The sequence below is a fragment of the Streptomyces sp. NBC_00576 genome, from assembly GCF_036345175.1.
In the GTDB taxonomy this organism is placed as follows: domain Bacteria; phylum Actinomycetota; class Actinomycetes; order Streptomycetales; family Streptomycetaceae; genus Streptomyces.
In genome coordinates this window covers 8560878-9483623 of the sequence record NZ_CP107780.1, presented here as the reverse complement: position 1 = coordinate 9483623, position 922746 = coordinate 8560878, and the positions used below count along the sequence as shown (strand labels likewise).

The window sequence follows — 922746 nt, the reverse complement described above, 5'->3', positions numbered from 1 at the left end:
CCTCTCCCGCTACCAGGCCACCGTCGGCGGAGTCAGCGCCAACTGCGAGGGCTGGGCGCTGTACGCGGAGCGTCTGATGGACGAGCTGGGCTATCTCACGGACGCGGAGCAGCGCCTCGGCTACCTCGACGCGCAGATGATGCGGGCGGCCCGGGTCATCGTCGACATCGGCATGCATGTGGAACTGGAGATCCCGGCGGACTCCCCGTTCCACCCGGGCGAGCGCTGGACCCCGGAACTGGCTCAGGAGTTCTTCGGCGCCCACAGCAGCCGCCCCGCGGACTTCGTGGAGAGCGAACTGACGCGCTATCTGACCATCCCCGGCCAGGCGATCGGCTACAAGCTGGGCGAGCGGGCGTGGCTGCTGGGCCGGGAGAACGCCCAGCGCCGCCACGGCGACGCCTTCGACGCGAAGGCCTGGCACATGGCCGCGCTGTCGCAGGGGTCGCTGGGGCTGGACGATCTGGTGGACGAGCTGTCCCAGCTGTGAGGTAGCTCGCCGAGAGCAACTCGGGGGCGGAATACGGGGGTTGTGGGGCTCGGGGGTACACCCCGAGCCCCGGCCCTCTGCCCTCGCGCCGGCCTCGCGTCAGTCCGTCAGCCGTCGCAGCTGTACGAGGCCCACCCATGTCTCCGGTCCCGGCTCCACGTACGCCGCCCGCACCGCGTACCGCCCCGGCGCCAGCTCGACCCGGAGGTGATCGGTCCGGTCCGTCTCCTTGCCCGGCCAGGCGGAGTCGAAGAGGAGCACGTCCCCCGGTGTCTCCCACGCCCTGTCCGGTTCCCACTCCGCCGCGGCGAGCGCTGCCGGGACGCAGGCCAGCAGTTCGTCCTCGGAGTCGGCGGCGCACCACCGTACGAAGGTGTCGTGCTCCGGCAGGAACGCGGTCGAGGCGGGTTCGTCGCCGAGGACGAGAGCGGTCGTGTCGCCGACGGGCACAAAGCCGATGAGTCCGTCCACTTCGCAGGCCCGGTCGTAGTCCGTCGACAACTCGTCGCCGTCCGCCCCCGCCCAGAACGGCAGCACCGCTTCCGGTACCGCGATGAGCGGCCCACCACCCGACTCCACCCACTCAACTGCCATACGCAGCAACCTACACGCTGTACGCGACAGTAAATTCGCTGTCCCCCGACGCTCCCTCTGGGCCACCCTCTACTTCCATGAAGGCTCGAACTCTCTTTCTCTCCCCACGCGTTACCGCGACCGGACACGCCCTGGCCGACGCGGCCCGCCGTCGCGCCATGAGCGTCGAGGTCCTGCGTGAGTGGCGGGTACCCGACGAGTGGCGAGCCGCCGAGGGTGCGACGTTCTATGCCGGGCCACTGTTCGCGGACGCGGTGGCCGCGGACCTGGGGCTCGGGCTGCTGGAGGCGGCGCCGGACTGGCTGGCCCGACTGCCGTACGAACTCACGCACAGGGAGATCGAGTTCAGCACCATTGCCGAGGCCAGGCAGCTACGGCGGCCCGCTTTCGTGAAGCCGCCCAACGACAAGAGCTTTCCCGCGCGCGTCTATCCGGACGGGAGCCGGCTGCCGGGTCCCGACGCGGTCGACGACGGCACGCCGGTACTGGTGAGCGACATCGTGACGTTCGCCGTGGAGTACCGGCTGTTCCTGCTGGACGGCGAAGTCCGCACCGGCAGCAGGTACTTGACGCACGGCGAGCTGGATGTCGCCCCACTCGACGAGGACCCTCGACACGCGGAGGTACTGGCCTTCGCGGGGCGCCTGGCCTCCCAGAACCTGCCGAGTGCCGTCGTCGTGGACGTCGGTCTGCTGTCGGAGGGCTCGCAATGGGCGGTCGTCGAGGCCAACGCCGCCTGGGCGAGCGGGCATTACGCCTGCGATCCGAATGCCACCCTCGATGTCGTCCTGCACGCGGCCCGCCCGGACGGGGAGTTCGACTCGGCGGACCGTGTCTTCCTACGTCCGCTGCCCGAAGTCGTACGGGACTGAGGCACCCCGAGGGTCGGGGACGGGACGGAGGCCGGCGTTTGCTTCAGCAGCCGCAGTCCGTCGCGTCCACCGGGGCCGTCAACGCGTCGGCTTCGCGGCGCTCCCGGCCCTCCCATGTCTCGAACTCGAAGCCCTCGCGCACCCAGTACTCGAAGCCGCCGAGCATCTCCTTGACCTGGTAGCCGAGTTGGGCCAGGGCGAGGGCGGCACGGGTCGCCCCGTTGCAGCCGGGGCCCCAGCAGTACGTCACCATAGGTACGGACTTGTCGAGCAGCCCGGCGGCCTGCTCGGGGATCAGGGCCGTAGGCAGGTGGAGGGCGCCCGGGATGTGGCCCTGGTCCCAGGACTCGGTGGAACGCGTGTCGATGACGACGAATCCGGGGTCGCCGTCGGCCGCGAGGGCGGCGGCCACGTCGGACACGTCGGCGTGGAAGGAGAGGCTCGCGCCGAAGTAGGCGGCGGCCTCTGCCGGGGAGGCCGGGGCGACGCGCAGGACGGGGTTGACGACGGTGGTGCTGACACTCATGGTCTGGCCTTTCCCTGGTGCGAGTCCGGTCGGAGGGGTCGGGACTCCATGGCCAGAAATCTACGGCCGACGATCACTTCACCTGAAGGTGTGATCCACGCCCTTTCTCTTGATCAGCCGGGGATTCCCCTGCTATTGCTCGGGCATGAGTACGTTTTCCCCGGACGCCACCGACTGGCGCATTCTCGATGTCCTCCAGCGGGACGGCCGCGCCAGTTTCGCCGAGCTGGCGCGCGCCGTCGCGATGTCCCCGAGCGCGGTCACCGAGCGGGTGCGCCGGCTGGAGGAGGCCGGTGTCATCCAGGGGTACGCGGCGGTCGTCGACCCGGAGCGGCTCGGCCTGCCGATCCTCGCCTTCGTCCGGCTCAGGTACCCCAACGGCAACTACAAGCCGTTCCACGACCTGGTCGCCGTGACACCCGAGATCCTGGAGACGCATCACGTGACGGGTGACGACTGTTTCGTCATCAAGGTCGTCGCGCGTTCCATGCGTCATCTGGAGGAGGTGTCGGGAAAGATCGGCGTGCTGGGCTCGGTGACCACGAGTGTCGTCTACTCCTCACCGCTCCCCCGCCGTCCCGTCGGCCAGTGAGCGCCTGAGCACCGCCGACCGGTCCGGCCTGATCTCCCGGCGGCTCGCGGCCTCACTCACCGCCCCGCTGTCGCACCACCGACCCCGATCTCCCCTTCACCACTTCGAGCTGGGCGTGGATCCGCCGCCGCAGATCCGGCACATGGCTGACGATGCCGACGCTGCGGTCTCGTTCGCGCAGCGAGTCGAGGACGTCCAGGACCTCGTCCAGCGTCTGGTCGTCGAGGCTGCCGAAGCCCTCGTCGATGAAGAGGGTGTCGAGGCGGACCCCGCCGGCCTCGTCCGTGACGACGTCCGCGAGACCGAGGGCGAGGGCGAGCGAGGCGAAGAACGTCTCGCCGCCGGAGAGGGTCGCCGTGTCCCGCTCACGGCCGGTCCAGGCGTCGACTACATGCAGCCCGAGGCCGCTGCGGCCCCGCCCGGCCCGGTCGTCGGAGTGGACGAGGGTGTAGCGCCCGGACGACATGCGCCGCAGCCGTGCCGTCGCGGCGGCCGCCACCTGCTCCAGGCGGGCCGCGAGGACGTACGACTCCAGCCGCATCCTGCGTTCGTTGTCGGCCGAGGTGCCCGCGGTGAGGGTGGCGAGGCGGGCCACCCGGTCATGGGCGGCCCGCAGCGGCGCGAGCCGTCGTACGGCGGTGGCCGAGCGGGCGGACAGGCGGTCGAGTTCGGTGCAGCGGCTCGCGGCGGCGTCGCGGGCGGAGGCAGCCTCCCGCAGGCGCCGGGCGGCAGCCGAGGCGGTCTGTTCCGCGCCCGCGAGGTCGGCGGGCGACTGCTGCGCGGCGGCCACGGTGTCGGGCTCGGCGAGGGCGGCCCGGACGGCGGCCTCTTCGGACTGCCAGGCGTCCAGCCGCCGTTGGAGTTCGCGGTGCTCGGCGTCGTCCACGAGGGCGTCCGCCGCCGCGCGTGGCGTGTCGAACCCGGCGCGGTAGGCGGCGTCGGCGAGGCGGGCGTCGGCGTCCTTGAGGCGCTGGGCGGTGTCCTCGGCGGCGCGGGCGGCCTCGGCGGTCTCGGTGAGCAGCGCGGTCTGCCGTTCCAGCTGCGCTGCCCGCACGGCGACGCTCTCGGCGCCGCCCCGGGCCTGCGCCAACTCCTCCTCCAGCGCGGTGCGTTCGCGGTCGAGGGTGTCCCGGCGGGCGACCCGGGACGCCGTCCTGAGTGCCGCCTCCTGCTGGGCGACGGTGCGGCGCTCGTGTTCCTGCTCGGCACTGCGCAGGTCCTCGCGGGCCGGGTGCAGCCCGGAGGCGCCCCGTCGGGCCTCCTCGTACCGTCGCTCCAACTCCTCGGCCTGTTCGGCGAGTTGATCGGTGGGCGCGTCCCCGGCCTCGGCGGTGGCAGCCGCCAGTGCCTCGCGTACGAGGCCCAGTCGCCGTTCGTCCTCGGCGCGCCGCTCGTCGGCCCGCTGGTAGGCGGCCAGCGCCTGTTCCTCCGCCTCGCGGTCGACGTGCCCGGCGATCTTCCGTGCGGGCGCCGGGTGTTCGGTGGCTCCGCAGACGGCGCAGGGTTCGCCGTCGCTGAGATGGGCGGCCAGCTCGGCGGCGATGCCGTTCAGTCGCTGTTCCTTGAGGTCGAGCCAGTGGGCCTTCGCCTCCGTGGCACGCTCGCGCGCCGCCAGTACGTGTTTCTGCGCCTCGTCCGTGTCCTGGGCGAACGCGTCGCGTTGGCGGGCCGCCCTGAGCCGGTTCTGCGCGGGTTCCCGCTGGACGGCGAGCTGTTCGGCCCTGGTGGCGGCTTCCTGGGCCGACTCGATGCGGGTCTGGAGGCCCGCCCTCGTCGCCTCCCAGTCGCCGAGCCAGTTCTCGGCGTCGTGCAGGACGTCCTCGTCGGCGCGCTCCTGACGGTCCAGGCCGGTGCGCTCGGCGACGAGTTGAGTCAGGCGTTGTTCGGCGCGGCGGGCGGATTCGAGTCCGCCCAGCTCCTCGGCGGCCCGGCGTGAGGCGGCGGCCAGGCCACCGGCGCCGGCGTCCGTGAAGCTCTCCGGCAGCAGGGCACGCGCACGTGATTCGCCGTCGGCCGCGCGCCGGTGCTCGGTCTCGGCGGCCTCCCGCAGCTCCAGCGCGGGCGCCACCGCCTCGGCTTTGCGGGCCCGCTCCAGCCGCGCCCGGTCCTCCCGGTGCGCGTCCGCCCGCTCCTCCAGCCGCCCGGCCCGCTCCCGCGCCTGGGCGAACCGCAGCTGCAACCGGGCCACTTCGCGTACGTCGGCCAGCGCGACGTCGGCCGCGACCTGCGCCGACTCGGCGGCGGCGCGGGCACAGTGGGCGATGGTGAGCAGCTCACGCGCGGTGCAGCGGGCCACGGCCGCGGCGCCCATGATGGCCTCGGCCAGCCCCGGTTCACCCGGCGTGAGGCCGGGCAGCGCCATGGCGTCACCGGCGGCCTGTTGCATACGGTGCGCGTCGGCCAGCAACTCCGCGTCGCCGTCACGCACTTCGGCTTCAGCGGCGCGCCGGCGATCCGCGAGGCGCTTCTCGACTTCGGCGAAGCGATGCGTGTCGAAGAGGCGGCCGAGCAGCTTGCCGCGGGCCTCGGCGTCGGCGCGCAGAAAACGGGCGAAGTCACCCTGGGGCAGCAGCACGACCTGGCAGAACTGCTCGCGGCTCATCCCGAGCAGCTGGGTGATCTCTTCTCCGATCTCCTGGTGGGAGCGGCTGAGGTCCTTCCAGGCACCGGCCGAGGCGTCGTACTCGCGCAGCCAGCTCTGTGCCTTGTCCAGCGTCGTGCCCGCGCCGCGCTTCTTGGGGCGCTCCCAGGGCGGCTGCCGGGTGACTTCCAACCGGCGCCCGGCGACGGTGAGTTCGAGGGTGACCTCGGTACGGGTGCCGGGCTCGGCATGGTCGCTGCGCAGCGAGCCGCCCTGGCGGGCGCCGGGCACCGAGCCGTACAGCGCGTAGCAGACGGCGTCCAGGACGGAGGTCTTGCCCGCGCCCGTCGGACCGTGCAGGAGGAAGAGCCCGGCGGCGGACAGCTCGCCGAAGTCGACCTGCTGGGCGCCGCCGAAGGGCCCGAAGGCCGTGATGTCCAGCCGGTGCAGCCTCACCGGGCACCCTCCGTGCGCAGGTCACCGTGGCGGCGGCGGTGTGCCGGGTCGCCGCCGTGCAGGTCGGCGGCTGTCCCTGTGGCGATGCCGATCCTCCGGGAAGCACCTCGCCCAGGGGACCTGTCCGCGATCCACCCGCACCACGCAGTCCGCGCCGCCTTCACCGCGCCACCTCTCGTACCGTCTCGTCGGCCCGCACCGCGTCGAACACGTCCCGCAGGACGCCCCGTTCGTGCTCGTCCGCCCCCGCGCCCCGCACATGCAGGACGAAGTCCTCCGCGATCTCCTGGTCGCCCCGCCCCGCCAGGCGCCGCGCGTACGTCACGTCCGGGTCCCCCGGGTGCCGCTCCGGATCGAAGGCGAGGCTGAGGGTGTGCGGGAACCGTTCCATGAGCCGGGCCATGGGGTCGGCGGGGCGCACCGCGTCGGTGAGCGTCGCCTCGACCCACGCGTCCTCGTGACGGGCGAGGCCCGGATCTGCGAGCAGTTCCTCCAACGCCCCCCGGATGCGGGCGAGCGGGCGCGGCACCGGGCAGTCGACGCGCTCCGCGGTCAGCGAGCCGTCGCCCACCAGGTCGATCAGCCACATGCTCTTGCGGTGGTCGGCCTCCGAGAAGGAGTACGGCAGCGGGGAGCCCGAGTAACGCACCCGCCCGGTGATGGTCTGGCAGCCGTGCAGATGGCCCAGCGCCACGTAGTCGACGCCGTCGAACACCCCGGAGGGCACGGCGGCGACCCCTCCGACGGTGATGTCCCGCTCGCTGTCGCTGGCCTCGCCGCCGGTGACGAAGGCATGGGCGAGGACGACGGAACGTGTGTTCCGCGCGCGTGTGGCGAGGTCGGCGCGGACCCGGTCCATGGCGGCGGCGAGGACACTCTCATGGCCCGCCTTCTCCACCCCGAACCCGTCCTTCACCAAGGCCGGTTCGAGATAGGGCAGTCCATAGAAGGCGACGTCACCGAAGGCGTCCCGGAGCATCACGGGGGTGCCGACGGCCGACGGGTCGGTGCGCAGATGGACGCCGGCGCGGTCGATGAGCCCGGCCCCGACGCCGAGGCGGCGGGCCGAGTCATGGTTCCCGGAGATCATCACCGTCGGCACGCCGAGGTCGGCGAGCCGGTGCAGGGCATCGTCGAAGAGCTCGACGGCGGCCAGCGGGGGCACCGCCCGGTCGTACACATCGCCCGACACGACCACCGCGTCGACCTCGCGCTCCCGCGCGACGGAAACGAGATGGCCGATGAACTCGGCCTGCGCCCCGAGCATGTTCACCCGGTGGAAGGAGCGGCCGAGATGCCAGTCGGACGTGTGCAGCAGTCTCATGATCCCCGAAACTAACAGCCGGGTCTGACATCACGGGCGGTTACTCCCGTATCGGCCCGATGTGCAGCCCCCGAGGACATCGCGGCGCTCATGCGTCCCCGTACGCCTCTCCACCGAGGGCGAATCCGGCGGTCCCCGCCGTCGCGTCCGCCAGCCATGCCCGGAAGGCGTCCACATCGGTGTCCGGGAGCCCGATCTCGATCGTGACGGCCTCGCCGTAGCGCACATCGCGCACCTCGCGGCCGGTGGACCGCAGGTCGTTCTGGACCTTTCCGGCCCGCTGGTGGTCGACGGTCACCGTGGCCAGCCGGAACCGGCGGCGGGTGCGGGTGCCGAGCACGTCGAGGGCTTCGCCGACCGCTCCCCCGTATGCCCGGATCAGGCCGCCCGCGCCCAGTTTGACGCCGCCGTAGTAGCGGGTGACGACGGCGACGACGTACCGCATGTCCCTGCGCAGCAGCATCTGGAGCATGGGGACTCCGGCGGTGCCGCCCGGTTCGCCGTCGTCGCTCGCCCTCTGGACGGAGGCGTCGGCGCCGATGACGTACGCGAAGCAGTTGTGGGTGGCGTCCGAGTGCTCCTTACGGACGGCGGCGACGAACTCCTGCGCCTCCTGTTCGGTGGCCGCGGGGGCGAGGGCGCACAGGAAGCGGGATCGGTTGACCTCGGTCTCGTGCACACCCGCGTGGGCCACTGTGCGGTACTCGTCCGGCATCCGGCCACCCTACGGGCGCCGGCGTAGTGGATACTCACTCCTCGTTGCCAAAAGGCCGCAGGCCGGGCCGAATGCATAGAGAAGTAAACAAAGAAGTAAACAACACACAAAGAAGACCTCAAGGAGATCACCGCATGACCGGCGCCCAGGTGGACAGCAAGGACAGCGCCGGGCCCGAGGAACCGAGTCCCTCCGCGTCCGTGCCGTCCACGCCGTCCGCGCCGTCCGCGCCCCGCTGGCGGGCCTGGCTGCTGGAGGGGCTGACCGAGCGGCCGGCCCGGCATCCGGGGCCGCACGCTACTCCGGCCGAGGACCACCGGGGCCACAAGTGGTGGCGGGTCATGTGCCTCACCGGCGTCGACTACTTCTCGACACTCGGCTACCAGCCGGGCATCGCTGCCCTCGCGGCCGGTCTCCTCTCCCCGCTCGCCACCCTCGTACTGATCGCGCTGACGCTGCTCGGCGCGCTGCCGGTCTATCGCCGGGTCGCGCGGGAGAGTCCGCACGGAGAGGGGTCGATCGCCATGCTGGAGCGGCTGCTGCCCTGGTGGTCGGGGAAGATCTTCGTGCTCGTGCTGCTCGGGTTCGCTGCCACGGACTTCATGATCACGATCACCCTGTCGGCGGCGGACGCCTCCGCACATGTCGTGGAGAATCCTTTCGCCCCGCACTGGATGCACGGCGGGAACGTGTGGATCACACTCGTTCTGGTCCTTGGGCTGGGCGCGGTGTTCCTGAAGGGCTTCAAGGAGGCCATCGGCATCGCCGTCGTACTCGTGGGCGCCTATCTCACCCTCAACGTCGTCGTCCTCGCCGTCTCCGCCTGGGAGGTGATCGGCCACCCCGTCAGGATCGGCGACTGGACCGACGCGATGACCGCGGAGCACTCCTCGCCGCTCGCGATGATCGGCGTGGCGCTGCTCGTCTTCCCGAAGCTGGCGCTGGGCATGTCCGGCTTCGAGACGGGCGTGGCGGTGATGCCGCAGGTCAAGGGGGATGCGACGGACACGCACGAGCGGCCTGAAGGGCGGATCCGGGAGACCCGCAAGCTGCTCACCACGGCCGCCGTGATCATGAGCTGCTTTCTGCTGCTGTCCAGTCTGGCGACGACGATCCTGATCCCGCAGTCCGCCTTCGAGAGCGGCGGCCCGGCGAACGGGCGCGCGCTCGCCTATCTCGCGCACGAGCACCTCGGCGAGGCCTTCGGCACGGTCTACGACATCTCGACGATCGCGATCCTCTGGTTCGCGGGCGCCTCCGCGCTCGCCGGCCTGCTGAACCTCGTGCCGCGCTATCTGCCGCGCTACGGCATGGCGCCCGAATGGACGCGCGCCGTCCGGCCGTTGGTGCTGGTGTTCATGGCGGCGGCCGTGTTCATCACGCTCTGGTTCAACGCGAACGTCGACGACCAGAGCGGCGCGTACGCGACCGGTGTGCTGGTACTGATGCTGTCCGCGTCGTTCGCGTCCGCGGTCGCCGTGCACAAGCGCGGCCATCGGGCCGCCACGATCGGCTTCGGCGCGATCACGGCGGTGTTCGCCTACACGCTGGTCACGAACGTGATCGAGCGGCCCGACGGCATCAAGATCGCAGCGATCTTCATCCTGGCGATCCTCGTGACGTCGTTCGCCTCCCGGGTGCGCCGCGCCTTCGAACTGCGGGCCGCGGAAGTGACCTTCGACGAGACCGCTGTCCGCATCATCGACGAGGCGGCCACCAGCGGCCCGCTTCTCCTGGTCGCGAACGAACCCCAGGAGCACAGCACCCGGGAGTACCGCGCCAAGGAGCACAGCCAGCGCGAGCAGACCCACATCCCGGACGGCCGTCCGGTGCTGTTCCTGGAGGTGTTCGTGCAGGACTCCTCCGACTTCACGGCCGATCTCGCCGTGCGCGGCGACGAGAAGCACGGCGCGCGCCGGCTGCGCGTGGAGGGCGCGACCGTGCCGAACACCATCGCGGCGGTGCTGATGCAACTGCGCGACCGCACCGGCCAGGTCCCGCACGCCTACTTCAACTGGACCGAGGGCAACCCCTTCAGCCACCTGGTCCGCTTCCTGGTCTTCGGCCACGGCGAGGTCGCCCCGGTCACCCGCGAGGTGCTCCGCCGCGCCGAACCGGACCCCGATCGCCGTCCGCGCGTCCACGTGGGCTGACCCGGTCAGGTCAGCGGGGTGTCTTCCCGCGCGGCACGATCATGTCCGTGAGCAGGGCCGTGCCGGGCGCGAGGTCGTGCCAACTGTCGCCGTGCCAGGCCAGGACGGCGACCGCGGAGGTCGGGAACTTCGTCCGTACGGTGTCCAGCGCGTCGCCGGCCAGCTCCAGCACCAGCTCCTCCAGCCCGGGATTGTGCCCGACCAGCAGCAACGTCCCGACGGTGGGCGGGACTTCACGCACGACGGCCAGCAACTCCGGTACGTCGGCCCCGTACAGCCTCGGATCGTGCCGGACCGGCGCTGGGGCTCCCCACTCGGCCGCCGCCAACTCCAAGGTGCGGCGGGCACGTTCGGCGGTGGAGCAGAGGGCGAGGTCGGGCAGGCAGTCGGCCTCGGCGAGCGCGCGGCCGGCGGCGGGGGCGTCGCGCAGACCGCGCGGACCGAGGGGGCGGTCGTGGTCGTCGACACCCGTCGGCCAGGCCGACTTGGCGTGCCGCAGGACAACCAGACGACGCAGCGGGCCCAGGCTGCGGCGGTCGGTCACGCCAACGACCCGATCTCGCGGGTGAGTTCGAGGCCGAGGATGCGGTCGGCGTAGGCGTACGTCTCGAAGCGGGCCCCGTCCGGCATCCCGTCGAGGGTCTCGACGCTGCGCAGGACGTCCAGTACGGCGGGCAGATTCAGGTCGTCCTCCCAGGCGGCGCGCAGGTCATGGCGTACCCCCTCGGGCACCGGACGGGACGGCTGCCCCGCCCAGACTGCGACCGACCGGCGCCAGTGCGCGAGCGTGCTCCCCGCGTCGGCCAGGGCGGCCGTCGTCAGGTGGACGGGCTCGGAGCGGGGGTGGGCCAGCAGGGCGAGGCGGAGGGTCGCGGGGTCGATGTCTCCGGGAGCGGTCGCGGAGTCGGGGGAGTCGACCGGGGCGACATCGATCCTGATGCCGTCCGTCGCCCCTGCACCCCGGCTCACCACATGGATCAGCTGGGCCTCCGCGAACTCCGGTCCGACGTCACGCCGGTCCTCGAAGGGCCGGACGCCGAGAGCCGCGGCGCCGGCCCGGAGTTCGGCCACCTGTTCCTCACCGGCCAGCACGGCCCACACGGGGGTGCCGCCGATCTCCAGGGCGCGGACAAGGACGTCGGCGACCAGGAGGACACGCAGGGCGGTGGCGCCGAAGGCCGGCGCATGGGCCTCGACACGGGTCAGGGCCCGGCGGGCCGGGGCGGCGACTACGGACTCGGCGGTTCGGACGTCGTAGATGCGGAGCACGGTGCCGAGCGTAACGCTCCGCTGGGTCGGCGGTTCGTTTTGGCTCGGGTTGGTGGGGTTGTCGCGCTGTTCCTCGCGGCGCCTTTGTGGGTGGTTCGTTCCCCGTCGGGGCCCAGTTGGTCGCGCTCCGGCCGCGCTGTCCGGCATCTCGCAGGTCGAGGTCGTGGCGGCCCTCTTTTAATGTACCGTTCGGTCTAGCAAACTGATCAAGCGCCAGAGCGCAAGGTCCCGGACCCGCTTTCCCGATGTACCGCAGGCCGTCCGGACGCGGGCCCGAGGCCATGTCTCATCGGCACGTCGAAATGTCGGCACATCAGGCGGGGAGAACCACATGCCACGACCACCGGGCCACGGGCCGGGCTACGAGGTCCGACGACAGAAGATCATCGACACCGCGGCGACCCTCTTCGCCCGTCATGGCTACGCGGCGACCTCCATCAACGAACTGGGCCGTGCGGTCGGACTCGCCAAGGGCGCCCTGTACTACTACATCGGGTCCAAGGAGAATCTGCTGATCGAGATCCAGTCGCGAGTGATGGACCCGCTGCTGTCCCGCGCCCGGCAGATCGCGGGCCTCGACGCGGACCCACTGGTGCGGCTTCGTCTGCTGTCGGAGTCCCTGCTGACGATCATCTTCCGCAGGCTCGACCACATCTGGGTCTACGAGCACGACTACCGCAGCCTCACCGGCGACTATCTCGACACGCTGCTCGGCCAGCGCGCGGAGTTCGAGCAACTGGTCCGGGGACTGCTCACGGAAGCCGTGGAGCAAGGCACCTTCCGCGCGGTCGAACCGCATCTGGCCACCCTGCAGTTCCTGAATCTGCACAACCACACCTACCAGTGGGTGAAACCGGACGGCAGTTGGGACGCCTCGTACCTGTCCAGCGAGTACTGCGAAACCCTGTTGCGGGGGTTCGCAGCACCCGGCGCCGCACTGCCGGACGTGGAGGAGGAGGCCGCGGCCTTCAAACGCGACCGGCCGAACCTGCCGCTCGACCCCGAGGCCGTGTGGCAGCCCGCCGCCCTGGCGAGCTGAGCCAGCCGCCGCAGGGGCCCGCGGCACACGCCGTGGGCCTCTTCGCGCACCGTTCCGCCCACCATCCCGTGTCAGCAACCACACCGCACATCATGCATCTGCCGGGCCCCCGGACACCCACCCCGGCGACAACGCGGGGAATCACCGCAGGCCGACCGCTGTTGTCGCGGACAACAGCGGCTGTACGAATCCCAAGGAGGCCGGGCGTGTACGGCGACCCAGCGACGATCCGCAAGATCCTGACCGAGCTCGGCGACACCTGGGCGATCGTGGGCCTGTCGTCGAACCAGCAGCGGGCCGCGTACCGCGTGGCCGAGGTCCTCCAGCGCCACGGCAAGCGGATCGTCCCCGTCCACCCGAAGGCCGAGACGGTCCACGGTGAGCAGGGTTACGCCTCGCTGGCCGACATCCCCTTCGACGTCGACGTGGTCGATGTGTTCGTGAACAGCGACCTCGCGGGTCCGGTCGCCGACGAGGCCGCCGCCATCGGCGCCAAGGCGGTCTGGTACCAGCTCGGCGTCATCGACGAAGCCGCGTACGACCGGACCCGCGCCGCCGGACTCGACATGGTCATGGACCGCTGCCCGGCCATCGAGCTGCCCCGCCTCGGCTGACGCGCGAACCCGCCCGTTCCGGCAGCCTCACTGTGCCGACCCGCCGGACCGCCCCCGCCGACGCAGCAGCAGAAGCCCGCCCGCGAGAGCGGTGATGCCGGTCGCCGCGGTCCAGGCGACGACGTCCGTCGTACCGGTCGCGGCGAGGTCCTCGCCCTTGCCGCCCTGGGGAGTCGCACCGACCGACGGCGCTGCACCCGCCCCACCGGCACTCTCAGCCGCACTCTGCGACGCGGGACTCGGACTCGCGCTCACCCTGTCGCGGGTGAACGCCAGTGTCCCGAAGCCGAGTTGGTCGTATCCACCGCTGTTGGGGCCGTAGTCACCGCCGCCGCCCTCGGGGGACGCCTGGGCGGCGATACGGGTCAGATAGTTCGCGGACAGACCCCGACGCTTGGTGTAGTGGTTGGCGATCATGGCCCAGATCGGGCGGGCCATCGCCGGGTCCACGGCGGCGGCTGCGGTCGCACTCTCGCTGCCCGACCAGCCGTTGACCGCACCCTTCTTGCGGGTGTTCGCCGTGTACGGCACCGCGCCGCCCATGCTCCACTTGGCCACGTACTGGGCGCCCTTGAGGAAACGGCTGTCGTCGTAGCCGTACAGATCGATGCCCTGGTTCCAGGCCATCTCGCAGACCGTGCCCATCAGGCCCACGCCGAGCAGGGCGTGCCCCTGGTCGCGGCCCGCCTCGACCCATTCGGCGAGCTCCTGGTCGTCGTGCACGACCGGGATGGCGTTCTTGACCGAGCCCATGCCGGCGCCGTGCTTGAAGTACTCGACGGCCCGGTCGATCTTGGCTCGGTCGTCGCAGAGGATGCCGACGGCCAGGACGCAGGCGATGGCCGTGAGGTCCCAGTTGGCCCAGTAGTTGGTGATGACGGCGCCGTTGTGGTTCGCCAGGAAGTCCTCGCTGAGCGGGTGGAAGACGTCCAGCATCATCTTCTGGAAGCGGTCGAGGTCGAAGTCGGCGTGGTCGCGGACGAGTTCGGCCGCGTTGGCGAACTGGTAGCCGTACAGGCCCGCCGCGAGGAACCGGTCGGCGGAGCCCGCCACCTCGGTCAGCTTCGCCGACCAGGCGTTCAGGATCGCCACGGCCGTGTCGCCGTATGCGCTCTCACCGGTGACATGCCACCGCAGGGCGTTCTGGTAGGCCGCGTGGATGTCGTTGTAGAGGATCGCGTAGTTCTGCGGCGAGCCCTCGCCCCGGTAGACGGTGGCCTGCGGATTGGCCGTCCAGCCGCTCTGCGCATGCCGGTTGGCGGTCAGCCGCGCGAACCCCGCCGTGTACGGCGCTGCCCCGGCCTTCACCTTCTTCGCCATCCGGTCCAGATCCGTCCGGGTGTGCAGCATGCCCGGGTGTACGAGACTCGCGCCTGCCGCCGAGGCGGGCGGGGCGGCGAGGGTCGTACCGATGGTGACGGCGCCCGCCGTCGCGCCGGTGAACTTCAGCACGCCGCGTCGGCTGATCTGTGTGTTCAAGGGTTCGTCCTTGGCTCTGGGGGAGTGGGGGGTGAGTCGCTTACGGAGATCGCTTGCGGAGATTGCGGAGATCGCTTGCGAGCGACTCGGAGAGGAGACGCGCCCCAGGACCGCCGATAACGAAAAGATCGGGCTATCCGTCTGCGGCGGGCCGACATAATGCTCGGGTGACCTTCGCCCCACCTCCCCCCGACTCCACGGCCAACTCCCCGTCCGCACAACGCTTTCCGGTGGTGATCGTGGGCGCCGGACCCGCCGGGCTCACCGTCGGGAACATCCTGCGGGCCGCCGACATCGACTGTGTGGTGCTGGAGACGGAGAGCAGGGAGTTCATCGAGCAGCACCCCCGGGCCGGGTTCATCGAGGAGTGGGCGGTTCGCGCCCTCCAACAGCGGGGCCTGGCCGACACGTTGCTGGAGCGGGCCGGTACGCACACGAGGTGCGAGTTCCGGTTCGGCGGCCGACGCCATCGGTTCGAGTACGCCGAGCTGTCGGGCCACCGCCACTTCGCCTATCCCCAGCCGCTGTTGGTGACGGACCTGGTGCGCGAGTACGCGGACGTACGCAGCGGCGACATCCGTTTCGGCGTGCGGGACGTACTCGTGCACGACCTCGACACCGACCGGCCCGCGGTGTCGTACGTCTCAGCGGAAACGGGCCAACGGGAGTACGTGCAGGGCGAGTTCATCGCCGGGTGCGACGGGGCTCGGGGGGTGACCCGTACGGCAATTCCGGCGGCGCATGCCCGGATCGCGCGGCACGACTACGGCATCGGCTGGCTGGCCCTCCTCGCCGAGGCGCCGCCGTCCAACGACTGCGTGATGTTCGGCATCCACCCGCGCGGCTTCGCCGGGCACATGGCCCGGGGCCCCGAAGTCACCCGCTACTACCTGGAGTGCCCGCCCGGCGACGACCCGGAGAACTGGCCGGACGACCGCGTCTGGACCGAACTCCACCAACGGTTCGACGCATTGGGGGCGCCCCCGCTCAACGAGGGCCGGCTGATCGAGAAGCGCGTCCTCGACATGCACAACTACGTGGTGGAACCGATGCAGTTCGGGCGGCTGTTCCTGGCCGGCGACTCGGCCCATCTCACCGCTCCCATCGCAGCCAAGGGAATGAACCTCGCCCTGCACGACGCCTTCCTGCTCGGCGACGGACTCGTCACCTACCTCACGAAGGGCGACCCCGGCGGCCTGAACGGCTACTCGGAGGCGTGTCTGCGGCGCGTCTGGCAGTACCAGGAGTTCTCGCTGTGGCTGTCGGACATCTACCACGGGGCCTCGTCGGGCGATCCGTTCCGTTCCGGCACGACCCTGGCCCGCCTCCGCCGCATCCTGAACTCCCCCGCCGCCGCAGCCGCGTTCGCCGATGTGTACATCGGCAGGGACGCCGACCACTGACACCGACTCACCACACCGCCCACAGAAGTCAGTTGACGCCCAGCCCGGCCACCACCACCGCGCCCGGGAGCTCGGCGAACACCTTCCCCGGCACCAGCAGCTTGCCGCGTCGCCGCCCACTGCCGACCAGCACCCCGGGCAGGTCGACGACGCGGTGGAGAAGACGAGACACGCGGCGAGGGCCCGTAGTGCGCCACGAGACGGCGGTGTCCGCCCATTTCCGGGTCTGTTCTCCGATGGGGGCTCGCACGACGGCACGCCCACAGCCGTGGGCGAACCCGCGGCCGAGCGGCTCAGCTCACCGGCGGGACCGACACGGACATCAGCATCTCCAGCGGTTCCGTGCCGTCATTGCCGTACATATGAGGGACATTGGCCTCGAAGGTGGCGCTCGCGCCCGCCGGGACCCGGTGTTCGACTCCGTCGACCGTGAGCGTCAGTTCGCCCGCCGTGACGTGGAGAATCTCGAACGTGCCCGCGGGGTGCGGGTCGGACGCGCTGGTGTCGCCGGGCATGAGGTGCCAATCCCACAGCTCCAGCGGGCCCGGTGCCTCGGTGCCCGCGAGGAGCCGGTTGTAGCTGCCGGCGTCGGTGTGCCACAGCCGTACGGCCTGGTCGGCGGGGACGACCCGGACCTTCGGGCCCTGTTCGTGTTCGAGCAGGGTGGTGATACTGACGCCGAGCGCGTCACCGATCTTCACCACCGTGCCGAGGCTGGGGTTGGTGCGGGCCTGCTCGATCTGGATGAGCATCCCGCGGCTGACCCCGGCACGGGCGGCGAGCGTCTCCAGGGTGAAGCCACGTTCGGCGCGCCAGCGCTTCACACTGCGCGCCAGCGACTGGGTCAGCAGGTCGAGGTCCGACAACGTTCCATCCAAGTTCTCGTCCGACACTCTTGTTCTCAGCCCCCTCATCCTGCCGCACTCTCCCGAGCGCAAGAAGTGCAGAATTATGGATGACAGAGTTCACTTCACTGTACTACGGTGTGGTGCACTTAATCGTTCACTCCACTGTACTGCGAGGCGCCTCCATGACCGCATTCTTCGCCCTGGTCACCAGCCTGCTCTGGGGGCTGGCCGACTTCGGCGGCGGGCTGCTGACCCGGCGCATGTCCGCGTTGACGGTGGTCGTGGTCTCGCAGTCGATCGCGGCGGTCGTACTCGGCACGATCGTGGTCCTGACCGGCGGCTGGAGCGAGGCCGGTCCGCGGCTCTGGTTCGCGGTCGCTGCGGGCCTCGCCGGACCGGTGGCCCTGCTCTCCTTCTACAAGGCGCTCGCCCTGGGCCCGATGGGGGTCGTCTCCCCGCTCGGCTCCCTCGGCGTGGCCGTCCCCATCAGCGTCGGGCTCTTCCTCGGCGAGCGCCCCGGGCTGCTCCAGTTCGCGGGGATCGCGGTCGCCGTCGTCGGAGTCGTGCTCGCGGGTGGACCGCAGCTCAGGGGCGCGCCCGTGCAGCGGCAGGCGATCCTGCTCACGCTGCTCGCGGCGTTCGGCTTCGGCACGGTCTTCGCCCTGATCGCGGAGGCGTCGACCACCATCACCGGCCTGTTCCTCGCGCTCTTCGTCCAGCGCGTGACGAACGTCGCCGTCGGCAGTGCCGCGCTGTACGTCTCGGTCCGCCGAGGCGGCGCCGCCCTCCCGACAGGCGGCTTCCCCTGGCGCCTGCTACCCGCGCTCGGCTTCGTCGGCCTCGCCGATGTGGCCGCCAACGGCACCTACTCGATCGCCGCCCAGCACGGCCCGGTCACCGTGGCCGCCGTACTCGCCTCGCTCTACCCGGTGGTCACCGCCCTGGCGGCACGCGGCTTCCTCAGCGAACGCCTACGCGCGATCCAGGCGGCAGGCGCGGGCCTGGCCCTGGTGGGCACGCTCCTGCTGGCAACAGGCTGAACGGACAACCCTGAAGGGGCAGCCCTGAAGGGGCGCCTTTTCAGGGGCACGGGGAACTGCGCGACCAGCCCCCACCGGACCCGCAGCGTCAATACCGCACTTCCCGCGGAGCGCTGCTCACCGCGACCGCCGGATCAGGACTCAGCCCGGTCCGCGGCGCGCTCCAGCTCCGCCAGCCGCGCCGCCGCCCCCGCGTCCAGCTCCGCCAACGCCCGCAACTGCTCCGGAGTGATCCCCTCGGGGATCGGTGTCGGGGCCGGTGTCCGCAGCGGCGGCCGCCAGCCCCCGGCCGGCGTCCAGCGGCGTACGACCCTGGCCGGAGCCCCCGCCACCACCGCGTGGTCGGGCACCGTCCCGCGTACCACCGCACCGGCCGCCACCACCACGTTCCGCCCGATCCGCGCCCCCGGCAGAATCACCGCACCGGTGCCGATCCAGCAGCCCGGCCCGATCTCCACCGGCTCCATTCGAGGCCACTGCTTGCCGATGGGCTCGTGCGGATCGTCGTACGAATGGTTGGTGGACGTCACGTACACATACGGCCCGAAGTAGCAGTCGCTGCCGATGGTGACCGTCGTGTCGGCGATGACATGGCTGCCGCGCCCGAGGACGACACCGTCGCCGATGCGCAGGATGGGGACCGGGCCGAGATCGAGGTCCGGCATCAGGCCCGCCGTCAGGGTCACCTGCTCGCCGACGATGCAGTGGGATCCCAGCTCGATCCAGGGTTCACCGAAAACCGTGCCCAGCGGGAAGGCGAGCCTGGTACCTGTTCCCATCGCCCGGAAGTTCAGCCGCCCAGGATTGTCGGCGGTCACGGAACCCGTGCGCTGCACCCAGGCCCAGCCCGCGTGCACCGCGCGCTGCGCCAGCCGACGCCGCCATGACGAGAACGTGTTCTTGGGCTTGGGCACCCGCACACCGTACTCACGGCCGGCCGGGCCCAGCATGCCGCACACCTGTGATCTTCGCCCCACGGAGGTGGCGTACGGTCTGACGTACTCGAGGACCAGGAGGCGAGATGACGCACAAGGCGTTGATCACCGGTATCGGCGGCAGGGACCCGAAAGTCGACGCGGATGCCTTCGTGGCGCCCACGTCCTCGGTGATCGGGGACGTGACCCTTCAGGCGGGTGCGAGCGTCTGGTACGGGGCGGTGCTGCGCGGCGACGTCGAACGGATCTCCGTCGGCGCCCAGAGCAACATCCAGGACAACTGCACGCTGCACGCCGACCCCGGCTTCCCCGTGACCATCGGCGACCGCGTCTCCGTAGGTCACAACGCGGTAGTGCACGGCGCGACGGTCGAGAACGACTGCCTGATCGGCATGGGCGCGACGGTCCTGAACGGCGCGGTGATCGGCGCGGGTTCACTGGTGGCAGCCCAGGCCCTGGTACCGCAGGGCATGCAGGTGCCGCCGGGGTCACTGGTCGCGGGGGTACCTGCAAAGGTACGCCGGGAGCTGACCGAGGAGGAGCGCCAGGGCGTCACCCTGAACGGCACGCACTACGCGGAACTGGCAAAGGCCCACCAGCAGATCCACGGGGACTAACGCGTCCCCGACAGGGGCGCGGGGCTGTATCTATGTGCGGCTCCGCCGCGTGGGCGCGACAAGCCACAGCGAGTCCGCGCCCGACATCACTCCGCCGCCCCCACGGTCTCCGTCTCACGCACAGCACCCTGCGCCTTCTTCGCCTTGCGCTTCAACACCAGCATCGACGTCAGCCCGAACAACACCGCCAACACCAGCCCCAACCACGAGAACCGCTTCAGCCAGGACTCCGCGACGACACCCACGTAGTAGATGACCGCAGTCGTCCCACCCGCCCAGATGATCCCGCCCAGCACATTGGCGATCAGGAACTTCCAGTACGGCATCCGCAGCACACCCGCGAGGGGCCCCGCGAAGATCCGCAGCAGCGCGACGAAGCGGCCGAAGAAGACCGCCCACATGCCCCACTTCTCGAAGGACCGCTCGGCGGTCGCGATGTGCCCCTCGCCGAAGTGTCTGGGGAACTTCGCCCCGAGCCAGGCCAGCAACGGCCGGCCACCCTTGCGGCCGATGGCGTAGCCGATGGAGTCACCGATGATCGCGCCGGCGCTCGCGCAGGCGCCGAGGACGAACGGGTTGATCTCGCCGTGCTGAGAGGCGAGCAGCGCGGCGGAGACCAGAATGATCTCGCCCGGCAGCGGAATGCCCAGGCTCTCCAGCCCGATGACCAGTCCTACCAGCGCGTAGATACTGACCGCGGGGATCGTCTCCAGCCATTCCTGCACGTGCAACGCCGGTTTCCTTCCGATCTCGCCGTACGCCCGGTACGTCTGCGTTCCCGGCGCGCGCCCGGCCACGGGCGCACGCCGGGAAGCCTACCGGGTCGGGGTGACACCGAGGCTCCTCCGCATCCCGACGACCAGGACCGCCAGGACGCGACAGGCCGACTCGTGTCAATCACCTGGGCGCGAGCGAACCGAAGACCCCCGTGAACGAGCCGAGCGTCTGTGCCACCGTGGCGACGACCGGCTGCGCCGCGTCCAGCGGCTGCGGCGGGAGGGCCCCCGTCGCGGGGACGGGCGCGGGCTCCTCGGAGCCGTCGTCCGTGACGTACCGCGTCTCGAACTGCTCGCCGGAAGTGGTCTCGGACGAGGGCGAGACCGTGGGCGCGGGCGAGGACGACCCGGCGGATCCCGAAGCCCCGTCTCCCGCATCGGACCCGGGCCCCTGTGTACCGCCCGCACCGCCCTCCCCCTTCTCCTTACCCTCCTTGTGTCCGGGCTCCCCGCCCGTCGCGTCCTTGTCGTCCTTGCCCTTCTTGCCGCCCTCTGCCCCGACGCTCTCCTGCCGGTCACCCTTCTTGGCGGAGTCGTCGGACGCGGACGGGTCGGGGTCGAGCGTCCATTTCTCCCCCGCCGCTCCGGACCTCGTCCTGACCACGACATCCGCACCCGCGCGGAGCGAGACGGGTGCGACGACCAGTTCCTCGCGCCAGTGGGGCAGCAGTTCGCCCTGGACGGTGAGGTCGTAGCGAACCTCGTCGGCGTTGGACCCGACGCAACCGGAGAGGAAGACCTGGCCGTCGGCGGAGTGGGAGTCGAGGCACAGTCTGGGGTCGGCGAGGCTGCGCAGCAGGCCGTCGTACTCGTACGACCACTGCTGCGTCGCGGCGGACGAGCACACGGCGAGCCGGGTCCCGGCGCCGGCCACGACCCGGCCGCCACGGATGTCCAGACACAGGCCCGTGGCGAGGTGGCGCAGCCTGCCGCGTTCCGTCACGCCGGGATAGCCGGCGGGGCCGGCCGACGGTGAATCGCCGGCCCGCGGCGAGGAGCTGACCGAGCCCTGTCCGGCGGAGGGCGAGGCGGAACCCGTTCCGGCCGAGTAGCCGCTCGCCGCGCCCCAGTTGGCCGTCGGCATGGTGCTCTCGTCCGACCGGCCGCGGGCGCCGAGCACACTCGCGACCAGCGCGAAGGAGAGGACGCCGACCCCGACGGCCACGGCCCGCGTGCGCCCTTTCGGGAGGGTGAACCGCTCGTCGGGCAGCGGGAGACGGGCCATGAGGCGATGACGGCCACCGCTGCCGGGGCGCCCGCCGCCCCGGCCGGTCTGTCTGCCGGGGAAGACACCCGGGGCACCACGCCCCGGCCGGGAGTCGAGATAACGGCGTGCTCCCCAGCCGAGCATCGCCTCGGCGAGCAGAGTGCCGAGCTCGCTTTCGAAATGGCTGAGTTGCTCGGCGGCATACCGGCAGTGACGGCAACCCAGCAGATGCTGTTCCACATCGGGCAACAGGGCGCCGCCGCGTCGGATCGGGACGTCGAGGAGGCGGTTGTAGAAGCGGCATTCCTTGGTCGGCGCGAGTTCGCGGTGGGCGTGTACACAGGCGGTGCGGAATTGCTCGCGGGCCTGTTCCAACGCCGTCGAAGCGCTTGCGGAGTCCACTCCCAACAGACCGGCCGGTACGGAAAGGGGCTCGGCCTCGACCTCGGCGTGCCAGAGCAGGCACTGGGCCGCTCTCGGCAGGACGCGGAATGACCGCTCGGCCAGTTGCCGCTTTTCGGATGTCCGGGCCCTCGCCGCGCGTAGACCACGCGCCCCAGTGGGTTTGCGGAGTTCCGGAAGCAGCACCGAAATACCGTCCTCGGCGGACCACTCCCGGACCGTTTCCCTTACTGCTACGAGGAGTTGGGGCCGCAGCGCCTGATTCGACTCACCACGCTCCAGCCGCCCGAGCACCCGATGAAAGGCCGACGTGGCCGCCATGGTGGCGAGGTCCCCCTCGGCCGCGAGACAGATGGCCGCGTAGTCGTACGTCGACTGCCAGTGCCGCGCCAGCAGCAGTGCGACGGCGTACGCGCTCTCACCCTCGACCCGCCCACGCAGTTGCGCGGCGAGGTTCATGTCGGATTCCCCCGGGCTGGTGCCGGGACGAGGAGGGTAGGGCGGACGCGGTGGGTGAGGGGATTGCACAGAACCAATTCCTTCCAAGCCGCAGGACGGCACAAGCGAATTGCACATCCACGGGAAAGTCATGCCTGATTGGTTCGTACCTACGACTCGTCACTTGGGGACTTCGGGTCGACCGGCACGGAATCCCGAGCGGGAAAAGGGGGATCCGACCTCCGCCCCCCGCGCGAGTTGGCTCACACTCGCACACCCATCTCGCGGTAAACAAGGAGTTCGAGTGACCGAAGTTCAAAACGAGAGCAATTCAGATGTGTTACCGGCGGTATCCGTACCGGCATTCGAAATTTCACTCCGAGCGAGTGCCGAGTTGTGTGCATGAACACCCGGACGGCACACACAATCTTCAAACTTCCGACCCAGCGGGGGGTACCGGTCGCCGAGAGCGACACCGTACGCCGCCGGGCGGGGCATCGGCAGCCAACTCACCTAGGTCCGCCAGGAGTTGATCACCACCACGGACGCACAGGCCGACTGCGCCCCGAAAAGAGGGAAGACCCGGCAGGTCCGTGGACCTCCGGGTCGGAGCGGCTCCTGAGAGCCGGTCAACTGTTGCGGGACGCCTGTCAGCTGTTCGGGCGGAGGGTCCAGACGACGGTCATCTCGCCAGTGACGGCGCCGTCCTCGCGCTGGATGGCGACGGTCACCGGGAACTCGGGGCGCTTACCCTCGTCGAGCTCGGCGACGACCTCGGCGACAGGGCGGCCGAGGGTCGCGGTTGCCTTGACGGGGCCGAGCGCGATCTTCTTGAAAGCGATCTCGGCGGTGACGGGCAGCGGTACGGCACGGGAGAACTGATCACCGAAGGCCGCGAGGACGACCGCCCCGCTCGCCGACTCGCCGAGCGTGAACATGGCTCCGGCGTGCGGTCCGCCGACGTGGTTGCGGTACTCGCCCTGGTCCGGCAGGGCCAGAACAGCCCTTTCCGGAGTGGTCTCCAGGTACTCGAGGTTCAGCGTACGAACCATCGGCACCGTGGCGGTGAGAAGTTCGCCGATCGATAGCTGGTCTGGGCTCATGACCATATGTTACCCGTGAGTAGCTCATTCGGGCCAGCTTCGGCCCCTAGACCGCCGTATCGTTACCGGCCATGTGGCCAGAACAGCAGCCGCCCGGGGGCGAGCAGAACCCGCAGGACCCGCGCCATCCGCAGGTCCCGCCGCACAATCCCTACCAGCAGCCGGGCTATCAGCAGCCGAACCCGTACCAGCAGCCCGGATACCAGCAGACCGGGTATCCGCAGCCCAACCCCTATTCCCAACCCCCGCAACCGGGTTGGGGCGCCCCGACGCCGACGGGCGCGCCGCAGCCGCCATCGGGCGGAGGCGGAAACCGGACGAAGATCACCGCGATCGTCGCGGCCACCGCAGTCGTGATCACGGCCGGGGTGACCGGTTTCCTGGTCCTGGGCGGCGACAAGGACGAGCAGGCGGGCTCGGACAACAAGGACAAGCAGTCCGGCCGTTCCGCGCCCGCGTCGACACCCGCGGCGGAATCCGCGGACCCGAACGGTCCGCCCTCCGCGTCTGCATCCGCCTCCGACGACAACCCGCGCGACTCCCAGGCCGAGCAGCCGACCGTCGCCGGCTGGAAGGTGGTCGTGAATCCGAAGTGGGGCACCGCCTTCGACGTCCCGGCGGACTGGGAGGTGAAGACGCCGGGCACACTGATCGGCTTCGAGGAAACCGACGCCAAGGCCGACACCAAGCCGCTCATCACCATGTCGGCGCCCGCGTACTACAAGTCGAAGTGGTGCGTGTCGGACGACGACAAGGACGGCCGTACGTCGGACACCGCGCTCGCAGCCGTGGGCACCAAGGGTGCGAGCGGCGCGAAGAACGCCGACGAGGTCGCCGTGAACCAGGTCCCCTGGTGGGTCTACGGCGGCTACACGCAGCCGGACAAGAAGAGCCTCGTCCTCGACGAGAAGGCGACGCCGTACACGACGAAGTCCGGCATCACGGGCAGCTTCGCCCGGGCCCACTCGAAGAACACGCCCCAGACGGGGAAGTGCGCGAGTGACGGCAAGGCCATCACCTTCGGTTTCAAGAACTCGGTCGGCGACTACGTGGCGTGGAGCCTGTACGGCGCGACGGGCGTCACCGGGGAGGTCCCCGAAAAGACGATCATGCAGATCCTGAGCACGGTACGGCTGCACGGAGACCCGACCGGCGCGTGAGGAACGTACGGGGCGGGGCACCGCGGGCGCCGATGACCGACTGGAAGCGGCGGTCGCTCGTGACCGGCTGAAACCGGCCGGTCCTGGTCGGGGCCGGTCGGAAATGGATTGGCAAGTCGGCGGCGGGCGGCGATAGTCGCCCGGTGACCTCCGCCGACTCCCCCGCCATACGCCCGCGCCGCCCCTCCTGGGCCGGCCGTAACTACAGCCTGCTGACCGCCTCGGCGGTCGTGACGAACCTCGGCAGCAACGGGGCGATGATCGCCGCCGCGTTCGCGGTCCTGGAGGCGGGCGGCGACGCCGGTGACGTGGGCCTGGTGGCGGCGGCCCGGACGTTGCCGCTGGTGTTGTTCCTGCTGATCGGCGGCGCGGTCGCCGACCGGCTCCCCCGGCATCATGTGATGGTCGCCGCCAACGCCCTCAACTGCCTCTCGCAGGCGGCGTTCGCGGTGCTCGTCCTGGCCGGGGAGCCCCAGCTGTGGCAGATGATGCTCCTGACCGCCCTCGGCGGCACCGGGCAGGCGTTCTTCAGCCCCGCGGCCGAGGGCATGCTGCTGTCCTCTGTCGACGGCGACCAGGCTGCCCGCGCTTTCGCCGCGTTCCGGATGGCGATGCAGAGCGCGGGGCTGGGCGGTGCGGCCCTCGGCGGCGCGATGGTCGCCGTGCTCGGTCCCGGCTGGGTCCTCGCGGTGGACGCGGTGGCGTTCGCGGTCGCCGGGGCACTGCGCTCCTTCCTCGACGTGAGTCACATCCCGGCGCGCGAGCCGGGCGGCGGGATGCTCGCCGATCTGCGGGAGGGCTGGCGGGAGTTCGCCGGACGGTCCTGGCTGTGGGTGATCGTCCTCCAGTTCGCCGTCGCCAACGCGGTCATCGGCGCCGCCCAGTCGGTCTACGGCCCGCTCGTGGCCCGCGACAGCCTCGGCGGGGCCGGGCCGTGGGGGCTGGCGCTGGCCTCGTTCGGGGCCGGCACGGTCGCCGGTGCCGTGCTGATGATGCGCTGGAAACCCCGCCGACTGCTGCTCGCCGGCACGCTCTGTGTGTTCCCGCTGGCCCTGCCGGCCGCCGCGCTCGCCGTACCGGCGCCGATGGCCGTGCTCTGCGCGGTGATGTTCGTGACCGGCGTGACGCAGGAGGTGTTCGGCGTGAGTTGGATGACCGCGCTGCATCAGGAGATCCCCGAGGACAAGCTCTCCCGCGTCTCCGCGTACGACTGGTTCGGCTCGGTCGCGATGCTCCCTCTCGCCACGGCACTGGCGGGCCCGGCGGAACACGCCTTCGGCCGCACACCGGCCCTGTGGGGCTGCGCGGCCCTGATCGTGGTGGTGACAGCGGCGGCCCTGTCCGTAGGGGATGTACGAAACCTCACCCGGCGCACGAAGGAGGTCACGCGGGAAGCGGCCCAGGAGGCGTCGGCGAAGGGCGAGTTGGAGAGCGCGGGCGGCTGACAACACTGCCCACCCCGAACTCACCCGATACCGAACGCCCCCTGTGGCGGCTCCGGGGACGGCACCGCGTCCTCGTCGCGGACCGGTGCGGCGCCCCCGATGAAGTCCCGTAGCGCGGGCCCGTGTTCGAGCCGGGCCGGGAAGGCGTCGGAGGCGACGCGTCGGGAGAGGGCGGCCGGGTCCAGGGGGCGGTGCGAGGCGACGAGCACCGCGTTGCCGAAGCGGCGGCCCCGCAGGACACCCGGCTCGGCGATCAGTGCCAGCTCCTCGAACACCGCCGAGAACGTGGCGAGTTGGGAGCGCAGAAAGGCGAAGGGCGCGGCGTCGGCCAGGTTGGCGAGGTAGACGCCGTCGCCGCGCAGCACCCGCTCGGCCTCTTCGGCGTACGTGAGGGACGTCAGGTGCGCCGGGACGCGCGAGCCGCCGAACACATCGGCGACGAGCACATCGGCGCAGTCGTCGGGGGCGGCTTCGAGCCAGGCGCGGGCATCGGCCGCGTGCAGGGCGATGCCCGCGCCGACGGGGAGCGGAAGGTGTTCGACGACCAGGTCGAGGAGCCCACGATCGGCCTCGACGACGTCCTGCCGGGAACCGGGCCGGGTGGCGGCGAGATACCGGGGCAGCGTGAGCGCGCCCCCACCGAGGTGCAGCACGTCCAGCGCCCGCCCCGGCTCCGCGACGGTGTCCAGGACGTGCCCGAGCCGGCGCGTGTACTCGAACTCCAGATGCTCGGGCTCGTCGAGGTCGACGTACGACTGAGGCGCCCCGTCGACGGTGAGCAGCCAGGCACGCTCACGGTCGACATCGGGCATCAGCTTGGCGAACCCGTGATCGACGGCACGGGCAACGGGTATCGACTCGGTCACGTCATCATTGTGCCTGCACCGAGGCGCCCCAAAGGGGCGCGGGGCTGTGTCTTATCTGCGGCTCCGCCGCGTGGGCGCGACCAGCCACAACCGGGCCCGCAGTCCCCCATACATCAGCCACCCTCACACAACGGCTGTCACGGTCCCCGCCCCGACAGTCCGCCCACCCTCACGGATGGCAAACCCGAGTCCCGGCTCCAACGGCACCTCACGCCCCAGCTCCACAGTCATCGTGACCGTCTCCCCGGGCCGCGCGACAGCCATCTCACCGAGGTCCACATCACCCACGACATCCGCCGTACGAATGTAGAACTGCGGCCGATACCCCGTGGCCACCGGCGTCGTCCGCCCACCCTCACGGGTCGACAGCACATACACCTGCGCGGAGAACCGGCGGCTCGGCACGACACTGCCGGGCGCCGCGACGATGTGCCCCCGCCGCACCGCATCCCGCGGCACCCCGCGCAGCAGCAGCGCCACACTGTCCCCGGCCTGCGCCTCCTCCATGGGTTTGCCGAACGTCTCCAGCCCCGTGACCACGCTCTCCACACCCGCGCCGAGCACTTCGACCCGGTCGCCCACATGAACCGTGCCGCGCTCGACCGCGCCCGTGACCACGGTCCCCCGGCCGGTGATGGTGAGCACATTCTCGACCGGCAACAGGAACGGCGCGTCCAGGTACCGCTCGGGAATGGGCACATACGTGTCCACCGCGTCGAGCAGCGCGTCGATCGACGCCGTCCAACGAGGGTCCCCCTCAAGGGCCTTGAGACCCGACACCCGTACGACGGGTACCGCGTCACCGCCGTAGCCCTGCGCGGTGAGCAGCTCGCGGATCTCCAGCTCCACGAGATCCGTCAGCACCGCGTCCTCGCCGTCGTCGACGGCGTCGGCCTTGTTCAGGGCGACGACGATGTGGTCGACGCCCACCTGCCGGGCCAGCAGGACGTGTTCGGCGGTCTGCGGCATGATCCCGTCGAGCGCGGAGACGACGAGGATCGCCCCGTCGAGCTGCGCGGCCCCGGTGACCATGTTCTTTACGTAGTCGGCGTGGCCCGGCATGTCCACGTGCGCGTAGTGCCGGGTGTCGGTCTCGTACTCCACGTGCGCGATGTTGATGGTGATGCCCCGCGCGGCCTCCTCCGGGGCGCGGTCGATCCGGTCGAACGGAACGAACGTGCCGGAGCCGCGGTCGGCGAGCACCTTGGTGATGGCGGCGGTCAGGGTGGTCTTGCCATGGTCGACGTGACCCATCGTGCCGATGTTGAGATGCGGTTTCGTGCGGACGTATGCCGTTTTGGACATGGCGGTACCTCGAAGCCTTTTCAGCGGTGCCGAGTGATGGTCCCGGCGCGGAGAACGCGGCCGGGACGGGGACCCCGAGGAAGTTCGCCGACCCTCCCCCTACGGGGTCCGCCGGACGATCCGGGAAGGGTCAGCTTCGAGCGCCGTCGACTGCGGCCACGAGGATCGGGACGGCAGCCTTCGGTGCATCCGCGACTGCGGATGCTGCGAGGAGGAAGGCGTACCGGAACATGAGGCCGATCATCGCCGACGCGTCACCGCACGTCGAATGGTTTTCCGGGGCCGATGGGGACGACGCCTTCGAGGGGGCGGCGGCGCCCACAACAGTGGCGCATGTCACGGGGTGGCGTTTCCGCAGGGTGCGGGGGCACGTGTCACCTACCGCGCCGGGAGTTCGCCCAGTTGTTCCACCGTTGAGACGACCCATACGGCGATCACACATACTCCTCGGATAATCTCGCCGAATGCTCGATGCCACCACCCGCTCTGGGGGCACCGCCACGGCCACTCCCCCGGCCATCGCCACGGAGCTCTCCCCGCTCTCCCCGGCCGTCATCGTCGTCGCACCGCCCAGCGGCCTCGCCGCGCGCTGCACGAGAGCACTGCTCTCACCGTGGTCGCGGCTGTCACTCCTGGTGGCGCTGCTCGGCGCCGCGGCGTCGTGCGTCCTGCTCTTCGAACCGCAGCGGCTGCTCGCCGACGGCTGGCCACCCCAGGTCGGCGGTGCCGCGGCGGCGGTGGTCTTCGGGGCGGCGTACGGACTGTGCACCGTGGCGTTCGTGCCGCGCCCACTGCTGAACCTCGCGGCAGGCGCGCTGTTCGGTTCCCAGCTGGGCCTCGCCGCCGCGCTCGCGGGCACCGTCCTGGGTGCCGGGGCCGCCTTCGGCCTGGGCCGTGTCCTGGGCCAGGACGCGTTGCGCCCGCTGCTGCGCGCCCGCTGGCTCCGGGCCGCGGACGGTCAGCTCAGCCGGCACGGCTTCCGTTCGATGATGGCGGCGAGGCTGTTCCCCGGGGTGCCCTTCTGGGCCGCCAACTACTGCGCCGCCGTCTCCCGCATGGGCTGGCTGCCGTTCCTGATCGCGACGGCCCTCGGGTCCGTCCCGAACACCGCCGCGTACGTCGTCGCGGGCGCCCGCGCCTCGTCGCCCACCTCTCCCGCCTTCCTGATCGCGATGGCGTTCATCGCCGTACCGGCCGTGGTGGGCGCCGTGGTGGCCTGGCGCAAGCGACACCATCTGCGCGGGCACTGATGCCAGGCCCGGCAGCGGCGTAGGCCTTCTCCGGGCATCCTCCCTAGGGGGTGCCCTTGTACACGTCCAGCCGCCCGCACATCCCGAACTTCCCGTGCGCCGAAGGCTGTTCGGCCCGTACGACGGCCTCCGCGAGGTGGGACGTGTCGCCCCGTTCCAGACGGTCGAGCTGCTCGCCCGTCGCGTCGGCCGCCGCCTCGGCGCCGCGCCGCCAGCGCTCGCGCCAGTCGGCGAGCCGGGGCCGTACGAGAGCGGCCGCGGCCTCATGGAAGGCGGCCAGCGCCTCCGGCCCCTCGGCGTCCCGCAGCGCCCGGTACCCCTCAAGGGCTAGGTCGCGCCGGGCCCGGGCGACCCGCTCCTGCTCGGCGACGGGCGCGTCGGCCGGGATCACGGTCGCGGCGGCGTACGTCTCCGGGTCGGTCAGGTATTGCGGCGGCAGGGTGAGCACGGCGTCCCCCGCCTCCGGCAGGCCGCTGTTCTGCATGAGGACGGTGATGCGCAGTGCGTCCTCGTTGACCAGCCGGTGGATCGTGCCCGGCGTGAACCAGGCGACCGCGCCGGGGGCGAGTGGCGTCTCCTCGTACCCGGACATCGTGAGCGTCTGCACCGCGCCCCGCCCGCCCGTGACGACGTACGCCTCCGAACAGGTCAGATGCATATGGGGAGTTCCGCCGCACACACCGTCGACGGCCGGCCAGTCGTAGACGGACAGATGCGAGACGGCGACGCCGCCGGGCAGTCCCGCGAAGGCCGCTGCGTCATTTGCCGCGCTCACCACGGGTGCTCCTCCAGGTACTTGGCGACGCCCTCGCGCTCCCACTCCCCGTCGGCGACGACGACCCGGTAGCGGCGGGTGAGCGTGTCGCCGGGCGCGAGCTCCAGTTCGTCGTGGAAGGCCCAGGAGGGGGCGACGGCGGCGAACGGCTCATTGCGCACGAACCAGTGGGCGGGATGCGCGCCCTCCCTGCCCAGGTGGTCGTTCTCGGGCGCGTGTGCGAACACCAGCGTGGCGTGTCCGTCGGCGCCGTCGAACTCGCCGGAGTACGCCAGCCACGGCGCCTGCTCGCCCATCAGCCCGGGCCCCTCGGAGTCGGGGCCGAGGACGCGCCCGTCCCGGAAAGCGCGCGGGCCGCGCCAGAACAGGCCGGTGTAGCCGGCGGCTTCGCGCCCTGCGGTGGTCGGGCTGCCGAAGAGCAGCGGCTCGTCACGCCGGTTGGTGATCGCGCTCGTCCAGGTCAGCGCCCAGGAACCCGCCGCCGGATCGACGTCGTGCACCTCGACCCGCCGCGACTCCTCCGCCCACAGCTCCCCGCTGTACGGGTGCCAGGTGAGCCGCTCCGCGATGACGACCCGGCCCCCGCTCGATACGACCTCGTCGAAGCCGACGTGGGCCATCGAGCCGACGCGCTCGGGGAGGGCGAGATACCCCTCGCCGTGCACATAGGTGTTGCCGCCCCACAGGTTCGACCCCGACAGGTGCGAGGCCGTCAGCTGGAGGCCCTTGTGCCAGCGGTGGTCGTTGGGCCGGTAATCGGTGACGACGTTGCCGGCGAGCGTCCGGATCGGGTGCAGATACGGCTTCGGCGCCTCCCAGGCCGCCTCGGGCCCGTACACATAGCTGAACAGCTCGACCCCGGTGTCGGGTTCGGTCACGGTGATGCGGTCGCCGTGCGCGTGGACGATGCGCAGGTCCTCGGACGTGGTCACGCGGACGCCTCCTCGGTAGCGGAACCGGAAATATCGCCATCGTCGCCGCTCGCGGGCGCCCAGCCGGGCGCACCGCCGTGCAGCGCCGCATAGTAGGGGTCACCCGGGCCGATGTCGCCGGCCCGGACGGTCGTGTCCGTGAAGGCGGACTTGTACAGCGCGGTGATCAGTTCCAGGCTGGTCCGCCCGTCCGCCCCGCTGCTGCGCGGCCGTTCACCGGCGCGCATGCTGGCGACCAGCTCGCGCAGCTGCGCGAGGTGCGAACTCGGCACGTCCGCCCCGAAGTCACGCCAGGCGGCCACCTCCGCCGGCGGCACGTCCGGCGCCGGGGTGATGGTCCAGTCGGCGTTGCTGTGCCCGTACAGATGGGTGAGTTCGACGGTGGCACGCTCACAGTCGATGCGGATACGGCTGACCTCGTCGGGGCTGAGCACACTGTTGACGACGGTCGCCAGCGCGCCGTTCGCGAACCGGACGAGCGCGGTGGAGACATCCTCGGTCTCGACGTCGTGCACGAGCCGTCCGGCCATGCCCCGCACCTCGCTCCACGGCCCGAGCAGATCCAGCAGCAGATCCATCTGGTGGATGCCGTGCCCCATGGCGGGCCCGCCGCCCTCGGTCTGCCAGCGCCCGCGCCAGGGCACGGCGTAGTAGGCGGTGTCGCGGTACCAGGTGGTCTGGCAGTGCGCCACGAGCGGCCGGCCCAGGGCCCCCTCGGCGAGCAGCCGCCGTACATGGTTGGACGCGGAGCCGAAGCGGTGCTGGAAGACGATCGAGGCGTACGGACCGCCCCCGAGCCCCTCTTCCGCCTCGATGGCGTCGAAGTCGGCGAGCGTCGGCACCGGCGGCTTCTCGCACCACACCCAGGCACCGGCGCGCAGCGCGGCCACGGTCTGCTCGCGGTGCAGGGTGGGCGGCGTACAGATGGTCACCAGGTCGGGCCGCTGCTCCCGGAGCATCTGCGCCAGGTCGGTGTACGCGTGCGGAATCCCGCTCTCCGCGCAGAACGCCTTCACCGCGTCGGCGTTGATGTCGACGGCGGCGACGACCTCCGTCTCGCCCTCGCCGGCCAGCTGGGCGAGCGCCGGCAGATGCGACCCGCGCCCGATGGCGCCCGCCCCGATGACGGCGGCCCGGATACGACGGCCGGTGAGCGGGACCGGCGAGGGCTGTGCGGTGAGGCCGACGGCAGGAGGGCTCCCCGGGGCGGCGGGGGCGGTGTCGGGGTTGGTTGCGGGTGTGGTCATGTGCGTGATCAGCACTCCATCGGACGCGATGACTGACGTGGGCCAACGCGTGATGACTCCGGACCCTGATCCGGGGGCAGCAAGCGCTTTCTCTTCGCTGGCAACGTATGTTCCGCTCGAGCGGCCGGTCAACACCGCAGTGGGGGTGTCCACGGGGTGGACGCTGCGGGTGAGCAATCTGGAGAACCCCGCCCTTTGCCACCCCTTGACCCCGCCCCCTGTGCTCGGCCTGTCGTCGGAGGCCGCTAGGCTGCCCCCAACACACCTGATCCTCGCCGACCTTCGCTTCGCGCACGGCGGCCCGGTGTGTCGTCGGCCCTTCCACGATCAGCGCTTGGACCACGTAACTTCATGTCTTGGTTTGAATCCCTCATCCTCGGACTCGTCCAGGGGCTGACCGAGTTCCTCCCCGTCTCCTCCAGCGCGCATCTGCGCCTGACGGCAGCGTTCTCCGGCTGGGAGGACCCGGGTGCGGCCTTCACCGCGATCACGCAGCTGGGTACGGAAGCGGCGGTGCTGATCTACTTCCGCAAGGACGTGGGGCGGATCCTTTCGGCATGGTTCCGCTCGCTCACCAACAAGGCGATGCGCAGCGACCACGACGCGCAGATGGGCTGGCTGGTGATCGTCGGCTCGATTCCGATCGGCGTCCTCGGGGTCACGCTCAAGGACCAGATCGAGGGGCCGTTCCGGGATCTGCGGATCACCGCGACGATGCTGATCGTGATGGGCATCGTCATCGGCGTCGCCGACCGGCTCGCGGCGCGTGACGAGACCGGCGGGAAGCACCGGGCGGCCAGGGAGCGCAAGGGCCTGAAGGACCTGAACGTACGGGACGGTCTGATCTACGGCCTGTGCCAGGCGATGGCGCTGGTCCCCGGTGTCTCCCGGTCCGGCGCGACCATCAGTGGCGGCCTGTTCATGGGCTACACCCGTGAGGCGGCGGCCCGTTACTCCTTCCTGCTGGCCATGCCGGCCGTGCTCGCCTCGGGTGTGTTCGAACTCAAGGACGCGTCGGAGGGCGGTCATGTCTCCTGGGGTCCGACGGCGTTCGCGACGGTGATCGCCTTCGCGGTCGGATACGCGGTGATCGCGTGGTTCATGAAGTTCATCAGCACCAAGTCGTTCATGCCGTTCGTCTACTACCGCGTCGCCCTCGGCATCGTGATCATCGCGCTGGTGGCGACGGGCGCCCTGAGCCCGCACGCGGCCGAGTCGTCGGGCTGACACAGTCACGGTCCGGCGACCGTGACCAACCACATACCGTGTGAGTAGCCACTTGGTAGCGCACTGTCAGTCCCTGCCCCTACGCTGATACGCATGTCCCCCGATTCCCTGGCCTCTGGTTCCGTGCGGTCTGCCGCCGCGTTGAACGAGCAGATCCGTGCCCTCTGGCTCCGCGCGGGCGGCTCCCTCTCGGCCCAAGAGCGTGAGGAGTACGAGCTGTTGGTGGTCAGGTGGGCCGCGGCGATACGTGGCGAGATCATCGAGGCGGCCTGACCACGAGGTCCACGACAGGAGAGCGGGGCGTCTGTCCGACGCCCCGGACCACTGATTCGTACACCGCCTCTCACCTCCCCCTCTCGCCACGCAGCGTCACCGCCCGCCGGCCACCCGCAGCACCGCGCCCGTGGTGTAGGAGGCCTCGTCGGACATCAACCAGGCGATGGCAGCCGCGACTTCCTCGGCCAGCCCGGGTCTGCGGAGCGGGATCGTCGTGGCCGCGCGTTCCGCCCGGCCCGGGTCGCCCATCGTCGCGTGCATCTCGGTGTCGATGATGCCCGGGGCCACGGCGTTGACGCGGACGCCGTCCGGACCGAGTTCCTTCGCCAGGCCCACGGTCAGCGCGTCGACCGCCGCCTTGGTCGCCGCGTAGTGGACATAGTCGCCGGGGCTGCCGAGGGTGGCCGCCGCCGAGGACACGTTCACGATCACGCCGGTCCCCCGAGCCGTCATGGCCCGCGCGGCCCGACGCGAACACAGCAGCGTACCCAGCAGGTTGACCTCCACCACGCGCCGCAGATCGCCGGGGTCCGTGTCGGCGAGCCTGCCCAACGGGCCGGTCACCCCGGCGTTGTTCACCAGCCCCGTGACCGGCCCGAGCCGCTCCTCCACCGTGTCGAACAGCCGGTCCACCTCCGCCTCGACCGAGGTGTCCACCCGGACGGTCACACACCGCGCCCCCGCCTCCCGAACCCCCGCCGCAACCGACTCGGCGGCCCGGGCGTCCCGCACGTACCCCACCGCGACGTCGTGACCGTCCGCGGCGAGCCGCAGACAGGTCGCGGCACCGATCCCCCGACTGCCACCCGTGACCACCGTGACCGACGACCCGCTCATGGGGCGCACCTCCGTGTCCCGTTGTTCCGCACCTGGCCTTCTACGTCTTCTACGTCTTCTACGGTCGCAGATGCGCGAGCACGTCCTCGTCGAGCGGGAGAGGCCGCTCCACCGGCAACAGCCCGGCCGCACGCTCCAGTTCGCCCGCCCGCACAAGCCCATGAACCTCGGCGGCGAGCGGCGTCACGTCCTCGACGCCGACGATCCACTCATCGGCGTACCGCGCCGCCGCCTCCCCCGAAAGCCCCAGCTGCAAGGACCGGTACGGCAACGGATGCAGCCGGAGATCACGCTCGGGGTCCCACTGCACCCGCGCCGACGCCCGCCGCAACTGCCGCTTCCAGGCGCCCTGGTCCTCGTGCAGCCCTGGAACGTAGTGCGACAGGCACGCGTTGCGCAGCGCCCAGTCGAAGCCCTCCCGGCTGATCTCGACGGCGAGCACGGTCTCCTGGCCCTCCTTCGTGCCCCATCCGCAGCGGTACATCATCCAGGCGAAAGAGGGTTTGATCCACGTCATACGATCCCGCTTCCACGCCGCCGGAAACCGACCCTCGCGTGCAGCCGCGAGTCCGATCTCCGGGCGGTAGGCCTGATAGACGGTCAGTGTGGACGCCGTATGACGGGCGCGGACGCGGAACTTGGGTTCCGGTTCGCGGGAAACGTCGGGAGAACCGACTGTCTGATCATTCACGCGACCAGCTTCCGCGTCGGACACGCCCATCGGCCACCGAATATCCGCACATACCTTGGCTCCGCCCGCCCCGTACCCAACACTGAGCCGATGACGCAGCGTGTGGAGCTCGCGACCGTGATGGACCGGCTCTCCCTCGACGGACTCGTCACCGCGTACGCGGTGGCGGTGGACGACGGCGACTGGGAGGCGTACGTGGAACTGTTCGCGCCGGACGGGCGGGCCGACTACCGTTCGGCCGGCGGTATCGAGGGGGACGCCCGGCAGGTCGTCGGGTGGCTCAGACAGAGCATGGAACTGTTTCCGATGCGGCAGCATCTGATCGTCAACCGCCGGGTCGGCTTCGGTCTCCTGGAGCAGGACACGGGCGACACGGCCAGTGTCCAGGCGGACTACGTCAATCCCATGCGCCTCACGGACCATGACGGCGAATCCGGGTCCACCGCGCCCGACTTCGTGTGCGGCGGCCGGTACGCCTTCGGACTGATCCGTACGAGGGACGGCTGGCGGTTGCGCGAGGTGGTCGTACAGGAGAAGTGGCGTCGCACGCCGGCGCCCGTACCAGGAACCGGCCACCGGCCGATCGACTGAGCGCTTGCCCCCCTGCCCCCGGACCATCCGCGTACGCCGTACGAGGAATCCGTCACTCCTGGCCGGAGTCCTTCTGGTCCGAGATCGTCTCCACCGCGCACACTGGACTCCCGAAGGGGTAAGCGAGTGGGTGGTTGACCGGGTGCTCCCGGGGAACGAACCGACTGGTAGGAGGCGCCGTATGACATTGACCGGCCACTGGATCGCCTCCCCGTGGCGACGTTCCGTCGCCGCCGCGCTGGCCGGTGCTCTGCCGATGTTCGCCTTCCCTGCGCCGGCACTGTGGTGGTTCGCCTACGTCGCGCTCGTGCCCTGGATTCTGCTCCTCCGGTCCGCGCCCACCGGCAAACGGGCGGCGTACGACGGTTGGTTCGGCGGCCTCGGATTCATGCTGGCGGTGCATCACTGGCTGCTGCCGAGCCTGCATGTGTTCACGGTCGTCATCGCGGCGCTGCTGGGTGCGCTCTGGGCGCCCTGGGGCCTGCTCGTACGCCGGTTCCTGGCGGGCCGGCCCTCGGGCGGGCGGATCGCCGCCGGGCTCGTCGTGCTGCCCTCGGGGTGGCTCATGGTCGAGCTGGTCCGCTCGTGGCAGGGGCTGGGCGGGCCATGGGGCATGATCGGATCCAGCCAGTGGCAGGTGGCGCCCGCGCTGCGGCTGGCCTCGGTCGGCGGGGTGTGGCTGATCGGCTTCCTGGTGGTGGCCGTGAACGTCGCGGTCACCGTCCTGGTCGCGGTGCGCGAGTCCAGGGTCCCGGCCGTGGCCGGACTCGTCGCCACCGCCGCCGTCACCTCCGCGGCCTGGGTGTGGTCTCCGCGTCCGGAGACGGACGGCCGGGTGCGGATCGCCGTCGTCCAGCCGGGCATCGTCGACGGGGCCGCCAGTGCCGAGAAACGGTTCGCGCTTGAGGAGGCACTCACCCGCCGACTGGCCGGCCAGGACGTCGATCTGATCGTCTGGGGCGAGAGCAGCGTCGGCTACGACCTCGCAGACCGCCCCGACCTGGCGAAACGGCTCGCCTCACTCTCACGCACGACCGGGACCGACATCCTCGTCAACGTGGACGCCAGGCGCTCCGACCGGCCCGGCATCTACAAGAGTTCGGTGCTCGTCGGTCCGGACGGCCCCACCGGTGACCGGTACGACAAGATGCGGCTCGTGCCCTTCGGTGAGTACATTCCGGCACGTTCGCTGCTGGGCTGGGCCACCTCCGTCGGCAAGGCGGCGGGCGAGGACCGTAAACGGGGCACCGAGCAGGTGGTGATGGACGTCGGGCACGGGCTGCGCATCGGGCCCATGGTCTGCTTCGAGTCCGCGTTCCCGGACATGAGCCGCCATCTCGCCCAGGACGGCGCCGAGGTGCTCGTCGCCCAGTCCTCGACCTCGTCGTTCCAGCACAGCTGGGCCCCCGAGCAGCACGCCTCGATCGCGGCCCTGCGCGCCGCCGAGACCGGCCGACCCATGGTGCACGCCACCCTGACCGGCGTGTCCGCCGTCTACGGCCCGAGCGGCGAGCGCGTCGGCTCCTGGCTCGGCACCGACGCGAGCACCTCGGCGGTGTACGACGTACCGCTGGCCCGGGGTGTCACGCCGTACGTCCGCTTCGGTGACTGGCCGGTGCACGCGGCGGTGCTCGTCCTCGTCGTCCTGGGGGCCGTCGAGGGCGTGGGCCTGCTCAGGCGCCGCCGATCCGCTCCCCCACCGCCTGTACCACCCGCTCGCACAGTTCATGAGTCGCCAGTGCGTCCCGGGCGCTGAGCACCCGGCCGGCGCGCACGGCGTCGAGGAAGACGAGCACGGCCTGTTCGATGCCGCGCTGCCGGGCCACGGGCACCCAGTCCCCACGCCGCCGTACGGTCGGCTGCCCCTTGTGGTCGATCACCTCGGCGAGGTTGATCACCTGACGCTTGGTGTCCTGCCCGGACACTTCGAGGATCTCCTCGGCCGAGCCGCTGAGCCTGTTCATCACCCCGAGCGCGGTGAAGCCGTCCCCGGCGAGTTGGAGCACCACATGGTGCAGCAGCCCGCCCTCCGTGCGGGCGCGCACGGTCACGTCGTCGACCGGGCCCGGCACCAGAAACCGCAGGGTGTCCACGACATGGATGAAGTCGTCGAGGATCATCGCGCGGGGCTCCTCGGGCAGCCCGATGCGGTTCTTCTGCATCAGGATCAACTCGCGCGGGTGGTCGGCGCACTGTGTGTACCCGGGCGCGAAGCGCCGGTTGAACCCGACGGCGAGCGAGACGGCACGCTCCTCCGCCAGCCTCACCAGCCGCTCCGATTCGGCGAGTTCGTACGCGAGCGGCTTGTCGACGTACGTCGGTACGCCCGCCTCCAGCAGCCTGGTCACGATCTCCGGGTGCACGACGGTGGGCGCGTGCACGAAGGCCGCGTCGAGGCCCTGGGCGATCAGAGCGTCGAGGTCGGCGTGGCGCTGCCCGGCCGGCAGGCGCAGGCCGTCGGCGACCCGGGCGAGCGTCGCGGGTGACCGCGTGTGCAGATGGAGTTCGACCCCGGGCAGCGTGCCCAGCACCGGCAGATACGCCTTCTGCGCGATGTCACCTAGTCCGATGCAGCCGACCTTCACGGGGTCTCCTTCAGCGGTTGCCTACCGGGGTCAATGCCGGAAGCATACGGCCGCCGGTGGCTTCGTCGGCCGGCCGAGCTTCCGGAAAACGCGTGGTGAGGGGCGGTCGCGGTGAGCGACCATGCGTGTATGACGACAGAGACGACCCGCAGTGAACCCGCCCAGAACGCCGACGAACGCGCCATGCTGGAGGGCTGGCTGGACTACCACCGGCAGACCCTGGCATGGAAGTGCGAGGGTCTGACCGACGCCCAGCTCAGGACCGCCTCGGTGGAGCCTTCCGAGCTGTCCCTCATGGGTCTGGTGCGGCACATGGCGGAAGTGGAGCGGGGCTGGTTCCGCAAAGTGCTGGTGGGCGACGATCCGGGGCCGATCTACTACACCGAGGAGGACCGGGACGGCGAGTTCCATCTGACCGCCGCGGACAGCTGGCAGGAGGCGTACGGCACCTGGCAGGCGGAGATCGAGATCGCCCGGCGCAACGCCGCGGGCTTCGGCCTGGACGAACTCTCCGTCGGCAAGAGCCGGTTCACCGACGACCCTTTCAACCTGCGTTGGATCTATACGCACATGATCGAGGAGTACGCCCGCCACAACGGCCACGCCGACCTGATCCGCGAACGGCTCGACGGAACGACCGGCGACTGAACCGAGCCGGCGGAGGGCGCGCCCGGCGCGCCTCGGGACGGTGACAACCGTCAGCCGGGCCCGTCTCGCACCCTCCGTACGGGGACGGAGATCACCCGTGTGGGGCATCGTCCGCTGGTCCACGGTTCCAAATCCGGCCGGACACAGCAGAGTTGCGCGGGTGCATCGAACGACGACCACCGCAACGCTTCTGGTCACCGTGGCTGTCACGGCCCTCTCCGGCTGCGTCACGATCCAGCACCCTTCCGCGCCCGGCCCACCCCCGGCGCCGTCCCGGCCGGCGGTGCCCCACCCGGACAGCCGGGCCGAACCGCAGATCGTGCAGGCGCCTGCCCGGGAGGCACTGGAGCTCATCGGCCCGGACCGCAGGCCCCCGCCGGCGCAGCGGGCACCGCGGGTCCCGTCCGAGCGGCACCGCCCGGCCGCAGCGGCACCCGAGCCCCCACCGGCTGCCGCTCCGGCACCCCCGCCGCCGCGCCGGACGAAGCCGAAACAGCGCCCGCCGAAGCCGGAGCGCCGCCATACCCAGCCCCGCGTCGAAATCCCCGACATGCCCCGCCCGGTACGCGAGAACACGGATGTGTGCGCCCTCGGCAGAAAGTACGGCGGCTGGGGCAAGGACAGCCCCCAGGCGGTCATCTGCAAGGAGGCGTACGGGCGTTGAGTGCGCACAAGGCGGCCTGACACCGCGCGGTCAAACCCTCGAGAGCCCCCGGAGCCGTCAGGACCGCCTAGGGCCGTTGCCTCGGCGGCCCCCAGGACTCCCCTCCCGATCCTCCGTCCGACCCCCCATCCGACCCCCCATCCGACCTGCCGGAGGATTCCCCCTCCCCCAGCCGCAGTTCCAGCCGCCCGATGGCCGCCCTGATCCCGTCGCCGTAACTGTCGTCGCCCAGGGCGTCGGCCGCGCCGCGGGCGCGGCGGATGTGGGTCCGGGCGGCGTCGGGGCGGTCCAGCTTCACGTAGTCGGCGGCGAGGTTCAGGTGCAGCGAGGGGTACAGGGCGCGCACCGCGATTGCCCCTTCGTGGCGGACGACCGCCGCGACGCGCTCGTCCGACAGTTCCTCCGCCGCCGACAACGCCCGGAGATCCCACGCCAGTTCGTCCGAAGGATCATCCTGGGTGTCTGCCATGTAGTGCGCCAGAGTGCAGCGGTGCAACGGGTCGCCGTCCTCGCCGATCTCCGCCCACAGCCCCAGGAAGCGGCCCCGGGCCTCCTCGCGGTCACCGCCGTGATGCAACATGACGGCCTGTCCGATCCGGGTCATCATGGCCTCCGGCGCCACCTGTTCCTGCCGCTCCGCCACCGCGACCTCCACCCTGTCCGCCTGTGCCCGCTGTCGCTCCCGACGCTAACCGCAGGCACTGACAATCCCGCACAGGCGGGCCGGTGCGGCACCGGACCGGCCCCACGATGCGGCTCACCGCTCCCAGGTCAGCCCAGGTCAGAACTCAGCCCAGATCGGGAATCGTCCAGTCGATCGGGTCGTGCCCCTGACCGGCCACCGCCTCGTTGATCTGGGTGAACGGGCGCGAGCCGAAGAACTTCTTCGCCGACAGAGGCGACGGGTGTGCCCCCTTCACCACCACATGCCGCTCCTCGTCGATCAACGGGAGCTTCTTCTGCGCGTAGTTGCCCCACAGGACGAAGACCGCCGGGTCGGGACGGTCGGCCACGGACCGGATCACCGCGTCAGTGAACCTCTCCCAGCCCTTCCCCTTGTGCGAGTTGGCCTCGCCGGAGCGGACCGTGAGCACCGCGTTGAGCAGCAGCACGCCCTGTTCGGCCCACGGCATCAGATAGCCGTTGTCGGGGACGGGCGTGCCCAGCTCCTCCTTCATCTCCTTGTAGATGTTGCGGAGCGAGGGCGGGGTCTTCACCCCGGGCCGGACCGAGAAGCACAGGCCGTGACCCTGCCCCTCGCCGTGGTAGGGGTCCTGACCGAGGATCAGGACCTTCACCTTGTCGTACGGCGTCGCGTCGAGCGCGGCGAACACCTCGTCGCGCGGAGGATAGACAGGACCCTTCGCCCGCTCCTCCTCGACGAACTCGGTCAGCTCCTTGAAGTAGGGCTGCTGCAGCTCGTCACCCAGGACGCCGCGCCAGGACTCGGGCAGCATGGCGATGTCGGTCACGTGAACTTCCTCCGATGTGCGGTGTGTTCCACTCACCGAAGAACCTACCGGCGCCCACTGACAACGGGTCACTGACAGCGACTCCGGACACCCGCCGTGCACCGTGCGCCGGCCATGAGCTCAGCTACCAGCTGGTCTTCCAATACAGCTCCCACATCACCATCATCGTCGCCGGGTCGATGGACACCTCGGCACCGCCGATGTCCTCCTTCGCCGCCACATGCTGCTTGCCCTGCCACAGCGGCAGCAGCCGGGCGTCGTCCAGGAGGATCTGCTGGGCCTCCTCGAACTCCTCGCCGACGGCCCCGCGGTCGCTCTCCCGGCGTGAGGCGGGCAGCAGTTCACCGGTGATCTCGGGCGACGTGTACGGCGTACCGAGCGCGTTCTGCTCGCCCACGAAGGGGGCGATGAAGTTGTCGGCGTCGGGGAAGTCGGGGAACCAGCCGCGCCCGAACACCGGGTACTCGCCCTTCTGGTAGCCGTCCACGTAGGTCTTCCAGGGGCGGCTCTGGAGCGTGACGGTGAACAGGCCGGAGGACTCCAGCTGTCGCTTCAGTTCCTCGAAGGCCGGCTTGGTCTGGGAGCCGTAGCGGTCGCTCGTGTACCAGAGGGTCAGCGGGACCCGCTCGGTGATGCCGTCCTCCAGGAGGATCTGCCTGGCCTTGGAGGAACTGGGATTCCCGAAGTCGTCGAAGAAGCCCGTCGTATGGCCGACCAGACCCTTGGGGATCATGGAGTACAGCGGCTCGACGGTGTCCTTGTAGATGTTGTGGGCGAGCGCCGGACGGTCGACGATCTGGGCGATCGCCCTGCGGACCGAGAGCCTGCTTGACCACGGGTCCTTGGGGTTGAACACCAGGTAACTGATCTCGGTGGTGGCGTTCTCGACGAGCTGGAGCCCCTCCTCCTTCTCGTTGTCCTGGATGTCGACGATGTCGTCTGCGCTGAGACCGCGGTAGATGATGTCGACCGACTTGTCGCGGAGAGCGTCGGCCACCTCGGACGACTTCTGGAAGTAGCGGATGGTGACCGCGTCGTTCCTGAGCTTCGCGATGCCCTTGTAGCGGTCGTTCCTGACGAGTACGGCCTTGTCTCCCTCTTTGTAGGACTCCAGGATGTACGGCCCCGAGCCGTTGACCTTGCCGTCCTGGCGGAGGGACTTCGCGGGGTACTCCTCGGGGTCCACGATCGACATGGCGGGCGTGGAGAGCACAAAGGGGAAGGTCGCGTCGGCCTGGTTCAGATGGAAGACGATCCCGCGGTCACCCTTTACCTCGATCCGGTCGAGGCTGGTCAGCAGACCGGCGGGGCCACCGTTGACGTTGATCGTCTTGATCCGGTCGATGGAGTACTTGACGGCCTTCGCGTCCAGTTCGTGTCCGTCCGAGAACTCAAGGCCCTCGCGCAGCTCACAGCTGTACACCGTGCTCGAACTGTCGGTGAACGCGCAGCTCTTGGCGGCGTCGGGCTTGGGCTCGGACCCGCCGGTCTCGAAGTTGAGCAGGGTCTGGTGAACGTTGCGGAACAGCTCCCACGAGTTGTCCCAGGAGGCCGCCGGGTCCAGTGTGCTGGGCTCACTGGTCGTCCCCACCACGATCGACTTCCCCTCATTGGAGGAGTCGGAGGAGAAGACTCCGCATCCGGCGACCATGGATATGGACGCGGCTGTCGCCAGCTGCCGCAGGCCCCGGTTCCGGTTGAACACGTGCACGCTCCTCGATCTGCCATACCAAGCCAACGGTCGGCAGACCATACCGCAGTGCCCCACCGGGTGGTCCAGCTTCCTGGCAGGCCACTTGATCAGCGCGTATCGGACAGCACCGTCATCGGGCCGTGTGACCTCGGACGTCGACACCGGAGCTTTTTCTGTCAGCTGCGGCGCATAAGTTTGCAGTGGCCGACATAGAGACCTTTCGCCACTCATCTTCCGGTAAATGGCAAAGCAGACGTAAAAATCGGCGCCGCCGAACCGACGCGGGCGCCCGTCTCCCGACGAACGCCCGCCCCACTCCGTACGGGTACGTCAGCCGTGTCCGGCCTTGAGGAAGATACCGCCGTCGACCACGAGCGTCTGGCCGGTGATCCAGTCGGCCTGGGACGAGGTCAGGAACGCGGCGGCGCCGCCGATGTCGGAGGGTACGCCGAGCCGGCCGAGCGGGTAGGCGGCGGCCGCCTCCTCCTCCCGGCCCTCGTAGAGCGCCTGCGCGAACTTCGTCTTCACAACGGCCGGCGCGATCGAGTTGACCCGCACCCGGGGCGCGTACTCGTACGCCAGTTGCAGCGTCAGGTTGTCCATCGCGGCCTTACTGATGCCGTACGCGCCGATGAACGGCGAGGCCGAGAGGCCGGCAACGGACGTGATGTTGACGATCGCGCCGCCGTTCTCCTTCTGCCAGGCGTGCCAGGTCTTCTGGGCGAGGCCGAGCGCCGAGACGACGTTGGTCTCGAAGACCTTGCGCGCCACGTTGAGGTCGAGGTCGGCGATCGGCCCGAACACCGGGTTCGTACCGGCGTTGTTGACGAGGAAGTCGACGCGTCCGAACGCCTCCAGGGTGCGTTCGACGGCGACGGCCTGGTGGGCCTCGTCGTGGGCCTTGCCGGCCACGCCGATGACCCGGTCGGCACCGAGTGTTTCGACGGCCTCCTTGAGCGCGTCCTCGTTTCGTCCGGTGATGCACACCCGGTCACCGCGCGCGAGCAGCGCCTCGGCGATGCCGTAGCCGATTCCCCGGCTGGCGCCGGTGATGAGGGCGACCTTGCCCGAGAGTTCCACAGTCGTCATGTTCCTGTTCCCCGGTCCTAGTCGAGCGGTCCGCCGGCGACGTACAGCACCTGGCCGGAGACGAATCCGGCGGCCTCGCCCGTGAAGAAGGCGATCGCGTTGGAGATGTCGTCCGGGTTGCCTACGCGCTGCACGGGGATCTGGGTCGCGGCTGCGGCCTTGAAGTCCTCGAAGCCCATGCCGACGCGTTCGGCGGTGGCGGCGGTCATGTCGGTGGCGATGAAGCCGGGGGCGACAGCGTTCGCGGTGACGCCGAACTTGCCGAGTTCGAGGGCGAGGGTCTTGGTGAAGCCCTGGAGACCGGCCTTGGCCGCGGAGTAGTTGACCTGGCCGCGATTGCCCTGGGCGGAGGACGAGGACAGGTTGACGATCCGGCCGAACTTGGCGTCCACCATGTACTTCTGACAGGCCCTCGACATCAGGAAGGCGCCGCGCAGGTGCACGTTCATGACCGTGTCCCAGTCGGACACGCTCATCTTGAAGAGCAGGTTGTCGCGCAGGACGCCCGCGTTGTTGACGAGGATCGTGGGTCCGCCCAGCTCCTCGGCGATACGCGTGACCGCGGCCGCGACCTGAGCCTCGTCGGAGACGTCGCAGCCGACGGCGATCGCCTTGCCACCGGCGGCGGTGATCTTCTCCACGGTGTCCTTGCAGGCGGCCTCGTCGAGGTCGATCACCGCGACGGCGCGGCCCTCCGCCGCCAGTCGTACGGCGGTCGCGGCGCCGATGCCGCGCGCACCGCCGGTGACCACGGCGACCCGCTGCTCTGTGGTGGACATTGCTGGTTCTCCTCGCCCTTGAAAAGCCTGCGGCCCACGGTACGCCCTCAGGTGAGCGACCGCTTAGTACCTTCAGTACACGTGACGCTAGAAGTCCTGGCACCCGGTGTCAACGGCATGTCACTCCGGTGTGAGCCATTACCTGACCAGCAGGTCGAGCAGTCGCTCCACCTCGGCCCCCGGATCAGCGGTGAGACCCGTGTGCACGGGCCCCGGCTGGACCACCGTCGAGCGCGGCGCGATCAGCCAGCGAAAGCGCCGCCCGGCATCATCCACAGCCGCCTGACCCGCGGATTTCCCGCCCGCACAGACCCCTTCCACGGCACCCAGCGCGGCCCGCACCCCGACCACGTCGGCCTGGGGGTCCAGGGCCCGCAGCTTGCCCTCGTCCAGATGTGTTCGCGCCGCGACGAAGGACTTGGCACGGCAGTACACCAGGACGCCGGCGTTGAAGCACTCACCGCGTTCGATCCGCGGTACGACCCTCAGCAGCGCGTACTCGAAGACGTCCCGCTCACTCACTTCTCCCCCTCGATGCCCTGGATGCCCTTGACGCGCTCGTGGATGACCGCGGCGCGCGCGAGGAGCGGCTCCGCGTAGGCCCGCCGGAGCGCGTCCGGCGAGTCGAAGCCTGGTTCGTCCGCGAGCCACGCGTCGGGGATCTCGGCGGTGACCTCGGCGAGCAGCTCCTCGGTGACCAGCGGCGCCAGTTCGGCGGCGGCCGAGGCGATGTCCGGGCCGAACGGCGCGAGCGCGTGCTCGGAGACGTCGTACGGCTTGGCGGCGGAGGTCCGGGCGCCGGGCCAGTGGTGGTGCCAGATCATCGTCGCGCCGTGGTCGATGAGCCACAGGTCTCCGTGCCACATCAGCAGGTTGGGGTTGCGCCAGGACCGGTCGACGTTGTTGACGAGCGCGTCGAACCACACCACCCGCCCGGCCTCCTCGGCGCTCACCTCGAAGGCAAGGGGGTCGAAGCCGACCGCCCCCGACAGGAAGTCCATACCGAGGTTGGTGCCGCCGCTGGACCTGAGCAGCCCCTGCACTTCCTGGTCGGGCTCGCCGAGGCCCAGCACCGGGTCGAGGGCGACCGTCACCAGCCCCGGCACCCGCAGCCCCAGCCGCCGGGCCAGTCCACCGCAGACGACCTCGGCGACAAGCGTCTTACGGCCCTGTCCCGCGCCGGTGAACTTCATGACATACGTCCCGAGATCGTCGGCCTCGACGAGCCCCGGCAGCGAACCGCCCTCACGCAGGGGCGTGATGTAGCGGGTCGCGGTGACTTCCTTGAGCATCGCCCCAGGTTACTGGGGCGTTCGCGGCCGGATACCCGGACCGCCTGAACGGCGCGCGCGCAGGGTTCGTATCTTCATACGGATCAGGAAACGCCTGCGGAAGGAAACGCCAGCATGAGCAGCGCCTCGCTTCAGCCCGTATCGGGACCGGCTCGTCGTACGGTCATGGCGGCGGCCGGCGCGGCGGGGCTCTCCGTCGCGCTGACCGCGTGCGGGTCGGAGGACGACTCGTCGGACTCCGCCACCGAACAGGGCGCCGCTGCCGGCACCGCCCTCGCGAAGACCTCCGACATCCCGGAGGGCGGCGGCAAGATATTCGCGGACCAGGGTGTGGTGGTCACGCAGCCGACGGCGGGCACCTACAAGGCGTTCTCGTCGAAGTGCACGCACGCGGGCTGTGCGGTGACCGGCATCACCAACGGCGTGATCACCTGTCCGTGCCACAACAGCGAGTTCTCGGTCGCGGACGGCAGCGTGAAGAAGGGCCCGGCGACCAAGGCGCTGGCCGCCGAGTCGATCAAGGTGTCCGAGGGCTCCATCACGCTCGCCTGACCCTCACTCCCACCCTCGCCCGGCGCGGCGAGGCCGCTTGAGGCAGGCCAGCACCTCGTCGGTGGTCGCGACCGTGGCGACCAGCGCAAGGGTGTTGCGGATCATCGCGGGGGTGTAGTCGGAGGGCACCCCCGCGATGGCGTCCCCGGGCACGACGACGGTGTATCCACGGTTCACGGCGTCGAACACGGCGTTGGGAATCGCGACGTTGGCCGAGACCCCGGTCACGATCAGCGTGCGGCAACCCAGGTTGCGCAGCAGGGCGTCGACGTCGGTGCCCTGGATCGGCGACAGGCCGTGCAGCCGCCGTACGACGAAGTCCTCGTCGGCGACCTCGATCGGCGGTGCGACACGCACCGCGGTGGTGCCCGAGAGCTGCTGGACGGGAAGCCGTTCGGCGGCGCGGAACAGGCGTGCGTTGTGGTTCGCACCCCGGCCGTCCGAACGGCGTTCGGCGATGGCGTGGATCACCTGGACGCCGGTCTCGTGAGCGGCGGCGACCAACCTCGCGACCTGGGCGAGCGCCCCTGACGACCGCGCTTCCTCGGCGAGTTCGGGCAGGGCGCTGTCCGGTCCGACGACGCCCTGCTGGCACTCGACGGTGAGCAGGACCGTAGTCGCGGGGTCGAGGAGTTCGCTGAGCTGTTCGTACGACGGCATGGCGTTCCCTGGTCGCGGACAGTATGGATGGGCGGGTGAGACTAGTGCCCGTCGCGTACGGGCGGAAGACGGACCGTTTTCTTTTCTGACGTGATGTCAGAGGATCACCTCTGACACGACGTGAGAGAACAAGAGGGGGATCGCATGACCGCCACTCAGCGCCGCGGCCGGAAGATCATGATGACGCCGGGCGAGCTGGACGAGTTCCTGACGACCCAGCGCACCTGCCGGGTCGCGACCGTGTCGGCCGAGGGCGCTCCGCATGTGAGCACGCTGTGGTTCGCCTGGGACGGCACCTCGATGTGGCTGTACTCGGTGGTCCGCAGCAAGCGCTGGACCGACCTGCGCCGCGACCCGCGGGTCGCGATCGTCGTCGACACGGGCGAGGAGTACGACGACCTGCGCGGCGTCGAACTGTCCGGCGCCGTCGAGTTCGTCGGCGAGTCCCCGCGCACCGGGGAACTGCGCGCCGAACTGGATGTCCCGGAAACGCTGTTCGCCCGCAAGAACTTCCGCCTGGACGAGATGCCCCACGACGGCAGACACGCATGGATACGCCTCACCCCGGAAAAGATCGTCTCCTGGGACTTCAGCAAGCTCCCGGCACAGTGAATCCAGCCCGTCCGGCGTTTGAGGACAAGGCCCGTTCAGGGCCGTAGCGGGGGTCTGGGGGCGCAGCCCCCAGGAACGGGACGGGTAAGGGTGGCGGGGGCGAACCCTCACCACGCGCACCCCCACCCGCCACCCCCGCGGAGCGCACCTCACCCCACGCCCACCCCCCGCCCCACCACCCGCAACGCCTCGACCGCCGCACGGATCGACGGCCGTCGATCCGCATCCGCGCGCCAGACCACGTACACATGCCGACGCACACGCTGCCGCAGCGGGACGGTGACGACTCCGGCGGGCACAGGGTGCCGGCCCAGCAACGGGGCGATGCACACGCCGAGCCCCGCCGCGACCAGCGCCAGCTGCGTGTGCGTCTCCGCCGCCCGATGCCCGACGCACGGCTCGCCCCCCTTGGAGCGCAGCGTGAACATCAGCCACTCGTGGCAGAACTCGCCCTCGCCCCACGTGATCCACTCGTCCTCGGCGAACTCCCCGAGGTCCACCTCGCGCCGGCCGGCGAGCGGATGACCGACCGGCATCGCCACGTCCGCCGGGTCGTCGAGGATCGCCGCCTTCACCAGACCGTCGGGCAGCGGCATCGGCTTGTTGTACCAGTCGAGCACGACCGCCAGATCCAGGTCCCCGCACACCACCCCGGCGACCCCGGCCTCCGGTTCGAGCTCGCACGAGCGCAACCGCAACCCGGGGTGCTCCGCACGCAGCATCGCGAGCGCGGCCGGGAACAGTCCGCGCGCGGCGGTCGGAAACGCCGACAGCCGTAGTTCGCCCACCACCTGCCCGCGCTGCGCCTCAAGGTCCGACTGGGCCAGCTCGACCTGGGACAGGATGCGCGCGGCATGGTCGGCGAGCAGCTGTCCGGCGTCGGTGAGCCGTACGCCCCGCCCGTTCTTGGCGAGGAGCTGCTGCCCCACTTCCCGCTCCAGCTTGGACATCTGCTGTGAGACGGCCGACGTCGTCACATGCAGCCCCTCGGCCGCCCCGCTGACCGAGCCGTGCCGTGCGAGGGCGTCGAGGGTGCGCAGGCGCTCCAGGTTCAACATGTAAGCGATACTACGAGATAGAACGAACAAATACTCGCTTGTGCTACGAGATCAACTCCGGGATCGTAGAAGTATGAGCCGCCCCACCACCCAGAAGCCCACAACTGCGGCACCCACGCCCGCGCCCACCCCTCCCCCGGCCCGCCACCGCCCCGCTCTGGACTGGCGCGTCCGATTCGGGGTGCTGTCCCTGATCTGGGGCTTCAGCTTTCTGTTGATCAAGGTCGGTACCCAGGGGTTCGCGCCGTTCCAGGTCACCTTCGGCCGACTGCTGTTCGGCACGGCGGTCCTGGCTGCGGCGCTGGTCGTGAAGCGGGAGCGGTTGCCGCGCTCCATACGCACCTGGGGACATCTCACGGTGGCCGCGCTCCTGCTGAACGCGCTGCCGTTCTCGCTGTTCGCCTACGCGGAGCTGACGATCCCGTCGACCCTCGCCGGCATCTGCAACGCGACCTCGCCGCTGTGGGGCATGGCCCTGTCCCTGGTCGCACTCTCGGAGGACCGTCCGACGCGGGTGCGGGTGGCCGGTCTCGGCCTGGGCTTCATAGGCGTGCTGACCGTTCTCGGCGCCTGGCAGGGCTTCCACGGCCTGGACGCGACGGGCACGGTGCTGGCTCTGCTGGCCTCGCTCAGCTACCCGATCGGCTGGATCTACGTCCGCCGCACTCTGGCGGGTTCGAGCCACTCCCATCTGTCGCTCAGTGGCGCCCAGTTGCTGCTGGCCACCCTCCAACTGGCCGTGGTCACCCCCCTGTTCACCGGGATACCCGACGACCTCCCGCTCGGGCCGCTGCTCGCGATCGTCGCCCTCGGCGCACTGGGCACGGGCTTCGCGATGCTGCTCCAGTACGGGCTGGTCGCCGAGACAGGCCCGACGACCGCCCAGATGGTCACGTACTTCATCCCCGTCATCGCCACGATCGCGGGCGTCACCCTGCTCGGCGAAACCCTGACCTGGTCGACACCGATCGGCGCGGTCGTGGTGCTGGCCGGGGCGGCGCTCACCCAGGCCGGCCCCCGCCACCGTCGGACCGAGCCTCGGACGTAGACGCGCGCCCAGCGCGCCGCAGGGACTCCGGTGCGCCGTCCGTGGGTCCGTCGCGGCTGGTCGCCCCACTTGATCGCCCTGCTCGATCACCGCCGCGGAGCGACACACCCGCGCGCGCCTTGGACGCTACCGAGCCGCACCGGACATCGCCGGAGCCACTCAGACGTAGGTCCGCGCGGGCGCCGGTCCCACCGCAGCGGCGATCGCGTCCGCCAGCGGCCCCGTCTCCTCCCGGGTCAGCGTCGCGACGGTCACCCGGATACCGGACGGGGCGTTCATCCGGAAGCGCGCGCCGGGGGCGACGGCCCAACCGGCGTGCAGCAGCCGGGCGACCGCGCCGGTCTCGTCCGGGACCGGGATCCACACGTTCAGTCCGCTGCGCCCGTGGGCGGCGACCCCGCGCCGCGCGAGCGCGTCGATCAGCGCGTCCCGGCGCCGCCCGTACGCCGAGGCCACCGCGCGCGCGTCCAGCGCGTCATCGGACCACAGTCGTACGACCGCCCGTTGCAGCAGTCGGCTGACCCATCCCGGCCCGAGCCGCTGGCGCCCCAGGACCCGGTCGACGGTGACGGCGTCCCCCGTGAGGACGGCGAGGCGCAGATCGGGGCCGTACGCCTTGGCGACCGAGCGGACGAACGCCCAGTGCCGGGTGACCCCGGCCAGCGGATGGAGGGGCTGGTCGACGATCCGGTAGCCGTGGTCGTCCTCGACGAGCAGGGTCTCCGGGTGCTCCCGGAGCACGGCACGCAGGGCACGCGCGCGCGTGGCGCTCACTACGGCTCCCGTCGGGTTCTGCGCCCGGTCCGTGATGATCAGCGCCCGCGCCCCGGCCGCCAGCGCCTGCCGTACGCCTTCGGCGAGCGGTCCCTCGTCGTCGACTCCCACCGGCACCATGCGCAGCCCGAGCGCCGGCACGAGGTCCAGCAGCCCGCCCCATCCGGGGTCCTCGACGGCGACGGTGTCACCGGGTTTGAGGTGTACGGCGAGGACGCGCTCGATGCCGTCCAGCGCACTGGAGGTGACGGCGAGGGGGCCGTCCGGCACGCCGTCGGCGTCGAGGTCGGCGCGGGCGATCCGGGCCAGCTCCGGTTCCACGGTGGCGTCTCCGTAGAGCACCGGCGCCCGGTCGCCCTGCTCGCCGGCGGCCGCGAACGCCGCCGCCAGTGACGGCAGCAGCTCCGGATCGGGGTTGCCGTGCGCCACGTCCCGTACCCCGGGCGGCACCTCCACCCGGATGTACTCGCGCCCGGTGGTGGCCGGCTTGGAGCGCACCCGGCTGCCGCGCCGCCCATGGGTCTCGATGACCCCTCGTTCGCGCAGCGTGCGATAGGCGGCGGCGACGGTATTGGGATTCACCCCGAGCCGCTCCGCCAACTCCCGCATGGGCGGCAGCAGTTGCCCGGGCTCCAGCTCCCCGGCACCCACCGCGCGTTCGACGCTCGCGGAAATCTCTGCTGCGCCCCGGCCTTGGATCGGATATTCTCCTAGCACAACATCGATTATGCACTAGTGCAATAGTTCACCGCAAGGAGACCGGAATGTCGGGGACCACACAGGACGCGCAGGACACTCAGGACGCCATACAGGAAGCAACGCCGACGCAACCGCAGGGAGCCGGCCAGCCGCCCCAGCAGCCCACCACCGACACCTATGCCCGGACCGACCGCACAGTCCCCACCCGCTCCGCCGACCGGGCCTCGTACGACAAGGAGTCGGTGCACGCGATCCTCGACGAGGGCTATGTATGCCACCTCGGGTTCGTCCGGGACGGCGCGCCGATCGTGCTGCCGACGCTGTACGCGCGGCTCGGCGAGCGCCTCTATGTGCACGGGTCGACGGGCTCGCGCCCGCTGCTGATGACGGGCCGGGCCGACCCCGGTCTGCCGGTCTGCCTGACGGTCACGCACGTGGACGCGCTGATCCTGGCCCGGTCCGCCTTCCACCACTCGATCAACTACCGCTCGGTGGTCGTCCACGGCATCGCCCACCAGGTGACGGACCCGGATGAGAAGCGCCTCGCCCTGGACGTCCTGGTCGACAATGTCGTCGCCGGCCGCTCGGCCGACTCCCGGCCCGCCAACGCCAAGGAACTGGCCGCCACCGCCGTGATCCGCATCGACCTCGACGAGGTCTCCGCGAAGACGCGCACGGGCGGGGTCAACGACGAGCCCGAGGACCTCGCGCTCCCTCACTGGGCCGGCGTGGTCCCGCTGCGCAAGGGCTACGAAACCCCGGTCGCAGACGCGGAGTTGGCGCCCGGAACCCAGCTCCCCGACTATCTCAGGGCACGCTGATCCCGATGCTGATCCACCCATGGGACGCGCCGCGCGACGACGCGGAATGGCAACAGTGGCTGGCCGCCCACGACTTCGGCCAGCTCGCCGTCAACGGCCTGCCGGGCGAGGCGCCGTACGTGCAGCCGCTGCACTTCGCGTACGACGCCGAGCGCGCCGAGGCGGTGACCCATCTGGCCCGTCCCAACCCGCTCTGGCCCGCGCTGGAAAGGAACCCGGTCGTCCTGCTCAGCGTGGTCGACGACTACACGTTCGTCCCCGGACCGTGGCAGGCCGCGCCGGACGACCCGTCCGAGCACGGGACGCCGACGAGCTTCTACGCGGCGGTCCAACTCCGCTGCACCGCCCACGTCGTGGACGACCCGGCGGAGAAGGCCGCCCTGCTCAACCGCCAGATGAGCCACTTCCAGCCGGAAGGCGGCTCGGCGCGAGTGGCAGCGGGCGAGTCCCCGTTCGGGCGGATGCTGGCCGGTATCCGTGGCATCAGGCTCGAAGTGACCGACGTACGGGCCAAGTTCAAGTACGCCGAGAAGAAGCCGACGGAGGTCCAGGACCGCATCGCGGCGGGGCTCGCTTCGCGGGGCGGGCCACGGGACGCGGGGGCGCTGGCGGTTCAGCGGCGCAGACGCGGGCTGTAGCCGGAGCGGACGGGCGTCACAGTCCGGCGATGCTCTTCTCATCGACGCCCGGCACATCGCTGTGCTGCTCCGACCAGGTAGCGGGTCGCGTCGGCGTCCAGCGGTGCGCGGCGGAGAACATCGCCTTCGCCCCCTTCTTCCCGCTCGGCGGCTTCACCCCGCTCCAGTCACAGACCCTCACCGACGTCGCCGCCCGCCTCGACGCCTCGCCGCAGCAGGTCGCCCCGGCCTGGCTGCTCCAGCGTTCGCCGAGCATCGTCATCATCCCCGGCACCTCCTCACGCGCCCACCTGCGCGAGAACATCGCCGCCGCGGACCTGACGCTGCCGGCGGACGCCGTCGCGGAACTCGACACGATCGGCGACGCGAAGGACACCTTGCAGGCCGGCTGAGTCTCAGCCGAACGCCCCGCCTGGCTCCGCCCGTCGCTCCGCACCACCGTTCGCACCGGCACCCCACGTCTCCGCCACCGCCAGCCCCGCCACCGCGCCCAGCATCAGCAGGGTGCCCACGACGGTCGCCACCGTCAGCCGCTCGCCGAGCAACGTGACGGCGAGGACCGCCGCGCTCACCGGCTCCAGGAGCATGACCACGGAAACGGTCGCCGAGCGGACGACCGCCGCCCCGGCGAAGTACAGCCCGTATGCCAGCGCGGTCGGCACGGCAGCGACGTACACCAGAAGCTCGACGAGCCGCAGGCCGTCGCCGGTGTGCGGCAGGAGCCCCTCGGCGAGCCCGAACGGCAGCAGGCACAGCGTCGTTACGCCGAAGGCGCGGACGGACGTACCGAACGCGTCCACTCCGCCGTCCCGCCCCCACCACCGGGTGAGGAGGGTCATCACGGCGTACCCGACCGCCGACACCATGGCCCATGCGACACCCGACGGCCGCACCTGGGCACCGCCGCCGCCCAGCACCAGCACCGCGAGCCCGGTGAGCGCCCCGGCGACGGCGACGGTCCCGCCCGCCCCCAGCCGCTCGCCCATGGTCAGCCGGGCGCCCAGTGCGATGAGGACGGGCCCGGCGCCCAGCGTGACGACGGTGGCGACCGCGAGGCCGGTGGCCTGGACGGACGCGAAGTACGCGGTCTGGAACACGGCGAGCGAGAAGCCGGTGACCCCGGCGCGCAGGGCCTTTCGACGCCCGGGTTCGGGCCTGACGGCCGTACGGCGACGCAGTGACCGGGCGAGGAACAGCAGCACGAAGCCGCCCGCGCAGCGCCAGAAGGAGAGGGCGACGGGGCCCATGTCGCTCACCCGGTAGACGAGGGAGGCGGCAGCGCCCGCGGTGCCCCAGGCGGCACCGGCGACGGTCAGGAGGAGCAGGCCTCGCCCGATGGGCAGGCCGGTAACGGTTTTCGACACGGGAGTCTCTCCGCAGACGCGCGGAGACAGGCCCAAAGGCCGTTCGCCGCGCGGAAGTTGACGAAAGGACCCGGGCCCTCAGGGCTCCGCGGGGTCCTCGGACTTCGTCTGCGGGCAGCACCGTTCAGCCCGACGGCGATACGTCGGACAGATTCTCCGGGGAGCCCGCCTCAGGCGGCCGGAGGCGGAAGGACGAGTGCGTGTGCGTGCATGATCGCGACTCTATGCGGCGGTGTGACGGGCCGCCACTTCCTTTTCGGGTCCCCGGGCGACCGGCTCCGCCGACCCCTTGGCGGGCGCCGAGGACTGCGCGATGAACGCGCCCAGGAGCACCACCGCGCCCCCGACGATCTGCGGCGCCGACAGATGCTCGCCCAGCAGCACCCAGGCCAGCATGGTGGCGATGACCGCCTCCAGACAGGCCACGACTCCGGCGATCTGCGGCGAGAGGCGCCGCACGGCGAGCACACCCGTGACGTACGCGACGACCGTGGCGACCAGCACGAGCCAACCCAGCAGCAGCCCGGCCGCGACGGGCGTGCCGTCCATGTGCGCGGTGCCCGCCAGCACCGACCAGTCCATGCGCCACGGACGCGCCACGGCGGTCAGCACGAGGGCGCCGACCAGGAGCCCGTACGCGATGACACCGAGCGGATCCGGTGCCTCGTCGCCCGCGTCGCTGCCCTGGTCGGACAGCACGAAGTAGCCGACCTGGCAGCAGGCGGCAGCGAGGGCGAGCAGCAGCCCCATCGCGTCGAAGCTGAGCCCCGACCACACCTCGACGACACAGGCGAGCCCGCCGACCGCGAGGACGACACCGAGAGCGGCGGCGCGTGTCACGGGCCGCCGCTGCACGAACCGCACCCAGCCCAGCACGAGCGCGGGTGCGAGGTACTCGACGAGCAGGGCGACCCCGACGGGGATGCGGGAGATCGCGGCGAAGTAGCAGGCCTGGACGCCGGCCACGGCGAGCAGGCCGAACCCGGCGAGCAGCGCGGGCCGCCGGCGCACCAGCGCGCGATGCCGTACGGCCAGGGGCAGCATCACAAGAGCCGCGCCCGTCACGCGCAGCCACACCACGTGCAGCGGATCGAGGCCCGCCTCGATCAACGGCTTGGCCGCGACCCCGGACCCTCCGAACGCGACCGCCGACACCAGTGCGAGCCCGAGCCCGACACCCCTGCCCCGACCGACCTCACCGCTCGCTGACGTACGCACGGGCACATGATGGCAGGCGACGACATGACCGTCACCCCCATTGACACCTGTCTCATGGACTGGACGTGCCCGCAGGGTGCGTCGAGCTGCTACGCCTCCTCAGCCGCCGCCGTCCACGCCCCCGGCGTACTCCTCCCACCCCGCCGCCATCAGCTCGACCTGCTGCAGCCGCGCCAGCAGTTCTCCCGCGTCGACGCCACCGCGCCCCAGCACCTCGACGGCCCGGGAGTGCGGATCCCCGACGATCGCCGCGAGCAGATCGACCCCGCCGGCGCGTGCGTCGCCGCGTCGCCCGGCCCGCTCGCACGCCTCCGCCAGCGCGCCCGCCGCGACCGGCGACCAGCCCGTCGTACCCGCCGCCCCCGGCAGCACGGGCAGGGCCCCGGAGTCCTCGACCGAGCTCTGCCAGCGCAGCCCGTAGCCGATGCTGCGCTGCCCGAGATAGCCGAGCAGCCGCGCGACCTGCGGGTCGCCGCCCTCGAACACCACCCGCACCTCGGGATCGGACTCCAGGAGGGTGTGCAGCAGATGGGCCGTGTCGATCTGCCGGTCCCCGTCCCGCAGCGCCCGTCTGCGCGCACCGGCGACCACCGCTGCCAGCTCTGTGGTGAGCCTGGCATCGTTGTCCACGCGGTTCACACCGTGCTCAGTGGTCGACTGCCGGGGAATACTGGGTTGCACATCCCCCACCCCATCAGTCCCCGCGGATCCGGTCATCCCCGCTGCGCACCATTCCCGCGTCCCACGAAGGGTGGGCATCGCGTGCGGAATCTCCTCCTTACGGATGACATCACGCCGCTCCGACACGAAGTCGACGCAAGGGGCACGAGCTCCCCTTCTCCACGCCCCGTCGCAACCAGGGCACCCCCTCGCACGTCCCAGACCAACATGGAGAGCAGGTGCTGGCTGGTGGCGCTGCAGGCCACGGACGGCAGACAGTACGTGTACCGGGTGTACGCCCCGGAGGACGCGCTGCTCGCCGACCTGTTCTGGGAGGCGTGGCACTGTCACGACGAAGGCCCCTTCCCGCGCGCGTGGGACCTGTTCGACGCGGCAGCGATACGGCGGGTCGACTGAGCCCGTTCCGCCCGCCTGTTCGCCGCAACTTCATTTCTGACGACCCGTCAGTATTGAATGTTCCAGCCCTTACGGCTACGTTCCGCGACACCGCAGCCCGAGACACAGAGGTGGTCGCATGGCCGAAATAAGCGCGGAGGCACGCATCCAGGCACCGGCGGAGAAGATCTGGGCTCAACTGACCGACTGGTCGGCGTACGGAGCGTGGAACGCGACCCACACGAGCTTCCCGAAGGGCGGCCCCTCCGCACTGGCGGTCGGCGGCACCTTCGAGGAGAACATGAAGCTGATGGGCTTCCCGGCCGAGGTCGAGTGGACCATCGAGGAGTTGGAGACCGCCCGCACGCTGGCCATTCGGGGTAAGGGCCCGATGGCGGTGAGCGTCGCCACGCGTTACACCCTCGCCCCCGACGGCGACGCCACGACGGTCCGTATAGACGGCGAGTTCACCGGCGCGGCCGTCTCCCTGATGGCCGGCAAACTGAAGGACTCGGGTACGGCCGCCCTGAACGAGTCCCTGCGCAAACTTGCCGGCCTGGTGAGCTGAACCCACCACAGCGCGAAGGCGCCCCGCGGACACTTCCGCGGGGCGCCTTCGCGCACTGGGGGACGAGCCGCCGGAGCGGCCGCGTCTCCGAGAACGACCCATCAGTCCTCGTCGGCGAGGATCAGATACAGCTTCTTGCGCGCTTCGTTGATCACGGTGAGCGCCTTCTCGCGCTGCTCCTTGCTGCCCGTCTTCCAGACCTGACCGAAGGCCTCCATCAGGCCGAAGCCGGCCTGTCGGATGTCGTTCAGCGCCTCCCAGTCGACACTGCGCCCGGCCTCTTCCCAGGGCGCGTCGGGGCCCTCGTCGGCCGCCGTGCGACCAGGCTCGGTGAGCGAGAACAGTTTCTTGCCGCCCTCACTCTCGCTGGCGATCAGGCCCTCGTCCTCCAGCAGCTGAAGCGTGGGGTAGACCGAGCCGGGGCTGGGCTTCCACGCCCCTCCACTGCGCTCGGCGATCTCCTGGATCATCTCGTAGCCGTGCATGGGCCGGTCCTTCAGCAGGGCCAGGATCGACGCGCGGACATCTCCGCGCCGTGCCCTGCCCCGCGGTCCGCCCCGGCCGCCGCGCCCGCCCCAGGGACCCGGACCGAAGCCAGGACCGCCGGGACCACCGAAACCGGGCCCGAAGGGACCGAAGGCGGCTCGCCGCCCCTCAAAGCCGCCCCGCCCGAAGCCGCGGGGGCCGCCATGACCGTGTGCGTGTCCGGGACCGAAGCCCGGACCGAATTCCTCTCCATGGGAACGCATCGCAACCACTCCATTCGTTGTCTTGTCGTTGATCTGTCGCGATGCGTCAACGATATATCGGAATAGCTCGTACGACAACCCCCACGAAGAAGTGACCCAGGCCACAGTAGAAACGAAGACGTTTCGATAGCAGTGAGGGCTAGGCTGACGCCAACGAAGTGAACGAAACAGTTTCGTACAAGGAGAGTGCCCGTCATGGCCTCCGTACTCGTCGTACACCGTCAGTCCCTGCAGCGTCTCGGCCTGCGCATGCTCCTCGCGGCAGAGCCCGACCTGACCGTCGTCGGCGAGGCGACGGGCGGCCCCGAAGCGGTTCGCATGAGCGCCGCGCTCGGACCCGACGTCGTCCTGATGGACAGCCTCGTGGTCGACACGGACGGTGTCGACGTCATCCGCCGCATCAGCCGGCCCCCCACCCTGCTTCCGGTCTCCGAGCCCGCGAGAATCGCGGGACGCTCGCCGCGCGTACTGGTCCTGACCCCCACCGACCACGAGCGGTACGCCTACGCGGCCCTGCGGGCCGGAGCCGGCGGGTTCCTTCCCCAGGACGCCACCCCCGAAGAACTGACCGCTGCCGTCCGTATCGTGGCCGCGGGAGACGCCGTCACCACCCCCAGCCTCACCCGCGCGCTCATCGACACCGTCCGGCACGAGCGCACCCTCGGCTCGCTGGAACGGGAAACCGAGCTCCACGCACTCACCAGGCGCGAACGCGACGTCCTGACCGCGGTCGCCGCCGGCTGGTCCAACACCGAGATCGCCACGCGCCTGTGCATCTCACCGACGACGGTCAAGTCCCACGTCAGCCGCATCCTCGCCAAGATCGGCGCACGCGCACGCGTGCAGGCGGTGGTCTTCGCGTACGAGTCCGGCCTGGTACGCCCGGCGGCAGCCTGACACTCCACAGCGCCCGGCGGACGCCTCCGCCCCTGTGCGATGAGTCCACCCGAGGCCACTGGCCGCCGAACCAGGGCCAGCACCCGGAAATTGGCCTTGGTCCGCCACGCCGCCGCCCGTCTAGCGTCGTTCCATGCGCATTCGAATCGTCGACGCCTTCACCGACCGCCCGTTCGCCGGCAACCCGGCCGGCGTCATGCTCCTCGACGCCTTCCCGGACGACACCCGGCTCCAGCGGATCGCCCTGGAGGTCAACCACGCCGAGACGGCGTTCGCCCACCGCCTGCCCGAGGGCGGCGACGCCGACTGGGCGCTGCGCTGGTTCACCCCGGCCACCGAGGTCGCGATGTGCGGTCACGCCACGCTCGCCACGGCCCACGTCCTGCACACCACGGGCACCCACACAGGACCCGTACGATTCGCCACTCTCAGCGGTGTCCTCAGCGCGACACCCCACGAGGACGGCTCGATCACCCTCGACTTCCCCACCGCCCCCCTCATCCGCGTCGAGCCTCCCGCCGGGGTCGCGGAGGCCCTGGGCGCCGAGCCGCTCGCGACCTTCGACACCGGCCCGAGCGTCGGCGACCTGCTGATCGAGGTCGCCGACGAGAAGACGGTCATGGGTCTCACCCCCGACCTCAAGGCCCTCGCCGGCCATTCGGAACGCGGTGTCATCGCCACCGCCCGCGCCGACAACCCCGACGCGGGATACGACTTCGTCTCGCGCTGCTTCTTCCCACGGATCGGCATCGACGAGGACCCGGTCACCGGCAGCGCCCACACGGCCCTCGCCCCCTACTGGTCCGAGCGCCTCGGCCGCGCCGACCTCACCGGCCTCCAGGCCTCCGCCCGCACCGGCCTGGTCCGCACAGAACTCCGCGGCGACCGCACCCTGCTGACCGGCCGAGCGGTCACGACCATCGACGGCGAACTGCTCGCCTGAGGGCGCCTAAGGACATACGTAAGGGGCGTACGAAACCCTCGTACGCCCCGGAGCCCTTCCGCCCAAGCCACCCGAGCCGTTCAGACCGCTCACGCGGTGGGCAGCCATCCCACCTTCCCCGCCAGCAGCGCGTACCCCACGAACGCTCCGATGTCGAGCAGTGAATGTGCCACGACCAGGGGACCCACCCGCCCCCAACGCCGGTAGAGGTACACGAACACCACCCCCATCACCATGTTGCCGATGAACCCGCCGATGCCCTGGTACAGGTGGTACGACCCGCGCAGCACGGAGCTGGCCACCAGCGCCGTCCCCGGGGTCCACCCCAACTGGTTCAGCCGGCGCAGCAGATACGCGACGACGATCACTTCCTCCAGTACGGCGTTCTGCACCGCCGAGAGGATCAGCACCGGGTACTTCCACCACACCTCGGGCAGCGCCTCCGGCACTACCGTCAGGTTGAAACCGAGGCCACGGGCCGCCAGATAGAAGGCGATTCCGCTGCTGCCGATCACCGCCGCGATCGCGGCCCCGCGACCGAGATCGGGCCACGGCCGAGTCCGGTCGAAGCCCAGCGTCCGCAGCCCCTCCCCCTCGCGCAGCAGGAAGTGCGCGACCAGCGCCACCGGCACCAGCGCCGTCGTGATGCCGAAGAGCTGCCAGGCGAGATCCAGCCATGGGCGGCCCGGCGCCGCCGAGGCGTTGAGGGTGGCCGCCTGATCCTTGAGGCCTCCCGGTTTCGTGACCGATCCGACAAAGCTGATCAGGGCGGAGACACCACTCGCGCCGAGCGAAAGCCCCAGAACCAACAGCGTCTCGTCCCGGAGAGTCCGTCGCGACGGCTCCTCGGGAAAAGAACCAGCCACCGCGCCCGCCTCCACCTGCACTCCTGCCTCCAGTTGTGTCATCCCGCCGCCTTCGGCGTGCCTCCCCTTTCCCTGCCTTACGGTCCAAGCGGCCGATGCAGCTCATACGACTGTTCCGCGCCACGTGTTCTGTTCACCAGGAAGGGACACCACCGTCATGGGACGTCACAGCTTGCCCGATCAACCTGAGGCGGACACCGGCGACCCCCGCGCATCGCCCCCGTCGTCGCTCGGTCGTGGCTCCCACCCTGCGACCCGCGGCAGACCGGGCCCGCGACGAGGAGACCGAGCACCTCGCCGACCGCAAGGGCCATGGCACCCGACACGACCGGCCGTCGGCTGCGCTCAGCAGCCCGCCCCGGCGACATGCGCACGAGGCCGCGCATGTCGCCGGGGCGGGTGGAGGGCTCGGACTACGAGGTCAAGGACCCCGTCCCGGATCCACTCCGTGATCCTCCAGTCGATCGCAGCGGCGGGCACCGGGACCTGGGACGCCGCCGCACCCCTGGGCGATCACCCCAGAGGCACCGGTTCCGGCAGCCCCACCGGCCAGGTGTGCACCGGCTCCCCGAGGTGCATCAGCTCGCTGTAGCGCCGTGTGGTCGCGGCCAGCGCGGCCTCCCGGGACAGCCCCTTCTCCAGCGCCCGGTGGAAGGTGGCCGCCTGCCAGGACGCTCCGTTGGCCCGTCGCCGACACCGTTCCTCGATCACCCCGAGGTACAGGTCCCGGTCGGCGGGCTCGACCCCCCAGGCGTCCAGGCCGGCCTCGGCGAGCGGCAGCAGTTCGTCCCGTACGAGTTGCGCCGCGTCTACCTCCGCCGTGCCGCCGAACCGACCGCGCCGGGGCCACTGGAGCCGCGCGTCGATGCCGTACCGGCAGGCGGAGTCGAAGTTGGCGGCGGCGGCCTCGAAGGGCAGCCGGGTCCACACGGGCCGCGACTCGTCGGCGAGCGCCCGGACGACCCCGTAGTAGAAGGCCGCGTTGGCGATCACGTCCGTGACGGTGGGCCCTGCGGGCAGTACCCGGTTCTCGACCCGAAGATGCGGAACGCCGTCCGCGATGCCGTAGACCGGGCGGTTCCAGCGGTACACGGTGCCGTTGTGCAGCACGAGCTCGCCGAGCTTCGGCACACCTCCGTCATCGAGGACGCTCAGCGGGTCCTCGTCGTCGCAGATCGGCAGCAGCGCCGGGTAGTAACGCAGGTTCTCCTCGAAGAGGTCGTACGCCGACGAGATCCACCGCTCCCCGAACCAGGTACGCGGCCGTACACCCTGCGCCTGGAGCTCCGGCGGGCGCGTGTCCGTGGACTGCGTGAACAGCGGGGGCCGCGACTCGCGCCACAGCTCACGGCCGAACAGGAAAGGCGAGTTGGCGCCGATCGCGACCTGCGCGGCGGCGATCGCCTGCGCCGCGTTCCACACGTCGGCGAACCGAGCAGGAGTGACCTGGAGATGCAGCTGCACCGAGGTGCAGGCCGCCTCCGGAGCGATGGACTTCGACGTGCACGAGAGGCGCTCCACCCCGTCGATGTCGAGCGCGAAGTCCTCGCCACGGGCCGCCACGATCTGGTCGTTGAGCAGTGTGTAGCGGTCGACGTCGGAAAGGTTGGAGGAAACCAGGTCGTCACGGTCGAGCGTCGGCAGAATGCCGATCATCATGATTCCCGCGTCGACCTCGTTCGCCTTTCGGTGGGCATATGCCAGGGATGTACGGAGCTCTTCGGCGAGCCGGTCGAATACGCGGCCACCAAGGCGATGGGGGGCAATGTTGACTTCCAGATTGAACATGGCGAGTTCTGTTTGGAAATCTCGGCTCGCGATCCTTTCGAGTACTTGCCCATTCATCATTTTCGGCATGCCGTCGGGCCCGACGAGATTCAGCTCGATCTCCAGACCCAGCAGATTCTTCGGGCCGTCGAACCGCTTCTCGGCCAGCAGCCGCTCCAGCCCCGTCAGACACTGCCGGAGCTTGCTGCGGTAGCGCTGGCGATCGGACAGGTCGAACGGCGCCGCCACGACCTTCTCCCCCATCGGAAGCGTCCCTCCTCGAATGGGCAGGCCGAAGATCGGCCGCTGATGTCCCGGGTCACGTGGGATGATGCCCACCCGACGCGATCGATAACGCCCCGCGCGTTCCCGTCACCCGCTACGCTGGTCGAAGTGACCGGCGGCACATTCGTCCGGCATGGCGCGGCAGACGGTCCCGTCCGGGTGCCCCCGACAGTTTCGCGCAATCTCGAACTCGTGAAAAACGCCGACGACAATTGGCCGACCGCCTCCGGCGCGTATACCGAGGTCATCGCCGCACGACGGGCCGGGAATCGGGTAGAAACACCACGCAACGCCGACCGAAGAGACTCTTGCCCTTCACGCGAAAAACAGTTAGACGAAACACAGCGAGAACACGTGTCGTATAAACTCCGCGAACAAGGCAGAGAGTCGGGCGTCCAGGCCCTGGGTCCTGCCGTCCAGGTGACGTACGGCAGGCCGCACCCCCGTCGCCTCACCCGGCCCGGCCCCCGCCTCTTTGACCCGAGAGACTTCGAGAGCTGACAGCGCCGTCCGCCCCCGCCCTCACGCCACCGTGCCTGTCGAACGAGAGGCGTTCCACCATGCCGCTGCATGTCCCCCCGGCACCCGCCCCCGCACTGCGCACCGTCCTCACCGCACTCAGTTCCCCCACCGCCGTCCGCGAGGCACGCACCCCGTCCCTCCGTGCCGCCCAGGGGCCCACCACTCCCGAATTTCCGCTGCCCGTGCACGTCCTGGACCGGATCACCCCCGAGGGGGCTTCCGCCAGCCGGCTGACCGGGTGGCGCTTCCTGATCCGCTGCGGGGACCGCGCGGTGGCCGCGGCCGAGACCATGCTGACCCCCGACGGCTGGGCCTTCTCGCACTTCTTCGAAGGGCCCTACATCGCCTCCACCGAGCGCGCCCTGCGTCAGGCCGAAACGATGAAACAGCCCTACCAGGCACGTCTGCTGTCCGTCCCCGAGCTGTACATGCTCACGCTCTGGCTGCACGGCGACATCACCGCCGACGGCGCCGAGGGCCACCCCGCCGAGACCGACCTCCTCGTCCCGCTGGCGCCGGCCCCGCCCGGCATCGCCGCCCACCGTCCGCACCGGGTCGCCGAGCTGCTCCCGGTCCTGACCCATCGGGTGACTCCGGCCCCGCTGCTCAGTTCCCCCGCCTGACAGCACACGGCACGACACTCTCCGTATTTCCCATGTGCCCCGTCGCCGAATTCCCGGCGACGGGGCACATTGCTCTTTCGCGCGGCATTACGCTCGTACGAGCCATTAAGGGGTTGCGACCTGTCCGGACTAGCCCTATCCGGCCACCAAGAACCACCCAAAGGGACAGCCCAGTTGGGCTGAACCGGCCGCCCGGGTGATGCGTCTTAAACCTGTGAGAAGCGGTGCGGCTAAATCCCTGCGGTTTGACGCCCGTGGGGCAACACTGGGTTCGAACCGATTTACACAACGGGGGGCGGCCATGAACAGTGCTTCGAGCCGCAGGACAGACACCACAGCCATCTCACACTCCACGACAGAGCGAAAGATCCCACCAATGTGCCAGCACCAGCCACCGTGCCCGACAGCTCACTCCACCGACCGGGAGTCCGCCCGCCTCATGGCGCACCACCCGGAACAGGGATGGAGCCTGCTGTGCAACGGCGTCCTCCTTTTCGAGGACACCGGTGAGCTCCTGCCCGACGGCCAGATCATCGCCCCGCACCGCCCGGCGGTGATGACGGCCGCCTGACGGCCGCGCACACGGACGAGGGCAGCCTCCCGACGTCAGGAGCGACTGCCCGAACAGCTGAACAGACGAAGAGGGGCCGGCCCGCAGAAACCTGCTGCGAACCGGCCCCGACGCATGTCCGAGGGTGATTACTCCTGGTAAGCGTCCAGCGGCGGACAGGAACAGACCAGGTTCCGGTCACCGAAGGCCTGGTCGATCCGGCGCACCGGCGGCCAGTACTTGTCGGCCGCCGAGACCCCGGCCGGGAAGACCGCCTCCTCGCGCGTGTAGGCGTGCGTCCACTCCCCGCCGAGCGTGGCGGCAGTGTGCGGCGCGTTCCGCAGCGGGTTGTCGTCGGCCGGCCAGTCGCCCGCGCCGACCTTCTCGACCTCGCCGCGAATGGCGATCATCGCCTCGCAGAACCGGTCCAGTTCGCCCAGGTCCTCGGACTCGGTCGGCTCGATCATCAGCGTCCCGGCCACCGGGAACGACATCGTCGGCGCGTGGAAGCCGTAGTCGATCAGCCGCTTCGCGATGTCGTCGACGCTCACTCCCGTCGCCTTGCTGATCGGCCGCAGATCGATGATGCACTCGTGCGCGACCAGCCCGCCAGGCCCGGTGTAGAGCACCGGGTAGTGCGGCTCCAGCCGCTTGGCGATGTAGTTGGCGCTCAGCACGGCCACCTGCGTGGCCCGCTTGAGCCCCTCGCCGCCCATCAGCCGGACGTACGCCCACGAGATCGGCAGAATGCCCGCCGAACCCCAGGGCGCCGCCGAGATCGGCCCCACACCGGTCTCGGGCCCCGCCGCGGGCTGCAGGGGGTGGTTGGGCAGATACGGCGCGAGGTGCTCCCGCACCCCCACCGGGCCCACCCCCGGGCCGCCGCCCCCGTGCGGGATGCAGAACGTCTTGTGCAGATTCAGATGCGAGACGTCCCCACCGAAGTGCCCCGGCTTGGCCAGCCCCACCAGCGCGTTGAGGTTGGCCCCGTCGACGTACACCTGCCCTCCGGCCTCGTGCACCTGGGCACAGATGTCGGCGACATGCTCCTCGAACACGCCGTGCGTGGACGGGTACGTGATCATCAGCACCGACAGCTCGTCCCGGTACTGCTCGATCTTCGCCCGCAGATCCTCGACGTCGATCTCACCGTCCCCGGCGGTCTTCACGACGACGACCTTCATGCCGGCCATGACAGCACTGGCCGCGTTGGTCCCGTGCGCGGACGACGGAATCAGACAGACGGTCCGCTGCTCGTCACCGTTGGCCCGGTGGTACCCGCGTACGGCCAGCAGCCCGGCCAGCTCGCCCTGCGAACCGGCGTTCGGCTGGAGCGACACCTTGTCGTACCCGGTGACCTCGGCGAGCTGCTCCTCCAGCTCCCGGATGAGCGTCAGATAGCCCTGAGCCTGCTCGGCGGGCGCGAAGGGGTGCAGCTGGCCGAACTCGGGCCAGGTGACCGGCTCCATCTCAGTGGTCGCGTTGAGCTTCATGGTGCAGGAGCCCAGCGGGATCATGCCGCGGTCGAGCGCGTAGTCACGGTCGGCGAGCCGGCGCAGATAGCGCAGCATCGAGGTCTCGGAGTGGTACTGGTGGAAGACGGGGTGGGTGAGGATCTCGTCGGTGCGCAGCAGCGCCTCCGGCAGCGTGTCCTCGGTGTCGGCGTCAAGCGCCTCGATGTCACCGTCGATCCCGAACGCCGTCCAGACGGCGCCCAGTTGGGCGCGTGTGGTGGTCTCGTCGCAGGAGACGGACAGCCGATCGGCGTCGACGAGGTGCACATTGACCCCGTGCTCGCGCGCGGCGGCCGCGATCTCGCCGGCCTTCCCGGTCACCCGCGCGGTGAGCGTGTCGAAGTAGGCCCCGTGGACGACCTCGACGCCCCCCGCCGTCAGCCCCGCGGCGAGGATAGTGGCGTACCGGTGGGTGCGCCGGGCGATGGTACGCAACCCCTCGGGCCCGTGGTGGACGGCGTACATGCCGGCCATCACGGCCAGCAGGACCTGGGCCGTACAGATGTTGCTGGTCGCCTTCTCGCGGCGGATGTGCTGCTCGCGCGTCTGCAGGGCGAGCCGGTAGGCCTTGTTCCCGTCCGCGTCCACGGAGACACCCACGAGCCGGCCCGGCAGGCTGCGCGCGAACTGCTCACGCACGGCCATGTATCCGGCGTGCGGCCCGCCGAAGCCCATCGGCACACCGAACCGCTGGGTCGTCCCGACCGCGATGTCCGCACCGAGCTCACCGGGCGAGGTGAGCAGCGTCAGGGCCAGCAGATCAGCGGCGACGGTGACCACGGCACCAAGCGCGTGCGCCTGCTCGACGACGGGCTTCAGGTCCCGGACGGCACCGGAGGCGCCCGGGTACTGAAGGAGCACACCGTTGATCTCACGCCCTGCGACGTCGTCCGGAATGCCCGCGCTCAGGTCGGCGACGACAACCTCGACGCCGGTCGGCTCGGCCCTCGTCTCGATCACGGCGATGGTCTGCGGCAGGGCGTCCGCGTCGACGAGGAAGAGCCCCTTCTTGTTCTTGCCCATACGCCGGGACAGCGCCATCGCCTCGGCGGCCGCCGTGCCCTCGTCGAGCAGCGAGGCACCGGAGGTGGGCAGCCCGGTGAGGTCGGCGACCATGGTCTGGAAGTTCAGCAGCGCTTCGAGGCGCCCCTGCGAGATCTCCGGCTGGTACGGCGTGTACGCGGTGTACCAGGCGGGGTTCTCCATCACGTTCCGCAGGATGACGGGCGGGGTGAAGGTCCCGTAGTACCCGAGCCCGATCATGGAACCCAGCACCTGGTTCCGGTCGGCCAGCGACCGCAGCTCGGCCAGCACCTCGGCCTCGGTGCGGGCGCCCGGCAGGTCGAGCGCGTCGGCGTTCCTGATCACATCCGGGACCGCGGCGGCGGTCAGCTCGTCGAGCGAGCCGTATCCGACCTGCGCGAGCATCTTGGCCCGGTCCTCGTGGTCGGGCCCGATATGACGCCGCTCGAAGGGCGTGCCCTGTTCGAGTACGGCGAGCGGAGTGCGGTGGACGGTCATTGCGGAGGCCTCCTGGTCGTCGCGACCTTCGAGGGGCACCACGGCGCGGGTGCCCGAACGGCCTCCCCCTCTGTCATCTCAACCTGAGAGCTTCACCGGGCCGCCAACACGCTGACGTCCCGGTTTTCACCGTCGGTGAGAGCGGAAGCCGTCGACACCCGCTCTTCTTTCCAGAGTGACCTCGTCCGTGCGGTACAGGGGCCTGAGAGATTCCGGGGAGGATTTGCTCCTTCGGCGCCTCCGAGGTTCCGGAGGACTCTCCCGCACAGGGTCAGCAGCCGTGGGCCAGCCTATCAGCGGGTCCACGCACAGACCTTCGAGTGGCCGCCTTCCCAGATGTACTCTTTTGTAGTGCTTACGGATGAGTTGCGATCATACGGAGGCGCCGTGCAGACCGACATCGATCCGCGCAACCTGATCGGCCGCAAGGCCTTCGACCGCAACGGCACAAAGATCGGCACGATCGACGAGATCTACCTCGACGACGCGACGGGAGTGCCGGAGTGGGCGGCCATACGGACAGGGCTGTTCAGCAGGGACGCCTTCGTGCCCTTGGAACCCAGCGAGCTGATCGACGGCACACTGCGCATCCCCTTCGAGCGGGCCCTGATCAAGGACGCTCCCGACTTCGGCGTGGGCCGCCACCTCTCCCCGGAGCAGGAACTCCAGCTCTACCACCACTACGGCCTCGACGTGGCTCCCCCTCCCCCGTTCCCGGACCACGACTTCGGCAGGCTGGCGGGCACGGACGACGCCTGATCCGACAACTCCTCATCCGGACCCTCAGGTCTTCGCGACGCAACGGCCACCAACGGCAGCGGGTCCGCCGGCTCCAGCGCGGGATCCTCGGTCCGGAACGTCCGCACCCGCCCCGGCTGCTCCGACTGCGGCGTCTCGAACCGGACGGTCACCCGCCCCAGCCCGCTCCCCTGCACCCACCCGTGCCCGAAGTCGGCATGCCGTACGTCGTGCCCGGTGGTCCAGTGCCGCTCGACGGGCTGCTCCTCCTGCCGCTCACCACCCTCGTGCTCGGCCGCCTCCGCCGGCTCAAGCGCCGCCGACTCCCCGGCGGCCTGCGCGAACAGATCCTCCTGCGTGAAGTCGGCGAGACCGCTGACCCCCACCCCGAGCAGCCGCACACCACCCGTCGTGTCAACCGCCTCCAGGAGACGGGCCGCCGCCTCCCGCACCACCCCGGGGTCGTCCGTGGGCCCCCGGAGCGTCTCGGACCGCGTCAGAGTGGAGAAGTCGTACCTCCGCACCTTGAGGACGATGGTCCGCCCGGACAGCCCGGCACCGCGCAGCCGCCGCACACACCGGTCCGCCAGCCGCTGCACCTCGGTCCCCACCCGGCCCCGGTCATGGATGTCCACGTCGTACGTGTCCTCGACCGACACGGACTTGGTCTCCCGCTCCGCCACCACGGGCCGCTCGTCGTGCGCCAGCGCCATCGCGTACAGCCCGTGCCCGTGGGCCTTCCCCAGCAGCCGTACGAGCTCGTCCTCTCCCGCCTCGGCCAGGTCATCGACCGTACTGATCCCGGCCCGCCGCAGATGGTCCCCGGTCGCCGGGCCGACCCCGGGCAGGGTCCGCACCGGCATCGGCCCGAGCAGCGCCCGCTCGGTCCCGGGTTCGATCACCACCAGCCCGTCCGGCTTGGCCTGCTCCGAGGCGATCTTCGCAAGCATCTTGCAGGCGGCCAGCCCCACCGACCCCGTGAGCCCCGTGACAGCCCGTATGTCCGCGCGCAGCTTGATCCCGGCCAGCCGCGCCGAGTCCTCGTCCCAGGCCGCCTGACCGGCCTCCAGATCGACGAACGCCTCGTCCAGGCTCAGCGGCTCCACCAGCGGCGACAGCGCGTGCAGGAGCCTCATGACCTGCTCGCTGATCGACCGGTAGAAAGCACCCCGGGGCACGAGATACGCGGCGTTCGGCGCGAGCCTGCGGGCCTGGGCCATCGGCATCGCGGAGTGCACCCCGAAGACCCGGGCCTCGTACGACGCGGTGGCCACCACCCCGCGCGGCCCGAGCCCGCCCACGACAACGGCTTTCCCGCGCAGACTCGGCTTGGATGCCTGCTCCGCCGAGGCGAAGAAGGCATCCATGTCGAGATGCAGGATCGTGGGCGTGTTTCTCACATCACCGATGCTGCCCTACGCCACTGACAATGCCCCCGGAACACGGGGGCGCCGCTCAGACCGCCCGGTTGCGCCGCCGCGCCAGTTCGTCCGTGGGGTTGTGCCCGACAAGCGTCTCGCCGGTGTCGACGCGTTCCCCGTGCAGCTGCGAGAGAGCGCTTTCCACATCCCGCCACACCACTCCGACGGCGATACCGAAGATGCCCTGCCCGCCCTGGAGCAGCGCGTGCACCTCGTCGGGAGACGTGCACTCATAGACGGTCGCTCCGTCGCTCATCAGCGTCAGACGCTCCAGATCGTGGAACTCGCACGCCCGGAGATGCTGGACCGCCGTACGGATGTTCTGCAGCGAGACCCCGGTGTCCAGAAAGCGCTTGACGATTTTCAGGACCACAACGTCCCGGAAGCTGTAGAGACGCTGGGTCCCCGATCCGTGGGCGGGCCGCACACTCGGCTCGACCAGACCGGTCCGCGCCCAGTAGTCCAGCTGCCGGTAAGTGATGCCGGCCGCCGCGCACGCCGTGGGGCCGCGGTAGCCGATCTCCTCGGACGCCATGGATGTCGCCCCTCCGCTGCCTGCTACAGCCGTCGGCCGCCGCGAAACGTGATCGGCCGCGCTGCCGTGAAGCGGGTACGGGCCGCTCTCCCCCAGACCGCGTCCGGGGGCACCCCCAGCCGTACCGTCGCCGCTGCTTCTCACGCCGACCTCCGTCCTTGACCTGCCTTCTCGACGGTAGGCAGTCACCAGGGGTGCGTCAACGATCGCCACACTCGGCACGCCGAGTGATAATCACCCTAGGAGTGGTTTCCCGTACCCCACCGCGGGGAAAGGCTAGCCGAATGCGCTCCGCGAGGGCCGCACGACGCTCTCACACGCCGCTGGCAATTGCCATCATTCGTGACGTCCTCGGCCAAAAGACAGACCCCACGGACCACTGGGTCCGTGGGGCGGCCCGAGCCTCGACAGCCGGCGCTGTCGGAACTCACTGACTGTTGGTCCCGAAGTCCTCGGGGGAGATCTGGTCGAGGAACTCGCGGAACTTCTCCACCTCGTCCTCCTGCTCATCCGGGATCGCGATCCCGGCGTCGTCAAGGACTCCGTCACTGCCGTAGATCGGCGTCCCGGTGCGCAGCGCCAGCGCTATGGCGTCGGACGGGCGGGCGCTCACCTCGACTCCACTGGCGAACACCAACTCCGCGTAGAAGACACCCTCGCGCAGATCCGTGATGCGCACTTCGGTGAGTTCCTGGCCGACGGCCTCCAGCACGTCCTTGAACAGGTCGTGGGTCAGCGGTCGTGCGGGGGCCATGCCCTGCTGAGCGAAGGCGATCGCCGTCGCCTCACCCGGTCCGATCCAGATGGGAAGGTAGCGGTCGCCTCCCACTTCACGCAGGAGCACGATCGGTTGGTTGGAGGGCATTTCGACCCGGACACCTACGACATCGAGCTCGTTCACACAGCAACCCTAGGCCGTGCCCGGGATGTTTGGGTAGTCGGGCACGGAACGGGTGGCCGATCCGCCCTCCGGCGGCCCTCCCCGCTCAGGGCTGCCGCACTCCCAGCGCGATACGCACCAGGGCCGCGTGCAGCTTCACCGTGAGCCCCGACAGTTCCTTGCTGCGGGCCTCCGCGAGGGCCCTGGTCTGCGGATTGCGGTGGCGTTTGAGCGGGGCCACCACCTGGTCGACCAGGTCGGCCTCACGTTCGGCGGCGGCTTTCATCACGCGCAGATGCCGTGGCTCGATCCCGAACCGTCCCAGCTCGGCAACGAGCGCGGCGACAGTGACCGTCTCCGCGTCGTACGCCCCGTCGGGGAGCGGCGCGACCAGCCCGTACGACTGCCACTCCTCGAGTTCCTCATCGCCGATCTCTGCGGCGGCGAGCAGCTCGGAACGGCCGATCCGGACGGCGGTGGGCCCTTCGGGCTCCAGAACCGGCTCGCCGTCCCGCTGTCGGCCGACGGTGGGGAGCGGGACGGCCTCCCCGCGCTCCATGGCGTCCAGGTACTCCCTGATCACCTTCAGCGGCAGATAGTGATCCCGCTGCATTCTCAGGACATGGCCGAGGCGCTCGACGTCCTCCGGGCTGAACTTGCGGTACCCCGAGGGGGTGCGCTGCGGCTCGATGAGCCCTTCCGACTCCAGGAAACGGATCTTGGAGATGGTGACTTCAGGAAACTCGTCGCGCAGTGCGTTCAGCACTGTGCCGATGCTCATCAGCCCACTGTCCGCGGCGGCGATGCCGTGCCCGGCACCGCCGCTCGGTGTTTGAAGCATGGACCTTCCCTGGGGGTCCCCCCGGACTCAGTCCGGAGGAGGGTCAGTAGCCCCGCTGGCTCGCGTAGAACACCAGCCGGTACTTGCCGATCTGCACCTCGTCACCGTTCGACAGGGCGACCTCGTCGATCCGCTCGCGGTTGACGTACGTGCCGTTGAGGCTGCCCACATCGGCGACCGTGAACATGCCGTCCTGGCCCCGTCGGAACTCCACATGCCGACGCGACACGGTCACGTCGTCCAGGAAGATGTCGCTCTGCGGATGACGCCCGGCCGTGGTCAGCTCGCCGTCCAGGAGGAAGCGGCTGCCCGAGTTCGGGCCGCGGCGCACCACCAGGAGCGCCGAACCGAGCGGCAGTGCGTCCACCGCGGCCTGGGCCTCGGGCGAGAGCATCGGCATCTGCGTCTGACCGGTGACCTCAGCGTCGTACGCCTCGATTCCGGAGATGGAGATCGTGGACGTCGTCTCCGACGGACGCTCGGGGGTGACCCCGGCCCGCAGCGGCGCGCCGCAGTTGGAGCAGAAGCGGCTGTTCTCCGCGTTGCGGTTACCGCACCTCGTACACACCAGGGCCGACATCGACGGATCCTCCTGCCGCGGCTGCCCCGCCGGGGCATTGGACGCATACGGACCGGAGGAAAACTCTCCACCAGTACTTGAGGTTGACGGTTCCCCGAAACCTATGCGCCCGGACTGGGCAGGGTCAACAGACGGCGCGCCCTGACCTCCCGGAACGTCACCACCCGGACCTCCGACCTGGTCCCGGAACAGCGGACGCTGGCCGTCCGCGTCAGGCTGTGCGCGATGGCGGGCGGTCGCGTTGTCGCTGCCCTCTCGCGCGCTCTTGCCGAACAACTTCGCAAACAACTTCACGGGCGATTCCCCTTGACCGAAACAGACCCGCCCGTGGGGCAGGACGAACCCTGACTGCACCTACCGGTCGACCCGGACATCCTCACAACGTCCGCCGCCACCTGACAGTTTCCACCACGCACCACCCATTCGGTGCGCCGACCCCCCGCAACCTCATGCCCTCCCTGGACAGCCCTCATGCACCCCCGGTTCACTCGGAGGACGACCGAGCGTAGTCAGGCCGCTTCGCCGCTCGCAAGGCGTCCACGACGATCTTGTCCACCCGCTCCACGGTAACGGTGGCCTGCTCCTTCTCCAGGGTCTGCACCACGCCTCCGGGAATGTTGAGCGCCGGTTCGAGGTCCTGCGGCTTGCCGATGACTTTAAAACGATAGGGAGTGTCGATCTTGTTCCCGTCGACGCTCACTCCCCCACCGTCCTCGTCGGCCAGAAAGGTCCCCGCGACCACCCGTACACCGTTCACCTGGATCGCCTCGGCACCGGCCGCACGCAACTCCTGGATCGCGTCGAGGAGCATGTCGGCTTCGACCGTTCCCTTCGTGTCCTCGATGGTCAGCGTGATCCCGGGCCCCTGCGCGGCCACCGTGCCCGCCAGGATGCCCAGTTGCCGCTCCTTCTCGACCGTCTGCTTCCGGGCCTCCTCAGCCTGATCCGAGCTGTTCTCCAACTCGGTCCGCTGATCTTCGAGACCCTGCTTCTCGTCCTCAAGACGCTGCGTACGGTCATCCAGTTCATCGAGAATGCGCACGAGATCTTCCTGACGCGCACCACGCAGCGCTCCGTCGTTGTCACTGGTGGACGCGACCTGCACCGCGAGCCCGAATCCGAGCCCGAACAGCAGCAGCGCGACGATGAGTTGGGCCCGGGTCACCCGCGGCGGCCACAGCCCCTTGACCAGCCGCTGACGGCCGGTCACGGACGGCTCGGGCTCCTCGCCGGCCGCCACCTTCACGGTCTGGGCGTCCGAGGCTTCCGATGGCGTGGCAGAGACCTCCTCGGGGAGTTCCTCACGCAACCGGTTCTCGCCCGCCTCTGCCTGCTTGTCGCCCGCGTCGTTCTTGTCGTTGTCAGTCATCCGCGTCAGGCCCGGAACACGTGCCGGCGGATTGCCGCGGCATTCGAGAAGATACGGATACCGAGGACCACGACAACACCGGTCGACAACTGGGCGCCGACACCCAGCTTGTCGCCGAGGAAGACGATCAGCGCGGCCACGACCACGTTCGACAGGAACGACACCACGAAGACCTTGTCGTCGAAGATGCCGTCGAGCATGGCCCGCAGACCACCGAACACGGCGTCCAGGGCCGCGACGACGGCAATGGGAAGGTAAGGCTCGACGACCGCCGGAACCTCGGGCCGGACCAACAATCCAGCCACGACTCCCACGACGAGGCCCAGTACCGCGATCACGATGTGCCCTTCTCTGTGCTCGGCTGTGCTGTACGTACGATCACGCTCGGTGCGGCGGGCAGCCGGAGGTCGCTCTCCACGGAGATGCTGGTCCGGATGTCGAAGTTCTCCTGCAACGCGTGCAGATACAGTCCGTCGGCGCTGTCCTGGAACCTGGTGCTCAGCCGCTTGCCGTCCCCCACCGCGAGCACCGTGTACGGCGGCACCAGCGGCTTGTTGTCGACCAGTATCGCGTCTCCCGCGGCCCGGATCGCCGACAGGGCCGTCAACCGCTGCCCGTTGATCGCTATGGCCTCGGCGCCCGACTGCCACAGACCGTTGACGACCCGCTGCATGTCCCGGTCGCGTACCCGCCCGGTGTCTGAGAACCCGGAGGTCTCGCGCGCGTCCCCGCCGGCCCCGGTGCTGGCTTCCTTCGCGTCGTCCACGACGAGCTTGACACCCGGTCCGTGCACCTCGGTCGCACCCGACAGAATGCCCACCAGGTCGGCCTGTCCACCGACGCCCTCCGACTTCAGCGCCGCACGCTGCCGAGCGCTCACATTGTCGCGCAGCTGGTCGACCGTCTCCTCCAGCTTGTCGGCCGCCTCGGTCTCGCGGTCGATGCGGTCGATCAGCTCCTCGCGCTCCTTGGCGACCACTGGCGCCGCCACTCGCGCCTGAGCCGCCCCCACGGTCACCACCAGCGCGGCCAGCACCAGACCGGCGGCAAGACCCAGCTTCGCCCTGAGCGGCCTCGGCAGACCACCGTCGCCCGCGGTCTTCCTACGGGCGGCAGCCTCGGCGTACCCCTCGTCGAGACTGTGGTCCATGACGTTGGTGAGCAGCGACATGGACGCGTCCGGGCGCGCACGGCTCGTGGGAATGCTCCGAACGGGGGGCTGCTGCGGCATGCCGCACATCGTCCCACGTCGCGACCACTGCCTCCGAACGGCCCCACGCGCGTGCCGGACAGGCCCCATTGGGGACTCCTGCCCGGCACGCGCGCGTGCACCTCGGTTCAGCGACCGGCGCCGTCCACGACGGCAGACCACTCGTCGAGCAGCGCCTGAGCGGAAGCGTCGTCAGGCCCCTCTGCCCACAGATGCGTGACAGCCTCCGCCGGGTCGGGCAGAACCATCACCCACCGTCCGTCGGTCTCCACCACTCGTACTCCGTCGGTCGTGTCGACGAACCGCTCTCCGGCTTCCTCGACGACCCGCCGCATGACAAGGCCCTTGACGGCCCACGGAGTCGCCAGATCCCGCTTCAGCACGTGCGCCCGCGGAATCCGCGCATCGATCTGGCTGAGCGTGAGCTGCGTCCGCGCGACCAGCCCGATAAGCCGTACGAAGGCCGCCGAACCGTCGAACACACTGCTGAACTCCGGCACGATGAAGCCACCGCGCCCGTCCCCGCCGAAGATGGTCGTCTCGTCGCGCCCGACCCGGGTCAGATCGTCGGGCGATGTAGTCGTCCACTCCACCTGGGTCCCGTGATAGGCGGCGACCTGCTCGGCGATTCGGGTAGTGGTCACCGGCAGCGCCACCCGCCCACTGCGCCGTTCCGCGGCCACCAGGTCCAGCATGACGAGCAGCGCCCGATCATCTTCGATGATCCGCCCCTTCTCGTCGACGAGCGAAAGCCGCTCACCCACCGGATCGAAACGCACTCCGAAGGCGGCGCCTGCCGACGCCACGATCTCTCCGAGCCGCACCATCCCGGCTCGACGGGTATCCGCGGACTCCGTCGGCCTGGACTCGTCGAGCCCGGGATTGATGGTCAGCGAATCGACCCCGAGCTTCCCCAGCAGACTGGGCAGCACAAGGCCCGCACTGCCGTTGGACGCATCCACGACAACCTTGAGCCCGGACTCCGCAATCCCGGTCGTGTCGACATTCCGCAGCAATGACCCGGTGTACGAGTCGAACACACTGGCCGGAAAATGCAGATCCCCGATCTCCCCCGGGAACGCCCGCCTGTACTCCTGGCGGGCGAACACCCGGTCCAGCTTCCGCTGACTCGCCTGCGAAAGATCGGCCCCCTGCCCGTCGAAGAACATGATGTCGACGGAATCAGGTACACCGGGCGTCGTCCGGATCATGATCCCCCCGGCACTCCCCCGCGCAGTCTGCTGCCGCGCCACCGGCAGCGGCACGTTTTCCAGGTCTCGTACGTCGATGGCGCTGGTCTGCAACGCGGAGATGACCGCCCGCTTCAACGCGCGGGCACCACGGGAGTGGTCGCGGGCAGTGGTGACCGTGGACCCCTTCTTCAATGTGGTCGCGTAGGCACCGGCCAACCGCACCGCCAGCTCGGGCGTGATCTCGACGTTGAGGATCCCGGAGACTCCCCGAGCGCCGAAGAGATGTGCCTGCCCCCTGGATTCCCAGATCACCGACGTGTTGACGAAGGCGCCGGCCTCGATCGTCTTGAACGGGTAAACGCGCACGTTCCCCTGAATGATCGATTCCTCACCGACGAGACACTCGTCGCCGATGACCGCCCCGTCCTCGATCCGCGCCGCGCGCATGATGTCGGTATTCTTCCCGACTACGCAGCCACGCAGATTACTGTGCTGGCCGATGTACACGTTGTCGTGCACCACGGCCCGGTGCAGAAAGGCCCCGCTCTTGACGACGACGTTCGAGCCGACAACGGTGTGCTCGCGGATTTCCACACCGGCCTCGACCTTGGCGTAGTCCCCGATGTAGAGGGGCCCACGGAGCACGGCATCGGGATGTACCTCGGCGCCCTCCGCGACCCACACACCGGGCGAGATCTCAAAGCCGTCGAGCTCGACATCGACCTTGCCTTCAAGGACGTCGGCCTGCGCCTTCACGTAGCTCTCGTGCGTACCGACGTCTTCCCAGTATCCCTCGGCGATGTACCCGTAGACCAGCCGTCCTTCCTTCATCAGCTGCGGGAAGACGTCACCGGACCAGTCGACGGAAACATCGGCCTCGACATAGTCGAAGACCTCGGGCTCCATGACGTAGATGCCCGTGTTCACGGTGTCGGAGAAGACCTGGCCCCAGGTCGGCTTCTCGAGGAAGCGCTCGACCTTGCCTTCCTCGTCGACGATGGTGATACCGAATTCCAGTGGATTCGGCACCCTCGTCAAGCAGACAGTGACAAGCGCACCCTTTTCTTTGTGGAAATTGATGAGCTCGGTGAGGTCGAAGTCGGTCAGCGCATCACCGGAGATGACGAGGAAAGTGTCGTCCTTCAACGCCTCTTCGGCGTTCTTGACGCTTCCGGCGGTACCGAGTGGCTTCTCCTCATTGGCATAGGTGAGCTCCATGCCGAGCTCTTCGCCATCACCGAAGTAGTTCTTGACGAGCGAGGCCAGGAACTGAACAGTAACGACTGTCTCGTTGAGCCCATGCCTTTTGAGCAGCCGCAGCACATGCTCCATGATCGGCCGATTGGCCACTGGCAGGAGCGGCTTGGGCATGCTTGAGGTCATTGGGCGAAGGCGCGTGCCTTCGCCTCCGGCCATCACGACGGCCTTCATGTCGGAAGCGTCCTCCTTGAAGAGACGGTCTAGCCGACTTCACCCGTCCAGATTGTCCCGCACTTTTCCGAAGCGGGCCATCGAGCCACTACAGTCGCCCAATCGGCGAGCTCAATCGGCCATGGCGTCCGCACGGACCAGCCGGCGGACTTGTACCACGTAGAGGACTCCTGCCCACCAGTACAGGGTTGTACCCCATCCGGCGAACGCCCATCCGAAAATAGCAGCGAGTGACGAGATCCATCCACTCCCGTCACTGAGTAGAAGTAGCGGGAAGGCATACATCAGGTTGAACGTAGCGGCCTTCCCCAGGAAGTTCACTTGCGGCGGCGGATACCCATGGCGTCTGAGGATGCCCACCATCACCAGCAGAACCATCTCTCGCGCCAACAGTGCAGCGGTCAACCAGATTGGCAGAATCTCGCGCCATGTGAGACCGACCAAAGTCGAGAGAATGTAGAGCCGGTCGGCTGCAGGATCAAGGAGCCGTCCAAGACTGCTGATCTGGTTCCAGCGCCTCGCGAGCTTGCCGTCCAGATAGTCACTGATCCCGCTCAGCATCAGCACCAGGAGTGCCCAGCCGTCGCTCTTCGGCCCGCCGAACTCAGGCCGAAGGATCAGCCAGAGAAAGACAGGTACGCCGACAAGGCGCGCCATGCTGAGGATGTTCGGGATGGTGAGGACCCGGTCTGTCTGGACGCGGGTCTCCTGGACCTCCACCCGGGGGCCTCCTGTGGGGAATGAGCCAACGATGCCCCCTGACCCTACCTCAACGCAAAAAAGCTCCGGCCCTCGGGCGGTATGCCCAAGAGCCGGAGCTTCAAAAGGAGTTCGGCGGTGTCCTACTCTCCCACAGGGTCCCCCCTGCAGTACCATCGGCGCTGTGAGGCTTAGCTTCCGGGTTCGGAATGTAACCGGGCGTTTCCCTCACGCTATGACCACCGAAACACGGTGAAACACATCAACCGCACCACACCCGTGACCTTGGGTGTGGGGTTGTTCGTGGTTTCAGAACCAACACAGTGGACGCGAGCAACTGAGGACAAGCCCTCGGCCTATTAGTACCAGTCACCTCCACCCGTTGCCGGGCTTCCAGATCTGGCCTATCAACCCAGTCGTCTACTGGGAGCCTTACCCCATCTAGTGGGTGGGAACACTCATCTCGAAGCAGGCTTCCCGCTTAGATGCTTTCAGCGGTTATCCCTCCCGAACGTAGCCAACCAGCCATGCCCTTGGCAGGACAACTGGCACACCAGAGGTTCGTCCGTCCCGGTCCTCTCGTACTAGGGACAGCCCTTCTCAATGTTCCTGCGCGCGCAGCGGATAGGGACCGAACTGTCTCACGACGTTCTAAACCCAGCTCGCGTACCGCTTTAATGGGCGAACAGCCCAACCCTTGGGACCGACTCCAGCCCCAGGATGCGACGAGCCGACATCGAGGTGCCAAACCATCCCGTCGATATGGACTCTTGGGGAAGATCAGCCTGTTATCCCCGGGGTACCTTTTATCCGTTGAGCGACGGCGCTTCCACAAGCCACCGCCGGATCACTAGTCCCGACTTTCGTCCCTGCTCGACCCGTCGGTCTCACAGTCAAGCTCCCTTGTGCACTTACACTCAACACCTGATTGCCAACCAGGCTGAGGGAACCTTTGGGCGCCTCCGTTACTCTTTAGGAGGCAACCGCCCCAGTTAAACTACCCATCAGACACTGTCCCTGATCCGGATCACGGACCCAGGTTAGACATCCAGCACGACCAGACTGGTATTTCAACGACGACTCCACAAACACTGGCGTGCCCGCTTCAAAGTCTCCCAGCTATCCTACACAAGCCGAACCGAACACCAATATCAAACTATAGTAAAGGTCCCGGGGTCTTTCCGTCCTGCTGCGCGAAACGAGCATCTTTACTCGTAGTGCAATTTCACCGGGCCTATGGTTGAGACAGTCGAGAAGTCGTTACGCCATTCGTGCAGGTCGGAACTTACCCGACAAGGAATTTCGCTACCTTAGGATGGTTATAGTTACCACCGCCGTTTACTGGCGCTTAAGTTCTCAGCTTCGCCACCCCGAAGAGTGACTAACCGGTCCCCTTAACGTTCCAGCACCGGGCAGGCGTCAGTCCGTATACATCGCCTTACGGCTTCGCACGGACCTGTGTTTTTAGTAAACAGTCGCTTCTCGCTGGTCTCTGCGGCCACCCCCAGCTCATGAAGTAAATTCAATCACCGGTGATGGCCCCCCTTCTCCCGAAGTTACGGGGGCATTTTGCCGAGTTCCTTAACCATAGTTCACCCGAACGCCTCGGTATTCTCTACCTGACCACCTGAGTCGGTTTAGGGTACGGGCCGCCATGAAACTCGCTAGAGGCTTTTCTCGACAGCATAGGATCATCCACTTCACCACAATCGGCTCGGCATCAGGTCTCAGACTCATGATGTGCGGATTTACCTACACACCGTCCTACACCCTTACCCCGGGACAACCACCGCCCGGGATGGACTACCTTCCTGCGTCACCCCATCACTCACCTACTGCAGGTCTGGTCCGCCGGCTCCACCACTCCCCCTTGCCCGAAGGCTCCGGGGCGGCTTCACGGACTTAGCATCGCCTGGTTCAATGTTTGACGCTTCACAGCGGGTACCGGAATATCAACCGGTTATCCATCGACTACGCCTGTCGGCCTCGCCTTAGGTCCCGACTTACCCTGGGCAGATCAGCTTGACCCAGGAACCCTTAGTCAATCGGCGCACACGTTTCCCACGTGTGTATCGCTACTCATGCCTGCATTCTCACTCGTGAACCGTCCACCACTAGCTTCCGCTGCAGCTTCACCCGGCACACGACGCTCCCCTACCCATCCCAACGGGCGTTGGCCCTATTGCTGGAATGACACGACTTCGGCGGTACGCTTGAGCCCCGCTACATTGTCGGCGCGGAATCACTAGACCAGTGAGCTATTACGCACTCTTTCAAGGGTGGCTGCTTCTAAGCCAACCTCCTGGTTGTCTGTGCGACTCCACATCCTTTCCCACTTAGCGTACGCTTAGGGGCCTTAGTCGATGCTCTGGGCTGTTTCCCTCTCGACCATGGAGCTTATCCCCCACAGTCTCACTGCCGTGCTCTCACTTACCGGCATTCGGAGTTTGGCTAAGGTCAGTAACCCGGTAGGGCCCATCGCCTATCCAGTGCTCTACCTCCGGCAAGAAACACACGACGCTGCACCTAAATGCATTTCGGGGAGAACCAGCTATCACGGAGTTTGATTGGCCTTTCACCCCTAACCACAGGTCATCCCCCAGGTTTTCAACCCTGGTGGGTTCGGTCCTCCACGAAGTCTTACCTCCGCTTCAACCTGCCCATGGCTAGATCACTCCGCTTCGGGTCTTGAGCGCGCTACTAAAACGCCCTATTCGGACTCGCTTTCGCTACGGCTTCCCCACACGGGTTAACCTCGCAACACACCGCAAACTCGCAGGCTCATTCTTCAAAAGGCACGCAGTCACGACTGTATGTGCAAGCACATACAGCGACGCTCCCACGGCTTGTAGGCACACGGTTTCAGGTACTATTTCACTCCGCTCCCGCGGTACTTTTCACCATTCCCTCACGGTACTATCCGCTATCGGTCACCAGGGAATATTTAGGCTTAACGGGTGGTCCCGCCAGATTCACACGGGATTTCTCGGGCCCCGTGCTACTTGGGTGTCTCTCAAACGAGCCGTTAATGTTTCGACTACGGGGGTCTTACCCTCTACGCCGGACCTTTCGCATGTCCTTCGCCTACATCAACGGTTTCTGACTCGTCTCACGGCCGGCAGACCGTGAAAGAGAGATCCCACAACCCCGCACACGCAACCCCTGCCGGGTCTCACACGTATACGGTTTGGCCTCATCCGGTTTCGCTCGCCACTACTCCCGGAATCACGGTTGTTTTCTCTTCCTGCGGGTACTGAGATGTTTCACTTCCCCGCGTTCCCTCCACACACCCTATGTGTTCAGATGTGGGTGACAGCCCATGACGACTGCCGGGTTTCCCCATTCGGAAACCCCCGGATCAAAGCCTGGTTGACGACTCCCCGGGGACTATCGTGGCCTCCCACGTCCTTCATCGGTTCCTGGTGCCAAGGCATCCACCGTGCGCCCTTAAAAACTTGGCCACAGATGCTCGCGTCCACTGTGCAGTTCTCAAACAACGACCAACCACCCGTCACAACCCGCCGAAGCAGATCTTTACCGGGGTCGGCACTGAAGGCAGCCGTTACCGGCCGTACCCTCAGACACCCAACAGCGTGCCCGACCCGTCCCCGCCCGGAGATCATGCTTTCCACGCCCTCTTGCGAGAGCAGTACTTGCAGCCTCCGACCCGTGAAACCGGCCGAATAATCAACGTTCCACCCATGAGCAACCACCGCCGGACGTATGCCGACGTAATGGCCCTGGACCACCAGGACATGCCTGGCGGCCTAGATGCTCCTTAGAAAGGAGGTGATCCAGCCGCACCTTCCGGTACGGCTACCTTGTTACGACTTCGTCCCAATCGCCAGTCCCACCTTCGACAGCTCCCTCCCCGTGAGGGGTTGGGCCACCGGCTTCGGGTGTTACCGACTTTCGTGACGTGACGGGCGGTGTGTACAAGGCCCGGGAACGTATTCACCGCAGCAATGCTGATCTGCGATTACTAGCAACTCCGACTTCATGGGGTCGAGTTGCAGACCCCAATCCGAACTGAGACCGGCTTTTTGAGATTCGCTCCGCCTCACGGCATCGCAGCTCATTGTACCGGCCATTGTAGCACGTGTGCAGCCCAAGACATAAGGGGCATGATGACTTGACGTCGTCCCCACCTTCCTCCGAGTTGACCCCGGCAGTCTCCTGTGAGTCCCCATCACCCCGAAGGGCATGCTGGCAACACAGAACAAGGGTTGCGCTCGTTGCGGGACTTAACCCAACATCTCACGACACGAGCTGACGACAGCCATGCACCACCTGTACACCGACCACAAGGGGGGCACCATCTCTGATGCTTTCCAGTGTATGTCAAGCCTTGGTAAGGTTCTTCGCGTTGCGTCGAATTAAGCCACATGCTCCGCTGCTTGTGCGGGCCCCCGTCAATTCCTTTGAGTTTTAGCCTTGCGGCCGTACTCCCCAGGCGGGGAACTTAATGCGTTAGCTGCGGCACCGACGACGTGGAATGTCGCCAACACCTAGTTCCCACCGTTTACGGCGTGGACTACCAGGGTATCTAATCCTGTTCGCTCCCCACGCTTTCGCTCCTCAGCGTCAGTAATGGCCCAGAGATCCGCCTTCGCCACCGGTGTTCCTCCTGATATCTGCGCATTTCACCGCTACACCAGGAATTCCGATCTCCCCTACCACACTCTAGTCTGCCCGTATCGAATGCAGACCCGGGGTTAAGCCCCGGGCTTTCACATCCGACGCGACAGACCGCCTACGAGCTCTTTACGCCCAATAATTCCGGACAACGCTTGCGCCCTACGTATTACCGCGGCTGCTGGCACGTAGTTAGCCGGCGCTTCTTCTGCAGGTACCGTCACTTTCGCTTCTTCCCTGCTGAAAGAGGTTTACAACCCGAAGGCCGTCATCCCTCACGCGGCGTCGCTGCATCAGGCTTTCGCCCATTGTGCAATATTCCCCACTGCTGCCTCCCGTAGGAGTCTGGGCCGTGTCTCAGTCCCAGTGTGGCCGGTCGCCCTCTCAGGCCGGCTACCCGTCGTCGCCTTGGTGAGCCACTACCTCACCAACAAGCTGATAGGCCGCGGGCTCATCCTGCACCGCCGGAGCTTTGAACCCACCCCCATGCGAGGGAAGGTATTATCCGGTATTAGACCCCGTTTCCAGGGCTTGTCCCAGAGTGCAGGGCAGATTGCCCACGTGTTACTCACCCGTTCGCCACTAATCCACCCCGAAAGGCTTCATCGTTCGACTTGCATGTGTTAAGCACGCCGCCAGCGTTCGTCCTGAGCCAGGATCAAACTCTCCGTGAATGTCAACCCGTAATCGGGCCACACCACGAGAGCGGAACAGTCAAGCGGAATAAGCCCGACCGTTCACAGCGTCCTCGCTGTGTTTACTACTTCAAAGGAACCTCGCCCTCCCGAACGGGAGAGACGGGGTATCAACATATCTGGCGTTGATTTTTGGCACGCTGTTGAGTTCTCAAGGAACGGACGCTTCCTTCGTACTCACCCGAGAGACTCTCTCAGGCTTTCCTCCGGGCAGTTTCCCTTCGGTGTTTCAAACTCTATCAGTGTTTTTCCGTCTCCCTGACCACTGTTCAGCACGCATGCAAAACATGACCCCGGATAGGATCTGACAAGTTGGATGCTGCCAGGCAAGGACGCTTGGTTCGTGTCACTCGGCCTCAAGCAGGAGTGCAACTGTACACGGGCCCTCAGAGCGGGCGCAAATCGATTGCCTGGGTGCTCTGAGGATGTCAACCGGCGTCTCTCGCACGGAACCGGCACTTCATATGACATACGCTGCTCAACAGTGTGCCGTCCGGGACAGGCTAGTGACGGCCCGTATGGATCTCCACCCTCGGGAGGCTTCCCTTGACCACCGTGACGTCCCCTCTTGCAGGGCGTGCCATCGGACTGGCCGCCGTGCCAGACCCGGTCTTCTCCGGGGCCATGGTCGGCCCTGGCACCGCGATCGACCCCGTGCGCGAGCCCGCAGAGGCTGTCGCACCCGTGTCCGGAGTCATCGTCTCGCTCCACCCGCACGCCTTCGTCGTCGTTGACGACGAGGGCCACGGTGTACTCACTCACCTCGGTATCGACACCGTGCAACTCAATGGCGAGGGCTTCGAACTGCTCGTCAACAAAGGCGACACGGTGACGCGGGGTCAGAGCGTGGTGCGCTGGAACCCGGCCGCGGTAGAAGCTGCCGGCAAGTCCCCTGTGTGCCCGATCGTGGCGCTTGAGGCCACACCTGATTCCCTCTCCGATCTTATTGAAGACGGCGCTGTGAAGGCTGGCGACAGCCTCTTCGGTTGGCAGTGACGTCAGCGCCGGTCCATGACGGCAAGCACGAAAACCACCAAGGCGGCGGGACCTGCCGCACTATCGGAGACGGGTGAGATGGAGACAACGCTGCGAGGCGTCGGCGTGAGCCACGGTGTGGCGATCGGCGAGGTTCGGCACATGGGAACGGCGGTACTCGAGCCGCCTGCCAAGCAGATTCCGGCGGAAGATGCGAAGCGCGAACAAGGGCGCGCCCGCCAGGCCGTGGATGCTGTGGCCGCGGACCTGATTGCGCGCGGCAATCTGGCTGGCGGCGAAGCCCAGGCGGTACTCGAAGCCCAGGCGATGATGGCCCAGGACCCTGAATTGATGGCGGACGTCGACCGACGTATCGCGGTCGGCAGTACGGCGGAGCGCGCTGTGTATGACGCGTTCGCCGCGTATCGCGCCCTGCTGGCGGCTGCTGGCGAGTACCTCGCTGGTCGCGTGGCCGACCTGGACGATGTGCGGAATCGTATCGTCGCCCGGCTGCTCGGGGTCCCCATGCCTGGTGTCCCTGACAGCGACGAGCCGTACGTCCTTATTGCTCGTGACCTCGCGCCCGCCGACACCGCACTGTTGGATCCGACCCTGGTGCTCGGCTTCGTCACCGAGGAAGGTGGGCCGACCAGCCACAGCGCGATCCTGGCAAGGGCCCTCGGTGTCCCCGCTGTGGTGGCGTTGCCCGGTGCGGGGGAGCTCGCCGAGGGCACAGTGATCGCGGTGGACGGCAGCACGGGTGAAATCTTCGTGGAACCCAGTGCAGAGAAGAAGGCGCAGTTGGAGACGGCGGCGGCCCAGCGCAAGGCGGCGCTGGCAGCCTCGACCGGGCCGGGTGCCACCTCCGACGGTTACAAGGTGCCGCTGCTGGCGAACGTCGGCGGGCCGGCGGACGTACCGGCTGCCGTCGAGGCCGGGGCCGAGGGTGTCGGTCTCTTCCGTACCGAGTTCCTCTTCCTGGACGACAGCAAGAACGCGCCGTCGGAGGCGAAGCAGATCGAGGCGTACCGGCAGGTTCTCGAGGCTTTCCCCGAGGGGCGCGTCGTCGTTCGGGTGCTCGACGCGGGCGCGGACAAACCGCTGGACTTCCTTACTCCTGCCGACGAGCCGAACCCGGCTCTGGGTGTGCGCGGTCTTCGGACCCTGCTCGACCACCCCGATGTACTGCGTACGCAGCTGACAGCACTCGCGAAGGCCGCGGAAGGGCTGCCTGTCTACCTTGAGGTCATGGCTCCGATGGTTGCGGACCGTGCCGATGCCAAGGCGTTCGCGGATGCCTGCCGTGCGGCCGGGCTGCGGGCGAAGTTCGGTGCCATGGTGGAGATTCCGTCGGCCGCGCTGCGGGCGCGCTCGATTCTGCAGGAGGTCGAGTTCCTGTCCTTGGGAACCAACGACCTCGCGCAGTACACCTTCGCCGCCGACCGACAGGTGGGTGCGGTTTCTCGTCTGCAGGATCCGTGGCAGCCCGCGCTGCTCGACCTGGTCGCGCTGTCCGCCGATGCGGCACGTGCAGAGGGCAAGAGCTGTGGTGTCTGTGGTGAGGCGGCGTCGGACCCGTTGCTCGCGTGTGTGTTGATCGGTCTAGGTGTCACCTCTCTTTCCATGGGTGCGGCCTCGATTCCCTATGTGCGGGCGTCGCTGGCCAAGTACACGCTGGCGCAGTGCGAGCGGGCCGCCGCAGCGGCCCGGGCTTCGGACAGCGCCGAAGAGGCACGCGACGCTGCTCAGGCAGTGCTGTCGGGCGAATAGTTGTCCGGTCTGCTCCGGGCCGTCGGTCAGACCGGCTCGGAGCAGACCGTCCGTTCGTCGAGGGGCGTCCCACTTCGCGTGGGGCGCCCCTAGCCCGTTGCTCGTTCAGTGGGCGTGCCCTGTCGTGGGTTCCGCTTCTCCGAGGTCGGGGGGTGCGCAGTAGTCGACATCCGGTTCCGGGGAGATGAGGTCGCCCGAGTCGGCGTCGGTGCAGTAGGCGTCGAAGACCTCGCCGGCGGTCAGGGGCTCGACGCCGTTTTCGCGCAGGCGCCAACCATAGATGTGGTCGGTGGCGCCCGGGGCTGTGGTGCGCATGACGAGTCCTCCGGGGCTCTGGGTGGCGATGCCAAGAGCCAGGACCGTGGTGAATTCGAGGGCTTCGGCCTCGTCGATTTCCGTGGCGCCCTCGCTGTCGTCGTCTGCGTGGAGGACGGCGACCAGTGTTTCGGCTGGTGTCGTGACGCTGCAGACGAGGTGCCTGTTTCCTTGGGGAGCGGTGTCGATGATGCGGACGAGGAGGTTCGAGGCACGGGCGAAAGCTGCGTGTCCGATGTCTTCGCCGCAGGATGCGCAGGGGCCGACACGGGCCAGGAGTGTGGCGGCGTACTCCCAGGTCGCCTGGCGGACGGCCTCGTCGACGAGGTCCGGGACCAGTTCGGCGAGGGGTTGGCCGTCGTACGCAACGGTGGGGCCCGTGGTGGCGAGTTCCGCTGTGAAGCGGGTGCGGCTGGACGGGGCGTCCGGGTCGAGCCCGGTGTCGGTGCAGAATTCGGCGTACTCCTCGGGGTCGAAGAGCGCGACGGTGGTGTGGTTGCCCTGTGCGGCAAGGCTCTTCAGGAGCGCTTCTACCTCACGGAGGTAGGCCGTGTGGTCTTGGAAGGTGAAGGTGCGGTAGCGCCGCATCGCCCGGAAGTCGTGTTCGTCTGTGAGCAGGCCGATGGTGCCCGCGATTTCGCGGCGCAGAACGCGCCGCATGGTCGGATGGCCGGTGTTCGCCATAGTTCCCCCTGTGCGCTGTCGATCAATGCTCACTCACAGTAACGGGAGCCACTGACAATGACACTTGGGCCAGGCGGTCACGGACGAGTCGGTGCTGAATCATGCAGGTCACAGCGATGCCGACGCCGAATCCGGTCCAGCCGAGAGGGCCGGTGGCGATGGCCGCCGTGACGGCCAGTGGCCCGATGCTGCGCTGGATGGCCTGCGCGAGTCCGTGGACCCCGAGATACGCGCCCTGGGCGGTGTCGGGAGCGAGGGCGACGGAGAGTTCCCAGGAGACGGTGGCATGGAGCATTTCTGCCAGGGTGAAGGCGGCGGCCGAGACGGTGAGGAACAGCGTCGCGGAGGCAGCCGTACCGGTTGCTGACAGTGCCATGGTGATGCCGCCCAGGGCGAAGACCGCGGAGAGCGGGAGCAGGAGCGTGCGAGCGGCCTCGGTGGTGGCGCCGAGGCGGGCCAGGGGGACCTGGAGGCCCACCACCATCACATTGTTGAGAACCATCAGCAGCGGTGCGAGGCCGGTCGGTGCGCTGCCGGTGTGGGCGATCCAGAGTGGCAGGCCGACCTTGAAGACCGCGTCGTCGAGGAAGAGGACGGCCTCGGTCGCGACATAGGCGAGGTAGGTGCGATCGCGCCACGGACTCGCCGGCCTGGTCGTGAGCCTGGCGTCGGACGACGTGGCTACCGTGCGGGAGGGCGAGGGGGGTTCGGCGCAACGGAGGGTGAGAATCGCGGTGGCGGCGAACGAGAGTGCGTCGCCGATGAGAAGCCATTGGTACGCCGCGGTGGTGCCGAGGGCCAGGGCCGCGGCGGCGGCAAGGCCGCCGAGTGCCCAACCCGCGTTGGCGGCCGTCCGGTTGATCGCCTGGTATCGGACGCGGTCCGGCCCGGCGACGCGGGTGGCATAGAGCTTCGTGACGACGCTCGACGCGCGGTCGCCGAAGCCGCCGATGGCCGTACACGCGAGGAGTACCGCGTAGTTATCGGTCGTGAGCAGGGCGAACGAGGCCAGGGCGCGTATCAGCTGGAGGGTGACCAGCACACGGGTGAGCGGAAAGCGGTCGGCAAGGCGGCCGCCCATCGGCGCTCCGGCAATGCCGATGGCTCCTGCGGCGGCGACAAGGGTGCCGACCTCAGCGATGGAGAGACCGGAGACATAGGTGAAGTACAGGACGGAGACGGATGCCCACAGACCGCTGCCGATGCGGTCGACGAGGGTGATCAGAAGCATTCTGCGGCCGTGGGGGCCTCCTGGTACGCGGTCGGTCCAGGCGGCCGCACGGCGCAGTGGATTCACGGTTCCCCCTTGCTTCCATTTATGTACTGATACATAATAATCAACGTGGCAACACAATATGGGATCAGTGGTACGACGGCCAAGGCAATTGCCGCGTCCGTCGAACGAGGTGTGTCCGAGGGGGCGTTGGGGCCGGAGGCCGCGCTGCCTCCCGTGCGCCGGCTCGCCGATGAACTGGGGGTGAGTCCGGGGACGGTCGCGACGGCTTACAAGGAGCTGCGGCAGCGTGGGATCGTGGTCACCCGCGGCCGGGGCGGAACTGTCGTGGCGGCTGCTCCGGCGGTCGCCTCGCGACGGCCTCCCAAAGTCCCGGACGGACTGCGCGACTTGGCAGGCGGACACCCTGATCCCGGGCTGCTCCCCCGGTTGGTGACGCCCTCACGCCTCTCCCCTGGTGCCCGTTCGCATCGCGCTACGCCTCGGGTGACGCGGCTGGAACACGTCGTCCGAGAATGGCTCGGGCCCGACGAGGTGCCGACGGAGCACGTGGTCTTCGCCCACGGAGCGCTGGATCTGATCGGGAGGCTGCTGTCGGTTGAGCTGCGACCCGGCGATGCCGTGGCCATGGAGGACCCTGGGTACCACCATCTGCTGGATCTGGTGTCCGCGTTGGGGCTGCGCAACCTCCCGGTCGCCGTGGACGACGAGGGGCTGTTGCCGGACGCGCTGCAAGGGGCCCTGCGGGCGGGTGTACGGGCCGTTGTGTGCAGTCCGCGCGCGCAGAATCCGCGCGGCGGGTGCTTCTCGGCGGCGCGCCGGGACGCGCTTGTCTCGGTGCTCCGAGAGGAGCCGGAGGTTCTCGTGGTGGAGAACGATCATGCGTCTGCCGTCGCGGACGCCCCCCTGCACACGCTGACCTCGGCCGGACTGGCCCGGTGGGTACACGTCCGTACAGTGAGCAAGTTCCTCGGGACCGACCTGCGCTGGGCCGCGGCGGCTTGCGACCCGACCACGCTGGCCCGCCACGACGGACGCATGCTGCTGACGTCCGGCTGGGTCAGTCATCTGCTCCAGGAGACTGTGTACGGGCTGATGACGGACGACGGGACACGCGCGTTGGTGACGAGTGCGAGGGAAACGTACTCGCTGCGGCGGGACGCGCTTCTGCAGGAACTCGGCAGGCACGGGATCCCGGCCCACGGGGTGAGCGGGATGAATGTGTGGGTGCCCGTGCCCGACGAGTCCGCTGTGGTGAACGGGCTGCGGTCGTACGGCTGGTGGGTTGCGGCCGGAGCGCGGTTCCGCCTCGTGTCCGAGCCTGCGGTACGGATCGCGGTGGCTGATCTCCAGCCGGCGGACGCGGCGCGGCTGGCCTCGGACTTCGCGGCCGTGCTGGTCGAGTCCGAGGCCACCTACGGTGGTTGACCGCCGTTCCCAAGGGCCGGTCAGGCTCTTTTGCGCGCCAGCTCTTCGTAGAAGCGCAACAGGTCGAGGTTGTCGATGGAACCGGGATTGACGGCCTTCTCCAAGGGGCTGCCCTGGAGAAGGCGCTTCACCGGGACCTCGATGCGTTTGCCGGTGAGGGTGTGCGGAACTCCAGGGACCTCGATGACCTCGTCAGGGACGTGGCGCGGGGAGAGCTGCTCGCGGATGGTCTGTTTGATGCGGTTCAGGAGTGCCTCGTCGAGGACGGCTCCGGGCGCGAGGTGAACGAAAAGCGGCATCCAGTAGCCGCCGTCGGGTTGCTCGACGCCGATGACGAGGGATTCCTTGATCTCAGGGAGTCGCTCGACGGCTTCGTAGATATCGGCCGACCCCATGCGTACGCCCTGGCGGTTGAGCGTGGAATCGGAGCGGCCGTGGATGATCACGGAGCCGCGCGAGGTGAGAGTGATCCAGTCACCGTGCCGCCACACTCCGGGATAGGTGTCGAAATAGCTGTCGTGGTATCGGCTGCCATCAGCGTCGTTCCAGAAGTGGACAGGCATGGACGGCATCGGGTTGGTGACCACGAGTTCGCCGACCTCGTCCACGAGGGGGTTGCCGCTCGGGTCCCAGGACTGGAGGTCGGTGCCCAGCCCAGGCGCCTGGAGTTCGCCGATGTACACCGGGAGGGTCGGTACGGCTCCTGCGAAGCAGGAGCACACGTCTGTGCCACCGCTGACCGAGGCGATCCACAGGGCGGCCCCGCTCTCCGCGAACTCGTCGTGCAGCCAGCGGAATCCGTCGGGGGGCAGCGGCGATCCGGTAGTGGCGACGCACTGCACCTTGGACAGGTCGAAATCCCGGGACGGGTGGACGCCGGCCTTGCGGCAGGCCATGACGTACGCAGCCGAGGTACCGAAAAGGGTCGCCCCCGTGCGTTCGGCGATCCGCCACTGGGCACCCGTGTCGGGGTAGCCGGGGCTGCCGTCGTAGAGGACGATCGTGGTGCCCGTCAGGAGGCCCGAGACGAGGAAATTCCACATCATCCAGCCGGTGGACGTGTACCAGAAGAAGCGGTCCTCCGGCCCCAGGTCGCAGTGCAGGCCGAGTTGTTTGAGATGCTCGACAAGGATGCCGCCCTGGGACTGGACGATGGCTTTGGGGAGGCCGGTCGTGCCCGAGGAGTAGAGCACCCACAGGGGATGATCGAAGGCGACCTGTTCGTAGACGGGTGTCACCTCCGCGGAAGTGAGAGCGGACCATTCCAGGGCGCCTTCGGGGGGCTCGGTGCCCAGTAGCGGGATGTGGACTACGGCTCGCAGGGTGGGCAGTTCGCGGCGGAGTTCGGCGACCGTGTCACGGCGGTCGTGCTCCTTGCCGCCGTAGCGGTAGCCGTCGACGGTGAACAGCACGACCGGTTCGACCTGCTGGAAGCGGTCGAGAACGCTGCGGGCGCCGAAGTCGGGGGCGCACGACGTCCATACGCCGCCCACGGCGGCCGTGGCGAGCAGGGCGACCACGGCTTGTGGAACGTTCGGGAGGTAGCCGCTCACGCGGTCTCCTGGGCGTACTCCAAGCGCACGCAGCTCTGCGGCGAGGGAGCTGACCTGGCGGCGCAGCTCGGACCAGGTCACCGGGCGGGTTACGTGGGTCTCGTCGACGTGCAGGAGGGCCGGTTCGTCCGCGCGGGTGTCCGCGGCGCGCAAGGCGTGCTCGGCGTAGTTGAGCGTCGCCCCGGGAAACCAGTCCGCCCCGGGCATCGAGCTCTCGCCGAGCACGCGCGCGTAGGGCGTCGAAAAGCGTACGTCGAACCACTCGGTGACGGCCTGCCAGAACGTGTCGAGCTGGTCCACGGACCAACGGTGCAGTGCTGCGTAGCCGCCGTCGGCGGGGGCTCCGTGCCGCTCGGCCGCCCAGGCCTGGAACTTGGTGATCCGGGCCCGGGCGATGCGTTCTCGGTCGGGCTGCCAAAGAGGCGTGGGGTTCGTGGTGGACATGGGGCGGCTCCCGGACTGTGCGCGTGACACGGCTGAGACGGACCATGCCATCTGATCGACTCCGGCACCAGGGTGCGCCGCGCCGGGGTCGTGTCGTGGAGATGAAGATGTGGTCCCTACCAGGATGAACGGCTGCTGAACAGTACGCACATGAGGTGAAGTCAGTGGCAGGCTGAGCAGCATGAACGGTCGTGACCTGGTGCGTTCGGTGAAGGCGGTCGGTTCGGCGGGGGCGGCCCAGGGGTTGCGTACCGTGCGGGCCGCATGGCGCAGGAGGCGTGCCGATGCCGCCGGGCTGCCGCCTCGGGGCATCGAGCGCGCGCGGGTGCCCGGGCTCGTGCGGCACGTGGAACCGGGGCCCGGTGGCGGTGTCGTCCGGTTCGCGAGGTCCGAGCTGCGGATCACCGTTGCCGTCAGTGGGGCGGTCTTCTGGGGCTGGGACGGGGCCGGTCCCGAGCCGTCGTACGCACTCGCCGGCCGCTGTCCGGAGCCGGATCCCCGTGCTTCGCTGGAACCGGACAAGGACGGTGGCTGGCGGGTCGTGGCCGAGCGGGTGACGGTCGTGGTCTCACGGCACGGTGCGGTGGAAGTGCTCACCCCCGGCGGAGTGAGCTTGCGACGGGAGCTGCCGCCACGCTGGTGGGAGCCCGTGGGTGGCGGCGCGAGCCGCTGGATGCAGCGCTCCGAAGTGGCAGCGGACGCGAAGTTCTTCGGGCTCGGCGGGCGCGCCGCTGGACTCCGGCTGCGCGATGGGACGTACCGCCTGTGGAACACAGATCCCGGTCGCGCCTTCGGTCCCGGTGACGATCCGCTGTACATCACCATGCCGGTGCAGTTGGTGGTGGCCGACGCGGCGACCCATCTGGTGTTCCAGGACACCTCCTGGGACGGCACGGTGACACTGCGGGAGGGCGAGGAGGGAGCGGGTTCCGGGCATGACCGGGCCGGAACGAGCGAGTTGCGGATGGATGGCGGGCCGCTGCGCTGCTGGATGATGGTGGGGACCCCCGCGCGCGTGCTGCACACCTGGGCCACCCTCACGGGTGCGCCTGCGCTACCGCCCGCATGGGCCCTGGGCCACCATCACGCGCGCTGGGGCTTCGGCGGCGAGCAGGAGGTTCGGCGGATTGTCGCGGGCTATCAGAATCACGATCTGCCGCTCGACGCCGTCCATCTCGACATCGACCACTTCGACGGACATCAGGTGTTCACCGTCGACCAGGAGCAATATCCCAAGCTACCGGCCCTCGCCGAGGATCTGCGGCGCGACGGGATCCGGCTGGTGTCGATCGTCGACCCGGCGGTCAAGGCCGCGCCGGGCAACACCGTGTATGACAGCGGGAGCGCCGAGGACGCGTTCGTACGGGATGCGTCGGGGCAGCTCGTACGAGGCGTCACATGGCCCGGGGAGTCGGTCCACCCCGATTTCACGCACCCGCGCGTGCGTGCCTGGTGGGGCCGGATGTACGAGGAGCGGCTCGGGCAGGGGTTCGCGGGGTTCTGGCACGACATGAACGAGCCCACTTCCTTCACCGCTTTCGGGGAGTCGACCCTGCCGCGTTCGGCCCGCCACGCGTTGGACGGGCACGGCGGCGACCATCGCGAGGCGCACAACGTGTACGCCCTGTGCATGGCCAGATCCGCTTACGAAGGGCTGCGCGAACTGGCACCGGAGGAGCGGCCGTTCATATTCTCCCGCTCCGGGTGGGCCGGTATGCAGCGCTACGGAGGGGCGTGGTCCGGGGACGTGGCGACGGGCTGGCCGGGGCTGCGGGCGTCAGTGTCGCTGGTCATGAGCCTCGGGCTGTGCGGAGTGCCCTATTCGGGCCCTGATGTGGGCGGCTTCGACGGGAGCCCGTCACCGGAGTTGTATCTGCGGTGGTTCCAACTGGGCGCCTATCTGCCGCTGTTCCGCACGCACGCGAGTCTGCGGGCCGGGCGCAGGGAGCCCTGGGAGTTCGGTGCGGAGGTACTCGCCCACGCGCGCGGGGTGCTCGTCGAACGCCGGCGCCTGTTGCCCTACTTCATGACGCTGGCGCATCTGGCGCGACGCACGGGGGCGCCTTATGTGCGGCCCTTGTGGTGGGGGGCGCCCGAGGACCGGGCCCTACGGGGCTGCGAGGACGCCTTTCTGCTGGGTGACTGCCTCCTGGTGGCGCCTGTGCTCGACCCGGGTGCGGACCGGCGTGCGGTGCAGCTGCCGCGCGGGCGCTGGTACGACACGGTGACGGGGCAGGCGTACGAGGGACCCTGTCAGCTGCTGATCGACGCCCCTTTGTCGCGGATCCCGGTTCTCGCGCGCGCGGGCTCCGTCGTGCCCGTGCGGGGCGACGACGGCGGCCTGGAGCTGGAGGCGTGGGCGCCCGCCCCCGGGCGTACCGGGGGCGGGCAGGTGGTGCCGGACGCGGGTGACGGGTGGGAGGAGCCGGAGATCGAGCGGTACGTCACGCGCTGGGAGGGGAGGCGGGTGGTTGTCGAGCGGGACGGGGACGACGGCGTGAGTGAGCCGCCCCACCCCGTACGCGTACGCGGACTCGGCGGGCGCTGAGCGGGCTCAGTAACGGCCTTCGAACCAGGCGCGGGCGGCCACCGTGTGCAGCGGGAAGGCGAGCTCCTGCGGCCTTCGCAGTAGGTGCCAGCCATCTGTCTCGTCCGTGGCGGCGGACTGCGGCAGCTGGTCGGCGGGGCGTTCCGGCAGGGCTCCGAAAAGCAGCAGGTGCCCGTCGGGCGAACTCATCGCGTCGACGAGCCGGACGTCGCGGCTCGCCGCCTCGATGCCCGTTTCCTCCCTTAGTTCACGGACAAGGGCCTGCCGCCAGTCCTCGCGATGGTCGACGTAGCCGCCGGGCAGGGCGATGCCTCCGCGCGCGGGGGCGACGGTTCGGGTGATGACGACCAGGGCAGCGCCTTTGGTGTCGTACACGGGCTGGAGTGCCACCGCGACGGGCAGCGGGTTGCGGTAGGCCACGGTGCCGCAGGCGGGGCAGGTGCGGGGCCAGCCGGAAACGCCCTCTCCGTAGGGCGCTCCGCAGCTCGAACAGTGGGAGTCGGGCGCGGAGTTGTCGGTTGATAGTTGTTTTACGGACACGCGGCGGACTGTATCCGATCATGTGGACGGAGCTCTTCCGGGGGCTCCTCAGAACACCACCGTGCGGCAGCGGGGACGGCCGGATCCACCCCCGTGGGCCCCGGCCGTCCCTACTGATACGACGACGCGCACAGGGCGTACGCGGTTCTGTGCGACGGCTGCCCAATCCGATGTGACCGTGCCACACTTCTGACGTTCCGTCAGATTCAGTTCTCTGGAGGGGATGTGGCACGCACCCGCACACCTGTGGTCGCAGGGTGGTTCACGGAAGACGGGGACGGCTTCGCGCTCCTCGGCACCCGCTGTTCGGCCTGCGCCTCGGTCTTCTTCCCGCGCGAGGACGTCCACTGCCGCAATCCGGGGTGCCGTGGCGGCGAGTTGGACGAGGTGCCGCTGTCCAGGCGCGGACGCGTCTGGTCGTACACCGACGGCCGGTACCGGCCTCCGTCACCGTATGTGAGCGATCCGGAACTTCCGTGGGAACCGTACGCGTTGATCGCTGTGGAGCTGGAGTCCGAGCGGATGGTGGTACTGGGACAGGCGGTTCCCGGGGTCACCGTCGCCGATCTGACGGTGGGTATGGAGGTGGAGATCGTCCCGGGGGTGCTTCACGAGGACGCGGAGACGATCTGGACGACCTGGAACTGGCGGCCGACGGGGGCGGTGAAATGACCGGAGAGGTGGCAGTGCTCGGCGTGGGCATGCACCCCTGGGGCAAGTGGGGGCGTGGCTTCACCGAGTACGGCACGACAGCCGCGCGCGCGGCACTCGCCGACGCGGGGGTCGACTGGCGGGACGTCGACTCGGTCGTCGGTGCGGACACCGTGCGCGGCGGCTATCCCGGGTACGTGGCGGGGGCGACGTTCGCCAAGGCGCTGGGCTGGCAGGGTGCCCGGGTGACCAGTGTGTACGCGGCGTGCGCGTCCGGGGCGCAGGCGGTCGCCGTGGCACGCGCACAGATCCTCGCGGGGCTCGCGGAGGTGGTACTCGTGGTGGGCGCGGACTCTGCGCCGAAGGGGTTCTTTCGGCCGGCCGGCGGTGACCGGTCCGACGACCCGGACTGGCTGCGGTTCCGGGTCCTGGGGGCGACGAACCCGACGTACTTCGGGCTGTACGCGCGACGGCGGATGTCCGTCCACGGCGACACCCTGGAGGACTTCGCGCAGGTCAAGGTGAAGAACGCCGCCCTGGGTGCACTCAACCCCAACGCGCGCTACCGCAAACGGGTCACCGCCGACGAGGTCGCCGCGTCCGCGGTGGTGGCCGATCCGCTGCGGCTGCTCGACATCTGCGCCACCTCGGACGGCGGCGCCGCGCTGGTTCTGACCGGCATGGAGTTCGCGCGTCGGCACGGTGTGGCGGAGCCGGTGCGGATCCGGGCGGTGTCCACGATGACACCGCGGTACCCCACCACCGTGCTGGACCTGCCGGACATCGCCACGGACTCGGCGGCGACGGTGGAGCCGCCGGACGGCACTTTCCGGGCCTCGATCGTGCAGGCCGCCTACGAGGAGGCGGGCATCTGCCCAGAGGACCTCTCCCTGGCCGAGGTCTACGACCTGTCCACGGCCCTGGAACTGCAGTGGTACGAGGATCTGGGTCTGTGCGATGAGGGCGAGGCGGCGAAGCTGCTGCGGGAGGGCGCGACGGCACTGGGCGGGCGAATACCCGTCAACACCAGCGGTGGCCTCGCCTCCTTCGGAGAGGCCGTGCCCGCGCAGGCCATCGCTCAGGTGTGCGAGCTAACGTGGCAACTGCGCGGCGATGCCGGTGACAGACAGGTCACAGGGGCACGCGTGGGTGCCACGGCCAACCAGGGCCTGTTCGGGCACGGTTCGTCGGTGATCGCGGTGCGGTGAGGTATCGCTCCCCGGCGCTCCTGGACAGAGGCACCCCGTTTCGCCGTCCAGCCGGTCGCCAACCGCCCCGAGAGAGGTGACCTCCCCGCGGGGACGACCACCGCACCCCCACGGCACCTCAACCATTGTCGTCGGCAACCTTGACGCCCACAGGACGTCGGAGAACACTTCCGGTGTCAGTCGGCATCGCCGCACATTCTCGGCGTATTCAGACAATGCGCCGTGCGGGCCCCCTCTGAGCCACGGGCCTTCCCCCTGCGTGCGATTCGGCTGCGACAGCACGCTCGTCACGGACGCCGGGTGGGCGCGGGAACTCCCCGTCCACGGCTGAAGTAGCCATGGGAACGCACTCTGCAAGGTCGACCGGGGCCGGATCGCCCCGGGCGAGGGCCCAGGAGCCGCCATGAGCAATGGGGACATCTTTGTCGGCGAGATCATCGGTACAGCGATTCTGATCCTCTTCGGCACCGGCGTGGTCGCCGCTGTCGTACTGAACTACTCCAAGGCGAAGGACGCCGGCTGGGTGGTCATCACCTTCGGCTGGGGCTTCGGCGTACTCGCCGGGGCATACACCGCCGCACCGCTGTCCGGTGGGCATCTCAACCCCGCGGTGACGATCGGGATCGCCATCGACACCGGGGACTGGGACCAGGTGCCCGTCTACATCGCCGGGCAGATGGTCGGCGCCTTCCTCGGCGCGATCCTGTGCTGGCTGGTCTACTTCGCCCAGTTCCAGGCCAACGCCGAGGAGGAAATGGCGCAGCCGACGCTCGGGATCTTCTCCACCACGCCCGCGATCCGCAATCCCGTCGCGAACCTCATCACCGAGATCATCGCGACCATGGGCCTGGTTCTGCCGATCCTGGCATTCGGTCTGACCAAGGGGCTCGGCGAGTCCGGCACGGCAATTCTGATCGTCTCCTTCCTGGTGGTCGGCATCGGTCTGTCGCTCGGCGGCCCCACGGGGTACGCCATCAATCCGGCCCGTGACCTGGGTCCGCGCATCGCCCACGCCCTGCTCCCGATCCCCAACAAGGGCACCTCGGACTGGAGTTACGCGGGATCCCGGTGGTGGGGCCGCTGATCGGCGGCGCGCTGGCGGGGATCGTCTTCAACACAGCCTTCTGACGCACACGCGCGCCTTTCCAGGTGCAGAATTCCGGAGCTTCCCACGAAGGGGACGTCATGACGGACAAGTTCGTCGCCGCGATCGACCAGGGCACCACGTCCAGCCGCTGCATCGTCTTCAACCAGGACGGCGCGATCGTCGCCGTCGACCAGCGCGAGCACCGCCAGATCTTCCCCAAGCCCGGGTGGGTGGAACACGACGCTACCGAGATCTGGTCGAAAGTGCAGGCTGTGGTGGCGGGGGCACTCGCCAAGGCCGGGCTGCGCGCCGACCAGCTCAGCGCGCTCGGCATCACCAACCAGCGCGAGACGACAGTCCTGTGGGACCGCGCCACAGGCAAGCCGGTCCACAACGCGATCGTCTGGCAGGACACGCGTACAGCGGCACTCTGCAACGAACTCGGCGGCACTGACGGCCAGGACCGTTTCCGCGAGCAGACCGGACTGCCCCTGGCCAGCTACTTCTCCGGCCCCAAGGCGGCCTGGCTGCTGGACAACGTGCCGGGGCTGCGCGCCCGCGCCGAGCGCGGCGAGATCGCCTTCGGCACCATCGACTCCTGGCTCATCTGGAACCTGACGGGCGGTACGGACGGCGGGCGCCACGTCACCGACGTGACCAATGCCGGCCGTACCATGCTGATGGACCTGGAGACCCTCCAATGGGACGCGTCCATCCTGTCCGCGATGAACGTCCCCGAGAAGATCCTCCCCGAGATCAAGTCCTCGTCCGAGGTGTACGGCACCGCGGTGGGCCAACTAGCGGGCGTCCCTGTGGCCTCCGCGCTCGGCGACCAGCAGGCCGCGGTGTTCGGCCAGGCCTGCTACGACGTGGGGACGGCCAAGAACACGTACGGCACCGGCAGTTTCCTGCTGCTCAACACCGGTAACCGTCCCGTTCCCTCGAAGAACGGTCTGCTGACCACGATGGGCTACAAGATCGGCGGCGAGGCTCCCGTCTACTGCCTCGAAGGGGCCATCGCGATCACCGGGGCGCTGGTGCAGTGGTTCCGCGACCAGCTCGGCATCATCCGTACCGCCGACGAGATCGAGACGCTCGCGGCGAGCGTCGACGACAACGGCGGGGCGTACATCGTGCCCGCGTTCAGCGGCCTGTTCGCGCCCTACTGGCGCTCCGACGCGCGCGGGGTGGTCACCGGCCTCACGCGGTACGTCACCAAGGGGCATCTGGCGCGCGCGGTGCTGGAGGCGACGAGCTGGCAGACGCGGGAGGTCGTGGACGCCATGTTCCAGGACTCCGGGGTGAGCATCACGACCCTGAAGGTGGACGGCGGCATGACGAAGAACAACCTGCTGATGCAGCACCAGGCAGACGTCCTCGGGGTGCCGGTCATCCGTCCGAAGGTCTCCGAGACGACCTGCCTGGGAGCGGCGTACGCGGCCGGGCTCGCCACCGGGGTGTGGAACGACCTCGATGAGCTCAAGTCGCACTGGCGGAAAGACGTCGAGTGGACGCCTGCCATGGAGGCGTCGGTCCGCGACCGCGAGTACCACAACTGGCGCAAGGCCGTGGAGAAGAGCTTCGGTTGGGAGGACGCCGGTCAAGGCTAGAGCCCTCGCTCGAAAGACACGTCCACGCGCGCGTGCCATTGGACCGCGGCCCGTACCCCGGTCGGCGGGGGTACGGGTCGTGCGCGTGCGGGGTGGAGGAAGGCTGTCAGGTGGTGACGGTGGCGCGGCGGTCGGCCGCGTACGCCATCGCATGCTGGACGACTCCGATGAGAACCTCCTTGACCGACTCCCGGTCGCGCGCGTCGCACAGCACGAGCGGCACGTTGGGGTCGAGATCGAGCGCCGCCCGGACGGACTGCGACGGGTAACGAGCCGCTCCGTCGAAGCAGTTGACGCCGACGAGGAAGGGTATGGAACGCCGCTCGAAGTAGTCGACCGCGGCGAAGCTGTCCTCCAGGCGCCGGGTGTCGGCGAGGACGATCGCGCCCAGCGCGCCGGTTGCGAGCTCGTCCCACAGGAACCAGAAACGGTCCTGTCCGGGCGTTCCGAAGAGGTACAGCACGAGGTCCTCGCGGAGCGTGATACGGCCGAAGTCCATGGCCACGGTGGTGGTGTTCTTGCCCTCCACCCCTCTGGTGTCGTCGACCGGGCGACCCGCCTCGGTGAGCAACTCCTCGGTGCGCAGCGGCTTGATCTCGCTGACCGCGCCGACGAGGGTCGTCTTGCCCACGCCGAATCCGCCGGCCACGAGGATCTTGAGCGTGACGGGCTCGACCGGGGGCTTGCCGCGCTCAGAACGCCCGAAGATCATCGGTCTCTTCTCCTGCTTGTTCGGGATCGGTCGACGGTGGGCCGTAGCCCCCGCCGCCGGGGGTTTCGATGACGAGTACGTCGCCGGGGACGACCTCCGCCGAGTCGCTGCCGCCGAGCACGGTGACCGTACCGTCCGCACGTTCGATGCGGTTGGCCCCCAGTGCTCCCGGGTCGCCGCCCGCCATACCGTACGGCGGAACCCTGCGGTGCTGCGACAACGTGGAGACGGTCATCGGCTCGGTGAACCGGAGACGGCGAACCGCACCGTCTCCACCGCGCCATTGTCCCGCACCGCCGCTGCCGCGCCGTACCGCGAACTCATCGAGCCGTACGGGCAGTCGCCACTCCAGGACCTCGGGGTCGGTGAGCCGCGAGTTGGTCATATGGGTCTGGACGACGGACGCGCCGGGAAATCCGTCGCCCGCACCGGACCCCGAGGCGATGGTTTCGTAGTACTGGTAACGCTCGTTGCCGAAGGTGACGTTGTTCATCGTCCCGGAGCCCTCGGCCTGGACGCCGAGCGCTCCGTACAGGGCCCCGGTGATGGCCTGCGAGGTCTCCACGTTGCCGGCGACGACGGCGGCAGGCGGCTCGGGAGCGAGCATCGAGGCGGGCGGCACGACGATGTGGAGCGGGCGCAGACAGCCGTCGTTGAGGGGGATGTCGTCGTCGACCAACGTGCGGAAGACGTACAGGACGGCCGCGTTGACGACCGCGAAAGGCGCGTTGAAATTGCTGGTCAGTTGGGCGGACGTGCCGGTGAAGTCGACTGTCGCGGAACGTTTTTCGCGGTCCACGGAGACGCGCACCCGGATGACGGCTCCCGAGTCGGTCTCATAGGCGAACTCACCCTCTTCCAGAGAGTCGATCACCCGTCGTACCGAGTCCTCGGCGTTGTCCTGGACGTGTTTCATGTATGCCTGAACGACGTCGAGGCCAAAGTTGTCGATCATCCGGGCGACTTCGTCGACGCCCTTCTGGTTTGCGGCGATCTGGGCGCGCAGGTCGGCGAGGTTGGTCCTGGGATTACGGGAGGGGTAGGGCGCCTCGGTGAGCAGACGGAAGGTCTCCTCCTCGCGGAAGCGGCCGTTCTCGGAGAGCAGCCAGTTGTCGAAGAGGACGCCCTCCTCGTCGATGGTGCGGCTGCCCGCCGGCATGGATCCGGGGGCGATGCCGCCGATTTCGGCATGGTGGCCGCGCGAGGCGACATAGAAGAGAATTCGGTCACTCTGCGTGTCGTCTCTGTCCGTCGCCATGCTCTCCGTGCCGAAGACCGGAGTGATCACGGTGACGTCGGGGAGATGGGTGCCGCCGTGGTACGGGTCGTTGACGGCGTACGTGTCGCCGACGCGCATGCCGTCGCCTCGGCGTGCGATGACCTCCTTGACGCTCGTACCCATGGATCCCAGGTGAACGGGGATGTGGGGTGCGTTGGCGACCAGGTTTCCGTCGGGGTCGAAGAGGGCACAGGAGAAGTCCAGGCGTTCCTTGATGTTGACGGACTGAGCTGTGGACTCCAGCCGGGCGCCCATCTGTTCGGCGATCGCCATGAAGAGGTTGTTGAAAACCTCCAGCCGAACGGGATCCACTTCCGTACCGAGATCGGAACTCTGCGTAATCGCCATGCGTTCCATGACCAGATGCCCGTCGTCGGTCGTCGTGGCCTGCCAGCCGTCGTCGACGACGGTCGTGGCGCCGGCCTCGGTGATGATCGCCGGGCCGGTGACCGTCTCGCCGGGGGGCAGTTCCTCACGGTGGTGCAGGGGTACGTCGTGCCAGGCACCGCCCGTGTGAAGCCTGACCGTCTCCGGGGCGGTGGTACGGGGACGGAATGCGGCGAGGGCGGAGAGATCGGGGGGTTCGGTGATGCCAGTGGCTTCCACGGAGAGGGCTTCGACGACTACGGGGCGGTCGAGGGTGAAGGAGTACGTGGCGCGATGACGTTCTTCGAAGGCGTGTTTCATCGCGTCGGGCTCGCCGAGCTCGACAGTCAGGGCCGTGTCCGTGCCGTCGTAGCGGAGTTCGGCGCGGCGGGTGACGTGGATGCGGTCCTCGGGGACGTCCTCGGCGAGGAGTTCGGCGCGGGCGGCGCCCGCCAGGTCTTCGGCGGTCTTCAGGACGCGGGGCATGGAGGCGGGTTCCAGGGGTGCCTCGACGGACTGTTCGCGCATGGCTGTGGTGTCGGCGAGTCCGATGCCGAGCGCAGAGAGGACACCGGCCATGGGCGGCACCAGTACGGTCCGGACACCGAGCGAGTCGGCGACCATGCAGGCATGCTGCCCACCCGCACCACCGAAGGTGGTGAGGGCGTACCGGGTGACGTCGTGGCCTTTCTGTACGGAGATCCGCTTCACGGCGTTGGCGATCCCGGCCACGGCGATCTGCAAGTAGCCCTCGGCCACCTGCTCAGGGCTGCGGCCGTCGCCGGTCCGTTCGTGGATCTCGTGGGCGAGGGCGGCGAAGCGGTCGCGGACGAGGGCGTCGTCGAGGGGCTGGTCGCCAGCGGGGCCGAACACCTTGGGAAAATGGGCGGGTTGAATACGCCCAAGTGCGACGTTGGCATCGGTGACGGTGAGTGGGCCGCCGCCGCGGTAGCAGGCAGGACCGGGGTCCGCGCCCGCGGAGTCGGGTCCCACACGGTAGCGGGAGCCGTCGAAGTGGAGGACGGAGCCACCGCCGGCGGCGACGGTGTGGATGTCCAGCATGGGGGCACGCAGACGCACACCGGCGATCTGGGTGGTGAAGACGCGTTCGTACTCGCCGGCGAAGTGCGAAACGTCGGTGGAGGTACCGCCCATATCGAAGCCGATGACACGGTCGAATCCAGCGAGCTGGGACATGCGGGCCATACCGACGATCCCGCCGGCCGGTCCGGACAGGATGGCGTCCTTGCCACGGAACTGACCGGCTCCGGTGAGGCCTCCGTTGGACTGCATGAACATCAGCCGCACGTCCTGGAGTTCGTCGGCGACGTGCTGGACGTAACGGCGCAGGACAGGCGACAGGTAGGCGTCGACAACGGCCGTGTCACCGCGCGGGACGAGCTTCATGAGTGGGCTGACCTCGCTGGACAGCGAGATCTGCGGGAAGCCCATGCGGCCGGCCAGTGCGCCGATGGCCTGTTCGTGCGCGGGGTGGAGGTGGCTGTGCATGCAGACCACTGCGACGGCGCGGATCCCGTCGTCGTAGGCCTCCTGGAGCGGCCCGGTGAGGGCGTCGAGGTCAGGGGCGCGCAGGACGGTGCCGTCGGCGGCGATGCGCTCGTCGACCTCGACGACCCGCTCATGGAGCAGCTCGGGAAGTTCGATCCGCCGGGCGAAGATACGGGGGCGGTTCTGGTAGGCGATGCGCAGCGCGTCGCGGAAACCGCGGGTGACGACGAGGAGCGTGCGTTCGCCCTTGCGTTCCAGGAGTGCGTTGGTAGCGACGGTCGTACCCATCCGAACGGCCTCAATGGGCTCCTGGGAGCCGCCGAGGAGTTCGCGTACACCTGCCACGGCCGCGTCGGCGTACCGGCCGGGCCTGTCGGACAGCAGTTTGTGAGTGAGCAGGCCACCGTCCGGGCGCCGCGCGACGATGTCGGTGAAGGTACCGCCTCGGTCGACCCAGAACTGCCAGCCTGCCACGTCTCTACCCCGCTTCCGCGCTGTTCAGAGCGCTCGGAGGCCGTTGATCACGTCGCGCAGAATACTCTCGTCCACGAGCTCGGCGGGGGGTACGGGACGCGTCACATGGACCATTTCCTCGTCCACGAGGTCCCCGATGAGGACCCGCACCACGCCGATGGGGAGATTGAGTTCGGCGGCGAGTTCGGCGACCGACTGGGGGGTGTCACGACAGAGTTCGACGATGTCCACGTGCTCCGGGGACAGCGTGTGGTCTGCTTCCGGGTCGTCCGCGTGCGCCTCCGTGACGACCACCGCGATCAGGTCCAGGCGGTGCTGGGCCGAATGGCTGGTGCGGCCTCGCGTCATGGCGTACGGACGGACGACCGGTCCGGCCTCGTCGTCGAACCAGTGGCTTCTGGGCTGCCCGTCTCCGCTCATGTCATTCCACTACCCGCCCGCGGGCAGATCGGTGCGCGGAGCAGCCGCCAGATGCACACCGACACGCTTCACCAGAAGAGTCATCTCGTAGGCGACCTGGCCCACGTCAGAGTCGGCGTCCGAGAGCACGGCCAGGCAGCTGCCGTCCCCGGCTGCCGTCACGAACAGAAAAGCGTCGTCGAGTTCGACGACCGTCTGGCGGACATTACCGGCGTCGAAGTGACGTCCCACGCCCTTGGCGAGGCTGTGGAAACCGGAGGCGACGGCGGCCAGGTGCTCGCTGTCCTCCCGGCTGAGGTCCTTGGAAACCCCGGTGGGCAGTCCGTCGCCGGAGAGCACGAGCGCTCTGCGGATGCTGGCGACCCGGTCGACGAGGTCGTCGAGGAGCCAGTTGAGCTCGCCCGACGCCTTGTCGCTCGCGGTCTGGCCGGTCGCCTTCGGTGCGGTCATCGACCGTCCCCCTTATCCGTTCCTTGTGCTGTGCCGTCCTGGGCGCTGTCGCCCACGGCGTTCTCCTCACGACCACGCTGCCAGCCACGCTGCAGGGAGGCCATGCGGCTGCGAACCTCGTCTGCGTCGCGGTCGAAGAGGTCTGCCCCGTCCTGGGTGCGGGGCTTCATCCGTTCGGCGCGCCGCTCCGGGCCGTCCCTCAGCTGCGGAGCCAGGTTGGCCTGCCGTACGCGGCGGGGCAGCCCTGCTGTGCCGGACGCCGCGGGGTCGGCGGCCGCACCGGGGCCGGCGGCAGTCCCGCCGGAGCCACCCCACCGATCGCGCTGCGGGAGGGCCGGGGTTTCCGGTGACAGCCCCCCGGCTCCCCGGGCGGGCGCGTCAGGACGGTGGCTGCCGGATCGGTCGCCGAAGCGCGAGGCAGACGGTTCCGTACGGTCGGTGAAGGTCCTGGAGCCCGCTGGATCCCTGCGGTCGTCGGAGCCCCGGCCGATGGTTTCGCCGCTGCGGTCCCACCCCCGCGCCGGGGACTCCGTGCGATCGCCGAAGCTGTCGTCCGCGTCAGTGCCGCGGCGGATCGCTGTCTCGCCCCGGCGGCGGGCCGGGAGCGGGGTCAGCGTGTCCGGGCCCGTCGAACCCTCGCTCTCCACCGGCTGCTCGTCCGTCGAGGACGGCATGCGCCGGGGCGACTGTTCCGTGACTGGACGACCGTGGGAGCTGACCAGCTTGGGTGTCCTCCGGCGCGGCAGTGCCACGGGGTCGCCCGGCAGGCCGGCCGCACTTTCGGGGTCGCGTGCCCCCCAGCCTCCGGAGGGCGGCTGGTGCTCCTCGCTGGGGAAGCCGCTCGTACCACCCGTCGCCCCGGTAAACGAGCGGCGTGGCCGGGAAAGTACGCCGTGTTCGCTGTCCGCGTCGTCGAACGGGCCGGGAAAGTCGTTGAGGGCGTCCAGGTCGACCGGCGCCTCCAGTTCGACCGGCCCGTCGATGAGCGAGGGGGGCAGGCCGGGGAGACGCACGGGCGCCTGTGTGAGGGCGGCCCTGCGGCTCCCCTCGAACTCGGCCTCCTTGGAGGGCTGGGCGCGGTCGAGGCGGAAGCCGATCCCGTTGGTGTCAGGGATGTCGTCGGTGAGGAGTGCGTCGGGGACGAAGACGACTGCCGTGGTGCCGCCGTACGGGGAAGGCTGGAGGGAGACACGGACGTTCTGCCGCTGGGCGAGCCGGCTGACGACGAACAGGCCGAGTCGGTCCGTGTCGGACAGTTCGAACTCGGGTGTCTCGGCGAGCCGCAGGTTGGCGTCGAGAAGTGCTTCGGCCGCCATGCCCAGGCCCCGGTCATGAATCTCCAGGGTGAACCCGTTGGCGACACGTTCGCCCAGAACCTGGATGGCCGTGTGCGGGGGCGAGAACACCGTGGCGTTCTCCAGAAGTTCGGCCACAAGGTGGGTGAGGTCGGCGACGGCCGGGCCGGTGACGGCCATCCGGGGCAGCCTGCGGACCTCGATGCGCTCGTAGTCCTCGACCTCGGCGACGGCGGCGCGTACGACATCCATCAGTTGGACGGGCTTGCGCCACTGTCGGGAGGGGGCTGCTCCGGAGAGGATCACCAGGCCTTCGGCGTGCCGACGCATGCGCGTGGTGAGGTGATCGAGGCGGAACAGATCGGCGAGTTCGTCGGTGTCCTCGGTCCTGCGTTCCATGGTGTCCAGCAGGGTGAGCTGTTTGTGCAGCAGGACCTGGCTGCGCCGGGCGAGGTTGACGAAGACCTCCGAGACTCCGGCGCGGAGTTCGGCCTGTTTGACGGCGGCCTCGACGGCAGCGCGCTGCAGGGTGTTGAGGGCCTGACCGACCTCGCCGATCTCGTTCTTGTCGTACTCCAGGCGCGGGACCTCGGTCTCCACGTCGACCTGTTCGCCGGCCGACAGACGGCGCATCACGCTGGGCAGCCGCACACCGGATGCCTCGTGGGCTTCCAGGCGGAGTTGGCGCAGGTCACGGATGAGGGTGCGGCCGATGCGTACGGACAGGACGAGCGAGAACAGCAGGGCGACCAGTCCGAGGACGCCGGCGATGACGACTTTGACGATGACACCCATGACGACCGGGCGGACGCGGTCCTGATAGCGGTCGGCCGACTGGTCGTTGAGTGTGCGGAGTTCGTCGAGGACGTCACCGGCGGTGGTGTCCCAGCTCTTCGCGGTGACGCCCCGAGGGTGACCGGACTCGGCGCCGATGGCGGCCTGTTCGGCCACGCGGAGCGGCGCGCTGGAGGCGTTCTTCCAGAACCGCTCGTAGCGTGCGCGGTCCGACAGCGGGAGCAGAGGCAGGCTGACGTCGTACATGACGGCGCGTTGCGCCACGAGGTCGGAGATGTCACGGGATTCGTCCCGGGAGAGCTTGCCGACGACCAAAGCCGAGCCGAGCAGGGCGTCCTCACGGGAGAGCAGTTCGCGCGCCCGGGCGATGTTGACAAGGGCGCGGGCCTGCTTGTCCATCTCCAGGTTGTCGATGACGTGCAGGTTGGCGAGCAGGGCGTAGCACGGGTCGACCAGGCGGTTGTAGAGATCGAGGGCCTGGAACCGGGTGACGGTGCCTTCCTCGACGCTGCGGCGCAGTGGGTCGATGCCGTCGAACGCCTCCAGGACGGCGGTGAGGCGCTCGCTGTCGCTGTCGCTGATCGAGTTGCGCACGTCGGACTTGTCGGCGTTGTCGCGGATCTTGTCGAAGACGTCATCGGTGGCGGTACGGCTGCGCCGCAGAGCAGCCAGCGCGTCGGAGGCACGGGGATCGGCAAGATAGACGAGGGTTTGGCGGCGCTCCTGTTGAAGCACGCGCACAGCGTCCTCGGTGGGGTAACTGACCTTCTCCACGATCGACGACACGTTGAACAGCTCGGCCGCCTCACGCCCCGTGAGCACCGTGGCGAAGCCCCAGATCGCGGTCAAGGACACCAGCGGCACGAGAAGCAGTGCCACGATCTTCCGGCGGATGGACTTCCCGCGAAAGCGCATGGCCTCCCCCAGCTCGCCCCCGTCGGCGCGGGGGTACACATGTGCGTCAATAATCGGCGTGAGCCTACTACTGACACACAGATAACTCGAAGACCTGTCCGGAGGCTGAACTTCTGTCCTCCCGGCAAGACATGACGAGTTGTCCGATCATTACGGGAGATTGCCTCCTCGAATCCGGCATCGACCGCAGGACGCCGACCGTCGGCCAACTTGGCCGTTTGGCTGGATTTTGTCGTTTCATGGGAATCATCGAGACACGCCGTTCGTCTTTGTACATAGGGAATGGGCGGCGGAAGCGGCAGCAGGATCTGCATCCCGCATCCAGGCGGCGTAAAACAACGCAAGCCGGGCAACCACTGGGGAGCCGGTGTCACCGACACCGGGACGGGCGGTCTGCTGGGCGGTGGGGAGTGACACGTGATGGGCACGGCGGAACGACGCGAGGTTCTGGGGAACGGCGTTGTGGCGCCCTTAGTGGTGCACGGGGACGCAAGGAGCATCAGCATCGGTCGGGACATAGGCGGCGGCAGGGGCGCCGACGGCATCGAGCCGTCCACCGCGTCGGCCGAGCAACTCCCCGCCCCAGCCAGGGCGGAGGCGCAGCCCTCATACCGACAGCTATGGGTGGAGGAGCCCGCGCGTCGACGTCGGCTGCCGGATCCGGTGCGCACGGCGGCTGTGCGGGCAGTGCTCGTCATCTCCGTCACGCTGATCCAGGCAATGGTGGCCTTCCTGTCGACGCTGGCCGATTCCTGGCTGGCCTTCCCGACGCTGCTCAGCAGCGTGGCCAGCACAGTGGTGGCCACCTGGGCCGCGCTCGACGTGTGGGTGACACGCCAGGTCTGGAAGCAGCGCAACGGCGTGGTGTCGACCCCGAGCAGCACGGCACGGGCACTGCGACGCGAGCGCCGCAAGGCGCGGGCAACCGCCCGGACCCAGGAGCGGATACACAGTCAGGGCGGCGGTTCCAGTCAGTTGTCGCATCTCTGAGGGCCTTGGACATGGGCGGGTAAGCCTCCCAGAGGAACGCAGCTGGGCAGGCTCGCGCGAGGAGTGCGGGTGGCCGCAGGGCCGTCGCGCTCCCCAGAGCGAGCACCGCAGCGTGAGCACCGCAGCGCAGAAGTTGATCACCGAAGACTTCAGCCGTCGAGCGGACTTTCGATTCCTGCGGTCAGGCGCGACCTGCGATGGCATCGCGGGCGTGGCGGAACGGTGGTGTGCTGGTGCCGGACGCGGGGATCGCTGACGGAAGCGCTCCCTCCCGCCGGGCGCGCCGAGCACTCCGACTCCGCCAGGCGTGTCGAAGATCACATTCGGCATGAACCACGGTCGGCCGGGGAGGCGCTCAGCCACAAGGGAGTCTCCGGTACGGCGCTGACCAGGAGGAACGAGAACATGCCCGAACTCTTCATCGGCGGAGCGTGGAGATCCGCACTCGACGAGCGCACCCGTGAGATCCGCTGTCCCGCCGACGGCTCTCTCGTCGGTGTCGTCGACGAGGCGGCCGCCAAGGACACGGTGGAGGCCATCGCCGCCGCCCGTCATGCGTTCGACGAGGGCCCGTGGCCGGGTACGCCGGCCGGCGAGCGCGGTGAGCTGCTGCTGCGCGTCGCCGACCTCATGGTCCGCGACAAGGACGAGCTGGCCCGCGCGGAGTCCCTCGACACCGGAAAACGACTGGTGGAGAGCGCCTACGACATCGACGACATCGTCAACTGCTTCCGCTACTTCGGTCGTCTAGCGGGCGGCGAGACCGGGCGGGTCATCGACACGGGTTCGCCGAGCGTGGACAGCCGGGTCGTGTACGAGCCGGTAGGTGTCTGCGCGCTGATCACTCCGTGGAACTATCCGCTGCTCCAGACGGCATGGAAGGTCGCCCCGGCGCTCGCGGCGGGCAACACCTTCGTCCTCAAGCCGAGCGAGCTGACCCCGCACACCGCGATCCACCTGATGCGGCTCCTGGCGGAAGCCGGACTGCCGGCGGGTGTGGCCAACCTCGTCCTCGGTGCCGGCCCTGAGGCGGGCGCGCCGCTCGGCGACCATTCGGACGTCGACCTTCTCTCCTTCACGGGCGGACTCCAGACCGGCCGCCGTCTGATGGCCGCCGCGGCGGGCACCGTGAAGAAGGTCGCGCTCGAACTCGGCGGCAAGAACCCCAACATCGTGTTCGCCGACGCCGACTTCGACACGGCCGTCGACATGGCGCTCACCGCTGTGTTCCTGCACTCCGGGCAGGTCTGCTCGGCCGGGGCCCGGCTGCTGGTGGAGGACTCGCTGCACGACCGGTTCGTCGACGAGGTCGTCCGGCGGGCCCAACTGATCCGGCTCGGAGGCCCGTTCGACGAAGACGCACAGACCGGCCCGCTGATCTCCGAGGCGCATCGCGCGAAGGTCGAGGCGTATGTCGCCCAGGGCCTGGCCGAGGGTGCGGTGCTGCGCTGCGGCGGGGCTCGTCCCGAGGGGCTCGACGACGGCTTCTACTACCCGCCGACGGTACTCGACGAGTGCGACGCCCGGATGACCGTCGTACAGGAGGAGTCGTTCGGTCCTGTGCTCACCGTGGAGCGGTTCACGGACGAGGCGGAAGCGGTCCGGCTCGCCAACGACACCGTCTACGGGCTCGCCGGGGGCGTTTTCACCACCGACGAGGCCAAGGCACAGCGGGTCGCAGCCAAATTGCGGATCGGCACGGTGTGGATCAACGACTACCACCCGTACGTCCCCCAGGCCGAGTGGGGCGGCTACAAGCAGTCCGGTTTCGGCCGCGAACTCGGGCCCTCGGGGCTCGCCGAGTACCGCGAGGCGAAGCACATCTGGCGGAACACCGATCCTTCGCCGCAGGGCTGGTTCTCGTAGCCCTGGTGCGCCATCTTCCTTGTACATCACCTCCCTTGTACGTCGCCTCCCTTGTGTGCGTCTTGAATGTGCGCCCCCATTGATTCCGGCACCCGCACCGAGCCGCTCCCTCCCACTCCCCGGCTCACCAGGAGTCCGCTCATGGCAACGACCGAACAACCAACAGGCCCAGAACCGACGGACGACGCCGAACTCGCCGAGTTCGGTTACAAGCCCGAACTCAAGCGCACCCTCGGCAACTTCCACACCTTCGCGGCCGGAATCAGCTACATCTCGATCCTGACCGGCACCTTCCAGCTGTTCTACTTCGGCTACGGCAGCGGCGGTCCCTCCTACTGGTGGTCGTGGCCGATGGTGTTCGCCGGCCAGTTCATGGTCGCGCTCTGCTTCGCGGAGCTGGCCGCCCGCTATCCCGTGGCGGGCTCGGTCTACAACTGGTCGAAGAAGATAGGCAATCCGCACCTGGGCTGGCTCGCCGGCTGGATGATGCTGATCGCCTCGATCGTGTCGATCTCGGCGGTGGCACTCGCCTACCAGCTCACCCTGCCGCAGATCTCCAGCGTGTTCCAGATCGTCGGGGACGGCACCGGCAAGTACGACGTGGCGACCAACGCGGTGATCCTTGCCGCGGTGTTGATCCTGTTCACCACGGTGGTGAACGCTTTCGGCGTCAAGCTGATGGCCACTATCAACACGGCGGGTGTCTTCATCGAGCTCGTCGCCACGGTCGTACTGATCGTCCTGTTCGCCGTGCACATCACCCGCGGTCCGCAGGTGGTCTTGGAGACGAACGGCACGGGCGCGGGCCACGGCGCCGGCTACCTCGGCGCGTTCCTGGTGGCCTCGCTGGCATCCGCGTACGTCATGTACGGCTTCGACACGGCCGCCTCGCTCGGCGAGGAGTCCGTGAACCCGTCCCGGAACGCGCCACGCGCCATCATCCGGGCGATCGTCGCCTCCTTCGTCCTCGGCGGCCTGATCCTTCTCCTCGCCCTGATGAGCGTCTCCAGCCTGAAGGGCGAACAGCTGTCCACGGACGGTCTGCAGTACGTCGTGCTCGATGTGCTCGGGTCGACGGCCGGCAAGGCGATGCTGTGGTGCGTGCTGATCGCGGTCACCGTCTGCGCGCTCGCCGTCCACACGGCGGCGATCCGGCTGGCGTTCGCGATGGCCCGCGACAACAACCTGCCCGCGTCCTCACTGCTCGCGAAGGTCAGCCCGCGCTTCCAGACGCCGGTACTACCTGCCGTGATCGTCGGAGTCCTGTCGCTGGCGATCCTGGTGGTCAACATCCGCCAGCCGCAGATCTTCACCGTCGTCACCAGCATCGGCATCATCATGATCTACCTCGCCTATCTGGGCGTCACCGGACCCATGTTGGTCGCACGGCTGCGCGGCAGATGGCAGCCGGCCGGCGACGGCAAGTTCTCACTGGGCCGATGGGGCCTGCTCGTCAACATCGGGGCCGTGATCTGGGGTGCCGCCATGACGACCAACCTGATCTGGCCGCGCGCCTCGGTCTACAACGCCACCGCCCCCTTCCACTGGTACCTCCAGTGGGGTGCCGTGCTGTTCGTCGCGGTCATCGCGGGTGGCGGCTTCGCCTACTACTGGTTCGTCCAGCGGCACCGGACTGGTGTGCTCGCCGGACACCGTCTTGAGGAGGCCCCGGCCGCGCCAGCCGCTCCCCTCGCCGCCCCGGCGGCCGACTGAAGGAGGTCAACCACCCATGGACCAACCCCACTTGGACCAACAAATCATGGGCCAGTCACTCATGAACACTGACGAGTTCGACTATGTGGTGGTGGGCGGTGGCACCGCGGGCAACGTGGTGGCGGCAAGGCTCTCGGAGGACCCGGCCGTCACGGTGTGCGTGCTGGAAGCGGGCCCGAGCGACGTCGGCGACGACGACGTCCTCAGACTCGAGCGCTGGATGGGCCTGCTGGAGTCCGGCTACGACTGGGACTACCCGGTCGAGCCGCAGACCAGCGGCAACAGCTTCATGCGGCACGCCCGCGCGAAGGTGCTCGGCGGCTGCTCGTCCCACAACTCCTGCATCGCCTTCTGGGCCCCGGCCGAGGATCTCGACGACTGGTCGGCGGCAGGCTGTACGGGCTGGAGCGCAGCCGACCTCTTCCCGCTCTACCGGCGTCTGGAGACCAACGACGGCCCTGGCGACCACCACGGCCGCACCGGCCCGGTGAAGCTCCGTACGCTGAAGAGCGAGGACCCGTGCGGCAGCGCCCTCCTGGAAGCGTGCGCGCAGGCCGGCATCCCGACCACCCCCTTCAACACCGGCGAGACGGTGGTCCGCGGAGCCAACTGGTTCCAGATCAACTCCGACGAGAACAACATCCGCCAGTCGTCCTCCGTCGCCTATCTCCACCCTGTCATGGGCAGACGGCCGAACCTTGAGGTACGGACGGGGGTGCGGGCGAAGCGGCTCGTGCTCGACGGGCGCCGGTGCGTGGGCGCCGAGTACCTCGACCCGGATCTCATCCACACCAGGACCGTACGGGCGCGCCGCGAGGTCATCGTGTCGTGCGGTGCGATCGACACCCCGAAGCTGCTGATGCTGTCCGGTATCGGACCGGCCGAGCAGTTGCGCGAGGTCGGCGTCGAGGTGGTCGTGGACTCGGCGGGCGTCGGCGAGAACCTGCAGGACCACCCCGAGGGCGTCATCATGTGGGACGCCAAGCAGCCGATGACCACGGCATCCAGTCAGTGGTGGGAGGCAGGCATCTTCTACGACACCGAACCGGGCCTGGACCGGCCCGACCTGATGTTCCACTACGGCTCGGTGCCGTTCGACATGAACACGGCTCGTTGGGGCTATCCGACCTCGGAGAACGCGTTCTGTCTCACTCCCAACGTGACCCGGGCGAAGTCTCGGGGCACGGTGAAGCTGCGCAGCCGCGACTACCGGGACAAGCCGAAGGTCGATCCGCGGTATTTCACGCACGAGCACGACGCGCGCGTGATGACGTACGGACTGAAGCTGGCGCGCCGGATCGCCGCCCAGCCCGCGCTGAGCGGCTGGGCGGGGGCGGAACTGGCCCCCGGGCCGGATGTCCGGACGGACGAGGAGCTGCTGGACTACATCCGCAAGACCCACAACACCGTCTACCACCCGGCCTGCACTGTGAAGATGGGCGCGGAGGACGACGCCTCGGCGCCGCTGGACGCACGGCTGCGCGTCAAGGGGGTCACGGGGTTGCGGGTTGCCGACGGGTCGGTGATGCCGGATCTGGTGTCGGTGAATCCGTGCATCACGACGATGATGATCGGCGAGAAGTGCGCTGACCTTTTGAAAGAGGATGCCTAGAGGGGCCATCGGCAGGGGGTGACTGCGAGTTCAGGGAGTTGCCGGCGCCGGCCTTTTGAACATTCGCGTCGCCGTGATCTCACTGTGCACGGCGTCTCCCTCCCCGGCCGGGGCCTGCTGCGGCAGCCCCGGTCGGAGGTGTTCCTCCACACGGATGTACTTCAGGCCCGCGCGGAGGTCGGCGTCGTTGCGGAGGCGGATGACGAGGGGGAACTCGGCGAGCGCGGTCGTGTCGAACAGGCCTGTGGTGTAGAGGAGTTGGACGCCGAGCGCGTCGGACACGGCTCGCTGGAGCTCCAGCAGGTACGTCGCGTTGGCGCGCCCGATGGGGTTGTCGAGGAACAACGTGCCGGCGTGCCGGTGCTTGTCGCGGCCCCGGTCGTTGCTGCGCAGTGCGGCCATCGTGCAGTACAGGGCGATGGCCGCGGTGAGCAGCTGGCCGCCCGAGAACACGTCGCCCATCTGCCCGACGGGTACACGCTCGGCGCGCAGTACGGCGTCGGGTTTGAGGATCTCGACGGCGATGCCCTTGGGCTGGAGCGCGGCGCCGACTCCCCTCAGGAGCAGGGACATTCCGTCCCGGCGCAGGTCGGAGTTCTTCTTGAGGGCCGCCCGGGTCGCCTCGTCGATGACCTCGCCGAGCCGCTCGGTCAGCGTCGCCTGGTCGGGCTCCTCGAACCGGATGCGCAGGAACTCCTGCCCGGACCACTCGCCGAGCCCCTCGGGCAGCCGGGACAGCCGCTGTGCGGACCGCAGGGTGGCCAGCGCCGACTCCACCAGCCCGCGCAGCCGGTCCACGATCGAGTCCCGGTTCCGCTCCAGCTGTGCCAACTCGTCGGTCAGCACCCGGAGTCGGGGCGCGAAGGCATCCGCCCACTTCTGCGCGTGCTCGGGCAGCGCAGACGCGGGCAGTTCACGGATCTGCTGGCGGGCGGGGGTGCGCACCGCCTCGTAGCGCGTGGAGTTGGCATGCCGTACGAGGATGTCGCTCGCCTCGCGCACAGCGCCTTCGGCGGCGGACAGGTCGGCGGCGCAGCCGCGCAGGGAGCGGCGGGCCTCGGCGGCCGACTGCCGTGCCTCCTCGGGGCTGCCGGGGTAGGGCTCGGGGGCTTCCTGCTCGTCGTCGGGGGTGTGCTCGCGCAGCTGGTCGCGGAGCATGGCGGCGATCTCGTCGAACCCGGAGGCCGCGTCCTCGGCCGCCCGGTGGGCGCCGAGCAGTTCGGCGTGCGCCTCTCTGGCCTGAGTCAACGCCTCGGTACGGGAGGCGAGTTCGGCGGTGGCGGTGCGCAGCAGGGCCTGGGCGTGCTCGGCGTCGCGCGGGACGAGTTCCTCGGCCAGCTCGGTGTGCGCCTCGCGGTCCTCGGGCGCGTGGCGCTCGGCCTCGCCGCGCAGTCGGCCGAGCTGCTCGCTGGCCGTGGACACCCGGGTCTCCAGGAGCTGCACCAGTTCCTCGGCCCGCGCGGAGGCAGCCTGCCGGGACGGTCCGTCGGATCCGTCGGGCGACTGCAACATTTGCTCGGCGCGCGTTCGCACCTTGTTGCTCAGCCGGTCCAGGTCCGCCCGGCTGGCGCTCTCCTCGCTCTCGGACCGAGCCTGCTCCGCCCGCAGGTCGGCTCCGACGCCGACCTTCTCGTACAGCTGGGAAGCGGCCCGGTAGGCCTCGCGGAGGGCGGGCAGCGACGACTTCGCGGCCTCCTCGTCTGCTTCCGGTACGTCATCGGGGGCGCCCGCGATCTCCGCGCGCTCGGCGCGCAGGGCGCGGGCCGTGCGGCGCGCGTCGTCGGCGGCGCGCTGGGTGGCGCGCCGGTCCTCGTCCGCGGACCGGGCACGCTCCAGGCAGACCTGGGCACGGGCCTCCGACTCGATGGCCTCATCGGCCAGTTCACGCACCTTGACCTGCCAGCCCGCGCGTTCGCGCAGCCGGTACGCCAGTCCGGCGAGCGCGTCGGCGGCACGTCGGGCCCGCTGGGCGGCCTCCTGCCTCTCGTCCCGCACCCGGGACGCCTCGCTCGCCACCTCGTCGGCCTCGGCCCGGACCGTCCGCGCCTCGGCCAGCTCGGCCTCGGTCTCCTCGGCGAAGGCACGCGCGTCCTGCGCGGCCCGGGCCAGCTCGACGAGCCGCCCGGCCGGACAGCCCGTACGCCAGGAGGCGAGCCGCGCGGCCAGCTCCCGGTCCTTTCCGAGCCGCGCCGCGAGCGTGCGGATCTCCTCCTCCCGCTCGCCCGCCCGGCCCCGCAGCGCCTGCCGTTCCTCGTCGGCGGCGTGCTCGTCGTGCATGGCCGGATTCGGCGGTACGAGGAACACGTCGCCGTCGCCCGGTCCAGGGGCCGGCGTGGGGGCGAGCAGGGCGGCTGCCGTACCGACCGCCACGGCCGACCGGGGCAGCAGGGCCGCCTCGGCGAGGGCCTCGCGGGCACGCGCGTGCGTCCCGGGGTCGGTGATGATGACGCCGTCGACGAGTTCGGGGCGGGCGGCCAGCACGCGCGCGTGGTCGGCGGGATCCACGGCCTGGGCGAGATAGCGCCAGCCGGGCAGCGCGGGGATGCCGTGCTCCCCGAGGAACTCGACGGTGGCCAGCACGTCGGGGCCGGGCGGCAGCAGTCCGCCGTCACCGAGCGCGCCGAGGATGCGGGCGTCGTCGGCCGCAGCGGTCCGCAGCTCGAAGAGCTGCCGCTCGGCGGAGGTGACGCCGTCGTCGAGCAACTCGTGGAGTTCGTCGGCGAAGCGGTCCAGTTCCTCGGAGGTCAGGGGACCTTCGTCGACGGTATGAGGGGCGCCCTTCCCACCCGACCCGGTCGTGCCCTCGGCCGCTCCCGCATCGGCACCGCCACGCGCGACCGACGTCCCGCCACCGCTGCGGTCGCTCGCACTCTGCTGGTGCGGCAGCGCGGCCCGGCCTCGCTGCCGTGCACCGCCGACGGACGGCAGGCTCAGCAGCTCGGCGAGGCGTTCCTCTCCCGCCAGGGCCTCGGCGGTGCGCCGCTCGGCGTCGAACGCGTGCTCGGCTGCCGTGGCCGCATCCGCCGCGCGGGCCGCGGTCAGCTCCGCGCGGGACTCTGCGGACGCCGCCTCACGCGCGTGCTCGGAGGCGCGCCTCGATGCCTCACGGGTGGTGTCCCAGGCCTCGACAGCTGTTTTCTCGGCGTCGCTCGCCGCGAGCGCGGCCCGTGCCGGGTCCGCGTCGGGAGCGCTGTCGTCGAGCCAGCCCGCGCGCACCGCCTCGGCGGTCTCCTGCTCGACCTCGCTGAGCCGCTGGCGCAGATGCCCGACCTCGCTGCGGGCACGCTGTGCCTCGGTTGCGGCCCCGGTCGAGTCCCGGTGCGCGGCCTCGCCGATCTCCTGAAGGGCGGCGGACCGCTCCTCCTCCTCGTTCGCGAGCGCCTCCGCGCCTTCCGCGGCCGAGTGCAGCGCCCGTACGAGGTCGACGGCGGCCTTGGCGCGGGCGGCGAGGGCCGGGGCCGCGTCCCGCTCGGCCTCGCGGATCGCGACGGCCACGCGCGCGGAGCGGTCGGCGGCGGCACGGTGCCGCAGGACGACCTCGGCGGCCTGCCAGGCGGAGTGCATGGTGCGCGCGTCGGCGAGTTCGCGCTTCTGCGCGGCTGCCGTCTTCTCCGCCGCCGCGAGGGCCAGGGAGGCGTGCCGGAAGGCGAGTTCGGCGGCGATCAGCGCGCTGTGCTCCCGCCCGCCCTCCGAATGGGTGACGGCGTACGCCGCGGCGGTGACCCGCTGGGCGAGATCGCCGGCCCGGACTCGTTCCTGGACGCCACGCGCGGACAGTCGGCGGGCGAGGGTGCGAGTCCGCCGCTCCGCGCCCACGTGGATGTCCCGCGCGCGGGAACGCGATTCCGCGGCCTCGACGATCCGTCCGAGCAGGTCCACGGACCCGGCGGTGAAGTCCCGTTCGGCGATCAGTTCGGACCGCCGCCCCAGCTTGTTGCCGAAGCCGCCGACCAGGTCGGCGAGCCCGTCCGTGTCCCGGGTGTCGGTGACCGCGCGCAGCAGCAGGTCGGTGAAGTCCGAGTCCTTCTTGACCGCGAAGAGGCCGGCGGCCTCACCCTCGTCGGCGTTCATCTCCCGCTGGTAGCGGAAGAGTTCGGGGTCGAGACCCAGCTCCCCCAGATGCTCGATCCACCGGTCGTGGATCTCCTCCCAGTGCACTTCGAGATGCGGATACGCCTTGCCCGCCTCGGTGATCGCGTCCCGGAAGCCCTTCATCGTGCGGCGCCGCCCCTGGGCCCCGGAGGCTCCCTCGACCGGTGGCCGTACGGCGGTGGACTCCGCGACGGGAAGGTTGTCGAGGCTCAGCCCCGGGCCGGGCCGGAACGAGTACCAGGCCTCGGCGAACTTCCGCGGATCGTTGGAGACCTGCCGCCCCCGCCACTCGCTCGCCTTGCCGACCACCACCAGCTCGCCGGTGAGCGTGTGCTGCCACTCCAGGGCCACATGCCCGCAGTCGTCGGCGAGCAGGAACTTCCGCAGCACACCGGAACTGGCACCACCGAGCGTGTTGCGGTGCCCCGGCAGCATCACGGAGAAGATCAACTTGAGGAGTACGGACTTGCCGCCGCCGTTCTCCAGGAAGAGCACGCCCGCGGGCGCGGGCCGGCGCGGCGGTCCGACGGGCTCGTCCTCGAAGAACTCCGCCTGGGTGGGCGCGGGGTCGGGCACCGGCTCACCGACACCCCGCAGGTCAAGCACGGTGTCGGCGTAGCGCGCACCGGCAGGACCGATGGAGTAGAGGCGGACCCGGGACAGCTCGTACATGGCGGACTCTCGTAGTCGTAAGGGAGTAGTCGGGTTGGGTGTGAAGGGAGTTCGGGTGTGAAGGGAGCCATAGCGGCGGTCAGGAGTGGTGGAAGGGCAGTCCGGCGTCGGCCACCAGCTCCAGGTCGTCGGAGTCCTCGGCGGGCAGCAGCGTCGGTGTCCCGTCGGTGACCGGTACGACGCCCAGCTCCAGCAGCTCGGCCATGGCAGCGTTGCCGGCCATGTCCCGTACCTGAAGCTGGTAGCGGGCCGTCGTCCGATACGTACCGCCGTTGTCGTCACCGGTGCGCTGGAGGAAGCCGGAGTCGGTGAGGAACACGACGGCCTTGCCGACGATGCCGGTCGTCGAACCGGCCGGTCTCCGCGCGTCCTTGGTGACCCCCGTCGCGCTGCGCCTCATCCAGATCCGCCAGGCGGCCTCGAGTCCCGGGGCATCAGTGACCGGGTCGGTGTTCTCGCCCTGTGTCTCTGCCCGCTCCTCCAGCCGTCGACAGGCCTGCCGTACGAAGGCCTCGACCCCGTTGACGGTGACGCGCCCGATGTAGCCGTCGTCCGCGAGATCCTCGGGGCGCGGAAACGCCATGGCGGCAACGGCCAGGTGGGCGAGCCCGTGCAGAAATCGGTCCGAGCCGTCGGCGGACGTACGACGGGCGTAGTCCCCCATCCGTACGGCGAAAACAGAGTCCTCGGCAGCGGTCACCGCCATCCCCGCGCGCGGGGACACCTCCAGCACGACCAGCCCCAGCCCGGCAGCCACGGCATCGGCGAGCCGGGCGAACGCCGAGTCCTCGCGGTAGCGCCGCAACAGCTCGGCGTACTCCTGATCGCGGGCGGCCTGAAGCTTGGGCTGCAGCCCAAAGGCAACCAGCCGCGCGGCATCAGCGGCATCGCCGGGAGTGATGACGGCAGCGGCGGCAGTCGGCGCAGCGACAGCCTCCGGCTCACTCCGGTCGACGTGCTCGTTCACGACTGAGACTCCTTGGGGCACTGATGAACGGACGTGCGGACAGGCGCCCCTTCAGGGGCGCGGGGCTGCGACATGTGCGGCTCCGCCGCGTGGGCGCGACAACCCCCCACCGGCCGCCGGTCAAAGAACAACCCGCAGTTCACGCCGCCTCCTTACGGTCCGCAGCCATCCCCACCGCATCCAGCAACGCCATCCCCACTATCAGATCGGCGCCCCCGAACTCCGGATCGTCCAACTCCGTCCCGTCATCGACAGCGAACAACAACTTCTCCTCGCCCTGCCGATAAGCCGTCCCCACCGGCGGGCTGGCGGCATGGACAGCCAACAAAGCCACCAGATACGGAAGTTCCGCATCCCGAAGACGCGCCTCGGCCAACAACCCCGACAACCGCCGAGGCGCGTCCGCGGGCAGATCCAGCAACTCCATCGCCGCCGCCAACTGCTCCTCGCTGAACCGGCTGTCGTCCGGCGTGGCGATCAGGTCCGGCTCCGGCATCTCCGCCCCGAGATGCTCCCGCTCCACCGGTGGCGTCAGGAGTATGTCCACGAGGTCGCCGACCCGGACCGACACCGGTGTACGAAGTCCCGTCCCGCGTGCGAAGAACGCGTCCGTGACCCGCACCGCCCCCTCAAGAGGCAACGGCAGCACAGGGGCGACCAGATGGCCGTACAGGTCGATCCCCGAGGACGTCATCGGCGTCGCGAAGGCCTGCCGGTCCTGCTCCGCGCGGAACAGCGGTCCCGCCTCCAGCAGCCGGGACTGGAGCTGAGTGTGCCGGCGGATGCAGTCCTTGACGATGTCGACGAGTTCGGCGGCGCGCCGCTTCTGCTCCGGGTCCTCGGACTCGTCACGGGCCTTGCGGATGTTGGTCAGGATCGCGTTCTCATGGCGATACCGGTCGGCGACATGGTCGAGCGCCTCGGCGATCATGTCGGGAACGGTCTGGAGCCAGTCCACCGCGCGCACGTTGCGCCGGGTCGCGTCCAGCGCTCTGCGCAGGGTCTCCGAGTACTGCACCGTCCGGTAGCGGGCCTGCTCCGCGGCGAGCTGGGCGTCGGCCAGCCGGCCCCGGCTGATCAGCACCTCCAGCTTGACCTCGGCGGCGATCTGGGCGCTGGTGACGTCGGTGTCGAGGGCGCCGACAAGTACGTTGACCGCTTCGTCCGTCGTACGGAGGTAGACGCTTCCGCCGTATCCCGGGACCTCTTCGATCAGCTTGAAGTCGTAGTCCCGGCGCACATACGTGCCGTCCGGTGCGAACGTGCCGTATACGGCCCGGAAGCCTCGGTCGACGCTGCCGACGTTGATCAGGTTCTCCAGGACCCAGCGGGCGACGCGCTCGTGCTCGGTGACGGGCCGCTGCGGGGCCTGGGCGGCGATGCGCGGGATGAGGCGGGCGACGATCTGGTCGTGGTCGGCGCCCGTGTCGAAGTCCATGTTCAGGGTGACCAGGTCGATGGCCGCGAGGGCCACCTCCGCCATGCCGTACACCGAGTACTCGCCGGCGAGATTCGCCTTGCGCGCGTCCAGGTCGTGGAGCGGGGCGGTGCAGGCGAGCGCGCGCAGGCGCCGCGCCAGGCCCTCGTCGGCGGCCGGGCCCGGAGCAGGGCGCGGCCCCGCGCTGAGCTGGGGCGGAACGCTGTCCGTCGATGCAGGCGAAGTCACGGTGCACAGACTAGGTCCTCGGTCTGACAACGGCCCAAACGACTCAGAAGCGACCCGCTGTCACCCCGCCACCGTGGCGTTCGCGCCCTGTGGAACGCCGCAGGTCCCGAACCCCGTACCGCCTACCCGTTCTCGCCGACCCGCCGCCGGTAGACCTCGACGACGCGCTTGAGCGAATCGTCGAGATAGACCGAAAGCAGCCCCTCGGCACGCTCCCGATCACCCGTCTGGAGGGCTTGCAGTATCTGCTGGTTGCGCGCGAGATAGGGCTCGTGCAGGCGCCGCGGGTCTTCCACGACGTGGAAGGCGAGGCGCAGTTCGGCGAAGACGCTGCGCATCAGTTCGTCGGTGCGGGCGCTGCCGGCCAGCGCGACGAGTTCGCCGTGGAAGTGGATGTTGGCCGTACCCAGCCCTTTCCAGTCACCGTCGCGCGCCGCCTGCTGCCCTTCCTCGACGGCCGCGGCGAGGTTCTCCAGGGCGTACGGCGGCTCGCCGAGACCGCGCACCACGGCGCACTCGACGAGGGCGCGGGTGCGGTAGATGTCCTCGACGTCCTCGACCGTGAGGACCCGGACGAAGACGCCTCGGTTGAGCTCGTGGATCAGCAGGCGTTCGTGCGTGAGCAGCCGGAACGCCTCGCGCAACGTGTTGCGGGAGACGCCGAGGGCGCCGCCGATGCTGTCCTCGGAGAGCCGGGTCCCGGGCGGGAAGTACCCGTCGGCGATACGGCTTCTGAGGATGTCCGACACCCGCTCGGCGGTGCTGGTGCGTCCGAGGAGCGCGCGGTCGTCGGCCAGTCCCGTCAGCTGCTCTGCCATGCCCGGAATTCAATCGTAGATACAAGAACGAAACAACACGGGTATTGAAGGATCGTTCAACGATCCTCTACCTTGCTGAACAGGCGCCGTCGGATCCACGCGGTGCCGACCTCTTCCGCACCGCTCATCCCTGAAGCACCCTCCGTCCCTCAACTGCGAGGTGCACATGAGCACGACCCCTCCACCGCAGGCCCTGACCGCCGACCCCCACCCCGGCCTGGGTGAACCCGCCGTCGACGAGGGCGCGTTCGCCTGGCTGCGGGCGCTGGGCCCGCGGGGTCGCCGAGCTTTCGGCGGCGCGTTCGGCGGCTATGCCCTGGACTCGTACGACTACTTCACGCTGCCGCTGAGCATGGTGGCGCTGTCCGCCTACTTCGGTCTGAACAGCGGCCAGACCGGGCTGTTCACCACCGTCACCCTGGTCGTCTCCGCGGTCGGTGGCGCCGGAGCGGGCGTGCTCGCGGACCGGATAGGCCGGGTCAAGGCGCTGATGATCACGGTGATCACGTACGCGGTCTTCACCGTCGCCTGCGGCTTCGCGCCCAACTACGAGACACTGCTGGTGTTCCGTGCCCTCCAGGGACTCGGTTTCGGCGGCGAGTGGGCCGTCGGCGCGATCCTGGTGGCCGAGTACGCGAGCCCGAAGCACCGCGGTCGCACGCTCGGCGCGATCCAGAGTTCCTGGGCCGTGGGCTGGGGACTGGCCGTGATCGTCTACACCACGGTCTTCTCGTTCCTCGACGACGACCTGGCCTGGCGCGTGATGTTCTGGACCGGCGCCCTGCCCGCGCTGCTGGTCATCTGGGTGCGGCGCTCGGTGCACGACGCGCCCCAGGCGGTCGCCGAGCGCGAGAAGAACCCCAAGAAGGGCTCGTTCGCGGAGATCTTCAGGCCCGGCACGCCCGAGGCACCAGGCCTGCTGCGCATCACGATCTTCGCGGCTCTGCTGTCCACCGGTGTCCAGGGCGGCTACTACACCCTCGCGACCTGGGTGCCCACCTACCTGAAGACGGAACGAGGACTGTCGGTCGTCGGCACCGGTTCCTATCTCACGTTCCTGATCTCCGGAGCCTTCATCGGCTATCTGACCGGGGGATACCTCACCGACCGGCTCGGCCGCAAGCGCAACATCTGGCTGTTCGCGGTCCTCTCGGCGCTGTGCATCCTCGCCTACGCGAACATCCCCGACGGCTCCAACACCCTTCTCCTGGTGCTCGGTTTCCCGCTCGGGTTCTGTATGTCGGCGATCTTCAGCGGCTTCGGCTCCTATCTGAGCGAGCTGTACCCGACCGCCGTACGCGGCACGGGACAGGGCTTCACCTACAACACAGGCCGGGCCGTCGGCGCCGTCTTCCCCACCACGGTCGGCTTCCTGGCCGACAGTTGGGGCGTGGGCGGCGCGCTGGTCTTCGGTGCGATCGGATACGGCATCGCCGCCCTGGCACTGCTCGGGCTGCCGGAGACCCGCGGAAAGGAACTCCAGTGAACCGAACAGAAGACCGCCCCGTGACCCTCGTCGACGAGCACGCGCACGCGTGGACCCCGAAATCCGCGCGAGCCCGGTTCCGCGCGGGCCTGGCGGGCCCCACGGCGGGCGTCGCGGCCGGCCACACCCAGGCCAACCTGATCTCGGTGCCCGCCGACTGGGCGTACGACATGCTGCTGTTCTGTCAGCGCAACCAGAAACCCTGCCCGGTCCTGGACGTCACGGACACCGGCTCCTGGACCACCGTCCTCGCCGAGGGCGCGGACCTGCGCACCGACCTGCCGCGCTACCGGATCTGGCGGGACGGCGAGCTGGTGGAGGAGCCCACGGACGTGCTCGCCCACTGGCGCGACGACCTGGTGACGTTCCTCATCGGGTGCAGCTTCACCTTCGAGTGGGCCCTCGTCGAGGCGGGCGTCCCGATCCGGCACATCGAGCAGGGCCGCAACGTCCCGATGTACGTGACCAACCGCCAGTGCCGGCCCGCCGGGCGGCTGCACGGTCCCATGGTGGTGTCCATGCGCCCGGTTCCGCCGAAGCACCTGGCGGCCGCGATCCGGGAGAGCAGCCTGCTCCCGGCGGTGCACGGCAGCCCCGTACACTGCGGCGATCCGTCAGGGCTCGGCATCGATGATCTCGGCCGTCCGGACTTCGGCGATCCGGTGGACCTCGCGCCGGACGACATCCCGGTGTTCTGGGCCTGTGGAGTGACCCCTCAGGCCGCGGTGATGGCGTCCCGCCCGCCCTTCGCCATCACGCACGCGCCGGGCCAGATGTTCCTCACCGACACCCGCGACGAGCAGTACCGCGTCGCCTGACCGGAGCGTGACAGGAGTCCCGGATGATCGACCTCAACGCCGACCTCGGCGAGGGCTTCGGCCGCTGGCGGCTGACCGACGACGAACAGCTGCTGTCCGTCGTCACCAGCGCCAACGTGGCCTGCGGCTTCCACGCCGGGGACGCCCCCACCATGCGGCGGGTGTGCGAACTGGCGGCCGAACGCGGTGTACGGATCGGCGCCCAGGTCTCCTACCGCGACCTCGCGGGCTTCGGGCGGCGCGCGATGGACGTGCCGCCCGACGAACTGACGGCCGAGGTGGCCTACCAGATCGGCGCCCTGGAGGTCTTCGCGCGGGCAGCGGGCACGCGCGTGTCGTACGTCAAGCCGCACGGCGCGCTCTACAACCGCGTCGTGCACGACAAGGAGCAGGCGGAGGCTGTGATCGGCGGCGTGCTCCTGGCGGACAAAGGCCTGCCGGTCCTCGGGCTGCCGGGCTCGCGTCTGCTGGAGCTGGCCGAGGCAGCGGGCCTCCCGGCCGTCCCTGAGGCGTTCGCGGACCGCGCGTACACCGAGGAGGGCACGCTCGTGCCGCGCGGCCAGGACGGGGCCCTGGTGACCGACCCCGAGGCCGTCGTGGCACGCTCCGTGACCCTCGCCCGGACCGGCGTGGTCGCGTCGCGCTCCGGGACGCCCCTCGCGATCCGCGCCCGCTCCCTGTGCGTCCACGGCGACACGCCCGGCGCTGTGGACCTGGCCCGCCGGGTTCGCGCGGGACTCGAGGCGTCGGGTGTCCGCGTGGAGGCCTTCGTATGAGCGGGACGAGCGGTATGAAGGCCCTGCCTGTCGGCGACGACGCGCTGCTGGTCGAGGTGTCCTCCGGCGAGGAGGCTCAGGCCCTGCACGCGGAACTGCTGCGCCGCCGCGCGGAGGGCACCTTGTCCGTACGGGAAATCGTCCCCGCGGCCCGTACGGTCCTCCTCGACGGCCTCGCCGACCCCGTCCGGCTGGCTTCCGAACTGACCGCCTCCGAGGTGCCACCGGCGCTCCCCCGCACCCAGGACATCATCGAACTCCCGGTCCGCTACGACGGTCCGGATCTCGCCGACGTCGCCGCCCTGTGGGGCGTGTCCGAGGAGGCGGTGGCACGCGTTCACGCGGACACCGAATTCCGGGTCGCCTTCTGCGGTTTCGCACCCGGCTTCGGCTACCTCACCGGTCTCCCGGCGCGCTACGACGTACCGCGCCGGGCCACCCCGCGGACGTCCGTCCCGGCCGGGGCGGTGGGACTGGCGGGCCCGTACACAGGGGTGTACCCGCGGTCGTCGCCGGGCGGCTGGCAGCTGATCGGTACGACCGACGCGGTCCTGTGGGACCACGCGCGCGTGCCGGCCGCGCTGCTGTCGCCGGGCACCCGGGTCCGTTTCGTCCCGGTGGGCCGACGATGACGGATCGCGCGCTCTTCGTCGTACGGGCGGGGGCGCTGACCACCGTGCAGGACCTGGGGCGTCCCGGGTACGCCCATCTCGGGGTGCCCCGCTCCGGGGCCCTGGACGCGTCCACGGCCGCGCTCGTCAACCGGCTGGTCGGCAACCCGTCCGGGGCGGCCGTCCTGGAGACCACCCTCAACGGCTGCACCCTGCGCCCCCGTTGCCCGGTCACCGTCGCGGTCGGGGGCGCCCCCTGCCCGGTCACGGTGGACGGCCGCCCGGTGGCCTGGGGCGCTGCGGTGCACGTACCCGCCGGCGCGCTGCTGGACATCGGGACTGCCCTGTCCGGAGTACGCGGATACGTGGCAGTCTCCGGCGGAGTCGCCGTCGAGCCGGTGCTCGGCAGCCGCTCCACCGACCTGCTGTCCGGTCTGGGCCCGCCACCCCTGACGGACGGCGCGGTACTGCCCCTGGGGCACGCGATCGGCGCTCACGCGCGCGTGGACGTCGTTCCGCAGCCCGCGCCCCCGGCCGAACTCGTGCTCCGGGTGACCGTGGGGCCGCGCGACGACTGGTTCACGCCGGCGGCGCTACGAGCCTTCACCACGTCCACGTACCGGGTGTCCTCCGCGAGCAACCGCATCGGGCTGCGCACGGAAGGCCCTCCCCTGGAGCGGGCCTTCGGCGGCGAGCTCCCCAGTGAGGGCATGGTTCTAGGCGCGGTCCAGGTGCCCCCGGACGGCAGGCCGGTGGTCTTCCTGGCCGATCATCCGACCACCGGGGGCTATCCGGTGATCGCCGTCGTACGCACCGCCGACCTGCCGGCCGCAGCCCAGGCGACGCCGGGCACCCCGATCAGGTTCGTGCCCGTACGCCGTCGCTGAGCCACCCAGCGCCGGTCCGGCGGATCATGCCGCAGACACGGGGCTGCGGCGCCGTGGTTGCCGACTCCCCCTTCGACTCCCCCGCCGCGTCGCCCGCCGCGGAGCGGTTGACGTCGGTCTCTCCTCCGCGTTGCAGCAGGACGCACCAAACCCGCGCTCACCCACGCCTGTCCGGTGCCGTAGCCGTCCGCCGACCCGATCCGCCGGACAGCCCTACGCCACGTCCGGCTCGGCCCGGTGCTCCGTCACCGACAGGGCGGCCAGGGCAGCCGCCACGGCGTGGGACGCCCTCAGGTCGAGGCGGGCGCTGGTGCCCCGCGCGCGGTGGCGAACCTCGTGGGCGGCGAGCCGCAGGAGCTGCGGCAGCAGGTCGGTGCACCGACGCGCCACCCAGCCCGTGCCCGCGGTGGCCAGCCAGCGCAGGCTGGCCGACCGGGTGGGCGCGGGACATTCCGGCGCGGCCGACGGACCCGCCCCGCCCGAGACCGCCCGCCGCGCCACCCGCCGTCCACGGGATCGCCCACACCCTCGGTCAGTGAGTCGCCGAGCGCCACGAACCGCAGCGGTCTCATCCGACACCCTCCGATACGACGGGCCGCACGGGCGAATCATCGGCGGACCGCACCACCGCGTCGTGTGCCGCGAGGAACGCCTCGACCGCGGCAGGCCAGCCGAAGCACTCCGCCCGCGCGCGTGCGTTCTCGCGGCGCTCTCGCTCGGGCCGCCCCAGCAGCAGCCGTACGGCGTCCGCGAAGGCCTCTCCGTCGTCGGCCGCGACAGCCCCGGCGGACCCGATCACCTCGGGCAATGCGGAGGACGCGCTGACGACCACGGGTGTCCCGCAGGCCATCGCCTCCAGCGCGGCCAGACCGAACGTCTCCGCGGGCCCGGGCGCCAGACACACGTCGGCGGACGCCTGGAGCCCGCCCAGCAGTGCCCGGTCGGCAACGTGCCCGAGGAAGACGACCGGCAGCCCCCGCTCGCGTGCCCGCTGCTCCATACGGGCCCGCAGCGGCCCGTCCCCGGCCACCACCAGCCGTGCCCGCTGTCCGCGCCGCAGCAGCGCCTCCAGGGCGTCCAGGGCCGTACCGGGCCGTTTCTCGACGGACAGCCGGGAGCACATCACCAGGAGCACCTCGTCCCCGCGCGCGTGCACGGCCCGCAACTGCGGGTCCCGCAGCGACGGGTGCCGCCGGACCAGGTCGACGCCCAGCGGGGCCCTTACGACATTGCGCGCACCGATCCGCACGAACTCCCGCTCGGCGAACTCGGTGGTGCACACCACGCGCGCGTAGGTGTGTGCCGTGCGGACGTTGAGCGCGTCGGCGGCGCGCCGGGAGAGGGTCTCCGACAGGCCCCAGGTTCGCAGGACGCCGTCGGCGGTCTCGTGGGAGACCATCACCGCGGGGACGCGGGCCCGGCGCGCCCACTTGCCGGTCCACCTGAGGGTCGTCCGGTCGGACACCTCCAGGCGGTCCGGCGCGAGTTCCTCCAGCAGGGCGGCGACGCGCCGCTTGTCCGTGAGTACGCGGTAGCCGCCGGTGCCGGGCAACAGCGGGCCGGGCAGGGTGATCACGCGTCCCTGTTCGGTGTCCCGGTCGCTCGCCTGCTCACCGGGGACGATCAGTACGGGTTGGTGACCGGCGGCCCGGTAACCGGCGCCCAGTTCACGCAGCGCGGTGCGCAGCCCGCCCGAGGCGGGGGCGACGAAGTTCGCCAGCCGGACTATGCGCAGCGGTCCGGTCGCAGCGGTCGTGCCGCGTGGTGCCTCGGCGTTCACGCGGCCACCGCCGTCCGCGCGGTGAGGATGTCGGCGTAGTGGCCGACGAGCTGGTCGCCGACAGCCGCCCAGGTGCGGTCCTCGACCATGGCCCGGGCGGCGGCGCCGTACGCGGCCCGCAGCGCCGGGTCGCCGGCCAGGGACCACACCGCGTCCCGGACGGCGGCCGCGTCGCGCGGCGGAACCAGCAGCCCGGTGCGCCCGTGGGCGACCAGGTCCAGCGGTCCGCCGGCGGCGGGGGCGACGACGGGCACACCGCTCGCCATGGCCTCCTGCACGGTCTGGCAGAAGGTCTCGAACGGGCCGGTGTGCGCGAAGACGTCCAGCGAGGCGAAGATCCGGGCGAGTTCGTCGCCGGTACGGCGGCCCAGGAAGACCGCGCCCGGCAGCTGCTCGCGCAGTCCCGGCTCGCTGGGTCCGTCGCCCACGACGACGACTCGTACGCCGTCCAGCGCGCAGACCCCGGCGAGCAGTTCGACCTGTTTCTCGGGGGCGAGCCGGCCGACGTAGCCGACGAGCAGCTCGCCGTTCGGGGCGAGTTCACGGCGAATGGCCTCGTCCCGGTGTTCGGGGCGGAATCGCACGGTGTCCACCCCGCGCTGCCACAGCTTCACCCGGGGCACGCCGTGCGACTCCAGGTCGTGCAGGGCCGCGCTGGACGGCGCGAGGGTGAGGTCGGCGGCGGCGTGGACGGAGCGGATACGGCGCCAGGCGGCCGCCTCACCCGCGTGGACGTACGTGCGGGCGTATCCGGCCAGGTCGGTCTGGTAGACGGCCACGGCGGGGATGCCGAGCCGGGCGGCGGCGGCCATGCCGCGTACGCCGAGGATGAAGGGGCTGGCCAGGTGGACGATGTCCGCGCGGTGCTCGGTGATCGCGGCGGCGACGCGTCGGCTGGGGAGGGCGACGCGGACCTGGGGGTAGCCCGGGAGCGGCAGGGAGGGGACACGGACGACGGGGCACGGCGCCGAGGCGTCGGGCCCGTTCCCGGCGGCGGTGGCCGGGGCGACGACGAGGGGAACGTGACCGCTATCGACGAGGTGCCGGGCGGTCTGGAGCGCGCAGTGGGCCACGCCGTTCACATCGGGGGGAAAGGATTCGGTCACGATGACGACACGCATAAGGGTGTTGTCGCCGTACTGGACGTGCCCGCGTCAACGTCGATCTTTCCGGACGGGGAACGTCCCATGAGCGTTGCGCACCGCCCCCTCGCGGGTCGGCGCGCGTCCACGCACTCCTGGTCCCCGGGTCATCCCCCGTTCATACGGCGGTGCTGTCGGGCCCGATCCGGCTTCGTACAGCTGTCTGGACCTCGGCCTCCTCGGCCGGGTCGGCGGCGAGCCGGCGCAGCTGGTCGACGACCCTGGCGTCGCCGGTCTCGGCGTGCCGGGCGGCGACCTCGCGGGTGGTCTCCTCGCAGTCCCACAGGCATTCGACGGCGAAGCCCGCGGCGAAGGAGGGGTCGGTGGCGGCGAGGGCCCGGGCGGCCCGGCCGCGCAGATGGGACGAGGCGGTCTCGCGGTAGATGTGGCGGAGCACTGGGGCCGCGCAGACGATGCCGAGCCGTCCCGCACCGTCCACGAGGGTCCACAGGGTCGGCGCGTCAGGTCCTTCGCCCCGTACGGCCTCCCGGATCGCGCCGAGGACGAGGTCGCTGTCCCGGGTGCCGCCCAGGCAGGCGAGCATCCGGCCGGCGGCGGCTCCCAGCGGGTCGGGCCGGTGGACCCACCCGCGCGCGCGATCCACGGCGGCGATACTGCGCATACGTTCGAATGCGTCGACGGCGGCCTCCACGACGGCCGTCGTTCCGTCGGCGACCGCGCCCTCGATCAGATCGAGGGCATCGGGATCATTGCCGTCCGCGAGATAGCGCAGGGCCGTACACCGGGCACCGTCGCCACCGCTGCGGGCCGCCTCCACGATCTGGGGCCGGTCCTCCGGGCCCGCCACAGCCGTCAGGCACCGAGCGGCGGGCACATGAAGCACGGCACCGCGGTCGATGCCTTGCTGGGCCCACTCGAAGACGGCCTGCACACTCCAGCCCGGTCGGGGCCCGGACGGTCGCATCTGGCGTTGCCAGCGGTCGAAACAGCCGGTCTCCTGAGCGGCACGCACGCGCGTGGAGATCGATTCGCGCGGATCATCGGCCCACAACCGCCAGGGCCGGGGCTCGAACGCGTCCCGCACGACGGCCGCGAGTTCCGCCTCGCCCTCCGTGTCGGTGGCGAAGCGGGCCAGCACCGGGGCGGCGAGGGCGCGCAGCCCCGCGTCGTCGTCCCTGAGCGCCAGTTCGTCCAGCGCCCAGGCCCAGCTGGTACCCGTGGCGGCGTACCTGCGCAGCAGTTCGAGCGCGTCCCGCCTGCCGTAGGAGGCGAGGTGTCCGAGGACCGCGAGGGCGAGCCCGGTGCGTGACTCGTCGGTGTCGAGGATGTCCTCGGCGCCGAAGAGGTGGGCCTCGATCTCGTCGAGCTCGCCATGGAGGTCGACATAGAGACGGGCGTAGTAGAGGGAGCGGTTCTCCACCTGCCAGTCGTGGCGGGGGTCGCGGAGCACGCAGTGGTTGAGTGCCGCGAGCGCGTCGGCCCGCGGTGCGGTGAGCGCGTGCAGCGTGCCGTCGCCGCGGCCCCTCTGGAGCAGGCCGAGCAGCGTACCGCTGGGCGCTATGACCGGATCGAACATGGGAAACAGCCTCACATCAAGCGTCGACGCAACCGGGATCTTGCTTTACCTGGCCGCGTGACAACACGTCGGAGCGCCCGCCGTTTCCTGCTTGCTGTAGACCATCTTCCTCTGCCTCTCGTAGGTGGGCCCATACGGACCGCCTCACGGCCCGCGCGGTGCGGCATCATGTGCCCGGCCATCGCGTCCGTGAATCACGACGTCATGATGACCCGGCTGTTCAAGCTGCCGCGACCGTATTTCCGGCGGCCCCGTTCCGCCTCCCCCGTTTTCCGTGTCCTAGCTGGTCAGTGTGTACGGCTCAGTGCGCGCCGAACAGCTCCAGCAGTTCCGTCTTGCCGAACATCCTGGCGGTGTCGACGGCCGAGGGCATGCCCTCGGCCGGGTTGGCGCCACCCTCCAGGAGGGCCTGGATGACGTCCTGCGCACCCTTGAAAACGGCCCCCGCGAGCGGGGTCTGCCCCCGGTCGTTCACCCGGTCCCCGTCGGCACCGCGCGCGAGAAGCGCCCGGACCGCGTCGGCGTGGCCGTGGTAGGCGGCGAGCATCACCAGCGAGTCGCCGCGGTCGTTGGTGAGGTCGGCCGGGACGCCCGCGTCGACGTACGCCACGAGTGCCTCGGTCTGCCCCTGCCGGGCCAGATCGAAGATCTTGGTCGCCAGCTCCACGACCTCGGGGTCTGGGGCTTCGCTCATCGGCCGGACCACCTCTCGTTACAACCGTACGGGTGAATCGTCAGAGTACTGGCTCGACCGGCACATGACCCGACACCTCCGCGGCAAAGATCAGCCCGCCCGAATGGCACCTAATAAAACGAAATGACGTGGAATGACACCAAACACGTCTGCCATCCGAGTGAAATACGCCGAAATACACCCGCTTGCACCTTTTATCGTATGGATACATGCGGTGATCCTGGAAGAACTCATGGTGACTGTCCCCACCACACCAGGAGATCCTCATGATCCTCTCCATGTCAGGCGTCGTTCTGCTCGGCATCATCGTCTTCCTCTTCTTCAAGAAGGACGGACTCAAGGCGTCGCACGCCTTCGTCGCCGCGCTGTTCGGCTTCTACCTCGCGAGCACCGCCATCGCGCCGAGCATCAAGGCCGGCGGCGAGAGCCTGGCGGGCCTGCTCGGCGGAATCAAGTTCTGACGTCCCTCCCGCCCGCACGCACCTCCAGGAGACAGCAGTGGCCCGGCGCCCCCTCCCCCGCATCCTGAGCAACGGCAGCGCGCAGATCGCCCGGAGCCGGGATCTGGCCCGGACCGCGGCCGACAGCGCCACGGACGTCCTCCATCCGCTGATCACGATCAGCCGGGGTCTTCGCCGACTGGCCACGGCCGGGCGGCGCAGGTGGGCGGACACGCCCAAGGACAAGCGCGGGCCGCTGCTGTTCATGGTGGCCTCAATGGTCCTGGTCGTGGCCCTCGTGCCGTACGGCCCGCTGCTCGCCGTCATCTCGGTGATGGCGGCAGCGGCCTGGCACGGCCGGGACCGCGCCCTGTCGGAGCCCGAGGGCCCCGACGAGTCCCAGACCCAGCGCCTCCAGTCCCTGTATGAGGCGCTGGTCCCCTACTTCTCGACCCCCGACGACCCGGATCCCCTCTACGCCCACGGCGGCGACTGGGAGAAGACCTTCCCCGCGTACGAGTTCGACGGCACGGGCCGGTTCTCGCACCTGATGGTGCGCTACCCGGCGTACTTCACCGACGGCGAGGCCGACTCCCGCGCGCGGATCGAGCAGTTGCTGCACGCCAAGTCGGGCCGGGGCCGCGAGTACCACTTCGCGTGGGACGAGGAGGGCAACCAACTCGCGGTCACCGTCCTGCCGCCCCTCCCCACCGACATCGCCGCGCAGCGCTTCGTCACGTCCCCTGGCGAGACGGTTCTCGGCTTCACCGACCCCACCCAGGTACAGCGCACGCTCCCGCTCAGCCACGGCGAGGAGCAGCGTGACGTCCCGCCGGTCGTCTGGCGCACGGGACCGCGCTCCACCGAACCGCACCTCCTGGTGCTGGGCGAGCCGGGCAGCGGCACCACGACACTCCTGCGCTCGATCGCCCTCCAGGCCCTGCAGTACGGCGACATCCTGATCGTCGACGGCAGCGGCACAGGTGAGTACGCGTGCCTGATCGGCCGGGACGGCGTACTGGCCGTCGAGTGCGCCCCGACCGGAGCTCTCGCGAGCCTCGAATGGGCCGCTCACGAAACGGAACGCCGACTGATCTCGGCCAACCGCGCCCGCCAGGCCGGTGAGCCACTCCCCGACGACGCCCGACGCCCGCTCTGGCTCCTCCTCGACCGCCCCGGGGCCCTCGCCCACCTGGCCGCCGCCGACGGCCGCCCCGACCCCCAGTCCCTGCTCCAGGTCCCCCTGCGCCACGGCCGGGCGGCGAACGTCACGGTCGTGGTGGCGGAACAGTTCGACAGCGCGGACACCCTGAGTGACGCCGTACGACAGCACACACGCGCGCGGGTCGTCCTCGGCCCCGCGTCCTCCACTCAACTGGAGGCGGTCCTGGGCGCACCCCCGCACACCACACCGGTCCCGGTCATGCCCCCGGGCCGCGGCTTCGCCCGTCTCGGCACCGGCCCGGTCCACCGCCTCCAGGTCCCGGCCACCCCGGACCCCCACGACGACGCGACGAGCGACGCACAGCGTCAGGCGGTGCTGGAGTTGCTGCCACCGCGGTCGGACCAGGCACTCGTGAAACACGAACAGGAGCCGGTGGCCTAGCCGGGCCCACCCCTCACGCCACGAAAGAACGGGGGGACTCGGCTCCCCCGGCCCCGCCACTCGCCACAATCCGCGCCGCAGCGGCCAACCGAACAGCGGCCTCGTCCGCCACCGCTCCCCCCACGGTGAACGGCAGCCGCACATACCCCTCGAACGCACCGTCGACCCCGAACCGCGGCCCTGAGGGGACCCGCACCCCCACCCGTTCCCCCGCCTCGGCGATCCGCGACCCCGACAGCCCACCCGTACGGACCCACAGCGTGAGACCGCCCCTCGGTACCGTGAACTCCCAGTCCGGCAGCTCCCGTCGTACCGCCGCGACCAGCGCGTCCCTGTTGTCCCGGGCCTGTTCGCGCCGCATCGCGACTGCCTGCTCCCAACCACCCGTGCTCAGCAACCAGTTGATGGCCAGTTGTTCGAGTACAGGCGTGCCCAGGTCCGCGTAGGCACGCGCGGCGACGAGGCTGCGGATCACGTCCGGAGCCGCGCGCACCCAGCCGATGCGCATCCCGGCCCAGAAGGCCTTGCTGGCCGAACCCACGGTGATCACTGTCGACCCGGCAGGGTCGAATCCGCATACCGGCCGCGGCATCTCGACATCCGGCTCCAGCCACAGCTCGGTCATCGTCTCGTCGGCGACGAGCACCGTGCCCGCCGACCGGGCCGCGTCCACGAGTTGTCGCCGCTGGTCCTCGTCGGCGAGCGCGCCGGTGGGGTTGTGGAAGTCGGCGACGACGTACGCGATCCGGGGCGCGGCCTCACGCAGCACCTGCCGCCAGCGGTCCAGGTCCCAGCCGGCGAGCCCCTCGGCCATCGCGACGGGCACGAGCCGGGCGCCCGCCTCCCGCATCAGCTGCAGGATGTTGGCGTACGAGGGCGACTCCACGGCGATGCGCTCGCCCCGGCCGGAGAACAGATGACAGATCGCGTCGATTGCGCCCATCGCCCCGGTCGTCACCATGATCTGTTCGGGCATGGTGGGGATCCCGCGCGCGGTGTACCGCTCGGCGATCATCGCGCGCAGCGCGGGCAGCCCGGCCGGGTAGTCACCGTGCGTGTGCGCGTACGGGGGCAGTTCCTCCAGGGCGCCTTGGACGGCACGGGTGAGCCAGGGCTCGGGCGCGGGCAGCGCCGCCGTACCAAGGTCGATCACCGAGCCGAGGGCTTCGGGAGGCAGAGGTTCGAGCCCGCGCGCGGGGAGTGGGTTACCCGCGGGTACGGCGGTCCAGCTGCCCGCGCCGCGCCGGGACTCCAGGAAACCCTCGGCGCGCAACGCCTCATAGGCGGCGGCGACCGTGGTGCGGCTGACGGAGAGGGAAAGGGCCAGTTCGCGTTCAGCGGGGAGACGGGCGGCGACCGGCACCCGGCCTTCCAGTACCAGCAGACGGATGCCGTCGGCGAGTGAGCGGTAGGCGGGTGGGCGGCGGGTACCGGGACCCGCGGGGCGGTCCTGCTGGGAGGTGAGCAGCCGGGCGAGCTGCGCGGTACCCACCGCCGAAGTCCACTGCACCATGCAGATCAGTCCACCTTCCCCGAATTGGCCATGGATACGATCCGATCCCAAGCCACAGGGTGTCATGTGCCAGGCCACTACCACCACAGGGGGCAGCTCGTGAGTTCGTTGTCAGCGCAGGACCGTCTCGGCCGACGGTTGATCCAGCTGTACGCCGGTCTCGCGCTGTACGGCGCCAGCTCGGCCCTGCTCGTCGAGTCGGGTCTCGGTCTGGAGCCATGGGGCGTACTGCACCAGGGGCTGGCCGAACTGACCGGGCTGACGATCGGCGTCGTGTCGATCTTCGTGGGCGCCGCCGTACTGCTTCTGTGGATCCCCCTGCGCCAGCGCCCAGGCCTCGGCACGGTCTCGAACGTCTTCGCCGTCGGCCTGGCCATGGACGGCACGCTCGCCCTGGTACCCGACGCGCACGGTCTCGCCGCCCGCGTCCCGCTCCTGGCGGCGGGCATCGTCCTCAACGGCGTGGCCACCGGCCTGTACATCGCGGCGAGCTTCGGCCCGGGCCCGCGCGACGGCCTGATGACCGGCCTGCACCGGCTCACCGGCCGCTCGATCCGGCTCGTCCGTACGGCGATCGAGGTGGCGGTGGTGGCGACGGGCTTCGCCCTGGGCGGCACGGTGGGGATCGGTACGGTGCTGTACGCGGTGGCGATCGGACCGCTGGCCCAGCTGTTCCTGCGCGTGTTCGCCGTCCCGGCGGCATCGGACGGCAGCTCGGCCGTTGCCGCCGGTCAACCGGAAGAGGCGATACTGCGACCGTGACCACGCGGATACGTCATCCCTACCTCGACCATCCCGGCCCGATCCCCTTCGCCCATCGGGGCGGGGCGGCGGCGGGGCTGGAGAACACGATGCTCCAGTTCCGGCGGGCGGTCGAGGCGGGCTACCGCTATCTGGAGACCGACGTGCACTGCACGGCGGACGGAAAACTCGTCGCCTTCCACGACTCGACGCTGGACCGGGTGACGGACGGCGGCGGCCTGATCGCGAACCTCCCCTGGGCCGACGTACAGCACGCGCGCGTGGCGGGCAGCGAGCCTGTGCCCCTCTTCGAAGACCTGCTCGAAGCCTTCCCCGAGGCGCGCTGGAACATCGACGTCAAGGCCGAGCCCGCGCTGCGCCCCCTCCTGGACCTGATCGAGCGCACCGGCTGCTGGGACCGCGTCTGTGTCGGTTCCTTCTCCGAGGCGCGTGTGGTGCGCGCCCAACGGCTCGCAGGTCCGCGCCTGGCGACCTCCTACGGCACCCGGGGCGTCCTCAACCTGCGACTGCGCTCATGGGGCGTGCCCGTGGGGGTGCGCCGCTCCGCGGTCGCCGCACAGGTTCCTCAGGAGCAGTCGGGCATCCCGGTGGTCGACCGGAGCTTCGTGCGCTCCGCCCACGCGCGCGGACTGCACGTCCATGTGTGGACGGTGAACGATGCCGATCGCATGCACCGGCTCCTGGACCTGGGAGTCGATGGCATCATGACCGATCACATCGACACGTTGCGCAAGGTTCTTGAGGACCGGGGCACCTGGTTCTGACTCCCCGTGCGCACTGTCTCCACGGGGAAAGCGAGGGGCACGGGTGGGCACCGACACCGTGCGGAGCGAGGCTGCCGACGAGGCCGCCGGGCGCCGCCGCGAGCAGCGCGGCTGGTATTTCTACGACTGGGCGTGCTCCGTCTACTCGACGAGCGTGCTCACCGTGTTCCTGGGCCCCTATCTGACGTCGGTCGCCGAGGAGGCGGCCGACGCGGACGGGTTCGTGCACCCCCTGGGCATACCGGTCCGCGCCGGTTCGTTCTTCGCGTACTCGGTGTCCCTGTCGGTCATCGTGGCCGTGCTGGTCATGCCCGTGGTGGGCGCCGCCGCCGACCGCACCGGCCGTAAGAAGCCGCTTCTGGGAGCCGCCGCCTATGTGGGCGCCACGGCGACGGCCGGCATGTTCTTTCTCGACGGCGACCGCTATGTGCTCGGCGGGCTGCTGCTGATCGTCGCCAACGCGGCCCAGTCCGTGTCGATGATGCTCTACAACTCCTACCTCCCCCAGATCGCCCCCGTCGAGGAGCGCGACGCCGTCTCCTCGCGCGGCTGGGCGTTCGGCTACGCGGCCGGCTCACTGGTCCTCGTCGTCAACCTGGTGCTGTACACGGCCCACGACTCCTTCGGCCTCTCGGAGGGCATGGCCGTCCGCATCTGTCTGGCCTCGGCGGGCCTGTGGTGGGGCGCCTTCACCCTCGTACCGCTGCGCAGGCTCCGCGACCGTCGGACGGCCACCGAGGAAGGCGCCACGAAGGAGGCCACCTCCCCGGGTCTGCGACAGCTCGCGGCGACGGTCCGGGACATGCGCCGCCACCCGCTCACCCTCTCCTTTCTGCTCGCCTACCTCGTCTACAACGACGGCATCCAGACCGTGATCTCCCAGGCGTCGGTGTACGGCTCGGAGGAGCTCGGGCTCGGCCAGTCCACGCTCATCGGGGCAGTGCTGCTGGTGCAGGTGCTCGCGGTGGCGGGGGCACTGGGGATGGGCCGGCTGGCCCGCGTGTACGGGGCCAAGCGGACGATTCTCGGATCACTGGTGGCGTGGACGGTGACGCTGGCGGCCGGGTACTTCCTGCCGGCCGGCGCGCCGACGTGGTTCTTCGTGCTGGCCTCCGGGATCGGCCTGGTCCTCGGCGGCAGCCAGGCGCTGTCCCGGTCGCTGTTCTCACATCTGGTGCCGCCCGGCAAAGAGGCCGAATATTTCTCGGCGTACGAGATGAGCGACCGTGGAATGAGCTGGCTCGGCCCGCTTCTGTTCGGGATCACCTACCAGCTGACCGGAAGCTACCGGGACGCGATCATCTCGCTCGTGGCCTTCTTCGTCATCGGGTTCGCGCTGCTCGCGCGGGTTCCGGTGAAGCGGGCGATCCGCGACGCGGGCAATCCCGTTCCCGAAAGGATTTAGCATCAGCGGCAAAAGAGCGGTAGTGTACGCCGTTGGCCTGCCAGGCGTACCGTTACTGCGCGTCAAAGATGACGAAACGCTGGGTCACATCTGTTTGTAGATGTGACAAACCAGGCACTGGTGGGTACAACAAGAGGCAGCTACGACGGCGACGCATAACCCCGAAACGGGACACGGGACGGGAATCTTTACCGCCGACCGGACGTTGACCGGATGACGACGACAGCGACACCTGTCCTGTGGGCGACAAGCCCGGGAGGCACGATTCATGAGTGAGCGAGCTCTTCGCGGCACGCGCCTCGTGGTGACCAGCTACGAGACGGACCGCGGCATCGACTTGGCTCCGCGCCAAGCCGTGGAGTACGCATGCGAGAAGGGCCATCGTTTTGAGATGCCCTTCTCGGTGGAGGCGGAGATTCCGCCGGAGTGGGAGTGCAAGGTCTGCGGGGCCCAGGCACTCCTCGTGGACGGCGACGGCCCTGAGGAAAAGAAGGCCAAGCCCGCGCGTACGCATTGGGACATGCTGATGGAGCGGCGCACCCGAGAGGAACTCGAAGAGGTCCTTGAGGAGCGACTGGCCGTACTCCGCTCCGGAGCGATGAACATCGCGGTACATCCGCGGGACAGCCGCAAGTCCGCGTAGCCCTCCGGGGGCTGGGCGGCATACACAGCACGCGTGATACCGCAGGTGCCGTACGTGAGGTTTGCGTACGACGCCTGCGGTTTCGCGTTTTCGTGCCGGTGAGTGGGGGGTCTAGGGGCTACGCTCCTAGACCCCCCATCCCCCTGCGGTCTCGTCCTCGAACGCCGGACGGGCTAGTTGTTCGTGCCCTCGTCCCGGACGACCTCACCCTGGACCACCTTGCCGTCCGGGCGGTGCATACGGGCCTGCTGGAAGGCTTCGCCCAGGGTGCCCGGGTTCGCCTCCCTCAGCTTGCGTTCGAAAGTGCGCTCCGCGTAGCGGCTGATCGCCTTCTGGAGCGGCGGGATCAGCAGGAGCAGGCCCACCGCGTCCGAGATCAGGCCGGGCAGCATCAGCAGCAGACCGCCGAGCATCAGCAGGCCGTTGCCCTCGCTGCCGCCGGGGCGGGCCTCGGTTGCCGTCGGCATGCCGCCCTGCTGCTGTTGCAGCGTCTCCGTGAGGTTGCGGAAGGCCCGGCGGCCGGCCCGCTTGATGACCACGGAGCCGAGCACGAAACCGGCGACCAGGAGCAGGAAGACCGTGAAGCCGCTCGCCGCGCCGGCGACCACGGTCAGCAGCCAGATCTCCAGCACCAGCCAGGCGGCGATGCCCAGCGGCAGGAAGGTGCGCAGCCGGGAACGCCGCGGCCGGGCGGGGTACGTGGGGGTCGGTGCGCCAGTCGTCATACGTCCAGTGTGCCTGGGCCGGGCTCAGCACAGGATAAGAGGATGATCAACGGAGCCTGTGAAGTCGTACGGGCATACCCGGGAGGGACCGTTACGGCTTCCTGGTCTTGCCTCGGACCTTGTTCACTCGCTCCCCCACACCCCACATCGTGACCCGCCAGAGCGCCTCGACCATGATGTCCCGGCTCATCTTGGAGTCGCCGTGTTCGCGCTCGACGAAGGTGATGGGCACCTCGACCACGTGATAGCCGGTCCTGATGGCGCGGCGGGCCAGATCGACCTGGAAGCAGTAACCCTGCGAGGCGACCTCGTCGAGGCCGAGGCCTTCGAGGGTCTCGCGGCGGAAGGCGCGGTAGCCGCCCGTGATGTCGCGGAGGGGGAGGTCCAGGGCGATCCGCGAGTAGAGGCTGCCGCCACGGGAGATGAACTCGCGGGTCTTGGGCCAGTTGACCACCCGACCGCCCGGCACCCAGCGGGAGCCCAGGACCAGGTCTGCGCCCTTGAGGGCGGTCAGCAGGCGGGGCAGTTCCTCGGGCTGGTGCGAGCCGTCGGCGTCCATCTCGATCAGGACGCCGTAGCCGTTCTCCATACCCCAGCGGAAGCCCGCGAGGTAGGCGGCTCCGAGGCCCTCCTTGCCCTTGCGGTGCAGCACCTGGACCTGATCGTCCTCGGCGGCCAGTTCGTCGGCGAGCTTGCCGGTGCCGTCGGGGCTGTTGTCGTCCGCCACGAGAACGTGGGCATCGGGGACCGCCTCGCGCACCCGGCCGACGATCTTCTTGATGTTCTCCGCCTCGTTGTAGGTCGGAATGATCACCAAAGCCGTGCCGAGCGGGCCGAACCGCCGCCCCTGGGCCTCTGCCGCGAGGGTCCCGTCGCCGTCGTTCACTGCTGCCCCTTCAGTCCGTACGCAGAAGTCCACCATAGTGGCCGCAGCCTGCGTCGACGCGTCAGCACGTGCGTACAGGGGTGTCTATTCGACAAGAGCCGGGTAAGGGAGTCCGCTTCGTCACCTGTGCGCACAGCGGATCGGGGCCCGGCGCCCTTCGGGCCGACCTGGGACCCGCTGGCTGCGGGTCGACCGAAAGCCGTTGTCTACTGGACGTCCGGGCCCCACCCGGGTCACACCTTGCCGACCGGGTGGAACGTTCCGTCGCCGTGGCGCGGGCGCTGAGCCTGGCTGCCAGTGACGGTGCGCCGGTGCGGCACACCATCCCTGACCCAGCGGCGCTGCGGCGACTGCGCGGAAGTTCCCCGGTCGGGCGTCCGGTGGTGGACCCGGCAGAACCTACCGGCCGTCTGCCATCGGCTGTCAACAGCTGCTTGGCCTGCGGTTCTTTCCTCAATTACCTGGTCAGCGCCGGGGACACGCAGATCGCGCGACGGCGTGTCGGCCACCGATCCGTACCCCTCCGCCCCGGGAGATCACTCGCCCGGGCGTACGAACACCGTCCGGCCGCCGACCACCGTGCGCAGGCAGACGGGGAGGTCGGTGCCCGGGGTGAGGTCGGGCAGCCCCGGGGTCCCGGAGCGGGGGTCGGTGGACCAGCGGGCGACCCGGTCGTCGGGGGCCTGGACCACCAGGGCGTCGGTGCGCCACAGGGCGTAGTCCGCGGGCGCGCCCGGCACCAGGACACCCGCGTCGTCGCGTCCGACGGCCCGCCAGCCGCCTCGGGTATGGGCCGTGAACGCCGCGCGGACCGAGATGCGGTGCTCCGGAGTGCGGTGGAAGGCCGCGGCGCGGACCGTGCCCCAGGGGTCGAGCGGGGTGACGGGGCTGTCGGAGCCCAGGGCGAGCGGGACGCCGGCCTTCAGAAGGGCCGCGAAGGGGTTCAGGGCACGAGCACGGTCGGCGCCCAGACGCTGGGCGTACATGCCCTCCTCACCGCCCCACAGGGCGTCGAAGGCGGGCTGCACCGAGGCGGTGAGGCCCAGTTCGGCGAAGGCGGCGATGGTCTCGGGGGTGAGCATCTCGGCGTGCTCGACGCGGTGCCGGGCGGCGCGGACACGGGCCAGGCCGACCTTCTCGGCGGCGGCGCGCACGCCCTCGACCACGGAGGTCACGGCGGCGTCCCCGATGGCGTGGAAGCCCGCCTGGAGGCCCGCCTCGGTGCAGGCGAGGACATGAGCGGCGACGGCTGCGGTGTCCAGGTAGGCGGTGCCCGTGTGGCCGGCCTCGTCACGGTACGGCTCGTGCAGGCAGGCGGTGTGCGAGCCGAGGGCGCCGTCGACGAACAGGTCGCCGGCGGCGCCGATCGCACCAAGGGCGCGGGCCTTCTCCACCCCCTCTTCGCCCTGCTCGGCCCAGTAGCCGACCACTCGCGGGCCCGGCTCCTCGGCGGCGAGGCGGAGCAGCCCGGTGAAGTCGTCCTCCGAGGAGATCTCCGGCCCCGCGCACTCATGGACGGAGGCGATGCCGAGCGAGGCGGCGCGCGCGAGGGCGGCCCGCTGGGCCTCGATGCGCTGTGCCGGAGTCACCGCGCCAAGGGCAGCGGCCCGGACCTCGTGGTGGGCGTCGCCGGTCAGTGGGGCGTCGGGGCGGCCGGTGTCGCCGCGGACCAGGTCGAGGAGTGCCGTCGTCACGACCGCCGAGTGGACGTCGATGCGACTGAGGTACAGCGGGCGTCCGCCAGCGGCCTCGTCCAGCTCGGCACGGGTCGGCGGGCGGCCGCCGGGCCAGCGGGCGGCATCCCAGCCGTGACCGAGGAGGACACGGTCGGCGGGGCGGGCGGCAGCGAACGCGCGTACGAGGGCGAGGGCCGCGTCCAGGGACGGGGCGTCGGACAGGTCGAGGCCGGTGAGCGCGAGGCCGGTGGCGGTGGTGTGCACGTGTGCGTCGGTGAACGCCGGGGTGACCAGGGCGCCGTCGAGGTCGATCACGTCGTCGGCCGCGCCCGCGACAGCGTCCGCGGCGCCTTCCGAGCCGACCCAGGCGATGTGGCCGCGCTCGACGAGCATCGCGGTAGCGAAGGGGTCGGCGGGGCTGTGGACTTCGCCGCCTCGGAGGAGGACGGTTTCGGCGGGGGCGGGGCGTTCACTCATGGAGCCAGTTTCCCGCGTGACCACGCCGCCGCTGCACCTGGGGGCTGTTGTCGCGGTGCCCGGCGCTGTCGGCTGTGCCCGCCCTCCCGCATCGCCCCAGCGGAACGACTGCCCGCCGCCACGTGTCTCAGATCTTGGGCGGCCGTGCCTCGTACGGTGTCGACAGGACCACCGTCGTGCGGGTCGAGACACCCGCCAGGGTGCGCACCCTGGCCAGCAGTTCCTCCAGCTCGTGGGGGGTCGCGACGCGGACCTTGAGGATGTAGTTCTCCTCGCCCGCCACGCTGTGGCAGGCCTCCAGTTCCGGGACGTCCCGAAGGCGTTCCGCGATGTCGTCCGGGGCGCTGGGGTCGAAGGGTTTCACCGAGATGAAGGCCGTCATGGGCAGCCCCACGGCCTCCGGGTCGACGACCGCGGCGTAGCCGCGGATGACGCCACGCTGTTCCAGCCGGCGCACCCGCTGATGCACGGCAGACGTGGACAGGCCAGTGGCCTTGCCCAGGTCGGTGTAACTCATCCGCCCGTCCTTGACGAGCAGCTGCACGATCTGTCGGTCCAGCTCCTCCATGGCGCAGAACCTACAGTGCGGTTGATCTCCTCCGATACCTGAGCGGTGCAGGTCATGCCCTGTTCGTGATGTGACCGAGGTGCCCTGTGCGCCGGACGAGGGACAAAAGCATCGCCACGGGCACCTGCGAACGGCATGTGACGAACGCCACAGCCCTCGAACATGCTCCGTGATGGTCTCGTGATTACCGCCGAGACCGGGCGGGAAGTGCTTGCTGTGGTCGAGGCCGCAGCGCCTTGTCGGCCCAGCCCGAGGGGGAGTTACCCATGCAGAGTCTTAAGCGCCCTGGTCGCACCGCGCCCAAGAGGCCCCAGTTGGTCGTCGAACCCGAGCCGGAGGGTGTCGAACCCGACGCGCTCGACGGCGAGGAACTCGACGATTACGACACCTTCGAGATGTTCCGGGTGATCTGCCCGGACTGCACGCAGCCCATCGCGCTGCTCGCGGACGAGGAGATCCTGCCGGAGCACGCGCTGTGCGCGTCGCCGTGGAACCCGTTCGGGCTCACGGTCTGCGCCGGTACGGGCCGCGCGGCGGGCGACGCCCGGTCCGCGGACGAGCTCGCGGAGGCCCAGGAGCAGCACACCGCCCTGCTGTTGACGCTCCCTCAGGGGCTCGACTGGCGGACCCAGCCGTTCTCGCACGTCGGCGGCCCGGCCTCGCGCCCGATGCGGGTTCCCGTTATGCGGCGCCACGCCGCCTGAGCGCATCCGCTCGAACCTTCTGACTGCCCCCGCACCATGGCTCGCAGGCTGCCGTGGTGCGGGTTCGGTGCGCGCGTGTGCCGTCGCGAACGCAGGGCCGAATCCAGCGCGCGGTGACCTGATCGACCGTCACCGCGTTGCCCTGGCATGACGACCCCCAAGTACGCGACGCCGGGACGTCCGCGTCCGCGCCGGCTCTACGACTCCGGTCCGGCAGAATCGGTTCCCCAGGGCCTGCTGAACCAGAATCCGCCGAACCAGGGGCGGCCCAACCCACCGACCCCGCCCGACCCGCCCATCTACCGTGCCCTGCTGCGCAGTTGGGCCGACGGTGGCCGAACCCTGCCGGGGCGCCACGACCCGGAGTGGGTTCGGCTCGCGGCGCCGCCGGTCGGGCTCGGGATCGTGATCGACCCGTTCAACGCGTCTCCGGGCCCGCCAAATGACGGGCGATGACCATTCGCTGGATCTGGTTGGTGCCCTCGACGATCTGCAGGACCTTGGCCTCGCGCATGTAGCGCTCGACCGGGAAGTCCGCGGTGTAGCCATAGCCGCCGAGTACCTGGACAGCGTCCGTGGTGACCTTCATCGCCGCGTCGGTGCACAGGAGTTTGGCCATGGCGGCCTGCTTGGCGAACGGCCGGCCCGCGTCGCGCAGCCGTGCCGCCGCGAGATACAGCGCGCGGCCCGCCTCGATCTGCGTGGCCATGTCGGCGAGCATGAAGCGCAGCCCCTGGAAGTCGGAGATCGGCCGCCCGAACTGCCGGCGTCCGGTCGCATAGGCCACCGCCTCGTCAAGTGCCGCCTGGGCCAGGCCGATCGCGCAGGCCGCGATGCCGAGGCGCCCGGAATCGAGCGCGGACAGTGCGATCGCGAAGCCCTGCCCCTCCTCACCGATGCGTCGACTGCCGTCCAGCCGAACTCCGTCGAAGTGGATCTGCGCGGTGGGTGAACCCTTGAGGCCCATCTTCCGTTCAGGCGCCGCGGCACTCAGCCCCTCGGCGTCACCCGGGGCCAGGAACGCGGTGATTCCGCGCGGTCCCTCCTCGCCGGTGCGGGCCATGACCGTGTAGAAGTCGGCGATGCCGCCGTGCGTGATCCAGGCCTTGGTGCCGGTGAGCACCCAGTCGTTGCCGTCCCGGACGGCCTTGGTGCGCAGGGAGGCGGCGTCGGAGCCGGACGCGGGTTCGGAGAGACAGTACGCGCCGAGGAGGCCACCGCCGAGCATCGCGGGCAGGCGTTCGGCTTGTTGTTCCTTGGTTCCGTAGCTGGCGAGGGCGTGGCAGGACAGCGTGTGCACGCTGACACCGAGCCCGACGGTGAGGCGGGCCGCGGCGAGCTCTTCGAGGACCTGGAGATAGACCTCGTACGGCTGGTCACCGCCGCCGTGCTCGGAGGAGTACGGGAGGCCGAGCAGCCCCGACTCCGAGAGCAGGGCGAAGACTTCACGCGGGAAGCGTGCGGCGTCCTCCTCTTCGGCCGCCTTCGGGGCGATCTCGCGCTCGGCGATGTCGCGGACGAGCGAGATCAGGTCCCGGGCCTCGTCCGTGGGCAGTTGCCGGTCCACCGGCTGCGGGGCGTGTTCGGGCATGTCGACGCTCTCCTCCCTGTCGGGCGCGACGGCACACGCGCGCCTGAGTAGGGTGGCGTCCGCCGGTCTCACTGGTCACGGCCGATGCTGGCCCTTCCGGGTCGCGGAAGCGGTCGGCGAACGGCTGTGGAGCTGCGAGTATGCCCGATCGGAGGCACGGCGTCACCGGTTAACGAGCGTTTATTCGATCACATCCCGAGGCATCGGCCTCGCCGGAGAATTGGTCCGAACCATTGACCATACTGGTCTAGTCCTCTTACTGTGCCCGCAGTTCCCGACATCCTCTCCCCCACGCTCCCCTCCCTCCCGAGGAGACAACTCGATGCACCGACCGCATCTCCCCCGCGTCCACTTCAAGGCGCTGGTGTCCGCCGCGTGTTGTGCCGTTCTCGGCGCCGGACTGCTGGCCGGCGCGGGCACCGCGACCGCCGCGCAGACAGCACTCAAGGCCGCCGCGAAGCCCGTCCCGAAAGCCGCCGGCTCCAAGGTCGTCGGTTACTTCACCGAATGGGGCACGTACGACCGCAAGTACTACGTCAAGAACATCGAGACATCCGGCTCGGCCGCCCGGCTGACCCACATCAACTACGCCTTCGGCAACGTCACCGGCGGCAAGTGCGCTATGGGCGACGCCGATGCGGCGACCGGCCGGGCGTACACCGCCGCCGAGTCGGTGGACGGGGTCGCCGACACCGCGAGCCAGCCGCTGCGGGGCAACTTCAACCAGCTGCGCGAGCTGAAGAAGAAGCACCCGAAGCTCAAGGTCCTGTGGTCGTTCGGCGGTTGGACCTGGTCGAGCGGTTTCGGCGAGGCCGCGCAGAACCCGGCCGCGTTCGCCAAGTCCTGCTACGACCTGGTCGAGAACTCCCAGTGGGCCGATGTGTTCGACGGCATCGACATCGACTGGGAGTACCCGAACGCCTGCGGCAACACCTGCGACACCAGCGGCAGGGCGGCCTTCAAGAACGTGATGGCGGCGCTGCGCGCGAAGTTCGGCTCGGGCAACCTGGTCACGGCGGCGATCACGGCCGACGCCACCGCCGGCGGCAAGATCGACGCGGCGGACTACGCGGGCGCGGCCAAGTATGTCGACTGGTACAACCCGATGACGTACGACTACTTCGGCGCCTGGGCGGCGACCGGTCCGACGGCACCGCACTCGGCGCTGAACTCGTACTCCGGCATCCCCCAGGCCGGCTACTACACCTCGGCGACCATCGCCAAGCTCAAGGGGCTTGGTATACCGGCCTCGAAGCTGCTGCTCGGTATCGGCTTCTACGGGCGCGGCTGGACCGGCGTCACGCAGTCGGCGCCCGGCGGCACGGCGACCGGCCCGGCGGCGGGTACGTACGAGGCGGGCTTCGAGGACTACAAGGTGCTGAGGACCAAGTGCCCCGCGACCGGCACCGTCGGCGGGACGGCGTACGCCAAGTGCGGGAGCGACTGGTGGAGTTACGACACCCCGGCGACCGTCGGCACGAAGATGGCGTACAAGAACCAGCAGGGCCTGGGCGGCACGTTCTTCTGGGAGCTGAGCGGCGACACCTCGAACGGTGAGCTGATCAGGGCGATCAAGTAGGCGCACCCGTATAGCAGTTGGGGCGGGGGCCACGAGCCTTCGCCCCTCTGCCGTCAGCTGTCCCGGCGGGCCGGCTCCGGTGTCACGTACGCCGGGTCCAGTTCCTCGATGGCGCGCAGGGCACCGCCCAGCATCTTCACGAGGAGTTCGCGCATGGTGTCGCGGGAGAGTTCGGGACGGTCGATCCAGTCGAGGGTGGCGCCCTCCACGCTGCACACCCAGCCGAAGAGGCCCATACGGGCCAGCGGGGCGATGTCCTGCCTGCCGTACGCGCCTTCGGCGATGGTCGCCACGATCGCCTCGCGCACCCCGTCCCGGATGGCGTGCACCTCGGCGTCGAAGCCGACGCCGCCACTGACGATCGTGCGGTAGGCGGCCTGGTTGTGCTCGGCGAAGCGCAGGTAGCCGTCGATGGTGCGGTGCACCCGGTCCACGGGCGTGTGGTCGAGGCCACTGGAGGCGAAGGTGACCAGATCGGCGACCGAGTCCTCGACGATGGCGAGGTAGTAGCCGCGCTTCGACTGGAAGTAGTAGTAGATCAGCCCCTTGGCGACCTGCGCCTGACGTGCGATGTCGTCCATCGACAGTGCGTCGTACGACCTGTCGGCGAACAGCTTCCGTCCGATGGCGATGAGTTCGGCGCGACGCGCCAGAGAGCGGTCGGTGCCGCGCGCCCGCGGGCGTTCGGCGGCCGGCTGTCGACTACTGTTCAATTTGGGGCCCTGGTCTCCAACTGCGGGCGGGACATCCGAAGTATGGCAGACCGAGCCACCTGCACGTTCGACTCTGATCGAGGCTGCGGGCGCCCGGTTCACGGTGGATCGCACCGGGTCAGATCAGGCCGAGCTGGGCGACGAGCATGGCGACCACAACCACGAAGGTCCAGCCCATGACGTGCTCGAGGATCTTCGGGCCGTCATCCTGGGGACCCCCGGTACGGGTGCGGGCGGGGGCTGCGGCAGTGCTCGCGGTCATGGCATCTCGCTGAGGTCGGTGTGCGATGGACTCCCCCCATCGTTCTGTCCACCTTGCCATTCATCGGGGCTTTCGCGCCGGAGACGTTGGTCACATCCCATCCGAAAGCGGACGGCCCCCGGTTCCCCGGGGGCCGCTCACACGTCACCTGTCCTCCTCGGCTCAGCGCACGCCCACCGCCGCGAGCGCCACGAGCTGGGCGGCGGTCGGCCGTGCCGGGAAGTACAGGTAGCAGACGCCGCCGGTGCCGGACACCACCTTGCCGCTGGCGTTGTACCGCTTGGTCCGCAGCCAGATGTTCTCGAACTCGCGCCGCGGATAGACCCGTCGCACGGCCTCGTTGGTCGCCGAGAACGGGTCGTTGGCGATCACATCACCCTCGGCGGTGAAGCCGATCACGGTCATCAGATGGCCGGAGGTGCCGTAACCGGCCCCCGTCAGCTCGGTCTTGAGGAACGACTGGGACGTTATGGCCGGGATGCCGGCCGCGATCAGCGCTTCCAGGTCGGTGAGCGAGCCGAGCCGGGTGACCACGCCCTGGAGGTCCTTGTAGGTCGCCGCGTAGGCCGCGTTGAAGGGCCAGTTGCCGCAGCCGCCGTACTGGAAGTCGTAGGTGAAGCGGGCCGCGTGGCACACCTGCGGGTCGGCGTAGGCCGGGTCGACCCAGGCCAGTTGCTGCGCCGTGGGTTTCCGTCCCCAGTACTCGATGATCATCTGCGAGGAGGTGGGGCTGCACCAGGCCTCACCGCCGTTGTCGTACTCGGGGTACTGGCCGGTATGGATCTCCTGCGAGTAGCGCGGGACGATCAGTTCCCTGGCCGGGCCGGGTGTCGAGGCGGGGACCGTGAAGCGGTCCGGGACGTCGGAGCCCATCGCGCCGAGCCGCCAGACCGTGGGCGTGGCCGTGGTGCCGGGCTTGCGGTAGAGGGTCAGCCGCAGCCGGTACGAGACCAGGCGCAGGCCCGTGGCCGGGTCGTCGATGGCGAAGGTGTCGGTCCAGACCGTGCTCTTGTCGTCGGTCTGGTCGTCGACGGAGGTCCGCTTGATGTCCTGGTCGCCGGAGGCCCAGCGGCCCATCACGTACCAGGGCGTGGCGGTGCCGTCGGAGTACGTGCCGGCCAGTTCGACCTGGAGCCAGGTCCCGGCCGGGGTGCGCGCGTTCCAGGAGGCGATGACCTCGGTGGCGGGCACCGTGAGCCGGTGCACGAGGGACGTCCAGGTCGCGTACTCCCAGGCCGACGTCGTGCCGGTGTGCGGATCGGTGTAGTCGATCTTGCCGACCGGAGCGCCGATCGCGAGCCCGGGCCGCGCGCCGGCGACGGCCCGGACACCCTCGGCCGTGCCTGCGCACCAGTCCGCGTATGAGGTCCAGGCGCGGTTGTCGACAGGGCGAGCGGGGTCGGCGGCGACCTCGCGGCCGGTTGTCTCCGGGGTGTCGGCGGTGGCCGGGCCGGCGCTGCCCGCGACGGCGGCGGCGACCGCCGCGGCGAGAACGGTTCTGCGGGACGGCTGTTCGGCTCTGCTCATGGGCGGGTGACCCCCAGGTGTCCTAGACGGGCGGAACAGTGCACGGATGTGCGCCAACTATGGCCGCCGGTGACCGGCTCATGCCAGCACTTCGGGCCGTGCCGCGCCCACGAGTATTGGTCTCGACCATTGATGCGACCTGGGGGCGCGGGCGACGGCGGTGTCCAAGCGGTCCCTAGAATGACCCCCGGCAATATGTCCGAATCCGATCGCCCTCCGGGAAACGCCATCCAAGACCTCGCACGCACCCTGCGCCGACTCCCGCCCTCCTGCGGCCCGGTCCGCCTGATCGCCGTCGACGGACACGCGGGGTCCGGGAAGACCACGTTCACCGGAGAACTGGCCGCCGCTCTCGGCGGGGCGCCCGTGCTGCACCTCGACGACATCGCCACCCACGACGAGCTCTTCGATTGGACGGGGCGCCTGGTCAGCCAGGTGATCGAGCCGCTGCGGCGCGGCGAGAGCGCCTCGTACACCCCCTACGACTGGGCCTCCCGGCGCTTCGGACCGTCTCGGACGCTGCCGGCCGCACCCGTGGTGCTGATGGAGGGCGTCGGGGCCGGACGGCGCGCGATACGGCCGTTCCTGGCGCGGCTGCTGTGGATGGAGCTGGCCGGCGAGGAAGCCTGGTCGCGAGGGCGGTTGCGGGACGGGGCGGAACAGAGCGAGTTCTGGGCCGGGTGGGTCGACGCGGAGCGGCAGCACTTCGCCGCGGACCCCTCGCGCCGGTTCGCCGACCTGTTGGTACGGCAGTGCGGTAAGGGGTACGAGGTACTGCCGGGGCCTGCCGGGACCGTTGGATCAGACCAGGATCTCACTCACCGTGACGGGCCGTCCGCTGTGTGCTGAACTTGTGAAGACCCTGGCCGCGCAACTTGCCTGAGTGCTCCAACTCGGCTTGACCGACGAGCCGTACAGGACTTACGTTCTCAATGTGCGGCCATTCGAAGCCGCCCGCAGTCGCGAAGCCCCCGGTTGTTCCCCCGTGATCGGGGGCTTCGTTCTGCCCGCACCCCGTTTTCCGGCCGCCATCAGGCGCGTTTTGTTCACCCTGTGTGACCGCGCCGTGTGCGCCCCATATGCTCCCACCTCGTCAAACGGCCTGTGCGGCACCCTGCTGCGGGCACGTGCGGCGCAGGTACGATGCCCTCGGTGCGACTCGGACGGCTGCTCTGCGCACCGTTGCAACTCCCGTCCGCGGCACAGCGGTTCGACCAAGCTGCCGACGGGCACCGGCCCGTCGGAGAGGCAATCGGGGGCACGGTTTGTGGGGGACGTGATGGACTTCGGCACGCAGGGCCCCGAGGCCCCGGCCGACCTCGCCTGGCTGCGAGGTGTGGACGCCTACACGATGGGCGCCTATCCGCAGGCGGAGGAGGAGTTCCGCACCGCGGTGCGGATGGATCCCGGGATGGCCGACGGCTGGCTCGGACTGCATGCGCTGCGCGTCGACACGACGACCGCGCTGCTACGGATGTTCCGGCACCGGGAGCGCTTCGGGGAGCAGCGCTCACGCCACCGCCGGACCCTCAACTCCTGGTACTGGCTGGGCTGGTGGGTGCAGCCGGTGCTCGAAAGCCCGCGCGATCTGCTGCTCGCGCACGCCTCGCACTGGCTGGACGGCCGCCATGTGCCGGAACTGGACCGGGCGTTGGCCGGTCTGCCGCCGGTCGACACCGACCCGCAGGTCCGTTTCCTGCATGCGTGCCGCGCCTATCTCGTCAAGGACTGGGAGCAACTGGTCCGGCACACCGACCCGTTGATCAACGACGCGATGCTGGGCATCGAGGCGGGTCTGTTCGGCGGCATGGCCCGGGTGCGCCTGGAGATGTACGGCCAGGCCGAGCCGCTCCTCTCGGCTGCTCTGATGCGCTGTCGCAGCGAGCAGCCGCAGCGCAAGGAGCTGCGGTACTGGCTGGCGCGGGCCCATGAGGGTACGGGCCGCTCGGCGGCGGCCCTCCCCCTGTACCGAGCCGTGCACCGCGTGGACGCCGCCTTCATGGACACCTCGGCACGGCTGGCCGCGATCTCCGAGGGCGACGGGTACGACGAGGCGGCCGACCTCGCGGCGATCACGCTCAGCGGGATCGGGCAGGAGCTGCTGGAGAGCCCGGACGGCATCGACCCCCTGTTCGGCGGCGAGGGCCGCGATCTGAAGCTCTCGGAGCCGGAACTCCCGCCGCCCGGCGGCCCGTTGCCGTCCGCGACCGACTCGGTGCGCGAGAAGGCCGCGCTCCCGGTACAGCCGCTGCCGACCGGTCCGACCGACCCGGCGCTGCTCGAGGAGGCGCTGGCCGAGCTGGAGCGCATGGTGGGCCTGGAGCCGGTGAAGCGCCAAGTGAAGGCGCTCTCCGCCCAGTTGAACATGGCGCGGCTGCGGGCGGGGCAGGGACTGCCGGTCCAGCCGCCGAAGCGGCACTTCGTCTTCTCGGGCCCGTCGGGCACCGGCAAGACGACGGTGGCGCGCATCCTCGGCCGGGTGTTCTACGCGCTCGGGCTGCTCGGCGGCGACCATCTGGTGGAGGCGCAGCGGGCGGACCTGGTCGGCGAGTATCTCGGCCAGACCGCAGTGAAGGCCAACGAGCTGATCGACTCCGCGATCGGGGGCGTCCTGTTCGTCGACGAGGCGTACTCGCTCTCCAACTCCGGGTACGGCAAGGGCGATGCCTACGGCGACGAGGCCCTGCAGGTGCTGCTGAAGCGGGCCGAGGACAACCGGGACCACCTGGTGGTGATCCTGGCCGGCTATCCGGAGGGCATGGACCGGCTCCTCGCCGCCAACCCCGGGCTGTCGTCCCGCTTTACGACCCGCGTCGACTTCCCCTCGTACCGTCCGCTCGAACTCACCTCCATCGGTGAGGTGCTCGCGGCGGAGAACGGTGACGTGTGGGACGAGGAGGCGCTGGACGAGCTGCGCTCGATCGCCGGGCATGTGGTGGACCAGGGGTGGATCGACGAGCTGGGCAACGGGCGGTTCCTGCGAACGCTGTACGAGAAGAGCTGTGCCTACCGGGATCTTCGGCTGTCGGTGTATCCGGGGATGTTGACACGGGACGACTTGTCGACTTTGCGGCTGCCGGATCTTATGCAGGCGTACGGAGAGGTTCTGTCGGGACGGGGGCCCCAGGATCCGTCGGCCCTCTGACCGGCCCAGTACCGGGCGCCTTCAGTTCGGCGCCCGGTACTGGCACGACGGCCCGCAACCAGGCGGGGTCACCCGCGCCCCGTCGGGGCGCGGGGAACTGCGCGACCAGCCCCCACCGGGCCCGCGGCCAGATGAACCGCCGTTCCCGCGGAGCGCTCAGCTTGCCAGCGCCTCCTCCTGTGCCTCCGCCCTGGGTTCCGTCACCTTCGGCTTCGGCGAGGTCTGGCGGTGGGCCGGGTCGCGCACCTCGCCCACCAGGAGTTCCAGTACGTCCTCCATCGCGACCAGGCCGATCACCCGGCCCGAACCGTCCGCCACCTGGGCCAGGTGCGTCGCCGCCCGGCGCATTACCGTCAGCGCGTCGTCCAGCGGTAGTTCGGAGCGCAGCGTCGTCATGGAGCGCCAGATGTGCTGCGGCACCGCCCGTTCCGAGTCCTCCAGGTCCAGTACGTCCTTCACGTGCAGGTAGCCCATGAAGGCGCCGTTGTCCGCCACCACCGGGAAGCGGGAGTACCCGGTCCGGGCGGTGAGGGCGACGACCTGGCCCGGGGTGACCGACGGGCCCACCGAGACCAGGGACTCGCGGTCGAGGAGGACGTCGGTAACCGGGCGGGAGCCCAGTTCCAGCGCGTCCTCAAGGCGTTCCTGCTCGCCGGGGTCGAGCAGCCCGGCCTGGCCGGCGTCCTCCACCAGGCGGTTGAGCTGTTCGCTGGTGAAGACCGCCTCGACCTCGTCCTTGGGCTCGACGTGGAAGAGCTTCAGGACGAGCCGGGCACAGGCTCCCAGCCCCACCGTGACCGGCCCGCACAGGCGTGCGAAAGCGACCAGCCCCGGGCTCAGCCACAGCGCTGTCTTCTCGGGCGCCGCCATCGCCAGGTTCTTCGGGAGCATCTCGCCGATGACGAGGTGAAGGAAGACCACGACCGCGAGCGCGATGACATAGCCCAGCGGGTGGATCATGCCCGCGGGGAGATGAGCCGCCTCGAAGACCGGTTCCAGCAGGTGGGCCACGGTCGGCTCGGCGACCGCGCCCAGGGTCAGCGAGCAGATGGTGATGCCGAACTGGGCCGCGGCCATCATCTGCGGCAGCCGTTCCAGGCCGTACAGCACCTGGCGGGCCCGTGCCGTGCCGAGCGGTTCGATCTGGCTGCGGCGGACGGAGACGAGGGCGAACTCGGCGCCGACGAAGAAGCCGTTGGCGAGCACGAGGAGGAGGGCGAAGAGGAGTTGGAGCACGCTCATCGGGCCGCCTCCACCGCGAGGTCCGCCGTGTTCGTACTGTCCGTGTTCTCGGCGTTCTCGGCGTTCTCAGGGGTCTTGATCAGACGTACCCGCTCGGCCCGGTAGTGGCCGACCTGGCGGACCGAGAGGCGCCAGCCCGGCAGTTCGGCCTTGTCGCCGGGGACCGGGATGCGGCCCAGCAGGTCGGCGACGAGGCCGGCGACCGTCTCGTACGGGCCCTCAGGCACGTCGAGGCCTATGCGCTGGAGGATGTCGACACGGCAGCTGCCGTCGGCGTCCCAGGTGGGACGGCCGTCCTCGGGCGGGGCGGCGGCGAGTTCGGTCGGTTCGTTGAGCACGTCGTCGTGCTCGTCATGGACCTCGCCGACGAGTTCCTCGACGATGTCCTCCAGGGTGACCACACCCGCCGTACCGCCGTACTCGTCGACGACGACGGCGATGGGCTGCTGGCTGCGCAGCAGTTCGAGCAGTGGCTGCACGGGGAGCGTCTCGGGGACCAGCAGAGGCGACTTGGCGATCCGGCCGACCGGTGTGCGCAGCCGGTCCCCGGCGGGCACGGCGAGAGCGTCCTTGAGGTGGGCCATGCCGACGATCTCGTCGATCCGCTCCCGGTAGACGGGGAAGCGGGACAGGCCGGTGGCCCGGGTCAGGTTGACGACGTCCTCGGCGGTGGCCGACGACTGCAGCGAGCTGACCCGCACGCGCGGGGTCATGATGTGCTGCGCGGTCAGCTCGCCCAGCGACAGTGTCCGTACGAACAGGTCCGCGGTGTCCTGTTCCAGCGCGCCGGCCTGGGCCGAGTGTCTGGCCAGGGAGACCAGTTCGCCGGGGGTGCGGGCCGAGGCCAGTTCCACGGCGGGTTCCACGCCCAGGGCGCGGACCAGCCGGTTGGCCACCGCGTTGAGCCCGGCGATCACCGGGCGGAAGAGTCGGGAGAAGGCGTACTGCGGGCCGGCCACGAAGCGTGCGACCTGCAGCGGCTTGGAGACCGCCCAGTTCTTGGGCACGAGTTCGCCGATCACCATCTGCACGGCCGAGGCCAGCAGCATGCCGACGATCACCGAGACGCTCGGGACGGCCCCTTCGGGCAGGCCGATCGCGGTGAACGGGCCGTGCAGCAGCTCCGCGAGCGCCGGCTCGGCGAGCATGCCGACGACGAGGGAGGTGATGGTGATGCCGAGTTGGGTTCCGGAGAGCTGGAAGGACAGCTCCTTGAGGGACTCGACGACCGTACGGGCCCGTCGGTCACCCTCGGCGGCGGCCTTCTCCGCGTCCGGCCGCTCGACCGTGACGAGGCCGAACTCGGCGGCCACGAAGAAGCCATTGGCGAGGATCAGGAGGAAAGCCGCCGCAAGGAGCAGCAGGGGGGTGGTCATGATGCCGCCGCCTCGATATGTCGGGAGGGGGCGGCGCAGGTACTACAGGACGATCCGTCCATCGCTGGAGGGAGTCACTCCTCGGGTAGCAGGGGGCCTCTGAAGACCGGGGGGAGCATCAGTGGCGGAGGCGCACGAAAACGCCTCCGCCAACAGATTAATCAAGACAGGGCCCTGTGCGGCAGGGTGGACGGCCCTGAGTCAGCCCTGATCTTGCCCGGGGTCGCCTGCGGAGCGCGCCTCGGTGAGCGCCCGCAGGGTGCGCGCGTCCGCGATGGCGCGCTGTTTGGCGATGCCGGGCTGGATGCCGAGCGCGGGCAGACTCGTACCGTCGCTGAGGTCGAGGAACACCCAGGGGTCGCCCGGACGGAGGTTCACCCGGAGGATCTCCGCCCAGGCCAGACGGCGGCCGCCGACGATGTTGACGACCGTGACACCGGCCTCGTCGGCGACGACCTTCGGCCGGGACAGCAGCACAAGCACCCCGGACAGCAGGGCGGCCACGAAGACGAAGCTGAGCGTCTCGCCCGGGCTGAGCTTCTCCAGGAGGAGCGCGACCGTCGTGATGACGACGAAGATCGCGGCGCTCGCGGTGAGCAGGACCACACGGGTGCGGCCCGGCCGGAATGTGACAGGCAGGGAAGGCAGATCGGACATGGTCGTACGGTCCTCAGAGGCGGCAGGCGTGGATGGCCGTGGTCAGGATGGCCCGCGCGCCGAGGTCGTACAGATCGTCCATGATCCGCTGGGCCTCCTTGGACGGGACCATCGCGCGGACGGCGACCCAGCCCTCGTTGTGCAGCGGCGAGACGGTCGGCGACTCCAGGCCGGGCGTCAGGGCGACGGCCTTCTCCAGCTGCTCGACGCGGCAGTCGTAGTCCATCATCACGTACGTTCGGGCCACCAGCACGCCCTGGAGCCGGCGCAGGAACTGCTGAACCTTCGACTCAGCAGTCTCCTCGGTCTCCGCTCCGACCCGGCGAATGACGATCGCCTCGGACGTCATGATGGGCTCCCCGAACACCTCCAGGCCCGCGTTGCGCAGCGAGGTTCCGGTCTCGACGACATCCGCGATGACGCCGGCGACGCCGAGTTCGATCGCTGTCTCGACGGCGCCGTCGAGGTGGACGACGGAGGCGTCGACGCCGTGGTCGGCGAGGTGCTTGGCGACGATCCCCTCGTACGAGGTGGCCACGGTCAGGCCGGCCAGGTCCTCGATGCCTGCCGCGGTGCCGGGCTTGCCGGCGAAGCGGAAGGTGGAGCGGGCGAAGCCGAGCGGGAGGATCTCCTCCGCGTTGGCGCCGGAGTCGATGAGCAGGTCGCGGCCGGTGATGCCGATGTCGAGGCGGCCGGAGGAGACGTAGATCGCGATGTCGCGGGGGCGGAGGTAGAAGAACTCGACCTCGTTCTCCGGGTCGACGATCCGCAGTTCCTTGGACTCGCGGCGCTGCTGGTAGCCGGCCTCATGCAGCATCGCCGACGCAGGGCCTGACAGGGAACCCTTGTTGGGGACGGCGATGCGCAGCATGAGGTCGGCTTCCTTTGCGTGAGATGCGTGGACGTGACGGTGGGACGTGACGGCGGTGTCTGCCGGGCGGGCTGGACTTACAGGTGGGCGTACACGTCGTCCAGCGAGATGCCGCGGGCGACCATCATCACCTGAACGTGGTAGAGCAGCTGCGAGATCTCCTCGGCGGCTGCTTCCTTCCCCTCGTACTCGGCGGCCATCCAGACCTCGGCGGCCTCTTCTACGACCTTCTTGCCGATGGCATGGACGCCCTTGCCGACCAGCTCTGCGGTGCGGGAAGTTGCGGGATCACCCGTGGCGGCCTTGTGCTGGAGCTCGGTGAAGAGCTCCTCAAACGTCTTATTGGACATGGTGGCGCCCACTTTACGCGTTGTGCCGCCCGGCCTGACGCCACGGTTCAGATACTGAGCGGAGGGTGGCCGCCGTCGCCACGGCCGCCGTCACCGCCTCGTGTCCCTTGTCCTCGTTGGAACCCTCGATGCCCGCGCGGTCGAGGGCCTGTTCCTCGGTGTCGCAGGTCAGCACGCCCATGCCGATGGGGACGCCGGTGTCGACCGAGACCTGGGTGAGGCCCTGGGTGACGCCCTGGCACACGTACTCGAAGTGGGGAGTGCCGCCCCTGATGACGACGCCGAGCGCGACGATCGCGTCGTAGCCCCGTCCGGCCAGGACCTTGGCGACGACCGGGAGTTCCCAGCTGCCGGGGACCCGCAGCAGGGTCGGCTCATCGATGCCCAGGTCGTGCAGTGCGCGCAGGGCACCGTCCACCAGACCGTCCATCACCTTCTCGTGCCACTGGGCCGCGATGACGGCGACGCGCAGGTCACCGCAGTTGCGTACGGACAGTTCGGGTGCACCCTTGCCGCTCACGTTCTCGTCTCTCCTTGGCGATCTCTACAGCGATCTCTACAGCGATCTTTACTGGTTGCCGCAGGGGGACACGGGAGCCGTGTCCAGCCAGGGCAGGTCGTGTCCCATCCGGTCCCGCTTGGTGCGCAGGTAACGGAGGTTGTGCTCGCCCGCCTGTACGGGCATCGGCTCGCGGCCGCTGACCTTGAGGCCGTGGCGGACGAGCGCGTCGGTCTTGTCGGGGTTGTTGGTCATCAGGCGCACGCTGCGGACGCCGAGGTCCTGGAGTATCTGCGCGCCGGCGCCGTAGTCCCGGGCGTCGGCGGGCAGGCCGAGCTCCAGGTTGGCGTCGAGGGTGTCGCGGCCCTGCTCCTGAAGCTCGTACGCCCGGAGCTTGGACAGCAGTCCGATGCCACGCCCCTCGTGGCCGCGCAGATAGACGACCACTCCCCGGCCCTCGTCCCGGATGCGTGCCAGGGAGGTCTCCAGCTGGGGGCCGCAGTCGCAGCGCAGGGAGTGGAAGACGTCGCCGGTGAGGCATTCGGAGTGGACGCGGACCAGGACGTCTTCGCCGTCGCCTGCGCCGATCTCGCCGTGGACGAGGGCGACGTGCTCGACGCCGTCGACGGTGGAGCGGTAGCCGTACGCCGTGAACGTGCCGAAGGCGGTGGGGAGTCGGGTCTCGGCCTCCCGGCGGACGGTGGGTTCGGCGCTCTTGCGGTAGGCGACCAGGTCCTCGATGGAGATGATCGTCAGGCCGTGCTTGCGGGCGAAGGGGATCAGCTCGGGCAGGCGGAGCATCCGGCCGTCCTCGCCGGCGATCTCCACGATCGCGCCGGCCGGGCGCAGGCCCGCGAGGCGGGCCAGGTCGACGGCTGCCTCGGTGTGGCCGTTGCGGGCCAGTACGCCGCCGGGCCTGGCGCGCAGCGGGAAGATGTGGCCGGGGCGGACGAAGTCGTCGGCGCCGGCGTCACCGCCCGCGAGGAGCTGAAGCGTGGTCGCTCGGTCGGAAGCCGAGATACCGGTGCTCACACCGTGAATGGCCGAGGCGTCGACGGAGACTGTGAACGCGGTTTTCATCGACTCGGTGTTGTCGTCGACCATCTGCGGCAGCCGGAGCCGGTCGAGCTCGTCGCCCTCCATGGGGGCGCAGATGAGCCCGCGGCACTCGCTCATCATGAAGGCGACGATCTCCGGGGTCGCCTTCTCGGCGGCGATGACGAGGTCGCCCTCGTTCTCCCGGTCCTCGTCGTCGACGACCACGACCGGGCGGCCGGCCGCGATGTCCGCGATGGCCTGCTCGATCGGGTCGAGGGACCAGTCCTCGATGTTGTCCGTGCTGTAGAGGATCGGTGCCGTAGTCATGCGGGCGCTCCTTCCAGGACGGGCCGCGTGTCCTTGCGGGAGCGCAGCCACCAGTCGCGCATGCCCCACAGGACGAGCGCGCCGTAGATGACGTAGACGAAGCCGGAGAAGGCGTAGCCGTTGGCGAAGTTGAGGGGGACGCCGACGAGGTCGACGAGGAGCCAGGCGAACCAGAACTCGACCATGCCGCGCGCCTGGGCGTACATGGCGACGATGGTGCCGACGAAGATGTAGGCGTCCGGCCAGGGGTCCCAGGACAGGGTCGGGTAGGCCTCGAAGAGCAGGGCCACGGCGACCGTGCCGACGGCGGCGGCGCCGATCATTGCCGCGCGTTCGCGCCAGGTGGCGAACCGCGGGGCGATGCGACCGTCACCCCCGTCTTCGGCCCGCCCCTTGCTGCGGTTCCACTGCCACCAGCCGTAGCCGGCGACGAGCATGACGACGACCTGCTTGCCGGCGCTGCCGGTGAGGTGTCCGTAGAAGGCTCCGAAGAGGACGAGACCGGACAGGAACTGCACGGGCCAGCTCAGGATGGAGCGCCGCCAGCCGAGGGCGAGGGCGATCAGGCCGAGGATGTTGCCGATCATGTCCGACCAGAGGATGTGCTGGTCGAGGAGCGTGAACGCCTCGGTGTTCAGCCGGTTCACTTCGCCGCCCCCTGCGCCCCGAGCAGCCGCTCGACGTACTTGGCGATGACGTCGACCTCGAGGTTGACCGGGTCGCCGGGCTGCTTGCGGCCGAGCGTGGTCAGGTCGAGGGTGGTGGGGATGAGGCTGACCGTGAAGTAGTCCGGGCCCGCGTCGACGACCGTGAGGCTGATGCCGTCGACGGTGATGGAACCCTTCTCGACGACATAGCGAGTGAGGTCGGCGGGGAGCGAGATCTTGACGATCTCCCAGTTCTCGGACGGCTTGCGTTCGAGGACCGTGCCCGTGCCGTCGACATGGCCCTGCACGATATGGCCGCCGAGGCGGGCACCCAGGGCCATGGGGCGTTCGAGGTTGACGCGGGAGCCGACGGCGAGGACGCCCAGGCTGGAGCGGTCGAGGGTCTCCGCCATGACGTCGGCGGTGAACTCGTCACCCTCGTGGTCGACGACCGTGAGACACACGCCGTTGACGGCGATGGAGTCGCCGTGGCGGGCGCCTTCGGTGACCACGGGGCCACGGAGCCGGAAGCGGGATGCGTCGTCGAGGTTTTCGACGGCCGTGACTTCGCCCAGCTCTTCGACGATTCCGGTGAACACTTCCCGGGTCCTCCCTGCCTCTTCGGGCACGGACTCCGGGGCCTGTCGATGACGACAGCTGTGAACGGGCAGGGATACCGGGAGCGACGCCGGACGGAGCTCGACCCATGGCCGAGCGGTACGGCGGCGCGCACGAATGCCCGCCCGCCGCGCACTGCCTCCCATCCGGACTTTAACCGTCGGTCCAGGAATTCCACCTGGTCAACCGGCCGCCGAAAATAAGCGGACGGGTCGCGGACTGTAACCGCCGGTTCGGACTTTCACCGACCCCGGAGTGCGCTGCTTCTGTTACAGGCCAGTGTGCCACGCCGGGTCGTACTCCATGCGGGTGAGTTGTGTGGACTGGCTCACAAGGACACATGGGAATAACCGGCAGGAGGGAGGCAGACAATCAAGCCAGGCGATTGGTCCATACCTCTTGACCGTCATGGTCCAGACCTCCTAGCGTCGATGCCGGACCGGCGGCGGTGACGACGGCCCTTGCCCGCCGCCGGGCCTCACGCCGAGCCCACCTCGGAAGTCTCTCCGGAAGCCCTCCGGCCTACCTGACCGGCCTCCCGAACAGCACCTCCTGGGCACCTTCCCGTGCCGTCAGCAACGCGCCACGCAGCACCCCTCCGCCGCCCAGCGTGCTCGCGCGCACCTCCGCCGGGAGGGGGGACAAACGGGCGAGCCGTTCCTCGACACGGGCGGCGAGTACGTCGCCGCCCGCCCGGCCGACCTCGCCGCCCAGCACCACACACCCCGGATCGAGGACTGCGACGACGGACGCGGCGCCGATGGCGATGCGGTCCGCGAGGATGTCGAGGAAGCGGGCGTGGGCCGGGGCGTCAGGGGTCGCCGCGGCCGCCCGGACCAGGGTCGCCGCGTAGGGCTCGTGGGCCTCGGGGGCGGCCACCAGGCCCTGTACGCCTGCCAGTTGGACGATCGCCGACGCTGCGGCGAGGGAGTGGAAGCCACCCTCGCAGTCCGTGGCCGAGGGGAGTTGTCCCGTCCCCGGCACCGGCAGGAAGCCGATCTCGCCGGTGCCGCCGGAAGCCCCCCGGCGCAGGGTGCCGTCGAGGACCACGGCCGCACCGGTGCCGTGGCCGAGCCACAGCAGCACAAAGGTGTCCCGGTCGCGGGCGGCGCCGTCGCGCTGTTCGGCGAGAGCGGCGAGGTTGGTCTCGTTCTCGACGATCACGCGGGCCTCGGGAAGCCGTTCCTGGAGCGCGGCGACCAGCCTGCGGTGCCACACGGGCAGGCCCCCGGAGTCCCGGAGTTCGCCGGTCGCCGGGTCGATCAGACCGGGAGCGCCGATCCCGACGGTGTGCAGTTGTTCGGCCCCGGCCTCCTTGGCGGCGCGCTCGACAAGAGCGACCGCCTGTTCCACGGCGGGACCGGTGCCGGTGTCGTCCCCGATCGGCACGGACGCCTCGGCCAGCACCTCGCCCACCACGTCGGTGACGACGACACAGACGCCTTCGGTACGGACGTCGAGGGCGGCCAGGTGGGCGAGGTCGGCGACGATGCCGTACACCTTCGCGTTCGGTCCTCGCCGCTGCTCCCCCGACTCCCCCACGACCGAGATCAGTCCGGCGGCAGTGAGGCGTTCGACGAGGTCGGCGACCGTCGGGCGGGACAGACCGGTGAGCTGCTTCAACCGTCCGGCCGTCAACGGGCCTTCCTGCTGGAGCAGACGCAGAGCAAGACGGTCGTTGATGGCCCGGGCGGTGCTCGGGGATGCGGGCATGGCGAGATCCTTCCAGATCGGCGGGGCCGCTCCTGGCGTGGGACGGCCGATATCCCGCTATCTATCAGGCAGGGTTCCTGATAGTTTACGGCAGCGCGCGGCGGAGGCTCTGCGCGACGCAACGGGAGCCGATCCGGGGAGGGGCCGCAGAATGAGTGAAGTGCTGTACGAACGAGACGAGGTGAAGCGCGCCCGGTACGCCCTGGCCGCGGTCTTCGCCGTGCACGGCGCGGTCACCGGCTCGTTCGCGACCCGCGTCCCATGGATCCAGGACCACGCGTCGGTCAGCGCGGGGCAATTGGGCCTGGCGCTGGCGTTCCCGGCGCTCGGCGCATCCCTCGCGATGCCCCTGGCGGGCCGCATCAGCCACCGTTTCGGCGCCCGTACGGCGCTGCGCGGACTGATCACCCTCTGGACCCTGGCCCTCGTCCTGCCGGCCCTGGCCCCGAACCTCCCGACGCTCTGCCTCGCCCTGTTCGTCTACGGCGCCACAGCCGGTATGGCGGACGTCGGCATGAACGCGCTGGGCGTCGAGATCGAGAACCGGCTGGGCAGGTCGATCATGTCCGGCCTGCACGGCATGTGGAGTGCGGGCGCCCTGATCGGCGCGGCGGGTGGCACCCTCGCCGCACACCTGGGTTCGGACGCGCGCCTGCACCACGTACTCGCGTCGGCGACCCTCACCGTTCTCGGCGTGGCCGCCTGCCGCTGGGTGCTCGATCTGCGTCCGACCGAGGACGAGGAGCCGCCCCCGAGGTTCGCGCTTCCGCCCAGGTCCGCGCTGCTGATCGGCGCCATCGGCTTCTGCGCGGTGTTCGCGGAGGGCGCGAGCCTGGACTGGTCCGCGGTGTATCTGCGGGACGAGCTGGGCACCTCGGACGGTCTGGCGGCGGCTTCCACGACCGGCTTCATGCTCACGATGGCGGTGGCCCGGCTCGTCGGGGACGCGGTCGTGAACCGTTTCGGCGCGGTGCGCACGGTCCGCGCGGGCGGCGTGCTCGCCGTACTCGGCGGTGTGCTCATCGTGGTCGCCGAGCATCCGGCCACGGCGATGACCGGCTTCGCGCTGCTCGGTCTCGGCATCGCCGTGGTCGTCCCGCTGTGCTTCGCGGCGGCGGGACACAGCGGCCCCAACCCCAGTCAGGCCATCGCGGGCGTCGCCACCATCACGTACACCTCGGGCCTGGTCGCACCGAGCGCGATCGGGACGCTGGCCCAGGCGACCAGCCTGGTGGTGTCGTTCGGGCTGGTCACCGTGTTGGCGGGTGGGCTCGCCGGGTTCGCGGGGGTGCTGCGCGCCGGCGACAAGGACCGCCCGAAGGTCAGTCCGCCGAGCGCAGCAGTTCCCGACCGCAGGCCCTGAACCGGTCGCTCCACGGCGTGGGCCGCAGGGTGCCGGCGTCGAGCCTGACCAGCACCCGGGTGCCCCGGGCGTACGTCACCTCTCCGTCGGTCGAGCAGAGCCGGAAACCGTAGGTGAGGCCGGTGGTACCGAGGCGTTCCACCCACAGGTGTACGGCGTAGTCGCCGGGACGGGCGACCGGTGCCTCGTAGCTGATGCGCAGTTCCCTGACCACGTTGCAGAAGTCGCCGGCCGCCGCCCAGTCGCCGTCGAAGGTGAAGCCGTACCCGTGCAACAGCTCGTTCCAGGCCCGCTCCACCAGCAGCGGGTAGCGGGCGTTGTGGAGCATGCCGAGGGAGTCGAGGTCGTCGAAGTGGACGGTGACAGGCATCAGCCGCCCGTACGTGCCGTACGGCGCGGCGGGGGCTATCGGGGCTTCGGCGGTCACGAGCGGGGCTCCTGGGGCGTACGGGACAGATGGTGGATGCGGCTACTTGCGCATCCACATCCTAAGCGCACGCTCAGAATCGCCCTCGGGACGGCTCAGCGCGCCAGGTCGTAGGCGTACGACGCCGTGAATGTGCCCGGGGTGCCCTTGCAGCCGTCCGACTCCCCCGGCAGCTTGACCCACAGATAGGCGTCGATCCGGGCCTCGCCGGTGTTCGTGGTCGGCGCCCGGCCGAGTTTCCGGCCGTCGGGGTCGCACCACTCGCCGTCGGCCGGGGCGCCGTTGCCGTTGCGGCTGGTGTCGATCACGGCGCCGAGGCCTGCGGGGCCGCCCAGGGCGTCGAGGACCTCGCGGTCGTACGCGATCTCGTCGTCCGTGCGGTGGAAGTTGGAGACGTTGCTGAACACACCGTCGGAGGAGGCGGCCGAGGCGCCGCCCGCCTGCCGGAGCAGGGCCGCCTGCTTGGCGGGGGCGTTCCAGCCGGAGTGACCCGCGTCGTAGTAGACGCGGGCGTTGGGGTTGGCGGCCTTGAGGACGCGGCCCGCGCGGGCCAGCGAGGCGAAGCGGTCGGTGCGCTGCCCCGGGGAGAGGCAGTCGGCCAGGGCGATCGAGTCGGGCTCCAGGATCACGATGACCTCGTCGGAGCCGAGACCCGCCGCGAACGCGTCGATCCAGCCGTCGTACGCGCCGAGGTCGGGCGCGCCGCCCTGGGAGGCGCCGCCGCAGTCGCGGTCCGGCACGGCATAGGGCACGAGCACCGGGACCCGGCCGGCGCCCGCCGCGCCCGCGGTGACCGCGCGGACCCGGGCGGCGATCGTCGAGGGCGAGAAGTCGGCGAACCAGACCGCCGCCGGACGGTCGGCGATCTCCGCCTCGATGACGGCGCGGCGCGGATCGTCGCGGTGGGAGCCGACCCAGTCGAGGACCTGGGAGTCGGGGTAGCGGTAGAGGCGGGGGGACACGGGGACGGGTACCCGCTTCGTCTCCGGCTCGGGCTCCCGCGTCGTGGGCGGGGGCGTGCGGCTCGGTTTCCTCGCCTCCGTCGTACGGGCGGACGGGGAGGGCGACTTCGAGGCGCTCGGCGTGGGCGGGGTCGACGACACGGCCGGCAGCGGGGCGAGCAGGGGTGAGCTGGTCGTCTCGGGCCTGGCCTCGTCGGCACCGCCACCACCGCCGTCGTCGAGCGCGGAGAGCAGCCCGGTGGCGGTGCCGACGGCGACCACCACCGAGGCGGCGGCGACCATGACGGAACGCCGGGCGGCGCGCCTGCGTTCGGCCCGGCGCGCGGCCAGGCGCTGGGCGCGCAAGCCTGACACGTACAGCTCCCCCTCCTCTGCCGCGGCGGGCGCGTTCCCCCGTTCTGGGGAAGCGTCCGGCCCGGCGGCACGTGCGCCAGCCTAGGACTGGGACCCTGCTCTCATGGTGCAATTGGAACAGTTCACCACTTCTGTCGACCACGTCCTCTCCCGTATGCGCGCACTGGAGGCACACCTGCCGCCGCGCGACGGGCTGGCGGTCTTCAACCGCGTCTACCTCTCCGTCACGGAGGCCTTCGACCGGCGCCTGGAGGCCGGCGCGTTCCCCGATGCCGAGGCCGCGATCACCCTGGACGTGCGCTTCGCCGAGCGGTATCTACGGGTGGCCGAGGACGACCACGCGCCCGCCTGCTGGCGCCCGTTGCTCCAGTTCCGCCGCCATCCCGGCGTACGACCGCTGCAGTTCGCACTCGCGGGCATCAATGCGCACATCGGGCACGATCTGGCGCTCGCCGTCGTGGACGCCTGTCGTACGCTCGACTGCGAACCGGCCGATCTGGAGGACGAGTTCGAGCGGGTGGGCGAGCTACTCGTTTCGCTGGAGGAGCGCATCCGCGAAGAGCTGATGCCGGGTCCCGACCTTCTCCAGATCGCCGATCCGCTCACCCACCTGCTCGGCGCGTGGAGCATGGAGCGGGCCAGGGACGCCACCTGGTCGGCGGCCCGGGCGCTGTGGGCGCTGCGCCGACTGCCCGATCTCACCGACGAGTTCACGGACCGCTTGGACGCGGCGGTCGGCTTCGCGAGCCGCATGCTCCTCACGCCGCTGCCGGACTGATCCGGCCACTCCCGCGTGGGACCTCCGCCATAGCTAGGTGAACGTTGTACGTTCGAGGGCGAGAACATCTCTTGCGAAGGAGCACGAGTATGGCCGTCCGCCTGGGTCTTGGTCTTCCTCAATCACACCAGTACGAGATCGGACGGGACGTGCCGGACGTGGCACGTGCGGCCGAGCAGATCGGCTACGAGAGCCTCTGGGTGCTCGAACGCGCCCTGTTCCCGGAGCCCGCGACCCAGGGCCTGTACGGCATTGAGGGCCTCGCCTGGCCCGACGCGTACCGGGGTCTGGCCGAACCGCTGGTGACGCTGACGCTGGCCGCCGCGGCCACCGAGCGCGCCCGCCTCGGCACCAGTGTGCTGGTGGCCCCGCTGCACGGCCCCTTCCAACTGGCCCGCACGCTCGGCACGTTGGATGCGGCGAGCGGCGGCCGGGTGGTGGCGGGCTTCGGCACCGGCTGGTCCGTCGATGAGTACGCCGCCGCCGGAGTGGCCCCGTTCGCGGAGCGCGGCCGGGTGCTGGACGAGATCCTCGACGTGTGCCGGGCGGTCTGGGGCCCGGACCCGGTCCAGTACGACGGCCGGCTGACGAAGATCGCGTCGTCCGTGATCGGTCCCAAGCCCGCTCGCCCCATCCCGATCCTCCTGCCCGCCAACAGCAAGAAGGCACTGGCCCGACTCGTCGAACGCGGCGACGGCTGGCACCCGATCGCCATGGGCGCCGAGCAACTCGCCGCCCAATGGCGGCAGGTGCAGGACTTCGCCGCCGAGAAGGGCCGCACCAGGCCGATCGAGACGGTGGCGCGGGTGAACCCCGCCTACACGGCGAAGGCGTACGACGGCGCCGATCGCCGGCCCTTCCAGGGCAGCGTCGACCAGATAGTGACGGACCTCGCCGCCCACGCCGAGGTCGGCCTCGACGAGTTCTTCCTCGACTTCGGCGACACCCCGAGGGACGCCCACGAACTCAAGGACCTGGCGGCCGAGTTGTACGAGGCGGCACGGGCGGCCGGGATCTGACCGACCCCGACAGCCCTTGGTCCTGGTCCTAGTCCTCCGGGAGTTCGACGGGGGCGATCTCGTCGTACACGTCACCGGGGCCGGGGTTGGTCGGATCGGTGGTCCCGCCGAACTGGTGCATGACGCCCCAGACCGCGTTCAGCGCGGTCTGGACGGCGCCCTCGGCCCAGCCCGCCGTCCAGGAGATGTCGTCACCGGCGAGGAAGAGGCCCCGCTTGTCGGCGGGCAGCCGGTCCTGCATGAAGTGCGTGAACAGGCGCCGCTGGTAACGGTAGTGGCCGGGCAGGTTGGCCTTGAACGCACCCATGAAGTAGGGCTCGTTCTCCCAGGACACGGTGACCGGGTTGCCGATGACGTGCTTCCGGATGTCGACCTTCGGATAGATCTCGCCGAGCGACTTCAGCATGACCTCCATCCGCTCGTTCGCGGACAGCGGCAGCCACTTGAGGCTGTCGTCGCACCAGGTGTACGAGAGACAGATGACGGCGGGCCTGTCCGGACCGTCGTCGAGGAGGTAAGTCCCGCGCGTCATACGGTCGGTGAGGGTCATCGACATCACGTCACGCCCGGTGTTCTCGTCCTTGTCGAGCCAGAACGGCCGGTCGACAGGCACGAAGAGCTTGCTGGACTCCATGTAGTGGGTGCGCTCGATGGCGGTCCAGTGGTCGATCGGGAAGAGCGAGTCGTCGCAGGCGATCTTCGAGAGGAGCATCCAGGACTGGGCGGTGAAGACCGCCGCCGGGTACGTACGGATGTCGCCGCCCGCGTCGGTCACGGTGATCCGGTTGCCGGCCGTGCGGTGCAGGCGGGTGACGGCCGGGCGCGGTACGCCGTTCACGTGCAGGGACGCGAGGGAGGTCCCGTACGGCCAGTGGACGATCTTCCCGGGCTCGCGCTCCCAGAGCCGCAGCGGCAGTTGCTGACTGCCGCCCACGATGCCCCGGTGATGGTCGTCCGCCTCGGTGTAGACGACCCGCAGGATCTCCAGGATCGAGTTGGGGAAGTCGGTGTCCCAGCCGCCCGTCCCGAAGCCGACCTGGCCGAAGATCTCGCGGTGCCGGAACGACCTGAAGGCCTCGGAGCCGCAGAGGAAGCCGTAGAAGGTCTGGTTGTCGAGCTTCTCGACGAGCCGGGCCCAGATCTCACGGATGCGCGGCACGTCGCGCTCACGCAGGGCCCGGTTCATGTCGGAGAAGTCGGCGCCCTCTTCCAGGCACGTGTTCCAGGCGGCGGCCACGTCACGGTAGACCTGCGGGAGATCCGCCACCGTCTCGGCGTAGTGCGACTCGCCCTTGAGGTCGACGACGGTCGAAGGGGTGCACTGGGCAAGGGGGTTGGGGAACGGCCGGGTCTCCAGGTCCACCAGGTCGATGTAGTGCTGGAGGGCGGTGGAGGAGGGCGGGAAGCGCATCGCGCCCATCTCTGCGGTGAGGGAGGGGTCGCAGCCGTCGAACCCGACGGTCCGCAGCCGCCCGCCTATCTGATCGGCCTCGTACACGACGGGCTTGAGGCCCATCTTCATCAGCTCGTACGCGGCGACGATCCCCGACAGCCCGCCGCCGATGACGGCGACCTCGGTGCCGTGCTCGGTCGCGGGAACCTGCCCGAGGCCGGCCGGGTGGGCGAGGAAGTCGTCGTAGGCGTAGGGGAAGTCCGGCCCGAACATGGTGATCGGCGGCTGCTGCGCGTCGGCGTGCTGGACGGCGGTGGGCACCGTGGACGTCATGGGGTACGGACTCCTTGCGGGCGGAACAGGTGAGGTGGCGGGGAGAGGAGAGGCGGCTCAGACGAGGGAGCCGTACAGGCCGGGACGGCGGTCCTGGAGATATGGGTTCGCCTCGCGGGAGGCGGCAAGGAGAACGGGGTCGACGTCGGCGAGGAGGAGTTCCTCACCGCGGCCGGCCCGGCTGCGGGCGACTCCGTCGGGTCCGGCGAGCGTGGAGAGCCCGACGAAGTCGAACTCCCCTTCTTGGCCGACCCGGTTGACGTAGGCGACGTACAGCTGGTTCTCGAAGGCCCGCACCGGTACGACGGATTCGGCGACGAACTGGAACGGGTGCATCTGCGCCGTCGGGACCAGGAGGAGGTCGGTGCCCGCGAGGGCGTGGGCGCGGACGTTCTCCGGGAACTCGACGTCGTAGCAGATCATCAGGCCGATCCGGAGACCGTCCAGTTCGGCCTGTACGACAGGCTGCTCGCCCGGTGTGAAGTGGTCACGTTCGAAGCAGCCGAAGAGGTGGGTCTTGCGGTAGTTGGCGAGACGGTCGCCCTCGGCGGAGATGAGCTGCGCGGAGTTGAAGACCTGGTCGCCGGCCCGCTCGGGGTAGCCGTAGGCGATCGCGAGGCCATGACGCGTGGCGATCTCGGCGACCGCGTCGGCGGAGTCCCCGTCGGCGGGCTCGGCGAGGCGGCCGACACCGTCGCCGATCGCGTACCCGGTGAGGAACATCTCCGGCGCGGCCAGGAGCCCGGCGCCCGCGGCGGCGGCGCGGTCCGCGGCCTCGTCGAGCACCTTGAGGTTCCCGACGAGTGAGCCGGGCCGGCCGGAGCTCTGGAGCAGGGCGGTGCGCATGAGGGGTCCTTGCCGGGGCTTAAGGGGGAGCTTGGGGGGCCAGATAGACGGTACGGGGGGCAGGCTCGGCGGAACAAGGCGGAGCTGTTGCGCGCCGGTGAGCGATTCGTTGCGTGGGGTGGGGGCTGGGCGGCGATTCGTTGTTCCTCGCCCCCGCCGCCCCTACCCGTCCAATCCCTGGGGGCTGCCCGCCCCCAGACCCCCGCTTCGGCCCTCAACGGGCCTCGTCCTCAAACGCCCGACGGGCTGAAAGGGGGCGGCGGGGGCGAAGAAAGCCCTCTACCGGAACCCGAACGTCGTCAGTACCGCCGCGTGGTCCGAGGGCCAGACGTTGTCGGCCACCTCGGGCCACGCACGCACGGCCCCACTCACCACCACCCGCGAGTCCAGCACCCGCACCCCCCTCCCGTTGTGCAGCACGAAGTCGATCCGGTCCTGCGGCTCCGGCCGCCCACTCCCGTCCTCGTGCTCGACATGAATCGGCGACCAGGTATGGCCGGGCTCACGGACCGGGTCCGGGTGCACCTCCCGGTAGGAGTCCCACAGCCCCGCCTCCTCCGCCGCCTGTGTCACCGGCCACTCCACGCCCGGCCAGTCCAGATGCGACGGCGTGTTGAAGTCCCCGACCAGCACCACGGGCATGGAGTCGTCGGCGACGGAATCCCCGATCCGCCGCAGGATCCCCCGCATCTGCTCCAGCCGCCCGCCTTCATGGGCGATCACCTCGGCCACCGGAAGCCCGTCGAACCGGGCCTCGTAGGGCCCGTACGGCGCGCAGTCGAGGTGGGCGCTCCAGACGTCCACCTCCTGTCCTCCGTCCAGCCGGATCCGTACCCCGGTCGCTCCGTAGAAGCCGACGTCCGGGTCACCGAGTCGGGCGGTGATCGGATACCGGCTGATGACGCCCAGGTTCGGGCCCGCCTGATGGTGGTGCCAGCCGAGCGCCTCGGCCAGTTCCTGGGCGGAGGTGCCGTTCGTCTCCTGGAGGCCGACGACGTCGGCGCCCGTCTCGGCGATCACCTTGAGCTGCTTCTCACGGTGGTCGGTGATCTTCGTGCCGCCGAGCCAGAGGTTCCAGCTCATCACCCGAAGCCGGAGTTCGCGGGTGACCATGGCGCCGAGCTGCGCCACGGTGACGCCGGCCAGGCTGGTCAGTACCGTCCGGCCGGGCGCCGCCTCGATCGGCGCGAGTGAGGGCACGGCGAGAACGGCGCAGCCCGCCGCCTCGGCCGAGGCGACCCCGGTCTCGGTGTCCTCGACGGCCACACAGGCGGCCGGTTCGACGCCCAGGGCGTGGCAGGCGGCGAGGTATGGGTCGGGGGCGGGCTTGGTGTGTTCGGTGTCGTCGGCGGTCACGGAGGCCGCGAAGCGGGTGGCTCCGAGCGCTTCGAGCACGGTGTCGGCGACGGCCCGGGGGGAGGCGGTCACCAGGGCGGTGGGTATGCCGGCCCGGGCGAGCTCGTCGAGCAGGTCGAGCGCGCCGGGGCGGGGCACGATGCCGGTGCGGACGCGGGTCGCGAACTCCCGGTGCAGTTCGGCGGCGAGCCGACCGGCCTCCGCGCCCGTGGCGGCGGCCAGCCAGTCGGCCGTGTGCTCGACGGGCCGGCCGAGCACGTCGGGCTGGTCCGCCACGGTCAGTGGTCTCCCGGCGACCTGTTCCACCGCGTCCCACCACAGCCGCTCGGTGTCGACGAGAGTGCCGTCCATGTCGAACAGGACGGCCTGGAGCGGGAGTTGGGGCAGGCGGGGGGTGTCGGAGGTATGGGTGGCGTGGGGGGGCACGTTTCTCTCTCTCGCAAACTCACGGACTCACAGATTCACGGAGCCACAGATTCACGGACTCGCGAACTCACGGATTCATGGGCTTCACGGATTCATGGCTTCACGGACTGACAGATTCGGATTCACGGTGGTTCGCGCGCTCGGCCACCAGCACCGGGCGCTCCGGCAGCGACACGTGTACGGCGGCCCCCGCGCCCAGCGTGGCGGCCTCGTGCGCGGGCAGGTCGGCCTTCACCTCGGTGCCGTCCGCAAGCCGTACGGTGATCCGGGTGACCGCGCCGAGGAACGCCGTGGCCACGACCCGCGCGTCGCCCGCCGCGTCGGCGCCGACCCGGACCGCCTCGGGCCGGACCAGCACATCGATCTCGACGGCGTCCGGCGCCAAGCCGTCGACCGGGAGCCGCTGCCCGAGCACCTCCACCCCTCCCCCGGCCAGCCGACCCGGAATCCGGCTCATCGTGCCGACGAACTCGGCGACGAACGCGGTGGCGGGCCGGCCGTACAACTCGGCGGGGGCGGCGCACTGTTCGAGTCGCCCGGACCGCATCACGGCGACCCGGTCGGCCATGGACAGGGCCTCTTCCTGATCGTGCGTCACGAACAGGGTGGTGATGCCGAGTTCCTGTTGCAGCCGCCGGATCTCCTCGCGCAGGTTCAGTCGCACCTTGGCGTCGAGCGCCGACAGCGGCTCGTCGAGGAGCAGTACGCGCGGGCGCAGGGCGAGTGCGCGGGCCAGTGCCACGCGCTGCTGCTGGCCGCCGGAGAGCTGGTGCGGAAAGCTCGCGCCCTTGTCGGCGAGACCCACGAGGTCGAGCAACTCGGCGGCGCGGGCCCGGCGTTCGGACGTACGCACCTTGCGCATCCGCATCCCGAAGGCCACGTTGTCGAGGGCGCTGAGGTGCGGGAAGAGGCTGTACGACTGGAAGACCATGCCGGCGTCCCGGCGGTGGGCCGGGACCTGGGTGACGTCCTGCCCGTCGACCAGCACCTCGCCGGAGTCGGGGTGTTCGAACCCGGCGAGCATGCGCAGCGCGGTGGTCTTGCCGCAGCCGGACGGGCCGAGGAGCGCGAGCAGTTCCCCCGGCCGCACGTCGAGGTCGAGTCCGTCGAGGGCGACGGTCGGGCCGAACTCCCGGCGCAGTCCCCGGAATTCGACGGTGGCGGCCTTGTCGAGCGTCATGAGGTTCATCCCTTGGCGGCGGCGGTTCGGGAACGCCCGCCGAGCCCGGCGAGCGCGAGGAGGAGGGCCCAGGTGACGAGCAGGCTGAGCACGGAGACGGCGACCGACAACTGGGCCTGCGACCCGCCGACGCTGTAGATCCACACGGCGAACGGCTGGAAGCCGAGCAACTGGGCCACCGTGAACTCGCCCAGCACCAGGGCCAGGGTGAGGAAGGAGGCGTTGAGCAGCGCCCCGCGCAGGTTGGGCAGCACGGCCGTCACCAGCGCCTGCACCGGGCTCGCACCGCAGCTTCGGGCGGCCTCGACCAGTGTGCGGACGTCGATCGCGCGCAGCCCGGCGTCCAGCGCCCGGTAGACGAAGGGCAGCGCCATCACGACGTACGCGAGGACGAGGACGACGGGGAAGTCGGGGTTCTGGATGGCGACGAAGGTCTGGAACAGGGGCGTACGGGAGAGGTGTTCGGGGCCCCATTTGAGGACCGTCGAGATCCCGGCGACGAACGCGATCGGCGGGACCACCAGTGGCAGCGAGCAGATCACCTCGACGACCGGCCGCAGCCGGGGTGCGCCGAGCCGCAGCGCGACCATCGCGGGCACCATCAGCAGCAGGACCACGGCGATGGTGGCGACGGCCAGTTCGAGGGAGAGCACCAGGCCGGGCAGGAAGCCGTCGGCGCCGACGATCTCGCCGTAGGCGTCGAAGGTGACGCCCTCGCCAGGTACGTCGACCGTGAAGATCACGGATGCGGCGAGCGGGACGAGGAAGTAGACCCCGGCGCCGGTCAGGACCACCCAGCGCCACAGGTTCAGGCGAGCCATCGCGCGCTCCTCCGTTGCAGGGGCAGGTAGACGGCCATGACGAGGCCCGCGATCAGGACCATGTCGAGGCTGAGGGCGAGCGCCACGTTCTCCTGGCCGACGAGCACGTTGCCGGAGATGGCGTCGGCGATCTGCAGGGTGACCAGCGGAATCGAACTGCCCACCATGGCCGCGGCGGTGGCGTACGCGGCGAAGGCGCTGCCGAAGAGGAGCACGAACCCGCCGAGCAGCGAGGGCAGCAGCACGGGCAGGCCGACGTGCTGCCAGTACTGGACGTTGGTGGCCCCGTTGTTCCGCGCGGCCTCGCGCCACTGGGACCGCAGGCCGTCGAGCGCGGGCGTGATGGTGAGAACCATCAGCGGGATCAGGAAGTAGAGGTAGACGATCACCAGTCCCCAGAAGCTGTAGAGGCTCCAGCCCTTGTCCGTCAGCCCGAAGTGCCTGGTCAGCACACCGGAGTTGCCGAGGGTGGCGACGAAGGCGAAGGCCAGCGGCACCCCGCCGAAGTTGGCGAGGACCCCGGAGGCGGTGAGCACGGCCTCGCGCAGCGCCCGGAACCGGGAGGTCACGACGGCCTGGGCGAGCAGCAGTCCGAGGACGGTCGCGATGAGCGCCGACACGGCGGACAGCTTGACGCTGCCGATCAGCGCGGTGAGATACGCGCCCTGGAGGGAGTCGGTCAGATTGGCCGCGGTGTACGAAGTGGCACCGGTGGCCTGGTCCTTGACGGTGAAGGCACCGTTCAGCATGGCCAGGGCGGGCACCCCGAAGGCGACCGCCACGAAGACGAGCAGCGGCAGTACGGCGAGCCAGCCGGGGGCGCGGCGCCGCCGCTTCACGGAAGCGGCGGGCGCCACGTCGACCCGCGTGAGGGTGGCGGTCATCCGGAGACGGCCTTGCCCCAGCCCTCGGCCAGCACGGTCTTGGCCTTGCTCTGCTGGGCCTCGGTCGGGAAGGACGGCGTACCGGAGACCTTGGGCAGCTTGGCGGCCGCGGTCTTGTCGAGGGTGCCGGCCTTCTCCATGGCGGTCATCAGGGCGGGCCGGGCGTACCCCTTGAGCCAGAGGTTCTGTCCCTCGGCGCTGTAGAGGTACTCCTGCCACAGCCGGGCGGCGGCCGGGTGCGGGGCGTCCTTGTTGATGGCCTGGGAGTAGAACTGGGAGAACTCGCCGTCGCTGGGCACGGACACCGTCCAGTCGACGCCCTTGGACTTGAACTCGTCGGCGTAACCGGCGTTGAGGTAGTCCCAGTCGATGCTGATGGGTGTCTCGCCCTTCTCGACGGTGGCCGGGGTCGACTCGACGGGCGTGTAGTTGCCGTTCTTCTTCAGCTTGGCGAAGAAGTCGAGGCCGGGCTGGATGTCGTCGAAGGAACCGCCACTGGCGAGCGAGGCCGCCCAGACGCCGGCGAAGGCCGAACCGGACTTGGTGGGATTGCCGTTGAGGGCGACCTGCCCCTTGTACTGGGGCTTCAGCAGATCGGCGAAGGAGGTGGGACAGCTCTTCACGCGCTTGGCGTCGCACCCGATGGAGATGTAGCCGCCGTAGTCGTTGAACCAGCGCCCCTCCGGGTCCTTCTGCCCCTCGGGTATGTCGGCGAAGGAGGCGACCTTGTAGGGCGCGAGCAGCCCCTGCTGGGCGGCGCTCAGAGCGAACGAGCTGCCCAGGTCGAGGACGTCGGGGGTCCGGTCCTGCCCCTTGCGGGACGTGACGGCGTTGATCTCGTCCTGGCTTGCACCGTCGGGGTTCTCGACCTCGATCTTGATGCCGTACTTCTTCTGGAAACCGTCGATCAGGGCGCCGTAGTTGGCCCAGTCGCGGGGCAGCGCGATGGCGTGCAGCGTGCCCTCCTTCTTGGCGGCGGCGACCAGTTTGGCCATGCCGCCGAGGTCGGCGGCGGAGGTCGCGGTGTTCGCGCTCTTGCCGTTCGCGGTGGTCGACGTGTCGTCGGGGGCCGCGCCGCAGGCGCTCAGGGCGAGCGCGGCGACGACGGCGAGGGCGCCGCTGCGGACGGCTGTTCTCGGCAGGGACACGATCACGGTCTCTCCAGGGGTGCGCACGAGGGTTGAGGTAGTGCGGAGAACTTGTCTGAACAAGTTGGCTTCAGTAGGACTTCCGCTGGTATCGCTCCCGTAAACACTGGCGAAACACTGACCACTGATTCCCTGCACATTCCAGGCCCCCAGGGCGGGGCCGCGAAATCGATTAGGCTGGTCACCCTGTGCACAGCGACGAACCCAGAGGGGGAGCATGACGGCGCGACACGAGGAGATCGCCGACGAGCTGCGCCGCGCGATCGACCGCGAGCAGTACACGGTCGGCAGCCGTCTGCCCCCGGAAACAGAACTCGCCGCCCACTACGGCGTGGCCCGCGGCACGATCCGCCAGGCGGTGGCGGCCCTGACCGCCGAGGGCCTGATCGGCTCCCGCCAGGGCGCCCGCCGGGTGGTCCTGGCCACCCGCCGCAGCCAGACCTTCGAGGAACTGCGCAGCTTCGCCCAGTGGGCCCGCGCGATGGGCCGCGAGGCGACGGGCCAGGTCGTGCACCAGGAGTACCGCCCGGCGACCACGGAGGACGCGGTCCGTCTCCAACTCCGCGAGAAGACAAGGGTGTTGCATGTCCTGCGCGTACGCGGCCTGGACGGCGAACCGGTCCTCCTGGAACGCACGGTCTACGCGGACTGGATCGCCCCGTCCGTGGAACCCCTCGAACCGGACTGCTCCTCGGTCACCCAACGCCTCTTCGAGGACACGGGTCTGGTCTTCGCATACGGCGAACACGTCATCGACGCGGTGGCGGCCGGCGCCCAGGACGCCGAACTCCTCGACATCCGCCGCACCAGCCCCCTCCTGCGCGTCCGCCGCGTGACAACGACGAGGGAGGGCCGCCCGGTCGAGTGGTCCGACGACCGCTACCGAGGCGACGCTGTGAGCTTCAGCGTCCACAACTCCATCGGAAACAACGCCCTAGCGAGAAAACCGGCGGGGTAGAGGCGCCCCTATAGGGGCGCGGGGAACTGCGCGACAAGCCACATCGCACCCGCAGTCGCCACCCTGCCCCGAGAGGCACTCACGTAGGCGACCCGGAAGAAAACCTCCGCAGCAACGGAGACAGCACCAACACGGACTTCGTCCGCTCAACAAACGGCTCCCCGGCAATACGCTCAAGCACCCGCTCGAAGTGCCGCATATCAGAGGCAAAAACCTGCACCACCGCATCCGCCTCCCCCGTCACGGTGGACGCGGCCACCACCTCCTGATACCGCTCCAGCCCCCGCTGAATCGTCTCCGGCGAGGTGTTCCGCCGACAGTAGATCTCGACGAACCCCTCCGTCTCCCACCCCAGCGCCGCCGGATCCACCCGCACGGTGAACCCGGTGATCGCCCCGCTCGCCCGCAACCGGTCCACGCGCCGCTTCACAGCGGGGGCGGACAGTCCGACCAACTGCCCGATGTCCGCGTAGGAGCGACGCGCGTCCTCGGCGAGGGCGTGCACGATACGTTCGTCGAGATCGTTCAGCACGTCCGCGTCAGCTCCAGCTGGCGTGGAGCGGCTTGCCCTCCGCGTACCCGGCGGCGCTCTGGATGCCGACGATGGCCTTCTGGGCGAACTCCGCAAGGGAGTTGGCGCCGGCGTAGGTGCAGGAGGAGCGGACGCCCGCGATGATCGAGTCGATCAGGTCCTCGACGCCCGGACGGGCCGGGTCGAGGAACATCCGGGACGTCGAGATGCCCTCCTCGAACAGCGCCTTGCGGGCCCGGTCGTACGAGGACTCCTCCGACGTACGGTTGCGCACCGCACGCGCCGACGCCATGCCGAACGACTCCTTGTAGAGGTGCCCGGCGGCGTCCTGCTGAAGGTCGCCCGGGGACTCGTACGTGCCCGCGAACCAGGAGCCGACCATGACGTTGGACGCACCGGCGGCCAGCGCCATCGCGACGTCGCGGGGGTGGCGTACCCCGCCGTCCGCCCACACGTGCTTGCCGTACTTCTTCGCCTCGGCCGCGCACTCCAGGACCGCCGAGAACTGCGGGCGGCCCACGCCCGTCATCATGCGGGTGGTGCACATGGCACCCGGTCCGACGCCGACCTTGATGATGTCGGCGCCCGCCTCGATCAGGTCCCTGACGCCCTCGGCGGCGACGATGTTGCCCGCGGCGATCGGAACGTGCGGGTCGAGATCGCGGACCAGCTTGATGGCGCTGAGCATCGACTCCTGGTGACCGTGCGCGGTGTCGATGACAAGCGTGTCGACGCCCGCGTCGAGCAGTTGCTGCGCCTTTCCGGCCACATCGCCGTTGATGCCGACAGCGGCGGCGATACGCAGCTTCCCGTTCACATCCGTGGTCGGCGTGTAGAGGGTGGCACGCAGGGCGCCCTTGCGGGTGAGGATGCCGGCGAGCTTGCCGTCGGCGTCGACGGCGGGCGCGTACCGGCGGTTGGCGCCGTCGAGGCGGTTGAACGCCTCGCGCGGGTCGATGTCGGCGTCGAGGAGCAGGAGGTCCTTCGACATGACCTCGGAGAGCTGGGTGAAGCGGTCCACGCCGGACAGGTCGGCGTCGGTGACCACACCGACGGGCCGATGCTCGGCGTCGACGACCACGCCCGCGTTGTGCGCCCGCTTGGGCAGCAGGGCCAGGGCGTCGGCGACGGTCTGGTGGGGGGCGAGCACGATCGGCGTGTCGAGCACCAGGTGACGGCTCTTCACCCAGGAGATGACGTCGGTGACAACCTCGATCGGGATGTCCTGCGGGATCACTACGAGCCCGCCGCGCCGCGCGACCGTCTCGGCCATCCGGCGGCCCGCGATGGCGGTCATGTTGGCGACGACCAGCGGAATCGTCGTACCCGAACCGTCCGGGGAACTGAGGTCCACGGCCTGCCGGGAACCGACGGAGGAACGGCTGGGGACCATGAAGACGTCGTCGTACGTCAGGTCGTACGGGGGCTGGATGTCGTTGAGGAAACGCACGTGCTGCACATCCCGGTCGATCAGAGGTTGCCCCCGGACAGGACAGCCAAGGGGAGAGCACGTACCTCATTGTCCCATGCCGGTGACCTGAAACCGCCTGGTCGGATCGTCCAGACGGATCGCCGGCCGGCTCGTGCCATCCTCCGACGGACCGGCGCCGGACCAACGACAGAGAAGTTCAGGCGAGCACCATCACCACCGCCAGTCCCGTCTCCGTCGCCCGCCAGCTCGCGGCGGCGTCGGCGAAGATCTCCTGGAGCGTGTTCCACTCCTCGGGCCGGGCCGCCGCGTACGCCTGCCAGTTGCGGACGAGAAGGAGCCGGCCTCGGCTCGCGGGCCACCCCTGCAGGTCGCCGAGACAGTCCGCCAGCGCGTCCCAGTTCGAGCCGAAGTAGTCCGGGAAACGCATCGCGGTCGCGCAGGCCGTCATCAGCGCGGCCTTGTCCGAGACGCCGGTGAGGTCGAGGTCGGCGGCCTCCCAGCCGGCCTCGCGGGCGGCTTCGAGCGCGAGTTCCGCAGGCAGCGCGGCGGGCCAGGACAGGACACCGGCGGGCGCGCTGCCGGCGAACACCGGGGCGAGCGGGTGGTCGGTCATCTCAGTACCGCCGTGAGGAGTCGCGAAGGGGCGAAGTGATCATCGCTGTAGTAGATCCCACCGCCCGCTCCATGACAACGAGGACCCGGGCGAGAACCTTGACGAGGACCCTGATGACAGTCTCCCAACAGGACACGTTGATCGGCGAGTCGTTCAATGAGGAGGTCCGGGCAGTCTCCGGCGGGAGCCGCGCATGTCATCGCAGACAGCAATGCCAGCACCAGCATCCGGGGGAAGCAAGGACACGCGTGGAAGACTGCGCCGACTGGGCGAGTGGTGTGCCCGGCACTTCGTGATCGTCATCGTGGCCTGGCTGGTCGCGCTGGCCGCGCTCCAGGTGCTCAACCGTTCCTTCGGCGGCGACTACTCGGACAACTTCTCCCTGCCCGGAGTCCAGTCGCAGCAGGGCCTCGACGTCCTGAAGGAGCACGATCCGGCAGCCGGCGGCTACGGCAGCCAGATCGTGCTGCGGGACTCGGCCAAGCCTCTGACCGACGTGTCCACTCAGATGTCCCAGACGGTCACCGACCTGCAGAAACTCCCGCACGTCCTGTCCGTCCAGAACCCGCTGCCCCCGCCGGGATCCCAGCCCTCCGGCAAGCAGACCGTCGGCCCGCTGTCCAGCGACGCGAAGACCGGCTACATCACCGTCCGCTTCGACGTCCAGCCGTCCACCCTCGGCGACGACTACCTCGACGGCGTCGACGACTCGGTGAAACCGCTGCGGGCGGCCGGAGTGCAGGTCGAGTACGGCGGACCGCTGGGCGAGCTGGCCCGGCCCCCCGCCGATGACCGGATCAGCGAGCTGATCGGGTTCGCGGTGGCGATCGTCGTCCTGCTGGTCGGCTTCGGCAGCGTCCTCGCCGCCGGCATCCCCCTGCTGACCGCCCTGATCAGCGTGATCGGCGGACTGGCCTGCCTGGGGCTGCTCGCGGCGGCGTTCACCTTCGCCACGGTCTCCCCCACACTGGCCACGATGATCGGCCTCGGCGTGGGCATCGACTACGCGCTGTTCCTGATCACCCGGCACCGGCAGAACCTGATGAACGGCGACGATCCGGTACGTGCGGCGGGCCGCGCCACCGCCACCAGTGGCCGCGCCGTCCTGGTCTCCGGGTGCACGGTGATCGTCGCGCTGGCCGGGCTGTCCGTCTCCGGGGTCAGCTTCATCGGCAAACTGGGCGTGGCCGCCGCCGTGACGGTGGTCTCCGCGGTCGTGGGCGCCCTCACCCTGGTCCCGGCGCTGCTCGGGCTCATCGGCCGCCGTATCGACCGTTACCGGGTGCGCCGCCCGGTCGCCGAGGCCGACGCCGACACCACCGAGGCCGAGGTACACGGCACCTGGCACCGCTACGCGCAGCGCGTCGAGCGGCGCCCCTGGTGGTTCCTGGCCGGCGGGATCGTGACCGTGCTGGTGCTGGCGATCCCGGTGCTGTCCATCCAACTGGGCCACATCGGGGACGGCGCCGATCCGAAGTCGTTCACGGACCGGCGGGCGTACGACATCATGGCGCAGTCGTTCGGGCCCGGCTCCAACGGACCGCTGACCGTCGTCATCGACCAGACCAAGGTGCCCTCCGATCAGCGCTCCGCCCTCGCCTCGAAGGCGTCCAAGGCCCTGACGGACGTACCGGGGGCTGCCACCGCCACCCCGCTCACCGCGACCAAGGACGGGGACGTCCTGGTCGGCACGGTCTACTCCAAGGCGTCGCCGCAGAGTGAGACGACCACCGACCTGACGAACCGCCTGGTCGACGACACCCTGCCCGAGGCCGTCTCCGGAACGGCCGCGCACGGCTATGTGACCGGCACGACCGCCGCCCAGGTCGACTTCCGTGACATCGTCGCGAGCCGCCTCCCGCTGATCATCGGTGTGGTCGTCGCCCTCGCCTTCCTGATCATCCTGGCCGTCTTCCGGGGCCTGCTGGTGGCGCTGAAGGCTGCCGTGCTCAACGTCCTGTCGATCGCGGCCTCGTACGGTGTCGTCGTGGCCGTCTTCCAGTGGGGCTGGGGCGGGCCCGCGCTGGGGGTGACGGGCAAGGTGCCCATCGAGAGCTATGTGCCGATGATGATGTTCGCGATCATCTTCGGGCTCAGCATGGACTACGAGATCTTCCTGCTCTCCCGTGTCCACGAGGCCTGGCTGCGGACGGGCGACGCGCGGGCGTCCGTGGCCCACGCCCTGGAGATCACCGCCCGGGTGATCAGCTGCGCGGCCCTGATCATGGTGAGCGTCTTCGCCGCGTTCGTCGTGAGCGACAACGTGGTGGTGAAGATGCTCGGTCTGGGGCTCGCCGTGAGTGTGCTCATCGACGCGACGGTGGTACGGCTGCTGCTGGTGCCGGCGGTCATGACGCTGCTGGGCGCCCACGCCTGGTGGACGCCCGGCTGGCTCGACCGGATGCTGCCGCATGTGGACCCGGAGGGCGGCGACGACGACCGAGGACGGCGGACGTCCCCGGGAACATCGTGAACATCCCCTGGAACAGAAGGATGCCCGGGCCCCGAAGAGGACCCGGGCAGTACCCGCATGTTCACACCCGTCAGATCCCGTCCGGGTCCGCCCTGTTGAGTGCCGGCTTCGGGGTCGGGCCCGCCGTCAGCAGGTAGTCCGCGGCCGAGGTGTCCGTCACCAGGCTGGTGACCAGCCCGGAACGCAGCACCGCGTCGATCGCGGGCGCCTTGCGCTGCCCGCCCGCGATCGCGACGACCTCGGGGACCCGCCGGAGCTGGTCCGTCTTGACGGTGATGCACCGCTCTCCGAGGTCCCGGCCGACCCGGCGCCCATCGGCGTCGAAGAGGTGCGCGGACATCTCGGCGGCGACCCCGAGGGACGCGTAGTGGCCGCGTTCCTCGTCGCTGAGCATGTCGTGCACCGTCGAGATGCCGGCCTCCCAGGAGCCGATGGAGACGCAGGCGACCGTGACCTTGTCGAAGTACTCGAAGGCCCGCGCGATCCCGGTCTGGTTGCGCAGCGCGGCGGCGGTGGCCGCGTCGGGCAGCAGCATCGGGGCGTAGATGGGGTGGGCGTCGCCGCCGGACACCTGGGCGGCGCGGCGGACCGCCTCGACGGAGCCGCGCTCGGCGGTTCCGGCGTCGTACACACCCGTCAGCTGGACCACCGTGCAGGGCGGCAGCCGGTCGAGCGCCGCCGCCATGTGGATGGTGGACCGGCCCCAGGCGAGGCCCAGCACATCGCCTTCGTTCACCAGCTCGCCGAGCAGGTCGGCGGCCACTTCACCGAGGTTCTCGGGATCGGGCGACTCCTCCGCGTCGGCCGGGGACTCGACCACGACCGCGTGCCTGAGGCCGTACCGGGCGCGCAGCGCGTCCGAGCGCTCGGCGTCCAGTTCGGCCGGGACACGGATCTCGATCCGCACGAGATCCCGTTCGAGAGCGGTCTCCAGCACCCGGGCCACCTTGAAGCGGCTGACGCCGAACTCCTCGGCGATCTGGATCTTGGACTTGCCCTCCAGGTAGAAGCGGCGGGCCATGGCCGCCGCCTGAACCAGCTCAGCGGGTCCCATCCGCATGGCTGACCGGCCAGCCGACATACCCGACACGGCGATCTCCTCACTGCTCTTCACATCACTGCTGTTCACATTCTGGACTCGCCGTTCATCCTGTCAGATCCCGAGTACTTGATCTGCCCAGAAGTACGTCGTTCACGTTCCCTTGGCTCAGTGGTCGCACGCCCAGGTCGCACCGGCGGTCGCCGACTGTGCCTGGGTGCGCAGTGCACGTACCGCCTCGGCGGGGTCCGCGGCGCCGTAGACCGCCGATCCGGCGACGAATACGTCCGCGCCGGCCTCGGCACAACGCTCGATGGTGGAGGCGGCGACACCTCCGTCGACCTGGAGCCACAGGTCAAGGCCGTGCTTACTGATCAACTCGCGGGTGCGGCGAATCTTGGGGAGCATGATGTCGAGAAAAGCCTGGCCGCCGAAACCCGGCTCGACCGTCATGATCAGCAACATGTCGAGTTCGGGCAGCAGGTCCTCGTACGGCTCGATCGGGGTCGCGGGCTTGAGGGCCATGGAGGCCCGGGCACCCTTCGCCCGGATCTCGCGGGCGAGCCGCACCGGAGCGGCGGCGGCCTCCACATGGAAGGTGACGGAACCGGCACCCGCTTCCACGTACTGCGGCGCCCATCGATCGGGGTCCTCGATCATCAGGTGGCAGTCCAGCGGGATGTCCGTCGCCCGTGCCAGGGACTCTACGACCGGCACACCGAGGGTGAGGTTCGGTACGAAATGGTTGTCCATCACGTCGACATGAAGCCAGTCGGCACCTTCGACGGCCTTCGCCTCCTCGGCGAGTCGGGCGAAGTCCGCGGACAGGATACTGGGGTTGATCTGCACGGCCATGCCCCAAGCCTGCCATGCCCGCCAGGGGTTGTGCGGGCGGGCCCGTCGTGGCATGGGTGGTGTGCAGTCCGCGGGGCGTCCGCGGCTGATCGCGCCCACGTGGCGGAGCCGCAAATGTCACAGCCTCGCGCCCCTGGGTGGGACCAGGCGAGGTCGGCATGAACGGGAACCGTAGGATCGCGTACCTGGTCTGCGGGCGGCGGGCCAAGTGGCTGGTGTTGGCCCTGTGGCTGGTGTTGCTGTTCCTGACCGCGCCCTTCGCCCAGAAGCTCACCGACGCCCAGGACAACGACGCCGCCTCCTGGCTGCCGGGGTCCGCGGAGTCCACCCAGGTCCTGCATCTCTCCGAGGACTTCAGGCCGGAGCAGATCCCCGCGATCGTCGTCTACGCGCGCGAGAGCGGCCTCACGGCGGCGGACCGGATCGGGATCACCAAGGCCACGGCACAGATCGAGAGGCTGCGGGACCATGGCATCCGGGGCGCGGAGACCCGGGGCCCGGTGTACGACCGTGCCTCCGACGCCCGAGCCGCACAGATCTTCGTACCCATCACGATGGACGAGAAGGGCTGGGAGCGGATCGCGCCCGCCGTCGACTCCATCCGGGCCGCCGCCGGCCCCGGTGCGGCCGGGCTGGCCGTGCACATCACAGGGCCCGGCGGTACGTCCGCGGACTTCTCGGAGGCATTCGACGGCATCGACTCGACGCTCCTGCTCTCGGCGATGGGCGTGGTCATCGTGATGCTGCTGGTCACCTATCGCAGCCCCACCCTGATCGTTGTGCCCCTGCTGGGCGTGGTCGCGGCCCTGTTCACCGCCCAGGCACTGATCTACTTCCTCGCCGAACACGCGGGCCTGACGGTGAACGGCCAGAGCGCCGGCATTCTCACCGTGCTGGTGTTCGGAGCGGGGACGGACTACGCCCTGCTCCTGGTCGCCCGCTACCGGGAGGAGCTGCGTCGGCACGAGGACCGCCACGAGGCGATGGCGCTGGCCCTGCACCGCGCCGGCCCCGCCGTCATCGCGTCCGGCGCGACGGTCGTACTCAGCATGCTGGTGCTGCTGGCCGCCGAGATGAACTCGACGAGCGGCCTGGGCCCGGTGGCGGCGATCGGGGTGGCGGTGGCCCTGCTGGCCATGATGACGCTCTTCCCCGCCCTGCTGGTGATCTGCGGCCGCTGGATCTTCTGGCCGGTGATCCCGCACAACGGCTCGCCCGACCCGACCGAGCGCGGCCTGTGGGCCCGGATGGGCCGGGGCATCGCCATCCGCCCGCGCACGGTCTGGGGCATCACGGCGGCAGCGCTGATCGCGTGCTCGTTCGGCCTGATGCAGCTGCGCGCCGAGGGCCTGAGCAACGCCGACGCCTTCACCGACAAACCGGACTCGATCGTCGGCCAGGAGGTGTCCGCGCGCTACTTCCCGGCGGGCAGCGGTGATCCGCTCGTCATCATCAGCGACCAGGCGCAGGCCCGCCAGGTCGGCCAGGCGGTCGCCGACACGCGCGGGGTGGTACCCACGTCCCTCGGCCTGCCACCGGGCACGAAGCCCGCTCACGAGGGCAAGGTCCTTTTCGAGGCCACGATGACCGCCCCCGCGGACAGCGAGGCCGCGAAACAGACCGTGGAACGGGTCCGGGACGCCGTGCACGCGGTGCCCGACGCGGACGCTCAGGTGGGCGGCGGTACGGCGGCCCTGCTGGACATGGACAAGGCGACGACCCACGACAACATACTGATCATCCCGCTGGTCCTGGCGGTCGTCCTCCTGATCCTCTGCGGCCTTCTCCGGGCCCTGATCGCCCCGCTGCTGCTGATCGGCACGGTGGTGCTGTCCTTCGCGGCGGCACTGGGCATCAGCGCCCTCGCCTTCCGCCACCTGTTCGACTACGCGGGCGAGGCGACGGACTTCCCGCTCTTCGTCTTCGTGTTCCTGGTGGCGCTGGGCATCGACTACAACATCTTCCTGACCACCCGCATCCGCGAGGAGGCGGCCCGCCAGGGCACCCGCAAGGGGGTGGTGACGGGCCTGGCGACGACGGGCGCGGTCATCACCTCGGCGGGCATGGTCCTGGCCGGCACGTTCGCGGCCCTGGGCACGCTCCCGATGGTGGCGTTCGCCGAGATCGGCTTCGCGGTGGCCCTGGGCGTGCTCCTGGACACCTTCGTGGTCCGGTCGGTGCTGGTCCCGTCGCTGTTCCTGGACGTGGGCCCGAAGGTGTGGTGGCCGCACCGGCTGGCACGGGAGGACGGCACACCGACGCCACCGGAAACCGTCGCAGCTTCGCGAATCGGCTGACGGATCCCGGTCGGGGCCGGCGCCTTGAACCTGTGGCGGCCGAGCCGGCCGGCAGATCGGCTGCGGCCCAGTCCTGTGACAGCTCGGACCGCTCGCTGCCCGGCGCGGTCAATCGGTTCTGGAACGGCAAGGAGAAGGCCACCGACACGTCACCGCGCCCGACTCGCGTCGCCATGCGCTGGGCGGTACGGGGCCCGCCCGGGCGCTTGGCCACGGCTTCGTCAGCGAGTCCCTGGCCCAGGAACCGCACCACCTCAGCCTCTCGCGAAGGCGTTGCTGGAGGGACAGATGCGGGAACGGGATGCGCGCGGCCTGTGTTTTACCCCGCTTCAAAGCACGCGGAGACGATGGCGCGAGGCTCACGAGATCTTCTCCGCCGGTGTTCGTGCCAGCCGGACGGTGAGGAGTACCGCCGCGTCCGTCTCGGCGGCCAGGCTGTGCCGTCGGTCGGGGATGGCGACGATGTCGCCCTGGCCGAGTGGCCATGTGCGGTCGGCGGCGCGGAGTGTCACCCGGCCGGTCAGGCAGGTGAGGGTGGCGGCGCCCGGCGCCTCGTGTTCGGCGAGTTCGGAACCGGTCGCGAGCGCGATCAGGGTGACGCGGAGTCCCGGGAGGGAGACGACGGTTCGGGCCGCTCGCCCGGAGCTTCCGGAGTGCGCGGACCTGGCATCGGCGAGCAACTCCTCCCCCATGGCCGACAGGTTGGTGACCTCACCGGCGGACAGGTGTGCCTCGGGAGGCCGGGCAGGACCGTTGTGGTGGGTGTCCATCAGGTGCGTTCCCATCCGCGCCGAGGTGTGCGGGAGCCCAACTGCGCGTCCCGGCTGCGATAGACGATGTACGGGCGGGTGAGGTAACCGAGCGGTGCGGTGAGCATGTGCACCAGCCGGGTGAACGGCCAGACGCCGAACAGCAGCAGGGCGCTGAGCGCGTGCAGGCGGAACAGCAGTGGCGCACCGGACATCAGCGCGGGGTCGGGGTGCAGATAGAAGACCGACCGGAACCAGGGCGAGATGGTGGTGCGGTAGTCGTAGCCTCCGCCGATGATGTTGCTGACCACGGTGGCGGACAGCCCCAGCGCCAGGGTCAGGGTGAGCATGACGTACATGAGCTTGTCGTTGCGGGTGGTGGCGCTGAACACCGACCCGACCGTACGTCGGCGGTAGACGAGGATGGCGAGCCCGGCCAGGGTGGCGGCACCGGCGATGGTCCCCAGGCCGGTGGCCATGAGGTGGTAGGCGTGCTCACTGACGCCGATGGCTTCGGTCCAGCCCTTCGGGATCACCAGTCCGCCGATGTGGCCGAGCACCACCGCCAGGACCCCGAAGTGGAACAGCGGGCTGCCGATGCGCAGCAGCCGGCTCTCGTACAGCTGGCTGGACCGGGTGGTCCAGCCGAACTTGTCGTAGCGGTAGCGCCAGACATGGCCGGCGATGAACAGGGTCAGCGCGATGTACGGCAGGACGACCCACAGCACGACGTCGAGCGCGTCCGCGTCCGGGGTCATGACCGGCCTCCACCGACCGGGGCGGGCATGCTCCCGAACTCTCTACTGGCCGGTGGTGCGAACGGCGCGAGGCCCACCTGTTCCTCGGGCGGTCCCTGGGCGGCGAGCTTGGCGACGGCCTCGCGTTCGTCGCCGGCCAGTGGGGGCAGGGTCGCCGATACGGAGTCCAGGACGTCGGCCCAGGCGGATCGCGCGTCGCGCAGTGCCAGGCGCAGCAGTTCCAGTCCGGCCCGGTGCTCGGTGAGGAGGCGTCGGCCTGTTTGGGGGTCGCCGGTGGCGGCGAACTCCAGGACGACGCAGAGGTGGTCGGGCAGTTCGTCGTCGGTCAGCCGTAGTCCGGCGGCGGTGTAGGTCTGCTTGAGGCGCAGCAGCGCGGCGCCGCGATTGCGGGTGTCGCCGTGGGCGTAGTACGTCAGGAAGAGGCAGTTGCGTTTGCGGTGGTCGAAGGTGGTGACGTAGTCCGCCGCCAGGTCGGTGGCGGGCGTGCGGTCGAGGTGCCTGAGGAATCGGCGCAGGGGCTCGGCGACCCGGTCGGGCAGGGTCTCGGTCACCGCTCGTACGAGCGGCACCTGTTCGAGGAGCCGCTCGTCGGGATAGCCGAGGAGCAGGGACTGGACCTGCCAGGCGGCGGGGTTGCGGGCGGTGCCTTCGCGGGTCATGGGCGCGGCTCGCTCTCGTCGTCTCCGGAGGAGCTGGGGAACAGGCCCTGGGGGCGGCCGTTGCCGTCCCAGTTGAGGAGGTTGAGCCGGGTGGACTTGTCGCCTGGGGCGGCCGGGGAATCGGCTGGGGTGTCCATGACGTCGGCTCTCTGGCGGTCGCGCTGCAGGTGGAAGTTCTCCACGGCGATCGGAGCCGGAGCGTCGCCGGACGCCTCGCCGAACGGACCCGACCCGCCCATGCCGGGGCCGTCCTCGAAATCGAGGCTGCACTCGGTGGCCAACTCCTCCAGGCTGTGCGCCTGTTCGGCGTGCGCGGGCGGGATGACGTACCTGTCCTCGTACTTGGCCAGCGCCAGCAGCCGGAACATGTCGTACATCTGCTCCTCGGTCATCCCCACCGCGGCGGGGATGCTCGCGTCGGGTTCGCGGCCGAGGTTGATGTCGCGCATGTAGCTGCGCATGGCGGCCAGCCGTCGCAGCACGGCGTCGACGGGGGCCGGGTCGCCGGCGGAGAACAGCTGGGCGAGATAGTCCACGGGGATGCGCAGGGCGTCGATCGCGGCGAACAGGTTGCCGCGGTCCTCGGCGTCGTAGCCGGTGTCGCGGATCACGTCCACGACCGGGGACAGCGGCGGGATGTACCAGACCATGGGCAGCGTGCGGTACTCCGGGTGCAGTGGCAGGGCGACCTTGAAGGTGTTGATCAGCGCGTGGACCGGGGAGCGCCGGGCGGCCTCGATCCAGTCCCGGGGGATGCCCGACCGCTCGGCGTCGGCGGCCACCTGCGGGTCCTCGGGGTCGAGGAAGACCTTCCGCTGCGCCTCGTAGAGGTCGGTGTCGTCGGGGGTGGAGGCGGCTTCGAGGACCTGGTCGGGGTCGTAGAGGACCAGGCCGATGTAGCGGAGCCGGCCGACGCAGGTCTCGGCGCAGACGGTGGGCTGGCCGACCTCGATGCGCGGGAAGCAGAAGGTGCACTTCTCGGCCTTGCCGGTGCGGTGGTTGAAGTAGATCTTCTTGTACGGACAGCCGGACACGCACATCCGCCAGCCCCGGCAGCGGTCCTGGTCGACCAGCACGATGCCGTCCTCGGAACGCTTGTAGATCGCGCCGGAGGGGCAGGAGGCGACGCAGGACGGGTTGAGGCAGTGCTCGCAGATCCGCGGCAGATAGAACATGAAGGTCTGCTCGAACTCGAACTTGACCTTCTCGGCGATCCCGGCGAGCAGTACGTCCTTGTCGCCGTGGTCGGCAGAGCCGCCGAGGTTGTCGTCCCAGTTGGCCGACCAGGTGATCTTCATGTCCTTGCCGGTGATCAGGGACTTGGGGCGGGCGACCGGGGTGTGTTCCTGGAGCGGCGCGTTGGTCAGCGTCTCGTAGTCGTACGTCCAGGGCTGGTAGTAGTCGTCGAGTGAGGGCAGCGTGGGGTTGGAGAAGATGTTGATGAGTTTTTTGAACCGGCCGCCGCCCTTCAGCTTCAGGTTGCCGCGCTTGTTGAGGTCCCAGCCGCCGCGCCATTTCTCCTGGTCCTCGTAGCGGCGCGGGTAGCCCTGCCCGGGGCGGGTCTCGACGTTGTTGAACCACACGTACTCCACGCCGGGGCGGTTGGTCCATGCCTGTTTGCAGGTGACCGAGCAGGTGTGGCAGCCGATGCACTTGTCGAGGTTCATCACCATCGCCATCTGCGCCATGACCCGGCGGCCGGGTGATGCGGGCGGAGGCGTCGCGGCTATCGGGGCCATCAGTACGTCACCTCCTGGTCGGTGCGGCGGCGGATGACGGTGACCTCGTCGCGCTGGTTGCCGGTCGGGCCGAGGTAGTTGAAGGCGTACGTCAACTGGGCGTAGCCGCCGATGAGATGGCTCGGCTTGACCAGCAGCCGCGTCAGCGAGTTGTGGACGCCGCCGCGCCGCCCGTTGGTCTCGGTGCGGGGGACGTCGATGAGCCGGTCCTGGGCGTGGTGCATGTAGACGGTGCCTTCCGGCATACGGTGCGAGACGACCGCGCGGGCGGCGACGACGCCGTTGCGGTTGACCGCCTCGATCCAGTCGTTGTCGTGCACGCCGATCTTCGCCGCGTCCTCCTTGCTCATCCAGACGGTCGGGCCGCCCCGGGAGAGCGAGAGCATGAACAGGTTGTCCTGGTACTCGGAGTGGATGGACCACTTGTTGTGCGGGGTCAAGTACCGCACGGTGATGCCGAGTTCGCCCTGATCACCCACCTCGGGCTCGTCGAAGAGGGCGTGCATGTTGAGCGGCGGCCGGTAGACGGGCATCCACTCGCCGAGTTCGGCGATCCAGTCGTGGTCGATGAAGAAATGCTGACGGCCCGTCAAAGTGTGCCAGGGCTTGAGCCGTTCGACGTTGATGGTGAACGGCGAGTAGCGGCGCCCGCCGGACTCCGTCCCCGACCACTCCGGCGACGTGATGACCGGGACGGGGCCCGCCTGGGTGTCGGCGAAGGTGACCCGCTTGCCCTCGGCCTCGGCGGCCAGGTCGGCCAGCTTGACGCCGGTACGGGCCTCCAGGGTGCGGAAACCCTGGGTGGCCAGGTGCCCGTTGGTGGTTCCGGAGAGGGCGAGGATCGCTTCGCAGACGTGTACGTCCCTGGCGATCGACGGGCGGCCGTCGGCCGGACCGCCGCGTACAGTGCCGTTCTTGTGCCGCAGGTACTCCAGCTCCTGCCGTACGTCGAAGGTGACGCCCTTGGTGGTGGCGCCCAGGGTGTCCAGGAGCGGGCCGAGGGCGGTCATCCGGTCGGCGACGGCCGGGTAGTCGCGCTCGATCACCACCAGCCTGGGCATGGTCCGGCCGGGGACCGGCTCGCACTCGCCTGCCTTCCAGTCCCGGACGCGGCCGTGCGGGGTGGCCATCGCGTCGGGGGTGTCGTGCAGCAACGGCGCTGCCACCACGTCCTTTTCGGTACCGAGCCGCCCTTCGGCGAGACGGCTGAACGCCGCCGCGATCGTGTTGAAGGCATCCCAGTCGGTGCGGGTCTGCCACGGCGGCGGGATGGCCGGGTTGAAGGAGTTCACGAACGGGTGCATGTCCGTGGTGTTGAGGTCGTGCTTCTCGTACCAGGTCGCGGCCGGAAGGACGATGTCGGAGTAGACGGTGGTGCTGGTCATCCGGAAGTCCAGGGTGAGCAGCAGGTCGAGCTTGCCCACCGGCGCCTCGTCCCGCCACACCACATCGCGCGGGCGGGCGTCGGGCGGCGCCTCGGTGGCGCGTACGGCGGAGTCGGTGCCGAGCAGGTGCTTGAGGAAGTACTCGTTGCCCTTGGCGGAGGAGCCGAGCAGGTTCGCCCGCCAAATGGTCAGCACCCGGGGGAAGTTCTCCGGCGCGTCCGGGTCCTCGCCCGCGAACCGCAACCTGCCTGCCTTCAGTTCGTCCACGACGTACTCCGGCACCTCCTGCCCGGCGGCTTCCGCGTCCGTGGCGAGGGTGAGCGGGTTGCGGTCGAAGGTCGGGTAGGACGGCATCCAGCCCATCCGGGCCGAGGCCGCGATCACATCGGCGGTGCTCTTCCCGGCGAACGTGCCGCCCGCGCCCGCGGCGGCGAGGGTGTCGGCGCTGAAGGGGTCGTAGCGGAACTGGTCGGTGTGCAGGTACCAGTAGGCGGTCTGGATCATCTGCCGGGCGGGCCGGTGCCAGTCTGCGGCCGTCGCGATGGCCGAGTAGCCGGTGATCGGGCGGACCTTCTCCTGCCCCACGTAGTGGGCCCAGCCGCCGCCGTTGACGCCCTGGCAGCCGGTCAGTGTCGTCAGGGTGAGGAAGGAGCGGTAGATGGTGTCGGAGTGGAACCAGTGGTTGGTCCCCGCCCCCATGATGATCATTGAACGGCCCCTGGACTCCTCGGCGTTGGTGGCGAACTCGCGCGCGATGCGGGCCGCCGTCTCACCGGCCACCCCGGTGACGGCCGCCTGCCAGGCAGGGGTGTAGGGCTGGTCGGGGTCGTCGTAGCCGCTCGGCCAGATGCCCGGCAGCCCGTCGCGGGCCACGCCGTACTGGGCGAGGAGCAGGTCGAACACCGTGGTCACCAGTTGCCCGGCGACCCGGCGTACGGGGACACCTCGCCGCAGCTTTCCGGCGGTCCCGTCCGGGGTGTCGAACCGGGTCAGCTCCACGGTTACGGCATCCCGTATCTCACCGTCCGCCGCCGCCACCGCCGCCGCCGCCGTCAGCAGAGGGTCGGTGTCGCCGAGGTCGAGGTTCCACTTCCCGGCGCCGGACTCGCCGTAGCGGTGGCCCAGCGAACCGTTCGGGACGACGGGCTCGCCGGTGACGGCGTCGAGGAGGACGGTCCTGAACTCCGCGTTCTCCGCCTCGGCCGCCGTGCCGCCCAGGTCGGCGGCGGTGAGGAACTTCCCCGGCGCGTACGTCAAGTCCGGCCCCGTGCCGCGCTGTTCGAGGGTGACGAGGAAGGGCAGGTCGGTGTAGCGCTTGACGTAGTCGGTGAAGTAACCGACCTGGCGGTCGACGAAGAACTCCTTGAGGATCACATGCCCCATCGACATGGCCAGCGCCCCGTCGGTGCCGGGCGCGGCGGGCAGCCACTCGTCGGCGAACTTCACGTTGTCGGCGTAGTCCGGAGCGACCGCGATCACCTTCTGGCCCCGGTAACGGGCCTCCGCCATCCAGTGCGCGTCCGGGGTGCGGGTCACCGGCAGGTTCGAGCCCCACATGATCAGATAGCCGGCGTCCCACCAGTCGCCGGACTCCGGTACGTCGGTCTGGTCCCCGAAGACCTGCGGCGAGGCGACCGGCAGGTCGGCGTACCAGTCGTAGAACGACAGCATCACCCCGCCCAGCAGCGAGTAGAAGCGGGCACCGGCGGCATGGGAGACCATCGACATCGCCGGTATCGGCGAGAACCCGGCCAGCCGGTCGGGACCGTACTCCTTGATGGTGTGGACGTGCGCGGCGGCGATCATCTCGCTCGCCTCGTCCCAACTCGCCCGTACCAGGCCGCCCTTGCCGCGCGCCGACTTGTAGCGCCGGGACCGCTCCGGGTCGGAGACGACGTCCGCCCACGCCAGCACCGGGTCACCGAGGCGGGCCCTGGCCTCCCGGTACATCTCCAGGAGCACTCCGCGCACATAGGGGTAGCGGACCCGGGTGGGCGAGTAGGTGTACCAGGAGAACGCGGCGCCGCGCGGGCAGCCGCGCGGCTCGTACTCCGGGCTGTCCGGGCCGACCGTGGGGTAATCGGTCTGCTGGGACTCCCAGGTGATGATCCCGTCCTTGACGTACACCTTCCACGAACACGAGCCGGTGCAGTTCACCCCGTGGGTGGAGCGCACCACCTTGTCGTGGCTCCAGCGGTCCCGGTAGAAATCGTCGGCTTTCCGGCCACCGATCTTGTACAGGGTGCGGTGGTCGGCGGAGACCTCGGCTCGGGTGAAGAACCGGCGGGTGCCCACCAGCGCGTCCGCCAACTCACCGTCCAGGCGAGCTGGTTGGCGTGCCTGCGGGTCGGTTCGTGGGGTTCGTGGGGTCACGATGCTGCCTTCCCGGGCGTCAGCGGCCCGTCCTGCTGTGATCCGGCGTGCTGATCGATGTCGACACCGGCTTCTGTCGAGAACTCCGTCGTGGCGAACCCCGTTGTGGCGAAATCCGTGCTCATCGTTCCGACGCGGGAGCGGACCGCGTCCATGGCCTCCCAGTCCTCGGTGCTCAGCCCGGCCAGGGCGGCGGGGAACACGCCGTCCTGTTCCTTGAGGATGTGGTCGCGCAGCAGATCCAGGGCGTCCAGGAGCCGCCGGGGCCAGCCGGGGTCGGCCGGGACGCCCGCCGCGGCCTCGTCGAGGACGGCCTCGACATGCCGGTGTTCGGCCCGGAGTGCCGCCATGCCGTCGGGAAACTCCTCCGTCAGCGGCGGGAAGAGACCCTGCTCCTCCACCGCCGTGTGCGGCACGAGTACGGCGGAGACGCGACGCGCGATCCACGCCATCCGGGGGACGTCAGCGTCGCGGTGCGCGGTACGGATGTCCCCGACGAGATTGACGACCTGGTCGTGTTCACGGGTCAGTTCGGCGATCTGGGGTAATGCCTGGCAGCCGCAGTACTCACACATGGTGACTCGTCTCAGGCCGGGGCGATGGCCGTCGGGGTGCGGTGGACGCCGCCGGTGACGGCCTTGCGGACGGTGGTCGCGGTGAATGCCAGGGCGGTGGCGGCGATCAGGGCGAGCAGGGCCAGCCCGAGCGCGTAGTTGCCGTAGGCGCCGTAGAGGGAACCCATCAGCAGTGGTGGGACGAAGCCGCCCAGCCCGCCGGCCGCGCCGACGACGCCGGTGACGGCGCCGACCTTGCCGGCCGGGGCGAGCAGGGCGACGAGGGCGAAGGTGGCACCGCTGCCCGCGCCGAGCGCGCCGGCGATCGCCAGGAACGCGATGGTGCCCAGCGGGGCCAGCGGCGGGGCGAAGGCCTGTACGGCCGCGCTCACCGTGACCACGGCGAGCGCCACGGCCAGCACACGGGTGGGACGCAGCCGGTCGGACAACCAGCCGCCGACCGGCCGCATCACCACCGCCAGCAGCACGAACCCGGCCATCCGGTTGGCCGCGTCAGCCTGCGCGAGGCCGTAACCGGACTTGAGGTAGGTGGGCAGATAGACGGAGAAGGCTACATAGCCGCCGAACGCGACCGCGTACAGCGCCGATGCCTGCCAGGTGACACCGAGCCTGAGGGTGGCGGCGAGCCGGCCCGTCATGGTCCCGGCCGGCACAGCCCTGCCCGGAGCGTCGCGCAGCAGGAACGCGGCCAGCGCCGCATAGCCGGCCAGCACGATCGCGGTCACCACGAACGGGGTGGCCAGACTGTGCGACTTCACCAGGTTCACCGTGGTCAGGGCGCTGATGGCGGTGCCGCCCATCCCGGCACCGAAGACACCGATCGCGAGCCCCCGGCGCTCGGGCGGGAACCAGGCACTGACGAAGGGCACCCCCACCGCGAACGCGGTGCCGCCGATACCGAGAAAGAACCCGCCCACCAGCAGCTGGTTCAGGGAGGAGTGTCCGGCCAGCCCCAGGTACAGGACGGGGACGATGGTGGCCGCGGAGACCAGCGGGAACATCACCCGACCGCCGAACCGGTCCGTCAGCGCACCCACCGGTATGCGGCCCAACGAGCCCACCACCACCGGCACGGCGACCAGTAACGCCTGCTGGAACGCGCTCAGTTGCAGGCTGTCCTTGAACCGCGGGCCGAGCGGGCTCAGCAGCGCCCAGGCCCAGAAGTTCACCGCGAACCCGGCCGTGGCAAGCGCCAGCATCAGCCACCGTCGGCCGGCCGACCGCGGCACCTGGGCCTGCGCGTTCGTGGCGGGGCCGGGCGACCGGGGCGAGTCGATGGCTTCCTGTGGTTGATCCGCCGGGCTACTCGTCGAGGACTTGCCTGCCGGGTTCTCCGGCTTCGCAGGGCGGGGCATCGTAGGCATGGTCTTCTCGGCTCCTCAAAAGTGCCGTCGGACGGTCGCGTCCCGGGTTCGTGGCCGTGGTGGCCCGACCACGCCGTCCCCGCAAGGATCGCCAGGGGCCGGCTCCCACGGCAGGGGCCGTTGGTCCTCATCTCCCGAGCCGACCGGGGTACAAACTGGCGGCTGTGCTTGTGGACGTCGCCTGGATCTCCCCGACTTGTGGCGGACTGTCGAACTGGGCCCGCAGTGCGGACGTTCGTCGGTCGGAGCGGCACTCGTCGGCCTCCGGCGACAGCCAAACGGGGCCCATCGGCCCCTTGTACGGGCCGATGGGCCCCGCTCCGGTGTGCGGTGTGTGTGCGACCGTCGCTGCGGGGTCACGCGTACCGCCGTGTTCGGAAAGCGGGATCGGCCATGGGCACGAGGGTGAGTTGGTGGCGGGCGTGGGCCCTCACTGGTCCCTGCGCGCAGCGCCGGATACCGCTGCGCTCGCGGGTCGGCGCGCAACTGCGCGATCCGATGATCCGGATCCTGCTGGCGGCGGTGGCGCTCACCGTGGCGACCGGGGACCACGCGGACGCGGTGGTCATCGCCCTGGTGATCGTGGCGAACACCGCCGTGGGGGGGAACTGCTCACCAAGGAGTGCGCACAAGGTCGAATTCGCTCGATCGTGTGATGGTCGACTCCTGGGCTTGCGGTGCTCTGGGCCGTTGGGGTTAGCGTGGTCGTGCGACCTGGGACACCGGGTGCGGCGTCAGTGGGCGGGGCCCCTGCTCCACCAGTGGATGGTTCAGGGCCTCTCCGTCGCCTCTGGCCGTACCCAATTGGCCAGGTCGCGCAGGGAACTGGCCTCCCGGGCCCGGACCACGCACAGGATGCGTGTCGCCGCCCCGGGGTCGAGTACGCCGGGGACCAGCTCGCCCAAGACCGTTCGGGGCGCGCGGCTGAGAGGACCCACTCCCGCTCAGTCCACAGGAACGGTGGCCCAGGAGGTACGCGCGGACAACGCCGTCGCCGCGCTGTCCGCCATGACCGCCCCGACAGCCCGGGTACTGCGCGGCGGCACCGAGCGCGAGGTGGCGTCCGCGGCCGTCGTACCGGGCGACGCGCTGGTGCTCGGAGAGGGTGACATCGTCCCCGCCGACGCCTCGCTGGCCGAGTCGTCCGCGCTGCTGGTCGACGAGTCGGCGCTGACCGGGGAGTCGGTGCCCGTGGACAAGGACGCGCGGGCCGACGACCCGGACGCCGCACGGCTCCAGGCGGGTACCGTCGTGGTACGGGGCCGGGCCGTCGCGACCGTCACCGCGACCGGACCACACAGTGCTCTCGGCCGCATCGCCGCCCTGCTGCACCCCCACCCCGAGCCCACCCCGCTGCAACGCCGGCTGGCCGGCCTCGGCCGGGTACTGGCCCTGGTGGCGGTGGGTTTGTGCCTGATCGTCTTCGTTCTCGGCCTGGCCCGCGGCCAGTCGCCGCAGGCCATGGCGGTCGTCGCGATCAGCCTCGCCGTGGCCGCCGTCCCCGAGTCGCTGCCCGCTGTCGTCACCCTCGGCCTGGCGCTCGGTGCCCGGCGGATGGCCGGCCGCCACGCGCTGGTACGGCGGCTGTCCGCGGTGGAGACTCTCGGCTCGGTCACCATGCTGGCCACCGACAAGACCGGCACCCTCACGGAGGGCCGGATGGTCGTGGAACGGGTCTGGACCGCTCGGGGCACGGCCACGCTCACCGGTTCCGGCTACGGGCCCGCCGGTGAGGTCCTCGTCGCGGGCGAGTCCCCCGACCCCGCCGCGCTGCGTGCCGTACAGGACCTGCTCACGGCGGCGGCCCTGTGCAACGACGCCTCGCTGCGGCCACCCGGGAACGGTAGTACGAAGGGCGCTGACGGTACTGACGCCTGGACCGCGCTCGGGGATCCCACCGAGGCCGCGCTGCTCGCCTCCGCGGTCAAGGCCGGCCGTGACCGTGACGAACTGCTGCCCGCGCACCCGCGTATCGGCGAGGTGCCGTTCGACAGTCTCCGCAAGCGCATGACCACCCTGCACCGCGCCCCTTCCGGCCAGGTGGAGGTCTGTCTCAAGGGCGCGCCGGAGGCGGTGCTCGACGGCGGCATCCTGGACGAGAGCCCCGACCTGCTGGAGCGCGTCCGCAAGGAGGCCGCCGCACTCGCTGCCGAGGGCTTCCGCGTCCTGGCCGTGGCATCGGCCCTGCGCGCGGACCTCCCGGCCCGGTACGAGGACGCCGAGACCGGGCTGCGGCTGATGGGCCTGGTGGCCATCAGCGACCCACCCAAGGAGGCGGCCGAGGCGACCGTCACGGCCTGCCGGCTGGCCGGCATCACCCCGGTGCTGATCACCGGCGATCATCCGGCCACCGCCCGTGCCATCGCGACCAGGGTCGGCATCCTCGGCCCCGGCAGCGGCGTCTCCGGCGACACCGCCTCCGACGAGGTGGTCACCGGCCGACAACTGGCCGCCGGGGAGGTCCCGGACCTCACCCGGGTCCGGGTGTTCGCCCGCACCACTCCCCAGCAGAAGCTGGACATCGTCCAGGCCTGGCGCGCCGGTGGCGCCGTCACCGCCATGACCGGCGACGGCGTCAACGACGGCCCGGCGCTGCGGCAGGCCGACATCGGCGTGGCCATGGGCCGCCGGGGAACCGAAGTCGCCCGGCAGGCCGCCGACCTGGTGCTCGCCGACGACGAACTGTCCACCGTGGTCACGGCGGTGGAGGAGGGCCGCAGGGTCTACGACAACATCCGCCGCTTCCTGCTCTACGCCCTGGCCGGCGGCGTCGCGGAGATCCTCGTCATGCTGCTCGGCCCGCTGTTCGGCTTGGCCCTGCCCCTGCGGGCCGGTCAGATCCTGTGGATGCTGACGGGCGTCGCCATGGGCGCCGAGCCGGTCTCCCGGCACGCCATGCGCCGCCCGCCGCGCCCGCCCGGGCAGCATGTGCTCGGCGGCGGGCTGTGGCAGCGGATACTCCGCCTCGGCACTGTGGTCACCGCCGCGAGCCTCGCCGCGGGGCTCTGGGTCCGCCACACCGGACAACCCTGGCAGACCACGCTGTTCCTCGCGTTGCTGGCCGCCCAGCTTGGCGTTGTACTGGGGCTGCGGGAGCAGTTGCTCACCCGTGAGAACCCCTTCCTGCCCTGGGCGGTGCTGGCCGCGGTGGGGCTGGGAGCCGCCGCGCTGTACGTGCCGTTCCTGCGGGCCGTCCTGGAGACCTCGCCGCCGTCCTGGCCCGGTCTGGCAGCGGCTCTCGCCGCGGGGCTGACCGGATTCGGCACCGCCCGCGCGGAGAGCCGGTCCACCCGGGCCGTCGGGCGCCTGGACCGTGACCGGCGTCCCCGTCTCATGACCGACGAGTGACAAGGCGAAAGGAAGTGATCGGCCATGCCGGAACCGACGAGGAACGCCGGAGACATCGGACGGCGGGTGGCAGCTCGGCGCGAGGAACTGGGGCTCACCAGGGAGCAGGTGGCCGAGCGGGCGGGCACGGCTCCGGATTACCTGCGGTACCTGGAGGAGAGGCCGACCGCGTCCCCGGGCACGGGCTTCTTGATCAGGCTGGCCGGCGTGCTGGAGACCACCGTGGCCCAACTGCGCGGCAGTGACGTCGACTTGCCACCCGGCATCGGGCAGGCCGCGTACCACCCCAAGCTGACGGAACTGGATCCCGGGGAGTGCTGGGCCCGGCTGTCCACACACGGCGTCGGACGCGTCTCGGTGTCCACGCCCGACGGCCCGGCCATCGTGCCGGTCAACTACACGGTCGTGGACGGCGCGGTCGCCTTCAGTACGGCGCGCGGCGCCACACCGGCCCTGGCCGCCGGAGCCGAGGCCGCCTTCGAGGTGGACCACATCGACGAGGCGCTGAGCGAGGGCTGGAGCGTCCTCGTCGTCGGCCGTGCCGAATGGGTCACCGACCCCGCCGCCACCCGGCACCTCGTCGGCGCGGCCCGCTCCGCGCCGTGGGCGGGTGGTGACCGCGAACTGTGGGTGCGCATCACCCCGGAGCGGGTCACCGGACGCCGGATACAGGTCCTTTGAGGATTTTAGCGGTTCTTGCCGATCAATTCCCCCGCGCAGAGGCTCCACCCGCAAACGCTCACGCCTCCTGCCCGACGCGGCACAGTCACCACGTACGGGCAGTCGCGCGCATCCTTACCAGGGCGTCATCCGTTCCACCGCAGCGATCACGTTCACACGGACCTCTGCGGCGAGCTCGACCATGACGCCGCGCTCCGCGCCCCGCGCCCGCGTGTCCGCCGGGGACCCGGTCCGGGCAAACCGCCGGCAGGCGCAGGGCCTGAGCGGGACCGTCTCACCGCCGACATCCGGCGGCCGGGCTTCGCCATGGTGATCGCTGAGACGGACGGCCTCGTGGGATGCGCTTCCGGCTTCCCGCTGCGCGGCGACGGCACGGTCCAAGGGAGGTGTCCGAGTCGTGGCGTACTTCCTCTTCTTCGCCCTTGTCGCTGTCGTCCTGGGAATCATCGGCGCGACAGCCGGGGGGGCCTGGGCTAACTGCTGGTCATCGGCATCGAGGTCCTCGTGGCCGATGTTTCCGTAGGCGCCGCGGTGTTGTCCCGGCGCGCTCGACGGCGTCCTCTCCGCCGAGGCCGGGCCCTGGCCGGGAGTACTCTGGAATTACCGAGAACACTTCGTACGTGGGCTTTCCCGCTCATGTCGCTCTCGGTGAGCCACAACGCCGGGCCGGTGCAGGTCGGCCCGGGGCAGGGGCGGCGTCATGACCGCAACCATGTTCCACAAGCCTGCGGTCGAAGACCGGATCCCCTCTTCCGCTTCGCCGCTTCTGCGGCTCCGACTGGCGCCGACCGGCAGTGCCCCTGCGTTGATCGACGGCGCGTGGTGGCCACGCTCCCGCGATCTGGCGGCTGAACTCCCGGCGCTCGTCGCGGTTCTGGACCCGCTGTGGGGGCGGATCACGCATGTCACCGTGAACCCCACGTTCTGGCCGGTCGTCCCCCGCTGGGTACCCGTCCACGGGCATGTGGTGAAGGTCGGCTGGTTCAGGGCCGAGCAGGACCCGCACAAGCTGCTTCTGCTCTCCTACACCGTCGGCCGCTGGGACCTCCTGGTGATCCCGCCCGGGACCAGTGCCGTCACGGCCGCCCGGCTGATGACCACAGCCACGGATCCCTCGTGGAGTCTCACAGCGAGCGGCCTGATCCAGGAGGCGGAGTTCTTCCGGACCGCGGCCGAGGCCGACTGGGACTCGGTCCGGGAGCGGGTCTGGGATTCCGAAGGCGGGCAGGACGCCCGTCCTACGGCCTCTCGCAGCCCCGCGACGGTCGGCCTCGGCCACGTGCCGATTCCGGCGGAAGGAACAGGAAGGTGACAGGCATGGAGACCTTCGCGACCGTCATCGTGCTTCTGGCGATGATCGCTCTGGGCGCACTCGCGATTCAGCTGTTCACCGCGACCCACAGCGATCGCATCGCGACTCTGCCCACGCAGAGGGCTCGCGGTCGTGTCCAAACGAGCGGCACCAGCGACCACCGTGACGGGGGACGCAGAAGGCTCCGGCCACGGCGCCGGACCCGTACGGGAGAGAAGTGAGTCGCCATGCTCCCCGCCACGCACCCCGTCAGGCTTCTGGCAGACACCAGCAGTGAGCCGGTGCTCCCCGGCACCGCGGTCCTGCGGATGGAGACGACGTCCCAGCGCACGGGGACGTTCGACGGCGCGTGGTGGCCGAGGACGCGCGACCCTGAGAGCCAGCTCTCGGGACTGCTCATCGCGTTGACTGCGAGGCTGGGCCCCATCGCCCGCGTCGGCCTCGACGCGAGCGCGTGGGACAGCGCACCGGGCCATCTGGTCGTCGAGGGGCATCCAGTCCGCATCGACTGGTCCGCCGTCGGGGACAGCACGATGATCGTCACCCGGGGCGACCAGGACCATTTCCTGTTCCTGGTGATCCCTCCGGAGACGGCCCCCTCGTCGGCACGCGCCGCGATGGCCATGGCGGTACAGGACGACAACGCTGTCTCGGGCGAGCGGATTCTGGCCGCCACCGGCGTCACCCGGGCTGACCGGACCGACGTACCGCGGAGTTCACCCGGCCGGGCCGGGCCGACGTAGCAGAGCCTCGACAGCCGTGGTTCCGACGGCCGCGCCGGCATCGGGCAGGACCCGGAGGAGCCGGATCGGCCCGCTGTCGCTGAGCGCCTGCTGCACCAGCGCACCAGCGCACCAGCGCACCAGCGCACCAGCGCACCAGCGCACCAGCGCACCAGCGCACCAGCGCACCAGTGAGCGCAGCACGCTCCTCAACGAGCCGTTGCAGACAGCCCTCAGCAGCCGCGTCCTGATCGAACAGATCGAGTAGCCGAGGGGGATCTCACCCCTCGGCTCTCACAGAACCGTGCGTAAAAGTCTCCCGTTACACGGCTCTTGTCGTCCTGATCTTCAGATCGTGCAGGCGTCGGTGGAGAGGCTCCAGTGAGCGAACATCCGTGGGTACCGCTTGGCGATCTCCACGAGCTTCGCGTGGGCCCTCTTCGTGCCGTCGAGCCGTTTGTACTTCCGGCGGATCCAACGCACCAGGTAGGCGTTGATGCGCATCAAGAAGGGCAACAACTCCCACGGCCGGAACCGGCCGTAGTAGTTGATCCAGCCCCGAACCGCAGGGTTGATCCTGCGGGCGAGGTCTGCGAAGGAGATTTCGGTGCGGTAGTGCAGTTGCCAGGAACGCACCTCGCGACCAATCCGGGTCAGGGCCTGTCTGCTGATGGCCGGCTCGAACGACAAGAACTGCTTGCCGTGCCGATTCCGGCTCTTCCTGGGGCGAAACGTGTACCCGAGGAACGTAAACGACGTGTGCTCGTAGGAGCCACGCCGGTCCGAGTCCTTGCAGTAGACGATCCGGGTCTTGTCCGGGTGCAGCTGCAACCCGACTTCGACCAGCCTGTTCCTGAGCGCGGCCAGCACATGACGGGCCTGGCGCTCGGTGACGCAGTGCAGCACCGCGTCGTCCGCATAGCGTTCGAACCAGACGCTCGGGAACTTCCTGGACATCCAGGTATCGAACGCGTAGTGCAGGAACAGGTTCGCCAGGACGGGAGACACCGGGGCCCCTTGCGGGGTCCCGCGTTCCCGTTCCAGCCGCGAGCCGTCGGGCATGACGAGCGGGGCAGCGAGCCACCGCCGCACGTACAAGTTCACCCAAACGGCGTCGGTGTGAGTCTCCACCGCCTTGACCAGCAGGTCCCAGGGCACGCTGTCGAAGAACTTGGTGATGTCGAACTCCACCACCCAGTCCCGCTTCCAGCAGCGCTTCCGGCACCTTTCCACTGCGTCCAAGGCGGACCGTCCAGGCCGGTATCCATAGCTGTCCGGGTGGAATACAGGGTCCACCCTTCGCATCAGATGCCGGGCCACGACGGTCTGCGCCACACGATCGGCGACAGCAGGAATGCCGAGCAATCTCATGCCGCCTCCGTTTGGCTTCGGGATCTCCACCGCGCGCACCGGCGGCGGGAAGTACGAGCCCGATGACATACGGTTCCAGACCTTGTAGAGGTTGCCCTTCAGGTCTTTCTCGAAGTCGTCGATGCTCTGCCCGTCCACGCCGGGTGCGCCCTTATTGGCCTTGACTTCCTCCCACGCCTCCTTGACTTCCCACTTCGAGATATCAAACGACTTGATCTGAGACTTCAACTGGCCCATCGCACTCCTCCCGGGCTGCTGCCCGGTTGATGTGATCAACTCAGTCACGAACGACCCGGCCCCTTCGCTCCACCCCCGTTACAGGGGCTTCGTCACTACTACGGGCCGGTCTGCCAGCAGGGTCCGCATCGGTACTCGACCCCTTGCGGTGTCCACCGCTTGGGGCACTCCCTCTCCCCCGACGGTGCGTCAGGGCGTATCGGACCTGCCTTCTCCTGTTCCATGCGAGAGCCGCAGACCGGACTCACGTCGCCTCCATGCCGGACACCACCTGGCCAATAGACGGGCACCCGCCAGGCTCATCCCGGAGTTCTTGACACACCCCGGTTTCGATGTCGTCTGCTTTCCTTACGACACGTCAGCAGCGATTCACTTGCGTTCGTCTTTCCGGTCCCTACCTGACGCCTCTAACGACGCCTTTTCCTCATCGCTCACCACGACAGTCTTCAGCTAACGCAGCATGAGGCGGTTTGAAGCCTCCCCCCGCAGGGCGGCTCCGAAGGGCCACAAAACCTTCATCTCTCGCACAGCATCACTTCTGGAAACTGCTCCTACAAACAACTTCCTTCCATGTTCAGGACACACGCCAAGGGGAAACTCGCCGAACGCCGCCACACGGACATGGAACAGGCCTTCACCACCCTGAGGGCCTGCGCCCGCTCCGACAACCGCCGGCTCTCGGACGTCGCCCGCGCCTTCATCGACGAATCCGAATTCCTCCCCGGTCTCAGCTCCCGAAGTTCCTGAGCAGCCCTCTTCAAGAAGGGTTCGTCATGTCAGGTCAGTCGTGCGGGACGACCGCGACCGGGGCCGCGGCGTGGTGCATCACCGCGTGGGCGACCGGGCCGAGGTGCGTGCCGAACGCCGAATCGCGGTTGCGGCGGCCGATGACCAGCAGGCCGGCGCCGGAAGCAGCCTCCACGAGGTGGTGGGCGGCCCCGCCGATCACGGACTTCTCCGTCACCTCGACTCCGGGGAACTTCTCCCGCCACGGGCGCAGCGCGTCGGTCAGCCCGCCCGCCTCCTGTACGGCCAGTTCGCCGCCCAGGCCCTGAGTGACGGCGCCGGAGGTGTAGCCGAAGCCGGTGTCCAGGCCGTAGTAGGCCGGCGGGGTCCAGCCCTGAACGACACGCAGGGCCGACGCGCGACGGGCGGCGGCATCGAAGGCGAACTCGATCAGCGCGTCGGCGGGCCGCCGCAGGTCCAGGCCGAGCACGACCTCGCCGTACGGCGGCTCCGCAGGGCGACGGCCGGAGGCGTCCGGCTCCTCGGCCCGCACCAGGACCACCGGGTTGGTGGCGTGGGCCACCACCGAGAGCGCCACCGAGCCGACCAGGAAACCGCCGATGCCGCTCAGCCCCCGCGACCCGATGACCAGCAGTTCGGCGTCGGCGTCGGCCGCCAGCAGCACCGGGACCGGCTGCCCGTCGACCTGGTCGGCGCTGACCCGCAGGCCGGGGTAGCGGCGGCGCAGATCCTCCTCGGCCTCGCGCGGCATGCGCTCCGCCCAGTGGCGCTGCAGGTCCGGCCCGGCCGGCGGCGCGTAGGCGGTGGGGTAGGCGTACGACTCCATTTCCCAGGCGTGGACGAGGCGGCAGGGCAGATCACGGAGCAGGGACTCACGGGCCGCCCAGTCCACCGCGGCCAGGCTTTCACGCGAGCCGTCCAGGCCTGCGGTGATGATGCGGGACATGCTGCCAACTTCCTTGTGGAATAGGTGCCTCGGGCGGTCAGTGGGTTTCGCGTAGTCGCCTCTACACGGTCCCGGTGGGGACGACCACGACCGGGCAACGGGAGTGGTTGAGCAAGGTGTGGGTGACCAGGCCCAGTTGCCGGCCTAGCCGCTGGGGTCCGCGGCGGGCGCTGACGACCACGACCGCGGCGTCACAGGTCGCCTCCAGCAGCGCGGGCGCCGGGCCGGTCCGGACCGTGCGGGTCCCTCCCTCGGCATGGGGATACGCCGCGGAGTCCGGGTCGCCGCCGTGTTCTCCGCAGACGCCGGTCTTCAGGCCGGGCTCCATGGGTGGTGACGGTGAAACCAGGGGGTACGGGCAGTCCCCAGCCGGGTCAGCTCCGCGAGGTTCGCCCCCTTGCCGCCGAGCACGTCCGCCATGTCACGGCCGCCCTCGGCGAACGCGTACACGTACACGTACACGTACCGGGTCGTCTCTCTCACCCTCCGGGCTTGTTCAGTCGTGCGGGACGACGGCGACGGGGCAGGGTGCGTGATGCAGCGCCGCGTGTGCGACGGGGCCGATGTGGGTACCGAGACGAGATTCGCGGATCCGGCGTCCCACCACGACGAGGGCCGCGCCGGCCGAGGCGCTGATCAGCTCGTCGGCCGCACGTCCTTCGGTGACGCTCTCGGTGACGGCGACCTCGGGGAACTTCTCGCACCAGGGGCGCAGCGCGGCGACCACGGCGTGCTCGTGCTCCGCCTGTAGCGCCGGGCCGCTCACCGGGACGATCCTGTCCGCCACGGCGAAGTCCGGCGGACGGCTGAAGGCGTGGATCACGCGCAGCGAGGAGCCCCGGCGCCCAGCGGCGTCGAAGGCGAACTCGATCAGCTCGTCGCAGGGCCGGCCGGTGTCGAGACCGAGGACGACATCGCGGTACGGGATCCCGGGTATCTCGTCCGGGGAGATGCCGTCCGGTGCCGAGAAGTGCTCATCGGCGGTGCTCCCGCCCGCCCTCACCAACACCACGGGACAGGGGGCCCTGGCGACGACCCGCTGCGACACCGACCCCATCAGGAACCCCGCGACGCCGCCGAATCCACGGGAGCCGAGGACCAGCAGCTCGGCCTGCTCGGCCGCCTTGAGAAGGGCGGAGACCGGCGAGTCCGCCAGCGCCTGGCCGATGACCTGCAGACCTGGGTGCGCGGCGCGCATGCTGTCCGCCGCCCGTTCCGGCAGGTCCTCGGCCCGGGCCCGTTCGGACATGTCCGCGGGCACGGACGCAGCCGGACGCGGATGCCACTCCCAGGCATGCACCAGGCACAGCGCGGCGCCCCGGCGCGTGGCTTCCCGGGCCGCCCAGTGCGCGGCGGCCAGGCTTTCGGGAGAACCGTCGATCCCCGCGGTGACATGTCGAAGCATGATCCGTACCTCCAGTGTTGCTGCCCGTGGGTTTCTCTTCTTCCATTGAGCCTGGTACCGGGACGAGCAGCGGCGCAGAGGCCGGGCAGGCCCTTGTGATGGGCCCTTCGGCCCTGATGCTGTCCCGCCGGGCACGGTCCGGCGGCCTCCCGCACCTCGCGGCACGAGCACGGGCCGTGCCGATCGCCCTGGCCGATGCCATGCGGCCCGGCCTGGGGGCCGGGTGGCCCATGGCGGAGGACAGGAGATGGGAAGAGATTGGAGTCGGCAGGGTCGCGCGCCAGGAAGAGGCAGGACCATGAACGCTTCCCCTACATCCACATCTACGTCCACCATGCTGCGGGCGTTGCCCGCCGATCACCGCGAACGGCTGATGCGCCTCGCCCGCGAGGTGTCGTTCCCGCAGGGCACCCACCTCTTCAAGGAGGGCGGGCGCGCCGACCGGTTCTGGATCATCCGTACCGGCACGATCGCCCTCGACATGCACGTGCCCGGCCGCCGAGCAGCCGTCATCGAGACACTCGGACACAACGAACTCGTCGGCTGGTCCTGGCTGTTCGGACCGCACGCCTGGTGCCTGGGCGCCGAGACGACGAGCCCGGTGCGCGCATACGAGTTCGACGCCGAGGCGGTACGGGCCATGTGCCGGGCCGATCCCGTGCTGGGAATGGCAGTGACCCAGTGGGTGGGCGACGTCGTCGCCCGTCGGCTGCGGTCGGCGAGGACCCGCTTGCTGGACGTGTACGCGCCCTACGGCAGCGGCAGCTCTCACTGACCCGGCCACGATGGAATCGTCGGAACCGATCAAGGAGTCACCGTGCACGGCACCCCGCACATCGTGAGCGACGTGATGACCCACACCGTGGCCTCCATCGGCCGCAGGGCCGACTTCAAGGAGATCGTGCAGCTGATGGAGCAGTGGAACGTCAGTGCCCTTCCCGTTCTGGAGGGCGAAGGCGAGGGCGAGGGCCGGGTGGTCGGCGTCGTCTCCGAGGCCGACCTGCTGTACAAGGAGGAGTTCCGCGACGCCGACCCCGACCGTGACACACAGTTGCGGCGTTTCTCCGATCTCGCCAAGGCCGGCGCCGTGACCGCCGAGGAGCTGATGACGTCGCCGGCCCTGACCGTCCACGCGAACGTGACCCTCGCGCAGGCCGCCCGCATCATGGCGCACGCCAAGGTCAAGAGGCTCCCCGTCGTCGACGACTCAGGCAGGCTGGAAGGCGTTGTCAGCCGCGGTGATCTCCTGAAGGTGTTCCTGCGGGACGACGAGGAGGTCGCCGAGGAGGTCCGCAGGGAAGTCGTGCCGTACCTGTTCCCCGCGTCGTACTCGTCTGTGCGTGTGCAGGTGAAGGAGGGGGTCGTCACACTCGCCGGGCGCGTCAGGGACACCTCTCTGGTGCCCGTGGCCGCACGCCTGGTGCGGGCCGTCGAGGGTGTGGTGGACGTGAAGTGCGAGCTCACGGGCCCGGCTCGCCGCCCGGAGCAATGACCGCCGGCCGAACCGGGGTCCATCGCCGGGTTGGGCCGGTCGGCCCTGGTGCATCCGCTTCACAAGGGTGACGATCGTCATCACAGTCGGCATGTGGTCCGTGGTCTGTGGTCCACCAGCGAACGAGGGGTCGTCATGGCCGAGGCGCGTACCTTCACCCAGCAGAACCCGATCCGGGTCTTTCTGCTGGATGACCACGAGGTCGTACGACGCGGTCTCACCGACCTGCTGGACTCCGAGCCGGACATCTCGGTGGTCGGCGACGCGGACAGCGCCGAGCACGCGCTGGCGCGCGGGACGGCGCTGCGCCCGGACGTGGCCGTCCTCGACGTACGCCTGCCGGACGGTGACGGGATCAGTGTCTGCCGCGAGCTGCGCAGCCGGATGCCGGAGCTGGCCTGTCTGATGCTGACGTCGTTCGACGACGAGGAGGCCCTGCTCGACGCGATCATGGCAGGGGCGGCGGGCTATGTGCTCAAGCAGATCAAGGGCTCCGACCTGGTCTCGGCGGTCCGCACGGTCGCCTCCGGCCAGTCCATGCTGGACCCCACGACGACCGCCCGCCTGATGCGCTCCCTGCGCGCGGACCCCACCGAGGGACCGGCACTCGCGCCCGAGCTCGCCGGCCTGTCACCCCGCGAGCGGGACATCCTCACGCTCATCGGGGACGGGCTCACCAACCGTGAGATCGGCAAGAAGCTCTACCTGTCCGAGAAGACGGTGAAGAACCACATCTCCCGGCTGCTGGCCAAACTCGGCGTCCAGCGCCGCGTCCAGGCGGCGGTCCTGGCCAGCCATCTCGAACGGCCCGACTCCACCGGCCACCCGACGCGATGAGCCCGCTCCACCCCACCTCGCCGTCCGGGCCTTCCGCCGGGCCGCGCCCTTCGACGGTCAGCCTCCGGCCGCGTCGCCGTCCGCACGCACGGGAACCCGCCACACCAGCCGCGTGCCACCGCCGTCCTGCCGTTGGCCGAGCGTCAGCGTCCCGCCGAGGACGACAGCCCGCTCCTCGATGTTCTTCAGCCCGCTGCGCCCGACGTCACCCGGCACTCCGCAGCCGTCGTCCGTCACCGTGAGCGTCAACTCGCCCCTGGCGCACTGAAGCCGGACGTCCACCGCCTGTGCTCCGGAGTGCCGGGCGGCGTTGCTGAGGGCCTCGCCGAGCACCGCGACCGCATGGTCGGCGATGTCGCCGGGGACATCGGTCTCGACGAGCCCCTCGATGCGCAGCGCGGGCAGGAATCCGAGTGACGTGGCCGAGGCCCTCACCACCTCGGACACCCGGCCGCGCAAGCCGTCGCTCTCCCGCCCGCCCCCGCCGTGGGTGCGCAGTCCGAAGATCGTGGACCGAATGATCTTGATGGTGTCGTCGAGGTCGTCGACCGTCCGCGACAGCCGCTCCATGCCCTCGGGGTGCTCCATGAAGCGCTGGGTGCTCTGCAGGGTCATGCCGGCCGCGAAGAGCCGCTGGATGGCGAGGTCATGGAGGTCGCGGGCGATGCGGTCCCGGTCTTGGAGCAGGGTGATCTGTTCCGCGTCCCGCCGCCGTTCGGCCAGCTCCAGGGCCAGCGCCGCCTGGTCGGCGAACCCGAGCAGCGGCCCGGTGTCCACGTCGCCGAACGGCGTACCGCCCGGCACGCGCCCCAGCAGCAGCACACCCCGCGCCTTCCCGCCGGCGCCGAGCGGCACCGCGACCACGGGTCCGAGCCCGGCCCACTGGGCTTCGCCCTCGCCCGTGCGCGCATCGTGCTCGATGTCGACGCTGACCACCGGCTGGGCCGCGCCGAGTGCCGCTCCGACGAAACCGTCCCGCGCGGACAGCACCAGACCGTTGCGTTCCTCCCGGCCCAGGCCCACCGCCAGGGCCGGCCGCAGTGTCTCCTCGCCCGGTACGTGTTCCGCGATCAGCCCCATATCGGCGGAGACGATCTTCCGGGCCTCGTCGACGATCAGTTCCAGGACGTCCGGGCTCGGCGCACCGGTCAGGAGCATGCTGGTGACCTCGCCGCTGGCCCGCTGCCAGCGTTCGCGCAGCCTGGTCTCCTCGTACAGCCGGGCGTTCTCGATGGCCACTCCGGCGGCCACCGCCAGCGTCGACAGGACGGACTCGTCCTCCACGTCGAACTCCCTGGCGCTGCGCTTCTCGGTGAGGTAGAGGTTTCCGAACACCTCGTCGCGCACCCGGATCGGCACGCCGAGGAAGGAGTGCATCGGCGGATGGTTGGCCGGGAAGCCGTACGACGCCGGATGCTCCGACAGCTCCGGCAGCCGCAGTGGCACCGGGTGCCGGATCAGTTCTCCGAGGAGCCCGTGCCCGCTGGGCAGTGCCCCGATCTCCGAGTGCCCCTCTTCGCCGATGCCGACGGTCAGGAACTCGGACAGCTTCTGGTCACCGCCGATCACGCCCAGCGCCCCGTACTCGGCGTCCACCAGCACCACCGCGGCCTCGACGATGCTGCGCAGCACCTGCGGCAGGTCGAGTTCCCGGCCGACCGAGAGGACGGCCTCCAGCAGGCTGTGCAGGCGGTCCCGGGTCCCGCGCACCGCGTCGATGCGCACCTGCAGCTCGCCCAGCAGTTCGTCGAGCCGCAGTTTGGGCACATGCTCCTCAAAACCGCCGCGATCGTCCCCGCTCATGACTTCCTCCGACCGACACAGCAGACAAGGCGGCTCGAACCAGTTCCCCTGTCTTCACCGTACTGTCCGGGGGTCTCGGCCTCGCCGTCAATCGGGCCGAAGACAGGTTGGCATCCCGGCGGCGCGGACCGCTCCTTCAAGCACAACACCGGCTCCAGAACGGCCCCGTCGCTGCCTGCTCCCACTCCCCGCTCCCACACGCCCGTCCGACGGCGTCGGGCCACGGTCCGCACCCCCATCCACGCGCCCACCACGCAGACCGCGACCGCCGTGGCTGCCTCCTGCCGGACGACCGTGGCGCTGCCCTCGGCCGCACCGGCCACCACCCTGACCACGCTGATCCGTCCCCGCCCGCAGGGGCCGGTCCCGCGCACGGTCACGGGGTGTCCCGACGGGAGCCAGCCTCTCGATGAAGCGACTGCGGGCGCGTCCTCCATGCGGACGGCCCGGCCCGCAGGGCGTCGTACTCGGCGGAGCCGACGAACACAGCGCCCAGGAAGCCCGCATGGCTCAGCTCCCTTGTGACACGCCCGCGAGTTCACTGCCGATCCGAGTGGCCCACGCCTCGATCTCCGTGAAGTCGCGGAAGTCTCCGCCCTTGCCGGAGGAGAGGATCTTCCGGGCGATGAATCCCTTCGCTCCCTCATCGAGGCAGCCGCCGAAGGTGACGTGTTCCCTGGCGTCGAGCCGGATCATGGCCCGCTTCACTCCGGGGACGGGCGGGATGTCCCGCTCCGAGGCCGAGGGGTCGAGCGGGCCGCTGCTGAACATCCACAGCGGGCGTCCGGCCAGTGCGCGGCTGTGGTGGCGGACGAAGCGGCGGGCGTGCTTCTGCCAGCGCCCGGCGTACACGCCGCCTCCGACCACCACGGCCTCGTACGACGCCACGCTCGCCACGGACTGGGCGGGCAGCACATCTACCGTCAGCCCGGCCTTGCGCAGGACCTCGGCCACGGCCTCGGCGATCCGCGCGGTCGAACCGTTCGTCGTTCCGTAGGCGACCAACACACTGCTGGGCATGGCGGTCCGCCTCCTCTCATAGGTTGTGCGGCTCAGAGTTTGCGCAGCCAGTCGTCGGCGACGCCGCGCCGCGGCGAGCCGGAAGCGGCGCTGCGGCCCGTAGGGGGTGGGCGTCTCGGCCTGCCGGACCATCAGGTCGGTTTCGGAGACCACCCCGATGACCTTCTCGTCCTCGTCCACCACCGGCAGTCCGCTGATGCGGTGCTCGGCGAGGAGTCGTGCCACCTCCTTGAACGGGGGTGCCGTACGCGGCACGGACGACCTCGGTGGTCATCACGGTGCCGACCTTGTTGTGCTTCATGTCCGTTCCGCCTCAGCGCAGTCGGCGCAGATAGGGGTCCTGAGCCGTGCGCGGCAGCAGGCGGACTCGTGCGTCGAGCACGGTGACCGAATCGGGCGTCGCGAGGACGGGGTTGAAGTCGGCCTCGGCGAGCTGCGGCAGGTCGCCCGCCAGGCGGGACAGACGTAGCAGCAGATGCTCCAGACCCTGGAGGTCGACGGGTCCGCTGCCGTGCGCGCCGAACAGGAGCGGTGCGCAGCGCGGTGCGGTGATCAGGTCGTGGACGTCGAGGTCGGTCAGCGGGGCGAGGCGGGCGGCATGGTCGGCCAGGACCTCGGTCGCGGTGCCGCCGAGTCCGAACAGTACGAGCGGGCCGAAGACCTCGTCCTGCACGACTCCCGCGAACAGTTCGGTGCCGCGTGCGGCCAGTGGCTGGACGACCACGCCGGTCATCAGGCCGGCGAACCGTGTCTCGAAGTCCCGGAAGGCGGCCCGGACTTGGGCCTCTCCTTCGAGATCGAGGTGCACGGCGTGCTGTTCGGTCTTGTGGAGCTGGCCGGGCCAGTGGGCCTTCATGACCACCCGGCCGTCGGGGCCGCACAGCCGTTCGGCCGCGATGACGGCGTCGTCCTCCGTCTGCGCCCAGGACCACGGGAGCTGGGGAATGCCGTAGCAGGTGAGGAGTTCGGCGCAGGTGCGCGGGTCGAGCCAGCCGCCGTCCGGGTGGGCGGCGAGGTACGTCTCGGCGACCGTGCGGGCCCGGGCCGTGTCGACCTGTGCGAGCTCCGGGATCGTGCCCGCCGCCCGGCTCAACCAGGCCGCGCGGTGAGCGGCATGGGCCAGCGCACGTGCTGCCGCACCGGGTTCGGCGTACGAGGGGATCGCACCGCCCTCCGTGGCCGGCAGCAGCCTTACGGGCAGGTCCTGCTCCAGGCGTACGACGGCGACCGGAAGGGCTCGGCGTGCGGGGCCGCTGGTGAGAGCCCGCACGAGGTCGTCGCCGGTCGCCGCCGCGACGGCCGTGGGGACGAGGGCCAGCAGGACAGCGTCGATACCCGGGTGCCGCATGATCCGGTCCACGCAGTCCCCGAGCTGCTCCTCCGTGACGGCGGCGGTGACGTCGACGGGGTTGCCCGCGGTGGCACCGTCGGGCAATACGGCATACAGGCTTTCGACCACCGAGGGCGTGAGCGGCGGAAGCGACAGCCCCGCTTCCGCGCAGGCGTCCGCGGCCAGGACACCCGCGCCACCCGCATTGGTGACGATCGCCACCCGGGTCCCGGCCGGCAGCGGCTGGGAGTGCAACAGGGCGGCGGTTTCGAGGAGTTCACCCACCGAGCGGGTGGCGGTGATGCCGGCCTGGGTGAACAGCGCCTGCCGGGTCATGGTGGGGGTCGCGGCGGCCGCGGTGTGCGAGGCGGCGGCGCGACGGCCGGCGTCGGTACGGCCGGCGTCGACCGTCAGCACGGGCATACGGCGGGTCACGCGCCGGGCGGTACGGGAGAACGCCCGCGGGTTGCCGAAGGACTCCAGGTGCAGCAGGGCGAGTTCGGTGCGGTCGTCGCTCTCCCACCACTGGAGCATGTCGTTGCCGCTGACGTCGTACTTGTCGCCGAGCGAGGCGAAGGACGAGACACCGATGCCGAGCCGGGACAGTCCGTCGAGGAGGGCGATGCCGACGCCGCCGGACTGCACGGCGACGCCCGCCGTGCCGGGGCGCGGATGGTCCGCCGCGAAGGTGGCGTCGAGGGAGAGTGCCGGGTCGGTGTTGGTGATGCCGAGGCAGTTGGGTCCGACGAGCCGCATGCCGTACGTGCGGCAGGCTGCCATGAGTGCTTCCGCCTGCCGGCTGTCGAGGCCGGCCGATACGACGAGCAGTGCCCGTACTCCGGCCTTGCCGCACTCCTCCGCGGTGGCGGCGACGGCTGCCGCGGGCACCGCGAGGACCGCGAGATCCGGGACCTTGGGCAGCGCGCTGACCGAGGGGTGGGACGGCACGCCGAGGATCGACGTGGCACGGGGGTTCACCGCGAAGAGCCGCCGGGTGAAGCCGCCCTCGTGCAGATGGTGCAGGAGAGCCCGCCCCACCGATCCGGGCCTGCGCCCGGCGCCGACCACCGCGATCGCGTCCGGTCGCAGCAGCGGCTCCAGGCTGGCCACGTCGGCGGCCCGGCCGCGGGCCTCGACGGCGGAGAGATAGCCGTCGTCCTCGGCCGGCTCGTCCAGTTCGATGACGCAGCGCACCTCCGGACCCTCGAAACGGCGTGCGGTGCGCAGACCCAGATCGGCGAAGAGCCGAAGCACTTCGTGGTTCTCGGAGAGCGCGTCGGCCGTGAACGTGGTGATGCCGTCCGCACGGGCGGCGGAGACCAGATGCTCGACCAGGAGAGTGCCGACGCCCCGGTGGTGCAGTCCGTCGGCCACCGCGACGGAGATCTCGGCCGTGGCCGCGTCGTCACCGGCCTCGTACTCGGCCAGGCCGATCACCTGGTCCTTCGACTCGGCCATCAACGCCCGGTGTCCGGGGCGCGGCGGCATACAGGCCCGGTCGGCGGCCATCGCTGCGGAACGCCGGCTCGCCGCGAAGAACCGCAGCCGCAGATTCTCCGCGGACATCTCCTCGTAGAGCCCCTGCAGCTGCTCGTGATCACCCGGCCGCACAGGACGTATACACACGGTGGTGCCGTCCGAGAGCAGGGCATGGACCGTGGGTCGGCTGAGCGTGTCATACGTCATCGTGGGTCTCCTCCAAAGCCTTCTGACACTTCGAGCATCCAGCGGATCGGGCAGTGACCGCATGGGCTGTCCGGGGGTGCTTTGGGGGCCGATCGGCCCTGGAGCCCGGTCCCGCACGCGCGACGGGCCCACGCCGGCACCCGACGGACATCTCGGGTGCGGGCGTGGGCCCGGGCGGGGTGACGGTGACGGTGACGGTGACGCCGGTTTACGGGTCGGAGTCCTCAGTCGTCGGCCACCAGCGCCGTGAGGTCCAGGAGCCGGTTGGTGTAGCCCCACTCGTTGTCGTACCAGCCGAAGACCTTGACCAGATTGCCGTTCGCCTGCGTCAGCGCCGGGTCGAAGACGCAGGACGCGGGGTCGCCGATGACGCCGCGGTGGGCGAGGGTCGCGGCCGGGGCGATGTCGTTGGCGGCGACCACCTCGACGTCCTGGGTGCCCGTCTCCGCCCGGTCGAGGGCTGGACCGACGTGTCGGCCCGCGGCCGAAGCCGTTGATGCCGACGCGTACGGTCATGGCGTTGAGCTCCTTCGCGGAGCAGGGGTGTTCAGGCTGTCCAGGTCCAGTCGGTGACCTCGGGCAGGTCGGTACCGTGCTCGCGGATCCAGGCGTGGTGGCGGGTGCGGGCGTCGGCCATCTGCTGGCGTACGGCGGCGGCGCGGACGGCGAGGCCGGGGACGCGGTCGATGACATCCATGACGAGGCGGTAGCGGTCCATGTCGTTGCGGACGACCATGTCGAACGGGGTGGTCGTGGTGCCCATCTCCTTGTAGCCGCGCACGTGCAGGTTGGCGTGGCCGGTGCGGCGGTAGGCGAGGCGGTGGATCAGCCAGGGGTAGCCGTGGTAGGCGAAGATCACCGGCTTGTCGGTGGTGAACAGGCCGTCGTGCTCGAAGTCGCCCATTCCGTGCGGGTGTTCCTCGCGCGGCAGCAGCCGGGCCAGGTCGACGACGTTGACGACGCGGACGGCGAGTTGGGGCAGGTGGTCGCGCAGCAACTGGGCGGCTGCCAGTACCTCCAGGGTGGGCACGTCTCCGGCGCAGGCGAGGACGACGTCCGGTTCGCCGCCGTTCTCGGTGCCCGCCCAGTCCCAGATCCCGGCACCGCGGGCGCAGTGGGCGCGGGCCTCGTCCATCGACAGCCAGTCGAAGCAGGGCTGCTTGCCCGCGACGATCACGTTCACGTAGTCACGGCTGCGCAGGGCGTGATCCGCCACGGACAGCAGGGTGTTGGCGTCCGGCGGCAGATAGACCCGTACGACCTCGGGGCTCTTGCTGAGGACATGGTCGACGAACCCTGGGTCCTGGTGCGAGAAGCCGTTGTGGTCCTGACGCCAGACGTGCGAGGTGAGCAGGTAGTTGAGGGAGGCGATCGGAGCCCGCCAGGCCAACTCCCTCGATGTCCTCAGCCACTTGATGTGCTGGTTGACCATCGAGTCGACGATGTGGACGAACGCCTCGTAGCACGAGAACAGTCCGTGCCGGCCGGTGAGGAGATACCCCTCCAGCCAGCCCTGGCAGAGGTGTTCGGAGAGGATCTCCATCACCCGGCCGTGCCGGTCGAGGTGCTCGTCCACCTGGAGGATCTGGGCCTGCCAGGCCTTGCCGCTGGCGTTGAAGACGGCATCCAGCCGGTTGGACGCGGTCTCGTCCGGGCCCACCAGGCGGAAGTCGCGCCGTTCCGACGTATCCCTCATGACCTGTTCGAGGAGGTCGCCGAGGACCCTTGTGGGCTCGTGCAGGGTGGCGCCCGGCTTGTCGACGGGGACGGCGAAGGGGTCCAGGGACGGCATGGGCAGGTCGCGCACGAGCAGGCCGCCGTTGGCGTGCGGGTTGGCGCCCAGCCGGCGGGTCCCCTCGGGAATGCAGGCGAGGACGTCGGCGGCGGGCCGCCCGTCGGCGCCGAACAACTCCTCGGGACGGTACGAGCGCAGCCAGGTCTCCAACTGCCGCAGGTGCTGGGGGTTTTCGCGTACGCCGGACAGCGGGACCTGGTGGGCGCGCCAGGTGCCCTCGACCGGGACGCCGTCGACCTCACCGGGTCCCGTCCAGCCCTTCGGGGTGCGCAGCACGATCATGGGCCAGTGCACGCGCTCGGCCACACCGTCCTCGCGGGCCGCGCTCTGCATCAGGGCGATGCGGTCCAGTGCCTGGTCGAAGGCGTCGGCCATGGCGCGGTGTACCTGGTGCGGGTCGTCGCTGGTGACGTGGATCGGCTCGTGGCCGTAGCCGCGCAGCAGTTCGTCGAGTTCGGACTCCGGAAGGCGGGAGAGCACCGTCGGGTTGGCGATCTTGTAGCCGTTGAGGTGCAGGATCGGCAGGACCGCGCCGTCGTGCACCGGGTCGAGGAACTTGTTGGAGTGCCAGGACGCGGCCAGTGGCCCGGTCTCCGCCTCTCCGTCACCGATCACACAGGCGACCAGCAGATCAGGGTTGTCGAAGGCGGCCCCGTACGCGTGCGCTAGCGAGTAGCCCAGCTCGCCGCCCTCGTGGATCGAGCCCGGCGTCTCCGGCGCGACATGGCTGGGCACGCCGCCGGGGAACGAGAACTGCCGGAAGAGCCGGTCCATACCCGCCGCGTCCCGCGAGACGTCCGGGTAGGTCTGGCTGTAGCTGCCCTCCAGCCAGGAGTTCGCGAGCACCGCCGGCCCGCCGTGGCCGGGACCCCATACGCACAGCGCGTCGAGACCGCGATCCTTGATCACCCGGTTGAGGTGCGTGTACACGAGGTTGAGGCCCGGGGAAGTGCCCCAGTGGCCGAGCAGCCGTGGCTTGATGTGGGCGGCGGTGAGGGGTTCGGTGAGGAGCGAATTGGCCATCAGATAGATCTGGCCGACGGCCAGGTAGTTGGCGGCTCGCCAGTGGGCGTCCAGGGTGCGCAGTTCCTCGTCGGTCAGTACGGTGCTGTTCCGGTGTTCGACCTTGAGCATGGTGACTCCGCAAGTCATCGAGGCGAGTCAGGCTTCGGGAAGGGGCGTGAACCGAGGGCGCCCGCTCGTCGTGGTGTTCGAAGGGCGCCACGTTCAAACGCGTCTCGGAGCACGTGAACCCGCGCGTCGCGCACACGGTGGCGCTCTGAGCCGGTCATGCCCGTTGGGGTACGACGGCCACCGGGCAGGCGGAGTGGTGCAGGACCGCGTGGGCGACCCGGCCGAGCTGGAGTCCGAAGTGGCCGTGGCGCGGCCGGGCGCCGACGACGAGCAGGCCGGCGCCGGCCGAGGCGTCGAGCAGCACCTTGCGGGCGGGGCCTTCGGCGGTACGTCGGTGCAGTTCCACACTCTCCGGGGCCTCCCGCAGCGCCGCGTCCAGGGTCTGAACGGCCCGCTCCTCGTGGAGCCGGGCGGGTTCGCCGGCCATAAGAGGGTGGTCGGTGGTCTGGTACCCGGGGCACCTCCAGGCGCGTACGGCCTCCAGTGGCACCCGGCGTTCCGCCGCCTCCTGGAAGGCGAAGCGAACGGCCGCCGAGTTCTCCGGCTCCTCGCCGACCCCCAGCACGACGGGCCCACGCATCGCGGACTCCGCCTGGTTGTCGTGGCTGCCGCGCAGCACGATCACCGGGCAGTCGGCGCGGGCGGCGACCGCGAGGCTGACCGAGCCGAGCAGCAGCTCGGCGATGCCGCCGCGGCCGCGCGAGCCCAGGACCAGCGCCGAAGCGGTACGACCCTCACGCAGCAGAGCGGGCACCGGCTCTTCGGGCAGCACCTCGGTGGAGATCTTCACGTCCACCTCGCGGCGGTGGGCGCGCTTCGCGGCGGCCTCGACGATGGTGTCGGCCAGCACCTGCTCCGAGGACCTGCCAAGCCCCGTGGCGAGGGCGGGACCCTCGATGGGGGTCCCCCCGCTCGAGCGCAGCCGAGAGTGGGGGAGCTCCCACAGCGAGGCGTACACCAGCCGCAGTGGCACCCCGCGAAGGGCGGCCTCGTCGGCCGCCCAGTCCACGGCGCGCAGACTCGGCTCGGAACCGTCGACTCCCACGACCAGGGGGAGTTCCATCGTCCTCACCTTCCCGCAGCCATGTCGAAGACGATCCGCGCCTTGATCTCGCCGCGCAGCACCTCGTCGATGGACTCATTGACGCGCGCGAGCGGCCGTGTCTCGTAGATGACCCTGGTGCGGCCTGCCGCGTGGAGCTGGAAGACCTCGGCCAGGTCCTGCCGGGTACCCACGATGGAGCCGATCACCGAGGTGCCGTTCAGCACGGTGTCGAAGATCGGGACCTGGATCGTGCCGTGCGCCGGCAGGGCCACCATCACGAGCTTCCCGCCGCGCCGCAGCCCGGCGTACGCCGCCGAGAACGCCGCCTCGTTCACCGCCAGCGCGATGGCGGCATGCGCACCGCCGTAGCGCTGGAGAACCTCTCCCGGGTCCTGCTTGCGGGCGTCGATGACGAGGTCGGCGCCGAGTTCCGCGGCGAGTTCGAGCTTCTCGTCCGTGACGTCGATCGCCGCCACCCGCGCCCCGGCGATCTTCGCGTACTGCACCGCCAAGTGGCCCAGTCCTCCGACACCGGAGATGGCTACGAGCTGGGTCGGCTTGACGTCGGCGACCTTGAGGGCCTTGTACGTGGTGACGCCGGCGCAGGACAGCGGGGCGGCCTCCAGGGCGTTGATGCCGTCGGGCACCGGCTGGGCGAAGTCGGCCCAGGCGAGCATCTTCTCGGCGTACCCGCCGTCGCACCCGTATCCGGTGTTGATCTGCCGCTGGCACAGCGTCTCCCGGCCGGACAGGCAGTACTCGCACCGCCCGCACGTCCTGCCCAGCCAGGGCACGGCGACGCGCTGCCCCGGTGCGAGGTGCGTGACGCCGTCGCCGAGGGCCTCGACGAGGCCGACGCCCTCGTGGCCGGGGACGAACGGCGGGCTCGGCCTGACCGGCCAGTCTCCGCGGGCGGCGTGTATGTCGGTGTGGCACAGTCCGGAGGCCTCGACCCGGATACGGACCTGTCCGGGGCCGGGCTCGGGATCAGGGCGCTCCTCGATGACCAGGGGCTCGCCGAAGGCTCGTACGACTGCTGCCTTCATGGTTTCTCTCCTCCTCGGGAGCGTGTCAGCCGTGCGGGACGACGGCGACGGGGGCGGTGGCCGACGACGACCAGGGAGGTCTCGCGGGAGGCGTCGACCAGGTGAATGGCGGCCGTTCCGTAACGGGACTCCTCGACGACCTCGACGGCGGGGAACTTCTGCCGCCAAGGGCGCAAGACCTCGGTGAGGGTGGCGGCTTCCTGCCGGGCCGGCTCGGTGTGGAGTTCGAGGTCGGAGGAGAGGTCGTGGGCGTAGTAGGGCGGCGGGTTCCAGCTGTGGACGACCGGCAGGGAGGTGGCGCGGCTCTCGGGCGAGCCGTCGAGGCCCACGGCGATGGTGCGGAGCATGGTCTCCACCTCCTGGACCGGGATCGCGCGATCCGATTCCAGACTGGTGTCGATCGAGTTCGTGGTGCAGGGACCTGCGGAGACCAGGGACGGGGCGATCAGGGCGACCGCGTAGATGAGGTGGTAGTCGGCGAACGGGTCCACGGACATGTCAGCGAGCCGCAGCCCCACCTGGGCGCTGGGAAACGATCTTGATGTGCGCGGGAAGCGATCTTCGGCGCCTCGATATTTGGCCTGACCAGCGCATTCACATACGAGGGACTGGGTGGATCACCTAGTGTCAAGCGTTCCGAAATAGGGGCCAACAGGCGGCCAAAGTCGCAGGTCAGCGCCCGTACGGGTGCCCTAGGCCAAAGGTTCAGACTGGCACGAGTGCGCTCCAGGGGCCACATAGAAATGCGGACGATCCACCAGGTGATCTTGCACGCGAAGAGCGCCCGACCACGGGGGAGGTGGGGCGCTCTTCGTCACGCAGACTATCGGCTCACTACCCGTCGACGATGAACGTGAACAGCACGCCGTGCGGGTGGTGGATGGCATGGTGCGAGATGATCCGCCCGCGCCCGATTGCGTCAGCCAGTCTCTTGTCCTGCGCAGCAAGCGCCGCGTAGTTCAGGTCAACGGCCATCACTTCATCCATCTTGCTGGGCTTGAGGGAGGTCCAGTTCCATGTCACCAACCGTTGCGCCATCTAGTAGCCCGACTCGAACTCGCCAGCGCAGGCGCCAGCGATGAACGCGGTGAGTTCCTCGGTTGAGAACGTCAACACTGGTCCGCTCGGGTCCTTGCTGTCACGCAGCGGCCGGCAACCACCAGGCAGAACGGCGACGAACCTGCACGAGCGGCGGAGGTCACCCCGTCCGGCGGATGAGGGCCAGATACATGGCGTCGGTCCCGTGCAGATGCGGCCACAGCTGTACGTCGGGACCGTCGCCGAGGTCGGTCACGCCCTCCAACAGCGGCCGGGCGTCGACGAGTTCGGTGTTCGGGTGCTGCTTGAGCAAGTCGTCGACGACGGCCCTGGTCTCCGCGAGGTGCGGCGAGCAGGTGGCGTAGCCGACGATCCCGCCGACACGGACCGACTCCAGCGCGGTGGTCAGCAGCGCGCGCTGGAGCGGCGCGAAGCCGTCCAGGTCCTCGGGCCGCCGCCGCCAGCGGGCCTCGGGCCGCCTGCGCAGCGCCCCGAGCCCGGTGCACGGCACGTCCATCAGTACCCGGTCGAAACTGCCGGCCCGCCACGGCGGCCTGGTCCCGTCCCCGACGACGACCTGATAGGGGCCGGGATTGCCGGCCAGCGCCTTCGCGACCAGCCCGGCCCGGTGCGGCTGCTTCTCGGAGGCGACCAGTAGCGCACCCCGCTCCGCGGCGAGAGCGGCGAGCAGCGCGGCCTTGCCGCCGGGCCCGGCACACCCGTCGAGCCAGGCCTTGTCGGGCCCGTCGATCGGGGCATTGGCCAGGGCGAGTGCGACGAGCTGACTGCCCTCGTCCTGCACGCCCGCCCGCCCGTCCCGTACGGCATCGATGGCCCCGGGTTCCCCGCCTTCGGCGAGCCGCACGGCGTACGGCGACCAGCGCCCCGGCACCGCGGCCTCCTCCTGGAGCAGCTCGTCCGTGGTGGACCGCCCGGGCCGCGCGACGAGCGTGACCTCGGGCCGCTCGTTGTCGGCGGCGAGCAGCTCCTCGATCCCGGCCCGGCCGCCCCCCAGCGAATCCCACAGCGCGGAGACGACCCACCGGGGATGTGAGTGCACGACGGCGAGATGGTCCTCGGGATCCTCGTCGTAGGGCGGCGCGACCCGCTCGATCCAGCCGTCGAGATCGTGCTGGGCGACCTTGCGCAGCACGGCGTTGACGAACTTGGCCCGCCCGTCACCGAGCACGACCCGGGCCAGTTCGACGGAGGCGGACACGGCGGCGTGCGAGGGGATCCGCGTCCCGAGCAGCTGGTGCACGCCGAGGCTCAGCACATCGAGGACCGGCGGATCGACCTCGCGCAGCGGCCGGTCGACACATTTACTGATGACGGCATCGTAGGTTCCCTGCCGACGCAGCGTCCCGTACACCAGCTCGGTCGCGAGAGCCGCGTCCCGCCCGTCGAAATCCCCCTTCGCCCGGGCCGCCCGAAGCAGCGGCGGCAACACCAGATTGGCGTACGCGTCCCGCTCGTCCACGGCTCGCAGCGCCTCGAAGGCGAGGATGCGGACGGGGTCCTTCTGGGGCCGACGGTAGGGCTTGCCGGGCTTGTGGGGCCGGCGAGGCTGCTCGCTCACGAAAAAGGTGCTCCGGATACGGGAAAAGGGTTGCGGATTCCAGCGTACGTCGTGTCAGGGCGGGGAAGAGAGGGCGTCAGGCCCCGAGAGCCTCGCCGTCGGCGATCCGCACGCCCCGCGCCCAGTCGGCGGCGCGCATGGGCTTCTTGCCCTGTGCCTGCACCCACAGCAGCTCCACGGCATACGACCCGGTGCCGACGTACACGTTGTTCTTGCCGACGGAGAGCACACCGGGCGCGAGATCGGTGCGCTCGGGCACGGGTGTGACGTGGATGAGCTTGAGCCGCTCGCCCCGGAACACGGTCCAGGCACCGGGCGCGGGAGTGCACCCGCGCACGATCCGGTCGGCCCGGAGGGCGGGCACGGACCAGTCGACGTGGGCGTCCTCGACGGTGATCTTCGGCGCGAGGGTGATGCCGTCGACGGGCTGCGGTACGGCCTTCAGGGTGCCGTCCTCGATACCGTCCATCGTCGCGGCCAGCAGCCCTGAGCCGGCGAAGGCGAGCCGCGTCAGCAGGTCGCCGCTGGTGTCGGTGGGCCGGACCGTCTCGGTCACCGTGCCGTAGACGGGGCCGGAGTCGAGGCCCTCCTCGATGAGGAAGGTGGAGGCCCCGGTGATCTCGTCGCCGGCCATGATCGAGTGCTGTACGGGCGCGGCGCCGCGCCAGGCCGGCAGCAGCGAGAAGTGCAGGTTGACCCAGCCGTGGGCGGGGATGTCGAGGGCGACGCGGGGCAGCAGGGCCCCGTACGCGACCACGGGACAGCAGTCGGGCCCGATCTCGCTCAGCCTCGCGAGGAACTCCTCGTCCCTGGGCCTGACGGGCTTCAGCACCTCGATCCCGGCCTCCTCGGCCCGCTGGGCCACGGGACTGGCGACCAGCCTGCGCCCCCGCCCGGCAGGCGCGTCGGGCCGCGTGACGACGGCGACCACTTCATGCCGTCCCGACCCGATCAGGGCATCCAGAGCGGGAACGGCGACCTCAGGGGTACCAGCGAAGACAAGCCTCATGGGTGGGCGGGGGCCTCTCGGACGGGTTTCTGCGGGCAGCGCACCAGTCTATGACCGCACAACCCAGGGGGCGTACGCATATGCCCCTACGCCCCCGCACCGTGACCACACACGCAAAATCGCGTTGGTCAAGAAAGAGTTGACCACAACGGGCCGCAGACCGCGCGGCCCTTCCTTTTCAACGCCGGTTCGAGAGGCTTGTTCATGGCCGACCACGCAACCCACGACGCCCAGGCTCGGGCCAGCCTGCACTTGCTGGTGCGGGACATCGAGCGGGTCCGCCGGCAGGTGGACGCACTGCGCACCCTGACCGCCCAGTTGGGCAACGTCTACCGCCCGCGCCGCTCCGGCCCCTCCACGGGCTTCGTCGTCTACGGACGCGCCCCCGCCCCGACCGTCCGCCTCGCCCAGGAACTGCGGGACAGCGTCGAAACCCTGGTCACGGCCGCCGTGGACTTCGACCGCTCACTCGGCTTCTCGTGGGACGCGGTGGGCTCCGCACTCGGGGTCACCAAGCAGGCCGTCCACCGCCGTTACGGGGCCCGCCGGGCCGCCGCCCAGGCTGCGGCCGACGCCGAGCGCGCCACGGAGACCTCGACCACCCGCACGGTCGGCGTGGGCACGGTCAGCGGCGTCGGCACCGGCCTCCCCACGGTGCCGACGGTCCCCGCGGCCCGCTCAATGCCGACTCAGCCGACAGCGGGCAGCCCGACCCTCCGCGACGAGGTGAGGCCCACGGCTTTCCCCGGCCCACGCAACGGCTGACCCGAACCACCGCCCACCCCACCCTCTGCCCTCCCGTACCACCCCCGGGAGGGCAGAGGCGTGCCTGCCCCGCCCCGGCTGCATGGTCCCCCCATACCCGACCATCGCCTAATACCGGCCCCCGCCCAACGCCGCCCCCCACCGCTTGCCGGGTCCCCACCCGACGCCCGGCCTCCCACCCATCCGGTCTCACCCGACGCCCAGCCCCGCCCTCGCTCAAACGCAGTCCCACCCCAAGCCCAGCTCTCACCCGATGTCAGGCGGATCGATCCGCACCCACACGCTCTCCTCCCCGCCCCGCCCCGCCCGAGCCATCCGCGCGGCCTGCGCCGCCTTCAGCGCCGTGGCCAGCGCCGCGCCGCTGCCCGGGGGCACCCTGACCAGTGCCCGCTCCCACTGCTCCCCCGGCGGGGGTGATCCCGCCCTACGGGGCCGCCCCGCCGCCGTGACCGGCAACGGCACCGGCCCCAACACCTCGGCGTCACCCGGCAGTTCGGCCCCGGCAAGGAACCCGGCGACGGCCTCTGCGGTCCCGGCCACGGACGCCATCCGGGACACCGGCGGAAACCCGAGCTCGGCACGCTCCGCGAGCTCCCGCACGGCATGCCCGACGGGATCCCATCGCACCAGCGCCTGCACCGGCCGCAGGGTTGGCTCGGCGACCACGACGACCGTCCCCCCTGGCGCCCCCTCCCCGCGCGAGCCCTGCCCCCGGACCAGCGCCGCAGCCGCCATCCACCGCCGCAGCGCATCCTCCCCGGCCCGCAGGTCGGGGCGCCCGAGCATGGCCCAGCCGTCCAGTAGCAGCGCAGCCGCGTATCCGCCCTCGGCGACAGGCTCGGCGCCGGGCGTGCTGACGACGAGCGCGGGCGTCCCCGGCACCGTGTCCAGCACATGCTCGCGCCCGGAGGTCCGCACCGGCACGGCCGGAAACGCCCGCCCCAGCTCCTCGGCTGTCCGCCGCGCGCCCACGACCTGCGCCCGCAGCCGGAACCCGCCGCACTCCGAACAGTGCCAGCCGGTCTCCTCCCGCCCGCACCACGCGCACCACGGTGCCCCGGCGTCCCGCGCTTCCAAGGGCCCGGCGCAGTGCCGGCACCGAGCGGGTTCCCGGCACCGGGCACAGGCCAGCCGCGGTACGTATCCCCGTCGGGGCACCTGCACCAGTACCGGCCCGTGCTTCAGCCCGTCCCGCACCGCCTGCCAGGCGAGGGTCGGCAGCCGTGCGGCCCGGGCGGCCTCGTCCCGGGCGAGATCCCCGTCACCCACGGTCCGTACGAGCGGGGCGGCCGACCGCACCTGCTCCCGGCCGGCGACCAACGGCCGGGCCCACCCGCTTTCGACGAGCTGTGCGGCCTCTACCGTGCAGCTCCAACTCCCCAGCAGAAACGCGCACTTGTCCTGCGCTGCCCGCAGCAACAGCACCTCACGCGCATGCGGCTGCGGGGCGTGCAACTCACTGTGGCTGTCGTCCCCGTCGTCCCAGAGTGCGACGAGCCCCAGATCTCGGACGGGCGCGAACATGGCGGCCCGGGTCCCGATCACCGCCCGTACGGCCCCCCGCCGCACGGCGACCCACTCCCGGTACCGCTTCTCGGGTCCTGCGTCGGCGGTGAGCACGGCGTGCCGCCCCTCCCCCAGGAGCGCAGTCAGGGCAGCGTCGACCCGCCCGACGGCCCGCCCGTCCGGCAGGACAACGAGCGCCCCGCGCCCGGAGGCGAGCGTCGCACCGACGGCCCGCGCCAGTTCCTCGCTCCACTCGGGTCCGGGCAGGGCGTTCCACACGGCGCGCGGCGCACTCCCGGAGGCGAGCGCCTCAAGAAACGCGCCCCCTCGCTCGTACCGCCCCCAGGACCCGGCATCCGGCGCCCCGGCCACGGGCAGTGCCACAGCCGAGGCCGCTTTCTCGGCCCGGGCGTTCCGCGGCGGTACGGCCAGTTGCAGCACATCGGCAAGGCTTCCCGCGTACCGGTCGGCAACGGCCCGCGCCAGCGAGAGCAGCTCCTCGCTCAGCACCACCTCGGGCGACACGACCTGTGCCAGCGCGGCCAGCGGCCCGGAGTAGTCGGACTCGGCGAGCCGCGCGACGAGAAACCCGTCGATGAGCCCCCCGCCCTCACGGCGCCCGTCCCGCACCCGATGCCGCCCCGCACCGAACCTGACCCGCACCCGCACCCCCGGCTGCGCGTCGGCGTCCAGCTCCTCGGGCACGGCATAGTCGAAGTACCGGTCAAGATGCAGCACACCCTTGTCGACCAGCACCCGCGCGACGGGCAGTTCCTTGGCCAGCGCGGCCCCCCGCCAGGTCCGGGGCTTGGCCCGCGGCGCCTTGGCCTGCCGAACACTCTCCCGAATCAACGCAAGCTGCTCGGGCGGCGCCCCGTCGCCACCCCGGGCCCCGCCACCCTCTCCGCTTCCCTGCCCGTTCTCGCTGCTCACGCCTGCATTCTTACCAAACGCCACTGACAACGGGCGGCGTCCGAACTCCCGAGATCCAGTCGGCAGCGGCACGAAATTCCAGATTCACCGCACGTCCGAGGGACGCACTCCACCGAAGCAACCGCGGCCTGCGCACCGGGAGATCACCACGGTACGAAGCCGCGCCCCCGCCCCGCCAGCCATTTCTCCGGCCTGTGAGACAGACACGCCGAGGCCCGGCGCCCCCTACGGGACGCCGGGCCTCGGCAATCAAAAATCAGGCAGTCCGCTACAGGCCTTACAGACCCACAGCCTTACGCAGCGCCTCCACCCGGTCCGTCCGCTCCCACGTGAAGTCGGGCAGCTCGCGGCCGAAGTGACCGTACGCCGCCGTCTGGGCGTAGATCGGGCGGAGCAGGTCGAGGTCACGGATGATCGCGGCCGGACGGAGGTCGAAGACCGTCGTGATCGCGGCCTCGATCTTCTCGGCGTCGACCTTGGCCGTGCCGAAGGTCTCCACGAACAGGCCCACCGGCTCGGCCTTGCCGATCGCGTACGCGACCTGGACCTCGCAGCGCGAGGCCAGGCCCGCGGCGACGACGTTCTTCGCGACCCAGCGCATGGCGTAGGCAGCGGAGCGGTCGACCTTGGACGGGTCCTTGCCCGAGAAGGCGCCGCCGCCGTGCCGGGCCATGCCACCGTACGTGTCGATGATGATCTTGCGGCCGGTGAGGCCCGCGTCACCCATCGGGCCGCCGATCTCGAACCGGCCGGTCGGGTTGACCAGCAGGCGGTAGCCCTCGGTCTCCAGCTTGATGCCGTCGTCGAGGAGGGCCTTCAGCTCGACCTCCACCACGAACTCGCGGATGTCGGGGGCGAGGAGGGAGTCCAGGTCGATGTCGCTCGCATGCTGCGAGGAGACGACGACGGTGTCCAGGCGGACCGCCTTGTCGCCGTCGTACTCGATGGTGACCTGGGTCTTGCCGTCGGGGCGCAGGTACGGGATCGTCCCGTTCTTGCGGACCTCGGACAGGCGCTTCGACAGACGGTGCGCGAGGTGGATCGGGAGCGGCATCAGCTCCGGGGTCTCGTCCGTCGCGTAGCCGAACATCAGGCCCTGGTCGCCGGCGCCCTGCTTGTCGAGTTCGTCCTCATCGCCCTCGACACGCTGCTCGTACGCGGTGTCCACGCCCTGCGCGATGTCCGGCGACTGCGAGCCGATCGACACCGACACTCCGCAGGAGGCGCCGTCGAAGCCCTTCTTCGAGGAGTCGTAGCCGATCTCCAGGATCTTGTCGCGCACCAGTTGCGGGATGGGCGCGTAGGCCTTGGTAGTGACCTCGCCGGCCACATGGACCAGGCCGGTGGTGATCAGCGTCTCGACGGCGACCCGGGACGTCGGGTCTTCGCGCAGAAGCGCGTCGAGAATCGTGTCGCTGATCTGGTCAGCGATCTTGTCGGGGTGACCTTCGGTCACGGACTCCGAGGTGAAAAGGCGACGGGACACAACGCTCCCTGTGGTTGCAGCGGCTGCTGGCTGATCATTGGCGGACGGCTCGGGAGCTGCGCCCGGTCTCGTCCAGGAACAGTTTATCGGTCGGACTCGTCCATCGGCCCCTCCGTCTCGCCTCTCGGATCCTCCGTGACCTGCGGCACAGGCATTCTGCCCAATCACGAGGGGTGTGCGCCAGGGCGCCATGCCTTGAAAGTACGAGGTAGGAGGGATGTCAGAGATCTGTCGGGTCGACTGAACCATTCAGGCGAAGCGGCTGGCAACCAGATCCCATACGATCTCGGCCAGCGCCTCCTTGGGCCCGTGCGGCACCAGGGTCTCGCTGCCGTCGGCGCCCAGCACCACGGCCTCGTTCTCCTCGGAACCGAAGGTCCGGCGCTCGCCCACCTCGTTGACGACCAGCAGATCGCATCCCTTGCGCCGCAGCTTCGTACGGCCGTTGGCGAGGACGTCGTCCGTCTCGGCCGCGAAGCCGACGACCACCTGGCCCTCTCGGGCACGATCGGCCGAGATCTCCGCGAGAATGTCCGGATTCCGGACCAGGACGACGGGTTCGGGGTCCTCGCCGTCCTTCTTCTTGATCTTTCCGGCCGCGTAGGCCGCCGGGCGGAAGTCCGCGACCGCCGCGGCCATCACCACGGCGTCGGCGTCCGAGGCCGCCTTCAGCACTGCCTCGCGCAGTTGGACGGCCGTCCCCACGGGTACGACATCCACGCCTGCCGGGTCCGGCAGGCCGGTGTTCGCGGCGATCAGCGTGACCCGGGCGCCCCGAGCGGCAGCCGTACGGGCGAGGGCGTACCCCTGCTTGCCGGAGGAGCGGTTGCCGAGGAAGCGGACCGGGTCGAGGGGTTCACGAGTGCCGCCGGCGCTGACGACGACATGCCGGCCGACCAGGTCGGGTGCCGTCACGCCCCGGGCCAGCACCCGGCGGCAGACCTCGAAGATCTCGGCCGGGTCGGGCAGGCGCCCCTTGCCCGTGTCGACGCCGGTGAGGCGCCCGACGGCCGGTTCGATGACGAGGGCGCCGCGGCGGCGCAGTGTCGCCACGTTCTCCCGGGTGGCCGGGTGCTCCCACATCTCCGTGTGCATGGCGGGGGCGAAGACGACGGGGCACCGGGCGGTGAGAAGGGTGTTCGTGAGCAGGTCGTCGGCGAGACCGTGGGCCGCCTTCGCGAGCGTGTCGGCGGTCGCCGGGGCCACGACGACCAGGTCCGCCTGCTGGCCGATGCGGACGTGCGGGACCTCGTGGACGTCGTCCCAGACCTCCGTGGAGACGGGGTGGCCGGAGAGCGCGGACCAGGTCGCGGCGCCGACGAAGTGCAGGGCCGAGGCGGTGGGGACGACACGGACGTCGTGGCCCGACTCCGTCAGTCTCCGCAGCAGCTCGCAGGCCTTGTACGCGGCGATGCCGCCACTGACCCCCAGTACGACCTTCGGCTTGCCCACCGGGCCTCCCCTGACTCGATACGCGGCTGGATCCGACTCGGTACGCGTACGCCACGGCTCACCGGCGTACGCGTCTATGACACACCACAGGCCCGACAGCTGCGCTGCCGGGCCTGTGGATAAGTCAACCGATAGTTGAAAATACTACTGCGCGGGGCCCTCAACAGCCTCGGACGTCAGCAGACCCGCGTTGATCTCACGCAGGGCGATCGAGAGAGGCTTCTCGTGGACGTGGGTGTCGACCAGCGGACCGACGTACTCAAGGAGGCCCTCGCCGAGCTGCGAGTAGTACGCGTTGATCTGGCGGGCACGCTTGGCCGCGTAGATCACCAGGCTGTACTTCGAGTCGGTGGCTTCGAGGAGCTCGTCGATCGGAGGGTTGATGATGCCCTCGGGCGCAGTAATGGAAGAGGACACGCTCTGCCTTCCGAAAGGTGGGATGGGATCGAAAACGATCACACAACTTCCATCAAGGCTAGCAGCTCGCGCGCCACGTCCTCGACGGAGGTGTTGACCAGGGTCTCGTCGAACTCCGGCTCGGCGGCCAGTTCGATCTTGGCCGCCTCCAGGCGGCGCTCGATCACCTCGGGCGGTTCGGTGCCCCGCCCGGTCAGTCTGCGCACCAGCTCCTCCCAGGAGGGAGGAGCCAGGAACACCAGCAGGGCGTCCGCCATGGACTCACGGACCTGCCGGGCGCCCTGGAGATCGATCTCCAGGAGGACCGACTCGCCGGACTCCAACCGCTCCAGCACGGCCGCACGCGGTGTGCCGTAGCGATTACCGGCGAATTCGGCCCACTCCAGGAGCTCGCCGTTGGCGATCAGCTTGTCCATCTCGTCGTCGGTGACGAAGAAGTAGTGGACGCCATGCTGTTCACCGGGGCGTGGCTTGCGGGTCGTCGCCGACACCGAGAGCCAGACCTCGGGGTGTTCCTTGCGCATATGGACGACGACCGTGCTCTTGCCGACCCCCGAGGGGCCGGAGAGCACGGTCAGCCGCGGACGTACGTCCGGGGGCTCGGGGGTCGTCCCCCGGAATGTTGCAGCCATACGGCGATTATTCCAGGAATCCTGGGGAGCCAGGACTCAGGAGCCGGTGCTGCCGAACTCGCGCTCCAGGGAGGCGATCTGGTTGGAGCCAAGACCACGCACCCGGCGGCTCTCGGAGATGCCGAGTCGCTCCATGATCTGCTTGGCGCGGACCTTGCCCACGCCCGGAAGCGATTCGAGCAGAGCGGAGACCTTCATCTTGCCGATGACGTCGTTCTCCTGGCCCTGCTTGATGACCTCCTGGAGGGAGGCACCGGAGTGCTTGAGTCGATTCTTGACCTCGGCCCGCTCCCGGCGAGCCGCGGCGGCCTTTTCGAGCGCGGCTGCGCGCTGTTCAGGGGTAAGGGGCGGAAGAGCCACGCCTACGTCACCTCGGATGTCGAACTGTCGGATACGGACCGGTGAGGAACCTAATCGCCCCTCACCTGGTGAGCTACGAGCAACACGCTCGCTCGTTGACTCTCGTCGGAGACTAGCGGCCAAGTCCGCCAGAGTCAGCGAGAACAGCGGAAAAGTCCTGGTCAGCCTTCGCCAGGTCGGATATTTCGGTCAAACTGCCCTGGATTTGAGAATGTATTCAGTCTCAAGGCGTCCGGAAGTCACTCATCGGAGGACCCCGCCGACCTGTACGAATCCTCAGGTGGCGGCCACAGCGGCCCGGATCTCGTCCGCGAAGCGGTCCGATGCGTCCCGAAGGGCGACGAGATCAGGACCGTGACGCAGAACACCTCGGCTGATGTTCGGAACCACGTTGCGCAACGCCGCCCCGAACACCCCGCGAAGGTCCGCCGGGGTCGCCCCCTGCGCGCCGACTCCGGGTGCCAGGAGAGGTCCGTTGATGTCGAGGTCGTAGGACGAGAGGTCGCCGAGCGTGGCCCCGACGACCGCGCCGAAGGAGCCCATGGGCCGCTCCCCCGCGTTCTCGGCGGCGAGGTACGCCAACATGGTCGCGCCGACGTTCAGCCCGTCCTCGCGGACGGCGTGCTGCACCTGACCACCCTCGGGGTTGGAGGTCAGCGCCAGTACGAACAGGCCCGCGCCGCTCTCCCGGGCGAGGTCGACCGCCGGCTGCAGCGAGCCGTAGCCGAGATACGGGGAGACGGTGAGCGCGTCCGAGAACAGCGGGGCGCCCTTCTCCAGGAAGGCGGCGGCGTAGGCGGCCATGGTGGAGCCGATGTCGCCGCGTTTGGCGTCCATCACGACCAGCGTGCCGGCGTCCCGCGCCTCCTGGACCGTCTTCTCCAGTACGGCGACCCCGCGCGACCCGAACCGTTCGAAGAACGCGCTCTGCGGCTTGACCACCGCGACGCGCCCGGCCAGCGCCTCGACGACCGTGCGGCTGAACCGCTCCAGGCCTGCGACGTCGTCGTTCAGCCCCCAGTCGAGGAGCAGCGAGGCGTGCGGGTCGATGCCGACACAGAGCGGGCCGCGCTCGTCCATGGCGCGGCGCAGACGGGCACCGAAGGGTTCCAGGACTGTCATACGGTCTTCCTTACGTCGGCGCCGACGGCGTCGGCGAGCGTGGCGTACGGGCTCGTACGGAGGCGGGCGGCGAGCCCCTTGTGGATGCCGCGTCCCCAGAAAGGGCCCTCGTAGACGAAGGCGCTGTAGCCCTGTACGAGGGTGGCGCCGGCCAGGATGCGCTGCCAGGCGTCCTCGGCGTTCTCGACGCCGCCGACACCCACGAGGGTGATCCGGTCGCCCACGCGCGCGTAGAGGCGGCGCAGCACCTCCAGGGAGCGGGCCTTCAGGGGTGCGCCGGAGAGGCCTCCGGTCTCCTTGACCAGGGTGGGTTCGGAGGCCAGACCGAGTCCCTCACGCGCGATGGTGGTGTTGGTGGCGATGATCCCGTCCAGGCCCAGTTCGACGGCGAGGTCGGCGACGGCATCCACGTCCTCGTCGGCGAGGTCGGGCGCGATCTTCACCAGCAGTGGGACACGGCGCGAGGTCACCGTGCGGTCGGCCGCCTCGCGGACGGCGCTGAGCAGCGGGCGCAGCGCCTCGGTGGCCTGAAGGTTGCGCAGGCCGGGCGTGTTGGGCGAGCTGACGTTGACGACGAGGTAGTCGGCGTACGCGGCGAGCCGCTCGGTCGACTTCACGTAGTCGGCGACGGCTTCGTCCTCGGGGACGACCTTGGTCTTGCCGATGTTGACGCCGACGACGGTCCGGAAGACCGCCTCCCGGCTCGCCAGACGGGCCGCCACGGCCAGCGAACCCTCGTTGTTGAACCCCATGCGGTTGATGAGCGCCCGGTCCGGCACAAGGCGGAACAGCCGCTTCTTGGGGTTGCCTGGCTGCGGCTCCCCCGTGACCGTGCCGATCTCGACGTGGTCGAAGCCGAGCATCGACATCCCGTCGATCGCGATCGCGTTCTTGTCGAAGCCGGCCGCGAGCCCGAAGGGCCCGTGCATCCGCAGCCCGAAGGCCTCGGTGCGCAGTTCCTCGTACCGGGGCGCGAGGGCGGTGGCGACGAACGTCCGCAGCACGGGGAGACGGGCGGCGAGGCGGATCCAGCGGAAGGCCAGGTAATGGGCCTCTTCGGGGTCCATCCGTGTGAAGACCAGACGGAAGAAAAGCTTGTACATGGTGGTGTCCTCGATACGGCCTCGCGGTGAGGCCTCATGAAGAGGGGGACACCGTTTCCGGTGTCCCCCAGGGCTGCTAGTCGCGGGCCGCGGTCAGTTGTTCGGCGTGTTCCTGGAGTGAACGCACGCCCACGTCACCCTGTTTGAGGGCGTCGATGCCCTGGACGGCCGCGGCGAGCGCCTGGACGGTCGTCAGGCACGGCACGGACCGTGCCACGGCCGCCGTACGGATCTCGTAGCCGTCGAGGCGGCCTCCGGTGCCGTACGGGGTGTTGACGATGAGGTCGACCTCGCCGTCGTGGATGAGCTGGACGATGGTCTTCTCGCCGTTCGGACCCGTGCCCTCGTTCTGCTTGCGGACGACCTTCGCGTTGAGGCCGTTGCGCCTGAGGACCTCCGCCGTGCCGGAGGTGGCGAGCAGCTCGAAGCCGTGGGCGACCAGTTCACGGGCCGGGAAGATCATCGAGCGCTTGTCCCGGTTGGCGACCGAGATGAAGGCGCGGCCCTTCGTCGGCAGCGGGCCGTAGGCCCCCGCCTGCGACTTGGCGTACGCCGTGCCGAAGACGGAGTCGATGCCCATGACCTCGCCGGTGGAGCGCATCTCCGGGCCGAGCACGGTGTCGACGCCGCGCCCGGAGGTGTCGCGGAAGCGGTTCCAGGGCATGACGGCCTCCTTGACGGAGATCGGCGCGTCCAGCGGCAGTTCACCGCCGTCACCGGTCGCCGGCAGCAGTCCCTCGGCCCGCAGCTCGGCGACGGTCGCGCCGAGCGAGATCCGGGCGGCGGCCTTCGCCAGCGGCACCGCGGTCGCCTTCGACGTGAAGGGGACCGTACGGGACGCGCGCGGGTTGGCCTCCAGGACGTAGAGGATGTCGCCGGCCAGCGCGAACTGGATGTTGATCAGACCCCGGACGCCGACCCCGCGCGCGATGGCCTCGGTCGAGGTCCGCAGCCGCTTGATGTCGAAGCCGCCCAGGGTGATCGGGGGCAGCGCGCAGGCCGAGTCGCCGGAGTGGATACCGGCCTCCTCGATGTGCTCCATGACGCCACCGAGGTACAGCTCCTCGCCGTCGTACAGGGCGTCGACGTCGATCTCGATCGCGTCGTCGAGGAAGCGGTCGACCAGGACCGGCCGGGAGGGGCTGATCTCGGTCGACTCGGCGATGTAGGAGGACAGCCGGGTCTCGTCGTAGACGATCTCCATGCCGCGTCCACCGAGGACGTACGACGGGCGTACGAGGACCGGGTAGCCGATCTCGTCCGCGATCGCCTTGGCCTCGGTGAAGGTGGTCGCCGTGCCGTGCTTGGGGGCCGGGAGACCGGCCTCCGCGAGGACGCGGCCGAAGGCTCCCCGGTCCTCGGCGGCGTGGATGGCCTCGGGCGGGGTGCCCACGACCGGTACGCCGTTGTCCTTGAGGGCCTGCGCGAGGCCCAGCGGGGTCTGGCCGCCGAGCTGCACGATCACGCCCGCGATCGGGCCCGCCAGGGACTCCGCGTGGACGATCTCCAGCACGTCCTCGAGGGTCAGCGGCTCGAAGTACAGGCGGTCGGAGGTGTCGTAGTCCGTGGAGACGGTCTCGGGGTTGCAGTTGACCATCACGGTCTCGTAGCCCGCGTCGCTCAGGGCGAAAGAGGCGTGGACGCAGGAGTAGTCGAACTCGATGCCCTGGCCGATGCGGTTGGGGCCGGAGCCGAGGATGATGACGGCCGGCTTCTCGCGCGGCGCGACCTCCGTCTCCTCGTCGTACGAGGAGTAGAAGTACGGCGTCTTCGCCGCGAACTCGGCGGCGCACGTGTCGACCGTCTTGTACACCGGGCGCACGCCCAGCGCGTGCCGCACCTCGCGCACGACGTCCTCGCGCAGGCCCCGGATCTCGCCGATCTGCTGGTCCGAGAAGCCGTGCCGCTTGGCCTCGGCCAGGAGTTCGGGGTTCAGCCGCTCAGCCTCCGCCAGCTCGTCCGCGATCTCCTTGATCAGGAACAGCTGGTCGACGAACCACGGGTCGATCTTCGTGGCCTCGAAGACCTCCTCGGGCGTGGCGCCCGCGCGGATGGCCTGCATGACGGTGTTGATGCGCCCGTCGGTGGGCCGTACGGACTCGGCCAGCAGCTCGGTCTTGTCACCGGGCTCGCCGACGAACGTGAACTGGCTGCCCTTCTTCTCCAGCGACCGCAGCGCCTTCTGGAGGGCCTCGGTGAAGTTGCGGCCGATGGCCATGGCCTCGCCGACCGACTTCATGGTCGTGGTGAGGGTGGAGTCGGCGGACGGGAACTTCTCGAAGGCGAACCGGGGGGCCTTCACGACGACGTAGTCGAGCGTCGGTTCGAAGGAGGCCGGGGTCTTCTCCGTGATGTCGTTCGGAATCTCGTCGAGGGTGTAACCGACGGCCAGCTTTGCGGCGATCTTGGCGATCGGGAAGCCGGTCGCCTTCGACGCGAGGGCCGAGGACCGCGACACGCGCGGGTTCATCTCGATGACGATGATGCGGCCGTCGTCCGGGTTGACCGCGAACTGGATGTTGCAGCCGCCGGTGTCGACCCCGACCTCGCGGATGATGGCGATGCCGATGTCGCGGAGGCGCTGGTACTCGCGGTCGGTCAGCGTCATCGAGGGCGCGACGGTGATCGAGTCGCCGGTGTGCACGCCCATGGGGTCGAAGTTCTCGATGGAGCAGACGACCACGACGTTGTCGTTCTTGTCGCGCATCAGCTCCAGCTCGTACTCCTTCCAGCCGAGGATGGACTCCTCCAGGAGCACCTCGGTGGTCGGAGACAGGGTCAGGCCCTGGCCGGCGATGCGGCGCAGCTCCTCCTCGTCATGGGCGAAGCCGGAACCGGCGCCGCCCATGGTGAAGGAGGGCCGGACGACGACGGGGTAGCCGCCGAGCGTCTCGACGCCCCCGATCACGTCGTCCATGGTGTGGCAGATGACCGACCGGGCGGACTCGCCGTGCCCGATCTTCGCGCGGACGGCCTCGACGACGCCCTTGAACAGGTCTCGGTCCTCGCCCTTGTTGATCGCCTCGACGTTGGCGCCGATCAGCTCGACACCGTACTTCTCCAGCACACCCTGCTCATGCATGGAGATCGCGGTGTTCAGGGCCGTCTGGCCGCCCAGGGTGGGCAGCAGCGCGTCCGGCCGCTCCTTGGCGATGATCTTCTCGACGAACTCCGGGGTGATCGGCTCGACGTAGGTGGCGTCGGCGATCTCCGGGTCGGTCATGATCGTCGCCGGGTTGGAGTTGACCAGGATGACCCGGATGCCCTCGGCGCGCAGGATGCGGCACGCCTGGGTGCCGGAGTAGTCGAACTCGGCGGCCTGGCCGATGACGATCGGGCCGGAGCCGATGACCAGGACGGACTGGATATCGGTGCGCTTAGGCACGCTGGCCCTCCATCAGGACGGTGTCCATCAAAGACGTGAAGCGGTCGAACAGGTAGGCGGCGTCATGCGGGCCCGCTGCCGCTTCGGGGTGGTACTGGACGCTGAACGCGGGCCGGTCGAGCAGCTGGAGCCCTTCCACGACCTGGTCGTTCAGACAGACGTGGGAGACCTCGGCGCGCCCGTAGGGCGTCTCGGACACCCGGTCGAGCGGCGCGTCCACGGCGAAGCCGTGGTTGTGGGCGGTGACCTCGACCTTGCCGGTCGTACGGTCCTGCACGGGCTGGTTGATGCCCCGGTGGCCGTACTTCAGCTTGTACGTGCCGAAGCCGAGGGCCCGTCCCAGGATCTGGTTGCCGAAGCAGATCCCGAAGAGCGGCGTGCCGCGCTCCAGGACCGCCTGCATGACGGCGACCGGGTGGTCCGCGGTGGCCGGGTCGCCCGGCCCGTTGGAGAAGAACACACCGTCGGGATTCACGGCGTACACGTCCTCCACGGTCGCCGTGGCGGGCAGCACGTGCACCTCGATGCCGCGCTCGGCCATCCGGTGCGGGGTCATGCCCTTGATGCCGAGGTCGACGGCGGCGACCGTGTACTTCTTGGTGCCGATCGCGGGGACGACGTACGTCTCCTTGGTGGCGACCTCGGCGGAGAGGTCGGCGCCCGTCATCTCAGGGGCCTGGCGCACCTCGGCGAGCATCGTGCCGTCGTCGGGCAGCGCGTTGCCGGAGAAGATGCCGACGCGCATGGCACCGCGTTCCCGCAGATGACGCGTCAACGCGCGCGTGTCGATGCCGGAGATGCCGACGACGCCCTGGTTACGCAGTTCCTCGTCGAGGGAGCGCCGGGAGCGCCAGTTGGAGGGCACGCGCGCGGGGTCCCGTACGACATAGCCCGCGACCCAGATCCGCTGCGACTCCGGGTCCTCGTCGTTGACGCCGGTGTTGCCGACGTGCGGGGCGGTCATCACGACCACCTGGCGGTGGTACGACGGGTCGGTGAGGGTCTCCTGGTAGCCGGTCATGCCGGTGGAGAAGACGGCCTCTCCGAAGGTCACCCCCACGGCCCCGTAGGCACGGCCGCGGAAGATCCGGCCGTCCTCCAGGACGAGTACGGCGGGAGTTTTCGTGGCTCCCCGGGTGGAGGTCGTCATCGTGCGCCTTCCGTTTCCGTCTTGTTGATCATCTGGTTCAGGGTGCGGACCCACTCGTTGTGCTCGGCCGCGCGGTCGGAGCGGAACCCGGAGTCGAGCAGCTTGCCGCCGTGCTCCCAGGTGACGACCAGCAGGCCGCCCTCGGTGAGGACCTTGCCCGCGATGCCCTTGTCGAGCCGGGCCTCGCGCAGCGCCGCCAGGGGGACGAAGAAGTCGGCCGCGCCGGGGCGTACGACGTCCAGTCCCGCGTCGGTCAGTGTCAGCTCGACCCGGCTGCGGGTGCCGAGCCCGTGCGCCACGATGCGGTCGAGCCACTGCCCCGCGGTGGTGGAGCCGTGGTAGCGCCCGCTCATCGACAACACAGTCAGTCTCGCCGCTCCGGGCTCGTCCGGCACGACGGGCAGCTCGGGCAGGTCGCCCTGGAGCGTGCCGCGCCACTTCCAGCCCTCGCGCATCAGCCAGTAGATGAGCGCGACGAAGAGCGCGAGTCCGACCAGCCAGCCCACCCGGGCGGCCCAGTCGGTCACCTCCGCCGACTTCTGTTCGGCGGCGACGTACGTCAAATGCGGCAGTGATGTCACGCGAGCTTCCCGTCGACGAGCGTGGCCTTGCCCCGGAGCCAGGTGTGCGTGACACGGCCCGGCAGCTCACGGCCCTCGTACGGGGTGTTGCGGCTGCGCGAGGCGAAGCCCGCGGGGTCCACCGACCCACGGTATGCCGTGTCGACGAGCGTGAGGTTGGCGGGCTCACCTGCCGAGACGGGGCGGCCGTGGCCCGTCGCCCGCCCGATGCGCGCGGGGGCGAAGGACATACGGTCGGCGACGGTCGCCCAGTCCAGCAGTCCGGTGTCCACCATCGTCTCCTGGACCACTGACAACGCGGTCTCCAGGCCGACCATGCCCATGGCGGCGGCGGCCCACTCGCAGTCCTTGTCCTCGTGCGGGTGCGGGGCGTGGTCGGTGGCGACGATGTCGATCGTGCCGTCGGCGAGCGCCTCGCGCAGGGCCAGCACATCGCGCTCGGTGCGCAGCGGCGGGTTGACCTTGTAGACGGGGTTGTACGTCCGGACCAGCTCGTCGGTGAGGAGGAGGTGGTGCGGGGTCACCTCGGCGGTGACGTCGATGCCCCGGGACTTGGCCCAGCGGACGATCTCGACTGACCCGGCGGTCGACAGATGGCAGATGTGGACGCGGGAGCCGACGTGCTCGGCGAGCAGCACATCACGCGCGATGACCGACTCCTCGGCGACCGCGGGCCAGCCACCGAGCCCCAGCTCGGCCGACACGACGCCCTCGTTCATCTGGGCGCCCTCGGTCAGTCGCGGCTCCTGCGCGTGCTGGGCGACGACCCCGCCGAAGGCCTTCACGTACTCCAGGGCACGCCGCATGATCACGGCGTCGTCGACGCACTTGCCGTCGTCGGAGAAGACGGTGACACCGGCGGCCGACTCGTGCATGGCGCCCAGTTCGGCGAGCTTCTTGCCCTCCAGGCCGACGGTGACGGCGCCGATGGGCTGCACGTCGCAGTAGCCGTGCTCCCGGCCGAGCCGATAGACCTGCTCGACCACACCGGCGGTGTCGGCGACCGGGAAGGTGTTGGCCATGGCGAAGACGGCGGTGTAACCACCGCTCGCCGCGGCCCGGGTCCCGGTCAGCACCGTCTCGGAGTCCTCGCGCCCCGGCTCACGCAGATGCGTGTGCAGATCGACGAGCCCCGGCAGCAGCACCTTTCCCTCGGCCTCGACGACCTCGGCCCCGTCGGCGGACAGCCCGGCACCGACGGCGGCGATGGTCCCGCCGTCGATCAGGACGTCCTGCGGCTCGCCGCCGAGCACCCGCGCACCACGAATAAGGATCTTGCTCATCTGTCTTACTTCTCCTCGGTACGGGTGTGGGTGACGGCGGGTTCGTTGCCGCCGAGCAGCAGGTAGAGCACGGCCATCCGGATGGAGACACCGTTCGTGACCTGCTCGATCGCCGTGCAGCGCCCCGAGTCGGCGACCTCGGCGGTGATCTCCATACCGCGGACCATCGGCCCGGGGTGCATCACGATGGCGTGCTCCGGCATCCGCGCCATACGGTCGCCGTCGAGGCCGTAGCGCCGCGAGTACTCACGCTCGGTCGGGAAGAACGCGGCGTTCATGCGCTCGCGCTGCACCCGCAGCAGCATCACCGCGTCGGACTTCGGAAGGGTGCTGTCGAGGTCGTACGAGACCTCGCAGGGCCAGCTCTCGACGCCGACCGGCACCAGGGTCGGCGGGGCGACGAGGGTGACCTCGGCGCCGAGGGTGTGCAGCAGGTCGACGTTCGAGCGGGCGACGCGGCTGTGCAGGATGTCGCCGACCAGGGTGATGCGCTTGCCGGCGAGGTCCTGGCCGATGCCCGCATCCCGCCCGACCAGTCGGCGCCGCATGGTGAAGGCGTCCAGCAGGGCCTGCGTCGGGTGCTGATGCGTCCCGTCGCCGGCGTTGATGACGACCGCGTCGATCCAGCCGGAGGTGGCGAGCCGGTACGGGGCCCCGGAGGCGCCGTGCCGGATGACGACCGCGTCGACGCCCATGGCTTCGAGGGTCTGGGCGGTGTCCTTCAAGGACTCGCCCTTGGAGACACTCGACCCCTTGGCGGTGAAGTTGATGACGTCCGCGGAGAGACGCTTCTCGGCGGCCTCGAAGGAGATCCGGGTCCGCGTCGAGTCCTCGAAGAAGAGGTTGACGACGGTACGGCCGCGCAGGGTCGGCAGTTTCTTGATCGGCCGGTCGGCGACCCGGGCCATCTCCTCGGCGGTGTCGAGGATCAGGACGGCGTCGTCCCGGGTGAGGTCGGCGGCCGAGATGAGATGACGCTGCATCTTTCAGGCTCCGTAAGGAAGTTCAGGAGATTCCGGGCAGGCAGGGGCATGGCGAGGGGACGTGCGGCGCGGGGCCGCACGCGCGCGTGCTACTGCTGGGCGGTCTGCTTCACACCGAGCAGCACGGTGTCCCGACCGTCCTCCTCGGCGAGCTGGACCTTGACCGTCTCCCGCAGCGACGTGGGGAGGTTCTTGCCGACGTAGTCGGCGCGGATGGGCAGTTCGCGGTGTCCTCGGTCGACGAGGACCGCGAGCTGCACCGCGCGCGGGCGCCCGAGGTCGTTCAGGGCGTCGAGGGCGGCGCGGATAGTACGGCCGGAGAAGAGCACGTCGTCGACGAGGACGACCAGTCTTCCGTCGAGGCCGTCACCGGGGATGTCGGTGCGGGCCAGCGCGCGCGGGGGGTGCATGCGCAGGTCGTCGCGGTACATCGTGATGTCGAGCGAACCGACCGGGATCTTGCGGTCGGTGATCTCCGCCAGCTTGGCGGCGAGCCGCTGGGCGAGAAAGACGCCACGGGTCGGAATGCCGAGGAGCACCACGTCGTCGGCGCCCTTGGCGCGTTCGACGATCTCGTGGGCGATGCGGGTCAGCACCCGCGCGATGTCGGGGGCTTCCAGAACGGGCCGCGCGTCGGCCTCGTACTGCTGCTTGTCCTGCTCTGAGTCCATAGGAAACGGACCTCCTTCTCCGCCTCACAGGACGGATCATTAAAGGACGTCGGAATTGCGCCATCCACGGTACCAGCCCGCGCAACACACCTGATCACCCCATGGGCGCCACGCGTCACTCGACTGCCGTAACCGCACGTCGCCCCGCATGGAAGTGCCGGGCGGGACCATTCGGCTTGACGGGGAAGAGTAACGCTGCGTAACCTCACAGTGAGTCACCAGCCGCGCGGCTCGTCCGCACGTCGACACTGTGTCCGGGAGCTATATGTCCAGCGAATACGCCAAACAGCTCGGGGCCAAGCTCCGGGCGATCCGCACCCAGCAGGGCCTTTCCCTCCACGGTGTCGAGGAGAAGTCCCAGGGACGCTGGAAGGCGGTCGTGGTCGGTTCGTACGAGCGCGGCGATCGTGCCGTGACCGTGCAGCGCCTTGCCGAGCTGGCTGATTTCTACGGGGTTCCCGTGCAGGAACTGCTGCCGGGCACCACGCCGGGCGGGGCCGCCGAGCCGCCGCCGAAGCTCGTCCTCGACCTTGAGCGGCTGGCCCATGTGCCGGCCGAGAAGGCGGGCCCCCTGCAGCGCTATGCCGCGACGATCCAGTCCCAGCGCGGCGACTACAACGGCAAGGTGCTGTCGATCCGCCAGGACGACCTGCGCACGCTCGCCGTCATCTACGACCAGTCGCCCTCGGTCCTGACCGAGCAGCTGATCAGCTGGGGCGTCCTGGACGCGGACGCGCGCCGCGCCGTCTCCCACGAGGAGGGCTGAGCCCGGCGGCTTTCAGCCGCTGAGCAGAAACGTGCCGCCGGGGTGGCCGGAACCTTATGGGTTCCGGCCACCCCGGCGGCGTTTTACGGGCTTCGGAGGCCTCGCAGGGCCGCCGATACCCCCAGGACATCTCAGCGCCCTCTGGGCACGCGAACGCCGGTGGGCCCCAGCAGTGTGTCGCTGGGGCCCACCGGCGTTCGTACGACCAGAAGCCTGAAGGCCTGGCTCAGTCCTCGTCGCGGCGCAGCGAGGGCTTCAGGTCTTTGAACCGGCCCAGGAGTCCGTTGACGAACGAGGGTGACTCGTCCGTGGAGAACTCCTTCGCCAGCTGCACCATCTCGTCGAGGACGACGGCGTCCGGGGTCTCGTCGACCCAGATCAGCTCGTAGGCACCGAGGCGCAGGATGTTGCGGTCGACGACCGGCATCCTGTCGAGCGTCCAGCCGACCGAGTACTGCGCGATCAGCTCGTCGATGCGCTTCGCGTGCTGCGCGTAGCCCTCGACGAGCTCCATCGTGTACTCGCTGACCGGGGGCTGGCGGGTGTCGGCCCGGGAGAGCCGGATCCAGTCCCCGAGGACCGTCTGGACATCGGCCCCGCGCTGGTCGCCTTCGAAGAGGATCTGGAAGGCACGCTTGCGGGCCGTGTTGCGGGCAGCCACGGTTAGCTGTTCACCCGGCCGAGGTAGTCGCTCGTACGGGTGTCGACCTTGATCTTCTCACCGGTCGTGATGAAGAGCGGGACCTGGATCTGGTGGCCCGTCTCCAGCGTGGCCGGCTTGGTGCCACCCGTGGAGCGGTCGCCCTGGACACCCGGCTCGGTCTCCTGGATGACGAGCTCGACGGCGGCCGGCAGCTCGACGAAGAGCACCTCGCCCTCGTGCTGCGCGACCGTGGCGGTGAAGCCCTCGATCAGGAAGTTGGCGGCGTCGGCGACGGCCTTGCGGTCCACCATGAGCTGGTCGTACGTCTCCATGTCCATGAAGACGAAGTACTCGCCGTCCATGTAGGAGAACTGCATGTCGCGCTTGTCGACAGTGGCCGTCTCGACCTTGACACCGGCGTTGAACGTCTTGTCGACGACCTTGCCGGAGAGCACGTTCTTGAGCTTGGTGCGCACGAAGGCAGGGCCCTTGCCGGGCTTGACGTGCTGGAACTCGACGACGGACCAGAGCTGGCCCCCGTCGAGCTTGAGCACCAGGCCGTTCTTGAGGTCGTTCGTGGAAGCCACGGTTGCGGAATCTCCTGGACTGACGTGGACGACCCCGGGGCAGACGCGACAGCTCGAAGCTAGAGCGCGAGCAGTTCCTTGGTCGTGATGGTAAGTAGCTCGGGTCCGCCGTCCGCCTCAGGGCGTACGACGAGCGTGTCATCGATCCGGACACCGCCCCGGCCCGGGAGGTGGACCCCCGGTTCGACGGTGACCGGCACGCAAGCGTCCAGTTTACCCATGGCTGCGGGGGCGAGCTGCGGCTCCTCGTCGATTTCGAGCCCCACACCGTGTCCGGTGAGCTCCAAAAGGCGGTCCGCGTAGCCCGCGGAGTCCAGTACCTGGCGTGCCGCGCGGTCCACGTCACGGTAGGCGGCACCGGGTGCCAAAGCCTCCCGTCCAGCGCGCTGGGCTGCGAAGACGAGGTCGTAGAGCTCGATCTGCCAGTCGGCCGGCGAGGTCCCGATGACGAACGTGCGGCCGATCTCACAGCGGTATCCGCGGTAGACGGCGCCGAGACAAACAGAGAGGAAGTCTCCCTCTTCCACGCGCCGATCCGTGGGCCTATGTCCCCGGCGGCCGGAATGGGGGCCGGTCGCGACGGCGGTCGCGAAGGCGGGCCCGTCCGCACCGTGGTCCACGAGCCGCCGCTCCAGCTCCAGGGCGAGATGTCTCTCCGTACGCCCGACGAGGATGGACTCCAGCAGCTCGCCGAGTGCCTGGTCGGCGATCTCGGCGGCGATCCGCAGACAGGCGATCTCCTCCTCGTCCTTGACCACTCGGAGCTGCTCGACCGCGCCACCGAGGTCGGCGAGGCGCAGTCGGGGCGCGACCGAGCCGATGGCGCGATGCCGGGCCACGGTCAGATGGTGCTCTTCGACGGCCAGGGACTCGGCGCCCTGCGCGGCGGCGAGATCCGCGGCGGCGACGGCCGGATCGCCGCCGGTTGCGGACAGCGCGTGCACGCGCAGGGCCTCGTCGGGACGGCTGCCCTCGGGGAGCCGGTCGTCCTCGGGCCCCCCACACACGAGCAGGTCCTCACGCTTTCCCAGCAGCAGTACGGCTCCCTGCGGGGCCGCGCCCGCGAGATACCGCACATTGGCGGCCCGGGAGACCAGCGCTCCCGCACTACCGCCCGCGTGACACCGCTCCCGAAGCCGCGCTCTGCGCGCCGTGTACACCTCTGACATGCCCCGAGCGTAAGAGCGCGACCGGATCGCCGCCGGTCGGAGAGAGCCGACTGGGCGGTACGGAGCCCGGAGGCGGACCGTGGCGGCTCCCACGAGGCCTGGCGGCCGACAGAAACGGACTGCGGGCGCCCGCGCGCCGCTCGGCAGAGCTGAGCACCGACGCGAACCGGGCTCCGCCGGAACAGCGCGGCCGGCCGGGGCCGCCGACCTGCCGACCTGCCGACCTGCCGACCTGCCGACCGTGATCCATGCCCACCGCCGGCAGCACGGACCACGCTCCCCCGGAACGCCAATCCGCCAGCCGGGAGGATCGCCCCGCCAACGACTGTCACCGAGGCACTCCCCCACCCCACGACAGCACGGCCCAGGCCCCACCCGGCCACAAGCCACCCGCCCGATGCCCATCGCCCCACCGCCGACAGCCGCCGAGCCACCACCCCCCGAACGGCAACGCGGACCCAACCACACCCAACCGGCAAGCCACCGCCGGGGGACCGCCGCTCTGCTGGCGGCGATCACCGAACCACCGGCCAGCAATCCCCACCGCGGATCGGGCTCCGCCGGAACCGCAAGCCAGCCGGCGGGGGCGTGGCTCTGCCGACGGTGATCGCCGAGGCTCTGTCCATCGGGCCTCGGGTGGACGACCGCGGCCCAGCTCGGCCTTGGCCACCCGTTCGGCCCACCCGGCCGTCTCCACAGCCCGTGCGACGGGTCACGAGGGGCCTTGGGCAGCGAAAGAACGGGCGTGAGACCTGGCAATCGGTGGCACGCGCCCGTGCGGCCGTCGGTCAGGGCCCGACGGGCGCGCGGGCGCGGGCGGACGTACCCTGCCCCGCTCCCGGAGGACGGTTGCCGTCTACCACTTGGGCGGGCTGGCCAGCAGCCGCGCGAGGACGTCGTCCAGGACCCGGGCCGTCGCCGGTACGTCGAGCTGGGAGTTGTCGATGATCGGGAGACCGGAGCCGTACCAGCCCGCCATCCGGCCGTGGATGCGGGCGACCTCCTCGTCCGCGAGGCGGCGGTTGCCGGAGCGCTCGGCGTTGCGCTCCAGGACGATCTCCAGGCCGGGCAGCAACACGACCGGCAGCAGGCCGGGGCCCACATGCCGCTTCCAGCCCCCGAGGCCGACGACCGGCCGGTCGGGGAAGACCGCGTCGTCGAGGATGCACGAGATGCCGTTGGCCAGGAAGTTGCGCGCGGAAAAACCGCAGGTGCGGCGCGCGAGGCGGTACTGCGCCTCCGAGTGGTCGTTCCACCCCGACTGCGGGTCGGCGAAACCCGAGCGGACCCATTCGCGTACGTCGTCGAGGCTGATGTGCGCGGTGGGCACCCGGCGATGGTCCGCCCAATACTTCGCGACGCTGGTCTTCCCGGCGCCCGCAGGGCCGATCAGCAGCACGGCGAGGGGCGCGGAGGCCGGGTCGACGGGGCCCGCGGCGGGCGGCGGGCCCGGAGTCGGGACGAAGTCGCCCTGCGGCAGCTGCACATGGCCGGTGGTGTCCTGCGTGGGCGCCACCGGCACGTGCTGCGGAACGGGAGCGTGCGGTGGGACGGGCGGATGCGGCTGTGCCTGCGGACCCGGCCCGGGGGCTCCCCCGGTGTAGACCGGAGCCGGGGCGGGCGGTCGGCTCGGGGGCGCGGAACCCGGGTGCGCGCCCGGGTGTTGCTGCCCCGCGTGCGGGGCGGCCGACGACCAGTCGGCGCCCGGTCCTTGCCCCGGCTGGTGGGGCGGCGGCAGCGGAGACCCCACTGCGTGCTGCATCCGGTGCCACTCCATCTCGTACAGGCGATTGGCGCTGGCCGGCGGGGCACGAACCCCACCCGCTACCGAACGGTACCGTCCCGGACCGCCGTTTGGTGAACGGCCCGGAACGGCCCGAAGTGCCCGTCGCCACAGGCGAATCGGGCCAAGCGCCCGAGTGGGGAGCTACTCCCCCACTTCGCCGTAGGCGGCGAGGAGGACGGCCGGGTCCGGTCCCTCCAGGACGGTCGGCTTGGCCAGTCCGTCCAGGACGATGAACCGCAGCAGATTGCCCCGGGACTTCTTGTCCACCTTCATCGTCTCCAGCAGCTTGGGCCACTGGTCGTAGCGGTAGTGCAGCGGCAGTCCGACGGACTCCAGGACCGTGCGGTGCCGATCGGCCGTCGCATCGTCCAACCGGCCTGCGAGGCGGCCCAGTTCGGCCGCGAAGTGCATACCGACGGAGACGGCCGCGCCGTGCCGCCACTGGTAGCGCTCGTTCTTCTCGATGGCGTGGGCCAGCGTGTGCCCGTAGTTGAGGATCTCGCGCAGGCCGGACTCCTTCAGGTCCGAGGAGACGACCTCCGCCTTCACCTTGATCGACCGCTCGATCAGCTCGGCCGTGTGCGGACCGGACGGGCTGCGGGCGGCCTGCGGGTCGGCCTCGATCAGCTCAAGGATCACCGGGTCGGCGATGAAACCGGCCTTGATGATCTCCGCCAGCCCGGACACGTAGTCGTTCACCGGGAGCGAGTCCAGCGCCGCCAGGTCGCACAGCACACCGGCCGGCGGGTGGAAGGAGCCGACAAGGTTCTTGCCCTCGGCGGTGTTGATGCCGGTCTTGCCGCCGACCGCCGCGTCCACCATCGCCAGCACCGTCGTCGGGATCGCGATCCAGCGCACCCCGCGCAGCCAGGTCGCGGCGACGAAGCCGGCCAGGTCGGTGGTCGAGCCGCCGCCGACACCGACGATGACGTCGGTGCGGGTGAAGCCGGACTGGCCGAGCGCCTTCCAGCAGTAGGCGGCCACCTCCGCGGTCTTCGCCTCCTCCGCGTTCGGCACCTGGATGGCGACCGTCTCGAAGCCCTGGCCGGCCAGGTCGGCGCGCAGCGCCTCACCCGTGTCCGCGAGCGCCTCGGGGTGGATCACCGCGACCCGCTGGGTCCTGGTCCCGATCAGCCCGCCCAGCTCCTCCAGGAGCTGCCGGCCGATCAGAACCTCGTACGGGTCGCTGCCCGCCGTGCCGCCGACCTGGATCCGCGTCACTGCCTCGCTGCTCATGCTGACTTCAACTCCAGTGCGTCCAGGACGGCTTGGGTGACCTCTTCGGGCGTACGGCCATCGGTGGCGACGACCGCGTCGGCGACCTCCGTGTACAGATGGCGGCGGGCCTCCATCAGCTCCCGCCACTGCCGGCGCGGGTTGACCGCCAGCAGGGGGCGGGCCGCGTTCAGGCCGGTGCGCTGGACCGCTTCCTCGACGTCCATCGACAGGTAGACGACCCGGTGTCCGGCCAGCAGCTTGCGGGTGTCCTCGTCGAGGATCGAGCCGCCGCCGAGGGCGAGGACGCCTTCGTGCTCGGCCAGCGCCCGCTGGACCGCCTGCTTCTCGACGGCCCGGAAGACCGGCTCGCCCTCGTCGACGAAGATGTCGGCGATCGTGCGGCCCTGTTCGGCGACGATGTCGTCGTCCGTGTCCCGGTACGGGCAGTCGAGCCGCTCGGCCAGCAGCCGTCCGACGGTGGACTTGCCGACCCCCATCGGCCCGACCAGCACAATCTGCACCGCGCTCACCGGACGATCAGGTGCTCGAGGTACGACTCCACGTTGCGGCGCGTCTCGGGCACGCTGTCGCCGCCGAACTTCTCCACCACCGCGTCGGCAAGGACAAGGGCCACCATCGCCTCGGCGACGATGCCGGCCGCCGGGACCGCACACACGTCGGAGCGCTGGTGATGGGCCTGCGTCGCCTCGCCGGTCACCACGTCGACGGTCTGCAGGGCGCGCGGCACGGTCGCGATCGGCTTCATCGCCGCCCGTACGCGCAGCAGTTCGCCCGTCGACAGGCCGCCCTCGGTGCCACCCGAACGCCCGGTGGCACGCCGGATACCGTCGGCCGTGGGCACGATCTCGTCGTGCGCCTTCGAGCCCGGCACACGCGCGAGGTCGAAGCCGTCGCCGACCTCGACGCCCTTGATGGCCTGGATGCCCATCAGCGCGGCGGCGAGCCGGGCGTCCAGGCGCCGGTCCCAGTGCACGTGCGAACCCAGGCCTACAGGCACGCCGTACGCCAGCACCTCGACCACACCACCGAGGGTGTCGCCGTCCTTGTGGGCCTGGTCGATCTCCGCGACCATCGCCTTCGACGCGTCCGCGTCCAGGCAGCGCACCGGGTCGGCGTCCAGCTTCTCGACGTCGGAGGGCTTGGGGTAGACGCCGTAGGGCGCCTTCGCCGCCGCCAGTTCGACGACGTGCGAGACGATCTCGATCCCGGCCGCCGCCTTGAGGAACGAGCGGGCCACGGCGCCCAGCGCCACCCGCGCCGCCGTCTCACGCGCGGAGGCGCGTTCCAGGATCGGGCGGGCCTCCTCGAAGCCGTACTTCTGCATCCCCGCGAGGTCGGCGTGACCGGGGCGGGGGCGGGTCAGCGGAGCGTTACGGGCGAGCCCGGCCAGGATCTCCGGATCCACCGGATCGGCCGCCATCACCTGCTCCCACTTCGGCCACTCCGTGTTGCCGACCATCACCGCGACCGGCGAACCCATCGACAGACCGTGCCGCACACCGCCCAGGAACGTGATCTCGTCCTGCTCGAACTTCATCCGGGCACCGCGCCCATAACCGAGCCGACGCCTCGCCAGGTGGTCCGCCACCAACTCCGTGGTGATCGGCACGCCGGCGGGAAGGCCCTCCAGCGTCGCGACAAGAGCGGGACCGTGGGACTCCCCCGCGGTCAACCAGCGCAACCTGCTCAACGGTGCTCCTCATACTCGCGCCCTGGTACTGCCCTGCGTACGTGTGTCCTCGCGTACGGCGACGGCGTGACCGGGTGCGCGGCCCTGGCCCGCCACCTCCCGATCCTCCCACGTCCGGGCCGCAGACCTGATCGGCGGTCCAGCAACCGGACGCGGAGCGAATCGGGTCAGCGGTCGGCCAGTGCCTTTTCGCCCGCCCTGCGCATGGCGCCCAGCGGAGCCGGGACGCGCCCGGTCATCTGTTCCACCTGAAGCACCGCCTGGTGCACCAGCAGATCGAGTCCGCTGACGACCGCCCCGCCGTACGCCGACCAGCGTGCCGCCAGATCGGTGGGCCAGGGGTGGTAGAGCACGTCGAAGAGGGTTGCGGGCCGTTCCGGGACGGCTCCGGACAGCGCGTCCGTGGCCCCGGCCGGGGTCGTGGCGATCACCAGCGGGGCGTGCAGCGCCCGGGCCGCGTCCGCCCAGTCCGCCGTACGGACCTCGATGTCGAGGCGTTCGCCCCACTCCCTCATCTCGGCGGCGCGGACCTCGCTGCGGACGTACACGACGACCTCGCCGGTGCAGATCCGGGCCAGCGCGGCGAGCGCGGAGGAGGCGGTCGCACCGGCGCCGAGAATCGCGGCGGAGTCGACCTGTTCGATGCCGTGCTCGCGCAGGGCGCCCACGATCCCGGGGATGTCGGTGTTGTCGCCGACGCACCGCCCGTCCGCGCCGAACACGACGGTGTTGACGGCCTCGACCGACGCGGCCGTCTCACTGACCTCGTCGAGCAGCGGGATGACCGCCCGCTTCAGCGGCATGGTCAGCGAAAGCCCCGCCCATTCGGGCCCGAGCTCTCCCAGGAATCCCGGCAGCGCCGCCTCGTCGACCTCGAAACGGTCGTACGTCCAGTCGGTGAGCCCCAGTTCCTCGTAGGCGGCGCGATGAAGCGCCGGGGAGAGGGAGTGGGCGATGGGGGAACCGAGCACCGCTGCCCGGCGGGCGTCAGCTGCCCGTTCTTGCATCGAACTTGTCCTTGAGCTTGAGGAAGTCATCGTGCGTCTTGGCGAATTCGGTCTTACTCACGCCGTCGGTCGCCACGAAGTAGTACCAGCCGTCGTCGGTCGGATTCAGCGCCGCCTTCATCGCCACATCGCCCGGGTTTCCGATCGGGCCGGGCGGGAGACCCTTGTTGGTGTACGTGTTGTACGGGTCCTTGTTGCTATTGATCTCCGACTCGCTGATTTCGATTTTGCTCTCGTTCTTCACATAGTTGAAGGTCGAGTCGAACTGCAGGGCGCCGTAGGTCTGGGGGTTCGCGGGGTCGAGACGGTTGTAGACCACCTCCGCCATCTTGCGGTAGTCGTCGCTGGTCTTGCCCTCAGCCTCGACGAGGCTCGCGACCGTGAGGACCTGCAGCGGGCTGTCGAGGTCGAGTTCCTTGGCCTTGGCCTCGAGATCGAGCGCGCTGTACTTCGCGCTGGCCTGCGCGACCATTTCCTTCAGGACTTCCGCGGGTTTCATGCCCTTGGCGGCCGGATAGGTCGTCGGGTAAAGGAAACCTTCCAGCGGGTCCTTGATGTCCTTGTTGTCGTTCGCCCATTTCGGAAGTCCGAGGCTTTTGTATTCCGCCTTGGCAACCTTCGCGGTAGTGCCCTTGGAAAGCCCGAGCTGTTTGTCGATCGCCTCGTAGACCGAAACGTTGCGCTGCCCTGGCTTGACGATCATATTGTTCTGACTCTTGGGATCGAGCATCAACGTGACGGCGCTCTTGCCGGACATCTCCTTGTTCAGGACATAGACGCCGGCCTGGATCTTCTTCCCGTCAGGATTATCCGCCTGAGCGGCCACGAAGGCGTCGACGCTCTTGATGACGCCTTTCGCCTTCAACGCCTGGGCGATCTCGTAGCCGCCCGCACCCTTGGGGATCTCGACGGTCACCGTCGCGCTCGTGCCGTCGCCCGTGTAGTCGGGAGCCGCGCCGAAACGACTTTGGTAGAACTGGTACCCGAAATACCCGATTCCGGCGATGCCACCGCCGAACACCAGGACGACCACCAGGCACGCGGTTCCGCTGCGGCTCTTCTTGCTCTTGCCGCCCTTCCCGCTCTTGCCGCCCTTGTCGCCGTCCCGGCCCTTCCGGTCGCCGCGGCCCCGACGGCCCTCTGCCTCGTCCTCGGGCTCGTCGTCATCGTCACCGCCCGCGAAGAAGGCGTGCTCGCCCTGGTCGGGGCCGGGGTCCCAGCCGTTCTGCGGTTCCGGCTCGGACTCGGGTCCCGGCTCCGGCTCGGCTCGACGCCTGGTCGGCGGCTCCGGCGGCGGGTACGCGTCGGGCGTGCCGTAGTAATCGGGCTGCTGACCGCCGTACGCGGCGGCCTGCTGGGCGTACGGGTCCGTGGGGTCGGCGGTGTACGGGACCTGCGCCTGCTGGCCGGCGTCCCAGCCACCGTTCGCGTACTGCTGCTGACCCTGATCGACGTACTGCTGGTGGACCTGCTCGCCGTACTGCTGCGGGTACTGCTGGTGCTGGGGCTGCTGCTGGTACTGCTGTGGGTACTGCTGGTGCGGGTACTGCTGCTGCGCCTGACCGTAGGCGGCCTGCTGGCCGTCGGCGCTCCAGTCGCCGTACTGCGCCTGCTGCGACTGCTGCGGGTAGTGCTGCGGCTGGCCGTCGTAGGAGGACTGGTCGGCCTGGGCCTGCTGTCCTTCCCATCCACTGTCCCCGTACAACGGGTCCTCCGGATGCCACGGTTCGGAGCCTTGGCCCCGGCCATACTCAGTCATCAATCCCCTAGAGCCGCGAGGCGGCCGATCACGCGGCCCCCACATCGCCGCTACCGTTCCGCCTCTTACTGTGCGGCTACTGTTCGAACAGAGCCACAATCGCGCGGAACGTTACCGTATCGCGATCAGATGACCACTTCGACGCCCTCGCCAGGTGCTTTACCTGACACCCTTTCGGATTCCAGGGCCTGCTGGAGGATGATCACGGCTGCGACCTGGTCAATGACCGATCTGCCCTTTTTCGATTTCACACCCGAGGCACGCAGTCCCTGACTGGCCGTCACCGTTGTCATGCGCTCGTCCACCAGGCGCACCGGGACGGGTGTGATCAGGCGGGCCAGCTGCTCGGCGAAGCCGCGGACCTTCACGGCGGCGGGGCCCTCGCCCCCCTTGAGGGAGCGAGGGAGGCCGACGACGACCTCGATGGGTTCGTACTCGTCGACAAGTTGCTTCAACCTGCGCTGAGCTGCGGGAACGTCCCTGCCGGGGACCGTCTCCACCGGAGTGGCGAGGATCCCGTCGGGGTCGCACGAGGCGACCCCGATCCGGGCGTCCCCGACGTCGATCGCGAGTCGACGGCCGCGGCGCAGGGTGTTTCCGTCGCCGCTCACTTGGCCGTTTCCGCCACAAGGCGCTCGACGGCGTCGACGGCCTCGCCGACGGCGGCCGGGTTCTGGCCACCGCCCTGGGCGACGTCCGGCTTGCCGCCACCGCCGCCACCGAGGGTCTTGGCGGCCGTACGAACCAGGTCGCCCGCCTTGAGACCGCGCTCACGGGCGGCCTCGTTGGTGGCGATGACCGTCAGCGGCTTGCCGTTGGCCGTGGTGAAGAGGGCGACGACGGCGGCCCGGCCGCCCTGGATGCGGCCGCGCACGTCGAGCACCAGCCTGCGCAGGTCGTCGGCGCTCGTGCCGTCCGGCACCTGACCGGTGACCAGGGCGACACCGTTGATGTCCTTGGCACCCTGGGCGAGACCGGCGGCGGCCTGGAGGACCTTCTCGGCGCGGAACTTCTCGATCTCCTTCTCGGCGTCCTTCAGCTTGCCGAGCATGGCGGAGACCTTCTCCGGAAGCTCTTCCGGACGGCCCTTGACCAGCTCCTGGAGCTGGGCGACGACCGTGTGCTCCCGGGCCAGGAAGTTGTAGGCGTCCACGCCGACCAGGGCCTCGATACGCCGCACGCCGGAGCCGATGGAGGACTCGCCGAGCAGCTTGACCAGGCCGAGCTGGGCGGTGTTGTGGACGTGGGTGCCGCCGCACAGCTCCTTGGAGAAGTCGCCGATCGTCACGACGCGCACGCGCTCGCCGTACTTCTCGCCGAACTCGGCGATGGCGCCCTGCTTCTTGGCCTCGTCGAGGCTGAGGATCTCGGCGTGCACGTCCAGGTCGCGGGCGAGCACCTCGTTGATCTGCTGCTCGACGTCGGTCATGACGGCCGTCGGTACGGCGGACGGGGAGCCGAAGTCGAAGCGGAAGCGGCCCGGCTGGTTCTCGGAACCGGCCTGGGCGGCCGTCGGGCCGAGGGCGTCACGCAGGGCCTGGTGGGTGAGGTGGGTGGCCGAGTGGGCGCGGGCGATGGCCTTGCGGCGGCGTACGTCGATGGCGGCCTGGGCCTTGGCGCCGACGGTCACCTCGCCGACCTGGACGACGCCCTTGTGGACGTACACGCCGGGAACCGGCTTCTGGCAGTCGCGGATCTCGATCACGGCACCGGTGTCGATCCTGATCCGCCCGGTGTCGCCGATCTGGCCACCGCCCTCGGCGTAGAACGGGGTGCGGTCGAGGACGATCTCGACCTCGTCGCCCTCGGTGGCGGCCGGCGAGGAGACACCGTCGACGAGGATGCCGACGACCGTCGACTCGCCCTCGGTACGGTCGTACCCGACGAACTCGGTCTCGCCGGCGGCGTCGGCGATCTCACGGTAGGCGCCCATGTCGGCGTGGCCGGTCTTCTTGGCCTTGGCGTCGGCCTTGGCGCGGTCCCGCTGCTCCTTCATCAGGCGCCGGAAGCCGTCCTCGTCCACGGAAAGGCCCTGTTCGGCGGCCATTTCGAGGGTGAGGTCGATCGGGAAGCCCCAGGTGTCGTGGAGCAGGAAGGCCTTGTCGCCGGCGAGGACCTTGCCGCCGGCCTGCTTGGTCTCCGTGACGGCGGTGTCAAGGATGTTGGTGCCGCCCTTGAGGGCCTTGAGGAAGGCGGCCTCCTCGGCGAGGGCCACGGTCTCGATGCGCTTGCGGTCGGTGATGAGCTCCGGGTACTGCTGGCCCATCGTCTTGATGACGACGTCGACGAGGTCGGCGACGACCGGTCCGGAGGCACCCATCAGGCGCATGTTGCGGATGGCGCGTCGCATGATGCGGCGCAGCACGTAGCCGCGCCCCTCGTTGCCGGGTGTGACGCCGTCGCCGATGAGCATGACGGACGTACGGATGTGGTCGGCGACGACGCGCATGGAGACGTCGGAGTCGTGCTTCTCGCCGTAGCGCACACCGGTCAGCTCGGTGGCCTTGTCCATGACGACGCGCAGGGTGTCGGTCTCGTACATGTTCTGCACGCCCTGCAGGATCATGGCGAGTCGCTCGAGGCCGAGACCGGTGTCGATGTTCTGCGACGGCAGGTCCCCGAGGATCGGGAAGTCCTCCTTGCCGTCGCCGGCCCCGCGCTCGTACTGCATGAAGACCAGGTTCCAGATCTCCACGTACCGCTCGTCGTTGACGGCCGGGCCGCCCTCGACGCCGAATTCGGGGCCGCGGTCGTAGTTGATCTCGGAGCAGGGTCCGCACGGTCCGGGGACGCCCATGGACCAGAAGTTGTCCTTCTTGCCCAGGCGCTGGATGCGCTCGGCCGGGACGCCGATCTGTTCACGCCAGATCTGCTCGGCCTCGTCGTCGTCGAGGTAGACGGTGATCCAGAGCTTCTCGGGCTCAAGGCCGTAGCCACCGTCCGCCACGGAATTGGTCAGCAGATCCCAGGCGTACTTGATGGCTCCTTCCTTGAAGTAGTCCCCGAAGGAGAAGTTGCCGCACATCTGGAAGAACGTGCCGTGGCGGGTGGTCTTGCCGACCTCTTCGATGTCGGGCGTGCGCACGCACTTCTGCACGCTGGTGGCGCGCGGGGCGGGCGGCTTCGTCTCACCGAGGAAGTACGGCTTGAAGGGCACCATGCCGGCGTTGACCAGGAGAAGAGTCGGGTCGTCCGCGATGAGCGACGCCGAAGGGACGACGGTGTGCCCGCGCTCCTCGAAGAAGCTCAGCCAGCGGCGACGAATTTCAGCCGACTCCATCAGTGGTCCTCATTCCGGTTGTACGGGTGCTTGTTGTCCAGCATCCCGTAGTGCTTCTCATCGTGCTTCTGGTTTTCCGCCCCCCGGTCGAGCGCGGCGAGCCGCCGTTGCGGGGGCAGGCCACGGCCCGGGGGTTCGGCGATTCCGAGGGCCTCGCCCAGCTCGGCCTCGCGCTGGGCCATCCCGGCCCGCACGTCGAGGGCGAAGTCCTTGACCCGGTGGCCGGCCTCGATCGCCTTGTTGGCGGCCTGTGCAGCCAGGTGCTCGGGGGTCAGCTGCCGGATCTTGCGGTTGACCTTGGTGGTTGCCCACACACCGGCCGCGGCACCCGCGGTGAACCAGAACGTACGGCGGAACATCGCGGGGTTCAGCCCTTCTGCCTACGGCGCTTTTGGCCCTTCGGGGCCGGTACGGTGCGGCCGACGATGACGGTGCGCCGGGCCCTCTCGGGCGCGGGCGCCTCGTCGGTCCTCGTGCGGCTCATCGCCCGGCGTACGCCGTAGCCGAACGCGGCGACCTTGACGAGCGGGCCGCCGAAGGTCGAGGCGACGGTGGTGGACAGCGCCGACGCGTTGGAGGTGACCTCCTGGACGTCGGTGGCGATGGCGTCGACCCGGTCGATCTGTGTCTGTGCGGAGCGCACGGCCTGGGAGGCGTCGGCCAGCAGCGGCACGGCCTGTTCCGTCACCTCCGCGACCAGCTTGGTGGTCGCCCTGAGCGTCTGGGCCAGCCTCACCAGCGCCACGGCGAGGAAGGAGACCAGGATCGCCCAGAAGACGGCCACCAGGATCCCGGCAACCTCTCCACCGGTCACACCGCACCGCTCTCTGCGTTCGTGGATCACTTGGGTTCTGGGTACTTCGAAAGTCGCCTCCGACCCTATCGCGCCGGAGATGGCGCCCTGCACCGGACAAGGGGTCCGCGGACAGGGAGTTGTACGCGAAAGCCCGCCGCTCCCCCGCCGGTGAGGGCGGGGAAACGACGGGCCGAGGCGCGAAGCCGGTGGTACCGGGTACTACAACCGCTGGATCAGCGGGCGTAGTACTCGACGACGAGCTGCTCGTCGCAGATCACCGGGATCTCCTTGCGGTTCGGCTCGCGGTCCAGGCGGAAGGCCAGGGCACCGAGGTTCACCTGCAGGTAGCGCGGGGTCTCGCCGTCGGGGGCGAAGCCACCGGCGCGGGAGACCTCGAACAGCGTCTTGCTGCGGCTGCGCTCGCGGACCATCACGACGTCGTCGGGACGGACACGGAACGACGGCTTGTCGACCTTCTGGCCGTTGACCTCGATGTGGCCGTGGACGACCATCTGGCGGGCCTGGTAGATCGTGCGGGCGATGCCCGAACGAAGGACCAGCGCGTCAAGGCGACGCTCCAGCTCGATGACCAGGGCCTCACCGGTCTTGCCCTGCGTCTTGGCGGCACGCTCGTAGGCGCGGACGAGCTGACGCTCGGACACGTCGTACTGCGCGCGCAGACGCTGCTTCTCCAGCAGACGGACCTTGTAGTCCGAGTTCTGCTTGCGGCCACGACCGTGCTCGCCCGGCGGGTAGGGGCGGGCCTCGAAGTACTTGACGGCCTTCGGGGTCAGCGCGATGCCGAGGGCACGCGACTTCTTGACCTTGGGGCGGGGCTGGTTAGCCACTTATCTATCCTGTTCGTTTTCGTTTTCGGCTCCTCAGGGTTACGGGAGGTCGCATCCGCAGCCGGGGATTCCCGACAGGTCCACGAGGGACTTGTCAGGCAGCCGTTCCCCTGTGCTGGGCACATACGTGCAGCACACGAACGGCCCACCGACCGTTCCCGGAACCCGGGTGGTGGTGGGCTGCCCGCGACACCTACGAAGGTGCGCGACGCTCCTGGATCCAAAGATCCGGCTGGATGTCCCGCCTGAGGCGCCGGCCGAGGCCGGACACGGGACGCAGCACTTCGCAGGATTCTACAGCGTGCTCAGGACCGCTTGCGACCGAGGTGTTTCCTGGTCCACTCGACCGCGTCCGCGTACCTGGCCTCGGCTCCGTGCCGGGTCGGTTCGTAGTACGCACGGTCCTTGAGCTCCTCCGGGGCGTACTGCTGCTCGGCGATCCCCTCCGGCAGGTCGTGCGGGTACACGTACCCCTGCGCGTGGCCGAGCTTGGCGGCGCCCTTGTAGTGCCCGTCGCGCAGGTGCATCGGCACGGGTCCCGCGTGGCCTTTGCGTACATCCTCCATGGCGGCGCCGATGGCCGTGGTCGCGGCGTTGGACTTGGGGGCCAGGGCGAGGGCGATGGTGGCGTGGCTGAGGGTGAGGGCGGCCTCCGGGAAGCCGATCATGGCGACTGCCTGCGCGGCGGCGACGGCTATCGGCAGGGCGTTCGGATCGGCGAGGCCGATGTCCTCGCTCGCGGAGATCATCAGGCGGCGGGCGATGAAGCGGGGGTCCTCGCCGGCCTCGATCATGCGGGCCAGGTAGTGCAGGGCGGCGTCGACGTCGGAGCCCCGGATGGACTTGATGAGCGCGCTGGCCACGTCGTAGTGCTGGTCGCCGTCACGGTCGTACTTCACGGCCGCCCGGTCGACGGTCTCCTCCAAAGTCTGGAGGGTGATGTCCGCGTCGCCCTTGTCGAGCGCGGCTCCGGCGGCGGCCTCCAAGGCGGTCAGGGCCCGTCGGGCGTCTCCGCCGGCGATCCGCAGCAGGTGTTTCTCGGCGTCCTCGGGGAGGGTGACGGCGCTCTTGAGACCACGCTCGTCGGCGACCGCGCGGCGCAGCAGGGCGCGCAGGTCGTCGTCCGTGAGGGGTTCGAGGGTGAGGAGGAGGGAGCGGGAGAGGAGGGGCGAGATGATGGAGAAGTACGGGTTCTCCGTGGTCGCCGCGATCAGGGTCACCCAGCGGTTCTCGACGGCGGGGAGCAGGGAGTCCTGCTGGGCCTTGCTGAAGCGGTGGATCTCGTCGAGGAAGAGGACGGTCTCCTTGCCGAAGCCGCCGGTTGCGCGGCGGGCTCCGTCGATGACCGCGCGGACCTCCTTGACGCCCGCGGTGATCGCCGACAGTTCGACGAAACGCTTGTCGGTGGCCTTCGACACGACGTACGCCAGGGTGGTCTTGCCGGTGCCGGGCGGCCCCCAGAGGATCACGGACGAGGGTCCGGCCGGTCCGCCCTCGCTCTCGCCGACGAGTCGGCGCAGCGGCGACCCCGGCTTCAGCAGATGCTGCTGGCCCACGACCTCGTCGAGGACGCGCGGGCGCATTCGCACGGCCAGGGGGCTTCCGGACGGGTCCTTCTCCTGGCGTGCTTCTGCTGCGGCGGTGAACAGGTCGGGCTCCACGTCGAAAACCCTATGTCACGCCACTGACAGTGGGACCGGCGCTGTCAGCCCGGCGCTGTCAGCTGGTCCAGAAGTCCCACCAGCGGGTCAGGATCAGCATCCCGATGATGCCGATGTGCAGGACGGGCACGACCCAGGTGAACTCACCGAAGAAGGTCCTGAGCCACTTCGGCGCGGGAATGAAGCCGTTCCTGACATTGAACGAGGTCACGTACCAGAACATGATGATCGTCGCGACCCAGGCCAGCGAGCACCACAGGCACAGCGCGTTGATCCGGTACAGGGACTGGAATTGCAGCCAGGTGCAGAATCCGACGCCGAAGGCGGTGCCCGCGTTGAAGGTGAGCCAGTACCAGCGCGGGAAGCGGGCCCGGCCGAGGAGGCTCATGCCGACGCAGATGACGATGCCGTAGGCGACGAGGCCGAGCATCGGGTTCGGGAACCCGAAGGCGGCGGCCTGCTTGCTCTCCATCACGCTGCCGCAGGACACCACGGGGTTGAGGCTGCAGCCGGGCGTGAACGTCGTGCCCGCGACCTTGGCTTCCAGCAGCTTGAACTTGTCGATCGTGATGACCCACGCAGCCAGCAGGCCGGCCGCGCCGGTGAGCAACAGCATCACGGCGAACGCACGGCTGCCGCCCACGGAGCGCGAGCCCTCGGCGGGGGGCTCGGGCCGGTCGGCGGAGACGCCGTCCTTCATCACTGTCGTCTTGGTCATCACGCCGTTCCGTTGCTTCGAGAGGGGGCTGGCGGGCACCGTCATTGTGCCGCACGCGGGCGCGTGTCCACCGTTCGGTGGACATAAGAAGGTACGCCCGGTCGTCCCGGAGAGTTCGGTTCGGGACGAAGCTCGACGGCATGACAACACACGCGAAGGAACTCGCGGTGGACGTACGGGGACTGCGAAAGCGGTACGGGGGCGTGACCGCCGTGGACGGCATCGATCTCGGCATCCACCGGGGCGAGGTGTTCGGCCTGCTGGGGCCCAATGGCGCGGGCAAGAGCACCACCGTGGAGATCCTCCAGGGCAACCGGAGCCGGGACGGGGGCGAGGTGTCCGTGCTCGGCGCGGATCCGGCGAAGGGCACGCGTGCGTGGCGCTCACGTGTCGGAATCGTCTGGCAGGACGAATCGGCACCCGCCGAGTTGACGGTGCGCGAAACCGTACGTCATTTCGCCCGCTACTACCCGAGGCCGCGGGACCCGGAGCAGGTGATCGGACTGGTCGGTCTGGAGCAGAAGGCGGGCAGCCGGATCAGGGATCTGTCGGGCGGCCAGCGGCGCCGTCTCGACGTGGCCCTGGGTGTGATCGGCGGCCCGGAACTGCTGCTCCTTGACGAGCCGACGACGGGTTTCGACCCGGCGGCCCGCCGCCAGTTCTGGGACCTGATCCGGACGCTCGCGGACGAGGGCACGACGATCCTCCTGACGACGCACTACCTGGAGGAGGCGGAGACGCTGGCGGACCGACTGGCGATCGTCTCGGCGGGACGGGTGGTCGCCGAGGGCGAGCCTGCCGCATTGCGGGAGCGCCACGGCACGGAGGCGACGGTCGAGTGGACGGAAACCGACGGCACCCCGCGCGTCACCCGCACGAAGACACCGACCCGCACGGTCACGGACCTCACTCACCGCTTCGAGGGGGAGATCCCCGGCCTGCGGGTGAGCCGCCCGACCCTGGAGGACGTCTACCTCCGGCTGACCGGACAGGAGGACACGCGATGACGACGACGGCCGCACGCGTCCACGCCGAGACGGCGGACGTCCGGTTCCCCTCGGCCTGGAGCCTCGGTCTTGCCCGGGGTGCGATGGAGATCAGGCAGTTCTTCCGGATGCGCGACCAGGTGGTGTTCACGTTCGCCTTCCCGGTCGTCTTCCTGTTCCTCTTCGCGTCGATCTTCAGCGACGACATCGACTCGGCGGGCATCACCGCCTCGCAGCTGTATGTCCCGGCGATGATGGCCGCCGGCATCATGTCGACGAGTTTCCAGTCGCTGGGCATCTCGATCGCCATCGAACGCGACGAACGGGTGCTGCGCCGCCTGCGCGGTACGCCGATGCCGCCGGCCGCGTACTTCCTCGGCAAGATCTGGCTGGTACTGGTCACCGGCTTCCTGGAGACGGTGATCCTGCTCCTGGTCGGCACGACCCTGTACGACGTCGATCTGCCGTCGGATCCCGCCAGGTGGGCGGAGTTCGCCTGGATCTTCGTCCTCGGTCTGACGGCGTGCGCGCTGCTCGGCATCGCGATCAGTTCCGTGCCGAAGTCGGGCAAGAGCGCGACCTCGGTGGTCGTACTCCCTTTCCTGGTACTGCAGTTCATCTCTGGGGTGTACATCGCGATCGACACGATTCCCGACTGGATGCTGAACATCGGCGCCCTGTTCCCGCTGAAGTGGATGTGCCAGGGTCTGCGCGGGGTGTTTCTCCCCGACTCGGCGCGCATCCTCGAACAGACAGGGAGTTGGGAGTTCGGACGCGTGGCTCTGGTTCTCGGGGCGTGGTGCGTCGGAGGATTGCTGCTGTGTCTGCTGACCTTCCGCTGGAAGAGCCGGCGCGACGGGTGAAAAGTTCCACGGCGCGCGGCGCGAACAACTGGGAGCAGTCGTTCCGCCTCTGGGACACGTACTTCGCCGTCGTGTGGCTGGCCACCCTGGTGTTCGTGCTCGGCACGAACCACCCGGGGTGGCCGGTACGCCTGACGGCTGCCGCGCTGCTGCTCCCCCTGATCCCGATGTACGTGGGACGGGGCCGCGTGCTGCTCCAGGACGATCCTCCGCACGAACAACGGTCGCTGCGCTACCTGTTGACGGCCCTGGCCCTGTTCCTCCCCTCGGCGATCCTGGTCGGCGAGACGCGCCTGATGACCTTCGCGCTGATCCCGCAGTGCTTCATGACCCTTCGGTTGCGCTGGGCGCTGACGGCCGTGACCGTCATCAACATCGCCCCGGTGGTGGGCTGGGCGCTGCTGTGGTGGCCCAGCGACCACGACGTGTTCTTCAACGTGGTGTTCGCGCTGGTGACGTTGGTCTTCTCGGTGGCGCTCGGCAGTTGGGTGATCAAGGTGATGGAACAGAGCCAGGAACGGGCGGAACTGATAGCCGAGTTGGACACGAGCCGCCTTGAACTCTCCCGCCTCTCCACGGCACACGGAGCCCTGACCGAGCGGGAACGCATGGCCAGGGAGATCCACGACACCCTCGCCCAGGGCTTCACCAGCCTGCTGATGCTGACCCAGGCGGTGGAGGCGGAACTCGACCACGACCTCCCGCAGGCCCGCCGCCATCTGTCCCTGATGACCGAAACGGCACGCCAGAACCTCGCCGAGGCACGTGCCCTGGTCGCCGGCGGCGCCCCCGCCGACCTGGAGGGCGCCTCCCTCCCGGACGCCCTGCGTCGCCTGGCCGCCCGCAACGAGGCGGCACTGACCGTGACAGGCTCGGCACGCCCACTGCCGCCCGGCCCGGAAGTGGTGGCCCTGCGCGCCTGTCAGGAGGCCCTGGCGAACGCGCGGAAGCACGCGGGCAGCGGAGCGACGGTCGCCATCGAGCTGACGTACGAGGAGGGGCGGATCGCGCTCTCCGTACGGGACGAGGGCTCCGGCTTCGACATGGACGCCGTACGGTCCGGCTACGGTCTGGCGGGGCTGAGCGCCCGGGCGACAGAGGCGGGCGGAACGGTACGCGTCCGCAGCGCACCGGGCGAGGGCACGACGGTGACGGTCCTGCTCCCCGCACTTCCCCTTCTGCTGAGGAGCGACCCGTGATCCGCATCATCCTGGCCGACGACCATCCCGTCGTACGGGAAGGGCTGCGCGCGATGCTCAGCGCCGAACCGGACCTCGATGTGGTCGCCGACGCGTCGAGCGGACCGCAGGCGGAGGCGCTGGCGGCGGAGCTGCGGCCGGACATCGTGCTGATGGATCTGCGGATGCCGGGCGGTGGAGGCGTGGACTCGATCGTGCGGATGAGCGAGGCCGGGCTGCCGTGCCGCGTGGTCGTCCTCACGACGTACGAGACGGACCGTGACATCCTGCGGGCCGTGGAGGCGGGAGCGGCGGGCTACCTGCTGAAGGACCTGCCGCGTGGCGAACTGGCGGACGCGGTACGGGCGGCGGCGCGCGGCGAGACGGTACTGGCGCCGTCGGTGGCGGCCCGGCTGGTGGACCAGCTCCGGACGCGACCGGATCGGCCTCGACTGTCGGAACGGGAGACGGCGGTACTGCGGCTGGTGGCGGAGGGGTGCACGAACGCCGAGATCGGACGGCGGTTGTTCATCGGCGAGTCGACGGTGAAGACGCATCTGCTGCGGGTGTTCGGCAAGCTGGGCGTGGACGACCGCACGGCAGCGGTGACGAGCGCGATGCGATACGGCTTGCTGGACTGAGGCACCGTCCCATCCTTCAGCCCGTCCGGCGTTTGAGGACGAGGCCCCTTCAGGGCCGAAGCGGGGGTCTGGGGGCGGCAGCCCCCAGAACGGGATGGGACGGGTAGGGGCGGCGGGGGCGAAAGAACCCCCCGACACCTCAGGCCTCAGGCCAGCCTCGACTCCAGTTCCGCCACGATCTCGTCCACGCCGATCGCCGTCTGCTCCCCGGACTCCATGTCCTTCAACTGGACCACACCCTCCGCGAGGTCCCGCTCACCGGCGACGATCGTGTAACGGGCCCCACTCCGGTTCGCGTTCTTCATCGCCCCCTTGAGCCCTTTCGCCCCGTACGAGAAGTCCGCCGCGACCCCTGCCTTGCGCAGCTCCGTGACCTTCGCGAACAGCACCCGCCGAGCCTCCTCCCCCAACGGCACCGCGAACACACTTGTCGCGGACGGGAGTTCGAGCTCGACGCCCTCCGCCTCAAGCGCCAGCACCGTCCGGTCGACGCCCAGCGCCCAGCCCACCGACGGCAGTGCGGGGCCGCCGAGCATCTCGGACAGGCCGTCGTAGCGCCCACCGCCGCCCACCGCGGACTGGGAACCCAGGCCGTCGTGAACGAACTCGAAGGTCGTACGGGTGTAGTAGTCGAGGCCGCGGACCAGCTTCGGGTCGTCCTCGAAGGCGACGCCCGCCGCAGTGATCAGCTCGCGGACCTCCTCGTGGTACGCCTTGCACGCGTCGCAGAGGTAGTCACGCAGCAGCGGCGCCCCCACCAGCTGCTTCTGGACGTCGTCCCGCTTGTCGTCCAGCACCCGCAGCGGGTTGATGTCGGCCCGGCGCAGCGTCTCCTCGTCCAGGTCGAGACCCCGGAGGAAGTCCTGCAGTGCCGTCCGGTAGACCGGACGGCACTCCTTGTCGCCCAGCGAGTTCAGCAGGATGCGGAAGTTCCGCAGGCCCAGCGTCCGGTACGCCTGGTCCGCCAGGATGATCAGCTCGGCGTCCAGCGCCGGGTCCTCCGCGCCGATCGCCTCCGCGCCCACCTGCGAGAAGTGGCGGTAACGGCCCTTCTGGGGGCGCTCGTAGCGGTAGTACGAGCCCGAGTACCAGAGCTTGACCGGGAGGTTGCCCAGCTTGTGAAGGTTGGCCTCCAGCGCCGCGCGCAGGACCGACGCCGTGCCCTCGGGGCGCAGGGCCAGTCTGTCGCCGCCCTTGGTCTCGAAGGCGTACATCTCCTTCGTCACGATGTCGGTCGATTCACCGACGCCCCTGGCGAACAGCTCGACGTTCTCGAAGCCCGGCGTCTCGATGTAGCCGTAGCCGGAGTTGCGCAGCGGGGCCGCGATGGCTTCCCGTACCGCCAGGTACTTCGCGCTCTCCGGCGGGATCAGGTCGTACGTGCCCTTGGGGGCCTTGAAGGTGCTCACGGGAGGTCTCTCGTCACATTCCTCGTCGGTGAGGGGGGTTCGGTCCCTCGCCACGATCTTGAAGGCCGGCCGCCACCTGCCGCAGATACGGGTTGGTGGCGCGCTCCTGGCCGATGGTCGTCTGGGCGCCGTGGCCGGACAGCACCACGGTCGAGTCGTCGAGCGGCAGGCACACGCGGGCCAGCGAGTCGAGCATCTCGGCCATGTCACCGCCGGGCAGGTCGGTGCGTCCGATGGAGCCGGCGAAGAGCAGGTCGCCCGAGAAGAACACGGACGGGATATCCGTGGTCTGAGGCATCCTGAACGTCACCGACCCCTTGGTATGGCCCGGCGCGTGCGCCACGCTCAGCTCCAGTCCCGCCAGTTCCAGCCGCGCGCCGTCCGTGAGCTCCTTGACGTCGTCCGGTTCCCCGATGGTCAGCTCGCCCAGCAGCGGCATCCCGATGGAACGGCCGAGCGCCTTCTCCGGGTCGCTCATCATGTAGCGGTCGTCGGGGTGGATCCACGCCGGGACGCCGTGCGCGCCGCACACCGGGACGACGGAGGCCACATGGTCGAGGTGGCCGTGGGTGAGGACGACCGCGACGGGCTTGAGCCGATGCTTCTTCAGCGTCTCCTCGACTCCCTCGGCGGCCTGATGGCCCGGGTCGATGATCACGCACTCCTCGCCGGCGGCGGGGGCGACCAGATAACAGTTCGTCCCCCAGGCGCCGGCCGGGAACCCGGCAATGAGCACGATCGTCCTTCGATTTGTGGCGTACGTGGTCGTACGGGGTGGGTAGCAGTGCCGCAGAGCCTACCGGCGCTGCCGTTTCCTCAGCGAACCCATATACGGTACGGGGCACACGCAGGCGATCGGCACACAAGACGCACGCGTCCCAGTTGACGTACGAGACGCATGAGGAGAGAACCCGGTGGTCACCCAGGAACAGCGGCGGCGTCAGCTCGCCCGGGAGAAGTTCTTGCGGCAGCAGCAGCGGCGTACGGCCGCTCGACGCAAGGCGAACGTGCGCAACTCGGTGATCGCGTCGGTCCTCGGCGTGATCGTCGTGGGCAGCGTGTTGTCATACGCGACCGGGGTCTTCAAGAACGACGACAGCAAGTCGAACGCGAGCGCCGAGGTCACCCCGAGCGCCTCGCCGCCGAGCAAGGCACCGGACCCCTGCGAGAAGGCGGCCGAGGGGAAGGTGAAGTCGCTGAGCTGGAAGAAGGAGCCGGCGATGACCATCGACAAGTCGGCGAAGTACGACCTGAAACTCGCGACGACCTGCGGCGACATCGACATCGCCCTGAAGACGTCAGCGGCCCCGCACACGGTGAACTCGTTCAACTTCCTGGCGAGCGAGGGCTACCTCGATCACACCAAGTGCCACCGGCTCACCACGAACGGCATCTACGTGCTGCAGTGCGGTGACCCGAAGGGCACCGGGATGGGCGGCCCCGGCTACACCCTCCCGGACGAGAACCTGAAGGACAAAACCCTCAAGAACAACACCTATCCGGCGGGCACGATCGCCATGGCCAACACGGGCCAGGCGCACACCGGCGGCAGCCAGTTCTTCCTGGTCTACCAGGACAGCTCGCTTCCGCCCAGCTACACACCGTTCGGCACGATTTCCGCGTCGGGCATGAAGGTCCTGAAGAAGATCGCCGCGGCCGGTGAGTCCACCGGACAGGGCGACGGCGCACCGAATGCGACCGTTGTGATCAACAAGGCGACCGTAACGAAATCCTGACCGTCAACTGCGAAACTTCGGTCGCGCGGGATGCGGACAGCATCCCTGCCGGTCGCCTATGTTGGCCGTGACGAAACTGTGGACGATGCCCGGGGGTGCAGAGCCCTCCGCAGGCATCATGTGGAGGAGGCGCTGTGAGCAGCGACCCGTGGGGCCGCGTCGACGAGACGGGGACCGTGTACGTGCGTACTGCCGACGGTGAGCAGGTCGTCGGTTCCTGGCAGGCCGGCTCCCCCGAGGAGGCGTTGGCCTACTTCGAGCGCAAGTACGAGGGCCTGGTTGTCGAGATCGGCCTCCTCGAAAAGCGAGTCAAGACCACCGACCTGTCCTCGAAGGACGCTCAGGTGGCGATCGACCACATCCGCGAGCAGGTGGACGCCCACCACGCGGTGGGCGATCTGGCCGCGCTGAAGGTCCGGCTTGACCACCTCGTCGAGACCGTCGAGGCCCGTCGCGAGGAGCGGAAGCAGCAGCGGGCCAAGCAGTCCGACGAGGCGCGGCACGCCAAGGAGGCGCTGGTCGTCGAGGCGGAGGAGCTGGCGCAGTCCGACCAGTGGCGGTCCGCCGGTGAGCGGCTGCGTGCGCTGGTGGACACCTGGAAGGGGCTGCCTCGGCTCGACCGGAAGTCGGACGACGAGCTGTGGCACCGCTTCTCGCACGCCCGCTCGGCGTTCTCCAAGCGCCGCAAGGCGCACTTCGCGTCCCTGGACGCGCAGCGCGAGGACGCCCGCAAGGCCAAGGAGAAGCTCGTCGCGGAGGCCGAGGCACTGTCGGCGTCGACTGACTGGGGTCCGACGGCGGCGCGTTACCGCGAGCTGATGACGGACTGGAAGGCCGCCGGCCGTGCGCAGCGCGAGCACGAGGACGACCTGTGGAACCGCTTCCGCGGCGCCCAGGACGTGTTCTTCGCGGCGCGCAGCTCGGTCTTCGCCGAGCGGGACGCGGAGCAGACCGAGAACCTCAAGCTCAAGGAGGAGCTGGCCGGGGAGGCCGAGAAGCTCCTGCCGATCACGGACCTGAAGGCGGCGCGGGCCGCCTTCCGTTCGATCAACGAGCGCTGGGAGGCCATCGGCCATGTGCCGCGCGACGCGCGTCCGAAGGTCGAGGGCCGGATGCACACGGTCGAGCGGGCTCTTCAGGAGTCCGAGGAGACCGAGTGGCGCCGGACGAACCCGGAGGCACGCGCGCGTGCCGAGGGTCTGACCGGTCAGCTCCAGGCTGCCGTGGACAAGCTCGCCGGCCAGATCGAGACAGCCAGAACACAGGGCAACAACGCCAGGGCCGACAAGCTCCAGAAGGAGCTGGACGGCCGCCAGGCGCTGCTGGACCAGGCACTCAAGGGCCTGCAGGAGTTCGGCGGCTAGGTTTTCGCCGGTTTCTTCCGCACGCTGCTACGCATTGGGGCTCCCGTACATCTCGTACGGGAGCCCCAATGCGTTGGATGGCCTGCCAGGTTACGGCCTGCGGGCCGAGGTCACCCGGTACACGTCGTACACGCCCTCGACGCCTCTGACGGCCTTCAGGACGTGTCCCAGGTGCTTGGGGTCGCCCATCTCGAAGGTGAAGCGGGAGGTGGCCACCCGGTCCCTCGATGTCTGGACGGCCGCCGACAGGATGTTGACGTGCTGGTCGGACAGGACGCGGGTGACGTCCGAGAGGAGACGGGAACGGTCCAGTGCCTCGACCTGGATGGCGACCAGGAAGACCGAGGACTGGGTGGGCGCCCACTCGACCTCGAGGATGCGCTCCGGCTCCCGGTTCAGTGACTCGATGTTCACGCAGTCGTTGCGGTGAACCGATACACCGCTACCGCGCGTGACGAATCCGATGATGGGGTCGCCGGGTACGGGCGTACAGCAGCGGGCGAGCTTCACCCAGACGTCGTCAACGCCCTTGACCACCACACCCGGGTCGTTGTTGCTGCGCCGCTTGCGGCTGCGGGCGGGCGGAACGGACTCGTCGATCTCCTCGGTGGCCGCCTCCTCGCCGCCGAGCGCCTGCACGAGCTTCTGTACGACGTTCTGCGCGGCCACATGACCCTCGCCGATCGCCGCGTACAGGGACGAGATGTCCGGATAGCGCATCTCGTGAGCGAGGGTGACGAGGGAGTCGCCGGTGAGGATGCGCTGGATCGGCAGGTTCTGTTTGCGCATCGCGCGCGCGATGGCGTCCTTGCCCTGTTCGATCGCCTCGTCGCGCCGCTCCTTGGAGAACCAGGCGCGGATCTTGTTGCGGGCGCGCGGCGACTTGACGAAGCCGAGCCAGTCGCGGGAGGGCCCCGCTCCGGCCGCCTTGGAGGTGAAGACCTCCACCAGGTCGCCGTTGTCCAGAGTGGATTCGAGCGGTACGAGGCGGCCGTTGACCCGGGCCCCTATGGTCCGGTGGCCGACCTCGGTGTGCACGGCGTACGAGAAGTCGACCGGGGTCGCGCCCGCCGGCAGCGCTATCACATCGCCCTTGGGCGTGAAGACGAAGACCTCGTTGCGGGACAGGTCGAAGCGCAGGGACTCCAGGAACTCGCTGGGGTCCTCGGTCTCCTTCTGCCAGTCAAGGAGCTGCCGCAGCCAGGCCATGTCGTTGAGGTGATCGTCCTTGCCGGTGGTCCTCGGCTGGTCCGAGCGCACCTTGGAGGCGCCGGCGACGGCCTCCTGCTTGTACTTCCAGTGCGCGGCGATGCCGTACTCGGCGCGGCGGTGCATGTCGAACGTACGGATCTGGAGTTCGACGGGCTTGCCGTTGGGCCCGATGACCGTCGTGTGCAGCGACTGGTACATGTTGAACTTGGGCATCGCGATGTAGTCCTTGAACCGGCCGGGGACCGGGTTCCAGCGCGCGTGCACGGTGCCGAGGGCGGCGTAGCAGTCGCGGACCGTGTCGACAAGTACACGAATACCCACGAGGTCGTAGATCTCCGCGAAGTCACGGCCTCGGACGATCATCTTCTGGTAGACGCTGTAGTAGTGCTTCGGACGGCCGGTGACGGTGGCCTTGATGCGGGCCGCGCGCAGATCGCTCTGCACCTCGTCCGTCACTATGGCCAGGTACTCGTCACGCTTCGGTGCCCTCTCGGCCACCAGCCGGACGATCTCGTCGTACATCTTGGGGTAGAGGATCGCGAAGGCGAGGTCCTCCAGCTCCCACTTGATGGTGTTCATGCCCAGCCGATGGGCCAGCGGCGCGTAGATCTCCAGCGTCTCGCGCGCCTTCTTCTCCTGCTTCTCGCGCTTGAGGTAGCGCATGGTGCGCATGTTGTGCAGACGGTCGGCGAGCTTGATGACCAGGACACGCGGGTCCTTGGCCATGGCGATGACCATCTTGCGCACGGTCTCGGCCTGGGCGGCCTCGCCGAACTTGACCTTGTCCAGCTTGGTGACGCCGTCCACGAGGAGCGCGACGGAGTCGCCGAAGTCGCGGCGGAGCTGGTCGAGGCCGTACTCGGTGTCCTCGACCGTGTCGTGCAGCAGGCCCGCCATCAGGGTCGCCGGGTCCATGCCCAGTTCGGCGAGGATGGTGGTGACGGCGAGCGGGTGGGTGATGTACGGGTCGCCGCTCTTGCGCTTCTGGCCGCGGTGCCAGCGCTCGGCGACCTGGTAGGCGTTCTCGATCTGGCGGAGCGTCGCCGTCTCGATCTTCGGGTCGTTGCTGCGCACCGCCCGCAGCAGCGGCTCAAGGACCGGGTTGTACGGGTTCGAGCGCTGTACGCCGAGCCGGGCCAGCCGGGCGCGTACACGGTTGGGGGAGCCGGAGCGGGCGGGCTGGCCGGAGGCCGCCGGGCGGACCGCGGGCGCGGGGGCCGGGGTGGGAGCGGGCTCGGGCGTGGCCGGCTTGGGGCGCGAGGGCTCGGCCGCCCGGTCTGCGGGTGCGGACTGGGCGTGCTCGACCGGCCCGCGCGCGTCGTTGTTCGCGGTCCGCGCGGGCGTCGCCGCGGGCTCCGAGACGGGCTCGGGCTTGGCGGCGGCGGTCAGGGGCTGGGCCTCGTCTGCCAAGAGGACTCCTCGTGCGCGATCCGGGTCCCCCGGTCAGGCTCCGGAGACCCCATGGTAGCGATCCCGGGCTCCGGCATCGCCTCCAGGCCGCTGAGACGGCCTTCTACAGGAGAAACGCGAGAGGCGGGCACCGGATTCCTCCGGTGCCCGCCTCCGTCGCTCCGCGTATCCGCAGGCAGCCCGTGGGATGCCTCAGACCGTGATCAGCGCCTCCAGCACCGCTCCCGAGAGAGCGGGTTCGAGCCGCTGTCGGCCGCCGAGGAAACCGAGCTCCATGAGGATCGCCAGACCGGCGACCTCCGCACCGGCCCGCCGGATCAGCTGGAGAGACGCCTCGGCGGTGCCGCCCGTGGCCAGTACGTCGTCGATCACCAGGACGCGGTCGCCCGCGCTCAGGTCCTCGGCGTGCACCTCGATCTCGGCGGAGCCGTACTCCAGGTCGTACGCCTGGCTGAGCGTGGCTCCGGGGAGCTTGCCCGCCTTGCGCACGGGAATGAAACCGAGGCCCGCCCGGACCGCGACCGGCGCGCCCAGGATGAAGCCGCGGGCCTCCAGGCCGACGATCTTCGTGGCACCGCTGCGGACTGCGATGTCGGCCAGGGCGTCGGTGAGTGCGGCGAACGCCGTCGGGTCCGCCAGGAGCGGGGTGATGTCCTTGAACATCACCCCCGGCTCCGGGTAGTCCGCCACATCGCGGATACGGCTGAGCAACAGCTCCTGGACCGCGGTCATCGGCGCTTGCCCGAGGGCCGACCGCGACCCCGGTTGCGGGAGGCCGGCTGGTTGCGCGGGCCGACGACCGCCGGAGCGGCGTCGTCGTCCTCGTCGTACGGCTGCTCGTCGCTGACCTGGGGCGCCGGGGCGTCGCCCTGCGCCCGCTTGGCCAGGACGCGCTTCCTCAGGGCCTTCATCTGCGGCTCGCGCTCCTTGAGGTCGGCGACGAGCGGCGTGGCGATGAAGATCGAGGAGTACGCACCGGCCGCGAGACCGACGAACAGCGACAGCGAGATGTCGTTGAGCATGCCCGCGCCGAGCACGCCGCCGCCGATGAACAGCAGGGCGGCGACCGGGAGGAGCGCGACCACCGTGGTGTTGATGGAGCGGACCAGCGTGCCGTTGATCGACCGGTCGGCGATCTCGCTGTAGGTCCAGCGGGTCTGCTTGGTGATGTCCTTGGTCTGCTCCTTGAGACTGTCGAAGACGACGACAGTGTCGTAGAGCGAGTAACCGAGGATCGTGAGCAGACCGATCACGGTGCCCGGGGTGACTTCGAAGCCGACCAGGGCGTAGATGCCGACCGTGATGGTGATGTCGTGGATGAGCGCCACGAGTGCCGCCACGGCCATGCGCCACTCGAAGGCGATCGCCAGATAGATCACGACGAGGACCATGAAGATCGCCAGGCCCTGCCAGGCCTTGCTGGCGACCTGGTCACCCCAGCTGGGACCCACCAGGTCGGCGTTGATCTTCTCGGCGTCGACGTTCAGGTCCCTGGCGAGTGCCTTCTTGATGTCGCCGGACTTCTTGGTGTCGATGTCGGAGATCTGGATGCGCAGGCCGCCCTTGCCGAGCTTCTGGACGATCGCGTCATGGCCGGAGGCCTTTTCCGCGAACGTCTCGGCCTGGCTCACCGAGGTGCTCGTCTTCCCGGTGGTGAAGACGGCGCCGCCCTGGAACTCGATGCCCATGTTCAGGCCGCGCACCGACAGGCCGAGGATGGCCGTGATGGTGATCAGGATCGAGATGCCGTACCAGATGAAACGCTTGCCGACGAAGTCGTAGCCGATCTCGCCGCGGTGGAGCCGGGCGCCGAGGGTGCCGAGTTTCGACATCTCACGCCTCCTTCATGTCGACGGGCGCGGACGCGCGACGGGTGCGACGGAGCGGCGGTTGGGCGCCCAGGCGCTGCGGGTCGAGGCCGGACCAACGGTGGCCCTCCGCGAAGAACTTCTTGCGGGCGAGAATCGTCATCAGCGGCTTGGTGAAGAAGAAGACGACGACCACGTCGAGCAGGGTGGTCAGGCCGAGCGTGAACGCGAAGCCCTGGACCTTGCCGACGGTGACGATGAAGAGCACCGCGGCGGCGAGGAACGACACGAAGTCGGAGACCAGGATCGTGCGCCGGGCCCGCGGCCAGGCCCGCTCGACGGCGGGCCGCAGCGAGCGACCCTCGCGGATCTCGTCCCGGATGCGTTCGAAGAACACGATGAACGAGTCCGCGGTGATACCGATCGCGACGATCGCACCACAGACGGCCGGCAGGTTCAGCGCGAAGCCGATCGCCGGACCGAGCAGCGCCATGATCACGTAGGTGAGGGCGGCGGAGACCAGGAGGGAGGCGATGGCGATGGTTGACAGGCCCCGGTAGTAGACCACCAGGTAGATGACGACCAGCGCCAGGCCGATCGCGCCCGCGATCAGACCGGCGTGCAGTTGCTCGCCGCCCAGCGCGGCGGTGACCGTGGTGACGCTCGACTCCTGGAAGGTGAGCGGGAGCGCGCCGTACGACAGCATGTTGGCCAGGTCCTGGGCCTCGGTCTGGTCGAAGCTGCCGGAGATCTGCGCGGAGCCGCCGGTGATCGCCGTGTTCACGAACGGGTTGGAGACGACCTCACCGTCCAGGACGATGCCGAACTCGTTCTGCGGGGGCTGGTTCTGGGCGAGACGGCCGGTGACCTCACCGAACTGCTTGCTGCCCTTGGACGTGAAGTCCATGGTGACCTGCCAGCCGGCGGCGCCCTGCGTGTCGAAGACGGCCTGGGCCTTCTTCACCTCGGTGCCGTCCACCTCGGCCGGGCCGAGGATGAACTTCTGCCACTGACCCTGCGAGTCCTTACCACAGGCCACCGTGGGATCGCCGGGCTGGACGCCGTCACCGGTGACGGCGCGGACCGCCTTCTTGGTGCAGTCGAGCGCCGTGTACTTCGCCTGGAGCGCCGCGGTCGCCGGGTCGGGGGCGGGAGTCGCCGGGGCCGGCGTGCTGGCCGCCGCTGACGGCTTGCCGCTCGGCGTCGGGGTCGCGTCGGCCTTCAGGGCGTCGGTGACCGGGCGGCCCTGAGAGGTGGCGCTGACCGACGGGCTGGGCGAGCCGGAAGACGACGAGGTCGCCTTGTCACCGGTTGCCGAGGCCGACGGCGAAGGGCTGCCGGACGTGCTCGTGCTCGGCGTGGGGCTGGGCGTCGGGGCGACACCCTGGGCCTCCAGGGCCAGAACCGGACGGAAGTAGAGCTTGGCGGTGGTGCCGACCTGCTTCTGGGCCTGCTCGGAGTTCGTGCCCTTGGGGATGTTGACAATGATGTTGTCGCGACCCTGGGTCTGCACCTCGGCCTCGGACACACCAAGACCGTTGACACGGCGGTTCATGATCTCGACCGCGGTGTCCATGTTGGTCTTGTTGATCGCGTTCGGCTGGCCCGGCTCGTTCTTCGCCGTGAGCGTGATGCTCGTACCACCGGCCAGGTCGATGCCGAGACGCGGAGTCGTGTGCCCCGAGAGGAACATGCCTCCGGTGAGCGCCACGATGGCGATCAGAATGAGGGCCAGCGAGCGTCCTGGCTTGCTCTGGGAGCTTGCGCTCCGGCCCTTCTTAGGTGCTGCCACCTTCTCGTACTCCCTCTCGGGCCACCTCGCGCCGGGTCAGCGCGGCCGGTGGCCATGACATGGTGTCGGGACTCCCTGCGAGAACCGAACGTGCCGGGGTACGTAACGCGAGCGGATCGCGCCGCGCTCCTCCCCCGGAACGCGGCTACTTCGCGTCGGACTCGCCGTCGGTCTTCTTCGGCTCTTCTTCCGCCTTCACCTCGGCGGCCTCGGTCTCGTCGGACGGCTCGTCGGCCGCCGCGTCCTTCTTGCCGAGGTCGATGGGCTTGTCGTCGGAAGCGGCGGAAGCGTCGTCGGAGGGCTCGTCGGTCTCGGTGAGAGAGGAGGCGTCGTCCGGGACGACGCTTTCGTCGGTCTTCAGGTCGTGCTCGATGCCGTGAACGATGCGGTTGTACTCGTCGTCGCTGAGGACAGCGCCGATGGCGTTCTTCGCGAAGAGAAGCTCCACACCCGGGCCCGCGTCAAGGAGAACCGTCTCCTCGTTGACTTCCTTGACCGTCGCATAGATGCCCCCGATCGTGCGGACACCGGTGCCGGGCTGCATGTCGTTGCGCATCTGCGCGGCAGCCTGCTGCTTGCGCTTGGCCGAGCGGGTCATCAGGAACATGGCCCCGATGAGCACAATGAACGGGAGGAGGGTCACGATATTCACGGGACGGGATTTCCTTCGCACTACCGCGTCGGTGAGCGGCCTGGTGGATGGGGGTGTGGTCGGCGCCACCTACAAAGTTACAAAGGCGGCATCGGCGGAGTCTAAGCGAGTCCGCACTCCAGGAACAACGCTCAGCATGGCACCACGGTTCCTGAGCCTGCGAGCTGCCGCGCCCTCACGCCCTGAACAGGTCCTGTTGTCCGCTTCCCCCCGTTGTGGAACGGGGCGGCGTGAGGCCGAGATGCGCCCATGCGGCGGGCGTCGCGACCCGCCCGCGCGGGGTACGGGCCAGCAGTCCCTCCCGTACGAGGAAGGGCTCGGCAACCTCCTCGACGGTCTCCCGCTCCTCCCCCACCGCGACGGCCAGCGTGGAGAGCCCGACCGGGCCGCCGCCGAACAGCTTGAGCAGTGCTTCGAGGACGCCCCGGTCGAGGCGGTCGAGACCGCGGGCGTCGACCTCGTAGACCTTCAGGGCCGCCTGCGCGATGTCGCGCGTGATGCTGCCGTCGGCCTTCACCTGCGCGTAGTCCCTGACGCGGCGCAGCAGCCGGTTGGCGATACGGGGGGTACCGCGCGAGCGGCCGGCGATCTCGGCAGCGCCCTCGGTATCGATCTCGACATCGAGGAGGTTCGCGGAGCGGTGGATGACGCGCTGCAGCTCGGCCGGTTCGTAGAACTCCATGTGCGCGGTGAAGCCGAAGCGGTCGCGCAGCGGGGGCGGCAGCAGTCCCGCGCGCGTGGTGGCGCCGACCAGGGTGAACGGGGGCAGTTCGAGGGGGATGGCGGTGGCGCCGGGGCCCTTGCCGACGATCACGTCGACGCGGAAGTCCTCCATCGCCATGTAGAGCATCTCCTCGGCGGGCCGGGACATGCGGTGGATCTCGTCGAGGAAGAGGACCTCTCCCTCCTGGAGGGAGGAGAGGATCGCCGCGAGGTCACCGGCGTGCTGGATGGCGGGTCCGCTGGTGATGCGGATGGGGGCGCCCATCTCGGCCGCGATGATCATCGAGAGGGTGGTCTTGCCCAGGCCGGGGGCGCCGGAGAGCAGTACGTGGTCGGCGGTGGCGCCACGCGCGCGTGCGGCGCGCAGAACGAGGTCGAGCTGCTCGCGGACCTTCTCCTGGCCGATGAACTCGTCCAGGTCCTTGGGGCGCAGGGCGGCCTCGACGGCCTGGTCCTCACCGTCGGCGGACGCACCGACGAGCCGCTCGGGGGCGGTGGTCTCGTCGGTCGTGTCGTCCCAGTTCATGCGTCTGCCTCGCGGTCGCGGTCGGTCGGGTGGTTCGTGCGGAGGAGGGGGTGCACGGGGGCGGGGCGCCGCCGGTCAGCCGACTCTGTCGGTCAGCGGGCTCTGTTGAGGGTCTGCAGGGCCGCTTTCAGCAACTGGCCCACCTGGGGTGTGCCTTCGGCGGCCTCGGCCTGGGGTGTCACGGCGGCCACCGCCTCGTCGGCCTCGCGGGTCGCGTACCCGAGGCCGATCAGGGCCGCGTGCAGCTGGTCGCGCCAGCCGGTGGTGATCGGGGAGCCGATGGCGGGGCCGGTGCCGAGGGGCGCGCCGAGACGGTCCTTCAGCTCCAGGAGGAGCTTCTGGGCACCCCTCTTGCCGATGCCGGGCACCGCGATCAGCGCCTTCTCGTCCGCCGTGGCCACCGCGCGGCGCAGGGCGTCCGGTGAGTGGACGGCCAGCATGGCCTGGGCGAGGCGGGGGCCGACACCGCTCGCGGTCTGGAGCAGCTCGAAGGTCTGCCGCTCGTCGTCGTCCTGGAAGCCGTACAGGGTCAGGGAGTCCTCGCGGACCACCAGGGAGGTGGCGAGTCTGGCCTGCTGTCCCATCCGGAGGCCGGACAGAGTGTTGGGGGCGCACTGGACGGCGATGCCGATGCCACCCACCTCGACCACCGCTGAGTCAGGGGCGAGAGCGGCGACCGGGCCGCTGACGAAGGCGATCATGCGGGGCGGCCTTTCGGGGCGAGTGCTGTTGTCGACACGGGTGCTGTTTTCGATGCAGGTGTTTTGGCCTGCGCCTTGTGGAGAGCGACGGCCTGCTGGAGCCGGTTCTGCGCGACGGCCTGCTGGAGCCGGTTCTGCGCGACGGCCTGCTGAAGGCGCGTCTGTGCGGGTGCGCGCCAGATGTGGCAGATGGCGAGCGCGAGGGCGTCGGCGGCGTCGGCCGGCTTGGGGGGCGCGTCGAGCCGGAGCAACCGGGTCACCATCGCGCCGACCTGGGCCTTGTCCGCGCGTCCGCTGCCGGTGACGGCGGCCTTGACCTCGCTGGGGGTGTGCAGGGCGACGGGGATGCCGCGCCGCGCCGCACACAGCATCGCGACGGCACTGGCCTGGGCCGTGCCCATCACCGTACGGACGTTGTGCTGGCTGAACACCCGCTCCACGGCGACGAATTCGGGCCGGTGCTCGTCGAGCCACTGCTCGATGCCCCGCTCGATCTCGACGAGTCGCAGGCCCAGTTCGGCGTCCGCCGGCGTGCGTACGACGCCGACGCCGATCATCGTCAGCGGGCGTCCGGGGACTCCCTCGACGACACCGACCCCGCATCGGGTCAGTCCCGGGTCAACTCCGAGTACGCGCACCCGCCCCACCCCTCTGTCCGGTCGCGGTCCGTCGACGGTGATCTTTGACTGCCGTCAGGCTATCCGCTGCCACTGACAACAGCGGCGGGCCGGTAGGACGTGTCCCACCGGCCCGCCGGAACCGCTCGTCTCGCGGCAGTGCTACGCGTCGACCTTCTCCATGACCTCGTCGCTGACGTCGAAGTTGGCGAAGACGTTCTGCACGTCGTCGCTGTCCTCCAGTGCGTCGATCAGCTTGAAGATCTTCCTGGCGCCGTCCTCGTCCAGCTCGACCTGCATGGTCGGGACGAAGTTGGCGTCGGCGGAGTCGTAATCGATGCCGCCTTCCTGGAGCGCGGTGCGCACCGCGACCAGGTCGGTGGCCTCGGAGATGACCTCGAAGGACTCACCGAGGTCGTTGACCTCCTCGGCACCGGCTTCCAGCACAGCGCCCAGGACATCGTCCTCGGACAGCTCACCCTTGGGGACGACGATGACGCCCTTGCGGTTGAAGAGGTACGAGACGGAGCCGGGGTCGGCCATGTTGCCGCCGTTGCGGGTCATGGCGACGCGGACGTCCGAGGCGGCGCGGTTGCGGTTGTCGGTGAGGCACTCGATGAGCACCGCGACACCGTTGGGGCCGTAACCCTCGTACATGATCGTCTCGTAGTCGGCGCCACCGGCTTCGAGGCCTGCGCCGCGCTTGACCGCGGAGTCGATGTTCTTGTTCGGAACCGAGCTCTTCTTGGCCTTCTGGATGGCGTCGAAAAGCGTCGGGTTACCGGCCGGGTCGGCGCCGCCCGTTCGTGCCGCAACCTCGATGTTCTTGATCATCTTCGCGAAGAGCTTGCCGCGCTTGGCGTCGATCACGGCCTTCTTGTGCTTCGTCGTAGCCCATTTAGAGTGGCCGGACATCTGCCTGTCTCCTTCGCGTAACCCATCTCTGTACGAACCCCAGAGATCCTACAAGGACTCCGCTGCACGGTCCGCGCCCGTAGGCCGTGCCATGTGGGCCCGCACCATGCCGACGAACAGAGAGTGGACGCGGTGGTCGCCGGTGAGTTCCGGGTGGAACGACGTGGCGAGCGCGTTGCCCTGACGGACGGCGACGATGTGACCGGCGTGCTCGGCGAGCACCTCGGCCTCGGCGCCCACGGACTCGACCCAGGGGGCACGGATGAAGACTCCCTCCACAGGATCGCCCTCCACGCCCCGCACGTCGACCGCCGCTTCGAAGGACTCGTTCTGGCGTCCGAAGGCGTTGCGCCGCACGATCATGTCGATGCCGCCGACGGTCTCCTGGCCCGAGCGCGGGTCGAGGATCTTGTCGGCGAGCATGATCATGCCGGCGCAGGTGCCGTAGACGGGCATTCCGGCGCGCACGCGCGCGCGGAGGGGCTCCATCACGCCGAAGAGGACGGCCAGCTTGGAGATGGTGGTGGACTCACCGCCGGGGATGATCAGGCCATCCACTTCGGCGAGTTCCTCGGGGCGCCGCACCGGCCTGGCCAGAGCGTCCGCCTCGGCCAGGGCGATGAGGTGCTCCTGCACGTCGCCCTGGAGGGCCAGGACACCTACGACGGGGGTGTCGTTCATGAGTGCTACCAGCCCCGGTTCGCGTAGCGCTCGGCCTCGGGCAGCGTGTCGCAGTTGATGCCGACCATGGCCTCGCCGAGGTTGCGGGACGCATCCGCGATGATCTTCGGGTCGTCGTAGAAGGTGGTCGCCTTCACGATGGCGGCGGCACGCTTGGCGGGGTCGCCGGACTTGAAGATGCCGGAGCCGACGAAGACACCCTCGGCGCCCAGCTGACGCATGAGCGCGGCGTCGGCGGGGGTCGCCACACCGCCGGCGGAGAACAGCACGACCGGCAGCTTGCCGAGTTCGGCGACCTCCTGGACGAGCTCGTACGGGGCGCGCAGGTCCTTGGCGGCGGCGTACAGCTCGTTGTTGTCGTAGCCGCGCAGACGGGCGATCTCGTTCTTGATCTGCCGCAGGTGGCGGACGGCCTCCACGACGTTGCCGGTACCGGCCTCGCCCTTGGAGCGGATCATCGCCGCGCCCTCGGCTATACGGCGCAGGGCCTCACCGAGGTTGGTGGCACCGCAGACGAAGGGAGTGGTGAAGGCCCACTTGTCGGAGTGGTTGACCTCGTCGGCGGGGGTCAGCACCTCGGACTCGTCGATGTAGTCGACGCCGAGGGACTGCAGGACCTGGGCCTCGACGAAGTGACCGATGCGGGACTTCGCCATGACCGGGATGGACACGGCCTCGATGATGCCCTCGATCATGTCCGGGTCGGACATACGGGCCACGCCGCCGTCCTTGCGGATGTCCGCGGGGACCCGCTCCAGGGCCATGACGGCGACGGCGCCGGCGTCCTCGGCGATCTTGGCCTGCTCGGCGTTGACCACGTCCATGATCACACCGCCCTTGAGCTGCTCGGCCATGCCGCGCTTCACGCGGGCGGTGCCGGTTTCGGGCGTCTGGGCGGAGTTGTAGAGCGTGCTGGACACGGTTTGACCTCACTCGGTGAAAGAGGGTTGCTGCAGTACTGAGGAAACGCGAGGGGACCAGGCCACAGCAAGGGCCAATGGGGAGCCGGTGGATCGTTTTCGCCCCCGCCGCCCCTGCCCGTCCCATCCCTGGGGGCTGCGCCCCCAGACCCCTACGGCCCTGAACGGGCCTTGTCCTCAAATGCCGGACGGGCTGAAAGACCAGGAGCGGGGGGCGAAGAAACCACCCTCTACACCGGCGCACGCTCCGCCAATGCCGTCGGCGGCTCGTCGTCCATCTCGAACGCAAGCGGAAACGGCGCATGCCCCGCCAGCCGGAACCACCGCACCTTCCGATGCCGCCGCAACGCCCGCGCCGCCCGCACCGCGTCGTTGTGGAACCGCCGAGCCATCGGCACCCTGATCACCGCCTCGGTCAGCTCACGCGCCGCCGCCTCCCCGCCGGGCACCTCCCGCACCGCCTCGACCTGCGCCACCTCCCCGAAGACGGCCCGCAGCGCCTGGCTCAGCTCGCTCTCGGCGACCTCCCGCTGCTCCTCCTCGGCCTGCCGCGCGGCGTGCGCCGCCTCGTACAGCACGATCGAGGCGGCCGGATCGAGGACGCCCGCCGTCGCCAACTCCTGGGCGACGGAGGCCCGGCGCAGCAACTGCGCGTCGAGGCCGGCGCGCGTGGCGTCGATGCGGGCGTGCAGACGGTCGAGCCGCCCGGCGGTCCAGCTCAGGTAGAGGCCGATCGCGACGAGCCCGACAAGGATCCAGATGAGGGTTGCGGTCACGGGCGGCAACGCTACATGGGCGCTCCGCTGGTTTCGCGAAGTTCCTCACCTGGTCGTCCCCTGGGGGCTGCCGCCCTCAGACCCCCGCCTTACGGCCCTGAACGGGCCTCGTCCTCAAACGCCGGACAGGCTGGATGGTGCCGGCCACTGCCAAAGGCCGCGGCCCCGCTCAGTCCCGCGCCAGTCCCAGTCGCGCCATCAGTCCCGTTGCCGTCCGCTCGTCCGCCGCGACTGCTGTCGTACCGTCCGTCACCGTCTCGTACACGGACAGGATGTCCGCCCCGACCGTCGACCAGTCGAACCGCCGCACATGGGCGCTGCCCCGCTCCCGCAGCTCGGCGCGGCGGCCGGGGTCGCCCAGGAGCCGTACGGCCGCGGCGGCCAGGGCGTCCGCGTCCTCGTTGGTGAAGAGTTCACCCGCCGCTCCGTGGTCCAGGACCTGGGCGAAGGCGTCGAGATCCGAGGCCAGGACCGGTGCGCCCGCCGACAGTGCCTCGACCAGGATGATCCCGAAGCTCTCCCCGCCGGTGTTGGGTGCGATGTACACGTCCACGCTGCGCAGCAGCCGTGCCTTGTCCTGGTCGCTGACCATGCCCAGGAACTCGACCCGCGAGCGCATCTCGGTCGGCAGGCCCTCCAGCGCCTCCTCCTCGTCGCCGCGGCCCGCGACCAGCAGCCTCGTCGCGGGACGGGCGGCCAGGATCTTCGGGAGCGCCTTCATCAGGACCGGCAGACCCTTGCGGGGTTCGTTGATGCGGCCGATGAAGCCGATCGTGTCGCCCTGCCACTCGGGCTTCGGCTTGGCCCCGGCGAAGGAGTCGACGTCGACGCCGTTCGGGATGACGACCGCGTCGCCGCCCAGGTGTTCCACCAGCGTGCGCCGGGCGTACTCGCTCACCGCGATCCGGGCGCTGATCTTCTCCAGGGCGGCCTGGAGAATCGAGTACGCGGCGATCATGGCCCGGGAGCGCGGGTTCGAGGTGTGGAAGGTGGCCACGATCGGGCCCTGCGCGGCCCAGCAGGCCAGCAGACCCAGTGAGGGCGAGGCCGGCTCATGGATGTGGATCACGTCGAACTCGCCGTCGTGCAGCCACCTCCGCACCCGGGCCGCCGACAGCAAGCCGAAGTTCAGCCGGGCCACCGAGCCGTTGTACGGCACCGGGACCGCGCGGCCGGCCGAGACGACGTACGGCGGGAGCGGGGTGTCGTCGTCGGCGGGGGCGAGGACGGAGACCTCGTGGCCGAGGCGGATGAAGTACTCGGCCAGGTCGCGGATGTGGAACTGGACGCCGCCCGGTACGTCCCAGGAGTACGGGCAGACGATACCGATCTTCACGGGGTCCCCTTCTCGGGGTCCCGCACGACACCGTTCGTGCTCACGGTGCTCTTCTCCGGATCCTTCGCGGGGTCGAGATCCGCGAGCCACAGCCGCTGAAGCATGTGCCAGTCCTCCGGGTGGTCGGCGATTCCCGTGGCGAAGGCATCGGCCAGCGCCTGTGTCATGACAGACGTCTTCTCGGCCTTCGTACCTGTCCCGGGTACCTCGATCGGCGGATGAATCCGTCCCCGCATGACCGGCGAGTCGTCGTACCACAGGGTCACCGGGAGCAGGAGCGCGCCCGTCTGCTGGGCCAGCAGGGCCGGACCGGCCGGCATCCGGGCCGCGTCGCCGAAGAACTTCACCTCGACGCCCGAGGCGGACAGGTCCCGGTCGGCGACCAGGCAGACCAGGCCGCCGTCCCGCAGCCGCCGCGCCAGGGTGCCGAACGCGGTACCGCCGTTGTGCGGCAGAACCTCCATGCCCAGGCCCTCGCGATAGGCGACGAACCGGTCGTACAGCGTCTCCGGCTTCAGGCGCTCGGCGACCGTCGTGAACCGTGTCTCCAGCTTCGTGGTGACCCAGGCACCGGCCAGGTCCCAGTTGCCCAGGTGCGGAAGCGCGAGGATCACGCCCCGGCCCGAGGCCAGACCGTCGGTCAGGTGGTGCAGGTCCTTCGCATCGAAACCCGACTTCACCCGCTCCGGGCTCCACGCCGGGAGCCGGAAGGACTCCATCCAGTAGCGCAGATACGAACGCATGCCCGCGCGGGACAGTTCGGCGAGGCGCTGTGGTGTCGCGTCGGGCACCACGCGCGCGTAGTTCGATTCGAGCCGTCGTACGCGCTCTCCGCGCCGCTTCCAGGCGAGGTCGGCGATGGTCCGCCCGAGCCGGGCGGCGACGGGCTCCGGGAGCATCTTGACGGCGCTCCAGCCCACCGCGTACGCGCCGTCCGTCAGCCGCCCCCGCAGGTCGCTCACGATGAGGCCTCACTGCTCTGGGCGGTGCCCTCGCGCGCGGCCGCCTCGTCCGCCTCCGCGGACTCCCGGCGGACCGTGACGACGCGCTGGATCAGCGTGACCAGGCTGCCGACGGCGACGATCCACAGGGCCACCGGCAGCAGGTACTGGATGCCGGGCACGCCGAATTTGTGCAGGCCCGCGAGACCGGCCGCGACCAGCGAGATCACCAGGCGCTCGGCGCGCTCGATGAGTCCGTTGACAGCGACGGGCAGGCCGATCGACTCGCCGCGCGCCTTGGTGTACGAGACCACCTGGCCGCTGGTCAGACAGAAGATCGAGACCGCGCACAGGACGTTGTCGTTGCCGCCGCCCGCGTACCAGAGGGCGAAGCCACCGAAGACCGCGCCGTCGGCCACCCGGTCGAGGGTGGAGTCCAGGAAGGCGCCCCAGCGGCTGGAGCGGCCCAGCTGGCGTGCCATGTTGCCGTCGACGAGGTCCGAGAAAACGAACAACGTGATGACGATCGTGCCCCAGAAGAGCTCTCCCCTGGGGTAGAAGACCAGCGCGCCCGCGATCACTCCGGCGGTGCCGAGGAGCGTGACCGTGTCGGGACTGACGCCCCGGCGGATGAGAAACGCTGCGAACGGTGTGAGGACACGCGTGAAGAATGCACGCGCGTACTTGTTCAGCATGGCCTTCCCGAGGGTCGGTTTCGCCGTGCGGCCCCTACTGGCCACCGGCTGGCCCATCGTAGCCACGCGCGCGGATGTGCGACGTTCGGGCACCCACCCCGCGTCACGTCCTGACGGCATCCGGGTCACAGCGGGATGTCGGCGGCCCGGGTCACCCGACCCGCACCGTCCCGTCCGCACGATCGCGTCCGCCGTATGGACGCACCGTGACGCTGGTGCGAAGCTCGAAAGCACCGCGGGCGTCACCGGAGCCGCCACCGCACGCGGATCGGCCACGTCCGCGCCCACAGTGACCTCACCGTGCACGGGAGGCAGGACCATGGGCGACAAGGCGAACGCACACCCCGGAGCCGCCGGCAGGGCTACAACGGCCGACCACCCCGCGTCCGTACGGAATGTGGTGCTGGTCGGCCACTCCGGATCGGGCAAGACAACTCTGGTGGAGGCTCTCGCGCTGACCGCGGGAGCAGTCAACCGGGCGGGCCGTGTGGAGGACGGCGGCACCGTCTCCGACTACGACGAGATCGAGCATCGGCAGCACCGCTCGGTACAGCTCTCGCTGGTATCCGTCGAATGGGGCGGATACAAGATCAATATTCTGGACACTCCCGGATACGCCGACTTTGTCGGGGAACTCAGGGCCGGTCTGCGCGCGGCGGACGCGGCCCTCTTCGTCGTCTCGGCCTCGGACGGGGTGGACGGCTCGACCCGGATGGTGTGGGAGGAGTGCGCGGCGGTCGGCATGCCGCGGGCCATCGTCGTCACACATCTGGAGTCCGCGCGCGCGGACTTCGACGACATGACACGGATCTGCGCGGAGGCCTTCGGCGCGGACGACCCCGACGCCGTACTGCCGCTCTATCTGCCGCTGCACGGTGCGCCGGGGCCCGACGGGCACGCGCCCGTGACCGGGCTGACCGGGCTGCTGTCGCAGAAGCTGTTCGACTACTCCTCCGGGGAGCGCAAGGAGGCAGAACCGGGGCCCGACCAGCTCCCGGGCATCGAGGAGGCTCGCAACCGGCTCATCGAGGGGATCATCGCGGAGAGCGAGGACGAGACCCTCATGGACCGCTATCTGGGCGGCGAGGAGATCGACTTCAAGACCTTGGTCGACGACCTGGAACGGGCCGTCGCGCGCGGGACCTTCTTCCCCGTGCTCGCCGCCGCCCCAGCCGCCGAGGGCGCCCGGCAGGGCCTCGGCACGGTCGAGCTGCTGGAACTGGTCACCGGAGGCTTCCCGACCCCGCTGGAGCGCGAGGCGCCCGGGGTCACCACGGTGGACGGCCGCCCGCGCGAGCTGAAGCTCTGCGATCCGGACGGCCCGTTGGTCGCGGAGGTCGTGAAGACGGCCAGCGACCCCTACGTGGGCCGGGTGTCGCTCGTCCGCGTCTTCTCCGGCACCCTGCGGCCCGACGAGACGGTCCACGTCTCCGGGCACGGGCTCGCCGACCGCGGCCACGAGGATCACGATGTCGACGAGCGCATCGGCGCCCTGTCCGCGCCCTTCGGCAAGCAGCAGCGCCCGCTCACGCACTGCATCGCGGGCGACCTGGCCTGTGTGGCGAAGCTGAACCGGGCGGAGACCGGCGACACCCTCTCCGCGAAGGACGACCCGCTCCTGATGGAACCGTGGGAGATGCCCGACCCGCTGCTGCCGCTCGCCATCCAGGCGCACAGCAAGGCGGACGAGGACAAGCTCTCACAGGGCCTCGGCCGGCTCGTCGCCGAGGACCCCACCATGCGGCTCGAACAGAACCCCGACACCCACCAGGTGGTCCTGTGGTGCCTGGGCGAGGCACACGCGGACGTCGCCCTGGAACGGCTGCGCAACCGGTACGGCGTCCAGGTCGACGTCATACCGCACAGGGTCTCCCTACGGGAGACGTTCGGCGGCCGGTCGGCGGGGCGCGGACGCCATGTGAAGCAGTCCGGCGGGCACGGGCAGTTCGCGATCTGCGCGATCGAGGTGGAACCGCTGCCCGGCGGCTCGGGCATCGAGTTCGTGGACAAGGTCGTCGGCGGCGCCGTGCCCAGGCAGTTCATCCCGTCCGTCGAGAAGGGCGTACGGGCCCAGGCCGGCAAGGGAGTCGCGGCCGGCTATCCGCTCATCGACGTACGGATCACCCTGCTCGACGGCAAGGCGCACTCGGTGGACTCCTCCGACGCCGCGTTCCAGACCGCCGGCGCGCTCGCACTGCGCGAGGCAGCCGCCGACGCGAAGATCCATCTACTCGAACCCGTGGCCGAGGTGACGGTACTCGTCGGCGACGACTACGTGGGGTCCGTGATGAGCGACCTGTCCGGACGGCGCGGCCGGGTAGTCGGCACCGAGCAGGCGAGCGGCGGGCGGACCCTCGTACGTGCCGAGGTGCCCGAGATCGAGATCGGCCGTTACGCCGTCGATCTGCGCTCCCTCTCGCACGGGACCGCCCGCTTCGACCGCAAGTACGCACGGCACGAACCGATGCCGCCGCAGATCGCCGAAAGGGTCCGCGAACAAGCCCAGAGCACCCCGTAGTTGGCGAGCAGTACCCGACAAGTGGCCTTTGCGGAACGCTTTCCTCCACATCGGCGGACGGCTTGTGCCGTCCGCCGCCCGATTGTCGGTGGCTGCGGATACGCTGATCACCTGATCAAGTTGTGACTCGATCAACGTGATGACCTGTTCAACAGGTGTGCGGAGCAAGGAAGTCGGGAAGGCCGCAGAAGCGGGTACGGCGGCGAGGGGGCGGCACAGTGGCGGACGACGGTTTCGATTTCAGTCCCGGGGCTCAGGTGCCCCTGTCGGGTTCCGCAGGCCAGACGGCGGCGACCTTCGCGCTGGCCTCGGCGGCCTACCGGGAGGACGACGAGGTCACGAAGATCCTCGAAGCCGACAACGAGTGGCACAAGTCGACGGTGAAGGGACCCCGGGGCAAATGGGCCACGATCTTCCGGCCCAAGCTCGGTGAGGCCTTCTCCCGAGCCGTGATCGACCGCATGCTTGGCGCCGGCCGCAAGCCCCTGATCCAGTCCTTCGGCACCGAGCCGCAGGTCGTGGTCGAGCACGCCCTCGCGGCGCACCGCATCCGGCGGGACCGCGACAACTGGCTCTCCGCGGTGATGGTGCTGTGCGGGGTGCTCTTCCTCCCCGGGCTCCTGCTCTGGCTGCTGGTCTTCGTCGGCCGCGCGAACATCGCCAAACGCGAGGACAAGCGGGCCTCCGCGCTCGCCACCACCCTGCTCGTCGCCGTCGGCGCCTTCGCGGTGATCTTCCTGATCAAGATGCCGTTCACCGGCTTCTGGGCCCTGTACGCACGCGCATGCCTGGTCCTGCCGGTCGTCGGCTGGCTGTGGGCCAAGCAGATCTGCGAGCGCACCGCGAAGGACCTGCGCGAGCGCTGGGACGCCCTGCTCTCCGGCGGTGGCGTCGGGGCCAAGATCCCCGAGGCGGTCCCCGGCAGCCCCGGCGAGACCGCCGCCGAACATCTGCGCAAGGAACTGGCCCGGCTCAGCGCCGAGCAGCAGTCCAACTCCGTCTTCTACGCCGGACACAAGGGCATACTCGGCATGGGCACGCGGTGGGGCAGCTGGCAGCTCGCCGAAAACCTGGTCCCCCGCGACGCGGCCAAGGAGATCCACCCCTTCCGCAGCTGGGACGTCATACGTTCGATCCACGACCAGTTGCGCATGCTGGAACGCGGCCCGCTCAACACCGGCGGGTTCCCGAAGCCGACTCTGAAGCACTGGATCGTCACGCCCGTCGGCGCGGGCGCCACGGAGGTCTCCCGGCCGACCGGCACGGACGTGGACGCCTACCTGATCAAGAACCACGCCATACAGGACATCTGCAACAAGCAGCAGTTCGGCGACGGCCAGCGGCACTACCTCGGGGTCCAGTGGACGCTGTGGAGCGGGCAGTTGATCATCACCATGCTCATCACGGTGACCGTGCTGCACGAGACGCTGCGCATCGAACTGACCGGACACGCGCTCGGTCCGGTGCACTCCCTCTTCACCAGCAAACCCGCGGCGAAGGAGAAGGAGGTGCAGAAGTCGGTGAGGTTCTGGGAGACCCGGAAGGTGAAGCTGCCGCTGGTCGACGCCGACGAGGTCGTACGCCTCACCGCGCGCGCAGCTCTCACCTGGTACCCGCCGCTGCTGAACTGGCTGGGCGGCTCACTGAGCCTGCCGGAGCCGTTCGGCCTGCGGCACTCCTGGGCGGATCAGCCCTGGCCGCACCGGTTCATGGCCGACGACGTCCTGCGGGCGGCCACGCCAGTGCTGCGGGTCGTGCACGCGGCGGCGATCAAGGTCCTGGAGGAGAACGGCGTGGACACGGAGAAGTTCGGCAGCCGGTCGTCGTTCCTCAGTACGGCGGTACAGGATCCGATGCCCCGCAAGGCAGACGCCTACGACGCGTAGGCGTCCGGCGGTTGGGCAGTGGCGGGTCGGTGGGGGGTGGCCGTCACTGGGGGCTGCGCCCCCAGACCCCCCTACGGCCCTGAACGGGCCTTGTCCTCAAACGCCGGACGGGCTGGGGATGCCTGGGCCTGTGTTCGAGGGCCATGCCTCCGCCAGCATCTTCCTCGTGTCGCCCAGCAGCTGCGGCAGCACCTTCGTGTGGCCGACCACCGGCATGAAGTTCGTGTCGCCGCCCCAGCGCGGAACGATGTGCTGGTGCAGGTGGGCCGCGATGCCCGCGCCCGCCACCGTGCCCTGGTTCATCCCGATGTTGAACCCGTGCGCGCCGGACGCCCGACGCAGGGCCGTCATCGCCTGCTTGGTCAACTCGGCCAGTTCGGCGGTCTCGGAGTCCGTCAGGTCCGTGTAGTCGGCGACATGCCGGTACGGCACGACCATCAGGTGGCCGCCCGTGTACGGGTACAGATTGAGCACCGCGTAGACCTGCTCGCCGCGCCGGAGAATGAGGCCGTCCTCGTCGGACTTGGCCGGGATCGAGCAGAAGGGACAGCCGTCGTCGGCACCTGGACCGGTCGGCTTGTTCTCGCCCTGGATGTACGCCATCCGGTGAGGCGTCCACAGGCGCTGAAACGCGTCCTGCGTCCCGACTCCGATCTGCTGCTCCGGCTCACTCGTCATGCCATGCAGCATATTGCTTCGCCTGTGGGGAGCGTGTCGCCGGGGCGAACAGTGGAGAAGCAGGGGAAAGGCCTCCGGGAAGCCGAGCTTCCCGAAGGCCCGCACCGCGACTGCCGGACTCAGACCTGCGCCCGCTCCTCCACGACCTTCGCGATCTTCGCGAGAGCGTCCGCGAAGGGGATGCCGTTCTCCTGCGAACCGTCCCGGTAGCGGAAGGACACCGTGTCACCGTTCATGTCGTCGTCGCCGACGATGACCATGAACGGCACCTTCTGCTTCTGGGCGTTCCTGATCTTCTTCTGCATGCGGTCGGACGACGAGTCCACCTCGACCCGCAGCCCCTGCTTCTTCGCCTCGGCGGCGAACCTCTGCAGATACTCCACGTGCCCGTCCCCGATCGGGATGCCGACCGCCTGCACGGGCGCCAGCCACGCCGGGAACGCGCCCGCGTAGTGCTCGAGGAGCACCGCGAAGAACCGCTCGATCGAGCCGAACAGCGCGCGGTGGATCATGACGGGCTGCTGCTTGGAGCCGTCCGCGGCCGTGTACTCCAGGCCGAACCGCTTGGGCTGCTGGAAGTCGACCTGGATGGTGGACATCTGCCAGGAGCGGCCGATGGCGTCCTTGGCCTGGACGGAGATCTTCGGGCCGTAGTAGGCGGCGCCGCCCGGATCGGGAACCAGCGGGAGTCCCTGCTTGTCGGCGGCCTGGCGCAGCGCGTCGGTGGCCTCCTCCCACTCGGCGTCCTCACCGATGAACTTCGGGGAGTCGTCGCGGGTGGACAGCTCCAGCTCGAAGTCGTTCAGGCCGTAGTCGCGCAGCAGGTCGAGGACGAAGGTGAGCAGCGAGTCCAGCTCGCTCGCCATCTGGTCCTTGGTGCAGTAGATGTGCGAGTCGTCCTGAGTGAACCCACGAGCGCGGGTCAGGCCGTGCACGACGCCCGACTTCTCGTAGCGGTAGACCGTGCCGAACTCGAAGAGCCTCAGCGGGAGTTCGCGGTAGGAACGGCCGCGCGCCTTGAAGATGAGGTTGTGCATGGGGCAGTTCATCGCCTTGAGGCGGTAGTTCTGCCCGTCGAACTCCAGCGGCGGGAACATCGCGTCCCCGTAGTTCGGCAGGTGCCCCGAGGTCACGAAGAGCTGTTCCTTCGAGATGTGCGGGGTGTTGACGAACTCGTACTCCGCGTCCTCGTGGCGCTTGCGCGAGTAGGTCTCCATCTCGCGGCGGACGATGCCGCCCTTGGGATGGAAGACCGCCAGGCCGGAGCCCAGCTCCTCCGGGATGGAGAAGAGGTCCAGCTCGGCACCGAGCTTGCGGTGGTCGCGCTTCTCGGCCTCGATCAGGAAGTCCAGGTACGCCTTCAGCTCCTCCTTGGTCGGCCACGCGGTGCCGTAGATGCGTTGGAGCTGCGGGTTCTTCTCGCTGCCCCGCCAGTACGCGGCGGCGGAGCGCATCAGCTTGAACGCCGGGATGTTGCGGGTGGTGGGCAGGTGGGGACCGCGACAGAGGTCCTTCCAGCACAGATCACCGGTCTTGGCGTCGATGTTGTCGTAGATGGTCAGCTCGCCGACACCGACCTCGGCGTCCGCGCCCTCGGCGGCCTGCGCGGCATTGCCCTTCAGGCCGATGAGCTCGAGCTTGTACGGCTCGCCGGCCAGCTCCTCGCGAGCGGCCTCGTCGGTGGTGACCCGCCGCGAGAACCGCTGCCCCCGCTTCTGGATCTCCTGCATCTTCTTCTCGACGGCCTTGAGATCCTCGGGCGTGAACGGCTTCTCGACGTCGAAGTCGTAGTAGAAGCCGTCCTTGACCGGCGGGCCGATACCGAGTTTGGCCTCGGGGAACAGTTCCTGCACGGCCTGGGCCATGACGTGGGCGGTGGAGTGGCGCAGGATGTTGAGGCCGTCCTCGGAGGAGATCTCGACGGGCTCGACCTCCTCGCCGTCCGCCACCGCGTACGCGAGATCCTTGAGCTCCCCGCCCACCCGCGCGGCGACGATCGAACGTTCGCCGGCGAAGAGGTCGGCGGCCGTAGTCCCCGTCGTCACCACGCGCTCTTCCCGCTCGGAATCGCGATGGATGATCACACGGACGTCTGACACCGGTCTCTCCTGACTGCAGGTGGGTGCGGCGCCATACCGAGAGCGCGCGCAGTTAAGGATCGTACCGACCCAGCCCCACCCACCGCGAAACAGATAACGGGAAGCCCTCGTCACCGCCCCTCTCAGTCGTCCCCGCTGCACGCCTCCTCGAAGAAATCGAGGTTCTCCTGCAGGGACTTCATCAACCGGTCCCGCTCAGCCTCGTCGACCTGCACGGGTACGACCCCGGAGGCCTGGGTCAGCCGCCGGAAGCCGCCCCGGCTCTCCAGCCGGCCGTGCACCCGTACCGGCAGCCCGATCAGATGAGCGTGCCCGGCGATCCGGTACGCCTCCTCGTCCAACGTCATCCTGACGTGCGGGATCTCGGCACCGGCCAGCACCCGCAGGCGTACGGCGCCCTCCCCTCGCGGCCCCGACCTGCGCATCCGTACCACCGTGCCGGTGATCCGGACCGGCACCGACGGCTCCTCGCGCAGATACCGGGAGCCGGCCGCGCGCAGGGCGGGCAGGTCGCCCGGTGAGAACTCCACGGGTTCGGCGCCGGCCGAGCAGCCCTCCGGGACCTCCGCGCCGGGTGCCCACTCGACGGAGATCCGGGCGCCCTCTGTACCGCGCACGAGGGCGACGAGGGCCTCCGTCAGCTCGTGGCTGACGCCTGCCTCGACGGCGCCGTCGAAGGCGTCCATGCCGCCGGTGGCCCGGTGGTAGTCGATGGCTTCGCGGGCCGCGTACAAGGCCTGATGGAGCCGTACGGCGAGGGGGCGGCCCGTGCCGACGGGGACGAACGCGGTGAGGCTGCGTCCTGCGGGAGCGGCGCCGACGAGGACGTGTTCGAGGAGGGCGTCGGCGGTCCTGCGATGGCGGGCGCCGTAGTAGCCGGCACGCGCGCGCGTGGCGAGCGCTCCGGCGAGCATCATCCGGCGGGCGGCCGAGCGCAGCTGTTCCTCGACGGGCCAGGAGGCGACGCCGGCCGGGCCGGTCGGGACGTCTCGCCACCAGCGGATCTCGTCGCTGGGTACGGCGAGGGCGACGAGCACCTCGCGGGCGGCGGGTGATCCGTTGCGGGTGAGTGCGAGGAGGGCCTCGGCGAGCAGGTCGTCGCTGTCGGGGAAGGCCCGGCTCTCGGGCACGAGGAGGCTCGTGCCGTGGCCACCGGGCCCGGGTGGGGTCCAGCGACCGTACCGCCCGACGGCTCCCCCGCGCCGCTGCCAGCCGTGCCGCCGCAGAAGGGCGCCGAGCACCGCGGGGTCGACCTGTTCCGGCGCGGGCGGTTCGTCGTGCCAGGGGGTGTCCACGGGGTGCGGCCGGACGGGCCGCAGGGGGTTCTCGGTGGGCCGGTGCGTCACGGTCTGCCTCCCGTCCCGACGCGCGTCATGATCTCGCAGAGCGCGCGGTCGTCGAAGATGCGTGAGGTCGGTATCCGCACGGTGGTCCGATGCCGGCCGGTTGTTCGCTGGCCGGCCAGGTTGATCCAGTAGCAGCAGTGCCGCAGGTCGAGGCGGTCGTGGCCGGCGCGCAGCCAGTCGTCCTGCGAGCGCGGTACGAGCATCACGACCAGGATCTTGTGCACCGAGACCGGGGTGCGGGCGAGTTTCGTCAGGTGCGCGTTGTCGAGCGTGAAGGAGAAGTACGGGCCCGGCGGGTTCGGTGCGATCTGGTAGGTGCACTTCAGCTGGACCTTGATGGTGACCTCGTCGTCGACCGTGTGCCCGGGGGCGCCGTGGCTGACGTGCCAGTCGATGCCGTTGTCGGGGAACGGCTGGGAGAGCGAGCAGCCGGCCGCCGCGGCGACGGCGTGCAGATAGCCCACCTGCAGTGTCTCCATGCAGGCGGTGGTGGCGAGGTTGCCTCGATGGGGTGCCGTCCGCTCGGGCAGCAGCCCGCCCCGTTCGGGCTGCGCTATCGCCATGACCAAATGCCTTCCAAACCAGTTGAATTCCCATGACAGGCCATTGAAGTGCGTAAACCTGTACCTCTGTTGTCTCCTTCCGGCGTACGGCGCAAACAGCCCGGGTATCACCAAACGGGCAGAAGACGGTGCGTCAGCTGCCGTGGGTGAACGAGGAGTTGTATAGGTATGACGTGCTGGTACGAGGGCCCCTTGGCCGCGTTCGACACGGAGACCACGGGTGTGGATGTCGAGACCGACCGGATCGTGTCGGCTTCCGTCGTGGTCCAGGAAGGTCCGGCCATCCGGCCGCGGGTCAGCCGCTGGCTGATCAACCCGGGTGTGCCCGTGCCCGCTTCGGCGACGGCGGTGCACGGGCTGACGGACGAACATCTGCAGCGCAACGGCCGCTGGCCGTCCCCTGTGGTGGAGGAGATAGCCCGGGCGCTGGCGGAACAGGCCGCGGCGGGCCGCCCGCTGGTCATCATGAACGCGCCCTTCGATCTGACCATGCTGGACCGGGAGTTGCGCCGCCATCGCGCCTCGTCGCTCGACCGCTGGTTCGAGTCGACACCGCTGCTCGTGCTGGACCCCCGGGTCCTGGACAAGCATCTGGACCGCTACCGCAAGGGCCGCCGCACCCTCACGGACCTGTGCGCGCACTATGGCGTCGCACTGGAGGGCGCCCATGACGCGGCGGCGGACGCGATGGCCTCGCTGGAGGTCGTACGGGCGGTCGGGCGCCGTTTCGCGACGCGGCTGGAGCGCCTCTCCCCCGCCGAACTGCACACGCTCCAGGCGGTGTGGCACGCGGCGCAGGCGCGCGGCCTGCAGGCGTGGTTCGCGAAGAGCGGTGCGCCGGAGGCGGTCGATCCGGCGTGGCCGCTGCGTCCGGAGATGCCGGCGGCGGCATGACCGTAGGCACGAAAGGAGCATGAAAGGCACGAGAAGAGCATGAAAAAAACCGGTCCGTCTATGACGGACCGGCTTTCTCCCGGTGGGCGATACTGGGTTCGAACCAGTGACCTCTTCGGTGTGAACGAAGCGCTCTCCCACTGAGCTAATCGCCCGGGAACGCACCGAACAATACAGGTCCGGGCGGGCTTCGTTCAAACCGCTTGAAGGTGTGCGGTCAGTCCGCGCCGTCCCGCGCGCATCATCAGGGCGTGGTTGGCGCGGAAGAGGGGCCGTCCGGGCACGGCGAGGCGGCGCATCAGCGGCTTGGTGACGTCCACTTCCTGGTCGTAGCGAGCGAGGGTGCCGGAGCCGGCAGAGGTGAGTGTCCAGCGCGCCCAGCCGTCGAGGTCGCCGCTCATGGTGATCTCCAGGATTCCGGCCGCCGGGTCGCGGCGCACCTCGCGGGCGGTGAAGGTCAGGTCGTAGGGGAGCAGGGAGCGGATGCGGACGACTCCGCTGCTGTCGTCGATGCGGTCGACCTCGCGTACCTGCGGCCACCAGCGGGGGTAGTCCTCGGCCTGCTCCAGGGCCTCGTACACGGCGGCGGGTGGCGCGGCCAGGGTCCACAGGGTGCGGAAGCGGTAATGGCTCCAGTCCATGAGTGGAGTGTGCCCGTGTTCCCGCCCTCGCCGCGCGGTACGCGGCGAGGGCGGGCACCCGTGTTCCGGTTACGAGGGCATCTTGTGGCCCAGCAGGGCGAGGTTCTCGATGGCGGCGAGGCCGTAGAGGGCGGTGTCGTTGGTGTACACCCAGTTGGCCTCGCTGCCCGGGACGAGGGTGACCGGACCGCTCACCGGCTCGGTCTTCCAGGGGGCCGACTCCTTGTAGCCGTCGGAGTTGTAGAACTTGTCCCACGCGCGCGTGACGAGCTTCGCGTCACCGGTCTGCACGGCCGCGTACGCGTCGAGTCGTGAGTGGCCCTGGAAGAGGAGCAGGGTGCCGAAGTTGGAGCCGTAGCGGGCCGCCTGTTCGGCCTTGGTGGCGTTGAAGTAGCGGCAGTAGTCGAGGTACGCCTCCTTGAACTTGGGCATCTCGACGAGGTCGATGAGTTCGGCGCACAGTTCGTTGAGTCCGAAGACCGCGGAGAGGTGCGAGACACCGACCACGGGCGCTGCGGCGACCGCGAACTTCCCGGTGTCGAGGTCGTACAGCCCGCTGCCCTGGACGAACCCGTTGGGCTGGGCGGCGATGGTCTCCATGGTGGACAGCACGCGCGCCTTGGCCTTCTCCCACTTGGGGCCCTTGCGCTCCCACTCGGTCAGCCAGGCCGACACGAGCCCGCTCCAGTCGGTGCCGAAGCCGATCGACAGGGCGTGCCGGTCGGGTGTGTACGGCTCGGTGCGGATCTTGCGCAGCGGGTCCAGGGCGAGGAACGTCTCGTCGGAGTCGACGTTGGCGTGCATGAGGTCGCCGACGCGTTCGTCACCGGTGAGGAAGTAGTAGTAGCGGCGGTAGGTGGTGTTGGCGATGCGCTGCTGCTTGGCGCTGTCGGCGTAGTGCTGCACGCCGTGCCGGGTGCCGAGGCCGGCCCACTGTCCGAGGTGGTAGACGTCGACCTCGCCGGTGTGGCGGGTCATCGCCTCGGCGAAGCGGAAGATGTCGGCGCGGCCGGAGCGCAAGTACGCGAACCAGAGCCAGAGATCCGGCGAGAGCTCGGAGTTGTCCCAGGCGTAGCCGCCGACGTCGTAGCGCCATTGGTGCCTGGCGGGGTCGTACGAGTGCATGATGTCGCCGTAGTCCCAGAAGCCGTACCAACGGCGCATCTCCACCTGTTCCTTGTAGTAGGTGAAGAGGAAGTCGAGGTGGTCCTCGATCTTGGCCTTGGCGGGCGTGGAACGGTCGGGCTCGGAGTACAGTCCCGGGCCGAAGACCTGGGCCTTGATGAGCTGCTTGGGCGGGGCGGCGAGCTGCGGCAGCACCCGTACCGCTTCGACCTGTTCGGCGAGTTTCTCGGGGGTCGGGGTCGACTCGTTGGCCCAGAAAAGGAGTTCGGAGGTGCGGGCGATGCCGTAGGGGGTGCCGAAGCCGGGTTCGTAGTCCTCGTAGGTGATGTTGAGGCCTTCGAGCTGCTTCGCATACGTGTCCTGGCCCATGCCGTCGTGGTAGAAGCGCAGGTCCATGGGCTGGGCCTCGGGCGACCAGAGCCAGAGGGTGACCTCGGCCTCGTCGGTCTGGGCGTCGCGGATGTCGAGCTGGGCGGGGTGCTTCTCCCAGAAGTCCCGCAGGCCGAAGGAGAATCCGCCGCTCGCCCCGCCGACGTAACCGAACCCGGAGGCCCGCTTGCCGCCGCCGGCGGCGATCCAGCCGTGTCCCTTCTTGGTGCGCTTGCGCAGGGTGAAGCCGTCGGCGGAGAGCTGGGAGAGGGTGTAGTCGCCCCACTCGGGGATGTACTGGAGGCGGGTGGTGACGCGCTGGTCCCAGGTCGAGGGGTCGGGCAGCTTCTCCCCCGCGAACTGGGCGGCCTGGACGGCCGCTCCGGGGTCGCGCCGCTGCCCGGTGATGCCCTTGACGGCCTCGCGCAGCAGTCCGGTGCCGTCGCCGCCGATCCGGATGTGCCGGTCGTACGAGGCGTCCCGCATCGGCACGCTGAAGCGGACCCCGATACCGCGGATGAAGTCGCCGCTGGCCTTGCCGGGCTCCTGGGTGCCGTCGTACGTGATGGTGTGGACCATGCGGAAGGAGTCGGCGCCGGCGTAGAAGTAGAGGCGGATCGAGAAGGGGAGCCAACTGCGGCTGCCCTTGCGGTGCTTGCCGTCGATGCGGACAACTGCCCTTACCGGGCCGTCCTGTTCGACCTCGACCTTGCTGATAGCGCTGTCGAAGCGCTCGAACTTGGTGGCTCCCTGGTCCTCGTCCTCGATCTCGGGCTGGCGGATGAGGACGAGCCGCCCGTTCTTCGCGATCTCGGTGGTGCCGCGTTTCACCGACTTGACCAGCGTGGAGCCGGACTTGCTGATACGTGCGGTGATGACTCCGGTCGATATGTCGATGGTCCCGCCACTCTTGTCGACGGTGACCTTCGCGGTGGGCACCTCGGGGGCCCCGGCGGCGAGCGTCAGCTTCCCGGCGCCGCCCGAACTCACGGCGTGGGCGGTCCACTTGAGGGTTCCGTCGGGCCAGTAGGCGAGTGGCCAGGACTGTACGGGGACGGCCTTGCCTGCGGCGTCCGTGAGCGCGAAGGTCTGGTCCGCGTCGTAGGTGCCCTTCGGCCAGGGCACGCCGACCGTGGAACCGGGTGCGGCGCCGAGGCCGCCGTCCTCCAGCCAGTCCAGGGTCACGGGATCGGCGTCGGCCTCGGCTGCTCTGGGCGCGGCCTGCGCGTCCTTCACTCCTAGGGCCCAGCTGAACTGCGCGGCGGCTCCGGCGACTGCGGCGGCCTTGAGGAGTGACCTGCGGGGGATGGGAGACATGAGTGACCAGCCTTTCCTTTCCGTGCGGATGCAGGGGTAGTCAGGGGCATGACAGAGAGAGGTGTGGCGCCCTGGGGCGCCGACCTTGTGCGAGGGCACCGCCCGTCAGCGGTGCCGGTACCGCTCCTCCACAGCGACTGCCGCCGCCGCGACGGCCCCGAGGACGGGAACCGCCAGCGGCGGAAGGAACCCTGCGGACAGCGCCACGACGGCCAGCCCGCAGACGACCAGGAAGGACCCGGCGGGATCGCGCACGGTCCGGCGCCCGGCATCCGCGAGCAGCCCCCGCCAGGGGGCGCCCGGCGTCCAGACGGCCGCCGCCCGCAGCAGAGCCACGGCGAGTCCGATCAGCGCGAAGATGCCGACGGCCCCGACGAACGGCCCCCCGGGAATCCCGGCCCGCGCGGCCAGGACATCCACCCAGACCGCGCCGGCCACCGCCCAGCCGACGAGCCCGACGGCCCACCCACCGCGCACGGCCGCCCGGAAGTCCGCGACGAACTCCCGCCAACCGCCGCCCACATGGGTCGTACGACGCCGCAGGTGCCGTGCGCCGGCGGCGAAGGCCGCGGGGTAGGTGACGACCCCGAGACAGGCCACGGCGATCCACACCCCGGTGAGCAGACACTCGGCGAAGACCGCGAAGCGCTCGCCGAACACGGACTCCTTGCGCACGGAGCGTGCCTTCACGCGTGTTTCGGCCATGGTGACCGCCTCAGCCCTTCAGTCCGGAGGTCGCCATACCGTCGATGAGGTAGCGCTGGAAGGCCATGAAGAAGGCGACGACCGGCACCAGAGCCACCAGCGACATGGCGATCATGCTGCCGTAGTTGGAGATGCCCTCCTGGTCGCGGAACATCATCAGGCCGAGCGAAACGGTGTACTTGGAGGGGGTGTTGAGGTAGATCAACGGCCCCATGAAGTCGTTCCACGCGTTGATGAAGGTGAAGATGGCGCTGGTGATGATGGCGGGCCGGCTCAGTGGCAGCACGATGGACCAGTAGGTCCTCAGATGCCCGCACCCGTCGAGCTTGGCGGCCTCGTCCAGTTCGCGCGGCAGCCCGCGCATGAACTGCACCATCAGGAAGACGAAGAACGCCTCCGTGGCGAGGAACTTGCCTGCGACGAGCGGCACGAGCGTGTCGATGTAGCCGAGGTTGCGGAACAGCACGTACTGCGGGATGAGCAGCACGTGGTACGGCAGCAACAGCGTGCCGATCATCAGCGTGAACAGCAGGTTCCGCCCGGCGAACCGGATCTTGGCGAAGGCGTACGCGGTCAGCGAGCTGGAGATCACCACGCCGACCACTGCCAGGCCCGCATACATCAGCGAGTTGGTGAAGAAGCTGGTGATGGAGATGCCGGAGATGCCGTCGGCGAGCCCGGAGAAGTTCGCCCAGACCGGCTTGGTGGGCAGCAGGTCGAGGCTGGCGATGATGTCCTTGCTCGGCTTGAACGAGGCGCTGAGCACCCAGATCACCGGGTAGAGGACGACCGCGAGCACGAGAAGCGCGCCCACGTGCCAGGCGAGGGATCCGATACGCCGCCGCTCGTTCGCGGTGTTCGCAACAGGGCTGGTGGCACTGGTCACTTGGCGGCCTCCTCGTAGTGCACCCACTTCTTCTGCGACCAGAACAAGACCGCCGTGACAAGTGCCACCGCGATCACCAGCGTCCAGGCCATCGCGGAGGCGAAGCCCATCTGGGACTCCTTGAAGCCCTTCTGGTAGAGGTAGCAGGTGTAGACGAGGGTGGCGTCGGCGGGCCCGCACCGGCTGTCGGAGACCACATAGGCGGAGCCGAACACCTGGAACGCGTGGATGGACTCCAGCAGCACGTTGAAGAACAGCACCGGGGAGATCATCGGCAACGTGATGTTCCAGAACCGCCGGAAGGGACCGGCTCCGTCCATCTCGGCGGCCTCGTACAGCTCCTGCGGCACCTGCTTGAGCCCGGCCAGGAAGATGACCATCGGCGCACCGAACTGCCAGATGCTCAGCGCCACCAGGGCGTACAGGACGTAGTCCGGGTTGCCGATCCAGCCGCCGACGTCGAGCCCGAAGATCTTCTGCGTACGGTCCACGACGGCGTCGTCGGAGAACAGTGCCCGCCAGACGAAGCCCACGGAGACGCTGGCGCCGATGAGCGACGGCATGTAGAACGCGGCCCGGTAAAGGGCCTGTCCGCGCCGCTTCTGCGCGAGCAGCATGGCCACTCCGAGCGCGAGGAGCAGCTTCAGCGGTGTGGCCACGACGACGTACTTCAGCGTGACCTCGACCGACTTCTGCCAGCGCGGGTCCTGGAACATCGTCGTGAAGTTGTCCAGCCCCACCCATTTGGGCGGCGTGAACAGGTTGTAGCTGGTGAACGCGTAGTAGAGCGACGCGATCATCGGCCCCGCCGTGAGCAGCAGGAACCCCGCGATCCACGGCGACATGAAGAGATAGCCGGCGAGATTCTCGCGGCGCCGCCCGCGCCGCCCGGCGGCAGGAGCGGCGGACCGCTTCTTCGCCGGGGGCGCGGGCGCTTCTTTGACGAGCGTCATGGTCGTACGTCCCCTCAGCCCGCGAACGCGGCCTTGGCCTCGCTGAACAGTGCCTTGGCGGCGTCGGCCGGCTTGGTCTTGCCCTGGGCGACCTCACCGCCGATGCGCAGGAAGGCCGCCTCGATGACGTCCGCGCCGGAAGGGTGCGGGGTGATCTTCCCGAGCACGCCGGCCTTGGCGACCTCGTCCTCGTAGGCCGCGACGCCCTTGTTGTTGGGGTCGGTCGGCTTGAACGCGTCGAACTGCTCGGTGGTGGAGAGGATGCCGCGGTCGTAGCCCATGATCTTGCCGACCTCGGGGTCGTGGACCATGAAGCTGATGAACTGGGCGACCTCCTTGGGATGCTTGGTCCCGGAGAAGGCGCTCATCATCAGTGAACCGAGGTACTGGCCCGTGTCCTTGCCGTCCGTGGTGGGGATCGGCGCAAGCCCGTAGTCGGACTCTCCCTCGCCCTCGTAACGGATGGAGAAGTTGTCCCAGGTGAATTCGGACGCGGCGAGCCCCGCCGAAAGTCCGGACTTCGGCTTGGCCTGCTCGATCTTCTTCGGGTCGGCGACGAGCCCGGACTTGACCCGCTTGTAGCCGTCCGTCCACCACTGCGTGAGGTCGTCCTCGGTGAAGCCGAGATCGGTGTCGGTGAAGAAGGCCTTGCCGTTCTGGCGCAGGTACAGGTCGTAGAGGTACATGATGGCGAAGTAGCCGGTGTCACCGGCGATCTTCAGCTTGTCCTGGATCTTCTGCAGCGCGGCGAAGTACTCGTCCCAGGTCCAGCCGAACTTCGCCTCCACGCCCGCTCTCTCGAAGGCCTTGACGTCGATGACGAGCGCCATGGTGTTGGCGCCGACGGGTATGCCGATCTGCTTGCCGTCGACCTGACCGTTCGCCAGAACACCGTTTCGGAAGTTTTCCAGGTCGAGATTCCCGGCGTCCGCCTGCGCCTTGAGATCCATCAGAACGCCGCGCTTGTCGTACTTGCGCAGGAAGCCGACCGCATTCTGGAAAACGTCCGGGGGATTACCGCCGGAGGCCTGGGTCTGGAACTTCTCCCAGTACGCCTCGTAGTCGGTGAATTCGGGCTTGATCTTAATCTTCGGGTACTTCTTCTCGAAGAGCGCGATCGACTTCTTGATGGCGATGGTGCGCGGTTCGCCGCCCCACCACGCATAACGGAGCGTCACATTCCCGTCCCCGGCACCGCTGTCACCACCGCACCCGGTCGTTGCCGCCAGCCCCAGCGCGGCCGCCGAGGCGCCGGCCGCCTTGAGGATCGTTCGCCTCTCAACATTCCCGTTCTTAGGCACAGTAGAGCCCTCCCCGCGACGTCGTTGGCGCCTGCGTGAATCGTTTCAAGTAAGCGCTTGCTGGCACAAGCTACGGAGGGCCTCGGAATGCGTCAATGATTCGGACAGGATTTTTCTGTGAGCGGGCTGGGCGAGATGCGCGCGCGAGTCGACTCCCGCACACGCAAAGGAGGTTGACGTTGCAGGTGAGGCGGTTGGGTTCGGCTGGTCGAACACCGGCGGGCCGCCCGATTTTATTTGGGACCGGGCCGAAATGCGCCTACAGGGTGGGGAGTTGAGGCCGGAGGGAGCCAGCGCTCAAGGAGTGGCGACGGAAGGGGCGACGAGTGCCGGAGGACGCCCGTCGGAGTGCTCGGGGTGGCCCTGACGGGTCGCGCGAAGCGGCCTCAAGAGGGTGCGCTGGAGGGACCCGGGAAGGGTGCACGGCGGAGCCGACAGGTTGCACGGGCGGGGCCGGTCGGCGTTTCACGACATACGCCGAAGCCTGCCCGGAAACGACAAGTGCGGTCCGTGTCCACGTTTCCATGGACACGGACCGCACTCGATCCGGTGGGCGATACTGGGTTCGAACCAGTGACCTCTTCGGTGTGAACGAAGCGCTCTCCCACTGAGCTAATCGCCCGGACGCAGAGAGAACATTACCCCATGTCAGGGGGTGCCTCGGACACGCGCCGGATCACTGGTCCTTGATCTTCCAGGGCATTTCCAGCCCGAACTTCCAGACGTAGATCCCGACGAGAACCGCCACGATCACCAGGCCGATCGTCGTCAGAATGATGTTGCGGCGGCGCACCTTGGGATCGAGTGCGCGCTGTGTCGCCTCGGTGACCTTGCGCTTCGTCCAGCGCAGCACCAGTTGGGCCCAGACGAACTCTGTCGCCCAGATCGCCATACCGCCGAAGATCACCAGCCAGCCCGGCCCGGGCAGCGGCAGCATGACGATGCCGGCGCCCACCACCGCGAGGCCCACGACGAATACGCCGACCTGCCAGCTCACGTGCAGCATGCGGCGCGCCTTGATGAATTCCGGCGCTCTCGACCCGAGCTCCCGCTCGTTCGCGGCCTCACCGGCCCCGGTCTCCTCTGGTGTCACGACAGCCTCACCCGGCTTGTCACTCCCCGTATTCATACGGCCAAACCCTACCGGACGGAAACCGGTCACCGGAATGGTCGTAACCGACGAACCGGTTCTCGGCCGGAAGAGTTACGTAAAGGCACGCAAAACACTCAGAGGGGTTTACAACGGCACCGTAGGTGGCATGTCGATTTCGCCGACGTGCGAATCCCCGAGCGCACACTGAGCGAAAGGCCTTGGCGCTTATGAACACCACGGTCAGCTGCGAGCTGCACCTGCGCCTCGTTGTGTCGAGCGAGTCCTCACTGCCCGTTCCCGCAGGACTGCGGTATGACACGGCCGATCCCTACGCCGTGCACGCCACCTTCCACACCGGAGCCGAGGAAACCGTCGAGTGGGTGTTCGCCCGTGACCTGCTCGCGGAGGGCCTCCACCGACCCACCGGTACCGGTGACGTCCGAGTCTGGCCGTCCCGGAGCCACGGTCAGGGCGTTGTCTGCATCGCCCTCAGCTCCCCGGAGGGCGAGGCCCTCCTCGAAGCCCCCGCACGAGCCCTGGAGTCCTTCCTGAAGCGAACGGACGCCGCTGTGCCACCCGGCACGGAACACCGCCACTTCGACCTCGACCAGGAGCTGTCCCACATCCTGGCGGAAAGCTAGGACGAGGCCCCCACTGAGCCGCCCGGCGCCGTCCACTCGGGGAGACGGCTCGGGTCAGTACAACTGCATATGGCGCACCGCCGCCGCCCCGCGGGTTTCCGCGGGGCGGCGGCGGTGCGTCCGCGTGTCTTTCCTGGGCGGACGCATCCGATCCCGCCGGAGCCGACGCACACCTCCGTCGCTGTGAGCCACTACCATCGGCCAGCATCGGCGGGCGGGTGCCCGCCCGACCGCCCAGGCAGGCCAGGGAGAGCAACGTGCTGATCACCCACGACACCCGGTGCGCCCTCGACACCGTGGTCGATCTGGTGAACACCGCGCCGGAGGACGACACGGCGGACGCGCTGCCCGATGTCGACGCGCTCGGAGATTTCGTACGAAAGCACAACATAAGCGATATCGGTACGCTGTCGGAGTTCGATCTCGCCGCCGTGCGCAGGATCCGCGGACGGTTCGCCGGGGTGTTCGCGGCCCAGGACGCCCGGACGGCCGCCGCGCTCATCAACGAGCTGGTCGCCGCGGCGGGCACCACGCCCCGGCTCACCGACCACGACGGCTACGACTGGCACGTGCACTACTTCGCCCCCGGCGCGTCCATCGCTGACCACCTCGCCGCCGACTGCGGGATGGCCCTGGCGTTCTTCGTGGTCGCCGGCGAGCAGGAACGACTGCGGCGCTGCGAGGCCCCGGACTGCCGGCATGCCTTCGTCGACGTCTCCCGCAACCGGTCACGCCGCTACTGCGACAGCCGCACCTGCGGAAACCGGCTTCATGTGGCGGCCTACCGGGCGCGCCGCAAGGAGTCGGCGGGCTGACGGACAGAAGGTCCGACCCTGGTGCTGACGCAGCCCCCGGCGGGTGGCGCCGGGGACTGGCGTGTACAGCTCACAGCAACAGCAGATCATGCAACGAAGCCATGAGCAGCAGACACCCGATCACCGCAAGGAAGATCATCAGCGGTGGCTGGGAAAGGGCGAAGAGGCACCCGCGCGGCTCGTCCTTCGGCGGCACGGCCTCGCTCTGTGTTGTGTCCAGCATCTCGCCGCGATGATGACGCAGCCAACACCCTCGACGCGATCAACACACCCGGAATGCACGGTAGTTCGCGTAATTCCGTATTGTCCACAGCGAGTCATGATCGCTTCCGAGCGACCTCCGTCGCCTCCCGGCCGTTTGTGTCGTTTCAGCATGTCAGCTGCCGTATGCCGTCATACGCCGCGCGTCTTCATATGCCGTGCTTCTTCAGGATCGCCTCGATATCGCTGAAGTCGTCCCCGGCACCACCACTGCGCGGCTCGGCCGTCGGGTGGGGCGCGGGGCGGGCGGCCTTGCCGCGGCCCTGCCCCAGCGAGGGCGCCGAGGCCGCCGGAGCCACCGCCTCGCGCTGCGCGGCCTGTATCTCCCCGCGTTCCTTTCGGCCACCGCCCCTTCGCCGCTCCACCGCGCGTGTGGTCGCGAAGAGCAGCCAGGCGCCACCGAGCACGCCGAAGCCCGCCCAGGCGGAGGGACTGAAGGCGGTGTCGGCCACCCACCCGACCACTCCGGTCATCACCAGGCCGACGGGGACCAGCGAGTACGCGGCGAGACGGGCCGCCGCGAGAAAACGCTTGCGGTACGCCGTGACCACCGCGATGCCCAGGCCGGCCACGGAGACAGCGGAACAGACGGTCTCGGCAATCATCCGGTCCTCCAGGCAGGGTTCGGTCGCGCAGACGCGCTTCGTCCCTTCCATCCTGCACCGCCCGATCCCCTGGATGCCATGCTCCGGCCGGACATCAGGGACATCTCCGGGTCGGCTCCTCCACAGGTCCCGGTCCCCTGTCCGGTGCCCTCGTACGACGGCCCGGGCCACGGCTGGGAAACTGGTGCCCATGAGCGACTCCTCCCCCGCGCCCGCTGCCCCTTCCGCCCCGGCCTCCGCCCCCGTCCTCGACGTCTGGTGCGAACTCCAGTGCCCGGACTGCCGCACCGCCCTGGACGACGTACGCACCCTGCGTGCCCGCTACGGAGACCGGCTGGAGGTACGGCTGCGGCACTTCCCTCTGGAGCGGCACAAGCACGCCTTCGCCGCCGCGCAGGCCGCCGAGGAGGCGGCGGAGCAGGGGCAGGCATGGCCGTACGTCGAGGCAGTGCTCGCCCGGGTCGAGGAACTGGACCGTAGGGGCGAACCCTTCCTGGTCGAGGTGGCCGGCGAACTCGGCCTGGACGCCGAGGAGTTCGACACCGCACTGATCGACGGCCGGCACATCCTGATCGTCGACGCCGATCAGGCCGAGGGCAAGGCCATCGGCGTGACCGGCACGCCGACGTACGTCATCGCCGGTGAGCTTCTCGATGGCGGCAAGAGCCAGGAAGGGCTGCGGGAACGGATCGAGGAGATCGTGGACCGGCTGATGGCCGGGCAGGGGGCCTGACGCCCACGCCGGTCGAATCGACCCTCGGTCGTCGGCGGCCTACAGCAGGTCCTTGTACATGTGGTGGGCCACCGTCTCGTACCCCAACGACTCGTAGAGCCGTTCCGCCGGGCTGTTGCCCGCGAAGACGTTCAGGGAGACGGCCGGCCGACCGGCCGCGACCGACTGGGCCTCCGCCAGGAGCATGAGGGCGCGGCCATGGCCTCTGCCCCGGTGTGCTGCGTCGGTCTCGACGTCGTAGACGAAGCCCAGGCCCTCACGGGAGCCCAGCCACAGGGTGCCGACCCGGGTTCCCTCGTGCTCCAGGACGCTGAACGTCATGCCCTCGCTGGCCACCCCCTGCGGCAGCAACTGCTCGTGGTCCCGTTTCGCCTTGGCGTTCGCCTCCGCCTCCGGCACGCCCCGCTCGATCCAGCTCTCCGCGTAGCTCCGCCGGCCCGCCGCCTCCCACACCACGAACTCGGCCTCCGTCATGGGCCGGCCACGACTCCCGGCGGGCAGTTCGGGTGGCGCGGCGCCGAGCGTCTTGTCCATACGGCGGTTGCGCAGCACGTAACCGAGCGCGGTCGCGAGCCGCAGCGCCGCCGGTACGTCGCCGGGGACGGACGCCTCGATGCGCCGGCAGCCCCAGCCGCGCGCCACCTCCTCCGCGGCGAGCGCGGCCACTGTGGCCCGGCCGCGCCGACGGTCGCGTTCGTCGATGCGGAGGCCCAGGATCTTCGCCACCGAGTCCCCGAACGTGGGATGGGTGCCGAGGTGTATCTCGCCGACGGGACGGCTGTTCACGCACACCTGGTAACGGCGTGATCGCGTCCCGTCGGCTTCGCGCTGCAGCGGCTCGGTCGGCCGCAGGGTGGTGGTCATCAGGGGTGTTCTACCCGCTGGGGAGGCCGAGCGCAGCCTCATTATTGCCGTACCAGTGCTGCATTTCTCGTTCCTGCCCCTCGATCAGGGGTCGAGGTCGTCCCCAGCCCGCTCGTCGAAGACCCGCATCGCCTTGGCGGTCACCGGACCAGGTACGCCCGGGAGTTGACGGTCGTCGACGCGCTGCACGGCCTGTACATCCCTCAGCGTGGACGTCAGGAAGATCTCGTCGGCGCCTTCCAGGACGTCCAGCGGCAGGTCGGTCTCCTTGGCGCCCGTCCACTCGACGACAAGGGCGCGTGTGATGCCGGCGAGGCAGCCGGAGGCGAGCGGCGGGGTGTGGATCTCGCCGCCCAGGACGACGAAGACGTTCGACCCCGTCCCCTCGCACAGCTGGCCGACCGTATTGCCGAACAGCGCCTCGGACGCGCCCTGTTCGCGCGCCCTGGCGAGAGCGACGACGTTCTCGGCGTACGACGTGGTCTTCAGGCCGGCGACGGCGCCACGTTCGTTGCGCGTCCAGGGGACCGTGATCACGGCGGTCGAGTCGGGGCGCCGGGCGGATTCGCCGACGGCGACGACCAGGGTCGGGCCGTGCTCCCCGCGGTCGGAGCCGAGGGGGCCGTGGCCACCGGTGTACGTGATGCGCAGGCGGCCCAGCGGCAGCGGATTGGCGTCGAGTACGGCCGTACAGGCGCGGCGGACCTCCTCGAGGTCGGGGTCGGGCAGGCCGAGACCGCGGGCCGAGCGGGTCAGCCGGTCCAGGTGACGGGTGAGCGCGAACGGCCGGCCGTGGACCGCCTTCACCGTCTCGAAGATGCCGTCGCCCACGGTCAGTCCGTGGTCGAACACGGAGACGCGGGCGGACTCGATGTCCTGCAGCCCTCCGTCGAGCCATAGCTTCACGTCAACGATTCCTCTCCACTACCGCTCACCTCGTACTCTCCCGACGCTACCGCGAGCAGCCTGGCCGCCTTCAGCTCGGTCTCCCGCCACTCCGCCTCGGGGTCCGAACCCCAGGTGATGCCCGCTCCGGTGCCGAAGCGCAGCGTGCCGTCGGCCCGGTCGATCCAGAAGGTGCGGATGCCGACCGCCAGCTCGCCCGTGCCCCGGTCCGCGTCGACCCAGCCGATGCCTCCGCAGTACGGCCCTCGGGGTGCGGTCTCCAGGGCGTCGATGATCCGCAGGGCGCTCGACTTGGGCGCGCCGGTGACCGAGCCCGGCGGGAAGGCCGCCGCCAGCAGCTCCGGCCAGCCGATGTCCGGGCGCAGCTCGCCCCGTACCGTCGACACGAGGTGGACCAGCCCCGGGTGCTTCTCGACGACGCACAGTTCGGGGACGGTCACCGATCCTGTCGCGCAGACGCGCCCGATGTCGTTGCGGACCAGGTCCACGATCATCACGTTCTCGGCGTAGTCCTTCTCCAGGAGGTCCGCCTCGGTGCGTCCCGTGCCTTTGATCGGACCCGATTCGACGGTCCGGCCGCCGCGGCGGAGGAAGAGTTCGGGGGACGCGGTGGCGATCTCGACGCCGTGCGCGGGCAGGCGGATCGTTCCTGCATACGGTGCCGGGTTGCCGTGGGCGAGCAGCGAGGTCAGTGCGTCCACGTCCGCGCCGGGTGCGACCGGCGCGGACAGTACCCGGCAGAGGTTCGCCTGATAGACCTCGCCGGCCGCGATGTGGTCCCGGATCCGGCGCACCCCCGCCGTGTACGCGGTGCGGTCGAGGGACGACGTCCAGTCACCGGCGGTCGGCCCCCGCCACTCCCCGGATCCCGACCTCGGCGCGGGCACCGGCTCCTCTCGTACGTCGCGGAAGCGGGCGCAGGTCAGACGGCCCTCGTAGTCGGCGCACACGGCCCAGAAACCGGTGGAGTCGAGGGCCGCGGGATCGCTGGTGACGTCGAGGAGACCGGTGGCGACGAGCCCGCCGAAGCGGGCGAGAGGAGCGAGATCGGACACACCGCCGAGTCTATGGCGGGTGTCCTGCGGGTGCCCTGACCATGTCTTCGAGCGGGCACAGCGCAGCACGCTGCACAAACGCGTTTTTGTGCTGGCCCCGGAATCCGCTAGAGTTCAACTCGTCGCCGGGACGCGAGAGCGCACCGAAACGGCACGCGGACGTAGCTCAGTTGGTAGAGCGCAACCTTGCCAAGGTTGAGGTCGCCAGTTCGAACCTGGTCGTCCGCTCGCAGGAAGAGGGGGATCTTCCCGAACCCCCGCACTCCTGGTGGAGTGGCCGAGAGGCGAGGCAACGGCCTGCAAAGCCGTCTACACGGGTTCAAATCCCGTCTCCACCTCCAAGGACGATTAGCTCAGCGGGAGAGCGCTTCCCTGACACGGAAGAGGTCACTGGTTCAATCCCAGTATCGTCCACTGGTCCGCAAGGACCTTGATCCGCAAGGGTCCCCGCGCGATTAGCTCAGCGGGAGAGCGCTTCCCTGACACGGAAGAGGTCACTGGTTCAATCCCAGTATCGCGCACGCTGTAGTCATGAATCACGGCCTTCGGGTCGTGGCCCCGAGGACGATTAGCTCAGCGGGAGAGCGCTTCCCTGACACGGAAGAGGTCACTGGTTCAATCCCAGTATCGTCCACACACCGAAGAAGCCCCCGGCCGTCTCGCACGGTCGGGGGCTTCTTCATGGTTCCAGCCAGTCGTTCCGGTCAGCTGGAGAACAGCATGTGGCCGAAGCTCTTGTGGCGCTTGTTGCCGTAGTGACCGCCATGGCCGCCGTGGTGACCGCCCTGCGGGGCGCCCCACGCGGGTGCCGGAGCGGCCGGGTAGGCCTGCGGGGCCGGAGGCGGCGGGGCGGCCGGCCCCGACCACTGGGACTCCACGCGGGTCAGCGCCTCCAGCTCGCCGTAGTCGAGGAAGATCCCCCGGCAGCCGCTGCACTGCTCGATCTGGACACCATTGCGGTTGTACGTGTGCATCGGCGCATGGCACTTCGGACACTGCATGCTCGGCTCAACTCCTTGCCGTCGGTACTGCTTCTTGATCCGCGTTCGCTTCTCACCAGGACAGACTCTGTCCGGCTCCGGTCGGTTGCACCCTACTTCGCGTGGCCGTGGGCCAACTCGGGCGGTACCGAACCCATTCGGGCACATGCGTCGACAACCGCCTGCTGTACGTCGTCCAGCGGGCGGTCCGCCGCCGTCGCCTTCACGATCGCCAGGGCCGCCGTCTGCACGGTGAGGGCGCGGGCGGCGATGTCCAGCGCGGGCCAGGGGTCGCCGTCGGCCGGTACGGCCGGGCCGCCCGCCGTGCGATAGGCGGTGAGGAAGCGGGTCCACTCGTCGGGCGGGAGCAGTCCGCAGGCGTACCAGGCGGCCGGGCGGGCCAGGTCCCAGGCGGGGGTGCCGATGCCCAGGTCGTCCACGTCGATGAGCAGCCAGGGGCCGTCCGGGGCGGGGTGGCGGACGAGCTGGCCGAGGTGGAGGTCGCCGTGGCAGAGGGTCGGGTGGGGCGGCTGGCCGGGAAGGTCCGGGGCGGGGGCCTCGGCTCTGGCCCAGGCCGGGAGGGCCGCCCAGGCGTGCAGGACGGGCTCGGTGGCCGGCTGCGGGGTGGTGGCTCGGAGGCGGGCGATGGCGCGGGCCGCTTTGGCCGGGCCGCGCATGGGCGGCAGTCCGGGCGGCGCGGCGGTCTTGTGGAGGCGGGCGAGGAGGGTGGCGGCCTCCTCCCAGGGGGCCGCGTCCGGGTCCTCCGGGTCGACCGGGTCGCCGTACGGCCAGAACGTCACGAGTCTGCCGTGCAGTTCGACGGGCGTCGGGCTGAGCGGGGGCAGGAGTACGCCGGGGAGGTGGGCGGCGGCGGAGAGGCGGGCGGTGAGTTCGGCGGGGGCGGTGTCCGGGGCGTGGGCCTTCGCGACGGTGTCGGCGTGGCGGACGACGGTGCCGTCGGGGCGGTCGGTGAGGGTGGCTGCGCCGCAGGGGCAGGGTTGGGTGCGTGAGTGGGCCTTGGCCTTGGCTCGGGTGGTGAGGGCGGAGAGCAAGGGGGTGGCGGTCACGGGGCTCCCTGAAGCGCGGGTGGGTCTGGTCGCGAGGGTACGGTGCCGGGTGCGGTGGGGTGTTTCGCCCCCGCCGCCCCTACCCGTCCCATCCCCAGGGGCTGCGCCCCTTCGGCCCCGCTGGGGCCGCGCCCCAGACCCCCTTCGGCCTGAACGGCCTCGTCCTCGAACGCCGGACGGGCTGGGACGGGGCGGGTGGTTGGGAAACAGGGCTCCGGCTGAAAGGGGCAAAGCAATGCCCGCGCAGCTCCCCAGCTGCGCGGGCATTTTTTGCCGTCCGCCGCACCCCCGTCCCCACGGGGTTTCATGGGTGGATGTCCCCGCCCGGACCGCTCTTCCGGGCCTGGGGTCGCCGCTCAGCGCCCCAGCATCACTCCCACGGACGACGCTTGTGTGACCACTGCTTCCCAGCCGCCGAAGACGACCACGAGCAGGGCTGCCAGGGGGAGGACCATGGCTGTCGCCACCAGAGGGTGGCGCTGGCCCTGTCGGCGCGGGCGGAACGCGGCGACGTACGCCTTGCGTCCCTGTGTGCGGAGCGCCGTCCGCGATGCCGTGTGGGCCATTGGTCCCTCTCCCTGACCGTTCTCTTGTTGGTTGGCAGCGGCGGGTGTCTGACCTCGGGGGACGAGTGCTGCACCCGCCGCTTGACCTCAAATCTAGGCTGTCGGCGGGTACCGGTCGTCATGCCCTCGTACCTATTACCGGGCCTCCCGGAGGATGACCTGTGACCTGCGGAGTACTCCCCTGGGTGGAGACGGAGTCCTAGGTCTCAGGGTCTTCCCGGAAGGGGTGCCCGGCATGTCCCTACTGTTCCGAGCTGTCCTCCCTCGGCACCGGCTGCTCCACCAGCGCCAGGACACGGTTCGCCATGAAGCGAGCTGTGCGGACGACTGATCCGTTCCTGGTGACTTCGCTCACTTCCACAACCCCTCGGCGCACCGCCGTCTCCACCCGGCGGCCCGCCCTGCTGGCCACCACCTCATAGGTACGTGTCGTGTCCCCGGCATCCACGACTATCTCCACACGGTCACCCTTCACGGGTCCAATCCCCCTTCTGTGACGGGTGGTTGGGATCACACGCGCCGTCAAGCCGCCCTGTTCGCGCGCCCCCTGACCACCTCTCAAGTCTCCCACCCGGCACTGACAATCCGTCGGGACGAGAGGGCGCGGCCTCTGCGCGCACCCGGCCGCGGAAACGTAAGCTGTCGCTCGTCAAACGGACCGGGCAGCGGGGATGAACATGGCGATGATGCGCCTGAGGCGCGAGGACCCGCGTGTCGTCGGCTCGTTCAGGCTTCACAGACGGCTCGGCGCGGGCGGGATGGGCGTTGTCTATCTGGGCTCCGACAAGCGGGGACAGCGGGTCGCGCTGAAGGTGATCCGGCCCGATCTGGCGGAGGATCAGGAGTTCCGTTCGCGGTTCGCGCGCGAGGTCTCGGCGGCCCGGCGGATCAGGGGTGGGTGCACGGCACGGCTCGTCGCCGCCGACCTGGACGCGGACCGGCCGTGGTTCGCCACGCAGTACGTGCCCGGGCCCTCCCTGCACGACAAGGTCATGGACGAGGGATCGCTCAGCGCGGCCGACGTCGCCTCCATCGGCGCCGCCCTCGCCGAGGGGCTGGTCGCGGTGCACGAGGCCGGTGTCGTGCACCGGGATCTGAAGCCCTCCAACATCCTGCTGTCCCCGAAGGGGCCACGGATCATCGACTTCGGCATCGCCTGGGCGACCGGGGCCTCGACACTGACCCACGTCGGTACGGCGGTGGGCTCGCCCGGCTTCCTGGCACCCGAACAGGTGCGCGGCGCGGCGGTCACGCCGGCCACTGACGTGTTCTCGCTGGGCGCCACACTCGCGTACGCCTCGATGGCCGACTCGCCCTTCGGGCACGGCAGTTCCGAGGTGATGCTGTACCGGGTGGTGCACGAGGAGGCTCACCTGCAGGGCGTTCCGGACGCGCTGGCACCCCTCGTACGGGCGTGTCTGGCGAAGGACCCCGAGGAACGGCCGAGCACGCTCCAACTGTCGTTGCGGCTCAAGGAGATCGCGGCACGCGAGGCGCAGGGCATGGCGGACGTACGGCCGCCCGGGCCACGTGCCGCCGAGGCGGACCGGCCGACGGGGCGGCTCACCGAGAGTTATCCGGACCAGCGGCCCCCCTATCACTCCCAGACGCAGCCTCACTCGCAGTCCCCGTCCCAGTCCCAGCGGCGTCCTCAGGGGCCCGCCTCAGGGACATCCGGTACGTCCAGGTCGCGCGGGGGCGGCGGTGGCTCGCGGGGGGACAGTCCGTCGCGGAGTGGCGGGGTCGCGCGCGGGGGCGCCCCCTCGTCCCGTTCCGGGGCACGGCCGGTTCCGGGCTCCCGGAACACGACCGGTTCCGGCAACCGTCCCGGGCCTCGCAGTGGTACGGGGCGTCCGGGGCCGCGTGGCACGGGGACCGGGCGGCGGCCGGCCAATCCGCGACTGCTGCGGCAGCGGTTGTTCGTGTTCGTCGTGGTGACGCTGCTGGTGGCCCTGGGGATCGCGGCCGCTCAGGGGTGTCAGGGTCCCAGCCGTGGGCTCGGGGACGACAGCGGGCGCAGCGGAGGCGGGCGGGAGCAGCAGCGTCAGGAACAGCAGGTGCAGATGGACGGCAAGTCCGGTGGTGGCGGTGGGCCGTTGGCGCCCGGGCCGCCCCGGTCGGGGCCGGACGCCAACACCGGCTGACGTTCGGGGCCCTGTCCGCGTCGGCTCGGCTCAGGGATGCGGGCGGCCCGTCGCCACCGCGTAGAAGGCGACCGCGGCCGCCGCGCCCACGTTGAGGGAGTCGACGCCGTGGGCCATCGGGATGCGGACCCATTCGTCGGCGGCCACCAGGGCCTGGGTGGAGAGGCCGTCGCCCTCCGCGCCGAGCATCAGGGCGACGCGGTCCATCTTGTGCGGGGCGGTCTCGTCGAGGGTCTTGGCCTTCTCGTCGGGGGTGAGGGCCAGGAGCGTGAAGCCCGCCTCGCGGACCGAGTCCAGGCTCTTGGGCCAGCTGTCCAGGCGGGCGTACGGGACGGAGAACACCGCGCCCATCGAGACCTTGACGCTCCGCCGGTACAGGGGGTCCGCGCAGTCCGGGGAGAGGAGGACCGCGTCCATGCCGAGGGCGGCGGCGCTGCGGAAGATCGCGCCGATGTTGGTGTGGTCGTTGACCGACTCCATGACCACCACCCGACGTGCCGTCTGCAGGAGTTCGTGCGCCGTCGGGAGCGGCTTGCGCTGCATGGAGGCGAGGGCGCCACGGTGCACGTGGTAGCCGGTGACGCGTTCGGCGAGCTCCGGGCTGACCGCGTACACCGGGGCCGGGAGTTCGTCGATGACGTCGCGCATGACGTCGACCCACTTCGCGGACAGGAGCATCGAGCGCATCTCGTAACCGGCGTCCTTGGCCCGTCTGATGACCTTCTCGCCCTCGGCGATGAAGAGGCCCTCCGCGGGCTCACGTTTGCGGCGCAGTTCGACGTCGGTCAGGCCCGTGTAGTCGCGCAGGCGCGGGTCGTCGGGGTCCTCGACGGTGATGAGATCGGCCACAGAGGTGATACTGCCTTGTCCTGGGTGCGGTGCCAACGGCTGGGAACGGATTGTGTTACCGGGGGTTACAGCAATGCCTCCGGGCCTACGTTCACGACCGCGCCGATCACGATCACCGCAGGGGGCTTCACGTCCTGCGTACGGACCGTCTCGGCGACCGTCGCGAGCGTCGCGTCGACGCGACGCTGGGCCGCTGTCGTGCCCTCCTGGACCAGGGCGACCGGTGTGTCCGGGGACTTGCCGTGCGCGACCAGGGTCTCCGCGATCCGGCCGATCTTGTCGACGCCCATGAGGACGACGAGCGTGCCGGTCAGCTTCGCGAGGGACGGCCAGTCGACGAGGGAGCGTTCGTCGTCAGGGGCGACATGGCCGCTGACCACCGTGAACTCGTGGGCGACCCCGCGATGCGTGACCGGGATGCCGGCCGCGCCCGGGACCGAGATCGAGCTGGAGATGCCGGGGACCACCGTGCAGGCGACGCCCGCCTCGGCCAGCGCCAGGACCTCCTCCATGCCGCGGCCGTAGACGTACGGGTCGCCGCCCTTCAGCCTTACGACCCGCTTGCCCAGCTTCGCGTGTTCGATCAGCGCGTTGTTGATGGCCTCCTGGGCCATGTAACGGCCGTACGGGATCTTCGCCGCGTCGATCACCTCGACGTGCGGGGGCAGTTCGGCGAGGAGGTCGCGCGGGCCGAGCCGGTCCGCGATGACGACGTCCGCCTCGGCGAGCAGACGGCGGCCCCTGACCGTGATCAGGTCCGGGTCGCCGGGGCCGCCGCCGACCAGAGCGACGCCGGGGGCGCGGGTGCGGTGGTGGGGCGCGACGAGTGTGCCGTCGCGCAGGCCCTCGACGACCGCGTCCCGGATGGCGGCGGTGTGGCGGGGGTCGCGGCCCTTGGCGTCCGTGGTGAGGATGGCGACCGTGACACCCTCGCTGTGGCCGGTGGCCGGGGTCCAGGCCGTCGCCGCGTCGGCGTCGTCGGAGCGGACGCACCAGACGCGGCTGCGCTCCGCTTCGGCGGAGGCGTGGGCGTTGGCCTGGGCGTCGCTGGTGGCGATCAGGGCGTACCAGGCGTCCGCCAGGTCGCCGTCCGCGTAGGGGCGGCGCTCCCAGGTGAGTTCGCCCGCGTCCGCCATCGCCTCCACGGAGGGGGTTGCCTCCGGCGATACGAGGAGGATGTCCGCGCCCGCTGCGATGAGGGCGGGGAGGCGGCGCTGGGCTACCTGGCCTGCGCCCAGGACCACCACTCGGCGGCCGGTGAGGCGGAGGCCTACGGGGTAGGCGGGGTGTTCGGCCATGGGGGTGCGGCTCCCTCGTGCGGTGGTTCTGATCGGAGCCCTGTGTCCTTGTTTTGGCACGGGTCCTGACGTGCGCATTTTACGGTGCGGGTGGGGTGGGGGCTCGGGTTGGGGGTTCTTCTTCCCCAAGCCCGCCCCTTCCCGGACCGGGGGCTCCACCCCCGGAACCCCCCGGTAGGTGCGGGTCCGATGGCGACTGTGCCCACCCGTTCCGCCTCAGCGGAACGACTGCCCACAGCCGCGCGGCGCCGCCGAAAAGAGGTCCTACTTCTCCGTTACTCCCGCCGAGTCGAACGTCGCCACCTCGTGCATCGCCCTCGCTGTGCTCTGGACCAGCGGCAGGGCCAGTAGTGCGCCTGTGCCCTCGCCCAGGCGGAGGTCCAGGTCGACGAGGGGGCGCAGGCCCAGCTTGTTCAGGGCCGCCACATGGCCCGGCTCCGCGCTGCGGTGGCCCGCGATGCACGCGGCCAGGACCTCGGGGGCGATCGCACGGGCCACCAGGGCGGCGGCGCCGGCGCTGACGCCATCCAGGATCACCGGCGTACGGAGGGAGGCGCCGCCGAGGAGGAGGCCGACCATGGCCGCGTGTTCGAATCCGCCGATCGCCGACAGGACGCCGATCGGGTCGGCCGGGTCCGGCTGGTGGAAGTCGATGGCACGGCGGACGACCTCGGTCTTGCGGGCGAGGGTCTCGTCGTTGATGCCGGTGCCCCGGCCCGTGACCTCGGCCGGATCCGTGTCCGTGAAGACCGAGATCAGGGCGGCCGAAGCCGTGGTGTTCGCGATGCCCATCTCGCCCGTGAGCAGAGCCTTGTTGCCGGCCGCCACCAGGTCGCGGGCCGTCTCGATGCCCACCTCGATGGCCGCCTTGGCCTCCTCGCGGGTCATCGCGGGGCCGGTCGTCATGTCGGACGTGCCCGCGCGGATCTTGCGCGGCAGCAGTCCGGGGGTGGCGGGCAGGTCCGAGGCCACGCCCACGTCGATCACGCAGACCTCGGCGCCCACCTGGTTCGCGAAGGCGTTGCAGACCGCGCCGCCGCCAAGGAAGTTGGCGACCATCTGCGCGGTCACCTCCTGCGGCCAGGGGGTGACGCCCTGGGCGTGCACTCCGTGGTCGCCCGCGAAGATCGCTACTGCGGCCGGCTCGGGGATCGGGGGCGGGCACATCCGGGACAACCCAGACAGCTGCGCGGAGATGATCTCCAGCATGCCGAGGGCGCCCGCCGGCTTCGTCATGCGCTTCTGCCGCTCCCACGCCTCACCGAGCGCCTTTGCGTCCAGTGGGCGGATGTTGGCGACGGTCTCGGCGAGCAGGTCGTGCGGCTCCTCACCGGGCAACGCCCGACGGCCGTACGTCTCCTCGTGCACGACCCACGACAGCGGGCGGCGCTTGGACCAGCCCGCCTGCATCAGCTCGGGCTCCTCCGGGAACTCGTCGACGTAGCCGACGCAGAGGTACGCCACGACCTCCAGATGTTCGGGCAGGCCCAGCGCCCGGACCATCTCCCGCTCGTCGAAGAAGCTGACCCAGCCGACGCCGAGGCCCTCGGCGCGGGCCGCGAGCCACAGGTTCTCGACCGCGAGCGCGGAGGAGTAGGGGGCCATCTGCGGCTGCGTGTGCCGGCCGAGGGTGTGGCGGCCGCCGCGGGTCGGGTCGGCGGTCACGACGATGTTCACCGGCGTGTCGAGGATGGCCTCGATCTTCAGTTCCTTGAACTGCTTCGCGCGGCCCTTGGGCAGCGACTTGGCGTACGCCTCCCGCTGGCGCGCGGCCAGTTCGTGCATCGTGCCGCGGGTCTCCGCCGAGCGGATCACGACGAAGTCCCAGGGCTGCGAGTGGCCGACGGACGGCGCCGTGTGGGCCGCCTCCAGCACGCGCAGCAGTACGTCGTGCGGGATCGGGTCGCTGCGGAAGCCGTTGCGGATGTCCCGGCGCTCGCGCATGACCTTGAGCACGGCCTCGCGCTCGGCGTCGTTGTAGCCGGGGGCGGCAGGGCCGGTGGACTGTCGTACCTCTTCCACTGCGGCTTCCACTGCGGCCGTGCTCTCTTCGCTCTCTTCCTGGTCGGCGGCCCTTGTGTCCAGGTCGTCCGCCTGCTGTGCCACCTGTACGACATCGGGTTCAGGGTCGGGAGCGGCTTCGGGCTCCTCGGCCAGGACCGCCGCCACCGGGTCGGGGGCCGGGTCCGCCTCACGGGGGGCTGGGACCGCGGCCTCGGCCGGTGCGGGCGCGGGTTCGTTCTCCGGGGGGAGGACGAGGGCGTGCGGGGGTGTCGGGGCCAGGTGCGGGGCGTTGGGCACAGTGCCGTCCACCGGGACGAACTCGTCCACCGGCTCGGCCAACGGCGGCTCGGCCACCAGCTGGGGCTCGTCGACCGGCTCGGCCGGTTGCGGCTCGGCGAACGGGGTGGGCTCCTCGGCGGGCTCCGCGAACTGCTCGGCCACGAGGGCGTCAACGACAACGGGTTCCGGGGCGGGGGTCGCGGGCGCGGCCGGCGTGGGCTCCGGGTCGTTCGGGACAGCCGGTGCGAGTACGGCTTCGGGCGTGGCTGCCAGTACTTCCGCTGCCTCCGCGGCGACGGCGGGCTGCGCCTCGGCAGGGAGGTGCCCGGCGTTCTCCAGTACAGGGGCGGGCGCCGCCGCCGGTACGGCCTCGGGCTGGGGTTCCGCGAGCGGGGCGGCCTCGGTCACCTGAAGGGCAGCGTCCGCCAGGTGGGGCGCCGGGTCCGCGAAGTGGGCAACCGGGGGCTCCTCCGCAGCGGGCGGAGTCGGGAACTCCCCCATGGGGACGTCCGGGGCGTCGACGTGTGCGCCGGGGTGGACTGCCTGCGGCTCGCTCTCAGGGGCGGCCTGAGGGACGATCTGCGGGACCGCCTCCTGGTGGGCCTCGGAGATGAACTGGGCCTCCGGGGCCAGCACCGCGTCCGGCACGACCTGCAGGTCCGGCACAACCGGCTCTTCCGGTACGACCGGGGCGCCCAGTACGGGCTCGTCCAGTACCGGCTCGTCCAGTACCGGCTCGTCCAGTACGGGTTCCACCTCCGGTACGACGATCAGGGCGTCCTCGGACTCCGTCACGGCGCCCTCGGCCTCCTGCGGAGCCTGCGCCACCTCGGGGGTCACCGGGGTCGCCGGGAAGCCGCCGCCGGCCTCGGGGCCCTCTGCTGCGGGAATCGCCGCGGGGGGCTCCGGAAGCGGGGGGACCTCAAAGGCGTACGCGCTCTCCGGCGAGTGAACGGGCTCGGGCGTCTCATAGGCGCCCTCCGGCCCCTCGTACGCCGCCTCCGGAGTCACTTCCTGGAGCGTCGGCTCAGGCTCCACCGGCTCCGGGGCCTCGGTCGGCTCGGGCACCGGCTCCGGTGCCGGGGTCTCGGCGAGGAGTGGAGCAACCGTTTCCGCGGGGTGCGCCCCCTCGCTCACCAGCAGCGGGGCCGGCGCGGCCTGTACAGCTGCGTGAGCCTGGGCCTGGGCGCCCCATGGAGCCGCGCCCTGCGGGACCGGGTCGGCGGGCAGAGGGGGTGCGTCGAGGTATTCGGGACCGGGGGCCGGCGCGGGCGTGCCGAACTGGCGTACCGGTGCGGGCGTACCCGCCGGGCCCCGGTCGGCCAGGGAGCGGACCGGGCTCGCCGAGGCGTCGGGGGTCGGCGGGCCGAGGTGCAGCGGGCGGCGGGGCGTGATCGGCGCCGTCGCCTGGGGGGTGGCGACCGAGGCCGGAAAGCGGACCGCGGTCAGGTCGACCGAGCCGCTGTCACGGCCACCGGTCTCGTGCGGGCCGGGCTCGTGCACGGCCTCCACGACGGGCGCCGGTGCGGGCGGAGCGACCTCGTTGCCCCACGCGCTCTGGGCGCCCGGGAGCAGCAGCAGGTCTTCGTCCTCGGCGGTGGTCTCGGAGAGGTAGGTGTACGCACCGTGCGTGGCAACGCCCGGCTGTTCCACCATGCCTGCGTTCTCCGGCAGTCCCTCGGCCGGGACCTGGCCGGTGTCGGTCATGCGAACCCCTCGCCCATCGGTTAGTGCTTCTACGACCAGCTCACCCGTAACGGCTCACCGATCGCCCCGTAGTGAAGAACGAGCATGCGCGCCAAGCGGCACGAACGACCCGTCCCAGAAAGACGACAAAGCCACTAACTGGCATTGTCGCCATCAACTGGCATTCTTGCGGCCGTTCCGCCGTAGCGGCAGCCTGATCCGCCACGGTCCGCTGTGGACTGCGCCACGTTGCGCGCCCCACCGGTTCCGCCGTACCACACTCACCCCAAAACGGGTGTGCTTTCCGGACATTGGGCTACGAAGCGCCGGGCCACCGAGTGCAGTGCAACGGTCGGCCAGCCTACCGCGCGCAGTACGACAACAGGATCACGGGACGGCAACCGGCATCAGGGCGCGCGGTCGGGCAGGACTCCGCTGAGCAGGAACGCGACGCTCCGTTCCTTCTCCGTCCAGGTGCGGGTGTCGAGTTCGACGGACTGGAGCAGGGCGCACTCGACCTGGTAGCCGTGCTCGGTCAGATCGCGGCCGACGAGTTCGGCGTCGTCGCGGGTCGCCGCGTGGGTCACGATGCGCTGCGGACGCCGGTCGGCGACCGCGGAGACCACCGCCGCTCCCCCGCCGCCGACGCGGACGACATCGGGCTCGGGGAGGTCCTCCAGGATGTGCGGGGCCTCGCCGCGCACGATCTGGAGCTGGACGCCGAAGCGGCGGGCGGCGAAGTCGGTGCGGGCGCAGGCCTCCACGGTCCGGTCGACGGCGATGACGGCGGCGCCGCTGCGGGCCGCGTCGGTGGCGAAGGCGCCGTTGCCGCAGCCGATGTCCCAGACGAGGTCGCCCACGCGCGGTCCCAGACGGGCGAGTTGGGCGGCCCGCAGCAGCTCCGTCTCACCCTCGCCGGGGGCGGGCGGACCACCCGCGGTGGAGCTGTGGCCGTACGCCTCGGTGGGCAGGGCCCAGCCGCGCGGGCCCGCCGCCGGGTCGCGGCCGGCGAGCCAGCCGCTGTCGCCGCTCGCGGCGGCGGGGCCGATGACGATGACGACGTTCGGGTTGCGCCAGATGCGGTCGGCGGCCTTGTCGGAGGTGAGGACGGTGATCTGTTCGCGCTCGGTGCCCAGTTCCTCGCAGATGACGAAGGTGCGGTGGACTCCGTCGAGGAGCAGGCCGAGTTCGGCGGGGCCCGCGCCGGGTGAGGTGAGGACGGCCACCTTGGCGTGTGCGCGGCACACGTTGACCGCCCGGCGCAGGGTGCGGCGGTGGGCCACGACCACCTGGGCGTCGTCCCAGGGCATACCCGCGCGGGCGAACGCGGTGGCCACCGGGGACACAGCGGGGACGACCTCTACCTCCAGGCCGAACTCGGGGTTGCGCAGAGTCCGTACGACGCCGAAGAAGCCGGGGTCTCCGTCGGCGAGGACGACGGCGGTGCCGCGATGGCCGGCGATGCGGCGGGCGGCGAGGGCGACGCTGCCGAGGCGGACGCGTTCGGCGGCCGGGGGCACTTCGGGGAGCGCGAGGTGGTGGGCCGCGCCGGCCACCAGAGTGGCGGCGCCGAGGGCGGAGCGCGCCGTGGCGGTCAGGGGCGAGCCGTCCCAGCCGATCACCGTGACCCGGTCGGCCATCGTCGTCAGTCTCCAGAGGGTTCGCGCGGGGCGTCGTGGAACAAGGGACATCCCGTACACAGTCGGCCGCTACGGGGCTCCGTGAGCGTACCTGGTATGCCGGGAGCCGCTGCCGACTGTCAGTTCCAGTCGGAGTACGACGTGAAACCGCCGGTGTCGGCCAGTTCCCCGTCGGCCCCTTCGAGGTCCTCGGGCAGCAGGCTCCACACGATGAAGTCGGTGCGTACGTCGGTCCAGGTGCCGTCCTCGGTGCGGACGTGGGCTATACAGGCGCTCCGCAGGACGCCCTCGCTGATACAGCCGATCTTCTGGGCGACCTGCTGGGAGGCGGTGTTGTCGGCGGCCGTGCGCAGTTCGACACGCTCGAACTTCTGGTCGCCGAGCACCCATTGGGAGGTGGCGAGCGCGGCCTCGGAGGCGTATCCCTCGCCGCGCGCCCAGGGGGCGATGACGTACGACAGTTCGGTGGACCGGATGTGCCAGTCCGTCTTGGCCAGCTGGACGATGCCGACGAGGCGCTGGGTGAGGAACTCGGTGACGGCGAAGTCGAGGCCGCGACCCCCGGTGCGTTCGGCGGGCGCGTACTCGGTGATCCAGGCGTGGGCCGCGTCCTCGGTGAAGGGCTGGGGGACGTCGGTCCAGGCGGCGACCTGTTCGTCGTTCATCATCTCGGCCAGCGCGGGGATGTCGTCCTCGTCGAGGGGGCGCAGTACCAACCGCTCCGTGCTGATGGAGATGTTGGGGAAGGTGCTCGTCATGCGCCACTCCGTAGCCGTCGAAACCTGCAGACCTACAAACCTACAAACCTACGCGGCCTGCCGAACTGCCCAGCATGCAGCATGCGGCTCCGGAACCACAGCACGGGGTCCACTCCGGGTGAGCGAGTGGACCCCGTACGTGTCGGTAAGGGTCTAGAAGGACGGGATCACGGCACCGTCGTACTTGTCCTCGATGAACTTCCTGACCTCGGCGGAGGTGAGCAGCTTCGCCAGCTTCGCGACCCGGGGGTCGTCCTCGTTGCCCTTCTTCACGGCAAGGAAGTTGCCGTACGGGTTGTCCTTGGGGGACTCCGAGACGAGGGCGTCCTTCGCGGGCGAGAGGTCGGCTTCGAGGGCGTAGTTGCCGTTGATCACCGCGGCGTCGACATCGTCCAGGGAGCGCGGGGTCTGGGCCGCCTCCAGCTCCTTGAACTTGAGGTTCTTCGGGTTCTCGGTGATGTCGGCGGGTGTCGCCTCGTTGCCCACGCCGTCCTTGAGCGTGATGATCCCGTTCGCGGCGAGCAGCTTGAGGGCGCGCGCCTCGTTCACGCTGTCGTTCGGGACGGCGACGGTGGCACCGCTCTTCAGGGCGTCCGCGCTCTTGACCTTGTGGGAGTAGAGGCCGAGCGGTTCCAGGTGGACCGTGACGACCGGCGCTATGTGGGTGCCGTTCTTCTTGTTGAAGTCGTCGAGGTACGGCTGGTTCTGGAAGTAGTTGGCACCCACCGAGCCGTCTTCGGTCGCCGTGTTCGGCGTCACGTAGTCGGTGAACTCCCTGACCTCCAGGTCGAGGCCCGCCTTCTTCGCCAGGTTGTCCTTCACATAGGTGAGGATTTCCGCATGCGGGGTGGGGCTCGCGGCGACGACCAGCGGGCCGCTGGTGTCGGAGGCGGCGGATTCCTTGTCCGAGCCGCAGGCCGTCAGGCCCAGGGTGAGGGCTCCGGCAGCGAGGACGGCAGTGGTGAGCTTTGTGGCGTTACGCACGAAAAGTGCCTTTCCATGAGGGTGTGACTGTCCCCGTGATGGGTGGTACGGGGAAATCTGCGGGTGGGTGGGCGTGGTGAGAGAGGGGTGCTCGGCAGCGCTCGGGCAGCCTTCAGGCGGCCTTGCCGACATCCGTGGTGGCGGGTTCCTCGGTCGCGGTCGCCTTGGGCCCGGCCTTCAGTAGACGGAGTTTGGGCGCTCCGCCGGAACCGCCGCCGCGCCGGTGCAGCCTGCGGGCCGTGTAGTCGCCGGCGAACTGGATGACCGAGATGACGACCGCGAGAACGGCCACGGTGATCCACATCAGCCCGGTCTCGAAGCGCTGGTAGCCGTATCGGATGGCGATGTCGCCGAGGCCGCCCGCGCCGACCGTGCCGGCCATCGCGGAGTAGCCGATGAGGGCGACGACGGTCGTGGTGGCCGACGAGATCAGCGAGGGCAGGGACTCGGGTACGAGGACCCTGCGGACGACGGTCCAGGTGTTGCCGCCCATGGCCTGTACGGCCTCGACGAGCCCGTGGTCCACTTCGCGGACAGCTGTCTCGACGAGGCGCGCGAAGAACGGGATCGCGCCGATGGCGAGCGGCACGATGGCGGCCTCACGGCCGATCGTCGTGCCGGTGACGGTCCGCGTGAAGCTCATCAGCGCGACCATCAGGATGATGAACGGCATCGAGCGGGCGACGTTCACGACCTGTCCGATGACCTTGTTGGCGAGGGCGTTCTGCAGGAGTCCGCCGCGGTCGGTCAGGACCAGCAGGATGCCGAGCGGAAGCCCGCCGACGACGGCGATCAGCGTGGACCAGCCGACCATGTAGAGGGTGTCCCAACACGCCTGCTCAAGCAGCGGCCGCATTTCGGACCAGGTCACTTGGCACCGTCCTTCACCAGCACGGACTCCTGGTCCGCCCGTTCGACGACATCGATCTGCAGGCCCTGCTCGCGCAGGAAGCCGATCGGTACCACGTTCTCCTCGTAGCCGCCCGGGAGTTCGATGCGCATGCGGCCGACCTGCCTGCCCGCGACGGTGTCCATCGCGGCGCCGAGGATCGAGATGTCGATGTTGTACGTGCGCGAGAGCTGCGAGATGACGGGCCTGGCGGCCGCGTCCCCCTGGAAGGTGACGTCGATGACCGTGCGGTCGTCCCCGGAGGCTTCGCCGCTCACCGGGAAGAGCGCGGCGGCCAGTTCGGAGCCGGGGGTGGCGAGCAGTTCGCTGACGGTGCCGGACTCGACGATCTGCCCGTTCTCCATGAGCGCGGCCGAGTCGCAGATGGACTTGACGACGTCCATCTCGTGGGTGATGAGCAGCACGGTGAGCCCCAACTGCCGGTTCAGGTCGCGGAGCAGTTGGAGGATCGAGCGGGTGGTCTCCGGGTCGAGGGCGCTGGTGGCCTCGTCGGAGAGCAGCACCTTGGGGTCGCCGGCGAGGGCACGGGCGATGCCGACGCGCTGCTTCTGGCCGCCGGACAGCTGGGCCGGGTAGGCCTTGGCCTGGTCGGAGAGGCCGACGAGGTCGAGCAGGTCCAGCGCCTTGCGGGACCGCTCCTTGCCCGACGTACCGAGGATTTCGAGCGGCAGCTCGACGTTGTCCTGGACGGTCCGGGTGGAGAGCAGGTTGAAGTGCTGGAAGACCATGCCGATACGGCTGCGTGCCCGGCGCAGTTCCCGCCCGGCCCTGGGTCCGCGCCCGGCCAGGGCGGTGAGGTCCTGTCCGGCGACGGTGACCGTGCCGGCGGTGGGGCGTTCGAGGAGGTTGACGCAGCGGATGAGCGAGGACTTGCCGGCGCCGGACTGGCCGATGACGCCGTACACCTCGCCTTCGCGGACGTGCAGGTCGACGCCGTCGAGGGCGGTGACTTCACGACCGCGGGAGCGGTAGACCTTCGTGAGGCCGGACGTGGTGATCACAGGGGTTTCCGTCACTGTCGAGTGCGCGGGCGTGGGTGTGCCCGGACATGGAAGAGGATGTGCGCGGCTCGGGTCTGTCACGTACGCGCATGGGCCGGGTATGAGTCTCAGGAGTCATACGGCTGCGGCGTACGGACATGCCACGGCGGCTCGCTTCGGGGGCGAGGCTCAGGGGGTGGTGCGAGGGGCCTCTAGAAGGCGCACATTCGACACATACAACGAGCACCGGGCGTCAGGGTCGCCTCGGTCGCAAGGGTGCGGCTGCTCGAAGTGGTCATGCGATCAGTAAAGCAGACGTATGGACGCGGCCAAGAATGCGCGTCTCATGCCCGTCCATATTCCGGACAGGTTCCACGGCGGCCGTTCCTGCGGGGCGACCCCACGGGGCCGACCGCACCAGGCATTTTGAGCCGTAATAGGGTCACGGCATGCTTGATGCCCTGACGGTCGCGACCGCCGTCGCCGCTCTCGCGCTCGCCGCCTGGTGCGGCTGGGCCGCCTCTCGCGATCAGCCCACCAAGGACTGGCACTTCATCGGCATGGGCGTGGTCACGCTGCTCACCGTGGTCCAGTTGGTGGTCGGCATCGTCCAGCTCGCACGGGGCGAGAAGCCGGAGCAGGGTACGACGATCTTCGTGGCGTATCTGCTGGGCGCACTGGCGTGCGTGCCGGTGACGGGGTTCATGTCGCTGGCGGAACGCACCCGCTGGGGCTCGGTGACGGTCGCCGCGGGCGGAGTGGTGCTGGCCGTACTGGAGGTACGGCTCTATGACATCTGGGGAGGGTGAGATGGCCACCACGGAGGAGCCCATGGCCGAGTCCACGGCTGAGCCCGCGGAGGGGAAGCCGGTGCGGAAGCGGCTCATCAGCGGGCCGGGGATGCTGCTGGTCTGGCTGTACGGCGTGATGGTCGTCGGTGCGGTGTCGCGGTCCGCCGTGCAGATCTCGACCGAGTTCGGGCATGCGCCGCTTGCCTACTCGCTGTCGGCTGTCGCCGGGGTGGTGTACGGGTTCATCACGTACTCACTGGTGCGGGGCGGGGAGACGGCGCGACGCGCTGCGCTGGCCTGTTGCGCCGGGGAGCTTGTCGGCGTGTTGGTCGTGGGTACGTGGACCTTGGTCGAGCCGTCCGCGTTTCCCGACTCGACCGTGTGGTCCGACTATGGGGTGGGGTACCTGTTCATTCCGGTGCTGCTGCCGATCTCTGCCATGTACTGGTTGCGTCAAGCGCGTGCGCCTCAGAGGGAGGGTGGCTGAGATTTCTGCGCGACTGCGGGCCCGTGGGGGCTTGTCGCGCAGTTCCCCGCGCCCCTATGGGGCGCTCCTCTCAGCGCCCTGCTTCTAAGCAGTTGCCGCGTACGTCCCCGCCGGCTTTTCCAGGACGATCATCGGTACGCCGTCGGTGCCCTTGTCCGTGCCTACCGTTTCGTAGCCGACCCGGCGGTACAGGCGCAGGCCCTTGTCGCTGCGGTGGCCCGTGCTGAGGCGGAACCTCTTGGCGCCGCGTTCCTCCGCGAGCGCCGCCTCGGCCGCGCGCAGGAGGCGGGCGCCGATGCCGTGGCCCTGGAGGCGGGGGTGGACGCAGAGCTTGCCGATGGACGCCGTGCCGTCGGGGTTCGGTGTGCCTCGCACCGAGCCGACGACCTCCTCGCCCAGCCGCGCCACGTAGACGCAGTCCGCGCCGACTTCTTCCCGGACGGAGTCCAGGCTCTGGACGAGCGGATCGATCCGGTAGTTGCCGTACAGAGCGGCCTCGCTCTGGAAGCACAGGTACTGCAGCCGGAAGATCTGTTCGGCGTCCCGTTCTGTCGCCACGGAGATGGTCACGCTCATGCCCATGTGTGCACGCCTCCCGCTCACCTGCTCAGTCGTATGTCCTCACTCCTATCCCCGCGCTTCGCGCGCCGCAACCTCCGGCGTCAGCAAACGACGGAGACATCCCAGGCATCTGGAACGTTCCGGACCAAGACTCCCCTGTGAGATACCCAACTCCCCCGCGATTTCCCGGTATGTGAGGTCCTTGGGCGACAGCAGGGCCTCCATCAGGCTCGGGCAGCGGCCGGGCAGCCTGCGCACCGCGTCGCGCAGAGCACGGTGCCGGGCGGCGGCGAGGGCGAGTTGCTCGGGGCCCGGGCCGTCGTCGGCCGCGGGCTGGTCGCCGTACGGCCGTTCGATGCGGGCGGTACGACGGTTGCGGCGGGCCTCGGAGCGGACGGCCCGACGGAGCCAGTTCTGCGGGTCGGCCGGCGGCCCGTCGGAGTCGAGGCGTTCCAGGAGACGGAGCCAGACGGCCTGTTCCAGGTCACTCGGTTCGGCACCGTAGGCATATGCCTCCGCCGAGGCCTCGGCGGCGAGCAGGGGGCTCAGGGCGGAAACCATGTCGTGGGTCATATGCGGCACGACGCCGCCGCCCCGGCAGGAGGTTGCCGGGGCGGCCCGTTGTCACCCCAACCGGGGCCGGTCGGTCAGCCGTTGACGAGACCCCTCAGCCGCTCTTTGATCAGTCGTTCTCTGGTTCAGTCGTTCTCCGGTTCAGCCATTCAGCCATTCACGAAGTCCGCGCGGGCCAGCACGCCCGTGTCCGCGTTGTCCGTGAAGACGCCGTCGATGCCCGTCGCGAAGTATGTCCGGTACGCGCCGAAGACGTCTCCGTACGCGTCCGCGTCCGTGCCCTTGCGGAAGTTCGCCGGCAGGAAGGGGTTCTCGTTGCGCATGGTGTACGGATGCAGGATCAGGCCCGCCCTGTGCGCGTCCGCGACCAGGGTGGTCGGTGAGGTGAGCGCGCCCGTCGAGTCCTTCGGGATGACCAGGTCGAGGGTCGGGCCGATGCCCTGCGCGTACGAGGCGATCTCCTTCAGGCCGGCCGGCTTGATCAGGTCGGCGACCGTGCGCGGGTCGCCGGTCGTCACGAAGTCCCAGGGTTGGGTGTTCGCGGCCGAGAGGAGCACGACGAGCGGGTTGGCGACCAGCCGGTTGAGGCGCTGGATGCTGGTCGGTTCGAAGGACTGGAGGATGACCGGCGAGTTCTTCTTGTCCTTGCCGTACTTGCGCAGCAGCTTCGCGACCCGCTCCTCCAGGCCCAGGCCGAGCGCCCGGAAGTAGGTGGGGTGCTTGGTCTCGGGGTAGATCCAGACCTGCTTGCCGCGCTTGCGGGTCTGCTCGTCCTGCCAGCGGAGGACCTCCTCGAAGGTGGGGATCTCCCAGCGGCCGTTGTAGAGGGTGTTGTGCGGACGGTAGTCCGGAATACGCTCGACCGCGCGCAGCCTCTTCAGCTCGGCGAGGGTGAAGTCCTCGGTGAACCAGCCGGTGAGGGAGACCCCGTCCAGGACCTTGGTCGTCCTGCGGCTCGCGAACTCGGGGTGGTCGGCGACGTCGGTCGTCCCGCCGATCTCGGGCTCGTGGCGGCAGACGATGTGGCCGTCCTTGGTGGGGACCAGGTCACCGGCCTCGACGATGTCCGCGCCCAGGTCGAGGGCCAGTTGGTACGAGCCGAAGGTGTGCTCCGGGCGGTAGCCGCTGGCACCCCGGTGGCCGATGATCGTCGGTACGGGCAGGCTCTTCAAGCCACCGCCTCCGTGCTTCGCGTCCTGCCGCGCATTCCGCCTGGCGTCCCGGGCGTCGGCTCTCGCCGAGCCGGGCAACCCGACGGCCGCGCCGCCCGCACCCAGCATCGCGGCTCCGAGCAGCGCCCGCCGCCCCGTCGCCGTCGACTCCTCCTGCACATGTCCGTTCGACTCCATGGTGCTCATGAGCGCCCCTCTGTCACACCGTCATCTGTCCAAGCGGACCGATCGTAGGTGCGTGTACATGGCGACAGGGAGGCCTCGGGCAGAACACACGGGTGACGCCGGATGTCGGCATTGACGTGGCCGTGGTGGGTAGGCGGTCGGTGTGTCCTGTACGACTCGCGCGATCTCCGTCACATTTATGGCGGTCCGTCACCTGCCCGCAACACCGTGCCACCGCAGGTAAACGCGGGTCAACAGTACGTAAGCAGTCGGTGAACCCGATGTGCACTACCCCCCGAGGCGCGAGTATCGTCCTCACCTGCACAGACTTATACCGATCCCTTGACACCGGAGGGCCCGTTGTCCCGCTTCGCGCTCATCAAGGCACTGCTCGGACCGATCATGCGCCTGATGTTCCGCCCACGGGTGGAAGGCGTGGAGCACATCCCGGGGGACGGTCCGGTGATCCTGGCCGGCAACCACCTCACGTTCATCGACTCGATGATCCTGCCGTTGGTCTGCGACCGGCAGGTCGTGTTCATCGGCAAGGACGAGTACGTCACCGGCGAGGGTTTCAAGGGCCGCCTCATGGCCTGGTTCTTCACCGGCGTCGGCATGATCCCGGTCGACCGGGACGGGGCCAACGGCGGTGTCGCGGCGCTGATGACCGGTCGCCGGGTGCTGGAGGAGGGCCGCATGTTCGGGATCTACCCCGAGGGCACGCGCTCCCCCGACGGCCGTCTCTACCGGGGCCGCACCGGCATCGCCCGACTGACCCTGATGACGGGCGCACCGGTCGTGCCGTTCGCGATGATCGGCACGGACAAGTTGCAGCCGGGCGGGGCGGGTATGCCCCGGCCGGGGCGAGTCACGGTGCGGTTCGGTGAGGCGATGGAGTTCTCTCGGTACGAGGGGATGGATCGGGACCGGTATGTGTTGCGGGCGGTTACGGACTCGGTGATGACTGAGGTCATGCGGCTGTCCGGGCAGGAGTATGTGGATATGTACGCCACGAAGGCCAAAGCCGCGTAGGGGTTTTGAGGCTTGTTCGCCGGGTGCGGGTTCGTTGTGGCTTGTCGCGCCCCGCGGCGGAGCCGCAGATGGATACAGCCCCGCCGCCCCTCTGTGCGCACCCGGCGCGATCAGGGCCCGGCTAGGGGTGGTTGCCCCGCCCCTCCAGTCGTTGTCCCTTCAGCAGTACCCACGCCGCCCACGCCGCTGCCAGCAGGACCAACGCGCCCGCGCCTGCCGCAAGTGCGATGCCGTCTGTGAACGCCTCGCGGGCCGCCGCCAGAAGTGCTTCGCCGGTGGGTGCCGGCAGGCCCGCCGCCGTTTCCACCGCGCCGCCCAGTGATTCGTGGGCCTCGGCCGGTGTGCCCGCCGGGGCGTCGAAGTTTCGGTAGACGCCTGTGACGACGGAGCCGAGAAGGGCGATACCGAGGGCGGCGCCCAGTTCGTATGCCGTTTCCGACACCGCCGCTGCCGCACCCGCCTGTTCCTTGGGGACGCCTCCCAGGATGACGTCGGAGGTCACGGTGAAGGAGAGGCCCGCACCCACACCCACGACCAGCAGCGTGGTGCCGAGCAGCGGGTAGCCGGTCGACTGGTCCACCAGGGTGAGCGCCGCCAGAGCCAGGCCGATGGCCGCGAGGCCGCCCGAGACCACGGCCCGTACCGAGTAGCGCCGGGCGGCCGCACCGGCGAGCAGACCTGCCACCACCGCACCGACCGCCGCGGGCAGTTCGGCGAGGCCTGCCTCCAACGGCCCCCGGCCCTGCACCAGTTGCAGATACTGCGAGAGGAAGAACACCAGCCCGGACAGTCCCAGGATGGTCAGCAGGTCGGCGAGCACCGCCCCGCTGAACCCCCGGTCGCGGAACAACCGCATGTCCAGGAGAGGGACGGGGAGGGCGAGTTGGCGGCGCACGAAGCCGTACAGAGCCACGGCGCCCATGACTGCCGCGCCCAGCGCCGGCCACGAGAACCCGTGTGACGCCGCCTCCTTGATGCCGTACACGATGCCGACCATGCCGACGAGGGACAGTACGACGCTCCACAGGTCCCACGGGCCCGGCGCCGGGTCGCGCGACTCGGGGAGCAGCCTGATGCCGACCAGGACGAGAACCACCATCACCGGCAGGTTGATCAGGAAGACCGAGCCCCACCAGAAGTGTTCGAGCAGGAAGCCACCGACGACCGGGCCGACCGCGGTGCCGGCGGAGGCGGTCGCGCCCCAGATGCCGATGGCGAGGCTGCGTTCGCGCGGGTCGTGGAAGAGATTGCGGATCAGGGCGAGCGTGGCCGGCATCAGAGTCGCGCCCGCGACACCGAGCAGCGCCCGCGCCAGGATCAGCAACTCCGGTGACGTCGCGTAGGCGTTGAGCACGGACACCGCGCCGAACGCCGTCGCGCCGATGAGGAGCAGCCGCTTACGGCCGATACGGTCGCCGAGGCTGCCCATGGAGACGAGCAGGCCCGCGATGACGAACGAGTAGACGTCGCCTATCCACAGCAACTGGGTGCCGGACGGCTTCAGGTCCTCGCTGATATAGGGGGTCGCGAGACCGAGAACGGTCGCGTCGACGGCCACCAGCAGCACGGCCAGCACGAGGACGGACAGCGCGAGCCAGCGGCCCGGACGCCTCCCTTCCTCCGTCGCGTGGGCCGGCTGCAGGGTGCTGGTCATGATTCCTCTCTCCGTAGTGCGCCGCCGAGCAACAGCTCGACGATCATGTGGTTGAAGTCCTTGGAGGCGACTCGGCCCTCGCTCACGGCCCAGGCGCCGGAGGCCATGAGCCCGTAGAGCGCCTCGGTGAGCCAGGCCGGGGTGAGGTCGATGCGGAACTCACCGCTCTGCTGGCCGCGCCGGAACAGGGCGGCGATCCCGGCGTCGATCCGGGCCCAGCCCTCGTTCTGCCCCTCGCCCTCGAAGAGTTGGTTCTCCGTGTAGAGGAACGCGAGCAGTCCGGCGGCGGGTTCGAGCTCCCGCACCAGGCGGCGCACAGCCTCCTGAGCGGTGCCGTCGCCGAGTCGCGCGGCCGTCAGAGCCGCCTCGCACTCCTCGATGCCGAGCCCTTCGAGGGCCCGTACCAGCGTGTCCCGCCCGGCGAAGTGGCGGTGCAGCGTGGCCCGGCTGATTCCGGCCGCCTTGGCGACCTCGTCCATGGTGGACGTGGATTTCCGGGTGAGCAGGGCGGCTGCGCTGCGCAGCACGTGTTCACGGTCGACGGCCATGAGACAAGCATAGGCCACGTGAGACATTCATGTCTCATTAGAAGCGTGCACGTATCAGAATCGCCTGCTCAGTCAAGATCTCAGTGCCAGGGCAGCTGCCCGCGTCGCTCCCAGTAGACGCGCGGCTCCTCCACCAGCGCGGTCAGGCGCGACAGCTGGTCCTCGTCGAGGTCGACGACCGCCGCATGCAGGTTGGAAGCGAGCTGGCCGGCCGTGGCCGCGCCGGACAGTACGACCCCCGCCCACGGCTGCCGCAGCACCAGTGCGAGGGCGACGGCGTCCGCGCCGAGCCCTGTCTCCTCGGCGATCGCCCGTACGGCGTCCGGCGCCTGCCCGGCGGCGAGGCGGCCGTTGGCCATGCCCTCCTTGACGATCACCGTCAGTCCGGCGTCGTGGGCCTCGGCCAGCGCCGGCCCGGCGGAGGTCTCCAGGACGTTGTACGTCGACTGGACGGTACGGAAGAGGGGCTCGCCGTCGACCGTGACGGCGAGGGCGGCGCGGACGGTGTCGGCCTGGGCGGGGCCGCTGGTGGAGAAACCGATGGTCAGGCCCTCTGCGGCGGCCTGCGCGAGACGGGCGTGCAGTTCCTTGTCCGACAGGGCCGGGCTGTCGGGGGTCAGCGAGTGGATCTGGTAGAGGTCCAGACGGGCGCCGAGCAGGTGATCGGTTTCGGCGCGCTGACGCTCGTACGTCTGGAGGCTGTGGTCCTTCACCTCGTGCTGCTCGGCGTCGGTGGTCCAGTCGGCTGTGTAGGTGTAACCCCACTTGCTGCCGATCACGACATCGTCGATTTCGGGGTGCGTCTTCAGCCAGTCGGCCAGGAATTCCTCGGAGCGGCCGTACGAGCGGGCCACGTCGAAGTAGCGGACACCCTGGGCGTAGGCGGCGTCGAGGAGTTCGTGGGTGCGGGTGCGGAGGGCGTCGACGCTGCGGTTGTCTCCGAGGTCGGTGTCCCGGCCGAGGTTGATGTAGCCGGGGCGGGCGACTGCGGCGAGGCCCAGTCCGAGGTGGCAGGTGGGGGTTGTCGCTGTGGCCAGTCGGGCGAAGGGCATCGTGGGCTCCGTTCGGTCGGCTCCTTACGGCTTCCGACCAACGTAACCCGCGATGACCTTTGTCGTGCGTGGCGGGTGCCTCCGGCGGCTGGGCGGTTCATCGCCCCCGCCGCCCCTACCCGTCCCATCCCCAGGGGCCGTGCCCCTACGACCCCCTTCGCCTCGGAGCTCGGGGGTGCGGTTGGGTGACGGGTGCGGGGTCGTTGTGGCTTGTCGCGCCCACGCGGCGGAGCCGCAAATCGATACAGCCCCGCGCCCCTGAAGGGGCCTGCGGCCCTTCAGGGGCGCGGACCCGGTTGCTACTTCGACTTGGCTGTTGCCCATTCGTGCTGTGTCGCCACGTTCGCCTTCACCTCTGCCAGTTGGATCGCCACCGCGCTCGGGGCCGTGCCGCCGCGGCCGTTGCGGGAGGCGAGGGCGCCCGGGACGTTGAGGACCGAGCGGACCTCCGGGGTGAGGTGGGCGCTGATCTTCGCGAACTGGTCGTCCGTGAGTCCGTCCAGCTCCACCCCGTCGGCCTCCGCCGCCTTCACGCACTCGCCCGCGACCTCGTGGGCCACCCGGAACGGGACGCCCTTCTTGACCAGCCACTCGGCGATGTCCGTGGCGAGGGAGAAGCCGGCCGGGGCCAGTTCCTCCATGCGGTCGCGGTGGACGGTGAGCGTGGCCATCATGCCGGTGAAGGCGGGGAGCAGGACCTCCAGCTGGTCGCAGGAGTCGAAGACCGGCTCCTTGTCCTCCTGGAGGTCGCGGTTGTAGGCGAGAGGGAGGGCTTTCAGGGTCGCCATCAGGCCCGTGAGGTTGCCGATCAGGCGGCCGCTCTTGCCGCGTGCGAGCTCCGCGATGTCCGGGTTCTTCTTCTGCGGCATGATCGACGAGCCCGTGGAGAAGGCGTCGTGCAGGGTCACGAAGGAGAACTCCTTCGTGTTCCAGATGATGATCTCCTCGGCGATCCGGGAGAGGTTGACCCCGATCATCGCCGTGATGAAGGCGAACTCGGCGACGAAGTCGCGCGAGGCCGTGCCGTCGATCGAGTTGCCCACGCTGCCGTGCTCGAAGCCGAGGTCCCTGGCGACCGACTCCGGGTCCAGGCCGAGTGACGAACCGGCCAGCGCGCCCGAGCCGTACGGGGAGACCGCGGTGCGCTCGTCCCACTGGCGCAGGCGCTCCGCGTCTCGGGCCAGGGGCTGGACGTGGGCCAGGACGTGGTGGGCGAACAGGACCGGCTGGGCGTGCTGGAGGTGGGTGCGGCCGGGCATCGCCACGTCCGGGTGGGCCTCCGCGAGGCCGATCAGCGCGTCCTGGAGGTCGGCGATCAGGCCGGCGATCGTACGGGCGTGGTCCCGCAGGTACATGCGGAAGAGGGTCGCGACCTGGTCGTTGCGCGAGCGGCCGGCGCGGAGCTTGCCGCCGAGGTCGGGGCCGAGGATCGCCAACAGGCCGCGTTCCAGGGCCGTGTGGATGTCCTCGTCGGCGATCGTGGGGACGAGGGTGCCGTCGGCGAGATCCGCTTCGAGCTGGTCGAGGCCGGCCAGCATGCGGGTCAGCTCGTCCTGAGTGAGCAGGCCCGCCTTGTGCAGCACGCGCGCGTGGGCACGCGATCCGGCGATGTCGTAGGGCGCGAGCCGCCAGTCGAAGTGGACGGACGCGGACAGCTTGGCCAGGGCCTCGGCGGGACCGTCGGCGAAACGGCCGCCCCAGAGCCGTACGTCACCGCTGTTGCTGCTCACTTGCGTGCTCCTCGGAGGGGTTGCTCTCGGGTTCCGGATGTTCAGGTGTTCGGGCTCCGGATGTGCCACCGCCTCCCCACCCGCACGGGGAAGGGAGGCGGTGGCGACAACGGTATCGGTTACGCCTGGTCCCGCTTCGCGGCGATCTTCGACGACAGGCTGTAGATGTCGATGAAGCCCTTGGCCGCGGCCTGGTCGAAGGTGTCGCCCGTGTCGTACGTGGCGAGGTTGAAGTCGTAGAGGGACGTGTCCGAGCGCCGGCCCGTGACGACCGCGCGGCCGCCGTGCAGGGTCATCCGGACATCGCCGTTGACGTGCTGGTTGGCCTCGTTGATGAAACCGTCCAGGGCGCGCTTGAGCGGGGAGAACCACTGGCCGTCGTAGACCAGCTCGCCCCAGCGCTGCTCGACCTGGCGCTTGTAGCGGGCGAGTTCACGCTCGACCGTGACGTTCTCCAGCTCCTGGTGGGCCGTGATCAGGGCGATCGCGCCCGGAGCCTCGTACACCTCGCGGGACTTGATGCCGACGAGACGGTCCTCGACCATGTCGATCCGGCCGATGCCCTGGGCACCGGCGCGCTCGTTGAGCTGCTGGATCGCCTGGAGGACGGTGACGGGCTTGCCGTCGATGGCGACCGGGACGCCCTCCTTGAAGGAGACGACGACCTCGTCGGCCTCGCGCGGGGTGGCCGGGTTCGAGGTGTACTCGTAGATGTCCTCGATCGGGGCGTTCCAGATGTCCTCCAGGAAGCCCGTCTCGACCGCGCGCCCGAAGACGTTCTGGTCGATGGAGTACGGGGACTTCTTGGTGGTGGCGATCGGGAGCTGCTTCGCCTCGCAGAAGGCGATCGCCTTGTCGCGGGTCATCGCGTAGTCACGGACCGGGGCGATGCACTGGAGGTCGGGGGCGAGGGCGACGATGCCGGCCTCGAACCGCACCTGGTCGTTGCCCTTGCCGGTGCAGCCGTGGGCGACCGTGGTGGCGCCGTGCTTCTGGGCGGCGGCGACGAGGTGCTTGACGATCGTCGGCCGGGAGAGGGCGGAGACCAGCGGGTAGCGGTCCATGTAGAGGGCGTTGGCCTTGATCGCCGGGAGGCAGTACTCCTCGGCGAACTCGTCCTTGGCGTCCGCGACCTCGGCCTCGACAGCGCCGCAGGCGAGCGCGCGCTTGCGGATGACGTCCAGGTCCTCGCCGCCCTGGCCGACGTCGACCGCAACGGCGATGACCTCGGCGCCCGTCTCCTCGGCGATCCAGCCGATGGCGACGGAGGTGTCCAGACCGCCTGAGTAGGCGAGTACGACGCGCTCGGTCACGGGTTTTCTCCTCACAGTGCATTCGCTGACATGCATGAGTATGCAGGACTCTGCATGGTTCGTCAATCTCGGGAAATTTTCTTCCAGATGTTTGACGAGTCTTTGAACACGCGAAACCGCTTACCCGTACCTCACGCCAGACGCAGGCGCCGCGTCTGTACACCGAGTTGAACCGCACAGCCACCCCCTGACCCGAGTGAGGCATCCGCATGTCCAGGGCTCTTCCGAAGTACAACAAGCGTCGTGTGGGCATCATCGGCGGCGCCGCCGCAGTGGCTCTGACCGGTGCGATCGTCGCCGGCTCCGCCCTTGCCGGGGAAACGTCCAAGAACAACACCTCCACCCAGGCGACCACCAAGGCCGCGGTCGCGACGGTGAATTGCCCGGCGGTCGCGAACAGACTGCCCGCGATCCCGGCGTCGGCGAAGGCCGAGGTCGACCGCAACCTCGCCCTGCTGAACACGCAGATCGCCGAGGCCAACAAGCGCATCGTCGACACCCAGGGCCAGGGCGGCCCCAACTTCGTCCAGAACGCGATCGTCGGTCCGCTCAAGGACAAGCGTGTGGCGACCATCAACCGCATCGCCACCGCCATCGGCCGCACCGCCGCCAAGCCGGTCGGCCTCGACGCGCTGGCACCCTGCACCCTCAACGGGGCCGGGGTGGCCGCGCCTGCCGCGACGCCGCCCCAGCAGGCGGGTGGCAACGCCGGGAACGCGGGCAATGCGGGGAACACCGGTAACGCGGGCAACACGGGTAACGCCGGCAACGCCGGTAACAACAACGGCGCCGGCACCATCAGCTGCCCGGACGTGGCCTCGAAGCTGCCCGCGATCCCGGCGTCGGCGAAGGCCGAGGTCGACCGCAACCTGGCCCTGCTGAACACGCAGATCGCCGAGTCCAACACCCGGCTCGCGAACACGGTCGGCCAGGGTGGCGCGAACTTCGTCCAGAACGCGATCGTCGGTCCGCTCGAGGGCAAGCGCGCGTCGACCATCGACCGCATCGTCATCTCCATCGGCCGCACCGCCGCCAAGCCGGTCGGCCTCGAATCGCTGGCCGACTGCACGTTCACGAAGTGACGTGACACAGGCACTGTGGCCGCCCCGTCGCGAACGCCGGCCGGGGCGGCCTCGGTCCCTGTTCAGTCGTACGACCGTAGACAGATCACCAAAACCCTTAGACAGGCGAATGACTTTCCCCGACAATAGTTAGTCATGGGAAAGACTTACGAGCGCATAGACGGCCGCCTGCGTACGTTCATCGAGGCACAGCCCCTCTTCTTCACCGCGACCGCCCCGCTGGCCGGCGACGGCACGGTCAACCTCTCCCCCAAGGGCCTCAAGGGATCCTTCGTGATTCTCGACGAGCTGACCGTGGCCTATCTCGACTTCGCGGGCAGCACCGCCGAGACCGTCGCCCATCTTCGCGAGAACGGCCGGATCACGCTCATGTGGTGTGCCTTCGAGGGCCCGCCGAACATCGTGCGGGTGCACGGCCGCGGTGAGCCGGTCTTCCGTGACGACCCGCGCTTCCCCGAACTCCTCGCCCGCTTCCCGGACATCGACGCAACCGCGCACGGCCTGCGCGCGATCATCGTCGTACGGGCCGAACTCGTCCGGGACAGCTGCGGGTACTCGGTGCCCTTCATGTCGTACGACGGTGACCGCGATCTGCATGCCAGGCGCTTCGCGCGCGAGGACGACGCCTCGCTCAGCGCCTACTTCGAGAAGAAGGACCACATCGCGACGAGCCTGGACGGACTACCGGGGCTGCCGTTGCCGCTCCCGCCCAGTACCGTCTGAGCCATGCGTCCCGGAGCCGCCGTCGTCCTTGCGTCCGCGTCCCTTCTCGTGCTCGCCCCCGGTGCCCCTCCCACGGCCGCGCCGCCGCTGCCCGCCCGGATGGCCGACACCGGCGGTGGCTCCCAGCTGATCACGGCTCAGGCGCCGCGTGCCAAGGCGACGTCCGGCACGGTCACCTGGTGGAACCTGCGCGACGGGACGTGGACGAAGGCCGGCTCCGCGCCCGCCCGCTTCGGCGCCAACGGGCTCGTCGAGGGCGGCTCCCGCAGACAGAGCACGAACACCACTCCCACCGGGCTGTACGACCTCCCCTACGCCTTCGGCATCAAGAAGGCGCCCAGCGGTACCAAGGTCGCCTACCGGCCCGTGCGGCAGAACTCCTGGTGGTGCCAGGACAACGACTCGCGCTCCTACAACCGCTGGACCGAGCCCCGCCCCGCCGACTGCCGGGCCTCCGAGTCCGAGCACCTGATCTCGTACCCGCAGCAGTACGCGCACGCGTACGTCATCGGTTTCAACTACGCCAGGCCGGTGCGCAAGCGCGGCGCGGGGATCTTCCTGCACGTCAACGGGCGTGGCGCGACGGCAGGTTGTGTGTCCGTGTCGGCGGAGGCGATGCGGGCGATCCTGGCGTGGGCCGATCCGGGCCGCCGGCCGCACATCGCGATCGGCACGGAGAGCGGGCCGACGGCCGTCGTCCGCTACTGAGCATCGCTGAGCTTCGCCGAGTCTCACCGAGGAGGTGTTACCGGCCGTCACTCCCGTTGTCTGTGGACTTACCGGGTCACTGAACACTCAGCCGTCGTGGCACGTATGTGTGGGCCAAGGGGCCAAGCCTCTCGACCCCGTCCCACGGAGGAACCGTGACCACCACGATCGCAGGCGGACGTGCCGCGCGGCGCCAGACGATGCGCCGCATCCGACCCCGCCGATCGCCCGCCGTCCCGCTGCTGCTCGCCGTAGGAGCGGGCGCGGCCGGTGTGATCTGGCTGTGGTGGAGCAACACGCCCTCCCTGGCCGACACCACCGCCCAGGTCATCGCGGCGGGCCGGATCACGGGTCTGCTCGCCGGTTACCTGATGGCGCTGGTGGTGCTCCAGATGGCCCGGGTGCCCGCGCTGGAGCGCCGGGTCGGCTCGGACCGGGTGGCGCGCTGGCACGCGATGAGCGGCCGGTACACGCTCAGCCTGGTCGTGGCGCATGTGGTCCTGATCATGTACGGCTACGCCCTCCAGGCCGGGAAGACGTTCGGCGACATCGTCCAGCAGACGGTCGACTCGGTGAACCAGCTGCCCGACATGGGCAAGGCGGCGATCGGCACGGGGCTGCTGGTGGTCATCGGGCTCAGCTCCATCGGCCCGGTCCGGCGGATGATCCCGTACGACCTCTGGTACCACGTGCACCTGCTGACGTACGCGGCCACGTTCCTGACGTTCTGGCACCAGCTGTCCACGGGCAACGAGTTCGTCGTGGAGCCGGCCGCGAAGACCGCCTGGTACGCACTGTACGGCTCGGTGACCGCGCTGGTCCTCTGGTACCGCATCGTCACGCCGATCCGGCTGAACATGCGCCACCGGCTGCGGGTCGAGGCGGTCATCGAGGAGACCCCGGGCATCGTGTCCGTGCTGATGAGCGGCCGGAAGCTGCACCGGATGGGCGCGGAGGCGGGCCAGTTCTTCCGCTGGCGCTTCCTGGCCCCCGGTATGCGGTTCAGCTCGCACCCGTACTCCCTGTCGGCGGCCCCCCGCCCCAACATGCTGCGCATCACCGTGAAGGCGATCGGCGACCACAGCTCGGCCCTGCGCGAGCTGGAGCCCGGCACCCGCGTGTGGGCCGAGGGCCCGTACGGCGCCCTCACCGCCTCCAAGCGCAGCCAGGGCAAGGTGCTGCTGGTGGCCGGCGGTGTCGGCATCACCCCGATGCGGGCCCTGTTCGAGACCCTGCCCGGTGCGGCGGGCGACCTGACCCTTCTCTACCGGGCCAACAGCACCCAGGACCTGGCCCTGTGGGACGAGCTGGCGACCATCGCCAACGAGCGCGGCGCCCGGCTCATGTACGCGGTGAACAGCCCCGACGGAGAGCGCCCGGACATCTCGGCGGAGTCGCTGCGCCGGAAGCTGCCGGACATCGACGACCACGACGTCTTCCTGTGCGGGCCACCCGGCTTCGCGCAGGGTGTGTACGAGGCATTGCGCGGCGCGGGTGTTCCGGCGCGCCGTATCCACCACGAGTCGTTCGAGATGTGAGCGACGGGAGCCAGGAGCAATGAAGAAGAGTCACCCTTTTAGGCGCATCATGCTGGCGAGCGCCGCCACGGTCTCCGGAATCGTCCTGCTGCTGACGCTGAAGCCGTCGTCGGACCCCGGAGGCGCGCAGGCGGCCGGCGCCCTGCCACAGCAGACGGCTGCGGCGCAGGAGTCGGCCCAGGGCGGCGCGGCCGCCAAGGACGGCAGCTTCACCGGCGACACCGTCCAGACCCAGTACGGCCCGGTCCAGGTCCGCATCACGGTGAGCGGCGGCAAGATCACCAAAGCGGAGGCGCTCCAGCAGCCCAAGGGCGGCCAGAGCGACCAGATCTCCGGCAACGCGATCCCCAAACTCAACCAGGAAGCGGTCACGGCCGGCACCGGCGGCAGTGTCGACGCGATCTCCGGCGCCAGCTACACCAGCGCCGGCTACGGGAAGTCGCTCCAGTCCGCGCTGGACAAGGCCAGCGCGGGTACGGGCGCCGCCACCGGTGGCGGCGGTGCGGCCCAGGCCGCCACGGTCACCGGCGACGCGGTCGACACCCAGTACGGCCCGGTCCAGGTCCGCATCACGGTGAGCGGCGGCAAGATCACCAAGGCGGAGGCCGTCAAGGCCCCGACCGGCGGCCAGAGCACCCAGATCTCCGGCAACGCCGTACCCAAGCTCAACCAGGAAGCGGTCGCCGCCGGCAACGCGAACATCGACGCGATCTCGGGCGCCAGCTACACGAGCGCCGGCTACAAGAAGTCGCTCCAGTCCGCCCTGGACAAGGTTCCCGCTGCGGAATCGGACAAGGGGACGGGCGCGGGGGCGGCTCCAGCCGACCCGACAGCGGGCTCGGCAGCGGGCTCAGCGACGGGCTCAACGACGGGCTCCGGTGCCGCGGAGAGCGGTGCGGCGGCGGGCGGGGCGACCTCCGACGGCGGTGGCACGTACACCGGAAGCGTGGTCCAGACGGAGTACGGCCCGGTGCAGGTCCGGGTCACGCTGACCAAGGGCAGGATCACCTCGGCGTCGGCGGTCCAGGCGCCCAGCGGTGGCCGGAGCGACCAGGTCTCCGGCGACGCGATCCCCAAGCTCAACCAGGAAGCGGTGACAGCGGGCGATGGCGACATCGACGCGGTGTCCGGCGCCAGCTACACCAGCGCCGGCTACAAGAAATCCCTCCAGTCGGCCCTGGACCAGGCCGGTGGTTGATCCCGCCGAAGCTCCCGTCGCGGTACGCCATGCGGAGGAGGTCATGGGGACCGTCTTCTCCTTTGACGTCCGCGGCGGGAACCCCCGTGCGGTCGGGTCGGCGCTGGCAGCAGCGATCGCCGGACTGCACCAGGTCAACGAAGTGTTCAGCACCTACCGGGAGAACAGCCAGATCTCCCGGCTCGCCCGCGGTGAGGTCTCCGTCGCCGACTGCGACCCCGAGGTCGCCGAGGTACTCGGCCTGTGCGCCGAGGCGGAGCGGGTCAGCGAGGGGTGGTTCAGCCACACCTACCAGGGGCAGATCGACCCGACCGGCCTGGTCAAGGGCTGGGCTGCGGAACGCGCGGCCAGAACACTGACCGCGGCAGGGGTGAGCGGCGTCAGCGTCAACGGCGGCGGGGACGTCCAGCTGTGCGGTGCGCCGGGCCCGGGGCGCCCTTGGCGGGTAGGTGTGTCGGACCCCCTGCGCCCCGGCGGTCTGGCGGCCGTGGTCTCGGCGGCGGGCACCGACGAACTGGCGGTGGCCACCTCCGGCACAGCGGAACGCGGCACCCACATCGTCGACCCCCGCACCGGCAAGTCCGCGGTGACGGACCTGGTCGCGGTGACGGTCGTAGCCCCGAAACTGACGTGGGCGGACGCCTGGGCGACGGCGGCCTTCGCGATGGGGTCGAGGCAGGCACTGCGGTGGCTGGAGTCGCTCCCGGACGTGGAGGCCCTGCTGATCACGGCGGGCGACGAGGTCAGGTGCACAGGGGGCCTTGCGAGAAGGCTGGGCTGAGGCTTTCAGGGGCGCGGGGCTGTATCGATTTGCGGCTCCGCCGTGTGGACGCGACAAACCCCCACCGGCCCGCGCCCAGAACCCAACCGCTCAATGGTTCTTCTGAGCCAACGCCAACAAATGATCAGCCAACGCCTGTCCCCCCACAGGATCCCGGCTGATCAGCATCAACGTGTCGTCCCCGGCGATCGTCCCCAAAATATCGTGCAGCTCGGCCTGGTCGATCGCCGACGCCAAGAACTGCGCGGCCCCCGGAGGGGTCCGCAGGACCACGAGATTCGCGGAAGCCTCCGCGGAGATCAGCAACTCCGCGGACAGCCGCCGCATCCGCTCCTCCTTCGCCGACTCCCCCAGCGGAGCGCGAGGCGTACGGAACCCGCCCTCGCTCGGCACCGCGTAGATGAGATCGCCGTCGGTGTTGCGGATCTTCACCGCGTTCAGTTCGTCCAGGTCCCTGGACAGCGTCGCCTGCGTGACGGTCAGCCCGTCGTCCGCGAGCAGCTTCGCCAACTGACTCTGCGACCGCACCGGTTGCCGGTTGAGGATGTCCACGATCCGGCGGTGGCGTGCGGTGCGGGTCTGCGGTACGGCAGGCCCCGCGTGCTCGTGATCCTGCGCCTGCGTCATCGTCGTCGTCTCATTCCCCGGTCAGTCCTTCCCGTCAACCGCGTCAAGGATCCCGGGAAGTGCCTGGAGGAACGCGTCCACTTCGGCGTCACCGATGTTCAGCGGCGGCATGAGCCGTACGACATCGGGAGCGGGCGCGTTCACCAGGAACCCGGCGTCCTGAGCCGCCTGCTGCACCTGGGGCGCGAGGGGCTCGTTGAGCACGATACCCAGGAGAAGTCCCGCGCCCCGGACACAATCGATCAACGAGTGGCCCGCACCCTCGATTCCGTCCCGCAACTTCTCGCTCTGCCGCTTGACGTTCTCCAGCAACCCCTCGTTCGAGATGGTGTCGAGAACGGCGAGTCCGGCGGCGCAGACGACCGGGTTGCCGCCGAACGTCGTACCGTGCTGGCCGGGCTGGAGCAGGTCGGCGGCGCGGCCGAAGGCGACGGTCGCGCCGAGGGGCAGTCCGCCGCCGAGGCCCTTCGCGAGGGTGACGACGTCGGGCAGGACGCCGTCGTGGGCCTGGTACTCGAACCAGTGCCCGGTACGGCCGATGCCGGTCTGCACCTCGTCGAGGACGAGCAGGGCGCCGGTGGCGGCGGTGATCGCGCGCGCGGCCTTCAGATAGCCGGCGGGCGGGACGACGACGCCGTTCTCGCCCTGGATCGGCTCGATGATGACGAGGGCGGTCTCGTCGGTCACGGCGGCGGCCAGTGCCTGCGCGTCGCCGTACGGGACGTAGGTGACGTCACCGGGCAGCGGCACGAAGGGCTCCCGCTTTCCGGGCTGACCGGTGAGCGCGAGGGCGCCCATGGTCCGGCCGTGGAAGCCGCCCTCGGTGGACACCATGTGCCCCCGTCCGGTCAGCCGGCCGATCTTGAAGGCGCCCTCGTTGGCCTCGGCCCCCGAGTTGCAGAAGAACACCTTGCCGTCCCGGCCGAAGCGCTGGAGCAGCTGTTCGGCAAGCGCGACGGGCGGTTCGGCGACGAAGAGGTTGGAGACATGGCCGAGGGAGGCGATCTGGGTGGAGACGGCCTCGACGATCGCCGGGTGCGCGTGGCCGAGCGCGTTGACGGCGATGCCGCCCACGAAGTCGACGTACGCCTTGCCGTCGGCGTCCCACACCGTGCTGCCCGCGCCGCGGACGAGGGGCAGCCGGGGGGTGCCGTAGTTGTTCATGAGCGCGCCCTGCCAGCGCTGCGTCAGCTCCTGGTTGGCGCTCAGGTCCTGGCCGGCGTTCATGCGGCATCCCCCTCTTCTTCCGCATCGGGCACGACCATCGTGCCGATGCCCTCGTCCGTGAAGATCTCCAGCAGGATCGAGTGCTGGACCCGGCCGTCGATGACACGGGCGGTGTTCACACCGTTGCGTACGGCGTGCAGACAGCCCTCCATCTTCGGCACCATGCCGGAACTCAACTCCGGGAGCAGCTTCTCCAGTTGGGAAGCGGTGAGGCGGCTGATCACCTCGTCGGAGTTGGGCCAGTCCTCGTAGAGGCCCTCGACGTCCGTGAGGACCATGAGGGTTTCGGCGCCCAGTGCCGCAGCGAGTGCCGCAGCCGCCGTATCAGCATTGACGTTGTAGACATGTCCGTCGTCCTGGCTACGGGCGATCGACGAGACGACCGGGATACGGCCGTCGGCGAGCAGCGCCTCGATCGCGCCCGTGTCGATCGCGGTGATCTCGCCCACCCGCCCGATGTCGACCAACTCCCCGTCGATCTCCGGCTGATGCTTGGTGGCGGTGATGGTGTGCGCGTCCTCGCCGGTCAACCCGACGGCGAGCGGCCCGTGTTGGTTGAGCAGTCCGACCAGCTCCCGCTGGACCTGTCCGGCCAGCACCATGCGTACGACGTCCATGGCGTCCTCGGTGGTGACCCGGAGACCGGCCTTGAACTCGCTCACGATGCCGTGCTTGTCGAGGGCGGCGCTGATCTGCGGGCCGCCGCCGTGCACGACGACGGGCTTGAGGCCGGCCTGGCGCAGGAAGACGACGTCCTGTGCGAAGGCGCCCTTCAACTCCTCGTCCACCATGGCGTTTCCGCCGAACTTGATGACGACGACCTTGCCGTTGTGGCGGGTCAGCCAGGGCAGCGCTTCGATGAGGATCCTGGCCTTGGGCAGGGCGGTGTGCTTGCGAGTAGTGCTCATGACGAGTACGCGCTGTTCTCGTGGACGTAGTCCGCGGTGAGGTCGTTGGTCCAGATGGTGGCGGTCTCGGTGCCGGCGGCGAGGTCGGCGACGATGTGGACCTCGCGGTAGCGCATGTCGACCTTGTCGCGGTCCTCGCCGACGCCGCCGTTCTTGCAGACCCAGACGCCGTTGATGGCGACGTTGAGCTGGTCGGGCTCGAAGGCGGCAGCGGTCGTACCGATGGCGGAGAGGACGCGGCCCCAGTTGGGGTCCTCGCCGTGGATGGCGCACTTGAGGAGGTTGTTGCGGGCGATGGAGCGGCCCACCTCGACGGCGTCGTCCTCGCTGGCCGCGTTCACGACCTCGACCTTGATGTCCTTGCTGGCACCCTCGGCGTCCCGGATGAGCTGCTGCCCGAGATCGTCACAGACGGCCCGTACGGCCTCCGCGAACTCGGCCTGTTCCGGGGCGACTTCGGAGGCACCGGAGGCGAGCAGCAGCACGGTGTCGTTGGTGGACATGCAGCCGTCGGAGTCGACCCGGTCGAAGGTCGTCCTCGTGGCCGCGCGGAGCGCCTTGTCCAGGTGCTCGCTGTCCACGTCGGCGTCCGTCGTGAGGACGACGAGCATGGTGGCGAGGCCGGGGGCGAGCATGCCCGCACCCTTGGCCATGCCGCCCACGGTCCAGCCGTTCTTGCTGACGACGGCCGTCTTGTGGACGGTGTCGGTGGTCTTGATGGCGATGGCCGCCTTCTCGCCACCGTGCTCGGAGAGTTGACCGGCGACGGTCTCAACTCCCGCCAGCAGCTTGTCCATCGGCAGGAGCAGACCGATGAGTCCGGTGGAGGCGACCGCGACCTCCCCGGCGTTCAGGCCGAGGGTGTCGGCGACCTTCTCGGCGGTGGCGTGGGTGTCCTGGAACCCCTTGGGACCCGTACAGGCATTGGCGCCACCGGAGTTGAGGACGACGGCGGAAACGATGCCGCCCTTCAGTACCTGCTCCGACCACAGCACCGGCGCGGCCTTGACGCGGTTGGAGGTGAAGACGCCGGCGGCGGCGAGGCGGGGCCCGTTGTTGACCACGAGGGCCAGGTCCGGGTTGCCGTTCTCCTTGATCCCGGCGGCGATGCCCGCCGCCGTGAACCCCTGTGCTGCCGTGACACTCACTGCATCTCCTCGTTCGCCCCGCCGCGGTAGCGGCTCATGTCTCCGTCGCCCGTGCAGCGCAGAGGTGCGGGTTTCTCCCCCAGTGCCTTAAGGGCCTGGGAGGTGCCCCCAGTTGTCTGCGGCCCGGTGGCTGCACGTGCGTCGCTCACGGTGCGACTCCGATCGTGGAAAGCCCGGTGGTCTCGTCGAGCCCGAGGGCGATGTTCATGCTCTGGACGGCACCGCCCGCGGTGCCCTTGGCCAGGTTGTCGATGGCGCTGATCGCGATGATGCGGCGCACGGACTCGTCGTACGCGACCTGCACCTGAACGGCGTTGGAACCGTAGACGGACGCCGTGGCGGGCCACTGCCCCTCCGGGAGGAGGTGCACGAACGGCTCGTCGGCGAACGCCTTCTCGTACGTGGCGCGCACGGACTCGGCGGTGACGCCGGGCCTGGCGGCGGCGGTGCAGGTGGCCAGGATGCCGCGGGACATGGGGGCGAGGGTGGGCGTGAAGGAGACGGCGACGGGCGAGCCTGCGGCGCCGCTGAGGTTCTGGACGATCTCGGGCGTGTGCCGGTGACCGCCGCCGACCCCGTACGGAGACATGGACCCCATGACCTCGCTGCCCAGCAGATTCGTCCTGGCCGCCTTGCCGGCGCCGGAGGTCCCGGAGGCGGCGACGATCACGGCCTCTGCCTCGGCAAGCCCGGCGGCGTACGCCGGGAAGAGGGCGAGGGAGACGGCAGTCGGATAGCAACCGGGCACCGCGACACGCTTGGACCCCTCCAGCGCGGCGCGGGCACCCGGCAGTTCGGGGAGGCCGTAGGGCCAGGTCCCGGCGTGCGCGGAGCCGTAGAACTTCTCCCAGTCGGCCGCGTCGTGGAGCCGGAAGTCGGCACCCATGTCGACGACAAGCACATCCGGCCCGAGCTGCTCGGCGACCGCGGCGGACTGCCCGTGCGGCAGCGCGAGGAAGACGACATCGTGCCCGGCGAGCACCTCGGGGGTGGTCTCCTGGAGCACACGGCCGGCCAGCGGCAGCAGGTGCGGCTGTAGCGCACCTAGCCGCTGCCCGGCGTTGGAGTTGCCGGTCAGGGCGCCGATCTCGACCTCGGGGTGGACGAGGAGCAGGCGCAGCAGTTCCCCGCCCGCGTACCCACTCGCTCCGGCCACCGCCACACGTACCGCCATGGAACCCTCCTCCTCGATGGCATGACTATACGTTTCGCTGCACGTTTATGCAATATGGTGGATCAGTATGCGGCGCCGGGCGATGCCGGAGCAGGCCGTGCCTAGGATCATCGGCATGACGCTGCGACCTGTCCTGGTGAACATAAAGGCGCTTGATGACTCGGCGGTCGGCCGGTTCTGGGCGGAGGCGCTCGGCTGGCAGGTCTCCAGCCCGGAGCCCGGCGCGACCGCCGTTCAACCCGTCGGCTTCGACTGGCGGGACCCGGCCGGCGTATGCGTCGACGTCATCGCCGTCCCGGAACCCAAGACGACGACTAAGAACCGTGTGCACATCGATCTCGCCACCACCTCCGCGGCCCATCAGGCGGAGCTGGTCGCGCGCCTGAAGGCTCTCGGCGCGACTCCCGCCGACGTGGGCCAGGGCGACGTGCCGTGGACAGTCCTCGCCGACCCGGAGGGCAACGAGTTCTGCGTGCTGGAGCCCCGGGACGTCTACCGGGACACCGGACCGATCGCCGCGATCGTGGTCGACTGCGTGGATCCCCGGGCCATGGCCCGGTTCTGGGACGAGGCGGTGGACTGGACCCTGCACGAGGTGACTGACGATCATGCGGTGTTGCGCGACACCAGAGGTGTCGGCCCTTATCTCGAGTTCCTCCGCAAGCCCGATGTGAAGGCCGTGCCGGACCGCGTCCATCTTGACCTGGCGCCGGACCCCGGTGACGACAAAGCGGCGGAGGTGGCCCGGCTGCGGGCCCTCGGCGCCACCGACCTCGACGTCGGCCAGGGCGACGTCCCGTGGACGTGCCTGGCCGACCCGGAGGGCCACGAGTTCTGCGTCCTCGCCCGGTCGTCCTGACGCGGAGCCTCGACGGCACCCCGACGCGTGGGCGCCCGTGGCGCGACGACACGGCTACGGCCTTCGCCTAGCAGAAGGAGGCCCGGCTCGCCGTCGGCCGTAGGGCGGCGGGCCCCGGCTGGTGCTGCTGTCCCCCACCGGCTCGGCCATCCCGGCGGCGGCCGACGGCACGACGAGGGTGGCGGCAGCGTGTCTGCGCAACGCCACCACCGTCGGCACGTGGCCCACCGGGCACGGGCACGGAACGGCCGAGCGACCGGTCGATGTGATCGCCGCCGGTGAGCGCCGGCCCGACGGCAGCCTGCGCCCGGCCCTGGAGGACCTGCTGGGCCGGGCGCCGCAGTCGCCTCGCTGGACATCCACGGCAGCGGTCGTACGTCCCTCTCGCCCGAGGCCGGTACGGTCGCCACCGCCTGCACCGCCGCCCCGGACGCCGCCGCCGACGTACTCGCGAGCACCTCGGGCCGGGAACTGGTCGACGGCGGCTTCCCCGAGGACGTGGCGATCGCCACGGAGACGGACGCCAGCGTGGTGGTGCCGGTCCTCGTCGACGGGGCGTCCGTCGCGGCCACCGGCTGATCAGCCGAACCGGGTACGGGTGGCCCAGGCACCCTCCGGCACCTGGGCCACCCGTCCGGTCAGCCGTTCCCGTCACCCAGTTCCCGTCACCCCTTCTTGATCCGCAGGAAGGTGACGGAGTTCGCCGGGAACGTGTACGTGAACTTCCTCGCGACGCCCGTGAACGTCGACCTCACCGGCGCCACCGGGGTCGCCGTCTCGCTGTTCACCGCGTCCGGCGCGGCGGCCAGCGTGGTCACCGCGGCCTTGGACCTGACCTTCACCTTGCCGAGGTCGATCGTCGTACGGGCCTGCGCCGCCTGGGCGTTGACGACCTTGACGATCAGATCGCCGGTCTTCGCGTCCTTGGTGACGATCTGGCGGAACGGCTCGGCCGGCTTGTCGTCGGTGAAGCTCCCCCACTCCTGGCCGTCGAGGTACATGGTGACCTGCCGGCCGCGCACCTTGACGTCGATGTCGTAGGCGCGTCCCGTCTCGATCGAGCCGGCCTTCGACATGAGCGTCGACTTGCCGCCGTCCGAGGCCTGTTCGACGGCATTGAGGGTGTTGTTCCAGCCGCCCAGGTTCCACCAGTAGTAGTTCCCGGTGTCCTTGACCCCGAAGGCGACGAGGAAGCCCTCCTTGCCCGACTTCTTGGTGGCCTTCACATGCAGGTCGTAGTCGTGCCAGGCGGGGTCGCCCGCGGAGACCATGGTGTTCTCGGCGGCGACGTCCGTCTGGACGTACTGTCCGTCCTGGACCGTCCAGCTGCCGCCCCCGGTGTGGGTCCACCGGGAGGCGTCACCCGAGAAGTCGTCGGTCAGCAGCGCCGTGCCGTCCGCGCCGGTGACCTTCACATCGTCGTACGCCGCCGTGGTCGCCCACGTCGACAGGCCGACGGCGCCCGCGATCGGGCCGCTCACCGAGGGCGTGCCGGTGGCGGTGGTGGGCACCACGCGGTCACCGACGTTGTTCATGAACAGCTTCTGCACCTCGTACGAGGGGGAGCCCCAGGACGCGTGGTTGTTGAACCAGATCATGTCCGGACGCCACTGCACATAGTCCTCGTTGGAGAGCAACGGGGCGTACGAGGCGAGCTTGACGACGTCCGCGTTGCGCTCCAGGCCGGTCATGAACGCGGCCTCGGAGAGGGCGTTCTTGAAGGTGTTGCCGCCGGAGGCGTACTCGCCGAGGAAGACCTTGGGGCCGTTCCTGTCGTACGAGTCGTAGCGGTCGTTGTTCTGGAGGAACCAGTTCGTGCTGTTGTAGTAGTGCTCGTCGACCATGTCGACGTTCGCGTCCCGGTTGAGCTTCCATGCGGTGTCGAAGGTCGAACCGCTGTCGTCCGGACCGGAGTTGGAGATGATCGTGATGTCGGGGTACTTGGCCTCGATGGCGGTCCGGAACTCCGTGAAGCGGGCGAAGAACTCGTTCGGCAGGTTCTCCTCGTTGCCCACCTCGAGGTGGGTGAGGTGGAAGGGCTTGGGATGGCCCAGCTGCGCCCGCTTGCGGCCCCACTCGCTCGTCACCGGCCCGTTGGCGAACTCGATCAGATCGAGGGTGTCCTGGATGTGCCGCTTGAGCAGCGCCTCGTCGACGACGGCCTTGTTCTGCCCGCAGCCGGTGACCAGTGCCGGGACGACGGGCAGCGGCATCGCGCCGATGTCCTCCGAGAACTGGAAGTACTCGTAGTAGCCGAGGCCGTAACTCTGGTTGTAGCCCCAGAAGTTGGAGTTGGTGGCGCGCTGCTCGACGGGCCCGACGGTGTCCTTCCACTGGTACGAGCGCTTGCGCTCCCAGTTGGACGCCTCGCTGTAGTCCTGCATGGACCCGGTGTTGACCAGGCAGCCGCCCGGGAAGCGCACGAAGCCGGGATCGAGCGCGGCGATCTTCTCGGCGAGATCCCTGCGCAGCCCGTGGCCCTTGTAGGTGTCCCGGGGCAGCAGCGAAATCATGTCCAGGGCAACGGAGTTGTCCGTCGCGACCGTCAGCCGACCGGCGGTGCTGGAGCGGGTCGCGGTGAACCGCGCCCGGTACTTGGCCCAGCCGCCCTTCACCGCGACCTGGCGGGCCTCGGCGAGGGTGCCCCCGGTGTCGGTGAGGGAGACGGTGAGCGCGCCGGCCTGGTCGGCCCGGGCCCAGAGGGAGAAGTCGTACTTCTTGCCGTCCTCGACCCTGATCCCGGTGTTGTAACCGGAGTTGGTGACGGACGAGCCGGCGCCCAGGGAGAGGTACGTGCGGTTACGGGCGTTCAGGCGCCCGTCGTCGTCAAGGGCCGTCGCCGTACCGCTGACGGCCCAGGAGGTGAGGGGCGTGTACGAGCGGTTGTCGGCGGTGGAGTACTCGAAGGATCGGTTCTGCACGAGTTCGGCGTACAGACCGCCGTCGGCGGCCCGGTTGATGTCCTCGAAGAAGACGCCGTACATCGTGTCGTCGATCTTGGCGCCCTTGGCGGCCGGGTCCACGGTGACGGCGTAGTCGGTGACATCCTCGGCGCCGGCCGAGGTGGGAACGACCGCCGAGACCACCAGGATTGCGGCGGCCGTGAGACCTAGTCTCCAGCGGGTGCGTGTGCGTGACATGGATACTCCGCGGCTCTGTCGATGCAGTTCGGGATACCGGACAATGATCAGCACTTCGAACGGCAACATAGGTATGTGACCGGAGTGCGTCAATGGGGCGTGCGGCAACTCGAGGGTTCGGAGAGGGGGCGGCGTGGGCGAGTTCCGGCCAGTGCCTGATGCGCTGCCATATCTGGCGGGGGGCTGGCTGCTGGAACGGTCGGTGCAGGATCTCGCGGGCGCGGACGAGGGCACTTTCACCGGCACCACGACGTTCAGCCCGTTGCACGACACGGGCCGGAGCGGCCTGTTGCACCATGAGTCCGGCACGTTCGTGTGGCAGGGTGTCGCCCGCCCCGCCGAGCGGATGCTCCACTTCCTCCCGGGCACCGCCCCGGGCACCGCCGACGTACGTTTCGCGGACGGCCGCCCGTTTCACGACCTGGACCTGACGTCGGGCCGATGGGTCACCGACCACCCTTGCGCGGCCGATCTCTACCGCGGCGAGTTCACGGTCCTGGACGCGGACCACTGGCGGACGGTGTGGCGGGTGGCGGGCCCGGCCAAAGATCTCGTCCTCACCACCGACTACACACGCCGCACCACGGTCTAGCCACGCACCGACTGAGTGAGCACACTCTCGAAGCGAAGGTTCCAGCGACCCTTGCGGCCTGTGACGACGGTCGTGGACAAGGGGCGGACGTCGAGGTTCCAGTAGGTCGAGGGCGGTGCCTTCAGGACGTAGACGAGGGCCGCCCGGATGACCGAGGGTTCGGCCACGGCAACGATCCGGCCGCCGTCGTCGAGGGGCCGGGTGTCGAGCCAGCCGCCGACGCGCGAGATGAAGTCCAGCAGCGACTCACCACCGTGGGGCGTGGCGCGCGGATCGGCGAGCCAGGTATCCACGGACTCGGGCTCCCGGGCCATCGCCTCGCCGAGGGTGAGCCCTCGCCAGCGGCCCATGTCACAGTCGCGCAGGGCCAGCTGGACCAGCGGCCCGTAGCCGAGCGCGTCCCCGGTGGCCCGGCTGCGGGGCGTCGGCGAGCAGTAGCGCAGCTCGGCCGCCGCCAGTGGCACCAGATCCTGGGCGGCGCGCTGCACCTCGTCCCAGCCGGCCTGGTCCAGCGGCCGGTCGTCGTCGAAGCGCTCGGCGAGCAGCGGTGAGCTGCGCGCGGCGGCGACGAAGGTGACCCGAAGTTGCATGCGGCGATGGTGGGCCGGGAAAGTTCGCAGGTCAAGTGGCGTTACTCAGGAGTTATCGAGGGTACGCGCCGACCCCTGCCCGATCCCCACAAAGGCTTTACGTCTGCTCCACGAGGGCTTCACTCGAAGTAGAGCGCCATCCATTGATCGGGTTTGGCGAGCGGCCGGAAACCGATCTTCTCGTAGACGCCATGCGCGTCGTGCGTGGCGAGCAGGATGCGGTGCACCCCGAGCGCCCCGAGGTGATCGCGCACCTCGCGCACCATCGCCGTACCGACGCCCGTGCCCCGCGCCGACCGGTCGACATACACATCGCACAGCCACGCGAAGAGCCCTTGATCGGTCACCACCCGCGCGTACGCCACCTGCTCCCCCGAAGTCGAGTCGTACACCCCGAAGTTGAGCGAGTGCGCGATCACGTCCTCGAACTTCGCCCGGGGCCGGTCCAACGCCCAGTAGGCGTCGGTCGACAGCCAGCGGTGCACACGCTCGACATCGACCCGGGCAGGATCGACGGAGATCTCGTAGCCCTCGGGGAGGGCGGGGGCGTCGTCGCTCATGCCCGGAGGTTCCCTCGTCCCGGCCCGCCGTGTCGAACCGTTTTTCTCCGCGGCCCACCCCGCCTCACAGCACCTCGTCACAGGCCGTACGCAGCCTCCGTACCCCCTCCCCGATCTCCCCCGTCCCCGCGACCGCCGCGAAGCTCAACCGCACGTGTGACGCCGGGGGTTCGGCGCTGAAGTAGGGACGGCCGGGGGTGATCGCGACGCCCGCGCGCAGTGCGGCCGCGACAAGGGCGGACTCTCCCCCGGAGCCGAAAGCCTGGGAGGTGCCCCCAGTACCGTCGGCGAGGCGAAGCCAGAGGTGGTAGCCCCCCGAGGGGATGTGGGGCAGGGACAGTTGGGGAAGGGCGGTCAGCAGCGCGGACGTCATGGCATCCCGACGGACCCTCAACTCCGTTGACACCGCGCGCAGATGACGGGGCCAGGCCGGTGAGCCGACGAGTTCCAGGGCCGCTTCCTGCAGCGGGCGAGGGACGAAGAAGGTGTCGACGATCTGGATGGCGCGCAGCCGTTCCAGCACCGGACCCCGGGCCGCGAGCGCGCTCACCCGGAAGCTCGGCGAGGTCGCCTTGGTGAGCGAGCCGACGTGGACGACCACACCGTCGGGGTCCTCCGCCGCGAGCGGGCGCGGCAGTGGCGCCGCGTCCTCGTGCACCAGCCGCCGTACGAAGTCGTCCTCGATCACGAAGGCACCGGCCTCGCGGGCGATCCGCAGCACCTCCGCGCGCCGTTCGGGCGCGAGCACGGCGCCGGTCGGGTTCTGGAACAGGGGCTGGCAGACGAACACCCGGGCGCCGGTCGCCCGGAACGCGTCGGCCAACAGCGGCGGGCGCACCCCGTCCGCGTCCATCGGGACCGGCACCGGGCGCAGGCCGGCCGCGCGGGCGATCGCCAGCATGCCGGGGTAGGTGGGCGACTCGACCAGTACCGGGGCGCCGGGCGGGGCGAGGGCTCGCAGGGCTGTCGTCAGGCCCGCCTGGCCGCCCGCCGTGATCAGCACCTCGGCCGCCGTGACGGCGCCGCCGATGCCCCGCGCGAACCACTCGCGCAGTTCCGGCAGCCCGTCCAGGGGCGGCCGGCCCCACGCCCCGGGACGGCGTCCGGCACGTGAGAGGGCCGCCGCCATCGCCCGCTCGGGCTGGAGGGAGGGGTGCAGATAGCCTCCGTTGAACTCGATCACGCCGGGCGGCGGCGCGGCGAGCGATACGACGACACCGGCGGCGTTCACCGTGCGCGGTACGAGGTCGGCGGCGCCGTCCGCGCTCAGGGCGACCTCCTGCCAGGAGGTGTCCCCGGCGGGGGCGGACGAGGGCCGGGCCTCCGCGCGGTACGCGCCGGCCCCCGGGCGGGTCACGACCAGACCCTCGGCGGCCAGTTGGGCGAGCGCTCTGGAGACGGTCACCGGGCTCACCCGGAAGCGCTCCACCAGCACCCTGCTCGATGGCAGCTTTCCACCTGGAGAGTAGCGGTTGAGTTCCTGTCGCAGCCGATTCGCCAGTTCACCGACACTGCTACGCTCTTGCATGAGAGCACACGATAGCGCTACCGCACCGACTCCGATAGCGGTCAGCAGGCGCACCGAGACCCCGGGCGCCCCCGCCGGTCCACTGTCCGGGAAGCCTCCGGCCTCCCGTTCCGGAACCCTTCAGGCCGCTCTCGGCGTCACCGCCTTCTCACTCACCTTCCCGGCGACGGCCTGGGGGCTGGAGGGCTTCGGTCCGTGGTCGCTGGTGGCCGTGCGGTCCGTCCTGGCGGCGGTCATCGCGGGTGGCTGTCTGCTGGCGGTGCGCGCGCCGCTTCCTGCCCGCCGCTGCTGGGCGGGGCTCGCGGTCGTCGCCGCCGGGGTCGTCGTCGGCTTCCCGCTCCTCACCACGCTCGCCCTGCAGACCTCGACCACATCGCACGCCGCCGTCGTGGTCGGCCTGCTGCCGCTGACGACGGCCCTCTTCTCGGCGCTACGCATGGGCACCCGCCCCTCGCGCACCTTCTGGGCGGCGGCCCTGGCGGGCGCGGCGGCCGTTCTCGCGTTCACCGTGCAGCAGAGCGGCGGCGCCCTGACCAGCGCCGACGCCTATCTCTTCGGCGCCCTGCTGGTGTGCGCGGCCGGCTACACCGAGGGGGGCCGACTGGCCCGGGTCATGCCGGGCTGGCAGGTCATCGGCTGGGCACTGGTGCTGTGCCTGCCGGTCACCGCGCCCGCCGCCGCGCTGGCACTGTCGTACGAGCCCGTACAGCTCACCGCGCACAGCGTGCTCGGGCTGCTGTGGGTGGCGGCGGGGTCGCAGTTCCTCGGCCTGGTCGTCTGGTACCGGGGCATGGCCGCAATCGGTATTCCGAAGGCCAGCCAGTTGCAGTTGGCGCAGCCCCTGCTCACACTGGTGTGGTCGGTCCTGCTGCTGGGCGAGCAGCTGACGCCGGCCGCCCCGCTGACGGCGGCGGCCGTGCTCGTCTGTATCGCCGTCACCCAGCGGGCACGCAGCTAGAAGGAGGGCCCGCAGATGCACGCAACCGTGGGCGACCAGCTTGTCCAGCACGGCAGGGTGGTCGGCCAGCACGACCAGGTCACTGAAGTCGTCGAGGTCATGGGCCAGGAGGGCACTCCCCCGTACCGCGTCCGTTTCCCGGACGGGCACGAGGCAGTGATGTCCCCCGGCCCCGACTGCCAGGTCCGCCACAAGGACACGGACCGTTAGCGAAACATCCAGGGATATCCCTGGAGAACAGCTCACGTACCGCTGAGCATCAGCGCGGTGGCATCGCCGGCTGCTGGTAGTGGTCGGCGACCACCCGCGCGATGGCCCCGATCTTGTCGGTGCCCACTTCCTTCGCGGAGAAGAAGATGTGCCCCCGCGCCTCGGGGTAGCCCTGGGCGAGGGTCAGATGCCGCGACAGCTCGGCCGGGTCCTGCCAGGCCGCGGGCTGTGCCGGGTCGCCCGCCTTGTACAGCGCCTCACCGACGTACAGCTTCGTCCCCGTATCCTTCGCGACCCCCGCCCACCAGGGCAGCAGCTTGGCGTAGTCGGCCGCGGCGAAGCCGATGTTCCAGTAGATCTGCGGGCAGATGTAGTCGATCCAGTTCTGCCGCACCCATTTCCTGGTGTCCGCGTACAGGTCGTCGTACGTCTGCACACCGGCCCGCGTGTCCGACCCGAGCGGGTCGGTCGCGGCGTTGCGCCACACCCCGAAGGGGCTGATCCCGAAGTCGGCTCCGGGTCGTACGGCCTTGATGCGGGTGGCGGTCTCCAGGACGAGTCTGTCGATGTTGTCGCGCCGCCAGGAGGCCCGGTCGGGGAAGTCGCCGCCGTACTCCGCGTACTCGGCGTCGTCGTCGAAGGTCTGGCCGGCGACCGGGTACGGGTAGAAGTAGTCGTCCCAGTGAACGCCGTCGATCTCGTACTTCCGCACCGCGTCGAGCATCGCGTCCTGGACGAAGCGCCGGACCTCCGGCAGACCGGGGTTGTAGTACAGCTTGCCGCCGTAGGGCACCACCCAGTCCGGATGCATCCGCGCCGGGTGGGAGGCGACGAGCTTGGTGGGGTCGGTCTGGTTGGCGACGCGGTACGGGTTGAACCAGGCGTGCAGTTCGAGACCGCGGGCGTGCGCCTCCTCGACCGCCGTGCCCAGCGGGTCCCAGCCGGGGTCCTGGCCCTGGGTTCCGGTGAGGACCTGCGACCAGGGCTCGTACGGCGAGGGCCACAGGGCGTCGGCGGTCGGGCGGACCTGGAGGAACACCGCGTTGAGGCGGCGGCTGACCGCCGTGTCGAGGTGGGTGATCAGCTCTGCGCGCTGCTGAGTGGCGCTCAGCCCCGGCTTGGACGGCCAGTCCCGGTTGGTGACCGTCGCCAGCCACATGCCCCGCAGTTCGCGGGTCGCCCGCCTGCCCTTGCCGTCCGACCGGCTCGGTTCCGCCCCGGCCAGGGCGGCTCCCGTCACCGCCCCGCCCGCCACGAGCGTCGACAGGGCGGTCACCGCGAACGCCCGCCGTGACATGCGCGCGTGCCGCGCCTTCCCACTCATTCCCGTACCTCCGATAAGCGCTGTGTCGGACAACTCACAGACCGTCCGCACCCGTCCCGGGTCACACTCCCATGTGGGGCCCGGACGATCGGGCAATGGCCGCCGAAGGTAACGTGCAGGTTTGGCGCAGACCCCGGACAGACGGAAGACCCCGGACAACGGCGAGCCCGCGCAGGCCGGACGGCCAGTAAAGATGAACGGTGAAAGGGGCGATGTGTCGGACATCCCAGTGGGAGAGATCTCACGCGTCGGAGTCGTGGGCTGCGGCCAGATGGGAGCGGGCATCGCCGAGGTGTGCGCCCGTTCCGGGCTGGATGTGAAGGTCGCCGAGACCACCGGCGAAGCCCTGGAGTTCGGCCGCACCCGGCTGTTCAACTCCCTCTCCAAGGCGGCCGAGCGCGGCAAGATCACCGAGGAGGAGCGGGACGAGACGCTGGCGCGGCTCAGCTTCACCACCGACCTCGGCGAGTTCGCGGACCGCGATCTGGTGATCGAGGCCGTCGTCGAGAACGAGCAGGTGAAGACCGAGATCTTCCAGGTGCTCGACCAGGTGGTGACCCGCCCGGACGCGATCCTCGCCTCCAACACCTCCTCGATTCCCCTGGTGAAGCTGGCCGTCGCCACCTCCCGGCCCGATCAGGTCGTCGGCATCCACTTCTTCAACCCGGCTCCGGTGCAGCAGCTCGTCGAGTTGATCCCGGCGCTCACCACCTCCGAGGGCACCCTCGCGCGCGCCCAGCTGTTCGCCGAGAAGGCCCTCGGCAAGCACGCGATCCGCGCCCAGGACCGCTCGGGCTTCGTGGTGAACGCCCTGTTGATCCCGTACCTGCTCTCCGCGATCCGGATGTTCGAGTCGGGCATGGCCAGCCGCGAGGACATCGACAACGGCATGGAGTTGGGCTGCGCCCACCCGATGGGCCCCCTGAAGCTGTCCGACCTGATCGGCCTGGACACGGTCGCCTCGGTCGCGTTCAGCATGTACGAGGAGTACAAGGAGCCGCTGTACGCCGCTCCCCCGCTGCTCCAGCGCATGGTCGACGCGGGCCGGCTGGGCCGGAAGTCGGGCTCGGGCTTCTACACGTACGCATAGATATCACCCAGCGTCACGCTGGGGTTCCCTGCGGGCCCGGCACTCTTCGGAGTGCCGGGCCCGCGGCATTCACACACCGTGTGCACACCGGACACGCATATGCCTCTCGCACACTCTCCCCGGGCGCCCACCAGGCGAGTTGACTCTTGATGCGCATACAAGGGATGTGACGACTACGGAAAGGAGCGGACAAGTGACCGCCGATCCTGAGCATCCCGTGCCTCATGGAGAACTCGCAGAGTTACGCCGCCGCCTCGACGTCGCGTACGCACGCGTCGAGGGAGGGCTGGCCCTGCTCAGCCATCGCACGAAGGAGACGGACAAGGAAGTCGACGACCTGAGCGCACGCGTGGTCCATCTGGAACACGGCCGATGGCCCCTGCCGGCCGTCGCGGCTCTGACCGCCCTCGGGGCGCTGGCCGTGACGGTCTGGCAGGTCCTCGGACGCTGAGCGTGTCCCAGGGGCCCAGGTGTCCTAGGCGTCCTCGCCGAGTCTGAGATGGTGCAACAGCAGTAGCGCGGCCGCCATGTTGGCGGCCGGGACCTCCCCGCGGGCGACCATGTCGGGGACGAGCTTGAGGGGGACCCACTCCCGGCGGTCCGACTCGAAGTCGTCCACGGGGTGACCGATGTACTCGCCCTCCTCGGCCCAGTAGATGTGGTGCCGGGCGTCGGTGAGCCCGTTGGACGGCTCGACGCTCATCAGATGCCGCAGGGGTCCCGGTCGCCAGCCCGTCTCCTCCTCCAGTTCCCTGGCGGCCGCGAAGGGAATGTCCTCGCCGTCCTCCACGACTCCGGCCGCGAGTTCCCACCCCCAGCTGTCGGTGATGAACCGGTGCCGCCAGAGCAGGAGTACCTCGTTGGCCTCGTTGACCACTGTCGCCACGGCGACAGGCCTCAGCCGTATCAGGAAGTGGTCGAGATGCCGCCCGTCCGGCAGCTCGACATCTGCGAGATTGACCCTGAACCAGCGGTTTTCATACACAGTTTGTTCGTTCTGTTTCGTCCACTGCACGGTTCTGCCACCTTCCGCCGAGTAGATGGCAATATGGCAGCAGGAACGTGCTGACAGCAGGCGCACAGAATGCGGCCCACCGCGCGGATACCCGAGAACCCGCGCGCCAAAGGTGTTTTACCCAAGAGTGTCTAGAGCGGTACGCGCAGCGCCCCGTCGATCAGTTCGGCCGCCTCGGCGGTGCCCGAGCAGCCGTTGCGCACCAGATGTTCGCGTACCGCCCGGAGTCTGTCACGCAGCCGCTGGGACTCCATTCCGCGCGCCTGCTCGGCCATCTGCACCGCGGTGGCCACGGCCTTGTCCGCGTTGCCCCTGCGCAACTCGATCTGGCTGAGCATGGCGAGCCGGTGCACCCTGCCCCGGTCGTGCGCCGGGGTGTCCACCGCGGCCGTCGCGTGCTCCCCGGCCGCCGCCAGATCACCGAGGCTCAGCAGCGCCTCCGCCACCTGGACGTTGACCAACCCCGGCTGGACATAGCCGGTTTCGTCGGGCTCGTACCCGCGCCGGATGCGATCGGCGGCCTGCTCGGCCCGCCGGATGCAGGACAGCGCGCTGCTGCCGTCACCCAGGTGCGCGTACGCCTTGGCCTGCATCGCGTAGAGGTCGGAGGCGAGCGCCGGCGTGATGTGCTTGCCCGCGGCGCGCAGCGCGGCCTCCGCGAAGGCGACGGCCTGCCGGAACTCCCGCATGAACAGTGCCTGGTTGACCAGCAGCCCGATGACATACGCCCCGAGTCCCCGGTCCCCACTGGCTTTTGCCAGCCGCAGTGCCTGGTGGAAGTAGCGCTGGGCGAGACCGTGGGCATCGGAGTCGTACGCGCAGATGCCGGCGATCGCCACCAACCCGCCGGTGGCCCGGTGCAGTTGGCGGCCGGTGGCGTCCGTGTAGCTGCCGCGCAGCAGGGGCGCGGTCTCGGCGTTCAGGAAGCCGACGATCCGGGTGCGGGTCGCGACCCCGCCCGCCTTGCGGTACATCTGCTCGTAGTGGGCGCGGGCCGAGCGGAGCATCTCGATGTCGGCCATGCTGACCCGGTGCCTGCCGCCGCGCGACACGTCGACGTCCTCGGGCGGGTTCTCCCACTCCCACACCGGCATCACGGCGGGCGTACCGGTGACGGCGGGGGCGCCGAGGATGTGCGGGCGCTGCTGCTCGTCGGAGCGCCACAGCGCGGTCGCCCGCTCGACGAACCCGGACAGCGAGGTACCGGCCGAGCCGAGCGGACCGGCGGTGTCGCCCGGCACTCCGAGCCCGATGTCGTCCAGTCTGACCGGGCGGTGCAGGCGGGCGGCGAGCACCTCGCAGATCAGGTCGGGCACCTGGCCACGCGGGCGCTGTCCCTTCAACCACCGCGCCACGGCGGTGTGTTCGTACCTCAGTGCCAGGCCCCGCGCCCGGCCCGCCTGATTCACATGGGCGGCGAGTCCCGCATGCGAGATACCCGCCTCGTCGAGGATCGCGTCGAGCAGGGTGTTGGGCTGCATGGATGCCCTCCGGTGGCTGGGTGCCGACGGTGCGCCTACCGTGCCCGTCAGCGTAGTGTGTCCGGCTTCACACGGGGTGTGATCGAAGCGCCCGAATTCGTAGCGTGTGCGCGCTGTTGCGGAGAGTTCCTGTCCGGTTGACTGAAATGCCTCGCAAGAGGCCGCCGGGCCGCCGGCTCCCCCTCGTACAGTGCGGCGGCTCGGCCCGTTGACCCGCGCCCCTGTACAGCTCACGTGACTTGATGAGCTACCGGGGGTTCCTGTTGCTGTCTGAGGATTTGGTGGCGGTCGTTTCGCAGTACCAGTACGGCTACATCGTCCGTCGGGGAGCCGCCCGCATGTCGCAACAGGCGGGAGAAGACCGCCCCCAGCAGCGCTTGCGGCGAAACCGGCTGGGTGCGGACGGCCTCTGCCAGGACAGCCTGCAGGGGAAAGAACCGGCCATGAGCATCCCGGGCGTCCTCGACACCGTCCGTGTGCAGCAACAGGGCCTCGCCGGGAAGCAGTCGGCCGCAGTGTTCGGCGGACAGCTCGACCGGCAGAGGGAACGGGCCCAGCGGGGGCAGGGGTTCACCGGCCGCGAGTACGTCGGCCCGGCCGCCGCTGAGCAGATACGGCGACGGATGCCCGCAGTTGAAGGCGCGCACCTCGCCGTCCCCGCCGATCTCCAGGAGCAGTACGGTGACGAACTCCTCGGCGACCGGGCTGCCCGGGTCCAGTGCTGCCGAAGGCCCCGCCGAGGGGTGTTCGGCGCGTGCCCGCTCGCCCAGATGCCGGGCCAGCGCCCGTTCCAACCGCCGCAGTACGCTGCCGAGTTCGGCCTCGTCGTGCACGGCCTCGCGGAAGCTGCCGAGAACGGCGGCGACGGTCCCGATGGCGGCGATGCCATGTCCGCGCACATCGCCCATCACGACCCGTACGCCGTGCTCGGTGGCGATGACCTCGTACAGATCCCCGCCGACCACGGCACCCCGGTCGGCGGACAGTTGGGCGGCGGCGACCCGCAGCCCGTCGATGCGCTGCGGCAGTGGCCGCAGCAGCACACTCTGCGCCGCCCCGGCGACCTGTCGGGCGAGCCCCAACTCGCGCAGAAGCGCGCGGCGGACATGGAGTACGAGCCCGGCCCCGACGGCGAAGAAGACGGCACTGGTGACGATCCGCGCCCCCAGCCCGTTCTGCTGGGCGAGCGGACAGGCCAGCTTGTACGTGATCGCCGCGGCCCCCCACACCGTGGGCAGCACGAGCGAGCGCACCCGTCGCAAGGGCTGCCGCTCGACAGGCGGGGCGACCTGCCGCTCGGGCGGCCGACGCCGCCTTCGGCACCCCGGCCTTGCTCCCCCGCCCCGGAACCTGCACCTCCGCCCCACGAGCGCGGCCCGCAGCCGCCCTGTCCGGAGCCGAGCCCCACAGGAAACCCCAGCCTTGATACGGATCATGCCGATGGCCCCCCAGCCAGGCCCTGACAACACAAATCGGACCGGCCCCGAAAGACCGGTCCGATTCTGTCGACCACATGCCCCGAAGGGACCAGATCGCCCCAACTTGTCACCCGAAGGAGTGAAGTGACCGATGGGTGGTGGGGGGAACTGCGCGACCAGCCACAACGGACCCGCAGTCGAACAACGACCCGCAATTCCCCAACAGACCTAGCTCCTCAACACCGCCCCGGTTCGCTCCCCCGCGAGAGCAACAGCCGCATCCCGCGCAGCAGAAGCCTCATCGACGGTCAGCGTCCGGTCAGCCGCCCGGAACCGCAACGCATAGGCAAGAGACTTCCGCCCCTCCCCCAGTTGCTCACCACTCTCGTACACATCGAACAACCGAATGGACTCCAAAAGCACCCCCGCACCCTCCCGCAGCGCCGCCTCGACGTCCGCGTGCGGAACCTCGCGCGCAACGACGAGAGCGACATCCTGCGTGGCCACCGGGAACGTCGAGATCTTCGGGCCCTTGGGCACACCCGAACTCGCCGCCTCCAGCTCGTCCAGGTTCAGCTCCATCGCACAGGTACGCGCGGGCAGGCCCAGTGCCTTCAGTACCCGGGGGTGCAGCTCACCGGCGTACCCGATGACCTGCTCCGAACCGTCCACGACCACTGCCAGCTCGGCGCAGCGGCCGGGATGCCACGGGCCGTACTGGCCCGCGCGGACGAGGAGTTCGGTGCCGGCCTCGTGGGCCAGGCTCCGTGCCGCCTCGATCGCGTCGGCCCAGTCGGCCGGGCGGCCCTTGCCCCACCAGCCGGCCTGCTCGCGGGCGCCCGCGAGGACGACGGCGGCGTGCCGGGGCTGGACGGGGAGCGCGGCCGTCAACGACGCGACCTCCTCGTCCGTGGGACGCCGGTCGACCGGCAGACGCCCGGCGATCAGCAGCTCGTCCTGGGGATGGAAGACCAGCCCTGTCTCGAACAGGGCCAGGTCGTGGCTGCCCCGCCCGTCATTGCGACGCAGCGCCTGGAGCAGGCCCGGCAGCAGCGTCGTACGGAGTGCGGGCTCCTCGTCGGAGAGCGGGTTGGCCAGCTTGACGACCTTGCGCTTCGGGTCGTCGGCGGCCAGGCCGAGCTGGTCGAAGACGTGCTCGCCGATGAACGGGTAGTTCAGCGCCTCGACATAGCCGGCCCCGGCCAGTGCCCGGCCGACGCGGCGGTGCAGTCGCTGCCGGTCGGTGAGGCCGCGGCCCGCGGGGGGCTTGGGCAGGGTGGAGGGCAGGTTCTCGTAGCCCTCCAGGCGGATGACCTCTTCGGCGAGGTCGTTCGGGTCCGTCATGTCCGGGCGCCAGGACGGGACGGTGACGATCAGCTCGTCCTGCCCGTACACGTCGCAGCCGACCTCCTGGAGACGGCGTACGACGGTCTCGCGGCCGTACTCGACGCCCGCGACCTTGTCAGGGTGGTTCGCCGGGATCGAGATCGTGCGCGGTGCGGACGGCGAGATGACCTCGGTGACGCCCGCGTCGGCGGTGCCGCCGGCGAGGAGGACCAGGAGGTCGACCGTGCGCTGGGCGGCCGCCGAGGCGGCCTGCGGGTCGACACCGCGCTCGAAGCGCTTGGACGCCTCGGAGGCCAGCTTGTGGCGGCGGGCCGTGCGCGCGATGGTGATCGCGTCGAAGTGGGCGGCCTCGATGACGACCTCGGTGGTGGTGCCCTCGGTGTCGTCGATCTCGGTGTTGGCGCCGCCCATGACACCCGCGAGGCCGATGGCGCCCCGGTCGTCGGTGATGAGCAGGTCCTCGGCGTCCAGCGTGCGCGTGACACCGTCGAGGGTGGTGAGCTTCTCCCCCGGCTCGGCCCGGCGCACACCGATCGCACCCTGGACACGGGAACGGTCGTACGCGTGCAGGGGCTGGCCCAGCTCCAGCATCACGTAGTTGGTGATGTCGACGGCGAGCGAGATCGGGCGCATGCCCGCCTTCTGGAGGCGGCGCCTGAGCCAGATCGGGGAGTGCGCGTCCGGGTCGAGACCGGTCACCGTGCGGGCGGTGAAGCGGTCGCAGGCGAACGGGTCGGAGACCTCGACCGGGTAGCCGTACGCGTTCGGGGCCGGTACGTCGAGCAGGGCCGGGTCGCGCAGCGGCAGTCCGTAGGCGATGGCGGTCTCGCGGGCGATGCCGCGCAGCGAGAGGGCGTACCCGCGGTCGGGTGTGACGGCGATGTCGAGGACCTCGTCGACGAGCTGGAGCAGCTCGATCGCGTCGGTGCCGACCTCGTACTCCGGCGACAGGACGATGATGCCGCCGCTGCCGTCGTCGCCCATGCCCAGCTCGTCGCCGGAACAGATCATGCCGTGGGAGGTGTGGCCGTACGTCTTGCGGGCGGCGATCGCGAAGTCGCCGGGCAGGACTGCGCCCGGGAGGACCACGACGACCTTGTCGCCGACGGCGAAGTTGCGGGCGCCGCAGACGATCTCCTGGGGCTCACCGGTGCCGTTGGCGGTGCCGACGTCGACCGTGCAGAAGCGGATCGGCTTCTTGAAGCCCTCCAGCTCCTCGATGGTCAGCACCTGGCCGACGACCAGGGGGCCCTTGAGGCCGGCGCCGACCTGCTCGACGGTCTCGACCTCGAGGCCCACCGTGATGAGCTTCTCCTGGACGTCCCGGCCGGTCTGAGTCGCCGGCAGGTCGACGTACTCCCGCAGCCAAGAAAGCGGGACCCGCATCAGATCTCCATCCCGAACGGCCGGGTGAACCGGACGTCGCCCTCGACCATGTCTCGCATGTCTTCGACGTTGTGGCGGAACATCAGCATCCGCTCGATGCCGAACCCGAAGGCGAATCCGCTGTACTTCTCGGGGTCGACGCCGCACGCGACGAGCACGCGCGGGTTGACCATGCCGCAGCCGCCGAGCTCGATCCAGCCCTCGCTGGAGCAGGTCCGGCAGGGACGGTCGGGGTTGCCGACGGACGTGCCCTTGCAGACGTAGCAGAGCATGTCCATCTCGGCGGACGGCTCGGTGAAGGGGAAGTAGTTGGGCCGCAGCCGCGTCTTCATGTCCGAGCCGAAGAGCGACTGGACCATGTGGTCCATGGTGCCCTTGAGATCGGCCATGGTCAGGCCCTCGTCGATCGCCAGAAGCTCGATCTGGTGGAAGACGGGGGTGTGCGTGGCGTCCAGCTCGTCCGTGCGGTACACGCGGCCGGGGCACACGATGTAGACCGGCGGCTCGCGGTCGAGCATCGAGCGGGCCTGTACGGGCGAGGTGTGCGTACGGAGCACGACACCGGACTCGTCGCCTTCTGTCCCCTTGGGGCCCTCGACGAAGAAGGTGTCCTGCATCTGCCGGGCCGGGTGGTCCGGGGTGAAGTTCAGGGCGTCGAAGTTGAACCACTCCGCCTCGACCTCGGGGCCCTCGGCGACCTCGTACCCCATGGAGACGAAGACGTCCGCGACGCGCTCCATGAACGTGGTCAGCGGGTGGCGGGCGCCGGCCGGTACCCGGTCGTGGGGCAGTGTGACGTCCACCGCCTCCTCGACCAGCACGCGGGCGTCCCGGTCGGCCTCCAGCTCGGTCTGGCGGGCGGCGAGCGCCTTGCTGACGGCGCCCCGGGCCTGGCCGACGAGCTTGCCTGCGGCGGCCTTGGCCTGCGGGGGCAGCGCGCCGATCTCGCGGTTGGCGAGGGCCAGCGGTGAGGTGCCGCCGGTGTGGGCGACCTTGGCCTCCTGGAGAGCGTCGAGGGAGTCCGCGGCGGCGAAGGCGGCGAGCGCCTCGTCCCGCATGCGCTCGATCTCTTCCGGTTTCAGGGCCTCGACCTCTACAGGGTCGTACGACTTGTTCGGTGCCGACATCTCTTCCCGTGCTTCCGGTTGGCTGGCGGATGGTCCCCGTCTACGGCTCGGAGACGAATGGTCCACAGAGAGGGACGCAAAGGTGCCAAAGGCCGAGTCTAACGGGGGTGAGGTGTGCGAACGCGCCCGTGGGCCCTCGTCGGCGTTACTGCAGGTACGCCGGGGTGCTCACGGGCAGCATAAATCGGAACTCGGCGCCGCCGGCGGGAGCGCGGCCGACCGTGATGGAGCCGCCGTGGGCCTCGACGATGCCCTTGACGATGTACAGCCCGAGGCCGGTGCCGCCGCGCTTGCTGCCCCGCCAGAAGCGGGTGAAGACGCGGTTCATGGACTCCTCCGGGATGCCGGGCCCTTCGTCGCTCACCGTGACCGACGTGGCGGTGTTCTGGTCGGCTTCCTCCTCGCGAGGGGACAGCGCGGCCGTGACCTCGATGGTGACGGTTCCCTCGCCGTGGCGCACCGCATTTTCCAGCAGGTTGCTGAGCACCTGGTCGACCTTGTCGGGATCGGCCCACAGCGCCGGCAGGGGCTGCTCTATCCGGAGCAGGAACCGGTCGGCTGGCTGGCCCGCGGCCACGTACGCCTGGATGTGACGTCCGACGGCCGCGCCCATGTCGACGGGCTGGCGGCGCACTTCGAGCCGTCCGGAGTCGATGCGCGAGATGTCGAGCAGTTCGGCGATCAGCCGGGTGACGCGGTTGGCGTCGGCGTCGACGGTCTCCAGCATCAGCTTCTTCTGGTCGTCGGTGAACCGTTCCCACTTCGCGAGCAGGGTCGCGGTGAAGCCCTTGACGGAGGTGAGCGGCGAACGCAGTTCGTGGGCGACGGTGGCGATCAGCTCGGCGTGGCTGCGCTCGGTGCGACGGCGGGCCTCGGTGTCACGCAGGGAGACGACGACCCGGCGGATCGGTCCGGTGGGGTGCGTACGGAGATAGCGCGCCGAGACGAGCACTTCGCGTCCGCCGGGCAGCAGCAGGTTCCGCTCGGGCTGGCCGTTCCTGATCGCGAGCCCCCCGTACGGGTCGGTGAGCTGCCACCAGCGGCGTCCTTCGAGGTCTTCTAACGGTAGGGCCCGTTCGAGCCGCAGGCCCAGGGCGTCGGCGGCTGGGACGGTGGTGATGCGCTGCGCGGCGGCGTTGAAGCAGATCACCCGGCCGTGTTCGTCGGCGACGACGAGTCCGTCGGGCAGGTCGTCCGGGTCGATGCCCAGCTCCGCTCCGAATCCCGCTCCGGGCCCGGGCCCGGCGGGATCACCGTGCCGGGAGGCGGGTTCGCTCCGCAATTCCCGCGCCCCCAGGGTTCCGCTCGTGCCGACAGTCATCCCCGTACCCCACCTCTCGTACTCGCGCAGTGGGCCCCCGAGCCCGTCACCCTACTAGCTCTGGGTGACGGAGCGGCACCCTCCGGAGGCGCGCTGTGCACGGGCGGACGCGTAGAGACATACGGCGGCGGCGGTCGCCAGGTTCAGGCTTTCCGCCTTTCCATGGATCGGAACGCGCACGACGGCGTCGGCCAGCGTGCGCGTCTCCTCCGGAAGCCCCCAGGCCTCGTTCCCGAACACCCAGGCGGTGGGCCCGCCCATGGTCCCCTTGTCCAGCTCGTCGTCGAGGTCGTCCGTGCCCGCGCCGTCGGCGGCGAGAATCCGTACGCCGGCGTCCCTGAGCCCGGCCACGACCTCTTCGACGGGCACCCCGACGGCCACCGGCAGATGGAACAGGGAGCCCACGGACGCCCGTACGGCCTTCGGGTTGTAGAGATCCACGGAGGCGTCGGTGAGGACGACGGCCTCGGCGCCGGCGGCGTCCGCGCACCGCAGGACTGTGCCGGCGTTCCCGGGGTCGCGTACGTTCGCAAGGACGGCGACGAGCCGGGGCCGGGCCTTGAGGATGTCCTCGAACGGCGTGTCGAGGAACCGGCAGATCCCGACGAGGCCCTGCGGGGTGACCGTGGTGGAGATGTCGGCGATGACGTCCTCGTCGGCGAGGTGCACGCGGGCACCGGCGCCGCGGGCCTCCCCGATGATGTCGGCGTACCGCTCCGCGGCGTCGACGGTCGCGAACAGTTCGACCAGAGTGTCCGCGTGCCCGGCCGCCTCCCGCACGGCCTGCGGCCCCTCTGCGAGGAACAGCCGGTCCTTGCCCCGGAAGTTCCGCTTCGCGAGCCGCCGCGCGGCCAGGACGCGGGCGGAACGCGGGGAGATCAACTCGGGGGCGGCGGGCATGGGTCACCTTTTCGAGAGTTCGGTTCGTTGCCGGGTGCGGGTCCGGTGGGGGCTGGTCGCGCAGTTCCCCGCGCCCCTAAAAGACACGGCCCCTGCGGGCCGAAAAGCACGGGCGCAGCCCCTGCTTTTCAGGGGCGCGGGGCTGTGACATCTGCGGCTCCGCCGCGGGGCGCGAGAAGCCCCACCGGACCCGCACCCGACAACGCACCCAAAAACGCCCGGACCCGCAGGCGGCAAGCGCACCTGCGGGTCCGGGTCACATCACACGAGGCTCAGGCCAGCGCGAGCGTCACGCAGCCTTGGGCGCGTTGACGTCCGACGGCAGGGCCTTCTGCGCGACCTCGACGAGCGCGGCGAACGCGCCCGCGTCGTTGACGGCGAGCTCGGCCAGGATCTTGCGGTCGACCTCGATGTTCGCGGCGTTCAGACCCTGGATGAAGCGGTTGTAGGTGATGCCGTTGGCGCGGGCAGCGGCGTTGATGCGCTGGATCCACAGCCGACGGAAGTCGCCCTTGCGCTTCTTACGGTCGTTGTAGTTGTAGACCAGGGAGTGGGTGACCTGCTCCTTGGCCTTGCGGTACAGGCGCGAACGCTGACCGCGGTAGCCCTTGGCGGCCTCGAGGATCGCCCGGCGCTTCTTGTGTGCGTTTACTGCCCGCTTGACGCGTGCCACTTGTTACTCCTTGCAGCGGGGCCGTGGTTGTCGTCACACGGCCCGATTTCGATGGGGTCCCGGTCTTCAGACGTACGTGCGGCGCACAGGCGCCGGTACGTCACTTGCCGAGAAGCTTCTTGATCTTCTTGGCGTCGCCCGGGGCCATCTCGGCGTTGCCGGTGAGGCGCCGCGTCACGCGGGACGACTTGTGCTCGAGCAGGTGGCGCTTGCCGGCACGCTCGCGGAGCACCTTGCCGGAGCCGGTGATCTTGAAGCGCTTGCTGGCACCGCTGTGCGACTTGTTCTTCGGCATAGCGCCGTTCTCTCCTCGTCAGTGGCGTTCCGATGCCCGGCCGTTAAACCGGGCACAGTGGAACGTCATGTGTATGGGTTGGCATCCCAGGGCGTGAGCCCCGGTATCAGACCTCGGCGGATGCCTCGGCCGGAGCCTCGGCGGTCTCCTCGGCAATGTCCACGTCGTCGACCATGTCCTCGTCGACTTCGTCGCTCTCCGCGGCGTTCTGCGACTTGCCCGGGTTGGCCTTCGCTTCCGCCTTGCGAGCCGCCTGGGCCTCACGGGCCTCGGCCATCGCCTCGGTCTTCTTCTTGTGCGGACCGAGAACCATGATCATGTTCCGGCCGTCCTGCTTCGGGTTCGACTCGATGAACCCGAGGTCCTCGACGTCCGAGGCGAGCCGCTGCAGCAGTCGGTAGCCCAGCTCGGGCCGGGACTGCTCGCGACCACGGAACATGATCGTGATCTTGACCTTGTCGCCCTGCTTGAGGAACCGGACGACGTGACCCTTTTTGGTGTCGTAGTCGTGCGGGTCGATCTTCGGCCGGAGCTTCATTTCCTTGATGACCGTGTGCGCCTGGTTCTTGCGCGCCTCACGGGCCTTCATGGCCGACTCGTACTTGAACTTCCCGTAGTCCATGAGCTTGCAGACCGGCGGGCGTGCGCTCGCCGCCACCTCGACCAGGTCGAGGTCGTACTCCTGCGCAAGCTCCAGGGCCTTGGCAAGCGGAACAATCCCGACCTGCTCGCCGCTGGGACCGACAAGTCGCACTTCGGGAACGCGAATCCGGTCGTTGATGCGGGGCTCGGTGCTGATGGATCCTCCTCGGTAGCACCACACGGCGGTCTGGCGGACAGCCGCGTATGTCTCTGATGACAATTCAGACCAACTACCGGGGCACATGAAAAATGCCCCGACGGGACACAGGCGGGGCTCCAAAGGAATACCGGAGCACCGCCGCGGTCAACCGCGGGGCGCACATCGGGCGACTCCATCGTCCGTACGGAACGATGGTGGCCGCCTGACCGGGTGACCCGCCGTCCGTGAGGATGGTCGGGTGGGAGATCGGAGCCTCCACTTGTGGGCCGGGCACGTAAATGTCCAGCCGGTCGTTCCAAAAGGTTAACACCAGGAGGGGGGTCGGTGCTAACTCGTGGGCACACGGCTCCCGCGCCCCGGTCCTGATGGGGCTGGGCCTATCGTGTGGGGCATGAGTGAGACCCCTCCCCAGAGCGCCGACAATACTTCCCAGGGTGCCGACTTCGACGCCATGACCCGCGACATCGCCGAGGTCCCGGCGGTCGAGGTGATCGTGACGGTCGCCGTGAACCTGATGAGCGCCGCCGCCGTGAAGCTCGGCCTGACCGACGAGGGCGACAAGTACAAGGACCTGGACGAGGCCCGCAAGCTGGTGCACGCCCTCGCCGGCCTGCTCGACGCGAGCACGACGGAGATCAGCTCCTTCCACGCGGCCCCGCTGCGCGACGGCCTGAAGTCGCTCCAGCTGGCGTTCCGTGAGGCGTCCCTCGTCCGGGACGAGCCGGGCCAGGGCCCCGGAGAGAAGTACACGGGTCCGGTCTACGGCTAGGTCGCAGACCGGGCACATTCATTCGGCCCATCAGTCAGTCACCCATGAACCACAGGTAACTGCCCGGCGTCGCGGCACACTCTTCGAGAAGCCCGGCAAGGTCAAGCAGTGCTGCCCTCTGCTGCTCGTCGGCACACCGCCGTGTCAGAGCGTCGGCTTCCTGACGGGCAGCTTGGGCTTCCTGCTCGTTGAACAGCGTGTCGCCGTAGGGATCGACCCAGCCCAGCTTGCCCGGGCCGTGTCGGTCGAGCGCGCTCAGCGCCCTCGCCAACGCTTCACCGTGCTCATAGGAGCCTCGCAGCAGCGTCTCCCGGGACGACCCCTTGCGTGCGGGTCGCTCCGAATGCAGCTCCAGTTCGATCCCCACGCACTGTCCTCAGGAACGCACGTAAAGGGGCTCGCCGGGCGGCGTCGCTCCGGCCGGCAGGAGTGCCAGGTCGAGGCCACGCACCAGGCGGGCCCTCAGCGTTTCGTCGGCGGCGAGACTCCCGGCGACCGCGCGGGCGGCGTCGGCCGGGGTGGCGGTCGGGTCCAGTACGAGTGCGAGGGTGCCGTCGGCCTGTCCCGGGCCCAGATGTGCGCGGACCACGGCGGGCTCGGCGGCCACGACGGCCCGTACGGCGTCGACCACGGCGGGATCGGCGAGCGGATCGGCTGTCGTACGCCCCTCGGCCAGCGCGCGCAGCGCGGAGCCGGTCAGCTCGAAGGGCACGGGTCCGGCCAGGTCGAGGACGATCGTGTCCGCCTTCTCGTGCACGGCGGCCTGGATGGCCTGGTGCAGGGGTACGGCGACGGGGCGGGCGGCCCGGTCCCAGCGGGCCAGCGAGTCGGTGGAAGTGAAGGCCGGCAGGGCGGTCCGGTCGCCGGCCCTGAGGGTCGGTACGGCCATGTCGCTGGTCTTCTCGTGGCGAAGGCCGTTCTCGTCCTCCTCGACCTCCCCGAGCACAGCCACGACGGGAACGAGCAGTCGGGCCCCCTTGAGGGCGGCCAGCACCGGTCCGACGGCGGTGCGGTCCTCGGCCCAGGCCGCCAGCGCGGCGCTCAGCCGGGGGTCGGCACTGCCGTCGTCGTCGGGGAAGCCGGAGTCGGGAATGTTCTTGTTCGCCACGGTGACCGACCCTATCGGGGGATCGCTCCTGGGCATTCGCCGCCCCGGAAACCCGCCGTTCACCGGTTTCACGGGATTCTCAGTCATCGCTGACACAGATCTAACATTCGCCTAATCAACCGCACAGTCACGGCCACCAGCATCACGGCATGGCCTCTGAGAGAGCTCCCCGGCGCCGGTCGCTCGTCTACATCGTCCTCGCCTCCGCGGTCGTCATGGGCGGTACGGGCGTGGGCACCGCGTATGTGAAGGCACAGGCTCACGCGGACGTGGGCCGCGTATCGTCGGCGGCGGCAGCGCCCGTGGCGGCCGGAGCGAGCGAGGAGGCGTCGGTGGAACCCGTCGCGGACCCCACGGTGGAAGCGGATCCAACGGTGGAACCTGACACGCTGTTGTCCGAGGCGATGAAGCCGGTGACCGCGGCGGCCGAGGACGGGGCCGAGGTGTCCGTGGCCGTGCTCGACGTCGAGTCGGGCGACCACGCCGCCTACGGGGACGGGACGTTCGACACGGCGAGCATCGTCAAGGTGGACATTCTGGCGACGCTGCTGCTCCAGGCGCAGGACGAGAACCGGGGTCTCACGGCGCAGGAGAAGCAGTACGCAACCGCGATGATCGAGGTCAGTGACAACGCCTCGGCGTCTGCTCTCTGGACGGCGATCGGGAAGGCGGAGGGACTCGCCGCCGCCAACAAGCGCTTCGGACTGACGGACACCGAGGGCGGCACGGGCATGCTGTGGGGCCTGACCCAGACCACGGCGGCCGATCAACTCACCCTGCTCCAGCAGGTGTTCGCAAAGAACGGCGCCGCCTCGGAACTGAGCGAGGCGTCACGGACGTATCTCGCGAGCCTGATGGGCTCCATAGCCGAGGATCAGGGCTGGGGGGTGTCGGCCGCGGGTGCCGTGCGCACCACGGGTACCGCAGGCGGCCGATTCGCCCTGAAGAACGGGTGGTTGCCGCGTACGGCGACCGGGCTGTGGGACATCAACAGCGTCGGCCGGGTGACGACGGCGGACGGGCGGGAGTTCCTCGTCGCGGTGGTCTCGAACGGCAACACGACGAAGGCGAAGGGGATTTCGCTGGTGGAGTCGGCGGCACGGGCGGCGGTCTCGGTGTTCGCCACGGAGTCCGGTACCGCCGACCGGTCCTGACGGGTCGTCAGGTCACCGCCCGGGCTCAGAAGTCGTCGTCGTACGAGTCGTAGGCGGGGTGGTCGACGGTCCTGCGGCGTCCGCGCCACAGCGGGACCGCCGCGAGCAGGAGCGCGACACCGAGGCCGCCCGCCACGGGGCCGGCCCAGTTGGAGGTGTCGTCCTCTTGGGGCACCGGGTCCGGGCCCGCGCCGAAGTACTCCTTGCCGTACGCGGTCGACTTGAGCTCTTCCGGCTTGAGCTTGCCTGCCGCCTCGATGGCCGCCGCGGGGTCGATGAAGCCGAAGCCGCGGGAGTCGTCCCGGCCGCCGTTCGGTTCGTTGCGGGCGGTGTCCTCCAGGAGCTTCTTGATCTGGGCCGGGGTCAGCCCGGGGTGGGCGGCCTTGATGAGGGCGACGGCGCCGGAGACGAACGCGGCGGCGGCGCTCGTGCCCCAGCCCTCGTAGTAGCGGTGGTCAGGGGCGGCGATGACCACGTCGACGCCGGGGGCGCTGACTGTGGCGTACCAGCGGCGGGTGGAGAAGGAGGCGCGGGTGCCGTACTTGTCGACGGCGGTCGCGGCGATCACGCCGGGATAGGCGGCCGGGTAGGAAATGTGGTCGCCCTTCTCGCCTCCGTTGCCGGCCGAGGCGACGACGACGGCGCCCTTCCTGAGGGCGTACTGGACGGCCTCGTCCTCGGCGGGCTCGGGATGCGCGGACTTGGAGTCGTCGCCGAGGGAGAGGTTGATGACGTCGGCGCCCTGGTCCGCGGCCCAGCGGATGCCTTCGGCAAGGGCGTTGCCGCGGGTGTTGCGGGCCTTGCGGCGGGACGAGTCGCCGTCTTCGAGGATCACGCGGATGGGCAGGATCTTCGCCTGGGGCGCGATGCCCAGGACGCCGTCGCCGTTGTCGTAGCCGTGTCCGTGACCGGCGATGATGCCGGCCATGGCGGTGCCGTGCTTGGCCCAGTACGGGTCACCCTGGCTCGCCCCGAAGCCGACCATGTCCTTGCCTTCGAGGACGTTGCCGACGAGGTCGGGGTGATCGGCCTCGACGCCGGTGTCGAGGACCGCGACGGTGATGCCCTTGCCCTTGGTCGTCCGCCAGGCCTCCTGCGTGTGCATGGCGTCCAGTGCCCACTGCTGGCCCCGGATGCTGTCGGCGTACGCGGTGGTGGCGGGCAGGAGGGTCAGGGAGCCGGCGAGGAGGAGGACGAGGAGCCCGCTTCGGGCTGTGCGGGTGCGGGTCATGACGGCTGCTTCGCGGACGAGCCGACGGTCTTGCGCAGGGCCCGTTCGACGCGGTCGGCCAGGCCTTTCGCCTCGTGGCCGAGGCCCGCCTGGGCGAGGGCAGTGGTGGCGCCGGGCGACATGGCCTCCTCGGCGGGCTGCGGGGTGTCGACTCTGCGGCCGTCGGCCCAGCCGGAAACGGCGTACGCGACGACGGGGGCGTCGGTGAGGACGGAGATGGTCCAGGAGGCGCGCTGGGCGTCCGTGAAGTCGGCGGCGACGGTGTTCTTCGCGGCGTAGGGGCGGGGCATCAGGTCGGTACGGCGGTCGAGGTTCTCGTTGCTGAAGCGGGTGCTCAGGGCTTTCATCGCGGCTACGTCGGCCTTGGTGAAGAGCAGGCCGACGGTGGTGACGTAACTCTGGGTCTCGTCGGTGTAGGTGGCGCGCAGGAGCCGCTGGCAGCCGACGGGCGCGAGGGCCTGGCGCAGCAGCGGGTCGAAGGCGTCTGCGCAGCCGGTGTCCGGGGCGACGGCGATCCGGGTCCAGGTCCGGTCGGCGCCGCCGGGGCCGGCTCCGTCGCCCTCGACGGTGGGCGGGAAGAGCTGGTCCACGGGGACGCTGTGCCAGAGGGTCCCGGCCGCGGTGAACGCGGTGCGCGTACCGGCGTCCCCCGATTCGTCCCCGGTCAGCCAACTCCCGGTAAGCGCACCGCCGATGAGCCCGAGCCCGAGCACGGCACAGGCGGCGGCCAGCAGCGCCCGCCCGCTGAAGGAACGGGACCACGTCCGAGGGCCGTACACATCGGGCTGCGCCAGCGAGACGACAGGCCGCCCGGAACCGACGGCCCCGGCGTCGCCGTAGGGGGCGCTCCAGGAGAGCGCGGGATCGGGCCTGCCGTGAGCGGGGACGGAGGGCGCGCCTGCGGGACGCGGCGGGGCGGGCGCCGGAGGCATCTCGGCAGTGGCCGGCCGGCTGCTGGACGCCTGGGGCGGGTCTGGGAGGTACGGACGGCCTGCGGGGGCGGAGGGTGCGCTCGCGGGACGCGGCGAATCGGCAGGCACCGAGGGCATCGCCGGGGCACCCGGACGACTGCCCGATGCCTGCGCCGGTTCAGGGCGGTACGGACGGCCTGCGGGCGCGGAGGACGCACTCGCGGAGCGCGGCGGATCAGCGGGCGCCGCAGGCATAGCGGCGGTGCCCGGACGGCCGTTCGGTGCCTGAGGCGAATCCGGGAGGTACGGGTGGCGGGCGGAGGGTGCGCTCTCGGAGCGCGGCGAATCGGCAGGCGCCGAGGGCATCGCGGGGGTGCCCGGACGGCTGCTCGGTGCCTGGGGCGGGTCCGGGAGGTACGGGCGGCCTGTGGGGGCGAGGGGCTGGTCCGGGGTGCGCGGGCCGGCCTTGGGGGCGGTGGGGGGCACGGCGGTGGAGCGCGTTTGCCGGCCCATGCCCGGTCTGCCGTTCGGGCCGGGAGGCGTCTCGCCCGGCCGGAGCGGGGCGGGCGGTGGGAACCTGCGCAGGCGCCTTGTCGTCTCCGACTCGGTCTCGGCGGGGACGGTCGGGCGCCAGGGCGCCACGGGCGGCTGGTGGCTCGGGCGCGGCGGCAGGTCGGGCCGGGGGCGCGGTGGTGCCGGGGCACGGCCTGCCGGCGGCGCGTCGGGGAGCCGGGCCGAGGAGGGCGGCGGGGGTGGGGCTATGGGGTCGGTGCCCTCGCGGGAGGGAGCACGCAGGTACGGGAAGCGGGGCGGGGCAGCGAACTTCGCCGGGTTCGGTGTCGGCGCGGGGGCGGCCGGTGCACCGGGGGGCGTCGAACCGGAAGGCACCGGTTCCGAAGCCGTACCGGGCGTCCTCGTGCCGTCTTCACGTCCCGCGCGGGTGTCCGACGGAGGCGGCGGCACCCGGGGCACACCGGGCGTATGCCCGGACGTGCTCGCCGCGTCGCCGGTCGCCACACCCTTGGGGGCGATTCCTGTCGTACCGGACGTACCCGCCAGGCCCGGCGCATCCTCAGTCGTCTCGCCCGTACCGTCCGTGACCGGCGGCTCGGTCGGTGACGGAGGTGTGGCCGGGCGCGGGGGAATGGAGGCGCGGCGCGCTTCCGTGCTCATGCACCCCCCGTTTCCTTCGTACCGGCGCAGGGCCGACGGAGTCCGTGCGGCGCGGGACGCGGCCGTCCCGGGCACACATACCCGCGCGGGCGTGCACCCATCCGGGCGCGTACCTCCGCGCGCGGTGGCTCCTCCCTGCGTGAAGCGTCACTCTACGGGTTGACACCCACCGAACGAGAACCAGTCCGCGGCTCCCGGGGCTTCTGCCCGGATCGTCCCCCTGCCCTGCCGTGATCGCGTCCGACAGGTGTCGTTCATGACTGCCCGCGCCGCTGACCGGGCCCGTCACGACCGGCCCGCAGCCCACCGTCACGGCGCTCGTCGCGGCGCTCGCCAACACGCCCGCGACGACCGCCGCGACGAGAACTCCCACCCCCGCCGGGGTGCGGCGGGGGCGGCCTCCGTGCGTGGTCCCGAATTCCGGAAAACGTACGGCTGTCGACTACACGGGGGTGACGTACGCGCCCGCGATGCCGCCGTCGACCAGGAAGTCGGTGGCGTTGACGAAGGACGAGTCGTCGCTGGCCAGGAAGGCGACGGCGGCGGCGATCTCGTCGGCCTCGGCGAACCGTCCGACGGGGATGTGGACGAGCCGGCGGGCGGCGCGCTCGGGGTCCTTGGCGAACAGTTCCTGGAGGAGCGGCGTGTTGACCGGCCCCGGGCAGAGGGCGTTGACGCGGATGCCCTCCCGGGCGAACTGGACGCCCAGTTCACGGGTCATGGCGAGGACGCCGCCCTTGGACGCGGTGTACGAGATCTGGGAGGTGGCCGCGCCCATCCTCGCCACGAACGAGGCCGTGTTGATGATCGAGCCCTTGCCCTGGCGCCGCATGTAAGGGATCGCGGCTTTGCAGCACAGGAAGACGGAGGTGAGGTTGACCTCCTGGACGCGCTTCCAGGCCTCCAGGCCGGTGTCCAGGATGGAGTCGTCGTCGGGCGGCGAGATACCGGCGTTGTTGAACGCGATGTCGACGCTGCCGTAGGTGTCGTACGCCGTCTTGAAGAGCGCCTCGACCTGCTCGGGGTCGGTGACGTCGACCTTGACGAAGATCCCGCCCACCTCGTCGGCGGCGGCCTTGCCGCGCGTCTCGTCGACGTCGCCGCAGACGACATGTGCGCCCTCGGAGGCGAGCCTGCGCGCGGTGGCGAGACCGATGCCGCTGCCGGCACCGGTGATGACGGCGGTACGGCCGACCAGGCGTCGGCAGATGTTCTCTTCGGTCGACTGGGTCACTGTGCGGGGCCTTCCGTGCTGATGAAGACGTTCTTGGTCTCGGTGAAGGCGGTGAGGGCGTCCGGGCCGAGCTCGCGGCCGATCCCGGACTGCTTGAAGCCGCCGAAGGGGGTCGAATAGCGCACGCTGGAGTGCGAGTTGACGGACAGGTTGCCTGCCCGGAGGGCCTGTGAGACGCGCAGGGCGCGGCCGACGTCCCGGGTCCAGATGGAGCCGGAGAGGCCGTAGTCGGTGCCGTTGGCGAGCGCCACGGCGTCCGCCTCGTCGTCGAAGGGGAGGACAACGGCGACGGGGCCGAAGACCTCCTCGACGGCCACGCGCGCGTGCCGGTCGACGTCGGTGAGGACGGTGGGCGGGAACCAGAATCCGGGGCCCGCGGGCGCCTCGCCCCGGATGCCGGCCAGGTCGTCGGTGACGTACCCGCGTACGCGGTCCAGCTGGGCCCTGGAGATCAGCGGGCCCATCTGGGTCTTCTCGTCCGCCGGGTCGCCGACGAGGACGGACTCGACGGCGGGGGCGAGGAGGCCGAGGAAGCGGTCGTACACGGAGCGCTGGACGAGGATGCGGGTGCGGGCGCAGCAGTCCTGGCCGGAGTTGTCGAGGAAGGACATGGGGGCGGCTGCCGCGGCGGCCTCGATGTCCGAGTCGGCGAAGACGATGTTGGGGCTCTTGCCGCCGAGTTCGAGGGTGACGCGCTTGAGGAGCGCCGACCCCTTCGCCAGCACCTGCTTGCCCACGCCTGTCGAGCCGGTGAACACGATCTTCGCGACGCCCGGGTGTTCGACGAGCGCGTTTCCCGCGACGGGACCGTGCCCGGGGAGCACCTGGAACAGGCCTGCCGGCAGGCCTGCTTCCAGGGCGAGTTCGGCCAGGCGCAGGGCCGTCAGGGGGGTGGTCTCGGCGGGCTTGAGGATCACCGCGTTGCCCGCGGCGAGCGCGGGAGCCGTGCCCCAGGCGGCGATCGGCATGGGGAAGTTCCAGGGCGCGATGACGCCGACGACGCCGAGCGGTTCGAGGATGGTGATGTCGAGGCCGCCGGCGACCGGGATCTGCCGGCCGGTCAGCCGCTCCACTCCCCCCGCCGCGTAGTCGAGCAGATCGCGGACGTTGCCCGCTTCCCAGCGCGCGTTGCCGATGACGTGCCCGGCCTCCCGCACCTCCAACTGGGCCAGTTCTTCGAGGTGTTCGTCGACGGTGGCCGCGAAGCGGCGCAGCAGGCGGGCGCGGTCTGCGGGCGCGAGGGCCGCCCAGCGCGCCTGTGCGTGTGTGGCCCGTACGACGGCTGCGTCGACGTCCTCCCGGGTGGCGGCGGGGACGGTGGCGACGACGTCCTCGGTGGCGGGGTTCAGGACGCGAAGCTCACGCTCGTACGTAAGTTCGCGCTCATGCTCGTACGACAAGAAAGGACCTCTCACAAGCGTTCGAAGGAGCGGCGAAGCTCCCAGTCGGTCACCGCGGCGTCGAAGGCGTCGAGTTCGACGCGGGCCATGTTGCGGTAGTGGGCGACCACCTCGTCGCCGAAGGCGGCCTTGGCGATGGGGCTGTTCTCCCACAGCTCGGCGGCCTCGCGCAGGGTGGTCGGGACGTGTGCGTACTCACCGGCGTACGCGTTCCCCGCGCACGCCTCGGGCAGTTCCAGCTTCTGCTCGATGCCGTACAGCCCCGCGGCGACGAGCCCGGCGACCGCGAGGTACGGGTTGACGTCACCCCCGGGCAGCCGGTTCTCGAACCGCATGGACCGGCCGTGGCCGACGATCCGCAGCGCGCAGGTGCGGTTGTCGTAGCCCCAGGCGACGGCGGTCGGCGCGAAGGAGCCCGGCTGGAATCTCTTGTACGAGTTGATGTTGGGCGCGTAGAGGAGTGAGAAGTCCCGCAGGGCGGCGAGCTGCCCGGCGAGGAAGTACCGCATGACCTCGGACATACCGCCGGGGTCGGCCGCGGTGCCGGCCATGACGTTCGTGCCGTCGGCGTCGGCCAGCGAGAGATGGATGTGGCAGGAGTTGCCCTCGCGCTCGTTGTACTTGGCCATGAAGGTGAGCGAGACGCCCTCCTGGCTGGCGATCTCCTTGGCGCCGGTCTTGTAGACGGCGTGCTGGTCGCAGGTGACGAGGGCGTCGTCGTACTTGAAGGCGATCTCGTGCTGGCCCGGATTGCACTCGCCCTTGGCGGACTCGACGATCAGTCCGGCGGCCGTCATCTCGTTCCGGATGCGGCGCAGCAGGGGCTCGATGCGGCCGGTGCCGAGTACCGAGTAGTCGATGTTGTACTGGTTGGCCGGGGTCAGTCCGCGGTAGTTGGCGTCCCAGGCCTGCTCGTAGGTGTCCTTGAAGACGATGAACTCGAGTTCCGTACCGACCTTGGCGCTGAAACCGTGCTCGGCGAGCCGGTCCAGCTGGCGGCGGAGGACCTGGCGGGGCGCGGCGACGACCGGGGACCCGTCGTTCCAGGCGAGGTCGGCGACCAGGAACGCCGTACCTGCGTTCCAGGGCAGGCGGCGCAGCGTGGACAGATCGGGATGCATGGCGAAGTCGCCGTACCCCCGATCCCAGGAGGACATTTCATAGCCGTCGACGGTGTTCATCTCGGTGTCGACGGCGAGGAGGTAGTTGCAGCCTTCGGTGCCGTGCTCCAGGACGTCGTCGAGGAAGAAGCGGGCGGCGAACCGCTTGCCCTGGAGCCGCCCTTGCATGTCGGGGAAGGCCAGGACAACAGTGTCGATCTCTCCGCTCGCGACGAGGGCGTGCAGTTCCTCGACGCCGAGCGGGGGTGTGCGGTCTGCCACGGGAAAGCTCCTTCGGCTTCTGCGCGTTTTTTCGGCCGGGCCGGAAGCCATAAGGTATTGCGGAGAACCATTGCTTGGGAAGGGGGCACGGCGAGATGTCGCTGGACGCTGAAAGCGGCTTGGAGGACCGGTTGACGCCGGTGCTGCGGCCCGTGCGGGCGGGCAACGGTTTCGAGGAGGCGCTGGAACAGATCTTGCAGGTCGTACGGCTGGGCCTGGTACCGGGCGGCGAGCGGCTGCCCGCCGAGCGCGAACTCGCGGAGCGGCTCGGGATCAGCCGGGTGACGCTGCGCGAGGTGCTGAAGGTGCTCCAGGACCAGGGGCTCGTGGAGTCGCGGCGCGGCCGGTACGGCGGCACGTTCGTGCTGCGCCGGGGTGACGCGGGCGGCGAGGACGAGCTGCGGCGGCGGATCAGCGCGGTCGACATCGAAGATGTGCTGCGTTTCCGGGAGGTACTGGAGGTGGGCGCGACGGGCCTGTGCGCGCAGCACGGACTCTCGCCCGAGCAGGCGGCCCGGTTGCGGGAGGCGCTGGCGCGTACGCAGGACGCGCCGCTGCCGGACTATCGCCGCCTGGACACGCTGCTCCACCTCACGCTGGCCGAGCTGTGCGGCTCCCCGACGCTGACCTCGCAGTACGCGGCGGTACGGGCGAAGGTGAACGACCTGCTGGACTGCATCCCGCTGCTGGTACGCAACCTGGAGCACTCGCAGCGCCAGCACGCGGCGCTGGTGGACGCGGTGCTCGACGGGGACGCGGACGGCGCGCGGGAGATGATGCGGGAGCACTGCTCGGGGACGGCGGCGCTGTTGCGGGGGTTCTTGGCGTGACGCGGGTGGGCCGTGGGTTGCCACCCGGGGCGAGGGTCGGCAAAGGTATGGCTGTACGCCATTGGATGCCAGGGAGGGCCTCGTGACCACGACCGGACGACGACCGCTCATCGGCGTCAGCACCTACCTGGACTCCAGTACGCGCTGGGGGGTGTGGGACCTGCCCGCGGCACTGCTGCCGGCCGGGTATCCGCGGCTCGTGCAGCGGGCCGGGGGCATCGCCGCGATGCTCCCGCCGGACGACCCGGCACACGCCGCCGCGACGGTCGCCCGGCTCGACGCTGTCGTGATCGCGGGCGGGCCCGACGTCGACCCGTCCCGGTACGGCGCGGAGCGCGATCCGCGCACCGGGCCGCCCGCCGAGGCGCGGGACGTCTGGGAACTCGCTCTGATCGAGGCGGCGTTGACGTCCGGCACCCCGCTGCTGGGCATCTGCCGGGGCATGCAGCTGCTGAACGTCGCCCTGGGCGGCACGCTGGTCCAGCACATCGACGGCCACGCGCAGACACCGGGCGTCTTCGGCCACCATGCCGTGAAGCCGGTACCGGGGACGCGATACGGGGAGGCGGTGCCCGAGGAGACATCGGTACCGACGTTCCATCACCAGGCGGTGGACCGCCTGGGGAGGGGCCTGGTGGCATCGGCGTACGCGGCGGACGGCACGGTGGAGGCGGTGGAACCCGGAGATCCCGAGACCGGGTCCGGGTGGGTGCTGGGGGTTCAGTGGCATCCGGAGATGGGGGAGGACCTGCGGGTGATGGTGGCGTTGGTGGGGGCGGCGAGCATCTCCAGCCCGTCTGGGGGTCCCCCCTCTGGGGGAGTTTGAGGACAAGGCCCCTTCAGGGCCGAAGGGGGGTCTGGGGGCACAGCCCCCAGGGATGGGACGGGTAGGGGCGGCGGGGACGAAAAACTCACCGCCCACCACCCCTCACCCCCGCGTCAACCCCAACAACTCCCGAGCCGGCCCCACCGGCCGATGTCCCGTCGGCCACACCGCCCGCAGCTCCCGATCCAACCGCACCCCGTCCAACGGCACGCACACCAACCGCCGCGTAGACAGCTCCTCCCCCACCGCCAGCTCACTCAGCACCGCCGGCCCCGCCCCACCCACCGCCGACGCCTTCACCGCGGTCGTGGACGACAGCTCGATCAGCGGCCGCGCCAGCCCGCCCAACGCGGTGTTCAGCACCTGCCGCGTCCCCGACCCCTCCTCCCGGAGGATCAACGGCGTCACCGCCAACTCCTCAGCCCCCACCGGCTTCCGCCGCCGCGCCCACGGGTGCCCCGGCGCCGTCACCACGATCAGCCGGTCCTTCGCGACGACCGCCGAGTCCAGCCCGCTCGGTACACCCGTCCCCTCCACGAAACCGAGGTCCGCCTCGTCCGACAGGACCCGTTCAGCCACCGTCGCCGAGTTCCCCGCCAACAACGACACCGCCGTCTCGGGCCGCAGCGCGCGCAGCGCCAGCAGCCAGCCCGGCAGCAGGTACTCGGCGATCGTCATGCTGGCCGCCACCCGTAGCCGGGAGTCGCGTCGCACCCGCAGCGCCTGCGCTCCGGCGTCGAACGCCTCCGCCGCCTCGACGACCCGCCGCGCCCAGTCGGTGACGAGCACGCCTGCGTCGGTGAGCCGGGATCCGCGCGGCGAGCGGTCCACGAGGGCCACGCCCAGCTGGCGTTCCATCGACCGGATGCGACTGCTGGCGGCCGGCTGTGTGACGCCCAGCTCTTGCGCCGCCCGCCCGAGGCTGCCCAGCCGGGCCACCGCGAGCAGCAACTCCATCGCGCCGAGATCCGGGACCCGGTGCGCGACCCCCGTCGACCGCGCGGCCCCACCCTTCACATCACCCATAGATCCAGCTTATGCCCTCATTCACCCGAACCCCCTGGTGGCCACCCCTACCCCGCGCGACCGTGAGGACATGGCCACCGCAGCCCCCGCCCTCACCCGCACGCTCCCCCGGTCCCGGTCCGAGCCCCAGCACCCTCTCTTCCTCGGCCACCTCCGCCACCTCGGCCCCAACTGGTACGCCCCCGTCATGGGCACCGCCATCGTGGGCACCGCGGGCGCCGGCCTCCCCGGCGCGGACGGCATCCCGGGACTGCGTACCGTCTGCACGGCCGTCTGGGCCCTCTCCCTCGCCCTCCTGGTCGCGCTGCTCTGCGCCCGTGCCCTGCACTGGGTCCACCACCACGACCAGACCCGCGCCCACCTCCTCGACCCGGCGACGGCACCCTTCTACGGCTGCCTCGCCATGGCCCTGACGGCCGTCGGCGGCGGCGCCCTCGTCGTGGGACGGAACTGGATCGGCCTGTCGGCCGCCATCGCCCTGGACGCGGTCCTCTTCACCGCCGGAACGGTCGTCGGACTCGTCGCCGCCGTCGCCGTCCCGTACCTCCTGGTCGTACGCGGCGGCAGCACCCCCAGCCCCGTATGGCTGCTCCCCGTCGTCGCACCCATGGTGTCCGCGGCGCTCGGTCCGCTCCTCGTCCCCCATCTCCCGCCGGGACAGGGGCAGCAGACCCTCCTGCTCGTCTGCTTCGGCATGTTCGGGCTGAGTCTGCTCGCGACCCTGCTGATGCTGCCGGTCGTCTTCGCCCGCCTCGTCACGAACGGTCCGCTCCCGCTCGCCCTCACCCCGACCCTGTTCCTGGCCCTGGGCCCGCTCGGCCAGTCCACCACCGCCGTCGGCAACTTCGCCGACCTCGCCCCCGGCGTCGTACCCGTCCCGCATGCCACCGCCGCCGCCGTCCTCTACGGCGTTCCCGTCATGGGCTTCGCCCTGCTGTGGCTTGTCCTCGCCGGTGCGCTGGTGCTGCGCGCCCGGCGCCGGGGCATGGGCTTCGCGATGACGTGGTGGGCCTTCACCTTCCCGGTGGGCACCTGTGTCACCGGCGCGGAAAGCCTCGGCCGCCACACCGGGCTCGCCGCCTTCGGCGTTCTCGCCGTCGCCCTGTACGTCCTGCTCGTCGCCGCCTGGGCCGGCGCCGCCGCCCGTACCGTCCGCGGGCTGGTCAGCGGTGAGCTGCTCGCAGGGCCTCGCCCAGCACCCGTGGCGCCTCGACCAGTGACGGCCCGTACCAGGTGAGATGGCGCCCGCTGACGAGCGCGCACGGCACCCCCTCGAACGCCTCGGGACCGTCCTCGGCCGTGAAGCGGTAGGGCTCGTCCGGCAGCACGACCATCCCGGCCCGGGCGGCGGCTCGCAGTTCCTCGACCGGAATGCGCGGGTAGCGTTCGGCGTGGGACGCGTACGCGTTGTCGACGCCCAGCCGCGCCAGCACGTCACCCGCGAGCGTGTCGCGCCCCAGCACCATCCAGGGGCGCCGCCAGATCGGCACGACAGCCGTCGTACGCCCCTCAGCGGCCGTTCGCCACCATCGCTCCGGCGCCGACCACGCCGTCTCCGCCTCGTCCAGCCAACGGGGCCGCGAACCCGCCCCGCACGCCGTCACCACCCGCTCCAGTTCCCGGAACGCCTGGGGCACGTCCCGCACCTCGGTGAGCAGCACCTCGATGCCCGCCGCGCGCAGGGCGGCGAGGTCCGGTTCGCGGTTCTCCTCCTCGTTCGCGACGACCAGGTCGGGCGCGAGTTCGACGATCCGCTCGACCTTGGGGTTCTTGGTGCCACCGACGCGGACGACATCGGCGCCGAGATCGGCCGGATGGCTGCACCAGTCCGTGGCCCCGACCAGAACGCCGGGCACCGTGACCGCCACCGCTTCCGTCAGCGACGGCACCAGCGAGATCACCCTCATGATCGCGTTCCCCAACTACTGATCAGCGGATACGAGTTGACGGCGAAGGCCGGGTCGTCGTGCTACCGGCACCGCAGTTCCGTCAGTGCCTTCAGTTCCTGCAGCGCCTGCAATGCCTCAACGCCGCCCTTCCTGCACCGCCTCGATGTGCTCGGCCACCGCCACCACGATCACCCGGGTGTCCGGCACCGTCGCCCGCCAGCGGTGCCGCACCCCGCCCGTCAGGTACAGCGTGTCGCCGCGGCCGAGCCGGTGTGCGCGGCCCTCCGCCTCGACCTCGACGGCGCCGTCGGCGACGTACATCAACTCGTCGTTGCGATGCTGGAACTCGCGGCCGGCATCGTGGTCGCCGGCGAACTCCATGGCGTGCAGCTGCTGGTGGCCGCGGACGAGGGAGCGCACCCGGGGCTCGGTGGGGGCGGGTTCGAGGGCGTCCGCCCGGACGACGTCGACGCTGCACGCGGGGTCGGCCGCCGCGAGGAGTTCGACCGCGGTGGTTCGCAGGGCGTCGGCGACCTTCTCCAGGGAACTGCGGCTCGGTCGCGCCCGCTCGTTCTCGATCTGGCTCAGGAAGGGCACCGACAGTCCGCTGCGTTCGGCCACGACGGCGAGGGTGAGCTCCAGCGCCCGGCGCCGCCTCCGGACGGCCGCGCCCACCCGAAGGGGCTGTTCTTTGTGGTCGCCCATAGCTCCGGCTCCCTCCTCGGCTCGTCGTCTCGTCCCGGTTGCGTACGTCCCATCACAGCGCATCGCGCCGCGTGTTCGGTGGCTGTTCGCCAGATCGTCCCCGAACCATGCACGACGCGTCCTCTGATGACTTCCCTGCACCCTACGCATGTTCGGCAAACCGTTTCATGCGCCCGTCACATCGGTGTCACCCCCCGTCGGGTACGACCCCCACGGTTCACGCCAGTGGAAGAGCCGTCCGGCCCCTCCCGGCATCGTCCCGCGCGCGCGGGCGGGCGGGCTGACCAGCGGGACCGGCCGACACGGCAGCCAGGTCAGGGTGATGGCATAGCGCTCCGTGGTTGTCCGGATCCTTTTCGTACGTGGAACGTCCGGGTCCGCGAACGCGCGAGGGGTGGGCCGCACCGGGAGGCACCCGCACACACGCGCGTGCCTCCCGTTTCGACCCACCCCTCCTGAGCGGCTCCCTCAGTTGTTGGATACCCCTTTCGCACCGCTCTTCCCCTCGGAGTTGCCGACCGGTGCCCATTTCTCGGCGAGCTGGGGGTTCGCCTTCAGCCAGGCGCGGACGGCGTCCTGTTCTCCGCCCTTGCCCGCCTGCTGGATGCGCGCCTCCAGGCCGGTGAGCTGTTTCTCCGTCATGGAGAAGTTCTTCAGCCAGGTGCCGACCTCGGGGTTGTCGTCGGCGAAGCCCTTGCGGGCGAGCGTGTGCACGCCGTCGCCCTCACCCCAGGCGACCTTCGGGTCCTTGAGCTTCTTCAGGTCGTAGTCGCTGTACGCCCAGTGCGGTGACCAGAGGGTGACGACGATCGGTTCCTTCTTGGCGTACGCGCGCTTGAGTTCGGCGAGCATGGCCGGGGTGGAGCCGTCGACGACCTCGTACTCATCGTCGAGGCCGTACTCCCCCAGGACCTTGTCCTTGAGGAGGCCCATCATTCCGGCGCTCGGTTCGATGCCGACGATCCGGCCCTTGAACTTCGACGACTGCCCCTTGAGGTCGGCGAGCGAGTCGACGCCCTTCACGTACGAGGGGACGGTCAGCTCCAGCGAGGTGGGGCCGTACCACTTGCCCAGGTCCTCGAGCTGGTCGCCGTACTTCTTCCAGTACTCGGCGTGGGTGACCGGCAGCCAGGAGTCCGTCTGGAAGTCGATCTGGCCGGTGGCCAGGCCCGTGTACAGCGGGCCTGCCGCGTACTGGGTGGTCGTGACGTCGAAGCCGCGCTCCTCCAGGAGCTCCTTCCACAGGAACGTCGTGGCGATGCCCTCGTCCCAGGGGATGTAGCCGATGGTGACCTTCTTGCCCTGGCCCACGTCCGTCCCGGTGGCCCGGGTGGTCTGTGAGGAGGAGCCGAAGATGCCGAGGCCGCCGGCGACGAGCGCCAGGACGACCACGCCGGCCAGCGCGACGACCGGGCGAGGACGGTGGTTCCAGAGCTTGGGGGTGCCCGCGGTGCGGGCCTTGGCGGCGGCACGGCGGCCCAGCGGCGAGATCTGGGTGCCGAGCGCGCCGGTCATCCGGTCGAGGTAGATGGCGAGGACGACGATGCCGAGACCCGCCTCGAAGCCGAGGCCGATGTCGAGCTGGCCGATGGCCTCGTTGACGGCGCCGCCGAGCCCGCCGGTGCCGACCATGCCGGCGATGACGACCATGGACAGGCCGAGCATGATGACCTGGTTGACGCCCGCCATGATCGTCGGGAGCGCGAGGGGCAACTGCACGCGCAGCAGCGTGTCGCGGGGTGACGTGCCGAACGCCTCGGCGGCCTCGACGAGTTCGGCGTCGACCTGACGGATGCCGAGTTCGGTCATGCGTACGCCGGGAGCGAGAGCGAAGATCAGGGTGGCGACGACGCCCGCCGGGACGCCCATGCCGAAGAACAGGATCGCCGGGATCAGCAGCACCATCGACGGCATCGTCTGAAGCAGGTCCAGGACGGGCCGTACGACGGCGCTGACCGTTCTGGAGCGGGCCGCCCAGATGCCCAGCGGGATCGAGATCACCAGGGCGATCAGGGTGGCGACGAGCACCAGGGAGAGCGTCGACATGGCCTTGTCCCACAGGGCCATGGAGTCGATGAGCGCGAATCCGGCGAAGGCCAGGCCGCCCGCGACCAGGCCGCGCAGCCACCATGCGGCGACCGCGAGGATGCCGGCCAGGAGGAGGGGCTCCGGGGCGGTGAGCACCGCGTAGATGCCGTCGTACAGGCCCTCCATGACCGCCTTGACCGCGTCGAAGAGCCAGGACATGTGGTCGACGAGCCAGCTGACGCCGTCGTCGACCCAGTCACCGAGCTGGAGCCTAGGCACGGGTGGTCACCTTCCCGTCGGCGTCGACCGGGTCACTCGGGCTGCCGCAGGGCTCGGGGTCGCCCGGCCGGTCGCCCAGGAAACCGACGAGGCGCTGTCGCGGTACGACGCCGACCAGTTCGCGGTCCGGGGCCGCGGTGAGCACCGCGACCGGATGGGTCAGACGGGCGCTGAGCGCGCACAGTTCGGTGAACGGAGTGTCGGGAGTCGCGGTCGGGCAGTCGCAGTCGGCCTCGTCGCCGCGGGTCTCCGGGTCCATGACGGCACCCGCGGTGAGCACGCGGGAGCGGTCGACATCCTTGGTGAAGGAGGCGACGTAGTCGTCGGCGGGGCGGACGAGGATGTCCTCCGCGGTGCCGGTCTGGACGATGCGGCCGTCGCGCATGACAGCGATGCGGTCGCCCAGCCGCATGGCCTCGTTGAGGTCGTGAGTGATGAACACGATGGTCTTCTTGAGGGTCTTCTGGAGTTCCAGGAGCTGGTCCTGCATGTCCCGGCGGATCAGCGGGTCGAGCGCGCTGAACGACTCGTCCATGAGCAGCAGGTCGGCGTCGGTGGCAAGCGCGCGGGCCAGGCCCACACGCTGCTGCATGCCGCCGGACAGCTCGTCGGGCCACGAGTCCTCCCAGCCGGCCAGACCGCACAGGGCGAGCGCCTCGTCGGCGCGGCGTTCGCGCTCGGCGCGGGGCACGCCCTGCACGCACAGGCCGTACGCGGCGTTCTCGCGGACGCTGCGGTGCGGGAAGAGCGCGAAGTGCTGGAAGACCATGCTGATCTTGCTCGCTCGCAGCGCGCGCAGTTCGCGGTCGCCGAGCGCGGTCAGGTCCTGGCCGTCGAAGCGGACGTGTCCGGCGGTGGGTTCCAGCAGGCCGTTGAGCATGCGCAGCAGCGTCGACTTGCCGGAGCCGGACAGGCCCATGACGACAAAGATCTCGCCGGGTTCCACGGCGAAGGACGCGTCGATGACGGCGGCGGTGATGCCGTCGTCGCGCAGTTCATCGCGGTCGGCTCCCTGTTCGAGCCGTGTCACCGCGTCGCCGGGTCGTCTGCCGAACACCTTGTACAGATGCTCGGTCTCAAGCCTGGAAGACAAGGGTGCTCCTCGGTGGTGCTTTTCGATCGTGCTCTCGGTCGTGCTCTCGGTCGGTCTTCTCCGTCGGTCTTTTCGGTTGCGACGGCTGCGACGGCTGCGCGAACAACCGGGTTCCTTCGTGGCCGCGCCTGCCCGTGCCCGACATGGGCAAACGGAGGAGTGGGCCAGTTCACAAGCCTTCGCAGAGGTAACGCGGGGGCCGGGTGCGGACCGTCGAGGGTGCCCGAAAGTGGCGCGCGGGGTGACTGTCAGTGGCGTACGGCATGATGCGAGGCGTGACCGGACGACTGATGCTTCTCGACACCGCCTCGCTCTATTTCCGCGCCTATTTCGGCGTCCCGGAGTCCGTGAAGGCCCCGGACGGCACGCCGGTGAACGCCGTGCGCGGACTGCTCGAATTCATCGACCGGCTGGTCAAGGACCATCGGCCGGATCACCTGGTGGCATGCATGGACGCGGACTGGCGTCCGCAGTGGCGGGTCGACCTGATCCCCTCGTACAAGGCCCACCGCGTCGCCGCGGAGCGCGAGGTGGGGCCGGACGAGGAGGAGGTGCCGGACACCCTGTCGCCGCAGGTGCCGGTCATCGAGGCGGTACTCGACGCGGTCGGCATCGCGCGCGTGGGCGTGGCGGGGTACGAGGCGGACGATGTGATCGGCACCTTCACCGGCCGCGCCGAGGGCCCCGTCGACATCGTCACCGGCGACCGGGACCTGTACCAACTGGTCGACGATGCGCGAGGGGTGCGCGTCCTGTACCCGCTCAAGGGCGTGGGCACTCTGCAACTGACCGACGAGGCGTGGCTGCGCGAGAAGTATGGGGTGGACGGGAAGGGGTACGCGGAGCTGGCACTGCTGCGCGGCGACCCGAGCGACGGGTTGCCGGGCGTGCCCGGCATCGGCGAGAAGACGGCCGCGAAGCTGCTGGCCGAGTTCGGCGACCTGGCCGGGATCATGGCCGCGGTCGACGACCCGAAGGCGAAGCTGACGCCGTCGCAGCGGAAGCGGCTCGACGAGTCACGGCCGTACGTCGAGGTGGCGCCGAAGGTCGTCCTGGTAGCCGGCGACGTCCCGCTGCCGGACGTCAACACGGCGGTGCCGCATGCTCCCCGCGACCCAGCGGCGCTCGACGCGCTCGCCGCCCGCTGGGGACTTGGGGGTTCATTGGAGAGATTGCTCACGACGCTCGGAAGGTGAGGTACCGCTTCCCCGGGAGCGAGGCACGATGTACGCGTGCCTCACCACCAGGCATGACGCCCTCGTAGGGGGAGAACAACATCCCCACCCCAGAGAACACTGTTCTCGTTTTGCAGAGTCATTACGAAACAAATTGCCTCGGGTAACAGGGCTTTCCCGGAGGGAGCTGCTAACTTAGGTAAGCCTAAGCAAGGAACAGGGAGGCCGTCATGGCAGAGCGCCCGGAACGCAGGGCTCCGAAGACCCACTCCGCGCAGGTCGTCCGCACCGAGCGCCTGACTCCGCACATGCAACGCGTGGTCCTGGGCGGCGACGGCCTCGCCGAGTTCTCGGCCGGCAGCCGCACCGACCATTACGTGAAACTGCTGTTCCCTGCCGAGGGCGTCACCTATCCGCAACCCTTCGACATGCAGCGCATCCGCGAGGAGTTCCCGCGCGAGCAGTGGCCGGTGACCCGCACCTACACGGTGCGCGCCTGGGACCCCGAACTGCGCGAGCTGACCCTCGACTTCGTTCTGCACGGCGACGAGGGCCTGGCCGGCCCCTGGGCGATGCGCGTCCAGCCGGGCGACACGGTGGCCTTCGGCGGCCCCGGCGGCGCGTACGCCCCCGACTCGGACGCCGACTGGCATCTGCTCGTCGGTGACGAGAGCGCGCTGCCCGCGATCGCCTGCGCCCTGGAGTCGCTGCCCGACGGCGCAAAGGCGTACGCCTTCGTGGAGGTCGCCGGCCCCGAGGAGGAGCAGAAGATCGACTCCGACGTCGAGGTGCGCTGGCTGCACCGCGGTGAGCGCCCCCTGGGCCAGGCTCTCGTCGAGGCCGTACGCACCTTGGAGTTCCCCGCCGGCCGGGTGCACGCGTTCGTGCACGGCGAGGCGGCTTTCGTGAAGGAGCTGCGCCGACTGCTGCGCGTGGAGCGCGAGATCCCGCGCGAGGACCTCTCGATCTCCGGCTACTGGCGCCTCGGTCACGACGAGGACGGCTGGCAGGCGTCCAAGCGGGACTGGAACGCGCAGGTCGAGGCGGAGCAGGAGACCGCCGAACCGGCGGCCTCCTGAATTTTCGTGCGTCGCCACGAGTTGCGGGGGCCCGCGAGTGTCCGGGCCCCACTTGTCGGGCCCCACTTGTCCGGCCCCTTCTGGAGCCGGACAGACGGCACACCGCGCCCCGACCGAGCGGGTTTCCCTGGTCGGGGCGGTCGGCCAGCCTTGAACTCCCCGCCCCCATAGCCCCGTTGACGGCCTCGTGGGAGCAAGGTGGAGATCGACTGCATGCCCCGCACCATGCCTGCACCGAGCCCCTGAAGACACCGCGTGAGAAAGTCGTCCGAGCCGGCACCACGCCGCCGAGCCTCCTCAAGTTGCCCGGTCGCCGAGCCGCCGCCGGCACGTGAGGACTTGGGCCCCGCTTGGATACGGCCGCGACATCCCTGCGAAACAGCGCGTCCCTAATTTCTGTCACCCGACAGGAATTCCGCGCCGAAGGCAGGTTCCGCCGTGACCACGACCACTTCTTCCGACGTACGCCCCGATCCGCCGGACGCGTCCCTCGACCGTTCCCTCGCCGAGTTCGGCTACCCCCAGGAACTGCACCGCAGCCTCGGCCGGTACGCCTCGTTCGCCGCCGGGTTCTCGTTCATCTCCGTTCTGACGACCGTCTTCCAGTTCTTCGCCTTCGGGTACGCGTTCGGCGGCCCCGTCTTCTTCTGGGCCTGGCCGGCGGTGCTGATCGGCCAGTTGCTGGTCGCCGCGTGCTTCGCGGAACTGGCCGCGCGCTATCCGATCTCCGGCGCGATCTACCAGTGGTCGTCCCGGCTCTCCAACCTCACCTTCGGCTGGTTCGCCGGCTGGATCATGGTGATCGGGCAGATCGTGGTGGTCGCGGCGGCAGCCCTCGCGCTCCAGGTCGTCATGCCGGCCATCTGGTCCGGCTTCCAGCTGGTCGGCGACGACCCGGCCCCCACCTCGGCGAGCGGCGCGGCCAACGCGGCAATCCTCGGCGTGCTCCTCCTGATCCTGACGACCTTCGTGAACGTCATCGACAACCGCGTGATGTCCCTGATCAACCGGGTCGGCGTCACCGCCGAGATCATCGGCGCCGCTCTGATCATCGTGCTCCTGTTCACGCACTCCAAGCGCACTCCCGGCATCACCTTCCACACGGGTACGGCACTGGAGTCCGGCCTGTCCGGGGCGCTGCTGGTGGGCTCGTTCACGGCGGCGTACGTGATGATCGGGTTCGACAGCGCGGGCGAGATGAGCGAGGAGACGCACAATCCCCGGCGCACCGCGCCCCGCACGATCCTCACCGCGCTCGCCTCGGCGGGCCTGCTGGGCGGCCTGATCATCCTCGCCGGCCTGCTGGCCGCGCCGAGCCTCACCGACGGCCGGCTCGGCATCGAGGGCCTGAGCTACGTCCTGACGAGCAGCCTCGGCGACGGGGTGGGCCGCGCCCTGCTGGTCGACGTGGTGGTGGCGATCGCGGTGGCGACCCTCGCGATCCAGACGGCGGCCTGCCGGATGCTGTTCTCGATGGCCCGCGACGGCCAGCTGCCCTTCTCGGCCCGCCTGGCCAAGGTCAACCCGCGCACGGGCATGCCGAGCGCCCCGGCCCTGGTCGTCGGCGTCCTGGCGGCGGCCCTGCTCCTCCTCAACTTCGCCTCCCCGGAAGCCTTTCTGGCCATCGGCACCACCTGCATCGTGATGCTGTACCTGGCGTACGCGATGGTCACCGGGCCACTACTGGTCCAGCGCCTGCGCGGAACCTTCACCGCCGACGGCACCGACGAGACCGGCAAGCCCCTCTTCTCCCTGGGCCGCTGGGGCATCCCCGTCAACGTCCTGGCCCTCCTCTACGGCCTCTTCATGACCGTCAACCTCGCCTGGCCGCGTGCGGCGGTGTACGACCCGGCGGGCGGACACTGGTACTTCCAGTGGTTCACGGTGCTGTTCTTGCTGGTCACGGTAGTACTCGGAGTTCTGTACCGGCTCAAGCGCGCGCGACGCGTGCGCTCTGCCGCAGAACCTGCTCGGACTCTCGCGGATCCGGCTCAATTTCCGCCGCAATAAGCCTTGTTGCCCAGATCGGACAGCGCACTGACGGCGCACTGGACGGAGCGTGAAACCGCGCATCCGGCGAGCGGAGGACCGCTCCATGCGCCGGGGCAGCTCCATGCGCCGGGGTCGGGCGCCCTTTCCGAGGACCAAAGGCCGTCGCATGGTCCAAAGTAAGGGCTTTTCAGGGCGAATTGACGGCATGAAAGGGTGTCGCGCCCGGCCCGTGGAGGTGGTGTCCGGATGCACACACCGTCGGCCGGGCAATCCAGTGGATCACCGAGAACGCGGGACCGGGTGCCACCCGGCGCACTCTTAGCGCTGCTGCGCGACGGCGCCTTCCACAAGCTCCAACTCGTCGAACAGTTGACTAAACCCGCAGGCGCACCGGAAGGTGGAGACGATCCGCGACCACGCCGCTGACGCCACGGCCGTGGCGGTGGTGGCCACCAGCCACCTGCACCGTCCGGCGGTCGCCTCGCAGACCACGGCCGACGGTGCCACCCGGCACACGGTCGATGAGGCCCGCTCGACCGGTTCAGCCAGCGGGCCCTCTTCATGCACGATTCAGCCACGCCGCGGTCGCAGCGTACGGAGCACAGCGCGTAGTTCACGGACTTGGTCGGCTCCGCCACCCGGAGGGCATCGTGGAAGGCTCTGCTCCCGCCCGGGTTGCCCGGGGGTGTCAACTTGGCCGTCATGTGTGTTCGCTGACGGCTCGAACTCACCCCCGGAAGCGTCCAGTTCCGTGTTCCGTGTTCCGTCCAAGCCGAAGGATCTGAGAGTTACCGCTCATGCCAGGTCTTGAACACCCGACAGGAGATCAGCACGATGAGCACACCCTCGCTCCGAGCGCTTTACACATGGCAGGGGAACCCGAGCGTTGACCTGCTGAATCGCGACGGCGACGAGTGGACGTACAGCATGGGGCTCCTGCCCCTCGCAGCCGACCCGGACGAGTGGGCGGACATCGGACTCGCCGATATCACTGCGTGGTGCTATCCCTTCGCGGCAGAGGACGAGCTGTTCCTGGCGTACCACTTGTACGCGTGGATGTTTGCCCTCGACCTGCTGTTTGTACGGACGTTCAAAGCTGAGCGCGACCTCACAGGGGCGCGGGCCATGGTCGACCGGCTCTCTCTGTTCATGCCACTGGACGGCACCTCCCGCGCGATACCGGAGCACCCCATAGAGAGGTCCCTCGCCGACTTATGGCTACGGATGACGCCAACCCGGTCGACGGCTTGGAAACGCAACATGCAGAGCGCCGTGATGGAATATGCCGACGGCCAGTGCTGGGAGCTGGAGTGCATGTGCATTGGGCGAATCCCTGATCCTGCCGAGTACCTTGTCCGCCGCCGCGGCTCGTTCGGCGGCCACGTCGGGATCTGCCTTGCCGAGCACGTAGCAGCCGCAGAAGTGCCGGCGCGCGTGCGCCACTCCCGCCCGTTCCGTGCGCTGATGGACGCCTGGACAGACCTTCAAACTCTCTACAACGACGTCCGCTCCTACCGCCGAGAGGTCGAGAACGAAGACGAGACGTGTAACTTCGTCCTCGTATTCGCGAAGTTCTTGTACATCTCCGTCGACGAGGCCGCGACCGTGGTCACCCGACTGCGTGCGGCCAGGCAGTCGGAGTACGACCACCTTGTGAGCACTCAACTCCCGGCACTCTGCGAACAGTTGCAGCTGAACGGCAACGATCGTGAGCAACTGTCGTCCGTCATTGAAGCGATGCGTTACCACCTCGCCGCCGTTGACGTCTGGACGACGATTGCCCCGCGGTATCAGGCACCTGCCCCAGGAGACATGTCATCCACAGCTCTTGGATCTTGACGATCCACATGGCACCGGACGGCTGAGGAATCGCAGGCCAGGCGGTGGAAGCCGACCTCGTCCAGGGCCCAGCAGGGGATGGCCGACATCGCGGGGCGACACCCTCCCTCCAGGCTTGGCGCCACTCGTCCATCCAGGTCTGGAGCGTGATCGGCATCCTGTCAGTACTGCCACGTACGCTTGATCGTGATGAGACGCCGTACTCCGCCCCCGCTCTCTCCCCTGCCGCAGCGCGACGGGGTGGATCCAGTGCGGGTGCGGTTGCCGACCGGGGACACCTGGGCGACCGTGCGGGACTATCTCGTGGCGCGGCTCGCAGCCAGGGCCGAGGTGATCGACGCCATGCTCGACGAGGGACACATCGTCGACGTCACCGGGCGCCCGGTGCCGTGGGACATGGCGTACGTGCCGGGGATGTTCGTGTGGTTCCACCGGGACCTGCCGGACGAGGAGCGCGTACCGTTCACGGTCGACGTCGTGCATCGGGACGAGCACGTGGTAGTGGCCGACAAGCCGCACTTCCTGGCCACCACCCCGCGCGGCAGCCATGTCGCCGAGACAGCCCTGGCGCGGCTGCGTCGGCAGCTGGGAATCCCGACACTGAGCCCGGCTCACCGCCTGGACCGGCTGACGGCCGGCCTGGTGCTGTTCACCGTGAGGCCGAAGGAGCGCGGCGCGTACCAGACGCTGTTCCGCGACAGGCGGGTGGCGAAGGAGTACGAGGCGGTGGCCCCGTACGATCCCGCGCTGGTCCTGCCGCGTACCGTGCGCAGCCGGATCGTCAAAGAGCGCGGGGTGCTGGCGGCCTACGAGGTCGAGGGCGAGCCCAACGCCGAGAGCCGGGTCGAGTTGCTTGAGCACCGGAACGGGCGTGCCCGGTACCGGTTGACACCGAGTACCGGGCAGACACACCAACTGCGGGTGCACATGAGCGCGTTGGGGGTGCCGATCCTCGGCGATCCCCTCTATCCGGTGGTGACCGACCCCGTGGCGGCCGGTGACTTCCGGCGCCCGCTCCAACTGCTGGCGCGGGTGCTGGAGTTCACCGATCCGGTCACGGGGCGCGCGCACCGGTTCGTCAGCCCGCGGGTGCTGCGGGCCTGGTCGTCGTACGAGGAGTGGGCGGGGTGACTGCGGTGGCCGGTCGGCTCACTCGCCGCGCCACCAGCGCAGGAGGCGGCGGAACACGCCCGGTCGGCGGGCCGGTTCGGGCACAGGCGACGGAGTGGGCTCGTGGGCCGGGGCGGCGGGTGCCGGAACCGTAGGCTGTGCCTGCTCAGAGCTGATCTGCCAGTTGTTGGGTCGCTGCCGCGGCAACGGGTTGACGGCGGGCCGCTCCATGACGTCCTGCTGGGCCTTCGGCGCGAACCTCACCGGCAGTTCCACCAGGTGCCGGTTCGCGACGGACGACCGCCAGCTCAGCTCGTGCTCCCCGCAGGCGAGTTGGATGTCCGGAACGCGGGTCAGCAGTGCGTCGACGCCGACGTCGGCGATGGCGCGGCCGATGTCCTGGCCCGGGCACTCATGAGGGCCGCCGCTGAAGGCGAGGTGCGAGCGGTTGCCCTGCATATTCGCCTTGAGGTCCGGGCGGACGCGCGGATCGACGTTGCCCGGTGCCATGCCGAGGAGGAGTCCGTCGCCCTTGCGGATGCGCTGGCCACCCAGCTCGGTTTCCTGCTTGGCGAAGTAGGCGAAGACGGTGCTGAACGGCGGCTCGTCCCACAGTGACTGCTCGACCGCCTCGGGCACGGTCATCTGGCCGCCGTTCAGCTGGGCCCGGAATCCCGGTTCGGTGAGCACCATGCGCAGCACGTTGGCGAGGAGGTTGGCCGTGGCCTCGTAGGAGGCGAGGAGCACCACGCGCAGGTGTTCCCTGACCTCCTCGTCGGTGAGCCCGGCCGGGTGCGTGACGAGGTGGCTGGTGAAGTCCTCCTGAGGCTGGGCCCGGCGACGGACGGCGAGCCGGCTGAGGACCTCCATGAGGTATGCGTGGCTGGCGAGCGCTGTCTCGCTGCCCTTGAGGCAGTCGCGGGCGGCCTGCACCAGCCGGTCGCCGTACTCCTCGGGCATGCCGAGGATCTCGCACATGACCGCCATCGGCAGATGCTCGGCGAACTGGCCGACCAGGTCGGCCTTGCCGTCCTCACAGAACTGGTTGACGAGGTGCTGGGTCGCACGGTTGATATGGCGGCGGATGCCCCGGTGGTCGATGGTCGACATGGCGCCGGTGACCGCACCGCGCAGCCGCAGATGCTCATCGCCTTCGGCATGGGCGCAGATGGGCTGCCAGGCGAAGTGCGGCATCAGCGGGTGGTCGGGCTTGACCGTGCCATCCAGCATGGGAGTCCACAACCGGCTGTCCTTGCAGTACTGCGAGGGGGTGCTCACCATGTGCAGGTTCTCGCCGTGGCCGAGCACCACCCAGATCGGCACGTCCTCGTGGAGCAGTGCGGGGGCCACCGCGCCGTGTTCGGCACGGAGCTTCTCGTACACGGCTCCCAGGTCCTCCGCCTCGGGGCCGTAGAGCCGACGCAGCCCGCCAGGGCCCGTGCCGTGTGCGGGGCAGCCGGGAGGCGGTCCGAGCGCGGGGTCGTCCGTGCTGGTCAAGGAGTGGGGTTCAGGCGTCACGGTGATCGCTCCGAAACTGAAGTGGATCCGGTGTCAGATGAGTTGATGGGGAGTCAGTCCGTACGGGTGCCGATGTACGGGTTGTGGGGTGCTGGATATGGATTGCTGATCAGCGCGTTCAGACAGACGCCTTCGCCATCTCCAGCGAATGCAGAAAGCGCATCAGCGTCATGAGCGTGTCCCTGCTGGAAGCCCGCCGCCGTGCGTCGCACTCCACGATGGGGATCTCCGGGGCCAGGTCGAGAGCCGCGCGCAGGTCCTCGATCGGGTAACGGGGCGCGTCCGGAAAGGAGTTGACGGCGATGACGAAAGGTACGCCGCGCTCCTCCAGGCGCCCTATGACGTCGAAGCTGACTTCCAGGCGCCGGGTGTCGATCAGGACGACAGCACCGAGCGCGCCTTCGAACAGCCCGTTCCACAGGAACCAGAAGCGTTCCTGGCCGGGGGTGCCGAACAGGTACAGCACCAGTTGGTCGGTGATGCTGATGCGGCCGAAGTCCATGGCCACGGTGGTGGCGGTCTTGGAATCGGAGCCGTAGTTGTCGTCGACTCCGATGCCGGCCTGCGTCATGGTCTCTTCGGTGGTCAGCGGCCTGATCTCGCTGACCGAGCCGACCATGGTCGTCTTGCCGACGCCGAAACCGCCCACGATCACGATCTTCACCGCGGCCTGGGTGGAGTGCGGCAGCCGGTCCTCGGTCCGTGGACCCGTGATGGTGTCAGAGCTTTTGAAGTCCATGCATCACCGCTTCGAGGAGGGAACGGTCGGCCAGCGACTGGCTGATGAGCGGATCGCGCGCCTGGACCAGTTCGGCCGTCAGCAGCTCGGTGAGCAGGACGGTCACCACGCTGAACGGCAGGTTGAGGTAGGCCGAGAGCTCGGCCACCGACAGAGGGGCCTTGCAGAGGCGGAGCAGCGCCGACTGCTCCGGCGGGGCGGCGGGCGGGGGTTCGGCGCACGCCACGATTAACGTGACGAGGTCGAGGGAGGCGCGCTCGCCGCCCTGGGTCGCGCCGGTGAGCACATAGAGCCGTTCGGGGTTCTTCCGCTCCCCTTCCTTGCCCTTCGCGCCCTCCTGACCTGCCCCGCCCTCCACACCGGCCGCGCTCTGCGGGAGAGACTCCGGCGGGGGCTCCTGCTTGATCGGGTAGCGCCGTCGGCGCTGCGGAGGAGTCATACGGTCTGCCCGTTCCGCCGGGGCGGACTGGTGAGGTGAGCGCCGATCCGGATGACGAGGTCGCGCATGTGGTTGCTCATGTTGCCGGGTTCGGCGACCACGTTGGCGAGGACCGCGAGGTAGGCGTTGGGGCCGGCGGCCATCAGGTAGAAGTAACCGCCGGTGACCTCGATGATGACCATGCGCATCGTGCCGTCGCTGTCCGGGATCTCGTGCGCGACAGCTCCCGCGAGGCTCTGCAGTCCGGCGCAGGCGGCGGCGACACGGTCGGCGGCGTCGGGGTCGCCGCCGTAGCGGGCGATGCGGAGGCCGTCGGCGGAGAGCACCACGATCTGCTGGACGCCCGGTACGCCGTCGGCGAGCTCCTTGAGCATCCAGTCGAAGTTGGCTCGCTGCGAGATCACTTGAGGTCCCCCTCGTCGTCGGCCTCGGCGTGGGCCGGCTGCTGGTTGGTCGCGCTGGATGCGGTCGGGTCTTCCCGGCGGCCGCCGAAGGCCGCCCGGTCGTCCGGGTGGCCGCCGGGGGCTCTGGAGCCGGCGGCCGGGAAGGCGGTGAAGTCGACCGCGTCGTCCGGGTGATCCGAGAACGTCGTCGGGTCGTCGGGGTTCCTGGTGAAGGCCGTGGGGTCCGGGTCGCCCTTGAGGCCCTCCATGAACGCCTCGACCCACAGGCCCGGCAGGGGCTCGTCTTCCTTGTCCTTCTTCAGCGACTCGGGCTGCCACAGTTTCCGAAGCTCCGGGTCTGCGTCCATCTCGGCCTCGGCGGCCCTGGAACGGGCGTACCGCTCGCTGAGCGGGGTCTTGACCCGGCTGCGGCGCTGCGGCAGACCGTTCTCGGTCCACTCGGTGACCTCCGGGATGTCGTCCTCCATGGAGACCGACGCCGGGATCCGCGGGCCCGTCGTGGGGCGGCGCTTCTTGGGCGGGCGCTTGGGGCCTTCCAGCGCGCCGAGTTCGATCTTGGGTGCGGCGGTGGCACCGATGCCGTGGGCGAAGCCCGGGGCGGGGTCGCTGGTGAGCATGTCGGACGGCACGACCAGAACGGCGCGGACACCGCCGTACGCGGACGGCCTGAGCGAGATCTGCATCTTGTACGACTCGCAGAGGCGCCCCACGACCGCCAGGCCGAGCCGCGGGGACTCACCGAGGTCGTTGAGGTCGAACCCGGCCTGGGCGCGGGCGATCATGTCCTCGGCGCGCTTGCGTGACTCCTCGCTGAGGCTGACGCCGGCGTCCTCGATCTCGATGGCGATGCCGGTCTGCACCTCGGTCGCGGTGACATGCACCTTGGTGTGGGGCGGCGAGTAGCGCGTGGCGTTGTCGAGGAGTTCGGCTGCCGCATGGATGAGCGGCTCGACGGAGTTGCCGTCGACGTTGACCTTCGCGATGGAGGACAGATCGATGCGGCGGTACTCCAGGATCCGGGACATCGCTCCGCGCAGCACGCTGTACAGCGCGACGGGCTGGGGCCACTGGCGTCCGGGCCGGCCACCGCCGAGCACGGAGATGGAGTCGGCGAGGCGGCCGATCAGCGCGGTGCCGTGGTCGATGCGCAGGAGGTCGTCGAAGACCTCGGGGTTGCGGCCGTGGTCCTCCTCCATCTCCCGGAGTTCGTTGGCCTGCTGGTGGACGATCGCCTGAACACGCCGGGCGATGCTGACGAACGCGCGCTGCGATCCGTCCCGCATGGCCTCCTCGCGGTCGATGATCTCCAGGACCTTCTCCAGCAGCTTGCGCTGCGGTACCGGGAGTTCGCGGTACGGAGAGTCCGGCCCACTTAGTTCGCGAATCACCCCTGTGGGTGAACCGACACCGCGCAGCACCTGGAGCGCGTACGGCAGGACTTCCTTGCCGAACCACTCGAAGTCCTCGTCGTGGGCGGCGATACGCCGTTCCAGATACGCGGTGTGACGGGCGTGCTCCGCACGCAGGTTGCGGACGCTACGGCCGCGGCGGACCGCTTCGGCGGCGACCGCGACGACCAGCACCGTGGCCACGGCTCCGAACCAGCCGACGGCGGCCCGGGCCGGCCCCGTCACCAGGGCGACGGCGGCTCCGGTCGCCCCGGCCATTGCTATGGCAGGTAGCAACAGCACGCGCGCGTAGGGAAGTTCACGGCCACCGGGAGGCGTTTGAACACTCACCATGTATGCCCTCTGAGACAAATCGGCTGGGGTTGGGGGAGCTTGCTGTGGGGTACGTCTGGGAACTGTCTGGATCTTCGGTATTTTTGCGAACAAGCGCACGAATACATCCCAACTCGGTGCGCTGCGGGCGAGCTTAGTCCGACCGGATCAACGCCGTGTCATATTCCGCAAGCCTCTGAAATACCCCTCGCAACTGGAGTACTCTCGGCCCATTTGCACGCTACGGATGCAATCGCACACGATGCGTTACGACGCATGAGCGTACGAAAACCACTCACCGTGACGGGTGAATGCAGGCCTCCGGAGCCCCGGGAGCCGTCTTGAGTCTCAGATACCGGCGATGCGCAGCGCCGCGTCCGCCGTGGCTTCAGCGAAGGCGGAAACCGGGCGCTCGGGGTCGGAGCGGTGCACGAGGATGACGCCCTCGATGAGCCCGAAGAGCAGATCCGTCCGCAGATCCAGCTCGCTCTTGGCGAGCGCGCTCCCGGCGGCCGTCGCCGCGAGCAACTGCCGGTAGGTGTCCTTGAGTTCGGCCCGCACGGCGTGGAAGCCGGCGAAGCGTTCGGCGCGCACCTCGGGAAGGAGGTAGAGACCGCCGAGGTTGTGCGGGCCGCCGCAGAGCAGCTCGACGTCGGTGCGGCACAGCTCCCACAGCCGGTCCTCGGCCGGGGTCGCGTCGTCGGCGAGCAGCCCGCGGGCGTACGTCAACGAGGGGGTGACGGTGGACTCCAGGAGCTCGGCGAGCAGCTCCTCCTTGCCGGAGACGTAGTGATACATGGACGCCTGACGCATCCCCGCCCGCTCGGCGATGGTCCGGGTGGTGGTGGCCGCGTAGCCCCGGGTGGTGAACAACTCGGCGGCCGCGGTGAGCAGTTCGGCCCGCGGGGCGAGCCCACTGTCCGGCCGCTGTGCGGCCCGCGGTCTGCCGACCCGCCGTCCGCCCGGCCCGCCCGTCGTTCCCATGCGTTCGATCCTCGCACACCACCCCGTCCGGCGATCTTCGTGAGCAATCGGTAACCGGGTGGAAACGCACGGGCAACTGCCGTGTCTCGCCGCCCGCCTAATTTCTGTCGAGCGACAGAAACTCTGCAGCAGGACAGGCACAAGGACCACGAGAAGCAGTACGACTTCGGAGCCGGAGGACCCCCGATGGGGACATCGACCACGTACGGAGCCCGCGACCACGCCCGCGCCCAGGAGGGCGCCCAGGCCGAGGCCATGCCCGTCGTCCCGGCCGCCGACTGGCCGGCGCCGCCCTGTGCGGCCGGCCATCTGGTGTGGGCCGAGACCGTGGCCGGCGGTAACTACACGCACCGGGTGCTGGCCCGCGGCACCGAGCTGCGCCTGACCGACCTGCGCGGTGACGCCTGCGCCCATCTACTGCTCTTCGTCGCGGACCGGCCCTGGGAGCGGCTGAACGTCGCCGACACGGTCAAGGTGCAGTGGAACGCCTATCTCGGCGAGGGACAGTTGCTCCTGTCCGACCAGGGCCGTGTCCTCGCCACGCTGGTCGCCGACACCTCCGGGCGCCACGACGCGCTCTGCGGCACCTCGACCCTCGTACGCAACACGAACCGGTACGGCGACGGCACCCCCCAGTCGCCCTCCCCCGCCGGCCGTGAGCTGTTCAAGCTGGCCGCGGCCAAGAACGGCCTCCAGCCGCGCGATCTGCCGCCCTCGCTCTCCTTCTTCCAGGGCGTGGAGGCAGGCGAGGACGGCGCCCTCGACTTCACCGGCTCGGCCGGACCGGGCGGCAGTGTGACACTGCGCGCCGAGCAGGACCTCACGGTGCTGATCGCGAACGTCCCGCACCCCGCAGACCCGCGCGACGACTACGTCAGCACCCCGCTGGAGGTGCTGGCCTGGCGCGCCGAGGCCACCCGCCCCGGCGACCCCCTGTGGGAGGCCACGCCCGAAGGCCGCCGCGCGTTCCTGAACACCGCCGAATTCCTTGCCGCGAGGGGGCTCGCATGACCACACCGATCGTCCGGAAGACCGTTGTTCCGGCCCGTGCCGCCTGGTCGTCCGTCGTCCGCGCCGGCGGGACACTGACCATCACCGACCTGCACGGCAACCAGGCCGTCGACTTCCTCGTCTACGACGCCCACGACACGTCCGTGCGTTACAGCGCGCCCGACACGATCCACGCGCAGGGCGGCATCTTCCTCACCACGGGCAGCGTCCTGATGTCGAACGAGCACACGCCTCTGATGACCGTGTCCGCCGACGACATCGGCCGCCACGACACGGTCGGCGGCGCCTGCTCCAAGGAGTCGAACACCCTGCGGTACGGCCACCACACCTGGTCGCAGCACGCGTGCGTGGACAACTTCCTCGCCGAAGGCGCCAAACACGGCCTGGGCAAAAGGGACTTGGTCTCCAACATCAACTGGTACATGAACGTGCCGGTGGAGAAGGACGGCACGCTCGGCATCGTCGACGGCCTCTCGGCGCCTGGGCTCTCGCTCACGCTCCGCGCCGAGTGCGATGTCCTGGTCCTCGTCTCCAACTGCCCCCAGATCAACAACCCTTGCAACGGCTTCGACCCGACCGAGGTGGAGATGACCATCACCGAGGCGGGCCCGGAATGACCTTCGACACGCTGCTGGTCGCCAACCGGGGCGAGATCGCCGTGCGCATCATCCGTACGGCACGGGAGCTGGGCCTGCGCACGGTCGCGGTCTACTCCGACCCCGACCGCTCCGCCCCGCACGTCCGGCTCGCCGACGAGGCGGTCCGGCTCGGGCCGGCGCCCGCGAAAGAGTCGTATCTCGACGCCGACCTGGTGCTGGCGGCGGCCAAGGTGACGGGCGCGGGGGCGATCCATCCCGGGTACGGCTTCCTGTCCGAGGACGCCGACTTCGCTCGGCGCTGCGAGGCCGCCGGGATCGTGTTCGTGGGGCCTACGCCGGGTCAGCTGGAGCTGTTCGGCGCGAAGCACACGGCCCGGGCGGCGGCCGAGGCGGCGGGGGTGCCGCTGGCGCCGGGCACGGGCTTGTTGGCCTCCCTCGACGAGGCGTACGAACAGGCCGCCGCCATCGGCTATCCCGTGATGCTCAAGGCGACCGGCGGGGGCGGCGGCATCGGCATGTCGGCCTGCGCCTCGGCCGCCGAACTCGCCGACGCCTGGGAGCGGGTGCAGCGCGTCGCCGCCGCCTCCTTCTCCTCGGCCGGCGTCTTCCTGGAACGGCTCGTCGAACGCGCCCGCCATGTCGAGGTACAGGTCTTCGGCGACAGCGAGGGCCGGGTCGTCACCTTCGGCGACCGCGACTGCTCACTCCAGCGCCGCAACCAGAAGGTGGTGGAGGAGGCCCCGGCGCCCGGGATCCCCGCGCATGTACGCACCCAACTTGCCGACGCTGCCCGTGGCTTGTGCGCATCGGTCGGCTATCGCTCCGCCGGAACCGTGGAGTTCGTGTACGACGCCGCCCGTGAGGAGGCGTACTTCCTGGAGGTCAACACCCGGCTCCAGGTGGAACATCCGGTCACGGAGGAGATCTACGGCGTCGACCTCGTCGCCTGGATGCTGCGACTGGCCCGCGGTGAGCGGGACGTCGTACGGGATCCTGGCACCCCCCGCGGTCACGCCGTCGAGGCCCGTGTCTACGCCGAGGACCCCTCCCGCGAACACCGGCCCAGCGCGGGCCTGTTGACGCGGGTGGAGTTCCCGGGCGGGGTGCGGATCGACGGCTGGGTGGAGACGGGCACCGAGGTGACCACGTCGTACGACCCGATGCTCGCGAAGGTGATCGCGTACGGCGCCGACCGGGCGCACGCGCTGCGCCGACTCGACGAGGCGCTGGCCCGCATCCGGGTCGACGGCATCGAGACGAACCTGGGCCTGGTACGGGCGGCGCTGGCGAACCGGGACTTCCGCTCCGCGACGCACTCGACGGCGACCCTGGCCGGAGTGAGCGACCCGACCGCGCGTGTCGAGGTCGTCTCCGGCGGGACGCTCACCACCGTCCAGGACTGGCCGGGCCGCACCGGCTACTGGCAGGTGGGCGTGCCTCCGTGCGGCCCGATGGACGACCGTTCCTTCCGGCTCGGCAACCGCGCCCTGGGCAACGACGAGGGCGCCCCCGGCCTCGAATGCACCCTCCAGGGCCCGGCGTTGAGGTTCACACACCCCACGACGGTGTGCGTGACCGGGGCCCCGACACCGGTCACGCTGGACGGCACGCCGGTCGCGCAGTGGGAGCCGGTGACGGTACCGGCGGGTGCCGTACTGGCGATCGGCGCCCCGTCGGAACAGGGCCTGCGGACGTACGTGCTCTTCGCGGGCGGCGGCCTGGACGTACCGCCGTTCCTCGGCAGCGCGGCCACCTTCACCCTGGGCAGGTTCGGCGGGCACGGCGGCCGGGCGCTGCGCACCGGCGACGTCCTGCACGGCGGAACGGCGACGGAGTCGGGGGCGCCGGTTCCACCGGCCGATCGCCCGGAGTTCGCCTCGCCCTGGCACATCGGCGCCGTCGAAGGCCCGCACGCGGCACCGGAGTTCTTCACCGAGGAGGACATCCACGACTTCTACGCGGCCGACTGGAAGGTCCACTTCAACTCGGCCCGCACGGGCGTACGGCTGGTCGGTCCCAAGCCCCGCTGGGCGCGCACCGACGGTGGTGAGGCGGGCCTGCACCCGTCCAACATCCACGACACGCCGTACTCCGTGGGCGCCGTCGACTACACGGGCGACATGCCGGTCCTGCTGGGCCCGGACGGTCCCTCCCTCGGCGGCTTCGTGTGCCCGGCGACCGTCCTCAGCACGGAACGCTGGAAACTGGGCCAACTGCGCCCCGGCGACACTGTCCGCTTCGCTCCGGTGGACACAACGGGCGTACGGCGGGCGGCGATTGTGGACGGGGGCGTACTGGCCCGGGACGGTGACATCACCTACCGCCGCAGCGGCGACGACAATCTGCTGGTCGAATTCGGACCCATGCAGCTCGACTTGGCGCTCCGGATGCGCGTCCACGCCCTGATGGAGGCAGTGACGGAACTGGACCTCGACGGGGTCACAGATCTGACGCCGGGCATCCGCTCCCTCCAGATCCAGGCGGACCCGGCCCTGCTCCCCCAGCCCGAACTACTCGCCGCCATACGGCAGACGGCGACCGCCCTGCCCCCCGCGGACCGCCTCACGGTCCCCTCCCGCACGGTCCACCTCCCCCTCTCCTGGGACGACCCGGCGACCCGGGAGGCGATCGCCCGCTACATGGCCGGCGTCCGCGACGACGCCCCCTGGTGCCCGTGGAACATCGAGTTCATCCGCCGCGTGAACGGACTGGACTCGGTCGACGACGTGTACCGCACGGTCTTCGAGGCGGAGTACCTCGTACTGGGCCTGGGAGACGTCTATCTGGGCGCCCCGGTGGCCACCCCGCTGGACCCCCGCCACCGCCTGGTGACGACGAAGTACAACCCCGCCCGCACCTGGACGGCGGAGAACTCGGTGGGCATCGGCGGCGCCTACCTGTGCGTCTACGGCATGGAGGGCCCCGGCGGCTACCAGTTCGTCGGCCGCACGACCCAGGTGTGGTCGGGCTGGCAGCAGCGCGGCGCGTTCGAACCGGGCTCACCGTGGCTGCTGCGATTCTTCGACCGCATCAAGTGGTACGCCGTCGAGCCGGACGAACTCCTCGAACTGCGCGCCGACATCACCTCGGGCCGCTTCGTCCCCCGCATCGAGGAGGGCGTCTTCTCCCTGGCGGAGTACGAGGAGTTCCTGACGGAGAACGCCGAGTCGATCGCGGAGTTCCGCACCCGCCAGGGCGCGGCCTTCTCGACGGAACGGGACGCGTGGGAAGCGGCGGGCGAGTTCACGAGGGCGGAAGCGGCGACGGGGCCTCCGGCCCCCTCCCCCGAGGTGACGGTACCGGCCGGGGGGCACCTGATCGAGGCTGAATTCGCCGCGTCGGTGTGGCAGTTGAACGTGTCGCCGGGCGACGAGGTGACAGCGGGCCAGCCGCTCCTGGCCCTGGAAGCCATGAAAATGGAATCCAGGGTGCACGCCCCGATATCAGGAGTGGTCCACGAGATCCTGACCAGACCGGGCGCCCAGGTGGAAGCTGGCACGGCCCTGATCGTCCTGACACCGACCACCTGACATCCGCCCCCGCCGCCCCTACCCGTCCCATCACTGGGGGCTGCGCCCACCAGACCCCCCTTCGCGCTGAACGCGCTCGTCCTCAAACGCCGGACGGGCTGAAGGATCAAGCCCCGGCCGGCATCATCCAGCCCCTCCGGCGTTTGAGGAGCGGGGTCTGGGGCGGAGCCCCAGGGATGGGACGGGTAGGGGCGGCGGGGGCGAAGAAACAACCACAGCCCCCAAGGAGCACCGATGCCGACCCCCACCCTCACCCTCACCCTCACCAGAGTCCGCATCGCCTACGCCCGCATCGCCGCCGTAGACCGCCCCGAGGTCTGGATCGACCTGCGCCCTCTCGCAGAGGTCGAAGCGGAAGCCACCCGCATCGACGCCCGCCTCGCCGCAGGCGACCCCCTCCCCCTGGCCGGCAAACTCTTCGCCGCCAAGGGCAACATCGACGTCCAGGGCCTCCCCACCACCGCCGGCTGCCCGGCCTACGCCTACCACCCGGAGGCCGACGCCCCGGTCGTCGCCCGCCTCAAAGACGCCGGCGCCCTCCTGCTCGGCACCACCAACCTCGACCAGTTCGCCACCGGCCTGGTCGGCACCCGCTCCCCCTACGGCCCCGTCCGCAACGCCCACGACCCCACCCGCATCAGCGGCGGCTCGAGTTCCGGCTCCGCCACCGCCGTGGCGCTGGGCCTCGTCGACTTCGCCCTCGGCACCGACACCGCCGGCTCCGGCCGCGTCCCCGCCGCCTTCAACGGCATCGTCGGCCTCAAGCCCACCCGCGGCCTGGTCCCCACCACCGGTGTCGTCCCGGCCTGCGCCTCCCTCGACTGTGTGACCGTCTTCGCCCGGACGCTCCCCGAGGCCGAGCAGGCACTCGCGCACATGGTGTCCCCACCCGCCCGCGACCTCCCGCCCCTTCCCCAACGCGCCCCGGGCCCCTGGCGCGTGGCGGTCCCGCCGCTCGCCCAACTCGGCGAACTCGACCCGGGCTGGGCACAGGCGTACGAGACGGCGGTGACCCAGCTCCGCACCGCCGGCGTCTCCGTGCGTACGCTCGACCTCACCCCCTTCACCGAGGCCGCCGCGATGCTGTACCAGGGCGCGTTCGTCGCGGAGCGCTACACAGCGGTGGGCGCCTTTGTCGACAAGTTGCTCGCCGAGGGTGGCGAAGCCGCCGCGACCCTGGACCCCACCGTCGCCGGCATCATCACCGGCGCCCGCGACATCCCCGCCCACCAGCTCTACGCCGACCAGGAGCGGCTGGCCGCCCTGCGCACCCGCGCTGTCGCGGAACTGGCCGACGCCGACGCCCTGTTGCTGCCCACGGCCCCCGGTCACCCGACTCTCGCCGAGGTCGCCGCCGACCCGCTGGGCGCCAACGCCCGGCTGGGCCGCTTCACCAACTCCACCAACCTCTTCGACCTGGCCGCGGTGGCCGTTCCCGCGGGCGAGGTCGACGGGTTCCCGTTCGGCGTGATGCTGATCGGCCCGGCGTTCACCGACGACCGGCTCGCCACGATCGCCCACCTGATCCAGCCCGAGGCCCGCCTCGCGGTGGTCGGCGCGCATCTCGCGGGCCAGCCGCTGAACCCCCAGCTCCTGGCTCTGGGAGCCCGGTTGGAACGTGCGACCACGACGGCCCCCGTCTACCGTCTGCACGCCCTCCCCACGACCCCGCCGAAGCCGGGCCTCGTCCACGTAGGCGAAGGGGAAGGCGAAGCCGGCGGAGCGGCCATCGCGGCCGAGGTATGGCGCCTCCCCGCCGAAGGCCTCGGCCGCTTCCTCGCCGCCCTCCCCCGCCCGATGACGCTGGGCCGCGTCGAACTCGCCGACGGCACTCACGTACCCGGCTTTCTCTGCGAACCGGCCGCCCTCGAAGGCGCCGAGGACATCACGACGTACGGCGGCTGGCGCGCGTACCTCAACAGCCGCCCCTGACCACCACCACCGACGACAGGGCGACCGGACGACGGGTAGGTGGGCGGCGGAGTGACCGAGCCGCGGGGAAACCGCCCCGGACGGGCGCCCTGTCGTTCGCCGCCGCTCAGCCCACTCTGTTTGCTCCGCTCGCTCAGCCGACCGACGAGTAGGCCACAACCCCCCGCAACAGCCCCTCCACGGCCTTGCGCGCGTTCTTCGCGACCGTCGACGACTCGCCGCCGGAGACCGGCGCCGCGGCCGAGATCTGTCCGAGGACGTCGATGACCTGCTTGCACCACCGCACGAAGTCGCCGGCCGGCATCTCCGCCTCGCGGAGCACCTCGTCGAGGCCCTTGCCGGACGCCCACTCGTAGGCCGCCCAGGCGAAGCCGAGGTCGGGTTCGCGCTGGCCGACGCCCTCGCTCTGGGTGATCCGGAACTCTTCCTCCAGCGCGTCGAGCCGGCCCCAGATACGGACCATCTCGCCGAGCGCGGCCTTGGCCTTGCCGGACGGCACCTTCGGCGCCATGGCGTCGTCGGCTGCCCGGGACTCGTACACCAATGCCGAGACGCACGCGGCGAGTTCGGCGGGCGACAGCCCGTTCCACACGCCCGCGCGCAGGCATTCACTCGTCAGCAGATCCAGCTCGCCGTAGAGCCGGGCGAGCCGCTTGCCGTGCTCGGTCACCTCGTCGGCGCGCAGATAGTCCAGCTCGGTGAGCAGGGCGACGATGCGGTCGAACGTACGGGCGATGGTGTTCGTGCGGCCCTCGATGCGCCGTTCCAGCTGCGAGGTGTCGCGCAGCAGCCGGTAGTAGCGCTCCGCCCAACGGGCGTGGTCCTCACGGTCGTTGCAGCCGTGGCAGGCGTGGGCGCGGATCTCGGTGCGCAGCCGGGCGATCTCTCGGTCGTCGGCCGCCTGGGACCGCTGCTTGCGGGCCCGCTCGGGCGGGATGTGCCCGGCCTTGGTGCGCAGCGCGGACGCGAGGTCGCGACGGGACTGCGGTGAACGCGGGTTGAAGGACTTGGGGACCCTCATCCGCTCCAACGCCTCGACGGGCACCGGGAAGTCCATGGACGCCAGCCGCTTCACCTGCCGTTCGGCCGTCAGCACCAGCGGGCGTGGGCCGTCGTGCTGCTCGAAGCCGCGATGGCCGTTGGACCGGCCGGCGGGCAGCCCCGGGTCCAGGACGAGCGCGAGGCCCGCGTACTTGCCCGTGGGGACGTGGATGATGTCACCGGGCTTGAGCTTCTCCAGCGCGACGGCGGCCTCGGCACGCCGCTGGGCGGCGCCCTGCCTGGCCAGGTCGGTCTCGCGGTCCTTGAGTTCGCGGCGCAGCTGCGCGTACTCCTCGAAGTCGCCCAGATGGCAGGTCATGGACTCCTTGTAGCCGTCCAGTCCCTCCTCGTTGCGCTGCACCTGCCGGGAGATCCCGACGACCGACTTGTCGGCCTGGAACTGCGCGAACGAGGTTTCCAGCAGTTCGCGCGAGCGGTGCCGGCCGAACTGTTCCACCAGGTTGACCGCCATGTTGTACGACGGCTTGAAGCTGGAGCGCAGCGGGTACGTGCGCGTGCCCGCCAGTCCCGCCAGGTGGTCGGGGCTCATACCGCGCTGCCACAGCACGACAGCGTGACCCTCGACGTCGATGCCTCGACGGCCGGCGCGGCCGGTCAGCTGGGTGTACTCGCCGGGGGTGATGTCGGCGTGCTGTTCGCCGTTCCACTTGACGAGCTTCTCCAGCACGACCGAGCGGGCGGGCATGTTGATGCCGAGCGCGAGGGTCTCGGTGGCGAAGACGGCCTTCACGAGGCCTTGTACGAAGAGTTCCTCGACGACCTCCTTGAACGTGGGCAGCATGCCCGCGTGGTGGGCGGCGATGCCTCGCTCCAGGCCTTCCAGCCATTCGTAGTACCCCAGGACGTGCAGGTCCTCGGTGGGGATGGACGCGGTGCGCGACTCGACGATGGCCCGCACCCGTTCCCGCGCCGCGTCGTCGTTCAGCCGCAGTCCCGCGTACAGGCACTGCTGTACGGCGGCTTCGCAGGCCGCGCGGCTGAAGATGAACGTGATGGCGGGCAACAGGCCCTCGGAGTCGAGCCGTTCGATGACTTCGGGGCGTCCCGGCGTCCACACGCGTGAGCGCGATCTGCGCTCCCGCTCACGGTCGGCCTCACGCATGGCGCGCCCGCGTTTGCGGTCCTGGAAGGAGGGCCGTTGGGCCTCCATCCGCGCGAGCCGGGTGAGGTCGGGGTTGACGGCCTTCCTGCTGCCCTCCCCCTCCTCGAAGAGGTCGTACATCCGGCGTCCGGCGAGCACGTGCTGGAACAGGGGCACGGGCCGGTGCTCGGAGACGATCACCTGGGTGTCGCCGCGCACGGTGTCGAGCCAGTCGCCGAACTCCTCGGCGTTGGACACGGTCGCCGACAGCGAGACAAGGGTGACCGACTCGGGGAGGTGGATGATCACTTCCTCCCACACGGCGCCGCGGAAGCGGTCGGAGAGGTAGTGCACCTCGTCCATCACCACATAGCCGAGGCCGAGAAGGGTCTGCGAGCCCGCGTACAGCATGTTCCGCAGCACCTCGGTGGTCATCACGACCACCGGGGCATCGGAGTTGACGCTGTTGTCGCCGGTGAGCAGACCGACCTTGTCCGCGCCGTAACGACGGCACAGGTCCGAGTACTTCTGGTTCGACAGGGCCTTGATGGGCGTCGTGTAGAAGCACTTCTTGCCCTGCTGGAGGGCGAGGTGGACGGCGAACTCGCCGACGATCGTCTTGCCCGAACCGGTGGGGGCGGCCACCAGCACGCCCTTCCCCGCTTCGAGCGCCTGGCAGGCCTCGATCTGGAAGGGGTCGAGGCCGAAGTCGTACATCTCGCGGAAGGACGCGAGTGCGGTGGCCTGCTCGACAGCGCGCTTGCGTGCTGCCGCATACCGCTCGGCCGGTGAGAGGTCCTCTGTCATCGTGCTTTCGAGACTACCGGCCCCCACTGACAACAGGACGATCATTATCCGGATCGATGCCTGTGAAACCCGGGATCCACGCAGCTCAGGCAACAGGAAGCGGCCGGGGCGCCGGGCAGGCGCCCCGGCCGCTTCCGCGTCGGGGTGGTGAGAAGGAGCCTCAGGTCACGTCGTCGTAGCCGTTGACCCGGTCCGTGCCCGCCTGTTCGGGCAGGGCCCGGCTGGCGGAGACGGTCTCGATCTCGCCGATGTCCTCCGGGGTGAGGTCCAGGTCGGAGGCCTCGTCGTCACCCGGTCCCGCCTCGTCGCGCCGACGCTTGCGCCGGTCGTTCACCAGCGAGAACGCCACCGCGCCGAAGTACAGGACCCAGATCGGTCCGGCGAGCGCCAGCATGGTCAGCGGGTCCGTACTGGGCGTCGCGACCGCCGCGAAGACCGTGATGCCCATGATCATGGCGCGCCACCAGCCGGCCATGCGCTTACCGGTGAGAATCCCGGTGAGGTTGAGCATGATCAGCAGCAGTGGCAGCTCGAAGGAGAGACCGAAGACCAGCACCATGCGCGTGACGAGGTCGAGCAGGTCGTCCAGCGGGAGCAGGTTGTCCACGCCGAACGGCGTGAACTCCATCAGGACCTTCGCGGTGGTGGGGAGGACCCGGTAGGCGAAGTAGGCACCGCCGAGGAACAGCGGGACACCGGATGCGACGAACGCGTACGCGTACTTCTTCTCGCTCTTGTGCAGACCCGGGGCGACGAACGCCCAGAGCTGGTAGAGCCAGATCGGCGAGGCGAGCACGACACCGGCCATGAGCGACACCTTCAGCGCGAGCGTGAAGGGCGCGAGCAGGCCGTTGATCGTGATCTGCGCGCAGGGGTTGTCCCCCTGGGTCTGCTGCTTCGCCAGCTCTGAGAAGGACGACGGGCATCCGACCGAGTCGAGCACCGGCTTCGTGAAGAGGTTGATGATGTCGTTGTAGAAGAAGGCGGCCACGACCGTGACGATCACGATGGCCAGCAAGGCCTTCGCGACCCGGTTGCGGAGTTCACGGAGATGCTCGACGAGGGGCATCCGCCCCTCGGGATCCCTCTCCTTCTCCTCCTTGTTGCGGGCGGACTTGAGCAACCCACGTCCTCATCTCGTGCGGCAGGCCGGAGGTATCCGGCCTTGCGTCAGCGTCAGCGCTTGGTCGTGTCCGTCGGCTCGGTGACCGGGCGTGAGCTCGTCACGTCACCGGGGGCGGCCTGGATGGTGCGCTGTGCCGGGGGCTGCTCGTCGGTGTGCGGCGGACCGGCGGGGGCGGTTTCCTGGCCCTCCGACTTCATCGCCTTGGCCTCGCTCTTCAGGATGCGCGCGGACTTGCCGAGCGAGCGCGCCATGTCCGGAAGCTTCTTCGCGCCGAACAACAGGATGATGACGACGAGGATGAGAATAATCTCGGGAGCTCCGAGCCTTCCGAACATAAGTCTTTACCTTCTCACCGAGGCGGCTGGGTGGGGGTGCTGTCCGATCGTTCGGACAGGTGTCCGACCGTCGTGTTCACAGCGATCGTAACGCTCGGGGGTAAACCTGAGGCAATCCCTGTGCGTACTCCCGGTTTGCGGTCCGGGCCTCGTTTTCCGGCCGCGATCAGCAGCGTACCTGCCGACACCGACAAGGTGACAGGGCGAAGTCGCCCAAAACACATCAACCCATGGACTCACAGAAGAGCCGCCGGGCACTCACAGCGCATCGACAGAGCGTGCTGTGTGCGCGGCGGCCCGTTCCAGGTCCTCGGCGGCCCGGTTGATACGCCGCGCCGAGTCCGTGACCTGCCTTCCCAGGCGCTGCGCCTCCAGGAAGACCCGGACGGCGAGCACCCCGAGAACGGCGAGCCCCAGGAACCCCACAGCGATCGCGAACATCGGCCAGAACATGCCGCCGAGCCTAGCCCGTCACCGGCCGACCCCTTCCAGCCCGTCCGGTCCTTCAGCCCGTCCGGCGTTTGAGGACAAGGCCCGTTCAGGGCCGGAGGGGGGTCTGGGGGCGCAGCCCCCAGGAACAGGATGGGACGGGTAGGGGCGGCGGGGGCGAAAACCCCACCCCGCGGCAGAGAAACCGCACATCCCGCGGCGCGCCCCTCACGACGGTCCGGCCAGCCGCAGCGTCCTGACCCCGCCCCCGGTGAGCAGCTCGACGACGCGCTCACCGGCGGGTTTGCGAACGGTCACGTCGCAGTCGGGGCAGGTGAAGGAGTAGAAGGTGGTGCGGCTGGAGGCGCCGATCGCCAGGCGCAGGGAGCTCGCGGTGAGCTCGAAGTTGCCGCGGCAGTCCGGGCAGGCTGCTCGGAACATGACAGGGGCCACCCTTCTCATGCCCGCGAAGGCGGCCGCCACGGTCATGTCCCGCACACCTGACATCGCAGACTCGCTCAACGCTCCTGCTCCCGTCTGTCGTACAGCCCGTCCTGAACCGCGTGCGCCCCGGAACCCGCCGACTGCGTCCCGTGGGCGGCAGGCGGGGCGTCGTACGCCGCCAGCGCCTCCTGGGCGGCCTGGCGGGCACTGTCCGCGAGGTCCTGCGGCGAGACGATGCGCCCGTCGCGGCCGAGCCGCAGCGCCAGGCGCCGCAGCGACGCCGGATCGGGGGTGCGCAAGGTGATACGCAGCCCGCCGTCGGGAAGCTCATCCGCGCTGTCGTGCGGGTAGTACTCGGCGACCCAGCGTCCGCCCGGGCCGACCTCGACGACCACCTCGGGGTCCTCGGCGGCGGGCTGCACCAGTCCCTCCGACAGGTCCCGCAGCTCTATCTCGGGCGGGGCGGCCGACTCGTCCAGGATCCTGATCTCGGCGACCCGGTCGAGGCGGAAGGTGCGCCGCGCCTCGGAGCGCCGGCACCAGGCCTCCACGTAGGTGTGCCCGACACTGACCAGGCGGATCGGGTCGATCTCCCGTTCGGTGAGCTCGTCGCGCGCGGGCGAGTAGTAGCGGATCCACAGGCGGCGGCGCTCGGAGATCGCCCGGTCGACGTCCGCGAACACCCCGCCCTCCGACTCGAAGGTCACCGACAGCCGCGCGCTGGCCCCGGCGGCCTCGCCGGCCGCCGTCTCCACCTTGGCGGTGGCCCGCAGCAGCGCCTGCCGGTCGCCCTCGCGCAGCCCGGGCAGGGTGGACACCGCGCGGGCGGCGACCAGCAGCGCGGTCGCCTCGTCGGCGGCCAGCCTGAGCGGTTCGGCGGCCTCCTCTCCGAGGGCGGCGGGGTTGTGCCACCAGATCCGCTCGCCGTCGGTGTCGATGTCGAGCAGATCGCCACCGCGGAAGCTGGTGCCGCACATGGGCAGCACGTCCAGGTCCGAGACCAGCTCGTCCTCGGTGATCCCGAACGCGCGGGCGACATCACCGACGCGTGCGCCGGGCCGCTCGCGCAGATACGTCACCAGGGACAGCATTCGCCGCGTCTGGTCGATGGCGTTCACGGGCCTGGCCGGTTTGCCTGCCACTTGCTTGTGCTTCCCCTCAGCCTTTGGCCACGGCACGCAGCCGGTCCACCACGTCGGAACGCAGCTCGGCCGGCTCCAGGACCACCACATCCGGCCCGAACTCCACCAGCCAGGCGTCCAGCCCGTGCCCGTACGGAATCTCCAACTCGTCCCAGCCGTCGCTGAGTTCCCGCACCGCCGACGCCTTCGCCCGAAGGGGGTAGCCGGCGCCCGTCCGCAGCCGGATCAGCGCGGAACGGTCGGCGCTCTCCCCCGCCCAACTGGCCACAGTCTCGCGGACCGTGACCACATCGGGCACCTCGGCGGTGAACTTCGCGCTCCGGCTGCGCACCTTGCCGGTGATCCGCGAGAGGCGGAACACACGTTCGGCACCCCGGTCGCGGTCCCAGCCCGCCAGATACCAGTGACCGCGCCAGCATTCGAGCGCCCACGGCTCCACCTGACGGGGCTCCGGACGGACGGCGGTGGCCTTGCGGTAGTCGAAGACAACCGGTCGGCGGTCACGGCAGGCCAGCATCAGCGGCTCGAAGGCCGCCTCGTGCACCGGGATCCGCGGCTCCAGGGCACCATGGGCCTCGTAGGGGTCGACATCCTCGGGCAGTCCGGCCGCGCGCAGCTTCTGCAGGGCGCCGCTGGCCGCGCCGGCGAGGCGGGCCTGCTGCCAGACCTTCGCGGCCAGGCCCAGGGCGGCGGCCTCCTCGGCGTCGAGGGTGATGGCCGGCAGCCGGTTGCTGTCACGGCCGGCACGGTAGCCGACCTCACCGTCGAGGTTCTCCACCGTCTCGATGACCAGTCCGAGCTCGCGCAGATCGTCCTTGTCCCGCTCGAACATCCGGTTGAAGGAATCGTCGCTGCCCGCTTCGAGATAGGCCTCGATGGAGTCACGCAGCTCGCGCTTGCTCAGCGGCCTGCGCGTCCCGAGCAGACACAGCGCCAGATTCATCAGCCGCTCTGCCTTGGCAATGGCCATCGACGCCCTTCGCCTTCCCTATGGTGCTTACGACGGATGACCGTACCGCCCCGAAGTGGCGCGGCAAAAGCCGAGGGCCCATGCCCGGACAGGCATGGACCCCGGATGATCGACTACGGTCAGACCCCGCACCTACCTCGTACGACGATCCGACCTGATCCCGATCCCATTCGACTGTCGTACGACGATCGGACCGGACGGTCAGACCGCGATCAGGTCCACCACGAAGATCAGCGTCTCGCCCGGCTTGATCGCCGGCGTGGGGCTCTGGTTGCCGTAGGCGAGGTGGGCCGGGATGGTCAGCTCACGCCGGCCGCCGACCTTCATGCCCTGCACACCGAGGTCCCAGCCCTTGATGACCCGGCCCCCGCCCAGCGGGAACTTGAACGGGTTGCCCCGGTTCCAGCTGGCGTCGAACTCCTCGCCCGTGCTGAAGGAAACTCCCACGTAGTGGACGGTGACGTTCTGACCCGCCTTCGCTTCGGCTCCGTCGCCCTCCCAGATGTCCTTGATCTGGAGGTCCGCCGGGGGCTCGCCGCCGGGGAAGTCGATCTCGGGCTTCTCGATGCTCACGTCTCTGGCTCCTGCTGGTGAATGAACAAAGGCAACACTGACAGTCTTTCATCCCCGGCGCGGTGATGCCCGCGCCAGGCCGACCTCCGCGAAGAGGTCACACAAGGGGTCACATCTTCGCGAGGATGTCCACGGAGAACACCAGCACGGAGTCCTTCTCGATACCGCTGCCCTGCGGCGGGTTGTCGCCGTAGCCCAGAGCCGGCGGAATCGCGATCATCACGCGGCTGCCGACCTTCTTGCCCGTCAGCCCCTGCGCCCAGCCCTTGACTACCTGCGACAGCCCGAACGAGACCAACTGCCCGCTCTTGTACGACGAGTCGAACTCCTTGCCCGTGTCCCACAGCACGCCCTTGTACTGCACGAGGACCGACTCGGTCTCCTTGACCACCTCGCCGTCGCCCTCGATGACGTAGTTGGCCACCAGCTTCGTGGGCGCGGCGGACTTCGGGACCTCGATCGAGGGGGCCGCGCCGTCCGTGTTCGTACCGACCTTCGGCAGACCGGCGTCGTCCTGGGCGACGGCCTTGCCCTTCGCCGAACTCTTCGCGTTGAACGTGTCCTGGACATCCACGACGAAGATCAGCGTGTCGGTGCCCTTGATACCCGCCTGCGCATTGCCCTGCGTGCCATAGCCCCACGTCGGCGGAACGGCCATCTCCACACGGCTGCCGGCCTTCTTGCCCGTCAGCGCATACCGCCAGCCGTCGATGATCTTGCCCTGCGCCAGCTGGATGACAAGCGCGGTCCCCCGGTCGTACGAGTTGTCGAAGACCTTCGCCGAATCCCAGACCTGCCCCAGGTAGTTCGCCACGACGTAGTCGTTCTCCACGACCGTCTTGCCGTTGCCCGCGATGAGCGTCTTCACCGCGAGATCCTTCGACGGGTCACCGCTCGCCTTCGCCACGGTCGGCTTCTCGCCGAACTTCACCCCCGCGGTGATCGCCGGCAGCGGACCGTCGACGATCTTCGGCGCCGGCGCCGCGGACGGACCCGACGCCGAGGGAGACGGGCTGCTGTCACTGGCCTTGCTCTTGTCGGACTCTTCGTCACCGCATCCGGCGAGCGTGACAAGTCCGGCAGGTACGGCAAGGAGAACTGAGCGTCGGCGCACGGTGAAAGCCTCGTATCGGTGTCGATCTTGTGTTGCTGGCGTGCGCGCAACTCTACGGCGTGAGAAGGGCGCCGTACGAGAAACGTACGGCGCCCGCGTTGCGTTCCGGAAACACACCGGCCGCAAATCTCACATACCGGCGATCAGCTTCTCCACCCGCTCGTCGACGCTGCGGAACGGGTCCTTGCACAACACCGTGCGCTGTGCCTGGTCGTTGAGCTTCAGATGCACCCAGTCGACCGTGAAATCACGGCGCTGCTCCTGCGCCCGCCGGATGAAGTCACCGCGCAACCGCGCCCGAGTGGTCTGCGGCGGAACCGACTTGCCCTCGAAGATCTTCAAGTCGTTGCAGATCCGGGCGGCTTGGTTCTTCCTCTCCAGCAGGTAGTAAAGACCCCGCCTGCGGTGGATGTCGTGATAGGCGAGGTCTATCTGAGCGACGCGCGGATGCGACATCGTCATATTGTGCTTGGCCCGGTACCGCTCGATGAGCTGGTACTTCATCACCCAGTCGATCTCGGTACCGATCCGGTCCAGATCCTCGGCCTCGATGGAGTCCAGCACCCGGCCCCACAGCTCCAGCACCTGCTCGACCGTGCCCGTGCGGATACCCCGCCGCTCGACGAAGTCCACGGCCTTCTCGTAGTACTCGCGCTGCACATCCAGCGCCGAGGCCTCCCGGCCGCTGGCCAGCCGCACCTTGCGACGGCCCGTGATGTCATGGCTGACCTCGCGGATCGCCCGGATCGGGTTCTCCAGGGTCAGGTCCCGCATCACCGTGCCCGCCTCGATCATGCGCAGCACGAGGTCGGTGGCACCGACCTTGAGGAGCATCGTGGTCTCGGACATGTTCGAGTCGCCGACGATGACATGCAGTCGGCGATAGCGCTCTGCGTCCGCGTGCGGTTCGTCACGCGTGTTGATGATCGGCCGGGACCGGGTGGTCGCCGAGGAGACGCCCTCCCAGATGTGCTCCGCCCGCTGACTCACGCAGTACACGGCACCGCGCGGCGTCTGCAGCACCTTGCCCGCACCGCACAGAAGCTGGCGGGTGACGAGGAACGGAATGAGGATGTCCGCGAGCCGGGAGAACTCCCCGTGCCGGGCCACCAGATAGTTCTCGTGGCAACCGTAAGAGTTGCCCGCCGAGTCCGTGTTGTTCTTGAAGAGGTAGACGTCGCCCGCGATTCCTTCCTCGTGCAGGCGTCGTTCGGCGTCCACCAGGAGTCCTTCGAGAATGCGCTCGCCGGCCTTGTCGTGGGTGACGAGTTCCGTCACGTTGTCACATTCCGGTGTCGCGTATTCCGGATGTGATCCCACGTCAAGATAGAGGCGTGCGCCGTTTCGCAGAAAGACATTGCTGCTACGGCCCCATGACACGACACGGCGGAAGAGGTACCGAGCCACCTCGTCGGGAGACAGACGCCGCTGTCCCCTGAACGTACACGTGACGCCGTACTCGTTCTCCAGCCCGAAAATGCGGCGGTCCATGACTGAACATTACGCCCGATCCCCTGTGCTGAAACGGGTTCCGGCAGCACGGTTTGGATCATTTTCCGATGAGACCGCAACCACCGCACCCCCCGCGGGCACGGCGAGCACCCGCCCGGTGACCAGCAGAACCAGCAACGACACGGCCCCCGCACCACCCGGCACGACAAACCCCCACACCGTTCCGCCCCACTCGACGACCGGTCCCGTGAGCCCCGTGCCCAGCGACGCGCCCACCGTGAACGTCGTCACAAGCCAGGAGAAAGCCTCGGTGACCGTCCCCCGCGGAGCATGCCGGTCCACCAGCACGAACACACAGGCGAGAGCCGGCGCCAGGAACACGCCGGCAAGCACCATCAGCAACGTCATCGCCACCGCACCCGGCATCAGCGTCAACGGCAGATAACACACCGCCAGCAGCCCCACCAGCACCGTCAGTCGCCGCTCCGCCGGCCCACTCCACTGCCGCGACCCGTACACCGTCCCGCCCAGCAACGCGCCCAGCCCCACGGCCGCCATCAGCCAGCCGTACACCGTGTCACCACCGTGATCGTCCGCGTACGACACCGAAGCGACCGTGATCGACCCAAGCGCGATCCCCACGAAGAGAAACGCCCCCAGCATCACCAGCAGCCCCGGCGACCGCAGTGCCCCCAGCCAGTGCGCCTCACGCGGCGCCGAACGCCACGCCCGCGAGGGCGGCGACAGCACCACGGACAGGGCCCCCAGCACCCCGATCACGTTCAGCACGAGCAAGGCGGCCTGCGCCGACCACAGCGACGCGCACAGGGTCACCAGCAACGGCCCCACGGTGAACATGACTTCCTGCGCCACCGCGTCCATCGCGTACGCCGTGTGCACCTGCTCCTCCTTACGGAGGACCGAGGGCCACAGCGCCCGCAGACCGCCCTCCAAGGGAGGCGTGAAAAGCCCGGCAACCGCCACGGCGGCATACGCGAGCGGCAGCGGATCGGTGCCCGCGAACGCGAACGCCGCCATACCGAACGCCGATACGAGCGCGGCCGACAACTGGACCCTCGGCTGCCCGTACAGGTCGACCAGCCGCCCCAGCAGCGGCTGCCCCACGGCGTTCGCCACCCCGTACACCGCCGCGAGCCCGCCGGCCAGGCTGTAGGTGCCGCCCTCGGCCCGGACGAACAGCACGATCGCGATCGCCGCCGTCGCGTTCGGCAACCGGCCCACCAGGGTGCCCACGAGCAACCGCACCGCATGCCGTGACCTGAGGATCTCCAGGTAACCCGCCGCCATGACCAGCCCTTCCCGTCGACGGCGACGCCGGAAGTGTTACGTATAACGTCGCCCGTCATACGTACCATGTGCCCAGTCCGCACGTCCACACGTCCACACATTCACCCGAAGGAGCAGGCCCACGGTGGCACGAGGCAGCACCCGACCCACCAGCCGCGACGTCGCCCGGGCCGCAGGCGTCTCTCAGGCCGCCGTCTCCCTCGTCCTCGGCGACAAATGGCGCGGCCGCGTCTCCGAGACCACCGCCGAACGCGTACGCACCGCCGCCCGCGACCTCGGCTACCGCCCCAACCTCGCCGCCCGCAACCTACGCCTCGGCCACACCCGCACCGTCCTCCTCGTCGTCCCCGCCCTCACCACCGAGTTCTTCGCCGGCGTCTACACCGGAGCCGCCCGCATCGCCGCCGAACACGGCTTCGGCGTCGTCCTCTACCCCTCCCCCGAAGGCATCGGCCCCGCCCGCGACCCCTTCCACTCCGCCCGGGCCGCCCTCGACGGCGTCCTCGCCTCCTCCATGGCCGCCGACGCCCTCACCACCATCCGCGGCGACCAGCTCCCCCTCGTCATGCTCGACAGCGACCCCCACGGCAGCCTCGGCGCCGCCACCGTCAACCTCGACATCGCCGACGGCGTACGCCAGGTCGCCGACCACCTCCTCGCCCTCGGCCACCGTCACTTCCTCCACCTCGCCGCCGACATCCCCTCCTGGACCTTCGCCGTACGCGCCCACGAACTCGCCACACGCCTCGCCACCGTCCCCGGCACCGACGTACGCACCATCCACGCCCCCATCTCCATCGAAGGCGCCCAACAGGCCACCACAGCCGCCCTCACCGGCCCCGGCCCCCACCCCACCGCCCTCGTCTGCGACGACGACCAACTCGCCACCGGCGCCTACAAGGCCATCCGCCGCCTCGGCCTGCGCATCCCCGACGACCTCTCCGTCACCGGCCTCGACGACCTCGCCCTCGCCACCGCCATCGACCCCGAACTCACCACAGTCCGCCTCGACGCCGAACTCTTCGGCGAACGCGGCATGCAAGCCCTCCTCGCCGTCCTCGACGGCCGCACCCCCACCCAGGGCGACATCCCCGTCCAACTCGTCGTACGAGGCTCCACAGCACCCCCCAGAAGCCACCTCTGACCCCACCAACGCCCGCACCCCGGCCGCAAGAAGCGACCGGGGTGCGAAAAACACAAATACATGAGGGCGGAACAGAACCGCCCGCCAGACGACTACTCCTCCTCGTCGGCGCTCTCCGCCTCGGTAGTCGCACCGCCGGCCTCCAGCAACCGCCCCAGCTGACGACCGACGATCCGCTTGAACTTCCGCTTCTGCGGACGCGTACGGTCCAGCACCGCCACCTCCAGCCGCTCCGCCGGAATCTCCCGCTCGGTACCGTTCGTATCGCGCGACAGCGCCTGAACCGCCAGCTTCAACGCCTCGGCCAACGACATGCCGTCCTGATGACGCTGATCCAGATAAGTACTGATCTGCTCGGCATTACCACCGACCGCGACCGAGCCATGCTCATCGACGATCGACCCGTCGTGCGGAAGCCGGTAGATCTGGTCACCGTCTGAGGTCTCCCCCACCTCGGCCACCACCAACTCCACCTCGTACGGCTTCTCCGCCGCCGAAGAGAAGATCGTGCCCAGCGTCTGCGCGTACACATTCGCCAGACCACGAGCCGTCACATCGGCACGGTCGTACGTGTACCCACGCATATCGGCATACCGCACACCACCGATCCGCAGGTTCTCGTACTCGTTGTACTTACCGGCGGCCGCGAAGCCGATCCGGTCATAGATCTCGCTGAACTTGTGCAGCGCACGGGACGGGTTCTCGCCGACGAACACGATGCCATCGGCATACTGCAGCACAACCAGGCTGCGACCACGGGCAATGCCCTTACGGGCATACTCCGCCCGGTCGGCCATCGCCTGCTGGGGTGAGACATAGAACGGCGTCGACACCGGATTAACCGTCCCTTTCTGTCGAAATCACTGAACCACCTGAACGAGGAGAAGACCTGAGGAGAGGCACTACAGCTTCCGAGAGCCCACGCTCAGAGCAGCTCGGCCCGCGGACCGTCGGGCTGCTCCAGACGCCGCTCCAGAATCGAACGGGCGATCTCGGCGCCCTCCTCGTCCGTCAGCCTGCGGAAACCGTCCTCAGTGATCACGGTGACAATCGGGTAGATCCGACGCGCGACATCAGGACCACCGGTCGCCGAATCGTCGTCCGCCGCGTCGTACAACGCCTGAATGACCAGCGTCGTCGCATCCGCCTCACTCAGATCACGGTGGTACAGCTTCTTCATCGCACCGCGGGCGAAGATCGACCCCGACCCCGTCGCCGCGTAACCGTGCTCCTCGGAACGCCCACCCGTCACGTCGTACGAGAAGATGCGCCCCTTCCCCCGGTCCACATCGAACCCGGCGAACAGCGGCACCACGGCAAGACCCTGCATCGCCATACCGAGGTTCGAACGAATCATGGTGGACAGCCGGTTCGCCTTGCCCTCGAGCGAGAGCTGCGCACCCTCCACCTTCTCGAAGTGCTCCAACTCCAGCTGGAACAGCTTGACCATCTCGACGGCCAGACCGGCGGTGCCGGCGATCCCGACCGCCGAGTACTCGTCCGCCGGGAACACCTTCTCGATGTCCCGCTGCGCGATGACGTTCCCCATGGTCGCCCGCCGGTCACCGGCGAGGACGACACCACCCGGGAAGGTGACGGCCACGATGGTCGTGCCGTGGGGCGCCTCGATCGCACCCTGGGTGGGCGGCAACTGCCGCCTGCCCGGGAGCATCTCCGGCTGATGATCGGACAGGAAGTCCATGAAGGACGACGACCCGGGCGTCAGGAAGGCAGCCGGTAGACGCCCGGTGCTACGAGTGTTGGCTTCCACGCGTTTCCTTCCACGTATGTCGCAGCCCGCCTTATGACGTCGGGCCGATCCTTGAACTGCCCCAGCGCTGCGTTGCAGCTGAAGCACAGTACGCCTCGGACCCTACCCGTCTCGTGACAGTGATCCACATGTGCGGGCGGAGCAGACAAACATATGCAGCAGACGCCACCTTGCGAGACGATCAGCTCGTCACGCTCAGCTTCAGTGAGGCCGTACTGGCGCATCAGGTGGTCTTCTCGCCCCCGGGTCGCCCGGCACGCCTTGCAGCGTGTGGACAAGCCGTCCGAGGCAGTCACGTTGCGGTGCCACTCACTGTGCGGCTTGATCTCGCCGCACGTTCGGCAGAGCTTGTGCCCAGGCGGGACGTCCACTCTTTCCCGCACAGACTTCCCCACGGCCTCTCGGCGGCGCCGGTAGTGCTCGGCGCTGTACTGCGCCACGCACTCCCGACACCGCACCTGAAGGCCATCGCGTCGATTCTTGTCCCGCGCGAAAGCGGTAACAGGCAAGCCCCTCTCGCAGCCCGCGCACCGCTTATCAGGCGTGTCGTCAGCCATCCCCCGCAACCTTCATTTCGAAGGCCTATTGACCTAGTACCCTTTACTGTCCACCTTTTTGCACGAAGGACCTCACGAAATCCTCGGCGTTCTCCTCTAGTACGTCATCGATTTCATCGAGGACGGAGTCCACGTCGTCGCTCAGCTTCTCCTGGCGCTCCTTGAGGTCTTCGGATACCTGTGCCTCAGGTGCCTCCTCGACCTCCTCGGTGCTGCGCGTCGCCTTCTGCTGTCCGCCGCCGGTGTCCTTGGTCGCCATAACCCTCACCCCGCTCGGTTCGACGTTCTTGATCAGACCCTACAAGCAGGGTCCGACATTGGCCCCGCAGTTGCTACAACGTCCGGGAACCACCTCGATGATTCCCGGACGCCACACTTTCCACCCTGCCCGGCCGCCGCGCCCCAAAGGCCCGCTCAGTGGCCCGACAGGACCCTGACCAGGTCTTCTGCCGTGCGGCAGCGGTCCAGGAGCTCTTTCACGTGATTACGCGTTCCGCGAAGCGGCTCCAGGGTTGGGACGCGCTGTAGCGAGTCCCGGCCCGGCAGATCGAAGATCACGGAGTCCCAGGAGGCCGCGGCGACGTCGTCCGCGTACTGCTCCAGGCAGCGTCCGCGGAAATAGGCGCGTGTGTCCTCCGGAGGCTTCGTACGGGCCCTCTCGACCTCGCCCTCGTCCAGCAGCCGCTTGATGCGGCCACGGGCCACGAGGCGGTTGTAGAGGCCCTTCTCGGCCCTTACGTCCGCGTACTGGAGGTCGACCAGGTGCAGCCGCGCGGCGTCCCAGTCGAGGTCGTCGCGGCGCCGGTAGCCCTCCATGAGTTCTCGCTTGGCGACCCAGTCGAGCTCGCCGGCGAGGCTCATGGGGTCGTTCTCCAGGCGGTTCAGGGTGTCTTCCCAGCGGGCCAGGACGTCCTTGGTCTGGTCGTCGGCGTCGGCCCCGTACCGCTCCTCCACGTACTTGCGCGAGAGTTCGAAGTACTCCATCTGAAGTTGTACGGCGGTCAGTGTGCGTCCGCTGCGTAGGGTGACCAGGCGCTTGAGCGTCGGGTCGTGGGAGACCTGGTGGAGGGTGCGTACGGGCTGGTCGACAGCCAGGTCGACCGCGATGAAGCCGTCCTCGATCATCGACAGGACCAGTGCCGTCGTTCCCAGCTTCAGGTAGGTCGAGATCTCCGACAGATTCGCGTCACCGATGATCACGTGGAGGCGGCGGTACTTCTCCGCGTCCGCGTGGGGCTCGTCCCGGGTGTTGATGATCGGGCGCTTGAGGGTGGTCTCCAGGCCCACCTCGACCTCGAAGTAGTCCGCGCGCTGGCTGAGCTGGAAGCCGTGTTCGTGGCCGTCCTGGCCGATGCCGACGCGGCCGGCGCCGGTGACGACCTGGCGGGAGACGAAGAAGGGCGTGAGGTGGCGCACGATGTCCGAGAAGGGGGTTTCCCGCTTCATCAGGTAGTTCTCGTGCGTGCCGTAGGAGGCGCCCTTGTTGTCGGTGTTGTTCTTGTAGAGGTGGATCGGCTGGGCGCCGGGGAGCTGGGCGGCGCGTTCGGCGGCTTCGGCCATGATGCGTTCGCCGGCCTTGTCCCAGAGGACGGCGTCGCGGGGGTTGGTGACCTCGGGGGCGCTGTATTCGGGGTGTGCGTGGTCGACGTACAGCCGCGCGCCGTTGGTGAGGATGACGTTGGCGAGGCCGATGTCCTCGTCGGTGAGCTGGCTGGAGTCGGCGACTTCTCGGGCGAGGTCGAAGCCTCGCGCGTCGCGCAGCGGGTTCTCCTCCTCGAAGTCCCAGCGGGCCCTGCGGGCCCTGTGCATCGCCGCCGCGTAGGCGTTGACGATCTGGGACGAGGTGAGCATGGCATTGGCGTTCGGGTGGCCGGGGACGGAGATCCCGTACTCCGTCTCGATGCCCATTACTCGCCGTACGGTCATGCGGCCCTCCTTGCCCGGCGGTGTCCTCGGTCGGGGACGCCGCTCAAGTACCGGTGGTGCTCCGGTGCGTGTGCGGTGCCCGTCCCCGCACTGCGCGACTCGGCGGTACGAAAGAGCCTAGAACGCCTTTGCGCTGGTGGGGAGATCATTTGCGTCATTGCCTCGCTCCGGCTGTGGCCTGAAAAACAGTTGGCTGCGGGTGCCCGGTGAGGGCACCCGCAGCCACCCCGTTTTTTACAGGTACTGACCGGTGTTGGCCACCGTGTCGATGGAGCGTCCGGTGTCCGCGCCCTGCTTTCCGGTGATGAGCGTACGGATGTAGACGATCCGTTCGCCCTTCTTTCCGGAGATCCGGGCCCAGTCGTCGGGGTTGGTGGTGTTGGGGAGGTCCTCGTTCTCCTTGAACTCGTCCACGCAAGCCTGGAGGAGGTGGGAGACGCGGATGCCCTTCTGCTTGTGGTCGAGGAAGTCCTTGATCGCCATCTTCTTGGCCCGGCCCACGATGTTCTCGATCATGGCGCCGGAGTTGAAGTCCTTGAAGTAGAGGACTTCTTTGTCACCGTTGGCGTAGGTGACTTCCAGGAAGCGGTTCTCCTCGGATTCCGTGTACATGTGTTCCACGGCTGTCTGGATCATGCTCTGGACCGTGGCCACCTTGTCGCCACCGTGCTCCCCCACGTCTTCGGGGTGCAGCGGGAGGCGGTCGGTGAGGTACTTCTGGAAGATGTCCTTGGCGGATTCGGCGTCCGGACGTTCGATTTTGATCTTCACGTCGAGGCGGCCAGGGCGCAGGATGGCGGGGTCGATCATGTCCTCGCGGTTGGAGGCGCCGATGACGACCACGTTCTGCAGGCCTTCCACGCCGTCGATCTCGGCGAGGAGCTGGGGGACGATGGTGTTCTCCACGTCCGAGCTGACGCCGGATCCGCGGGTGCGGAAGAGGGATTCCATCTCGTCGAAGAAGACGATGACGGGGGTTCCTTCGCTGGCCTTCTCCCTTGCACGCTGGAAGACGAGGCGGATCTGCCGCTCGGTCTCGCCGACGTACTTGTTGAGGAGTTCGGGGCCCTTGATGTTGAGGAAGAAGCTCTTGCCCTGGGCCTGGCCGGTGACTTCGGCGACCTTTTTGGCCAGCGAGTTGGCGACGGCCTTGGCGATGAGTGTCTTTCCGCATCCGGGGGGCCCGTACAGCAGGACGCCCTTGGGTGGCCTGAGTTCGTGCTCCTTGAAGAGGTCGGGATGGAGGTACGGGAGTTCGACCGCGTCGCGGATCATCTCGATCTGGTTGCCCAGGCCGCCGATCTGCTCGTAGCCGATGTCGGGTACTTCTTCGAGGACCAGTTCCTCGACCTCGCTCTTCGGTACGACCTCGTAGACGTATCCGGAGCGGGGTTCGAGCAGGAGGGCGTCGCCTGGGCGGATGACGACGTCCAGGAGCGGCTCGGCGAGCCGTACCACCCGTTCCTCGTCGGTGTGCCCCTGTACCAGGGCGCGCTCTCCGTCCTCAAGGATCTCCTTGAGGGTGACGATGTCGCCGACGCTCTCGTAGTCCATGGCCTCGACCACGTTGAGAGCTTCGTTGAGCATCACTTCCTGGCCGCGTCGTAGCTCTTCGAGCTCGACGCTGGGGCTGACGTTCACGCGGAGTTTGCGGCCTCCGGTGAAGATGTCGGCCGTGCCGTCCTCATTGGCGACCAGGAAGACACCGAAGCCGGCCGGGGGCTGTGCCAGCCGGTCGACTTCCTCCTTGAGGGCCACGATCTGGTCGCGGGCCTCTCGGAGTGTGTTGGCGAGCCGCTCGTTCTGTGCGGACACGCCGGCCAGGTTGGTCTGCAGTTCGACGATCCGCTCTTCGAGAATCCTCGTGTGTCGCGGAGAGTCGGCGAGCTTGCGCCGCAGGACGGCGATCTCCTGCTCAAGGTAGGCAATCTGCCCGGACGGGTCGTCGGACCCTCGTCCCGGGCGGATGCCGCGGTTCATGTCGTCGTCGTGGGCTGCCACGGTCCTCACCTCCTCCAAGGGGAGCTGGACGCTTCCAGACCCTACCTGGGTGGGTGTCGATTGAAACCCCTAGATCACAAAGACTGTCGGGGTGTGTCCGATCTTCACCCTTGCGCTCTCCCTCACGCCAGGGGAATACCCACAGAACATGATTGGGAAGCGGCCGGAGGTAGGGTCGAAGTGTTCAACACCCGTCAGAGCTGGGCCGACTTGCCGTCGGATTGTCTTGCTCGGGACAGAAACGGCAGGAGATATGACCATGCAGGAGGAGGCCGTGGCCGGCGGTGAGGCGTTGGAGGTCTGGATCGATCAGGACCTGTGCACAGGGGACGGAATCTGTGTCCAGTACGCGCCTGAGGTCTTCGAGCTGGACATCGACGGGTTGGCCTATGTGAAGAGTCCGGGGGACGAGTTGTTGCAGGCCCCGGGGGCGACGACGCCCGTTCCGCTGCCGTTGCTGACGGATGTGGTCGACTCCGCGAAGGAATGTCCGGGCGACTGTATTCACGTACGTCGAGTTTCGGACAGGGTCGAGGTTTTCGGCCCGGACGCGGCGTGATCGTCCGACCACTCCGCGCCACCTCTGGCTGATTCGCGCTCCTGCAGTTGTCTGGTTTCTCACAGGGCGTTGGCCGTGCGGATTTTCCGCGGCCGCATGTCGATCACTCGTCGCGTGTCACACGCTGCGCGCGCCGGCGGGTGTCGAGCGGAGGAACGCGCCGTTCTTCCACTGCCACTTGGCCCGCTCGTCGACGTCGGGGCAGCATCTGGGGACGTCGAGGGACGAATAGCCGAGGAGCGTGGCCGTGACGGCACCGTCGCTGACGGTGAGGTCGGTGACGCTGAAACGGTCCTTGGGGTCAACGAGGGTCGCGACGATGCGCGGCTGCTCGGCGTCGGCGGCCTGGGTGAGGACGTACACGCCGTTGGGCGGGGTGCCGGAGCCGGCGTCGCAGCGTACGGAGGCGACCGTTTCGGGCCTGCCGTCGCCGTCGAGGTCACCGGTGGCCTTGTTCTGTACGAGGACCGGGAGCGGGCCGCACTGGAGGGGGAAGGCGAATCCGGTGGGGTCGGGGGGTGCTGCGGCCGCGGCGGGTCTTCCCGCGGGGCCGGCCGCCTGGGCCGCGGTGGCGGAGTCTGGCTGGAGGGTTGAGGAGAGGGCGACGACGCCGGCGAGGGCGGTGGCCGTGGCGAGCCAGTGGATGGGGCGGGTGTGCGTGTGTGCGAGTTCCGGGACGGCGGATTGCTGCACTCGGAGTGTCTCCCGTGGAGGGCTGTGCCGGTGGGGTGTCCCGCATAGTGCCACACGTCACAGTGCGGGGGAACGGCGGGGCATGCGGTGCTTGGTGTCAGCACTGGTGCCGTTGGGGCGTCAACGGGAAAGAGTTGTGGCCGAGTTCCCGGTGTGCTGCGGGAACTCGGCCACGGTGCCGGTGCGTTGATGCGGTCAGCGGCCGTTGCCGCCGTCGGCGTTGGGGCCGGTGTAGTCCTCGCCGTAGGAGCCCTTGGAGGGGCGGCGGCGGCGCATGGGCGGCTCGACGCCGTCGGCGAGGCGGCGGGCGGTGAGCAGGAAGCCGGTGTGGCCGATCATGCGGTGGTCGGGGCGGACGGCGAGGCCCTCGATGTGCCAGTTGCGGACCATCGACTCCCAGGCGGACGGCTCGTTGAAGCAGCCGATCTCGCGGATGGACTCGACGGTCCGGGCGAGCTGGGTGGTGGTCGCGACGTAGCAGCAGACGATGCCGCCGGGGACGAGCGCCTTGGAGACGGCTTCCAGGCATTCCCAGGGGGCGAGCATGTCGAGGACGACGCGGTCGACCTCGGTGTCGCTCAGGTTGTCCTGGAGGTCGCCGACGGTGAGCTGCCAGGCGGGGTGGGGGCCGCCGAAGTAGCGCTCCACGTTCGCCTGGGCGATCTCGGCGAAGTCCTCGCGGCGCTCGTAGGAGTGCAGCATGCCCTGGTCGCCGATGGCGCGCAGCAGGAAGCTGCTGAGCGAGCCGGAGCCCACGCCGGCTTCCACGACGCGGGCGCCGGGGAAGATGTCGGCGAAGGCGAGGATCTGCCCCGCGTCCTTGGGGTAGACCACGGCGGCGCCGCGGGGCATGGACAGGACGTAGTCGGGGAGCAGGGGGCGCAGCGCGAGGTAGGCGACGTTTCCGGTGGTGCGGACAACGCTGCCCTCGGGTGCGCCGATCAGCTCGTCGTGCGGGAAGGAACCTTTGTGGGTGTGAAAGTTCTTTCCAGCTTCGAGCGTGAACGTGTAGTGGCGGCCCTTGGGGTCGGTCAGCTGAACCTGGTCCCCGACCTTGAAGGGCCCGCGCCTGCGGGCGGCACCGGTCGGTTCGGACATGTGAAGAGCCTACCGGTGTTGACGGAGGCCGCTGACCATCGAGCCGGCGGACGCGGGACCTGCTGCGGGGCCGGTTTCGGGCGTGCCGCCCTGTGACGGGAATCATCTTCACAAAATCTACAATCGGCATGCATGGTTCCGCTTAGTGCTTCAAGGGCTTTCCGGCCCTTGGTGATGAGTCGGTCTTTATGTATACAAGTGGGTGATCATGACCACCTCCGCAGACGGCGTCGATGTCTTCCCGTCCCGTCGCACTGCGCGGATGGTGAAGCGTCAGGCGGTCTGGAAGCCGGGCTTCCTGCCGTTCCTGGTCACCGCGGGCCTCGCCTACGCCTTCTCCTCCACGCTGTACTCCCCCAGGGTGACGCTGATGGGTTGGGTGGTCACCGTCCTGTGGACGCTGCCCGTCGTCAGTTCGCTCGTCGGGGTCACCGGCGCTGTGCTGACGCGCCGTCGTATCGTGCGACAGCGGGGCTGGATCGAGGCCGCCCCGGCGCTGCACGACCGGCTCGTCGTGCTCGTTCCGACCATCGGCCGCGACGACACCTACCCGGCGTTGGAGCGGTCGGTGCTGTCGTACTGCGCGTTCCTGCCGCGCTGGTTCCCCGCCCTGCGTATCGACGTGTTGACGGAGGAGGGCTGCGAGGCCGCCGGCCGCATCGACGCGTTGGCTGCCCGCAGCCCTCTGATTCGTGTGGTCGCCGTGCCGAAGGCCTACCGCACTCCCAACGGCACCCGGTTCAAGGCCCGCGCCAACCATTACGCCCATGAGTTGCGCATCGCCGAGGGTGAGGCCCTTGACGACGTGTGGGTGTTGCACATGGACGACGACACCGGCGTCGGTCCCGACACGGCCGAACAGGTGGCGCGCTTCATCAACGCCCAGCGCCGGGCCGGTCCCGAGGGCAAGCACCTGGCGCAGGGCATGCTGACGTATCCGCGCGAGAACGCGGTCAATCGTCTGACCTGGCTGGCCGACGCGATCCGTCCTGCCGACGACATCGCCCGTTTCGCGGTTCTCACCGGTGGGGGTACTCCGCTGGCCGGACTGCATGGCGAGCTGCTGTTGCTGCGTGCGTCCATCGAGGCGACGATCGGCTGGGACTTCGGCCCGGACTCCATCTGTGAGGACGCTCATCTGGCTCTGGTCTTCGCGAGCCGCTACAAGGGCCGCAGCGACTGGTTCTCGGGCCGCAGTTACGGCGCGTCCCCGGCGACCATGCGGGACTTCCTCAAGCAGCGGGAGCGCTGGTCCTGGGGTCTGGTGGGGCTGGCCTTCAACCGCAGTCTGCCGCGGCGCTCCAGGGCGCTGCTCATGTACAGCGTGACGACCTGGGTCATGGGTCCCTTCCAGCACGTGGGCGTCGTCCTGGCGGTGGGCGCGCTGCTCGGCGACCTCAACACGTCGCCGGTCACGCCGTGGATCCTGCCCCTGTGGGCGGTGACCATGGGCTACGCGGTCTGGATGTACTGGGAGGGCCTCAAGATCAACGCTTCGGTGTCGGCCAACGGTCGTCGTCTGTGGTGGGAGCCGGTCGCGGTGGTCGCCCTGATGCCGTTCTTCGCGCTGTGGGAGGCGGTCGGTTCCTTCCGGGGGCTGCTGCGGTGTCTGCGCGGGGCGGAGAACCAGTTCGTCGTGATAGCGAAGCCGGCCTGAGGGATGCGTACACGTATTCGGAGTCTTTGTCTCCTTGTTCTCCTGGCTCTCCCGGCTCTCCTGCTGACGTCCGGTTGTGTCGCTCCGGGAGCCGTGGCCCCGGTGCCGACCACAGCGTCGCCGTCCTCGTCCTCGTCCGGATCCGCCTCGGCGAGCGAGCAGCCTGCCCCGGCTCGGGTCGGCCGGCCCTGGCGGCGCGGGGATCCCCAACTCGGCGCGCAGGTGCTCTGGTACAGCTACCCGGGGGAAACGGACGCGTCCGTGCGCGCCAACGCGCTCCGCCTGGTGAACTACATGGTCGGCAAGCACATGAACGCGATCTCGGTGACCTTTCCCTTCGTGACCGCCGGTCCTGCGGCGAGCCGGGTCGGCGCCTCGGCCAGGACTCCCTCCGTACGGCATCTGGGGATGCTCATGGACACCGCCGTGGCGGCCGGGCTGCGCGTCACTCTGCGTCCGCTTCTCGATGAGCGGAGCCTGGTGGCCCGGGATCCCCTGGCCTGGCGTGGCTCGCTCGTCCCTGTCGACCGAGCGGTCTGGTTCCGGTCGTACGAGGCTTTCCTCTCGCCCTATCTCGCCGTCGCGGCCTCCCATCACGCGAGCACCTTTGTCCTCGGGGCGGAGTTGACGTCGCTGGAGGACGATCCGCGCTGGCGTTCGGTGGTCGCGACTGCGCGCAAGTCGTTCTCCGGTGAACTGTCCTACGACGCCAACTGGGACGACTACGTGTCCCGGCACGTCCCTGTCCCCGTCGATCATCTGGGCATCGACGCGTACTTCCCGCTCCCCCGGCTCGGGGACGACGCCTCCGTCGCGGAGATCGCCGAGGGCTGGCAGCGCTGGCTGGACCGCAAGAGCACCGGGAAGCTGCCCCGGATCGTCCTGAGCGAGGTCGGCATCATCGCCGAGGACGGTGCGTATCGTCACCCGGCTGTCTGGACGGGCGGGGGGAAACTCAACGCCACGGTGCAGCAACGCTGGTTCGAGGCGGCCTGCCGGGTCGCCCGGGACCAGGACATGGCCGGCCTGTACTGGTGGAACCTCGACTTTCACACCGCCCCGGCGGGCGGTACCCCCGCCGGGTCCCGCACCTCCTTCCTCGGCCGTCCCGCCGAGGCCGTCATCACCTCCTGCTTCCGGACCTGGCCGAGATGAACGAAGAGCGCAACGGGCGTCTGCCGTCCGGCCCTGCCGAGTCGTACGGGTACGCGGACGGTCCCCGTCCCCGTCCGACGCCGGAGCGGGCGCATCCGCACACCGAACCGGCTCCGAGGGTCGCCACCGGTCTCCGCCTGGCCGCCGGGTGGCCGCGGGGCGCCGAAGCGGGACGGATCGCGGATCCGTTGCCGGTCACGTGGCCGGCAACGGGCGTGGAGGTAGGACCGGCCGCGCTCCCAGGGCCGGTCGGCGGTGCTCCCTTCAAAGACGGCGACCGACCTCCGACGCTGCCCGTCAGGCCCGCGCCCGTGGTGGAGCCGGGCCCGGTGGTGGCGCCGGGTTGGCAGCGGGAGGCGAGTGGGCGGCGGTTCTCCGCCGTGGACGGTCTGCGGGGAGCGGCTGTGCTGGCCGTTCTGTTGTACGACACCGGTGTGGGCGGGCCGTATGTGTCCTGGGCCGGTGCGGGTGTCGGCGTTGATGTGCTGCTGGTGCTGACGGGATTTCTCACCACCCTGCCCCTGCTCCGCAGGGCGACGGCAACCGGCAGGACCGGCGTCGTCGGCTTCCTGGCCCGCAGGGCGAAGCGGCTGGTTCCCGCCCTGCTCGTGTCGGTCGCCGTGACCCTCACGGGCTGTTGGACGCTCGGCTCTTCGCGCATCGTCCGCGACCTGGCCGAGCGGGTGTGGGCGGTTGTCCTCGGCCGAGGGGGCTGGGCCGAGTGGGTGCACGGCCGACCGCTGGGTGTCGTCCCCACGGTGGACTCGCCGCTTTCTCCGCTGTGGTTGTGGGACGTGAGCGCACGTTCCGTACTGGCGTGGTCGCTTCTGCTGGCGGGCCTCTGCCTGGTGGCGCGGCGTCGACTCGCCGCGGTGGCGTTGATCGCCGCCCTGTTCGCCGGGGCGGTGACCGTCGCCGCGGCCTGCGGGGTGCTGCCCGGTGTCGGCGTCGTCACCGGCATGCAGACACTTGCCCTGCCGGCGGGTGCTGCTGCGGCTTGTCTCGTTCACCTGGCCGAACGCGGGGGCCGTGCGGTGTCCCGCCCGGTTGGCGTACTGCTGGTGGTGACCGGGTTCGCCGCGGCTGCGGTCCTTGCGGTGGCGGCTGTCCTTCTCGGCGGTGGGCACAGCGACAACCGGTACGTGGTCGCGGTGGTGCTGGGCGCCGCTGTGCTGACGGCGGTGCTCTGCAGCGGCCGGGGCCCTCTGGTACGGCTGCTGTCGGGCGAGGTGCTCACGGAGGTCGGCCGGATGTCGTACAGCCTGTTTCTGCTGCACCTGCCTGTGTACTGGCTGCTGCGGCGGGGCCAGCACGGCCTCGGCGCTCTCGGCCTGTTCCTGGTCGGGGGCGCGGTGACCTGGTTCGTGTCGCTGCTCGTCCACTATCTGCTCGTCGAGCGCCTGGCCGCCGGTTCCTGGCGCCGCGGGCGGGCGTCCCACTGACCCTCGTGGGACAGCCCTAGTTCGGGCGGGCCATGGCCTTCACGAAGGCGCGTTCCACGTCGGCCGCGGAGAGGACGCCGTAGATCTCGCCGGACTCCTCCACGACCAGGTATTCGCTAGCCGGGGTCGCACGCAGGGCGTCGAGGAGTTCCTCGCCGGAGAGTTCCGCCGAGACGCGCATGCCGTCGGTGAGGTCCTGGGCGAGGCCGCTGACGGCGACCCAGGGGCGGCGGTGTTCGGGTACGCCGACGATGGCGGCCTCGCGGACGAGGGAGAGGGGTTCTCCGTCGGGGTCGACGACGACGAGGGCGCGGGCTCCGGCGTCGTTGGCGCGGCGCAGGGCCTCGGAGAGGGGGGTGTTGGTCTCGACGGGGACCGCGCGGCGGGTGAGGTTGCGGGCGCGGAGCTCGGGGAGGTGTTCGCGCAGGCGGGCCATGCGGAGGCTGTTGCCGGCGCCGGTCCAGATGATCGCGGCGAGGATGGCGGCGAGCAGGGCGTCGGTGACGGTGTCCATACCGACGCTGTCCTCGGCGGAGGAGCCGAGGGCGCCGGACTGGGTGAGCAGCGGCAGCCCGATGAGGACGGAGACGGCGAGCGCGCGGCCGACCCAGGCGGCGGCGATCGTACCGGTCATGGGCCTGCCGGTGATCTTCCAGACGATGGCGCGGAGCATGCGGCCGCCGTCGAGGGGCAGGCCGGGCAGGAGGTTGAAGGCGGCCACGATGAGGTTGGAGATCATCAGGCCGGCCAGCAGGACTCCGGGGACGGTGCCGGGTTCGACGGTCTGGAGGGCGAGGTAGAAGACGCCCGCGAGGATCAGGGAGAGGAGCGGGCCGACGAAGGCCAGGACGAATTCGCGGCCGGGGGTCTCGGACTCCTTCTCGATCTCGGAGACGCCGCCGAAGAACTGGAGCTGGATGCGGCGTACCGGGAGTTTGAAGCGGAGCGCGGCGACGGTGTGGGCGAGTTCGTGGACGAGGACGGAGGCGTAGAAGGCGACCGCGAAGAAGAGCGAGACGAGGTAGCGCATGGCGCCGAGTTCGGGCAGTACGCGGTCGAGCTGGCCACCGAAGACCCAGGTGATCAGGGCGGCGACGAGGAACCAGCTGGGGGCGACGTAGACGGGTACGCCGAAGGGGCGTCCCATGAGGAGCCCGCCGCCGGGGTCCTTGGGTTTCCGGGGGGCCCGGGATTTGGCGAGGCGGGGGGTGGCGCCGGTGCTGCCGGGGGTGTCGGCGGGCGCGTCCGGTTGGGTGGGCTCGGCCGGTTTCGCGGGTTCCGGGGCGGCCGGTTTGTCGGCTTCCGGGTGCTTGTCGTCCTGCTCGTCGCGCGTGGCCCGCGCCGCCGGATTCTCGGTCTGGGCGAGCTTGGTGTCCGCCGTCGTGGGTTCGGGGTGTGCGGGGTCGGTGGTCTGGGCCGTACTGCCGCTGTGGCGGTCGGTCGACTGGTCGTTGCCGGAGCGCGGCTGTCCGCTCCCGCCGCTCTCGTCCACGGTGTCCCCTTGTCGGATGCGTCTCCCTTTTCCGCTCCGGGGCGGAAGGGTCTCGGGTCGATGGTATGCGGCCGTCGCAACGTGTTCCGCCCCGGCACCCCCTGTGTTCGCCGGGCTGTTGTGGTCGGGCCGCGGTTGTGGCTGGGTCACTGTCAGTGGCGGGCCGTATGGTCGTCGTCATGGAAATGAGCACCGAGGGCGCCGCCGAGTCCGTCTCTCCGGTCGTGCTGCCCTCCGCGCCGGCGTCGCTGTCGCCCTCGCGGGCCAGTGACTTCATGCAGTGTCCGTTGCTGTACCGGTTCCGGGTGATCGACCGGTTGCCGGAGAAACCGAGTGAGGCGGCGACGAGAGGCACATTGGTGCACGCGGTTCTCGAGCGACTGTTCGACGCGCCGGCGGCGGAGCGGACGCCACCGCGGGCGAAGTCGTTGATCCCGGGTCAGTGGGATCGGCTGCGGGAGTCGCGGCCAGAGGTGGTGGAGCTGTTCGCGGACGATCCGGAGGGGGAGCGTCTGGCGCGGTGGCTGGGTGAGGCGGAGCAGCTGGTGGAGCGCTGGTTCGGGCTGGAGGATCCGACGCGGCTGGAGCCGGCCGAGCGCGAGCTGTTCGTCGAGGCGGAGCTGGACTCGGGGCTGAAGCTGCGCGGGATCATCGACCGGGTCGATGTGGCGCCCACGGGCGAGGTGCGGATCGTCGACTACAAGACGGGGAAGGCGCCGCGTCCGGAGTATGCCGAGGGCGCGCTGTTCCAGATGAAGTTCTACGCGCTGGTCGTGTGGCGGTTGAAGAACGTGGTGCCGCGGCGGCTTCAGCTGGTGTATCTCGGCAGTGGGGATGTGCTGACGTACGACCCGGTTCTGGCCGATCTGGAGCGGGTGGAGCGGAAGCTGCTGGCGTTGTGGGAGGCGATCCGGGAGGCGACGGAGACGGGGGTGTGGCGGCCCCGGCCGACGAAACTGTGCGGTTGGTGCGATCACCAGGCGGTGTGTCCGGAGTTCGGGGGCACTCCCCCGCCTTATCCGTTGCCTGTGCGGGTGGCTCCGCCGGTTGGGGAGTGATGGATCTGCGGGCCGGTGGGGGCTGGTCGCGCCCCGGGGCGTAGCCGCAGATCGACACAGCCCCGCGCCCCCTGCGGAGGGCTACGCCCCCGCAGGGCAGAATGGGCGGACTAGCGAAGGAGTTTACGTGGCCATCCGCGTCCTGCTTGTTGACGACCAGCCCCTGTTGCGTACCGGGTTCCGGATGATTCTGGAGGCCGAGCAGGATCTTGCGGTCGTCGGCGAGGCCGGAGACGGTCTTCAGGCGATCGACCAGGTGCGGGCCCTGCAGCCCGATGTGGTTCTGATGGACATCCGTATGCCGCGGATGGACGGGGTGGAGGCAACCCGGCAGATCACCGGGCCCGGGCGGGACGGGCCGGCGAAGGTGCTGGTGCTGACGACCTTCGATCTCGACGAGTACGTGGTGGAGGCACTGCGGGCAGGTGCCAGTGGCTTCCTGCTGAAGGATGCGCCGGCGAACGAGCTGGTGCAGGCGATCCGCGTCGTGGCGGCGGGTGAGGCGATGCTCGCGCCGAGCATCACGCGCCGGCTTCTCGACAAGTACGCGGGGCATCTGCCGTCGGGTGACGAGCCGGTGCCGGACACGCTGCACACGCTGACCGAGCGTGAGGTCGAGGTGCTGAAGCTGGTGTCGCGGGGGTTGTCCAACGCGGAGATCGCCGCTGATCTGTTCGTCAGCGAGACGACGGTCAAGACGCATGTCGGACACGTCCTGACCAAGCTGGGACTGCGTGACCGGGTCCAGGCCGCGGTGTACGCGTACGAGAGCGGGCTGGTGCGTCCCGGCGCACAGTAACCGGACGTGCGTACGGCGGACTTGTGTGTACGACGGCGAGGGCGCCCCTTCCGGGAACGGAAAGGGCGCCCTCGTTCGTGTGCGGCCGGGCTCAGCCCTTGCTGATCTCCCAGAAGCGGAAGACGGTCGAGGCGTCGAGGCAGTTCTCCAGGCCGTAGACGTTCTCGCGGGCGACGGCGTACTGCTTGGCCTGCCAGACGGGGAGGAGGGGGACCTCCTTGGCGACGATGTCCTGGAGCTCGGCGAAGTCCGCGTCGGTCGCGGCGCGGTCGCTCTGGGCGGCCGTGCCGGGGATGAGGGTGTCGGTGATGGTGTCGTTGGTGTAGTTGTTGCCGAGGACGTTGCCCTGGCCGAAGAAGGGGGCGGTGAAGTTGTCGGCGTCGGGGTAGTCCGGCACCCAGCCCTTCACGTACACGCCGTACTTGCCGGCTTCGATGTCCTTCTCGTACTGCGCGAACGGCACGGACTGGACGGTCGCCTCGAACAGCCCGCTGGCGTTGAGCTGCTTGGCGATGGCCTTGAACTCGTCGTCGGTGGCGGGGCCGTAGCGGGACGGGGTCGACCAGAGAGTCAGCTTGACCTTGCCGGTTATACCCTCCGCCCGGAGGGCCGCCTGGGCCCTGGCCTTGGAGGGGCGGGCACCGTAGGTGTCGAAGAAGGCGGTATTGTGACCGCCTATGCCGGCCGGGATGATCGAGTACAGGGGGCTCGCGGTGTCCTCGTAGACATCGTCGACGAGGGCCTCGCGGTCGAGGAGGTAGGCGATGGCCCTGCGCACGCCGATTTTTCCGGCGACCGGGTCGTTCATGTTGAAGACGAGGTGCTGGACCTCGGCGCTGGTGCCCTCGACGATGTCGATGCCCTCGTCGCCGTTGTCGTTCTCGATGTCGGCTATGTCGCCGGCCTTGAGGCCTCGGTAGGCGATGTCGACGTCCTTGTCGAGGACGGCCTTCTTCAGCTTGGTCTGGTCGCCGTGGAAGAACTTGAGGGTGACGCCGGAGTTCTGGACTTCGGCGGTGCCCTTGTAGTTCGGGTTGACGGAGAAGACCGCGCTGTCCTCGTCGAACGAGTCGAGCTTGTACGGGCCGGAACCGACGGCTCCGCCGTCCTTGCGCAGGCCGTCCTCTTCGTACTGGCTGTGGTCGACGATCGAGCCGGCACCTGAGGCGAGCTTGCTGGGGAAGGTGGCGTCGGGCACCTTGAGGTTGAAGACGACGGTCTTCTCGTCCGGGGTGTCCACCGAGCCGAGCATCGGGAACATGATCGCGGGACCTGCGGCGTCGTTGATCTTCAGCATGCGGTCGAAGGAGAACTTGACGTCCTCCGAGGTGAGCGAGTCACCGTTGCTGAACTTCAGACCGTCGCGCAGGGTGCACTTGTACACCTTGGTCTGCGCGTCGCTGAAGGCGCACTCCTTGGCCGCCTCGGGCTGCGGTTCGGTGCCCCCCTTGGGGAAGCTCAGCAACGACTGGAACACGTTGTTGAACAACAGCCAGGAGCCCGGGTCGTAACCGGAGGCGGGGTCGGTGGCCAGGACGTCGTCGGACATCCCCATCACCACGGTGGAGCCGTCGGCCCCCGAGCCGCCGTTCTCCGAGCCGCATCCGGTCAACAGGCCGGAGGCCAGCCCCGCCACGATGGGCAGGACCGGCCACTGGTTGCGCAGGTTCACGTCGAAGTGCCTTGTCGTCGGGTCTTGGGTACCCGGGACCGTCCCAGCCCCGGGTCGGGACATGTGCGTCGGACGGGTGTGCTGGTCAGTTGCTCACACCGCGGCCGAGCTCCCAGAGCTGGAGCGTCGAGGAGGAGTTGAGGGCCCACTCCGCGCCGGTGATGCCGTCGCGTGCGGCGATGTACTGGTTGCCCTGCCACAGCGGCAGTACGGGTACGTCGTCGGCCACGATGTCCTGGATGTCCGTGAGGCTCTTGGAGGCGGTGAGGCGGTCGGCCTCGCGGCGGGACTGCGGAATCAGGATGCCGCGGATCTTGGCGTTGGCGTACGGGCTGCTGAGGAAGTTGTCCTTGTCGAGGAACGGGGCGAGGTAGTTGTCGGCGTCGGGGAAGTCCGGGAACCAGCCCATGCCGTACACGTCGTACTCGCCCTCTTTCTCGGCCGTACGGTAGGTGTCCCAGGGGGTGCCCTTGATGGTGACGTTGAACAACCCGCTGGCGTTGAGCTGCTTCTGCAGTTCCTCGAACTCCGGCTTGGTGGCCGGGCCGTAGTGGTCGGTCGTGTAGTGCAGGGTCAGTTTCACCGGGGTGGTGATTCCGGCGTTCTCCATCAGGGTTTTGGCCTTGATGGCGCTCGGCTCGCCGTACTTGTTGAAGAAGGAGTTCGAGTGGCCGGTGATGGTGGCCGGGACCAGCGAGTAGAGCGGCTGGGCCTCGTCGCCGTACACCTTCGCGACGAGTTCGGGGCGGTTGATGATCTGGGCCATGGCCTGGCGGACGGCTTTGGTCTTCACCGTCGGGGCGTTGGTGTTGAAGCCGAGGTAACGGATTTCGAGGCCGGGCATCTCGACGAGGTCGATGTCGCCGGTCGAGTCGGCGTCGAGCTTCCGGATCTGCTCGGGGGACATCGTGCGGGTCATCAGGTCGATGTCGCCCTTGGAGAGGGCCGTGCCCATGTCGGCGGCGTCCGCGAAGGAACGCATCTCGACCTTGTCGTTCTTCGGTGTCAACTGCCCCTTGTAACGGCTGTTCTTGGTGAAGACGGCCTTGACGAGTTCATTGTCCTTGACCTCGGCCTGGAGCGTGTACGGCCCGGAGCCGTCGACGTCGAAGCCGTCGCGCAGCTTGTCCTTGTCGTAGTCGTCCGGGTTGACGATGCCCGCGACCGGGGTGGACAGCTTGAACGGGAAGGTGGCGTCGGCGGACTTGAGGTGGAAGATGACCTCGCGGTCGCCCTGGGTCTCGACGGTGTCGATCGAGGACAGCAGGGCGAACACACCGCTGTCGGCCTGGATCCGCAGGGCCCGGTCGATGGAGAACTTCACATCGGACGCCTTGACGGCGTCGCCGTTGGAGAACTCGAGGCCCTTGCGCAGAGTGCAGACGTAGCGCTCGTTGCCGCTGTCCGTGAACCCGCACTTCTCGGCGGCCTCGGGCACCGGTTCGCCGTCGCCGCGCGGCTGGACCATGAGGGTCTGCACGGTCTGGCGCAGGATGTTCCAGGTGCCGACGTCGTAGGCGTAGGCCGGGTCGATCGGCGCCGGGGCCTCCTTCGAGGCGGTGAACCGGTCCGTGGTGCCGACGACGATCGCGCCGCTGCTGCTGCCCCCGCCGTCGGCCGCGCCACAGGCGGCGAGCACCGGAGCGAGCAGGCCGACCACCGTCGGCAGCACCAAAGTCTTACGGTTCATGCTCGGGTTTCTCCAGGCTGTCGATCCCAGGGGACCCGGCGGGCGTGGGGTGGTGCGCGCGGGTGAGGGATTGTGGTGATGTTCTCCCAACGAGATTAGTCCGGACCGCGGAGAGGCCCGCATGCAGCCGGAGTTGAGGGCTCATCACGCTGCGAAACCGGGTGTGGACGCACCGAAAAACCGACAGCGGAAGGATTCCCCGCAGGCTCTCCCCAATCGGGACACAAAGGCGCGCCAAGAGCCCCCGAACGGGGTGCGTGTACACGGCACCTGTCCGCTGTCGAGCCCCTGCCACGTGGCGAACCTCACACATTGGGGGCGCATGGGCGCTTACGTGAATTCGGTCGCCGGTCGAGAGCGACAGAGGGCCGTAATTCTCATTTGATGGCCTGCCTGTTCATCCGCGCGTTATCCCGCATTCGATCGGGCACACTCGGTAAACGGGCCAGGGCATTTCCGTCATCGGTCGTTCGTCATCAGCCCGCACAGAAAGGGCAGGTCGACTTCTTCCAGCGAGGTCACGATGGTGCGGCGCGCACCGGGGGCGATGGGCGCGACCGACGGTACGGCCACGACGTGGCAGCCGGCGGCCTCGGCTGCCGCGACCCCGGTCGCCGTGTCCTCGACGACGGCGCATCTCGCCGGGTCGACGCCGAGTCCGTCGGCGGCGATCAGATAGGGGTCGGGGTACGGCTTCGTACGCTCCACCTCGTCCCCGGCGATGCTCAGGGCGAAGTGCTGCGGGCCCAGGGAGGCCAGGACGCGGTCGATGATCCGGCGGTGCGAGGCGGAGACGAGGGCCGTCGGGATCTCGTGCGCGGAGAGTTCGGCGAGGAGGCGGGCGGCGCCCGGCATCAGGGGCAGGGCGCGGCCGATCCGGTCCTCGAACCCGTCGTTGAGCAGTACCGACAGTTCGGCGAACGTGATGTCGGCGCCGGTGGCCTCGATGAGGAACCCGGCGCTGCGGGTCATCGGGCCGCCGACCACGACGTGCCGCCAGGAGTCGTCGAGGATGTGGCCGAGGCCGGCGAAAATCTCGACCTCGACGTCCCACCAGAAGCCCTCGGTGTCCACCAGGGTGCCGTCCATGTCGAGGAGTACGGCCTGCAGTGCTGAGCCTTCGGCCGTACGGGTTCCGAGCGCGGGGACCGTGCTGGTCATCCTGGCGCACCTCCTTGAGGGACGATCAGGCCGGTTGCCCCTGAATGCACAGAGGGCAACCGGCCTGCGGTGGACCGTCAAGTGTACGTCTTGTCCGATCAGCGCGCGCTTCGATATTCAGCGGGCGTTGAAGACTCAGCGTGCGTTGAAGTACTTCGCCTCGGGGTGGTGGATGACGATGGCGTCGGTGGACTGCTCGGGGTGGAGCTGGAACTCCTCGGAGAGGTGGACGCCGATGCGCTCGGGCTGGAGGAGGTCGGCGATCTTGGCGCGGTCCTCCAGGTCGGGGCAGGCGCCGTAGCCGAGGGAGAAGCGGGCGCCCCGGTACTTGAGGGCGAACATGTCCTCGACGTCGGCGGGGTCCTCGCCGGCGAAGCCCAGTTCCGAGCGGACTCGTGCGTGCCAGTACTCGGCGAGTGCCTCGGCCAACTGGACGGACAGGCCGTGCAGTTCGAGGTAGTCGCGGTAGGAGTTCGCCTCGAAGAGCTTGGCGGTCTCCTCGCCGATCCGGTTGCCGACGGTGACGACCTGGAGGCCGACGACGTCCGTCTGGCCGGACTCCTCCGGGCGGAAGAAGTCGGCCAGGCAGAGTCGGCGGCCACGGCGCTGGCGGGGGAACGTGAAGCGCGTACGTTCGTTGCCCTGGTCGTCGAGGATGATCAGGTCGTCGTCCTTGGAGACGCACGGGAAGTAGCCGTAGACGACGGCCGCCTCCAGCAGGGTCTCCGTCTGGAGCTTGTCCAGGAGGCCGCGCAGCCGGGGGCGGCCCTCCGTCTCGGCCAGCTCCTCGTAGGTCGGACCGTCGCCGGTGCGGGCCTGCTTGAGGCCCCACTGCCCCTTGAAGAGGGCGCCCTCGTCGAGCCAGCTCGCGTACTCCTTGAGCTGGATGCCCTTGATGACGCGGGTGTCCCAGAAGGGCGGGGTGGGGACGGGGTTGTCGGTGGAGACGTCGGAGCGGACGTGGCCCTCCTCAGGGCGTTCCTCGACCTCTACGGCGGCACTGGCACGGACGCGGCGCTGCTTGAGCTCGGGGAGCTTGGCGCCGGGGACGCCGCGCTTGACGCCGATCAGGGCGTCCATCAGGCGCAGGCCCTCGAAGGCGTCGCGGGCGTAGCGGACCTCGCCCTCGTAGATCTCGTGGAGGTCCTGCTCGACGTAGGCCCTGGTCAGGGCCGCGCCGCCGAGGATCACCGGGTAGTCGGCGGCCAGCTTGCGCTGGTTGAGCTCCTGGAGGTTCTCCTTCATGATCACGGTCGACTTCACGAGGAGACCGGACATGCCGATGACGTCGGCCCTGTGCTCCTGCGCGGCTTCGAGGATCGCGGAGACCGGCTGCTTGATGCCGATGTTGATGACGTTGTAGCCGTTGTTGGTGAGGATGATGTCGACGAGGTTCTTGCCGATGTCGTGGACGTCGCCGCGGACGGTGGCGAGCACGATCGTGCCCTTGCCGTCGTCGTCCGTCTTCTCCATGTGCGGTTCGAGGTAGGCGACGGCCGTCTTCATGACCTCGGCGGACTGCAGGACGAACGGGAGCTGCATCTGGCCGGAGCCGAAGAGCTCGCCGACGACCTTCATGCCCTCCAGGAGGGTGTCGTTGACGATGTCGAGGGCGGGGCGGGTCGTCAGGGCCTCGTCGAGGTCTGTCTCCAGGCCGTTCTTCTCGCCGTCGATGATGCGGCGCTGCAGTCGCTCGTCCAGGGGCAGGGCGAGGAGTTCCTCGGCCCGGCCGTCCTTCATCGACTTGGTGTTGACGCCCTCGAAGAGGGCCATCAGCTTCTGCAGCGGGTCGTAGCCCTCCGCACGGCGGTCGTAGATGAGGTCGAGGGCGGTGGTCACCTGCTCGTCGTCGAAGCGGGCGATCGGCAGGATCTTCGAGGCGTGGACGATCGCCGAGTCCAGACCGGCCTTGACGCACTCGTCGAGGAAGACGGAGTTCAGCAGGACGCGCGCGGCCGGGTTCAGGCCGAAGGAGATGTTGGACAGGCCGAGGGTGGTCTGGACGTCCGGGTGGCGGCGCTTGAGTTCGCGGATCGCCTCGATCGTGGCGATGCCGTCCTTGCGCGACTCCTCCTGGCCGGTGCAGATCGTGAAGGTGAGGGTGTCGATGAGGATGTCCGACTCGTGGATGCCCCAGTTCGTCGTCAGGTCCTCGATCAGGCGCTCGGCGATGGCGACCTTGTGGTCGACGGTACGGGCCTGGCCCTCTTCGTCGATGGTCAGCGCGATCAGTGCGGCGCCGTGCTCCTGGGCCAGTCGGGTGACCTTCGCGAAGCGGGACTCGGGTCCGTCGCCGTCCTCGTAGTTCACCGAGTTGATGACGGCGCGGCCGCCGAGCTTCTCCAGGCCCGCCTGGAGGACGGGAACCTCGGTGGAGTCCAGGACGATCGGCAGGGTGGAGGCGGTGGCGAAGCGGCCGGCGAGCTCCTGCATGTCGGCGACGCCGTCGCGGCCCACGTAGTCCACGCAGAGGTCGAGCATGTGCGCGCCCTCGCGGATCTGGTCGCGGGCCATCTCTACGCAGTCGTCCCAGCGGGCGTCGAGCATGGCCTCGCGGAACTTCTTGGAACCGTTGGCGTTGGTGCGCTCACCGATCGCCATGTACGCGGTGTCCTGGCGGAACGGAACCGTCTGGTAGAGCGAGGCAGCGCCGGCCTCAGGCTGGGGGCTTCGCTCGGTGACGGCCGTGCCGCGGACCCGCTCCACGACCTGGCGCAGGTGCTCGGGGGTCGTCCCGCAGCAGCCGCCGACCAGCGAGAGGCCGTACTCGCGGACGAAGTTCTCCTGGGCGTCGGCGAGCTCCGGGGCGCCCAGCGGGTAGTGCGCGCCGTCCTTGGTCAGGACGGGCAGTCCGGCGTTGGGCATACAGGAGAGCGGGATGCGGGCGTTGCGCGCGAGGTAGCGCAGGTGCTCGCTCATCTCGGCGGGGCCGGTGGCGCAGTTCAGGCCGATCATGTCGATGCCCAGCGGCTCCAGCGCGGTCAGTGCCGCGCCGATCTCCGAGCCGAGCAGCATGGTGCCGGTGGTCTCGACGGTGACGGAGCAGATCAGCGGGACGGTGAAGCCCAGCGCCTCCATGGCTCGGCGGGCGCCGATGATGGAGGACTTGGTCTGCAGAAGGTCCTGGGTGGTCTCGACGAGCAGCGCGTCGGCGCCGCCGGAGAGCAGGCCCTCGGCGTTGATCTGGTAGGCGTCCCGGATCTTCGCGTAGGTGATGTGACCGAGCGTGGGCAGCTTGGTGCCGGGCCCCATGGATCCCAGGACCCAGCGCTGCTCGCCTGAGGAAGCGGTGAACTCGTCGGCGACCTCGCGGGCGATGCGCGCGCCGGCCTCCGAGAGCTCGAAGTTGCGCTCGGCGATGTCGTACTCGGCGAGCGCGGCGAAGTTCGCGCCGAAGGTGTTGGTCTCGACGCAGTCCACGCCCACCGAGAAGTACGCCTCGTGCACGGTGCGCACGATGTCGGGGCGGGTGACGTTGAGGACCTCGTTGCAGCCCTCCAGCTGCTGGAAGTCCTCCATCGTCGGGTCCTGCGCCTGCAGCATGGTGCCCATCGCACCGTCGGCGACCACCACACGGGTGGCGAGTGCGTCCCGGAGGGCGGACACACGAGTCCTGTTGTCGGCGGAAGGGGCGGGCGACGAGGCGGCCATATAAGGGCTCCCTGGAGTGCGACGGCTGTCGGCTTTGCGCCCTCTTGGGCAAGGCGCACTTCGCCAGGGTAGCCCGGTGCGGGGCCGTATGGTCAGGGCGTCCACGGGACGGACGTACGTGGCGCGCGTGTCGTGGCCGAAAGCCACCGGGTGTATGCCCGGCATCCACCCGGATGTACGCGAGATGTAACAGGTGTCGGCCAGCCATTGGCGGGTGGTCGACATGGACCGGTAGTGTTCGACATTGCCGAACGGCGGCAGCGAACGCCGGTTGCTGGCGGTCGAAGAGGACGGAGGCAGGACGGCGATGGCACGGAACATCCAGTCGCTCGAACGGGCGGCGGCGATGCTGCGGCTCCTCGCGGGCGGCGAGCGTCGGCTCGGCCTCTCGGACATCGCCTCGTCCCTCGGCCTGGCCAAGGGCACCGCGCACGGCATCCTGCGCACCCTCCAGCACGAGGGTTTCGTCGAGCAGGAGGCCGCGTCCGGGCGCTATCAGCTGGGCGCCGAACTGCTGCGCCTGGGCACCACCTATCTGGACGTCCACGAGCTACGCGCGCGTGCCCTGGTGTGGACCGACGACCTGGCCCGCTCCAGCGGCGAGAGCGTCCACCTGGGCGTGCTGCACCAGCGGGGCGTGCTGATCGTGCACCACGTCTTCCGCCCCGACGACAGCCGGCAGGTGCTGGAGGTCGGGGCCATGCAGCCCCTGCACTCCACGGCCCTGGGCAAGGTCCTGTCGGCCTACGACCCGGTCGCGCACAGCGAGGTCCTGGAGGCCGAGCGCCAGTCGTTCACCGACCGGACGATCAGCGACCTGGAGGGCTTCGAGGGCGTCCTGGACCTCACCCGCGCGCGCGGGTACGCGGCCGACGTCGAGGAGACCTGGGAGGGCGTCGCGTCCATCGCCGCCCCCATCCACGACCGGCGACGGATGCCGGTCGGCGCGGTCGGCGTCACCGGCGCCGTGGAACGGCTCTGCCGGGAGGGTGAGCTGCGTCCTGAGCTGATCGCGGCCGTGCGGGACTGCGCCCGCGCGGTGTCACGGGACCTGGGTGCGGGGCGGTTCTGAACCTTCGTACAAAATCTGAACTTTCACACGGAACCGGACCGGGACATCTTGGATGTTCCGGTCCTTTCGTGTGCGCGGCGTGTGCGGGCGGACGCGGTTCGCGACCGGCTCAAGATCGATAGCTCACAGCAATCAATAACGATCGTGTTTTCGATAACAGAGCTCTTGACGCGCCTGTAACTCCGGAGCAAGACTCCCGTCCATCGGTCGACATTGTCGAACACCGACCGGCAATGGGCGTTAGAGTGTGACAACGCCAAGGGCCGGCAGCTCTCCCCCTGGAACGAAGGACAAAGGAGTCGCGGGTGTCCAGCTCCGACATCTTCATCGGCGAGACCATCGGTACCGCCATACTCATCCTGCTCGGCGGCGGCGTCTGCGCCGCCGTCACGCTGAAGGCCTCCAAGGCCCGCAACGCCGGCTGGCTCGCCATCACCTTCGGGTGGGGTTTCGCCGTACTCACGGCCGTCTACACCTCGGCGCCGCTCTCCGGCGCCCACCTCAACCCGGCCGTGACTCTCGCGCTCGCGCTCAAGAAGGACGGCATCGACTGGAGTGACGTCCCGATCTACTGGGGCGGGCAGCTGCTCGGTGCCATGATCGGTGCGGCCCTGGTCTGGGTCGCCTACTACGGCCAGTTCCTCGCGCACCTGACCGACAAGGAAATCGTCGGCACTCCGGGCAAGAAGGCCGTCGAGGCGCAGGAGAAGGGGGCCGGACCGGTCCTGGGTATCTTCTCCACCGGCCCCGAGATCCGCGTCGCCTGGCAGAACGTCGCCACAGAGGTCATCGGCACGATCGTGCTGGTGCTCGCCGTCCTCACGCAGGGCCTCAACGACAGCGGCAAGGGCCTGGGTGTCCTGGGTGCCCTGATCACCTCACTCGTCGTCGTCTCCATCGGTCTGTCCCTCGGCGGCCCGACCGGCTACGCGATCAACCCCGCCCGTGACCTCGGTCCGCGCATCGTGCACGCCCTCCTGCCCCTGCCCAACAAGGGCGGCTCCGACTGGTCCTACGCCTGGATCCCGGTGGCCGGTCCGCTGATCGGCGGCGCGATCGCTGCAGGCATCTACAACGTCGCCTTTGCTTAGAGCAGCCAGAACAGCCAAGGCAGCCTTGAGCAACAACGCCGTAAGCCAGCCCCTTACCCCCGGACCTCTCAGGAGCACACAGTGACCGACGCGCAGACCGCCGCCACACATTCCCACGGCGCAGGGCCGTTCATTGCCGCCATCGACCAGGGCACCACCTCCAGCCGCTGCATCGTCTTCGACCGGGACGGCCGGATCGTCTCCGTCGACCAGAAGGAGCACGAGCAGATCTTCCCGAAGCCGGGCTGGGTGGAGCACGACGCCACCGAGATCTGGACGAACGTCGAGGAGGTCGTCGCCGGAGCCATCTCCAAGGCCGGCATCACCCGCGACGACATCAAGGCCATCGGCATCACCAACCAGCGCGAGACGACGCTGCTCTGGGACAAGAACACCGGTCAGCCCGTCCACAACGCCATCGTCTGGCAGGACACCCGTACCGACACGCTCTGCAAGGAGCTGGGCCGCAATGTCGGGCAGGATCGTTTCCGCCGTGAGACCGGCCTGCCGCTCGCCTCGTACTTCGCCGGTCCCAAGGCACGCTGGCTGCTCGACAACGTCGAGGGCCTGCGTGAGCGCGCCGAGGCCGGGGACATCCTCTTCGGCACCATGGACAGCTGGGTCATCTGGAACCTGACGGGCGGTGTCAACGGCGGTCACCACGTCACCGACGTCACCAACGCCTCCCGCACCATGCTGATGAACCTGCACACCCTGGAGTGGGACCCGAAGATCGCCGAGTCGATCGGCGTCCCGCTGTCGATGCTCCCGGAGATCCGCTCCTCCGCCGAGGTGTACGGCGAGGTCACCGGCGGCAAGCTGGGCGACCTGCTCGGCGGCATCCCGGTCGCCTCCGCGCTCGGTGACCAGCAGGCGGCCCTGTTCGGCCAGACCTGTTTCGCCGAGGGCGAGGCCAAGTCGACGTACGGCACCGGCACGTTCATGCTGATGAACACCGGCGACAAGATCATCAACTCCTACAGCGGCCTGCTGACCACGGTCGGCTACCGCATCGGCGACCAGGCCCCGGTCTACGCCCTGGAGGGCTCGATCGCGGTCACCGGTTCGCTGGTGCAGTGGATGCGCGACCAGATGGGCCTGATCTCCACCGCCGCCGAGATCGAGACGCTCGCGTCGTCGGTCGAGGACAACGGCGGCGCCTACTTCGTGCCGGCCTTCTCCGGTCTGTTCGCCCCGTACTGGCGCTCGGACGCCCGCGGTGTGATCGCCGGCCTCACCCGGTACGTCACCAAGGCACACCTCGCGCGCGCCGTGCTGGAGGCCACCGCCTGGCAGACCCGTGAGATCACGGACGCCATGACCAAGGACTCCGGCGTCGAGCTCGCGGCCCTCAAGGTCGACGGCGGCATGACCTCCAACAACCTGCTGATGCAGACCCTCTCGGACTTCCTGGACGCCCCCGTGGTCCGTCCCATGGTCGCCGAGACGACCTGCCTCGGTGCCGCCTACGCCGCCGGTCTCGCCGTCGGCTTCTGGACCAACACCGACGACCTGCGCGCCAACTGGCGCCGGGCCGCCGAGTGGACCCCCAACATGGACGCGGCAAAGCGCGACCGTGAGTACAAGAGCTGGCTCAAGGCCGTCGAGCGGTCCATGGGCTGGCTCGAAGACAGCTCTGTCGAGGAGTAAGAACCACATGACCAGCCAGTCCACCCTGCAGTCCGTGCCTGCCCTCGGTACGCACCCGGCCTTCGGCTCCAACCCGAGCCGCGCCGAGACCCGGGAGCAGCTCTCCAAGGCGACGTACGACCTTCTCGTGATCGGCGGTGGCATCCTCGGCATCTCGACTGCCTGGCATGCCGCGCAGTCCGGTCTGCGGGTGGCTCTGGTCGACGCCGGTGACTTCGCCGGCGCCACCTCCTCCGCTTCCTCCAAGCTTCTCCACGGCGGTCTGCGCTATCTGCAGACCGGCGCGGTGAGGCTGGTGGCGGAGAACCACTTCGAGCGCCGTGCGGTGTCCCGTCAGGTGGCTCCTCACCTGGCCAATCCGCTCACGTTCTACCTCCCCGTGTACAAGGGCGGGCCGCACGGCGCGGCGAAGCTCGGAGCGGGCGTCTTCGCCTACTCCATGCTGTCGGCGTTCGGTGACGGCGTCGGGCACCTGTTGTCGCCGGCCAAGGCCGCGCAGGACGTGCCCGAGCTGCGCACCGAGGACCTCAAGGCCGTGGCCGTGTACGGCGACGGTCAGATGAACGACGCGCGCATGGCGCTGATGACGGTCCGGGCGGCCGTCGAGGCGGGCGCGGTCGTGCTCAACCACTCCGAGGTGTCCGGTCTGCGCTTCACCCGGGGCCGGGTCACCGGTGCCGACCTGCGCGACCGTCTCTCCGGAGACGACTTCGGCGTCAACGCCCGGCTCGTGCTCAACGCCACCGGCCCCTGGGTCGACCACCTGCGCAAGATGGAGAACCCGGACGCGGCGCCGTCCATCCGGCTGTCGAAGGGCGCGCACCTGGTCCTGAAGCGGACGTCTCCGTGGAAGGCCGCGCTGGCCACACCGATCGACAAGTACCGCATCACGTTCGCCCTCCCCTGGGAGGACATGCTGCTGCTCGGCACCACCGACGAGGTGTTCGAGGGCGACCCGGCGGATGTCGCGGTCACCGAGAAGGACACCGCGCAGATCCTCGACGAGGCCGCGTTCTCCGTCCGCGACCAGCAGCTCTCCCGTGACCTCATCACGTACTCCTTCGCTGGTCTGCGGGTCCTGCCGGGTGGCCCCGGTGACACGGCGAAGGCCAAGCGGGAGACGGTCGTGACCGAGGGCAAGGGCGGGATGCTGTCCGTCTCGGGCGGCAAGTGGACGACCTTCCGGCACATCGGCCGTACGGTCATGGAGAAGCTGGAGACGCTTCCCGGGCGTCCGCTGGGCGACGACTTCGAGCCTGTCGCGTCTCTGCCGAAGCACCTGCCGCTTCCCGGTGTCGCCAATCCGCGCGCTGTCGCGCACCGGCTGCTGGTGGACAACCCGGCGCCGGGTCCGCGTATGGCCGCCGACACGGCGAAGCACCTTGCGACGCACTACGGGTCGCTGGCGTTCGACATCGCGCGGCTGGCGAACGAGAACCCTGAGCTGGGTGAGCGGGTGCACGCTGATGCGCCGGAGATCTGGGCGCAGGTTGTGTATGCGCGGGACAGTGAGTGGGCGGAGACGGTGGACGACGTGCTGCGCCGTCGGACTACCTTGACGATTCGGGGCCTTGCCACGGACGACGTCCGGGCGAAGGTTCAGGATCTGCTCGACAAGAAGTAGGCGGTACGGCGTTGAAGGGGCGGCTCCTTGTTGAGGGAGCCGCCCCTTTGCGTTTGTGGTTCGTCTGCGGGAGCGTTGTGGCTGGTCGCGCAGTTCCCCGCGCCCCTAGGCGGGCTGCCCCAGCGCCCTTATGTCGTTCGGGTTGCTCAACTCGGCCCTGCGGACGATCAGTTCGCGTCCCAGCAGGAGTGCCCTGCGGGAGGCCGGCACCGGGTCCGGGAGCGTTGTCAGGTCTGTCAGGTGGGCGAAGCCGATGATGCGGCGGATGATCTCCGTGCCCGCGTAGCCCACCGCCTCCGTCCAGATCCTGCGCAGGAAGCGGTCCAGGTACGCGTCGTCGAAGAAGGTGTCGATCCTCGTCGGCCACAGCACGCGGAACTCGGCCTCGAAGGCCTCCCAGGACTGGGCTAGTTGATCTGCGTGGTCGCTCAACAAGCCCAGTGCCCGGGCCCGTTCCTCCGAGACCAGGGCGTTCGCCCAGTACAGGCCGAGGTCGTAGCCGATCGGGCCCACGAAGGAGAACTCGGGGTCGAAGACCCGTACCACCGGGGCGCCTTCGCGTTCACCGACCATGACGCTGCCGGTGTGCAGGTCGCCGTGCAGGAGGGCCTGGGCGCTCGTCATGAAGGTGTGGCGGAGGTCGGCGACCTCCGTGCGGAGCCTCGCGTCGGCGCGGAACTCCGTCGCCAGGTCGTCCAGGCCCTCGTGCCAGTGGTTGTGTTCGTGCTCGATGTACGGCTCGGCCAGGACCACGTCTTCGGTGATCTTGCACAGTTCCGGGCTCACCGAGGCCGCCACCAGCGCCTTGCGGTCCGCCGACTCCATGCCGAAGTCGCTGGTCGCGAACGTCAGTTGGGCCACGAACTCGCCGATGCGGGCGGAGGTGTGCGGGCCGTACGACGCGCCCTCGTTGAGGAGGGTGCGCAGGACCTCCAGGTCCGACATGTCCTCCATGACGAGGGCGTAGTTCTCGGGGTCGTAGCCGAGGATCGCCGGGATCTTGTCGGGGGCCACCTTCGCGACCTGCTCGTACGCCCTCGCCTCGGCGTCGGCGCGTTCCGGGCTCATCGGCCAGGACGGGCCGGCCACCCGGACCCAGGGCAGGGCCTGCTTGACGGCGAGGCTGCGGGTGCCGTCGGTGGACCTGGCGAGGAACACGCGGTTCATGTTGCCGTCGGAGACCTCGCGGACCTGGATGTCCGCAGGGTCGGGCCAGTGGCCGCGCTCGTTCAGGTACGCGGGGACGTCGGCCGGCTCCAGGATGCGGTAGCCCATCGTGAACTTCCTTATGCGGTGCGGCGCTTGGACAGGGTGAAGCTGAAGACCAGGGCGAGGATCAGGACGGCGCCCTCGACCACGTCCTGCGTGTAGTACGGCAGGCCCTTGATGGTGAGGCCGGTGGTGATGATGCCGATGAGGACCGCGCCCAGGGCGGTGCCCCACACGTTCGGGCGCCCCCGGCCGAGGACGGACGTGCCCACCAGGGCGACGGCAACGGCTTCGAGGAGCTGGGACGTACCCGCGGAGACGTCTCCCTGGCCGATGCGCGCCGCCAGGATCAGGCCGCCGATCGACGCGAGGACGCCGGAAAGGACGTACGCCAGGGCCCGGTACGCGCCCACGCGGATGCCTGCCAGGCGGGAGGCCTCCGGGTTGGCACCGATCGCGTACAACACGCGGCCCCAGCGGGTGCGGGCCAGGAAGACCCAGGCGACGACGGTGAGAGCGCCGAAGATGACCACGGAGACGGGGATGCCGAGGATCGTGCCGCGGTCGATGCGCAGGAAGCCCTCGGTGAACCTGCCGGGGGCCGTCGTGCCGTCGGACTGGGTCATGCCCGGGGTGATCGACTGGCCGTCGACCAGGATGAGTTTGGTGCCCTGGATGACGAACATGGTGCCCAGCGTGGCCAGCATGTCGGGGATCTTGAGGACCACGATGAGCAGGGCGTTGAGCAGGCCCGCGAGCGCGCCCGCGACGATCACCGCGATGATCGCGACCACACCGACCTGGTTGTACGACACCATCGTCTTCGCGGCGACGGTCACCCCGAGCCCGGCCACCGCGCCGACCGACATGTCCATTCCGCCGACGGCCATGGTGAGCGTGACACCGAGGCCGAGGATCGCGGCGACGGACACGTACCGCAGGGTGTCGAGGAGGGTCGCCGAGTCGCGGAAGGACGGCTCGCTCAGCGCGAAGTACGTGAAGAGCGTGACGGTGACGAAGATGAAGCCGTACTTGATGACCGCGTTCTGGATACGCGGACCGGCGGCGAGCGTGGACGGGGTCGCCGTCTTCACGGGGGCGCTCTGGGTGGTGGTCATGGGGTGCTTCCTGGGGTGGCGGGCGGTGGGGCCGGCGTGGGGTGGCCGGCGGAGGTCGGGGGCGCAACCGCGCCCCGACAGGGGCGCGGGGCTGTGTCGATCTGCGGCTCAGCCGCGGGGCGCGACCAGCCCCCACCGGCCCGCGGCCGACGAACCGCACATCCCACGGCACCCATCACACGGACGCCGAGATCGTCCGGATGACCCGGTCGCGCTCCGCGTCCTCGCCGTACGCGTCGAGATGGATCTCACCGGCCGCGAGGACGACGACCCGGTCGGCGACCTCCAGGACCTCGTCCACGTCGGCCGACAGAACCAGGACCGCCGCGCCTTCCGCGGCCAGCGCGCGGGCCCGGCGGCCGATGTCGCGCCGGGCGCCGATGTCCACGCCTCGGAACGGCTCGTCCAGGATGAGGACGCGGGGTCGTTCGGCGAGCCAGCGGCCGACGACGACCTTCTGCTGGTTGCCACCGGACAGCTCCTCTACGGTGCTGTGCTCGTCGCGGGCGACGACACCGAGGGCCTCGATGGTGTCGCGGCCGAGGGCGTCCTCCTTCGAGCGGTTCACCAGCCCGGCCGTCGAGAGGGACTTGAGGAACGGCAGCGAGATGTTCTGGGCGAGCGACCAGCCGGGTACCAGGGCGTCCGCGTGCCGGTCCTCGGGGACCAGGTGGACGCCGGCCCGGATCGCGTCGGCGGGGCGGCGGGGCGCGTATGTCCTGCCGTCCAGTCGCACGGCGCCGGTGGTGAAGGGTTCCGCGCCGAATAGGCCGCGGGCCAGTTCCGTCTTGCCTGCGCCCAACAGGCCGACGATGCCGGTGACTTCGCCCGCGCGCAGGTCCAGGTCCTGGGGTGTACGGCCGTCCAGGAGCCGCACGCCGCGCAGGGACAGGAGGGTCTCGCCGGGCGCGGACTCGGCGCGGGGGCGGGCCGTGGTCGCTTCCTGGGCCTGGGCGAGCATGGCGCGCAGGGCGCTGTCCCAGTCGAAGGGCTTGACCTGGTCCTCGGTGAGACGGCCGTCTCGCAGGACGACCAGCCGGTCCGCCAGTGCGTCGATCTCGCCGAGGCGGTGGGAGACGTACAGGACCGCGATACCGTCGTCGCGCATCCTCTCGACCAGCGCGAACAGTCGCTCCGCCTCCGCCGCGGAGAGCGCGGACGTCGGTTCGTCGAGGATCAGGAGCCTCGGGCGGGTGGCCAGAGCGCGGGCCAGGATCAGCAACTGGCGGTCGGAGATGCCGAGTTCGGTGACGTCCCGCTTGAGCAGGGCGTCGCTCCAGCCGAGGTCCAGGGCCGACTGGATCTCGCGGGCGCGGGCCAGCACGCGGCGCCCGTTCAGGAACGGGTTGCCGCGTGCCTGGGCGAGCTCCTCGAAGACCAGGTTCTCGGCGACCGTGAGCCCGGGCACGATGCCCTCACCGATCCGCTGGTGCACGGTCTGGATGCCCAACTGGCGGGCGGCTAGCGGCGATTGGAGGGCGGCGCGGGCCCCGTTCACCGTCACTTCGCCGCCGTGGTCCGTGTGGACGCCGGACAGGATCTTGATGAGCGTGGACTTGCCGGCCCCGTTCGCACCGAGCAGCGCGACGACACTGCCCGGTGCGATGTCCAGCGAGACGGACTCCAGGACCGATCTGCCGCCGAAGGCCATGCTGACGTCCCGCAGACTCACCGCCGCGGGGGATGCCTGCGACACCTCAGTGGGCGACATTGGCGATCCAGTCGGCCGTGCTGACCTGGGAGAGGTTCAGCGCGGGCAGCGCGGCACGGAGCTGGTCCATGTTCTGGATGTTCTTGCTCTTCAGGAAGTCCTGGGTGATCGCGACGGCCGGGAACTCGACCGAGGTCTTGTTCAGCCGGCCGGCCAGCTCCAGGGCGGCCGTACGGACCACGGCCGCGCCGACGGCGGACGGGTCGGTGCCCGCCGTGGCGACCCACGGGCTGCCGTCGGCGGTCATGTTCTGGATGTCGGCGTTGGAGACGTCCGCGCCGAACACCTTCACCTTGTCCTGCAGCTTCTTGTTCTGCACGGCGAGGACGGTGCCCTTGGCCAGCTCGTCGTAGGGAGCGAAGATGCCCGTCACGTCCGAGTGCTGGGTGAGCGCGGCGGAGACCAGCGGCACGTTGTCCGTGGCGGTGGAGTCGGTGACCTTGCCGACCTTGAAGGCCTGCTTCCAGCCGTTTGTGTCGACCGTCGACTTCCAGACACTGTCGCGCTTGTCGAGGGCCGCGTAGCCGGCGACGTTGACGTAGCCGACCTTGGCGTTCTTGCCGAGTTCCTTCGCCATCACGTCGAGGACGGCCTGGGCCATGCTCGCGTCGTCCTGCTTGGTGCTGATGACGCCCTTGGTCGAGGTCTCGACGTCGTAGACGACGACCTTGACACCCTTCTTCACGGCCTTGTCGATCTCGGGCTGGATCGTCGACGGGAACCCGTGGTCCACGATGATCGCCTGCGCGTCGGAGTTGATCGCCGAGGACAGGTCGGTGGCCTGCTTGGCGTTGTCGGCCTGGGCGTCGTACACGGTCAGGTCGATGCCGAGGGCCTTGGCCTGCGCCTTGGCGCCGTTGCCCCACTGCTCGAAGTAGTCGCCGGCGCCGCTCTGGCGGACCAGAGCGATCTTGACGTTGCCCTTGTCGAAGGGAGCGGGCTTCGTGCCGGTGGCGGCGGACGCGGAGGCGGCCGTGTCGCCGGTGTCCTTGGAGGCGTTCGTCGACTGCGAGCAGCCCGCGAGGAAGAGCGCCGAGACGGAGGCCAGCGAGAGCGCGGCGAGGGGGAGGCGGGTGCGGGACATGCGGGACTCCAGGTGCAGGGCAGTACGGGAGGGAGTGAAGAGATGAAGGGGCGCGATGGCCGAAAGGGGTAGGCGCGCAGGAGTGTCCGGCCCCGAGCGCGAGGTGGCGGCGTGGGGCGGAATTCGCGCCACGGCCAAGGCGTCTCGGGTACTCCGGGTCAGGTCAGCGACAGCGGGCTGTGGTCGACCGGAGCAAGTCCACGTACAGCCGCCGCACGAGCAGCAGCGTCTTCATAGGGAGATCATGAGAACGTTTCCAGCCATACGTCAAAGTGTTGGACACCAGATCTCAATATATGGAACGCCGGATTCGTCACACTCTGCCGACCCGCCGCCGGGAGTTACCATCACGGAACCGGCACCCGACCCGGGACAGTGAGGCTTTTCGATGATGACGACACCCTGCGCGACAGCGGTACGACGCTGTACCGACGCGCTGTGTCGCGGCTGTCGCGACTGACGACCGGCCCGTCGCCTTCTCCTGTCCCTGCCCCCTCGCCTTCGTTCCGCCCGTATTTCCCTTTCCCCTCTTCCCTTCCAGCCATCTGGAGTTGCTCTCATGACCCTGCTGACGACCTGGCCCGAGTCCGGCCCGGAGACCGTCGTGCGCCGTACCTCCGACCCGGCCGAGATCGCCGCCGCGCTGGCCCCGATCGGGGTGCGCTACGAGCAGTGGCCGATCCGCGAGAACGTCCCCGCGGACGCCGACAGCGACACCGTGTTCGCCGCGTACGGCCCGGAGATCGACAAGCTGAACGCCGAGGAGGGCTTCACCACGGTCGATGTCCTCGGTCTGCACCCCAGCGACGACCCTGAGTTCCCCGCGAAGGCGAAGGCGGCCCGCGCGAAGTTCCTCCAGGAGCACACGCACGACGACGATGACGAGGTCCGCTTCTTCGTCTCCGGCTCCGGCATCTTCTATCTCCACGTGGGCGGCGAGGTGCACGCCGTGTACTGCGAGAAGGGCGACCTGCTGGGCGTGCCGCGCGGCACCACGCACTGGTTCGACATGGGAACCAGCCCCGCCTTCACCGCGATCCGCTTCTTCCACGAGGAGGACGGCTGGATCGGTAACTTCACCGGCTCGACCATCGCCTCCCGCTTCCCGGACTACGACACGATCGACGCCGGGTTCCAGCAGGACAAGGCCGCCGCGTGACCCTGCGGGACGAGGGGACCGGCACGTACGCCGTAGACGGTGTGGACGCCGTGGTGCTCGATATCGAGGGCACCACGAGCGCCACGGGTTTCGTCGTCGACGTGCTGTATCCGTACTCGCGCTCACGGTTCGGAGCACTGCTCTCGGAGCGGAGCGGTGATCCGGAGGTGGCGCGGGCGGTCGCGCAGGTGCGCGAACTGATCGACGAGCCCGGCGCCGACGCCGTACACGTCGAGAAGACCCTCAACGCCTGGCTCGACGAGGACCGCAAGGCGACGCCCCTGAAGACCCTCCAGGGCATCATCTGGTCCGAGGGCTTCGCGCGCGGCGACCTCGTCTCGCACTTCTACGACGATGTCCTGCCCGCGTTGCGCGCCTGGCACGCGGCGGGGCTTCGGTTGTACGTCTACTCCTCCGGGTCGGTCGCCGCGCAGCGCGCGTGGTTCGCGTCCACCCCGGAGGGTGACCTGCTGCCGCTCGTCTCGGGCCTGTACGACACCGAGAACGCGGGGCCCAAGCAGGAACCGGAGTCGTACCGCCGTATCGCGGAGGCCACCGGCACCACGGACCCGCGCCGTCTCCTCTTTCTCTCCGACCGGCCGGGCGAGCTGGACGCGGCGCGCGCCGCGGGCTGGCAGGCCGTCGGGATCCGGCGGCCCGGGGAGCCGTACTACGAGCAGGGTGTCGGGGACCACGCGCAGGCGGGCTCGTTCGACGTGATCAGCATCAGCACGACTAGGAGCACCACGTGACCGCCGACATCAGCACGCTCGACCTCGAGGAGGCGGGGGCGGTACTCGCCGCCGAGTCCGCCCGTTTCGCCTCCTTCGGCTGGATGCGGGGCACCTCCGGGAACCTGTCCGTGGTGCTGTCCCGCGATCCGCTGCTCCTCGCGGTCACCGCGAGCGGCCACGACAAGGGTGAACTGACGCCTGCCGACGTGGTGTTGGTGGACGCGCAGGGCGCGGCGGTGAACGGCGGCAAGCCGTCCGCCGAGGCCGAGCTGCACGCCCGGGTAGCCGCGCTGACCGGGGCCGGTGCGGTGGTGCACGTGCACACCGTGGCGTCCGTGGCGATGGGTCGGCGCGAGCCGGGCGGGATCGTGTTCAAGGACATCGAGATGCTCAAGGGCGTCGGCCAGCCCGCCCACGACGTCGAGGTGACCCTGCCGGTCATCAACAACAGCCAGGACATGAAGGTGCTCGGCGACCGCCTGGAGGCGGCCCGCGACCCTCGGATGCCGGCCGTGGTGGTCGCGGGGCACGGACTGTACGTGTGGGGGGACGACCCCCGTCAGGCGCGGCACCACACCGAAGTCGTGGAGTGGCTGCTGGAGTTGGAGCTCAGCGCTCCGCGGGACGGACGGTAGTCAAACCCCGGGCCGGTGGGGGCTGGTCGCGCAGTTCCCCGCGCCCCTATCGGGGGCGCGGGGAACTCGCTACTTCAAGCGGTCGCCCGGGAGTTCACCGGCCGAGACCTCCAACACGCCCCGCTCCGTGACCAGTCCGGTCACCAGTCGCCCCGGTGTCACGTCGAAGGCGGGATTGTGGCCGCGCGACTCGGCGGGCGCCGTCCGTATGCCCGCCCACTCCAACACCTCGCTCTCGTCCCGGAGTTCGATGTGAATGTCGTCGCCCGTGGCCGTCGCCAGGTCGACCGTGGTCGTGGGTGCCGCCACCAGGAAGGGGATGCCGGCGTCCGCGCAGGCGAGCGCGACCCCGACCGTGCCGACCTTGTTGGCGGTGTCACCGTTCGCGGCGATCCGGTCCGCGCCGACGATCGCCGCGTCCACCTCGCCGCGCAGGATCGTGCCGGCCGCGGCCCCGTCGGCCTGGACGTAGTGCGGGATGCTCTCCTGGACCAGCTCCCAGGCGGTCAGGCGCGAGCCCTGGAGCAGCGGGCGGGTCTCGTCGGCGTAGACGACCTCCAGCCGGCCGCGCGCGTGCAGTTCGCGGATGACGCCAAGTGCCGTACCCCATCCGGCCGTTGCCAGCGCACCGGTGTTGCAGTGGGTCAGGATGCGCAGCGGGCGGTCGCCGACGGTCTCGGCGACGCGCTCGATCAGCCAGTCGGCGCCGTGCGCGCCCATCGCCCGGTTGCCCTCGACGTCCTCGCGCTGGACGGCGGCGGCCTCTTCGAGCACCGCGTCCAGGCCTTCCTCGAAGCGGGTCATGACCCGGTCCACGCACACCATGAGGTTGACCGCGGTAGGCCGCGCCTCGCGGATCCGGGCCACCGCCTTGCGCACCTGCTCCTGGGTCCAGCCCTCACGCTCGCCCTGGAGCAGAGCCAGCGCGACCCCGTACCCGCCCGCCGCTCCGATCGCGGGGGCACCGCGCACGACGAGCCGCTGGATCGCGTCCACCAGGGTGTCCACATCGCGGACATCCATGGTCTCGTTGCGGTGCGGCAGCAGGGTCTGGTCGATGAGCGCGAGGCTGTTTCCGGTCCAGCCGACGGCGCGCAGTTCCTGGGGCATAGCGGGACGCTCCTGAAGTTCCGGCGGTGCGCGACACCGTACATGACCTCGGAGAACCACAGTTCGAGACAGCTGGGCCGGTGGCCGAAGTCCGGTGTTAGAGTCCAGCACCCGCACCCGTAGGGCCCATGTGAAGGAGGACGCGTGCTGCTCACCATGCGCCGCTTCCTCGACCATGGCCGGTGTGCGAGCGACGGCTGTCGACGCTGACCCGTCCCCCTCGGCGTCCCCCGTTCCGTCCCGCCCTTCCCACTCTCCCGCTTCCTCCTCTCTCGCCCCCTCTCGTGCTCAGCGCAGAGCGCGGGCTGTGCCGTACGTGCCTCCGGAAGGTCCCCCGATGACTCGCAGATCCCGTCGTACGCTCCCGCTCGCCGCCATGACCGCGCTGCTCGTCGCCGGTGTCAGCGCCTGCAACGCCGCCGCGAAGGACGACGCCTCCTCCGACAGCAGTGCGGGCAGCGCGTCGTTCACGCTCGTCACGCCGGACGCCGTCGGGCAGAACGAGTTCCTCAAGCTGGCGGTGACCGGCGTCAAGGCCGCCGCTAAGGCACACAACGGGACCGAGAAGGTGTTCGAGTCCACCGACACCGCCTCCCAGCAGCAGAACGTGCAGGCCGCCGTCGACGCGGCGCCCGATCTCGTCGTGCTGGTCGGCTTCGAGTTCGCGGACCTGGTCGCGCAGCAGGCCGAGGCGCACCCGAAGCAGCAGTTCCTGATGATCGACGCGTGCACGACGAAGGCGTTCGCCAACGTCAGCTGCGGGGTCTTCCGCGAGCACGAGGGCGTCTTCCTCGCGGGCGCCGAGGCGGGGCTGCTGAGCAAGAGCGGCAAGGTCGGCGCGGTGGACGTGCTGGACACGCCCGTGTTCCGCCGCTTCAGCGACCCGTTCGCGGCCGGTGCCCAGCAGGTCGCGCCGAAGACGCAGACCGGTACCCGCTTCGTCGGCGGCCAGTCCCCGTTCGACGACTCGGCGCGCGCCAAGGAGCAGGCGAACGACCTGCTCGCCAAGGGCTACGACCAGCTGATGGCGGCCGCCGCGGCCGGCAACTACGGCGTGTTCGAGGCGGCGAAGGCGAAGGGCGCGTTCGCGTACGGCGTCGACGTCAACCAGTGCCCCTCGGCGCCCGGGACGGTCGTCGACAATGTGATCAAGCGCACGGACATCGCCGTGGAGAAGGGCGTCGAGCAGGTCCTCGCCGGTCAGACGGGCACGACCACGTCGTACGGCCTGAAGGAGGGCGGCATCAGCCTCACGGGACTGGAGAAGGGCGTCGACTCGTCCCAGTGCGTGATCGCGAAGCACCCCGAGGTCCTGAAGAAGGTCGAGGCGCTGCGCGACCAGATCGTGTCCGAGAAGCTGACGGTCGATGACCCCGCCGCCGCCAGCTGAAGCAGAGGCGGCGGCCGTCGAGCTCCGGGGAATCACCAAGCGGTTCCCCGGCACGCTCGCCAATGACGCCGTCGACCTGACCGTCCGGCGCGGCGAGATCCACGCCCTGATGGGCGAGAACGGCGCCGGCAAGTCGACGCTCATGTCGGTCCTGTACGGGATGGAGCGCCCGGACGCCGGTTCGGTTCGGGTCGACGGCCGCGAGGTCGCGTTCTCCGACCCCGGCGACGCGATGGCCGCCGGGCTCGGCATGGTCCACCAGAGCTTCAAGTTGTTCGACTCGCTGACGGTCGCCGAGAACGTGGTGTACGCCGCCGAGCCGCGCCGTTTCGGCCTGGTGGACCGGGGCGCGGCCCGCCGCCGAGTGCGTGAACTGGCCGAGGAGCACGGCCTCGTGGTCGATCCGGACGCCCGGGTCGGTGACCTGCCCGTCGGGTTGCGCCAGCGCGTCGAAATCCTGAAGCTGCTGCATCGCGGAGCCCGGACGCTCATTCTCGACGAGCCGACCGCCGTCCTGACGCCCGCCGAGGCGGACGCCCTGTTCGCAGTCCTCAAGTCCCTTGCCGCACAGGGTCGTACGGTCATCCTGGTCACGCACAAACTGCGCGAGGTCCTCGAAGGCAGCGACAACGTCACGGTGCTGCGGGACGGCCGAGTCGTCGCCCGGCTGGTCACCGCCGAGACGTCCGCCGCCGAGATCGCCGCCGCGATGACCGGCCGCGCCGTGGAACTCGACCGCGTCCACGCTCCGGGCACCCCGGGCGAGGTGATCCTGGACGTCACCGGCCTCGCCACGGACGGCGTACGGGACGTCCAACTCGCCGTCCGGGCAGGGGAGATCGTCGGTATCGCGGGCGTCGCGGGCAACGGCCAGGGCGAGCTGGTGGAGGCACTGGCCGGACTCCGTCCGGTCACCTCGGGCCGGGTCGCCCTGCTCGGCGACGACATCACGCACGCCTCTGCGACCGAACGCCGCGCCAAGGGCCTCGCGTACGTCCCCGAGGACCGTCACGCCGTCGGTACGGCGCCGGCCGCGTCGGTGGCGGACAACCTGGCGATGGGCCACCACCGTACGTCGCTGTCCGCACGCGGACTGCTTCCCCCGGCCGCTGTACGAGGTCACGCGCGGCGCCTGATCGAACGCTTCGGCATCAAGGCGGCCTCCCCGGAGGTGCCAGCGTCCTCGCTGTCCGGCGGCAACCTGCAGAAGCTGCTCATCGGGCGTGAACTCGCCCACGGCGCCCCGCTGTTGCTCGTGGAGCAGCCCACGCGCGGGGTCGACATCGGCGCCGTCCAGAACATCCACGACCAGCTGATCGCCTACCGCGACGCCGGCCACGCCGTCCTGCTCGTCTCGGCCGAGCTGAGCGAGATCAGGGGGCTCGCGGACCGGGTCCTGGTGATGTACGAGGGCCGCGTGACGGCGTCGTACCCGAAGGCCGAGGCGGACGAGCGGACACTCGGGCTCGCGATGGCCGGCGGCACCGACAGCTCGGCTCCCCCGGTCCCGGTGGAGGTCGGAGACTGACATGGAACAAAAACCTCAAATATCACCAATAGCCCACATACTGAAAGCTCTCCGCTCCCCCGTCGCCTTCTCGGTGCTCGCCGGGGTCGCCATCGGCGCCCTGTTCCTCCTCGGGACCGGCGCCGATCCGGTCGCCGCGTACGGCGCGGTGCTCAGCGGTTCGCTCGGCGCCGACGGCATCGGGTCGACGCTGACCACCCTGACGAGTGTGCTGGGCCTGGCCCTCGCGCTGGCCGTGCCGTTGCGCGCCGGGCTCATCAACCTGGGTGGGGACGGCCAGTTGGTGCTCGGCGGGATGGCAGCGGCCGTGACGGGACTGTACTCACCGCTGCCCGCGCCGCTCACCGTCGTCCTCGCGTTGCTCGCGGGCATGGCGGCCGGTGCCGGTTACGCGGCCCTGGCCGCCCTGTGCGAGAACCGGTTCGGCGTACCGCTACTGGTCAGCAGTCTGCTGCTCAGCTATCCGGCGGCGTCCTTCGCCTCCTACCTGGCCCGCTACCCGCTCAAGGAACCGGGCTCCAGCCTCCCCCAGACCCGGCAGCTGCCGGCCGGGGTCGCGCTGCCCACGTTCGGTTCGTCGACCGTGACGGTCGGGCTGCTGCTGGTCCTCGTGGCCGCCGCCGCGTACTGGTTCACCGACCGGCGCACCTCGTTCGGCTACGAGATGCGGATGACCGGCCTGGGCGCCCGCTTCGCCGCCTACGCGGGCGTCGAGCGCAAAGGCTTGACCCTGCGGCTGATGGCGATGTCGGGCGCACTGGCCGGACTCGTGGGCGCCATAGGCGTGTTGAGCTTCCCCTACCGTTTCCTCGACGGCTCGCTCACCGCGTCCGGCTACACCTGGACGGGTCTGACGGCGGCCCTGCTGGCGGCCGCCGCGCCTGTCGGCACGGTCCTCGCCTCCTTCTTCTTCGCCATGCTGCAAGTGGGCGGCCTGTCGATGGAGCGGACGACCGAAGTGCCGCGCGAGCTGACCCAGGTGCTCCAAGCGATCGTGATCGTGTTCCTGGCGGCCCGACTGCGCTTCCCGCGCTTCCCCCGCAAACGCCACGACAAGTCCGTCCCGCAAGGTTCGCAAGGCTCACAAAGCCCGCAAGGGGAGTTGGTCTGATGTTCTTCGACTCCGATCTCCTCATGTCGGCGCTGCGCGCGCTGACGCCCATCCTGCTGGCCGCGCTCGGCGGGGCGATCTGTGAACGGGCGGGTGTCTTCAACATCGGCCTCGAAGGCATGATGCTGATGGGCTGCTTCACCGCCGTGGCCACGAGCTGGTTCACCGGCAGCCCCTGGCTCGGCGTACTGGCGGCGGCGCTCGCCTCCGCCGCGTACTCACTGATCCTGGCCGTGGGTGCGGTGACCCTGCGCGGGGACGCGGTGGTGCTGGGAATCGCCCTGAATCTCCTGGCAGTTGGCCTGACCAGCTTCCTCCTCCGTACCGTCTTCGGTGTGCAGGGCACTTTTGACGATCCGTCACTGGCCGGGCTGCCGTTGGCCGGTGGCTTCTCGCCGCTCGCGTATCTCGCGTGGGCGGCGGTCGGTGTGGCCGCGCTCGTGCTGTCCAGGCATGTGTGGGGGCTCAGGCTGCGCGGGGTCGGCGAGGCACCGGACGCGGCGGCCACGCTCGGCGTGAGCCCGGTCAGGTACCAGTACGGGGCGGTGCTGGTGTCCGGTGTGCTGTGCGGGCTCGCGGGGGCCCAACTCGCCCTCGGCAACGTCACGTTGTTCTCCGAGAACATGACGGCGGGACGCGGCTGGATCGCTGTCGTCGCGGTCATGCTCGGCCGTGCGCTGCCGCTCGGCGTACTGCTGGCGGCACTGCTGTTCGGCCTCGCGGAGGCAGCCGGCTTCCGTCTCCAGGGCCTCGGTCTGCCGCAGCAGGCGACCGACGCCGCGCCGTACGTCGTCACGCTCGGCGCCCTCTTCCTCACGACGGCCCGCCGCCGTCGCCGTACTCCTTCCACGTCCCCTTCCACGTCCACTTCCACCGGAGCCGTTTCATGACGCAGGACCTGTTGCCCGTCACCCGAATACCCCGCACGGGGCTGCCGCCGCGCGCGCTGGTCGTCGGCGACCCGCTGCGCGCCGCTCTCGTCGGCGCCAAGCTGGAGGGCGCACAGGAGGTGTCGTACCACCGTGAATACCGTGTGTTCACGGGGAGTTGGAAGGGCGTGCCGGTGCTGGTCGCCTCGCACGGGGTGGGCGCCCCGGGTGCCATTCTGCTGTTCCAGGAGCTGGCCGACGCCGGTGTGCGGATCTTCCTTCGGTTCGGTACGGCCGGTGCGATGAAGCCGGGGATCGGCGACGGCGACCTCGTCATCGCGGAGGCGGCCGTCCGGGACGACGGTGTCACCCAGCAGTTGCTGCCCCCGGAGTACCCGGCGGTGTCCGCCCCCGAGGCGGTGCTCGCGCTCCAGCGGGCGGCGCGCGACGCGGGCGCCCCGCACCACCGGGGCATCGTGTGGACGCGGGCCGCCTTCCAGCCCGGTCTGCTCCCCCTCTTCTCCTACGAGGGCGCCGGACTCGCCGCCATCGAGATGGAGTTGAGCGCACTCCTGGTGACGGCCTCGCTGCGCGGACTGGTCGCGGGCGGCGTGGTGGTCATCGACGGGGCGAACGCCGACGAACTCGTCGACGAGACCGCGCCCTTGTCGACAGGTCGCTACGACCCGCACCGGGAGATCGTGGCCGAGGGCGTCGAACGCGGCGCTGTCGTGTCGCTGGAGGCGCTGCGCCTGCTGGCGGAGGCCGAAGCCGCCGAGGACGAGGAGCCCCTCGCATGAGCGGGCAGCCGAGTGAGCGGATCGACCTGCTGGTGCACGGCGGTGACGTCCTCACCGTGGACGAGGCCGGAACCGTCGTACCGGACGGCGCGGTTGCCGTACGGGACGGCGAGATCGTCGCCGTCGGACCGGCCGCGGAGCTGACAACCCGGTTCACAGCCGACGAGTCCCTTGACGCCTCGAACTGCCTGGTCCTCCCCGGCCTGGTCAACACGCACACGCATCTCGCGATGACGCTCCTGCGCGGCCGGGCCGACGACGTCACCCTCCAGGGCTTCCTGGAGCGCGTGCTGAAGTGGGAGGCCCAGCTGCTGTCGCCGCAGAACGTGGCGGCGGCGGTCCGGGTCGCGGTCGCCGAGAGCGTACGGTCCGGGGTGACCTCCGCGCTCGACATGTACTGGTTCCACAAGGCGGCCGAACAGGCGGCGCGCGAGACGGGCTGGCGGCTGCACACCGGCCCCACCTTCATGGACGTACCGGAACCGCCCGACCGCATCGCCTACGAGGACCGGCTGGCATGGGCCCGGCAGGACCTGGCCGCCCGCGGTGCCCCCCGACCCGGCCACCGCCCGATCCTCTTCGCGCACTCCACCTACACCCTCTCCCCCGAGCAGCTCGTCGAGATCGCTGCCCTGGCGAGAGAGTTCGGCGCCCTGCTGCACATCCACGCCTCCGAGAACGCGACCGAGGTCGCCACCGTCGAGGTGCGGTACGGCAAGCGCCCCGTGGAACTCCTCGACTCGCTCGGACTGCTCGGCCCCGACCTGCTGCTGGCCCACGCCGTGGACCTGACCGGCCCGGAGATCGCGGCGCTGGCCCGCACCGGCACGTCCGTCGCCCACTGTCCCGTCTCGAACCTGAAGCTCGGCTGCGGTATCGCGCCCGTTCCCCGGCTGCTCAGCGCCGGTGTGACCGTCGGGCTCGGCACGGACGGGGCCGTCAGCTCCAACACGCTGGACGTGCTGGGGGCGGTGCGGCAGGCGGCCCTCGTGCACAAGGCGGGCGGCGACCCCACGGCCGTCGGCGCCGAACAGGCCGTACGCATGGCGACCGTCGAGGGCGCGAAGGCGCTGGGCCTGGGCGACCGGCTGGGCTCCCTGGAGGTGGGCAAGCGGGCCGACCTGATCGTGCTCGACCTCAGCGCCCCGCATCTGCGGCCCCGGCACGACGCCTGGTCGACGCTCGCGTACGCGGCGCACTCGGCGGACGTCCGGGACACCGTCGTGGACGGCAGGGTACTGATGCGGAACCGGACCCTCACCACCCTCGACGAGGCCACCGCGCTCGCGGACCTGGAAGCACTTGCCTGACCCACCTGTGAGGGCGGCCGGCCCGACATCCGTACGGACTGCCGGGCCGCCACCCGAACTTGCTGCCGAACCAGCAGCACGCGGGTATCGTTCCGGCCACCCATAGGGCACCCTCGTACGGGCTGACATCGTATTTTGTGCCCCGTTCAGCCCACTGAACCCCCATAATGGCCTGAGACATCGGATGTCTGAACCACCAGGGAGGCCCGCCATGGCAGTCACCGACGAGGCGATCGAAAAGATCAAGGGAATGATCGTCTCCGGGTCGCTGCGCCCCGGCGACCGGCTGCCCAAGGAGAGCGAGCTGGCCGCCGAACTCGGACTCTCCCGCAACTCACTGCGCGAGGCGGTGCGCGCCCTGTCGCTCATCCGGATCCTCGACGTACGGCAGGGCGACGGCACCTACGTCACCAGCCTGGACCCCCAGCTCCTGCTGGAAGCGATGAGTTTCGTCGTCGACTTCCACCGCGACGACACCGTCCTGGAATTCCTGGCCGTACGCCGCATCCTGGAGCCGGCCGCCACCGCGATGGCGGCGGCGCGTATCAGCGAGCAGCAACTGGACGCGCTGTTCGCCCAGTTGGAGCGGCTGGGCGGGGAGCCGTCGGTGGAGGAACTGGTCGCCGCCGACCTGGAGTTCCACCGGGGGATCGTGCAGAGCTCCGGCAACTCGGTGCTCTGTTCCCTCCTCGACGGTCTGTCGGGGCCGACCACTCGGGCCCGGATCTGGCGCGGTCTGACCCAGGAGGACGCGGTCAGCCGCACCCTGCACGAGCACCGGGCGATCCTGGGCGCCCTGCGCGACCGGGACGCGGAGGCGGCACGGTCGTGGGCGACGGTGCATATCGCGAGCGTGGAGCAGTGGCTGAGGTCGACCCTCTAGCCGTATCTCCGGCGGTGGTGTTCCGGGGTCTCTATCGGGGCAGTGATCCGTTCACTCCCCCGTGCAAGGGGGCTGCGGGCGCCCCCGCCGCACGCCGTAAGGTTGGGTGGTCAAGCGAGGGCACGTCGGAAGGAGGCGCTGGGTGATCGAGCTGGAGGGGGTACCCGAGCTGATCGACCCAGTCATGGTGGCCGCGTTCGAGGGTTGGAACGACGCCGGCGACGCCGCTTCCAGCGCAGTCGCGCATCTGGACAGGGAATGGAAGGGCGAGGTGTTCGCGGCGCTCGACGCCGAGGACTACTACGACTTCCAGGTAAACCGCCCCACCGTGTGGCTGGACGGCGGCGTACGCAAGATCACCTGGCCGACGACCAGGCTGTCCGTGGTCAGGGTCGGCGGCGACAAGCCCCGTGACCTCGTGCTGGTCAGAGGCATCGAGCCGTCGATGCGCTGGCGCTCGTTCTGCAACGAGCTGCTGGGCTTCGCGCACGAGCTGGGTGTGGAGCTGGTGGTGGTCCTGGGCGCCCTGCTCGGCGACACCCCGCACACCCGTCCGGTTCCGGTCAGCGGGGTCACGTCCGACGCGGATCTGGCCCAGCGGATGGATCTGGAGGAAACCAAGTACGAGGGCCCCACGGGCATCGTCGGCATCCTCCAGGAGGCGTGCACGCACGCGGGCGTACCGGCGGTGTCACTGTGGGCGGCCGTCCCGCACTATGTGTCACAGCCGCCCAACCCGAAGGCGACGCTGGCCCTCCTGAACCGGCTGGAGGACCTGATCGACATCCGCATCCCGCTGGGCGAGCTGCCCGAGGACGCGCGTGCCTGGCAGGTGGGCGTGGACCAGCTGGCCGCCGAGGACAGCGAGGTCGCCGAGTACGTGCAGACGCTGGAGGAGGCGCGGGACACCGCCGAGCTGCCCGAGGCGACAGGCGAGGCGATCGCCCGCGAGTTCGAACGCTATCTGCGCCGCCGCGACGGCACCGGCCCGGCGGGCCCTGGCCCGGCCCCCGGCGGCCACGCCACCGCGGACGGCACGGACAGCGCGTCGTACCTCCGGGACAACCCGTCCGGCCGCCCGAAACCGCAGCCGCCGAAGCCACCACAGCTGCCGAGCACGGACGACGAGGACTCCCCGGAGGAGTGAGCGTCATGTACAGCGGAAGGGCCGGTGCGCACCACGCGCACCGGCCCTTCCCCGTACGGGACGCCCCGACGTCTGTCAGCGGTCCACGGCGACCACTGCGTACGTCGTCTCGGGCGTCGGCGCGGTGGAGAACCGGGCGTTGGGCAGATACAGCCGGTTCCGGTACGCGGCCACCGTGGTCGGCACATCGAAGTCCGGGTCGGTGATGCGGCGTTGGAAGACCCCGCTGCTCCCGTCCGGGGAGAGCGTGAACACGTCGATCGCGTTCTGCTGGTTCTGTACGACGTACAGCGTGCGTCCGACGAGCAGCAGTCCGTCGCCATTGGTGAGCGGGGCCGCGTCGCCGAGGCCGACGAGCCTGGTGACCCCGGTGCGCGGGTCCACCCGGTGGAGTCCGCCGACCCCGGACTGGACGACGAGCAGCGCCTTTCCGTCGGGCGTGGCGGTGATGCCGTTGGCGTTGATGGCCTCGCCGGGCACCTGGTTCCAGTCGCCGCTCAGGGTGATCCGTACGACGTCACCGGCGCCCGGCAGTGCGCCGCCCCGGCCGAGCGGGAGGACGTACAGGGTCGGCTGGAAGGAGTCGGTGAAGATCGCCGCGCGCCGGGTCAGGAACACGTCGTTGACGAAGGTGGGGGTCGCCGTGGTGAGGGCGTACGAGGCGAGGACGGCGCCGGTGCGGGTGTCCACGACCCGGGCGCCCTCGGCGCGGGCTGCGACGAACAGGCGTCCCTGGCCGTCGAGTTTGAGCCCGACGGACGGGGTGCCGGGCCCGGTCGAGATGATCTCGCCGGCGCCGGTGCGCAGGTCGGCGCGGTAGATCGAGCCGTCGCCGAGCGAACCCAGATAGGCGTAGGGACCGGCGCCGGTGGCTATGCCTTCCGGACGGAATCCGTTGGGCAGAGATATCAGGGTCGGCAGGGTCTTCGGAGAGGCGGCTGCCGGTGAGGCGACCAGGGCGGCGGAGACGGTGGCGGCGCCCGCCGCGAGGAGTCCGCGGCGGCTGACGTGGCGTGCGAAGGAACCGTGTGTGGGTGCCACGGGGTTTCCTTCCAGGAAGGGACCGGCAGTTGGCCGGTCCTGCGGGTCAACTGACCCTGGTACCACATCACATGTCGACTCCCGCCACAGCCTGCCCCGGAGACTCGACAGCACCTCGACAGCAACGGACGACTCGCATCCACGGGAGCGGGGTGCCCCGCACTGGACGAACCACTGACCCACCCGACCGACTTCGCCCCCCTCCCTGGGGCCGCAGGCCCACGCACAGGGGCGCCGGGCGGTTGAACCCGCCCGGCGCCCCACTCTGTACGCGGTCTCCGTTACAGCGCCACGCCCAGCAGGGCATCCACGGCACGGGAGGCGACGCCGGGGGCACCCTCGTCCGTGCCGCCCTGCTCCGCCTGGAGGGCCGCCCAGCGGTCCACCGCGGCCAGCGCGGCCGGGGCGTCCAGATCGTTCGAGAGAGCCTCGCGCAGCTCCTCGACGAGCGCGTCGGCGGACGGCCCGTCGGGCCGGGACACAGCGGCCCGCCAGCGCCCGAGCCGCGCCACGGCGTCCTCGAGCACCTGGTCGGTCCACTCCCAGTCGGCCCGGTAGTGGTGGGCGAGCAGGGCGAGCCGTATGGCGGCCGGGTCGACCCCGTCGCGGCGCAGCGCGGACACGAAGACGAGGTTGCCCTTGGACTTGGACATCTTCTCGCCGTCGAGCGCGACCATGCCGGCGTGGACGTACGCCTTGGCCATGGGGAACTCGCCGGTCAGCGCCTGGGCGTGCGAGGCGCCCATCTCGTGGTGCGGGAAGGCCAGGTCGGAGCCGCCGCCCTGCACGTCGAAGCCCATACCGAGGTGGTCGAGGGCGATGGCGACACACTCGATGTGCCACCCGGGGCGACCGCGGCCCAGCGAACCACCGTCCCAGCTCGGCTCGCCCTCCCGGGCGGCCATCCACAGCATCGGGTCGAGCGGGTTCTTCTTGCCGGGCCGGTCGGGGTCGCCCCCGCGCTCGGCGGACAGCAGCCGCATCGCGGCGGTGTCCAGGTTGGACACCCTGCCGAAGTCGGGGTCGGCCTCGACGGAGAAGTAGACGTCCCCGTCGAGCTCGTAGGCGGCGCCCGCGTCCCGCAGCCGCTCGACGAGCGGAACGATGCCGGGTATCGCCTCGACGGCGCCGATGTAGTGCTTCGGGGGGAGCATCCGCAGCGCGGTCATGTCCTCCCGGAAGAGAGCGGTCTCCTTCTCGGCGAGCCCCGCCCAGTCGATCCCGTCGCGCACGGCCCGCTCCAGCAGCGGGTCGTCGACGTCGGTGACGTTCTGGACGTAGTGAACCTGCCGCTTGGTGTCGAGCCACACGCGTTGGACGAGGTCGAACGCGTTGTAGGTCGCCGCATGACCCATGTGGGTCGCGTCGTACGGGGTGATGCCGCAGACGTAGATACGGGCGACGGGACCGGGGTCGAGGGTGACCAGAGCACCGGTCGCGGTGTCGTGGATCCTCAGGTCGCGGCCCCGACCAGTCAGGGCGGGGACTTCGGAAGCGGGCCAGGCATGCATGTCATGAGCGTAACCGGACGGATGTTCCGTATACGAGCCGGACCGGGTCCAGATGGCCGGGAAGAGGGTCTTGTGAGATTCCTCCCCACGTGCAGTGGGCCTACGGAACGCCCACGACAGCCGCGCGCACCCTCACACAGGCGGCCACGGAATCGACGGCCACTCCCCGCTGGGCTCCGGATGCTTTCCGGACTCCAGCAACGCGGCCACACGTACGCGCGTCGCGGCCACCTCGCCGGCTGTGATCAGTTCCTCCAGCCGGGTGCTCAGCGGGGCGCCCGGCGCCAGTCCGTCCCGCAGGGACGTGAGGACCGACACAGCCTCGGAGGGGAGCAGCTCCCCCGCCCACCCCCACAACAATGTCCGCAACTTGTTCTCGGCGTTGAAGGTGACCCCGTGGTCGATCCCGTACAACCGCCCCTTGTCACCCGGCAGCAGATGCCCGCCCTTGCGGTCCGCGTTGTTGATCACCGCGTCGAGTACGGCGAGCCGCCGCAGCCGCTCGTCGTCGGCGTGCACGAGCAGCGCCGTCTTGCCCTCGCCGACCTCGGCGAAGGCGATCGCCTTCCACCCGGGCCCGGGCTCCTCACCGTCGATCAGGGCGAGCAACCCGTCGCCGTCGGCCGCCTCCGCGTCGATCCACAGCTGGCACATCCCCTCGCCGTACGGCCCCTCGCGCAGCACGGTCGGCGGTACGAGCCCCCAGCCGGTCGCTTCGGAGACCTCGTAGGCGGCCACCTCGCGCTCGGCGAGGGTGCCGTCGGGGAAGTCCCACAGGGGCCGCTCACCGGCCACGGGTTTGTAGATGCAGGCGGCCTCCTGCCCCTCGTACGAGACCGTGCAGTACAGCGCGGCGTTCGACGCCTCCTGGATGCGCCCGCGTACGGTCAGCTCGCCCTTGGCAAGCAGCTCGGCGGGTGTGCGGGTGGCCGTCACGCTCCGCGGCGGTATCCGTTCTGGCGCGGACATACATGTCCTTCCGGGTCGAGCGGGAGGCTGCACAGGGGGCAGGGCGGCCGGCCGGCGTTGACGACTTCGAGGGCCCGCCTGGCGAAGGCGCGGGCCTGTGCACCGGTGAGCCGGACGCGCAGCATCGGGGGGCCGTTCTCCTCGTCCTGGAGGAGCCGCTCCTCGGCCTCGGCGAGGTCCTCGTCGGAGTCGGCGTCCAGTTCCACCAGGGCCTGCGCCTCGACGATCATGCGCTGCTCGTCGCCGTCCCAGGCGAGCGCCATGGTGCCGACCCGGAACTCCTCCTCGACCGGGGTGTCGAGGGGGCGGGTGTCGGACACCTCGACGGGGGTCACAGCCGGGACAGGGGCGTTGCCCCCGCTACGGCGTACGACCTCGTCGAGCAGTTCGTCCATGCGTTCGGCGAGCGCGGCGACCTGGGTCTTCTCCAGGGCCACGCTGGTCACCCGGGGGCCGGCGGTGGCCTGGAGGAAGAACGTACGGCGCCCGGGCAGTCCGACCGTACCGGCCACGAAGCGGTCCGGGGGATCGTAGAGGAACACCTGACGGGACACGTCCTGTCTCCATTGAATCGAATGATTTTCGTCTGTCGTCTGCTGAAAAGTCGCGTTTGAACGTCGTGTTGAAAAGTCGTCTGATCGGCTGGCATCGGCATCCGCGGCGCTGCCGCGACCGCTTCACCCTACTGCTGCCGACGATCACGGTGCGCCCGCACCACCCCCGACTGCGGCGTCCTCGCCCGGCGGTTCCTCGCGCGGCGCCAGGGAGGCGAAATCACCGGTGTCCCCGAGGCGGACGAGAAACGGCCTGAGACGGGTGTAACGGATCGCCGTGATGGAACACGGATCGACGGACACCCGCTGAAAGAGGTCGAGATGGAGCCCGAGTGCGTCCGCGACAAGGGACTTGATGATGTCGCCGTGCGAGCACATGAGGTAGACGGCGTCGGCGCCGTGCTCGGCCTCCACGCGCGCGTTCCACTCGCGTACGGCTTCGGCCGCACGCGTCTGCATGGCCCGCATGGACTCGCCGCCGGGGAAGGCCGCGGCAGACGGGTGGGCCTGGACGACCTGCATCAGGGGCTCGTCCATCAGCTCGGCGAGCTTGCGCCCCGACCAGTCCCCGTAGTCGCACTCCGAGATCCGCTCCTCGGTGTGCGCGCGCAGATCCGGCCTGGCTTCCAGAAGTGGCCGGATCGTCTCCTGGCAACGCTGGAGCGGGCTGGTGACGACCTCGGAGATCGGCAGCTCGGCGAGCCGCCCGGGCAGCGCGGCGGCCTGTGCGGCGCCCCGCTCGTCGAGGGCGACTCCGGGCGTGCGGCCGGCGAGCACCCCAGAGGTGTTGGCGGTGGAACGTCCGTGCCGGACGAGGATCAGCGTGGGCATGCGGCCCAGGGTAGGCGTACGGCCCCCGGTGGTACGCCGGGGTGCGTTTTCGGCCGAGTGGCGGGAGAATGCGCACCGTGATCGTCGACTGCGCCATCTACCGCGACGGACGCCGCACGGACGGCCCCGCGGACTTCTCCGACGCCCTCGACGAGTGCCGCGCGGACGGGGTCGGGGACGCGTTCGTCTGGATCGGGCTGCACGAGCCCACGGAGAAGGAGTTCGAACAGGTCACGGAGGAGTTCGGACTGCACCCCCTGGCCGTCGAGGACGCCCTCAACGCGCATCAGCGGCCGAAGCTGGAGGTGTACGACGACTCGCTGTTCATGGTGCTCAAGCCGGTCGGGTACGAACCGAAGGCCGACATCGTCTCGTCCGGCGAGATCATGGTCTTCATCGGCGACTCCTTCGTGGTGACCGTGCGACACGGCGAGGAGGCGCCCCTCGCGGCCGTACGGCACCGTCTGGAGTCGGAGCCCGAGATGCTGCGGCACGGCCCCACAGCCGTGCTCTACACGATCGCCGACGCCGTCGTCGACCACTACGTGGAGGTGGCGGACGAGCTGGGCACCGACCTGGAGGAACTGGAGGCGGAGGTGTTCTCGCCGTCCGGCGGAGGCTCACGTCACACGGCGTCCCGCATCTACACCTTCAAGCGCCAGATCCTGGAGTTCCGGCGCGCCACGGGCCCCCTGGCGGCACCGCTCGGCAGGCTCTCGGGCACTGGCCTCTTCGGCGCGCGCGTGCCCTTCGTCCACGAGGAGGCCGAGCCCTTCTTCCGGGACGTCAGCGACCACCTCACGCGCGTGAACGAGTCCGTGGAGGGCCTGGACCGCCTGGTCTCCGACGTACTGTCGGCCCACCTCGCACAGATGAGCGTCCGGCAGAACGACGACATGCGGAAGATCTCCGCGTTCGCCGCCATGGCCGCGTTCCCCACGATGGTCGCCGGGATCTACGGCATGAACTTCGACCACATGCCGGAACTGCGCTGGGCGTGGTCGTACCCGGCGCTGATCGTGGCGATGGTCATGGTGGAAGTCCTGCTCTACCGAATGTTCAAACGCCGGGGCTGGCTGTAGCGCTGTTTCGTCCGACCCGCAGCTTTGGTCCTCAGTTCCGGCCCTCAGCTCCGTTTTCAGCTCCGTCCTCAGGCGTACTCGGGTGACGTGATCGCCGGGCCGCCCAGCGCGTCGCGCCGCTCGGGCATCCGCAGGGAGACCATGCGGCGCCAGCCGACGGCTCGCTCGTAGGCGTACACCGCGCGGATGACCGCCGTCAGGACCACCGCCTTGGGACGCGGCCAGCCCAGGACGCGCCCCATGTGGGACATGACCGCGAGGCTGACGTCCCGGTAGACGCGGATCTCGGCGAGCGCGCACTCGCGCAGTGTCCGCTGGATCGTGCGGCCGTGACCGGCCGCCGCGAAGCGCAGGAGTTCCTCGTGGCAGTAGGCGAGGTGGTTGTCCTCGTCGCGGGAAATCATCCGCACCGCGCGACCGAGGTCGGGATGGTCTCCGAAGTACCTGCGGAGCAGGTCCATCTCCTCGGAGGCACGCTGCTCGGTGACGCGGCTGTGGGCGAGGTAGGTGACGAGGTCCCGCACGGTCAGCGGTTCGTCGCTCTTGAGCTTCTCGTGCGCGAGACCGATGCCCCGCTGTTCCAGAAGCATCGTGTAGTCGGTGTCGGCCGGGACGTCGACGGGCTGGAGGCCGCGCTTCTTCATGAGGGCCTTGAAGATCCGCCCGTGCTTGTCCTCGTCCGCGCCGTGACGGGTGATCCTGGGGGCGAGCGCGCGTTCGCTCGCCGGGACGAGCGCGGCGATACGGGCGTTCTCCCAGCCGCCCTGGGATTCCCCGCTGGCCGCGATGGAGCAGAAGAGGCGGAAGGAATCGTCGTTGTCGAGGATCTCCTGGAACAGACTCCTGGCCGAAAGCATCGAAAGGCACCTCTCGCAGATCTGCGGGGCTCCGCAAAGAACGCGTCAGATACCGAGTCAAATGCGGGGCCGGAGGCGCTGCAACAGGTGCGCCGGACAACTCCACCAAAAGGAGGACCAGTAGGGGCGTGCAGGGACGTAAGTGCGAGGGCTCCGAGGGCGCGGAGGGCGTAACCGCCGGGTCCGCGGCGCGTTGTGCTCCGTGACGGCCGTGGCGGGGAAGACCCCCGAGCCCCCACCACGGCCGCGGAACTTTCTGGCTTCTGGTTACGCGAGTCCGGCGCGCTCCAGGGCGTCGGTGCCGGCCCGGAGCGAGGCGAGGCGCTCGTCGAGCGTGAAGCCGGCCGGGGCGAGGGTGAGCGTGGTGACACCGGCCGCCGCATAGGCCTGCATCCGGTCGGCGATCCGGTCCACCGAGCCGAGCAGCGTCGTCTGGTCGATCAGGTCGTGCGGAATGGCGGCCGCGGCGCCCTCCTTGTCGCCGGACAGGTACTTGTCCTGGATCTCGGCGGCTTCCTTCTCGTACCCCATGCGCTGGGCGAGCTGGTTGTAGAAGTTCTGCTTACGGCTGCCCATGCCGCCCACGTACAGGGCGGTGTACGGCCGGAAGGTGTCGGCGAGCGACGCCACGTCCTTGTCGTCGCCGACGGCGATCGGCAGCGTCGGGCAGACGTCGAACCCTTCGAGGGTCTTGCCGGCCTTCTCGCGCCCCGCGCGCAGGTACTGGATGGCGGTGTCCTCGATGTGCGCGGCGGACGGGAAGATGAGCAGCGCCCCGTCGGCGATCTCACCGGTCTGTTCGAGGTTCTTGGGGCCGATGGCGGCGATGTAGAGCGGGATGTGCTCGCGCTCGGGGTGCACGGTCAGCTTGATGGGCTTGCCCGGGCCGCCGGGCAGCGGCAGCGTCCAGTGCTCGCCGTCGTGGGAGAGCCGCTCACGGCTCATCGCCTTGCGTACGATCTCCACGTACTCGCGGGTACGGGAGAGCGGCTTGTCGAACTTGACGCCGTACCAGCCCTCGGAGACCTGCGGCCCGGAGACGCCGAGACCGAGCCGGAAGCGGCCGCCGGAGAGCGAGTCGAGGGTGGCGGCGGTCATCGCGGTCATCGCGGGCTGACGGGCCGGAATCTGGAAGATGGCCGAGCCGACGTCGATACGCTCGGTCTGGGCGGCGACCCAGGTGAGCACTGTGGCCGCGTCCGACCCGTAGGCCTCGGCGGCCCAGCAGACGGCGTATCCGAGCCGGTCGGCCTCCTGCGCCACGGCCAGATTGTCCGCGTCCATTCCGGCACCCCAGTAGCCGAGGTTGATCCCGAGCTGCATGGCCGATTCCCCTTACCGATCAGTAACGTCCCTTGTGCGACCGACACTAGCGCCTCAGCCCCCCGGCGGCGGTGGGGCGTGGATCTCGCCGGCCCGGAGTTTAGGTCTCTGGGGGCTGCGCCCCAGACCCCCTTGTCGCGCTGAACGCGCTCGTCCTCAATCGCCGGACGGGCTGGGTATGTCATCCCGTCCGGCGATTGAGGACAAGGCCCGTTCAGGGCCGTAGCGGGGGTTCGGGGGTGACAGCCCCCGAGGATGGGACGGGTAGGGGCGGCGGGGACGAGAAAACCGTTGTCCACAGGCAACCCACTTGGTCAGTTCTGGCCAGTAATCTCGGCGTTCATGGAGCAGAGGCATCTCGGCCGTACCGGCCTGCGCGTGTCCCGGATCGGACTCGGCACCCTGACCTGGGGTCGGGACACCGACGAGCATGACGCCGCGGACCAGTTGAAAGCGTTCTGGGAAGCGGGCGGAACCCTCGTCGACACCGCGGACGTATACGGCGACGGAGAGGCCGAGTATCTGCTCGGGCAGCTCATGGAAGGGCTCGTGCCGCGCCGCGACCTGGTCATCTCGACCAAGGCCGGCAGCGTGCCCGACCCCGACCGCCGCGTCGACGGCTCCCGCGGCCACCTTCTCGCCGCCCTCGACGCCTCCCTCGCCCGCCTCGGCACGGACTACGTCGACGTCTGGCACATCCACGCCTACGACCCCGACACACCCCTGGAGGAGACCCTCCAGGCTCTCGACCTCGCCGTCAGCAGCGGACGCGCCCGATACGCCGGCGTCTCCAACTTCTGCGGCTGGCAACTCGCCAAAGCGGCGACCTGGCAGCTCGCGGCACCGGGCATACGTACGCGGCTGTCCAGCACGCAACTCGAGTACTCACTGCTCCAGCGCGGTATCGAACGCGAGGTGCTCCCCGCCGCCCTCGACCTGGGCATCGGGCTCCTCCCCTCTTCGCCGCTCGGACGCGGCGTCCTCACGGGCAAGTACCGCAACTCGACCCCGGCGGACTCCCGCGGCGCCTCGGAACACCTGGCGCCCTTCGTCGCGCCGTACCTCGACGACACGGCGAGCCGCATCGTGGACGCGGTGCAGACCGCCGCGGACGGACTGGCGGTGACCCCGTTGCAGGTGGCGCTCGCCTGGATCCGCGACCGGCCGGGCGTGGTCGCCCCCATCGTCGGCGCGCGCAACGCGCAGCAGCTCACGGCCGCATTGTCAGTGGAGACCCTTAGTCTTCCTGACGAGATCTGCCGGGCGCTCGACGACGTGTCAGCGCCTGTGCACCGCTATCCCGATCACGACTGGAGCACGCTGTGAGCACGGAGCCCGACACCACGGAGGAAGCCGAGCCGGGCACCCCGGGCGCCGCCGAGGAGGCCGCCCAGGACGCGGCGGACGATTCGCCGACCGAAAACGCCGGGACCACTGAGATCACCGAGGCCGGCGCGACCGACCCGACCGGCGCCACTGGCGAAAGCGCCGAGAACGGCGCCGCCGACGCCGCGCAGCCGTCCGAGGCCGAAGCCGAGCTGGCCGCGCAGCGGGAGCTCCGGGAGCGGATCGAGCGGCGCAAGGCCGAGAAGCAGGGGCCGATCGCGAGCGGCACCAAGCTCAGCGGTACGGCCGCCGACCTGCTGGCGGCCGTCCGGGCAGTGGAGAGCGGGGAGAAGCCCGCGGCGGCCGTCGCCTTCCGCACACAGGCGTCCGGGCCCACGGCCCCGACCAGCGCCTCTGCTGCACGCCCCGCAGCCTCTGCCGCCCCTTCCGCCCCACCCGTTCCCGTACGGCAGCCCCAGCCCGCCGCGCCCGGCGCCCGCGACAGCTCGGCCGTTCCCGCGTCACCGGAAGCCGTCGAGGCCGTGCGGGGCGTCCTGGCAGAAGGGGGCGCGCCTGACACGCTCGCCCAGCAGGTCGTCTCGACGCTGGGCGAAGGAGCGGAGGGACAACTGCGCGCCGATCCCTGGCAGTTGCTCCGGGTCCCAGGGGTACGGCCGGAGCAGGCCGACGGGTTCGCGCGGGCACTGCTCGGCGCCGAGTGCGGTCCGGACGACGAGCGGCGGGGCCGGGCGGTCACGGTGTGGCTGCTGGAGCAGGCGGCCCTGGCCGGACACACCGTCCTGGACGCCGCCGCGCTCACCGCCGCGCTCACCCAGCGCGGGGTGCCCGACCCGGACACCGCCGTACAGAGCACGGTCGCGGAGGGCGACGCCCTGGAGTTCCAGGACGCGATCGAGGAAGCCGCAGGGCACACCACCGCGGACAGAGCAGACGACGAGACGGACGAGGCCGACGAAGCCGAGGAACGACCCGTGCGCGTGCTCATCGGGCTGGAGCGGTACGCACTCGCCGAGGAGAGCCTCGCCGACGGGCTGGCCCGAATCGTCAACTCACTCCCCAAGGAAGCGTCCGAGGACTGGGAGTCGTCGGCCGGGTCGTCGGGGTCCGGTTCCGCGGCCGAGTTGATCCGTGCCGTCGCCGCGCACGGGCTCGTGCTGCACACGGGCGGTGACGCGGCGCGCGCCGAACCGGCCGCCCTCGTGGCCGCGGCCCGTTCCCTGGGCCTGCGGGTCTGCACGGCGGCCCACACACGTGACGGCCGCCGCCGCTTCGCGGCACTTCTCCCACCCGAGGACCAGTCCGCCACGGAATCGGACGCGAACTCGGGCGCGGACTCGGACTCGGACTCCGTCGTCACCGTCGCCGGGTTGCTGGCCGGGGCCGAAGGGCCCGGGCGGGACGCGGACGGGGCGTTCGTGCTCGATCTGCTGGTCGTGCTGGACGCGCCTCAGCTCGACGTGGAGAGCGCGGCGATGCTCGTGGAGTCGCTGCCCGACGGGGCCAGGCTGCTGCTGAGCGGTGATCCGGCGGTGCTGTGGTCCGCCGGACCGGGGCGGGTCTTCGCCGATCTGGTCGCCGCGCGCACCTGCCCGCACGTCGTCTCGCGCACGCCGGACCCCGGCCCGATCGGCGAACTCGTCTCGGGCGTATCCGTCGGCGAGCTCACCCAGGTCGAGGCGCCCGGCAAGGAGGTCGTGATCGTCCCCGTGCGGGACGCGGGCGAGGCGGTGCACCGGACCGTGCAGCTCGTCGCGGACTCGGTGCCCAGGGCACTCGGTGTACCGGCGGAGCAGACCCAGGTGATCACCCCGGGGCACGGCGGTGCGGCCGGCACCCGGGCGCTCAACTCCGCCCTCAAGGAGCGGCTGAACCCCGGCCCGGGCCGCTTCGGCGGCTTCGACCCGGGTGACCGGATCGCGTACTCCCCCGCGCCGGGGCGGACGGTGCCGGGGCAGGTCGTCAAGGCCGACGCGGAGGGGCTGCACCTGGAGTGCGGCGGCGCCGCCGTCGTCGTACCGAAGGATCGGGTCGAGGTGACCGTGCGGCACGGGTGGGCGCTCACCGCGCACCAGGCGGTCGGGCTGCACTGGCCGGCCGCTGTCGTGGTGCTGCCCGGGGACGCGGCCCCGTCGCTGACCCGGCCCTGGGTCTACACGGCCTTCGGCCGCGCGGAGCGCCATCTCTCCGTGGTGCACGGCGTGGACCAGGCCCTGCCCCGCGCGGTCGCGGAGGTCCCGGCGAAGGCCCGTACGACGCGGCTGCCGGGTCTGCTCAGAGCCCAGGTGCCGCCGACCGTCTGAGCAGGCAGGCGAACCGGGACGAACGACAGCGGCGGTCATGGGAAGCTCTGTCGCCCATGACCGCCGCTCTCAGGACAACCGATCGCAGGCCTGCTATCGCCGGCGATCGGCGTCCAGTGGTTCCAGGTCCTCGTCCTCGTCCACCACGACGAGGTCGGGATCGAGCTCGTCCTCCAGCAGGTCGTCGTCCTCGACGAGGTCGTCCGCCTCGTCGTCGAAGACCGCGCTGACGTCGAAGCGGCAGACCACCCGCTCGGCGTCGACCTGGTCGAAGGGGGCCTCCAGCCACTCGCCGGGGTCGGCCGACTCGTCCGCGGCCGTCACCCACAGCGTGGAGTCGCCCTCCTCCAGGCCGAACTCCTTGTGCCGGGAGGCGATCTCGTCCGGCTCGAACTCGCCGAACAGAATGCCCAGCGCCCCGTGCACCGTGCCGGAGACATCGGCGGCCGCGCCGTCGCCATCCACGGCTTCCACTCTCTGTGCCTGCGCCAGCAGCCGCTGCGGCTCCACCACGGCGTAGTCGCGGCGGATGAGCACACTCAGCGCGTTCGGCTCCTCGGGGCCCGCGTACGGCGGCAGCGCGTCGTCCGAACCAGGGATCTCGAAGGGGGTGACCTCGTCATAGCGGTCGTAGAGCAGCTCGTCGTACACCTCGGCGGCAGCGGCCAGCTGGTTGAACGCCTCATAGACATCGGGGTCGTCCTCCCCCGACCGGCGTTCGACCGCCGCCAGGTGGCGGTCGAGCGCGGTCTTTACCGCCTCGGCGGCGGCGCGTACCTCGGCAGCGGTGGGCTGCGCAGCATCAGACATAGTGCAGACGCTATCCGTACCGGGCCTCTGCCCGCACAATAGATGCGATGCCGGAATACGAATTTGTCGACGTGTACGTACCGCGCGGGGTCACCCGCAAGGAAGCCACACGTCTCCTCACGGACCATGCCGAGTACGGACACTGGGAGTTGGACCGCCTGAGCCTGCTGCGCGACGGCAGCCGCAGAGTGCGGTTGCGTCGGCGGATCATCCGCCAGGTGCGGGCCACGTGGTGAGATGACCCCGCGGAAACGGAGCGGGCCCCGCGTCTGCGGGGCCCGCTCCGTTCAGCACGCCGCCGGGTGACCGTGCGGCGCATTTCTCCCGTTTTCGTGCGGAATATCCGTACGAGGCTACGCCGAGGGGCGTGCCTTGCGGTAGAGGACGGTGCCCGCGAGCAGCATGCCCGCGCCCACCGGCAGGGCGACGCCCAGCGGCAGGTCACCGCCGGTGTGCGCGAGCTGCGCGGCAGCCCGGGACTGTGGAACGGTCCGTACACCGCTCTGGTCGACGTACGTGGGGCCGGCCGGAAGCGTCACACCGTGCGCCGCACTGGGCGGTGCGAGCGGGGAAGCCGGGGTTCCCGGGTGGTGCGGGGTGACCGGCTGCTGCGGCTTTCCGGGCTGCTCGGGGCCCCTGGGTCCGGCCGGGGGCGGGGTCTCGTGACCGCCACTGGGGGGCGTGCACGGCTCGTCGGTCTCCGGGGGCGGCGCCGGGTGGCCGCCGCCCGCGTGGTCCCCGGTGTTCGAGCAGTCGTTGCCCGCCACCGCGTTGCCGATGCCGATCACGTCGACGGTGTTGCCGCAGAGGTTGACCGGTGCGTCGACCGGCGCCTCCACCTGGTTGCCGGATCCGACGCCCGGCGAGTCGGTGGCGTACCCGCCCGCGTAGGAGCCCTCCCAACCGCTCCAGTCGGCCCAGTCACCGGAGCCGCCGGGGCTGCCCGGGTAGCCGAAGCCACCCGGGGCGCCCGAGTCTCCGTAGCCGCCGTGTCCGCCGCCGTAGCCGCTTTGGTCGCCGTAGCCGCCGTGTCCGCCGGGCGAGCCGTAACCGCCGTATCCGCCGTACCCACCGGACGAGCCGTGGCCTCCCTGGTCGCCATGGCCACCAGGGTTGCCCTGGTTTCCATGACCGCCTTGGTTGCCGTGGTTCCCGTGTCCGCCCGGCGAGCCGTTGCCGCCATCGCCCTTGCCGCCGCCTCCGCCGTTGGCGCACTTGTTGCCAATCGCCGGGTTGAGCAGACCGACGACGCTCACGGTGTTGCCGCAGGCGTTGACCGGCACGTTCACCGGCACGCTCACCGAGTTGCCGGACAGCACACCGGGTGAGTTCGAGGCGACGGCGGTCGCACCCGAGTCGGCGTGCGCCTGGGCGCCGCCGGCGGCGGCCATCACGCCTGTCGCGGCGGCCATGGTCATCAGGCCCTTGCGGGTGACCTCTCGCATTACTGCATCCCTGCCTTCAAATGATGTGTCGTGAACCTTCCGGAACGACCTGTTGGCCCCGGAACGCACGAAGCGTTCCGGGGCCGACAGGCTCAGACTCACTTGGGAGTCAGAACCTCACAAAGCGAGGCGCAGCATCAGTTGTTGACGCAGGTGTTGCCGAAGGCGGGGTTCAGCAGCCCGATCACGGAGATCGTGTTGCCGCAGACGTTCACCGGGATGTGAACGGGAACCTGAACAACGTTGCCGGACAGGACACCCGGGGAGTGCACGGCAGCACCCTGGGCACCCGCATCGGCGACGGCCAGGCCCGCACCCGCGAGAACCAGACCACCAGTGGCAGCCGCAGCGGCGACGACCTTCTTGATCATTATTCCTCCTTGTAGGCAATGCGATCCCGAGTAGCGGACCGCATCACCAATAACGAGGAGGGGGCATTAGGGCTACGACCCTATGAGCGCATTCACTCTTCTCAGTCAGCCACGCACGTGCGGACGATTGTTGGAGTGTCGTTCAATCGGGTAATTCCGGGCGTATTCACGGGCCTTGGGACGCCGGTCGGACCCCAGGAACACCGGCCTACCGCGGATTCAGGATGCCTCGATGAAGCGGTCGAGTACCCGCACCCCGAACTTCAGCGCGTCGACCGGCACCCGTTCGTCAACACCGTGGAACATGCCCGCGAAGTCCAGCTCCGGCGGCAGCTTCAGCGGCGCGAAGCCGAAGCAGCGAATACCGAGATCCGCGAAGGACTTGGCGTCGGTGCCGGCCGAGAGCATGTAGGGCACGGCCCGGGCGATCGGGTCCTCGGCGACCAGCGCGGTCTGCATGGCGTCCACGAGCGCCCCGTCGAAGGAGGTCTCCAGCGCCTTGTCGGCGTGCACGTCCTCGCGCTTCACGTTCGGGCCGAGGATGCGGTCCAGGTCGGCGAGGAACTCCTCCTCGTAGCCCGGCAGGTAACGCGCGTCGACGTGCGCGGTGGCCTGCCCCGGAATGACGTTGACCTTGTAACCGGCGCCCAGCTGGGTCGGGTTGGCGGTGTTCTGCAGCGAGGCGCCGATCAGCTTGGCGATACCGCCGAGCTTGGCGAGCGTCGCGTCCATGTTCTCGGGGTCCAGCTCGGTGCCCAGCGCGTCGCCGAGTTCGTCGAGGAAGTGGCGGAGCGTCTTGGTCACCCGGACGGGGAACTTGTGCCGGCCGAGGCGGCCGACGGCCTCCGACAGTTCGGTGATCGCGTTGTCCTTGTGGATCATCGAACCGTGTCCGGCGGTGCCGTCGACGGTCAGCTTCATCCAGTGCATGCCCTTCTGGGCCGTCTCGACGAGATACAGCCGCAGGTTCTCGTTGACGGTGAAGGAGAACCCGCCGACCTCGCCGATCGCCTCGGTCACGCCCTCGAACAGATCCGGGTGCCGGTCGACGAGGTGCCGCGCGCCCCACGTACCGCCCGCCTCCTCGTCCGCGAGGAAGGCGAGCACGATGTCGCGCGGGGGCTTGCGGCCGGTGCGCAGCCGGTCGCGGACGACCGCGAGGGTCATCGCGTCCATGTCCTTCATGTCGACCGCACCCCGGCCCCACACGCACCCGTCCGCGATCTCGCCCGAGAACGGGTGGTGGGTCCAGTCCGCCGCGTTGGCCGGTACGACGTCGGTGTGGCCGTGGATGAGCAGCGCCGGCCGGGACCGGTCCTCCCCCTCGATACGCGCCACGGTGGACGCGCGCCCCTTGTGCGACTCGAAGATCTGCGGCTCCAGACCCACCTCGGCGAGCTTCTCGGCGACGTACTCGGCGGCCTTGCGTTCGCCCGGTCCCGAGTGGTCGCCGAAATTGCTGGTGTCGATCTGGATGAGTTCGCGGCAGAGGTCCACGACCTCGTCCTCGCCGGTGACGCCCTTGGCCGTATCTTCTGTCCTGCCCGTCCCGCTCACGGTGTTACCTCCCACTGTTCCTGCTGGTGGTCATCCCTCATCCTCCCTCTCCGGCACACCGCGCCCCAAGACCGGACCAGGCCCGTCACACACCGTTCACGCGGCGACAGGGGGTGATCGGCCACCCCGGAAAGCCTGGTAATGTTTCCTTCGTCGCCACGGGGGGAACCCCGCGCGACAGACACCTTGTCCGGGTGGCGGAATGGCAGACGCGCTAGCTTGAGGTGCTAGTGCCCTTTATCGGGCGTGGGGGTTCAAGTCCCCCCTCGGACACTTACTCTCGTCAGTCGCTGAGACCCCACTTGTTGTGGGGTCTTTTGCGTTTCACCAACACCTCGACCGACGTGCCCCTCAGCACCGGACGACAGCTCCAACTCCTCCTGAAACGGCCCGACTCGGGGGAACGCAACGCCACGGTGGCCGTGCTGGCGGCACGCACTCCTGGCCGGGACATCGTGATCGTCGACCGGGATCAGACCGAACGCCGGTACGGTTCCGTGCCGTTGATCCGATACGGATCGAGTTCGACAGCGTGGAGTATCCCGCGCCCGCTCAGCACAGCACCGGCGGCAGCACCGAACCCAAGACGACCCCGGTCGCCCCCGGTGCGATCATCTTCAGCCACGCGTCCAACAAGTGCATCGACGTCGTCGGCGACAAGGGCAAGGACGGCGCCCCGCTGGAGATCTGGTCGCGCAACGGCAAAGCCCAGCAGAAGTGGGTGTTCAAATCCGACGGCATCGTGCGCGCCATGGGCCGTGCATGGACGTCGCCTGGGGCTCCAGCACGGACGGCGCGGTCGTCCAGTTGGCCACGCGCAGCGGCAACCCGGCCCAGCAGTTCATCCTCGCCGGGCCCGACGACCTGGTCAATCCGCAGGCCAACAAGTGCGCCGACGTCAAGGACCAGAAGACGGGCAACGGCACCCGGCTCCAACTGTGGACGTGCAACGGCCAGGACAACCAGAAATGGACCGCTCGCTGACCTGTTAGCCGTTTTTCGCTGGGTGTGGGCGATATCTCGTCCGCTCGCGCGACCATGAAGATCACCAGGTCAGGGCGTCGGCCACCCAGCCGGTACTCCCGGCGGGCCCCCCTTGCGGCGCTCTCACCTGGCAGAAGCACTACCACGACCCTAGGCTCGTACTAAAATTTCCGGCTTGTTACGGAACGGAGCTGGAGCCGGACAACCCCAGGCATACCTGCGGGCCCCGCCAGCGACCCGGAGGTTTCCGGGAACGAGACGCGAGGACTGATGGCAGCCATACACGAGAGCAGTGCTCTCGGTCTGCTCGAAGAAGAGATCCGCGAGCGGTTCGGCGACACGGCACGTTTCTCCGCGGGGCCCGCCGCCTCGCCGCGCACGCTCGTCGACGTTTTCGACGCCGCCGTACGTTCGTACCCGAACGAGCCCGCCCTCGACGACGGCACCACCGCGCTCACCTACCGGGCGCTGGCCACCGAGGTCGAGGCCCTACGGCGTCTGCTGAGCGCCGCTGGTGTCGGGCTCGGGGACCGTGTCGGGGTCCGGGTGCCGTCCGGCACCAATGAGCTGTACGTCGCGATCCTGGCCGTCCTCGCCGCCGGTGCCGCCTACGTTCCCGTCGACGCCGAGGACCCGGACGAGCGGGCCGAGCTGGTGTTCGGGGAGGCGGAGGTACGGGCCGTCGTCGGGGCCGGGTACGAGATCACCGTTCCCGGCGCCCGCAGTGAGCTGCCCGCGCGGCGGCCGGGCGTCGAGCACGACGCGTGGATCATCTTCACCTCCGGCTCCACCGGTAAGCCCAAGGGCGTCGCCGTCAGCCATCGCAGCGCCGCCGCCTTCGTGGACGCCGAGGCCGCGCTGTTCCTCACCGACGATCCTGTGGGGCCCGGCGACCGGGTCATGGCGGGGCTCTCCGTGGCCTTCGACGCCTCCTGCGAGGAGATGTGGCTGGCCTGGCGCTACGGGGCCTGTCTGGTGCCCGTACCGCGCTCCCAGGTCCGTAGCGGGGCCGATCTGGGGCCCTGGCTGGTGGAGCAGGAGATCTCCGTGGTCTCCACCGTGCCGACGCTGGCCGCGCTGTGGGAGCCCGAGACCCTCAACGACGTACGGCTGTTGATCTTCGGTGGGGAGGCCTGTCCGCCCGAGCTGGTGCAGCGGCTGGTGACGGAGGGGCGCGAGGTGTGGAACACCTACGGGCCCACCGAGGCCACCGTCGTCGCCTGCGCCTCCCTGATGACCGGGGAGGAGCCCATTCGGATCGGACTGCCCCTCAACGGCTGGGAGCTCGCCGTCGTCGACGAGGCCGGGGAGCCCGTCGCCATGGGCGGCAGTGGCCAGCTGGTGATCGGTGGCGTCGGTCTCGCGCGGTATCTCGACGCGGAGAAGGACGCCGAGAAGTACGCGCCCCTCGAATCCCTCGGGTGGGAGCGCGCCTATCGCAGCGGCGATCTCGTCAAGGCCGAGCCGGAGGGGCTGATCTTCCTCGGGCGGGCCGACGAGCAGATCAAGCTCGGCGGGCGGCGTATCGAGCTGGGCGAGGTCGACTCGGCGCTCCAGGCGCTGCCCGGTGTCGCGGGTGCCGCCGCCGCCGTACGGACCGCCCGCAGCGGCAACCAGCTGCTCGTCGGGTATGTCGTGACGCAGGAGGGGTGGGACCAGGTCACCGCCGTCGAGCGACTGCGCGCCGAGCTGCCCGCCGCCCTGGTGCCGCTGCTCGCGCCGGTCGCCGACCTGCCGACGCGCACGTCCGGCAAGGTCGACCGCAACGCCCTGCCCTGGCCGCTGGAGGGCTTCGAGACCGGTCCCGCCGCCGAGCTGTACGGCACCGAGGCCTGGCTCGCCGAGCAGTGGAGCGAGGTCCTCGGCATCCCCGTGGGCAGCGCGGACGACGACTTCTTCGCGATCGGCGGCAGCAGTCTCGCCGCCGCCCTGCTGACCACGAAGCTGCGGACCCGCTACGCGAGCGCAGCCGTCCTCGACATCTACCAGCAGCCCGTGCTGCGCAAGCTCGCCCGGCATCTGGAGGAGTCCGCGCAGGACGACACCGGCGGACGGGTCATCGCGCCGGTTCCCCTGCGCGCCAAGGCCGTTCAGCTTCTGCTGCTGATCCCCCTGTTCACGCTGCTCGGGCTCCGGTGGGCGGTCGCGCTGGCCGCCGCCGGGAACGTACTGCACTGGTTCGGGGCCTATCCGTGGGCGCCGACCACGTCGTGGTGGGCGGTGGCCGCTGGGGCGGCTGTGCTCTTCTCCCCGCCCGGGCGGCTCGCCCTCGCCGCCGGTGGGGCGCGGCTGCTGCTGCGCGGTGTGAAGCCGGGACGGTATCCGCGCGGTGGCAGTGTGCATCTGCGGCTGTGGGCCGCCGAGCGGCTCGCCGAGTTCAGCGGGGCGACCTCGCTGACCGGGGCGTGGCTGGAGCGGTACGCGCGGGCGCTGGGCGGCAAGGTCGGCGCGGACGTCGATCTGCACTCGCTGCCGCCGGTCACCGGCATGCTCAAGCTGGGGCGTGGCGCGGCCGTCGAGTCCGAGGTGGATCTGTCGGGGCACTGGCTGGACGGGGACCGACTGGAGATCGGGCAGGTCAAGGTGGGGGCCGACGCTGTCGTCGGGACGCGCAGCCTGCTCTTCCCGGGGGCGCGCGTCGGCAAGCGGGCCGAGGTGGCGCCGGGTTCGGCCGTCGTCGGGACGGTGCCGACCGGGCAGCGCTGGGCCGGAGCGCCGGCCGTCAAGCTCGGCAAGGCCAAGCGGAACTGGCCCAAGGAACGTCCGCAGCGCGGGCGGGCCTGGCGGGCGATGTACGGCATCACCGGGTTCGCGCTGAGTGCGCTGCCGGTGGTCGCGGGTGCGGTCGCGCTGCTGGTCGTGGGCGTGTTCGTCGACCCGGAGGCCGGGCTCGGAACCGCCCTGCGGGGCGTCGCGCTCGCGCTGGTGCCGGCCACGCTGGCGTTCGGTCTCGCATACGCGCTGGTGCTGCTGATCGCCGTACGGCTGCTGAGTCTGCGGCTGCGCGAGGGTACGCATCCCACGCACAGCCGGATCGGGTGGCAGGCCTGGACGGTCACGCAGCTCATGGACCGCTCCCGCGAGACGCTGTTCCCGCTGTACGCCGGACTGATCACGCCGGTGTGGCTGCGGCTGTTGGGGATGCGGATCGGGCGCGGCGCCGAGGTGTCGACCGTGCTGGCGCTGCCGAGCCTGACAACCGTCGGCGAGGGCGCCTTCCTGGCCGACGACACGCTGACCGCGCCGTACGAGCTCGGTGGCGGCTGGTTGCGGATCGGGCGGGCGGAGATCGGGCGGCGGGCCTTCCTGGGCAACTCCGGGATGACCGCGCCGGGCCGGTCGGTGCCCGACGGAGGGCTGGTCGGGGTCCTCTCGGCCACCCCGAAGAAGGCCAAGAAGGGCAGCTCCTACCTGGGGCTGCCGCCGATGAAGCTGCCCCGGTCCGCGACGGGCGGCGACCAGAGCCGTACGTACGATCCGCCCGCCCATCTGCTGTGGGCGCGGGCGCTGGTCGAGCTGTTCCGGATCGTGCCGGTGTTCTGCTCGGCGGGGCTGGCCGTGCTGACGGTCGCCGCGTTCAGTGTGCTCGGAGGGTGGTTCTGGCTGGCCGGCGGGCTGGTGCTGCTCGCTGTCGGGGCTCTCGCCTGTCTGCTGTCCATCGTCGCCAAGTGGGTGCTCGTGGGGCGCCACCGCGCCGGTGAGCATCCGCTGTGGAGCGGGTTCGTATGGCGCAACGAGCTGGCGGACACCTTCGTCGAGGTCGTCGCCGTGCCGTGGCTCGTGGGTTCCGTGCCGGGTACGCCGGTGATGTCGGCGTGGCTGCGGGGGCTCGGCGCGCACATCGGCAAGGGGGTCTGGGTGGAGAGCTACTGGCTGCCCGAGACCGACCTGGTGACCCTGGGGGACGCGGCCACCGTGAACCGGGGATGCGTGCTCCAGACACACCTCTTCCACGACCGGATCTTGCGGACGGATACTGTGGTCCTCCGTGAGGGCGCGACGCTGGGTCCTGGCGGGATCGTCCTGCCCGGCTCCACGGTCGGGGCCCGGTCCACTCTGGGTCCCGCGTCGCTGGTCATGGCGGCGGAGTCCGTTCCCGACGACACCCGCTGGCTGGGCAACCCGATCGAGTCATGGCGTCCCTGAAAGCGGTGGGCGCGGCTCGTTCGGGTACCGGAGCGGGGTGGGTTCATCTCCGGCACCACGTACGAGCACATCGCAGGGAGCAGACTCAGCAGTGAGCGTTCAGCAGACAGTGGGTTCGGACCCGTACTTTCCGGCCAACGGTGACGCCCGTTACCGGGTGCACCGGTACGAACTCGCGCTGGACTACCGCCCCGGCCCGAACCGGCTGGCGGGCACGGCCCGTATCAACGCCATTGCGGGCCGGTCCCCGCTGGCCGAATTCCAGCTGAACCTGGGCGACTTCAAGATCGGCCGGGTACGGGTGGACGGCAAGGCGGCGCACTACACGCACCGGGGCGGCCGACTGCGCATCCGCCCCGCGAAGCCACTGCGCGCCGGGGCCGCGTTCACCGTCGAGGTGCACTGGGCGGGCAACCCCAAGCCGGTCAGCAGCCCCTGGGGCGAGATCGGCTGGGAGGAGCTGGAGGACGGGGCGCTGGTGGCGAGCCAGCCGGTCGGGGCGCCGTCCTGGTACCCGTGCAACGACCGGCCCGCCGACAAGGCGTCCTACCAGATCTCGATCACCACGCCGTCCGCGTACTCGGTGGTGGCGGGCGGGCGGCTGCTGACCCGGACGACCAAGGCGTCGACCACCACGTGGGTGTACGAGCAGTCCGCGCCGACGTCGAGCTATCTGGTGGGACTTTCGATCGGGAAGTACCAGACCGTGCTGCTCGGCGACCCGGGGCTGGGCGGTGTTCCCCAACACGGTCATATTCCGGCGGAGTTGCTCACCGAGTTCTCCCGGGACTTCGCACGCCAGCCCGCCATGATGGAGCTGTTCCAGGAGCTGTTCGGGCCGTATCCGTTCGGCGAGTACGCGGTCGTGGTGACCGAGGAGGAACTCGATGTGCCCGTCGAGGCACAGGGGTTGTCGCTCTTCGGCGCCAACCATGTGGATGGTGCCCGGAGTTCGGAACGGCTCGTCGCGCACGAGCTGGCCCACCAGTGGTTCGGCAACAGTGTGTCCATCGCGGACTGGCGGCACATCTGGCTGAACGAGGGGTTCGCCAAGTATGCGGAGTGGTTGTGGTCGGAGCGGTCCGGGGGGCGCAGCGCGCAGCAACTCGCCGCGGTCGCGCATCGGTTGCTGTCGGGACGGCCGCAGGATCTGCGGCTTGCCGATCCCGGGCGCAAGTTGATGTTCGACGACCGGTTGTATCAGCGGGGTGGGCTGACCGTGCATGCGGTGCGGTGCGCTTTGGGTGACGAGGCGTTCTTTCGGATGTTGCGGGGGTGGGCGGGGCTGCATCGGGGCGGGTCGGTGAGTACGGCTACGTTCACGGCGTATGTGGGGCGGTTCGCAGCGGAGCCGTTGGACGAGTTGTTCACTGCGTGGCTTTATGAGGGGGCGTTGCCTTCGTTGCCGTCCCCGGCGATGGGAGGGCCGCGTTTGCCTGCGCGGCCCTCTTATCCGCCGTCTTCCAGTGCGTAGTGGGTATGTGCGGGTGCGCTGTGGCTTGTCGCGCAGTTCCCCGCGCCCCTATAGGGGCGCGTCCGCTCGCCGTTGCTCTAGAACGCCCCCGTGGGTGCAGTAAAAAATCAGCTGCTCGGGACCTTTAGTTTGTCCCAGCTGGTTTTGCCCGGGATTCCGTCCGCGTCCTTGCCCTTGTAGTTGAGCTTTTGTTGCCAGGCGGCGTAGGACTTGCGGTCGGCCTCGGTCCATTCGGGGCCGGGGCCGTTCTCGTAGCGGCCGCAGCCCTCGGCGACCAGGCGGCGGCCCATGCGGGTGATCAGCGGGGACTTCTGGCCGACGTGGAAGAAGCCGGCTCCGGGGAACGCCGCGTAGGACGGCTTGGGCGGTGTCGGGGTGGGCTCGGTGTCCTTGCCGCCGCCTCCGCCACCTGCCAGGCGTTCGCGGATGCGGGCCCGCATGCTGTCCATCGTGAAGCCGCGTGGGTCCACCTTGCCCGGCTGCCACTCCTTGTGGCCTATGACCGAGCGCTCGCTCCAGCCGTGGTGGCGGCAGATCGCGGCGGACACCTTCTCGATGGCCTCCTTCTGCGCCTCGGGCCAGGGATCCGTGCCATTGCCCAGGTTGATGCACTCGAAGCCGTAGAAGTGGCGGTTGCCGTCCGTGTCGGCCTCGTTGTCGACGGGCAGCTTCGACTCGTTGATCACGGCGCGCAGGACGTCGTTGTCGCCGAGGCCCGCATGGTTGGCGCGGCCGTTGCCGACGAGGTGGATGTGGCCCTGCTTGTCGATGACACCGTGGCAGAGGGGGCCGGGCAGGTTGGCGTGGCCGTCGTAGCAGAGGGCGACGGAGTTGTTCGTGCCGGAGGTGACGGTGTGGTGGATCATCACACCGTTGACCGGACCCCAGGGGCCCTTCGAATTGCGGTTGTGGGTGCGCCAGTTGCGGACCTCGTGGACCGTCAGGCCCTCCGCGCGCAGAAGCTCCAGCAGCTTGGACGCACTGAGCGGCTTCGCCATTACTTGTCTCCGTCCACTGCTGCCTCCGCTTCCGCGGTGGTCTGGGACCTCCCGTGGGAGGGGTCGGCGTCTGCCGTCTGTTCCTCGCGGCGCGCCTGGGCCTCCGCCGCGAGGGCCGCCTCGTCGGCGGCCGGGATGCTGCTCGCCGCCCACCCGAAGGCGCGGCGCAGGTCCACCGTGCTGCCCTCGCCCTTGACCAGGGCCAGCGGGGCGAAGGAGCGCACGATGCCCGCGGGCGCCTGCAGGAGGGGGCGTCGGGCCTGGTCGACCGGCCATTCGACGCTGCCGGTGGCGGTGCGGGCGGGGACGAGCCAGTGGTCGCCGGTGGTGTAGGCGGCGCCCTTGGCGAAGTAGACCTCGATGCCGTCCTCCAGTGGTAGCCACTCCCCCTCTGTCACCGGTACGGCTCCGTTACGGAGGGCTGTCGTGCGGCCCCTGCGCTTGGGGCCCTCGTGGTGGTCCCAGCGGCGGAGGAACGGGTTCAGACCGGGGAGGCGGCCCACGCCTGGTTCCGGTTCGGCGGAGAGGCGGACCCGGCGGCCGGGGAGGTCCAGCTCCTCGACTCGCAGGAGGGGCAGGGGTTCCAGGCGGGAGGAGTACGCGGTGTCGGTGAACTCGACGCGGTCGCCGACGTCCAGATCGAGCTTGTCGTCGTGACCGAGGGACGCCAACTGCACCCACGTACCGTCGAGTTCGTCGACCGGGAAGACGACGGAGCCGTTCTCGCGGGACCACTTGAAGGTGGCGTCCTTGGGCTCGCCTCCGTCGTGGATCTCGACGCGGTAGAGCTGGTTCTCGAGGCCGCGGTAGCGGGCGTCGGGCTTGACCAGGCAGGGGTCCTCGTCGGCGTGGTCGGGGCGTTCGCTGCGGGCGGCGAGGCGGGCCGTGGGGGTGGACTGCTTCAGCGCCCACCGGTCGAAGGCGGCGCTGACCACCGCCTTGGACGGCTCGCTCTCCTCGATGTCCAGCGCGGCCAGCGACAGCGGCAGCACCTGCCAGACGACCTTCACCCGGGCCGCGGTGTCGGGCAGGGCCGCGCCGAGGGCGACCTCGCGCAGCGCCGGGTCCTCGGCGGCCGTCACCGAGCGCTCCCACACCTTCAGGTAGACGAGGAACGGCGACTGGGCGGGCGAGGGCAGCCGGTCGCCGGGCTTCTCCGGGTCGCGGAAGCCGTCGGGCTGGTCCCAGTAGGTCCAGTACGCGGGTGGCTGGTCGCTGTCCGGTTCCTGGGCGTGTGCGTCGTGGGGTTCCTCGTCGTCCACCGGTACGGGGGTGCCGGGGGCCGTGCGGTTCGCGTCGAGGAGGATGCCGTCGACGTAGTACCGGCCGCCGTGGATGTACAGGGTGTCGATGTCGTGCCGGCCGCCCACGTACTCGACGCGGAAGCCGGCCGAGCCGCGCGGCCCGCCGTGCGGTCCGATCAGGTCGGCGGCGAGGGTACGGGCCTGGTGGAGCTGTATCGCGGCCTGTTCGTTGGCGTCGGCGTCGAGCTGGACGCGGCCCTGCTGGGCAATGACCGCGGAGTAGTGGCGGTCGGGGCGGAAGGTGAGTCGGGAGAGATCGGCGTGCATGAAGGGGGTCCCCCAGGGTCGTCAAGTGTGCGGGTTCGCAGGGTCGTTGGCGGGTGCCTCAGGGCGGGGCCGAGGCTGCGGCTCAGGTCACGAAGAAGATCCCCGCGTCCGTTCCGGCGGGCGTGTACTCCGCGAGCCGGGCGCGCAGGCCGTCCTCGCGCTGCGGGCGGTACAGGTCGTGGAAGGCGCCCAGTTCGGCGCCGTCGTCGGCGCCGCGCCGGATCTCCTCGGCCGTACGATCGGCCAACTGCCCGTACCAGGGCGTCCCGTAGCGCTGCGATGTGAACAACGGCCTTACGCGTGCCGCCTGTTCACGTCCGACCAGGTCGGGCTGGCAGCGGTGCCGGCGCGGTGTACGGGACCCGGTGGGGACGTACGAGTAGCGCAGGCAGCCGATGCCGCGGCGGGCCACGTGCAGCCGGCCGGTGAAGACCGAGTTCTCGGCGATGCGCACGGCGTGGGTGTGGATCTCGCCGATGACGGTGGTGCGGTGGAGGTGCAGTACGGCGTGCGCGTGGCGGCAGTCGGGGGCGGAGAGGGCCTCGCGGCCGTCGTCGGTGGCGTCGAGGACGCTGTCACGGAGGTGAATGTCGAGGGGGTCCTCGCCGACCTCGTCGCCGATGACTTCGATGGTGCCGAGGATGCTGTGCTCGATCTGCAGGCAGGCGGTGGTGCGTTCGAGGACAATGCTCGGTTCGTCGGGCGAGTGCGGGTCGCACTCCGGTTCCAGCGACCAGCCGGGGACGAGCGTGGAGTGCCGTAGGACGACCGCGCCCATCGGGCCGGTGACGTTGATGCCCCGGCCGGCGACGAGGAGTCCGTCGAGGGTGATCCTGGGGCGCTCGTGCGGGGCGCAGTCGTCCGCCACGGCACGGATGTTGAGGGCGTCGGGGCGGTTGCTGTACCAGTCGAGGAGGCGGATCACCGGGCGGGTGCCTTCGGCGGCGCGCAGTTCGAGGCGGTCGCCGGGGTCGAGGTCGAAGTCCAGCTGCTCCTGGTAGGCGCCGCTGTGGGTGATCTCGATGATGCCCTCGGGGCCGGTGCGGTCCGCCCGGCGGTCGTGCTGCCAGGCGCGGTAGGCGTCCATGATCTGGCGGTACGGCTGTCCGGGGCCGACCCGGTAGAAGTCGGCGTCGGGACGGGCTTCGCGGTCGGCCCGCTCGTACTCGCCGCCGCCCATGTCGGCGGCGAACGCGTAGTGGTGGTCGACCCAGACGCCCTGCCGGGGTGCGGAGCGGGCGCCGAACGCGATCCGGCCCAGCTCGGGATCGACGGCGACCTGGCCGCGCTTGGGGCGGTAGCGCCAGTCGGTCAGGTCGGTGACCACGATGTCGGACGGGGGTACGGGCTTGTCCTCGCCGTCGCGCCGGATCACGAAGCTCTTGCCCGGGCCGTAGTAGTCGGCGAGGCGGTCGTGGAGCAGACGGCGGGTGATGAAGGCGGGCACGTTGTCGACGGCGGCCAGGTGTGTGGGCGACGGCTCCGGGACCGGCTTGGTGACCAGGGGGCTGTCGTTGCCGAGGATCGAGAAGGTGTAGAGGTTGCGGGCGCGGTCGATGCAGTAGGCGGGTGAGCGGGTCAGCGAGTACGCCTTGAGCCGCCAGACGAAGAGACCGACTCCGGCGGGGGTCCGACCGCCTTGCCTGCGACGGGAGTTGGCGCTGCGGACGTCGACGGTGCGGGCCGCCGTGTCGAAGGGGCCGCCGGCGAGGGCGAGCGCGGAGCTGTTGCGGAGGTCGAGGAGACGGCCCCTTCCCGTGTCCCGGTGGAGCTTCACGGGCTGGTTGTGGGCGACCAGGCGCGACAGCTCGACGGCACGCGCGGGCCAGTCGGCGACCTGCTCGGAGATCTCCTCCAGGAGGTGCAGGGTGCCCTTGCGGCGGCGGGCCGCGACGGTGGCCGCCACGTCGGCGCGCGGGGCGATCGCCTCGGCGAGCGCGGCCTTGCCGCCGTCGTGCAGGCCGGTGGTGAGGACGCGCTCGTAGCCGGGGAGGGTGCGGTAGCCGACCAGGTCACCAAGGTAGGGCAGCACCCAGGGTGCCGCCGTCTCGACGAACAGGTCCTCGTAGCCCTGCTCCACGCCGTCGCGCACCCGGTCGAGTTGCTCGGCGATCACCGCGAGCAGGGCGCGCAGCGGTTCGCCTTCCTCGGCGTCGCGCAGGAGGTGCCAGCGGGGCAGAAGGGCGGCGAGGCCGTCGGGCTCCCGGGCCGCCGACCCGGCTGTGGTCTCGAACTGGACATCCGTCGAATTCGCGGCCATCACTTGACCTCCGTGAGTATCAGGGTGTCCGCGGCGCGCGGGGACAGCAGGGCGAGCTGGGCGGCACGGATGCCGCGGAAGACGTACACCGTCCGGCCCTTGGCGAGGCGCCGGGTGTCGGTGATGTCGGGGTTGAGGCGCAGGAGTTCGGCGAGCGGGACGCCGTAACGGGCGCAGACCGACGACAGCGTCTCGCCGTGCGCGTTCCGTACGGTGTGGGTCTTCTCCTCGTACGTCGCCGGGTTCGCCGGCACCGAGGGCCTCGGCGTGCCCGGGTGGGCGAGCAGCTCGGTGAGCTGGTCAGGGGTGGCGGAGGCGGGCACGCCGGTGAAGACGTCGACGTCGATGTAGTCGACGCCGGGCACGGTGTGGGCCGTGGCGAGGACCTCGGACAGGCGGGCCGGGCGGCCCAACTCCCGTCCCTCGAAGCCGAGTCGGCGCAGAAGTGCCTGCCGCAGGCGTGGCTCGACGAGTTCCCAGGCGTGGTCGGGAGCGACCTTGACCCTGGCCGCGACGAGGAGGAGAACGAGTTCGCGGACGTCCACGCGGACGGGGAGGTTCGGGTCGCCGTACTCGGTGAGGGCACCGCGCAGTGCACGCAGGATGTCCGAATCGTCGGCGATGGGTACGTCGTCCGTGCCTGCGACTGTGACATGCAGCAACCGCCGCCGTCCGTCGAAGAGTTCACGTGTGGCGGCGCGGCCGATGCCGGCGCGGGAGCGGGCGAAGTCCTCGTAGTCGGTGTCGGACACCAGGCGGTCCAGCGCCGACACGGCGAGCGGGACGGTACTGCGGGTCAGGCCGGGCCCGTCCGCGTCCGAACCGCCGGTAGCGGGGCGGGGGTTGGTGACCTGGCTGACGCCGAGCGGCCGGGTGAGGGGCTGGGTGATCCGGTTGGCGGCGGTGTTGGCGGCCTTCCCGGTGCCGAAGCGGTAGCGGGCGCGGACGTTCTCGTGGCCGGTGGGCAGCCGGGCGCCGTTGACGCCGTCGCCGAAGGTCACCGTCGTACGGCCGCCGGAGGTGGTGCCGGTGATGTAGACGCGGTCGCGGGGGCCGCGTCCGGCGAGGCTGTCGACCTCGTGCCAGCGCAGACCGTCGACGCGGAGCTCCAGCACAGGAGTCGCGCCGAGGGGGTTGTCGTCGGCGAGCCAGGTGAGCGGGGACTGCCAGAGCACGAAGGTCTGGTTGACGCGGTCGGAGTCGCCGCTGCCGATGGCCTCGTCGCGCCCCTCACCGTGCGTCGCCTCGACGACGTTGCCGAGGATGCGGACGGTCGCGCGGTGGTAGCGGTGGGCGAGGTCGGTAGTCAGGGTGAGCCGGGTGTGGACATGGTCGCCGGGGAGTTGGGGATCGACGGCCGGGTCGGCGGCGGCGAGGGCGACCTCGGTGGCCTGGACGCCGGCCGTGCCGGGGATGTCGGTGCGTTCGCCGGTGACGATCAGGGTGCGGCCGGGACGCAACCCGTCGTACAGCTCGGCGAGTTCGATCTCGTTGCCGTGCACGTCCTCGCCGAGGGGTTCGTCGGCCAGGCGCAGGGGTTCGCCGGCCGCGTGGACGGTGGTGTCGCGGATGTGCGAGAGGAGGACGTCGAACTCGTCCAACCAGGGGTCGGCGAGGGTGAGTTCGGTTCCTCGGCCGGTGATGCCGTAGTTGGTGTAGGCGGCCGTACGGGCGGCGATCACCTGCGTGGTGACGAAGGCGAGCTTCGGGTCGCCGGGGACCTTGCCCTCAACTCCCTTGGCGGGGCGCTGGATCGCGACCCAGCTGCCGACCGTGATGCCGGTGTGCACGGTGTCGAGCTGGAGGACACGGTGGTTGACGGGCTGGGGCTTGCTCGCGATGACCACCTCCACATTGGGCTCGGCGGAGCCCAGCGTGTAGCGCAGGCTCACCTCGTACTCCCCGTGGGTGAACTGCTCGCTGACGCCCGGCCGCAGGGAGATCTCCTGGGTGGTGCCGTTGTGGATGCCGACATGGACCAGGCCCTCGTCGTCGGGCCGCGACACGAACAGCGTGCGCTCCGGCAGCCCCGAGTGCAGACGGGCGGTGACCCCGGGGTCCTGGGAGTCGGCGGGACGGCGGGTGAGCCAGCTCAGGTCGCGGTCCTGGCCCGCGCGTACGGACAGGTCGACCTGCCCGGTGCCCAGCGGGAACGTGACGAACTGCGGGACGGGCAGGTTCTCGGCCCGCTGGTCGGAGCTGCTGCCCTCGACGTACTGGAACTCCGCCCGGACCGGAACCTTGCCCGCTGTGTCGTAGACGACGCGCATGCTGGTGAGTGCGGCGCCCGTGAGCGGCCAGTCGGCGGTGCGGATGACCCGGCCCCGGTCGTCCTGGACCGGCTTGAGCGGGGCGGCGGCGCCGAAGGGGGACGTGGTGACGCGCAGCGCGAGGACTTCGCGGAGGAGTTGTGGCGTGCTCGGGACGGCGGTGCGCCAGGCCGGATAGAGGCTGCCGAGGCCGGGGTTGAGGGCGGAGAGAAGCCGAGCGGTGTCCCCACCAGGTCGCCGGGTGCGCGGGGTGGCAGGGCCGGGCGTCGAGGCGCGGAGGGCGGGCAGGACAGCAGCCAGCGCCTGAAAGGCGGCGGTGCGGGAGGCGCCCTGAAGGGGCGTGGGGAACGGCGCGACCAGCCCGGACGGCGCAGCACCCGCCCGACCATCGACTGCGGCACTCACCTCCGCACTCTGCGCCGGTGCCAACCCGAGTGCACGCTCAGCCAGTTCGCCAAGCACCGCCTCCAACTGCTCGAACCACGCCGCGACATCGTCGTACGGCGTCGCGAGGACCTGCGCCTCGCCCAGTCGGTCGACAGGCTCGGCGAGCCGGGCCGCCAGCTGCTCGGGCGTCTTCACGCCGTCCAGGTCGGTACGGAGCGGGGCGAGAACCTGGTCGTCGAAGTCCTCGATCAGCCGGCTCACCGGACGCGGGTTGGGGACCTCGGGGGTCGGCGGTTCGTCGCCGGGCTCACCCGGGGTCGCGGGCTCCGCGGTCCAGAGGCGGACCTCGTCGACGAGCTCCTTGAGCGTGGGCGGGGCCGACTTGGGCAAGGTGATTGCCGTGATGTCGTCGTCCCGGTCGATGCGTGTCCTGGCGACGGGCAGCAGCTTGCGCTCTCCGCCCGCCTGTTCACCGAAGACGAAGAGCAACTGGTCGCCGGTCCGGAGGGAGTTCGCGGTGCCTTCGACGAAGAGTTCGGAGCGGGTTTCCAGATCCTGCGGGGTGAGGAGGGAGGGGCGCCGGCGGCGGACCTTCAGCTCGTTCCAGTCCCAGCGGGCCGTGAGGTCACGGCTCGTCTCGAAGGTCTGGGACTGCTCGTCGGTGGACGCCGGAACGCTGTTGCTGCGGGCCCCGCGCGGGATCAGCACGGGCAACGTCTCGGCGCGCGGGTCGCGTTCGAGGGTGTACGCGAGATGGGTGGCGGCGGCGACTCCGGGGCGCGGCCGGTGGCCGACGAGGCGCCCGAGCAGGACGAGTGAGCGGTGCTCGTTTGCCGTACGGAGGTAGGCCTCGTCGGCGATCCGCTCGGAGTGGAAGGTGAGCAGGTCGCCAAGGACTGCGGTGGCGTCGAGCAGGCCGATCGCCGGGTCGTCCGGGGTGCGGACGGTGAGACCTCCTCCAGCCTTCGGCCGGGGGGACCCCCATTTCGCTTCGCTCAGGGCCGGGTACGCGGGTGAGGCGAGCCGGTCGAGGAGGGCGGCCCGGAAGCTGCCGTACTCGCCGACGCGGTAGTCGAGGGCGGTGCGGCCGGGCGGGTTGTGGAGCGGGGCCGGGGCGAGCCGCTCGTCGTGGCCGGTGCGGCAGGCGCCGCCGCAGGTGCAGTCGTCGGCGAAGTCCGCGTCCTGGACAGACGTGTCGGTGGTCATCGGGCACCTCCCAGAGGCGTCAGGGATATCGCCAGGAGGCCGTTCTCCGGCCGGTCCGGGTCGTTGTCGCAGGTCGCGATCTCCAGCGGGCCGAGCCGCAGCACGCCGTCCTCCCTCTCTCCTCGGTCCTGCTCGAACAGCCGCCGCAGCCTGGTCACTTGGACGCTTTCCACTCCGGGTACGGCGGCGGCGACGGCGACCAGGCGGCTGAGCCGGACCGGCTCACCGAAGGTCAGTGCGTCCGGGTGGAAGAAGCCGAGCCTGCCGTCGGGCAGTCGGCCGGTGCCGAGTACGCGGTACAACTCGGCGAGGATCTGTCCGTGTTGGTGGCCGGGCGCGGCGCACACGGTCAGCGCGAGGTCCAGCGGTACGTGCCGGGCGGCGCCGACGACGAGGTCGTGGCCGATGCGCCGGTACGCCTCCAGGGCCTGGGCGACCGACGTGAGCAGTTCGGGCGGGGGTGCGCCGGTGCCGTACGCGTCGATCGCGACGTGGGCTTCCTGGGTGCTGCCGGTCCAGCGGATCTCGGCGGCGGCGCGCTGGACGCCGGGGAGGGCGTTCGTAAGGGCCGTGTAGTCGTCGGCGGTGACCGCGCGCAGCCGGGTGCGGCGCAGGTCCAGGGGGGCCAACTGGCGTACCTGTTCGATGGGTTCGGGTTCCGTGCCGCCGGAGGCGGGCAGCGGGTTGCGGACGACGGCGACCGGCGGCGGCTCGCGATCCCCTTGTGTTTCCTGGTAGTTGACGACCAGATGGTTGATGGCCTCGGCGCCCACGTTGCCCGCGATGCCGCCGCCGAGGCGGTAGCGGGCTGCCAGGCGGGTTCCCGGGACGGGACGGGCACCGTGCCTGCCGTCGCCGAAGCGGAGCGCCAGGCGTCCGTCGTCCTCCAGCTCGCCGACGAAGTGCCGGTCGCGGGAGCCACTGGAGAGCAGATCGCGGCGCGGGAGCCAGGTGTGGTCGTCCCCCTGTCCCTGGAGTCGTACGGCGGGCAGGGCGCGGCGCGGGTCCTGGGTGAGGGCGGCGGTCGCGGAGCCGCGTAGTACGGGCTCGTCGGGATGGAGGCCGGCCGCGTACGCCGGGCCCCAACTGTGCGCGATCTCCCAGGCGATGTGCCCGTCGAGGACACTGCCGGCGCGGGCCCGGGCCGTGAGGATCTCGGCGCGGCGCAGCTTGCCGTCGAGCAACTCGTCGTTCCGGAACAGGAGTTCACGCAGGGCGCGCACGGGGTGGAGACGGAGTTCGAATCGCTCCAGCACCTTCAGGCCGTACACGACGGCGAGTTCGGCGATCTCCTCTTCGGCGAGCCCGTCGCGGTCGCGGGCGCTGCGCCACAGTTCGACCAGGCGCTGCCGTACCCGCCCGGGGATGGCAGCGATCCGCTCGGCCTGGCCCGCGGCGACGGTCGCCGGGTCGGGGAACGGTACCGCCTGGGTGATCGGGGTCCGCCCGAGGACCGGCCGGAAGCGGGGTGCGATACCGGGGTAGGTGGACTGTGCGAGCAGGGTGCGCAGGGCGGCGGCCTGGGCGTACGCCGTGCCGGGGACCACTCGCTCGTGACGCTGTCCGGCACGTTCGAGGCCGAGTCCGGCGCGGTTGGCGGCGGCTTCGCCGAGTACGTCGAACAGCTCGCGGACATCGTCCGCCGTCAGCGCTTCCCCGCTCTCCGCCTTGTCCGCGAGCGAGTTGACGAGTCGGGCGGGCGCGTTGCCCTCGGTGCGGTCGGAGCAGCCGAACGCGGGAGGGTCGCAGGGGGCGACGACGGCGGGGACGGGCGGCACGGTGAACGTCTCGGGGAGTCCGTCGCCCGGCAGGGAGCGGCCGTGGTCGACGAGGACGACGTTGCCACGGGCCAGGGTGACGTCCTCGACGGGCAGGCAGTCGCGTCCGCCGCGGGTGGTGAGGCACAGCGGGAAGCGGAGGGCGTCCTCGGCGGCCCAGGTGACCTCCAGGACCGGCTGGTCCTCGATGCGGTCGAGGCCGGGGGTGACGGAGGTGAGGCGGACGGCCTGACGGTGGGCGGGGTCGGCGTCGCCGGGGGTGCCGGTGCGCGGGCCCTTCACCTCCTCCAGGACGAGCAGGTCACCGGGCCTGAGGTCGAGTCGGCGGTCCCGGCAGGTCTCGGCGTCCTGCCACTCGTCGCGCAGGGTGGCGGCGGTGGCGCCCTTCGGCAGCGCGCGCACCTCGCCGCCCCAGGTCCACAGCCGGATCGCGTTGTGGGCGACCCGCAGCTCCAACTGATCGGCGGCCAGGACCGGTTCGAATACCTCCACCGAGCCGCGCTCGTCGAGGTCGGCGAGATCGTGGTCGTCGACGACGGTGCCGGGCTCGGGCCGGTCGTGCGGGTCGAGGCTGCGCACGTCGACGGAGGCGAAGCGGAAGCTTCCGGGGGCGAGCGTGTGGTCACCGGCGGTCTGGACGGTGACGTACGCCCGGGCCGTGCACCCGTCGTGCATCGCGTAGTCGATGAGCCGGACGTGTCGGCGTACGGAGACCCGGCGCCGGGCGGTGTCGAGGTAGGCCTCGGTGGCGACCGCGTCCTGCTGGTAGCTGATCTGGTCGCCGGTGTACGCGAGGAGTTCGACGAGGGCCATGCCCAGGTCGGCGGGGCTGCGTTCGACCCAGTCGGGCGTGGTGAGCGCGAGCCGGTCCAGGAGGAGCTTGCGGATCGTGTCGTAGTCGCGGGCCGTGTAGTCGACGACGGGCGCGTCCGGGAAGCCGTCCTCCGAACCTCCCCCATCCCCGTCTTCCTTGCAGTCGAAGGGAGTTGGGCAGTCGGGCCGGAAGGAGAAGAAGGCGCTGTGGTAGCGCTGGTCGAAGCCCCGGTAGGGCTGGGTGCCCGGACGGTCGTACGGGTCGGTCTCGACGAGGGAGAGGCGGTAGCGGGAGGTGTCGCCGGCCTTGTCGAGGGTGACGTACAGAAGGTCGTCGAGCTCCGGGTCCTCCTCGCGCTCGACGCTCACATCGACGGCGGTGATGCCGGTGACGCGCCGGCCGCCGTCGATGCGGATGTTCTCGGGGCACAGGCCGTGGGGGGCCTTGCCGAGGAAGGTGACGGTGAGCAGCAGTCCGTCGTCACCGACCTCGACGGCGTCGACTCCGTTGAGCTGAGCGGCCCTTACCTTGGCGCGCCGGGGTGTGGTCGATCCGGTGGTGCTCATGCGGCCCGCCCTTCGAAGACGTCGTCGCGTCGGGTGCCGGTGGCGCGTACGACGTACGAGAGATGCACGCGTACGACGTTGTCCTCGCCGAACACATCGAGGGCCAGTACGTCGATGAGGTCGCCGAGCCAGCGCTGGAGCGAGGCCTGCACGGAGAGTTCGAGCGTGCTGATCAGCTCGGGGCTGCTGGGCGCGAAGACCAGGTCGAGAAGTCCGCAGCCGAAGTCGGGGCGCATCACGCGCTCGCCGGGGCTGGTGAAGAGGAGCTGCTCGACCAGGTCGTGGACGTGCTCGGCGTGCCGGGCGTGCGCGGTGCGGCCACGGCGGTCGGCGCGGAAGGGGAAGGCGATGTCGCTGCGGGGGTGGGGGGCCCGGTTCAGGGCACCGGGATCGGTCGGGCGGCTCATCGGACGGTGACCTTTCGCTGCGCGGCCTGGACGACGGGCGGTCCCTGCGGGACGAAGGCCGACGTGAAGCACTGGGCCGCGGAGGTGTCGAGCAGCACGGGCGCGCCGTCGACCAGGACGCCGGTGCTGTCGGCGGTCCAGCGGACCGAGACGCAGGGCGTGGGCACACCGTCGACGGTGTGCGGGCAGCCGGTGACGACGGTGTGGGCGTGCGCGGCCGTGACGGCGGCGGCGCCCGCGACCCGAATGCCGCCGGTGGGTGTGGTGGCGGCGCTGACACGACCGCCGTGCGGGCAGCCGATCACGGCGCTCGCATCGAGCAGACTCCCGGACACTTTTCCTCGTCCCCCGTCTTTCTATCGCTTTGAGAGCACGGTCAACTGGCCCTCGTTGATGGTTACTTGGTCACCGCGCAGCAGAATCTCGGCACCCGCGCCGTTCGCGATGACGATGGCTCCCTGGGTGATGCGGATGTAGGCGCCGCCCTGGGCCTGGAGGAGGATCCCCTGCTCGACGCCGGGCGTGTCGTTCATGACGAGCTTGTGCGCGAGTGGTGTCTGCATGACGACGGGCTTGTTGGCGGCGTTGGCTTCCAGCTCGCGGCGCGCGTCGGGCGGCAGCTCATCGGCCGTGCCCCACCAACACCCCGTCCAGACAGGGAAACTGGGGTCCCCCTGCTCGAACTCGACCCACACACCCGCCCCCGTCGGCGGCACCACGAACTGGCCGGACTCGGGCCCGGTGAACGGCAGACAGGGCAGCGCCCACGTCGACGGCTCGTCGCCGAGGACGTCCGGGACCTCGACGGTGAGACGTCCGATACGCAGCGGGTCGTTGTTGTCGACGACCCGGCCGCGGAACTTGCCGAGGTAGCGATTGCTGGGTGCCGCCATGCTGAACTGCTCCTGGTGTGTGGTCTGTTGCCGGTACTACAGGTGTGGCGTCGGTCGCGTCACGGTCGGACGTAGTCGCTCTGCGCCTCCAGTCCCTCCCTGGAGAGGGTGAAGTTCTGCTGGTAGGAGCCCGGGCGCAGGTTGTGCGTGACGGACTTGACGTAGTAGTCGCCGTCGTACGCCCGTCCCGAGCCGCGTACGCCGACGAGCTGGCGGGGCTGGAGGATGTAGCCGTGCCGGTTGACGTCGAGCGAGCCGGAGCCGGAGACGACGTCGGCGGAGACGGCGGCGCGGGCGAGCAACTCGGCCTCGGCTTCCGCCCGTTGCTGCTTGGCGGTGCCGGACAGGGTCCGGCGCTTGAGGGCCGGGGTGGGCCGTTTGCCGAGGGGTGGGCGCAGCGGGCTGATCGGCGGCTGGGGCAGCAGCGTGGACTGCCGGGTCCCCGGGTCCTGCCAGCGGGCCTGCGGCTCCTCTCGCGCCGTCCCGTCGTAGGCGAACGTCAGCTGATCGACAGTGGAGTTGGAGTCCATGTTGACGTTGAGGGCGTGCTGACGGATGCCGAGGCGTACCTCGGGTCCCCAACGGGCGGAGGACTGGCCGGGGTTGGGCCCTGGCTCAAGGTAGAAGGTGTAGCCGTTGGCGCGGGCGAGTTCGGTGACGTACTGGAGGTCGGTGCCGGTCTGGTAGTGGACGCGGAGGTCCTGGTGCGGGGGCTGGGCGATCTTCTCGGTGTAGACATCGGGCCGGATGCCGTAGTCGGAGTACCGGCGCAGGATCGCGAGGACCCGCTCGGAGGGCGGGAGGTTCGGGTACCTGGCGGTGCGTTCCTCCAGGTCGAGGAGGAGGGTGAGGTCCTCGCCGGTGAGGGTGAGGGTGGAGTGGCCGGGCTGGTTGCTGGTGCCGACCTCGTGCCGGACGATCAGGCCGTCGAAGAGCACGTCGGGGGTGCCCTTGACGGTGACGGTCACGATGATGCGGGTCTTGGGGTCGAAGAACCCCTCGGGCAGGAGCCTCCTGTTGATGATGCCGTTCTTGGTGAGGTCGAAGGCCAGCTGGAATCCGCTGCGTTCGCCCGCGGTGGCGGTGATCTGGGCGGACAGCAGGGCCTGGGTGACCTCGGCGGGGACGGGTTGGACGAGCTTGGGCCCCATGAGGAGCGTGATGTGGACGGGGCCCTGCCCCACGGGCAGATCAAACACGCCGGTCACCTCGCGGCAGCCCGCCGAGGGTCGGTATGCCGATGACGCGGCCGGCCTCGTCGGTCAACTCCCGTGGGTCGAGCACGGGGTTGGCGTCCGCGATCTGCCACCACTGGGCGGGGTCGCCGAAGTAACGCTGGGCGAGGAGATCGGGGCGCTCGCCGGCGCCGACGGTGTGGGGGTGGACTTCCGGCCCCTGCTGCTCGTCCAGCGGCGGCAGCAACCGCCGCTTGGCGTACCGGACTTCGGTTCCGTCGGTCTGGCGGTGAATGCCGATCTCGGCGTCGTGGTATCGGCTGGTGCGCGGATAGGGATGCGCGCCCGGTATGGCGTCCAGGGCGTTCTCGTACGGTTCGATGTCGGCCATGGTGGTGTCCTCTCAGCCCCTTCCGCCGAACGCGCCGGCACCGGTTCCACTGAGCCCGAGCGCCCCGAGGCTCCCGCCCCGGGCGGCGGCCGCGAGCTGTTCCTTCTGCGCGAGGTGCGCCATGTAGAGGTCGGCGCCGCGATGACCGGCGGGCAGGTCGCTGACGGTGAGGATCTTCATGCCGATGCCCAGGGAGGCCCGGATCGGGTTCAGGTTCACGTCGAAGGCCGACTCGTTGACGGACAGTTCGGTGAGCCGCACGGGCATGACCCGCTTGCTGCCCCAGGTGAACAGGGTCAACGGCATCTCGATCGGGCTGATCTCGATGGTCCCGTTCTGTGCGAGGCGGCTGGCGGCGCGCAGTTGGGCGGTGGTGGGCTGTACGAGCATTTCGAGGGTGGCGAGTTGGGGGTGGATGCCGTCGGGCGCGGCGATCTCGAACTGGTCGGTGGCGTCGATCTCGGCGGTGAACTTCCAGGTCTCCTGGGCGGGGCCCTTGAGGCGGAGGGCCTCGTTCTTGTCCCCGCCACCGGCTCCCCCACCGCCGCCGGAGTCAGCACTGTCCCCGGCGGTCTGGGGGGCGACGCTTCGCTCCAGGGTGTCCGGGTTGAACTGGAGAACGATGATGCGCTGGGGGGCGCCGGTGTCGGGGTTGACTACGACTATTCCGGAGCGGATGGGTTTGGGGATGTCGGCGTAGCGGGTCATGAATTTCCTCAACTGCCCGAGTAGTGGTCGAGAATGACCTGCGCGTCCCGGCGCAGTCCTGGCTCGGGATCGTTGCGTGCGGCTCCTTGGAGGTCGGTCCGGAACTCCTCCCATCGGGAGTAGGAGGTTGCCCAGATGCCGGCGGATCTGATGGTCCCGTCCTTGCTTCGGACGGCCTTCCTCAGACGCTTGTAGAACCGCTTGTCAAACTGATGCGGAGCACCGATTCCGGCTCGCAGGACCGCCTCACAGGTCTCCTGTGTCCCCTTGGCACGGTCAACGGCTGAAAGTAGTTCCTCAAGAGTCCAAGGATGCACACCTTGCTCAATTGATTCGACAATACCTTTGACATCCTCGGCTGGTGTTCCGGTGAGGGCGAACACAGAACACTTGGAACGACTGTCCACGGCATATTGCAGCACGATGCCGGGAGTAATACGCCAGATTACGTCCCGCACGATCCCGTTCTCGATGTCCGAGGACTCGTCCTGGAGCAGCTCAAAATTCCCCTCGGCGGCAAATTGCATCACCTCTTCTTCGCTGCCCCAGCCCTGGAGGATCAGGCGGCGCGAGGCATAAGAGTCCGCGGGTTGCGAAATCCGAGTCATGTGTCTATTTCTTTCCCTTGTTGAGGCCGTAGACGCCGAACAGCCATTCCCGCTCGCCGAGCAGTTCGTCGACACCCTTCAGGATGTCCTCAATCGCATGTTCCTTGTTCTTCTCAGTGGTGAGCACACCCTCTGCGATGAGCAAGTCGACGATGGTGTCACGCATCTTCTTGATCTCACTTTCCGGCGTCCCGATCTCCTGCCTCTTGGCCTCGATCTGCTCCTTGGTAACAGAGCTCAGCGGGGGATCGTAGACCTTGCGTGTACGGGTCTCCGTCTCGCCATTTCCTCCCCTTTTGCCCCCTGTCACCTCTTCGGTACCGACCTCCTCGGGTTTAAGGTCGTCCCACCAGAATTTCCGCTTGTAGAAGTTGGTGTTGCCGGTGTTGGCCCGCTGCCGCGCTTCCTCAATCCGGGCGTGGATGCCGCTCGTGTCGTACGTTTTGGCCTCGGGCGCCGCTGCCTGTTTCTTGGCGATCTTGGCGAGGTCCTTCAACCGTGCTCCGGTCGTGCGCATGTAGTTCCGGATAGGGGCGGTCAAAGAGTTCGCACCTCGACTCACGAGGGGCCCCTTGGTCAGTACGTCATCCGGCGAGCGCATCCCCTTCTCGATCAGACGGAGTTCGGCGGGCCCGACAGCGAGCATGAGCGGAACCCGGAGTCCCTCGGCCATCGAACGCACGACGGCGACTTGAGCCGGAAGCTGCCTGCGTTTTCCGGGGAACTTGTTGATATCGTCCTCGTTCTTGAGGGCCTGGAGGCCCTGCGTGCCGAGCCCACTGCCCATATCTTCCTGCTGCACCGCCCGAGCCATCTGTTTGTACGAACCGATTCCCGTGGCGGCGGCGAGTTCTTCAGGGTGCGGCTGGACATTGATCTCACCAGAGAGGTCAGAGTTGGGCCCCTTCTTCCTGGTCAGGCGCAACTGGTCGGGAGTTCCAGTATTGTATTCAGTCGCCGCTCCGCGCTGCATGTTCTTGAATGGCTTGTCGTCCCGCATGGCGGAGTAGGTGTTGAGCAGGCTGCCGCCGCCCTGCTCACGGGCTTTGCCCAGAGCCTGCTGGATATAGGCGAGGACACGCTGCTCGATGTCCTCCGGTACGAGCTCACGCCCCTTCTCGAGTGCAGGAAGCCTCGGGTTGAGCGACGCCTCGACCTCGAAGGTCCTGTCGCCTCGACGTGCCAGGCCACTGAGCCGATACCACAGCTTCATCGCACCCAGAGCGGCCCTGAAGGCGCCATCGCGCACTCCCCTGTTCATCAGGGAGTCCAGTCGGGGTTTCATCCTCGCGACAATCCTGCGCAGCCGCGCCTCCTTCGACTCCTTGGATTTCTCGTCCTTCTTCCGCTGATCCTGGTCGCGCCTCTTCTGCTCCTGCTGCCGCCTCTTGTCGTCGCGCAGCCGGTCCTTCTTCTTCTTGAAGACGTTCCGCAGCTTCGACGCGCTGTTCTTCAGCGCCTTGCCGACCTTGGTCTTCTTCAGCTTCTTGCCTAGGGTCTTCGCCGCGTTGCCGACCTTCTTCAAGGCGGACTTGACCGCGCCCTTTGCCTTCGCGAGGGCCTTGCCCGCCGGGGACTTGGGCTTCTTGGGCTTGGCCGGCTTGGGACCCTCGATCTCTTTCTTCTTCTTGGCGGCGGGCTCGGGGGTCTTGTCCTTCGACGGAGCCTGATCCTTGTCAGGTGTCCTGTCCTTCGAAGGCTCCCGCTCCGGAGTCCTGTCCTTGCCCGGCCCCTCCGCCCCGTCCTTCGGTTTCGCCCCCGCAGACTCCTGCTTCGCCGGCCCCTTGGGCGTAGCCGTGTCCTTCGGCTTCACCGGAGCCTTCGGCCCAGGAGAAGGCGCGCCCTTCGGCTTCGGTGCCACCGACGGCTCGGCGACCTTCTGCCTGGCGTTCCGCATCGCCCCCCGGGCGTTGTTAACCGCGTTGCCCGCCGCCGACCGAGCACCCTTGCCGGTCTTCTTCAGGCCGTCCATGATCTTCTGGGACATGGCCTTGAGCCGCTTGCCCACCCCCTTCGTCGCCGAAGAGAGCCTGATCATCAGGAAGTTGGCGATGAAGTCGAGGAGCGCGACCACGCCCGCCGCCACCGCTTCCGCGAACAGACACGCCGCCGGGCCCGCCTTCACTGCCTTCAGGTACGCCCAGAACTTGCCGAACGCCGCCAGGATCGAGCTGATGGACTGCCAAGCCGCCATCAGGCCCTGGACGATCGTGAGGATCGCACCCGCCGCCGGGACGATCATCGAGACGACCTTCTCGATGACCAGCGACGCGATCATCATCGGCAGGGACGCGATGATCGCGTCCCAGGCCATCTTGCCGATCTGCTTGAGCGAGACGCAGCCCTTCACCAGGACGTTGATCACGGCCTTGCCGAGGCCCAGGATGCCCTCGACCTTGGTGTCGAACCACCGCTTCACGCCCACCTTGATGGCGCCCCACAGGTGGTCGGTGATCCCGGTCTTGGCCGAACTGCCGGCCTTGCCGATCCAGCCGCCCGGGTCGGGCGCGATGTCGGCGACCAGCGCCGCGAACTTCCCGAGCGCCTCGATCGCCGCCTGCGCGAACTTGATCACGCCCTCGATGACGGCCTGGTAGGCCTTGATGACGGCCTTGATGCCCGCTTCCAGGACATCGAGGAGCTTGTTCAGGCCCGCGGCGAGCACGTCCAGCAGCGCGTTGACCGCCTTTTTCAGGCCGTCCGCCAGCTCGTTGACCTTGGCGACGGCCGCGTCCCGCAAGCCCTCGATCGCGTTGCGGAACTTGTCCCGCAGCTCGGGGAAGGCGGCCAGGAGGACATCCCCGATCGCGATCAGGGCATCCGCGAGCGCGTTGATCGCACTGATCGCCAGATCACGTACGAAGTCGATGGCCTTGTTGGCCCACTCCTTGAACGTGTCGATGATCCCGTTGACCGCCTTGCGGGCGGCGTCGAAGACCGCGGTGACCGCCGCGAGCAGGCCCTTGAAGAAGTCGGCGACCTTGTCGGCGATCCAGCCGAACAGACCTCCGGAGGGCTTCTCCTCCTCCTTCTTCTTCTCGGCCTCCTTCTCGGCGTTCTCGCGCTCGGTGTCGATCTGCGCGTTGTCCTTGTCCTTGCGCTCGCCGACCTCCTTGTCCTTGTCGTCACGCGCCTTGACGATCTCCTTGTTCTTGGCGCCGTGCTCGTCCTCGGACTGCTTGTCCGCGTCCTCGACCTTCTTGTCCTGCTCGGTCCGCCACTCTTCGCGCTGCTGCTGTGTCTCGCGGGCGACCCGGCCGCGTTCGGAGGTCTGCTTCTCCGTGTTCTGGGCGACCTCGCGGTCGATCTCGGCCTGCTTCTCCTGCTTGGCCTGCTGCTCGCCCTGCTTGTTCTCCTGCTCCTTCGTGCCGAGGTCGCCCTGCGCCTGGCCGGCGGCGCCCTGGACCTCGGAGCCCTTCTCCTGTTTGGCGACGGCTCCCACGCCGGCCTTCGGCTTGGACATGGCCCTGAGCCGGCCGCCCTTGCCACCTCCGGCACCACCGCCGGAGGCCTTGCCGGAGAGCTGTTCCTGGGGGGCGTTGGGGAAGATCTGGTCCTCGCCCATGGGCTTGGCCGCGTCGGCGCGACCCGTCGTCTGCAGGTCGGACTGCTTGTCCTTGAGCGCCTTGGCCTGGTCGTCGGTGCGCTTGGGGTCGCTGGCGCCTTCGAGCCGGATCTTCGGGGCCGGGCCGACCGTCTTGTTCTGGAGTTCGGGGTCGGTGGTCGGGACGGCGTCCACCGCGGCCTCGACGTTCGCCGCCTCGGCCTCGCTCAGCCCCTTGTCCGGCACGGCGGGGGGAGGCGGTGGCGGAGTGTTGTCCGTGGGCTTCCCGCCCTCGGCCTTCTCGCTGCCCTTGGCCTTCTGCTTCTCGCCCTGCTCCTCCGGGCCGAGCTTCTCCACCTTGCCGGTGACCTGGGCCGCGGCGGGGGCCGCCTCGGGCGGTGCCGAACGCGTCTGCGGCGCACCCGAAGGCCGCTCCCGGGTGGGCGGGTTGGCGTCGAGCCGCTGCTGCTCCTCACCGATCTTCTTGTCCGCGGCCGCGTCGACCCCGGGCATGGCGGCCGCCGCCTGGTCGGGCGCCAGCTTGCCCACGGTCTGCACGGCGGCCTTGGGGTCCTGCCCCGAGACGTCCGGCGGCTCCTGGTCCTTCTCCTCCGGCGCGGCCTCGCCGCCGCCCCCGCAGCTGCCCGCGCCACCGTCGTCCTTCTCCGCGGCGGGCTCGGGCGGCGCACAGCCACCGCCGTCCTTCTCCAGGGACGCCTCGGGCTTCGGCGACGCGCTCTCGGCGGTCTGACCGGGCTCGGCGGTCTGCTCGGCGGCCGGGCTGACGGCCGCCTGCGCGGTGGACGGCGCGGCCCCGGGCCCAGCGGCGGTCGTCGGCCCGGTCTTCTCCGCACCGCCAACTGATCCACGCGGCGCCGCCCCGGGACCGGTCTCCTTGGGGATCCGGCTCTTGGCCTGGGGCGCCTCACGCTCGGGCTTGGGCGGTTCGCCCTCACGCCGGGCGGCCGGCGAGGGATTGCGGTCCTCTACGGGCGTCCTGGGAGTCTGCGCACCGGCGGGCCTGGACACGGCGGACGCCAACATGCTCGTGGTGGCCGCAGCCGGGCTCGCCGTGGCCGGCGCCGCGCCCGAAGCAGACCGTGTCTGAGCCCTCGTACGCTCCTGCCGTTCGCTCTTCTCGTCCTGCGCGTCCTTGGCGTCGGGCCGCTCGTCGGAACCGTCCGCCCCGGCCTCGCCGGTGTCATCGGCCTCCCTGGCCTGTTCCTTCTCGTGCTGCTGCTCCGCGTCCGGCTTCTCGGCCTCGGGTTCGGGCCGCTCCTTGTCCTCGGTCGCGGGGTCCGGACCGACCTCCTGGTCGAGCGGTTTCCCGGTCTCCTGCAGGTCCTTGGTGCCCCGGTCCTGGGCCTGCGTGGCAGGCCCGTTCTCGGGCTGCGGCGCCTCGCCCTCGACGGGCCCCTCGTCCTGGCCGGGCGCCTTCGCCTCGGGCGCGGCGGCGTCTTCGTCCTCCTCCTGTTCCCTCTTCTCCCGCTCCTGCTCGATCTTTTCGGCCTTGGTAGGCGGCGGGGTGGGGAAGGTGGGCAGCGACGGCTCGGCGGCGCCCGGCTGGAGCTGGTCCGCGGTCGGTACGGCGGACAGGTCGAGGTCGGCCTCGGGCAGATGGTCCTCGGGTTTGATTGCAGGCTCACGCTCGGCGCCCGGCGCAGTTGCGTCTTCGTCCGCTCCGCCCGCTACGTCGTCGTCGGCGCCCGCTTCGAGGCCGAGCGGCTGCTCCTCCTCGCGCGGATCGCCATCGGCACCCCCAGCACCCCCGTTCTCGTCCCTCTCGTTCAGCCCGTGCTCGGACAGCGCGGAGTCCGGCTGTTCGGCCCGCTCGTCCACCTTCTCCGGGCGTACGGGGCCGGGCTGGCCCTTCTGCTTCGGGTCCAGCTCCTCGCGCCTGGCCCCGGCGGCCGGCTGGGTCTGCTGGTCCTTGCGCCCGCGCTTGTCCGCGCCGGGGGCATTGGCCTGCTCCGGGTCGGCCTCCTCGCGTTCGCGCTGCTCCTTGCGCTCCTCCTTGGCCTGTTCGGTGCCCTCCTGCCGGCCCTGGGCCCGCTCGTCGGCGGCCTCGTCGGTGCGTTCCCGGTCCCCGGCGGCCTTCTCGTCCTCCTGCCGCTGTTCCTGTGCGGACTGCTGCCGGGAGGCGTTGCGCTCGTCCTCCTGCTCGGTGCGCCGGGCGGCCTCCTGGTCCTCGGTGGCCGCGTCCGCGCGCGCCCGGCTGCGGTCGCTGCCGCTCTTCTCGTCGCGGGCCCTGACGTCCCGCTGCTCCTCGCGGGCATCGGCGGCGCGGCTGTCCTTGGAACCCCGGTCGGACGCCTGCTTCTTCTGCCACTGGGTGCGTTCGACACCGAGTTCTTCGAAGAGGTCGATCTCGGGCAGCGGGACGTCGGCGGGCTGCAACTCGACGGGGCCGGGGTGGGCCTGTTCCGCAAGGTCCAGGAGGCGTTCGTACTCAGGTGTGAGCAACCGGGCTTCGAGCCGCTCGATGACCGAGTCCTCCAACTGCTCGGACATACGCGCCAGTTGGAGTCGCACCCGGCCGGAGGCGTCGGCAGGGTCGCCGCGCAGCGAGCGCAGCACACCGCCCGCGAGCCGGTCCACAAGGGTCGCCGGGTCGACGGCCTCGGCCCGCATCCGGTCGGCGTCCACGGTGGCGTAGCGTAGCCAGCCCGGCGTCGCCTGCCCTTCCTCGACCGCGCCCTCGGGCTGCGCGGTGCCGACCGCGCTCTCCCCGCCCCGGACAAGTTCCTGCGCGGCCGACTCCGCCTCCCGCTCGATCGCCTGCTGGGGCAGGCTCACCGCGCCCAGGTCCCGCCCGGCCCGCAGCGCGCCGAGCCCGTGGGGGTTCTGGACGGTGTGCAGCAGCTCGTGGGCGAGCAGGCGCTGCCCGTCCGCCGTGCCCGGGCGGTAGGCGCCCTCGCGGAAGAGGATGTCCTGGCCGACGGCCACCGCGTCCGCGCCGAGCAGCTCGGTCAGCTGGGCGGCGTCCCGACCGGTGTGCAGCCGTACGCGGCTGAGGTCGTGACCGAGGCGCTCCTCCAACTCCCGTCGTACGCCGGGGTCGAGGGGTTGTCCGGCGCCGCTGACGACGTCCTTCGCGGACGGGGTACGGGACTTGGCGCCCCGTTCCTTTCGCTTACGTCGGCGCTGTTCGGCGGCCGACTGCTCCGAACGGGCGTCCTGGGACTGTGCGTTGCCGCTCATCGGGTCACCTCCCCCTGCCCGCTCAGCCCCTGGTGAACGGCGCGCGCCAGTTCCTGGCCGAGGCGGCGCGCGGACAGGCCGGCGGGCAGCGGCGGCAGCCCGGTCAGCGCGTCGACGCTCAGCGTGCCGTCGGCCGCGAGGGGCACCCCGTGTTCCCTTACCAGGCGGGCCAGTTCGTGCTCGAAGGACGCCGAGACGCGATCGGCGTCCGCGACCCGGAAGCCGTCGAGGACGAGTTCCCCGATGTCCAGCCGTATCGCCGAAGGCTCCCTGCTCTCACCCATCCGCTTCACACCCATCCACGGACCTCCGTCGGCGTCAGGGAGCGCTCCAGCTTGAGGTACTCGGTGCGGGCCGCCGCGAGCATGTGCCGCATCTGGAGCCGGTCACCCTCCTCGGCTGCGAGGAACGCGCCGGACAGCGCGATGTTGCGGATCGAGCCGCCCGCGACGGTGAGTTGGGCCAGGAGGGCGGCGTCGATGTCCTTCACCGGGGCCTGCGGGGGCAGTACCCGGCGCCAGATCTCGGCGCGTTCGTGTTCGGCCGGGAAGGGGAAGTCGACGACGAAGCGGATGCGCCGCAGGAAGGCCGTGTCCAGGGCCTTCTTCATGTTGGTGGTGAGGATGGCGAGGCCCCGGTAGGCCTCCATGCGCATCAGCAGGTAGCTGACTTCCAGGTTGGCGTACCGGTCGTGACTGTCCTTGACCTCGCTGCGCTTGCCGAAGAGGGCGTCGGCCTCGTCGAACAGGAGGAGTGCGCCGCCGCGTTCGGCGGCGTCGAAGACCCGGCGGAGGTTCTTCTCGGTCTCGCCGATGTACTTGCTGACGACCTGCGAGAGATCGACGATGAACAGATCGAGGCCCAGTTCCTTCGCCATGACCTCGGCGGCCAGCGTCTTGCCGGTGCCGGAGCCGCCCGCGAAGAGCGCGGTGACGCCGAGCCCGCGCCGCAATGTCGCCGCAAATCCCCATTCCTGGTGGACCGTCGGCCGCTGCCGCACATGCGCGACGATCTCGCGCAGCACACTCGTCTGCCGTTCGTGCAGGACGAGGTCACCCCAGCCGGCCTCCGGCTCGATCCGCCGCCCCAGTTCGTCCATGCCGATCCGGGCCTCGTCGAGTCCTGCGCGCCAGGCGAGTTGGGCCGCGTCCAGTTCGTCCTCGCCCGGCAGATCACGCCGTACCGCCGCCGCGGCAGCTCGCACAACGTGCGGCGGCAGCTGGAACTGCGCGACCAGTGAGCGCAGTTCGCCCTCGTCGACATCGGCTATGTCTTCCAACGCATCGGCCCAGAGGGAGAGTTGCTCCTCGTCGTCCAGCCTGGGCACGGTCACCCGGGTGCCGTGCGGGCGGTCCGTGCGCAGCGGGTCCTCGCTCGACACCAGGACGGGTACGGCAGCCCCGGCCAGGAACGCCTCCGTCGCCGCCCGCTGGTCGCGGTCCACTTCGCCCACGTCGACGAGGAGCGCGGCGGGCAGCAGGATCGCCTCGCGCTGCCAGAGCCGGGCGAACCGGTCCCGTTCGGCGGGGTCGCCGGGGATGTCCTCGGCGCTCACCGAGTAGAGCCCCAGCCCGGCGCGGGCCGCCGCGGCGGCCCCGATGTCGGCCCGGCTGCGCAGATCACCGCCGGTCACCTCCACGAGCAGCGGCGCGTCGGGGCTCGCCCCGGTCGCCCAGCCGGCCGCGACCCGGCTCGCGGCCAGGTCGTACGAGGGCGGCAGCCGGTCCGGTACCGGCGCACGGCGCAACTGGCCGTGCAGGCGGGCGTCCAGATAGGGCGAGCCCAGCAGGAAGTGCAGGATGCGTTCGTCGAGGCGGAGCCTGGACGTCGTCAGCTGTGACTCGTCGGCCGGCTCGACGATCCGCCAGCGGCGCAACGGCGCCACCGGGGTGAGCGCGCTCCAGTGCGGCTCGGCGAGCACGGCCAGGGCGAGCGAGAAGGTCGGGTACGTCCGCTCCGGGTCACCGCAGGCCGACGCGCACCGGGCGGCGGTCGTCGGCTCCAACTCCTGGGCGGCGGTGAGGAGTACGAGGTCCCGCTCGAAGGGAGTCAGACCGAAGCAGGTGGCCAGGGCGTCGAGGGGGTCGGTGGCGGGACCGGCGGGCACGAGTGTGCTGTCGGTCCCGGGGTCCTCGGAGGGACCGGTCCCCTGTCCGGCGTGCGCCGCGTGGGCGTCGACACGGGCCAGCACACGCCGGATCTCCGCCGTGAGCGTCGTCGGGCCCGTGGTGTACGCACCCGGCGTGCCCGTCCCCTCGCGCATTCCCATGCCCTACCTGCCCCCGCTCGTTGTCCGCACCCGGTCCTCAGTTCGCCGTGTTCTCGGGGCTCTCGGTGTTCTCGGTGTTCTCCGGCTCGTCGGGCGCGGCAGCCGCGCGCTTGGCCGTGCCGCGTGTGGGCCTGCCTCCCGCACCTGACTCCGTCGCTCTGGCCGGCTGCGCGGCCTTACGGGTACGGGCCGGTGTCTTCGCGGGTGCCTTCCCCGCAGGCTTCCTGGCGGGCGCCTTCGTCACCGCCTTCTCGGGCTCGGGCCTCGACTCCGGTTCCACCTCCGCCTCCGCTCCCGAACTCCCGCTCCGGGCAACCTCGTTCACGGGCAGAGCGCGCCCACCGGGCACGGGCGCCCCCGGCGCCCCGAACGGCAGCACGCGCACATCGGGCCGCTGGACCGGCTTCGCCGGGACCGGTGTCCCGCGGCCCTCGATGAGGACGAGGGCGGCCTGGTAGACGACCGACAGCGAGTACGGCGTCTGGTAGAGCATTCCCCAGAGCTTCGACGTCTCGTCGACGTCCATCACGGTCGGCGTGAACCGCACGCGCTGCGCCGACTCCAGGAGGTCGCTGCCCGCCAGGTACGGCTTCTCACCTGCCTGTTCGATGACGTCCTTGGGCAGGATCGGTATCTCGTGCAGGGTGCGCACTACCGAGCCGATCAGCCGCTGCCCGACCAGCTCGTTCTCCTCGCCGTACGCGCTGATCAGGAAGTGCAGGTCCAGTGCGGCGGCCGGCCGCTTGACCAGGGTGCCGTCGGCGGCGCGGGTCGGCAGGTCGTTGTTGCGCTGCGAGGTGTTCGGCGTGACCTGGTACAGGAACACGTGGATGGTCGGTTCGCCGGACGGTTCGGTCGGCGGCTTGCGCGTCTCGACCGTGACGGCCGCGTCGAACTCCGGCCCCAGGTTGTTCTCGATCAGGACGGCGAGGGCCTGGGTGACGTGGGCGATGGCAAGTGCGTTGCTCATGACGTCGGTTCCTCGGTCCCTACTCGTCCAACTGCTTCCTCTGTCGGCCCCGCCGCGCGTGTCACTCGCGCCCCCGGGCCAGATAGTCCGCGAGGCTCACGGTCGCCCCCGGCCGCTCGGCAGCCGTCGTACGCCGCCGCGCGCCTGCCGCGGGCGCCGCCGTGGTCACCTCCAGCCGCCCGATCCGCACCTCGACCACCTGCTCGGGCGCCTGTCCGGATCGCCGTGCGGCGGCCTGCCGTACGGCCTCGCGTGCCGCCGCCGTGTCCGCGGCGCTGGGGCGCGGAGCCGCGGACACGGCGGCGCGGGAAGCGGTGTCCGGACCAGGGGGGCCGGTCACGGGCACCGCGGTCCGGGTGGACGCGTCTTCGGGGCGCTGCCCGCTCGTCGTGCGGCGCGCGGGTCCGGCGGCCGGTCGCGGCCCGGGCAGCAGGGGCGTGACCGGGCGCAGCAAGGGTCCGGCGGCGCGCGGAGCGGGTGCGGCGGGCCGGCCGTCGTACACCCGTTCTGTGTGTACGACGGTCTGCTCCCGTTCCGGGGCCGGGCCGGCCCCGGACGCCGCCGGGCGCGGCTGGTCCGGGTGCGCTGCGGTGGCAGCCGGTGCGGCGGAGGGCCACAACGGAGACTGCCCGTCCGGGTCGGACGTGGTGGCACGGACCGCCTCGACCCGTTCGAACGGTCCGGGCAGCCGGGGCCGCACCCGGGACGCTTCCGGGACGGCTCCGGCGGCGTGCCGGGCGATCAGCCGGTCGAGGAAGTCGGGCTCGGGCGGACCCGACGGCCCGCCTCGCGCAGGGGAGTCGGCCGGGAAGTCAGACATCCGCACACAGCTCCAGGTAGTAGCGGCGCCGCAGCGGGCTGAGCGCCAGGATCTCGGGCTCGGTCCAGCCGTACGCGGTGGCGAGCAGATGGACGTCGAGCAGCGTGTCCCGTGCCCAGGCGTCCAGTTCGGTCCACAGGTAGGAGGCGATGTCGAGCTCGGCCCGGGTCGCCCGGCCGCACTCGGGGCAGGCCACGTTGAGCACCAGGTCGGCGCCCGGATCGGCGGCCTCGACCGCTTCGGCGATCCGGCGTTGCACGGGCAGGGGCAGGTCCGTCGCGGTCACGGCGGCCCCGTTGTGCACCGCCGACACGAGGCACCGCGCGAGCAGCGCCCCGCGCGGGTCCGCGGCCCGGGCCGCCGCGGCCAGGTCGGCGACCCCGGGCAGCCGGAACTCGACGTCCCAGCCGCCCTGCTGGACCCGCACAACCGAACCACCCGGCCCGGCCCCGCCGCCGCGCACGGCCGCCGGCGACCCGCCCGACCTGTCCGCCAAGCCCTCGACCCGCCCTCCCCCGGCCACCTCGTCACGCCACCCCGGCGCCCCACCGTGCCCGACACCGACCGCCTCGTCGCGCCCGGCCGACGACTCACCCGGCCCGCCCACCAAGCCCTCGACCTGCCCGGCCGCGACCACCAGGTCAGGCACGACCGGCGAACCGCCTGACGCGGCCCCGGCCGCCCGGGCACCCCCGACCGACGGCCGGTCCGGCCCGCCCAGGGCGACCCCATCAGGCCACCCCGACGACCCACCCGGCCCAGCCCCGGCCACCTCGTCGCGCCCGACCGGCGAACCACCCGGCACGCCCGCGACCACCTCGGCCGGCGAACCGTCCGCCACGGCCGCAGCAGTCACACCGCCACGCCACCCCGACGACCCACCCGAGCCGTCCGAACCGTCCGAACCGTCCGAACCGTCCACCGAACCCTCGCGCCCGCCCAGCGACCGCGCCAGCTCGCCGGCGTCCAGCTCGAACTCCATGTCCTCGCCGCACTCCGGGCACGCGAGACGCACCTGCATCCGCTCGCCGAACAGTGCCCGGCGCAGCGCGAACAGGTCGGCCTCGCGTTCGCCGACCGGAAGCTGCGGCAGCCTCCCGGTGTCGACGTCCGGACGCGCCGTGCGGTGCAGCAGCAACGCACGCCCGACCGGCGCTTCGGCAAGTCCCGCTTCCCATGCGGCCAGCAGTCCGGCCGCCGAGGTGTTCGCCATACCGTCCCCGTCCCCCGATTCGTTCGACTACCGCCGCCTCAGGCCGGGTTGAGGAACGACGGCTCCTCGGGCTCGGGCACCTCGTAGTCCCGCTCCCAGCCCTCGCACTCCAACTTGAGCGACTGGATGGCCACCGCGTTGGCGTTGGCGTCGAGTTCGCCGAGGACCTGGTACTCGCTGGGCCAGGTCCGGTACAGCTTGTGCGAGACAGCCACCTGGCCGGCCTCGTTGAGGACCTGGATCACGATGTCCTTGCGGAAGTCCGCGAGGGACACCTCGGAGCCGAGGCCCGCCCCGACCTGCCAGACCTTGTTGGCCCAGCGGTCGAACTCGGGGTCGTGGGTGACCCCGCGCTCCAGGGTGATGCCCTCGAACTCGGAGCGCCCGGGCGACTTGCGCGGGGAGGAGGGGTCGCCGCCGTGGCGGTGTTTGACGACCTCCGTGGTCCGCTTGAGCGGACTGATCTTGCTGATGCCGGCGACGGTACGACCGTCCCACAGGACCAGGAACTTGAAGTTCTTGTACGGGTCGAAGCGCTGCGCATTGACCGTGAACTCAGCCATCGGATTCCTTCAACTCTCCACGATGCTCGGGTCCTTCGGAGTTCTTCGGGGCCCTAGAGGGCGAACTGTCCGGACGTCTGCTGGATCCTGACGATCACGAACTCCGCCGGACGCACCGGCGCGATGCCCACCAGGACGTTCACGACGCCGTTCGCGACGTCCTCGTCGGTCGTGGTCTCGTGGTCGCACTTGACGAAGTACGCCTCGCGCGGCGTACTGCCCTTGAAGGCGCCCTGCCGGAACAGGGTGTGCAGGTACGAGGAGGCGCCCAGCCGGATCTGCTGCCAGAGGCTCTCGTCGTTGGGCTCGAACACGACCCACTGCAGGCCGCGTTGGAGGCTCTCCTCGACATGCAGCGCGAGCCGCCGCACGGGTACGTACTTCCACTCGCTGCTCAGGGCGTCGGAGCCCTCCAGGGTGCGCGCCCCCCACACCAGCGGACCCGTCATCGGGAACGTCCGCAGGCAGTTGACGCCGAGCGGGTTGAGCAGCCCGGTCTCGCGGTCGGTCAGGTCGACGGTGAGCGAGTGGACGCCCGCGAGACGGGCCTCCGTCCCGGCCGGCGCCTTCCACACGCCGCGCTCCGAATCCGTGCGCGCGACGACGCCGGCGACGGCGCCGGACGGCGGGAAGGCGCGCAGCCGTCCGGTGAGCGGGTCGGTGAGCTGGAGGTGCGGGAAGTACAGCCCGGCGTGGTTGCCCCGGACCGCGTCGAAGGCGGCGAGCCCGGCACGGGCCGTGTCGACGCTCACCCAGGTGCTGGGCGCGTCGACGAGCAGGAAGATCCGCCGCTCCTCGCACAGCCGCTGGGCCGCCGAGACGACGGTGAGCATGTCCTCGGTCTTCTCGTACGACGCCAGCTCGGGCAGGGCCAGCAGGTTGACGTCGGCGACGCCGCGCAGGGCCTGGATGCCCGTCTTGTCGGCCTCGGAGCCGATGAGGTCGCGCGGGCCGGGGGCCTCGCCGTCCTCGCCGCCCTCCAGGGGGAAGACGGGCGGGTTGACGGAGGCTTCGAGGCCCAGGTCGTTGGCGCACTGGCCGAGGAAGCGGACGACGTCCTCGGGGTCGGTGGATCCGGCCACGACCTGCAACCGCCGCCCGAACGCGGTGACTTCGACGCCCGCGTAGGCGTGCTTGCCCGGCGCGTCGGGCAGCGCCCGCAGCTTGCGTTCGAGCAGCAGCGCCAACTCGGCCACGGAGCACGGGGCTTCGCCGTCGCAGTCGGGGTCGTAGAGCGTGAACTCCCGCTCCACGTCACCGATCTTGACGGTCACGTCGACGGCCAGGTCGGGCAGTTCGTTGCCGAAGGGCTTGGACACGGTCCCGGACGGATCCGGCCGCCCCTCGCCGACGGCCTCGACGCGGATGAGTCGCGACCCGGCGTTGACGACGGTCGGCGCGTACCGCCCGTGTCCCGTGTCCATCGACAGCCCGGTGTAGGACTCGCGGGCCTCGCCCTTCGCGTCGTACACGCGCAGGTTGAAGGTCTCGTCGCAGTTCGGGGTGTCGTAGTCGACGGCGACGCGCAGGCCGTTGCCCCACCCGCCGGGTTCCTTGGCGTGCACTTCGAGGACGCGGGCCTCGCTGTGGCCCTCGGTGGACTCCAGGGCGACGCACGCGGCCTTGCCGCTGCCGGCCTTCGCGACCCGGACGATCACGGCGACGGTGCCGCCGTTGCCGAAGAACTGGTGCACGGCGTAGGCGACGGCGCTCTGCGAGGCGAGCCCGCCGAACCGCCGCTCGAACTCGGTGAATCCGGTGACACGCACGGGCTCGTTCAGCGGACCGCGCCGGGTGTGCCCCACGAACGCGGTCACCGACGTGGTCACGGCGGAGATGGTACGAGTGCTGCTGGGAAGTTCTTCGACGTAGACGCCGGGATATGTCGGCCTGGCCGCACCCACTGATGTCGTCGGCATTCCCCCTCCAATCTCTGTGCGGGCACCGGGTGAAGGCACCAAGAGGTGGCGGAGAGAGAGTCGTCCGGTCCGGTGCGCACGGAATCGTCCGGCGCGCGAGAACGCGCCGGCCCGTGACACCGCCTCAGTTTTCCCCCGTCAGCACCCCGGCCGGACGGCCGCCCGGGGCAAGCAACACGCTTGTGACTCCTGATGCTCAAGTGCGTAATCCACCCTTGGGGGTGGGCAGTTGAGCCAGCAAGACGTGTTCACGCCACCCCTGGGGAAGGTTCGATGAAGACCACCGCGCACGACTCGCACGCGATGTGCGCGTGTCGGGTCAGCGACTTCACAGAATGCGCACAGTCGATGGTGCAGGCGGTGCAGCAGAATGGCGGGCATGTCCCGACGTACTGCACATCTCAGGCGACAACGACCCTCCGCCCCTGTTCAAAGCTCCACATGTCCGTGCGGTCTTGCGGAGACGTACGAGAAGTGCTGTGGCCGATTTCACCGGGGTGAGGCGAAGGCCCCGACCGCCGAAACCCTGATGCGCTCCCGCTACAGCGCTTTCGTGAAGCGGGACGAGCCCTACCTCCTGCGCACCTGGCACCCGCGTACCCGCCCTGCCGGGGTTGAATTCGACCCGGGGATGCGCTGGACGGGTCTGGAGATCCTCGACACGGGCGAGGGCACGGCCTTCCACAACACCGGGACCGTGACCTTCGTGGCCTCCTACCGGGGCGGTTCACTGCGGGAGCGGAGCCGGTTCGAGCGCGTCGACGGGGCGTGGGTGTACGTCGACGGGGACATCGAAGAAGAAGGCCAGGGCGAAGAAGGTCAGGGCGCCTAGGGCGCGAGGATGTCCAGTTCCTGAAGGGCCCCGACCGCTATCTCCCGCGTGAGGCGTTCCGCCCGCTCGCCGTCGCCCTCGCGGACCGCCTCCGCGACCTGTACATGCAGGGTGACGGCGGCCGGGTCGGGGTCCTCGAACATGACCTCGTGATGGGTGCGGCCCGCGAGGACCTCCGCGACGACGTCGCCGAGGCGGGCGAACATCTCGTTGCCGGAGGCCTCAAGGATCACCCGATGGAAGGCCACGTCGTGGACCAGATAGCCCTCCAGCTGATGGCCGCGCGAGTTGGCCACCATGCCGAGCGCGCACTCCGTGAGCCGCGCGCACTGCTCGGCGGTGGCGAACTTGGCGGCCAGGCCCGCGGCGACCGGCTCGATCGCGGAGCGCAGCACGGTGAGGGAGCGCAGCTGCTGCGGGCGGTCGGCGCCCGCCAGACGCCAGCGGATGACCTGGGGGTCGTACACGTTCCACTCGGCCTTCGGCCGGACCGTGACGCCGACCCGGCGGCGGGATTCGACCAGGTGCATGGATTCGAGGACGCGGACCGCCTCCCGCATCACCGAGCGTGACACATCGAAGCGCTGGGCCAGTTCGTCCGTGCGCAGAACGCTGCCTGGCGGGTAGTCGCCCGCGGTGATCGCAGGTCCGAGGGTTTCCAGTACATGGCCGTGCAGCCCTCGACCCGGTGTGCTCATGCACTCAGAGTACGGGGCGCGTCACACTCTCAAAAAGTCAGACTTATTCGTCCGCAGGTCTTGAATTTGTCAGACCTAATGCGTTTCATTGCGTCCATGCAGCAGACGCCTACCCCTCACGTCGTCGTGGTCATGGGCGTCGCGGGCACCGGGAAGACCACGATCGGTCCCCTGCTCGCGGCCCGGCTCGGCGTTCCCTATGCCGAGGGTGACGACTTCCACCCCCCGGCCAACATCCACAAGATGACGGCCGGGACCCCGCTGACCGACGAGGACCGCTGGCCGTGGCTGGACGCCATCGGCGCGTGGGCACACGGCCGGGCCGGACTCGGCGGGGTGGTGAGCAGTTCGGCGCTGAAGCGGTCGTACCGGGACCGGCTGCGGGCCGCCGCGCCCGGCGTTGTCTTCGTGCACCTCACCGGTGACCGGGCGCTCATCGAGGACCGGATGGCGCACCGGCAGGGCCACTTCATGCCGCCGGCGCTGCTCGACTCCCAGTTCGCCACCCTCCAGCCGCTCGAAGCGGACGAGGCGGGAGTCGCGGTGAACGTCTCCGGCAGCCCCGAGGAGATCACCGCCCGTGCCGTGGCAGCACTCGGCGACCTCGACGGCCCCGAGGACCCCGGGGACCCCGGGGACCCCGGTAGTTCGGTAGCCCCGTAGCCCCTGAAAGTCCCCGAAAGTCCCTCTCCAGAAGTACTCCAGAAGACAAGGGAACCACCGTGACCAGACTCAGCGTCGAGATGCTGGCAGCGGACACCGTCGAGCCGATCACCTCGGCCGGCCATGCCCAGCTGGGCGTCGCCGTACTGGCGGGCATCGCGCTCATCGTCCTGCTGATCACCAAGTTCAAGCTGCACGCCTTCCTGGCCCTGACCATCGGCTCGCTCGCACTGGGCGCCTTCGCGGGCGCGCCACTCGACAAGGCCATCGCCAGCTTCACCACGGGGCTCGGCTCGACCGTGGCCGGCGTGGGCGTCCTGATCGCCCTGGGTGCGATCCTCGGCAAGCTGCTCGCCGACTCCGGCGGCGCCGATCAGATCGTCGACACGATCCTGGCGAAGGCGTCGGGCCGGACGATGCCGTGGGCGATGGTCCTGATCGCCTCGGTGATCGGCCTGCCCCTGTTCTTCGAGGTCGGCGTCGTCCTGCTGATACCGGTCGTCCTGATGGTCGCCAAGCGCGGCAACTACTCCCTGATGCGCATCGGTATCCCGGCACTCGCGGGCCTGTCCGTGATGCACGGCCTGGTCCCGCCGCACCCCGGCCCGCTGATCGCGATCGACGCGGTCGGCGCCAACCTCGGCGTGACGTTGGCGCTCGGTGTCCTGGTCGCCATCCCGACGGTGATCATCGCCGGCCCGCTGTTCTCCCGGGTCGCGGCCCGCTGGGTCGACGTCCCGGCGCCGGACCGCATGATCCCGCAGCGCCCCTCGGAGGATCTGGAGAAGCGCCCGGGCTTCGGCGCCACCCTCGCCACCATCCTGCTCCCCGTCGTCCTGATGCTGTCCAAGGCGCTGGTCGACATCATCATCGACGACCCGACGCACATGGTGCAGCGTGTCTTCGACGTCGCGGGCTCCCCTCTGATCGCGCTGCTCGCCGCCGTCCTCGTGGGCATCTTCACGCTGGGCCGCCCGGCCGACTTCTCCAAGGAGCGCATCTCCCGGATCGTCGACACGGGTCTCGCGCCCATCGCGGGCATCCTGCTGATCGTCGGCGCGGGCGGCGGCTTCAAGCAGACGCTGATCGACTCCGGGGTCGGCAAGATGGTCCTGGACATATCCGAGGACTGGTCGATCCCGGCCCTGCTGCTGGCCTGGCTGATCGCGGTGGCGATCCGGCTGGCGACCGGCTCGGCGACGGTGGCCACGGTCTCGGCGGCCGGCCTGGTAGCCCCTCTGGCAGCCGACATGTCGACGACCCACGCGGCTTTGCTGGTCCTGGCCATCGGTGCCGGCTCGCTCTTCTTCAGCCATGTCAACGACGCCGGATTCTGGCTGGTCAAGGAGTACTTCGGCCTGAACGTCGGCCAGACCCTCAAGACCTGGTCGGTCATGGAGACGATCATCTCCGTGGTCGCGGGCGGCCTGGTCCTGCTGCTGTCACTCGTGATCTAGGGGTACGGGAATGACTGGACGTACGGGCATGAGTCACCCTCTGTTCGACATCAGCGGCCGTACGGCCCTGGTCACCGGGTCCAGCCGGGGCATCGGCCTCGCCCTGGCCCGGGGGCTGGCCGAGGCGGGCTGCACGGTCGTCCTCAACGGACGCGACGTCGACCGGCTCGCCAAGGCCGCCGCAGAGCTGACCTCGGAACTGGCCTCGGAACTGACTTCGGACGGCGCCGTCCACACCGCCGCCTTCGATGTCACCGACGGTCCCTCGGTCGCCGCCGGGATCGCGGACATCGAGGAGCGGGTCGGTCCGCTCGACATCCTGGTCAACAACGCGGGGATGCAACTGCGGGCCCCGCTCCTGGAGTTCACCGACTCCGACTGGCACCGCATCCTCGACACCAACCTCACCAGCGCGTTCCTGGTGGGCCGGGAAGCGGCCCGGCGGATGACGGAACGCGGCCACGGCAAGATCATCAACATCTGCTCGGTACAGAGCGAGGTGGCCCGCCCTGGCATCGCGCCCTACACGGCCACCAAGGGCGCGCTGAAGATGCTCACCAAGGGCATGTGCGCGGACTGGGGCCCGCACGGGGTCCAGGTCAACGGTCTCGGCCCCGGCTACATCGAGACGGAACTCACCCAACCCCTGGTCGACGACCCGGAGTTCAGCGCCTGGGTGCGGAAACGGACCCCGGCCGGGCGGTGGGGGCGTACGGAGGACCTGGTGGGCGGGGTGCTGTTCCTCGCCTCCCCGGCGGCGGACTTCGTCGGCGGACAGGTGCTGTACGTCGACGGCGGCATGACCAGCGTCCTGTGACGCGGACACGAAATCGGACAAGAAATCGGATTCGAAGTCAGATCCGAAGTCGGATACGAAAGGGGTTCGCCCGATGCTCGGTTGCGTGATCCACGGCGAGGGCGACCTGCGGGTCGATGAGCTGCCGGTGCCGTCCCCCGGCCCCGGCCAGGCGCTGGTGGCGGTCCGGTACGGCGGGGTCTGCGGCTCGGACCTGCATTACTGGAGGCACGGCGGGGTCGGCGACTTCCGCCTCAAGGAGCCGATGGTGCTGGGCCACGAGGTCGTGGGGACGGTCGTCTCCTACGGCGACGGAGCGTCAGGTCCGGTCGCGGGTACGCCGGTTGCGGTGCATCCGGCGACCCCGTGCGGGGTGTGTCCGGAGTGCGCTGCCGGTCGGCGCAACGTCTGCCGGGACACGCGCTACCTCGGCAGCGCCGCCCGTACACCCCACGTCCAGGGCGGCTTCGCGGCGCAACTGGTCGTACCCGCAGACCAGTTGAGGCCACTGCCAACGGGCCTGCCGCTGCACCGGGCGGCCCTCGCCGAACCCCTCTCGGTCGCCCTGCACGCCGTCCGCCGGGCCGGGGACCTGCCCGGCAGGCACGTCCTCGTCACCGGCGCCGGACCCATCGGGTGCCTGGTCGTCGCGGCGGCGAAGGCGGCGGGCGCGGCCCGCGTGACGGTCACCGACCTGCTCCCACAGGCCCTGCGGTACGCCGTCGTCGCGGGCGCCGACTCGGTCGTACGGGCGGACGATCCCGGCGATCCCGGGTGGCCGGCCGAGGTGGACGTGGCCGTCGAGGCGTCGGGGGTGGCCGCAGGGCTGGACACCTGTCTGCGTCTGGTGCGCCGGGGCGGGGTCGTCGTACAGCTCGGTCTGCTGCCGCCCGGGCCCAGCCCCTTCGCGGGCAACCTCGTCGTCACCCGCGAGATAGAACTGCGGGGCGCCTTCCGCTTCGACACGGAGTTCGACGACGCGCTGACCCTGCTGGCGGCCGAGCCGACACTCGAAGGGCTGGTCAGCGCGGTGGTCCCGGTCGAGGAGTCGGAGTCGGCGTTCACACTGGCAGCGGACCGGGGCAGGTCGTGCAAGGTGCTGCTTGATTTCGGGGGTGGGTGAACGTTTCGCTGGACGGCTGGCGCTGTCCGGAGGTTTGTCGTCTGCGGGTGCGTCGTGGCTGGTCGCGCCCACGCGGCGGAGCCGCAATCGGACACAGCCCCGCGCCCCTTCGGGGGCGCCCGGCACCGGAGTGTCGGCTCAGGGGCGCCACAGCGGATGTTCGCGGTCCGCCCACTCCTTGCTCACCGAGCCCGTGCGCAGGCCCCGGCGGGCCTCCGGGTCGCCGAGGGCCATGCCGATGTGGCCGGCCAGGACGATGCCGATGGTGAGCGCAAGCCAGTCGTGGACGAAGGTCGCGCTGGTGCGCCACATCAGCGGGGTGAGGTGGGTGAACCACATGAGCAGCCCCGTGCCGACCATGACCAGGGTGGCGCCCGCGATCCAGGCCGCGTAGATCTTCTGGCCCGCGTTGAACTTGGCCGCCGGGCGGGAGACGCGGCGCTTGTCGCGTCGTAGGGCCGCGCGCAGCCAGACCCGGTCGTGCGGGCCGAAGCGGTTGAGGAAACCGAGGTCGGCGCGGAAGGCCCGGGAGGCCAGACCGGCCAGGACGGGCACCGGAAGAGCGAGGCCCGCCCACTCGTGGACGCGGACCACCAGTTCCCGGCGGCCGACCAGTTCGGCGAACTGGGGGATGTACAGACAGGCCGCCGTCACCACGCACACGCCCATCAGCGCGGCCGTCGCCCGGTGCACCCACTTCTGGGGGCGGCCGAAGCGGCGTACCTCGGCGGTGGAGGGCGCCGGGGCGTCAGCTCGTAGGCTCATCGTCGCGTCCGTTCGATTTGCCGACCCAGGCGTCGATGTCATAGCCGCGGTTCTCCCAGTAGCCGGGGCGCACGTCCTCGGTGACCGTGATGCCGGAGAGCCACTTGGCGGACTTGTAGAAGTACATGGGGGCGACGTAGAGGCGGACCGGGCCGCCGTGGCTGTGGCCCAGGTTCTTGTCCTGCATGCGCAGCGCGACCAGAACGTCGGCGCGGCGGGCCTGGTCGAGGGTGAGGCTCTCGGAGTAGGCGCCGTCGAAGCAGGTGAAGCGCACCGCCCCGGCCGAGGAGCGCACTCCCGCCGCGTCCAGGAGCCGGGACAGCCGTACCCCTTCGAAGGGCGTGCCGGGCACCCGCCAGCCGGTGACGCACTGGACGTCCTTGACCATCCTGGTCTGGGGCATCGCGCGCAGGTCGGCCAGGGTGTAGGTGGCGGGTCTGTCCACGAGACCGTCGATCTTCAGGCGGTAGCTCTCCGCGTCCTTGCGGGGGACGGAGGACGTCACCGAGTAGTAGCGGAAGCCGCCGCCGTTCGGGAGGAGACCGGTCAGTCCGGTGGGGTCCTTCTCCGCCGCGCCGGCCAGGAAGGACTCCATCCCGCGCTGGAGACCGGGTGCGGCGACCACACCGAGGGCGCCGAGCCCGAGGGTGCCGAGGAGGACCCGGCGACCGATGGGCGTACCCCGGTCCTGTCCTGGTCGTCCTTCGCGTTCTTCTCGTCCTTCGGGTTCTTCCGGTTCTTCGGGTCGTTCGGAGTTCACCTATCCATTCGAACACCCGCGACCCCTGTCGAGCCAGCGATCGCGGGTGCACGTCAGACTTCCGTAACCGCTTCACACCCATTTCTCAGGCGGCGGCCCCGGAAAAGGTGCTCAGGAGGTCGAGTCCACCGACTCGGCCGCCTTCTCCAGCTGGAACGCCTCGTTGCCGAGCCCGATCCGCGCGTGCACCTCGGGCTTGCGGGCCCGCAGGACCAGGCCCTGGACCAGGCCGAGGACCACGGCGGCGCCGATGATCCCGGGAAGCAGCCAGTTGAGGGAGGAGTCCGGGCCCGTACCGACCAGGATGTCGAAGTCCTTGATCGTGTAGAAGGCGATGACGAGCAGCGCGATGCCCGCCAGCGCGGACGTCGCCAGCCGCCAGGCCTGGGCGCCCGCGGCGCCGCGACGGGCGAAGAAGACGATGACCGAGAGCGACGCCGCCGCCATCAGCACGATCACGCCCAGGGCGCCGATGTTGCCCAGCCAGGTGAACAGCTTCAGCACGGGCGTGGTCGGGTCGCCCACCGGTCCGTCGTCGGAGACCGCGAAGGCGGCCACGACCACCACGGCCACGGCGGTCTGCAGGAGCGAACCCGTGCCGGGCGCGCCGCTCGCACCGGTGGTGCGGCCGAAGGTGGCGGGCAGCAGGCCCTCGCGGCCCATGGCGAAGGCGTACCGGGCGACCACGTTGTGGAAGCTGAGCAGTGCCGCGAACATGCCGGTCACGAACAGGACGTGCAGGACGTCCGTGAAGGTGCCGCCGAGGCGGGACTCGGTGAGGGAGAACAGCAGCCCGGCGCTCTCCTTCTGCGCAGCGCCGACGATCGCGGAGGGACCCGCGGCGACGGTGAACGCCCACGAGCTGATCGCGAAGAAGACGGCGACGAAACTGACGGCGAGGAACATCACGCGCGGGACCAGGACGTGCGGCCGGCTCGTCTCCTCGGCGTACACGGGGGCCTGTTCGAAACCGGTGAAGGCGGCGATGCAGAAGCACAGGGCGGTGCCGATGCCCGCGCCGGTCAGCGTGTCCGGGTTGAAGGCGTGCAGCGACAGCCCTTCCTTCGCCGGGTCGGCGACGGCGGCGATGTCGAAGATGAAGACGAGGGCGACCTCGATGACGATCAGCACGCCGAGCACGCGCGCGTTGACGTCGATCTTCAGCCAGCCGAGGGTGCCGACGGCCAGCGCGGCCAGCAACGCCGGTATCCACCAGGCGACTTCGGTGTCCAGGTAGGTGGAGAACAGCCCGGACACCTCGAACCCGAAGATGCCGTAGATGCCGACCTGGAGGGCGTTGTAGGCGACGAGCGCGAGCAGCGCGGCGCCCGCCCCGGCGGTGCCGCCGAGGCCGCGCGAGATGTACGCGTAGAAGGCGCCCGCGTTGTGGACGTGGCGGCTCATCTCGGCGTACCCGACGCTGAAGAGGACAAGGACGACGCCGAGGACCACGAAGAGGAGGGGCTGGCCGACGATGCCCATCACCGCGAATGTGGTGGGCATGACACCCGCGACCACCATGAGGGGCGCGGTCGCGGCCAGTACGGAGAGCAGCAGCCCTCCGGTGCCGAGGCGGTCGGCGCGCAGTGCGCGGTCCTGCCCCTTGAACGTACTGATGCCGCCGTTGCTGTCGGCGCCTGGTCTGCTCGTGTTCGAACTGCCCGTCGTCATCGCGGGGTTGTCCTTTCGGGGGGCGTACGGAAATTTCGGTGGTGCGGAGTTCTTTCCGGTGCTGCGTGGGGCGTTACACCGTGCCGAGCGCGGTGGCGCGGGCGGCACGGAAGGCGGTGTGCGGGTCGCGGTCCGGGTATGACCACGGGTCCGGGGTCTGGTGCTGGCCGATCCGGTGGAACAGGGCGGCGGCCTCCGCGCCCCGGCCCTCGCAGAACTTGGCGTGGGCAAGGAAGTTGAGGTCGATCAGGCGGCGCGGATGGTCGTCGCGCTCCCATTCCAGCCACCAGTCGAAGGCGGCCTTCATCACCTGGCGGGCCCGGCGCCCGACCCAGTGCCCGGAGGACGCCGGGTCGGTGGACTCCAGGCCGGCGGCGGCGAGGACGCGGTAGCGCTCGGCGTGCGCGACGACCGGCAGGATCGCCAAGGGCGAGTCGGCTGGGGCCTGTTCGACGGCCCAGTTGGCGAAGTCGTACACCTCGTGCAGCGGGTCCTGCCCGGCGGCGGTACGGCGTTCGGCGAGGCGCGCGACCATCAGGTGGTGGGCGTGGTGGTGGTCCGGGTAGCGGTGCCGGACCTCGTCGAAGAGCTGCACGACGGTCTCCTCGGCCCCCATGTTCCGCTCCAGCTGGAGCAGCCCGAGCCAGGGCGTGGGGTCGGCGGGCGCGAGTGCGGCAGCCGCGTGGCAGGCGTCGCGGGCCCGGACCGGCTTGTCCTTGCCGGCGAGGACCCGCCGGACGGTGGCCGCGGCGAGCAGGACCGTGGCGTCGGCGGACTCCGGTTCGGCCAGCAGCCAGTCGCGGGCCCAGGCGGCGGTGCCGGACTCCAGGGCGAGGACGGTGACCCGGTGCCCCCGGCGGTCCCAGTCGTCGCCGGTGGTGGCAAGGAGCGCGCGGACGGCCTGCCAGCGCCCCTGGGCCAGCGCGGCGCGCGCGGCGACGAGTTCGGTGTCGTCGAGCGCGGCGTCGAAGGCCTGGGCGGCACGCCTGCGGCCCCGGCCCAGGGGTGGTGGAGGTGGAGACACCGCGGGGAACTTCCTCACACGACGCGGTTAGCTGACGGCGATCGATCGACTGCCATCGGTTGATCACGGACAGCAAACCTTCCACGAATGCTTCACGTCAAGGCCGAATATGGTTGCGACACGTGTCAATTACCCAGGTGTATAGGACAGTTGACCTGCGGGGCGACAGACCCCGGCACTCCCTACCAACTCCATAGAGATGACGTTAAGTCGCGACACGGCCACCGCCCGGGACACGGACGTGACCCGGCCGACTCCACGATTCCGTCACATCCCCGGGGCGGGACCGGCCGGGGGCGGCTACAGTCGGCCTCTACCACACCCCACAATCTGCCCCGTCATCGAGGTATGCCGCGTGTCCGTTCTGGTTCTGACTCTCGCCGTGAGCGCCGCGTGCTGCCTGGGCCTCGGCTTCGTCCTCCAGCAGAACGCGGCCCGGCAGGCACCCCTGAACGACTTCCTCTCCCCGCGCCTGCTCCTGGACCTGATGCGGGTGCCCCGCTGGCTCGGGGGCATCGGCCTGATGGTGGCGGGCATGGTGCTGGGCGCGATCGCGCTGAGCCAGGGCGAGGTGTCGCTGGTGGAGCCCCTGCTCGCGACGAACCTGCTCTTCGCGCTCGCCCTCTCCCGCAAGCAGACGAAGCAGCCGCTGGGCCGTCAGGGCTGGACCGGCCTCCTGCTCCTCGCGGGCGGGGTGACGGCGTTCATCGTGGCGGGCGAACCGCGCGGGGGCACGGCCGTCCCGGACCCCTGGCGCCACTGGCTGATCATCGGCACCATGCTGGGCCTCGCCCTGCTCCTCACGACGTACGCGAAACGCTCCCGCCTCAGCGCCGCCCCGGTGCTGCTGGCCCTGGCCGCAGGCCTCCTCTACGGCGTCCAGGACGCCCTGACGCGGGTCAGCGGCCAGCGCTTCTCGGAGGGCGGCCTGACCCACCTGCTCACCGGCTGGCAGCCGTACGGCGTACTGCTCCTCGGTCTCGCCGGCCTGATCCTGGTCCAGAGCGCCTTCGAAACCGCCCCCCTGCGCATGTCCCTCCCCGCCCTCACGGCCGCCCAGCCCCTGGCCGGCATCATCTGCGGCGTCGGCTTCCTCGGCGACCGGCTGCGCACCGACACCGGAGCGCTGGCGTGGGAGGCGGCGGGCCTCGCGGCGGTGGTCATGGGCATCGTCCTCCTGGGCCTCCACCCGGCGATGCCGAGCGGCTGCGCGCAGCGGGCGATGGGCTTGGATGGCAGGCATGAGCACTCACTCCCACGAGAGCACTCCCGCTGATCCCGCTGATCCCGCTGCCGAGATCCTCGACATCGTCGACGAGAACGACGAGGTCATCGGCCAGTCCCCACGGGGCGAGGCGTACGCGCGCGGTCTGCGCCACCGCTGCGTCTTCATCCAGGCCAGGGACGCCCGGGGCCGGATCTTCGTCCACCGCCGCACCCCCACCAAGCTGGTCTTTCCCTCCCTGTACGACATGTTCGTCGGCGGAGTCGTGGGCGCGGGCGAGTCGTACGACGGCGCGGCCCTGAGGGAGGCCGAGGAGGAACTCGGCGTCACGGGTCTGCCCCGCCCCGAGCCCCTCTTCAAGTTCCTGTACGACAACGGCGCCGGCCAGAGCTGGTGGTCGGCGGTGTACGAGGTCCGCTGCGAGCTGCCCGTCCACCCCCAGGTGGAGGAGGTCGCCTGGCACGAGTTCCTGTCGGAGGACGAGGTGGAACGGCGGCTGGGCGAATGGGAGTGGGTGCCGGACGGCCTGGCGGCGTACGAGCACCTCAGGGCGTACCGGTCGCCGAAGAGCCCGTAAGGTTCCTACACGTGATCGATTTCGCACGGAACGTCCGCCTGTGGTTCGCCCCCCAGGGGATCGGCGAGGAGGGCCGCACCCCCGACTATCGCTTCTCCCTGGCCAACGAGCGCACTTTCCTGGCCTGGCTGCGTACCGCGCTGGCGCTGATCGGCGGCGGCTTCGCCGTGGACCAGTTCCTGCCCGACCTGCGCTGGGGCTGGCGCGTGGGGCTGGCGCTCGCGCTGCTGGCGGCCGGTGTGCTGTGCTCGCTGCGCGCCGTCAACCACTGGGTGCGGTGCGAGCAGGCGATGCGGCGGGGCGAGGACCTGCCGGTGTCCCGCTTCCCGGCGCTGCTGAGCCTCGCGGTCGCCGTGGTCGCCGTCGCCATGGTGGTCGTCGTGCTGGTCCGGGGGACCGGATGAGCGACGCGGGGGCGCGCGAGGCAGGGGCGAGCGAGGCCGGGGCACGGGATCCCGGGCTGCAACCGGAGCGGACCCGGCTGGCGTGGCGGCGTACGACGCTGTCGAGCACCGTCGCCGCCGTGCTCGCCGGGAAGACCGCACTGCACGGCGGGCAGTCGGCGGCCGGGATCACCGTCTGCGCGGTGTGCTGCGCGCTGTGGCTGTGCTTTCTGGCCGTCGCCCACCGACGTATCCGCACGCTCTCGGCGACGGGCGACGACGGTCCACCGCCGCTCGCCGCCCGGCACGCCACCGCGGCGACCCTGTGCACGGTCGCCCTGGCGGTGTGCGGGGTGGCGCTCGTCCTCTGACGCTCGTCCTCTGACGCTCGTCCTCTGAAGTCAGAGGCTGCCGCCTGTCGGTCGGATGCGTCAGGCCTCTTCGGTCCAGTCCACCGTCACCACGATCTTGCCCCTGGTACGGCCCTCGGCGTTCAGCCTGTGTGCTTCCGCCGCGCGTTCCAGGGGGAACGTCTCGGACACATGCAGCGAGAACACGTGCTGTTCGACCAGGTCGGAGAGGTGCGCGAGGTCCACGGCGTCGGGGCGTACGAAGTAGTAGCGACCGCCGAGGCCGACGACGTCCGGATCCGCGATCGACACCAGGCGGCCCCCGGGAGCCAGCAGCTCCACGGAGTCCCTCAACGTGTCGCCGCCGACGGTGTCGAACACCGCGTCGACGCCCTTCGGGGCCAGTTTCCGCACCCGGTCGGCCATGCCCTCGCCGTACGTCACCGGGTCGCCGCCCAGTTCGCGCACGAAGTCGTGGTTGCGTGTGCTCGCCGTGCCGATGACGTGCGCCGCGCCCAGATGGCGGCGGGCCAGCTGGACGGCGACGGAGCCGACCCCGCCCGCCGCCGCGTGCACGAGGACGGTCTCGCCCGTGCGGACGCCGAGCGACCTGGCGAGCACCTGATAGGCGGTGAGCCCGACCAGCGGCAGCCCGGCCGCCTCCTCGAAGGAGAGGTTGCGGGGCTTGCGGGCGAGGGTGCGCACCGGGGCGGCGACGTACTCGGCGAAGGTGCCGCGCGAGAGGAAGTCCTCGCGTACGTAACCCATGACCTCGTCCCCCACGGCGAACTCGGAGACGGAGACACCCGGGCGGACCACGACCCCGGAGACGTCCCAGCCCGGTGTCACCGGGAAGACGGCGTCCAGGAGGCCGGCGAGGTGGCCCTCGCGGCACTTCCAGTCCACCGGGTTGACCGACGCCGCCCGCACCTTGATCAGCACGGAGTCGGGCCCGACTGTGGGGTCCGGGGCGTCCTCCGTGTACTCCAGGACGTCGGGACCGCCGAACCGGCTGTAGGTAATGGCCTTCATATGTTTGGTCCTCCGGTTTCCTAATGTCCGACCCTCCGGCGTGCGCGGACGCCACGCAAGTCGAATAGTCGGATATGGGCGGATTGCGTGGCAGCCTGTCCGACGTCACCACCCGCACTTCCACCCTTCCGTACCCGCGAATGCCCGAAGGCGAGCCTCATGAACACCCCTACTCTTCACCAGGAACACCCGACCCACGAGCACACCCACGGCCCGGACTGCGGCCACACCGAGGTGCCGCACGGCGACCACGTCGACTACGCGCACGACGGTCATCTGCACCGCGCGCACAGCGGCCACTGGGACGAGTGCGAGCCCGGCGGCCACGAGTCCCACGGTGGCCACGACCACGTGCACGGCGACGGCTGCGGACACCCGAGCGTCCTGCACGGCGACCACGTCGACTATCTGCACGACAGCCACCGGCACGCCGCCCACGACGGCCACTGGGACGACCACTGACCGCTTCCGGCCACCGGCGCCACCCCCGCCCTACCCGACCGGCGTCTCCTTCCGCACACTGGAAGCGAGACGCCGGTCACTTTTCGCTCACCCACTGGACGACATACCGACCGGTCGGCATCATGAGGCAGGTCCTGTTTCCGTACGCGTAGGAGCAATGATGCCCCCGGACGACCTGCCAGGTCTCGATCTCGACCGGCTGCGCGGCCTGCTCGACGGCGAACGCCCCGGACTCGTGCACGGCCCCCTGACCGGCCGGCTGATCGAGGGCGGCCGGTCGAACCTCACCTACGCGGTCACCGACGGCACCACCCAGTGGGTCGTACGACGGCCCCCACTGGGCCATGTCCTGGCCACCGCGCACGACATGCGGCGCGAGCACCGGGTGATCAGCGCCCTGCATCCGACGGCCGTGCCGGTCCCGCGTCCCGTGCTGCTGTGCGAGAACCCCGAGAACGGGGCGGCGCCCGGAGCGCCGTTCTACGTCATGGAGTTCGTGCCGGGCACGCCGTACCGTACGGCCGAGCAGCTCGCCCCGATCGGCCCGGCGCGCACCCGGGACGTGGTGCTGTCGCTGGTGGACACGCTCGTCGAGCTGCACGCGGTGGACCCCGCCGAGGTGGGCCTCGCCGACTTCGGCCGCCCCGAGGGCTTCCTCGACCGGCAACTACGGCGCTGGGGCAAGCAGTTGGACGCCTCCCGCAACCGCGAGCTGACCGGCATCGACGAGCTGCAGGCAGCACTCGGCCGCGCCCTTCCCCACTCGTCGGCCCCGGCGATCGTGCACGGCGACTACCGGCTGGACAACGTCCTGATCGGCGAGGACGACAGGATCAGGGCGATCCTCGACTGGGAGATGTCGACGCTCGGCGACCCGCTCACCGACCTGGGCCTGCTGGTGATGTACAGCATGCCGCTGGGCGCGCCCGCCTCCCCCGTCTCCACGACCGCCGAGGCCGCCGGACACCCGTCCCCGGCCGAGCTGATCGAGCGGTACGCGGCCCGCTCGGGGCGGGACGTCTCGGCCGTCTCCTGGTACACGGCGTTCGCCTGGTTCAAGCTGGCCGTGATCCTTGAGGGCATCCACTACCGCTACACGCTGGGCCAGACGGTCGGCGCGGGCTTCGACCGCATCGGGGACCTGGTCCCCGTCTTCATCGAGCACGGCCTGACCACACTTCACTCAGGTCTCCAGGAAGGCTGATCCGTCATGGACTTCGCGTTCGACGCGCGCACCGAGGAACTGCGCGCCAAGCTCCTCGCCTTCATGGACGAGTACGTCTATCCGGCCGAACAGGTCGAGCACGAGCAGCGCGAGCGGCTGGCCTCGCCGTGGGACACCCCGGCCGTGGTCGAGGAGTTGAAGGCCGAGGCCCGTAGCCAGGGCCTGTGGAACCTCTTCCTGCCCGACGCCCGGCACGGCGCCGGCCTCACCAACCTGCAGTACGCCCCCCTCGCCGAAATCACCGGCCGCTCCCCGCACTTGGCGCCGACCGCGCTGAACTGCGCGGCACCGGACACCGGCAACATGGAGGTGCTGGCACAGTTCGGCGACGAGCAGCAGAAGAAGCAGTGGCTGGAGCCGCTGCTCGCGGGCGAGATCCGCTCGGCGTTCGCGATGACCGAGCCGGAGGTGGCCTCGTCCGACGCGACGAACATCGAGACGCGGATCCGTCGGGACGGCGACGACTACGTCATCTCGGGCCGCAAGTGGTACATCTCCGGGGCGATGAACCCGCACTGCCGGATCTTCATCGTGATGGGCAAGACCGACCCTGACGGCGCCGACATCCGCCGCCAGCAGTCGATGATCCTGGTCCCCCGGGACACGCCCGGTGTCACGGTCAAGCGGGCGATGCAGGTGTTCGGCTACGAGGACCACTCCCACGGCGGTCACGCAGAGGTGGTCTTCGACGAGGCGCGGGTGCCCGCGGCGAACCTGATCGGCGAGGAGGGCAGCGGCTTCGCCATCGCGCAGGCGCGGCTCGGTCCCGGCCGCATCCACCACTGCATGCGGCTGATCGGCATGGCGGAGCGGGCGATCGAGCTGATGTGCCGCCGGGCCGTCTCCCGCACGGCCTTCGGCAAGTCGCTGGCCCAGCAGGGCGTGGTCCACAACTGGATCGCGGACGCGCGGGTCACGGTGGAGCAGCTGCGGCTGCTGGTGCTGAAGACGGCGTGGATGATGGACACGGTGGGCAACAAGGGGGCGCACGCGGAGATCCAGGCGATCAAGATCGCTACGCCGCGTGCGGTGGTGGACATCATCGACAAGGCGATTCAGCTGCACGGGGCGGGTGGGGTGAGTCAGGACTTCCCGCTGGCGGAGCTGTGGGCGAGTGCGAGGACGCTGAAACTGGCGGACGGGCCGGACGAGGTGCACCAGCGGTCGTTGGCTCGACGGGAGCTGAAGCGGTACGTGTAGTTCTTTCGCCCCCGCCGCCCCTACCCGTCCCTCCCCCAGAGGGGGGACCCCCATCGGGGGCGCTGCCCCCGAACCCCCGCTCCTCAAACGCCGGAGGGGCTGATATTCAGCCCGTCCGGCGTTTGAGGACAAGGCCCCTTCAGGGCCGCAGGGCGCGCAGCAGCAGGTCCGCCAGCTGCTCCGCGACCTCCGTCGGGGTCAGCGGGCCCTCCGGGCTGTACCACGTCGACAGATGGTGGATGGAACCGAAGTGGTAGTCGACCACCAGGTCCGCCGAGGTCGCCCGGGAGAAGACACCCGTCTCCTGCCCCTCCTCGATCAGGGCCCTGAACCGCTCGTGGTAACGGCGCCGCTCCGCACGCACCTGCTTGTTCTTCTCCGGGCTCAGATGGTGCATCGAGCGGAAGAAGATCATCGCGTCGTCGAGGTTCTCGATGGTCGTGACGACGACATCCGCCGCCGCCCGCCTCAACCGCTCCTCCACCGGCGCGTCCGCGTTCGCGAACGCGTCCAGCCGCTCCTGCTGAACGCGCAGCACGCGCGCGTACACCTCGTGCAGCAGATCGTCCTTGGACCCGAAGTAGTGGTACAGCGCCCCCTTGGTGACCCCGGCCGCCTCGACGATCTCCTGGACGGACGTACGGTCGTACCCCTGATCCGCGAAGAGTCGGGTGGCGGCGGCCAGCAGCCGCTGCGGGACGGGCGTACCGTCGCCGTCCGTCGTCCTGGGCACTACCGCCACCAGCCTTCCAAAGGTTCAACGAACAACCGAACAACCCGGACAGCCGACCGGGATGCCTACTGAGAGTCCCCGGACCGGGTACGCAGTTCCCGACGGAGGATCTTTCCGGTCGCCGTCTTCGGCAAGTCGGCCAGGATCTCCACCTGCCGCGGGTACTTGTAGGCGGCCAGTCTCTCCTTGCAGTAGGCGGCGAGCGCGTCCGGGTCCCCCTCGGCGCCCGGCCGCAGGCTGATGTACGCCTTCACAGTCTCCCCGCGGTACTCGTCGGGCACCCCGACGACGGCTGCCTCGCGTACCGCCGGATGGGTGTACAGGACGTCCTCGACCTCACGCGGCCACACCTTGAAGCCGGACGCGTTGATCATGTCCTTCTTCCGGTCGACGACGTAGAGCCACCCCTCGGCGTCCATGAACCCGATGTCGCCGGTCCGCAGCTCCCCGTCCGGGAAGGTCTCCGCGGTGGCCTCCGGAAGCCGCCAGTAGCCGGGAACGACCTGCGGTCCCCGAACGAGGATCTCGCCCTGCTCCCCGAAGGGAACCTCGGCGCCCTGTTCGTCGACGACACGCACGACGGTGTCGGGGCCCGGCACGCCCACGGCGAGGGTGCCGGAGGCCGGGTCGACGGGGGCCTCCCGGGCGGGCGGTACGGAGGCGCAGGGGGCGGTGCACTCGGTGAGGCCGTAGCCGTTGCGGATGTACGGGCCGAATCCGGCGCGGAACTTCTCCACGAGGGCGGGCGGCAGCGGGGCGCCGCCGGAGGAGATGTGCCGGAAGGAGGAGAAGTGGTCGGGGGTGCAGTCCGGGTTCGCGGCCAGCGCCATGAAGGCCGTCGACGGGCCGACCGTGTAGTGGGGACGGTGCTCGGCGAACGCGTCCAGCACCACGCCCGGCTCGAAGCGGTAGGCGAGGACGAGTGTGCCCGCGCTGTTCAGGCTCGCGCCGAGCTGACAGACCATGCCGGTGATGTGGAACAGGGGCGCCATCGCGAAGTAGACGGGTGCCTCGGGCAGCGGGAGGCCGGTCCGCTGCCGTTCCGCGTTGTACATGATGTTGCCGTGGGTGTTGGTGGCCCCCTTGGGGGTGCCGCTGGTGCCGGAGGTGTAGCTGATCAACGCGATGTCGGCGGGGCGGGGAGCACGGCCCTCGGGCGCCTTGTGCCCGTATCGGGCGACGGCCGTCAGGTCCTCGGCGTCCGGTGCCTGCGGCAGCCGCTCGAACGCGAGCACGCGCGCGTCACCGCGGGTCTGGAAGTCCAGCTCGCAGCCCGTGAGCACGATCCGCACCGGGGAGTCCGCGGCCGTCTCCCTCAGGTACGACTCCCAGGCCCGGTCGGAGCAGATCAGCGCGGCCACGTCACCGTCCCGCAGGACGTGCGTGACCTCCCCCGACTTGTACATCGGGTTGACGGGCACGACGGTCGCGCCCGCCTTCCAGGCCCCCAGCACGGCGAGCACGAAGAGCGGCGAGTTCTGGAGCAGGACGGCGACCCGGTCGCCGCGTTCCAGCCCCCGGGTGACGAGATACCCGGCGACGGAGTCGCTCAGCTCGTCGACCTCACCGTGGCTGAGCCGCCCGTCGAAGTAGGCGAGGAAGTTGCGGTCCGGGACCTCGGCGGCGGTCCGGCGGAGCGCGTGGACGAGTGAGTCGTCGGGGCTGATGGGCCCGCGCTGGACGTCGTCGAGGAGGCTCAGCCAGGGCTGTGCACCGTACCGGGAGCCGGATCCGGAGCCGGGGCGCGATGCGAGGTCGGAGTCGGTCATCCAGTGGCCTCCCACTTCTGCTGGATGTGGTTCATGTTCGTCAGCCAGTGGTCGGGATCGGCGGCCCGCGCCCGGTAGTAGTCGGCGACCTCGGGGTGCGGCAGGATCAGGAACCGGTCCTCCTCGATCCCCTTGAACAGCGCCTGAGCGACCGCCTCGGGCTCGATCGCGGTCGGCGCGAGCACCAGGTCGCCCGCGCTTCCGGTCCCGGCCAGCATGTCCGTACGCACGCCCTGCGGGCAGATGGCGTGCACCTTGAGCCCGCGGTGGCGGTACGTCAGCGACAGCCACTCCGCGAAGGCGTAGGCACCGTGCTTGGTCACGCTGTAGGGCGCCGCGCCGATCATGGTGAGCAGCCCGGCGGCCGACACGGTGGACACGAAACGCCCGCTGCCCCGCTCCAGCCACTCCGGCAGCAGCTCATGGGCCGCCCGGACGTGCGCCATCACGTTCACGTCCCAGGCGAGCGCCCAGACGTCCTCCTCGGCCGCCTCGGACCCACCCGAGGCAAGCCCGGCGTTGGCGCAGTAGACGTCCACGGTTCCACCGAGGGCGGCCCGGGCTTCGGCGACGATGGCGGAGGCGTCACCGGGCACCGCGATGCCGCCTATCTCCTCGGCGATGGCTCCCGCCTTGTCGGCGTCCAGGTCATTGACGACGACCCGGGCCCCTTCGGCGGCGAACCGCCGCGCCAGGGCAGCCCCGATCCCACCTCCGGCCCCGGTCACGACCACTCCGGCACCTTGTACGACTCCCACCATCGGTCTCCTTTGACGCGACACGGCCACAACGCTCGACCAGACTAACCAGTCGGTATGTTGCAGGGAAGGGTGACTTCACCCACCCGGGGGCGCGGGGCTGTATCCATCTGCGGCTCCGCCGCGGGGCGCGACAAGCCACAACGAGCCACGCACCCTACGAACGACAGGCGGTAGCACATACGGTGCCACTACCACCCATACCGCCTTACGGAGGGAACCCCCATGCCCCTGTCCAGACGCGGCCTACTAGCAGCAGCCACCGCATCCTCCCTGCCGGCATGCACAGCCGCAGCCCCCACCCAACACCGCCCAAAACAACTCCGCACCGGCTTCGAGAACCTCGCCGCCAAAAACTACGCCCCCCTCACCGGCAGAAAGGTCGGCCTCGTCACCAACCCCACCGGCGTCACCAGGGACGTACGCCACATCGTCGACGTCATGCACACGGACGACCGGGTGAATCTGACCGCCGTCTTCGGCCCCGAGCACGGATTCAGGGGCACCGCGCAGGCCGGCGGTTCCGAGGGCCGCTACGACGACCCGGCGACCGGGCTCCCCGTCTACGACACGTACCTCAAGAGCGGCCGGCCGCTCGCCGACATCTTCACCGCCTCCGGCGTCGACACCGTCGTCTTCGACATCCAGGACGTGGGCGCCCGCTTCTACACCTACATCTGGACGCTGTACGACTGCATGGAGGCGGCCCAGTTGGCGGGCAAGTCCTTCCTCGTGCTGGACCGGCCGAACCCGGTGACCGGGCGGGCCGCCCAAGGGCCCGTGCTGCACAGGGAGTTCGCGACGTTCGTCGGGCGGCAGCCGATCTCCCAGGCGCACGGGATGACGGTGGCGGAGCTGGCGCGGCTGTTCAACGAGGAGTTCCTGGCCGCGCCGGTGAAGCTGGACGCCGTACTGATGTCGGGGTGGAAGCGGTCGGAGTTCTACGACGCGTCGGGGCTGCCCTGGGTACCGCCGAGCCCGAACATGCCGACGCCCGACACCGCGCTGGTGTATTCAGGGACGTGTCTCTTCGAGGGGACGAACCTGTCGGAGGGGCGCGGTACGACCCGGCCTTTCGAACTGCTCGGCGCCGAGGGGATCGACCGGCGGTGGGCCGCCGCGGTGGAGCAACTCGGGTTGCCCGGTGTGCACTTCCGCGAGGCGTACTTCGCGCCGACCTTCTCCAAGTTCCAGGGGAAGACCATCGGGGGCGTACAGATCCATGTGCACGACCGGGCGGCCTACGACCCGGTGCGTACCGGAGTCGCGTTGCTGGTGACCGCCAAGAAGGTCTGGAGCGGTTTCGCCTGGCGCTCCGACAACTGGATCGACAAGCTGACCGGCTCCACTCTGGTGCGCACGATGATCGACGCGGGCGCCGACACCGATGAGGTCGTGGCGGGCTGGCAGGAGGAGCTGGCGGGGTTCCGGCGCATGCGGAAGAAGTACCTCGTCTACAAGTGAGCGCGGCGTATGGCCAACTCCATCCGTTAGCAGGACGATACGCCCCACATCACGACATTACGGGGCACGGGGTTTGTCATGGCGGAAGTGGAAATGAGTGTTTCTCCCTACTGGGAGCTGACGTTCGACGCGGACGGCGACACCGACGAGCGCAGGCGCGACCGGCTGCTCGCGGAGGTGGGCCCTCGTAAGGTGCGTGACCTCATCGTCTTCGCGCACGGCTGGAACAACGACCGGTCCATGGCGACCGGGCTCTACAGCAGATTCTTCTCGACGATCCCCGCGCTCGCGCCCGCGACCGCCAGAATCGGCTACGTGGGCGTGGTGTGGCCGTCGATGCGCTTCACGGACGAGCCGATCCCCGACTTCGAGCGGTCCCTGACCGCCACCGCTGCCCTGCCCGAGGCGGCCGTGGGTCCCGGGCTCGACAAGGCCACCCGGCACGCGCTCCTGCAAACCTTCCCGGGGCGGGCCACTGTCGTCGAGCAGATCGCCCGGCTACTGGACCAACAGCCGGACGACGAAGCGGCCTTGGAGGAGTTCGGGGGGCTGGTGCGGTTGCTCGTCGAGGTGCCGCCGGAGGCACCCCAGACGGAGTTCGCGGCGGACCTCGTCCGCACGGACGGCGAGTCGGACGGCGACCCCGAGATGTTCGCGGGGAGCACGGCGGCGGTCTGCGAGCAGTTCGCCCTGGCCCTGGCCGGGCCTGAATCCCCGGGCGCTGTCGCCGAGTTCGCGCTGCCCAATCCGTGGAAGGGTGCGCAGGAGCTGCTGCGGCAGGCCACGTACTACGCGATGAAGCGGCGGGCCGGAACCGTCGGCGATCGGGGACTCGGGCCGGTGCTCGGGCGGCTCGCCGAAGCGGCGCCCGGGGTGCGGGTGCATCTCGCCGGGCACAGCTTCGGCGCGCGGCTCGTGTCGTTCGCACTGCGCGGGCTGCCCAAAGGGGTGCGCACGGTGAAGTCGGTGACGTTGCTCCAAGGGGCCTTCTCGCACTACGCGTTCGCGGACACGCTGCCGCACGACGCCCGTGCCGGGGGTGCGTTGAAGGGGCGGCAGAACCGTATCGACGGTCCCCTGGTGTGCTGCTACTCCCAGTACGACGGGGCGCTCGGCACGTTCTACCCGCTGGCGTCGCGCATGGCGGGCGACAGTCAGGGGGTCCTCGCCGTGAAGGCGCTGGGCCCCAAGTGGGGCGCGCTGGGCCACGACGGTGTCCAAGCCGTGCCGGGCACCGTCAAGTTGACGCTCGCAGAAGCTCTCCGGCCGGCGAAGCTGCCGGTGAGCGGGTGTGTGAACGTCGACGCGGCGGCGGTGGTCAGGAACGGTGGGGCCCCGGCGGGAGCCCACAGCGACATCTGTCACTCCGAGTTGGCGCAGGTGGTGCTGGCGGCGGGCCGTATCCACTGACCCGCCGCCGCACTGCCCGGTTTGTTACCGGTGGGACGTGAACTCGACGACCTGCTGGTAGGTCGGCCGGTTCTGCCAGCTGATGTTGTAGTGCTTGATGCCTCCCAGGGTGCGCTGGACGATCGAGTCGGCGCACCACTGGTTGCCCGCGGCGCAGAGGGTGTCACCGGGGTAGACCTGGGCGGCCGTCTTGCCCGCCGCGGTCTTCAGGGTGCTGATCAGGATGTCCCTGCAGCCGCTGAGCGTGCCGCCGCCGCAGTACTTCTGCGTCAGCCCGCCCTGCACCGGGTCACCGAGAACCGCCCGGATGTCCTTGTCGACGTAGCTCCACCAGCCGTACTGGAAGGAGCTTCCCGCGTGCGCGCCGGTCGGTCCGTGTGCGGCCGAGGGGGCCTCGTCGACGGGGAGGTTGGTGGTGATGGCGGTGTAGAGGTCGGTGCCGAGGCCCGGTTGGAACTCGGCCTGCACCAGCAGTGGCCACCAGGCGTCGAGGATGCGGATCGCGTCGGCGTTGGCGTACGCCTTCGAGCCCGCGGAGGTCTCCGTGCGCTTGGCGCCCGCCGTCACCCAGGCGGACAGCTTGCTGACGGCCGCCGCGGCCGTGGAGTCGGTGACCGTCGAGCTGTTGACGACCCGCAGCAGCTTCGGCAGCACGTCCTCGGCCCGTAGATCGGCGAGCGCGGCGTCGGCCATCGCCTTCACCAACTGTGCCCGGGTCACTCCGCCCGCCGTGACGAGTTTCTTGACCCGGTCCTCCAGGAGGTTGCCGCGGTGGACGGAACCGTCGCCCCATGAGGCGCTGGTGTAGTCCTTGGCCTGTTTGTTGTTCCAGGAGATGTAGTAGTCCTGGTCGATCGAGTTGGGGTGGGCGGAGGCCGGCGTGTAGTCGGCGGTGTTCGTCGTCGGGTTCCAGTTCCGCCACTCGTACGCCGACTGCGCCCAGACCGGGAACTCGGCGTCGACGCCGCTCGCGCGTACCGGGTTGTCGCCGCTGTTGTAGTACGCGGTGTGCGTGGAGTCTGCGTAGAACCAGTTGAAGGTGTAGTTGATGTGCTGCACGGCGGCCTGGAAGGTCGCCGGGCTCTTCACGTAGTCCGGGTCGTTGAGCATCTGGAAGCCGATGATCGAGTCGGCCTCGTGCATGTAGGAGGAGCGCAGGTTGGTGTAGGCGACCGTCTTGCCGCCGACCGTCGCCCGATGGCTCACCGGGCCGTACTTGGTGCGGTAGACCTGCATCCGGTAGGAGCCGGCGGCCGTGCCGTCGGCCGTGGTCGGCTTCCAGGCGTTGGTCTGTTCGATCTTCTCCATCGCGGTGCAGGTGCCGTGGTAGAGGTAGTGGACGTCGTCCTGGCACAGCTCGACCGCGTACGAGTCGATGATGTCCTGCCCGGAGGTCGTCGCGCTCCACGCGTAGTCCTGGCCGCGGCCGAGCTCGACGTACATGCTCAGCCCCGCGAAGGAGGCGCCGCGCGCGCTGAGTCCCGGGCCCTGGATCTCCTGGAGCATGAGCAGCTGGGGGGCGAAGTAGCCCGTCTGCGGGCCGAAGACGGCGACCGGGTGGCCGCTGGCGGTCTTGGCGCCGCTCACCACCAGGGCGTTGGACATCCCGCGCTTGGCGGAGGTGAGGGCGGTGGCCGTAGCCGTGGTGGAAGCGGTGGCCGCGGTCGCGGTGGCGGCGCTGCCCGTACGGTCGTACACCAGCGGTTCCTCGGCGACCGTGCCGGCGTCGGGCAGGGCCTCGCCCTGCGGGTTGGCGGGGGCGGTCGCGTACGGGAAGCTCTCGCCGTTGTGGACGGTGAGTGCGGCCTCGGGGTCGTTGCGCTCGCGGAACGCCTCCCAGACCTTGGTGCCCTGGACGACGCCGTACTGGGACTGGGCGGCCATCAGCGAGATCGCGTTGTTGACCTCTCCGCCGCCGCCGGAGCCGAAGAGCGCGCCGATCACGGAGGCCAGCGCGACCAGGTCGGTGGTCTTGAACTTCTGGATGGTGCCCGCGTTGGTGACGGAGTCCTTCCAGCCGGTCAGGACGTACTCGCCGGGGAAGGTGCGGGCACTGTCGGAGGCGTCGATGTAGGCGTTGATGCCGGCGACATAGGCGTTGACGTCGGCGAGCGCCTGCTGGCCGCGGGCGCCGTTGGTGGCGACCGCGTTGTCTATCTGGGCCTGGAGGTCGGCCTCGGTGTACGGGGCGTGGCGCCAGAACTCCTGTTCAAGGCCCTGGTTGGAGGGGTCGCCGCCCGCGAAGGGCGTGAGCTGTCCACGTCCGACGTGCCGGAAGACGTCCATCAGCCAGAGGCGGTCCTGGGCGGCGGCGTAGCCGGCGCCGAACTCGGTGCCGTAGCGGGTGGTGCCTGTGATGTGCGGCACACCCGTCTTCTTGTCGCGGACGATCGTCACGTCGGTGCGGCCGGCCGGGGCGAGGGTGGAGGCGACCTGGTCGGCGGCGACCCCGAACGAGGCGTCGTTGAAGAAGTTGTTGATGGTGGCATTGGTGAGGCCGGAGTAGCCCGTGGCCAGGTTGGCATAGGGCCCGAGCTGGTCTTCGGCGTGTTCGGGCTGGGAACCGAAGGCCTGGTTGAGCAGGATCTGGGCGAGGGTGGCGTTGCCGTTCTGGCCGGGCGGCAGGATGTCGGAACACTGGGCTCCGCAGTAGTCGTTGGCCGTGGCGGCGTGGGCCTCGGTCGCCGGGGAGATCGGGGAAAGCGGCGACAAAAGACCGGCAATGAGCGTGCATACGGCTGCGGTCTTCAGGAACCCGAAGAGTCCGCGGGGAGTTCTCAGTCTGTCGAAGGTTCTATCGGCAGTGTTGCCTGGGGTGCGCCGTGACATGGCAGCTCCTCCGGACCGGGGGGTGGGCCACTCCGAACGGAGTGGGCCAGAGGTTACCGCCGGTATCCCCGCGATTGAAGATGAACATGCGTCACTTTTGAACAACGTGGCACAGCAAATGCGTTGGAGGAGTGCGGGGAGAAGTGCGGGGGCACTTCGAAGCGCTGGAAGCACACGCGGTCCGGCGCCGTGCTCAACAGGTGTTGCACAGACGACCGACAGTTTCGGGAGGTAACCGTGGAGGGTGGTCCGGCGGACGGCTTAGAGCCGTTGACGTCGGTCCCAAGGGGGCCCGGCGAACGGCTTATGGCCGTCATCGGAAAACAGATGGAGCCGAATCGCTTGTCGATACGTCTATTCGGCGACGTCCGTTCGACGACGCCGAAGTGACCGAAGTACAGGTGCAGATGTGACGGAGGTGCAAGGCGATGGCCGGTTTCCGGAGTCTGGCGAGACAGGTGCGGGACCCGCGGAGCGACCTGGCTCTGCGGCGGTACTCGCTCCGTAAGTGCCTTGAGCGATTCGCCCCTTACGGGCACAGGGCGACCTGGGACCACCTGTGCTCCCGGGCCGGGTTCGGACCGGAGGACCGGTCCCCCGATCCAGCGCGGCTCGTGGCCGCACTGGACGAGCTGGAGGAAGCGCGCTCGGTCTGGCAGGCCTACGAGGTGGAGTTCGCGAAGCGCCGCAAGAAGGAGAAGTTCGACGGGCTGCGCCGGCCCGGAAGTGTGGACGACTGGCATCGGCTGACCTGGGGTGGGTTCGGGGTGGCCTGGTGCGACGATCCGGGGGTGCACCCCCACGAACCGCTGGCCGAGGTGCTGCGACGGCTGATCGCCGCCCTGGAGCGCGAACCGGGCTCGGTGTGCCCGGTGTGCGACGGGGAGCGCCTCACCTGGAAGTACGACCTGGCCCATGAGCCGTCGTCGGGTCCCGTCTGCACGGAGTGCGGCATCGTGGTGCCGCGGCCCGTACTGACCCCCGAGGCCCTGGCGGAATCCAGGCGCGGACGGCTGCTGCTTGCGTCGGCCTGAGCACGACGGGGGTGCGCCGGGGATGCCGCACCCCCAACTGAACCGGATGACCGACGCCTGTTGTCAGTCGTGGATGGCACCATCGAGGCATCACGCAGGTGTGTCTCAACGAGCCCCGCGGCGCCGCGCACGGCGCGCTGTTACCGATCGTCGTAATCATGCCGATGCGCGACCCGTTCCAGGTGAGGCCGATCGGTACGCTGCGCGGGGTTCCGTCCTTGGCGAGGAAGGCCAGGCTCAGCGCAGTTGCTCGGCCAGTCCGACGATGATGCCCTCCGGACCGCGGAGGTAGCAGAGCAGATAGCTGTCCTCGAACCGGGCGATCTCGCCGACGAGTTCGGCGCCATGGGGGCGCAGGCGGGCAACGGTGTCCTCGATGTCGTCGACGGCGAACATGACGCGGTGCGTGCCCAGAATGTTGTGCGGCCGGTTGCGCGGCCCGGCGCTGAGCGCCTCGGGGCTGCGGTACCTCGCCAGCTCGAGCCGGCTGTGACCGTCCGGGGTCCGGACCATCGCGATGTCACAGCGGACGCCGTCGAGGCCGGTGCACTGGTCGGCGACGAGACCCTCGACCTCTGCCCTGCCCTCCAGCTCCATACCGAGTTCCACGAAGAACGCGACGGCGGCATCCAAGTCCTCGACGACGATGCCGATGTTGTCCATCCGCTGAATCGCCATGCTCGATTCTCCTTCTTCCTCGTGCGGCCGGTGGTGGCCGCTGATGTCCCTGGGACGGAGCCGGCGGCACGTTCTCGACATCCTCGGACCACCTGACTCCAAAAAATCTGGACCGCGCCTCAGCACCTGCGTATTCAGGATGACCCTGGTCGACTCCCGCCTCGACCGCTGGAAGGAAAGTCTTCAGCGGACTCGATGCCGACATCCGCACCGTGGTCTGCGGCCACACCCACATGCCGTTCGTCCGCCTCGCCCACGGCCGGCTCGTGATCAACCCCGGCAGCGTCGGCATGCCCTACGGACGGACCGGAGCACACTGGGCCCTCCTGGGCCCGGGCATCGAACTCCGCACCACGCACTTCGACCTCCGGGCCGCAGCCGCCCAACTCGGCCAGGAGTCGTCCTACCCCGACATCACCGAATGGGCCGACTACTTCCTGCACGCTCGCGCGACCGACACCGACGCCCTCGCGGCCTTCGCCCCACGGGACGGACGCGACCACAGCCCGTGACACCCGCTCCCCATCCACGACAGCGGGCAGCCGAACACCGACTACCGCGGAAAACCCGCAACCCCGCATACCAGCAAGAAAATCCGTGGCTCCACCCCTTTCCCACAGGGAGAGTTGGCGGCAATGAAACCCACCTGAGCGACACCACGAACCGCCCAAGGAGCCACCCATGTCGACGCTGCGCGTAACCGCCGAAGTCCTGACCGTCCATGACCATCCGAACGCCGACGCACTCGAACTGGCCCAGGTGGGCCTGTATCGCGCGGTCGTCGCCAAGGGCTCGTACCGGACCGGCGACGCGGCCGTGTACATCCCGGAGCAGTCCGTCCTGCCGGGCGAACTCGTCGAGGAGCTGGGCCTGACCGGGCGGCTGGCGGGGAGCAGGTCGGACCGGGTCAAGGCGGTACGGCTGCGCGGTGAGCTCTCGCAGGGCATCGTGTGCCGGCCCCGCGCACTCGACGGCGTCGATCTGGCGCAGGCCGTGGCCGACGGCACCGACTTCGCGGAGCTGCTGGGCATCGTCAAATGGGTGCCGCCGATCCCGCCCACCATGAACGGCGACGTCGAGTCCGCGCCCGACCTTCTGAGCTGGGTCGACATCGAGAACATCCAGCGCTACCCCGGCATCTTCACGCCGGGCGAGCCGGTCGTCCTCACCGAGAAGCTGCACGGCTCGGCCTGCCTGCTGACCTATCTCGCGGACGAGGGGCGCGTCCAGGTCTCCTCGAAGGGGTTCGGCGCCAAGTCCCTTGCCCTGAAAGAGGATCCGCGCAATCTGTACTGGCGTGCGGTGACCGCCCACGGCGTCGCCGAGACCGCCGCCCGCCTCGCCGAGCGGCTCGGGGCGCGCCGGGTCGGCATCTTCGGCGAGGTCTTCGGGGCGGGCGTGCAGGATCTGACGTACGGCGCGGACGGGTGGCGCGAGACGCTCGGGTACGCCGTGTTCGACGTGTCCGTGGAGGTCGACGGGGAGGTGCGCTGGCTGGACGCGGCAGAGCTGCTGGAGGGCCGACTGCCGCTCGTACCAAGGCTGTACGAGGGTCCGTACGACATCGACCGGGTCCTGGAGATCGCGAGCGGGCGCGAGACGGTGTCCGGGCGGGGGCTGCATCTGCGGGAGGGCGTGGTGATCCGGCCGGCCGTCGAGCGGTACAGCGCGGTGACCGGTGGGCGTGCGATCGCCAAGGCGGTCAGTCCGGCGTACCTGACACGGAAGGGCGGGACGGAGTACGAGTAGCCGGACCGGCGCCGCCGCTCTTCTCCACCAGTAGCCGGGATCCTGCCTGGCGTTCGCCGAAGACGTCGTCCGGGTTGGACAGGACGCAGCTCTGCAGGGACAGGCAGCCGCAGCCGATGCAGTCGCTGAGATGGTCGCGAAGACGGTTCAACTGCGTGATGCGCTTGTCGAGTTCGGAGCGCCAGTGCTCGGAGAGGCGGGACCAGTCCTCCCGGGTGGGGGTGCGTTCCTCGGGGAGTTCGGCGAGCGCTTCGCGGATCGTGGCGAGCGGGATGCCGACGCGCTGCGCGGCCCGGACGAAGGCGACCCGGCGCAGCGCGTCACGGCCGTAGCGGCGCTGGTTGCCCGAGGTGCGGCGGCTGGTGATGAGGCCCTTGGACTCGTAGAAGTGCAGGGCGGAGACGGCGGCGCCGCTGCGGGCCGCGAGCTGGCCGACCGTGAGTTCGTGGATCTTCTCGGGAATCTGGGGCACCCCTCGAACCCTACCCACCCGATACGGACCGCAGTCCGTTGACATGGAGTCCACGGCCTACCATGCTAAGCAGTTGCTTAGACATGGTGCGACACAATGCGATGACACAGTGGCGAGGAGGCCGGGACATGGCAGAGCCGAGGATCTTCACGGGCGCGGACGACCTGAAGGCGGCGGTCGGTGAGCAGCTCGGGTACACCGACTGGCTGGAGATCGACCAGAAGCGCGTCGATCTGTTCGCGGACGCCACCGGCGACCACCAGTGGATCCACGTGGACCCGGAGAAGGCAGCCAGTGGCCCCTTCGGGACCACCATCGCGCACGGCTATCTGACCCTCTCGCTGCTGCCCCTCTTCGGGCCGCAGCTGATCAAGGTCGAGGGCGTGAAGATGGGCGTCAACTACGGGACGAACAAGGTCCGTTTCCCCGCGCCCGTCCCGGTCGGCTCCCGGCTGCGCGCCACCGCCACGATCAACGGCGTCGACGACGTCCCCGGGGGCGTCCAGGTCACCGTCGGCTTCAGCGTGGAGCGCGAGGGCGGCGACAAGCCGGTGTGCGTCGCGGAGTCGGTGTCGCGGTACTACCTGTGAGCCTCTGAGCGCGGGCCGCCCGGCCCCACCATCCGTAGTACGAGGTCGGCATAGAGCGCGCCGACCTCGTCCGGCGTACGCGAACCGTTGACGTTGAACCAGCGGGCCACGTCGACGCACAGCGACAGCACGGCGAGCGTCGTGCCCGGTACGTCGGGTACGTCGAACTCGCCCGTCTCCATCCCGTCCTCGATGATCCCGCGCACTTCGGCGTCGCACTGGCGGCGCAGCGCGAGGATCTCTGCGCGGGCGTCGGGGCCCAGGGAGTCGAGTTCGTACTGCACGACCCGTGCGGTGGTGCGCCCTCCGGCGTGCCAGCGGACGAAGGAGCTGACGGCCTCGGCCAGCCGCTCGGTCGCGGTGCCCTCGGTCTGCGCCGCCGTACGCAGGATGTCGACGGCCTTCTCGTGGCCGATCCTGCTGATCCGGTGGAGCAGCTCTTCCTTGGTCTTGTAGTGGATGTAGAGCGCGGCGGGGCTCATGCCCGCGCGGCCCGCGATGTCACGGGTCGTCGTCGCGTGGTAGCCGCGCTCGGCGAAGGCCTCCACCGCGGCGACGAGCAACCGCCGGGCCGCGTCGGGGGTCACCTCACCCCACGGCGCCGCCTCGCCGCCGGCCGTGTCCTCCGCCGTACTCATCGCCCGTTCGCCCCTTCCACCAACAGTGACCCCCACTGTACCGCTGCGGGTGAGCGGGCGCTTAGCGCACCCGGTCAGGGGCTTCCGGATCAGTGCTTCCGGATCAGGGCTTGCGTGGATCAGGGCTTCAACAAGGGGTCGTACTCGGCGAGGAGCTTGTCCAGCCTGGCCTGGTCGACCCGGCTGACGATCTGCCCGGCCTCCTGGCGGTCGCGGATGACCTTGGCCAGGGTGAAGGCGGAGGTCACCAGATAGAGGACGGCGATACCGAGGAAGCCGCGCACCCAGGCGTCGGCGTGCAGTCGGAAGATGCCGATGGCCGTCGCCCCCATGGCGATGCCGAAGGACGCGACGGCCTGGCCGTAGAAGGCCGCCGTGCTCTGCTGCTGAACCGGTGTCTCACTCATGGGGACAAGAGTCGGCGAACGTGGCCCGCGCCACATCCGTCAAGGTACTCAGACAAGTACCGGCCATGTACTCAGAAGGCCGACACGCCCGTCAGCGCGCGGCCGATCAGCAGTTTCTGGATCTGGCTCGTGCCTTCGTAGAGGGTCATCACGCGGGCGTCGCGCAGGAGCTTGCCCACCGGATACTCGTCGATGTAGCCGTAGCCGCCGAAGACCTGCAGGGCGTTGTTCGCGGCGCGGACGGCGGCCTCGGAGGCGAAGAGCTTGGCCTTGGAGGACTCGGTGGCGAAGGGCAGACCCCGGTCGATCAGATCGGCGACGCGCCAGGTCAGCAGCCGTGCCGCGTCGACGTCCACGGCGATGTCGCTGATCAGCTCCTGCACCAGCTGATGCCGCGCGATCGGCTTGCCGAACTGCTCCCGCTCGCCCGCGTACGGGACGGCCGCGTCCAGGGCGGCCTGGGCTATCCCGACGCACCCCGCGGCCACCGACATCCGCCCCTTCGCGAGCGCCGACATGGCCACGGAGAAGCCCTTGCCCTCGGGGGCCAGCATCGCCGAGGCGGGCACGCGCACGTCCTCGAATACCAGTTCGGCGGTGGCCTGACCGCGCAGACCGAGCTTGCCGTGGAGGGCGCGGCGGGTCAGTCCGGGGGTGTCGGTCGGTACGAGGAAGGCGGAGACGCCCTTGTGGCCGGGGGCGTCGGTGGAGCGGGCGAAGAGCAGCACCACGTCGGCCCAGGTGCCGTTCGTGATGAACATCTTGGTGCCGTTGAGGACGTACTCCTCGCCTTCACGCACCGCCCGCGTGGTGAGGTTGCCCGCGTCGGACCCGGTGCCCGGCTCGGTCAGACCGAAGCAGCCCACGTACTCGCCGGAGGTGAGCCCGGGCAGCCAGCGGCGTTTCTGCTCCTCGCTCCCCCAGTGCGCAACGGTCTTGGCCACCAGCCCCAGGGACACGGAGACGATTCCGCGCACGGACGAGTCCCCGCGGCCGAGTTCCTCGGTGACCAGGCAGTACGCGAGGTGGTCGCCGCCCGAGCCGCCGTACTCCTCGTCGATGGTCAGGCCCAGGAAGCCGACCTCGCCCAGTTTCTTCACGATCGACCGGTCGACGTCCTCGGCGCGATCCCAGGCGATGACGTTCGGGGTGATCTCGCGGTCGACGAAGTCCCGGGCGAGCCGCTGGACGGCGGTCTGCTCCTCGCTCAGTTCCAGGTTCATGACGAGCCACCCCACAGACATCGGACCGCGAAGAACATTTAAATTAGCGCTGCTAGTTTACAGCCGCAGCCCTACTATGTGCGCCATGGCCCGACCGCGCAAGCCCCTCCTCAGCACCGACCTGATCGTCGAGACGGCACGGGCACTGGTGGACGCGGAAGGGCTGGCCGCCCTGTCGACACGCCGGCTCGCCGCCGAGCTGGGAGTCAGCGGGCCGTCCCTCTACAACCACTTCCGGACGAAGGACCAGATCCTGGAAGCGGTCGCGGACTCGGTGAGCGTGCTGGTCGACCTGTCGATGTTCGAGGGGGGCGAGGGCGGCGAGGGGAGCGAGAGGGTCCGCGACTGGCGTACCGCGCTGCACGACTGGGCCGTCTCCTACCGGGCCGCATTGCGCGACCACCCGAACATCGTCCCGGTCCTCGCCCGCGGCCCCGGCCGCCGCCCCGCGGGCCTGCGCCTCGCCGACGCCGTCTACGGCGGGATGGTCGAGGCGGGCTGGCCGCCCGCCCAGGCCACCTCGATCGGCGCGCTGATGCGGTACTTCATCATGGGCTCCGCGCTCGGCTCCTTCGCCGGGGGCTTCGTGGACGACGAGAGCGCGTACGACCCGGCCGACTATCCCCACCTCGGACAGGCCCACCTTCTCGCCGAGCAGCAGGAGAAGATCGACGAGCGGGCCTTCGAGACCGGCCTCACGGCACTGCTGGACGGGCTGGCACAGCAGTACGCGCAACTGGGGCGACCCGAGTAGACATCCACATCCGCATCCACCTCCCGCCACGCACACTTCGGCGGGCGCCGAAGTGTCCGTACCCCATGCTGGGCCCATGACCACGAGGGATGCGAGGAGTACGAGGAAGCCGGGCCGCGCGTCCGGTCTCGCCGCGTTGGCCGGGCTGTTGGCCGACGAGACACGGGCCGGTTTCCTGCTGGCGCTGCTGGACGGGCGGGCGTGGACCGCCGGAGAGCTGGCGCGGTACGCCGGGGTCGCCGCATCGACGGCCAGCGAGCACCTGGGCAAACTCGTGGCCGGCGGGCTGCTCACCGAGGAGCGCCAGGGACGGCACCGTTACGTGCGGCTGGCCGACGCCGGCGTGGCCCAACTCGTCGAGGATCTGGCCGCCCACGTCGCCCCCTCCGCGGCCCAACGCCCGCGCACGCTGCGGGAGTCCGGCGCCGGGTCCGCGATGGCACGTGGCCGTACCTGCTACGACCACCTCGCCGGACGGCTCGGCATCGCCCTCACCGATGCCCTGACCGGGCGGGGGCTGCTCCGCCAGGACACCGGGTTCGCGCTCACGGACGCCGGGCTGCGCTGGTTCGCCACCGCGGGCATCGACCTCGACCGCACCGGTCGCCGCCCTCTCACCCGCGCCTGCCTCGACTGGACCGAACGCCGCCCCCACCTCGCGGGCACCGCCGGCGCCGCCCTGTGCCGGCACGCACTGGACGCGCGCTGGTGCGAACGCATCGGCTCGGAACGGGCGGTCAGGGTGACCCCCGAAGGGGAACACCGTTTCGCCCAGCTCCTCGGCATCGAGGCGACGGCCCTGCGCTGAGCCGCCGCACAGCCGATCCCGTACGACGCCCTGCCCCCGCACAGCCGCACGTCCGAAAATCGCGAGCCCTCCCCGCCCTTCCTCCCTAGCCTCTGGAGCATGATGACCTCGTCCCCGTCCTCCCGCCCGGCCCCTCGTCCGGAGGTGCTGGCAGCTGTCGCGGCCTGCGTGACCGTGGTGCTGTGGGCGTCCGCGTTCGTCTCGATCCGCAGTGCGGGGGCCGCGTACTCACCGGGCGCGCTGGCGCTCGGGCGGATGCTCGCCGGGTTCGTGACGTTGGGGGCGATCTGTCTCGTACGGCGGGAGGGATTGCCGCCCCGGTCGGCCTGGCGGGGGATCGCGATCTCGGGCGTGCTGTGGTTCGGCGTGTACATGGTCGTGCTGAACTGGGGCGAGCAGCAGGTGGACGCGGGGACGGCCGCCCTCGTCGTGAACGTCGGTCCGATCCTCATCGCCCTGCTCGGCACCCGGCTGCTCGGCGACCCGATGCCGCCCCGGCTGCTCGCGGGCATGGCGGTGTCGTTCGCGGGCGCGGTGACCGTCGGGCTGTCGATGTCGGGCGGGGGCGGCACGTCGGTGCTCGGGGTGGCGCTGTGTCTGCTCGCGGCGGCCGCGTGGGCCACCGGTGTCGTCGCGCAGAAGCCGGCCCTGGCCCGGGCGAGCGCCCTCCAGGCGACGACGTTCGGCTGTCTGGTCGGGGCCCTGACCTGTCTGCCGTTCGCCGGGCAACTGGTCGGCGAGGCGGCCGACGCGCCGCTCTCCGCGACCCTCAACATGATCTACCTGGGCGTCTTCCCGACCGCCCTGGCCTTCACGACCTGGGCCTACGCCCTGGCCCGTACGACGGCCAGCCGCATGGGCGCGACCACGTACGCCGTCCCTGCCCTGGTCGTGCTGATGTCCTGGCTGGCGCTGGGCGAGGTACCGGGGCTGCTCACGCTGGCGGGCGGCGGGCTGTGTCTCGCGGGGGTGGCGGTGTCGCGGTCCCGGGCGAGGGCGCGGGCACAGATGGCGGGGGCCGTGACTGCGGAGGAGGTCGCGCAACCGCGGCCACGGTCCGAAGAGGTCGACGAGTCAGCGTGAACGCGCTCTGCCCGTAAGGCTCTTGGGTGCGGGTGGCGCTGGTCGCGTCGCCGTCAGGTGCGCGTACACGACGATGTTGCCGGTGTAGCCGGTCCGTCGGTCGTAGGCGCCGCCGCAGGTGATGAGCCGCAGCTCGGGGCGGGCGCGGGCGCCGTACACGTCGCGGCTGGGGAAGTTCGCCTTGTCGTACGTCTTCACGGCGTCGACGGTGTAGATGGCCGTGCGCCCGTCCGCGCGCCGGAGTTCGACCGGGCGTCCGGGCGTGACCGCGTCGAGGCCGACGAACACGGCGGGCCCGGCACGGGTGTCGCGATGCCCTACGACGATCACCGTGCCGTTCTCCCCCGGTGACGGCCCGTCCGCGTACCAGCCGACCAGGTTGGAGTTGTCGTCCGGGGGCGCGGTGAGCTGCCGGTGGCGGTCGAGGCGCAGATCCACGACCGGCGCCTCGATGTCGAGGTACGGAAGGGTGAGCGTGGTGGGGCGGGAGCGCGGGAGGAGGGCGGGCGGGCGTGGCGGGGCCGGCACGTTCGGGTGAGCGGCCGGTGGTGTCGGCCCGGCGGGCCCTGGCCGTCCCGCTGCGGGCCCGACCACCCGGGTCGGCGCGGCCGGGGATGTCGGCCTGGCGGACCCGGGCCGTCCCCGCGCGGATCCGTCCGCCCGGGTCGGCCCGGTAGGCGGTGTTGGCCTGGCGGACCCTGACCGTCCCTGCGCGGGCCCGGCCGCCGGTGTCGGCGTGGCCGGCGCCGGGCTCCGCCCCCGTGCCGCCGCCCTCGCCCCGGCGCTCTCGCCGGACCCGGTGGACGGTGTGACCGGCGTGCCGTCGGTGGCGGTGACGGGTGCGGGGGCGGCCTCGTCGACCCGGGCCCACCAGACGCCGCCCACCGCCAGGGCGACGGTCAGGACGACCGTGCGGGTCAGTCGGTAGGCGCGTGTCCGGTGCCACGGCCGGGGCCGGCGGGCGTGGTCAGGCCGCGCCATCGGCACGTCGGCGCGTCCGGAGGTAGACCACTCCCCCGACCACGATCAGGCCCACGGCAGCCGCACCGGCGACCGGTGAGAAGGCCTCCGCCCGGGCGACACCGCCGCCGCCCGCGGGAACCCCGCCGTGCGGGCCGCCCGGGCCGCCCGGGCCGCCGTCAGACCCGCCGGGACCTCCCCCGGGGCCGCCGGGCGGGGTCGGTGTCCCGGTCGCGCAGTCGACCTGGAACACCTTGTGCTTGGCCGCGCCCTGGCCGTCGACGATGTTCCACGTCAGCTTGTACCGACCGTAGGGCAGCGCGAGGGTCAGGGTGTGTCCGGTGCCGTCCGGCTCCAGTTCGAGGGTGTCGGCGAGGGTGGCGCCGTTCGCCTCCAGAGGCTGGGTCTCGATGGACCACTCGATGTCCTGGCCGGCGTCGAAGTTGAACGCGGCGAGGTAGAAGTCGCAGACCTTCGGCTCGTTGATCTGGTCGTCGAAGCGCGTACCCACCTTGTGGATCTTGACGTCTCCGTTGTCGCCGGGGGCGGCGACGGCAGGGGCCCCGATGAGGGTGGTGCCCGCAAGGGTGAGGGCGGCGAGCGCGGCGGTACGGGCGCCGGCACGGCGTGGACGGAGCGAGGTGGTCATGCACATTCCTCCAAGTCAGAAGATTTTCACACAAATCACGCTTCTTCTGACTCTCTTTCACATAAGCGCCCACAAGAGCGGAAGCACCGCCCTACGCCCCGTCGGACATCACCCTTCCGGCCCCCTCCCGCTTCTCCACCGGCGCCCGCGGGCCCGACGAGCGCATCGCTGTCCCCGCCGCCAGCAACAGCAGCACGCCCAGCATCACGAACGGTGCCGCCACGCCCGTGACCCCGGCGACCAGACCGGCCGTGGCGGGCGCGGCGACCTGGCCGAGCCGGTTGCCGGTCAGGCGCAGCGCGAGGGCGGTGGAGCGGGCGCCTGCTGGGGCGGCCTGGACGACCGTCGTCATCGACAGCGGCTGTCCGACGCCCAGGCAGAAGCCCAGCGCCGCGAGCATCAGGGCCAGCCCCCACACCGGCACCGGCAGCGCGATCCCCGCGCACAGCACCGCCGCAAGCAGACAGGTCACGGTGAGCAGCAGGCGCCGGCCGAGCAGCCGGAGCAGGGGTGTCAGCACCAGACGGCACGCGATGGTGGCCGCCGCGCGCAGTCCGAGGAGCACGCCGATCACGGCCGGCGCGATGCCCCGATGCTCGCCGACCACCGGAAGGTAGGCGGTGAGAATGTCGGTCGCGGACAGTACGGCGAGGCTGACGAAGATGCCCGCGGGTACGCCCCGGGTGCGCAGAATGCGGTGCACGGGGACGCGATCGCCTTGCTCCGTACGGGACTTGACGGCCGTACGGTCCTCGACGCGCCACAGTGATGTGAACGACAACGCGGCGACCGCGGAAGCGACCAGCAGGGCGCGGGCGCTGGTGGCCGCCATGTCGTGGCCGCCGATCAGCACACCCGCCGCGATCGGGCCGATGAACTGGCCGAGCGAGACACCGATGGTGAAGTGGCCGAAGTTGCGGTCCTGTTCGTGCGGGGCGGACCGGCGGGCGACGATCGACTGGCCGCCGATGACGAAGCAGAGATGGCCGAGGCCCATCACTCCGCTCCACGCGGCCATCGTGCCGAGGGAGTCGGCGGTCGCGCCGAGAGCGCAGCCACCGGAGACCAGGAGGGCGCCGACGGTCAGCAGGGGTGCGCAGCGGCCGTGGTCGGTGCGGCGGCCCAGCGGGACGGCGGCGAAGAGCGGGAGCAGGGCGTACGCGGCGGCGATCACGCCGATGGCCCGCTCGTCCGCGCCCAGCGCGAGGGCCCGGTAGGAGACGGCGGGCCGGGCCATCGACACCGCCCCCTGCGTGAAGCTGAAGGCGATGACTAGGCGGAGCAGCCAGCCGCGGTTCCCACCGGGCCTCATGGTCGTGTCCTCCATCGGACGGTCGAACGGGCGTACAGGCACGGGCAGTTGAGCGGACAGTTGTGCAGGCAGTCGACCGGGCGGTCAGATGATGCCGAACAGGATTCCCGCCCCGAGGATGGTCAGGGAGGTCAGCACGGCCCACTTGACCACGAACTTCGTGTGGTCGCCGAACTCGACCTTCGCCATGCCGACGAGGACGTAGACGGCGGGGACGAGCGGGCTGGACATGTGCAGGGGCTGGGCGATGAGGGAGGCGCGGGCGATCTCCAGGGGGGAGACGCCGTGGGCCGCGCCGGCCTCGGCGAGGACCGGCAGGACGCCGAAGTAGAAGCCGTCGTTGGACATGAAGTAGGTGAGCGGGATGCTCAGCAGGCCGGTGACGAAGGCCATGTGCGGGCCCATGCCGTCGGGGATGTTGTCGACGAGCCAGCGGGCCATGTGGTCGACCATGCCGGTGCCGGTGAGGACGCCGGTGAAGACGGCGGCGGCGAAGACCATACCGGAGACGTTGAGGACGTTCTCCGCGTGGGCGCCGAGACGGGCCTTCTGGTCGGGCATGTGCGGGAAGTTGACCGTCAGGGCGAGCGCGGCACCGAGCAGGAACAGCACCGGGATCGGCAGCCACTCCATGATCATGGAGGTGAGCAGCGTGACCGTGAGGAGCGCGTTGAACCAGTAGAGCTTGGGGCGCAGGGTGGTGCGGTTGGGGTCGAGGACCTTCAGCATCCGGTCGTCGTCATCGTCCGTGCCGCTGTCGGTGGTGCCCTCGGCACCGGAACCGCCGGTGGGCGCGGCCGAGTTGCCCGCACCGGATCCGACGGTCGACTTGGCGCCCGACCCGGCGCCGACGAGCACGGTCTCCGACTCCTGCTCCGGCTCCTCCACCAGGACCGCGTCCAGCGTGAGCACGCCGAGCCGCTTGCGCTCGCGGCGGCCGAGGACGTAGGAGAGGGCGATGACGAAGGCGAGGCCGACGGCGAGCGCCGGGATCATCGGGACGAAGATGTCGCTCGCGTCCAGCTTCAGGGCTGTCGCGGCGCGGGCCGTCGGACCACCCCAGGGCAGGGTGTTCATCACACCGTTGGCCATCGCGGCGACGCCGGTCATCACGACGAGGCTCATCTTGAGGCGCTTGTACAGGGGGTACATCGCCGAGACCGTGATCATGAAGGTGGTCGAGCCGTCGCCGTCGAGGGACACGATCGCCGCGAGGATCGCCGTACCGACGACTATGCGCAGCGGGTCGGCCTTGGCGAACTTCAGGATGCCTCGGACGATCGGGTCGAAGAGGCCGACGTCGATCATCACACCGAAGTAGACGATCGCGAACATGAGCATCGCCGCGGTGGGGGCGAGGCTGGTGACGCCGTCGATGACGTAGTCACCGAGCTTGGCGCCCTTCCCGACGAAGACGCAGAAAAGTGCCGGGATCAGTACGAGCGCCGCGATCGGCGACATCTTCTTCATCATGATCAGGACCAGGAAGGTCGCGATCATCGTGAAGCCCAGGATGGTCAACATGAGTGGGTTACCTAACGTTCGCCCTTGAACTCCCACCGGAGTCGGCAGTGCGTTGACGTTAGGTCGCCCCCACAAGTCTTAACAAGATGTTGACGTGCGAGCAATAAGCGCAAAACTCCTGGTCACAGCGTTGTGCCTGCTGGCGCGAGTTCGATGGGTACACCATTCAGTACGGCGTTGCCCGACAGCGGGTCGAGAAGACTGCCGTCGAGGACCTGGTTGACGTTGACTCCGGGGTCGACGGCGGCGTGCGCGAGCCGGGTGCCGGGCCGGTCGTGTCCCCACCCGTGGGGCAGGCTCACGACCCCGCGCCGTACGACGTCGGTGATCTCGGCGGGGGCCACCACCTCTCCCCCGGCGCCCTTGATCCGTACCGGGGCTCCGTCCAGTACACCGAGGGCGGCGGCGTCCTCGGGGTGGATGTGGAGGGTGCAGCGGTTGGTGCCGCCGGTGAGGGCGGGCACGTTGTGCATCCAGCTGTTGTTGGACCGCAGATGGCGCCGCCCGATGAGCACGATCCCGGCGGGGCGCTCCCGCATGGCCTGGCGCAGGCGCGGCAGGTCGTCGGCGATGGGCTGCGGCAGCAGTTCGATCCGGCCGCTGCGCGTCTTCAGGGGCTGCGGGAGGCGCGGCTGGAGCGGCCCGAGGTCGATGCCGTGCGGGTGGGCGAGCACCTTCGCCAGGGTCAGACCGTCCGCTCGTACGCCGAAGCCGTCGCCGTACGGGCCCAGGCGCAGCATCAGATCGAGGCGGCGCTCGGGGCCGGTGTCGCCGTCGAGCTCCTTGGCGAGCTCCTGCGGATCGCGGCCGTGGACCGGGGAGTGGGGTTCCTTGACGGCCTTGCCGAGGGTCTGGTCGATGACCATGGCATCCACAGCGGCGGGGTCGGCGCCGTGCATGCCGGTCGCGGCCAGGACGAGTCGCGCGAAGATCTCGGTCTCGGCCATCCTGCCCGGCTCCAGGGGGACGGCGGGGCGGTTGTAGCGGACCTGGTTACGGACGGCGAGGGTGTTGAGGGCGAAGTCGTGGTGGGGGCTCTGCGAGGGCGGGGGCGGAGGCAGCACGACGTGCGCGTGACGTGAGGTCTCGTTCAGGTAGGGGTCGACGCTGACCATGAAGTCGAGCGAGTCCAGCGCCTTGTCGAGCCGGTTGCCGTCGGGCGCGGAGAGGACGGGGTTCGCGGCGACGACGATGAGGGCCCGGATCGGCTCGCCCTCGGCGGTGGCGGTGTCTATCTCCTCGGCGAGCGCTGAGAGCGGCAACTCGCCCTTCGCCTCCGGGTGTTGGCTGACCCGCGAGTGCCAGCGGCCCAGCGTGAACCCGTGACTGGGTCCGGCCGGCCGGGGTGTCCTGTCGGTGGCCGCCTGCGGGAAGAGGGCGCCGCCTGGCCGGTCGAGGTTGCCGGTGAGGATGTCGAGGACGTCGACCAGCCAGCTGGCGAGGGTGCCGTGCGGGACGGTGCAGCTGCCGATGCGGCCGTAGACGGCGGCGGTGGGCGCGGCGGCGAGTTCACGGGCGAGGGTGCGGATGGTGTCGGCGTCCACGTCACAGGCCTCGGCGACGGCGTCGGGCGTGAAGTCCCTTACCGCTTGCGCCAGTTCGTCGACGCCTTGGACATGCGGCGCCAACTCGCCCAGGTCGACGAGGTGTTCCTCGAACAGGACGTGGGTCATCGCGGCGAGCAGCAGGGCGTCCGTACCGGGGCGGATCGCGATGTGCCGGTCGGCGAGCTTGGCGGTGCGGGTGCGGCGGGGGTCGATGACGGTGAGCGTGCCGCCGCGCGCCTTGAGGGCCTTGAGCTTGCCGGGGAAGTCGGGCGCCGTGCACAGACTGCCGTTGGACTCAAGGGGGTTGGCGCCGATGAGCAGCAGATGGTCGGTGCGGTCGAGGTCGGGTACGGGGATCGCGTTGGCGTCTCCGTAGAGCAGCCCGCTGGAGACATGCTTGGGCATCTGGTCGACCGTGGAGGCGGTGAAGACGCTGCGGGTGCCGAGGCCGGCGAGCAGAACCGGCGGGTAGAGAGCCCCGGCCACGGTGTGCACGTTCGGATTCCCGAAGACGCCGCCGACGGAGTTCGGCCCGTGCCGTTCGACCACGCCCCGGATGCCCGCGGCGACGGCGTCGAAGGCCTCCGCCCAGCTGGCCTCGCGCAACTCGCCGTCCCGTCGCACGAGGGGGGTGCGCAGCCGGTCGGGGTCGCTGTCGAGGGCCCCGAAGGAGGCACCCTTGGGGCAGATAAACCCCTGACTGAACACGTCGTCGCGGTCACCACGGGCACTGGTGACCCGGCCGCTCTCGATGGTGAGCGTCAGTCCGCAGGTGGCCTCGCACAGGGGACAGACGCGCAGAGCGGTGCGGGAATCGGTGCGGGAGTCGGTGGGGTGGGACACGGGTCCTCCCGGGTGGGTGGCGGCAACGGTGACGCGCGGTTGGAGCCGAGCATACCGACCGGTAGGGATGGAGGGGAGTGGTTGCGCGCACCCACCTCGACCGCACCCTCCGGGCCGGCCGCGAACCTCAGTCGAGCACCCGTGACAGATACGCCCGCAACAGCTCCCGCATCTCGCCGATGATCCGCTCGTCCCCCTCCGGGGTGACCCGGAAGGCCAGGTGGACCAGGGTGTCGGCGGTCTCCGTGGCGACCAGGAACGCGCGGCGCAGGTCGTCGTCCGGTTCACGGTCGAGGACGTCGGAGAGGAGAGCGGTGAGGGTGTCGGCGACGCGGTGGTTGGGTTCGGCGTCGCGCTTGCCGACCGGTATCTGGTTGCCGAAGTCGACGAGCGAGAACCCCGGCGCGGTCCGTTTCATGGCCAGGTACTCGTCGAGCACGGCGTCCATGGCCTCGCGCCACCCGCCGCCGCTCTGCTGCCGCAGGCGCTCGGTGACACGCGCGATGTAGACCTCCAGGTTCCGCTGGGCCAGCGCGTCCGCCATGGCGCGCTTGTTGCCGAAGAACCTGTACACGGAACCTATGGGGACGCCGGCGCGTATCGCCACCGCCCGGGTGCTCAGGGAGTCGTAGCCGACCTCGTCCAGGAGGTCGGCGCAGGCGTCGAGGATTCTGGTCAGCCGTTCGGCACTGCGCCGCTGTACGGGCGCACGACGTAGCGAGGTCGCTTGGGGCACAGGCTTCATCATGCCGCCCCACAGCGGCCCAGTGAACCGCGCCCCTCATTTTCCCCTCTTGCGCCCCCGCACCCGGAATCCTACGGTGAAGCATAGGAATGAGGATGAAGGAGCGAGGGAGCACTGATGAGTGAGGACGCGCGGAAGGCCGACGAGGGGCTGGACAGCCTCGCCGGCCTTTCCGGCCTTTCTTGGCTGTCCGGTTTCGGAAACGAGCACAGCTCGGAGGCCGTTCCGGGCGCTCTCCCCGAGGGCCGCAACTCGCCGCAGCGCGCTCCTCTGGGCCTCTACGCCGAGCAGCTCAGCGGTACGGCGTTCACCGAGCCCCGCGCCCACAACCGCCGTTCCTGGCTGTACCGCATCCGCCCCTCGGCCGCGCATCCCCCCTTCACGCCCACCGACAACGGCGCGATCCGTACGGCCCCCTTCACGGAATCCGTGCCCGATCCCAACCGCCTGCGCTGGGACCCACTGCCCGAGCCCCCGGTCGGGACGGACTTCCTGGCGGGCCTGTGGACCCTCGGCGGCAACGGCGACGCCACTCAGCGCAGTGGCATGGCCGTGCACCTCTACCACGCCGACTCCTCGATGGAGCGGGTGTTCAGCGACGCCGACGGGGAGCTGCTGATCGTCCCGGAGGCCGGCGGGCTGCTGCTGCGCACCGAGTTCGGGCTGCTGTACGTCGAGCCCGGCCAGGTCGCGCTCGTCCCTCGCGGGGTGCGTTTCCGGGTGGAGCTGATCGACGCCGTTGCCCGCGGCTACGTGTGCGAGAACTACGGCGCCCCCTTCCGGCTCCCCGACCTCGGGCCGATCGGCGCCAACGGGCTGGCCAACGCACGGGACTTCCGTGCGCCGGTCGCCGCGTACGAGGACGTCGAGGGTCCGGTTGAGGTCGTCAACAAGTTCTGCGGCAACCTCTGGACGGCGGTCTACGACCACTCCCCGCTCGACGTGGTCGCCTGGCACGGCAACCATGTCCCGTACGCCTACGACCTGCGCCGCTTCAACGTCCTCGGCACCATCTCGTACGACCACCCGGACCCGTCGATCTTCACGGTGCTGACGTCGCCGTCGGACACTCCCGGCCTCGCGGGCATCGACTTCGTCGTCTTCGCGCCGCGCTGGCTGGTGGGCGAGGACACCTTCCGGCCGCCGTACTTCCACCGGAACGTGATGAGCGAGTACATGGGGCTGATCGAGGGCGCGTACGACGCGAAGACGGCCGGGAAGGGGGGCTTTGTGCCCGGGGGCGGCTCGCTGCACAACATGATGTCCGCGCACGGGCCCGACCGGGAGACCTTCGACCGGGCCGGCGCCGCCGAGCTGCGGCCCCAGAAGGTCGACGACGGGCTGGCGTTCATGTTCGAGACCCGCTGGCCGGTGACCCTGACGGCACAGGCGGCGCGGGCGGAGCATCTGCAACCTGGGTACGACGACGTGTGGTCGGGCCTCCAGCGGCACTTCCGCCCGTTGCACTGAGCGTTGACGACCGGTACGGATACCTCCGTGACCTCCTTCGCGCCGGACTCGATCGTCCTGAACCGCAAACTGCCCCTCTGGTACCAGGTTTCGCAGTCCCTGCGCGCCTCGATCCTCGGCCGCTCGGCGCGAGACCCGCTGCGGCTGCCCACCGAGGAACAGTTGGCGGGGCACTACGGCGTGAGCGTGCTGACCATGCGGCAGGCGCTGAAGGAGCTGGAGGACGAGGGGCTGATCAGCCGCCACCGCAGACGCGGCACGTTCATCGAGCCGGACGCCCAACGAGGCGCTCCCGTACGGCTGCTGGGCTCGGTCGACGCGATCGTCGCCCAGCAGTCCGGTATGACGACCGAACTCCTCGACCACGGCAGCGCGCCCGTGCCCGCCGAACTCGCCGAGTACTTCCCGGATCTCGTGGAGGTGGCCACGTACCACCGGCTGCGCGGCGACGAGGAGACCGGCGAGCCGACCAACCACGCCCGCAACTACGTCCGTCCGGAACTGGCGGAGCGTATCGACCGCCACGACCTGGTCCGCTGGCCGATGACCAAGGTGCTGCGGGACGTCGTCGGCGTGGACATCAGCCGCATCACGGACACCGTGCAGGCCCGCCTCGCGGACCCGGAGACGGCCCGCCTGCTCCGGGTCCCGCTGCTCAGCCCGATCCTGCACTACACGGGCGTCGCGTACGACGACACGGGCCGGGTCCTGGACGTGGCCGTCATCCACTACCGGGGCGACCGCTTCTCCTTCACGGTGACGCTGGATGCGACCTAGGCCCTGTCGTCAAATTCCCGTCGTCCGCCCGAAGGGCGGGCCCTGCGGCGGCGTGGGGGCACCTCCCGCTCGAGCGAAGCCGAGAGTGGGGGGAGCGTTGCTCTCGGCGTGCCGGGCGCAGGCCCTCGTACTGGTTGTACGTGGGTCTGTGCCCGGTGCGGCGAGTGGGGGCCCCTCCCACGCCCTTAAGGCAGTGGGGGAGCGTGCATGACGCCGCAGGGCAGGCGGGAATTTGACGACAGGGCCTAGGACAAGGGCAGGAGGAGGCGTCGTACGATGCCCAGCGTGACGCCCGACGACGACGCTCCGCTGCTCGCGGACCTCATGCCGTGGTCCGTCGCACCGCCACGGCTGGGCCGGGGGTGGCCGACGGCACCCGACGCGGCATCCCTGAAAGCACGCTGGGACACCCTGCTGAAGGCCGAAGAACCGGACCGCGAGGCCCTGTTCGAGCCGACCCGCTCACGCACCACGCACTCGGCGGTGGGACAGCTGCCCGGCCGGCCCAGCGGCACGGAGAAGCTCGCCCGCGCCACCGGCCCGTGCGCGGAGCCGGTACGGGTCCTGCAGGCGCCCTTCGACGAGCAGTGGCTGATCCCGGACCACCGGCTGATCGACGCGGCGCGCCCGGAGTTGTGGCGGGTGGCGGACGAACGGCAGGTGTTCGTCGTCGAGACGGCGACCTCACCGCCCAGCTCCGGAGGGCCGCTGCTGCTCGCCTCGTCCCTGCCGCCCCTGATCCGCCCGGGCCGGATCCGCCCGCTGTACCGGCGGCCCGACGGCACCGAACCCAACCTGGCCCCGGGCCTGCTGGACCACCTCACCGACCGCCTGGGCCACCGCCCCGACCCGGTCGACCTCCTCGCCTGGGCCCTGATCGCCGTACGCCCGGGGCTCACCGTCCGCTCACCGCCGACCCCGAACTCTGGTCCCGGGGTGTCGAGTTGGGTCGCCGCGTGCTGTGGCTGATGCGACGGGACGGCCAACGCCCCAAACTGCCCGGCGGCCGGCGCCCCTACGTGCGCTCGCCACTGCCCTCCCGCCCGGTCGCCGTTCACTACGACCGCGACGAGGAGACCCTCCAGGTCGACGACGGCCGCATCTCCCCGGTACCACCCGAGGCATGGGACTTCGAGGCGGGCGGGGTACGGGTGCTGGAGCAGTGGCTGGCGGTGCGGATAGGGGGTGCGGTCGAGCCGGGAACGCTGGAGGCGATCAGGCCGGCGACCTGGCCGCAGACGTGGACATCGGAACTGCTGGAGCTGATCACTGTGCTGGCACTACTGGCGGAATTGCGCCCGCAACAAGCCGAGTTGACGGTGACGGACCCGATCACGACAGCCGAGCTACAGACGGCGGGCGTACTCCCGGTACCGGCAGCCGCCCGGCGCCCCGCTTCGGTCTTGGACCACCACGAGGAAGGCCCAGAAGGCCAGTTCACGCTCCTCTGACCCACTTAGGGGCGCGGGGAACTGCGCGACCAACCACGACGAGACCCGCACCCGGCAAACGACCCCTCATCCCCGCGGCGAAAACCCATCCAGCACCCGCAGAAGCATCCGCTCGAACACCGCCTCCAGATCAATCGGCCCCGCGTCCTCCATGAACGCCGCAGCCATCCGGGGATACGCACCGCTCCCCACCTGCCCCCCGAGGTACGCGATCCGCATCGCGTTCTCCTGCTCCTCCGACCACGGCAGGGACCGCGCACGCTCAGCCGTCGCCAACTCGTTGCCGACATACGTCGTCACCAGGCCGTTGAGCATCGCGATCAGTTCGATCTTCGTGCCGTAGGGGGCGTCGAACGAGTCGAGGCAGGTCAGACAGTGTTCGAGATAGCGCAGGGCGTTGGGGCTGAAGCCGTAGACCGGGGACATCAGACGCGGTAGCCAGGGATGGCGCCGCATGAGGGTGCGGGTCTGGTGGGCCACCCGCAGCATGTCGGCGCGCCAGTCGCCCGAGGGCTCCCACAGCTCGTGCTCGCCACTGATGGCGTCAACCATCAGCTCGTACAGGTCCTCCTTGCGGGGGACGTAGTTGTAGAGCGACATCGTGCCGCAGCCCAGTTCGGCCGCGACATGCCGCATCGAGGCCGCGTCGAGCCCCTCCGCGTCCGCGATCCGCACCGCGGCGGCCGCGATGTCGGCGCGACTGTACGCGGCCTTCGGACCACGGCCCGCACGTTCGGGACGGGCCCAGATCACTTCGGGTACGGCGGCTCGGCCGGCCATTGATCATCACCTCGACCACCCATCGTAGTTACGTACGCCGTACGTAGTGCGCTATGGTCACCTCATGACTACTACGTACGCTGTACTTAGTGAAGGTCTGGAGAAGTCCTTCGGGAAGATCCATGCCGTACGCGGGCTGGACCTGGCGGTGGCCGAGGGATCCGTGTGCGGGCTGCTGGGGCCGAACGGCGCGGGCAAGACCACGGCCGTACGGCTGCTCACCACGCTGCTGCGGCCCGACGCGGGCTCGGCGCGCATCGCGGGCCACGACCTCGTGCGGGAGGCAGCTGCTGTACGACGCCGGATCGGCGTCACCGGGCAGTACGCGTCGGTCGACGGCGACCTCACCGGCCGCGAGAACCTGCGGCTCTTCGCCCGGCTGCACCGGGTCAGGGGACCGGCCGCACGCGCCGACGACCTGCTCGGCCGCTTCGGGCTCGCGGAGGCCGCCGACCGGCCCGCATCCACCTACTCGGGCGGGATGCGCCGGCGCCTCGACCTCGCGGCGAGCCTGGTCGAACGGCCCGACGTGCTCTTCCTGGACGAGCCCACGACGGGGCTCGACCCTGCGGCCCGCAACCAGATCTGGGCGGCGGTGCGCGGGCTGAAGGAGGAGGGTACGACGGTTCTGCTGACCACCCAGTACCTGGAGGAGGCCGACCAACTCGCTGACGAGATCGTCCTCGTGGAGCACGGCCGGGCCGCCCACACCGGGTCGCCGGCCCAACTCAAGGCCCTCATCGGCTCGTACGCGGAGGTCATGGTCGCCGAGGCCGACGCACTGCTGGGCGCAGCCGCGATCCTCGACCAACTCACCGGTTCCGAACCGGTGTTGGACCACGACCGGCTCACCGTCGGCGCGGTCACCACCGACCCGACGATCACCCTTCCCCGACTGGTGCGCGAACTCGACGCCGCCGGCGTGCCGTTGCTCGACGCGAGCCTGCGCCCGCCGACCCTCGACGACGTGTTTCTCCGGCTGACGGAACGTAAGGAGCTTGCAGCGTGAGCACGTCGACTTCCCCGAACTCCACGAACGCCACGACTTCCACGTCATCCGCGGTCTCCGCCCTGACCTACGACGGCACGGCCATGCTGGGCCGGCATCTGCGACGGCTGCGGCACAACCCGGGGCTGCTGATCCTCACCCAGTCCATGCCGATCACGATGCTGCTGTTCTTCGGGTACGTCTTCGGCAGCGCCCTCGCGATGCCCGGCGAGGACTACCGTGCCTTCCTGGTACCGGGGCTGCTGGTGGCGACCGCCGCCAACGGCATCATGACCGGGATGTTCCAGGCGGCCCAGGACACCCACCGGGGCGTGACCGACCGTCTCCGTACGCTGCCGATCAGCCGGGCCGCCGCACCCCTGGGGCAGGCACTCGGGGACCTCGTGGTCACCGCCGTGGGGATGGTGCCCCTGCTCCTCGTCGGGCTTGCGGTGGGGTGGCGGATCGAGGGGTCGGTGCTGCGGGCGGCGGGAGCGGTGGGTCTGTTGCTGCTCTTCCGGTTCGCGACGACGTGGATCGGGATCTACCTCGGGCTGCTGTCCCGGAGCGAGGAGGCGGCCGGTCAACTGGGGGGCGCGGCGTTTCTCCTGCCGATGCTGTCGAACGCGTACATCCCGACGGACGGTCTGCCCGGGTGGTTGCGGACGTTGGCGGAGTGGAACCCGATCAGCGCGGTCGCCACGGCGATGCGGAGCCTGTTCGGGAACGCGCCGGTCCCGGCGGACGGCGCGTGGCCGGTCGTCCACCCTGTCGCCGGGTCGCTGGCGTGGTGTGTGGTACTGGTCACGGTGTTCCTGCCGCTGGCGGTTCGGCGGTACGGGGAGGGCGAGGCCTGACCGTCCAGACCACTTTCCTCGCCCCCGCCGCCCTGTAGTTCAGCCCGTCCGGCATTTGAGGACGAGCGCGTTCAGCGCGATGGGGGTCTGGGGGCGCAGCCCCCAGGGATGGGACGGGTAGGGGCGGCGGGGGCGAAAACCCGACATGATCGCCCGCATGGAACCCCTCCCCCTCACCGGCCTCACAGTCGTCACCCTCGAACAAGCCGTCGCCGCCCCCTTCGCCACCCGGCAACTCGCCGACCTGGGCGCCCGGGTCATCAAGGTCGAGCGGGTCGACGGCGGCGACTTCGCGCGCGCCTACGACACCGCCGCCCACGGTCTCGCCTCGCATTTCGTGTGGTGCAACCGGGGAAAGGAGTCCCTCGCCCTCGACGTCAAGGATCCCCGCGGGCTCGCCGTCGTACGGCGCCTCGTCGCCGACGCCGATGTGTTCGTGCAGAACCTCGCCCAGGGCGCCGCCGCCCGCCTCGGCCTCGACGCGGCCACCCTCTGCGCCGCGCACCCCCGGCTCATCGCCGTGGACATCTCGGGGTACGGGGCGTCGGGGCCGTACGCCGGCAAGCGGGCGTACGACATGCTCGTGCAGTGCGAGGCCGGGCTGGTGTCGGTGACCGGGACTCCGGAGCGGCCGGTGAAGGCCGGGATTCCGGCGGCGGACATCGCGGCCGGCATGTACGCGTTCTCGGGAGTGCTGGCGGCGCTCGTACGGCGGGGCGTGACCGGGCGGGGCGGGCCGGTGGAGGTGTCGATGCTGGACGCGCTCGCCGAGTGGATGGGGCACCCCCTCCACCACGCGATGCACGACGGCACTCCCCCGGCGCGCACCGGCCTCGCGCACGCCGTCATCGCCCCGTACGACGCCTACGCGACGGCGGACGGCGGGCAGGTGCTGCTGTCGGTGCAGAACGACCGTGAGTGGCTGCGGCTGGCCGAACAGGTGCTTCGGCGGCCCGAGTTGGGGTCCGATCCGGCGTACGCGACGAACGCTGCACGGGTGACGAACCGGGAGCGGACGGATTCCCACGTGGCCGCGGCCCTCGGTGCGCTGGACGCCGATGAGGCGGTGGCGCGGCTGGAGGATGCCGGGATCGCGTGCGCGCGGCTGAGGGACGTACAGGAGGTGGCGGAGCATCCGCAGTTCGCGGCGCGGGACCGGTGGCGGGAAGTGGGTTCACCGGTGGGACCGTTGCGCGCGTTGCTGCCCCCCATCACACTGCCGGGCGGGGACGAGGCGCGGATGGGTGATGTGCCCGCGCTCGGGGAACACACCGATGCGGTGCTGCTTGCCGTGGGGATGACGGGCGAGGAGATCGCAGCACTGCGCCGGGACGGTGTGGCCGCCTGAGCGCGGGCCCGGAATGACCGGAACTACCGGACTACAGCCGGAGACGGTGAATCCGTGAACGGCGTGGGGACGCCGATCCGGTCCGCTCAGCGCCCGCCGAACAGGGTGCGGCTCAGACGGCGCAGCGGGGCGAAGAGCGAGAGCCGGCTCACACGCTTGCCGAGGTCGCTGCGCTGCTTCACGGTGTCCCGTGAGGTGAGTTCGCGCATCAGCGAGGTCGCCTCCGCCGTCTCGCGCTGAGGGACGGCGGGTCCCGACAGCACCGAGAGATGGCGGTCGAGGCGCGCCTTTGTCGCACTGCTCCCGCACGTGATCGCAGGGACACGTGCCCTGCTGTGCATCGTTATCTGTTCCATGTCACTCCCCACCCGTACGAGTCCACCCGGCCCGGGCAGGTTAACCCTATCGCTCCCTCAAGGCACTCGTGTATCGCGGTCACAGGATTCACCTTCCCCACAAGGGTGTTGACGACCACTTGACGATTACTCTCCGAATCCAACCGATTCCAGGGCGAGTTGGACAACTGGTGCGCTGGTGGGCTGTTCTGAGCCGCCGTCGGGTTCGACGGTCACAGCGAGTGATGTGGCCGTCTTGTCGAGACCGGTTGCGACCAAGGGCGTGTCGCCCTTGAAGAGTCCCAGAGAGCGTGGTTGCACATCAGGGCGCATGAGCCACAGCTGATGCACGCTGTCGCTCGGCAGTTCGCCGTACCCACTGAGGGTCACCACCGCGCGCCCCTCGGACGCGGAGGCAATCGCGGTGATTCCCTGCCCCCGCGCGTCCCGGTCGGCGGTCGCCCGTGCGTCGGGAGCTGACAGAACGTCGGCAATCTCACGCGCCTGGGCCTGCGCGGTGTCCAGCTTGTCCTGGGTCTGCGTGTTCTGCACGGCGAACAGCGCGGCGACAACAAGGGCGGCTGCCGCCGTGAGCGTGGCGAGCGGGGCGAACATGGGGCGCATGCGGGGCGCACGGCGGACCGGCGGCGGCGGTTCGGTGCCCCAGACGTGCGCCGGCAGCTGATGGCTCCGCCTGCGGGGCGCCTCGGCGGAGCGTCCGGGGGCGTGCGCCGGAGAGTGGCCAGGGGAATGCCCCGGGGACTCCTGCGGGGTCGCACGTACGGCGGACAGGACCCGGTCCCGCATGGCGAACGGGGGCGGCGCGGCCGTGGACCAGGCCAGCCGGACCGCGTCCTCGGACAGCAGGCGCACCTCGGCGGTGCAGGCGTCGCAGCGGGAAAGGTGCTTCTCGAAGCGGCGCCGCTCGTCGGGATCCAGGGCGTCGAGGGCGTAGGGGGCGGCGAGGGAGTGGAGATCCTCGCGGCGGAACAGTCTGCCGAGCGCGCTCATGCGACACCTCCCAGGCATTCGCGCAGTCGGGTCAGTCCGTCGCGCATCCGTGTCTTCACCGTGCCCAGCGGGAGCGAGAGTTGCTCCGCCACCTCACGGTACGTGTAGCCCTCGTAGTAGGCGAGGGTGACCGACTGGCGTTGCAGGGTGGTCAGACGGTCCAGGCAGCGGCGTACCCATTCGCGTTCCATTCCCGCCTCGACCTCTTCGGCCACGTGGTCGAAGGCGGGCCGGTGGGAGCGCTGCGCCTCGCGCTGCTCGCGCTCGCCGGCCGCGCGGGCGCTGCGCACCCGGTCGACAGCCCGACGGTGCGCGAGCGTGAGTATCCAGGACAGGGCGCTGCCCTTCCTGGGGTCGAACCGGGGTGAGGACCGCCAGAGTTCGAGCAGAACCTCCTGGGACACCTCCTCCGACTGCGCCGGATCCCGCACCACGCGCCGCACCAGTCCGAAGACCGGCCCGGACACGATCCCGTACAGCTCTTCGAAGGCCTTCTGGTCGCCCCCGGCCACGAGTACCAGAAGCTCGTCCGCTCCCACCCGCGTCCCCTCTCTATGGCCGCACACGGCCCCTCCCCGCTCCATCACGCTTGTCACCGTCACCTTAGGCATTCGAAGCGAACGCGCCTCCGGATGGGTACGGATCAACTGCCCTCGAAACGCGGGTGGGTCGCCTCCCAAACGTTTTCAAGAAAGTTTTCAGATTCGACCAATCCGCATCCGGGAGGGCTCCGAATCCCCGTCGTCAGGCAAGTTGACACGGTGAGGACGGACGGAATGACGACAACCATCTCCAAGGGCGGCGCGCGGCGCAGGAGCATCGCGACCCTCATTTGCGGTGCGCTGGCCGCCGGTGGGCTCGCAGCCGCCGGCGTCACCGCGCTCGTACCGGGTACGGCTTCCGCCTCCAGCCACCGCGAGGCTCCGCTGATCTCGGGCACACCGCAGTACGACAACACGGACGTGTACGCGTTCGTGAGCCCGGACAAGAAGGACACGACGACGATCGTCGCGAACTGGATCCCGTTCGAGGAGCCGGCCGGCGGCCCGAACTTCTTCCCGTTCGCCGAGGACGCCCAGTACGACCTCCACATCGACAACAACGGTGACGCGCAGGGCGACCTCCTGTTCCGCTACACCTTCAAGACGCACGTCAAGAACAACAAGACGTTCCTGTACAACACGGGCGCGGTGGACAGCCTGTACGACCCGGACCTCAACATCACGCAGTCGTACGACATCGAGCTGATCAAGCTCAAGAACCAGCACGTCATGTCGAAGACGAAGATCGCCGACGATGTGCCGGTCGCTCCGTCGAACGTCGGCAAGGCGTCGATGCCGAACTACAAGAAGCTGCGCGACCAGGCCATCCACAAGCTGACGAACGGTTCGACGACGTTCGCCGGCCAGGCCGACGACCCGTTCTTCCTGGACCTGCGCGTCTTCGACCTGCTGTACGGCGGGAACCTCTCCGAGGTCGGCAACGACACGCTCAAGGGCTACAACGTCAACTCGATCGCGCTCCAGGTGCCGACGCACATGATCGTGGAGTCGGCGAAGCAGCCGATCGTCGGTATCTGGTCGACGACCCAGCGCAAGAACGCCTCCGGCTACTACTCGCAGGTCTCGCGGCTGGGCATGCCGCTGGTCAACGAGGTCGTCAACCCCATCAAGGACAAGGACAAGTTCAACGCGTCCTCGCCGTGGCAGGACGCCCAGTTCCTGAAGAACGTGACCAACCCCGAGCTGCCGAAGCTCATCGAGGCGATCTACAAGATCCCGGCGCCCAAGGAGCCGCGCAACGACCTGGTGGACGTCTTCCTCAAGGGTGTGAAGGGTCTCAACCAGCCGGCGTACGTGACCCCGGCCGAGGAAATGCGTCTCAACACCTCGATCGCCCCGGCCAAGCACCCCAAGCGTCTCGGTGTCCTCGACGGTGACACCGCGGGCTTCCCGAACGGCCGCCGTCTGACGGACGACGTGATCGACGCCTCGCTGCAGGTCGTCGAGGGTGAGCTGCTCGGCGCGAAGAACGACCTCGGCGACGCGGTCGACAAGAACGACAAGAACTTCGAGAAGTACTTCCCGTACGTGGCTCTGCCGACCGAGGGTTCGCGCGGCCCCCTCGCCAAGGGCACCAGCGGCAGCAACGACGTCCGCAGCCAGCTCGGCGACGCGCTGCAGCCCGCCGGCACCTCCGGTGGCACCGACACCATGCTGATCGCCGGTTCGGCGGCGGCCGGTGCGGCCGGGTTCCTGCTGATCACCGCCGGCGTTGTGTGGTGGCGCCGGAACATGGGGAACCGGGCGTACTGACCCGCTTTCGCCTCACCCCCACCAACTGGCGCGGCCCGTATCCATCCCCACGGCGCGGGCCGCGCCGCACCCCCGTCGACTCCCGGCCCCACCCGGGCGGTCGACCCCCTGATCCCCCACAACTGACCCGCCCAGGCAACTTGAGGAGAGGGCATGCCCCCGCGTACGAACGACAACGCACCGGACCGCGAGCAGGCGCCACAGCCGCCGCTCCCGCGACCGGGCCGTGAGCTCGGCAGCCGGCCGACCGACACGGCGGGGGCACCGGACACACTCGGAACCGGAACGGTTCCGGGGCGTACGGACGCCGAACCCAGGGACACGCCACAGAACACCGCCCCCACCGGCACGACCGAACCGGGCGAAGCCCGGACGGGTGCACCGCGCACAACGCCCCCGACCGAGGGCGCGCAGGCACCGGGCGCACCCGGAACCGGAACGGTTCCGGCGGGCACGGACGCCGAACCCGGGGGCGCCACGCACGGCGCCGCTCCGACCGGGGCCGGGGACGCTGAACGGAACGGCTCCGGCTCCGGCTCCGGCTCCGGCTCCGGCTCCGGCTCCGGCTCCGGCTCCGGCTCCGGCTCCGGCTCCGGCTCCGGGCAGGGTTCCCGAGGCCTCGTCGTGGCCGGCGCCGGTCGCACCGGCGTGCGCGTCTCCTCAGTGTCGGAAGCCGACCTGACGCCCAGCGCCCCCTCGGTTCCTGGCCCCCAGGCCTCCCTCGACGCCGCCCCTGACGAGCGCGTCGCCGCTGTCCGGCGGCTCGGGGAGTCGTCGCGGCGGTGGCGGGCGGTGCAACTCGGGGCCTGTGCCGCCGCGTTGGCGGTGGCGTTCACCGCCGGGGCCGTGGTCCTGGGGGCCGTGCGGGACGGGAGCGGGACCACCAACGTCTCGTCCGCGCCGGCGGCGATGTCTCCCGCGCTGCTCGCGAGTGGGGACATCGGCGCGAGCATCGCCTCCCTCCAGGCCCATCTCCGGGCACAGCCCAAGGACTTCGGCAGCTGGGCCACCCTCGGGCTCGCGTATGTCGAGCAGGCCCGCACCAAGGGTGACCCTTCCCGGTATCCGCAGGCCCAGCAGGCCCTGAACCGGTCCCTCGATCTGGAGCCCGACAACGACCCCGCCCTCGCCGGGCGCGCTGCCCTCGCCGCCGCCCGCCACGACTTCCCCGGCGCCCTCAAGTACTCGGACCAGGCCCTCGCGCAGAACCCCTACAGCGAGCGCGCCCTGTCCACCCGTATCGACGCCCTTGTCGAACTGGGGCGCTACGGCGAGGCGTTGAAGGCCACCGATGAGGCCGACGCCAAGCGGCCCGGGGTTCCTGTCTTCACCCGGTACGCGTACGTGCGTGAGCTGCGCGGCGACGTCAGCACCGCCCGGCGGGTGCTGGAGCAGGCGCTCAGCGCCTCCACCTCTCACGGGGACATCGCGTACGTGGCCACCGCGCTCGGGCAACTCGCCTGGAACCAGGGCGAGTACAAGTCCGCCCTGGACTTCTACGCCCGTGCCCTCGCCGCCGACGACGCCTACCTTCCGGCGCTCGAAGGCCGCGCCCGCGCCCAGTACGCGAACGGCGACCGGGCCGGTGCGATCAAGGGCATGGAGGACGTCGTCTCCCGTTACCCGCTGCCCGGTCCGCTCGTCGAACTCGGTGAGCTGTACGAAGTCCGGGGCAGCGACGGCGACTTGGCCAAGGCGCGCAACCAGTACGCGCTCGTCAACGCCTGGACGGCCATCGCCCGTGCCAACGGCGTCAACGCCGACCTGGACACCGCGCTCGCCGCCGCCGACCACGGCGACCGGAAGTCGGCGCTGCGCGCGGCCCGCGCCGAATGGGACCGCCGCGAGACCGTGCACACGGCCGACGCCCTCGCCTGGGCACTGCACGTCAACGGCAAGGACGAGGAAGCGCTCCCGTACGCCCGCCGCGCCACCGCGACCGGCTACCGCAACGCCTCCTTCCTCTACCACCGCGGGGTGATCGAGCAGGCCACGGGCCACGCCAAGGAAGCCCGCGCCTCGCTCTCCGCCGCCCTTGAACTCAACCCCGGTTTCTCCCCGTTGGGCGCCCGCAAGGCCCGTACGGCTCTCAAGTCCCTGGAGGCGGCGAAGTGAAGCCCCGTCGTGTGGCCGCCTCCGGCGCCGCCCTGTTCACGGCCGCCTGCGCGCTCGTGCTGGTTCCCGCCTCGGCCGCGAGCGCGCATCCGCTCGGCAACTTCACCGTCAACCGGTACGACGGTCTCGTTGTCGCCCCCGGACAGCTCCGGGTCGCCCATGTCGAGGACCTCGCCGAGATCCCGGCGACCCAGGCCAAGCCCGACATCGACAAGCTGGGTCTGACCGACTGGGCCGGGCAGCGGTGCGCGACTGCCGCGCAGGGCAGCAAGGTCACCGTCGCGGGGCGCACGGTCGCGCTCGCCGTCGGGAGCGCCAAGGCGAGCACACGGCCCGGTCAGGCCGGCCTCAACACCCTGCGCGTGGAGTGCGGACTCACGGCCGCCCTCCCCGAGGTCGCCGAAGGTGACACCGTCTCCCTCGGCTTCCACAGCGCGGGCACCGAGTCGGGGCCCGGCTGGCGGGAGATCACCGCGCGGGGCGACCGGATGACGCTTGCCGAGTCCGACGTACCGCAGAAGTCGGTTTCGGGTGAACTGACCAGCTATCCGCAGGAGTTGCTCTCCTCTCCGGCCGACACCGCGACGGCCGCCCTCCAGGTGGGCCCGGGCGGCCCGGCCCTCGTCGAGAGCGGCGAGAAGGACGCGCCGGCCTCCTCGGTGCTGCCGCGCGGCGCCGACCGCTGGACACGCGCGCTGGACTCCCTCGTGGCCCGGCACGACCTCACGATCGGCTTCGCCGCGCTGGCTCTGGTCATCGCGATCTTCCTCGGCGCGATGCACGCGCTCGCCCCGGGTCACGGCAAGACCCTGATGGCGGCCACGGCAGCCGCCCGGGGCGGCAAGGCCCGGCTGCGCGATGTCATGCCGCTGGCCGCCTCGGTGACGGTCACCCACACGCTCGGCGTGGTCGCCCTGGGCCTGCTGGTGACGGCCGGTTCGGCGGCGGCGCCCTCGGTGATCGCCTGGCTGGGCGTGGCGAGCGGGGTGCTCGTGACGGGCGCGGGCCTGAGCCTCACACGGCGAGCCTGGCGCCAGCGCGCACACGAGCGCACACATGCCCAGTCCCATCCGCATCCGCATCCGCATCCGCATCCGCACGACCATGGCCATGACCACTCGCACGATCACGAGCACCCCCACAGCCACACTCACGCCGCCGAGAAGGCGCCGGAGCGCGAACTGGTCCTCGCCCACGCGTCGCACGCACACACGCCCACGGACACCGCTCCGGCACCCGCCGCCGCACACGACCACCACCACGATCACGACCACGACCACGAGCACCACGACCACAAGCACGCCAACACCACGCTGGAACACACCCACGGTGGCTTCACCCACACGCACGCCATCGCCCCCACCTTGCGCGGCACGATCCTGCTCGGGTTCGCCGGTGGGCTGGTGCCGAGTCCGTCGGCCGTGGTCGTGCTGGTCGGGGCCGCCGCGCTGGGGAAGGCGTGGTTCGGGTTCCTGCTCGTGCTGGCCTACGGGGTCGGGCTCGCGCTCACCCTCACCGGGGCCGGGTTCCTCGTCGTGAAGCTGGGAAGCGGGGCGAACCGGCTGCTGGACCGACGTCCGGGGCTGGCCGGCGGTCCGGTGGTCACGCTCGTTCGGCGTACCGCGCCGTTGGCGTCCGCGTTCCTCGTCGTCGCACTGGGCGCCGGATTGGTGCTCAAAGGGGCGGCATCCGCCTTCGGCTGAGCTACTTTTGGGAAGAAATCAGCCGGAGTGCAGAAAATCGGCGTGCGATAAGACGGAAGCCAGTGAACGCGCGGCTGCGATGGGGGGACGCCCGTGTCCGAAGAACCAGGCAGTGAACGTGTGATCGCGGGACGCTACCGGCTGCTCTCACCGCTCGGTGAGGGCGGTATGGGCACGGTGTGGCTGGCCCGCGACGAGGTGCTGCACCGCGAGGTCGCCGTCAAGGAGGTGCGCGCGCCCGCCGGACTGCCGGCCTCCGAGATCGAGCGGCTGTACGCAAGGCTGGAGCGCGAGGCCTGGGCCGCGGCCCGCGTCTCGAACCGGAACGTCGTGACGGTGTACGACGTGGCGACCGACGGGGGCCGGCCCTGGATCGTCATGGAGGTGGTCCGCGGGCTCTCGCTCGCCGATCAGCTGGACGCCGAGGGGCCGCTCTCGCCGCAGCGGGCCGCTCACATCGGCGCGGAGGTGCTCTCCGCGCTCCGGGCGGCGCACGAGGCCGGGGTGCTGCATCGGGACGTAAAACCGGCCAACGTGCTCCTGTCGAACGACGGCCGAGTCGTACTCACCGACTTCGGCATCGCGACCGTCGAGGGCAGCTCGGCACTCACCATGACCGGCGAGGTCATCGGCTCCCCCGAGTTCCTCGCGCCCGAGCGGGCGTTGGGGCGCACCCCCGGCCCCGAGTCCGACCTGTGGTCGCTGGGCGTGCTGCTGTACGCGGCGGTCGAGGGCAACTCCCCCTTCCGGCAGAACACCCCGCTCAGCACCCTGCGCGCCATCGTCGACGAGGAGTTGCCGCCGCCTCTCCGGGCCGGGCCGCTGACGCCCGTCATCGAGGGGCTGCTGCGCAAGGATCCGGCCGACCGTCTCGCCGCCGAGCAGGCCGAGCACGATCTGCGGATCATCGGCGCGGGGGGCACCCTGCGCGCGGACACCGTCCGGACGGGCCCGTACCCGCCGCCGATCGCGGCACCCTTCCCGCAGCACCCGACGACGCCCGCGCAGCCGATGCCCGTTCCCACGGCGGCGACCCGGCCCGTGCCGCCTCCCCCGGACACCTATGCGACCCGACCGGCCGAACCGGACCGCAACCGCCGGGCGGCCGTCGTCCTGGTCGCGGGCCTTGCGGCCGTCGCGCTGGCGGTGGCCGGGCTGACGTACGCGCTGCTGAACCGCGACCGCGGCGGGGACGACAACGGCGCCGACGTCGGCAGCAGCAGCACCCCGCAGACCAACAACGGTACGGGCGGCGCGAGTTCGCCGAAGAACAGCCCCAGCGAGTCCGCCGACGAGAAGACGAGCGAGACTCCGAGCAGCGGTGACAGCGTCAAGACCTCGCAGCCGGCACAGACCGTGGAGGTCCACGTCGCCGGCTCGGGCACCGACTACTCGGGGCCCTGTCCGCCCCCCAACTCGGAGGCGCCCGGGTTCACGGCCACCTTCACGGTGGGCAACGTGCCGACGAAGATCTCCTACCGCTGGGTCACGGAGACGGGCGAGGCGCCGGAGCAGGGCTGGCGAACCCTGTCGTTCCCGGCGGGCGGCGACAAGACCAAGCAGAACAAGGTCTACGTGACGACGTACGACGAGAGCGGGACGATCAAGAACGCGATCGGGGTGGAGGTCCGCGACCCGCTGAGCGTGAAGTCCAACTCGGTGCCGTTCTCCGTGTCTTGCGAGAAAGAGGAGACCCCGACGGACGGGGTCTCCTCTCCCACCGGGACGCCCTGAGCGGACGTCGGCCGACCGGTCAGGCGGCGCTGGTGAGCGCCGGCAGATAGCCGCCCGACTGACCGGCGGCCGTCGGGTGGTACGACTCGCCGATGTTGAACAGGTTGAGGCTGTGCAGCCACGAGCTGCCCGAGCAGATCTCGTGACCGGTGAAGACCGACTTGACGTCACCGAAGGTGAAGCCGTGGTCAGCGGCCCTCTTGGCGAGCGCGCCGTTCAGATAGTCCGACGCCTCATTGATCGCGGAGCGCTTGGCCTCGGAGAGGCCGAGGCAGGCCTGGCCGAGCTTGTAGAAGCGGGGGTAGCCCAGGACGACCACATGGGCGGCGGGCGCCCGGGAGCTGATGGCGTCGTACACGCTGTCGAGCTGACCGGGGAGGGTCGAGTCGACGTACGCCTTCGCGGTGTTGATGCGGGCGAGGCAGGAACTGTCGGACTGGAGCACGCAGGTCGTCATGACGTCGGCGAAGCCCGCGTCGTTGCCGCCGACGCTGATCGAGACGAGTCCCGTGGAGGAGCTGAGCGGGGTCAGCTGACTCGCCAGAACATCACCCGTTCGGGCGCCCGAGCAAGCGGTGAAGTCGAAGCTGGAGGGTGAGTGGGCGGCGGCCCAGAGGTACGGGTACGCCTTCGTGCTGCGCTTGCAGTCGCCGCTGGAGGCGATGTAGCTGCCGGTGCCGACCCCCGAGGAGTAGGAGTCGCCGAGGGCCACATAGCCGGTGGCGGCGGCGAGTTGGGACGCCTGCGCCGACGTGGCCCCGGTGAGGGCGAGGCCGGCGGCGAGGAGGAGCGAGGTCACGTATGCCGTAATTCGGAAACGTCTCATGGAACCTCCTTTAGCAGGATCTCTGCCACAACGTTCGTACCAACTACGCGTGTTGAATGGAAGTGTCCATGCCAAGACTTTCGGCCCGTACCGGACCGGATCACCCGCGCTCACATTGCAGCCGATTGCGTGTGCATGACATGCGTGTGACAAGTCGCCCAGCCTCTTGAGCAACTCCCGTTCATGACTGAGTCTTTACCTCAGCCCGGGCGGAACGCGTCGCTCCGGGTCGTGTCCGCACCAGCGGGCACCCCCCACAGACGCGCCCCCACCCAGGCGTGTGCTGCCTCAGAGGAGGACTCCCTCGTCATGGCACAACTGCGCAGCAAGAAGATCAGGACCGTCGCGACCACCGTCGTGGCGGCCGCCGCGCTCGTCGGCGGATTCACCGCGCTTCCCGCCCAGGCCGCCCCGGCACCCGCCGAGGGCAAGGTGCTGGCCGCCGGCTCCCCCACAGCCGTCAAGGACAGCTACATCGTCACGCTCAAGAAGACGGCGGGCCTCAAAGCCGCGTCGAGCGCCGGCAAGAACCTGATCGGCGAGTACGGCGGCACGGTGAAGAAGACGTTCAGCACCGCGCTGAACGGTTACACGGCAACCCTCTCCGCCACCGAGGCCCGCAGACTCGCGGCCGACCCCTCGGTGGCTTCCGTCGAGCAGAACCAGACGGTGCACCTCGACGCCACGCAGTCCAGCGCCCCCTGGGGCCTCGACCGCATCGACCAGGCGGCCCTGCCGCTGTCCGGCACCTACACCTACCCGGACACGGCCGGCGCCGGGGTGACGGCGTACGTCATCGACACCGGTGTACGCATCACGCACTCCCAGATCAGCGGCCGGGCCACCAACGGCTACGACGCCGTGGACGGCGACACCACCGCACAGGACGGCAACGGCCACGGCACGCACGTCGCCACCACCATCGCGGGCTCGACCTACGGTGTCGCCAAGGCGGCGAAGATCGTGGCGGTCCGAGTGCTCGACAACGCCGGGTCGGGTACCACGGCCGGTGTCATCGCGGGCATCGACTGGGTGACCGCGAACCACAGCGGCCCCTCGGTCGCCAACATGTCCCTCGGCGGCGGCGCCTCGACCTCGCTGGACACCGCGGTCTCCAACTCCATAGCCAGCGGCGTGACCTACGCGATCGCGGCCGGCAACAGCAGCGCCAACGCCTCCTCCTACTCCCCCGCGCGGGTCGCGGCGGCCATCACAGTCGGCGCCACCACCAGCACGGACGCCCGGGCCAGCTACTCCAACTACGGCTCGGTCCTGGACATCTTCGCCCCGGGTTCCTCGATCACGGCGGGCTGGAACACCAGCGACACCGCGACGAACACGATCTCCGGTACGTCGATGGCCACCCCGCACGTCGCGGGTGCGGCTGCCGTCTACCTCGCGGGCCACACCTCGGCCACCCCGGCCCAGGTCGCCACGGCACTCACGAGCGGCGCCACCGCCGGCGTGGTCACCAGCCCGGGCAGCGGCTCCCCGAACCGTCTGCTGCGGCTCGTCCCGTAACACCCGTCCCACATCGATAACTCGCTTGATTTGAACGACAGTTCCCCGGAGGCAGCCGGCGCCTCCGGGGAACTCGTTCGTCCGTCCCTTCGTTCCCTCCGGGGAAACGTCGTGCAGGCATTCGGGCAATGTGTCATGGAAGTTCCGCATCTTGACTCACCCGTCCCGCTGCGCGACATTGAAGCCCGGCATCCGGCGCGTCGGGGGGCAAAGTCGCCAATGCAGACCATACATATCAAGCCACCTTCATCCGGGAGCGGACCAGGCAACGGTGAGCCGTCGGAACAGGGGCCGGGGAAGGACCTGTTCCCGCTGCTCACGGGCGTGGCCGTGGCCGTCGCGACCATCGGCGCGGTGCTCGCGCTGACCGACAGCGCCTCGCCGCTGCGCGGTCCGTTCACGCTGTTCTTCCTCCTGGCCGCACCGGCGGTCGCCGTGGGAGCCGCACTGCGCGGGCTGGAGCCGTTCGGCCGGATCGTGACGTCGGTGGCGGCGGCGGTCGCACTCGATCTCCTGGTCGCCCAGGGCATGCTGGCGACGCACCGGTGGTCGGTCCGCGGTGGAGTGGTGGCCGTGACACTGATCAGCTCGCTCATCCTCCTGCTGGTGCTGATGCCGGTGCTGGTGCGGCGACAGCGCCGCCGTACGGCGAGAAGACGGACCTCCTGACGTGGCTGGTGACGTGGCTCGTAATCTGACATCCGATGTGACCCTGACCGTGTTCCGCCCCGGCGAGCTGACCGCCGCGGACCGGGCTGCCTGGACGGCCTTGCAGGCCAAGGCCCATCTGCACGGCTCGCCCGAGCTGGCGAACCCCTTCCTGTCCCCGGAGTTCGCGCTCGCGATCGGCCGCTGCAGACGCGGTGTACGCATCGCCGTGCTCCGTGAGGGCGGGGAGCCGACGGCGTTCTTCCCGTTCCAGAGATCCGCCGCCGGCGTCGGCCGGGCGATCGGCCTCGGTGTATCCGACTGCCAGGGACTGGTACACCGCCCCGGATTCACTTGGGACGCACAGGAGTTGCTGCGGGCCTGCGGGCTCGCGGTGTGGGAGTTCGACCACCTGGCGGAGGGCCAGACGCCGTTCGAGGCCGACGCCTCCGGCACCTTCCCGTCCCCGGTGATGGACGTGGACCAGGGGTACGAGACCTATCTGGCCGGACTCCGGGCGCGTTCACCCAAGTTCACGCGCACGACGCTCGCCAAGGAGCGCAAACTCGGCCGGGACGCCGGCGAGGTCCGCTACGTACACGACGAGCGTGATCCCGAGGCACTGGCCACGCTGATGGCCTGGAAGTCCGCCCAGTACCGCAGGACCGGCCGCAGCGACCGGTTCGCGCACCCCTGGATCACCCGGCTCGTGCAGCAGCTCTTCCACACCCGTTCCGACCCGTTCGCGGGCATCCTGTCGGTGCTCTACGCCGACGGGAAGCCGATCGCCGCCCACTTCGGACTGCGCACGGAACGCGTGCTGGCCTGCTGGTTCCCGGCGTACGACCCGGCGTACTCGAAGTACTCGCCAGGGCTGATCCTGCATCTGCGGATGGCCGAGGCGGCCGCCGCCGACGGTATCGCGTACCTGGATCTGGGCCGGGGGCAGAAGGAGTACAAGGACTCCCTGAAGACACGTGAACTCATGGTGTCCGAGGGGTGGGTGACACGTCGTCACCCGGTGGCGGTCGGACACCGGGCGCGGCGCGCCCCGGTCCGGGCGCTGCGCAACGTGGTGCTGTCGCGGCCGGAGCTCTTCGAGCCGGCGGACAGGGCACTGAAACGGATGGGCCGGCTCCGTTCCAGAAATCGATCAAAGTAGTTATGTAACGGTCAAACCAACAAAAACGTGAGACCTCGTTGCAGGTCTTGCCATACAGGCGTAATAGTCAATACCGTCATACAATCTCACCCGCATCGGTACGTCGTCCTGTGACTCAGGGGAGGGCTCAGGGTCCACGACGACCGTCGACGCGGGAGCGCGGTAGGGGGGTGCCGTGCTCGGTGACCGCACATCTCGCCGAGTCGTGCCGCGCGACCGACCACCAAGTCACGGTGTTCGGCCAGCTTTGCCAGCTCACCCGGCATGCACACAGACAGCTGCTGACTGATTCGGAGAGTCCATTCGGCATGCCGTAAGTGAGAACCCCCCTTTCGAACCGGACAAAATACCGGGCCGCCCAGGGGCGGGCGGTCCACCGGACGAGAGGGACCAGACTCATGAGTTCCGTTCTGCGACCGGCGATTTCGGGCGAGGAGCCCGCAACCGCGAACCAGCAACCGATCACGGCCGGCGCGTACCGGCCGATCTCCTCCCACCTGGCGATCACGCCACCGGTGAGTGTGGTGATCCCCGCCATGAACGAGGCGGAGAACCTTCCGTACGTCTTCAAGACACTGCCCGACTGGATCCACGAAGTGGTCCTGGTCGACGGCAACTCCACCGACGACACCGTCGAGGTCGCCCGCGAGCTGTGGCCCGGCGTCAAGGTGGTCGAGCAGCAGGGCAAGGGCAAGGGGGATGCCCTGATCACCGGGTTCGAGGCCTGCACCGGCGACATCATCGTGATGGTCGACGCGGACGGGTCGGCGGACGGCAACGAGATCGTGTCGTACGTGTCCGCGCTCGTCTCGGGTGCCGACTTCGCCAAGGGCTCGCGCTTCGCCAACGGCGGCGGCACCGACGACATGACGCCCATCCGCAAGCTCGGCAACTGGGCGCTGTGCACGGTCGTCAACAAGAAGTTCGGCGCCCGCTACACCGATCTCTGCTACGGCTACAACGCCTTCTGGCGGCACTGCCTCGACAAGATCGACCTCGACTGCACAGGCTTCGAGATCGAGACCCTGATCAACATCCGGGTGGTCAAGGCGGGACTCAAGGTGCAGGAGATCCCGAGCCACGAATACCTCCGTATCCACGGCACGAGCAATCTGCGGGCCGTGCGCGACGGACTGCGCGTCCTGCGGGTGATCCTTCGGGAGCGCTCCAACCGGCGTGCCCTGCGCAGCCGTTCGCACTCCCGCGTGCTCAGCGCGAGCCGGGGAGAGGCGTCTTGAACGAGTCGGCCGTATCGGTGGTCGTCTGCGTCTACACCGAGGACCGCTGGGAGGACATCCTCGCGGCGGTCGCCTCGGTGCGGGCGCAGTCACGGCCTGCCCTGGAGACACTCCTGGTCGTCGACCACAACCAGGCTCTCCTGGAGCGGCTGGCCAAGGAGTACAAGGAGACCGCCGATGTACGGGTGCTCGCCAACGCCGGCCCGCGCGGCCTGTCGGCCGGCCGCAACACCGGAATCGCCGCCTCGCACGGAGAAATCATCGCCTTCCTCGACGACGACGCCGTGGCCGAACGCGACTGGCTGCACCACTTCGCCGAGGGATACGCGGACCCCCGGGTGATGGCCGTCGGCGGCCGTACGATGCCGATCTGGGCGTCGGGCCGCCGGCCGGCCTGGTTCCCCGAGGAGTTCGACTGGGTGGTGGGCTGCACCTACAAGGGGCTGCCCGAAGGACGCGTCAAGGTCCGCAACGTGCTCGGCGGGAACGCCTCCTTCCGACGTACGGCCTTCGACGCGGCCGGCGGTTTCGCCACCGGTATCGGACGGGACGGCGACAAGCGGCCGCTGGGCTGCGAGGAGACGGAGCTGTGCATCCGGCTCACGCGGGCCAGACCCGACGCGGTGCTGCTGATCGACGACCGTGCCGTGATCCACCACCGGGTGCCCGAGGTCCGCGAACACTTCGCGTACTTCCGCACCCGCACCTACGCCGAGGGCCTCTCGAAGGCGCTGGTCGCCCGAAGTGTCGGCGCGGACAAGGGACTTGAGTCCGAACGCCGGTACACCACCCGGGTGCTGCCCGCCGGGGTCGCGCGCGGTCTGCGCGACGCACTGCTGGCCCGGCCGGGCGGTGCGGGCCGGGCGGGCGCGATCGTCGCGGGGGTGCTGACGGCTGCGGGCGGGTACGTACTCGGGAGCCTGCGGGCGCGCCGGGGCGGGGCCACGTTCACGGTGGTGGAGATCGAGCGGAGCGTCGAAGGGGGTACGGCATGAACGCATCCGTGCCCGTCCTGATGTACCACTCGGTCACCCGGACGCCGAATCCCCGGACACGCGCCCTCTCGGTGACGCCCGAGGCGTTCGCCGAGCAGATGTCGCTGCTCGCGAACTGGGACTTCCATCCGGTCACCACGGCCCAACTGGCCGACTCCTGGCGCCGCCCGTTCTCGATGGCGCGGGGGCTGCCCCCGCAGCCGGTTCTGGTCACCTTCGACGACGGCTACGAGGGCGTGCACCGGCACGCCTTGCCGGTACTGGCCGAACTCGGCTTCTCCTCCTCGCTGTTCGTCTCCACGGGCTGGCTCCGGGGCGCACACCGTTCCGGCGGCGCCCTCGACACCATGCTCGACTGGGACCAGGTGCGCGAACTCGCGGACGCGGGCGTCGAGATCGGCGGCCACAGTCACACGCATCCGGAGCTGGACCAGCTCGACGACGACGCGCTGCGGTTCGAGCTGACCCGCTGCAAGGAGATCGTCGCGGACGAACTGGGTGCCGTGCCCGTGTCGTTCGCCTATCCCTACGGCTACTCCAGCCGCCGGGTGCGCACCGCTGTCCGCGAGGCGGGGTTCGCGCAGGCGCTCGCCGTCGGCAACGGTCTGGCGCGCCGGACACAGGGGCCGTACGCCCTGCAGCGCGTCACTGTGCGCCACAGCACGAGCATCCAGGAGTTCGAGCAGCTGATCGAAGGCCGCGCGATCGCCCGGAACTTCGCCCGGGACCGTGCCCTCACCAAGGGGTACGCCCTGGTCCGCAGAGCACGTCAGGTCCGCCGGAAGGCCATCAGCTCCCGTGTCTGACACGACGACCACATCAGAGACCCAGGCCGACACGCCCGAGGCCGAGACACCCGAGCAGCGTCCGGGGCGGCGGCTGCGGCTGCCCGGCCTGGGCAAGGGCCAGGGGGGCGGCAGTCAGCTGTTCCGCAACGCCTACGCGCTGATGCTCAACACCGGCATCTCCGCGGTACTCGGGCTGAGCTTCTGGCTGGGCGCCGCCCGCTACTACTCCGAGTCGGCGGTCGGCCAGAGCTCCGCCGCGATCGCCGCCATGAAGCTCCTCGCCGGTCTCACGGCGGTGACCCTGACGGGCGCCCTGGCCCGCTTCATCCCGGTCGCCGGCCGCGCCACCGGACGGTTCATCTTCCGTACGTACGCGGGCAGTTCGGTGATCGTCGCGCTGGCCGGCGGGGTGTTCCTGCTCACGCTGGACAACTGGGGGCCGTCGTACCGGTTCCTGCACGGGCCGGTGCCCGCGCTCGGGTTCGTCGGTGCCGTCGTCCTGTGGAACCTGCTCACGCTCCAGGACGGGGTGCTGACCGGGCTGCGCAGCGCGCTGTGGGTGCCGGTCGGCAACACGGTGTTCTCGGCGGTCAAGCTGGGGCTGCTGGTGGCCTTCGCGGCGGCGATCCCGACCAGTGGGGTCTTCGTGTCGTGGGTCGCCGCGATCGCCATGTCGGTACTGCCGCTGGGGTGGCTGGTGTTCCGGCGGCTGGTGCCCCGGCATGTCAAGGCGACCGAGGAGCACACGAAACCGCCGACGTTGAAGGAGGTCGGCCGGTTCCTGGCCGGTGACTACACGGGGTCGCTGTTCTCGCTCGCGGTGGTCTACCTGGTGCCGGTGATCGTCGCCTCGCAGGTCAGCTCCGCCGACAACGCGTACTTCTACATCACCACCACCATCGGCGGCACGGTCAACCTGCTCGCCATCAACATGGGCGCCTCCCTGACCGTCGAGGGCTCGCACGATCCGGCCCGGCTTGCCGCCAACACCCGGGCCGCCCTCAAACGGATGGCGCGGATCATGCTGCCGGTCGCCGGTGCGCTGTTCTTCGGCGCGCCCTGGATCCTGGGCGTGTTCGGCTCGGGCTACGCGGACGCGGCGACCCCGTTGCTGCGCTGGTTCGCGGTCGGCGCGGTGCTGCGGGTCGTCATGGAGACGTACTTCGCGATGCTGCGCGCCCAGAGCCGTACGGGCGGACTCGCCTGGATGCAGGGCCTGTTGTGCGTCCTGGTGCTCGGTCTGACGCTGCTGCTGCTCCCCCGGATGGGTCTGACCGGAGCGGGCGTCGCGGAGATCTCGTCTCTCGCGGTGATCGTCGCGATCGCCGCGCCCAAGCTGTACCGGACGGTCAGGGCAGCGCCGGCCGACGCCGTCCCCGAGCACTCGGCACCGGACGGCGACCTCGCCGACCTGGGAGCGGGCTCCCGGGGGCGCGGGCAGGGTTGGGCGCGTTCGCTGGACTCGGACACGCTCGCGCTGGGCGTGCACCTCGACTTCGACCACCAGGAACGCCGCCCGGACGTCCGCCCCGGGCCGGGGACTCCGCCCACGGGGACACCGGTGCCGCGGGCGGACCACCGGCCGGCCTGGGCTCTGGAACAGGCGGGACCGGAGGCCGTGGGACTGCCTGTGGAGGAAAGGGAGCCGGTGACGGGCGCGTCCCGGGAACTCCCCGTCCCGGCGGGCGCGGACGCCGAACTCGTACGGGCCGCACGGGCGTCCCTCGTACGGGAGTTGCGGACCCCGCACACCCCGCCCGACCCGCCGTCGGCGCCTGTGCTCTCCCTGCGGGCCCGTCTGTTGCCCACCCGCGGTGGAACGGTCCTCGGCTGTCTGCTGATCGCGGCGCTCCTGCTCTACTGGGTGCCCGCGTCCCGCCTCGGCGAGGGCGACCTGGAGCGGATGGGCGGGCTCGGACTGGTCTCCGTACTTCCGCTGCCGACGCTGATCGGGGCCGGGCTGCTGGTCGTGGTGTTCGCGTCGTTGCTGTGGGGGAACCGGGAACACCGGACGCTGCTGGCGCTCACCCTGCTCGCGACCGTCGTGTCGCTGCACGCGCTGCCCGCGGTGATCGAGGCCGAACCGCGGTTCGCGACGGCCTGGCAGCACCTCGGGTTCATCGACTACATCGACCGGACCGGAACCGCCGTACCGGACCTGGACGCGCGCTGGAGCTGGCCGGGCTTCTTCGCCGGGGCCGCGTTCGTGGCGAAGGCATGCGGGGTCAGCGACCTCACCGAGGTCATCCGCTGGTGGCCGCTGACCATGCAACTCCTCTATCTGGCACCGCTGTTCCTGCTGACGCGCGCACTGCGGGCGAGCTGGCGCGCCAAGTGGACCGGCGTGTGGATCTTCGTCCTGAGCGGCTGGGTGGGCCAGGACTACTTCTCCCCGCAGGGCTTCACCTACCTCCTCTATCTGGTGTTCGTGGCGATCCTGCTGGTGTGGTTCCGGGCACCGCGGGTGCTGTGGGCGAAGATGCGGCCGGGCGAGGCGGAGGTCGAGCCCACCAACCGCCGCCAACAGGCCGTACTGCTGGCCGTGTTGATCGCCCTGTTCGCGGCGACGGTCCCGGCCCACCAGCTGACGCCGTTCGTGATGCTGGGCGTGCTGGCGGTCCTGGTCATGGTCGGCAAGTCCGAACTGCGGGGCCTGCCCATCCTGTTCGGCGTCATCGTCGCGGTGTGGGTCGGTTTCATGGCCGAGCCGTACTGGTCGGGGCACTTCGACGAACTCTTCGGCGGGATGGGCGGAGTGGGCGGCAATGTGTCGTCGAGCGTCTCCGGCCGTATCGAGGGCGGCAGTTCGACGCACAAGCTCGTCCTCTACACCCGCGTCCTGCTGGCCGGCGGGGTCATGACCCTCGCCTGCTACGGCTGGTGGCGCCGCCGCGACCACAAGTACCGCGAACGCTCCCTGCTCGTCCTCACCTTCGTCCCGTTCCTGGGCTTCGGCATGCAGTCGTACGGCGGCGAAATGGCCCTGCGCGTCTTCATGTTCGCCCTGCCCGGCGCCGCCCTGCTCGCCGCCCTCGCGCTCTTCCCGCGCACCGGGATCACCGCGAAGGAACAGGAGCGGGACCGGATCAGCCTCGCCCCGCTGGCGGCCCTGATGGCGGGCCTGATCCTCATGGGCGGCTTCCTGGTAGCCCGTTGGGGCAACGAGCCCTTCGAACGGACGCGCCCCGGCGAGGTCACCGCGATGAACTACGTGTACGCCCACGACGATCCGACCGTACAGCTGCTGTGGCTGAGCAACGACCTCGTCGACAACGTCACGCCGGCGCTGCCCTGGGGCGCCAAGGACATGGAGAAGGTGCAGTACGTGCCGACGCTCGCACCGGCCGACCCGGTGCTGGTGTCCGGGCTGGTGAAGGCGCTCAAGGACGCCGGCCCCCACTCGTACCTGATGGTCAACCGGAGCCAGGTCGTCTACCTCCAGCTGGACGTGGGCTACTCGAAGTCCTGGGAGCACCGGCTGCTCCAGAACCTGGACGGCCGGAACGAGTTGAAGAAGGTGTTCGTCAACTCCGACGTCACGATGTACTCGCTGCGCCAGCAACCGGAGGGGAAGCTCGCGAAGCCCGATCCCGGTCCGATCGGTCCCCAGGTGACGTGGACACCATGGTCGGTGGTGGGCGGCCTGGCGGCCGTCGCCCTGATCCTGCTGCTCACGGCCCGGGAGGCCGTACGGGTCGCGGTACGGCCGGGGGTTCGGCAACTCCGCTGGCTGCAGAGCAGCTTCTGGTTCTCGCTGCCGCTACTGGCGGTACTGCTGGCCTCGCTGGTGCAGCGGTTCCTGACGATGAAGTAGCCGTGCAGACGGGCGAGTCGAGGTGGCTCAGTGGACTAACGGCTGAGCCACTTCACCTCGTACGCCCCCATCTTGAACCGCTTGCCGTCGACCTGAGCGTTGATCGGCCGGTCCAGGACGTTGACGACGAGGACGGCCTTGTCGTCGGCGAGTACGCGTACGTTGGGCTTGTCGTCCGGGGCCACCGGGACAGTCTCGTACTCCGTGCCCGGCGGGAAGGCGGCGCCGAAGCGGGAGACGAGGTCGTACATGGGAAGTGCCGTTCCCCCGCTGCCACTTGAGGTGGGGGTCCACAGGCAGCCTGCGCAGTCGGTGCCCTGCTCCTCCTCGGGGTTCCAGTAGAAGCCGGAGGAGGCGCCGCCCTTGACCATCGCGATCAGGCCGGCGGCCTGGACCGCCTCACGCCGGGTCTCGGACCAGCCCGCGCGGTCGTCGTTGGCGTCGGCGGGCTCGACGTAGTACTCGGCCCACCACAGGGGCAGTCCGCGCGTCCGCGCGCGCACCCACTTGCCGACGGCGGTGAACTTGTCGGTCGCGGCGAACTCGTCGGGCAGCAGGTCGTCGTCCTGGGTGTAGCTGGAGCCGTCCACGACGACGAAGTCCGCGCCCACTTTGTGGGCGTTCCAGTAGTCGAAGGCGTCGAGGATCCGCTGGTCCATGGCGCCCCAGGGGCCCTTGAAGGTCGTGGAGGCGTCCGGCTTCTGCCGTGGGTCGAGGCTGTCCATGACGAGATACGGCCCGCCCACCATGATGTCCCTGTCGACCTTCTTCAGCGCCTTGTGGACCAGGTTGTACAGCTCGGTGTAGCCCTCGTAGTCCCAGCGCGCCTCGGTGTTGTTCCAGAAGCCCTTGAACTCGTTCCACACGATGAAGTGGCGTACGTCGGGATAGCGCTTGGCGACGGTCGCGGCGAGCGCGGCGAAGTCCTTGTAGTGCGCGCGCTCCGGGGCGGTCTCCAGGGCGGACTGGCTCCAATCGGTGTTGCCGGAGCCGGACTTGCCGCCCTTCATCCAGTCGGGGGCACAGCACAGGGTGACCACCGGGGTGGCGCCGGAGGCGCGCATGAAGTCGACGCGGCGGTCCATCTCCGTGAAGTCGTAACGCCCCTTGACCGGCTCGGGGTTGCCGGCGCCCCAGCCCATGATGTGCTGGTTCTGCGGCAACCCGGCGTCCTTCGAGAGCAGCCCCTCGACCCGGTCGACGGCCGCCCCGTCGCCCTCGTCGGCGCTGAACTGGGTGTGGGTGAAGCCCCATCCGACGTCCGGCTCCGACGACGCGGGCGAGGAGGCGGACGGAGTGCCGTGCACCTTGTCGCCGTCGCGGGAGGTGCCCGCGGTGCTGCCGCCGTTCGACGGCAGCGTGTTGAGAAGGGTCAGGACCAGGGCCAGCGCGGCGGCCCCCACACCGAGCAGGGCGGTGAGCTGCCACCGCCGAGCCCCCGAATTCCACCCATGACGTCCCATCAAGGGCAACAGTAACGGCGGGGTACGGGCGGAGGGCAGGCCTCCGCAGTACACAGCCCGGTAACAGAACAGGGACGTATCGGACGCGCGGGCCGAAGAGACCGCACTCGCCGGCACTCGGCGCGCACTGCGGAAACCGGGTGCGCACCGCGCCCGGGTGCCGGATCATGGCGGCATGTCTGCGAACCCACACGACGCGTTGCCGATCCGGCTCAACGTCGACGACAGCGACTCCCCGTCCGATGTCGTCGACGCGCTGTTCCTCGGCCGCTTCGCGACGGGCGAGCAGCCGTACTCCCACGCGGCGAACATCGACCGCGTACGGTCCGGGGCGACCCTTCTCCCGCCGGGCGCCCGCGTCCTGCGCGCCGCCCGCGACGACGACCGCAGCGCCACCCTCGCGGAGGGCGACGGCTGGACCCTCCTGGTGTCCCGCTGGAACCGCGGCGCCGACGTCACGGTGACGGCGACCACCCCCGAGCTGGCCGCGAAGGTCCTCGACCAGGCGACGGACGGCGCAGCGGACGAGCCCGAGCCCCAGCCGGAGAACGTGACGATGGGATTCTGGTACGTGTCCCCGCGCCGGGGCCCGCACCGCACGACCCGCCAGATCTCGGCGGGTACGTGGGACGAGGTCCGCGCCAACTACACGGCACCGGTGGCGGACGCGATGGACGGTCTGATGAAGACGACCCCGGAGGAGATCGCGGGCCGCCTGCTGCTGCTCCACGGCCCGCCGGGTACCGGCAAGACGTCCGCGCTGCGCACGCTGGCCCGTTCCTGGCGGGACTGGTGCCAGGTGGACTGCGTACTGGACCCCGAGCGCCTGTTCTCCGACGTCGGCTATCTGATGGACATCGCGATCGGCGAGGAGGACGGCACGGGCAAGGGCCGCTGGCGCCTGCTCCTGCTGGAGGACTGCGACGAGTTGATCAGGGGCGAGGCGAAGCACACGGCGGGCCAGGCGCTGTCGCGGCTGCTGAACCTGACGGACGGCCTCCTCGGCCAGGGCCGCAACGTCCTGGTGGGCGTGACAACCAACGAGGACCTGGAACGCCTCCACCCGGCCGTCGTCCGCCCCGGCCGCTGCCTGGCCCGCATCGAGGTGGGCCCCCTGACCCGCCGAGAGGCAACAACGTGGCTGGGCACAGAGGAGGGAATCGCCCGCGAGGGCGCAACCCTGGCCGAGCTCTACGCCCTACGCAGGGGCACAACTCCCACGACGGTCCCGGACCCGAGAGAGGGCGCGGACGCGGGCCTGTACCTGTAGGAGGCGGGGCCCCTGTACTTGTGGTCGCCGGGGGCCTACAGGGGCGCGGGGAACTGCGCGACAAGCCCCACCGCCCCGCAGCCGAAGAACTACCCCCTCACACCTCACCCCTCGTAAGCCGCCCGCAGGGCATCCTTCACCGCGGCCAGCGCCACATCCGACCCCAACCCGAGCCGCCGAACCCGCTCCACGTACTCCTGCGCAGCCAGCGCCGCGCCTCGCTCCGCCGCCGAGCCCGCGGGAGCGACCACCGTTCCGTTACGCCCCCGCGTCTCGATCACCCCGTCCGACTCCAGCGCCCGATACGCCTTCGCGACGGTGTTCGCGGCCAGACCGAGTGACTCGGCAAGGCCCCGCACGGTGGGCAGCCGGTACCCCACCGGCAGCGTCCCGGCCCGGGCCTGCTCGGAGATCTGGGCGCGCACCTGCTCGTAGGGCGGCGCGCTGTCGTCGATGCGGATCTTCAGAGTCACGCTGCGATTGTCCCGTACCGGCCGGAAAATGAGAGGCACCCGCCGTATCTCCCCGCGTAACGTCCGAGTTCATGACTGTGACCGTGCGTGCCCTCCGCACCGAAGACCGGGCCGGCGTCGAGGCCTTCGCCCGCGTCCGGCGTATCGCCCTCCCCTTCCTCCTGTTCACACCGGAGAGCGTCGCGTACGACATCGCGCACGCCCACCCCGACGCCCACTACCAGGCACTGGTCGCCGAGGAGGACGGCGAGATCCTCGGCACCGCCCAGACCGGAGTCGTCCACGACAGCCAGGAGCCGGGCCAGGGATACGTCAACGTGTATGTGCACCCGGAGCACATGCGGCGCGGCGCCGGCACGCTCCTCGTCCGCACCGCCGAGCGGCACCTCACCGCCGCAGGGGCGACGAGATCCTTCGCCTGGGTGTTGGACGCCCCCGAGAACCGTGCCTTCGCCGAACGCCACGGCTACCGTTCCAGCCGCAACGCGCACTTCCTCCGCCTGGACCTGGCGAACGGCAAGCTGCCCCCGCTCCAGGATCCCCCGCCCGGCGTCGAACTCCGCAAGGGTTCCGACTTCTCCGCCGACCCGCGCCCCCTGTTCGCCCTGGACTCGGAGACGATGTCGGACGAACCGAGCGATGTCTCCTACGAGTTCACGGACTATGAGGCCTGGCTCCGCGAAACCTGGCAGCACCCCCTGACCAGCCCCGAGCTGACCTCGGTCGCGGTCCTCGACGGCCGCCCCGCCGCCTTCAGTCTGGCCCGCACCGACGGTGGCACCCGCTACGGCACCATGATGACCGGCACCGCCCGCGACTTCCGTGGCCGTGGCCTCGCGAAGCTCGCCAAGAACGACTCCCTGCACCGAGCCCGCGCCGCCGGGTACACGGAGGCCCTGACGGGCAACGACGCCGGGAACGGCCCGATGCTCGCGATCAACAACTGGTTCGGCTACGAGAACTGCGCAACGGAGGTGCGGTATGTCCGCGAACTCACCTGAGGCCACAGCCCCATCCACATCCACATCCACATCCACATCCACGGTGAACGTCGTCCTGGTCAAGGGCGGCCGCACGAAGATCAGTTACCCCGCCGAGCTGCTCCACGACGACGGCACGCGCCTCGCCGTACGCGCCGCCTGGGCAGGCGACGGAGTCCGCGACTTCGGCTTCGTCCGCTTCGAGCCCGGTGACGTGTTCACGGAGTACTACTGGCGGGACCGCTGGTACTCGGTGAAGGAGGTCCGCGCCGCGACGGGCACGCTGAAGGGCTGGTACTGCGACATTGCCCGCCCGGCCACACTCGCCGGCACCGAGCTGGTCGTCGAGGATCTCGACCTGGACCTGTGGCGCTCCGCCGACGGTACGGACGTACGGCGGCTGGACGAGGACGAGTTCGAGGAGAGCGGCCTGGCGGAGTCGGACCCGCAGGCCGCGTCCGCCGCCGTGGCGGCCCTCGACGAGCTGGAGTCGCTGGCGCGCGAGGACGGCTTCGAGAAGCTGCTCGCCTGAACGGGCGGACGCGCCTACGGACGGCGTGCCTACAGGCGGGCCAGTACCGCGTACCGCTCGTCCTCGACCTCGCGCCCCCACAGCCGTGCGTCGCCGGACAGCCGCTCCACGCGTACGTCGGCGGCCAGGGCCGCGAGCAGGGCGGCGAGGGTGTCGGCGGGTATGCCGACCGGGCTGACCGTCCCCCACACTCCCTCGACCAGCACCAGCCGCCCGCCGGCCCTGAGCAGCCCCTGCCAGTGGCGCAGTACGCGCGCGGGATCGGGCAGCGTCCACAGAACGTGCCGTACGAGCACGACGTCGAAGCGCTCCTCCCCCACCGGCGGCGCCGCCGCGTCGCCGACGAGGAACACCGCGTCACGGCCGGCCAGCTTGCCCCTGGCCTGCTCGACCATGGCCCGGGACAGGTCCACGCCGGTGACACGGTGCCCCTGCTCGGACGCGAGGAGCGACAGGCTGCCGGTGCCGCAGCCCAGGTCGAGGACGTCGGCCGGGCGGTCGGGCAGCCAGGACCGCAGCCGCGCCGCCCAGGCCTCGCGCACGACCGGATCGCGCAGGCCATGGTCGGGCTCGGTGTCGAAGGTGGCCGCTTCCGCGTCCCAGTCGGTGTTCGTCATACGGGCAAGAGTGACACCCACCACTGACAATCGAATCGTGACGGCCGCCACTGACAGACCGGCGCCGATGAGTCACCCTCCCGGAAATGGTCTATCTCCGTGAAAACGCGGAACCCGGTGGACCGAAGGAGGCAGCCATGCGCCGCGTAACCGTGCAGAAGCCCCTGAAGAAGTCGGACGCCCGCCGCGTGCGGGACGAGGCCGACGAACGCATCACCGAGCGTCCGGAGGTCCGCAAGGACATCGCACGCACGTGGTGGCCCGACGGCTGAAGTGCGTCAGCCGTCGAGGCCCGCCGGACAGGCGTCCGGCGGTAGTGGACGCACGCACGCGCGTGCCCGTGGAACGAACAGCGCCTCCGAGGCCTGACTGGCGGCTCAGGCCGTGCCAGGCCCCGGCGGAGTTCGTTGACCGGGGTCAGCCGATCGCCGACAGACAGGTGGTGGCGGTGGCGTGCGCCGGGTCGAGGGCGTTCGTCACCTCGTGGAACGCGATCCGGTCGAGCAGCCCGAGGGCGGCGTGCTCCGAGAGGTCCAGCGGGCAGAGGTCCTGGATCAGGACGTTGTGCACGTTGGATCCGCTCAGGAACTGGCTGCGGTACGGCGTGACCACCTCGTCGTACTGGGTCGCGAGGACCGTGTAGCGGACGCCCGGGACTGTGTCACCGCCCGCGTTGAGCTTGGTGAGGAAGGCGGACCCGGCCACCTGGTCGGCGAGGGCGGGGGTGGCCGTGGAGAGCAGGTCCTCGGCCCCGGGGAAGTACTTCAGCAGATTGGTGAGGCCGTTCAGGGTGGTGCCGTGGTTGCTGGGCGCTACACCGACCAAAGTGTGCACCTCGGCGCCGCCGCCGAGGAACTTGAGGTAGTAGCGGGACATCATGCCGCCCTGCGAGTGGCCGACGAGGTCGGTCTCGGCGGCGCCGGTCGCGGCGAGCACCTTGTCGACGAAGGTGGCGAGCTGCTCGGCCGACTTGGCGATCGGCCCGAGGCCGTAGAAGAGGGGTACGCCGGGCAGTTGGCCGTAGTCGAGCGAGAAGACGCAGTAGCCGCGATTCTTCAGATACGGCGCGAGGGTGAGCCAGTTGTCGACACCGTTGGCGAAGGTGCCGTGGACGAGGACGACGGGGCGTGGGTGGGCGGCGGACGGCTTGCAGGAGTAGTCGTTCCAGCCGCTGCTGGAGGCGGATTCGGCCTGCGTGTCGGTCTGTGTCGCGGCCTGCGCGCTGGTGGCGACGGGCACGACGGTGGCCGCGGCGGCCAGCAGCAGTGCGGCGAGAGGTCTGAGTGCGCGTTTCCAGGGCAGCATCGAGTGATCTCCTTGCGGCTCAAGGGAGTTACGACGGCTCTACGCCCTGTGATCCGGATCACGAGGATGCTGTTCACTCGTCAAGTTACGAGTGAGTAGCGCGATGTGGGAAGTTACGCGTCAGTAAAAACTTCCGGCGCAGCCGGAGACTGTGATAGTGGGCCGACACGCTGGGACCCGGGCTCGGTCGACGTCAACCCCTTTGCGTGCAGGGCGAGTCCGCTCACTCGGGCGAGCCGCGAGGTGAGCGTCTCGCGCATGGCACGGGCGGCACGGGTGAGCGCCGGGGAGTCCGCGGTCGGCTCCCTGAGCGTGCGACTGCGGGTCTCCGCGGGGTGGTCGGCGTAGCGCACGGCGATGGTAAGTGGGCGGCACGAGTGTTCGGCGCCATCCGCCCCCGGTCGATGCCGGACGCCTTCTCGTGCAGGTCGCGACCGACCTCCGTACCGACGAGGCGACACAGGACGAAGGGCGGTGCCGCGGCGACCCGCCGAGGGCATCGAGGCCGTGGCCGTGGCCCGTCGCCCCCCGACGCGGAAACCCTCTCCCCTGAGGATGAGCCGCGTCAGTACCCCCGTCAGTACCCCGGTGCAGTCAGTCGGCCAGAGCCGCCGGTCGTACGGCCTCCGGCCCGAAGCGCCGTCGCGCACGGTCCGCGGCGGCTTCGGCGGCGCGGGCACGGGCGTCGCCGGAGTCAAGGGAGAGCTGACGGTAGGAACTGTCGGCCGGCAGCAGGGCGTCGGCGCGGATCACAAAGGCGCGGACCCGTGCTCGCTGCAACCCGAGGGCGTCCAGCAGACCCAGGGCAGCCGAGGCGAGGGCGGGTGAGTGGTTGGTGGGTTCCGGCAGCGCGCGGGTACGGGTGGTGGAGCTGCGGTCGGCGTATCGCACCGTGAGGGTGAGCCGGCCGGCGGTCTGCCGTTCGCCGCGCAGGCGCCCGCCGATCCGGTCGGCAAGCCCCAGAACCGCCCGGTGATGCTGCGCCGGGTCCAGGCAGTCCTGTGGCAGCACCTGATCGGCGACCAGTTGCGCCGCCGGTTCCGAAGGGGTGACAGGCCGGGGATCGTGGCCACGCGCACGCTCGGCCAGCAGCCGGGCGGGGCCTGCGCCGAGAAGCCGCTGCAGAGTCCCCGCCGGCAGGTCGACGACCTGCCCGATGGTGTGCAGGCCGTACCTGCGGAGCATCTCCGCCGTGGTGCGGCCGATCCCGGGCAGCGCGGTGACCGGCCGCGGACCCAGCCAGTCGGCGGCCTCCCCGGCGGGGACCCAGGTGGTGTCTCCCGGCGCGGACGCGTCGGCCGCCATCGCCGCGAGCATGCGGTTGCCCGCGAGCCCGGCGCTGCTGTCGATGCCGTAGAGCCCCTTCAGCCTCATCTTCGCCAGCTGAACGACGTCATAGGGAGACAGGTCGAAGTAGCGGAGCGCCGAAGTCAGGTCGAGCTGGACCGCGTCGGGCGGGACGGCCTGGACATGAGGAGTGACACCGGACATCAGTTCGATTACGTCGTCGTACCGAGGCTCGGTCGGTGCGGCGTGCAGGTGAAGGTGGGCGATGTGCCGCTGACGTGTGACCATCCCTCACCCCCGGAGTTCACCAGCCGATACGGGGGGATCGCACGCGGGCGCCTCGTGGCGCGCCACCCGCCTCCATCCGCCGGGGCGGTCCACCCGCCCTGCAACCAATATATCGAACTTAATTCGAACACGCCGAGCGGATGTTCCTCAGCCCCTTCACCGTCCGCGCCCATGTGCAGCGCGCCATGACGAAGCTGGAGGCCCGTGACCGGGCGCAACTCGTCGTCATCGCCTACCGGACGGGCCTGGCCCACGCCGCCCCCGACGGCGACACCGACCGCCGGTCGTAGGCCGGAACCGGGGGCCCTTCGGCGGCTCTTCAGTGTCTCGTGAGAGACATATCAGCCTGCAGAACCCGCGCTGGTGTGACCGAACTTCTTCAGGTCCGCCGAGCGGGTACCGGCGGGCTGAAGGTCGGCGTACGGGTGCAGCCTGGCCCCTGTCGTGCCGTTGGCCAGGGTGCGCTGCGGCTGGGCGGGGGTCGGGTGCGGGCGGCTCTCGCCGAGGAGGGCGAGGGCGGACTCGGGGCCGTTGTCGCGGCGGGCGGCGGCGATCTCGTCCAGGTCCCAGGCCATGGAGCCGACGACGGTACGACGGGTGCCGCGCACCTGGACCGTGCCGCGGACAAGGAGCAGGCCGCTGTGGAAGACGGTGTACGCGCACGCCGGATGCGAGTCCTCGAAGAAGGCCAGGTCGACCAGACCGGAGCCGTCCTCCAGCGTCACGAAGATGACCCGCTTGCCGCTGGCGATCGGCGGGGTCTGGGTGGAGGCCCGTACGCCGGCGACCAACACCTGCTGCCCCGCCCGTAGTCCGGCCAGGTGGGCGGCGTCGGTCGCGCCGATCTCGCGCAGGAGGCGGTGGTGGTGCTCCATGAGGTGCCTGGAGACGTCGATGCCGAGGGTGTTCAGCTCGGCGCTGAGGGCTTCGCGTCCGGTCATCTCCGGCAGTCCGCTCGGCTCCACTCCTCCAACAGCACCTGTGTCGATGGGCAGTTGGCCCGAACCCGCGGTCCGGTTGCGGGACTGCCGGTGCAACTCGGCGATCTGCAGCAGCAGGTCGCGGCGCGTGAGGCGACCGTCGTGGAGGGAGTTCAGGGCGCCGATCTCGGCGAGGCGTTCGGCGGTCGGTCTGCTGGGGTGGCCCCGCTGCCAGAAGTCCGACAGCGATCCGTACGGCTGACCCTCCTCGATCCGGGCGCATTCCTCCGTACTGATGCCGCGCACGGCGGAGAGGGCGAGTCGCACACCCCACTGATCTCCGTCTGCCTTCTCCACGGTGTGCCTCACCCGGGAGTGGTTGATGTCGACGGGCAGGATCGGCACGCCGCGCCGCCGGGCGTCGGAGACCAGGACGCGCTTGGGCCACATCCCGGGATCGTGTTCGAGCAGGCCGGCCAGCAGGTACGCCGGATAGTGGGCCTTGAGCCAGGCACTCTGCAGGGCCGGTACGGCGAAGGCGACCGCGTGGGCGCGGCAGAAGCCGTACGCGCCGAAGGCCTCGACGGTCTGCCAGACCTCGTCCCGGACGGCCGCGCTGTAGCCACGCGCGCGTGCCAGGCCATGGAACCAGTCCCTGATCGCGGGCAGCCGGTCCTTGTCACCGAGCGCCCGCCGGGCGATCTCCGCGAGGGCCAGGTCGCAGCCGGTCATCACATGCAGCGTCTGGATGATCTGCTCGTGCCAGATGGTCACGCCGTAGGTGTCGGCGAGCACCGGTTCCAGGTCCGGGTGGGCGTACGACGGTGTACCGCCGTGCCGGGCGGCGATGTACCGCTCGGGCATGCCCCCGGCGACCGGGCCGGGACGGAAGAGGCTGATGTCGGCGATGACGTCCTGCGGGTCGCGGGGCTGCAGCCGGGAGAGGAGGTCCTGCTGGCCCGGTGATTCGAGCTGGAACAGGCCCAGGGTCTGGCTCTCCTGGATGAGCTTGAAGGCGAAGACGTCATCCAGCGGCACCTGCTTCGGGTCGTCGAGGTCGATGTGGTTGCCGGTGGTCCGTTCGATCTCGGTGACGGCATGGGCCATCGCGGACTGCATGCGCACGCCCAGGACGTCGAGTTTGATGTTGCCCAGCGCCTCGATCTCCTCCTTCGCCGCCATCGCCATGGGGTAGTCGCCCTGTGGCGTGGGCTGCACCGGCAGTCGGTCCAGGAGGGTGGCGTCACTGATGACCACTCCGCAGGGGTGCATGGCCATGCCGTGGACCAGCGAGTCGAGGCCTTCCGCCAGCTCCCACAACGGTCCGTACCGGTCGGCCTCTGCGGCCAGCTGCCGCAGCTCGGGCAGTTCGGCGAGGGCGCCGGTGATGTCGGATGCGCGCAGGTGCGGGAAGCTCTTGGCGATCCTGTCGACGTCCGCCGGGGCGATACCGAGGGCGAGGCCGGTGTCCCGCAGTGCCCGGCGGGCACGGTAGGTCTCGGGCATCGCGGTGACCGCCACCCGTTCCTTGCCGAACCGTTCGAAGATCGTGTCGTAGCACTCCAGCCGTCGGGCGGATTCCACGTCGATGTCGATGTCGGGCAGCGAGGCCCGGCGCACGCTGAGGAAGCGTTCGAACAGAAGACGGTGGTCGAGCGGGTTGGCGGTGGCGATGTCCAGCGCGTGGCAGACCAGCGAGCCGGCGCCCGAACCGCGGGCCGCGACCCGGATGCCCTTGGCCCGGATTGTAGGTTCAAAAATGGAATGTCCCATACCGCATCGGTGACCTGGAGATTGCCAACTTGTCTCACACATGGGACACAGCGCTCCGTCTCAAGATCTTGTCCCTTCGTGGGGCCGTACTCGGCCCAACACCGGCGTACGACCAACTCGGGGGCTGACCTCGAAACCGACGAGTGGTGGGACTTCTAGCGACCACCCCGCATAGCGGCGGCCCACCAACGGAGCTCATGAGCGTCCAGCGATAGCATCCGGCCCGCAAGGTGGTTCCGAGTTCCCAGAACCGCTGGGGATCGTGCCCCGTGCGAAGCAAGCAAAATGAGTCTCATGCGAGGTTCCAGAGTCGAAGCGGGCTGCCTGCTCGTCAGCTACCGGATCGGCCTGAGCTCCCCGGTGAGAACCCCGGCCGACGTCCCTCGCCCTCAGCTCCTCGGCGAGCATGGCGCGATCGATGCCGCGGCCGAGCCGCTTGTGCTCGTGGACGACGAGCGTGATGGCGACGCCGGAGGAGCGGATCTCCCCGGCGGGCTTCACGGCGGTCTCCAACTCGGGGCGTGTGAAGGCGGGTGGAGATCTACTCCGAGAAGTTCCGGGTCACCCCGGCCTCGGCTAGGGAGTCCAGCTGTGCGTCCAGCACGAGCGCCAGAGGCGGACGTGTCCGACGGGGTCGGTACCTGCGCTCGCAGGCCGGGGTAGCTCGGTCCAGGCCGAACCTCGCTTGCGCACCGCGGGCGTCGGCACGGTGAGCGCCTCGGCGAGTTGGGGCACGATGCGGAAGCGGTCGGTGTGCCACTGGATCGCCGTTTGCGACGCCTCATGAAACATGATCGCCGCAGGTGAGGTGCCGTGGGAGCGGGTTCCCCCCATCAGCGACCGCCTAGGAAACACCGGCGGACCCTTCTGGCTCTGGCTACCCCAAAACCGGCCATGGATCTTGATTGGTCGAGTGCCTGGCATCACCGGGACGGGTCGCGGGTGTCGGCCTTCTTGTCTTGTTGATCGGCGCGGGTCGCGGGGGGCTTCTGGTGCCCGGCAGGGGAGGCCGTCCAGCTGGCGAGGAGCTTGAGCCGGTCTTCGTCGGGAGTTCCGGGCTCGGCGGTGTAGATGGTCAAGGAGTGTGCCTCGTGGACGGAAAGGGGCAGGTCCAGCGGCTGGTAGGTGAGTTCCAGGGGGCCTGCGTCGGGGTGATGGAAGCTTTTGACGCCGCCGTGGTGGATGCGCACGTCGTGAGCGGCCCAGTGAGTACGGAAGTCGGTACTCACGGTGGACAGCTCTCCGATGAGAGCGCGCAGCGCCCTGTCGTGCGGGGAGCGCCCGGCTTCGGCGCGCAGCAGGGCGACGGTGGTGGCGACAGCGCCGTCCCAGTCGGCGACGAAGTGATGTGAGCCGGGGTCGAGGAAGTAGTAGCGGGCGAAGTTGGGGCGGCCGCGTTCGTTCACGGCCGCACCGTCGAACATCGGCGCGAACAGGGCGCGGGCGAGAGCGTTGGTAGCCACGATGTCCAGGCAGCCGTTGGTGACGAAGGCCGCGGACAGTGTCATGGAGTCGAGCAACCACTGGACACGGGGCGGGACGCCGTCGGCCTTGCGGCGCCGGGGTGTGCGGCTGGCCGGCTGCGCGGCCCTGGCCAGATCGAAGAGGTAGGTACGTTCGTCCTCGTCCAGGCGCAGCGCGCGGGCGACCGCGTCGAGCACGTCATCGGAGACACCGCTGACGTGTCCCCTCTCCAGGCGCGTGTACCACTCGGTGCTCACGCCCGCCAGAACCGCGACTTCCTCGCGCCGCAGTCCCTTGACGCGGCGCCGTCCGCCGGCGGGCAGCCCGGCCTGCTCCGGGGTGATCTTGGCGCGCCGGGTGGCGAGGAAGTCCCGGATCTCAGAACGGTTGTCGGGTCGCTGAACCATGCCCTCCACGGTAGGCGCCCACCGCCGGGAAGGGAGGTTGAACTTATACCCCCCATAAACGCAACCTTCCTCGCCAGGGAGGCAGCCGCTTGTCTTGGTACACAGCCAGGACCACGACTGCCGTTGGGCCCTTCCGGTGGGCTCCGCAGCAGCAGGAACGGCGGTGGACAAGCCGCGGGCGGTCCTGTGCCTTCCTGGACACCAGCCGGCGCAGACAGCGCCGACGAACGACAAGGAGATCCCACATGCGTGGAGTAGTGATGCACAAGGCCGGCGACGTCCGGGTCGAGGAGCGCGAGGACCCGAAGATCATCGAGTCCACCGACGCGATCGTGAAGCTGACCGCGACCTGCATCTGCGGCTCCGACCTGTGGCCGTACCGCGGCATCGAGCCCGCCGACCACACGCTCATGGGGCACGAATACGTAGGCGTGGTCGAGGAAGTCGGCTCGGATGTGACGACTGTCAAGCCCGGGGACTTCGTGGTCGGCTCGTTCGTCATCTCAGACAACACATGTGAGATCTGCCAGGCCGGCTTCCAGTCCAAGTGCGTGCACGCCGAGTTCGTCCACGCGGGGATCGGCACCCAGGCCGAGAAGGCCCGTATCCCGCTGGCCGACGGCACCCTGGTCGCCACCCCCGGACAGCCCGCCCCGGAGCTGATCCCCGACCTCCTGGCCGCCTCCGACGTGCTGGGCACCGGCTGGTACGCCGCTGTCGCCGCCGAGGCCGGCCCCGGCAAGACCGTCGCGGTCGTCGGCGACGGCGCCGTCGGCCTGATGGCTGTCCTGGCCGCCAAGCAGCTGGGCGCCGAGCGGATCATCGCCATGTCGCGCCACCCCGAGCGGCAGAAGCTGGCCCGCCACTACGGCGCGACCGACATCGTCGAGGAGCGAGGCGACGAGGGCGTCGCGAAAATCAAGGAACTCACCGGCGGGCTGGGAGCGCACTCGGTCGTCGAGGCGGTCGGCACGCAGGAATCGTTCATGCAGGCCGTCGGCGCCACCCGCGGCGGCGGGCACCTGGGCTACGTGGGCGTGAACTACGACGTGTCCATCCCCGGCATCGAGCTGTTCTTCGCCGGCATCCACACCCTGGGCGGCCCCGCCCCGGTGCGCCGGTTCCTGCCCGACCTGATCCAGCTCATCTGGGACCGCAAGATCGACCCGGGCAAGGTCTTCGACCTCACCTTGCCCCTGGAGCAGGCCGCCGAGGGCTACAAGGCGATGGACGAACGCCGCGCTACCAAGGTGCTCCTCACCCTCTGACCCGTCCCCCTTTTCCACCACCCGGAGACGCAGCACTCCTGCCGCCCGCCCCTTTTGGCGAAGGATCCACCATGGCCACGTTCGCTCTCGGCGGCGCCGGCCCGGGCCTGGGCCTCGCGGCCGCCCGCCGCTTCGGCGCCGCCGGCCCGCGGATGATCAGCTGGGCGGCATGGATGTCATCGCTGGCGAGGGCGTCGTGGGAGCGGCCTGCCGAAGGAGTGCGCGAGCTGGACGAAGGTCTTCGAGCGGGCGAGCGACCGCTGTGCGGACGCGGGGCTCGAGGTCTTCGCAACCCCGAAGATGCTCCGGCACTCCATGGCCCTGCGGATGCTGATCTCGCTGCACAACGCGCTGGATCGCCGACTCGGGCTGACGGCGGCCCAGCGCCTGCACTACGAGGAGGTGTACGGGCAGGTCTGGCAGATGGTCGAGGACATGCTCGGCCACCGCAGCGAGCAGGTGACGCGGGACGTGTACCTGGAGCCGGTACGCGGACTACAGCTGGAACGGTCCCTCGCGGCCACCGCGAGGACACAAAAGGGGGCTCTGCGGACCCCGATGACGGCCTGATCCCGTTGAGCGTCCACGAGATCAGGCGCCTGCACTCCGACCTGACCTTCACCCCGCACCCGCGCTCCCACACCGAGGCCTGGTCATACCGGCGACGACTCAAAGATCACGGCCTGCGGCTGTAGTTACTAGCTGTATTGATCACGAGCGTTGTTAACGCTGGCCGGGCTTGAAGTGGTCAGAGCCATTCGTTGATCGCGGCGATGGGCAGAACGGCCAAGTAGCGGACGGCGAGTTTCTCGTAGCGGGTGGCCACGGCGCGGTAGCGCTTGAGCCGGTTGATCCCGCGTTCGACGGTATCGCGGTGCCGATACACGGCTTGATCGAACGCCGGTGGCGGCCGCGGTTGCGGCGGGCTCCGGCGGCGTGCCGCACGCGACCGCGCAGGGCTGTTCCGGATTGCGTGGAGAACAGATGGTCGAAGGGCAGCTCGAGACCCCTCAACGGTCCCAGCGCAGCGGTATCGCAGACGACATGAGTCATACGCCCGCCCGTCTTCGAGCTACCGGCAGGATGATCCTCGGTCACGTCAGGAAGCCAGATCAGCCGACACGGACCGGTGCGACACGGCCGCTGGAGGCCGCCCTGGTCAGTCGCGGCGCGGTCCACCTCAGCTCACGGCACCATATGCATCTAGTTGCACAGCATCGATTTGCATATTACGGTGCGCCCATGGCTTTGGAGCACGCGATTCTGGTGTCCTTGGCGGAGAAGTCCGCCACGGGATACGACCTGGCGCGTCGGTTCGACGCATCGATCGGTTACTTCTGGACGGCCAGCCACCAGCAGATCTACAAGGTGCTGGGCCGGATGGAGCGCGCCGGCTGGGTCGAGTTCGAGACCGTGGCCCAGGACGAGCGACCCGACAAGAAGGTCTACGTTCTGACATCGGCTGGTCGCGATGAGCTGAGTGTGTGGACATCCCAGGCAACGCCGGTCGAGTACCTGCGCAGCGAGTTCGCGATCAAACTGCGTGCCCTGCCATTCGGAAACCCGACTGCGATCGTCGAAGATGTCCGCACCCGCCGCCTGGTGCACGAACAACGCCTCGCCTACTACGCCGAGAGCGCCGCGCGTTTCTATCCCGACCCCGACGCCCTGCGCCCGGACCAGATGGGTGCCTGGCTCGTGCTGCGCGGGGGAATGCTGGCCGAGGAGACCGGGCTGGCCTGGTGCGACGAGATTCTGCAGCGGCTGGCGCCCGAGGAGACGGACCGATGAGCCCCGACGCCCCGGAGCAGGGCGCTCAGGCAGGTCAGGACCGTCAGCGCGATCAGCACGACACGGACCGGTCAGCCCGAGGCCGTTCCACCACCGGTTGTTCGATGCGCGCCTTTCGTACCGCCGTCGAGGCCGGCGACTTCGTCGCGCTGGGCGAGTTGCTCGCCGAGGACGTCGTCTTACGCAGCCCCGTTGCGTTCAAGCCCTACGAGGGCAGGCCGATCGTCGCGGCGATCCTGCGTGGGGTCGGCCGGGTCTTCGCCGGCTTCCGCTATGTCCGTGAGCTCGCGGACTTCGACGGCCACGGCGGGGCGCTGCTCTTCGAGACGTCTGTGGACGGGACGAGCTTGAACGGCATCGACCTGATCCGCACGAACGACGCCGGACTGATCAGCGGGTTCACCGTCATGGTGCGGCCTCTGTCGGCGGCGACCGCCGTCGCCGCAGCCATGGGCGCCCAGTTTTCTCAGATCCAGGCCGAAGCGATCGCCGGCCTCCACAGCACGACACCCTCCCGGGAGTGAGCACCGTGAACCCGTACCCGCACTTGCTGGAACCCCTCGACCTGGGCCACACGACGCTGCGCAACCGCGTCGTCATGGGGTCGATGCACACCGGCATGGAGGACCGCGCCAAGCATCTGCCCGAACTCGCGGCCTATTTCGCCGAGCGCGCGAAGGGTGGCGTCGCCCTGTCGGTGACCGGTGGCTATGCACCGAACTGGCGTGGCTGGCTGCTCCCGTTCGGAGCGCAGATGACGTCGAGGCGGTCTGCCGACAAGCACCGCATCGTGACCGACGCGGTGCACGAGCACGACGGCAAGATCGTGATGCAGATCCTCCACGCCGGGCGTTACGCCTACCATCCGTTCAAGCGGGCGGCGTCGGACATCAAGTCGCCCATCACTCCGTTCCGAGCCCCCAAGGCGATGTCGACCAGGGAAGTCGACCGGACCATCGACGACTTCGCCGCCTCGGCGGTCCTCGCCCGCCGCGCGGGCTACGACGGCGTCGAGATGGTCAAGGGTGTGACCTACGACCGGATCGACGACGACGGCCTGCACATCACGGTCGCCGTCGGCGACGGCACCACCGAGTCACGGGTACTCGACGTCGACACGATCATCCTGTGCACGGGCCAGGAGTCGGTCCGCGACCTGATCGAACCGCTCGCAGCGCTGGGCCGCCCGGTCCACATCATCGGCGGCGCCGACGTCGCCGCCGAGCTCGATGCCAAGCGAGCCATCCGGCAGGCCACTGAGCTCGCCGCCCGGCTCTGACCCCGGCCCGCGGTTCACCGCGGCCCCTGAACAAACCTCCCCCACGGTGCGGCGCTGTGCCCAACCGCCCCTGTCCACGCGTCGAGAACGGTGAGAACCGCCATGAGCTACACCCCACCGATCAATGAGTACGAGTTCCTCCTGCGCCGCGTCATGAACGGCGCCGAGCACCTGGCCGACGTGACCAACGGCGAATACGACATCGACGACGTCGTGGCCATTCTGTGGCCGGCCGCCGAACTGGCCGCCGAGGTCCTGCAGGACACCAACGTCTCCGGCGACCGGGTCGCAGCGCGCATCGAGAACGGGCAGGTCGTCACCGCACCCGGCATGCGCGAGGCCTACGCGAAGTTCACCGGGGCGGGATGGAGCAGCGTAGGTGCACCGGTCCAAGCCGGCGGCGCTCCCCGCATCGTCTCGGCAGCTCTCACCGAACTGTGGAGCGCCGCGAACCCCGCATTCGCCATGTGCAGCGGACTGACCCAAGGCGCCGTCGCCGCAATCTCCTGGTCCGGCACACCCGAGCAGAAATCCGTCTACCTCGAGCCGATGGTCGAAGGCCGCTGGACCGGCACGATGAACCTGACGGAGCCCCAGGCCGGCACGGACCTCGCCGCAATCCGCACCCTCGCTCGACCGCAGGACGATCAGACATGGCGTGTGAGCGGCCAGAAGATCTACATCTCCTGGGGCGACCACGACCTGACCGAGAACATCGTGCACCTCGTGCTCGCTCGAACGCCGGACGCACCGGCAGGGCTACGGGGACTGTCACTGTTCATCGTCCCCAAATTCCTTCCCGACGCCGATGGCCACCCGGGCCACGCGAACGGGGTCACCCCCATCGCACTCGAGCACAAGATGGGCATCAAAGGCAGCCCGACCTGCGTCCTGCAGTACGAGGACGCAACCGGCTTTCTCCTGGGGGAACTGAACCAGGGGCTCCCGGCGATGTTCGTGATGATGAACCTCAGCCGCCTCGGCGCCGGCATCTGGGCCCTCGGCATCGCCGACCGCGCCCACCAGGCGGCTCAGCACTACGCCCACCATCGTGTCCAGGGCAAGGTCCTGGACGAGCCCGAAGGCACACCCATCGCCCGCCACCCCGACGTAGCGCGCCTGTTGTCCTCGTCGGCCGGCATCATCACCGCCATGCGCGGACTGATGCTGCAAACCAGCATCCACCTCGACCGAGCCTTCGCCGGCGACGCCGAAAGCTTCGAGCTCACCGACTTCCTCACCCCCGTCGTGAAGGGCTGGATAACCGAGGAAGCCATCGGGATCACCTCCGACGCCGTCCAGGTCCATGGCGGCGCCGGCTTCATCGAGGACACCGGCGTCGCCCAGTACTACCGCGACGTCCGCATCGCTGCAATCTACGAAGGCACCACCGCGATCCAGGCCAACGACTTCCTCGGCCGCAAGATTCTGCGAGATCGAGCCGGCACCGCCTCCCGCGTGCTCGACATGATCGAGACCGATGTCCGACATCTAGCCGAAGCCGAGCACCCGGTAGCCGTCGCGACGGCCGAGCGAATGACGCGGTCCCTCGCCTCGATTCGAGACGTCACCGTCCTTCTGCTGGACCACGCAACCGAGGGCCGCCGACGTGACGCCTATGCCGGCGGCGTCCCCTATCTCAAGATGTGGGGCCTGGTCCTCGGAGGCTGGATCCACGTCCGAACGCTCCAGGCCGTCCTCGACACCCGCGACGGCACCTCCGAACAGAGCCACCGCCGGATATCCGAAGCCAACGCCTACGGCGCTCACCACCTCAGCCGCATCGCGGCGCACGCGCAGTCCGCGAGCGCAGGAGAAACCGGCTACTGATTCCCCATGGAGTTGTCAACTGGTGTCGGTGACAGGCTGTGTGGGTTTCAGAGGAGTGCGATCGCGGGCGACGGTGCGGTGGGCTCGAAGGTACGACCGTCGCGTATCAGGCCCATAAGACGTTCAGACGACGTCGAGCGAGGGCTGTGATCGCCTGTTTGTGGCTTTTCCCCTCGGCTCTCTTGCGTTCGTAGAAGGCTTGCGAGACGGGGCAGGAGCGGGCCGAGCTCGTCTGTCGACCGGCGCACCTTGGCGCTGGTTCAGGCGGAGGCTCGGGCGGATCCAAGACCCTCACTCTCGCGTCGCAGGACCAGGGCTCCATCGATGCCGTCGTCAAGGCGTTCGAGAAGGCCAACCCCGGGCGTCAGGGTCCGCTACACCGTCACCGGCACCGATCAGTACCAGCAGCAGATCCGAACCCAGCTGAGCTCGGGCACGGCACCGGACGTGATGTCGGTCTGGCCGGGCAACGGGAACGCCGCATGCTCGCACTGCACCTGCTCCAGTCGGCGCTGGTGCACGTCAACACGCTGCTGATGCAGGAGATCCTTGCCGATCCGAAGTGGGCGGACAAGCTCACCGCGACGCGGACCGCCCGGCGCTGTCGCCGCTGTTCTGGACCCACGAATCCGTACGACCGGTTCGAGCTGGATATGAACAGCCGCCTCGATCTGGACCTGTCCCTCTGGGCGACGGTGCCCGGCCGGCGCCCCGCGAGGAGAGACCGCGGCCGCCCCCGGCATGACGCTCGGGCTTCGCCTGCTGCCTCCCGCGCGGGTTGGCGTGGGAGAGGGGCGGGCGGGCCGGTCGGTCAGTGGCTGCCGGCGAGGGCGGCGTCGTACTGCGCGTCGGTGACGGGCTCCAGCCAGGTGGTGCCGTCGCCGTTGCCGTCACCGACCACGAGGGCGATGTGCGCCATGAGGTTGGTGTCCGTCGCGCCGTGCCAGTGCTCCTCGCCGGCTGGGCACTTGAGGGTCTGCCCGGCGCTGATGCGTACGACGCTGCCGTCACGGGTGCCGACCAGACCGACGCCGTCGGTGACATAGAGGACCTGACCGTTGGCGTGGGAGTGCCAGTTGGTGCGGGCGCCGGGAGTGAAGCGCACCAGGCCGGCCGCGAGGCGGGCGGGCTCGGTGGGGGACTCGATCATGTTGAGGTAGACGTCGCCGGTGAAGCGCTCGGCCGGGGCCTTCATGGTGGGGGTGGAGGTGATGTGTTCCATGGCTCTTTTCCTTCATCGTGAGGGGGTGCTGGGCGTCAGCGCGGTCAGTCGTTACGGTCGTCGGCGATCTTCTTGAGCTGGTTGATCGCGGTCATGGCGTTGGGCCAGCCCGCGTAGAAGGCGAGGTGGGTGATGGCCTCGGACAGCTCCTCGACGCTCAGGCCGTTGTCCAGGGCGACGCCCAGGTGGTAGCCGAGCTGCTCGGAGCGGTAGAGGGCGGCCAGCACGCTCACGGTGACCAGGCTGCGGTCGCGCGGGGACAGCCCGGGGCGCTCCCAGACGTCGGCGAAGAGCACATCGTTGGTGACCTCGACGAGCTTCGGCGCGATGGCGGCAAGCTCCTGGGGTGCGGACTGCTTCGGCATGCGAGGACTCCTCGATCAAAACGGTGCGGGCCGGTCAAGACCACTGTGTGGTGGGTACGGTTGCGACTGCCCGGGATCCGAAAGTCCCAATCTCCGCCGATATCGAGGAATCTACGGATCACAGAGGTGAGTGAGGGCATGGGCTTACAGGCCCTGACAGGCCCCCCACCCGTGCGCCGACCGCCTTGGTACTCCAGCAGCGGTCGTTTCTTGAGCTGCGTTTTTGGTAGGCCCAGTTCGCCGCCGGACCCGCCGTACTCCTCCTCGTTTCGGGCCGACGCGATCTGCCCGCGCACTTGGGGAGTGCGCGGGCGGATCGCTCACCACCGGTTCGCTCCGACGGCTACCGGGTCGCGGCTACGGCGTGACTGTCAGAACCGTGTGCCCGAGGGTGGTCGGACCGTCGCCGTACTCGACGGCACCGACGTACCGTTGGCCGCGTGTGGCGTCCGGCCACGCCACCGTGACCTCTGGGCGGTCGCCTGCTGAGACGTGCTGCTGGGCCGGGGTGACCGTGGGTGTCACGGCCGGGGTGCCCTGGCCGACCTTCCAGCTCCACAGGGTGTACTGCTGGCTGGTCGTGTCGGCCGGCAGTTCGTACTGGAGGACGTAGACGTCGTAGTCGCCGGGCGGCAGGTCGACGTGCTCGTCGGAGCCGGGGCCGGCCCAGTCGCCGATGTGGTTGCCGTCGGTGTCGAAGGCGTACAGGTCGAGGTTGCTGCCGGGGACGTGGTCCGCGGAGGTGATGGCGAACCGGGTGAAGGGGGCGCCCCCGGGGACATGGACGCGGTGTTTCACGACGGCGTCGTTGGTGCGCTGACTCATGGTGAAGTCGGCCTGGTCGGTGCCGGTGAGGGTGCCGGTGGTCTTCTCGCCGGTGTAGAGGGACGCCTTCGCGGTCAGCTCGCCGTTCCAGTCGACCCCGGTCCTCAGCGTCGCGGAGTCACCGTCGGTGACCGTGACCTCGTCCGGGGCGGAGAACGCTACGGCGCGCAGGGCGACCGGGCTGGTGACCTCGTGGTGGCCGTGCGCGTCGCTGAGCGTCAGGGAGCCGAAGGACCAGGTGTCGTGGGCCGCGCTCGTACGCTCGAACGCCACCTTGTACGACACCGACTCGCCCGGCGCGACCGTCAGCCGCTTCGGGGTGACCTCGGCGCGGAAGCCCGGCGGGGTCTGGAGCTTCGCCTTGTACGTGGCCGTCTGGGCCGAGACGTTGGTGACCGTGCGCGTCACCGTCTGCCTGCCCAGCAGGTCGCCGACCGCGATAGACGGGTAGTTGAGGTCGCTGGGGTCGGTCTTCGGGGCCGTGGCGCAGGCGTCGCCGCTGTCCTCGGTGGCCGGCTTCTGGCCGATCGCGCAGAGGTAGGCGGTCCAGTCGGCGGAGGTGGAGTCGTAGACCAGGCCGGGGTCGGCCGCCCGGGTGACCCGGGGCAGGCCCGCGCCGTAGTCGAGGGGCGAGGCGGAGTCGGCCAGGGCGCGGCCGATGGGGTCGCCGTTCTCGTCGGTGGTCGTGGCCGTCGTCATCAGCGCCGACTTGATCTCCATCGGCGACCAGTCGGGGTGCAGCTGCCGCAGCAGGGCGCCAAGGCCCGCGATGTGCGGGGACGACATCGACGTGCCGTCGGCGAAGCCGAACGGGCCGGGGTAGTAGCTGGTGCTGCCGGGCACCACGCCCGCCGGAATGGTCTCGCCGAAGGAGGCGATGTCAGGCTTGAGCAGGTCGCCGTCGCTGAAGTGGTCCGGGCCACTGGAGGAGAAGGAGGTGATCTCCCGGGTGGCCTGGTGGCTGCTCTTCGTGGGCGTGAACCGGGCGGTCGCGCCGGCGGCGGAGGCGTACGCGTGGACCGCCTTCGCGTCCTCGGTGCCGATTTGGATCAACGGCACCGGGTAGAGGTACGCGAAGAATTGCTGATCGGAGGTCGGCGTGTTGGTGACCACGAGCCCCTTGCCGCCGACCGCCAAGACCTCGTCCGCCTTGCTGTCTGTCCAGATGCCGTCACCGCCTCGGTCGCAGACGATGATCTTGCCCTTCGCCCGTGCCGGATCGAGCGTGCCGGACGCGCACAGCGCGGCCCTGCCGGCGTCCGAGCCGTCCTTGCGTACGGCGGCTGCCTCGACCAGCGGGGCCGAGTCGACCCCCGGGTTCAGGCTGATGCTGGTGTAGCGGCGGCCGTCGCCGAGGACCAGGGAAGCGGTGTACTGGGTGTCGTGCGTCGCCGCGGCGACCGTCGTGACCCACGGGCCGGTGTGGTGCACCGAGTCCGGGCCGCCGTTGTTGGCGGACGCGGCGATGAACACGCCCGCCCTGGCCGCGTTGAACATGGCCTCCATGTCGGGCTGCTCGGTGAGCGTGCCGGTGAGGGAGAAGTTGATGACGTCGACGCCGTCCGCCACGGCCCTGTCGATCGCGGCCGTGAGGTCCGCGGTCGGGCAGCCGAAGCCCGGCCAGCACGCCTTGTAGAAGGCGAGACGGGCGGCCGGAGCGATACCGCTGAGCCTGCCCTCGGCGTTGCCGCCGGGTACCGACGCGGCGACGTCGTAGTTCCCGGCGGCCGTGCTGCCGGTGTGCGTGCCGTGGCTGCTGGTGTCCAACGGCGAGGGAGTGTCTTCGCGGTCCGCGGGGACGCCCGCACCGAACCACTGCGCGCCGATCACCTTGTTGTTGCAGGTCACCTTGCGCGCGGGGTCTTCACCCGGGTCGCAGACGCCGTGCCACTTCTTGGCGATTACCCCGGCGTCGGGGCGCGGCTCCGGCAGCGCGGCGAACATCGGGTTCGAGGGGTCGACCCCAGTGTCCACGATCCCCACGATCACGCCTTCTCCGGCGTGCTCGGGGCCGCCCGCCTTCGCCCACAGACCCTTGTCGCCGGAGAGGCCCAGGAGACGGGGGATGTCGGGGAACTGGGCGGGGCGGGATGCACGGGGCGCCTTGGAGCCCGGGGTGTGCGGTGTTCGGACGGCTGCGGGTCCGGTGAGGGCTGATCGCGCCCCTGAAAGACCTTCGCCCCGCGAGCGGCTCACATCGTCGGGAGAGGGCGGCTGCTGGGCCGCAGGAGTCGGGACCTCGCCCTGGGCCCCGTCCCGGCCGTCGGCCGCGGTCCGGATGTGGGTTTCCGCCCGGCCCACCGCCCCCGGCCTATCGTTCGGCCCCGTCGACGTCAGCTGGGCGACCGTGTTCCGGGTCACCGAGACGACCCCAGGCGTCGAAGTCAGCTTCGCGGCCTGCCGGCCGGTCAGTTCGGCGGCGAATCCGTTGAACGTGTACGAGTAGTCGTAGAGCGTCTCGACGCCGGGCACGGCGTCGAGGACCCGCTCCCGGCGGTCGTCCAGGTGCGCCACGTACTTCTCGACCGTGGCGGAGTCTGCGTCGAGCCGCCTGCCCGCCGCAGGCGCCGTCCGCTTCAGCCCCGGCAGGTCGCCCCTGTATCCGGCGACGGGTTGGCCGTCGAGCTTCACGATGTACGTGCCGTCACCGTAACTGACTCCCCTCCCAGTGGAGTTGGCGTCGGCGGCGAAGGTGGGAGAGAGGACCGCCATGACGGTCAGGGCTCCGGCGAGGAGGGACACGAGAGTGGTGACGGCCGCTCTCGGACGTATGCGTGTGCGTGTCACTTGTGATCCATATCGATCGGGTGCCGCGGAGGCATCGGGCGCCAGGTGTCCGGCCGACATCCGCCTCTGCGGCTGTGGGGGGGGTGTGCGGGGCGGCTACGGCGTGACTGTCAACACCGTGCGCCCGAGGGTGCTCAAACTGTCGCCAAATTCGACGAGGCCGAGGTACTGCATGGCCTGCAAAGCGGGCCATGTCACCTTGAGTTCGGGCTCTCGCCCGCGGCCATCGGCCGGGTGGCCGGTGTGACGGTGGTGGGGGTGTCGGGTTCGAGTTGGCCGACCTTCCGGCTCCAGAGCGTGTACTGCGAGGTCGCCTCGGCCGGCACGGCACACGCGGTGAGTGCGAGCGCCACGGTCAGGTGGTGGCGCACCTCGCGCGGATCCCGCGGGTCCGACACATCGGCCAGCCGCGCCAGCAGGCCCGGGACCTCTTCGGAAACGGCATCTGATTGCTCGCGGAGCTGGTCAAGCGCAGTCGGGATCAGTGATGACGCGTCGGCAGGCCGGCCTTCCACTCGGGTCACGAGGCGTGCGAACTCCCTATCTTGAAGCCGCGCCTGTCATACTCCGGGGCCACGCTGAGTTGACAGATCGCCACGAACCGGGCGTCACACGACTACGCCGAAGCCTTGACCCCGAAGAAGCTCATTGAGTGCCGGGAACCAGCAAGGTGACTTTCATCAGACCCGGGACACATCACAGCCTCCACCAGCCGCAAAGCGGTTCAATCAGGCGAGTACGTTGGGCATCGCCTCACTTACGCGGATTGGTCGTCCGAGACTTCCATGGCCTGGATGAGTGCTCCGTCGGGGTCGTAGAACAGGAAAGACCGAAGTCCGGGCATCGGGGTCCAGATGTAGTCGGTCTGAACCTCTACACCAGCGGCCTTGACACGCTGAAAGAGGTCATCGATGTCGGGCACTGTGAGCGCCAGCTCCGTGATGCCGGTCGCACCGTAGCGCAGGTACTCGTCCGGAGCCTTGGTGGTGATCGGGTTGGCCGCCTGCTGCAGTTCCAGCGTCGCGCCAGAGTCGTCGGAGACGATCACGATCCGGGTCGCCGCGTTCTTCGCGCCAAGAATGTCGTCGAGCGTCGAGGCGTCGAACCAGTTTCCGGGCTCGGCACTCTCGAACAACACGTTCTTGAATCCCAGGAGGTCCTGATAGAAGGGCACCGATCGGTCCAGATCGCTCACCATGATGCAGATGTGATGGAAGGGCACGATTCTCCTCTTTGGACTGGGGGAGCGGTCGCCACAGGCACTGGCCCGGCGGCACTGATCCAGACCGGTCGACGGCCAACTCCCGGCGCCGGTCTGCAACTTCAGCCGCAACGGTAAAACCTGACGCTAGTGTCAGGTGCAAGTCTTTCGAGGTGAGACCCCCGTGAGCAGAGGGGCCGAGGCGGCGGCCGGATCTGCGAGTGACCGCCCATCACTCAGCTGACCCCTGGCGGCCCGTACTCCCCCCGAGGTGTCGGCAACCGCCGCGTACGTGGTACCAAGCGGTTCGTGATCGCAGGTGAAGCAGAGGCTGTCAGTCGGAGGACCACCCTGACCGAGAGACAGTTTCGGCCGGACTCCGGCCGGCTGGGCCGCTCGCGTGGCCGGCTGAGCAACGGGGTTCACCTCGCCGTCGGCTGGGGCTGCCGCCCGCCGTGCGCCTTGCTGACTGCCATCCGAGTGCGCCGAGTTGAGCTTACGTCGCGGTCACGCGAGCACGCCACCACCTGAACCCCATCGGCCTGGCGTGGATTAGCGAGCACCCGGACAACCCCGGTTTGTCGGCGATCGAGTAATTCCCCGACCCCAGCGTCTTCGTCCCCAATGGACCAACCTTGAGACGGCGGTGTCGGGGGTGGGCCGCCCGACCTTGAAGTGTGCGGGCCGTGTCGGCCCGTCAAGGACGCCTGGCGGCGTCGCTACCGCAAGGATCGGGCGAATTGTCCCGCTCTTCAGCTTTACGACCTGCCCAAGGGCCAAGCCGTAGTGGTCTTGAGTCGGCTTCGCGGAGGCCATGGAAAGGGCTCCGCACACCATGCGTTTCTGTTTTGCGTGGCTATGGGGAAATATGGGAGACGGTCAGTCCTCGTCTGTCCTCTCGACTTCCAGAAAAACGATGAGGGACTGCTGCTCGTCATGCGCGTCGGCCAATTTCACGTAATCGTGGTCGATACGGCCGAGGCGGGGATGCCGGATTTTCTTCCGGGACGAAGTGAAACGGCTGATTCCCCCCTCGTCCCACAGCTCGCAGAACATGTCGGACGCTTCCTGCATGGTCTTTAGAAGCTCGGGTCCGCGCGGATCGTCGGGATACTGCGCGAGGGTCGCCCTGAACTGGCCGACCAGGGAGCGGGCCTCCCCCATCCAGTCCACGAAGAGTTCGGAACCGCGCGACTCGATGAAGATGAGCCACAGAATGTTCCGTTCGCCCTCGGGCCGTTGGTCGAGGCCGCCGAGCAACTCGGCATAGCCGTCGTTGTACGCCAGCAGGTCCCACCACGGGGTCATCACGTACGCCGGCCTCGGGTGCAGTTCCTGCACCAGCCGCTCCAGCAGGGGGTCGATCTTCCGCGGATGGGGGCCGCTCGGTGGAAGGGCAAGGCCCGCGAGGGTGAACAGATGCGCGCGCTCGGGCTGGGTGAGCCGCAGCGCGGTGGCAAGGCTCTCTATGACCTGCCGGCTGACACTGATGTCACGACCCTGCTCGATCCACGTGTACCAGGTGACGCTCAGCCCCGCGAGCTGGGCCAGTTCCTCCCGTCTCAGCCCGGGTGTCCGACGGCGGGTCCCTGGCTGGAAGCCCTCCGATACGGGGTCGGTGGCCTCACGGCGAGACCGGAGGAAGGCGCCGAGCTCTTCGCGCTGGACCAGGTCGGACATGAGGAACCTCGATTCCCGCAGCGATGTGCAGTGCAGATGTACGTGGGATGCATGGACGCATGCGGGCGCGGAATCAGGGAGCCCCGGCGAGCACTCGGACACGTTCCTCAGCCGCTGTGTGGGGTCGGCGGCGACGAACGCGACTTCTGCCGTGGTGTGGGAGGAACCGAAAGGGGTTGGCACGCGAACTCACGTGAACACCGTAGGAGTGCGACCGTTCATGAGGCAAACGAAAGTTTGGACCATGTGACATGCGTTGGCGTCAATGGACTTCAGAGATGTCTCGCTCACCTCACTGCGGGTCGAGCGGTGGCGGAGCATGGGACGTTCACGGCCGCCGCGGCGTCACTGAGCTACACGCAGTCTGCCGTCTCCCGTCAGATCGCCGCCATCGAACGGGTCGCTGACGCCAAGCTGCTGGACCAGCCGCAGGAGGCGACGGTACGGGTCGCCGAAGCGCTCCGGGCCGCCGTGCTGGAGACGGGCATCGCCGCGTGACCGCGCTGGGAATGCCGGACCGTACCGGCGCAGGTCGCCGGAGGTCACGGCACGCCCTCAGGCGTAAGGAAACGCACGTGAACGCATCTTTATCGGCAGCCGTCCCCGGCCGGCGGACGACTCGACCCGTGAAAGTCGTGGTCGTGGCGGACGACCCGATCACAGGCTGAGGAGGCCGGTGCGGCACTGTTCGTCGCAGGCCGCGTCACCGGCCGGACCGTCGTCGCCATGGAGGAGATCGCCCGACGCTCGTCCGACGGCGAACTGCCCATCGTGCTGGTCGCCGAAGCCATCAGCGGTGCGTTGCTGGTCAGGGCCATCAGCCACGGGCTCGTCGGCTACCTGGTCCGGGCGCAGGCTGGGTTGGAGCGCACCGTCGCCGCACTGGTGGCCGGCAGCCGGGGCCGCACCGAGATGCCGCCGGCTCCAGTGCGCGTCGGTCGTCTCCTCGACCGACAGTCGGCGCGGCTCACGAGCCCGTTTGCGGTGGTCGTTGATGAAGATGTTGATCAGGATGCGGTTGAGCCATGCCTTGAGATTGGTGCCCTCGGTAAACGTGCCGAAGGCCACCCAGGCCCACAGGCAGGTCTCCTGGAGGAGGTCGTCCGCGTCCGCCGGATTCCCGGTCATAGCTATCGCAGTGGCGCGGAGCTGACCAAGGAGTGGCACGGCCTCCTCGTCGAAGCGCGCGGACAGACGGTCCGGGACCGGAACGTTCCGGGCGGGGTCGGGGGTGCGGCTCGACGCCATGTGCGGAGATCATCCTGGTCTCCCGGGAACGGGCCTGTGGCGGCCGTGTGCTCAGTGGCGGATCTTCGGCGGGGTGTACAGCTCGGCGGGGCTCGGCCAGTTGAGGACCGTGCGCACCGTCCGGCCGAGGATCCATTCCTTGTCCTGGAGAGAGAGGCGGGTGCTCTCGCGGATGCTGAAGAGCTCGTCAGCCCAGCGGTGGTCACCGCTGATCGCGCTGTAGTCGCTTGCCCACATCACCCGCTCACGGCCGAAGGCGTCGAGGACGCGCAGCAGCTTGTCGATGGCCGGCTCGAAGGGGTACTCGGCGGCGTGGAACAGCTCGGGGCCATGACCCCACTTGATGGCGACGTTCGGCAGGTCGGCCAGCCGCAGCACGTCCTCGAACTCGGTGTCGTCCTCCGGCATCCCGACGTGGTCGACGATGATCGGGATGTCCGGGTGGGCCTGCGCGTAGGGCCGCAGGAGAGGGGCGACGCGCGGAACCATCGTGAAGACCGGCAGGCCGCTGTCGGCGGCGGCGTCGAAGACGGGTGCGTAGGCACCGGCCGCCAGCTCCTTGACGTCTTCTTCCATCCGGGCGACGATCCGCACCGCCCGGGCGTGCGGGGCGTCGGCGACCGCCTTGACGCCGGCGGCGAGCTGCGGGTCGCGGTGGTGGATGCGCAGCAGGTAGGAGAAGCGCTCCGGGTTGCGGATGGACGCCAGCTCGGCGCCGGGGGCCGTGGCGCGGAAGGCCTGGTGCTCCGGCAACAGGATGCCCGGGTTGACGCGCCCGGTCTCCTCGAAGCCCCAGAACTCGTCGATCACGGCTGCCTGGATGCCGAGGGAGTTCATGGACGCCAGGGTTTCCTCGGCGTTCAGGGTGATGTGGAGGTGGATCTGCGAGTCGACGATGTCCATGAGGAGACGTTCCTTTCGATGTTTCGTGCGAGATGGCTCGGCCGTGAGGGTGCGGGAAGCGAACGCTCAGGCGGTGGTCTCCGCCGCCCAGCGCGCGCGCAGCCCCTCCCGGTCGATGGCGTGACCGGCGAAGTAGACGGCGGAGATGCGGCGGGTGTTGGCGATGGCGTCCAGCGGGTTGGCGTCCAGGACGAGGAGGTCGGCCCGCTTGCCCGCCTCGAGGGTGCCGCGGTCGGTGAGCCCGAGGACCTCGGCCGGCAGCTGGCTCGAGGAGCGGATCGCCTGCAGTACCGGCATACCGGCCCGGACCATCGACTCGATCTCCCGGTGCTCGGCGATGCCGAAGAACTGGGTGCGCGCGCCGGTGTCGGCCGAGAGGAGGACGCGGACGCCTCCCTCGACGTAGGCGCGCAGGCTGTTCTCCAGGACCGCGTAGCCCGCCATGCCCTTCTGCACTGCCTCGGGGGTGAGCGAGGCGAGGTGCTCGCCCACCTCCTTGCGGGCCTTGACGGACACGGTGTCCGTCAGTGCGGGTTCCTCCAGCCAGCCGCTGGTGTCGTAGGCGGTGCGCTGGATGCCCATGGAGGTGAAGGCGAAGACGTCGTCCCGCTGGAGCAGCTCGATCAGCTCCGCGTCGGGTCCCGGGTCGCGGACCATGTGGGCGATGCCGTTCGCGCCTGCTCGCAGGACACCCTTGGCGTCTGCCAGCTCGAAGATGTGGGCGATGGCGGGGTAGCCGAGGTGGTGAGCCTCCTCGATGATCGCGGTGTACACCTCGGGCGTCAGCTTGTTGCGGGTGCCCCAGCGGTCGTCCACCCAGAACTTGATGGCGTCGGGCTGCTTGCGGGCGAGTTGGCGGACGGTGGCGCGGGCCTCCTCGGCGGTCGCGACCTCGTGGACGACGTCGGTGGCGAAGTACGGGCCGCCGTTGATCTCGCTCGGAGTCGGTGCGACGAGCCCCGTCCCTGCCGTGAACAGCAGGGGCAGTTCAGGATCGTCGAGTTCACCGGAACGCTGCGCGTTGCGGAGGTTGATCTCCACGTCGTCGCGGTCGGTCCCCAGCGACTGGAAGACGCTGACGCCGTAGTAGGCGAGTCGGTGCAGGTGGTCCAGCACGTTCTCCCGGGAGTAGTTCTCCTTGGAGACGGTCGCGTCGCGCAGGTAGCCGATGTGCCCGTGCGGATTGATGATCGCCGGCATGACCGTCTTGCCGGTCAGGTCGACGCGGGCTGCGTTCTCCGGCACGTGGAGAAATTCCTGCGGGCCGATGTCGACGATGACACCGTCGTCGACGACGATCCCGCCGTCCGTGATCACGGTCTGGCCGTCGCCGGTGATGAGGCGGGCGCCGTGAAAGTAGGTAATGCTGGCTGGAGAAGGCATGGTTCGACCCATCTGCATCTGGCGCCGGAAGAGGTGCGGAGCCGGGGCGAGATCGTCCTCGCAAGTCGGCCGGTCTGGGGACCGTTCAGTCGTCGAGCAGGCCGTAGGCGCGGGCGTCGTCACGGGCCTGTTCGACGCCGAGGAACTTGTCGAAGTCGGGCATGGTGTCCAGCTCCGACTCGATGCTCGTGGTGGATCCCTCGCGGATCAGCGTCTGGAAGGCCGTGCGCAGGGCGTGCGCTGCGGCCAGGGGGCCGAGCGCCCTGTACAGGACGACGTCCGCTCCCCAGGAGCCGACCTCGGCTGCGGAGCGTCCGGGGAAGTCCACGGTGAAGACGGGCACCCTGGCCTCGGCCTTCAGCAGAGCCCAGCGCTCCTCGTCCAGGATCCCGGCGATGAATACCCCGTCCGCGCCCGCCTCCTGATAGGCGAGCATGCGCTCGACGGCGGCGAGCTGGACGTCAGCGGAGGCGCCGGGCTTGGAGGCGTCGGTCCGCCCGATGACCATGAAGTCCTCGCTGCTTCGGGCGTCCACCGAGGCCTTGATCTTGTCCGCCGTCCGCTGTGTGGTTTCCAGGTCCACGGGTGCCTTCATGTGCTTGCCGAAGATGTGGTCGTCGATGTGGGTGCCGGCCGCGCCGGCCCGCTCCAGTACCCGTACCGCGTGGGCGGCGTGCAGGGGATTTCCCCAGCCGCCTTCACCGTCGACGATGATCGGCACGTCCACGATCGGCGCGAGCCGGCGCACCTGGTCGGCCATGTCCTCCAGGCCGATGTAGCCGATGTCGGGCAAGCCGTACATGGTGGCGCCGGTGGCGTAGCTGCCGAGATAGGCCGCCTCAAAACCCAGTTCGCGGATGAGCAGGGCGGAGATTCCGTCGTAGACGCTGGGAACGGCCAGGGGCTTGTTGGCCTCGATCGCTTGCTTGAGCGTGGTCGCCATGATGCTTCCCTTCGTGCGGAGTGTCGGTGCGGACATGGCAGGGAGGCAGCTATGGCCGCGGGAGGTGTCAGGCGGGGCGCCAGGGGATCACCTGGCCGTCGCGCACCAGCTCGCCGTACTGTTCGGGCCGCACCGGCTGCTTGACCAGTTCGAGCAGGGCCACGGCGGCCTGGTCCGGGGTGGGGGCGTCGCTGACGTCCCACCACACCTGCGAAATACGGGTGTTCATCATTCCCGGGCACACGGATGCGATCAGCACGTCCCGGGCCAGATCGTCCTCCCGGCGCTGGGCGGCCAGAGTGCGTAAGGCGGCCACCTGGCCGACCTTGGAGGGGATGTTGATGAAAGCCGGCCATGCTCCACCGGAGGCGCTGCCGTCCTGCACTGCATCCCGCCAGCCCGCGACCGCGGAGTCCACGTCGTCCAACGTCGCGAGGTTGTCGAACCTGCTGTGCAGGACCGGCGCGAGATACGACAGGGTGCCCTGTGTGCTCGCAACGACGATCAGGCGTCCCCCGTCCCGCAACAGCGGTCCGAAGGCACGCAGCACACGTGTGGTGCCGAAGTTGTTGACCTGGGTGTATGCATCGGCGATGGCGCGCGGGTCGTCGCCGGGGGTGACACCCATCACGGCGTTGTTGAAGACGATGTCGACTCCACCGTGGCGTTCGGCAAGGGTGTCGGCCAGGTGCTGTGCGCGCTCGGGGTCGGAGACGTCGAACAGTTCGCTCCGGACCTCGGCGGGACCAGTGCCCGCGAGTTCGGCGGTGATCTCTTTCAGCCGCTTGCCGTCCCTGCCCGTGGCGTACACCACGTCGCCCTCGTCCAGTTGTCGTGCCAGGCCCTCGACCAGCGCGAGACCGAGTCCCTGAGTCGCTCCGGTGACCAGTGCGATGCGCGGCGCCTTCGCCATTTCTCCTCCTCGAACTTTCTGGCTACGTAATCCAGCATGCACGGGAGGAAACAATGACGCACCCGTCTTCTTGGGTGTCACTTATGCTGGTGTTCAGGCCACCTGGATCGCAGGTCGGAGAATATTGCAATTGGCACCCGGGTAAGTGATTGAGGGCCTACTCGCGGGCTGCATACCGTAGAGTCATGAACAATTTCATCGACTCTTTTTCCGCTCGAATCGAAGTCTCGATCGAGCCCCACTGGCGCTCTTCCCCTTTACCATGGACTGAATCTTTGCCAGTAACGGATCGTGGCGTTGAGTGATCGTTCAGATGGTGCGGTCGTTTCACCGTCCACGTCGACCGGACCTTCCCCCTCGACCAGGCAGCGCAGGCCCAGCAGCAGCTGGCCGGCGGCCACACCCGCGGCAAGATCATCCTCGAAAACCGTAAGGAAGCATGACAAACATGGATAACAATCCGGTCATCACCGCAGTTACCGACATCGCCTCTCCCGTCGAAGACGTGTGGAAGGAACTGACCGACTTCGCCGCATACGCGCAGTGGCACCCCGCGCTGAGCTTCATCGATGTCCCCACCGAAATCCTTCCCGGAACCCAGCTGCGGGCCCAGGTGGCGCAGGGGACCGAGACCGACGGGGAATACAGTTTCACGGTCCTCCACCTCGAGGCGCCGCGACGGTTTGTCTGGGAAGGCGGCATTCCCGACGTCCTCACGGGACAGCACTCCTTCGTCCTCGAACCACGCGACGGCGGAACACGCTTCACGGAATCCGAGGAGTTCACCGGCACAGCCGCCGCGGAGACCATAGAGGCCGCCCGATCCCAGCTGGAAGAGAACTACGCGAGCTACGGCAGGGCCCTGAAAGAACGGCTCCTTTCCGGGCACTGACGCCCCCGCGCAGCCCTCACACTCTCGAACACCCCATCGGCGCGCCACAACAAGCCTGCGCGCCGGTTGCCCGCGGGTCGCGGCCCGCGGGCAACCGGCGCACCCAAAAGACACAGCCCCCCCATCACCGCAAGGAAATGCAATGAACCACACGCTCGGCATCATCGGCAGCGGCAACATCGGCGGCGCGGTCGCACGCCTGGCCGTCAACGCGGGGCTCGACGTGGTGCTCAGCAACTCGCGCGGCCCCCAGACCCTGCGAGGCCTCACCGACCACCTCGGCCCCCGGGCACGCGCGGCCACTCCGGCGGAGGCCGCGGAGGCCGGCGACTGGACGGTCGTCTCCGTCCCCTTCAGCGCCGTGCCCCATCTGCCCGTGGACGCCCTCGCCGGGAAGACCGTCATCGACACGAACAACTACTACCGACTCCGGGACGGCGTCATCGCCGAACTGGAGACGGGCAGCCTGACCGCAGGAGAGCTGTTCCAGCGGTACGTGCCGGGAGCCCGGAAATCGTTGACACGCTGCGCGAGCTGCCGCTGCCAGTGGAGCTGACGCGTCTGGCGGCGTACGACGCCGAGCACGGCGGTGCCCTGGTCGACACGCTGCGCGCCTATCTCGACCATTTCTCGGACGTACCCGCGGCATCACGGGCGCTCGGCGTGCACCCCAACACCTTCCGCTATCGGATCCGGCGCGTGCGCGAGGTGTGCGGTATCGAACTGGACGATCCCGATGCCCGGCTCCTGGCCCAACTGCAGCTACGCCTCATGAGTCACCACACCTCCGACGACCGCTGAGTTTGTCGCCGCGCACCGCCGCACCGGGCCGGCTTCGTACCCCGGCACAACAACGCACCGGTCGCCTGCCGCGCCTTGTCCCCGGGCCTCTCTCGTCACCATGAAGTCCGGGCGCCTGGACGAAGACGCGGCCTCACCGGCACGGCAGTCTCGGATCTGTGAGCCTGGAGTGCCCGGGCCATCACATCGACCCGGAAGGTGCAAGGTGACCGGCTCCCAGGCAGCACAGCGACGAGAACGCATCCTCACAGCCGCGGTACGGCAGCGGCTCATCCACCCCGACGACGCGCTGCTGGCGGCGTTCGTCGACCTCGATGGCGTCACCGACACCATCTCCGCGCTACAGCGAGCCTTCCCGGACTCGGTCCCCGTGCTGCACGCGTTCGCGGCGAAGGCGAACCCCCTCGTGCCCTTGCTGAAGGAGCTTCGCAGGCTCGGCATGGGCTGCGAAGTAGCCAGCGCCGGGGAACTCGCCCAGGCCCTGGCCGCCGGCTTCACACCGGAACAAATCGTCTTCGACTCACCGGCAAAGACCCGCGCCGAACTCCGCCAGGCCCTGGAACTCGGGGTCACGGTGAACGCGGACAACTTCCAGGAGTTGGACCGCATCGACGACATCCTCGCCACCCGTTCGTCGACCTCGCAGATCGGCGTACGCATCAACCCTCAGGTCGGCGCCGGCTCGATCGCCGGGAGCAGCACCGCCACCGCGACCTCCAAGTTCGGCATCGCGCTGGAGGACGACGGCAACATGGAGCGGCTGCTGCGGGCGTACCGGGATCGTCCCTGGTTGACCTGGGTCCACGCCCACGTCGGCTCTCAGGGATGCCCGCTCGACCTGATCGCCCAGGGCATCGCGAAGACCGTCGCGTTCGCAGAGAAGGTCAACGCCGACCTCGGCCGGCGGCAGATCGTCGGCATCGACATCGGCGGCGGGCTTCCGGTCGACTTCGACAGCGACAACACAGCCCCCGGCTTCGACACCTACGTGGCCCGCCTGCGCGCCCACGCACCGGCCCTGTTCACCGGTGAGTACCGGATCGTCACCGAGTTCGGCCACTCCCTGCTCTCCAAGAACGGATTCACCGCCGCCTACGTCGAGTACACCAAGACGTCCGGGCAACGCCAGATCGCGATCACCCATGCCGGCGCCCAGGTCGCCGCACGCACCGTGTTCCAGCCCGAATCCTGGCCCCTGCGCGTCAGCGCACACCACCCCACCGGCGCCAACAAGACCGGACCACTCGTGGCCCAGGACATCGCAGGCCCGCTCTGCTTCGCCGGCGACCTGATCGCCCGAGCCCGCCCCCTGCCCGCACTCGCGCCGGGCGACATCGTGGCACTCCTCGACACCGGCGCCTACTGCTTCTCCGCCCCGTTCCACTTCAACACCCTGCCCGAACCCGCCGTCCACGGCGTCCGCACCGGTCCCGACGGAGACCTCCGATTCGAACTCCTCCGCTCCGCCCAAACCATCGACGACCTCCTCGGCAACTCTGCGTGACGCATGGCATCAATCTGTCCACCCATGCCCGTCAACTGCGCACCATCGCGACGCCCTCGAAGCACAATCCGCCTTGACCGACGACTCGTTGCCCCCTCACCGGGACCCATATCGGCCGCCGAAACCCACGACGGCCGCTACCTCACCCCTACTCGGCTGCAACAGAGCCTCCTGCTCACACAGCGACAGGCCCTCCGTATGGCCTGAGCACCATTCCCTTCGCGCAGCCGAGCAGTTCCAAGGCCGGCGCCCCAACGCGGCGGCCTCCTTCGCCAGGAGCCAGTCCCTCTCGGCACAAGCGGTCAGTTCGCCAGAGCGGCTGGACGCACAGCCTCCGGCCCGAAGCGTCGACGGGCGCGGTCTGCAGCGGCTTCAGCCGCGCGGGCGCGGGCATCGCCGGGGTCCAAGGAGAGCTGGCGGTAGGCCCTGTCGGTCGGTAGCAGGTTGTCTGCGCGGATCACGAAGGCGCGCACTCTCGCTCGCTGCAACCCGAGACCGGCCAGCAGGCTCAGCGCAGCCGTGGCGAGGGCGGGCGAGTGATTGGCGGTTTCCGGCAGGGTGCTGGTACGCGTGGTGGAGCTGCGGTCGGCGTACCGCACCGTGAGGGTGAGTCGGCTCGCGATCCGGCTTTCGCCGCGCAGGCGTTGACCGATCTGGTCGGCAAGTCCCAGCACCGCGCGATGGTGCTCTGCGGGGTCGAGGCAGTCCCGCTCCAGCACGAGGTCGGCGATCAGGTGCGCTGCCGGTTCCGCAGGGACGACCGGACGGGGGTCGTGGCCGCGGGCGCGCTCTGCCAACAGCCGTGCCTGGCCTGCGCCGAGGAGCCGCTGCAGGGTTGCCGAAGGCAAGTCAGTGATCTGGCCGATGGCGTGCAGTCCGTATCTGTTGAGTGTGTCCGCTGTGGCTCGGCCGATCCCTGGCAGTGCGGTGACCGGGCGGGGGTGCAGCCAGGCGGCGGCCTGCCCGTCGGGGACCCAGGTGGTGTCGCCCGGCGCGGACGCGTCGGCCGCCATGGCAGCCAGCATGCGGTTGTTCGCGAGCCCGGCGCTGCTGTCGATGTCGTAGAAGAGCTTCAGCCTCATGTTCGCCAACTGGACCACGTCGTAGGGAGACAGGTCGAAGTACCTGAGCGCTGAAGTCAGGTCAAGCTGGACGGCGTTGGGCGGTACTGCCTGGACGTGCGGCGTAATACCAGACATCAGTTTGATTACGTCGTCGTACTGAGCCTCACTCAGCGCAGCGTGCAGATGGAGGTGGGCAATGTGCCGCTGACGCGTGGTCATCCCGCGCTCCCCGGACTGGTGTAGCCGAACTTCTTCAGGTCGGCCGAGCGGGTGCCGGCGGGCTGAAGGTCGGCGTACGGGTGCAGGCGAGCGCCGGTGCTGCCGTTGGCCAGGGTCCGCTGCGGCTGAGCGGGCGTCGAGCGCGGACGGCTCTCGCCGAGGAGGGCGAGGGCGGCCTGGGGGCCGTTGTCGCGGCGGGCGGCGGCGATCTCGTCGAGGTCCCAGGCCATGGAGCCGACGACGGTACGACGGGTGCCGCGCACCTGGACCGTGCCGCGGACAAGGAGCAGGCCGCTGTGGAAGACGGTGTACGCGCACGCCGGATGCGAATCCTCGAAGAAGGCCAGGTCGACCAGACCGGAGCCGTCCTCGAGCGTCACGAAGATGACCCGCTTGCCGCTGGCGATCGGCGGGGTCTGGGTCGAGGCCCGCACACCCGCGACCAGCACCTGCTGACCGGCGCGCAACCCGGCCAGATGGGCCGCGTCGGTCGCGCCGATCTCCCGCAGCAGCCGGTGGTGGTGCTCCATCAGGTGTCGGGAGACATCGATACCGAGAGTGCTCAACTCGGCGCTGAGGGCTTCGCGCCCGGTCATCTCCGGCAGACCGCTCGGCTCCGCTCCCCCGACCGCACCCGTTTCGATGGGCAGTTGACCCTTGCCTGCGGACCGGGTGCGGGAGGCCCGGTGGAGTTCGGCGATCTGCAGGAGCAGGTCGCGTCGCGTGAGGCGCCCGTCGTGGAGACAGGTCAGGGCGCCGATCTCGGCGAGGCGTTCGGCGGTCGGTCTGCTGGGGTGGCCCCGCTGCCAAAAGTCCGACAGCGATCTGTACGGTTGGCCCTCCTCGAACCGGGCGCACTCGTCCTCGCTGATCCCGTGCACTGCGGAGAGAGCGAGGCGTACGCCCCACTGCTCTCCTTCCGTCTTCTCCACCGTGTGCTTCACCTGGGAGCGGTTGATGTCGACGGGCAGGACGGGGACATCGCGCCGGCGGGCGTCGGCGACGAGGACGCGCTTGGGCCACATACCGGGGTCGTGTTCGAGCAGGCCGGCCAGCAGGAACGCCGGGTAGTGCGCCTTGAGCCAGGCGCTCTGCAGTGCGGGTACGGCGAAGGCGACCGCGTGGGCCCGGCAGAAACCGTAGGCGCCGAAGGCCTCGATGGTCCTCCAGACCTCGTCCCGCACGGTCGCACTGTAGCCGCGGGCTCGCGCTCGGCGATGGAACCAGTCCTTGATCCCGGGCAGTCTGCCCTTGTCCCCGAGCGCCCGCCGGGCGATCTCCGCCAGCGCGTAGTCGCAGCCGGTCATCACGGCGAAGGTCTCGATGATCTGCTCGTGCCAGATGGTCACGCCGTAGGTGTCGGCGAGCACCGGTTCCAGATCCGGGTGGGCGTACGCCGGTGTGCCCCCATGACGTGCGGCGATGTACCGCTCGGGCATGCCGCCGGCGACCGGTCCCGGGCGGAAGAGGCTGATGTCGGCGATGACGTCCTGCGGATCGCGGGGCTGCAACCGGGACAGCAAATCTTGCTGGCCGGGCGACTCGAGCTGGAACAGGCCCAGGGTCTGGCTCTCCTGGATGAGCTTGAAGGCGAAGACGTCGTCGAGCGGCACCTGCTTCGGGTCGTCGAGGTCGATGTGGTTGCCGGTGGTGCGTTCGATCTCGGTGACGGCGTGGGCCATCGCGGACTGCATCCGTACGCCCAGGACGTCGAGTTTGATGTTGCCCAGCGCCTCGATCTCCTCCTTCGCCGCCATGGCCATGGGGTAGTCGCCCTGCGGAGTGGGCTGCACCGGCAGCCGGTCCAGGAGGGTCGCGTCGCTGATGACCACTCCGCAGGGGTGCATGGCCATGCCGTGGACCAGCGAGTCAAGGCCCTCGGCGAGCTCCCATAGCGGCCCGAACCGGTGTGCCTCGGCCGCCAGCTGGCGCAGTTCGGGCAGTTCGGCGAGGGCGCCGGTGATGTCGGAGGCGCGCAGGTGCGGGAAGCTCTTGGCGATCCGGTCGACGTCTGCGGGCGCGATGCCGAGGGCGAGGCCGGTGTCCCGCAGGGCGCGGCGGGCGCGGTAGGTCTCGGGCATCGCGGTGACCGCGACCCGTTCCTTGCCGAACCGTTCGAAGATCGCGTCGTAGCACTCCAGGCGCCGGGCGGACTCCACGTCGATGTCGATGTCGGGCAGCGAGGCCCGGCGCACACTGAGGAAACGTTCGAACAGAAGACGGTGGTCGAGCGGGTTCGCGGTGGCGATGCCCAAGACGTGGCAGACCATCGAACCGGCGCCCGAGCCGCGCGCCGCGACCCGGATGCCCTTGGCCCGGATGTCGGCCACGACCTGGCCGACAGCGAGGAAGTACGAGGCATAGTCCAGCGCGGAAATTACTTTGAGCTCTTCGGCCAGCCGTTCGAGCGCATCGCGGTCATGGTCGAGGCCACGCCGGGCCAGGCCCTCCTCGCACTGCCGGCGCAGCAACTGTGCGGCTCCGCCGGATCGAGGCTCGGCACCAAAGAGCGACGGCTCCGGGAAGTGCCGGGCACCGAGCCCGAGGTCCGACGCAGGGTCGACGATGCACGCCGCCGCTGTATCCATGGTGTCCGCCATCAGACGGCGGGCCCTTTGAACGTCCGCTCCGGCACACTCGCCCACCATCCGCGCGACGGCCGCCATTCCTCTCTCATCCTTGAGCCAGCGCTGTCCGGTATCGAGGCGGCGCCCGTCGATGGGCCTCAGCAGCCGGGCGGCGTCCAGGACGTCGGCGAGGCGGTGCTGGCCGGGGTCGGCATAGCGGACGGCGTTGGTGAGGACGGCGGGGGTACGGGTGCGATCGGCCAGGGCGAGGGTGCGGGCGGCGAGACGCAGAGACCCGGGACCAACGCCGAAACGTTTCTGCGCAACAGCTTCCAACCGGACCCCACTCCCGAAGACCTCCTTCCACGGCGCCAGCAACCGCACCGCGACATCCTCCCGGCCCACCGACAGCGCCCGCACCGGTTCCGAGAGCGGCCCGAGCAGCACGGTCAGACCGGGACCGCCGTACTCACGCAGCGCCTCCCACGGCACCACCACCGGCGCCGCGCCGGACGCCGTACCGACATGCGCGGCCGAGGTGATCCGGCACAGCCGTGCCCATCCCGCCCGGTCCTGTGCGAGCAGCGTGAACCGCAGCGGCGGCTCGATCACATGGGCGCCGCCGCGCACCGGGGTACGGCGCCGCCGGTCCGGGGGCGGCGGCGCGAGGGCGGCCACCGCCAGGTCGACGCCGAAGACCGGCCGGACCCCTTCCTTCGCACAGGCCCGGGCGAACCGTACGGCGCCGGTGACCGTGTCCCGGTCGGTGAGGGCCAGCATCCCCATACCGCGCTCGGCGGCCCGCCGGGCGAGCTGCTCGGGGTGGGCGGCGCCGTAGCGGACGGAGTAACCGGACGCGACGTGCAGATGAGCGAAGCCCGTCATGCCGCACCTCCATCACGCCACCCCTTTTCGGCCATACAATCGATCACCAGTTCGATGATCGACCGATACTTGATTCGCACTTCCGTTCGATTGATTCATTCACTCTAGCCCCATCAGCCCCGGTCAGCGACCTGATCAAGGGCGACTGCGGGCGCTCAAATGCCGCAGACGCCGCCACGGCCCCTGTGTACGGCCTCGCCGAACCGCCTCGCTCAATGACGAAATCCCGCCCCCGGGAACCAGGGGCGGGACCGTCCCGGACCGATCAGCCCGGGGAAGGAATGGTGCGTGCGGGAAAGACCTCAGCCGATCTGCGTACCGGTGGCCGACAGCGCCTCCGTGACCGGCTGGAAGAAGGTCTCCCCGCCCGAGCTGCAGTCGCCGCTGCCGCCGGAGGTGAGGCCGATCGCACTGCTGCCCGAGAACAGCGAGCCTCCACTGTCACCGGGCTCGGCGCAGACGTCGGTCTGGATGAGCCCGTTGACGATGTCGCCGTTGCCGTAGTTCACGGTCGCGTTCAGACCGGTGACCGTGCCGGAGTGCACCTGGGTCGTGGAACCGCTGCGGGTCACCGACTGGCCGACGGTGGCCGAGGCCGCGCCGGTGATCCGCTGGGAGCTGCCGTTGTAGAGGTTGACCTGGCTCGGGTGGGCGACGTCGGCCGTGTACTTGACCAGGCCGTAGTCGTTGCCGGGGAAGCTGGACGACTCGTTCTCGCCGATCACGCCGGACGAGTCCGACCACGTCGAGATCGCCTCGGTGCAGTGCCCGGCGGTCAGGAAGTACGGCTCGCCGCCCTTGACGACGTTGAAGCCGAGCGAGCAGCGGCCACCGCTGCCGGTGATCGCGTCGCCGCCGGCCACGAAGGTCCTGAACTCCCCCTTCGTGCGCTGGAGTTCGGCCGTGCCGCCGAGTCCGTCGACGACCTTGGTGAGCTTGGTCCACTCGGCCGAGGAGACCGTGCGGTCGGCGGTGACGACGACCTTGTTGGCCGTCGGGTCGACCGCCCACGAGGTGCCGGGGATGGTCGCGTCCTGCTTCAGGGTCGTACGGGCGCTGTCGAGTTCGGCGACGGAGTTCTCGACGAGCCGAGCCCGGGCGCCGGCCGACTCGACGGCCTTGGCCGCCGCTTCGTCGAGCACGTTGACGACGAGATTCTTTGCCTTCGCGTCGTAGTACGTTCCCGCGACGTCGGCGCCGAGGTCCCTGTCGAGCGTCGAGGCGATCTTTCCGGCCGCCAGGACCGAAAGGGCCTTGGGTTCCGCGGTCTTGGCGACCTCACTCGCGTTCGCACTCTGGAAGGTCACTCCCGCGGCGACGAGCGCGACGATGCCCGCTCCTGCCACGGTGACACGGCGCCCTGATATGCGTCGGTGCTTCAACTTACGTCCTCCTGTGGGGGGGTTCGGCCGGAGGTTGTGGGGACCTCCGTCGCCGGTGGAACGGCACCCACTATTCCGAGACGCCCGGGGAGCACACAAGGTCGACTTCAGGACGCGCGTAGATAAACGGGCGCGCGCCCCCACCCGCAGACCCACCTTGACTGTCCACGGTCATCTCACACTCGCTCCACATGTATTCGCACTGCAAACACTACGAGTGAGTAACCAGTGGGCGGACCGTGAGGTCTAGTCCTGTCTCGAATTCGCCTCTTGGGGATTCAATTCCAACAGGGACGCAGCCGACGGCAGTTGCTCCTGCACGGATTGCTCAGATCGCTCGAGCCCCTCGGGCCGCTCGGATCGCTCGCCGATCTCCGGCTGCGCCGGTCCTGCCGAGGGCGCGACCGGCGGCCCGGCCGACTGCCCAGCCGGCTGCTGCGCCCGCTCCAGGAAACGGAGCAGTTCCACCGGGAAGGGCAGGACGAGCGTCGAGTTCTTCTCGGCCGCGACCGCCACCACCGTCTGGAGCAGCCGGAGTTGGAGGGCGGCGGGCTGCTCGGACATCACGCCGGCGGCCTCCGCCAGTTTCTTCGAGGCCTGCAACTCGGCGTCCGCGTTGATGACCCGGGCCCGGCGCTCCCGGTCCGCCTCGGCCTGCCGGGCCATCGATCGCTTCATGGTCTCCGGCAGGGACACGTCCTTGATCTCGACCCGGTCGATCTGCACACCCCAGCCCATGGCCGGGCTGTCGATCATCAGCTCCAGGCCCTGGTTGAGCTTCTCCCGGTTGGACAGCAGATCGTCCAGGTCACTCTTGCCGATGATCGAACGCAGCGAGGTCTGCGCCATCTGCGAGACCGCGAACCGGTAGTCCTCGACCTGGACGACCGCCTCGGCCGCGTCGACGACCTTGAAGTAGACGACCGCGTCGACCCGGACCGTGACGTTGTCCCGGGTGATGCCCTCCTGCGCGGGCACGGGCATCGTCACGATCTGCATGTTGACTTTGCGGAGCTTGTCCACGAAGGGCACGATCACGGTGAACCCGGGCCCGCGCACACTCGACGTGAGCCGCCCGAGGCGGAACACCACACCCCGCTCGTACTGTTTGACGACCCGCGCCGCAGCCGCCACGTACAGCGCTCCGGCGGACGCGACAGCGACTCCCGCCGTCACCAGCTCCTCGACCATGCCGGCCCCCAGGGTCCGAAGTGGGCGTATGCAGGGGAGACTTCCTGTACTTCTTTCCTGTACTTCGAAGGTAACTCCGACGGGCGGACAAGAGCGAGCCCCCGCACGCGAGTTGCGTACGGGGGCTCTCCTGCTGCTGCCGGCTGCAGGTCAGGCCGTGCGGAAAACGATGGTGCCGTAGGGCAGGCCCTAGAAGACGCTGACGCCGTAGGCGCTCAGGGCTTCCGTGACCGGCTGGAAGAAGGTCGTGCCACCGGAGGAGCAGTTGCCGCTGCCGCCAGAGGTCAGACCATAGGCGACGCCGCCGTTGGAGTAGAGCGGGCCGCCGGAGTCGCCGGGCTCGGCGCAGACCGTGGTCTGGATCATGCCGTAGACGACATCGCCGCCGCCGTAGTTGACGGTCGTGTTCAGTGCGGTGACCCGACCGCTGTGCGTGCCGGTGGTGGAACCGCGGCGGTAGACCGTGGTGTTCACGGACGGGGTGGCGGCGCTGGTGATGTCGACGCTGCCGACGGTGCCCGAGATCGAGCTCGTGGGGTAGCTGCTCGCGTACTTGACGATGCCGTAGTCGTTCGTCGGGAAGCTGGAGCCCGAGGTCGCGCCGAGCAGTGTCGTACGACCGGAGTTGGACCACCAGTTGCCCGCGCCGTCGGTGCAGTGACCGGCGGTCAGGAAGTAGTAGGTGGAACCGCTGCGGACGTTGAAGCCCAGGGAGCAGCGCCAGCTACTCGCATAGATTGCGTCGCCGCCGGAGATCAGTTTGCTGAACTTGCCCGGGGTCTTCTTGATGGTGATGGCGTCGGCGGTGGTACCCGCCTGCCGCTTGATCTTCGCGATCTCCACCTTGGAGACCGTGCTGTCGACGGTGACGACAACGCGATTCGTCTTGGCGTCGACGGCCCAGGCGGTGCCCGGGATATCGGCCTTGAGCACCGCGCTGCTCGTCTGGGCGAGCTGGGCGGTGCTGAAGGTGGTGACGTCGGCGGCGGTCGCGTTGGGGATCGCGACGGCGGCCGCGGCCACGAGTCCGGTGCTGACGGCAATCAGCCGGGTCCGTCTCGTAATGCCACTGCGGGGGGTGGTGCGCTTGATCCTCACTTGTCGTTCCTCCACATGGGAAGTCGGGGGCCCGCGTGGGGTCGGGGCCCGTGAGGCGCAGTCAGGGACGACTCTGTCCGGATTCCGGACATGCTGTGACCCTGACAAGCGCTGGGTGGGAGTATTCGGCTGTTCGACCGGCCGACGCAAGGGCGCCTTTCGGCCTCACGTTGTTCAACCCCCGTACGGCTCACAGGGGTTGATCAAGGGATTCGGTGTTCTAGCGAAGATCGCGCTCGCCTGCGGCTATCGCGACGCCCAGCGTATTGCCCGGCGGGGGAAAGGGGCAGACGAAATGGTCGGCGAACGCGCACGGTGGAAGCAGGGACCGATTGAAGTCCACCGTCGTGCGCCCCTCGGCGTCCGGGGCGGCGGGGCGCAGGAACCGGAAGCGGTAACTGCCGTCGCCGCTGGTCGAGTCGGCGAAGACGGCCCACAGAGTGCCGTCCTCCTCGACCGTCACCCGCAGCGTCTGTTCCTGCCCGTCCAGCGGGAACGACAGTTCACCGCCGAGCCCGAGCCCGCGCTCCCGCCCGTCCGCGTTCGCGACCCGCACGGTGCGCCGCCCGTCGTACGGCGTGAACCGGCCGGGTACCGACCAGCGCGGGTCGTACGGGGTGACCTCGACGCCCTTGAACGCCGTACGCGCCTCGACGGCTGGGTCGAAGTCGCGCACACCCCAGCTGCCCTCGCGCACCAGTACGACCAGGCGTCGCTCGCCCAGGCCGACCCGGGCCGCGCCCGCCGGACCGGGGTCGGCGGTCAGCCTGACCTCCCCGGCGAAGGGCTCACCGTCGAGCGTCAGCCCGTCCGCGGCCCCGGCGTCCAGGACTATCCCGTCACCGTCGGCCGTCCAGCGGCCGGGGACGGCCGGAAGTCGACCGTCCGGAAAGTCCTCTATCCAGTGCGTACCGACGAGTGCGAGGGGCCCGTAGGGCGCCGACACCGTCTCAATGCGCCGATCGTGCCACTCCTGCCACGCCTCGGACACGTCCGCCGTCATGAACTCATTCCAGCCACTCCCTGAAATCAATCCGTGCGCCGCCTTCGGCACACGCCCGGACCACGCGTCCTGTGCGCGGCCGTACACAACCTGTATGTCATCTTTACGAGGGCAGCGCTCAGCCAGCCCGTCCATACGGGTTCGCTCAACCCGAGGTGCGAGCGCGAGGTGGAGAACTCGATCTGCGACCCTGCACCCGGTTCGGCCCATACGGTGGTGCTGTCGACGCCCGGAGAGTACGCCGCGAGGCGCATCCGCCCGCGCCTCGGCGTCCGTACGGTCAAGCCGCACCCCCGGTGGCCCTGACCGGCCCGGCGCAGTGGTTGGCGGGCCGGGCCAGCCCCAGGTGCTCCCTGAGAGTGCGGCCGGGGTAGAAGGTGCGGAACAGGCTCCGGTGCTGGAGCAGCGCCACCGTTCCGTTGACGAGCCGCTCCAGGTCGCGGCGCGGCTCGGCGGGGACGAGATGGAAGCCGTCGACGACACCGGACGTGTGCCAGGCCGTGATCAGTTCGGCGAGGTCGACGGGCCCGCCCCGGTACAGCGGGCCGTGCACGCTCGGCCGGGGACCACCGCCCCCGTGCCCCGGCTCGGCCGCGTGCTCACCGCCGCCCAGATCGACGACCAGGCTCGCGAGGACCCGCAGCCCGTCCGGATCACGCCCCAAGTCCTTCGCTGCAACCCGCAGTTCGTCCCGTACGGCACCCGCCTGCGCGGCACTCACGGCCCGGACTAGCGCCACGTCGGCGTACCGGGCCGCGGTCTGCCGGGACTGTCCCTCGGTGGCGTCGACGACGCGGACAGGGTGGCCCTGGGGTGGGCGCGGCCCGATGGACGGGCCCCTGACGGAGAAGGTGGCGCCCTCGAAGTCGACGTGGTCCGGCTCGTCCCGGTCGACGAAGCGGCCGGTCGCCAGCTCCCGTGTCTCCGCGTCGTCCTCCCGGTTGTCCCACAACCGGGCTGCCGCGTCGGCGACTTCACCGGCCTTCCGCCACCGCTCGTCGCCCCGTGCGGCGCGACGGCGGCCGAAGTGCCGGGCATCGGCCTCGGTCGCCGGCACGTCGAGCTGCCAGCCGGCCCGGCCGCCGCTGACCCAGTCGAGGGTCGCCACCGCCGCCTGGGCGCAGAAGGGCTCGGTGCGCGTGACGGTCACGGTGGGCACCAGACCGATCCTCGCGGTGGTGGGCGCGACCCGGGCGAGAACTCCGAGCGCGTCCGGTCCGGGCCGCGCGAAGGAGTCGCCGAGCGTCACGAAGTCGAGCCCGCCGCTCTCGGCGAGCCGCGCCGACTCGACGTACAAGTCGGCGTCGAACAGGGCCTGTTGGCCTGCCGCGGGCTGGTCGACGGCGGCGGCCAGGTGCAGCAGCCCCCGGCCGTGCGTTGAGGTCATGAGGATGAACCTTTCGTCGGTGCGTCACAGCACCCGCGCGATAAAGGAGGCTTCATGCCGCGGCGTCGCGATCGGCGACCCGTTCGACACCGCGGTCGACGACCGGTTCGACACCGCGTTCGGTCCCCGGTCCGGTATCGCGCCCGGCATCGCGATCGTCGCCGCGCTCGCCAACGTCCAGCGCCCGCAGAAAAGCCAGCGCGGCGCGCGCGGTCGCGTCGTTCTGCCGGAAGGCGGGCCCCCCGGTGCGCGGCCTGGTGAACGCGCCGGAGCCCCGTGCCTCGGTGTGCGGCCCGAGCGCGAAGCGCCGTGGATGCGGCCGCCCGTCCCGGTCCAGGAGCCGCCCGTCACCGGGGTCCACGGCGAGCAGCCCCGCGGGGGTCACACCGGTCCCCTCGTCGTACAGCTCGCGCAGCAGGGTGTCTCGGGCGCGCTCCAGAGTGGGTTCCGGCAGCCGCGCCTCGACGAGCGCGCGGGCCTCCACCGAGGCACCGGGCACACTGGCGCCGCGCGCCCGGAAGATCCCGTCCTCGGCAGCGACAGTCGTGTCGGCGCCAAGGAAGTTGAGGAGGCCGGCCCGGGACAGCGCGAGCATCTGCCGCAGCCGGGGTCCGGGCGGCCCGGAGGCCAGATAGCTGAAGAATCCGTGCCACCAGGACCCGATGTCACCGAGCCGCACCAACTGCCCGTAGACGGAGAGCAGCCCGAGAAAGACCGCCAGGTCCGGGCTGTACGAGGGATCGTGATGCCGCGTCAGATCGTCCCGGATGTACTGCCGCAGCCCCTCCTGAAGCGCTTCGTGCGACGGATACCGCACCCCCTCCAGCGGCCGGTCGAGGGCATCGAGGTCGAGCCGATCGGCCGGATCGGGCACCGTCGAGGCGACCAGCACCTCACGCTCCGCCCGGTCCGCACCGGCGTACTTCTCCTCGAAGTCCGTCCAGGCACCGCTGGTGCGCTCCGGGTGGACGGTGAACAGCCGGTGGTAGTGCGCGAACCCCAACTCCTTCTCCACCAGCGGCCATACGTCCCGTCGGAAGTCGAAGCCGTCCGGACGCGCGAGCAGGGCGTCCACCTCGGCGGGCCCGAAGAACCGTGGCAGGGGCGGCCGTTCACCGGTCCAGTCGTAGCCGATCTTCGAGTGGTACGGCACCCCGCGCCGCGAACCGACGTACAGCACGGGCTCCTGCCCGGACGCCAGGTAGGTCAACTCTCCCTCGGGGTCCTCGGGATCGCCCTCATAACTCCCGCCGCGCCCCTCGGTAAGGAGCACCATGAGGTCGACGAAGGCAAGCCCGAAACCGCGCACAAGGACGGGTTCACCGGGCCGCAGCGCGGACAGGTCACTGTCGGCGGTGAAGTCGGGCGGCAGATGGACCAGCCCGTTGGCCTGCGCGTATGCGGCCAACTCGTGTTGCTCGTCGTCGAGTTCGGCGTCCAGGTGCCCGAGCGTCAGTACGACGAGGTCGGCGAGCAGCGGCCGGGCGCGCCCTTCCAGCCACACCTGCTGGCGCCCCTCGCGCGGCCCGCCGACCCGCAGGGCTCGCCCGGCGTGGTGCTGGACACGAATGCCGGGCGGCAGGGCGGCCACCGCCTCCTCGTACACCCAGTTCAGATAGGCGCCGAGGCGCTGGCGGTCCGAGAAGACGCGGCCGTCGATGTCCGCCCACTCGTGCAGCGTGGGTCCCGGACGCACCGGGCCCGCCATGGCCACCGTCTCGTCGGTGAACATGGTGGCGTCCTGGGCCTGCGAGTTCATCCACAGCAGCGGGGACTGCTCCTGGCGCCAGATCCGGCCGGCGCCCGGCGGATAGGGGTCGACGAGATGGATGTCGAGGCCCGAATCCCCGTACAGCTCGGGCGCGTTGGCGGCGATCCGCTCCAGGAGACCGGTCCCCCGCGGACCGGCGCCCACGATGACGAGCACTGGCCTCATCGCGCACGCTCCGAACCGCGCGCGTAGTGGCGCTCCACGTAGTACTGACCGGCGCTGAGCACCGACGTGACGACGACGTACCAGACGGTGGCCACCATCAGCAGCGGGATGACCTGATAGGTCCGGTGGTAGACGAGCTGCACCGAGTAGAGCAGGTCCTGTACGGCGATGACGCTGACGATGGACGTGCCCTTGAGTGTGCCGATCAGCATGTTCCCGGCGGGCGGCACGATGGAACGCATCGCCTGCGGCAGCACGATCCGCCGCCAGCGCCGCAGGCGGCTCAGCCCGAGCGCCTGCGCGGCCTCGATCTGCCCCCGGTCGACGGAGAGGATGCCGCCCCGGACGACCTCGGCGGCGTACGCGGCCTCGTGCAGCGTCAGCCCGATGATGGCGACGGTGACCGGGCCGAGCAGATCGACGGTTCTGACTCCGAGGACCTGCGGGTACAACGCGCCGATGTTGAACCAGAGCAGCAGCTGCACCAGGATCGGGATCGACCGGAACAGCCACACGTATCCCCAACTGACGCTTCTCAGAACGGGGTTCGTGGAGAGCCGGCCTGCGGCGAGCAGGGTGCCGAGTGCGAAGCCGAGCGCCATGACGACGGCGGTCAGCCAGAGGGTGAGCCACAGGCCGCGCAGTACGGCGGTCGAGGTGAAGTAGTCGCCGACGACGTCCCACTGGAACGCCCGGTTGCGGACAACGGAGTTGACGGCGAGCCCGAGCAGAACGAGGACGACGACGGCGGCGCTCCACTGGCCGTGCCGACGGCGCCGGACGACGATCGGGAGCGCCGCGCCGAGCGATTGTTCCGGGTCTGCCGGAGGGGCCGACTTGGCCAGGGTGTCTGAGGACATGCGAAGGCTCCGTGACGCGTCAGGTCGAACACGGTGGTGCCTTCACACGGGTGTCGCACGGGTGTCGCCGGACGCGATACGGCCGTCCATGGCGCACAGTACGGCCGAGCCCCTCAGCAAAGCCGTTCACCGACTGTACGGGGACGTTTCCCGTCACTGTCAAGGCTGTCCGAACTGTGGGCGGTTCGTCTCATGTCAGTTGACGCGACACCGAATGCCTGTTCCACTTGCCCCATGCATCCACAGCAGTGGCTGGTCAAACGCTCCCACATCGACCTCGGTCGAGTGTGGTCCTCCTCCTGTTGAGCTGACCCCCTGCGCGCCCGCTAGTCCGGGCGCCTTTTCGCGTTCTCCCGCACATTTCACGCCTCGTCCGCGCCTTCACACTCGCGCACACCCCTCCCCTCGCGTGGCCCTGTTTCCTTAGCCGGATCCTTCGTCCAATCCTTCGTCGGATCCTTTCTCTCCGCCTGTTCCCAGGAGACCGCCCAGCATGAGCGACAGCTTGCGTACGGCCATGCCCACGCGCGCCCGTAATCGGCAGTTCATCCCCTTCACCCTGATCACATCGGCAGCGCTGCTGCTCACCGCGTGCGGCTCGGGTTCGGACGCCGCGAACGGCGGTGGCACCGCCCAGGCCGCCGTCAAGATCGGTGCGATCCCTACCGAGGACGTCGTCTCGCCCATCGCGAAGGACCCGGCCGCGGCCGCGCTGCTGCCGTCCGGCACGAACTCGCTCACTGTCGCCATCAGTGTCGGCGGCTCGCCGCCGGGCACCTCGTACCTGGAGGACGGAAAGACACTGGCCGGCCAGGATGTCGACTTCGCGGACGCCGTCGCCAAGGTGCTCGGCATCAAGTTGAAGCGAGAGGCCGCCGGTTTCGAGGCGATCCTGCCTGCGCTCGACAGCGGCAAGTACGACTTCGGGGCGAGCAACTTCGGCGTCACGGACGAGCGCCGCAAGACGATCGACTTCGTCACCTACATCAACGACGGCCAGGGCTTCGCCACGCGCCGGGACAGCAAGCTGACGAAGATCACGGACCTTGCCCAGTTGTGCGGCCTGAACGTGGCGACCGGCGCGGGGACGACCTTCGAGGCGACGCTGGAGGAGAACGCGCACGTTTGCTCGGACGCAGGCAAGAAGACGTACAAAGTGCAGACCTACAGCGAACAGGGCGCCATCTGGTCCTCGCTCCAGCAGGGCCGCAGCGACATCGTGATGTCGACGATCAACGGCCTGCGTTATGCGGTCGCCCAGCAGCAGGGTGTGAAGTTCCTGAACGAGTTCCACCGCCTGGACGTCGGCTTCGCCTTCAAAAAGGGCACGAAACTGGCCCCCGCTTTCCAGGCCGCGGTGAACAGGCTCATCGCCGACGGGACGTACGACGGGATTCTCAGGAAGTGGGGTACGACGGGCTCGGCGATCGCGAAATCGCAGATCTCGCCGCCGGAGATCAAGGACTGACTCGCCGTCAGTCACCCCTCCAGGGCGACTGGACCTCCACCGACCGCGCCTGAGCACCCGTCAGGAAAGCGGGCAGGCCGCCCATTCACCCATACGTCCCAACGCTCACCCATACGCCACGAAGAATCATATTTCACTCTCAGTCAGCAGCCGGACACAGCAAGACCCTTGCGGCGCAGGGCCTCTCGACGAAATGGTTGTGCACCAGTACCGTCACGAAACCCCCGCACGGCGTCTATTCACTTGGCGCGCCATCCGCATCATGGATGACGATAGGGATGCGGAAAGCATGAGAGACCGCTGTGAGAGGAGGCGTCCATGGGATCGGTACGCAAGGCGAGTGCCTGGCTTGGCCTCGTCGACGACAACAACGATGACGAGCGTTACTACGACGACGACTACTCCGAGGGGACCGAGCAGCCCGGGGATTCCTGGGTCACGGACCCCCGGGTCAAGGTCGCCGGCGAGGTGGCCGAGGAGAAGGGCCGCCGGATCGGCACGGTCACCCCGGACAGCTTCCGGGACGCCCGCGCCATCGGCGAGCTCTTCCGGGACGGCGTTCCGGTCATCATGAACCTCACCGCCATGGAGGCCGCCGACGCCAAGCGCGTCGTCGACTTCGCGGCAGGCCTGATCTTCGGCCTGCGCGGCTCCATCGAGCGGGTGTCCAACCGCGTGTTCCTGCTGACCCCCGCCGACACCGAGATCGTCAGCGGGGAGGCCCAGCCGCACCGCGCGGACGGTTTCTTCAACCAGAGCTGAGCAAGGCCGCTCACCGGCCCCGCCGTCCGTTGTTCAGGTCAGCGGAAGGCGTCAAGTCCGGTGAGCGCCTTGCCCAGCACCAGCTGGTGCATCTCGACGGTGCCTTCGTACGTGAGCACCGACTCGAGGTTCGCCGCGTGCCGCATCACGGGGTATTCGAGCGAGATCCCGTTGGCGCCGAGGATCGTCCGGGCCGTACGGCAGATGTCGATGGCCTCTCGTACGTTGTTGAGCTTGCCGAAGCTGACCTGCTCGGGACGCAGGCGGCCGGCGTCCATGCGCCGCCCCAGATGGTGGGCGAGCAGAATCCCCTTGTGCAGCTCGACCGCCATGTCGGCGAGCTTGGCCTGGGTGAGCTGGAACCCCCCGATGGGCCGCCCGAACTGCTCGCGCGTCTTCGCGTAGTCGACAGCGGCCTCGAAACAGGACCGGGCCGCGCCCATGGCACCCCAGACGATCCCGTAGCGGGCATGGGAGAGACAGCTGAGGGGTCCGCGAAGTCCGGTGACGTCAGGCAGTACGGCGTCTGCGGGCAACCGCACGTCGTCGAGTACCAGCTCGCTGGTGACGGAGGCGCGCAGCGACCACTTGTGCTTGATCTCGGGCGCGGAGAACCCGGGGGTGTCGGTGGGCACGACGAACCCGCGGATGCCGTCGTCGGTCTGCGCCCATACGACGGCCACGCCGGCGACGGACCCGTTGGTGATCCACATCTTGCGGCCGTTGAGGACCCAGTCGCCGTTTGCGCCGTCGCGCTTGGCGTACGTACGCATGCCGGCGGGGTCGGAGCCGTGGTCGGGCTCGGTCAGCCCGAAGCAGCCGATGACGTCGCCGGAGGCCATGTCCGGCAGCCAGTGCTGCTTCTGCTCCTCGCTGCCGAAGGCGTGGATGGCGTACATGGCGAGCGAGCCCTGTACGGAGACGAGGGAGCGGATTCCGGAGTCGGCGGCCTCCAGCTCCAGGCAGGCGAGGCCGTACTGCACGGCGGACGCCCCGGCGCACCCGTACCCCGTGAGGGACATCCCGAGGGCGCCGATGCCGCCCAGTTCACGGGCGAGCCCCCTGATGTCCGGCAGCTCCCCCTCCTCGAACCACCCGGCGACATACGGCAGCACGCGATCCGCCGCCCAGGTCCGCACGGTGTCCCTGATCGCCAGGTCCTCCGCGTCCAACTGGTCGTCGAGGCCGAGCGGGTCGGCGGGGTCGAAAGGGGGCAGCTTCGCGAACTCGGCCACAGGAGCCTCCGGCAACTTAAACTAGCACCGCTAGTGACGCGTTGACGGTACGGCGGAGCGTGCCGTACGTCCAGCCGACGTTCGCCCAACCCGCCCGTGCGGCCCCGTCGACAGGCCGACGCCGCTCGCGGGGCGAACGGTGAACGCCTCCCGCGGGGGTACGCGCACATCGGCGCCAGACAGACAACGGTTCGCCCCCGCCCAAGAAAAGGGCCCACCCCACCCAAGGCAGCATCCCCACCCGCACCCACGCGTCCCACCCACCAGCCGCCCCGCACCTCCACAGGGGACGCCCACCCCTCAAGTGACCGTCACGGGGTGGTGCGCGGGTGGGAGAACACGACGTTCACACCGAGACACGGGACCCCGCGACCTCCCGGGGACCAGGCACCGCAGCCGGCTCAGCGGCGCCGCCACACTGCATCACCCGCGGCAACCGCAACGCCATCACCGCCCCCAGCACCAACAACCCCGCGCTCACCAGCAACGTCACATGCAGCCCGTGCACAAACGCGTCCCGAGCCGCCGCCCGCAGGGCAACTCCGGGCGACCCCCCGAGCCGCCCGGCAACCTCGTACGCCTCGCCCAGCGAATGCCCCGCCGCAGCCGACGCCGACGCCGGAACCCCCGGCACCGACCCCACCCCCGGCGCGTACGCCGCGTTCATCACGCTTCCCAGGAGCGCGATCCCGATCCCCGCGCCCAACTGGTACGACGTCTCGCCGATCGCCGCCGCCCCGCCCGCCTGCGCCGCCGGAGCCTCGCTCAGCATCGACTCGTACGCCCCGAAGAGCGTCGTCTCCAGGCCGAAGCCCAGCAGTACGAACCCGGACAGCATCAACCCCGCGTTGTCCTGCCCGCCCATCGCCGTCAGCAGCACGACCGCCGCCGCCGTGAGGCAGAACCCGGCGCACACCATCGTCCGCGGCCCGAACCTCCGCAGCAGCCGCGCCCCCGCCAGGCCGGCCGCCATCGCCGCGACCGTCAGCGGCAGCAGTCGTAGCCCCGTCTCCAACGGCGAAAGCTTCAGCACCAGCTGCAGATACTGCGCCGCGATCAGCTCGAGTCCGACCAGCGCAAGCATCGCCAGCACGATGCACCCCACGGATGTACTGAACGCCGGCCGCGCGAACATCCGCAGGTCCACCAGCGGATGCGTACGCCGCCGCTGCCGCCGCACAAAAAGAACCAGCAGCATCGCGCCCACCACCAGCGGCACGACCGTCAGGAGGTTCCCGGCCCCTTCCCCGCCGCCCAGCCGCTTCACGCCCAGCACGACACCGAACAGCCCGCCCGCCGCCGTCAGCGCGCCGACCACGTCCCACGGGCCGTCGCTCCGCTCACCGCGCGACTCGGGCAGCAGCAGCCGGCCGATCGGGAGGCTGACCAGCATCAGGGGGATGTTGACGAGGAAGACCGAACCCCACCAGAAGTGCTCCAGCAGAAAGCCGCCGAGCAGCGGTCCGACCGCCGCGCCCACCGCGGCCACCGCGCTCCAGACACCGATCGCCAGCGCCCGCTCGCGCCGGTCGGGAAAGACCTGGCGCAGGATCGAGAGCGTCGCGGGCATGATCATCGCGCCGCCGACGCCCAGCAGCGCCCGCGCCAGGATCAACAGCTGGGCACTGTCGGCGAGGGCGGCCATACCGGAGGCGACGCCGAAGAGCCCGTACCCGATGAGCAGGACCCGTCTGCGGCCGACCCGGTCGCCCAGCGTGCCGAACAGGATCAGCAGCGAGGCACAGACCAGCGGATATATGTCGACGATCCAGAGCAGCTCTATCGCACCGGGCCGGAGGTCCTCGCTGACGGCGGGCACCGCCACATGCAGCACGGTCGCGTCGACCGCGACGAGCAGCAGGCTCGTACAGAGGACGAGGAGGACGACCCAGCGGTTGGCACTCGCCCCGGAGGCCCGGCGGCGCAGCGCGGCGGCAGCCGTGGTCGTCCCGGACATGTACGTACCTCCAAGATTCCCTCGCGTTCGGCGGTCCGCGGGGTGGGGACTCCCCGGGGGCCTCGGCTTCGACTGAGGAGGAGCGGTGTCCTCGGTCCGCGCGGCGAAAAGCGAGTGGTCCGACAGCGTACGCGAGTTCGCAGCGGCGAAACGTGGCGGACCTCTCACCCTTCCAAGTAACCCGTGTGGCGTGCACCACGCACCAGGCGGGCCGCCCGCTTCCGCACGCCCGCCCGTATTTCGTACACCCTCGATAATCGACCGGTGACCGACCTCGGAACCCGCCCGCTCCCCACGCTCCCCGCGTTTCCCACGCTCCGCCGAGCCGCACCGGCCCTCCTCGGGTACCTGGCCGTCCGTGTGCTGGGCCTGCTCACGCTGGCCCTGTGGAGCGCCGCGCGGGACAAGAGCGCCTACAAGTTGCTGACCGCCCGCTGGGATTCGCTCTGGTACACGCGGATCGCCGAGCTCGGCTACGGCTATGAGGTGCGCCTCCCCAACGGCGACGTGCACTCGAACCTCGCCTTCTTCCCACTGCTGCCCTGGCTGGAGCGGCTCCTGGCATCGGTGACCCCGATGTCGTACGCCGACGCGGGCTTCACGGTGAGCGCGCTGTCCTCCCTGGCCGCCGCGTGGGGTGTGTTCGCGGTGGCGGATCACGTCTACGGCCGCCGGGCGGGCGTCTGCGCCGTAGTGCTGTGGGCGGTGCTGCCCGTCGGGATCGTCCAGTCGATGGCATACAGCGAGTCACTGTTCACGGCCCTGGCCGCCTGGTCCCTGTACGCGGTCCTCACCGGCCGCTGGCTGACGGCGGGCAACCTGGCCCTGCTGGCCGGCCTGACCCGCCCGGTGGGACTCGCGGTGGTGGCGGCGGTGTGGGTGACGGCCATCGCCTCGTTCAGTACCTCGTTCAGCACTTTGTCCAGTACCTCGTTCGTACAAGACCGAAGCGCGCCCGACTCGCACGGCGCCCCCGCCTGGCGGCGCGCCCTCGGCATGCTGATCGCGCCGCTCGGCGCCGCCGGCTACGTCCTGTGGGTCGGCCACCGCACCGGCAAGGGCCCCCTGGGCTACCTGGACGTCCAGGCCGGCTGGCGCAACGGCTTCGACGGCGGCGCCGCCTTCGCCCGCTTCGTCGCCGACAAGTTCACGTCGTTCCCTTCGGCACTGGCCGGGATCGGGCTCATCGTCGGCGTGGGCCTGCTGATCTGGCTGTACGTCACCTGTGTACGGCAGCGCCAGCCGCTGCCGCTGCTGGTGTACGCGGGGGTCGTCACCCTGCTCGCCCTGTGCGCGTCGAGCTACTTCGGCTCGAAACCACGCCTGTTGCTGCCCGCCTTCCCTCTCCTGCTGCCGCTCGCCCTGGCCCTGGCCCGGCTGCGTACGCCCAGATCGGTGCTGGTGACGGGCGTGGTCGCGGTGGCCTCGGCGGTGTACGGGGCGTTCTGGCTGAACGGCTCCGGTCCGCCCTGAAACGACCGCCGGGCGAATTCCGGACAACGGGCCGGTGAACCAATTCGAAAGGGCCATAAAACAGTGCTGCCGCATGATCAATGGAAATGGAGGGAAGAACCGCACGCCGAATAGGGATTCCGGGAAATTAAACATCACCCTGAGAGCAATCCCACATCACATCGTCATTACAAAGCCGCGGATTGGGCGGAGACCTGAGCTCACTCGCTGTAACGTCGATTACGTGCGTACCGAACGAAACCTCGCCCGTCTGGACCGGGTGTTCGCGAGGCTGGACCGGGAACCGGGACGGCCGACCCTCGACGTGCCGAAGATGAGCCGGCACAGGATCGTGCTCCTTGTCGCGACCCTGGCCTTCTACCTCGCCACCGTGTGGGCCGTAGTGATCACCTCATGGCTGGTCCGGCTCGACTGGCAGGTCATGTTCTTCCGGCCCTACCAGCAGTGGCCGGAGGTCCACGCGTTCCTCGACTACTACGTGGTGCTCGGCCAGCGCGGCCCCACCGCCGTGATGATCTCGGCCTGGCTGGGCTGGCGCGCCTGGCGCCAGCACACCCTGCGCCCGCTGCTCGTGTTCGGCGCGGCACTGCTGCTGCTCAACATCACCGTAGGTGCCGCCAAGATCAGCATGGGCCGCCTCGGACCGCACTACGCGACCACCATCGGCTCGAACGAGATGGGCATGGGCGGGGATATATTCCCCAGCGGTCACACCGCGAACGCCGTGGTGACCTGGGGCATCCTGGCCTATCTGGCCTCGACCCCGTGGACCAGGCGCCTGCTGTCCGCCGGTTCGGCGCTGATGTCGCTCGGCGTCGGCCTCACCACGGTCTATCTGGGTACGCACTGGCTGAGCGATGTCGTCCTGGGCTGGGTCGCGGGCCTGCTGGTCCTGCTGGCGCTGCCGTGGTGCGAGCCGCTGATCACCCGCGCCGAGACCTGGCTGCTGGATCTGCGCGACCGCAGGCGCGCCCGTGGGCCCAGCGCAGCGCCCGCACCGGCCAGGGTCGGTACTCCGGCGCTGCTGGGGCCGCACGCGACCGCGGAGGAAGAGGCCGTGGCCCGCGAGAACACCACTCCGGCGGCCCGCTCGTCCCGGACGCCCTCGCACCCCGCCCACCTGGCCCCGGGTCCGCACGCAACGCACGCGAGCCGCTCGGAGCGCACCCCGGTCACCCCGGTCGGCAGCCGCCGCCCACCGCACGCGGACCGTGCCCCACGTGCCACCGGTACCCCCTCGACCCGCCCCCTGCCCGGCAACGGCTGACCGGCAGCGGCTGACCGGCAGCGGCTGAGCCGCGGGAGGCGCGCCGGACCGGCTTCAGCCCTTCCAGCAGCGCGTCACGGTGCCGTCGGCGACCTCGAAGTTGAGCCGCCCCGACCGGTACTCCATGGTGATGATCGTCCCGGGCGCCAACGACCGCACCGCGGTCCAGCCGCGTTCCCTGGCGAGCCGCTCGGCGCGCGCGGAGTCGAGGCCGACATACGTGACTGGATTGTCCTGGGGTTCTTCGGGCCTGGGATTCGGTGCCATGCCTGTCACGGTAGGCGCCCACCGGCAACCACGGAAGCCCGGACCCCGACACCACGCATCCCTTGGTACGTCTCCGGTCACGCTTCTGTCACAAGATCACGACACTCGGCCCGAGCGATAATCATCCCGGAGACGGGATACGCAAGGGTGGTCACCCATCCTTCCCTCAGCCATTCGAACGTAATTCGCCATCTCTCGACGGGCCTCCGATAAACCCCGGCCAAGAAGGCCGGACGGGCAACCCACGGATGGCAAATTGCGCCGCACGCCCCCACCGCGGCGTCTTACGTGTTTCTTACACACGCCATACGTGCTTATGCCACGCGTCTCCACACCATCCCGGCGACAGAACACATAAAACACCCATGACTTCTACACATAACCCCCGCATCGCATCTTCATGATGTCGCCCCTGAACCGCCCTCGGTATGCGGCGATCTCTCCACCGCACGGGACAGCCGGTCCCGAGAAGTCCTGATCACGTCGACAAGCTCGGCGGGCTCCAGCACCTCGAACTCGAAGCCCATCAGCATGATGTGGATGACCATCACGTCAAGGCTCGCGGCCCCGGTGCGCAGCAGACATGCCCCTTCACCGTCCGGCTCCAGCGTCCCGGCGGAGGGCGAGATCCGCTCGGCGGCCTCCGCGAGGGGCACCAGCAGCCGGACGACGGCGTGCGAGGCGTACGCGCGCGTGGAGACACCTTTGGAGACGTAGGCGGCGAGATCTTCGGCAGGGGGCGTACGAGGGGCGAAGCGCGGTCCGTGCGGCGGCTTCGGCGTGATGCGGTCCACGCGGAACGTACGCCAGTCGGCGCGGTCGACGTCCCAGGCGACCAGGTACCAGCGCCGCTCGGTGCACACCAGGCGGTGCGGTTCGACCGTACGGCGGGACACCACCCCCTCGTGTCCCCGGTACTCGAAGCGCAGTCGCTCCGTGTCCCGGCAGAGGTGCGCGAGTTCGGTGAGGACGGCCGGGTCGACGGCGGAGGGCTGCGGCCCGCGCAGCATCGGCACGGTGAAGGCGTTCAGGGCCCCGACCCGGCGGCGGAGCCGGTCGGGCAGCACCTGTTCGAGCTTGGCCAGCGCTCGTACGGAGGTCTCGCCGATGCCTTCGATGCCCTGTCCGGCGGCGGTCCGCAGCCCGACGGCCACGGCGACCGCCTCGTCGTCGTCCAGCAGCAGCGGCGGCAGCTCGGCCCCGGCGCCGAGCCGGTAGCCGCCACCGGTGCCCGGACTGGCGTCCACGGGATAGCCCAGCTCGCGCAGCCGGTCCACGTCCCGGCGGACAGTACGCGGCGTCACCCCGAGGCGGTCGGCCAAGTCGGGGCCGGACCATTCGCGGTGGGCCTGGAGCAGCGAGAGCAGGCGCAGCAGCCGTGCCGAGGTCTCCAACATGGGCCCGAGTCTGCCAGCGGTCGCGGACAGCGGCTGTCCTCAACGGTCAGGGCCGGTATGCCAACTGCGGTACGTCGAAGCAGTTGGTGTTCATGTCCCCTTGCGAGACCCAGCCCCTGCCGTCCTGCCACCGGGCCACCGACAGACACGTCCGGCGCGTCCTGGGCGGCTCGCTCAGCCGCTCGAAGCGCACCGGAATCAGCAGACCGCCCGCCGTGTACCCGTCGCTGCGGTTCATGAAGTCGTCGACACACACGCGCGTGACGCCCGTTCCGGCTTCCGCGCAGGCCCGGGCGGCCTCCGTGAACCACCTGGCCGCCGCCCACCCCTCCAACTGCCACTGCGAGTGCGTGCCGAGCTTCTCGGTGGCCTCCCGGAACTCCCGTACGGCCGCCTGGTCCGTGTCCTCGTGGTTGCGGCTCGACCCGGTCGCCCACAGGGCGTTGCGGCACCGCGGGGAGTCCTTGTAGTCCTCGGGGACGGTGGAGGTCCAGTTCTGTACGTTCGTGACCTTGGCGGTGATCTCGGCGCCCACCTTGTCCAGTGCCTCGCACAGTTGGGCGTTGCCATGCGTGTCGAGGGCGTCGAAGACGAGGTCGGCGCCCTGTTGCTTCAGGTCGGCCGCCGCCGCGCGGAAGTTGGGCAGCGCGAAATCGACCTCCTCGGTGACCACGTGATAGCCCTCGGCCTCCAGACCCCGGGTGACCAGCCGGGCGTACGCGGCCGAGGCGGCCTGGTTGTACGAGACGACGGCGGCCGTGCGGGCGCCGTGCTCGCGCGCGAAGTACCGGTAGACCTCGGTGCCCCCGTACAGCTGACCGTCCCAGCCCGGGGTGCCGTTCCGGGGCGCGAGGCTGCCGTAGATGCCGTACAGGTGCGGGTAGGTGTCGTAGGCGGCGCCGATGGGCTGGCCGCCGATGTCGGGCACGCGCGCGTGGGAGACGCGGGAGGCGCCCGCGTAGTCGAGGGCGGTGGTGGCGACCAGCGCGACAACCTTGTCCTCGATGATCAACCGGTGGACGCACTCGTTGTTCCCGACACCGCTGCCACCGTCGTCGCACTCCCGGACCTCGACCGGGCGGCCGGCGATGCCCCCGCGCGCGTTGAGCCGCTCGAACCACGCCTTGGCGCCGTCGCGCGGGCCGGTGAAGGCGGCGGCGCCGACCGGGCTGGTCGCGCTGGTGATGATGCCGACGCGGATGGGCGTCGTACCGGCCGACGGTGTCGGCGGGCTACCGCGGTGCTCGAAGTCGCTCTCCGGGAGACGGCTGCCGCAGGCCGCGCTCAGCAGGAGCAGCAGCCCCAGGGCGGCCGACTCAACAGCCCGGAGCCGCCGACGCATTGCCGCTCAGCCCGACCAGCGCGCAGAGCGTGTTGAGGGAGACCTTCCAGGTGCCGTCCTGTTCGACGGCGGTGCCGGACGCGTCGGGCAGGGCCGTGGCGCCTTCAAGGATGAGCGCGTAGTTCACGCTCGCGGCGGTCGGCGAGGTGAACTCGACGTCGGCGACCTTCGCCTCGACCTGTCCGCCCCGCTGGTCGCCGCTGAACGCCTGGAGCAGCAGTCCCAGTTTGTCGCCGTTCTCCAGGACGGCCTGCTTGTCCTTGAGGGAGACGGCCGGGTCGAAGAACTTCACCCAGTTCTGCCGGATCTCCTTCTCGGCCGCGACGGGGTCGGCCGGCCCGTCGCCGCTGGGCTCGGCGGACGTTTCCGTCGGTTGTGCGGTCTGTGTCGTTCCCGCGGAGGCCGAAGGAGTGGGCCGTCTCGCGTCGCCGTCACCGCCGTCGTCGTCGCTGCAGGCCGCGAGGGCCGGGCCGAGGAAGAGCAGCAGGGCGGCCGTGATCGCCGTACCCCGCCGTGCGTTCCCCCGCCTGAGGTCGCTCCCGAGAACCATCTGGCTCACCACCGGGTGTCGGTCCGGGCCATGGGTGCCCGGAGCTTTCAGGGTCGACCGACAGCAGGCATAGTGCAAGCCATTGGCCGGCTTGGACGGACACAGCCAGGACACACGACGTGTGGGAGCCAAGAATGCAGACAGCTCGGTCAGCTCGATCGGCTCGACTGCGGACCGTACATCCCGTCCTCTGGACGGGCTGGGCAGCGCTGGCGGCGGGCGCTGTGCTGTGCGTGCTCGGCTGGTACGGCGTCTCGGGCGAACGGTTCGCCGAGCGGCAGCTGCCCTACCTCGCGTCCTGCACGGTCCCCGGCGCGGCGCTGATCATCGCGGGCGCCGTCCTCCTCGCCCACGGCCGCGAGGCGCTCGCCGCAGCCCGCGTGGAGGAGCTGTACGGCCTCCTGGTGGCCGCCGAGCCCTCAGAGGCCGCCACAGAGCCGGTGACCGCTCCCGTGGCCGTCAGCGGCCGTCTGCTGATGGTGCCGGGCGGCACCCTCTGGCATCGCGCGGACTGCCCGCTGGTCACCGGGAAGCCGGAGGCGGTGCCGGTGGACGGCAAGCTCCTGGCGACCGGCGAACTGGCCCCCTGCCCGATCTGCGAGCCGGACGCGGCGGACGACTGACCGATGTCCTCCCTGACGTACGACCTCACCCTCGCGGGTCTCTCGATCGGCAGCGCGGCGGCGCTCACCGGGATCGGTCTGATCGTCACCCACCGCGCGACCGGCGTGCTGAACTTCGCGCACGGCGCGATCGCGATGGTGTGCGCGTACGCGCTGCGGCAGTGCACGGTCGAGTGGGGCTGGCCGCTGTGGCTGGGCGCGCCGGTGACACTGCTCGTGCTGGCTCCGGCCGTCGGCGTGGCCCTTGAGCGGTTCGTGTTCCGGCCGCTCGCCGTCCTGGGCGACGATCCGGCGCGGACCCTGGTCGCGTCGATCGGCGTGTTCGTACTGCTGGTGGGCGGGGCGGCGCTGCTGTGGGGGCCGGGGGCACGGGCGGACGCGCCGGAACTGGTGTCGGCGGACCCGTGGGGGCAGCTGGCGGTGGCGCTGGTCCTGGCGGCGGCCGTGGGCGCGGTCACCCGGTGGACGCGGTTCGGGCGGGAGCTGCGGGCGGTGGTCGACGACCGGCGGCTCGCGGTGCTGAACGGCATCGACGCGGACCGGGTGGCCACGGCCGGCTGGGCGTTCGGCTCGTTCACCGCGGGCCTGACGGGCGTGCTGCTGGCTCCGTACGTGCGGCTGGACCCGTACGGCATGCCGCTGCTGGTGATGGAGGTGGTCGCCGTCGCCGTGGTGGCCCGGATGCGCAGCCTCCCGGTGGCGGTGCTGGTCGCCCTGGGTGTCGGGGTCACCCAGAGCCAGTTGACCCGCCTGCACCCGGCGGGCTGGGCGCAGCCGTTGCTCCAGTCCGTCGGCACCAACCTCTTCGTGGTCGCGCTGCTGGTCGCGGCGCTGGTGCTCCCCGGCATCGGCACGCGCGACGCATTGCCGCGCACCGCGACGGCCCGCGTACCGACCCCGCCGGGCGCGTGGATCGTGGCGGCCGTGCTGTTCCTGCTCCCGCTGGGCTTCGCGGGATCGGACCTGCATACGGCGGTACAGGTGCCGGCGCTGGGCGTGGTGCTGCTGTCCCTGGTGGTGGTGACCGGCCGGGGCGGCCAGATCTCGCTGGGCCAGGCGGCGTACGCGGGTCTGGGCGCCCTCTTCACGGCCCTGCTGGCGGCCGGCCGCTTCCCCGGTCTGCCCCGCCTGCCGGAACTGGCCGCACTGGCACTGGCGGTGCTCCTGGTGGCTCCCCTGGGCCTGCTGACGGGCTGGCCGGCGATCCGCCGCCACGGTCTGGCGCTGGCACTGGCCACGTTCGCGGTGGGCGTCGGGGTGAGCCGCTTCGTCCTCGCCCAGCCGTACGCCACCTCGGGCCTGACCGTGAACCGTCCCGCGGGCTTCGAGGGCGACCGCGCCTACTACGTCCTGGAACTGGCCCTGCTGGCAGGCGCGTTGCTGGCGACGCGGTTTCTGCGCACGGGCCGTACGGGCCGGGCCCTGGCCGCGATGCGGGACCACGAATCGGGCGCGTCGGCGGCGGGAGTGCGGATCCCGTCCCTGAAGCTGCTGGCCTTCGTCGCGGGCGCCGCCCTGGCCGCCCTGGGCGGCGCCCTGCTCACGATGGGCCTGCGTGCCTTCGACCCCGGCGCGTTCGACCCCGTACGCGGGCTGCTGTGGTTCGCCGCGGTGGTGGTCCTGGGCGCCGACAGCACCCTGGGCGCGCTGACGGCGGCGGCACTGCTGGTGGGGCTGGACGCGGGGGCGCGGGGTGGCGTGGCGGCGGCCCTGATCGGCGTCCTGGCGGTTGCGGTGGGCCGGTTCCCGGGCGGCCCGTACGAGGCGCTGCGCACGGCGACGAGACGGCTGCGGCCGGGACAGGGGGCGCGGCTGACGCCGCTGGGGGCCGCTGTTCGGGGGCGGCTGCTGGGCGACGGCGCGCGACCGGCCGCCGTCCCACCTCGCCCGCCACCTCCCCCACCACTTCCCTGGACCGCCCCTCCCAGGGGCGCACCCTCCCCCGCCCCGCTCCTGCGCGCCCGTGGCCTCCACGTCCGCTACGGCGGCTTCGTCGCGCTCGACGGGGTGGATCTCGACGTCCGGCCGGGCCGGGTCACCGCGGTCGTCGGGCCCAACGGGGCCGGGAAGAGCACCCTGTTCCACTGTCTCGCCGGAACCGTGCGTCCCACGCGCGGGAAGGTGCTTTTCGGGGCCCGGGACATCACGCGGCTCGCCGCCCACGCCCGTACCCGGCTCGGTGTCGCGCGGACCTTCCAGCAACTGGCCGTCTTCCCGTCATTGACCGTGGCCGAGAACGTCCGCGTGGGCGCCGAACAGGGCCGTGTATCCGATGTATCCGATCCGGGGGCGGCGGAGCGGGCGTTGCGGCTCCTGGGGCTCGACGGAGCGGTGCGGGTGCTGCCCGCGGCCGGCCTGCCGACGGGCACCCTGCGCCGCGTCGAGCTGGCCCGCGCACTCGCCGGAGGCCCGCGCGTCCTGCTCCTCGACGAACCCGCCGCCGGTCTCGACACCGCCGAAGTCACCGCGCTGACCCGCGCGCTGCGGGCCCTCGCCGCCGACGGGACCGCCCTGCTGGTCGTCGAGCACGACCTCGACCTGGTCGCCGACCTGGCCGACGAGGTCCACGTCCTGACAGCGGGCCGGATCGTCGCGTCCGGACCGCCCCGCCAGGTCCTCGACGCCCTGGAAGGAGCGGTGGGCCGATGACCCTCTCCCTGCGGCACGCGCGCGTGCGGTACGGCCCGTTGGAGGCCCTGCACGGCGTCTCCCTCACCGCCCCCGGTCCGGGCATCACCGTCCTGCTGGGCCGCAACGGCTCCGGCCGTACGACCGTGCTGCGCGCCCTCGCCGGAGCGGTACCGCTGTCCGGGGGCGCGGTGGTGTGGGACGGGGCCGACGTGACCCGGGTGCCCGCGTACGAACGTGCCCGGCGTGGTCTGTGCCTGGTCCCGGAGCGGCAGGCCGTGTTCGGGTCGCTGACCGTCCGGGAGAACCTGGAGCTTGCGGCACGCGACGCCGCCCCCGCGCTCGACGCCTACCCGCCGCTGAAGCCCCTGCTGTCACGCCGCGCGGGCACCCTCTCCGGCGGCGAGCAGCGCATGCTCGCGCTCTCCCGCGCCCTGCTGGCACACGCGCGCGTGGTGCTCGTCGACGAACCCGCGCAGGGCATGTCACCGACGGTCGCGGCCCGCACGTACGAACTGCTGAGCGCGCTGGACGCCTGCGTGATCGTCGCCGAGCAGCGGCTGCCGCCCGTTCTGCACGGCCGCCGCGCTCTCGTGTACGAACTCCGCCGGGGCACTGTCGTGTTCAGCGGGGAGGCGGCCGAACTGGCCGGCCCCTCGGGATGACCGACGGCCGGACGACCGCGTAGGACGCCGGTGCCCCACCCGGTCCGAGGACCGGGTGGGGCACCTACCCGACGCGGGGGAGCGGCTCAGAAGTCGAGCCTCTGTCCCGGCATGATCAGGTCGGGACTGTCGCCGATGACAGCCTTGTTGGCGGCGTAGAGGTGCTGCCAGGTGGTCGTGTACCGGGCGGCGATGCCGCTCAGGGTGTCGCCCGCGCGGACGGTGTAGTCGCCGCGGGACGAGCTGCGGCCCGTGTGGGCCGGCGAACGCTCCGGTGCCTTCGACGGAGCCTTGGAGGCGGCGGACTCACCGGAACCGCTCGCATTGTTGGCCGACCGCTCGGTGGACGGCTTGGTCGACTTCTTCGTCGACTTGGTGGTGGCCGAACCGGAGCCCGCGTCGGAGCCCGATACGGCGGGAGCGCTCCCGCCGGCCCCGGCACGCGCCGAACAGGTCGGCCACGCGCCCCAGCCCTGGGCGCCCTGGACCTTGGTGGCGACGGCGATCTGCTGGGACCTGCTGGCCCCGTCGGCGGTGGCCGCGTAGGCCGTGCCGCCGTAGGCGCGCCAGGTGCCGGCGGAGAACTGGAGCCCTCCGTAGTAGCCGTTGCCGGTGTTGATGTGCCAGTTTCCGCCGCTCTCGCACTGGGCGATGCGGTCCCACACCCCGCTGTCCGCTGCCGCGGCGTTGCCGGTCGCGGCCAGCAGTCCGAGAGGGGCGAGCAGTGCTGCCCCGGCGAGGACCGCCGTCTTGCGCGTCTTGCGGGTGTAACTATCGGCACATTCGGACATGTAGATCCCTCTCCACAGACCCGGGCTCCCCCTGACCGGGGCGCGTCGGCCGCAAGTGAACGCGGTCGGCACGCTCCGCCCCGTCCGTCGGCGGTGGTGCTGCGCGGTGTCTGGTTCTGCGCGACCGGCGGACGTACCCAAGCGGTGCTAGGTGCACACGGCGGAGGAATCTATGGACCCTGACGAGGTGATATCAACCAACTCCCTGTTGCCCCAGGCCAGTTAATAGTTACCGTAGGTAGCGGCGAATTCCGGACACCCACTTAATTCGCGCATTTCCTGATTTATCAACCAGCTACTCGGACAAACTGTGAGTCAGTTCACCAAACCAACTTCCGTAACCTGTCTGTTACTTGACATGGAGTGCCCAATTCCGCACCCAGGGTGACAGTCCGCGCAGGATGGTTCGATTCCGTTCGCCATGCAGCGTGACCCCTGCCACAGATCGCCCGTTGTCATCTTCATGAGCCTGGGCTGTCCGGGTTCACCGGCCGGGGGCGACCCGGCCCCGCCACGCACCGCATCCCGAGGGAGCCACCCGTGCCGCGCATGCTCGATGTCAGCGACGAGGTCCGCGCCGAGATCGGCGACGAAGAAGCCGACCGGCTGCTCGCCGGCGACAACGCCCCGGGCAGTTACGACTGCACGTCCTGTCGCACGCCGGGCGACTCCGCCCAGGAGCGCACCAGCACCGTCCTCTTCATCGGGGACGAGACCGCCGTCCTCGCCTTCGCCCACGCGGGCTGCCTGCCGTCGCAGGTCGTCCAGGTCACCGAGGAGCAGCTCCAGGGCGCGGTCCGCTCCATCAACGCCGACGAGGAGGCCCCGATGGCCGCACCCGAGCAGGCCGTACTGGGGGTCACCAGCGGACTGGTCCTGATCGAGGGCGAGTTGCACCCCGCCCTGGTCGTCGAACCGACCGCCCCGATCGTCCGCCCCGGCGCGACCGGCGCCGGGGACGACTTCCTGCCGCTCCTCATCGAGCAGGGCTTCATGCCGCTGACCGAGCTGACGGAGGTGCCGCCCGTGCTGCACGGCTGGTCGGTGCTGCTCGCGGCGGGCCAGCTGCACGCCGTACTCCAGCCGGGCCCGAACGGCGGCTCCGCGGTGGCCTGGTGGCAGGCGCACCAGCCGCTCCAGGTCACCGAGAGCTGGCGCGCCGCCGCCAACAAGCACCAGCAGGTGCTGATGTTCGCGGCACCGGTCGGCTCGATCGGCCGCCAGCCCCGCGAGGACCTGCTGCGGGACGCGCTGGACAAGGCGGCGGGGATCGGGAAGCTGGTCGCCAGCGCGTTGCCCCTGGCGGGTACCTGAGCGCTGTTGCCGCCGGCGGATACGGGAGCGCTGTAGACCGGGGGTGCTTCGGCTTGTTGGCGACTACCGGTTGAGTGTGGCTGGTCGCCACGCGGCGGAGCCGCAAATGTCTCAGCCCCGCGCCCCTGCAGGGGCGCTTCGCGCGCCCTGCAAAGTCCGGGTACCGGCCGCATCCGTTGGGCAGCGGGGTCGTTTGGACGTATGTGCACACCTACGACGTCCCCCGCCGCCAGTCCTACCAGTCGATCCCGTCCGCGCGGTCGACCCAGGACTACTCCAGCGGCCCATCGGTCACGCCGATCTACGACGCGCTGTACGCCGAGTACGGCAAGTCCTTCCGCTCGCTGCCGGGCGACCGCAGCGGCGAGGAGGAGCTGGACTTCGCGGCGTTCGGGGCCAATCCGAACGGCCTCGCCCCGTACAGCGGCTCGTTCGGCTCGACCTCGGGCTCGTACAGCGCCTACAGCGCGGGGGCGTTGAGTGCGCGCAACGGCAGCCAGGGCGGCGGACAGCAGTCCGTGTGGCAGCGGGTCGGCCAACTCGACGCGCAACAGGGGCAGTCCGCGACCCCGACTCCGACCCCGACCGCCGTATGGCCGACGGGCGGACGACAGCACTACACCGGGATGACCCACATCCCGGCGGCGTTGCCACCGGGCCCGCGCCGGGACCTGTGAGCAGTACCTGCACGTGACTGAGGGCGGCTCCCATCCGGAGCCGCCCTCAGTCACGTGCAGGTACTGCTACATACCACTACTTCTTCCGGCCTCGCTTCTCGCGCACCCGCACCGAGATGTGGATCGGCGTGCCGTCGAAGCCGAACTCCTCGCGCAGTCGGCGCTCCACGAAACGGCGGTAACCGGCCTCGATGAAGCCGGAGGCGAAGAGCACGAACCGCGGCGGCTTGGTGCCCGCCTGCGTGCCGAACAGGATGCGCGGCTGCTTGCCGCCCCGGACCGGGTGCGGATGGGCGGCGACCAGTTCACCGAGGAAGGCGTTCAGTCGGCCCGTGGGAACCCGGGTCTCCCAGCCCGCGAGGGCGGCCTCGATCGCGGGGACCAGCTTCTCCATGTGCCGGCCGGTGCGCGCCGAGACGTTGACGCGGGGCGCCCACGCCACCTGGGCGAGCTCGGTCTCGATCTCCCGCTCCAGGTAGTAGCGGCGCTCCTCGTCGAGCGTGTCCCACTTGTTGTACGCGAGGACGATCGCACGGCCCGCGTCGACGGCCATGGTGACGATCCGCTGGTCCTGGATGGAGATGTTCTCGGAGCCGTCGATCAGGATGACGGCGACCTCGGCCTTCTCCACGGCGGCGGCCGTACGCAGCGAGGCGTAGTAGTCGGCACCCTGCTGGAGGTGGACGCGCTTGCGGATGCCCGCCGTGTCGATGAACTTCCAGGTGACACCGCCGAGTTCGATGAGCTCGTCGACCGGGTCACGGGTGGTGCCCGCGATCTCGTTGACGACGACGCGCTCCTGGCCCGCCACCTTGTTCAGCAGCGAGGACTTGCCGACGTTCGGGCGGCCGATGAGGGCGATGCGGCGCGGGCCGCCGACCCCGGCGCCGAAGGTCTGCGCGGGTGCCTCGGGCAGCGCCTCCAGGACGGCGTCCAGCATGTCGCCGGTGCCGCGGCCGTGCAGCGAGGAGACGGGGTGCGGCTCGCCGAGCCCGAGGGCCCACAGGGACGTGGCGTCGGCCTCGCCGCTCGGCCCGTCGACCTTGTTGGCGCACAGCACGACGGGCTTGCCGGCCTTGCGCAGCAGCCGGACGACCGCCTCGTCGGTGTCGGTCGCGCCGACCTTGGCGTCGACGACGAAGACGACCGCGTCGGACGCCTCGATCGCGTACTCGGCCTGCGCGGCCACGGAGGCGTCGATACCGAGGACGTCCTGCTCCCAGCCGCCGGTGTCGACGATCTTGAAGCGCCGCCCGGCCCATTCGGCCTCGTAGGTGACGCGGTCGCGGGTGACGCCGGGCTTGTCCTCGACGACGGCCTCGCGGCGCCCGATGATGCGGTTGACGAGCGTCGACTTGCCGACGTTCGGCCGCCCCACGACGGCGAGAACGGGCAGCGGCCCATGCCCCGCCTCGTCGATCGCGCCCTCGACATCCTCGACGTCGAAGCCCTCTACCGCGGCGAGCTCCATGAACTCCGCGTACTCGGCATCGCCAAGCTCTCCGTGCTCGTGCTCTCCCGAGCCGCCGGAGGGAATGTGGTCGTTCATGAAGTCCGTACCTCGTTCATCGTGGTGATCGGTGGAACCCCCCGTTATCGGGTGATCCACTACTCAAACTGCTCAAGTACTCAAGTGTCTCTCAGCGCTCAGCGGGGCGCCCGGCGTTTTCCTGGCGGCCGGTGAGCCGTCTGGCGTTCTCCAGGTGAGCGGTGAGCTGCTTCTGAATGTGTACGGTCGCCTCGTCCAGCGCCGTGCGCGTACGCCGCCCGGTGCCGTCGCCCGCGACGAACGGGTCACCGAAGACCACGTCGACGCGACTGCGCAGCGGAGGCAGCCCTTTTATCAACCGTCCCCGCCGGTCGGAACTTCCCAGGACGGCCACGGGAACGACGGGAGCTCCACTCCGCACCGCGAAGTAGGCGAGACCGGCGCGCAGCGAGGCGAAGTCGCCGTCGCCCCGGCTGCCCTCGGGAAAGATCCCGAGCACCCCGCCGCTCGCCAGCACACCCAGGGCGTGGGTGATCGCCGTGCGGTCGGCCGTCGAGCGGTCCACCTCCACCTGACCGAGGGCGCGCATGGCGGGGGCGAGCGGCCCGATGAACGCCTCCTTCTTGACCAGGAAGTGCGACGCCCGGGGCGCCACACCGATGACCATCGGCCCGTCGATGTTGTGCGAGTGGTTGACGGCGAGGATCACCGGACCGGTCGCGGGCACCTTCCAGGAACCGAGCACGCGCGGCTTCCACAGCCCGTACATCAGGCCGACACCGATGCGCCGCCCGACCTCGGCGCCCCGCGCCGTAGGAACCTCGGACGCCTTCGACGACTTCGACGGTCCGCTCACTTCGCGTCCCGCTTCTCCTCGACGAGGGTGACGACGCACTCGATGACCTGCTGCAGGGTCAGCTCGGAGGTGTCGACCTCCACCGCGTCGTCCGCCTTGGCGAGCGGCGAGGTCTTGCGGCTGGAGTCGGCCGCGTCCCGCTTCAGCAGCGCCTCACGGGTGGCGTTGACGTCGGCACCCTTCAGCTCACCGCTGCGGCGGGCGGCCCGCGCCTCCGGGGAAGCGGTGAGGAAGATCTTCAGGTCGGCGTCGGGCAGCACGGTCGTCCCGATGTCGCGCCCCTCGACGACGATCCCCTTCTCGGCGGACGCGGCGATGGAACGCTGCAGTTCGGTGATCAGGGCACGCACCTCCGGTACGGCGCTCACCGCGCTGACCTTGGAGGTGACCTCCTGGGTGCGGATCGGGCCGCCGACGTCGATGCCGTCCACGGTGATCGTCGGGTTCTCCGGGTCCGTACCGGAGACGATCTCGGCCTTGCCTGCCACGGCGGCTATCGCGGAGGGGTCCGTGATGTCGATTCCGTTGCTCACCATCCACCAGGTGATCGCCCGGTACTGGGCCCCGGTGTCCAGGTAGGCCAGCCCGAGCTGCGCGGCAACGGCCTTGGACGTGCTCGACTTGCCTGTGCCGGAGGGCCCGTCAATGGCGACAATCACTGCGGCGCGATCCACTGTGGAGGCACCTTTCCTGGTCCGGGGTGGTGGGGCGGGGGCGCTGGGTGCCCCGGACAAGGTTACTGGGTGCGGGTCACTCATCCGGCCGCACCGTAGCCAGCCCGTACAACACCTCTTCGACGACGGCCCGAACCGCCCCAGCCCGTCCGGTGCCTCATCGACGCCGGCCCCGGCCTCATCAGCCCGTCCGGCGTTTGAGGACGAGGCCCCTTCAGGGCCGATCGGGGGTCTGGGGGCGGAGCCCCCGGCTACGGCGGGCCACCCCCTACTGCCGAATCGCCCACCCTCGCTCCCGCAGCGAAGCCGAAAGCACAGGCGCAGCCTTCGGCTCCACCATCAACTGCACAAGCCCCGCCTGCTGCCCCGTCGCATGCTCGATCCGCACATCCTCGATATTGACCCCCGCCCGCCCCGCATCGGCGAAGATCCGGGCCAGCTGCCCAGGCTGGTCGTCGATAAGAACGGCAACCACCTCATACACCCGCGGAGCGGACCCGTGCTTGCCGGGCACCCGAACCTGCCCGGCGTTCCCGCGCCGCAGGACATCCTCGACCCCGGTGACACCCTCGCGGCGCTTCGCCTCGTCGGAGGACTGGAGTGAGCGCAGCGCCTGAACCGTCTCCTCCAGATCGGCGGCGACGTCCGTGAGGAGGTCGGCGACCGGCCCGGGGTTGGCGGAGAGGATGTCGATCCACATGCCGGGATCGGACGCGGCGATCCGGGTCACGTCCCGGATGCCCTGCCCGCACAGCCGTACGGCCGACTCCTCCGCGTTCTCCAGCCGCGCCGCGACCATGCTGGAGACCAGATGCGGCATGTGGGAGACGAGGGCCACGGCACGGTCGTGGGCGTCCGCGTCCATGACGACGGGGACGGCACGGCAGTGCGAGACCAGTTCCAGCGCGAGGTTCAGCACCTCGGTGTCGGTGTCGCGGGTCGGCGTCAGCACCCAGGGACGGCCCTCGAAGAGGTCGCCGGTCGCGGCCAGCGGGCCGGACTTCTCGCGGCCCGACATGGGGTGCGAGCCGATGTACGACGCCAGGTCGAGACCCAGCGCCTCCAGCTCGCGGCGCGGGCCGCCCTTGACGCTGGCCACGTCGAGGTAGCCGCGCGCGACCCCCCGGCGCATCGCGTCGGCGAGGGCGCCCGCCACGTGCGCGGGCGGCGCGGCGATGATCGCGAGGTCGACCGGCCCCTCCGGCACCTCGTCCGTACCGGCACCCAGGGCGGCTGCCGTACGGGCCTGCTCGGGGTCGTGGTCGGTGAGATGGACGACGACGCCGCGTGAGGCGAGGGCGAGCGCGGCGGACGTACCGATCAGGCCTGTGCCGATGACGAGTGCGGTTCTCACTGGGCGATGTCCTTGCGCAGGGCCGCCGCGGCACCGAGGTAGACGTGCGCGATGTCGGCGCGGGGCAGGTCCGACTCGATGTGCGCGAGGATCCGGACCACCCGCGGCATCGCGCCCTCGATGTCCAGCTCCTGGGCACAGATCAGCGGTACGTCGACGATGCCGAGCTTGCGGGCCGCGGCGGCCGGGAAGTCGCTGTGCAGGTCGGGGGTGGCCGTGAACCAGACGCTGATCAGGTCGTCCGCGGTGAGGCTGTTGCGTTCCAGGACCGCGGTGAGCAGCTCGCTGACCCGCTCGTCCATGTGCCCGGCCTCGTCCTGATCCAGTTGGACGGCGCCCCGGACCGCTCGTACCGCCACGGTGATGCTCCTCGCTGATGTACGTATGCGGAACTGATCCACGTGTTCGGTCCACGGATCGGCTCTTGTTGCATCCAGCCTAGTCAGCCCGTGCGGAACGGACGCGCGGCGCCCGCCCGCTGAGACGCGCCGCGCGACCCACACCGGGCTTTGCCAATGTCACCCGATTCGCCCCAATCCGCGACTTGGAGTGCGAACACGCCTGTGCGCCCTGGACGTGGAGGCGCGGGTCCGCTCTCATAGCAGGAAGCTCGCCTCGGGGGAGGCCCGATGAAACGCACTGGACCGCTATTCACACTGCTCGCGGGACTGTTGTTGGCCCTGTTCATGCTGTCGCTCAATGCGACGACAGGGACGAAGCCGGCGTCCACGTCCCAGGCCGACTCACCCGCCGACAAGGTGTCACCGTCTCCGGCACCCACCGCCACGAAGGCGTCCCCATCGCCTGCCGAACCCGCGACCCCGTCCGCGTCGCCCACCAAGACTCCCGCGCCGAACGCGGACTACGCGGGCCGTACCGACGACGACTCCTCCGCGGTGTCGGTCTCACTGCGCGACGGCAGGGCGATCGCGTACTTCTGCGACGGCCGCGACAAGGAGTCGTGGCTGAAGGGCGATGTCGAGGCCGACGGTTCCATGAAGCTCACCGGCGAGGGCGGCTCCGTGCTGAACGGCACCCTCAAGCAAAAGAGCATCCGAGGCACGGTCGACATCGAGGGCGGGCACTACGCCTTCACCGCGGACAAGGCGGTCAAGCCGTCCGGGCTCTACAGGGCGACCGCGACCGTGCGGAACGCCAAGATCGACGGCGGCTGGATCGTGCTGTCCACCGGGGACCAGGTCGGCATCCTCAAGCGTGACGGCAAGCCCTCCCCCGCGCCCCGGATCGACCCGGAGACCGGCGCGGTGACGATCGACGGCCAGCGGCTCACGGCCCGCCCGGTCACACCATGACGCACCGCCTCCACTCAGGGAGCCGAACATGACCGTGGACCCGAACGCCGCCACCCAGAGCTTCCCGCCGCGCCCGCCGGCCCCCGGCCCCAGTGGCCCCAGCGCGGCCCGCTATCTCGTCCCGGCGCTCGTCGCCGCCGCCGTGGCGGTGGCCCTCGGTGTGTACGGCAAGGTCCACGACCCGGAGGGCACCGCCTTCAACCTGGCCGGGTTCAGCAGCACGGGCGCGGTGAAGTCCTGGCTCGCGACGGTGGCGTTCGGCTTCGCGCTCGTCCAGGTCGTGTCGGCGCTCATGGTGTACGGGAAGCTGCCGGGCCCGAGTTGGTCGGCGACACTGCACCGCTGGTCGGGGCGGATCGCGTTCCTGGTGGCGGTTCCGGTGGCGGTGCACTGTCTGTACGCGTTCGGGTTTCAAACCTACGATTCCCGCGTTATGTGGCACTCCATCCTGGGTTGCTTTTTCTTCGGCGTTTTCAGTGCAAAGATGCTGCTGCTTCGCTGGGATCGGCTGCCCGGCTGGCTGCTGCCGGTCGTCGGCGGACTGGTCTTCACCGTCCTGACGATCGTCTGGCTCACTTCCGCCCTCTGGTTCTTCCGCAACTTCGGAGTGACGACATGACGCAAGGCCCGACGCGACGCACGGTCCTCCTCGCGACGGGCGCGGCGGCGCTCACGGCGGGATGCAGCGAGTACGGCGACGAATCCGCGTCCTCGTCGGTCTCCGCCGGCTCCCCCGGACAGGAACTGGCCACGACGGCCGACATCCCGGTCGGCGGCGGCAAGATCTTCAAGGACGAGCAGGTCGTGGTGACACAGCCGAAGGAGGGCGAGTTCAAGGCCTTCACGTCGATCTGTACGCACCAGCAGTGCCCCGTGGCCAACGTCAAGGGCGGCACCATCAACTGCACCTGCCACGGCAGCAAGTTCAACATCACTGACGGTTCGGTGGCCAACCCGCCGGCCGCGCGGCCGCTGGCCGAGAAGAAGATCACGGTTACGGGAAATTCGATCCGCCTGGCGTGAGGGTCACGCGTACGCTCCCGGAATGCACCCGTATCCCACCCCCGAGAGCCCCGAGGCCCTGGTACGCGACCACACGGTCTACGCCTGCGTGATGGGTTCGCGCGCCTTCGGTCTGGCGACGGACGGCAGCGACACGGACCGGCGCGGGGTGTTCCTCGCGCCCACTCCCCTGTTCTGGCGCTTCGAGAAGCCACCCACGCATGTGGAGGGCCCGGCGGAGGAGCAGTTCAGCTGGGAGCTGGAACGCTTCTGCACACTGGCTCTGCGGGCCAACCCGAACATCCTGGAGTGCCTCCACTCTCCCCTCGTGGAGTACGCCGACGACACCGGCCGCGAACTCCTCGCCCTGCGCGGGGCGTTCCTCTCCCGCCAGACGCACGAGACGTTCGCGCGCTACGCGCTGGGCCAGCACAAGAAGCTGGCGGCCGACGTGCGCATCCACGGCGGTCCGCGCTGGAAGCACGCGATGCACCTGCTGCGCCTCCTGATGAGCTGCCGCGACCTGCTGCGCACGGGCACGCTGACGATCGATGTCGGCGACGAGCGCGGCCCGCTGCTGGCGGTCAAGCGGGGCGAGGTGCCGTGGCCGGAGGTCCAGTCCCGGATGAACCGTCTCGCCGCGGAGGCCGAGGCGGCGTCCCACCGCAGCCCGCTGCCGGAGGAACCGGACCGGCGACGCGTCGAGGACTTCCTCATCCGCACCCGCCGCGCCTCAGCCCGCCAGCCGGACCCGTACGACGAGGTCGTGCAGGGCGTCGTGCGCGACGGGCGCATCCGGCAGCCCTGAGGCGTCCTGCGCCTCGTCCAGCACCCGGTGCAACGCCTCCACATCGCCCGCCACGCGCGCGTGGTCGACGTCGGCCGGCCCGTGCTCCCGCTCCGCCTTGGCCGCGACCAGCTCCGGCAGATACGCGGGGGCCTCGCCGATCTCCCCGACGAGCGTGGGCAGATGCGCCTGCACCTCGCCACCGCGCATCAGCTGGATGCCGGTGAGCAGCGCACGGAACGTGTACAGCAACGGCTTGAGTTCACCGCTCGTCCCGAAGAGCCGCCACTGTGTGCCCGCGAAGCCCCGGTAGTGGTGGGCGTGGTGACTGGTGAGAACCCCGGGGGCGAGTTCGGCGAGTTCGCGGTGCGTGTCGGTGGTGTGCACGACCAGCGGGGACAGCAGCTGCTCCAGCACGTAGCCGTTGCGGCGCAGCAACAGCCGTACGAACTTGCGCAGATCGTGGGTGACGAGGTCCAGCTCGACACCGTCCCGCACCCACATCCGCGACCGGGTCTCCGCCGGCTCCCGGAGCCCGACCAGGTCGGCGGCCGGCAGCAGATGGACGCCTCGGAGGTCCACGTCCGAGTCGCGGGACGGGAAACCGTAGAGATGGGCGCCCGAGACGGTGGCGAAGAGCACCGGATCGGGCTGCTCGGCGACCACCGACGCCAGGTCGAGATCCGGGAGGTCCGCGAGGCCGAGCGCATCGTTCATCCGTCAAGCGTCCCAGAGCGCGCCCAGCGTCTGCAGGTCACCCCCGTACTCGATGCGGTCCACCCAACGAGTCGGCCAGGCGTCGGTGCCGTGGTGGGCGCCGGCGAAGGCGCCGGTCAGGCAGGCGATCGAGTCCGAGTCGCCCGAGGTGCAGGCGGCGCGGCGTAGGGCCGTGAGGGGCTCGCCGGGGAAGAGCAGGAAGCACAACAGGCCGGTGGCCAGGGCCTCTTCGGCGATCCAGCCGGCTCCGGTGGCGAGGCAGGGGTCGTCCTCGGGCGAGGCGGTGCGGACGGCGAGCTGGAGCCGGTCCAGGATCGCCAGGCACTCGTCCCAACCGCGGGCGATGAAGTGCTCGGGGCTCGGGTCGTGGCTGTGCGTCCACAGGTCGCCCAGCCAGCGGTGGTAGTAGTGGCTACGGCTCTCGTGCGCGTACGTACGGAGCAGGGTCACCAGCCCGGCGGGGTCGGCGCCCTGGGCGAGCAGTCGTACGGCGTGCGCGGTGAGGTCGGACGCGGCCAGGGCCGTCGGGTGTCCATGGGTGAACGCGGCCTGCAACTGGGCGGCGCCCGCGCGCTGTTCGTCGCTCAGCCCCGGGGCCAGGCCCACGGGAGCCACGCGCATGTTGGCTCCGCAGCCCTTCGAACCGATCTGGCTGGCCTCCTGCCAGGGCAGCCGCTCGTTCTTGAGCAGGTTGCAGGCGACGAGGCAGGTGTGGCCGGGCGCCCGGTTGTTGTCCGGCGACTGGAACCAGTTCACGAACTCCTCGCGCACCGGCCGTTCCATCCGCAGCGGGGCGAGCAGCCCCCGGTCCATCGCCGTACGCAGCCCGTGTGCGAGCGCCAGCGTCATCTGGGTGTCGTCGGTGACGATCGCGGGCGTGGGCAGCTCCATCTGCCGCCAGGGCCCGCACTTGGCGAGGATGGACGGGATGTCGCTGAACTCGGTCGGGAAGCCCAGGGCGTCGCCGAGCGCGAGCCCGATCAACGCCCCGCTCGCGGCGCGCTTCCTGACGGTCGTGGTGGTCATGCGGGGCGTCCTTTCGGTGACGACGGAGACGGTGACGAAGGGGACGGCGAGGAAGGGGACGGTGACGAGGGGGGCGCGGCGGGCGACACCGACGTGGTCGGGCGCAGCAGCGGCGGGTGCAGGGTGTCCGCGGTGCCCGCGCGGTACAGCGCGGCGGGCTTGCCCCGGCCGCCGGTGAGGCGCGCGGCGCCCGGTACGGCTTCGACGAAGCCCGGGGTGGCGAGGACCTTGCGGCGGAAATTGGGCGGGTCGAGCGCGGTGCCCCACACGGTCTCGTAGACCTTCCGCAGCTCGCCGAGGGTGAACTCGGGCGGGCAGAAGGCGGTCGCGATGCAGGAGTACTCCAGCTTGGCGCCGACCCGGTCGTGGGCGTCGGCCAGAATGCGGTCGTGGTCGAAGGCGAGCGGCCCCAGCGCGTTGTACCGCAGCCACTGAGCCTGCGCCGCGTCCCCGCCGCCGTGCGGTTCGGGCGCGTGCGGCAGCAGCGCGGCGAAGGCCACGGACACGACCCGCATTCTCGGGTCGCGGTCGGGTTCGCTGTAGGTGCGCAGCTGCTCCAGGTGCAGCCCGGACACGTCCGACAGACCGGTCTCCTCGGCGAGTTCACGCCGGGCCGCCGTCTCCGCGGACTCGTCGGGCAGGACGAACCCTCCGGGCAGCGCCCAGCGGCCGGCGTACGGCTCATGACCGCGCTCGACGAGCAGCACGTGCAGCGCGCCCGCCCGGAGGGTGAGGACCGCCAGATCGACGGTGACGGCGAAGGGTTCGAAGGCGTACTTGTCGTACCCCTCGGGGGCCCGGCCCCGTGCCGCTCCGTTCACAGGTGCGGTCATGCCGCCCGCCCCCTCCCGGCCACCCTTTATGGTCACCATGACCAATAGTCATCCCGACTATAAAGAGCGCGAGCGGCCCGCACAAGCCTTCTTGACGACTCCCATACGCCAAAGCCCCTCAGCGGCCCCTCAGGCGCCCAGGAGGGGTCGCGGGAGCCGGGGAGACCTGGAGGACGCCGAATCCCCTCCAGTACGCCCAGGCGCACCCTGGCGGGGCCTGGAAAACAAATACGGCCGGCCCCGGAAAAGCTCCGGAACCGACCGTCGGCACAACCACTCAGCGCTTTTGCACCACCGCACTACCGCGCTGCACTACCGCGCTTCTACAGATCGACTTCCTGCATCAGCATGCCGACCTCGGTGTTGGACAGCCGACGCAGCCAGCCCGACTTCTGGTCGCCCAGGGTGATCGGACCGAAGGAGACGCGCACCAGCTTGTCGACCGGGAAGCCGGCCTCCGCGAGCATGCGGCGCACGATGTGCTTGCGGCCCTCGTGGAGAGTGACCTCCACGAGGTAGTTCTTGCCGGTCTGCTCGACGACCCGGAAGTGGTCCGCACGCGCGTACCCGTCCTCCAGCTGGATGCCGTCCTTGAGCTGCTTGCCCAGGTCGCGCGGGATCGGGCCCACGATGTGCGCGAGGTAGACCTTCTTCACGCCGTACTTCGGGTGGGTCAGCCGGTGCGCCAGCTCACCATGGTTGGTGAGCAGGATGACGCCCTCGGTCTCGGTGTCGAGCCGCCCGACGTGGAAGAGCCGCGTCTCGCGGTTCGTCACGTAGTCGCCGAGGCACTGCCGGCCCTCGTTGTCCTCCATCGTCGAGACGACGCCCGCGGGCTTGTTCAGCGAGAAGAACTGGTACGACTGCGTGGCCACCGTCAGCCCGTCGACCTTGATCTCGTCGTGCTCGGGGTCGACGCGCAGCCCCTGCTCCACCACGATCTCGCCGTTGACCTCGACGCGCGACTGCTCGATCAGCTCCTCGCAGGTCCGCCGGGAACCGTAGCCCGCACGCGCGAGGATCTTCTGGAGCCGCTCGCCCTCCTGCTCGGCGCCCGGGAACGTCTTGGGCAGCTTGACGTCCTTCTTGTCGGCGTACCGCTCCCGGTTGCGCTCCTCGGCCCGCGCGTCGTACTCGCGAGAGGTCGCCGGAACCCAGCGCCCTCGTCCGGTGCCGAGGTGGCCCTTCTTGGGCCCGCCCTTGGCGCCGCCGCGCGCGGAGGCACCGCGCCCGGACTTCGGCCCTTCGTGGGACGGCGTGGGGCCTACGTCGTACCGGCGCTCCTCGGGACGCGGATTGGCGGCGCGCTTCGGCTTGTCGTCGCGCCCTCCCGCGCTCCTCGGCTGGGAGCCGCCCCCACCGGCGCCCCTGGAGTTGCCGGCCCCACCGGAACCGCGGGGGTTGCCGCCACCACCGGCTCCACGGGCGTTGCCGCCACCGCCGGTCCCACGGGGCTTGCCACGTCCACTGTTCTTGCCGCTGCCACTGCTACTGCTTCGCATCAAAGTTCCGTCGTCGTCGTGTCGTCTGCATCTGCATCCGGTGCATCCGGATCGAACGACGGGACCCCTTCCAGCGTCTCTGCCTCGATCGCGTCCGCCTCCGGAAGGAAGGGTGCGAGCTCCGGGAGTTCGTCCAGGCCTCGCAGGCCCATCCGCTCCAGGAAGTAGTTCGTCGTCGTGTACAGGATCGCACCTGTTTCGGGTTCCGTCCCCGCCTCCTGGACCAGACCCCGCTGCAACAGGGTCCGCATGACCCCGTCACAGTTGACTCCGCGGACGGCCGAGACCCGGCTGCGGCTGACCGGCTGCCGGTACGCGACGACCGCGAGCGTCTCCAGCGCGGCCTGGGTGAGCCGGGCCTGTTGCCCGTCCAGTACGAAGCCTTCGACGGCCGCCGCGTACTCGGGCCGGGAGTAGAAACGCCAGCCGCCGGCGACGAGCCGCAGCTCGAAACCGCGCCCCTGAACGGTGTACTCGTCGGCCAGCGCACGCAGGGCGTCCGCGATCTGCCGCCGGGGCCGCTGGAGGATCTTCGCGAGGTGTTCCTCGGTCGCGGGTTCGTCCACGACCATCAGGACGGCCTCCAGGGCGGGCCTGAGATCGAGATCGGCGACGGTCCGCGGCCCGGCCGGCACTTCGGTGGTCTCCTCGCTCACGCCTTCTCATCCTTCCCTGGCTTCGCCGGCTCCGGCGGCCGGTCGAACTCGTCGGTGACCGTCGGCTCCCGATCGCCCTCCCCGCCCGTCCAGCGCACCACCAGCTCCCCGAGCGCCGTCTCCTGGTCCAGGGCGACGACCTTCTCCCGGTACAGCTCCAGCAGGGCCAGGAAGCGCGCCACGACGGTCAGCGTGTCCTCGGTGTCCTCGACGAGGTCCTGGAAGGTGGCCCGGCCCAGCTCCCGCAGCCGCGCGACCACGATCTGGGCCTGCTCCTGCACGCTCACCAGGGGCGCGTGGATGTGGTCGACGTACACCTGCGGCCTGGGCCTCGGCTGCATCGCCTTCACCGCGAGCTTCGCGAACCCCTCCGCCCCGATGCTGATGACGACCTCGGGCAGCAGTTCGGCGTGGTGCGGTTCGAGTCCGACGGTACGGGGATAGCGGCGGGCCTCGTCGTCGAGGCGGCGGCTGAAGATGTCGGCGACCTGCTTGTACGCGCGGTACTGGAGCAGCCGCGCGAACAACAGGTCGCGCGCTTCCAGCAGGGCCAGGTCGGCCTCGTCCTCGACCTCGGCGGTGGGCAGCAGCCGCGCGGCCTTCAGATCGAGCAGAGTGGCCGCGACGACCAGGAACTCGGTCGTCTGGTCGAGATCCCAGTCCGGCCCCATCGCCCTGATGTGCGCCATGAACTCGTCGGTCACCTTGGAGAGGGCGACCTCGGTGACGTCGAGCTTGTGCTTGGAGATCAGCTGCAGGAGGAGATCGAAGGGCCCCTCGAAGTTGGCGAGCCGGACCTTGAAGACCCCGGCCCCGTCATCGGGGTCGGGTCCCGTCGACGGAACCGGGGGCTCCGGTACTTCCGCTACTGCCTCGTCCGTTACTGCTGCTTCGTCCGATACTGCATCTTCGGCTGCTGCTTCTTCGACCGGAACCGGCGGCGTGCCCCCCGGCCCCCGCCCCAGCACACGCCGACGACCGGCGGAGCCGGGGGCAGGGGCGTCGTTCGAGGTCATGGCCCACGCAGGCTACCGCTAGCGGCCGCGCAACCGTCGTACGAGGATGCTCGCGTCCCCACGGGACTCCAGATCCGCGAGGACCACCGCGACCGCCTCGCGCACGATCCGACCGCGGTCGACCGCGAGCCCGTGCTCGCCCCGCAGCACCAGGCGCGCGTGCTCCAGGTCCATGAGCTCCTCGGCGGAGACGTACACCGTGATCTTCTCGTCGTGCCGCTCACGCCCGCTGGGCCGCCGCGAGGGGGCCCGTCCGCGCTTGCGGGACGCCGACACCGACTGTGGTGAGGGCCCCTGCTGCCCGGAGGCAGAACCTTCCTGCTCGCCCTGGCGCCGCATCGAACGCTCCGCGGTGCCCCCCCGGCTGCGCGACTCCCCGGTACCGGCCGAGTCCGCACCGGCGGCGACATGCTCGTCGCCGTCACCGTCACCGCCCTGGACGGGCACCGAGTGCGGTGCGTCGTCCGCGGCGGCCCCGTCGCTCTCCCCGGCGGGACCCGGTACCCGGGCCTCGCCGTTGGCCTGGCGCCTGGGAGTGGACGACTGGAGCGCCATGCCCCCCGTGGTACGGAACAGTTCGTCGGCCCCCGGCAGACTCACTCGGCGTGACACCGGGCGAGCACCTCCCTGGCGAGCTGGCGATAGGCGGCGGCACCGACGGAGTTCGAGGCGTACGTGGTGATCGGCTCGCCGGCGACCGTGGTCTCCGGGAAGCGGACCGTGCGTCCGATGACCGTGTGGTAGACGTGGTCGTCGAAGGCCTCGACGACACGTGCGAGCACCTCACGGCTGTGCACCGTGCGTGAGTCGTACATCGTGGCGAGGATCCCGTCGAGCTCCAGTTCCGGGTTCAGCCGCTCCTGGACCTTCTCGATGGTCTCCGTCAGCAGCGCGACACCGCGCAGTGCGAAGAACTCGCACTCCAGAGGCACTATCACCTTGTGAGCCGCCGTCAGGGCGTTCACGGTGAGCAGGCCGAGTGAGGGCTGACAGTCGATCACGATGTAGTCGTAGTCGGCCATGAGCGGCTTCAGGGCGCGCTGGAGCGTCGACTCGCGCGCGACCTCCGACACCAGCTGCACCTCGGCCGCGGACAGGTCGATGTTGCTCGGAAGCAGGTCCATGTTCGGGACCGCGGTCTTCAGCAGGACCTCGTCCGCGGACATCCCCCGCTCCATGAGCAGGTTGTAGACCGTCAGGTCGAGTTCCATCGGGTTCACGCCGAGGCCCACGGAGAGGGCGCCCTGCGGGTCGAAGTCGACCAGCAGGACCCGGCGTCCGTACTCCGCGAGTGCGGCACCCAGGTTGATGGTCGACGTCGTCTTGCCGACGCCGCCCTTCTGGTTGCACATCGCGACGATCGTCGCGGGGCCGTGACTGGTCAGCGGACCCGGGATCGGGAAGTAGGGCAGCGGGCGTCCGGTGGGACCGATGCGCTCGCGGCGCTGACGGGCCGCGTCGGGCGCGAGCGTGGCCGCGTACTCCGGATCGGGCTCGTACTCGGCGTCGGGGTCGTAGAAGTGCCCGTCGGGCAGTTCGTCGTAGTCGGCGAAGTGGTTGTGGACCCCGCCACTACCGTCGCCGGCCATGGCGTTCACGTGATGACCATCCATGCTCATGTGTGCTGGCTGAGTCACCCCTGGCATCTGGTGACCCTGATGGGCTGCGAAGGTGCGGACCGCGACGGAGCCGACAGCCGCGAGCCCCGTGGGGCCCGATCCCCGCGCCGGCATTCCTGGTTGACCACCCCCGGGAGTAAATGTCGACTCATTCACAAGTCGTCTTACCTCCTTGGTGACCAGGAAACTTCTCGATAGGTCAGCGTGGCACCATGCCGACGGTTGGCGACTCTATGGCGTGTCGGCCGTTCGCAGCAACACAATCCGCCGGACCCGGCCCGATGTGTCGGCAATGAAACATCCCTCTGTCAAGGGCGTACGGCCGTCGCACGGCAGGGTTCACCGGTGCGCGAATCGGTTGAAGCGTTACGTTCGAGGCGAGTTGAACGAGTGTCGCAAAGTGACCATACACACATCCGGCCGGACCTTGTTCGGCAAGGTCCGGCGGGGTGCGGGGCGTTGACGACCCCTGTTGACGTATCGCCTTTTACTCGCTGATGACTTGGTCGTTTAGTCGACCGGGAGCACCCGCGAGACGGCCGGGAAGCTCAGCCGAGCAGCGATTCCAACTCGACGTGCTCCAGCCCGTGCGCCTCCGCGACCTCGCGGTAAACGACCTTGCCGTCATGCGTGTTGAGGCCCCTGGCGAGCGCGGGATCGCGGCGCAGCGCCGCCACCCAGCCGCGGTCGGCGAGTTCCACGATGTACGGCAGCGTGGCGTTGGTGAGCGCGTAGGTCGACGTGTTGGGCACCGCGCCGGGCATGTTGGCGACGCAGTAGAACACCGATCCGTGGATCGGGAAGGTCGGTTCGGCGTGGGTCGTGGGACGCGAGTCCTCGAAGCAGCCGCCCTGGTCGATCGCGATGTCCACGAGAACGCTCCCCGGCTTCATCCGCGACACCAGTTCGTTGGTGACCAGCTTCGGGGCCTTGGCACCGGGGATGAGCACCGCGCCGATGACGAGGTCGGCGTCCAGGACGGCCTTCTCCAGCTCGAAGGAGTTGGACATGATCGCCCGGACCTTGGTGCCGAAGACCTTGTCGGCCTCGCGCAGCTTGTTGATGTCGCGGTCGAGCAGCGTGACGTGGAAACCCATGCCGACGGCGATCTGCGTGGCGTTCCAGCCGGAGACGCCGCCGCCGATGACGACGGCCCGCGCGGGCTGCGTGCCGGGGACGCCACCGGGGAGCACGCCACGTCCGCCGACCGAGCGCATCAGGTGGTAGGCGCCGACCTGCGGGGCCAGCCGGCCGGCGACCTCCGACATCGGGGCGAGCAGCGGCAGGGCGCGACCGGGCAGCTCGACGGTCTCGTAGGCAATCGCCGTGGTGCCGGACTCGACGAGCGCGTCGGTGCACTCCTTGGAGGCGGCCAGATGCAGGTACGTGAAGAGCGTCTGGTCCTTGCGGAGGCGGTGGTACTCCTCGGCGATGGGCTCCTTGACCTTCAGCAGCAGGTCGGCGGTGGCCCACACCTCGTCGGCCGTCGCAAGGATGCGCGCACCGGCGGCCACGAACTCGTCGTCCGTGATCGAGGAGCCGACGCCGGCGTTCCGCTCGATGACGACCTGGTGACCGTGGCGCACCAGCTCGTGCACGCCGGCAGGGGTGATGGCCACGCGGAACTCGTTGTTCTTGACCTCGCGGGGGATGCCGACCTTCACGTCGATCACGGTCCTTGGCTCAGAGGATGTGGGGGCATAGCAATGCATACCCGGACGTGCATGGGCACACCAGGAGACCGCAGGAGAAGGTGCGGTAGAGCCAGTCTAATGAAGGCGTTCTCGGTGTCTAGCCTTTCAATGCATCAATCTTCGACTGATGTACTACGGATTTCGTAGGCGTTAGCGTCGTGTTCCAGGTCAGGACCGCCTTCGGGGAGGTCAGGCTCGCTCTCCTGGGGGTCCGGCTCGTCGCCCAGCAGCAGCTCGGCCTCGCCCCGGTGCAGCCGCGCCGCCGCCGGATCACCGAGGTGCTCCAGCGTGTCGGCCAGCCGAAGCTGGAGCGCCGCCTGCAGCCGTACGTCGTCGGCGCGGCGGGCCCACTCCACCGCCTCCTGGCAGGTGCGCAGCGACTCCTCGGGCCGCCCCGCGTACTCCTGGACCCGCGCCAGCTCGCTCAACGCCCGTGCGTGCGCGCCCACATCGCCGTTCTTGCGGTAACCAGCCACCGCGGCACGCCAGTTGCGCAACGCCTCGCCGTAGCGGCCCGCGTAGGTGTGCGCGGCGGCGATGCGGCCGTACAGCCGGGCGGCGTCCTCGCGCTCGTCGCGCGCCAGGCGCTGGGCGAGCGCACGCCCGTACCAGTCGGCGGCACGGTCGTAGTCCCCGAGCTCCTGGTGTGCGCCCCCTACGGATTCCATCGCGCGCCCGGTCGCATACGGATCGTTCGCCTCACGTCCGGCGTCCAGCGCGGCCCGGTAGCGGGCCAGCGCGTCGTTCGTACGGCCGGTCTGCGCGTCCAGGTCGGCGAGGTTCAGCAGGGCGGCGGCCCGTTCGCGGGGCAGTTCGCGGCGTTCGGCGACATCGAGGACGAGGCGGTGGATGCCGTACAGGTCGGGTGCGGCGGCCTGGGTACCGATGTGCGCGACCATGGCCTTGACCAGGGCGGACATCAGGCGGCGGGCCAGTGTGTCCAGCTCCCCGTCGGCCACGGCCATGCGGGCCGCGGCGAGCAGGGCGGGCCTGCGGATCTCCAGCCAGTCCGCCGCCGCCCTCGGGTTCGGGAAGCGCAGCGAGCTGGGCGTGCCGAGGAGTTTCTCTCGGGCCAGCGGGCTGTCGGTCTCGGTGATCGCCCGGCAGGACACCAGCAGCCGTACCGTCCGCTCCAGCATCCGGGCCCGGGCCAGCTGGAGCTCGGCCGGGCGGTCCTGGGACTCGGCCAGGGGGCGCAGGAGGGGCAGCAGGCAGCCGGGGACCTCGTACTGCGGCAGCGGCGAGTCAACGGCCGTCAGGAGGCTCAGGGCGACGAAGTCGTCCAGGGTGGCGCGGGCGCCGCCAACCGGGCAGCCGGCCAGGGCGGAGGCGGTCTGCGGGTCGACCAGGCCGCCGGGGGCCAGCACAAGCAGTCGCAGTATCCGGGCGGCCGTGGTGGGCAGCGAGGCGTATACGAGGCGGAAGACGCGGCTGAGGGCGGTGCCCTCCTCGCTCTCGGCGTGCAGTTGCTTGGCGAGGTCGGAGACGGCCGCGTTGGGCCGGGCCGCGAGCCAGCCGCCGGCCAGCATCAGCGCGGCGGGCTGCCCCTGACACGCCTCGGCGAGCCCTTCGGCGGCGCGGGGGTCCACGGTGATGCGCACCGCCCCCGTGAAGCGGCCCAGCAGTTCCACCGCGGACTTGGTGTCAAGGCCACCCAGGGTGCACGGACGGACGTCGGAGATCCCGGTCAACGGCCCCCCGGAGACGGCGACCGCCAGGCAGTCGGGGTTGTCCGGCAGCAGCGCGTCGACCTGCTCGGCGTCGGCCGCGTCGTCGAGCAGGAGCAGCATCCGCCGGTCGGCCAGCGCGTCGCGCAGCGCCTCGGACAGCTCGTCCTCGTCGGCGCCGGGCGGGGTGGGCAGCTCAAGGGCGGTCAGCAGCTCGCGGGCGGTGCGTTCGGTCGGCACGCGCGTGCCGTCGGGTTCGGCGAGCCGGGCGCGCAGCACACCGTCCGGGTAACTGTCCGCGACCTGCCGGGCCAGCTCCTCGGCGAGCGCGCTGCGGCCCGAGCCGGGCTTGCCGGCAATGAGCAGTACGCGCGCACGGGGGGCCTTCCGGCCCGCGAGAGTGTCGAGTCCGGCGCGCTCGATGTCGGCACGCAGTTCCTTCAACTCTCTTGTGCGGCCGAGGAACTGACTGTCCGTAGGAGCGGGCGAGCGATCGTTTCCGGACAGCTTCGTGCCGTCTGTGTCCACCGCCTGATCCGTCACGGGCCACACTCCCGTCCACCTGCACGCGCAAGCCCGCCGGGACTCCGGTTCGGGCGTTTCCAGAGCCTAGTTCACGCTCTGCAACGATCTGTGCGGAGCACGGCGGGCAGGTCGCCCGATCGGATCAGGCGATGGTCACACCGGGCTCGACGGGCGACCCAAGAGGGCGTCTCAGGCGTCGAAGGGCCGGGCCGGCCACGGCGCCTCGGCCGGACGCAGCGCGTCGAGTCCGTCGCCCTTCTCGGCCGCCACCAGCGAAAGGACGCCCACGACAAGGCAGTTGCTGTGCACTTCGCCGGCGAGGACGCCCCTGACGAGTTCGTCGACGGGCACGCGCGCGTACTCCATGTCGGCCTCCTCGTCCTCGACCTCGAAGCGCTGCCCCTCGGCCTCGGACAGATTCCGGGCCAGGAAGATCCGTACAGCCTCGTCGCACCCGCCCGCAGTGGGGTAGACGTCGGCCAGCACCCGCCAGTCCTCGGCCTTGACGTGCGCCTCCTCGTACAGCTCTCGCTGGGCGGCGTGCAGCGGATTCTCGCCAGGTACGTCGAGCAGGCCGGCCGGGATCTCCCAGAGCCGCTGCCGGACGGGGTGGCGGTACTGCCGGATCAGCAGGACCCGGCCTTCGTCGTCGAGGGCGACGATGCCCACGGAGCCGGGGTGGACCTGGTAGTCGCGGCCCACCACCGAGCCGTTGGGCATGACCACCTCGTCGGTGCGCACGGAGGTCTTGTTACCCACGAAGGGGGTCTCCGTCGCCCGGATCTCCCACTCCTCCGGAGTGTCCTTGATGGTGGTCATGTCGACTTGTCCTCCCGCATCCCGCATCCCGCCCGTACACAACGAACCGGCCCGAGAACCGGCCCAGGGACCGGTACAAGAAACCGGGGCACGCACCCCAAAAGGCACGCACCCCGGTCACCGTACAGCCCTTGCGCTACTTGCCCGTCTTGCGCTGGACGGCGGCCTTGACGAGGCCGGCGAAGAGCGGGTGGGGGCGGGTGGGCCGGGAGCGCAGCTCCGGGTGGGCCTGGGTGGCCACCAGGTAGGGGTGCACCTCACGCGGGTACTCGACGTACTCCACGAGCTTGCCGTCCGGGGAGGTGCCGGAGAACTGCAGACCGGCCTTCTTCTCCAGTTCGGCGCGGTAGCTGTTGTTGACCTCGTAGCGGTGCCGGTGGCGCTCCTCGACGTACTCCTTGCCGTCGTACACATCGCGCACGATGGAGCCCTCGGCGAGCTTGGCCGGGTACATGCCCAGGCGCATCGTGCCGCCCATGTCGCCGTCGCCCGCGACGATGTCGAGCTGCTCGGCCATCGTCGAGATGACCGGGTGGGCGGTGGCGGGGTCGAACTCGGTGGAGTTGGCGTCCTCGATGCCGGCCAGGTTGCGGGCCGCCTCGATGACGATGCACTGCAGGCCCAGGCACAGCCCCAGCAGCGGGATCTTGTGCTCGCGGGCGTACTGGATCGCGCCGACCTTGCCGGACACGCCACGGTCGCCGAAGCCGCCCGGGATACAGATCGCGTCCACGTCCCCCAGCTGCTTCTCGGCACCCGCGGGGGTCTTGCAGTCGTCCGAGGTGACCCACTTGATCTTCACGCGCGCGTGGTTGGCGAATCCGCCCGCGCGCAGCGCCTCGGTGACCGAGAGGTAGGCGTCGGGCAGGTCGATGTACTTGCCGACCAGGGCCAGGTTGATCTCGTGGGCGGGGTTGTGCACGCGGTCCAGGAGGTCGTCCCAGGTCGTCCAGTCCACGTCCCGGAAGGGCAGGTCCAGCTTGCGGACGACATAGGCGTCCAGGCCCTCGCGGTGCACGGTCTTGGGGATGTCGTAGATCGAGCGGGCGTCGGGACAGGCCACCACGGCGGCCTCGTCGACGTCGCACATCAGGGAGATCTTGCGCTTGATCGCGGTGGGGACCTCGCGGTCGCAGCGCAGCACGATCGCGTCCGGCTGGATACCGATGTTCCGCAGGGCGGCCACGCTGTGCTGGGTCGGCTTGGTCTTCAGCTCGCCGGAGGGGCCGATGTAGGGCAGCAGCGAGATGTGGACGACGAACACGTTGTCGCGGCCGACCTCGTGGCGGACCTGACGCACGGTCTCCAGGAAGGGCAGCGACTCGATGTCCCCGACCGTGCCGCCGACCTCGGTGATGACCACGTCGACCTCGTCGGTGGCCATCCGGCGGATGCGGTGCTTGATCTCGTTGGTGATGTGCGGGATGACCTGCACGGTGTCGCCCAGGTACTCGCCGCGCCGCTCCTTCGCGATCACCGTGGAGTAGATCTGGCCGGTGGTGACGTTGGCCGAGCCGTCGAGGTCGCGGTCGAGGAAACGCTCGTAGTGGCCGATGTCCAGGTCGGTCTCGGCGCCGTCGTGCGTGACGAACACCTCACCGTGCTGGAAGGGGTTCATCGTGCCGGGGTCGACGTTGAGGTACGGGTCGAGCTTCTGCATGACGACCCGCAGGCCGCGCGCCTTGAGGAGCATGCCGAGGCTGGAGGCCGTCAGCCCCTTGCCGAGCGAGGAGGCGACACCCCCGGTGACGAAGATGTGCTTGGTCGTCGTGGCTGAGCTGTTTCGGAAAGCAGCGGGTGTCATGGCCAAGGCGGGGCTCCCGTGGTCGCGGTCTGGGGTGCGTTACGGCCGCCCGGCCCGGAGCTTTCCGGGATTTCACTGGAGGAGCCGTCGCTGCGGTTCGGGGGTTTCCTGCCCACCGGTCCACGGGCTACCAGGGTATCAGCGACCCGGGGGCATGGCTTCCGGCCACGCTCCGCGCACACGCGAACACACATCCCGTACACGAGTCACCATCACCCTGTCCGGCGCTCACTCGAAACAGTGCCCGCTCACCCGAGCTTCACTCGTTCAGCGGACCCGGGTTGTCCAGAGCGGCACGCGGATCATCTGAGTGCGTCGTATGCTCCTCGGACACTCTCTGCCGAGCCCGACCGGCGACACGGCACCACCCCAGCCCGTAACCCCGGAACAACGAGAGCTCGTCAGTCCGTTGAGCAAAGATTGGTGTTTGCTTCACCGCTCAACGACGCTTGAACAACGAACCCTTGACCGCAAGAGCGAGACCCCCTTTTTTTCTTTCGGGGGCGACGTGGCCGTTCGACTGGAGTTGCACGTGGCCGGGCTCATCGAAGACTACGCACTCATCGGAGACATGCAGACCGCCGCGTTGGTCTGCCGGAACGGCACAGTCGACTGGCTGTGCCTGCCCCGCTTCGACTCCCATGCCGTCTTCGCGGGACTGCTCGGCACCGAGGAGCACGGCTTCTGGCGCCTCGGTCCCGCGCACGCGACGGACGCAGAACCCCCCGTGGCGGCCCGCCGCCGCTACCGGGGCGACTCGCTGATCCTCGAATCCGAGTGGGACACCCCGCGCGGCACGGTCAGAGTGACCGATTTCATGCCCCCTCGCGACGGCGCCCCACAGCTGATCCGCATCGTGGAGGGCGTCAGCGGGCGGGTCCCGATGCGCTCGGCCCTGCGGATGCGCTTCTCGTACGGCCGTGTCGTGCCGTGGGTGCACAAGCACGAGGGGCGGACGGTCGCCGTCGCGGGCCCCGACTCTGTGTGGTTCGACACCACCGCCGAGACGTACGGCAAGTCCCTGACGACGTACGCCGACTTCACGGTGGCACCGGGCGACCGGATCGCGTTCACCATCTCCTGGGAGCCCTCGCACAAGCAGCCGCCCCCGCTGCCCGAGCCGGAGCAGTCCCTCGACGCCACCGAGGAGTTCTGGCGCGAGTGGGTCGAGCAGTGCACGTACCACGGCCCCTACCGGGAGGCCGTCGTCCGCTCACTCATCACACTGAAGGCCCTGACGTACGCGCCGACCGGCGGCATCGTCGCCGCCCCCACCACCTCCCTCCCGGAGGACATCGGCGGCGTACGCAACTGGGACTACCGCTACACCTGGCTGCGCGACGCGGCCATCACCCTCTCCTCCCTGCTGCGCACCGGCTACCGCGACGAGGCCCGCGCCTGGCGCGAGTGGCTGCTGCGCGCGGTCGCCGGCGACCCGGAGAACCTGCAGATCATGTACGGCATCGCGGGCGAACGGGAGCTGGGCGAGGCCGAGTTGGACTGGCTGCCCGGCTACGAGAACTCGGGCCCCGTCCGGGTCGGCAACGGTGCCGCGCACCAGCTCCAGCTGGATGTGTACGGCGAGGTCACCGAGGCCCTGCACCTGGCCCACATGACGGGTCTGGCCCGCAACGACTACGCCTCCCTCCTCCAGCTGAAGCTGATCCGCTATCTGGAGCAGCACTGGGACGAGCCCGACGAGGGCATCTGGGAGGTGCGCGGTCCACGCCGGCACTTCGTGCACTCCAAGGTCATGGCCTGGGTCGCGGTGGACCGCACGATCAAGCTCATCGAGTCCGGCGACGCGGACGGCCCGCTGGAGAAGTGGCGCGAACTGCGCGACGACATCCACCGGGACGTGTGTGAGAAGGGTTACGACAAGGAGCGCAACACCTTCACACAGTCGTACGGCTCGAAGGAACTGGACGCCTCCCTGCTGCTGATCCCGCAGATGGGCTTCCTGCCTCCCGACGACAAGCGGGTGATCGGCACCATCGAAGCCATCCAGCGCGAACTGTCCACGTCGGACGGCTTCATCCTGCGCTACCCGACCTCGGGCAGCGACGAGAACCTCGACGGGCTGCCGGGCGACGAGGGCGCGTTCCTCGCCTGCTCGTTCTGGATGGCGGACGACCTCGCGATGATCGGCCGGGTCGACGAGGCCCGCAAGCTCTTCGAGAAGCTCCTCGACCTCCGCAACGACCTGGGCCTGCTGGCCGAGGAGTGGGACCCGCGTCTCAAGCGTCAGGTGGGCAACTTCCCGCAGGCCTTCAGCCACGTCCCGCTGATCGACACGGCTCTGAGGCTGACGGCTTCGGGGGCGTACGGCGGCTGAGCGCGACCGACGGGCCGCGTCCACCTAGTCTGGGAAGTACATAAAAGCCCCTTTTCGGAAGGCGGCGGCCATGGCTTCCCACTCGAAGGCGGGCGCGGCCCTTTCCGCGCTGCGCGAGGATCTGACCGGCGACGTGTTCGCCCCGGGGGATCCCGGGTACGACGACGCCCGAACCGTCTTCAACGCCATGATCGACCGGCGTCCGGCGGTGATCGCGCAGTGTGCGGACGAAGCCGACGTGGCCCGTTCCGTGCGCTTCGCCCGTGACCTGGATCTGCGCATCGCGGTGCGCGGCGGCGGCCACAGCGTGGCGGGCATGGCCCTGAACGACGGCGGTCTGGTGATCGACCTGCGCCGGATGCACGAGGTGACCGTCTATCGGTCGACGCAGTCGGTACGGGTCCAGGGCGGGGCCCTGATGAGCCACCTGGACCGGGCGACCCAGCCGTACGGGTTGGCGACCACCGGCGGGCGGGCCTCCACGACCGGGGTCGGCGGCTTCGTCCTGGGCGGTGGCAGCGGTTGGCTGGAGCGTTCCTGCGGTCTCGCCGTCGACAACCTCATCGGCGTCGGCCTGGTGACCGCCGACGGCAGCGCGGTGCACGCGAGCGCCGAGCAGCACCCGGAGCTGTTCTGGGCCCTGCACGGCGGCGGCGGAAACTTCGGCGTCGCCACCTCACTCACCCTCAAACTGCACGAACTGCCCGCGTTCTCCATCGCCCTCGTTCTCTACCTCCCGGAGTTCGGCCGCGAGGTGACGCGCACCTACCGCGACGTGATCGAGGCCGGCCCGGTCGAGGCGAGCGGCGGCGTCCTCTACCTCATGGGACCGCCCGAGGAGTTCGTACCGTCGCACCTGGTCGGACAGCTGCTGTGCGGGGCGCTGCTGGCGTACGCGGGCCCTGAGGAGGACATGCGCAAGCTCGCGGAACCGCTGCTGGCGCTGCCGCACGAGGCGGAGGTCGTCACCGCGATCCCGTACGCCGACTTCCAGTGCATGATCGACGATCCGCCCGGGATGCGGAACTACTGGTCGGCGGAGTACCTGACAGGCGCCCCCGACGACTTCGTGGCCGTGTTCTGCGCCGCCGGGAACTCCCTGCCGATGCCGACGGGCACCAAACACGTGCTCTTCCCGTACGGCGGCGCGGTCGCCGACGGCCCGTCCGAGTACCCCGTCCCCTACCGGGACGCCCCGTGGGCCGTCCACCCCTTCGGCATCTGGGAGGACCAGGCGGACGACATACGCTGCGTCCAGTGGGTCCACAACGTCCGTACCGCCGTCCGGCCGTGGAGCACCGGCGCGGTCTATCTCAACTTCATCGGCGACGAGGGCGCGGAGCGCGTGATCGCGGGCCTGGGCGCCGAGAACACGCGCCGGCTGGCGTCGGTGAAGCGCCAGTACGACCCGGACAACGTGTTCCGCTTCAATCACAACATCGTTCCGTCGTAGGCGAGCCGCGCGTACCGCTAATGGGCAGGTCGTCAGCCGTACGTAGGTGCGGGTAGCGTCCGCTGCATGGACAGCCGTGCGGACAGCCGTTACGAGACCCGGGGCGCCGGCATCACCGTGCAGCGGGCGCTCGAGCTGCCCGGGCTGCGCAGTGGGCTGCCGGAGATCCTGGCGGGCGCCGACCGGCTGGGGCGGACCGTGCGGTGGGTGCACGCGGGCGAGGTGCCGCACATCGCCTCGCTGCTCAAGGGCGGCGAGCTGCTCCTGACGACCGGGTACGGGCTCGGCACCCGCCCGGCCGAGCAGCGCGCGTTCGTCCGTACCCTCGCCGAGCGGGGCATCGCGGCGCTCGTCGTGGAGCTGGGCCCCCGCTTCACCCGGCTGCCCGCGGCCCTCGTGGAAACGGCCCGCTCGACCGGTCTCCCCCTGGTCCAGCTGCACCGCGAGGTGGCGTTCGTGGCCGTCACGGAGGAGATCCACACCGAGATCGTCAACGGCCACTACGCGCTGCTGCAGCGGGCCGAGGAGGTCCACCGGCGCTGCACGGAGGCCCTGCTGGGCGGCGGCGGTATCCCGCAGGTCCTCGGCATCCTGGCCGACTTCAGCGGCAACCCGGTGTTCCTGGAGACGACGGACGGCCAGCTCCTGTACGCAGCCGGAGCCGGCCCCGAGGGCGCCGACCCGCTCCAGGTGTGGGAGGGCCTGCGAGCCCAGCAGAAGGACGCGCCGCCTCCTGCCGGTGCCGTGCTCGTCGATGTCCCCGGGGGCGGCCCCGGCACCGGTTCGGTGCGCGCACGCCTGGTTCTGCTGCCCGTCCTCGAACCCCTTGCCCCCGTGCACCGCATCGCCGCCGAACGGGCTGCGGGCATCCTGGCCGTCGTCCTGATGCAGGCCCGCCAGGAGGAGGAACTGGCGGCGCGTGGCCGCGGCGACTTCCTCACCGATCTCGCCGAGGGCCGTATCGACGCGGAGGCGGCGCCCGCGCAGGCCCGCGTCCTCGGCTTCAAGCCCGGCACCGGCCCCCTGCTGCCGATGGTGATGCGGCTCGGCGACACGCTGTCCCCGGGGGGCGGCTGGGCGGTGCTGGCCCGCGCGGTCACGGAGGAGCTGGCGTCGGTGGGCGTGCCGGTGCTGCTGGGCGTACGGCCGGTCGAGGGGCGCGTGCCGCTGCTGGTGGCCCTGCGTACGGAGTCGGAGCGTCCGACGGTCGCCGACCGGGTCGCGGCGGCGCTGCGGGCGGGTGTGGAACGCGCCGGGATGCAACGCCCGGGCGCCCAGCCGCCGGTCGTCGTGGTCGGGGTCGCCGGCGGCTGGGCGGCGGCCTCTGCGAGCCTGCGCCACGCGGCGGAGACGGCGACGGCGGCCCAGGGCCTGCCGGACCGCCCCTGGTACGACGCCCGTCGGCTGGACATCGACCTGCTGCTGTGGCGCCTGCGCGACCAGCCGGACCTGGCGGCCTTCGTGGACCGCGCGATCGGCCCGCTGCGCACCCACGACCAGCGCTCCAAGCCGCCACTGCTGCCCACGCTGGAGACCTACTTGGCGCACGCGGGCCGCAAGGCGGAAACGGCCCGCGAACTCCACCTCAACCGCCAGACCCTCTACAACCGCCTCGCGAGGATCGGGGAGTTGCTCGGCACGGACCTGGACGACCCGCAGACGGTACTGGCACTGAGCCTGGCGCTACGGGCCCGCAGGCATGTGAGCTGACCGGCGGACAGACCTTCAGGTCAGCGGCCGCAGTTGCGTGAACTCGTCGTAGACACTCAGCACTTGGGCGACGGTCTCGTCCTCGGTGGGCCAGGTGCCGATCTGCCGGACGCCCCGCTCCTTGAGGTGTTCCCGGCGCTCCGGATCCCCGAGAAGCCGCACCACGGCCTCGCCGAGCGCCGCCGCGTCACCGTAGGGGACGAGTTCGGCCGCGTCCCCGACCAGCTCGGGAACGCCTCCCACGGCGGCCGCGATCAGTGGCACGCGCGCGTGGAGGGCTTCCTGGGCGAAAACGGAGCGCGACTCCCAACGGCTCGGCAGGAGTGCGAGATCGGCGGCAGTGAGCAGTTCGCTCACATCGTCACGCCGCCCGACGAGCCGGACCGGCAACCCCTCCTTCTCGATGCGGCCCTGCAACTCCGCCCGCAGCGGCCCCTCCCCCGCGATCACGAGGAGCGGCGCGGGATCGAGGCCACGCCACGCGCGTACGGCGTCCAGCAGGATGTCGTATCCCCGGTGCCGGTCGAGGGAGCCGACGGCCATGAGCAGCGGACGGTCCGCGGCACCGAGTTCGGCCCGTGTCTTGGACCGGTCGGACTCGTCCCACCCCATGGCCCCGCGCGGGGTGGGCAGCGCCACGGCGGACAGCCGGGCATCCCGGGCCCCGCGCCGTCTGGCCCGGTCCACGAGGTCGGAGGAGGTCCCGAGGACGACGGCGGCGGCCTTCACGACCCGCCGCTCCAGCACCCGCAGCAGATGGGCGCGCGGCCCTTCGACGTACGCGCGGTTGTGCCAGGTGACGACGAGCGGGGTACGGCGCCCGCTGAGCGCGAGGGCGGCCCGGAAGGAGGCGTGCAGCCCATGCGCGTGCACGAGGTCGGCGTTCGAACAGGCCGCGCGCAGCGCCGCCACCGAGCCGGGGTCGCTGCTGCGCGGAATGGGCACGTGTTCGGCACCGGCGCCGGTGAAGTCGTAGGCCTGGTCGGCATCGGAGGGGGCGCACACGCTCACGCGCACGCCCCTGGCGACGAGCCCCGCGGCCAGCGAACGCACGTGCGCGCTGCTGCCGGCGTTGCCGCCGCCGAGCACCTGCACGGTGCGCAGCGGTGACTGACCGTGCGGTGAGTGGCTGGTCACGTGGCCGGGGGCTCCTGGTTCAGCGTCGGGCGGTCACGAAGAAAGGACACGGACGAAACGTACAGAAGGTTTGGGCGGAAGGGGTGTACCGCGCGGCTTCCTCCGGGTACGGGGTATTCCGTGTTCCTTCAAGGATGCCAGTACGTACGGGTGTTCCGAACCATGGAGGAGTGGGTCGGGTCACTCACCCGGGTGAGAGAGACCCCACTAAACGTCAGCTGTTCGAACGTCAGCCGTCCGCCCGCGCTGCCGCCAGCAACTCCTCCGCATGTGCCCGCGCCGTCTCCGAGTCCTCCTGCCCGGCCAGCATCCGCGACAGCTCCCGTACCCGCTCCTCGCCCTCCAGTACCTTCACGCCCGACCGGGTCACCGACCCGTCGTTGGTCTTCTCCACCAGCAGCTGGCGGTCGGCGAACGCGGCGACCTGTGGCAAGTGCGTCACGACGACGACCTGCGCGCTCTTCGCCAGCTTGGCCAGGCGCCGGCCGATCTCCACGGCCGCCTTGCCGCCCACTCCGGCGTCGACCTCGTCGAACAGATAGGTGGGCACGGGATCGGTCCCCGCGAACACGACCTCCACGGCCAGCATCACGCGGGAGAGCTCACCCCCGGACGCGCCCTTGGCGATGGGCCGGGCGGGCGCCCCGGGGTGCGGGGCCAGCAGCAGCTCGACCTCGTCGGCACCGGAGGGCCCGTAGGCGACGGTACGTCCGTCGACCTCGACGCCCTCCGGGTCCTCGGTCTGGCGGATGTCGAACGACACGCGCGCGTGGGGCATGGCCAGCGAGGCCAGCTCGGCGGTCACGGCGGCCGCGAACCGCGAGGCGGCCTCCGTCCGCGCGTCCGTCAACGCCTGCGCCATCCCGCTCAGTTCGCCGCGCAGCGAGTCCCGCTCGGCGGTCAGCTCACCGATCCGCTCGTCGTCGCCGTCGAGTTCGAGCAGCCGCGCGGCGCTCTCCTCGGCCCAGGTGAGTACTCCGGCGACACCGGAGCCGTACTTCCGCGTCAGCGCGGTGAGCGCGGCCCGCCTTTCCTCGACGGCCGCCAGCCGCAGCGGATCGGCGTCCAGGTCGTCGGCGTACCCCGCCAGCTCCCCGGCGACGTCCCCGAGCAGGATGCCGACCTCACCGATCCGGTCGGCGAGCGCAGCCAGGGCGGAGTCGTGCGACCGTACGGACTCCAGGGCCCGATGGGCGCCCGCGACGAGCGTGGCGGCGTCGATGCCCTCGGGGTCCTCCGGGTTACCGGCGAGGGCGGCGTGGGCGACGGTCGCGGCCGAGGCCAGCGCCTCCGCGTGCCCGAGCCGCTCTGCCTCCTCGGCGAGCTCGGCGTCCTCACCGGCCCGCGGCTCCACAGCGGCGATCTCGTCGAGCCCGTACCGCAGCATGCCGGCTTCCTGGGCCCGTTCACGCGCGCGCGTGGTGATCTCGTCCAGCTCGTTCGCGACGGCCCGCAGCCGCCGGTACGCCTCCCCGTACTTGGTGAGCGGCGCGGAGACCGCGTCCCCCGCGTACCGGTCGAGCGCCGCCCGCTGCCGGGACAGCTTGAGCAGCCCCTGCTGGTCGGTCTGCCCGTGGACGGCCACCAGCTCGTCGGCCAGCTCGGCCAGCACACCCACAGGCACGGAACGCCCGCCCAGATGCGCCCGCGAACGTCCCTCCGCGGAAACGGTACGGCTGATGAGCAGCACCCCGTCATCGAGCTCGGCGCCCGCCTCCTCTGCCCGTACGACGGCCGACCCGCCCGGAGGCACGGAGATCCGCCCCTCCACGACCGCGTTCCTGGCCCCGATCCGCACCAACGCCGCATCAGCCCGCCCACCGAGCAGCAGCCCCAGGCTGGTCACGACCATGGTCTTACCCGCACCGGTCTCACCGGTCACGGCGGTAAAGCCTGGCGACAACTCGACGACCGCATCGTCGATGACGCCGAGCGACCGTATCCGCATCTCCTCCAACACGAACACGACCATACGAGGTCAGCCACCCCGTGTGCGACGCCCCCCACCTCGAAAGAGAGAACCCGCAGGTAACGAATGACAATCGGCCTTCACTTATCACCCAGGGGAGTGGAAGCGGCCCGATAGGGGCGCGGGGCTGTATCTGATGTGCGGCTCCGCCGCGTGGGCGCGAACAACCACAGCGCACCCGCACCCGCCAACGAGACCGAGCCACCCCCCACAAACCGCGCTAGTGAGGGGCCCCCCGCCACCCAGAAACAGGCAACGCGAACTTAGCCACAAGCCGGTCCGTGAACGAAGCATGATGCAGCCGAGCCAACCGAACCGGCACAGCCCCCCGCCGAACCTCCACCCGCGCCCCGGGCGGCAACTCGACAGTCCGCCGCCCGTCACACCACAACACACCCGGCGGAATGTGTGGCAGAACCTCCACAGCAAGCACAGAATCCGGCGACGTCACCAACGGCTTCGCGAACAGCGCATGCGCACTGATCGGCACCATCAGCAGCGCCTCCACCTCGGGCCACACCACAGGCCCACCGGCGGAGAACGCATAGGCGGTCGATCCAGTAGGCGTCGACAGACAAATGCCGTCACACCCGAACCCGGTGACCGGCCGCCCGTCGATCTCCAGCACGACCTCGAGCAACTTCTCCGCGGACACCTTCTGCACGGCCGCCTCGTTCAGCGCCCAGTCGGTGTGCACGATGTTCCCGTTCTGGTGGACAACGACGTCGATGGTCATCCGTTCCTCGACCTCGTACGCCTTCGTCACCACCCGGTCGACAACCTTGTCGAGGTCGTCACGCTCGGCCTCCGCGAGGAAGCCGACGCTGCCGAGGTTGACGCCGAGCATCGGCACCCCGGACGCCCGGGCGAACTCGGCGCCGCGCAGCAGCGTGCCGTCGCCGCCCAGCACGATGAGCAGCTCGCACCCGTCGAGGCACTGGGCGGTGGCCTCCTCGACCAGCTCCACCTCCGGCGGCAACGGCAGGTTGGCCGCCTCCGCCGCGAGCACCCGCACCCCGAGTCCAGAGCGCACCAGCCCCTGGACCACGAGTTCGGCACTTCTGATCGCGGCCGGCCGCCCGGTGTGGGCGAGCAGGAAAACAGTACGATCTCGGGTCTGAGTCAACGAGGCCCCTCCGCCACTGCACGGTCAACATCGGCCGGGTTGAGTTCAGGTGCGCCGGCCCGCAGCCACAGAAAGTACTCGACGTTCCCCGACGGCCCGGGCAGCGGGCTGGCGGTCACGCCCTGCACACCCAGCCCCAACCGCCCGGCACGGGCGGCAACTCCGCGTACCGCCTCGGCACGCAGTTCAGGACTGCGTACGACTCCTCCACTCCCCAGCCGTTCCTTCCCCACCTCGAACTGCGGCTTGACCATCATCACCAGGTCGGCATCAGGTGCCGCGCACCGCGCAAGGGCGGGCAGCACGAGACCGAGCGGGATGAAGGACAGATCCCCCACGACAAGATCCACTGGTTCCCCATCGATCGCTTCGAGCGTCAACTCGCGTACGTTCGTACGGTCCTTGACGGTGACGCGTTCATCGCTTTGGAGAGACCACGCGAGTTGTCCGTATCCCACGTCGACGGCGACGACGTGCACGGCACCGGCGCGCAGCAGCACGTCAGTGAATCCGCCGGTGGACGCGCCGGCGTCCAGCGCCCGCCGTCCACCGACCTTCAGCCCCTGCGGTACGAAGACCGCCAGGGCGCCCGCGAGCTTGTGGCCACCCCGGGAGACGTACTCGGGATCGCTGTCGTCGGCCACGACGACGATCGCGGCGGCGGTCTCCACCTGGGTGGCGGGCTTCGTCGCGACGGTCTTGCCGACGGTGACCCGCCCGGCGGCGATCAGCTGGCTCGCGTGCTCACGCGAGCGCGCGAGCTTCCGCCGCACCAGCTCGGCGTCAAGACGGCGGCGTGCCACTCCTGCCACGTTCGGTTCAGCTCCTGGGGTCGTACGTCGTCGGGGGCGCCGGAGGTCCCGGGCGGGCGTCGAGCGCGGTGAGCGCGTCGCGCAGCCCCCGGTGTACATCCTCGTACACCTCCACATGTCCGTCCGTGGCGAGGTGGTCGGCGTCACCGAGCCGGTCGAGCCGGGCGTCGACGTCCGCGTTGCCCGTGGCGGCGCGGGGAATGTTCAGCGGGGCCGGGGCGGCGGGGTCGGCCTCGGGTTCGACGGCCGCCGCCGGAGCCACGTCCAAACCCGCGTCCGAAGCCGAATCCGGAACCGGTGTCTCCTCCGGGCCCTCGGCCAGGGGCACTGAGTCGTTCATGCCCTGACGCTACCTCGAACCGCTGAGGTACCGTCGTTCGCGATGGCGACGATAGAGGAGTGCCGCAGCGCACTCGACAAGCTCTCGGACAACATGGCGGGCGCGAGCGGGGACGTACGCGAGGCGGCGGCCCTGGACCGCTCGCTGAGCTGCCATATCACCGATCTGGACGTCACCTTCGTGGGGCGGCTGCAAGGCGGCCGTATCGAGGTCCAGGACACCCTCCAGGGCCCGCCCAGGGAGAAGGCCGAGATCCGGCTCACCATGTCCGGCGACGACCTGCTGGCGATGGTCTCCGGCGAGCTGAACTTCGCGAAGGCCTGGGGCTCGGGCCGGGTGAAACTGGAGGCGGGCCTGCGGGACCTGTTCCGCCTCAGAAAACTTCTCTAGTCGCCCTCAGGAGGCTTCGGCAGTCGCCTTGGCACGGGCCTTGCGCGCGGCCGGCACCACCAGCGGCGTCCCCGTCTCCGGATCGTCGATGACCTGGCAGCGCAGCCCGAACACCTCCTCGACCAGCCCGGCCGTGACGATGTCGCCCGGCGCGCCCTCGGCGACGACCGAGCCCTCGCGCAGCGCGATGAGATGCGTGGCGTACCTGGCCGCGTGATTGAGGTCGTGCAGGACGGCGACCAGGGTTCGCCCCTGCTCCTCGTGCAGCTCGGCACAGAGGTCGAGGACGTCGATCTGGTGCTGGATGTCGAGATAGGTCGTCGGCTCGTCGAGCAGCAGCAGCGGTGTCTGCTGGGCGAGCGCCATCGCGATCCACACACGCTGGCGCTGGCCGCCGGAGAGTTCGTCGACATAGCGGTCGGCGAGTTCGGCGACGCCGGTCGACTCCATGGACTCCTGGACTGTCCGCTCGTCGTCGTGGGACCACTGGCGCAGGATGCCCTGGTGCGGGTAGCGGCCCCTGCCCACCAGGTCGGCGACGGTGATCCCGTCGGGCGCGATCGACGACTGGGGCAGCAGCCCGAGGGTCCGCGCGACCTTCTTCGCGGGCATCGACTGGATGACCTGCCCGTCGAGCAGCACCCGGCCCTCGCTCGGCTTCAGCATCCGCGACAGGGCCCGCAGCAGTGTGGACTTGCCGCAGGCGTTCGGGCCGACGATGACCGTGAAGGAGTTGTCGGGGATCTCCACCGACAACCGCTCGGCGATCACACGCTGGTCGTAGGCGAGGGTCACGCTCTCGGTGGACAGGCGGTTCACGGTGTCGGTGCCTTTCTTGACGCTCTCGTTCGCTGAGTCGCCGCTCACGGCCGACTCGTTCTCCGGGCCGCGCATATCCGGCCTGCTCGCAGTCGGCCTTCTCGCAGTCGGCCTGCTCATATCCGGCCCGCCTTCCGCTCGGTGACCAGCAGCCACAGCAGGTACACCCCACCGAGTACGCCGGTCACCACCCCCACGGGCAGCTGATCGGCGCCGAAGAGCCGCTGCGAGGCCCAGTCGGCCACGACCAGGAGGGTGGCGCCCATGCACATGGACGGCACCAGGTTCGGGCCCGGCGAGTGGGTCAGGCGCCGGGCAAGCTGCGGTGCGGTCAGCGCCACGAAGCCCACGGGACCGGCGGCGGCCGTGGCAGCCGCGGTGAGCAGCACGGCGGCCACCATCAGCACGAGCCGTACGCGCTCGACGGGCACCCCGAGGGCGTACGACACGTCGTCGCCCATCTCCGTCATCCGCAGCCCGCGAGCGTTCACGAGCACCACGGGTACGAGGATCGCGCACAGCCACAGCAGCGGCCGGACCTGGTCCCAGCCCCGCCCGTTGAGGGAGCCGGTCATCCACACGACCGCACGGGCCGCGTCGACGAGGTCGGCCTTGGTGATCAGGTAGCCGTTGACCGCCGTGACGACCGCGGAGACCCCGATACCGACGAGCACCAGCCGGTACCCGTGCACGCCCTGCTTCCAGGCGAGCAGATAGATGGCGAGCCCGGTCACCAGCCCGCCCACGAGCGCCCCGAGGGTGACCGCGCCGGCGCTCCCGGAGAACAGCACGATCATGACCAGCGCACCGGCCGTCGATCCCTGGCTCAGTCCCAGTACGTCCGGACTGCCCAGCGGATTACGGGAGATGGACTGGAACAGCGCGCCGCCCAACCCGAGCGAGGCCCCGACCAGCAGCCCGACCAGAACCCGCGGCAGCCGCAGCTGGTTGACGACGAACTCCTGGCCCGCGTTCCCGTCGCCGAACAGCGTCCTGAGTACGTCCCCGGCCGGGATCGGGAAGTCACCGGTACCGATCAGCACCACGCTCGCGGCGAGCGCAACCAGCAGCAGCGCCACGACGACGACCAGCGAGCGCACGTCCAGCCGGAGGGAGAGGCCGCCCGGCGTCCGTACGACACGGCCTGCCCGGCCTGTTGCCCGGGCGGGCCGGACAAGGTTGCTCTTCACAGCTGCGCCGTCCTCCGCCGTCGTACGAGAAAGATGAAGACCGGGCCGCCGATGACCGCGGTGACGATGCCGACCTGGAGTTCGGCAGGTCGGGCGACGATCCGGCCGATGACATCGGCGCCGAGCAGCAGCACCGGCGAGAGCACGGTCGCGTACGGCAGGATCCAGCGCAGGTCGGGGCCGGTGAAGGACCGTACGACGTGCGGGACCATCAGGCCCACGAAGACGATGGGACCGCAGGCGGCGGTCGCGGCCCCGCACAGCACGGTCGCCGCGGCCATGGACAGCGCGCGGGTGCGGGTCAGGTGGGCGCCGAGGGCGCGGGCGGTGTCGTCGCCCATCGCCACGGCGTTGAGCGGCCGGGCGAGCAGCAGCGCGAGGATCGTGCCGATCACGATGAACGGCAGGACCTGCGTGATGGTGTCGTCGGTGGCCGAGGCCAGCGAACCGACCGTCCAGAAGCGCATCCTGCTGAGCGCGGCGTCGTCCGTGATCATCACGGCCTGGAGATAGCCGTAGAGCGCGGCACTGATCGCGGTGCCGGCGAGTGCGAGCCGCACCGGCGTGGCCCCCCGACTGCCCCCGAGGAACCAGACGAGCGCTCCGACGGCGGCGGCCCCGAGGAAGGCGAACCACACATAGCCGCTCAGCGAGGTGACGCCGAAGAAGGTGATGGCGGTGACGACGGCGGCCGACGCGCCCGCGTTGATGCCGAGCAGCCCGGGGTCGGCCAGCGGATTGCGGGTCAGCGCCTGGAGAACGGCTCCGGACAGCCCGAGCGCGGCACCGGCCAGCAGTCCGAGGAGGGTACGTGAGACACGCTCGCCGACGACGACGTCGCCATAGGTCCCCGAGTCCTGGAACAGGCCGTGCCACACCTGTTCCAGGGACAGCTCTTTCGCGCCGATCGCGATGCTCGCGAGGGCGACGAGAAGCAGGATTCCCACGGAGACGAGGAGTCCAACGGCCCGTACCGCCTGACGTTTCGGGGGTGCGGGGGCGGTCTCCGCGCGCTGCTCAGGAGGACTGTCGATCAACACGAGATTAGGTTAGCCTACCCTCTGTTCAACCTCGTCGCCCGTCCACAAGGGCACCCCCGAGGCACGCGGTCCTCACAACCCCAGCCGCGCCAGCGCCTTCCCCGCGTCCAACGCGCACACGCCGTCCCCCGCCGCCGTCCAGGCCGCCGCGCACAGCGCGCGAAGCCCGTCGAGCGCCTCGCCGTCCCCTTCCAGCTCCAGCCGCTCCTCCCCTGCGGTCGCCGTCCATCCCCCGCACCGGAAACCGCCGCCCGCGTCCGTCTCCGTCACCTCCGGCTGCCCGGTCAGCAGCCCCCTCAGGTCGGCGTCGACATAGGTGGGCCGGTGCTGCGGCGGCGCGGCCAGCAGCTGTGCGCCGTCCGCCACGCCGGTCAGCACCAGCAGCGAGTCGACCTCCCCGTTGAACGCGCCCTCGATGTCCGTGTCCAGCCGGTCCCCGACGACCAGTGGCCGCTCGGCACCGGTCCGCAGCACCGTCTCCCGGTGCATCGGCGGCAACGGCTTGCCCGCCACCTGCGGTTCGGCACCGGTCGCGATGCGCACGACCTCCACCGCAGCCCCGTTGCCCGGCGCGATCCCGCGTGCGCTGGGGATCGTCAGGTCGGTGTTGGACGCGAACCAGGGCACCCCTCGCGCGATGGCGTAGCACGCCTCTGCGAACCGTCCCCAGGGCAACTCGGGCCCGCCGTACCCCTGGACGACCGCAACCGGCTCGTCCTCGGCCGAGTCGACGGGCTCGAGCCCGCGCTCGCGCAACGCGACCCGCAGCCCCTCACCGCCGATCACCAGCACGCGCGCCCCCGCCGGCACCTGGTCGGCGATCAGCCGGGCCACCGCCTGCGCCGAGGTGATGACGTCCGAGCCCTCCGTCGCTATGCCCAGCTCGGTGAGGTGCGCGGCCACCGCGGCCGGCGTCCGCAACGCGTTGTTGGTGACATAGGCGAGCCGCATTCCACCGTCCCGCGCGACCCCGAGCGACTCGACAGCGTGCACGATCGCGTTGCCCCCCGCGTACACCACCCCGTCGAGGTCGAGCAGCGCCGTGTCGTACGCCTCACTGAGGGCCCGCGCACTGCCCTCGGGCCGCGTCCTGACGGTCTGGCTCATTGTGCATCGCTCCTCGTTCTACCGGCTTTCCCCCGATCATCCCCCATGCCACTGACAGCCCTACGATGCACCAATGAACACTGCAGGTCCCGCGGACGTACCGGCTCGCATGGGCCTTCAACTGACCCCTTTCCGGGGCCTTCGCTACGACCCCGACCGGGTCGGCAGCCTGGCCGCCGTGACCTCGCCGCCGTACGACGTCATCGTGCGCCCCGACGGCCTGATACACCTCGAATCGGCCGACCCGCACAACATCGTCCGGCTGATCCTCCCCCAGGCGGCCACCCCGTCCATCCGAAACGAACAGGCCGCCGACACCCTGGACGACTGGCTGGCCGAGGGCATCCTGACCGCCGACCCCGAACCCGCCCTGTACGTCTACGAGCAGCGCGACACGACCGGCCACCTCCAGCGCGGGGTCATAGGCGCCCTGCGCCTGTCGGAGCCGTCGGAGGGCGTCGTCCTGCCGCACGAGGACGTCATGCCGCACGTGGTGGCGGAACGGGCGGCCCTGATGCGCGCCACCTACGCGAACCTGGAACCCCTCCTCCTGACCTACCGGAGCGACGACTCCGCCGCCGCGTCGCCGTGCACCACGAGCGCGGTGGTCGAACGCACGGCCGACCGCCCCCCGCTGCTCTCGACGACCACGGAGGACGGTTTCGGCCATCGTCTCTGGGCGGTCACCGACCCCACCGAACTGGCCGGGATCCAGACGGACCTGACCCATCACCAGGCCCTCATTGCCGACGGACACCACCGCTGGGCGACGTATCTGCGTCTACGCGCGGAGCACCCGTCCCCCAGTCCCTGGGACCACGGCCTGGTACTCCTCGTGGACACCGCCCGCTACCCCCTGCGCGTCCGCGCGATCCACCGCCTCCTGCACGGCCTCCCGGTCCCCGAGGCGCTGGCAGCCTTGGAGGGCCACTTCCGGGTACGTCACCTGGCGGTCCCACTCTCCGAGGCCCTCACCGCCCTCGCGGAGGCGACCACCGCGGGCAACGCCTTCCTCCTGGCCGGCGACGGCGCCTTCCACCTCGTGGACCGCCCGGACGAGGACCTCCTGGCCCGCACCATCCCGGCCGACCGCCCGCAGGCCTGGCGCACCCTGGACGCGACGGTCCTGCACGCCACGCTCCTTTCCCACATCTGGCACATCCCCGAGGACTCACCGGCGCGCATCGCGTACATCCACGACACCGCGGCAACCGTGGAGAAGGCGGAACAGGACGGCGGTACGGCCGTCCTGATGCACCCGGTCCGCGAGGAGGTCGTACGCGACCTCGCCCGCCAGGGCGTCACGATGCCCCGCAAATCGACGTCCTTCGGCCCCAAACCGGCCTCGGGCCTGGTCCTGCGCACCTTGGCGCACTGAAACGCAGAAGGGCGGGACCCCGACCGGGATCCCGCCCTTACCGCTTACCGCAATCGCAGGTCAGCGCTCGTCGCCCACGACGTCGTCCGAAGCACCATCGTGGCTGTCGCCGCTGTCGCCGCCGACGACGGTTTCAGCCGATTCAACAGTCGCGATCGTCTCGCGGGACTCGGTCTCGGTCTCGGTCTCGACAGACTCGACGCCCTTGTCATCAAGGTCGCCTCCGTCCTCAACCTCAACCTCGACCTCATCCGCGTCCTCGTTCTCGTCGAAGGCGTCGACGAACTCCACGCCGTCGAGCTCGGCGAGCCGGTCCGAGGCGTTCGTGCTGCCGTCCTTGTCGGACTCGATAGCCTTGGCGAACCACTCCCGCGCCTCGTCCTCACGCCCGGCGGCCAACAGCGCGTCGGCGTACGCGTACCGCAGTCGCGCGGTCCACGGCTGTACGGAGTTGGAGGCCAACTCGGGGCTCTGCAGGGTCACGATGGCTGCGTCGAGCTGATCCATGTCACGCCGGGCGCCGGCCGCGACGAGCCGCATCTCGACCTGCCCGGCCTTGTCCAGCTTGTGCACCTCGGGCGCCCCGGCCATGTCGAGCGCCTTCTCGGGCCGCCCGAGTCCACGCTCGCAGTCGGCCATGACAGGCCACAGATCGACGTTCCCCGTCATCCGCCGCGCCGCACGGAACTCGGCCAGCGCCTCGCTGTACTTCTGGGTCGCGTACGCGGCGAACCCGGCCGCCTCTCGTACGGCGGCCACGCGCGAAGCCAGTCGCAGAGCCACCCGCGAGTACCCGTAAGCACCCTCGGGGTCCTCGTCGATGAGCCGGGCGACCATCACCAGGTTCTTGGAGACCTCCTCAGCCAGCCCCTTGGGCAGGCTCATGAGCTCCTGGCGTACGTCCTTGTCGATCTCGTCGCCCGTGACGTCCTCGGGGATCGGCAGCCGCTTGATCGGCTCCCGATCCCGGTCACGCTCGTCACGGAACCCGCCACCACGCCGGTCATCGCCCCGACTGTCGTCACGTCCTCGGTATCCGCCGCCGCCTGCGGGCCGACTGCCACGGTCGTCACGCCCACGGAAGCCACCGCCCGCAGGACGGCCACCGCGGTCGTCACTGCGGCCACGGAACCCACCGCGGTCATCATCACGGCGGACGAAGCCGCCGCGGTCACCGCCACCACCACGGTTGTCGTCGCGACGGAACCCGCCGCCACCACCGGCCGGACGGCCACCACGGTCATCCTGACGGTCGTCCCGACGGGCAAAACCACCCCCGGCAGGACGGCCACCACGGTCGTCACTGCGCCCACGGAACCCACCGCGGTCATCATCACGACGGACAAAGCCCCCGCGGTCACCACGATTGTCGTCCCGGCCACGGCTGTCGTCCCGACGGAAAGCAGGACGGTCCCCTCGGCTGTCGTCACGTCCACGGAACCCGCCGCCTCCGGCAGGACTGCCACCGCGGTCATCATCACGGCGGACGAAGCCGCCGCGGTCACCGCCACCACCACGGTTGTCGTCGCGACGGAACCCGCCGCCACCGCCGGCCGGACGGCCACCACGGTCATCCTGACGGTCGTCCCGACGGGCAAAACCACCCCCGGCAGGACGGCCACCACGGTCGTCACTGCGCCCACGGAACCCACCACGATCATCATCACGACGGAAGCCGGAACGCTCTCCGTCCCGGCGGTCATCACGTCGGTCGTCGCGACGGGGGGCTGCCGGTCGGTCGTCACGCCCACGGAAGCCACCGCCCGCAGGACGGCCACCGCGGTCGTCACTGCGGCCACGGAACCCACCGCGGTCATCATCACGGCGGACGAAGCCGCCGCGGTCACCGCCACCACCACGGTTGTCGTCGCGACGGAACCCGCCGCCACCACCGGCCGGACGGCCACCACGGTCATCCTGACGGTCGTCCCGACGGGCAAAACCACCCCCGGCAGGACGGCCACCACGGTCGTCACTGCGCCCACGGAACCCACCGCGGTCATCATCACGACGGACAAAGCCCCCGCGGTCACCACGATTGTCGTCCCGGCCACGGCTGTCGTCCCGACGGAAAGCAGGACGGTCCCCTCGGTCGTCGCGACGGGGTCCCGCCGGACGGTCCGACCGCTCCGGTCGGTCCGAACGGTCGTCACGCCGGAAAGCGGGACGAGCACCACGGTCTCCGTCGCGACGGTCATCGCGGCGCGCAGGACCACCACGCTCACCACGGTTGTCGTCTCGGCGGAAACCACCGCCGGCGGGCCGCTCACCCCGGTCGTCACGACGGGGGGCCGCCGGCCGGTCGTCACGGCGCCCGTAACCACCCGTTGGGCGGCCACCACGGTCGGAACCACCACGGTCGTCGCGGCGATCATTGTCGCGGCGCGGTGCCCCTCGGTACCCGCCGCGGTCGCCGCGGTCACCACTGTCCCGGCGGCGCTGGTCGCGCTCCGGGCGCTCATCGGGAGAGTTGGTGGACATGATGGGTGACTCCTGTCTTCGGTACCGCAAGTCATTCTCGCGCAGCCGACTAGCCGGCGCGCTCCGGGCGCTGTGCTCGTTTAAAGCACGTTGAAAAACAAAAGGACCCCTGGTTCCAGCGTGAACGCTGGGACCAGGGGTCCTCCAAAGATTGTTCGGCGGCGTCCTACTCTCCCACAGGGTCCCCCCTGCAGTACCATCGGCGCTGAAAGGCTTAGCTTCCGGGTTCGAAATGTAACCGGGCGTTTCCCTCACGCTATGACCACCGAAACCCTATTGGTTTCGAGCGAACAAGCACACTCTTCAGTTAGATGTTCTGCTCAAAAGCCGACAACGGTCGTTGTCTCAGAACTAACACAGTGGACGCGAGCAACTGAGGACAAGCCCTCGGCCTATTAGTACCAGTCACCTCCACCCGTTGCCGGGCTTCCAGATCTGGCCTATCAACCCAGTCGTCTACTGGGAGCCTTACCCCATCTAGTGGGTGGGAACACTCATCTCGAAGCAGGCTTCCCGCTTAGATGCTTTCAGCGGTTATCCCTCCCGAACGTAGCCAACCAGCCATGCCCTTGGCAGGACAACTGGCACACCAGAGGTTCGTCCGTCCCGGTCCTCTCGTACTAGGGACAGCCCTTCTCAATGTTCCTGCGCGCGCAGCGGATAGGGACCGAACTGTCTCACGACGTTCTAAACCCAGCTCGCGTACCGCTTTAATGGGCGAACAGCCCAACCCTTGGGACCGACTCCAGCCCCAGGATGCGACGAGCCGACATCGAGGTGCCAAACCATCCCGTCGATATGGACTCTTGGGGAAGATCAGCCTGTTATCCCCGGGGTACCTTTTATCCGTTGAGCGACGGCGCTTCCACAAGCCACCGCCGGATCACTAGTCCCGACTTTCGTCCCTGCTCGACCCGTCGGTCTCACAGTCAAGCTCCCTTGTGCACTTACACTCAACACCTGATTGCCAACCAGGCTGAGGGAACCTTTGGGCGCCTCCGTTACTCTTTAGGAGGCAACCGCCCCAGTTAAACTACCCATCAGACACTGTCCCTGATCCGGATCACGGACCCAGGTTAGACATCCAGCACGACCAGACTGGTATTTCAACGACGACTCCACAAACACTGGCGTGCCCGCTTCAAAGTCTCCCAGCTATCCTACACAAGCCGAACCGAACACCAATATCAAACTATAGTAAAGGTCCCGGGGTCTTTCCGTCCTGCTGCGCGAAACGAGCATCTTTACTCGTAGTGCAATTTCACCGGGCCTATGGTTGAGACAGTCGAGAAGTCGTTACGCCATTCGTGCAGGTCGGAACTTACCCGACAAGGAATTTCGCTACCTTAGGATGGTTATAGTTACCACCGCCGTTTACTGGCGCTTAAGTTCTCAGCTTCGCCACCCCGAAGAGTGACTAACCGGTCCCCTTAACGTTCCAGCACCGGGCAGGCGTCAGTCCGTATACATCGCCTTACGGCTTCGCACGGACCTGTGTTTTTAGTAAACAGTCGCTTCTCGCTGGTCTCTGCGGCCACCCCCAGCTCATGAAGTAAATTCAATCACCGGTGATGGCCCCCCTTCTCCCGAAGTTACGGGGGCATTTTGCCGAGTTCCTTAACCATAGTTCACCCGAACGCCTCGGTATTCTCTACCTGACCACCTGAGTCGGTTTAGGGTACGGGCCGCCATGAAACTCGCTAGAGGCTTTTCTCGACAGCATAGGATCATCCACTTCACCACAATCGGCTCGGCATCAGGTCTCAGACTCATGATGTGCGGATTTGCCTACACACCGTCCTACACCCTTACCCCGGGACAACCACCGCCCGGGATGGACTACCTTCCTGCGTCACCCCATCACTCACCTACTGCAGGTCTGGTCCGCCGGCTCCACCACTCCCCCTTGCCCGAAGGCTCCGGGGCGGCTTCACGGACTTAGCATCGCCTGGTTCAATGTTTGACGCTTCACAGCGGGTACCGGAATATCAACCGGTTATCCATCGACTACGCCTGTCGGCCTCGCCTTAGGTCCCGACTTACCCTGGGCAGATCAGCTTGACCCAGGAACCCTTAGTCAATCGGCGCACACGTTTCCCACGTGTGTATCGCTACTCATGCCTGCATTCTCACTCGTGAACCGTCCACCACTAGCTTCCGCTGCAGCTTCACCCGGCACACGACGCTCCCCTACCCATCCATACTCCCGTTGGGGATATGTGTATGAATGACACGACTTCGGCGGTACGCTTGAGCCCCGCTACATTGTCGGCGCGGAATCACTAGACCAGTGAGCTATTACGCACTCTTTCAAGGGTGGCTGCTTCTAAGCCAACCTCCTGGTTGTCTGTGCGACTCCACATCCTTTCCCACTTAGCGTACGCTTAGGGGCCTTAGTCGATGCTCTGGGCTGTTTCCCTCTCGACCATGGAGCTTATCCCCCACAGTCTCACTGCCGTGCTCTCACTTACCGGCATTCGGAGTTTGGCTAAGGTCAGTAACCCGGTAGGGCCCATCGCCTATCCAGTGCTCTACCTCCGGCAAGAAACACACGACGCTGCACCTAAATGCATTTCGGGGAGAACCAGCTATCACGGAGTTTGATTGGCCTTTCACCCCTAACCACAGGTCATCCCCCAGGTTTTCAACCCTGGTGGGTTCGGTCCTCCACGAAGTCTTACCTCCGCTTCAACCTGCCCATGGCTAGATCACTCCGCTTCGGGTCTTGAGCGCGCTACTAAAACGCCCTATTCGGACTCGCTTTCGCTACGGCTTCCCCACACGGGTTAACCTCGCAACACACCGCAAACTCGCAGGCTCATTCTTCAAAAGGCACGCAGTCACGACTGTATGTGCAAGCACATACAGCGACGCTCCCACGGCTTGTAGGCACACGGTTTCAGGTACTATTTCACTCCGCTCCCGCGGTACTTTTCACCATTCCCTCACGGTACTATCCGCTATCGGTCACCAGGGAATATTTAGGCTTAACGGGTGGTCCCGCCAGATTCACACGGGATTTCTCGGGCCCCGTGCTACTTGGGTGTCTCTCAAACGAGCCGTTAATGTTTCGACTACGGGGGTCTTACCCTCTACGCCGGACCTTTCGCATGTCCTTCGCCTACATCAACGGTTTCTGACTCGTCTCACGGCCGGCAGACCGTGAAAGAGAGATCCCACAACCCCGCACACGCAACCCCTGCCGGGTCTCACACGTATACGGTTTGGCCTCATCCGGTTTCGCTCGCCACTACTCCCGGAATCACGGTTGTTTTCTCTTCCTGCGGGTACTGAGATGTTTCACTTCCCCGCGTTCCCTCCACACACCCTATGTGTTCAGATGTGGGTGACAGCCCATGACGACTGCCGGGTTTCCCCATTCGGAAACCCCCGGATCAAAGCCTGGTTGACGACTCCCCGGGGACTATCGTGGCCTCCCACGTCCTTCATCGGTTCCTGGTGCCAAGGCATCCACCGTGCGCCCTTAAAAACTTGGCCACAGATGCTCGCGTCCACTGTGCAGTTCTCAAACAACGACCAACCACCCGTCACAACCCGCCGAAGCAGATCTTTACCGGGGCCGGCACTGAAGGCAGCCGTTACCGGCCGTACCCTCAGACACCCAACAGCGTGCCCGACCCGTCCCCGCCCGGAGATCATGCTTTCCACGCCCTCTTGCGAGAGCAGTACTTGCAGCCTCCGACCCGTGAAACCGGCCGAATAATCAACGTTCCACCCATGAGCAACCACCGCCGGACGTATGCCGACGTAATGGCCCTGGACCACCAGGACATGCCTGGCGGCCTAGATGCTCCTTAGAAAGGAGGTGATCCAGCCGCACCTTCCGGTACGGCTACCTTGTTACGACTTCGTCCCAATCGCCAGTCCCACCTTCGACAGCTCCCTCCCCGTGAGGGGTTGGGCCACCGGCTTCGGGTGTTACCGACTTTCGTGACGTGACGGGCGGTGTGTACAAGGCCCGGGAACGTATTCACCGCAGCAATGCTGATCTGCGATTACTAGCAACTCCGACTTCATGGGGTCGAGTTGCAGACCCCAATCCGAACTGAGACCGGCTTTTTGAGATTCGCTCCGCCTCACGGCATCGCAGCTCATTGTACCGGCCATTGTAGCACGTGTGCAGCCCAAGACATAAGGGGCATGATGACTTGACGTCGTCCCCACCTTCCTCCGAGTTGACCCCGGCAGTCTCCTGTGAGTCCCCATCACCCCGAAGGGCATGCTGGCAACACAGAACAAGGGTTGCGCTCGTTGCGGGACTTAACCCAACATCTCACGACACGAGCTGACGACAGCCATGCACCACCTGTACACCGACCACAAGGGGGGCACCATCTCTGATGCTTTCCAGTGTATGTCAAGCCTTGGTAAGGTTCTTCGCGTTGCGTCGAATTAAGCCACATGCTCCGCTGCTTGTGCGGGCCCCCGTCAATTCCTTTGAGTTTTAGCCTTGCGGCCGTACTCCCCAGGCGGGGAACTTAATGCGTTAGCTGCGGCACCGACGACGTGGAATGTCGCCAACACCTAGTTCCCACCGTTTACGGCGTGGACTACCAGGGTATCTAATCCTGTTCGCTCCCCACGCTTTCGCTCCTCAGCGTCAGTAATGGCCCAGAGATCCGCCTTCGCCACCGGTGTTCCTCCTGATATCTGCGCATTTCACCGCTACACCAGGAATTCCGATCTCCCCTACCACACTCTAGTCTGCCCGTATCGAATGCAGACCCGGGGTTAAGCCCCGGGCTTTCACATCCGACGCGACAGACCGCCTACGAGCTCTTTACGCCCAATAATTCCGGACAACGCTTGCGCCCTACGTATTACCGCGGCTGCTGGCACGTAGTTAGCCGGCGCTTCTTCTGCAGGTACCGTCACTTTCGCTTCTTCCCTGCTGAAAGAGGTTTACAACCCGAAGGCCGTCATCCCTCACGCGGCGTCGCTGCATCAGGCTTTCGCCCATTGTGCAATATTCCCCACTGCTGCCTCCCGTAGGAGTCTGGGCCGTGTCTCAGTCCCAGTGTGGCCGGTCGCCCTCTCAGGCCGGCTACCCGTCGTCGCCTTGGTGAGCCACTACCTCACCAACAAGCTGATAGGCCGCGGGCTCATCCTGCACCGCCGGAGCTTTGAACCCACCCCCATGCGAGGGAAGGTATTATCCGGTATTAGACCCCGTTTCCAGGGCTTGTCCCAGAGTGCAGGGCAGATTGCCCACGTGTTACTCACCCGTTCGCCACTAATCCACCCCGAAAGGCTTCATCGTTCGACTTGCATGTGTTAAGCACGCCGCCAGCGTTCGTCCTGAGCCAGGATCAAACTCTCCGTGAATGTCAACCCGTAATCGGGTCACACCACGAGAGCGGAACAGTCAAGCGGAATAAGCCCGACCGTTCACAGCGTCCTCGCTGTGTTTACTACTTCAAAGGAACCTCGCCCTCCCGAACGGGAGAGACGGGGTATCAACATATCTGGCGTTGATTTTTGGCACGCTGTTGAGTTCTCAAGGAACGGACGCTTCCTTCGTACTCACCCGAGAGACTCTCTCAGGCTTTCCTCCGGGCAATTTCCCTTCGGTCTTGCTGCCTTGCGTTTCCGACTCTATCAGATCATTTTCTGATCCGATTCCCTGTCGGCGGGTTTGCCTAAAGCTTTCCGGCTTTCGCCCGTTGGCCTTTCGACATTCACTACGTTAGCCGATTCCCTCAGCAACTCATAATCGAGTTCCACGCGTTCACAATTCAGCATGCAGGCACGCCGAAATTGACCCCGCTGAGAGGGAGTCGTAGGTAGTGGGTTGGCCACTTCCGGCTGCAGGCGATCGCCGTACCCGGTTCAAGCGGCTCGGGCTACATTACGGACCCCCCATGGGCTCGTCAAGTTGAGCGGCGACGGGGCGCATGGGCTCGATAGGGGCTCACCGTAGGGTCGTTGGTGATCCAGAAGCGCCAGGGGTGGACGCCTCCATCGCCGGCAACTCCGGTGCGCGGACCACTGCTCACCTGGTCGGAGCCGACGGGGGTGCCCGTCAGGATCGTGATCGGTGCGGCTCCGGCGGCGCAGGCGTCCGTACCGTCGAGGGCCCTGTCCACGCCCAGGGCCGTGGCCAGGCGGGCCGGTCCTTTGGCCAGTTCCTTGTCGCTTCGGGCCGAAATTCGACGTTTGCGGGCGAGTTCGGCACCCTCGATGATCTCGCCGGCCCGGAGCAGGACCCCGCTCGCCGTGCCCTCGGGGCCGCACACCAGGTTCATGCAGTGCCACATGCCGTAGGTGAAGTAGACGTACACATGTCCCGGCGGACCGAACATCACGCTGTTGCGGGGTGTGGGGCCGCGATAGGCGTGGGAGCCGGGGTCGTTCGGGCCGTCGTACGCCTCTACCTCTGTGAGGCGCAGTTCGATCGGACCGTCCGGGGAGGTGTGTACGAGGACTCGGCCCAGGAGGTCGGGGGCGACCTCCAGCACCGGCCGGTCGAAGAACTCCCTTGGGAGGGGCGTACGGTCAGCGGGCGCGATCATGCCGTCCGAGCGTAGTGCAGGCGTGTCTCGGTGAACGGGGTGGCCAGGAAGCGTCCGCCTTGCCAGGGTGAGGACGGAACCGGCCACGGCCGGATCGCGTTTCTAAGGATCAAGGGATCGCTAAGGATCGCTGGAGAAGGAGAGACATGGCGTTCAAGAAGCTGCTCGCGAGCCTGGGTGCCGGCGGGGCTTCGGTCGAGACGGTGTTGACAGAAGTCAACGTCGTTCCGGGCGGTGTGGTCCAGGGTGAGGTACGGATCCAGGGCGGTTCCGTCAATCAGCAGATCGAGGGGCTGTCCGTAGGGCTCCAGGCCAAGGTCGAGGTCGAAGGCGGGGACCAGGAGTACAAGCAGGACGTCGAGTTCACGAAGGTACGGCTGGGCGGCGCCTTCGAGGTTCAGGCCGGTGCCGTGCACGTCGTGCCGTTCGGGCTGGAGATCCCCTGGGAGACCCCGATCACAGTGATCGACGGTCAGCCGCTGCGCGGGATGCACATCGGCGTGACCACCGAGCTGGCGATCGCGCGTGCCGTCGACTCCGGTGACCTGGACCCCATCAATGTGCACCCGTTGCCCGCGCAGAAGGCGATCCTGGACGCCTTCATCCAGTTGGGCTTCCGTTTCAAGAACGCGGACCTGGAGCGCGGCCACATTCGGGGTACGCGGCAGAAGCTTCCCTTCTACCAGGAGGTCGAGTTCTTCCCGCCGGCGCAGTACCGAGGCCTGAACCAGGTCGAGTTGACCTTCGTCGCCGACGAGCAGGCGATGGATGTCGTGCTGGAGATGGACAAGAAGCCGGGGCTGTTCAGCGAGGGCAGTGACACCTTCCGCTCGTTCCAGGTGGGGCTGCACGACTACCAGGGCACGGACTGGGCGGCCTACCTGAACCAGTGGCTGGCCGAGGTCGGCAGCAAGCGCAACTGGTTCTAGTAGCCGGAGAGCACCCCAAGGACAAGCGAGGAGGGGCCGGGAACACCGAATGGTGTTCCCGGCCCCTCCTCGCTTGGATATTCGGGTGCCACTCGCGTCTGCGGACGGAGTGGCAACTAGGCTGGCGCCAAGGCCATCAGGGTCGTGATCAGGGTTCTTCGGTGACACGGGAGGCGGCAAGAGCCTTTCAGGTAGGAAGAGATCCGACCGGCCCGATGCAGAACCGACCAGATCCCACCAGGAGGTACCGAGGTGACCGAGCTCAAGAGGCCGCCGCTGCCGCACGACTTCCATCCGCCCGTGCCGTCGTTCACGGTCACGAGTGAGGACGTCGAGGCTGGTGCGACGCTCAAGGACGCTCAGGTCTACGCGTCCGGCAACACCTCGCCGCAGCTGCGGTGGGAGGGGTTTCCGCCGGAGACCAAGAGTTTCGCAGTGACCTGCTACGACCCGGACGCGCCTACGGGCAGCGGGTTCTGGCACTGGGTCGCGTTCGACATCCCGGCCTCGGTGACCGAGTTGCCGGCGGGTGCGGGCAGCGGCAAGTTCGAAGGACTGCCCGAGGCTGTGGTCCAGGTGCGCAACGACTACGGCACGCGGGACTTCGGCGGTGCGGCGCCGCCGGCCGGGGACGGTCCGCACCGGTATGTGTTCACGGTGTACGCCGTGGACCAGGAGAAGCTGGGTCCGGACGCGGACGCGTCGCCCGCGGTCGTCGGTTTCAATCTGCGGTTCCACGCGATCGCGCGTGCTCAACTCGTCGGTGAGTACGAGGTTCCCGCCGAAGACTGACCTTCATTGAACGTTTGCCCGCCTCTGGTCTTGGAAGTGATCAGAGGCGGGCATTTTTATTGCGTTGTCCATCTCGGCATGCCCGGCCAGAGTTGATCCAAGCCTGCCATGCGGTGGGCCGGTGAGCAGAGGAGGTGGGCTGGATGCGGGACACGCTGGTTCTGAACGCGAGCTTCGAGCCGCTGTCGACGGTGACGTTGAACCGAGCCGTCGTTCTGGTGCTGCAGGACAAGGCTGTTGTCGAGCAGGCCCACCCCGAGATCCGTATGCGCGGAGCCGCTGTCGACATACCCGCGCCACGTGTTATCAGGCTCTGCCGCTATGTCCGGGTGCCGTTCCGAAGACAAGCACCGTGGTCGAGGCGCGGTGTGCTGGTCCGGGACCGGCACAGGTGCGCGTACTGCGGTCGGCGGGCGACGACCGTGGACCACGTGGTGCCACGGGCGCAGGGCGGACAGGACTCCTGGCTGAACACCGTCGCGTCATGCTCGGAGGACAACCACCGTAAGGCGGCCCGGACTCCGGAGCAGGCAGGGATGCCGTTGCTGCGGCTGCCGTTCGAGCCGACGCCTGCGGATGCGATGCTCTTGGCTTTGGGGCAGGACGACTTCGAGGCGCTGCCGGAGTGGTTGGGGCAGTCGGCGGCGTAGGTCTGTGCGGGTGGGACTTTTTTGGAGTCCACTGGTAGGTCGTTGGCCGCGGGCCCGTTGTGGCTGGTCGCGCAGTTCCCCGCGCCCCTTTGGGGGCGCGGGGGTAGCCGTACGTTAATCAGTGATTGACGGCTTTTCTCGGCGTTCCGTGCCGCCGCCCGAGTTGTCGCTGCCGCCCGAACCGCCGCCCAGGTTGCCGAAGTTACCCATGGCGCCGGAGAGGCCCTTCAGAGCGTCGCCGATTTCGCTGGGGACGATCCAGAGCTTGTTGGCGTCACCCTGGGCGATCTTCGGGAGCATCTGGAGGTACTGGTAGGAGAGGAGCTTCTGGTCCGGGTCGCCGGCGTGGATGGCCTCGAAGACCGTGCGGACGGCCTGGGCCTCGCCCTCGGCGCGCAGGGCGGCGGCCTTGGCCTCACCTTCGGCGCGCAGGATCGCGGACTGCTTCTCACCTTCCGCGGTGAGAATCTGGGACTGGCGGATACCTTCGGCGGTGAGGATCGCGGCGCGCTTGTCACGGTCGGCGCGCATCTGCTTCTCCATCGAGTCCTGGATGGAGGTCGGCGGCTCGATCGCCTTCAGCTCGACGCGGTTGACGCGGATGCCCCACTTGCCGGTGGCCTCGTCGAGAACTCCGCGGAGGGCCGCGTTGATCTCCTCGCGGGAGGTCAGGGTCCGCTCCAGGTCCATGCCACCGATGATGTTGCGGAGGGTGGTGACGGTGAGCTGCTCGATGGCCTGGATGTAGCTGGCCACCTCGTACGTCGCCGCCCGTGCGTCCGTCACCTGGTAGTAGATGACGGTGTCGATGTTGACGACCAGGTTGTCCTGGGTGATCACCGGCTGCGGCGGGAACGGCACGACCTGCTCGCGGAGGTCGATGCGGTTACGGATGGTGTCGATGAACGGGACGACGATGTTCAGGCCCGCGTTCAGTGTCCGCGTGTAGCGGCCGAACCGTTCCACGATGGCGGCGCTCGCCTGTGGAATGACCTGGATGGTCTTGATCAGGGCGATGAAGACCAACACCACCAGAATGATCAGGACGATGATGATGGGTTCCATCGTGGCTCCCCGTACCCTTCTCCGCCTTGGCGCTTACGGAAAGATCGTATGCCTGTTGAAGATCTTGCTTGTTGAAGATCTTGCTGGTCGAGTGTGACAGACCGTCGGCTGCCCCGTGGACGTTCCGTTCACTTACGTCGTGCGAGGTCACATGACGATCGCCGTGGCCCCCTCGATCTCGACCACGTCCACCTCCTGGCCTACTTCGTAGGCGAGTTGGGCGTCCAGGGAGCGGGCCGACCAGACCTCTCCGGCAAGCTTGATCCGGCCACCGGAGCCGTCGACGCGTTCCAGGACGACGGCCTGTTTGCCCTTCAACGCGTCGATTCCGGAGAGGAGTTGGGGCCGGTCGGCGCGGTGCCGGGTTGCGATGGGCCGTACGACGGCGATGAGCGCGGTCGACACAAGGGCGAACACCAGCACCTGGACGACGGCTCCGCCGCCGAGTCCGGCCGCGCCGGCAGCCGCCAGTGCGCCCACGGCGAGCATGCCCAACTCCGGCATCGCGGTCACCACGAGCGGGATACCCAGCGCCACGGCGCCGACGAGCCACCACACCCATGCGTCGATGTCGTTCACCTCGTCATGGTAGGTCCGCGGGCCTGGTCACCGACAGGGCGCCGATCAACTTGGCACAGGCTTCTTCCAGTTGTTCCACAAGGTGGTTCGTGGTTCGTGTGCCGTCAGGACATCGGCAGGCCCTGTGCGGTCCAGCGTTCGCCGACCTGCTCGACGACGAGGGGAAGGCCGAAGCACATCGACAGGTTGCGGGAGGTGAGTTCAAGCTCCAGGGGGCCAGCTGCGAGCACTTTGCCCTGACGAATCATCAGGACGTGGGTGAAGCCCGGGGCGATCTCCTCGACATGGTGCGTGACCATGATCATGGAGGGTGCGATCGGGTCACGGGCGAGGCGGCCGAGACGGCGTACGAGGTCCTCGCGGCCGCCGAGGTCGAGGCCGGCGGCGGGCTCGTCGAGGAGCAGCAGCTCGGGGTCGGTCATCAGGGCGCGGGCGATGAGGGTGCGCTTGCGCTCGCCCTCGGAGAGGGTGCCGAAGCGGCGGTCGAGGTAGTCGCTCATGCCGAGGCGGTCGAGGAAGGCGCGGGCGCGCTGTTCGTCGATGTCCTCGTACTCCTCCTGCCAGCCGGCCGTCATGCCGTACGCGGCGGTCAGCACCGTCTGCAGCACGGTCTGGCGCTTGGGCAGCTTGTCGGCCATGGCGATGCCGGCCATGCCGATGCGTGGGCGCAGATCGAAGACGTCGACCTTGCCGAGGGTCTCGCCGAGGATGGTGGCGGTGCCCTGGCTGGGGAAGAGGTAGCTGGAAGCGAGGTTCAGGAGAGTGGTCTTCCCGGCGCCGTTCGGGCCGAGGATGACCCAGCGTTCGCCCTCCTTGACCGACCAGGAGACCTGGTCCACCAGAGCCCGGCCCTCGCGGACCACGGATACGTCCTCCAGCTCCAGAACATCGCTCATGAGCGGGTTGTCTCCCAATGCAGTGTCGGCCAGTCTCGCGTTCGTGTGCGCCTATGGGCGCAGCCCCCCACGAAATCTACGCCACCGGTCGGCCCGTCCCTCCCCTCGGTCGGTCCTTAGGGTGGGGGCATGCTCTCGGAACCACGCTCAGGACGACTGGCCGCATGGGGAAATGCCCTGTTGGCCGGACTTGTTTCGCCGGACGACGCGGTAGTGGCCATCGTCGGGGAGGACGCGGTGCACCGGGTCGAGGGGCTGCCCGGTGAGTCGGCGCCCGTCGGTCTCACGCTCGCGCTGGGGCGGTTGCGGGCGCTCGGTGCGTCCGGGCTGCGGATCGCATTGCCCGCGCCGGGGCATCCGCTCGGGCTGAGCGGGCCGCCCGAGTTCAACGCGCGGGCGCTGGAAGCGGAGGAGGCGGCGATCTGCGAGGGCGCCGCGCTGGGGCTGGTGCCGGAGGTGTACGAGGCCGGGCCGGCCGGGGATGTGCATGTCGAGGTCGTCTGGCACTGCCTGCCGGTGCGGGAGGCACCGCCTGCCGATGTGCCATCCCTCGGGGAGGCCGAGCGGGAGCTCGCGGAGGCGCTGCGGGACGCAACGGCGCTGCTGTCCCGGCTGGACGTCGCCGGGTCGGGGCCGGTCGCGGAGGCGGCGATCGATGCGTACCGGGCGCGTGCGGAGCGGGGGCGCGAGATGTTGGCGCCCGGGTATCCGCCGCGGGCGGTACGGGTACTGGAGCTGGCGCAGCGGGTGGGGTTGCTGGTCTCGGTGGCGGCCGAGAACGGGCCCGGCGGGGCGGTGAGCGCGTCGGAGATCGCGGCGCGGGCGGAGGCGTTGCGGCCGGTGGAGCGGACGGCTCGGCGGGCACAGGTCGCGGCGTACAACTCCGTTGTGGAGGAGCGGGGGGTGCGGTGAGGTTTGTTGTGCGGTGCGGGACGGTTGGTGTGGGCGTTGCTGGGGGCTGGCGCCCCCAGGCCCCCGCTTCGGCCTGAACGGCCTCGTCCTCAATCGCCGGACGGGCTGGAGATGCCCGGGCCCGAGCTGGATGGACGCGGCAAACGGGTGCCCGTCGTGCCGGACCGGCCTCCCGGGCGTACCCAGGAGGCCGGAGGTCAGGACCTCAGCGCCTCGGTGTCGCGGTTCCTCAGTGGTTGAGGCCGAGGTTGCCGAAGGCGGGGTTCAGCGCGCCGATGACGTTGACGCTGTTGCCCACCACGTTCACCGGGATGTGCACCGGGGCCTGGATCAGGTTGCCCGAGGCGACACCCGGAGAGCCGACGGCCTGGCCGTTCGCGTGCGCACCGTCCGTGGCGGAGGCGAAACCGGCACCGGCGGCGACGAGGCCACCCGCCACCATCGTCACAGCGGCGGCCTTCTTCAGGTTCTTCATTTCTGAGCCCTCCCTTTGCGTTCACCGCGGCAGGTCGCCGCAGCACGCCCTGGAGAACGCCGGAGATCCACGAAGGATGCGCCATCCGGGGGACATTCCCACGACGGTATGAATCTCAGCCCGGAAGGGAACGTTCCGAATTGCCGGTCATCCGACCACACCGTGACGTACCGCCCACAACGCTGCCTGCGTACGGTCCGCCAGGTCGAGTTTCATCAGGATGTTCGAGACATGCGTCTTGACCGTCTTCTCGGACAGCACCAGGGCACGGGCTATCTCCCGGTTCGAGCGGCCGTCCGCGATCAGGGTCAGCACCTCCCGCTCCCGCTCGGTGAGCGAGCCGCCCCTGCCCTGGCCCGAGTGTGTCTCCTCCTGGGTCAGCAGCGCGCCGGCGACCTCGGGCTGGAGCAGGATGTGTCCGGCGTGCACGGAGCGGATGGCGCCGGCGAGGGCGTCCGGGTCGATGTCCTTGTAGACGTACCCGGCGGCGCCGGCGCGCAGGGCCGGGACCACCGTGCGCTGCTCGGTGAAGCTCGTGACGATCAGCACGCGCGCGGGGTTGTCGAGTTCGCGGAGTCTGCGCAGCGCTTCGACGCCGTCCATGCCTGGCATCTTGACGTCCATGAGGACGATGTCGGGTTTGAGTTCCTGCGCGCGGTCGACTCCTTCGGCACCGTCCGACGCCTCGCCCACGACCTCGATGTCGTCCTGCACTTCGAGGAACGTGCGCAGGCCCCGGCGGACCACTTGGTGGTCGTCGACGAGCAGCACCCTGATTGCGTCAGCCACCGGGGACCTCCATCTCGATCGTGGTGCCCTTTCCGGGCGCCGATTCCACGTCCAGCCGGCCGCCGACCCCGCTCGCCCGGTCCCGCATGGAGACCAGACCGAGGTGGCGTCCGGCGCTGCGCACCGCCGTCGGGTCGAAGCCGCTGCCGTCGTCGGTGACGCGCAGGGCGGCGCCCTGGCCGCGCTTCGCCAGGGTCACCTCCACCAGGGCAGCCCCGGAGTGCCGCAGCGCGTTGTGCAGGGCCTCCTGGGCGACCCGTAGGAGTGCCTCCTCCTGGGCCGCCGGCAAGGCGCGGACCCCGCGGCTGTCGAAGGTCACGCGCGCGGAGTGCGCCCGGTCGAGGACCTGGACGTGGGTGCGGAGCGTGGCGATCAGGCCGTCCTCGTCCAGGGCGGCGGGGCGCAGTTCCACGACCGCGTCGCGCAGTTCGTCGGCGGCCTCCGCGGCGAGCGCGGCCACCTGCTGCAGCTCGCCCTTGGCGCGGGCGGGGTCGCGGTCCACCAGGGTGGCGGCGGCCTGTGCCGTCAAGCGCAGGGAGAACAGTTTCTGGCTGACCGCGTCGTGCAGTTCGTGGGCGAGTCGGGAGCGTTCCTCGGCGATGGTCAGTTCGCGGCTGCGCTCGTAGAGGCGGGCGTTGGTCAGGGCGATCGCCGCGTGCTGGGCCAGGATGGCGAGGAGGTCTTCGTCGTCCTCTGTGAAGCCGCATCCGCCGGAGGGTTTCGCGCACCTCTTGTTGGCGAGGAACAGGGCGCCCAGCACCTCGTCGCCGTCCCGGATCGGCAGGCCCAGGAAGTCGGACATGTCGGGGTGGGCGGACGGCCAGCCCTCGAAGCGCGGGTCCTTGCGCACGTCGGCCAGGCGCTCGGGGCGGGCCTCGTGCAGCATCGCGGCGAGGATGCCGTGCTGGCGCGGGAGCGGGCCGATGGCCTTCCACTGGGCGTCGCTGACGCCGTCGACCACGAACTGGGCGAAGCCGCCGTGGTCGTCCGGGACGCCCAGCGCCGCGTACTGCGCGTCGAGCAGCTCTCTGGCGGAGGCGACGATCGTCTTGAGGACGTCGCGTACCTCCAGGTGCCTGCTCATGGCCAGCAGCGCGGCGCTCACCGCGGCCAGGCCGGACCGTGGTCCTTGACTCATGCCCTCACGGTACCGGCGGGGTGTGACAGTGCGTATCCGTCCTGTGTCGGCCCCCGCCTAGGCCGTCGGGCCTAGGGCGAGGGGTCCCACCACATTGCGGCCGCGACGAGGGGACGCATGTCATGCCATTGACGCCCTCGCCCGCGTGAACGCAGCCGACTCCGGTCTGCACCGCCCTGCGGCGCTCCCTCGGGTACGCGCGTGGTGGTGCTTTTCTCGACGCGCGGGGACGACGGGCGGTGGGCCGTCGAGCTGCGGGATCCTGACGGGACGGGCACCACACGCGCGCGTGGGGGCGGGTCCGCGGGGACGGCGGTGCGGCTGTCCGCAGGCGCGGGACTGGTTCTGGAGGAGCCGCTGACCGTGCGCAGTCCCCGGCTGTGGTGGGCGCGGGTGGATGGGCAGGTACTGCCCCTTCTGCGGGAGCACGGGCGGCCCATTCGCTACTCCTGTACGGCACGGGACAAGCCGTTGTCCGTCCATCAGACGGTGTTCGCGCTGCCGTCCTGCGATGGGGCGGGGAGCGCGGAGGTGCCGAGTGCCGGGCGGCCCTTCACCGCGCGGCTGGTGGCGGCGCCGGTGAGCCGGGGGGGCAGTTCGCGCCCGTCAGGCTGCACTGGGGTCGCGTCGGCGGAGGCGTACGTGCCGCCGTATCCGGAGCGGTTCGCGGTGCCGGAGGCCTCGGCGCGGCTGATCAACGCCGTGCGGGCCGGGGGGGCGGGCGCACCGTGGCGGTCGGTACGACGGCTGTGCAGGCCGTGGAGTCCGCGGCGGGGCCGGACGGTGGGTGCGGGCAGCCGAGGCGTGGACGGACCTGGTGGTGCCGCCCGAGCGTGGGATAGGGGTCGTCGACGGGCTCCTGACGGGGGCTGCACGAGCCGGAGGCGTCGCATCTGCTGGTGCTGGAGGCGGTCGCGGGGCGGGCGGCGATCGACCGGGGGTACGAGGAGTCGCTGCGCGAGCGGTACCTGTGGCACGAGTCCGGGGACGTGCATCTCCACCTTCCGGCCGAGGCATGAAACAGGGCCTCACGCTGAGCATTGCTCTCGCAACCAGTAGTGAGACGAACGCTCGGCCCATGTGACCCCGAACATAGGGCGCACATCACTTACTAGGTGGCATAGGAGACAAACGTCCACTCGGTGAGCGGGAAAGACGCTCCCATCTGTCCTATTTTGCCCTTCCCCGGTCCACTACCCCTCGTAGTACGTCACACCTTTGCCACATCATTTTGCGGCCGCTAAGAATGGCAACGTCGCTCAGCGCCGCGGGTTCCGCCCGCGGCGTTTGTGTCGGAAGCACCCCTGTCCCCCGGACAACCGAGCGACCTCCGCGCTATTCGAAGAGGTCCATCCGCCATGCCCGAGAACACCACTGCTTCTGGTCATAGTCGAATCCGTCTGTCAGCCAGGACCCGCAAGCTCGCGATCGCCGGAGCCGCCACGCTCAGCGGCGCCGCCCTCGCGTTCACCCTCGTGCCTAGCGGCAACGCCCAAGCCACCTCCGAGGCCGTCTCCGTCGCTCCTGTGGTGTTCAGCCAGGAGCAGGTCAAGGACGTGAAGGCGAGCATCACCGACCAGCTGGCCGGCGCGACCGTGAAGGCCGATGCCATCGCAGCCAAGAAGAAGGCCGCCGACGCCGCTGCCGCGAAGAAGGCCGCAGCAAAGAAGGCCGCGGCCAAGCAGGCCGCGAAGAAGAAGGCCGCGGCGAAGGCGGCGAAGGAGCGCAAGGCGAGGGAGGCCGCGAGCCGGTCCGCCAAGCGTGCCGCGCTCAAGAAGGCCGCCACGAAGACGTACAGCAACAGCCTCGACGGCTGGATCAAGGAGTCCCTGGACATCATGAAGTCCAAGGGCATCCCGGGTTCGTACAACGGTCTGTACCGCAACATCATGCGGGAGTCCTCGGGCAACCCGAACGCGATCAACAACTGGGACATCAACGCCATCAACGGCATCCCGTCGAAGGGCCTGCTCCAGGTCATCCCCCCGACCTTCAACGCGTACCACGTCTCCGGTACGTCGACGAACATCTACAACCCGGTCGCCAACATCACGGCCGCCGCCAACTACGCGGCCGACAAGTACGGCTCGATCGACAACGTCGACAGCGCGTACTGAGGTCGGCGCGGACCTCTGACTCGTACAGGGCGAAAGGGCGGCACCCCCACCGGGGGTGCCGCCCTTCACCGTCGTACGACCTTGGTCACTTGCGCATGACCTCGGGCTCGTGGCGGCGCAGGAAGCGGGCCACGAAGAAGCCGCAGATCACGCCGATGGCGATCAGGGCCAACATGTCGATGCCCCAGGCCGCGGCCGTGTGATCCCACAGCGGGTCCGTGCTGCCGGGGTCGTCGACGTTCGGGCTGATCTTGTTGAAGTCCAGCGTGGCGCCCGCGGCGGCGACCGCCCAGCGGGACGGCATCAGGTACGAGAACTCGTTGACGCCGATGTTGCCGTGCAGGATGAACAGGCAGCCGGTGAACACGACCTGGATGATCGCGAACATGACGAGCAGCGGCATGGTCTTCTCGGAGGTCTTCACCAGGGAGGAGATGACCAGGCCGAACATCATCGAGGAGAAGCCGAGCGCCATGATCGGGATGGAGAGTTCGAGCAGCACGAACTTGCCGAAGATCACGCCCTCGTCCGGGATCGTGCGGCTGGAGAAGCCGATCGCGCCGACCATGAGGCCCTGCAGGACCGTGATGAAGCCGAGGACGATCACCTTGGACATCAGATACGCGGAGCGGGACAGGCCGGTCGCGCGCTCCCGTTCGTAGATGACGCGTTCCTTGATCAGCTCGCGGACCGAGTTCGCGGCGCCGGCGAAGCAGGCGCCGACCGCGAGGATCAGCAGGACGGTGGTGGCTGTGCCGTTCGGGACGTTCAGGCCGTTCCTGGCCACCTTGCCGGGCAGCAGGGTCTTGTCCGGGTCGATGAGCAGGCTCACCGCGCCGAGCACCGCGGGCAGGATCACCGTCAGCGCCAGGAAACCCTTGTCGGAGACGATGACCGTCACGTAACGCCGGATCAGGGTCATCAGCTGGGAGCCCCAGCCCTGCGGCTTGGGCGGGCGCATGGCCTGTGCGGGCGGCATGTCTACGGACTGCGGGGCGACGGCGTCGATGTCCGCGGCGTACATCTGGTAGTGCTGGGAGCCCTTCCAGCGTCCAGCCCAGTCGTAGTCGCGGTAGTTCTCGAAGGCGGAGAAGACGTCGGCCCAGGTGTCGTAGCCGAAGAAGTTCAGTGCCTCCTCGGGCGGGCCGAAGTACGCCACCGCGCCGCCCGGCGCCATCACGAGGAGCTTGTCGCAGATCGCCAGTTCGGCCACGGAGTGCGTGACGACGAGGACCGTACGGCCGTCGTCGGCGAGGCCGCGCAGCAGCTGCATGACGTCTCGGTCCATGCCCGGGTCGAGGCCGGAGGTCGGCTCGTCCAGGAAGATCAGCGACGGCTTGGTGAGGAGCTCCAGGGCCACCGAGACGCGCTTGCGCTGGCCGCCGGAGAGAGAGGTGACCTTCTTCTCCTTGTGGATGTCGAGCTTCAGCTCGCGCAGCACCTCGTCTATGCGGTGCTCACGCTCGTCCGTCGTGGTGTCGGCGGGGAAGCGCAGTTTGGCCGCGTACTTGAGGGCCTTCTTGACGGTCAGTTCCTTGTGCAGGATGTCGTCCTGCGGGACCAGACCGATGCGCTGGCGCAGCTCGGCGAACTGCTTGTACAGGTTGCGGTTGTCGTAGAGGACGTCGCCCTGGTTGGCGGGCCGGTAGCCCGTGAGCGCCTTGAGGAGCGTCGACTTGCCGGAGCCCGACGGGCCGATGACCGCGATCAGCGACTTCTCCGGGACGCCGAACGAGACGTCCTTGAGGATCTGCTTGCCGCCGTCCACCGTGACCGTCAGATGGCGGGCCGAGAAGGAGATCTCGCCGGTGTCGACGAACTCCTCGAGATGGTCGCCGACCAGGCGGAACGTCGAGTGGCCGACGCCGACGATGTCGCTCTGGCCGAGCAGCGCCGTGCCGCCCTTGGCCATCGGCATACCGTTGACGTACGTGCCGTTGTGCGAGCCCAGATCGTGGATCTCGAAGCGGCCGTCGGGCGTCGCGTGGAACTCGGCGTGGTTGCGGGAGACCTGGAGGTCGGAGACGACCAGGTCGTTCTCCAGCGCGCGGCCGATGCGCATCACGCGGCCGAGGAGCAGCTGGTGGAAGGTGGTCGGGCTGCGGTCGCCGTACACCGGCGGCGCCCCTGCCCCTGCCCCCGGACCCTGCTGCTGCGGGATCGCGGGGGCCTGCTGGTGCGGCTGGGACTGCGGCCAGCTCTGCTCCGGTGCCTGCTGCTGCGGCGGCTGCTGAGCCCAGCCGGGGCTCGCGCCCTGCGCCGCGAACGGCTGCTGCTGAGGCTGTGCCACCTGCGGTGTCGCCACCGAGGCGGCGCTGCTGGAGAGGTTCAGGCGCGGGCCGTCGGTCGCATTGCCGAGATGGACGGCCGAGCCCGGCCCGATCTCCATCTGGTGGATGCGCTGCCCCTGCACGAAGGTGCCGTTGGTGCTGCCGTGGTCCTCGATGGCCCAGCTTCGGCCACCCCAGCTGATCGTGGCGTGCCGCCAGGAGACCCTGGCGTCATCGAGCACGATGTCACCCTGCGGATCGCGTCCGAGGGTGTAGGGCCTGGACGAATCGAGCGTCCAGGTCCGTCCGTTCAATTCCAGTACGAGTTCCGGCACTCCATGCCCCACTGAGTTGTCCCCCGAAATTTGCCCCAACACGGGGAGTCTAGGGATGTCGAACATCGTGGGGAACTATTTCAGGCTCAGCCCCCTGACCGAAAGTCGGGCCTTGCGGACGGGGCGTGGAAGCGGACAGCGACGCGCCGTTGACGGGGTGGAAACCGGACCGGAGAGTGGTAATCCCACGCGAGGGGGACACCCGCGGTGCATCACCGCCGCGCGGATCGGGGGCCGACGATGAATATCGAGACAGCCGAGCAGGGCCGGAGGCTGCCGTGGGGAGACGTGATGCTCTCCGCGATCACCGCCGTGAGCTGGGCGTTGATCGGAATGGCGGGAACGGCGGCGCTCGGACTGCATCTGCTGGAGGCGGACTCCACGGCCTCGCTGGGGCCGATGACCGCGGCGGTTGTGGCACTTGGGGCGGGTGGTTCGGTCACGCCGTCCGGTGACGTGTCGGCCTTCGGCCTGAAAGGGGCGGAGGCGGTCACCGCCATCGAGATCACGCCACTGGGAGTCGGTCTGGTGGGCGCGGTGCTTTTGTCCTGGTTCTTCTTACGGTCCCTGCGCGGATCGGGAGTTGCGATCTCCCCGTCCGAACTCCTCGCGCGCGCGGGCGCGGTGATCGCCCTTTTCGTGGCGACCCTGGGCGGGCTGGCCTGGGCGGGGCACGACGTCATCACCATCGACGGCGGCAGCCTGGGCCTCGACAATCTGCCGGGTACGGGCGGAGGAGGCGACGGCGGGGGTCTGGACATCCCCGGGCTCGGCGACATCAGCGGTCTGCTGCCCGACCGGGTCGGCGACCTGATCGACGCGAAGGCGGCGGTCGGCTTCAGCGTCGACGCCCTCCCCACTCTGCTGGGCGGCCTGGTCTGGGCGGTCGGCGTCCTGGCGATCGCCATCCTGGCGTCCCGGCGCACTCCCCTGCCGCGCGGCTGGGAAGCGGTCCACCGCGTCGTACGTCCGGCGGCGTCCGCCCTGGTCACCGTGGCGCTGGTGGCGGTGGCGGCGGGGCTCGCGGCGGCGGCGTACGCGGCGATCGGCGACGCCCACCCCAAGCGCATCGCGGGCGCAGCTCTGCTCGGCGCCCCCAACGGGGTCTGGCTGGGCATCCCGATCGGTTTGTTCGTCCCGTTCGACGGCAGTGCGTCCGGGGTGCTGGTGAACTTCCTGCCGGACCCCCTGGACCGGCTCCTCAGCTCGCCGGACGACCAGTCGGTCAGCCTCGGCAGACTGGCCGAACTGGACAACCGGGTATGGCTGTTGGGGGTCGCCGCGGTCCTGATGATGCTGCTGGCGGGCATCCTCGCGGCGGCCCGGACGCCACTGGCCCCGGGAGTCGGCCCGGACGCCGTGGACGGGCGGGTGCCCCTCGCCGTGCGGGATCCGGGTGCCCTGCGTTTCGCCGGGCGCTGCGCGCTGCGGCTGGGGGCGGTGACCGCGGTGGCGTTGCCACTGCTCGCCTGGCTGACCGAGGTGTCCGTGGACGCCTCGATCTCGGTCCTGGGCTTCGACGCGTTCGGCGCCGGAATCGAACTGCACGGGCAGCTGATCGCGGCCCTGCTGCTGGGCGCGGTGTGGGGCGCGGGCGCGGGCGCCGCCGGCGCAATGCTGGCGTACGCGAGCGGGGCAGCGGGGTGGCGGGCGGTGCCGTTGGCACTGGGTGACGCGTGGGCGGGGCCGGGAGGGGCGGGCGGGGTGACGGGTACCACGGCCGGGATGCCGGGAGCGGTGGGGACGAGCGGGGTGACCGGTACCGCGGCCGAGGAAGCGCGGTACGGCGTCCGGCCTACGAAGGCCGGAGGCCCCGGTCCGTACCCAGGCCCGTACGCGCCCGGCTCGCCGTACCGGCCGCCCAACCGCGACACCAATCCGTATCTACGGCTGCCGGACGGCCCTGTGGAGCCCGAGGACGCGCGGCCGGGCGAGACGGGGCGGCCCTATGGGGGCGGGCAAAGGTCCGGGTCCGGGTCCGGTCAGCCGTACGAGGGGGGCGGGTGGGCTCCGGACAGCCGACGGCCCTACGAGGGCGGGTGGGCGTCCGAGGCCCCGCGCACGGGAGCACGGTCGCCCGACGGGAGTAGCGCGCCCGAGCGGACTGGTTCCGGCAGGGGTAACGGACCGGGCCAGGGCGCCGATCCCGGTGGGAGGGGCGGCTCCGGTGACCGGAGCGGTTCCGGTGAGGAGCGCGGCTCGGGCGAGGGGAGCGGTTCCGGTGAAGGGGGCGGCTCGGGCGGCGAGGAGCAGCCGCCCGAGAACATCTACGGCCTGCCCACCATGGCCAGGCCGGTCTCGCCGCCGCCGCGACGGCCCGGATGGCGCAGGAGTGGCTCGTCGGGGGCCGTGCCGGAGAAGCGGACTCCTCCCCCGCCGCCGCCTCCGCCCCCGCCACCCGGCACGCCCAAAGGACGGCGCTGACCTGCCCGTAAGGTCCTGGCCACCCCCATGAAACGTACTGTTCCCTGTCCGTCAGGCGGACCGCGTGCGCGGTAGGCACTGGGTGCCGGATACGGTGGAATCACCATGAACGCTACGCAGACCGCTGACGTACCCACTCTTCTCGTCAAAATCTTCGGCAAGGACAGGCCGGGCATCACCGCCGGTCTGTTCGACACACTTGCCGCCTACTCCGTGGACGTGGTCGACATCGAGCAGGTCGTCACGCGTGGCCGCATGGTGCTGTGCGCGCTCGTGACTCAGCCGCCTGCCGGGATCGAAGGCGATCTGCGGTCCACCGTCCACAGCTGGGCGGAGTCCATGAAGATGCAGGCGGAGATCATCTCCGGGCTCGGCGACAACCGGCCGCGCGGGCTCGGGCGTTCACTGGTCACCGTGCTGGGGCATCCACTGACCGCCGAGTCGACCGCCGCGATCGCCGCGCGGATCACCAGGGCCGGCGGCAACATCGACCGTATCTTCCGGCTCGCCAAGTACCCCGTGACGGCGGTCGAGTTCGCCGTCTCCGGTGTCGCGACCGAGCCGCTGCGCACGGCCCTGGTCACTGACGCGGCGGCACTCGGTGTCGACATCGCGGTCGTCGCGGCGGGGTTGCATCGGCGGGCACAGCGGCTGGTCGTCATGGATGTGGACTCGACGCTCATCCAGGACGAGGTGATCGAGCTCTTCGCCGCGCATGCGGGCTGCGAGGACGAGGTCGCCAAGGTGACCGCCGCCGCGATGCGCGGGGAGCTGGACTTCGAGCAGTCGCTGCACGCGCGCGTGGCGCTGCTGAAGGGGCTCGACGCGTCGGTGGTGGACAAGGTGCGCAGCGAGGTCCGGCTCACTCCGGGGGCGCGCACGCTGATCCGTACGCTGAAGCGGCTCGGCTTCGAAGTCGGTGTCGTCTCGGGTGGGTTCACCCAGGTCACGGACGATCTGAAGGAGCGGCTCGGGCTGGACTTCGCCCAGGCCAACACGTTGGAGATCGTCGACGGGAAGCTGACGGGCAAGGTCATCGGCGAGATCGTGGACCGAGCGGGCAAGGCTCGGCTGCTGCGGCGGTTCGCGGCGGAGGCAGGGGTACCGCTGGATCAGACCGTGGCGATCGGTGACGGGGCGAACGATCTGGACATGCTGAACGCGGCGGGGCTCGGCGTCGCCTTCAACGCCAAGCCCGTCGTGCGGGAAGCCGCGCATACTGCGGTGAACTTCCCCTTCCTGGACACCGTGCTGTACCTGCTGGGGGTCACTCGGGAAGAGGTCGAAGCGGCGGATACGCAGGAGTAGCCCTCTGCCGGTTTCGCGGGGCGGAAAGTCTTGGGGCCCCGGTCTCGACTTCACTCGACCGGGGGACCCCATCGCCCTGCGGAACGCCTGCCCGCAGCCTGTGATCCCTACTCCGTCGGTGCCCAGAAGTCGAGCAGTGTTGCCGTCCCCGGTTCCAGGGCCTTCCAGGAGCCCGTGAAGGTAAGGGTCGCGAAGGCCGCTGCAGGGAAGCCCAGGCTGGTCAGCTTTGTGCGGGTTTCGCTCTCGGACTCGTCGGCCAGGATGCCGGTGAGGGCCTGCACTCCTGGATTGTGGCCGATCAGGACCACGTTCTGGGTGTCGTCCGGGGTTTCGTTGAGCAGGGCGATGAGCTCGCCCGGTGAGGCCTCGTAGATCCGCTCCTCGTAGACGGTCTTCGGCCGTTGCGGGAGTTCCTGGACCGCGAGTTTCCAGGTCTCGCGGGTCCGGGTGGCGGTGGAGCAGAGGGCCAGGCCGAGGGGGATGCCGGTGTCGGCCAGCTTGCGCCCGGCGACAGCGGCGTCCTTGCGGCCCCGGTCAGCGAGCGGCCGCTCGTGATCGGTCACCTGGGGCCAGTCGGCCTTCGCATGCCGGAAGAGGACGATCCTGCGGGGTTCTGCGACGCTCATGGCACCCAGCTTCGCATGAAACACGCCACGGGGCGCAGGGAGTTGACGGGCGGCTCCGCAGGTGGGAATGGGGTGTCCACGGCGCTCAACGTGTCACCAGATCCCGCACACGCTCAAGGAAGTGGGCGATCACAGGGTCGCCGCTCGCAGCCTGCGCGTCGGTCGGGTTCAGCATCAGTACGAACAGCGCGACGAACGCGAGCGTCGGCAGTGCCAGGGCCCACCATGGCAGCCGTATGTCGACTCCACGCGTGGTCGCCGGAAGGGGCCGGGAGTGCGTGCGGGCCGACATGATGCCTCCGTGGGTCTTCGAGCCGTCTGTGGCCCGCATCTCGCGGCCACACCTCGAAGTTACGGAACCCGCGGCCCTCAACCCATCCGGAGATCCACCCACTTGACCCTGAGACTCGCCCCCTAGGGGATGGTGGGGATACCCCCACCAACGGCCGTCACGGTGAGGCGATCGTCGCGATGACGGCGATGATCACGAAGATGGCGAAGAACGAGCCGAAGACGATCAGCATCTTCTTCTGGCCGTTCTGGGGGTTCGGGTCGAGCACTGGCATACGGCCAGTCTCGCACCCGTTCCCTGGCTCGTGCCTCCCGGGGTGCTCGCACCTCCCGGGGTGAGGTCAGTGGGTCGCCGCCTCGTCCTCCACGGCGCGGTCACGTCCCGCCAGTACACCCACGACCATCTGCGGCAGCATCAGGCCGGCCATCAGCGCGAGCGGCAGCCCCCAGCCGCCGCTGTGCTGGTAGAGCACGCCCACGAGCAGCGGCCCGGGGATCGAGATCAGATAGCCGGTGCTCTGGGCGAAGGCCGACAGCTGAGCGACGCCCGCACCCGTCCTGGCCCGCATCCCGACCATCGTGAGGGCCAGCGGGAAGGCGCAGTTGGCGATGCCGAGCAGTACTGCCCAGACCCAGGCCCCGCCGGCCGGCGCGAGGTACAGGCCCGCGTATCCGAGGAGTCCGCAACCGCCGAGCACGATCACGATGGGCCCCTGCTGGGGCAGGCGCGTGGCGACACGCGGGATGACGAAGGCGAGCGGCACGCCCATCGCCATGGTCACGGCGAGCAGCAGTCCGGCGGTGCCGGCCGGGACGCCCGCGTCCCGGAAGATCTGCGCCATCCAGCCCATGGTGATGTAGGCGGCGGTCGCCTGGAGCCCGAAGAACACGGCGAGCGCCCAGGCGGTACGACTCCGGGTGATACGCAGGGCACCGGCCCCCTGCGCCGTGGCGGACGTCCCGCGCACGGGAAGCGCCTCCCGCCTCGATCCGCCCGCGCCCCGTTCCCGTACCAGCGGGATCCAGGGCACCACGGCAGCCATCGCGAGAACCGCCCAGACGGTCAGTCCCGTCCGCCAACTCCCGCCCAGCGCCTCGGTCATGGGCACGGTGATCGCCGCTGCGGCGGCGGTGCCGAGGGCGAGGGCCATCGAGTACAGGCCCGTCATGGAGCCGACCCGGTCGGGGAACCAGCGCTTGACGATGACCGGCATCAGGACGTTGCTGACCGCGATTCCCATGAGCGCGAGCGCGCTGGCGGCCAGGAAGCCCGCGGCGGTGCCCGTCCAGGGTCGGATCGCCAGGCCAGCTGCGATGGCCGCCATGCCCGCGCACACGACCGCGCCGACGCCGAAGCGGCGGGCCAGACGCGGTGCCATGACGCCGAAGAGGGCGAAGCAGAACGGGGGTACGGAGGTGAGTACTCCGGCCGCGGTGCCGCTCATGCCGAGTCCGTCGCGCACCTCTTCGAGGAGGGCGCCGAGGCTGGTGATGGCGGGGCGGAGGTTGAGGGCGGACAGCACGATGCCGACGACGACCAGCCGTGTGAGCCACGCGCGCGTGGCTGTTCCGCCTGTCTCCACGGTTCCCCCGGTCTCGTTCTCCGGCTCCGCCGAGTCGCGTATGGATGTGGACATCGTCGTCCGGGTTTCCTCGCTCACCATGACGCCAAGCATAGAATCATAGGATGATTGGTTGTACTCGCCCGTACGAAGATGTGCCATGCCGCCGCTGAGCCACCCCCGTCGATCGGCTCTGTCCGAGTAGGTCATCACCGCACTGCGGAACCAGATCACCTCGGCTGAGTGGCCCGGAACACGGTCCGAGAAGCGGTCCGGGCCCTCGCGCACAACGGGCTGCCGGCCATCCGCCAGGGCTCGGGCACCTACGTCGTGGCGGCCAGTGAGCTGGCCGGTGTGATGCACCGCCGGTCCGCCGACGCGGATCCCCGGCACATCGCTGAGCTGCGCTCCACACTGGAGTCGGGTGCGGCCGAGCCGGCGGCCCTGCGGCGCACCGAACGCGACCTCAAGCAGCTGGACGCACTCCTGGCGCACCGGGAAGAGGCCTGGGTGTCCGGGGAGGCGTTCGTGAAGGCCGACGCGAGTCTGCACATGGCGGTGTTGGCCGCGTCCCACAACGACGTGATGACGACGATGTACGCGGACCTGGGTGAGGTCCTGCGGGACTGGCTCCGCGACGACATCGGTGAGGAGCTGACCCCTCGGACGTACGTGGACCACGCCCCGTTCATCGTCGCTCATCGTCGCGATCCGCGCGGGCGACGCGGCGGCCGCCGCCAGGGAGGCGGCGGGTTATCCGTTCGTGTGCCGGCTCAGGGCGTCCGTTTCTGGTGGCTGACCCACACCGAGCGGACTTCCTTCCAGCAGCGGCCGGTGAGCCGTACGGTCTGGGCGGGCCCGGCCTCGACAGAGGAGCCGTCGCTGTCGAGGTCCCACCAGCGGTCGCACTCGATGTGCAGACGTACGCGGTCGGCAGGCACGTAAGGGTTGTGGCAGTACGCGGTCACCTTGGAGCCGGTGACCCGGGTGTGACAGGTGGAGCCGAAGGGCTCGGGCCGTTCCGGCTGTCGTGCCTCCACGCGCGTGTGTGGCACGGCCTCGTACGGAACAGTGGTTATGAGAGCTACGGCGACGAGCAGCGGGGCGAAGCTGCGGGGCAGGCGCACAAGGAGGACCTCCTCGGCCGTGCTGGGGAGGAAACGCGAGGTGAACGCGTAATCCAGAGTGCCCAGTTACCCCTCTCCCCCGCCCGGCCGGATGAGCCGAACGGGTGACGCGCAGAGGGCCCGCGCCAAAAAGCGACGCGAGCCCTCGAAATGTCGGCCATGCCTCGGCGGCAGCGGCAGCGGCAGCGCTCAGGCGCCGATCGCGTGCAGCCCGCCGTCCACGTGGATGATCTCGCCCGTGGTCTTCGGGAACCAGTCGCTGAGCAGTGCGACGACACCGCGGCCGGCCGGCCCGGGGTCCTTGAGGTCCCACTCCAGGGGCGAGCGGTCGTCCCACACGGCGGCCAGCTCGCCGAAGCCCGGGATGGACTTGGCGGCCATGGAGGCCAGGGGACCGGCGGAGATGAGGTTGCAGCGGATGTTCTGCTTGCCCAGGTCGCGGGCGACATAACGGCTGGTGGCCTCCAGGGCGGCCTTGGCCGGGCCCATCCAGTCGTACTGCGGCCAGGCGAACTTCGCGTCGAAGGTGAGACCGACGACCGAGCCGCCGTTCTGCATCAGCGGCAGACAGGCCATGGTGAGCGACTTCAGGGAGTACGCCGAGACGTGCATGGCGGTGGCCACGGACTCGAACGGGGTGTTGAGGAAGTTGCCGCCGAGAGCGTCCTGCGGGGCGAAACCGATGGAGTGGACGACGCCGTCGAGGCCGCCGAGCTCCTCACCGACGAGGTCGGCCAGGCGGCCCAGGTGCTCCTCGTTCGTGACGTCGAGCTCCAGGACCTTGGTGGGCTTGGGGAGCTTCCTGGCGATGCGCTCGGTCAGCGTGGGCCGCGGGAACGCGGTCAGGATGATCTCGGCGCCCTGCTCCTGAGCCAGCTTGGCGGTGTGGAAGGCGATGGACGACTCCATCAGCACACCGGTGATCAGGACGCGCTTGCCCTCGAGAATTCCGCTCATGGTGATCAGTGACCCATTCCCAGTCCGCCGTCAACGGGGATGACGGCTCCAGTGATGTACGAGGCGTCGTCCGAGGCGAGGAACCGCACCGTCGCGGCGATCTCCTCCGGCTGCGCGTACCGGCCGAGCGGCACCTGCGAGACGATGCCCGCGCGCTGCTCGTCGGTGAGGACCTTGGTCATGTCGGTGTCGACGAAGCCGGGCGCGACCACGTTGAAGGTGATGTTGCGCGAGCCCAGCTCACGGGCGAGGGAGCGGGCGAAACCGACCAGGCCGGCCTTGGAGGCGGCGTAGTTGGCCTGCCCCGGCGAGCCGTACAGCCCGACGACCGACGAGATCAGTACGACGCGGCCCTTCCTGGCGCGCAGCATGCCGCGGTTGGCACGCTTGACGACGCGGAAGGTGCCGGTGAGGTTGGTGTCGAGGACGGACGTGAAGTCCTCCTCGGACATACGCATCAGGAGCTGGTCCTTGGTGACACCGGCATTGGCGACGAGGATCTCGACCGGGCCGTGCTCGGCCTCGATCTCCTTGTAGGCCTGCTCCACCTGCTCGGTGTCGGTGATGTCGCACTTGACGGCGAGGCAGCCCAGTTCTGTCAGGGCGGCCGGCGGCTCACCGGAACGGTATGTGATGGCGACCTTGTCGCCGGCCTCGGCGAACGCGCGGGCGATGGCGAGGCCGATGCCCCGGTTGCCTCCGGTGACGAGAACCGAGCGGCTCAACGGATCACCCTTTCGTTAGCGGTTCAACACCTGCCCGAACACCAGGGTTGACAGGCTGCTTCTCCAAAAACCTATCGGTCCGCCCGCACCCGCGGACAATCGGGCACCGACAGTGGCGCACCCCTGGTCCTGTCGGGTCTCTACAGTCGGCGTGCTGCCGGCTCCCGTCTCCCGCACTGCCCTGATCGAGGCGAATCCGTTGGAAGCCTTGATGTCAGACCTGCATGATTCACTGCGAGACAGACGCATCACACTCACCGTGACAAGGAGAGGCCGCTCATGGCCCATGAGGTCGATCAGTCATTCCTGGCACTGCCCCTACGTGCCCTGGCCGACGCCGCCCTCGCCCGCGCGCGTGCGCTCGGTGCCGAGCACGCGGACTTCCGGTTCGAGCGGGTGCGCAGCGCGTCCTGGCGGCTGCGGGACGCCAAGCCGTCCGGATCGTCGGACACCACGGACCTGGGCTACGCGGTGCGGGTGGTGCACGGCGGCACCTGGGGGTTCGCATCGGGTGTGGATCTGAGCATGGACGCCGCCGCGAAGGTCGCCTCTCAGGCCGTGGCCATGGCGAAGCTCTCCGCCCAGGTGATCAAGGCGGCGGGGTCCGACGAGCGTGTGGAACTCGCCGACGAACCGGTGCACACCGACACGACCTGGGTCTCTTCCTACGAGGTCGATCCGTTCAGCGTGCCCGACGAGGAGAAGGCGGGCCTGCTGGCCGAGTGGAGCGCGCGGCTGCTCGCGGCGAACGGGGTCAACCATGTCGACGCCTCGCTGCTCACGGTGCACGAGAACAAGTTCTACGCCGACACCGCGGGGACCGTCACCACACAGCAGCGGGTGCGGCTGCACCCGCAGTTCACGGCCGTCTCCGTCGACGAGTCGAGCGGCGAGTTCGACTCGATGCGGACCATCGCGCCGCCCGTCGGGCGCGGCTGGGAGTACCTCACGGGCAAGGGATGGGACTGGGACTCCGAGCTCGAACAGATCCCCGAGCTGCTCGCCGAGAAGATGCGGGCACCGAGCGTCGAGGCGGGGCTGTACGACCTGGTCGTCGACCCGTCCAACCTGTGGCTGACCATCCACGAGTCCATCGGCCACGCCACCGAGCTGGACCGGGCCCTCGGCTACGAGGCTGCGTACGCGGGCACGTCCTTCGCGACCTTCGACCAGCTCGGCAAGCTCAGATACGGCTCCGAGCTGATGAACGTCACCGGCGACCGCACCGCCGAACACGGTCTGGCGACCATCGGCTACGACGACGAGGGCGTCGCCGGTCAGTCGTGGGACCTGGTGAAAGACGGCACCCTCGTGGGGTACCAGCTGGACCGGCGGATCGCGAGGCTGACCGGGTTCGAGCGGTCCAACGGGTGCGCGTACGCCGACTCTCCCGGGCATGTGCCCGTGCAGCGCATGGCCAATGTCTCGTTGCAGCCGGACCCGGGCGGGCTGGCGACCGAGGATCTCATCGGCGGGGTCGACCGCGGGATCTACGTCGTCGGGGACCGGTCCTGGTCCATCGACATGCAGCGCTACAACTTCCAGTTCACCGGGCAGCGGTTCTTCAGGATCGAGAACGGCCGGATCGCCGGGCAGCTGCGGGATGTGGCCTACCAGGCGACGACCACCGACTTCTGGGGCTCCATGGCGGCCGTCGGCGGTCCGCAGACATATGTACTGGGCGGTGCCTTCAACTGCGGCAAGGCCCAGCCGGGGCAGGTCGCGGCGGTGTCCCACGGGTGCCCGTCGGCCCTCTTCAAGGGCGTCAACATTCTCAACACCACACAGGAGGCCGGTCGATGAGCGCCCGTATGAACAAGCCGCACGAAATCGTCGAGCGGGCCCTCGAGTTGTCCCGGGCCGACGGGTGTGTCGTCATCGCCGACGAGGAGTCGACTGCCAACCTGCGCTGGGCGGGCAACGCCCTCACCACCAACGGGGTCACGCGCGGGCGCACGCTCACCGTCGTCGCCACCGTCGGCGGCAAGCAGGGCACGGCCTCGGGGGTCGTCTCCCGCGCTGCCGTCACCGCCGACGAGCTGGAACCGCTCGTACGGGCCGCCGAGGCCGCCGCGCGCGGCGCCGGGCCCGCGGAGGACGCCCAGGCGCTGGTCGGGGGTGTACCGGAGTCCCCGGACTTCACGGACGCGCCGGTCGAGACCTCGTCCGCGGTGTTCGCCGACTTCGCGCCGGCGCTCGGCGAGGCGTTCGCACGCGCGCGTGCGGGCGGCCGGGAGCTGTACGGCTTCGCCAACCACGAGCTGGTGTCGAGTTACATGGGTACGTCGACGGGACTGCGCCTGCGCCATGACCAGCCCAACGGGACGCTGGAGCTGAACGCCAAGTCCCCGGACCGTACGCGGTCCGCGTGGGCCGGGCGGTCGACTCGGGACTTCAAGGACGTCGACCCGGCTGCCCTCGACGCCGAACTCGCCGTACGCCTCGGCTGGGCGGAGCGGCGGATCGAGCTGCCCGCCGGGCGGTACGAGACGCTGCTGCCGCCGACCGCCGTCGCCGACCTGCTGATCTACCAGATGTGGTCGGCGTCCGCGCGGGACGCCGCCGAGGGGCGCACGGTGTTCTCCAAGCCGGGCGGCGGGACCCGTATCGGCGAGAAGCTCACCGAGTTGCCGCTGACGCTGCGCAGCGACCCGAACGAGCCCGGCCTGGAGGCCTCCCCCTTCCTGCTGGCCCACTCCTCCGGCGACGACCAATCGGTGTTCGACAACGGGCTGCCGCTGAGCGCCACGGAGTGGATCCGCGAGGGCGAACTGAACCGGCTGATCACCTCCCGGCACACCGCCGGGCTGACCGGCCTGCCCGTGTCGCCGGCGATCGGGAACATCGTCCTGGACGGGGGCGAGGACAGATCCCTGGAGGAGATGGTCGCGAACACGGAGCGCGGGCTCCTGCTGACCTGCCTCTGGTACATCCGCGAGGTCGACCCGGCCACCCTGCTGCTCACCGGCCTGACCCGCGACGGGGTGTACCTCGTGGAGAACGGCGAGGTCAGCGGGGAGGTCAACAACTTCCGGTTCAACGAGTCGCCGGTGGACCTGCTCGGGCGGGCCGTCGAGGCGGGGCGCACGGAAAAGACGCTGCCCCGGGAGTGGAGCGACTGGTTCACTAGGGCTGCGATGCCCGCGATGCGGGTGCCGGACTTCAATATGAGCTCTGTCAGTCAGGGCGTATAACCTCGTACCTGATTCACGAGACCACTCAAGGAGATACGAGAACCGTGACGGACATCGTCGACGAGCTGAAGTGGCGTGGGCTGTTCGCCCTGTCCACTGACGAGGACGCTTTGCGCAAGGCGCTCGCGGACGGTCCCGTCACGTTCTATTGCGGTTTCGACCCGACGGCGGCCAGTCTGCACGTCGGTCACCTGGTGCAGGTGCTCACCATGCGCCGCCTCCAGCAGGCGGGCCTGCGGCCGCTGGCCCTGGTCGGCGGGGCGACCGGCCAGATCGGCGACCCGCGTCCCACCGCGGAGCGCACGCTGAACGACCCGGAGACGGTCGCGAACTGGGTGACGCGGCTCCGCGCGCAGATCGAGCCGTTCCTGTCCTTCGAGGGCGAGAACGCCGCTGTGATGGTGAACAACCTGGACTGGACGGCCGGCCTGTCCGCCATCGAGTTCCTCCGGGACATCGGCAAGCACTTCCGTGTCAACAAGATGCTGACCAAGGACTCCGTCGCCCGGCGGTTGGAGTCCCAGGAAGGGATCAGCTACACGGAGTTCAGCTACCAGCTCCTGCAGGGCATGGACTTCCTGGAGCTGTACCGGAGGTACGGCTGCACGCTCCAGCAGGGCGGCAGTGACCAGTGGGGCAATCTCACGGCAGGCCTCGATCTGATCCACAGGCTTGAGCCCGACGCCGAGGCGCACTGTCTGGCCACGCCGCTGATGGTCAAGGCGGACGGCACCAAGTTCGGCAAGACCGAGGGCGGGGCCATCTGGCTCGACCCGGAGATGACGACGCCGTACGCCTTCTACCAGTTCTGGCTGAACGTGGACGACCGGGACATCTCGACGTACATGCGCATCCTGTCCTTCCAGTCTCCGGAAGAGCTGGAGGCGATGGAGGCGCAGACCGCGGAGCGTCCGCAGGCGCGGGCCGCGCAGCGCGCGCTCGCCGAGGAGCTGACGACGCTGGTGCACGGCGCCGAGCAGACGGCCGCCGTGATCGCCGCGTCCAAGGCCCTCTTCGGCCAGGGCGAGCTGGGTGAGCTCGACGAGCGGACGCTGAGCGCGGCCCTCTCCGAGGTGCCGCACATCCAGGTCGCCGAGGCGGGACTGGTCATCGACCTGTTCGCCGAGGTCGGGCTGGTGGCCAGCAAGTCGGCCGCGCGGCGCACGGTGAAGGAGGGCGGCGCCTACGTGAACAACGCGAAGGTCACCGCCGAAGACGCGGTTCCCGCGAAGGAGGACCTGCTGCACGGGCGGTGGCTGGTCCTGCGCCGGGGCAAGAAGAACCTGGCGGCGGTGGAGGTCACCGGCTGATCAGGCTGTACGTGTCGTGCGCGCGTGCGTGTACGTGTGAGGGGGGCGGCCCTGTTGATCGGGCCGCCCCCCTTCACACGTACCGCGTACCGCTACGCGTGATGTCTCCTGCCGCGCATCTTCGAGTACGCCATGTCTCCCAGGAGCACGATCACGACGGCCGCCGCGAGCTGGAGAGCGTGGCGGCCCCAGTCGATGCCGCTCGTCTCGTCGATGCCGATGCCCCGTGCGATCGCGTTGCCGACGATGGCTCCGAGGATGCCGAAGATGGTCGTCAGCCAGAGCGGGCTGTGCTGTTTGCCCGGAATGATCGCCTTGGCCAGCAGACCCAGCACGAATCCCACGATGATCGCCCACAACCAGCCCATTGCTGCCTCCTCGTACGGCTCTGGTGAGCATTACGCCCAGTGTCGGCCCGTTCGCGCTACGGCGCATGTCGGGGGTCTCGTACGCGGTACGGCGCAGTCCGGTCACGCCGTCGGAAGGTGCCCCGGTCTCGTAGGCGGCGCAGGCGCGGCGTAACGTGGAAGGTGTCCGGGCCTGGTTCCCCGACCGGGTTCGGCGCGGGTACGGGCCGGGGGCGTGTCCGATTCGGGTGGATGGTGGAACGTGATGCGGAAGCAGAGCAACGGTGGCGGCGCCCAGGTTTTCCGGATCACCGGGGCCCGGCAGGGGCTCGCGGACGATGTCCGCGCCAGACAGCGCCGGTACATCATCTCCATGTCTGTGCGCACGGTGGCGGTGGTCCTTGCGGCGGTGCTCTGGAACGTCGAACGGCACGTCGCGTTCGTGGCGCTGGTACTCGGCCTGGTTCTCCCCTACATCTCCGTGGTGATCGCCAACGCGGGCCGCGAGAACGCGCCGGGGCTCCCGTCGACGTTCGTGACGGTTCCGGTGCGGCCGATGATCGCGCCGCAACCGGAAGAGGACTTCGTGGACCCCACGGCGGAGGACGCCGAGGGCAATCAGGGGGCCGGTGTGCGGGGCAATCCGCGCGAGCGGGCCTGACCAGAAGTCAGTGCGGACGGCATCGCCAAGCTCAAGAAAAGCTCAGATCAATCATGGAGTTCCAGTGCCGGGCGGACGGTTACCCATGACATACTTCGTATGCGCTCCGCATCCCCCGTCGGAGCGACAGACCGACGCCGGGCAGCTCCCCCCGTGGCTGCTCGGCGTCGCCTTTTTGAGCGCGGTTTCCACCGGGTTAAGGTCGGAAAATGATCGGCCCTGACCCTGACTCCCCCATCTGTTCCGCCAAGGCATGCCGGGCGGACGCCGTGTGGGTGCTCGCCTGGAACAACCCGAAACTGCACACTCCCGAGCGGCGCAAGACGTGGCTGGCGTGCGAGGAGCATCGCGAGCACTTGTCCCAGTTCCTGGGGGTGCGGGGATTCCTCAAAGATGTAGTGAGGTTGGCCGAGTGGGAGCCTCCGGCCGGCTGATCCTGCTTCAGCCCCCGATTGCCGACATCGGCCTGTCCGGCTGGACGAACGACGGGTCGTCCAGGCCTGCGCCTGCCTTCTTGCCCCACATTGCCTCGCGCCAGATGCGGGCTATCTCCTCGTCCGGAGCGTCGGAGCGGAGGGCCGCGCGGAGGTCCGTTTCCTCGCGGGCGAAGAGGCAGGTGCGGACCTGCCCGTCGGCCGTCAGGCGGGTACGGTCGCAGGCCGCGCAGAACGGGCGGGTGACGGAGGCTATGACGCCCACGCGATGGGGGCCGCCGTCCACCAGCCAGCGCTCGGCGGGAGCCGAGCCGCGTTCGTCGGTGCCCTCGGGGGTGAGGTCGAAGCGGGTGCGGAGAGAGGCGAGGATGTCGCCCGCCGTGACCATGCCGTCGCGCTTCCAGCCGTGCTGGGCGTCCAGGGGCATCTGCTCGATGAAGCGCAGCTCGTAGTCGTGCTCGACCGCCCAGGCCAGAAGGTCCGGGGCTTCGTCCTCATTGAATCCCGGCATCAGGACCGCGTTGACCTTCACCGGGGTCAGGCCCGCCTCCCGGGCCGCTTCCAGGCCCGCGATGACGTCCTTGTGGCGGTCGCGGCGAGTGAGCGTCTTGAAGACGTCCGGGCGCAGGGTGTCCAGGGAGACGTTGACCCGGTCCAGGCCCGCCGCCTTCAGGGCGGCCGCCGTACGGCCCAGGCCGATGCCGTTGGTCGTCAGGGACATCTGGGGGCGGGGGGCCAGGGCGGCGACCCGCTCCACTATGCCGACCAGGCCCGGGCGCAGCAGCGGCTCACCGCCTGTGAAGCGGACCTCCTCGATACCGAGGGAGGTGACCGCGATGTCGATCAGGCGGACGATCTCGTCGTCAGTGAGCAGGTCCGGCTTGGCCAGCCACTGCAGGCCCTCCTCGGGCATGCAGTACGTGCACCGCAGGTTGCAGCGGTCGGTCAAGGAGACGCGCAGGTCGGTGGCCACTCGGCCGAAGGTGTCGATGAGCACGTGGGCCCCCTCCCTCGTAGCGGATCTTGTGTGGATCAGAGTTTCTCCTACACCTGCGAGCCTACGTGACCCCACTGACAACGAGACCGGCGCGATGCCACAGGATGCGGCGCGGGGCCGCCGTAGATCCCTACGGCGGCCCCGCGTGACGCCTTTGCGGCGGAATGACCCCTAGTGCGCTCCGGTTCCCGTCAGGGACCGCACCTCCAGCTCCGCGTACTTGCCGGTGTCGGGCTCCTCCTTGGAGAGGACCGTCCCGAGCCAGCCCATGAGGAAGCCGAACGGGATGGAGATGATGCCGGGGTTCTTCAGCGGGAACCAGTGGAAGTCGACGTCCGGGAACATCGCCTTCGGGTCACCGGAGACGACCGGCGAGAACAGCACCAGGCCGACCGCCACGATCAGGCCGCCGTAGATCGACCACAGGGCGCCCTGGGTGGTGAACTTCTTCCAGAACAGGCTGTAGAGGATCGTGGGCAGGTTGGCGGACGCGGCAACCGCGAACGCCAGTGCGACCAGGCCGGCCACATTGAGGTCGCGGGCGAGGGCGCCCAGGGCGATGGAGACGATGCCGATGAAGACAGTGGACCAGCGGGCCGCCTTCATCTCCTCCTTCTCGGTTGCCTTCCCCTTGCGGATGACGTTGGCGTAGATGTCGTGCGCGAACGACGACGACGAGGCCAGCGTGAGACCGGCGACGACGGCGAGGATCGTCGCGAAGGCGACCGCCGAGATCGTCGCGAGGAGCACGGCGCCCCAGGTCGAGTCGACGCCGCCGATGTGCAGGGCGAGCAGCGGTGCGGCCGTGTTGCCCGATGGGTTGGAGTCGGTGATCTCTTTCGGGTCGATCAGTGCTGCGGCGCCGAAGCCGAGCGCGATCGTCATCAGGTAGAAGCCGCCGATGATGCCGATCGCCCAGTTCACGGACTTCCGGGCGGCCTTGGCCGTGGGCACCGTGTAGAAGCGGATCAGGATGTGCGGCAGCCCGGCGGTGCCGAGCACCAGGGCGATGCCCAGGGAGATGAAGTCCAGCTTGGTGGTGCCGGTGGCGCCGTACTGCAGGCCGGGTTCCAGGAAGGCGTCGCCCTTGCCGCTGCGTTCCGCGGCGGTGCCGAGCAGATCGGAGATGTTGAAGTTGAACTTCAGCAGCACCAGGAACGTAATGAGGATCGTGCCGCTGATGAGCAGCACGGCCTTGACCATCTGGACCCAGGTGGTGCCCTTCATGCCGCCGATGGAGACGTACACGATCATCAGGACGCCGACGAGGGCGACGATGGCGACCTTGCCCGCGTCGGAGGTGATGCCGAGGAGGAGCGAGACGAGGACGCCCGCGCCGGCCATCTGCGCCAGCAGGTAGAAGATCGAGACGACGATCGTCGACGTACCGGCGGCCGTGCGGACCGGGCGCTGGCGCATGCGGTACGCGAGGACGTCACCCATGGTGTAGCGGCCGGAGTTGCGCAGCGGTTCGGCCACCAGGAGCAGGGCGACCAGCCAGGCGACGAGGAAGCCGATGGAGTACAGGAAGCCGTCGTACCCGAAGAGGGCGATCGCGCCCGCGATGCCGAGGAAGGACGCGGCGGACATGTAGTCGCCGGAGACCGCGAGACCGTTCTGGAAGGCGCTGAACTGGCGCCCGCCGGCGTAGAAGTCGGCGGCGCTCTTGGTCTGGCGGCCCGCCCAGACGGTGATGACGAGGGTCGCGACGACGAACACCGCGAACAGGGAGATGATCAGTGGCCGATGCTCGCTGGCCTCGCCTGCGGCGAGAACACTCTGCTGTACGGGGCTCATGCGCCGCCCTCCATCCGGGACTTGATCGCCTCACCCTTGGGGTCGAGGTTCGCGGAGGAGTACCGCGCGTACCACCAGGCGATGAGGAACGTGGTGACGAACTGGGCGATGCCGAGGACGAAGGCGACGTTGATGTGGCCGACGAGCTTGGTGCCCATGAAGCCGCCCGCGTAGTTCGACAGCAGGACGTACAGCAGGTACCAGGCGATGAAGCCCACGGTCAGCGGGAAGGCGAAGGAGCGGTGGGCGCGGCGCAGTTCACCGAACTCGGCGCTCTGCTGCACCTCGACGAACTCCTCCGTGGAGGGGAAGTGGCGTTCTGTCTTCGAGGGGGGCGGTGCGTCGGTAGCCACGGAGTCTCCTCGCGTTGCGGGTGCGGTCACGTCGGTGGACGGGGGTGCGTGGTCGTTCGGGGACGGGGTGGGGCTGGGTACGGACATGGCTCTTCTCTGACCTAGCGGTGATCTGGATCACAGGGGGTCGGCTCGCGATGGTAGGGCCCCCACACGTGATCCGACAGGGGGCTCGACGGTCCTCGTGCTCCCTGTCCAAGGTCACGGCGCCGCGCGAGGACCGGTTCAACTCGCCGCGCTTCTTTCCGAACTGATCTCCGGAATTCATTGCTGGCCAGCGGCGATGCGGGATAGCTTCGCCCTGTACCACCCGTCATGTACCTGCAAAATCGGAGGTGCGGGCCGCGCGCCCGTGCCCGCCTTTTCGCGCGTACTCACTTGTTGTCCGTCCCTGCTACGCGCTTGCCCGGCAACCATCCTTGTCCGGGCGAGCCTCATTTCCGGATGATATGGAGAACCCATGGCTCATCTGCGCCCCAGACGCCGGCTCGCTCTCGCGGTGCCGGTCGTGCTGTCCCTGACCGCCTCCCTCGGCTTCCTGCCCGTGGCCGCGTCGGCCGCCGAACCGGCCGCCTCTTCCGCCCCCGCCGCGGACGGTCCGAACCTCGCGTATGTCGTCAACACCAAGAGCACCGACCGTCACACGATCGGGGCGGTGACGAAGGCGATCTCCGCGGCCGGCGGCACCGTCGTCATCACGTACGGCAAGATCGGTGTGATCGTCGTCCACTCCGCGAACCCCTCCTTCGGGGCGCAGATCCGCGCGGTGCGTGGGGTGAGGTCCGCGGGTGCCACGCGGACCACGCCGCTGGTGGCCGCCGGGACGACCGACGAGGGTGCGGCGGACTATCTGACGGCCGCGGAGGCAGCCAAGGTCAAGGCCGCGTCGGCCAGGACCCCTGAGAGCGAGCCCCTCGAAGCCGACCAGTGGGACCTGCGGTCGATCGGCGCCGACAAGGCCGCGAAGATCAACCCGGGCAGCCGCAAGGTCACCGTCGCCGTGATCGACACCGGCGTCGACGACACCCACCCCGACCTCGCCCCGAACTTCTCCGCGGCCCAGTCGGCGAACTGCGTCGGCGGCGTCGCGGACACCAGCGCGGGTGCGTGGCGCCCGTACACCGCCGAGGACTACCACGGCACCCATGTGGCCGGTGAGATCGCCGCCGCCCGCAACGGCATCGGGGTGGCCGGTGTCGCGCCCGGCGTGAAGGTCTCCGGCATCAAGGTGAGCGACCCGAACAACGGGCTCTTCTACCCGGAGAGCGTCGTCTGCGCCTTCGTGTTCGCCGCCGACCACGGCGTCGAGATCACGAACAACAGCTATTACGTTGATCCGTGGCTGTACAACTGCCTGGACGACCCCGATCAGCGGGCCATCGTCGACGCGGTCAACAGGGCGCAGTTGTACGCGACGAAGAAGGGCACCCTCAACCTGGCGTCGGCGGGCAACTCCAGCCACGACCTGGACTCCGACGCGATCGTCGACGAAACCAGCCCGGACGACTCGCCGCCGGTCACGCGCACGATCGACCCGCACGAGTGCTTCGACGTACCGACCATGCTCCCGGGTGTCGTCACGGTGAGCGCCACGGGCGTCGACAACGTCAAGTCGTACTACTCCACGTACGGCAACGGCGTCATCGACATCGCGGCCCCGGGCGGCGACCGCAAGTACCAGATACCGGACACGCCGTCGCAGAACGGCCGCATCCTGTCCACCATGCCGAACGGTGAGTACGGCTTCCTGCAGGGCACCTCGATGGCCTCGCCGCACGCCGCGGGCGTCGCCGCGCTGCTGAAGTCGAAGCACCCGTGGGCGACCCCGGCCCAGCTGCAGACGCTGCTCAAGGTCCAGGCGAACAACCCGGGCTGCCCCGTGTCGTACGACCAGGACGGTGACGGCACGCAGGACGCCGTGTGCGAGGGCGGCAAACGGGTCAACGGATTCTTCGGGTTCGGGATCGTCGACGCGCTGCGCGCGGTGAAGTAGCCCGAACCGGGCGGCGCGGCCTCGACGGGCCGCGCCGCCCGCACTTCCCGCACACCCTCACGGACTTCGTTCCGATCAGTGCGCCCTGACCGCGCGCCGCGGGTGTCGCCGCGCGGCTCCCGTAACCACGACCACCAGGGTCAGGCGCGGGCCGGGCCGGAGCGGGGCGGTGACGCCCCGTACCGGTGTCAGGATCCGTCGATCAGTTTCTGCACCTCGGGCGGCAGTTCCTTGTTCGAGTAGACGGCGACGAGTCGCGCATCCGCAGGCGTGTCGCCGACCGCGATGGCCACCTCGGTCGGGACGCCGTCCACCTCGTAGGCCGTCATCGTGTCCGCCGGCAGGGTCTCGTCCTGACCGCCGGTGTCGTCGCACGCCGGGTGGGTGGCGGTGCCCAGCTTCCCGCCGGCCTTGAACGTCACGTCCGCGACGTCCTCGTACGTCCGGTCCTGGTACAGGATCCGGTAGGCGCAGGACGCCGACCCGGCGCCGTCACTGCTGCTGCTCGTCGTGCATGCCGCGGCCGCCACGGCCAACGCCGTCAACATCAGTGGCAGACCCGCGGATCGCCCGGACCATCTCATCGATGCCTCCATGGGGGCTGCCTAGTAGATACTGCGCAGCGCCAGGATCTCGCCCTTGCCGAGGGTCCTGGCGATCGTCTTGCACCTGAACGAATCCGTGTACATGGTGAGGTTCTCGTGCCCCGCCCCGACATGACCGAGTCCGAAGATGTGTCCGGCCTCGTGCGTACCGACGGAGCGCACATCGAAGAACCTGTTCGCGCAACTGCTGGTCGGCTTGTTCGTGAAGTCCTTGTCGTACGTGTTGAAACGGACGTCGGCCTCACGCAGGTCGTTCTTCACCCCCGGCATTGACCAAGTGTACGAACAGGTCGCGGCGACGGCGGTGTCCTTGATGTCGCCGGCGTCCCACACGCTCAGGCCGTCCTGGCCGGTGCACTGACTGCTCCTGTTGACGCTCGCCTCCCGGCTGGTGTTGGCCAGGTAGTTCTCCTTGGCTCCGACCGAGTCGCCGAAGCCGCAGTTGTTGTAGCTCTCGGTGATGTTGTCGAGGGCGTCCATGAACGCCCACTTGACATCCGTCTTGGACAACCCGGCGGGCATACCGCCGTCGCCGATGTACCAGGTGTAGGTGCCGTATTCCTTGCGGTCGTCCGTCTTGTACGCGCCGTCGCTGCATGCCGACGGGGAGGCAGCGGCGTCCACGTCGGCCACCTCGGCCTCGGTGGAGGAGTCCGCGGCGTCGGTGACCGTGTCCGGCTCCGCCGGGGCACTTACGCAATGCCGCCTGGCTTGCCGGTGACCGCCCGCAAAACCGTCGCCGAGCCGGGGGCGCGAACAGTCGGCGCCGGCGGAGTGGGAACGGCCGGGCGGGCCCTGGGGAGCGGACGCGCCGCGCTGGAGCTGAGTCACGGTCGGGCCGCAAACGTACCGATGGGCGGAATGCCGTACCTCCCAGTTGTTTTCCTTGACTTGTCCTGCTCTATGACGGCTGGTGAAGATCTCGAGGTGACCTTGACAAGACCCACGCCCGGGGTGCCCGGCGCGAGCGAGCCCGTGCGGCGCCCCGGGGCCGGCCGGGCCGTCGCCGTCCTGGTCCTGGTGCTGCTGGCCGCGCTGATACCGCTGCTCGGCCCGTCCGCCGCGCTGTACGGCACCGGGGAGGCCGCCGCGCCGGGCGTGAGCGGGATCGGGCTGCTGCGGACGGTGCTGTTCGCCGCGCTGTGCGTTCCGGTGGGCGAGCTGTTCGCGCGCCGGCTGGCCGGCAGGCTACCCGGGGCGCCGCGGGAGCGGGCGCGCGCTTGGGCGCCGTACGCGGCCGGGGTCGGATTCGTCGCCGCGCTGGGGCTGGCCTCGGTGGTGTCGACCGGCAACCTCGTGCCGCACAGCCTGGCCGCTATCGATGTCGGGGGCCTGTACGAGTCGCGGGACGGCAAGCTCGCGCTGCTGGAGGTCAACGGGTTCGCCGCGGCGGTCCTGTGCGCCCTCTCGGCCCGCCCTGCCATGCAGGTCTGGCCGTTGGCGGCGGTGGCCGTTGCGGAGGCACTTCGGGCCCATCCGGCGCCGGAGACAGATCCGCTGACCGGCTCGGCTCTGACCTTCGTCCACCTCATGTGCGCGGCACTGTGGGTGGGCGGACTGCTGTACGTCCTACGGACGTTGCCCCTCTGGGAGGCTGCCCATGAGGCGCGCGTGGCGTTGTTGGGTCTCTACGCGCGCGTGGCGGCCGTTCTGCTCGCCCTGATCACCGCGACGGGCATCTGGAGCACGCTGCGCCGGATGCCGCCGGAGACTGTCCTGGACCAGCTGACGTCGACGGCGTACGGCCGCACGCTGCTCGCCAAGGTGATCGTCGTGGTCACCGTCGCCGTGCTCGCCCTGTGGGCGCGGCTGCGGCTGAGCCGGGCGGCCGACCCGCTGACCGCGTACTCCCCCGCGCGCGCCGAGGTCGTCGCGCTGGGGCTGGTGCTCGCGGTGTCGGGGCTGCTCACGGCGCTGCCGGTGCCGATCCGCTGGACGTGACGGGGCGGCGAGGGGCGGTCCGTGCGGCTCTGAGCACGCCTTCGGCCAGCGACCACTGAGCGGCAACGTACGTGAGCATGATCCAGAAGTCGGGGGCCGGCAACTGGGGCAGGTCCGCGACGCCGGTCGCGATGAGGGTGTCCGAGAGCAGGAAGAGCGCGCCGCCCGTGCCGGCGAGGAGGCCGAGTGCGGTGGCCCGGTAGGCCATCGAGGTCAGCAGGAGGCTGTATCCGGCGACCGGGATGCGGAGTTCGGTGGGGAGGCCGGGCCAGAGGGCGGCGAGGGTGACGGCGAGGGCCAGAGCGTAGGCCCCCGCGAGCCGACCGCTTGCGGCACGCGCGCGCGGGGTGCCGTTCACGGTGCCGCCGTACCTCCTGAAGACGACGAGGTAACAGACGTGACCGGCCGCGAAGGAGGCCATACCCGCCAGGAACGCCGGATCGGCGTCGGAGAGGAGCAGGACGTCGCCGGCCCAGCCGAGGAGGAGGGCGACGGGGAGGAGGCGGGGGGCGCCGCACAGATGGATGTGAGCGGCGAGGAGCGGCATCAGGAGGGGTTTGGCGAGGGCGTGCCCGGTGTCCGAGCCGACCACGAGGGCGATCAGGTCGACGGCCGCGGTGAGGGCGAAGGCGGCGAGGAGAACGCGGGCCGGTCTCACGCGACGGCGGTCTCCTCGGCCGGCTCCTGCCGCGCAGGCACGGGCTGCCAGCCCGGCCCCCGGAACACCCGCCCGGCGCGCTCACGCCAACTGCCCGCCGCCTTGATGTCATTGACGATCGCGATGTACTCATGAGTGGCGACCTTGATCGGGTTGAACGTGTTGATGTTCTTCGTCAACCCATAGACAGGCCGTTCGGTCTCGGCGACGAACGAGCCGAAGAGCCGGTCCCAGACGATGAGGATCCCGCCGAAGTTGCGGTCCAGGTAGCCGCCTTGCGAGGCGTGGTGGACGCGGTGGTGGGAGGGCGTGTTGAGGGCGTACTCGAACCACCGGGGCATGCGGTCGATCCGCTCGGTGTGGATCCAGAACTGGTACACGAGGTTCGCGGAGGAGCAGAAGGCGAGCGCGGCCGGGTGCACGCCGAGGGCGACGAGAGGGACGTAGAACGGCCAGACGGTGAGCGTGGTCCAGGGCTGGCGCAGGGCCGTCGTCAGGTTGAACCTGCGGCTGGAGTGGTGGACGACGTGGCAGGCCCAGAGGATGCGGACGACATGGTGGCCGCGGTGGGACCAGTAGTAGAAGAAGTCCTGCGCGAGCAGCATGAGCGGGACGGTCCACCACAGGACCGGGACCCGGAGCGGGGTGAGTTCGTAGATCGCCGTGTAGACGGCGAGGATCGGGATCTTCCAGAGGAAGTCGAAGGCCAGGCTCCCGAGTCCCATGCCGACACTGGTCGCGGCGTCCTTGGCCTCGTACCCGGCGGCATCCTCTTCGGGGTGGATCCTGACACTGATCATCTCGATGACGGTGAGCAGCACGAAGGCGGGTATCGACCAGGCCACGACATCGGGGAGGTTGGGCATGACTGCACGTTAGGACGGCTCGCAGGTGACGCATAGACGTTGTTACTGACAAGTATTCAGGGCAGTACGCGCTTGCTTGTTGGTGGTCTTCACCAACGGGTGCGCGACGGAGTGTCAGTCGCGGCCCGTATTCTCTGGGACCATGCTCGAAGACCTGACGCCCGCGCCGTCCCCCGCCCCGTGGCCGACCGCATATCCCCAGGGATACGCGGTCGTTGACGTCGAGACGACCGGTCTGTCCCGGGACGACCGGATAATCTCCGCCGCGGTCTACCGGCTCGACGCGCGCGGTGAGGTCGAGGACCACTGGTACACAACGGTCAATCCGGAGCGGGATCCGGGGCCGGTGTGGATCCACGGGTTGACGAGCGACGCCCTGGAGGGCGCCCCTCTCTTCGTCGACATCGCCGAGGAGTTCGCGTCCCGGCTCGCGGACCGCGTACTCGTGGCGCACAACGCCGTCTTCGACTGGTCGATGATCGCCCGGGAGTACGCGCGCGCGGAGCGCGAGGCGCCGGTGCGGCAGCGGCTGTGCACCATCGCGCTGTCCAAGGAGCTGGGGCTGCCGCTGCCCAACCACAAGCTGGAGACACTGGCCGCGCACTACGGGGTCGTCCAACAGCGGGCCCACCACGCTCTGGACGACGCGCGTGTGCTCGCCGAGGCGTTCCGGCCCAGCCTGCACGCAGCGGCCCGGGACGGCGTACGGCTGCCGCTGCTGGAGTGCCGGCCGCTGACGGAGTGGTCGGGGTCAGCGGCGACAAGCGGCTCCGCGCGCCCGCAGATCGGACGACAGGCCTCCGGGGGCTACGGGGCCGGGGGCTACGGTGGCTATCAGCCGACCAGTTGGCGGCCGTCCCGCAAGCGGCCCGCGTGCCCGTACCCCAACCCGGGGCGGTACGAGGACGGCAAGCAGCTCAGGCAGGGCATGCGGGTGGCGTTCTCCGGGGACACCTCGGTCGAGCGCGACCTGTTGGAGGACCGGGCCGTCGAGGCGGGGCTGCATGTCGCGACGAGCCTGTCCCGGCTGACCAGCCTGCTCGTCACCAACGACCCCGACTCCATGACCTCGAAGGTGGTCAAGGCCCGCCAGTTCGGCACGCCGGTCGTCGACGAGGCGGCCTTCGGACAGCTGCTGCGGGACGTGGAACCCGCGGCGGAGAAATGACCGTACGGACGGGTGATTGGCGCCCGACTCGCCCGGCGCCGTCTCGCTCGCACGGCACCGACGGCCCACCCTGTGGCGCATGGCGACCTGTGAAGTATGCGGCAACAGTTACGGAATGACCTTCGAGGTGCACGCGCAGGGCGCGCTGCACGTCTTCGACTGCTTCGCCTGCGCGATCCACCGCATGGCGCCCATCTGCGAGCACTGCCGGGTCCAGATCATCGGGCAGGGCGTCGAGGCCGAGGGCCACTGGTACTGCGGGGCGCACTGCGCACGAGCGGAGGGGAGGGTGGGGATCATCGACAAGGTCTGAGAAGGCCCGAAGGGGTCCGCGAGGGTCCGCGTCCGAGGCCGTACCCCCCTGAATGCACCCCACGGGCGAGTTGTACCGTCAGTGGGGTGTACCGCTTCCTCTTGTCCCGGCAGTGGGTGATCCTCACGCTGGTCGCCCTCCTCCTCATCCCCACGATGATCAGGCTGGGCATCTGGCAGATGCACCGCTACGAAGAGCGCACCGCCCGCAACCAGCTCGTCGCCGACGCGCTGTCCGCCGAGCCGGTGCCCGTGGAGAAGCTGACCGCCCCCGGACACACGGTCACGACCGACGAGCGGTACCACACCGTGAGCGCGAAGGGACACTTCGACACCGACGACGAGGTCGTTGTCCGCCGCCGCACCAACTCCGACGACGAGGTCGGCTACCACGTCCTGACCCCCTTCGTCCTCGACGACGGCAAGGTCCTGCTGGTCAACCGGGGCTGGATCCCCTCGGACGGTCCCAGCCAGACCGCGTTCCCCACGATCCCGGCGCCCCCGAAGGGCGAGATCACCGTCACCGGGCGGCTGATGCCCGCCGAGACGACCGCGGCGAGCGGCATCAAGGACCTCAAGGGGCTGCCGGACCGGCAGGTCATGCTGATCAACAGCGAGCAGGAGGCCCGGCGGCTCGGAGCCGAAGTGCTCGGCGGCTACATCGTGCTGGCGACGCCCGCACCGAAGGGCGACACCCCCGAACTGCTGGGCAGGCCCGGCGACGAGAACGCCGCGCTGAACTACGCCTACGCCATCCAGTGGTGGCTGTTCTCCGCGGGCGTCCCCCTGGGCTGGGTGATCCTCGTCCGCCGGGAACGCCGGGACCGCGCGGAGGCCGAGGCGGCGGCGCGTGAAGCGCAGGATTCGCCGGACGCCGAGCCCGCCGCCGTGTGACGTAAACGACGTTCTCCGCGTGTGACAGTACGTCCCGGCCCGAATGCCAGGGCCCCGTACCGGGAACCCGCCCGTCGTGCACCCCCACCAGAATCACCGCATCCCCCGTATCGAGGACTACGCCCTCGTCGGCGACCACCAGACCGCCGCGCTCGTCGGTATGGACGGTTCCGTCGACTGGCTGTGTCTCCCGCGCTTCGACTCGGCCGCCTGTTTCGCCGCGCTGCTCGGCGACGAGCGCAACGGGCACTGGCGGATCGCCCCCGAGGGCGCCGACCGGTGCACGCGGCGCGGTTACCGGCCCGGCACCCTCGTCCTCGACACCGAGTGGGAGACCGACGAGGGCGCGGTACGGGTCACCGACCTGATGCCACAGCGCCACCGGGCTCCCGATCTCGTACGGATCGTCGAGGGCGTACGCGGCGAGGTGACCGTCCGCAGCACGCTGCGCCTGCGGTTCGACTACGGGTCGATCGTGCCCTGGATGCGCCGGACGAACGGGCACCGGGTGGCCGTCGCCGGGCCGGACGCGGTGTGGCTGCGCACCGACGAAGGAGTGCGCACATGGGGCCGGGACTTCACCACGTACTCGGAGTTCACCGTCGCCGAGGGCGAGCGGGTCGCGTTCGTGCTCACCTGGCATCCCTCGCACGAGCCGCATCCGCCGTTCGTCGACCCGTACGAGGCGCTGGAGACGGCCGTCGCGGACTGGAAGGACTGGTCGGCGCGCTGTACGTACGACGGACCGCACCGGGACGCCGTCGTGCGCTCGCTGATCACCCTCAAGGCGCTGACGTACGCGCCGACCGGCGGCATCGTCGCCGCCCCCACCACCTCGCTCCCCGAGGAACTGGGCGGCGTACGCAACTGGGACTACCGCTACTGCTGGCTGCGCGACTCCACGCTCACCCTGAACGCGCTGCTGTCGGTGGGCTACCACGAGGAGGCCGAGTGCTGGCGCGACTGGCTGCTGCGGGCGGTCGCGGGCGACCCGGCGGACCTCCAGATCATGTACGGGCTCGGTGGTGAGCGCCGGCTGCCCGAGTTCGAGCTGGACTGGCTGCCCGGGTTCGGCGGCTCGGCCCCGGTGCGGATCGGCAACGCGGCCGTACGGCAGCTCCAGCTCGACGTGTACGGCGAGGTGATCGACTCGCTGGCACTGGCCCGGCGTTCGGGACTGCCGTCCAAGCCGCACATGTGGCGGGTGCAGTGCGCGCTCATGAAGTTCCTGGAGACGGCGTGGCACCGGCCGGACGAGGGGCTGTGGGAGGTGCGCGGCCCGCGCCGGCACTTCGTGCACTCGAAGGTGATGGCCTGGGTGGCCGCCGACCGTGCGGTGCGTCAGCTTGAGCTCAACCCGAAGCTCAGCGGCGGCGACCTGGAGGGCTGGCGGGCGTTGCGCGACGAGGTGCACCGGGAGGTGTGCGAACGCGGCTACGACCCGGAGCGGAACACGTTCACCCAGTTCTACGGCTCCCGCGAACTCGACGCGGCCGTGCTGCTCCTGCCCCGCGTCGGCTTCCTGCCGCCGGACGACCCGAGGATCGTCGGCACCATCGACGCGATCAGGGACGAGCTGGGGCACGGTGGATTCGTCCGCCGCTACAGCACGGACGGGCCCGTGGTCGACGGGCTGCCCGGGGACGAGGGCGTGTTCCTGGCCTGCTCGTTCTGGCTGGCGGACGCGCTGCACATGATCGGCCGTACGAAGGAGGCACGCGAGCTCTTCGAACGCCTGGTCGGCCTCACCAACGACGTGGGTCTGCTGGCGGAGGAGTACGACCCGGTCGCCGACCGCCAGCTCGGCAACTTCCCCCAGGCGTTCAGCCACATCGGCCTCGTCAACACCGCCCTCGCCCTGTACGGCGAGGACCGGGCAGGATAGGGACCATGGATCTTGGACTGAAGGACCGGGTGTACGTCGTCACCGGAGCCACCCGTGGACTGGGTAACGCCGCCGCGCGCGAGCTTGTCGCCGACGGCGCGAAGGTGATCATCACGGGGCGGGACGAGAAGACGGTCACGGAGGCTGCGGCCGCCCTGGGCCCGGGGGCGGTGGGCGTGGCCGCGGACAACTCCGACCCGGAGGTCGCGCAGCGGCTCGTCGCGGCGGCCCGCGAGCACTTCGGGCGCTTCAACGGCATCCTCATCAGCGTGGGCGGGCCGGCGCCCGGGTTCGTCGCCGACAACACGGACGAGCAGTGGCGGGCCGCGTTCGACTCGGTGTTCCTGGGGGCGGTACGGCTGGCCCGTACGGCGGTGGCGGAGCTGGAGGCGGGCGGGGTCGTCGGGTTCGTGCTGTCCGGCTCGGTGCACGAGCCGATTCCGGGGCTGACGATCTCCAACGGCCTGCGGCCGGGGCTCGCGGGGTTCGCGAAGTCCCTCGCCGACGAGGTGGGGCCGCGGGGGGTTCGGGTGGTGGGGTTGTTGCCGGCGCGCATCGACACGGATCGCGTGCGCGAGCTGGACGGCTTGTCCGCCGACCCTGCGGCGACTCGGGTCGCCAATGAGTCGCGGATTCCGTTGCGGCGGTATGGGAGGCCGGAGGAGTTCGGGCGGACGGCTGCGTTTCTGCTTTCGCCTGCGGCGAGCTATCTGACGGGGGTCATGGTGCCTGTTGACGGGGGGATGCGGCACGGGTTCTGAAGGGACCTGTCGTTGTGCGTCTGCGGGCAGTGGTGGGTTGCTCGCGCCCACGCGGCGGAGCCGCAAATGTCATGGCCCCGAGCCCCTCAAAGCCTCAACTCACCCTTTCTGCGGAGTGCTTGACCCCCCTCAAGCTCACTTCCGTCGGCAGTGACTTGAGGCCCGCCGAGTCGCGGGCGTTCGCCAGTGCCTCCGCCGTGAGGCGGGCCACCGCATCCTCGGGGGCCGCGTGTGGTTGCAGGAGGAGTTGGACTCGGGCCTCGGGGGACGTGCGTCGGCCGGTCAGGGTGACGTGGGCTCGTTCCACGCCCTCCAGGCGGGCCGCTTCCGCCGCCACCGCGATCTCCATCGCGCGGCCCCGAAGGAGGGCTCCCTCGCCGTCGCCCGTGTCGACCAGGACCTCGGTGAGGCGGCGTCTGCGGAGTACGGCGGCCAGCCACCACAGGGACAGCAGGACCAGGACGGCCAGGGCGGCGAGTACCGTCGGCCACCACCAGCCGGCGTCCCGGTAGTGGGTGCGTTCGGCGTTGCTCAGCAGTACGTCGTGGCGGTCGTCGTGGATCCACCATGTCGGCCACCGGCTGCCCAGGCCCACGGCCAGTACCGAGCCGCCGACGACGATCAGGACCAGGCCCGCGAGGCCCAGCAGTACGCGGTTGACGATGCGCTGCATCCGTCCTCACCCCTTCCGGCCGGGCCGGGCGACATGCACCGACAGGGCGGGCGGCCGGGACAGGCCGAGGCTCCTGATCGCGTCGGTGAGCACATCGTCCAGGTCGGCCCGTACGTCGTCGAGTTCACGGAAGTGGGAGACCGCGCGGACGTCGGCCCTGGTACGGGTCATCCGGACCCGGACCGACTGCACACCGGACACCTCCACGGCCCGGTCGCGCAGCACCATCGCGGCGGCGGCCCGGTGCAGGCCCGCCCGGACGTCGGCGTGGGGGCGTCGCATCGGCAGGACGCCGCGCAGACCGGGCGTGGCGGCGAGGACGAGCAGCCAGGCGCCGAGGGCTACGGCGATACCGGCGCCGACCAGGACCCAGGTGTCGTCGAGGGGGCGTTGCGCGAGTTGCCTGGCCAGCGACTTCCGCCAGCTCATGGCCTGGCGGTCGGCTCGTACCGCGGTGATGTCGTAGAGGAACGCGCCCGCGACCAGAAGCAGCAGCAGCGCGAGGACGGCCGCGGGGACGCGGCGCGCCGACCAGAAGCGGCCGTTCCCGTCCTCCCCGTCGCCGAGGGTGGGCAGGGGGTCGTAGGCGGCGGTGGACGAGGACTGCCCCGATCCGGTGATGCCGGCCGTCGAGTCGTTCGGTTTCTCCAGTACTGGCAGTCGTCGGGTGTTCTCGTAGCCCTCGTGGCCCTCGGAGCTCTGAGGCTCGCTCATCGCGTCCACCCCTGTGCCTTCCCTGGTGCCGCACCGTGCGGCGGTGCCAGGTGCAGCCGCTCGATCTCGACGGCGACCTCCGGCACGTCCATTCCCGCCAGGGCGTGTACCCGCGAAGCGACCCGATCACGCACCGCCGCGCACTGGCCACCAATATCGGAGGGGTACGGGAGTTCGAGGCTCACGCGGACGCGGGCCCTGTCGTGGTGGACGGCGACCGTGGCGTGCGGGGGTACCGCGTCCGGGGGCAGTTCGGCCAGCGCCTCGCGGGCTGCCTGCGCAGCGATCTTCGCGACGACCCGGTCGGCGATCCGGGTGGCGCCGCGTTCGCCCGGCGGCACGGTCGTCGTGGCCCTGCCGGGCATACGGGTCTCCCCTGGCCGCCTCTCACCGGGCTGCTCCTCCGTCACGTCCGTCACGGGCGGCGTCACCGCCGTTTGTCGTCGCGGGTGCGGAAGAAGTCGCCCAGATCCAGGTCGCCCTCCAGGAACCGGCCGATCACGAAGCCGAGGGCGCCCAGGGCGGCCACCAGCAGAAACGCGCCGAAGCCGCCGAAGTACCCGGCGAATCCCAGCGCCATTCCGGCGATCATGCCGATCACGGCGATGCTCATGCTGCCCTGCCTTCCCGGTCCTTTGCCGATACCCCGAATCCGTCACTGCAGGCGGGGTTCGGGTTCCTCTTCCTCTTCTTCGGGCAGCTTCACGTCCGTCACCGCGATGTTGACCTCGACGACTTCCAGGCCGGTCATGCGCTCGACGGCCGCGATGACGTTCTCGCGCACGGCCCGGGCGACATCGCCGATCGAAACGCCGTACTCGACGACGATCTCCAGGTCGAGGGCCGTCTGCACCTCTCCGACCTCGGCCTTCACTCCACGGGTGACGGATTTCGAGGCGCCGCCCGGTACCCGGTCGCGGACCGCGCCGAAGGTCCGCGAGAAGCCGCTGCCCATGGCGTGCACACCGAGGACGTCACGGGCGGCGAGCCCGGCGATCTTCTCGACGACTCCGTCGGCGATCGTGGTGCGCCCCCGCTCGGCCGGGTCACCTCCGCCGCGCTTGGTGACATTCGGCTTCCGGAGCTGGGTGGGCCGCGGGTCGTCGCCCTCGCTCGCGGGCTGCTGCGGCCGGTTCCCCTGGGTCATGTCGGTCATCGCCGTACATCCCTTTCGGTCGTCCCCCACAACCCACAGTAGGTGGGGTCGGGCGGACGCGCGCCGGGGATGCGGCAGGCAGGCGAAACGGGCGCGGGCAGACGATCAGGAGGGAAAGAGGGTGCACCACTGGGGTGTCGGTCACATTCCCTTGAGTCCGTGAGCCGTCGCCACCACCAGAGAGCCGGGCTCGATCGCCCCGGAGACACGGGCGTCGCCGACCGCGACCAGAGCCGCCGCACTGCTCGGGCAGCGGATCACCGTCAGGAGTTCCAGGGTGGCGGGCAGCCGGTTTCCGTCCGCGCCCACTCTGACAGCTCCTCGATCTGTACCTCGAAGCTGACCACCAAAGTGCCCTCCTCCAGCCGGTCGGGGTGAGGGGTCGCTGCCGACCGCCAGCGGCCCCTCACAGGCGTGCGGTTCGGGCGGGTCAGTCGCCGACGCCCGCCAGATCCCGCAGTCGGCGCGCCTGGGACGCGCGCTCGGCGCCGCGCTGTTCGTCGTACGTCCGGCCCTGGACGCCGCGCAGCAGCGCCTTCGTCTCGACGAGGGCGTCCCGGGGCGCGGCGAGCAGCGCGGCGAGCAGTTCGCGTACGGCGTCGTCGAGCTGCTCGGCCGGTACGGCGATGTTGGCGAGGCCCGTGTTCACGGCCTCCTCGGCCTGGACGAAGCGGCCGGTCGCGCAGATCTCCAGCGCGCGGGCGTAGCCGACGAGGGACACGAGCGGATGGGTGCCCGTCAGGTCGGGGACGAGACCCAGGCTGGTCTCGCGCATGGCGAACTGCACGTCGTCGGCGACGACGCGCAGGTCACAGGCGAGCGCGAGCTGGAAGCCCGCGCCGACGGCATGCCCCTGGACGGCGGCGATGGACACGAGGTCACTGCGCCGCCACCAGGTGAAGCCCTCCTGGTACGCGGCGATGGTGCCGTCCAGCGTGGCGTCGTCACTGCGCGCGAGCTCGATGAACGACGGCTCGCCGTCGAACCCCTCGGGCGTGAACGCCTGTCGGTCGAGCCCGGCCGAGAACGACTTGCCCTCGGCGCGCAGCACGACGACACGCACGGTGCCCGGCAGCAGCCGGCCCGCCTCGGCCAGCGCCCGCCACAGAGCGGGACTCTGCGCGTTGCGCTTGGCCGGGTTGGTCAGCGTCACCGTGGCAACCGCGTCGTCGACGGTGAGCCGTACGCCGTCCTTGTCGAGTACGGAAACTTCGGGACCTTGGCCAACAACGTCCTGGTCGAACGAAGCCATGGGGCGCCTCCGATGAGTGCGGTCGGATCAGGTGCTTGCCCCACGCGGGACACACCTAAGTGACTGCACAGTAACCACCCGGCCGGTCAGCCGACCGACCGGGTGGTCACCATCGAAGCCGACGAGTCGTCGGGGATCAGGCCGAAGCGGCCTTCTTGCCCCGTGTCGCCCCGCCCCGTCCACGGAGCGTGACGCCCGACTCGCTGAGCATCCGGTGTACGAAGCCATACGAGCGACCGGTTTCTTCGGCCAGCGCTCGAATGCTCGCACCGGAGTCGTACTTCTTCTTCAGGTCTGCCGCGAGCTTGTCGCGCGCGGCGCCGGTTACCCGGCTGCCCTTCTTCAGAGTCTCGGCCACCCGTGCCTCCTCGTGGGAAGTGCGCTCTGGTCCTCTCATGATCACCCCTCAAGCGCGTCATGGCCACCCATTCGGCAAGGTCCGTGAGACAAGGTTTTGACGACAGGAGTGCATCCCCACAAGCGGAATTTGCAATTCCATGGCTGGCTGTCCGTACGGCCGAACGAGTTGTTCCGCGAAATGCCTGGTCAGGAACGCGCGACGGCCGAGCCCCTGTCGATGAAGGGCCCGGCCGTGAAATGGATGTAGGACACACCTCGGTATGAGGAGATCTCACACAGATGGTGGATCACGGATCGGCCGAATGATCCAGAGGAAGTGGATCAGCGATTCGATCAAGTGATCGTGACCGTCAGGCGAGGGCCACCAGGTCGGCGTAGTCGGCGCCCCACAGGTCCTCGACGCCGTCCGGCAGCAGGATGATCCGCTCCGGCTGGAGCGCGTGTACGGCGCCCTCGTCGTGGGTGACGAGGACGACGGCGCCCTTGTACGTGCGTAGCGCGCCGAGGATCTCCTCGCGGCTGGCCGGGTCGAGGTTGTTCGTCGGCTCGTCGAGAAGGAGCACGTTCGCGGAGGAGACCACGAGGGTCGCGAGCGCGAGGCGGGTCTTCTCGCCGCCGGAGAGGACGCCTGCGGGCTTGTCGACGTCGTCGCCGGAGAACAGGAACGAGCCGAGCGTCTTGCGGACCTCGACCAGGTCCAGGTCGGGGTTGGCGGAGCGCATGTTCTCCAGGACCGAGCGCTCGGGGTCGAGGGTCTCGTGCTCCTGCGCGTAGTAGCCGAGCTTGAGTCCGTGGCCCTCGATGACCTCTCCGGTGTCGGGCTTCTCGGCGCCACCGAGCAGGCGCAGGAGGGTCGTCTTGCCGGCGCCGTTCAGGCCGAGGATGACGACACGGGAGCCCTTGTCGATGGCCAGGTCGACGTCGGTGAAGATCTCCAGGGAGCCGTACGACTTCGACAGGCCCTCAGCCATGAGCGGGGTCTTGCCGCAGGGCGCGGGCTCCGGGAAGCGCAGCTTGGCCACCTTGTCGGAGACCCGCACCGCGTCGAGCCCGGCGAGCAGCCGGTCGGCGCGCTTGGCCATGTTCTGCGCGGCGACCGTCTTGGTGGCCTTGGCGCGCATCTTGTCGGCCTGCGCGTTCAGCGCGGCGGCCTTCTTCTCGGCGTTCTGGCGCTCGCGCTTGCGGCGCTTCTCGTCGGCCTCGCGCTGCTGCTGGTAGAGCTTCCAGCCCATGTTGTAGACGTCGATCTGGGCCCGGTTGGCGTCCAGGTAGAACACCTTGTTGACGACCGTCTCGACCAGGTCGACGTCGTGGGAGATGACGATGAAGCCGCCGCGGTAGGTCTTCAGGTAGTCGCGCAGCCAGACGATCGAGTCCGCGTCGAGGTGGTTGGTCGGCTCGTCGAGCAGCAGGGTGTCCGCGTCCGAGAACAGGATGCGGGCCAGTTCGATACGGCGGCGCTGACCGCCGGAGAGCGTGTGCAGGGGCTGACCGAGCACCCGGTCGGGCAGGTTGAGCGCGGCGGCGATGGTGGCAGCCTCGGCCTCCGCGGAGTAACCGCCCTTCGTGAGGAACTCCGTCTCCTGGCGCTCGTACTGCCGCAGAGCCTTCTCGCGGGTGGCGCCCGCGCCGTTGGCGATGCGCTGCTCGTTCTCGCGCATCTTGCGGATCAGGGTGTCCAGCCCGCGCGCGGAGAGGATGCGGTCGCTCGCCAGCACGTCCAGGTCGCCGGTACGGGGGTCCTGAGGGAGGTAGCCGACCTCACCGGAGCGGGCGATCTGGCCCGCCGCGGGGATGCCCTCGCCCGCGAGGACCTTGGTGAGGGTCGTCTTGCCGGCGCCGTTGCGGCCGACCAGACCGATGCGGTCGCCCTTGGTGATACGGAAGGTGGCGGACTCGATGAGGACACGGGCGCCGGCGCGCAGCTCGATACCGGAGGCGGAGATCACGGACAGACTCCAGGGCGGGGTTGTTGGCGGGGTGGGCGGCTGAGGACGTTCCCGCCGTCTAATGCGCGAGGAGAATGGCCATGGGCCAAGTCTAACGGGGTCGTGCAAGCACTTTTTCTGCGTACGGGCGTTCGGGACGGGTCCCCCGGTCGGACCATCCGTGCCTGCCGCCCCCCGGCGCCGCAGCTCAGACGGGGCGTTGTCAGTGGTCGGTGCAAGACTGGGCGCAGGCCAATTCTTTTCCGGTTTGCCGGTTTTGGCGGCAGCGTGACCCGAGGGAGTGATGGGTATGGCAGGCACGGGCGGCGGGCGTCCCAGCATCTATCCGACACTGTTGTACGCGGACGCGAAGGCGGCGATCCGGCAGCTCACGGAGGCGTTCGGCTTCACCGAGGTGTCGGTGTACGAGGGAGAGGGCGGCTCGGTGCTGCACGCCGAGCTGATGCAGGGCAACGGCGCGGTGATGCTCGGCTCGAAGGGCCGGGGCGGCGTCTTCGACGCGGCGATGAAGGACGCGGGCCCGTGCGGGGTGTACGTCGTCGTGGACGACGTCGACGCACACCACCAGCAGGCCGTGGAGCACGGCGCGGACATCGTGATGCCCCCGACGGACCAGGACTACGGTTCGCGCGACTACATGGCACGCGATGCCGAGGGCAACATCTGGAGCTTCGGCACATACACACCCGAGATACAGGCCTGACCTTCTCCGTCTCCGTCCGCCCCGGCCCGCCCGGTCGCCGTATAGAGCCTGTCCGGCCGATCAAGTCACAGGAAAGCGACGGCGCCGCATCAGTACCGGTGAGCGGGGGGACAGGTCCTAGTTGCCCCCGGTGTGCACCTGGAAGGCGGCGCGGCGTACGGCCTTGGCGAGGGCCGGGTCGGGGTGGGCGGCCGCGAGGGCGACCAGGACCTGGACGGTGCGGGGGTGACCGACCGCGCGCACCTCGTCGAGGAGCGCGGGGATCGTGGGCTGCACCGCGGACTCCAGATGACGTACGAGCAGCGGCGCCTCGCCGTGGTCGGCGACGGCCGCGGCGGTGTCGACCCACATCCAGGTGGCCTCCTCCCGGGTGAGCACCTCGTGGGCGTCCTCCGGGTCGATCCCGTCGTGCTCGGCCAGCCACAGCAGGGCGTACGGCCGCAGCGGGGTCTTCTCCGCCACGGCGCGCACATCGGGCTCGGCCGGGCCGCCGACCACGCGCAGGGCCTCGAAGGCGAGACCGCGCAGCAGGGCGTCCTCGCCCCGGGCGGCGTCGAGGAGCTCGGCGACCGCGCTGCCGACGGGGCGGGCGGCGAGCCAGGCCCGGTACTCGGCGCGGGCCGCGTTGGGACGCAGCTGGGAGCAGCCGCGCAGCATGTCCTCGGCGTTCTGCTCGATGTTGCCGGCCGGGCTCTGCGCGGCGACGCAGATCTGTTCCAGCTTGACCCACACCGCCCAGCTGCCGAGCGGGGTGAGGGTGGCATGACCGGCGCCGTAGGTGAGGGCACCGACCAAGGCCAGGGCGTGCAGGGCCCAGTCGAGAAGGGGGGCGAGCGGGGTGTCGACGACGGCGATGGCCTCGGGCTGCTGCGGCACCGGCTCGGGCTGGGGGCCGTACGGGATCTCGCAGCGCTCGGTGCGCAGTTCCGTGACCCGCTGCTCCAGCAGGTCCAGGAGCTGCTCCATGGGGACGGGCCCCGCGGACAGCTGGAGGAAGGAGAGCACCTGGGGCATCGCGGAGACGACCTCGGCGACGGCGGCGGGTTCGTGGTCCGCGGCCTCCGGGTGGGCGATCGACCAGGCGTCGAAGAGGGCGACCCAGCCGCGCAGTACGGCGCTGTCGTCACGGTTCCAGGCGCGCAGGCGCCAGCCGGGGCGTGCGATGTCGCCGTGCACCTCGACAAGGCCGGCCAGCCGGGCGGTGTCCCAGTCGTGGCGGACCTGATCCGGGGTCAGCCCCAGTTCGGCGGCTGCCCGTTCGGCGGTGGCGTCGGACAGGGTGCCCCTGCCGTCGGAGGACCCGCCGTCATGGCCGGGCCTGAGTGAGGGGTCGGCCCAGCGGGCGACGCGTGCCGCGCCGGCCAGACCGGAGCGGGCCATTCTGGCCAGTTCCGCCGGGGCTGGTGTGCCCTCGGGCGGACGCGGGGCGGGGCGGCGCGAGCGCCGCTGGTTCATCGCTCGTGGGGCGGCGGCCAGGGGTCGCGGGCGGACGAGTCGAAGCCTGGAGTCGCGCGGGATACGGGACGTCACGGGTGCAGTCTTCCGGTTGACGGTCCGAAAACCCAAACGGAATGTAACGGCGGGCCACAGGGCCGGCCGAGGGAGGGGGTTCGGGCGGGGGCCGAGGAGGGTGTTCAAGCCAGTGGTGCAGCCTTAAACGGAAGCAGGTTCGCGGTGCGGCGGTGAGGGGGTGAGGTGCCGCGGACCAGGCTGTTTTCGCGAGGCGGGGGACGCGCGGGGCCGCCCGTCGCCGCAAGTGGCCGGGGCGGACGCGCAGCCGCACCGGCTACATCAGCGGGGTCAGGAAGCGGCGCAGGGTTTCCTCGTACGTCGTCGGGTCCACGTTCCACATCGCGCCGTGCGGGGCGTCCGGGACCTGGTGGAGGGTGATCAGGTCGGAGCGGCGTGCGGCGAGGCGGCGGGAGGGGGTCCAGGGGGCGATCGTGTCGGCGGGGCCGTGGAGGATCAGGGCGGGGACGGTGAGCCGGGTGGGGTCGGTGGCCTCGGCGGCGGTTCCCTCGGGGCCACCGTGCAGACCCGTGCGGCCCTGGGCGGCGCGTACCGCCAGCGGCAGCAGCGCGCCCGGCGTGCGGCGGGCCGTGGCGAGGGCACGCAGGGTGGTCTGCCAGTCGAGCACCGGCGAGTCCAGGACCAGCCCGGTGACACGGTCGCGCAGCGCGGAGCGGGTGGCGGCCCGCAGTGCCATGGTCGCGCCGATGGACCAGCCGTACAGGACGACGTGCTCGGCGCCGTGCCGCAGGGCGTGCCGGATCGCGGCGTCGACGTCGCGCCACTCGGTCTCGCCGAGGTGACCGAGCCCGTCCTGGGGGCGGGGTGCGCCGGGGTCGCCCCGGTAGGCGAGGTCGAGGACCGGGAACTGCTGGCGGTGCAGGAACGGCAGGACGTTCAGGGGATGCTCGCGGGTGGCACCGAGGCCGTGCACGGTGATCACCCAGGTGCTGCGCGCCCCGGGCACGAACCACGCGGGCAGGGCGCCGAGTTCGCCGGGGATCTCGATGTCGAGGTATTCGAGTCCGAGAGCGGTGCCGGGGTCACCGACGTGCACGTTCGGGGTGAGCCAGACCTTGTCGCGGGGTTCCAGGGTGCCGTGGGTGACCCGTTCGAGGCGGCGTACGACGGTGTCGGCGGAGTGGGTGGCGTGGTTCAGGACGGGACCGACGACCGCGTGGGTTCCCTCGCCGGCGAGGCCATAGGTGCCGGGGCGCTGCGAGGCCAGGGCCCGTGTGAGGGCGACCCGGCCGGCGGCGGTGAAGTGCACGGTGAGCCGGGGTTCCGTGGGCAGGGGCCTGCCCGGGGGTGCCTTGAGCGCGGCGTCGCTGGCGTAGCGGCCGGCGGCGACACTGGCGACGCCGGCTGCCAGAGCTGCGGTGACGGCAGCGGCCGTCGCGGTCACTGGACGCACGGACCCAGTCTCCTTGCGGAGCGCTCCGACGGCCAGCGGGAGGACGGGGCAAAACCGAGGCCCTTCCCGGCTACCCCTGCTACCCCCGCTGCCCGTACGCCTTGAGCCGCTCCCCCGCCTCTCTCACCTGTTCCTCCGACAGCAGCGTCGGGGACAGGCCGGGCAGGGAGGACGCCGTCAGCCAGACGCGGCACATCCACTCCAGCTGGGCGGTGCGGTCGAACGCCTGGTCGAGGGTGGCGCCGTGGGTGAGCGTGCCGTGGTTCTGGAGGAGGCAGGCCGCACGACCGGCCAGGGCGCCGAGCATGTTCTCGGCCAACTCCTCCGTGCCGTACGTCGCATACGGAGCGACCCGGACGGGGCCCCCGAGATCGCCCGCCATGTAGTGGATCAGCGGCAGCTCTCGCACGAGCGTCGAGACGGCGGTCGCGTGCACGGCGTGGGTATGGACCACGGCACGGGCGTCTGTGGCGCCGTAGACGGCGAGATGCATGGGCAGTTCGCTCGTCGGGGTCAGGGTGCCGAGGATCTGGCGGCCGGTCAGGTCGACGCCGACGATGCCCTCGGGGGTGAGCCGGTCGTACGGCACGCCGGACGGTGTGACCAGGACGGTGTCCCCGACGCGCACGGAGACGTTGCCGGAGGTGCCGACGACCAGCCCGTCGGCCACCGTGCGGCGGGCCGTCGCGACGAGCGCCGCCCAGGCGCGCACCGTCTCGTCGGACACGGCACGCCCCTCCGCCTCGCCCGCCCCCTGTGCGTCGTCCCGCACGTCACGTCTGTCCCGTCGCTGCTCAGCCATGCCCCGATCCTGCCAGGCACGGCCGCGAACCGGCGCCGGGCGAGGGCACTGTAGGCGGGAACTCCGGGGACCGTAAGGGCGCGTATGCGCGCGCATCGGCGTGTGCGCGCGCTTTGGCCGGGGACCGCCGGAGATCGGTCGATCTTCCAGTAGCCTCCTGGGGATTTGTCACGCGTGAAGCCATTTCCGGGGGGACACATGGCCCGTGATCGCAAACTGTTCGTACGCGTCCATCGCAAACCGCCGCGCCGCTCCCGCGCCCTCGCGGCCACCGCGGCGGCGATCGCCATCGGGGGAACCGTTCTGACGGAGGCTCCGGTCTCGGCGGCGGGTGAGCCGAAGGGGCACGACGTCTCGTCGCACCAGAAGAACGTCAACTGGCAGTCCGCGAAAGAGAAGGGCGCCACTTTCGTATACGTCAAGGCGACCGAGTCCCACACCTACCGCAGTCCGTACTTCAGCCAGCAGTACGACGGTTCGCGGGCGGCGGGCCTGCTCCGCGGCGCTTACCACTTCGCGCTGCCGGACAAGTCGTCCGGTGCCACCCAGGCCCGGTACTTCGTGCGCAACGGCGGGGCCTGGCGCGCGGACGGCTGGACGCTGCCGCCCGCGCTCGACATCGAGTACAACCCGTACGGCAAGCAGAAGTGCTACGGCCTCAGCAAGACGAGGATGGCCGACTGGATCACGGCCTTCAGCGACGAGGTCAACCGGCTCACCGGCCGCCGCCCGGTGATCTACACGACCGCCCACTGGTGGAACAACTGCACGAACAGCGGCACTGTCTTCACCTCGGAACACGCCCTGTGGCTGGCCCGCTACAACGCGGCGGACGCGGGGGCGCTGCCATCCGGCGGCTGGAAGTTCTGGACGTTCTGGCAGTACGACAACAGCGGCTCGCTGCCAGGTGACCAGAACGTCTTCAACGGGTCATCGGCCCAGCTCAAACAGTTCGCGAAGGGGTACTGACCACGGGCGTCGCTCGTCCGGCGGCTCCGGAGGAGCGGCGCTCCGTTTCCGGCCATCCAGCATCCCCCATCAGTTCACCTTCCGTTCATCCAGATTGCCTACGGTCCTACAGCCAATACCGTACGGAAGAAATCTGGGTAAATGGAAAGCTTCTCGCTGATCCTCGCGATCGTGGTCGTCACCGCGCTTGCGTTCGATTTCACGAACGGTTTCCACGACACCGCCAACGCGATGGCCACCACCATCTCGACCGGTGCGCTCAAGCCCAAGGTCGCGGTCGCCATGTCGGCCGTGCTCAACCTCGTGGGCGCCTTCCTTTCCGTCGAGGTCGCCAACACGATCTCCAAGGGCCTCGTGGACGAGAGCGGTATCCGTCCCGAGGTGATTTTCGCCGCGTTGGTCGGCGCGATCCTCTGGAACCTGCTGACCTGGCTGGTGGGGCTCCCCTCCAGTTCCTCGCACGCTCTGATGGGCGGTCTGATCGGCGCGACCATCGCCTCGGCGGGGACGGGCGCGGTCCACGGCGACGTGCTGGTGACGAAGGTGCTGATCCCGGCGATCGCCGCGCCGCTGGTCGCGGGCATCGCCGCCATGCTGGCAACCCGCCTGTCGTACAAGCTCGGCGCCAAGCGGGCCGAGGGCAAGGCGGCGGAGAAGGGCTTCCGGGCCGGCCAGATCGCCTCCGCGGGCCTGGTGTCACTGGCCCACGGCACGAACGACGCGCAGAAGACGATGGGCATCATCACCCTCGCCCTGGTCGCCGGCGGCGCCGTCTCCCCCGACTCCGATCCCCCGGTGTGGGTCATCCTCTCCGCGGGCCTGGCCATCGCGCTCGGCACGTACCTGGGCGGCTGGCGCATCATCCGTACGATGGGCAGGGGCCTGACCGACCTCCAGCCGCAGCAGGGCTTCGCCGCCCAGACCAGCGCGGCGACGGTCATCCTGGCCTCCTCCCACCTCGGCTTCTCCCTCTCCACCACGCACTCGGTGTCGGGTTCGGTGATGGGCGCGGGCCTCGGCCGCAAGGGCGGCGTGGTCCGCTGGTCGACGGCGACACGAATGTTCGTGGCATGGGGACTGACGCTGCCGGCGGCGGCCGTCGTCGGCGCGCTGGCGGAGTACGTCACCGGCTTCGGCGACTGGGGTACGGCTCTGGTGGCCGTCTTCCTCATCGCCTCGAGCACGGCGATCTGGGTCGTGTCGCGCCGCGAGGTGATCGACGCCACGAACGTCAACGACGTCGAGGACGTCAACGACGAGGCCGCGGAGCCCGCGGGTGTCATCACGACCGCCATCGCCGCCGTGACCCCGCCCCCGACCGGCACCGTCTCCGTCACCGATGACCTGACTGCCACCATCCCCTCCCCGGCCGAGGTCACGGCGAAGCCGTCGGCCACGGCCCTCTGAGTCCGGCTCCCGGTCCGAGCGAGAAGCAGAAGGAAGCAACATGAAGATCGACTGGGCAGCCCTCGGCTCCGTCTTCGGCGTCAGTCTCGTCATCACCGTGGCCATGGTGGGCGTGTTCACCCTGGGCATCGTCGGACTCTCGCGCCGCGAACGGGCGGTCGCGCAGGGGGAGTCGGCGGGGCTGGCGGTCACGGGAGCGTACGCGTGCTTCGCCGCCTGTGCGGCTGTGGTGGCGTACGGGATCTATCTGATCGTGGCCTGAGGGCCGGACACCCGGACACGTCCTCGTCGCCCGCTCTGACCGTGGCCACCTTGTCGGTGGTCACGGGCAGGGCGGGCGTTCGTTCGTCGGCCCGGCGTTCGCCCCGATCGTCGCCCCGAACCGGGCACGGTGTGGGGCTCAGCACAGTCCTCCTTTCCAGGTCAACGGCAAGTTGACGGGTGTTCCGGGCCCGTGGTGGACTGCCGGGGCCATGTACGGCGGCAGAAGAGGAAGCCGGTGTGAATCCGGCGCGGTCCCGCCACTGTCACCGGGGTAGGTAACCCCGGGAGCCAGGAACTCTTGCCGCCGGTCTCGTCGAACCAGGGCGTGGACACCCTGAGTGAGGACATATCGCCATGCTCGCCTGCCGTTTGAGGTACAGCACCAGGGCCTGTCCTGGGCCGCTGCCCGATCCCACGGCCGGCTGAGCCGATGCGTGCCGATCGCGTTTTCGCGTACGGCGCCACCGCCGGACTCCTCGGTGACCTGATCCTGGGCGACCCTCGTCGCGGGCATCCGGTCGCCGCGTTCGGGCGGGCCGCCGGCGTCGTCGAACGGGTGCTCTGGCGGGACCACCGGGGGTGGGGCGCGCTGCACACCGCCGTGTGCGTGGGAGGCGCCGTCTCCCTTGCCGTGGCGGCCGGTTGCGTCGTACGTCCGTCCCGTGCCGCCTGCGTCGCACTCACCGCCGCCGCCACCTGGGCCGTCGTCGGCGGGACCTCCCTCGGCCGGGAGGCTCGGGCCATCGGCCGGTCGCTGGAGGCCGGGGACATCGAGGGGGCACGGGAGCGGCTGCCCCACCTCTGCGGACGGGATCCACAGGCCCTCGACTCCGACGGGATCGCCCGGGCCGTCGTCGAGTCCGTCGCCGAGAACACCTCCGACGCCGTCGTGGGCGCGCTGGTCTGGGGCGCCGTGGGTGGGGTGCCCGGGCTGGTCGGGTTCCGGGCCGTCAACACCCTTGACGCCATGGTCGGGCACAAGTCGCAGAGGTATCGGCGGTACGGCTGGGCCTCCGCCCGGCTCGACGACCTCGCCGGCTGGCCGGGGGCGCGGCTGACCGCCGTACTCGCCGCCGCCGCCGGCGAGGATCCGCGCGGGGCCGTCCGTGCCTGGCGTGCCGACGCCGAGCGGCATCCCAGTCCCAACGCCGGGCCCGTGGAGGCCTCCTTCGCGGGGGCGCTGGGGGTCCGGCTCGGCGGAACGCTGTCGTACGGGGGGCGGGTCGAGCATCGGCCCGTACTCAACGGGGAGTCCGGGCGGGCCGTCGGCGTCCACGATGTCGAACGGGCCGTGCGGCTGTCCCGGCGCGTGACCTGGCTGGCCCTCGGTGTCAGTGTCGCCGGGCGCTTTCTCGCGAAGGGGCGGACAACATCTTGAATGGCGGAACTGTCGGTGGCGGGCTGCTCGTCGCCGGGACCACCTCCGATGCCGGAAAGAGTGTCGTCACCGCCGGGATCTGCCGGTGGCTCGTGCGACAGGGGGTCAAGGTCGCGCCGTTCAAGGCGCAGAACATGTCCCTCAACTCCTTCGTCACGCGTGAAGGTGCCGAGATCGGGCGGGCTCAGGCCATGCAGGCGCAGGCGTGCCGGATCGAGCCGACGGCGCTCATGAATCCCGTGCTGCTGAAGCCGGGGAGCGAGCAGAGCAGCCAGGTCGTGCTCATGGGGAAGCCGGTGGGCGAGTTGAGTGCGCGGGGGTATCACGGGGGGCGGCAGCAGCAACTTCTCGGGACCGTGCTGGAGTGCCTGGCCGAACTGCGGGGCACGTATGACGCGGTGATCTGTGAGGGGGCCGGTTCTCCCGCCGAGATCAATCTCCGGCGGACCGACATCGTGAACATGGGAATCGCGCGCAACGCCCGGCTCCCGGTGCTCGTCGTCGGCGACATCGACCGTGGCGGGGTCTTCGCCTCCTTCTTCGGAACGGTCGCCCTGCTGTCTCCCGAGGACCAGGCGCTCGTCGCCGGGTTCCTCGTCAACAAGTTCCGCGGGGACGTCAGCCTGCTGGAACCCGGGCTCGACATGCTCCTCGGGCTCACCGGACGGCCGACCTACGGTGTGCTGCCCTTCCGGCACGGGCTCGGTATCGACGAGGAGGACGGGCTTCGGGTGTCCCTGCGGGGGACCGTGCGGGAGTCCAACGTCTCGCCACCCGTCGGGGAGGACGTGCTCCGGGTCGCCGTCTGCGCGATCCCGCTGATGTCCAACTTCACCGACGTCGACGCGCTCGCCGCCGAACCGGGCGTCGTGGTGCGGTTCGTGGACCGGCCGGAGGAACTGGCCGACGCCGACCTCGTCGTCATTCCGGGGACGCGGGGGACGGTGCGTGCTCTGGCCTGGCTGCGGGAGCGCGGGCTCGCGGACGCCATTACTCGCCGGGCAGCCGAGGGGCGGCCCGTGCTCGGCATCTGCGGTGGCTTCCAGGTTCTCGGCGAGCACATCGAGGACGAGGTCGAGAGCCGGCAGGGCCACGTCGAAGGGCTCGGGGTCCTTCCCGTAAGGGTGCGGTTCGCCCGCGAGAAGACCCTCACCCGGCCCGTCGGCACCGCCCTCGGCGAACAGGTCGAGGGGTACGAGATTCATCACGGGGTCGCCGAAGTCACCGGCGGGGACTCCTTCTTGGACGGGTGCCGGGTCGGGAGCGTCTGGGGTACGCACTGGCACGGCTCGCTGGAGTCGGACGGATTCCGGCGTGCCTTCCTGCGCGAGGTGGCCGCCGCCGCGGGCCGCCGCTTCGTGCCGGCCCCCGACACCTCCTTCGCCGGGCTGCGCGAGGAACAGCTCGACCTGCTCGGCGATCTCGTCGAACAGCACGCGGACACCGACGCGCTCTGGCGGCTCATCGAGTCGGGCGCGCCGCAAGGACTGCCTTTCATTCCACCGGGAGCGCCCGCATGAGCACAGTGTTGTTGTTGTCGACCGCCGACACGGACCTGCTGGCGGCCCGGGCCGCTTCCGGTGCCTCGTACCGGATCGGCAATCCGACCCGGGTGGATGTCGCGGAGGAGCTGCCCGCGCTCGTCGAGGGCGCGGACATCGCCGTCGTACGGCTGCTGGGCGGCAAGCGGGCCTGGGAGGACGGGCTCGCCTATCTGAAGACGTCCGGTGTGCCCACCGTGCTGCTCGGCGGCGAGGCCGTGCCCGACGCCGAGTTGATGGCCGAGTCGTCGGTGCCGGCCGGTGTGGTCGCGGAGGCGCTGCGCTATCTCGTCGAGGGCGGGCCGGACAACCTCGTGGAGATGGCGCGGTTCCTGTCCGACACCGTGCTGCTGACCGGTGAGGGGTTCGTCGAGCCGCAGAAGATGCCCGAGTACGGGGTACACGGCTCGTACGCGCGGGAGAGCGGCCGTCCGACCATCGGGGTGCTCTTCTACCGGGCCCACGAGCTCAGCGGCAACACCGGGTTCGTCGACACACTGTGCGACGCGATCGAGGCGCGGGGCGCCAACGCCCTTCCCGTGTACTGCGGTTCACTGCGCGGCGCCGACGCGGGTATGTACGAGCTGCTCGCCGGGGCCGATGCCCTGATCGCCACCGTCCTCGCCGCCGGTGGTACGCACGCCTCCGAGGCCTCGGCCGGCGGTGACGAGGAGGCCTGGGACATCGGGGCACTCGCCGACCTCGATGTGCCTGTGCTGCAAGGGCTTTGCCTCACGTCGTCGAGGAGTACGTGGGACGCCTCGGACGCCGCCCTCTCCCCCATGGACGCGGCCATGCAGGTCGCGATCCCCGAGTTCGACGGCCGGCTCATCACCGTTCCGTTCTCCTTCAAGGAGGACGGCCCGGACGGCGTACCCGTGTACCGCGCCGACCCCGAGCGGGCCGCGCGCGTCGCCGGAATCGCCGTACGGCACGCCCGGTTGAAGCACAAGCCGAACGCCGACAAGAAGCTCGCGCTCGTCTTCACCGCCTACCCGACCAAGCACTCCCGCGTCGGCAACGCGGTGGGGCTGGACACACCCGCGTCGGCGGTACGGGTGCTGGACGCACTGCGCGCCGCCGGATACTCGCTCACCGAATACCCCGACAACGGCGACGAGTTGATCCACCGGCTCATCGCGGCCGGCGGTCACGACGTGGAGTGGCTGACGGAGGACCAGCTGGCCGCAGCGCCCGCGCGCGTGCCGCTGGCCGACTATCAGGCGTGGTTCGACAAGCTGGACGGCGGGTTGCGGGACGGGATGCTGGAGGCGTGGGGCGAGCCTCCGGGCAGCCTGTACGTCGACGGGGACGACATCGTCCTGGCCTCCCTCCAGTTCGGGAACGTCGTCGTGATGATCCAGCCGCCGCGTGGCTTCGGCGAGAACCCGATCGCGATCTACCACGACCCGGACATGCCGCCCTCCCACCACTACATGGCGGCCTACCGGTGGCTGGAAAACTCGTTCGGTGCCGACGCCGTCGTCCACATGGGCAAGCACGGCACCATGGAATGGCTGCCCGGCAAGGGACTCGGGCTGAGCAAGGGGTGCGGGCCGGACGCCGTGCTCGGGGAACTCCCCCTCGTCTACCCCTTCATCGTCAACGACCCGGGCGAGGGCACCCAGGCCAAGCGGCGCGGGCACGCCACGGTCGTCGACCACCTCGTACCGCCGATGGCACGCGCGGACACGTACGGCGACCTGGCGAAGCTGGAGCAGCTCCTCGACGAGTACGCGCTCGTCTCCGACCTGGACCCGACGAAGGCGCCGGCGGTGCGCGCGCAGATCTGGACGCTGGTCAAGGCGGCCGAGCTGCATCACGACCTGCATGTGGACGACCAGCCGGACGACGCCGCGTTCGACGAGTTCGTCATGCACATCGACGGCTACCTGTGCGAGATCAAGGACGTGCAGATCCGGGACGGGCTGCACATTCTCGGCGGCGGCCCGGAGGCCGAGCCGCGCGTGAACCTCGTCCTGGCGGTGCTGCGTGCCTCGCAGGTGTGGGGCGGTACGGCGAACGCGCTGCCGGGGCTGCGGGCCTGCCTGGCCGAGCACTTCGGTCTGGTCGAGAAGGAGTTGCTGGCCGAGCCGGGGGCTCCGCTGAAGCTGCCCGTCGAGCTGACGGACCTGGTCGACGGGCCGTCCCGGTCGGCCGCCGACGCGATCGATCTGCTGGAGCAGCTGTGCCGGCGGCTCGCGGAGGGCATGGAGGAGCGGGCGTGGGACGCCGCGACCGTTCCCGCTCTCGTACGGGACGTACTGGGCCTCGAACTTCCGGACGCCGTCGCGGTGTTGGAGTTCGCCTGCCGTGAGGTGGTGCCCCGGCTGGCCCGTACGACGGACGAGATCACCCACATCCTCAAGGCACTTGACGGCGGTTACGTCCCGGCGGGGCCCTCGGGTTCACCCACGCGCGGACTCGTGAACGTCCTTCCGACCGGGCGCAACTTCTACTCGGTCGACCCCAAGGCCATTCCGTCCAGGCTCAGTTGGGAGGTCGGCCAGGCACTCGCCGACTCGCTCGTGCAACGCTATCTGACCGACAACGGCGAGTATCCGACGTCCGTCGGTCTGACGGTCTGGGGTACGTCGGCCATGCGGACCCAGGGCGACGACATCGCCGAGATCCTGGCGCTGCTCGGCTGCCGTCCGGTGTGGGACGACGCGTCGCGCCGGGTGACCGGGTTCGAGGTGGTACCGGTCGAGGAGCTGGGGCGGCCTCGTATCGACGTCACGGTGCGGATCTCCGGGTTCTTCCGGGACGCGTTCCCGCATGTGGTGGGGCTGATCGACGACGCGGTACGGGCGGTCGCGGAACTGGACGAGCCGGCCGAGTCCAACTTCGTGCGGGCGCATGTGGACGCGGATGCCGCCGAGCACGGGGACCGGCGGCGGGCTACGGCGCGGATCTTCGGATCGAAGCCGGGGGCTTACGGGGCTGGGCTGCTGCCGTTGATCGATGCGCGGAATTGGCGCAGCGACGCTGACCTCGCCGAGGTGTACGCCGTGTGGGGCGGTTACGCGTACGGGCGCGGGCTGGACGGGCGGGCTGCTCGGGGGGACATGGAGACGGCGTTCCGGCGGATCGCGGTGGCGGCGAAGAACGTCGACACCCGGGAGCACGATCTTGTCGACGCCGACGACTACTTCCAGTACCACGGCGGCATGGTCGCGATGGTGCGGCATCTGACGGGGGCGAGTCCGGAGGCGTACGTCGGGGATTCGGCGACTCCCGACCAGGTGAAGACCCGGACTCTGGGCGAGGAGACGCACCGCGTTTTCCGGGCGAGGGTGGTCAATCCCCGCTGGATGGCGGCGATGCGGCGGCACGGGTACAAGGGTGCGTTCGAGATGGCCGCGACTGTGGACTACCTGTTCGGGTACGACGCCACGGCCGGGGTCGTGGACGACTGGATGTACGAGAAGCTCAGCGCCGAGTACGTCTTCGACGCGGAGAACCGGGACTTCATGAAGACGTCCAACCCGTGGGCGCTGCGCGGAATCACGGAGCGGTTGCTGGAAGCCGCCGACCGCGGGTTGTGGGCCGAACCGGACGCCGACACGATCGAGCGGCTGCGCGCGACCTACCTGGAGCTCGAAGGCGATCTGGAGGGCGACGACAAGTGAGTACCCCGTTTCCGTTCACGGCCGTTGTCGGCCAGGACGACCTGCGGCTCGCGCTGCTGCTCAACGCAGTCTCACCGGCGGTGGGTGGTGTGCTGGTGCGCGGCGAGAAAGGCACCGCCAAGTCCACTGCCGTGCGCGCCCTCTCTGCGCTGCTGCCCGCGGTGGATGTCGTCGCCGGGTGCCGGTTCTCGTGTGATCCCGGGGCGCCCGATCCGGCCTGTCCTGATGGGCCGCACGAGGCCGGGGCCTCCGCGTCCCGGGCCGCCCGTATGGTCGAGCTGCCCGTCGGTGCCTCCGAGGACCGGCTTGTCGGTGCCCTCGACATCGAGCGGGCGCTCGCGGAGGGCGTGAAGGCTTTTGAGCCCGGGCTGCTTGCCGACGCGCATCGCGGGATTCTGTACGTCGACGAGGTCAATCTGCTCCACGACCATCTCGTCGACCTGCTGCTGGACGCCGCCGCGATGGGCGCCTCCTACGTCGAACGCGAAGGTGTCTCCGTACGGCATGCGGCGAAGTTCCTGCTCGTGGGGACCATGAATCCCGAGGAGGGTGAGCTGCGGCCGCAGCTTCTCGACCGGTTCGGGCTGACCGTCGAGGTCGCGGCCTCGCGGGAGCCCGATCAGCGGGTCGAGGTCGTTCGGCGGCGGCTGGCGTACGACGACGATCCTGCCGGGTTCGTCACGCGGTGGGCCGATGAGGAGTCCGCCGTACGAGCCCGGATCGTGGCTGCGCGGGAGCTGTTGCCGTCCGTGCGGCTGGGCGACGGGGCGTTGCGGCAGATCGCCGCTACGTGTGCCGCCTTCGAGGTCGACGGGATGCGCGCCGACATCGTGATGGCGCGGACCGCTGTCGCGCTGGCCGCCTGGGCGGGGCGTACCGACGTGCTGGCCGAGGATGTGCGGCAGGCCGCGTTGCTCGCTCTGCCTCATCGGCGGCGGCGGAATCCCTTTGACGCGCCGGGACTTGACGAGAACAAGCTCGACGAGACGTTGGAGGAGTTCGGCGGGCAGGGATCGGGTGAGGACGAGGATCCCGAACATGACCCTGACCCTGATCCGGGGCCGGAAGGGCCCGGTGGTGGCGGTGGGCAGGCCCCGGAGTCCGACGGTCCGCAGGGGGGTGACGCCGGCGCGCAGCCCGAGGCCGGGGAAGGCGGCGAGCCGCAGCCCTCGGGGGCCGGTTCCGGCGAGCAGCAGCCCGTGCGGGCCGGGGAGCCCTTTCGTACCAAGGTGCTGAGTGTGCCCGGGGTGGGTGAGGGCGCTGCCGGGCGGCGGTCGCGGGCGCGTACCGAGCGGGGGCGGACGACGGGGTCCCGGCGGCCTCAAGGGGCGCTCACCAAGCTGCACCTGGCGGCCACCGTGCAGGCCGCCGCGCCTCATCAGCGGGCGCGGGGGCGGGTCGGGCGTGGGCTGGTCGTGCGGCGGGACGATCTGCGGCAGGCCACTCGGGAAGGGCGCGAGGGGAATCTCGTCCTTTTCGTCGTCGATGCCTCGGGGTCGATGGCGGCTCGGCAGCGGATGAGTGCCGTCAAGGGCGCTGTGCTGTCGTTGTTGCTCGATGCCTATCAGCGGCGGGACAAGGTGGGGCTCGTGACGTTTCGGGGGGCGGGTGCCGAGGTCGCGTTGCCGCCGACGTCCTCCGTGGACGCGGCTGCGGCTCGGCTGGAGTCCTTGCCCACGGGTGGACGGACGCCGCTCGGTGCCGGGCTGCTCAAGGCGCATGACGTGCTGCGGGTCGAGCGGCTCCGGGATCCGGCGCGGCGGGCGCTCGTGGTGGTCGTGACCGACGGGCGGGCCACCGGGGGGCCCGAGCCGGTCGCGCTCGGGGCGCGGGCGGCCCGGTTGTTCGCGGCCGAGGGGGTTGCCTCGGTCGTCGTCGACTGTGAGTCGGGCGTTGTGCGGCTCGGGTTGGCTGCTCAGCTCGCCGGTGACTTGGGGGGTACCGCTGTGACGCTGGATGAGCTGCGGGCCGATTCAATTGCCGGGTTGGTCAGGGACGTTCAGGGCAACAGGAGGGCCGCGTAATGCCTCAGGGACAGCCGAGTGTCGTGCCGGAGGACGGTCTGACGACCAGGCAGCGTCGTAATCGGCCGCTTGTCGTCGTGCATACGGGGATCGGGAAGGGCAAGTCGACTGCTGCTTTCGGGCTTGCGCTGCGCGCCTGGAATCAGGGGTGGCCCATCGGGGTGTTCCAGTTCGTCAAGTCGGCGAAGTGGAAGGTGGGGGAAGAGAACGCGCTTCGGGTGCTGGGGGCCAGTGGGGAGGGTGGCTCCGTCGACTGGCACAAGATGGGCGAGGGGTGGTCCTGGGTTCAGCGCGACGCGCAGCTAGACAACGAGGAGAAGGCCCGGGAGGGCTGGGAGCAGGTCAAGCGGGATCTCGCCGCCGAGACGTACAAGTTGTACGTGCTGGACGAGTTCGCCTATCCCATGCACTGGGGGTGGGTCGATGTCGATGAGGTCGTGTCGGTGCTGCGGGACCGGCCGGGAACCCAGCATGTGGTGATCACCGGGCGGAACGCTCCGGAGAAGTTGGTGGAGTTCGCGGATCTGGTGACGGACATGTCCAAGGTCAAGCATCCGATGGACACCGGGCAGAAGGGGCAGCGGGGGATCGAGTGGTGACATCTGTGCCCCGGCTGGTCATTGCCGCGCCCTCCTCGGGCAGCGGCAAGACCACCGTTGCCACGGGGTTGATGGCCGCGTTCGCCGCGCGGGGGCTTGCCGTGTCTCCGCACAAGGTCGGGCCGGACTACATCGACCCCGGGTATCACGCGCTCGCCACCGGGCGGGTGGGGCGGAATCTCGACGCGTACATGTGCGGGCCCGAGTTGGTCGGGCCGTTGTTCCTGCATGGGGCGCGTGGGTGTGACATCGCCGTGGTCGAGGGCGTGATGGGGCTGTACGACGGGGCCGCGGGCGAGGGTGAGCTCGCGTCCACGGCTCAGGTGGCCAAGTTGCTGCGGGCGCCGGTGGTGCTGGTTGTGGACGCGTCTTCGCAGTCCCGGTCCGTGGCGGCTCTCGTGCACGGGTTCGTGTCGTGGGATCCGGAGGTGCGGGTCGGGGGCGTGATTCTCAACAAGGTCGCGTCGGATCGGCATGAGGAGATGCTGCGGGAGGCGTTGGAGTCGGTGGGGGTGCCTGTGTTGGGGGTGCTTCGGCGGGCTCCGCAGGTGGACGTGCCGTCTCGTCATCTGGGATTGGTGCCGGTTGCCGAGCGCCGGGGGGTTGCGGCGCAGGCTGTGGCGGCGATGGGGGCGCAGGTTTCGGAAGGGTGCGATCTCGAAGCGGTGTTGGGGGTGGCGCGGAGTGCGGGGGCGTTGTCTTGCGCGGGGTGGGATGCGGGTGAGGTTTTGGTTTCCTCGCCCCCGCCGCCCCTACCCGTCCCTCCCCCAGAGGGGGGACCCCCACTGGGGGCTGCGCCCCCAGACCCCCCTACGGCCCTGAACGGGCCTCGTCCTCAAACGCCGGACGGGCTGGATATGCCGGGGCGCGCCTCAGAAGTGACCGGGGACGGGCTGGGGGTGATCGTCGCTCTCGCCGGTGGAGCCGCCTTCACCTTCTCCTATGCCGAGCATGTCGAGTTGTTGCGGGCCGCCGGGGCCGAGGTCGTCGTGTTCGATCCGCTTCGGGATGAGCAACTGCCGGACGGGACACGGGGGTTGGTCATCGGTGGCGGGTTTCCTGAGGTGTTTGCCGCGGAGCTGTCCGCCAATGAGCCCCTGCGCAAGTCCGTCGCGGCCCTCGCCGAGAGTGGTGCGCCCGTTGCCGCCGAGTGTGCCGGGCTGCTGTATCTGTGCCAGGAGTTGGACGGGCGGCCCATGTGCGGGGTGCTCGATGCCACCGCCCGGATGACTGATCGGCTCACCCTCGGTTATCGGGACGCGGTGGCCGTGAGTGACAGTTCGCTCGCGGTGGCCGGTACCCGGATGCGTGGGCACGAGTTTCATCGGACCGTCGTCGAGCCCGGGGCGGGGACGGCTCCCGCCTGGGGTGTGCGGGGTGCGGAGCGGCGGGTCGAGGGGTTTGTACAGCGCGGTGTGCACGCGAGTTATCTGCATACGCACTGGGCGTCTTCGCCCGGTGTCGCCCGTCGGTTCGTGGAGAGGTGCCGGACGTCATGAGCAGCATCAGCAGGCTGATCGGTGTGGGGGTCGGGCCCGGTGATCCCGAGCTCGTGACCGTCAAGGGTGTCAACGCGTTGCGCGGCGCCGACGTGGTCGTCGTACCCGTGATGGACACCCTGGAGCGGGGGCGCGCCGAGGCCACCGTGCTGCACTATGTGCCCGCGGAGAAGATCGTTCGGGTCGTCTTCGCGCTCAATGAGCGGACCGACCGGACGCGGCGCGAGGCTGCCTGGGATGCCGCCGGTGCTCGGGTCGCCGAGTTGCTCGGGGCGCATTCCGTCGTCGCCTTCGCGACCATCGGGGATCCGAACGTGTACTCGACGTTCACCTATCTCGCCCAGACGATCGGGGAGCTGGTGCCGTCCGTGGTCGTCGAGACCGTGCCCGGTATCACCGCCATGCAGGATCTGGCGGCGCGGTCGGGGGCCGTGCTCACCGAGGGAACCGAGCCGCTCACGCTCGTGCCCGTGACCGCGGGGGCCGCCGTGCTCAAGGAGGCTCTGGGCGGGCCGGGCACTGTCGTGGCGTACAAGTTCGGGCGGCAGGCCCAGGAGGTCGCCGAGGCGTTGCGGGAGAGCGGGCGGATCGACGATGCCGTGTGGGGGTCGGCTCTGGGACTGGAGGACGAGTCCATCCGGCCCGCCGGTGAACTCGACGGTGCGCCGCTCCCGTACCTGTCCACTCTCATCGCGCCAGCGCCACGCGCCGGCGGCCGGGGCGGCAAGTTGTGAACCACCGCCTCGACGGCACACGCTCGGGCTCACCCCGCCAGGCCCACCACCAGCCAGATGAACCCCACACCCGCGACCGTGCACAGCACCGTCGAGTGGGTGGGGTGTTCGTGGTGGGCCTCAGGGAGGATCTCGGCGGCGGCGAGGTAGAGCAGTACGCCGCCGAAGAGGCCGAGATAGCTGCCGAGCGCCTGTTCGGGGATGGTGAAGAAGAGGGTCGAGGCCGCGCCGACGACCGGTGCCGCCGCGTCGGCGAACAGCATGGCCAGGGCCTTGCAGCGGGCGTTTCCGTACAGGCTCGTGATCGTGTACGTGTTGAAGCCGTCGGCGAAGTCGTGGGCGATCACAGCGAGCGCGACCGCGAGGCCCATACCGCCGCCCACCTGGAAGGCGGCGCCGATCGCGACGCCGTCCATCGCGCTGTGGCCGACCATGGCCGCGGCGGCCGTCAGGCCCACCTGGGGCGTCCGGCCGCCGTTCGCCCCGTGCTCCCCGATCCCGGTGGCTGCGCCGTGCGCGGCCTGTCGTACCGCGAGCAGACGTTCCACCAGATGGGCCAGCAGGAAGCCGGTGACGAACAGCAGCAGCGCGGCCGGTACGCCGAACACCTCGTCGCCCGCCGCGTCCAGCGCCTCCGGCAGCAGGTCGAGGCCGACCACACCCAGCATCAGGCCGCCGGCCAAGCCCAGGACGAGATGGCGGCGGTCGGTCACACGCAGTGCCGTCCAGCCGCCGGCCAGCGTCATCAGGAACGCGCCGAGCGCGACGAAGACCGCCATGTGCCCTTGCTATCCGATCGACCCGCCTTCGCGCACCTCCACACCCATCCACACGCTCACTGACGTTTTCGACATTCCGTACGAGAGGATCTCGCCCCATGGCTCCCACGGCCGACGTTTCCACTGGCGCTCCCACCGGCAAGGTGACGTTCGTCGGTGCCGGCCCCGGCGCCGCCGATCTGTTGACGTTCCGCGCGGCCCGCGCCATCGCCGAGGCGGACATCGTGATCTGGGCGGCCAGCCTCGTACAGGAGGCGGTTCTCGAACATGCGCGTGAGGGGGCGGAGATCCTCGACTCGGCGACCATGTCGCTGGAGGATGTCGTCGCCGTGTACGAGCGTGCCGTGCGCGAGGGCCTGCGTGTGGCCCGGATCCACTCCGGCGATCCCGCGCTCTGGGGCGGTACCCAGGAGCAGGTCGACCGGTGTGCCGAACTGGGGATCGAGACCGAGATCGTCCCCGGTGTCTCCTCCTTCTCCGCGGTCGCCGCCCTCGCCCAGCGTGAGCTGACCATCCCCGAGATCGCGCAGTCCGTGATCCTCACCCGGCTGGGCGGCGGCAAGACGCCGATGCCGCCAGGCGAGGAGGTGCGCGAGTTCGCCCGGCACGGGACGACCATGGCGATCTTCCTGTCCGCCGCCCGTAGTGGGCAGCTCGTACGGGAGCTGCTGGAGGGCGGATATCCGACGTCCACGGCGGTCGTCATCGCCTATCAGGCCACCTGGCCCGAGGAGCTGGTCGTGCGGTGCACGATCGAGACGCTGGAGGAGACGGTCAAGGAGCACAAGCTGTGGAAGCACACCTTGTTCCTGGTCGGCCCCGCCCTCGACGCCAGTGGCACCCGCTCGCACCTCTACCACCCCGGCCACTTCCACGGCTTCCGCAAGGCCGACCCGGCGGCCCGCCGGGCGTTGCGCGAGCGAGGGGCGAGTACGTGATCACCGTCATCGGTACGGGGACGGGGGCGCCCCTTCCGCCGGACGCCACGGCCGCTGTCGCCGGGGCCGCGCTGGTCGTGGGTGCCCGGAGGCACCTGGCTGCGGTACCGGTCGTGCCGGAAGGTGCCGAGCGGGTTGTCCTCGGGGCGTTGGCTCCGGCGCTCGACACCATCGAGGAGTACGTCGGGAAGGAGCGGCCCGTTGTCGTGCTCGCCTCCGGTGATCCGGGGTTCTTCGGGATCGTGCGGGCGCTGGCCGAGCGGTTCGGGGCCGGGCGGCTCGATGTCCGGCCGGGGGTGTCCTCCGTCGCGGCCGCGTTCGCGCGGGTCGGGCTGACCTGGGACGACGCGGTGGTCGTCAGCGCGCACGGGCGGGCGCTGCGTACGGCGGTCAATGTGTGCCGGGCGCGGCCCAAGGTGGCGGTGCTGACCGGGCCGGGTGCCGGGCCCGCCGAGCTGGGCGCGGCGCTGGCCGACGGTCCGGGGGCGCGTGTTCTGGTCGTCGCCTCGGCGTTGGGCGATCCGGATCTCGAACGCGTGGAGCGGGTCACGCCTGCCGAGGCCGCGGCGCGGGACTGGGGCGACGCGGTCAGTGTCGTTCTCTGTCTGGACGAGGCTCGGGGCGTCCCACCGGTGCGTGTCACGGTCGCCGGGGAGTCCGTCGGGCTCGCCCAATGGGCCCTGGATGAGCGGGAGTTCACCCATCGCGACTCGATGATCACCAAGTTCGAGGTGCGGGCTTTGGCGCTGGCCCGGCTCGGGCCGCGCCTCGGCGACCTGGTCTGGGACATCGGTGCGGGTTCCGGTTCCGTGGCCGTGGAGTGCGCGCGGCTCGGGGCCGCCGTGGTCGCCGTCGAGAAGACGTCGGACGGGGCTGAGCGGGTGCGGGCGAACGCCGCCGCGCACGGTGTGGACGTGCGGGTGGTGGAGGGGTCGGCGCCTGGTGATCTCCCTGAGGCGTCCGAACTCGACGATCCCGACGCCGTGTTCGTCGGTGGGGGTGGACACGAGCTGCCCGCGATCGTCACGGCGTGCGCGCTGCGGGCCCGGCGGACGGTTGTCGTCGCGATGGCCGCCCTCGACCGGGTACCTGCCGTGCGTGCGGCGCTCACCGGGGCCGGCCTCGACTGCGACGGCGTCCTGCTGCAGTCGTCCCGGCTCGCACCGCTGCCGGGTGATGTGACCCGGCTCGCGGCGACCAATCCCGTTTTCCTGCTCTGGGGCACGCGTCCCACAGCGCATGCAGACAGACATACGGACAGACATACCGGTAGAGAAGGAGTGGCTTCGTGATCGGCCTTATTTCCGCGACGGTGGCGGGCGCGGCGGCGCGTGATCGGCTTGCCGCCGCCTGGCCCGACCTTACGCGTGTGTACGAAGGGCCGGTCGCAGACGCCGTCCGGCGCGCGTTCGGCGAGTGCTCGCAGCTCGTGTGCTTCCTGGCCACGGGGGCGGTCGTACGGCTGGTCTCGCCGCTGCTGTCCGACAAGGCGTCCGATCCCGGTGTGGTGTGCGTCGACGAGGGCGGGCGGTTCGCCGTGTCGCTGGTGGGCGGGCATGGTGGCGGGGCCAATGAACTCGCCCGTGAGGTCGGGCGGTTGCTGGGTGCGGAGCCGGTGGTGACCACCGCGACGGACGCCGTGGGGGTGCCGGGGCTCGACACCCTCGGGTTGCCTGTTGAGGGCGATGTCGCGGGGGTCTCGCGGGCCATGCTCGACGGAGAACCCGTCGCTCTGGAGCTGGAGTCGAGCTGGCCGCTGCCCGCGTTGCCGGCCAATGTCGGGAGTGCGGTGCCGGGCGCCGGGCCGACGATCCGGGTGACCGACCGGCTGGTCGACGGTGACGGTGCGGGCGAGGTCGTGTTGCGGCCACCGTCCCTCGTCGTCGGTGTGGGCGCCTCGAAGGGCGCCCCGGTCGACGAGGTGCTCGGGCTGGTCGAGGGGGCGTTGGCGGACGCGGGGCTCTCGGTGGCCTCGGTCGCCGTGCTGGCCACCGTCGATGCGAAGGCGGGCGAGCCGGGGATCGTCGGGGCCGCGGAGCGGCTCGGGGTGCCGCTGGTGACGTACTCCGCCGATGAGTTGGCCGGGGTCGAAGTGCCCAATCCCTCCGACGCGCCGCTCGTCGCCGTCGGTACGCCGTCCGTGGCGGAGGCTGCCGCGCTGGTCGGTGGGGGCGAACTCCTCGTACCCAAGAGGAAGTCGGAGCGTGCGGACGGGGCGCCGGCCATGGCGACCTGTGCCGTCGTACGGCGGCCGGGGCGTGGGCGGCTCGCGGTCGTGGGGCTCGGGCCGGGGGCGCGGGATCTGCTGACGCCGCGTGCGGAGGCGGAGTTGCGGCGGGCGTCCGTGCTTGTCGGGCTCGATCAGTACGTCGACCAGATCCGCGATCTGCTGCGGCCCGGTACCCGGATCCTGGAGTCGGGGCTCGGGGCCGAGGAGGAGCGGGCGCGGACGGCGGTGGCCGAGGCCCGGAAGGGGCAGGCGGTCGCGCTGATCGGCAGCGGGGACGCGGGTGTGTACGCGATGGCGTCGCCCGCGCTTGCCGAGGCGTCCGACGACATCGACGTGGTCGGGGTGCCGGGCATCACGGCGGCCCTCGCCGCCGGCGCGATCCTTGGGGCTCCCCTCGGCCACGACCATGTGTCCATCAGCCTCTCCGACCTGCACACGCCCTGGCATGTCATCGAGCGTCGGGTGCTGGCGGCGGCCGAGGCGGACCTCGTCGTGACGTTCTACAACCCGCGCAGCCGGGGCCGTGACTGGCAGCTGCCCAAGGCGCTCGCCATCCTGGGCGCGCACCGGGAGCCGACGACGCCCGTGGGTGTCGTACGGAACGCGTCGCGGCCCGACGAGTCCAGCCGTGTCACGACGCTGGCCGGCCTCGACCCGGCGACGGTCGACATGATGACGGTCGTGACCGTCGGCAACACCGCGACGCGGAACATCGCGGGCCGGATGGTCACGCCTCGCGGGTACCGCTGGCAGGAGACGGCGCGATGAACCTCCGTCCGGCGTCGCTGCCCGGCTCCCGTCTCAAGATCCGTCTCGACAACCGTCCAAACATCTGTCTCAACACCCTTCTCTTCCAACCCACTTCACCGTCCGAGGAGACATCGTGACCACCCCGCCGCCCGCCCTGCTCATCGCCGGCCACGGCACCCGGGACGAGGCCGGGGCCGAGGCGTTCCGTGACTTCGTACGGGAGCTGGGGCGCCGCAACCCCGAACTGCCTGTCGCGGGCGGCTTCATCGAACTGTCGCCGCCTCCACTGGGCGACGCCGTGACCGAACTGGTGGAGCGGGGGGTACGGCGGTTCGCCGCCGTGCCGCTGATGCTGGTGTCCGCCGGGCACGCCAAGGGGGACATCCCGGCGGCGCTGTCCCGCGAGAAGGAACGGCACCCGGGGATCTCCTACACGTACGGGCGCCCGCTGGGCCCGCACCCGGCGCTGCTCGCGGTGCTGGAGCGGCGGCTGGAGGAGGCGCTGGGCGGTGGGACGCGTACGCCCGCCGACCGGGCCGACGTGACCGTGCTGCTGGTCGGGCGCGGCTCCACCGACCCGGACGCCAACGCCGAGGTGCTCAAGGCGGCGCGGCTGCTGTGGGAGGGGCGCGGATACGCCGGTGTGGAGACGGCGTTCGTGTCACTGGCGGCGCCGGACGTGCCGTCGGGGCTCGACCGGTGCGTGAAGCTGGGCGCGCGGCGGATCGTCGTCCTGCCCTACTTCCTGTTCACCGGGATTCTGCCGGACCGGGTACGGCAGCAGACGGAGGGCTGGGCCGCCGCGCATCCGGAGGTCGAGGTGCGGTCGGCCGACGTCATCGGTCCGGAGCCGGAGTTGCTCGACCTGGTCATGGAGCGGTACCGGGAGGCCGTGCAGGGGGATCTGCGGATGAACTGCGACTCGTGCGTGTACCGGATCGCGCTGCCCGGTTTCGAGGACAAGGTCGGACTGCCTCAGCAGCCGCACTTCCATCCGGACGACGACGGCGTCCACGATGGTCACCATCATGGACACCACTCCCACGGGCACTCGCACTCCCATGCACACTAAAAGGGACACCGGCGGACACGATCTGCGGCACCACGGGGACGCCGAAGTACGTGACGACGGCGCCAAGTTGGTCGACCTCGCGGTGAACGTCCGGGCCGGCACTCCCCCGGCCTGGCTGCGCGAGCACATAGCCGGGTCGCTCGGCGGGCTCGCCGCGTATCCCGACGGGCGGGCCGCGCGGGCGGCGGTGGCGGCCCGGCACGGGGTACCCGTGGAGCGGGTGCTGCTCACCGCCGGGGCCGCGGAGGCCTTCGTGCTGCTGGCGCGCGCCCTGAAGGTACGTCAACCTGTGGTCGTGCACCCGCAGTTCACAGAGCCGGAGGCGGCCCTGCGGGACGCCGGGCACAGCGTGGACCGGGTGCTGCTGCGGGCGGAGGACGGGTTCCGGCTGGACCCGGCGCTCGTGCCCGAGGATGCCGACCTGGTGGTGATCGGCAACCCTACGAACCCGACGTCGATCCTGCATCCGGCGGCTGTCGTTTCCCAACTGGCCCGCCCTGGGCGGACGTTGGTGGTGGACGAGGCGTTCATGGACGCGGTGCCGGGTGAGCGGGAGGCGCTGGCCGGGCGTACTGATGTGCCCGGTCTTGTGGTGCTGCGGAGCCTGACGAAGACGTGGGGGCTGGCGGGGCTGCGGATCGGGTACGTACTGGCGGCGCCGGAGACGATCGAGGAGCTGGAGCGGGCGCAGCCGTTGTGGCCGGTGTCCACACCGGCGCTGGCTGCGGCGGAGGTGTGCGTTTCGGGGCGCGCGCTGGCGGAGGCGGCGGAGGCGGCGCGGCGTATCGCCACGGACCGGGCTCATCTCGTCGCGGGGCTCGCCGAGTTCGGGTCCGACGGGGTACGGGTGGTGGGGGCGGCGGAGGGTCCGTTCGTGCTGGTGCGGGTGGATCGGGCCGGTGCGGTGCGGGGGCACCTGCGAGGGCTCGGATATGCGGTGCGGCGGGGGGACACGTTTCCTGGGTTGGGGGAGGAGTGGTTGCGGGTGGCGGTGCGGGATCGGGTGACGGTGAACGGGTTTCTGCAGGCGTTCGATCGGGCGGTGACGTTGGCGGGGCGGTGACTTTTTCGCCCCCGCCGCCCCTACCCGTCCCATCCCGTTCCTGGGGGCTGCGCCCCCAGACCCCCTTCGCGCTGGACGCGCTCGTCCTCAAACGCCGGACGGGCTGAAAAGGGGCGGCGGGGGCGAGGAAACCTGGCCGACGGGTCAGTTCTTGCCGCGTCGCCGCGCCAGCGTGATCGCTCCGCCGCCCGCCGCGAGCAACGCGACCGCTCCGCCCGCGAGGTACGGCGTCATCGAGCTGCCGCCCGTCTCCGCAAGGTCCGCCTCGGCCGGAGCGCCCTGCGGCCTCACCTCCGATGCCGGTTCCGGCGCCGGATCCGACTCCGACGCCGCCTGTACCGCCGGTGCCTCGCAGGTCGCCTTCGCCAGGGTCACCGTGCCCTCGACCTCCGCCACGTTGAGGTTCAACGGGTTGACGGACACCGTGAGTTCGAGCGCGGTCGCAGCCGCCGTACGGGTCGTCGTCTCCGTCTGTGACAGGTCCAGTCGTACCTCGCCGACTCCTGGCACCTTCACCTCGACCGGGCCGCTCGGTGTCAGTGTCACCTTCTTGCCGAGAGCCGTCACCGAACCCAGGAGGTTCGAGGTGGCGACCGGCTTCTCCCCGGCCACGCAGGTCGCCTTGGACGTGACCTGCTCCACCTCGATGAGTGACAGGAGGGGGAGGCCGGGCACGTGGAGCTTGGCGTGGGCGAGGTTCGTCGACGCCTCCGCCTTCCCGTCCGACACCGTCGCCTTCGCCTCCGCGACCTCCGCACCGAGCACGGTGAACGGCTTTCCGCCGTCCACGCCGTCCAGGGAGGCGCTCAGCGCCGCCTGTTCGGCGCTCCGCGGCGCCTGCACCTCGTTCAGCGCGACCGCGAGCGGGACGTTCACGCTCTTGTTGAGGAGGGACACGTTCAGCCCCGTACGGAGGACAACCGCGCTCGCGTGGCCCTGGTCCTCCGTCGCGTGGGCCAGGGCCGTGGGACCGGCCGCGAGGGCCGTGGCCGCCGCGACGGTGGCCAGACGGCGTGCGGGCAGGCGGAAGTTGTTGGCGTTCACGGTTCGGGGACCCCTCGGAAGAGACACGCTTGGGACCCGGTAAGAATTACGTACCGCGAGCGAATGGTCAGCAATCTGACGGGACTTCACTCCTACGTGAGGTTTCCGCGCAGATCTTCGAATCCCACGGCACAGATGTTCTTCACATTCACCCGGGTCAACCCACGACCCGCCCGTTCAGCACCACCCGCAGCGGCGCCCCCAACACCCGTACGTCCGCCCGCGGATCGCTCTCGTACACCACCAGGTCCGCCGCCGCCCCCTCCGTCAGCCCGGGCCGCCCCAGCCACTCCCGCGCGCCCCACGTCGTCGCCGACAACGCCTCCACCGCCGGAATGCCGGCCTTGGTCAGCTCGGCCACCTCCGCCGCGACCAGCCCGTGCGGCAACGTGCCCCCCGCGTCCGTGCCGACGTACACCGGAATCCCCGCGTCGTACGCGGAACGCACCGTGTCGTAGCGGCGTTCGTGCAGCCGACGCATGTGGGCCGACCAGGTCGGGAACTTGGTGTCGCCGGCTGCCGCGAGGTTCGGGAACGTCGCGATGTTCACCAGGGTCGGGACGATCGCCACGCCGCGTGAGGCGAACAGGGGGATCGTGTCCTCGGTCAGGCCTGTCGCATGTTCGATGCAGTCGATGCCCGCCTCAACCAGGTCCCGCAGGGAGTCCTCCGCGAAGCAGTGGGCCGTGACCCGCGCGCCCAAGCGGTGGGCCTCCGCGATCGCCGCCTCCACGGTCTCGCGCGGCCAGCAGGCGGAGAGGTCGCCGGTGCCGCGGTCCAGCCAGTCCCCCACCAGCTTGACCCAGCCGCCGCCGCGCGTGGCCTCCTGGGCGACGTACGCCACCAGGTCGTCCGGCTCGATCTCGTGCGCGAAGCCCCGGATGTAGCGGCGGGTGCGGGCGATGTGCCGGCCCGCCCTGATGATCTTCGGGAGGTCCTCGCGGGCGTCGGCCCAGCGGGTGTCCGACGGCGAGCCCGCGTCCCGGATGAGGAGGGTGCCGGCGTCCCGGTCCGTCAGCGCCTGTTTCTCCGCCGCGTCCTCGGGCACCGCGCCGTGCGGCCCCAGGCCCACATGACAGTGCGCGTCGACCAGACCGGGCAGCGCCCAGCCCTCCACCGTGCGGATGTCACGGGCGCCGGGCGGTCGGTCGTACGTGATCCTGCCGCCGACCACCCACAGCTCGTCGCGGATCTCCTCCGGGCCGACCAGCACCCGTCCCTTCACCTGCAGCACCGTCTGATCGCTCATGGACGGCACCTTAGTCAGCCGCGTCGCCCACCTGGTCCGAGGTCTCCTCCTCCACGTCCGCCATCGCCGGATCCAGCAGGCGGGAGAGGAAGTGGCGGGTGCGTTCGTGGCTCGGGTTGGTGATGACCCGGTCCGGGGGGCCGTCCTCGACGATCACTCCGCCGTCCATGAAGACGACCCGGTCGGCGACCTCGCGGGCGAACGTCATCTCGTGTGTGACGACCATCATCGTCATGCCCTCGTTCGCGAGTCTGCGCATCACCGCCAGTACGTCCCCCACCAGCTCGGGGTCGAGTGCCGACGTCGGCTCGTCGAACAGCATGACCTCCGGGCCCATCGCCAACGCCCTTGCGATGGCGACCCGTTGCTGCTGGCCGCCGGAGAGGGACGACGGGTACGCGTCGGCCTTCTCCGACAGGCCCACCCGCTCCAGGTTCTCCGCGGCCACCCGCGCCGCCTGAGCCTTGTCCCGCTTCAGCACCCGGCGTTGCGGCAGCGTCAGGTTCTCCGTCACGGTGAGATGCGGGAAGAGGTTGAACTGCTGGAAGACCATGCCGATCCGGCGGCGGACCTCGTCGATGTCGACATCGGGGTGCGTGACCTCCGTACCGCCGACGAAGACCTGGCCCTTCGTCGGCTCCTCCAGCAGGTTCACACAGCGCAGGAGGGTCGACTTGCCAGAGCCGGACGGGCCGATCACGCACACGACCTCGCCCTGCCCGATCCTCAGGTCGATGCCGCGCAGCACCTCGTTGTCGCCGAACGACTTGTACAGGTCCCGGACCTCGATCTCCGGCACACTCACGTCCTTGATGCCGTCGTTCATCGCGTCGCCTCCCCCGCCTTCGTCTCCAGCCGTCGTACGACGAAGCCCAGCGGCACCGTCACCAGCAGATAGCACAGGCCCGCCACCAGGATCGGCGTGGAGTTGGCGGTCTGGCTGGCCAGGTCACGGCCGTACTTGGCCAGTTCGCGTTCCTCCAGGGTGACGCCGAGGAACAGCACCAGCGAGGAGTCCTTGAAGAGGAGCACCAACTCGTTGGTCAGCGGCGGGATCACGATACGGAACGCCTGCGGGATGATGATCGAGACCATGGCCCTCGCATGCGAGAAACCCAGCGAACGGGCCGCCTCCATCTGCCCCTTGGGCACCGCCTGGATGCCCGCGCGGATCGTCTCCGCCATGTACGCCGCCGACACCAGGCCGAGGGCCAGCGCCACCTTGCCGTACGTCCCGCCCGGAATCTCCGTGCCGGGGAAGGCGAGCGGCACCGCCACGCCCACGAAGATGAAGATCAGCAGGGCCGGCAGACCGCGGAAGATCTCGATGTAGATGCCCGCGACCCAGCGGTAGGGGCCCACCGGTGACAGTCGCATCAGGGCGATCGCCATCCCCAGCACCAGGCCGAACACGAAGCCCGACAGGGTGTAGAGGATGGTGTTCTTGAGCGCCAGCGTGATGATCTCCGGGAACATCTGCTTGGCCAGGTCCGCCTGCGCGAACTGGTTCTTCAGCCGGGCCCAGTCGGCCGACACCGCGAGGGCGACGACGGCCGCGACGAACAGCGCGTACTGGGCGCCACGGGACAGCGCCCGTTTCTGACTGCGGCTCAACCCCTGTTTGCGGGGCTGTACTTGCGGTGCGGAGGTCTCGGTCATGACGCGGACGGAGCGGCCGCGGACTCGTCGTACGGGCCGATCCACTGCTCGTACAGCTTCTTGTACGTGCCGTCGGCCTTCGCGTCGGTGATCGCCTTGTTGAGGGCGGCGAGCAGCTTGGTGTTGCCCTTCTTCACCGTGAAGCCGTACTGCTCACCGGTGTTGAGGTTGTCCACCACCTTGAAGGCGTCCGCGTTGGCCGGGGTCTTGAGCCAGCCCTGGACGACCGGGTAGTCGATGATGACGGCCTCGACCTGTCCGGTGCGCAGGCCGTTGAGGACGGCGTCGGAGGACTCGAAGGAGACCGGGTCGAGGTCCTTCTCCTTGGCGTAGTCCTCGCCGGTCGTCTGTGCCTGGGCGCCGACCTTCTTGTCCTTGAGGTCTGCGAAGGACGTGATGCCGCTCTTCTTCTCGACGAGGACGGCCTGTGTCGCGTCGAAGTACGGGTCGGAGAAGTCGACGTTCTTCTTGCGCTCGTCGGTGATGGTCATGCCGGCCGCGCCGAGGTCGCACTGGTCCGAGTTGAGGAAGGCGCCCGTCTTGAAGTTCTCGAACGGCGTATCGAGGATCTCCTGCTTCACGCCGAGGTTCTTGGCGGCGAGGTCGACGAGCGACACGTCGAAGCCCTGCACCTTGCCGTCGATCTCCGACTGGAAGGGCGGATACGGCAGATGGGTGCAGACGGTGAGCTGCCCGCCCTTGACGAGCTCGACCCCGCCGGCGGCGGTCTTCGCGGCGCCGCCTCCGTCGTCGTCCGAGGAGCAGCCGGCCACGAGCAGGAGCCCGGCCGTCGCGGTGGTGGCGGCCAGGATGCGGGACCGTCGTCCGAGGACCGTGTTCACGGGGACCTCCTGTGGGGGGACTGTGAGTTCTGATTATAAGGAAACATTTGACTGTCCCAAACATTCCCATGGTCGAAATGTCGTGCCACCTGTGGTTTCGAGGCCACGCTGCCCCGCATCCCGCCGACCCGGGGGTCGGTGAGTTCTCCGGTTAGTCTCGACCCCGCTTACCTACCCCGCGATCCGAAGAGAGCACCACCATGACCACGCATCCCTTCCTGGACCTGGCGCCACTGACCGCCGCTCGCTTCGCGTCGATCGAGGACCGCGTGGCGCGGCTGCTCTCCACCGAGCAGGACGTCGTGATCATGCAGGGCGAGGCGCTGCTGCCCCTGGAGGGTGCCATCAGGGGCACCGCCGGCCCGGGCACGACGGCCCTCAACATCGTCACGGGCCCCTACGGGCAGACGTTCGGCGACTGGCTGCGGGACTGCGGCGCCACGGTCGTCGATCTCGCGGTGCCCTTCCATACTGCGGTCACGGCCGCGCAGATCCGGGAGGCGTTCGCCGAGCACCCGGAGATCGACTTCGTCTCGCTGGTGCACGCGGAGGCGGCGACCGGCAACACCAACCCGGTCGCGGAGATCGGCGAGGCGGTACGGGAACAGGGCGCCCTCTTCTACCTCGACGCCGTCGCGTCGGTCGGCGCCGAGCCGGTGCTGCCGGACGCGTGGGGCGTCGACCTGTGCGTGATCGGGGCGCAGAAGGCGATGGGCGGGCCGGCCGGGGTGTCGGCGGTGTCGGTGAGCGAGCGGGCGTGGGCGCGGATGGCGGCGAATCCGGGGGCGCCGCGGCGGTCGTACCTCTCGCTCCTTGACTGGAAGGAACGGTGGATCGACGGCGGACGTCGCGCGCTCCTGCATGCTCCCGCCCAGCTGGAGATGCTCGCGCTGGAGGCGTGCGTGGAGCGGATCGAGGCGGCGGGGCTCGACACGGTGATCGCCCGGCACCGCGCCGCAGCGGCGGCCACCCGGGCGGGGGCGCTCGCGCTGGGCGGCGGCCTTGAGCCGTACGTGTACGAGGCCGAGGACGCGGCGCCGGTCGCGACGACCCTGCGGGTGCCCTCCGGGATCGTCGCGTCGGAGCTGGTGGCGAGCGCGCTGGCCGCCGATCCGGCGCTGCCGCTGGCGGCGGGTGGCGGCGCGCTGGCCAAGGAGATGATCCGGGTCAACCACTACGGGGCGGACGCGACACGAGAGGCGGTGCTCGGGAGTCTGGTCGCACTGGGGGCGGCGCTGACGGACCGGGGGCTCGTGGTGAACGTCGAAGGGGCCCGGCTGGCTGTCGCGAATTCCTCGTGAATGCGCGAGGAAAATGGGGTAATTAAATCGGGGAAATCGAGGGTAGCTTCCCGTATTCTTCTGCCCGCTTTTCACCGACCTAAACGCAAAGGTTTCGCGAACAAATCAAGTAAATTACATGAGTGTGACGCACCCAACAATGAGCCCGCTTTGTCAGATTATTTACCAGACAAAGCGGGCGTTCTGATGCCCGCCAGATAACACATCGCCCGCCCTTACGTAACCCCGATCAGCGATGCATTTTTGATTTTCTCTCGGTAAGTTCAATTTGCATGAGTGCCGTACGGACAGACCTGCAAATAGACCGACCGGTGGTTGCCGACGGCGCCGCGCTGTGGCGGATCGCCAGGGACTCGAAGGTTCTCGACCTCAACTCGTCGTACAGCTATCTGCTCTGGTGCCGGGACTTCGCCGCCACCTCGGCGGTCGCCCGGGACCCCGACGGGAGCCCGGTCGGCTTCGTCACCGGGTACGTCCGCCCGGACCGGCCGCACACCCTGCTCGTCTGGCAGGTGGCCGTCGACGCCGGCCACCAGGGGCGCGGGCTCGCCGCCGCGCTGCTCGACGCGCTGACCCGGCGGGTCGGCGCCGAACAGGGGCTCACCACCGTCGAGACCACCATCACGCCGGGCAACACCGCCTCGGAGCGGCTGTTCACCTCGTTCGCCGAGCGGCACGGCGCCGCCGTCGAACGGGAGGTGCTGTTCGACGCGGGCCTGTTCCCGAACGACCCGGCCGGCCTGGACGGTTCGCACGACCCCGAGGTCCTGTACCGCATCGGCCCCCTCGTCGATCCTTCCGGGCTTGCCGATCTTTCCGGCTGACCTCACCCCCCACTTCAAGGAGTTCACCGCCGTGACCATCACCCAGCCCGACCTGAGCGTCTTCGAAACAGTCGAGTCGGAGGTGCGCAGCTACTGCCGCAGCTGGCCCGCCGTGTTCGACCGTGCGCAGGGCAGCCGTATGTACGACGAGGACGGCCACGCCTACCTCGACTTCTTCGCGGGCGCCGGATCACTCAACTACGGCCACAACAACCCGGTACTGAAACGGGCGTTGATCGACTATCTGGAACGGGACGGTGTCACGCACGGCCTCGACATGTCGACCGTCGCCAAGCGCGCGTTCCTGGAGTCATTCCAGGAACTGGTGCTGCGGCCCCGCGAACTGCCGTACAAGGTCATGTTCCCGGGACCGACGGGAACCAACGCCGTCGAGGCGGCCCTGAAGCTGGCGCGGAAGGTGAAGGGGCGGGAGGCCATCGTGTCCTTCACCAACGCCTTCCACGGGATGTCCCTCGGGTCGCTCGCCGTGACCGGCAACGCCTTCAAACGGGCCGGCGCGGGCATTCCGCTGGTGCACGGGACCCCGATGCCGTTCGACAACTACTTCGAGGGGACCGTCCCCGACTTCCTGTGGTTCGAGCGGCTGTTGGAGGACCAGGGCTCCGGTCTCAACAAGCCGGCCGCCGTGATCGTGGAGACCGTGCAGGGCGAGGGCGGCATCAACGTGGCGCGCCCGGAGTGGCTGCGGGCACTGGCCGACCTGTGCGAACGCCAGGACATGCTGCTGATCGTCGACGACATCCAGATGGGCTGCGGGCGGACCGGCGCCTTCTTCTCCTTCGAGGAGGCGGGCATCGTGCCCGACATCGTCACCGTGTCGAAGTCCATCAGCGGGTACGGACTCCCCATGTCCCTCACCCTGTTCAGGCCCGAACTGGACGTCTGGGAGCCGGGCGAGCACAACGGCACGTTCCGCGGCAACAACCCGGCGTTCGTGACGGCCGCCGCCGCGCTGGAGACGTACTGGTCCGACGGGTCCGCCATGGAGAAGCAGACGCGCGCCCGTGGTGAGCAGGTCGAGGAGGCGCTGATCTCGATCACCGAGGAGAACCTCGCCGACGTCAAGGAGTACCGGGGCCGGGGGCTGGTGTGGGGCATGGAGTTCCACGAGAAGGAGCGCGCGGGGCGGGTCGCGAAGCGGGCCTTCGAGCTCGGGCTGCTCATCGAGACGTCCGGCCCTGAGGGCGAGGTCATGAAACTGCTGCCGGCGCTCACCATCACGCCCGAGGAGCTGGACGAGGGTCTGCGGGTCGTCGCCCGCGCCGTACGCGAAACCGTCGAGCCTGTCTGATCCGTTCGAGTTCCGATCTATTCAAGTCCGTTCAAGTCTGTTCGAGAAAGGGGTTGTTGAGCACTGTGATCGTCCGTTCGTTCAAGGACATCGAAGGCACCGACCGGCATGTGAGGGCGGCGTCCGGCACCTGGGAGAGCAAACGCATCGTCCTCGCCAAGGAGCGGGTCGGCTTCTCGCTTCACGAGACGGTCCTGTACGCGGGCACGAAGACGTCGATGTGGTACGCGAACCATGTCGAGGCCGTCGTGTGCGTCGAGGGCGAGGCCCTGCTGACCGACGACGAGACCGGGCGGACGTACACGATCACCCCCGGCACCATGTACCTCCTCGACGGGCACGAGCGGCACACGATGCGGATCAAGGAGGACTTCCGCTGCCTGTGCGTCTTCAACCCGCCCGTGACCGGCCGCGAGGACCACGACGAGAACGGCGTCTATCCCCTGCTGACGGAACCCGACTTCACCCCCGACTCCGAGGAGGTCTGACACCCATGTCACCCACGTCCACCCTCACCGACCTGTACCCCACCCGTGGCGCCGTCGAGGTGTCCGTCCCCCGTCAGGACCCGATCCTCTGGGGGGCGCCGGACACGCCCGGACCGTTCGCCGCGGCCGACCTCATGGCGTACGAGCGCGATGGCTTCCGGGCGCTCGACCGGCTCCTCGATGACGACGAAGTCGCGCTCTACCGGGCCGAGTTGGAGCGGCTCGTCGCCGACCCGGCGGTCCGGGCCGACGAGCGGTCGATCATCGAGCCGAAGTCGAAGGAGATCCGGTCGGTCTTCGAAGTGCACCGGATCAGTGAGGTGTTCGCCCAGCTCGTGCGGGACGAGCGGGTCGTCGGGCGGGCCCGGCAGCTCCTGGGCTCCGACGTGTACGTCCACCAGTCGCGGATCAACGTCAAGCCAGGGTTCGGGGCGGGCGGCTTCTACTGGCACTCCGACTTCGAGACCTGGCACGCGGAGGACGGTCTGCCGAACATGCGGACGGTGTCCGTCTCGATCGCGCTGACCGAGAACCTCGACACCAACGGCGGCCTCATGATCATGCCGGGCTCGCACCGCACGTTCCTCGGCTGTGCGGGAGCGACGCCCGAGGACAACTACAAGAAGTCGCTCCAGATGCAGGACGCGGGCACCCCGTCCGACGAGGCTCTGACCTCACTGGCCGACGAGCACGGCATCAAGTTGTTCACGGGCAGGGCGGGTTCGGCGACCTGGTTCGACTGCAACTGTATGCACGGGTCCGGGGACAACATCACACCGTTCCCGCGCAGCAACGTCTTCATCGTGTTCAACAGCGTGGAGAACCGGGCGGTGGAGCCGTTCGCGGCACCGATGCGCAGGCCGGAGTTCATCGGGGCACGGGATTTCACGCCGGTGAGGTGACCCCTCATCTCCGGTGAAGTGACCGCTCATCTCCGGTGAGCCTCAGAGCCACGCCAGTGCGGCCGCGCGCTCCAGTACGTCGCGTACGGCTGTCCCGTCTCCCGCCTCGCCGCGCGGTACCTCGTCGGGTGCGTAGCGGCCGCCGACCAGCAGGCAGAAGTCGACCGGATCCAGGACGAGTTCGGCCCGTACGGGTTCGTCCTCCGAGCCCAGCACCCATTCCTCGCCGCCGGTGACGGCGAAGAGGCCGGGGGTGCGTCGGGCCCCAGTGCCGTGCCGAGGATACGGACGGCGAGGTGGACCAGTCGCCACAGGTGTGGGTCGGGCGGCTCGGCCAAAGTCTCCGCCAAGGTGCGCAGTGCCGTGCGCAGGCGGGTCTTGGCGGTGCCCTCGGGGATGCCGAGTTCGACGGCGGCCTGCCGGTAGGTTCGGCCGGCGAAGTAGGCGAGGTGCACCACTTCCCTTTGTGGCTGCGGGAGTTCGGCGAGAGCGGTGTGCAGTTGCAGGGAGCGTTCGCGGTGGACGAGGGTCTCGTCGGGGCCGGGTGAGGCGTCGGGGATGGCGTGCAGCGCCAGATCGTCGGCGCGGGCGTTCTTGCGGTGCCGGGCCTCGCTGCGCACCCGGTCGACGGCCCGCCGGTGGGCGAGCATCGACAGCCAGGTGCGCAGCGAGCCACGGCGCGCGTCGAAGGCGTACGGCCGGGTCCAGAGCTGGGCGAAGACCTCCTGCGCCACGTCCTCGGCGGCGGCCGGGCTGTGGGTGACGCGCGCGGCGACGGCGTGCACCAGCCCGCCGTACGCCGTGTACGCCTCGGCCAGCGCGGACTCGTCCCCGTACACCAGCCGCCGATGCAGTTCCGCGTCGGCGGGCGGTCTCACGGTGCTGACAATCCTGTCTGGCGTCGACTCCGCCCGCACCACCACCCCTTGGTGCCCTTCCTGGCGTCCTTGGGGATCTCGCGCCACCGGTTCAGCCGGACAGGACGTCCAGGAGTCGGTCGACGTCCGAAGTCGTGTTGTAGAGATGGAAGGCGGCGCGCAGATTTCCGGCCCGGTCGGAGACCTCGATGCCGGCCCGGCTCAACTCGGCCTGCCGGTAGCCGAGTTGTGGGACGGACACGATGGCGGAGCCGGGCGCGGGCACGGGCTGGTGCCCCAGTCGGTCGAGCCCGGCGCGGAAACGGTCGGCGAGTGCGAGGTCATGGTTGCGTACGGTGTCCACGCCCAACTCCTCGATCAGGGCGAGGGAGTGGCGGGCCCCGGCGTAGGAAAACAGGCTCGGGCTCTCGTCGAACCGCCTTGCGGAGTGGGCGAGTTCCTGCACCGGGCCGTAACAGCTGTCCCAGGGCTCCTCCCCCGCGACCCAGCCCGCGAACACAGGGGTCAGCCCGCCCATGTCCTCGGGTACGACGAAGAAGACCACGCCTCGTGGGCAGACGAGCCACTTGAAGGCGACGGACGCGACGTAGTCGTAGGCGTCCGCGTCGACGGGCAGCCAGCCGGTGGCCTGGGAGGCGTCGACATACGTACGGGCCCCGTGCTCGCGGGCGGCCTCGCGCAGCGCGGGCAGGTCGACGATGCGTCCGTCGGCGGACTGGGCGGCGCTGACGGCGACAAGGGCGGTGCCGGGTCGGACGGACTCGGGGATCCGCTCCAGCGGCACGGTCCGCACCTTCAGATCTCCGCGTACGTGGAACGGGTTGAGGACGGAGGTGAAGTCGTCCTCGGCGGTGAGGACTTCGGCGCCGGCGGGCAGCGAGGCGGCGATCAGCCCGCTGTAGACGGCGACCGAGGCGCCCGCCGCCACCCTGCGGTCGGGCACCCCGACGAGCCGGGCGAAGGCGGCGCGCGAGGCCTCCACATCGGCGAACATGTCCTGCGGCCGGCCATCGGCCACGGACTGCACGGCGGCCTGCATGGCGGCCACCGCGCGGGCGGGGAGGAGGCCGGTGCTCGCGGTGTTCAGATAGGTGCTCTTCGGAGCGAACTCGGCCCGGACGAGGTTGCGGAGGTTCTCGAAGGTCTCCATGCCTCTACTGTGCGGCCCGAAGATCTCCTCGTCCATTGCCGAATTCTGCGCGACACCGCGAAGGACTGCTTATACATAAGCCCTGACCTGCGGTTTCCCGGCCGGTGCTACTTCTGGGGTACGGCACATCCGTCGGGCCCGCAGACCTCTGCGCTCTCACCCTCCGGCTGGACGATCTTGAGTGGCGCGGGCCGCTCCCCCCAGGCCTGGGTGAGCGCCTGGGCGAAGGCCTCGACGGGCTGGGCGCCGGAGACGCCGTACTTGCGGTCGAGGACGAAGAACGGCACGCCGTTCGCGCCCAGTTCGGCGGCCTCGCGCTCGTCGGCGCGCACGGCGTCGGCGTACGCGTCCGGGTCGGCGAGGACGCGCCGGACGTCGTCGGCGTCGAGGCCGGCGGCGACGGCCAGCTCCACGAGCCGCTCGTCGTCGCCGAAGACGGACCGCTCCTCGGCGAAGTTCGCCTGGTAGAAGAGCTGGATCAGCTCGTCCTGCCGCCCCTTGTCCTTCGCGAGGTGGAGCAGCCGGTGCATGTCGAAGGTGTTGCCGTGGTCACGGTCCCGGGTCCGGTACGCGAGCCCCTCGGCGGCGGCCTGCGCCCCCAGGTTCTCCTCGCCGGCCTGTGCCTGCGCCTCGCTCATGCCGTACTTCTTGGTGAGCATCTTGAGGACCGGCTGGATGTCGCCCTTGGCGCGCCCCGGGTCCAGTTCGAACGACCGGTGCACCACCTCGACGCCCTCACGGTGCGGGAAGGCGTCCAGCGCCTTCTCGAAGCGGGCCTTGCCCACGTAGCACCAGGGGCAGGCGATGTCGCTCCAGATCTCCACGCGCATGTCTTCGGCTCTCTCCAGGTCGAACGGCTACTGAGGCTTCTCCAGCGGTTATGTGAACGTTCAAACGGCTGGTTTCATTCCGTACCGCAGAAAGAGGTGGTGATCGCCCTCGGCGGGCGGGTTCTCCGGGTCCGGGACCCACCCCAGACGGCGGTAGAAGGCCTGGGCACGCCGGTTGTCGATGTGTACGTCGAGGGTGGCGGCCAGCATTCCGTCGGCCCGCCATCGCTCGACGCAGGCGGCGTGCAGGTCGGTGCCGATGCGGGCCCGCCAGCGGTCGGGGTCGACGTGGAACTGGAAGAGCTTGACCGTGTCCGCGGGGGCGCCGTCGGCCGTACGAAAGGAGGCGACGCCGATGATGCGGTCCTGCTCGACGACGCACAGGACCTGCGCGTCGGGGCGTTCGATGGCGGTCAGCCAGGAGGCGACCCAGTCACGGTCGGCGTCCGGCAGACCGTCCGGGTAGTAGGTGGACCGGGCGCGCAGGTGCAGCTCCGTGACAGCGGCGGCCTCGGCCGGCAGCGCGGCCCGGACCACCCGCATCAGCTGCCGTCCCGCAGGTCCTTGGGCCACTCCGGCCGGAACTCTATGTGGTCGTACGTCACGACACACCCCTCGCCCATCGGCGACTGGGTCATGAAGCCGACGAGCGCCGAGTCCGTCTCCTTCTCGTCACCCAGGGTGAACAGGCGGATGAAGGTCCACCTCTCACCGTCGCGCGAGGCGTGGAAGGCGAAGGCCCGGCCGGTGCGGCTGATCCGGAGCCAGACGGAACTGCCGTCCACGGTGAAGGAGTTGGCGTCGTCGGAGTGTCCCCGGGTGACCACCGTGCAGACGGTGGGCACATCCGGGGAGTACTCCAGACAGAGCTTGGCCCAGGCCCGCTCGCCGACATGGACGTACAGCACCCCGGCGTCGAAGGCCGCCCCGAACCCGACGGTGACCCGGGCGATCAGCTGGAACTCACCCTCCGGCGAACCAAGGAGTCGCGGCGCGTCGGAGGCGGGATCCAGCGCCTCACCGGTGGGCGACACGAACCGGTCCTGTCGGGGCCCGGCCCACCCGGTGAGCACCTCGTCCTCGAAGGACCAGTGCCCATCGGGCCCATACGTACGGAGGGGAAAGGGCAGCGGGGAAAGCTCCAAGTCCATTACCTGATTATCGCAGGGCAAGGTGGGCGTCCCGACAGGGGCGCGGGGCTGTGTTCATATGCGGCTCCGCCGCGCGGGCGCGACAAGCCACAACGGACCCGCAGCCGCGAAATCCACCGCACCCCTACGACGCTATCGCTCCAACTGCCCGTTAAAACGCCGGGGCAGCCCCAGCGAATTCTCGTCCCGCAGCTCAACAGGCAGCAGCGCGGCAGGCGCATTCTGATATGCCACCGGCCGCAGCCACCGCTCAACAGCCGTACCGCCGACGGAAGTCGACGTGGACGTCGTGGCAGGGTACGGCCCGCCGTGATGCTGGGCCGCGGCCACAGCGACCCCGGTCGGCCACGCGTTCACCAGCACACGCCCCGCCAGCGGCGTCAGCTCGGCCAGAATCTCCGCTCCACGCCCCTCCCCCGCGGCTTCCTCCGCCGAGAGGTGCACGGTCGCCGTCAGGTTTCCCGGCAGGCGTGAAAGAACGGCGTTCGCCTCGGCGTCGTCCGCGTAGCGGGCGACCACGGTGACCGGCCCGAAGCACTCCTCCAGGAGCAGGTCGTACGCCCCCTCCGCCGCCAGCTTGTCCGCCGCCACCGTGAGGAACCCCGGGCTGACCGTGTGCTCGCCGCCCGCGCCCGGCGTCACCGGGGTCTCGACCTCGGGCAGCTCGGCGCGCTCGGCGACCCCGGCCACGAAGTTGTCGCGCATCCGGTGGTCCAGCAGGACACCGGCGTTGGTGTCGCTGACCGCGTCCGTCAGGGACTTCAGCAGGCGGTCGCCCGCCGCGCCGGACGGCGCCAGCACCAGGCCGGGCTTCACACAGAACTGGCCGACGCCCAGCGTCATGGAGCCCGCGAGCCCCGTACCGATCGCCTCGGCGCGCTCGTTGGCCGCGGCCTCCGTGATCACCACCGGGTTCAGGGAACCCAGCTCGCCGTGGAACGGGATCGGGACCGGACGGGCCGCCGCCGCGTCGAAGAGGGCACGGCCGCCTCGTACGGAACCGGTGAAACCGGCCGCCGCGACCAGCGGGTGCTTGACCAGCTCGACGCCCGCCTCGAAGCCGTGGACCAGGCCGACGACGCCCTCGGGGATGCCGTGCGGGGCCGCGGCCCGGCGCAGGACGGCCGCGACCAGCTCGGACAGGCCCGGGTGGTCCGGGTGCGCCTTGACGACCACCGGGCAGCCCGCCGCGAGCGCGCTCGCGGTGTCGCCGCCGGCCACGGAGAAGGCGAAGGGGAAGTTGGAGGCCGAGTAGACGGCCACGACGCCCAGCGGAACCTTGTAGCGGCGCAGGTCCGGGATCGGCGGGGTCGCGGTGTCGTCGGGGTGGTTGATGACGACGTCGAGGTAGGCACCCTCGTCGACGATGTCTGCGAAGGCCCGCAGCTGGTAGCAGGTGCGGGCGAGTTCGCCGGTCAGCCGGACCGGGCCGAGCGCGGTCTCCGCGTCGGCCGCCTCGACGAGCTGCTCCTTGGCCGCTTCGAGCTGCTCGGCGGCGCTGCGCAGGAAGGCCGCGCGGACCGTACGGTCCACGAGGGCCGGGCGGGCGGCGTGCGCCGCGCGGACGGCGGCGTCCACCTCCTGCGCTGTGGCCTCGACCGCAACCTGCTCCCGCTGCTTCCCGGTACGGGGGTCGACACTCCAGACTGGTGCTGCTGCCACCGGGGGTTCCTCCAGATTGTGTTGCCATTTGTGGTGCTTAGATTTTGCATCATTCACCAGGTGCGTTCGATATGCTGAACACCGTCTCTGATGATGAATATGCTGTTGGAGACTATTTCCCGTCGAACGAAGGGGTCAAGGTCGATGTCGGCAGCTGAGACAGGCGGCGGGGCGCAGGTCAAGTCCGCGGTACGGACCGTTGAACTGCTGGAATACTTCGCCGGACGTCCCGGCATGCACTCCCTGGCGTCGGTCCAGGAGGCCGTCGGTTACCCCAAGTCCAGTCTCTACATGCTGCTGCGTACGCTCGTCGACCTCGGCTGGGTCGAGACGGATGCTACGGGGACGCGGTACGGCATCGGCGTACGGGCCCTCCTGGTCGGCACCTCGTACATCGACGGCGACGAGGTGGTCGCGGTGGCCCGCCCGACCCTCGACCGGCTCTCCGACGACACGACGGAGACCATCCACCTGGCCCGGCTCGACGGCACGAACGTCGTCTACCTCGCCACCCGGCAGTCGCAGCACTATCTGCGCCCCTTCACCCGCGTCGGCCGCCGGCTGCCCGCCCACTCGACCTCCCTCGGCAAGGCGCTGCTGGCCACCCACACCGACGAACAGGTCCGCAAGCTGCTCCCGGAGACGCTGCCCGCGCTGACCGAGCACACGATCACCGACCGGGAGAAGCTCATCGAAGAGCTTCGTCTGGTGCGTGAGCAGGGCTTCGCGGTGGACCGCGAGGAGAACACGCTGGGGCTGCGCTGCTTCGGCGTGGCGGTCCCGTACCGCACGCCCGCGCGGGACGCGATCAGCTGCTCGGTGCCGGTCGCCCGGCTCACCCCGGCCCACGAACAGATGGTCAAGGACGCCCTGTTCGACGCGCGCGACCGGCTGACGCTCGCTACCAGGAGGCTCTGAGCGATGAGGTACTCGGCTTCGACGGACGTCGTGCTCCGCGAGATCCACGACAGCGACCTGCCCGTCTTCTTCCGGCAGACGAACGACCCGGAGTCGCTGTGGATGGCCGCGTTCACGGCGAAGGACCCGACCGACCGGGACGCCTTCGACGCCCACTGGGAGCGGATCCGCGCCGCGCCGGACGTGCTGAACCGCACGGTCCTCGTCGACGGTGACGTGGTGGGCAGCGCGGCGGTGTACGGCGAGCCGGGCTCCCGCGAGGTGACGTACTGGATCGACCGCGCCTACTGGGGGCGCGGTATCGCGACGGCCGCCCTGCGCGCACTCGTCGCCGCCGTCCCGGAACGCCCGCTGCACGCGCGTGCCGCCGCCGACAACGCGGGCTCGCTGCGGGTCCTGGAGAAGTGCGGTTTCCGCGTGTCCGGGCACGACCGGGGGTACGCGCAGGCGCGCGGCACGGAGATCGACGAGGTCGTGCTGACGCTGGAGGCCTGACCGTCTCGCACGACGGCGCACGTGTCCCTTTGTATCCCTTTGTGTCCCCTACAGCCTTCTGCGGTCCCTGAATGTGCCATGAGAAATCGGGCGGAGGGGAACGTTCCGATCGCTGCCGGTCGTCTTCAGGCGGGATGAACAAGACGATCAGGCGCGCCTCCGTCTTCACACTGCTGCTCGTGCTCGCTCTGCTGGTCAGGGCGACCTGGGTGCAGTTCTACGAGGCTCAGGCGCTCGCAGACGACAGCGAGAACCGGCGGAACGCGATCGCGTTGTACGCGAACCCGCTCGGGAACATCATCGTGGCCGGCGAGTCGGTCACCGGCTCGAAGGAGACGGGCAGCGGGGATCTCAAGTACCAGCGGACGTACACGGACGGCAAGCTCTACGCAGCCGTGACCGGGTACAGCACGCCGCTGTTCACGCCGACACAGCTGGAGGGCATCTACAAGGACGTCCTCGACGGCTCGGACAGCAGACTCACGACCGTCATGGACACGGTCACCAAGGAGCACGCCGCCCCGGGGAACGTGATCACGACGATCGACCCGGAAGTCCAGAAGGCGGCGTACACGGCGCTCGGCGACAAGAAGGGCGCGGCGGTCGCCATCGACCCGAAGACCGGCAAGATCCTCGCCATGGTCTCCACGCCGTCGTACGACCCCTCGACGATCACCGGGGCGAGCGACGGCGCCACCTGGACCAAGCTCAATGAGGACCCCGACAAACCGCTGGTCAACCGGGCGATACGGCAGCCGCTGCCGCCGGGTTCGACGTTCAAGCTGGTGGTCGCGGCGGCGGCCCTGGAGGACGGGCTGTACGGGTCGGTCGACGACCGTACGGACAGCCCGGACCCGTACCCGCTGCCGGGTACGACCCGTGAGCTGACGAACGAGAATCCGAACGCGCCCTGTGAGAACGCCACGATCCGGGTCGCGCTCCAGTACTCCTGCAACAACGTGTTCGGGAAGATGGCCGTCGACCTCGGGCAGGACAAGGTCAAGGAGATGGCGGAGAAGTTCGGCTTCAACGACGCGCAGCAGGACGTACCGGTGCGGGCGTACACGAGCGTGTACCCGTCGGACATGGAGAAGTCGGAGACCGCGCTGACGGGTATCGGGCAGTTCGACGTCACGGCGACGCCGTTGCAGATGGCCATGGTGTCCGCCGCGATAACCAACGGCGGCAAGCTGGTCTCACCGCACATGGTGTCCCAGGTCACGAACTCCGACGGTGACGTGCTGGAGGACTACGACACCGAGGCGTCGGCGAAGGAGGTCGTCAGCTCCAGGACGGCTGAGCAGTTGCAGTCCGCCATGCAGACGGTTGTCTCCGACGGTACCGGGACGAACGCGCAGATCGCCGGGGCGACGGTGGGGGGTAAGACGGGGACTGCTCAGCACGGGGAGAACAACAGCCAGACGCCGTATGCCTGGTTCACGTCTTATGCGAAGTCCGAGTCCACGGGTGAGGAGGTCGCCGTGGCTGTTCTGGTCGAGCAGTCGGGGGCGGCTCGGTCCGAGGTGAGTGGGAATGGACTTGCGGCGCCTGTCGCCAAGGCGATGATGCAGGCTGCGCTGGCTGGGTGAGTTCTTTGGCTGCTGCGCCGTCGTGGCTTGTCGCGCCCACGGAGCCGCAAATTGGTACAGCCCCGCGCCCCTGAAAACAAAGGCGCGCGGGGTACCTGCACCCCCGTCTACTTCGTGCCGAAGAGCTGCTCGATGGGGTCGATCGCGAAGTAGATCAGGAACAGGACGCTCGTGCCCCACAGGAGCCAGTGGACCTCCTTCGCCTTGCCGACGACCGTCTTGATGAGGACGTAGGCCACGAAGCCGGCGCCGATGCCGTTGGTGATGGAGTACGAGAACGGCATCACGGCGATCGTGAGGAACGCGGGGATGGCGATCTCGAACTTGTCCCAGTCGATGTGCTTGACCTGGGTCATCATCAGGAAGCCGACCGCGACCAGGGCGGGGGCTGCGGCCTGCATCGGGACGATCGTCAGGATCGGCGTCAGGAAGAGCGCGCAGGCGAACAGGCCGCCCGTGATCAGGTTCGCGAAGCCGGTGCGCGCGCCCTCGCCGACGCCCGCCGCCGACTCGATGAACGAGGTCGCCGAGGACGAGGAGCTCGCGCCACCCGCCACCGCCGCCGCGCCGTCGATGAGCAGCACGCGGCCCAGGTTGGGGACCTTGCCCTCCTCGTCCAGCAGACCCGCCTCGGCGGTGATGCCGACGACCGTGCCCATGGTGTCGAAGAAGTCCGACAGGATCAGGGTGAAGATCAGCAGGACGACGGTGATCACCGTGGTCTCGCCGAACGCGCCGAACAGGCTGAAGTGGCCGATCAACCCGAAGTCCGGGGTGTCCGCGATCTTGTCGGGCCAGGCCGGCGTGGTCAGGCCCCAGCTCTTGACGTCGGCGACCGAGTTGATGATCAGCGCGAGGAACGTCATCGTGACGATGCTGATCAGGATCGCGCCCTTCACCTTGCGCGCGATCAGACCGATGGTCAGCAGGACGCCGAGACAGAAGACCAGGACGGGCCAGCCGCTGAGCGCACCCGTCCCGCCGAGCTGCACCGGCACCGTGGTGTTCGCCGCGTCCGGGATACGGCTGACGAAACCGGCGTCGACGAAGCCGATGAAGGCGATGAACAGCCCTATACCCACGCCGATCGCCGCCTTGAGCGGCGCCGGGATCGCGTGCATGATCGCTTCTCTGAGGCCGGTCACCACAAGGACGCAGATCACCAGACCCTCCAGGACCACCAGTCCCATCGCGTCGTCCCAGCTCATCAGCGGGGCGATCTGGAAGGCGACCACCGCGTTGAGGCCGAGGCCCGCGGCGAGGGCGAGCGGGAGGTTGCCGCCGACGCCCATGATGATCGTCATCACCGCGGCCACCAGGGCGGTGGCGGTGACGAGCTGGACGCTGTCGAGCTGGTGGCCGAACTTGTCCTTGGCGCTGCCCAGGATGATGGGATTCAGGACAAGGATGTAGGCCATCGTGAAGAACGTGGCGAAGCCGCCGCGTACTTCACGGGCGAAGGTGGACCCCCGTTCGGAGATCTTGAAGAAGCCGTCGACGCTGTTCGTCGCGGGGGGCGCGGCGCCGGGTCGGTCGGCCACCTTCTGTGGTTCGGACATTGCGGTTACTCCTAGTTGCCTGATTGATCTGTGTGCGGGTGCTGGCTGGATTGTTCCTGTGTTGAACCGTTATCAGGTTTTCTCCGTGTTACGGAATCAGGATCGACCCGTCGTACACCAGTCGAAGCGTCGTACGCATGCCTGATACTCTCTCGGCTCTCGCGCCAAACGATCACCACCTCTTCACCGGCGCATCACAGCGGCCGTATGTGCAGGCGCCCGGCTTCGGCCGGCAGCCGCCGCCGACCTGGGAAAACACAGCGAATCTAAGGGGGAGAGGTCGCCCGTGGGCACTGTCGTCGACGACGCAGCCTCCGTGGAGTTCCATGCCTTCTTCGAGCGGCACTACGCCGAACTCGCCCGCCTGGCCCACCTGCTGACGGGCGAGGCGGACGCCGCGGACGACCTGGCGGCGGATGCGCTGCTCGCCCTGTGGCACCGCTGGGACCGGGTACGGGCCGCCGATCATCCGGTGGCGTACGCGCGTGGTGTGGTCGCGAATCTGGCCAAGACCCGTATCCGCAGCGCGGTCCGGGAGCGCCGAAGGATCACCCTGTTCTGGTCGCAGCGGGAAGAGAAGACGGAGAATCCCGACATACCTGGCGTCGTCGACGTCCAGGAGGCCCTGCGCAGACTGCCGTTCCGCAAGCGGGCATGTGTGGTGCTCCGGCACGCCTTCGACCTCTCGGAGAAGGACACGGCGCTCGCGCTGGGCGTTACTGTCGGTACGGTTAAGAGCCAGACGTCCAAGGGAATGGCCGAACTGCAGCGGCTCCTTGGCACCGACGAGGCCCCGCTTCGAGTGCGTACTCCTGTGCGCACCACCGGCGGAGCGGGAGGGACGAACCGATGAGGACGCCGCACGATGAGCTGCGCGCCGGGCTGCGTGAAGCGGCCGGGGCGTACGAGCCCGACCGCGCGCGCATCCTCGCGCGGGTCGAGCGCGGCATGGCCGCCGGTCCCGAGCAGAAGCGTTCCCGGCGCCGGGCGACGCGTCCGCCGGTCCTGGGCTGGGCTCGGGTCGTGGGTGCCACCGCCGCGGTCTCCGGGATCCTCGCGATGGGCGGGTACGCGCTGGCCTCCGTGGTGAAGAGCGACGAGACCCCGGCCGATCCGACCGTCTCGGTCTCGCCGATGCCGACTCCGTCACCGGACGCGACCAGTAGGGCGCCGGTCCAACCGGCTCCGGAACCGTCGGGCGGCGACAACGCCCAGGACGACGACCCGAGTTCCACGCCGACGCCCACCCCGACACCGAAGGCCTCGAACACTGCGGCGGCGCCGGCCGCGAAGGGAACCGAGGACGGGCCCCTGTGGTCGGACGGCTCGATCGATCCGCACAGCAACGACTTCTGGGCGCAGAGCGACGTCACCATCAAGACGTCCAAGCAACTCACCGCGCTCACGGTCGAGTTGAAGGTCGCCGACACCGGCGGGGTCACCTCCACGGGCGCCTGGCGATCGCCTCCGGAGGACGACTTCGACCTGACGGTCGCCGAGCGCGACGGCTTCCTGGTCTACACGTGGGTGCTCAAGGAGGGCCGCACGGTCCAGCCGGGCGAGTGGGTCTTCGCCGGCCAGTACAACCACATGCGCGGCGGCCGGGACGCGAAGGACGACACGTACACGGCGACGGCCGGGGCGGGGGGCGAACAACTCTCCGTGAAGGGCGACTTCGCAGGCCAGGACGGCAAGGACGAGTCCGACGAGGGCGATTCGTGAAGGCGTAGCCCCTCGCAGGCCCAACTCGTGAAGAAATTCCGCAGACTCGGCAACCCTTCCCGCACGGGTGGCGACCAGGAGACGCACACATCTCCTCACCACCCCAAGGAACACGGTCCATGACTGCACAAGTTGAACAGCGCGTCCGTCACCGCCGTCGGGTCACCGGACGGCGGGCCGTGATCGCCGGCACCGCCGCTCTCGGTCTCACGGGAGCGGCGGTCCTGACGACGACGTTACTGTCCTCCGCCGGTGCCACCGCCACCTGGCCGACGGCCAAGGGCAGCCAGGCCGTGTCGTCGAAGATCACGGTGTCGGGCACGTTCGACGGCAAGCTCAAGAAGTTCTTCGGCAGCGGCGCGCTCGACAACGGCAGCCAGGAGGAGGGCCAGGACCCGATCTTCGAGCTGAAGGACGGCGCGGTCCTCAAGAACGTGATCATCGGCACCCCGGGCGCGGACGGCGTCCACTGCACCGGCTCCTGCACGCTGGAGAACGTGTGGTGGCTGGACGTCGGCGAGGACGCCGCCACCTTCAGGAGCAAGAAGTCGACGGCCGTGTACAAGGTGATCGGCGGCGGCGCGAGGTCGGCCTCCGACAAGGTGTTCCAGTTCAACGGGGCCGGCAAGCTCAGCATCACGGGCTTCCACGTCGAGAACTTCGGCAAGCTGGTGCGCTCCTGCGGCAACTGCAAGACGCAGTACAAGCGCACGATCGTGATCAGCGACATCGACGCGACCGCGCCGGGCAAGGTGCTGGTCGGCGTGAACGCGAACTTCGGCGACACGGCGACGCTGAGCAGGATCCGCATCTACGGCGACCCCAAGAAGAAGATCAAGCCGTGTGTGCGCTTCAAGGGCAACAGCAACAGCAAGGAACCGACCGAAATCGGCAGCGGTGCGGACGGAACCACCTGCAAGTTCTCGCCATCTGACATCACGTACAAGTAAGTGAGCCTTCAAGCACGACGGAGCCGGCAGCCTTGAGCACACACAGGAGAAATATCGGTCGCCGCAGGTTGCTGGCCGCTTCCGCCGTGGGAGTGGTCGGCACGGGCGCCGCGGTGGCGGCCGGCAGCGGTCTACTGTCGTCCGCGTCGGCGGCTACTTTCGGCCACACCGACGACGGCTCCAACTTCGTGATCAACACGGGGGCCTCGCTCGTCTTCAAGATCTCCAAGTCGACCGGCGACCTCACGTCCCTGGTCTACAAGGGCAAGGAGTACGAGGGCTACGGCGGCCGGCACTCGCACGTCGAGTCGGGGCTCGGCGCGTCCACGGTGACCGTCAGGCAGTCCGGCTCGACGATCCTGGTCAAGGTCGCGCACGGGGCGATCACCCAGTGGTACGCGGCGCGCAGCGGCCAGAACAACGTCTACCTGTGGACGAACAAGGCGGACGCCTCCTTCACGGCGACCCGCTTCCTCGTCCGCCTCAAGCCGGGCATGTTCCCCAACGAGGGGTCGGACTCCTGGATCGAGGCGTCAGACAAGATCATCGAGGCCGGGGACGTCTGGAAGCGCGCGGACGGCACCACGCACTCCAAGCACTACTCGGGCCGGCGGGTCATCGACTACGACCACATCGGCTTCACCACCGGCTCGGTCGGTCTGTGGATCGTGCGCTCCAACCACGAGAAGGCGTCCGGCGGCCCCTTCTACCGCTCGCTGCTGCGCCACTCGAACGACAAGGGCGCGGGGCTGTACGAGATCCTGCACTACAACCAGGCCCAGACGGAGAAGGAACGCTTCGGCCTGCAGGGCCCGTACGTCCTCGCCTTCACGGACGGTGCCGCACCCTCGGCCTCCCTCTCCGCCGCCCGCCTCGACACCTCCTGGGTGGACGGGCTCGGCATCACCGGCTGGGTGGGGGCGGCCGGCCGCGGCAAGGTGGCCGGCGTCGGCATCAAGGGGATGGACGCGAAGCACCCGTACACCGTGGGCTTCGCGAACGCGGACGCCCAGTACTGGGCGAAGGCCGCCTCGGGCACCGGCGCCTTCTCCTGCAAGGGGATGCTGCCGGGGACGTACATGCTGACCGTGTACAAGGATGAGCTGGCCGTGCACACCGGTTCGGTGACGGTGAAGGCGGGCGCTGCGACCGCGCTGCACAGCATCACCGTGACCGGGGACCCGTCCGCCGCGAAGACGATCTGGCGGCTCGGGGACTGGGACGGTACGCCCGGCGAGTTCAAGAACGCCAAGCTGATGACGTACGCGCACCCGTCGGACGCCCGCGCGGCGAAGTGGACGGGGAACGTCACCATCGGCAGCGGCTCCCAGGCGGCGGCCTTCCCGGCGTACATGTGGAACGGCGTCAACGACAGCATCCTCGTGTACTTCAAACTGACGGCCGCCCAGGCCGCCGCCGCGCACACCCTGCGCATCGGCGTGACGGACGCCTTCTCGGGCGGGCGCCCGCGTGTCACCGTCAACGACTGGGTGTCGGCCATTCCTTCGGCACCCGCGCAGCCCTCGACGCGCTCCCTCACCACGGGTTCGTATCGTGGGAACAACCGTACGTTCATGTACAGCGTCCCTAGTAGTGCGTGGAAGACGGACACGAGTCAGTACAACGTACTGAAGATCAACATCGTCAGTGGTTCGAGCGGCTCGGCTTTCCTCAGTCCGGGCACCTCGTTCGACTGCCTCGATCTGCTGGCCTGAGCCCCCCTCGGCCAGTCAGAGAGCCCCCGCCGGTGACGACCGGCGGGGGCTCAGTTCTCCTTGTGCGGTACGTCAGTTCATGGCCGCCCCGATGACCGTCGAGGCCACTGCCAGAAACGTGGTCGCCGGCAGCGAGCCGTCCGTCTGACGGGCGCCGGACGCGATCGTCGCGTCCGTCGACTTCAGCACAGGCGTCGAAACGCCGCTGTCCCAGTTGTTGGCGGCCGAGACGGTCGACGAGCCCAGCTTGGCCAGGGCGCCCTTGTTGCTCACCGCGAGGTTCCTCGCGAGCCGTGCCTTGCCGGTGGTGAAGTAGAAGCCGCTCCGGGCGTTGGCGTAGGCGGTGTTGCGGTTGAGCACGATCGCGCCGGTGTTGGAGTTCTCCGTGAACCCGTGCAGGTTGTTGCCCCAGGCCGCGTTGTCGTTGACGACATGCGCTACCGACGCGCCTCCCCCGCCCAGCTTGAAGCCGTTGCCGTTGCCCTCGAAGGCGGAGTCGTCCCAGCGGTTCCTGCCGTTGCCGAAGGCCCAGGTGTGCTCGATGGTGACGGGGGTGGAGAACTGCCAGAGGTCGAGGCCGTCGTCCGCGTTGTCGTAGAGGCGGACTCCGGTGATCCGATTCCCCGTCCCGGAGCCGAACTTGATGGCGAGGCCGTCGGCGTTCTGGCCGTGGCTGGCGGGGTCGTAGTTGAGGTAACTGTCCAGGTTCTGCACGAGGTTGTCGCTGGTGCCGTCGCCGCGCAGGGTGAAGCCGGAGTCGCCGTTGCGCGCGGTGACGAGGTTCTTGAAGGTCCCGCCGACGGACGAGGTGACGACGAAGCCCTGGGCCGGGGAGTTCTGGAAGGTGAGGTTCTGGACGGTCCAGTAGTCGCCGTAGATCCCGGCCAGCCAGGACCCGGCGGGCAGCCTGGAACCGTCGATCCGCACCTTTTCGCTGCCGTAGGCCTGGAGGGTGACCCGCGCCGAACTCGTGCCGTTCGCCGTCGACTTGAGGGTGGCCGTCGGGTAGTACGTGCCGGCGCGCACCTGGATGACGCTGCCCGCCTTCGCGTTCTTGACCGCGGACTCCAGCTGCGCGGTGCTGGACACGGTGACCGTGGTACCGGCAGCGCTCGCTCCGTCGGGCGAGAGGCCGAGGTAGACGCCGCCCGCACCGGAGGCGAGGGCCACCGCGGCGGCGATGGAGAGGGTGCGGGCTCTGCGGTGGCGGCCGGTGCCGATGGTGCCGATGCGCACGGGGCGCTCCTTTCCTCGGGGCTGGGACTGTGTTCGGTTCCCAAGACGTGAGCCGGGCTGCGGCCTCGATGAGGTGGGGCCGCAGCCCGGCTCTGCTGTCCTGTCGCCACCCGGCCGCAAAGGGTTGCCGTGGTCCGTACGAAAGGAATCGAAACTTTCGGTCCCACCGGCCTCGCCCGCACCGATTGACGCGCTGTCCCCCGCTGGTGAGACTCCGAGGACGATCACTCAACAGAAACCATCAGACTCCCACAGGATGTGTCATGCGCCCCCACCTCGCCCGCACCTTCCTGCTCCCCCTCATCCCCCTGGCGGCCCTCCTTCTCGCCCTGCTCGCCGCCCCGCCCAGCCCCGCCGCCTCAGGAGCCCCACCCGTGACGCAGCAGAAGCAGTCCGAGCAGAAGCCTGAGCCCAAGTCGGCGCAGAAGTACGCCGGTTACCTGTTCGCCTACTTCACCGGTGAGGGCACCGCCGACGGCGAGCAGATCCGGTACGCCCTCAGTCGCGGCAACGACCCGCTGCACTGGCGGGAGTTGAACGCGGGCAAGCCGGTCCTCACCTCCACCACCGGCGAGAAGGGCCTGCGCGACCCGTTCGTGATCCGCTCCCCCAAGGGCGACAAGTTCTACATGATCGCGACCGACCTGCGCATGTACCGGAACAGCAGCGGCAGTTGGGACTACGTCCAGCGCCACGGCAGCAAGTCGATCATGGTCTGGGAGTCGACCGACCTGGTCCACTGGACCGACCAGCGCCTGGTGAAGGTCTCCCCCGACTCGGCCGGCAACACCTGGGCGCCGGAGGCCTATTACGACGACCAGCTCGGCTCGTACGTCGTCTTCTGGGCGTCGAAGCTGTACGCCGACGACGACCCCGACCACACCGGCTCGACGTACAACAAGATGATGTACGCGACAACGAAGGACTTCCGCACCTTCAGCGAACCGAAGATCTGGGACGACCCGGGCTACTCGGTGATCGACTCAACTGTCGTGGAGCACAAGGGAACTTACTACCGCTACACGAAGGACGAGCGGGATCCCACCTCCTCCAGCCCCTGCTCGAAGTTCATCACCGCGGAGAAGTCGACCTCGCTGACGGACACCTCGTACGACTTCGTCTCCGACTGCGTCGGGAGCGGGTCGATCGACCGGGGTGAGGGGCCGACGGTCTTCAAGTCCAACACCGGGAACAAGTGGTACCTGTTCATCGACGAGTACGGCGGTCGCGGCTACGTCCCCTTCGAGACCACCGATCTCGACTCCGGCAAGTGGACGATGTCCGCCGACTACCAGCTGCCCGCCAGCCCCCGCCACGGCACGGTGATGCCGGTGACGCAGGCGGAGTACGACCGGCTGCTGGCCGCCTACCCGGAGACCCCGACATCCGTCGTGGACGCCACGGCCAGTGAGCAGAAGGGGTACGCGGTCGTCACGGAGGCGGCCGCCAAGGTCGTGCTGCCGATGCGGCCTGACGCCGAACTCGCCCGGCTGGCCCCGAAGTTGTGGGTCGGGGCGGGGGCGAAGGTGAGCCCCGCGTCCGGTACGCGGCGTGACTTCCGCAAGCCGCAGAAGTACACGGTGACGGCGGCGGACGGGACGCGCCGCACCTGGACGGTCGAGGCGGTGCCCACCCGCAGCCCGGTGCTGCCGGGGCTGTACGCCGACCCCGACATCCAGTACCTGGACGGCCGTTACTGGATCTACCCGACCACCGACGGTTTCCAGGGCTGGAGCGGCACCAAGTTCAAGGCGTTCTCGTCGAAGGACCTGGTCCACTGGACCGACCACGGCGTGATCCTCGATCTGGGACCCGATGTGTCCTGGGCGGACAAGAACGCCTGGGCGCCGGCGATCGCCACCAAGAACGGCAAGTACTACTTCTACTTCTGCGCCGAGCAGGCGATCGGGGTGGCGGTGGCCGACTCCCCGGCGGGCCCGTTCAAGGACGCTCTCGGCAAACCCCTGGTGGCGAAAGGGCAGTTGAGCGGCCAGATGATCGACCCGGCCGTCTTCACGGACGACGACGGTCAGGCGTATCTCTACTGGGGCAACGGGCGCGGGTACGTCGTACCGCTGAACGACGACATGGTGTCGTTCGACGCGGCGAAGGTGAAGGACATCACCCCGGACAACTTCCGTGAGGGTTCCTTCATGGTGAAGCGGCAGGGGACGTACTACTTCATGTGGTCCGAGGACGACACCCGCAGCGAGGACTACCACGTCGCCTACGCGACCGGACCGTCCCCGCTCGGCCCGTGGACCAAGCGGGGGACGATCCTGTCCAAGCGCCCCGAGTACGGCATCAAGGCCACCGGCCACCACTCGGTGGTGAACGTGCCCGGCACCGACGACTGGTACATGGTGTACCACCGGTTCGCCCTGAGCGGCCCCGGAAAGGCGGGCGGTGACGGCATGCACCGGGAGACCACCATCGACCGGATGCGGTTCGCGCCCGACGGGACGATCCTGCCGGTCGTACCGACCCTGGAGTCGATCAAACCGGTCAGGAACTGAGGATCAGCTCACGAAGTACGTCGGGTTCGGAAGCTTGTACGTCTTGTCGGCGTAGCCGCCCTGGAGGTCCGAGTACTGGTCGCCGAAGTTGGCGATGATGTCGTACCCAAGGTCCTCGATGTGCCCCCGGGTACCGGACTTGTACTGCACGGTCGTGCAGGTCCAGGTGCCGGGTGTGGCGCAGGCGCTCAGGTAGGCGGGCGGGTTCGCCGCGTCCTTGAGGAACATGTGGGCGGCGTCGAGGTTGATGTCGGCGCCGACCTTCTTCAGGTTCGCGACGGCCGCGGCGCGCTGCGACTCCTTCAGGCCGGAGTTGTAGAACACCTCGACGCCCTTGGCCTTGGCGTAGGCGACCAGCTCGGGCGTACCGAAGACGGCCGGGCGGTCGGCCTTGGCCACGTACTCGGTCCAAGTGGCCGAGTTGTACGTGTAGTTGGTCTTCTTCTCGTAGTCGAGGGAGAGCAGCAGCGTGTCGTCGATGTCGAAGACGACAGCGGGCTTCTTGCCCTTGTGCAGCGCCTTGCGCGCCGCCTTGTCGATGTCCTTCTTCGCCGCGGACTCGATGCGCGCCAGGTCCTTGGCGTACGGGCTGGTGGCGGAGGCCTGGTACACGCCGGCGCTGTCGGCCGTGGTGCCGTAGTAGGAGTCGATCTCCTGGACCAGGAGCCCGATGTTGTGGGGCTCGTGGGTGGAGTTCGCCGTGGACTGACCGGCGGTGGCCGCACCGGTGCCGTACAGCGCGGCACCGGCGACGGCACAGGCGACGGTGAGCGTCGCGAAACGGAGTGACTTATGCATGACAGGTTTCTACGCGCGTCACCCTCGATGTTGCCAGACCTTTTGCCTGATCTATATCAAGTCCATAGGGGTCGGAAACCAGCCATTGAGGAGGGAGGGGTGCGGCAGCGACGCCGCACCCCTCGGTTCATCTCGCTTCTCGTCCCGACGGCCCGACGGGCGGTCAGTTCATCGTCGACCCGATCGTGCTGCTGCCCGTCGTCAGGAACGTCGTCGCGGGCAACGTCCCGTCCGACGCGCGGGAGTTGAAGGTGGTCGACGCGTTCGTCGACGCGAAGGCCGGAGTCGATATCCCCGAGTCCCAGTTGTTGCCGGACGAGGTGACCGACGAGCCCTTGCTCACCGAGCCTGAACTGTTGCTGACGGCCAGGTTCTTGCCGAGCTTGGCCGCTCCGGTGGCGAAGTAGTAGCCCCACTTGGCGTTGGCGTAGGCGGTGGTGCGGTTGATGACGATGGCGCCCTTGTTGCTGTTCTCGGTGAAGCCGTTGCCCGCGTTGTCCCAGGCAGCCGAGTTGTTGATGACATGGGCCACGGTCTCGCCGTCGCCGCCCAGCTTGTAGCCGTTGCCGTCGCCCGCGAACGCCGAGTCGGACCAGCGGTTCTTGCCGTTGCCCATCGACCAGGTGTGCTCGACGGTGACGGGGGACGAGAAGGACCAGAAGTCCATCCCGTCGTCCGAGTTGTTGTACAGGCGGGCGCCGGTGATGAGGTTGCCGGAGCCGGAGCCGAACTTCACGGCGATGCCGTCGGCGTTCTCGCCGTGGTTGGCGGGGTCGTAGTGGCCGTACGAGTCGATGTTCCTGACCGTGTTGTTGGTGGTGCTGTCGCCGGTGAGCGTGAAGCCGGAGTCGCCGCCGTTGATGGTCTTGATGTTGCTCCACACCGTCGAGGCGCAGGACTGGCAGACGACCGCGCTGTCCGGCGAGTTCTGGAACGTGATGTTGGAGACGTTCCAGTAGTCGGCGGTCAGCTTGAAGATCCAGTCGCCGTCGGGCAGGTTCGACCCGTCGATCTTGACGGTCTCCGAGCCGTACGGCTGGAGGTAGATACGGCTTGCGGACGTGCCGTTGGCCGTCGACTGGAGGGTGGCCGTCGGGTAGTACGTCCCGGCGCGCACCTGGATGACCGTGCCGGCGGTGGCACTGGAGATGGCGCTGCTCAGCTGGGCGGAGGTGGAGACGACCACGGTCGCGGCCTGGGCGGGGGTGGCGAGTACCGCGAGGCCGACACCGGCGGTGGCTACTGCGAGAGCGGTCAGGGAGTTGTTGACACGAGTAATACGACGCATGACGTGCGGGTCCTTTCGTCGTAACGGGGACGGGAGTGGGGAAGCGGTGGGGGGTTGGGAATGCGGTCGGGGGCGGGCAGTGGGGGTTACAGGACGGCGTCCAGCCATGAGAAGACGTCGTCCTGCATGGGTGCGGTGAACACATGGCCGAGGTCGGGCCAGATCCTGGTGTGCAGCCGCTCCCCGGCGCGGCGCGAGCGCCAGACGGCGCGCAGCTTCTCGTGGGCCACGCGTACGCCCTCCGCCGGGAACAGCGGATCCTGGGCGCCGTGGAAGAACAGCATCGGCCTGGGTGCGGCGATGCTCGCCACGTCGGGGAAGTCGAGGTGCCGGGCGAGCCCGGGGTGGAGCATGTAGTAACTGGACTGGCCGCGCAGTGTGTTGTTGCCGGGGACCATCATTTCCTTCAGCCCGGTCATCCAGCAGACGCTGGCCGCGGCGGCGATGTCGTCACTGAGGGCGGCGGTCTGCCAGGCGCGGAAGGCGCCCATGGAGAACCCGACGGCCGCGATCCGCCGCCGGTCCACGCGGTCGAGCCCGGCGAGGAAGCCGGCGGCGCGTACGTCCTCGCGGGCCATGAGTCCGGCGAGGGACGAGCCGAGGTTGTACAGGTTGCTGGCGAGTGCCTGCTGTTGGTCGTAGGCCAGGGGGCCTCGGTCGGCCCAGCCGAGCGCGTCGAGCGCCAGCACGACATATCCGCGCCGGGCCAGTTCGTCACCGACGAACCGTCCGCTGAAGTAACGGTCCGCCCAGGCCTGCGCGGAGGCGAGCCGGGTGTCGTCGTACCAGGGCCGGACGAGTTTCTCCTTCCCGATGTCGAACTTCGCCCCGTGGTCGTGGAGCAGCAGTACGGCGGGGAAGGGGCCGGGGCCGTGCGGGGTGAGCAGGGCACCGCGCACGGGCTCGTACCGGGTGAGGGCGAGGGTCACCAACTCCCTTGTGTAGGCGGGCGTTTCGGCGCGGTCGCTGAACTCCGGGCCGTACGGCGTGCCATCGCCGTCCGGCTCGACGAGGAGCGTCTCCTCCACCTTGGCGCGGGCGATCCGGCGCCAGGCCCGGAAGTCCCGGATGCCGGACCGGCCCCAGGCGAGCGGGAAGTCCAGCTCGTCCTTGAGCGCCGGGTGGAAGCCGGGTAAGGGCCCGTCAACGACCGCCGACTCCAAGTCGGCGTCCGCGCCCGCGTAGGAGGGTTGGGCGGCGCCGCCGTTGATCAGCGCCGCCCCCGCCCCCACGACGAACGCCCGCCGCCCCACGGCCGGATCACGACCGTTCATACGGGCACCAGTCGCCGAGATAGGTCCGCCTCGTATGCTCGCCCGCCTCCGTCGCGGTGAGCTGCGGCCGGTTCTCCGGCACCGGGATCAGCGCGCCCGGACCGGAGTTGCCGTACTCGCGAAAACGCATGGTCTGCCATGGGTAGGCCTCGCGCATGTTGATGTACGGGGTCACGGCGTCGATGCCCGGGCCCAACCAGCTGTCCCGAACCACCAACGAGGGCCAGGCGGTTGTCTCGTACGACGGCACCCACGGCCGGGCGATCTTGTACGCGCCGTCCTCCGCTCCCGAGGTCACCAGCCCGCGCACGGCGAGGAAGCCGTAGGGGTTGGCGCGGGCCGTGGCGGGCGCGAAGACCATGCCCTCGGGCTTGAAGGCGACGTCCCGGTCGAGGGTGTGGAAGTGGCAGTGCTCGAAGACGGCCCTGGCCCGCCCGAAGACGAAGTCGACGTCGCCCTCGATGTAGCAGTCGCGGTAGTAGTGCCGGTCGAAGGCGGTCAGTGCCGTCGTGTCCGCGAACAGGGTGTCCTGGTGGGCGAGGAGCCGGACACGCGTGAACTGGGACCGGTCCCCCGTGACATACGCGGCGACGGCCTGCGTCCCGGTGATCTCCGGGTGGTCGGCGCGCAGCCAGTCGTTGGCGAGGGTCAGGTCGCGTACGGTCAGGCCGGGCGCCGCCGAGGTGAAGGTGGCGGAGCCCGCGGTGCCGTAGGTGCCCGAACCGTCGGGTTTCTGGGTGCCGTTGGCGTTGTCGTACACGATGGCGGTGTCGCGCGGGTCGCGGGTGGCGCCACGGATCGTCAACCCGGCTGCCTGGGCAGGGATGTTGACGACTTCCCGGTACGTCCCCGGGTGCACGACGATCGTCCGGCCGGTGCCGCCCGCCGCGACCACCGCGTCCACCGCGTCCTGGACGGAGCCGCCGGGGCGGACGTGCAGGACACGGCGGGCGGGGGACGCTGACGCGGGAGCCGTACCGGTGGCGATCAGCCCTCCGGCGATTCCGGTGAGCAGCGTACGTCGGCGCATCTCAGCACCACCGCCCCTGCCACGGCGCCCAGTCGCCGAGGTACGCCTCGCGGGTCGCCGACTCGGCCTCGGCGACCGTGAGTTGGGGACGGTTCTCGGCGACGACGACCTTCGCTCCCGGGCCCGTGTTCCGGTACTCGGCGAACCGCTGGCTCTGCCACGGGTAGGTGTCCGACATGTTGGTGTAGGGCGCGACCGCGTCGATGCCGGGGCCGAGGTGGGTGTCCCGGACGGTGAGCATCGGGCGGGCGGTGGTGTCGGAGCTGGGCACCCAGGGGCGGGCCAACTTGTAGGCCGCGTCCGGGGCTTCACTGGTGACGCGGCTGCCGGTGACCAGGTATCCGCGCGGGTTGGTGCCCACGGTGGAGGGCGCGAGGACGAAGCCGTAGGGGGTGCCGGTGAGGTCGGTGCGGTTGAGGGTGCGGAAGTGGCAGCGCTCGTACACGGCGGTGGCGCGGCCGAAGACGAAGTCGACGTCGCCTTCGGCGTAGCAGTGCGCGAAGTACTGCCGGGCGTACGCCTCACGGCTCATCGAGTCGGCGTACAGGGTGTCCTGGTGGCCGAGGAACCGGCAGTGGTGGAACGCCGAGCGGTCGCCCTGCACCTTGATGGCGACGGCCTGGGTCCCCGCGATCTCCGGGTGGTCGGCGCGGAGCCAGTCGTTGGCGAAGGTGATCCAGCGGGCCGTGAAGCCGGCGGCCTGCACGAGGGTGGTGGCGGAGCCGGTGGTGCCGTAGGTGCCGCCGCCGGGCTTGGGGGTGCCGGCGGCGTTGTCGTAGACGATGACGACGTCGCGCGGGTTCTCGGAGGCGCCGATCAGGGTCAGTTCCGTACGGGTGGCGGTGACGGCGACGGTCTCGCGGTAGACGCCCGGTGCGACGACCAGCGTGAATCCGGTGCCGCTCACGGCGGTTACCGCTGCCTGGACGGTGGTGAAATCGCCGGTGCCGGACGCGTCGACGTACAGGGTCTGCTCGGTCAGGCGGCGGGACGGGGAGCCGTAGCGGCCGAAGCGGGTGCGGCCGGCCGCGCGGGCGGGGGCCGCGAGCCCCAGGGCCAGTGCGGCCCCGGTGCTCGCGACGACGAACGACCTTCTGTTGAACCGGAGTTCGGGGTTGATCATGATCAGCAGACCTTGCCAGCGCCCGCACCGCGGCTGACGACGTTCGGCACGGCGCGCGGCGAGTCGACCTTCGTGCGGAGGGTGGGTGTCCAGCCGGCGCCCGACTGGAGCGTCTCGGCGGGGATTTCGGCGTTGTGGACGGCGATCAGGTCGGTCAGCTTGCCGTTGACGTAGTTGTTCTTGGCGGTGAGCGGGGACTCGTTCCACTTCTTCAGCACCTTGCCGACCTTGGCGCCGGCCGGCAGGGAGATGGCGTTGTCACTGGCGTACAGCTGGGAGGAGATGCCGACGCCGAAGAGGTAGTAGTCGGACGCCTGCTCCTCGGCCACCACGTAGTTGTTGTTGTAGACGTCGACCTGTCCGAAGCGCACACGCGGGGAGCGCTGCAGGATCCCGTCGAACTCGTTGTGGTGCATGGTGACCTTGAGCTTTCCGCCGTCGGTGGTGGCGGTGCTGTCGCTGTTGCCGATCAGCATGTTCTTGTCGTGGTCCTTGAAGGAGTTCCAGGACACGGTGACGTAGTTGGCGCCGCGCACGATGTCGGTCAGCCCGTCGTGCTGCTGGAAGACCTTGCCGAAGTAGCTCGGCCGCTCGCTGTCGGGGTAGCGGCCGTCGGTGAGCGTGTTGTGGTCGATCCACACATGGTCGGTGCCGAAGACGACGACGGCGTCGTACTCGGAGTTCCAGTTGCCGGTGTTGTTGTCGTCGGTCGGGTCCCACTTCGGGAAGCAGTCGAGGGGGGCCTCGATGGTGAGGTTGCGCAGGATGACGTTGGAGACGGCCTTGATCTGGAGGCTGCCGCCGAGGATGCCGGAGTTCTTGCCGACGCCGACGATCGTGGTGTTGCTGGGGACGGCGGCCTTGATGACGCTGTCCTGGTTGGCGGCGGACGCGACCCGCGCGTCCTCCTGCGGACCGCTGGCGACCTTGTCGTTGCCCCAGACGGCCGGGTCGTAGTCCTTGAGGTACTGCTGGAGGTCGTACCCGCCGGTGGTGAAGGCCTCGCAGCCCTCGGACACGGCGTCGATCATGCCCTTGACCTTGATGATCTTGGGCGCGCTGCCGCCGTCCTTCAGCGCGGCCTTGAACTCCGCCCAGGTGGTGACGGTGTAGACGTGATCGGCGTCGGCGGCCGAACCGCCGGTCGTGCCACCCGCGTCGGACCCCCAGCCGTCACCGGCGGCGAGGGTCTGGTGGCCGAGGTCACGGGCCGGAGCGGCGGCCTGGGCGGCGGGGCCGGTGACGGTGAGGACGAGGGCGGTGCAGCCGAGCAGGACGGCGGCCTTCATGGTGACATGATCATGACATGCGCGAGCGTTCATGGTGCGGCTCTCCTTCTGGAGGAACAGGCGGGGAAAGGCTTGAGGGGTCGTTCGGAGTGGCTAGACGACGGCCGGCGGCCAGGTGATCCAGGACTCCGGGATCACGTCGTCGAGGCGGCGCACGTCCCGGTGCGCCAGCACCCGGCGCCGCACCAGTCCGGCTGCGACGAGCCGGGCCACGGCGATGGCACCCGGCGGATTGAAGTGCGTGTTGTCCTGCTCGGTCGCTGTCCAGTTGAAGTATTTCTTCGTCTCCTCGACCCCCAACTCCTGCCAGAGCGCGATCGACAGGGCCTGGATGTCGAGCAGCGCCACGCGCTCCTCCTCGGCGAGCGCACGCATCGCCGCCGGGTAGTCGCCGTGGGTCGGCAGTGCGTTGCCGCTCGCGTCGAACTTTCTCCGCTCGACGGAGGTGGCGAGCACCGGCCGGGCACCACGGGCCCGCGCACCGTCGATGTACAGCCGCAGATAGTCCTGGTACGTGGACCAGGGCTCGGTGTAACGGACGGGATCGGCGCTCTTCTCGTCGTTGTGCCCGAACTGGATGAGCAGGAAGTCACCGGGGGCGATGACTTCGAGAATGGCGTCCAGCCGCCCTTCGTCGAAGAAACTCTTGGAACTACGCCCGTTCACCGCATGATTGGAAACCTCCAGCCCCTTCCCCAGAAAGAAGGGAAGCGCCATTCCCCACCCGGTCTCCGGGGCGGCGTCAGCGTATTTCTGGGCGGCGGTGGAATCACCGGCGATGTAGAGGGTGCGAGAACGACGACCGGAATGCGCCGAGGCGCTTTCCGAGGCGGCGACAGCGAGAGGGACGGCAGCAAGAGCAGCTGCGGCCACCTGTCTACGGCTAAGCGACACGACGTTGTGCCTTTCAAAAGGGGGCAGGGGACCCGCGCCCCGTTTTCAGGGGCGCGGGGCTGTATCTATTTGCGGCTCCGCCGCGGGGCACGACCAGCCACGGACGACCCGCGGCCAAAAAACGACCTGGCCCTAGCCCACCTGCTCATTCCACTCAGCCTGCGCAGCGTTCAGCTGGTCGGCCAACGTGTCCAGGAATTCCTTCGCACTCATCTTCTTCAGCAGCACCTTCTGGAAGTTCGGCTCGTTGTCCGCCTTCGAGATCGTGTTCCAGTCGGGCAGGTAGTACGGCAACTGGACGATCTTGATCGTGCCGCTGTTCAGCGACTCGGCCGCCAGCTTCGTCGCCTCCGCGGACTGGATCCACGCGTCCTTCGCCGCCTCCGTGTTGGAGGGAATGGCGCCGGCAGACTCGTTCCACTTGCTGTTGGACGCGTGCGAGACGGCGAACTCGATGAACTTCCACGAGGCCGTCTTGTTCTTGCTGGACTTGAACAGCCCCAGCCCGTCGACGGGGTTGGAGACCTGAACCCGGGTCCCGTCGTCCTGCGTCGGGTTCGGAATTCCGCGGAACTTGCCGTCCAGCGCCTTCAGGTGGTCCTGGTAGGAGCCGAGGTTGTGGCTCAGCATGCCGATGTCGCCGCTGTCCCACTGGGCGACCATCTTTTTGAAGTCGTTGTTGACGTCGGCGGACGGAGTGTCCTTCTTGAACAGCGCGGTGTACTTCTCCAGCGCCTCGACGTTCTTCGGGTCGTTGACGGTGGTCTTCGCGTCCTTCCAGAACGACGTGATGCCGGACTGCCCGTACATCGCGTCCAGGGCCTGTGCGATCGACCCCTCACCGCCGCGAATGGTGTAACCGAACTTGTTCTTGCTCGCGTCCGTGAGCTTGTCGGCGGCGGCGTAGAACTTCGACCAGGTCGTCGGCGGGTCCAGCTTCGCCGCCTCGAACAGGTCGGTGCGGTACCAGAGCGTGCCGTTGTTCGCGGAGGTCGGGATGGTGAAGAGTTCGTCGCCGCCGCCCGCGCTGCGCACGCTGTCGATCATGCCCGGGGTCAGCTTGCCGTTCAGCGAACTGTCCTTGAGCCGGTCGTCCAGCGGCTCCAGGGCGTTCTGTGCGGCGACGCCGGCGAGCATGGCCGCGCCGACCCCGCCGACGTCGGGCAGTCCGCCGCCCTGGATCGCGGTGTCGTACTTGGACTGGATGCTGTCGGACGGTATCCCGACGTACTTGACCTTGATGTCGGGGTTGGCCTTCTCGAAGTCGGCGATGATCTCCTTCCAGACGTCGGTACGCACACCGCCGTTGTTGTCCCAGAAGGTGATCTGGCCCTTGCCCGAGCCCTCGTTGCCCTTGTCCCCGCCCGCTCCGCTGCCGTCGTCTCCGCAGGCGGTGGCGGTCAGGGCGAGCACGGAACCCAGGGCCACGGCGATGGCCGCGCGCCTGCTTCTGCGGATGCTGATCTTCATTGGTCGGCACTCTCTCTTCTGGATCAATCGGAACTATGAAGTTGTGGGGGGTCAGCGGCGGGCGTAGGGGGCCCAGCCATCCGTACCGTTCAGGTAGTCGGCGACGGTGAATGACGACGCATCGGTGGCGCTCAACTGCGGCCTGTCTGCGGTCACTTGGGCGCCGGGCCCGTACGTCCGGTACTCGGTGAAGCGCGCGTCCTTCCACGAGAAGCCGCTCATGTCGGTCCACGGCGAGGCCTTGACCGCGGCGGGCAACTCGGCGTCCCGGAACAGGACTTGGGCCACGGCGTTCGGCTCGCCTCCCGGGTGCCAGGGCCGGCCGAGGTGGAAGGAGTCGGCGGGTGCGTCGCTCACGACCTTGGAGCGGGTGATCAGGAACCCGTACGGATTGCCCGTCCAGGTCGAAGCGGCTGTGAGGTAGCCGTTGTTGGTGGCGGAGCCCCGGCTCAGCGCGCGGATCACCGACCGCTCGATGACGGTCGTCGCGCGCCCGTAGATGAAGTCGACGTCGCCCTCGATGTAGGAGTCGCGGACGTAGACGCGACTGATCACGTCCAGCTTGGGGCTGTCGGTCATCAGGGTGTCCTGGTTGCCCAGGAAGGCGGTGTTCTCGAAGACGATCCGGTCGCCGGTCGTCTTCATCGCGAGCGCCTGCTCGCCCTTCAGTTCGACCGCGGCCTCGTCGAAGTCGTTGCTGAAGGTGAGGTTGCGGGCGGTGACGTCGTTCGCGGCGATCCGGACGGTCGCGCTGCCCGTCGAACCGCCGTACTCGGCGGGCGTGTCGTAGACGATGACGGTGTCGGAGCGGCTTCGGCCGGTCCCCTGGAGCAGGATGTTCGACTTACCGGCCGGGATGAGGACCTTCGCGCGGTACGTGCCCGGCGCGACGGCGATGGTCACCGGGCTGTCGTTGCCGGCGGGCACGGCGTCGACGGCGGCCTGGACGGTCGGGTAGTCGGCAGGGACGTGGAGCGTCACCGCGGCGCCGATCCGCTGCTGCGGCCCGGAGAAGCGCTTGACCAGCGTGGGTACGGCGGCGGCCGGGTCCAGCCGGTAGGGGTAGAAGTCGCGGGGCTCGAAGGCGGTGCCCCACGTGTCCGTCCGCCCGCTGACGTTCTTCAGGATCGACCCGCGCTGCACCAACTCGGCGGTGGCGTCGGCCTGGTAGGGATGCTGGACACCGTCGTAGTAGCTGTTCTCGATGACCATCCTGGTCTTGCCGCGCGACCAGTTCCCGTACGTCCAGACCGGGTCACCGTCGGCGACCTGAGCCGACACATAGTTGTTGTAGAGGTGCGCGTAGGCGCAGTTGTCGGCGGACGGGTTGCGCTGCTTCGTGCCCGTGAACCAGTTGTGGTCGATGGTGATCTGGGTGAGCACGTTGGGCGTCCAGCCGATCCCGAACGCCTTGTTGTGGTTGGTGAATTGATTGTTGGAGACGGTGATGTACTGGCTGTCCTTGCGGATGTCGAGCAGTCCGTCGCCCATGTGCGTGAAGCGGTTGTGGTCGATCCAGACGTGGTCGACGGTGTCCATCTGGATCGCGTCGAAGTCGGTCGTCTTGCCGTCCCAGTCGCCCTCTACGTACGAGTCACGGATCGTCAGATTACGGATGACGACGTTGCTGGTGCCGGGGTTGAGGTGCAGCTCGCCGTGGACGATCTCGCCGGTGTCGCCGACGCCGATGACCGTCTTGTTCGAGGCGACGACGACATCCGCTCCGAAGGGCGCCACGGCGATCGAGCCCGCGACCCGGATGACGTACGGCTCCTCGGCCGCCGCGTACTTCACCAGCGAGGCCTGGTCGGTGACCGTGACGACCTTGCCGCCCGCACCGCCGGTGGTGCCGCCGGCGAGGGAGGCGAAACCGTGGGCCTGGTCGGTCCAGCGGGGAGCCGCCGTCGCGGTGCCCCCTGTCGTGGAGGTGGCGGCCGTCCCCTCACCGACCGCTCCGAGGGTCAGAGCGGCCACAAGAGCAACGACGGCTGCCAGGGTTCTGCCGGCAGGTCTACCGGCGCCGGCGCCCGGTAAGCGCTTGCTAGGGAAGTGCGTCATTGCGGCTCCCAACAGGCATACGAATAAGGTGAGTTACGGTGAAACCACTCTGAACTGCGTGAACGTGGCCGCGCCGGCGTGTCCCCCGCCGACGGGTGCGAGCGCGAAGAGACCGAGCAGGGCGCCGACCCAGCGCCAGGGGGTGGCCGCGAACACCGGCCCGGACGACTCCCAGCCGCCCCCGGCACCGAGGTCGTAGGCGAACCGGCAGCGCGCCCCCGCTCCGATCGCGATCCGCAGCCGGACCCGTCCCTCAGGAGCCACCCGCGGATGATCGGCGTCCCGCTCCCGCTGGGCGACGGACTCCGCGAACCGGTGGACGAGCCGAACCGTCCCGTCGTCCGCCCGCTCAAGCCCGACCCAGCCGAAGGAGTCGCCCAGCACGGCAAGCCCGGCCCGGGCCCCCGGCTCCTCACTGTCGAGCCGCAGCTCCACCTCGACGACGCACTCGACACCGGGCAGCCGCTGAGTGAGGATGTTCGGGAGTTTCCGCAGGTCGTGGGCGTCGGCACTGCGTACGCAGCTCAGTCGCAGCCCGTCCCCCGAGTGCTGCGGGGCCCAGCCGTCCCGCGGATTGGCCGTCCACTGCCACTGCCGGCCGAACCGTCCGCCGGGGAAGTCGTCGTCGGTGGCGGGCGCGGCGGGCGTCTGCACGGGCAGATCAGGCTTGCGGTGTACGGCGACGGGGGTGCCGGCGTCACCCACGACGGGCCAGCCGTCCCCGCCCCAGCTCATCGGCTGAAGGTGCACGACCCGGCCGTACGGGCCGCGCTGCTGGAAGTGGAGGAACCAGTCCTCGCCAGCCGACGTGCGCACCCAGCCGCCCTGGTGGGGCCCGTTGACGTCGGTGTCCCCCTGCTCAAGGACGATCCGCTCCTCGTACGGCCCGAAGAAGTCGCGGGAGCGAAAGGCGCCCTGCCAGCCGGTCTCCACTCCCCCGGCGGGGGCCAGGATCCAGAACCAGCCGTCGTGCTGGTAGAGCTTCGGGCCCTCGATGGTGAACCAGCCGGGGATGCGGTCGCCGTCGACGATCACCTTGCCCTCGTCCAGAAGTCCCGTGCCCTCGGGGTGCATCCGGTGGCCGGTGAGCCGGTTCTTCACGCCCGACCGGGACTTGGCCCAGGCGTGCACGAGATACGCCTCGCCGGTCTCCTCGTCCCACAGCGGGCACGCGTCGATGAGTCCCTTGCCCTCCTTGACGAGGTGCGGGCTGGTCCAAGGGCCGCGTATCGCCGGGGAGTTGACCTGGAAGATGCCGTGGTCCGGGTCGCCCCAGAAGATCCAGAACCGGTCGTCGTGATACCTCAACGAGGGCGCCCAGACACCGCAGTCGTGGCGCGGAACCGTGAACTCGCCCGCCGGTTGCAGGCGTTCGAGGGCATGGCCGACGAGGGTCCAGTTGACGAGGTCCCGGGAATGGAGAAGTGGCAGGCCCGGCGCCCGGCCGAAGCTGGAGGCCGTGAGGTAGAAGTCGTCGTCGACGCGGACCACGTCCGGGTCGGACCAGTCGGCGTTCAGGACCGGGTTGCGGTAGGTCCCGTCACCGAGATCGGCGCCGGTGATCACGCGCTCACCGCCTTCCGTACGAGAGCCGCGGCCTCGTTCCGGTCGAGTCGCCCGTCGGCGACGACGGTGACGATCCGGCGTACGACGGTCTCGCCCGCGCCGATCGGCAGCCGTTCGTCGAACGCGAGCGACGAGCCGACCCCCGGATACTCCTCGGCCCGGACGAACCACGGGTCGCGGCGCGTCTGTTCGGTGGCGCCGGCGAAGACGAGCGTCCAGGTGGTGCCGGCCAGGGCGAGCCAGTCGGCTCGGGTGCCGTGGACCGCCGACTCGCCCTCGGTGGCGGCCGTGAAGACGTCGGGGGTGCCGGCCTCCTTGCGCGCCCGCCAGAAGAAGCCGCCGTAGGCCGCGCCCGGGCGGCCGTTGGTGGCGGGGCTGCCGATGGAGAGGGGGGCGGCGGTGATGTTGGTGAGGGAGAAGGTGAAGTCCAACGCCCAGGCGGTGCTGGTGAGTTCGGTGGCGGCCACCGTACGGCGCTCGCGCAGCAGCTCGCCGCCGCCGATCATCCAGCGCAGTTCCTCGACGAAGCCGTCGGGGTCGCGGAGCTGGTAGGCGGTGTGCCGCTGGGCACCGTGGTTGTCCAGCTCGGTCGGCCCCTGGTCCCGTACATAGGTGCGCCCGCCCCAGAAGTTGTGCCCCTCGACGTCGGGTATGGCGACACCGACGCCGAGGTGGTGGGTGTGGTCGGCGGGGCTGAGCTCGGTGACAGCGGTGCCGGCCAGGGTGGTGACGGGGTGCAGATAGGGGCGGGGCGCGTGGCGCAGCGGCAGCTCCGGGCGGCCGGTGTAGCGGCCGACCGGGCGGCCCGCGACCCGCAGGACCAGCGACTCGTTGGGCATCTGATTCATCAGGTGCTCACCTCTTTCGGCAGCGTCCAGGAGGCGCCCAGCTCGGAGTAGAGGGAGAGGGTGTCGGCGGCGGCCGCGACGAGGCCGTCGATGCCGGGGACCACTCGGCGGGGGGTTTCGCCGGGCGCGAATTCCCAGGCGTCCGCCGGGAGTTCGGCCGGGTCGGGGGCCTGCCGGATCGCCTCGACGACCCGCATGAAAGCGCCCGTCTCGTCTGGCACGACCAGCAGTTCGGCTCCCTCGGTGAGGTGGTCGACGAGGTTCTCCAGCAGGTCGGTGCGGTCGTACTCGTACTCCTGCGGGCCGTGTCCCGAGCGCTGGAGGAGGACGCGGTCCTGCTTGTACCAGAAGGTGATCCGGCCGCTGGTGCCGTGCACGAGGACATACGGGTCGTCCGGGTGTTCGGCGCACAGGGTGGCCGCGACGGTGACCGGCACGCCGTTCGTGGTGCTGACGCGTACGCACGAGGTGTCGTCGGACTCGATGTCGTTCGCGCGCAGCAGCTCGGTCTCGATGCCGGTGACGTCCTCGGCGCGGGTGCTGCCGCCGAGGGCGAGCCCGGTGGCGACGGCGTGCGCGAGCGGGTTGGTGAGGGCGCCGTCGATGACGTCCACGCCGTTCAGCCTGCGCTTGCCGGCCCAGGGCGCGCGCCGGTAGTACGCCTCGTCGCGCGCCCACGCGCCCGCCCCGCCGACGCCGGTCACCTCGCCGATGGCGCCCTCGGCGATCAGTTCCCGGATCGCGGGCAGGGCGTGCGAGCCCAGCGACTGGAACCCGATCTGGCAGGCGACCCCGGCCGCCGCGACCCCGTCGGCCATCCGCCGGAACTCCGCGTACGAGGGCGCCGGCGGCTTCTCCAGCAGCAGGTGCACGCCCTTGGCGGCGGCGATGAGCGCGAGGTCGGTGTGGGTGGGGATCGGCGTGCAGATCACGGCGATGGCGGCGCCGGTGGAGTCGAGGAGGGCGCCGAAGTCGGCGGACTGCTCGGGCGTGCCGAGACCGTCCAGCTCCTCTTCAGTAAGTGGCGTCAGCTCGCAGACGCCCGCCAGCCGTACGAGCCCCTTGTCCTGGAGCCGGCGGATGTTCGCGAGATGCCAGTGGCCGTGGCCGCGCGCTCCCGCGAGGACCACCGGAACCGGTGTGACCGGCGTGACCTGCGAAGTGGCCGTCGATGCGGTCAGCGGTGTCGTGTTCATGTGAGCCTCCCTGCGCCCGCGCCGCGTGCCACCTCTCGGTCGGCCGTGTCGGCGCTGTCGATCTTTGTGTGCAGGGTAGGCGTCCAGCCGACGTCGGCCGTGAGGTCGCGCTCGCTGCCCGAGTTGTAGGCGTTGTAGATGGTCAGAAGATCGACGGGGAAGCCGTTGAAGAGGGTGCCGGTCTGGTGCAGGGCGGTGCCGTTCCAGCTTTTGACCAGGTCGGCGACCTCGACGTGTCCGGGGGTGGTGAAGGCGTTGTTCTCCGCGTACACGGCGGACTCGGTGGAGACGCCGAGGGAGTAGCGGTAGTCGTCGCCGTGGTCGATCAGGTACCGGTTGTTGTAGACGTGCACCTGTCCGAAGCGGACGCGCGGGGCTCGCTGCGTCACGGAGCGGAACTCGTTGTGGTGCAGGGTGACGCGGAGTTTCCCGCGGTCGCCGGTGGCCGTGTCGCCGGAGCCGATGAGCATCGCCTTGTCGTGGTCGGCGAACCGGCTCCAGGAGACGGTGACCAGGTCGGAACCGTTGGTGATGTCCAACAGTCCGTCGTGGCGCAGGTAGTTGCGGGCGAAGTAGGTGGGCTCGTCGGCGTCGGGGTGCCCCTTGTCGGAGGCGGTGACGTGGTCGACCCACACATGGGTGGCGCCGTTCAGCCAGATGGTGTCGTATGCCGTCTTCCAGTCGCCCAGCCCACCGGAGTTGGGCTGCCAGACGGGGAAGCAGTCGTAGGCGTCGCGGAGTTCGAGGTTGCGGACGATCACGTTGTCCGCGTTCTTGACCTGGAGGCTCGCCCCCTTGAGGACGGCGCCCGAACCGAGCCCGACGATGGTCGTGTTGGACCCGACGGGCAGTACGACCCGCTCGGCCTGCCGGGCCGCCGCGGCCTGCCGGGCCTCCTCCTGCGCCCCGCTCGGCTTGGCGGAACCCCAGGTGCGGGGGTCGTACGCGGCGAGGTACTTCGCGACGCCGTAGCCGGTGCCCTTCGCATAGTCGCCGCAGCTCAAGTGGCCGCCACTGTCAGTGGAGTTGGCGTCGATCGTCCCCGCGACCCGGATGATCTTCGGAGTGGCGCTGCCACCGTCGAGGGCGCGGACGAGTTCGCCGCGGCTGCGTACGGTGAACACGTGCGCGTCGTCCGCCGCCGCGCCGCCGGTGGTGCCACCGTCGGCGGCGGCCCAGCCGTCGTTCGCGGGCAGCGTGTCGCGGCTGAGGTCACGGGCCTCGGCCCCGGCCGGGGTGCTCAGCACGGCACCCAACAAGCCGATGGCGGCGGCCACTTGAATGAGGCGTCTCATCCCTTCACCGCCCCCGCGCTGAAGCCGGTGATCAGCCACTTCTGGATGAAGGCGAAGACGATGACCACGGGTACGGCGGCGATGATGCCGCCCGCCGCGAGGGCGCCCAGGTCGACGCTGTCCGCGCTCATCAGGGTGTTGAGGCCGACCGGGATGGTCTGCTTGCCCTGGTCGCTGAGGAACATCAGGGCGAACAGGAAGTGGTTCCATGAGTGCACGAAGGCGAAGGAGCCAACGGCGATCAACCCGGGCCGCAGCAACGGCAGTACGACGATCCGGAACGCGGTGAAGCGGTTGCAGCCGTCGACCCAGGCCGCCTCCTCCAGCGTGTACGGCACGTTCTTGATGAAGCCGCTGATGAGGATCATCGACAGCGGGAGCTGGAAGACCGTCTCGGCGATGATGACCGCACCCAGCGAGTTGATCATCTGGAGCTCGGCGAAGATCTGGAACAGCGGCACCAACAGCAGGGCGCCCGGCACGAACTGGGAGCAGAGCAGGGCCAGCATGAAGGCGCGCTTGACCTTGAAGTCGAAGCGGGCGAGGGCGTAACCGCCGGCCAGGGCGACGAGCGTCGTCATCACCAGCGTGGCGAGGCCGACGAGGATGCTGTTCTCGAAGTACGTGCCGAAGCTTCGCTCGGTCCACACCTTGTCGAAGTGGTCGAGGGTCATCGGCCAGGGCACCAGCGAGGTGGAACCGGCCGGGCGCAGCGCGAAGAGGAGGATCCAGTAGAAGGGGATGAGGGTGAAGACGAGGTAGATCCCGAGAGGGAGGTAGATCTGCCAGCGCGGGGCCTCGTCCCAGGCGCGGCGCTGCTTCTTGTGCGGGCGCGGCGGCTCGGGGATGTCGTCCACGGGCGTGGGCACGATCTCGGTGGCTTCCTTGGTGATCACTTGCTCTCCCCTCCGAACTTGCTGAGCCGCAGGTAGACGATCGAGAAGAAGAGCAGGATCACGAACGCGACCGTCGTCAGGGCCGATGCGTAGCCGAAGTTGTGGGCGTCGACGCTGGTGTTGGCGATGTAGAGCGGGAGCGTCGTGGTCTCGCCGGCCGGTCCGCCGCCCGTCAGGGTGTAGAGGAGGTCGACGTTGTTGAACTCCCAGACCGCGCGCAGCAGCGTGGACAGGACGATGGCGTCCTTGAGGTGCGGCAGCGTGATGTGCCAGAACTGCTTGATCCGGCTGGCTCCGTCGACCTCGGCGGCCTCGTACAGGTCCTTCGAGACGGACTGGAGGTCGGCCAGGATGAGGATCGCGAAGAAGGGCACACCTCGCCACAGGTCGGCGACGATCGCCGCCGGGAACACGGTGGAGGTGTCCGACAGCCAGCTCGTGCCGTACGTGCCGATGCCCGCGTCGGCGAGGTAACGGGTGATGCCTGTCTGGGAGTTGTAGAGCAGCACCCAGATCGCGGAGGTGAGGACGCCCGAGACGGCCCAGGGCGAGAAGACCAGCGCGCGGCCGATCGACCGCCCCACGAAGGTCTGGTTGACGATCAGCGCGAGCGCCAGACCGAACATCAGCTGCAGGCCGACCTCGACGACGACCCACTTGCCGCTGAAGACCAGCGTGTCCCAGAACTGGGGGTCGTCGGTGAAGGCGTGCGTGAAGTTGTCGAGACCCGCGAAGCCGTTGCGCCACGGCTTGGTGGGGTTGAAGTTCTGCAGGCTGTAGTAGAAGACGCTGATGACCGGGTAGGCGATGAAGCCCACCATGAGCAGGGCGGCCGGTGCGATCAGCAGATAGGGGAGCCTTCGCGGCGTCGCGGAGGCACGCCGCCGCCGGGGTGGCGTGGGCGGTTTCGCCACGACTGCGGCTTGGGCCATGACTGTTCTCCGTTCTCGGTACGTCGTGCGTGCGTCGTACGGGAAGCGCTTTCTCTTTATGCAGGTGTGTGCAGGTGTGTGCAGAGGTGTAGAGGTGTAGAGGGGTGCGCTGCTGCGGTCAGCCCGCGTACGGGTCGCGAACCTTCCCCGGCCTGGCCAGGAACTCGAAGTCGCAGCCGGTGTCGGCCTGCGTGATCTGCTCGTTGTAGAGAGCGCCGTAACCGCGCTCGTACCGTTCGGCCGGCGGCGTCCACTCCGCCCGCCTGCGCGCCAACTCATCGTCGTCCACGTTGAGTTGGAGCGACCGCCCCTCGACGTCGAGGGTGATGGAGTCCCCGGTGCGCACCAGCGCGAGCGGCCCGCCGACATGGGACTCGGGTGCCACGTGCAGCACGCAGGTGCCGTAACTCGTCCCGCTCATCCGGGCGTCGGAGATGCGCACCATGTCCCGTACACCCTGCTTGAGCAGGTGGTCGGGGATGGGCAGCATCCCGTACTCGGGCATGCCCGGGCCGCCCTTGGGTCCGGAGCCGCGCAGCACCAGAACCGTGTCGGCGGTGATGCCCAACTCCGGGTCGTTTATGGTGCGTTGCATGGTCCTGTAGTCGTCGAAGACGACCGCGCGTCCGGTGTGCTGGAGCAGGTGCGGCTCGGCGGAGATGTGCTTGATGACGGCGCCGTCCGGACAGAGGTTGCCGCGCAGGACGGCGACCCCGCCCTCGTTCGCGACCGGTTTGTCGCGTGGGCGGATGACCTCGTCGTTGTGCACCTGCGCGCCGTCGAGCTGTTCGCGCATGCTGTCGTACGAGACCGTCGGCCGGTCCAGATGCAGCAGGTCCGTGATCCTGGAGAGGAACCCGGGCAGGCCACCGGCGAAGTGGAAGTCCTCCATGAGGTACGTCTGTCCACCGGGCCGTACGTTGGCGAGCACCGGTACGGTCCGCGCGATGCGGTCGAAGTCGTCGAGGGTGAGCCGTACGCCGGCCCGGCCCGCCATGGCGATCAGATGGATCACGGCGTTGGTGGAGCCGCCGAGGCCGAGGACGGTCGTGACCGCGTCGGTGAAGGCGTCGGCGGTGAGGATGTCGCTCAACTTGCGGTCCTGGTGGACCAGTTCGACGATCCTCATACCCGACGCGGCGGCCATCCGGTCGTGTCCGGAGTCGACGGCGGGGATGCTGGACGCCCCCGGCACGGTCACGCCGAGTGCCTCGGCGGCGGCGGTGAGCGTGGACGCCGTCCCCATGGTCATGCAGTGCCCGGGGGAACGGGCGAGCCCGCTCTCCAGCTCCGTCATCTCGCAGTCGCCGATGAGGCCGGCACGCTTGTCGTCCCAGTACTTCCACATGTCGGTGCCGGAGCCGAGGACCTCGTTGCGCCAGTGCCCGGGCAGCATGGGCCCGGCGGGCACGAAGACGGCCGGGAGGTCGACGGACGCGGCGCCCATGAGCAGGGCGGGCGTGGACTTGTCGCAGCCGCCCATCAGGACGGCCCCGTCGACCGGGTACGAGCGCAGCAGCTCCTCCGTCTCCATGGCGAGGAGGTTGCGGTAGAGCATGGGGGTCGGCTTCTGGAAGGTCTCGCTGAGCGTGGAGACCGGGAACTCCAGGGGGAATCCGCCCGCCTGCCACACACCCCGTTTCACGGCCTGCGCCCGGTCACGGAGGTGCACATGACAGGGGTTGATGTCCGACCAGGTGTTGAGGATCGCGATGACGGGCTTGCCGAGGTGCTCCTCGGGGAGGTATCCGAGCTGGCGGGTACGGGCCCGGTGGCTGAAGGAACGCAGCCCGTCAGTTCCGTACCACTGATGACTCCTCAGCTCTTCCGGCGCTTTTCGTGCCTGGGCGGGCTTCATATGGACCACCCGGCGGCTATCGCGGCGACCTCGGCGCGGTCGTCCTCGGGCAGCGCGCGGCTCGGCGGGCGGACGTCGCGACGGCAGAGGCCGAGGGAGGCGAGGGCCTCCTTGACTACGGTCACGTTGTTCGCGGAGGCGTTCGCGCCGCGCAGCTCCTCGAAGCGGCGGATCTGCTCCCAGACCTTCATGGCGGCCGGATAGTCACCCGATCGAAGCGCTTCGATCATGTTCAGCGAGACGGCCGGGGCGACGTTCACCAGGCCGGAGGTGAACCCGGTGGCGCCGGCCGAGAAGTAGGAGGGTGCGTAGGGCTCGGCGAGTCCGGCCACCCACACGAAGCGTTCGAGCCCGGCGTCCCGCGCGAAGGCCGCGAATCGAGCGGCGTCGGGGACGGCGTACTTCACGCCGATGACGTTCGGGCAGACGTCGGCGAGTTCGGCGAGCCGCAGACCGCTCAGCGAAGCGTTGCGGATGTACGGGACGACCCCGAGTTCGGGTACCGCCTCGGCGATGACCCGGTGGTAGTCGACCCAGCCGCCCTCGGAGACGTACGGGTGAATGGGCTGATGGACCATCACCATCGCGGCCCCGTGGTCCTGTGCGTGCAAGGCGGCGGCGACGGCGGTCGGCAGATCGTGCCCGACGCCGACGAGGATCACGGCCCGGTCGCCGGTCTCGTCGATGGTCAACTCGGTGACGAGGCGCCGCTCTTCGGGGTTGAGGGCGTAGAACTCGCCCGTATTGCCGTTCGGGGTGAGGGTGTTGATGCCGCCGTCGAGCAGTCGGCGCAGCAGGGCCCGGTGGGCACTCTGGTCGACGGAGCCGTCCTCGGCGAACGGGGTCACCGGGATCGCCACCACGTCGGCCAGGGCCGCCCGTTGGGTCTCGAACGCCACGCCGCTCATTCCTGACCGTCCTTTCCCTGGACCTCGGACTCCCCGGCGGGGAAAGCCCGTTGCACGAACGACTCGATATGGGCGTGCAGGGCGCGCGCCGCGCCGTCCGAGTCACCGGCGAGCGCGAGCCGCAGGATCTCCCGGTGCTCGTCCGCCTCCCGCTCCCAGGAGGGGTTGGCAGCCCAGGCGACGGCGGAAACCAGGGCGGCCTGGTCGCGCACCTCGTCGAGCATCCGGCCGAGCAGCGGATTGCCGCAGCGGACGTAGAGAGAGCGGTGGAACTCCCGGTTGGCCAGGGAGCGTTCAGCGGTGTCGGTGGCCTGGTCGGCCCGGGTGAGCGCGTCCCGGGCGACATCGAGCGAGGCCCCTCTGCGTACGGAACGCCTGAGGGCCTCCGGCTCCAGGAGCAGCCGTACGTCGTAGACCTCGCGCGCCATGTCCGCGTCCACCATGCGCACCGTGACGCCCTTGTACTGGTTCATCACGACGAGCCCGGTGCCGGCCAGCGTCTTGAGCGCCTCGCGCACCGGGGTCTTGGACACCCCGAACTGTGCGGCGAGCTCGGTCTCGACCAGGGCCTGACCCGGCGTCAACTGCCCGGTGAGGATGCGGTGTTTGATCCCTTCCTGCACGAACTGCGTGCGGGACGGGATCGGCGTGGGCACAGAGGTCATGCGTGCCTCTCGGATCTTGACGGATCGGATCCACCGGATCAGATCTCGCGTATCGGATCTCACATATCGCGTCTCATATATGACGTACGAAGTACGACGGCTTGAAGGTAGGAGGGACGCCGTGTTTCGTCAACGCTTCTGACAAAGGAAGTTGAGATGACGCGATCAGATGATCTTCGTGGTGCCTTCGTACGCGCTGTCGGTGGGTCCGCCGAAAACAGCGGCCGCACGGTCGGTGGCAGCGTCGACGGTGAGCGTGGGCCCGACGTGGGTGATGAGCAGCGAGCCGGCCCCCTTCGCGTACGCCCCCGCGTCCTCCGGCGTCAGATGCACCTGTTCGCCATCGCCATCACCATGCCGGTCGATGTCGGCCTCGCACAGGAACAGATCGGCCCCCCGGGCGAGTTCGGCGAGCGCGTCGCAGGGTCCGGTGTCACCGGAGTACGCGAAGACCTTGCCCTGCGACTCGGCACGCAGCCCGTACGCCTCCATGCCGTGCGAGACGGCACGCGAGGTGAGGCGCAGGTTCCAGTGCCGGACGGTGTGGCCGTCGTACAGCGGCCTGAAGTCGAGGATTCCGCTCAGGAAGCCGAGGTTGGACTGCCCGAAGAACCCCGCGAGGCGGCGCGCGCAGTCGCGGGGCGCGTAGACGGGGATCGGCGCGGGCGGGGTGAGCCCGCCGTACGCGAACCCGTAGACGGCGGCGAGCAGATCGGCAAAGTGGTCTGCGTGCAGATGGGAGATCCAGATCGCGGTGAGCCGTGCGGGATCGGTGTGCCGCTGCAACTCCGCGAAGGTCCCGGGACCGGCGTCCACCCACACCTCGCCGCCGCCGCCGCGCACCAGATAGCCGGAGCAGGGGCGTCCCGGTGCCGGATGCGGAGAGGCGGTGCCGAGGACGGTGAGGCTCAGGGGCATGCGGGGAGCGTACGGGGCGGCGCGGGCAGGTGTACGGGGATTGGCAGGCCGCGCGGGCGGAAGCTACCGGCCGCCTCCGATCACACCGACGTCCACCTCGGGTCCCGCCCGCTGAGCCCGATCACCCGGTCCAGCAGTGGCGCGTCGTCCGGCACGGGAACGACCGGGCCGAAGATGCCGTCCCCGCCGTTCTGTTCGACCGCGGCGGCCAGGAAGCCGTACGCCGCCTCCACGGCGGCCGGATCGGGCTCGTACTCCTGTCCGGTGGCGCGGGCCAGATCCCAGCCGTGGACGACGAGTTCGTCGGCGACGACGGCTGCGGCGACCGCTCCCGGCAGGGTCACACCACCGGCGCGGGTCTCACCGGTCCAGGCGGCCGGGTCGCGCCAGGCGTCGGCGAGTTCGTCGAGCGCCTTCGGCATGGTCTCGCGCCAGTCGGCCGCGATGTCCGGCACGAAGGAGTCCGGGCTGGTGTCCGTCGTAGCGCCGAGATCCTTGCGCGCCGCGTCGCGGAAGGCGACTGCCAGCCCGGCGACATGCCCCAACAGATTGCGCACGGCGTAGGCCGGACACGGTGTCCCGGCCGCGAGCCGCTCGTCGCTCACCCGCTCCGCGAGCCGGGCCACGGTCCGGGCCTGCGGTCCCAGGTCGAGGGTCGTCTGGTCGGTCATCGGTTTCTCCTCAGGGCTGGTCGGCACTACAGGCGGTAGACCGATGCGGTACCCGAAACTCATCGCCCGCCCCTCCCCGACCACCTTTCTAAGGCACCTTCCCGATCCCCCCACCCACCCCTTAGCCCCACGATGACCAGGCATGACGACTCGAAACCGGTCCCTGGTGCGCGTGCTGCGCGACCGCGACGCCAGGCTCTGTCTCGCCGCGGTCGTGGTCTCCGGCTTCGGTACGTCGGCGCTGTGGCTGGCGTCCGGGATCTGGGTCAAGGACCTCACCGGCTCGGACGGCCTGGCCGCGCTCTGTCTGTTCGCGATGTGGGCGCCGAGTCTGGCGGGTCCGCTGCTGGGCACACTCGCCGACCGCACCCGCCGAAAACCGCTCCTGATCTGGACGAACCTGACCCTGGCGGCACTCCTGCCGACCCTGTTCGCGGTCGGCTCCGCGGGCCGGGTGTGGCTCATCTTCGCCGTTCTGCTGGTGTACGGCGCGGCGGGCGTCGTCCAGGACGCGGCGGAGGCGGCACTGGTCGCCACGGCTGTCGGCAAGCCGCTCCTGGGTGACTTCAACGGCCTGCGCATGACGGCGAACGAGGGCATGAAGCTGGTCGCCCCGCTGGCCGGCGCGGGCGTCTACGCGGCGTACGGCGGCCCCGCCGTGGCCCTCCTGGACGCCGTCACGTTCGTCCTCGCCACGCTCCTGTACGCCTGGCTGCGCGTCCGCGAGAGCGCCCCGCCGCCCCCGACGACCGGCTGGCGCACCCGGACAGCCGAGGGCGCCGCCTTCCTGTGGCGGCACGACCGGCTGCGCCCGCTCGTCCTGGCGGGCGGCACGACGATGCTCCTGTCGGGCCTGAGCGCCGCCACCCTCTACGCGGTCATCGAGGGACTCGGCCACCCACCCGCGTACGCCGGTCCGCTGTACGTCCTCCAGGGCGTCGGCTCGGTGGCGGTCGGACTGGCCTCGGGCCCATTGCTGCGCCGCCTCGGGGAGCACGGGTTCGCGGCGTACGGGATCGCCCTGACCGGCGCCGCCACGGCTCTGCGGGCGGTCCCCGCCGACCTCGCGGTCCTCGGCTCAGCGGTGGCCGTCGGGGCGGGCCTGCCATGCGTCCTGGTCGCGGGCCTCACCGCCGTACAGCGGGAGACCCCGGAAGAACTGCTCGGCCGTACCGCCGCGACCGCCGGCACCCTGATGTTCGCGCCCACGGCGATCGGGCTGGCCGTGGGCGCGGTGCTCGTCGAACTCGTCGGGCACCGGGTGCTTCTCGTCGGTTGTGCCCTTGCTCTGCTGCTGACCTCGGTCCGCCTGTTTCAGCGCCGGGCGAGCGCGTCCCGTACCGCGTCCAGGTCGGCGTCGGATGCCAACCCGGCGTGATAGAGCCGCAGTTCGGTGGCCCCGAGGCCGGCCGCGCGCTCCGCGTCCGCCGCGAGTGTGCCCGGGCTGCCGCCCATTCCGGAGACCACGACGAAGTTGGCGGCGAGGACACCGCCCTCCCGCTCCACGTCCGCGAACGGCGTCAGCAGGCCCGCCCCGCCCGTGCAGGGCACCACCACACCGTCCGCGACGGACAGGATGTGCGCGGGGTCCACACCCGGGTTGGCACCGACGTGGTACGAGACGGGGTCGGCGTGCAGCAGTACCTGGAAGCCGGCCGGAGCCGCCGCCCGGACCGCCGCGACGGCCTCCTCCTGGAGCGTGCGGGCCGTCTCCTCTCGCCACGCGCGCGTGCGGGCCGCTTGCTCGTCACCGAGGGCCTTCTCGACCCCGGCCCATCCCCCGTGATCCGGCTCGCCCCGCCAGAGCGGCTCCAGCGCGGCGCGTACGGCCACCGCCAGCTCGTCGGGGTCCAGGCCCTGGCCGCCGTACCCCGCCCGGCAGGACGGGCAGAAGCAGAGCGCCATCAGATACTGGCCGGCGTCGCCGAGCCCGATGGCGCCGGTCTTGTCGTGGGCGTGCAGATGCGTGAGTCCGTACCAGCCGAGGGACTCCAGTTCCGTACCGCGCGCGCCGGGCCGGACGGCGGCCTCGGCGGCGAGCTCGACGAGGTACGCGCGCGTGGCGGGCTGTGCGATGCAGGGCGCCCAGGGGTAGCGGTCCCCGTAGGCGTTGACCACGGAGGTGTCCGGACGGTCGGCGCCCAGGCGGGAGTTGTGGGCGAGGACGACCCACGTGTGTACGTCGAGACCCGCGTCGGCGAGAGCGGCGGAGGCCTCGCCGTACGCGTCACCGGGGGCCCAGGCCCCGGCGGCGTACGGCCGCAGTTCGCGGCCCCCCCAGCGCTCGTCCGTGGGGTACAGCACGGCCGCGTGCTCGGCGGTGACGATGCGGTGGCGCGGGTGACGCGGGGTCAACGCGCGCGTGGAGTGGTACGCGGAGGCGAGGGTCACCTGTTCCACGCCGAGCGCGGCGATCCGCCGGGCGGCGTCGGGGTCGCCGTTGACGTCCCAGGGATAGACGAATGCGGACGCCTTCACACGCTCTCCTCGAACTCGGACTCGGACCTGGAATCAGCTTCTGCCCCCGTGCCCGCCGCCCCGGACTCGGCCCTGAGCAGCGCGTAGCCACGCTCCACGAGCCGCGCGAGCTGCTTCATATGATCCTCGGTCGGCTCGTGCAGCGGCGGCCGGACCTCCCCGACATCGAGCCCGGTCTGCCGTACCCCGGCCTTCACGAGCGAGACGGCGTACCCGCGCCCCTGCGCCCGCAGCTCGACGAACGGCCGGTAGAAGCCGTCCACGAGCCGGTTCACGGTCTCGTCGTCATCGGAGTTGAGCGCCCGGTGGAAGGCGAGCGCGATCTCGGGCGCGAAGCAGAAGACCGCCGAGGAGTAGAGGGTGACGCCGATGCCCTTGTAGGCGAGCCCGGTGAGTTCGGCGGTCGGCAGCCCGTTGAAGTACAGGAAGTCGCCGGGCACCTCGACGCGTACGGCACTGACGATCCGCTGCATCAGGTCCAGGTCGCCGAGCCCGTCCTTGAGCCCGATGATCCCCTCGGTGCGCGCCAGACCCACGACGGTCTCGGGGGTGAACACGGCGTTGTCGCGCTGGTAGACGATGACCGGCAGGGCCGTGGCCGCGGCCAGTTCCCGGTAGTGCCGCAGCAGTCCCTCCTGGCCGGCCACCACCAGATACGGCGGCATGGCGAGCAGCCCGTCGGCCCCGGCCTCCTCGGCGAGACGCGCGTAGCGTGCGGCGAGTGCGGTGCCGTATCCGGCGCCCGCGACCACGGGCACGCGCCCGGCCGTCTCCTCCACCGCCGCCCGTACGCAGTCCTGGAACTCCTCGGGCGTCAGCGCGTGGAACTCCCCGGTGCCGCAGCACGCGAAGACGGCCGCGGCCCCCGCCTCCACACCTCGGCGCACATGCGTGCGATAGACGTCGAGGTCGAGCGAGCCGTCGTCGCCGTACGCGGTGACGGGGAAGAACAGCGGACCGCTCGGGACGGTGAGTCGGGCGGCGAGAGGGGCTGGCGTCACGGGCTCTCCCTGGGGCATGCAGTCGTGCACGCTTCTGATTCACGTCTACATTTCTGAACACTTTCACGCTAAGGGCCCACCGCGGGGCGGGTCAAGCCGACCGACGGCCAACCAGGCGACAGAATCCGCAGGTCTACGTCACACTTGACGGCACAGGCCGCCCCTCCATAGCGTGTCCACGGATGTGAATCCTGTACACGCATACGGCCGTCTCGTAAGGCCGTCACATCCAGGAGACCCCGCCAGGAGCCCCAAGGAGACCCGAGGATGCCCGCTCCCCGCACCGTTCTGCTCACCGGCGCAGCCGGCGGACTCGGCACCCTGATGCGGGACCTGCTCCCGTCCTACGGCTACGAACTGCGCCTGCTCGACCTGCTCCCCATCGAGGGCGAACCGGACGCGATCACCGCGGACCTCACCGACAGGGCTGCCCTGCGCGAGGCCGTGCGAGGCGTCGACGCGATCATCCACCTCGCGGGCATCTCGCTGGAATCGACTTTCGACAAGATCCTGAAGGCGAACATCGAGGGCACGTACAACCTGTACGAGGCCGCACGCGAGGAGGGCGTCGGACGCATCGTCTTCGCCTCCTCGAACCACGCGGTGGGCTTCACCCCCCGCCCCCAGGGCGACGATCCCCTGATCCCGGTCGACACCCCGCACCGCCCGGACACCTTCTACGGCCTCTCCAAGTCCTTCGGCGAGGACCTGGCCCAGCTCTACTGGGACAAGCACGGCCTGGAGACCGTCTCGGTCCGCATCGGCTCCTGCTTCCCCGAGCCGACCAGCGTGCGCATGCTGTCCCTGTGGATGAGCCCGGCCGACGGCGCCCGTCTCCTCCACGCGTCCCTGACCGCCGAGGACGTCGGCCACACCGTCGTATACGGCTCGTCCGCCAACACGCGCCTGTGGTGGGACCTGAGCACCGCGCGGGCGCTCGGCTACGAACCGCGGGACGACTCCGAGCCGTACGCCGAGAAACTGATCGCCGAACAGGGCGACCTCGACCCGGAGAACGTGGGCCACGCCAACCTCGGCGGCCACTTCGTGAGCGACCCGCCGATCTGGCCGTACTGACACCGCGCGAGAGCTCCAGGACGGCGGGCGGGCACCGAACGGGCCCGCCCGCCGTCGTATTCGGGCAGGAACGGCCGCCTCTGATGGTGCCGCGACAGCGCACCAGCAGAGGCGCGGGGAACTGCGCGACCAGCCACAACGAACCGGCAACCGCGACACGACCGCACCGACCGGGCCAGTAGGCCCACCCCGCCCGAACGGGCACACGCGGTCACCATCGCCCCCGCAACAGACCTCGTCACCGCGCCCCACCCGCTGTACAACTTCCCCCGAGGGCCCGAACGGGCAGACGGCGCAAGAAAGCGGGTAACCCCATGACCGGAACCGCGGAGGACCGCCAGCGGCACATCGTGCGCGCCGCCCGTGCCACCGGTTCGGTCGACGTGACCACGCTCGCCGCAGATCTGGGCGTGGCCAAGGAGACCGTACGGCGCGATCTGCGCGCCCTGGAGGACCACGGCCTGGTCCGCCGTACCCACGGCGGCGCCTACCCCGTGGAGAGCGCCGGCTTCGAGACGACCCTCGCCTTCCGCGCCACCAGTCACGTGCCCGAGAAGCGCCGGATCGCCGCCGCGGCGGCCGAGCTGCTCGGGGACGCCGAAACGGTCTTCGTCGACGAAGGGTTCACCCCACAGCTCATCGCCGAGGCACTGCCCCGGGACCGGCCACTGACCGTGGTCACCGCGTCCCTGCCCGTCGCGGGCGCGCTCGCGGAGGCCGAGAACACCTCGGTCCTGCTCCTCGGCGGCCGGGTCCGCCCCGGCACCCTCGCGACGGTCGACCACTGGACGACGAAGATGCTGGCCGGCTTCGTCATCGACCTGGCCTACATCGGCGCCAACGGCATCTCCCGCGAACACGGTCTGACCACGCCCGACCCGGCGGTCAGCGAGGTCAAGGCACAGGCGATCCGGGCATCGCGACGCGCGGTGTTCGCGGGCGTGCACACCAAGTTCGGAGCGGTCAGCTTCTGCCGGTTCTCCGGCATCGGCGACCTGGACACGATCGTCACGAGCACCCTGCTGCCCACGGCGGAAGCGCACCGCTATTCACTGCAGGGCCCACAGGTCATCCGAGCCTGAACCCCCCACCTCACCCACCACACACCCTCACCCTCACCCTCGCCCCTTATGGGCACCCCACCCCCAAGCGTGCCCGTTATCCACCCATACATCCTGGAGCGATCCATGCGAACCCCGAGCCGACGGAGGCCGCGAGCCACGCTCGCCCTGGCCGCCGCAGGGACGCTGCTCACCCCACTGCTCTCCGGCTGCTGGGCCGGAGCGGGCGGGTCCGGTTCCGGCGGCGACGCCGTCAACGTCCTGATGGTGAACAACCCGCAGATGGTGGAGCTGCAGAAGCTCACCGCGGCCCACTTCACCAAAGAGACCGGCATCAAGGTCAACTTCACCGTCCTGCCCGAGAACGACGTCCGCGACAAGATCAGCCAGGACTTCGCCAACCAGGCCGGCCAGTACGACGTGGCGACCCTCTCCAACTACGAGATACCGATCTACGCCCGCAACGGCTGGCTGCACGAGATGAACACGTACGTCGCGAAGGACAGCGCGTACGACGAACAGGACGTCCTCACGCCGATGCGCCAGTCCCTCACCGGCGATGACGGGAAGCTGTACGGCCAGCCCTTCTACGGCGAGTCGTCCTTCCTGATGTACCGCAAGGACGTGTTCGACGCGAAGGGCCTCACCATGCCCCCGCACCCCACCTGGACCCAGGTCGCCGACCTGGCGGCGAAGGCCGACGGCGCCGAGTCGGGTATGAAGGGCATCTGTCTGCGCGGACTGCCGGGCTGGGGCGAGGTCATGGCCCCGCTGACGACGGTCGTGAACACTTTCGGCGGCACCTGGTTCGACAGGAACTGGAAGGCGAGGCTCGACTCCCCCGAGTGGCAGCGGGCGGTGAACTTCTACGTCGACCTGGTCCGCGACCACGGTGAGTCCGGCGCCCCCCAGTCCGGCTTCGCCGAGTGCCTCAACAACATGACCCAGGGCAAGGTCGCGATGTGGTACGACGCCACGTCCGCGGCCGGCTCCCTGGAGTCGGCGAACTCCCCGGTCAAGGGAAAGATCGGCTACGTACCGGCCCCCGTCGAGAAGACGGAGTCCTCCGGCTGGCTCTACACCTGGGCCTGGGGCATCCAGAAGGCCTCCCGCAACCCCGACGACGCCTGGAAGTTCGTGTCCTGGGCGTCCAGCAAGCAGTACGAGGAGTTGGTCGGCGACGAGATCGGCTGGTCCAACGTCCCGGCGGGCAAGCGCGCGTCGACGTACGAGAACGCTGCCTACCGCCAAGAGGCCGCCGCCTTCCAGGAGATGACGAAGGAGGCCATCGAGGGAGCCCGCCCGAACGACCCCGGAGTACAGCCGCGCCCCGCGCCCGGCATCCAGTTCGTCGGCATCCCCGAGTTCACCGATCTCGGCACCAAGGTCTCGCAGGAGATCAGCGCGGCCATCGCAGGACGCCAGTCCGTCGAGTCGGCCCTGAGGAAGTCCCAGAAGCTGGCAGAGGAGATCTCCGAGGAGTACGAGGGACGATGACCGCGACCACGACAGCCCCGACAGCCGCCGCACCATCCGTACGCGCCGAGAAGCGCCCCTCGAACCGAATGCGCGCCTGGGCCACCCGGGCCCCGCTGCTCCCCGCCCTGATCTTCATGATCGCCGTGACCCAACTCCCGTTCGTGGCCACCCTGGTGATCTCGTTCTTCGACTGGAACGCGCTCTACCCCAACGCCCGCCGTTTCACGGGCTTCGCCAACTACACGGAGGTCCTGACCGACGCGGACCTGCGCCACTCGGTGTGGACGACGGTCCTGCTCACCGCGGCGGTGGTCCTCGCCAGCCTGATCCTGGGCCTGGGTCTCGCCCTTCTCCTGGACCGCAGGTTCCGCGGCAGGGGCCTCGTCCGCACGCTCCTCATCGCCCCCTTCCTGGTGGTCCCGGTGGCGGCGGCCCTGCTCTGGAAGCACGTGCTCTACAACCCCGAATACGGCCTGCTCAACGGCCTGTTGCACTACGTGGGAGGCCCTCAGCCGGACTGGATCTCGAACACCCCGCTGCTCGCGGTGGAGGCCTCACTGGTCTGGCAGTGGACGCCGTTCATGATGCTGATCCTGCTGGCCGGACTGCAGAGTCGCGACCAGCAGCAGATCGAGGCGGCGAAGGTGGACGGCGCGAACGACTGGCAGATCTTCCGCCATCTGACCCTCCCCCACCTGCGCCGCTATCTCGAACTCGGCGCCCTGCTGGGCTCGATCTACATCGTCCAGAACTTCGACGCGGTGTTCACCATCACCTCGGGCGGCCTGGGCACGGCGAACCTCCCCTACACCGTCTACCAGAGCTTCTACCAGGCCCATGAGAACGGCCTGGCCTCCGCGGCCGGCGTCCTGGTGGTCATCGGCTCGATCATCATCGCGACCTTCGCCCTGCGCGTGGTCTCGTCCCTGTTCCGCGAGGAGGCGTCCCGAGCATGAGCGCCACGGCTGAAACGCCAGAAACGGCAGTACCCGTACGCCCCCGCCGCGCACGAGGAGCGAGCCTGGGCCTGCTGGCCTGGCTGGCGGGCATCCTCTTCTTCCTCCCGATCGCGTGGATGGCCCTGACGTCCTTCCACTCGGAGGAGGACGCGGCGACCAACCCCCCGTCCTTCGGCGCCGCGCTGACCCTCGACGGCTACCGCGAGTTCTTCGGCACGGGAGGCGGCGCGAGCCCATGGCCGTCCCTGATCAACTCGACGGTGGCGTCGGTGGTGTCGACGCTGTGCGTCCTGCTCCTGGCGCTGCCGGCGGCGTACGCCCTCTCCATCCGCCCGGTGAAGAAGTGGACGGACGTCCTGTTCTTCTTCCTGTCGACGAAGATGCTGCCGGTGGTGGCGGGCCTGCTGCCGATCTACCTCTTCGCCAAGAACACGGACATGCTGGACAACATCTGGCTGCTGGTCATTCTCTACACCTCCATGAACCTGCCGATCGCGGTGTGGATGATGCAGTCCTTCCTCTCCGAGGTCCCGGTGGCGATCATCGAGGCGGCCAGGGTGGACGGAGCACGCCTCCCCACGGTCCTGACCCGGGTGGTGGCCCCGATAGCCCTCCCCGGCATCGCGGCAACGTCCCTCATCTGCTTCATCTTCAGCTGGAACGAACTGCTGTTCGCGCGGGTGCTGACGGGTGTGGTCGCGGAAACGGCCCCCGTCTTCCTGACCGGCTTCATCACCAGCCAGGGCCTGTTCCTGGCGAAGGTGTGCGCCGCGTCGCTCGTCATCTCCCTGCCGGTGCTCGCCGCAGGTTTCGCCGCCCAGGACAAGCTGGTCCAGGGCCTTTCGTTGGGAGCCGTGAAATGAAGGCCGCCGTCATCGAGTCCGTGGGCCGCGCCGTCGTCATGGAGGTCCCGGACCCGACACCAGGCCCCCGCGACGTCGTCGTCGAGGTCGCGGCCTGCGGCCTGTGCGGCACCGATCTGCACATCCTCCAGGGCGAGTTCGCCCCCACCCTGCCGATCGTGCCGGGGCACGAGTTCGCGGGCGAGGTGGTCGGCGTCGGTACGGCGGTCACGGAACTGTCGATCGGCGACCGCGTGGCCGTGGACCCCTCCCTCTACTGCCACGAGTGCCGGTACTGCCGCGTCGGCCACAACAACATGTGCGAACGCTGGGCGGCGATCGGCGTGACCACGGCGGGCGGCGCGGCACAGTACGCAGTCGCCCCGGTCGCCAACTGCGTACGTCTGCCCGACCACATCCGCACCCAGGACGCGGCGCTGGTGGAGCCCCTGTCGTGCGCGGTACGGGGCTACGACGTACTCCGGACCCGACTCGGCGCCCACGTCCTGATCTACGGCTCGGGAACGATGGGCCTGATGATGCTGGAGCTGGCCAAGCGAACGGGCGCGGCGAGTGTCGACGTGGTGGACATCAACGCCCAGCGCCTGTCGACGGCTCAGTTGCTCGGGGTGACGGGGTCGGCGACGAACGCGGACGAGCTGGAGCGTCCCCAGGGCTGGGACGTGGTGGTGGACGCGACGGGCAACGCGGCGGCGATCCAGGACGGCCTGGACCGGGTCGCGAAGGCGGGCACGTTCCTCCAGTTCGGCGTCGCGGACTACGCGACCCGGGTCACGATCGACCCGTACCGCATCTACAACCAGGAGATCACCATCACCGGATCGATGGCGGTCCTGCACAGCTTCGAACGGGCGGCGGAGCTGTTCGCGGCGGGTGTCCTGGACCCGGAGGTGTTCATCAGCGACCGCCTGCCCCTGGACCAGTACCCGCAGGCCCTGGACCAGTTCGCCTCAGGCGTGGGCCGAAAGATCGTGGTGGTGCCGTAGGCCTGCGGCGGACAGGAGCAACGTGGTCCGGCGTTCGAGGGCAATGCCGGTGCAGCCCAGGTCGTGTCTCCCACCCGCCCCCACCGCATTTGCAGCCCAGTCGGCACCTCTCCGGGGGCGAAAACCCTTGGGCGGAACCCACCCCACCCACCTACCATCCCCCCATGCCCCGCCCCAACGGCTTCGCCTACACCCACCACCCCGACGGCACAGTCAAGATCACACACGGCACCCACCCCGCCACCACCCTCCGCGGCCCGAGAGCCACCGAGTTCCTGGCGGAAGTGGAATCCGGCGACCCCCAACTGGTCATGGCCCGCTGGACCGGCAACTACAAGCGCGGCAACGAGCGAACGGCCCGCAACCACCCCCGCAACCGGCACTGACCCAATTGGCCGTCGGGTAAGGGAACGGTAAAGCGGGGCCGGTCGTTCATCGGTCATGACAGCTATGACCCCCGGCTCGAACATCCCTCTTCCCGTCGCCCGAGTGACGGTGGACGTCGCTGCCCCGGTGCGGCTCGACGTATCGAGCCTGCTGCTCACCGCCGACGGCAAGGTGCGCTCCGACGACGACTTCATCTTCTACAACCAACCGACCGGCCCCGGCGTGACATACCGCTCCGGCGGCGGCACCACCCCCGACTCGATCACGGTCGACACCACAGCCGTCCCCCCGGGCATCGAGAAGATCGTCGTCACGGCGAGCCCGGACGCCGCGGGCCAGACCTTCCAGGGCATCGAGCCGACGGCCACGATCCGCAACGCGGACGACAGCTCCGTACTGGCCACGTTCACGCCCCCGCAGCTCGGCTCGGAAACGGCCCTGGTGATCGTCGAGGTCTACCTCCGCAACGGCGCCTGGAAGGCCCGCGCGGTGGGCCAGGGGTACGCGAACGGCCTGGCCGGCATCGCCACGGACTTCGGCGTGAGCGTGGAGGAACCGGCCCCGGCACCGGCCGTGCAGCCGACCCCGGTCCAGCCCCCCGCGCCCCCGATGGCGCCGCCCGCCCCGATCGGCTCGGTCTCTCCTCCGCCCGCGCCCGCCGCACCCCCGGCTCCCCCCGCCCCGGCCCTCGGCGCCGGGAAGATCAACCTCGACAAGGGCCGCGTAAGCCTCCAGAAGAACCAGACCGTCTCCCTGGTCAAGGGCGGCCAGCCCCTCCTCTCCCAGGTCAAGATGGGCCTCGGCTGGGAACCGGCGTACCGGGGCAAGGACATCGACCTGGACGCGTCGGTCATCGCGTACGGCCCGCAGCGCAACCACATCGACAGCTGCTACTTCGGCAAGCTCTCCATCGTCAACGGCGCGATCAAGCACTCCGGTGACAACCTCACGGGCGAGGGCGGGGGCGACGACGAGGTCATCGTGGTCGACCTGGGCCGCCTCCCCCAGGAGGTCACCGGTCTGGTCTTCACGGTCAACTCCTTCTCCGGTCAGAAGTTCACCGAGGTGGCGAAGGCGTACTGCCGTCTCCTGGACGCGGCGACAGGCGAGGAACTGGTCCGCTTCGACTTGACCAGCGCCGAACCGCAGACGGGCGTGATGATGGCCAAGATGATCAAACAGTTCTCGGGCGAGTGGGAGATGACGGCGATCGGTGACTTCGTCAAGTCCCGCACGGTCAGGGGCATGGTGAAGCCGGCGGCCCAGTCACTGTAACCACGCACGACTACGCACACTCACGCACAGAAGCGGACCGTGGGACAGACCGTCAAGCCGTCACCTTGGCGATGAACGCGGCGACGTTCCCCACGGTCCGCCGGATCTTCTCCTCCAGAGTGATCGTCTCGTGGAGCCGCGCCCCTGCGCCCGCGTCCTTCCTGCCCCGCACATACAGGGAGCAGCAGAGGTCGGCGCATATGTACGCACCCACCGAGTTCCCCTGCTTCCCGGCCTTCCCCGCCCTGGGCGCGACCATCAGGGAGACGCCTCCGGTGTGCGAGGTCAGGCACATCGAGCACATACTGCGCCGCGTCTGCCCGAAGGCGGTCGCGGAGCTGCGCAGGGCGAGGGCGGTCGGACGGCCGTCCGTCTCCGCGACGAGGTAGGCGCGGCCGGGGGCCTGTGGATCTCGCCAGCCGAGGAAGTCCAGGTCGTCCCAGGGCCGGTCGGGCAGGTCGCGCGGCACGGACAGGCGCTGCGCCTCACCCTTCGTACAGTTCACGAACGCGGCACGGATCTCTTGCTCGGTCAGCGGCTCCATAACGGCAGGGTAATTTGCCTAAAGAGTTTAGGCAAACCTATATTCTCCTTAGCCAAACAGGAGGAGGGTCCATGGCACGCGCAGGGCTGACCGCGGACCGCCTGACCAGAGCCGGAGCGGAACTCGCCGACGAGGTCGGCTTCGACCAGGTGACCGCCTCGGAGCTGGCCCGGCGGTTCGACGTCAAGGTCGCGAGTCTGTACTCGCACGTCAAGAACACCCAGGACCTCAGGACCAGGATCGCTCTGCTCGCCCTGGAAGAACTCGCCGACCGGGCCGCCGACGCCGTGGCCGGACGGGCAGGCAAAGATGCCCTGACCGCCTTCGCGAACGTCTACCGCGACTACGCCCGGGAGCATCCGGGCCGCGCCGCCGCCGCCCGGATGAGGCTCGACCCCGAGACGGCGGCCGCCAGTGCGGGCGTCCGGCACGCCCAGATGACGCGGGCGATCCTGCGCGGCTACGACCTGGCGGAGCCCGACCAGACCCACGCGGTCCGCCTTCTGGGCAGCGTCTTCCACGGTTACGTCAGCCTGGAGATGGCAGGCGGCTTCAGCCACAGCGCCCCCGACTCGGACGAAACCTGGACCCGAACCCTGGACGCCCTCGACGCACTGCTGCGCAACTGGCCCGCCCCTTCCGCCCCTTGACCGACAGGCTGAGGACAGACATGCACACCGCGCACGACTGGATCACCACACCCATCACCACGCCCATCACCGCGGACCTCATACGTGGCGCCCTCGACCTGGAACACACCCCCCACGGCGTACTCCCCCACCGGTTGCCCGCCCGAGCCCGCGCCCAGAACACGGACCCCCAACTCGCCACGGCGGAGGCTCAGCCCTCCGGCGTACGGCTGGTCTTCCGCACCCGGGCGACCTCCGTCGAACTGGACTCGCTGCCCACCAAGCGGGTCTACGTGGGCGCCCCACCCCGCCCCGACGGCGTGTACGACCTGCTCGTCGACGGCCGCCAGGCCGGTCAGGGCAGCGTGCGGGGCGGTAACACCGTCACCGTCGACATGGCCGCCGGGACCGCCGAGAGCCGTCCGGGCCCGGTCGGCACCCTCCGTTTCACGGGCCTGTCGGACCGCATGAAGAACATCGAGATCTGGCTGCCCCACAACGAGACCACCGAGCTCGTCGCCCTGCGCACCGACGCCCCCGTGGAACCTGTACCGAACCGCGACCGGGACCGCAGGGTCTGGCTGCACCACGGCAGTTCGATCAGCCACGGTTCCGACGCGGCGAGCCCCACCGCCATCTGGCCCGCCCTCGCCGCGTCCCTCGGCGGCGTGGAACTGATCAACCTGGGCCTGGCCGGCAGCGCGCTGCTCGACCCCTTCACCGCCCGGGCGATACGCGACACCCCCGCCGACCTGCTCAGCGTCAAGATCGGTATCAACCTGGTCAACACCGACCTGATGCGCCTGCGTGCGTTCGGCCCCGCGGTCCACGGCTTCCTCGACACGATCCGCGAAGGCCACCCGACCACACCGCTTCTGCTGGTCTCACCCATCTACTGCCCCATGCACGAGGACACTCCGGGCCCCACCGCCCTGGATCTCACCACGATGAGCGCCGGTCAACTGCGCTTCCAGCCCATGGGCGACCCCGCCGAGCGCGCCGTCGGCAAACTGACCCTCAACGTCATCCGGGACGAGCTGTCCCGCATCGTGAAGCAGCGGTCGGTGGACGACCCGAACATCCACTACCTCGACGGCCGCGCCCTGTACGGCGAGTCCGACTTCGCCGAACTCCCCCTGCCCGACCAGCTCCACCCGGACGCGGCCACCCATCGCCGCATCGGCGAGCGCTTCGCCGAACTCGCCTTCACCGCAGCGGAACCACTCTTCGACTAGAACAACGCGCTGTACGCGTTCAGCGCGGGCTGCCCGCCCAAGTGCGCGTACAGCACAGTGGAGTCCCGCCCGATCTCCCCCCGCGCCACGAGATCGACCATCCCGGCCATCGACTTCCCCTCATACACGGGATCGGTGACCATCCCCTCCGTACGGGCGGCGAGCCGCATCGCGTCCAGGGTCGTGTCATCGGGAATCCCGTACGTACCCGCGTGATAGCGCTCGTCCAGCTCGACGTCCGCCTGCGTCAACTCGCGCTTGACACCAATGAGTTGACCGGTGTTGTGGGCGATCCGCGCGATCTGTTCCTTCGTCCGGGCGGGCGCCGCCGACGCGTCGATGCCGAGCACCCGCCGGGACCGGCCGCCCGCCTCCTCCAGCGCCGCGAACCCGGCGACCATGCCGGCCTGGGTCGACCCGGTCACCGAGCACACCACCACGGTGTCGAAGAAGACCCCCAACTCCCGTTCCTGCTCGGCTACTTCGTACGCCCATCCGGCGAACCCGAGTCCGCCCAGCGGATGGTCGGAGGCGCCCGCCGGAATCGCGTACGGCTTGCCGCCCCCTTCCTCCACCTCGCGCAGCGCCAGCTCCCAGCTCTCCTTGAACCCGATACCGAACCCGGCGCGCACCAACCGCACATCGGCCCCGGCGAGCCGACTGATCAGGATGTTGCCGACCTTGTCGTAGACGGAGTCGGGCCACTCCACCCAACTCTCCTGAACGAGCACGCACTTGAGGCCGGCGCGGGCGGCACAGGCGGCAACCTGACGGGTGTGGTTGGACTGCACACCGCCGATCGAGACGAGCGTGTCGCAGCCCTGGGCGAGCGCGTCGGCGACCAGGTACTCCAGCTTGCGCGTCTTGTTCCCGCCGTACGCGACACCGGAGTTGCAGTCCTCGCGCTTGGCCCAGAGGGCGGCACCGCCGAGATGCGCGGTGAGCCGCTCCAGCGGGTGCACGGGCGAGGGCCCGAAGAGAAGGGGGTAACGCTCGTACGAGGCAAGGGACATGGGGTGTCTCCCGTGATCAGTCGCTGTGCGATCAGACGCTGTGCGATCAGACGCTGTGTGATCAGACGCTGTGTGATCAGTCGCTGTCGGCGAGCTCGGCGAGCCCACGCCAGATCTCCGCGGTGACCCGGACCGCTTCGTCCACGTCTCCGGCCGCGCAGGCATCGACGAGCCGATCGTGCAGACCTGCCGAACGACAGTTGCCGCCCTCGCTGAAGCGTCGTCGCTCCAAGCGGCGGATGAGCGGTGTGTAGCGGGCGGCGGTGGCGGCTGCGGCGCGATTGCCGCTGACCCGGACGAGAACGTCATGCAGTTGGTCGTCGGCGTGCAGAGCGGACTCCACGTCACCGGCACGGACGGCGGCCGCGAACCGTTCGTTGGCCGTGCGCATCGCCTCGACGTCCGCGGCGAACAGCCGGGGCACGGCGACCCGCGTGACCAGCTCGTGCATGGCCCCGACCACGGCCGCCGCGTCCCGCACATCGGCGGCCACGACCGGCGTCACCTTCGTGTAGCTCTGCGGCTTGCTCTCCAGCAGCCCCTCGTCGACCAGCCGCGCGAACGCCTCCCGCACCGGCGCCCGGGACAACCCGAGCCGCTCGGCGAGCTCGGCGTCCCGCACCACCGCGCCGGGTTCGATCTCCCCGGCGACGATGGCGTCCCGGATCGCTTCGTACGCGCGATCCCTGAGCAGGGTGCGGGGGACGGGTCGTATCGCTTCCACAACTGAAATGTTAGATGTCAAATCCGCTGAGGCACAAGGGCGACATACAAGGGTGACGCACAGGGGTGGACCCACAGGGTGCGCTCAGCCGACCCACGGCCAGTCCGCGTCGCCCACTCCTTCCAGCAGCGGAATCATCCGGAAAGCCGCGTCCGAGAGCCCGCCGAACGTGTGCCGGTTACCCGTCCCGGACGGGCCGTGGCCCGCTCGGTACCCGGCGAGGTTCCAGGTGTAGACCGGTACGTCGGCCGGTATCTGCTCGGTCGGCCCGCCGTGCCGACTGTGCGCGTACTGCTCGTCCGTGACGATCACCACCCGGTCGTGCTTCCTGTAGTAGCGCCGGACCGCCCCGGTCGTGTCAGTGCCGCCCAGGTCACCGAAGCGGTCCAGGATCTTCAGCACCGACTCGCCCTTGCGGAACGCCACAGAGTTGCTCGCCGTACCGAACTCGACGAGATCCGCCTCCGCCGCCCGCAGCGCGAGCGCCGTGCCGAAGATCGCCGCCGCGTCGGCCCGGTTCAGCTCCGAGCGCTCGGACAGCCGGGAGTAGAACATCGAGCCCGAGCGGTCGACGAGGACGAGCGTCCGCCCGCCCAGGGCCGGCACATTGGCCAGCGAGTGCCCGAGCGCCTGCTCCAGCGGGTACGACCAGCGCAGCGAGGGCGCGTGCCGGTACGCGGCGAGGTATCGGAAGGGGAACTGCCGCGAGCGCGCGACCTCCGCCGGGTCGCTGATGCGTGCCGCGACCCCCGCCGCCACCTCGTCCGAGACGCCGGCCTCGTCGAAGTTGCGCAGGTTGCGAGTCAGAGCCATCGCCCCCATGGAGGGAATGACCGCCTCCCAGGCCACCGCGTCCATCGGCCCCTGCAGCCAGCCGGCCAGCACCTCCCAGGTCATCCCGGCCGCCGCGAGCCGCTCGGCGCCGTCCGCCGACGTCACCACCGCCCGCCGCTCCTCGACCGGCAGCGCCATCAGTTCGCGATGCGCGGTAAGGACACGGTTCGAGGCCGGCGGCACTGCGGTGTCGGGGTTGTGCCGGCGGTCGAGGGCGTACTGGAACAGCTCGCCCTGCCACGGCTTGTCCGGGTCCGGCGCCGCGTGCACGAGGTTGAGGATGTCGCCGAAGCGGTAGCCCTTGGACGCGGTGTCGTACTTCAGCAGCGACTTGCCGCTGTAGAGCCGACGTACGGCGTCGGCGATGCCGCGCTTGACGGGCTTGGGGATGTTGCGGCCGTACACCGAGGTCCAGTACGCGAGCAGCTCGCCGGGCTCGTCCGGGCGGCGCAGCACCGAGTCGATGACCTGCCTGTTGGCAGGACCGTCGGTGGCGCCCGCGTCGAGTCGTGCCTTCACGTACTCGGCGGCGCCCACGATGGAGGCCGTACGAAGGTTGCCCTCGCCGCGCAGCCAGCCGAGCAGACCAGCCGTCCAGGCGGGGTCGCTCACCGCCAGCTCGCGTACGAGCGCGGCGAACCGGTCGTCGCGGTCGGCGCCGGCCTCGTAGAAGGTCTGCTGGGAAACGAAGTTGGCGATCGCGAGAAGAAAGAGTTCGGAGCGTGCGTCTCGCTCACTGCCCCGGCCGCCCTGGTAGGTACGGAGCACACGTCCGGTCGACGTCACACGGGAGGTGGGCTGTGTCCTGGCCGCACGGGTCGCCTTGAAGTTGAATCGTGCCATGATGAATTCCCCCGAATTCCCTGGAGTTTCGGAGGAAGGCACAGCAAAAAAGAGGTGGACGCCCGAGATCAGAAGCGGCGACGGACTTAGCCAGATGCTCTACCGAATTGAGCTACACCGACCCGAGGTCGATGACGGGATTCGAACCCGCAACCGTCTGATCCAATGAAGTAACCGTTGCCTGCGCACCGGGCACCCACCCCATGCTGCGCCTCCCGAGATCAAGTCGACGGCGGCCTGGATTCTTTAGGAGAGAAGTAGCCGCAGCCTTCGCACCGGGAGGTGCGTGACGTTGTGATCTCACTGTAGGAGGCGCAGCACACGCCGGGCGAACGAATTAACTAGCCGCGCTTCTGCCGCTTCCAAGGCCCCGTAATGGCCAGCATGATCCCCGGAGTCTGGATGTTGGCGTACAGCGTCTTCCCGTCGGGCGAGAAGGTCACGCCGGTGAACTCGCTGTATTCGGGCGCCTCTTCGGTGCCTGCGTTGAGTTCGTTGCGGGCGATCGGGTACGTGCGTCCGCTGTCCGTCGCGCCGAACAGGTGCTGGACGCCTTCGCCGTCCTCGGCGATGACCAGGCCGCCGTACGGGGAGACCGTGATGTTGTCGGGGCCGTCGAAGGCGCCGTCGGCCGACGGGTCGGGGTTCACGCCCAGCAGGACCTTGAGGGTGAGCGTGCGGCGCTTGGGGTCGTAGAACCAGACCTGGCCGTCGTGCTGGACGGGGCTCTCGGCGCGGGCGTACGAGGAGACGATGTAGGTGCCACCGTCCCCCCACCACATGCCTTCGAGCTTGCGGGCCCGGGTGATCTCCCCGTCGCCGAACTGCTTGCGCACGGCGACGGTCTGGGCGTCGCGGTCGGGTACGTCGACCCAGTCGACGCCGTACACCGTGCCGATCTTCGTGGCGCGGGAGAGGTCGTCGACGAACTGGCCTGCGGAGTCGAAGCACTTGGGCGCCTGGAGGGTGCCCGCGGTGTCGGAGAGGGTGCGGAAGGTGCCGTGGCCGTAGTGGAAGTGCTGCGGCGGGGTCCAGCGGTAGAGAAGGCCGTTGGGGGCGGCGGCGTCCTCGGTGAGGTAGGCGTGGCCGCGCTTGGGGTCGATGACGACGGCCTCGTGGTCGTAACGCCCGAAGAACTTCAGGGGCTTGGGGTTCCGGTTGGCGCGCTTGTCGCAGGGGTCGACCTCGAAGACGTACCCGTGGTCCTTGGTCATGCCGTTGACGCCGGCACGGTCGGAGTTCTCCTCGCAGGTGAGCCACGTACCCCAAGGGGTGCTGCCGCCCGCGCAGTTGGTGGACGTACCGGCGATGCCCACCCATTCGGCGACGTGGCCGCCGGGACGCACCTCGACGACCGTGCAGCCGCCGGACGCGGCGGGGTCGTAGACGAGGCCCTCGGTGAGCGGCACCGGGTACTTCCAGTTGGCGCGCGGGCCCTTCAGCTCATGGTTGTTGACGAGGAGGGTGGTGCCGCGCGGGCCCGCGAAGGCGGCGGTGCCGTCGTGGTTGGACGGGGTGGTCTCGCCCGAGTCCAGCTTGGTCTTCCCGCTGTACGTGATCACGCAGTACGAGAATCCGGCGGGGAGCGCCAGCAGGCCCTTGGGGTCGGGCAGGAGCGGGCCGTAGCCGACTCCGTGGTGCGAGTCCGCCGACTCTCCGGCCGCACTCTCCGTGGACGCGAGGGCGTTGGGGGCGGTGGCGAGGGCGCCGACGCTGCCGGCCAGCGCAACCCCGGCCGAGGTGATCGCGGACTGTCTGGCGAAGTCCCTGCGGGTGAGCGACATGGTGTCTCCTGTGACGGCGGGGGGCGGCGCACTCGGTTCGGCGCCACGGTCCCGCCCACACCTGAACGCGAGTTGAACGGGACCCGACTTCAAAGGACCCGCTTCCTTTCAGCCCGGCCGGCACCATCCAGCCCGGGCCGGCACCATCCAGCCCGTCCGGCACCATCCAGCCCGTCCGGCACCATCCAGCCCGTCCGGCGTTTGAGGACGAGCGCGTTCAGCGGGAAAGGGGGGTCTGGGGGCGCAGCCCCCAGGGATGGGACGGGTAAGGGCGGCGGGGGCGAACCCCCCGGCTCAACCCCCTTGCTGCGACCGCGCCTTGAACGCGGCCTTCCGCGCTTCCTTGGCCACCCGCTTGTCCGGGTGCAGCCGCCCCATCGCCTCCAGCACATCCGCCGTCGCCGGATGTTCCACGCGCCAGGCCGCCTCGAAGAAGCCGCCGTGCTGCTGCGCCAGTCCCTCCACCAGTCCGATCAGCTCGGCCGAGTTGCCCTCGGCCGCCAGTTGGGCGGCCACCGTGTCGATGGTCAGCCAGAACACCATCTCCTCCGACGGGGCCGGTACGTCCGGCGCGCCGTGCTCGCTGAGCCAGACGCGGGCGAGGCCGCCCAGTTCGGCGTCGTCGAGGACCTCGCGCAGCGCGGGCTCGGCCTCGACGCCGACGAGGGACAGGGCCTGCTGGCAGAGCAGCCGCCGCAGTGGCGCACCGGCGTCGCCGCCCCGGGCCGCCGCGAGCAACTCCCGTGCCGCGGCGAGGGGTTCGCGGCGGGCCAGCCACTGTTCGGTTTCGGCCTGCGCGGCCGTCGCGGGGAAGGCGGCCGTGCCGTCGAGCAGCGCGTCCGCGCCCTTGTCGGCGAGGTCTCCGACGGCAGGCGCTTCGAATCCGGACTCCAGCAGCCGGGCCCGTACGCCGTACAGGCCGAGCGGGGTCAGCCGCACCATGCCGTAGCGGGAGACGTCGGTTTCGTCGCCCGCCGTCGCGTCCTCGGCGGGGTCGTCGGTGTCCGCCATGAGCGCCTCGTCGACGGGCCGGTAGGCGACGAGCCCGATGGGTTCGAGCAGCCGGAACTGGTCGTCGATGCGCATCATCATGTCCGAGACCTGCTCCAGGACGTCGTTGGTCGGCTCACTCATGTCGCCCGGTACGACCATGGACGCGGCCAGCGCAGGCAGCGGCACCGGACCGTCGGCGGGGCCACCCTCGCTGACGCTCAGCAGGTACAGGTTGGCGAGCACACCGTCGAGGAAGTCGGCCTCCGCCTCCGGGTCCCAGTCCAGCTGGGAGAAGTCCACTTCGGCGCCCTCGTCCATGGCGTCGACGAGATCGTCGAGGTCGGGCACGCTCGCGTCGGCGAGGACGGTCTCCAGCGCCCGGAGCCACATCGCGAGCACCTCGTGCGGTGACCCGGAGGTGAGCAGCGCCAGGTCCTCGCCCACCGTGACGGTGCCCTCGTCCTCGTCGACGACCTCGACGAGTCCGGTGTCCACGGCGACCCGCCAGGCCTCACTGGCGTCGGCGAGCGCGTCCTCGACCGTCAGCCCTTCCCCGGCGGTTCCGTCGGTGATCAGCCCCAGCGCCTCCGCCGCCGCCGGCAGCTGCTCCTCGACGAGTTCGCCGCCGGCCCCGACCCGGGTGTCCGGCCCGGCCCAGCGGGCGAGCCGGGCGGCGCGGGAGACCAGCGGGGCGGCGAGCGCGTCCCGCGCCAGCTCCGCTTCGGAGTGCAGTCGCACCGGCGGCAGGGGGGAGCTGTCTGACATCGGCTGTTTTCTCCTCAGGCGCCCGAAAGGCCGTACGGCGGCACCCCGGTAAGCGCCCGGAGTCCGACGACGGCGTCTGACGACCGTACGACGTCGCGTTGAAGGCCGTACGACTCAGCCGCACAGCCTAGACGGATTTGGCACTATGCCGCCCGGTTCATGAACCTGTCAGAGGTGGTACATGGCTGAAACCTTGACAACTGGCCTGACCAGGCAGGAGATTGACGCGCGTAGAAGTGAAGGGGACGCCGATTCACCGCATCCCCTTGCCTTCCGCCGTGTTCCATCGTGTTCACTGTTCTCCCAAGCCGGGCGTTCACTGCCGATCGCCCGGTGCCGAGCCTTCGGCGCGGAGCTTTCGCACCGAGTGTTCACCCAATATCTACGCGCGTCGCCAGCCGCCCAGCAGGTCGCGTTCCCCCCACGGCACCACCCTTGTCGCTTTCGTCCCGGCACCCATGTTTGTCCCCGGAGGGATTCCGTTGCCGAGCAAGTCTTCCGCGCGCCTCGCTGCGCTCACTGTCGCCGCCGTCTGTTCCACGGTCGCCACCCTGGTGATCGTCCCGTCGGCCGCGCACGCAGACACCGTGCGCATTCATGACATCCAGGGCACCACGCGCCTGTCCCCGCTCGCGGGCCAGAAGGTCACGGACGTGGCGGGAATCGTCACCGGCGTCCGTACCTATGGTTCGTCGCGCGGTTTCTGGATCCAGGACACGGCCCCGGACGCCGACCCGGCCACCAGCGAGGGCATCTTCGTCTTCACCAGCTCCAAGCCGACCGTCGCCGTCGGCGACTCGGTCACCGTCACCGGCACGGTCTCGGAGTTCGTGCCCGGCGGTGTCTCGACCGGCAACCAGACGGTGACGGAGATCGTCAAGCCGACGGTCACCGTCGTCTCCAGCGGCAACGCGGTCCCGGCGCCGATCGTCGTCGACTCCCGGTCCGTACCGGCCACCTACACCCCGGCCGGCGACACCGCCGCAAGCGGCTCGGTGAACGCGCTGACGCTGCGGCCCAAGAAGTACGCCCTGGACTACTACGAGTCCCTCGAGGGCATGAACGTCCAGGTCAAGAACGCCCGCGTGGTCACCGCCACCGACCCGTACACCGAGCTGTGGGTCACGGTGAAGCCGGACGAGAACGACAACCGGCGTGGCGGCTCGGTGTACGGCTCGTACACCTCGCAGAACACCGGCCGGCTCCAGATCCAGTCCCTGGGCGCGGTCGCCGACTTCCCGACCGCGAACGTCGGTGACAGCCTCACGGGCAGCACCGCCGGCCCGCTGGACTACAACCAGTTCGGTGGCTACACGCTCGTCGCCAACGAGCTCGGCACCCTGAAGCAGGGCGGCCTGAAGCGCGAGACGACCCGCAAGCAGTCGCGGGGCGAGCTGGCGGTGGCGACGTACAACGTCGAGAACCTCGACCCGTCGGACAACACCTTCGCCGCGCACGCCGCCGCGATCGTGAACAACCTCCAGTCGCCCGACATCCTGTCGCTGGAGGAGATCCAGGACAACAACGGCGCGACGAAGGACGGTACGGTCGCTGCCGACCAGACGGTCAAGAAGCTGATCGACGCGATCGTCGCGGCGGGCGGCCCGGCGTACGACTGGCGTTCCATCGACCCGGTGGACCTCGCGGACGGTGGCGAGCCCGGCGGCAACATCCGTCAGGTGTTCCTGTTCAACCCGGCGCGGGTCTCCTTCACCGACCGCCCGGGTGGCGACGCCGCGACCGCCGTCGGTGTCACCAAGGACCACGGCAAGGCGGCCCTGACCCTCTCGCCGGGCCGAATAGACCCGGCCAACGCGGCCTGGACGAACAGCCGCAAGCCACTCGCGGGCGAGTTCGTCTTCCGCGGCAAGACCGTCATCCTGATCGCCAACCACTTCGCCTCGAAGGGCGGCGACCAGGGTCTCACCTCGCAGTTCCAGCCGCCGGCGCGCAGCTCGGAGACCCAGCGTCACCTCCAGGCGACCGCGGTGAACACGTTCGTCAAGGACATCCTGAAGGTCCAGAAGAACGCGGACGTGATCACGCTCGGCGACATCAACGACTTCGAGTTCTCCGACACCGCCAAGCTGCTGGAGGACGACGGCGCGCTGTGGTCGGCGATCAAGTCGCTGCCGAAGAGCGAACGTTACACCTACGACTACCAGGGCAACAGCCAGGTCCTGGACCAGATCCTGGTCAGCCCGTCGATCAGCCGCAGCTGCGACTTCGACTACGACTCCGTGCACATCAACTCGGAGTTCAACGACCAGATCAGTGACCACGACCCGCAGGTGCTGCGGTTCCAGCCGTAGTTGTAGCTCCCGCCACAACTCCCGCTGGATCAGGACTGGTTGAACACACCGTTCAGCCAGTCCTGCCAGGCGGCTTCGCACTCCTTGATGTCGGCGCCCGGTGTGAAGTCGTGCAGGGAGATGCCGACCGGATAGCCCCAGTGGTTGCGCCCGAAGAAGCGGGTGAGACCCCGGTCCGTACGCAGGCCGATGAAGTACGGGTTTCGGAAGTCGACCACGGCGTCGAACTCGTCGGGCCCCCGGACCGTCACCCGCGCGCCGGCAGCCACGCCCTCCCCGACCCCGAGCGCCCGCCCGACGACAGCGAGGGCGTCGGCCGCCTTGGACGCCTCCGGCCCGTCGAAGGTCGCGAAGGCGGCCGGCCTGGGCGCGAAGTGGGTGAGGTACTCGCGCAGGGTGTGCAGATAGAAGTCGGTGTGCCTGGCGGCCCCGTCGTACTGGTTGTCCCAGTCGTCGACGAAGATGCCGCTGTGCACGTAACGCACCCAGGCCCGGCGGCCCTCGTCACGCGGCTCAACCGTGTAGTCGAGCTGGTTGAGGGTCTGCTCGGAGATGCCCTCGACGTCCTCGACGCGATTGGTGTAACGGTGCGGCGGGTCCCAGGCGATGACCGTGGACCCGAAGGGCCCCTTGCCGCCGACCCGTGGCTCCGGCGGCTCCATCGGCCACAGATACCCTCCGGTCCCCGTGGTGATCGCCTCCCACACCTCCTCCGGGCGGGCGTCGACCTCGAACTCACGCGCGATCTCGAATTTCTTGGACGCTTCCTTGGACATGGCGCTCACTCCTGAATTTCTGCGGTAGTTGTGACGTCTGTCGTGCCTGCGATGCCTGTCGTGCTCGAAGTCGGTTCGTCAGCCTGGGGTTTGACCGTCGGGTGCACGGCCACGACGATCCGGTGATCGCGCCCGCCCTCGGCATCGGGCGAGTCGTACTTGCGCACCAACGCGCCGACGCCCGCCGTCAACTCCTCGATGAACGCGGCCCGGTCACCGGCGGAGGCGAACCGCACCTCACCGTCGAGCGCATAGGTGGCGAGCCGCTTACGGGCCCGGGTGGCGCCGGTGATCAGCATGCCGACATCCCGCACCAGCCGTGCCCCGACCGCCAGCAGCCAGCGCGCGGAGAGCTGGTCCCGGAAACGGTCGGGATCGGGCTGTACGGCGGCCAGGGCGAGCGGCGAGATGACGTACGACGCGGCGGTCGCCCGCATCAGCCGCTCGGTGACATTGCCCTTGCGGCGCTCTCCGGCCAACTCGACCAGGCCATGCCGCTCCAGCGCCTTGAGGTGGTAGTTCACCTTCTGCCGGGGCAGTCCGACCCTGCCGGCCAGCATGGCGGCCGACGCGGGCCCGGCGGCCAGCTCGGCGAGCAGCCGGCCCCGTATGGGGTCCAGCGAGACGGCGGCGGCCGCCGGGTCCTCGATCACGGTGACGTCCAGCATGGCTTCACCCTCTCACCGAAAACTTTTCTTGTCCAGGAGGGAAAAGTATTCGGCGAGAGTCCGGCGAACATCAGGTCATTCAGGCACGAGCCCCAGGGCGTACGAGTACCGGCCGGCCGTGGACGCCTTCAGCGCCGGGTACGTCCGCACCTGCTCCCACTTCGGCCCGGCCGAGCCGAGACCCCCCTCCGGTGAGGCGATGGCCTCGTCGTAGGACTCCGAGCTCTCCCACTCCGCGTAGTTAAGGACGTGGGTGCCGTCCTGGCTCAGGTGGAAGTGCGCGGAGATGAGCCCGCGGTCGCTCTCCGCCGGGTCGGCGAGGGCACCGAGCACCAGGTCGACCCATTCGCGCCGCCGCTCCGCGGCCTCCTTCTCGAATTCGATCCTGCCGATCAGGACGAGCCCGGGCACACGCGTGTCACCGACAGCGCGCTCCCGGCTGCGATACCGCCTGTACCGGTCGAGGGCGACCCGCTCGATCCCGGGCACGGCGGTGTCGATCTCGTCGACACGCTCCTGCCGCTGGGTCTTGACGAACGCCTCGTAGTCCTGCTCGCGGGCCCACTGGGAATGATGCAGCAGGGTCGTCCCGTCTTCCCCGACATAGACGTAGTAGCCGAGCCCTCCCTGGGCGGGCCAGGCCCGACGCTCCCAGGTCGCGGCGATGGCGTCGACCGCCTCCCGTTGCCGCTCGGGCGTGCCGACCCGCCAGGTACTGAAGAGGAGTGCTTCGACGTCGGGGCGGGTGAGGTCGGGGTGCGTCTCGGTACGACGGGCCATGACAGCCTCCGTTGAGGTGAGTGGCATCGGTGTGTACGCCCACCAGCCTCCGACCTCGACCGAGGTTGAGGTCAAACCTCGCCAGAGCCCAACTCCCCTACCTCTTGGGCCCATTGCCCGGCCCTCGCTGGCCCAGCCGCGCCGACCACCCCTGGAGCCAGTCGAGCCGAAGCTGCAACAGCGCGGCCTCGGCGACGAGTTCGGGCACCCCAGCCCCGCGAGCGACACGGCCGTGCACCCACGCACACAGCCCGAGCACGCGGCGACCAGGCCGCGCCACGCGGGCCCCCGCGCACCCGCTGACCGGCGTACCGGCACCTCCCGCTTCCTCACCCCCACAAAACCCCCACCCCCCTCATCTCTGAAGCATCGCTTACCAATATCAGGTACAAGAATTAAGTGGAGCTTCACGAATATCTTGCCGAGACTACTCGCATGACGACACCACCCGCCCCGCCTTCTCCACCCTTCGGCCGCGCCCTGTGCGCGATGGTCACCCCCTTCACCGCAGAGGGCGCCCTGGATCTCGACGGCGCACAGCGCCTCGCCGACCGGCTGGTGGCCGGGGGCTGCGACGGCCTCGTCCTCTCCGGTACGACGGGCGAGTCCCCGACCACGACGGACGCGGAGAAGTCCGCGCTGGTACGGGCGGTGCGGGATGCGGTCGGTGGGCGGGCGTCGATCGTGGCGGGTGTCGGCACCGCGGACACCCTGCACTCCGTGGAACTGGCGCGGGCGGCCGAAAGGGCGGGCGCGGACGGCTTGTTGGCGGTCGCGCCCTACTACAGCAGACCCCCGCAGGACGCGATCGAGGCCCACTTCCGAGAGCTGGCGGACGCCACCGCCCTTCCTCTCGCGCTGTACGACATCCCGGGCCGCACCGGGGTCCGTATCGAGCCGGAGACGATGATCCGCCTGGCCGGCCACCCGAGGATCGTCGCCGTGAAGGACTGCGCGTACGACCTGATGGACACTCAGAAGGTCCTGTACCGGACCGACTTGGCGTACTACACGGGCTGCGACGAATACATGCTGGCGCTGTACGCACTGGGCGGCGCCGGATACATCAGCACGGTGGCCAATGTGATCCCCCGTCACTTCCGTTCCGTCATCGACACGTTCGACGCGGGTCGGACCGCCGAGGCTGCCCGCCTCCAGCAACGGACGCTTCCGCTCACCGAGTTGATGATGGCGTCCGGGCTGCCCGGCGCCGTCACAGCCAAGGCGCTGCTCGGCGGACTGGGCCTGCCCTCGGGTCCGGTGCGAGCGCCACTGCGAGCGGCCGCCCGGCAGACGACGGAAGAACTGCTGGCGGCGTACGGAGAGCTGACCGCATAGCGACCCACCGGAGACCGCAGACCCCAGACCGGAAACCGGAGACCAGAGACGAAGACCGGAAACCAGAGACCGAAGAGGACCGGGACCGGGCCCCGCACCGTCGCTTCAATGCGCGATACAGACCCCGGTCCTTCCCGCGAACCGCTGATCAATTCCAGCGATACCCGTCGCCGAACAGCAGGAAGTGCTCCAGCACGTCCTCCATCGGGTCGTCGACCTGGCCGATGTTGACCAGGCCGATCCGGGGACCGTTGTGCGAACCCGTGTTGGTCTCGTCCGCGTACGCGGTCCCCGCGGGGATCCCGCAGACCACAGCCGCGGTGACCGCCGCTCCCGTCAGCCGGCGCGCCCGCGCCACGGCCCTCGACCGCCCGTTCGTCATGTGCTCCACCCTCGTCCTGTACTACTTCTTCTGCTTCGGCATCTGATCGGACCCTGTGTCCACCTGTTCATCTGCCTGAAGCCGGACAAGGTCACGCGGAGTAACCCGTACGTGATCTTGGGGCGTCGCTGTTCGTGCCCGTACGGGCACCCCGGTCGGGTCAGTTGTGGCTGTGCAGGACCTCGTTCAGACCGCCCCAGACCGCGTTGTTCGGGCGGGCCTCGACCCTGCCCGTGACGGAGTTGCGGCGGAAGAGGATGTTGGAGGCGCCGGAGAGTTCACGGGCCTTGACGATCTGTCCGTCGGGCATGGTGATGAGGGTGCCGGCGGTGACGTACAGCCCGGCCTCGACCACACACTCGTCGCCGAGTGCGATCCCGACGCCGGCCTCGGCGCCGATCAGGCAGCGCTCGCCGATGGTGATACGGACCTGGCCACCACCGGACAGCGTGCCCATCGTCGAGGCGCCGCCACCGATGTCGGAACCGTCGCCGACCACGACCCCGGCGGAGATACGGCCCTCGACCATCGACGTGCCGAGCGTGCCCGCGTTGAAGTTGACGAAGCCCTCGTGCATGACGGTCGTGCCCTCTGCGAGGTGCGCGCCGAGGCGCACCCGGTCGGCATCGGCGATGCGGACGCCCTTGGGGGCCACGTAGTCGGTCATGCGGGGGAACTTGTCGATGGACGTCACTTGGAGGTACAGGCCCTCGGCGCGGGCGTTGAGCCGCACCTTCTCGACGTCGTCCACGGCGACCGGGCCGAGCGAGGTCCAGGCGACGTTGGCGAGGTGGGCGAAAATGCCGTCCAGGCTCTGCCCGTGCGGCTGCACGAGCCGGTGCGAGAGCAGGTGGAGGCGGAGGTAGACGTCGTGCGTGTCGAGCGGCTTGTCGTCGAGGGAGGCGATGACCGTACGGACCGCGACCACCTCGACACCACGTCGCGCGTCCGGTCCGACCGCGTTCGCCGCACCCTCGCCGAGTGCCTCGACGGCCCGCTCGACGGACAACCGCTCGGTACCGGCGGGGCCGGGCTCGGCGGACAGCTCGGGGGCGGGGAACCAGGTGTCGAGAACGGTGCCGTCAGCGGCGACGGTGGCAAGCCCGGCGGCCACGGCGCCGATGGTGCGGGGAGCAGTCGTGTCGGTCATAGAGAAAACCTAACTTGAGGAACCCCGCCCGGGCGAACCAGCACGGAGCGGATCTCAAGGGCCGGTCACAGGGCACCCCGCGCTGCCGTGAGCGTCACCTGAAGGCTGCCCGCCCCAGAACGGGCCTTGCCCTCAATCGCCGGACGGGCGAGAAAGCAGTTTCTAGGGCACCCGGACGAACAACCCGAGTCGGGCGGGTGGGAAAGCAGTTCGAGGCCGCGCGTCAAACGAACCGAGTCTGGAGAACCGGGCGGCCCGGAAAGCAGTTTCGACGGCGCCCCGCAAACAAACCGAGTCGGGCGGGCGGGCAACCCCCCGCTCACCCCCGAAGCACACGCCCAAAGACCTCCCGAGCGAACCCCTCCTCATACGCACCCCCCGTAAGCAGCACCTGCAGACAGATCCCGTCCATCACCGCCACCAACGCCCGAGCGGTCACCGCATCCGTCCGCCCACCCAGCAACTCCACAACCCCCTCCGCCCACTCAGCGGCAACAGGCCGCAACGCCGGCCGCCGAAGCGCCGCCAGATACAACTCGCACTCCAGCTCGACCCCCGCCCGATCCCCCGAGAGCCACTCCCCCAACAGCCCGGCAAGCTCCTCCGCCAGATCACCCCGGCCGTCCTGCAGTCCCCCCCTCGCGGCCACCACCTTCGCGAACCCCTCGTTCGCCTGCCGCAGCGCGGCGACAAGGAGTTCGTCAAGGGTGCTGAAGTGATACGTCGTGGACCCCAGCGGCACATCCGCCTCCACCGCGACCGACCGATGACTCAGTCCGACGATGCCCCTCTCCCCCACCACCCGGATCGCCGCGTCGATGATCCGCTGGCGCCGCTCGGGGTCGTACCGCCGCCCCATCAGTGCGCACCGCCCATGTTCAGGACGACGACCCCGCCGATGATGAGCACGATCCCGGCGACCTTGGTCACACTCATGCCCTCCCCGAGGAACACCGCCCCGATCGTCGCGACAGCCGCCGTCCCGATCCCCGACCAGATCGCGTACGCCGTACCGACGGACACGGTCTTCAGCGTCTGTGCGAGCAGCACGAACGCGACGGCATACCCCAGACCGGTCAGCACGGAAGGCCACAGCCTGCTGAAACCGTCGCTGTACTTCATGGCGGTCGTGGCGCCCACCTCGGCGGCGATGGCTCCGACCAGCAACACATATCCCATGTGTACGAGTGTACGCATCGATACGTACAACCGTACGCAGCGCCGTACACAACATCGCACACACCACCCACCCAAACCCACCCGCACTCCGCACCCCACCACCAACTGCCCCACCCCCCGGTCTCATTGAGGAAACAACCCTTCTCACAGCTGTGGACGTCACCTAGCCTCGCGTCCATTACTGTTTCAACCACTCGTTCACACGTTCGCCACAGGCGACGCCGGAGGAACAGCGCATGACAGAAGAAAAGCCCCGGCTCATCCCAACTCAACCGTGGGAGAACGGCTGGGCCCCGGACACCTCGCGTGTGCCCGGGACGCGGCGGCTCTGGATGGCGGGCACCCTGGCCCTGTCGGTCGTGGCCGCCTGTGTGACCGCGATCGTCGTGACGGACCGGCAGGCCGAGGACCCGGTACCTGTGGCGAAGGCCCCTGCGCCGTCGCCCGGTTCGACGTACCCCGGTCTCCTCACCTTCGCCTCTCCGACGGCGACCGGAACCACGCCCCCGGGCGGAAAGAGCGGCCTGGCGTCGGCTCAGCCGACCGCGCCGTCGACGTCGACCACGTCGCCCCCCGCGTCCCCCGTCCCCGCCCCTGACGTCAAGGGCTCCGCCTCCGCTCCCGTCAAGGAGGCGCCCGGGAAGCCCGCCGCCTCCCCGTCCCCCAGCAAGTCCTCAGCCGCTCCCTCGCAGCCGGACCGCTCCCTCTTGAGGTCCGTCGAGTCGGTCAACTACCCCGGCCGCTACTGGCACGTGTCAGGCGGCCTGGTGAGGCTCGATCCGGTCGCCGGCTCGGAATCCCGCGAGGACTCCACCTTCAGCGTGGTCAAGGGGCTGTCCAACAACTCCTGCTACTCGTTCAAGACGCACGACGGCAAGTACCTCCGCCACCGCGACTTCGTCCTGCGCGCCGACCGCAACGACGGCTCCTCGCTGTTCAAGCAGGACGCCACCTTCTGTGGCGGGTACTCGGGGTATACGGGCTCGGCGATACTCCAGTCGGTGAACTACCCCAACTACGCACTGCGCCACAAGAACTTCCAGCTGCGCCTGGACCCGTACGGCTACAACACGACCAACCGGCCGGACTTCAACTTCCGCGTCGTGGCCCCGCTGGCCTGAGACGCACGCGAGAACGCACGCGAAAGCGGCGGCACCCGAACAGGGTGCCGCCGCTCTCACATGCAGCGTGCGGAAAATCAGAACCTCAAACACAGGACCGCAAACGCCGGCCCCAAGCCACAGAACCTCAGACGTTGAACCCGAGCGCCCGAAGCTGGTCCCGCCCGTCGTCCGTGATCTTGTCCGGGCCCCACGGCGGCATCCACACCCAGTTGATGCGCAGTTCGTTGACGAGGCCGTCCGTGGCGGACTTGGCCTGGTCCTCGATGACATCCGTGAGCGGACAGGCCGCCGACGTCAGGGTCATGTCGATCGTCGCGATGTTCGCGTCGTCGATGTGGATGCCGTAGATCAGGCCCAGATTGACGACGTCGATGCCCAGCTCGGGGTCGACGACGTCGTACAGCGCCTCGCGGACCTCGTCCTCCGAGGCCGGCTTCATCTCAATGGTCTCGCTCATGCCGTCTTCCTTTCGGCGGCGTCCGAGCCCAGGGCCTGGGCCGTCGCGTCCTTCCACGCCATCCAGCTGAGCAGCGCGCACTTCACCCGGGCCGGGTACTTGGAGACACCGGCGAACGCGACCGCGTCCTCCAGCACCTCCTCCATCGCGTCGTCCGGCTCGATCCGGCCCTTGGACTGCATCAGCTCCAGGAAGGTCTCCTGGATCTTCTGCGCCTCGGACAGTTCCTTGCCGACCAGGAGATCGTTCAGCACGGAGGCCGAGGCCTGGCTGATCGAGCAGCCCTGGCCCTCGTAACTGACGTCGGTGATCGTCGTGCCGTCGTACTTCACGCGCAGGGTGATCTCGTCGCCGCACGTCGGGTTGACGTGGTGCACCTCGGCGTCGCCATCCCGCAGACCGCGCCCGTGCGGGTGCTTGTAGTGGTCCAGGATGACTTCCTGGTACATCGAATCCAGCTTCACGATTTCCAGCCAGCCCCTCAGCCGAAGAAATTCCGTACGTGCTCCAAGCCGTCGATCAAGGCATCGACCTCGGCCGGCGTGGAGTACAGATAGAACGACGCTCGCGTGGTCGCAGGAATTCCGTAGCGCAGGCAGACCGGCCGGGCGCAGTGGTGGCCGACCCGGACCGCTATGCCCTGCTCGTCGAGGACCTGGCCCACGTCGTGCGGGTGGATGTCACCGAGCGTGAAGGAGATCGCCGCGCCCCGGTCCTCGGCCGTGGTCGGGCCGATGATCCTCAGATCGGGGACCTCGCCAAGCCGCTTCACCGCGTACTCGGTGAGCGCGTGCTCATGGGCGAGGATCTTGTCCATGCCGATCGCGGAGAGGTAGTCGATCGCCGCACCGAGGCCGACCGCCTGCGCGATCGGCGGAGTGCCCGCCTCGAACTTGTGCGGGGCGGGAGCATATGTCGACGAGTGCATCGACACGGTCTCGATCATCTCGCCGCCACCCAGGAACGGCGGGAGGTCCTCCAGCAGCTCCTGGCGGCCCCACAGCACCCCGATGCCCGTCGGACCGCACATCTTGTGGCCGGTGAAGGCCACGAAGTCGGCCTGGAGGGCCTGGACGTCCATGGGCATGTGCGGGGCGGCCTGCGAGGCGTCGATCAGGACGAGGGCCCCGACCTCCTGCGCACGGCGCACGATCTGCTCGACCGGGTTGACCGTGCCCAGGATGTTGGAGACCAGCACGAAGGAGACGATCTTCGTCTTCTCGGTGATGACCTCGTCGATGTTCGACAGGTCGAGGCGGCCGTCGTCGGTCAGGCCGAACCACTTCAGCTTCGCGCCCGTGCGCTGCGCGAGCAGCTGCCACGGCACGATGTTGGAGTGGTGCTCCATCTCCGTGATGACGATCTCGGTCTCGTGGTCGACCCGGTAGGGCTCGTCGGCCCAGCCCAGCATGTTGGCCACGAGGTTGAGCGACTCGGAGGCGTTCTTGGTGAAGATCACCTCGTCGCGGCTGGGCGCGTTGATGAACGCGGCGACCTTGTCGCGCGCACCTTCGTACAGCGCCGTGGCCTCCTCCGCGAGCACATGGATGCCACGGTGCACGTTGGCATTGTGCTGCTCGTAGTACTCGGAGAGAGTGTCGATCACCTGGCGGGGCGTCTGGGAGGTCGCCGCGTTGTCCAGGTAAACGAGCTTCTTGCCGTCGTGGAGCACCCGATCGAGGATCGGGAAGTCCTTACGGATCGCCTCGTCAAGTAGTTGAGATGTACCCGTGAGGAGGCCCGGCAGCTGTGTCACGCGGATGCGCCACCCTTCACTTCGTACGACTCGTAGCCCTCGTTCTCCAGCTTGTCGGCGAGCTCGGGGCCACCCGACTCCACGATCCGGCCGGCCGAGAACACATGGACGTGGTCGGGCTTGATGTAGCGCAGGATGCGCGTGTAGTGCGTGATCAGCAGGGTGCCGACCTCACCGGTCTCGCGGACGCGGTTGACGCCCTCGGAGACGATGCGCAGGGCGTCGACGTCCAGACCGGAGTCGGTCTCGTCGAGGATCGCGATCTTCGGCTTGAGGAGCTCCAGCTGGAGGATCTCGTGGCGCTTCTTCTCACCACCGGAGAAGCCCTCGTTGACGTTGCGCTCGGCGAAGGCGGGGTCCATATTGAGACGCTGCATGGTCTCCTTGACCTCCTTCACCCAGGTGCGCAGCTTCGGCGCCTCACCGCGGATGGCGGTGGCGGACGTACGAAGGAAGTTGGAGACGGAGACGCCGGGGATCTCGACCGGGTACTGCATCGCCAGGAACAGGCCCGCGCGGGCGCGCTCGTCGACGGACATCTCAAGGACGTCCTCGCCGTCGAGCAGCACGGTGCCGCTGGTGATCGTGTACTTCGGGTGACCCGCGAGCGAGTAGGCGAGGGTCGACTTGCCGGAGCCGTTGGGGCCCATGATGGCGTGCGTCTCGCCCTGCTTCACGGTCAGGTCGACACCCTTGAGGATCTCCTTCGTGGCGTTGTCGGCCTCGACGGTGACGTGCAGGTCTCGGATTTCAAGCGTTGCCATGGGTGCCTCAGGACTCCTGGGTGAGGGAGACGAGCACATCGTCCCCTTCGATCTTTACGGGGTATACGGGGACAGGGCGCGTCGCGGGAAGGCCGGACGGCTTGCCGGTGCGGAGGTCGAAGCTGGAGCCGTGCAGCCAGCACTCGATCTGGCAGTCCTCCACCTCGCCCTCGGAGAGCGAGACGTTCGCGTGCGAGCAGATGTCGTGGATCGCGAACACCTCCCCCTCGGTACGGACGACCGAGACCGGCGTGCCGTCGAGTTCCACCCGCTTGGGGGTGTCCTCGTCCAGCTCGCTCAGCCCGCAGGCGCGTACGAACGTCGGAGAGGCAGCCATCAGACGGACGCCTCCAGCTCCTCGTCGATCTTCGTGAGAAGGCGCTGCTCGATGTCGTCGACACCGATCTGCTGGACCAGTTCGGCGAAGAAACCGCGGACGACCAGTCGGCGGGCCTCGTCTGCCGGGATACCGCGGGCCATCAGATAGAACAGCTGCTCGTCGTCGAACCGCCCGGTGGCACTCGCGTGCCCGGCGCCGACGATCTCACCGGTCTCGATCTCGAGGTTCGGTACGGAGTCCACGCGGGCGCCGTCCGTGAGAACCAGGTTGCGGTTCATCTCGTAGGTGTCGGTGCCCTCGGCCTTGGCCTCGATCAGCACGTCGCCGATCCACACCGCGTGGGCGCCCTCGCCCTGGAGCGCGCCCTTGTAGGCCACGTTCGACTTGCAGTGCGGCGTGTTGTGATCGACCAGGAGGCGGTGCTCCTGGTGCTGGCCGGCGTCCGTGAAGTACAGGCCGAACAGCTCGGCCTCGCCACCGGTGCCGGCGTAGGAGACACGCGGGTGGAGGCGTACGAGGTCGCCGCCGAAGGTGACCACGAAGGACTTGAAGGTGGCGTCGCGGCCGATCAGCGCGTTGTGCTGGGCGACGTGCACGGCCTGGTCGTCCCAGTCCTGGACGGAGACGACAGTGAGCTTGGCGCCGTCGCCGAGGACGTACTCGACGTTGGCGGCGAGCACGGCGTCACCGGTGTGGTCGAGGACGACGACGGCTTCGGCGAAGGCGCCCAGCTCGATGACCTGGTGGCCGTAGGCCACACCGCCCTCGCCGTGCACGGCGACGCGGATCGGCTCGGTGAGGACCGTCTCCTTGGGGACGGTGATCACACCGGCCACCTCGAAGGCGGAGTACGCCTGGGCGGCGACGCGGTCCACGGGGGTGCCGGCCCGCCCGAGGCGCGCGTCGTCACGGCCGACGGCTTCGACGGTGACGCCCGCGGGTGCCTGGACGTCCACCTTCACACCGGTGCCGGTGGCGACCGCGGTGCCGTCGTGCAGCCCGCGCAGTCGCTCCAGCGGGGTGAACCGCCACTCCTCCTCGCGCCCGTGGGGGACGGGGAAGTCCGCCACGTCGAAGGACGGCGGCGCGCTCATGCGCGTCGCGACGGTCGACTCGGCGGCAGCGGCCACCGCGATCGAGCCGGCGGTGGTGGATCCCACCGGGATGTTCTGGGCCTCAGCCATGGCTGTCGGTCTGCTCTCTTTCCTGCGTAAGTGGCTTGATGGGACGACGACCGGCGCCTAGCCGACCGATCCTTCCATCTGGAGCTCGATCAGCCGGTTGAGTTCGAGCGCGTACTCCATGGGCAGTTCCTTGGCGATCGGCTCGACGAAGCCGCGCACGATCATCGCCATCGCCTCGAACTCGGACAGACCGCGGCTCATCAGGTAGAAGAGCTGGTCGTCGGAGACCTTGGAGACGGTCGCCTCGTGGCCCATGGACACGTCGTCCTCGCGGACGTCGACGTACGGGTACGTGTCGGAGCGGGAGATGGTGTCCACCAGCAGCGCGTCGCACAGCACGTTGGACTTGGAGCCGTGGGCGCCCTCGCCGATCTCGACGAGACCGCGGTAGGACGTACGGCCGCCACCGCGTGCCACGGACTTCGACACGATGTTGGAGGAGGTGTTCGGCGCCATGTGGACCATCTTGGAGCCGGCGTCCTGGTGCTGGCCCTCGCCCGCGAAGGCGATGGAGAGGGTCTCGCCCTTGGCGTGCTCGCCCATCAGGTAGACGGCCGGGTACTTCATCGTCACCTTGGAGCCGATGTTGCCGTCGATCCACTCCATGGTCGCGCCCTCGTACGCCACAGCGCGCTTGGTGACCAGGTTGTAGACGTTGTTCGACCAGTTCTGGATGGTCGTGTAACGGCAGCGGGCGTTCTTCTTGACGATGATCTCGACGACCGCGCTGTGCAGCGAGTCCGACTTGTAGATCGGCGCCGTACAACCCTCGACGTAGTGCACGTAGGCACCCTCGTCGACGATGATCAGGGTCCGCTCGAACTGGCCCATGTTCTCCGTGTTGATACGGAAGTAGGCCTGGAGCGGGATCTCGACCTGCACGCCCTTGGGCACGTAGATGAAGGAGCCGCCCGACCACACCGCCGAGTTCAGCGACGCGAACTTGTTGTCGCCGACGGGGATGACGGTCCCGAAGTACTCCTTGAAGAGCTCCGGGTGCTGCTTCAGCGCGGTGTCGGTGTCGAGGAAGATGACGCCCTGCTCCTCCAGGTCCTCACGGATCTGGTGGTAGACGACCTCGGACTCGTACTGGGCCGCGACACCGGCGACGAGGCGCTGCTTCTCCGCCTCGGGGATGCCGAGCCTGTCGTACGTGTTCTTGATGTCCTCGGGCAGGTCCTCCCAGGACTCCGCCTGCTTCTCCGTGGAACGCACGAAGTACTTGATGTTGTCGAAGTCGATGCCCGACAAGTCCGAGCCCCAGTTCGGCATGGGCTTCTTGTCGAAGAGGCGCAGGCCCTTGAGGCGCAGCTTGGTCATCCACTCCGGCTCGGACTTCTTCGCCGAGATGTCGCGGACGACGTCCTCGTTGATGCCGCGCTTGGCAGAGGCACCGGCCACGTCGGAGTCGGCCCAGCCGTATTCGTACGTGCCCAGGCCTTCGAGCTCGGGGTGGGCGGTCTCCTCGATGGGGAGCGTCATGCTGGGTTCCTCCCGGCGGTACGTGCAGATGCCTTATGGGTGGCAGTGGACAACTGTGCAGACAACGGTGGAGCAGGTGAAGCAGAGGCGGGTGAGGCCCTTGGGATGAACGTCGTGCACACACCGTCGCCGTGGGCGATGGTCGCGAGCCGCTGGACATGCGTTCCGAGCAGCTGGGAGAAGATCTCGGTCTCCGCCTCGCAGAGCTGCGGGAACTTTTCCGCGACATGGACCACCGGGCAGTGGTGCTGGCAGAGCTGCTCTCCGACCGGTGCGCTGCGCGCCGTAGCAGCGTACCCGTCGACGCTCAGGGCCTTGGCCAGGGCTTCGGCGCGTTCCTCGGGGTCGGCGGCCTCGATCGCCTTGCGGTAGCCCTCGGCCTGCTCGGCGATCCGGGCGCGCGCGAAGGCGAGAACCGCCTCGTCGCCGCCTTCGCGAGCCGCGATCCAGCGCAGCGCGTCGGCGGCGAGCTTGTCGTACGACTGGTCGAAGGCGTCGCGTCCACAGTCGGTGAGCGCGAAGGCCTTGGCGGGCCGGCCACGGGTACGCGCCCCGTAGACCCGCTGCTCACGCGGTTGTACGACGTCGTCGGCGACCAGCGCGTCAAGGTGACGCCGTACGGCCGCATGGGTCAGGCCCAGGCGTCCGGCGAGCTCGGCGACGGTCGACGGACCGTGGTCCAGGATGGATCGCGCGACCCGGTTGCGCGTCGAGCGCTCACCGGTCGCGAGTTCCTCCTGGGGGGCGCCCGTGGGGGCCTCCCGATCCTCGCCGTCGTATTTCACAACACCATTGTTGCGTAATTCCTCGGAGCGCGGCAAGCCGGGTCCAGCTCCCTCTGCGGTGCCCTGCATCACTTAGGTTCACCTAACCTGACCTGCGAAAACGATCTTTGATCGATCAGCGGACCGCCCCGAGCAGCACAGGAGCAGGGCTGGAGCCCGTCCCGCCGGGGGCCGGATCCGGCCCCCGCGCACCTGTACGACTCCTCCCGTACCTAGACTCTGGACCCATGCGAAGCGAGCCCGTGGTCCAGGTCCAGGCCCTGGTGAAGCGGTACGGCACGAAGACCGCGGTGGACGGCCTCGACCTGGTGGCCCGGGCGGGCATCACCGCCGTACTCGGCCCGAACGGCGCGGGCAAGACGACCACCGTCGAGACCTGCGAGGGATACCGCAAACCGGACTCCGGGACGGTACGTGTCCTGGGCCTCGACCCGATACGGGAAGCCACCGCCCTGCGTCCACGGATCGGTGTGATGCTCCAGTCCGGCGGCGTCTACTCGGGCGCCCGCGCCGACGAGATGCTCCGCCACGTGGCCAAGCTGCACGCGCACCCGCTGGACGTGGACGCCCTGATAGAACGCCTCGGCCTCGGCAGCTGCGGCCGGACCACGTACCGCCGCCTCTCCGGCGGCCAGCAGCAGCGCCTGGCGCTCGCGATGGCCGTCGTCGGCCGCCCGGAGCTGGTCTTCCTCGACGAACCGACCGCCGGCCTCGACCCCCAGGCCCGCCGCGCCACCTGGGATCTCGTACGGGATCTGCGCGGCGACGGCGTCTCCGTCATCCTCACCACCCATCACATGGACGAGGCCGAGCAGCTCGCGGACGACGTCGCGATCATCGACGCCGGCAAGGTCATCGCCCAGGGCACCCCGGAACAGCTGTGCCGCGGCGGCGCCGAGAACACGCTGCGCTTCATGGGTCGACCGGGTCTGGACGTGGGCTCCCTGCTGAAGGCCCTCCCGGCGGACTGCACGGCCGTCGAGCTGACCCCGGGCGCCTACCGCGTCGGCGGCAAGGTGAACCCGCAGCTCCTCGCCACGGTGACGTCCTGGTGCGCCCAGCACGGGGTGATGCCGGACCGGATCTCGGTGGAACGACACACCCTGGAAGACGTCTTTCTGGAGCTCACGGGCAAGGAGTTGCGTTCATGATTCCGGACCGCACAAGGACCTGCCGGGGGTCCGGGGGTTGCCCCCCGGGAAGACACAGCCTGGAGCTCACGGGCAAGGAGTTGCGTTCATGACCACCACGACCGGTACGGGTGCGTACACCCCCATGCCAGGCGCCGCCCCGCTCCCCCGCATGATCGGGGCCCAGGCGGCCCTGGAGACGAAGATGCTGCTGCGCAACGGCGAGCAGCTGCTCCTCACGGTGATCATTCCCGCCCTGCTTCTGCTGCTGTTCGGCTCGGTGGACATCATCGACACGGGCGCCGGCAAGGCGGTCGACTTCCTCGCCCCGGGCATCCTCGCGCTCGCCGTGATGTCGACGGCGTTCACGGGTCAGGCGATCGCGACGGGCTTCGAACGCCGCTACGGCGTCCTGAAGAGGCTCGCCACCTCCCCGCTCCCCCGCTGGGGCCTGATGACGGCGAAGACGGCGTCGGTACTGGTCACCGAGGTCCTCCAGGTCGCCCTGCTGACAGTGATCGCCTTCGCGCTCGGCTGGTCCCCGCACGGCAACCCCTTCGCCGTACTCCTCCTGCTCCTCCTCGGCACGGCCGCCTTCTCGGGCCTCGGCCTGCTGATGGCGGGCACCCTGAAGGCGGAGGCCACGCTGGCCGCCGCGAACCTCGTCTTCCTGCTGCTCCTGGTGGGCGGCGGGGTGATCGTCCCGCTGGACAAGTTCCCCTCCGGCGTCCAGGACGTACTGGCCCTGCTCCCGATCTCGGCCCTGTCGGACGGACTGCGGGACGTGCTGCAGCACGGTGCCGGGATGCCGTGGGGCGACCTGGGGATCCTCGCGGTGTGGGCGGTCGTGGGGCTGGCCGCGGCCGGCCGGTTCTTCCGCTGGGAGTGAGTCCCGGCGGGCTCAGCGGACCCACATCTGGGAGACGAGCGGGCCGAAACCGGGCGCGGCCTGGTAGTTGCCGAGGCGGGTGGAGGTGAAGGCCACCTGGCTGACGCTCGCGACGGGCAGCCAGACCGCTTCGTCGATGACCTTCCGGTCGACACGCTCCCACAGCCGGCCGGCCAGGGCGGAGTCGGACCCCTCGGCGGCCTGCGCGGATGCCACGAGCCGGTCCAGTGACGGGGAACAGTACTCGGAGTAGTTCACGCTGTTCATCCCGTCGCCGGGGCGGAAACCGTCGCAGGTGAGGATGGGCGTGAAATAGGTGGAGGGGGCCGGATAGTCGGGGAACCACCCCACGATCATCAGCTGCGCCCGGGTACGGGAGTCCGCCACCGTGTTCCAGTACCTGTCGTCCTTGGGGAGGACATGCAGCGTCGTGCGGTAACCGAGATCGCCGAGGAGTTCCACGAAGTAGTCGGTGACGCGGCGGGACCACTCCACGGTCCAGGTCCACACACCCACCCGCATCCCCGCGGTGCCCGAGGCCTCGATCAGCTTCCTGGCCCTTTCGAGGTCGGGCCCGGACCACTGGCCGTCGGGGCCGGGAGAGCCCGTGTACGGGCAGTAGGGGCGGTAGCCGCGAAACCCCGGCGGCAGGGACTGGCAGGTGAGGGACGCGGCGTCGGGCCCGCCCATCAGGGTCACCAGTCGGTCGCGGTCGACGGCGTAGGCGAGGGCCTGGCGGACCCGCTTGTCGTCGAAGGGTGGCACCCGGGTGTTGAAGATCTCGTAGACCATGAAGAACGACGGGGTCGTGTGAAGGCGGGAGGGGTACCGCACGGCGAGCCGGCGCAGGTCGAGCCGTCCGGGATGGGTGTTGAGGTCCAACGCGAGGTCCGCACGGCCGGCGTTCACCTCCGCTGTCTGTTTCTCGGCCGTCGTGACCGTCCGCCAGCGGATGACGTCGGGATAGCCGGCCGGCTGGGCCACGTGGGACCACTCACGGAAGTACTGATTCCGGTGGAGGGTGAGCTGCTTGCCCTTCCGGTACTCGACGATCCGGTACGGGCCGGTCGCGGGGACGGGTTTGTCGCCGACGTTCTCGTCCGGCACCCCCGGGGGCGTCGGTGACACGAACAGGGTGAGCTTGCCCAGGAAGTCCGGGTCCGGCTCGGTGAGCCGGAAGGTGACGGTGGAGGTCGCGTCGTCGGTCGTGATCCCGCGTGAGAGGTCGCAGCGCTCGGGGTGGTCCAGACACGCGGCCCCGCCGACGATCCCTGTGAAGAACACCGGGTTTCCCCCGCCCACGGTCAGCGCCCGCCGCAGACCGCGGCGGAAGTCCGCGGGCCTGACGACCCTGCCGTCGGAGTAGCGGATCCCCCGCCGCACCGTGAACGTGTAGGTGCGCCCGCCGTCGGTCGGTCTCGGGAGCTCGGTCGCCAGGTCCGGGACGAGCGTGAGTTCCGATCCGCCGGGCACCTGACGCCAGCCGACGAGATGGTCGTAGGCCACGCTGAGGGCCAGGCCCGCCTCCGAGACGTAGACGTTCGCCGGGTCGATGCCGGACTCCACGGCTCCGCCGAAGCCCAGCACGGTCAGGGTGCCGCCGCGATGGCCGGGCGCCGCGAGAGCCCGGGCCGCGGCCCACACCGTCGGCCCGGCCAGCGCCAGCCCCCGCGGCGAACCTCCGGTGCGGATCGTGCGCACCGGCCGCCCCGTACGGGGATCGAGACGGACCACGGTGGCGTCGTACTCGTTGCTCACCCAGACGCCATCGGGTCCCGCGACGACGCTACGGGGGCCGTCGCCCACCTCGTGGGAGGTGACGACGCCGGTACGGGCGTCGATACGGGAGACGGTCAGCGAGAGCCCGTTGGCGACCCAGACCGCGTCCTCGGTGACGGCCACGCTCCGCGGTCCCGTGCCCACCCGAATCGGTCCGCGGGCCTGGCCGGTGGCGGCGTCGACCGGAGTCACCGTTCCGTCCAGGCTGTTGGCCACCCAGACCGTGTGCTTCCCCACTCCGATGCCGACCGGGGCGCTGCCCACCGCGACGGCCTCGCCCACCCGGCCGGACTCGGGATCGATCCGCCGGATCGCGTTGTCGCCGCTCAGCGCGACCCACACACCGCCGGGCCCGGCGGCGACGGCGGAGGGCAGGTTTCCCACAGGCACCGTGTCGACGACCCGGTCGACGGCGGCGTTGATCCGCGAGACCGTGCCGTCGCCGCTGTTGGCGACCCAGACGTCGTCGCCGCTCACGGCCACGGCGACCGGACCGGAGCCGACGGGGATCAGCTGGACGGCATGCGTCCGCGGATCGATGCGGCTGACCGAGTCGTCCCCGCTGTTCGCCGCCCACACCGAACCCGCCCCCCAGGCCAGCCCGTCCGGGCTCTGCCCGACCGGTACCGGCGGACCGGCGCCGTTCACAGCGCCCACGGTGTTGGCACCGAGCGGGACGGGGACCGGGCGAGGCGTGCTCGCGCCGGAGAGGACGCCGATGCACAGGGCGGCGATGGCCGCCAGGGACACGGCCGTGGCCGGGAACAACCGCCTCTGCGGCACACGTGCCGCGGCCGGCCGCCCCGGGCTCCGTGGCCTGTGCGGCGCGGCGACGGTGGGATCGTGGACCAGCACCGCCTGATGCACCCGCTGCACCGACTCGTCGGGATCGAGACCCAGTTCGTCCGCCAGCCGGTCCCGTAACAGCCGGTAGCACTCCAACGCCTCTGCCTGCCGGCCGCACCGGTACAGCGCCAGCATCCGCTGCGCGCACAGGCGTTCGCGCAACGGATGGGCGCCGGCCAGCTGCTCCAGCTCACCCACGACGGCCTCATGCCGCCCCAGCGCCAGATCCGCCTCCAGACGCGCTTCGAGCGCGGTCAGCCGCACCTCCTCCAGGCGGCTGCCCTCACGCCGTACGAACCCGTAGTCGCCCAGATCCTCCAGCACGGTCCCCCGCCAGAGCCCCAGCGCCCCTAGGAGGGTCCCGACCGCGTCGGCGTACCGGCCCGCGTCCAGCGCCGCCCGCCCCTTCAGGACGGCCGCCTCGAAACGTACGGCGTCCGTCGCCCCGGGCTCGACCAGAAGCGCGTAGCCGCGGCCCCGCGTCACCAGCATCTCGGCCGCGGACCCCCGGACCCGGTCCGGCTCCAGGGCGCGGCGAAGGTGGAAGACGTACGTCTGCACCGAGGTGACCGCGCCGTCCGGCGGGTCGGCGCCCCACACCTCGTCGACGAGCCGGTCCAGGGGGACGACCCGGTTCGCCTCGATCAGCAGCAGGGCCAGGACCGCCCGCTGCCGCGGACCGCCCAGTGGCAGTGCGGTGCCGGAACGCAGAACCCGCAACGGCCCGAGAAGGCCGAAATCAGTGGCCGGCACAGCTGACATGGCACATCGCCCTCGTTCCAAGCAGGTGCCAAGAGGTTCCAAGCGCCTCTCCAGGAGCCTAGCGGCGGGATGCGGTGATGTGTGACCCAGTTCACGTAACAGCCGCTCGCCAACCGGGCATTGCGGTTGATCCAGGAAGGTTCCTCATGTTCCGTTCACCAGTGTCACGCCACCCACTGCTCTGGGGCACCGTGGTGGCTCTCTGCGCGGCCCTCGGCGGTCAGGGCCTCATGTCGGCTCCGGTCGCGGCCGAACCGTCGGCCTCCGCGCGGGTCCAGGCCGCACCGGCCCCGGTGTCCGGCTACCGCTACGTCGAGCGGGTCAGCGCGTTCAACTCCACCTCCGCGCGTTCCGCCGTGGCTCCGTGCCCCAGCGGCAAGGTGGTTCTGGCAGGCGGTGCGCGCATCGAGTTCGGCGGGCGGAGCGTTCTCCTGCGCGGCTCGTATCCGGTCCACTCCCCCTTCGGGGACCGGTGGATCGCGTCGGCGGAGGAATTCGGCAATCCCTTGACCGGTTGGCGGGTGCGGGCCTACGCGGTGTGCGCCAACAGGCCGGCCGGACTGACGTATCACCAGGCCCCCGCGGTATTCACCTCCAGCAGCCCCAAGTCCGTACAACGCCACGACTGCCCTGCCGGCACACGGCTCATCGGGCTCGGTGCGAGGGTCAGCGGCGCCGACAACAGGGTCGGGCTCAACGCCATCACCATCACCCCCGGTCTCTCCGCCTCGGCCCGGGCCAGTGAGGCGTCGGCCACACCCCAGCGGTGGGCCTTGATGTCCCACGTGGTGTGCGCCGGGCCTCTCACCCTCGCATTCCGACAGACCAGCCAGTGGATAAGCCCGGGTTCGTCCCCTTCGGCGACAGCCATCGCCAACTGCCCGCAGGGCACCCGGGCATTCGGTACGGGTGTCCTGCTCGCCGGAAGCAGCGCCGCCCTCAACCGGCTCGTCCCGGTGGCTCTGTACCCGGCACCGACCCCGACACCGCCCCACGGAACAGCGACCGTGTCCGAACTGGTTCCGGGGACGCCTTTGCCCTGGGCCCTCAAAGCACAGGTGATCTGCGCCCGCTGAGCTGAGCGAGCACCAGGGAGTGGGGCGTCGGAAACGGCGTCCCACTCCCTCATGCCCACCCTAGTGAAAGCGTGCACAAGCAGCCGCCTACGATGGGACGCGTGCCAAAGATGACCCCCGCCGAGGCCCTGTCCGCCGCGCGGAACCCGCTCGCCTTCATCGCCGCCCGCTGGACGCCGACCCCCCGAACCGTCCGGCGTGCGGCGCTCGCCGCGCTCGTCATGTCGGTCGTCATCGTGGTCACCGGGGGTGCCGTACGGCTGACCGGATCGGGCCTCGGCTGCCCGACCTGGCCCAAGTGCACCGACGACTCGCTGACGACGACGAGCGCGATGGGCGTGCACGGCGTCATCGAGTTCACCAACCGCATGCTGACGTACGTGCTGTGTGCGGCGGTCGGCTGGGCGATCATCGCCGCCCGCTCGGAGAAGCCGTACCGACGCAGCCTGACCCGGCTCGGCTGGGCGCAGTTCTGGGTCGTCATGAGCAACGCGGTCCTGGGCGGCGTCGTCGTCCTGGTGGGCCTCAACCCGTACACGGTCGCGGCGCACTTCCTGTTGTCCTCCGCTCTGATCGCGGTCGCCGCGGTGATGTGGCAGCGCACGCAGGAGGGCGACGAGGCGCCCCGCCCGCTGGTCGGCAAGGCCGTACAGCAGTTGGTGTGGTTCCTGGTGGTGGCCTCGGTGCTGCTGATCGCGGTCGGCACGGTGGTGACCGGGTCGGGCCCGCACGCCGGCGACTCCAGCGAGATCGAGCGTATGCCGCTGAACTGGGAGAACGTGAGCAAGCTGCACGCGGTGCTCGCCTGGATCGTAGTGACCCTGACGTTCGCCCTGTGGTTCGTCCTGAAGGCCGTCGACGCCCCCAGGGGCCCGCTGAACCGCACGCGGGACCTGTTCCTGATCCTGCTCGCGCAGGGCGTCATCGGGTATGTCCAATATTTCACGAACCTCCCCGAGGTCCTGGTCGGTCTGCACATGCTCGGCTCGGCGCTGGTGTGGATCGCGGTCCTGCGTGTCCTGCTCGCCCTGCGCGAGCGCACCGGGACCGATTCCCTGGCCGACGTACCCGGCCCCACGACCGAGGCGACGGTCGGCACGCGCGCGTAGACCGGCAACGTGACGCACGCGTGCGCGTGCGTCACGTTCCACGAGGTCATGTGTACGAGGTCACCAGGCGGTCGATCGCAGCGCCCAGGTAGTCCCGCGTCAGCTCGCCGCGCCGGTCACGCCACCCGGCGTCGACCGGCCCGCCCTCCGGCCCGTACCGCCTCCGCGCGATGTCCTCGACGACCTCCACGGGCGCCCCCAGCCCCGGCAGCAGATCCAGCGCCTCCCGCTTCGAGATCAGACTGCCCTCCCTCAGGGTCATGGCAGCCCGGGCGAAGGTGACCAGCCCGAGGTCGACCCAGACCTCCTGCGTCCAGAGCCAGGCCTTGTCCACGGCGGGCCGCCAGAAGTCACGCTGGTCACGTACGACGAAGTCCGCCAGCTGCCGGTCCGGCACCACCGGAAGCAGCTCCCCGGGCGCCGTCCCGTACAGCACCCGTCCGAAGGCGTGCAGTTCGCGCCGGGTGACCGGGGTGACGGTCCGCCGGAACAGCTCGCCGTGCGCCCAGGTCAGGTGCCGTCGCTCGGGGTTGGCCGTCGTCGCGTCGGTCAGGTAGGTGCAGTGCAGCTGCGGGGCGAGCGGGGCGGTGCGCAGGCGGGCGTGCAGCTTGGCCGCGTTCCAGGCGGTGCCCGGCCCGATCGGCCTCTCCAGGACGACGATCAGGTCGAGGTCGCTGCGCCCCTCCTGATAGTCGCCGCCGGCGAGCGAACCATGGGCCCAGACGGCAGCCAGGGAGAGTGCTCGCAGCTCAGCCAGGAAGCGGTCCAGTAAGGCGCTGGTCAGGGCATCCGCCCGAGTCCTGTGTGTCGTCATGCCCCCAGTGTTTACGGCTCACCCCAGCCCGTACACGTCAGCCCAGCCCGTACACCCGCTGCGCGTTCCCCGCCGCGATCAGTCCCGCCACCCGTTGCGCGTCCCCCAACGACCACGCCCCCTCGGCGACCCAGCCGCCGAGCACGCGGCCGAGGGCCTCGCGGAAGAGGCGGGCGCCCACCACATGGAGTTCGGGCAGGCCGTGGGCGCCACTGGAGAAGAGGATCTTGCCGAAGGGCGCGAGTTCGAGGACCTCGGCGAGAACGGCGGCGGCCCGGGCACCGGTACGGACGAGGGCCGCGCCCAGGTCGGCGTACACATGCGGGAAGACGCCGGCCAGGTGGGCCGCGTGGCGGTGGTACGGGTACCCGTGGAGCAGCACCAGGTCGGTGCCGAGCCCGGCCGTGGCGCGGACGAAGTCGGTGAGCAGGACCGGGTCGGTGCGGTCGATGCGTAATCCCGGTTCGCCCAGCCCGGCGTGGAGTTGGAGCGGCAGGCCCGAGGCGACCGCGATCCACAGCAGGTGGCGCAGCAGCACCGGGTCGCTGAGCGCGCCGCCGACACGGCGTCCGGCCAGCCAGCGGCCCGCCGCGCCCCGCACCTCCCCCGGCCCCGGCGGATCGGGAGCGAGCGCCAGTCCGTGCCGTAGGCCCGCCACGGAGGTGAAGGCGACGGCGCTCGTGGCGGCGCCGTGCACCGACTCGGCGAGGTTGGCGAGGAAGGACTCGACGGTGCCGGAGGTGTCGGCCACCTGTTCGGCGAGGAGTTCGAGCCGGACGATCTCGTGGGCGTCGGCGGCCCCTGCGGCGGCCATCTCACCGGGTCCGGTGAGGTCGCCGGGCAGCCCGGCGTCGACCAGATATGTCGTGATCCCGCTGCCCCGCAGCAGCCGTCGGCCCGATTCCAGTACGCCGAGTTCACGGCGCCGGGCGAGATAACGGGCGGGGGGAGCATGCGGTTCCAGGCCGAGCAGCGGGGGGCACCAGCGGCGTACGGCGAATCCGGTCTGGGTGTCGAAGAGGGTGGTCCCGGCGGCCGGCGGGCCCTCGGTACGCGCGAGCTGGGCCTCGAAGGTGCCGAGGCCCAGCTCTGTCCGCAGTACGCCGTGGCAGTACTGGTCCACGAGGGACGGCGTTTCGATCATCCGGGCTCCCCGTGTCGGACCGTGTGTTCCTAAGGTCCTAACGGGTGAACCGACTGTCAGGTGTTGCTCTCGCACACCCCGTGGGAATGAGCGGCGCCGATCGGCCACTCCCCGCACTTCACGAGTTGCTCGGCCCGCCCACCTGGATTCCCGCCATGCGCGTCCATTCGTACCGCCCGGTCGTCACCTTGGCCGCGAACTCCCCGTCGAAGTCCTCGTGGACGGTGATGCCGGCCTTCTCGACGGCCTGCTGGGCGATCGCGTACGTGGGGGCCATGAGGTCGCCCCAGCCGCCGTCCTCGCCGACAAGTACGATCCGGGCCCCGCGCTCCCCGATGTACGCCACCTGTCCCTCGGCGCCGCCGTGCTGCTTGGCGAAGCCGTTGATCTGCTTGGCGAGCTTGGCCGCCCGGCGCTCCGCCTTGGCGGCCTGCTTGGCGTCGGCGGTCTCGTCAACCTGCTGCGTGTCTGCCATGGCCAGGATGCTACCGACGGGTAGATCAAACGGCGACGGCGGGGCAAGTGGCCTTGACCACTCACCCCCGGGCGCCAAGGGCGCCCCGAAAGGGGCGCGGGGCTGTGACGTTGTGCGGCTCCGCCGCGTGGGCGCGACCAGCCCCACCGGCCCGCAGCGGACTACGGACCCGCGCGGAACCTCAGCGCAAGAAGGGATCCACAGCCACAGCCACGAACAGCAGCGAGACGTAAGTGATCGACCAGTGGAACAGCCGCATCTCCTTGAGCTTCCCGCCCGCCGTCTCCGCCTTCGCCCGGTTCTGCAGCCCGTGCGCCTCCCACAGCCACCAGCCACCCGCCGCCAGCGCGACCGTCGTGTAGAACCAGCCGGTGTAACCGAGCGGGGTGAGCAGCAGCGAGACCGCGACCATCGCCCAGCTGTACGCCACGATCTGCCGGGCGACCGTCTTGTTGGAGGCGATGACCGGGAGCATCGGCACGCCCACGCGCGCGTAGTCGTCCCGCACCTTCATGGACAGCGGCCAGTAGTGCGGCGGGGTCCAGAAGAACATGACCAGGAAGAGGATGACCGGCGCCCAGGAGAGCGAGTCCGTGACGGCGGACCAGCCGATGAGGACCGGCATACAGCCCGCGATGCCGCCCCACACGATGTTCTGCGACGTACGCCGCTTGAGGATCATCGTGTAGACGACCACGTAGAAGAGGAGCGCGCCCAGTGCCAGCCAGGCCGACAGCCAGTTGACCGTGAGGCCGAAGAGGAGGGTGGAGGCGACGGCGAGGCCGATACCGAAGGCCAGGCACTCGCGCGGGCTGACCATTCCGGTGACCAGCGGGCGCTGCGAGGTGCGGTCCATGAGCGCGTCGATGTCACGGTCGATGTACATGTTGAGCGCGTTGGCGCCGCCTGCGGAGAGGTAGCCGCCGAAGCAGGTGAGGAGGACCAGTCCCAGGTCCGGCACCCCCTGCTCCGCGAGGAACATCACCGGAACCGTGGTGATGAGAAGCAGCTCGATGATCCGCGGCTTTGTGAGAGCAACGAACGCCATGACCCGGGCCCCGAACGGCCGTCGGTTCCGGTTCTGACTCTGGCTCGTCCCGGTCATCCCCGCTGGACGGGATTCAACGGCCGTCACGCACACCCCTGACAGAGACATTCCAACAAGCCCCCGGCTGTGAAGTCCCGGTAAAGGCTCGCGCTTACCACGCCACTCTAGACGTTGCCCAGACCCCGCCCTTCGCGGGGGTGGGGTCGTGTTGAGAGGTGCTTTGTGACGGGCGTGACGTGGCTCCATTGAGCACTCGGACGGCCCGCTTCGTATTGCAGTCCGGCAGCGGTCGGAAGGCGGATACCAAGCAGTCCCGGCAGTCTGGAATGACTCGAAATACTGCACGTTCTTCCGAGGGTAGGCTCGACAAAGGCCGAGGGTGTCAGCCCCCGGCAGCCGGTGGACACCGAGGACGCCGGCATTAGACATGTGGAGAGGAGCCCTGACCCAGGGTGAGCACCAAGCCGACCACCACAGACCTCGAGTGGACCGAGTTGGACCAGCGGGCCGTCGACACCGCCCGCGTCCTGGCCGCCGATGCCGTACAGAAGGTCGGTAACGGCCATCCCGGTACGGCGATGAGCCTGGCACCCGCCGCGTACACCCTCTTCCAGAAGGTGATGCGGCACGACCCGGCGGACGCCGACTGGGTCGGGCGCGACCGTTTCGTGCTGTCCGCCGGCCACTCGTCCCTGACCCTCTACACCCAGCTCTACCTGGCCGGTTTCGGCCTGGAGCTGGACGACCTGAAGGCGTTCCGGACGTGGGGTTCCAAGACCCCCGGTCACCCCGAGTACGGGCACACGACGGGCGTCGAGACGACGACCGGTCCGCTCGGTCAGGGTGTCGCCAACGCTGTGGGCATGGCCATGGCCGCCCGCTACGAGCGCGGTCTGTTCGACCCGGAGGCCCCCGAAGGGGAGTCCCCGTTCGACCACTTCATCTTCGCGATCGCCGGCGACGGCTGCCTGCAGGAGGGCATCTCCGCGGAGGCGTCCTCGCTGGCCGGCCACCAGAAGCTCGGCAACCTGGTCCTGCTGTGGGACGACAACCACATCTCGATCGAGGGCGACACCGAGACGGCCGTCTCCGAGGACGTGGCCAAGCGGTACGAGGCGTACGGCTGGCACGTACAGCGGATCGCCCCGAAGCCGGACGGCGACCTCGACCCGCACGCCATCTACAACGCCGTCCAGGCCGCCAAGAAGGTGACGGACAAGCCGTCGTTCATCGCGATGCGCTCGATCATCGCCTGGCCCGCCCCGAACGCGCAGAACACCGAGGCGGCGCACGGCTCGGCGCTCGGTGACGACGAGGTCGCGGCCACCAAGCGTGTCCTCGGCTTCGACCCGGAGCAGTCCTTCGAGGTCTCGGACGCCGTTCTCAACCACACCCGCGAGGCGCTGGATCGCGGCCGTCAGGCCAAGGCGGAGTGGGAGAAGTCGTTCCAGGAGTGGCGCAACAGCAACGCCGAGCGCGCCGCCGAGTTCGACCGTATCTCCGCGGGTGAACTGCCCAAGGGCTGGGAGGAGAAGCTCCCGGTCTTCGAGGCGGGCAAGGGTGTCGCCACGCGTGCCGCGTCCGGCAAGGTCCTGCAGGCGCTCGGTGCGGTCATCCCGGAGCTGTGGGGCGGCTCGGCCGACCTGGCCGGCTCGAACAACACGACCATCGACAAGACGTCCTCCTTCCTCCCGGCGGACAACCCGCTGCCGGAGGCGGACCCGTACGGCCGCACGATCCACTTCGGTATCCGCGAGCACTCGATGGCCGCCGAGATGAACGGCATCGCCCTGCACGGCAACACCCGTGTCTACGGCGGTACTTTCCTCGTCTTCTCCGACTACATGCGCAACGCGGTGCGGCTGTCCGCGCTGATGCACGTGCCGGTGACGTACGTGTGGACCCACGACTCCATCGGCCTCGGCGAGGACGGCCCCACCCACCAGCCGGTCGAGCACATCGCGTCGCTGCGTGCCATCCCGGGCCTGAACGTCGTCCGCCCGGCCGACGCCAACGAGACGGCCATCGCCTGGCGCGAGATCCTCAGGCGCTGGACGAAGGTCTTCGGCAAGGGTGCCCCGCACGGCCTCGCGCTGACCCGCCAGGGCGTGCCGACGTACGAGGCCAACGAGGATGCGGCGAAGGGCGGTTACGTCCTCTTCGAGGCCGAAGGCGGCGACGCTCAGGTCATCCTCATCGCCACCGGTTCCGAGGTCCACGTGGCCGTCGGTGCCCGTGAGCAGCTCCAGGCGGAGGGTGTGCCGACGCGGGTCGTGTCGATGCCGTCCGTGGAGTGGTTCGAGGAGCAGGACCAGGGGTACCGGGAGAGCGTTCTGCTCCCGTCCGTCAAGGCGCGCGTCGCGGTCGAGGCCGGTATCGGTCTCACGTGGCACAAGTACGTCGGGGACGCGGGCCGCATCGTTTCCCTGGAGCACTTCGGTGCGTCGGCCGACGGCAAGGTCCTCTTCCAGGAGTTCGGCTTCACTGCCGAGAATGTGGCTGCCAAGGCGCGGGAATCCCTCGCCGACGCTCAGCGCTGACGCTCACATACGACACGTAGGAGATGTAATTCCATGACAGACGCACTCAAGCGCCTCTCCGAGGAGGGCGTCGCGATCTGGCTGGACGACCTGTCGCGCCAGCGGATCACGTCCGGCAACCTCGCCGAGCTGATCGACCAGCAGCACGTCGTGGGCGTCACGACCAACCCGTCGATCTTCCAGAAGGCGATCAGCAGCGGTGACGGTTACGAGCAGCAGCTCACCGAGCTCGCCGCCCGCAAGGTCACCGTCGAAGAGGCCGTCCGCATGATCACGACGGCGGACGTCCGTGACGCCGCCGACATCCTGCGCCCGGTCTTCGACTCGACGCAGGGCCAGGACGGCCGGGTGTCGATCGAGGTCGACCCCCGTCTCGCCCACAACACCACCGCGACCATCGCCGAGGCCAAGCAGCTGGCCTGGCTGGTGGACCGTCCGAACACCCTGATCAAGATCCCGGCCACCGAGGCGGGTCTCCCGGCGATCACCGAGGTCATCGGCCTCGGGATCAGCGTCAATGTCACGCTGATCTTCTCGCTGGAGCGCTACCGCAAGGTCATGGACGCGTACCTGGCGGGCCTGGAGAAGGCCAAGGACCGCGGCCTGGACCTGTCGAAGATCCACTCGGTGGCGTCCTTCTTCGTGTCCCGCGTGGACACCGAGATCGACAAGCGGATCGACGCGCTGGGCACCGACGAAGCCAAGGCCGCCCGCGGCAAGGCCGGTCTCGCCAACGCGCGGCTGGCCTACCAGGCGTACGAGGAGGTCTTCGGCTCGGACCGCTGGGTCGCCCTCGACAAGGCGCAGGCCAACAAGCAGCGTCCGCTGTGGGCCTCGACCGGCGTCAAGGACAAGGCGTACAAGGACACCCTGTACGTCGACGACCTGGTCGCGCCGAACACGGTGAACACCATGCCGGAGGCGACCCTGTTCGCCACCGAGGACCACGGACAGATCACCGGCAACACCATCGCCGGTACGTACGAGCAGGCCCGCGCCGAACTCGACGCGGTCGAGAAGCTCGGGATCTCGTACGACGAAGTGGTCCAGCTTCTGGAGGACGAGGGCGTCGAGAAGTTCGAGACGTCCTGGACCGACCTGCTCAAGTCGACAGAGGCGGAACTGGCGCGCCTCGCCCCCTCGGAGGGCTGAAACCTTGTCAAGCAGCAACCCGCTGCGTGACCCCGCAGACCGACGGCTCCCGCGTATCGCGGGGCCGTCGGGCCTGGTCATCTTCGGGGTCACCGGCGACCTGTCACGCAAAAAGCTGATGCCTGCGGTGTACGACCTCGCCAACCGCGGGTTGCTGCCGCCAGGTTTCTCCCTCGTCGGGTTCGCCCGGCGCGAATGGGCGGACGAGGACTTCGCGGCGGAGGTCCACGACGCAGTCAAGGAGCACGCCCGTACGCCGTTCCGTGAGGAGGTCTGGCAGCAGCTCATCCAGGGGATGCGCTTCGTCCAGGGCACCTTCGACGACGACGAGTCCTTCGAGCGGCTGCGCTCGACGATCCAGGAGCTGGACAAGGCGCAGGGGACGGGCGGCAACTTCGCCTTCTACCTCTCCGTGCCGCCGTCCGCCTTCCCGGTGGTCATCAAGCAGCTGAAGAAGCACGGTCTGGCGGACCAGGACAACGGTTCCTGGCGGCGTGCGGTCATCGAGAAGCCCTTCGGGCACGACCTCAAGTCGGCCGAGGAGCTCAACGCGACCGTCGAGGAGGTCTTCGCCCCGGACCAGGTCTTCCGGATCGACCACTACCTCGGCAAGGAGACCGTCCAGAACATCCTGGCGCTCCGCTTCGCCAACCAGATGTTCGAGCCGATCTGGAACCGGTCCTTCGTGGACCATGTGCAGATCACGATGGCCGAGGACATCGGCATCGGCGGCCGGGCCGGCTACTACGACGGCATCGGCGCGGCCCGTGACGTCATCCAGAACCACCTTCTCCAGCTGATGGCCCTCACGGCCATGGAGGAGCCGGCCTCCTTCGACGCGGACGCGCTGGCCGCCGAGAAGACCAAGGTCCTCGGCGCGGTCAAGCTGCCGCACGACCTGGGCAAGGACACGGTCCGCGGGCAGTACGCGGCGGGCTGGCAGGGTGGCGAGAAGGCCATCGGCTACCTCCAGGAAGACGGCATCGACCCCAAGTCGAAGACCGACACCTACGCGGCGATCAAGGTCGAGGTCGACAACCGCCGCTGGGCGGGCGTCCCCTTCTACCTCCGCACCGGCAAGCGTCTGGGCCGCCGGGTGACGGAGATCGCGGTCGTGTTCCAGCGGGCGCCCCACTCCCCCTTCGACCACACGGCGACGGAGGAACTGGGCCAGAACGCGATCGTCATCCGCGTCCAGCCCGACGAGGGCATCACGGTCCGCTTCGGCTCCAAGGTGCCCGGCACCTCGATGGAGATCCGGGACGTGTCCATGGACTTCGCGTACGGCGAGTCGTTCACGGAGTCGAGCCCGGAGGCGTACGAGCGCCTGATCCTGGACGTCCTCCTCGGCGACTCGAACCTGTTCCCGCGCACCGAGGAGGTCGAGCTGTCCTGGCGGATCCTCGACCCGATCGAGCAGTACTGGGACAAGCACGGCAAGCCCGCGCAGTACCCCTCGGGCACGTGGGGCCCCGTCGAGGCGGACGAAATGCTCGAACGAGACGGACGGAGCTGGCGGCGCCCATGAAAATAGACCTCACGGACACCACGGCCAGCAAGGTCAACAAGGCGCTGGTGCAGGGCCGTCGGGCCATCGGCACACCGGCCGTCGGCATGGTCCTCACCCTCGTCATCGTCACGGACGAGGAGAACGCGTACGACGCCCTGAAGGCGGCGAACGACGCCTCGCTCGAGCACCCCTCGCGCACCCTGGTCGTCGTCAAGCGGGTCTCCCGCTCCCCTCGCGACCGTACGACGTCCCGTCTGGACGCCGAGGTCAAGGTGGGCGCGGACGCGGGCTCCGGCGAGACGGTCGTCCTGCGCATGTACGGCGAGGTCGTCGACCACGCCGACTCGGTGGTGCTGCCCCTGTTGCTGCCGGACGCCCCGGTGGTCGTCTGGTGGCCGGTGAACGCCCCGCAGGACCCGGCGAAGGACCCGCTGGGCGCCCTGGCCCAGCGCAGGGTGACGGACACGTACGCGGCCGAGCAGCCGGTACGGGAACTCGCGGCGCGCGCGGACGCGTACACGCCGGGCGACACCGACCTCTCGTGGACGCGTATCACCCCGTGGCGCTCGATGCTGGCCGCCGCCCTGGACCAGGTCACCTGCGAGGTGGACGCGGTCGAGGTGGAGGGCGAGGAGTTCAACCCGAGCTGCGAGCTGCTGGCGATGTGGCTGGCGGACCGTCTGGACGTCCCGGTGAAGCGCTCCCTGTCCTCGGGCCCCGGCCTGACGGCGGTCCGGATGAGGACGAGCACGGGCCCCATCACCCTCGACCGTGCCGACGGTTCCCTGGCGACTCTCTCCATCCAGGGTCAGCCCGACCGCGCGGTGGCGCTCAAGCGCCGTGAGACGGCCGAGCTGATGGCTGAGGAGCTGCGACGCCTGGACCCGGACGACACGTACGCGTCGGCGCTGCGGTACGGGGTGGAGCGGCTTGCCGGTTCGACGGCACCCGAAACACCGGCACCGGCACCGGCGTCGGCACTGGCACTGGAACCGGCCAGGAGGGAGACCCCGGCGGAGTCCTCGGACAGGGCGACTCCGGCTCTGATGCCGCCGGTGAAGAAGGCGGCCGCGAAGTGAGTACGGCACCGCAGCTCGTCGTCCACCGTGACAAGGAGCTGATGGCCGAGGCCGCGGCGGCCCGCCTGATCACGAAGATCGTGGACGCACAGGCCTCGCGGGGCTCGGCGTCGGTGGTCCTCACGGGCGGGCGCAACGGCAACGGCCTGTTGGCCGCGCTGGCCGCCGCGCCCGCCCGGGACGCCATCGACTGGACCCGCCTCGACCTGTGGTGGGGCGACGAACGCTTCCTGCCCGAGGGCGACCCGGACCGCAACGTCACCCAGGCGAAGGAGGCACTGCTGGACGCGGTGCCACTGGACCCGACCCGCGTCCACGCCATGCCCGCGTCGGACGGCCCGTACGGCTCCGACGTGGACGCGGCGGCGGAGGGGTACGCGGCGGAACTGGCCAAGGCGGCGGGCCCCGAGACGATGAGGTCAGCGGCTAGCGCCGCGGGCAGCCCGGTCCCCACCTTCGACGTCCTGATGCTGGGTGTGGGCCCGGACACACACGTGGCGTCGCTCTTCCCGGAGCTGCCCGCGGTCCGGGAAACCGGCCGCACGGTCGTAGGCGTCCACGGCGCCCCGAAACCCCCTCCGACCCGGGTCACCCTCACCCTCCCGGCGATCCGCGCGGCCCGCGAGGTATGGCTGCTGGCGGCGGGCGAGGACAAGGCCGGGGCGGCGGCCATAGCCCTGTCGGGCGCAGGCGAGATCCAGGCCCCGGCGGCGGGCGCATACGGCAGACAGCGCACCCTGTGGCTACTGGACGCACCGGCAGCATCCCAACTCCCGAGGACGCTGTACCCACCGGCGTCCCCCTGATCACTACTCAAACGCCGGACGGGCTGGATCTTTCAGCCCGTCCGGCGTTTGAGGACAAGGCCCGTTCAGGGCCGAAGCGGGGGTCTGGGGGCGGCAGCCCCCAGGTACGGGATGGGACGGGTAGGGGCGGCGGGGGCGAAAACAACCCCTACCTCCCCCGCAGCTCCCGATACCTACCAACGAGCGCCACCGTGGACGCATCCAACCCCGGCACCTCCACCCCCTCCGTCAACGCCGGCTCAACCCGCTTCGCCAGCACCTTCCCCAGCTCAACCCCCCACTGGTCGAACGAGTCGATGTTCCACACCGCCCCCTGTACGAACACCTTGTGCTCGTACAACGCGATCAACTGGCCCAGCACCGACGGAGTCAACTCCCGCGCCAGCACAGTCGTCGTCGGATGGTTGCCCCGGAACGTCTTGTGCGCCACCAACTCCTCGGGCACCCCCTCCGCCCGCACTTCCTCCGGCGTCTTGCCGAAGGCCAGTGCCTGGGTCTGCGCGAAGAAGTTGGCCATCAACAGGTCGTGCTGGCCCTTGAGTTCGTCGCTCAGCTCGGCGACCGGCTCGGCGAAGCCGATGAAGTCCGCCGGGATCAGCTTCGTCCCCTGGTGGATCAACTGGTAGTAGGCGTGCTGCCCATTCGTGCCGGGCGTGCCCCACACCACCGGCCCGGTCTCCCACTCCACCGGGTTGCCGTCGCGGTCGACCGACTTGCCGTTGGACTCCATGTCCAGCTGCTGCAAGTACGCGGTGAACTTGGACAGATAGTGCGAGTAGGGCAGCACAGCATGCGACTGCGCACCGAAGAAGTTCCCGTACCAGATGCCCAACAGGCCCAGCAGCAAAGGTGCGTTGGCCTCCGCCGGAGCCGTGCGGAAGTGGTCGTCGACCAGCGCGAAACCGTCCAGCATCTCCCGGAACCGCTCCGGCCCGATCGCGATCATCAGCGACAGCCCGATCGCCGAGTCGTACGAGTACCGTCCGCCGACCCAGTCCCAGAACTCGAACATGTTGTCCGTGTCGATGCCGAAGTCCGACACCTTCCCGGAGTTCGTCGACAGCGCCACGAAGTGCCTGGCGACCGCCTTGTCGTCGCCGCCCAGACCCGCAAGGAGCCAGGAACGGGCCGAGGTCGCGTTCGTGATCGTCTCGATCGTCGTGAACGTCTTCGACGCGACGATGAACAGCGTCTCCGCCGGATCCAGGTCCCGCACCGCCTCGTGCAGATCCGCACCGTCGACGTTCGACACGAACCGGAACGTCAACTCCCGTGCCGTGAACGCCCGCAGCGCCTCGTACGCCATCGCAGGACCGAGGTCCGAGCCGCCGATGCCGATGTTGACGACGTTCTTGATACGCCGACCGGTGTACCCGGTCCACTCACCGGACCGCACCCGGTCCGCGAAGCCGGCCATCCTGTCCAGGACCGCGTGCACCCCCGGCACGACGTTCTCCCCGTCGACCTCGATCACCGCGTCCCGCGGTGCCCGCAGCGCGGTGTGCAGCACCGCACGGTCCTCGGTCGTGTTGATCCGCTCGCCCCGGAGCATGGCGTCCCGCAGCCCGAACACGTCCGTCGCGGCGGCCAGCTCTCGCAGCAGCCGCAGCGTCTCGTCGGTGACGAGGTGCTTGGAGTAGTCGATGTGCAGGTCACCGACCTGGAGTGTGTAACCGGCGCCGCGCCCGGGGTCGGTCGCGAACAGGTCCCGCAGATGGGTGTCCGCCAGTTCCTCACGGTGCTTGGCCAGAGCCGTCCACTCGGGCGTCTGGTTGAGCCTGCTACGGCTGTCTGCGTTCATCTCGGACTTCCGCCTCTTTCCTGCCTGGGCCCCCGACCGGTCCCAACCTAATTGATCAGCTTGTCGGTCGAGCTGTCGTCGTACCGTCATCCGGTCCAACAACAGATACGTCCGACTTCAGCGCCGGTATCAGCGCGGTGACCGACAGGACGAAGAAAGCGGCGGCGAGCAGCGCAGGCGTGTTGAGTCCCCACGCCGTCGCGACGGCTCCGCCCAGTAGCGCGCCCAGCGGGGCTCCGGCGACCGCAAGCGTGCGGAAGGCCGAGCTGACCCGGCCCAGCATCGCTGCGGGGCTGCGGCTCTGCATCAGGGTCGTCGTGTTGACGTTCCACACCATTCCCATGAGCCCGAACACCGCCAAGGCGATGACCAGCGCGGTCAGGCTGCGCACCGAGCCCATGACGACCAGCGCGCCGATCTGCACCGTACCGGCGAGCACGACGGCCCGTATCCGTCCGAGTCGGTCCACGAGACGACCGTTCAGCACGCCGCCGGCGAGGCTGCCGACCGTGTACGCGGTCATCGCCGCCGCGTACCCCGCGTTGCCCGCGTCCAGCCAGCCGGTCACCAACAGCACCATCGTGGCGATGAGGGCGCCCATGCCCACGTTGCACAGTGCCGTGGCCGCGCACAGGCCACGCAGCGGCCCGTCGTGCCACAGGGTGCGCAGGCCGGCCGCGATCTCGCCCCGCAAGGTGCTGCCCGCCGGTCTCGGCGCCCGCACGGGCACATCGGGCCGCAGCGAGGCGACCAGGGCCGCCCCGACCAGGAAGGTGACGGCATCGGCCGCGAAGGGGACGGCTGCGCCCAGCACGATCAGTACAGGCACCAGCGGCCCGGCGAGCAGACCGCCCGCGATGCGCTGACCGGTCATCAGGCGGGCGTTCGCGCCGCCGAGCGCCTCCTTGTCCACCAGGGCCGGCAGCAGGGCTGTCGAGGCGTTGTCGAAGAGGGTCTGGAGCGTGGTCAGTGCGAAGGCCAGGGCGATGAGCAGGCCGATCGAGGCGTGCCCCAGGCCGACAGCCACGGCGAAGCAGGCGACCAGCAGCCCTCGTACCGCATCCACCGTCCACATGGCGCGCCGCTGGTCGACGCGGTCCGCGACGGCACCGCCGAGCAGTCCGAAGACGAGCCAGGGCAGATAGCCGCAGGCCGTGACGGAGGCGATGAGTAGGGGTTTGTCGGTGAGTGTCGTGGCGAGCAGGGGCAGCGCGGCCGTGCGCAGTGCGTCGCCGAAGCTGGAGAGTACGGCGGCGCTCCACAGCCGCCCGAATCCCCCGCGCCACGCGGGCACACGCGTTCCCGCCATCTCGACCGTCGTCACAACTCCCCCTCGCGGTTCACCGATTCACAAACCGTAGAGGGCACCACTGACAATCGGTCGGGGAGCCGCTGGGCGACGCCCCGTCAGACGGCTCCGGCCAGGCACCTCTCGGTGCCTGGCCGGCCGTCAACTTCTAGATCTCGCCCCGCAGTTTAGCGAGCGCCTCGGCGAGGATCGCCTCGCCGTCCGCGTCGCTGCGCCGCTCCCGTACATACGCCAGGTGCGTCTTGTACGGCTCGGTGCGCGGCGGGTCCGGCGGGTTGTCCCGGTCCTGTCCGGCGGGAAAGCCGCAGCGCGGGCAGTCCCAGGTGTCGGGGACCTGCGCGTCGCTGGCGAAGCTGGGCTGCGTCTCGTGCCCGTTGGAGCACCAGAAGGAGATGCGCAGCCGTGGCGCGGACTCGCCACGCTCGGCCTCGCCCATCGGCCCCGCCCCGACCCGGCTTCCTCGGATCGCGTTGCCACTTGCCACGGTCGTAACTCCCTGCGTAATGGTGCCGCGAAGCGAGTCGGCGTTTTCGCTTCGTTGCGAGCGCCTCAGTCTACGTAAGGCCCAACGCGCGTCCAGTGCTTGGAGTTACAGGCCCTGCACCAAGACGCAAGCCCCATGATAGGCCGCCCTTGGCGGGGCGTACCGAACATGGGGCCTTACGTGCGGAATGTGCGTGCGTAATGTGCTGTCGTACCGGTATTTGACGACCGGTGTCAGCCGCTGATCAGTTGTTCACCTTCATCAAGATGCCGAGTACGACGATGCACGCGAACCACAGCACACCGAGCACCACGGTGATGCGGTCCAGGTTGCGCTCGGCGACCGAGGAGCCGCCGACGGACGACTGCATGCCGCCACCGAACATGTCGGAGAGGCCGCCGCCCTTCCCCTTGTGCATCAGCACCAGCAGCATCAGCAGCAGGCTGAAGACGATCAGGGCGATCGAGAACCCCAAAACCACGGCTGGACCAACTTCCTCGGATTCTGATGGACGACGGGGACATAGTGGCAAGCCACTATGTCCCCGCCAGGGTACGACGGATCTCCGCTAGCGCATACTCACTGGTCGCGGAACCGAACGATCTTGACGAACTCGTCGGCGTCCAGTGCGGCACCGCCGACCAGTGCCCCGTCGATGTCGGGCTTCGCCATGATCTCTGCGACGTTCCCGGACTTCACGGACCCGCCGTACTGGATGCGTACGGCGTCGGCCACGTCCTGGGAGTAGAGCTCGGCGAGCTTCGCGCGGATCGCCGCGCAGACCTCCTGCGCGTCGTCGGAGCCGCAGACCTTGCCGGTGCCGATGGCCCAGACGGGCTCGTACGCGATGACGACGGTCTCGGCCTGCTCGGCCGGAAGGTCCTTGAGACCGCCCTCGACCTGCGCGAGCGTGTGGGAGACGTGGTTGCCCGCCTCGCGGACCTCCAGCTCCTCGCCGACGCACAGGATCGGTGTCAGACCGTGCTTGTAGGCGGCCTTCACCTTGGCGTTGACGAGCTCGTCGGTCTCGTTGTGGTACTGGCGGCGCTCCGAGTGACCGATCGCCACGTAGGTGCACTTGAGCTTGGCCAGCATCGGGCCGGAGATCTCGCCCGTGTAGGCGCCCGTGTCGTGCGCGGAGATGTCCTGGGCGCCGTACTTGATCTTGAGCTTGTCGCCGTCGACCAGGGTCTGTACCGAACGCAGGTCGGTGAAGGGCGGCAGGACCGCGACCTCACAGGCCTCGTAGTCCTTGTCCGCGAGGGCGAAAGCGAGCTTCTGGACGTGGGCGATGGCCTCGAGGTGGTTGAGGTTCATCTTCCAGTTGCCCGCCATCAGCGGCGTACGAGTGGTCATGCGGGGTCAGTCCTCCAGTGCGGCGAGGCCGGGGAGCGTCTTGCCCTCGAGGTATTCGAGGGAGGCGCCGCCACCGGTCGAGATGTGGCCGAATGCGTTCTCGTCGAAGCCCAGGATGCGCACGGCGGCGGCGGAGTCTCCGCCGCCGACGACCGTGAAGGCCGGGGAGTCGAGGAGTGCCTGGGCGACCGCCTTGGTGCCCTCGGCGTAGTCGGGGTGTTCGAAGACGCCCATGGGACCGTTCCAGAAGACGGTGGCGGCGTCGGCGAGCTTCGAGGCGTACAGCGTGCTGGACTCCGGACCGATGTCCAGGCCCATCTGGTCGGCGGGCATCGCGTCGGCGGCGACCGTGGTGGGGTTCGTGGGCGCCTTGGCCTTCAGGTCGGGGAATCCCGTGGAGACCAGCACGTCGACCGGCAGGACCAGCTCGACGCCGTTCTTCTCGGCGCGCTCGACGTACTCGTTGACGGCCGGGAGCTGGTCCTCCTGGACGAGGGAGGCGCCGATCTCGTATCCCTTGGCCTTGAGGAAGGTGAACACCATCCCGCCGCCGATGAGGATGCGGTCGGCCTTGCCGAGCAGCTGGTCGATGACGGCGAGCTTGTCGGAGACCTTGGCGCCGCCCAGCACGACGACGTACGGCCGCTTGACGTCCTCGGTGAGCTTCTTCAGGACGCCGACCTCGGTGGCGATGAGGTGGCCGGCGTAGTGCGGCAGCCGGGCCGGCAGGTCGAAGACCGAGGCGTGCTTGCGGTGCACCGCGCCGAAGCCGTCGCCCACGTAGGCATCGGCGAGGGCGGCCAGCTGGTCGGCGAACTCACCGCGCTCGGTGTCGTCCTTCGACGTCTCGCCGGCGTTGAAGCGCAGGTTCTCGAGCACCGCGACCTGGCCGGGCTGGAGGCCGTTCACGGCGTCGTGGGCGGCGGGGCCGACGGTGTCCTGGGCGAAGGCCACAGGGGCGTCCAGGAGTTCACCGAGGCGCTCGGCGGCGGGCAGCAGGGAGAAGACAGGGTCCGGGGCGCCCTTGGGGCGGCCCAGGTGGGAGGCGACAACAACCTTGGCGCCGGCGTCCGCGAGGGCCTTGACGGTGGGCAGGACGGCCCGGATGCGGCCGTCGTCGGTGATGACACCGTCGGCCAGGGGCACGTTCAGGTCGGCGCGGACGAAGACCCGCTTGCCGTCGACTCCTTCGGCGAGGAGTTCGTCGATCGTCTTCATGAAGGGGGACTCCTAGGAGGGCTCTTTTGTCCGAGAGGGGCTGGATCGATCAACACGCGCCACAGGGCTCGGGCAACGCCGCGTTGCGTTGCCCGAGCCCTGTGCTCACATCGAAGTGCCTGCTCCGGTACTCAGAGCTGGTTGCCGACGAAGACCGTGAGGTCGACGAGGCGGTTGGAGTAGCCCCACTCGTTGTCGTACCAGCCGATGATCTTCACGCTGTTGCCCTGCACCATGGTCAGGGAGGAGTCGAAGGTGCAGGAGGCCGGCCAGCCGACGATGTCCGAGGAGACGATCGCGTCCTCGGTGTAGTCCAGGTAGCCCTTCAGCTCGCCCTGGGCGGCCTTCTGGAACGCGGCGTTGACCTCTTCCTTGGTCACCACACGCTCCGTCTCGACGACCAGGTCGGTGACGGATCCCGTCGGGACCGGCACACGCATCGCCATACCGTTGAGCTTGCCCGCCAGCTCCGGGATGACCACGCCGAGCGCCTTGGCCGCACCGGTGCTCGCCGGAATGATGTTCTCGGCGGCGGCGCGGGCGCGGCGCAGGTCCTTGTGCGGGAAGTCCTGCAGACGCTGGTCGCTGGTGTAGGCGTGGACCGTGGTCATCAGGCCCGAGACGACGCCGAAGTTCTCCAGGAGAACCTTGGCCATCGGCGCCACACAGTTGGTGGTGCAGGAGGCGTTGGAGATGATGTGGTGGTTCGCCGCGTCGTACTTGTCCTCGTTGACGCCGAGGACGATCGTGATGTCCTCGTCCGAGGCCGGAGCCGAGATGAGGACCTTCTTGGCGCCACCGGCGATGTGCTTCGCGGCGTCGGCCTTCTTGGTGAAGATGCCGGTCGACTCGATGACGATGTCGACACCCAGCTCGCCCCACGGGATGTCTGCGGGGTTGCGCTCGGAGAGCACCTTGATCGTCTTGCCGTCGACGGTGATCGTGTCGGCGGTGTGCGACACCTCGGCCTTGAGACGGCCCAGGATGGTGTCGTACTTGAGCAGGTGAGCGGTGGTCGCGGTGTCACCCAGGTCGTTGACAGCCACGATCTCGATGTCAGCACCCTGCTCCAGCAGCGCGCGGAAGTAGTTACGACCGATGCGGCCAAAGCCGTTGATGCCTACGCGGATCGTCACGAACCGATCTCCTCGTTGGTACGCCGGCTTACGTGCCGGCGAGTTGTATGGGATGTCCCCGACCGCCTACGACCCTACCTCCCTGCGGCCCCGGTGGTGACATCGAGATGCCCCATACACGGCAGGGCGGTCCGTACCCGCCAGTAGGGGTACGGACCGCCCAGGTTTTGCACCGTGATTACCCGACCGGAATCGGCACGATTACCTGATGAACAGGGCTGATCAGTTCTTCAGCGCGGCCAGTGCCTTGCCGAGGAGTGCCTTCCGGTCGGCCGCCGCGGTGACGTGCTCCAGGCCGAAGCCCAGCAGCACGGTGTCACCGGTGGTGACCGCTCCGTACGTCTTGAACAGCTCTCCCGCCAGACCCCAGTCCTTGATGACCGCGGGGCTGCCCGCGGGCGGTCCGGGGGTGCTCCAGGCGCCCAGGGACGTCTCGAAGCCCTCGACCGCGCCCGCCGTGCCGCCGATCACGACAGTGGCGTTGTCGGCGAGGACGCCGCGGCCGCCGGAGCCGGGGTCGGTGATGTAGGAGATCGAGATCTCCACCGTTTTGCCCGCGTAGGCGGAGAGATCGAAGTTGACTTCCTGCCAGCCCGCGGAGGCCCCGGTGAAGCTGTTCCAGGACCCGCTGGTCCCGGTGGGCGTGCAGGCGCCCGAGCCGAGGGTCAGATAGCGGGTGAGCGCAGGGTGGCCCTGGATGAAGAACCCGGCCTCGCACTCGGCGGGCACGGTGGTGCTGGTGGCGCCGCCCTTCTCCGGGAGCGTGGTCCAGTCGTCGGCCCCAGCCGTGTGGGCTTCGAGTACGGCGTGGTCGTAGCCCTCCTCCGTGTCCCACAGAAGCTGGGTACGGAAGGTGGGCGCGGCGGCCGCGCTCACCCCGGTGAGGTCGATGGTGCGGGTGAGCCGGTTCCAGGCGTAGTCGGTGTGCGTGACGGCCGCCATGGAGGCGCCTGCGTACGGTCCGAACGGGTTGGCGGCTCCGGGGTACCCGCCCGCGCCCGCACTGGCGAACTGCGGATACGTCTGAGCGGACAGGTTGTCCGAGGTGGCGCTGAAGGCCCCGGCCGCGTTCAGCGGGTTCCCCGGCGCGTCGCCGAGGGCGCCGTTGAAGCCGGTGAGCTTCCCGGAGCCGTTGAAGGCGGTGACCGACGGTGTGGTCGTACGGGAGTAGGCGCCCAGGTAGTACTGGCTGAAGTCGTTCGACAGGGTGCCCCCGCCGAGGTCGACGGAGCCTCCCGCGCTCTCGCCGGCCTCGACCAGCTTGCCGCCCTCGTTGAGGTAGGCGCGCAGTTGGAGCTGAGTGGCGTTGCCCGGCCGTACGGCGCCCGTGTAGTGGACGACCGTCTTGAAGTGGTCGAGCACTCCGAGCGCGTCGGGTGCGCCCAGGGCGGCGACGTCCCAGACGAGCGGCTTCTTGCCGTTGGCCTTCAGCGCGTCGACGTAGGTCTGCGCCTGGATGGCGGTCGCGCCCTCCTCGGCGACGACGAGCGTGTCGGCACGCGGCCGTTCGGCGACCGTGTACGTGAACCGTGTGCTCTTGGTGGGCTTTCCGGCCTTCGTCTCGCCGGTGAACCAGACCTCGACCTTGTCGCCCGGGTCGCCGTCGGCGACCTTGGCGCGGTATTCGTCGAAGTACAGGTTGTCGTCACCGCCGAAGGTCTCGCCGCCCTTCCACGCCTTGAGCGCCATGTCCTCCGTGCGGCCGCCGTTGACGCGGTACTTGAGTTCCTTGTCGCGCACGGACTTGCGTACGACGACCGAGACCTCCTGGTCGGCGCCGCGCGAGTACGAGGTGGTGAAGGGCGCCGGGGTGAAGTCCGGGGCGTCGACGCCGACCGAGGACTTCGGCTGGTCGGGCTTGGCCGCGGACTCGGCGACCGACAGGGCGAACGGGATGTTCTTGGCGAACTCCTGCTGGATCAGCTTCTCGTCGTCCGGGAAGGTGAAGACCGAGGCGCAGTCGGCCGCCTTCCAGGCGTCGTCCGGGTAGAGGTTCGACGCGGTCTGGCAGGTCGACATCTCCGGGGTGAACATCGCCGTGCCGTTGACGTTGGCCGCGTGGCCGTCCGCCTCGCCGTTGGTGGTGTACAGCTCGGAGGAGAGCTGGGGGTGGTAGCCGGGGATCGCGGAGTTCTCCGGTGTACCGGCGAGCGACTTGTAGAGCACGTCGTCGGGGCTGGGTGACGCCACCTGCCAGCCGACCCCGTAGAGGAGGAGTTCGGCGGCGGAGTGGTAGTTGATGCCGTACTCGAAGCCGATGCGCTTCTCGAAGGCGTCCAGGGCCTTGGTCTCGGGCTCCGAGCCGGGGCCCGCGCCGCGGTAGGTCTCGCTGGTGGGGAAGGGGGACGAACCCTCGTTGTCGTAGCCCCACTTGTAGGCGAAGTTGCGGTTGAGGTCGACACCGTCACCGATGGTGGTGGCGCCGTCGCCGTTGATGTCCCGCATGTTCTTGCGCCACTGGCGTTCGCCGTCGGCCCGGTGGGTGAAGTCGTAGCCGTCTGGGTTCGCGGACAGGACGAACCACAGTTCGGTCGAGTCGACGATCTTCTTGATGCGCTTGTCCTTGGAATAGCTGTCCAAGTAGTGGTGCATCAGACGCCGGGTCATCTCCGGCGTGATCCATTCACGCGCGTGCTGGTTGGACATGTACAGCACGGACGGCTTGGCGCCGTCCTTGGTCTTCTTCGCGCCCTTGGTCAGTTTGAGCGCGAGGATGTCCTGCCCCCGAAGGGTCTTGCCGATGGAGACGACCTTGGTCAGGGCCGGGTTCTCCTGCGCGGTCCGAAGGATCTCCTCCTGGAGGTTGCCGGCTCCGCTGTACGGCCGGAACACGCCGTCTCCGGCAGCGGCCACGCGCGCGCGTGCCTTCGCCGTGAGCGTGTGCTCCTTGAGGTCGACGCCCTTGTCCTCCAGTTGGTCGGCCTGCTTGTCGGTGAGGTAGACCTCGACCGTGGCCGTGCCCTTCTCCGGTGCCTGCTCCCCGAGTTCGTGACCGTCCTGGCCGGCCGCCAGCAGCAGGGGAATCTGCGCCTTCGTGACCTCGGCGCGGAAGACCTTGACCTCGTCGGCGCCGGGCGTACCGGCGTCCTCCGCGGCCACGGCGATGGGCGCGAGTCCCGCGCCGCCCAGCACGAGTGCGCCGGCGGCGAGGATCGTTCTCGCTCTTTGTCTCATGTACCCCCCTAGCGATGGTCCGCCGCAAAGGCGAACAGATGCCAGGCTCATGACAGTTCATGATCCAGTCAAGGGGGCACCAACAACAGACAAACGCCGATACCGGCGCCCGAAGTGGGCACCGGCACCGGCGTGTTGAGGTTCCGTCAGCCCGCGTCGGCCATCTCCTCGGTGAGGTTGGACTCCGTCCCCGGGATGCCGAGGTCCTGGGCCCGCTTGTCGGCCATGGCCAGCAGTCGGCGGATTCGGCCCGCGACGGCGTCCTTGGTCAGCGGCGGGTCGGCGAGGGCGCCCAGCTCCTCCAGGGAGGCCTGCTTGTGGTCCATGCGCAGCCGGCCGGCCGCCGCGAGATGCTCAGGAACCTCGTCGGCCAGGATCTCCAGCGCGCGCTGGACCCGGGCACCGGCGGCGACGGCCGCGCGCGCGGAACGGCGCAGGTTGGCGTCGTCGAAGTTGGCGAGGCGGTTCGCGGTGGCGCGGACCTCGCGGCGCATCCGCCGCTCCTCCCAGGCCAGCACGGACTCGTGCGCGCCGAGCCGGGTGAGAAGGGCGCCGATCGCGTCCCCGTCCCGGACGACGACCCGGTCGACACCCCGCACCTCACGGGCCTTGGCGGCGATCGAGAGGCGGCGGGCGGCACCGACGAGGGCGAGCGCGGCCTCGGGGCCCGGGCAGGTCACCTCCAGGGACGAGGAGCGTCCCGGCTCGGTGAGCGAGCCGTGGGCCAGGAAGGCGCCTCTCCAGGCCGCCTCCGCATCACAGGTGGCCCCGGAGACCACCTGTGGGGGCAGGCCTCTGATCGGGCGCCCACGGCCGTCCACGAGCCCTGTCTGGCGGGCCAGCTGGTCGCCGCCCGCGACCACCCGGACCACGTAACGGGAGCCGCGGCGAAGTCCGCCGGGCGCCATCACGATCAGTTCGGAACTGTGGCCGAAAATCTCCAGGATGTCCCGCTTGAGCCGACGAGCCGCCATCGCGGTGTCCAGCTCCGCCTCGATCACGATGCGCCCGCTCACCAGGTGGAGGCCGCCGGCGAACCGCAGAATGGCGGAGACCTCCGCCTTCCTGCAGCAGGTACGGGTGACGGGGAGCCGGGAAATCTCGTCCTTCACCGCTGCCGTCATCGCCATGGGCCGATCCTTCCATGCATCCGAAAAATACGGTCGTACGCGGCGGCCAACAGCTCCGTATCGTGCCGAGGAGATCCGTCGGTCCGGGCCACCGGCGCCAGCTCGACCGCGGCGCCGAACCGCTTCGCGGCATCGGTCAGCAAATCGCGGTCGGGCACGGCGGCCTCGTCGGCCAGCACCACGTCCAGGGCGAGTTTAGGGGCGTGTCGTCCCAAAACCTCCAAATGACGCTGCGGGGAGAAGCCATCGGTTTCTCCGGGTTGCGGCGCGAGGTTCAGCGAGAGTACCCGGCGGGCCTTCGTCTCGGTGAGCGCGTCGAGCAGCTCCGGCACCAGCAGGTGCGGAATCACGGAGGAGAACCAGGAGCCGGGCCCGAGGACCACCCAGTCGGCGTCCAGGACGGCGGCGACGGCTTCCGGGACGGCGGGCGGGTCGCGCGGCACGAGATGCACGCTCTGCACCTCGCCGGGCGTCAACGCGACGGTCGCCTGTCCCCGTACGGTGTCGACGTCGTCGGGCCGCTCCGGGTCGTGTCCCCTGACCAGGGCCTGCAGTTCCAGGGGTACGGCGGACATCGGCAGGACGCGGCCGTGCGCGCCCAGGAGCCTGCCGACGAGGTCGAGGGCCTGGACGTGGTCACCGAGCTGCTCCCACAAGGCCACGATCAGCAGGTTGCCGACCGCGTGCTCGTGCAGATCGCCCTTGGACTGGAAGCGGTGCTGGATGACGCGGGCCCAGGTCTGGCCCCACTCGTCGTCGCCGCACAACGCGGCCAGGGCCTTGCGCAGGTCGCCGGGCGGCAGCACGCCCAGCTCGTCGCGCAGGCGCCCGCTGGAGCCGCCGTCGTCGGCCACGGTGACGACGGCCGTCAGGTCGCCGGTGATCCGGCGCAGTGCGGCGAGCGACGCGGACAGACCCATGCCGCCGCCCAGGGCGACGACCTTGGGCTGGGCGCCCCGACGGCGCGGCCTGGCGCCGCGGGCCTCGACGGGCCGGGCCGCCCGGCCCTCGGGGGTCACCCGTCGCAGCCTGCTCAGCCGCGGTGTACGTCCCGTCATTCCCGTCCCATGTCCCGGTGCACGATCACGGTCTCCACGCCCTGCGAGGCAAGGCGGGCGGCGAGCTTCTCCGAGGTGGCGACCGAACGGTGCTTGCCGCCGGTGCAGCCGACCGCGATCGTCACATAGCGCTTGCCCTCGCGGCGGTATCCGGCGGCGATGAGCTGAAGCAGCTCGGCGTACCGGTCGAGGAACTCCTTGGCGCCGGGCTGGTTGAAGACGTACGCCGACACCTCCTCGTTGAGACCGGTGTACGGGCGCAGCTCCGGGACCCAGTGCGGGTTGGGCAGGAACCGCATGTCCACGACCAGGTCGGCATCGACCGGGAGGCCGTACTTGAAGCCGAAGGACATCACCGTGGCCCGCAGCTCGGGCTCCTCCTCGCCGGCGAACTGGGCGTCCATCTTGGCGCGCAGTTCGTGCACGTTGAGGCTGGAGGTGTCGATCACCAGGTCGGCGTCGCCGCGCAGCTCGCGCAGCAGCTCGCGCTCGGCGGCGATGCCGTCGACGATGCGGCCGTCCCCCTGGAGGGGATGCGGCCGGCGCACCGACTCGAAACGGCGCACCAGGGCGTCGTCCGACGACTCCAGGAAGACGATCCGCCGAGTGACGCCCTTCACCGCCAGGTCGGCGAGCGACTCACGGAGGTTGTCGAAGAAACGCCTGCCGCGTACGTCGACGACGACCGCGATCCTCGCGACGTTGCCCTGGGAGCGGGCGCCGAGCTCCACCATGGTGGGGATCAGCGCGGGCGGCAGGTTGTCGACGACGAACCAGCCGAGGTCCTCCAGACACTTGGCGGCCGTCGAGCGGCCGGCTCCGGACATGCCGGAGATGATCACCAGCTCGGGGATGGCCGCTTCGGGGACCCCGGCTGTCTCGCTGCCCGTACCCACTTGCTCTCCGTCTTCCTGGCCCGGCGGTTCCTGGTCCGCCGCGGCGCCCGGTGCGGGGCCCTCGGCGTGCCGCGAGCGATCATCGCCCGCTTCCTTGTGACCTGCCTGGCCGTCCGCTGTGTGCTCGGCCTTCGGTGTCTCGTGTTCGGTCATTTCTCCTGCCCCCGTCGCTCGTCCGGGGCGCCCGCGGCTACGGGCTCCCCCGGGGAACCCGCCCTCGTTTCGGGTTCACCGTCCTGCGTGTCTGCCGTGTCTTGCGGTGCTTCCGTGTAATCCATGATCTCTCCGGTCGCCGTGTTCACGGCGGGTGCGGCCGGGGCCGCCTGTGCGAGGGCCACGGCGATCGTCTCGGCCGTCTTCAGGCCTATGCCGGGAACCTCGCGGATCTGGTCGATTGTGGCGGACCGCAGCTTCTTCACCGAGCCGAAATGCTTGATCAGCGCCTGTTTCCGGGTTTCGCCGAGTCCGGGCACATCATCCAGTGGGCTCGCCCGGAAGCGCTTGGCCCGTTTGACGCGCTGATAGGTGATCGCGAAGCGGTGGGCCTCGTCACGCACACGCTGGAGCAGATACAGGCCCTCACTGGTGCGGGGCAGGATCACCGGGTCGTCCTCGCCGGGCACCCAGACCTCCTCCAGGCGCTTGGCGAGACCGCAGACGGCGATGTCGTCGATGCCCAGCTCGTCCAGCGCCCGCTGGGCGGCGGCGACCTGCGGCTGCCCGCCGTCGACGACGACGAGCTGCGGCGGATAGGCGAACCGCTTGGGTCGCCCGTCGTCGTCCTTCAGCTCCTGGCCGGGTTCCTGGCCGGGTTCCTGGCCGTCCGCCCATTCGCCGGTCTTCTCCTTCTCGGCGATGTAGCGCTTGAAGCGACGGCCGATCACCTCGTGCATGGACCGGACGTCGTCCTGTCCCTCGAAGCCCTTGATCTGGAAGCGGCGGTACTCGCTCTTGCGCTGCAGGCCGTCCTCGAAGACGACCATGGACGCCACCACGTCGTCGCCCTGGAGGTGGGAGATGTCGTAGCACTCGATCCGCAGCGGGGCGCTGTCCAGGTCGAGGGCCTCGGCGATCTCCTCCAGCGCGCGCGAGCGGGTCGTCAGGTCGGAGGCGCGCTTGGTCTTGTGCAGCACGAGCGAATGCTGTGCGTTGCGCTCGACGGTCTCCATGAGGGCCTTCTTGTCGCCGCGCTGCGGGATGCGCAGCGAGACGCCGGATCCGCGTCGCGCCGCCAGCCACTCCTGGACGGGTTCCACAGGGTCGGGCAGCGCGGGGACGAGGACCTCCTTGGGGACGGAGTCGCCCTTCTCCTCCCCGTAGAGCTGCTGGAGGGCGTGCTCGACCAGAGCCCCGGTGGTGACCTCCTCGACCTTGTCGGTCACCCAGCCCCGCTGGCCGCGCACCCGCCCACCGCGTACGTGGAAGATCTGCACGGCCGCTTCCAGCTCGTCCTCGGCGACCGCGATCAGGTCGGCGTCGGTCGCGTCGGCGAGCACGACCGCGCTCTTCTCCATGGCCTTCCGCAGGGCCTCGATGTCGTCGCGCAGACGGGCCGCCCGCTCGTACTCCATCTCCTCGGCCGCTTCCGTCATCCGCTGTTCGAGCCGGCGGATGTACGTCCCCGTGCGGCCGGCCATGAAGTCGCTGAAATCCTCGGCCAGTTCGCGGTGTTCCTCGGCCGAGACGCGCCCGACGCAGGGTGCCGAGCACTTGCCGATGTAACCGAGGAGGCAGGGGCGACCGGTGCGGGCGGCGTTCTTGAAGACGCCGGCCGAGCATGTGCGCACGGGGAAAACGCGCAGAAGCAGGTCCACGGTGTCGCGGATCGCCCACGCGTGCCCGTACGGCCCGAAATAGCGGACGCCCTTGCGCTTCTGGCCGCGCATCACCTGCACGCGCGGGTACTCCTCGTTCATCGTCACCGCGAGATACGGGTAGCTCTTGTCGTCGCGGTACTTGACGTTGAAACGGGGGTCGAACTCCTTGATCCAGGAGTACTCCAGCTGGAGCGCCTCGACCTCCGTGGACACCACCGTCCACTCCACGGAGGCGGCCGTGGTGACCATCGTGCGGGTGCGTGGGTGGAGGCCGGCCAGATCCTGGAAGTAGTTGGCCAGGCGTTGGCGCAGGCTTTTCGCCTTCCCGACGTAGATCACCCGGCGGTGCTCGTCGCGGAATTTGTACACCCCGGGAGAGTCCGGGATCTGTCCCGGCTTGGGGCGGTAGCTGGAGGGGTCGGCCATGTCTCACACCCTACTGGCGGGGTGTGACAGCGCGGTGATCCTGTGGACCGACGCCCCGGTCCCCGGGCGGGGCAGGCGGGAGGGTGAGAGTCTCGGCAGTCGCGCATGTTGCGCCTCAGGTGTTGTCCCGCCTTGGTCAACACGCTTCAATGCGGGGGAACTCGGGGGCGGTGAACGGGCGAGTACGCCCGTGAGGACACGAGGACACCAGGACACGAGGACACGGGGGCGAGGACGCCGCGTATGCCCGCCGGGCCGCCCCGGTTCGACCCACGCGTGCGGTCCGACCAGCCGCCGCGATCATTCACAGAAGGGCCCCTGCATGCGCCAAGGCACACCGCACGCGGACGACGTCGTCGCGGAGGACGCCACCGCGGAACTGGACACGGCTCTGCGGAACGGCCCCTTCCATGTGGCCCTGCGGGCCGCGATCACCGCCCGCGGTCTGCCGCTGCAACGCGTCCAGCACCATCTGTGGCGGTATGGGGTCAAGGTCGGCGTCACCAGCCTGAGTTACTGGCAGCAGGGCGCCCGTCGCCCGCAGCGCCCCGAGTCGCTGCGGGCCGTCAGGGCCCTGGAGGAGATCCTCCAGCTACCGGACGAGTCGCTGATCCGGCTGCTCTCCCGGGACGAAGAGCGGGCCGGCACGCAGCGTCCCGCCGCGCGTTCGTACCGCTCCCTGGTGGAGGCCTCCGGAGTCCTGGAACAGCTGCTGACGGAGCTGGAGGCACCGCTCGACGGCGGCCTGCACACCCTTGGCCTGCACGAACGGGTAAGGATCGGCACACGCCGCGAACTTCTCACCCGCGAGTCCCACCACATCGTGCGCGCCCACCGGGACGACACCGACCGGTTCGTCGCCGTGCACCACGGCGACCCCGGCTGCGCGCCGGACCGCATGTCGGTCCACGCCCTGGAGAACTGCCGCACAGGGCGGATACGCCGGCACCACGACACTGGGGTACTCGTCGCCGAACTCCTCTTCGACACGCGGCTGCACGCAGGCGATACGTTCCTCTTCCGCTACGCAGTGGAGGACGGCACCGCGGGTGTGTCCCGTGAGTACGTGCGCGGATTCGGCGTCGCCGGCGGCCAGTACGCGCTCCAGGTCCGTTTCGACGACGGTTCCCTGCCGGTGCGCTGCCACCGGTTCGCCCAGCACTCGGCCGCCGCGCCCCGCAGTGGCCGCCAGGATCTGCCGGTGAGCGCCCGCCACCGTTCGGTCCACCTGGTCGAACCGAGGCTGCGACCGGGGATCCTGGGCATCGGCTGGGACTGGGAATGACCGGTCCGGACGGACGTAAACGCTTGCGTAAGCGCTTACGCAAGCGTTTACGTCCCGTCTCGGATGCGGTACGTTGCCGCCATTGACGCCCGGTCGGGACGGGAAGGCGGGACTCCATGGCGACGATGGCTGACGTCGCGAGGCACGCGCGCGTGTCCGTGGCGACCGTCTCGCACGTACTCAACAACACCCGTGTCGTGCGCCCCGCGACCCGCCAGGCCGTCCTCGATGCCATCGAAGTGCTGGGCTACACCCCGAACACGCTGGCCCGTTCCCTGGTCACCGCACGGACGCGGTCCATCGGACTCGCGGTGTCGGCGATCAGCAACCCTTACTTCACGGAGATCCTCCAGGGCGTCGAGGCCGGTGCCCTGGAGCACGGCTACAGCCTCCTCATCGCCGACCCGCACGACGACCCCGAGCACGAACGCAAGGTCGTCCAGCTGCTGCACGAGCGACGCGTGGACGGCATGATCGTGGCCCCATCGGCGGACCCCGGCGCCCTGGTCGCCTACCTGACGCGGCACGACGTACCGACGGTGTTCCTGGACCGGTTGCTCGACACCCCGTCGGACAGCACCCCGCGCTTCGACCAGGTGTGCGCCGAGAACGCCGAACCGATGGCCCGGCTGATCGCCCACCTCACCGCGCTGGGCCACAAACGCATCGGCCTGGTCGCGGGCCGCCCCGGCCTCAGCACGACGACGGAACGGATCGCCGGTTACCGCATCGGCCTCGCGGCCGCCGGGCTCCCCCACGACGAACGCCTGGTGGCCCATGGCGACTCCGAGTCGGAGGGGGCCGAGCGGGCCACCACCGCCCTGCTCTCCCTCACGGCGCCCCCGACCGCCCTCGTCACCGCCAACAACGCGATGACCATCGGCGCCCTGCGCGCCCTGCGCGAGCGGGGCCTCACCGTGCCGGACGACCTGGCCCTGTGCTGTTTCGACGACTTCGCGTGGGCCGACCTGTTCTCCCCCGGGCTCACCGCGATCGCGCAACCCGGCAAGGACATCGGGGCCCAGGCCGTACGTCTGCTCCTGGACCGCCTGGCCGACCCGGACCGCCCGACCCGAACGGTGCGGCTCCCGTGCGCGTTCCTCCATCGCGAGTCGTGCGGGTGTACCGACCAGAAGCACCACAAGAACGCCTCGCAGTCCGGGAAAGGACCCGTCTCGTGATCGTCGTCGCCGGTGAGGCCCTCATCGACCTGGTACCGCACGCGGCGGGCGCCCTCGCGAATCTGCGACCGGCGCTCGGTGGCGGGCCCTACAACACGGCGGTGGCCCTCGGCCGCCTCGGCTCCCCCACCGCGTTCTGTTCCCGTGTCTCGTCCGACGCCTTCGGCGAGGCACTGCTCGGCGGGCTGCGGGAGGCAGGCGTCAACGTGTCGTCCGTGCAGCGCGGCAGCGAGCCGACAACCCTCGCGGTCGCCTCGATCGGTGTGGACGGCTCCGCCGCCTACTCCTTCTATGTCGAGGGCACCGCAGACCGACTGTTCACCGCGCCCGCTCAACTCCCCGACACGGCCAGGGCGGTGTCCTTCGGCACCTGCTCGCTGGTCCTGGAGCCGGGCGCGAGCGCGTACGAGGAACTGCTGCGGAGCGCTGCCGCGCAGGGCGTGTTCACCGCGCTCGATCCGAATATCAGGGCGGTGCTGATCCCCGATGCGGACGCCTACAGGGCTCGTTTCACCAGCTGGCTGCCGTCGGTGTCCCTGCTCAAGCTCTCGGAGGAGGACGCGACGTGGCTCGGCGGAACTCCGCGCGATTGGCTGGCCGCCGGCCCTGCGGCCGTCGTGGTCACCCGGGGCGGCGACGGACTGACCGTCTTCACCCGTGACGGCGCGGAACACTCCGTGCCCGGCGAGAAGGTCGACGTCGTGGACACGATCGGTGCCGGGGACACCGTGAACGCGGCGCTGCTGCACGGCTTGTCGGTCCGGGACGCCCTTTCCCCGGCGGCTCTGGCCGGCCTCGGCCCCGACGGCTGGACCGACCTGCTCCGCCTCGCGGCCCGTGCGGCGGCGATCACCTGCTCACGAGCGGGAGCGGAACCGCCGTACGCGGCCGAACTGGGCTCTCTGTAGGGGTAGTTCGACCGACCGAGGGGTGGAGTCAGGGCGGTTGGCTGCGCCTGGTTGTCCAACGTGCGGCGGCCCGCGGGGGAGTCTTGAGTTCCCGCGGGCCGCCGTGTTCGCTGTGTTCGCCGTGGTGTCCGAGCTCGTCGACAGCTCAGGCCTTGCGGGCCCGAGTCGTCGTCTTCTTCGCCGGAGCCGCCGTCTTCGCGGTCCCGGCCGTCTTCTTCGCCGCAGCGCTGCCGGCCGTCTTCTTCGCCGCAGCGCTGCCGGCCGTCTTCTTCGCCGTCTTCGCCGGCGTCGACCTGGCCGCCGCCGCCTTCTTGACGGCCGTCTGACGCGGGGCCTTCACCGACGTGGCGTCGCTGACCCGCTCGGCGCCCAGGACCTCGCGCAGGAACTTGCCGGTGTGGCTGGTGGCAACCCCGGCGACCTCCTCCGGCGTGCCCTCGGCGACGACGAGACCGCCGCCGGCGCCGCCCTCGGGGCCCATGTCGACGACCCAGTCGGCGGTCTTGATGACATCGAGGTTGTGCTCGATGACGATGACCGTGTTGCCCTTGTCGACCAGGCCGGAGAGGACCTTGAGGAGCTTGCTGATGTCCTCGAAGTGCAGACCGGTGGTCGGCTCGTCCAGGACGTACACCGTGCGGCCGGTGGAACGCTTCTGGAGTTCGCTGGCGAGCTTCACCCGCTGGGCCTCGCCGCCGGACAGGGTCGTCGCGGACTGACCGAGCCTGACGTAGCCGAGGCCGACGTCGTGCAGCGTGTTGAGGTGGCGGGCGATCGCCGGGACGGCCTCGAAGAAGTTCCGGCCCTCCTCGATCGGCATGTTCAGGATGTCGGCGATGGACTTGCCCTTGTAGTGGACCTCCAGGGTCTCCCGGTTGTAGCGGGCGCCGTGGCAGACCTCGCACGGGACGTACACGTCCGGGAGGAAGTTCATCTCGATCTTGATGGTGCCGTCGCCCGCGCAGTTCTCGCAGCGTCCGCCCTTGACGTTGAAGGAGAAGCGGCCGGGCAGATAGCCCCGCACCTTCGCCTCGACCGTCTCCGCGAACAGCCTGCGTACGTGGTCGAAGACACCGGTGTACGTCGCCGGGTTCGACCGCGGGGTGCGGCCGATGGGCGACTGGTCGACGTGCACGACCTTGTCGACGAGGTCGTCGCCCTCCACGCGCGTGTGGCGGCCGGGCACGCTGCGGGCGCCGTTCAGCTCGCGGGCGAGGTGGGTGTACAGGATGTCGTTGACCAGCGTCGACTTTCCGGAGCCGGACACCCCGGTGACGGCCGTGAGGACACCCAGGGGGAACGAAACGTCGATGTCCTGCAGGTTGTTCTCTCGGGCGCCGTGCACGGTGAGCCTGCGGGACGGGTCCTGCGGGCGCCGGATGTCGGGCAGCGGGATGGCCTTCTTGCCCGACAGGTACTGGCCGGTCATCGACTCGTCGTTGGCGAGGAGTTCCTTCAGGGAGCCACTGTGCACGACCTTGCCACCGTGCTCGCCCGCGCCGGGGCCGATGTCGACGATCCAGTCGGCGACCTTGATGGTGTCCTCGTCGTGCTCGACGACGATGAGCGTGTTACCCATGTCCCGCAGCCGGACCAGGGTTTCGATCAGCCGGTGGTTGTCGCGCTGGTGCAGGCCGATGGAGGGTTCGTCGAGGACGTACAGGACGCCGACCAGTCCGGAGCCGATCTGGGTCGCGAGGCGGATGCGCTGGGCCTCGCCGCCGGAGAGGGTGCCTGCCGCGCGGTTCAGCGAGAGGTAGTCGAGGCCGACGTCGACCAGGAACTTCAGCCGTTCGTTGACCTCCTTGAGCACCCTCTCGGCGATCTTCTTGTCGCGGGCGTCGAGCTTCAGCTTGGCCAGGAAGTCCGCACAGTCGCTGATCGACATCGCGGCGACCTCGGCGATGGACCTCTCCATGACCGTGACCGCGAGGACGATCGGCTTGAGGCGGGTGCCCTGGCAGGTGGGGCAGGGCACCTCGCGCATATAGCCCTCGAAGCGCTCCCGGCTGGCGTCGCTCTCGGACTCGCTGTGCCGGCGCTTCACGAACGGGACGGCACCTTCGAAGGGCGTGGTGTACACGCGCTCACGGCCGTACCGGTTGCGGTAGCGCACCTCGATCTGGGTCTTGTGTCCGTGCAGGAGCGCCTTCCTGGCGCGCTGCGGAAGGCCCGCGAAGGGGATGTCGGTACGGAATCCCAGCGCGTCCGCGAGGGCGGTGATGAGGCGGCTGAAGTAGTCCTTGGTGTGGCCGTGCGACCAGGGGTGGATGGCGCCCTCGTCGAGGGACTTGTCCTCGTCCGGGACGATCAGCTCGGGATCGACCTCCATGCGTGTGCCGATGCCCGAGCAGTCGGGGCAGGCACCGAAGGGCGAGTTGAAGGAGAAGGAGCGGGGCTCCAGTTCCTCGAAGGACAGGTCGTCGTACGCGCAGTACAGGTGCTCCGAGTACATGCGCTCGCGCTCGGGGTCGTCCTCGGGGAGGTCGACGAAGTCGAGCACGACCATGCCGCCGGCGAGACCGAGGGCGGTCTCCACGGAGTCGGTGAGGCGGCGCTTGGCGCCCTCCTTGACCGTGAGGCGGTCGATGACCACCTCGATGGTGTGCTTCTCCTGCTTCTTCAGCGCGGGCGGGTCGGACAGCTGGATCGTCTCGCCGTCCACCCGCGCGCGGGAGTAGCCCTTGGTCTGGAGGTCCGCGAACAGGTCGACGAACTCGCCCTTGCGCTCACGCACCAGTGGCGACAGCACCTGGAAGCGGCTCCCCTCCGGCAGCTCCAGGACCTTGTCGACGATGGCCTGCGGCGACTGACGTGAGATGGGGCGACCGCACTCGGGGCAGTGCGGCTTGCCGATACGCGCGAAGAGCAGACGCAGGTAGTCGTAGACCTCGGTGATGGTGCCGACCGTCGAGCGCGGATTGCGCGAGGTCGACTTCTGGTCGATCGAGACGGCCGGCGAAAGGCCCTCGATGAAGTCGACGTCCGGCTTGTCCATCTGGCCGAGGAACTGGCGGGCGTACGACGAGAGCGACTCGACGTAGCGGCGCTGGCCCTCGGCGAAGATCGTGTCGAAGGCCAGGGAGGACTTGCCCGACCCGGACAGGCCCGTGAAGACGATGAGCGAGTCGCGCGGGAGGTCGAGCGAGACATTCTTGAGATTGTGCTCGCGCGCGCCACGGACGATGAGACGGTCGGCCACGCCGGTCCGCACCTTTCTTGAGAGAAGTGACAGGGGCGGGGCCCCCGTGCTTTCTCAGACTAGGGGGAGCCACTGACAACGCCGGTTCGGATTCCTGGGGCTGTAACAATCCCCGGCCATCCAGCATGCCCGACGCCGCTCCCGACCATATAGCACGCACATTCGATTTACGGGGCTCGCCCACCACCTTCACCCAAACGTGTGGCGGAGGCTATCGTCGGCCTCATGGCCGATCATGTGCGCGACCTGGCATCTGTACGCGACGCGACGGAAGGACTGCTCACCGCAGCCGCGAAATTGAACAACGATTCGGTGGCCGAGCCGTCACGACTGCCGGGCTGGACCCGTGGTCATGTCCTCGCCCATCTCGCCCGCAACGCGGACGCTCTCGCGAACGTCTTCGCGGGGCGCCCCATGTACGCGTCCCCGGAGGCCCGGGACGCCGACATCGAGCGGAACGCCCCGCGCCCCCTCGACGTACAGCTCGCGGACGTACGCGAGAGTGCGGCCCGTCTCCTCCAGGCATGGGCCGTGACCGCCGACTGGTCGCGCACGGTGGAACTGCGCAACGGGGTCACCGACACCGCCGCGGGGGTGCCGTTCCGCAGGTGGGCCGAGGTCGAGCTGCACCACGTGGATCTGGGCATCGGATACGAGCTCGAAGGCCTCCCGGCGGAGTTCACGGAGCGGGAGATCACATTCCTGGCCGACCGGTTCACCGGCCACCCCGAGGTGCCGCACACCGTGGTGACGGACGGCACGCGCGCGTGGAGCACCGGTAGCGAGTCGGCCGGGCCCACGGTCACGGTCACCGGACCGGCACCCGAACTGCTGGGGTGGCTCTCCGGCCGTCGCGACGGAGCGGACCTCGACGTCCGGGGCGGAACCCTGCCCGCGCTGCCCCCGCTCTAGGACCGACCGCGCCGCTATAGGCTGAGCTCCATGACGTACAGCGGAGCGGTGAAGGTCGGCGGCGCTGCCGATGTGCACGAGTTGCCGGACCTGATGATCACCAAGGTCGCGGTGGGCCCGATGAACAACAACGCCTATCTGCTGCGCTGCCGGGCCACCGACGAGCAGTTGCTGATCGACGCGGCGAACGACGCCCATACGTTGATCACGCTGATCGGTGACGACGGCATCGCGTCGGTCGTCACCACGCATCAGCACGGGGACCACTGGCAGGCACTCGCGGAGGTCGTGGCGGCCACCGGTGCCCGTACGTACGCGGGCCGGGACGACGCCGAGGGCATCCCCGTACCGACCGATGCGCCGGTCGACGACGGGGACACGATCCGCGTCGGGCGCGTGGAGCTCACCGCCCGCCACCTGGTCGGGCACACGCCGGGCTCGATCGCACTCGTCTACGACGACCCGCACGGGCACCCGCACGTGTTCACCGGGGACTGCCTCTTCCCCGGAGGCGTGGGCAACACACGCAAGGACCCGAAGGCCTTCGCCAGCCTGATCCACGACGTGGAGACGAAGATCTTCGACCAACTCCCGGACGAGAGCTGGGTCTATCCGGGCCACGGCGACGACACCACCCTGGGTGCGGAGCGGCCCCACCTGCCGGAGTGGCACGCGCGGGGCTGGTGAGCCCGCCGGAGGGGACCTCGCACACGCGGTGGTGAACTCCGGTCCCGGGGCGCGCAGTTGATGACCTCGCGCCCCGTGTGAAACGAACACACATGCTGGTAGCGCGCATGCGCTCCCGGCGTGCGCCCTGGCGCAGTGCACTGGAGGCAGCCCCGCACAGGATGACGGCTCCTGGGCGGCACGGGCCGCCGACCTGTCGATCCCCGCCCTCGGTCGGCGGCCCCGGCGTTCACAAGAACGCAACACACGTTCCCACTATGCGGACAATTCCGCCTGTGACCTGGACAAATGGCACGCCTCGCTGCCACTCTCCCGCCATGCACCTTGCCCCTCACACGCTGCGCCGCATAGTCTCCGCCGCCACTGTCGCCCTGCTCGCCACCGCTGTCGGCTGCGCCCCGCAGCCGGAGGAGAAGAGCGCCGCCAAACCCACCGGGACGGCTGGAGCAGCCACGTGTGCCAAGGGCAAGCTGGCCACCCAGACCTCGGGCAAGCTGACGATCGCCACCGATGAACCCGCGTACGAGCCGTGGTTCAAGGACGACAAGCCGGCCAGTGGTGAGGGTTTCGAGTCGGCGGTCGCGTACGCCGTGGCGCAGCAACTCGGCTACGACAAGGCGAACGTCGTGTGGCAGAGCGTCCCCTTCAACAAGGCGTTCGCGCCCGGGGAGAAGACCTTCGACTTCGACATCAACCAGGTGTCGATCAGCGCCGAGCGCAAGAAGGCCGTGGACTTCTCGTCCGGCTACTACGACGTGCGCCAGGCCGTCATCGCGCTGAAGAACTCCAAGGCCGCGAAGGCGACGAGCATCGCGGACCTCAAGGGCCTGAAGTTGGGCGCCCAGGTCGGCACCACCAGCCTCAACTACATCGACGACGTGGTGAAGCCGACCCAGGAGCCCGCCGCGTACGCCAAGAACGACCAGGCCAAGTCCGCGCTGCAGAACGGCCAGGTCGACGCCATCGTCGTCGATCTGCCGACCGCCTTCTACATCACCGCCGCCGAGGTGACCGACGCGAAGATCGTCGGGCAGTTCGAGAACCAGGGCGGTACGCCGGAACAGTTCGGGCTCGTCCTCGACAAGGGCAGCGCGCTCACCTCGTGTGTGACGACCGCGGTGGACGCCCTGCGCAAGGACGGAACGCTCGCCTCGCTCGAGAAGCAGTGGCTGTCGGACGCCGTCGACGCTCCGGTGCTCAAGTGACCGCAGTGAAGGAGGAGTCCGGGCAGGAGGATCCGGCCGACCTGCCGGACCGGGGCGACGGTTACGTCCCCTCGCCGCGGCGGATCGACCGTGAGCGGTACAAGCGCACCCGCGCGCGCCGCGCCACGTCGATCGCCGCACTGTCCACCCTGGTCACCGGGGTGGTCCTCTATCTGGTCGTCGTGAACGCGCCGGGCTGGCCGCGCACCAAGGAGACGTTCTTCAACGCGCAGTACGCGCGCGAGGCGTTCCCCAAGGTCCTCGAAGGGCTGTGGCTCAACGTACGGCTGCTGCTGATCTGCGGTGTCGCGGTGCTCGTCCTGGGCATGCTGATCGCCATCGCGCGCACGCTGCGCGGCCCGGTGTTCTTCCCGCTGCGAGCGCTGGCCGCCGCGTATACGGACTTCTTCCGCGGTCTCCCGCTGATCATCAACCTGATGATCGTCGTTCTGGGTGTCCCGGCGCTGCGGCTCCAGGGCATCACCGTGGACCCGGTGCTCCTCGGCGGTACGGCGCTGACGCTGACGTACTCGGCGTATGTCGCCGAGGTGTTCCGCGCCGGCATCGAGTCCGTGCACCCGTCGCAACGGGCGGCGGCGCGCTCGCTCGGGCTGACCAACCGGCAGGCGCTGCGGTACGTCGTGCTGCCCCAGGCCGTACGGCGCCAGGTGCCGCCGCTGCTGAACGACCTGGTGTCGCTGCAGAAGGACACCGGGCTGGTCTCGATCGGCGGCGCGGTCGACGCCGTACGCGCGGCCGACATCATTGCGGGCCGCAGCCTCAACTACACGCCGTACATCGTCGCGGGGCTGATCTTCGTCGCGCTGACCATCCCGATGACGCGCTTCACGGACTGGGTGACGGCCCGAATGGATCGGCAGCGGGCACAGGGAGGAACACTGTGAGCGACATCCCCGACAACTCGCCCATCTCCTCCCCCGTGCTCCGTATGGAGTCCGTGCGCAAGACGTTCGGCGACTCGGTCGTCCTGAGCGGCGTCGATCTGGAGGTCGCCCCGCACACGGTGACCGCTCTGATCGGCGCGTCCGGCTCCGGCAAGTCCACGCTGCTGCGGTGCGCGAACCTGCTGGAGGAGATCGACGACGGCGCGATCTGGCTGGACGGCGAGGAGATCACCGACCCGCGGACGGACCAGGACGCCGTGCGCCGCCGGATCGGCGTGGTCTTCCAGGCGTACAACCTCTTCCCGCACATGACCGTTCTGGAGAACATCACCCTCGCCCCGCGCCGGGTGCACGGCGTGGACCGCGCCGAGGCGGAGCGGTACGGCCGTGAGCTGCTGGAGCGGCTCGGGCTCGGCGCGAAGGCGGGCGAGTACCCGGACCGGCTGAGCGGCGGCCAGCAGCAGCGGGCGGCGATCGTCCGCGCCCTTGCCGTACGCCCCCGGCTGCTGCTCCTCGATGAGATCACCGCGGCCCTCGACCCGGAACTCGTGGGCGAGGTCCTCGCCGTCGTCCGGGATCTGAAGGGCGACGGAATGACGATGGTCCTGGCCACCCACGAGATGGGCTTCGCCCGCGATGTCGCGGACCAGATCTGCTTCCTCGAGGGCGGCGTGGTCCTGGAACGGGGCACGGCCGAGCAGGTGTTCGGCGATCCGCAACAGGAGCGCACGCGGCAGTTCCTGCGGCGGATCGTGGAGGCGGGGCGGTTGTAGGTCACGCCTCCGCGGTCGCCGCCTTCACCAGCGCGGCGACCCGCTCCACCCCGAACACATACCCCTGCACACCGCACCCCGCGATGACGCCGTCGGCGCGCAGTGATACGTAGGAGTGGTGCCGGAACGTCTCACGCTGGTGGATGTTGGAGATGTGGACCTCCAACACCGGCAGGCCGTCGCAGGTGTTGAGCGCGTCCAGGATCGCGACGGACGTGTGCGAGTAGGCGCCGGGGTTGATGACGATGCCGGCGTGGTCGAGGCGCGCCTCGTGGATCCAGTCGACCAGCTCGCCCTCGTGGTTGGACTGGCGGAAGTCCACCGTGCCGCCGTGCCCGGCCGCCGCCTTGGCGCACAGGGCCTCGACGTCGGCGAGCGTGTCGGAGCCGTAGATCTCCGGCTGGCGCTGGCCCAGGAGGTTCAGGTTGGGCCCGTTGAGGATCATGATCGGGGCGTTGGCGAGGGTGCGGGGCACGGTTCCTCCGGTCCGTTCAGGGTGGCGGCCTGTCAAGGACCGCTGCTCAGCCCCCGGTTTATCACGGTGCGCCGACAACGGGCCGCCCGTACGCTCCCGGCATGACGACCCCCGCCTATCCCCCCAAGCCCTCACCCGGCGACCGCATAGCCGTCATCTCGCCCGGTGCCGCCCTCCCCGGGCTCTTCCCGCGCCCCCACGAACTGGGGCTGGAGCGGCTGCGCAAGGAGTTCGAGCTCGAACCGGTCGAGTATCCGGCGACCCGGAAGATGGGTTCGACGCCGCAGGAACGGGCCGCCGACATCCACGCGGCGTTCGCCGACCCGGACATCAAGGCGGTCATCGCGACGATCGGCGGCGACGACCAGATCACCGTGCTGCCGTTTCTGGACCGGGAGTTGATCCGGGCCAACCCGAAGCCGTTCTTCGGGATGAGCGACAACACGAACCTGCTGGCATACCTGTACAACACCGGGATCGTCGGTTTCCACGGCGCGACCGTGATGACGGCGCTCGGGCGTCCCGTGGCGATGGACCCGCTGACCGCCGAGTCCCTGCGGGCCGCCCTGTTCACCTCGGGCGAGTACGAGCTGCGGCCCGCCGAGCGCTGGAACGACGTCAACCGCGACTGGGCCGACCCCGCGACCTTCGACAGCGAACCGGAGACCCGTCCCGGCACGGGCTGGACGTGGCTGAACGCCGACCGCGTCGTGGAGGGCCGCGGTTGGGGCGGCTGTCTGGAGATCCTCGCCTGGCTGCTGATGGCCGACCGCGAGATCTCCCACGACCTGACGGTTTACGACGGCGGAGTGGTGCTCCTGGAGACCTCGGAGGAGCTGCCGAGCGGCGAGGAGGTCTTCCGCACGTTGCGCAACATGGGCGAGCGCGGACTGCTCCAGCGCTTTTCGGCGCTGCTGATGGGCCGCGCGAAGACCTGGTCCTTCGAGCGCCCCAACAGCCCCGAGGAGGGCGACCGTTACGCCGCCGAACAGCGGGAGGCGGTCCAACGCGCGCTGCGCGCCTACGCTCCCGGCCTGATGACGGTCTTCGACGTGGACTTCGGACACACGGATCCGCAACTCGTCATCCCCTATGGAGGGTCGATCCGGGTGGACGGTCCCGACCGGCGCATCACCGTGACGTACTGATCCCGATCGGCCCCGCACGCCCCCGTAACGCGCGGTCACCGTGGGTAGTTGACGCGGCATGCACGACGTACGCACGGTAAGGGCGCCTTCGATGGTGCGGCTGGCCGCCGCCTCACTCGCGGGGACGGCCATCGAGTTCTACGACTTCTTCGTCTACGGCACCGCGGCCGCACTGGTTCTGGGGCCACTGTTCTTCCCGACGTTCTCTCCGGTGGCCGGGACGCTGGCCGCCTTCGGGACGTTCGGGGTGGGGTTCGTCGCCCGGCCGCTGGGGTCGGTGCTGTTCGGGCACATCGGGGACCGGCGCGGGCGGCGGCCGGTCCTCGTCGCCTCGCTGCTGCTGACCGGGGCGTCGACGGTCGCTGTCGGCTGCGTACCGACGTACGAGTCGATCGGCACTGCCGCTCCCGTGCTCCTCCTGGTGCTGCGTTTCCTCCAGGGGCTCGGGCTCGGCGGGGAGTGGGGCGGGGCGGTCCTGCTGACCGCGGAGCACGCGCCCGCCGAACGGCGCGCCCTGTGGGCGAGTTTCCCGCAGATCGGCCCCGCGGTGGGCTTTCTGCTCGCCAACGGCGTGATGCTGGTGCTGTCGGCGTCGCTCACGGATGCGCAGTTCGCCTCGTGGGGATGGCGGGTGCCGTTCTGGGCGGCCGGGGTGCTCGCCGTGGCAGGGCTGTGGCTGCGTTCGTCGCTCACCGAGAGCCCGAGTTTCCTGGAGATCGACGACCACGCGCGCGTGCCGCTCGCCGAAGTGGTGCGCGACCACTGGCGGCTGGTCCTGCTGACGGCGGGCGCGCTCGCGGTCGGGTACGCGGTGTTCTACGCGGTGACGACCTGGTCCCTCGCCTACGGGACCGAACGGCTCGGTGTCAGCCGTACCGTCATGCTCGCCTGCATCATGGCCGCGGTGGTGGTCAAGGGCGCTCTGACGCCCGTGGTGGCTCTCCTGGGGGACCGTTACGGCCGCCGGCCGCTGTGTCTCGCGGGGTGTGCCGCCGCTACCGTGTGGATGTGCCCGATGGTCGCGCTGCTGTCGACCGGCGAACCGCTGCTGATGTTCCTCGGCTTCCTGGTGGCGATGATCGCGTTCGTCACGATGTTCGCGGTGATCGCGGCGTATCTGCCGGAGCTGTACGAGCCCCGCGTACGGTGCACGGGCGCCGCGGTCGGCTACAACCTGGGCGGGGTTCTCGGCGGCGCGCTCACACCGATCGTGGCAACGGCGCTCGCCGAGCACGGGGGCCGGGTCCCGTGGGGCGTGGGCGCTTATCTGACGGGGATCGCGCTGTTCAGCCTGGGGTGCTTCGCGTTGCTGCCGGAGACCATGCCGGTGCCCCGCCTCGCCGCCGTACCTGCCACGGAGTGACCTGCGGCGTTGGTCAGGGATTGATCGCCAACTCCAGGTAGGCGGCGAACAGCACCAGATGGACGCCTCCCTGGAGCGGTGTGGCCCGCCCGGGCACCACTGTCAGCGAACCCACCACCACGGTCAGGGCCAGCATCACCATGTGGGTGGCGCCGAGGCCGAGGACCAGTGGCCCGGAGAGCCAGACGGACGCCAGGGCCACGGCGGGGATGGTCAGGCCGATGCTGGCCATCGCCGACCCGAGGGCGAGGTTCAGGCTGGTCTGTACGCGGTCGCGGCGAGCGGAGCGCAGCGCGGCGATGGTCTCGGGAAGCAGAACGAGCAGGGCGATGATCACACCGACGACGGCATGCGGCAGGCCGGCTGCCTCGACGCCGGACTCGATGGTGGGCGACACTCCCTTCGCGAGGCCGACCACGCCGATCAGTGCCAGGCCCAGCAGTCCCAGGCTGACCCGAACGTCGCGGGCGGTCGGGAGCTCGGCGTGACCGTCCGCGGTGATGACCTCGCCCTGTCGGGTGATCGGCAGGAAGTAGTCGCGGTGCCGCACGGTCTGGGTCGCTACGAACAGGCCGTACAGAACCAGCGAGGCAAGCGCGGCGAAGGTGAGCTGGGCGGTGGAGAACTCGGGACCCGGCTTGCTCGTCGTGAACGTCGGCAGCACCAGACTGAGCGTGGCCAGCGTCGCGACCGTCGCGAGGGCGGCGCCGGTGCCTTCCGGGTTGAAGACCGCGGTCCCGTGGCGGATCGAGGCGGTGAGGAGGCTCAGTCCGACGATGCCGTTGCAGGTGATCATCACGGCCGCGAAGACGGTGTCCCTGGCCAGGGTGGAACTCTTGTCCCCGCCGTCGGCCATCAGCGTGACGATCAGGGCGACCTCGATGATCGTGACGGCGACGGCCAGCACGAGGGAGCCGAAGGGTTCACCAACCCGGTGGGCGATCACCTCGGCGTGGTGGACGGCGGCCAGTACGGCTCCCGCGAGGACCAGTGTCACCAGCGCGACGACCACACCGGGAAGGTCGCGTCCCCACGTGAACACGAGCAGGACGACAGCGGCCACCGGCACGACGGCCGTCCACCGCGTCGCGAGTGACCGCAGCCTGACGATCATTCAGCGATCCTCGCAGACGGACACGAGCCACGCACGCGCACACCGCCCCTCACTCACTGCCCCGCGAACGCACCTCGCGCCCGCCCCACACCCACCCCTGTGCGCTGCCGGGGGACGCTCAGCACCCAACGAAGCATCGGGAACGGTGGTCGCCAATTCGCCGCGCACCGCTCCCGATGGTGGTTGTTCCTACGTCCGACGCAGTCAGGCCTCGATGCTGTCCTTCGGAGCGCCTTCGCTGTCCTTCTGCGCCGCCGCGGCCGCCTCCTGCTTCCTGGAGGCGATCAGGCTGGTGATCGTGGTGACGACCAGGACCCCGCAGATCACTCCGAGGGAGACCGGTATGGAGATCTCCGGTACGTGGACCCCGGACTCGTGCAGTGCGTGCAGCACCAGCTTGACACCGATGAAGCCGAGGATGACCGACAGGCCGTACGAGAGGTGGACCAGCTTCCTCAGCAGACCGCCGATGAGGAAGTACAGCTGACGCAGGCCCATCAGGGCGAACGCATTGGCGGTGAAGACGATGTACGGGTCCTGGGTCAGGCCGAAGATCGCCGGGATCGAGTCGAGGGCGAACAGGACGTCCGTGGTACCGATCGCGAGCATCACGACCAGCATCGGCGTCATGATGCGCTTGCCGTTCTCCTCGATCCACAGCTTGGTGCCGTGATAGCGGTCGGCCACACCGAACCGCTTCTCGACAGCCTTGAGCAGCTTGTTCTCCTCGAACTCCTCGTCCTCGTCGTCGGCACGGGCCTCCTGGATCAGCTTCCAGGCGGTCCAGATGAGGAAGGCGCCGAAGATGTAGAACACCCACGCGAAGCTCGCGAGGATCGCGGCGCCGGCGGCGATGAATATCGCGCGCAGAACAAGGGCGATGAGGACACCGACAAGGAGCACACGCTGCTGGTACTGCGAGGGCACCGCGAACTTCGCCATGATCAGAACGAAGACGAAGAGGTTGTCGACGCTCAACGACTTCTCGGTGATGAAGCCCGCGAAGAACTCACCGGCAGGCTCACCGCCACTGAAGACGAGCAGCCCCAGGCCGAAGAGTCCGGCCAGGGCTATCCAGACGACCGTCCAGATTCCGGCTTCCTTGATTGATACGTCATGGGGCTTGCGCCCGATGAAGAAGTCCACCGCGATCAGAGCGGCGAGACCCACGATGGTCAGGACCCACAGGGTCACGGAAACATTCACTGCGCCTCCGGCAGTAGTAACGGCAAATTTCAGCGTCGTCGCTACCGGAGGTCTCTTCCACCCGCGACAACCGGGCTCCTTCTCGCGCCCGGCGCCTGCGGGCCGACGCCCCGGGATCTGGATTGATCCGTATTGACGGGTACGCCGCAGCAGGTAGGGAGTACTCCCCTCCGTTGGGAAAACAGTACCTCAATCACCAAGGAAAGGTAAAGGGATTGGTAAAAGAAAACCCAAATATACAGGTCAGAAGGCTTTACGGATACTTGGTGAAGCGTCTGCGGGCGTCAGCGGTTCCATGAGCGGCGAGCCGCCGCGACCTGACTGAGCACCTGCTGAAGCACCTGGCTGCCCTGCGGCACGACCGACGGCTCGTAGGTCCACGCATGCCCGACCCACGGGTCGGCAAGGTGGTCGTCGGGCACCGGAGTGAGTCGCAGAAGCGAACGCCAGAGGGGATCCAGCAAGGGACCGTAGACGGCGGCGTCCTCGCGGTCGGCGACCATCATCAGGTGGACGCCGACGGCCGGGCCCTCATCCGCGAGATAGCGCAACTGAGTCACCGCCCGGTCGTCGAAACCGTGCGGGAAGTCATTGACGATCAACAGCTGCTGAGCGGTGTCGAGATCGGGCGGCAGCGAGTCCGCCGCGCCGCCGCGCACCGCCATCTGCACCAGGTCGACGCGCTGGGTCAGCCGGCCCAGGACGTCCGCGACGCCGGCGGTCCCGGCGGCGGGCGGACCCGCGAGCACACCGGATCGCACGAGCGGCGCGAGGGCCGGGGCGCCCGAACCTGCCGGGTCGATGACGTGCACGGCGAACTCGCCTGCCGGATGGACGGCGAGCAACCGGGCCGCGTGGGTCACCGCCGTTTCCATGGCGAGCCGCCGTAGCTCGTCGGAGTCGATGAGCGAGCCGTCGAGTGCCTCACCACCGCTGTCGATCCACAGGCCGCGCTCCAACGGCAGCCGAACGAGCATCGGAATGCTCAGGTTGGCGCTCTCGGGCAGCCGCAGGTCGCCCAGCCGCAGCGCCATGGGCAGCTCCATCGGGACGCGGTAGCCGTGCCAGACAGGGTTGTCCCAGCGTGCGTACGACAGGGGCAGCGCGGGCTCGACGACCTCGGACTCGGCGATGAGCTGGGAGAGGTCGCGGTCGAGGGCGGCGCGGGCCTGGTCGACGAGCTGGGAGTGCTTGGTGCGCGCCGCTTCACGAGCCGCGTCACCCCGGCCGCCGACCCGGCTGCGTGGATCTGCCAGCGCCTTGTCGATCTCCTGTTCAAGACGTGAGTCGGCGAAGTCCACGGCGCTGCGGTATGCGGCGACCGTGCGCGCCAGGTCCTCGAACATGCCCCAGACCTGGTTGTAGAGCCGCTCGTCCATGGACCACCCGGTCGCGTCACCCGCGACCGGCCGCGGTGGCTGTCCGGACTGGGCCGGTGGCGCGGTCGGCGGAGCCGGTGGCGGAGCGGTACGGCGACTGGGATGGCTGTAGTTGATCGGCGCGCCGACGGCGGGGGCGGACGGCCGGCCGGTGGCGGAGGGGTCGGTCTGCGCGGCTTCCTCGGCGCGGCCCGCCTGGGGCGAACCGTCCGGTTGGCCGGCCTGCGCCGGGGTGTTCTGCGGGTCCTGGACTTCGTACGGGGACGAAGGCTGCGCGGCGGAAGCAGCGCCCTGGACGCCCTGAACCGCGGAGCCGGCCTGCTCCGGTGAGCCGGGAATCGAGCTGTCCTGCGGCCCCTGAGCCGCGTACGGCGACGCTGACTGCGCGGGTGCGGGGGACGTCGTCCGACGGGTGCGGTCACTGTCGGGCGTGCGGGGCGGAGGAGGCGCCACCGAGCGGGAGTGGGCCTGGAACACCGCCTCGTTGATGGCGTCCACGAGACGGCGGGCCTCGGGAAGGCCCTGGTCGGCGAGGAGTTCGGCGAGGCCGCCGGAGTATCCCTGGCCGATGGCTCGTACCTTCCAGGCGTCCTGCCTGCGGTAGAGCTCCAGGGCGACCACAGCCGACTCGGCCTCCAGGCCCGTGATCGTGTAACTGGCGACCCCGGTGCCGTCGAGGCCGGTGACGGCGACGAAGGGTGCGGCTACGGCACCGAAACGGGCCGGGCCGCCCACACCGGACGGCAGCGCGAGCAGCACGCTGATCCGGTGCACGGATTCCGGCATGGCACCCAGGTCCACGGCGAGCCGGTGATCGGCCGCAGCCTGCCTGGAGACCTCCAGACCGGGGAGCGTGGGCGCGCCGGGGTGGGCCACCCATTCGACGCCGTGGACCTTGCCCTGCTCGTCGCCGATCGTGGCCGCGGCCACGATCGGCGCGTCGGCCGAGATCCGCACTTCGAGGCGGACCTGGGAGAGCGGATGGTTCTGCCCCCGGACCAGCTCGGCCGTCATCGCCTTCGTCCCCCCGTGTCGTTCTCTTGTTCGTGGGCTGCCCGGGCCCGGTTACAGGTGCGGCAGGATCGCCGGCATCAGGTCCTGGAAGGTGCGGCCGTTGGCAGGCGTGCCAATGGCGGTCATCTTCCAGCCTGTGCCCGCGCGGTGCACCTTCGCCATGATCTGGGCCGTGTACTGGCCGCCACCGTCCAGCGTGTAGCGGGCGAGTTCGTCACCGTTGGTCTCGTCGACCAGACGGCAGAAGGCGTTCTGCACCTCCTGGAAGGTCTGGCCCGTGAAGGAGTTCACGGTGAAGACGATCTGGTCGATGTGGACCGGCACCCGCGGCAGGTCGACGAGAATCGCCTCGTCGTCACCACCCTGTCCGACACCGCCGACGAGATTGTCACCGGTGTGCCGCACAGAACCGTCGTCGCTCACGAGGTGACGGAAGAACACCACGTCGACGGGCTGCTTGTCGGCGAACAGCACGGCGGAGGCGTCGAGGTCGATCTCCCGCGTACGCGAGCCGAACAGGCCACGCCGGGGAGCCGCCTGCCAACCGAGGCCCATGCGCACCGCGGCCAGGGTCCCCCCGTCGTTCTTCTGCAGGTTGATGGCCTGACCCTTGGTCAGATTGACGCTGCCACTGGGCGTTCCGCCCTTGGATACGTCCACCACGCGCTGTTCCCCTCTCGAGCCGTCCCCTGTTTCCGCGGGGTCCGCGGATGACCTGAACCCTACGCAGGAGCACTGACAGTGCCGAAGCCTCGGGCGCACTTTGTGTCGGTGTTGCAACACTGCGCGTACGACGCAGGTCGCGCAGGCGGGTCGGGGTGCCCGATCGGTGCGGCGGCCGGCACCCCGTGTGCCCCGTGCGGCAGTCAGGCCAGGCCCCCCTCCTTCATCTGCCGCAGTTCCTTCTTCATCTCCGACACCTCGTCACGCAGCCGGGCGGCGATCTCGAACTGCAGGTCGGCCGCCGCGGCACGCATGCGTGCCGTCATCTCCTCGATCTCGTCGGCGAGTTCGGCCGCGGGACGGTCGGTCGGCACCGTCGCCCCGGCCTTGCCCTTGCCGGCCCTTGCTTCCTTGGCCGCCTTGCCGCCGAGCGAGGGAACCGGGGCCTTGGCGCCCTTGCCGTCCTTCGACTTGCGGTAGCCCGAGCCGAGGAGCTGTTCTGTGTCGACGTCCTCGCGGGCGATCTGCGCGACGATGTCGTTGATCTTCTTGCGGAGGGGCTGCGGGTCGAGGCCCCTCTCCTTGTTGTACGCGACCTGCTTCTCCCGGCGGCGGTTGGTCTCCTCGATGGCCTTCTCCATCGACGGGGTGATCCTGTCCGCGTACATGTGGACCTGGCCGGACACATTGCGCGCCGCGCGGCCGATGGTCTGGATCAGGGAGGTGCCGGAGCGCAGGAAGCCCTCCTTGTCGGCGTCGAGGATCGACACCAGGGAGACCTCGGGGAGGTCGAGCCCCTCTCGGAGGAGGTTGATGCCGACCAGGACGTCGAACTCGCCGGCACGCAGCTCGCGCAGCAGCTCGACCCTGCGCAGGGTGTCGACGTCGCTGTGCAGGTAGCGGACCTGGATGCCGAGTTCCAGGAAGTAGTCGGTGAGGTCCTCGGCCATCTTCTTGGTGAGCGTGGTCACCAGGACGCGCTCGTCCTTCTCTGCGCGCGTGCGGATCTCGTGCACCAGGTCGTCGATCTGACCCTCGGTGGGCTTGACGACCACCTCGGGGTCGATGAGGCCGGTGGGGCGGATGATCTGCTCGACGAAGCCGTCGCCGCGGGACAGCTCGTACTTGCCGGGGGTCGCCGACAGGTAGACGGTCTGTCCGATGCGCTTTTGGAACTCCTCCCACTTCAGTGGGCGGTTGTCCAGCGCGGAGGGCAGCCGGAAGCCGTGGTCGACGAGCGTGCGCTTTCGGGACGCGTCGCCCTCGTACATGGCGCCGATCTGCGGGACCGTGTTGTGCGACTCGTCGATGACGAGCAGGAAGTCGTCCGGGAAGTAGTCGATCAGGGTGTTCGGCGGGGAGCCGGGGAGGCGGCCGTCGAAGTGCATCGAGTAGTTCTCGACTCCCGAGCAGGAGCCGATCTGGCGGAGCATCTCGAGGTCGTACGTCGTCCGCATCCTCAGGCGCTGGGCCTCCAGGAGCTTGCTCTGTTTCTCCAGTTCGGCGAGGCGTTCGCCGAGTTCCTTCTCGATGTCGTTGACGGCCCGCTCCATGCGCTCGGGACCTGCCACGTAGTGGGTGGCCGGGAAGACGTACATGTGCTCGTCTT

802 protein-coding genes, 8 tRNA genes, 6 rRNA genes, 19 pseudogenes and 3 riboswitches (2 of these 838 running past the window's edge) are annotated in these 922746 nt (G+C 69.9%); of the genes and pseudogenes, 309 read left to right on the top strand and 526 right to left on the bottom strand.

Annotated features, from left to right (window positions below; translation table 11 throughout):
- Positions 1-490 carry the 3' end of a DUF885 domain-containing protein gene (locus OG734_RS41445; protein ID WP_330292527.1) on the top strand. Its footprint begins 1202 nt before the window's first position, so only the last 490 of its 1692 coding nucleotides appear in the window; its start codon lies off the left edge, out of view; it ends in the stop codon at positions 488-490.
- A 99-nt stretch (positions 491-589) separates the two neighbouring features.
- On the opposite strand, the gene OG734_RS41440 is transcribed toward OG734_RS41445, so the two are convergent.
- Positions 590-1084, bottom strand: coding sequence for an immunity 21 family protein (locus OG734_RS41440; protein ID WP_330292526.1), 495 nt, complete (start codon positions 1082-1084; stop codon positions 590-592).
- Between the two features lie 77 nt (positions 1085-1161).
- On the opposite strand from OG734_RS41440, the gene OG734_RS41435 reads away from it, so the two are divergent.
- Positions 1162-1956 carry an ATP-grasp domain-containing protein gene (locus tag OG734_RS41435; protein ID WP_330292525.1) on the top strand — a complete coding sequence of 265 codons (795 nt, stop codon included), beginning with the start codon at positions 1162-1164 and terminating at the stop codon, positions 1954-1956.
- Between the two features lie 43 nt (positions 1957-1999).
- Here the strand turns inward: OG734_RS41435 and OG734_RS41430 are convergent, their stop codons facing one another.
- A complete protein-coding gene (locus tag OG734_RS41430; protein ID WP_330292524.1) occupies positions 2000-2482 on the bottom strand; it encodes a rhodanese-like domain-containing protein in 483 nt (160 codons plus the stop codon).
- A 145-nt stretch (positions 2483-2627) separates the two neighbouring features.
- On the opposite strand from OG734_RS41430, the gene OG734_RS41425 reads away from it, so the two are divergent.
- Positions 2628-3074, top strand: coding sequence for an Lrp/AsnC family transcriptional regulator (locus tag OG734_RS41425; RefSeq protein ID WP_330292523.1), 447 nt, complete (start codon positions 2628-2630; stop codon positions 3072-3074).
- Positions 3075-3126: 52 nt separating this feature from the next.
- Here OG734_RS41425 and OG734_RS41420 read toward each other — a convergent pair whose 3' ends face one another.
- From OG734_RS41420 to OG734_RS41410, 3 genes are all read right to left on the bottom strand, one after another.
- Positions 3127-6111, bottom strand: a complete 2985-nt coding sequence (locus tag OG734_RS41420) for an SMC family ATPase (RefSeq protein WP_330292522.1) — start codon at positions 6109-6111, stop codon at positions 3127-3129.
- A gap of 160 nt (positions 6112-6271) precedes the next feature.
- Positions 6272-7435 carry an exonuclease SbcCD subunit D gene (locus tag OG734_RS41415; RefSeq protein WP_330292521.1) on the bottom strand — a complete coding sequence of 388 codons (1164 nt, stop codon included), beginning with the start codon at positions 7433-7435 and terminating at the stop codon, positions 6272-6274.
- An 88-nt stretch (positions 7436-7523) separates the two neighbouring features.
- Positions 7524-8150 (bottom strand): YigZ family protein, encoded by a 627-nt coding sequence (locus tag OG734_RS41410; RefSeq protein ID WP_330292520.1) that lies wholly within the window; start codon positions 8148-8150, stop codon positions 7524-7526.
- Between the two features lie 134 nt (positions 8151-8284).
- Between OG734_RS41410 and OG734_RS41405 the strand changes: the two genes are divergently transcribed.
- Positions 8285-10303, top strand: a complete 2019-nt coding sequence (locus OG734_RS41405) for an amino acid transporter (protein WP_330292519.1) — start codon at positions 8285-8287, stop codon at positions 10301-10303.
- 10 nt (positions 10304-10313) lie between these two features.
- Here OG734_RS41405 and OG734_RS41400 read toward each other — a convergent pair whose 3' ends face one another.
- Together OG734_RS41400 and OG734_RS41395 are read right to left on the bottom strand one after the other, a co-directional pair.
- Complete coding sequence (locus OG734_RS41400) at positions 10314-10847, bottom strand: SixA phosphatase family protein (protein WP_330292518.1); 534 nt, start codon at positions 10845-10847, stop codon at positions 10314-10316.
- Positions 10844-11572: a hypothetical protein gene (locus tag OG734_RS41395; protein WP_330292517.1), complete on the bottom strand. Its 729-nt coding sequence runs from the start codon at positions 11570-11572 to the stop codon at positions 10844-10846. The genes OG734_RS41400 and OG734_RS41395 overlap by 4 nt, the downstream gene beginning before the upstream one ends.
- Before the next feature lie 331 nt (positions 11573-11903).
- On the opposite strand from OG734_RS41395, the gene OG734_RS41390 reads away from it, so the two are divergent.
- Entirely contained in the window at positions 11904-12611 is a 708-nt protein-coding gene (locus OG734_RS41390) for a TetR/AcrR family transcriptional regulator (RefSeq protein WP_330292516.1), read from the top strand.
- Between the two features lie 206 nt (positions 12612-12817).
- On the top strand, positions 12818-13225 hold the full coding sequence (locus OG734_RS41385) for a CoA-binding protein (protein ID WP_330292515.1): 408 nt from the start codon (positions 12818-12820) through the stop codon (positions 13223-13225).
- Positions 13226-13252: 27 nt separating this feature from the next.
- Here OG734_RS41385 and OG734_RS41380 read toward each other — a convergent pair whose 3' ends face one another.
- A complete protein-coding gene (locus tag OG734_RS41380; RefSeq protein ID WP_330292514.1) occupies positions 13253-14704 on the bottom strand; it encodes an alginate lyase family protein in 1452 nt (483 codons plus the stop codon).
- Between the two features lie 230 nt (positions 14705-14934).
- Between OG734_RS41380 and OG734_RS41375 the strand changes: the two genes are divergently transcribed.
- On the top strand, positions 14935-16107 hold the full coding sequence (locus OG734_RS41375; protein WP_330293979.1) for a 4-hydroxybenzoate 3-monooxygenase: 1173 nt from the start codon (positions 14935-14937) through the stop codon (positions 16105-16107).
- A 28-nt stretch (positions 16108-16135) separates the two neighbouring features.
- Here OG734_RS41375 and OG734_RS41370 read toward each other — a convergent pair.
- A pseudogene (locus tag OG734_RS41370) lies at positions 16136-16258 on the bottom strand (YbaK/EbsC family protein); the annotation flags it as partial.
- Positions 16259-16400: 142 nt separating this feature from the next.
- The gene (locus OG734_RS41365) at positions 16401-16973 is read right to left on the bottom strand and encodes a helix-turn-helix domain-containing protein (RefSeq protein WP_330292513.1); all 573 of its coding nucleotides are present in this window, start codon (positions 16971-16973) and stop codon (positions 16401-16403) included.
- A gap of 164 nt (positions 16974-17137) precedes the next feature.
- Between OG734_RS41365 and OG734_RS41360 the strand changes: the two genes are divergently transcribed.
- Positions 17138-17995 carry an EamA family transporter gene (locus tag OG734_RS41360; protein WP_330292512.1) on the top strand — a complete coding sequence of 286 codons (858 nt, stop codon included), beginning with the start codon at positions 17138-17140 and terminating at the stop codon, positions 17993-17995.
- 134 nt (positions 17996-18129) lie between these two features.
- On the opposite strand, the gene OG734_RS41355 is transcribed toward OG734_RS41360, so the two are convergent.
- Positions 18130-18909, bottom strand: coding sequence for an acyltransferase (locus tag OG734_RS41355; protein ID WP_330293978.1), 780 nt, complete (start codon positions 18907-18909; stop codon positions 18130-18132).
- A gap of 107 nt (positions 18910-19016) precedes the next feature.
- On the opposite strand from OG734_RS41355, the gene OG734_RS41350 reads away from it, so the two are divergent.
- Entirely contained in the window at positions 19017-19547 is a 531-nt protein-coding gene (locus tag OG734_RS41350; protein WP_330292511.1) for a gamma carbonic anhydrase family protein, read from the top strand.
- An 86-nt stretch (positions 19548-19633) separates the two neighbouring features.
- On the opposite strand, the gene OG734_RS41345 is transcribed toward OG734_RS41350, so the two are convergent.
- From OG734_RS41345 to OG734_RS41335, 3 genes are all read right to left on the bottom strand, one after another.
- Positions 19634-20278 carry a DedA family protein gene (locus tag OG734_RS41345; RefSeq protein WP_330292510.1) on the bottom strand — a complete coding sequence of 215 codons (645 nt, stop codon included), beginning with the start codon at positions 20276-20278 and terminating at the stop codon, positions 19634-19636.
- Positions 20279-20444: 166 nt separating this feature from the next.
- Positions 20445-22391 carry an RICIN domain-containing protein gene (locus OG734_RS41340; protein WP_330292509.1) on the bottom strand — a complete coding sequence of 649 codons (1947 nt, stop codon included), beginning with the start codon at positions 22389-22391 and terminating at the stop codon, positions 20445-20447.
- Between the two features lie 629 nt (positions 22392-23020).
- A complete protein-coding gene (locus tag OG734_RS41335) occupies positions 23021-23473 on the bottom strand; it encodes a DUF4442 domain-containing protein (RefSeq protein ID WP_330292508.1) in 453 nt (150 codons plus the stop codon).
- Positions 23474-23544: 71 nt separating this feature from the next.
- On the opposite strand from OG734_RS41335, the gene OG734_RS41330 reads away from it, so the two are divergent.
- Entirely contained in the window at positions 23545-24633 is a 1089-nt protein-coding gene (locus OG734_RS41330; protein ID WP_330292507.1) for a hypothetical protein, read from the top strand.
- 143 nt (positions 24634-24776) lie between these two features.
- Entirely contained in the window at positions 24777-26078 is a 1302-nt protein-coding gene (locus tag OG734_RS41325) for an MFS transporter (protein WP_330292506.1), read from the top strand.
- Positions 26079-26098: 20 nt separating this feature from the next.
- Here the strand turns inward: OG734_RS41325 and OG734_RS41320 are convergent, their stop codons facing one another.
- Together OG734_RS41320 and tuf are read right to left on the bottom strand one after the other, a co-directional pair.
- On the bottom strand, positions 26099-26944 hold the full coding sequence (locus OG734_RS41320) for a spermidine synthase (protein ID WP_330292505.1): 846 nt from the start codon (positions 26942-26944) through the stop codon (positions 26099-26101).
- A gap of 123 nt (positions 26945-27067) precedes the next feature.
- On the bottom strand, positions 27068-28249 hold the full coding sequence (tuf, locus tag OG734_RS41315) for an elongation factor Tu (RefSeq protein ID WP_330292504.1): 1182 nt from the start codon (positions 28247-28249) through the stop codon (positions 27068-27070).
- A gap of 464 nt (positions 28250-28713) precedes the next feature.
- Between tuf and OG734_RS41310 the strand changes: the two genes are divergently transcribed.
- On the top strand, positions 28714-29499 hold the full coding sequence (locus OG734_RS41310; protein ID WP_330292503.1) for a TVP38/TMEM64 family protein: 786 nt from the start codon (positions 28714-28716) through the stop codon (positions 29497-29499).
- A gap of 43 nt (positions 29500-29542) precedes the next feature.
- Here the strand turns inward: OG734_RS41310 and OG734_RS41305 are convergent, their stop codons facing one another.
- The 3 genes from OG734_RS41305 to OG734_RS41295 all read right to left on the bottom strand — a co-directional run bounded on the left by OG734_RS41305 (position 29543) and on the right by OG734_RS41295 (position 32453).
- The gene (locus OG734_RS41305) at positions 29543-30157 is read right to left on the bottom strand and encodes a cupin domain-containing protein (protein WP_330293977.1); all 615 of its coding nucleotides are present in this window, start codon (positions 30155-30157) and stop codon (positions 29543-29545) included.
- Positions 30158-30270: 113 nt separating this feature from the next.
- Positions 30271-31206 (bottom strand): PmoA family protein, encoded by a 936-nt coding sequence (locus OG734_RS41300; protein WP_330292502.1) that lies wholly within the window; start codon positions 31204-31206, stop codon positions 30271-30273.
- A complete protein-coding gene (locus tag OG734_RS41295) occupies positions 31203-32453 on the bottom strand; it encodes a Gfo/Idh/MocA family protein (protein ID WP_330292501.1) in 1251 nt (416 codons plus the stop codon). The genes OG734_RS41300 and OG734_RS41295 overlap by 4 nt, the downstream gene beginning before the upstream one ends.
- Positions 32454-32804: 351 nt before the next feature.
- On the opposite strand from OG734_RS41295, the gene OG734_RS41290 reads away from it, so the two are divergent.
- Together OG734_RS41290 and OG734_RS41285 are read left to right on the top strand one after the other, a co-directional pair.
- Positions 32805-33680, top strand: a complete 876-nt coding sequence (locus tag OG734_RS41290) for an undecaprenyl-diphosphate phosphatase (protein ID WP_330292500.1) — start codon at positions 32805-32807, stop codon at positions 33678-33680.
- A gap of 93 nt (positions 33681-33773) precedes the next feature.
- Positions 33774-33953: a hypothetical protein gene (locus OG734_RS41285; RefSeq protein ID WP_330292499.1), complete on the top strand. Its 180-nt coding sequence runs from the start codon at positions 33774-33776 to the stop codon at positions 33951-33953.
- 96 nt (positions 33954-34049) lie between these two features.
- On the opposite strand, the gene OG734_RS41280 is transcribed toward OG734_RS41285, so the two are convergent.
- Positions 34050-34793, bottom strand: coding sequence for an SDR family oxidoreductase (locus OG734_RS41280; RefSeq protein WP_330292498.1), 744 nt, complete (start codon positions 34791-34793; stop codon positions 34050-34052).
- Between the two features lie 58 nt (positions 34794-34851).
- Positions 34852-35514, bottom strand: coding sequence for a DUF4291 domain-containing protein (locus OG734_RS41275; protein WP_330292497.1), 663 nt, complete (start codon positions 35512-35514; stop codon positions 34852-34854).
- Between the two features lie 60 nt (positions 35515-35574).
- Between OG734_RS41275 and OG734_RS41270 the strand changes: the two genes are divergently transcribed.
- Positions 35575-36075 (top strand): nuclear transport factor 2 family protein, encoded by a 501-nt coding sequence (locus tag OG734_RS41270; protein WP_330292496.1) that lies wholly within the window; start codon positions 35575-35577, stop codon positions 36073-36075.
- 181 nt (positions 36076-36256) lie between these two features.
- Entirely contained in the window at positions 36257-37831 is a 1575-nt protein-coding gene (gene lnt, locus OG734_RS41265; RefSeq protein WP_330292495.1) for an apolipoprotein N-acyltransferase, read from the top strand.
- On the opposite strand, the gene OG734_RS41260 is transcribed toward lnt, so the two are convergent.
- Positions 37749-38660, bottom strand: coding sequence for a Gfo/Idh/MocA family protein (locus OG734_RS41260; RefSeq protein ID WP_330292494.1), 912 nt, complete (start codon positions 38658-38660; stop codon positions 37749-37751). The two genes, lnt and OG734_RS41260, sit on opposite strands and share 83 nt — an antisense overlap.
- A gap of 129 nt (positions 38661-38789) precedes the next feature.
- On the opposite strand from OG734_RS41260, the gene OG734_RS41255 reads away from it, so the two are divergent.
- Both OG734_RS41255 and OG734_RS41250 read left to right on the top strand, forming a co-directional pair.
- A complete protein-coding gene (locus OG734_RS41255; protein ID WP_330292493.1) occupies positions 38790-39308 on the top strand; it encodes a DinB family protein in 519 nt (172 codons plus the stop codon).
- Positions 39309-39468: 160 nt separating this feature from the next.
- Positions 39469-39972 (top strand): hypothetical protein, encoded by a 504-nt coding sequence (locus OG734_RS41250; RefSeq protein ID WP_330292492.1) that lies wholly within the window; start codon positions 39469-39471, stop codon positions 39970-39972.
- 67 nt (positions 39973-40039) lie between these two features.
- On the opposite strand, the gene OG734_RS41245 is transcribed toward OG734_RS41250, so the two are convergent.
- The 7 genes from OG734_RS41245 to OG734_RS41215 form a co-directional block, all read right to left on the bottom strand.
- Positions 40040-40615 (bottom strand): hypothetical protein, encoded by a 576-nt coding sequence (locus OG734_RS41245; protein WP_330292491.1) that lies wholly within the window; start codon positions 40613-40615, stop codon positions 40040-40042.
- Between the two features lie 145 nt (positions 40616-40760).
- Complete coding sequence (gene ung / locus OG734_RS41240) at positions 40761-41444, bottom strand: uracil-DNA glycosylase (protein ID WP_330292490.1); 684 nt, start codon at positions 41442-41444, stop codon at positions 40761-40763.
- A gap of 124 nt (positions 41445-41568) precedes the next feature.
- On the bottom strand, positions 41569-43149 hold the full coding sequence (locus OG734_RS41235; protein WP_330292489.1) for an ABC transporter substrate-binding protein: 1581 nt from the start codon (positions 43147-43149) through the stop codon (positions 41569-41571).
- A 318-nt stretch (positions 43150-43467) separates the two neighbouring features.
- Entirely contained in the window at positions 43468-44226 is a 759-nt protein-coding gene (locus OG734_RS41230; RefSeq protein WP_330292488.1) for an SDR family oxidoreductase, read from the bottom strand.
- Positions 44227-44243: 17 nt separating this feature from the next.
- A complete protein-coding gene (gene fabG, locus OG734_RS41225; RefSeq protein ID WP_330292487.1) occupies positions 44244-45005 on the bottom strand; it encodes a 3-oxoacyl-ACP reductase FabG in 762 nt (253 codons plus the stop codon).
- A 138-nt stretch (positions 45006-45143) separates the two neighbouring features.
- Positions 45144-45527, bottom strand: coding sequence for a DUF3037 domain-containing protein (locus tag OG734_RS41220; RefSeq protein ID WP_330292486.1), 384 nt, complete (start codon positions 45525-45527; stop codon positions 45144-45146).
- Positions 45524-46297 carry a HipA family kinase gene (locus OG734_RS41215; RefSeq protein ID WP_330292485.1) on the bottom strand — a complete coding sequence of 258 codons (774 nt, stop codon included), beginning with the start codon at positions 46295-46297 and terminating at the stop codon, positions 45524-45526. The genes OG734_RS41220 and OG734_RS41215 overlap by 4 nt, the downstream gene beginning before the upstream one ends.
- Positions 46298-46411: 114 nt before the next feature.
- Between OG734_RS41215 and OG734_RS41210 the strand changes: the two genes are divergently transcribed.
- Positions 46412-46849, top strand: a complete 438-nt coding sequence (locus tag OG734_RS41210; RefSeq protein WP_330292484.1) for a Rieske (2Fe-2S) protein — start codon at positions 46412-46414, stop codon at positions 46847-46849.
- Between the two features lie 3 nt (positions 46850-46852).
- Here OG734_RS41210 and OG734_RS41205 read toward each other — a convergent pair whose 3' ends face one another.
- Complete coding sequence (locus OG734_RS41205; RefSeq protein WP_330292483.1) at positions 46853-47509, bottom strand: cysteine hydrolase; 657 nt, start codon at positions 47507-47509, stop codon at positions 46853-46855.
- 144 nt (positions 47510-47653) lie between these two features.
- On the opposite strand from OG734_RS41205, the gene OG734_RS41200 reads away from it, so the two are divergent.
- Positions 47654-48121, top strand: coding sequence for a pyridoxamine 5'-phosphate oxidase family protein (locus OG734_RS41200; protein WP_330292482.1), 468 nt, complete (start codon positions 47654-47656; stop codon positions 48119-48121).
- Positions 48122-48270: 149 nt separating this feature from the next.
- Here the strand turns inward: OG734_RS41200 and OG734_RS41195 are convergent, their stop codons facing one another.
- Positions 48271-49179: a LysR family transcriptional regulator gene (locus OG734_RS41195; protein ID WP_330292481.1), complete on the bottom strand. Its 909-nt coding sequence runs from the start codon at positions 49177-49179 to the stop codon at positions 48271-48273.
- Between the two features lie 73 nt (positions 49180-49252).
- Between OG734_RS41195 and OG734_RS41190 the strand changes: the two genes are divergently transcribed.
- Entirely contained in the window at positions 49253-50227 is a 975-nt protein-coding gene (locus OG734_RS41190) for a DMT family transporter (protein ID WP_330292480.1), read from the top strand.
- 159 nt (positions 50228-50386) lie between these two features.
- Here the strand turns inward: OG734_RS41190 and OG734_RS41185 are convergent, their stop codons facing one another.
- The gene (locus OG734_RS41185; RefSeq protein ID WP_330292479.1) at positions 50387-51718 is read right to left on the bottom strand and encodes an aminotransferase class I/II-fold pyridoxal phosphate-dependent enzyme; all 1332 of its coding nucleotides are present in this window, start codon (positions 51716-51718) and stop codon (positions 50387-50389) included.
- A gap of 47 nt (positions 51719-51765) precedes the next feature.
- Here OG734_RS41185 and OG734_RS41180 point away from each other — a divergent pair, with 47 nt between their 5' ends.
- The 3 genes and pseudogenes from OG734_RS41180 to OG734_RS41170 form a co-directional block, all read left to right on the top strand.
- Positions 51766-52521, top strand: coding sequence for a pyridoxamine 5'-phosphate oxidase family protein (locus OG734_RS41180; protein WP_330292478.1), 756 nt, complete (start codon positions 51766-51768; stop codon positions 52519-52521).
- Positions 52522-52526: 5 nt separating this feature from the next.
- Positions 52527-53159 carry an FMN-binding negative transcriptional regulator gene (locus OG734_RS41175; protein WP_330292477.1) on the top strand — a complete coding sequence of 211 codons (633 nt, stop codon included), beginning with the start codon at positions 52527-52529 and terminating at the stop codon, positions 53157-53159.
- Between the two features lie 95 nt (positions 53160-53254).
- Positions 53255-53551: pseudogene (locus OG734_RS41170) on the top strand (aldo/keto reductase); the annotation flags it as partial.
- A 3-nt stretch (positions 53552-53554) separates the two neighbouring features.
- Here the strand turns inward: OG734_RS41170 and OG734_RS41165 are convergent.
- The 3 genes from OG734_RS41165 to OG734_RS41155 form a co-directional block, all read right to left on the bottom strand.
- Positions 53555-54523, bottom strand: coding sequence for a DMT family transporter (locus OG734_RS41165; RefSeq protein ID WP_330292476.1), 969 nt, complete (start codon positions 54521-54523; stop codon positions 53555-53557).
- 222 nt (positions 54524-54745) lie between these two features.
- Positions 54746-55747 (bottom strand): EamA family transporter, encoded by a 1002-nt coding sequence (locus OG734_RS41160; RefSeq protein ID WP_330292475.1) that lies wholly within the window; start codon positions 55745-55747, stop codon positions 54746-54748.
- 93 nt (positions 55748-55840) lie between these two features.
- Positions 55841-56458: a Clp protease N-terminal domain-containing protein gene (locus OG734_RS41155; protein WP_443065010.1), complete on the bottom strand. Its 618-nt coding sequence runs from the start codon at positions 56456-56458 to the stop codon at positions 55841-55843.
- A 192-nt stretch (positions 56459-56650) separates the two neighbouring features.
- Here OG734_RS41155 and OG734_RS41150 point away from each other — a divergent pair, with 192 nt between their 5' ends.
- Both OG734_RS41150 and OG734_RS41145 read left to right on the top strand, forming a co-directional pair.
- Positions 56651-56818 carry a hypothetical protein gene (locus OG734_RS41150; RefSeq protein WP_330292473.1) on the top strand — a complete coding sequence of 56 codons (168 nt, stop codon included), beginning with the start codon at positions 56651-56653 and terminating at the stop codon, positions 56816-56818.
- A gap of 118 nt (positions 56819-56936) precedes the next feature.
- Complete coding sequence (locus OG734_RS41145) at positions 56937-57365, top strand: type II toxin-antitoxin system Rv0910 family toxin (RefSeq protein ID WP_330292472.1); 429 nt, start codon at positions 56937-56939, stop codon at positions 57363-57365.
- Positions 57366-57466: 101 nt separating this feature from the next.
- Here the strand turns inward: OG734_RS41145 and OG734_RS41140 are convergent, their stop codons facing one another.
- On the bottom strand, positions 57467-58114 hold the full coding sequence (locus OG734_RS41140; protein WP_330292471.1) for a PadR family transcriptional regulator: 648 nt from the start codon (positions 58112-58114) through the stop codon (positions 57467-57469).
- 195 nt (positions 58115-58309) lie between these two features.
- On the opposite strand from OG734_RS41140, the gene OG734_RS41135 reads away from it, so the two are divergent.
- Together OG734_RS41135 and OG734_RS41130 are read left to right on the top strand one after the other, a co-directional pair.
- Positions 58310-59011, top strand: coding sequence for a response regulator transcription factor (locus OG734_RS41135; RefSeq protein ID WP_330292470.1), 702 nt, complete (start codon positions 58310-58312; stop codon positions 59009-59011).
- A gap of 133 nt (positions 59012-59144) precedes the next feature.
- A complete protein-coding gene (locus OG734_RS41130; RefSeq protein WP_330292469.1) occupies positions 59145-59954 on the top strand; it encodes a PhzF family phenazine biosynthesis protein in 810 nt (269 codons plus the stop codon).
- 89 nt (positions 59955-60043) lie between these two features.
- Here OG734_RS41130 and OG734_RS41125 read toward each other — a convergent pair whose 3' ends face one another.
- Positions 60044-60841 carry a CPBP family intramembrane glutamic endopeptidase gene (locus OG734_RS41125; RefSeq protein ID WP_330293976.1) on the bottom strand — a complete coding sequence of 266 codons (798 nt, stop codon included), beginning with the start codon at positions 60839-60841 and terminating at the stop codon, positions 60044-60046.
- Positions 60842-61333: 492 nt separating this feature from the next.
- Positions 61334-62851, bottom strand: coding sequence for a glutamate--cysteine ligase (locus OG734_RS41120; protein ID WP_330292468.1), 1518 nt, complete (start codon positions 62849-62851; stop codon positions 61334-61336).
- 581 nt (positions 62852-63432) lie between these two features.
- On the opposite strand from OG734_RS41120, the gene OG734_RS41115 reads away from it, so the two are divergent.
- Both OG734_RS41115 and OG734_RS41110 read left to right on the top strand, forming a co-directional pair.
- Positions 63433-64017 (top strand): hypothetical protein, encoded by a 585-nt coding sequence (locus tag OG734_RS41115; RefSeq protein WP_330292467.1) that lies wholly within the window; start codon positions 63433-63435, stop codon positions 64015-64017.
- A gap of 376 nt (positions 64018-64393) precedes the next feature.
- Positions 64394-64588, top strand: coding sequence for a DUF5999 family protein (locus OG734_RS41110; RefSeq protein ID WP_164418048.1), 195 nt, complete (start codon positions 64394-64396; stop codon positions 64586-64588).
- Positions 64589-64716: 128 nt separating this feature from the next.
- Here OG734_RS41110 and gcvP read toward each other — a convergent pair whose 3' ends face one another.
- The gene (gene gcvP, locus OG734_RS41105) at positions 64717-67602 is read right to left on the bottom strand and encodes an aminomethyl-transferring glycine dehydrogenase (protein WP_330292466.1); all 2886 of its coding nucleotides are present in this window, start codon (positions 67600-67602) and stop codon (positions 64717-64719) included.
- Positions 67603-67782: 180 nt separating this feature from the next.
- A riboswitch (glycine riboswitch) is annotated at positions 67783-67876 on the bottom strand.
- Between the two features lie 113 nt (positions 67877-67989).
- Here gcvP and OG734_RS41100 point away from each other — a divergent pair.
- Positions 67990-68361, top strand: a complete 372-nt coding sequence (locus OG734_RS41100; RefSeq protein ID WP_006376812.1) for a PRC-barrel domain-containing protein — start codon at positions 67990-67992, stop codon at positions 68359-68361.
- On the opposite strand, the gene OG734_RS41095 is transcribed toward OG734_RS41100, so the two are convergent.
- The 13 genes from OG734_RS41095 to OG734_RS41035 form a co-directional block, all read right to left on the bottom strand.
- Positions 68283-69740, bottom strand: a complete 1458-nt coding sequence (locus tag OG734_RS41095) for a DNA polymerase IV (RefSeq protein ID WP_330292465.1) — start codon at positions 69738-69740, stop codon at positions 68283-68285. The genes OG734_RS41100 and OG734_RS41095 overlap by 79 nt on opposite strands.
- Positions 69741-69795: 55 nt before the next feature.
- On the bottom strand, positions 69796-70440 hold the full coding sequence (locus OG734_RS41090; RefSeq protein WP_330292464.1) for a MerR family transcriptional regulator: 645 nt from the start codon (positions 70438-70440) through the stop codon (positions 69796-69798).
- A gap of 283 nt (positions 70441-70723) precedes the next feature.
- Positions 70724-71197 (bottom strand): bifunctional nuclease family protein, encoded by a 474-nt coding sequence (locus OG734_RS41085; RefSeq protein WP_006123076.1) that lies wholly within the window; start codon positions 71195-71197, stop codon positions 70724-70726.
- Positions 71198-71282: 85 nt separating this feature from the next.
- The gene (ftsR, locus tag OG734_RS41080) at positions 71283-72017 is read right to left on the bottom strand and encodes a transcriptional regulator FtsR (RefSeq protein WP_330292463.1); all 735 of its coding nucleotides are present in this window, start codon (positions 72015-72017) and stop codon (positions 71283-71285) included.
- Positions 72018-72060: 43 nt separating this feature from the next.
- Positions 72061-72951: an FHA domain-containing protein gene (locus OG734_RS48165; protein WP_443065009.1), complete on the bottom strand. Its 891-nt coding sequence runs from the start codon at positions 72949-72951 to the stop codon at positions 72061-72063.
- 130 nt (positions 72952-73081) lie between these two features.
- Positions 73082-73966, bottom strand: a complete 885-nt coding sequence (locus OG734_RS41070; protein ID WP_330292461.1) for a DUF881 domain-containing protein — start codon at positions 73964-73966, stop codon at positions 73082-73084.
- A gap of 5 nt (positions 73967-73971) precedes the next feature.
- Entirely contained in the window at positions 73972-74304 is a 333-nt protein-coding gene (locus OG734_RS41065; RefSeq protein WP_003988855.1) for a small basic family protein, read from the bottom strand.
- Complete coding sequence (locus OG734_RS41060; protein ID WP_330293975.1) at positions 74301-75137, bottom strand: DUF881 domain-containing protein; 837 nt, start codon at positions 75135-75137, stop codon at positions 74301-74303. Before OG734_RS41060 ends, OG734_RS41065 begins: the two co-directional genes overlap by 4 nt.
- Before the next feature lie 167 nt (positions 75138-75304).
- Positions 75305-77800: a mannose-1-phosphate guanyltransferase gene (locus tag OG734_RS41055; RefSeq protein ID WP_330292460.1), complete on the bottom strand. Its 2496-nt coding sequence runs from the start codon at positions 77798-77800 to the stop codon at positions 75305-75307.
- A 111-nt stretch (positions 77801-77911) separates the two neighbouring features.
- Complete coding sequence (locus OG734_RS41050) at positions 77912-78520, bottom strand: CDP-alcohol phosphatidyltransferase family protein (protein ID WP_330292459.1); 609 nt, start codon at positions 78518-78520, stop codon at positions 77912-77914.
- A gap of 109 nt (positions 78521-78629) precedes the next feature.
- Positions 78630-78746 (bottom strand): 5S ribosomal RNA (rrf, locus tag OG734_RS41045).
- 92 nt (positions 78747-78838) lie between these two features.
- Positions 78839-81960, bottom strand: a 23S ribosomal RNA gene (locus OG734_RS41040).
- Between the two features lie 321 nt (positions 81961-82281).
- Positions 82282-83808 (bottom strand): 16S ribosomal RNA (locus tag OG734_RS41035).
- The 16S, 23S and 5S rRNA genes sit together here, the layout of an rRNA operon.
- Before the next feature lie 567 nt (positions 83809-84375).
- On the opposite strand from OG734_RS41035, the gene OG734_RS41030 reads away from it, so the two are divergent.
- The gene (locus OG734_RS41030) at positions 84376-84825 is read left to right on the top strand and encodes a PTS sugar transporter subunit IIA (RefSeq protein WP_330292458.1); all 450 of its coding nucleotides are present in this window, start codon (positions 84376-84378) and stop codon (positions 84823-84825) included.
- A gap of 78 nt (positions 84826-84903) precedes the next feature.
- A complete protein-coding gene (ptsP, locus tag OG734_RS41025) occupies positions 84904-86574 on the top strand; it encodes a phosphoenolpyruvate--protein phosphotransferase (protein ID WP_330293974.1) in 1671 nt (556 codons plus the stop codon).
- A 105-nt stretch (positions 86575-86679) separates the two neighbouring features.
- On the opposite strand, the gene OG734_RS41020 is transcribed toward ptsP, so the two are convergent.
- The gene (locus tag OG734_RS41020; protein WP_330292457.1) at positions 86680-87573 is read right to left on the bottom strand and encodes a hypothetical protein; all 894 of its coding nucleotides are present in this window, start codon (positions 87571-87573) and stop codon (positions 86680-86682) included.
- 22 nt (positions 87574-87595) lie between these two features.
- Positions 87596-88804 carry an MFS transporter gene (locus OG734_RS41015; protein ID WP_330292456.1) on the bottom strand — a complete coding sequence of 403 codons (1209 nt, stop codon included), beginning with the start codon at positions 88802-88804 and terminating at the stop codon, positions 87596-87598.
- A 111-nt stretch (positions 88805-88915) separates the two neighbouring features.
- Here OG734_RS41015 and OG734_RS41010 point away from each other — a divergent pair, with 111 nt between their 5' ends.
- The gene (locus tag OG734_RS41010; RefSeq protein ID WP_330292455.1) at positions 88916-90235 is read left to right on the top strand and encodes an aminotransferase class I/II-fold pyridoxal phosphate-dependent enzyme; all 1320 of its coding nucleotides are present in this window, start codon (positions 88916-88918) and stop codon (positions 90233-90235) included.
- Between the two features lie 20 nt (positions 90236-90255).
- Here the strand turns inward: OG734_RS41010 and OG734_RS41005 are convergent, their stop codons facing one another.
- Positions 90256-92232: an acetoacetate--CoA ligase gene (locus OG734_RS41005; RefSeq protein WP_330292454.1), complete on the bottom strand. Its 1977-nt coding sequence runs from the start codon at positions 92230-92232 to the stop codon at positions 90256-90258.
- A 181-nt stretch (positions 92233-92413) separates the two neighbouring features.
- Between OG734_RS41005 and OG734_RS41000 the strand changes: the two genes are divergently transcribed.
- Positions 92414-94780, top strand: a complete 2367-nt coding sequence (locus OG734_RS41000; protein WP_330292453.1) for a glycoside hydrolase family 31 protein — start codon at positions 92414-92416, stop codon at positions 94778-94780.
- A 6-nt stretch (positions 94781-94786) separates the two neighbouring features.
- Here the strand turns inward: OG734_RS41000 and OG734_RS40995 are convergent, their stop codons facing one another.
- Positions 94787-95320 (bottom strand): NUDIX domain-containing protein, encoded by a 534-nt coding sequence (locus OG734_RS40995; protein WP_330292452.1) that lies wholly within the window; start codon positions 95318-95320, stop codon positions 94787-94789.
- Positions 95321-95566: 246 nt separating this feature from the next.
- Here OG734_RS40995 and OG734_RS40990 point away from each other — a divergent pair, with 246 nt between their 5' ends.
- The 4 genes and pseudogenes from OG734_RS40990 (at position 95567) to glpK (OG734_RS40975) (ending at position 99876) form a co-directional block, all read left to right on the top strand.
- Positions 95567-95992 carry a Zn-ribbon domain-containing OB-fold protein gene (locus OG734_RS40990; protein ID WP_330293973.1) on the top strand — a complete coding sequence of 142 codons (426 nt, stop codon included), beginning with the start codon at positions 95567-95569 and terminating at the stop codon, positions 95990-95992.
- Positions 95989-97179 carry a lipid-transfer protein gene (locus tag OG734_RS40985; protein ID WP_330292451.1) on the top strand — a complete coding sequence of 397 codons (1191 nt, stop codon included), beginning with the start codon at positions 95989-95991 and terminating at the stop codon, positions 97177-97179. The genes OG734_RS40990 and OG734_RS40985 overlap by 4 nt, the downstream gene beginning before the upstream one ends.
- A gap of 403 nt (positions 97180-97582) precedes the next feature.
- Positions 97583-98307, top strand: a pseudogene (locus OG734_RS40980) (MIP/aquaporin family protein).
- 57 nt (positions 98308-98364) lie between these two features.
- Positions 98365-99876 (top strand): glycerol kinase GlpK, encoded by a 1512-nt coding sequence (gene glpK, locus OG734_RS40975; protein ID WP_330292450.1) that lies wholly within the window; start codon positions 98365-98367, stop codon positions 99874-99876.
- A gap of 106 nt (positions 99877-99982) precedes the next feature.
- Here glpK (OG734_RS40975) and OG734_RS40970 read toward each other — a convergent pair whose 3' ends face one another.
- Genes OG734_RS40970 through OG734_RS40950 form a run of 5 tightly spaced genes read right to left on the bottom strand, consistent with a single transcriptional unit; the run spans position 99983 to position 108091 of the window.
- Positions 99983-100588 carry a GTP-binding protein gene (locus tag OG734_RS40970; RefSeq protein WP_330292449.1) on the bottom strand — a complete coding sequence of 202 codons (606 nt, stop codon included), beginning with the start codon at positions 100586-100588 and terminating at the stop codon, positions 99983-99985.
- Positions 100569-104216: a hydantoinase B/oxoprolinase family protein gene (locus tag OG734_RS40965; RefSeq protein ID WP_330292448.1), complete on the bottom strand. Its 3648-nt coding sequence runs from the start codon at positions 104214-104216 to the stop codon at positions 100569-100571. Before OG734_RS40965 ends, OG734_RS40970 begins: the two co-directional genes overlap by 20 nt.
- Before the next feature lie 24 nt (positions 104217-104240).
- The gene (locus tag OG734_RS40960) at positions 104241-104636 is read right to left on the bottom strand and encodes a DUF742 domain-containing protein (RefSeq protein WP_330292447.1); all 396 of its coding nucleotides are present in this window, start codon (positions 104634-104636) and stop codon (positions 104241-104243) included.
- A gap of 9 nt (positions 104637-104645) precedes the next feature.
- Entirely contained in the window at positions 104646-105086 is a 441-nt protein-coding gene (locus OG734_RS40955) for a roadblock/LC7 domain-containing protein (protein WP_318318697.1), read from the bottom strand.
- Positions 105083-108091 (bottom strand): sensor histidine kinase, encoded by a 3009-nt coding sequence (locus tag OG734_RS40950; protein WP_330292446.1) that lies wholly within the window; start codon positions 108089-108091, stop codon positions 105083-105085. The genes OG734_RS40955 and OG734_RS40950 overlap by 4 nt, the downstream gene beginning before the upstream one ends.
- A gap of 420 nt (positions 108092-108511) precedes the next feature.
- Here OG734_RS40950 and OG734_RS40945 point away from each other — a divergent pair, with 420 nt between their 5' ends.
- The 4 genes from OG734_RS40945 (at position 108512) to OG734_RS40930 (ending at position 114272) form a co-directional block, all read left to right on the top strand.
- The gene (locus OG734_RS40945) at positions 108512-109081 is read left to right on the top strand and encodes a hypothetical protein (protein WP_330293972.1); all 570 of its coding nucleotides are present in this window, start codon (positions 108512-108514) and stop codon (positions 109079-109081) included.
- A 405-nt stretch (positions 109082-109486) separates the two neighbouring features.
- On the top strand, positions 109487-110947 hold the full coding sequence (locus tag OG734_RS40940) for an aldehyde dehydrogenase family protein (protein ID WP_330292445.1): 1461 nt from the start codon (positions 109487-109489) through the stop codon (positions 110945-110947).
- Between the two features lie 141 nt (positions 110948-111088).
- Positions 111089-112660: an APC family permease gene (locus tag OG734_RS40935; RefSeq protein WP_330292444.1), complete on the top strand. Its 1572-nt coding sequence runs from the start codon at positions 111089-111091 to the stop codon at positions 112658-112660.
- Between the two features lie 61 nt (positions 112661-112721).
- Positions 112722-114272, top strand: coding sequence for a GMC family oxidoreductase (locus OG734_RS40930; RefSeq protein ID WP_330292443.1), 1551 nt, complete (start codon positions 112722-112724; stop codon positions 114270-114272).
- 30 nt (positions 114273-114302) lie between these two features.
- On the opposite strand, the gene OG734_RS40925 is transcribed toward OG734_RS40930, so the two are convergent.
- The 4 genes from OG734_RS40925 to OG734_RS40910 form a co-directional block, all read right to left on the bottom strand.
- Positions 114303-119036 carry a hypothetical protein gene (locus OG734_RS40925; protein WP_330292442.1) on the bottom strand — a complete coding sequence of 1578 codons (4734 nt, stop codon included), beginning with the start codon at positions 119034-119036 and terminating at the stop codon, positions 114303-114305.
- Positions 119037-119115: 79 nt separating this feature from the next.
- The gene (locus OG734_RS40920; protein WP_330292441.1) at positions 119116-120003 is read right to left on the bottom strand and encodes a hypothetical protein; all 888 of its coding nucleotides are present in this window, start codon (positions 120001-120003) and stop codon (positions 119116-119118) included.
- A 139-nt stretch (positions 120004-120142) separates the two neighbouring features.
- Entirely contained in the window at positions 120143-121669 is a 1527-nt protein-coding gene (locus OG734_RS40915; protein ID WP_330292440.1) for a hypothetical protein, read from the bottom strand.
- Between the two features lie 122 nt (positions 121670-121791).
- Positions 121792-122487 carry a GntR family transcriptional regulator gene (locus OG734_RS40910; RefSeq protein WP_330292439.1) on the bottom strand — a complete coding sequence of 232 codons (696 nt, stop codon included), beginning with the start codon at positions 122485-122487 and terminating at the stop codon, positions 121792-121794.
- A 166-nt stretch (positions 122488-122653) separates the two neighbouring features.
- Here OG734_RS40910 and OG734_RS40905 point away from each other — a divergent pair, with 166 nt between their 5' ends.
- From OG734_RS40905 to OG734_RS40885, 5 genes are read left to right on the top strand one after another with little or no spacing between them, the layout of a single operon-like run.
- Positions 122654-123973 (top strand): MFS transporter, encoded by a 1320-nt coding sequence (locus OG734_RS40905; RefSeq protein WP_330292438.1) that lies wholly within the window; start codon positions 122654-122656, stop codon positions 123971-123973.
- Positions 123970-124791 (top strand): putative hydro-lyase, encoded by an 822-nt coding sequence (locus tag OG734_RS40900; RefSeq protein WP_330292437.1) that lies wholly within the window; start codon positions 123970-123972, stop codon positions 124789-124791. Before OG734_RS40905 ends, OG734_RS40900 begins: the two co-directional genes overlap by 4 nt.
- A gap of 23 nt (positions 124792-124814) precedes the next feature.
- The gene (locus OG734_RS40895; protein ID WP_330292436.1) at positions 124815-125567 is read left to right on the top strand and encodes a LamB/YcsF family protein; all 753 of its coding nucleotides are present in this window, start codon (positions 124815-124817) and stop codon (positions 125565-125567) included.
- A 14-nt stretch (positions 125568-125581) separates the two neighbouring features.
- The gene (gene pxpB, locus OG734_RS40890; RefSeq protein ID WP_330293971.1) at positions 125582-126199 is read left to right on the top strand and encodes a 5-oxoprolinase subunit PxpB; all 618 of its coding nucleotides are present in this window, start codon (positions 125582-125584) and stop codon (positions 126197-126199) included.
- The gene (locus OG734_RS40885; RefSeq protein ID WP_330292435.1) at positions 126196-127065 is read left to right on the top strand and encodes a biotin-dependent carboxyltransferase family protein; all 870 of its coding nucleotides are present in this window, start codon (positions 126196-126198) and stop codon (positions 127063-127065) included. Before pxpB ends, OG734_RS40885 begins: the two co-directional genes overlap by 4 nt.
- 213 nt (positions 127066-127278) lie before the next feature.
- Here OG734_RS40885 and OG734_RS40880 read toward each other — a convergent pair.
- From OG734_RS40880 to OG734_RS40860, 5 genes and pseudogenes are all read right to left on the bottom strand, one after another.
- Positions 127279-127566 (bottom strand): annotated as a pseudogene (locus OG734_RS40880) (SGNH/GDSL hydrolase family protein); the annotation flags it as partial.
- Between the two features lie 67 nt (positions 127567-127633).
- Positions 127634-128845 (bottom strand): glycosyltransferase, encoded by a 1212-nt coding sequence (locus tag OG734_RS40875; protein ID WP_330292434.1) that lies wholly within the window; start codon positions 128843-128845, stop codon positions 127634-127636.
- A complete protein-coding gene (locus tag OG734_RS40870) occupies positions 128842-129966 on the bottom strand; it encodes a glycosyltransferase family 4 protein (RefSeq protein WP_330292433.1) in 1125 nt (374 codons plus the stop codon). Before OG734_RS40870 ends, OG734_RS40875 begins: the two co-directional genes overlap by 4 nt.
- 139 nt (positions 129967-130105) lie before the next feature.
- The gene (locus OG734_RS40865; RefSeq protein ID WP_330292432.1) at positions 130106-131524 is read right to left on the bottom strand and encodes a HEAT repeat domain-containing protein; all 1419 of its coding nucleotides are present in this window, start codon (positions 131522-131524) and stop codon (positions 130106-130108) included.
- Between the two features lie 301 nt (positions 131525-131825).
- Positions 131826-132218, bottom strand: coding sequence for an ankyrin repeat domain-containing protein (locus OG734_RS40860; RefSeq protein ID WP_330292431.1), 393 nt, complete (start codon positions 132216-132218; stop codon positions 131826-131828).
- Positions 132219-132484: 266 nt separating this feature from the next.
- Between OG734_RS40860 and OG734_RS40855 the strand changes: the two genes are divergently transcribed.
- Both OG734_RS40855 and OG734_RS40850 read left to right on the top strand, forming a co-directional pair.
- A complete protein-coding gene (locus OG734_RS40855) occupies positions 132485-132679 on the top strand; it encodes a hypothetical protein (protein WP_103549671.1) in 195 nt (64 codons plus the stop codon).
- A gap of 37 nt (positions 132680-132716) precedes the next feature.
- Positions 132717-134264, top strand: a complete 1548-nt coding sequence (locus OG734_RS40850; RefSeq protein ID WP_330292430.1) for a hypothetical protein — start codon at positions 132717-132719, stop codon at positions 134262-134264.
- Positions 134265-134277: 13 nt separating this feature from the next.
- Here the strand turns inward: OG734_RS40850 and OG734_RS40845 are convergent, their stop codons facing one another.
- Positions 134278-135777 (bottom strand): SCO1417 family MocR-like transcription factor, encoded by a 1500-nt coding sequence (locus OG734_RS40845; RefSeq protein ID WP_330292429.1) that lies wholly within the window; start codon positions 135775-135777, stop codon positions 134278-134280.
- Between the two features lie 108 nt (positions 135778-135885).
- Between OG734_RS40845 and yczE the strand changes: the two genes are divergently transcribed.
- From yczE to OG734_RS40825, 4 genes are all read left to right on the top strand, one after another.
- On the top strand, positions 135886-136539 hold the full coding sequence (gene yczE / locus OG734_RS40840; RefSeq protein WP_330293970.1) for a membrane protein YczE: 654 nt from the start codon (positions 135886-135888) through the stop codon (positions 136537-136539).
- On the top strand, positions 136536-137303 hold the full coding sequence (locus OG734_RS40835) for a glycerophosphodiester phosphodiesterase (protein ID WP_330292428.1): 768 nt from the start codon (positions 136536-136538) through the stop codon (positions 137301-137303). Before yczE ends, OG734_RS40835 begins: the two co-directional genes overlap by 4 nt.
- Before the next feature lie 43 nt (positions 137304-137346).
- Positions 137347-138708 carry an MFS transporter gene (locus tag OG734_RS40830; RefSeq protein ID WP_330292427.1) on the top strand — a complete coding sequence of 454 codons (1362 nt, stop codon included), beginning with the start codon at positions 137347-137349 and terminating at the stop codon, positions 138706-138708.
- 268 nt (positions 138709-138976) lie between these two features.
- Positions 138977-139351, top strand: a complete 375-nt coding sequence (locus OG734_RS40825) for an RNA polymerase-binding protein RbpA (RefSeq protein WP_003977404.1) — start codon at positions 138977-138979, stop codon at positions 139349-139351.
- Positions 139352-139524: 173 nt separating this feature from the next.
- Here OG734_RS40825 and fxsA read toward each other — a convergent pair whose 3' ends face one another.
- From fxsA to OG734_RS40805, 4 genes are all read right to left on the bottom strand, one after another.
- A complete protein-coding gene (fxsA, locus tag OG734_RS40820; RefSeq protein ID WP_330292426.1) occupies positions 139525-140076 on the bottom strand; it encodes an FxsA family membrane protein in 552 nt (183 codons plus the stop codon).
- Positions 140077-140167: 91 nt separating this feature from the next.
- Positions 140168-140962 (bottom strand): polyprenol monophosphomannose synthase, encoded by a 795-nt coding sequence (locus OG734_RS40815; protein WP_330292425.1) that lies wholly within the window; start codon positions 140960-140962, stop codon positions 140168-140170.
- Positions 140963-141498: 536 nt separating this feature from the next.
- A complete protein-coding gene (locus OG734_RS40810) occupies positions 141499-143115 on the bottom strand; it encodes an amidohydrolase (RefSeq protein ID WP_330292424.1) in 1617 nt (538 codons plus the stop codon).
- A 127-nt stretch (positions 143116-143242) separates the two neighbouring features.
- Positions 143243-143683: an Lrp/AsnC family transcriptional regulator gene (locus OG734_RS40805; RefSeq protein WP_053740313.1), complete on the bottom strand. Its 441-nt coding sequence runs from the start codon at positions 143681-143683 to the stop codon at positions 143243-143245.
- Positions 143684-143949: 266 nt separating this feature from the next.
- Here OG734_RS40805 and OG734_RS40800 point away from each other — a divergent pair, with 266 nt between their 5' ends.
- Complete coding sequence (locus tag OG734_RS40800) at positions 143950-144387, top strand: hypothetical protein (protein WP_330292423.1); 438 nt, start codon at positions 143950-143952, stop codon at positions 144385-144387.
- 147 nt (positions 144388-144534) lie between these two features.
- On the top strand, positions 144535-144843 hold the full coding sequence (locus OG734_RS40795) for a hypothetical protein (protein ID WP_330292422.1): 309 nt from the start codon (positions 144535-144537) through the stop codon (positions 144841-144843).
- On the opposite strand, the gene OG734_RS40790 is transcribed toward OG734_RS40795, so the two are convergent.
- A complete protein-coding gene (locus tag OG734_RS40790; protein ID WP_330292421.1) occupies positions 144806-145978 on the bottom strand; it encodes an acyl-CoA dehydrogenase family protein in 1173 nt (390 codons plus the stop codon). The two genes, OG734_RS40795 and OG734_RS40790, sit on opposite strands and share 38 nt — an antisense overlap.
- A gap of 322 nt (positions 145979-146300) precedes the next feature.
- Here OG734_RS40790 and OG734_RS40785 point away from each other — a divergent pair, with 322 nt between their 5' ends.
- A complete protein-coding gene (locus OG734_RS40785; protein ID WP_330292420.1) occupies positions 146301-147557 on the top strand; it encodes a glycoside hydrolase family 18 protein in 1257 nt (418 codons plus the stop codon).
- A 53-nt stretch (positions 147558-147610) separates the two neighbouring features.
- Here the strand turns inward: OG734_RS40785 and OG734_RS40780 are convergent, their stop codons facing one another.
- The 3 genes from OG734_RS40780 to OG734_RS40770 form a co-directional block, all read right to left on the bottom strand.
- Positions 147611-148270, bottom strand: coding sequence for a TetR/AcrR family transcriptional regulator (locus OG734_RS40780; protein WP_330292419.1), 660 nt, complete (start codon positions 148268-148270; stop codon positions 147611-147613).
- A 118-nt stretch (positions 148271-148388) separates the two neighbouring features.
- Positions 148389-148532, bottom strand: coding sequence for an SCO1431 family membrane protein (locus OG734_RS40775; protein ID WP_330292418.1), 144 nt, complete (start codon positions 148530-148532; stop codon positions 148389-148391).
- Between the two features lie 162 nt (positions 148533-148694).
- Positions 148695-150059: a peptidase C39 family protein gene (locus OG734_RS40770; protein ID WP_330292417.1), complete on the bottom strand. Its 1365-nt coding sequence runs from the start codon at positions 150057-150059 to the stop codon at positions 148695-148697.
- A gap of 195 nt (positions 150060-150254) precedes the next feature.
- Between OG734_RS40770 and OG734_RS40765 the strand changes: the two genes are divergently transcribed.
- Both OG734_RS40765 and OG734_RS40760 read left to right on the top strand, forming a co-directional pair.
- Entirely contained in the window at positions 150255-150908 is a 654-nt protein-coding gene (locus OG734_RS40765; RefSeq protein ID WP_330292416.1) for a uridine kinase family protein, read from the top strand.
- 430 nt (positions 150909-151338) lie between these two features.
- On the top strand, positions 151339-153204 hold the full coding sequence (locus OG734_RS40760) for an AAA family ATPase (RefSeq protein WP_330292415.1): 1866 nt from the start codon (positions 151339-151341) through the stop codon (positions 153202-153204).
- Between the two features lie 156 nt (positions 153205-153360).
- Here the strand turns inward: OG734_RS40760 and OG734_RS40755 are convergent, their stop codons facing one another.
- From OG734_RS40755 to OG734_RS40710, 10 genes are all read right to left on the bottom strand, one after another.
- Entirely contained in the window at positions 153361-154446 is a 1086-nt protein-coding gene (locus tag OG734_RS40755; RefSeq protein ID WP_330292414.1) for a hemolysin family protein, read from the bottom strand.
- The gene (locus tag OG734_RS40750) at positions 154443-155822 is read right to left on the bottom strand and encodes a hemolysin family protein (RefSeq protein WP_330292413.1); all 1380 of its coding nucleotides are present in this window, start codon (positions 155820-155822) and stop codon (positions 154443-154445) included. The genes OG734_RS40755 and OG734_RS40750 overlap by 4 nt, the downstream gene beginning before the upstream one ends.
- Positions 155823-156023: 201 nt before the next feature.
- Positions 156024-156479, bottom strand: coding sequence for a PH domain-containing protein (locus OG734_RS40745; protein WP_330292412.1), 456 nt, complete (start codon positions 156477-156479; stop codon positions 156024-156026).
- 13 nt (positions 156480-156492) lie between these two features.
- Positions 156493-157350: an ATP phosphoribosyltransferase gene (gene hisG / locus OG734_RS40740; RefSeq protein ID WP_330292411.1), complete on the bottom strand. Its 858-nt coding sequence runs from the start codon at positions 157348-157350 to the stop codon at positions 156493-156495.
- Between the two features lie 77 nt (positions 157351-157427).
- Complete coding sequence (locus OG734_RS40735) at positions 157428-157700, bottom strand: phosphoribosyl-ATP diphosphatase (protein WP_006378313.1); 273 nt, start codon at positions 157698-157700, stop codon at positions 157428-157430.
- 13 nt (positions 157701-157713) lie between these two features.
- Entirely contained in the window at positions 157714-158220 is a 507-nt protein-coding gene (ribH, locus tag OG734_RS40730) for a 6,7-dimethyl-8-ribityllumazine synthase (RefSeq protein ID WP_318318658.1), read from the bottom strand.
- A 48-nt stretch (positions 158221-158268) separates the two neighbouring features.
- Entirely contained in the window at positions 158269-159564 is a 1296-nt protein-coding gene (locus OG734_RS40725; protein ID WP_330292410.1) for a bifunctional 3,4-dihydroxy-2-butanone-4-phosphate synthase/GTP cyclohydrolase II, read from the bottom strand.
- Positions 159561-160211, bottom strand: a complete 651-nt coding sequence (locus OG734_RS40720) for a nicotinamide mononucleotide transporter family protein (protein ID WP_330292409.1) — start codon at positions 160209-160211, stop codon at positions 159561-159563. The genes OG734_RS40725 and OG734_RS40720 overlap by 4 nt, the downstream gene beginning before the upstream one ends.
- The gene (locus tag OG734_RS40715; RefSeq protein ID WP_330292408.1) at positions 160208-160810 is read right to left on the bottom strand and encodes a riboflavin synthase; all 603 of its coding nucleotides are present in this window, start codon (positions 160808-160810) and stop codon (positions 160208-160210) included. The genes OG734_RS40720 and OG734_RS40715 overlap by 4 nt, the downstream gene beginning before the upstream one ends.
- Positions 160811-160957: 147 nt before the next feature.
- Positions 160958-161092, bottom strand: a riboswitch (FMN riboswitch).
- A gap of 259 nt (positions 161093-161351) precedes the next feature.
- Positions 161352-162542, bottom strand: a complete 1191-nt coding sequence (locus tag OG734_RS40710) for an ROK family transcriptional regulator (protein WP_330292407.1) — start codon at positions 162540-162542, stop codon at positions 161352-161354.
- 151 nt (positions 162543-162693) lie between these two features.
- On the opposite strand from OG734_RS40710, the gene OG734_RS40705 reads away from it, so the two are divergent.
- On the top strand, positions 162694-163905 hold the full coding sequence (locus OG734_RS40705) for an MFS transporter (protein WP_330292406.1): 1212 nt from the start codon (positions 162694-162696) through the stop codon (positions 163903-163905).
- On the opposite strand, the gene OG734_RS40700 is transcribed toward OG734_RS40705, so the two are convergent.
- Positions 163865-164332 (bottom strand): acyl-CoA thioesterase, encoded by a 468-nt coding sequence (locus OG734_RS40700; protein WP_330292405.1) that lies wholly within the window; start codon positions 164330-164332, stop codon positions 163865-163867. The genes OG734_RS40705 and OG734_RS40700 overlap by 41 nt on opposite strands.
- A 95-nt stretch (positions 164333-164427) precedes the next feature.
- Entirely contained in the window at positions 164428-165648 is a 1221-nt protein-coding gene (locus OG734_RS40695; RefSeq protein ID WP_443065005.1) for a glycoside hydrolase family 6 protein, read from the bottom strand.
- Positions 165649-165751: 103 nt separating this feature from the next.
- On the opposite strand from OG734_RS40695, the gene OG734_RS40690 reads away from it, so the two are divergent.
- Positions 165752-166426 (top strand): DUF5995 family protein, encoded by a 675-nt coding sequence (locus OG734_RS40690; protein ID WP_330292404.1) that lies wholly within the window; start codon positions 165752-165754, stop codon positions 166424-166426.
- Positions 166427-166515: 89 nt separating this feature from the next.
- Positions 166516-167445: an LLM class F420-dependent oxidoreductase gene (locus OG734_RS40685; protein WP_330292403.1), complete on the top strand. Its 930-nt coding sequence runs from the start codon at positions 166516-166518 to the stop codon at positions 167443-167445.
- A gap of 28 nt (positions 167446-167473) precedes the next feature.
- On the opposite strand, the gene OG734_RS40680 is transcribed toward OG734_RS40685, so the two are convergent.
- The 7 genes from OG734_RS40680 to OG734_RS40650 form a co-directional block, all read right to left on the bottom strand.
- Positions 167474-169171 carry a flavin monoamine oxidase family protein gene (locus OG734_RS40680; protein WP_330292402.1) on the bottom strand — a complete coding sequence of 566 codons (1698 nt, stop codon included), beginning with the start codon at positions 169169-169171 and terminating at the stop codon, positions 167474-167476.
- Positions 169172-169228: 57 nt separating this feature from the next.
- On the bottom strand, positions 169229-170017 hold the full coding sequence (locus OG734_RS40675) for a carbon-nitrogen hydrolase family protein (RefSeq protein WP_330292401.1): 789 nt from the start codon (positions 170015-170017) through the stop codon (positions 169229-169231).
- 279 nt (positions 170018-170296) lie between these two features.
- Positions 170297-171760 carry an HAD-IA family hydrolase gene (locus tag OG734_RS40670; protein ID WP_330293968.1) on the bottom strand — a complete coding sequence of 488 codons (1464 nt, stop codon included), beginning with the start codon at positions 171758-171760 and terminating at the stop codon, positions 170297-170299.
- A 139-nt stretch (positions 171761-171899) separates the two neighbouring features.
- Complete coding sequence (locus OG734_RS40665; protein ID WP_330292400.1) at positions 171900-172979, bottom strand: ABC transporter ATP-binding protein; 1080 nt, start codon at positions 172977-172979, stop codon at positions 171900-171902.
- Positions 172980-172984: 5 nt separating this feature from the next.
- A complete protein-coding gene (locus OG734_RS40660; RefSeq protein WP_330292399.1) occupies positions 172985-173800 on the bottom strand; it encodes an ABC transporter permease in 816 nt (271 codons plus the stop codon).
- A complete protein-coding gene (locus OG734_RS40655; protein ID WP_330292398.1) occupies positions 173788-174684 on the bottom strand; it encodes an ABC transporter permease in 897 nt (298 codons plus the stop codon). The genes OG734_RS40660 and OG734_RS40655 overlap by 13 nt, the downstream gene beginning before the upstream one ends.
- The gene (locus OG734_RS40650; RefSeq protein WP_330293967.1) at positions 174681-175838 is read right to left on the bottom strand and encodes an ABC transporter substrate-binding protein; all 1158 of its coding nucleotides are present in this window, start codon (positions 175836-175838) and stop codon (positions 174681-174683) included. Before OG734_RS40650 ends, OG734_RS40655 begins: the two co-directional genes overlap by 4 nt.
- A 211-nt stretch (positions 175839-176049) precedes the next feature.
- Between OG734_RS40650 and OG734_RS40645 the strand changes: the two genes are divergently transcribed.
- Positions 176050-176790, top strand: a complete 741-nt coding sequence (locus OG734_RS40645; RefSeq protein WP_330292397.1) for a GntR family transcriptional regulator — start codon at positions 176050-176052, stop codon at positions 176788-176790.
- 79 nt (positions 176791-176869) lie between these two features.
- On the opposite strand, the gene OG734_RS40640 is transcribed toward OG734_RS40645, so the two are convergent.
- From OG734_RS40640 to OG734_RS40630, 3 genes are all read right to left on the bottom strand, one after another.
- Positions 176870-177322, bottom strand: coding sequence for an Lrp/AsnC family transcriptional regulator (locus OG734_RS40640; RefSeq protein WP_189146183.1), 453 nt, complete (start codon positions 177320-177322; stop codon positions 176870-176872).
- Positions 177323-177329: 7 nt separating this feature from the next.
- Positions 177330-178772 (bottom strand): GuaB1 family IMP dehydrogenase-related protein, encoded by a 1443-nt coding sequence (locus OG734_RS40635; protein ID WP_330293966.1) that lies wholly within the window; start codon positions 178770-178772, stop codon positions 177330-177332.
- Positions 178773-178950: 178 nt separating this feature from the next.
- Complete coding sequence (locus OG734_RS40630) at positions 178951-179367, bottom strand: barstar family protein (RefSeq protein ID WP_330292396.1); 417 nt, start codon at positions 179365-179367, stop codon at positions 178951-178953.
- Between the two features lie 211 nt (positions 179368-179578).
- Here OG734_RS40630 and OG734_RS40625 point away from each other — a divergent pair, with 211 nt between their 5' ends.
- Positions 179579-181840, top strand: coding sequence for an MMPL family transporter (locus OG734_RS40625; RefSeq protein WP_330292395.1), 2262 nt, complete (start codon positions 179579-179581; stop codon positions 181838-181840).
- Positions 181841-181910: 70 nt separating this feature from the next.
- Here OG734_RS40625 and OG734_RS40620 read toward each other — a convergent pair whose 3' ends face one another.
- A complete protein-coding gene (locus tag OG734_RS40620) occupies positions 181911-182954 on the bottom strand; it encodes a sugar-binding transcriptional regulator (protein WP_330293965.1) in 1044 nt (347 codons plus the stop codon).
- 93 nt (positions 182955-183047) lie between these two features.
- Positions 183048-183734: a ribulose-phosphate 3-epimerase gene (gene rpe / locus OG734_RS40615; RefSeq protein WP_330292394.1), complete on the bottom strand. Its 687-nt coding sequence runs from the start codon at positions 183732-183734 to the stop codon at positions 183048-183050.
- A 158-nt stretch (positions 183735-183892) separates the two neighbouring features.
- Between rpe and OG734_RS40610 the strand changes: the two genes are divergently transcribed.
- The gene (locus OG734_RS40610; protein WP_330292393.1) at positions 183893-186031 is read left to right on the top strand and encodes an MMPL family transporter; all 2139 of its coding nucleotides are present in this window, start codon (positions 183893-183895) and stop codon (positions 186029-186031) included.
- A 359-nt stretch (positions 186032-186390) separates the two neighbouring features.
- Here the strand turns inward: OG734_RS40610 and OG734_RS40605 are convergent, their stop codons facing one another.
- From OG734_RS40605 to OG734_RS40570, 8 genes are all read right to left on the bottom strand, one after another.
- Complete coding sequence (locus OG734_RS40605) at positions 186391-186816, bottom strand: cupin domain-containing protein (RefSeq protein ID WP_330292392.1); 426 nt, start codon at positions 186814-186816, stop codon at positions 186391-186393.
- Positions 186801-187538 carry a respiratory nitrate reductase subunit gamma gene (narI, locus tag OG734_RS40600; protein WP_330292391.1) on the bottom strand — a complete coding sequence of 246 codons (738 nt, stop codon included), beginning with the start codon at positions 187536-187538 and terminating at the stop codon, positions 186801-186803. The genes OG734_RS40605 and narI overlap by 16 nt, the downstream gene beginning before the upstream one ends.
- On the bottom strand, positions 187535-188197 hold the full coding sequence (narJ, locus tag OG734_RS40595; protein ID WP_330292390.1) for a nitrate reductase molybdenum cofactor assembly chaperone: 663 nt from the start codon (positions 188195-188197) through the stop codon (positions 187535-187537). The genes narI and narJ overlap by 4 nt, the downstream gene beginning before the upstream one ends.
- Positions 188194-189936: a nitrate reductase subunit beta gene (narH, locus tag OG734_RS40590; RefSeq protein ID WP_330292389.1), complete on the bottom strand. Its 1743-nt coding sequence runs from the start codon at positions 189934-189936 to the stop codon at positions 188194-188196. The genes narJ and narH overlap by 4 nt, the downstream gene beginning before the upstream one ends.
- Entirely contained in the window at positions 189936-193694 is a 3759-nt protein-coding gene (locus OG734_RS40585) for a nitrate reductase subunit alpha (protein WP_443065004.1), read from the bottom strand. Before OG734_RS40585 ends, narH begins: the two co-directional genes overlap by 1 nt.
- The gene (locus OG734_RS40580; protein WP_330292388.1) at positions 193691-194269 is read right to left on the bottom strand and encodes a hemerythrin domain-containing protein; all 579 of its coding nucleotides are present in this window, start codon (positions 194267-194269) and stop codon (positions 193691-193693) included. Before OG734_RS40580 ends, OG734_RS40585 begins: the two co-directional genes overlap by 4 nt.
- Positions 194270-194280: 11 nt before the next feature.
- Complete coding sequence (locus tag OG734_RS40575) at positions 194281-195468, bottom strand: MFS transporter (protein ID WP_330293963.1); 1188 nt, start codon at positions 195466-195468, stop codon at positions 194281-194283.
- A 521-nt stretch (positions 195469-195989) separates the two neighbouring features.
- The gene (locus OG734_RS40570) at positions 195990-196202 is read right to left on the bottom strand and encodes a hypothetical protein (RefSeq protein WP_330292387.1); all 213 of its coding nucleotides are present in this window, start codon (positions 196200-196202) and stop codon (positions 195990-195992) included.
- Positions 196203-196593: 391 nt separating this feature from the next.
- Here OG734_RS40570 and OG734_RS40565 point away from each other — a divergent pair, with 391 nt between their 5' ends.
- From OG734_RS40565 to OG734_RS40550, 4 genes are all read left to right on the top strand, one after another.
- Positions 196594-198981 (top strand): cation-translocating P-type ATPase, encoded by a 2388-nt coding sequence (locus OG734_RS40565; RefSeq protein ID WP_330292386.1) that lies wholly within the window; start codon positions 196594-196596, stop codon positions 198979-198981.
- A 24-nt stretch (positions 198982-199005) separates the two neighbouring features.
- Positions 199006-199662 carry a helix-turn-helix domain-containing protein gene (locus tag OG734_RS40560; RefSeq protein ID WP_330292385.1) on the top strand — a complete coding sequence of 219 codons (657 nt, stop codon included), beginning with the start codon at positions 199006-199008 and terminating at the stop codon, positions 199660-199662.
- Between the two features lie 700 nt (positions 199663-200362).
- Positions 200363-200974, top strand: coding sequence for a DUF5994 family protein (locus OG734_RS40555; protein WP_330292384.1), 612 nt, complete (start codon positions 200363-200365; stop codon positions 200972-200974).
- A gap of 227 nt (positions 200975-201201) precedes the next feature.
- Complete coding sequence (locus OG734_RS40550) at positions 201202-201717, top strand: DUF5994 family protein (RefSeq protein WP_330292383.1); 516 nt, start codon at positions 201202-201204, stop codon at positions 201715-201717.
- A gap of 327 nt (positions 201718-202044) precedes the next feature.
- Here OG734_RS40550 and ltrA read toward each other — a convergent pair whose 3' ends face one another.
- Positions 202045-203304 carry a group II intron reverse transcriptase/maturase gene (ltrA, locus tag OG734_RS40545; protein WP_330289555.1) on the bottom strand — a complete coding sequence of 420 codons (1260 nt, stop codon included), beginning with the start codon at positions 203302-203304 and terminating at the stop codon, positions 202045-202047.
- A 570-nt stretch (positions 203305-203874) separates the two neighbouring features.
- Between ltrA and OG734_RS40540 the strand changes: the two genes are divergently transcribed.
- Complete coding sequence (locus OG734_RS40540; protein WP_330292382.1) at positions 203875-204051, top strand: ANTAR domain-containing protein; 177 nt, start codon at positions 203875-203877, stop codon at positions 204049-204051.
- A 34-nt stretch (positions 204052-204085) separates the two neighbouring features.
- Here the strand turns inward: OG734_RS40540 and OG734_RS40535 are convergent, their stop codons facing one another.
- The 4 genes and pseudogenes from OG734_RS40535 to OG734_RS40520 form a co-directional block, all read right to left on the bottom strand.
- Positions 204086-204997, bottom strand: coding sequence for a universal stress protein (locus tag OG734_RS40535; protein WP_330292381.1), 912 nt, complete (start codon positions 204995-204997; stop codon positions 204086-204088).
- A 61-nt stretch (positions 204998-205058) separates the two neighbouring features.
- A complete protein-coding gene (locus OG734_RS40530; RefSeq protein ID WP_330292380.1) occupies positions 205059-205325 on the bottom strand; it encodes a universal stress protein in 267 nt (88 codons plus the stop codon).
- Positions 205315-205459, bottom strand: a pseudogene (locus OG734_RS40525) (PEP/pyruvate-binding domain-containing protein); the annotation flags it as partial. The pseudogene OG734_RS40525 and the gene OG734_RS40530, both read right to left, overlap by 11 nt.
- Before the next feature lie 34 nt (positions 205460-205493).
- Positions 205494-206402 carry a universal stress protein gene (locus tag OG734_RS40520; protein WP_330292379.1) on the bottom strand — a complete coding sequence of 303 codons (909 nt, stop codon included), beginning with the start codon at positions 206400-206402 and terminating at the stop codon, positions 205494-205496.
- Positions 206403-206700: 298 nt separating this feature from the next.
- Here OG734_RS40520 and OG734_RS40515 point away from each other — a divergent pair, with 298 nt between their 5' ends.
- From OG734_RS40515 to OG734_RS40505, 3 genes are all read left to right on the top strand, one after another.
- Positions 206701-207177: a cyclic nucleotide-binding domain-containing protein gene (locus OG734_RS40515; protein WP_330292378.1), complete on the top strand. Its 477-nt coding sequence runs from the start codon at positions 206701-206703 to the stop codon at positions 207175-207177.
- 42 nt (positions 207178-207219) lie between these two features.
- The gene (locus OG734_RS40510) at positions 207220-207894 is read left to right on the top strand and encodes a CBS domain-containing protein (RefSeq protein ID WP_330292377.1); all 675 of its coding nucleotides are present in this window, start codon (positions 207220-207222) and stop codon (positions 207892-207894) included.
- Between the two features lie 135 nt (positions 207895-208029).
- Positions 208030-208731: a response regulator transcription factor gene (locus OG734_RS40505; protein WP_330292376.1), complete on the top strand. Its 702-nt coding sequence runs from the start codon at positions 208030-208032 to the stop codon at positions 208729-208731.
- Positions 208732-208788: 57 nt separating this feature from the next.
- Here OG734_RS40505 and OG734_RS40500 read toward each other — a convergent pair whose 3' ends face one another.
- From OG734_RS40500 to fmt, 13 genes and pseudogenes are all read right to left on the bottom strand, one after another.
- Positions 208789-210534: a sensor histidine kinase gene (locus OG734_RS40500; RefSeq protein WP_330292375.1), complete on the bottom strand. Its 1746-nt coding sequence runs from the start codon at positions 210532-210534 to the stop codon at positions 208789-208791.
- Between the two features lie 510 nt (positions 210535-211044).
- Complete coding sequence (locus tag OG734_RS40495; RefSeq protein WP_330293962.1) at positions 211045-211554, bottom strand: flavodoxin domain-containing protein; 510 nt, start codon at positions 211552-211554, stop codon at positions 211045-211047.
- A gap of 24 nt (positions 211555-211578) precedes the next feature.
- A pseudogene (locus tag OG734_RS40490) lies at positions 211579-211855 on the bottom strand (CBS domain-containing protein); the annotation flags it as partial.
- A 12-nt stretch (positions 211856-211867) separates the two neighbouring features.
- Positions 211868-214570, bottom strand: a complete 2703-nt coding sequence (locus OG734_RS40485) for a bifunctional acetate--CoA ligase family protein/GNAT family N-acetyltransferase (protein WP_330292374.1) — start codon at positions 214568-214570, stop codon at positions 211868-211870.
- A 224-nt stretch (positions 214571-214794) separates the two neighbouring features.
- Positions 214795-214947 (bottom strand): annotated as a pseudogene (locus OG734_RS40480) (type I glyceraldehyde-3-phosphate dehydrogenase); the annotation flags it as partial.
- Between the two features lie 170 nt (positions 214948-215117).
- The gene (locus tag OG734_RS40475) at positions 215118-217499 is read right to left on the bottom strand and encodes a phosphoketolase family protein (protein WP_330292373.1); all 2382 of its coding nucleotides are present in this window, start codon (positions 217497-217499) and stop codon (positions 215118-215120) included.
- A gap of 154 nt (positions 217500-217653) precedes the next feature.
- On the bottom strand, positions 217654-218562 hold the full coding sequence (locus tag OG734_RS40470) for a universal stress protein (protein ID WP_330292372.1): 909 nt from the start codon (positions 218560-218562) through the stop codon (positions 217654-217656).
- A gap of 5 nt (positions 218563-218567) precedes the next feature.
- Positions 218568-219590: an alcohol dehydrogenase AdhP gene (gene adhP / locus OG734_RS40465; RefSeq protein ID WP_330292371.1), complete on the bottom strand. Its 1023-nt coding sequence runs from the start codon at positions 219588-219590 to the stop codon at positions 218568-218570.
- Positions 219587-220087: a universal stress protein gene (locus OG734_RS48160; protein ID WP_443065002.1), complete on the bottom strand. Its 501-nt coding sequence runs from the start codon at positions 220085-220087 to the stop codon at positions 219587-219589. The genes adhP and OG734_RS48160 overlap by 4 nt, the downstream gene beginning before the upstream one ends.
- Positions 220088-220424: 337 nt before the next feature.
- Positions 220425-220613, bottom strand: coding sequence for a hypothetical protein (locus OG734_RS40455; RefSeq protein WP_330292370.1), 189 nt, complete (start codon positions 220611-220613; stop codon positions 220425-220427).
- 15 nt (positions 220614-220628) lie between these two features.
- Positions 220629-220757 (bottom strand): DUF397 domain-containing protein, encoded by a 129-nt coding sequence (locus OG734_RS40450; protein WP_330293961.1) that lies wholly within the window; start codon positions 220755-220757, stop codon positions 220629-220631.
- 31 nt (positions 220758-220788) lie between these two features.
- Positions 220789-222207, bottom strand: a complete 1419-nt coding sequence (locus OG734_RS40445) for an RsmB/NOP family class I SAM-dependent RNA methyltransferase (protein WP_330292369.1) — start codon at positions 222205-222207, stop codon at positions 220789-220791.
- Between the two features lie 76 nt (positions 222208-222283).
- Positions 222284-223216 (bottom strand): methionyl-tRNA formyltransferase, encoded by a 933-nt coding sequence (gene fmt, locus OG734_RS40440; RefSeq protein WP_330292368.1) that lies wholly within the window; start codon positions 223214-223216, stop codon positions 222284-222286.
- Positions 223217-223420: 204 nt separating this feature from the next.
- Between fmt and OG734_RS40435 the strand changes: the two genes are divergently transcribed.
- On the top strand, positions 223421-223981 hold the full coding sequence (locus OG734_RS40435; protein WP_330292367.1) for a hypothetical protein: 561 nt from the start codon (positions 223421-223423) through the stop codon (positions 223979-223981).
- A gap of 246 nt (positions 223982-224227) precedes the next feature.
- On the opposite strand, the gene OG734_RS40430 is transcribed toward OG734_RS40435, so the two are convergent.
- The 14 genes from OG734_RS40430 to pyrR all read right to left on the bottom strand — a co-directional run bounded on the left by OG734_RS40430 (position 224228) and on the right by pyrR (position 241045).
- Positions 224228-226420, bottom strand: coding sequence for a primosomal protein N' (locus OG734_RS40430; protein ID WP_330292366.1), 2193 nt, complete (start codon positions 226418-226420; stop codon positions 224228-224230).
- Between the two features lie 277 nt (positions 226421-226697).
- The gene (metK, locus tag OG734_RS40425) at positions 226698-227906 is read right to left on the bottom strand and encodes a methionine adenosyltransferase (RefSeq protein ID WP_330292365.1); all 1209 of its coding nucleotides are present in this window, start codon (positions 227904-227906) and stop codon (positions 226698-226700) included.
- A gap of 249 nt (positions 227907-228155) precedes the next feature.
- Positions 228156-229358 (bottom strand): bifunctional phosphopantothenoylcysteine decarboxylase/phosphopantothenate--cysteine ligase CoaBC, encoded by a 1203-nt coding sequence (gene coaBC, locus OG734_RS40420; protein WP_330292364.1) that lies wholly within the window; start codon positions 229356-229358, stop codon positions 228156-228158.
- 144 nt (positions 229359-229502) lie between these two features.
- Positions 229503-229775, bottom strand: a complete 273-nt coding sequence (gene rpoZ / locus OG734_RS40415) for a DNA-directed RNA polymerase subunit omega (RefSeq protein WP_003982715.1) — start codon at positions 229773-229775, stop codon at positions 229503-229505.
- A 38-nt stretch (positions 229776-229813) separates the two neighbouring features.
- A complete protein-coding gene (gene gmk / locus OG734_RS40410) occupies positions 229814-230407 on the bottom strand; it encodes a guanylate kinase (RefSeq protein WP_330292363.1) in 594 nt (197 codons plus the stop codon).
- 36 nt (positions 230408-230443) lie between these two features.
- The gene (locus OG734_RS40405) at positions 230444-230767 is read right to left on the bottom strand and encodes an integration host factor, actinobacterial type (protein ID WP_234766072.1); all 324 of its coding nucleotides are present in this window, start codon (positions 230765-230767) and stop codon (positions 230444-230446) included.
- A gap of 276 nt (positions 230768-231043) precedes the next feature.
- Complete coding sequence (gene pyrF, locus OG734_RS40400) at positions 231044-231889, bottom strand: orotidine-5'-phosphate decarboxylase (RefSeq protein ID WP_330292362.1); 846 nt, start codon at positions 231887-231889, stop codon at positions 231044-231046.
- A complete protein-coding gene (locus OG734_RS40395; RefSeq protein WP_330292361.1) occupies positions 231886-232992 on the bottom strand; it encodes a quinone-dependent dihydroorotate dehydrogenase in 1107 nt (368 codons plus the stop codon). Before OG734_RS40395 ends, pyrF begins: the two co-directional genes overlap by 4 nt.
- A gap of 76 nt (positions 232993-233068) precedes the next feature.
- Positions 233069-236377, bottom strand: a complete 3309-nt coding sequence (gene carB, locus OG734_RS40390; RefSeq protein ID WP_330292360.1) for a carbamoyl-phosphate synthase large subunit — start codon at positions 236375-236377, stop codon at positions 233069-233071.
- Complete coding sequence (carA, locus tag OG734_RS40385) at positions 236370-237527, bottom strand: glutamine-hydrolyzing carbamoyl-phosphate synthase small subunit (RefSeq protein WP_330292359.1); 1158 nt, start codon at positions 237525-237527, stop codon at positions 236370-236372. Before carA ends, carB begins: the two co-directional genes overlap by 8 nt.
- Positions 237524-238108 (bottom strand): PH-like domain-containing protein, encoded by a 585-nt coding sequence (locus tag OG734_RS40380; RefSeq protein WP_330292358.1) that lies wholly within the window; start codon positions 238106-238108, stop codon positions 237524-237526. Before OG734_RS40380 ends, carA begins: the two co-directional genes overlap by 4 nt.
- On the bottom strand, positions 238105-239391 hold the full coding sequence (locus OG734_RS40375; RefSeq protein ID WP_330292357.1) for a dihydroorotase: 1287 nt from the start codon (positions 239389-239391) through the stop codon (positions 238105-238107). Before OG734_RS40375 ends, OG734_RS40380 begins: the two co-directional genes overlap by 4 nt.
- A gap of 5 nt (positions 239392-239396) precedes the next feature.
- A complete protein-coding gene (locus OG734_RS40370) occupies positions 239397-240374 on the bottom strand; it encodes an aspartate carbamoyltransferase catalytic subunit (protein WP_330292356.1) in 978 nt (325 codons plus the stop codon).
- A gap of 89 nt (positions 240375-240463) precedes the next feature.
- The gene (pyrR, locus tag OG734_RS40365; protein ID WP_189146201.1) at positions 240464-241045 is read right to left on the bottom strand and encodes a bifunctional pyr operon transcriptional regulator/uracil phosphoribosyltransferase PyrR; all 582 of its coding nucleotides are present in this window, start codon (positions 241043-241045) and stop codon (positions 240464-240466) included.
- 265 nt (positions 241046-241310) lie between these two features.
- Here pyrR and bldD point away from each other — a divergent pair, with 265 nt between their 5' ends.
- The gene (gene bldD, locus OG734_RS40360) at positions 241311-241811 is read left to right on the top strand and encodes a transcriptional regulator BldD (protein WP_006379429.1); all 501 of its coding nucleotides are present in this window, start codon (positions 241311-241313) and stop codon (positions 241809-241811) included.
- A 226-nt stretch (positions 241812-242037) separates the two neighbouring features.
- On the opposite strand, the gene nusB is transcribed toward bldD, so the two are convergent.
- From nusB to OG734_RS40280, 16 genes are all read right to left on the bottom strand, one after another.
- On the bottom strand, positions 242038-242472 hold the full coding sequence (gene nusB / locus OG734_RS40355; RefSeq protein WP_330292355.1) for a transcription antitermination factor NusB: 435 nt from the start codon (positions 242470-242472) through the stop codon (positions 242038-242040).
- Between the two features lie 2 nt (positions 242473-242474).
- Complete coding sequence (gene efp / locus OG734_RS40350) at positions 242475-243041, bottom strand: elongation factor P (protein WP_006382090.1); 567 nt, start codon at positions 243039-243041, stop codon at positions 242475-242477.
- Between the two features lie 59 nt (positions 243042-243100).
- On the bottom strand, positions 243101-244210 hold the full coding sequence (locus tag OG734_RS40345; RefSeq protein ID WP_330292354.1) for an aminopeptidase P family protein: 1110 nt from the start codon (positions 244208-244210) through the stop codon (positions 243101-243103).
- A gap of 856 nt (positions 244211-245066) precedes the next feature.
- Positions 245067-245972: a Pro-rich N-terminal domain-containing protein gene (locus OG734_RS40340; protein ID WP_330292353.1), complete on the bottom strand. Its 906-nt coding sequence runs from the start codon at positions 245970-245972 to the stop codon at positions 245067-245069.
- Positions 245973-246137: 165 nt separating this feature from the next.
- The gene (aroB, locus tag OG734_RS40335) at positions 246138-247232 is read right to left on the bottom strand and encodes a 3-dehydroquinate synthase (RefSeq protein WP_330292352.1); all 1095 of its coding nucleotides are present in this window, start codon (positions 247230-247232) and stop codon (positions 246138-246140) included.
- Positions 247229-247711 (bottom strand): shikimate kinase, encoded by a 483-nt coding sequence (locus OG734_RS40330; RefSeq protein WP_443065125.1) that lies wholly within the window; start codon positions 247709-247711, stop codon positions 247229-247231. The genes aroB and OG734_RS40330 overlap by 4 nt, the downstream gene beginning before the upstream one ends.
- Positions 247712-247740: 29 nt before the next feature.
- Complete coding sequence (gene aroC / locus OG734_RS40325; protein WP_330292350.1) at positions 247741-248925, bottom strand: chorismate synthase; 1185 nt, start codon at positions 248923-248925, stop codon at positions 247741-247743.
- Between the two features lie 167 nt (positions 248926-249092).
- A complete protein-coding gene (locus OG734_RS40320) occupies positions 249093-249932 on the bottom strand; it encodes a shikimate dehydrogenase (RefSeq protein ID WP_330292349.1) in 840 nt (279 codons plus the stop codon).
- Positions 249913-251691: an endolytic transglycosylase MltG gene (mltG, locus tag OG734_RS40315; protein ID WP_330292348.1), complete on the bottom strand. Its 1779-nt coding sequence runs from the start codon at positions 251689-251691 to the stop codon at positions 249913-249915. The genes OG734_RS40320 and mltG overlap by 20 nt, the downstream gene beginning before the upstream one ends.
- A gap of 125 nt (positions 251692-251816) precedes the next feature.
- Entirely contained in the window at positions 251817-252302 is a 486-nt protein-coding gene (gene ruvX, locus OG734_RS40310) for a Holliday junction resolvase RuvX (RefSeq protein ID WP_330292347.1), read from the bottom strand.
- Positions 252299-254971 (bottom strand): alanine--tRNA ligase, encoded by a 2673-nt coding sequence (alaS, locus tag OG734_RS40305; protein WP_330292346.1) that lies wholly within the window; start codon positions 254969-254971, stop codon positions 252299-252301. The genes ruvX and alaS overlap by 4 nt, the downstream gene beginning before the upstream one ends.
- The gene (locus OG734_RS40300; RefSeq protein ID WP_330292345.1) at positions 254971-255330 is read right to left on the bottom strand and encodes a DUF6167 family protein; all 360 of its coding nucleotides are present in this window, start codon (positions 255328-255330) and stop codon (positions 254971-254973) included. Before OG734_RS40300 ends, alaS begins: the two co-directional genes overlap by 1 nt.
- 8 nt (positions 255331-255338) lie before the next feature.
- Complete coding sequence (locus OG734_RS40295) at positions 255339-255785, bottom strand: DUF948 domain-containing protein (RefSeq protein WP_330293960.1); 447 nt, start codon at positions 255783-255785, stop codon at positions 255339-255341.
- A gap of 215 nt (positions 255786-256000) precedes the next feature.
- Positions 256001-256615 carry a 30S ribosomal protein S4 gene (gene rpsD, locus OG734_RS40290; protein WP_318318612.1) on the bottom strand — a complete coding sequence of 205 codons (615 nt, stop codon included), beginning with the start codon at positions 256613-256615 and terminating at the stop codon, positions 256001-256003.
- A gap of 305 nt (positions 256616-256920) precedes the next feature.
- Positions 256921-258276, bottom strand: a complete 1356-nt coding sequence (locus OG734_RS40285; protein ID WP_330292344.1) for a replication-associated recombination protein A — start codon at positions 258274-258276, stop codon at positions 256921-256923.
- Between the two features lie 58 nt (positions 258277-258334).
- Positions 258335-258994 (bottom strand): vitamin K epoxide reductase family protein, encoded by a 660-nt coding sequence (locus tag OG734_RS40280; protein WP_330292343.1) that lies wholly within the window; start codon positions 258992-258994, stop codon positions 258335-258337.
- A 140-nt stretch (positions 258995-259134) separates the two neighbouring features.
- Between OG734_RS40280 and OG734_RS40275 the strand changes: the two genes are divergently transcribed.
- From OG734_RS40275 to OG734_RS40260, 4 genes are read left to right on the top strand one after another with little or no spacing between them, the layout of a single operon-like run.
- A complete protein-coding gene (locus tag OG734_RS40275) occupies positions 259135-260001 on the top strand; it encodes an ABC transporter ATP-binding protein (protein WP_330292342.1) in 867 nt (288 codons plus the stop codon).
- Positions 259998-260843 (top strand): ABC transporter permease, encoded by an 846-nt coding sequence (locus OG734_RS40270; RefSeq protein ID WP_330292341.1) that lies wholly within the window; start codon positions 259998-260000, stop codon positions 260841-260843. Before OG734_RS40275 ends, OG734_RS40270 begins: the two co-directional genes overlap by 4 nt.
- The gene (locus tag OG734_RS40265; protein ID WP_330292340.1) at positions 260840-262042 is read left to right on the top strand and encodes a sensor histidine kinase; all 1203 of its coding nucleotides are present in this window, start codon (positions 260840-260842) and stop codon (positions 262040-262042) included. The genes OG734_RS40270 and OG734_RS40265 overlap by 4 nt, the downstream gene beginning before the upstream one ends.
- Entirely contained in the window at positions 262039-262662 is a 624-nt protein-coding gene (locus OG734_RS40260) for a response regulator transcription factor (RefSeq protein ID WP_330292339.1), read from the top strand. Before OG734_RS40265 ends, OG734_RS40260 begins: the two co-directional genes overlap by 4 nt.
- Before the next feature lie 146 nt (positions 262663-262808).
- Here OG734_RS40260 and hisS read toward each other — a convergent pair whose 3' ends face one another.
- Together hisS and OG734_RS40250 are read right to left on the bottom strand one after the other, a co-directional pair.
- The gene (gene hisS, locus OG734_RS40255) at positions 262809-264071 is read right to left on the bottom strand and encodes a histidine--tRNA ligase (RefSeq protein ID WP_330292338.1); all 1263 of its coding nucleotides are present in this window, start codon (positions 264069-264071) and stop codon (positions 262809-262811) included.
- Positions 264072-264084: 13 nt separating this feature from the next.
- Entirely contained in the window at positions 264085-264807 is a 723-nt protein-coding gene (locus OG734_RS40250; protein WP_330292337.1) for an MBL fold metallo-hydrolase, read from the bottom strand.
- Between the two features lie 178 nt (positions 264808-264985).
- Between OG734_RS40250 and OG734_RS40245 the strand changes: the two genes are divergently transcribed.
- Positions 264986-265807, top strand: coding sequence for a peptidylprolyl isomerase (locus OG734_RS40245; protein WP_330292336.1), 822 nt, complete (start codon positions 264986-264988; stop codon positions 265805-265807).
- A 134-nt stretch (positions 265808-265941) separates the two neighbouring features.
- Positions 265942-267171 carry a DUF349 domain-containing protein gene (locus tag OG734_RS40240; RefSeq protein WP_330292335.1) on the top strand — a complete coding sequence of 410 codons (1230 nt, stop codon included), beginning with the start codon at positions 265942-265944 and terminating at the stop codon, positions 267169-267171.
- Positions 267172-267261: 90 nt separating this feature from the next.
- On the opposite strand, the gene OG734_RS40235 is transcribed toward OG734_RS40240, so the two are convergent.
- From OG734_RS40235 to pdxS, 11 genes are all read right to left on the bottom strand, one after another.
- Positions 267262-269793: a RelA/SpoT family protein gene (locus OG734_RS40235; protein ID WP_330292334.1), complete on the bottom strand. Its 2532-nt coding sequence runs from the start codon at positions 269791-269793 to the stop codon at positions 267262-267264.
- A gap of 192 nt (positions 269794-269985) precedes the next feature.
- On the bottom strand, positions 269986-270525 hold the full coding sequence (locus OG734_RS40230; RefSeq protein WP_330292333.1) for an adenine phosphoribosyltransferase: 540 nt from the start codon (positions 270523-270525) through the stop codon (positions 269986-269988).
- Positions 270522-271625, bottom strand: coding sequence for a protein translocase subunit SecF (secF, locus tag OG734_RS40225; RefSeq protein WP_330292332.1), 1104 nt, complete (start codon positions 271623-271625; stop codon positions 270522-270524). The genes OG734_RS40230 and secF overlap by 4 nt, the downstream gene beginning before the upstream one ends.
- Position 271626: 1 nt before the next feature.
- Positions 271627-273393, bottom strand: coding sequence for a protein translocase subunit SecD (gene secD, locus OG734_RS40220; protein WP_330292331.1), 1767 nt, complete (start codon positions 273391-273393; stop codon positions 271627-271629).
- Positions 273394-273538: 145 nt separating this feature from the next.
- Positions 273539-274045, bottom strand: a complete 507-nt coding sequence (gene yajC, locus OG734_RS40215; protein WP_330292330.1) for a preprotein translocase subunit YajC — start codon at positions 274043-274045, stop codon at positions 273539-273541.
- A gap of 175 nt (positions 274046-274220) precedes the next feature.
- Positions 274221-275294 (bottom strand): Holliday junction branch migration DNA helicase RuvB, encoded by a 1074-nt coding sequence (gene ruvB / locus OG734_RS40210; RefSeq protein ID WP_330292329.1) that lies wholly within the window; start codon positions 275292-275294, stop codon positions 274221-274223.
- Positions 275295-275386: 92 nt separating this feature from the next.
- Positions 275387-275995: a Holliday junction branch migration protein RuvA gene (ruvA, locus tag OG734_RS40205; RefSeq protein WP_330292328.1), complete on the bottom strand. Its 609-nt coding sequence runs from the start codon at positions 275993-275995 to the stop codon at positions 275387-275389.
- The gene (gene ruvC / locus OG734_RS40200) at positions 275992-276633 is read right to left on the bottom strand and encodes a crossover junction endodeoxyribonuclease RuvC (RefSeq protein WP_330292327.1); all 642 of its coding nucleotides are present in this window, start codon (positions 276631-276633) and stop codon (positions 275992-275994) included. The genes ruvA and ruvC overlap by 4 nt, the downstream gene beginning before the upstream one ends.
- A gap of 141 nt (positions 276634-276774) precedes the next feature.
- Positions 276775-277527, bottom strand: coding sequence for a YebC/PmpR family DNA-binding transcriptional regulator (locus OG734_RS40195; RefSeq protein WP_330292326.1), 753 nt, complete (start codon positions 277525-277527; stop codon positions 276775-276777).
- Between the two features lie 48 nt (positions 277528-277575).
- Entirely contained in the window at positions 277576-278208 is a 633-nt protein-coding gene (pdxT, locus tag OG734_RS40190; RefSeq protein ID WP_330292325.1) for a pyridoxal 5'-phosphate synthase glutaminase subunit PdxT, read from the bottom strand.
- Between the two features lie 5 nt (positions 278209-278213).
- Positions 278214-279062: a pyridoxal 5'-phosphate synthase lyase subunit PdxS gene (pdxS, locus tag OG734_RS40185; RefSeq protein ID WP_203689665.1), complete on the bottom strand. Its 849-nt coding sequence runs from the start codon at positions 279060-279062 to the stop codon at positions 278214-278216.
- Positions 279063-279170: 108 nt separating this feature from the next.
- Here pdxS and OG734_RS48155 point away from each other — a divergent pair.
- Positions 279171-279327: pseudogene (locus tag OG734_RS48155) on the top strand (cobyrinate a,c-diamide synthase); the annotation flags it as partial.
- A 31-nt stretch (positions 279328-279358) separates the two neighbouring features.
- Here OG734_RS48155 and OG734_RS40180 read toward each other — a convergent pair.
- From OG734_RS40180 to pgsA, 4 genes are all read right to left on the bottom strand, one after another.
- Positions 279359-279904, bottom strand: a complete 546-nt coding sequence (locus tag OG734_RS40180) for a hypothetical protein (protein ID WP_330292323.1) — start codon at positions 279902-279904, stop codon at positions 279359-279361.
- Positions 279905-280073: 169 nt separating this feature from the next.
- Entirely contained in the window at positions 280074-281240 is a 1167-nt protein-coding gene (locus OG734_RS40175; RefSeq protein ID WP_330292322.1) for a glycosyltransferase family 4 protein, read from the bottom strand.
- Positions 281237-282202, bottom strand: a complete 966-nt coding sequence (locus tag OG734_RS40170; protein ID WP_330292321.1) for a phosphatidylinositol mannoside acyltransferase — start codon at positions 282200-282202, stop codon at positions 281237-281239. Before OG734_RS40170 ends, OG734_RS40175 begins: the two co-directional genes overlap by 4 nt.
- The gene (pgsA, locus tag OG734_RS40165; protein WP_330293959.1) at positions 282199-282933 is read right to left on the bottom strand and encodes a phosphatidylinositol phosphate synthase; all 735 of its coding nucleotides are present in this window, start codon (positions 282931-282933) and stop codon (positions 282199-282201) included. Before pgsA ends, OG734_RS40170 begins: the two co-directional genes overlap by 4 nt.
- Positions 282934-283195: 262 nt before the next feature.
- Here pgsA and OG734_RS40160 point away from each other — a divergent pair, with 262 nt between their 5' ends.
- Positions 283196-285394, top strand: a complete 2199-nt coding sequence (locus OG734_RS40160) for an elongation factor G-like protein EF-G2 (protein ID WP_330292320.1) — start codon at positions 283196-283198, stop codon at positions 285392-285394.
- A gap of 218 nt (positions 285395-285612) precedes the next feature.
- Entirely contained in the window at positions 285613-287280 is a 1668-nt protein-coding gene (locus OG734_RS40155; RefSeq protein WP_330292319.1) for a hypothetical protein, read from the top strand.
- Between the two features lie 96 nt (positions 287281-287376).
- Here OG734_RS40155 and OG734_RS40150 read toward each other — a convergent pair whose 3' ends face one another.
- The 4 genes from OG734_RS40150 to OG734_RS40135 form a co-directional block, all read right to left on the bottom strand.
- The gene (locus OG734_RS40150; RefSeq protein ID WP_330292318.1) at positions 287377-287970 is read right to left on the bottom strand and encodes an HIT family protein; all 594 of its coding nucleotides are present in this window, start codon (positions 287968-287970) and stop codon (positions 287377-287379) included.
- 107 nt (positions 287971-288077) lie between these two features.
- Positions 288078-290057, bottom strand: a complete 1980-nt coding sequence (thrS, locus tag OG734_RS40145) for a threonine--tRNA ligase (RefSeq protein ID WP_330292317.1) — start codon at positions 290055-290057, stop codon at positions 288078-288080.
- A 122-nt stretch (positions 290058-290179) separates the two neighbouring features.
- A complete protein-coding gene (locus OG734_RS40140) occupies positions 290180-291403 on the bottom strand; it encodes a hypothetical protein (RefSeq protein WP_330292316.1) in 1224 nt (407 codons plus the stop codon).
- Entirely contained in the window at positions 291400-291966 is a 567-nt protein-coding gene (locus OG734_RS40135) for a DUF4365 domain-containing protein (protein WP_330292315.1), read from the bottom strand. Before OG734_RS40135 ends, OG734_RS40140 begins: the two co-directional genes overlap by 4 nt.
- Before the next feature lie 168 nt (positions 291967-292134).
- Here OG734_RS40135 and OG734_RS40130 point away from each other — a divergent pair, with 168 nt between their 5' ends.
- Positions 292135-292860: a 3'-5' exonuclease gene (locus tag OG734_RS40130; RefSeq protein WP_330292314.1), complete on the top strand. Its 726-nt coding sequence runs from the start codon at positions 292135-292137 to the stop codon at positions 292858-292860.
- 83 nt (positions 292861-292943) lie between these two features.
- Here OG734_RS40130 and OG734_RS40125 read toward each other — a convergent pair.
- The 9 genes from OG734_RS40125 to OG734_RS40085 form a co-directional block, all read right to left on the bottom strand.
- Positions 292944-293015 (bottom strand) — tRNA-Val (locus OG734_RS40125).
- A gap of 39 nt (positions 293016-293054) precedes the next feature.
- A complete protein-coding gene (locus tag OG734_RS40120) occupies positions 293055-293501 on the bottom strand; it encodes an SRPBCC family protein (RefSeq protein ID WP_330292313.1) in 447 nt (148 codons plus the stop codon).
- 69 nt (positions 293502-293570) lie between these two features.
- On the bottom strand, positions 293571-296312 hold the full coding sequence (locus OG734_RS40115; protein WP_330292312.1) for an exo-rhamnogalacturonan lyase family protein: 2742 nt from the start codon (positions 296310-296312) through the stop codon (positions 293571-293573).
- Positions 296313-296417: 105 nt separating this feature from the next.
- Positions 296418-297017, bottom strand: coding sequence for a hypothetical protein (locus tag OG734_RS40110; protein WP_330292311.1), 600 nt, complete (start codon positions 297015-297017; stop codon positions 296418-296420).
- 10 nt (positions 297018-297027) lie between these two features.
- Positions 297028-297903: a carbohydrate ABC transporter permease gene (locus OG734_RS40105; protein WP_330292310.1), complete on the bottom strand. Its 876-nt coding sequence runs from the start codon at positions 297901-297903 to the stop codon at positions 297028-297030.
- Positions 297900-298856, bottom strand: coding sequence for a carbohydrate ABC transporter permease (locus OG734_RS40100; RefSeq protein WP_330292309.1), 957 nt, complete (start codon positions 298854-298856; stop codon positions 297900-297902). The genes OG734_RS40105 and OG734_RS40100 overlap by 4 nt, the downstream gene beginning before the upstream one ends.
- 14 nt (positions 298857-298870) lie before the next feature.
- A complete protein-coding gene (locus OG734_RS40095; RefSeq protein ID WP_330292308.1) occupies positions 298871-300157 on the bottom strand; it encodes an ABC transporter substrate-binding protein in 1287 nt (428 codons plus the stop codon).
- Between the two features lie 550 nt (positions 300158-300707).
- A tRNA-Val gene (locus OG734_RS40090) sits at positions 300708-300779 on the bottom strand.
- A 54-nt stretch (positions 300780-300833) separates the two neighbouring features.
- Positions 300834-301286, bottom strand: coding sequence for a TIGR02611 family protein (locus tag OG734_RS40085; protein WP_330293958.1), 453 nt, complete (start codon positions 301284-301286; stop codon positions 300834-300836).
- Between the two features lie 191 nt (positions 301287-301477).
- On the opposite strand from OG734_RS40085, the gene OG734_RS40080 reads away from it, so the two are divergent.
- Complete coding sequence (locus tag OG734_RS40080) at positions 301478-301891, top strand: SsgA family sporulation/cell division regulator (protein WP_004002642.1); 414 nt, start codon at positions 301478-301480, stop codon at positions 301889-301891.
- Between the two features lie 257 nt (positions 301892-302148).
- Positions 302149-302706, top strand: coding sequence for a CGNR zinc finger domain-containing protein (locus OG734_RS40075; protein WP_330292307.1), 558 nt, complete (start codon positions 302149-302151; stop codon positions 302704-302706).
- 70 nt (positions 302707-302776) lie between these two features.
- Here OG734_RS40075 and OG734_RS40070 read toward each other — a convergent pair whose 3' ends face one another.
- Entirely contained in the window at positions 302777-302929 is a 153-nt protein-coding gene (locus OG734_RS40070) for a hypothetical protein (protein WP_006375961.1), read from the bottom strand.
- A 187-nt stretch (positions 302930-303116) separates the two neighbouring features.
- A complete protein-coding gene (locus OG734_RS40065; RefSeq protein WP_330292306.1) occupies positions 303117-303572 on the bottom strand; it encodes a hypothetical protein in 456 nt (151 codons plus the stop codon).
- A 190-nt stretch (positions 303573-303762) separates the two neighbouring features.
- Between OG734_RS40065 and OG734_RS40060 the strand changes: the two genes are divergently transcribed.
- Complete coding sequence (locus OG734_RS40060; protein WP_330292305.1) at positions 303763-304305, top strand: DsbA family protein; 543 nt, start codon at positions 303763-303765, stop codon at positions 304303-304305.
- A gap of 39 nt (positions 304306-304344) precedes the next feature.
- Here the strand turns inward: OG734_RS40060 and OG734_RS40055 are convergent, their stop codons facing one another.
- The 3 genes from OG734_RS40055 to OG734_RS40045 all read right to left on the bottom strand — a co-directional run bounded on the left by OG734_RS40055 (position 304345) and on the right by OG734_RS40045 (position 307130).
- Positions 304345-305169 carry a GNAT family N-acetyltransferase gene (locus OG734_RS40055; RefSeq protein ID WP_330292304.1) on the bottom strand — a complete coding sequence of 275 codons (825 nt, stop codon included), beginning with the start codon at positions 305167-305169 and terminating at the stop codon, positions 304345-304347.
- 84 nt (positions 305170-305253) lie between these two features.
- A complete protein-coding gene (locus tag OG734_RS40050) occupies positions 305254-306075 on the bottom strand; it encodes an aminotransferase class IV (protein ID WP_330292303.1) in 822 nt (273 codons plus the stop codon).
- Entirely contained in the window at positions 306072-307130 is a 1059-nt protein-coding gene (locus tag OG734_RS40045; protein ID WP_330292302.1) for a chorismate-binding protein, read from the bottom strand. Before OG734_RS40045 ends, OG734_RS40050 begins: the two co-directional genes overlap by 4 nt.
- A 155-nt stretch (positions 307131-307285) precedes the next feature.
- Between OG734_RS40045 and OG734_RS40040 the strand changes: the two genes are divergently transcribed.
- The 5 genes from OG734_RS40040 (at position 307286) to OG734_RS40020 (ending at position 307764) form a co-directional block, all read left to right on the top strand.
- A tRNA-Gly gene (locus OG734_RS40040) sits at positions 307286-307358 on the top strand.
- Positions 307359-307397: 39 nt separating this feature from the next.
- Positions 307398-307471 (top strand) — tRNA-Cys (locus OG734_RS40035).
- Between the two features lies 1 nt (position 307472).
- A tRNA-Val gene (locus tag OG734_RS40030) sits at positions 307473-307544 on the top strand.
- 35 nt (positions 307545-307579) lie between these two features.
- Positions 307580-307651, top strand: a tRNA-Val gene (locus tag OG734_RS40025).
- A gap of 41 nt (positions 307652-307692) precedes the next feature.
- A tRNA-Val gene (locus OG734_RS40020) sits at positions 307693-307764 on the top strand.
- A gap of 70 nt (positions 307765-307834) precedes the next feature.
- Here the strand turns inward: OG734_RS40020 and OG734_RS40015 are convergent.
- The 4 genes from OG734_RS40015 to OG734_RS40000 form a co-directional block, all read right to left on the bottom strand.
- The gene (locus tag OG734_RS40015) at positions 307835-308131 is read right to left on the bottom strand and encodes a TFIIB-type zinc ribbon-containing protein (RefSeq protein ID WP_330292301.1); all 297 of its coding nucleotides are present in this window, start codon (positions 308129-308131) and stop codon (positions 307835-307837) included.
- Positions 308132-308223: 92 nt separating this feature from the next.
- Positions 308224-309177 (bottom strand): aminoglycoside phosphotransferase family protein, encoded by a 954-nt coding sequence (locus tag OG734_RS40010; RefSeq protein ID WP_330292300.1) that lies wholly within the window; start codon positions 309175-309177, stop codon positions 308224-308226.
- A 356-nt stretch (positions 309178-309533) separates the two neighbouring features.
- The gene (locus OG734_RS40005; RefSeq protein ID WP_053740242.1) at positions 309534-309743 is read right to left on the bottom strand and encodes a hypothetical protein; all 210 of its coding nucleotides are present in this window, start codon (positions 309741-309743) and stop codon (positions 309534-309536) included.
- A 241-nt stretch (positions 309744-309984) separates the two neighbouring features.
- Positions 309985-310218 carry a hypothetical protein gene (locus tag OG734_RS40000; protein WP_044472070.1) on the bottom strand — a complete coding sequence of 78 codons (234 nt, stop codon included), beginning with the start codon at positions 310216-310218 and terminating at the stop codon, positions 309985-309987.
- A 196-nt stretch (positions 310219-310414) separates the two neighbouring features.
- Here OG734_RS40000 and OG734_RS39995 point away from each other — a divergent pair, with 196 nt between their 5' ends.
- Positions 310415-311887: a serine/threonine-protein kinase gene (locus tag OG734_RS39995; RefSeq protein WP_330292299.1), complete on the top strand. Its 1473-nt coding sequence runs from the start codon at positions 310415-310417 to the stop codon at positions 311885-311887.
- Positions 311888-311917: 30 nt separating this feature from the next.
- On the opposite strand, the gene OG734_RS39990 is transcribed toward OG734_RS39995, so the two are convergent.
- The 8 genes from OG734_RS39990 to OG734_RS39955 all read right to left on the bottom strand — a co-directional run bounded on the left by OG734_RS39990 (position 311918) and on the right by OG734_RS39955 (position 323296).
- Positions 311918-312736 (bottom strand): TrmH family RNA methyltransferase, encoded by an 819-nt coding sequence (locus OG734_RS39990; protein WP_330292298.1) that lies wholly within the window; start codon positions 312734-312736, stop codon positions 311918-311920.
- 65 nt (positions 312737-312801) lie between these two features.
- Entirely contained in the window at positions 312802-314034 is a 1233-nt protein-coding gene (gene cobA / locus OG734_RS39985) for a uroporphyrinogen-III C-methyltransferase (RefSeq protein WP_330292297.1), read from the bottom strand.
- A gap of 264 nt (positions 314035-314298) precedes the next feature.
- Positions 314299-318024, bottom strand: a complete 3726-nt coding sequence (cobT, locus tag OG734_RS39980) for a nicotinate-nucleotide--dimethylbenzimidazole phosphoribosyltransferase (protein ID WP_330292296.1) — start codon at positions 318022-318024, stop codon at positions 314299-314301.
- A 386-nt stretch (positions 318025-318410) separates the two neighbouring features.
- Positions 318411-319643 (bottom strand): precorrin-6y C5,15-methyltransferase (decarboxylating) subunit CbiE, encoded by a 1233-nt coding sequence (gene cbiE / locus OG734_RS39975; RefSeq protein WP_330292295.1) that lies wholly within the window; start codon positions 319641-319643, stop codon positions 318411-318413.
- Between the two features lie 119 nt (positions 319644-319762).
- Entirely contained in the window at positions 319763-320401 is a 639-nt protein-coding gene (locus OG734_RS39970) for a GNAT family N-acetyltransferase (protein WP_330292294.1), read from the bottom strand.
- 153 nt (positions 320402-320554) lie between these two features.
- The gene (locus OG734_RS39965) at positions 320555-321385 is read right to left on the bottom strand and encodes a MetQ/NlpA family ABC transporter substrate-binding protein (protein ID WP_330292293.1); all 831 of its coding nucleotides are present in this window, start codon (positions 321383-321385) and stop codon (positions 320555-320557) included.
- Positions 321386-321497: 112 nt separating this feature from the next.
- Positions 321498-322256 carry a methionine ABC transporter permease gene (locus tag OG734_RS39960; RefSeq protein ID WP_330292292.1) on the bottom strand — a complete coding sequence of 253 codons (759 nt, stop codon included), beginning with the start codon at positions 322254-322256 and terminating at the stop codon, positions 321498-321500.
- Positions 322253-323296 carry a methionine ABC transporter ATP-binding protein gene (locus tag OG734_RS39955; protein ID WP_330292291.1) on the bottom strand — a complete coding sequence of 348 codons (1044 nt, stop codon included), beginning with the start codon at positions 323294-323296 and terminating at the stop codon, positions 322253-322255. The genes OG734_RS39960 and OG734_RS39955 overlap by 4 nt, the downstream gene beginning before the upstream one ends.
- A 428-nt stretch (positions 323297-323724) precedes the next feature.
- Here OG734_RS39955 and OG734_RS39950 point away from each other — a divergent pair, with 428 nt between their 5' ends.
- The gene (locus OG734_RS39950) at positions 323725-324084 is read left to right on the top strand and encodes a hypothetical protein (protein WP_006373857.1); all 360 of its coding nucleotides are present in this window, start codon (positions 323725-323727) and stop codon (positions 324082-324084) included.
- Between the two features lie 22 nt (positions 324085-324106).
- Complete coding sequence (locus tag OG734_RS39945) at positions 324107-324553, top strand: hypothetical protein (RefSeq protein ID WP_330293957.1); 447 nt, start codon at positions 324107-324109, stop codon at positions 324551-324553.
- An 84-nt stretch (positions 324554-324637) separates the two neighbouring features.
- Here the strand turns inward: OG734_RS39945 and OG734_RS39940 are convergent, their stop codons facing one another.
- The 3 genes from OG734_RS39940 to OG734_RS39930 all read right to left on the bottom strand — a co-directional run bounded on the left by OG734_RS39940 (position 324638) and on the right by OG734_RS39930 (position 327045).
- Positions 324638-325135 carry a GNAT family N-acetyltransferase gene (locus OG734_RS39940; protein WP_330292290.1) on the bottom strand — a complete coding sequence of 166 codons (498 nt, stop codon included), beginning with the start codon at positions 325133-325135 and terminating at the stop codon, positions 324638-324640.
- 45 nt (positions 325136-325180) lie between these two features.
- On the bottom strand, positions 325181-325687 hold the full coding sequence (locus OG734_RS39935; protein ID WP_330292289.1) for an RNA polymerase sigma factor: 507 nt from the start codon (positions 325685-325687) through the stop codon (positions 325181-325183).
- Between the two features lie 149 nt (positions 325688-325836).
- Complete coding sequence (locus tag OG734_RS39930; RefSeq protein ID WP_330292288.1) at positions 325837-327045, bottom strand: glycerophosphodiester phosphodiesterase; 1209 nt, start codon at positions 327043-327045, stop codon at positions 325837-325839.
- A 339-nt stretch (positions 327046-327384) separates the two neighbouring features.
- Here OG734_RS39930 and OG734_RS39925 point away from each other — a divergent pair, with 339 nt between their 5' ends.
- Positions 327385-328056, top strand: a complete 672-nt coding sequence (locus OG734_RS39925; protein WP_330293956.1) for a lysophospholipid acyltransferase family protein — start codon at positions 327385-327387, stop codon at positions 328054-328056.
- 121 nt (positions 328057-328177) lie between these two features.
- On the opposite strand, the gene OG734_RS39920 is transcribed toward OG734_RS39925, so the two are convergent.
- The 5 genes from OG734_RS39920 to OG734_RS39900 form a co-directional block, all read right to left on the bottom strand.
- Complete coding sequence (locus tag OG734_RS39920) at positions 328178-329710, bottom strand: MFS transporter (protein ID WP_330292287.1); 1533 nt, start codon at positions 329708-329710, stop codon at positions 328178-328180.
- Positions 329707-330258: a TetR/AcrR family transcriptional regulator gene (locus tag OG734_RS39915; protein WP_330292286.1), complete on the bottom strand. Its 552-nt coding sequence runs from the start codon at positions 330256-330258 to the stop codon at positions 329707-329709. Before OG734_RS39915 ends, OG734_RS39920 begins: the two co-directional genes overlap by 4 nt.
- Positions 330259-330338: 80 nt before the next feature.
- Positions 330339-331310, bottom strand: coding sequence for an aldo/keto reductase (locus tag OG734_RS39910; protein ID WP_330292285.1), 972 nt, complete (start codon positions 331308-331310; stop codon positions 330339-330341).
- Positions 331311-331609: 299 nt separating this feature from the next.
- Positions 331610-333040 (bottom strand): argininosuccinate lyase, encoded by a 1431-nt coding sequence (gene argH, locus OG734_RS39905; protein ID WP_330292284.1) that lies wholly within the window; start codon positions 333038-333040, stop codon positions 331610-331612.
- A 119-nt stretch (positions 333041-333159) separates the two neighbouring features.
- Positions 333160-334353: an argininosuccinate synthase gene (locus OG734_RS39900; RefSeq protein ID WP_330292283.1), complete on the bottom strand. Its 1194-nt coding sequence runs from the start codon at positions 334351-334353 to the stop codon at positions 333160-333162.
- Positions 334354-334562: 209 nt separating this feature from the next.
- On the opposite strand from OG734_RS39900, the gene OG734_RS39895 reads away from it, so the two are divergent.
- The 6 genes from OG734_RS39895 to OG734_RS39870 all read left to right on the top strand — a co-directional run bounded on the left by OG734_RS39895 (position 334563) and on the right by OG734_RS39870 (position 340383).
- Positions 334563-335435 carry a hypothetical protein gene (locus tag OG734_RS39895; protein ID WP_330292282.1) on the top strand — a complete coding sequence of 291 codons (873 nt, stop codon included), beginning with the start codon at positions 334563-334565 and terminating at the stop codon, positions 335433-335435.
- A 135-nt stretch (positions 335436-335570) separates the two neighbouring features.
- Positions 335571-336158 carry a pyridoxamine 5'-phosphate oxidase family protein gene (locus tag OG734_RS39890; protein ID WP_330292281.1) on the top strand — a complete coding sequence of 196 codons (588 nt, stop codon included), beginning with the start codon at positions 335571-335573 and terminating at the stop codon, positions 336156-336158.
- Positions 336159-336161: 3 nt separating this feature from the next.
- On the top strand, positions 336162-336866 hold the full coding sequence (locus OG734_RS39885; protein ID WP_330292280.1) for a L,D-transpeptidase family protein: 705 nt from the start codon (positions 336162-336164) through the stop codon (positions 336864-336866).
- 155 nt (positions 336867-337021) lie between these two features.
- The gene (locus OG734_RS39880) at positions 337022-338404 is read left to right on the top strand and encodes a ferredoxin reductase family protein (RefSeq protein ID WP_330292279.1); all 1383 of its coding nucleotides are present in this window, start codon (positions 337022-337024) and stop codon (positions 338402-338404) included.
- A gap of 49 nt (positions 338405-338453) precedes the next feature.
- Complete coding sequence (locus OG734_RS39875; protein WP_330292278.1) at positions 338454-339602, top strand: FMN-binding protein; 1149 nt, start codon at positions 338454-338456, stop codon at positions 339600-339602.
- 43 nt (positions 339603-339645) lie between these two features.
- Positions 339646-340383: an FAD:protein FMN transferase gene (locus tag OG734_RS39870; RefSeq protein WP_330293955.1), complete on the top strand. Its 738-nt coding sequence runs from the start codon at positions 339646-339648 to the stop codon at positions 340381-340383.
- A gap of 90 nt (positions 340384-340473) precedes the next feature.
- On the opposite strand, the gene OG734_RS39865 is transcribed toward OG734_RS39870, so the two are convergent.
- From OG734_RS39865 to argC, 6 genes are read right to left on the bottom strand one after another with little or no spacing between them, the layout of a single operon-like run.
- Positions 340474-341010 carry an arginine repressor gene (locus OG734_RS39865; protein ID WP_189146281.1) on the bottom strand — a complete coding sequence of 179 codons (537 nt, stop codon included), beginning with the start codon at positions 341008-341010 and terminating at the stop codon, positions 340474-340476.
- Between the two features lie 21 nt (positions 341011-341031).
- Complete coding sequence (locus OG734_RS39860; RefSeq protein WP_330292277.1) at positions 341032-342237, bottom strand: acetylornithine transaminase; 1206 nt, start codon at positions 342235-342237, stop codon at positions 341032-341034.
- Entirely contained in the window at positions 342234-343145 is a 912-nt protein-coding gene (argB, locus tag OG734_RS39855) for an acetylglutamate kinase (RefSeq protein WP_330292276.1), read from the bottom strand. The genes OG734_RS39860 and argB overlap by 4 nt, the downstream gene beginning before the upstream one ends.
- Positions 343142-344293: a bifunctional glutamate N-acetyltransferase/amino-acid acetyltransferase ArgJ gene (gene argJ, locus OG734_RS39850; protein WP_330292275.1), complete on the bottom strand. Its 1152-nt coding sequence runs from the start codon at positions 344291-344293 to the stop codon at positions 343142-343144. The genes argB and argJ overlap by 4 nt, the downstream gene beginning before the upstream one ends.
- Positions 344290-344442, bottom strand: a complete 153-nt coding sequence (locus tag OG734_RS39845; RefSeq protein ID WP_330292274.1) for a hypothetical protein — start codon at positions 344440-344442, stop codon at positions 344290-344292. Before OG734_RS39845 ends, argJ begins: the two co-directional genes overlap by 4 nt.
- A complete protein-coding gene (gene argC / locus OG734_RS39840) occupies positions 344439-345467 on the bottom strand; it encodes an N-acetyl-gamma-glutamyl-phosphate reductase (protein WP_330292273.1) in 1029 nt (342 codons plus the stop codon). The genes OG734_RS39845 and argC overlap by 4 nt, the downstream gene beginning before the upstream one ends.
- A gap of 115 nt (positions 345468-345582) precedes the next feature.
- On the opposite strand from argC, the gene OG734_RS39835 reads away from it, so the two are divergent.
- A complete protein-coding gene (locus tag OG734_RS39835; RefSeq protein WP_330292272.1) occupies positions 345583-346326 on the top strand; it encodes a VOC family protein in 744 nt (247 codons plus the stop codon).
- A gap of 665 nt (positions 346327-346991) precedes the next feature.
- On the opposite strand, the gene OG734_RS39830 is transcribed toward OG734_RS39835, so the two are convergent.
- Positions 346992-349466 carry an alpha-L-arabinofuranosidase C-terminal domain-containing protein gene (locus OG734_RS39830; protein WP_330292271.1) on the bottom strand — a complete coding sequence of 825 codons (2475 nt, stop codon included), beginning with the start codon at positions 349464-349466 and terminating at the stop codon, positions 346992-346994.
- A 133-nt stretch (positions 349467-349599) separates the two neighbouring features.
- Between OG734_RS39830 and OG734_RS39825 the strand changes: the two genes are divergently transcribed.
- A complete protein-coding gene (locus tag OG734_RS39825; RefSeq protein WP_330292270.1) occupies positions 349600-350058 on the top strand; it encodes a DUF6314 family protein in 459 nt (152 codons plus the stop codon).
- Here the strand turns inward: OG734_RS39825 and OG734_RS39820 are convergent.
- From OG734_RS39820 to OG734_RS39810, 3 genes are all read right to left on the bottom strand, one after another.
- Complete coding sequence (locus OG734_RS39820) at positions 350055-350648, bottom strand: histidine phosphatase family protein (protein ID WP_330292269.1); 594 nt, start codon at positions 350646-350648, stop codon at positions 350055-350057. The genes OG734_RS39825 and OG734_RS39820 overlap by 4 nt on opposite strands.
- Positions 350649-350767: 119 nt before the next feature.
- Positions 350768-351208, bottom strand: coding sequence for a GNAT family N-acetyltransferase (locus OG734_RS39815; protein ID WP_330292268.1), 441 nt, complete (start codon positions 351206-351208; stop codon positions 350768-350770).
- A 64-nt stretch (positions 351209-351272) separates the two neighbouring features.
- On the bottom strand, positions 351273-352736 hold the full coding sequence (locus OG734_RS39810; RefSeq protein ID WP_330292267.1) for an aminotransferase-like domain-containing protein: 1464 nt from the start codon (positions 352734-352736) through the stop codon (positions 351273-351275).
- Here OG734_RS39810 and OG734_RS39805 point away from each other — a divergent pair.
- Entirely contained in the window at positions 352735-353694 is a 960-nt protein-coding gene (locus OG734_RS39805) for a DMT family transporter (RefSeq protein WP_330292266.1), read from the top strand. The two genes, OG734_RS39810 and OG734_RS39805, sit on opposite strands and share 2 nt — an antisense overlap.
- Before the next feature lie 15 nt (positions 353695-353709).
- Positions 353710-353904: a DUF1918 domain-containing protein gene (locus OG734_RS39800; protein WP_330292265.1), complete on the top strand. Its 195-nt coding sequence runs from the start codon at positions 353710-353712 to the stop codon at positions 353902-353904.
- 49 nt (positions 353905-353953) lie between these two features.
- On the opposite strand, the gene OG734_RS39795 is transcribed toward OG734_RS39800, so the two are convergent.
- A complete protein-coding gene (locus OG734_RS39795) occupies positions 353954-355228 on the bottom strand; it encodes a glycoside hydrolase family 10 protein (protein WP_330292264.1) in 1275 nt (424 codons plus the stop codon).
- Positions 355229-355421: 193 nt separating this feature from the next.
- On the opposite strand from OG734_RS39795, the gene OG734_RS39790 reads away from it, so the two are divergent.
- Both OG734_RS39790 and OG734_RS39785 read left to right on the top strand, forming a co-directional pair.
- Positions 355422-356318: a 3-hydroxybutyryl-CoA dehydrogenase gene (locus OG734_RS39790; protein ID WP_330293954.1), complete on the top strand. Its 897-nt coding sequence runs from the start codon at positions 355422-355424 to the stop codon at positions 356316-356318.
- A 193-nt stretch (positions 356319-356511) separates the two neighbouring features.
- The gene (locus tag OG734_RS39785) at positions 356512-356769 is read left to right on the top strand and encodes a hypothetical protein (protein WP_330292263.1); all 258 of its coding nucleotides are present in this window, start codon (positions 356512-356514) and stop codon (positions 356767-356769) included.
- 24 nt (positions 356770-356793) lie between these two features.
- On the opposite strand, the gene OG734_RS39780 is transcribed toward OG734_RS39785, so the two are convergent.
- The 10 genes from OG734_RS39780 to infC all read right to left on the bottom strand — a co-directional run bounded on the left by OG734_RS39780 (position 356794) and on the right by infC (position 368104).
- Positions 356794-357333 (bottom strand): NUDIX hydrolase, encoded by a 540-nt coding sequence (locus OG734_RS39780; RefSeq protein WP_330292262.1) that lies wholly within the window; start codon positions 357331-357333, stop codon positions 356794-356796.
- A gap of 131 nt (positions 357334-357464) precedes the next feature.
- Positions 357465-358814, bottom strand: coding sequence for a transcriptional regulator (locus OG734_RS39775; protein ID WP_330292261.1), 1350 nt, complete (start codon positions 358812-358814; stop codon positions 357465-357467).
- Positions 358815-359044: 230 nt separating this feature from the next.
- A complete protein-coding gene (locus tag OG734_RS39770; RefSeq protein ID WP_330292260.1) occupies positions 359045-360067 on the bottom strand; it encodes a PP2C family protein-serine/threonine phosphatase in 1023 nt (340 codons plus the stop codon).
- Positions 360068-360460: 393 nt separating this feature from the next.
- On the bottom strand, positions 360461-362965 hold the full coding sequence (pheT, locus tag OG734_RS39765) for a phenylalanine--tRNA ligase subunit beta (RefSeq protein WP_330292259.1): 2505 nt from the start codon (positions 362963-362965) through the stop codon (positions 360461-360463).
- Complete coding sequence (pheS, locus tag OG734_RS39760) at positions 362965-364092, bottom strand: phenylalanine--tRNA ligase subunit alpha (RefSeq protein WP_330292258.1); 1128 nt, start codon at positions 364090-364092, stop codon at positions 362965-362967. The genes pheT and pheS overlap by 1 nt, the downstream gene beginning before the upstream one ends.
- Before the next feature lie 145 nt (positions 364093-364237).
- Positions 364238-365413: a sensor histidine kinase gene (locus OG734_RS39755; protein ID WP_330292257.1), complete on the bottom strand. Its 1176-nt coding sequence runs from the start codon at positions 365411-365413 to the stop codon at positions 364238-364240.
- Positions 365414-365467: 54 nt separating this feature from the next.
- Positions 365468-366313 (bottom strand): TrmH family RNA methyltransferase, encoded by an 846-nt coding sequence (locus tag OG734_RS39750; RefSeq protein WP_330292256.1) that lies wholly within the window; start codon positions 366311-366313, stop codon positions 365468-365470.
- Positions 366314-366602: 289 nt separating this feature from the next.
- Positions 366603-366986 carry a 50S ribosomal protein L20 gene (gene rplT, locus OG734_RS39745; protein WP_019065472.1) on the bottom strand — a complete coding sequence of 128 codons (384 nt, stop codon included), beginning with the start codon at positions 366984-366986 and terminating at the stop codon, positions 366603-366605.
- Between the two features lie 100 nt (positions 366987-367086).
- Positions 367087-367281 (bottom strand): 50S ribosomal protein L35, encoded by a 195-nt coding sequence (rpmI, locus tag OG734_RS39740; protein WP_019065473.1) that lies wholly within the window; start codon positions 367279-367281, stop codon positions 367087-367089.
- Positions 367282-367387: 106 nt separating this feature from the next.
- Positions 367388-368104 carry a translation initiation factor IF-3 gene (infC, locus tag OG734_RS39735; protein WP_330293953.1) on the bottom strand — a complete coding sequence of 239 codons (717 nt, stop codon included), beginning with the start codon at positions 368102-368104 and terminating at the stop codon, positions 367388-367390.
- 370 nt (positions 368105-368474) lie between these two features.
- Here infC and OG734_RS39730 point away from each other — a divergent pair, with 370 nt between their 5' ends.
- A complete protein-coding gene (locus tag OG734_RS39730) occupies positions 368475-368852 on the top strand; it encodes a DUF1844 domain-containing protein (protein WP_330292255.1) in 378 nt (125 codons plus the stop codon).
- Positions 368853-368886: 34 nt separating this feature from the next.
- On the opposite strand, the gene OG734_RS39725 is transcribed toward OG734_RS39730, so the two are convergent.
- On the bottom strand, positions 368887-369219 hold the full coding sequence (locus OG734_RS39725) for a hypothetical protein (protein WP_330292254.1): 333 nt from the start codon (positions 369217-369219) through the stop codon (positions 368887-368889).
- Positions 369220-369228: 9 nt separating this feature from the next.
- A complete protein-coding gene (locus tag OG734_RS39720) occupies positions 369229-369960 on the bottom strand; it encodes an SseB family protein (RefSeq protein WP_330292253.1) in 732 nt (243 codons plus the stop codon).
- Between the two features lie 149 nt (positions 369961-370109).
- On the opposite strand from OG734_RS39720, the gene OG734_RS39715 reads away from it, so the two are divergent.
- Positions 370110-371114: a serine hydrolase gene (locus tag OG734_RS39715; RefSeq protein WP_330292252.1), complete on the top strand. Its 1005-nt coding sequence runs from the start codon at positions 370110-370112 to the stop codon at positions 371112-371114.
- Between the two features lie 25 nt (positions 371115-371139).
- On the opposite strand, the gene mycP is transcribed toward OG734_RS39715, so the two are convergent.
- The 5 genes from mycP to OG734_RS39690 all read right to left on the bottom strand — a co-directional run bounded on the left by mycP (position 371140) and on the right by OG734_RS39690 (position 378445).
- Positions 371140-372345 carry a type VII secretion-associated serine protease mycosin gene (mycP, locus tag OG734_RS39710; protein WP_330292251.1) on the bottom strand — a complete coding sequence of 402 codons (1206 nt, stop codon included), beginning with the start codon at positions 372343-372345 and terminating at the stop codon, positions 371140-371142.
- Positions 372342-374429 carry a hypothetical protein gene (locus tag OG734_RS39705; protein WP_330292250.1) on the bottom strand — a complete coding sequence of 696 codons (2088 nt, stop codon included), beginning with the start codon at positions 374427-374429 and terminating at the stop codon, positions 372342-372344. The genes mycP and OG734_RS39705 overlap by 4 nt, the downstream gene beginning before the upstream one ends.
- Before the next feature lie 442 nt (positions 374430-374871).
- Positions 374872-375663 carry a 3-oxoacyl-ACP reductase gene (locus OG734_RS39700; protein ID WP_307631302.1) on the bottom strand — a complete coding sequence of 264 codons (792 nt, stop codon included), beginning with the start codon at positions 375661-375663 and terminating at the stop codon, positions 374872-374874.
- A complete protein-coding gene (locus OG734_RS39695) occupies positions 375660-377063 on the bottom strand; it encodes an aldehyde dehydrogenase family protein (protein ID WP_330292249.1) in 1404 nt (467 codons plus the stop codon). The genes OG734_RS39700 and OG734_RS39695 overlap by 4 nt, the downstream gene beginning before the upstream one ends.
- A gap of 11 nt (positions 377064-377074) precedes the next feature.
- Positions 377075-378445 (bottom strand): glutamine synthetase family protein, encoded by a 1371-nt coding sequence (locus OG734_RS39690; RefSeq protein ID WP_330292248.1) that lies wholly within the window; start codon positions 378443-378445, stop codon positions 377075-377077.
- A 95-nt stretch (positions 378446-378540) separates the two neighbouring features.
- Here OG734_RS39690 and OG734_RS39685 point away from each other — a divergent pair, with 95 nt between their 5' ends.
- Both OG734_RS39685 and OG734_RS39680 read left to right on the top strand, forming a co-directional pair.
- On the top strand, positions 378541-379275 hold the full coding sequence (locus OG734_RS39685) for a FadR/GntR family transcriptional regulator (RefSeq protein ID WP_330292247.1): 735 nt from the start codon (positions 378541-378543) through the stop codon (positions 379273-379275).
- An 82-nt stretch (positions 379276-379357) separates the two neighbouring features.
- On the top strand, positions 379358-380101 hold the full coding sequence (locus tag OG734_RS39680; RefSeq protein ID WP_330292246.1) for a gamma-glutamyl-gamma-aminobutyrate hydrolase family protein: 744 nt from the start codon (positions 379358-379360) through the stop codon (positions 380099-380101).
- A gap of 102 nt (positions 380102-380203) precedes the next feature.
- On the opposite strand, the gene OG734_RS39675 is transcribed toward OG734_RS39680, so the two are convergent.
- On the bottom strand, positions 380204-381127 hold the full coding sequence (locus tag OG734_RS39675) for a LysR family transcriptional regulator (RefSeq protein ID WP_330292245.1): 924 nt from the start codon (positions 381125-381127) through the stop codon (positions 380204-380206).
- 70 nt (positions 381128-381197) lie between these two features.
- Between OG734_RS39675 and OG734_RS39670 the strand changes: the two genes are divergently transcribed.
- Complete coding sequence (locus tag OG734_RS39670; protein WP_330292244.1) at positions 381198-382364, top strand: TDT family transporter; 1167 nt, start codon at positions 381198-381200, stop codon at positions 382362-382364.
- On the opposite strand, the gene OG734_RS39665 is transcribed toward OG734_RS39670, so the two are convergent.
- The 4 genes from OG734_RS39665 to OG734_RS39650 form a co-directional block, all read right to left on the bottom strand.
- The gene (locus OG734_RS39665; RefSeq protein WP_330292243.1) at positions 382291-383034 is read right to left on the bottom strand and encodes a helical backbone metal receptor; all 744 of its coding nucleotides are present in this window, start codon (positions 383032-383034) and stop codon (positions 382291-382293) included. The two genes, OG734_RS39670 and OG734_RS39665, sit on opposite strands and share 74 nt — an antisense overlap.
- Positions 383035-383151: 117 nt before the next feature.
- Complete coding sequence (locus OG734_RS39660; protein WP_330292242.1) at positions 383152-383721, bottom strand: helix-turn-helix domain-containing protein; 570 nt, start codon at positions 383719-383721, stop codon at positions 383152-383154.
- Between the two features lie 468 nt (positions 383722-384189).
- Positions 384190-386028 (bottom strand): ABC transporter permease/substrate binding protein, encoded by a 1839-nt coding sequence (locus OG734_RS39655; RefSeq protein WP_330292241.1) that lies wholly within the window; start codon positions 386026-386028, stop codon positions 384190-384192.
- Entirely contained in the window at positions 386021-387121 is a 1101-nt protein-coding gene (locus OG734_RS39650) for a quaternary amine ABC transporter ATP-binding protein (RefSeq protein WP_330292240.1), read from the bottom strand. The genes OG734_RS39655 and OG734_RS39650 overlap by 8 nt, the downstream gene beginning before the upstream one ends.
- 266 nt (positions 387122-387387) lie before the next feature.
- Between OG734_RS39650 and OG734_RS39645 the strand changes: the two genes are divergently transcribed.
- The 3 genes from OG734_RS39645 to OG734_RS39635 all read left to right on the top strand — a co-directional run bounded on the left by OG734_RS39645 (position 387388) and on the right by OG734_RS39635 (position 391385).
- Positions 387388-388317: a 5'-3' exonuclease gene (locus OG734_RS39645; RefSeq protein WP_330293952.1), complete on the top strand. Its 930-nt coding sequence runs from the start codon at positions 387388-387390 to the stop codon at positions 388315-388317.
- Positions 388318-388526: 209 nt separating this feature from the next.
- A complete protein-coding gene (locus OG734_RS39640; RefSeq protein WP_330292239.1) occupies positions 388527-389375 on the top strand; it encodes a siderophore-interacting protein in 849 nt (282 codons plus the stop codon).
- A 438-nt stretch (positions 389376-389813) separates the two neighbouring features.
- A complete protein-coding gene (locus OG734_RS39635; protein WP_330292238.1) occupies positions 389814-391385 on the top strand; it encodes an amino acid permease in 1572 nt (523 codons plus the stop codon).
- 300 nt (positions 391386-391685) lie between these two features.
- On the opposite strand, the gene OG734_RS39630 is transcribed toward OG734_RS39635, so the two are convergent.
- A complete protein-coding gene (locus tag OG734_RS39630; RefSeq protein ID WP_330292237.1) occupies positions 391686-391874 on the bottom strand; it encodes a hypothetical protein in 189 nt (62 codons plus the stop codon).
- Between the two features lie 327 nt (positions 391875-392201).
- Between OG734_RS39630 and OG734_RS39625 the strand changes: the two genes are divergently transcribed.
- Both OG734_RS39625 and OG734_RS39620 read left to right on the top strand, forming a co-directional pair.
- On the top strand, positions 392202-393206 hold the full coding sequence (locus OG734_RS39625; protein ID WP_330292236.1) for a terpene synthase family protein: 1005 nt from the start codon (positions 392202-392204) through the stop codon (positions 393204-393206).
- A gap of 189 nt (positions 393207-393395) precedes the next feature.
- Positions 393396-394337, top strand: coding sequence for an RluA family pseudouridine synthase (locus OG734_RS39620; protein ID WP_330292235.1), 942 nt, complete (start codon positions 393396-393398; stop codon positions 394335-394337).
- An 18-nt stretch (positions 394338-394355) separates the two neighbouring features.
- Here OG734_RS39620 and OG734_RS39615 read toward each other — a convergent pair whose 3' ends face one another.
- The 6 genes from OG734_RS39615 to OG734_RS39590 form a co-directional block, all read right to left on the bottom strand.
- Positions 394356-395834, bottom strand: coding sequence for a cytochrome P450 (locus OG734_RS39615; protein WP_330292234.1), 1479 nt, complete (start codon positions 395832-395834; stop codon positions 394356-394358).
- 118 nt (positions 395835-395952) lie between these two features.
- On the bottom strand, positions 395953-396573 hold the full coding sequence (locus tag OG734_RS39610; RefSeq protein WP_330292233.1) for a GTP-binding protein: 621 nt from the start codon (positions 396571-396573) through the stop codon (positions 395953-395955).
- A complete protein-coding gene (locus tag OG734_RS39605) occupies positions 396554-397012 on the bottom strand; it encodes a DUF742 domain-containing protein (protein WP_330292232.1) in 459 nt (152 codons plus the stop codon). The genes OG734_RS39610 and OG734_RS39605 overlap by 20 nt, the downstream gene beginning before the upstream one ends.
- Entirely contained in the window at positions 397009-397416 is a 408-nt protein-coding gene (locus OG734_RS39600) for a roadblock/LC7 domain-containing protein (protein WP_330292231.1), read from the bottom strand. Before OG734_RS39600 ends, OG734_RS39605 begins: the two co-directional genes overlap by 4 nt.
- Positions 397413-399158: a sensor histidine kinase gene (locus tag OG734_RS39595; protein WP_330292230.1), complete on the bottom strand. Its 1746-nt coding sequence runs from the start codon at positions 399156-399158 to the stop codon at positions 397413-397415. The genes OG734_RS39600 and OG734_RS39595 overlap by 4 nt, the downstream gene beginning before the upstream one ends.
- Positions 399159-399485: 327 nt before the next feature.
- Positions 399486-400121, bottom strand: coding sequence for a TetR/AcrR family transcriptional regulator (locus tag OG734_RS39590; protein ID WP_330292229.1), 636 nt, complete (start codon positions 400119-400121; stop codon positions 399486-399488).
- 186 nt (positions 400122-400307) lie between these two features.
- On the opposite strand from OG734_RS39590, the gene OG734_RS39585 reads away from it, so the two are divergent.
- The 4 genes from OG734_RS39585 (at position 400308) to atzF (ending at position 407193) form a co-directional block, all read left to right on the top strand.
- Positions 400308-401132, top strand: coding sequence for an urea amidolyase associated protein UAAP1 (locus tag OG734_RS39585; protein WP_330292228.1), 825 nt, complete (start codon positions 400308-400310; stop codon positions 401130-401132).
- Positions 401129-401749, top strand: a complete 621-nt coding sequence (locus tag OG734_RS39580; protein WP_330292227.1) for an urea amidolyase associated protein UAAP2 — start codon at positions 401129-401131, stop codon at positions 401747-401749. Before OG734_RS39585 ends, OG734_RS39580 begins: the two co-directional genes overlap by 4 nt.
- Positions 401746-405261, top strand: a complete 3516-nt coding sequence (locus tag OG734_RS39575) for a 5-oxoprolinase/urea amidolyase family protein (RefSeq protein WP_330292226.1) — start codon at positions 401746-401748, stop codon at positions 405259-405261. The genes OG734_RS39580 and OG734_RS39575 overlap by 4 nt, the downstream gene beginning before the upstream one ends.
- A gap of 234 nt (positions 405262-405495) precedes the next feature.
- Complete coding sequence (gene atzF / locus OG734_RS39570; protein ID WP_330292225.1) at positions 405496-407193, top strand: allophanate hydrolase; 1698 nt, start codon at positions 405496-405498, stop codon at positions 407191-407193.
- Between the two features lie 133 nt (positions 407194-407326).
- On the opposite strand, the gene OG734_RS39565 is transcribed toward atzF, so the two are convergent.
- The 11 genes from OG734_RS39565 to OG734_RS39515 form a co-directional block, all read right to left on the bottom strand.
- Positions 407327-410188 (bottom strand): DEAD/DEAH box helicase, encoded by a 2862-nt coding sequence (locus OG734_RS39565; protein ID WP_330292224.1) that lies wholly within the window; start codon positions 410186-410188, stop codon positions 407327-407329.
- Positions 410189-410303: 115 nt separating this feature from the next.
- A complete protein-coding gene (tatC, locus tag OG734_RS39560; RefSeq protein WP_330292223.1) occupies positions 410304-411266 on the bottom strand; it encodes a twin-arginine translocase subunit TatC in 963 nt (320 codons plus the stop codon).
- 53 nt (positions 411267-411319) lie between these two features.
- A complete protein-coding gene (gene tatA, locus OG734_RS39555) occupies positions 411320-411604 on the bottom strand; it encodes a Sec-independent protein translocase subunit TatA (RefSeq protein WP_330292222.1) in 285 nt (94 codons plus the stop codon).
- Positions 411605-411862: 258 nt separating this feature from the next.
- Positions 411863-412057, bottom strand: a complete 195-nt coding sequence (locus OG734_RS39550; RefSeq protein WP_330292221.1) for a hypothetical protein — start codon at positions 412055-412057, stop codon at positions 411863-411865.
- A 204-nt stretch (positions 412058-412261) separates the two neighbouring features.
- On the bottom strand, positions 412262-412555 hold the full coding sequence (locus OG734_RS39545; protein WP_330292220.1) for a hypothetical protein: 294 nt from the start codon (positions 412553-412555) through the stop codon (positions 412262-412264).
- Positions 412552-413619, bottom strand: a complete 1068-nt coding sequence (locus OG734_RS39540; RefSeq protein WP_330292219.1) for a helix-turn-helix transcriptional regulator — start codon at positions 413617-413619, stop codon at positions 412552-412554. Before OG734_RS39540 ends, OG734_RS39545 begins: the two co-directional genes overlap by 4 nt.
- A 16-nt stretch (positions 413620-413635) precedes the next feature.
- Positions 413636-414589, bottom strand: coding sequence for a helix-turn-helix transcriptional regulator (locus tag OG734_RS39535; RefSeq protein WP_330292218.1), 954 nt, complete (start codon positions 414587-414589; stop codon positions 413636-413638).
- Between the two features lie 201 nt (positions 414590-414790).
- Complete coding sequence (locus OG734_RS39530; protein WP_330292217.1) at positions 414791-415162, bottom strand: FKBP-type peptidyl-prolyl cis-trans isomerase; 372 nt, start codon at positions 415160-415162, stop codon at positions 414791-414793.
- Between the two features lie 109 nt (positions 415163-415271).
- Positions 415272-416276 (bottom strand): FKBP-type peptidyl-prolyl cis-trans isomerase, encoded by a 1005-nt coding sequence (locus OG734_RS39525; protein ID WP_330292216.1) that lies wholly within the window; start codon positions 416274-416276, stop codon positions 415272-415274.
- A 129-nt stretch (positions 416277-416405) separates the two neighbouring features.
- Complete coding sequence (gene pafA / locus OG734_RS39520) at positions 416406-417767, bottom strand: Pup--protein ligase (protein ID WP_053744632.1); 1362 nt, start codon at positions 417765-417767, stop codon at positions 416406-416408.
- Between the two features lie 9 nt (positions 417768-417776).
- Positions 417777-419036: an MFS transporter gene (locus tag OG734_RS39515; protein ID WP_330292215.1), complete on the bottom strand. Its 1260-nt coding sequence runs from the start codon at positions 419034-419036 to the stop codon at positions 417777-417779.
- A gap of 124 nt (positions 419037-419160) precedes the next feature.
- On the opposite strand from OG734_RS39515, the gene OG734_RS39510 reads away from it, so the two are divergent.
- Entirely contained in the window at positions 419161-420180 is a 1020-nt protein-coding gene (locus OG734_RS39510; RefSeq protein ID WP_330292214.1) for a LacI family DNA-binding transcriptional regulator, read from the top strand.
- 92 nt (positions 420181-420272) lie between these two features.
- Here the strand turns inward: OG734_RS39510 and prcA are convergent, their stop codons facing one another.
- The 6 genes from prcA to arc all read right to left on the bottom strand — a co-directional run bounded on the left by prcA (position 420273) and on the right by arc (position 426435).
- On the bottom strand, positions 420273-421013 hold the full coding sequence (prcA, locus tag OG734_RS39505; RefSeq protein WP_330292213.1) for a proteasome subunit alpha: 741 nt from the start codon (positions 421011-421013) through the stop codon (positions 420273-420275).
- 92 nt (positions 421014-421105) lie between these two features.
- A complete protein-coding gene (gene prcB, locus OG734_RS39500) occupies positions 421106-421951 on the bottom strand; it encodes a proteasome subunit beta (protein ID WP_330292212.1) in 846 nt (281 codons plus the stop codon).
- The gene (locus tag OG734_RS39495; protein ID WP_330292211.1) at positions 421903-422508 is read right to left on the bottom strand and encodes an endonuclease VII domain-containing protein; all 606 of its coding nucleotides are present in this window, start codon (positions 422506-422508) and stop codon (positions 421903-421905) included. Before OG734_RS39495 ends, prcB begins: the two co-directional genes overlap by 49 nt.
- 43 nt (positions 422509-422551) lie before the next feature.
- Positions 422552-422767, bottom strand: a complete 216-nt coding sequence (locus OG734_RS39490) for a ubiquitin-like protein Pup (RefSeq protein ID WP_161064777.1) — start codon at positions 422765-422767, stop codon at positions 422552-422554.
- 155 nt (positions 422768-422922) lie between these two features.
- On the bottom strand, positions 422923-424434 hold the full coding sequence (gene dop / locus OG734_RS39485; RefSeq protein WP_443065000.1) for a depupylase/deamidase Dop: 1512 nt from the start codon (positions 424432-424434) through the stop codon (positions 422923-422925).
- Positions 424435-424668: 234 nt separating this feature from the next.
- Positions 424669-426435, bottom strand: a complete 1767-nt coding sequence (gene arc / locus OG734_RS39480; RefSeq protein ID WP_330292210.1) for a proteasome ATPase — start codon at positions 426433-426435, stop codon at positions 424669-424671.
- Positions 426436-426688: 253 nt separating this feature from the next.
- Between arc and OG734_RS39475 the strand changes: the two genes are divergently transcribed.
- Positions 426689-426994, top strand: coding sequence for a ferredoxin (locus tag OG734_RS39475; protein ID WP_330292209.1), 306 nt, complete (start codon positions 426689-426691; stop codon positions 426992-426994).
- A gap of 117 nt (positions 426995-427111) precedes the next feature.
- Here OG734_RS39475 and OG734_RS39470 read toward each other — a convergent pair whose 3' ends face one another.
- Both OG734_RS39470 and OG734_RS39465 read right to left on the bottom strand, forming a co-directional pair.
- Positions 427112-427687: a hypothetical protein gene (locus tag OG734_RS39470; protein WP_330292208.1), complete on the bottom strand. Its 576-nt coding sequence runs from the start codon at positions 427685-427687 to the stop codon at positions 427112-427114.
- 195 nt (positions 427688-427882) lie between these two features.
- On the bottom strand, positions 427883-428785 hold the full coding sequence (locus OG734_RS39465) for a tRNA (adenine-N1)-methyltransferase (RefSeq protein WP_307631263.1): 903 nt from the start codon (positions 428783-428785) through the stop codon (positions 427883-427885).
- A gap of 208 nt (positions 428786-428993) precedes the next feature.
- Between OG734_RS39465 and OG734_RS39460 the strand changes: the two genes are divergently transcribed.
- From OG734_RS39460 to OG734_RS39450, 3 genes are all read left to right on the top strand, one after another.
- The gene (locus OG734_RS39460; RefSeq protein WP_330292207.1) at positions 428994-430442 is read left to right on the top strand and encodes a glycosyltransferase family 2 protein; all 1449 of its coding nucleotides are present in this window, start codon (positions 428994-428996) and stop codon (positions 430440-430442) included.
- 102 nt (positions 430443-430544) lie between these two features.
- Positions 430545-431597 carry a glycoside hydrolase family 113 gene (locus tag OG734_RS39455; protein ID WP_330292206.1) on the top strand — a complete coding sequence of 351 codons (1053 nt, stop codon included), beginning with the start codon at positions 430545-430547 and terminating at the stop codon, positions 431595-431597.
- The gene (locus OG734_RS39450; protein WP_330292205.1) at positions 431594-433039 is read left to right on the top strand and encodes an acyltransferase family protein; all 1446 of its coding nucleotides are present in this window, start codon (positions 431594-431596) and stop codon (positions 433037-433039) included. Before OG734_RS39455 ends, OG734_RS39450 begins: the two co-directional genes overlap by 4 nt.
- Positions 433040-433055: 16 nt before the next feature.
- Here OG734_RS39450 and OG734_RS39445 read toward each other — a convergent pair whose 3' ends face one another.
- A complete protein-coding gene (locus OG734_RS39445; RefSeq protein WP_330292204.1) occupies positions 433056-434531 on the bottom strand; it encodes a site-2 protease family protein in 1476 nt (491 codons plus the stop codon).
- Positions 434532-434710: 179 nt separating this feature from the next.
- Here OG734_RS39445 and OG734_RS39440 point away from each other — a divergent pair, with 179 nt between their 5' ends.
- Positions 434711-435589, top strand: a complete 879-nt coding sequence (locus OG734_RS39440) for a RecB family exonuclease (protein ID WP_330292203.1) — start codon at positions 434711-434713, stop codon at positions 435587-435589.
- A gap of 127 nt (positions 435590-435716) precedes the next feature.
- A complete protein-coding gene (locus OG734_RS39435; protein ID WP_330292202.1) occupies positions 435717-436388 on the top strand; it encodes a response regulator transcription factor in 672 nt (223 codons plus the stop codon).
- A gap of 91 nt (positions 436389-436479) precedes the next feature.
- On the opposite strand, the gene OG734_RS39430 is transcribed toward OG734_RS39435, so the two are convergent.
- The 4 genes from OG734_RS39430 to metH all read right to left on the bottom strand — a co-directional run bounded on the left by OG734_RS39430 (position 436480) and on the right by metH (position 444562).
- On the bottom strand, positions 436480-438060 hold the full coding sequence (locus OG734_RS39430; protein ID WP_330292201.1) for an ABC transporter substrate-binding protein: 1581 nt from the start codon (positions 438058-438060) through the stop codon (positions 436480-436482).
- 85 nt (positions 438061-438145) lie between these two features.
- Positions 438146-439750 (bottom strand): ABC transporter substrate-binding protein, encoded by a 1605-nt coding sequence (locus tag OG734_RS39425; RefSeq protein WP_330292200.1) that lies wholly within the window; start codon positions 439748-439750, stop codon positions 438146-438148.
- A gap of 459 nt (positions 439751-440209) precedes the next feature.
- Entirely contained in the window at positions 440210-440911 is a 702-nt protein-coding gene (locus tag OG734_RS39420; RefSeq protein WP_330292199.1) for an HAD family hydrolase, read from the bottom strand.
- 135 nt (positions 440912-441046) lie between these two features.
- On the bottom strand, positions 441047-444562 hold the full coding sequence (gene metH, locus OG734_RS39415; protein ID WP_330292198.1) for a methionine synthase: 3516 nt from the start codon (positions 444560-444562) through the stop codon (positions 441047-441049).
- A gap of 307 nt (positions 444563-444869) precedes the next feature.
- On the opposite strand from metH, the gene OG734_RS39410 reads away from it, so the two are divergent.
- From OG734_RS39410 to OG734_RS39395, 4 genes are all read left to right on the top strand, one after another.
- Entirely contained in the window at positions 444870-445634 is a 765-nt protein-coding gene (locus OG734_RS39410; protein WP_330292197.1) for an IclR family transcriptional regulator, read from the top strand.
- A gap of 305 nt (positions 445635-445939) precedes the next feature.
- Complete coding sequence (locus OG734_RS39405) at positions 445940-446725, top strand: MIP/aquaporin family protein (protein WP_330292196.1); 786 nt, start codon at positions 445940-445942, stop codon at positions 446723-446725.
- Between the two features lie 81 nt (positions 446726-446806).
- Positions 446807-448375 carry a glycerol kinase GlpK gene (gene glpK / locus OG734_RS39400; protein WP_330292195.1) on the top strand — a complete coding sequence of 523 codons (1569 nt, stop codon included), beginning with the start codon at positions 446807-446809 and terminating at the stop codon, positions 448373-448375.
- A gap of 7 nt (positions 448376-448382) precedes the next feature.
- Complete coding sequence (locus tag OG734_RS39395) at positions 448383-449999, top strand: glycerol-3-phosphate dehydrogenase/oxidase (RefSeq protein WP_330292194.1); 1617 nt, start codon at positions 448383-448385, stop codon at positions 449997-449999.
- Positions 450000-450104: 105 nt separating this feature from the next.
- Here the strand turns inward: OG734_RS39395 and mtnK are convergent, their stop codons facing one another.
- From mtnK to OG734_RS39375, 4 genes are all read right to left on the bottom strand, one after another.
- Positions 450105-451274 (bottom strand): S-methyl-5-thioribose kinase, encoded by a 1170-nt coding sequence (gene mtnK, locus OG734_RS39390; RefSeq protein ID WP_330292193.1) that lies wholly within the window; start codon positions 451272-451274, stop codon positions 450105-450107.
- A gap of 11 nt (positions 451275-451285) precedes the next feature.
- Positions 451286-452326 (bottom strand): ABC transporter permease, encoded by a 1041-nt coding sequence (locus tag OG734_RS39385; RefSeq protein ID WP_330292192.1) that lies wholly within the window; start codon positions 452324-452326, stop codon positions 451286-451288.
- A 175-nt stretch (positions 452327-452501) separates the two neighbouring features.
- The gene (locus OG734_RS39380; RefSeq protein WP_330292191.1) at positions 452502-454037 is read right to left on the bottom strand and encodes a sugar ABC transporter ATP-binding protein; all 1536 of its coding nucleotides are present in this window, start codon (positions 454035-454037) and stop codon (positions 452502-452504) included.
- Entirely contained in the window at positions 454024-455121 is a 1098-nt protein-coding gene (locus OG734_RS39375) for a substrate-binding domain-containing protein (protein WP_330292190.1), read from the bottom strand. The genes OG734_RS39380 and OG734_RS39375 overlap by 14 nt, the downstream gene beginning before the upstream one ends.
- Positions 455122-455680: 559 nt before the next feature.
- Here OG734_RS39375 and OG734_RS39370 point away from each other — a divergent pair.
- The 3 genes from OG734_RS39370 to mtnB are packed head-to-tail and all read left to right on the top strand — an operon-like array spanning position 455681 to position 457649.
- The gene (locus tag OG734_RS39370) at positions 455681-456280 is read left to right on the top strand and encodes a 1,2-dihydroxy-3-keto-5-methylthiopentene dioxygenase (RefSeq protein WP_330292189.1); all 600 of its coding nucleotides are present in this window, start codon (positions 455681-455683) and stop codon (positions 456278-456280) included.
- On the top strand, positions 456277-457032 hold the full coding sequence (gene mtnC / locus OG734_RS39365; protein ID WP_330292188.1) for an acireductone synthase: 756 nt from the start codon (positions 456277-456279) through the stop codon (positions 457030-457032). The genes OG734_RS39370 and mtnC overlap by 4 nt, the downstream gene beginning before the upstream one ends.
- Entirely contained in the window at positions 457029-457649 is a 621-nt protein-coding gene (gene mtnB / locus OG734_RS39360; protein ID WP_330292187.1) for a methylthioribulose 1-phosphate dehydratase, read from the top strand. The genes mtnC and mtnB overlap by 4 nt, the downstream gene beginning before the upstream one ends.
- Positions 457650-457718: 69 nt before the next feature.
- Here mtnB and mtnA read toward each other — a convergent pair whose 3' ends face one another.
- Positions 457719-458759 (bottom strand): S-methyl-5-thioribose-1-phosphate isomerase, encoded by a 1041-nt coding sequence (gene mtnA / locus OG734_RS39355; RefSeq protein WP_330292186.1) that lies wholly within the window; start codon positions 458757-458759, stop codon positions 457719-457721.
- A gap of 337 nt (positions 458760-459096) precedes the next feature.
- Here mtnA and OG734_RS39350 point away from each other — a divergent pair, with 337 nt between their 5' ends.
- The 8 genes from OG734_RS39350 (at position 459097) to OG734_RS39315 (ending at position 467797) form a co-directional block, all read left to right on the top strand.
- Positions 459097-460149, top strand: a complete 1053-nt coding sequence (locus OG734_RS39350; protein ID WP_330292185.1) for a BMP family ABC transporter substrate-binding protein — start codon at positions 459097-459099, stop codon at positions 460147-460149.
- Positions 460127-461677 carry an ABC transporter ATP-binding protein gene (locus OG734_RS39345; RefSeq protein ID WP_330292184.1) on the top strand — a complete coding sequence of 517 codons (1551 nt, stop codon included), beginning with the start codon at positions 460127-460129 and terminating at the stop codon, positions 461675-461677. Before OG734_RS39350 ends, OG734_RS39345 begins: the two co-directional genes overlap by 23 nt.
- Position 461678: 1 nt before the next feature.
- Positions 461679-462788 carry an ABC transporter permease gene (locus OG734_RS39340; protein ID WP_330292183.1) on the top strand — a complete coding sequence of 370 codons (1110 nt, stop codon included), beginning with the start codon at positions 461679-461681 and terminating at the stop codon, positions 462786-462788.
- Positions 462788-463678, top strand: a complete 891-nt coding sequence (locus OG734_RS39335; RefSeq protein ID WP_330292182.1) for an ABC transporter permease — start codon at positions 462788-462790, stop codon at positions 463676-463678. The genes OG734_RS39340 and OG734_RS39335 overlap by 1 nt, the downstream gene beginning before the upstream one ends.
- Positions 463675-464457, top strand: coding sequence for a nucleoside phosphorylase (locus OG734_RS39330; RefSeq protein ID WP_330292181.1), 783 nt, complete (start codon positions 463675-463677; stop codon positions 464455-464457). Before OG734_RS39335 ends, OG734_RS39330 begins: the two co-directional genes overlap by 4 nt.
- The gene (locus OG734_RS39325) at positions 464454-465767 is read left to right on the top strand and encodes an amidohydrolase (RefSeq protein ID WP_330292180.1); all 1314 of its coding nucleotides are present in this window, start codon (positions 464454-464456) and stop codon (positions 465765-465767) included. The genes OG734_RS39330 and OG734_RS39325 overlap by 4 nt, the downstream gene beginning before the upstream one ends.
- Positions 465768-465978: 211 nt before the next feature.
- On the top strand, positions 465979-466650 hold the full coding sequence (locus tag OG734_RS39320) for a FadR/GntR family transcriptional regulator (RefSeq protein ID WP_330292179.1): 672 nt from the start codon (positions 465979-465981) through the stop codon (positions 466648-466650).
- 142 nt (positions 466651-466792) lie between these two features.
- A complete protein-coding gene (locus tag OG734_RS39315) occupies positions 466793-467797 on the top strand; it encodes a PAC2 family protein (RefSeq protein WP_330292178.1) in 1005 nt (334 codons plus the stop codon).
- A gap of 75 nt (positions 467798-467872) precedes the next feature.
- Here the strand turns inward: OG734_RS39315 and OG734_RS39310 are convergent, their stop codons facing one another.
- The 5 genes from OG734_RS39310 to OG734_RS39290 form a co-directional block, all read right to left on the bottom strand.
- Positions 467873-468838 carry an SMP-30/gluconolactonase/LRE family protein gene (locus tag OG734_RS39310; protein WP_330292177.1) on the bottom strand — a complete coding sequence of 322 codons (966 nt, stop codon included), beginning with the start codon at positions 468836-468838 and terminating at the stop codon, positions 467873-467875.
- 281 nt (positions 468839-469119) lie between these two features.
- On the bottom strand, positions 469120-470349 hold the full coding sequence (mshC, locus tag OG734_RS39305; RefSeq protein ID WP_330292176.1) for a cysteine--1-D-myo-inosityl 2-amino-2-deoxy-alpha-D-glucopyranoside ligase: 1230 nt from the start codon (positions 470347-470349) through the stop codon (positions 469120-469122).
- A 132-nt stretch (positions 470350-470481) separates the two neighbouring features.
- On the bottom strand, positions 470482-471318 hold the full coding sequence (locus tag OG734_RS39300) for an SCO1664 family protein (protein ID WP_330292175.1): 837 nt from the start codon (positions 471316-471318) through the stop codon (positions 470482-470484).
- Complete coding sequence (locus OG734_RS39295; protein ID WP_330292174.1) at positions 471282-471872, bottom strand: DUF3090 domain-containing protein; 591 nt, start codon at positions 471870-471872, stop codon at positions 471282-471284. Before OG734_RS39295 ends, OG734_RS39300 begins: the two co-directional genes overlap by 37 nt.
- A 144-nt stretch (positions 471873-472016) precedes the next feature.
- A complete protein-coding gene (locus OG734_RS39290; RefSeq protein WP_330292173.1) occupies positions 472017-472703 on the bottom strand; it encodes a histidine phosphatase family protein in 687 nt (228 codons plus the stop codon).
- Between the two features lie 77 nt (positions 472704-472780).
- Between OG734_RS39290 and corA the strand changes: the two genes are divergently transcribed.
- On the top strand, positions 472781-473785 hold the full coding sequence (gene corA, locus OG734_RS39285; RefSeq protein ID WP_330293950.1) for a magnesium/cobalt transporter CorA: 1005 nt from the start codon (positions 472781-472783) through the stop codon (positions 473783-473785).
- A 68-nt stretch (positions 473786-473853) separates the two neighbouring features.
- Here the strand turns inward: corA and OG734_RS39280 are convergent, their stop codons facing one another.
- Both OG734_RS39280 and OG734_RS39275 read right to left on the bottom strand, forming a co-directional pair.
- Entirely contained in the window at positions 473854-474642 is a 789-nt protein-coding gene (locus OG734_RS39280) for a ferritin-like domain-containing protein (protein WP_330292172.1), read from the bottom strand.
- A gap of 267 nt (positions 474643-474909) precedes the next feature.
- Positions 474910-475965 (bottom strand): LLM class F420-dependent oxidoreductase, encoded by a 1056-nt coding sequence (locus OG734_RS39275; RefSeq protein ID WP_330292171.1) that lies wholly within the window; start codon positions 475963-475965, stop codon positions 474910-474912.
- 342 nt (positions 475966-476307) lie between these two features.
- On the opposite strand from OG734_RS39275, the gene OG734_RS39270 reads away from it, so the two are divergent.
- Positions 476308-477291, top strand: a complete 984-nt coding sequence (locus OG734_RS39270) for an aldo/keto reductase (protein ID WP_330292170.1) — start codon at positions 476308-476310, stop codon at positions 477289-477291.
- Positions 477288-479612, top strand: a complete 2325-nt coding sequence (locus OG734_RS39265) for a helix-hairpin-helix domain-containing protein (protein WP_330292169.1) — start codon at positions 477288-477290, stop codon at positions 479610-479612. Before OG734_RS39270 ends, OG734_RS39265 begins: the two co-directional genes overlap by 4 nt.
- A gap of 93 nt (positions 479613-479705) precedes the next feature.
- Here the strand turns inward: OG734_RS39265 and OG734_RS39260 are convergent, their stop codons facing one another.
- Entirely contained in the window at positions 479706-480422 is a 717-nt protein-coding gene (locus OG734_RS39260; RefSeq protein ID WP_330292168.1) for a hypothetical protein, read from the bottom strand.
- A 47-nt stretch (positions 480423-480469) separates the two neighbouring features.
- On the opposite strand from OG734_RS39260, the gene OG734_RS39255 reads away from it, so the two are divergent.
- On the top strand, positions 480470-480658 hold the full coding sequence (locus OG734_RS39255; RefSeq protein WP_018549191.1) for a DUF5703 family protein: 189 nt from the start codon (positions 480470-480472) through the stop codon (positions 480656-480658).
- 117 nt (positions 480659-480775) lie between these two features.
- On the opposite strand, the gene OG734_RS39250 is transcribed toward OG734_RS39255, so the two are convergent.
- From OG734_RS39250 to OG734_RS39240, 3 genes are all read right to left on the bottom strand, one after another.
- Complete coding sequence (locus tag OG734_RS39250) at positions 480776-481867, bottom strand: chaplin (RefSeq protein WP_330292167.1); 1092 nt, start codon at positions 481865-481867, stop codon at positions 480776-480778.
- A gap of 137 nt (positions 481868-482004) precedes the next feature.
- A complete protein-coding gene (gene chpH / locus OG734_RS39245) occupies positions 482005-482238 on the bottom strand; it encodes a chaplin ChpH (RefSeq protein ID WP_006375137.1) in 234 nt (77 codons plus the stop codon).
- Positions 482239-482457: 219 nt separating this feature from the next.
- On the bottom strand, positions 482458-483795 hold the full coding sequence (locus OG734_RS39240) for a M20/M25/M40 family metallo-hydrolase (protein WP_330292166.1): 1338 nt from the start codon (positions 483793-483795) through the stop codon (positions 482458-482460).
- Between the two features lie 188 nt (positions 483796-483983).
- On the opposite strand from OG734_RS39240, the gene OG734_RS39235 reads away from it, so the two are divergent.
- Positions 483984-484068, top strand: a tRNA-Leu gene (locus tag OG734_RS39235).
- A gap of 279 nt (positions 484069-484347) precedes the next feature.
- Here the strand turns inward: OG734_RS39235 and OG734_RS48150 are convergent.
- A complete protein-coding gene (locus OG734_RS48150; RefSeq protein WP_443064999.1) occupies positions 484348-484548 on the bottom strand; it encodes a hypothetical protein in 201 nt (66 codons plus the stop codon).
- A gap of 9 nt (positions 484549-484557) precedes the next feature.
- Between OG734_RS48150 and OG734_RS48145 the strand changes: the two genes are divergently transcribed.
- The 3 genes from OG734_RS48145 (at position 484558) to OG734_RS39220 (ending at position 490399) form a co-directional block, all read left to right on the top strand.
- Entirely contained in the window at positions 484558-484779 is a 222-nt protein-coding gene (locus OG734_RS48145; RefSeq protein ID WP_443064998.1) for an RICIN domain-containing protein, read from the top strand.
- Between the two features lie 270 nt (positions 484780-485049).
- Positions 485050-488925 carry a Pls/PosA family non-ribosomal peptide synthetase gene (locus OG734_RS39225; RefSeq protein ID WP_330292165.1) on the top strand — a complete coding sequence of 1292 codons (3876 nt, stop codon included), beginning with the start codon at positions 485050-485052 and terminating at the stop codon, positions 488923-488925.
- 91 nt (positions 488926-489016) lie between these two features.
- Positions 489017-490399, top strand: coding sequence for a M1 family metallopeptidase (locus OG734_RS39220; protein WP_330292164.1), 1383 nt, complete (start codon positions 489017-489019; stop codon positions 490397-490399).
- Between the two features lie 107 nt (positions 490400-490506).
- Here the strand turns inward: OG734_RS39220 and OG734_RS39215 are convergent, their stop codons facing one another.
- The 20 genes and pseudogenes from OG734_RS39215 to OG734_RS39120 all read right to left on the bottom strand — a co-directional run bounded on the left by OG734_RS39215 (position 490507) and on the right by OG734_RS39120 (position 520930).
- A complete protein-coding gene (locus tag OG734_RS39215; protein WP_330292163.1) occupies positions 490507-491397 on the bottom strand; it encodes a peptidoglycan-binding protein in 891 nt (296 codons plus the stop codon).
- A complete protein-coding gene (locus tag OG734_RS39210) occupies positions 491397-492968 on the bottom strand; it encodes a DUF6519 domain-containing protein (protein ID WP_330292162.1) in 1572 nt (523 codons plus the stop codon). Before OG734_RS39210 ends, OG734_RS39215 begins: the two co-directional genes overlap by 1 nt.
- A gap of 82 nt (positions 492969-493050) precedes the next feature.
- A complete protein-coding gene (locus OG734_RS39205) occupies positions 493051-495228 on the bottom strand; it encodes a hypothetical protein (protein WP_330292161.1) in 2178 nt (725 codons plus the stop codon).
- The gene (locus OG734_RS39200) at positions 495228-499091 is read right to left on the bottom strand and encodes a putative baseplate assembly protein (RefSeq protein ID WP_330292160.1); all 3864 of its coding nucleotides are present in this window, start codon (positions 499089-499091) and stop codon (positions 495228-495230) included. The genes OG734_RS39205 and OG734_RS39200 overlap by 1 nt, the downstream gene beginning before the upstream one ends.
- Positions 499088-502249, bottom strand: coding sequence for a putative baseplate assembly protein (locus OG734_RS39195; protein WP_330292159.1), 3162 nt, complete (start codon positions 502247-502249; stop codon positions 499088-499090). Before OG734_RS39195 ends, OG734_RS39200 begins: the two co-directional genes overlap by 4 nt.
- Positions 502246-502656, bottom strand: a complete 411-nt coding sequence (locus OG734_RS39190; protein ID WP_330292158.1) for a GPW/gp25 family protein — start codon at positions 502654-502656, stop codon at positions 502246-502248. Before OG734_RS39190 ends, OG734_RS39195 begins: the two co-directional genes overlap by 4 nt.
- A complete protein-coding gene (locus tag OG734_RS39185) occupies positions 502653-502991 on the bottom strand; it encodes a hypothetical protein (RefSeq protein WP_330292157.1) in 339 nt (112 codons plus the stop codon). The genes OG734_RS39190 and OG734_RS39185 overlap by 4 nt, the downstream gene beginning before the upstream one ends.
- Positions 502992-503012: 21 nt before the next feature.
- Positions 503013-503549 carry a phage baseplate assembly protein V gene (locus OG734_RS39180; RefSeq protein WP_330292156.1) on the bottom strand — a complete coding sequence of 179 codons (537 nt, stop codon included), beginning with the start codon at positions 503547-503549 and terminating at the stop codon, positions 503013-503015.
- 59 nt (positions 503550-503608) lie between these two features.
- Positions 503609-504748 carry a hypothetical protein gene (locus OG734_RS39175; RefSeq protein WP_330292155.1) on the bottom strand — a complete coding sequence of 380 codons (1140 nt, stop codon included), beginning with the start codon at positions 504746-504748 and terminating at the stop codon, positions 503609-503611.
- Entirely contained in the window at positions 504741-505115 is a 375-nt protein-coding gene (locus tag OG734_RS39170; RefSeq protein WP_330292154.1) for a hypothetical protein, read from the bottom strand. Before OG734_RS39170 ends, OG734_RS39175 begins: the two co-directional genes overlap by 8 nt.
- A gap of 12 nt (positions 505116-505127) precedes the next feature.
- The gene (locus OG734_RS39165; RefSeq protein WP_330292153.1) at positions 505128-505823 is read right to left on the bottom strand and encodes a hypothetical protein; all 696 of its coding nucleotides are present in this window, start codon (positions 505821-505823) and stop codon (positions 505128-505130) included.
- An 8-nt stretch (positions 505824-505831) separates the two neighbouring features.
- Complete coding sequence (locus tag OG734_RS39160; RefSeq protein WP_330292152.1) at positions 505832-506431, bottom strand: hypothetical protein; 600 nt, start codon at positions 506429-506431, stop codon at positions 505832-505834.
- Between the two features lie 4 nt (positions 506432-506435).
- Complete coding sequence (locus OG734_RS39155; protein WP_330292151.1) at positions 506436-513176, bottom strand: eCIS core domain-containing protein; 6741 nt, start codon at positions 513174-513176, stop codon at positions 506436-506438.
- Positions 513173-513475, bottom strand: a complete 303-nt coding sequence (locus OG734_RS39150; protein WP_330292150.1) for a hypothetical protein — start codon at positions 513473-513475, stop codon at positions 513173-513175. The genes OG734_RS39155 and OG734_RS39150 overlap by 4 nt, the downstream gene beginning before the upstream one ends.
- Complete coding sequence (locus tag OG734_RS39145; protein WP_443064997.1) at positions 513466-515445, bottom strand: ATP-binding protein; 1980 nt, start codon at positions 515443-515445, stop codon at positions 513466-513468. The genes OG734_RS39150 and OG734_RS39145 overlap by 10 nt, the downstream gene beginning before the upstream one ends.
- A gap of 37 nt (positions 515446-515482) precedes the next feature.
- Positions 515483-516415: a DUF4255 domain-containing protein gene (locus OG734_RS39140; protein WP_330292148.1), complete on the bottom strand. Its 933-nt coding sequence runs from the start codon at positions 516413-516415 to the stop codon at positions 515483-515485.
- A gap of 61 nt (positions 516416-516476) precedes the next feature.
- Positions 516477-517235 carry a hypothetical protein gene (locus tag OG734_RS39135; protein WP_330292147.1) on the bottom strand — a complete coding sequence of 253 codons (759 nt, stop codon included), beginning with the start codon at positions 517233-517235 and terminating at the stop codon, positions 516477-516479.
- Positions 517228-517668: pseudogene (locus tag OG734_RS39130) on the bottom strand (hypothetical protein); the annotation flags it as partial. The gene OG734_RS39135 and the pseudogene OG734_RS39130, both read right to left, overlap by 8 nt.
- An 818-nt stretch (positions 517669-518486) precedes the next feature.
- A complete protein-coding gene (locus tag OG734_RS39125) occupies positions 518487-519011 on the bottom strand; it encodes a phage tail protein (protein ID WP_055614510.1) in 525 nt (174 codons plus the stop codon).
- A 53-nt stretch (positions 519012-519064) separates the two neighbouring features.
- The gene (locus OG734_RS39120; protein ID WP_330292146.1) at positions 519065-520930 is read right to left on the bottom strand and encodes a phage tail sheath subtilisin-like domain-containing protein; all 1866 of its coding nucleotides are present in this window, start codon (positions 520928-520930) and stop codon (positions 519065-519067) included.
- Positions 520931-521309: 379 nt separating this feature from the next.
- On the opposite strand from OG734_RS39120, the gene OG734_RS39115 reads away from it, so the two are divergent.
- Positions 521310-521762, top strand: coding sequence for a YchJ family protein (locus OG734_RS39115; protein ID WP_330292145.1), 453 nt, complete (start codon positions 521310-521312; stop codon positions 521760-521762).
- Here OG734_RS39115 and OG734_RS39110 read toward each other — a convergent pair.
- Positions 521759-522460, bottom strand: coding sequence for a FadR/GntR family transcriptional regulator (locus OG734_RS39110; protein ID WP_330292144.1), 702 nt, complete (start codon positions 522458-522460; stop codon positions 521759-521761). The genes OG734_RS39115 and OG734_RS39110 overlap by 4 nt on opposite strands.
- Before the next feature lie 96 nt (positions 522461-522556).
- On the opposite strand from OG734_RS39110, the gene OG734_RS39105 reads away from it, so the two are divergent.
- The 4 genes from OG734_RS39105 (at position 522557) to OG734_RS39090 (ending at position 526499) form a co-directional block, all read left to right on the top strand.
- The gene (locus tag OG734_RS39105; RefSeq protein ID WP_330292143.1) at positions 522557-523123 is read left to right on the top strand and encodes a gluconokinase; all 567 of its coding nucleotides are present in this window, start codon (positions 522557-522559) and stop codon (positions 523121-523123) included.
- Positions 523124-523182: 59 nt separating this feature from the next.
- The gene (locus OG734_RS39100) at positions 523183-524580 is read left to right on the top strand and encodes a GntT/GntP/DsdX family permease (RefSeq protein WP_330292142.1); all 1398 of its coding nucleotides are present in this window, start codon (positions 523183-523185) and stop codon (positions 524578-524580) included.
- A gap of 28 nt (positions 524581-524608) precedes the next feature.
- The gene (locus tag OG734_RS39095) at positions 524609-525397 is read left to right on the top strand and encodes an SDR family oxidoreductase (protein WP_330292141.1); all 789 of its coding nucleotides are present in this window, start codon (positions 524609-524611) and stop codon (positions 525395-525397) included.
- A 73-nt stretch (positions 525398-525470) separates the two neighbouring features.
- Entirely contained in the window at positions 525471-526499 is a 1029-nt protein-coding gene (locus tag OG734_RS39090; protein WP_330292140.1) for an L-idonate 5-dehydrogenase, read from the top strand.
- Between the two features lie 138 nt (positions 526500-526637).
- Here the strand turns inward: OG734_RS39090 and OG734_RS39085 are convergent, their stop codons facing one another.
- The 4 genes from OG734_RS39085 to OG734_RS39070 all read right to left on the bottom strand — a co-directional run bounded on the left by OG734_RS39085 (position 526638) and on the right by OG734_RS39070 (position 530719).
- Positions 526638-527264, bottom strand: coding sequence for a cytochrome b/b6 domain-containing protein (locus OG734_RS39085; protein ID WP_330292139.1), 627 nt, complete (start codon positions 527262-527264; stop codon positions 526638-526640).
- Positions 527248-528024, bottom strand: coding sequence for a molybdopterin-dependent oxidoreductase (locus OG734_RS39080; protein ID WP_330292138.1), 777 nt, complete (start codon positions 528022-528024; stop codon positions 527248-527250). The genes OG734_RS39085 and OG734_RS39080 overlap by 17 nt, the downstream gene beginning before the upstream one ends.
- A gap of 111 nt (positions 528025-528135) precedes the next feature.
- Entirely contained in the window at positions 528136-529695 is a 1560-nt protein-coding gene (locus tag OG734_RS39075; protein ID WP_330292137.1) for an APC family permease, read from the bottom strand.
- Positions 529696-529768: 73 nt separating this feature from the next.
- Positions 529769-530719: a hypothetical protein gene (locus tag OG734_RS39070; RefSeq protein WP_330292136.1), complete on the bottom strand. Its 951-nt coding sequence runs from the start codon at positions 530717-530719 to the stop codon at positions 529769-529771.
- Between the two features lie 355 nt (positions 530720-531074).
- Between OG734_RS39070 and OG734_RS39065 the strand changes: the two genes are divergently transcribed.
- From OG734_RS39065 to OG734_RS39050, 4 genes are read left to right on the top strand one after another with little or no spacing between them, the layout of a single operon-like run.
- A complete protein-coding gene (locus OG734_RS39065; protein ID WP_330292135.1) occupies positions 531075-531995 on the top strand; it encodes a DMT family transporter in 921 nt (306 codons plus the stop codon).
- On the top strand, positions 531952-532521 hold the full coding sequence (locus OG734_RS39060) for an NUDIX hydrolase (RefSeq protein ID WP_443064996.1): 570 nt from the start codon (positions 531952-531954) through the stop codon (positions 532519-532521). The genes OG734_RS39065 and OG734_RS39060 overlap by 44 nt, the downstream gene beginning before the upstream one ends.
- Positions 532522-532532: 11 nt before the next feature.
- Entirely contained in the window at positions 532533-532925 is a 393-nt protein-coding gene (locus tag OG734_RS39055) for a YidH family protein (protein WP_330292133.1), read from the top strand.
- A complete protein-coding gene (locus tag OG734_RS39050) occupies positions 532922-533275 on the top strand; it encodes a DUF202 domain-containing protein (protein WP_330292132.1) in 354 nt (117 codons plus the stop codon). Before OG734_RS39055 ends, OG734_RS39050 begins: the two co-directional genes overlap by 4 nt.
- Before the next feature lie 60 nt (positions 533276-533335).
- Here OG734_RS39050 and OG734_RS39045 read toward each other — a convergent pair whose 3' ends face one another.
- Positions 533336-534286 carry an NADP-dependent oxidoreductase gene (locus OG734_RS39045; protein ID WP_330292131.1) on the bottom strand — a complete coding sequence of 317 codons (951 nt, stop codon included), beginning with the start codon at positions 534284-534286 and terminating at the stop codon, positions 533336-533338.
- A gap of 159 nt (positions 534287-534445) precedes the next feature.
- Here OG734_RS39045 and OG734_RS39040 point away from each other — a divergent pair, with 159 nt between their 5' ends.
- The 3 genes from OG734_RS39040 (at position 534446) to OG734_RS39030 (ending at position 537173) form a co-directional block, all read left to right on the top strand.
- Positions 534446-534748: a hypothetical protein gene (locus tag OG734_RS39040; protein ID WP_330292130.1), complete on the top strand. Its 303-nt coding sequence runs from the start codon at positions 534446-534448 to the stop codon at positions 534746-534748.
- 160 nt (positions 534749-534908) lie between these two features.
- On the top strand, positions 534909-535952 hold the full coding sequence (locus tag OG734_RS39035; protein WP_330293949.1) for a phosphotransferase family protein: 1044 nt from the start codon (positions 534909-534911) through the stop codon (positions 535950-535952).
- Positions 535953-535958: 6 nt separating this feature from the next.
- Entirely contained in the window at positions 535959-537173 is a 1215-nt protein-coding gene (locus OG734_RS39030; RefSeq protein WP_330292129.1) for an acyl-CoA dehydrogenase family protein, read from the top strand.
- 139 nt (positions 537174-537312) lie between these two features.
- Here the strand turns inward: OG734_RS39030 and OG734_RS39025 are convergent, their stop codons facing one another.
- The 3 genes from OG734_RS39025 to OG734_RS39015 all read right to left on the bottom strand — a co-directional run bounded on the left by OG734_RS39025 (position 537313) and on the right by OG734_RS39015 (position 540436).
- Entirely contained in the window at positions 537313-537906 is a 594-nt protein-coding gene (locus tag OG734_RS39025) for a TetR/AcrR family transcriptional regulator (protein WP_307631202.1), read from the bottom strand.
- A 65-nt stretch (positions 537907-537971) separates the two neighbouring features.
- Positions 537972-539675, bottom strand: a complete 1704-nt coding sequence (locus OG734_RS39020; RefSeq protein ID WP_330292128.1) for a class I adenylate-forming enzyme family protein — start codon at positions 539673-539675, stop codon at positions 537972-537974.
- Positions 539672-540436, bottom strand: coding sequence for an SDR family oxidoreductase (locus tag OG734_RS39015; RefSeq protein WP_330292127.1), 765 nt, complete (start codon positions 540434-540436; stop codon positions 539672-539674). The genes OG734_RS39020 and OG734_RS39015 overlap by 4 nt, the downstream gene beginning before the upstream one ends.
- A gap of 222 nt (positions 540437-540658) precedes the next feature.
- On the opposite strand from OG734_RS39015, the gene OG734_RS39010 reads away from it, so the two are divergent.
- Positions 540659-541897 carry an exo-beta-N-acetylmuramidase NamZ family protein gene (locus tag OG734_RS39010; RefSeq protein WP_330292126.1) on the top strand — a complete coding sequence of 413 codons (1239 nt, stop codon included), beginning with the start codon at positions 540659-540661 and terminating at the stop codon, positions 541895-541897.
- A gap of 78 nt (positions 541898-541975) precedes the next feature.
- Positions 541976-543307, top strand: a complete 1332-nt coding sequence (locus tag OG734_RS39005) for a serine-threonine protein kinase (RefSeq protein ID WP_330292125.1) — start codon at positions 541976-541978, stop codon at positions 543305-543307.
- Positions 543308-543331: 24 nt separating this feature from the next.
- Here OG734_RS39005 and OG734_RS39000 read toward each other — a convergent pair whose 3' ends face one another.
- Complete coding sequence (locus OG734_RS39000; RefSeq protein ID WP_330292124.1) at positions 543332-546136, bottom strand: penicillin acylase family protein; 2805 nt, start codon at positions 546134-546136, stop codon at positions 543332-543334.
- A 428-nt stretch (positions 546137-546564) separates the two neighbouring features.
- Here OG734_RS39000 and OG734_RS38995 point away from each other — a divergent pair, with 428 nt between their 5' ends.
- Positions 546565-547170, top strand: coding sequence for a hypothetical protein (locus tag OG734_RS38995; protein WP_330292123.1), 606 nt, complete (start codon positions 546565-546567; stop codon positions 547168-547170).
- 237 nt (positions 547171-547407) lie between these two features.
- On the opposite strand, the gene OG734_RS38990 is transcribed toward OG734_RS38995, so the two are convergent.
- Positions 547408-547848 (bottom strand): VOC family protein, encoded by a 441-nt coding sequence (locus OG734_RS38990; protein WP_330292122.1) that lies wholly within the window; start codon positions 547846-547848, stop codon positions 547408-547410.
- 139 nt (positions 547849-547987) lie between these two features.
- Here OG734_RS38990 and OG734_RS38985 point away from each other — a divergent pair.
- Positions 547988-548360, top strand: a pseudogene (locus OG734_RS38985) (metallophosphoesterase family protein); the annotation flags it as partial.
- A gap of 169 nt (positions 548361-548529) precedes the next feature.
- Positions 548530-549597 (top strand): RNA ligase (ATP), encoded by a 1068-nt coding sequence (locus OG734_RS38980; RefSeq protein ID WP_330292121.1) that lies wholly within the window; start codon positions 548530-548532, stop codon positions 549595-549597.
- Here the strand turns inward: OG734_RS38980 and soxR are convergent.
- Complete coding sequence (soxR, locus tag OG734_RS38975; protein WP_330292120.1) at positions 549551-550069, bottom strand: redox-sensitive transcriptional activator SoxR; 519 nt, start codon at positions 550067-550069, stop codon at positions 549551-549553. The two genes, OG734_RS38980 and soxR, sit on opposite strands and share 47 nt — an antisense overlap.
- 128 nt (positions 550070-550197) lie before the next feature.
- Here soxR and OG734_RS38970 point away from each other — a divergent pair, with 128 nt between their 5' ends.
- Complete coding sequence (locus tag OG734_RS38970) at positions 550198-550659, top strand: MaoC family dehydratase (protein WP_330292119.1); 462 nt, start codon at positions 550198-550200, stop codon at positions 550657-550659.
- Here OG734_RS38970 and OG734_RS38965 read toward each other — a convergent pair.
- The 3 genes from OG734_RS38965 to OG734_RS38955 form a co-directional block, all read right to left on the bottom strand.
- Positions 550650-551297 carry a TetR/AcrR family transcriptional regulator gene (locus OG734_RS38965; RefSeq protein ID WP_330292118.1) on the bottom strand — a complete coding sequence of 216 codons (648 nt, stop codon included), beginning with the start codon at positions 551295-551297 and terminating at the stop codon, positions 550650-550652. The two genes, OG734_RS38970 and OG734_RS38965, sit on opposite strands and share 10 nt — an antisense overlap.
- Positions 551298-551416: 119 nt before the next feature.
- Positions 551417-551704 (bottom strand): YiaA/YiaB family inner membrane protein, encoded by a 288-nt coding sequence (locus OG734_RS38960; protein WP_330292117.1) that lies wholly within the window; start codon positions 551702-551704, stop codon positions 551417-551419.
- A gap of 71 nt (positions 551705-551775) precedes the next feature.
- Entirely contained in the window at positions 551776-552927 is a 1152-nt protein-coding gene (locus tag OG734_RS38955) for an acyl-CoA dehydrogenase family protein (protein ID WP_330292116.1), read from the bottom strand.
- Between the two features lie 85 nt (positions 552928-553012).
- On the opposite strand from OG734_RS38955, the gene OG734_RS38950 reads away from it, so the two are divergent.
- The 3 genes from OG734_RS38950 to OG734_RS38940 all read left to right on the top strand — a co-directional run bounded on the left by OG734_RS38950 (position 553013) and on the right by OG734_RS38940 (position 555572).
- Positions 553013-553681 (top strand): TetR/AcrR family transcriptional regulator, encoded by a 669-nt coding sequence (locus tag OG734_RS38950; protein WP_330292115.1) that lies wholly within the window; start codon positions 553013-553015, stop codon positions 553679-553681.
- 76 nt (positions 553682-553757) lie between these two features.
- Complete coding sequence (locus OG734_RS38945; RefSeq protein WP_330292114.1) at positions 553758-554489, top strand: ArsR/SmtB family transcription factor; 732 nt, start codon at positions 553758-553760, stop codon at positions 554487-554489.
- Between the two features lie 99 nt (positions 554490-554588).
- On the top strand, positions 554589-555572 hold the full coding sequence (locus tag OG734_RS38940) for a DMT family transporter (protein WP_330292113.1): 984 nt from the start codon (positions 554589-554591) through the stop codon (positions 555570-555572).
- Here OG734_RS38940 and OG734_RS38935 read toward each other — a convergent pair.
- From OG734_RS38935 to OG734_RS38910, 6 genes are all read right to left on the bottom strand, one after another.
- Positions 555564-556553: a class F sortase gene (locus OG734_RS38935; protein ID WP_330292112.1), complete on the bottom strand. Its 990-nt coding sequence runs from the start codon at positions 556551-556553 to the stop codon at positions 555564-555566. The genes OG734_RS38940 and OG734_RS38935 overlap by 9 nt on opposite strands.
- Positions 556540-557181 (bottom strand): hypothetical protein, encoded by a 642-nt coding sequence (locus tag OG734_RS38930; protein ID WP_330292111.1) that lies wholly within the window; start codon positions 557179-557181, stop codon positions 556540-556542. Before OG734_RS38930 ends, OG734_RS38935 begins: the two co-directional genes overlap by 14 nt.
- 91 nt (positions 557182-557272) lie before the next feature.
- Positions 557273-558493: an MFS transporter gene (locus OG734_RS38925; RefSeq protein WP_330292110.1), complete on the bottom strand. Its 1221-nt coding sequence runs from the start codon at positions 558491-558493 to the stop codon at positions 557273-557275.
- Positions 558494-558577: 84 nt separating this feature from the next.
- Positions 558578-560017: a CitMHS family transporter gene (locus tag OG734_RS38920; protein ID WP_330292109.1), complete on the bottom strand. Its 1440-nt coding sequence runs from the start codon at positions 560015-560017 to the stop codon at positions 558578-558580.
- 122 nt (positions 560018-560139) lie between these two features.
- The gene (locus OG734_RS38915; protein WP_330292108.1) at positions 560140-562407 is read right to left on the bottom strand and encodes a molybdopterin oxidoreductase family protein; all 2268 of its coding nucleotides are present in this window, start codon (positions 562405-562407) and stop codon (positions 560140-560142) included.
- Positions 562408-562534: 127 nt separating this feature from the next.
- Positions 562535-563152: a TetR/AcrR family transcriptional regulator gene (locus tag OG734_RS38910; protein WP_330293948.1), complete on the bottom strand. Its 618-nt coding sequence runs from the start codon at positions 563150-563152 to the stop codon at positions 562535-562537.
- Positions 563153-563269: 117 nt separating this feature from the next.
- Here OG734_RS38910 and hmgA point away from each other — a divergent pair, with 117 nt between their 5' ends.
- From hmgA to OG734_RS38895, 3 genes and pseudogenes are all read left to right on the top strand, one after another.
- Positions 563270-564622, top strand: coding sequence for a homogentisate 1,2-dioxygenase (hmgA, locus tag OG734_RS38905; RefSeq protein WP_330292107.1), 1353 nt, complete (start codon positions 563270-563272; stop codon positions 564620-564622).
- Positions 564623-564649: 27 nt separating this feature from the next.
- Positions 564650-565399 (top strand): GntR family transcriptional regulator, encoded by a 750-nt coding sequence (locus OG734_RS38900; protein ID WP_330292106.1) that lies wholly within the window; start codon positions 564650-564652, stop codon positions 565397-565399.
- Between the two features lie 276 nt (positions 565400-565675).
- Positions 565676-566850, top strand: a pseudogene (locus tag OG734_RS38895) (type ISP restriction/modification enzyme).
- A gap of 66 nt (positions 566851-566916) precedes the next feature.
- Here OG734_RS38895 and OG734_RS38890 read toward each other — a convergent pair.
- Positions 566917-567630, bottom strand: coding sequence for a TetR/AcrR family transcriptional regulator (locus OG734_RS38890; RefSeq protein WP_330292105.1), 714 nt, complete (start codon positions 567628-567630; stop codon positions 566917-566919).
- A 64-nt stretch (positions 567631-567694) separates the two neighbouring features.
- Here OG734_RS38890 and OG734_RS38885 point away from each other — a divergent pair, with 64 nt between their 5' ends.
- The 3 genes from OG734_RS38885 to OG734_RS38875 all read left to right on the top strand — a co-directional run bounded on the left by OG734_RS38885 (position 567695) and on the right by OG734_RS38875 (position 570823).
- Positions 567695-568639 carry an ATP-binding cassette domain-containing protein gene (locus tag OG734_RS38885; RefSeq protein WP_330292104.1) on the top strand — a complete coding sequence of 315 codons (945 nt, stop codon included), beginning with the start codon at positions 567695-567697 and terminating at the stop codon, positions 568637-568639.
- An 83-nt stretch (positions 568640-568722) separates the two neighbouring features.
- The gene (locus OG734_RS38880) at positions 568723-569475 is read left to right on the top strand and encodes an ABC transporter permease (protein WP_330293947.1); all 753 of its coding nucleotides are present in this window, start codon (positions 568723-568725) and stop codon (positions 569473-569475) included.
- A gap of 145 nt (positions 569476-569620) precedes the next feature.
- Positions 569621-570823, top strand: coding sequence for a CaiB/BaiF CoA transferase family protein (locus tag OG734_RS38875; protein WP_443064994.1), 1203 nt, complete (start codon positions 569621-569623; stop codon positions 570821-570823).
- Between the two features lie 86 nt (positions 570824-570909).
- On the opposite strand, the gene OG734_RS38870 is transcribed toward OG734_RS38875, so the two are convergent.
- From OG734_RS38870 to OG734_RS38860, 3 genes are all read right to left on the bottom strand, one after another.
- Positions 570910-571179, bottom strand: a complete 270-nt coding sequence (locus tag OG734_RS38870; RefSeq protein WP_318320545.1) for a hypothetical protein — start codon at positions 571177-571179, stop codon at positions 570910-570912.
- Positions 571180-571305: 126 nt separating this feature from the next.
- Positions 571306-572169, bottom strand: a complete 864-nt coding sequence (locus OG734_RS38865) for an anti-sigma factor (protein ID WP_330292102.1) — start codon at positions 572167-572169, stop codon at positions 571306-571308.
- Positions 572166-572708 carry a sigma-70 family RNA polymerase sigma factor gene (locus OG734_RS38860; RefSeq protein WP_307631175.1) on the bottom strand — a complete coding sequence of 181 codons (543 nt, stop codon included), beginning with the start codon at positions 572706-572708 and terminating at the stop codon, positions 572166-572168. Before OG734_RS38860 ends, OG734_RS38865 begins: the two co-directional genes overlap by 4 nt.
- Positions 572709-572945: 237 nt before the next feature.
- On the opposite strand from OG734_RS38860, the gene OG734_RS38855 reads away from it, so the two are divergent.
- From OG734_RS38855 to OG734_RS38840, 4 genes are all read left to right on the top strand, one after another.
- A complete protein-coding gene (locus tag OG734_RS38855) occupies positions 572946-574484 on the top strand; it encodes a DUF4331 domain-containing protein (RefSeq protein ID WP_330292101.1) in 1539 nt (512 codons plus the stop codon).
- A 153-nt stretch (positions 574485-574637) separates the two neighbouring features.
- The gene (locus OG734_RS38850) at positions 574638-576599 is read left to right on the top strand and encodes a tetratricopeptide repeat protein (protein ID WP_330292100.1); all 1962 of its coding nucleotides are present in this window, start codon (positions 574638-574640) and stop codon (positions 576597-576599) included.
- The gene (locus OG734_RS38845; protein ID WP_330292099.1) at positions 576596-578302 is read left to right on the top strand and encodes an urease accessory protein UreH domain-containing protein; all 1707 of its coding nucleotides are present in this window, start codon (positions 576596-576598) and stop codon (positions 578300-578302) included. Before OG734_RS38850 ends, OG734_RS38845 begins: the two co-directional genes overlap by 4 nt.
- Before the next feature lie 93 nt (positions 578303-578395).
- Entirely contained in the window at positions 578396-580036 is a 1641-nt protein-coding gene (locus tag OG734_RS38840; RefSeq protein WP_330292098.1) for a serine/threonine-protein kinase, read from the top strand.
- 19 nt (positions 580037-580055) lie between these two features.
- Here the strand turns inward: OG734_RS38840 and OG734_RS38835 are convergent, their stop codons facing one another.
- Positions 580056-580862: an SGNH/GDSL hydrolase family protein gene (locus OG734_RS38835; RefSeq protein WP_330292097.1), complete on the bottom strand. Its 807-nt coding sequence runs from the start codon at positions 580860-580862 to the stop codon at positions 580056-580058.
- Positions 580863-581171: 309 nt separating this feature from the next.
- On the opposite strand from OG734_RS38835, the gene OG734_RS38830 reads away from it, so the two are divergent.
- The 7 genes from OG734_RS38830 to OG734_RS38800 all read left to right on the top strand — a co-directional run bounded on the left by OG734_RS38830 (position 581172) and on the right by OG734_RS38800 (position 591028).
- Positions 581172-582383: a S8 family peptidase gene (locus tag OG734_RS38830; protein WP_330292096.1), complete on the top strand. Its 1212-nt coding sequence runs from the start codon at positions 581172-581174 to the stop codon at positions 582381-582383.
- Positions 582384-582602: 219 nt separating this feature from the next.
- Positions 582603-583052 (top strand): hypothetical protein, encoded by a 450-nt coding sequence (locus OG734_RS38825; protein WP_330292095.1) that lies wholly within the window; start codon positions 582603-582605, stop codon positions 583050-583052.
- 37 nt (positions 583053-583089) lie between these two features.
- Positions 583090-584193 carry a GNAT family N-acetyltransferase gene (locus tag OG734_RS38820; protein WP_330292094.1) on the top strand — a complete coding sequence of 368 codons (1104 nt, stop codon included), beginning with the start codon at positions 583090-583092 and terminating at the stop codon, positions 584191-584193.
- 398 nt (positions 584194-584591) lie between these two features.
- On the top strand, positions 584592-585431 hold the full coding sequence (locus OG734_RS38815; protein ID WP_330292093.1) for a glycosyltransferase family 2 protein: 840 nt from the start codon (positions 584592-584594) through the stop codon (positions 585429-585431).
- Complete coding sequence (locus tag OG734_RS38810; protein WP_330292092.1) at positions 585428-586426, top strand: glycosyltransferase family 2 protein; 999 nt, start codon at positions 585428-585430, stop codon at positions 586424-586426. The genes OG734_RS38815 and OG734_RS38810 overlap by 4 nt, the downstream gene beginning before the upstream one ends.
- Complete coding sequence (locus tag OG734_RS38805; RefSeq protein WP_330292091.1) at positions 586423-587232, top strand: polysaccharide deacetylase family protein; 810 nt, start codon at positions 586423-586425, stop codon at positions 587230-587232. Before OG734_RS38810 ends, OG734_RS38805 begins: the two co-directional genes overlap by 4 nt.
- Complete coding sequence (locus OG734_RS38800) at positions 587225-591028, top strand: lipopolysaccharide biosynthesis protein (protein ID WP_330292090.1); 3804 nt, start codon at positions 587225-587227, stop codon at positions 591026-591028. The genes OG734_RS38805 and OG734_RS38800 overlap by 8 nt, the downstream gene beginning before the upstream one ends.
- Positions 591029-591063: 35 nt before the next feature.
- Here the strand turns inward: OG734_RS38800 and OG734_RS38795 are convergent, their stop codons facing one another.
- Positions 591064-592491 (bottom strand): GH39 family glycosyl hydrolase, encoded by a 1428-nt coding sequence (locus OG734_RS38795; RefSeq protein ID WP_330292089.1) that lies wholly within the window; start codon positions 592489-592491, stop codon positions 591064-591066.
- Between the two features lie 175 nt (positions 592492-592666).
- Here OG734_RS38795 and OG734_RS38790 point away from each other — a divergent pair, with 175 nt between their 5' ends.
- Entirely contained in the window at positions 592667-593761 is a 1095-nt protein-coding gene (locus OG734_RS38790; RefSeq protein WP_330292088.1) for a DUF5925 domain-containing protein, read from the top strand.
- Positions 593762-593865: 104 nt separating this feature from the next.
- Here OG734_RS38790 and OG734_RS38785 read toward each other — a convergent pair whose 3' ends face one another.
- Positions 593866-594234: a GntR family transcriptional regulator gene (locus OG734_RS38785; RefSeq protein WP_330292087.1), complete on the bottom strand. Its 369-nt coding sequence runs from the start codon at positions 594232-594234 to the stop codon at positions 593866-593868.
- A 71-nt stretch (positions 594235-594305) separates the two neighbouring features.
- On the opposite strand from OG734_RS38785, the gene OG734_RS38780 reads away from it, so the two are divergent.
- Both OG734_RS38780 and OG734_RS38775 read left to right on the top strand, forming a co-directional pair.
- Positions 594306-595235, top strand: coding sequence for a GNAT family N-acetyltransferase (locus OG734_RS38780; protein ID WP_330292086.1), 930 nt, complete (start codon positions 594306-594308; stop codon positions 595233-595235).
- Positions 595216-595746, top strand: coding sequence for a DUF402 domain-containing protein (locus OG734_RS38775; protein WP_330292085.1), 531 nt, complete (start codon positions 595216-595218; stop codon positions 595744-595746). The genes OG734_RS38780 and OG734_RS38775 overlap by 20 nt, the downstream gene beginning before the upstream one ends.
- 29 nt (positions 595747-595775) lie before the next feature.
- Here the strand turns inward: OG734_RS38775 and OG734_RS38770 are convergent, their stop codons facing one another.
- Positions 595776-596363, bottom strand: a complete 588-nt coding sequence (locus tag OG734_RS38770; RefSeq protein ID WP_330292084.1) for a class I SAM-dependent methyltransferase — start codon at positions 596361-596363, stop codon at positions 595776-595778.
- A 137-nt stretch (positions 596364-596500) separates the two neighbouring features.
- On the opposite strand from OG734_RS38770, the gene OG734_RS38765 reads away from it, so the two are divergent.
- A complete protein-coding gene (locus tag OG734_RS38765; RefSeq protein WP_330292083.1) occupies positions 596501-596635 on the top strand; it encodes a hypothetical protein in 135 nt (44 codons plus the stop codon).
- 145 nt (positions 596636-596780) lie between these two features.
- On the opposite strand, the gene OG734_RS38760 is transcribed toward OG734_RS38765, so the two are convergent.
- The 3 genes from OG734_RS38760 to OG734_RS38750 all read right to left on the bottom strand — a co-directional run bounded on the left by OG734_RS38760 (position 596781) and on the right by OG734_RS38750 (position 599243).
- The gene (locus tag OG734_RS38760) at positions 596781-597668 is read right to left on the bottom strand and encodes an esterase/lipase family protein (protein ID WP_330292082.1); all 888 of its coding nucleotides are present in this window, start codon (positions 597666-597668) and stop codon (positions 596781-596783) included.
- 113 nt (positions 597669-597781) lie between these two features.
- Entirely contained in the window at positions 597782-598168 is a 387-nt protein-coding gene (locus tag OG734_RS38755; RefSeq protein ID WP_330292081.1) for a DinB/UmuC family translesion DNA polymerase, read from the bottom strand.
- A 94-nt stretch (positions 598169-598262) separates the two neighbouring features.
- A complete protein-coding gene (locus OG734_RS38750) occupies positions 598263-599243 on the bottom strand; it encodes a DNA polymerase Y family protein (RefSeq protein WP_330292080.1) in 981 nt (326 codons plus the stop codon).
- A 125-nt stretch (positions 599244-599368) separates the two neighbouring features.
- On the opposite strand from OG734_RS38750, the pseudogene OG734_RS38745 reads away from it, so the two are divergent.
- Positions 599369-599533, top strand: a pseudogene (locus tag OG734_RS38745) (response regulator transcription factor); the annotation flags it as partial.
- A gap of 51 nt (positions 599534-599584) precedes the next feature.
- Here the strand turns inward: OG734_RS38745 and OG734_RS38740 are convergent.
- Both OG734_RS38740 and OG734_RS38735 read right to left on the bottom strand, forming a co-directional pair.
- Positions 599585-601909, bottom strand: a pseudogene (locus OG734_RS38740) (helix-hairpin-helix domain-containing protein); the annotation flags it as partial.
- 950 nt (positions 601910-602859) lie between these two features.
- On the bottom strand, positions 602860-603807 hold the full coding sequence (locus OG734_RS38735) for a helix-turn-helix domain-containing protein (protein ID WP_330292079.1): 948 nt from the start codon (positions 603805-603807) through the stop codon (positions 602860-602862).
- 245 nt (positions 603808-604052) lie between these two features.
- Here OG734_RS38735 and OG734_RS38730 point away from each other — a divergent pair, with 245 nt between their 5' ends.
- Positions 604053-605075 carry a zinc-dependent alcohol dehydrogenase family protein gene (locus tag OG734_RS38730; protein WP_330292078.1) on the top strand — a complete coding sequence of 341 codons (1023 nt, stop codon included), beginning with the start codon at positions 604053-604055 and terminating at the stop codon, positions 605073-605075.
- A gap of 300 nt (positions 605076-605375) precedes the next feature.
- The gene (locus OG734_RS38725; RefSeq protein WP_330292077.1) at positions 605376-605645 is read left to right on the top strand and encodes a hypothetical protein; all 270 of its coding nucleotides are present in this window, start codon (positions 605376-605378) and stop codon (positions 605643-605645) included.
- Between the two features lie 178 nt (positions 605646-605823).
- Here OG734_RS38725 and OG734_RS48140 read toward each other — a convergent pair whose 3' ends face one another.
- Positions 605824-605961: a hypothetical protein gene (locus OG734_RS48140; RefSeq protein WP_443064993.1), complete on the bottom strand. Its 138-nt coding sequence runs from the start codon at positions 605959-605961 to the stop codon at positions 605824-605826.
- A gap of 356 nt (positions 605962-606317) precedes the next feature.
- Between OG734_RS48140 and OG734_RS38715 the strand changes: the two genes are divergently transcribed.
- The 4 genes from OG734_RS38715 to OG734_RS38700 all read left to right on the top strand — a co-directional run bounded on the left by OG734_RS38715 (position 606318) and on the right by OG734_RS38700 (position 609975).
- A complete protein-coding gene (locus tag OG734_RS38715; RefSeq protein ID WP_330292076.1) occupies positions 606318-606866 on the top strand; it encodes a PadR family transcriptional regulator in 549 nt (182 codons plus the stop codon).
- 104 nt (positions 606867-606970) lie between these two features.
- Positions 606971-607390 carry a nuclear transport factor 2 family protein gene (locus OG734_RS38710; RefSeq protein ID WP_330293945.1) on the top strand — a complete coding sequence of 140 codons (420 nt, stop codon included), beginning with the start codon at positions 606971-606973 and terminating at the stop codon, positions 607388-607390.
- Positions 607387-608145, top strand: coding sequence for an oxidoreductase (locus tag OG734_RS38705; RefSeq protein ID WP_330292075.1), 759 nt, complete (start codon positions 607387-607389; stop codon positions 608143-608145). Before OG734_RS38710 ends, OG734_RS38705 begins: the two co-directional genes overlap by 4 nt.
- A 102-nt stretch (positions 608146-608247) precedes the next feature.
- Positions 608248-609975: an acyl-CoA dehydrogenase gene (locus tag OG734_RS38700; RefSeq protein WP_330292074.1), complete on the top strand. Its 1728-nt coding sequence runs from the start codon at positions 608248-608250 to the stop codon at positions 609973-609975.
- Between the two features lie 47 nt (positions 609976-610022).
- Here OG734_RS38700 and OG734_RS38695 read toward each other — a convergent pair.
- The 8 genes and pseudogenes from OG734_RS38695 to OG734_RS38655 form a co-directional block, all read right to left on the bottom strand.
- Positions 610023-610201: pseudogene (locus OG734_RS38695) on the bottom strand (IS110 family transposase); the annotation flags it as partial.
- A 169-nt stretch (positions 610202-610370) separates the two neighbouring features.
- Entirely contained in the window at positions 610371-610496 is a 126-nt protein-coding gene (locus OG734_RS38690; protein ID WP_330292073.1) for a hypothetical protein, read from the bottom strand.
- 290 nt (positions 610497-610786) lie between these two features.
- A complete protein-coding gene (locus OG734_RS38685) occupies positions 610787-611197 on the bottom strand; it encodes a (R)-mandelonitrile lyase (protein ID WP_330292072.1) in 411 nt (136 codons plus the stop codon).
- A gap of 44 nt (positions 611198-611241) precedes the next feature.
- Positions 611242-611562 (bottom strand): carboxymuconolactone decarboxylase family protein, encoded by a 321-nt coding sequence (locus tag OG734_RS38680; RefSeq protein ID WP_318758420.1) that lies wholly within the window; start codon positions 611560-611562, stop codon positions 611242-611244.
- A 357-nt stretch (positions 611563-611919) separates the two neighbouring features.
- Positions 611920-615174 carry a S8 family serine peptidase gene (locus tag OG734_RS38675; RefSeq protein ID WP_330292071.1) on the bottom strand — a complete coding sequence of 1085 codons (3255 nt, stop codon included), beginning with the start codon at positions 615172-615174 and terminating at the stop codon, positions 611920-611922.
- Between the two features lie 194 nt (positions 615175-615368).
- Positions 615369-615698 carry a transposase family protein gene (locus tag OG734_RS38670; RefSeq protein WP_330292070.1) on the bottom strand — a complete coding sequence of 110 codons (330 nt, stop codon included), beginning with the start codon at positions 615696-615698 and terminating at the stop codon, positions 615369-615371.
- Between the two features lie 233 nt (positions 615699-615931).
- Complete coding sequence (locus OG734_RS38665) at positions 615932-616396, bottom strand: VOC family protein (protein ID WP_330292069.1); 465 nt, start codon at positions 616394-616396, stop codon at positions 615932-615934.
- Between the two features lie 858 nt (positions 616397-617254).
- Positions 617255-618055 carry a helix-turn-helix transcriptional regulator gene (locus tag OG734_RS38655; protein ID WP_330292068.1) on the bottom strand — a complete coding sequence of 267 codons (801 nt, stop codon included), beginning with the start codon at positions 618053-618055 and terminating at the stop codon, positions 617255-617257.
- Between the two features lie 265 nt (positions 618056-618320).
- Here OG734_RS38655 and OG734_RS38650 point away from each other — a divergent pair.
- Positions 618321-618529: pseudogene (locus tag OG734_RS38650) on the top strand (helix-turn-helix domain-containing protein); the annotation flags it as partial.
- Positions 618530-618712: 183 nt separating this feature from the next.
- Here the strand turns inward: OG734_RS38650 and OG734_RS38645 are convergent.
- From OG734_RS38645 to OG734_RS38625, 5 genes are all read right to left on the bottom strand, one after another.
- The gene (locus tag OG734_RS38645; RefSeq protein ID WP_330292067.1) at positions 618713-619303 is read right to left on the bottom strand and encodes a sigma factor; all 591 of its coding nucleotides are present in this window, start codon (positions 619301-619303) and stop codon (positions 618713-618715) included.
- Between the two features lie 51 nt (positions 619304-619354).
- Entirely contained in the window at positions 619355-620206 is an 852-nt protein-coding gene (locus OG734_RS38640) for an amidohydrolase family protein (RefSeq protein ID WP_330292066.1), read from the bottom strand.
- 66 nt (positions 620207-620272) lie between these two features.
- A complete protein-coding gene (locus OG734_RS38635) occupies positions 620273-621589 on the bottom strand; it encodes an amidohydrolase family protein (RefSeq protein ID WP_330292065.1) in 1317 nt (438 codons plus the stop codon).
- An 85-nt stretch (positions 621590-621674) separates the two neighbouring features.
- Positions 621675-622532, bottom strand: a complete 858-nt coding sequence (locus tag OG734_RS38630) for an isocitrate lyase/PEP mutase family protein (protein WP_330292064.1) — start codon at positions 622530-622532, stop codon at positions 621675-621677.
- Positions 622533-622599: 67 nt separating this feature from the next.
- Positions 622600-623445, bottom strand: a complete 846-nt coding sequence (locus OG734_RS38625; protein WP_330292063.1) for an SDR family NAD(P)-dependent oxidoreductase — start codon at positions 623443-623445, stop codon at positions 622600-622602.
- 332 nt (positions 623446-623777) lie between these two features.
- On the opposite strand from OG734_RS38625, the pseudogene OG734_RS38620 reads away from it, so the two are divergent.
- From OG734_RS38620 to OG734_RS38600, 5 genes and pseudogenes are all read left to right on the top strand, one after another.
- Positions 623778-623888: pseudogene (locus tag OG734_RS38620) on the top strand (zinc-binding dehydrogenase); the annotation flags it as partial.
- A 5-nt stretch (positions 623889-623893) separates the two neighbouring features.
- A complete protein-coding gene (locus OG734_RS38615; RefSeq protein WP_330292062.1) occupies positions 623894-624337 on the top strand; it encodes an SRPBCC domain-containing protein in 444 nt (147 codons plus the stop codon).
- Positions 624338-624479: 142 nt separating this feature from the next.
- On the top strand, positions 624480-624893 hold the full coding sequence (locus tag OG734_RS38610; RefSeq protein WP_443064992.1) for an NADPH-dependent F420 reductase: 414 nt from the start codon (positions 624480-624482) through the stop codon (positions 624891-624893).
- Positions 624884-625138, top strand: a complete 255-nt coding sequence (locus OG734_RS38605; RefSeq protein ID WP_330292061.1) for a helix-turn-helix domain-containing protein — start codon at positions 624884-624886, stop codon at positions 625136-625138. Before OG734_RS38610 ends, OG734_RS38605 begins: the two co-directional genes overlap by 10 nt.
- A gap of 205 nt (positions 625139-625343) precedes the next feature.
- On the top strand, positions 625344-626642 hold the full coding sequence (locus OG734_RS38600; RefSeq protein ID WP_330292060.1) for a diaminopimelate decarboxylase: 1299 nt from the start codon (positions 625344-625346) through the stop codon (positions 626640-626642).
- A 302-nt stretch (positions 626643-626944) separates the two neighbouring features.
- Here the strand turns inward: OG734_RS38600 and OG734_RS38595 are convergent, their stop codons facing one another.
- From OG734_RS38595 to OG734_RS38555, 9 genes are all read right to left on the bottom strand, one after another.
- Positions 626945-627925: a DNA polymerase Y family protein gene (locus OG734_RS38595; protein WP_330292059.1), complete on the bottom strand. Its 981-nt coding sequence runs from the start codon at positions 627923-627925 to the stop codon at positions 626945-626947.
- Positions 627922-631377, bottom strand: coding sequence for a DNA polymerase III subunit alpha (locus tag OG734_RS38590; RefSeq protein WP_330292058.1), 3456 nt, complete (start codon positions 631375-631377; stop codon positions 627922-627924). The genes OG734_RS38595 and OG734_RS38590 overlap by 4 nt, the downstream gene beginning before the upstream one ends.
- Positions 631378-631679: 302 nt before the next feature.
- On the bottom strand, positions 631680-632759 hold the full coding sequence (locus OG734_RS38585) for a S1 family peptidase (RefSeq protein ID WP_330292057.1): 1080 nt from the start codon (positions 632757-632759) through the stop codon (positions 631680-631682).
- 246 nt (positions 632760-633005) lie between these two features.
- A complete protein-coding gene (locus OG734_RS38580) occupies positions 633006-633950 on the bottom strand; it encodes a slipin family protein (protein WP_330292056.1) in 945 nt (314 codons plus the stop codon).
- A gap of 189 nt (positions 633951-634139) precedes the next feature.
- The gene (locus OG734_RS38575; protein ID WP_330292055.1) at positions 634140-635048 is read right to left on the bottom strand and encodes a S1 family peptidase; all 909 of its coding nucleotides are present in this window, start codon (positions 635046-635048) and stop codon (positions 634140-634142) included.
- A gap of 220 nt (positions 635049-635268) precedes the next feature.
- Positions 635269-636051, bottom strand: coding sequence for a DUF1684 domain-containing protein (locus OG734_RS38570; RefSeq protein ID WP_330292054.1), 783 nt, complete (start codon positions 636049-636051; stop codon positions 635269-635271).
- A gap of 280 nt (positions 636052-636331) precedes the next feature.
- Positions 636332-637438 carry an LLM class flavin-dependent oxidoreductase gene (locus tag OG734_RS38565; RefSeq protein WP_330292053.1) on the bottom strand — a complete coding sequence of 369 codons (1107 nt, stop codon included), beginning with the start codon at positions 637436-637438 and terminating at the stop codon, positions 636332-636334.
- A gap of 52 nt (positions 637439-637490) precedes the next feature.
- Positions 637491-639374, bottom strand: a complete 1884-nt coding sequence (locus tag OG734_RS38560; RefSeq protein ID WP_330292052.1) for an FAD/NAD(P)-binding protein — start codon at positions 639372-639374, stop codon at positions 637491-637493.
- Positions 639371-640234 carry an amino acid ABC transporter permease gene (locus tag OG734_RS38555; RefSeq protein ID WP_330292051.1) on the bottom strand — a complete coding sequence of 288 codons (864 nt, stop codon included), beginning with the start codon at positions 640232-640234 and terminating at the stop codon, positions 639371-639373. The genes OG734_RS38560 and OG734_RS38555 overlap by 4 nt, the downstream gene beginning before the upstream one ends.
- 493 nt (positions 640235-640727) lie before the next feature.
- On the opposite strand from OG734_RS38555, the gene OG734_RS38550 reads away from it, so the two are divergent.
- A complete protein-coding gene (locus OG734_RS38550; RefSeq protein WP_330292050.1) occupies positions 640728-641702 on the top strand; it encodes an ABC transporter substrate-binding protein in 975 nt (324 codons plus the stop codon).
- 318 nt (positions 641703-642020) lie between these two features.
- Positions 642021-642464, top strand: coding sequence for a cell division protein SepF (locus OG734_RS38545; RefSeq protein ID WP_330292049.1), 444 nt, complete (start codon positions 642021-642023; stop codon positions 642462-642464).
- 38 nt (positions 642465-642502) lie between these two features.
- Here the strand turns inward: OG734_RS38545 and OG734_RS38540 are convergent, their stop codons facing one another.
- A complete protein-coding gene (locus tag OG734_RS38540) occupies positions 642503-643699 on the bottom strand; it encodes an acyl-CoA dehydrogenase family protein (protein ID WP_330292048.1) in 1197 nt (398 codons plus the stop codon).
- 346 nt (positions 643700-644045) lie between these two features.
- On the bottom strand, positions 644046-645656 hold the full coding sequence (locus OG734_RS38535; protein ID WP_330292047.1) for an MFS transporter: 1611 nt from the start codon (positions 645654-645656) through the stop codon (positions 644046-644048).
- A 264-nt stretch (positions 645657-645920) separates the two neighbouring features.
- Between OG734_RS38535 and OG734_RS38530 the strand changes: the two genes are divergently transcribed.
- The gene (locus tag OG734_RS38530; protein ID WP_330292046.1) at positions 645921-647129 is read left to right on the top strand and encodes a hypothetical protein; all 1209 of its coding nucleotides are present in this window, start codon (positions 645921-645923) and stop codon (positions 647127-647129) included.
- 223 nt (positions 647130-647352) lie between these two features.
- A complete protein-coding gene (locus tag OG734_RS38525) occupies positions 647353-648396 on the top strand; it encodes a phosphatase PAP2 family protein (RefSeq protein WP_330292045.1) in 1044 nt (347 codons plus the stop codon).
- Positions 648397-648450: 54 nt separating this feature from the next.
- Here the strand turns inward: OG734_RS38525 and OG734_RS38520 are convergent, their stop codons facing one another.
- The 4 genes from OG734_RS38520 to OG734_RS38505 all read right to left on the bottom strand — a co-directional run bounded on the left by OG734_RS38520 (position 648451) and on the right by OG734_RS38505 (position 651952).
- The gene (locus OG734_RS38520; RefSeq protein WP_330292044.1) at positions 648451-648663 is read right to left on the bottom strand and encodes an I78 family peptidase inhibitor; all 213 of its coding nucleotides are present in this window, start codon (positions 648661-648663) and stop codon (positions 648451-648453) included.
- Positions 648664-649061: 398 nt separating this feature from the next.
- Entirely contained in the window at positions 649062-650060 is a 999-nt protein-coding gene (locus OG734_RS38515) for a helix-turn-helix transcriptional regulator (protein WP_443064991.1), read from the bottom strand.
- A gap of 46 nt (positions 650061-650106) precedes the next feature.
- Positions 650107-651402: an ABC transporter substrate-binding protein gene (locus OG734_RS38510; protein WP_330292043.1), complete on the bottom strand. Its 1296-nt coding sequence runs from the start codon at positions 651400-651402 to the stop codon at positions 650107-650109.
- Entirely contained in the window at positions 651377-651952 is a 576-nt protein-coding gene (locus OG734_RS38505; RefSeq protein ID WP_330292042.1) for a hypothetical protein, read from the bottom strand. Before OG734_RS38505 ends, OG734_RS38510 begins: the two co-directional genes overlap by 26 nt.
- A 134-nt stretch (positions 651953-652086) precedes the next feature.
- Between OG734_RS38505 and OG734_RS38500 the strand changes: the two genes are divergently transcribed.
- From OG734_RS38500 to OG734_RS38490, 3 genes are read left to right on the top strand one after another with little or no spacing between them, the layout of a single operon-like run.
- A complete protein-coding gene (locus tag OG734_RS38500; protein WP_330292041.1) occupies positions 652087-652575 on the top strand; it encodes a hypothetical protein in 489 nt (162 codons plus the stop codon).
- 3 nt (positions 652576-652578) lie between these two features.
- Positions 652579-655224 (top strand): ABC transporter permease subunit, encoded by a 2646-nt coding sequence (locus OG734_RS38495; RefSeq protein ID WP_330292040.1) that lies wholly within the window; start codon positions 652579-652581, stop codon positions 655222-655224.
- Positions 655221-655868 carry an ATP-binding cassette domain-containing protein gene (locus OG734_RS38490; RefSeq protein ID WP_330292039.1) on the top strand — a complete coding sequence of 216 codons (648 nt, stop codon included), beginning with the start codon at positions 655221-655223 and terminating at the stop codon, positions 655866-655868. Before OG734_RS38495 ends, OG734_RS38490 begins: the two co-directional genes overlap by 4 nt.
- 86 nt (positions 655869-655954) lie before the next feature.
- On the opposite strand, the gene OG734_RS38485 is transcribed toward OG734_RS38490, so the two are convergent.
- Positions 655955-656659 carry a transglycosylase family protein gene (locus OG734_RS38485; protein ID WP_330292038.1) on the bottom strand — a complete coding sequence of 235 codons (705 nt, stop codon included), beginning with the start codon at positions 656657-656659 and terminating at the stop codon, positions 655955-655957.
- A gap of 540 nt (positions 656660-657199) precedes the next feature.
- Between OG734_RS38485 and OG734_RS38480 the strand changes: the two genes are divergently transcribed.
- Together OG734_RS38480 and OG734_RS38475 are read left to right on the top strand one after the other, a co-directional pair.
- Positions 657200-657973 carry a hypothetical protein gene (locus tag OG734_RS38480; RefSeq protein WP_189151711.1) on the top strand — a complete coding sequence of 258 codons (774 nt, stop codon included), beginning with the start codon at positions 657200-657202 and terminating at the stop codon, positions 657971-657973.
- Between the two features lie 203 nt (positions 657974-658176).
- On the top strand, positions 658177-658650 hold the full coding sequence (locus tag OG734_RS38475) for a hypothetical protein (RefSeq protein ID WP_330292037.1): 474 nt from the start codon (positions 658177-658179) through the stop codon (positions 658648-658650).
- A gap of 76 nt (positions 658651-658726) precedes the next feature.
- On the opposite strand, the gene der is transcribed toward OG734_RS38475, so the two are convergent.
- The 5 genes from der to aroH form a co-directional block, all read right to left on the bottom strand.
- Positions 658727-660199, bottom strand: coding sequence for a ribosome biogenesis GTPase Der (der, locus tag OG734_RS38470; RefSeq protein ID WP_330292036.1), 1473 nt, complete (start codon positions 660197-660199; stop codon positions 658727-658729).
- Positions 660200-660290: 91 nt separating this feature from the next.
- Positions 660291-661034, bottom strand: a complete 744-nt coding sequence (locus tag OG734_RS38465) for a lysophospholipid acyltransferase family protein (RefSeq protein WP_330292035.1) — start codon at positions 661032-661034, stop codon at positions 660291-660293.
- A complete protein-coding gene (gene cmk, locus OG734_RS38460) occupies positions 660992-661669 on the bottom strand; it encodes a (d)CMP kinase (RefSeq protein WP_330292034.1) in 678 nt (225 codons plus the stop codon). The genes OG734_RS38465 and cmk overlap by 43 nt, the downstream gene beginning before the upstream one ends.
- Positions 661670-661937: 268 nt before the next feature.
- Positions 661938-663023, bottom strand: a complete 1086-nt coding sequence (locus tag OG734_RS38455) for a prephenate dehydrogenase (protein ID WP_330292033.1) — start codon at positions 663021-663023, stop codon at positions 661938-661940.
- Positions 663020-663382, bottom strand: a complete 363-nt coding sequence (gene aroH / locus OG734_RS38450; protein ID WP_330292032.1) for a chorismate mutase — start codon at positions 663380-663382, stop codon at positions 663020-663022. The genes OG734_RS38455 and aroH overlap by 4 nt, the downstream gene beginning before the upstream one ends.
- A gap of 270 nt (positions 663383-663652) precedes the next feature.
- Between aroH and OG734_RS38445 the strand changes: the two genes are divergently transcribed.
- Genes OG734_RS38445 through OG734_RS38430 form a run of 4 tightly spaced genes read left to right on the top strand, consistent with a single transcriptional unit; the run spans position 663653 to position 666146 of the window.
- Positions 663653-664336 (top strand): hypothetical protein, encoded by a 684-nt coding sequence (locus OG734_RS38445; protein WP_330292031.1) that lies wholly within the window; start codon positions 663653-663655, stop codon positions 664334-664336.
- Between the two features lie 28 nt (positions 664337-664364).
- Positions 664365-664955, top strand: a complete 591-nt coding sequence (locus OG734_RS38440) for a DUF6529 family protein (RefSeq protein ID WP_330292030.1) — start codon at positions 664365-664367, stop codon at positions 664953-664955.
- Positions 664952-665359 (top strand): Rieske (2Fe-2S) protein, encoded by a 408-nt coding sequence (locus OG734_RS38435; protein ID WP_330292029.1) that lies wholly within the window; start codon positions 664952-664954, stop codon positions 665357-665359. Before OG734_RS38440 ends, OG734_RS38435 begins: the two co-directional genes overlap by 4 nt.
- Positions 665360-665381: 22 nt before the next feature.
- Positions 665382-666146, top strand: a complete 765-nt coding sequence (locus tag OG734_RS38430) for a nucleotidyltransferase domain-containing protein (protein ID WP_330292028.1) — start codon at positions 665382-665384, stop codon at positions 666144-666146.
- Here the strand turns inward: OG734_RS38430 and OG734_RS38425 are convergent.
- The 12 genes from OG734_RS38425 to OG734_RS38370 form a co-directional block, all read right to left on the bottom strand.
- Positions 666072-666842, bottom strand: coding sequence for a nucleotidyltransferase domain-containing protein (locus OG734_RS38425; RefSeq protein ID WP_330292027.1), 771 nt, complete (start codon positions 666840-666842; stop codon positions 666072-666074). The genes OG734_RS38430 and OG734_RS38425 overlap by 75 nt on opposite strands.
- A 3-nt stretch (positions 666843-666845) precedes the next feature.
- Positions 666846-667868, bottom strand: coding sequence for an ADP-ribosylglycohydrolase family protein (locus OG734_RS38420; protein ID WP_330292026.1), 1023 nt, complete (start codon positions 667866-667868; stop codon positions 666846-666848).
- The gene (locus OG734_RS38415) at positions 667865-668701 is read right to left on the bottom strand and encodes an NUDIX hydrolase (protein WP_330292025.1); all 837 of its coding nucleotides are present in this window, start codon (positions 668699-668701) and stop codon (positions 667865-667867) included. Before OG734_RS38415 ends, OG734_RS38420 begins: the two co-directional genes overlap by 4 nt.
- Positions 668702-669024: 323 nt before the next feature.
- Positions 669025-670203 (bottom strand): pseudouridine synthase, encoded by a 1179-nt coding sequence (locus tag OG734_RS38410; protein WP_330292024.1) that lies wholly within the window; start codon positions 670201-670203, stop codon positions 669025-669027.
- Positions 670203-670859: an SMC-Scp complex subunit ScpB gene (gene scpB, locus OG734_RS38405; RefSeq protein ID WP_330292023.1), complete on the bottom strand. Its 657-nt coding sequence runs from the start codon at positions 670857-670859 to the stop codon at positions 670203-670205. Before scpB ends, OG734_RS38410 begins: the two co-directional genes overlap by 1 nt.
- Positions 670856-671875 carry a segregation and condensation protein A gene (locus OG734_RS38400; RefSeq protein WP_330292022.1) on the bottom strand — a complete coding sequence of 340 codons (1020 nt, stop codon included), beginning with the start codon at positions 671873-671875 and terminating at the stop codon, positions 670856-670858. Before OG734_RS38400 ends, scpB begins: the two co-directional genes overlap by 4 nt.
- A gap of 18 nt (positions 671876-671893) precedes the next feature.
- On the bottom strand, positions 671894-672487 hold the full coding sequence (locus tag OG734_RS38395) for a hypothetical protein (protein ID WP_330292021.1): 594 nt from the start codon (positions 672485-672487) through the stop codon (positions 671894-671896).
- Positions 672472-673608, bottom strand: a complete 1137-nt coding sequence (locus OG734_RS38390; protein ID WP_318322486.1) for a ParA family protein — start codon at positions 673606-673608, stop codon at positions 672472-672474. The genes OG734_RS38395 and OG734_RS38390 overlap by 16 nt, the downstream gene beginning before the upstream one ends.
- Positions 673609-674042: 434 nt before the next feature.
- Positions 674043-675158: an alanine dehydrogenase gene (ald, locus tag OG734_RS38385; protein ID WP_330293944.1), complete on the bottom strand. Its 1116-nt coding sequence runs from the start codon at positions 675156-675158 to the stop codon at positions 674043-674045.
- A gap of 143 nt (positions 675159-675301) precedes the next feature.
- A complete protein-coding gene (locus OG734_RS38380; protein WP_330292020.1) occupies positions 675302-677398 on the bottom strand; it encodes a tetratricopeptide repeat protein in 2097 nt (698 codons plus the stop codon).
- A 171-nt stretch (positions 677399-677569) separates the two neighbouring features.
- Entirely contained in the window at positions 677570-678199 is a 630-nt protein-coding gene (locus tag OG734_RS38375; RefSeq protein ID WP_330292019.1) for an NUDIX hydrolase, read from the bottom strand.
- A 136-nt stretch (positions 678200-678335) separates the two neighbouring features.
- A complete protein-coding gene (locus tag OG734_RS38370) occupies positions 678336-680003 on the bottom strand; it encodes a CTP synthase (protein ID WP_330292018.1) in 1668 nt (555 codons plus the stop codon).
- A gap of 532 nt (positions 680004-680535) precedes the next feature.
- Here OG734_RS38370 and OG734_RS38365 point away from each other — a divergent pair.
- From OG734_RS38365 to OG734_RS38355, 3 genes are all read left to right on the top strand, one after another.
- On the top strand, positions 680536-682338 hold the full coding sequence (locus OG734_RS38365; RefSeq protein WP_330293943.1) for a glycoside hydrolase family 15 protein: 1803 nt from the start codon (positions 680536-680538) through the stop codon (positions 682336-682338).
- Positions 682339-682408: 70 nt separating this feature from the next.
- A complete protein-coding gene (locus OG734_RS38360) occupies positions 682409-683791 on the top strand; it encodes an FAD-binding oxidoreductase (RefSeq protein WP_330292017.1) in 1383 nt (460 codons plus the stop codon).
- 66 nt (positions 683792-683857) lie between these two features.
- A complete protein-coding gene (locus OG734_RS38355) occupies positions 683858-685501 on the top strand; it encodes a PucR family transcriptional regulator (protein WP_330292016.1) in 1644 nt (547 codons plus the stop codon).
- Positions 685502-685516: 15 nt separating this feature from the next.
- Here the strand turns inward: OG734_RS38355 and OG734_RS38350 are convergent, their stop codons facing one another.
- The 5 genes from OG734_RS38350 to OG734_RS38330 all read right to left on the bottom strand — a co-directional run bounded on the left by OG734_RS38350 (position 685517) and on the right by OG734_RS38330 (position 690885).
- Positions 685517-686638 (bottom strand): glycosyltransferase family 4 protein, encoded by a 1122-nt coding sequence (locus tag OG734_RS38350; protein WP_330292015.1) that lies wholly within the window; start codon positions 686636-686638, stop codon positions 685517-685519.
- A 229-nt stretch (positions 686639-686867) separates the two neighbouring features.
- Positions 686868-688610, bottom strand: a complete 1743-nt coding sequence (gene recN, locus OG734_RS38345) for a DNA repair protein RecN (protein ID WP_330292014.1) — start codon at positions 688608-688610, stop codon at positions 686868-686870.
- 217 nt (positions 688611-688827) lie between these two features.
- Positions 688828-689733: an NAD kinase gene (locus OG734_RS38340; protein WP_327693933.1), complete on the bottom strand. Its 906-nt coding sequence runs from the start codon at positions 689731-689733 to the stop codon at positions 688828-688830.
- Entirely contained in the window at positions 689730-690545 is an 816-nt protein-coding gene (locus OG734_RS38335) for a TlyA family RNA methyltransferase (protein WP_330292013.1), read from the bottom strand. Before OG734_RS38335 ends, OG734_RS38340 begins: the two co-directional genes overlap by 4 nt.
- A 7-nt stretch (positions 690546-690552) precedes the next feature.
- Positions 690553-690885 carry a hypothetical protein gene (locus tag OG734_RS38330; protein WP_330292012.1) on the bottom strand — a complete coding sequence of 111 codons (333 nt, stop codon included), beginning with the start codon at positions 690883-690885 and terminating at the stop codon, positions 690553-690555.
- A 42-nt stretch (positions 690886-690927) separates the two neighbouring features.
- Here OG734_RS38330 and OG734_RS38325 point away from each other — a divergent pair, with 42 nt between their 5' ends.
- Entirely contained in the window at positions 690928-691275 is a 348-nt protein-coding gene (locus OG734_RS38325; RefSeq protein ID WP_330292011.1) for an SCP2 sterol-binding domain-containing protein, read from the top strand.
- A gap of 6 nt (positions 691276-691281) precedes the next feature.
- Here OG734_RS38325 and OG734_RS38320 read toward each other — a convergent pair whose 3' ends face one another.
- The 4 genes from OG734_RS38320 to OG734_RS38305 form a co-directional block, all read right to left on the bottom strand.
- Positions 691282-692142 carry an ABC transporter ATP-binding protein gene (locus OG734_RS38320; RefSeq protein ID WP_330292010.1) on the bottom strand — a complete coding sequence of 287 codons (861 nt, stop codon included), beginning with the start codon at positions 692140-692142 and terminating at the stop codon, positions 691282-691284.
- A gap of 68 nt (positions 692143-692210) precedes the next feature.
- Positions 692211-693284 (bottom strand): FecCD family ABC transporter permease, encoded by a 1074-nt coding sequence (locus tag OG734_RS38315; RefSeq protein ID WP_330292009.1) that lies wholly within the window; start codon positions 693282-693284, stop codon positions 692211-692213.
- Complete coding sequence (locus OG734_RS38310; protein WP_330292008.1) at positions 693281-694324, bottom strand: FecCD family ABC transporter permease; 1044 nt, start codon at positions 694322-694324, stop codon at positions 693281-693283. Before OG734_RS38310 ends, OG734_RS38315 begins: the two co-directional genes overlap by 4 nt.
- Positions 694325-694396: 72 nt before the next feature.
- Entirely contained in the window at positions 694397-695431 is a 1035-nt protein-coding gene (locus tag OG734_RS38305) for an HAD hydrolase-like protein (protein ID WP_330292007.1), read from the bottom strand.
- 73 nt (positions 695432-695504) lie between these two features.
- Here OG734_RS38305 and OG734_RS38300 point away from each other — a divergent pair, with 73 nt between their 5' ends.
- Positions 695505-696809 carry a DUF1015 domain-containing protein gene (locus OG734_RS38300; protein WP_330292006.1) on the top strand — a complete coding sequence of 435 codons (1305 nt, stop codon included), beginning with the start codon at positions 695505-695507 and terminating at the stop codon, positions 696807-696809.
- A gap of 60 nt (positions 696810-696869) precedes the next feature.
- Here OG734_RS38300 and OG734_RS38295 read toward each other — a convergent pair whose 3' ends face one another.
- The 6 genes from OG734_RS38295 to OG734_RS38270 form a co-directional block, all read right to left on the bottom strand.
- Entirely contained in the window at positions 696870-697694 is an 825-nt protein-coding gene (locus OG734_RS38295; RefSeq protein ID WP_330293942.1) for a hypothetical protein, read from the bottom strand.
- Positions 697691-699271, bottom strand: coding sequence for a hypothetical protein (locus OG734_RS38290; protein WP_443064989.1), 1581 nt, complete (start codon positions 699269-699271; stop codon positions 697691-697693). Before OG734_RS38290 ends, OG734_RS38295 begins: the two co-directional genes overlap by 4 nt.
- Before the next feature lie 172 nt (positions 699272-699443).
- Positions 699444-699560 (bottom strand): 5S ribosomal RNA (gene rrf, locus OG734_RS38285).
- A 105-nt stretch (positions 699561-699665) separates the two neighbouring features.
- A 23S ribosomal RNA gene (locus OG734_RS38280) occupies positions 699666-702788 on the bottom strand.
- Between the two features lie 321 nt (positions 702789-703109).
- Positions 703110-704636 (bottom strand): 16S ribosomal RNA (locus tag OG734_RS38275).
- Positions 704637-705181: 545 nt separating this feature from the next.
- Complete coding sequence (locus OG734_RS38270) at positions 705182-705823, bottom strand: DNA-3-methyladenine glycosylase (RefSeq protein ID WP_330292005.1); 642 nt, start codon at positions 705821-705823, stop codon at positions 705182-705184.
- Between the two features lie 146 nt (positions 705824-705969).
- Here OG734_RS38270 and OG734_RS38265 point away from each other — a divergent pair, with 146 nt between their 5' ends.
- The 3 genes from OG734_RS38265 to OG734_RS38255 all read left to right on the top strand — a co-directional run bounded on the left by OG734_RS38265 (position 705970) and on the right by OG734_RS38255 (position 708194).
- Positions 705970-706752 (top strand): sporulation protein, encoded by a 783-nt coding sequence (locus OG734_RS38265; protein WP_330292004.1) that lies wholly within the window; start codon positions 705970-705972, stop codon positions 706750-706752.
- 252 nt (positions 706753-707004) lie between these two features.
- On the top strand, positions 707005-707544 hold the full coding sequence (locus tag OG734_RS38260; RefSeq protein WP_330292003.1) for a YbhB/YbcL family Raf kinase inhibitor-like protein: 540 nt from the start codon (positions 707005-707007) through the stop codon (positions 707542-707544).
- Between the two features lie 143 nt (positions 707545-707687).
- Entirely contained in the window at positions 707688-708194 is a 507-nt protein-coding gene (locus OG734_RS38255) for an HNH endonuclease (protein WP_330292002.1), read from the top strand.
- Positions 708195-708308: 114 nt separating this feature from the next.
- Here the strand turns inward: OG734_RS38255 and OG734_RS38250 are convergent, their stop codons facing one another.
- The 3 genes from OG734_RS38250 to OG734_RS38240 all read right to left on the bottom strand — a co-directional run bounded on the left by OG734_RS38250 (position 708309) and on the right by OG734_RS38240 (position 710734).
- Positions 708309-709259, bottom strand: coding sequence for an SPFH domain-containing protein (locus OG734_RS38250; protein ID WP_330292001.1), 951 nt, complete (start codon positions 709257-709259; stop codon positions 708309-708311).
- A gap of 147 nt (positions 709260-709406) precedes the next feature.
- Positions 709407-709838, bottom strand: a complete 432-nt coding sequence (locus OG734_RS38245) for an NfeD family protein (RefSeq protein WP_330292000.1) — start codon at positions 709836-709838, stop codon at positions 709407-709409.
- Positions 709839-709942: 104 nt separating this feature from the next.
- The gene (locus OG734_RS38240; protein WP_318320274.1) at positions 709943-710734 is read right to left on the bottom strand and encodes an ABC transporter ATP-binding protein; all 792 of its coding nucleotides are present in this window, start codon (positions 710732-710734) and stop codon (positions 709943-709945) included.
- A gap of 129 nt (positions 710735-710863) precedes the next feature.
- Here OG734_RS38240 and OG734_RS38235 point away from each other — a divergent pair, with 129 nt between their 5' ends.
- Positions 710864-711646, top strand: a complete 783-nt coding sequence (locus OG734_RS38235) for a hypothetical protein (protein WP_330291999.1) — start codon at positions 710864-710866, stop codon at positions 711644-711646.
- 229 nt (positions 711647-711875) lie between these two features.
- On the opposite strand, the gene chpE is transcribed toward OG734_RS38235, so the two are convergent.
- The 3 genes from chpE to OG734_RS38220 all read right to left on the bottom strand — a co-directional run bounded on the left by chpE (position 711876) and on the right by OG734_RS38220 (position 714048).
- Positions 711876-712121, bottom strand: a complete 246-nt coding sequence (gene chpE, locus OG734_RS38230; protein ID WP_330291998.1) for a chaplin ChpE — start codon at positions 712119-712121, stop codon at positions 711876-711878.
- A 147-nt stretch (positions 712122-712268) separates the two neighbouring features.
- The gene (locus OG734_RS38225; protein WP_330291997.1) at positions 712269-712910 is read right to left on the bottom strand and encodes a response regulator transcription factor; all 642 of its coding nucleotides are present in this window, start codon (positions 712908-712910) and stop codon (positions 712269-712271) included.
- Positions 712903-714048, bottom strand: a complete 1146-nt coding sequence (locus OG734_RS38220; RefSeq protein WP_330291996.1) for a GAF domain-containing sensor histidine kinase — start codon at positions 714046-714048, stop codon at positions 712903-712905. Before OG734_RS38220 ends, OG734_RS38225 begins: the two co-directional genes overlap by 8 nt.
- A gap of 195 nt (positions 714049-714243) precedes the next feature.
- Between OG734_RS38220 and OG734_RS38215 the strand changes: the two are divergent.
- Positions 714244-715067: pseudogene (locus OG734_RS38215) on the top strand (S-adenosylmethionine:tRNA ribosyltransferase-isomerase); the annotation flags it as partial.
- Between the two features lie 339 nt (positions 715068-715406).
- On the top strand, positions 715407-716165 hold the full coding sequence (locus OG734_RS38210; RefSeq protein ID WP_330291995.1) for a lytic transglycosylase domain-containing protein: 759 nt from the start codon (positions 715407-715409) through the stop codon (positions 716163-716165).
- An 85-nt stretch (positions 716166-716250) separates the two neighbouring features.
- Here the strand turns inward: OG734_RS38210 and OG734_RS38205 are convergent, their stop codons facing one another.
- Complete coding sequence (locus OG734_RS38205) at positions 716251-718770, bottom strand: ABC transporter ATP-binding protein/permease (RefSeq protein ID WP_330291994.1); 2520 nt, start codon at positions 718768-718770, stop codon at positions 716251-716253.
- 240 nt (positions 718771-719010) lie between these two features.
- Between OG734_RS38205 and OG734_RS38200 the strand changes: the two genes are divergently transcribed.
- Complete coding sequence (locus tag OG734_RS38200) at positions 719011-721194, top strand: streptophobe family protein (protein ID WP_330291993.1); 2184 nt, start codon at positions 719011-719013, stop codon at positions 721192-721194.
- Positions 721195-721299: 105 nt separating this feature from the next.
- Positions 721300-722502, top strand: coding sequence for a phosphoserine phosphatase SerB (gene serB / locus OG734_RS38195; protein ID WP_330291992.1), 1203 nt, complete (start codon positions 721300-721302; stop codon positions 722500-722502).
- 107 nt (positions 722503-722609) lie between these two features.
- On the opposite strand, the gene OG734_RS38190 is transcribed toward serB, so the two are convergent.
- From OG734_RS38190 to OG734_RS38175, 4 genes are all read right to left on the bottom strand, one after another.
- Positions 722610-723128: a SixA phosphatase family protein gene (locus tag OG734_RS38190; RefSeq protein ID WP_330291991.1), complete on the bottom strand. Its 519-nt coding sequence runs from the start codon at positions 723126-723128 to the stop codon at positions 722610-722612.
- An 85-nt stretch (positions 723129-723213) separates the two neighbouring features.
- A complete protein-coding gene (locus OG734_RS38185; RefSeq protein ID WP_330293941.1) occupies positions 723214-723420 on the bottom strand; it encodes a hypothetical protein in 207 nt (68 codons plus the stop codon).
- Between the two features lie 157 nt (positions 723421-723577).
- Positions 723578-723694: an SGM_5486 family transporter-associated protein gene (locus tag OG734_RS38180; RefSeq protein WP_124002440.1), complete on the bottom strand. Its 117-nt coding sequence runs from the start codon at positions 723692-723694 to the stop codon at positions 723578-723580.
- Between the two features lie 66 nt (positions 723695-723760).
- Positions 723761-725095, bottom strand: coding sequence for a CynX/NimT family MFS transporter (locus tag OG734_RS38175; protein ID WP_330291990.1), 1335 nt, complete (start codon positions 725093-725095; stop codon positions 723761-723763).
- A gap of 94 nt (positions 725096-725189) precedes the next feature.
- On the opposite strand from OG734_RS38175, the pseudogene OG734_RS38170 reads away from it, so the two are divergent.
- Positions 725190-725780, top strand: a pseudogene (locus OG734_RS38170) (FadR/GntR family transcriptional regulator).
- Here OG734_RS38170 and OG734_RS38165 read toward each other — a convergent pair.
- The 3 genes from OG734_RS38165 to fabG (OG734_RS38155) all read right to left on the bottom strand — a co-directional run bounded on the left by OG734_RS38165 (position 725755) and on the right by fabG (OG734_RS38155) (position 727790).
- The gene (locus OG734_RS38165; RefSeq protein WP_330291989.1) at positions 725755-726108 is read right to left on the bottom strand and encodes a hypothetical protein; all 354 of its coding nucleotides are present in this window, start codon (positions 726106-726108) and stop codon (positions 725755-725757) included. The pseudogene OG734_RS38170 and the gene OG734_RS38165 sit on opposite strands and share 26 nt — an antisense overlap.
- A 189-nt stretch (positions 726109-726297) precedes the next feature.
- The gene (gene fabI / locus OG734_RS38160) at positions 726298-727065 is read right to left on the bottom strand and encodes an enoyl-ACP reductase FabI (RefSeq protein WP_330291988.1); all 768 of its coding nucleotides are present in this window, start codon (positions 727063-727065) and stop codon (positions 726298-726300) included.
- 5 nt (positions 727066-727070) lie between these two features.
- Complete coding sequence (fabG, locus tag OG734_RS38155; protein ID WP_330291987.1) at positions 727071-727790, bottom strand: 3-oxoacyl-[acyl-carrier-protein] reductase; 720 nt, start codon at positions 727788-727790, stop codon at positions 727071-727073.
- Between the two features lie 279 nt (positions 727791-728069).
- On the opposite strand from fabG (OG734_RS38155), the gene OG734_RS38150 reads away from it, so the two are divergent.
- From OG734_RS38150 to tyrS, 3 genes are read left to right on the top strand one after another with little or no spacing between them, the layout of a single operon-like run.
- On the top strand, positions 728070-729593 hold the full coding sequence (locus tag OG734_RS38150; protein WP_330291986.1) for a TldD/PmbA family protein: 1524 nt from the start codon (positions 728070-728072) through the stop codon (positions 729591-729593).
- Positions 729590-730984 carry a metallopeptidase TldD-related protein gene (locus tag OG734_RS38145; RefSeq protein ID WP_330291985.1) on the top strand — a complete coding sequence of 465 codons (1395 nt, stop codon included), beginning with the start codon at positions 729590-729592 and terminating at the stop codon, positions 730982-730984. Before OG734_RS38150 ends, OG734_RS38145 begins: the two co-directional genes overlap by 4 nt.
- Positions 730985-731028: 44 nt before the next feature.
- Complete coding sequence (gene tyrS, locus OG734_RS38140) at positions 731029-732294, top strand: tyrosine--tRNA ligase (protein ID WP_330291984.1); 1266 nt, start codon at positions 731029-731031, stop codon at positions 732292-732294.
- 92 nt (positions 732295-732386) lie between these two features.
- Here the strand turns inward: tyrS and OG734_RS38135 are convergent, their stop codons facing one another.
- Positions 732387-732662, bottom strand: a complete 276-nt coding sequence (locus OG734_RS38135) for a GlsB/YeaQ/YmgE family stress response membrane protein (protein WP_330291983.1) — start codon at positions 732660-732662, stop codon at positions 732387-732389.
- 244 nt (positions 732663-732906) lie between these two features.
- Between OG734_RS38135 and OG734_RS38130 the strand changes: the two genes are divergently transcribed.
- Together OG734_RS38130 and OG734_RS38125 are read left to right on the top strand one after the other, a co-directional pair.
- The gene (locus tag OG734_RS38130) at positions 732907-733302 is read left to right on the top strand and encodes a DUF3099 domain-containing protein (RefSeq protein WP_330291982.1); all 396 of its coding nucleotides are present in this window, start codon (positions 732907-732909) and stop codon (positions 733300-733302) included.
- A 209-nt stretch (positions 733303-733511) separates the two neighbouring features.
- A complete protein-coding gene (locus OG734_RS38125; protein WP_330291981.1) occupies positions 733512-733736 on the top strand; it encodes a hypothetical protein in 225 nt (74 codons plus the stop codon).
- Between the two features lie 7 nt (positions 733737-733743).
- Here OG734_RS38125 and moaA read toward each other — a convergent pair whose 3' ends face one another.
- The 3 genes from moaA to OG734_RS38110 form a co-directional block, all read right to left on the bottom strand.
- Positions 733744-734733, bottom strand: a complete 990-nt coding sequence (gene moaA, locus OG734_RS38120; protein ID WP_330291980.1) for a GTP 3',8-cyclase MoaA — start codon at positions 734731-734733, stop codon at positions 733744-733746.
- A 171-nt stretch (positions 734734-734904) separates the two neighbouring features.
- On the bottom strand, positions 734905-736530 hold the full coding sequence (locus tag OG734_RS38115) for a solute symporter family protein (protein WP_330291979.1): 1626 nt from the start codon (positions 736528-736530) through the stop codon (positions 734905-734907).
- Complete coding sequence (locus OG734_RS38110; protein ID WP_327693972.1) at positions 736527-736883, bottom strand: DUF485 domain-containing protein; 357 nt, start codon at positions 736881-736883, stop codon at positions 736527-736529. Before OG734_RS38110 ends, OG734_RS38115 begins: the two co-directional genes overlap by 4 nt.
- Before the next feature lie 460 nt (positions 736884-737343).
- Between OG734_RS38110 and OG734_RS38105 the strand changes: the two genes are divergently transcribed.
- Positions 737344-738876 (top strand): S8 family peptidase, encoded by a 1533-nt coding sequence (locus OG734_RS38105; RefSeq protein WP_330291978.1) that lies wholly within the window; start codon positions 737344-737346, stop codon positions 738874-738876.
- A 188-nt stretch (positions 738877-739064) separates the two neighbouring features.
- Here OG734_RS38105 and OG734_RS38100 read toward each other — a convergent pair whose 3' ends face one another.
- A complete protein-coding gene (locus OG734_RS38100) occupies positions 739065-739460 on the bottom strand; it encodes a DUF6281 family protein (protein ID WP_330291977.1) in 396 nt (131 codons plus the stop codon).
- Positions 739461-739481: 21 nt separating this feature from the next.
- The gene (locus OG734_RS38095) at positions 739482-740312 is read right to left on the bottom strand and encodes a peptidase M10 (protein ID WP_330291976.1); all 831 of its coding nucleotides are present in this window, start codon (positions 740310-740312) and stop codon (positions 739482-739484) included.
- A 96-nt stretch (positions 740313-740408) separates the two neighbouring features.
- On the opposite strand from OG734_RS38095, the gene OG734_RS38090 reads away from it, so the two are divergent.
- Positions 740409-741422 carry a CopD family protein gene (locus OG734_RS38090; RefSeq protein ID WP_330291975.1) on the top strand — a complete coding sequence of 338 codons (1014 nt, stop codon included), beginning with the start codon at positions 740409-740411 and terminating at the stop codon, positions 741420-741422.
- Here the strand turns inward: OG734_RS38090 and OG734_RS38085 are convergent.
- Positions 741388-742080 (bottom strand): lysoplasmalogenase, encoded by a 693-nt coding sequence (locus tag OG734_RS38085; protein ID WP_330291974.1) that lies wholly within the window; start codon positions 742078-742080, stop codon positions 741388-741390. The genes OG734_RS38090 and OG734_RS38085 overlap by 35 nt on opposite strands.
- Complete coding sequence (locus tag OG734_RS38080; protein ID WP_330291973.1) at positions 742077-742946, bottom strand: sterol desaturase family protein; 870 nt, start codon at positions 742944-742946, stop codon at positions 742077-742079. Before OG734_RS38080 ends, OG734_RS38085 begins: the two co-directional genes overlap by 4 nt.
- A 142-nt stretch (positions 742947-743088) precedes the next feature.
- Between OG734_RS38080 and OG734_RS38075 the strand changes: the two genes are divergently transcribed.
- From OG734_RS38075 to OG734_RS38055, 5 genes are all read left to right on the top strand, one after another.
- Positions 743089-744114 carry a DEDDh family exonuclease gene (locus OG734_RS38075; RefSeq protein WP_330291972.1) on the top strand — a complete coding sequence of 342 codons (1026 nt, stop codon included), beginning with the start codon at positions 743089-743091 and terminating at the stop codon, positions 744112-744114.
- 79 nt (positions 744115-744193) lie between these two features.
- A complete protein-coding gene (locus OG734_RS38070; RefSeq protein ID WP_330291971.1) occupies positions 744194-744427 on the top strand; it encodes a hypothetical protein in 234 nt (77 codons plus the stop codon).
- A gap of 86 nt (positions 744428-744513) precedes the next feature.
- Positions 744514-745320, top strand: a complete 807-nt coding sequence (locus OG734_RS38065) for an SURF1 family cytochrome oxidase biogenesis protein (protein ID WP_330291970.1) — start codon at positions 744514-744516, stop codon at positions 745318-745320.
- Positions 745321-745396: 76 nt separating this feature from the next.
- Positions 745397-747205, top strand: coding sequence for a glycoside hydrolase family 15 protein (locus OG734_RS38060; RefSeq protein WP_330291969.1), 1809 nt, complete (start codon positions 745397-745399; stop codon positions 747203-747205).
- Positions 747206-747210: 5 nt separating this feature from the next.
- Entirely contained in the window at positions 747211-747966 is a 756-nt protein-coding gene (locus tag OG734_RS38055; protein ID WP_330291968.1) for an SDR family oxidoreductase, read from the top strand.
- A gap of 94 nt (positions 747967-748060) precedes the next feature.
- On the opposite strand, the gene amaP is transcribed toward OG734_RS38055, so the two are convergent.
- The 9 genes from amaP to OG734_RS38010 form a co-directional block, all read right to left on the bottom strand.
- On the bottom strand, positions 748061-748639 hold the full coding sequence (amaP, locus tag OG734_RS38050; RefSeq protein WP_330291967.1) for an alkaline shock response membrane anchor protein AmaP: 579 nt from the start codon (positions 748637-748639) through the stop codon (positions 748061-748063).
- A gap of 6 nt (positions 748640-748645) precedes the next feature.
- Positions 748646-749353, bottom strand: coding sequence for a DUF6286 domain-containing protein (locus OG734_RS38045; RefSeq protein WP_330291966.1), 708 nt, complete (start codon positions 749351-749353; stop codon positions 748646-748648).
- On the bottom strand, positions 749350-749718 hold the full coding sequence (locus tag OG734_RS38040; protein ID WP_330293940.1) for a hypothetical protein: 369 nt from the start codon (positions 749716-749718) through the stop codon (positions 749350-749352). Before OG734_RS38040 ends, OG734_RS38045 begins: the two co-directional genes overlap by 4 nt.
- A 62-nt stretch (positions 749719-749780) precedes the next feature.
- Positions 749781-749966 carry a hypothetical protein gene (locus tag OG734_RS38035; RefSeq protein ID WP_330291965.1) on the bottom strand — a complete coding sequence of 62 codons (186 nt, stop codon included), beginning with the start codon at positions 749964-749966 and terminating at the stop codon, positions 749781-749783.
- Between the two features lie 42 nt (positions 749967-750008).
- Entirely contained in the window at positions 750009-750509 is a 501-nt protein-coding gene (locus OG734_RS38030; RefSeq protein ID WP_330291964.1) for an Asp23/Gls24 family envelope stress response protein, read from the bottom strand.
- Between the two features lie 141 nt (positions 750510-750650).
- Positions 750651-750818, bottom strand: a complete 168-nt coding sequence (locus OG734_RS38025; RefSeq protein WP_330291963.1) for a hypothetical protein — start codon at positions 750816-750818, stop codon at positions 750651-750653.
- Positions 750819-750939: 121 nt separating this feature from the next.
- Positions 750940-751761: an enoyl-CoA hydratase/isomerase family protein gene (locus OG734_RS38020; protein ID WP_330291962.1), complete on the bottom strand. Its 822-nt coding sequence runs from the start codon at positions 751759-751761 to the stop codon at positions 750940-750942.
- Positions 751762-751897: 136 nt separating this feature from the next.
- Positions 751898-752119 (bottom strand): helix-turn-helix domain-containing protein, encoded by a 222-nt coding sequence (locus OG734_RS38015; protein ID WP_006123601.1) that lies wholly within the window; start codon positions 752117-752119, stop codon positions 751898-751900.
- Positions 752120-752471: 352 nt separating this feature from the next.
- On the bottom strand, positions 752472-754070 hold the full coding sequence (locus OG734_RS38010; protein WP_330291961.1) for an ABC-F family ATP-binding cassette domain-containing protein: 1599 nt from the start codon (positions 754068-754070) through the stop codon (positions 752472-752474).
- Positions 754071-754359: 289 nt separating this feature from the next.
- Between OG734_RS38010 and OG734_RS38005 the strand changes: the two genes are divergently transcribed.
- Positions 754360-754773, top strand: a complete 414-nt coding sequence (locus OG734_RS38005) for a VOC family protein (protein WP_330291960.1) — start codon at positions 754360-754362, stop codon at positions 754771-754773.
- A 117-nt stretch (positions 754774-754890) separates the two neighbouring features.
- On the opposite strand, the gene OG734_RS38000 is transcribed toward OG734_RS38005, so the two are convergent.
- The 3 genes from OG734_RS38000 to OG734_RS37990 form a co-directional block, all read right to left on the bottom strand.
- Positions 754891-756303, bottom strand: coding sequence for a hypothetical protein (locus OG734_RS38000; RefSeq protein WP_330291959.1), 1413 nt, complete (start codon positions 756301-756303; stop codon positions 754891-754893).
- Between the two features lie 256 nt (positions 756304-756559).
- Positions 756560-757696: an alpha/beta hydrolase family protein gene (locus OG734_RS37995; RefSeq protein ID WP_330291958.1), complete on the bottom strand. Its 1137-nt coding sequence runs from the start codon at positions 757694-757696 to the stop codon at positions 756560-756562.
- A gap of 79 nt (positions 757697-757775) precedes the next feature.
- The gene (locus OG734_RS37990) at positions 757776-758498 is read right to left on the bottom strand and encodes a class II aldolase/adducin family protein (protein ID WP_330291957.1); all 723 of its coding nucleotides are present in this window, start codon (positions 758496-758498) and stop codon (positions 757776-757778) included.
- A gap of 198 nt (positions 758499-758696) precedes the next feature.
- Between OG734_RS37990 and OG734_RS37985 the strand changes: the two genes are divergently transcribed.
- The 10 genes from OG734_RS37985 to cobI all read left to right on the top strand — a co-directional run bounded on the left by OG734_RS37985 (position 758697) and on the right by cobI (position 772545).
- Positions 758697-759467, top strand: coding sequence for a lysozyme (locus OG734_RS37985; RefSeq protein ID WP_330291956.1), 771 nt, complete (start codon positions 758697-758699; stop codon positions 759465-759467).
- A gap of 141 nt (positions 759468-759608) precedes the next feature.
- Positions 759609-760874: an inorganic phosphate transporter gene (locus tag OG734_RS37980; RefSeq protein ID WP_330291955.1), complete on the top strand. Its 1266-nt coding sequence runs from the start codon at positions 759609-759611 to the stop codon at positions 760872-760874.
- Positions 760875-760914: 40 nt separating this feature from the next.
- Positions 760915-761136 carry a hypothetical protein gene (locus tag OG734_RS37975; RefSeq protein ID WP_330291954.1) on the top strand — a complete coding sequence of 74 codons (222 nt, stop codon included), beginning with the start codon at positions 760915-760917 and terminating at the stop codon, positions 761134-761136.
- 176 nt (positions 761137-761312) lie between these two features.
- Positions 761313-761458: riboswitch (cobalamin riboswitch) on the top strand.
- A gap of 110 nt (positions 761459-761568) precedes the next feature.
- On the top strand, positions 761569-762516 hold the full coding sequence (locus tag OG734_RS37970; protein ID WP_330291953.1) for a cobalamin biosynthesis protein: 948 nt from the start codon (positions 761569-761571) through the stop codon (positions 762514-762516).
- A complete protein-coding gene (locus tag OG734_RS37965; RefSeq protein ID WP_330291952.1) occupies positions 762513-764036 on the top strand; it encodes a cobyric acid synthase in 1524 nt (507 codons plus the stop codon). Before OG734_RS37970 ends, OG734_RS37965 begins: the two co-directional genes overlap by 4 nt.
- On the top strand, positions 764033-767689 hold the full coding sequence (gene cobN / locus OG734_RS37960) for a cobaltochelatase subunit CobN (protein ID WP_330291951.1): 3657 nt from the start codon (positions 764033-764035) through the stop codon (positions 767687-767689). Before OG734_RS37965 ends, cobN begins: the two co-directional genes overlap by 4 nt.
- Entirely contained in the window at positions 767686-769713 is a 2028-nt protein-coding gene (locus OG734_RS37955; protein WP_330291950.1) for a putative cobaltochelatase, read from the top strand. The genes cobN and OG734_RS37955 overlap by 4 nt, the downstream gene beginning before the upstream one ends.
- Positions 769713-770312, top strand: a complete 600-nt coding sequence (gene cobO, locus OG734_RS37950) for a cob(I)yrinic acid a,c-diamide adenosyltransferase (RefSeq protein ID WP_330291949.1) — start codon at positions 769713-769715, stop codon at positions 770310-770312. The genes OG734_RS37955 and cobO overlap by 1 nt, the downstream gene beginning before the upstream one ends.
- Positions 770306-771811, top strand: a complete 1506-nt coding sequence (locus OG734_RS37945) for a cobyrinate a,c-diamide synthase (protein WP_330291948.1) — start codon at positions 770306-770308, stop codon at positions 771809-771811. Before cobO ends, OG734_RS37945 begins: the two co-directional genes overlap by 7 nt.
- Complete coding sequence (gene cobI, locus OG734_RS37940; protein ID WP_330291947.1) at positions 771808-772545, top strand: precorrin-2 C(20)-methyltransferase; 738 nt, start codon at positions 771808-771810, stop codon at positions 772543-772545. The genes OG734_RS37945 and cobI overlap by 4 nt, the downstream gene beginning before the upstream one ends.
- 29 nt (positions 772546-772574) lie before the next feature.
- Here cobI and OG734_RS37935 read toward each other — a convergent pair whose 3' ends face one another.
- On the bottom strand, positions 772575-773324 hold the full coding sequence (locus OG734_RS37935; protein ID WP_330291946.1) for a ZIP family metal transporter: 750 nt from the start codon (positions 773322-773324) through the stop codon (positions 772575-772577).
- A 98-nt stretch (positions 773325-773422) separates the two neighbouring features.
- On the opposite strand from OG734_RS37935, the gene cobM reads away from it, so the two are divergent.
- From cobM to cobC, 5 genes are all read left to right on the top strand, one after another.
- Positions 773423-774262, top strand: coding sequence for a precorrin-4 C(11)-methyltransferase (gene cobM / locus OG734_RS37930; protein WP_330291945.1), 840 nt, complete (start codon positions 773423-773425; stop codon positions 774260-774262).
- Positions 774259-775554, top strand: coding sequence for a precorrin-6y C5,15-methyltransferase (decarboxylating) subunit CbiE (cbiE, locus tag OG734_RS37925; RefSeq protein WP_330291944.1), 1296 nt, complete (start codon positions 774259-774261; stop codon positions 775552-775554). The genes cobM and cbiE (OG734_RS37925) overlap by 4 nt, the downstream gene beginning before the upstream one ends.
- Complete coding sequence (gene cobJ, locus OG734_RS37920) at positions 775551-777260, top strand: precorrin-3B C(17)-methyltransferase (protein ID WP_330291943.1); 1710 nt, start codon at positions 775551-775553, stop codon at positions 777258-777260. The genes cbiE (OG734_RS37925) and cobJ overlap by 4 nt, the downstream gene beginning before the upstream one ends.
- A 115-nt stretch (positions 777261-777375) precedes the next feature.
- Positions 777376-778314, top strand: a complete 939-nt coding sequence (locus OG734_RS37915; protein ID WP_330291942.1) for a sirohydrochlorin chelatase — start codon at positions 777376-777378, stop codon at positions 778312-778314.
- A complete protein-coding gene (gene cobC, locus OG734_RS37910) occupies positions 778304-779377 on the top strand; it encodes an Rv2231c family pyridoxal phosphate-dependent protein CobC (RefSeq protein WP_330291941.1) in 1074 nt (357 codons plus the stop codon). Before OG734_RS37915 ends, cobC begins: the two co-directional genes overlap by 11 nt.
- A 144-nt stretch (positions 779378-779521) precedes the next feature.
- Here the strand turns inward: cobC and OG734_RS37905 are convergent, their stop codons facing one another.
- The 5 genes from OG734_RS37905 to OG734_RS37885 all read right to left on the bottom strand — a co-directional run bounded on the left by OG734_RS37905 (position 779522) and on the right by OG734_RS37885 (position 784171).
- Positions 779522-780421 carry an SCO1860 family LAETG-anchored protein gene (locus OG734_RS37905; RefSeq protein ID WP_330291940.1) on the bottom strand — a complete coding sequence of 300 codons (900 nt, stop codon included), beginning with the start codon at positions 780419-780421 and terminating at the stop codon, positions 779522-779524.
- 157 nt (positions 780422-780578) lie between these two features.
- A complete protein-coding gene (locus tag OG734_RS37900; protein ID WP_330291939.1) occupies positions 780579-781670 on the bottom strand; it encodes an amidohydrolase family protein in 1092 nt (363 codons plus the stop codon).
- Between the two features lie 10 nt (positions 781671-781680).
- Entirely contained in the window at positions 781681-782496 is an 816-nt protein-coding gene (locus OG734_RS37895) for an amino acid ABC transporter ATP-binding protein (protein WP_330291938.1), read from the bottom strand.
- Positions 782493-783329, bottom strand: coding sequence for an amino acid ABC transporter permease (locus tag OG734_RS37890; RefSeq protein ID WP_330291937.1), 837 nt, complete (start codon positions 783327-783329; stop codon positions 782493-782495). The genes OG734_RS37895 and OG734_RS37890 overlap by 4 nt, the downstream gene beginning before the upstream one ends.
- On the bottom strand, positions 783326-784171 hold the full coding sequence (locus tag OG734_RS37885; RefSeq protein ID WP_330291936.1) for a transporter substrate-binding domain-containing protein: 846 nt from the start codon (positions 784169-784171) through the stop codon (positions 783326-783328). The genes OG734_RS37890 and OG734_RS37885 overlap by 4 nt, the downstream gene beginning before the upstream one ends.
- 200 nt (positions 784172-784371) lie before the next feature.
- Between OG734_RS37885 and OG734_RS37880 the strand changes: the two genes are divergently transcribed.
- The 5 genes from OG734_RS37880 to thpD all read left to right on the top strand — a co-directional run bounded on the left by OG734_RS37880 (position 784372) and on the right by thpD (position 788998).
- On the top strand, positions 784372-785472 hold the full coding sequence (locus OG734_RS37880; protein WP_330291935.1) for a pyridoxal-phosphate-dependent aminotransferase family protein: 1101 nt from the start codon (positions 784372-784374) through the stop codon (positions 785470-785472).
- 272 nt (positions 785473-785744) lie between these two features.
- Positions 785745-786296 carry a diaminobutyrate acetyltransferase gene (ectA, locus tag OG734_RS37875; protein WP_330291934.1) on the top strand — a complete coding sequence of 184 codons (552 nt, stop codon included), beginning with the start codon at positions 785745-785747 and terminating at the stop codon, positions 786294-786296.
- Between the two features lie 31 nt (positions 786297-786327).
- Positions 786328-787608, top strand: a complete 1281-nt coding sequence (gene ectB / locus OG734_RS37870) for a diaminobutyrate--2-oxoglutarate transaminase (RefSeq protein WP_330293939.1) — start codon at positions 786328-786330, stop codon at positions 787606-787608.
- A gap of 65 nt (positions 787609-787673) precedes the next feature.
- Positions 787674-788096, top strand: coding sequence for an ectoine synthase (locus tag OG734_RS37865; RefSeq protein WP_330293938.1), 423 nt, complete (start codon positions 787674-787676; stop codon positions 788094-788096).
- A 5-nt stretch (positions 788097-788101) separates the two neighbouring features.
- A complete protein-coding gene (thpD, locus tag OG734_RS37860; RefSeq protein WP_330291933.1) occupies positions 788102-788998 on the top strand; it encodes an ectoine hydroxylase in 897 nt (298 codons plus the stop codon).
- Between the two features lie 317 nt (positions 788999-789315).
- Here thpD and OG734_RS37855 read toward each other — a convergent pair.
- The 6 genes and pseudogenes from OG734_RS37855 to OG734_RS37830 all read right to left on the bottom strand — a co-directional run.
- Positions 789316-789921 (bottom strand): annotated as a pseudogene (locus OG734_RS37855) (RNA polymerase sigma factor); the annotation flags it as partial.
- A gap of 46 nt (positions 789922-789967) precedes the next feature.
- Positions 789968-791062 (bottom strand): aminotransferase class V-fold PLP-dependent enzyme, encoded by a 1095-nt coding sequence (locus OG734_RS37850; protein ID WP_330291932.1) that lies wholly within the window; start codon positions 791060-791062, stop codon positions 789968-789970.
- Positions 791063-791133: 71 nt separating this feature from the next.
- Entirely contained in the window at positions 791134-791856 is a 723-nt protein-coding gene (locus tag OG734_RS37845) for a DsbA family oxidoreductase (RefSeq protein WP_330291931.1), read from the bottom strand.
- Positions 791857-791916: 60 nt separating this feature from the next.
- The gene (locus OG734_RS37840; RefSeq protein ID WP_330293937.1) at positions 791917-792399 is read right to left on the bottom strand and encodes a GNAT family N-acetyltransferase; all 483 of its coding nucleotides are present in this window, start codon (positions 792397-792399) and stop codon (positions 791917-791919) included.
- The gene (locus tag OG734_RS37835; protein WP_330291930.1) at positions 792399-793007 is read right to left on the bottom strand and encodes a DUF1349 domain-containing protein; all 609 of its coding nucleotides are present in this window, start codon (positions 793005-793007) and stop codon (positions 792399-792401) included. The genes OG734_RS37840 and OG734_RS37835 overlap by 1 nt, the downstream gene beginning before the upstream one ends.
- A gap of 132 nt (positions 793008-793139) precedes the next feature.
- Positions 793140-794669 carry an aldehyde dehydrogenase (NADP(+)) gene (locus tag OG734_RS37830; protein WP_330291929.1) on the bottom strand — a complete coding sequence of 510 codons (1530 nt, stop codon included), beginning with the start codon at positions 794667-794669 and terminating at the stop codon, positions 793140-793142.
- 144 nt (positions 794670-794813) lie between these two features.
- On the opposite strand from OG734_RS37830, the gene OG734_RS37825 reads away from it, so the two are divergent.
- The 3 genes from OG734_RS37825 to OG734_RS37815 all read left to right on the top strand — a co-directional run bounded on the left by OG734_RS37825 (position 794814) and on the right by OG734_RS37815 (position 797671).
- Positions 794814-795587 (top strand): IclR family transcriptional regulator, encoded by a 774-nt coding sequence (locus OG734_RS37825; RefSeq protein WP_044471856.1) that lies wholly within the window; start codon positions 794814-794816, stop codon positions 795585-795587.
- A 3-nt stretch (positions 795588-795590) separates the two neighbouring features.
- Positions 795591-796082, top strand: coding sequence for a GNAT family N-acetyltransferase (locus tag OG734_RS37820; RefSeq protein WP_330291928.1), 492 nt, complete (start codon positions 795591-795593; stop codon positions 796080-796082).
- Positions 796083-796216: 134 nt separating this feature from the next.
- Entirely contained in the window at positions 796217-797671 is a 1455-nt protein-coding gene (locus tag OG734_RS37815; RefSeq protein ID WP_330291927.1) for a peptidoglycan D,D-transpeptidase FtsI family protein, read from the top strand.
- A 107-nt stretch (positions 797672-797778) separates the two neighbouring features.
- Here the strand turns inward: OG734_RS37815 and OG734_RS37810 are convergent, their stop codons facing one another.
- Complete coding sequence (locus OG734_RS37810; RefSeq protein WP_330291926.1) at positions 797779-799230, bottom strand: NCS2 family permease; 1452 nt, start codon at positions 799228-799230, stop codon at positions 797779-797781.
- A 286-nt stretch (positions 799231-799516) separates the two neighbouring features.
- Between OG734_RS37810 and OG734_RS37805 the strand changes: the two genes are divergently transcribed.
- The 4 genes from OG734_RS37805 (at position 799517) to OG734_RS37790 (ending at position 803617) form a co-directional block, all read left to right on the top strand.
- Positions 799517-800083 carry a SigE family RNA polymerase sigma factor gene (locus OG734_RS37805; protein WP_330291925.1) on the top strand — a complete coding sequence of 189 codons (567 nt, stop codon included), beginning with the start codon at positions 799517-799519 and terminating at the stop codon, positions 800081-800083.
- Positions 800080-800952 (top strand): hypothetical protein, encoded by an 873-nt coding sequence (locus OG734_RS37800; protein ID WP_330291924.1) that lies wholly within the window; start codon positions 800080-800082, stop codon positions 800950-800952. Before OG734_RS37805 ends, OG734_RS37800 begins: the two co-directional genes overlap by 4 nt.
- A gap of 119 nt (positions 800953-801071) precedes the next feature.
- Complete coding sequence (locus OG734_RS37795; RefSeq protein WP_330291923.1) at positions 801072-801902, top strand: pectate lyase; 831 nt, start codon at positions 801072-801074, stop codon at positions 801900-801902.
- Between the two features lie 32 nt (positions 801903-801934).
- The gene (locus OG734_RS37790) at positions 801935-803617 is read left to right on the top strand and encodes a rhamnogalacturonan lyase B N-terminal domain-containing protein (protein ID WP_330291922.1); all 1683 of its coding nucleotides are present in this window, start codon (positions 801935-801937) and stop codon (positions 803615-803617) included.
- A 72-nt stretch (positions 803618-803689) separates the two neighbouring features.
- On the opposite strand, the gene OG734_RS37785 is transcribed toward OG734_RS37790, so the two are convergent.
- Positions 803690-804853, bottom strand: a complete 1164-nt coding sequence (locus OG734_RS37785) for a right-handed parallel beta-helix repeat-containing protein (RefSeq protein ID WP_443064988.1) — start codon at positions 804851-804853, stop codon at positions 803690-803692.
- A gap of 263 nt (positions 804854-805116) precedes the next feature.
- On the opposite strand from OG734_RS37785, the gene OG734_RS37780 reads away from it, so the two are divergent.
- The gene (locus OG734_RS37780) at positions 805117-807369 is read left to right on the top strand and encodes a family 43 glycosylhydrolase (protein ID WP_330291921.1); all 2253 of its coding nucleotides are present in this window, start codon (positions 805117-805119) and stop codon (positions 807367-807369) included.
- A 3-nt stretch (positions 807370-807372) separates the two neighbouring features.
- Here the strand turns inward: OG734_RS37780 and OG734_RS37775 are convergent, their stop codons facing one another.
- From OG734_RS37775 to OG734_RS37680, 20 genes are all read right to left on the bottom strand, one after another.
- Positions 807373-808167 (bottom strand): HAD family acid phosphatase, encoded by a 795-nt coding sequence (locus tag OG734_RS37775; protein WP_330291920.1) that lies wholly within the window; start codon positions 808165-808167, stop codon positions 807373-807375.
- A 163-nt stretch (positions 808168-808330) separates the two neighbouring features.
- Positions 808331-809455 (bottom strand): right-handed parallel beta-helix repeat-containing protein, encoded by a 1125-nt coding sequence (locus OG734_RS37770; protein ID WP_330291919.1) that lies wholly within the window; start codon positions 809453-809455, stop codon positions 808331-808333.
- Between the two features lie 86 nt (positions 809456-809541).
- The gene (locus OG734_RS37765) at positions 809542-810729 is read right to left on the bottom strand and encodes a dienelactone hydrolase family protein (RefSeq protein ID WP_330291918.1); all 1188 of its coding nucleotides are present in this window, start codon (positions 810727-810729) and stop codon (positions 809542-809544) included.
- The gene (locus tag OG734_RS37760; RefSeq protein ID WP_330291917.1) at positions 810716-811759 is read right to left on the bottom strand and encodes a pectinesterase family protein; all 1044 of its coding nucleotides are present in this window, start codon (positions 811757-811759) and stop codon (positions 810716-810718) included. The genes OG734_RS37765 and OG734_RS37760 overlap by 14 nt, the downstream gene beginning before the upstream one ends.
- Before the next feature lies 1 nt (position 811760).
- The gene (locus tag OG734_RS37755) at positions 811761-812882 is read right to left on the bottom strand and encodes a pectinesterase family protein (protein ID WP_330291916.1); all 1122 of its coding nucleotides are present in this window, start codon (positions 812880-812882) and stop codon (positions 811761-811763) included.
- Positions 812883-812884: 2 nt separating this feature from the next.
- A complete protein-coding gene (locus OG734_RS37750) occupies positions 812885-814204 on the bottom strand; it encodes a pectate lyase family protein (protein WP_330291915.1) in 1320 nt (439 codons plus the stop codon).
- A gap of 60 nt (positions 814205-814264) precedes the next feature.
- Positions 814265-815065 (bottom strand): rhamnogalacturonan acetylesterase, encoded by an 801-nt coding sequence (locus OG734_RS37745; protein ID WP_330291914.1) that lies wholly within the window; start codon positions 815063-815065, stop codon positions 814265-814267.
- A gap of 132 nt (positions 815066-815197) precedes the next feature.
- Positions 815198-816535, bottom strand: a complete 1338-nt coding sequence (locus tag OG734_RS37740; RefSeq protein WP_330291913.1) for an ABC transporter substrate-binding protein — start codon at positions 816533-816535, stop codon at positions 815198-815200.
- A 51-nt stretch (positions 816536-816586) separates the two neighbouring features.
- The gene (locus OG734_RS37735; RefSeq protein ID WP_330291912.1) at positions 816587-818593 is read right to left on the bottom strand and encodes a pectinesterase family protein; all 2007 of its coding nucleotides are present in this window, start codon (positions 818591-818593) and stop codon (positions 816587-816589) included.
- 33 nt (positions 818594-818626) lie between these two features.
- Complete coding sequence (locus OG734_RS37730; RefSeq protein ID WP_330291911.1) at positions 818627-820159, bottom strand: glycoside hydrolase family 43 protein; 1533 nt, start codon at positions 820157-820159, stop codon at positions 818627-818629.
- Positions 820156-821007 (bottom strand): PmoA family protein, encoded by an 852-nt coding sequence (locus OG734_RS37725; protein WP_330291910.1) that lies wholly within the window; start codon positions 821005-821007, stop codon positions 820156-820158. Before OG734_RS37725 ends, OG734_RS37730 begins: the two co-directional genes overlap by 4 nt.
- Positions 821007-822203 carry a Gfo/Idh/MocA family protein gene (locus OG734_RS37720; protein ID WP_330291909.1) on the bottom strand — a complete coding sequence of 399 codons (1197 nt, stop codon included), beginning with the start codon at positions 822201-822203 and terminating at the stop codon, positions 821007-821009. Before OG734_RS37720 ends, OG734_RS37725 begins: the two co-directional genes overlap by 1 nt.
- The gene (locus OG734_RS37715; RefSeq protein WP_330291908.1) at positions 822200-823498 is read right to left on the bottom strand and encodes a pectate lyase family protein; all 1299 of its coding nucleotides are present in this window, start codon (positions 823496-823498) and stop codon (positions 822200-822202) included. The genes OG734_RS37720 and OG734_RS37715 overlap by 4 nt, the downstream gene beginning before the upstream one ends.
- Positions 823495-824394: a carbohydrate ABC transporter permease gene (locus OG734_RS37710; RefSeq protein ID WP_443064987.1), complete on the bottom strand. Its 900-nt coding sequence runs from the start codon at positions 824392-824394 to the stop codon at positions 823495-823497. The genes OG734_RS37715 and OG734_RS37710 overlap by 4 nt, the downstream gene beginning before the upstream one ends.
- On the bottom strand, positions 824391-825326 hold the full coding sequence (locus tag OG734_RS37705; RefSeq protein ID WP_330291907.1) for a carbohydrate ABC transporter permease: 936 nt from the start codon (positions 825324-825326) through the stop codon (positions 824391-824393). The genes OG734_RS37710 and OG734_RS37705 overlap by 4 nt, the downstream gene beginning before the upstream one ends.
- 118 nt (positions 825327-825444) lie before the next feature.
- Positions 825445-827184: an L-arabinonate dehydratase gene (gene araD / locus OG734_RS37700; protein ID WP_330291906.1), complete on the bottom strand. Its 1740-nt coding sequence runs from the start codon at positions 827182-827184 to the stop codon at positions 825445-825447.
- On the bottom strand, positions 827181-828092 hold the full coding sequence (locus OG734_RS37695; protein WP_330291905.1) for a dihydrodipicolinate synthase family protein: 912 nt from the start codon (positions 828090-828092) through the stop codon (positions 827181-827183). Before OG734_RS37695 ends, araD begins: the two co-directional genes overlap by 4 nt.
- Positions 828089-828757 carry a GntR family transcriptional regulator gene (locus OG734_RS37690; RefSeq protein WP_330291904.1) on the bottom strand — a complete coding sequence of 223 codons (669 nt, stop codon included), beginning with the start codon at positions 828755-828757 and terminating at the stop codon, positions 828089-828091. The genes OG734_RS37695 and OG734_RS37690 overlap by 4 nt, the downstream gene beginning before the upstream one ends.
- A 165-nt stretch (positions 828758-828922) precedes the next feature.
- Complete coding sequence (locus OG734_RS37685; protein ID WP_330291903.1) at positions 828923-829675, bottom strand: MBL fold metallo-hydrolase; 753 nt, start codon at positions 829673-829675, stop codon at positions 828923-828925.
- 80 nt (positions 829676-829755) lie between these two features.
- Positions 829756-830346 (bottom strand): TIGR03086 family metal-binding protein, encoded by a 591-nt coding sequence (locus OG734_RS37680; RefSeq protein ID WP_330291902.1) that lies wholly within the window; start codon positions 830344-830346, stop codon positions 829756-829758.
- 142 nt (positions 830347-830488) lie between these two features.
- Here OG734_RS37680 and OG734_RS37675 point away from each other — a divergent pair, with 142 nt between their 5' ends.
- Positions 830489-831724: an MFS transporter gene (locus tag OG734_RS37675; RefSeq protein WP_330291901.1), complete on the top strand. Its 1236-nt coding sequence runs from the start codon at positions 830489-830491 to the stop codon at positions 831722-831724.
- Here the strand turns inward: OG734_RS37675 and OG734_RS37670 are convergent.
- Together OG734_RS37670 and OG734_RS37665 are read right to left on the bottom strand one after the other, a co-directional pair.
- Entirely contained in the window at positions 831661-832824 is a 1164-nt protein-coding gene (locus tag OG734_RS37670; RefSeq protein WP_330291900.1) for a hypothetical protein, read from the bottom strand. The genes OG734_RS37675 and OG734_RS37670 overlap by 64 nt on opposite strands.
- Entirely contained in the window at positions 832821-833825 is a 1005-nt protein-coding gene (locus tag OG734_RS37665) for a 5-dehydro-4-deoxyglucarate dehydratase (protein WP_330291899.1), read from the bottom strand. The genes OG734_RS37670 and OG734_RS37665 overlap by 4 nt, the downstream gene beginning before the upstream one ends.
- A 267-nt stretch (positions 833826-834092) precedes the next feature.
- Between OG734_RS37665 and OG734_RS37660 the strand changes: the two genes are divergently transcribed.
- From OG734_RS37660 to OG734_RS37625, 8 genes are all read left to right on the top strand, one after another.
- A complete protein-coding gene (locus tag OG734_RS37660) occupies positions 834093-834902 on the top strand; it encodes an NAD-dependent epimerase/dehydratase family protein (protein WP_330291898.1) in 810 nt (269 codons plus the stop codon).
- 314 nt (positions 834903-835216) lie between these two features.
- Positions 835217-835984 (top strand): DeoR/GlpR family DNA-binding transcription regulator, encoded by a 768-nt coding sequence (locus tag OG734_RS37655; RefSeq protein ID WP_330291897.1) that lies wholly within the window; start codon positions 835217-835219, stop codon positions 835982-835984.
- Between the two features lie 105 nt (positions 835985-836089).
- Complete coding sequence (locus tag OG734_RS37650) at positions 836090-837460, top strand: ABC transporter substrate-binding protein (protein ID WP_330291896.1); 1371 nt, start codon at positions 836090-836092, stop codon at positions 837458-837460.
- The gene (locus tag OG734_RS37645; RefSeq protein ID WP_330291895.1) at positions 837457-838398 is read left to right on the top strand and encodes a carbohydrate ABC transporter permease; all 942 of its coding nucleotides are present in this window, start codon (positions 837457-837459) and stop codon (positions 838396-838398) included. The genes OG734_RS37650 and OG734_RS37645 overlap by 4 nt, the downstream gene beginning before the upstream one ends.
- Positions 838395-839264 (top strand): carbohydrate ABC transporter permease, encoded by an 870-nt coding sequence (locus tag OG734_RS37640; RefSeq protein ID WP_330291894.1) that lies wholly within the window; start codon positions 838395-838397, stop codon positions 839262-839264. The genes OG734_RS37645 and OG734_RS37640 overlap by 4 nt, the downstream gene beginning before the upstream one ends.
- Positions 839261-840250: a zinc-dependent alcohol dehydrogenase family protein gene (locus tag OG734_RS37635; RefSeq protein ID WP_330291893.1), complete on the top strand. Its 990-nt coding sequence runs from the start codon at positions 839261-839263 to the stop codon at positions 840248-840250. Before OG734_RS37640 ends, OG734_RS37635 begins: the two co-directional genes overlap by 4 nt.
- A gap of 164 nt (positions 840251-840414) precedes the next feature.
- On the top strand, positions 840415-840636 hold the full coding sequence (locus OG734_RS37630) for a hypothetical protein (RefSeq protein ID WP_330291892.1): 222 nt from the start codon (positions 840415-840417) through the stop codon (positions 840634-840636).
- A gap of 64 nt (positions 840637-840700) precedes the next feature.
- Positions 840701-841912 carry a TerD family protein gene (locus tag OG734_RS37625; RefSeq protein WP_330293934.1) on the top strand — a complete coding sequence of 404 codons (1212 nt, stop codon included), beginning with the start codon at positions 840701-840703 and terminating at the stop codon, positions 841910-841912.
- A 52-nt stretch (positions 841913-841964) separates the two neighbouring features.
- On the opposite strand, the gene OG734_RS37620 is transcribed toward OG734_RS37625, so the two are convergent.
- Positions 841965-842456, bottom strand: a complete 492-nt coding sequence (locus OG734_RS37620; protein WP_330291891.1) for an FBP domain-containing protein — start codon at positions 842454-842456, stop codon at positions 841965-841967.
- A 71-nt stretch (positions 842457-842527) separates the two neighbouring features.
- Between OG734_RS37620 and OG734_RS37615 the strand changes: the two genes are divergently transcribed.
- Together OG734_RS37615 and OG734_RS37610 are read left to right on the top strand one after the other, a co-directional pair.
- Positions 842528-843106, top strand: a complete 579-nt coding sequence (locus tag OG734_RS37615) for a TetR/AcrR family transcriptional regulator (protein WP_330291890.1) — start codon at positions 842528-842530, stop codon at positions 843104-843106.
- A 20-nt stretch (positions 843107-843126) separates the two neighbouring features.
- Positions 843127-844320, top strand: coding sequence for a GDSL-type esterase/lipase family protein (locus tag OG734_RS37610; RefSeq protein WP_330291889.1), 1194 nt, complete (start codon positions 843127-843129; stop codon positions 844318-844320).
- On the opposite strand, the gene OG734_RS37605 is transcribed toward OG734_RS37610, so the two are convergent.
- From OG734_RS37605 to OG734_RS37585, 5 genes are all read right to left on the bottom strand, one after another.
- Positions 844317-845333 (bottom strand): 1-aminocyclopropane-1-carboxylate deaminase, encoded by a 1017-nt coding sequence (locus OG734_RS37605; protein WP_330291888.1) that lies wholly within the window; start codon positions 845331-845333, stop codon positions 844317-844319. The genes OG734_RS37610 and OG734_RS37605 overlap by 4 nt on opposite strands.
- A 76-nt stretch (positions 845334-845409) precedes the next feature.
- The gene (locus OG734_RS37600; RefSeq protein WP_330291887.1) at positions 845410-846057 is read right to left on the bottom strand and encodes a GntR family transcriptional regulator; all 648 of its coding nucleotides are present in this window, start codon (positions 846055-846057) and stop codon (positions 845410-845412) included.
- 84 nt (positions 846058-846141) lie between these two features.
- On the bottom strand, positions 846142-847734 hold the full coding sequence (locus OG734_RS37595; RefSeq protein ID WP_330291886.1) for a TROVE domain-containing protein: 1593 nt from the start codon (positions 847732-847734) through the stop codon (positions 846142-846144).
- Positions 847735-848075: 341 nt separating this feature from the next.
- Positions 848076-849518 (bottom strand): alkaline phosphatase PhoX, encoded by a 1443-nt coding sequence (locus tag OG734_RS37590; RefSeq protein WP_330291885.1) that lies wholly within the window; start codon positions 849516-849518, stop codon positions 848076-848078.
- Between the two features lie 294 nt (positions 849519-849812).
- Positions 849813-851276: a hypothetical protein gene (locus OG734_RS37585; protein ID WP_330291884.1), complete on the bottom strand. Its 1464-nt coding sequence runs from the start codon at positions 851274-851276 to the stop codon at positions 849813-849815.
- A gap of 482 nt (positions 851277-851758) precedes the next feature.
- On the opposite strand from OG734_RS37585, the gene OG734_RS37580 reads away from it, so the two are divergent.
- Complete coding sequence (locus OG734_RS37580) at positions 851759-853588, top strand: endonuclease/exonuclease/phosphatase family protein (RefSeq protein ID WP_330291883.1); 1830 nt, start codon at positions 851759-851761, stop codon at positions 853586-853588.
- 29 nt (positions 853589-853617) lie between these two features.
- Here OG734_RS37580 and OG734_RS37575 read toward each other — a convergent pair whose 3' ends face one another.
- From OG734_RS37575 to OG734_RS37565, 3 genes are all read right to left on the bottom strand, one after another.
- Positions 853618-854364: an SRPBCC domain-containing protein gene (locus OG734_RS37575; protein WP_330291882.1), complete on the bottom strand. Its 747-nt coding sequence runs from the start codon at positions 854362-854364 to the stop codon at positions 853618-853620.
- Positions 854365-854369: 5 nt separating this feature from the next.
- Entirely contained in the window at positions 854370-855032 is a 663-nt protein-coding gene (locus OG734_RS37570) for an ArsR/SmtB family transcription factor (protein WP_330291881.1), read from the bottom strand.
- Between the two features lie 75 nt (positions 855033-855107).
- Positions 855108-855812, bottom strand: coding sequence for a hypothetical protein (locus OG734_RS37565; protein WP_330291880.1), 705 nt, complete (start codon positions 855810-855812; stop codon positions 855108-855110).
- Between the two features lie 435 nt (positions 855813-856247).
- Here OG734_RS37565 and dapA point away from each other — a divergent pair, with 435 nt between their 5' ends.
- On the top strand, positions 856248-857150 hold the full coding sequence (dapA, locus tag OG734_RS37560; protein WP_330291879.1) for a 4-hydroxy-tetrahydrodipicolinate synthase: 903 nt from the start codon (positions 856248-856250) through the stop codon (positions 857148-857150).
- Between the two features lie 148 nt (positions 857151-857298).
- On the opposite strand, the gene OG734_RS37555 is transcribed toward dapA, so the two are convergent.
- The 4 genes from OG734_RS37555 to OG734_RS37540 form a co-directional block, all read right to left on the bottom strand.
- On the bottom strand, positions 857299-857532 hold the full coding sequence (locus OG734_RS37555; RefSeq protein WP_330291878.1) for a hypothetical protein: 234 nt from the start codon (positions 857530-857532) through the stop codon (positions 857299-857301).
- Between the two features lie 160 nt (positions 857533-857692).
- The gene (gene dapD / locus OG734_RS37550; RefSeq protein WP_330291877.1) at positions 857693-858682 is read right to left on the bottom strand and encodes a 2,3,4,5-tetrahydropyridine-2,6-dicarboxylate N-succinyltransferase; all 990 of its coding nucleotides are present in this window, start codon (positions 858680-858682) and stop codon (positions 857693-857695) included.
- Positions 858683-859001: 319 nt separating this feature from the next.
- Complete coding sequence (locus OG734_RS37545) at positions 859002-859541, bottom strand: TetR/AcrR family transcriptional regulator (RefSeq protein ID WP_330291876.1); 540 nt, start codon at positions 859539-859541, stop codon at positions 859002-859004.
- The gene (locus OG734_RS37540; RefSeq protein WP_164316260.1) at positions 859541-859861 is read right to left on the bottom strand and encodes a DMT family transporter; all 321 of its coding nucleotides are present in this window, start codon (positions 859859-859861) and stop codon (positions 859541-859543) included. Before OG734_RS37540 ends, OG734_RS37545 begins: the two co-directional genes overlap by 1 nt.
- A 236-nt stretch (positions 859862-860097) precedes the next feature.
- On the opposite strand from OG734_RS37540, the gene OG734_RS37535 reads away from it, so the two are divergent.
- The gene (locus OG734_RS37535; RefSeq protein ID WP_330291875.1) at positions 860098-860982 is read left to right on the top strand and encodes an AbfB domain-containing protein; all 885 of its coding nucleotides are present in this window, start codon (positions 860098-860100) and stop codon (positions 860980-860982) included.
- Between the two features lie 127 nt (positions 860983-861109).
- On the opposite strand, the gene OG734_RS37530 is transcribed toward OG734_RS37535, so the two are convergent.
- The 8 genes from OG734_RS37530 to OG734_RS37495 are packed head-to-tail and all read right to left on the bottom strand — an operon-like array spanning position 861110 to position 867753.
- The gene (locus OG734_RS37530) at positions 861110-861442 is read right to left on the bottom strand and encodes a metal-sulfur cluster assembly factor (protein WP_010352445.1); all 333 of its coding nucleotides are present in this window, start codon (positions 861440-861442) and stop codon (positions 861110-861112) included.
- Positions 861439-861906: a Fe-S cluster assembly sulfur transfer protein SufU gene (gene sufU, locus OG734_RS37525; protein WP_330291874.1), complete on the bottom strand. Its 468-nt coding sequence runs from the start codon at positions 861904-861906 to the stop codon at positions 861439-861441. The genes OG734_RS37530 and sufU overlap by 4 nt, the downstream gene beginning before the upstream one ends.
- Before the next feature lie 17 nt (positions 861907-861923).
- The gene (locus OG734_RS37520; protein ID WP_330291873.1) at positions 861924-863198 is read right to left on the bottom strand and encodes a cysteine desulfurase; all 1275 of its coding nucleotides are present in this window, start codon (positions 863196-863198) and stop codon (positions 861924-861926) included.
- A complete protein-coding gene (sufC, locus tag OG734_RS37515; protein ID WP_330291872.1) occupies positions 863195-863962 on the bottom strand; it encodes a Fe-S cluster assembly ATPase SufC in 768 nt (255 codons plus the stop codon). The genes OG734_RS37520 and sufC overlap by 4 nt, the downstream gene beginning before the upstream one ends.
- Before the next feature lie 7 nt (positions 863963-863969).
- A complete protein-coding gene (locus OG734_RS37510; protein WP_319199684.1) occupies positions 863970-864299 on the bottom strand; it encodes a non-heme iron oxygenase ferredoxin subunit in 330 nt (109 codons plus the stop codon).
- A complete protein-coding gene (gene sufD / locus OG734_RS37505; protein WP_330291871.1) occupies positions 864299-865486 on the bottom strand; it encodes a Fe-S cluster assembly protein SufD in 1188 nt (395 codons plus the stop codon). The genes OG734_RS37510 and sufD overlap by 1 nt, the downstream gene beginning before the upstream one ends.
- Positions 865487-865543: 57 nt before the next feature.
- Positions 865544-866968 carry a Fe-S cluster assembly protein SufB gene (sufB, locus tag OG734_RS37500; protein WP_330291870.1) on the bottom strand — a complete coding sequence of 475 codons (1425 nt, stop codon included), beginning with the start codon at positions 866966-866968 and terminating at the stop codon, positions 865544-865546.
- On the bottom strand, positions 866965-867753 hold the full coding sequence (locus tag OG734_RS37495; protein ID WP_330291869.1) for a helix-turn-helix transcriptional regulator: 789 nt from the start codon (positions 867751-867753) through the stop codon (positions 866965-866967). The genes sufB and OG734_RS37495 overlap by 4 nt, the downstream gene beginning before the upstream one ends.
- 227 nt (positions 867754-867980) lie before the next feature.
- Here OG734_RS37495 and OG734_RS37490 point away from each other — a divergent pair, with 227 nt between their 5' ends.
- Both OG734_RS37490 and OG734_RS37485 read left to right on the top strand, forming a co-directional pair.
- A complete protein-coding gene (locus OG734_RS37490; RefSeq protein ID WP_330291868.1) occupies positions 867981-868904 on the top strand; it encodes an ABC transporter ATP-binding protein in 924 nt (307 codons plus the stop codon).
- A gap of 88 nt (positions 868905-868992) precedes the next feature.
- Positions 868993-869772 (top strand): ABC transporter permease, encoded by a 780-nt coding sequence (locus OG734_RS37485; protein WP_330291867.1) that lies wholly within the window; start codon positions 868993-868995, stop codon positions 869770-869772.
- 12 nt (positions 869773-869784) lie between these two features.
- On the opposite strand, the gene OG734_RS37480 is transcribed toward OG734_RS37485, so the two are convergent.
- Positions 869785-873159 carry an ABC transporter substrate-binding protein gene (locus OG734_RS37480; protein ID WP_330291866.1) on the bottom strand — a complete coding sequence of 1125 codons (3375 nt, stop codon included), beginning with the start codon at positions 873157-873159 and terminating at the stop codon, positions 869785-869787.
- A gap of 146 nt (positions 873160-873305) precedes the next feature.
- On the opposite strand from OG734_RS37480, the gene OG734_RS37475 reads away from it, so the two are divergent.
- The gene (locus OG734_RS37475) at positions 873306-874235 is read left to right on the top strand and encodes a hypothetical protein (protein WP_330291865.1); all 930 of its coding nucleotides are present in this window, start codon (positions 873306-873308) and stop codon (positions 874233-874235) included.
- 92 nt (positions 874236-874327) lie between these two features.
- A complete protein-coding gene (locus tag OG734_RS37470) occupies positions 874328-875344 on the top strand; it encodes a COX15/CtaA family protein (RefSeq protein WP_330291864.1) in 1017 nt (338 codons plus the stop codon).
- A 46-nt stretch (positions 875345-875390) separates the two neighbouring features.
- Here OG734_RS37470 and OG734_RS37465 read toward each other — a convergent pair whose 3' ends face one another.
- From OG734_RS37465 to OG734_RS37450, 4 genes are all read right to left on the bottom strand, one after another.
- Positions 875391-876158, bottom strand: coding sequence for a nucleotidyltransferase domain-containing protein (locus OG734_RS37465; protein ID WP_330291863.1), 768 nt, complete (start codon positions 876156-876158; stop codon positions 875391-875393).
- A 37-nt stretch (positions 876159-876195) separates the two neighbouring features.
- Positions 876196-877302 (bottom strand): amidohydrolase family protein, encoded by a 1107-nt coding sequence (locus OG734_RS37460; RefSeq protein WP_330291862.1) that lies wholly within the window; start codon positions 877300-877302, stop codon positions 876196-876198.
- Positions 877303-877420: 118 nt separating this feature from the next.
- The gene (locus OG734_RS37455) at positions 877421-877777 is read right to left on the bottom strand and encodes a hypothetical protein (RefSeq protein WP_330291861.1); all 357 of its coding nucleotides are present in this window, start codon (positions 877775-877777) and stop codon (positions 877421-877423) included.
- 181 nt (positions 877778-877958) lie between these two features.
- Positions 877959-878882, bottom strand: coding sequence for a heme o synthase (locus OG734_RS37450; protein ID WP_330291860.1), 924 nt, complete (start codon positions 878880-878882; stop codon positions 877959-877961).
- A gap of 395 nt (positions 878883-879277) precedes the next feature.
- On the opposite strand from OG734_RS37450, the gene tkt reads away from it, so the two are divergent.
- The 5 genes from tkt to pgl are packed head-to-tail and all read left to right on the top strand — an operon-like array spanning position 879278 to position 885912.
- Positions 879278-881365: a transketolase gene (tkt, locus tag OG734_RS37445; RefSeq protein WP_330291859.1), complete on the top strand. Its 2088-nt coding sequence runs from the start codon at positions 879278-879280 to the stop codon at positions 881363-881365.
- Between the two features lie 33 nt (positions 881366-881398).
- On the top strand, positions 881399-882517 hold the full coding sequence (tal, locus tag OG734_RS37440) for a transaldolase (RefSeq protein ID WP_330291858.1): 1119 nt from the start codon (positions 881399-881401) through the stop codon (positions 882515-882517).
- Positions 882518-882521: 4 nt separating this feature from the next.
- On the top strand, positions 882522-884045 hold the full coding sequence (gene zwf / locus OG734_RS37435) for a glucose-6-phosphate dehydrogenase (RefSeq protein ID WP_330291857.1): 1524 nt from the start codon (positions 882522-882524) through the stop codon (positions 884043-884045).
- Positions 884042-885106: a glucose-6-phosphate dehydrogenase assembly protein OpcA gene (opcA, locus tag OG734_RS37430; protein WP_330291856.1), complete on the top strand. Its 1065-nt coding sequence runs from the start codon at positions 884042-884044 to the stop codon at positions 885104-885106. The genes zwf and opcA overlap by 4 nt, the downstream gene beginning before the upstream one ends.
- Before the next feature lie 41 nt (positions 885107-885147).
- Entirely contained in the window at positions 885148-885912 is a 765-nt protein-coding gene (gene pgl / locus OG734_RS37425; RefSeq protein WP_443065124.1) for a 6-phosphogluconolactonase, read from the top strand.
- A 148-nt stretch (positions 885913-886060) separates the two neighbouring features.
- Here pgl and pgi read toward each other — a convergent pair whose 3' ends face one another.
- The 12 genes from pgi to uvrC form a co-directional block, all read right to left on the bottom strand.
- On the bottom strand, positions 886061-887713 hold the full coding sequence (pgi, locus tag OG734_RS37420) for a glucose-6-phosphate isomerase (protein WP_330291854.1): 1653 nt from the start codon (positions 887711-887713) through the stop codon (positions 886061-886063).
- 55 nt (positions 887714-887768) lie between these two features.
- On the bottom strand, positions 887769-889037 hold the full coding sequence (locus OG734_RS37415; RefSeq protein WP_330291853.1) for an MFS transporter: 1269 nt from the start codon (positions 889035-889037) through the stop codon (positions 887769-887771).
- Between the two features lie 133 nt (positions 889038-889170).
- Positions 889171-889506 carry an RNA polymerase-binding protein RbpA gene (locus tag OG734_RS37410; protein WP_003957010.1) on the bottom strand — a complete coding sequence of 112 codons (336 nt, stop codon included), beginning with the start codon at positions 889504-889506 and terminating at the stop codon, positions 889171-889173.
- 244 nt (positions 889507-889750) lie between these two features.
- Positions 889751-889987, bottom strand: a complete 237-nt coding sequence (gene secG / locus OG734_RS37405) for a preprotein translocase subunit SecG (protein ID WP_164316238.1) — start codon at positions 889985-889987, stop codon at positions 889751-889753.
- 98 nt (positions 889988-890085) lie between these two features.
- Positions 890086-890862, bottom strand: a complete 777-nt coding sequence (tpiA, locus tag OG734_RS37400) for a triose-phosphate isomerase (RefSeq protein ID WP_330291852.1) — start codon at positions 890860-890862, stop codon at positions 890086-890088.
- A 6-nt stretch (positions 890863-890868) separates the two neighbouring features.
- Positions 890869-892080, bottom strand: coding sequence for a phosphoglycerate kinase (locus tag OG734_RS37395; RefSeq protein ID WP_330291851.1), 1212 nt, complete (start codon positions 892078-892080; stop codon positions 890869-890871).
- A gap of 131 nt (positions 892081-892211) precedes the next feature.
- Positions 892212-893216 carry a type I glyceraldehyde-3-phosphate dehydrogenase gene (gene gap / locus OG734_RS37390; RefSeq protein ID WP_330291850.1) on the bottom strand — a complete coding sequence of 335 codons (1005 nt, stop codon included), beginning with the start codon at positions 893214-893216 and terminating at the stop codon, positions 892212-892214.
- 222 nt (positions 893217-893438) lie between these two features.
- Positions 893439-896390 carry a M14 family metallopeptidase gene (locus OG734_RS37385; RefSeq protein ID WP_330291849.1) on the bottom strand — a complete coding sequence of 984 codons (2952 nt, stop codon included), beginning with the start codon at positions 896388-896390 and terminating at the stop codon, positions 893439-893441.
- Positions 896391-896536: 146 nt separating this feature from the next.
- Entirely contained in the window at positions 896537-897520 is a 984-nt protein-coding gene (gene whiA, locus OG734_RS37380) for a DNA-binding protein WhiA (RefSeq protein ID WP_053744887.1), read from the bottom strand.
- Positions 897511-898578 carry a gluconeogenesis factor YvcK family protein gene (locus tag OG734_RS37375; RefSeq protein WP_330291848.1) on the bottom strand — a complete coding sequence of 356 codons (1068 nt, stop codon included), beginning with the start codon at positions 898576-898578 and terminating at the stop codon, positions 897511-897513. Before OG734_RS37375 ends, whiA begins: the two co-directional genes overlap by 10 nt.
- Positions 898575-899627: an RNase adapter RapZ gene (gene rapZ, locus OG734_RS37370; protein WP_330291847.1), complete on the bottom strand. Its 1053-nt coding sequence runs from the start codon at positions 899625-899627 to the stop codon at positions 898575-898577. Before rapZ ends, OG734_RS37375 begins: the two co-directional genes overlap by 4 nt.
- The gene (gene uvrC, locus OG734_RS37365; protein WP_330291846.1) at positions 899624-901717 is read right to left on the bottom strand and encodes an excinuclease ABC subunit UvrC; all 2094 of its coding nucleotides are present in this window, start codon (positions 901715-901717) and stop codon (positions 899624-899626) included. Before uvrC ends, rapZ begins: the two co-directional genes overlap by 4 nt.
- Positions 901718-902039: 322 nt before the next feature.
- Between uvrC and OG734_RS37360 the strand changes: the two genes are divergently transcribed.
- From OG734_RS37360 to OG734_RS37350, 3 genes are all read left to right on the top strand, one after another.
- Complete coding sequence (locus tag OG734_RS37360; RefSeq protein WP_330291845.1) at positions 902040-903002, top strand: hypothetical protein; 963 nt, start codon at positions 902040-902042, stop codon at positions 903000-903002.
- A 116-nt stretch (positions 903003-903118) separates the two neighbouring features.
- Positions 903119-904183 (top strand): LacI family DNA-binding transcriptional regulator, encoded by a 1065-nt coding sequence (locus tag OG734_RS37355; RefSeq protein WP_330291844.1) that lies wholly within the window; start codon positions 903119-903121, stop codon positions 904181-904183.
- Entirely contained in the window at positions 904180-905091 is a 912-nt protein-coding gene (locus OG734_RS37350; RefSeq protein ID WP_330291843.1) for a carbohydrate kinase family protein, read from the top strand. Before OG734_RS37355 ends, OG734_RS37350 begins: the two co-directional genes overlap by 4 nt.
- A 145-nt stretch (positions 905092-905236) precedes the next feature.
- On the opposite strand, the gene uvrA is transcribed toward OG734_RS37350, so the two are convergent.
- Positions 905237-908293: an excinuclease ABC subunit UvrA gene (gene uvrA, locus OG734_RS37345; RefSeq protein ID WP_330291842.1), complete on the bottom strand. Its 3057-nt coding sequence runs from the start codon at positions 908291-908293 to the stop codon at positions 905237-905239.
- Positions 908294-908518: 225 nt separating this feature from the next.
- On the opposite strand from uvrA, the gene OG734_RS37340 reads away from it, so the two are divergent.
- The 5 genes from OG734_RS37340 to OG734_RS37320 all read left to right on the top strand — a co-directional run bounded on the left by OG734_RS37340 (position 908519) and on the right by OG734_RS37320 (position 912775).
- Positions 908519-909205 (top strand): maleylpyruvate isomerase family mycothiol-dependent enzyme, encoded by a 687-nt coding sequence (locus OG734_RS37340; protein ID WP_330291841.1) that lies wholly within the window; start codon positions 908519-908521, stop codon positions 909203-909205.
- Between the two features lie 30 nt (positions 909206-909235).
- Positions 909236-909892: an MBL fold metallo-hydrolase gene (locus OG734_RS37335; RefSeq protein ID WP_330291840.1), complete on the top strand. Its 657-nt coding sequence runs from the start codon at positions 909236-909238 to the stop codon at positions 909890-909892.
- Between the two features lie 317 nt (positions 909893-910209).
- Entirely contained in the window at positions 910210-911097 is an 888-nt protein-coding gene (locus OG734_RS37330) for an ABC transporter substrate-binding protein (protein WP_330291839.1), read from the top strand.
- Positions 911094-912002, top strand: coding sequence for an amino acid ABC transporter permease (locus tag OG734_RS37325; protein ID WP_330291838.1), 909 nt, complete (start codon positions 911094-911096; stop codon positions 912000-912002). Before OG734_RS37330 ends, OG734_RS37325 begins: the two co-directional genes overlap by 4 nt.
- A 44-nt stretch (positions 912003-912046) precedes the next feature.
- On the top strand, positions 912047-912775 hold the full coding sequence (locus tag OG734_RS37320) for an amino acid ABC transporter ATP-binding protein (protein ID WP_330293933.1): 729 nt from the start codon (positions 912047-912049) through the stop codon (positions 912773-912775).
- A gap of 1 nt (position 912776) precedes the next feature.
- Here the strand turns inward: OG734_RS37320 and aroQ are convergent, their stop codons facing one another.
- Positions 912777-913250: a type II 3-dehydroquinate dehydratase gene (aroQ, locus tag OG734_RS37315; RefSeq protein ID WP_330291837.1), complete on the bottom strand. Its 474-nt coding sequence runs from the start codon at positions 913248-913250 to the stop codon at positions 912777-912779.
- A 101-nt stretch (positions 913251-913351) separates the two neighbouring features.
- Between aroQ and OG734_RS37310 the strand changes: the two genes are divergently transcribed.
- Complete coding sequence (locus tag OG734_RS37310) at positions 913352-914398, top strand: S66 family peptidase (protein ID WP_330291836.1); 1047 nt, start codon at positions 913352-913354, stop codon at positions 914396-914398.
- Positions 914399-914456: 58 nt separating this feature from the next.
- The gene (locus OG734_RS37305) at positions 914457-915761 is read left to right on the top strand and encodes an MFS transporter (protein ID WP_330291835.1); all 1305 of its coding nucleotides are present in this window, start codon (positions 914457-914459) and stop codon (positions 915759-915761) included.
- A 13-nt stretch (positions 915762-915774) separates the two neighbouring features.
- On the opposite strand, the gene OG734_RS37300 is transcribed toward OG734_RS37305, so the two are convergent.
- The 5 genes from OG734_RS37300 to uvrB form a co-directional block, all read right to left on the bottom strand.
- The gene (locus tag OG734_RS37300; protein WP_330291834.1) at positions 915775-916875 is read right to left on the bottom strand and encodes a calcium:proton antiporter; all 1101 of its coding nucleotides are present in this window, start codon (positions 916873-916875) and stop codon (positions 915775-915777) included.
- Positions 916876-917079: 204 nt separating this feature from the next.
- Positions 917080-918081: a TerC family protein gene (locus OG734_RS37295; protein ID WP_330291833.1), complete on the bottom strand. Its 1002-nt coding sequence runs from the start codon at positions 918079-918081 to the stop codon at positions 917080-917082.
- 284 nt (positions 918082-918365) lie between these two features.
- On the bottom strand, positions 918366-920474 hold the full coding sequence (locus OG734_RS37290; protein WP_330291832.1) for a TerD family protein: 2109 nt from the start codon (positions 920472-920474) through the stop codon (positions 918366-918368).
- A gap of 51 nt (positions 920475-920525) precedes the next feature.
- Positions 920526-921092, bottom strand: coding sequence for a TerD family protein (locus tag OG734_RS37285; RefSeq protein WP_330293932.1), 567 nt, complete (start codon positions 921090-921092; stop codon positions 920526-920528).
- Between the two features lie 248 nt (positions 921093-921340).
- Positions 921341-922746: the 3' portion of an excinuclease ABC subunit UvrB gene (gene uvrB, locus OG734_RS37280; RefSeq protein WP_330291831.1), read on the bottom strand. Its footprint extends 733 nt past the window's final position; only the last 1406 of its 2139 coding nucleotides appear in the window; the start codon falls outside the window, past its right edge — the gene reads right to left on this strand; it ends in the stop codon at positions 921341-921343.

What these genes read in the sequence shown, in the direction of transcription:
- OG734_RS41440 (WP_330292526.1), bottom strand. Translation starts at nt 1,084, where the DNA reads ATGGCAGTTGAGTGGGTGGAGTCGGGTGGTGGGCCGCTCATCGCGGTA.
- OG734_RS41435 (WP_330292525.1), top strand. Translation starts at nt 1,162, where the DNA reads ATGAAGGCTCGAACTCTCTTTCTCTCCCCACGCGTTACCGCGACCGGA.
- OG734_RS41430 (WP_330292524.1), bottom strand. Translation starts at nt 2,482, where the DNA reads ATGAGTGTCAGCACCACCGTCGTCAACCCCGTCCTGCGCGTCGCCCCG.
- OG734_RS41425 (WP_330292523.1), top strand. Translation starts at nt 2,628, where the DNA reads ATGAGTACGTTTTCCCCGGACGCCACCGACTGGCGCATTCTCGATGTC.
- OG734_RS41415 (WP_330292521.1), bottom strand. Translation starts at nt 7,435, where the DNA reads ATGAGACTGCTGCACACGTCCGACTGGCATCTCGGCCGCTCCTTCCAC.
- OG734_RS41410 (WP_330292520.1), bottom strand. Translation starts at nt 8,150, where the DNA reads ATGCCGGACGAGTACCGCACAGTGGCCCACGCGGGTGTGCACGAGACC.
- OG734_RS41405 (WP_330292519.1), top strand. Translation starts at nt 8,285, where the DNA reads ATGACCGGCGCCCAGGTGGACAGCAAGGACAGCGCCGGGCCCGAGGAA.
- OG734_RS41390 (WP_330292516.1), top strand. Translation starts at nt 11,904, where the DNA reads ATGCCACGACCACCGGGCCACGGGCCGGGCTACGAGGTCCGACGACAG.
- OG734_RS41360 (WP_330292512.1), top strand. Translation starts at nt 17,138, where the DNA reads ATGACCGCATTCTTCGCCCTGGTCACCAGCCTGCTCTGGGGGCTGGCC.
- OG734_RS41350 (WP_330292511.1), top strand. Translation starts at nt 19,017, where the DNA reads ATGACGCACAAGGCGTTGATCACCGGTATCGGCGGCAGGGACCCGAAA.
- OG734_RS41340 (WP_330292509.1), bottom strand. Translation starts at nt 22,391, where the DNA reads ATGAACCTCGCCGCGCAACTGCGTGGGCGGGTCGAGGGTGAGAGCGCG.
- OG734_RS41335 (WP_330292508.1), bottom strand. Translation starts at nt 23,473, where the DNA reads ATGAGCCCAGACCAGCTATCGATCGGCGAACTTCTCACCGCCACGGTG.
- OG734_RS41330 (WP_330292507.1), top strand. Translation starts at nt 23,545, where the DNA reads ATGTGGCCAGAACAGCAGCCGCCCGGGGGCGAGCAGAACCCGCAGGAC.
- tuf (WP_330292504.1), bottom strand. Translation starts at nt 28,249, where the DNA reads ATGTCCAAAACGGCATACGTCCGCACGAAACCGCATCTCAACATCGGC.
- OG734_RS41310 (WP_330292503.1), top strand. Translation starts at nt 28,714, where the DNA reads ATGCTCGATGCCACCACCCGCTCTGGGGGCACCGCCACGGCCACTCCC.
- OG734_RS41305 (WP_330293977.1), bottom strand. Translation starts at nt 30,157, where the DNA reads ATGCATCTGACCTGTTCGGAGGCGTACGTCGTCACGGGCGGGCGGGGC.
- OG734_RS41295 (WP_330292501.1), bottom strand. Translation starts at nt 32,453, where the DNA reads ATGACCACACCCGCAACCAACCCCGACACCGCCCCCGCCGCCCCGGGG.
- OG734_RS41290 (WP_330292500.1), top strand. Translation starts at nt 32,805, where the DNA reads ATGTCTTGGTTTGAATCCCTCATCCTCGGACTCGTCCAGGGGCTGACC.
- OG734_RS41285 (WP_330292499.1), top strand. Translation starts at nt 33,774, where the DNA reads ATGTCCCCCGATTCCCTGGCCTCTGGTTCCGTGCGGTCTGCCGCCGCG.
- OG734_RS41280 (WP_330292498.1), bottom strand. Translation starts at nt 34,793, where the DNA reads ATGAGCGGGTCGTCGGTCACGGTGGTCACGGGTGGCAGTCGGGGGATC.
- OG734_RS41275 (WP_330292497.1), bottom strand. Translation starts at nt 35,514, where the DNA reads ATGGGCGTGTCCGACGCGGAAGCTGGTCGCGTGAATGATCAGACAGTC.
- OG734_RS41270 (WP_330292496.1), top strand. Translation starts at nt 35,575, where the DNA reads ATGACGCAGCGTGTGGAGCTCGCGACCGTGATGGACCGGCTCTCCCTC.
- lnt (WP_330292495.1), top strand. Translation starts at nt 36,257, where the DNA reads ATGACATTGACCGGCCACTGGATCGCCTCCCCGTGGCGACGTTCCGTC.
- OG734_RS41255 (WP_330292493.1), top strand. Translation starts at nt 38,790, where the DNA reads ATGACGACAGAGACGACCCGCAGTGAACCCGCCCAGAACGCCGACGAA.
- OG734_RS41230 (WP_330292488.1), bottom strand. Translation starts at nt 44,226, where the DNA reads ATGACGACTGTGGAACTCTCGGGCAAGGTCGCCCTCATCACCGGCGCC.
- fabG (WP_330292487.1), bottom strand. Translation starts at nt 45,005, where the DNA reads ATGTCCACCACAGAGCAGCGGGTCGCCGTGGTCACCGGCGGTGCGCGC.
- OG734_RS41215 (WP_330292485.1), bottom strand. Translation starts at nt 46,297, where the DNA reads ATGCTCAAGGAAGTCACCGCGACCCGCTACATCACGCCCCTGCGTGAG.
- OG734_RS41210 (WP_330292484.1), top strand. Translation starts at nt 46,412, where the DNA reads ATGAGCAGCGCCTCGCTTCAGCCCGTATCGGGACCGGCTCGTCGTACG.
- OG734_RS41205 (WP_330292483.1), bottom strand. Translation starts at nt 47,509, where the DNA reads ATGCCGTCGTACGAACAGCTCAGCGAACTCCTCGACCCCGCGACTACG.
- OG734_RS41200 (WP_330292482.1), top strand. Translation starts at nt 47,654, where the DNA reads ATGACCGCCACTCAGCGCCGCGGCCGGAAGATCATGATGACGCCGGGC.
- OG734_RS41195 (WP_330292481.1), bottom strand. Translation starts at nt 49,179, where the DNA reads ATGTTGAACCTGGAGCGCCTGCGCACCCTCGACGCCCTCGCACGGCAC.
- OG734_RS41190 (WP_330292480.1), top strand. Translation starts at nt 49,253, where the DNA reads ATGAGCCGCCCCACCACCCAGAAGCCCACAACTGCGGCACCCACGCCC.
- OG734_RS41180 (WP_330292478.1), top strand. Translation starts at nt 51,766, where the DNA reads ATGTCGGGGACCACACAGGACGCGCAGGACACTCAGGACGCCATACAG.
- OG734_RS41175 (WP_330292477.1), top strand. Translation starts at nt 52,527, where the DNA reads ATGCTGATCCACCCATGGGACGCGCCGCGCGACGACGCGGAATGGCAA.
- OG734_RS41155 (WP_443065010.1), bottom strand. Translation starts at nt 56,458, where the DNA reads ATGACCGGATCCGCGGGGACTGATGGGGTGGGGGATGTGCAACCCAGT.
- OG734_RS41145 (WP_330292472.1), top strand. Translation starts at nt 56,937, where the DNA reads ATGGCCGAAATAAGCGCGGAGGCACGCATCCAGGCACCGGCGGAGAAG.
- OG734_RS41140 (WP_330292471.1), bottom strand. Translation starts at nt 58,114, where the DNA reads ATGCGTTCCCATGGAGAGGAATTCGGTCCGGGCTTCGGTCCCGGACAC.
- OG734_RS41135 (WP_330292470.1), top strand. Translation starts at nt 58,310, where the DNA reads ATGGCCTCCGTACTCGTCGTACACCGTCAGTCCCTGCAGCGTCTCGGC.
- OG734_RS41130 (WP_330292469.1), top strand. Translation starts at nt 59,145, where the DNA reads ATGCGCATTCGAATCGTCGACGCCTTCACCGACCGCCCGTTCGCCGGC.
- OG734_RS41120 (WP_330292468.1), bottom strand. Translation starts at nt 62,851, where the DNA reads ATGGGGGAGAAGGTCGTGGCGGCGCCGTTCGACCTGTCCGATCGCCAG.
- OG734_RS41115 (WP_330292467.1), top strand. Translation starts at nt 63,433, where the DNA reads ATGCCGCTGCATGTCCCCCCGGCACCCGCCCCCGCACTGCGCACCGTC.
- OG734_RS41110 (WP_164418048.1), top strand. Translation starts at nt 64,394, where the DNA reads ATGTGCCAGCACCAGCCACCGTGCCCGACAGCTCACTCCACCGACCGG.
- gcvP (WP_330292466.1), bottom strand. Translation starts at nt 67,602, where the DNA reads ATGACCGTCCACCGCACTCCGCTCGCCGTACTCGAACAGGGCACGCCC.
- ftsR (WP_330292463.1), bottom strand. Translation starts at nt 72,017, where the DNA reads ATGCTTCAAACACCGAGCGGCGGTGCCGGGCACGGCATCGCCGCCGCG.
- OG734_RS41070 (WP_330292461.1), bottom strand. Translation starts at nt 73,966, where the DNA reads ATGACTGACAACGACAAGAACGACGCGGGCGACAAGCAGGCAGAGGCG.
- OG734_RS41060 (WP_330293975.1), bottom strand. Translation starts at nt 75,137, where the DNA reads ATGTCGCTGCTCACCAACGTCATGGACCACAGTCTCGACGAGGGGTAC.
- OG734_RS41055 (WP_330292460.1), bottom strand. Translation starts at nt 77,800, where the DNA reads ATGAAGGCCGTCGTGATGGCCGGAGGCGAAGGCACGCGCCTTCGCCCA.
- ptsP (WP_330293974.1), top strand. Translation starts at nt 84,904, where the DNA reads ATGGAGACAACGCTGCGAGGCGTCGGCGTGAGCCACGGTGTGGCGATC.
- OG734_RS41020 (WP_330292457.1), bottom strand. Translation starts at nt 87,573, where the DNA reads ATGGCGAACACCGGCCATCCGACCATGCGGCGCGTTCTGCGCCGCGAA.
- OG734_RS41015 (WP_330292456.1), bottom strand. Translation starts at nt 88,804, where the DNA reads ATGCTTCTGATCACCCTCGTCGACCGCATCGGCAGCGGTCTGTGGGCA.
- OG734_RS41005 (WP_330292454.1), bottom strand. Translation starts at nt 92,232, where the DNA reads ATGTCCACCACGAACCCCACGCCTCTTTGGCAGCCCGACCGAGAACGC.
- OG734_RS41000 (WP_330292453.1), top strand. Translation starts at nt 92,414, where the DNA reads ATGAACGGTCGTGACCTGGTGCGTTCGGTGAAGGCGGTCGGTTCGGCG.
- OG734_RS40985 (WP_330292451.1), top strand. Translation starts at nt 95,989, where the DNA reads ATGACCGGAGAGGTGGCAGTGCTCGGCGTGGGCATGCACCCCTGGGGC.
- glpK (WP_330292450.1), top strand. Translation starts at nt 98,365, where the DNA reads ATGACGGACAAGTTCGTCGCCGCGATCGACCAGGGCACCACGTCCAGC.
- OG734_RS40970 (WP_330292449.1), bottom strand. Translation starts at nt 100,588, where the DNA reads ATGATCTTCGGGCGTTCTGAGCGCGGCAAGCCCCCGGTCGAGCCCGTC.
- OG734_RS40960 (WP_330292447.1), bottom strand. Translation starts at nt 104,636, where the DNA reads ATGAGCGGAGACGGGCAGCCCAGAAGCCACTGGTTCGACGACGAGGCC.
- OG734_RS40955 (WP_318318697.1), bottom strand. Translation starts at nt 105,086, where the DNA reads ATGACCGCACCGAAGGCGACCGGCCAGACCGCGAGCGACAAGGCGTCG.
- OG734_RS40950 (WP_330292446.1), bottom strand. Translation starts at nt 108,091, where the DNA reads ATGCGCTTTCGCGGGAAGTCCATCCGCCGGAAGATCGTGGCACTGCTT.
- OG734_RS40945 (WP_330293972.1), top strand. Translation starts at nt 108,512, where the DNA reads ATGGGCACGGCGGAACGACGCGAGGTTCTGGGGAACGGCGTTGTGGCG.
- OG734_RS40940 (WP_330292445.1), top strand. Translation starts at nt 109,487, where the DNA reads ATGCCCGAACTCTTCATCGGCGGAGCGTGGAGATCCGCACTCGACGAG.
- OG734_RS40935 (WP_330292444.1), top strand. Translation starts at nt 111,089, where the DNA reads ATGGCAACGACCGAACAACCAACAGGCCCAGAACCGACGGACGACGCC.
- OG734_RS40930 (WP_330292443.1), top strand. Translation starts at nt 112,722, where the DNA reads ATGAACACTGACGAGTTCGACTATGTGGTGGTGGGCGGTGGCACCGCG.
- OG734_RS40925 (WP_330292442.1), bottom strand. Translation starts at nt 119,036, where the DNA reads ATGTACGAGCTGTCCCGGGTCCGCCTCTACTCCATCGGTCCTGCCGGT.
- OG734_RS40910 (WP_330292439.1), bottom strand. Translation starts at nt 122,487, where the DNA reads ATGGCAGAGCAGCTGACGGGACTGGCCGACGACCGCGCGCTCCTCGGA.
- OG734_RS40905 (WP_330292438.1), top strand. Translation starts at nt 122,654, where the DNA reads ATGAGCACGACCCCTCCACCGCAGGCCCTGACCGCCGACCCCCACCCC.
- OG734_RS40895 (WP_330292436.1), top strand. Translation starts at nt 124,815, where the DNA reads ATGATCGACCTCAACGCCGACCTCGGCGAGGGCTTCGGCCGCTGGCGG.
- pxpB (WP_330293971.1), top strand. Translation starts at nt 125,582, where the DNA reads ATGAAGGCCCTGCCTGTCGGCGACGACGCGCTGCTGGTCGAGGTGTCC.
- OG734_RS40885 (WP_330292435.1), top strand. Translation starts at nt 126,196, where the DNA reads ATGACGGATCGCGCGCTCTTCGTCGTACGGGCGGGGGCGCTGACCACC.
- OG734_RS40870 (WP_330292433.1), bottom strand. Translation starts at nt 129,966, where the DNA reads ATGCGTGTCGTCATCGTGACCGAATCCTTTCCCCCCGATGTGAACGGC.
- OG734_RS40865 (WP_330292432.1), bottom strand. Translation starts at nt 131,524, where the DNA reads ATGTTCGATCCGGTCATAGCGCCCAGCGGTACGCTGCTCGGCCTGCTC.
- OG734_RS40860 (WP_330292431.1), bottom strand. Translation starts at nt 132,218, where the DNA reads ATGAGCGAAGCCCCAGACCCCGAGGTCGTGGAGCTGGCGACCAAGATC.
- OG734_RS40855 (WP_103549671.1), top strand. Translation starts at nt 132,485, where the DNA reads ATGATCCTCTCCATGTCAGGCGTCGTTCTGCTCGGCATCATCGTCTTC.
- OG734_RS40845 (WP_330292429.1), bottom strand. Translation starts at nt 135,777, where the DNA reads ATGGTGCAGTGGACTTCGGCGGTGGGTACCGCGCAGCTCGCCCGGCTG.
- OG734_RS40825 (WP_003977404.1), top strand. Translation starts at nt 138,977, where the DNA reads ATGAGTGAGCGAGCTCTTCGCGGCACGCGCCTCGTGGTGACCAGCTAC.
- fxsA (WP_330292426.1), bottom strand. Translation starts at nt 140,076, where the DNA reads ATGACGACTGGCGCACCGACCCCCACGTACCCCGCCCGGCCGCGGCGT.
- OG734_RS40810 (WP_330292424.1), bottom strand. Translation starts at nt 143,115, where the DNA reads ATGAGTGAACGCCCCGCCCCCGCCGAAACCGTCCTCCTCCGAGGCGGC.
- OG734_RS40805 (WP_053740313.1), bottom strand. Translation starts at nt 143,683, where the DNA reads ATGGAGGAGCTGGACCGACAGATCGTGCAGCTGCTCGTCAAGGACGGG.
- OG734_RS40800 (WP_330292423.1), top strand. Translation starts at nt 143,950, where the DNA reads ATGCAGAGTCTTAAGCGCCCTGGTCGCACCGCGCCCAAGAGGCCCCAG.
- OG734_RS40795 (WP_330292422.1), top strand. Translation starts at nt 144,535, where the DNA reads ATGACGACCCCCAAGTACGCGACGCCGGGACGTCCGCGTCCGCGCCGG.
- OG734_RS40790 (WP_330292421.1), bottom strand. Translation starts at nt 145,978, where the DNA reads ATGCCCGAACACGCCCCGCAGCCGGTGGACCGGCAACTGCCCACGGAC.
- OG734_RS40785 (WP_330292420.1), top strand. Translation starts at nt 146,301, where the DNA reads ATGCACCGACCGCATCTCCCCCGCGTCCACTTCAAGGCGCTGGTGTCC.
- OG734_RS40775 (WP_330292418.1), bottom strand. Translation starts at nt 148,532, where the DNA reads ATGACCGCGAGCACTGCCGCAGCCCCCGCCCGCACCCGTACCGGGGGT.
- OG734_RS40770 (WP_330292417.1), bottom strand. Translation starts at nt 150,059, where the DNA reads ATGAGCAGAGCCGAACAGCCGTCCCGCAGAACCGTTCTCGCCGCGGCG.
- OG734_RS40765 (WP_330292416.1), top strand. Translation starts at nt 150,255, where the DNA reads ATGTCCGAATCCGATCGCCCTCCGGGAAACGCCATCCAAGACCTCGCA.
- OG734_RS40760 (WP_330292415.1), top strand. Translation starts at nt 151,339, where the DNA reads ATGGACTTCGGCACGCAGGGCCCCGAGGCCCCGGCCGACCTCGCCTGG.
- OG734_RS40755 (WP_330292414.1), bottom strand. Translation starts at nt 154,446, where the DNA reads ATGAGCGTGCTCCAACTCCTCTTCGCCCTCCTCCTCGTGCTCGCCAAC.
- OG734_RS40750 (WP_330292413.1), bottom strand. Translation starts at nt 155,822, where the DNA reads ATGACCACCCCCCTGCTGCTCCTTGCGGCGGCTTTCCTCCTGATCCTC.
- OG734_RS40745 (WP_330292412.1), bottom strand. Translation starts at nt 156,479, where the DNA reads ATGTCCGATCTGCCTTCCCTGCCTGTCACATTCCGGCCGGGCCGCACC.
- hisG (WP_330292411.1), bottom strand. Translation starts at nt 157,350, where the DNA reads ATGCTGCGCATCGCCGTCCCCAACAAGGGTTCCCTGTCAGGCCCTGCG.
- OG734_RS40735 (WP_006378313.1), bottom strand. Translation starts at nt 157,700, where the DNA reads ATGTCCAATAAGACGTTTGAGGAGCTCTTCACCGAGCTCCAGCACAAG.
- OG734_RS40725 (WP_330292410.1), bottom strand. Translation starts at nt 159,564, where the DNA reads ATGACTACGGCACCGATCCTCTACAGCACGGACAACATCGAGGACTGG.
- OG734_RS40710 (WP_330292407.1), bottom strand. Translation starts at nt 162,542, where the DNA reads ATGCCCGCATCCCCGAGCACCGCCCGGGCCATCAACGACCGTCTTGCT.
- OG734_RS40705 (WP_330292406.1), top strand. Translation starts at nt 162,694, where the DNA reads ATGAGTGAAGTGCTGTACGAACGAGACGAGGTGAAGCGCGCCCGGTAC.
- OG734_RS40690 (WP_330292404.1), top strand. Translation starts at nt 165,752, where the DNA reads ATGGTGCAATTGGAACAGTTCACCACTTCTGTCGACCACGTCCTCTCC.
- OG734_RS40685 (WP_330292403.1), top strand. Translation starts at nt 166,516, where the DNA reads ATGGCCGTCCGCCTGGGTCTTGGTCTTCCTCAATCACACCAGTACGAG.
- OG734_RS40680 (WP_330292402.1), bottom strand. Translation starts at nt 169,171, where the DNA reads ATGACGTCCACGGTGCCCACCGCCGTCCAGCACGCCGACGCGCAGCAG.
- OG734_RS40675 (WP_330292401.1), bottom strand. Translation starts at nt 170,017, where the DNA reads ATGCGCACCGCCCTGCTCCAGAGCTCCGGCCGGCCCGGCTCACTCGTC.
- OG734_RS40665 (WP_330292400.1), bottom strand. Translation starts at nt 172,979, where the DNA reads ATGACGCTCGACAAGGCCGCCACCGTCGAATTCCGGGGACTGCGCCGG.
- OG734_RS40660 (WP_330292399.1), bottom strand. Translation starts at nt 173,800, where the DNA reads ATGGCTCGCCTGAACCTGTGGCGCTGGGTGGTCCTGACCGGCGCCGGG.
- OG734_RS40655 (WP_330292398.1), bottom strand. Translation starts at nt 174,684, where the DNA reads ATGACCGCCACCCTCACGCGGGTCGACGTGGCGCCCGCCGCTTCCGTG.
- OG734_RS40645 (WP_330292397.1), top strand. Translation starts at nt 176,050, where the DNA reads ATGACGGCGCGACACGAGGAGATCGCCGACGAGCTGCGCCGCGCGATC.
- OG734_RS40630 (WP_330292396.1), bottom strand. Translation starts at nt 179,367, where the DNA reads ATGACCGACCACCCGCTCGCCCCGGTGTTCGCCGGCAGCGCGCCCGCC.
- OG734_RS40625 (WP_330292395.1), top strand. Translation starts at nt 179,579, where the DNA reads ATGCCAGCACCAGCATCCGGGGGAAGCAAGGACACGCGTGGAAGACTG.
- rpe (WP_330292394.1), bottom strand. Translation starts at nt 183,734, where the DNA reads ATGGCCGTGCAGATCAACCCCAGTATCCTGTCCGCGGACTTCGCCCGA.
- OG734_RS40610 (WP_330292393.1), top strand. Translation starts at nt 183,893, where the DNA reads ATGAACGGGAACCGTAGGATCGCGTACCTGGTCTGCGGGCGGCGGGCC.
- OG734_RS40605 (WP_330292392.1), bottom strand. Translation starts at nt 186,816, where the DNA reads ATGGGAACGCACCTGATGGACACCCACCACAACGGTCCTGCCCGGCCT.
- narI (WP_330292391.1), bottom strand. Translation starts at nt 187,538, where the DNA reads ATGACCCCGGACGCGGACGCGCTCGACGTCGTGCTGTGGGTCGTCCTG.
- narJ (WP_330292390.1), bottom strand. Translation starts at nt 188,197, where the DNA reads ATGACCCGCGAAGGCACCGCCCGCAACCCCGCCGCCTGGCAGGTCCAG.
- narH (WP_330292389.1), bottom strand. Translation starts at nt 189,936, where the DNA reads ATGGCCCCGATAGCCGCGACGCCTCCGCCCGCATCACCCGGCCGCCGG.
- OG734_RS40580 (WP_330292388.1), bottom strand. Translation starts at nt 194,269, where the DNA reads ATGTGTGAGTACTGCGGCTGCCAGGCATTACCCCAGATCGCCGAACTG.
- OG734_RS40575 (WP_330293963.1), bottom strand. Translation starts at nt 195,468, where the DNA reads ATGCTGGCGCTTGCCACGGCCGGGTTCGCGGTGAACTTCTGGGCCTGG.
- OG734_RS40570 (WP_330292387.1), bottom strand. Translation starts at nt 196,202, where the DNA reads ATGACCACCGCGTCCGCGTGGTCCCCGGTCGCCACGGTGAGCGCCACC.
- OG734_RS40560 (WP_330292385.1), top strand. Translation starts at nt 199,006, where the DNA reads ATGCCGGAACCGACGAGGAACGCCGGAGACATCGGACGGCGGGTGGCA.
- OG734_RS40555 (WP_330292384.1), top strand. Translation starts at nt 200,363, where the DNA reads ATGACCGCAACCATGTTCCACAAGCCTGCGGTCGAAGACCGGATCCCC.
- OG734_RS40550 (WP_330292383.1), top strand. Translation starts at nt 201,202, where the DNA reads ATGCTCCCCGCCACGCACCCCGTCAGGCTTCTGGCAGACACCAGCAGT.
- ltrA (WP_330289555.1), bottom strand. Translation starts at nt 203,304, where the DNA reads ATGGGCCAGTTGAAGTCTCAGATCAAGTCGTTTGATATCTCGAAGTGG.
- OG734_RS40540 (WP_330292382.1), top strand. Translation starts at nt 203,875, where the DNA reads ATGTTCAGGACACACGCCAAGGGGAAACTCGCCGAACGCCGCCACACG.
- OG734_RS40535 (WP_330292381.1), bottom strand. Translation starts at nt 204,997, where the DNA reads ATGTCCCGCATCATCACCGCAGGCCTGGACGGCTCGCGTGAAAGCCTG.
- OG734_RS40530 (WP_330292380.1), bottom strand. Translation starts at nt 205,325, where the DNA reads ATGGAGCCCGGCCTGAAGACCGGCGTCTGCGGAGAACACGGCGGCGAC.
- OG734_RS40520 (WP_330292379.1), bottom strand. Translation starts at nt 206,402, where the DNA reads ATGCTTCGACATGTCACCGCGGGGATCGACGGTTCTCCCGAAAGCCTG.
- OG734_RS40515 (WP_330292378.1), top strand. Translation starts at nt 206,701, where the DNA reads ATGAACGCTTCCCCTACATCCACATCTACGTCCACCATGCTGCGGGCG.
- OG734_RS40505 (WP_330292376.1), top strand. Translation starts at nt 208,030, where the DNA reads ATGGCCGAGGCGCGTACCTTCACCCAGCAGAACCCGATCCGGGTCTTT.
- OG734_RS40500 (WP_330292375.1), bottom strand. Translation starts at nt 210,534, where the DNA reads ATGAGCGGGGACGATCGCGGCGGTTTTGAGGAGCATGTGCCCAAACTG.
- OG734_RS40495 (WP_330293962.1), bottom strand. Translation starts at nt 211,554, where the DNA reads ATGCCCAGCAGTGTGTTGGTCGCCTACGGAACGACGAACGGTTCGACC.
- OG734_RS40485 (WP_330292374.1), bottom strand. Translation starts at nt 214,570, where the DNA reads ATGACGTATGACACGCTCAGCCGACCCACGGTCCATGCCCTGCTCTCG.
- OG734_RS40475 (WP_330292373.1), bottom strand. Translation starts at nt 217,499, where the DNA reads ATGCTCAAGGTCGAACACCGGAACAGCACCGTACTGACCGACGAGGAA.
- OG734_RS40470 (WP_330292372.1), bottom strand. Translation starts at nt 218,562, where the DNA reads ATGGAACTCCCCCTGGTCGTGGGAGTCGACGGTTCCGAGCCGAGTCTG.
- adhP (WP_330292371.1), bottom strand. Translation starts at nt 219,590, where the DNA reads ATGAAGGCAGCAGTCGTACGAGCCTTCGGCGAGCCCCTGGTCATCGAG.
- OG734_RS48160 (WP_443065002.1), bottom strand. Translation starts at nt 220,087, where the DNA reads ATGTCCGTGGACCCGTTCGCCGACTACCACCTCATCTACGCGGTCGCC.
- fmt (WP_330292368.1), bottom strand. Translation starts at nt 223,216, where the DNA reads ATGAGGCTTGTCTTCGCTGGTACCCCTGAGGTCGCCGTTCCCGCTCTG.
- OG734_RS40435 (WP_330292367.1), top strand. Translation starts at nt 223,421, where the DNA reads ATGGCCGACCACGCAACCCACGACGCCCAGGCTCGGGCCAGCCTGCAC.
- gmk (WP_330292363.1), bottom strand. Translation starts at nt 230,407, where the DNA reads ATGGCTGCAACATTCCGGGGGACGACCCCCGAGCCCCCGGACGTACGT.
- pyrF (WP_330292362.1), bottom strand. Translation starts at nt 231,889, where the DNA reads ATGACAGTCCTGGAACCCTTCGGTGCCCGTCTGCGCCGCGCCATGGAC.
- OG734_RS40395 (WP_330292361.1), bottom strand. Translation starts at nt 232,992, where the DNA reads ATGTACAAGCTTTTCTTCCGTCTGGTCTTCACACGGATGGACCCCGAA.
- carA (WP_330292359.1), bottom strand. Translation starts at nt 237,527, where the DNA reads ATGACGACCTCCACCCGGGGAGCCACGAAAACTCCCGCCGTACTCGTC.
- OG734_RS40375 (WP_330292357.1), bottom strand. Translation starts at nt 239,391, where the DNA reads ATGAGCAAGATCCTTATTCGTGGTGCGCGGGTGCTCGGCGGCGAGCCG.
- OG734_RS40370 (WP_330292356.1), bottom strand. Translation starts at nt 240,374, where the DNA reads ATGCAGCGTCATCTCATCTCGGCCGCCGACCTCACCCGGGACGACGCC.
- pyrR (WP_189146201.1), bottom strand. Translation starts at nt 241,045, where the DNA reads ATGGACTCAGAGCAGGACAAGCAGCAGTACGAGGCCGACGCGCGGCCC.
- bldD (WP_006379429.1), top strand. Translation starts at nt 241,311, where the DNA reads ATGTCCAGCGAATACGCCAAACAGCTCGGGGCCAAGCTCCGGGCGATC.
- OG734_RS40345 (WP_330292354.1), bottom strand. Translation starts at nt 244,210, where the DNA reads ATGTCAGAGGTGTACACGGCGCGCAGAGCGCGGCTTCGGGAGCGGTGT.
- OG734_RS40340 (WP_330292353.1), bottom strand. Translation starts at nt 245,972, where the DNA reads ATGCAGCACGCAGTGGGGTCTCCGCTGCCGCCGCCCCACCAGCCGGGG.
- aroB (WP_330292352.1), bottom strand. Translation starts at nt 247,232, where the DNA reads ATGAGCAGCGAGGCAGTGACGCGGATCCAGGTCGGCGGCACGGCGGGC.
- OG734_RS40330 (WP_443065125.1), bottom strand. Translation starts at nt 247,711, where the DNA reads ATGGGGGTCGGCAAGTCCACCGTCGGACGGCTGCTGGCCGAGCGGCTC.
- OG734_RS40320 (WP_330292349.1), bottom strand. Translation starts at nt 249,932, where the DNA reads ATGCAAGAACGGGCAGCTGACGCCCGCCGGGCAGCGGTGCTCGGTTCC.
- mltG (WP_330292348.1), bottom strand. Translation starts at nt 251,691, where the DNA reads ATGACTGAGTATGGCCGGGGCCAAGGCTCCGAACCGTGGCATCCGGAG.
- alaS (WP_330292346.1), bottom strand. Translation starts at nt 254,971, where the DNA reads ATGGAGTCGGCTGAAATTCGTCGCCGCTGGCTGAGCTTCTTCGAGGAG.
- OG734_RS40300 (WP_330292345.1), bottom strand. Translation starts at nt 255,330, where the DNA reads ATGTTCCGCCGTACGTTCTGGTTCACCGCGGGTGCCGCGGCCGGTGTG.
- OG734_RS40280 (WP_330292343.1), bottom strand. Translation starts at nt 258,994, where the DNA reads ATGACCAAGACGACAGTGATGAAGGACGGCGTCTCCGCCGACCGGCCC.
- OG734_RS40275 (WP_330292342.1), top strand. Translation starts at nt 259,135, where the DNA reads ATGACAACACACGCGAAGGAACTCGCGGTGGACGTACGGGGACTGCGA.
- OG734_RS40270 (WP_330292341.1), top strand. Translation starts at nt 259,998, where the DNA reads ATGACGACGACGGCCGCACGCGTCCACGCCGAGACGGCGGACGTCCGG.
- OG734_RS40230 (WP_330292333.1), bottom strand. Translation starts at nt 270,525, where the DNA reads ATGACCGCGGTCCAGGAGCTGTTGCTCAGCCGTATCCGCGATGTGGCG.
- secF (WP_330292332.1), bottom strand. Translation starts at nt 271,625, where the DNA reads ATGTCGAAACTCGGCACCCTCGGCGCCCGGCTCCACCGCGGCGAGATC.
- ruvB (WP_330292329.1), bottom strand. Translation starts at nt 275,294, where the DNA reads ATGAACTGGGACGACACGACCGACGAGACCACCGCCCCCGAGCGGCTC.
- ruvA (WP_330292328.1), bottom strand. Translation starts at nt 275,995, where the DNA reads ATGATCGCCTTCGTCAGCGGCCCGGTCGCCGCTCTCGCCCCTGACTCA.
- OG734_RS40195 (WP_330292326.1), bottom strand. Translation starts at nt 277,527, where the DNA reads ATGTCCGGCCACTCTAAATGGGCTACGACGAAGCACAAGAAGGCCGTG.
- pdxT (WP_330292325.1), bottom strand. Translation starts at nt 278,208, where the DNA reads ATGAACGACACCCCCGTCGTAGGTGTCCTGGCCCTCCAGGGCGACGTG.
- pdxS (WP_203689665.1), bottom strand. Translation starts at nt 279,062, where the DNA reads ATGGCCGAGCAGCTCAAGGGCGGTGTGATCATGGACGTGGTCAACGCC.
- pgsA (WP_330293959.1), bottom strand. Translation starts at nt 282,933, where the DNA reads ATGGGCCAGCCGGTGGCCAGTAGGGGCCGCACGGCGAAACCGACCCTC.
- OG734_RS40160 (WP_330292320.1), top strand. Translation starts at nt 283,196, where the DNA reads ATGGGCGACAAGGCGAACGCACACCCCGGAGCCGCCGGCAGGGCTACA.
- OG734_RS40150 (WP_330292318.1), bottom strand. Translation starts at nt 287,970, where the DNA reads ATGCTGCATGGCATGACGAGTGAGCCGGAGCAGCAGATCGGAGTCGGG.
- OG734_RS40135 (WP_330292315.1), bottom strand. Translation starts at nt 291,966, where the DNA reads ATGGCGATAGCGCAGCCCGAACGGGGCGGGCTGCTGCCCGAGCGGACG.
- OG734_RS40130 (WP_330292314.1), top strand. Translation starts at nt 292,135, where the DNA reads ATGACGTGCTGGTACGAGGGCCCCTTGGCCGCGTTCGACACGGAGACC.
- OG734_RS40120 (WP_330292313.1), bottom strand. Translation starts at nt 293,501, where the DNA reads ATGGACTGGAGCCATTACCGCTTCCGCACCCTGTGGACCCTGGCCGCG.
- OG734_RS40115 (WP_330292312.1), bottom strand. Translation starts at nt 296,312, where the DNA reads ATGTCTCCCATCCCCCGCAGGTCACTCCTCAAGGCCGCCGCAGTCGCC.
- OG734_RS40110 (WP_330292311.1), bottom strand. Translation starts at nt 297,017, where the DNA reads ATGGCCGAAACACGCGTGAAGGCACGCTCCGTGCGCAAGGAGTCCGTG.
- OG734_RS40100 (WP_330292309.1), bottom strand. Translation starts at nt 298,856, where the DNA reads ATGACGCTCGTCAAAGAAGCGCCCGCGCCCCCGGCGAAGAAGCGGTCC.
- OG734_RS40085 (WP_330293958.1), bottom strand. Translation starts at nt 301,286, where the DNA reads ATGAATACGGGGAGTGACAAGCCGGGTGAGGCTGTCGTGACACCAGAG.
- OG734_RS40080 (WP_004002642.1), top strand. Translation starts at nt 301,478, where the DNA reads ATGAACACCACGGTCAGCTGCGAGCTGCACCTGCGCCTCGTTGTGTCG.
- OG734_RS40070 (WP_006375961.1), bottom strand. Translation starts at nt 302,929, where the DNA reads ATGCTGGACACAACACAGAGCGAGGCCGTGCCGCCGAAGGACGAGCCG.
- OG734_RS40065 (WP_330292306.1), bottom strand. Translation starts at nt 303,572, where the DNA reads ATGATTGCCGAGACCGTCTGTTCCGCTGTCTCCGTGGCCGGCCTGGGC.
- OG734_RS40060 (WP_330292305.1), top strand. Translation starts at nt 303,763, where the DNA reads ATGAGCGACTCCTCCCCCGCGCCCGCTGCCCCTTCCGCCCCGGCCTCC.
- OG734_RS40055 (WP_330292304.1), bottom strand. Translation starts at nt 305,169, where the DNA reads ATGACCACCACCCTGCGGCCGACCGAGCCGCTGCAGCGCGAAGCCGAC.
- OG734_RS40015 (WP_330292301.1), bottom strand. Translation starts at nt 308,131, where the DNA reads ATGCAGTGTCCGAAGTGCCATGCGCCGATGCACACGTACAACCGCAAT.
- OG734_RS40005 (WP_053740242.1), bottom strand. Translation starts at nt 309,743, where the DNA reads ATGGCCCACACGGCATCGCGGACGGCGCTCCGCACACAGGGACGCAAG.
- OG734_RS39995 (WP_330292299.1), top strand. Translation starts at nt 310,415, where the DNA reads ATGAACATGGCGATGATGCGCCTGAGGCGCGAGGACCCGCGTGTCGTC.
- cobA (WP_330292297.1), bottom strand. Translation starts at nt 314,034, where the DNA reads ATGGCCGAACACCCCGCCTACCCCGTAGGCCTCCGCCTCACCGGCCGC.
- cobT (WP_330292296.1), bottom strand. Translation starts at nt 318,024, where the DNA reads ATGACCGACACCGGCCAGGTCCCGGCCGAGGGACTGCCGGAGAACGCA.
- cbiE (WP_330292295.1), bottom strand. Translation starts at nt 319,643, where the DNA reads ATGGCCGACCGGGTCACGGTGATCGGCTGGGACGGCTCGCCCCTGACC.
- OG734_RS39970 (WP_330292294.1), bottom strand. Translation starts at nt 320,401, where the DNA reads ATGACGAGCACCTTCCCCAACATCTCCATCAGCACGGAGCGGTTGGTA.
- OG734_RS39950 (WP_006373857.1), top strand. Translation starts at nt 323,725, where the DNA reads ATGCTTGATGCCCTGACGGTCGCGACCGCCGTCGCCGCTCTCGCGCTC.
- OG734_RS39945 (WP_330293957.1), top strand. Translation starts at nt 324,107, where the DNA reads ATGGCCGAGTCCACGGCTGAGCCCGCGGAGGGGAAGCCGGTGCGGAAG.
- OG734_RS39940 (WP_330292290.1), bottom strand. Translation starts at nt 325,135, where the DNA reads ATGGGCATGAGCGTGACCATCTCCGTGGCGACAGAACGGGACGCCGAA.
- OG734_RS39935 (WP_330292289.1), bottom strand. Translation starts at nt 325,687, where the DNA reads ATGACCCACGACATGGTTTCCGCCCTGAGCCCCCTGCTCGCCGCCGAG.
- OG734_RS39930 (WP_330292288.1), bottom strand. Translation starts at nt 327,045, where the DNA reads ATGAGCACCATGGAGTCGAACGGACATGTGCAGGAGGAGTCGACGGCG.
- OG734_RS39920 (WP_330292287.1), bottom strand. Translation starts at nt 329,710, where the DNA reads ATGACCAGCACCCTGCAGCCGGCCCACGCGACGGAGGAAGGGAGGCGT.
- OG734_RS39915 (WP_330292286.1), bottom strand. Translation starts at nt 330,258, where the DNA reads ATGGCCGTCGACCGTGAACACGTGCTGCGCAGCGCAGCCGCCCTGCTC.
- OG734_RS39910 (WP_330292285.1), bottom strand. Translation starts at nt 331,310, where the DNA reads ATGCCCTTCGCCCGACTGGCCACAGCGACAACCCCCACCTGCCACCTC.
- OG734_RS39895 (WP_330292282.1), top strand. Translation starts at nt 334,563, where the DNA reads ATGTCCAGGGCTCTTCCGAAGTACAACAAGCGTCGTGTGGGCATCATC.
- OG734_RS39890 (WP_330292281.1), top strand. Translation starts at nt 335,571, where the DNA reads ATGGGAAAGACTTACGAGCGCATAGACGGCCGCCTGCGTACGTTCATC.
- OG734_RS39885 (WP_330292280.1), top strand. Translation starts at nt 336,162, where the DNA reads ATGCGTCCCGGAGCCGCCGTCGTCCTTGCGTCCGCGTCCCTTCTCGTG.
- OG734_RS39875 (WP_330292278.1), top strand. Translation starts at nt 338,454, where the DNA reads ATGCTGGCGAGCGCCGCCACGGTCTCCGGAATCGTCCTGCTGCTGACG.
- OG734_RS39870 (WP_330293955.1), top strand. Translation starts at nt 339,646, where the DNA reads ATGGGGACCGTCTTCTCCTTTGACGTCCGCGGCGGGAACCCCCGTGCG.
- OG734_RS39865 (WP_189146281.1), bottom strand. Translation starts at nt 341,010, where the DNA reads ATGACGCAGGCGCAGGATCACGAGCACGCGGGGCCTGCCGTACCGCAG.
- OG734_RS39860 (WP_330292277.1), bottom strand. Translation starts at nt 342,237, where the DNA reads ATGAACGCCGGCCAGGACCTGAGCGCCAACCAGGAGCTGACGCAGCGC.
- argB (WP_330292276.1), bottom strand. Translation starts at nt 343,145, where the DNA reads ATGAGCACTACTCGCAAGCACACCGCCCTGCCCAAGGCCAGGATCCTC.
- argC (WP_330292273.1), bottom strand. Translation starts at nt 345,467, where the DNA reads ATGGCGGTACGTGTGGCGGTGGCCGGAGCGAGTGGGTACGCGGGCGGG.
- OG734_RS39835 (WP_330292272.1), top strand. Translation starts at nt 345,583, where the DNA reads ATGACGCTGCGACCTGTCCTGGTGAACATAAAGGCGCTTGATGACTCG.
- OG734_RS39830 (WP_330292271.1), bottom strand. Translation starts at nt 349,466, where the DNA reads ATGTCACGCACACGCACCCGCTGGAGACTAGGTCTCACGGCCGCCGCA.
- OG734_RS39820 (WP_330292269.1), bottom strand. Translation starts at nt 350,648, where the DNA reads ATGCAACTTCGGGTCACCTTCGTCGCCGCCGCGCGCAGCTCACCGCTG.
- OG734_RS39815 (WP_330292268.1), bottom strand. Translation starts at nt 351,208, where the DNA reads ATGAGCGACGACGCCCCCGCCCTCCCCGAGGGCTACGAGATCTCCGTC.
- OG734_RS39805 (WP_330292266.1), top strand. Translation starts at nt 352,735, where the DNA reads ATGAGAGCACACGATAGCGCTACCGCACCGACTCCGATAGCGGTCAGC.
- OG734_RS39810 (WP_330292267.1), bottom strand. Translation starts at nt 352,736, where the DNA reads ATGCAAGAGCGTAGCAGTGTCGGTGAACTGGCGAATCGGCTGCGACAG.
- OG734_RS39800 (WP_330292265.1), top strand. Translation starts at nt 353,710, where the DNA reads ATGCACGCAACCGTGGGCGACCAGCTTGTCCAGCACGGCAGGGTGGTC.
- OG734_RS39795 (WP_330292264.1), bottom strand. Translation starts at nt 355,228, where the DNA reads ATGAGTGGGAAGGCGCGGCACGCGCGCATGTCACGGCGGGCGTTCGCG.
- OG734_RS39790 (WP_330293954.1), top strand. Translation starts at nt 355,422, where the DNA reads ATGAACGGTGAAAGGGGCGATGTGTCGGACATCCCAGTGGGAGAGATC.
- OG734_RS39775 (WP_330292261.1), bottom strand. Translation starts at nt 358,814, where the DNA reads ATGCAGCCCAACACCCTGCTCGACGCGATCCTCGACGAGGCGGGTATC.
- pheT (WP_330292259.1), bottom strand. Translation starts at nt 362,965, where the DNA reads ATGCGGGTCCCGCTTTCTTGGCTGCGGGAGTACGTCGACCTGCCGGCG.
- pheS (WP_330292258.1), bottom strand. Translation starts at nt 364,092, where the DNA reads ATGTCGGCACCGAACAAGTCGTACGACCCTGTAGAGGTCGAGGCCCTG.
- OG734_RS39755 (WP_330292257.1), bottom strand. Translation starts at nt 365,413, where the DNA reads ATGACTGTCGGCACGAGCGGAACCCTGGGGGCGCGGGAATTGCGGAGC.
- OG734_RS39750 (WP_330292256.1), bottom strand. Translation starts at nt 366,313, where the DNA reads ATGCCCGCCGCCCCCGAGTTGATCTCCCCGCGTTCCGCCCGCGTCCTG.
- rpmI (WP_019065473.1), bottom strand. Translation starts at nt 367,281, where the DNA reads ATGCCGAAGAACAAGTCGCACAGCGGTGCCAGCAAGCGCTTCAAGATC.
- OG734_RS39730 (WP_330292255.1), top strand. Translation starts at nt 368,475, where the DNA reads ATGAGTGAGACCCCTCCCCAGAGCGCCGACAATACTTCCCAGGGTGCC.
- OG734_RS39715 (WP_330292252.1), top strand. Translation starts at nt 370,110, where the DNA reads ATGGCCTCTGAGAGAGCTCCCCGGCGCCGGTCGCTCGTCTACATCGTC.
- mycP (WP_330292251.1), bottom strand. Translation starts at nt 372,345, where the DNA reads ATGACCCGCACCCGCACAGCCCGAAGCGGGCTCCTCGTCCTCCTCCTC.
- OG734_RS39705 (WP_330292250.1), bottom strand. Translation starts at nt 374,429, where the DNA reads ATGAGCACGGAAGCGCGCCGCGCCTCCATTCCCCCGCGCCCGGCCACA.
- OG734_RS39685 (WP_330292247.1), top strand. Translation starts at nt 378,541, where the DNA reads ATGTCGCTGGACGCTGAAAGCGGCTTGGAGGACCGGTTGACGCCGGTG.
- OG734_RS39675 (WP_330292245.1), bottom strand. Translation starts at nt 381,127, where the DNA reads ATGGGTGATGTGAAGGGTGGGGCCGCGCGGTCGACGGGGGTCGCGCAC.
- OG734_RS39670 (WP_330292244.1), top strand. Translation starts at nt 381,198, where the DNA reads ATGGCCACCGCAGCCCCCGCCCTCACCCGCACGCTCCCCCGGTCCCGG.
- OG734_RS39665 (WP_330292243.1), bottom strand. Translation starts at nt 383,034, where the DNA reads ATGAGGGTGATCTCGCTGGTGCCGTCGCTGACGGAAGCGGTGGCGGTC.
- OG734_RS39660 (WP_330292242.1), bottom strand. Translation starts at nt 383,721, where the DNA reads ATGGGCGACCACAAAGAACAGCCCCTTCGGGTGGGCGCGGCCGTCCGG.
- OG734_RS39645 (WP_330293952.1), top strand. Translation starts at nt 387,388, where the DNA reads ATGCGAGGCGTGACCGGACGACTGATGCTTCTCGACACCGCCTCGCTC.
- OG734_RS39640 (WP_330292239.1), top strand. Translation starts at nt 388,527, where the DNA reads ATGGCAGAGCGCCCGGAACGCAGGGCTCCGAAGACCCACTCCGCGCAG.
- OG734_RS39625 (WP_330292236.1), top strand. Translation starts at nt 392,202, where the DNA reads ATGAGCACACCCTCGCTCCGAGCGCTTTACACATGGCAGGGGAACCCG.
- OG734_RS39620 (WP_330292235.1), top strand. Translation starts at nt 393,396, where the DNA reads ATGAGACGCCGTACTCCGCCCCCGCTCTCTCCCCTGCCGCAGCGCGAC.
- OG734_RS39610 (WP_330292233.1), bottom strand. Translation starts at nt 396,573, where the DNA reads ATGGACTTCAAAAGCTCTGACACCATCACGGGTCCACGGACCGAGGAC.
- OG734_RS39605 (WP_330292232.1), bottom strand. Translation starts at nt 397,012, where the DNA reads ATGACTCCTCCGCAGCGCCGACGGCGCTACCCGATCAAGCAGGAGCCC.
- OG734_RS39595 (WP_330292230.1), bottom strand. Translation starts at nt 399,158, where the DNA reads ATGGTGAGTGTTCAAACGCCTCCCGGTGGCCGTGAACTTCCCTACGCG.
- OG734_RS39590 (WP_330292229.1), bottom strand. Translation starts at nt 400,121, where the DNA reads ATGGGAACGACGGGCGGGCCGGGCGGACGGCGGGTCGGCAGACCGCGG.
- OG734_RS39585 (WP_330292228.1), top strand. Translation starts at nt 400,308, where the DNA reads ATGGGGACATCGACCACGTACGGAGCCCGCGACCACGCCCGCGCCCAG.
- OG734_RS39580 (WP_330292227.1), top strand. Translation starts at nt 401,129, where the DNA reads ATGACCACACCGATCGTCCGGAAGACCGTTGTTCCGGCCCGTGCCGCC.
- OG734_RS39575 (WP_330292226.1), top strand. Translation starts at nt 401,746, where the DNA reads ATGACCTTCGACACGCTGCTGGTCGCCAACCGGGGCGAGATCGCCGTG.
- atzF (WP_330292225.1), top strand. Translation starts at nt 405,496, where the DNA reads ATGCCGACCCCCACCCTCACCCTCACCCTCACCAGAGTCCGCATCGCC.
- OG734_RS39565 (WP_330292224.1), bottom strand. Translation starts at nt 410,188, where the DNA reads ATGATCGTCCTGTTGTCAGTGGGGGCCGGTAGTCTCGAAAGCACGATG.
- tatA (WP_330292222.1), bottom strand. Translation starts at nt 411,604, where the DNA reads ATGTTCGGAAGGCTCGGAGCTCCCGAGATTATTCTCATCCTCGTCGTC.
- OG734_RS39550 (WP_330292221.1), bottom strand. Translation starts at nt 412,057, where the DNA reads ATGTTCTGGCCGATGTTCGCGATCGCTGTGGGGTTCCTGGGGCTCGCC.
- OG734_RS39535 (WP_330292218.1), bottom strand. Translation starts at nt 414,589, where the DNA reads ATGGCCATTGCCAAGGCAGAGCGGCTGATGAATCTGGCGCTGTGTCTG.
- pafA (WP_053744632.1), bottom strand. Translation starts at nt 417,767, where the DNA reads ATGGACCGCCGCATTTTCGGGCTGGAGAACGAGTACGGCGTCACGTGT.
- OG734_RS39515 (WP_330292215.1), bottom strand. Translation starts at nt 419,036, where the DNA reads ATGGCGGCGGGTTACCTGGAGATCCTCAGGTCACGGCATGCGGTGCGG.
- OG734_RS39495 (WP_330292211.1), bottom strand. Translation starts at nt 422,508, where the DNA reads ATGGCTGACGACACGCCTGATAAGCGGTGCGCGGGCTGCGAGAGGGGC.
- OG734_RS39490 (WP_161064777.1), bottom strand. Translation starts at nt 422,767, where the DNA reads ATGGCGACCAAGGACACCGGCGGCGGACAGCAGAAGGCGACGCGCAGC.
- dop (WP_443065000.1), bottom strand. Translation starts at nt 424,434, where the DNA reads ATGACCGTACGGCGAGTAATGGGCATCGAGACGGAGTACGGGATCTCC.
- OG734_RS39475 (WP_330292209.1), top strand. Translation starts at nt 426,689, where the DNA reads ATGACCATGCAGGAGGAGGCCGTGGCCGGCGGTGAGGCGTTGGAGGTC.
- OG734_RS39465 (WP_307631263.1), bottom strand. Translation starts at nt 428,785, where the DNA reads ATGTCCGAACCGACCGGTGCCGCCCGCAGGCGCGGGCCCTTCAAGGTC.
- OG734_RS39460 (WP_330292207.1), top strand. Translation starts at nt 428,994, where the DNA reads ATGACCACCTCCGCAGACGGCGTCGATGTCTTCCCGTCCCGTCGCACT.
- OG734_RS39450 (WP_330292205.1), top strand. Translation starts at nt 431,594, where the DNA reads ATGAACGAAGAGCGCAACGGGCGTCTGCCGTCCGGCCCTGCCGAGTCG.
- OG734_RS39440 (WP_330292203.1), top strand. Translation starts at nt 434,711, where the DNA reads ATGGAAATGAGCACCGAGGGCGCCGCCGAGTCCGTCTCTCCGGTCGTG.
- OG734_RS39425 (WP_330292200.1), bottom strand. Translation starts at nt 439,750, where the DNA reads ATGAACCGTAAGACTTTGGTGCTGCCGACGGTGGTCGGCCTGCTCGCT.
- OG734_RS39420 (WP_330292199.1), bottom strand. Translation starts at nt 440,911, where the DNA reads ATGACCAGCACGGTCCCCGCGCTCGGAACCCGTACGGCCGAAGGCTCA.
- metH (WP_330292198.1), bottom strand. Translation starts at nt 444,562, where the DNA reads ATGGCCGCCTCGTCGCCCGCCCCTTCCGCCGACAACAGGACTCGTGTG.
- OG734_RS39410 (WP_330292197.1), top strand. Translation starts at nt 444,870, where the DNA reads ATGGCACGGAACATCCAGTCGCTCGAACGGGCGGCGGCGATGCTGCGG.
- OG734_RS39395 (WP_330292194.1), top strand. Translation starts at nt 448,383, where the DNA reads ATGACCAGCCAGTCCACCCTGCAGTCCGTGCCTGCCCTCGGTACGCAC.
- mtnK (WP_330292193.1), bottom strand. Translation starts at nt 451,274, where the DNA reads ATGGGCTACCGCATCCTGGAGCCGGCCGACGTCCCCGCGTACCTGAAC.
- OG734_RS39385 (WP_330292192.1), bottom strand. Translation starts at nt 452,326, where the DNA reads ATGACCACCACCCAGAGCGCCCCCGTGAAGACGGCGACCCCGTCCACG.
- OG734_RS39380 (WP_330292191.1), bottom strand. Translation starts at nt 454,037, where the DNA reads ATGTCGCCCACTGAGGTGTCGCAGGCATCCCCCGCGGCGGTGAGTCTG.
- OG734_RS39375 (WP_330292190.1), bottom strand. Translation starts at nt 455,121, where the DNA reads ATGTCCCGCACCCGCCTCCCCCTCGCCGCGCTCTCGCTGGCCTCCGTC.
- OG734_RS39370 (WP_330292189.1), top strand. Translation starts at nt 455,681, where the DNA reads ATGACCCTGCTGACGACCTGGCCCGAGTCCGGCCCGGAGACCGTCGTG.
- mtnA (WP_330292186.1), bottom strand. Translation starts at nt 458,759, where the DNA reads ATGCCCCAGGAACTGCGCGCCGTCGGCTGGACCGGAAACAGCCTCGCG.
- OG734_RS39350 (WP_330292185.1), top strand. Translation starts at nt 459,097, where the DNA reads ATGACTCGCAGATCCCGTCGTACGCTCCCGCTCGCCGCCATGACCGCG.
- OG734_RS39345 (WP_330292184.1), top strand. Translation starts at nt 460,127, where the DNA reads ATGACCCCGCCGCCGCCAGCTGAAGCAGAGGCGGCGGCCGTCGAGCTC.
- OG734_RS39340 (WP_330292183.1), top strand. Translation starts at nt 461,679, where the DNA reads ATGGAACAAAAACCTCAAATATCACCAATAGCCCACATACTGAAAGCT.
- OG734_RS39335 (WP_330292182.1), top strand. Translation starts at nt 462,788, where the DNA reads ATGTTCTTCGACTCCGATCTCCTCATGTCGGCGCTGCGCGCGCTGACG.
- OG734_RS39330 (WP_330292181.1), top strand. Translation starts at nt 463,675, where the DNA reads ATGACGCAGGACCTGTTGCCCGTCACCCGAATACCCCGCACGGGGCTG.
- OG734_RS39325 (WP_330292180.1), top strand. Translation starts at nt 464,454, where the DNA reads ATGAGCGGGCAGCCGAGTGAGCGGATCGACCTGCTGGTGCACGGCGGT.
- OG734_RS39320 (WP_330292179.1), top strand. Translation starts at nt 465,979, where the DNA reads ATGGCAGTCACCGACGAGGCGATCGAAAAGATCAAGGGAATGATCGTC.
- mshC (WP_330292176.1), bottom strand. Translation starts at nt 470,349, where the DNA reads ATGCATGCCTGGCCCGCTTCCGAAGTCCCCGCCCTGACTGGTCGGGGC.
- OG734_RS39300 (WP_330292175.1), bottom strand. Translation starts at nt 471,318, where the DNA reads ATGTCCGCGCCAGAACGGATACCGCCGCGGAGCGTGACGGCCACCCGC.
- OG734_RS39290 (WP_330292173.1), bottom strand. Translation starts at nt 472,703, where the DNA reads ATGCCCACGCTGATCCTCGTCCGGCACGGACGTTCCACCGCCAACACC.
- OG734_RS39280 (WP_330292172.1), bottom strand. Translation starts at nt 474,642, where the DNA reads ATGCTTTCGGCCAGGAGTCTGTTCCAGGAGATCCTCGACAACGACGAT.
- OG734_RS39275 (WP_330292171.1), bottom strand. Translation starts at nt 475,965, where the DNA reads ATGCAGCTCGGGATCAACCTCGGCTACTGGGGTGCCGGAATGGACGCG.
- OG734_RS39270 (WP_330292170.1), top strand. Translation starts at nt 476,308, where the DNA reads ATGGAGCAGAGGCATCTCGGCCGTACCGGCCTGCGCGTGTCCCGGATC.
- OG734_RS39260 (WP_330292168.1), bottom strand. Translation starts at nt 480,422, where the DNA reads ATGTCTGATGCTGCGCAGCCCACCGCTGCCGAGGTACGCGCCGCCGCC.
- OG734_RS39255 (WP_018549191.1), top strand. Translation starts at nt 480,470, where the DNA reads ATGCCGGAATACGAATTTGTCGACGTGTACGTACCGCGCGGGGTCACC.
- OG734_RS39250 (WP_330292167.1), bottom strand. Translation starts at nt 481,867, where the DNA reads ATGCGAGAGGTCACCCGCAAGGGCCTGATGACCATGGCCGCCGCGACA.
- chpH (WP_006375137.1), bottom strand. Translation starts at nt 482,238, where the DNA reads ATGATCAAGAAGGTCGTCGCCGCTGCGGCTGCCACTGGTGGTCTGGTT.
- OG734_RS48150 (WP_443064999.1), bottom strand. Translation starts at nt 484,548, where the DNA reads ATGGCGCGCACGATGCCGTCGGATTTGAACACCCACTTCTGCTGGGCT.
- OG734_RS48145 (WP_443064998.1), top strand. Translation starts at nt 484,558, where the DNA reads ATGGACGTCGCCTGGGGCTCCAGCACGGACGGCGCGGTCGTCCAGTTG.
- OG734_RS39225 (WP_330292165.1), top strand. Translation starts at nt 485,050, where the DNA reads ATGGCAGCCATACACGAGAGCAGTGCTCTCGGTCTGCTCGAAGAAGAG.
- OG734_RS39215 (WP_330292163.1), bottom strand. Translation starts at nt 491,397, where the DNA reads ATGGCGAAGCCGCTCAGTGCGTCCAAGCTGCTGGAGCTTCTGCGCGCG.
- OG734_RS39210 (WP_330292162.1), bottom strand. Translation starts at nt 492,968, where the DNA reads ATGCACGCCGATCTCTCCCGACTCACCTTCCGCCCCGACCGCCACTAC.
- OG734_RS39205 (WP_330292161.1), bottom strand. Translation starts at nt 495,228, where the DNA reads ATGGCCGCGAATTCGACGGATGTCCAGTTCGAGACCACAGCCGGGTCG.
- OG734_RS39200 (WP_330292160.1), bottom strand. Translation starts at nt 499,091, where the DNA reads ATGACCACCGACACGTCTGTCCAGGACGCGGACTTCGCCGACGACTGC.
- OG734_RS39195 (WP_330292159.1), bottom strand. Translation starts at nt 502,249, where the DNA reads ATGAGCACCACCGGATCGACCACACCCCGGCGCGCCAAGGTAAGGGCC.
- OG734_RS39190 (WP_330292158.1), bottom strand. Translation starts at nt 502,656, where the DNA reads ATGAGCCGCCCGACCGATCCCGGTGCCCTGAACCGGGCCCCCCACCCC.
- OG734_RS39180 (WP_330292156.1), bottom strand. Translation starts at nt 503,549, where the DNA reads ATGGCGGCACCCAGCAATCGCTACCTCGGCAAGTTCCGCGGCCGGGTC.
- OG734_RS39170 (WP_330292154.1), bottom strand. Translation starts at nt 505,115, where the DNA reads ATGGCCGACATCGAACCGTACGAGAACGCCCTGGACGCCATACCGGGC.
- OG734_RS39165 (WP_330292153.1), bottom strand. Translation starts at nt 505,823, where the DNA reads ATGACCCGCTACGCCGACATCCCCAAACCCATCCGCTCCGGAATAGTC.
- OG734_RS39160 (WP_330292152.1), bottom strand. Translation starts at nt 506,431, where the DNA reads ATGACTCGGATTTCGCAACCCGCGGACTCTTATGCCTCGCGCCGCCTG.
- OG734_RS39155 (WP_330292151.1), bottom strand. Translation starts at nt 513,176, where the DNA reads ATGAGCGGCAACGCACAGTCCCAGGACGCCCGTTCGGAGCAGTCGGCC.
- OG734_RS39150 (WP_330292150.1), bottom strand. Translation starts at nt 513,475, where the DNA reads ATGGGTGTGAAGCGGATGGGTGAGAGCAGGGAGCCTTCGGCGATACGG.
- OG734_RS39145 (WP_443064997.1), bottom strand. Translation starts at nt 515,445, where the DNA reads ATGGGAATGCGCGAGGGGACGGGCACGCCGGGTGCGTACACCACGGGC.
- OG734_RS39140 (WP_330292148.1), bottom strand. Translation starts at nt 516,415, where the DNA reads ATGAGCAACGCACTTGCCATCGCCCACGTCACCCAGGCCCTCGCCGTC.
- OG734_RS39135 (WP_330292147.1), bottom strand. Translation starts at nt 517,235, where the DNA reads ATGTCTGACTTCCCGGCCGACTCCCCTGCGCGAGGCGGGCCGTCGGGT.
- OG734_RS39125 (WP_055614510.1), bottom strand. Translation starts at nt 519,011, where the DNA reads ATGGCTGAGTTCACGGTCAATGCGCAGCGCTTCGACCCGTACAAGAAC.
- OG734_RS39120 (WP_330292146.1), bottom strand. Translation starts at nt 520,930, where the DNA reads ATGCCGACGACATCAGTGGGTGCGGCCAGGCCGACATATCCCGGCGTC.
- OG734_RS39115 (WP_330292145.1), top strand. Translation starts at nt 521,310, where the DNA reads ATGTCCCGACGTACTGCACATCTCAGGCGACAACGACCCTCCGCCCCT.
- OG734_RS39110 (WP_330292144.1), bottom strand. Translation starts at nt 522,460, where the DNA reads ATGAGCACACCGGGTCGAGGGCTGCACGGCCATGTACTGGAAACCCTC.
- OG734_RS39105 (WP_330292143.1), top strand. Translation starts at nt 522,557, where the DNA reads ATGCAGCAGACGCCTACCCCTCACGTCGTCGTGGTCATGGGCGTCGCG.
- OG734_RS39095 (WP_330292141.1), top strand. Translation starts at nt 524,609, where the DNA reads ATGAGTCACCCTCTGTTCGACATCAGCGGCCGTACGGCCCTGGTCACC.
- OG734_RS39090 (WP_330292140.1), top strand. Translation starts at nt 525,471, where the DNA reads ATGCTCGGTTGCGTGATCCACGGCGAGGGCGACCTGCGGGTCGATGAG.
- OG734_RS39085 (WP_330292139.1), bottom strand. Translation starts at nt 527,264, where the DNA reads ATGAGCCTACGAGCTGACGCCCCGGCGCCCTCCACCGCCGAGGTACGC.
- OG734_RS39075 (WP_330292137.1), bottom strand. Translation starts at nt 529,695, where the DNA reads ATGACGACGGGCAGTTCGAACACGAGCAGACCAGGCGCCGACAGCAAC.
- OG734_RS39060 (WP_443064996.1), top strand. Translation starts at nt 531,952, where the DNA reads ATGGCAGGCATGAGCACTCACTCCCACGAGAGCACTCCCGCTGATCCC.
- OG734_RS39050 (WP_330292132.1), top strand. Translation starts at nt 532,922, where the DNA reads ATGAGCGACGCGGGGGCGCGCGAGGCAGGGGCGAGCGAGGCCGGGGCA.
- OG734_RS39045 (WP_330292131.1), bottom strand. Translation starts at nt 534,286, where the DNA reads ATGAAGGCCATTACCTACAGCCGGTTCGGCGGTCCCGACGTCCTGGAG.
- OG734_RS39040 (WP_330292130.1), top strand. Translation starts at nt 534,446, where the DNA reads ATGAACACCCCTACTCTTCACCAGGAACACCCGACCCACGAGCACACC.
- OG734_RS39035 (WP_330293949.1), top strand. Translation starts at nt 534,909, where the DNA reads ATGCCCCCGGACGACCTGCCAGGTCTCGATCTCGACCGGCTGCGCGGC.
- OG734_RS39030 (WP_330292129.1), top strand. Translation starts at nt 535,959, where the DNA reads ATGGACTTCGCGTTCGACGCGCGCACCGAGGAACTGCGCGCCAAGCTC.
- OG734_RS39020 (WP_330292128.1), bottom strand. Translation starts at nt 539,675, where the DNA reads ATGACCGACTCCGACCTCGCATCGCGCCCCGGCTCCGGATCCGGCTCC.
- OG734_RS39015 (WP_330292127.1), bottom strand. Translation starts at nt 540,436, where the DNA reads ATGGTGGGAGTCGTACAAGGTGCCGGAGTGGTCGTGACCGGGGCCGGA.
- OG734_RS39010 (WP_330292126.1), top strand. Translation starts at nt 540,659, where the DNA reads ATGCCCCTGTCCAGACGCGGCCTACTAGCAGCAGCCACCGCATCCTCC.
- OG734_RS39005 (WP_330292125.1), top strand. Translation starts at nt 541,976, where the DNA reads ATGGCGGAAGTGGAAATGAGTGTTTCTCCCTACTGGGAGCTGACGTTC.
- OG734_RS39000 (WP_330292124.1), bottom strand. Translation starts at nt 546,136, where the DNA reads ATGTCACGGCGCACCCCAGGCAACACTGCCGATAGAACCTTCGACAGA.
- OG734_RS38995 (WP_330292123.1), top strand. Translation starts at nt 546,565, where the DNA reads ATGGCCGGTTTCCGGAGTCTGGCGAGACAGGTGCGGGACCCGCGGAGC.
- OG734_RS38990 (WP_330292122.1), bottom strand. Translation starts at nt 547,848, where the DNA reads ATGGCGATTCAGCGGATGGACAACATCGGCATCGTCGTCGAGGACTTG.
- OG734_RS38980 (WP_330292121.1), top strand. Translation starts at nt 548,530, where the DNA reads ATGTCGACGCTGCGCGTAACCGCCGAAGTCCTGACCGTCCATGACCAT.
- OG734_RS38970 (WP_330292119.1), top strand. Translation starts at nt 550,198, where the DNA reads ATGGCAGAGCCGAGGATCTTCACGGGCGCGGACGACCTGAAGGCGGCG.
- OG734_RS38965 (WP_330292118.1), bottom strand. Translation starts at nt 551,297, where the DNA reads ATGAGTACGGCGGAGGACACGGCCGGCGGCGAGGCGGCGCCGTGGGGT.
- OG734_RS38960 (WP_330292117.1), bottom strand. Translation starts at nt 551,704, where the DNA reads ATGAGTGAGACACCGGTTCAGCAGCAGAGCACGGCGGCCTTCTACGGC.
- OG734_RS38955 (WP_330292116.1), bottom strand. Translation starts at nt 552,927, where the DNA reads ATGAACCTGGAACTGAGCGAGGAGCAGACCGCCGTCCAGCGGCTCGCC.
- OG734_RS38950 (WP_330292115.1), top strand. Translation starts at nt 553,013, where the DNA reads ATGGCCCGACCGCGCAAGCCCCTCCTCAGCACCGACCTGATCGTCGAG.
- OG734_RS38945 (WP_330292114.1), top strand. Translation starts at nt 553,758, where the DNA reads ATGACCACGAGGGATGCGAGGAGTACGAGGAAGCCGGGCCGCGCGTCC.
- OG734_RS38940 (WP_330292113.1), top strand. Translation starts at nt 554,589, where the DNA reads ATGATGACCTCGTCCCCGTCCTCCCGCCCGGCCCCTCGTCCGGAGGTG.
- OG734_RS38935 (WP_330292112.1), bottom strand. Translation starts at nt 556,553, where the DNA reads ATGGCGCGGCCTGACCACGCCCGCCGGCCCCGGCCGTGGCACCGGACA.
- OG734_RS38930 (WP_330292111.1), bottom strand. Translation starts at nt 557,181, where the DNA reads ATGACCACCTCGCTCCGTCCACGCCGTGCCGGCGCCCGTACCGCCGCG.
- OG734_RS38925 (WP_330292110.1), bottom strand. Translation starts at nt 558,493, where the DNA reads ATGAGGCCCGGTGGGAACCGCGGCTGGCTGCTCCGCCTAGTCATCGCC.
- OG734_RS38920 (WP_330292109.1), bottom strand. Translation starts at nt 560,017, where the DNA reads ATGTTGACCATCCTGGGCTTCACGATGATCGCGACCTTCCTGGTCCTG.
- OG734_RS38910 (WP_330293948.1), bottom strand. Translation starts at nt 563,152, where the DNA reads ATGAAGCCTGTGCCCCAAGCGACCTCGCTACGTCGTGCGCCCGTACAG.
- hmgA (WP_330292107.1), top strand. Translation starts at nt 563,270, where the DNA reads ATGAGTGAGGACGCGCGGAAGGCCGACGAGGGGCTGGACAGCCTCGCC.
- OG734_RS38890 (WP_330292105.1), bottom strand. Translation starts at nt 567,630, where the DNA reads ATGGCCGGCCGAGCCGCCGTACCCGAAGTGATCTGGGCCCGTCCCGAA.
- OG734_RS38885 (WP_330292104.1), top strand. Translation starts at nt 567,695, where the DNA reads ATGACTACTACGTACGCTGTACTTAGTGAAGGTCTGGAGAAGTCCTTC.
- OG734_RS38880 (WP_330293947.1), top strand. Translation starts at nt 568,723, where the DNA reads ATGCTGGGCCGGCATCTGCGACGGCTGCGGCACAACCCGGGGCTGCTG.
- OG734_RS38875 (WP_443064994.1), top strand. Translation starts at nt 569,621, where the DNA reads ATGATCGCCCGCATGGAACCCCTCCCCCTCACCGGCCTCACAGTCGTC.
- OG734_RS38870 (WP_318320545.1), bottom strand. Translation starts at nt 571,179, where the DNA reads ATGGAACAGATAACGATGCACAGCAGGGCACGTGTCCCTGCGATCACG.
- OG734_RS38865 (WP_330292102.1), bottom strand. Translation starts at nt 572,169, where the DNA reads ATGAGCGCGCTCGGCAGACTGTTCCGCCGCGAGGATCTCCACTCCCTC.
- OG734_RS38855 (WP_330292101.1), top strand. Translation starts at nt 572,946, where the DNA reads ATGACGACAACCATCTCCAAGGGCGGCGCGCGGCGCAGGAGCATCGCG.
- OG734_RS38850 (WP_330292100.1), top strand. Translation starts at nt 574,638, where the DNA reads ATGCCCCCGCGTACGAACGACAACGCACCGGACCGCGAGCAGGCGCCA.
- OG734_RS38835 (WP_330292097.1), bottom strand. Translation starts at nt 580,862, where the DNA reads ATGAGACGTTTCCGAATTACGGCATACGTGACCTCGCTCCTCCTCGCC.
- OG734_RS38830 (WP_330292096.1), top strand. Translation starts at nt 581,172, where the DNA reads ATGGCACAACTGCGCAGCAAGAAGATCAGGACCGTCGCGACCACCGTC.
- OG734_RS38825 (WP_330292095.1), top strand. Translation starts at nt 582,603, where the DNA reads ATGCAGACCATACATATCAAGCCACCTTCATCCGGGAGCGGACCAGGC.
- OG734_RS38815 (WP_330292093.1), top strand. Translation starts at nt 584,592, where the DNA reads ATGAGTTCCGTTCTGCGACCGGCGATTTCGGGCGAGGAGCCCGCAACC.
- OG734_RS38805 (WP_330292091.1), top strand. Translation starts at nt 586,423, where the DNA reads ATGAACGCATCCGTGCCCGTCCTGATGTACCACTCGGTCACCCGGACG.
- OG734_RS38795 (WP_330292089.1), bottom strand. Translation starts at nt 592,491, where the DNA reads ATGGGACGTCATGGGTGGAATTCGGGGGCTCGGCGGTGGCAGCTCACC.
- OG734_RS38790 (WP_330292088.1), top strand. Translation starts at nt 592,667, where the DNA reads ATGTCTGCGAACCCACACGACGCGTTGCCGATCCGGCTCAACGTCGAC.
- OG734_RS38780 (WP_330292086.1), top strand. Translation starts at nt 594,306, where the DNA reads ATGACTGTGACCGTGCGTGCCCTCCGCACCGAAGACCGGGCCGGCGTC.
- OG734_RS38775 (WP_330292085.1), top strand. Translation starts at nt 595,216, where the DNA reads ATGTCCGCGAACTCACCTGAGGCCACAGCCCCATCCACATCCACATCC.
- OG734_RS38770 (WP_330292084.1), bottom strand. Translation starts at nt 596,363, where the DNA reads ATGACGAACACCGACTGGGACGCGGAAGCGGCCACCTTCGACACCGAG.
- OG734_RS38765 (WP_330292083.1), top strand. Translation starts at nt 596,501, where the DNA reads ATGCGCCGCGTAACCGTGCAGAAGCCCCTGAAGAAGTCGGACGCCCGC.
- OG734_RS38760 (WP_330292082.1), bottom strand. Translation starts at nt 597,668, where the DNA reads ATGCTGCCCTGGAAACGCGCACTCAGACCTCTCGCCGCACTGCTGCTG.
- OG734_RS38755 (WP_330292081.1), bottom strand. Translation starts at nt 598,168, where the DNA reads ATGCCCTCGGCGGGTCGCCGCGGCACCGCCCTTCGTCCTGTGTCGCCT.
- OG734_RS38750 (WP_330292080.1), bottom strand. Translation starts at nt 599,243, where the DNA reads ATGGTCACACGTCAGCGGCACATCGCCCACCTTCACCTGCACGCCGCA.
- OG734_RS38735 (WP_330292079.1), bottom strand. Translation starts at nt 603,807, where the DNA reads ATGGTTCAGCGACCCGACAACCGTTCTGAGATCCGGGACTTCCTCGCC.
- OG734_RS38730 (WP_330292078.1), top strand. Translation starts at nt 604,053, where the DNA reads ATGCGTGGAGTAGTGATGCACAAGGCCGGCGACGTCCGGGTCGAGGAG.
- OG734_RS38725 (WP_330292077.1), top strand. Translation starts at nt 605,376, where the DNA reads ATGCTCCGGCACTCCATGGCCCTGCGGATGCTGATCTCGCTGCACAAC.
- OG734_RS38715 (WP_330292076.1), top strand. Translation starts at nt 606,318, where the DNA reads ATGGCTTTGGAGCACGCGATTCTGGTGTCCTTGGCGGAGAAGTCCGCC.
- OG734_RS38710 (WP_330293945.1), top strand. Translation starts at nt 606,971, where the DNA reads ATGCGCGCCTTTCGTACCGCCGTCGAGGCCGGCGACTTCGTCGCGCTG.
- OG734_RS38700 (WP_330292074.1), top strand. Translation starts at nt 608,248, where the DNA reads ATGAGCTACACCCCACCGATCAATGAGTACGAGTTCCTCCTGCGCCGC.
- OG734_RS38685 (WP_330292072.1), bottom strand. Translation starts at nt 611,197, where the DNA reads ATGGAACACATCACCTCCACCCCCACCATGAAGGCCCCGGCCGAGCGC.
- OG734_RS38680 (WP_318758420.1), bottom strand. Translation starts at nt 611,562, where the DNA reads ATGCCGAAGCAGTCCGCACCCCAGGAGCTTGCCGCCATCGCGCCGAAG.
- OG734_RS38655 (WP_330292068.1), bottom strand. Translation starts at nt 618,055, where the DNA reads ATGTCCGACCTGGTCCAGCGCGAAGAGCTCGGCGCCTTCCTCCGGTCT.
- OG734_RS38645 (WP_330292067.1), bottom strand. Translation starts at nt 619,303, where the DNA reads ATGGCGTCGAGCCGCACCCCCGACCCCGCCCGGAACGTTCCGGTCCCG.
- OG734_RS38640 (WP_330292066.1), bottom strand. Translation starts at nt 620,206, where the DNA reads ATGGACATCGTCGACTCGCAGATCCACCTCCACATCACCCTGAACGCC.
- OG734_RS38635 (WP_330292065.1), bottom strand. Translation starts at nt 621,589, where the DNA reads ATGCCTTCTCCAGCCAGCATTACCTACTTTCACGGCGCCCGCCTCATC.
- OG734_RS38630 (WP_330292064.1), bottom strand. Translation starts at nt 622,532, where the DNA reads ATGGCGACCACGCTCAAGCAAGCGATCGAGGCCAACAAGCCCCTGGCC.
- OG734_RS38625 (WP_330292063.1), bottom strand. Translation starts at nt 623,445, where the DNA reads ATGGCGAAGGCGCCGCGCATCGCACTGGTCACCGGAGCGACTCAGGGA.
- OG734_RS38615 (WP_330292062.1), top strand. Translation starts at nt 623,894, where the DNA reads ATGGATAACAATCCGGTCATCACCGCAGTTACCGACATCGCCTCTCCC.
- OG734_RS38610 (WP_443064992.1), top strand. Translation starts at nt 624,480, where the DNA reads ATGAACCACACGCTCGGCATCATCGGCAGCGGCAACATCGGCGGCGCG.
- OG734_RS38595 (WP_330292059.1), bottom strand. Translation starts at nt 627,925, where the DNA reads ATGACCACGCGTCAGCGGCACATTGCCCACCTCCATCTGCACGCTGCG.
- OG734_RS38590 (WP_330292058.1), bottom strand. Translation starts at nt 631,377, where the DNA reads ATGACGGGCTTCGCTCATCTGCACGTCGCGTCCGGTTACTCCGTCCGC.
- OG734_RS38580 (WP_330292056.1), bottom strand. Translation starts at nt 633,950, where the DNA reads ATGGTCGAGGAGCTGGTGACGGCGGGAGTCGCTGTCGCGTCCGCCGGA.
- OG734_RS38570 (WP_330292054.1), bottom strand. Translation starts at nt 636,051, where the DNA reads ATGACGGCGGACGTGTCCGAGGCGTGGCAGGAGTGGCACGATCGGCGC.
- OG734_RS38565 (WP_330292053.1), bottom strand. Translation starts at nt 637,438, where the DNA reads ATGACCTCAACGCACGGCCGGGGGCTGCTGCACCTGGCCGCCGCCGTC.
- OG734_RS38560 (WP_330292052.1), bottom strand. Translation starts at nt 639,374, where the DNA reads ATGAGGCCAGTGCTCGTCATCGTGGGCGCCGGTCCGCGGGGGACCGGT.
- OG734_RS38555 (WP_330292051.1), bottom strand. Translation starts at nt 640,234, where the DNA reads ATGTCCTCAGACACCCTGGCCAAGTCGGCCCCTCCGGCAGACCCGGAA.
- OG734_RS38550 (WP_330292050.1), top strand. Translation starts at nt 640,728, where the DNA reads ATGAGCGACAGCTTGCGTACGGCCATGCCCACGCGCGCCCGTAATCGG.
- OG734_RS38545 (WP_330292049.1), top strand. Translation starts at nt 642,021, where the DNA reads ATGGGATCGGTACGCAAGGCGAGTGCCTGGCTTGGCCTCGTCGACGAC.
- OG734_RS38535 (WP_330292047.1), bottom strand. Translation starts at nt 645,656, where the DNA reads ATGTCCGGGACGACCACGGCTGCCGCCGCGCTGCGCCGCCGGGCCTCC.
- OG734_RS38520 (WP_330292044.1), bottom strand. Translation starts at nt 648,663, where the DNA reads ATGGCACCGAATCCCAGGCCCGAAGAACCCCAGGACAATCCAGTCACG.
- OG734_RS38515 (WP_443064991.1), bottom strand. Translation starts at nt 650,060, where the DNA reads ATGTTGGAGACCTCGGCACGGCTGCTGCGCCTGCTCTCGCTGCTCCAG.
- OG734_RS38510 (WP_330292043.1), bottom strand. Translation starts at nt 651,402, where the DNA reads ATGCGTCGGCGGCTCCGGGCTGTTGAGTCGGCCGCCCTGGGGCTGCTG.
- OG734_RS38505 (WP_330292042.1), bottom strand. Translation starts at nt 651,952, where the DNA reads ATGGTTCTCGGGAGCGACCTCAGGCGGGGGAACGCACGGCGGGGTACG.
- OG734_RS38500 (WP_330292041.1), top strand. Translation starts at nt 652,087, where the DNA reads ATGCAGACAGCTCGGTCAGCTCGATCGGCTCGACTGCGGACCGTACAT.
- OG734_RS38495 (WP_330292040.1), top strand. Translation starts at nt 652,579, where the DNA reads ATGTCCTCCCTGACGTACGACCTCACCCTCGCGGGTCTCTCGATCGGC.
- OG734_RS38490 (WP_330292039.1), top strand. Translation starts at nt 655,221, where the DNA reads ATGACCCTCTCCCTGCGGCACGCGCGCGTGCGGTACGGCCCGTTGGAG.
- OG734_RS38485 (WP_330292038.1), bottom strand. Translation starts at nt 656,659, where the DNA reads ATGTCCGAATGTGCCGATAGTTACACCCGCAAGACGCGCAAGACGGCG.
- der (WP_330292036.1), bottom strand. Translation starts at nt 660,199, where the DNA reads ATGAACGACCACATTCCCTCCGGCGGCTCGGGAGAGCACGAGCACGGA.
- OG734_RS38445 (WP_330292031.1), top strand. Translation starts at nt 663,653, where the DNA reads ATGAAACGCACTGGACCGCTATTCACACTGCTCGCGGGACTGTTGTTG.
- OG734_RS38440 (WP_330292030.1), top strand. Translation starts at nt 664,365, where the DNA reads ATGACCGTGGACCCGAACGCCGCCACCCAGAGCTTCCCGCCGCGCCCG.
- OG734_RS38435 (WP_330292029.1), top strand. Translation starts at nt 664,952, where the DNA reads ATGACGCAAGGCCCGACGCGACGCACGGTCCTCCTCGCGACGGGCGCG.
- OG734_RS38430 (WP_330292028.1), top strand. Translation starts at nt 665,382, where the DNA reads ATGCACCCGTATCCCACCCCCGAGAGCCCCGAGGCCCTGGTACGCGAC.
- OG734_RS38425 (WP_330292027.1), bottom strand. Translation starts at nt 666,842, where the DNA reads ATGAACGATGCGCTCGGCCTCGCGGACCTCCCGGATCTCGACCTGGCG.
- OG734_RS38420 (WP_330292026.1), bottom strand. Translation starts at nt 667,868, where the DNA reads ATGACCACCACGACCGTCAGGAAGCGCGCCGCGAGCGGGGCGTTGATC.
- OG734_RS38415 (WP_330292025.1), bottom strand. Translation starts at nt 668,701, where the DNA reads ATGACCGCACCTGTGAACGGAGCGGCACGGGGCCGGGCCCCCGAGGGG.
- OG734_RS38410 (WP_330292024.1), bottom strand. Translation starts at nt 670,203, where the DNA reads ATGCGAAGCAGTAGCAGTGGCAGCGGCAAGAACAGTGGACGTGGCAAG.
- OG734_RS38400 (WP_330292022.1), bottom strand. Translation starts at nt 671,875, where the DNA reads ATGACCTCGAACGACGCCCCTGCCCCCGGCTCCGCCGGTCGTCGGCGT.
- OG734_RS38390 (WP_318322486.1), bottom strand. Translation starts at nt 673,608, where the DNA reads ATGCCGGCGCGGGGATCGGGCCCCACGGGGCTCGCGGCTGTCGGCTCC.
- OG734_RS38375 (WP_330292019.1), bottom strand. Translation starts at nt 678,199, where the DNA reads ATGACCACCATCAAGGACACTCCGGAGGAGTGGGAGATCCGGGCGACG.
- OG734_RS38370 (WP_330292018.1), bottom strand. Translation starts at nt 680,003, where the DNA reads ATGACACCCGCTGCTTTCCGAAACAGCTCAGCCACGACGACCAAGCAC.
- OG734_RS38360 (WP_330292017.1), top strand. Translation starts at nt 682,409, where the DNA reads ATGGCTTCCCACTCGAAGGCGGGCGCGGCCCTTTCCGCGCTGCGCGAG.
- OG734_RS38355 (WP_330292016.1), top strand. Translation starts at nt 683,858, where the DNA reads ATGGACAGCCGTGCGGACAGCCGTTACGAGACCCGGGGCGCCGGCATC.
- recN (WP_330292014.1), bottom strand. Translation starts at nt 688,610, where the DNA reads ATGGTCGTGTTCGTGTTGGAGGAGATGCGGATACGGTCGCTCGGCGTC.
- OG734_RS38330 (WP_330292012.1), bottom strand. Translation starts at nt 690,885, where the DNA reads ATGAACGACTCAGTGCCCCTGGCCGAGGGCCCGGAGGAGACACCGGTT.
- OG734_RS38325 (WP_330292011.1), top strand. Translation starts at nt 690,928, where the DNA reads ATGGCGACGATAGAGGAGTGCCGCAGCGCACTCGACAAGCTCTCGGAC.
- OG734_RS38305 (WP_330292007.1), bottom strand. Translation starts at nt 695,431, where the DNA reads ATGAGCCAGACCGTCAGGACGCGGCCCGAGGGCAGTGCGCGGGCCCTC.
- OG734_RS38300 (WP_330292006.1), top strand. Translation starts at nt 695,505, where the DNA reads ATGAACACTGCAGGTCCCGCGGACGTACCGGCTCGCATGGGCCTTCAA.
- OG734_RS38295 (WP_330293942.1), bottom strand. Translation starts at nt 697,694, where the DNA reads ATGAGCCTGCCCAAGGGGCTGGCTGAGGAGGTCTCCAAGAACCTGGTG.
- OG734_RS38290 (WP_443064989.1), bottom strand. Translation starts at nt 699,271, where the DNA reads ATGAGCGCCCGGAGCGCGACCAGCGCCGCCGGGACAGTGGTGACCGCG.
- OG734_RS38270 (WP_330292005.1), bottom strand. Translation starts at nt 705,823, where the DNA reads ATGATCGCGCCCGCTGACCGTACGCCCCTCCCAAGGGAGTTCTTCGAC.
- OG734_RS38265 (WP_330292004.1), top strand. Translation starts at nt 705,970, where the DNA reads ATGGCGTTCAAGAAGCTGCTCGCGAGCCTGGGTGCCGGCGGGGCTTCG.
- OG734_RS38255 (WP_330292002.1), top strand. Translation starts at nt 707,688, where the DNA reads ATGCGGGACACGCTGGTTCTGAACGCGAGCTTCGAGCCGCTGTCGACG.
- OG734_RS38250 (WP_330292001.1), bottom strand. Translation starts at nt 709,259, where the DNA reads ATGGAACCCATCATCATCGTCCTGATCATTCTGGTGGTGTTGGTCTTC.
- OG734_RS38240 (WP_318320274.1), bottom strand. Translation starts at nt 710,734, where the DNA reads ATGAGCGATGTTCTGGAGCTGGAGGACGTATCCGTGGTCCGCGAGGGC.
- OG734_RS38235 (WP_330291999.1), top strand. Translation starts at nt 710,864, where the DNA reads ATGCTCTCGGAACCACGCTCAGGACGACTGGCCGCATGGGGAAATGCC.
- chpE (WP_330291998.1), bottom strand. Translation starts at nt 712,121, where the DNA reads ATGAAGAACCTGAAGAAGGCCGCCGCTGTGACGATGGTGGCGGGTGGC.
- OG734_RS38220 (WP_330291996.1), bottom strand. Translation starts at nt 714,048, where the DNA reads ATGAGTCAAGGACCACGGTCCGGCCTGGCCGCGGTGAGCGCCGCGCTG.
- OG734_RS38210 (WP_330291995.1), top strand. Translation starts at nt 715,407, where the DNA reads ATGCCCGAGAACACCACTGCTTCTGGTCATAGTCGAATCCGTCTGTCA.
- OG734_RS38200 (WP_330291993.1), top strand. Translation starts at nt 719,011, where the DNA reads ATGAATATCGAGACAGCCGAGCAGGGCCGGAGGCTGCCGTGGGGAGAC.
- serB (WP_330291992.1), top strand. Translation starts at nt 721,300, where the DNA reads ATGAACGCTACGCAGACCGCTGACGTACCCACTCTTCTCGTCAAAATC.
- OG734_RS38190 (WP_330291991.1), bottom strand. Translation starts at nt 723,128, where the DNA reads ATGAGCGTCGCAGAACCCCGCAGGATCGTCCTCTTCCGGCATGCGAAG.
- OG734_RS38185 (WP_330293941.1), bottom strand. Translation starts at nt 723,420, where the DNA reads ATGTCGGCCCGCACGCACTCCCGGCCCCTTCCGGCGACCACGCGTGGA.
- OG734_RS38180 (WP_124002440.1), bottom strand. Translation starts at nt 723,694, where the DNA reads ATGCCAGTGCTCGACCCGAACCCCCAGAACGGCCAGAAGAAGATGCTG.
- OG734_RS38175 (WP_330291990.1), bottom strand. Translation starts at nt 725,095, where the DNA reads ATGCTTGGCGTCATGGTGAGCGAGGAAACCCGGACGACGATGTCCACA.
- fabI (WP_330291988.1), bottom strand. Translation starts at nt 727,065, where the DNA reads ATGAGCGGAATTCTCGAGGGCAAGCGCGTCCTGATCACCGGTGTGCTG.
- OG734_RS38150 (WP_330291986.1), top strand. Translation starts at nt 728,070, where the DNA reads ATGGCCCATGAGGTCGATCAGTCATTCCTGGCACTGCCCCTACGTGCC.
- OG734_RS38145 (WP_330291985.1), top strand. Translation starts at nt 729,590, where the DNA reads ATGAGCGCCCGTATGAACAAGCCGCACGAAATCGTCGAGCGGGCCCTC.
- OG734_RS38135 (WP_330291983.1), bottom strand. Translation starts at nt 732,662, where the DNA reads ATGGGCTGGTTGTGGGCGATCATCGTGGGATTCGTGCTGGGTCTGCTG.
- OG734_RS38130 (WP_330291982.1), top strand. Translation starts at nt 732,907, where the DNA reads ATGCGGAAGCAGAGCAACGGTGGCGGCGCCCAGGTTTTCCGGATCACC.
- OG734_RS38125 (WP_330291981.1), top strand. Translation starts at nt 733,512, where the DNA reads ATGATCGGCCCTGACCCTGACTCCCCCATCTGTTCCGCCAAGGCATGC.
- OG734_RS38115 (WP_330291979.1), bottom strand. Translation starts at nt 736,530, where the DNA reads ATGAGCCCCGTACAGCAGAGTGTTCTCGCCGCAGGCGAGGCCAGCGAG.
- OG734_RS38105 (WP_330291978.1), top strand. Translation starts at nt 737,344, where the DNA reads ATGGCTCATCTGCGCCCCAGACGCCGGCTCGCTCTCGCGGTGCCGGTC.
- OG734_RS38100 (WP_330291977.1), bottom strand. Translation starts at nt 739,460, where the DNA reads ATGAGATGGTCCGGGCGATCCGCGGGTCTGCCACTGATGTTGACGGCG.
- OG734_RS38080 (WP_330291973.1), bottom strand. Translation starts at nt 742,946, where the DNA reads ATGCCCAACCTCCCCGATGTCGTGGCCTGGTCGATACCCGCCTTCGTG.
- OG734_RS38075 (WP_330291972.1), top strand. Translation starts at nt 743,089, where the DNA reads ATGCTCGAAGACCTGACGCCCGCGCCGTCCCCCGCCCCGTGGCCGACC.
- OG734_RS38070 (WP_330291971.1), top strand. Translation starts at nt 744,194, where the DNA reads ATGGCGACCTGTGAAGTATGCGGCAACAGTTACGGAATGACCTTCGAG.
- OG734_RS38055 (WP_330291968.1), top strand. Translation starts at nt 747,211, where the DNA reads ATGGATCTTGGACTGAAGGACCGGGTGTACGTCGTCACCGGAGCCACC.
- amaP (WP_330291967.1), bottom strand. Translation starts at nt 748,639, where the DNA reads ATGCAGCGCATCGTCAACCGCGTACTGCTGGGCCTCGCGGGCCTGGTC.
- OG734_RS38045 (WP_330291966.1), bottom strand. Translation starts at nt 749,353, where the DNA reads ATGAGCGAGCCTCAGAGCTCCGAGGGCCACGAGGGCTACGAGAACACC.
- OG734_RS38040 (WP_330293940.1), bottom strand. Translation starts at nt 749,718, where the DNA reads ATGCCCGGCAGGGCCACGACGACCGTGCCGCCGGGCGAACGCGGCGCC.
- OG734_RS38035 (WP_330291965.1), bottom strand. Translation starts at nt 749,966, where the DNA reads ATGAGCATCGCCGTGATCGGCATGATCGCCGGAATGGCGCTGGGATTC.
- OG734_RS38030 (WP_330291964.1), bottom strand. Translation starts at nt 750,509, where the DNA reads ATGACCGACATGACCCAGGGGAACCGGCCGCAGCAGCCCGCGAGCGAG.
- OG734_RS38020 (WP_330291962.1), bottom strand. Translation starts at nt 751,761, where the DNA reads ATGGCTTCGTTCGACCAGGACGTTGTTGGCCAAGGTCCCGAAGTTTCC.
- OG734_RS38005 (WP_330291960.1), top strand. Translation starts at nt 754,360, where the DNA reads ATGGCAGGCACGGGCGGCGGGCGTCCCAGCATCTATCCGACACTGTTG.
- OG734_RS37990 (WP_330291957.1), bottom strand. Translation starts at nt 758,498, where the DNA reads ATGGCTGAGCAGCGACGGGACAGACGTGACGTGCGGGACGACGCACAG.
- OG734_RS37985 (WP_330291956.1), top strand. Translation starts at nt 758,697, where the DNA reads ATGGCCCGTGATCGCAAACTGTTCGTACGCGTCCATCGCAAACCGCCG.
- OG734_RS37980 (WP_330291955.1), top strand. Translation starts at nt 759,609, where the DNA reads ATGGAAAGCTTCTCGCTGATCCTCGCGATCGTGGTCGTCACCGCGCTT.
- OG734_RS37975 (WP_330291954.1), top strand. Translation starts at nt 760,915, where the DNA reads ATGAAGATCGACTGGGCAGCCCTCGGCTCCGTCTTCGGCGTCAGTCTC.
- OG734_RS37970 (WP_330291953.1), top strand. Translation starts at nt 761,569, where the DNA reads ATGCGTGCCGATCGCGTTTTCGCGTACGGCGCCACCGCCGGACTCCTC.
- cobN (WP_330291951.1), top strand. Translation starts at nt 764,033, where the DNA reads ATGAGCACAGTGTTGTTGTTGTCGACCGCCGACACGGACCTGCTGGCG.
- cobO (WP_330291949.1), top strand. Translation starts at nt 769,713, where the DNA reads ATGCCTCAGGGACAGCCGAGTGTCGTGCCGGAGGACGGTCTGACGACC.
- cobI (WP_330291947.1), top strand. Translation starts at nt 771,808, where the DNA reads ATGAGCAGCATCAGCAGGCTGATCGGTGTGGGGGTCGGGCCCGGTGAT.
- OG734_RS37935 (WP_330291946.1), bottom strand. Translation starts at nt 773,324, where the DNA reads ATGGCGGTCTTCGTCGCGCTCGGCGCGTTCCTGATGACGCTGGCCGGC.
- cobM (WP_330291945.1), top strand. Translation starts at nt 773,423, where the DNA reads ATGGCTCCCACGGCCGACGTTTCCACTGGCGCTCCCACCGGCAAGGTG.
- cobC (WP_330291941.1), top strand. Translation starts at nt 778,304, where the DNA reads ATGCACACTAAAAGGGACACCGGCGGACACGATCTGCGGCACCACGGG.
- OG734_RS37900 (WP_330291939.1), bottom strand. Translation starts at nt 781,670, where the DNA reads ATGAGCGATCAGACGGTGCTGCAGGTGAAGGGACGGGTGCTGGTCGGC.
- OG734_RS37895 (WP_330291938.1), bottom strand. Translation starts at nt 782,496, where the DNA reads ATGAACGACGGCATCAAGGACGTGAGTGTGCCGGAGATCGAGGTCCGG.
- OG734_RS37890 (WP_330291937.1), bottom strand. Translation starts at nt 783,329, where the DNA reads ATGACCGAGACCTCCGCACCGCAAGTACAGCCCCGCAAACAGGGGTTG.
- OG734_RS37880 (WP_330291935.1), top strand. Translation starts at nt 784,372, where the DNA reads ATGACCACGCATCCCTTCCTGGACCTGGCGCCACTGACCGCCGCTCGC.
- ectA (WP_330291934.1), top strand. Translation starts at nt 785,745, where the DNA reads ATGAGTGCCGTACGGACAGACCTGCAAATAGACCGACCGGTGGTTGCC.
- thpD (WP_330291933.1), top strand. Translation starts at nt 788,102, where the DNA reads ATGTCACCCACGTCCACCCTCACCGACCTGTACCCCACCCGTGGCGCC.
- OG734_RS37850 (WP_330291932.1), bottom strand. Translation starts at nt 791,062, where the DNA reads ATGGACGAGGAGATCTTCGGGCCGCACAGTAGAGGCATGGAGACCTTC.
- OG734_RS37845 (WP_330291931.1), bottom strand. Translation starts at nt 791,856, where the DNA reads ATGCGCGTGGAGATCTGGAGCGACATCGCCTGCCCCTGGTGCTACGTG.
- OG734_RS37840 (WP_330293937.1), bottom strand. Translation starts at nt 792,399, where the DNA reads ATGCGGGTGGTCCGGGCCGCGCTGCCGGCCGAGGCCGCCGCTGTCACG.
- OG734_RS37835 (WP_330291930.1), bottom strand. Translation starts at nt 793,007, where the DNA reads ATGGACTTGGAGCTTTCCCCGCTGCCCTTTCCCCTCCGTACGTATGGG.
- OG734_RS37825 (WP_044471856.1), top strand. Translation starts at nt 794,814, where the DNA reads ATGTCGGCAGCTGAGACAGGCGGCGGGGCGCAGGTCAAGTCCGCGGTA.
- OG734_RS37820 (WP_330291928.1), top strand. Translation starts at nt 795,591, where the DNA reads ATGAGGTACTCGGCTTCGACGGACGTCGTGCTCCGCGAGATCCACGAC.
- OG734_RS37815 (WP_330291927.1), top strand. Translation starts at nt 796,217, where the DNA reads ATGAACAAGACGATCAGGCGCGCCTCCGTCTTCACACTGCTGCTCGTG.
- OG734_RS37810 (WP_330291926.1), bottom strand. Translation starts at nt 799,230, where the DNA reads ATGTCCGAACCACAGAAGGTGGCCGACCGACCCGGCGCCGCGCCCCCC.
- OG734_RS37800 (WP_330291924.1), top strand. Translation starts at nt 800,080, where the DNA reads ATGAGGACGCCGCACGATGAGCTGCGCGCCGGGCTGCGTGAAGCGGCC.
- OG734_RS37795 (WP_330291923.1), top strand. Translation starts at nt 801,072, where the DNA reads ATGACTGCACAAGTTGAACAGCGCGTCCGTCACCGCCGTCGGGTCACC.
- OG734_RS37780 (WP_330291921.1), top strand. Translation starts at nt 805,117, where the DNA reads ATGCGCCCCCACCTCGCCCGCACCTTCCTGCTCCCCCTCATCCCCCTG.
- OG734_RS37775 (WP_330291920.1), bottom strand. Translation starts at nt 808,167, where the DNA reads ATGCATAAGTCACTCCGTTTCGCGACGCTCACCGTCGCCTGTGCCGTC.
- OG734_RS37770 (WP_330291919.1), bottom strand. Translation starts at nt 809,455, where the DNA reads ATGCGTCGTATTACTCGTGTCAACAACTCCCTGACCGCTCTCGCAGTA.
- OG734_RS37765 (WP_330291918.1), bottom strand. Translation starts at nt 810,729, where the DNA reads ATGAACGGTCGTGATCCGGCCGTGGGGCGGCGGGCGTTCGTCGTGGGG.
- OG734_RS37760 (WP_330291917.1), bottom strand. Translation starts at nt 811,759, where the DNA reads ATGCGCCGACGTACGCTGCTCACCGGAATCGCCGGAGGGCTGATCGCC.
- OG734_RS37755 (WP_330291916.1), bottom strand. Translation starts at nt 812,882, where the DNA reads ATGATCAACCCCGAACTCCGGTTCAACAGAAGGTCGTTCGTCGTCGCG.
- OG734_RS37750 (WP_330291915.1), bottom strand. Translation starts at nt 814,204, where the DNA reads ATGAACGCTCGCGCATGTCATGATCATGTCACCATGAAGGCCGCCGTC.
- OG734_RS37740 (WP_330291913.1), bottom strand. Translation starts at nt 816,535, where the DNA reads ATGAAGATCAGCATCCGCAGAAGCAGGCGCGCGGCCATCGCCGTGGCC.
- OG734_RS37735 (WP_330291912.1), bottom strand. Translation starts at nt 818,593, where the DNA reads ATGACGCACTTCCCTAGCAAGCGCTTACCGGGCGCCGGCGCCGGTAGA.
- OG734_RS37725 (WP_330291910.1), bottom strand. Translation starts at nt 821,007, where the DNA reads ATGAATCAGATGCCCAACGAGTCGCTGGTCCTGCGGGTCGCGGGCCGC.
- OG734_RS37720 (WP_330291909.1), bottom strand. Translation starts at nt 822,203, where the DNA reads ATGAACACGACACCGCTGACCGCATCGACGGCCACTTCGCAGGTCACG.
- OG734_RS37715 (WP_330291908.1), bottom strand. Translation starts at nt 823,498, where the DNA reads ATGAGACGCCTCATTCAAGTGGCCGCCGCCATCGGCTTGTTGGGTGCC.
- OG734_RS37705 (WP_330291907.1), bottom strand. Translation starts at nt 825,326, where the DNA reads ATGGCCCAAGCCGCAGTCGTGGCGAAACCGCCCACGCCACCCCGGCGG.
- araD (WP_330291906.1), bottom strand. Translation starts at nt 827,184, where the DNA reads ATGAAGCCCGCCCAGGCACGAAAAGCGCCGGAAGAGCTGAGGAGTCAT.
- OG734_RS37695 (WP_330291905.1), bottom strand. Translation starts at nt 828,092, where the DNA reads ATGAGCGGCGTGGCGTTCGAGACCCAACGGGCGGCCCTGGCCGACGTG.
- OG734_RS37690 (WP_330291904.1), bottom strand. Translation starts at nt 828,757, where the DNA reads ATGACCTCTGTGCCCACGCCGATCCCGTCCCGCACGCAGTTCGTGCAG.
- OG734_RS37685 (WP_330291903.1), bottom strand. Translation starts at nt 829,675, where the DNA reads ATGCCCCTGAGCCTCACCGTCCTCGGCACCGCCTCTCCGCATCCGGCA.
- OG734_RS37680 (WP_330291902.1), bottom strand. Translation starts at nt 830,346, where the DNA reads ATGACCGACCAGACGACCCTCGACCTGGGACCGCAGGCCCGGACCGTG.
- OG734_RS37675 (WP_330291901.1), top strand. Translation starts at nt 830,489, where the DNA reads ATGACGACTCGAAACCGGTCCCTGGTGCGCGTGCTGCGCGACCGCGAC.
- OG734_RS37660 (WP_330291898.1), top strand. Translation starts at nt 834,093, where the DNA reads ATGCCCGCTCCCCGCACCGTTCTGCTCACCGGCGCAGCCGGCGGACTC.
- OG734_RS37655 (WP_330291897.1), top strand. Translation starts at nt 835,217, where the DNA reads ATGACCGGAACCGCGGAGGACCGCCAGCGGCACATCGTGCGCGCCGCC.
- OG734_RS37650 (WP_330291896.1), top strand. Translation starts at nt 836,090, where the DNA reads ATGCGAACCCCGAGCCGACGGAGGCCGCGAGCCACGCTCGCCCTGGCC.
- OG734_RS37645 (WP_330291895.1), top strand. Translation starts at nt 837,457, where the DNA reads ATGACCGCGACCACGACAGCCCCGACAGCCGCCGCACCATCCGTACGC.
- OG734_RS37640 (WP_330291894.1), top strand. Translation starts at nt 838,395, where the DNA reads ATGAGCGCCACGGCTGAAACGCCAGAAACGGCAGTACCCGTACGCCCC.
- OG734_RS37635 (WP_330291893.1), top strand. Translation starts at nt 839,261, where the DNA reads ATGAAGGCCGCCGTCATCGAGTCCGTGGGCCGCGCCGTCGTCATGGAG.
- OG734_RS37630 (WP_330291892.1), top strand. Translation starts at nt 840,415, where the DNA reads ATGCCCCGCCCCAACGGCTTCGCCTACACCCACCACCCCGACGGCACA.
- OG734_RS37625 (WP_330293934.1), top strand. Translation starts at nt 840,701, where the DNA reads ATGACCCCCGGCTCGAACATCCCTCTTCCCGTCGCCCGAGTGACGGTG.
- OG734_RS37620 (WP_330291891.1), bottom strand. Translation starts at nt 842,456, where the DNA reads ATGGAGCCGCTGACCGAGCAAGAGATCCGTGCCGCGTTCGTGAACTGT.
- OG734_RS37615 (WP_330291890.1), top strand. Translation starts at nt 842,528, where the DNA reads ATGGCACGCGCAGGGCTGACCGCGGACCGCCTGACCAGAGCCGGAGCG.
- OG734_RS37610 (WP_330291889.1), top strand. Translation starts at nt 843,127, where the DNA reads ATGCACACCGCGCACGACTGGATCACCACACCCATCACCACGCCCATC.
- OG734_RS37605 (WP_330291888.1), bottom strand. Translation starts at nt 845,333, where the DNA reads ATGTCCCTTGCCTCGTACGAGCGTTACCCCCTTCTCTTCGGGCCCTCG.
- OG734_RS37595 (WP_330291886.1), bottom strand. Translation starts at nt 847,734, where the DNA reads ATGGCACGATTCAACTTCAAGGCGACCCGTGCGGCCAGGACACAGCCC.
- OG734_RS37590 (WP_330291885.1), bottom strand. Translation starts at nt 849,518, where the DNA reads ATGTCGCTCACCCGCAGGGACTTCGCCAGACAGTCCGCGATCACCTCG.
- OG734_RS37585 (WP_330291884.1), bottom strand. Translation starts at nt 851,276, where the DNA reads ATGTCAGACAGCTCCCCCCTGCCGCCGGTGCGACTGCACTCCGAAGCG.
- OG734_RS37575 (WP_330291882.1), bottom strand. Translation starts at nt 854,364, where the DNA reads ATGTCCAAGGAAGCGTCCAAGAAATTCGAGATCGCGCGTGAGTTCGAG.
- OG734_RS37570 (WP_330291881.1), bottom strand. Translation starts at nt 855,032, where the DNA reads ATGCTGGACGTCACCGTGATCGAGGACCCGGCGGCCGCCGCCGTCTCG.
- OG734_RS37565 (WP_330291880.1), bottom strand. Translation starts at nt 855,812, where the DNA reads ATGGCCCGTCGTACCGAGACGCACCCCGACCTCACCCGCCCCGACGTC.
- dapA (WP_330291879.1), top strand. Translation starts at nt 856,248, where the DNA reads ATGACGACACCACCCGCCCCGCCTTCTCCACCCTTCGGCCGCGCCCTG.
- OG734_RS37555 (WP_330291878.1), bottom strand. Translation starts at nt 857,532, where the DNA reads ATGACGAACGGGCGGTCGAGGGCCGTGGCGCGGGCGCGCCGGCTGACG.
- dapD (WP_330291877.1), bottom strand. Translation starts at nt 858,682, where the DNA reads ATGACCGACACGACTGCTCCCCGCACCATCGGCGCCGTGGCCGCCGGG.
- OG734_RS37545 (WP_330291876.1), bottom strand. Translation starts at nt 859,541, where the DNA reads ATGGGGCGGCGGTACGACCCCGAGCGGCGCCAGCGGATCATCGACGCG.
- OG734_RS37540 (WP_164316260.1), bottom strand. Translation starts at nt 859,861, where the DNA reads ATGGGATATGTGTTGCTGGTCGGAGCCATCGCCGCCGAGGTGGGCGCC.
- OG734_RS37535 (WP_330291875.1), top strand. Translation starts at nt 860,098, where the DNA reads ATGACAGAAGAAAAGCCCCGGCTCATCCCAACTCAACCGTGGGAGAAC.
- OG734_RS37530 (WP_010352445.1), bottom strand. Translation starts at nt 861,442, where the DNA reads ATGAGCGAGACCATTGAGATGAAGCCGGCCTCGGAGGACGAGGTCCGC.
- sufC (WP_330291872.1), bottom strand. Translation starts at nt 863,962, where the DNA reads ATGGCAACGCTTGAAATCCGAGACCTGCACGTCACCGTCGAGGCCGAC.
- OG734_RS37510 (WP_319199684.1), bottom strand. Translation starts at nt 864,299, where the DNA reads ATGGCTGCCTCTCCGACGTTCGTACGCGCCTGCGGGCTGAGCGAGCTG.
- sufD (WP_330291871.1), bottom strand. Translation starts at nt 865,486, where the DNA reads ATGGCTGAGGCCCAGAACATCCCGGTGGGATCCACCACCGCCGGCTCG.
- sufB (WP_330291870.1), bottom strand. Translation starts at nt 866,968, where the DNA reads ATGACGCTCCCCATCGAGGAGACCGCCCACCCCGAGCTCGAAGGCCTG.
- OG734_RS37490 (WP_330291868.1), top strand. Translation starts at nt 867,981, where the DNA reads ATGCGAAGCGAGCCCGTGGTCCAGGTCCAGGCCCTGGTGAAGCGGTAC.
- OG734_RS37485 (WP_330291867.1), top strand. Translation starts at nt 868,993, where the DNA reads ATGACCACCACGACCGGTACGGGTGCGTACACCCCCATGCCAGGCGCC.
- OG734_RS37480 (WP_330291866.1), bottom strand. Translation starts at nt 873,159, where the DNA reads ATGTCAGCTGTGCCGGCCACTGATTTCGGCCTTCTCGGGCCGTTGCGG.
- OG734_RS37475 (WP_330291865.1), top strand. Translation starts at nt 873,306, where the DNA reads ATGTTCCGTTCACCAGTGTCACGCCACCCACTGCTCTGGGGCACCGTG.
- OG734_RS37470 (WP_330291864.1), top strand. Translation starts at nt 874,328, where the DNA reads ATGGGACGCGTGCCAAAGATGACCCCCGCCGAGGCCCTGTCCGCCGCG.
- OG734_RS37465 (WP_330291863.1), bottom strand. Translation starts at nt 876,158, where the DNA reads ATGACGACACACAGGACTCGGGCGGATGCCCTGACCAGCGCCTTACTG.
- OG734_RS37460 (WP_330291862.1), bottom strand. Translation starts at nt 877,302, where the DNA reads ATGATCGAAACGCCGTCCCTCGTGGACCAGTACTGCCACGGCGTACTG.
- OG734_RS37455 (WP_330291861.1), bottom strand. Translation starts at nt 877,777, where the DNA reads ATGGCAGACACGCAGCAGGTTGACGAGACCGCCGACGCCAAGCAGGCC.
- OG734_RS37450 (WP_330291860.1), bottom strand. Translation starts at nt 878,882, where the DNA reads ATGACCGGGACGAGCCAGAGTCAGAACCGGAACCGACGGCCGTTCGGG.
- tal (WP_330291858.1), top strand. Translation starts at nt 881,399, where the DNA reads ATGACAGACGCACTCAAGCGCCTCTCCGAGGAGGGCGTCGCGATCTGG.
- opcA (WP_330291856.1), top strand. Translation starts at nt 884,042, where the DNA reads ATGAAAATAGACCTCACGGACACCACGGCCAGCAAGGTCAACAAGGCG.
- pgl (WP_443065124.1), top strand. Translation starts at nt 885,148, where the DNA reads ATGGCCGAGGCCGCGGCGGCCCGCCTGATCACGAAGATCGTGGACGCA.
- pgi (WP_330291854.1), bottom strand. Translation starts at nt 887,713, where the DNA reads ATGAACGCAGACAGCCGTAGCAGGCTCAACCAGACGCCCGAGTGGACG.
- tpiA (WP_330291852.1), bottom strand. Translation starts at nt 890,862, where the DNA reads ATGACCACTCGTACGCCGCTGATGGCGGGCAACTGGAAGATGAACCTC.
- OG734_RS37395 (WP_330291851.1), bottom strand. Translation starts at nt 892,080, where the DNA reads ATGAAGACGATCGACGAACTCCTCGCCGAAGGAGTCGACGGCAAGCGG.
- OG734_RS37385 (WP_330291849.1), bottom strand. Translation starts at nt 896,390, where the DNA reads ATGAGACAAAGAGCGAGAACGATCCTCGCCGCCGGCGCACTCGTGCTG.
- whiA (WP_053744887.1), bottom strand. Translation starts at nt 897,520, where the DNA reads ATGGCGATGACGGCAGCGGTGAAGGACGAGATTTCCCGGCTCCCCGTC.
- OG734_RS37375 (WP_330291848.1), bottom strand. Translation starts at nt 898,578, where the DNA reads ATGACGGGACGTACACCGCGGCTGAGCAGGCTGCGACGGGTGACCCCC.
- rapZ (WP_330291847.1), bottom strand. Translation starts at nt 899,627, where the DNA reads ATGACCGAACACGAGACACCGAAGGCCGAGCACACAGCGGACGGCCAG.
- uvrC (WP_330291846.1), bottom strand. Translation starts at nt 901,717, where the DNA reads ATGGCCGACCCCTCCAGCTACCGCCCCAAGCCGGGACAGATCCCGGAC.
- OG734_RS37360 (WP_330291845.1), top strand. Translation starts at nt 902,040, where the DNA reads ATGCGCCAAGGCACACCGCACGCGGACGACGTCGTCGCGGAGGACGCC.
- OG734_RS37355 (WP_330291844.1), top strand. Translation starts at nt 903,119, where the DNA reads ATGGCGACGATGGCTGACGTCGCGAGGCACGCGCGCGTGTCCGTGGCG.
- OG734_RS37340 (WP_330291841.1), top strand. Translation starts at nt 908,519, where the DNA reads ATGGCCGATCATGTGCGCGACCTGGCATCTGTACGCGACGCGACGGAA.
- OG734_RS37335 (WP_330291840.1), top strand. Translation starts at nt 909,236, where the DNA reads ATGACGTACAGCGGAGCGGTGAAGGTCGGCGGCGCTGCCGATGTGCAC.
- OG734_RS37330 (WP_330291839.1), top strand. Translation starts at nt 910,210, where the DNA reads ATGCACCTTGCCCCTCACACGCTGCGCCGCATAGTCTCCGCCGCCACT.
- OG734_RS37320 (WP_330293933.1), top strand. Translation starts at nt 912,047, where the DNA reads ATGGAGTCCGTGCGCAAGACGTTCGGCGACTCGGTCGTCCTGAGCGGC.
- OG734_RS37310 (WP_330291836.1), top strand. Translation starts at nt 913,352, where the DNA reads ATGACGACCCCCGCCTATCCCCCCAAGCCCTCACCCGGCGACCGCATA.
- OG734_RS37305 (WP_330291835.1), top strand. Translation starts at nt 914,457, where the DNA reads ATGCACGACGTACGCACGGTAAGGGCGCCTTCGATGGTGCGGCTGGCC.
- OG734_RS37300 (WP_330291834.1), bottom strand. Translation starts at nt 916,875, where the DNA reads ATGATCGTCAGGCTGCGGTCACTCGCGACGCGGTGGACGGCCGTCGTG.
- OG734_RS37290 (WP_330291832.1), bottom strand. Translation starts at nt 920,474, where the DNA reads ATGACGGCCGAGCTGGTCCGGGGGCAGAACCATCCGCTCTCCCAGGTC.